This is a genomic window from Paenibacillus stellifer, assembly GCF_000758685.1.
GTDB lineage: Bacteria > Bacillota > Bacilli > Paenibacillales > Paenibacillaceae > Paenibacillus_AQ > Paenibacillus_AQ stellifer.
In genome coordinates this window covers 1,183,182-2,105,927 of the sequence record NZ_CP009286.1, presented here as the reverse complement: position 1 = coordinate 2,105,927, position 922,746 = coordinate 1,183,182, and the positions used below count along the sequence as shown (strand labels likewise).

General features: G+C 53.3%; 805 protein-coding genes, 8 tRNA genes, 17 pseudogenes, 3 CRISPR repeat arrays and 3 riboswitches (1 of these 836 cut by a window edge). Of the genes and pseudogenes, 210 read left to right on the top strand and 620 right to left on the bottom strand.

Features of this window, described 5'->3' with window-relative positions:
• Both PSTEL_RS09430 and PSTEL_RS09425 read left to right on the top strand, forming a co-directional pair.
• Positions 1-988, top strand: the 3' portion of a protein-coding gene (locus PSTEL_RS09430) for a YhgE/Pip domain-containing protein (RefSeq protein ID WP_052098314.1). It extends 185 nt beyond the left edge of the window; 988 of the gene's 1,173 nt are visible here — the last part of the coding sequence; the start codon falls outside the window, past its left edge; it ends in the stop codon at positions 986-988.
• Positions 989-1,105: 117 nt separating this feature from the next.
• The gene (locus PSTEL_RS09425) at positions 1,106-1,621 is read left to right on the top strand and encodes a PadR family transcriptional regulator (RefSeq protein WP_038694832.1); all 516 of its coding nucleotides are present in this window, start codon (positions 1,106-1,108) and stop codon (positions 1,619-1,621) included.
• 98 nt (positions 1,622-1,719) lie between these two features.
• Here the strand turns inward: PSTEL_RS09425 and PSTEL_RS09420 are convergent, their stop codons facing one another.
• Positions 1,720-1,977, bottom strand: coding sequence for an AbrB/MazE/SpoVT family DNA-binding domain-containing protein (locus PSTEL_RS09420; protein WP_038694830.1), 258 nt, complete (start codon positions 1,975-1,977; stop codon positions 1,720-1,722).
• 412 nt (positions 1,978-2,389) lie between these two features.
• Between PSTEL_RS09420 and PSTEL_RS09415 the strand changes: the two genes are divergently transcribed.
• Positions 2,390-2,599 carry a hypothetical protein gene (locus PSTEL_RS09415; RefSeq protein ID WP_038694828.1) on the top strand — a complete coding sequence of 70 codons (210 nt, stop codon included), beginning with the start codon at positions 2,390-2,392 and terminating at the stop codon, positions 2,597-2,599.
• 113 nt (positions 2,600-2,712) lie between these two features.
• Here PSTEL_RS09415 and PSTEL_RS09410 read toward each other — a convergent pair whose 3' ends face one another.
• The 4 genes from PSTEL_RS09410 to PSTEL_RS09395 form a co-directional block, all read right to left on the bottom strand.
• On the bottom strand, positions 2,713-4,806 hold the full coding sequence (locus tag PSTEL_RS09410) for an alpha-galactosidase (RefSeq protein ID WP_038694826.1): 2,094 nt from the start codon (positions 4,804-4,806) through the stop codon (positions 2,713-2,715).
• A 246-nt stretch (positions 4,807-5,052) separates the two neighbouring features.
• Positions 5,053-6,381, bottom strand: coding sequence for an ABC transporter substrate-binding protein (locus PSTEL_RS09405; protein WP_038694824.1), 1,329 nt, complete (start codon positions 6,379-6,381; stop codon positions 5,053-5,055).
• Positions 6,382-6,503: 122 nt separating this feature from the next.
• A complete protein-coding gene (locus PSTEL_RS09400; protein WP_038694822.1) occupies positions 6,504-8,153 on the bottom strand; it encodes a helix-turn-helix domain-containing protein in 1,650 nt (549 codons plus the stop codon).
• The gene (locus PSTEL_RS09395; RefSeq protein ID WP_245625118.1) at positions 8,146-10,008 is read right to left on the bottom strand and encodes a sensor histidine kinase; all 1,863 of its coding nucleotides are present in this window, start codon (positions 10,006-10,008) and stop codon (positions 8,146-8,148) included. Before PSTEL_RS09395 ends, PSTEL_RS09400 begins: the two co-directional genes overlap by 8 nt.
• Positions 10,009-10,195: 187 nt before the next feature.
• Here PSTEL_RS09395 and PSTEL_RS09390 point away from each other — a divergent pair, with 187 nt between their 5' ends.
• On the top strand, positions 10,196-11,086 hold the full coding sequence (locus PSTEL_RS09390) for a carbohydrate ABC transporter permease (RefSeq protein ID WP_038694820.1): 891 nt from the start codon (positions 10,196-10,198) through the stop codon (positions 11,084-11,086).
• A 110-nt stretch (positions 11,087-11,196) separates the two neighbouring features.
• A complete protein-coding gene (locus tag PSTEL_RS09385) occupies positions 11,197-11,985 on the top strand; it encodes a carbohydrate ABC transporter permease (protein WP_052099193.1) in 789 nt (262 codons plus the stop codon).
• A 179-nt stretch (positions 11,986-12,164) separates the two neighbouring features.
• On the opposite strand, the gene PSTEL_RS09380 is transcribed toward PSTEL_RS09385, so the two are convergent.
• The 5 genes from PSTEL_RS09380 to yfkAB all read right to left on the bottom strand — a co-directional run bounded on the left by PSTEL_RS09380 (position 12,165) and on the right by yfkAB (position 16,099).
• Positions 12,165-12,734: a manganese catalase family protein gene (locus tag PSTEL_RS09380; RefSeq protein WP_038694818.1), complete on the bottom strand. Its 570-nt coding sequence runs from the start codon at positions 12,732-12,734 to the stop codon at positions 12,165-12,167.
• Between the two features lie 29 nt (positions 12,735-12,763).
• The gene (locus tag PSTEL_RS09375; RefSeq protein ID WP_038694816.1) at positions 12,764-13,030 is read right to left on the bottom strand and encodes a spore coat protein CotJB; all 267 of its coding nucleotides are present in this window, start codon (positions 13,028-13,030) and stop codon (positions 12,764-12,766) included.
• A gap of 3 nt (positions 13,031-13,033) precedes the next feature.
• The gene (locus tag PSTEL_RS09370; protein ID WP_156996023.1) at positions 13,034-13,243 is read right to left on the bottom strand and encodes a spore coat associated protein CotJA; all 210 of its coding nucleotides are present in this window, start codon (positions 13,241-13,243) and stop codon (positions 13,034-13,036) included.
• A gap of 339 nt (positions 13,244-13,582) precedes the next feature.
• Positions 13,583-14,941, bottom strand: a complete 1,359-nt coding sequence (locus PSTEL_RS09365) for a hemolysin family protein (RefSeq protein WP_038700503.1) — start codon at positions 14,939-14,941, stop codon at positions 13,583-13,585.
• A 21-nt stretch (positions 14,942-14,962) separates the two neighbouring features.
• A complete protein-coding gene (yfkAB, locus tag PSTEL_RS09360; RefSeq protein WP_038694814.1) occupies positions 14,963-16,099 on the bottom strand; it encodes a radical SAM/CxCxxxxC motif protein YfkAB in 1,137 nt (378 codons plus the stop codon).
• A gap of 112 nt (positions 16,100-16,211) precedes the next feature.
• On the opposite strand from yfkAB, the gene PSTEL_RS27575 reads away from it, so the two are divergent.
• Positions 16,212-16,388: a hypothetical protein gene (locus PSTEL_RS27575; protein ID WP_156995832.1), complete on the top strand. Its 177-nt coding sequence runs from the start codon at positions 16,212-16,214 to the stop codon at positions 16,386-16,388.
• Here PSTEL_RS27575 and PSTEL_RS09355 read toward each other — a convergent pair.
• From PSTEL_RS09355 to PSTEL_RS09345, 3 genes are all read right to left on the bottom strand, one after another.
• Positions 16,349-17,425 (bottom strand): HD-GYP domain-containing protein, encoded by a 1,077-nt coding sequence (locus PSTEL_RS09355; protein ID WP_038694811.1) that lies wholly within the window; start codon positions 17,423-17,425, stop codon positions 16,349-16,351. The two genes, PSTEL_RS27575 and PSTEL_RS09355, sit on opposite strands and share 40 nt — an antisense overlap.
• A gap of 146 nt (positions 17,426-17,571) precedes the next feature.
• Positions 17,572-18,396 (bottom strand): undecaprenyl-diphosphate phosphatase, encoded by an 825-nt coding sequence (locus PSTEL_RS09350; RefSeq protein ID WP_038694809.1) that lies wholly within the window; start codon positions 18,394-18,396, stop codon positions 17,572-17,574.
• A gap of 84 nt (positions 18,397-18,480) precedes the next feature.
• On the bottom strand, positions 18,481-19,926 hold the full coding sequence (locus PSTEL_RS09345) for a bifunctional metallophosphatase/5'-nucleotidase (protein ID WP_038694807.1): 1,446 nt from the start codon (positions 19,924-19,926) through the stop codon (positions 18,481-18,483).
• 137 nt (positions 19,927-20,063) lie between these two features.
• Here PSTEL_RS09345 and moaD point away from each other — a divergent pair, with 137 nt between their 5' ends.
• Positions 20,064-20,789 (top strand): molybdopterin converting factor subunit 1, encoded by a 726-nt coding sequence (moaD, locus tag PSTEL_RS09340; protein ID WP_038694805.1) that lies wholly within the window; start codon positions 20,064-20,066, stop codon positions 20,787-20,789.
• A 70-nt stretch (positions 20,790-20,859) separates the two neighbouring features.
• Positions 20,860-21,894, top strand: a complete 1,035-nt coding sequence (locus PSTEL_RS09335) for an HD-GYP domain-containing protein (protein ID WP_038694803.1) — start codon at positions 20,860-20,862, stop codon at positions 21,892-21,894.
• 151 nt (positions 21,895-22,045) lie between these two features.
• On the opposite strand, the gene PSTEL_RS09330 is transcribed toward PSTEL_RS09335, so the two are convergent.
• From PSTEL_RS09330 to PSTEL_RS27885, 5 genes and pseudogenes are all read right to left on the bottom strand, one after another.
• Positions 22,046-23,887 (bottom strand): ABC transporter ATP-binding protein, encoded by a 1,842-nt coding sequence (locus tag PSTEL_RS09330; RefSeq protein ID WP_038700500.1) that lies wholly within the window; start codon positions 23,885-23,887, stop codon positions 22,046-22,048.
• A 13-nt stretch (positions 23,888-23,900) separates the two neighbouring features.
• A complete protein-coding gene (locus PSTEL_RS09325; protein ID WP_038694801.1) occupies positions 23,901-25,658 on the bottom strand; it encodes an ABC transporter ATP-binding protein in 1,758 nt (585 codons plus the stop codon).
• A 335-nt stretch (positions 25,659-25,993) separates the two neighbouring features.
• Positions 25,994-26,410 (bottom strand): VOC family protein, encoded by a 417-nt coding sequence (locus PSTEL_RS09320; protein ID WP_038700497.1) that lies wholly within the window; start codon positions 26,408-26,410, stop codon positions 25,994-25,996.
• Positions 26,411-26,697: 287 nt separating this feature from the next.
• Positions 26,698-27,524, bottom strand: a pseudogene (locus PSTEL_RS09315) (ABC transporter ATP-binding protein); the annotation flags it as partial.
• A gap of 17 nt (positions 27,525-27,541) precedes the next feature.
• A complete protein-coding gene (locus PSTEL_RS27885) occupies positions 27,542-27,736 on the bottom strand; it encodes a hypothetical protein (protein ID WP_169744556.1) in 195 nt (64 codons plus the stop codon).
• 370 nt (positions 27,737-28,106) lie between these two features.
• Between PSTEL_RS27885 and PSTEL_RS09310 the strand changes: the two genes are divergently transcribed.
• From PSTEL_RS09310 to PSTEL_RS09295, 4 genes are all read left to right on the top strand, one after another.
• The gene (locus PSTEL_RS09310; protein WP_169744555.1) at positions 28,107-28,292 is read left to right on the top strand and encodes a hypothetical protein; all 186 of its coding nucleotides are present in this window, start codon (positions 28,107-28,109) and stop codon (positions 28,290-28,292) included.
• Between the two features lie 178 nt (positions 28,293-28,470).
• Positions 28,471-28,659: a type II toxin-antitoxin system HicA family toxin gene (locus PSTEL_RS09305; protein WP_038694797.1), complete on the top strand. Its 189-nt coding sequence runs from the start codon at positions 28,471-28,473 to the stop codon at positions 28,657-28,659.
• 38 nt (positions 28,660-28,697) lie between these two features.
• Positions 28,698-29,120, top strand: a complete 423-nt coding sequence (locus PSTEL_RS09300; protein WP_038694794.1) for a type II toxin-antitoxin system HicB family antitoxin — start codon at positions 28,698-28,700, stop codon at positions 29,118-29,120.
• 193 nt (positions 29,121-29,313) lie between these two features.
• Positions 29,314-29,736, top strand: coding sequence for a hypothetical protein (locus PSTEL_RS09295; RefSeq protein ID WP_038694792.1), 423 nt, complete (start codon positions 29,314-29,316; stop codon positions 29,734-29,736).
• 52 nt (positions 29,737-29,788) lie between these two features.
• Here the strand turns inward: PSTEL_RS09295 and PSTEL_RS09290 are convergent, their stop codons facing one another.
• From PSTEL_RS09290 to PSTEL_RS27560, 42 genes are all read right to left on the bottom strand, one after another.
• Positions 29,789-30,007: a hypothetical protein gene (locus PSTEL_RS09290; protein ID WP_038694790.1), complete on the bottom strand. Its 219-nt coding sequence runs from the start codon at positions 30,005-30,007 to the stop codon at positions 29,789-29,791.
• A 2-nt stretch (positions 30,008-30,009) separates the two neighbouring features.
• The gene (locus PSTEL_RS09285; protein ID WP_052098312.1) at positions 30,010-30,789 is read right to left on the bottom strand and encodes a M15 family metallopeptidase; all 780 of its coding nucleotides are present in this window, start codon (positions 30,787-30,789) and stop codon (positions 30,010-30,012) included.
• Entirely contained in the window at positions 30,789-31,247 is a 459-nt protein-coding gene (locus tag PSTEL_RS09280; RefSeq protein ID WP_245625117.1) for a phage holin family protein, read from the bottom strand. Before PSTEL_RS09280 ends, PSTEL_RS09285 begins: the two co-directional genes overlap by 1 nt.
• A gap of 57 nt (positions 31,248-31,304) precedes the next feature.
• On the bottom strand, positions 31,305-31,433 hold the full coding sequence (locus PSTEL_RS26885) for an XkdX family protein (protein ID WP_084064901.1): 129 nt from the start codon (positions 31,431-31,433) through the stop codon (positions 31,305-31,307).
• Positions 31,433-31,768, bottom strand: a complete 336-nt coding sequence (locus PSTEL_RS09275) for an XkdW family protein (protein ID WP_052098311.1) — start codon at positions 31,766-31,768, stop codon at positions 31,433-31,435. The genes PSTEL_RS26885 and PSTEL_RS09275 overlap by 1 nt, the downstream gene beginning before the upstream one ends.
• 14 nt (positions 31,769-31,782) lie before the next feature.
• Positions 31,783-33,321 carry a complement C1q domain-containing protein gene (locus PSTEL_RS09270; RefSeq protein ID WP_038694786.1) on the bottom strand — a complete coding sequence of 513 codons (1,539 nt, stop codon included), beginning with the start codon at positions 33,319-33,321 and terminating at the stop codon, positions 31,783-31,785.
• A gap of 12 nt (positions 33,322-33,333) precedes the next feature.
• On the bottom strand, positions 33,334-33,975 hold the full coding sequence (locus tag PSTEL_RS09265) for a hypothetical protein (protein WP_038694784.1): 642 nt from the start codon (positions 33,973-33,975) through the stop codon (positions 33,334-33,336).
• Entirely contained in the window at positions 33,968-35,089 is a 1,122-nt protein-coding gene (locus tag PSTEL_RS09260) for a baseplate J/gp47 family protein (protein ID WP_245625116.1), read from the bottom strand. Before PSTEL_RS09260 ends, PSTEL_RS09265 begins: the two co-directional genes overlap by 8 nt.
• Before the next feature lie 43 nt (positions 35,090-35,132).
• Complete coding sequence (locus PSTEL_RS09255; RefSeq protein WP_038694780.1) at positions 35,133-35,498, bottom strand: DUF2634 domain-containing protein; 366 nt, start codon at positions 35,496-35,498, stop codon at positions 35,133-35,135.
• Positions 35,486-35,875: a Gp138 family membrane-puncturing spike protein gene (locus PSTEL_RS09250; RefSeq protein WP_052098310.1), complete on the bottom strand. Its 390-nt coding sequence runs from the start codon at positions 35,873-35,875 to the stop codon at positions 35,486-35,488. Before PSTEL_RS09250 ends, PSTEL_RS09255 begins: the two co-directional genes overlap by 13 nt.
• The gene (locus PSTEL_RS09245; protein ID WP_038694778.1) at positions 35,872-36,669 is read right to left on the bottom strand and encodes a phage protein; all 798 of its coding nucleotides are present in this window, start codon (positions 36,667-36,669) and stop codon (positions 35,872-35,874) included. Before PSTEL_RS09245 ends, PSTEL_RS09250 begins: the two co-directional genes overlap by 4 nt.
• The gene (locus tag PSTEL_RS09240; protein ID WP_038694776.1) at positions 36,659-36,994 is read right to left on the bottom strand and encodes a phage baseplate plug family protein; all 336 of its coding nucleotides are present in this window, start codon (positions 36,992-36,994) and stop codon (positions 36,659-36,661) included. Before PSTEL_RS09240 ends, PSTEL_RS09245 begins: the two co-directional genes overlap by 11 nt.
• Before the next feature lie 3 nt (positions 36,995-36,997).
• On the bottom strand, positions 36,998-37,162 hold the full coding sequence (locus tag PSTEL_RS27570; protein ID WP_156995831.1) for a hypothetical protein: 165 nt from the start codon (positions 37,160-37,162) through the stop codon (positions 36,998-37,000).
• 12 nt (positions 37,163-37,174) lie between these two features.
• Positions 37,175-37,747, bottom strand: a complete 573-nt coding sequence (locus tag PSTEL_RS09235) for a phage baseplate protein (RefSeq protein WP_038694774.1) — start codon at positions 37,745-37,747, stop codon at positions 37,175-37,177.
• Entirely contained in the window at positions 37,747-40,275 is a 2,529-nt protein-coding gene (locus tag PSTEL_RS09230; protein WP_038694772.1) for a phage tail tape measure protein, read from the bottom strand. Before PSTEL_RS09230 ends, PSTEL_RS09235 begins: the two co-directional genes overlap by 1 nt.
• A gap of 223 nt (positions 40,276-40,498) precedes the next feature.
• Positions 40,499-40,798 (bottom strand): hypothetical protein, encoded by a 300-nt coding sequence (locus PSTEL_RS09220; RefSeq protein ID WP_038694770.1) that lies wholly within the window; start codon positions 40,796-40,798, stop codon positions 40,499-40,501.
• 24 nt (positions 40,799-40,822) lie between these two features.
• Positions 40,823-41,224 (bottom strand): phage structural protein, encoded by a 402-nt coding sequence (locus PSTEL_RS09215; RefSeq protein ID WP_038694768.1) that lies wholly within the window; start codon positions 41,222-41,224, stop codon positions 40,823-40,825.
• 13 nt (positions 41,225-41,237) lie between these two features.
• Positions 41,238-42,260: a DUF3383 family protein gene (locus PSTEL_RS09210; RefSeq protein WP_038694766.1), complete on the bottom strand. Its 1,023-nt coding sequence runs from the start codon at positions 42,258-42,260 to the stop codon at positions 41,238-41,240.
• 5 nt (positions 42,261-42,265) lie between these two features.
• Positions 42,266-42,742 carry a phage neck terminator protein gene (locus tag PSTEL_RS09205; RefSeq protein WP_038694764.1) on the bottom strand — a complete coding sequence of 159 codons (477 nt, stop codon included), beginning with the start codon at positions 42,740-42,742 and terminating at the stop codon, positions 42,266-42,268.
• Positions 42,729-43,073, bottom strand: coding sequence for a hypothetical protein (locus PSTEL_RS09200; protein WP_038694762.1), 345 nt, complete (start codon positions 43,071-43,073; stop codon positions 42,729-42,731). The genes PSTEL_RS09205 and PSTEL_RS09200 overlap by 14 nt, the downstream gene beginning before the upstream one ends.
• Positions 43,070-43,558, bottom strand: coding sequence for a hypothetical protein (locus PSTEL_RS09195; RefSeq protein ID WP_038694760.1), 489 nt, complete (start codon positions 43,556-43,558; stop codon positions 43,070-43,072). Before PSTEL_RS09195 ends, PSTEL_RS09200 begins: the two co-directional genes overlap by 4 nt.
• A 13-nt stretch (positions 43,559-43,571) precedes the next feature.
• Positions 43,572-44,105 carry a head-tail connector protein gene (locus PSTEL_RS09190; RefSeq protein WP_038694758.1) on the bottom strand — a complete coding sequence of 178 codons (534 nt, stop codon included), beginning with the start codon at positions 44,103-44,105 and terminating at the stop codon, positions 43,572-43,574.
• A gap of 12 nt (positions 44,106-44,117) precedes the next feature.
• Positions 44,118-44,546 carry a hypothetical protein gene (locus PSTEL_RS09185; RefSeq protein ID WP_038694756.1) on the bottom strand — a complete coding sequence of 143 codons (429 nt, stop codon included), beginning with the start codon at positions 44,544-44,546 and terminating at the stop codon, positions 44,118-44,120.
• A 57-nt stretch (positions 44,547-44,603) separates the two neighbouring features.
• Positions 44,604-45,860: a phage major capsid protein gene (locus PSTEL_RS09180; RefSeq protein ID WP_038694754.1), complete on the bottom strand. Its 1,257-nt coding sequence runs from the start codon at positions 45,858-45,860 to the stop codon at positions 44,604-44,606.
• On the bottom strand, positions 45,857-46,663 hold the full coding sequence (locus tag PSTEL_RS09175) for a head maturation protease, ClpP-related (protein WP_038694752.1): 807 nt from the start codon (positions 46,661-46,663) through the stop codon (positions 45,857-45,859). The genes PSTEL_RS09180 and PSTEL_RS09175 overlap by 4 nt, the downstream gene beginning before the upstream one ends.
• Positions 46,664-47,938: a phage portal protein gene (locus tag PSTEL_RS09170; RefSeq protein WP_218917579.1), complete on the bottom strand. Its 1,275-nt coding sequence runs from the start codon at positions 47,936-47,938 to the stop codon at positions 46,664-46,666.
• A 19-nt stretch (positions 47,939-47,957) separates the two neighbouring features.
• Positions 47,958-49,784, bottom strand: coding sequence for a terminase large subunit (locus PSTEL_RS09165; RefSeq protein WP_052098309.1), 1,827 nt, complete (start codon positions 49,782-49,784; stop codon positions 47,958-47,960).
• The gene (locus PSTEL_RS26170) at positions 49,768-50,262 is read right to left on the bottom strand and encodes a phage terminase small subunit P27 family (protein ID WP_052098308.1); all 495 of its coding nucleotides are present in this window, start codon (positions 50,260-50,262) and stop codon (positions 49,768-49,770) included. The genes PSTEL_RS09165 and PSTEL_RS26170 overlap by 17 nt, the downstream gene beginning before the upstream one ends.
• Before the next feature lie 123 nt (positions 50,263-50,385).
• Positions 50,386-50,745, bottom strand: coding sequence for an HNH endonuclease (locus tag PSTEL_RS26880; RefSeq protein ID WP_038694750.1), 360 nt, complete (start codon positions 50,743-50,745; stop codon positions 50,386-50,388).
• Complete coding sequence (locus PSTEL_RS09150) at positions 50,738-50,926, bottom strand: hypothetical protein (protein WP_038694748.1); 189 nt, start codon at positions 50,924-50,926, stop codon at positions 50,738-50,740. The genes PSTEL_RS26880 and PSTEL_RS09150 overlap by 8 nt, the downstream gene beginning before the upstream one ends.
• 453 nt (positions 50,927-51,379) lie before the next feature.
• Positions 51,380-51,826, bottom strand: coding sequence for an ArpU family phage packaging/lysis transcriptional regulator (locus PSTEL_RS09145; protein WP_038694746.1), 447 nt, complete (start codon positions 51,824-51,826; stop codon positions 51,380-51,382).
• 105 nt (positions 51,827-51,931) lie between these two features.
• Entirely contained in the window at positions 51,932-52,120 is a 189-nt protein-coding gene (locus PSTEL_RS09140) for a hypothetical protein (RefSeq protein ID WP_038694745.1), read from the bottom strand.
• Complete coding sequence (locus tag PSTEL_RS09135; RefSeq protein ID WP_038694744.1) at positions 52,117-52,488, bottom strand: nucleoside triphosphate pyrophosphohydrolase family protein; 372 nt, start codon at positions 52,486-52,488, stop codon at positions 52,117-52,119. Before PSTEL_RS09135 ends, PSTEL_RS09140 begins: the two co-directional genes overlap by 4 nt.
• 184 nt (positions 52,489-52,672) lie before the next feature.
• Positions 52,673-52,984: a hypothetical protein gene (locus PSTEL_RS09130; RefSeq protein WP_038694743.1), complete on the bottom strand. Its 312-nt coding sequence runs from the start codon at positions 52,982-52,984 to the stop codon at positions 52,673-52,675.
• Positions 52,968-53,798, bottom strand: a complete 831-nt coding sequence (locus PSTEL_RS09125; RefSeq protein ID WP_038694742.1) for a hypothetical protein — start codon at positions 53,796-53,798, stop codon at positions 52,968-52,970. The genes PSTEL_RS09130 and PSTEL_RS09125 overlap by 17 nt, the downstream gene beginning before the upstream one ends.
• Before the next feature lie 369 nt (positions 53,799-54,167).
• The gene (locus PSTEL_RS26165; RefSeq protein WP_052098307.1) at positions 54,168-55,163 is read right to left on the bottom strand and encodes a DUF3102 domain-containing protein; all 996 of its coding nucleotides are present in this window, start codon (positions 55,161-55,163) and stop codon (positions 54,168-54,170) included.
• Positions 55,160-56,698 (bottom strand): PcfJ domain-containing protein, encoded by a 1,539-nt coding sequence (locus PSTEL_RS09110; protein ID WP_084064895.1) that lies wholly within the window; start codon positions 56,696-56,698, stop codon positions 55,160-55,162. Before PSTEL_RS09110 ends, PSTEL_RS26165 begins: the two co-directional genes overlap by 4 nt.
• 8 nt (positions 56,699-56,706) lie before the next feature.
• The gene (locus PSTEL_RS27880) at positions 56,707-57,120 is read right to left on the bottom strand and encodes a Cas9 inhibitor AcrIIA9 family protein (protein ID WP_052098306.1); all 414 of its coding nucleotides are present in this window, start codon (positions 57,118-57,120) and stop codon (positions 56,707-56,709) included.
• Between the two features lie 287 nt (positions 57,121-57,407).
• Complete coding sequence (locus PSTEL_RS26155; RefSeq protein ID WP_052098305.1) at positions 57,408-58,520, bottom strand: phage replication protein O; 1,113 nt, start codon at positions 58,518-58,520, stop codon at positions 57,408-57,410.
• A gap of 129 nt (positions 58,521-58,649) precedes the next feature.
• Positions 58,650-59,036, bottom strand: coding sequence for a hypothetical protein (locus PSTEL_RS27565; protein ID WP_038694739.1), 387 nt, complete (start codon positions 59,034-59,036; stop codon positions 58,650-58,652).
• Positions 59,037-59,191: 155 nt separating this feature from the next.
• Positions 59,192-59,596, bottom strand: a complete 405-nt coding sequence (locus PSTEL_RS09085; protein WP_038694738.1) for a hypothetical protein — start codon at positions 59,594-59,596, stop codon at positions 59,192-59,194.
• Positions 59,597-59,752: 156 nt separating this feature from the next.
• Positions 59,753-60,055 (bottom strand): hypothetical protein, encoded by a 303-nt coding sequence (locus tag PSTEL_RS27560; RefSeq protein ID WP_156995830.1) that lies wholly within the window; start codon positions 60,053-60,055, stop codon positions 59,753-59,755.
• A 157-nt stretch (positions 60,056-60,212) separates the two neighbouring features.
• Here PSTEL_RS27560 and PSTEL_RS28940 point away from each other — a divergent pair, with 157 nt between their 5' ends.
• Entirely contained in the window at positions 60,213-60,380 is a 168-nt protein-coding gene (locus PSTEL_RS28940) for a helix-turn-helix domain-containing protein (protein WP_084064889.1), read from the top strand.
• 44 nt (positions 60,381-60,424) lie between these two features.
• Here PSTEL_RS28940 and PSTEL_RS09075 read toward each other — a convergent pair whose 3' ends face one another.
• From PSTEL_RS09075 to PSTEL_RS09060, 4 genes are all read right to left on the bottom strand, one after another.
• Positions 60,425-60,667 carry a helix-turn-helix domain-containing protein gene (locus PSTEL_RS09075; RefSeq protein WP_038694736.1) on the bottom strand — a complete coding sequence of 81 codons (243 nt, stop codon included), beginning with the start codon at positions 60,665-60,667 and terminating at the stop codon, positions 60,425-60,427.
• A gap of 69 nt (positions 60,668-60,736) precedes the next feature.
• Positions 60,737-61,012, bottom strand: a complete 276-nt coding sequence (locus PSTEL_RS09070) for a hypothetical protein (protein ID WP_038694735.1) — start codon at positions 61,010-61,012, stop codon at positions 60,737-60,739.
• Positions 61,013-61,092: 80 nt separating this feature from the next.
• The gene (locus PSTEL_RS28390) at positions 61,093-61,326 is read right to left on the bottom strand and encodes a group-specific protein (RefSeq protein WP_038700479.1); all 234 of its coding nucleotides are present in this window, start codon (positions 61,324-61,326) and stop codon (positions 61,093-61,095) included.
• Positions 61,327-61,370: 44 nt separating this feature from the next.
• Entirely contained in the window at positions 61,371-61,628 is a 258-nt protein-coding gene (locus tag PSTEL_RS09060; protein WP_218917578.1) for a helix-turn-helix transcriptional regulator, read from the bottom strand.
• 173 nt (positions 61,629-61,801) lie between these two features.
• Here PSTEL_RS09060 and PSTEL_RS09055 point away from each other — a divergent pair, with 173 nt between their 5' ends.
• The 3 genes from PSTEL_RS09055 (at position 61,802) to PSTEL_RS09045 (ending at position 64,304) form a co-directional block, all read left to right on the top strand.
• The gene (locus PSTEL_RS09055) at positions 61,802-62,173 is read left to right on the top strand and encodes a helix-turn-helix domain-containing protein (RefSeq protein ID WP_038694734.1); all 372 of its coding nucleotides are present in this window, start codon (positions 61,802-61,804) and stop codon (positions 62,171-62,173) included.
• Between the two features lie 79 nt (positions 62,174-62,252).
• Entirely contained in the window at positions 62,253-63,143 is an 891-nt protein-coding gene (locus tag PSTEL_RS26145; protein WP_052098303.1) for an ImmA/IrrE family metallo-endopeptidase, read from the top strand.
• Between the two features lie 12 nt (positions 63,144-63,155).
• Positions 63,156-64,304 carry a tyrosine-type recombinase/integrase gene (locus PSTEL_RS09045; RefSeq protein WP_038694733.1) on the top strand — a complete coding sequence of 383 codons (1,149 nt, stop codon included), beginning with the start codon at positions 63,156-63,158 and terminating at the stop codon, positions 64,302-64,304.
• Between the two features lie 85 nt (positions 64,305-64,389).
• Here the strand turns inward: PSTEL_RS09045 and sufB are convergent, their stop codons facing one another.
• From sufB to PSTEL_RS09005, 8 genes are all read right to left on the bottom strand, one after another.
• On the bottom strand, positions 64,390-65,787 hold the full coding sequence (gene sufB, locus PSTEL_RS09040; RefSeq protein WP_038694732.1) for a Fe-S cluster assembly protein SufB: 1,398 nt from the start codon (positions 65,785-65,787) through the stop codon (positions 64,390-64,392).
• A gap of 24 nt (positions 65,788-65,811) precedes the next feature.
• Positions 65,812-66,246, bottom strand: coding sequence for a Fe-S cluster assembly sulfur transfer protein SufU (sufU, locus tag PSTEL_RS09035; protein ID WP_038694731.1), 435 nt, complete (start codon positions 66,244-66,246; stop codon positions 65,812-65,814).
• Positions 66,233-67,456, bottom strand: a complete 1,224-nt coding sequence (locus tag PSTEL_RS09030; protein WP_038694730.1) for a cysteine desulfurase — start codon at positions 67,454-67,456, stop codon at positions 66,233-66,235. The genes sufU and PSTEL_RS09030 overlap by 14 nt, the downstream gene beginning before the upstream one ends.
• The gene (gene sufD, locus PSTEL_RS09025; RefSeq protein ID WP_038694729.1) at positions 67,453-68,751 is read right to left on the bottom strand and encodes a Fe-S cluster assembly protein SufD; all 1,299 of its coding nucleotides are present in this window, start codon (positions 68,749-68,751) and stop codon (positions 67,453-67,455) included. The genes PSTEL_RS09030 and sufD overlap by 4 nt, the downstream gene beginning before the upstream one ends.
• Before the next feature lie 29 nt (positions 68,752-68,780).
• The gene (gene sufC / locus PSTEL_RS09020) at positions 68,781-69,563 is read right to left on the bottom strand and encodes a Fe-S cluster assembly ATPase SufC (RefSeq protein WP_038694728.1); all 783 of its coding nucleotides are present in this window, start codon (positions 69,561-69,563) and stop codon (positions 68,781-68,783) included.
• Between the two features lie 169 nt (positions 69,564-69,732).
• On the bottom strand, positions 69,733-70,362 hold the full coding sequence (locus PSTEL_RS09015; protein ID WP_052098302.1) for a DUF1802 family protein: 630 nt from the start codon (positions 70,360-70,362) through the stop codon (positions 69,733-69,735).
• A 335-nt stretch (positions 70,363-70,697) separates the two neighbouring features.
• Positions 70,698-71,162, bottom strand: coding sequence for a Dps family protein (locus tag PSTEL_RS09010; RefSeq protein WP_038694727.1), 465 nt, complete (start codon positions 71,160-71,162; stop codon positions 70,698-70,700).
• A gap of 277 nt (positions 71,163-71,439) precedes the next feature.
• Entirely contained in the window at positions 71,440-71,742 is a 303-nt protein-coding gene (locus tag PSTEL_RS09005) for a YunC family protein (protein WP_038694726.1), read from the bottom strand.
• 205 nt (positions 71,743-71,947) lie between these two features.
• On the opposite strand from PSTEL_RS09005, the gene PSTEL_RS09000 reads away from it, so the two are divergent.
• Complete coding sequence (locus PSTEL_RS09000; protein WP_038694725.1) at positions 71,948-72,481, top strand: hypothetical protein; 534 nt, start codon at positions 71,948-71,950, stop codon at positions 72,479-72,481.
• A 105-nt stretch (positions 72,482-72,586) separates the two neighbouring features.
• Here PSTEL_RS09000 and PSTEL_RS08995 read toward each other — a convergent pair whose 3' ends face one another.
• A complete protein-coding gene (locus PSTEL_RS08995) occupies positions 72,587-72,967 on the bottom strand; it encodes a DUF423 domain-containing protein (RefSeq protein WP_038694724.1) in 381 nt (126 codons plus the stop codon).
• 186 nt (positions 72,968-73,153) lie between these two features.
• Here PSTEL_RS08995 and PSTEL_RS08990 point away from each other — a divergent pair, with 186 nt between their 5' ends.
• The gene (locus PSTEL_RS08990) at positions 73,154-73,609 is read left to right on the top strand and encodes a hypothetical protein (protein WP_038694723.1); all 456 of its coding nucleotides are present in this window, start codon (positions 73,154-73,156) and stop codon (positions 73,607-73,609) included.
• Positions 73,610-73,725: 116 nt separating this feature from the next.
• Here the strand turns inward: PSTEL_RS08990 and PSTEL_RS28070 are convergent, their stop codons facing one another.
• The 3 genes from PSTEL_RS28070 to PSTEL_RS08975 form a co-directional block, all read right to left on the bottom strand.
• Positions 73,726-74,226, bottom strand: a complete 501-nt coding sequence (locus PSTEL_RS28070) for a hypothetical protein (protein ID WP_179944922.1) — start codon at positions 74,224-74,226, stop codon at positions 73,726-73,728.
• 83 nt (positions 74,227-74,309) lie between these two features.
• The gene (locus PSTEL_RS08980) at positions 74,310-75,455 is read right to left on the bottom strand and encodes a stalk domain-containing protein (protein ID WP_038694722.1); all 1,146 of its coding nucleotides are present in this window, start codon (positions 75,453-75,455) and stop codon (positions 74,310-74,312) included.
• A gap of 122 nt (positions 75,456-75,577) precedes the next feature.
• Positions 75,578-77,170, bottom strand: a complete 1,593-nt coding sequence (locus PSTEL_RS08975; RefSeq protein WP_038694721.1) for an amidohydrolase — start codon at positions 77,168-77,170, stop codon at positions 75,578-75,580.
• Positions 77,171-77,449: 279 nt separating this feature from the next.
• On the opposite strand from PSTEL_RS08975, the gene yhbH reads away from it, so the two are divergent.
• Positions 77,450-78,616 carry a sporulation protein YhbH gene (gene yhbH, locus PSTEL_RS08970; RefSeq protein ID WP_038694720.1) on the top strand — a complete coding sequence of 389 codons (1,167 nt, stop codon included), beginning with the start codon at positions 77,450-77,452 and terminating at the stop codon, positions 78,614-78,616.
• Positions 78,617-78,824: 208 nt separating this feature from the next.
• Here the strand turns inward: yhbH and PSTEL_RS26140 are convergent, their stop codons facing one another.
• The 5 genes from PSTEL_RS26140 to PSTEL_RS08945 form a co-directional block, all read right to left on the bottom strand.
• Positions 78,825-83,927, bottom strand: a complete 5,103-nt coding sequence (locus tag PSTEL_RS26140) for an alpha-amylase family glycosyl hydrolase (protein WP_052098301.1) — start codon at positions 83,925-83,927, stop codon at positions 78,825-78,827.
• Between the two features lie 86 nt (positions 83,928-84,013).
• Entirely contained in the window at positions 84,014-86,146 is a 2,133-nt protein-coding gene (locus tag PSTEL_RS08960) for a methyl-accepting chemotaxis protein (RefSeq protein WP_084064884.1), read from the bottom strand.
• 160 nt (positions 86,147-86,306) lie between these two features.
• Entirely contained in the window at positions 86,307-87,152 is an 846-nt protein-coding gene (locus PSTEL_RS08955; protein ID WP_179944921.1) for a sugar ABC transporter permease, read from the bottom strand.
• Positions 87,149-88,462, bottom strand: a complete 1,314-nt coding sequence (locus tag PSTEL_RS08950) for a carbohydrate ABC transporter permease (protein ID WP_038694719.1) — start codon at positions 88,460-88,462, stop codon at positions 87,149-87,151. Before PSTEL_RS08950 ends, PSTEL_RS08955 begins: the two co-directional genes overlap by 4 nt.
• 108 nt (positions 88,463-88,570) lie before the next feature.
• Positions 88,571-89,896 carry a sugar ABC transporter substrate-binding protein gene (locus PSTEL_RS08945; protein WP_038694718.1) on the bottom strand — a complete coding sequence of 442 codons (1,326 nt, stop codon included), beginning with the start codon at positions 89,894-89,896 and terminating at the stop codon, positions 88,571-88,573.
• 578 nt (positions 89,897-90,474) lie between these two features.
• Here PSTEL_RS08945 and PSTEL_RS08940 point away from each other — a divergent pair.
• The 5 genes and pseudogenes from PSTEL_RS08940 to PSTEL_RS08920 form a co-directional block, all read left to right on the top strand.
• Entirely contained in the window at positions 90,475-92,220 is a 1,746-nt protein-coding gene (locus PSTEL_RS08940; protein WP_038694717.1) for an alpha-glycosidase, read from the top strand.
• A 113-nt stretch (positions 92,221-92,333) separates the two neighbouring features.
• Complete coding sequence (locus PSTEL_RS08935) at positions 92,334-93,368, top strand: LacI family DNA-binding transcriptional regulator (RefSeq protein WP_038694716.1); 1,035 nt, start codon at positions 92,334-92,336, stop codon at positions 93,366-93,368.
• A gap of 205 nt (positions 93,369-93,573) precedes the next feature.
• Positions 93,574-94,236, top strand: a complete 663-nt coding sequence (pgmB, locus tag PSTEL_RS08930) for a beta-phosphoglucomutase (RefSeq protein ID WP_038694715.1) — start codon at positions 93,574-93,576, stop codon at positions 94,234-94,236.
• Positions 94,237-94,356: 120 nt separating this feature from the next.
• Positions 94,357-96,675: a glycoside hydrolase family 65 protein gene (locus tag PSTEL_RS08925; RefSeq protein ID WP_038694714.1), complete on the top strand. Its 2,319-nt coding sequence runs from the start codon at positions 94,357-94,359 to the stop codon at positions 96,673-96,675.
• Positions 96,676-96,871: 196 nt separating this feature from the next.
• Positions 96,872-98,548, top strand: a pseudogene (locus PSTEL_RS08920) (glycoside hydrolase family 13 protein); the annotation flags it as partial.
• Between the two features lie 161 nt (positions 98,549-98,709).
• Here PSTEL_RS08920 and PSTEL_RS28385 read toward each other — a convergent pair.
• The gene (locus PSTEL_RS28385; protein WP_156995829.1) at positions 98,710-99,018 is read right to left on the bottom strand and encodes a MerR family transcriptional regulator; all 309 of its coding nucleotides are present in this window, start codon (positions 99,016-99,018) and stop codon (positions 98,710-98,712) included.
• 256 nt (positions 99,019-99,274) lie between these two features.
• Between PSTEL_RS28385 and PSTEL_RS27550 the strand changes: the two genes are divergently transcribed.
• Positions 99,275-99,427: a hypothetical protein gene (locus PSTEL_RS27550; RefSeq protein ID WP_245625115.1), complete on the top strand. Its 153-nt coding sequence runs from the start codon at positions 99,275-99,277 to the stop codon at positions 99,425-99,427.
• Between the two features lie 139 nt (positions 99,428-99,566).
• Positions 99,567-100,427 (top strand): AraC family transcriptional regulator, encoded by an 861-nt coding sequence (locus PSTEL_RS08910; protein ID WP_179944920.1) that lies wholly within the window; start codon positions 99,567-99,569, stop codon positions 100,425-100,427.
• A gap of 128 nt (positions 100,428-100,555) precedes the next feature.
• On the opposite strand, the gene PSTEL_RS08905 is transcribed toward PSTEL_RS08910, so the two are convergent.
• Entirely contained in the window at positions 100,556-102,082 is a 1,527-nt protein-coding gene (locus tag PSTEL_RS08905) for an ArnT family glycosyltransferase (protein ID WP_052098299.1), read from the bottom strand.
• 227 nt (positions 102,083-102,309) lie between these two features.
• Here PSTEL_RS08905 and PSTEL_RS08900 point away from each other — a divergent pair, with 227 nt between their 5' ends.
• A complete protein-coding gene (locus PSTEL_RS08900; RefSeq protein WP_038694713.1) occupies positions 102,310-103,173 on the top strand; it encodes a DegV family protein in 864 nt (287 codons plus the stop codon).
• Positions 103,174-103,385: 212 nt separating this feature from the next.
• Here PSTEL_RS08900 and PSTEL_RS08895 read toward each other — a convergent pair whose 3' ends face one another.
• Positions 103,386-103,994: a TetR/AcrR family transcriptional regulator gene (locus PSTEL_RS08895; protein WP_038694712.1), complete on the bottom strand. Its 609-nt coding sequence runs from the start codon at positions 103,992-103,994 to the stop codon at positions 103,386-103,388.
• A 140-nt stretch (positions 103,995-104,134) separates the two neighbouring features.
• On the opposite strand from PSTEL_RS08895, the gene PSTEL_RS08890 reads away from it, so the two are divergent.
• Entirely contained in the window at positions 104,135-105,562 is a 1,428-nt protein-coding gene (locus PSTEL_RS08890) for an MDR family MFS transporter (RefSeq protein WP_038694711.1), read from the top strand.
• 75 nt (positions 105,563-105,637) lie between these two features.
• Here the strand turns inward: PSTEL_RS08890 and PSTEL_RS08885 are convergent, their stop codons facing one another.
• A complete protein-coding gene (locus tag PSTEL_RS08885; protein WP_052098298.1) occupies positions 105,638-107,248 on the bottom strand; it encodes an ATP-binding protein in 1,611 nt (536 codons plus the stop codon).
• A 513-nt stretch (positions 107,249-107,761) separates the two neighbouring features.
• Positions 107,762-108,448, bottom strand: a complete 687-nt coding sequence (locus PSTEL_RS08880) for a TetR/AcrR family transcriptional regulator (RefSeq protein ID WP_038694710.1) — start codon at positions 108,446-108,448, stop codon at positions 107,762-107,764.
• A gap of 134 nt (positions 108,449-108,582) precedes the next feature.
• On the opposite strand from PSTEL_RS08880, the gene PSTEL_RS08875 reads away from it, so the two are divergent.
• Positions 108,583-109,935, top strand: a complete 1,353-nt coding sequence (locus PSTEL_RS08875) for an MATE family efflux transporter (RefSeq protein ID WP_038694709.1) — start codon at positions 108,583-108,585, stop codon at positions 109,933-109,935.
• A 134-nt stretch (positions 109,936-110,069) separates the two neighbouring features.
• Here the strand turns inward: PSTEL_RS08875 and PSTEL_RS08870 are convergent, their stop codons facing one another.
• The 7 genes from PSTEL_RS08870 to PSTEL_RS08840 all read right to left on the bottom strand — a co-directional run bounded on the left by PSTEL_RS08870 (position 110,070) and on the right by PSTEL_RS08840 (position 117,902).
• On the bottom strand, positions 110,070-111,398 hold the full coding sequence (locus tag PSTEL_RS08870; protein WP_038694708.1) for an amidohydrolase family protein: 1,329 nt from the start codon (positions 111,396-111,398) through the stop codon (positions 110,070-110,072).
• Between the two features lie 151 nt (positions 111,399-111,549).
• Positions 111,550-112,614, bottom strand: coding sequence for an ABC transporter substrate-binding protein (locus PSTEL_RS08865; RefSeq protein ID WP_052098297.1), 1,065 nt, complete (start codon positions 112,612-112,614; stop codon positions 111,550-111,552).
• 103 nt (positions 112,615-112,717) lie between these two features.
• On the bottom strand, positions 112,718-114,010 hold the full coding sequence (locus PSTEL_RS08860; RefSeq protein WP_245625114.1) for an amidohydrolase family protein: 1,293 nt from the start codon (positions 114,008-114,010) through the stop codon (positions 112,718-112,720).
• A 51-nt stretch (positions 114,011-114,061) separates the two neighbouring features.
• A complete protein-coding gene (locus tag PSTEL_RS08855; RefSeq protein ID WP_084064879.1) occupies positions 114,062-114,937 on the bottom strand; it encodes an ABC transporter permease in 876 nt (291 codons plus the stop codon).
• On the bottom strand, positions 114,934-116,286 hold the full coding sequence (locus tag PSTEL_RS26860; protein ID WP_038694706.1) for an FAD-binding oxidoreductase: 1,353 nt from the start codon (positions 116,284-116,286) through the stop codon (positions 114,934-114,936). The genes PSTEL_RS08855 and PSTEL_RS26860 overlap by 4 nt, the downstream gene beginning before the upstream one ends.
• Positions 116,287-116,306: 20 nt before the next feature.
• Positions 116,307-117,044, bottom strand: coding sequence for an ABC transporter ATP-binding protein (locus PSTEL_RS08845; protein ID WP_052099188.1), 738 nt, complete (start codon positions 117,042-117,044; stop codon positions 116,307-116,309).
• A gap of 54 nt (positions 117,045-117,098) precedes the next feature.
• Entirely contained in the window at positions 117,099-117,902 is an 804-nt protein-coding gene (locus tag PSTEL_RS08840; RefSeq protein ID WP_038694704.1) for a creatininase family protein, read from the bottom strand.
• A gap of 313 nt (positions 117,903-118,215) precedes the next feature.
• On the opposite strand from PSTEL_RS08840, the gene PSTEL_RS08835 reads away from it, so the two are divergent.
• Complete coding sequence (locus PSTEL_RS08835; protein ID WP_038694703.1) at positions 118,216-118,995, top strand: DeoR/GlpR family DNA-binding transcription regulator; 780 nt, start codon at positions 118,216-118,218, stop codon at positions 118,993-118,995.
• Between the two features lie 229 nt (positions 118,996-119,224).
• Positions 119,225-120,625, top strand: coding sequence for a SpoVR family protein (locus PSTEL_RS08830; RefSeq protein WP_038694702.1), 1,401 nt, complete (start codon positions 119,225-119,227; stop codon positions 120,623-120,625).
• A 235-nt stretch (positions 120,626-120,860) separates the two neighbouring features.
• Here the strand turns inward: PSTEL_RS08830 and PSTEL_RS08825 are convergent, their stop codons facing one another.
• Both PSTEL_RS08825 and PSTEL_RS08820 read right to left on the bottom strand, forming a co-directional pair.
• Positions 120,861-123,251: an LTA synthase family protein gene (locus PSTEL_RS08825; protein WP_052098295.1), complete on the bottom strand. Its 2,391-nt coding sequence runs from the start codon at positions 123,249-123,251 to the stop codon at positions 120,861-120,863.
• Positions 123,252-123,680: 429 nt separating this feature from the next.
• On the bottom strand, positions 123,681-125,576 hold the full coding sequence (locus tag PSTEL_RS08820) for a PrkA family serine protein kinase (RefSeq protein ID WP_038694701.1): 1,896 nt from the start codon (positions 125,574-125,576) through the stop codon (positions 123,681-123,683).
• A gap of 243 nt (positions 125,577-125,819) precedes the next feature.
• Here PSTEL_RS08820 and PSTEL_RS08815 point away from each other — a divergent pair, with 243 nt between their 5' ends.
• Positions 125,820-126,740: a DUF2161 family putative PD-(D/E)XK-type phosphodiesterase gene (locus PSTEL_RS08815; protein ID WP_038694700.1), complete on the top strand. Its 921-nt coding sequence runs from the start codon at positions 125,820-125,822 to the stop codon at positions 126,738-126,740.
• Between the two features lie 239 nt (positions 126,741-126,979).
• On the opposite strand, the gene PSTEL_RS08810 is transcribed toward PSTEL_RS08815, so the two are convergent.
• Positions 126,980-128,197 carry an aminotransferase-like domain-containing protein gene (locus PSTEL_RS08810; protein WP_038694699.1) on the bottom strand — a complete coding sequence of 406 codons (1,218 nt, stop codon included), beginning with the start codon at positions 128,195-128,197 and terminating at the stop codon, positions 126,980-126,982.
• Between the two features lie 72 nt (positions 128,198-128,269).
• Positions 128,270-128,926: a LuxR C-terminal-related transcriptional regulator gene (locus PSTEL_RS08805; RefSeq protein ID WP_038694698.1), complete on the bottom strand. Its 657-nt coding sequence runs from the start codon at positions 128,924-128,926 to the stop codon at positions 128,270-128,272.
• Positions 128,927-129,208: 282 nt separating this feature from the next.
• Here PSTEL_RS08805 and PSTEL_RS08800 point away from each other — a divergent pair, with 282 nt between their 5' ends.
• Together PSTEL_RS08800 and PSTEL_RS08795 are read left to right on the top strand one after the other, a co-directional pair.
• A complete protein-coding gene (locus tag PSTEL_RS08800) occupies positions 129,209-129,616 on the top strand; it encodes a hypothetical protein (protein ID WP_038694697.1) in 408 nt (135 codons plus the stop codon).
• Positions 129,613-130,677: a phosphodiester glycosidase family protein gene (locus PSTEL_RS08795; protein WP_038694696.1), complete on the top strand. Its 1,065-nt coding sequence runs from the start codon at positions 129,613-129,615 to the stop codon at positions 130,675-130,677. The genes PSTEL_RS08800 and PSTEL_RS08795 overlap by 4 nt, the downstream gene beginning before the upstream one ends.
• Before the next feature lie 205 nt (positions 130,678-130,882).
• On the opposite strand, the gene PSTEL_RS08790 is transcribed toward PSTEL_RS08795, so the two are convergent.
• From PSTEL_RS08790 to PSTEL_RS28700, 3 genes are all read right to left on the bottom strand, one after another.
• Entirely contained in the window at positions 130,883-131,137 is a 255-nt protein-coding gene (locus PSTEL_RS08790) for an AbrB/MazE/SpoVT family DNA-binding domain-containing protein (protein ID WP_038694695.1), read from the bottom strand.
• Between the two features lie 145 nt (positions 131,138-131,282).
• Complete coding sequence (locus PSTEL_RS08785) at positions 131,283-131,531, bottom strand: MerR family DNA-binding protein (protein WP_281176767.1); 249 nt, start codon at positions 131,529-131,531, stop codon at positions 131,283-131,285.
• Positions 131,532-131,569: 38 nt separating this feature from the next.
• The gene (locus tag PSTEL_RS28700; protein ID WP_281176766.1) at positions 131,570-131,659 is read right to left on the bottom strand and encodes a MerR family DNA-binding transcriptional regulator; all 90 of its coding nucleotides are present in this window, start codon (positions 131,657-131,659) and stop codon (positions 131,570-131,572) included.
• Positions 131,660-131,823: 164 nt separating this feature from the next.
• Here PSTEL_RS28700 and PSTEL_RS08780 point away from each other — a divergent pair, with 164 nt between their 5' ends.
• On the top strand, positions 131,824-132,726 hold the full coding sequence (locus PSTEL_RS08780; RefSeq protein WP_245625183.1) for an aldo/keto reductase family protein: 903 nt from the start codon (positions 131,824-131,826) through the stop codon (positions 132,724-132,726).
• A gap of 116 nt (positions 132,727-132,842) precedes the next feature.
• Here PSTEL_RS08780 and trmL read toward each other — a convergent pair whose 3' ends face one another.
• The 23 genes and pseudogenes from trmL to thrS all read right to left on the bottom strand — a co-directional run bounded on the left by trmL (position 132,843) and on the right by thrS (position 158,371).
• Positions 132,843-133,307: a tRNA (uridine(34)/cytosine(34)/5-carboxymethylaminomethyluridine(34)-2'-O)-methyltransferase TrmL gene (trmL, locus tag PSTEL_RS08775; RefSeq protein WP_038694694.1), complete on the bottom strand. Its 465-nt coding sequence runs from the start codon at positions 133,305-133,307 to the stop codon at positions 132,843-132,845.
• Between the two features lie 232 nt (positions 133,308-133,539).
• Positions 133,540-134,631 carry a 3-phosphoserine/phosphohydroxythreonine transaminase gene (gene serC, locus PSTEL_RS08770; RefSeq protein WP_179944929.1) on the bottom strand — a complete coding sequence of 364 codons (1,092 nt, stop codon included), beginning with the start codon at positions 134,629-134,631 and terminating at the stop codon, positions 133,540-133,542.
• A 265-nt stretch (positions 134,632-134,896) separates the two neighbouring features.
• On the bottom strand, positions 134,897-136,321 hold the full coding sequence (gene glnA / locus PSTEL_RS08765; protein WP_038694692.1) for a type I glutamate--ammonia ligase: 1,425 nt from the start codon (positions 136,319-136,321) through the stop codon (positions 134,897-134,899).
• 284 nt (positions 136,322-136,605) lie between these two features.
• Positions 136,606-137,649 carry a 3-deoxy-7-phosphoheptulonate synthase gene (aroF, locus tag PSTEL_RS08760; protein ID WP_038694691.1) on the bottom strand — a complete coding sequence of 348 codons (1,044 nt, stop codon included), beginning with the start codon at positions 137,647-137,649 and terminating at the stop codon, positions 136,606-136,608.
• Between the two features lie 291 nt (positions 137,650-137,940).
• Positions 137,941-138,888 (bottom strand): 4-hydroxy-3-methylbut-2-enyl diphosphate reductase, encoded by a 948-nt coding sequence (locus tag PSTEL_RS08755; RefSeq protein WP_038700448.1) that lies wholly within the window; start codon positions 138,886-138,888, stop codon positions 137,941-137,943.
• 73 nt (positions 138,889-138,961) lie between these two features.
• Entirely contained in the window at positions 138,962-140,428 is a 1,467-nt protein-coding gene (locus tag PSTEL_RS08750) for a sensor histidine kinase (RefSeq protein WP_038694690.1), read from the bottom strand.
• Positions 140,429-141,118: a response regulator transcription factor gene (locus PSTEL_RS08745; RefSeq protein ID WP_038694689.1), complete on the bottom strand. Its 690-nt coding sequence runs from the start codon at positions 141,116-141,118 to the stop codon at positions 140,429-140,431. It lies immediately after the preceding gene.
• A 101-nt stretch (positions 141,119-141,219) separates the two neighbouring features.
• Positions 141,220-142,884 (bottom strand): S1C family serine protease, encoded by a 1,665-nt coding sequence (locus PSTEL_RS08740; RefSeq protein ID WP_038694688.1) that lies wholly within the window; start codon positions 142,882-142,884, stop codon positions 141,220-141,222.
• Between the two features lie 251 nt (positions 142,885-143,135).
• Positions 143,136-143,798 (bottom strand): response regulator, encoded by a 663-nt coding sequence (locus PSTEL_RS08735; protein WP_038694687.1) that lies wholly within the window; start codon positions 143,796-143,798, stop codon positions 143,136-143,138.
• 18 nt (positions 143,799-143,816) lie between these two features.
• The gene (locus PSTEL_RS08730; protein WP_052098294.1) at positions 143,817-144,890 is read right to left on the bottom strand and encodes a sensor histidine kinase; all 1,074 of its coding nucleotides are present in this window, start codon (positions 144,888-144,890) and stop codon (positions 143,817-143,819) included.
• Positions 144,891-144,893: 3 nt separating this feature from the next.
• The gene (gene liaF / locus PSTEL_RS08725; RefSeq protein WP_052098293.1) at positions 144,894-146,054 is read right to left on the bottom strand and encodes a cell wall-active antibiotics response protein LiaF; all 1,161 of its coding nucleotides are present in this window, start codon (positions 146,052-146,054) and stop codon (positions 144,894-144,896) included.
• A gap of 271 nt (positions 146,055-146,325) precedes the next feature.
• Positions 146,326-147,090 (bottom strand): VOC family protein, encoded by a 765-nt coding sequence (locus PSTEL_RS08720; RefSeq protein ID WP_038694685.1) that lies wholly within the window; start codon positions 147,088-147,090, stop codon positions 146,326-146,328.
• Complete coding sequence (gene proC, locus PSTEL_RS08715) at positions 147,090-147,905, bottom strand: pyrroline-5-carboxylate reductase (RefSeq protein WP_342666559.1); 816 nt, start codon at positions 147,903-147,905, stop codon at positions 147,090-147,092. Before proC ends, PSTEL_RS08720 begins: the two co-directional genes overlap by 1 nt.
• A gap of 9 nt (positions 147,906-147,914) precedes the next feature.
• The gene (locus tag PSTEL_RS08710) at positions 147,915-148,748 is read right to left on the bottom strand and encodes a MetQ/NlpA family ABC transporter substrate-binding protein (RefSeq protein WP_038694684.1); all 834 of its coding nucleotides are present in this window, start codon (positions 148,746-148,748) and stop codon (positions 147,915-147,917) included.
• Positions 148,745-149,779, bottom strand: coding sequence for a uroporphyrinogen decarboxylase family protein (locus PSTEL_RS08705; protein ID WP_038694683.1), 1,035 nt, complete (start codon positions 149,777-149,779; stop codon positions 148,745-148,747). Before PSTEL_RS08705 ends, PSTEL_RS08710 begins: the two co-directional genes overlap by 4 nt.
• Positions 149,780-149,807: 28 nt before the next feature.
• A complete protein-coding gene (locus tag PSTEL_RS08700; protein WP_038694682.1) occupies positions 149,808-150,467 on the bottom strand; it encodes a methionine ABC transporter permease in 660 nt (219 codons plus the stop codon).
• Positions 150,442-151,485, bottom strand: coding sequence for a methionine ABC transporter ATP-binding protein (locus PSTEL_RS08695; protein ID WP_038694681.1), 1,044 nt, complete (start codon positions 151,483-151,485; stop codon positions 150,442-150,444). The genes PSTEL_RS08700 and PSTEL_RS08695 overlap by 26 nt, the downstream gene beginning before the upstream one ends.
• Entirely contained in the window at positions 151,482-152,651 is a 1,170-nt protein-coding gene (locus PSTEL_RS08690; protein WP_218917577.1) for an amidohydrolase, read from the bottom strand. The genes PSTEL_RS08695 and PSTEL_RS08690 overlap by 4 nt, the downstream gene beginning before the upstream one ends.
• Positions 152,652-152,668: 17 nt before the next feature.
• The gene (locus PSTEL_RS08685; RefSeq protein ID WP_038694680.1) at positions 152,669-153,883 is read right to left on the bottom strand and encodes a trans-sulfuration enzyme family protein; all 1,215 of its coding nucleotides are present in this window, start codon (positions 153,881-153,883) and stop codon (positions 152,669-152,671) included.
• 1 nt (position 153,884) lies between these two features.
• On the bottom strand, positions 153,885-154,571 hold the full coding sequence (locus PSTEL_RS08680) for a GntR family transcriptional regulator (protein WP_245625113.1): 687 nt from the start codon (positions 154,569-154,571) through the stop codon (positions 153,885-153,887).
• A gap of 487 nt (positions 154,572-155,058) precedes the next feature.
• On the bottom strand, positions 155,059-155,193 hold the full coding sequence (locus tag PSTEL_RS28695; RefSeq protein WP_262416516.1) for a hypothetical protein: 135 nt from the start codon (positions 155,191-155,193) through the stop codon (positions 155,059-155,061).
• A gap of 113 nt (positions 155,194-155,306) precedes the next feature.
• Positions 155,307-155,765 (bottom strand): annotated as a pseudogene (locus PSTEL_RS28380) (3D domain-containing protein); the annotation flags it as partial.
• 665 nt (positions 155,766-156,430) lie between these two features.
• On the bottom strand, positions 156,431-158,371 hold the full coding sequence (thrS, locus tag PSTEL_RS08670) for a threonine--tRNA ligase (RefSeq protein ID WP_038694679.1): 1,941 nt from the start codon (positions 158,369-158,371) through the stop codon (positions 156,431-156,433).
• A gap of 252 nt (positions 158,372-158,623) precedes the next feature.
• Between thrS and PSTEL_RS27545 the strand changes: the two genes are divergently transcribed.
• A complete protein-coding gene (locus PSTEL_RS27545; protein ID WP_156995828.1) occupies positions 158,624-158,782 on the top strand; it encodes a hypothetical protein in 159 nt (52 codons plus the stop codon).
• Between the two features lie 65 nt (positions 158,783-158,847).
• Here PSTEL_RS27545 and PSTEL_RS26850 read toward each other — a convergent pair whose 3' ends face one another.
• Together PSTEL_RS26850 and PSTEL_RS08660 are read right to left on the bottom strand one after the other, a co-directional pair.
• Entirely contained in the window at positions 158,848-159,024 is a 177-nt protein-coding gene (locus PSTEL_RS26850; protein ID WP_038694678.1) for a type II toxin-antitoxin system antitoxin, read from the bottom strand.
• Positions 159,025-159,036: 12 nt separating this feature from the next.
• Positions 159,037-159,879 carry an SPFH domain-containing protein gene (locus PSTEL_RS08660; RefSeq protein ID WP_038694676.1) on the bottom strand — a complete coding sequence of 281 codons (843 nt, stop codon included), beginning with the start codon at positions 159,877-159,879 and terminating at the stop codon, positions 159,037-159,039.
• A gap of 172 nt (positions 159,880-160,051) precedes the next feature.
• Here PSTEL_RS08660 and PSTEL_RS08655 point away from each other — a divergent pair, with 172 nt between their 5' ends.
• On the top strand, positions 160,052-160,231 hold the full coding sequence (locus tag PSTEL_RS08655) for a transcriptional regulator (RefSeq protein ID WP_038694674.1): 180 nt from the start codon (positions 160,052-160,054) through the stop codon (positions 160,229-160,231).
• 107 nt (positions 160,232-160,338) lie between these two features.
• Here the strand turns inward: PSTEL_RS08655 and mqnC are convergent, their stop codons facing one another.
• The 3 genes from mqnC to metA form a co-directional block, all read right to left on the bottom strand.
• Positions 160,339-161,475 (bottom strand): cyclic dehypoxanthinyl futalosine synthase, encoded by a 1,137-nt coding sequence (gene mqnC / locus PSTEL_RS08650; RefSeq protein WP_038694673.1) that lies wholly within the window; start codon positions 161,473-161,475, stop codon positions 160,339-160,341.
• Between the two features lie 360 nt (positions 161,476-161,835).
• Complete coding sequence (locus PSTEL_RS08645; protein WP_038694672.1) at positions 161,836-163,023, bottom strand: aminotransferase class I/II-fold pyridoxal phosphate-dependent enzyme; 1,188 nt, start codon at positions 163,021-163,023, stop codon at positions 161,836-161,838.
• 118 nt (positions 163,024-163,141) lie between these two features.
• Positions 163,142-164,059: a homoserine O-acetyltransferase MetA gene (gene metA, locus PSTEL_RS08640; RefSeq protein WP_038694671.1), complete on the bottom strand. Its 918-nt coding sequence runs from the start codon at positions 164,057-164,059 to the stop codon at positions 163,142-163,144.
• Positions 164,060-164,153: 94 nt separating this feature from the next.
• Positions 164,154-164,284: riboswitch (SAM riboswitch) on the bottom strand.
• A gap of 414 nt (positions 164,285-164,698) precedes the next feature.
• On the opposite strand from metA, the gene corA reads away from it, so the two are divergent.
• The gene (corA, locus tag PSTEL_RS08635) at positions 164,699-165,634 is read left to right on the top strand and encodes a magnesium/cobalt transporter CorA (RefSeq protein ID WP_038694670.1); all 936 of its coding nucleotides are present in this window, start codon (positions 164,699-164,701) and stop codon (positions 165,632-165,634) included.
• A gap of 232 nt (positions 165,635-165,866) precedes the next feature.
• Here the strand turns inward: corA and PSTEL_RS08630 are convergent, their stop codons facing one another.
• The 11 genes from PSTEL_RS08630 to PSTEL_RS08580 all read right to left on the bottom strand — a co-directional run bounded on the left by PSTEL_RS08630 (position 165,867) and on the right by PSTEL_RS08580 (position 174,678).
• Positions 165,867-166,910, bottom strand: coding sequence for an HRDC domain-containing protein (locus PSTEL_RS08630; protein ID WP_052098292.1), 1,044 nt, complete (start codon positions 166,908-166,910; stop codon positions 165,867-165,869).
• A gap of 238 nt (positions 166,911-167,148) precedes the next feature.
• Positions 167,149-168,030 carry an ROK family protein gene (locus tag PSTEL_RS08625; protein ID WP_038694668.1) on the bottom strand — a complete coding sequence of 294 codons (882 nt, stop codon included), beginning with the start codon at positions 168,028-168,030 and terminating at the stop codon, positions 167,149-167,151.
• A 330-nt stretch (positions 168,031-168,360) separates the two neighbouring features.
• Positions 168,361-169,338 (bottom strand): 5'-3' exonuclease, encoded by a 978-nt coding sequence (locus PSTEL_RS08620; RefSeq protein WP_281176765.1) that lies wholly within the window; start codon positions 169,336-169,338, stop codon positions 168,361-168,363.
• Between the two features lie 18 nt (positions 169,339-169,356).
• Complete coding sequence (locus PSTEL_RS08615; RefSeq protein ID WP_038694667.1) at positions 169,357-169,722, bottom strand: arsenate reductase family protein; 366 nt, start codon at positions 169,720-169,722, stop codon at positions 169,357-169,359.
• A gap of 131 nt (positions 169,723-169,853) precedes the next feature.
• Entirely contained in the window at positions 169,854-170,837 is a 984-nt protein-coding gene (locus PSTEL_RS08610; RefSeq protein WP_038694666.1) for an RluA family pseudouridine synthase, read from the bottom strand.
• 1 nt (position 170,838) lies between these two features.
• Positions 170,839-171,402: a cob(I)yrinic acid a,c-diamide adenosyltransferase gene (locus PSTEL_RS08605; protein WP_038694665.1), complete on the bottom strand. Its 564-nt coding sequence runs from the start codon at positions 171,400-171,402 to the stop codon at positions 170,839-170,841.
• 151 nt (positions 171,403-171,553) lie between these two features.
• Positions 171,554-171,805 carry an aspartyl-phosphate phosphatase Spo0E family protein gene (locus PSTEL_RS08600; protein WP_245625112.1) on the bottom strand — a complete coding sequence of 84 codons (252 nt, stop codon included), beginning with the start codon at positions 171,803-171,805 and terminating at the stop codon, positions 171,554-171,556.
• 149 nt (positions 171,806-171,954) lie between these two features.
• The gene (locus PSTEL_RS08595; protein ID WP_038694663.1) at positions 171,955-173,178 is read right to left on the bottom strand and encodes an aminotransferase class I/II-fold pyridoxal phosphate-dependent enzyme; all 1,224 of its coding nucleotides are present in this window, start codon (positions 173,176-173,178) and stop codon (positions 171,955-171,957) included.
• 18 nt (positions 173,179-173,196) lie between these two features.
• Complete coding sequence (locus PSTEL_RS08590; protein ID WP_038694662.1) at positions 173,197-173,697, bottom strand: Lrp/AsnC family transcriptional regulator; 501 nt, start codon at positions 173,695-173,697, stop codon at positions 173,197-173,199.
• Between the two features lie 313 nt (positions 173,698-174,010).
• On the bottom strand, positions 174,011-174,397 hold the full coding sequence (locus PSTEL_RS08585; protein WP_038694661.1) for a spore coat protein: 387 nt from the start codon (positions 174,395-174,397) through the stop codon (positions 174,011-174,013).
• A 47-nt stretch (positions 174,398-174,444) separates the two neighbouring features.
• Positions 174,445-174,678, bottom strand: coding sequence for a hypothetical protein (locus PSTEL_RS08580; RefSeq protein WP_038700433.1), 234 nt, complete (start codon positions 174,676-174,678; stop codon positions 174,445-174,447).
• Positions 174,679-174,852: 174 nt separating this feature from the next.
• Here PSTEL_RS08580 and PSTEL_RS08575 point away from each other — a divergent pair, with 174 nt between their 5' ends.
• Positions 174,853-176,073, top strand: a complete 1,221-nt coding sequence (locus tag PSTEL_RS08575) for an NAD(P)/FAD-dependent oxidoreductase (protein ID WP_038694660.1) — start codon at positions 174,853-174,855, stop codon at positions 176,071-176,073.
• A 131-nt stretch (positions 176,074-176,204) separates the two neighbouring features.
• On the opposite strand, the gene PSTEL_RS08570 is transcribed toward PSTEL_RS08575, so the two are convergent.
• The 7 genes from PSTEL_RS08570 to PSTEL_RS08540 form a co-directional block, all read right to left on the bottom strand.
• Positions 176,205-177,752: a flavocytochrome c gene (locus tag PSTEL_RS08570; protein ID WP_038700431.1), complete on the bottom strand. Its 1,548-nt coding sequence runs from the start codon at positions 177,750-177,752 to the stop codon at positions 176,205-176,207.
• Between the two features lie 114 nt (positions 177,753-177,866).
• Positions 177,867-178,589: a response regulator gene (locus PSTEL_RS08565; RefSeq protein ID WP_038694659.1), complete on the bottom strand. Its 723-nt coding sequence runs from the start codon at positions 178,587-178,589 to the stop codon at positions 177,867-177,869.
• On the bottom strand, positions 178,586-180,214 hold the full coding sequence (dcuS, locus tag PSTEL_RS08560) for a DcuS/MalK family sensor histidine kinase (RefSeq protein WP_084064876.1): 1,629 nt from the start codon (positions 180,212-180,214) through the stop codon (positions 178,586-178,588). The genes PSTEL_RS08565 and dcuS overlap by 4 nt, the downstream gene beginning before the upstream one ends.
• Positions 180,215-180,226: 12 nt before the next feature.
• A complete protein-coding gene (locus PSTEL_RS08555) occupies positions 180,227-181,444 on the bottom strand; it encodes an MFS transporter (protein ID WP_038694658.1) in 1,218 nt (405 codons plus the stop codon).
• A gap of 89 nt (positions 181,445-181,533) precedes the next feature.
• Positions 181,534-182,073 (bottom strand): hypothetical protein, encoded by a 540-nt coding sequence (locus PSTEL_RS08550; RefSeq protein ID WP_038694657.1) that lies wholly within the window; start codon positions 182,071-182,073, stop codon positions 181,534-181,536.
• 149 nt (positions 182,074-182,222) lie between these two features.
• On the bottom strand, positions 182,223-182,642 hold the full coding sequence (locus PSTEL_RS08545) for a DUF350 domain-containing protein (protein WP_038694656.1): 420 nt from the start codon (positions 182,640-182,642) through the stop codon (positions 182,223-182,225).
• A 34-nt stretch (positions 182,643-182,676) separates the two neighbouring features.
• A complete protein-coding gene (locus tag PSTEL_RS08540; RefSeq protein WP_038694655.1) occupies positions 182,677-185,046 on the bottom strand; it encodes an endonuclease MutS2 in 2,370 nt (789 codons plus the stop codon).
• A gap of 151 nt (positions 185,047-185,197) precedes the next feature.
• On the opposite strand from PSTEL_RS08540, the gene PSTEL_RS08535 reads away from it, so the two are divergent.
• Positions 185,198-185,545 (top strand): phage holin family protein, encoded by a 348-nt coding sequence (locus PSTEL_RS08535; RefSeq protein WP_038694654.1) that lies wholly within the window; start codon positions 185,198-185,200, stop codon positions 185,543-185,545.
• Between the two features lie 76 nt (positions 185,546-185,621).
• On the opposite strand, the gene PSTEL_RS26125 is transcribed toward PSTEL_RS08535, so the two are convergent.
• The 5 genes from PSTEL_RS26125 to PSTEL_RS27540 form a co-directional block, all read right to left on the bottom strand.
• Positions 185,622-186,719 (bottom strand): GGDEF domain-containing protein, encoded by a 1,098-nt coding sequence (locus tag PSTEL_RS26125; RefSeq protein ID WP_052098291.1) that lies wholly within the window; start codon positions 186,717-186,719, stop codon positions 185,622-185,624.
• A 370-nt stretch (positions 186,720-187,089) separates the two neighbouring features.
• Positions 187,090-189,360: a cell division protein ZapA gene (gene zapA, locus PSTEL_RS08525; RefSeq protein ID WP_245625179.1), complete on the bottom strand. Its 2,271-nt coding sequence runs from the start codon at positions 189,358-189,360 to the stop codon at positions 187,090-187,092.
• 193 nt (positions 189,361-189,553) lie between these two features.
• The gene (pheT, locus tag PSTEL_RS08520; protein WP_038694652.1) at positions 189,554-191,998 is read right to left on the bottom strand and encodes a phenylalanine--tRNA ligase subunit beta; all 2,445 of its coding nucleotides are present in this window, start codon (positions 191,996-191,998) and stop codon (positions 189,554-189,556) included.
• A 46-nt stretch (positions 191,999-192,044) separates the two neighbouring features.
• A complete protein-coding gene (pheS, locus tag PSTEL_RS08515; RefSeq protein ID WP_038694651.1) occupies positions 192,045-193,079 on the bottom strand; it encodes a phenylalanine--tRNA ligase subunit alpha in 1,035 nt (344 codons plus the stop codon).
• A 342-nt stretch (positions 193,080-193,421) separates the two neighbouring features.
• The gene (locus tag PSTEL_RS27540) at positions 193,422-193,568 is read right to left on the bottom strand and encodes a hypothetical protein (protein WP_156995826.1); all 147 of its coding nucleotides are present in this window, start codon (positions 193,566-193,568) and stop codon (positions 193,422-193,424) included.
• 235 nt (positions 193,569-193,803) lie between these two features.
• Here PSTEL_RS27540 and PSTEL_RS08510 point away from each other — a divergent pair, with 235 nt between their 5' ends.
• The 4 genes from PSTEL_RS08510 to PSTEL_RS08495 are packed head-to-tail and all read left to right on the top strand — an operon-like array spanning position 193,804 to position 199,925.
• A complete protein-coding gene (locus PSTEL_RS08510; protein WP_052098290.1) occupies positions 193,804-196,581 on the top strand; it encodes a hypothetical protein in 2,778 nt (925 codons plus the stop codon).
• 43 nt (positions 196,582-196,624) lie between these two features.
• Complete coding sequence (locus PSTEL_RS26120) at positions 196,625-198,058, top strand: efflux RND transporter periplasmic adaptor subunit (protein WP_052098289.1); 1,434 nt, start codon at positions 196,625-196,627, stop codon at positions 198,056-198,058.
• Entirely contained in the window at positions 198,055-198,750 is a 696-nt protein-coding gene (locus tag PSTEL_RS08500) for an ABC transporter ATP-binding protein (protein ID WP_038694650.1), read from the top strand. Before PSTEL_RS26120 ends, PSTEL_RS08500 begins: the two co-directional genes overlap by 4 nt.
• Complete coding sequence (locus tag PSTEL_RS08495; RefSeq protein ID WP_038694649.1) at positions 198,750-199,925, top strand: ABC transporter permease; 1,176 nt, start codon at positions 198,750-198,752, stop codon at positions 199,923-199,925. The genes PSTEL_RS08500 and PSTEL_RS08495 overlap by 1 nt, the downstream gene beginning before the upstream one ends.
• A gap of 81 nt (positions 199,926-200,006) precedes the next feature.
• Here the strand turns inward: PSTEL_RS08495 and PSTEL_RS08490 are convergent, their stop codons facing one another.
• Positions 200,007-200,828: a 4Fe-4S binding protein gene (locus PSTEL_RS08490; protein WP_038694648.1), complete on the bottom strand. Its 822-nt coding sequence runs from the start codon at positions 200,826-200,828 to the stop codon at positions 200,007-200,009.
• Between the two features lie 42 nt (positions 200,829-200,870).
• Complete coding sequence (locus PSTEL_RS08485) at positions 200,871-201,500, bottom strand: TetR/AcrR family transcriptional regulator (protein ID WP_038694647.1); 630 nt, start codon at positions 201,498-201,500, stop codon at positions 200,871-200,873.
• A gap of 103 nt (positions 201,501-201,603) precedes the next feature.
• On the opposite strand from PSTEL_RS08485, the gene PSTEL_RS26115 reads away from it, so the two are divergent.
• Complete coding sequence (locus PSTEL_RS26115; protein ID WP_052098288.1) at positions 201,604-203,214, top strand: diguanylate cyclase domain-containing protein; 1,611 nt, start codon at positions 201,604-201,606, stop codon at positions 203,212-203,214.
• A 114-nt stretch (positions 203,215-203,328) separates the two neighbouring features.
• Here PSTEL_RS26115 and pulA read toward each other — a convergent pair whose 3' ends face one another.
• The 13 genes and pseudogenes from pulA to PSTEL_RS08415 all read right to left on the bottom strand — a co-directional run bounded on the left by pulA (position 203,329) and on the right by PSTEL_RS08415 (position 218,019).
• On the bottom strand, positions 203,329-205,692 hold the full coding sequence (gene pulA / locus PSTEL_RS08475; protein ID WP_038700419.1) for a type I pullulanase: 2,364 nt from the start codon (positions 205,690-205,692) through the stop codon (positions 203,329-203,331).
• A 452-nt stretch (positions 205,693-206,144) separates the two neighbouring features.
• Positions 206,145-207,857 carry a phosphoenolpyruvate--protein phosphotransferase gene (gene ptsP, locus PSTEL_RS08470; protein WP_038694646.1) on the bottom strand — a complete coding sequence of 571 codons (1,713 nt, stop codon included), beginning with the start codon at positions 207,855-207,857 and terminating at the stop codon, positions 206,145-206,147.
• Positions 207,850-208,125: an HPr family phosphocarrier protein gene (locus tag PSTEL_RS08465; protein WP_038700417.1), complete on the bottom strand. Its 276-nt coding sequence runs from the start codon at positions 208,123-208,125 to the stop codon at positions 207,850-207,852. The genes ptsP and PSTEL_RS08465 overlap by 8 nt, the downstream gene beginning before the upstream one ends.
• A gap of 89 nt (positions 208,126-208,214) precedes the next feature.
• Complete coding sequence (ptsG, locus tag PSTEL_RS08460; protein WP_038694645.1) at positions 208,215-210,284, bottom strand: glucose-specific PTS transporter subunit IIBC; 2,070 nt, start codon at positions 210,282-210,284, stop codon at positions 208,215-208,217.
• A 280-nt stretch (positions 210,285-210,564) separates the two neighbouring features.
• Positions 210,565-211,440 (bottom strand): glucose PTS transporter transcription antiterminator GlcT, encoded by an 876-nt coding sequence (glcT, locus tag PSTEL_RS08455; RefSeq protein ID WP_038694644.1) that lies wholly within the window; start codon positions 211,438-211,440, stop codon positions 210,565-210,567.
• Between the two features lie 123 nt (positions 211,441-211,563).
• Positions 211,564-212,754 (bottom strand): aminotransferase-like domain-containing protein, encoded by a 1,191-nt coding sequence (locus PSTEL_RS08450; protein ID WP_052098287.1) that lies wholly within the window; start codon positions 212,752-212,754, stop codon positions 211,564-211,566.
• A 12-nt stretch (positions 212,755-212,766) separates the two neighbouring features.
• Positions 212,767-213,042, bottom strand: a pseudogene (gene ssuB / locus PSTEL_RS08445) (aliphatic sulfonate ABC transporter ATP-binding protein); the annotation flags it as partial.
• The gene (locus tag PSTEL_RS08440) at positions 213,021-213,308 is read right to left on the bottom strand and encodes an ABC transporter permease (protein WP_038694643.1); all 288 of its coding nucleotides are present in this window, start codon (positions 213,306-213,308) and stop codon (positions 213,021-213,023) included. The gene PSTEL_RS08440 and the pseudogene ssuB, both read right to left, overlap by 22 nt.
• Before the next feature lie 26 nt (positions 213,309-213,334).
• Positions 213,335-214,435 (bottom strand): ABC transporter substrate-binding protein, encoded by a 1,101-nt coding sequence (locus tag PSTEL_RS08435; RefSeq protein ID WP_038694642.1) that lies wholly within the window; start codon positions 214,433-214,435, stop codon positions 213,335-213,337.
• Between the two features lie 93 nt (positions 214,436-214,528).
• Positions 214,529-215,605: an iron-containing alcohol dehydrogenase family protein gene (locus tag PSTEL_RS08430; RefSeq protein ID WP_052098285.1), complete on the bottom strand. Its 1,077-nt coding sequence runs from the start codon at positions 215,603-215,605 to the stop codon at positions 214,529-214,531.
• A 16-nt stretch (positions 215,606-215,621) separates the two neighbouring features.
• Positions 215,622-216,581: a glutathione S-transferase family protein gene (locus PSTEL_RS08425; RefSeq protein WP_038694641.1), complete on the bottom strand. Its 960-nt coding sequence runs from the start codon at positions 216,579-216,581 to the stop codon at positions 215,622-215,624.
• Positions 216,582-216,621: 40 nt separating this feature from the next.
• Positions 216,622-217,044 carry a GNAT family N-acetyltransferase gene (locus PSTEL_RS08420; protein ID WP_038694640.1) on the bottom strand — a complete coding sequence of 141 codons (423 nt, stop codon included), beginning with the start codon at positions 217,042-217,044 and terminating at the stop codon, positions 216,622-216,624.
• 18 nt (positions 217,045-217,062) lie between these two features.
• Positions 217,063-218,019 (bottom strand): glutathione S-transferase family protein, encoded by a 957-nt coding sequence (locus tag PSTEL_RS08415; protein ID WP_038694639.1) that lies wholly within the window; start codon positions 218,017-218,019, stop codon positions 217,063-217,065.
• A gap of 212 nt (positions 218,020-218,231) precedes the next feature.
• Between PSTEL_RS08415 and PSTEL_RS08410 the strand changes: the two genes are divergently transcribed.
• Positions 218,232-219,059, top strand: coding sequence for an AraC family transcriptional regulator (locus PSTEL_RS08410; RefSeq protein WP_038694638.1), 828 nt, complete (start codon positions 218,232-218,234; stop codon positions 219,057-219,059).
• 166 nt (positions 219,060-219,225) lie between these two features.
• On the opposite strand, the gene PSTEL_RS08405 is transcribed toward PSTEL_RS08410, so the two are convergent.
• From PSTEL_RS08405 to galE, 5 genes are all read right to left on the bottom strand, one after another.
• The gene (locus PSTEL_RS08405; RefSeq protein ID WP_038694637.1) at positions 219,226-220,776 is read right to left on the bottom strand and encodes a flotillin lipid rafts scaffold protein FloT; all 1,551 of its coding nucleotides are present in this window, start codon (positions 220,774-220,776) and stop codon (positions 219,226-219,228) included.
• On the bottom strand, positions 220,776-221,312 hold the full coding sequence (locus PSTEL_RS08400; protein ID WP_038694636.1) for an NfeD family membrane protein: 537 nt from the start codon (positions 221,310-221,312) through the stop codon (positions 220,776-220,778). Before PSTEL_RS08400 ends, PSTEL_RS08405 begins: the two co-directional genes overlap by 1 nt.
• 156 nt (positions 221,313-221,468) lie before the next feature.
• Positions 221,469-222,632, bottom strand: a complete 1,164-nt coding sequence (locus PSTEL_RS08395) for an iron-containing alcohol dehydrogenase (protein ID WP_038694635.1) — start codon at positions 222,630-222,632, stop codon at positions 221,469-221,471.
• A 202-nt stretch (positions 222,633-222,834) separates the two neighbouring features.
• Positions 222,835-224,418 carry a UDP-glucose--hexose-1-phosphate uridylyltransferase gene (locus PSTEL_RS08390; RefSeq protein ID WP_038694634.1) on the bottom strand — a complete coding sequence of 528 codons (1,584 nt, stop codon included), beginning with the start codon at positions 224,416-224,418 and terminating at the stop codon, positions 222,835-222,837.
• 49 nt (positions 224,419-224,467) lie between these two features.
• A complete protein-coding gene (galE, locus tag PSTEL_RS08385; protein WP_038694633.1) occupies positions 224,468-225,457 on the bottom strand; it encodes a UDP-glucose 4-epimerase GalE in 990 nt (329 codons plus the stop codon).
• Between the two features lie 403 nt (positions 225,458-225,860).
• Here galE and PSTEL_RS08380 point away from each other — a divergent pair, with 403 nt between their 5' ends.
• A complete protein-coding gene (locus PSTEL_RS08380) occupies positions 225,861-226,727 on the top strand; it encodes an AraC family transcriptional regulator (RefSeq protein WP_038694632.1) in 867 nt (288 codons plus the stop codon).
• Here PSTEL_RS08380 and mgrA (PSTEL_RS08375) read toward each other — a convergent pair.
• From mgrA (PSTEL_RS08375) to PSTEL_RS08360, 4 genes are all read right to left on the bottom strand, one after another.
• A complete protein-coding gene (mgrA, locus tag PSTEL_RS08375) occupies positions 226,720-227,739 on the bottom strand; it encodes an L-glyceraldehyde 3-phosphate reductase (RefSeq protein ID WP_038694630.1) in 1,020 nt (339 codons plus the stop codon). The two genes, PSTEL_RS08380 and mgrA (PSTEL_RS08375), sit on opposite strands and share 8 nt — an antisense overlap.
• A gap of 102 nt (positions 227,740-227,841) precedes the next feature.
• Positions 227,842-228,582, bottom strand: a complete 741-nt coding sequence (locus PSTEL_RS08370; RefSeq protein WP_084064862.1) for an NAD-dependent protein deacylase — start codon at positions 228,580-228,582, stop codon at positions 227,842-227,844.
• A gap of 41 nt (positions 228,583-228,623) precedes the next feature.
• Positions 228,624-229,391, bottom strand: a complete 768-nt coding sequence (locus PSTEL_RS08365) for an HAD family hydrolase (protein ID WP_038694629.1) — start codon at positions 229,389-229,391, stop codon at positions 228,624-228,626.
• Positions 229,392-229,473: 82 nt separating this feature from the next.
• Entirely contained in the window at positions 229,474-230,187 is a 714-nt protein-coding gene (locus PSTEL_RS08360; RefSeq protein ID WP_245625111.1) for an alpha/beta hydrolase, read from the bottom strand.
• A 496-nt stretch (positions 230,188-230,683) separates the two neighbouring features.
• On the opposite strand from PSTEL_RS08360, the gene ilvD reads away from it, so the two are divergent.
• Complete coding sequence (gene ilvD / locus PSTEL_RS08355; RefSeq protein ID WP_038694628.1) at positions 230,684-232,372, top strand: dihydroxy-acid dehydratase; 1,689 nt, start codon at positions 230,684-230,686, stop codon at positions 232,370-232,372.
• Between the two features lie 72 nt (positions 232,373-232,444).
• On the opposite strand, the gene PSTEL_RS08350 is transcribed toward ilvD, so the two are convergent.
• Positions 232,445-233,788 carry a GH1 family beta-glucosidase gene (locus PSTEL_RS08350; protein ID WP_038694627.1) on the bottom strand — a complete coding sequence of 448 codons (1,344 nt, stop codon included), beginning with the start codon at positions 233,786-233,788 and terminating at the stop codon, positions 232,445-232,447.
• Positions 233,789-234,031: 243 nt separating this feature from the next.
• Positions 234,032-235,414 (bottom strand): polysaccharide deacetylase family protein, encoded by a 1,383-nt coding sequence (locus PSTEL_RS08345; protein WP_084065400.1) that lies wholly within the window; start codon positions 235,412-235,414, stop codon positions 234,032-234,034.
• A gap of 178 nt (positions 235,415-235,592) precedes the next feature.
• On the opposite strand from PSTEL_RS08345, the gene PSTEL_RS08340 reads away from it, so the two are divergent.
• On the top strand, positions 235,593-236,810 hold the full coding sequence (locus tag PSTEL_RS08340) for an AI-2E family transporter (protein ID WP_084064859.1): 1,218 nt from the start codon (positions 235,593-235,595) through the stop codon (positions 236,808-236,810).
• Between the two features lie 153 nt (positions 236,811-236,963).
• On the opposite strand, the gene PSTEL_RS08335 is transcribed toward PSTEL_RS08340, so the two are convergent.
• Positions 236,964-238,847 carry a peptidoglycan D,D-transpeptidase FtsI family protein gene (locus PSTEL_RS08335; RefSeq protein WP_052098283.1) on the bottom strand — a complete coding sequence of 628 codons (1,884 nt, stop codon included), beginning with the start codon at positions 238,845-238,847 and terminating at the stop codon, positions 236,964-236,966.
• Positions 238,848-239,122: 275 nt separating this feature from the next.
• Here PSTEL_RS08335 and PSTEL_RS08330 point away from each other — a divergent pair, with 275 nt between their 5' ends.
• The 3 genes from PSTEL_RS08330 to PSTEL_RS08325 all read left to right on the top strand — a co-directional run bounded on the left by PSTEL_RS08330 (position 239,123) and on the right by PSTEL_RS08325 (position 240,547).
• Complete coding sequence (locus PSTEL_RS08330; RefSeq protein ID WP_052098282.1) at positions 239,123-239,518, top strand: helix-turn-helix domain-containing protein; 396 nt, start codon at positions 239,123-239,125, stop codon at positions 239,516-239,518.
• The gene (locus PSTEL_RS26110) at positions 239,503-239,715 is read left to right on the top strand and encodes a type 2 periplasmic-binding domain-containing protein (RefSeq protein ID WP_156995825.1); all 213 of its coding nucleotides are present in this window, start codon (positions 239,503-239,505) and stop codon (positions 239,713-239,715) included. Before PSTEL_RS08330 ends, PSTEL_RS26110 begins: the two co-directional genes overlap by 16 nt.
• Before the next feature lie 172 nt (positions 239,716-239,887).
• On the top strand, positions 239,888-240,547 hold the full coding sequence (locus PSTEL_RS08325) for a type 1 glutamine amidotransferase domain-containing protein (RefSeq protein ID WP_038694626.1): 660 nt from the start codon (positions 239,888-239,890) through the stop codon (positions 240,545-240,547).
• 188 nt (positions 240,548-240,735) lie between these two features.
• On the opposite strand, the gene PSTEL_RS08320 is transcribed toward PSTEL_RS08325, so the two are convergent.
• The 6 genes from PSTEL_RS08320 to PSTEL_RS08295 form a co-directional block, all read right to left on the bottom strand.
• Entirely contained in the window at positions 240,736-241,692 is a 957-nt protein-coding gene (locus PSTEL_RS08320) for an acetylxylan esterase (RefSeq protein WP_038694625.1), read from the bottom strand.
• 66 nt (positions 241,693-241,758) lie between these two features.
• A complete protein-coding gene (locus tag PSTEL_RS08315) occupies positions 241,759-242,781 on the bottom strand; it encodes a glycoside hydrolase family 130 protein (RefSeq protein ID WP_038694624.1) in 1,023 nt (340 codons plus the stop codon).
• A 37-nt stretch (positions 242,782-242,818) separates the two neighbouring features.
• Positions 242,819-243,652, bottom strand: coding sequence for a carbohydrate ABC transporter permease (locus tag PSTEL_RS08310; RefSeq protein ID WP_038694623.1), 834 nt, complete (start codon positions 243,650-243,652; stop codon positions 242,819-242,821).
• A 3-nt stretch (positions 243,653-243,655) separates the two neighbouring features.
• Complete coding sequence (locus PSTEL_RS08305; protein ID WP_084064854.1) at positions 243,656-244,591, bottom strand: carbohydrate ABC transporter permease; 936 nt, start codon at positions 244,589-244,591, stop codon at positions 243,656-243,658.
• Between the two features lie 81 nt (positions 244,592-244,672).
• Complete coding sequence (locus PSTEL_RS08300) at positions 244,673-246,004, bottom strand: ABC transporter substrate-binding protein (protein ID WP_038700398.1); 1,332 nt, start codon at positions 246,002-246,004, stop codon at positions 244,673-244,675.
• 316 nt (positions 246,005-246,320) lie between these two features.
• Positions 246,321-247,118 carry a response regulator transcription factor gene (locus tag PSTEL_RS08295; protein WP_052098280.1) on the bottom strand — a complete coding sequence of 266 codons (798 nt, stop codon included), beginning with the start codon at positions 247,116-247,118 and terminating at the stop codon, positions 246,321-246,323.
• Between the two features lie 302 nt (positions 247,119-247,420).
• Here PSTEL_RS08295 and PSTEL_RS08290 point away from each other — a divergent pair, with 302 nt between their 5' ends.
• From PSTEL_RS08290 to PSTEL_RS08280, 3 genes are read left to right on the top strand one after another with little or no spacing between them, the layout of a single operon-like run.
• Positions 247,421-248,383, top strand: a complete 963-nt coding sequence (locus PSTEL_RS08290) for a glycoside hydrolase family 113 (RefSeq protein WP_425415260.1) — start codon at positions 247,421-247,423, stop codon at positions 248,381-248,383.
• Between the two features lie 19 nt (positions 248,384-248,402).
• Positions 248,403-249,617 (top strand): AGE family epimerase/isomerase, encoded by a 1,215-nt coding sequence (locus PSTEL_RS08285; RefSeq protein WP_038694621.1) that lies wholly within the window; start codon positions 248,403-248,405, stop codon positions 249,615-249,617.
• 38 nt (positions 249,618-249,655) lie between these two features.
• Positions 249,656-250,825 (top strand): glycoside hydrolase family 130 protein, encoded by a 1,170-nt coding sequence (locus tag PSTEL_RS08280; RefSeq protein WP_038694620.1) that lies wholly within the window; start codon positions 249,656-249,658, stop codon positions 250,823-250,825.
• Between the two features lie 276 nt (positions 250,826-251,101).
• Here PSTEL_RS08280 and PSTEL_RS08275 read toward each other — a convergent pair whose 3' ends face one another.
• The 11 genes from PSTEL_RS08275 to PSTEL_RS08225 all read right to left on the bottom strand — a co-directional run bounded on the left by PSTEL_RS08275 (position 251,102) and on the right by PSTEL_RS08225 (position 263,096).
• Complete coding sequence (locus PSTEL_RS08275; RefSeq protein ID WP_038694618.1) at positions 251,102-252,184, bottom strand: LacI family DNA-binding transcriptional regulator; 1,083 nt, start codon at positions 252,182-252,184, stop codon at positions 251,102-251,104.
• 47 nt (positions 252,185-252,231) lie between these two features.
• The gene (locus PSTEL_RS08270) at positions 252,232-253,536 is read right to left on the bottom strand and encodes an ABC transporter substrate-binding protein (protein ID WP_038694617.1); all 1,305 of its coding nucleotides are present in this window, start codon (positions 253,534-253,536) and stop codon (positions 252,232-252,234) included.
• Positions 253,533-255,431, bottom strand: coding sequence for a cache domain-containing sensor histidine kinase (locus tag PSTEL_RS08265; RefSeq protein WP_038694616.1), 1,899 nt, complete (start codon positions 255,429-255,431; stop codon positions 253,533-253,535). The genes PSTEL_RS08270 and PSTEL_RS08265 overlap by 4 nt, the downstream gene beginning before the upstream one ends.
• Positions 255,432-255,649: 218 nt before the next feature.
• Positions 255,650-257,668, bottom strand: coding sequence for a methyl-accepting chemotaxis protein (locus tag PSTEL_RS08260; RefSeq protein ID WP_169744553.1), 2,019 nt, complete (start codon positions 257,666-257,668; stop codon positions 255,650-255,652).
• Between the two features lie 405 nt (positions 257,669-258,073).
• Positions 258,074-259,399 carry a peptidase U32 family protein gene (locus PSTEL_RS08255; RefSeq protein WP_038694614.1) on the bottom strand — a complete coding sequence of 442 codons (1,326 nt, stop codon included), beginning with the start codon at positions 259,397-259,399 and terminating at the stop codon, positions 258,074-258,076.
• 56 nt (positions 259,400-259,455) lie between these two features.
• Complete coding sequence (locus tag PSTEL_RS08250) at positions 259,456-260,388, bottom strand: peptidase U32 family protein (RefSeq protein WP_038694613.1); 933 nt, start codon at positions 260,386-260,388, stop codon at positions 259,456-259,458.
• 73 nt (positions 260,389-260,461) lie between these two features.
• Positions 260,462-261,484 carry an endolytic transglycosylase MltG gene (gene mltG, locus PSTEL_RS08245; RefSeq protein ID WP_425415259.1) on the bottom strand — a complete coding sequence of 341 codons (1,023 nt, stop codon included), beginning with the start codon at positions 261,482-261,484 and terminating at the stop codon, positions 260,462-260,464.
• Positions 261,485-261,679: 195 nt separating this feature from the next.
• Positions 261,680-261,991: a DUF1292 domain-containing protein gene (locus PSTEL_RS08240; protein ID WP_038694612.1), complete on the bottom strand. Its 312-nt coding sequence runs from the start codon at positions 261,989-261,991 to the stop codon at positions 261,680-261,682.
• Positions 261,984-262,292, bottom strand: coding sequence for a DUF1292 domain-containing protein (locus PSTEL_RS08235; protein ID WP_038694610.1), 309 nt, complete (start codon positions 262,290-262,292; stop codon positions 261,984-261,986). Before PSTEL_RS08235 ends, PSTEL_RS08240 begins: the two co-directional genes overlap by 8 nt.
• 109 nt (positions 262,293-262,401) lie before the next feature.
• On the bottom strand, positions 262,402-262,824 hold the full coding sequence (gene ruvX, locus PSTEL_RS08230; protein ID WP_038694609.1) for a Holliday junction resolvase RuvX: 423 nt from the start codon (positions 262,822-262,824) through the stop codon (positions 262,402-262,404).
• On the bottom strand, positions 262,821-263,096 hold the full coding sequence (locus PSTEL_RS08225; RefSeq protein WP_038694608.1) for an IreB family regulatory phosphoprotein: 276 nt from the start codon (positions 263,094-263,096) through the stop codon (positions 262,821-262,823). The genes ruvX and PSTEL_RS08225 overlap by 4 nt, the downstream gene beginning before the upstream one ends.
• A gap of 423 nt (positions 263,097-263,519) precedes the next feature.
• Here PSTEL_RS08225 and PSTEL_RS08220 point away from each other — a divergent pair, with 423 nt between their 5' ends.
• Both PSTEL_RS08220 and PSTEL_RS08215 read left to right on the top strand, forming a co-directional pair.
• Positions 263,520-263,942, top strand: a complete 423-nt coding sequence (locus PSTEL_RS08220) for a MerR family transcriptional regulator (protein ID WP_038694607.1) — start codon at positions 263,520-263,522, stop codon at positions 263,940-263,942.
• Between the two features lie 62 nt (positions 263,943-264,004).
• Positions 264,005-264,994 carry an SDR family NAD(P)-dependent oxidoreductase gene (locus PSTEL_RS08215; protein WP_038694605.1) on the top strand — a complete coding sequence of 330 codons (990 nt, stop codon included), beginning with the start codon at positions 264,005-264,007 and terminating at the stop codon, positions 264,992-264,994.
• A gap of 356 nt (positions 264,995-265,350) precedes the next feature.
• Here the strand turns inward: PSTEL_RS08215 and alaS are convergent, their stop codons facing one another.
• Complete coding sequence (gene alaS / locus PSTEL_RS08210; protein WP_038694603.1) at positions 265,351-267,981, bottom strand: alanine--tRNA ligase; 2,631 nt, start codon at positions 267,979-267,981, stop codon at positions 265,351-265,353.
• A 451-nt stretch (positions 267,982-268,432) separates the two neighbouring features.
• Positions 268,433-269,215, bottom strand: a complete 783-nt coding sequence (locus PSTEL_RS08205) for an SDR family NAD(P)-dependent oxidoreductase (RefSeq protein WP_038694602.1) — start codon at positions 269,213-269,215, stop codon at positions 268,433-268,435.
• A 219-nt stretch (positions 269,216-269,434) separates the two neighbouring features.
• Between PSTEL_RS08205 and PSTEL_RS08200 the strand changes: the two genes are divergently transcribed.
• A tRNA-Pro gene (locus PSTEL_RS08200) sits at positions 269,435-269,511 on the top strand.
• A 265-nt stretch (positions 269,512-269,776) separates the two neighbouring features.
• Here PSTEL_RS08200 and PSTEL_RS27535 read toward each other — a convergent pair.
• From PSTEL_RS27535 to PSTEL_RS08180, 5 genes are read right to left on the bottom strand one after another with little or no spacing between them, the layout of a single operon-like run.
• Positions 269,777-270,943 carry an Acg family FMN-binding oxidoreductase gene (locus PSTEL_RS27535; RefSeq protein ID WP_038694601.1) on the bottom strand — a complete coding sequence of 389 codons (1,167 nt, stop codon included), beginning with the start codon at positions 270,941-270,943 and terminating at the stop codon, positions 269,777-269,779.
• Between the two features lie 36 nt (positions 270,944-270,979).
• Positions 270,980-273,802, bottom strand: coding sequence for a type I polyketide synthase (locus tag PSTEL_RS27530; RefSeq protein WP_169744552.1), 2,823 nt, complete (start codon positions 273,800-273,802; stop codon positions 270,980-270,982).
• Positions 273,691-280,152, bottom strand: a complete 6,462-nt coding sequence (locus PSTEL_RS08190; RefSeq protein WP_169744551.1) for a type I polyketide synthase — start codon at positions 280,150-280,152, stop codon at positions 273,691-273,693. The genes PSTEL_RS27530 and PSTEL_RS08190 overlap by 112 nt, the downstream gene beginning before the upstream one ends.
• A complete protein-coding gene (locus PSTEL_RS08185) occupies positions 280,149-281,336 on the bottom strand; it encodes an MFS transporter (RefSeq protein ID WP_038694600.1) in 1,188 nt (395 codons plus the stop codon). The genes PSTEL_RS08190 and PSTEL_RS08185 overlap by 4 nt, the downstream gene beginning before the upstream one ends.
• A gap of 13 nt (positions 281,337-281,349) precedes the next feature.
• Positions 281,350-287,472, bottom strand: a complete 6,123-nt coding sequence (locus PSTEL_RS08180; RefSeq protein WP_156996019.1) for a non-ribosomal peptide synthetase — start codon at positions 287,470-287,472, stop codon at positions 281,350-281,352.
• A 355-nt stretch (positions 287,473-287,827) separates the two neighbouring features.
• Between PSTEL_RS08180 and PSTEL_RS08175 the strand changes: the two genes are divergently transcribed.
• A tRNA-Pro gene (locus PSTEL_RS08175) sits at positions 287,828-287,904 on the top strand.
• An 84-nt stretch (positions 287,905-287,988) separates the two neighbouring features.
• On the opposite strand, the gene PSTEL_RS08170 is transcribed toward PSTEL_RS08175, so the two are convergent.
• The 11 genes and pseudogenes from PSTEL_RS08170 to PSTEL_RS08125 all read right to left on the bottom strand — a co-directional run bounded on the left by PSTEL_RS08170 (position 287,989) and on the right by PSTEL_RS08125 (position 301,936).
• The gene (locus PSTEL_RS08170) at positions 287,989-288,852 is read right to left on the bottom strand and encodes an Rpn family recombination-promoting nuclease/putative transposase (RefSeq protein ID WP_038694598.1); all 864 of its coding nucleotides are present in this window, start codon (positions 288,850-288,852) and stop codon (positions 287,989-287,991) included.
• A 38-nt stretch (positions 288,853-288,890) separates the two neighbouring features.
• Positions 288,891-289,235, bottom strand: a complete 345-nt coding sequence (locus tag PSTEL_RS08165; protein ID WP_245625109.1) for a cellulase family glycosylhydrolase — start codon at positions 289,233-289,235, stop codon at positions 288,891-288,893.
• Positions 289,196-289,327, bottom strand: a pseudogene (locus PSTEL_RS26845) (family 43 glycosylhydrolase); the annotation flags it as partial. The gene PSTEL_RS08165 and the pseudogene PSTEL_RS26845, both read right to left, overlap by 40 nt.
• Before the next feature lie 149 nt (positions 289,328-289,476).
• A complete protein-coding gene (locus PSTEL_RS08160; RefSeq protein WP_038694596.1) occupies positions 289,477-289,692 on the bottom strand; it encodes a hypothetical protein in 216 nt (71 codons plus the stop codon).
• 91 nt (positions 289,693-289,783) lie between these two features.
• Positions 289,784-291,181 carry a cardiolipin synthase gene (gene cls, locus PSTEL_RS08155; RefSeq protein ID WP_281176783.1) on the bottom strand — a complete coding sequence of 466 codons (1,398 nt, stop codon included), beginning with the start codon at positions 291,179-291,181 and terminating at the stop codon, positions 289,784-289,786.
• A gap of 65 nt (positions 291,182-291,246) precedes the next feature.
• Complete coding sequence (locus PSTEL_RS08150) at positions 291,247-292,794, bottom strand: 2-hydroxyglutaryl-CoA dehydratase (protein ID WP_245625108.1); 1,548 nt, start codon at positions 292,792-292,794, stop codon at positions 291,247-291,249.
• Between the two features lie 2 nt (positions 292,795-292,796).
• Complete coding sequence (locus PSTEL_RS08145) at positions 292,797-296,294, bottom strand: BadF/BadG/BcrA/BcrD ATPase family protein (protein ID WP_038694594.1); 3,498 nt, start codon at positions 296,292-296,294, stop codon at positions 292,797-292,799.
• 217 nt (positions 296,295-296,511) lie between these two features.
• Positions 296,512-298,242, bottom strand: coding sequence for a prenyltransferase/squalene oxidase repeat-containing protein (locus tag PSTEL_RS08140; protein ID WP_038694593.1), 1,731 nt, complete (start codon positions 298,240-298,242; stop codon positions 296,512-296,514).
• 296 nt (positions 298,243-298,538) lie between these two features.
• Positions 298,539-299,570, bottom strand: coding sequence for an ROK family protein (locus PSTEL_RS08135; RefSeq protein ID WP_038694591.1), 1,032 nt, complete (start codon positions 299,568-299,570; stop codon positions 298,539-298,541).
• Positions 299,571-299,587: 17 nt separating this feature from the next.
• Positions 299,588-300,799 carry an ROK family transcriptional regulator gene (locus PSTEL_RS08130; protein WP_038694589.1) on the bottom strand — a complete coding sequence of 404 codons (1,212 nt, stop codon included), beginning with the start codon at positions 300,797-300,799 and terminating at the stop codon, positions 299,588-299,590.
• A gap of 234 nt (positions 300,800-301,033) precedes the next feature.
• Entirely contained in the window at positions 301,034-301,936 is a 903-nt protein-coding gene (locus tag PSTEL_RS08125; RefSeq protein ID WP_038694588.1) for an ArsR/SmtB family transcription factor, read from the bottom strand.
• 367 nt (positions 301,937-302,303) lie between these two features.
• Here PSTEL_RS08125 and arfA point away from each other — a divergent pair, with 367 nt between their 5' ends.
• Positions 302,304-303,812 (top strand): arabinosylfuranosidase ArfA, encoded by a 1,509-nt coding sequence (arfA, locus tag PSTEL_RS08120; protein WP_038694587.1) that lies wholly within the window; start codon positions 302,304-302,306, stop codon positions 303,810-303,812.
• Between the two features lie 196 nt (positions 303,813-304,008).
• Here arfA and PSTEL_RS08115 read toward each other — a convergent pair whose 3' ends face one another.
• A complete protein-coding gene (locus tag PSTEL_RS08115) occupies positions 304,009-304,614 on the bottom strand; it encodes a TerD family protein (RefSeq protein WP_169744549.1) in 606 nt (201 codons plus the stop codon).
• Positions 304,574-305,047 carry a 3'-5' exonuclease gene (locus tag PSTEL_RS26840; RefSeq protein ID WP_084064846.1) on the bottom strand — a complete coding sequence of 158 codons (474 nt, stop codon included), beginning with the start codon at positions 305,045-305,047 and terminating at the stop codon, positions 304,574-304,576. Before PSTEL_RS26840 ends, PSTEL_RS08115 begins: the two co-directional genes overlap by 41 nt.
• 130 nt (positions 305,048-305,177) lie before the next feature.
• Here PSTEL_RS26840 and PSTEL_RS08105 point away from each other — a divergent pair, with 130 nt between their 5' ends.
• Both PSTEL_RS08105 and PSTEL_RS08100 read left to right on the top strand, forming a co-directional pair.
• A complete protein-coding gene (locus PSTEL_RS08105) occupies positions 305,178-305,720 on the top strand; it encodes a TerD family protein (RefSeq protein WP_052098277.1) in 543 nt (180 codons plus the stop codon).
• Positions 305,674-306,222 carry a VWA domain-containing protein gene (locus tag PSTEL_RS08100; RefSeq protein WP_245625178.1) on the top strand — a complete coding sequence of 183 codons (549 nt, stop codon included), beginning with the start codon at positions 305,674-305,676 and terminating at the stop codon, positions 306,220-306,222. Before PSTEL_RS08105 ends, PSTEL_RS08100 begins: the two co-directional genes overlap by 47 nt.
• Here the strand turns inward: PSTEL_RS08100 and PSTEL_RS08095 are convergent.
• The 3 genes from PSTEL_RS08095 to PSTEL_RS08085 are packed head-to-tail and all read right to left on the bottom strand — an operon-like array spanning position 306,215 to position 308,071.
• Positions 306,215-306,994, bottom strand: a complete 780-nt coding sequence (locus PSTEL_RS08095; protein WP_038694584.1) for a DODA-type extradiol aromatic ring-opening family dioxygenase — start codon at positions 306,992-306,994, stop codon at positions 306,215-306,217. The genes PSTEL_RS08100 and PSTEL_RS08095 overlap by 8 nt on opposite strands.
• 13 nt (positions 306,995-307,007) lie before the next feature.
• Positions 307,008-307,670, bottom strand: coding sequence for an alpha/beta hydrolase (locus tag PSTEL_RS08090; RefSeq protein WP_038694583.1), 663 nt, complete (start codon positions 307,668-307,670; stop codon positions 307,008-307,010).
• Entirely contained in the window at positions 307,670-308,071 is a 402-nt protein-coding gene (locus tag PSTEL_RS08085; RefSeq protein WP_483823598.1) for a DoxX family protein, read from the bottom strand. Before PSTEL_RS08085 ends, PSTEL_RS08090 begins: the two co-directional genes overlap by 1 nt.
• 146 nt (positions 308,072-308,217) lie before the next feature.
• On the opposite strand from PSTEL_RS08085, the gene PSTEL_RS08080 reads away from it, so the two are divergent.
• Positions 308,218-308,769 (top strand): helix-turn-helix domain-containing protein, encoded by a 552-nt coding sequence (locus tag PSTEL_RS08080; protein ID WP_038694582.1) that lies wholly within the window; start codon positions 308,218-308,220, stop codon positions 308,767-308,769.
• Between the two features lie 447 nt (positions 308,770-309,216).
• Here the strand turns inward: PSTEL_RS08080 and PSTEL_RS08075 are convergent, their stop codons facing one another.
• The 3 genes from PSTEL_RS08075 to PSTEL_RS08065 form a co-directional block, all read right to left on the bottom strand.
• Positions 309,217-313,548, bottom strand: coding sequence for a bifunctional 2',3'-cyclic-nucleotide 2'-phosphodiesterase/3'-nucleotidase (locus tag PSTEL_RS08075; RefSeq protein ID WP_038694581.1), 4,332 nt, complete (start codon positions 313,546-313,548; stop codon positions 309,217-309,219).
• A gap of 339 nt (positions 313,549-313,887) precedes the next feature.
• Positions 313,888-315,735 carry a glycoside hydrolase family 13 protein gene (locus PSTEL_RS08070; protein WP_038694580.1) on the bottom strand — a complete coding sequence of 616 codons (1,848 nt, stop codon included), beginning with the start codon at positions 315,733-315,735 and terminating at the stop codon, positions 313,888-313,890.
• Between the two features lie 337 nt (positions 315,736-316,072).
• Positions 316,073-316,984: a LacI family DNA-binding transcriptional regulator gene (locus PSTEL_RS08065; protein WP_038694578.1), complete on the bottom strand. Its 912-nt coding sequence runs from the start codon at positions 316,982-316,984 to the stop codon at positions 316,073-316,075.
• 204 nt (positions 316,985-317,188) lie between these two features.
• On the opposite strand from PSTEL_RS08065, the gene PSTEL_RS08060 reads away from it, so the two are divergent.
• Positions 317,189-318,076: a hypothetical protein gene (locus PSTEL_RS08060; protein WP_038694576.1), complete on the top strand. Its 888-nt coding sequence runs from the start codon at positions 317,189-317,191 to the stop codon at positions 318,074-318,076.
• Positions 318,077-318,284: 208 nt separating this feature from the next.
• Here the strand turns inward: PSTEL_RS08060 and fumC are convergent, their stop codons facing one another.
• Together fumC and PSTEL_RS08050 are read right to left on the bottom strand one after the other, a co-directional pair.
• On the bottom strand, positions 318,285-319,661 hold the full coding sequence (fumC, locus tag PSTEL_RS08055; RefSeq protein ID WP_038694575.1) for a class II fumarate hydratase: 1,377 nt from the start codon (positions 319,659-319,661) through the stop codon (positions 318,285-318,287).
• A 150-nt stretch (positions 319,662-319,811) separates the two neighbouring features.
• Positions 319,812-320,417 (bottom strand): TetR/AcrR family transcriptional regulator, encoded by a 606-nt coding sequence (locus tag PSTEL_RS08050; protein WP_038694574.1) that lies wholly within the window; start codon positions 320,415-320,417, stop codon positions 319,812-319,814.
• 167 nt (positions 320,418-320,584) lie between these two features.
• On the opposite strand from PSTEL_RS08050, the pseudogene PSTEL_RS08045 reads away from it, so the two are divergent.
• Positions 320,585-321,473, top strand: a pseudogene (locus PSTEL_RS08045) (ABC transporter ATP-binding protein).
• Positions 321,470-322,282: an ABC transporter permease subunit gene (locus tag PSTEL_RS08040; protein ID WP_038694573.1), complete on the top strand. Its 813-nt coding sequence runs from the start codon at positions 321,470-321,472 to the stop codon at positions 322,280-322,282. Before PSTEL_RS08045 ends, PSTEL_RS08040 begins: the two are co-directional and overlap by 4 nt.
• Here the strand turns inward: PSTEL_RS08040 and PSTEL_RS27525 are convergent.
• The 11 genes and pseudogenes from PSTEL_RS27525 to PSTEL_RS07990 all read right to left on the bottom strand — a co-directional run bounded on the left by PSTEL_RS27525 (position 322,180) and on the right by PSTEL_RS07990 (position 338,118).
• Complete coding sequence (locus PSTEL_RS27525; protein WP_169744548.1) at positions 322,180-322,698, bottom strand: hypothetical protein; 519 nt, start codon at positions 322,696-322,698, stop codon at positions 322,180-322,182. The two genes, PSTEL_RS08040 and PSTEL_RS27525, sit on opposite strands and share 103 nt — an antisense overlap.
• The gene (locus PSTEL_RS08035) at positions 322,652-323,863 is read right to left on the bottom strand and encodes an aminotransferase class I/II-fold pyridoxal phosphate-dependent enzyme (RefSeq protein WP_084064842.1); all 1,212 of its coding nucleotides are present in this window, start codon (positions 323,861-323,863) and stop codon (positions 322,652-322,654) included. Before PSTEL_RS08035 ends, PSTEL_RS27525 begins: the two co-directional genes overlap by 47 nt.
• Positions 323,864-324,104: 241 nt before the next feature.
• The gene (locus PSTEL_RS08030) at positions 324,105-324,836 is read right to left on the bottom strand and encodes a ThuA domain-containing protein (RefSeq protein WP_038694571.1); all 732 of its coding nucleotides are present in this window, start codon (positions 324,834-324,836) and stop codon (positions 324,105-324,107) included.
• 31 nt (positions 324,837-324,867) lie between these two features.
• A pseudogene (locus PSTEL_RS08025) lies at positions 324,868-325,801 on the bottom strand (helix-turn-helix domain-containing protein).
• 103 nt (positions 325,802-325,904) lie between these two features.
• Positions 325,905-327,044 (bottom strand): GerAB/ArcD/ProY family transporter, encoded by a 1,140-nt coding sequence (locus PSTEL_RS08020; protein WP_038694569.1) that lies wholly within the window; start codon positions 327,042-327,044, stop codon positions 325,905-325,907.
• A gap of 16 nt (positions 327,045-327,060) precedes the next feature.
• On the bottom strand, positions 327,061-327,297 hold the full coding sequence (locus tag PSTEL_RS08015; RefSeq protein WP_038694568.1) for a hypothetical protein: 237 nt from the start codon (positions 327,295-327,297) through the stop codon (positions 327,061-327,063).
• Between the two features lie 4 nt (positions 327,298-327,301).
• Positions 327,302-328,516: a Ger(x)C family spore germination protein gene (locus PSTEL_RS08010; protein WP_052098275.1), complete on the bottom strand. Its 1,215-nt coding sequence runs from the start codon at positions 328,514-328,516 to the stop codon at positions 327,302-327,304.
• A complete protein-coding gene (locus PSTEL_RS08005) occupies positions 328,513-330,039 on the bottom strand; it encodes a spore germination protein (protein WP_052098274.1) in 1,527 nt (508 codons plus the stop codon). The genes PSTEL_RS08010 and PSTEL_RS08005 overlap by 4 nt, the downstream gene beginning before the upstream one ends.
• A 98-nt stretch (positions 330,040-330,137) precedes the next feature.
• Complete coding sequence (locus tag PSTEL_RS08000) at positions 330,138-332,303, bottom strand: YhgE/Pip domain-containing protein (RefSeq protein WP_038694567.1); 2,166 nt, start codon at positions 332,301-332,303, stop codon at positions 330,138-330,140.
• 283 nt (positions 332,304-332,586) lie between these two features.
• Positions 332,587-333,597: a LacI family DNA-binding transcriptional regulator gene (locus tag PSTEL_RS07995; RefSeq protein ID WP_156995819.1), complete on the bottom strand. Its 1,011-nt coding sequence runs from the start codon at positions 333,595-333,597 to the stop codon at positions 332,587-332,589.
• A 237-nt stretch (positions 333,598-333,834) separates the two neighbouring features.
• Positions 333,835-338,118 (bottom strand): glycosyl hydrolase, encoded by a 4,284-nt coding sequence (locus tag PSTEL_RS07990; protein ID WP_038694566.1) that lies wholly within the window; start codon positions 338,116-338,118, stop codon positions 333,835-333,837.
• 1,051 nt (positions 338,119-339,169) lie between these two features.
• Here PSTEL_RS07990 and PSTEL_RS07985 point away from each other — a divergent pair.
• From PSTEL_RS07985 to PSTEL_RS07960, 6 genes are all read left to right on the top strand, one after another.
• Complete coding sequence (locus PSTEL_RS07985) at positions 339,170-340,456, top strand: ABC transporter substrate-binding protein (RefSeq protein WP_245625107.1); 1,287 nt, start codon at positions 339,170-339,172, stop codon at positions 340,454-340,456.
• A 139-nt stretch (positions 340,457-340,595) separates the two neighbouring features.
• Positions 340,596-341,477, top strand: coding sequence for a carbohydrate ABC transporter permease (locus PSTEL_RS07980; protein WP_038700376.1), 882 nt, complete (start codon positions 340,596-340,598; stop codon positions 341,475-341,477).
• Positions 341,477-342,310 (top strand): carbohydrate ABC transporter permease, encoded by an 834-nt coding sequence (locus tag PSTEL_RS07975; protein ID WP_052098273.1) that lies wholly within the window; start codon positions 341,477-341,479, stop codon positions 342,308-342,310. Before PSTEL_RS07980 ends, PSTEL_RS07975 begins: the two co-directional genes overlap by 1 nt.
• A gap of 182 nt (positions 342,311-342,492) precedes the next feature.
• Entirely contained in the window at positions 342,493-344,250 is a 1,758-nt protein-coding gene (locus PSTEL_RS07970) for a cache domain-containing sensor histidine kinase (protein WP_245625106.1), read from the top strand.
• A gap of 12 nt (positions 344,251-344,262) precedes the next feature.
• The gene (locus tag PSTEL_RS07965) at positions 344,263-345,750 is read left to right on the top strand and encodes a response regulator (protein WP_038694565.1); all 1,488 of its coding nucleotides are present in this window, start codon (positions 344,263-344,265) and stop codon (positions 345,748-345,750) included.
• Positions 345,751-345,885: 135 nt separating this feature from the next.
• Complete coding sequence (locus tag PSTEL_RS07960; RefSeq protein ID WP_038694564.1) at positions 345,886-346,410, top strand: hypothetical protein; 525 nt, start codon at positions 345,886-345,888, stop codon at positions 346,408-346,410.
• Between the two features lie 138 nt (positions 346,411-346,548).
• Here PSTEL_RS07960 and PSTEL_RS07955 read toward each other — a convergent pair whose 3' ends face one another.
• From PSTEL_RS07955 to PSTEL_RS07935, 5 genes are all read right to left on the bottom strand, one after another.
• Entirely contained in the window at positions 346,549-347,511 is a 963-nt protein-coding gene (locus PSTEL_RS07955; protein WP_038694563.1) for a glycoside hydrolase family 43 protein, read from the bottom strand.
• Between the two features lie 48 nt (positions 347,512-347,559).
• The gene (locus PSTEL_RS07950; protein ID WP_038694562.1) at positions 347,560-349,041 is read right to left on the bottom strand and encodes an alpha-N-arabinofuranosidase; all 1,482 of its coding nucleotides are present in this window, start codon (positions 349,039-349,041) and stop codon (positions 347,560-347,562) included.
• Positions 349,042-349,081: 40 nt separating this feature from the next.
• A complete protein-coding gene (locus PSTEL_RS07945) occupies positions 349,082-349,960 on the bottom strand; it encodes a carbohydrate ABC transporter permease (protein ID WP_038694560.1) in 879 nt (292 codons plus the stop codon).
• 16 nt (positions 349,961-349,976) lie between these two features.
• The gene (locus PSTEL_RS07940; protein ID WP_179944919.1) at positions 349,977-350,906 is read right to left on the bottom strand and encodes a carbohydrate ABC transporter permease; all 930 of its coding nucleotides are present in this window, start codon (positions 350,904-350,906) and stop codon (positions 349,977-349,979) included.
• Between the two features lie 78 nt (positions 350,907-350,984).
• Entirely contained in the window at positions 350,985-352,385 is a 1,401-nt protein-coding gene (locus PSTEL_RS07935; protein WP_245625105.1) for an ABC transporter substrate-binding protein, read from the bottom strand.
• A gap of 873 nt (positions 352,386-353,258) precedes the next feature.
• Here PSTEL_RS07935 and PSTEL_RS07930 point away from each other — a divergent pair.
• Both PSTEL_RS07930 and PSTEL_RS07925 read left to right on the top strand, forming a co-directional pair.
• Complete coding sequence (locus PSTEL_RS07930) at positions 353,259-354,212, top strand: ArsR/SmtB family transcription factor (protein WP_038694559.1); 954 nt, start codon at positions 353,259-353,261, stop codon at positions 354,210-354,212.
• A 241-nt stretch (positions 354,213-354,453) separates the two neighbouring features.
• Positions 354,454-354,612, top strand: a complete 159-nt coding sequence (locus PSTEL_RS07925; RefSeq protein WP_038694558.1) for a hypothetical protein — start codon at positions 354,454-354,456, stop codon at positions 354,610-354,612.
• 110 nt (positions 354,613-354,722) lie between these two features.
• On the opposite strand, the gene PSTEL_RS07920 is transcribed toward PSTEL_RS07925, so the two are convergent.
• From PSTEL_RS07920 to PSTEL_RS07865, 12 genes are all read right to left on the bottom strand, one after another.
• Positions 354,723-355,487, bottom strand: a complete 765-nt coding sequence (locus PSTEL_RS07920) for a class I SAM-dependent DNA methyltransferase (protein ID WP_038694557.1) — start codon at positions 355,485-355,487, stop codon at positions 354,723-354,725.
• A gap of 29 nt (positions 355,488-355,516) precedes the next feature.
• Positions 355,517-356,443 carry a CvfB family protein gene (locus PSTEL_RS07915; RefSeq protein ID WP_038694556.1) on the bottom strand — a complete coding sequence of 309 codons (927 nt, stop codon included), beginning with the start codon at positions 356,441-356,443 and terminating at the stop codon, positions 355,517-355,519.
• Positions 356,440-356,787 carry a ribosome silencing factor gene (rsfS, locus tag PSTEL_RS07910; RefSeq protein WP_038694554.1) on the bottom strand — a complete coding sequence of 116 codons (348 nt, stop codon included), beginning with the start codon at positions 356,785-356,787 and terminating at the stop codon, positions 356,440-356,442. Before rsfS ends, PSTEL_RS07915 begins: the two co-directional genes overlap by 4 nt.
• Complete coding sequence (yqeK, locus tag PSTEL_RS07905) at positions 356,784-357,362, bottom strand: bis(5'-nucleosyl)-tetraphosphatase (symmetrical) YqeK (protein WP_038694553.1); 579 nt, start codon at positions 357,360-357,362, stop codon at positions 356,784-356,786. The genes rsfS and yqeK overlap by 4 nt, the downstream gene beginning before the upstream one ends.
• Entirely contained in the window at positions 357,346-357,936 is a 591-nt protein-coding gene (gene nadD / locus PSTEL_RS07900) for a nicotinate-nucleotide adenylyltransferase (protein ID WP_038694552.1), read from the bottom strand. The genes yqeK and nadD overlap by 17 nt, the downstream gene beginning before the upstream one ends.
• An 80-nt stretch (positions 357,937-358,016) precedes the next feature.
• Positions 358,017-358,310 carry a ribosome assembly RNA-binding protein YhbY gene (yhbY, locus tag PSTEL_RS07895; RefSeq protein ID WP_038694551.1) on the bottom strand — a complete coding sequence of 98 codons (294 nt, stop codon included), beginning with the start codon at positions 358,308-358,310 and terminating at the stop codon, positions 358,017-358,019.
• A gap of 97 nt (positions 358,311-358,407) precedes the next feature.
• Positions 358,408-359,298: a shikimate dehydrogenase gene (gene aroE / locus PSTEL_RS07890; RefSeq protein ID WP_052098271.1), complete on the bottom strand. Its 891-nt coding sequence runs from the start codon at positions 359,296-359,298 to the stop codon at positions 358,408-358,410.
• A gap of 16 nt (positions 359,299-359,314) precedes the next feature.
• Complete coding sequence (gene yqeH / locus PSTEL_RS07885; protein WP_052098270.1) at positions 359,315-360,442, bottom strand: ribosome biogenesis GTPase YqeH; 1,128 nt, start codon at positions 360,440-360,442, stop codon at positions 359,315-359,317.
• On the bottom strand, positions 360,439-360,966 hold the full coding sequence (locus PSTEL_RS07880) for a YqeG family HAD IIIA-type phosphatase (RefSeq protein ID WP_038694550.1): 528 nt from the start codon (positions 360,964-360,966) through the stop codon (positions 360,439-360,441). Before PSTEL_RS07880 ends, yqeH begins: the two co-directional genes overlap by 4 nt.
• Before the next feature lie 91 nt (positions 360,967-361,057).
• Complete coding sequence (locus PSTEL_RS07875) at positions 361,058-363,301, bottom strand: transglutaminase-like domain-containing protein (RefSeq protein ID WP_038694549.1); 2,244 nt, start codon at positions 363,299-363,301, stop codon at positions 361,058-361,060.
• Positions 363,298-364,539, bottom strand: a complete 1,242-nt coding sequence (locus PSTEL_RS07870; protein WP_038694548.1) for a DUF58 domain-containing protein — start codon at positions 364,537-364,539, stop codon at positions 363,298-363,300. The genes PSTEL_RS07875 and PSTEL_RS07870 overlap by 4 nt, the downstream gene beginning before the upstream one ends.
• On the bottom strand, positions 364,539-365,495 hold the full coding sequence (locus PSTEL_RS07865) for an AAA family ATPase (RefSeq protein ID WP_038694547.1): 957 nt from the start codon (positions 365,493-365,495) through the stop codon (positions 364,539-364,541). Before PSTEL_RS07865 ends, PSTEL_RS07870 begins: the two co-directional genes overlap by 1 nt.
• Before the next feature lie 205 nt (positions 365,496-365,700).
• Here PSTEL_RS07865 and PSTEL_RS07860 point away from each other — a divergent pair, with 205 nt between their 5' ends.
• Positions 365,701-366,414 carry a DinB family protein gene (locus PSTEL_RS07860; RefSeq protein WP_038694546.1) on the top strand — a complete coding sequence of 238 codons (714 nt, stop codon included), beginning with the start codon at positions 365,701-365,703 and terminating at the stop codon, positions 366,412-366,414.
• A gap of 60 nt (positions 366,415-366,474) precedes the next feature.
• Here the strand turns inward: PSTEL_RS07860 and spoVAE are convergent, their stop codons facing one another.
• The 4 genes from spoVAE to PSTEL_RS28690 form a co-directional block, all read right to left on the bottom strand.
• Positions 366,475-366,825, bottom strand: coding sequence for a stage V sporulation protein AE (gene spoVAE / locus PSTEL_RS07855; RefSeq protein ID WP_038694545.1), 351 nt, complete (start codon positions 366,823-366,825; stop codon positions 366,475-366,477).
• On the bottom strand, positions 366,822-367,856 hold the full coding sequence (spoVAD, locus tag PSTEL_RS07850) for a stage V sporulation protein AD (RefSeq protein ID WP_038694544.1): 1,035 nt from the start codon (positions 367,854-367,856) through the stop codon (positions 366,822-366,824). The genes spoVAE and spoVAD overlap by 4 nt, the downstream gene beginning before the upstream one ends.
• Positions 367,853-368,305, bottom strand: coding sequence for a stage V sporulation protein AC (gene spoVAC, locus PSTEL_RS07845; RefSeq protein WP_425415277.1), 453 nt, complete (start codon positions 368,303-368,305; stop codon positions 367,853-367,855). The genes spoVAD and spoVAC overlap by 4 nt, the downstream gene beginning before the upstream one ends.
• Positions 368,306-368,425: 120 nt before the next feature.
• The gene (locus PSTEL_RS28690; protein WP_281176763.1) at positions 368,426-368,551 is read right to left on the bottom strand and encodes a hypothetical protein; all 126 of its coding nucleotides are present in this window, start codon (positions 368,549-368,551) and stop codon (positions 368,426-368,428) included.
• Positions 368,552-368,695: 144 nt separating this feature from the next.
• Between PSTEL_RS28690 and PSTEL_RS07840 the strand changes: the two genes are divergently transcribed.
• On the top strand, positions 368,696-369,769 hold the full coding sequence (locus PSTEL_RS07840; RefSeq protein WP_038694542.1) for a M42 family metallopeptidase: 1,074 nt from the start codon (positions 368,696-368,698) through the stop codon (positions 369,767-369,769).
• A gap of 167 nt (positions 369,770-369,936) precedes the next feature.
• On the opposite strand, the gene PSTEL_RS07835 is transcribed toward PSTEL_RS07840, so the two are convergent.
• Positions 369,937-370,836 (bottom strand): aldo/keto reductase, encoded by a 900-nt coding sequence (locus PSTEL_RS07835; protein WP_038700362.1) that lies wholly within the window; start codon positions 370,834-370,836, stop codon positions 369,937-369,939.
• A gap of 550 nt (positions 370,837-371,386) precedes the next feature.
• On the opposite strand from PSTEL_RS07835, the gene PSTEL_RS07830 reads away from it, so the two are divergent.
• A complete protein-coding gene (locus PSTEL_RS07830; RefSeq protein ID WP_038694541.1) occupies positions 371,387-371,746 on the top strand; it encodes a hypothetical protein in 360 nt (119 codons plus the stop codon).
• A gap of 14 nt (positions 371,747-371,760) precedes the next feature.
• Here the strand turns inward: PSTEL_RS07830 and PSTEL_RS26835 are convergent, their stop codons facing one another.
• The 14 genes from PSTEL_RS26835 to PSTEL_RS07770 all read right to left on the bottom strand — a co-directional run bounded on the left by PSTEL_RS26835 (position 371,761) and on the right by PSTEL_RS07770 (position 382,335).
• On the bottom strand, positions 371,761-371,931 hold the full coding sequence (locus PSTEL_RS26835; protein WP_084064831.1) for a helix-turn-helix domain-containing protein: 171 nt from the start codon (positions 371,929-371,931) through the stop codon (positions 371,761-371,763).
• 105 nt (positions 371,932-372,036) lie between these two features.
• Entirely contained in the window at positions 372,037-372,594 is a 558-nt protein-coding gene (locus PSTEL_RS07825) for a hypothetical protein (RefSeq protein ID WP_038694540.1), read from the bottom strand.
• Positions 372,595-372,928: 334 nt separating this feature from the next.
• The gene (locus PSTEL_RS07820) at positions 372,929-373,417 is read right to left on the bottom strand and encodes a pyridoxamine 5'-phosphate oxidase family protein (RefSeq protein WP_038694539.1); all 489 of its coding nucleotides are present in this window, start codon (positions 373,415-373,417) and stop codon (positions 372,929-372,931) included.
• A gap of 66 nt (positions 373,418-373,483) precedes the next feature.
• Positions 373,484-374,761 carry a DUF6179 domain-containing protein gene (locus tag PSTEL_RS07815; protein ID WP_052098269.1) on the bottom strand — a complete coding sequence of 426 codons (1,278 nt, stop codon included), beginning with the start codon at positions 374,759-374,761 and terminating at the stop codon, positions 373,484-373,486.
• Positions 374,761-374,877, bottom strand: coding sequence for a hypothetical protein (locus tag PSTEL_RS28375; protein ID WP_245625104.1), 117 nt, complete (start codon positions 374,875-374,877; stop codon positions 374,761-374,763). Before PSTEL_RS28375 ends, PSTEL_RS07815 begins: the two co-directional genes overlap by 1 nt.
• 420 nt (positions 374,878-375,297) lie before the next feature.
• Positions 375,298-375,966: an N-acyl homoserine lactonase family protein gene (locus PSTEL_RS07805; RefSeq protein WP_245625103.1), complete on the bottom strand. Its 669-nt coding sequence runs from the start codon at positions 375,964-375,966 to the stop codon at positions 375,298-375,300.
• 364 nt (positions 375,967-376,330) lie between these two features.
• Positions 376,331-376,501 carry a zinc ribbon domain-containing protein gene (locus PSTEL_RS26825; RefSeq protein ID WP_084064828.1) on the bottom strand — a complete coding sequence of 57 codons (171 nt, stop codon included), beginning with the start codon at positions 376,499-376,501 and terminating at the stop codon, positions 376,331-376,333.
• Complete coding sequence (locus PSTEL_RS07800) at positions 376,498-376,767, bottom strand: hypothetical protein (protein WP_038694537.1); 270 nt, start codon at positions 376,765-376,767, stop codon at positions 376,498-376,500. The genes PSTEL_RS26825 and PSTEL_RS07800 overlap by 4 nt, the downstream gene beginning before the upstream one ends.
• Before the next feature lie 174 nt (positions 376,768-376,941).
• The gene (locus PSTEL_RS07795) at positions 376,942-377,394 is read right to left on the bottom strand and encodes a hypothetical protein (protein ID WP_038694536.1); all 453 of its coding nucleotides are present in this window, start codon (positions 377,392-377,394) and stop codon (positions 376,942-376,944) included.
• A gap of 66 nt (positions 377,395-377,460) precedes the next feature.
• Positions 377,461-378,381 carry a hypothetical protein gene (locus PSTEL_RS07790; RefSeq protein ID WP_038694535.1) on the bottom strand — a complete coding sequence of 307 codons (921 nt, stop codon included), beginning with the start codon at positions 378,379-378,381 and terminating at the stop codon, positions 377,461-377,463.
• Positions 378,382-378,407: 26 nt separating this feature from the next.
• A complete protein-coding gene (locus PSTEL_RS07785; protein WP_038694534.1) occupies positions 378,408-379,397 on the bottom strand; it encodes a hypothetical protein in 990 nt (329 codons plus the stop codon).
• On the bottom strand, positions 379,394-380,332 hold the full coding sequence (locus PSTEL_RS07780; RefSeq protein WP_052098268.1) for an NAD-dependent epimerase/dehydratase family protein: 939 nt from the start codon (positions 380,330-380,332) through the stop codon (positions 379,394-379,396). The genes PSTEL_RS07785 and PSTEL_RS07780 overlap by 4 nt, the downstream gene beginning before the upstream one ends.
• A 70-nt stretch (positions 380,333-380,402) precedes the next feature.
• Positions 380,403-381,320, bottom strand: a complete 918-nt coding sequence (locus PSTEL_RS07775) for a hypothetical protein (RefSeq protein ID WP_038694533.1) — start codon at positions 381,318-381,320, stop codon at positions 380,403-380,405.
• 25 nt (positions 381,321-381,345) lie between these two features.
• Positions 381,346-382,335 (bottom strand): hypothetical protein, encoded by a 990-nt coding sequence (locus tag PSTEL_RS07770; protein WP_038694532.1) that lies wholly within the window; start codon positions 382,333-382,335, stop codon positions 381,346-381,348.
• A 183-nt stretch (positions 382,336-382,518) separates the two neighbouring features.
• Between PSTEL_RS07770 and PSTEL_RS26820 the strand changes: the two are divergent.
• Positions 382,519-382,704, top strand: a pseudogene (locus PSTEL_RS26820) (LysE family translocator); the annotation flags it as partial.
• A gap of 282 nt (positions 382,705-382,986) precedes the next feature.
• Here the strand turns inward: PSTEL_RS26820 and PSTEL_RS07760 are convergent.
• Entirely contained in the window at positions 382,987-383,391 is a 405-nt protein-coding gene (locus PSTEL_RS07760) for a TetR/AcrR family transcriptional regulator (RefSeq protein ID WP_179944918.1), read from the bottom strand.
• A gap of 163 nt (positions 383,392-383,554) precedes the next feature.
• Between PSTEL_RS07760 and PSTEL_RS07755 the strand changes: the two genes are divergently transcribed.
• Positions 383,555-385,006 carry an IS1182 family transposase gene (locus PSTEL_RS07755; protein WP_038692958.1) on the top strand — a complete coding sequence of 484 codons (1,452 nt, stop codon included), beginning with the start codon at positions 383,555-383,557 and terminating at the stop codon, positions 385,004-385,006.
• Between the two features lie 110 nt (positions 385,007-385,116).
• On the opposite strand, the gene PSTEL_RS27520 is transcribed toward PSTEL_RS07755, so the two are convergent.
• From PSTEL_RS27520 to PSTEL_RS07745, 4 genes are all read right to left on the bottom strand, one after another.
• Positions 385,117-385,272 (bottom strand): hypothetical protein, encoded by a 156-nt coding sequence (locus PSTEL_RS27520; RefSeq protein ID WP_156995818.1) that lies wholly within the window; start codon positions 385,270-385,272, stop codon positions 385,117-385,119.
• A 93-nt stretch (positions 385,273-385,365) separates the two neighbouring features.
• Positions 385,366-385,644 (bottom strand): sensor histidine kinase, encoded by a 279-nt coding sequence (locus PSTEL_RS28825; RefSeq protein WP_342666577.1) that lies wholly within the window; start codon positions 385,642-385,644, stop codon positions 385,366-385,368.
• The gene (locus tag PSTEL_RS28370; protein WP_052098266.1) at positions 385,557-386,072 is read right to left on the bottom strand and encodes a hypothetical protein; all 516 of its coding nucleotides are present in this window, start codon (positions 386,070-386,072) and stop codon (positions 385,557-385,559) included. The genes PSTEL_RS28825 and PSTEL_RS28370 overlap by 88 nt, the downstream gene beginning before the upstream one ends.
• Positions 386,073-386,438: 366 nt before the next feature.
• The gene (locus tag PSTEL_RS07745) at positions 386,439-388,622 is read right to left on the bottom strand and encodes an alpha-galactosidase (protein ID WP_038694531.1); all 2,184 of its coding nucleotides are present in this window, start codon (positions 388,620-388,622) and stop codon (positions 386,439-386,441) included.
• Between the two features lie 171 nt (positions 388,623-388,793).
• Here PSTEL_RS07745 and PSTEL_RS07740 point away from each other — a divergent pair, with 171 nt between their 5' ends.
• Positions 388,794-389,621: an AraC family transcriptional regulator gene (locus PSTEL_RS07740; protein WP_038694530.1), complete on the top strand. Its 828-nt coding sequence runs from the start codon at positions 388,794-388,796 to the stop codon at positions 389,619-389,621.
• Between the two features lie 88 nt (positions 389,622-389,709).
• Here PSTEL_RS07740 and PSTEL_RS07735 read toward each other — a convergent pair whose 3' ends face one another.
• Together PSTEL_RS07735 and PSTEL_RS07730 are read right to left on the bottom strand one after the other, a co-directional pair.
• The gene (locus PSTEL_RS07735) at positions 389,710-389,997 is read right to left on the bottom strand and encodes a hypothetical protein (protein WP_156995817.1); all 288 of its coding nucleotides are present in this window, start codon (positions 389,995-389,997) and stop codon (positions 389,710-389,712) included.
• 9 nt (positions 389,998-390,006) lie between these two features.
• Positions 390,007-391,092, bottom strand: coding sequence for an HD-GYP domain-containing protein (locus PSTEL_RS07730; RefSeq protein ID WP_052098265.1), 1,086 nt, complete (start codon positions 391,090-391,092; stop codon positions 390,007-390,009).
• Between the two features lie 701 nt (positions 391,093-391,793).
• Here PSTEL_RS07730 and PSTEL_RS27515 point away from each other — a divergent pair.
• Positions 391,794-391,943, top strand: coding sequence for a hypothetical protein (locus tag PSTEL_RS27515; RefSeq protein ID WP_156995816.1), 150 nt, complete (start codon positions 391,794-391,796; stop codon positions 391,941-391,943).
• Positions 391,944-392,029: 86 nt separating this feature from the next.
• On the opposite strand, the gene PSTEL_RS28365 is transcribed toward PSTEL_RS27515, so the two are convergent.
• From PSTEL_RS28365 to PSTEL_RS07710, 4 genes and pseudogenes are all read right to left on the bottom strand, one after another.
• Positions 392,030-392,467 carry a GMC oxidoreductase gene (locus PSTEL_RS28365; protein ID WP_038694528.1) on the bottom strand — a complete coding sequence of 146 codons (438 nt, stop codon included), beginning with the start codon at positions 392,465-392,467 and terminating at the stop codon, positions 392,030-392,032.
• A 125-nt stretch (positions 392,468-392,592) separates the two neighbouring features.
• Positions 392,593-392,907, bottom strand: coding sequence for a hypothetical protein (locus tag PSTEL_RS28360; RefSeq protein WP_245625102.1), 315 nt, complete (start codon positions 392,905-392,907; stop codon positions 392,593-392,595).
• 100 nt (positions 392,908-393,007) lie between these two features.
• Positions 393,008-393,416, bottom strand: a pseudogene (locus PSTEL_RS07715) (type 1 glutamine amidotransferase family protein).
• A gap of 233 nt (positions 393,417-393,649) precedes the next feature.
• Positions 393,650-394,699 (bottom strand): NAD(P)-dependent alcohol dehydrogenase, encoded by a 1,050-nt coding sequence (locus tag PSTEL_RS07710; RefSeq protein ID WP_038694525.1) that lies wholly within the window; start codon positions 394,697-394,699, stop codon positions 393,650-393,652.
• A 119-nt stretch (positions 394,700-394,818) separates the two neighbouring features.
• Here PSTEL_RS07710 and PSTEL_RS07705 point away from each other — a divergent pair.
• Positions 394,819-395,234 (top strand): annotated as a pseudogene (locus PSTEL_RS07705) (MerR family transcriptional regulator).
• Positions 395,235-395,326: 92 nt separating this feature from the next.
• Here the strand turns inward: PSTEL_RS07705 and ltrA are convergent.
• The 12 genes and pseudogenes from ltrA to PSTEL_RS26095 form a co-directional block, all read right to left on the bottom strand.
• Positions 395,327-396,727 (bottom strand): group II intron reverse transcriptase/maturase, encoded by a 1,401-nt coding sequence (gene ltrA, locus PSTEL_RS07700; protein WP_038694523.1) that lies wholly within the window; start codon positions 396,725-396,727, stop codon positions 395,327-395,329.
• Positions 396,728-397,205: 478 nt separating this feature from the next.
• Positions 397,206-398,297 carry a serine hydrolase domain-containing protein gene (locus PSTEL_RS07695; RefSeq protein ID WP_052098264.1) on the bottom strand — a complete coding sequence of 364 codons (1,092 nt, stop codon included), beginning with the start codon at positions 398,295-398,297 and terminating at the stop codon, positions 397,206-397,208.
• A gap of 120 nt (positions 398,298-398,417) precedes the next feature.
• Positions 398,418-399,077 (bottom strand): YczE/YyaS/YitT family protein, encoded by a 660-nt coding sequence (locus PSTEL_RS07690; protein ID WP_038694522.1) that lies wholly within the window; start codon positions 399,075-399,077, stop codon positions 398,418-398,420.
• Positions 399,078-399,227: 150 nt separating this feature from the next.
• Positions 399,228-399,602 (bottom strand): annotated as a pseudogene (locus PSTEL_RS07685) (sigma-70 family RNA polymerase sigma factor); the annotation flags it as partial.
• Between the two features lie 53 nt (positions 399,603-399,655).
• Entirely contained in the window at positions 399,656-400,240 is a 585-nt protein-coding gene (locus PSTEL_RS07680) for an ATPase (protein WP_038694521.1), read from the bottom strand.
• Between the two features lie 326 nt (positions 400,241-400,566).
• Complete coding sequence (locus PSTEL_RS07675; protein ID WP_038694520.1) at positions 400,567-402,993, bottom strand: TOTE conflict system archaeo-eukaryotic primase domain-containing protein; 2,427 nt, start codon at positions 402,991-402,993, stop codon at positions 400,567-400,569.
• A gap of 51 nt (positions 402,994-403,044) precedes the next feature.
• Positions 403,045-404,550, bottom strand: a complete 1,506-nt coding sequence (locus tag PSTEL_RS07670) for a recombinase family protein (RefSeq protein WP_038694519.1) — start codon at positions 404,548-404,550, stop codon at positions 403,045-403,047.
• Positions 404,551-405,023: 473 nt separating this feature from the next.
• Entirely contained in the window at positions 405,024-406,127 is a 1,104-nt protein-coding gene (locus tag PSTEL_RS07665) for an AAA family ATPase (protein ID WP_245625101.1), read from the bottom strand.
• Positions 406,124-407,224, bottom strand: coding sequence for a hypothetical protein (locus tag PSTEL_RS07660; protein WP_038694517.1), 1,101 nt, complete (start codon positions 407,222-407,224; stop codon positions 406,124-406,126). The genes PSTEL_RS07665 and PSTEL_RS07660 overlap by 4 nt, the downstream gene beginning before the upstream one ends.
• Before the next feature lie 2 nt (positions 407,225-407,226).
• Positions 407,227-408,927: an AI-2E family transporter gene (locus PSTEL_RS07655; protein ID WP_038694516.1), complete on the bottom strand. Its 1,701-nt coding sequence runs from the start codon at positions 408,925-408,927 to the stop codon at positions 407,227-407,229.
• A 68-nt stretch (positions 408,928-408,995) separates the two neighbouring features.
• Positions 408,996-409,442, bottom strand: coding sequence for a hypothetical protein (locus tag PSTEL_RS07650; RefSeq protein ID WP_038694515.1), 447 nt, complete (start codon positions 409,440-409,442; stop codon positions 408,996-408,998).
• Between the two features lie 166 nt (positions 409,443-409,608).
• The gene (locus PSTEL_RS26095; RefSeq protein WP_052098263.1) at positions 409,609-410,442 is read right to left on the bottom strand and encodes an endonuclease domain-containing protein; all 834 of its coding nucleotides are present in this window, start codon (positions 410,440-410,442) and stop codon (positions 409,609-409,611) included.
• A gap of 531 nt (positions 410,443-410,973) precedes the next feature.
• Here PSTEL_RS26095 and PSTEL_RS07635 point away from each other — a divergent pair.
• A protein-coding gene (locus PSTEL_RS07635; RefSeq protein ID WP_281176753.1) for an IS3 family transposase occupies positions 410,974-412,124 on the top strand; the annotation gives its coding sequence in 2 pieces (ribosomal slippage) (positions 410,974-411,229 and positions 411,229-412,124; 1,152 coding nt in all).
• A 481-nt stretch (positions 412,125-412,605) separates the two neighbouring features.
• Here the strand turns inward: PSTEL_RS07635 and PSTEL_RS07625 are convergent.
• The 16 genes from PSTEL_RS07625 to PSTEL_RS07545 form a co-directional block, all read right to left on the bottom strand.
• On the bottom strand, positions 412,606-413,601 hold the full coding sequence (locus PSTEL_RS07625) for a hypothetical protein (protein ID WP_038694514.1): 996 nt from the start codon (positions 413,599-413,601) through the stop codon (positions 412,606-412,608).
• Between the two features lie 60 nt (positions 413,602-413,661).
• Positions 413,662-414,570 (bottom strand): HD domain-containing protein, encoded by a 909-nt coding sequence (locus tag PSTEL_RS26805; protein WP_084064823.1) that lies wholly within the window; start codon positions 414,568-414,570, stop codon positions 413,662-413,664.
• Positions 414,567-415,934, bottom strand: a complete 1,368-nt coding sequence (locus PSTEL_RS07615; protein ID WP_038694513.1) for a 5-methylcytosine restriction system specificity protein McrC — start codon at positions 415,932-415,934, stop codon at positions 414,567-414,569. Before PSTEL_RS07615 ends, PSTEL_RS26805 begins: the two co-directional genes overlap by 4 nt.
• Positions 415,931-417,724, bottom strand: coding sequence for an McrB family protein (locus PSTEL_RS07610; RefSeq protein ID WP_038694512.1), 1,794 nt, complete (start codon positions 417,722-417,724; stop codon positions 415,931-415,933). The genes PSTEL_RS07615 and PSTEL_RS07610 overlap by 4 nt, the downstream gene beginning before the upstream one ends.
• 14 nt (positions 417,725-417,738) lie before the next feature.
• A complete protein-coding gene (locus tag PSTEL_RS07605; RefSeq protein ID WP_038694511.1) occupies positions 417,739-418,404 on the bottom strand; it encodes a hypothetical protein in 666 nt (221 codons plus the stop codon).
• 54 nt (positions 418,405-418,458) lie between these two features.
• A complete protein-coding gene (locus PSTEL_RS07600) occupies positions 418,459-420,984 on the bottom strand; it encodes a DEAD/DEAH box helicase (RefSeq protein WP_169744547.1) in 2,526 nt (841 codons plus the stop codon).
• Positions 420,985-421,211: 227 nt separating this feature from the next.
• Positions 421,212-423,896 carry a DEAD/DEAH box helicase gene (locus PSTEL_RS07595; RefSeq protein WP_038694509.1) on the bottom strand — a complete coding sequence of 895 codons (2,685 nt, stop codon included), beginning with the start codon at positions 423,894-423,896 and terminating at the stop codon, positions 421,212-421,214.
• Between the two features lie 229 nt (positions 423,897-424,125).
• Positions 424,126-426,342, bottom strand: coding sequence for an AAA family ATPase (locus tag PSTEL_RS07590; RefSeq protein ID WP_052098261.1), 2,217 nt, complete (start codon positions 426,340-426,342; stop codon positions 424,126-424,128).
• A 112-nt stretch (positions 426,343-426,454) separates the two neighbouring features.
• A complete protein-coding gene (locus PSTEL_RS07585) occupies positions 426,455-429,820 on the bottom strand; it encodes a DEAD/DEAH box helicase family protein (protein ID WP_038694508.1) in 3,366 nt (1,121 codons plus the stop codon).
• Positions 429,821-430,687, bottom strand: a complete 867-nt coding sequence (locus PSTEL_RS07580) for a restriction endonuclease subunit S (RefSeq protein WP_281176782.1) — start codon at positions 430,685-430,687, stop codon at positions 429,821-429,823.
• A 24-nt stretch (positions 430,688-430,711) separates the two neighbouring features.
• Positions 430,712-431,472 (bottom strand): IS5 family transposase gene (locus tag PSTEL_RS26800; protein WP_156996009.1). Its coding sequence is split into 2 segments (ribosomal slippage): positions 430,712-431,145 and positions 431,145-431,472, totalling 762 coding nucleotides; the frame shifts between segments, so codons are not numbered across the junction.
• A 29-nt stretch (positions 431,473-431,501) separates the two neighbouring features.
• Positions 431,502-431,849: a restriction endonuclease subunit S gene (locus PSTEL_RS07565; protein ID WP_038694506.1), complete on the bottom strand. Its 348-nt coding sequence runs from the start codon at positions 431,847-431,849 to the stop codon at positions 431,502-431,504.
• The gene (locus PSTEL_RS07560) at positions 431,846-433,300 is read right to left on the bottom strand and encodes a type I restriction-modification system subunit M (RefSeq protein ID WP_038694505.1); all 1,455 of its coding nucleotides are present in this window, start codon (positions 433,298-433,300) and stop codon (positions 431,846-431,848) included. Before PSTEL_RS07560 ends, PSTEL_RS07565 begins: the two co-directional genes overlap by 4 nt.
• A 33-nt stretch (positions 433,301-433,333) precedes the next feature.
• Positions 433,334-436,651 (bottom strand): UvrD-helicase domain-containing protein, encoded by a 3,318-nt coding sequence (locus PSTEL_RS07555; protein WP_038694504.1) that lies wholly within the window; start codon positions 436,649-436,651, stop codon positions 433,334-433,336.
• A complete protein-coding gene (locus PSTEL_RS07550) occupies positions 436,644-439,607 on the bottom strand; it encodes a PD-(D/E)XK nuclease family protein (RefSeq protein WP_038694503.1) in 2,964 nt (987 codons plus the stop codon). Before PSTEL_RS07550 ends, PSTEL_RS07555 begins: the two co-directional genes overlap by 8 nt.
• Before the next feature lie 38 nt (positions 439,608-439,645).
• A complete protein-coding gene (locus tag PSTEL_RS07545) occupies positions 439,646-440,599 on the bottom strand; it encodes a helix-turn-helix transcriptional regulator (RefSeq protein ID WP_038694502.1) in 954 nt (317 codons plus the stop codon).
• Between the two features lie 600 nt (positions 440,600-441,199).
• Here PSTEL_RS07545 and PSTEL_RS27505 point away from each other — a divergent pair.
• The 4 genes from PSTEL_RS27505 to PSTEL_RS07530 all read left to right on the top strand — a co-directional run bounded on the left by PSTEL_RS27505 (position 441,200) and on the right by PSTEL_RS07530 (position 445,226).
• A complete protein-coding gene (locus tag PSTEL_RS27505; RefSeq protein WP_156995813.1) occupies positions 441,200-441,466 on the top strand; it encodes a hypothetical protein in 267 nt (88 codons plus the stop codon).
• 192 nt (positions 441,467-441,658) lie between these two features.
• A complete protein-coding gene (locus PSTEL_RS07540; protein WP_038694501.1) occupies positions 441,659-443,188 on the top strand; it encodes a tyrosine-type recombinase/integrase in 1,530 nt (509 codons plus the stop codon).
• Positions 443,189-443,192: 4 nt separating this feature from the next.
• The gene (locus PSTEL_RS07535) at positions 443,193-444,287 is read left to right on the top strand and encodes a tyrosine-type recombinase/integrase (protein WP_038694500.1); all 1,095 of its coding nucleotides are present in this window, start codon (positions 443,193-443,195) and stop codon (positions 444,285-444,287) included.
• 12 nt (positions 444,288-444,299) lie between these two features.
• Positions 444,300-445,226: a tyrosine-type recombinase/integrase gene (locus PSTEL_RS07530; protein WP_038694499.1), complete on the top strand. Its 927-nt coding sequence runs from the start codon at positions 444,300-444,302 to the stop codon at positions 445,224-445,226.
• A gap of 53 nt (positions 445,227-445,279) precedes the next feature.
• Here PSTEL_RS07530 and darG read toward each other — a convergent pair whose 3' ends face one another.
• The 5 genes and pseudogenes from darG to PSTEL_RS28935 form a co-directional block, all read right to left on the bottom strand.
• Positions 445,280-446,311, bottom strand: a complete 1,032-nt coding sequence (gene darG / locus PSTEL_RS07525) for a type II toxin-antitoxin system antitoxin DNA ADP-ribosyl glycohydrolase DarG (protein WP_038694498.1) — start codon at positions 446,309-446,311, stop codon at positions 445,280-445,282.
• A 12-nt stretch (positions 446,312-446,323) separates the two neighbouring features.
• A complete protein-coding gene (darT, locus tag PSTEL_RS07520) occupies positions 446,324-446,959 on the bottom strand; it encodes a type II toxin-antitoxin system toxin DNA ADP-ribosyl transferase DarT (protein WP_038694497.1) in 636 nt (211 codons plus the stop codon).
• 567 nt (positions 446,960-447,526) lie between these two features.
• Positions 447,527-447,874, bottom strand: a pseudogene (locus PSTEL_RS07515) (sigma-70 family RNA polymerase sigma factor); the annotation flags it as partial.
• 308 nt (positions 447,875-448,182) lie between these two features.
• Positions 448,183-448,833: a suppressor of fused domain protein gene (locus PSTEL_RS07510; RefSeq protein WP_038694496.1), complete on the bottom strand. Its 651-nt coding sequence runs from the start codon at positions 448,831-448,833 to the stop codon at positions 448,183-448,185.
• Between the two features lie 107 nt (positions 448,834-448,940).
• Positions 448,941-449,093 carry a hypothetical protein gene (locus PSTEL_RS28935; RefSeq protein ID WP_425415276.1) on the bottom strand — a complete coding sequence of 51 codons (153 nt, stop codon included), beginning with the start codon at positions 449,091-449,093 and terminating at the stop codon, positions 448,941-448,943.
• 328 nt (positions 449,094-449,421) lie between these two features.
• Between PSTEL_RS28935 and PSTEL_RS07505 the strand changes: the two genes are divergently transcribed.
• Positions 449,422-450,513, top strand: a complete 1,092-nt coding sequence (locus PSTEL_RS07505; protein WP_245625100.1) for a DNA recombination protein RmuC — start codon at positions 449,422-449,424, stop codon at positions 450,511-450,513.
• Between the two features lie 158 nt (positions 450,514-450,671).
• Here PSTEL_RS07505 and PSTEL_RS07500 read toward each other — a convergent pair whose 3' ends face one another.
• From PSTEL_RS07500 to PSTEL_RS07410, 19 genes and pseudogenes are all read right to left on the bottom strand, one after another.
• Positions 450,672-451,844, bottom strand: a complete 1,173-nt coding sequence (locus PSTEL_RS07500) for an aminotransferase-like domain-containing protein (protein ID WP_038694494.1) — start codon at positions 451,842-451,844, stop codon at positions 450,672-450,674.
• A 93-nt stretch (positions 451,845-451,937) separates the two neighbouring features.
• Complete coding sequence (locus PSTEL_RS07495; protein ID WP_038694492.1) at positions 451,938-452,825, bottom strand: hypothetical protein; 888 nt, start codon at positions 452,823-452,825, stop codon at positions 451,938-451,940.
• Between the two features lie 482 nt (positions 452,826-453,307).
• Positions 453,308-454,672, bottom strand: a complete 1,365-nt coding sequence (locus PSTEL_RS07490) for a nitrogenase component 1 (RefSeq protein WP_038694491.1) — start codon at positions 454,670-454,672, stop codon at positions 453,308-453,310.
• A gap of 31 nt (positions 454,673-454,703) precedes the next feature.
• On the bottom strand, positions 454,704-456,233 hold the full coding sequence (locus PSTEL_RS07485; protein WP_038694489.1) for a nitrogenase component 1: 1,530 nt from the start codon (positions 456,231-456,233) through the stop codon (positions 454,704-454,706).
• 259 nt (positions 456,234-456,492) lie between these two features.
• Positions 456,493-457,695, bottom strand: coding sequence for an MFS transporter (locus PSTEL_RS07480; protein ID WP_038694488.1), 1,203 nt, complete (start codon positions 457,693-457,695; stop codon positions 456,493-456,495).
• Between the two features lie 159 nt (positions 457,696-457,854).
• The gene (locus tag PSTEL_RS07475) at positions 457,855-458,328 is read right to left on the bottom strand and encodes a MarR family transcriptional regulator (RefSeq protein ID WP_038694487.1); all 474 of its coding nucleotides are present in this window, start codon (positions 458,326-458,328) and stop codon (positions 457,855-457,857) included.
• Positions 458,329-458,579: 251 nt separating this feature from the next.
• Positions 458,580-459,386 (bottom strand): hypothetical protein, encoded by an 807-nt coding sequence (locus PSTEL_RS07470; protein ID WP_038694486.1) that lies wholly within the window; start codon positions 459,384-459,386, stop codon positions 458,580-458,582.
• A 175-nt stretch (positions 459,387-459,561) separates the two neighbouring features.
• Complete coding sequence (locus PSTEL_RS07465) at positions 459,562-461,688, bottom strand: 3-keto-alpha-glucoside-1,2-lyase-like domain-containing protein (RefSeq protein ID WP_038694485.1); 2,127 nt, start codon at positions 461,686-461,688, stop codon at positions 459,562-459,564.
• Positions 461,689-461,816: 128 nt separating this feature from the next.
• Positions 461,817-463,394 carry a response regulator transcription factor gene (locus PSTEL_RS07460; RefSeq protein WP_038694484.1) on the bottom strand — a complete coding sequence of 526 codons (1,578 nt, stop codon included), beginning with the start codon at positions 463,392-463,394 and terminating at the stop codon, positions 461,817-461,819.
• Positions 463,372-465,117 (bottom strand): sensor histidine kinase, encoded by a 1,746-nt coding sequence (locus PSTEL_RS07455; protein ID WP_038694483.1) that lies wholly within the window; start codon positions 465,115-465,117, stop codon positions 463,372-463,374. The genes PSTEL_RS07460 and PSTEL_RS07455 overlap by 23 nt, the downstream gene beginning before the upstream one ends.
• A gap of 345 nt (positions 465,118-465,462) precedes the next feature.
• Complete coding sequence (locus PSTEL_RS07450; RefSeq protein ID WP_052098260.1) at positions 465,463-466,821, bottom strand: ABC transporter substrate-binding protein; 1,359 nt, start codon at positions 466,819-466,821, stop codon at positions 465,463-465,465.
• A 154-nt stretch (positions 466,822-466,975) separates the two neighbouring features.
• Entirely contained in the window at positions 466,976-467,812 is an 837-nt protein-coding gene (locus PSTEL_RS07445) for a carbohydrate ABC transporter permease (protein WP_038694482.1), read from the bottom strand.
• Positions 467,813-467,866: 54 nt separating this feature from the next.
• A complete protein-coding gene (locus tag PSTEL_RS07440) occupies positions 467,867-468,811 on the bottom strand; it encodes a carbohydrate ABC transporter permease (protein WP_038694480.1) in 945 nt (314 codons plus the stop codon).
• Entirely contained in the window at positions 468,808-470,163 is a 1,356-nt protein-coding gene (locus PSTEL_RS07435) for an FAD-dependent oxidoreductase (protein ID WP_245625099.1), read from the bottom strand. The genes PSTEL_RS07440 and PSTEL_RS07435 overlap by 4 nt, the downstream gene beginning before the upstream one ends.
• Before the next feature lie 477 nt (positions 470,164-470,640).
• Positions 470,641-474,459: a GH32 C-terminal domain-containing protein gene (locus PSTEL_RS07430; RefSeq protein WP_052098259.1), complete on the bottom strand. Its 3,819-nt coding sequence runs from the start codon at positions 474,457-474,459 to the stop codon at positions 470,641-470,643.
• Positions 474,460-474,556: 97 nt separating this feature from the next.
• A complete protein-coding gene (locus PSTEL_RS07425) occupies positions 474,557-475,447 on the bottom strand; it encodes an ROK family protein (protein ID WP_038694477.1) in 891 nt (296 codons plus the stop codon).
• Between the two features lie 3 nt (positions 475,448-475,450).
• The gene (locus PSTEL_RS07420) at positions 475,451-476,947 is read right to left on the bottom strand and encodes a glycoside hydrolase family 32 protein (RefSeq protein WP_038694476.1); all 1,497 of its coding nucleotides are present in this window, start codon (positions 476,945-476,947) and stop codon (positions 475,451-475,453) included.
• A 24-nt stretch (positions 476,948-476,971) separates the two neighbouring features.
• A pseudogene (locus tag PSTEL_RS07415) lies at positions 476,972-478,588 on the bottom strand (ABC transporter substrate-binding protein).
• Between the two features lie 56 nt (positions 478,589-478,644).
• Positions 478,645-479,526, bottom strand: coding sequence for a carbohydrate ABC transporter permease (locus tag PSTEL_RS07410; protein WP_038694475.1), 882 nt, complete (start codon positions 479,524-479,526; stop codon positions 478,645-478,647).
• A gap of 71 nt (positions 479,527-479,597) precedes the next feature.
• Here PSTEL_RS07410 and PSTEL_RS26790 point away from each other — a divergent pair.
• Positions 479,598-480,358, top strand: a protein-coding gene (locus tag PSTEL_RS26790; protein ID WP_156996009.1) for an IS5 family transposase whose coding sequence is annotated in 2 segments (ribosomal slippage) — positions 479,598-479,925 and positions 479,925-480,358 — 762 coding nt in all. Because the reading frame shifts where the segments join, the coding sequence is not laid out codon by codon here.
• Between the two features lie 15 nt (positions 480,359-480,373).
• Here PSTEL_RS26790 and PSTEL_RS07395 read toward each other — a convergent pair.
• Positions 480,374-481,342, bottom strand: coding sequence for an ABC transporter permease (locus PSTEL_RS07395; RefSeq protein WP_052098258.1), 969 nt, complete (start codon positions 481,340-481,342; stop codon positions 480,374-480,376).
• A 344-nt stretch (positions 481,343-481,686) separates the two neighbouring features.
• On the opposite strand from PSTEL_RS07395, the gene PSTEL_RS07390 reads away from it, so the two are divergent.
• Entirely contained in the window at positions 481,687-482,730 is a 1,044-nt protein-coding gene (locus PSTEL_RS07390; protein ID WP_038694473.1) for a LacI family DNA-binding transcriptional regulator, read from the top strand.
• A 153-nt stretch (positions 482,731-482,883) separates the two neighbouring features.
• Here PSTEL_RS07390 and PSTEL_RS07385 read toward each other — a convergent pair whose 3' ends face one another.
• The 6 genes from PSTEL_RS07385 to PSTEL_RS07370 all read right to left on the bottom strand — a co-directional run bounded on the left by PSTEL_RS07385 (position 482,884) and on the right by PSTEL_RS07370 (position 488,115).
• A complete protein-coding gene (locus tag PSTEL_RS07385; protein ID WP_038694472.1) occupies positions 482,884-483,900 on the bottom strand; it encodes a D-isomer specific 2-hydroxyacid dehydrogenase family protein in 1,017 nt (338 codons plus the stop codon).
• Positions 483,901-484,200: 300 nt separating this feature from the next.
• Positions 484,201-485,079 (bottom strand): molybdate ABC transporter substrate-binding protein, encoded by an 879-nt coding sequence (modA, locus tag PSTEL_RS07380; RefSeq protein WP_038694470.1) that lies wholly within the window; start codon positions 485,077-485,079, stop codon positions 484,201-484,203.
• A 176-nt stretch (positions 485,080-485,255) separates the two neighbouring features.
• Positions 485,256-486,224 (bottom strand): methyl-accepting chemotaxis protein, encoded by a 969-nt coding sequence (locus PSTEL_RS28355; protein WP_245625098.1) that lies wholly within the window; start codon positions 486,222-486,224, stop codon positions 485,256-485,258.
• An 11-nt stretch (positions 486,225-486,235) separates the two neighbouring features.
• Positions 486,236-486,520: an MCP four helix bundle domain-containing protein gene (locus PSTEL_RS28685; RefSeq protein WP_281176762.1), complete on the bottom strand. Its 285-nt coding sequence runs from the start codon at positions 486,518-486,520 to the stop codon at positions 486,236-486,238.
• A complete protein-coding gene (locus PSTEL_RS28350) occupies positions 486,483-486,842 on the bottom strand; it encodes an MCP four helix bundle domain-containing protein (RefSeq protein ID WP_245625097.1) in 360 nt (119 codons plus the stop codon). Before PSTEL_RS28350 ends, PSTEL_RS28685 begins: the two co-directional genes overlap by 38 nt.
• Before the next feature lie 382 nt (positions 486,843-487,224).
• Complete coding sequence (locus PSTEL_RS07370) at positions 487,225-488,115, bottom strand: DUF6612 family protein (RefSeq protein ID WP_038694469.1); 891 nt, start codon at positions 488,113-488,115, stop codon at positions 487,225-487,227.
• A 117-nt stretch (positions 488,116-488,232) separates the two neighbouring features.
• Positions 488,233-488,324: riboswitch (cyclic di-GMP riboswitch) on the bottom strand.
• A gap of 273 nt (positions 488,325-488,597) precedes the next feature.
• Here PSTEL_RS07370 and mscL point away from each other — a divergent pair.
• Together mscL and PSTEL_RS07360 are read left to right on the top strand one after the other, a co-directional pair.
• Complete coding sequence (gene mscL, locus PSTEL_RS07365) at positions 488,598-488,987, top strand: large conductance mechanosensitive channel protein MscL (protein ID WP_038694468.1); 390 nt, start codon at positions 488,598-488,600, stop codon at positions 488,985-488,987.
• Positions 488,988-489,221: 234 nt separating this feature from the next.
• Positions 489,222-490,415 carry a transposase gene (locus PSTEL_RS07360; protein WP_038694187.1) on the top strand — a complete coding sequence of 398 codons (1,194 nt, stop codon included), beginning with the start codon at positions 489,222-489,224 and terminating at the stop codon, positions 490,413-490,415.
• A gap of 159 nt (positions 490,416-490,574) precedes the next feature.
• Here PSTEL_RS07360 and PSTEL_RS07355 read toward each other — a convergent pair whose 3' ends face one another.
• Positions 490,575-491,774, bottom strand: a complete 1,200-nt coding sequence (locus PSTEL_RS07355) for a GTP-binding protein (RefSeq protein WP_038694467.1) — start codon at positions 491,772-491,774, stop codon at positions 490,575-490,577.
• Positions 491,775-491,831: 57 nt separating this feature from the next.
• Positions 491,832-491,981, bottom strand: coding sequence for a 50S ribosomal protein L33 (gene rpmG, locus PSTEL_RS07350; RefSeq protein WP_038694466.1), 150 nt, complete (start codon positions 491,979-491,981; stop codon positions 491,832-491,834).
• 204 nt (positions 491,982-492,185) lie between these two features.
• On the opposite strand from rpmG, the gene PSTEL_RS07345 reads away from it, so the two are divergent.
• Positions 492,186-492,560, top strand: a complete 375-nt coding sequence (locus PSTEL_RS07345; RefSeq protein ID WP_038694465.1) for a hypothetical protein — start codon at positions 492,186-492,188, stop codon at positions 492,558-492,560.
• A 164-nt stretch (positions 492,561-492,724) separates the two neighbouring features.
• Here the strand turns inward: PSTEL_RS07345 and PSTEL_RS07340 are convergent, their stop codons facing one another.
• Entirely contained in the window at positions 492,725-494,401 is a 1,677-nt protein-coding gene (locus tag PSTEL_RS07340) for a glycoside hydrolase family 13 protein (RefSeq protein ID WP_038700329.1), read from the bottom strand.
• A gap of 328 nt (positions 494,402-494,729) precedes the next feature.
• Between PSTEL_RS07340 and PSTEL_RS07335 the strand changes: the two genes are divergently transcribed.
• The 3 genes from PSTEL_RS07335 (at position 494,730) to PSTEL_RS07325 (ending at position 496,944) form a co-directional block, all read left to right on the top strand.
• Entirely contained in the window at positions 494,730-495,725 is a 996-nt protein-coding gene (locus PSTEL_RS07335) for a LacI family DNA-binding transcriptional regulator (protein WP_052098257.1), read from the top strand.
• A 215-nt stretch (positions 495,726-495,940) separates the two neighbouring features.
• Entirely contained in the window at positions 495,941-496,162 is a 222-nt protein-coding gene (locus tag PSTEL_RS07330) for a PspC domain-containing protein (protein ID WP_038694464.1), read from the top strand.
• A gap of 41 nt (positions 496,163-496,203) precedes the next feature.
• Positions 496,204-496,944 (top strand): PspA/IM30 family protein, encoded by a 741-nt coding sequence (locus PSTEL_RS07325; RefSeq protein ID WP_052098256.1) that lies wholly within the window; start codon positions 496,204-496,206, stop codon positions 496,942-496,944.
• A 106-nt stretch (positions 496,945-497,050) separates the two neighbouring features.
• On the opposite strand, the gene PSTEL_RS07320 is transcribed toward PSTEL_RS07325, so the two are convergent.
• Entirely contained in the window at positions 497,051-497,518 is a 468-nt protein-coding gene (locus PSTEL_RS07320; RefSeq protein ID WP_342666558.1) for an AraC family transcriptional regulator, read from the bottom strand.
• Between the two features lie 246 nt (positions 497,519-497,764).
• Here PSTEL_RS07320 and PSTEL_RS07315 point away from each other — a divergent pair, with 246 nt between their 5' ends.
• Positions 497,765-500,317: a DUF2339 domain-containing protein gene (locus PSTEL_RS07315; protein ID WP_038694460.1), complete on the top strand. Its 2,553-nt coding sequence runs from the start codon at positions 497,765-497,767 to the stop codon at positions 500,315-500,317.
• Positions 500,301-501,563, top strand: coding sequence for a DUF3999 family protein (locus PSTEL_RS07310; RefSeq protein WP_038694459.1), 1,263 nt, complete (start codon positions 500,301-500,303; stop codon positions 501,561-501,563). Before PSTEL_RS07315 ends, PSTEL_RS07310 begins: the two co-directional genes overlap by 17 nt.
• 379 nt (positions 501,564-501,942) lie before the next feature.
• On the opposite strand, the gene PSTEL_RS07305 is transcribed toward PSTEL_RS07310, so the two are convergent.
• The 20 genes from PSTEL_RS07305 to ggt all read right to left on the bottom strand — a co-directional run bounded on the left by PSTEL_RS07305 (position 501,943) and on the right by ggt (position 527,153).
• Complete coding sequence (locus tag PSTEL_RS07305; protein ID WP_038694458.1) at positions 501,943-502,905, bottom strand: 3'-5' exoribonuclease YhaM family protein; 963 nt, start codon at positions 502,903-502,905, stop codon at positions 501,943-501,945.
• 219 nt (positions 502,906-503,124) lie between these two features.
• Positions 503,125-503,577, bottom strand: a complete 453-nt coding sequence (locus PSTEL_RS07300) for an IDEAL domain-containing protein (protein WP_038694457.1) — start codon at positions 503,575-503,577, stop codon at positions 503,125-503,127.
• A 350-nt stretch (positions 503,578-503,927) separates the two neighbouring features.
• The gene (ade, locus tag PSTEL_RS07295; RefSeq protein WP_038694456.1) at positions 503,928-505,757 is read right to left on the bottom strand and encodes an adenine deaminase; all 1,830 of its coding nucleotides are present in this window, start codon (positions 505,755-505,757) and stop codon (positions 503,928-503,930) included.
• A 36-nt stretch (positions 505,758-505,793) separates the two neighbouring features.
• Positions 505,794-507,020 carry a pyridoxal-phosphate-dependent aminotransferase family protein gene (locus PSTEL_RS07290; protein WP_038694455.1) on the bottom strand — a complete coding sequence of 409 codons (1,227 nt, stop codon included), beginning with the start codon at positions 507,018-507,020 and terminating at the stop codon, positions 505,794-505,796.
• Positions 507,017-508,318, bottom strand: coding sequence for a Zn-dependent hydrolase (locus PSTEL_RS07285; RefSeq protein WP_052098255.1), 1,302 nt, complete (start codon positions 508,316-508,318; stop codon positions 507,017-507,019). Before PSTEL_RS07285 ends, PSTEL_RS07290 begins: the two co-directional genes overlap by 4 nt.
• Positions 508,315-509,709, bottom strand: a complete 1,395-nt coding sequence (locus PSTEL_RS07280) for an allantoinase (protein ID WP_038694454.1) — start codon at positions 509,707-509,709, stop codon at positions 508,315-508,317. Before PSTEL_RS07280 ends, PSTEL_RS07285 begins: the two co-directional genes overlap by 4 nt.
• Before the next feature lie 273 nt (positions 509,710-509,982).
• Positions 509,983-510,354: a hydroxyisourate hydrolase gene (gene uraH / locus PSTEL_RS07275; protein WP_038694453.1), complete on the bottom strand. Its 372-nt coding sequence runs from the start codon at positions 510,352-510,354 to the stop codon at positions 509,983-509,985.
• A gap of 232 nt (positions 510,355-510,586) precedes the next feature.
• Positions 510,587-511,123 (bottom strand): 2-oxo-4-hydroxy-4-carboxy-5-ureidoimidazoline decarboxylase, encoded by a 537-nt coding sequence (gene uraD / locus PSTEL_RS07270; protein WP_038694452.1) that lies wholly within the window; start codon positions 511,121-511,123, stop codon positions 510,587-510,589.
• A 3-nt stretch (positions 511,124-511,126) separates the two neighbouring features.
• Positions 511,127-511,591 (bottom strand): (2Fe-2S)-binding protein, encoded by a 465-nt coding sequence (locus PSTEL_RS07265; protein ID WP_038700322.1) that lies wholly within the window; start codon positions 511,589-511,591, stop codon positions 511,127-511,129.
• A 424-nt stretch (positions 511,592-512,015) separates the two neighbouring features.
• Complete coding sequence (gene pucD, locus PSTEL_RS07260) at positions 512,016-514,292, bottom strand: xanthine dehydrogenase subunit D (protein ID WP_038694451.1); 2,277 nt, start codon at positions 514,290-514,292, stop codon at positions 512,016-512,018.
• A gap of 56 nt (positions 514,293-514,348) precedes the next feature.
• Positions 514,349-515,233 (bottom strand): FAD binding domain-containing protein, encoded by an 885-nt coding sequence (locus tag PSTEL_RS07255; protein WP_052098254.1) that lies wholly within the window; start codon positions 515,231-515,233, stop codon positions 514,349-514,351.
• A gap of 49 nt (positions 515,234-515,282) precedes the next feature.
• On the bottom strand, positions 515,283-516,209 hold the full coding sequence (locus tag PSTEL_RS07250; protein ID WP_038694450.1) for an ABC transporter permease: 927 nt from the start codon (positions 516,207-516,209) through the stop codon (positions 515,283-515,285).
• A 21-nt stretch (positions 516,210-516,230) separates the two neighbouring features.
• Positions 516,231-517,349 carry an ABC transporter permease gene (locus PSTEL_RS07245; RefSeq protein WP_038694449.1) on the bottom strand — a complete coding sequence of 373 codons (1,119 nt, stop codon included), beginning with the start codon at positions 517,347-517,349 and terminating at the stop codon, positions 516,231-516,233.
• Positions 517,346-518,878 (bottom strand): ABC transporter ATP-binding protein, encoded by a 1,533-nt coding sequence (locus tag PSTEL_RS07240; RefSeq protein WP_038694448.1) that lies wholly within the window; start codon positions 518,876-518,878, stop codon positions 517,346-517,348. The genes PSTEL_RS07245 and PSTEL_RS07240 overlap by 4 nt, the downstream gene beginning before the upstream one ends.
• 121 nt (positions 518,879-518,999) lie before the next feature.
• Positions 519,000-520,178, bottom strand: a complete 1,179-nt coding sequence (locus PSTEL_RS07235; RefSeq protein WP_038694447.1) for a BMP family ABC transporter substrate-binding protein — start codon at positions 520,176-520,178, stop codon at positions 519,000-519,002.
• Between the two features lie 253 nt (positions 520,179-520,431).
• Entirely contained in the window at positions 520,432-521,025 is a 594-nt protein-coding gene (locus tag PSTEL_RS07230; protein WP_169744546.1) for a nucleotidyltransferase family protein, read from the bottom strand.
• The gene (locus PSTEL_RS07225) at positions 520,964-522,049 is read right to left on the bottom strand and encodes an XdhC family protein (RefSeq protein ID WP_052098252.1); all 1,086 of its coding nucleotides are present in this window, start codon (positions 522,047-522,049) and stop codon (positions 520,964-520,966) included. Before PSTEL_RS07225 ends, PSTEL_RS07230 begins: the two co-directional genes overlap by 62 nt.
• Before the next feature lie 225 nt (positions 522,050-522,274).
• The gene (locus PSTEL_RS07220; protein WP_038694445.1) at positions 522,275-523,849 is read right to left on the bottom strand and encodes a PucR family transcriptional regulator; all 1,575 of its coding nucleotides are present in this window, start codon (positions 523,847-523,849) and stop codon (positions 522,275-522,277) included.
• A 353-nt stretch (positions 523,850-524,202) separates the two neighbouring features.
• Positions 524,203-525,501, bottom strand: a complete 1,299-nt coding sequence (locus tag PSTEL_RS07215) for an amidase family protein (RefSeq protein WP_038694443.1) — start codon at positions 525,499-525,501, stop codon at positions 524,203-524,205.
• Between the two features lie 74 nt (positions 525,502-525,575).
• The gene (gene ggt, locus PSTEL_RS07210; RefSeq protein WP_038700316.1) at positions 525,576-527,153 is read right to left on the bottom strand and encodes a gamma-glutamyltransferase; all 1,578 of its coding nucleotides are present in this window, start codon (positions 527,151-527,153) and stop codon (positions 525,576-525,578) included.
• A 279-nt stretch (positions 527,154-527,432) separates the two neighbouring features.
• Here ggt and chrB point away from each other — a divergent pair, with 279 nt between their 5' ends.
• The 4 genes from chrB to abc-f all read left to right on the top strand — a co-directional run bounded on the left by chrB (position 527,433) and on the right by abc-f (position 531,035).
• Positions 527,433-528,026 carry a chromate efflux transporter ChrB gene (gene chrB, locus PSTEL_RS07205; protein ID WP_281176761.1) on the top strand — a complete coding sequence of 198 codons (594 nt, stop codon included), beginning with the start codon at positions 527,433-527,435 and terminating at the stop codon, positions 528,024-528,026.
• Entirely contained in the window at positions 528,026-528,565 is a 540-nt protein-coding gene (gene chrA, locus PSTEL_RS07200) for a chromate efflux transporter ChrA (RefSeq protein WP_038694442.1), read from the top strand. Before chrB ends, chrA begins: the two co-directional genes overlap by 1 nt.
• Before the next feature lie 112 nt (positions 528,566-528,677).
• Entirely contained in the window at positions 528,678-528,842 is a 165-nt protein-coding gene (locus PSTEL_RS27870) for a hypothetical protein (protein WP_169744545.1), read from the top strand.
• A 252-nt stretch (positions 528,843-529,094) separates the two neighbouring features.
• Complete coding sequence (abc-f, locus tag PSTEL_RS07195) at positions 529,095-531,035, top strand: ribosomal protection-like ABC-F family protein (protein ID WP_038694441.1); 1,941 nt, start codon at positions 529,095-529,097, stop codon at positions 531,033-531,035.
• 268 nt (positions 531,036-531,303) lie between these two features.
• On the opposite strand, the gene PSTEL_RS27865 is transcribed toward abc-f, so the two are convergent.
• Complete coding sequence (locus PSTEL_RS27865; RefSeq protein ID WP_169744510.1) at positions 531,304-531,459, bottom strand: hypothetical protein; 156 nt, start codon at positions 531,457-531,459, stop codon at positions 531,304-531,306.
• Between the two features lie 339 nt (positions 531,460-531,798).
• On the bottom strand, positions 531,799-532,416 hold the full coding sequence (locus tag PSTEL_RS07190) for an NUDIX hydrolase (protein ID WP_038694440.1): 618 nt from the start codon (positions 532,414-532,416) through the stop codon (positions 531,799-531,801).
• A gap of 261 nt (positions 532,417-532,677) precedes the next feature.
• On the opposite strand from PSTEL_RS07190, the gene PSTEL_RS07185 reads away from it, so the two are divergent.
• Positions 532,678-534,033 (top strand): dipeptidase, encoded by a 1,356-nt coding sequence (locus tag PSTEL_RS07185; protein ID WP_038694439.1) that lies wholly within the window; start codon positions 532,678-532,680, stop codon positions 534,031-534,033.
• Between the two features lie 123 nt (positions 534,034-534,156).
• On the opposite strand, the gene PSTEL_RS07180 is transcribed toward PSTEL_RS07185, so the two are convergent.
• Positions 534,157-534,230: transfer RNA gene (locus PSTEL_RS07180), tRNA-Gly, on the bottom strand.
• A gap of 70 nt (positions 534,231-534,300) precedes the next feature.
• Positions 534,301-536,427 carry a putative bifunctional diguanylate cyclase/phosphodiesterase gene (locus tag PSTEL_RS07175; protein WP_038694438.1) on the bottom strand — a complete coding sequence of 709 codons (2,127 nt, stop codon included), beginning with the start codon at positions 536,425-536,427 and terminating at the stop codon, positions 534,301-534,303.
• Between the two features lie 322 nt (positions 536,428-536,749).
• Between PSTEL_RS07175 and PSTEL_RS07170 the strand changes: the two genes are divergently transcribed.
• The 4 genes from PSTEL_RS07170 (at position 536,750) to PSTEL_RS27860 (ending at position 539,472) form a co-directional block, all read left to right on the top strand.
• Positions 536,750-536,968: a FeoA family protein gene (locus PSTEL_RS07170; RefSeq protein ID WP_052098251.1), complete on the top strand. Its 219-nt coding sequence runs from the start codon at positions 536,750-536,752 to the stop codon at positions 536,966-536,968.
• Positions 536,965-538,977, top strand: coding sequence for a ferrous iron transport protein B (feoB, locus tag PSTEL_RS07165; RefSeq protein ID WP_038694436.1), 2,013 nt, complete (start codon positions 536,965-536,967; stop codon positions 538,975-538,977). Before PSTEL_RS07170 ends, feoB begins: the two co-directional genes overlap by 4 nt.
• Before the next feature lie 39 nt (positions 538,978-539,016).
• Complete coding sequence (locus PSTEL_RS07160) at positions 539,017-539,238, top strand: FeoB-associated Cys-rich membrane protein (protein WP_038694435.1); 222 nt, start codon at positions 539,017-539,019, stop codon at positions 539,236-539,238.
• An 84-nt stretch (positions 539,239-539,322) separates the two neighbouring features.
• Positions 539,323-539,472, top strand: coding sequence for a hypothetical protein (locus PSTEL_RS27860; RefSeq protein WP_169744544.1), 150 nt, complete (start codon positions 539,323-539,325; stop codon positions 539,470-539,472).
• A 115-nt stretch (positions 539,473-539,587) separates the two neighbouring features.
• Here PSTEL_RS27860 and PSTEL_RS07155 read toward each other — a convergent pair whose 3' ends face one another.
• From PSTEL_RS07155 to leuB, 4 genes are all read right to left on the bottom strand, one after another.
• On the bottom strand, positions 539,588-540,703 hold the full coding sequence (locus PSTEL_RS07155) for an ATP-binding protein (protein WP_038694434.1): 1,116 nt from the start codon (positions 540,701-540,703) through the stop codon (positions 539,588-539,590).
• A 386-nt stretch (positions 540,704-541,089) separates the two neighbouring features.
• The gene (locus tag PSTEL_RS07150) at positions 541,090-541,497 is read right to left on the bottom strand and encodes a hypothetical protein (protein ID WP_038694433.1); all 408 of its coding nucleotides are present in this window, start codon (positions 541,495-541,497) and stop codon (positions 541,090-541,092) included.
• A gap of 242 nt (positions 541,498-541,739) precedes the next feature.
• Positions 541,740-542,279 (bottom strand): peroxiredoxin, encoded by a 540-nt coding sequence (locus PSTEL_RS07145; RefSeq protein WP_038694432.1) that lies wholly within the window; start codon positions 542,277-542,279, stop codon positions 541,740-541,742.
• A 293-nt stretch (positions 542,280-542,572) separates the two neighbouring features.
• Positions 542,573-543,652, bottom strand: coding sequence for a 3-isopropylmalate dehydrogenase (gene leuB / locus PSTEL_RS07140; RefSeq protein WP_038694431.1), 1,080 nt, complete (start codon positions 543,650-543,652; stop codon positions 542,573-542,575).
• A gap of 577 nt (positions 543,653-544,229) precedes the next feature.
• Between leuB and PSTEL_RS07135 the strand changes: the two genes are divergently transcribed.
• The gene (locus PSTEL_RS07135; protein WP_038694430.1) at positions 544,230-545,210 is read left to right on the top strand and encodes an aldo/keto reductase; all 981 of its coding nucleotides are present in this window, start codon (positions 544,230-544,232) and stop codon (positions 545,208-545,210) included.
• Between the two features lie 118 nt (positions 545,211-545,328).
• On the opposite strand, the gene PSTEL_RS07130 is transcribed toward PSTEL_RS07135, so the two are convergent.
• From PSTEL_RS07130 to ilvB, 9 genes are all read right to left on the bottom strand, one after another.
• Entirely contained in the window at positions 545,329-546,420 is a 1,092-nt protein-coding gene (locus PSTEL_RS07130) for a DUF4097 family beta strand repeat-containing protein (RefSeq protein ID WP_038694429.1), read from the bottom strand.
• 20 nt (positions 546,421-546,440) lie between these two features.
• Entirely contained in the window at positions 546,441-546,947 is a 507-nt protein-coding gene (locus PSTEL_RS26090; RefSeq protein WP_052098250.1) for a hypothetical protein, read from the bottom strand.
• 63 nt (positions 546,948-547,010) lie between these two features.
• Entirely contained in the window at positions 547,011-547,481 is a 471-nt protein-coding gene (locus PSTEL_RS07120) for a zf-HC2 domain-containing protein (protein WP_038694428.1), read from the bottom strand.
• Positions 547,478-548,020: an RNA polymerase sigma factor gene (locus tag PSTEL_RS07115; RefSeq protein WP_281176781.1), complete on the bottom strand. Its 543-nt coding sequence runs from the start codon at positions 548,018-548,020 to the stop codon at positions 547,478-547,480. The genes PSTEL_RS07120 and PSTEL_RS07115 overlap by 4 nt, the downstream gene beginning before the upstream one ends.
• Before the next feature lie 131 nt (positions 548,021-548,151).
• Positions 548,152-548,742, bottom strand: a complete 591-nt coding sequence (locus PSTEL_RS07110; protein ID WP_038694427.1) for an Ig-like domain-containing protein — start codon at positions 548,740-548,742, stop codon at positions 548,152-548,154.
• A gap of 251 nt (positions 548,743-548,993) precedes the next feature.
• Positions 548,994-550,535 (bottom strand): 2-isopropylmalate synthase, encoded by a 1,542-nt coding sequence (locus PSTEL_RS07105; RefSeq protein WP_038694426.1) that lies wholly within the window; start codon positions 550,533-550,535, stop codon positions 548,994-548,996.
• 144 nt (positions 550,536-550,679) lie between these two features.
• Entirely contained in the window at positions 550,680-551,672 is a 993-nt protein-coding gene (gene ilvC / locus PSTEL_RS07100; RefSeq protein ID WP_038694425.1) for a ketol-acid reductoisomerase, read from the bottom strand.
• A 281-nt stretch (positions 551,673-551,953) separates the two neighbouring features.
• Complete coding sequence (gene ilvN / locus PSTEL_RS07095) at positions 551,954-552,439, bottom strand: acetolactate synthase small subunit (protein WP_038694424.1); 486 nt, start codon at positions 552,437-552,439, stop codon at positions 551,954-551,956.
• Positions 552,436-554,181, bottom strand: a complete 1,746-nt coding sequence (ilvB, locus tag PSTEL_RS07090) for a biosynthetic-type acetolactate synthase large subunit (protein ID WP_038694423.1) — start codon at positions 554,179-554,181, stop codon at positions 552,436-552,438. Before ilvB ends, ilvN begins: the two co-directional genes overlap by 4 nt.
• Before the next feature lie 536 nt (positions 554,182-554,717).
• Between ilvB and PSTEL_RS07085 the strand changes: the two genes are divergently transcribed.
• Positions 554,718-555,203, top strand: a complete 486-nt coding sequence (locus PSTEL_RS07085) for a GNAT family N-acetyltransferase (RefSeq protein WP_342666557.1) — start codon at positions 554,718-554,720, stop codon at positions 555,201-555,203.
• A gap of 25 nt (positions 555,204-555,228) precedes the next feature.
• Here PSTEL_RS07085 and PSTEL_RS07080 read toward each other — a convergent pair whose 3' ends face one another.
• From PSTEL_RS07080 to PSTEL_RS07060, 5 genes are all read right to left on the bottom strand, one after another.
• Entirely contained in the window at positions 555,229-555,558 is a 330-nt protein-coding gene (locus tag PSTEL_RS07080) for a hypothetical protein (protein ID WP_038694421.1), read from the bottom strand.
• A 305-nt stretch (positions 555,559-555,863) separates the two neighbouring features.
• Positions 555,864-556,820, bottom strand: coding sequence for an ABC transporter permease (locus PSTEL_RS07075; protein WP_038694420.1), 957 nt, complete (start codon positions 556,818-556,820; stop codon positions 555,864-555,866).
• Positions 556,821-557,894 (bottom strand): ABC transporter permease, encoded by a 1,074-nt coding sequence (locus PSTEL_RS07070; RefSeq protein ID WP_038694419.1) that lies wholly within the window; start codon positions 557,892-557,894, stop codon positions 556,821-556,823.
• Positions 557,881-559,425, bottom strand: coding sequence for an ABC transporter ATP-binding protein (locus tag PSTEL_RS07065; RefSeq protein WP_038694418.1), 1,545 nt, complete (start codon positions 559,423-559,425; stop codon positions 557,881-557,883). The genes PSTEL_RS07070 and PSTEL_RS07065 overlap by 14 nt, the downstream gene beginning before the upstream one ends.
• Positions 559,426-559,652: 227 nt before the next feature.
• On the bottom strand, positions 559,653-560,753 hold the full coding sequence (locus PSTEL_RS07060) for a BMP family lipoprotein (protein ID WP_038694417.1): 1,101 nt from the start codon (positions 560,751-560,753) through the stop codon (positions 559,653-559,655).
• A gap of 304 nt (positions 560,754-561,057) precedes the next feature.
• On the opposite strand from PSTEL_RS07060, the gene PSTEL_RS07055 reads away from it, so the two are divergent.
• Positions 561,058-561,597 (top strand): acyl-CoA thioesterase, encoded by a 540-nt coding sequence (locus PSTEL_RS07055; protein WP_038694416.1) that lies wholly within the window; start codon positions 561,058-561,060, stop codon positions 561,595-561,597.
• Between the two features lie 167 nt (positions 561,598-561,764).
• Here PSTEL_RS07055 and rplT read toward each other — a convergent pair whose 3' ends face one another.
• The 4 genes from rplT to PSTEL_RS07035 form a co-directional block, all read right to left on the bottom strand.
• On the bottom strand, positions 561,765-562,124 hold the full coding sequence (gene rplT / locus PSTEL_RS07050; RefSeq protein WP_038694415.1) for a 50S ribosomal protein L20: 360 nt from the start codon (positions 562,122-562,124) through the stop codon (positions 561,765-561,767).
• A 160-nt stretch (positions 562,125-562,284) separates the two neighbouring features.
• On the bottom strand, positions 562,285-562,485 hold the full coding sequence (gene rpmI, locus PSTEL_RS07045; protein ID WP_025692214.1) for a 50S ribosomal protein L35: 201 nt from the start codon (positions 562,483-562,485) through the stop codon (positions 562,285-562,287).
• 29 nt (positions 562,486-562,514) lie between these two features.
• Positions 562,515-563,012: a translation initiation factor IF-3 gene (gene infC, locus PSTEL_RS07040; RefSeq protein ID WP_038694414.1), complete on the bottom strand. Its 498-nt coding sequence runs from the start codon at positions 563,010-563,012 to the stop codon at positions 562,515-562,517.
• A 304-nt stretch (positions 563,013-563,316) separates the two neighbouring features.
• The gene (locus PSTEL_RS07035; protein WP_038694413.1) at positions 563,317-564,555 is read right to left on the bottom strand and encodes a glycosyltransferase family 2 protein; all 1,239 of its coding nucleotides are present in this window, start codon (positions 564,553-564,555) and stop codon (positions 563,317-563,319) included.
• Positions 564,556-564,949: 394 nt separating this feature from the next.
• Here PSTEL_RS07035 and PSTEL_RS07030 point away from each other — a divergent pair, with 394 nt between their 5' ends.
• Positions 564,950-565,477 carry a phosphatase PAP2 family protein gene (locus tag PSTEL_RS07030; protein WP_038694412.1) on the top strand — a complete coding sequence of 176 codons (528 nt, stop codon included), beginning with the start codon at positions 564,950-564,952 and terminating at the stop codon, positions 565,475-565,477.
• Between the two features lie 102 nt (positions 565,478-565,579).
• Positions 565,580-566,695 (top strand): UDP-N-acetylglucosamine--LPS N-acetylglucosamine transferase, encoded by a 1,116-nt coding sequence (locus PSTEL_RS07025; RefSeq protein ID WP_038694411.1) that lies wholly within the window; start codon positions 565,580-565,582, stop codon positions 566,693-566,695.
• Between the two features lie 111 nt (positions 566,696-566,806).
• On the opposite strand, the gene trmB is transcribed toward PSTEL_RS07025, so the two are convergent.
• Both trmB and PSTEL_RS07015 read right to left on the bottom strand, forming a co-directional pair.
• Complete coding sequence (trmB, locus tag PSTEL_RS07020) at positions 566,807-567,520, bottom strand: tRNA (guanosine(46)-N7)-methyltransferase TrmB (RefSeq protein ID WP_038700307.1); 714 nt, start codon at positions 567,518-567,520, stop codon at positions 566,807-566,809.
• A 232-nt stretch (positions 567,521-567,752) separates the two neighbouring features.
• On the bottom strand, positions 567,753-567,935 hold the full coding sequence (locus tag PSTEL_RS07015) for a hypothetical protein (RefSeq protein ID WP_038694410.1): 183 nt from the start codon (positions 567,933-567,935) through the stop codon (positions 567,753-567,755).
• Between the two features lie 369 nt (positions 567,936-568,304).
• Between PSTEL_RS07015 and mnmL the strand changes: the two genes are divergently transcribed.
• From mnmL to PSTEL_RS06995, 4 genes are all read left to right on the top strand, one after another.
• Positions 568,305-569,261, top strand: a complete 957-nt coding sequence (mnmL, locus tag PSTEL_RS07010) for a tRNA modification radical SAM protein MnmL/YtqA (protein ID WP_038700306.1) — start codon at positions 568,305-568,307, stop codon at positions 569,259-569,261.
• On the top strand, positions 569,261-569,854 hold the full coding sequence (gene mnmM / locus PSTEL_RS07005; protein ID WP_038694409.1) for a tRNA 5-(aminomethyl)-2-thiouridylate-methyltransferase MnmM: 594 nt from the start codon (positions 569,261-569,263) through the stop codon (positions 569,852-569,854). The genes mnmL and mnmM overlap by 1 nt, the downstream gene beginning before the upstream one ends.
• Positions 569,855-569,999: 145 nt before the next feature.
• Positions 570,000-570,968 carry a type I phosphomannose isomerase catalytic subunit gene (locus PSTEL_RS07000; RefSeq protein ID WP_038700303.1) on the top strand — a complete coding sequence of 323 codons (969 nt, stop codon included), beginning with the start codon at positions 570,000-570,002 and terminating at the stop codon, positions 570,966-570,968.
• A 125-nt stretch (positions 570,969-571,093) separates the two neighbouring features.
• Entirely contained in the window at positions 571,094-572,053 is a 960-nt protein-coding gene (locus PSTEL_RS06995; RefSeq protein ID WP_179944917.1) for an alpha/beta fold hydrolase, read from the top strand.
• Between the two features lie 308 nt (positions 572,054-572,361).
• On the opposite strand, the gene PSTEL_RS06990 is transcribed toward PSTEL_RS06995, so the two are convergent.
• Together PSTEL_RS06990 and PSTEL_RS06985 are read right to left on the bottom strand one after the other, a co-directional pair.
• Positions 572,362-573,159 (bottom strand): class I SAM-dependent methyltransferase, encoded by a 798-nt coding sequence (locus PSTEL_RS06990; RefSeq protein WP_038694408.1) that lies wholly within the window; start codon positions 573,157-573,159, stop codon positions 572,362-572,364.
• A 52-nt stretch (positions 573,160-573,211) separates the two neighbouring features.
• Positions 573,212-573,466: a hypothetical protein gene (locus PSTEL_RS06985; protein WP_038694407.1), complete on the bottom strand. Its 255-nt coding sequence runs from the start codon at positions 573,464-573,466 to the stop codon at positions 573,212-573,214.
• A gap of 190 nt (positions 573,467-573,656) precedes the next feature.
• On the opposite strand from PSTEL_RS06985, the gene PSTEL_RS06980 reads away from it, so the two are divergent.
• On the top strand, positions 573,657-574,511 hold the full coding sequence (locus PSTEL_RS06980) for a class I SAM-dependent methyltransferase (protein ID WP_038694406.1): 855 nt from the start codon (positions 573,657-573,659) through the stop codon (positions 574,509-574,511).
• Positions 574,512-574,786: 275 nt separating this feature from the next.
• On the opposite strand, the gene PSTEL_RS06975 is transcribed toward PSTEL_RS06980, so the two are convergent.
• The 4 genes from PSTEL_RS06975 to recQ form a co-directional block, all read right to left on the bottom strand.
• Positions 574,787-575,380, bottom strand: coding sequence for a nucleotidyltransferase family protein (locus tag PSTEL_RS06975; RefSeq protein WP_038694405.1), 594 nt, complete (start codon positions 575,378-575,380; stop codon positions 574,787-574,789).
• An 87-nt stretch (positions 575,381-575,467) separates the two neighbouring features.
• The gene (locus PSTEL_RS06970) at positions 575,468-575,983 is read right to left on the bottom strand and encodes a GNAT family N-acetyltransferase (protein ID WP_052098248.1); all 516 of its coding nucleotides are present in this window, start codon (positions 575,981-575,983) and stop codon (positions 575,468-575,470) included.
• Entirely contained in the window at positions 575,980-578,043 is a 2,064-nt protein-coding gene (locus PSTEL_RS06965; protein ID WP_084064802.1) for a B12-binding domain-containing radical SAM protein, read from the bottom strand. Before PSTEL_RS06965 ends, PSTEL_RS06970 begins: the two co-directional genes overlap by 4 nt.
• Before the next feature lie 15 nt (positions 578,044-578,058).
• On the bottom strand, positions 578,059-579,903 hold the full coding sequence (gene recQ, locus PSTEL_RS06960; RefSeq protein ID WP_038694404.1) for a DNA helicase RecQ: 1,845 nt from the start codon (positions 579,901-579,903) through the stop codon (positions 578,059-578,061).
• A 174-nt stretch (positions 579,904-580,077) separates the two neighbouring features.
• Between recQ and PSTEL_RS06955 the strand changes: the two genes are divergently transcribed.
• From PSTEL_RS06955 to PSTEL_RS06930, 6 genes are all read left to right on the top strand, one after another.
• A complete protein-coding gene (locus PSTEL_RS06955) occupies positions 580,078-581,766 on the top strand; it encodes a spore germination protein (RefSeq protein ID WP_084064800.1) in 1,689 nt (562 codons plus the stop codon).
• Entirely contained in the window at positions 581,711-582,805 is a 1,095-nt protein-coding gene (locus PSTEL_RS06950) for a GerAB/ArcD/ProY family transporter (RefSeq protein WP_038694403.1), read from the top strand. Before PSTEL_RS06955 ends, PSTEL_RS06950 begins: the two co-directional genes overlap by 56 nt.
• Positions 582,802-584,016 (top strand): Ger(x)C family spore germination protein, encoded by a 1,215-nt coding sequence (locus tag PSTEL_RS06945; protein ID WP_052098247.1) that lies wholly within the window; start codon positions 582,802-582,804, stop codon positions 584,014-584,016. The genes PSTEL_RS06950 and PSTEL_RS06945 overlap by 4 nt, the downstream gene beginning before the upstream one ends.
• Before the next feature lie 36 nt (positions 584,017-584,052).
• Positions 584,053-584,241, top strand: a complete 189-nt coding sequence (locus tag PSTEL_RS28930; RefSeq protein WP_038694402.1) for a CLC_0170 family protein — start codon at positions 584,053-584,055, stop codon at positions 584,239-584,241.
• A 55-nt stretch (positions 584,242-584,296) separates the two neighbouring features.
• A complete protein-coding gene (locus PSTEL_RS06935) occupies positions 584,297-584,851 on the top strand; it encodes a TetR-like C-terminal domain-containing protein (RefSeq protein WP_245625096.1) in 555 nt (184 codons plus the stop codon).
• Between the two features lie 147 nt (positions 584,852-584,998).
• Positions 584,999-586,579, top strand: a complete 1,581-nt coding sequence (locus PSTEL_RS06930) for an oleate hydratase (protein WP_038694400.1) — start codon at positions 584,999-585,001, stop codon at positions 586,577-586,579.
• Positions 586,580-586,790: 211 nt separating this feature from the next.
• Here PSTEL_RS06930 and PSTEL_RS06925 read toward each other — a convergent pair whose 3' ends face one another.
• The gene (locus PSTEL_RS06925; RefSeq protein WP_038694399.1) at positions 586,791-587,504 is read right to left on the bottom strand and encodes a DsbA family oxidoreductase; all 714 of its coding nucleotides are present in this window, start codon (positions 587,502-587,504) and stop codon (positions 586,791-586,793) included.
• A gap of 171 nt (positions 587,505-587,675) precedes the next feature.
• Between PSTEL_RS06925 and PSTEL_RS06920 the strand changes: the two genes are divergently transcribed.
• A complete protein-coding gene (locus tag PSTEL_RS06920) occupies positions 587,676-588,770 on the top strand; it encodes an FAD:protein FMN transferase (protein WP_038694398.1) in 1,095 nt (364 codons plus the stop codon).
• Positions 588,771-588,872: 102 nt separating this feature from the next.
• Here the strand turns inward: PSTEL_RS06920 and PSTEL_RS06915 are convergent, their stop codons facing one another.
• From PSTEL_RS06915 to PSTEL_RS06890, 7 genes and pseudogenes are all read right to left on the bottom strand, one after another.
• A complete protein-coding gene (locus PSTEL_RS06915) occupies positions 588,873-589,583 on the bottom strand; it encodes an HAD family hydrolase (protein ID WP_245625095.1) in 711 nt (236 codons plus the stop codon).
• Between the two features lie 45 nt (positions 589,584-589,628).
• A complete protein-coding gene (locus PSTEL_RS06910) occupies positions 589,629-590,105 on the bottom strand; it encodes a GNAT family N-acetyltransferase (RefSeq protein ID WP_038694396.1) in 477 nt (158 codons plus the stop codon).
• Between the two features lie 93 nt (positions 590,106-590,198).
• Complete coding sequence (locus PSTEL_RS06905; RefSeq protein WP_038694395.1) at positions 590,199-590,729, bottom strand: GNAT family N-acetyltransferase; 531 nt, start codon at positions 590,727-590,729, stop codon at positions 590,199-590,201.
• 14 nt (positions 590,730-590,743) lie between these two features.
• Entirely contained in the window at positions 590,744-591,241 is a 498-nt protein-coding gene (locus PSTEL_RS06900) for a metallophosphoesterase family protein (protein WP_179944916.1), read from the bottom strand.
• A gap of 165 nt (positions 591,242-591,406) precedes the next feature.
• The gene (locus PSTEL_RS26085) at positions 591,407-592,621 is read right to left on the bottom strand and encodes a polysaccharide deacetylase family protein (protein WP_052098246.1); all 1,215 of its coding nucleotides are present in this window, start codon (positions 592,619-592,621) and stop codon (positions 591,407-591,409) included.
• 224 nt (positions 592,622-592,845) lie between these two features.
• Positions 592,846-593,043: pseudogene (locus tag PSTEL_RS28925) on the bottom strand (ABC transporter); the annotation flags it as partial.
• A 46-nt stretch (positions 593,044-593,089) separates the two neighbouring features.
• Complete coding sequence (locus PSTEL_RS06890; protein ID WP_038694394.1) at positions 593,090-593,350, bottom strand: YqkE family protein; 261 nt, start codon at positions 593,348-593,350, stop codon at positions 593,090-593,092.
• Positions 593,351-593,440: 90 nt separating this feature from the next.
• Between PSTEL_RS06890 and PSTEL_RS06885 the strand changes: the two genes are divergently transcribed.
• Positions 593,441-593,785, top strand: a complete 345-nt coding sequence (locus PSTEL_RS06885; RefSeq protein ID WP_038694393.1) for a winged helix-turn-helix transcriptional regulator — start codon at positions 593,441-593,443, stop codon at positions 593,783-593,785.
• Positions 593,786-593,938: 153 nt separating this feature from the next.
• Here the strand turns inward: PSTEL_RS06885 and PSTEL_RS06880 are convergent, their stop codons facing one another.
• Both PSTEL_RS06880 and PSTEL_RS06875 read right to left on the bottom strand, forming a co-directional pair.
• A complete protein-coding gene (locus tag PSTEL_RS06880; protein WP_038694392.1) occupies positions 593,939-594,442 on the bottom strand; it encodes a GNAT family N-acetyltransferase in 504 nt (167 codons plus the stop codon).
• Positions 594,443-594,777: 335 nt separating this feature from the next.
• Positions 594,778-595,626 (bottom strand): SDR family oxidoreductase, encoded by an 849-nt coding sequence (locus PSTEL_RS06875; RefSeq protein WP_038694391.1) that lies wholly within the window; start codon positions 595,624-595,626, stop codon positions 594,778-594,780.
• A gap of 102 nt (positions 595,627-595,728) precedes the next feature.
• Here PSTEL_RS06875 and PSTEL_RS27500 point away from each other — a divergent pair, with 102 nt between their 5' ends.
• The 3 genes from PSTEL_RS27500 (at position 595,729) to PSTEL_RS06865 (ending at position 597,556) form a co-directional block, all read left to right on the top strand.
• Positions 595,729-595,893: a hypothetical protein gene (locus PSTEL_RS27500; protein ID WP_156995810.1), complete on the top strand. Its 165-nt coding sequence runs from the start codon at positions 595,729-595,731 to the stop codon at positions 595,891-595,893.
• On the top strand, positions 595,886-596,197 hold the full coding sequence (locus PSTEL_RS26080; protein WP_052098245.1) for an MBL fold metallo-hydrolase: 312 nt from the start codon (positions 595,886-595,888) through the stop codon (positions 596,195-596,197). The genes PSTEL_RS27500 and PSTEL_RS26080 overlap by 8 nt, the downstream gene beginning before the upstream one ends.
• 267 nt (positions 596,198-596,464) lie before the next feature.
• The gene (locus PSTEL_RS06865; protein ID WP_038694390.1) at positions 596,465-597,556 is read left to right on the top strand and encodes a M24 family metallopeptidase; all 1,092 of its coding nucleotides are present in this window, start codon (positions 596,465-596,467) and stop codon (positions 597,554-597,556) included.
• 167 nt (positions 597,557-597,723) lie between these two features.
• Here the strand turns inward: PSTEL_RS06865 and PSTEL_RS06860 are convergent, their stop codons facing one another.
• A complete protein-coding gene (locus PSTEL_RS06860) occupies positions 597,724-598,671 on the bottom strand; it encodes a cation diffusion facilitator family transporter (protein WP_245625094.1) in 948 nt (315 codons plus the stop codon).
• Positions 598,672-598,853: 182 nt separating this feature from the next.
• Positions 598,854-599,579 carry a queuosine precursor transporter gene (locus PSTEL_RS06855; RefSeq protein WP_038694389.1) on the bottom strand — a complete coding sequence of 242 codons (726 nt, stop codon included), beginning with the start codon at positions 599,577-599,579 and terminating at the stop codon, positions 598,854-598,856.
• 380 nt (positions 599,580-599,959) lie between these two features.
• Between PSTEL_RS06855 and PSTEL_RS06850 the strand changes: the two genes are divergently transcribed.
• Positions 599,960-601,645 (top strand): methyl-accepting chemotaxis protein, encoded by a 1,686-nt coding sequence (locus PSTEL_RS06850; RefSeq protein WP_038694388.1) that lies wholly within the window; start codon positions 599,960-599,962, stop codon positions 601,643-601,645.
• Here PSTEL_RS06850 and PSTEL_RS06845 read toward each other — a convergent pair.
• The 3 genes from PSTEL_RS06845 to PSTEL_RS06835 are packed head-to-tail and all read right to left on the bottom strand — an operon-like array spanning position 601,635 to position 605,296.
• Positions 601,635-602,852: a pyridoxal phosphate-dependent aminotransferase gene (locus PSTEL_RS06845; protein ID WP_038694387.1), complete on the bottom strand. Its 1,218-nt coding sequence runs from the start codon at positions 602,850-602,852 to the stop codon at positions 601,635-601,637. The genes PSTEL_RS06850 and PSTEL_RS06845 overlap by 11 nt on opposite strands.
• A complete protein-coding gene (locus PSTEL_RS06840) occupies positions 602,842-603,765 on the bottom strand; it encodes a D-alanine--D-alanine ligase (RefSeq protein WP_038694386.1) in 924 nt (307 codons plus the stop codon). The genes PSTEL_RS06845 and PSTEL_RS06840 overlap by 11 nt, the downstream gene beginning before the upstream one ends.
• A gap of 58 nt (positions 603,766-603,823) precedes the next feature.
• Positions 603,824-605,296 carry an aminotransferase-like domain-containing protein gene (locus PSTEL_RS06835; protein ID WP_038694385.1) on the bottom strand — a complete coding sequence of 491 codons (1,473 nt, stop codon included), beginning with the start codon at positions 605,294-605,296 and terminating at the stop codon, positions 603,824-603,826.
• A 177-nt stretch (positions 605,297-605,473) separates the two neighbouring features.
• Here PSTEL_RS06835 and lplA point away from each other — a divergent pair, with 177 nt between their 5' ends.
• Positions 605,474-606,481, top strand: a complete 1,008-nt coding sequence (lplA, locus tag PSTEL_RS06830; protein WP_038694384.1) for a lipoate--protein ligase — start codon at positions 605,474-605,476, stop codon at positions 606,479-606,481.
• A 108-nt stretch (positions 606,482-606,589) separates the two neighbouring features.
• On the opposite strand, the gene PSTEL_RS06825 is transcribed toward lplA, so the two are convergent.
• Positions 606,590-608,050 carry a carboxylesterase/lipase family protein gene (locus PSTEL_RS06825; RefSeq protein ID WP_038694383.1) on the bottom strand — a complete coding sequence of 487 codons (1,461 nt, stop codon included), beginning with the start codon at positions 608,048-608,050 and terminating at the stop codon, positions 606,590-606,592.
• Between the two features lie 329 nt (positions 608,051-608,379).
• Positions 608,380-609,093 (bottom strand): metal-dependent hydrolase, encoded by a 714-nt coding sequence (locus PSTEL_RS06820; RefSeq protein ID WP_038694382.1) that lies wholly within the window; start codon positions 609,091-609,093, stop codon positions 608,380-608,382.
• Between the two features lie 372 nt (positions 609,094-609,465).
• Here PSTEL_RS06820 and PSTEL_RS06815 point away from each other — a divergent pair, with 372 nt between their 5' ends.
• The gene (locus PSTEL_RS06815) at positions 609,466-610,266 is read left to right on the top strand and encodes a Cof-type HAD-IIB family hydrolase (protein WP_038694381.1); all 801 of its coding nucleotides are present in this window, start codon (positions 609,466-609,468) and stop codon (positions 610,264-610,266) included.
• 226 nt (positions 610,267-610,492) lie between these two features.
• On the opposite strand, the gene PSTEL_RS06810 is transcribed toward PSTEL_RS06815, so the two are convergent.
• The 6 genes and pseudogenes from PSTEL_RS06810 to PSTEL_RS06785 all read right to left on the bottom strand — a co-directional run bounded on the left by PSTEL_RS06810 (position 610,493) and on the right by PSTEL_RS06785 (position 616,771).
• Complete coding sequence (locus PSTEL_RS06810; RefSeq protein WP_084064797.1) at positions 610,493-611,266, bottom strand: 5'-methylthioadenosine/adenosylhomocysteine nucleosidase; 774 nt, start codon at positions 611,264-611,266, stop codon at positions 610,493-610,495.
• A 116-nt stretch (positions 611,267-611,382) separates the two neighbouring features.
• A complete protein-coding gene (locus PSTEL_RS06805) occupies positions 611,383-612,570 on the bottom strand; it encodes an iron-containing alcohol dehydrogenase family protein (protein WP_084064795.1) in 1,188 nt (395 codons plus the stop codon).
• A 114-nt stretch (positions 612,571-612,684) separates the two neighbouring features.
• On the bottom strand, positions 612,685-613,341 hold the full coding sequence (locus PSTEL_RS06800; RefSeq protein ID WP_038694380.1) for a methionine ABC transporter permease: 657 nt from the start codon (positions 613,339-613,341) through the stop codon (positions 612,685-612,687).
• A 293-nt stretch (positions 613,342-613,634) separates the two neighbouring features.
• Positions 613,635-614,648: pseudogene (locus tag PSTEL_RS06795) on the bottom strand (methionine ABC transporter ATP-binding protein); the annotation flags it as partial.
• Positions 614,645-615,859: an aminotransferase class I/II-fold pyridoxal phosphate-dependent enzyme gene (locus PSTEL_RS06790; protein WP_052098244.1), complete on the bottom strand. Its 1,215-nt coding sequence runs from the start codon at positions 615,857-615,859 to the stop codon at positions 614,645-614,647. The pseudogene PSTEL_RS06795 and the gene PSTEL_RS06790, both read right to left, overlap by 4 nt.
• 45 nt (positions 615,860-615,904) lie before the next feature.
• The gene (locus PSTEL_RS06785) at positions 615,905-616,771 is read right to left on the bottom strand and encodes a MetQ/NlpA family ABC transporter substrate-binding protein (protein WP_084064790.1); all 867 of its coding nucleotides are present in this window, start codon (positions 616,769-616,771) and stop codon (positions 615,905-615,907) included.
• A 195-nt stretch (positions 616,772-616,966) separates the two neighbouring features.
• Here PSTEL_RS06785 and PSTEL_RS06780 point away from each other — a divergent pair, with 195 nt between their 5' ends.
• Positions 616,967-617,425 (top strand): S-ribosylhomocysteine lyase, encoded by a 459-nt coding sequence (locus PSTEL_RS06780; RefSeq protein WP_038694379.1) that lies wholly within the window; start codon positions 616,967-616,969, stop codon positions 617,423-617,425.
• An 18-nt stretch (positions 617,426-617,443) separates the two neighbouring features.
• Positions 617,444-618,211, top strand: a complete 768-nt coding sequence (locus PSTEL_RS06775; RefSeq protein ID WP_038694378.1) for an SDR family NAD(P)-dependent oxidoreductase — start codon at positions 617,444-617,446, stop codon at positions 618,209-618,211.
• A gap of 172 nt (positions 618,212-618,383) precedes the next feature.
• Here the strand turns inward: PSTEL_RS06775 and PSTEL_RS06770 are convergent, their stop codons facing one another.
• Positions 618,384-618,971, bottom strand: coding sequence for a GNAT family N-acetyltransferase (locus PSTEL_RS06770; RefSeq protein ID WP_038694377.1), 588 nt, complete (start codon positions 618,969-618,971; stop codon positions 618,384-618,386).
• Between the two features lie 82 nt (positions 618,972-619,053).
• Here PSTEL_RS06770 and PSTEL_RS26075 point away from each other — a divergent pair, with 82 nt between their 5' ends.
• Together PSTEL_RS26075 and PSTEL_RS06760 are read left to right on the top strand one after the other, a co-directional pair.
• Positions 619,054-619,455 (top strand): MerR family transcriptional regulator, encoded by a 402-nt coding sequence (locus PSTEL_RS26075; protein WP_052098242.1) that lies wholly within the window; start codon positions 619,054-619,056, stop codon positions 619,453-619,455.
• Between the two features lie 89 nt (positions 619,456-619,544).
• The gene (locus tag PSTEL_RS06760; RefSeq protein ID WP_052098241.1) at positions 619,545-620,489 is read left to right on the top strand and encodes an alpha/beta hydrolase; all 945 of its coding nucleotides are present in this window, start codon (positions 619,545-619,547) and stop codon (positions 620,487-620,489) included.
• 79 nt (positions 620,490-620,568) lie between these two features.
• Here the strand turns inward: PSTEL_RS06760 and PSTEL_RS06755 are convergent, their stop codons facing one another.
• The 6 genes from PSTEL_RS06755 to PSTEL_RS06730 all read right to left on the bottom strand — a co-directional run bounded on the left by PSTEL_RS06755 (position 620,569) and on the right by PSTEL_RS06730 (position 626,970).
• Positions 620,569-621,342: an MBL fold metallo-hydrolase gene (locus tag PSTEL_RS06755; RefSeq protein WP_038694376.1), complete on the bottom strand. Its 774-nt coding sequence runs from the start codon at positions 621,340-621,342 to the stop codon at positions 620,569-620,571.
• Positions 621,343-621,594: 252 nt separating this feature from the next.
• Positions 621,595-622,650, bottom strand: coding sequence for a sulfate ABC transporter substrate-binding protein (locus tag PSTEL_RS06750; protein ID WP_038694375.1), 1,056 nt, complete (start codon positions 622,648-622,650; stop codon positions 621,595-621,597).
• Between the two features lie 47 nt (positions 622,651-622,697).
• Positions 622,698-623,762, bottom strand: coding sequence for a sulfate/molybdate ABC transporter ATP-binding protein (locus PSTEL_RS06745; RefSeq protein ID WP_038694374.1), 1,065 nt, complete (start codon positions 623,760-623,762; stop codon positions 622,698-622,700).
• A 1-nt stretch (position 623,763) separates the two neighbouring features.
• The gene (locus PSTEL_RS06740) at positions 623,764-624,561 is read right to left on the bottom strand and encodes a sulfate ABC transporter permease subunit (protein WP_038694373.1); all 798 of its coding nucleotides are present in this window, start codon (positions 624,559-624,561) and stop codon (positions 623,764-623,766) included.
• The gene (gene cysT / locus PSTEL_RS06735; protein ID WP_038694372.1) at positions 624,558-625,373 is read right to left on the bottom strand and encodes a sulfate ABC transporter permease subunit CysT; all 816 of its coding nucleotides are present in this window, start codon (positions 625,371-625,373) and stop codon (positions 624,558-624,560) included. Before cysT ends, PSTEL_RS06740 begins: the two co-directional genes overlap by 4 nt.
• Positions 625,374-625,776: 403 nt before the next feature.
• Positions 625,777-626,970 (bottom strand): transposase, encoded by a 1,194-nt coding sequence (locus PSTEL_RS06730; RefSeq protein WP_038694187.1) that lies wholly within the window; start codon positions 626,968-626,970, stop codon positions 625,777-625,779.
• 112 nt (positions 626,971-627,082) lie between these two features.
• Between PSTEL_RS06730 and PSTEL_RS06725 the strand changes: the two genes are divergently transcribed.
• On the top strand, positions 627,083-627,424 hold the full coding sequence (locus tag PSTEL_RS06725) for a secondary thiamine-phosphate synthase enzyme YjbQ (RefSeq protein WP_052098240.1): 342 nt from the start codon (positions 627,083-627,085) through the stop codon (positions 627,422-627,424).
• A gap of 160 nt (positions 627,425-627,584) precedes the next feature.
• Here the strand turns inward: PSTEL_RS06725 and PSTEL_RS06720 are convergent, their stop codons facing one another.
• From PSTEL_RS06720 to PSTEL_RS06710, 3 genes are all read right to left on the bottom strand, one after another.
• Complete coding sequence (locus tag PSTEL_RS06720) at positions 627,585-628,166, bottom strand: TetR/AcrR family transcriptional regulator (RefSeq protein ID WP_038694371.1); 582 nt, start codon at positions 628,164-628,166, stop codon at positions 627,585-627,587.
• 5 nt (positions 628,167-628,171) lie between these two features.
• A complete protein-coding gene (locus tag PSTEL_RS06715; RefSeq protein ID WP_038694370.1) occupies positions 628,172-628,804 on the bottom strand; it encodes a YigZ family protein in 633 nt (210 codons plus the stop codon).
• Positions 628,805-628,936: 132 nt separating this feature from the next.
• Positions 628,937-630,292 carry a glucose-6-phosphate isomerase gene (locus PSTEL_RS06710; RefSeq protein WP_038694369.1) on the bottom strand — a complete coding sequence of 452 codons (1,356 nt, stop codon included), beginning with the start codon at positions 630,290-630,292 and terminating at the stop codon, positions 628,937-628,939.
• A gap of 343 nt (positions 630,293-630,635) precedes the next feature.
• On the opposite strand from PSTEL_RS06710, the gene PSTEL_RS06705 reads away from it, so the two are divergent.
• Positions 630,636-631,523 carry an NAD(P)-dependent oxidoreductase gene (locus PSTEL_RS06705; protein WP_038694368.1) on the top strand — a complete coding sequence of 296 codons (888 nt, stop codon included), beginning with the start codon at positions 630,636-630,638 and terminating at the stop codon, positions 631,521-631,523.
• Positions 631,524-632,030: 507 nt separating this feature from the next.
• Here PSTEL_RS06705 and ppnP read toward each other — a convergent pair.
• Both ppnP and tkt read right to left on the bottom strand, forming a co-directional pair.
• Positions 632,031-632,351 (bottom strand): pyrimidine/purine nucleoside phosphorylase, encoded by a 321-nt coding sequence (gene ppnP, locus PSTEL_RS06695; RefSeq protein ID WP_038694366.1) that lies wholly within the window; start codon positions 632,349-632,351, stop codon positions 632,031-632,033.
• A gap of 45 nt (positions 632,352-632,396) precedes the next feature.
• Positions 632,397-634,445, bottom strand: a complete 2,049-nt coding sequence (gene tkt, locus PSTEL_RS06690) for a transketolase (protein WP_038694365.1) — start codon at positions 634,443-634,445, stop codon at positions 632,397-632,399.
• 343 nt (positions 634,446-634,788) lie between these two features.
• Here tkt and PSTEL_RS06685 point away from each other — a divergent pair, with 343 nt between their 5' ends.
• The gene (locus PSTEL_RS06685; RefSeq protein WP_038694364.1) at positions 634,789-635,460 is read left to right on the top strand and encodes a hypothetical protein; all 672 of its coding nucleotides are present in this window, start codon (positions 634,789-634,791) and stop codon (positions 635,458-635,460) included.
• Between the two features lie 82 nt (positions 635,461-635,542).
• Here PSTEL_RS06685 and PSTEL_RS06680 read toward each other — a convergent pair whose 3' ends face one another.
• The 14 genes from PSTEL_RS06680 to PSTEL_RS06620 form a co-directional block, all read right to left on the bottom strand.
• Positions 635,543-639,451, bottom strand: a complete 3,909-nt coding sequence (locus PSTEL_RS06680; protein WP_038694363.1) for a glycoside hydrolase family 78 protein — start codon at positions 639,449-639,451, stop codon at positions 635,543-635,545.
• An 18-nt stretch (positions 639,452-639,469) separates the two neighbouring features.
• Positions 639,470-641,719, bottom strand: a complete 2,250-nt coding sequence (locus tag PSTEL_RS27495; RefSeq protein ID WP_156995808.1) for a hypothetical protein — start codon at positions 641,717-641,719, stop codon at positions 639,470-639,472.
• Complete coding sequence (locus tag PSTEL_RS06670) at positions 641,716-642,321, bottom strand: hypothetical protein (RefSeq protein WP_038694361.1); 606 nt, start codon at positions 642,319-642,321, stop codon at positions 641,716-641,718. Before PSTEL_RS06670 ends, PSTEL_RS27495 begins: the two co-directional genes overlap by 4 nt.
• A gap of 197 nt (positions 642,322-642,518) precedes the next feature.
• Positions 642,519-643,016: a hypothetical protein gene (locus PSTEL_RS26070; RefSeq protein ID WP_052098239.1), complete on the bottom strand. Its 498-nt coding sequence runs from the start codon at positions 643,014-643,016 to the stop codon at positions 642,519-642,521.
• Positions 643,017-643,025: 9 nt separating this feature from the next.
• Positions 643,026-643,406, bottom strand: a complete 381-nt coding sequence (locus PSTEL_RS06660; RefSeq protein WP_038694360.1) for a hypothetical protein — start codon at positions 643,404-643,406, stop codon at positions 643,026-643,028.
• Positions 643,407-643,475: 69 nt separating this feature from the next.
• Entirely contained in the window at positions 643,476-643,619 is a 144-nt protein-coding gene (locus PSTEL_RS27490; RefSeq protein WP_156995807.1) for a hypothetical protein, read from the bottom strand.
• A gap of 5 nt (positions 643,620-643,624) precedes the next feature.
• Complete coding sequence (locus PSTEL_RS06655; protein ID WP_038694359.1) at positions 643,625-643,831, bottom strand: hypothetical protein; 207 nt, start codon at positions 643,829-643,831, stop codon at positions 643,625-643,627.
• A gap of 63 nt (positions 643,832-643,894) precedes the next feature.
• A complete protein-coding gene (locus PSTEL_RS06650; protein ID WP_038694358.1) occupies positions 643,895-644,764 on the bottom strand; it encodes a hypothetical protein in 870 nt (289 codons plus the stop codon).
• A 22-nt stretch (positions 644,765-644,786) separates the two neighbouring features.
• Complete coding sequence (locus PSTEL_RS06645) at positions 644,787-645,842, bottom strand: hypothetical protein (protein WP_038694357.1); 1,056 nt, start codon at positions 645,840-645,842, stop codon at positions 644,787-644,789.
• A gap of 11 nt (positions 645,843-645,853) precedes the next feature.
• The gene (locus PSTEL_RS06640; RefSeq protein ID WP_038694356.1) at positions 645,854-647,338 is read right to left on the bottom strand and encodes an ATPase, T2SS/T4P/T4SS family; all 1,485 of its coding nucleotides are present in this window, start codon (positions 647,336-647,338) and stop codon (positions 645,854-645,856) included.
• A complete protein-coding gene (locus PSTEL_RS06635) occupies positions 647,335-648,399 on the bottom strand; it encodes a P-loop NTPase family protein (RefSeq protein ID WP_038694355.1) in 1,065 nt (354 codons plus the stop codon). The genes PSTEL_RS06640 and PSTEL_RS06635 overlap by 4 nt, the downstream gene beginning before the upstream one ends.
• 23 nt (positions 648,400-648,422) lie before the next feature.
• Positions 648,423-649,106, bottom strand: a complete 684-nt coding sequence (locus PSTEL_RS06630; protein WP_156995806.1) for a CpaB family protein — start codon at positions 649,104-649,106, stop codon at positions 648,423-648,425.
• 154 nt (positions 649,107-649,260) lie between these two features.
• Positions 649,261-650,160 (bottom strand): formyltetrahydrofolate deformylase, encoded by a 900-nt coding sequence (gene purU, locus PSTEL_RS06625; RefSeq protein ID WP_038694353.1) that lies wholly within the window; start codon positions 650,158-650,160, stop codon positions 649,261-649,263.
• A gap of 41 nt (positions 650,161-650,201) precedes the next feature.
• The gene (locus tag PSTEL_RS06620; RefSeq protein WP_038694352.1) at positions 650,202-651,329 is read right to left on the bottom strand and encodes a deoxyribonuclease IV; all 1,128 of its coding nucleotides are present in this window, start codon (positions 651,327-651,329) and stop codon (positions 650,202-650,204) included.
• Positions 651,330-651,495: 166 nt separating this feature from the next.
• Between PSTEL_RS06620 and PSTEL_RS06615 the strand changes: the two genes are divergently transcribed.
• Entirely contained in the window at positions 651,496-652,395 is a 900-nt protein-coding gene (locus PSTEL_RS06615; RefSeq protein ID WP_038694351.1) for a TIGR01777 family oxidoreductase, read from the top strand.
• Between the two features lie 17 nt (positions 652,396-652,412).
• Here PSTEL_RS06615 and PSTEL_RS06610 read toward each other — a convergent pair whose 3' ends face one another.
• The 13 genes from PSTEL_RS06610 to PSTEL_RS06550 all read right to left on the bottom strand — a co-directional run bounded on the left by PSTEL_RS06610 (position 652,413) and on the right by PSTEL_RS06550 (position 664,854).
• A complete protein-coding gene (locus tag PSTEL_RS06610) occupies positions 652,413-654,113 on the bottom strand; it encodes a DUF6382 and FHA domain-containing protein (protein ID WP_038694350.1) in 1,701 nt (566 codons plus the stop codon).
• 39 nt (positions 654,114-654,152) lie between these two features.
• Positions 654,153-654,662: an A24 family peptidase gene (locus PSTEL_RS06605; protein WP_038694349.1), complete on the bottom strand. Its 510-nt coding sequence runs from the start codon at positions 654,660-654,662 to the stop codon at positions 654,153-654,155.
• 26 nt (positions 654,663-654,688) lie between these two features.
• Positions 654,689-655,714 carry a TadE/TadG family type IV pilus assembly protein gene (locus tag PSTEL_RS06600; RefSeq protein WP_084064787.1) on the bottom strand — a complete coding sequence of 342 codons (1,026 nt, stop codon included), beginning with the start codon at positions 655,712-655,714 and terminating at the stop codon, positions 654,689-654,691.
• 16 nt (positions 655,715-655,730) lie between these two features.
• Positions 655,731-657,878 (bottom strand): hypothetical protein, encoded by a 2,148-nt coding sequence (locus PSTEL_RS06595; protein WP_156995805.1) that lies wholly within the window; start codon positions 657,876-657,878, stop codon positions 655,731-655,733.
• A gap of 225 nt (positions 657,879-658,103) precedes the next feature.
• On the bottom strand, positions 658,104-658,775 hold the full coding sequence (locus PSTEL_RS06590; protein ID WP_038694344.1) for a TadE/TadG family type IV pilus assembly protein: 672 nt from the start codon (positions 658,773-658,775) through the stop codon (positions 658,104-658,106).
• 8 nt (positions 658,776-658,783) lie between these two features.
• Positions 658,784-658,969: a Flp1 family type IVb pilin gene (locus PSTEL_RS06585; RefSeq protein WP_038694342.1), complete on the bottom strand. Its 186-nt coding sequence runs from the start codon at positions 658,967-658,969 to the stop codon at positions 658,784-658,786.
• 12 nt (positions 658,970-658,981) lie between these two features.
• Positions 658,982-659,854 carry a type II secretion system F family protein gene (locus PSTEL_RS06580; RefSeq protein ID WP_425415275.1) on the bottom strand — a complete coding sequence of 291 codons (873 nt, stop codon included), beginning with the start codon at positions 659,852-659,854 and terminating at the stop codon, positions 658,982-658,984.
• A gap of 10 nt (positions 659,855-659,864) precedes the next feature.
• Positions 659,865-660,704, bottom strand: coding sequence for a type II secretion system F family protein (locus PSTEL_RS06575; protein WP_038694338.1), 840 nt, complete (start codon positions 660,702-660,704; stop codon positions 659,865-659,867).
• Complete coding sequence (locus tag PSTEL_RS06570; RefSeq protein WP_038694336.1) at positions 660,701-661,960, bottom strand: TadA family conjugal transfer-associated ATPase; 1,260 nt, start codon at positions 661,958-661,960, stop codon at positions 660,701-660,703. Before PSTEL_RS06570 ends, PSTEL_RS06575 begins: the two co-directional genes overlap by 4 nt.
• Positions 661,957-663,132, bottom strand: a complete 1,176-nt coding sequence (locus PSTEL_RS06565; protein WP_052098237.1) for a P-loop NTPase family protein — start codon at positions 663,130-663,132, stop codon at positions 661,957-661,959. Before PSTEL_RS06565 ends, PSTEL_RS06570 begins: the two co-directional genes overlap by 4 nt.
• 174 nt (positions 663,133-663,306) lie before the next feature.
• Positions 663,307-663,804 (bottom strand): thiol-disulfide oxidoreductase DCC family protein, encoded by a 498-nt coding sequence (locus tag PSTEL_RS06560; protein WP_245625093.1) that lies wholly within the window; start codon positions 663,802-663,804, stop codon positions 663,307-663,309.
• Between the two features lie 136 nt (positions 663,805-663,940).
• Positions 663,941-664,219, bottom strand: coding sequence for a hypothetical protein (locus PSTEL_RS06555; protein WP_038694334.1), 279 nt, complete (start codon positions 664,217-664,219; stop codon positions 663,941-663,943).
• Between the two features lie 200 nt (positions 664,220-664,419).
• A complete protein-coding gene (locus PSTEL_RS06550; RefSeq protein ID WP_038694332.1) occupies positions 664,420-664,854 on the bottom strand; it encodes an organic hydroperoxide resistance protein in 435 nt (144 codons plus the stop codon).
• A 201-nt stretch (positions 664,855-665,055) separates the two neighbouring features.
• On the opposite strand from PSTEL_RS06550, the gene PSTEL_RS06545 reads away from it, so the two are divergent.
• Positions 665,056-665,538, top strand: coding sequence for a glutathione peroxidase (locus PSTEL_RS06545; protein WP_038694330.1), 483 nt, complete (start codon positions 665,056-665,058; stop codon positions 665,536-665,538).
• 70 nt (positions 665,539-665,608) lie between these two features.
• On the opposite strand, the gene cysK (PSTEL_RS06540) is transcribed toward PSTEL_RS06545, so the two are convergent.
• The 3 genes from cysK (PSTEL_RS06540) to PSTEL_RS06530 all read right to left on the bottom strand — a co-directional run bounded on the left by cysK (PSTEL_RS06540) (position 665,609) and on the right by PSTEL_RS06530 (position 667,252).
• Positions 665,609-666,541 (bottom strand): cysteine synthase A, encoded by a 933-nt coding sequence (gene cysK, locus PSTEL_RS06540; protein WP_038694328.1) that lies wholly within the window; start codon positions 666,539-666,541, stop codon positions 665,609-665,611.
• Between the two features lie 180 nt (positions 666,542-666,721).
• Positions 666,722-666,804 (bottom strand) — tRNA-Leu (locus PSTEL_RS06535).
• Between the two features lie 73 nt (positions 666,805-666,877).
• Positions 666,878-667,252: a helix-turn-helix domain-containing protein gene (locus PSTEL_RS06530; RefSeq protein WP_038694326.1), complete on the bottom strand. Its 375-nt coding sequence runs from the start codon at positions 667,250-667,252 to the stop codon at positions 666,878-666,880.
• 156 nt (positions 667,253-667,408) lie between these two features.
• On the opposite strand from PSTEL_RS06530, the gene PSTEL_RS06525 reads away from it, so the two are divergent.
• Together PSTEL_RS06525 and PSTEL_RS26065 are read left to right on the top strand one after the other, a co-directional pair.
• Positions 667,409-667,618 carry a Rha family transcriptional regulator gene (locus PSTEL_RS06525; RefSeq protein ID WP_038694324.1) on the top strand — a complete coding sequence of 70 codons (210 nt, stop codon included), beginning with the start codon at positions 667,409-667,411 and terminating at the stop codon, positions 667,616-667,618.
• 130 nt (positions 667,619-667,748) lie between these two features.
• Positions 667,749-668,291: a hypothetical protein gene (locus PSTEL_RS26065; RefSeq protein WP_052098236.1), complete on the top strand. Its 543-nt coding sequence runs from the start codon at positions 667,749-667,751 to the stop codon at positions 668,289-668,291.
• Between the two features lie 77 nt (positions 668,292-668,368).
• Here PSTEL_RS26065 and PSTEL_RS06515 read toward each other — a convergent pair whose 3' ends face one another.
• The 13 genes from PSTEL_RS06515 to PSTEL_RS06455 form a co-directional block, all read right to left on the bottom strand.
• Entirely contained in the window at positions 668,369-669,379 is a 1,011-nt protein-coding gene (locus tag PSTEL_RS06515) for a hypothetical protein (RefSeq protein WP_038694323.1), read from the bottom strand.
• Positions 669,358-669,882 carry a sigma-70 family RNA polymerase sigma factor gene (locus tag PSTEL_RS06510; RefSeq protein WP_052098235.1) on the bottom strand — a complete coding sequence of 175 codons (525 nt, stop codon included), beginning with the start codon at positions 669,880-669,882 and terminating at the stop codon, positions 669,358-669,360. The genes PSTEL_RS06515 and PSTEL_RS06510 overlap by 22 nt, the downstream gene beginning before the upstream one ends.
• Before the next feature lie 234 nt (positions 669,883-670,116).
• Positions 670,117-670,199 (bottom strand) — tRNA-Leu (locus PSTEL_RS06505).
• 117 nt (positions 670,200-670,316) lie between these two features.
• Positions 670,317-670,388: transfer RNA gene (locus tag PSTEL_RS06500), tRNA-Glu, on the bottom strand.
• Between the two features lie 166 nt (positions 670,389-670,554).
• Positions 670,555-671,676 carry an alanine dehydrogenase gene (gene ald / locus PSTEL_RS06495; protein WP_038694321.1) on the bottom strand — a complete coding sequence of 374 codons (1,122 nt, stop codon included), beginning with the start codon at positions 671,674-671,676 and terminating at the stop codon, positions 670,555-670,557.
• 112 nt (positions 671,677-671,788) lie between these two features.
• A complete protein-coding gene (locus PSTEL_RS06490; protein ID WP_038694319.1) occupies positions 671,789-672,991 on the bottom strand; it encodes an ABC transporter substrate-binding protein in 1,203 nt (400 codons plus the stop codon).
• Positions 672,992-673,066: 75 nt separating this feature from the next.
• Positions 673,067-673,768, bottom strand: a complete 702-nt coding sequence (locus PSTEL_RS06485; RefSeq protein ID WP_038694317.1) for an ABC transporter ATP-binding protein — start codon at positions 673,766-673,768, stop codon at positions 673,067-673,069.
• A gap of 4 nt (positions 673,769-673,772) precedes the next feature.
• On the bottom strand, positions 673,773-674,552 hold the full coding sequence (locus tag PSTEL_RS06480) for an ABC transporter ATP-binding protein (RefSeq protein ID WP_038694316.1): 780 nt from the start codon (positions 674,550-674,552) through the stop codon (positions 673,773-673,775).
• Entirely contained in the window at positions 674,524-675,489 is a 966-nt protein-coding gene (locus PSTEL_RS06475) for a branched-chain amino acid ABC transporter permease (protein ID WP_052098234.1), read from the bottom strand. Before PSTEL_RS06475 ends, PSTEL_RS06480 begins: the two co-directional genes overlap by 29 nt.
• 12 nt (positions 675,490-675,501) lie before the next feature.
• Entirely contained in the window at positions 675,502-676,407 is a 906-nt protein-coding gene (locus PSTEL_RS06470; RefSeq protein WP_038694314.1) for a branched-chain amino acid ABC transporter permease, read from the bottom strand.
• Between the two features lie 628 nt (positions 676,408-677,035).
• Positions 677,036-677,127 (bottom strand) — tRNA-Ser (locus PSTEL_RS06465).
• Between the two features lie 7 nt (positions 677,128-677,134).
• Positions 677,135-677,210, bottom strand: a tRNA-Asn gene (locus PSTEL_RS06460).
• 57 nt (positions 677,211-677,267) lie between these two features.
• Positions 677,268-678,026 (bottom strand): MBL fold metallo-hydrolase, encoded by a 759-nt coding sequence (locus PSTEL_RS06455; RefSeq protein ID WP_038694312.1) that lies wholly within the window; start codon positions 678,024-678,026, stop codon positions 677,268-677,270.
• A 127-nt stretch (positions 678,027-678,153) separates the two neighbouring features.
• On the opposite strand from PSTEL_RS06455, the gene PSTEL_RS06450 reads away from it, so the two are divergent.
• Complete coding sequence (locus PSTEL_RS06450) at positions 678,154-678,582, top strand: Lrp/AsnC family transcriptional regulator (RefSeq protein WP_038694310.1); 429 nt, start codon at positions 678,154-678,156, stop codon at positions 678,580-678,582.
• 31 nt (positions 678,583-678,613) lie between these two features.
• Here the strand turns inward: PSTEL_RS06450 and PSTEL_RS06445 are convergent, their stop codons facing one another.
• Positions 678,614-679,084, bottom strand: a complete 471-nt coding sequence (locus PSTEL_RS06445; protein WP_052099165.1) for a SprT family protein — start codon at positions 679,082-679,084, stop codon at positions 678,614-678,616.
• 153 nt (positions 679,085-679,237) lie between these two features.
• Here PSTEL_RS06445 and PSTEL_RS06440 point away from each other — a divergent pair, with 153 nt between their 5' ends.
• On the top strand, positions 679,238-679,597 hold the full coding sequence (locus PSTEL_RS06440; protein ID WP_038694306.1) for a hypothetical protein: 360 nt from the start codon (positions 679,238-679,240) through the stop codon (positions 679,595-679,597).
• Positions 679,598-679,736: 139 nt separating this feature from the next.
• Here PSTEL_RS06440 and PSTEL_RS06435 read toward each other — a convergent pair whose 3' ends face one another.
• From PSTEL_RS06435 to PSTEL_RS06400, 8 genes are all read right to left on the bottom strand, one after another.
• Positions 679,737-680,870: a dipeptide epimerase gene (locus PSTEL_RS06435; RefSeq protein ID WP_052098233.1), complete on the bottom strand. Its 1,134-nt coding sequence runs from the start codon at positions 680,868-680,870 to the stop codon at positions 679,737-679,739.
• Positions 680,867-681,790 (bottom strand): N-acetylmuramic acid 6-phosphate etherase, encoded by a 924-nt coding sequence (murQ, locus tag PSTEL_RS06430; protein ID WP_038694304.1) that lies wholly within the window; start codon positions 681,788-681,790, stop codon positions 680,867-680,869. The genes PSTEL_RS06435 and murQ overlap by 4 nt, the downstream gene beginning before the upstream one ends.
• Before the next feature lie 73 nt (positions 681,791-681,863).
• On the bottom strand, positions 681,864-682,799 hold the full coding sequence (locus PSTEL_RS06425; RefSeq protein WP_038694302.1) for a BadF/BadG/BcrA/BcrD ATPase family protein: 936 nt from the start codon (positions 682,797-682,799) through the stop codon (positions 681,864-681,866).
• Positions 682,800-682,829: 30 nt separating this feature from the next.
• A complete protein-coding gene (locus tag PSTEL_RS06420) occupies positions 682,830-683,654 on the bottom strand; it encodes a carbohydrate ABC transporter permease (RefSeq protein WP_038694300.1) in 825 nt (274 codons plus the stop codon).
• Positions 683,651-684,571, bottom strand: coding sequence for a carbohydrate ABC transporter permease (locus PSTEL_RS06415; protein WP_038694299.1), 921 nt, complete (start codon positions 684,569-684,571; stop codon positions 683,651-683,653). The genes PSTEL_RS06420 and PSTEL_RS06415 overlap by 4 nt, the downstream gene beginning before the upstream one ends.
• A gap of 127 nt (positions 684,572-684,698) precedes the next feature.
• Positions 684,699-686,003, bottom strand: coding sequence for an ABC transporter substrate-binding protein (locus PSTEL_RS06410; RefSeq protein ID WP_038694297.1), 1,305 nt, complete (start codon positions 686,001-686,003; stop codon positions 684,699-684,701).
• A 38-nt stretch (positions 686,004-686,041) separates the two neighbouring features.
• Positions 686,042-687,094 (bottom strand): serine hydrolase domain-containing protein, encoded by a 1,053-nt coding sequence (locus tag PSTEL_RS06405; protein WP_038694294.1) that lies wholly within the window; start codon positions 687,092-687,094, stop codon positions 686,042-686,044.
• Entirely contained in the window at positions 687,078-687,998 is a 921-nt protein-coding gene (locus PSTEL_RS06400; protein ID WP_483823597.1) for a MurR/RpiR family transcriptional regulator, read from the bottom strand. Before PSTEL_RS06400 ends, PSTEL_RS06405 begins: the two co-directional genes overlap by 17 nt.
• A 357-nt stretch (positions 687,999-688,355) precedes the next feature.
• Between PSTEL_RS06400 and cmpA the strand changes: the two genes are divergently transcribed.
• Positions 688,356-688,487 (top strand): cortex morphogenetic protein CmpA, encoded by a 132-nt coding sequence (gene cmpA, locus PSTEL_RS27485; RefSeq protein WP_156995804.1) that lies wholly within the window; start codon positions 688,356-688,358, stop codon positions 688,485-688,487.
• A 117-nt stretch (positions 688,488-688,604) separates the two neighbouring features.
• On the opposite strand, the gene PSTEL_RS06395 is transcribed toward cmpA, so the two are convergent.
• The gene (locus PSTEL_RS06395) at positions 688,605-689,099 is read right to left on the bottom strand and encodes a DinB family protein (RefSeq protein WP_038694290.1); all 495 of its coding nucleotides are present in this window, start codon (positions 689,097-689,099) and stop codon (positions 688,605-688,607) included.
• Positions 689,100-689,246: 147 nt separating this feature from the next.
• On the opposite strand from PSTEL_RS06395, the gene PSTEL_RS06390 reads away from it, so the two are divergent.
• Positions 689,247-689,798 carry a CGNR zinc finger domain-containing protein gene (locus tag PSTEL_RS06390; protein WP_038694288.1) on the top strand — a complete coding sequence of 184 codons (552 nt, stop codon included), beginning with the start codon at positions 689,247-689,249 and terminating at the stop codon, positions 689,796-689,798.
• Positions 689,799-689,975: 177 nt separating this feature from the next.
• On the opposite strand, the gene PSTEL_RS06385 is transcribed toward PSTEL_RS06390, so the two are convergent.
• From PSTEL_RS06385 to PSTEL_RS06315, 15 genes are all read right to left on the bottom strand, one after another.
• A complete protein-coding gene (locus tag PSTEL_RS06385; protein WP_038694286.1) occupies positions 689,976-691,196 on the bottom strand; it encodes a 2-hydroxyacyl-CoA dehydratase family protein in 1,221 nt (406 codons plus the stop codon).
• Between the two features lie 30 nt (positions 691,197-691,226).
• Positions 691,227-692,111, bottom strand: coding sequence for an acyl-CoA dehydratase activase (locus PSTEL_RS06380; protein WP_084064782.1), 885 nt, complete (start codon positions 692,109-692,111; stop codon positions 691,227-691,229).
• A 50-nt stretch (positions 692,112-692,161) separates the two neighbouring features.
• Positions 692,162-694,189 carry a 2-hydroxyacyl-CoA dehydratase gene (locus PSTEL_RS06375; protein WP_052098232.1) on the bottom strand — a complete coding sequence of 676 codons (2,028 nt, stop codon included), beginning with the start codon at positions 694,187-694,189 and terminating at the stop codon, positions 692,162-692,164.
• A gap of 111 nt (positions 694,190-694,300) precedes the next feature.
• On the bottom strand, positions 694,301-695,080 hold the full coding sequence (locus PSTEL_RS06370; protein WP_038694282.1) for an ABC transporter permease: 780 nt from the start codon (positions 695,078-695,080) through the stop codon (positions 694,301-694,303).
• Positions 695,081-695,134: 54 nt separating this feature from the next.
• The gene (locus PSTEL_RS06365; RefSeq protein ID WP_169744543.1) at positions 695,135-696,157 is read right to left on the bottom strand and encodes an ABC transporter substrate-binding protein; all 1,023 of its coding nucleotides are present in this window, start codon (positions 696,155-696,157) and stop codon (positions 695,135-695,137) included.
• 80 nt (positions 696,158-696,237) lie between these two features.
• Entirely contained in the window at positions 696,238-697,092 is an 855-nt protein-coding gene (locus PSTEL_RS06360) for an ABC transporter permease (protein WP_084064778.1), read from the bottom strand.
• 81 nt (positions 697,093-697,173) lie between these two features.
• Positions 697,174-698,103 carry a cysteine synthase A gene (gene cysK, locus PSTEL_RS06355; protein WP_038694278.1) on the bottom strand — a complete coding sequence of 310 codons (930 nt, stop codon included), beginning with the start codon at positions 698,101-698,103 and terminating at the stop codon, positions 697,174-697,176.
• A 39-nt stretch (positions 698,104-698,142) separates the two neighbouring features.
• On the bottom strand, positions 698,143-699,018 hold the full coding sequence (gene nifH, locus PSTEL_RS06350; RefSeq protein WP_038694277.1) for a nitrogenase iron protein: 876 nt from the start codon (positions 699,016-699,018) through the stop codon (positions 698,143-698,145).
• Positions 699,019-699,233: 215 nt separating this feature from the next.
• On the bottom strand, positions 699,234-700,106 hold the full coding sequence (locus tag PSTEL_RS06345) for an ABC transporter ATP-binding protein (RefSeq protein ID WP_038694275.1): 873 nt from the start codon (positions 700,104-700,106) through the stop codon (positions 699,234-699,236).
• A gap of 31 nt (positions 700,107-700,137) precedes the next feature.
• Positions 700,138-701,676, bottom strand: a complete 1,539-nt coding sequence (locus PSTEL_RS06340; protein ID WP_038694273.1) for a nitrogenase component 1 — start codon at positions 701,674-701,676, stop codon at positions 700,138-700,140.
• A gap of 133 nt (positions 701,677-701,809) precedes the next feature.
• Positions 701,810-703,150 (bottom strand): nitrogenase component 1, encoded by a 1,341-nt coding sequence (locus PSTEL_RS06335; RefSeq protein ID WP_038694271.1) that lies wholly within the window; start codon positions 703,148-703,150, stop codon positions 701,810-701,812.
• Positions 703,147-704,103 (bottom strand): cysteine synthase A, encoded by a 957-nt coding sequence (gene cysK, locus PSTEL_RS06330; RefSeq protein ID WP_038694269.1) that lies wholly within the window; start codon positions 704,101-704,103, stop codon positions 703,147-703,149. The genes PSTEL_RS06335 and cysK (PSTEL_RS06330) overlap by 4 nt, the downstream gene beginning before the upstream one ends.
• A gap of 363 nt (positions 704,104-704,466) precedes the next feature.
• Complete coding sequence (locus PSTEL_RS06325; protein ID WP_038694267.1) at positions 704,467-706,434, bottom strand: PTS fructose transporter subunit IIABC; 1,968 nt, start codon at positions 706,432-706,434, stop codon at positions 704,467-704,469.
• A gap of 108 nt (positions 706,435-706,542) precedes the next feature.
• Positions 706,543-707,454: a 1-phosphofructokinase gene (gene pfkB, locus PSTEL_RS06320; protein WP_038694265.1), complete on the bottom strand. Its 912-nt coding sequence runs from the start codon at positions 707,452-707,454 to the stop codon at positions 706,543-706,545.
• Between the two features lie 3 nt (positions 707,455-707,457).
• Complete coding sequence (locus PSTEL_RS06315; RefSeq protein WP_038700254.1) at positions 707,458-708,204, bottom strand: DeoR/GlpR family DNA-binding transcription regulator; 747 nt, start codon at positions 708,202-708,204, stop codon at positions 707,458-707,460.
• A 298-nt stretch (positions 708,205-708,502) separates the two neighbouring features.
• Between PSTEL_RS06315 and PSTEL_RS06310 the strand changes: the two genes are divergently transcribed.
• From PSTEL_RS06310 to PSTEL_RS06290, 5 genes are all read left to right on the top strand, one after another.
• Positions 708,503-709,840 carry an arsenic transporter gene (locus PSTEL_RS06310; RefSeq protein ID WP_038694264.1) on the top strand — a complete coding sequence of 446 codons (1,338 nt, stop codon included), beginning with the start codon at positions 708,503-708,505 and terminating at the stop codon, positions 709,838-709,840.
• Between the two features lie 88 nt (positions 709,841-709,928).
• The gene (locus tag PSTEL_RS06305; protein ID WP_052098231.1) at positions 709,929-710,234 is read left to right on the top strand and encodes a hypothetical protein; all 306 of its coding nucleotides are present in this window, start codon (positions 709,929-709,931) and stop codon (positions 710,232-710,234) included.
• 333 nt (positions 710,235-710,567) lie between these two features.
• Positions 710,568-711,479 carry a helix-turn-helix transcriptional regulator gene (locus PSTEL_RS06300; protein WP_038694262.1) on the top strand — a complete coding sequence of 304 codons (912 nt, stop codon included), beginning with the start codon at positions 710,568-710,570 and terminating at the stop codon, positions 711,477-711,479.
• 79 nt (positions 711,480-711,558) lie between these two features.
• Positions 711,559-711,825 carry a zinc ribbon domain-containing protein gene (locus PSTEL_RS06295; RefSeq protein WP_038694259.1) on the top strand — a complete coding sequence of 89 codons (267 nt, stop codon included), beginning with the start codon at positions 711,559-711,561 and terminating at the stop codon, positions 711,823-711,825.
• A 220-nt stretch (positions 711,826-712,045) separates the two neighbouring features.
• On the top strand, positions 712,046-712,888 hold the full coding sequence (locus tag PSTEL_RS06290; protein WP_052098230.1) for a methyl-accepting chemotaxis protein: 843 nt from the start codon (positions 712,046-712,048) through the stop codon (positions 712,886-712,888).
• A gap of 172 nt (positions 712,889-713,060) precedes the next feature.
• Here PSTEL_RS06290 and helD read toward each other — a convergent pair whose 3' ends face one another.
• The 9 genes from helD to PSTEL_RS06240 form a co-directional block, all read right to left on the bottom strand.
• Positions 713,061-715,487 carry an RNA polymerase recycling motor HelD gene (gene helD, locus PSTEL_RS06285; protein WP_038694256.1) on the bottom strand — a complete coding sequence of 809 codons (2,427 nt, stop codon included), beginning with the start codon at positions 715,485-715,487 and terminating at the stop codon, positions 713,061-713,063.
• Between the two features lie 1,229 nt (positions 715,488-716,716).
• Positions 716,717-718,679: a CRISPR direct-repeat array (repeat unit 32 nt; unit sequence ATTTCAATCCACGCACCCGCACGGGGTGCGAC).
• A 168-nt stretch (positions 718,680-718,847) separates the two neighbouring features.
• On the bottom strand, positions 718,848-719,138 hold the full coding sequence (cas2, locus tag PSTEL_RS06275; protein WP_038694252.1) for a CRISPR-associated endonuclease Cas2: 291 nt from the start codon (positions 719,136-719,138) through the stop codon (positions 718,848-718,850).
• Between the two features lie 9 nt (positions 719,139-719,147).
• On the bottom strand, positions 719,148-720,179 hold the full coding sequence (cas1c, locus tag PSTEL_RS06270; RefSeq protein WP_038694250.1) for a type I-C CRISPR-associated endonuclease Cas1c: 1,032 nt from the start codon (positions 720,177-720,179) through the stop codon (positions 719,148-719,150).
• Positions 720,176-720,832, bottom strand: coding sequence for a CRISPR-associated protein Cas4 (cas4, locus tag PSTEL_RS06265; RefSeq protein WP_038694248.1), 657 nt, complete (start codon positions 720,830-720,832; stop codon positions 720,176-720,178). Before cas4 ends, cas1c begins: the two co-directional genes overlap by 4 nt.
• Complete coding sequence (gene cas7c / locus PSTEL_RS06260; RefSeq protein WP_038694246.1) at positions 720,822-721,682, bottom strand: type I-C CRISPR-associated protein Cas7/Csd2; 861 nt, start codon at positions 721,680-721,682, stop codon at positions 720,822-720,824. The genes cas4 and cas7c overlap by 11 nt, the downstream gene beginning before the upstream one ends.
• A gap of 15 nt (positions 721,683-721,697) precedes the next feature.
• Positions 721,698-723,614, bottom strand: coding sequence for a type I-C CRISPR-associated protein Cas8c/Csd1 (gene cas8c, locus PSTEL_RS06255; RefSeq protein ID WP_038694244.1), 1,917 nt, complete (start codon positions 723,612-723,614; stop codon positions 721,698-721,700).
• Entirely contained in the window at positions 723,611-724,330 is a 720-nt protein-coding gene (gene cas5c / locus PSTEL_RS06250; protein ID WP_038694242.1) for a type I-C CRISPR-associated protein Cas5c, read from the bottom strand. The genes cas8c and cas5c overlap by 4 nt, the downstream gene beginning before the upstream one ends.
• A 23-nt stretch (positions 724,331-724,353) precedes the next feature.
• Complete coding sequence (locus tag PSTEL_RS06245) at positions 724,354-726,825, bottom strand: CRISPR-associated helicase/endonuclease Cas3 (protein ID WP_038694240.1); 2,472 nt, start codon at positions 726,823-726,825, stop codon at positions 724,354-724,356.
• Positions 726,826-727,243: 418 nt separating this feature from the next.
• Positions 727,244-729,012: a CRISPR direct-repeat array (repeat unit 32 nt; unit sequence ATTTCAATCCACGCACCCGCGTGGGGTGCGAC).
• Between the two features lie 226 nt (positions 729,013-729,238).
• Positions 729,239-729,619: a hypothetical protein gene (locus PSTEL_RS06240; protein WP_038694238.1), complete on the bottom strand. Its 381-nt coding sequence runs from the start codon at positions 729,617-729,619 to the stop codon at positions 729,239-729,241.
• 408 nt (positions 729,620-730,027) lie between these two features.
• Here PSTEL_RS06240 and PSTEL_RS06235 point away from each other — a divergent pair, with 408 nt between their 5' ends.
• The 4 genes from PSTEL_RS06235 to PSTEL_RS06220 all read left to right on the top strand — a co-directional run bounded on the left by PSTEL_RS06235 (position 730,028) and on the right by PSTEL_RS06220 (position 733,771).
• Complete coding sequence (locus PSTEL_RS06235; protein ID WP_038692930.1) at positions 730,028-731,323, top strand: IS110 family RNA-guided transposase; 1,296 nt, start codon at positions 730,028-730,030, stop codon at positions 731,321-731,323.
• 406 nt (positions 731,324-731,729) lie between these two features.
• Positions 731,730-732,095: a helix-turn-helix domain-containing protein gene (locus PSTEL_RS06230; protein ID WP_038694236.1), complete on the top strand. Its 366-nt coding sequence runs from the start codon at positions 731,730-731,732 to the stop codon at positions 732,093-732,095.
• 22 nt (positions 732,096-732,117) lie between these two features.
• Entirely contained in the window at positions 732,118-732,939 is an 822-nt protein-coding gene (locus PSTEL_RS06225; protein ID WP_052098229.1) for an ImmA/IrrE family metallo-endopeptidase, read from the top strand.
• Positions 732,929-733,771, top strand: a complete 843-nt coding sequence (locus PSTEL_RS06220) for a hypothetical protein (RefSeq protein WP_156995802.1) — start codon at positions 732,929-732,931, stop codon at positions 733,769-733,771. Before PSTEL_RS06225 ends, PSTEL_RS06220 begins: the two co-directional genes overlap by 11 nt.
• Before the next feature lie 1,113 nt (positions 733,772-734,884).
• Positions 734,885-736,386: a CRISPR direct-repeat array (repeat unit 32 nt; unit sequence ATTTCAATCCACGCACCCACACGGGGTGCGAC).
• A gap of 241 nt (positions 736,387-736,627) precedes the next feature.
• Here the strand turns inward: PSTEL_RS06220 and PSTEL_RS06215 are convergent.
• Complete coding sequence (locus tag PSTEL_RS06215) at positions 736,628-738,604, bottom strand: GTP-binding protein (RefSeq protein ID WP_038694233.1); 1,977 nt, start codon at positions 738,602-738,604, stop codon at positions 736,628-736,630.
• A gap of 205 nt (positions 738,605-738,809) precedes the next feature.
• On the opposite strand from PSTEL_RS06215, the gene PSTEL_RS06210 reads away from it, so the two are divergent.
• Positions 738,810-739,781 (top strand): S-layer homology domain-containing protein, encoded by a 972-nt coding sequence (locus tag PSTEL_RS06210; RefSeq protein ID WP_038694231.1) that lies wholly within the window; start codon positions 738,810-738,812, stop codon positions 739,779-739,781.
• 126 nt (positions 739,782-739,907) lie between these two features.
• Here PSTEL_RS06210 and PSTEL_RS06205 read toward each other — a convergent pair whose 3' ends face one another.
• The 5 genes from PSTEL_RS06205 to PSTEL_RS06180 all read right to left on the bottom strand — a co-directional run bounded on the left by PSTEL_RS06205 (position 739,908) and on the right by PSTEL_RS06180 (position 745,967).
• Positions 739,908-742,064: a Tex family protein gene (locus tag PSTEL_RS06205; protein WP_245625176.1), complete on the bottom strand. Its 2,157-nt coding sequence runs from the start codon at positions 742,062-742,064 to the stop codon at positions 739,908-739,910.
• 548 nt (positions 742,065-742,612) lie between these two features.
• Positions 742,613-742,963, bottom strand: coding sequence for a type II toxin-antitoxin system PemK/MazF family toxin (locus PSTEL_RS06195; RefSeq protein WP_025333625.1), 351 nt, complete (start codon positions 742,961-742,963; stop codon positions 742,613-742,615).
• A gap of 3 nt (positions 742,964-742,966) precedes the next feature.
• The gene (locus PSTEL_RS06190) at positions 742,967-743,248 is read right to left on the bottom strand and encodes a CopG family ribbon-helix-helix protein (protein ID WP_038700247.1); all 282 of its coding nucleotides are present in this window, start codon (positions 743,246-743,248) and stop codon (positions 742,967-742,969) included.
• Positions 743,249-743,441: 193 nt separating this feature from the next.
• Entirely contained in the window at positions 743,442-744,644 is a 1,203-nt protein-coding gene (gene alr / locus PSTEL_RS06185; protein ID WP_038694224.1) for an alanine racemase, read from the bottom strand.
• 237 nt (positions 744,645-744,881) lie between these two features.
• Positions 744,882-745,967, bottom strand: coding sequence for a LolA family protein (locus tag PSTEL_RS06180; RefSeq protein ID WP_038694223.1), 1,086 nt, complete (start codon positions 745,965-745,967; stop codon positions 744,882-744,884).
• Positions 745,968-746,222: 255 nt separating this feature from the next.
• Between PSTEL_RS06180 and PSTEL_RS06175 the strand changes: the two genes are divergently transcribed.
• Entirely contained in the window at positions 746,223-746,786 is a 564-nt protein-coding gene (locus PSTEL_RS06175; RefSeq protein WP_038694221.1) for a CueP family metal-binding protein, read from the top strand.
• 96 nt (positions 746,787-746,882) lie between these two features.
• On the opposite strand, the gene PSTEL_RS06170 is transcribed toward PSTEL_RS06175, so the two are convergent.
• From PSTEL_RS06170 to PSTEL_RS06135, 9 genes are all read right to left on the bottom strand, one after another.
• The gene (locus PSTEL_RS06170; protein WP_052098227.1) at positions 746,883-747,614 is read right to left on the bottom strand and encodes a DUF3600 domain-containing protein; all 732 of its coding nucleotides are present in this window, start codon (positions 747,612-747,614) and stop codon (positions 746,883-746,885) included.
• The gene (locus PSTEL_RS06165) at positions 747,604-748,188 is read right to left on the bottom strand and encodes a sigma-70 family RNA polymerase sigma factor (protein WP_038694218.1); all 585 of its coding nucleotides are present in this window, start codon (positions 748,186-748,188) and stop codon (positions 747,604-747,606) included. The genes PSTEL_RS06170 and PSTEL_RS06165 overlap by 11 nt, the downstream gene beginning before the upstream one ends.
• Positions 748,189-748,278: 90 nt before the next feature.
• A complete protein-coding gene (locus PSTEL_RS27480) occupies positions 748,279-748,440 on the bottom strand; it encodes a type 2 periplasmic-binding domain-containing protein (RefSeq protein WP_156995801.1) in 162 nt (53 codons plus the stop codon).
• 176 nt (positions 748,441-748,616) lie between these two features.
• Positions 748,617-749,894, bottom strand: coding sequence for a B12-binding domain-containing radical SAM protein (locus PSTEL_RS06160; protein ID WP_038694217.1), 1,278 nt, complete (start codon positions 749,892-749,894; stop codon positions 748,617-748,619).
• Between the two features lie 227 nt (positions 749,895-750,121).
• Complete coding sequence (locus tag PSTEL_RS06155) at positions 750,122-750,607, bottom strand: MFS transporter (RefSeq protein WP_281176780.1); 486 nt, start codon at positions 750,605-750,607, stop codon at positions 750,122-750,124.
• Between the two features lie 264 nt (positions 750,608-750,871).
• Positions 750,872-751,636 carry a hypothetical protein gene (locus PSTEL_RS06150; RefSeq protein WP_038694213.1) on the bottom strand — a complete coding sequence of 255 codons (765 nt, stop codon included), beginning with the start codon at positions 751,634-751,636 and terminating at the stop codon, positions 750,872-750,874.
• A gap of 85 nt (positions 751,637-751,721) precedes the next feature.
• Complete coding sequence (locus PSTEL_RS06145) at positions 751,722-753,044, bottom strand: MFS transporter (RefSeq protein ID WP_245625092.1); 1,323 nt, start codon at positions 753,042-753,044, stop codon at positions 751,722-751,724.
• Positions 753,045-753,189: 145 nt separating this feature from the next.
• Complete coding sequence (locus tag PSTEL_RS06140) at positions 753,190-754,341, bottom strand: winged helix-turn-helix domain-containing protein (RefSeq protein ID WP_038694211.1); 1,152 nt, start codon at positions 754,339-754,341, stop codon at positions 753,190-753,192.
• 315 nt (positions 754,342-754,656) lie between these two features.
• Positions 754,657-755,367 (bottom strand): YjgB family protein, encoded by a 711-nt coding sequence (locus tag PSTEL_RS06135; protein ID WP_038694210.1) that lies wholly within the window; start codon positions 755,365-755,367, stop codon positions 754,657-754,659.
• 112 nt (positions 755,368-755,479) lie between these two features.
• On the opposite strand from PSTEL_RS06135, the gene PSTEL_RS06130 reads away from it, so the two are divergent.
• The 4 genes from PSTEL_RS06130 (at position 755,480) to PSTEL_RS06115 (ending at position 757,861) form a co-directional block, all read left to right on the top strand.
• A complete protein-coding gene (locus PSTEL_RS06130) occupies positions 755,480-755,989 on the top strand; it encodes a GNAT family N-acetyltransferase (protein WP_038694208.1) in 510 nt (169 codons plus the stop codon).
• Between the two features lie 126 nt (positions 755,990-756,115).
• The gene (locus tag PSTEL_RS06125; protein WP_038694206.1) at positions 756,116-756,544 is read left to right on the top strand and encodes a PH domain-containing protein; all 429 of its coding nucleotides are present in this window, start codon (positions 756,116-756,118) and stop codon (positions 756,542-756,544) included.
• A 265-nt stretch (positions 756,545-756,809) separates the two neighbouring features.
• A complete protein-coding gene (locus PSTEL_RS06120) occupies positions 756,810-757,463 on the top strand; it encodes a TetR/AcrR family transcriptional regulator (protein ID WP_038694204.1) in 654 nt (217 codons plus the stop codon).
• Positions 757,460-757,861: an FMN-binding protein gene (locus PSTEL_RS06115; protein WP_038694202.1), complete on the top strand. Its 402-nt coding sequence runs from the start codon at positions 757,460-757,462 to the stop codon at positions 757,859-757,861. The genes PSTEL_RS06120 and PSTEL_RS06115 overlap by 4 nt, the downstream gene beginning before the upstream one ends.
• A 130-nt stretch (positions 757,862-757,991) precedes the next feature.
• On the opposite strand, the gene PSTEL_RS06110 is transcribed toward PSTEL_RS06115, so the two are convergent.
• Together PSTEL_RS06110 and PSTEL_RS06105 are read right to left on the bottom strand one after the other, a co-directional pair.
• Complete coding sequence (locus PSTEL_RS06110; RefSeq protein WP_038694200.1) at positions 757,992-759,053, bottom strand: Gfo/Idh/MocA family protein; 1,062 nt, start codon at positions 759,051-759,053, stop codon at positions 757,992-757,994.
• 155 nt (positions 759,054-759,208) lie between these two features.
• Positions 759,209-759,682: an RDD family protein gene (locus tag PSTEL_RS06105; protein WP_038694198.1), complete on the bottom strand. Its 474-nt coding sequence runs from the start codon at positions 759,680-759,682 to the stop codon at positions 759,209-759,211.
• 142 nt (positions 759,683-759,824) lie between these two features.
• Here PSTEL_RS06105 and PSTEL_RS28920 point away from each other — a divergent pair, with 142 nt between their 5' ends.
• Both PSTEL_RS28920 and PSTEL_RS06095 read left to right on the top strand, forming a co-directional pair.
• A complete protein-coding gene (locus PSTEL_RS28920; protein ID WP_038694196.1) occupies positions 759,825-760,070 on the top strand; it encodes a GNAT family N-acetyltransferase in 246 nt (81 codons plus the stop codon).
• Between the two features lie 566 nt (positions 760,071-760,636).
• A complete protein-coding gene (locus PSTEL_RS06095) occupies positions 760,637-761,101 on the top strand; it encodes a hypothetical protein (RefSeq protein ID WP_038694195.1) in 465 nt (154 codons plus the stop codon).
• Here PSTEL_RS06095 and PSTEL_RS06090 read toward each other — a convergent pair.
• Positions 761,091-761,594 carry a hypothetical protein gene (locus PSTEL_RS06090; RefSeq protein ID WP_038694193.1) on the bottom strand — a complete coding sequence of 168 codons (504 nt, stop codon included), beginning with the start codon at positions 761,592-761,594 and terminating at the stop codon, positions 761,091-761,093. The genes PSTEL_RS06095 and PSTEL_RS06090 overlap by 11 nt on opposite strands.
• A gap of 326 nt (positions 761,595-761,920) precedes the next feature.
• On the bottom strand, positions 761,921-762,247 hold the full coding sequence (locus PSTEL_RS06085) for a sigma-70 family RNA polymerase sigma factor (protein WP_038694191.1): 327 nt from the start codon (positions 762,245-762,247) through the stop codon (positions 761,921-761,923).
• A gap of 168 nt (positions 762,248-762,415) precedes the next feature.
• Between PSTEL_RS06085 and PSTEL_RS06080 the strand changes: the two genes are divergently transcribed.
• A complete protein-coding gene (locus PSTEL_RS06080) occupies positions 762,416-762,601 on the top strand; it encodes a hypothetical protein (RefSeq protein ID WP_038694189.1) in 186 nt (61 codons plus the stop codon).
• Between the two features lie 158 nt (positions 762,602-762,759).
• On the opposite strand, the gene PSTEL_RS06075 is transcribed toward PSTEL_RS06080, so the two are convergent.
• The 3 genes from PSTEL_RS06075 to PSTEL_RS06065 all read right to left on the bottom strand — a co-directional run bounded on the left by PSTEL_RS06075 (position 762,760) and on the right by PSTEL_RS06065 (position 766,033).
• Positions 762,760-763,953 carry a transposase gene (locus PSTEL_RS06075; RefSeq protein WP_038694187.1) on the bottom strand — a complete coding sequence of 398 codons (1,194 nt, stop codon included), beginning with the start codon at positions 763,951-763,953 and terminating at the stop codon, positions 762,760-762,762.
• Between the two features lie 321 nt (positions 763,954-764,274).
• A complete protein-coding gene (locus PSTEL_RS06070; protein WP_038700242.1) occupies positions 764,275-765,177 on the bottom strand; it encodes a L,D-transpeptidase family protein in 903 nt (300 codons plus the stop codon).
• A gap of 151 nt (positions 765,178-765,328) precedes the next feature.
• The gene (locus tag PSTEL_RS06065) at positions 765,329-766,033 is read right to left on the bottom strand and encodes an SAM-dependent methyltransferase (protein WP_038694185.1); all 705 of its coding nucleotides are present in this window, start codon (positions 766,031-766,033) and stop codon (positions 765,329-765,331) included.
• Between the two features lie 210 nt (positions 766,034-766,243).
• Here PSTEL_RS06065 and PSTEL_RS28915 point away from each other — a divergent pair, with 210 nt between their 5' ends.
• The 15 genes from PSTEL_RS28915 to PSTEL_RS05995 all read left to right on the top strand — a co-directional run bounded on the left by PSTEL_RS28915 (position 766,244) and on the right by PSTEL_RS05995 (position 779,370).
• The gene (locus PSTEL_RS28915) at positions 766,244-766,771 is read left to right on the top strand and encodes a hypothetical protein (protein ID WP_425415257.1); all 528 of its coding nucleotides are present in this window, start codon (positions 766,244-766,246) and stop codon (positions 766,769-766,771) included.
• Between the two features lie 211 nt (positions 766,772-766,982).
• On the top strand, positions 766,983-767,309 hold the full coding sequence (gene ytxJ, locus PSTEL_RS06055; protein ID WP_038694183.1) for a bacillithiol system redox-active protein YtxJ: 327 nt from the start codon (positions 766,983-766,985) through the stop codon (positions 767,307-767,309).
• Positions 767,306-767,554 carry a glutaredoxin family protein gene (locus PSTEL_RS06050; protein WP_038694181.1) on the top strand — a complete coding sequence of 83 codons (249 nt, stop codon included), beginning with the start codon at positions 767,306-767,308 and terminating at the stop codon, positions 767,552-767,554. The genes ytxJ and PSTEL_RS06050 overlap by 4 nt, the downstream gene beginning before the upstream one ends.
• Before the next feature lie 186 nt (positions 767,555-767,740).
• Positions 767,741-768,751: a LacI family DNA-binding transcriptional regulator gene (locus PSTEL_RS06045; protein WP_038694179.1), complete on the top strand. Its 1,011-nt coding sequence runs from the start codon at positions 767,741-767,743 to the stop codon at positions 768,749-768,751.
• Between the two features lie 136 nt (positions 768,752-768,887).
• On the top strand, positions 768,888-769,634 hold the full coding sequence (locus PSTEL_RS06040) for a glycerophosphodiester phosphodiesterase (RefSeq protein ID WP_038694177.1): 747 nt from the start codon (positions 768,888-768,890) through the stop codon (positions 769,632-769,634).
• A 52-nt stretch (positions 769,635-769,686) separates the two neighbouring features.
• A complete protein-coding gene (locus PSTEL_RS28910; RefSeq protein WP_038694175.1) occupies positions 769,687-769,968 on the top strand; it encodes a hypothetical protein in 282 nt (93 codons plus the stop codon).
• Positions 769,969-770,091: 123 nt separating this feature from the next.
• On the top strand, positions 770,092-771,267 hold the full coding sequence (locus tag PSTEL_RS06030; protein ID WP_052098226.1) for a phosphodiester glycosidase family protein: 1,176 nt from the start codon (positions 770,092-770,094) through the stop codon (positions 771,265-771,267).
• Positions 771,268-771,518: 251 nt separating this feature from the next.
• On the top strand, positions 771,519-773,120 hold the full coding sequence (locus PSTEL_RS06025) for a spore germination protein (protein WP_052098225.1): 1,602 nt from the start codon (positions 771,519-771,521) through the stop codon (positions 773,118-773,120).
• Positions 773,117-774,220 (top strand): GerAB/ArcD/ProY family transporter, encoded by a 1,104-nt coding sequence (locus PSTEL_RS06020; protein ID WP_038694173.1) that lies wholly within the window; start codon positions 773,117-773,119, stop codon positions 774,218-774,220. Before PSTEL_RS06025 ends, PSTEL_RS06020 begins: the two co-directional genes overlap by 4 nt.
• The gene (locus PSTEL_RS06015; protein WP_038694171.1) at positions 774,217-775,461 is read left to right on the top strand and encodes a Ger(x)C family spore germination protein; all 1,245 of its coding nucleotides are present in this window, start codon (positions 774,217-774,219) and stop codon (positions 775,459-775,461) included. The genes PSTEL_RS06020 and PSTEL_RS06015 overlap by 4 nt, the downstream gene beginning before the upstream one ends.
• 31 nt (positions 775,462-775,492) lie before the next feature.
• Positions 775,493-775,726, top strand: a complete 234-nt coding sequence (locus tag PSTEL_RS27470) for a hypothetical protein (protein WP_156995800.1) — start codon at positions 775,493-775,495, stop codon at positions 775,724-775,726.
• Positions 775,727-775,730: 4 nt separating this feature from the next.
• Entirely contained in the window at positions 775,731-776,822 is a 1,092-nt protein-coding gene (locus PSTEL_RS06010) for a GerAB/ArcD/ProY family transporter (protein ID WP_245625091.1), read from the top strand.
• Between the two features lie 178 nt (positions 776,823-777,000).
• Positions 777,001-777,255, top strand: a complete 255-nt coding sequence (locus PSTEL_RS06005; RefSeq protein ID WP_038694169.1) for a FeoA family protein — start codon at positions 777,001-777,003, stop codon at positions 777,253-777,255.
• Positions 777,252-777,983 carry a FeoB small GTPase domain-containing protein gene (locus tag PSTEL_RS06000; protein WP_038694167.1) on the top strand — a complete coding sequence of 244 codons (732 nt, stop codon included), beginning with the start codon at positions 777,252-777,254 and terminating at the stop codon, positions 777,981-777,983. Before PSTEL_RS06005 ends, PSTEL_RS06000 begins: the two co-directional genes overlap by 4 nt.
• Positions 777,961-779,370 carry a nucleoside recognition domain-containing protein gene (locus PSTEL_RS05995; RefSeq protein WP_038694165.1) on the top strand — a complete coding sequence of 470 codons (1,410 nt, stop codon included), beginning with the start codon at positions 777,961-777,963 and terminating at the stop codon, positions 779,368-779,370. The genes PSTEL_RS06000 and PSTEL_RS05995 overlap by 23 nt, the downstream gene beginning before the upstream one ends.
• Before the next feature lie 171 nt (positions 779,371-779,541).
• On the opposite strand, the gene PSTEL_RS05990 is transcribed toward PSTEL_RS05995, so the two are convergent.
• Entirely contained in the window at positions 779,542-781,023 is a 1,482-nt protein-coding gene (locus PSTEL_RS05990; RefSeq protein WP_038694164.1) for an aminotransferase-like domain-containing protein, read from the bottom strand.
• A gap of 140 nt (positions 781,024-781,163) precedes the next feature.
• Here PSTEL_RS05990 and PSTEL_RS05985 point away from each other — a divergent pair, with 140 nt between their 5' ends.
• The 4 genes from PSTEL_RS05985 to glpX all read left to right on the top strand — a co-directional run bounded on the left by PSTEL_RS05985 (position 781,164) and on the right by glpX (position 785,023).
• A complete protein-coding gene (locus PSTEL_RS05985) occupies positions 781,164-782,108 on the top strand; it encodes a DMT family transporter (RefSeq protein WP_052098224.1) in 945 nt (314 codons plus the stop codon).
• A gap of 189 nt (positions 782,109-782,297) precedes the next feature.
• A complete protein-coding gene (locus tag PSTEL_RS05980) occupies positions 782,298-782,966 on the top strand; it encodes a helix-turn-helix transcriptional regulator (protein ID WP_281176759.1) in 669 nt (222 codons plus the stop codon).
• Positions 782,967-782,985: 19 nt separating this feature from the next.
• The gene (locus PSTEL_RS05975; RefSeq protein ID WP_038694161.1) at positions 782,986-783,786 is read left to right on the top strand and encodes a pyruvate, water dikinase regulatory protein; all 801 of its coding nucleotides are present in this window, start codon (positions 782,986-782,988) and stop codon (positions 783,784-783,786) included.
• A gap of 244 nt (positions 783,787-784,030) precedes the next feature.
• Entirely contained in the window at positions 784,031-785,023 is a 993-nt protein-coding gene (glpX, locus tag PSTEL_RS05970) for a class II fructose-bisphosphatase (protein WP_038694159.1), read from the top strand.
• 148 nt (positions 785,024-785,171) lie between these two features.
• Here the strand turns inward: glpX and PSTEL_RS27855 are convergent, their stop codons facing one another.
• From PSTEL_RS27855 to PSTEL_RS26770, 5 genes are all read right to left on the bottom strand, one after another.
• Complete coding sequence (locus PSTEL_RS27855) at positions 785,172-785,261, bottom strand: TetR-like C-terminal domain-containing protein (protein WP_169744542.1); 90 nt, start codon at positions 785,259-785,261, stop codon at positions 785,172-785,174.
• A 36-nt stretch (positions 785,262-785,297) separates the two neighbouring features.
• Positions 785,298-785,612 (bottom strand): hypothetical protein, encoded by a 315-nt coding sequence (locus PSTEL_RS05965; protein ID WP_038694157.1) that lies wholly within the window; start codon positions 785,610-785,612, stop codon positions 785,298-785,300.
• Positions 785,613-785,837: 225 nt separating this feature from the next.
• Positions 785,838-786,188, bottom strand: coding sequence for a RidA family protein (locus PSTEL_RS05960; RefSeq protein ID WP_038694155.1), 351 nt, complete (start codon positions 786,186-786,188; stop codon positions 785,838-785,840).
• A 140-nt stretch (positions 786,189-786,328) separates the two neighbouring features.
• Positions 786,329-786,640 carry a hypothetical protein gene (locus PSTEL_RS27465; RefSeq protein ID WP_156995799.1) on the bottom strand — a complete coding sequence of 104 codons (312 nt, stop codon included), beginning with the start codon at positions 786,638-786,640 and terminating at the stop codon, positions 786,329-786,331.
• A gap of 453 nt (positions 786,641-787,093) precedes the next feature.
• Positions 787,094-787,876: a general stress protein gene (locus PSTEL_RS26770; protein ID WP_084064759.1), complete on the bottom strand. Its 783-nt coding sequence runs from the start codon at positions 787,874-787,876 to the stop codon at positions 787,094-787,096.
• 344 nt (positions 787,877-788,220) lie between these two features.
• Here PSTEL_RS26770 and PSTEL_RS05950 point away from each other — a divergent pair, with 344 nt between their 5' ends.
• The 3 genes from PSTEL_RS05950 (at position 788,221) to mgrA (PSTEL_RS05940) (ending at position 790,651) form a co-directional block, all read left to right on the top strand.
• The gene (locus tag PSTEL_RS05950; protein WP_052098223.1) at positions 788,221-788,532 is read left to right on the top strand and encodes a (2Fe-2S) ferredoxin domain-containing protein; all 312 of its coding nucleotides are present in this window, start codon (positions 788,221-788,223) and stop codon (positions 788,530-788,532) included.
• 169 nt (positions 788,533-788,701) lie between these two features.
• Positions 788,702-789,544 (top strand): AraC family transcriptional regulator, encoded by an 843-nt coding sequence (locus tag PSTEL_RS05945; protein WP_038694153.1) that lies wholly within the window; start codon positions 788,702-788,704, stop codon positions 789,542-789,544.
• A 117-nt stretch (positions 789,545-789,661) separates the two neighbouring features.
• On the top strand, positions 789,662-790,651 hold the full coding sequence (mgrA, locus tag PSTEL_RS05940; RefSeq protein ID WP_038694151.1) for an L-glyceraldehyde 3-phosphate reductase: 990 nt from the start codon (positions 789,662-789,664) through the stop codon (positions 790,649-790,651).
• Positions 790,652-790,771: 120 nt separating this feature from the next.
• On the opposite strand, the gene PSTEL_RS05935 is transcribed toward mgrA (PSTEL_RS05940), so the two are convergent.
• Both PSTEL_RS05935 and PSTEL_RS05930 read right to left on the bottom strand, forming a co-directional pair.
• Positions 790,772-792,388 (bottom strand): response regulator transcription factor, encoded by a 1,617-nt coding sequence (locus tag PSTEL_RS05935; protein ID WP_038694149.1) that lies wholly within the window; start codon positions 792,386-792,388, stop codon positions 790,772-790,774.
• Positions 792,389-792,404: 16 nt separating this feature from the next.
• Positions 792,405-794,237 (bottom strand): cache domain-containing sensor histidine kinase, encoded by a 1,833-nt coding sequence (locus PSTEL_RS05930; protein ID WP_038694147.1) that lies wholly within the window; start codon positions 794,235-794,237, stop codon positions 792,405-792,407.
• A gap of 149 nt (positions 794,238-794,386) precedes the next feature.
• On the opposite strand from PSTEL_RS05930, the gene PSTEL_RS05925 reads away from it, so the two are divergent.
• The 3 genes from PSTEL_RS05925 to PSTEL_RS05915 all read left to right on the top strand — a co-directional run bounded on the left by PSTEL_RS05925 (position 794,387) and on the right by PSTEL_RS05915 (position 797,604).
• Positions 794,387-795,346 carry a carbohydrate ABC transporter permease gene (locus PSTEL_RS05925; protein WP_084064756.1) on the top strand — a complete coding sequence of 320 codons (960 nt, stop codon included), beginning with the start codon at positions 794,387-794,389 and terminating at the stop codon, positions 795,344-795,346.
• Entirely contained in the window at positions 795,346-796,182 is an 837-nt protein-coding gene (locus PSTEL_RS05920) for a carbohydrate ABC transporter permease (protein ID WP_038694145.1), read from the top strand. The genes PSTEL_RS05925 and PSTEL_RS05920 overlap by 1 nt, the downstream gene beginning before the upstream one ends.
• Positions 796,183-796,296: 114 nt before the next feature.
• Entirely contained in the window at positions 796,297-797,604 is a 1,308-nt protein-coding gene (locus PSTEL_RS05915; protein WP_038694143.1) for an ABC transporter substrate-binding protein, read from the top strand.
• A gap of 142 nt (positions 797,605-797,746) precedes the next feature.
• Here the strand turns inward: PSTEL_RS05915 and msrA are convergent, their stop codons facing one another.
• Positions 797,747-798,712 (bottom strand): peptide-methionine (S)-S-oxide reductase MsrA, encoded by a 966-nt coding sequence (gene msrA, locus PSTEL_RS05910; RefSeq protein ID WP_038694141.1) that lies wholly within the window; start codon positions 798,710-798,712, stop codon positions 797,747-797,749.
• A 272-nt stretch (positions 798,713-798,984) separates the two neighbouring features.
• On the opposite strand from msrA, the gene PSTEL_RS26060 reads away from it, so the two are divergent.
• On the top strand, positions 798,985-801,837 hold the full coding sequence (locus PSTEL_RS26060) for an S-layer homology domain-containing protein (protein ID WP_084064753.1): 2,853 nt from the start codon (positions 798,985-798,987) through the stop codon (positions 801,835-801,837).
• Positions 801,838-801,904: 67 nt separating this feature from the next.
• Here the strand turns inward: PSTEL_RS26060 and PSTEL_RS05900 are convergent, their stop codons facing one another.
• From PSTEL_RS05900 to PSTEL_RS26055, 7 genes are all read right to left on the bottom strand, one after another.
• The gene (locus PSTEL_RS05900; RefSeq protein ID WP_038694139.1) at positions 801,905-802,285 is read right to left on the bottom strand and encodes a LytTR family transcriptional regulator DNA-binding domain-containing protein; all 381 of its coding nucleotides are present in this window, start codon (positions 802,283-802,285) and stop codon (positions 801,905-801,907) included.
• A gap of 174 nt (positions 802,286-802,459) precedes the next feature.
• Positions 802,460-803,191 (bottom strand): hypothetical protein, encoded by a 732-nt coding sequence (locus PSTEL_RS05895; protein WP_038694137.1) that lies wholly within the window; start codon positions 803,189-803,191, stop codon positions 802,460-802,462.
• 4 nt (positions 803,192-803,195) lie between these two features.
• Entirely contained in the window at positions 803,196-803,321 is a 126-nt protein-coding gene (locus PSTEL_RS28680) for a hypothetical protein (RefSeq protein WP_281176758.1), read from the bottom strand.
• Positions 803,318-803,848 carry an accessory gene regulator B family protein gene (locus PSTEL_RS05890; RefSeq protein ID WP_084064750.1) on the bottom strand — a complete coding sequence of 177 codons (531 nt, stop codon included), beginning with the start codon at positions 803,846-803,848 and terminating at the stop codon, positions 803,318-803,320. The genes PSTEL_RS28680 and PSTEL_RS05890 overlap by 4 nt, the downstream gene beginning before the upstream one ends.
• Positions 803,796-804,503, bottom strand: a complete 708-nt coding sequence (locus tag PSTEL_RS05885; protein ID WP_038694133.1) for a hypothetical protein — start codon at positions 804,501-804,503, stop codon at positions 803,796-803,798. Before PSTEL_RS05885 ends, PSTEL_RS05890 begins: the two co-directional genes overlap by 53 nt.
• Positions 804,504-804,836: 333 nt before the next feature.
• On the bottom strand, positions 804,837-807,899 hold the full coding sequence (locus tag PSTEL_RS05880) for an efflux RND transporter permease subunit (RefSeq protein ID WP_052099150.1): 3,063 nt from the start codon (positions 807,897-807,899) through the stop codon (positions 804,837-804,839).
• A 7-nt stretch (positions 807,900-807,906) separates the two neighbouring features.
• Positions 807,907-808,710 carry a TetR family transcriptional regulator gene (locus PSTEL_RS26055; RefSeq protein ID WP_052098221.1) on the bottom strand — a complete coding sequence of 268 codons (804 nt, stop codon included), beginning with the start codon at positions 808,708-808,710 and terminating at the stop codon, positions 807,907-807,909.
• A 418-nt stretch (positions 808,711-809,128) separates the two neighbouring features.
• On the opposite strand from PSTEL_RS26055, the gene PSTEL_RS05870 reads away from it, so the two are divergent.
• The 5 genes from PSTEL_RS05870 to PSTEL_RS05850 are packed head-to-tail and all read left to right on the top strand — an operon-like array spanning position 809,129 to position 826,491.
• Positions 809,129-814,834, top strand: coding sequence for a non-ribosomal peptide synthetase (locus PSTEL_RS05870; protein ID WP_038694131.1), 5,706 nt, complete (start codon positions 809,129-809,131; stop codon positions 814,832-814,834).
• A complete protein-coding gene (gene fabD, locus PSTEL_RS05865; RefSeq protein WP_038694129.1) occupies positions 814,827-816,116 on the top strand; it encodes an ACP S-malonyltransferase in 1,290 nt (429 codons plus the stop codon). Before PSTEL_RS05870 ends, fabD begins: the two co-directional genes overlap by 8 nt.
• Positions 816,109-821,595 carry a non-ribosomal peptide synthetase gene (locus PSTEL_RS26050; RefSeq protein WP_052098220.1) on the top strand — a complete coding sequence of 1,829 codons (5,487 nt, stop codon included), beginning with the start codon at positions 816,109-816,111 and terminating at the stop codon, positions 821,593-821,595. The genes fabD and PSTEL_RS26050 overlap by 8 nt, the downstream gene beginning before the upstream one ends.
• Before the next feature lie 19 nt (positions 821,596-821,614).
• Positions 821,615-825,208 (top strand): condensation domain-containing protein, encoded by a 3,594-nt coding sequence (locus tag PSTEL_RS05855; RefSeq protein WP_084064745.1) that lies wholly within the window; start codon positions 821,615-821,617, stop codon positions 825,206-825,208.
• Positions 825,209-825,216: 8 nt separating this feature from the next.
• Positions 825,217-826,491, top strand: coding sequence for an MFS transporter (locus tag PSTEL_RS05850; protein WP_169744541.1), 1,275 nt, complete (start codon positions 825,217-825,219; stop codon positions 826,489-826,491).
• 148 nt (positions 826,492-826,639) lie between these two features.
• On the opposite strand, the gene PSTEL_RS05845 is transcribed toward PSTEL_RS05850, so the two are convergent.
• The 5 genes and pseudogenes from PSTEL_RS05845 to PSTEL_RS05825 form a co-directional block, all read right to left on the bottom strand.
• Positions 826,640-827,263, bottom strand: coding sequence for a response regulator transcription factor (locus tag PSTEL_RS05845; RefSeq protein ID WP_038694125.1), 624 nt, complete (start codon positions 827,261-827,263; stop codon positions 826,640-826,642).
• Positions 827,264-827,283: 20 nt separating this feature from the next.
• Entirely contained in the window at positions 827,284-828,600 is a 1,317-nt protein-coding gene (locus tag PSTEL_RS05840) for a sensor histidine kinase (protein ID WP_038694123.1), read from the bottom strand.
• Positions 828,601-828,634: 34 nt separating this feature from the next.
• Entirely contained in the window at positions 828,635-829,312 is a 678-nt protein-coding gene (locus PSTEL_RS05835; RefSeq protein ID WP_038694122.1) for an MBL fold metallo-hydrolase, read from the bottom strand.
• Positions 829,313-829,647: 335 nt separating this feature from the next.
• Positions 829,648-829,833, bottom strand: a complete 186-nt coding sequence (locus PSTEL_RS05830; protein WP_038694120.1) for a hypothetical protein — start codon at positions 829,831-829,833, stop codon at positions 829,648-829,650.
• A gap of 32 nt (positions 829,834-829,865) precedes the next feature.
• Positions 829,866-830,310 (bottom strand): annotated as a pseudogene (locus PSTEL_RS05825) (DinB family protein).
• Between the two features lie 490 nt (positions 830,311-830,800).
• On the opposite strand from PSTEL_RS05825, the gene PSTEL_RS28340 reads away from it, so the two are divergent.
• Entirely contained in the window at positions 830,801-831,091 is a 291-nt protein-coding gene (locus PSTEL_RS28340; protein ID WP_342666576.1) for a PIN domain-containing protein, read from the top strand.
• 154 nt (positions 831,092-831,245) lie between these two features.
• On the opposite strand, the gene groL is transcribed toward PSTEL_RS28340, so the two are convergent.
• The 7 genes from groL to PSTEL_RS05790 all read right to left on the bottom strand — a co-directional run bounded on the left by groL (position 831,246) and on the right by PSTEL_RS05790 (position 836,489).
• Entirely contained in the window at positions 831,246-832,874 is a 1,629-nt protein-coding gene (groL, locus tag PSTEL_RS05820) for a chaperonin GroEL (protein ID WP_038694118.1), read from the bottom strand.
• Positions 832,875-832,938: 64 nt separating this feature from the next.
• On the bottom strand, positions 832,939-833,220 hold the full coding sequence (gene groES / locus PSTEL_RS05815; RefSeq protein ID WP_038694117.1) for a co-chaperone GroES: 282 nt from the start codon (positions 833,218-833,220) through the stop codon (positions 832,939-832,941).
• Between the two features lie 335 nt (positions 833,221-833,555).
• Complete coding sequence (gene tatC, locus PSTEL_RS05810) at positions 833,556-834,311, bottom strand: twin-arginine translocase subunit TatC (protein WP_038700214.1); 756 nt, start codon at positions 834,309-834,311, stop codon at positions 833,556-833,558.
• A gap of 156 nt (positions 834,312-834,467) precedes the next feature.
• Positions 834,468-834,704 carry a twin-arginine translocase TatA/TatE family subunit gene (gene tatA / locus PSTEL_RS05805; protein ID WP_038694116.1) on the bottom strand — a complete coding sequence of 79 codons (237 nt, stop codon included), beginning with the start codon at positions 834,702-834,704 and terminating at the stop codon, positions 834,468-834,470.
• Between the two features lie 118 nt (positions 834,705-834,822).
• Positions 834,823-835,308 carry a MogA/MoaB family molybdenum cofactor biosynthesis protein gene (locus PSTEL_RS05800; protein WP_038694114.1) on the bottom strand — a complete coding sequence of 162 codons (486 nt, stop codon included), beginning with the start codon at positions 835,306-835,308 and terminating at the stop codon, positions 834,823-834,825.
• Positions 835,309-835,368: 60 nt separating this feature from the next.
• A complete protein-coding gene (moaC, locus tag PSTEL_RS05795) occupies positions 835,369-835,845 on the bottom strand; it encodes a cyclic pyranopterin monophosphate synthase MoaC (protein WP_038694112.1) in 477 nt (158 codons plus the stop codon).
• Positions 835,845-836,489, bottom strand: a complete 645-nt coding sequence (locus PSTEL_RS05790) for a 5-formyltetrahydrofolate cyclo-ligase (protein ID WP_052098219.1) — start codon at positions 836,487-836,489, stop codon at positions 835,845-835,847. Before PSTEL_RS05790 ends, moaC begins: the two co-directional genes overlap by 1 nt.
• A gap of 218 nt (positions 836,490-836,707) precedes the next feature.
• Here PSTEL_RS05790 and PSTEL_RS05785 point away from each other — a divergent pair, with 218 nt between their 5' ends.
• On the top strand, positions 836,708-838,660 hold the full coding sequence (locus PSTEL_RS05785; RefSeq protein WP_038694110.1) for an ABC-F family ATP-binding cassette domain-containing protein: 1,953 nt from the start codon (positions 836,708-836,710) through the stop codon (positions 838,658-838,660).
• Between the two features lie 305 nt (positions 838,661-838,965).
• On the opposite strand, the gene PSTEL_RS05780 is transcribed toward PSTEL_RS05785, so the two are convergent.
• The 10 genes from PSTEL_RS05780 to PSTEL_RS05735 form a co-directional block, all read right to left on the bottom strand.
• Positions 838,966-840,510, bottom strand: coding sequence for a 2-isopropylmalate synthase (locus tag PSTEL_RS05780; protein ID WP_038694108.1), 1,545 nt, complete (start codon positions 840,508-840,510; stop codon positions 838,966-838,968).
• A gap of 627 nt (positions 840,511-841,137) precedes the next feature.
• The gene (locus PSTEL_RS27455; RefSeq protein WP_156995796.1) at positions 841,138-841,359 is read right to left on the bottom strand and encodes a hypothetical protein; all 222 of its coding nucleotides are present in this window, start codon (positions 841,357-841,359) and stop codon (positions 841,138-841,140) included.
• A 27-nt stretch (positions 841,360-841,386) separates the two neighbouring features.
• Positions 841,387-842,484, bottom strand: coding sequence for a tRNA (adenosine(37)-N6)-threonylcarbamoyltransferase complex transferase subunit TsaD (gene tsaD / locus PSTEL_RS05770; protein ID WP_052098217.1), 1,098 nt, complete (start codon positions 842,482-842,484; stop codon positions 841,387-841,389).
• Entirely contained in the window at positions 842,481-843,005 is a 525-nt protein-coding gene (rimI, locus tag PSTEL_RS05765) for a ribosomal protein S18-alanine N-acetyltransferase (protein ID WP_038694104.1), read from the bottom strand. The genes tsaD and rimI overlap by 4 nt, the downstream gene beginning before the upstream one ends.
• Positions 843,002-843,835, bottom strand: coding sequence for a tRNA (adenosine(37)-N6)-threonylcarbamoyltransferase complex dimerization subunit type 1 TsaB (tsaB, locus tag PSTEL_RS05760; protein ID WP_038694102.1), 834 nt, complete (start codon positions 843,833-843,835; stop codon positions 843,002-843,004). The genes rimI and tsaB overlap by 4 nt, the downstream gene beginning before the upstream one ends.
• A gap of 5 nt (positions 843,836-843,840) precedes the next feature.
• On the bottom strand, positions 843,841-844,323 hold the full coding sequence (gene tsaE / locus PSTEL_RS05755) for a tRNA (adenosine(37)-N6)-threonylcarbamoyltransferase complex ATPase subunit type 1 TsaE (protein ID WP_038694100.1): 483 nt from the start codon (positions 844,321-844,323) through the stop codon (positions 843,841-843,843).
• A 132-nt stretch (positions 844,324-844,455) separates the two neighbouring features.
• The gene (locus PSTEL_RS05750) at positions 844,456-845,451 is read right to left on the bottom strand and encodes a DMT family transporter (RefSeq protein WP_038694098.1); all 996 of its coding nucleotides are present in this window, start codon (positions 845,449-845,451) and stop codon (positions 844,456-844,458) included.
• Positions 845,452-845,657: 206 nt separating this feature from the next.
• Entirely contained in the window at positions 845,658-846,215 is a 558-nt protein-coding gene (locus PSTEL_RS05745; RefSeq protein WP_038694097.1) for a hypothetical protein, read from the bottom strand.
• Positions 846,216-846,429: 214 nt separating this feature from the next.
• Positions 846,430-846,615: an H-type small acid-soluble spore protein gene (locus tag PSTEL_RS05740; protein ID WP_038694096.1), complete on the bottom strand. Its 186-nt coding sequence runs from the start codon at positions 846,613-846,615 to the stop codon at positions 846,430-846,432.
• Positions 846,616-846,659: 44 nt separating this feature from the next.
• Positions 846,660-846,842, bottom strand: a complete 183-nt coding sequence (locus tag PSTEL_RS05735; protein WP_038694094.1) for a hypothetical protein — start codon at positions 846,840-846,842, stop codon at positions 846,660-846,662.
• A gap of 179 nt (positions 846,843-847,021) precedes the next feature.
• Here PSTEL_RS05735 and ku point away from each other — a divergent pair.
• The 3 genes and pseudogenes from ku to ligD form a co-directional block, all read left to right on the top strand.
• A pseudogene (ku, locus tag PSTEL_RS05730) lies at positions 847,022-847,942 on the top strand (non-homologous end joining protein Ku); the annotation flags it as partial.
• Between the two features lie 285 nt (positions 847,943-848,227).
• A complete protein-coding gene (locus PSTEL_RS05725) occupies positions 848,228-849,184 on the top strand; it encodes an ATP-dependent DNA ligase (RefSeq protein WP_038694092.1) in 957 nt (318 codons plus the stop codon).
• Positions 849,185-849,202: 18 nt separating this feature from the next.
• Entirely contained in the window at positions 849,203-850,084 is an 882-nt protein-coding gene (ligD, locus tag PSTEL_RS05720) for a non-homologous end-joining DNA ligase (protein WP_038694091.1), read from the top strand.
• A gap of 247 nt (positions 850,085-850,331) precedes the next feature.
• Here ligD and PSTEL_RS05715 read toward each other — a convergent pair whose 3' ends face one another.
• A complete protein-coding gene (locus PSTEL_RS05715; protein WP_052098216.1) occupies positions 850,332-851,171 on the bottom strand; it encodes a YitT family protein in 840 nt (279 codons plus the stop codon).
• A 192-nt stretch (positions 851,172-851,363) separates the two neighbouring features.
• Positions 851,364-852,797 (bottom strand): cardiolipin synthase, encoded by a 1,434-nt coding sequence (cls, locus tag PSTEL_RS05710; RefSeq protein ID WP_038694088.1) that lies wholly within the window; start codon positions 852,795-852,797, stop codon positions 851,364-851,366.
• Between the two features lie 202 nt (positions 852,798-852,999).
• Between cls (PSTEL_RS05710) and PSTEL_RS28335 the strand changes: the two genes are divergently transcribed.
• Together PSTEL_RS28335 and PSTEL_RS05700 are read left to right on the top strand one after the other, a co-directional pair.
• Positions 853,000-854,394, top strand: a complete 1,395-nt coding sequence (locus PSTEL_RS28335) for a peptidoglycan DD-metalloendopeptidase family protein (protein WP_052098215.1) — start codon at positions 853,000-853,002, stop codon at positions 854,392-854,394.
• Positions 854,395-854,577: 183 nt separating this feature from the next.
• Complete coding sequence (locus PSTEL_RS05700; RefSeq protein WP_038694086.1) at positions 854,578-855,021, top strand: bactofilin family protein; 444 nt, start codon at positions 854,578-854,580, stop codon at positions 855,019-855,021.
• A gap of 147 nt (positions 855,022-855,168) precedes the next feature.
• On the opposite strand, the gene PSTEL_RS05695 is transcribed toward PSTEL_RS05700, so the two are convergent.
• From PSTEL_RS05695 to PSTEL_RS05675, 5 genes are all read right to left on the bottom strand, one after another.
• Entirely contained in the window at positions 855,169-855,954 is a 786-nt protein-coding gene (locus PSTEL_RS05695; RefSeq protein WP_038694085.1) for an ABC transporter permease, read from the bottom strand.
• Complete coding sequence (locus PSTEL_RS05690) at positions 855,947-856,876, bottom strand: ABC transporter ATP-binding protein (RefSeq protein ID WP_038694083.1); 930 nt, start codon at positions 856,874-856,876, stop codon at positions 855,947-855,949. The genes PSTEL_RS05695 and PSTEL_RS05690 overlap by 8 nt, the downstream gene beginning before the upstream one ends.
• A gap of 247 nt (positions 856,877-857,123) precedes the next feature.
• Positions 857,124-861,719, bottom strand: a complete 4,596-nt coding sequence (gene gltB / locus PSTEL_RS05685; protein WP_038694082.1) for a glutamate synthase large subunit — start codon at positions 861,717-861,719, stop codon at positions 857,124-857,126.
• A 346-nt stretch (positions 861,720-862,065) separates the two neighbouring features.
• Positions 862,066-864,336, bottom strand: a complete 2,271-nt coding sequence (locus PSTEL_RS05680; protein WP_038694080.1) for a YhgE/Pip domain-containing protein — start codon at positions 864,334-864,336, stop codon at positions 862,066-862,068.
• A 141-nt stretch (positions 864,337-864,477) separates the two neighbouring features.
• A complete protein-coding gene (locus PSTEL_RS05675; protein WP_038694079.1) occupies positions 864,478-865,071 on the bottom strand; it encodes a TetR/AcrR family transcriptional regulator in 594 nt (197 codons plus the stop codon).
• Positions 865,072-865,357: 286 nt separating this feature from the next.
• Between PSTEL_RS05675 and PSTEL_RS05670 the strand changes: the two genes are divergently transcribed.
• Complete coding sequence (locus PSTEL_RS05670) at positions 865,358-866,545, top strand: UDP-N-acetylglucosamine--LPS N-acetylglucosamine transferase (protein WP_038694077.1); 1,188 nt, start codon at positions 865,358-865,360, stop codon at positions 866,543-866,545.
• A 209-nt stretch (positions 866,546-866,754) separates the two neighbouring features.
• On the opposite strand, the gene PSTEL_RS05665 is transcribed toward PSTEL_RS05670, so the two are convergent.
• The 3 genes from PSTEL_RS05665 to thpR form a co-directional block, all read right to left on the bottom strand.
• Entirely contained in the window at positions 866,755-867,438 is a 684-nt protein-coding gene (locus PSTEL_RS05665; RefSeq protein ID WP_038694076.1) for a metal-dependent hydrolase, read from the bottom strand.
• A gap of 75 nt (positions 867,439-867,513) precedes the next feature.
• Positions 867,514-868,461 (bottom strand): cell wall hydrolase, encoded by a 948-nt coding sequence (locus PSTEL_RS05660; RefSeq protein ID WP_038694074.1) that lies wholly within the window; start codon positions 868,459-868,461, stop codon positions 867,514-867,516.
• A 114-nt stretch (positions 868,462-868,575) separates the two neighbouring features.
• The gene (gene thpR / locus PSTEL_RS05655) at positions 868,576-869,172 is read right to left on the bottom strand and encodes an RNA 2',3'-cyclic phosphodiesterase (RefSeq protein WP_038700204.1); all 597 of its coding nucleotides are present in this window, start codon (positions 869,170-869,172) and stop codon (positions 868,576-868,578) included.
• Positions 869,173-869,239: 67 nt separating this feature from the next.
• Here thpR and PSTEL_RS05650 point away from each other — a divergent pair, with 67 nt between their 5' ends.
• Positions 869,240-870,202: a D-2-hydroxyacid dehydrogenase gene (locus PSTEL_RS05650; RefSeq protein ID WP_038694073.1), complete on the top strand. Its 963-nt coding sequence runs from the start codon at positions 869,240-869,242 to the stop codon at positions 870,200-870,202.
• Here the strand turns inward: PSTEL_RS05650 and PSTEL_RS05645 are convergent.
• From PSTEL_RS05645 to PSTEL_RS05635, 3 genes are all read right to left on the bottom strand, one after another.
• Complete coding sequence (locus tag PSTEL_RS05645) at positions 870,199-871,137, bottom strand: methyltransferase domain-containing protein (protein ID WP_084064736.1); 939 nt, start codon at positions 871,135-871,137, stop codon at positions 870,199-870,201. The genes PSTEL_RS05650 and PSTEL_RS05645 overlap by 4 nt on opposite strands.
• 89 nt (positions 871,138-871,226) lie before the next feature.
• The gene (locus PSTEL_RS05640) at positions 871,227-872,999 is read right to left on the bottom strand and encodes a HAMP domain-containing methyl-accepting chemotaxis protein (RefSeq protein WP_038694069.1); all 1,773 of its coding nucleotides are present in this window, start codon (positions 872,997-872,999) and stop codon (positions 871,227-871,229) included.
• 131 nt (positions 873,000-873,130) lie between these two features.
• Positions 873,131-874,540 carry a deoxyguanosinetriphosphate triphosphohydrolase family protein gene (locus PSTEL_RS05635; protein WP_038694067.1) on the bottom strand — a complete coding sequence of 470 codons (1,410 nt, stop codon included), beginning with the start codon at positions 874,538-874,540 and terminating at the stop codon, positions 873,131-873,133.
• 247 nt (positions 874,541-874,787) lie between these two features.
• On the opposite strand from PSTEL_RS05635, the gene PSTEL_RS05630 reads away from it, so the two are divergent.
• Together PSTEL_RS05630 and PSTEL_RS05625 are read left to right on the top strand one after the other, a co-directional pair.
• The gene (locus PSTEL_RS05630; RefSeq protein WP_038694065.1) at positions 874,788-874,991 is read left to right on the top strand and encodes a TOBE domain-containing protein; all 204 of its coding nucleotides are present in this window, start codon (positions 874,788-874,790) and stop codon (positions 874,989-874,991) included.
• 254 nt (positions 874,992-875,245) lie between these two features.
• Positions 875,246-876,217 (top strand): helix-turn-helix transcriptional regulator, encoded by a 972-nt coding sequence (locus PSTEL_RS05625; RefSeq protein ID WP_038694063.1) that lies wholly within the window; start codon positions 875,246-875,248, stop codon positions 876,215-876,217.
• 75 nt (positions 876,218-876,292) lie between these two features.
• On the opposite strand, the gene modB is transcribed toward PSTEL_RS05625, so the two are convergent.
• The 7 genes from modB to PSTEL_RS05590 all read right to left on the bottom strand — a co-directional run bounded on the left by modB (position 876,293) and on the right by PSTEL_RS05590 (position 882,314).
• Positions 876,293-876,955 carry a molybdate ABC transporter permease subunit gene (modB, locus tag PSTEL_RS05620; protein WP_038694062.1) on the bottom strand — a complete coding sequence of 221 codons (663 nt, stop codon included), beginning with the start codon at positions 876,953-876,955 and terminating at the stop codon, positions 876,293-876,295.
• A 31-nt stretch (positions 876,956-876,986) separates the two neighbouring features.
• A complete protein-coding gene (gene modA / locus PSTEL_RS05615; protein ID WP_038694060.1) occupies positions 876,987-877,763 on the bottom strand; it encodes a molybdate ABC transporter substrate-binding protein in 777 nt (258 codons plus the stop codon).
• A gap of 358 nt (positions 877,764-878,121) precedes the next feature.
• Positions 878,122-878,817, bottom strand: a complete 696-nt coding sequence (locus tag PSTEL_RS05610; RefSeq protein WP_038694058.1) for an ABC transporter permease — start codon at positions 878,815-878,817, stop codon at positions 878,122-878,124.
• Positions 878,789-879,733: an ATP-binding cassette domain-containing protein gene (locus tag PSTEL_RS05605; RefSeq protein WP_038694057.1), complete on the bottom strand. Its 945-nt coding sequence runs from the start codon at positions 879,731-879,733 to the stop codon at positions 878,789-878,791. Before PSTEL_RS05605 ends, PSTEL_RS05610 begins: the two co-directional genes overlap by 29 nt.
• 127 nt (positions 879,734-879,860) lie before the next feature.
• Positions 879,861-880,817, bottom strand: coding sequence for a sensor histidine kinase (locus tag PSTEL_RS05600; protein ID WP_038694055.1), 957 nt, complete (start codon positions 880,815-880,817; stop codon positions 879,861-879,863).
• Positions 880,817-881,521 carry a response regulator transcription factor gene (locus PSTEL_RS05595; RefSeq protein ID WP_038694054.1) on the bottom strand — a complete coding sequence of 235 codons (705 nt, stop codon included), beginning with the start codon at positions 881,519-881,521 and terminating at the stop codon, positions 880,817-880,819. Before PSTEL_RS05595 ends, PSTEL_RS05600 begins: the two co-directional genes overlap by 1 nt.
• Before the next feature lie 193 nt (positions 881,522-881,714).
• Positions 881,715-882,314 carry a helix-turn-helix transcriptional regulator gene (locus PSTEL_RS05590; protein WP_038694053.1) on the bottom strand — a complete coding sequence of 200 codons (600 nt, stop codon included), beginning with the start codon at positions 882,312-882,314 and terminating at the stop codon, positions 881,715-881,717.
• Positions 882,315-882,419: 105 nt separating this feature from the next.
• Between PSTEL_RS05590 and PSTEL_RS05585 the strand changes: the two genes are divergently transcribed.
• Together PSTEL_RS05585 and PSTEL_RS05580 are read left to right on the top strand one after the other, a co-directional pair.
• Positions 882,420-883,349: a DMT family transporter gene (locus PSTEL_RS05585; RefSeq protein ID WP_038694051.1), complete on the top strand. Its 930-nt coding sequence runs from the start codon at positions 882,420-882,422 to the stop codon at positions 883,347-883,349.
• A 158-nt stretch (positions 883,350-883,507) separates the two neighbouring features.
• Positions 883,508-883,984, top strand: coding sequence for a DinB family protein (locus PSTEL_RS05580; protein ID WP_038694050.1), 477 nt, complete (start codon positions 883,508-883,510; stop codon positions 883,982-883,984).
• A 196-nt stretch (positions 883,985-884,180) separates the two neighbouring features.
• Here PSTEL_RS05580 and nikC read toward each other — a convergent pair whose 3' ends face one another.
• The 8 genes from nikC to PSTEL_RS05540 form a co-directional block, all read right to left on the bottom strand.
• The gene (gene nikC, locus PSTEL_RS05575; protein WP_038694048.1) at positions 884,181-885,074 is read right to left on the bottom strand and encodes a nickel transporter permease; all 894 of its coding nucleotides are present in this window, start codon (positions 885,072-885,074) and stop codon (positions 884,181-884,183) included.
• Between the two features lie 12 nt (positions 885,075-885,086).
• A complete protein-coding gene (locus PSTEL_RS05570; protein WP_038694046.1) occupies positions 885,087-886,091 on the bottom strand; it encodes an ABC transporter permease in 1,005 nt (334 codons plus the stop codon).
• A gap of 77 nt (positions 886,092-886,168) precedes the next feature.
• The gene (locus PSTEL_RS05565; protein WP_038694044.1) at positions 886,169-887,833 is read right to left on the bottom strand and encodes an ABC transporter substrate-binding protein; all 1,665 of its coding nucleotides are present in this window, start codon (positions 887,831-887,833) and stop codon (positions 886,169-886,171) included.
• A 106-nt stretch (positions 887,834-887,939) separates the two neighbouring features.
• Entirely contained in the window at positions 887,940-888,929 is a 990-nt protein-coding gene (locus PSTEL_RS05560; RefSeq protein ID WP_038694043.1) for an ABC transporter ATP-binding protein, read from the bottom strand.
• On the bottom strand, positions 888,926-889,915 hold the full coding sequence (locus PSTEL_RS05555) for an ABC transporter ATP-binding protein (protein ID WP_038694041.1): 990 nt from the start codon (positions 889,913-889,915) through the stop codon (positions 888,926-888,928). The genes PSTEL_RS05560 and PSTEL_RS05555 overlap by 4 nt, the downstream gene beginning before the upstream one ends.
• A 285-nt stretch (positions 889,916-890,200) precedes the next feature.
• On the bottom strand, positions 890,201-891,130 hold the full coding sequence (locus PSTEL_RS05550) for a helix-turn-helix transcriptional regulator (protein WP_038694039.1): 930 nt from the start codon (positions 891,128-891,130) through the stop codon (positions 890,201-890,203).
• Between the two features lie 185 nt (positions 891,131-891,315).
• The gene (locus PSTEL_RS05545; protein ID WP_038694037.1) at positions 891,316-892,044 is read right to left on the bottom strand and encodes a hypothetical protein; all 729 of its coding nucleotides are present in this window, start codon (positions 892,042-892,044) and stop codon (positions 891,316-891,318) included.
• Positions 892,045-892,189: 145 nt separating this feature from the next.
• The gene (locus PSTEL_RS05540) at positions 892,190-892,894 is read right to left on the bottom strand and encodes a M50 family metallopeptidase (RefSeq protein ID WP_038694036.1); all 705 of its coding nucleotides are present in this window, start codon (positions 892,892-892,894) and stop codon (positions 892,190-892,192) included.
• A 146-nt stretch (positions 892,895-893,040) separates the two neighbouring features.
• Between PSTEL_RS05540 and PSTEL_RS05535 the strand changes: the two genes are divergently transcribed.
• On the top strand, positions 893,041-893,487 hold the full coding sequence (locus tag PSTEL_RS05535) for a hypothetical protein (protein ID WP_052098213.1): 447 nt from the start codon (positions 893,041-893,043) through the stop codon (positions 893,485-893,487).
• 76 nt (positions 893,488-893,563) lie between these two features.
• Positions 893,564-894,268, top strand: a complete 705-nt coding sequence (locus PSTEL_RS05530; RefSeq protein ID WP_245625090.1) for an AIM24 family protein — start codon at positions 893,564-893,566, stop codon at positions 894,266-894,268.
• 97 nt (positions 894,269-894,365) lie between these two features.
• Here the strand turns inward: PSTEL_RS05530 and PSTEL_RS05525 are convergent, their stop codons facing one another.
• The 22 genes from PSTEL_RS05525 to PSTEL_RS05425 all read right to left on the bottom strand — a co-directional run bounded on the left by PSTEL_RS05525 (position 894,366) and on the right by PSTEL_RS05425 (position 922,256).
• Complete coding sequence (locus PSTEL_RS05525; RefSeq protein WP_038700198.1) at positions 894,366-894,809, bottom strand: Dps family protein; 444 nt, start codon at positions 894,807-894,809, stop codon at positions 894,366-894,368.
• A gap of 183 nt (positions 894,810-894,992) precedes the next feature.
• Positions 894,993-896,441 carry a potassium/proton antiporter gene (locus tag PSTEL_RS05520; protein WP_038694034.1) on the bottom strand — a complete coding sequence of 483 codons (1,449 nt, stop codon included), beginning with the start codon at positions 896,439-896,441 and terminating at the stop codon, positions 894,993-894,995.
• A 250-nt stretch (positions 896,442-896,691) separates the two neighbouring features.
• Positions 896,692-898,143 (bottom strand): IS1182 family transposase, encoded by a 1,452-nt coding sequence (locus PSTEL_RS05515; protein ID WP_038692958.1) that lies wholly within the window; start codon positions 898,141-898,143, stop codon positions 896,692-896,694.
• Positions 898,144-898,313: 170 nt separating this feature from the next.
• Positions 898,314-900,974, bottom strand: a complete 2,661-nt coding sequence (locus PSTEL_RS05510) for a discoidin domain-containing protein (protein WP_038694032.1) — start codon at positions 900,972-900,974, stop codon at positions 898,314-898,316.
• A gap of 55 nt (positions 900,975-901,029) precedes the next feature.
• Positions 901,030-902,628 (bottom strand): glycosyl hydrolase, encoded by a 1,599-nt coding sequence (locus PSTEL_RS05505; protein WP_052098211.1) that lies wholly within the window; start codon positions 902,626-902,628, stop codon positions 901,030-901,032.
• A 194-nt stretch (positions 902,629-902,822) separates the two neighbouring features.
• Positions 902,823-905,135: a PA14 domain-containing protein gene (locus PSTEL_RS05500; protein ID WP_084064731.1), complete on the bottom strand. Its 2,313-nt coding sequence runs from the start codon at positions 905,133-905,135 to the stop codon at positions 902,823-902,825.
• A gap of 6 nt (positions 905,136-905,141) precedes the next feature.
• Positions 905,142-905,216: riboswitch (cyclic di-GMP riboswitch) on the bottom strand.
• Between the two features lie 169 nt (positions 905,217-905,385).
• Positions 905,386-906,756, bottom strand: a complete 1,371-nt coding sequence (locus PSTEL_RS05495) for a sugar phosphate nucleotidyltransferase (protein ID WP_038694028.1) — start codon at positions 906,754-906,756, stop codon at positions 905,386-905,388.
• A 48-nt stretch (positions 906,757-906,804) separates the two neighbouring features.
• Entirely contained in the window at positions 906,805-908,145 is a 1,341-nt protein-coding gene (locus PSTEL_RS05490) for a UDP-glucose dehydrogenase family protein (RefSeq protein WP_038694026.1), read from the bottom strand.
• Positions 908,146-908,149: 4 nt separating this feature from the next.
• On the bottom strand, positions 908,150-909,250 hold the full coding sequence (locus tag PSTEL_RS05485; protein WP_038694025.1) for a glycosyltransferase: 1,101 nt from the start codon (positions 909,248-909,250) through the stop codon (positions 908,150-908,152).
• 48 nt (positions 909,251-909,298) lie between these two features.
• Complete coding sequence (locus tag PSTEL_RS05480) at positions 909,299-910,438, bottom strand: glycosyltransferase family 4 protein (RefSeq protein ID WP_038694023.1); 1,140 nt, start codon at positions 910,436-910,438, stop codon at positions 909,299-909,301.
• Positions 910,404-911,618 (bottom strand): glycosyltransferase family 4 protein, encoded by a 1,215-nt coding sequence (locus PSTEL_RS05475; RefSeq protein ID WP_052099145.1) that lies wholly within the window; start codon positions 911,616-911,618, stop codon positions 910,404-910,406. Before PSTEL_RS05475 ends, PSTEL_RS05480 begins: the two co-directional genes overlap by 35 nt.
• On the bottom strand, positions 911,611-911,835 hold the full coding sequence (locus tag PSTEL_RS27440) for a hypothetical protein (protein WP_156995794.1): 225 nt from the start codon (positions 911,833-911,835) through the stop codon (positions 911,611-911,613). The genes PSTEL_RS05475 and PSTEL_RS27440 overlap by 8 nt, the downstream gene beginning before the upstream one ends.
• Before the next feature lie 88 nt (positions 911,836-911,923).
• The gene (locus PSTEL_RS05470; protein ID WP_084064729.1) at positions 911,924-913,447 is read right to left on the bottom strand and encodes an O-antigen ligase family protein; all 1,524 of its coding nucleotides are present in this window, start codon (positions 913,445-913,447) and stop codon (positions 911,924-911,926) included.
• 36 nt (positions 913,448-913,483) lie between these two features.
• The gene (locus PSTEL_RS05465; protein WP_038694016.1) at positions 913,484-914,257 is read right to left on the bottom strand and encodes a WecB/TagA/CpsF family glycosyltransferase; all 774 of its coding nucleotides are present in this window, start codon (positions 914,255-914,257) and stop codon (positions 913,484-913,486) included.
• Positions 914,254-915,552, bottom strand: a complete 1,299-nt coding sequence (locus PSTEL_RS05460; protein ID WP_245625088.1) for an O-antigen ligase family protein — start codon at positions 915,550-915,552, stop codon at positions 914,254-914,256. The genes PSTEL_RS05465 and PSTEL_RS05460 overlap by 4 nt, the downstream gene beginning before the upstream one ends.
• 55 nt (positions 915,553-915,607) lie before the next feature.
• Positions 915,608-916,552: a glycosyltransferase gene (locus PSTEL_RS05455; RefSeq protein ID WP_038694012.1), complete on the bottom strand. Its 945-nt coding sequence runs from the start codon at positions 916,550-916,552 to the stop codon at positions 915,608-915,610.
• Between the two features lie 23 nt (positions 916,553-916,575).
• A complete protein-coding gene (locus tag PSTEL_RS05450) occupies positions 916,576-917,268 on the bottom strand; it encodes a sugar transferase (protein WP_038694011.1) in 693 nt (230 codons plus the stop codon).
• A 57-nt stretch (positions 917,269-917,325) separates the two neighbouring features.
• Positions 917,326-918,210 (bottom strand): UTP--glucose-1-phosphate uridylyltransferase GalU, encoded by an 885-nt coding sequence (galU, locus tag PSTEL_RS05445; RefSeq protein ID WP_038694009.1) that lies wholly within the window; start codon positions 918,208-918,210, stop codon positions 917,326-917,328.
• A gap of 103 nt (positions 918,211-918,313) precedes the next feature.
• The gene (locus PSTEL_RS05440) at positions 918,314-918,952 is read right to left on the bottom strand and encodes a CpsD/CapB family tyrosine-protein kinase (RefSeq protein ID WP_038694008.1); all 639 of its coding nucleotides are present in this window, start codon (positions 918,950-918,952) and stop codon (positions 918,314-918,316) included.
• Positions 918,936-919,670, bottom strand: a complete 735-nt coding sequence (locus tag PSTEL_RS05435) for a YveK family protein (protein WP_038694006.1) — start codon at positions 919,668-919,670, stop codon at positions 918,936-918,938. The genes PSTEL_RS05440 and PSTEL_RS05435 overlap by 17 nt, the downstream gene beginning before the upstream one ends.
• Positions 919,671-919,978: 308 nt before the next feature.
• Positions 919,979-920,614 (bottom strand): response regulator, encoded by a 636-nt coding sequence (locus PSTEL_RS05430; RefSeq protein WP_038694004.1) that lies wholly within the window; start codon positions 920,612-920,614, stop codon positions 919,979-919,981.
• A gap of 25 nt (positions 920,615-920,639) precedes the next feature.
• Positions 920,640-922,256: a sensor histidine kinase gene (locus PSTEL_RS05425; protein ID WP_245625087.1), complete on the bottom strand. Its 1,617-nt coding sequence runs from the start codon at positions 922,254-922,256 to the stop codon at positions 920,640-920,642.
• Positions 922,257-922,746 lie beyond the last annotated feature (490 nt).

The window sequence follows — 922,746 nt, the reverse complement described above, 5'->3', positions numbered from 1 at the left end:
TGACGGAATCGCGGCTTCGCTGACCTTTGAAACCCGCTATCCGATGACCCTGACGGCTGCGAAGGAAGCGCTGGAGAACCGGAAAATCCGCATGATCGTCGTTATTCCCAAAGGCTTCTCCGGCTCACTGGCCGATTCCGCCGCGCATCCCTCCATCACTTACTACATCAATGCCTCCAACCCGTCGATGGTCTCTACAGCCATGGGAACCGCAGCTGGCAAAATTACGGCTTCACTGAACGGTCATGTCAATGAAACCATGCTGGACAGTCTTGTCAAATCCCTGAGCCTTCTGGAGCAGCAGGCCGGCATCCTGAAGAACAGCATTACCGGACGTATCTCGTCCAATGTCGTAACTCTGCATCCCGTCGACAATTTCGCCAAGCTTATGGTCCCGCTCATGTTCGTTACCGCCTCCTTCACCGGGGCTATGATGCTTGCGATGAATCTTGCGAAAGCCTCCACCCTCCTGGAGGGTAAGTCCGGCAAGTGGCAGAGACTGGCGGCTCGTTTTGTCATCACCGGCGTCACGGCGGCTCTTGTATCGCTTACCGGAGCGGGCATGACCTACGGCCTCGGCATTTCAGCCGAACGGGGGTTCCTGGCGCTCTGGGCGTTCGAGTTCGTCGTCATTCTCGCCTGCATGTTCGTGGCCCAAATGTCGCTGTTCCTCCTCGGCGATATCGGCGCCTGGGTGAATATCGCCCTGCTGTCCATCCAGATGCTCTCCTCGGGAGCTACGATTCCCCGGGAAGTGCTGTCTCCCTTGTATAACGCAGTCGGCACGGTCTTTCCAGCTTACTATGCCGTGGATGGCATCATGAATCTCATCATCGGTGGCCCGGGGCTTGGCCGGGATTTCACCGGACTCGTTCTGATCGGCGGTGCGGCTGCGGCGCTGTGCATCCTCCTGACCGGTCTTCGACGGGACCGCGCGGCTGCGCCCCAGCCTTCGCCCTCAGCCGAATCTACTGCAAGCATCTCCTGACGCAAGCGGATGAAGGCCGGTTGGCTTCCTGATGAAAGCCTTGCCTTTTGCCCGGGACGCAGGTTATGGTATGTTAAGATTCAAGAAGAAACAGGCTGAAAAGGGGCGGCAGCATTCATGAACACACAGGACGTCATACTTGGTCTGCTATGTAAGGAGCCGCGTTCCGGCTATGATATCAAGCAGCACTTCGAGCAATACTTCTCGTTCTTCTTCGATGCGAGCTACGGAACCATCTATCCCACGCTGACCAAAATGGAAGGCCTCGAACTGATCACAAAGGAATCCATCAGGCAAGAGGGCAAGCCGGACAAAAATGTATACACCGTGACGGAGAAAGGCAAAGAGCATTTCCGGGAATATTTGGAGAGGGCGGCTGAACCGGAGCTGCTCCGGTCCGACTTTCTGATGCATCTCTATTTCGGGGATATGGCGGACCCGGAGGCGATGAACGGTATAATCCGCCGTGCGCTTGAGGAGAAGAAGCGGATGTATGACGATCTTGAAGACAAGTACCGGAAGCTCGACTCCGTCACCGGTCCGTATCAGAAGCTGTGTATGGAGCTCGGACTTGTGCAGTACAAAGCGTTCATCGTCAAGCTTGAGGAGATGCTGGGGAAATCCGGCGACTGAAGCAAATAACGGCAGGCGGCTGCTCCTCTTCGGAAACAGCCGGTCTGCCGTTATAATTACTATTAAATGGTCTTAATGATCGAAATCGGTTAATGGAATCAGTTCTGTTTATTAAAGCTCTCAAGCAGTTCATCCAGAATGTCTCGGCTGACCATTTTACCTTTGAAGTTGATCAGGTTCTCCGAGCTTCCGGAGAAAATACAGGTTGGTTCATATTTTCTAAGAATAATCTTCTCGCCGTCGACAAAAATTTCAAGCGGATCCTTGATGTCGATCCCCATGGTACGGCGCAGCTCAATCGGAATCACGATGCGTCCCAGTTCGTCTACTTTTCTAACAATTCCTGTTGCCTTCATCCCAAGTATCCTCCTCGATATCACACTATATATAGGCTTTACAATCCACTTACATCGCTTTTTCAAACATTAAAAATTTGTTACTTTCTAACTTGCATTGTAAAGTGTTACTTCTTTCCTGTCAAATCAAATTTCTACATCTTTTGATACTAATCGACAAAATACTTCATATAATATAAATAATTCGACATAGAAGCGTTTTCGAAGAGAAACTCGTTCTCTCTAAACTATATATCGAATTATTTAATTAATTTTTTACATTTATGTTTGAAAATTAGTGCGATTTGACTAGATTTCGGGCATTTTCCCGGGGATAATCGTCATGTTTTATTAAAAATTGATGTAATTGCGAAACGGTTATGCGGCCATTCCCGTAGTAAACGCTATACCAACCGATAAGGAGGAGCTATCAATGCTGAGAAAACTGCTAAGCAAAGTGCTTCATTCGGTCGATCACTCCACCCATAGAGGCCGCCGCTATTCGAGCAGCCATAAGGGCAGGCAGAAGTATGGGAGGCATTCCAGCAGCGGCTACTATGGACGCAATTCATCGGACTCGCGTCACGGCGGAAGCCGCTATGGACACGGCCATTACAAGAATCGCTACGGAAGCTCCAGCTAATCCCATGAAAGGGCTGACCCTTGTGCTTGTGTGTCTAACCCAAAAAAGAAGGACCCGCTCACGCCGCAATTCGCGGCTGGCGGGTCCTTCATCATTCTTCATGTTGTGTTCTGTTACTTCAGGGTAAGCTCCAGAAGTCTGGCTGTGATTCCCGGAGGAATCGCAGCCTTCAGCGTCCCTTCCTCCGCTCTCCACTCCAGGCTGCAGCCATGCTCGCGGGGATAGATACAGGATACTTCGGCCTCCCTGCCCGCCAGCTCCTTCAGCTTAAGCTCGGCGGCAGGCTCATCCCCGCCGGTTCTCCAGAGGGCGATGTAGCGGCGGTCGCCCCGTTCAAGGCCGAGACTGATCCAGCCGCTTGCGGCATCCGGCAGCCCGAGCGGCCAGAACGGCAGCGCTTCGACGATGTCGCTCCGGAGGCGCTTGTACAGGTCTAGCGCCTCCTTGACAAGTCCGCGGCGGCGCGGGCTGAGCTCCGCGAGATGGCCGCTCTGATGGACGCGCAGCAGCAGCGCGTTCACCATGTTGAAGATGACCTCCTCATCATCGCCTTCCCGCAGAGGATAAGACCATACCGCCGCCTGCTCCGGTGTTAGCGCGGCAGGCGCTCCGGCAGCGATTGAAGCGAAGTTCACATAATTCTCCTGATCGCTCGTCGATTGAATGCTGTGGCGGCTCAGCATCGCGTAGTCCATCCGCATTCCGCCGCTGGAGCAGTTCTCGATGACCAGCTCCGGATACCGGGCGAAGACGCCGTCAATCCATCGGAGATAAGCCTGGTTATGCTCAAGCAGACCGGCGCCATAGCTGTCAGCGTCCGATTCCGTGCCGATGCCTGCATTGATGTTATAATCCATCTTGATATAGCCGACGCCGTATTCGTTCACCAGCCGGTCGATCACCGAATCAGCATGCGCGATAACCGCCGGATTCCGGAAATCGAGCTGATATCTGCTCCGGTCCATCACCCGCCGGCCGTGGCGCATGAAGAACCAGCTGTCGTCCGTGTCAGCCAGCTTCGGACTGTTGATGCCCATAACCTCGATCTCCAGCCAGAGACCGGGGATGAGACCCTTGCTCCGGATGTAATCGAGCACGTATTTGATCCCTTCCGGGAAGCGTTCCTTGGAAGGCATCCACTCTCCTACGCCGTCCCACCATTCTCCGGGAGCATACCAGCCGGCATCGATGCAGAAGTATTCGCAGCCGATATCCGCCGCAGCGTCAATAAGCGGCAGCAGCTTCTCCGTTGTGGGGTTGCCCCACAAACAGTTCATATAGTCGTTGAAGATGACGCGCAGCAGGCGGTTGTCATCATTCGGTCTGCGGATTACCCGCCGGTAAGCCGTCAGCGCTCCCGCCGCCTCCCGAAAGCCGCCCATGGCTGATCCTACCGCTACAGGCACGGAGAGGAACTCTTCCCCGGGCGCCAGATTCAGCCACCAGTGATTGTCATGCTCCGTCGGTCCTCCGGCAAGCAGCGTCAGCTGATCATACTGGTCGGTCAGCTCCCAGTGCCAGGAGCCGTTATGCTCGATCTGCCAGAACAGGCTCGAGCCATGCTCCTTGTTGGTCATGACCGCCATCGGCATAAGTTCCGCAGCAGACCAGGAGCCGGTATTGCTGGCGGCGATCCGCTTCGAGCCGCGGTCCGCCAAATGGGACATGCCGAGCTCGGGCAGCGTGTAGGTCTTCCACTGCAGCTCGCTGGACCAGCCGCTGTGGCCGAGCGTCACTTCCATCTTCCCGCTGCGGTCGCCTGCGCCTTCCTTGTCCGCGCCTGTGAGCGCAAAGGACGAGACATACTCCACGCCAAGCGAAGCTTCGCCGCCGTTAGTCAAGGTTGTCCAGCAGCGGACGACAGAAATACCGGTAAAGAACTGGATATGCTGAACCGCCCGAAGCCCGGTAACCGGGTCTTTGAGGGTAATTTCAAGCTTGCGGCCGCTCTCGCCGGCCGTATCGCGGTGTCCGTCATACACCATGCGCAGGCCCGGATACGAAGCGCGGTGCGTCCGTCCGTGATATTCCGCCCGGTCCTCGCCGGACAGCTGGACCTCCAGCAGACGGAACCCCGGTCTATTCTTATCTTGAATGCTGCCTTCTGTATAAGGGAAGGCGCCAAAATGCAGCAGACGGACATCCCCTTCGTGGATTTCCAGCTCCAGATGCAGCCCGTTCTCGGCAATGCTGATTCGTTCGCTCATGTATGTGTCCAACCTTTCGCCATGTGAATATTGAATACGCTATCATGTCCGAGTTATTTTACAACAACCCGTTCACCCTGTCATTGTCGCCTGTTGCTCTCTCTTGTCTACTATTATCGTGTCGCGGTGTCAATGCCAAAAGCGGGCTGACAGCCGGCGAAGCCGAAGCTTCGCGGCGCGCGCCCGCGTTTACTTAGTGGAATGATGTGGGATTACCGATTACCAATTGCCGCTTACCGATTAAGCCTACTGCGCGGAACCGAACTGTATCCAGGCTTTCTGGATTTCGTCGATCGTCTGGTCCTTCGTCTTGCTGCCGCCGATATAAGCCTGCATCAGCTCGCCGAATTTCTGGTGGAACGTGTCGAGCGAATAGTTAACCGACAGATCGCCGGATTTCTCGGTCTTGAGAATTTCCTCCATCTGCTTCGGCATATCCAGATCCGGCAGCGGAGCATCCTTGATCGGAGGGATAACCTTCGCTACGCCGGAGAACCAGTTCTTGCCGTAATCGGAAGTATACAGCCAGTTGAAGAACTCGATTGTCTCTTTGGCTACCTTCGAGTCTTTGTTGATCCGCAGCGCCTGGTCGGCACCGGTAATGATGACCGCCTGCTCCGGCTTGTCGCTGACAGGATAACCCGCGATGCCGAGTTCAAAGTCGGGAGCGATCTTCTTGATCGCGTCTTCGTCCCAGGCTCCCTTGCCGGTCATAAAGGCAGCCTTGCCGGAAGCGAAATCGCTGATTTCCGCGTTGCTGTCGCGTTCGAGCGGTTTGTCCGTTCCGTGCTTGACGGTTGTATCGATAAAGTCGAAGAAGTTGTTGTACAGCACCGGGTGGTCCTTAAAGGTCGTCTTGCCCGCAATGAAGTCGGAGACGAGGGTCTTGGCATCGGTACCGGCATCCTGGGCCGCAGCATCCACAAAATGCTGGAAGACATGCTTCCATACCCACCATTCTTTATAGGCATTGGCGAAAGGCGTAATTCCCTTTGCTTCCAGCTTCGTGATGTCCTCGTTCAGCTCGGTCAGCGTCTTCGGCGGATTCTGAATGCCGGCTTCGGACAGCAGCTTCTTGTTATAGATCAGGACGAAAAGGTTGCCTTTGACCGGAAGTCCGAGCACCTTGCCGTCCGAGGAGGTCATATTGGCCCGCACGGCATCCGTCATGGCGGCAGCGAGCGGCTCATTTGTCAGGTCCGCGCTGTATTCCGCGAATGTGTCGATATCTCCTCCGGCGGTCGTCTGGAACACATCCGGCGTGCTGCCTGCGGCGATGCGGGATTTCAGCACGGTGTTGTAGTCCGCCTGCATGATCTCCAGATTGATGGTCACGTTAGGCTTGACCTTTTTGTACTCGGCAATATAAGCATTGAAAGCATCGGTGTACTCGGGAGAGGCGGTGAACATGTTAATGGTGACAGGCTTGTCGGAAGCGGCGGAGCTTGCGGCTCCGGAGCCGGCTCCCGCGGTCGCCGAGGCATTCCCGCCGTTGTTGCCGCTGCCTCCACAGCCGGCCAGAAGGCCGCCTATCAACAGCACACTGGCGGATAAGGTTATACTTTTTTCCAACATCTTGTTGCCCCCTTTTCCTCATGCATCTTGGTCTTCGAGGTCAATTCTAAATAAATTGCGACAAGATAAGAATGTAGATAAGTGAAGAGATAGGGGTAAAAAAGTGTATTTTTGAAAGCGGTTCATTTTTGTGCGGTTGGAAGAATGGACCGGTATTCCGAAGGCGAGCAGTCAAAGTAATTGCGGAACGCCTTGCTGAAATAATTTTTGTCCCGATAGCCCAGCATTTCAGAGATTTCCTGGATTTTCAGATCCGGGTCTCCGAGCAGCTCCTTCGCCTTGTCCATTCTCACCTTCTGCACGTATTCATGAATGCCGTAACCGTAGCGGGCCTTAAACAGCTTCATCAAATATTCCCTGCTCAAAAAATACTTGTCCGTGAATACGGAAATTTTGATGTCTTCGTAATAGCGGTTGTCCACATAGGATTTGATCTGCTCCAGCACCTCCGGCGCGTTGCCCGAGGAGGTTCGGGCCACATCACCATAATGAAGCTCCAGAATCCGGTACAGGAGCGACTCATATTCCTCGAAAGAGGCGTACTCTCCGCCGTAGCCGCCGCCCTCTCCTTCGTTCTTCGCCGGACGGGTTCCCCGGTCGGCCGAAGCCCCCAGCTCAAGCGTCATATCCTGCAGCAGAATCGTGAATTCCCGGAGCGCGCGGTCGGCGTCTCCCAGGGTGAATGAACCGGTATCGCTCCATTTCTTGAGGTACTCACCGACGACACTCTTGGCCTGGTTCAGCCCGCCGTTCTCCAGCGCTCCCCGGATCAGCGGCATCCGTGCGGTCAGAGACGGAGCATCGGCCGCAGGCTTCCGGTCCACCGCCGCCGGGCTCCCTCCCCCGTCCCGTTTCAGCAGATTGATGCCCTCAAGCGCCGTTCTTGCTTCTTCATAGGAGGGGGCAAGCTCCAGGCAATCGCCGCAGGGGCTGCCAAGACCGGTGAAGGCCGCCGCGCCCAGCAGCTCCTTCAGCGCCGCCGCAGCCCGGTTCATATAGCGGCGGGAGTAATACGCCGCGTCACCCGTGCTGACGGGAGCGATCGTCAGAATGACCGCGAAATCACGGTCTCCCCGGGTACCGGGCGCAGCGAAGCTGAATCCTTCAATGCCGTCGTCGCCAATTCCGCCGATGACGTTGGTCACCGCGAAATGCAGCAGATCCCGGTCCCCATTAAAGCGCCCCCGTGCGATCGCATCGAGATTCATGATCCGTACGAGACCGGCGGCATACCGGCTTCCCGGTGTCCGGCCTCCGATCAGCGGCAGCAGGCCCTCATTCGCAGAGGCCTTGAAGGTCCGCCGGATGATCGAAAGGTACAGCTTCTCCTTCAGCTTGGGCAGCGACATATTAAGCGTGATGTTCCGGCTGATGAACTCGCTCTCCTTCCGGCGCTTGGCCTCCAGCACATCGACCGCCTTGCGCAGAGCCGTGTTCAGATCGGTCCGGTTCACCGGCTTCAGTAAATAGTCCACAACCTTAGAGCGGATTGCCTGGCGCGTGTATTCGAAATCGTTATAGCCGCTGATCACGATGGTCAGCAGGTCGGGGAATTCCCGTTCGGCGATCTGCAGAAATTCGGCGCCGCCAAGCTCGGGCATTTTCATATCCACCAGTGCAATATCGATCTTCCGGCTGCGCAGCATGTCAAGCCCGGAGCGGCCGTCCACCGCTTCCAGCACCTCTTCCACTCCGAGACTCTTCCAGTCCCCCAGAATCCGAATCGCTTCGCGCAGCGGTTCTTCGTCGTCGATAATCAGTACATTAAGCACGGGTAACCCCTCCTATCGGTAGTTTCATAGACATGACGGTTCCATCCGGTCCACTCTCGATCTCAAGCCCCGCTTCCTCGCCGTACAGCAGCTTCAGCCGCATATCCAGATTGCGCAGTCCTATTCCGCCGCCTGAACCGTCCGGTTCCATTTCCCCGTGCGCCTCCCAGGATTTGCGCAGCGCGAGTCTCACCTGCTCCAGCCGCTCCGGCGAAATGCCGGGGCCGTCGTCATGCACCGTTATGGCGGCTGTGCCGCCTTCGGGTCTCGCCGATATCGTAATGGTGATCGGACTCGAAATCCGTTCCAGTCCGTGCTTGATGGCATTCTCGACCAGCGTCTGCAGCGCCAGCTTCGGCATGCTGAGCTCCATCAGGCTCTCGTCCCAGTCGTAGGCCACCTGCATTCTGCTGCCGAATCTCGCCTTTTGCAGCGCCAAATAGCGTTCGATATGCTTCAGTTCCTCCCTGGCAGTCACTGTCTCTCTGCCGCTGACGCAATAGCGCAGCGTAAGGGCCAGATTATCCACCATTTCGACGATGTCCGCGCTGCCGTTCTTCAGCGCCCGGGTGGAAATCGCCTGCAGGGCGTTATAGAGAAAATGAGGGTTGATCTCCGCTTCAAGCGCTTTCAGCACGGCGTTCTTCTCCGCGATTTTCAGCTTGAACCGCTCGTTGATCAGCTCATTGGTCTTCTTCACCATTTTATTGAAGTGCATGGACAGATAGGCGATTTCATCCCTGCCTTTGACCTTCGCCTCCGCATTGAAGCTTCCCTGCCCGAACCGTCGCATCTGCAGGGACAGATCCTTCAGCGGACGGGTGATCCGGGTGGAGATGACTCCGGTCAGCACGATGGACATCGCGAGAAACAGCAAGCCGATGATCAGGCTCCATCTCCGGGTGGTCGTGGCGGCCTCATAGATCATCCTGTAAGGGATCGGCTTCACCAGCTTCCAGCCTTGGGCGCTGCCGGTATTGGCGATGACGAGATATTTCTCGCCGCTGTCCTCCAGGACAAAGCGCCCTTCCCCCCTATTCAACGAGGAGAGCAGCCCCGACTGCACACTGTGGTTGTAGAAACCCTTGTCGTCGACGATGAAAGGAGCGTTGTCCGGTCCCAGCAGCAAAAGATGCTGTCCTGTGCTAAAGGGAATATCCTTCAGGATTTCATTCGCGCCGCTTGAATTGAAGTAGAGGGACAGCACGGCTTCCGGCTCTCTCGTCACAATAGAGCGGAACAGGCGATGGTATCCCATGAAGCTCCTGCCGGGATGAACCGGATAATCCGCCGGGGATCTCAGCGCAGCTCCGCCATCTCCCGCTCCCAGAAGAGATTGATAGGAACGGTTGGACGGGCTTCCAAGCGCGCTTTTGTACCAGGGAAGATTCTCGATGGACGGGTGCTCGGCGACCCTCACCGTAATATTATAGTTTTCCTTGGTGACCCAGTAATATTTATGTTCCTTGAGAATATAGAGATAAATCGTCTCCAGATCGCTCCGTGAAAAATACAGATTCTTCAAATAACTCTCCAGATACATCTTGGAGGCGTAATCCTGCGTCTCATACAGCAGCGCATAGTTGAATTCATCGTAGGAAATCTGCGGCAGCGACAGCTGCTCGATTCCTTTCAGATAACTATCGAAATTGCGCCCGACCAGCAGTAGATTATTGTCTGTACTGGCGATGCTGCTGTTCACGGATTCCCTTCTGAGCATGCTGTAGGAGATAAAGGTCAGGGAAGAAACGACCAGAACGATAATGATGGTGAATGTCAGGATCAGCTTGTTCGCCAGCCTCCGGGTTACCGGCTCGAACCAGTCATCCAGCCTTCGCAGGATTTGATTTCTCACTTGTGAGCGCCTTCTTTCTTCTGCATTCCGTTCACCTTTTTACCCCTAACTGTCCTCTTAAATCCATTTCTGCGGCAGCTCAGGGCGCTCTATAATACAGCTATGGTACTCCATATAGACTAACCTTAACGGTTAGGCGTGGCAAGATGTAATCGCATTCATTTCACTACCAAAAAGAGGTGCAGCCATGTTGAAATCATTAGGCAAAAGCTTGCGGGGCAGATCAGAGTTCGGCCTGTTCACCCTGCCTGTCATGATCTGTATTGTCGTCGCCTTCTACATTCCGTTCGCCATGACCATCCGCTACTCTTTGACCAAATGGAACGGCATTTCGAAGCATCCGGCCTTTATCGGACTGGATAATTTCAAGCAGATTTTCATGGGGGACTCCAATTTCTCGAACGCAGCCTGGTTTACTGTCAAATACGCCATTCTCTACATCGTGCTTGTCAATGTGCTGGCGATTGCGCTCGCGCTCGTGCTGGACATGAAGCTGAAGACGACCTCCTGGCTGCGGGCAGCTTTCTTTATTCCGTATATTCTCAGCCTGGTTATCGTCGGGTTCATCTGGAAATTCATCTTCATGCAGGGCTTCAACTCCTTCGGCGAAAGTACTGGCTGGGGAATATTCGATCTAAGCTGGCTCGGCACGCCGGGACTAGCCTTCATCTCCATTCTGCTCGTTTCGATCTGGCAGTCGATCGGGTTCTACCTGGTCATATATATCGCGGGTCTCCAGTCCGTACCGGATGATCTGAAAGAAGCCGCCACCGTGGACGGCGCCGGTCCGTTCCGGAGATTCTGGAGCATCACGCTTCCGCTGCTCGCGCCTTCGGTCACGATCTCGGTGTTCATGGCATTAACGAACTCGATCAAGGTGTTCGACGTCATTCTGTCCCTGACAGGCGGCGGACCTGGCGGCACGACCTACAGCATCGCCTACGACATCTATCGCGATACGTTCCAGAACAATCTGTACGGCTACGGAACAGCCAAGGCGCTCATTCTGTTCGTGGCAGTGCTCATCGTAACGATGATCCAGTTGGCCTTCTTTAAACGCAGAGAGGTGGAAGCCTGATGAATAAACCCTATACACCCAGCAATTCGGCCAAGCTTCTTCAGACTCAGAGAGGTGAGAGAGTGAAGAATAAATCGTATTCGCCGGGCAAAATCGCGCTCGAGGCCGTCATGGTCATCCTGTCTCTCCTGTTCCTCTATCCTTTGTTCCTGACGCTCATCAACTCGCTCAAAAGCTTCAGCGAAGTCATGACGGACGTTATCGCGCTGCCCAAGCATCTGGCATTCGATAATTACTCCTATGTATGGAAGTTCATCAACTATCCGAAGCTTTTTCTTAACAATCTGGTCATTACGGTAATCGGCCTGGCGGGCATTGTGCTGGTATCCTCCATCGCGGCCTACAAGCTGGCCCGGACCAAATCCCGGCTCAGCGGCTTCATCTATATTCTGTGCATCATGCCGATGCTCATTCCGTTTCAGTCCATTATGCTGACCGTGCTGCAGCTGGCCAAAAATCTGGGCCTGTCCGAGAGCACCTGGGGACTCGGCCTGCTGTACTGGGGCTTCGGAGCGCCGCTTGCCGTCTTTATCTACCACGGATTCGTCAAGGGTATTCCCCGGGAAATTGACGAGAGCGCCACGATGGACGGCGCTTCCGGATTCCGGCTGTTCTTCAGCGTCATCTTCCCGCTGTTGAAGTCGGTAACCACCACAATTATCATTATCGACGTTATGTGGATCTGGAACGACTTCCTGCTGCCCCTGCTCATGGTCAACGGATCGCCGGATACGAAGACGCTTACACTTGCAGCCTATACCTTTGTCGGCCAGTACACATCCGACTGGCAATATGCGATGACCGCGATGGTCATGGCGGTGCTGCCTTCCATCATCGTCTTCATCTTCCTGCAGAAGTACATTGTCAAAGGCGTGGTCGCCGGAGCCGTTAAAGGCTGACTTCCCTTTGAAGCGCAAACAGACTCTCCGCTTGTTAGTTGCGGAGAGTCTGTTGTGTTGTTATAGGCAGCCTCGCCGGGAGTTGATCGAGTATACCATCAAGTCGGAGTTTCCAGAAGTCTGGAGTTTCCGGAAAGTTGGAAGATGCCCGGAAGCCCCAGCCCCGTATACCCCCTTGCCTAGTATACCTTCTTGTATTCCCTGTCTTCCTTGAGAATTTCAACCGCTTCCCGGAATCGTTGGGAATGCACAATTTCCCGCTCCCGCAGAAATTTGAGACTATCCATCAAGTCCACATCATCGGTCATGTTGATTAGCCACTGATATGTAGCCCGCGCTTTCTCTTCCGCCGCGATGTCCTCATACAGATCGGCAATCGGGTCGCCTTTGGCCTGAATATAGGCCGCTGTAAAGGGAACTCCCCCCGCATTCTCGTAGAACAGCGCCGAATCATGATTCACGTAATGGGCGCCTAATCCGGCTTGCTCCAGCTGCTGTGGCGTCGCATCCTTCGTCAGCTTGTAGACCATCGTCGCGATCATTTCCAGATGGGCGAGCTCCTCCGTGGAAATATCGGTGAGCAGCCCGATAATTTTGCCCGGGATCGAATACCGCTGGTTCATATAGCGGAGGGCGGCGGCAAGCTCCCCGTCCGCGCCCCCGTATTGCTCGATCAGAAATTTCGCCATCCGCGGATCGCATTTGCTGACCCGGACCGGATACTGCAGTTTTTTCTCATAGATCCACATGCGTTAACCTCCTCCTTCGTTAACAGTCTCTACACCTGCCACGGCCAAGGCGGCTCGTTCCATTCCCATGGGCATTTGGAATAGGCCCGCCCGAAGTTCTGCAGAGGGCCGTACAGCTCCTGGAATTGTTTGGCGCACCGCGTGCGTTCCTGAGTCAGCTGGTTGAACTGTGTAATGGCCTTGAGATCGGTCGGGTGGGTATCCAGATAGAGATTTAGCTCCACCAGAGCGAAATCCAGCGTCTGCAGCTGCTCCAGCATCTCATAATATCGGGGATCGCAGGGAGTCGGTTCCATGGACTAGTTGCCTCCTCTCTCTTGCGGGCAATACGAGCTGGACAGCGCAGGCCACAGCGTTCCCTGCTTCAGCGCTTCCGGCAGTGAGAACTGCGGAAGATTCGGGGGCTGAAAGCCAAGGAACAGATGCGGCGGGACGACGTACGTCTTGCAGAGTATGGGCGGACAGGGATCGAACGGACCCGCATATACCGGGTAGACGCGCTCCTGCATGCTCAGCGGGATTGCCATGTTTGGAGCCTGAGGCATACTCGCCATGCTCGGAGCCTGCGGCATACTCGGCATGTTCGGCGCTTGCGGCATATTCGGCATATTCGGCATGTTCGACGCTTGCGTAATCATCGGCACTTCCTCCTTCGCTTCCCCGGCCGTGCCGGATAGGCGGAAGCCGGGTTATCTTCGTATTTAATCTATGAAGCCCCTCCTCCAAACAGAAGCGAACGCACAAATAAACCCGGCTTTCACGTCAGTTGACATGAAAGCCGGGCCTGTGTGTCTGGGTTTGTATGCTTGTATAAGTGTTATCCGGAATTATGAGCGGCGCTCCGCCCTTTATTCGTCCTCTCCCTGCGCCTCGTCAAGCTCCTTGCCGGGCGCAGGCGGCTCCCGGTGAATATTGATTCGGGTAATCCGCAGCCGGGTAGCCTCCTCAACCTCGAAGATGACATGATCCAGAACTTTGCGCTTGCCCTTGGCCGGATTGCCTTCAAGCTCCTTGAACAGCCAGCCGCCGATGGAGTCGACCTCATCATCTTCAATCTGTATACCGGTCAGATCATTGACATCCTCGATCAGCATACGGCCGTCCACCGAGTAGGAGCCGCCTTCCAGCTTCTCGACGCTCGGGCGTTCGTCCTCGAACTCATCATGCAGATCGCCAACGATTTCCTCCAGAATCTCTTCCGCTGTCAGCAGCCCTGCGGTTCCGCCGTACTCATCCACCACGAGCGTCATCTGGGAATGGTTCTTCTGCATTAGACGAAGCGCATGGCTGATTTCAATAGATTCCGGCACATTCAGAATCGGACGGACCAGCTTCGCCAGGTCGCTCTGCTGCTCCGGCGAAGCGAGCAGGAAATCGGTGATATGGACGAAACCGATAATCCGGTCCTTGTCCTCGAACGCCACCGGATAACGCGAATGCTTCGTTACTGACACAATTCTGAGGTTCTCTTCCACCGACAGATTCGTGTACAGGCAGTCCATATCGGTGCGGGGCAGCATAACCTCGCGGGCAAGCAAATCGGAGAACTCGAAGATGTTATCCATCAGCTTCATTTCATCCTTGTCGATGACCCCGCTCTTGGCGCTCTGATTCATCAGAATACGGATTTCCTCCTCGGAATGCGCAGCCTCCGCTTCGCTTGCCGGTTCGACGCCGACCATGCGCAGCAGCGCGTTGGCTGAAGCGTTCAGCACCCAGATGAACGGAAAGAACAGCTTATAGAAGAACATCAGGGGAGCCGACAGCAGCAGCGCCGTGCCTTCCGTCTTCTGGATGGCCAGCGACTTGGGAGCCAGCTCGCCAAGTACAATATGTAAGAAGGTAATGATACAGAAGCCTATAACGACCGATACGGTGGAAATAAGCGCGTGGTCGGTGACCCCGAGCTTAAACATAAGCGGCTCGACCAGAAGTTCGGATATTGCCGGTTCGCCGACCCAGCCGAGTCCCAGCGAGGCGAGCGTAATGCCGAATTGGGTTGCCGACAGATAGGCGTCAAGGCGATGGTTCACCTTCAGCGCATAAGCCGCCAGCCGGTTCCCTTCGGTCTGAAGCTGGGTTAACCGGGACTGGCGCACCTTCACTAGCGAGAATTCCGCGGCCACAAATACACCGTTTAAGAAGACGAGCACCAGAACGAGCAGAAGATTGAGTACTAAGCTTCCTATCTCAAATTCCGTATGCACCACGATAACAACGCCCCATTTCTACAGAGTGATCGCTTTTCTCGATTTAAAATCCAGATTTTGATAGTACATATCTTTCACCAACAGATTGGGACCGCAGCATCCGGCGGCTTCGCAATGACAGTTCACCGTCTGGTTCAGTGGATGCCGGTCCAGCCATTCCGCAAAAATATCATCCAGCTTCCGCGCGGCGATATTGCCGAAGGCGGGAATATCGGCGAAGTCCGTCACGAATACATCTCCGGTAAACAGATTGACATTGACGCGATTCCGCCCGTCCGGATCGTTCCGCACCGTTACCTTCTTCTCTGATCTCAGCCGGCGAATCAGCTCCAGATCACGGCCTTCCTCACTGCACGCGAAGAAAGGCAGCGTCCCGAAGAGCATCCACATTTCCGGGTCGCGGGTGTCCAGCAGCTCGTGGATGGCAGCGGCCGTCTCGGCCAGGGACAGCATCGGCAGCGACGAGGCGAAGCTTGACGCGTACATCGGATGAACCTCATGTCTGCGGCAGCCCATTTCACCGATCAGCCGGTGGATCTCCGGCAGCTTCCGGTGCGTCCGGTAGTTGATCATCGACTCCGCCGAAATGAACATGCCGTCAGCGCTGAGCCGTTCGGCGTTCGCAATCATCGTGTCGTACAGACGGTAAGCCGCTTCCTTGGCGACGGGATGAGCGCTGCCCGCGAAGCCGACTTCGTGAAAATCGTCGCCGTTCACATAATTGAATGAAATATGCATGACGTCCAGGTAAGGAAGCAGCTTCTCATACCGGGAATAGGGCATCGTCAGATTCGAGTTGATCTGCGAACGCAGCCCTCTGCTCTTGGCGTATTGAAGCAGCGGAACGATCACCTCGTCGACAGTGGAAGCACGGAACATCGGTTCACCGCCGGTAATGCTGATCGTCTCCAGATGTTCTACTTCTTCCAGCCGATCCAGCATCGTCTTCAGCGGCAGCATTTCGCCTTCCTTCATGGTTAGACTATCTCCTACCGCACAGTGCTCACAGCGCATATTGCACAGATTGGTGACGGTCATTTCCACACTGGTCAACGTATGTCTTCCATACTTGCGCAGGGAGACGATCGGGTCCCACGGATCATATTCCGGCGACAAGCCGCAGACTTGAGAGGTTTCAGATTGAATAGCTTTCATAGGCGTAACTCCTTCAGATGCAGTAGCTTATTCTCATTATTAACCCAAAAAAGTGCCGGGCTTCTCGGTTTTACTTGATATCATACCACGAACGGAGTGAAAAACCCCAATTTTGCCAGGGAACGCAAAAGCAGCCGGAAGCGGGAACTTCGAAGTCCTCCTTGGCGAAGGCTTCATTGTTCACGGTTCCCGCTGCGTGCAGGGCAGCTTCCGGCGGTACTACCGCCGGATGTTCGGCGCTTTCCGCCGCTATTCCATCACTCCGGAAATCACGACGGACAAAACTTGACGCAGATCGATTTCATAGGGGACAATCGGCTCGTTGTCCGGTCCCGTATTGACCCGCACGACCGGTCTGTGCGGAATGCTGGGGTCGATTTTGACGACAACGCCCCGTTCTCCGGTGCTGAGGTTGACGGTAAGGCCGATCGGATAAATGGCCACCCGGTCCCGGAATATTTCGAGCTGCTTCTGCTCGTAGAGCGTTCCCGAGCCGACATACAGCGCCTCGACCGCTTGATGCGGCAGCATGGCTCTTTTATAGACCCGGTTGGAAGTCATGGCGTCGTAGGAATCGGCAACCCCGATCCACTTCGCATATTCGTGAATTTCCGGTCCTTTAAGACCTCTCGGATAGCCCGAGCCATTAATCCGTTCATGATGCTGCAGGGCGCAGTGCGCGGCCACCAGCGGGATGTTGGGCTCATCCTTCAAAATGTTGAATCCAATCTCGGTGTGCGCCTTCATGTGCCGGAATTCTTCATCGTTCAGCATCCCCGGCTTCTGGACAATTTTGACCGGAATCTGGGTTTTGCCAATATCATGAAGCAGGGAGCCGAGACCGAGTGTCTTAAGCTCGTTCCTGCCGTAGCCGTATGCGATGCCGAGAACAAGGGAGTACAGACACACATTCAGCGAATGAATGTACAGATAATTGTCGGTGGTATGCATGTCATGAAGCATGATCATGGGATCTTCCTGAAGGGACATATCGTCCAGGATTGTGTCCATGACTTTGGAGAATTTTTTGTCCAGGTGGTAGAACCCTTTGGTAATGCCCGAGCTGTTCGACATGTCCTGAAACTGGCTGCGGATTGCCTTCAGCGCCTGATTTCGGGTTTCGTCATGCAGCATCTCGGGAATTTCGATGTCATCTGTCAGTTCATCATGTATGTATACATAACCGATATCCATGGCAGAAAGACGGCTAATCAGGGAAGCGGTAAGCTCCACCCCGTCCGCGAGCAGCACCAGGCCTTCATCGTTATAAATTTTTTTGCCCAGCTTCATGCCCTCCTGAAGCCGATTGATGGGTACCAAACGCAAATGGGCTCACTCCTGCCTAACGGTAATAAGGTGCCTAACTGATAATCAACATCTCTTCCTCAACCATACCGTTACTGCCGCATGCGGCAAGGGGTGTCGGGTAGGCCCGGTTAGCCGGGCGATTGCCTCGGCCGCAAGGACCGGAATCAGCGCATAATGAACAGCCAGAAGAAGGCTGCAAGAATGAAACGGTAGATGGCGAAATGAGTCAGCCGGATCTTCTGGATAAAGTGCATGAACAGCATAACGACCACATAGGCCACAACGAACGAGACGACGAATCCGATGGCAAACATCACGAAGGTGTCCCCGGTAATTTCTTTGTAGGAATCCAGCAGTTCATAACCGGAAGCCGCACACATAATCGGGATCGCGATGAGGAACGAGAAATCGGCAGAGGCCTTGTAGCTGACCCCGCTCAGCATCCCGCCGGAGATGGTCGATCCGGAACGCGAGAAGCCGGGCCACAGGACGGAGATAATCTGGTACAGGCCGATTGCCAGCGCCTGACCGTAAGAGATGTCATCCATTTCCTGGGCGGTGATGCGGACCTTCCGCTTGTTAACCCACTCTGCCACGATCATCAGAATGCCTCCCGCGACAAGCGCCCACACCACGGTGCTTGCGCTGAACAGGCTCTTGATAAAGTCCCGGGCGAAGAACGCTACGGCGAGCGCCGGTACAATCCCGAGCAGCACGTGGATGAGATTGAGCCGGGAACGAGGCATTACGCCTCCTCTGTCGCGTGATCGTCCGATTCCCAGCAGATTCAGAATGCGCTGGCGGTAGACGACCGCAATCGCCAGAATGGCGCCAAGCTGAATGACAATTTCGTAGGTCTTCATTAAATTGTCCTGCTCGCTGAAACCGAGAAGCTTCGAGGTCAAGATCATATGACCGGTAGAGGAAACGGGAATAAATTCGGTAATACCTTCGACAATTGCCAAAATTACAGCTGTAATAGTATCCATATCGGCCTCCTAAACAATTATATGTAGGTTACCGGCCTGACGGGCTCCGCCGGCCGGTCTTTCCAGCAGGAAGGCTTTGGACGCTCAGAGCGTCGTTCCTGCCTTCCATCTGGGAATGCGGCATTCTTCCAGGCTGCCCGGTCTCTGCAGTTCGAGCCGAAGCAGATCCCGCAGAAAGTTAGGGAGAAGAACCCGCACATCCTTCCCTTCGGCGATGGATTCATAGCCGAGCCGGAAGGTGAACATGTCGATCGTTCCGACCGTGTAGGTCTCTTCATCCTCAAGCGGCTGCCCTTCGACAAAAACTGCAACATTGTCATCATAAGGCATGGCGGCCGGATCGTACAAGATGCTTAATCCGTCAACTGCCAATCCGCCGAGATATTTGCCGCGAAATCCGTATCCGAAAATAGGCTTCTCCCGGAACTCGGCACTGAGGCTCTGGCTGAGGGCAGTCCTGATCTCCCTGCCCTTCAGCGTCATGATGCATGTATTGATCGGAGAAGGACACAGGCTATGCAGCATGCCGGTTGTAATCTCCCCTTCAGGTAGCGGTCCCAGCAGCTGGCCAGAGTTGACCAGCGAGAACCGCGCTCCTGTAAAACGCCGGATCGATTGCGCCAGCAAATTGGCGAAGGGCGAATCCCCGCTGTCGTCCAGCTCAAGGCTCCGGTCCGTAATAACGACCGTCTCGCGCAGCGCTTCCCTGCCATGCTCCAGCGACAGCTGCGCCGCCGCCGACACCTCCTCGTCCCGGGCGGCGGGATCGACAGCCAGGCATGATCCTCGGGTGTAGCGGAATGGCTCTCCCGGAGCTTCGCGTTCAAACACGAGACGCCCGAGGTAGCGTCCGAATTTACCCGCTCCGCATACGGCCGTTCCGCCGATCATCAGCGGTTCTTCAAGAAGATGATGCGTATGTCCGCCCAAAATGGCGTGAACGCCCTCCCCCTCCAGCCGCTCCGCCAGCTGTTTGTCGGCAGGCAGGCCCAAATGGGACAGGATCACGAGAAGATCCACCTGAGGGGCAAGCAGACGGCACTGCTCCCGCAAGCATTCTTCCGGCTCCAAGGCGTCCCAGCCGAGAAGCGAATAGAAGGAAGTGAACGGAACGGTAGCGCCCGTCACTCCGATCTTCACCCCGCCCCTCTCCAGGATGGCATGTCTCTTCATCCACTTCGGCGGCTCACCCGTGGCACTCTCTACAAAGTTGCAGCATACGACCGGACACAGAATTCCCGCATAGGCGGCCGCCAGCATGTCGGCGGAGAAGGTAAGGCCTTCATTGTTACCGATCGTTACAGCGTCATAGCCGGTAAGATTAATCATATCCACGTTGGCTTGCCCGCGAGTTCCTTCGGTCTCCGCCGCCACCCTGTCCATATGGTCGCCTATGTCGAACAGCACCACAGGACCGCTGCCTGCTCTCCTCTGCCCTGTTACCATAGAAGCAATCGGGCTCATCCAATCGAAGTGGCTATGAATATCATTGGTATGTAAAATCGTAACTCTCCCGGTTTCAAGCCTCATCTTCCAAGCTCCTTCCGGCCGTACCGCTCATCCCCCAAGGGGGCGGCGGGCTATTTTGTCTATAGTGCCTAGCATAACATTTTCAAAGCCATTATGGTATATTGTAGTCACTATGATCATTTCGAGGTGAATCCAAGATGCACATTTCAATTCGACTTTTTGCGGGTCTGGCCGAAGCTATCGGTTCCCAGGCACTCCGCTTCGAGGTGGACGAGCACTCCATTACCGCCGGCAGGCTTAAAGAGCTGCTGTCCTCCTCGTATCCAGAGGCTGCAGGCCAAATCTCCGTTTCGATGGTAGCGGTCGACCGTGAATACGCGCCTGAAGACACCGCGATCACCGAAGCCTCGGAAGTCGCCCTGATTCCCCCGGTATCCGGCGGCGAGCCCTCCCCTACAGAGGGGGCTTCGCCGGAGAACGGCTTGTACATCTTGACGGAGGAGCCCCTGCAAGCGGAACAGATCCTGGATAAGGTGCTGGACAAGAATCATGGTGCTTCCCTGGTCTTCGTCGGAACCACCCGAGAAATGACCGGCGAGGAGCGGACAGAGGTTTTATTTTACGAAGCTTATGCCCCAATGGCCCTCGCCAAGCTTGAAGAAATCGGCCGAGAGGTCCGGGAACGCTGGCAGGGCAGCTGCGCTATCTCCCACCGCATCGGGTCCGTCGCCGTGAAGGAAGCGAGCGTGATCATTGCCGTATCCGCCCCTCACCGTGACGCCTGTTACGAAGCCAGCCGCTTCGCAATCGAAGAGCTTAAACGCATGGTTCCCATCTGGAAGAAGGATATCGACCTGGCAGGCGGAACCTGGAAAGGCGCCGACGCGAAGTTCAGCGGCCTGTGGCCCAATCCAAATTGCTGATATGCGATAGAGCATCTTCCCGATTTCCAGTTAGTCCATATTAATATGACAGGCAGAGGTGGCATTGAATTTGAAAGTGCACGTCACGGATCTTAAGCCCGGCGACTGTTTGAAGAACGATACGTTCAACAGCAAGGGCCTTCATGTATTATCCAAGGGGACTCAGCTGAAGCTTGAGGATATCAGCAGGCTGTTCCAGCACGGTGTGGATTATGTGGACATTGATGGTCCTGCAGAGCAGGCCGCTTCGTCTCCATCCATTATCCGCAACGTCGCCGCCAATTTCGACCAGACGATCCAGGGCTTTGAATCCCTGTATATGGAGGCGCTGGCCAAGGGCAATTTCAACCAAACGATGGTTGACGATATTTTGCAGCCGCTTCTCAGCTCGCTTGACCAGCACAAAGATGTGGTCACACTGCTTCTGCTGCTGGACCGTGACGATGAATATACCTATACCCACTCTCTCCAAGTCGGCATGCTAAGTTATTATATTGCATCATGGCTTGGATATTCCAAGAATGAATGCTATCAAATATCGCGGGCCGGTTATCTGCTGGATATCGGCAAATGCCGGATTCCGGCCGACATTCTGAACAAGCCTTCCAAGCTTACGCCGGAGGAATTTGAAGAGATCAAGAGACATACTACTTACGGCTACGAAATCATCCGCAGTTCCATGTCTGACCACAGCACAGCGCTTGTAGCCCTTCAGCACCATGAACGCGAGGACGGCTCCGGCTATCCCGCCCAGCTTCTTAAGAGCGAAATTCATCCCTATGCCCAAATCGCCGCAATCGCCGACGTCTACAGCGCGATGACGACAGCCCGGGTCTATCAGTCGAGGCAGGAATTGATCACCGTTCTGAGAGAGCTTCACAATTTAAGCTTCGGCAAGCTGAACGCCAAATCCGTACAGGCCTTTATCCAGCATCTGATGCCCAATTTTATCGGAAAAAAAGTGCTTCTCAGCACCGGCGATATGGGCGTCATTATTCTGAATAATTCGATCGATGTCTTCCGTCCCCTTGTACAGAGCGGGAGCCGCTTTATCGATTTGTCTCGCGAACGGCATATCACCATTATTGAAATTTACATGGAATAACGCATGGATCAATAAGAAAGAGGGGTTCTCGACAGTCATCAGTGATGACTTCCGGGATCCCCTCTTGTTATGGTTGTTGGTCAACATCTGATGAAAAATAATCATCCCGGACAGCCCTTCCTATTATAGAAGGAAGCCGCCGGGAATACATTTACAGAAACCGGAACTGCGCTTCAATCAAACCGTTGTATATGCCTCCCCGCTTCGTCAGATCGTTATGGGTGCCGGTTTCTTTTATTTCCCCATGATCGAGAACGATGATATTATCCGCATGACGGATTGTGGACAAGCGATGCGCCACGATAAAGGAGGTGCGTCCCTGGAGTAGCACCTTCAGCGCTTCCTGGATCTTCAGCTCCGTCTCGGTATCGATGCTCGCCGTCGCTTCATCCAGAATCAGAATGCGCGGATCGGCAAGCAGGGCCCTCGCGAAGGATAACAGCTGGCGCTGGCCCATGGACAGCGCGCTGCCCCGCTCCTCTACCTCGGTATCGTAACCGGACTTCAGCTTCATGATAAACTCATGTGCGCCAACGGCTTTGGCCGCTTCCTCCACCTCCCGGTCGGTGGCCTCCAGCCGCCCGAAACGGATATTGTCCCGAATCGTGCCCGAGAAGATGAACGTATCCTGGAGCACGATCCCGATCTGGCTGCGCAGACTCACCAGTGTAACGTCCCGGATATCCATGTCATCGATGGTAATGCGGCCTCCCGAGATATCGTAGAACCGGCTAATCAGGTTGATAATGGTGCTCTTGCCTGAACCGGTGTGTCCGACGAGAGCGATCGACTGGCCTGCATGGACGTCCAGATTGATTCCTTTAAGGGCCGCACGGCCCGGTTCATATTCGAAGCTGACATTCTCAAAGCGGATATCCCCGCGGATCGTAGGAATTGGCTTGGCATTTGGGCTGTCCTTCACCAGAGGCTCTTCGTCCAGATATTCGAAGATACGCTCGGAGGAAGCCATAGCCACCAGCAACTGGTTGTATGTCTGACCCAGCCGGTTGATCGGGTCCCAGAAGTTGCTGACATAGGTGCTGAAGGCAACCAATATGCCAACCGTCAGGCTTCCGGTCTGTATGAGATAGGCCCCGAACCAGAACAGGATCAGCGTTCCAAGCCCTCCAGTAATCTCGATAATTGGCCCGAACCCCTGGTTGAGCGCCGATGCCTTGTCCCAGGACTTTTTGCTGTCTTTGTTCATCGCATCAAAGTAGAGCATATTCTCATGCTCCTGGGTATAGGCCTGGGTTACCCGTATCCCCTGAATAGACTCATTCAAATGGGAATTGATCCGTGAAGTCTTGATCCGGACCTGCTGCCAGGCCAGGCGAATGGTCTTTCTGAGCTTGGTGGACACAAGGAACATGATCGGCACCGTGATTATTACGGCGAGTCCCAGCTTCCAGTTAAGCAGCAGGAGGATAATGATGATTCCCGCCAGTTGAACGCAGTCAATCACCGAGTTGACGACCCCGTTCGTGAAGAGATCCTGCAGTGAATTGATATCGTTCGTCACCCGCACGAGCACCGAGCCGGCCGGCCGCTTGTCGAAGAAGTTAAAGCTCAGCTTCTGGATATGCTTGAACAAATCCGCCCGAAGATCGTAAATGACCCGCTGACCCATCAGGTTGGTGTACTTGATCCGGAATACACCGGCAATCCATTGGATGAGAAACAGAAGAATGACACCCGCCGTAATTCCGTACAGCATGGTAAGGCTCGGGCTGCCCGTCTTGGGCGCGATTGCCTTATCGATCGCAAGGCTGGTCAGGAACGGAACCGTCAGCTTCGTTATGGTTCCCAGCACCATCATCAACAAAACGATCGGCAAAATCTGTTTCGCATACGGTCTCATGTAGCCGAACAACCGGCTGAACTGCTTCCAGTCGAATGCCTTGTCGATGGCATCGTCATCTTTATAGACAAATCTTTCGCCCAGTTCAGGCTCTCTAGGTTCAGAGCGTTTATCATTCTTGCTCTGTACCATTAAATCGCTCATGCTAATTCTCACCCCCGGCCTGTCGCTTGAGATAGTCGGCGTATTGAATCCGGTATACGTCGCGGTAAGGACCGGGAACCGAGATCAATTCGTCATGTGTACCGCGCTGCACCACTCTTCCCTCATCCATGACAAGAATGAGATCCGCATGCCGCAGCGAGGAAATCCGGTGCGCGATAATCAGCGTCGTCCGGTCCCGCATGACTTCCTGGAAGCCCGACTGGATTTCATGCTCCGTCTCCATATCAACCGCGCTCGTTGCATCGTCCAGTACGAGAATCCGCGGGTTCGTCAGCAGCGCTCTGGCAATCGCGACCCGCTGCTTCTGACCGCCTGACAGACCGAGGCCGCGCTCTCCGACAATGGTATCGTAGCCTTCCGGCATTTCCATGATGAAATCATGCGCTTTGGCCAGCTTGGCCGCACGAATGATTTCTTCCATGGAGACATCCTTCAGCCCGTACGAAATGTTGTTCCGGATGGAGGACGAGAACAGGAACGTCTCCTGGAATACGGCGGCAATCTGCCCGCGCAGCTCTCTGACGCCAAGATCTCTAATATCTGCGCCGTCCAGGCGGATGACCCCTTCATTCACGTCATAAGCCCGCATCAGCAGCTGAATAACCGTTGATTTCCCTGAGCCGGTTCCACCCAGAAAGCCGATAACCGAGCCCGGCTTGGCTTCAAAGTTCAAATCGGTAACAGCCGGGAGCTTGTTTCCGTACGCAAAGGTAACATGATCAAACACAATATGCCCTTTCACACCTTCGGTCGGCAGCTCCACCGTCTCCGGCTTATCCCGCACATCGATCGGATGATTGAGAACCTCAAGCACCCGCTCTCCGGAAGCCTTCGACTGGGTGTAGTTGTTAATATGGAAGCCGAGCCCCCAGACCGGACCGATAATGTACCAGATGAGACTAAAAAAGGCGACAAGCTCGCCCAGCGACATCGATTCCTTAATAACCAGCGTTCCGCCTACACCGAGCAGGATGGCGATACAGGCGCATGCCAGGAACTCCATAATCGGAAAGTACCTGCTCCACAGCCCTGCGGCTTCAAGCTGGTTATCCTTATAGCGGTCGTTGCGTCCCGAGAACTTCTTCACCTCATACGGCTCCCGGGCAAAGGATTTGACCGTCCGCACACCCGTAACATTCTCCTGTACGACGGTCGTCAACGCGCCGAGCGCAAGGCGCATTTCCTGAAACGCGGGATGAATGCGGGACTCGAATCTAAAAGCCACCGCTGCCAGCAGCGGCATTGTAATCAGCGTAATAAGCGTTAACTGCCAGTTCAGAGAGAACATGACGATGGAGCCGAACAGCACCATGAAGAATACGTTCAGCAGCTGGGCGAATCCGAAGCCGATGAACAAGCGGATCGCTTCCAGATCTCCGGTCAGCCGGGACATCAGATCCCCTGTCTTCGCGGTATCATAATAGTGAAATGACAGATATTGCAGCTTCTCATAGCAGGCGTTGCGCAGGCGGTAAGCCAGAAAATTTCCGAGCCTCCCTCCGAAAAATCCGTGCCCGAACTGCAGACAAGCCTTGACGAACACAACCCCCAGAACAGTCAGCGCCAAAGTAGGAACCTGATCGAATTTCATAGGAACAATCACCTCATCGATCAGCTTCCTGAGCAGATTAGGTGTAATCAATCCCACTCCGGTTGCAGCTGCCAAGCATATAATCGATAAATACAAAAAGTGCAGCCTCTCCCGGTAAAAGCCCCGCAGTTGCCTAAGAACCTCCATGTCTCTCCTCCTTTGTTTCACATTTCCTTGAAATTTAGCGCTTTCTTTTCATGGTGACTTTAAGCAGTTTAACATCGCTCTATGTATGGAGCAAAGCCCAAAAACATTCAAAAATCACTTGATTCAAGGAATTACCGTACTAAGGATTTCCTGGGTCCCGTTACATTCATGGATTCCTTCTATTTCCTCCGGATTACTGGATAATCCTCAACCTGCACAAAGGCGGATCACCACGTCTGTCCAAAATGCAAAAAGCAGGCTGTCCGCTTTCCTCAAACCGGGAAGCTGCCTGCTTCTCTCAATCTCCGTTATGATTCTTTTATTTATCAAATTGATTACATTGAGGGACTCGTGTTCTCAACCGCAATCTGCCAAATCACACCATACTGATCCTTGAGCTGGCCGAACAGGTCTCCCCAGAACTGTACCTTAAGACTTTCGATCACCTCTCCACCGACTGCAAGACGGTCAAATGCGGCATAAGCCTCTTCCTCGGTCTCGAAAGACAGATAGAAGAAAGCGCCGTTACCCCGCTGAATCGGCTCTCCGATTGAGTCACAGGCATAGAAGAGCACGCCGCCCGCCGTAAAGGTCATATGCATGATTTTGTTCTTGTCCTTCTCCGGCATATCGCTCCAGGGACCAGCTTCATAGGTCACCATATTCAGTATTTCTCCACCCAACGCTTCGGTGTAAAACGCCGCCTGACTTCTAGCATCCTCACAATTCAGATAGATAACCAGCTTCGCCAATGCGCTCAGCATCCTTTCACAGTGGATTAATTGATTCTCCTTTTTCAGTATATACTAGAACAAATGTTCGTGTAAAGCATGAGTGTTGGAACCGGAGAAAAATCTAATTTTCCGCATACAATACAGCCCGCTAAATGTGACTCATAGCGGGCTGCCGCTAAATCCAGTGTTAACACAGCGGCGATTTTCATTTTGCCTCCGGCTCTCACAATCATGTTGGTGGCCTGAGTTCTCACTGCCGCTCACACTGCTCACACTGTCGCCTCCTTGGGCGCTGCTATTTTCCATCAGCTGCTTCTGCTCTGGATGTCCCACAGCTTGGCGTAAAGTCCGCATGTCTGAAGCAATTCCTCATGCCGTCCCTGACTGACCACCCTGCCTTTGTCCAACACGATGATGTTATCCGAACGGACGACCGTCTTCAGCCGGTGGGCAATCATGACGACGGTGCGCCCCTTCACAAGCCGGTTGATCGCCCGCTGCATATCGGCTTCGTTCTCCGGATCAAGCGAAGAGGTCGCCTCGTCGAGCAAAATAACCGGTGCATTCTTCAGGATTGCCCTGGCAATCGAAATCCGCTGCTTCTCGCCGCCGGACAGGTAGATCCGCCTTCTTCTACGGGCGTGTCGTAGCCAAGCTCCAGCTTCATAATAAAATCGTGGCAGCACGCCTCCCGCGCAGCCGCCTGGATTTCCTCCTGCGTAGCGTCCTCCCGGCCATAGCGGATGTTATTCCGGATCGTGTCCTGGAACAGGTACACATCCTGGAACACCATCGATATATGTTTCATTAGCTGTTCGGGCTCCGCCTGGCTCTGATCTGTACCGCCAAACCATATTTTGCCGCCCTGCGGGTCGTAGAAGCGGGTAATCAGACGAAGCATCGTGCTCATGCCGCTGCCCGACGGTCCTACGATGGACGTAAGCGTCCCTTCCTTCATGTGCACAGACACATCACTCAATACGGGGTGCTGGCTGTAGCCAAAGGTAACATGCTCAAAGCGAATATCATGGTCTGTTCCAGTCAGTTTGTCACCACCCATAACCGGCTGCTCCAGCAAGCTGACAATGCGCTCACCCGCCATGGCATCATACTTGAACGCAGGGAGGCGTACGCTGGATGAGACATTCGTTATTCCGAAGAAGCAAAACTGGACTGCACCATTTCGGCTTTTACCGGTACAAGCGATCCGGAGGCGAGCCGGGAAGGAATGGAGGCGTGGAGCAGCTGTTGCGATGGGCCGTTTACAATTGAAATGATTGAAGGCGGGCATTTTTTTATCAAAACAAATAAAGCTCCCCTGCTGTCCTCACTTGCCTCAATCATTCGGCAGGATATGGAGCGGGAAGCGTAACTTGTGCCGGTAACTGGAAGTTTTTATGGGTCAACCAAAAAAGTGGTGGGCAAACAAAAAACGTGTTCGGGCGTCTTGAGCATGGAAGCATCAAGATCACCACGGACACGTATTTGTACATCAGGGAGAAAATTGAAAACGATGCATTGGTTTAAAGCCTTGTGCAACAAGGACTTTCAACCTTAGCCTATGGACCCTTCCATCTCGAATTTTATTGGAGGATGCTTTCATATCGTTGTATTATCCGTCTTTCTTCTATTAAAAGGATGTTAGCATTTCAATGAATATCATTTGATTTCAGAAGAAAACGGACAAGAAACGGACAACGAAATGAGGGATATTATGAAAATCGAACCCATGACGCTTCAGCGATTCGTAGATCAATTCTTTGATCCAGAACAACCATATCGCTGGCGATCATACGAACGTCCGCAGATCACACCACGACGGGCTAATGAGGTGGCGGAGTGGTACACCATCAAAATCCCCTATGCCATCGCCATATACCGCCATGCAGACATCAAATAGTGGGATCGCTTCGAGGAACCATATGAACGTCCGGTCTTAGTGATTGAAATGAAGATGGAGTTCCGCCGAGGTGTTGGGTACTCGTAAGGAAAAGTTTCCTGTAGATAATAGTACGTATTATTTATACGTTGACACGTACATATAATACGTGTATAATAGAAGTATAAGGAGGGTTGAGATGAAGGCTTACAGTTCAAGAGAAATCATAAAACTTCTTGAAGAGGACGGATGGTTCTTAATCGGAGTACATGGCAGCCACCATTACTTCAAACATCCGAAAAAGCCCGGGAAAGTCACGGTGCCGCATCCTAGAAGTAGCTTTCCTCCCAAGACACAAGCTAGTATCCTTAAATCAGCAGGGCTGTAGGGGCGCAAGCCCCTCCCCTCAAGGAGGTTAAACCATAGATGAGTAAAAAAGACGTATATCGGTTCTGGGCGTTGCTTGATACAGCAGAGGAAGGAATCTCTGTGCGCTTTCCGGATCTGCCCGGCTGCCTGACGGCTGCTGATACGGCCGAGGAGGCGCACGCTGCCGCGCGTGAAGCGCTGGAGGGATTCCTATACGTGATGGAGCAAGATGGGGATGCAATTCCCGATCCGTCGCCACTAGACATTGCCTTGGCTCAAGCAGACGCCGGAGAAGCTGCCTTTGAGGTCCGGGTGTATATGCCTACCGTTCGTGACGCTATGGAGTCCAAAGCCGTGAAGAAGACACTGACGGTTCCAAAGTGGCTCAATGACGAAGCGGAACGCCAGCACCTCAATTTCAGCCAGGTCCTACAAGAAGGATTGAAGCGTAACCTCGGAATTGACAGAGAACGCGTCTAACCCGCCTGATGATGGCCGGATGGGAACCGGCCGAAACTCACTCCCCAATTTTGGGGGCTGAGTCGCGGGAACCCGCTACGATTTGGCCCGGCCGGGCTGGCCTTTATATAGATTGTTCTTTGATATATTATAGTAAAAAATACCCATTCCTGCTAAAATGGACTCATAGAATATCATTTTAGGGGGATTTCATTTGTTTAAAAGATTCGGAGTTTTTCTTATTGTGGCCGTATTCATTTTTAGCGGATGTTCAAGTAACAATTCCGCTAGTTCGGTATCTCTTGACGATGTTATTGCGAAATTCAAAGCAGCTGGCTTAGAAGCGGAAAATGCCACTGACATCACCAACAAGACTATGGGGATGGCTCCAATGAAGTTTGAGGAAGGGAAAAGGATTTTGGTTCCTTCTCTTGGAGAAGATGCAGGCGGGAGAGTTTTTGTTTTCAAAAAAACTTCTGACCTCGAAGAGTTGAAATCTTACTATGATGAACTTGGAAAATCATCTGCTATGCTTTTTTCACACACTTATGTAAAGGGAAATGTATTATTGCAAATGAGTGGGGATATGGAGCAAGAGCAGTTTGATAAATATAAAAAAGTAATGGACGAACTGTAAATCCAACCCCGCCGGTGTGGCGGGGTTTTTATATTCCCAAGCGTTTGGGAATTTACTCGGCAGTATCGTCCGATCCAGACGCCTTACCATCCGTATATGCCTCTGCGAGCATGTACACTACACAGGACCCAACAGCCCCGATAATACCCGTAACCTTGAGTGTCGTATCATCTCCTGCTCCACCAGCTGCAAGGATGGATGTCGCTACCCCTGCGATCAGCGCCCAGAACTTCCGGCTACCCAGCTTCGACTTCCAGTTCACCTTATTCATGATTACTTGGCCTCCTTATTAAACAATCCCAGGTTGTAAAGCATCTGAATCATGTTCAGTTCCAGCTTGGACTTGTCGGCGCTTGTCTTGATCGCTCCGGCCGCCTTGGCTGCCTTGATTGCATCATCATATCCGCCGGCATAGGTCTGCTTGCCGTCGATGTTCAAACGAGCCTCCAGGGCCGCAATACGGCCGTCACGCTCTTTCACAGCTACCTTCAGTTCCTCAAATTCCTTCTTCTCATCTGCTGTCATAGCTTCCTCTTCCTCTCCTTGTAGTTTCGCAACCCGAGCGACAACAGTACTGAGCTGCGCCTGCGTCGGACGCTTGCCGGCGCGGTAGTCAGCGGTACTCAGACCGAAATCCATTTGAAAATGAGGCAGGTCCTTAAAACTCGTCCAATCCCCGCCCCACTCCCAGCCGAGCCGCTTGGCATCCGCTACAACCTCCGACCAGTCTGCTACGCCGTCACCGTCTCCGTCGCGCTTCGTATCCCATGACACCGAACCGTCGGGCAAGAGCAATGCGAAGTCAATGGCCACACCGAAATTATGATAGCTGTATCCGCCTTTAGCGTTGGTCACGATCTGCCCGGGCTTTGTTCGGCCCTGCGCATACAAGCTGTCTTGCTCCGCGATTGTTCGCAACCCCTGTGTGATCATGATCGGCACACCGTGGGCATAAGCAAATTCGATTAGCGCCGTGGCCGCGTCTTTAATAACCGGCTGCAACCCTGACAGATGAGCTGCAGACTTAGCCTTTACTTGCTCCAGTGTCAGCATCACTCGCCATCCCCCTGCCGCGAAGCCGCTCGCTTGATCTTTTTATCCAATTCACTCCCCGCCCATTTCAGCAGCCAGTCCAAGGCAGACAGCGGGAGCCAGTCCCCCCAACCTGCGCGAATTGCATTAGCCACCACGCTTTGAAGCACATGGTAAAGCGTCCCGAAAACCAGAACGCCAAAAATCACGCCTGGCAGTCCAAAGGCTCCATCCAATAAATGCCCACCTGCCGGTAACAAGAGGATAAAGAATGTCCGAAACACTCCGTCAAGGCCGTACTTGCTGGCGTACGTATTATCCTTCTTCGCTGCCCGAATTCCAGCAAGCCAGTCCATTACTACAAAGAATAAAAGTGCTGCCATGACGGTAATAACGGCTTCTTCCTCTCCGTACAAGAAATTGAATATCGGTACAACTATTGCACCAACCGATGATGCTGCGATCTGTGATTTAGTCACTAGGGACCCTCCCTCAAATAAACAGCCCCCGGGGATCCGAGGGCATAAAAAATGCGCCTATGCGGCGCTGGTGATTTCTACAGCCTGTTCGGCCGTTATTTTTCGTGCTGTGACAAACACCTGAACCTGTGCCGGCGAATAATACCCGGCGTCATAATAGCGTTTGATCGTCGCATACCAGTCCATCAGACCACACCTCCTTCCGCAAGCATCAGCAGCAGAGCGGCGTTGTCTGCATCTGCCTGATCCTGCCGGGCCTGCACCTGTACCAGCTCCAGCAGCAGAGCGGCATTATCCATCCGCAGCTGCTCCGTCTCACTCGGTGGGTCCGGCGGCTTGCTGGCTTCAGCCTCCAGGTACGATTCCCAGGCTGCCGCAAGCTCGGCTTCGGTCGGCTGCGGGTCTTCCAGGTTCCAGACGGCGATATATGGGCCGTTTCCATCCGACTTATCAAGTAGCACAAAATCTTTATCCACCCGGGAAGATGGATAGAGATGTTTTATCGCAAAATACAGGTCCACGTTCTTTCCTCCTTTTATGCTATTTTTATAACTTGCATATACGTGTAATATCCGTCTGGATTTGTTGTTGTTCCGCTCCGACTCGATGTTACCCACATGGCTAATTTAGCATTTGCAGCAACTACAATTATTGCAGAACCGGTTAACTGCTGGTATCCCGATGACCCCGGTCTTTGATGGTCTGCATTAAGTAAAACAGCAGCATCTGAACCTATCGCAAGCTTAAGTTCATCCCCCGCAACTGCGTTTGTCACTTCGACAGCCGCAATAACTAGATACATCCCAGCTGTTGGGCAGTTGAATAGTCCTGTTGATGGGTCATAATTGCCTAAATTGTCATTCGATTCAGCGCCACAAATAACTCTTAGCCAAGAGTTGGCCGAACTTATTGTTTGCTGCGCAGTATGGCTGGCAGAAACGAAAGGTCTGGAGCTTGTTGTATTATCTCCCCATGGATTGAGGACGCCGCCTACTGGAGTAATTAAACCACCTTCGCCTACCGCGTCTCCATTAGTAGAAGTATACGTTATCCCAGTCCCTTTACTGACATCGCCACCAATATACGAGTAGATCCCGTAGTTATTTCCTGACCCGGACGCATTACGAATGAACAGGCGAGCCGTGCTGTTTACCGTTGCATAGTAGGCTTTATTGCTAATGACCGCGCCGAGTACACGTAAATCTCCTACTGCCACATCTATTCCGGCAACATTACTATTTGCCGCTGTAGACTGGACATTGGTCATGATCCCTCCGCTAGAATAATAAGATGCGAAAGGGGTGCCCGTCGTCGTTGTCGCTGTAAATCCAGCGACCTCCACGCGGCCATGGCAGTTGCGGAAGGTGATGGACAAGACATTACGGCTTGTAGATATCACCGTATCTCCTTGGATGGTCAATTGCCCAGCCGAGGAGCAGCGGAATCCATATACATTGACATCTTCGGCGTAAGTCCCTGCTGCAACATTTACGGTAACATTGTGACTGATGGTCTGCGGTATCATCGCCAATGCCTTCGCGATCGTCTTAAACGCTCCTGCCGCTGTATTGGCAAGCCCGTTGTTACTGTCGTTGCCCTCCGTCCGGACGTAGTAGGTTACGTCCGCTGTGGTCGCCTGTACGGCGCTGATAGGCAGCTGACCTGCCGGGAGTTTGGTGGAGGCATCCAGAGACGCTACGCCGGAGGCCGCACCTTTTTGGGTCAGAGGGATCGAAGCAACTGCGGCGGCATTAGCTTTAGTAGTCGCATCTGCAGCAGCTGCGGAAATCGCGGCACTTTGGGCCGCATCAGCCTTTGCCTGTGCACCGGCTGTTGTCTCCTTGGCGTTCCAGGTAGACCGCTCGGCAACAGTAACGTGAGCGGTCGTATCAGCTTTGTGAGCGGAAAATACGCTGCGGATCTCTACGATCGTCGTGTATATCCGGTTAAATAACCAATTGAGCCACCCTGCAGGTGGATGATCATCAACCTGCCAGCCTGTCGATTTTTTGCTTTCGGGAGGCTCAATCCCTTCAGCCGTCCATTCCGGCAGTTCTTCGCTAAAATCAGGCAATTTTATCACTCCTTAGATGGGCAATGGGTAATCATCACCCGGAATATACACCTCTCCGAGTGTGCCGCCCGTTGTCATGTCAACATCCGCCAAACCCAGCGGGCTTGTCTCAAGTACGTCGTACTGAGAGGACAAGGTAAATGTTCCGGCCAGCTCGATCAGCGCCACTCGGACGCCGGCAGCAACCGTCTTTTGTACGATCCTGGCGAACTGAAACGGCGACATGCCCACCTCATTCAGCCGCTTAGTTGGGACTCGGATAAGATTGATTGCCGCAGGCTCCGGGTCCTCTAAATCGTCAAATTTCTCTTGTATCCGTATATCGCTGTAGTCACAATCCAAGGCCAAGGCAAGAACCTGAATGATCGTGTTAACGTCCGTCTTGGAGAGGTTTCGGGCGATCTTACTCTTTAACAGCACCCGGTATACCTCGTCCGTCGCTGCGCCGCGCGGCTGAACGATGTTAGTCCCGATCTTATCCAGGGTCGTCCCCGCCGCCGAGTCGATGCTGCGCCAATCACGCACTGTCTCCAACGTCTCGCCGACCGCAGCCAGTTGCTCATGCAGGATGGAAATCAGCTTGCCCAGATTACTGTTGGGGTCCTTGTTGTAGGTGTCGGCGAAGCGCCGGAGCATGTCCTTAACGCTAAACATAGCTAGTCACCTCGACATTGGCCGCGACGGCCTGCGCCACTTCGTAAGGCTCAATATCGACATTTGCCGACCCAAGGCCGCCCACGACCTTACCAACGGTCAGTGTTATGTCCTCTACGCCTGCGACGCTGTATACAGCGCTAATCAGTTTGGTGTAGATCACGTCAGACCCCATGTTGAGGCCGTTGTAATAGGCTCCGGCAGCGTCTGACCCACCGACGTATCGGATTAACGCTGACTGCACCTGCGCATCGCCGTCTGCCGGGTACTCATCACCTTTGGTAACATCAACCGTGATGCGTATGCCCACCTCTGCCGCCCGCGAAAATTTGACGGTATGAGGCTCGCCCGCCAGGTCATCAACCATCACTGTGATGTCGCCATGGGCCTCAACGCCTGCCGATTTGGTTGCAAAAATCGCGTCAGCAATGGTCTGGTCATCCCCGCCAAGGACATATGCCTCAAATGACTTTCCCGGCCGTCCTGTGCTGTCTGTAGTCAGGCTAGTGTTTTCGATCACCGTCGCAGCCCGGACGCCGGTCAGCCGCAACAGGGCGCTGCGCAGGGCATCCACGGACGCCGCCCCGCCGCCGGCGGTAGAAAGCTCAAACCGGCTGCGAAACTCGGCGTCCGTCTCCTTTTCCCGGCCGCCCGTCACCGGCGCGGCGTTGGTTACGGCTGTAACGTCCGGGTTAGGGTTAACGATGATCGTTATAGTCCAGGCTGCAACATTGCTGCCGGTGCCCGACTCCAACGCCTCAACGGCTACCGACCCGGAGCCGCCTGTCAGCACAACATCAGCCATCGTCTGGTAAGTCAAACCGGAGCCAGTTGCCACCCGGAATCCTGCTGGGACTGTGTATCCCGCCGTTCCGGTCAGTGTGACGTTGCCAGTAGCCCATTGTGCCAGCGCCCGACTGATGCCGACCTGTGGGCCAAGCCGGTCCAGATTGTTGCCTGTGGCCGTTCCGATATACCCGCTATTGTACACGTCCTCTGAATTGCTCCAGACGAGCGACAAAAACCACGCGAAGATCCGAAGCAGAATACCGAGCGGCGACCGCGCAGAGGTATTAACCGTGTCGCCAAATGATTCCTTGGCCTTATCCTCCATGGCGGCCAGAAGATCATCAAATCGTGGCCTTTTAAAACCTGTGCTATCCAACAATTTGATCCACTCCTTCCACGGTTATGATATCGCCGTTGACTCCGGTCGCCTGGATGTCGGCAGTAAATTTACGGGCGGACCGGTCAAAGACGACATTAACCGCGTCAACCGTCTGCACCCTTGGCTCCTGGAATATCCCTTCGGTCAGCTCGTCCCGGACATCTTCCTCGGTCACGCCTTTACCGGTGATCCGAGAAAAGTCGATGCCGAAATCCAAATCCAGGAACCACTCGCCTTTGTTGGTGCCGATGGCCATTCGGCAGCACTGCGCAATCTCTTCAGGCCCGGAGACCATCTGCAGCTCGCCGCCCGAAAATACCAGATCTCCGGTATCGTCTACCTTTAAAGACAGCATGGCATCAACCCCACAATCACAGCATCATTCCGGGAGTGCCGCCGGGCGGTGTCCGGTGCCGCCACCTGGCCCGAGAGCGTATTTTGTATCTCCGCATCACAGCAGACGACCAGCACCGTATCCCCGACATGCAGGGCCGGCCGCAGGACTGTTTCCGCGCCGCCGAACAGCACCCGCAGGCCAGTTACTGGGACTTCTAGCAGCGGAGCCGGGGCCTCATCCCCTGTCTGGACAAGCGGCTGCACATCGGCCGTCAGCGTCGTCGGGTCAAATGTCAGCACCTTGCAAGTCATAGCAACGTCAAGATTGTCCGCTTGCTGCCCGCCATGTGCGGTTAAGAGTTTGCTGAGAGCCGCGGCCGCGCTTGATTTGCTCACATAATCGCCTCCACTTCCGTCGAAAAATCTCCGGTATTCGAAAACTTGTGTGTCCCACTCCGCACATGCAGCTGGCCGGACCACTCCCGGCAGGTCAACTTAAGGACCGATGCCGTTGTGATCCGGCGCTGCAACTGCACGGAGCAGTTATATCCCTTGTGGCCATCCTGTTCAAAATACTCCGGAGAGCCGATCAGACCCGTATCCGGGTTAAGCTCAAACACCGAGTCAGCTCCGATCCGGAGCGGCCGGACGTACAATTTGCCCTGGTTGATGTACACTGATGTCCCGCAATCCTTGGCGACGTCGGAAATAATGTCCGTGATCACGCCTTTAGCGCTATAACCGCTCTTGTATCGGTAATCCTTGGCGAGCTGCATCTGTGCAACGGGCAGCCCGATCAGTCCGGCGAGCTGCTTAATGACGGCGCTGGCTAACGAGCCCTTGGCAAAGGCGATCTCCTTTTTGATCTCCCTGGCTGACAGGTCCTCGCTGTCCAGGACGTTAATTGTCGTGATCTTGTCCACGCCTTCCCATTTAGTGCGCACCGCCGATATCCGGCCGTGGAGGATGGTTCCAACATCTCCGGAGTATCCAGCATTGACCATCAGCACGGCGTTTTTGACGATCCGGTTAATTGTCGTCTGGGATAGATTCCAGAGCCGTATTTCGGACTCATTCGGCAAGGCATCGCTGTCGAACGGTACAGTGCCCTCCATCGTGTAATTATCGAGAGCAAATGACATATTGGCCGTCATGACCTCGGCGACTCGGCCGAAATTCTTAAGAGCCATCGTCTTCGTCCTCCTCCTCGTCCACGATATACAAAAACACGCTGGTGCCCAGCGTGTTCCAGGTTACTGCATCACTTTTTTCAGATTCATCCCACGGGACGATCGGCAGCTTTGGAAAACGTGAATCCCAAACGTCCACGAATAGCGATTGTCCATAGACCAGCTTTTCGCCCACAACCAACGTGTTCCCATCGGCGTCCTCCAGGTCCAGCGCGAAAAAGTCGTACTCAGCATTGTAGTGGACCTCCATCGTAAACGGCTCATCCACGATTGAAATATCAAACCGATACGGCAGGCTGTCTTTGTCGATTTCGATATAATCCATAATTCAATCCTTCGTGAAGGGATCGCTGATTGTAACGCTTTGGCATCCAATCATCTCACGCACTGTCTTGAAAATATCATCAACCGAACAAATTGGTATTTCACGCTTCGCCAGCAGCATTACTACTTCGCGAGCTGCATCGTTTGTGTCCACATACTTAACTTCCAATTCGCTCACTCCTCACTGTAGATTACCGGTGCCCCACTTGTTGCCGGGCTTGATCGGAGCGCGGGTAGGCTTATTTATTACGCTGCTGGCACTGGTTGCCTTATTGCTCTTGGTGCTGGCCGTCTTTTTTTTGCCGCCCTTGCCTTTACCCTTGCTCTTTGACTTATTCTTCGGCTGCTGAGTGCCCTTATTGGCTACTGCAGCAGCCTGTGCCTTAACCGGGGCCGGCAATGTCGCAACGTACGATGACGTGGCAATGCGGACCTCGCGGAGGTCCATGGAAAAGGTCATGCCATTAGCTACCGTGTAATCGTGACTTGTTGAAAATGCTGTAATAACCCCGGTAAATCTATTGCGTCCAACATACCGGACAACTTTGCCCTTGTCCTTGGCTGCGACGATGTAAGCCCGGGTCTTGTCCGCATCCGGACCTACAATCAAACCAGATAGAGACATGGTCCATGCTCCGGCTTGGACGTGATCTACGAGGTTGACCCCTTTTTCGACCGGCTGCTCCGTGACGGTTACCGGATAATCCGGCGCCTCTGTCTCTACTGTGATGTACTTACCATCGATCTTGGCCATTATGCACCATCCAATCCCGCGCTACGCAGGGCAGACATAATGATTTCCAGCACCTCGTTGTGTATAGTCGATTTCAAGTTGGAGACAGTGCTGCTGTCAGCATTGCCTTCCACGGTTATGCTGATGGACGGACTAACTGTTATTGGTCCGGACCCGCCGGAAGAGGCTCGAGCTGGCGAGGTTTCAGGAGTATACGAGCTTCTCGCTACATCGCCGGCGCTATCTACCGCCGCACTTGCGACGCTTCCCGTAGCCATCCCGACACGCGGAGCCGTATTTTCAATGCCTCGTGCTAGTCCCTCGCCTGTAAAGAAGCCCATCTCCATCATGACCCGAGAAGGCGAATGAATGCCAAGGATGCTTTTCACCTTGCCGGTAATGGCGTTCCCGATCTCGGACACCTTGCTCACAACCGCATCAACCTTGGAACTTATCCCGTTTACGAGCCCGTTGATGATGTTCGCCCCAATGTCAAAGAGGTTGATGCCAGAGAAGAATCCGGTAACTCGATTCCACATGTCGCTAACAGCGTTCCACACATTACTACCTGCTGCTTTCACGCTGTTTACTATGCTGTTCCAGATGCTTGTGATCTTGTTCCAGACTTGTGTCATGAGGTTTGATGTGGTAGATACCACATTGTTCCAGGCACCGGACACCGCCCCCCATATCGCGACAGCGACACCGGACACCGTGCTCTTTATGCTACTCCAGACCGAACCAAGCCATGATCCAATCGCTGTAAATACCCTGATCGTTACCGCCTTGATTTGGTCCCAGTACTTATAGATGAGCGCGGCCGCCAAGAAGATTGGACCGCCGATCACCCCCAGAATAACAAGACCCCAGTTTTTCAGGAAATTTGTGACAGCGTTGAATGCAATCATGAAATACTTGGGGATGGTGACTTTAAAAAAGTTGAGTACTGCCATGGTCGCGGATTTGATTCCGGACCACATCTTATCTATAAAAGCGCGGAACTTATCCGACCGTTTATAGGCTACAAAAAAAGCGACGCCCAGGCCGACCAGAGCCATGACGATAAGTGTGATTGGATTCATCGACATCACAAAGTTTAGCGCGGCTTGCGCCGCCGCGAATCCTTTGGTCGCCGCACCGGCAATCTTTTGCGCCAAGGTCACGGCGTTGGTTGCTAATGCTGCCCCAAACATAATAGCCTTATAGGTTAGCACTGCCGCCGTGATGCCGGAGACGAGGGGTAGAAACGGCGCCCACTGGACAATCGCACTTGCCACGTCATAAATTTGCACGGCCACATCCTTGATCTGAGGCCAGAGCGTCTGCATATAGTCTGCGAACTGTCCACCGAATTGCTGGATATACGGCAGGGCTATTTTTACCCCCTGGACGACATAATCGATCCCGGTTCCGATCTTATCCGCAATCAATCCGCCAAAAGCGCTGATCTCTCCTTGGTGCGATGTAATCCACTGTCCAAACTGATTGAGATAAGGCATTAGCTTTTGCCCAATGGGTATGAGTATCCCGACCTCGATTTGCCTGCCGATGTATCCAAACACCTGTCCAATAGAGGTAAACTTCGTTGCATTCAGGCTATCCATGGAGTTTTTAGTCATGTCAAACTGACTTCGCGCCGTCCCCATAGCTGTGATTACGCCCGCCTGAAGGTCTTCAAACTGCGTGCCAAATAGAGATGTTGCGACCGTGTTTTGCTTCGTAACATCCCCAACCTTGGCGATAGATTGAACAACTTGGGTGAATGCCTTTTGGGCCTCCGGACCGCCGTTGGCAAAGGTCTTAATCATCTTTTTAGCATCCAACCCGAGCATCTGGAATCCTTGGATCGTGGTCTTATTGGTCATATCCCGTGCGCGTAGGTTGAATTCCTTGACTGCGTCACCAACTTTGTCCAGGTTAAAGGCCCCTGAAGCAGATCCGGCCGCGAGTGTATCAAACATCTGGTTGGCGTTAAATCCGAGGCTGACAAACTGATTAGAGTACTCGTTGATTGAGTCTAGCATCTCGCCACTGAAATCAAGCCCATTTTGCTTACCTTGGGCAATGAGGTTAAACGCCTGGTCAGAGGTAACGCCGAAGTTTTTCATCATCGTATCCACAGTCCGAATGCTTTCGGGAACCTCATAACCGAACGCATTTTTCAGCGATAAGGCGTTCCTTGTCGCCCCTTCCAGCGCTCCACCTGTCATGCCGGTAATCTGTTTCACGCTTGCAATCGACTGCCCCAGATCGTCCCATGACTCGCCCCAGCCGCCGGAATATAGCTCTTTGGCAATGCCCTTCGTCTCTTCGAGTTGAGCGGTCGTCATGCCGGTAGCGTTCTGCATTTGGTTCATCGCCGTTTCGAACTTTCCTGCCGAATTTAACGCCGCCGCGCCAATACCGATTGCCATAACTCCCAGAGCAGCACCCATGCCTATGACGCCTTTGGTCAGCGCTTTAACCTTGCTGTCAGCCTTGTCTAACCCCTTACTGTTAAACTTAAACCCGACCGCATACATCAGAGACCCGACGATTCCGCCTGCCATGTTCCCTCCTTTCCGAACAGCAAAAAGCGACGCCCGGAAGGGGCGCCGCTACTTCTTGTTCTTATTCATTTCCTTATGCTGCTGCTCGATGTGGATATCCAGCGCCGCGTTGGCCTCTGCTATGTCGTCGTCGTCCATTTCCATTAGGTCGCGGTAGGTGATACCCATATCAGAAAGCAGCAGGCGCCATTGACGCCAGTTCTCCTTGGCCCGCTGTTTTGCCTCAGTCTTCGTCAACATCGTCCGTATCGTCATCAAGCAGGTCTTCGTTTTCGGTCACAAACGCATAGGCGCGAGTAACGATGTCGTTTAATTCCTTGTAAGAATCAAACGAGTCGATAGTCAACTTCGGATCGACAATAACGTGCGTCAGCATTTCAGTTGCCAGCTTCTCATCGGACGGAACTCCAAATTTATTCTTAATCCGGTCACTGATCTTGGTTACGTTACGGACACCAGGATGCTGCAAGAGATACTCCTTACCAGATTTAGTCTTTACCTTTTTCTGAGTACTGGTTGCCATGATTTATCTTCTCCTCTCAAATTATCAGTTCATGTCCAAATCGAGGCATTGAAACTCAAAAGAACGGTCGCCAACCTCGGCGCTGTATTCGCGGTCAGCAGGTTTTTTAACGATTGCCTCGTTTGCCGTACTAACTTCTTTCGGATCTCCACTATAAATTACAGAAACAGGAACCATCTGGCCGCTACGCGCCAACTTGTTAAGGTAAGCCACCTGCGGGCTCGTCTGAAGTAAGGTCACGCTGATCGTACCGAGAGGGTTATTCACCTTGCTTACGGCAACATCCCCCTGCGCACCAACCTTAGTGGAGACGCCTTCCTCGTCTTTTGAGACCGTAACCAGATCCTCGCTGAATCCTGTGAGGTAAATACCACCTACGGTTACGGTAACGTCATTGGCGTCATATGTCTTTACTTCTACCGCCACTGTTCATTCCTCCTTACTCAAATGTAATCGTGCCGGTAATAGCCGCCGAATGGATGGCACCTGCCAGCACGAACGAAAACTTACCATCCGGATACCGCCGGGCAGCCTTGTCCGCCGGGTCCACTTCACTCGCCCGGGGAAAGGTCGTCGTAAACTGTGGCTGTCCGTCGTCATCGACTGCGATCATCCCCTGCTTGAACGACCGTTGCAGCACTGTGCGGACAACGCCTTCAATCATGGCAATGCCCCGATTATCATACGGGACCTTCTGGTTCTGATTTTGAACGCTGGCGAACAATGTCTGTACGCCGTTTTGGATGCTGAACACGACGTAATCCTGGCTATGCACAAGGTCAATATATGAGCCGGACACTGTCTTGCCCTCGCTGGTGACATTCCATCCCGACTTGGTTACGTAAGTATTGGCTCCGGCCGCATGGATGGCCGCCAACTCCGTAGCCGTCAGGTCCAATGGATCAATGCCGATCAGTGTCCAATCCTTCCAGGTCACACTTCCGACCGCAAGACTGCCGACCGCCCCAACCCAAGCAGCATCCGGATAATTAGCGATGTCCTCATGATAGATGACCGCCGTTCGCTCGTATCCCTCGGCCTTAATCGTCGCCAGGTCAGCCAACGTAGCCGATCGGGCCACATATTGCCGGGACTTGTCCGCCTCGATGATGTCGGCCACATCCGTGATGTCCGCCACGGCCGCACTCGTTTGGATCAAAAAATGCCAATCCTTAAGCAGCATGGCTGCCATAAAGCTTTCGACCGTATCCGCCGGCGTCCCCGTCTTGCGCTGGGCAATGGCGATCTCAGCAGGCGGATTTTTCTGCGCGAAAATCGCTTTCGCGGCCTTATACTCTTCGGTGCCGGTCGCATAGTCAGTTACTACGCCGGCCAGGTCCGAATAAGACTTATACTCCTTGCCCGCCGCCGATGTCCCGATAATCAAAGGCTTACCAAAGCCCAAGATTGGCGTCGGCGTTGCGACCGATATTGTAACGGTAACGTCACTCAATCCTGCCAAAATAATCACTCCTTTGTTATTGGTGCTGTATCAATCCAGTTGAGGGGCGATTCTACCCGGTCCGTCGCCCGAAATTCGACGTCAAAACCTTGCCGGCGTTCCCATTCCTCGCCGATATTGAGGTCCCGGTTTTGGATGTCACCGATATCCGTCACGACTACATCCAGCGTATCTTTCAGAACCTCCCGGCCCGACATTTTAAACCAATCCCTGGCCGTCATGGCAAGGACAATAGCGGCGTCAATATCATCCGCATAACAGTTAAAAGAGACGGTAAATGTCACCGTCTCCCGCCTGATCCGTTTGTCTTGATCCTGGGTGATGGCTGCCATGCCGTCCACCGGTTCAAAGCCGAATATGGTGTAGGTTATGAAACTCCCGGTAGGCATCTTACCGCCGCCGTTCATTTCAATGACCAGCCCACCCGTCGCCTCCTGAAGCCCCTCGACAATCGCTACGCGAATTTCTTCATATGGGAGCATTGGCAACTACCTTTCGCAACAAATACTGATTAATATCACTGTAATCGCGCTCCGGCGACTCATTAACCGTATATTGTACATCCAGATACTCTATCACTTCGCCCGTTGTATGCGTGGCTGTGGTGTAAAGCATCCGGTCGGTCTCGGTGTAATTCCCGCCTTCCGTTGCCCGCAGGCTAGCGCTGATAGGCTGGATGCTGCCGCTCCTTTGCACACGCTCCGGTTCATTTGGCACCCATTTGCCCTTGACGTAATTACCACCGTTGTCGCGGACTAGCGTATAGGGACGAAAATACTTACGGACCACGCCGGCAAACCTAAATTGCCTCACCGGCGTCGCCCCCTATGTGCCCGATCGATAACAGACCAGTTAAGCGCATCCCTTAACCGCATCTCATCAGCTTGCAGGAGCTTGCGCCCCTGCTTATGGCTGGCGTAGATCGGACTAAGCGGCGGCTGCTTGATCCTCTCGAAATTGGCGATTGTTTTCTCAAGGCCTGCAACTCCGATTTCCTGATATAGCTGCCTCGGTTGCTTGCGGCCGTAGGCGATTTCCGTCACGCCAGCCTTGGCGATTTTATTGAGCGTCGCCCGGGATTTGATTTTTCCGGTCCGGATAAAGGAGCGCTCCGGAATGCCTTTCGCTGCGCTCCCGAACTCATGGACGATAGCAATCACTGCCAGCTCCTCGTCACCCTGGATGCCGACGGCGACCCGTTTCTCCGTAAGTGCCCGCATTCGATCCGCAAGGATCTGCAGATTATCTTCGCCGGATACCTGTACCCGGGCGCTAGTTGCCCTTCGTCTCCTCGCCATGATCTCACCTCATTCACAGGTTGAAATTCCGGTACGGGCCAACCAACGCCCGAACGGCAGCCGGTATTGTGCCGTCCGCCTGTCCATAGGTGACGGATATATCACCTACCCGTTCCGAAGTAATCCCGGGTTCACGCTGTATCTGCTGAACCATTAGAACGCAGGCGTATTCGATATCGGCCGGCAATGTTGCCGCCTCGTCGCCGGTCGCATCGCTCGGCAGGATATACCCGGCAGTGTAGACTACCTGGACAGGTCTTTCGCAAAACCATCCAGGCTTACTGATCATGCCGCGGTCTTTGGCAATGGTGTATCCCTCAACGGCTGTATCACCATCGATGGATGTCACCGCTTCAATCGGGTAATTTCGCAGCAGCGCCCCGCCTTGCTGGACATCCACCCACTCCGTGAATTCAGCTCGCCCAAATGACCGGTTGCAGAACGTCTCGATAGCAGCGCTGGCCGCCGGAATCAAGATCCCGAGGAATTCATCTTCAGACGGATCAGCCCGGAGCATTGTCCGGGCTCGTTCTACCGTGGTTAGCATTGTCGTGCTTCCTTACGACGGCGTCGGTCTGTATGAGACATCTTCGATCAACTCAGCCGCGAGCAGTGTCGCCGCATTGCTGATGGCAAAAGAGAGTCCTACAAACTTGCCTTGCGGGATTGTTGCCGGGTCAATGCAGAAATCCACAACCGAGCTGCCAGCGGCCCCGGCCACTGTAGCGGTCTTGCCATTCGCTTGACGGACACCGTTGATATAAATCGGAACATCAACCGGGTAGTTTGCGGCATTCGCACCAGCTGCGTCATCTGCATAACGCAATGTGAGCGTAAGGTCTGCGGCGTTTCCCTTGGTAACGATCGCGCGGTAGGTCTGACTAATCAGACCAGGGGTAGGCGGTAGATATGCCTGTGCTGCTGCTGCGGTAGTCTGTGCGGCCAGCAACACGCGAGAACGGTAACGTTCGGCCAAATTTGTGATCATGTGTATTCCTCCCAAATTCCAAAATGATTGTATTGTCCGCCCTGGGGCGGCGCTGAACTAGGCTCTGGTCGCCAGCGAAACAAACGGACTGCGCTGATTTGGAGAATTCTTGATCGTAAGCTTCTTGCTCACCTTCGGCATGCCGTTTGCACGGAAGATGAAGCGGAAGCAGTTTTCAGCCGTCAAGAACTGAACGTGGATCGATGTCGCCGCGTCAACGCCGCCTTTGTAGGCCAGCATGTACTGCGAGAAATCGACGAAGTTAATGTCGCCTTGGGTTCCGAGCGCGGAGCAATGATCGCACTCGACGATTGCGCGCCCCCGCAGCGAATCAAGTTGACCCGCCTGCGTCGCCGGAAGATATACCGGAACGCCGCCAGTCCCAACGGGGAAGCTCAGAAAATCGAGTTGTTCATGCGAATCCGGGTGCATCAGCCAAACGCCTTTCGACTTGTCACGGGCACGGTTGTACATCTTGGAGAGATTCTCCCAGAGTATCGTTCCGGCTCCCTGTCCGGCCTCCTTTGCGACAGCAACAAGCGCCGGGCTGTTCAGGAGGCCGAGAGGTTTGCCAATGCCATCGCCCGAGCAAATCGCACTTTCAAGGGAACGCGTGATCGCCGTTTCGAACGCCCGCGTATACAGGGTGTCGATGAAGCTGGAATCACTGTCGAGCTCATACGTGGCATATGCAAACCCCATCAGCTTTTCAAGCTTAAGCTCCTTCTCCTTCAATGTCGGTTGAGATTTGGCAACCGTCGCGGCTTCCGATGCCCAATAGACACGCACTCCACCAAAAACAGAGGTGCTTACGTCCTCCTCCTCGATATCGACCCATTTGACAGCGTTCGATCCATCCTTCACCTCGTAGGAGTCTACACGGGGTAAAATGTCACCGGCCATTGCCGCCGATGCCATCATCAGACCAGCGAAATCAGTCTGTACGGCGAATCCACCATCAGAGCCGACAGCCACATTCCCACCCATAGCATTCTGGACCGTTCGAAGATTGTCCGAAATCTGACCCTGCGCAGCGAGCTTGATGTCCCGAAGCTGCTCGGTCAGATTCTTGTAAGGCTTCGGAAGAGGCTCGTTGATCGCCTCGACAACCGGCTTGTTCACCGGAGCCTTGTCCTTTGCTTCGCGACTAGCCAGATTCTGCAGGCGTTCGATCTGCTTCTCGTTGGAGTCGTATTCCTTCTCCATGTTGTCGAAGCTGGTTGCTTCTTCATCCGACAGCGTCGCCTTGTCCGCCAGAGCCCGCATATCAACGAGCAGCGCGCTCTGTCTTGCCAGCAATTTTTCCAAATTCATCGTGTGTACCTCCCGTGTACATTAACTTTTTCGCGCAATGAGACACGCTGTTGTATAGTGAGCATCCGACTATTTGCCGGAGAATCTCCTGTCTTTTCGGGCACTGCCGCTTCATTTTTGGTCTGAAGCTTCTGCCATTGCTCGAAGAACCGCTGCATAGCCGTGTTCGCGCTGTTGACGATTGCCAGACGGCTAAACGAATAGGCGTTCTGCACAGGCTCTTCTTCAGGGGCAACCTGCGCGTACAGCATGCCGTCGGCAAATCCGTCAGCCATCGCTTTCCGCGCACTCATCCATGTTTCCTCATCCATCAAGCGCGAGATTTTGTTGCGGCTGAGGCTTGTTTTGGTCTGGTAGGCGTTGACGATCGTTTCCTTGACTTCGTCAAGGACGTCCGCTGTATGCCGCATATCCTTTGCCTCACCGCTTGCACTGGACCAGGGATTATGGATCATGAGGATGCTTGCCGGGCTCATGAGCACTTCGTCGGCGGCCATAGCAATCACAGAGGCGGCGGATACAGCTTTTCCGTCGATCTTGGCCGTGACCTTACCCTTGTGCTCTTTCATGGCGTTGTAGATGCCAGCAGCTGCGAAGACGTCGCCACCCCAGCTGTCTATCCAAACCGTGATGTTTTTGCCCTGATGTTCCGCGAGCGCCTGCCGGAAGGCATTCGGCGTAGCGGCCGGTATCCCGAACCACTCGTATATCCAAGCGTCGTCATCGCTGACGATTTCGCCCTCTATGCGCAGCTCGACATCTTGATCGGGCTCGGATGCATTCTTGAATGACCAGAATGGCATTTAAGCAACTCCTTTCTCGGCGAATAGCGCCTTGATTTCTTCAAATATGGCCTTTGCTTGCGCGGTCGTTTCGGCTGTCTTGCCTGCTTCGACCATGTTCGTCGGCTCCAAATATCGGTCGCCGTTTGGTATTGGCGGCATATTTTCGAGGCGCCGGATGTCATTGACACTAAGCCAGCCCCATTGCCGGCCAATGGCATACGATTCCGCGCGGCTCTTTGCGTCACCTCGCAGGAGCGCATCGACCTTGAATTCCAAATAAAAACCGGCCATACGTTCGGCCGGAGTGAGCAGCTGCATATTCATGTTCTCTTCGATCCGTTTGAACCAGGGGAGCATCGTGTACATCACGAACTCCAGTGATTGGTGCTCGATGTTCGAAAACGTCGCGTTATCCAGGTGTTGTATAAGATGCAATGGAACCCGGTAGACCCGGGCGATATCCTGGAGCTGGAACTTCTTATTTTCGATCAGTTGCGCATCCATCGGCGTCATCACGAATGGCTGGAACTTGCCGCCACCTTCCAAAATCATCGGAGTGCCCGTCCTCTTCAGCCCTTGGTAGTTCTTCTTCATCTCCTCTTTGAAGCGAGCAAATGCAGTATCGGACATCTCGCCTTCAAAGGTAAATGCGCCTGACGGGAACGCCCCGTTGCGATAAAGGTGGACGCCGAACTGTTCGTACGACTGCCCGAGCTGAATGGCAGACGAGGCGTATGTGAGTGGCGAAACACCAATAACCCCGTCCAGACTGAGACCGGGGATATGCAGCGCTGTATCCCGCGTGAGCGTCTTCGCGACGTTCCGAGAGGATGATGATATTTTATAGATGAGCCGCAATGTCTCCGGATCGCGATCGATCGTGACCTTTTGACAAGGATACGGATAGAGTCCGACTACGCTGCCTCTTCGGTCTACGAGCTTTTCACTGACCGAATTTCCGCCGGTATTCAGCGACATCATCATCTGTTCTTTGAAATTGAACGGGCTCATTTCCTCATTCGGTCTGTAATGCAAGACGTCAAATATCCCGAGGTCGTTCCGGCTTTCTCGCCCCCCATCATCCTTTTTTCGGTACAGCAGGATAGGGACGCTGGCCGCCGTTTCGGCCAATACCCGAAGGCAGGCGAATACGACGGTGTATTTCATCGCCGTGGCCGTGCTGACGTTGCCTTGGAGAGGTATCCTAACCTCATCATCGCCGATCAGGAAGCGCTGATATGCCGCCTCGAAATCATTCGAAAACAGCAGCTTCATCCGCTGCAGAATGTTCAATTAGTCTTCACCTCCCCTCTCAGTCCAACAGACTGCGCATGCCACGCGCTTCGTAAACGTTCTTCGGCTGCTGCTCGATGACCATCGCGCGGGCCAAGGCATTTATGATTGCCGCAAGCAAGTCGATGCGCTGGCTGTCATCCTTATGCTTTTTGCTCAGCTTGATGTTTCCGTTGTTGTCGATAATCTCGACCGCGTTGGATAGGCACCAGGTCAGCAGCGGGCTGCCATCGTGGACGATAAGCCCCTTCAGAATGAGCTCACGGAAATACTTGGTCGGCTCCGAGAGTGTCTGCACACCCTGCCGGATTTCGACCGTTGTGTATCCGTCTGCGTCCATCTCCTGGGCAAAGTGCGTCGCGTTATACGGGTCATAGTCGATTTCAACGATATTCCACTTTTCGTCGAACTCCAGATCGTGGATGTGCGTCTTAATGTAGCGATAATCGGTGACGGCACCATCAGTCAGTGTGCACCACCCACCACCGGCCCAAGCCTTATACGGCACCCGGTCCGAATGTTCGTGCTTGGTCGCTGTCTCTTCCGGCATGAATCCATACGCAGTGACGGCATACAGGGGTTTGATAACGCCTTTTTCCGTCTGAATTTCTGTTTCTCCATCCAGCTTGAATACATTGCCGTCCGCCGTCAGGTCCACCCGTTTCGATAAGTCAAGTCCAACCCATGTATCACGGCCACGAACCAAACTCAAAAAGGCCTCCCGCGTCGCCGCAAGGGCCTTCCACTTGTCCATGATGCCGGACATGTATTTATTTTCGCTATCGGCCTGCCAACGATTCACTCGCTTGATGAGCCATTCCCGGATCTTATCCGGGTCACCGCTGTTGTACGCCTCGTCATGCTCCGTCCTAATTTGCCGCCGAAGCTCCTGAGAGTAGGCGTTGTCCTCCTGCAATACTGGGTTGGGTAGCGCCCATAGCTCCTCGTCGTGAGGATTGGCATCATCCGGAAGCTCACGAATCATTACGAAATACGTATCCTGCATCGGCGTCTCGCCGCGCATCATCTTGCGCAGGATGTCATACTCCTTCTTGCACGGGCTATTTTCTGCATCCTTGCCCGCTGTGCTGATAATCTGCATGAGAGATTGCAGCCGCTTGCCGAACCCTGAATAAGACACATCAAGGATTTCAGATGTCGGATGTGCATGATACTCGTCAATTACAACGAGGCAAGGGGCGCCGGAGTCCTTGTTCTTGGTATCCTTGGACAATGGTTTCAGGAGTCCTCCGCGACTTTCGTGTTCGATGTACCCGCGCTTAATCCGCAGCCGTTTCGATATCTCCGGGCTGTTCAGGCCCATTTCCCGAGCATCGCCCCATACCCGCTTGGCCTGTCCCTTATCTACGGCAGCGCAATCTACTTCGGGACTGTGTTCATACTGCCGCTTGCTCGGCTCGCCAGGCGGATAGATCGCGTCAGCGCACATGCCGTACAGCGCCAGTCCACTCATTTCAGTTGATTTTACGTTGCCCCGAGCCCGGAGGTGGAATGCCTTGCGGAACCGGCGTTGTCCGGTCTCCATATGAACCCATCCATAAACCGCGCCGAGATCGAATTTCTGAAATGGAAGCAGCTCAATGAGTTGACCGCTGAACGGACCGCGAACATGCCGGCAGCATTTTTCAAACCAATCAAATACCCTGTCGGCTCTGCTCTCATCGAAAACATACGGGAAGTCGGGCGACGCCTGGCGCTTCAAATCCGCCAAATGCCGTTGGCAGGCCAGGTACTCCATTTCGCAACTCGGTCGAATTCCTGTGATGATCTCTGCGGCGTAGCGATGAGTAGGATGCAACTCCTCCCAATCAGTCGAAGAGGTCATCTGTTCCCCCTCCGCTTCCTGCGCCGGCTACATCCGCCATCTTTTTGGCAAGCCGTGCCCGTGCCTCTGCCGTAATACCGAGCTTGCCGGCGTACTGCAATACCAGGCGTTGATACGTCTGGGCCATTTTTACTTCGGCTGAAGGGACGATTTCGCCTTTGGCGTTTCTGACCGTATAACCATTGTCTGCGATATGGAAATTCAATTCCCGGAGCTTCGCGACAAGATCGCAATAGAGTGCCAGCACCTCTTCGTCAACGGTGTCAAGGATTTCGAATTCCTTCATATCCTTGACTGTCTTGTTCCAGACCTTGCGAGCCTCTTCGCCTATCCAGTCCGGACATTTCATGGTTGTACGCTTCTTACGCTTGAGCTTCTTGGCCGCTGCCTCCCGACTTTTAACCTCCTTCTCCGTCCAATGTTTCCCGCCGCCTTTGGCACCAACCCGCATGTGATCAAAGGCGATGATCTTGTTCATGCGGCATCACCCTTCCATATATTGTATTTTTCAGGCACTATATAAAAATCGCACGGGGACATTTTTTTGCATCAGAGGGGGCGGCGGTCTCTTAAAATAAATATTTTTAGAGATTTCACCCCCCTACCCCCTGGCTTCCCGGCCAAATCCTCCATCTTTTTGTACAGTTTTAAGGCTATGGCACGGAATGCAGAGCGATTGCCAGTTGCTTCGGTTCCAGAACAGTACCGGGTCGCCCTTGTGAGCGATGATGTGATCCACTGCGCGGGCTGCTTCTACCTTGCCAACCTTCAAGCACTCCACGCATAGCGGGTGTTCCTTCAGGTATTGGTCACGCGCTACCTTCCACTTGTGACCATACCCACGGCTTGCAGCTGTACCCCTGCGCCGGTCTCGCTCCTTACGGTGCTTGTCGCAGTAACCTTTGTCTGTAAGCTCTGGGCATCCTGGCTGTCCGCATGGGCGCTTTGGTTTGCTAGGCATCTGTACTGCCGTCCATTTCGAACTTCACACATCCTTTCTCTACCGCTTGTTCGGAGATATATTGAGATACAAGCTCTCCAAATTCTTCAGGCATGCCCTGCTCTTTCGCTTTTTCAAACCCTTCCATCAATCCTTCGAACCAATCCGGCATAGTCACCTTGACCTTTAGATCAGACAACATCGTTTCTCACCCTTTCCTACAAAATAAAAAGAGCCGCTTTTCAGCGACCCAAATTTTTCCTACTATTATATAGCGCAAAATCCCAAGCGTTTGGGAATATGATGATGTGGGCAAGGATCTGCACCTTGCATGATGATATTCGCGGTATCCCGTTTGTGCCCGGTATTGCTGGAGCCTCAGTATTGCATCACCCGCAACCATTGACTACACCGCTACATTGCGTCTACCTATTCCGCCACCACATCATGTTAAACCGACACTTATTGAGGCGGCCGGCTTGCCTCCGCGATCCACACCTTCGACCGCTGCGGTCACAGCCGGAGGCCCATATACCCGTGAGCAGGTGTGGCGTATTTGCATCTTTGCTACGTTACAAATATATCATGTCTATTTGCAAGGAAGCGGCCATAAAGCGGCCAAATTCCGGACATAAAGCGGACATGATTTTTTTAATTACTCTTCCCGAAGCACGATGAGGCCGAGAGTCGAAGCCAGCCGGTAAATAGCTACTGACTTGATACGCCGGTAATGTCTCTCGCTGAAACCCAACTCTTCGGCGGCATTGTAATCCAGAACATCATCGTCATCCATGTACCGAACTTGAATCAATCGGCGCTGCCGCTCCCCGAGCCGAGATACAGCCCGTTCTGCTCGTTCAACATGCCGCCGTCGGCGCTCCATCTCGTCTGCTGCCCGAATGGCGATAGTGGCCGTTTGGTCTCCGGTAACGTTGGTCGGTCCGTGATATCGCACTTCGGGGCTCGCTGTGACGGATGGCTCGTCCGGAATGTACTCCGTTACCTTGTATTCGCGGGCTTGGAAGAGATACTTTTCAACGGCCGCCCGCGTCGCCTCCTCGTCTACCTTATATATGTCCATTACCATCTGATGGACTTTCATGCTATCAGCCCCTCATCCTCTCCGGAATAATTTTGGAATAGTTTCTGTTGGTTTTGACAACCTATCGACGTTTCCAGCGGAACTAAGACGGCCGGAATTTTGATCTTACTTTCTAGGATGCCGGTCCCACATAATAGGCCGGCTTGTCTTGTCCTTATCAACAGCCGGTGCTGGATACTTCCGGCGGATCTCCTCTAATTCGGCAGGAGAGAGGCGAGATACCTTAATTTCACCTTGCCCACCAGCTGCTAATTCCGAAGCGCGGTCCTTATTTGCAAAATGCCAATCGTTCATATCACTTTCCCACCATGCCGCTGCGGCCGCGTAGCGTTGTATGCCATCTTCTCGCTGATCGCCTGTTCCAGGTCGATGCCGTACCGCCCGCAGGCGTCCATGACGCGGATCACGATGTCGGCCAGTTCGGACGGGATGCCGCAGGGCTTATATTCGTCCGTGAGCTGCATAACAGAGTAACCATCGATCTTGTGCTGATACCATTCATCCGTTGGTGCGTGGCCGTTACGGTAATCCTCCAGCGCCTCCGACGCCTCGCTGTGGATCAGAGCGACAATCTCCCCAAAGCTCCGTTCCTCGTCCCACCAGCCTTTGCTGACGGCGTTCTCGTGTGCTGCCTTTACCAGATCATTAATGGATTTATTCATGGTTATCCTCCCTGTGGTCGATTATCGTTTTGTTTCCAGTACCAAAGCCGGCTGAACAGCTCAATCTCCTTGGTCCACTTGTCAGCCGGCTTGTCCTTTAGCCTGTCGTAGATATCCCGGTAATCAATGATTTCGCATCGTTGGACCGAATTTTCTTCGAAAAAGAAGAACATCGGCAAAACGATCAGGAAGCGTCCTGTGCCGCGCCGTCCTCTTCGTCCCATCTGTTGCGGTATTCTTCGGAGACCTCGTATGCGGTCGGCCCGGCGTCCCAGGCTTCCAGCTTCAAACCGTGTTCTTCGCCAAATTCGTGCAGGTAGAATGTCGAGAGTGTCTGAGGATCATAAATGCTCCGTACTTCCATTGCGTCGCCTTTTACCTCGACGACCAGACCCTTGATATTCACCTTGTCTCCTTCTTCGTCCAGGCCGTTGACGGAAACAACCATATTCTTCAGCCCAGGGTTGAACACCCATTCCTTAACTGCCAGTTCCATCAGTTACACACTCCTCTTCTACTTGTTCGCCCATCGCTTCACGCAGACGAATTACACTTCGTTCAATCGATTCGACGGCATAGCGCACTTCCGAACTGACCGCACCAACCAGTAGCATTTGTTCCAGCTCATCCACCCAGGCATCGCCGAACCATCCGTGACACCCGACTTTTTCAGCTACCGTCTTCAGGCGGTCATAAGCCGCTTGCGTCTTATCAAATCGCTCATGCTGCCTGCGGATTTTCGACAGTTCCTTTTCCAGATCTGCTACTTGAACCGCGATTTTGTGTTTGTAGCCCTCGGATAAATGATAGCGATCCCCTTTATCCTTGATGTATGCTTCGATCCGTTCTCTCTCGTCGCTGAAGAACGGGTGCCGTTCATTATCGAGCCGATTCATAATGATGTACATGAGCATGTTGGCTGGGATCTCGACCAATCGGTAAACTGCTTTGCGTTTGGTGTGCAGCGCCCTGGTTTCCGGATTGTAATAGATCAGGCCAACTTGCTCCGGCAACTCCGCTGGTTCAATCAACCCCTTCGGGCAGACGAATGAGAACTCATGGCACATGCCGAGGTAGCCCATCCATTTGTCGTCCCGAACGAAGTCGGATCTTTCTACCTTCACCTCATAGCCGGATATCAGCGGTTTGCTCCAGCTCTTGCGGATCGCCATGGCATCCATTTTCAGGTGATGGCGGACCGAGTGGGTCGGACCATCCTTCACTTCGGTCAGAAAAAAATCGTCCTTGTGTTTATCGGCCAAGGCTTTCTTCACCATATCCGCCCTTACTTTATGCTTGTCGCTTGCCATGTCTATTCCCCTTTCTCATGGCTGCTCTGTGATTTGAGTCAAAATGGATCTTCCGGAGGTCATCAGCGTGATTTCGCCGTGCTGCCTCATAGACCCGCAGTTTGTCCTCTTCGCTGGACCACACCCACCCCTTCCGGTTGTAATAGTCCAGGCTGGAAGGGGTGAAGTCGTTCCTGGCGATACACTCCTGGCGATCCTGTTGACCAAGTGTAGCGTGGTGGACGTACATACCATCCGACGACTCCACAACCACGGCGTAATCCACGTCTCCCCATCCCCAGCTGTAGGTATGAACCCACCCCAATATGCGGGATGGGTAGAACAGCGCCGCCAGCCTGGAGGCGGGGTCATCTTCAAAGAAGAAGAACATTACTCCTCAGAGTCCTTTTGAACGACTACCAGCATTTTCTGCATTCTTTCGATGGTTGCCGTTAATACCGCGATGCACTTCGCGGCAACCTCCGGGTCTTTGGCCTTGATGGTATTGATCGTATTCAGCGCGGCGTTGAAGCCATCCCCGGCCGTCTTGATATGGGCCTTGAACAAGGCGACGTCTTCTACTGTGTTGGATGCTGCTTTCTTGCGGAGCTGCTCCAGCTCTTGCAGTACCTCCGGAGGTGTTTCATATGCTGTTGCGGTTGTCACATCAACCGGCTTGGCCTTCAGTTCTTCTTCAAGCTCCTTGATCCGTCGTTGCGACTCGATCAGTTGCTCATTAGACTTGGCAAGGGATTCCTGCAACTCAGCAGCGGCTTCTTGCGCTTCAGCCGCCGCTCCATCGTCCCCGGAGTCCGACGCCGCTTGTGCAGCATCCAGCTGATCCTGAAGCCGTTGTACAATGGCCGCATGGTCGGCTTGTTGCTTCTCCAGCTTCTCGCGGGCCTTGCGCTCTTTCTCGGCGGTTTTTTCCGCTGCGGCCGCCACCTTCTCAGCTGCCTCCTTGTCTTTCACCGCCTGCTTGTGGGCCTTGACTGCGTCCTGGAGCTCCCGAGTGGACATGTCCTCGACATGGTTTTCGGTAGCGAATGTCTCGCGCTCCTCGGACGGAATGCCGAGCAAAGCGACCGCCTGCGTGTAGGTCAAACTTCCAAGCGCTTCGGATTTTGCATTTTCCCCAAACAAGGTGAGCTGGTCCGATCCGTACTCTTCGAAAATGCGCATGAGATTATTCGCAGTGCTTTGGCTGTAATCGACAGAGTCGGCCAGCCAGTTCCCCCATTGCCCAAACTCGATCATGCCTTTGGCCTCTACCAGCCGGCGGCCGATCTCGATACTTGCCTGGAGCATAATCCGTTGGGTCTGTTCCTTGATGCTGTTGATTTCGACGGCGATCACGTCAGCCGTCCGTAAGGACACCTGGTTCATACTGCTACCCCCTGTGTTTTGGTTTTGGATTTACTTGTTTTATTCAGAAACCGTTCTTTAAACGACTCAACGAAGGCCTGGACCTCTGGCGTTGCTTCACAGTTCCCTCTTCCTCGGCATTGCCGAATGACTCCGCCGGATATCTCCACGGCATAGAATGGCTTTTCGGGCTCTGACTTCTGCCGGATAAAGAACAAATCCGTTTTCCCGGTAGCGTAATTTCCCGTGTACCCACCAATGCAAATCTTCTGCAACGCCCCTTCGTCGAATAGTTCCTCTGAAGACGCCGCCGGCCGGATTAGGAAAACGCCGTTCTCATACCGGAATTTGTTCAGCTCAGGAAGCCGGCTCTTGATTTTGTTGTCCAACTTCTTATCACGTTTGAACTTGATCTTTTTGGATGTCTCGGCATGAGCTTTCCGGAGATCATTCGGAAACAGATACCTTTCCTCCCTGATGTTCATTCGGAGCTGCTTGCATTCATCCCGGTAATCCTTCCAGTCAGTGAGCATTGATGTTACCGTTTTGTAATGCCCATTCCGGATTTGCTTCAGCATGTACCGCAACACAGTCTGTTCGTCGGCCAACTTGACGAATGACTGGTAGAATCCTTCGTAGTACCCTTCGCTGATATCAGCCAAGATAACTGCCTCGGAAAGCGAAACCTTTCGCCCAGCTTTGCGCTGGATCTGGTAGAACCTCAATTGCTTTGGGGTTATCTCTACCCCGAGAGCGCGCGCCTCTCTCAGTTCGGCTTTGGACAAACGCAGGACTTTCGGCAAGGTACCGGCATTCCAACTTATTGCCCCCCAAGTGTTATGTTTGTAGAGCTTAGCCCAAATGAACTGCCCGAATCCGCCTTTAGTTAGGTATTCAATGCACGGATACCGTGCAGCGAGATCGAAGAATTCTGTCATGTCGGATACGTATTCAGAGTTCTTGTAGCGAGTGTATTTCTCCCATGTCGAATACTGGAATGGAGTTCCGGTAACGGCCCGCTCGATATTTTCTTTACTCATGAATCGTGGGTAATTACAAAAACCAGAAAAATGACGATCGAATGCGCTATAAGCACTCAGACGCTTTCTTTGATACCCAAAGTACAGACTCTTTCTCGGAGCAAATAGGTATTCATGACTGCAAGAGAGCTCTTTTTTCACCTGCCGGAAATCACCGCTGTAATCCCAGTGGGCAGATATGACCTGCGCCGTGATGGCTTGCGGATCGACAAGAGAGCGCTCGTACCAGACGAATACGGCTCTATCCCTCATGTAACTGCGCCCCATCCAGGCTGCCTGTACCCGACAGACCGATTTGCAATGAGGGCAAGTCGCTCGTACCAGCTGCTTGTGCTTAAGCATGGAATCTGGTACATGGGTCTTTCCACAGTGGGTGCAGTAGGCGGTCTGTATGCCGCGCTTTTGGTTAAAGAATAGATACCGGCTGTCCAACATCACTGTATCGGTTACATAATCCTGGAGCTCCTGACTGTGCGCGGCAGGGAGGTGCGTCTTGAATTCCTGGTACTCCATCATGATCCTCCTTACAATCCGAATCCGGCCAGAAGGTCGTCAAGATCAACGCCGAGGCTCTTGTCAGGAGCGGGCGGTGTTGGGGTCGCTGCCGGCGGGTCAGCAGGCGGGTCAGCAGGCGGGGCGACTGGTGCGGCCGGAACAACGATCGCCTGAGCAGAGCCCTCGATGCCGTAATATTTCCGGACCTCGGTGTACCCCTCTTCATCCGTCAACATTGCCATGCCCTTGACAGCCTTCTTCTGGGCTGCTGATTTCATGGCATCCAGACTACCGGAAATCGTCTTCTTCTCGGCCACAATCTTCTCAGCTGTGGCAGGATTGGTTTCGAGCAGCTGCAGGAGGTAATTCCCGATCAGCTGCACAAAGGGGTTGTCCTTGGCCTTCTCCATTTCATCCTTCAACTTCTTAACAGCTTCATCCATTCTCGGTACCTCCCATATCCACGCCTGGAGCGTGTCTAAGTTAAATTTTGCGCCGCAGACGCGGCATTCGCGGATCATCACATGATCGATATATAAGAGCTTGAAGCTTGTCTGCCCGCAGCAAAAGCAGTGCCCCGGCAGTTCTCGCGCTGGCATGGGCTTTATCTCGTCGCCTTCGCAGGCCGGGCATAGGATAACGTCCTTGCCTCTCCTCCGGACTGGCTTGGGTGCCTTACCTTCCCAGCCACAGGGGCAATAGTGCCAGTGTCGGCCCCGGGAAAGGTAGCTCATTTCCGACCCGCCTCCTGTGCCTTACGGTCCTTGATTTCGTTGGCCAAACGCATCATTTCGGCAAACTCTTCTTCGGATACGGCGCCCGTCTGGCCGTCATCTACTGCCATTTCGATTTTCGGTTTTCCGCCCGCCCCGCCGCCGGAACCCTTATTCGTCGCAGGATTCCGCTTCGACTCGTTCATCTGGATGAGTAAAGTTGAGTATTTTTCGCGGAACGTCTCGGCGCTCAGAACGTTTTTCCGCCAAAACCGGTCCGTGACTACCCATTCCATGACGGCAGCTATCTGCTGTTGATCCTTCTGGCGGTCCAGCTCCACCAATTTCCGCATGTCATCGGCCCAGCTCTGCATGTTGGCCCTCGGAATCAGTGTCTCTACCCCTTCGGCCTTTGCCAGCGCATCCAGCTGCGCCTTAAAATGCATCGCCATGCGCATGTACAGGCTGTCTGGCGCGTATTCCGGCTTTTTCCGCCCCTTTTTACCCGGTTTTTCCGGTTCGCCTGGCTCGTCCGGCGCTGCCGGTTTGTCGGCGGTCGGTTCGGATTTCGGGTCTTGATCTTGGTTTGGGTCTGGTTGTTGGTCTGCATGACCGTGTATCTTTGAATCTTTTTGTAAATCTAAATCTTTCTCTATATCTAAATCTTTATCTATAGAGTGGACATCTGGCGGAACTCCGCTGGATGTCTCATGGATGTCCGCAGGATGTCCTTCGGACTTCCGTTGGACATCCTGCGGATTCCCCTTTTTCTCCTCCCGCTTCCTTCTGGCGTCTGCCTTGCGTTGAGCATCCTTTTTCCGGGCCTCGATGATCTGGCCGCCGATCTCATGCCAGTCAACAATCTCGCGTCCCTCCATGGTTTTTGCCACATATCCCGCATCGATTAAGGCGGCAAGAAGCACTTCCGGATCACCGCCGAAATGAACCGCTTCGGCAATATCGATAGCCTCGTACTGGCTGATGTCTCCATTAGGCGCCCAATCCAGAGCCCACCACCAAAACATGTGCAGGGACCCCACGGCGGTCGGGGTGTCCATGCCGGTTGCGCGGCAAAGCTTGCGTGTTTTGGGGTCTCTGTCGGTCGCCTGATAGCTCTTTATCCATAACATTAATGCTGTTCACCCGCTCCCTACTTGGACATGCCCGGACTTTTCCCGGACATCCCATGGACATCCGCACGATGTCCGGTTGTTATCCGCTGGATGTCCGCCGGACGTCCGGCGGACACGCTACGCGCCCTACTTCCAATATTTCCGGCCTTCCCCGGCCGTGTAGTAAAGAATGAGTTCACCTTGCTTGGCCCGCCGCCATTTCCTGCCTTCAGCCGTGTTGTCTGCCCAATGGTGGCAAGTCCCCGTCTCGGTGCTGGGTCCGCAAAGGACGAGGATATCCCACGGCTTGCTGCCGCCGCCCCCTTGGCTGGCGTTAACGGCATGGGCGCGCTCGAACCAGCCTTTCGGTACGCTGACGCCGCAGCGCTCGCAGCAAAGATATCCAGTGCCGGCAGAGGCCCGGCGTTTTGCCTCCTTGCTGGCCTTGTTCGTGATTCGGGTATGCTGGCCGCGTTTGGGCTTGCGACGGCTGTGCTGTGGCTTGGGGCAGGGTAGAAATTCAAAGTTTCCCATCTGATCCACCGTCCTTTTCTAAAAACTTGATGGCCCGAACAATCCGGTCATATCGTCTCCGGTCGCGTGTCCACACCGGCAGATTCATGGCCCGAAAAAAGAGCTTGTCCCTCTCTGCTCGAAGCTCTTCGAGGGTTGGGACTTTCCTCTCTCGTCTATCCGTTTACACCGCCCCCTATGTGCATATCTTGGCGCACTCTCATGCGCAGCTCGTAAATCTTCTCCCGGACAGAATCAAGTTCATTGCGCCATAGCATCTTACGGCCGTAGGCTTCTGCCTCTTGCGTCCGGAGATCCATTACCGCCAGCTCGGCGGCCAGTGTCTTATCCCCTTTAGGCGCTTGTGCCTTGGTGAGTGCGTGGGTGTTCTGGCGCAAGGCGTGAAGCCGGGCGTACTCGGCGTCCATATGAGCCGATATCCGGCCCATGTACATGTGAGCGGCTGTGAGTAACCGGACAATCTCAACCATGGCGCCAGGCGCGTCCTCGTCGTAGGCTTCAGCCTGAAGGCGGAAAGAACGGATATCATCGATGTACTGTTGCAGCTGTTGATCCGTCATTTCTTGGCCTTCTTCTTCCGCTTGAAGCTCTTTTTCTTTGGCGGGTCCGGATGGATCGAACTTGCATCCTCGGCTTTAAGCTGCCTCCGGGTCTCGGTAATATCGCTCTCAATCTCTTCTGACCGAGAGCGGTGTTCCTGGTAGTAGGCGGACTGCTTAAGGTATAGCCGGCGGAGTCGCAGGCGCAGCTCCGTACGATCCGGGGATGTGATGCGCGGCATTGCTATCACCCCCAGTCCGTGGTACTCTTGCTTTAAATGTGATTTTCCATGTGTGCGGCCGTCCGGCTCCTACCCCGGATGGCCGTTTTTCGTATGCTTCGAGCAGCAGATCACGGTACTGCTCGTATCCCCGCTGGGCGTTCGCCCGAGCCTGCTGCAGCCCCTCTGCCTCTGCGACATCACGGAGAGCCAGGTAAAATGCGCAGACGCTCCGCAGCATGTTGACCGTTATTTTCACGTGTTATCACTCCTTCGTAGGGTTTCATACTTAAGCTGTCGAATACTGGTATTGTCTCGTCGTATCAAGGCGGAATCTTCCGGGCAGAAGGGAGTGATGCGTCTTCTTCTTTTTCTTCTTTTTTGAAGACGGTTTTTCAAAGCGGTTAGTGGCCACTATGGAAAATCGCGGAATTGACGCTCGTTTGCTTTCCCAGATCACTGGCGTTTCGACCTCCACAGTTGAACGCTGGATCGAAGGAAAGTTTGAACCTAGACATAAGAATCTAATGCGCATAGCCGACGCACTAAATATCTCTACCGATTACCTGACAGGCAGAACCTAATTTAATGGCCCGGAAGGTTCCGCCTTGATACGACCTGACTCAGACTATATAAAATCTGAAGTACCAAGTGCGTTTGCAATCTTTTGAATATTCCTGAACGATATACCTATGTTTCTATTGAAAATGCCGTAGATCGTACTCACCGGTACTCCACTTTCTTTGCTGAGCCGATACCTCGTCCACCCTTTTTGCTTTAAAATTTCATTTAGACGATAAGACAGGCTTTCTTCCTCCCTCGTTCCCTCGGATAGAGCGCCGCCAGATAAAGCATTGATATCACTTTGCATCTGTATCACCTCCTTCTACGCCGAAGTTTGCGATACACTACCTCTTAGGCAGAACCTAATATAACGGCCCTACAGTGCAGCAGATTCTTCGTTTTCCCTCGATATATCTGCTTGTCCGAGAAGTTCTTCCATCCGGTTGGTTCCTGCTGATGTAAAAATAACAATCGCTTGGGAATCTCCGAATTCGTCGGTTCCCTCTAACCAGACACCGAACTGATTTTCCCGGAATTTAACCGGCAGCTGGCGCTCGGCCGTTATGCCGGTATTCGGGTCCTTTGCAATGATTGTGATGATGTCGGCTTGTATGGTTGATGGTTGGTGATTGGGTACGATAGATAATGACATGTTGTATCCTCCTAATTTTTGGAACATTGTGAATCGTGGCGCGTATAAAGCTGTCAATGAACGGTAATGATGAGGAATAATCACTTCGGTTGCTCACTTAACCAGGTCTCCAAAAACTGCCTCGTCTCTCGGGCTGGGAACAACCACTTACCGCCGACCTTATGCTTCGGGAAACGAGAGTCGAAGAAGAATAGACTCTGAATCGTATTCCAGCTCAGACAAGTTCTACGCATGAGTTCCCGAGTGTCCCAGAACACGAATTCTGCATCAATTTCCTTGGTGACTTGCTCGATCCGCTCTCGGCATAACCGCATCACTTCGGAGTGATCAACTGAGACTGATAAAAGTTTGTCCAAGACTACACCTCCCGTTCCTTTTTAGGAACATCGACTTCAAAAAAATATTCCATCGGAATGCCAAATTGTCGAGAAAGAACTCGAGCTTCCCCTAAAGAGAAGTCACCTCCGGTCCCGTTCAGTTTTTGGTTAATGGCGCTGCTTCTCTTGCCGATCACCTCCCCTACCTCACTTTGAGGGATGTTCCGTTCCAAAAGAAATACTTTTATTTTTGTGTAAGGTTCCCTCCGTCTATTCGCATTTGGAGACATTCCCGCCATGATGTGACCTCCTTCTGTTCCGTTTTAGGAACAACATCAGATTATACCAGTCCTTTTTTTCTGTCAACTCATTTTGTTCCTGTTAAGGAAATAAATATTATGCATATGTTGCATTTGTGGAACAAGACCTGTATTATATTAGTAGAACGTAATATGCGAGGGAGCGAAGGTTGATGTTTGGTGATGTGTTAAGGAAATTGAGACAAGAACGCAAACTAAATATGGACGAATTTGTGAAGCAAATTAATCAGAAGTACAATATGACGTTCAGCAAGAGCATGGTGTCCCGATGGGAAAATAATCTTACTGATCCACGAATGGAGTCTGTGAGAGTAATTGCCGATTTTTTCGAAGTGTCGATGGATGATTTGCTCGAACTAAATACCGATCAGGATCATAGCCTGAAGGAATTCGAATCCTATATGGCCAACCCTGAACACGATCTATTTTTCAAAGAACTTATGGGTGCTCCTGAAGAAAGAATCGAGGACCTAAAAAAAGTCTGGGAGATCATTAAGCGGTCATCCGAATCCGAAGATAAATAAAAAAATCCGTGGCATCAGCTCATGGGCTGGTTCTACGTACTTATACATACGAACATACATTCCCTATATGGAGGTTGCTATGAAACATTACAGAAACACCCACCTAGAAGACTACGCGGAACACCTTTACATACAACATGACATTACATCACCCGAACAAATAACCGTTTCTGAAATCAGCAAACGAATGGGGATTATTATTGAATTTACAGACGTTCGCTTTTTGAGAGGGGCTTCTTTCAGAACGTTGTCTGGAAACCCAATTATCCTTTTAGACAAATCCCGCTCATTCCAAGATCAGCGTATCGACTTCTTCCACGAACTCGGTCATCTTTTGCTTCATATTGGCAATCAGCTTGTAATGCCTGAACCGTTTATCAAATATCAAGAAGAAAGTGCTGAGCAGTTCGTTCTATACGCCCTAATGCCTTTCAGTATGATCAAGCGATTGGAGCTCTCTCCGGACCGCCAACAAGCCATAACCCAGTTGGCTGAAACGTTTGTAGTTGGGAGAGAGCTTGCCAGCAAACGCTATGATCAAATTTTGCGTCGCGAGTTCGAAGGCACTGTAATGGCAGAGACAGCTGCAGCGTACATCCCTGGAAAGGAGGTGGAACTTATTAATCCAAGCGAACCACAATTTTCAGTCTATTACGACCCATCCGGAACATTGGACGGGCCGTCGCAGATGGTTGTGATTTTAGACGAATGGACCCTAATGAACTGCCGAGAGATTGAGCTTCCGATCGGCGAACGTTTGCCGGAGATTGACCAGGATGAAATGCAGACTTTCGATGGTATTGCTGTTCATCAAGGGGATGTGGTTTCTTTCGATGGTCGTGTTACGCTGCAAGTGCATGAACTGTTATTTCGACACGGACTAACCCGCAGGAAGTTCATTATCCATATGCACAGCGTGGATATGCTGATGGCTCGGGACCAAGCGATGTCCCGTAGATTGGATTGGTAAGGAGGAATTGGCGTGGCATATTTCCGAAAGCGAGGCGCAAAGTGGGAGTACCGAGTAAATTACACAGACAAGAAGACTGGAGAACAGAAGGTAGCTTCAAAGAGCGGATTCTCAACGAAGGCTGAAGCAAAGTTGGCCGCCGCGGCCATTGAACTGGATTTGGCTTACTACGGTTTCCTGCCAGACGGAAAAGAATTAGTCAGCAAATTTTTCGAAAAATGGCTGGAGGTATACAAAAAGCCCAACGTAAAGCCCATCACATACTCCGTTCAGGAGCAGAATGTAAGGCTTAATATCTTACCGCGCTGGGGTAAATTACAGATGAAGGATGTGAACAGAAATGAGTATCAGGAATGGATAAATGAGCTGCGGTTGAATTACAGCGAGGGGACTGTCCGGAGAATTCACAGCATAATGAGCAGCGCGATGAACGATGCGGTCCATGACTTTAACATTCTTCGCGAGAACCCCCTGCTGAAGATCAAGATTCCAAAGGACACCACCGGAACAGGAAAGGTGAAATATTTCACTCGCGAACAATTGAATCAATTCCTGAAGGCGGCGAAGCCTGTAAAGAATTCAAAATACAAAGAGTCAATGCAGTATTCAGCGCTGTTCACTTTATTGGCCCGGACCGGGTTGCGGATCGGCGAAGCCCTCGCATTGACATGGGATGATATCGACTTTGAAAAACAGCTGCTAAGCGTAAATAAGACGCTTGTTTATCCCTTGAACTCAACCCCTTACATTTCAACGCCGAAATCAAAGACAAGCGGCAGAACAATTAAACTTGATACGCCAACCGTTCAAATTATGAAACGTCAACGAATTAACCAGAAAGAGGTGGCCCTGCGGTATGAGAACTATAAGCCAGCCAAAGATAACATTGTTTTCTCGCAACACGATGGACGATGGCTTCGAACAAACGTTGTCCGGGACTACTTCAAGACTGTGTGTAAGCGCGAAGGTATTCCCATCTTGTCACCTCACGCACTGCGGCATAGTCATGCAGTTCATCTGCTTGAAGCTGGCGCAAATATAAAATACGTGTCCGAGCGTCTTGGACATAAAAGTGTCAAGATCACAGCGGACACGTATTTGCATGTCACTCAAAAGATTGAAGACGACGCACTCTCCCTTTATGAAAGGTACGTCAAATAGTATCAAAATTACAGCAACGGACAAGAAACGGACAAACCACTAAAAACCACGATATGAAACCCCGGAATCCCTTGATTTATAAGGGTTATCCAATACTACCTTCCATCTCGAATTTGATGAGACGATTCATCTCAACGGCGTATTCCATCGGAAGCTCCTTGGTGAACGGCTCGATGAAGCCCATAACGATCATTTGGGTCGCTTCGGCTTCCGACAGGCCGCGGCTCATCAAGTAGAAGAGCTGTTCCTCGGATACCTTGGATACAGTCGCTTCGTGCTCCAGCGTAATGTTGTCGTTCATGATCTCATTATACGGAATCGTGTCCGAGGTGGACTGGTTATCCATAATGAGCGTGTCGCACTTGATGTTCGACTTCGCGCCTTCCGCCTGACGGCCGAAGGATGCGAGACCGCGGTAAGTTACCTTGCCGCCGTGCTTGCTGATCGACTTGGAGATAATGGTCGAAGTTGTATCCGGCGCCAGATGAATCATCTTGGCTCCGGCATCCTGGTGCTGGCCTTTGCCGGCGACCGCGATGGAGAGAACGGAGCCTTTCGCGCCGCGTCCCTTCAGGACAACGGCCGGATATTTCATCGTCAGCTTGGAGCCGATGTTGCCGTCGACCCATTCCATCGTCGCGTTCTCTTCGGCAACCGCGCGCTTCGTTACCAGGTTGTAGATGTTCGGCGCCCAGTTCTGGATCGTCGTATAGCGGACACGGGCATTCTTCTTGCAAATGATTTCAACGACCGCGCTGTGCAGCGAGTTCGTGCTGTAGATCGGAGCGGTACAGCCTTCGACATAATGTACGAAGCTGTCTTCGTCGGCGATAATCAGCGTTCTTTCGAACTGGCCCATGTTCTCGGAGTTGATACGGAAGTACGCCTGCAGCGGCACTTCGCATTTCACGCCCTTCGGAACATAGATGAAGCTTCCGCCCGACCAGACGGCGCTGTTCAGTGCAGCGAACTTATTGTCGGTCGGAGGAATAACCGTACCGAAATACTGCTTGAAGATTTCAGGATGCTCGCGGAGAGCCGTGTCGGTATCCATAAAGATAACGCCTTGCTCTTCCAGATCCTTCTGCATGCTGTGATAGACGACCTCGGATTCATACTGGGCGGACACGCCGGCGAGGAACTTCTGCTCCGCCTCCGGAATACCCAGCTTGTCGAAGGTCTCCTTGATTTCGGAAGGCACTTCCTCCCATGTCTTGCCCTGCTTCTCGGAAGGTCTTACATAATATTGAATGTCGTTGAAATCCAGTTCATCGAGGTCTCCGCCCCAGCGCGGCAGCGGCATTTTGCCGAACTGCTCCAAGGATTTCAGCCGGAAATCCAGCATCCACTGCGGCTCGTTCTTGATCGCTGAAATCTCTTTGACAATTTCCGGCGTCAGGCCTTTACCTGTTTGGAATACCGCCTTGTGCTCGTCCCGGAATCCGTATTTGTACTCTTCAATCTCAGGCGCTTTCTTGGCCATGGGGGTACGCCTCCTTCATTTCGTTTAGTGGTGGTGCCGTTCTTCCTCGTCAATGCCTTTGCGCAGCGCGTTCCAGGCCAGTGTTGCGCATTTGATGCGGGCCGGGAATTTGTTAACGCCGGAAAGAGCTTCTATATCCTCGTAATCGTCGAACGTCACGTCCTCGCCTTTCATCAGAGAAGAGAAGCGGCCGGCCATATCTAGAGCCTGCTCCACTGTCTTACCTTTAACCGCCTCGGTCATCATTGAAGCGGAAGACATGCTGATCGAGCAGCCTTCCCCGACATACCGGGCTTCCTTGACAATTCCGTCCTCCACTTTCAACTGAAGTGTGATACGGTCGCCGCAGGTCGGATTATTAAGCTCAACCTTCATAGCGTCGTCCGCAAAGAGGCCGCGGTTCCGGGGATTCTTATAATGATCCATAATGACGCGTCTGTACAAATCATCCAATTGCATCGGCAAAATACTCCTTTGTGCGGATTAGTGCCGAAGCCAGTCGGTCAATATCTTCTTCGTTGTTGTACAAATACAGGCTGGCTCGTGCCGTAGAGCTGACTTCCAGCCAGCGCATCAGCGGCTGGCAGCAATGATGACCCGCGCGAATCGCAATTCCTTCCGCGTCGAGCACCGTCGCTACATCATGGGGATGAACATCGCCCAGGTTGAAGGTAACAAGTCCCACTTCACGGCCCCGGGGACCGTAAATCGAGATGCCGTTGATTTCGGCGAGGCGCTGCTCGGCGTACTTGGCGAGCTTCATCTCATGGCGGTGAATCTCGTCGAGGCCGACTTCCTGCAGGAAGTCAATCGCCGCTCCAAGACCCACGGCGCCGGCGATAATCGGAGTGCCGCCTTCGAATTTCCAAGGCAGCTCCTTCCATGTGGATTCATACAGCCCTACATCGTCAATCATTTCACCGCCGAATTCGACCGGCTCCATAGCCTCCAGCAGCGCCCGCTTGCCGTACAGGGCGCCGATGCCGGTAGGTCCGCACATTTTGTGGCCGGACAAGGCGTAGAAGTCGCAGTCGAGATCCTGGACGTCGACCTTCATATGAGGCGTGCTCTGCGCGCCGTCAACCACCATGATTGCTCCGTGCCGATGGGCGATCGCCGCCAGCTCCTTCACCGGGCTGGTGACGCCCATGACGTTCGAGACATAGGCCACGGAGACAATCTTCGTGTTGTCCGTGATCGTCTTCTCGGCGTCCTCCAGAAGGATGGTCCCATCCTTCTGAAGCGGAATATATTTCAGCGTCGCTCCCGTCTTCTTCGCGAGCTGCTGCCAAGGAATCAGATTGCTATGATGCTCCATCTGGGTGATCACAATTTCGTCGCCCTCTCCGACATTCGCCGGTCCATAGGAGGAGGCGACCAGATTAAGGGCCGTCGTCGTTCCGCGTGTGAACACGATCTCCTTCGTGCTGCGCGCATTGATGAATCGGGCAAGCTTCTCCCGTGCTCCTTCATAAGCATCGGTTGCACGGCTTCCAAGCGTGTGTACACCACGGTGCACATTGGAATTGTCAAGCTCGTAATAGGACTTGATCGCTTCGATCACCTGGCGCGGCTTCTGCGAGGTGGCTGCGCTGTCCAGATATACGAGAGGATGACCGTTGACGTTCTGATTCAGAATGGGAAATTGCTCACGGATGGCGCTGTTCATTGTCCTAACTTCCTTTCCACGAGAGACTGAAGCTGGTCACGCAGTCCCTCCAGTGGAATTTGCGATACAACCGGAGCCAGGAAGCCGTAGATGACCAGCTTCTCGGCTTCACCCCGCGTAATGCCGCGGGACATCAGGTAGTAGATCTGCTCCTGATTAACCTGGCCGACGGATGCCGCATGACCTGCGGAGACATCGTCCTCGTCGATCAGCAGGATCGGATTGGCGTCGCCTCTGGCCTTGGGGCTCAGCATGAGCACCTTCTCGGTCTGCTGACCGTCAGCGCGGGTAGCGCCTTTCTCAATCTTCGTGATGCCATTGATAATGGAGGTTGCATTCTCACGCATCACGGCGCGGGTAATCATGTCACTCGGCGTATTTTTTCCGAAGTGCTGGGCTTGTGTCGTGTAGTTCAAGCGTTGGGAGCCTGAACCTACCGCGATTACCTTCGCGTCCGAGGTGGAGCCGTTGCCCTTCAGCACCGACTTGGTGTCGCTGGCGGTATCGCCGTCGTTCATCTCCCCAATGATCCACTCGATTGATCCGTCGTTCTCCAGAACGGCGCGGCGGTAAGTAATATCCGTCATATCCGAGCCGAATTGGTGAACGCTGGCGAAGCGGACCTTGGCACCCGCCAGGGCGAATACTTCAACGGCTCCGTTATGGAGTCCGGCTTCGCTCTTGGACGATACATAGTTATCGACATAAGTGACCGAGCTGTTCGTGTCGGCCACGATCAGGATATGCGGAGCGAATGTCGCTTCGGCGTCGTCGCTCAAGTAGATCGCCTGCAGCGGCGTATCGACGACTACATTTTTGGGAATATAGAGGAATACGCCTCCGTTCCACAGCGCCGCATGCAGCGCCGCTACCGAATGCTCATCCGGCTTGATCGCAGTGTGCAGATAACGCCGGACCAGGTCGCCGTGCTCGCGGGCTGCGGTCTGCAGATCCGTGAAGATCACACCCTGGGCAGCCAGCTCGGGAGCAAGATTCGTATACACTGCGCCAGAGTTGCGCTGGATGACCAGACTGCCTCCTTCGGCGCCCGTAAGCGCGGTTAACGAGGAAGGAACTTCGCTCAGCGAGGAGATTGCCTCGCTTGCTTTGTAGGTACCGTACTGATTAATATTCCACCGTTCAATCTTCATTTTCTCAAGCTTCGGCAGCTCCAGCTGCCCGGCAAGCTCAAGCGCCTTCAGGCGGCTTTCCTTCAGCCATTCCGGCTCTCCGCTGCTTAGCGACAGCTCGCTTAAACGGCCGGCGTCTACCGGAAGAATGGTTTGCGTCGTCATAAATGGTCTCCTCCTTCCTGCCGTTTTGGTTAAGCTTCCTGTCCTACCGTCTCGTCTTCGATTCCGAGCTCTTCCTTGACCCATTCATAGCCTTCGGCTTCCAGACGCTCTGCGAGCTCCGGTCCGCCGGACTTCACGATTCGGCCCTGCATCATAACATGGACAAAATCAGGCTTGATATAGTTAAGCAGACGCTGATAGTGGGTAATGACAAGGAATCCGCGGTCTTCGCTGCGCAAAGCGTTAACGCCTTGGGCAACGATCTTCAGCGCGTCGATGTCAAGACCGGAGTCGATCTCGTCCAGAATGACGATCTTCGGTTCCAGCATCATCATCTGCAGAATTTCATTGCGTTTCTTCTCGCCGCCGGAGAAGCCTTCATTCAGGTAACGGTGCATGAACTGCGGGTCCATCTCCAGATCCTTCATCTTGCCTTCCATCAGACGGATGAACTTGATCAGCGATATTTCACTGCCTTCTTCGCGGCGGGCGTTGATTGCGCTGCGCAGGAAGTCGGAATTCGTTACGCCGGCAATTTCGCTCGGGTACTGCATGGCCAGGAACAATCCCGCGCGGGCGCGCTCGTCAACGGCCATTTCCAGCAGGTCTTCGCCTTCAAGGGTTACGGTTCCTTCCGTTACTTCGTATTTCGGGTGACCCATGAGCGAGGAGGCCAGCGTACTTTTACCTGTACCGTTAGGCCCCATGATGGCGTGAACCTCGCCGCCCTTCATCTGGAGATTCAGTCCTTTCAGAATCTCTTTCCCTTCAATCGTCGCTTTCAAACCCTCAATGACAAATTCTGCCGCCATACGTTTTCCCTCCATTGATCGATTTTGCGAAATCAGAAGTTTTATGCAAACAGGTTATCCCTGATCCCAGCATTATATTTGTATTGCTTATCAAATTAAAATAATTATAATTTGATTCTCACTGATTATCAATGATTTTCACTCATTTTATTATAACAAACCTTCACTTTCAAATTGAATTTTCATTTTCAAGGGTTTTCAGGATGGTTATTGGGGGCTTTGTCAAATTATTGCCCAAAATGGACAGAATTTCATTCCTGCGTTCTGTATAAGCCTGGTCACCCAGGACCGGAGTCATCTCTATGGACGGGGGAGGCGGATCAAGAGCGATCCAGGAGCGGCAGCCAGCATATTCGGGAAGCATTGGGATTACAGCCGGCGCTTCCAGCAGGTATACGCGCAGCAATAGCACATGCAGCGGCTGCTTGGCCTTCCATTTCAGCCTCTCTTCGGCCAGCCTGTCACTCCACACATGAAAGGGCGACAAACGCCCCAATTGTTCAAAATCATAAATCTCCAGATCATCTGTTGCCTCGGCACAGGCCTTAAGCGCAACAGTACCGGAGTCAATGTCATATTCCGAGAAGGAACGCTCGACAAGAGGCTTGTACCGGTCCTTCATCAGCTCCGTCCGCTGATGCTCATAGGTCGGGAACAGATAGAAGAACCTGCTTTTCAGCTCAAACCGCCTCGTCTCTTCAGCAATTCCGCCCTTGCGCAGCACAAGGATCTGGTCCCCTCCGCACAGCGCATCGACAGCCGACGCCCATTCTTTCAGGGCCACTGGGCTCTGATTCACGGCGATCTCCTCCTTTGGGCAGTGAATTTCCAAGCAGTATGTTATTGTCTATTATAGCGGCATTCGCAGCATTTCGACAGACCGATGTAAAAAAGCCTGCCGTAAACCTCCGCCGAAGAAGCAATGTTCCGTCTCCAAAGTACCGATGGCTATACCTTTCCTTCCCTGGCGACGGCATATTCATCCTTTTTCTCGCTTGTCCCTTACACAAAAAGAGAGACACCTTCATTAAGGTGCCCCCTCGATAACTATGCTCTTCATCAGCGGAGTAATTTCAACGAAGAAACGTCCTCAGGTCCGATAGCGAGCCGCCGGACGCGGTCCGGTCAGAATCATCATCCGAGGAAAGAGCGCAGCATCCAGCTCTGCTTCTCCAGATCGGAACGGATCTTGATGAACAGATCGCCCGTAGGCTGGTCGCCGCCTTCTTCAGCGAGCTCGATACCTTCCGCCAGCTCTTCGGCGATCGTTGTAAAGTCCTCGATCAGAGTCTGAACCATGGCGCGGGTATCCTCTTTGCCTGTCGCTTCCTCAACGCTTGCTATTTCAAGGTATTCCTTCAACGTAGCCGCCGGTGTTCCCTTGATGCTCAGCAGACGCTCGGCAACCTCGTCCATTTTCAGCGTAATATCATCGTACAGTTCCTCGAATTTCACATGCAGCGAGAAGAACTGCTCGCCCTTCACATACCAGTGGTAGTTGTGTATTTTGACATAAAGGACGTTCAGGTTGGCAACCTGCCGGTTCAAAATTTGCTCGATCGAAGTGCTGGAGCTAGCCTTGTTCGTTGCTTTTGCCATGGTAAATCCCTTCCTTATTCAAAAAAGTAGCCGGCCTTGCAAGTCTTACCCGGCCCTGCGGCTGTCTACTGTCCCTTTAACCGCGTCCAAGAATGTCGAAACAGCAATTGCGAATATCCATGATTTTGTCATAAAAAAGAGAAGCGGCTTTCGTAGCATGCTCGCCTTTCCCGCTGATTATTCGGCTGCTTGTATCTTCGCAAATGTGAAAATATTGAAAAAGACCGCCTTCCTATGGAGAAAGACGGTCTTGATTAGCGGCTGTGTCCGGCTTATCCTACAGCATCTTCAGCAGGGCGTCCGCTCCCGACATACCCGGCACGATCCCCAGGCGCTCGGCCTGTACGGTAACGGATTCGAGCGGTGCTGCGAGCAGCTGCTCAAGCGTCCGCACACCCACGGCACGCCCGGCAATAATGCCTCTGTCCGCAAGGCGTTCGTTCAGCAGCCCAACATCCAGCGCCCCGCACATAATATAGCCCTTATCGGTGCTGATGGTCAGCAGCGTTGTCTTGGGGAGCTTCACCTCAACACCGACCAGCTTGTGTCCTCCCACTTCAACCGGCTCCAAGGTCACCATACTTAAGGCGCCTCCTTCCTCAACTTGATCCTTTCTATGTGTATGTGCGGACGCCTGTATCTGTGTAGACGATAGTCCCGGAATTCCGGGAGAATCCAGGAGACTATGGGCCTATTTCTTTCTTAGCCGGGTATATAAATATTTCATATTTAGTGTTATAGTTTATTTACTAAGTACTATTTCTATTGTAAATGCTGGGGGAATTATGGACAAGAAACTTCAAAGCAAAGACGGTCACTACCTGTTTAACGTCGACATCCTGATTAGCGCCAACACCGACCCGCTTGCTTTGCAATATTTGCTTGAGCTGATGAACGGGAGCAAGGCCGTGACCGACTTCAAAATCAATTCAGAGCTTCCCCTAGGCAAGACGATCGACGGACTGCTTAAAGCGAGAATTGCACAGTCCCGCTTGGAAAACGCTACCAAAGAAGGAAAGAACACCGATGCCGCGAAGCCTGCGGCTCCGCAGCCTGCAGCCCCCGCAGCCAGTGGAACGGGAAGACCGGCCCGGCCGAAGCAGCAGGTGTCGCTGCCGGAGGATGCATTCGGTCAGATTCGGACCTTCATTCAGGAGAACCGGCTCGTCCGGTTAATAGCGAACCGCCAGGGCAAGCAGGTGTCCCTGCCCTGCCGTATCCTCAACTTCGACGAGGCGGCCGGAACTCTGAACGTGTACCACGTTGACGAGAAGCAGGTGTACATGTTCAATCTTAACGAAATCGACGAATTCATGTAGTACAGATGAGGGTGCTTCCATAGCCGCCGAGCGGCAGGAAGCACCCTCATCTGTCTAATAGGCCGCCCGACCTGTTATGAACAGGCTTTGAAGGCGGCATAGCGGTCAGCTTTTTCTGCGGGAAAAGGCCTCCATCGCGAACAGCAGCCAGCCAACAATAAAGCATACGCCCCCGATCGGAGTGATGGCGCCGAGAACCTTGATGCCCGATATGCTGAGCGCATACAGACTGCCCGAGAACAGCACGATCCCCGCGATCAACAGTCCGCCCGTCCAGCGCAGTCTCCGGCTCTCTCCCCAGTGGCCTGCTGCCAGACCAACGATCAGGATACCGAGCGCATGCATCATATGATACTGAACTCCCGTCTCGTATACCGCCATAGAGCTTTCGCTGAGCGTCGATTTCAAAATATGAGCCCCAAAGGCGCCGATGGCTACCGACAACATCGCCAGCAGCGCTCCCCAGGCAGCAAACACGCGTTGCACAGCAGACATCTCCTCACATGCTTGGTCTAAAATCATGATCATCTTATCACAATTGGTCAAACGATGGAAAATTCGGTCGCAATATGCGTATTCCGCTTGCATGAATGGGGTCATCTGTGAAAAACTGTATGTAGCGTATCAGCATAATCGACCTTAGCTTAAGGTCATGAAGGAGTGAACAGCCTTTTGAACGAACAGGATTTCTCGAAGAACGAGTATCCGGGGCCGGAGACGCCTGCCGGAACTTCGCCTGCATTTTCACCTTATCCTTCCTCTTATCCGGAGGACCGGTCGCTGCTCAAGCATTCGGGACCCGGCATCGCCTCATTTGTCATCGCAATGGTTACGCTGGCTGGTTACATTATCGCTTTCGCAGTCGCCGGTAGCATGCTGGGACCTCTGATTGATGAAGCGGGCAACGTGTCCTCGGAATCGGGAGGCGCCTTCCTCCTGCTTGGCTTCTCCATGCTTGGACTTGGCGCACTTAACGTGATCGGTGTAATCGTCGGTATCATCGGCCTTGCGCTTCGCGGAAGGCGCAAAGTATTCGGAATCATCGGTACGATCATTAACTCGCTGGTCATCCTCGCTTTTGTGCTGATGATCGCGATTGCGCTTGCGGCGGCCGGCAGCCTGAGCTGAGCCGTGTTACGTCAAGTCAAAAATGCCCCTTTCTCTCTTCTCCTGGCATCGCCAGGGCAAGTGGAGGAAGGGGCTTTTGACGATGGAAATCACCGCTTAATCGTCATGGTATGCTGTTATTTTGCCTTGGCCAGCTTGGTCAGCACATGCTGCTTGAGCGCCCCGTCGCCGGGAACCGCTCTGTCTACATATTCAAAGATAACCTTGTCTTCCTCATTCAGCGTATCGGGGACATTCTCCAGGCCCTCACCCAGTTCAAAGGCAACCGGACCATCCTTGGTTTCGATCTCGACCGAATGGCTGTCGATTTGGCCGTTATATACGCCGGAGCCGCTAATGGGAGCAGACTCGGCAGGCGCGCTCTGGCTCGGGGCGGCCGATGGTTCGGCGCTTGGAGCTGCCGGGCTGGCCGATGGCTCTGCGCTCGGAAGCACAGCAGCCGTTGCCTCAGGGCTTGCAACTGCGGTTGCGGCCGGTGAAGATGAAGCTTCAACCGAAGCAGCAGGAGTTGTATTGGCTGAAGGGGCTTCCGCTGCCTTGTCGCCTCCGCAGGCTGAAAGGGCGAGCGTAAATACGGCGAGGGCGGCGGCAGCCGATAGCGATCGATGTCGTTTCATAATGTTGGACCTCCTACTTTCGTTTCACGCTGTTTCGCGTCTATCTTGTTAAACGCAGCTGAAGCGGGCGGGGTTGCATTTTTTTATTCGTCATAGAAAAGGAAAGAGACCGATCTTGCAGTATACTTGCCATCCTGCTTGACATACCGGACCTCGGCTTCTCCGACGAAATCGGAAATCCCATATGAGCCCGCCAGAAGCGCAATCAATGCGCCATCCCGAATTTCGTACCGGATAACCGAGCCGAAGCTCAACTCTTTGCTCTGAGATGAGTCCGGTCCATCATTTCCACTGCGGTACAGAGTCTGGTCCATAGCCGATCCGCCTGCCGTTACCCGGATATGAAGCTTCCCCCCGCTGCGTTCAACGGACGACTGAATCCGGCTGCGGACAGCCTGCAGTGCATCTTCCACCGGAATCTCCCGGTAAGTAAGACTGTCCACCACATGAATCTCTTCCAGATATACACCGGTTCCGCTCCCTGCGTTCAGAGCGACAACCGCTTCCCGGCGGCCATCGAAGTCGATATCGCGGTCTTCCAGACGCGGCGGCGACTCCATATTGGAGGGATTGACCCAGTCCGGATAGGATTTCAGCTTACCATTCCATTCCAGCGTTATCCCTTTGTACTCCCCGTCCTGCTCCGCCATCGGGTATAGGCGCGCCTTTGTTCCCGGCACCGAAGCGATCGCGGTCTTTGTCTGGACGATCCTCACCAGATGTTCCTCCCGGTCCCAGTAACAATCCGCCCCGGCCATCTCGGCGATAAATCTGAGGGGCAGCATAATCTCACCGTTCGAGACGGTGATGGCGGCGCCAAGCGGGTACCGCCTGTCCATATCCTCTGCATAATCAGCGCCGGGCTTGAAATCGAATACCCCTCCGCGGTCTACCCAAAGTCTTGCCAGCGACTCTTCCTCCATCCAATGCACGGAAATGCCCCGCAGCTTGGAGAACAGAGATATCGGAGCGAACGTAACCCCGTTGCGGATGTGGGAGGTCTGTCCGGATTGCAGTGTCTTGCCGTTCCATACGATGGAAACCTTCTCACGCCTGCTTCCGGAATCCGCTGTATGTTCTGGCTTCGGCTTATCGCGCTTCAATTCAGCAGAAGTTATTTCCGGTTGAGCGGCAACTGCGCTCTGTGCGGCGGACGCTCCGGACGGGCATGCGAGGGTCAGAACAGCGGCGGAAGCCAGCAGTATCAGCACGGCAGCTTGGAGCTTCATGAGGGCGGACTCCTTCTCTATCTGTTTTTTCTATATTATAGACGCAGCCGCCGGCTCAATAGTTACCACGCGTTTACATTCTGGACCCTTTTCTGTTACATGTCCGGTCATGCATGTTCCGGTTATGCTTTTTCATAGGCGATGATCCCGTTCACTACCGTCATTTTTGCGGTGACCGACAGCAGCTCGTCGGGATTTCGGGTGATATCCCGGTCAATGACGGTGAAATCCGCGAAATATCCGTCCGCAAGCGCACCGCGCTCCCGTTCTTCACCCGCAGCCGCCGCGCTCCCGCGGGTGAACAGATGAATTGCGGTGTCCATGGTAAGCTTCTCCTCCGGCAAATAGCCCTCATGCTTCTCTCCCGGTCTGCTGCGGGTTACTGCCGCATGCATGCCAAGAAAAGGATCTAGCGGCTCGATCGGGGCGTCGCTTCCGCCTGCGCAGACAATCCCGGAAGCAATCAGCTTCTTCCAGGCATACAAATATTCTGTCCGCTCCGGTCCCACCCGGTCCAGCACCCAGGGGAAGTCGCTGGCCACGAACCGGGGCTGAATATCGGCGATCAGCCTTAGCCCTTTCATCCGCTTCACCAGCTTCTCATTCAGCACCTGGGCGTGAATGAGCCGATCGGGGAGCGGCGAATCGCTAGGCAGAGGCGCGTTCTCCATAGCGCCCAGCGTCAAATCGGCCGCGCCGTCCCCGATCGCATGCACCGCGATCGGAAACGACAGGCGCCGCACCTCCGCCGCGAGCTCAACCAGCCGCTCCCGGCTGTGGATCGCCATTCCCGAGGTATGCGGCGCATCATGGTAGGGCGCGGACAGCAGCGCAGTCCGCCCGCCAATCGCTCCGTCGGAGAAGAGCTTGAACGCACCGACGCGCAGCCAGTCGTCTCCGTTTCCGGGACGAAGACCGAGCCCTTCCGCTTCCGGAAGAAAATCGTGGAAGAGCAGCTGATGAGTGCGGAAGAACAAACCTTCTTCGCGCAGCTCTTGATGGATGCGCAGCATCGTATCGATGCTCCCGAGCAGCCGGAGATCCTCCGTATGCCCTGCCGTCAGCCCGAGAGACAGCGCATGCCGGCACGCCCGGCGCATGGCGTCCTTCAGCTCCGCATAACTGGGAGCTGGCGTAACCACGTTAAACGGCCCGCAGGCGTCCTCATAGACCCAGCCGTTCAGCAGGCCGTCCTCTCCCCGGCCGTAGGCGCCCGAGGCGGGGTCGGGGGTGTCTTCACCAACGCCCGCCAGCCGGAACGCCGCGCTGTTGCCGAGGAAGGCGTGGAAGCAGGTGCGGGTCAGAAAGACCGGGTGCCGATCCGTAACGGCATCGAGCTCAAACCTTGTCGGCGCGACCGGCGGATTGAATTGGTTCTCATTCCAATTGAGCCCGAGAATCCACTCCCCCTCCAGGAGAGTACGAGCCCGCTCGGCGACCATCGCCAGCATTTCCTCCTTGGAAGCTGCATTCGTGAAATCCAGCATCCCCAGCTTCATGCCCTGCATGCCCAGATGCAGATGCGAATCGGCAAGCCCGGGCAGAACGAATCCGCCGTCCCAATCGACCTTCCGGTAATCCCTGCCTGCAAGCTGGAGCATAAGCTCGTCCCTGCGGCCAATCGCTGCTATTTTACCATTCTCCACATACACGGAGTCCGCATCTTTCGGTCCGGCTGTATACAGCCGCCCGTTAATGAACAATATGCCTGACATTGCCGCAAATCTCCTCTCTTCTCACAGCAGACCGTGAAGCCTGTCCGCCGATCATCCCATCAAGCATATCGCAAAGCGATTCCGTTAGGAAGCTCACGTGCCGGGGTCCCGCCGGATTTCGTAAGCTTTAGGGCGCACATATCCCTCGTACACGCGAATATACTTTAGTTACAACTGCCGGCAGCCGCCGGGGATTTGCATTAGTATGCCGGATGCGCCCCTCCCGGAACGAACAAAAGGCGTGTCTTTTCTTTCAAATATCTTAGGAGGTGATCATCTTTGCCGCACCCGCCGGAGTCTTTTTCATTCGTCGTATCGAAAGAGGACTGGTCCCTGCACCGCAAAGGACACCAGGATCAGGAGCGCCACCAGCAGAAAGTCAGGGAAGCGATCAAGAGCAACCTGCCCGATCTGGTGACGGAAGAGAATATCATCATGTCGGACGGCAAGCAGATTGTGAAAGTGCCGATCCGCAGTCTTGACGAATACCGGATTATTTACAATTACCGCAAGCAGAAGCATGTCGGCCAGGGCGACGGGGACAGCCAGATCGGCGATGTGCTGGGCAGGGAGCCCGCGCAGAGCAGCGGCCCCGGCAAGGGAGACAAGGCGGGCGATCAGCCGGGCCAGGATCTCGTGGAAGCCGAGGTCGATATCGAGGACCTGGAGGAGATTCTGTTTCATGATTTCGAGCTGCCGCATCTGAAGCCAAAGGCGAAGGAGGAGATCGAGGTCCGCTCCATCGTCTTCAACGACATCCGCAAGAAGGGCATGATGTCGAATATTGACAAGAAGCGCACCTTGCTGGAGAATCTGCGCCGCAACGGCCGGAGCGGCAACCCCGGCATTCACGGCATCTCCCCCGACGATCTGCGCTACAAAACCTGGGATGAGACGCGCACCCCCCATTCAAATGCCGTCATCATTGCGATGATGGACACTTCGGGCAGTATGGGAACCTTCGAAAAATACTGCGCCCGCAGCTTCTTCTTCTGGATGACCCGCTTCCTGCGCCGCCAGTACGAGAAGGTGGAGATTGTCTTCATCGCCCATCACACGGAGGCCAAGGAGGTCAGCGAGCACGACTTCTTCACCCGGGGCGAGAGCGGAGGCACCATCTGCTCCTCGGCTTATCAGAAGGCGCTGGACATTATCGATCAGCGGTACCCGCCGTCCAAATACAATATCTACCCCTTCCATTTCTCGGACGGCGACAACTTAAGCTCGGACAACGAGCGCTGCGTCAAGCTGATTGGCGAGCTGCTGAACCGGAGCAACATATTCGGTTACGGCGAAGTCAATCAGTACAACCGGAGCAGTACGCTGATGTCGGCTTACAAGCATATCAAGAACCAACAGTTCATGTACCATGTCATCAAGGACAAGAAGGAAGTGTACCAGGCCTTAAGAACATTTTTCAGCAAAAAAGAAGCGACAGCCAAGTAGCCTGCAAGCCGGCATTAGTATGAGTCCGGGTTGCAGGGGGTTAGGGTTGAGGCAGTATGGATCTAGGGTCGGCTGGGTTCATTCCGATTGGCTGATCTGATAATACGAAAAAGAGGCTGTTTCCGGGTTATCACTTAGATAACCGGAAACAGCCTCTTCCCTATTCATTTGCAATCCCCGGCCCAGAACAGCCGGGCGTTTAGCATCGTTATTTCAGCAGGCGGTACAGCACCGCTGCCGCCTCTGCTCTCGTGGAGTACGCCTTCGGAGCAAGCAAGCTTGCCGAGCGGCCGTTCAGAAGCCCGGCGTTCAGGCTCTGATTGAACGCCTCAACGGCCCAGCCGCTGATGCCGGCCCGGTCCGAGAAGGCTCCGGTCAGGTCATTAGCTGCGGCAGGGGTCTTACCCTTCAGATTGAGAGCGCGGACGAGCATGACCGCCATCTCCTCGCGGGTGATTCCATCAGCAGGATTGAACTTCTTGTCCTCCCCGCCCTGAATCAGTCCGGCCTTGTAAGCGGCCGCGACGCTGTCAGCGTACCAGCTTCCCGCTTTGACATCCGTGAACGGAGCCGGTTCGCTCTGTGCAGCTTCTAGTCCGAGACCCCGGACGAGCAGCGCTGCGAATTCGGCCCGGGTGACTGTGCCGCTCGGATCGAACTGCGTCAGCGTCTTGCCCTGCACAATATGCTTGGCGGCCAGGTTCCGGATTTCGTTGTAACCCCAGAATGCTGGCGTTACATCCGTGAACGTTTTATCATAGGTCAGCAGCGCGTATGTGCTGAAATGATAAACCTGAGCGGACACAGTACCGGTGTTCGCTACCGTGCCGCCGGCATATTCAACCGTTCCGGTATCGGTAACATGGTAGATGCCTGCCAGTCCGGCATCCGCCTTAGCGTCAACCGGAAGGCTCAGTCCAACCGGCTGGCCGAACCGATTGAGCTTCTTCGCCGTGCCATCAGGCAGAACGGCGAACAGCTCGAAGTCATAGGCGCCGCCAGCCGCAGCCAGCGCTGCGCCGGATACCGCACCCGCATGTTCAAGGGCGGATGCAAGCGAGTCTGCGGCCACCGAAGTCAGCCGCAGCAAGATATGCGCGCCGCTTCGGCTGTCAGCCGGAACGAGCGCCTGCAGCTCGGCCAGCGTGGCGGCCGGCAGCTCCAGAGACAGATCCTGCGAATGCAGCCGCAGGGTCTTGTCTCCCAGAAGTGCTGCCGCGTTCAACGGCAGCTGAACCTGCTTCGCGCTGGCAGCCGCTCCGATCTCTACCGTGATGACGCCGTTCGTGCCGGCACCGTTCAATGCCGACTCATCGACAATCACGGTATCGGAAGCCGGGCTTGCAGGTGAAACCGCCCCCCCGGCACTCGCCGGTAATGATACCGGCGCCAGAATTACCGTACCGCCATTATCACGGGACGGCAGATTTACGTTCACACGCCCTTCCCCGTCAACCGTGTAGTCTACACCGTTGTATTTATCCACCAGGACAGTGGCTGCCGGGTACGGTACGGTGAACTTCGCCGTCTTGGCTTCCGTCGTCGTATTCAGACCGACGTAGACGGTGCCGCCATTCTCTCCATCATAGGTTCTGGAGTATACCAGATAACCATCGCCGTCGCTGCCGGCGATCTTGGTGTGTGTTCCTTTGGAGAAGATCTTCGAATATTCGGCGCGGATATTCAGCAGCTTCTTGTAATGGTCATGCAGCGACTGCTCCTCGGACACCTTGTCCCAAGGCATGTCATAACGGTTCAGATTGCCCGATGCCTTACCGGACTGGCCAAGCTCTTCGCCGTAATAGACGACAGGCTGGCCTTTCACGGTCATTTGCAGAGCCGCAGCAACCTTCAGTTTGCCCTCGTCTCCTCCGGCCCGCTCGGACAGGAAGCCGTCCTCGTCATGGCTGCTCAGGAACTGGCCCATCGTTGCAGTATTGTCCATCGCAGCATTGCGCTGCTCCAGATAGGTTTCGGTCTCATCGATCTTGCCGTTAATGAGATCGGAAGCCGATGACTTGAACTGAAAGTCAAGCAGCGAATCCATCTCGCCGGAACGCAGCTTGCCGCCGTCGGCGTCGACGCTGGCTCCGTAGTATTCGCCGATCATTTTGAAAGCAGGATTGATCTCGGTCAACTCGTTCTTGAAGGCTTTCCAGGTTGTATCGTCCACATGCTTGACAGTATCCACCCGGAAGTAGTCGATCATATCGCCGCGTTCGGTCTTGGCACGCTCCAGCCAACCGGCTTGCCAGTCAATCAGCTTGGCGCGAACCTCCGGATTCTCTGTAATGAAATCGGGCAGTCCGGCCAGCTCGCCTTTGACGGCGTCGGTTCCCGAGTCAACGGCATTATTTCGCAGCATGCCTGCGAAGCGGTCTTTGTCCGCCTGTGTTACGCCTGGATTGTTGTCACTCTCCTTCAGTCCATAACCGGTATGGTTCAGGACGACGTCCACCATAATCTTCATGCCCTTGTCATGGGCAGTATTGATCAGCGTCTTGAAATCATCCATATTGCCCAGATGTTCATCCAGGGCTTCGAAGTTTTTGGCCCAATAGCCGTGATAGCCGTAGGACTCGCCGCTAGTGGAGTTATTGAAATCGATATTGTCCACGATAGGCGTGATCCAGATTGTATTGATGCCAAGATCCTTAATGTAGTCCAGCTTCTCGGTAAGGCCCTTGAAATCGCCTCCGTGATAGGCATCGATAGCATTTTTATCTACATTGTAGTTATTGGAAGCATCACCGTCATAGAATCGGTCGGTCAGCAGGAAGTAAATCCGCGCCTCATCCCAATCGAAATCGAGCGATCCTCCGGCCGACTGCCGGGGTTTCACATTCAGGGTAACGTTACCCGTATGCTTGTTGCCATACTGGTCGATGGCCGTCACCGTCAAAGCTTTGTCCCCTGCCGTCGTAGTATCCTTTACAGCCAGAGCTGCCTGCTGCAGTTCAGGGTCGATTTCTGCCTTGGCTGGGCCGCCGATTGGCGTCAAATCGACATACAAATCTGTAATCCGGACGCTGTCGTCACCGCTATAGGTTACGGTCAGCACCGTATTCTCATTGGAGGACACGGAAGCCGGAGCGAGCGCTCCCTGAACCGAAATATGAGGATTGCGGTATTCGAACGAGGAGATGCCGTCAACCGTATTCTCCGGATCGGTTACCTCTTCGGTCTGCTCCCCCTTCGTAATCAGGAAGGAGTAGGTATACGTTCCTTCCTCCAGATTCGGAAGCCGGTAGCTGAAATATTCATCCAGGCTGTTATACGCCATCGGGTAAATGGCCGTGTGTCCGTTAATCGTCACCTTAACTTTGGCGTCCGTAATATCGCCCATTTGCCCGGCATTGAACAGATCCCGGTCGCGGTAAAAGAACGTCACGCCTCCGTCTTCCAACACAGGACCGTGCAGCGCAGGTATGATATGCATTTCCTTCTGTCCCTGATACACCGTAACCTTGGTGACCGCCTGATCCAGCGGAGTATCAATGTAGCGGTCGAAGTTGACATCCACCGCATTGTCTGGAGCGTCCCAGTCATGATACTTCACCTTGAAGCCGATGCTTGTTGCATTCGTACCGATCTTGATTCTTGCTACAGCATAGTTGTCTGTAATCTCGTCGAACTCTTTGAGCCCGTCCTTCGCTCCGGTATTCCAGAGCCAGAGATCCCAGCCGGCGTAATCCTTCTCCGTACGTACATAATGCAGTTCGATATAGCGCTGTACCGGAGCATTGGCCTTGGCAGCCAGCGCTTCTTCCCGGTTGTAATAGACCGCGTTCTTGTCCTGCACCATCCAGATATCCGCAGCGGTTCCCGCCGAAATGGATAACACATGAGTTAAGTCCTTGCTCACCCAATCTCCGAGATGAGGAATGGCATTGATCGTGCTGTATGGAAGCTTCACGGTAAGCGTTGCGAAGCCGTCGCTGTCGGTCTGGGTGAACGGATAACGGACACCGGGCGATCCTCCGTCAGCCCAAATCCAGCTGCTCCAATCCGTATAGTCCTGGTCGTACCGGTAGTAGTGCAGGTTATACGTATACATTTTATCCTGGATGTGAATAACCTTCTCGGTCGAATAGCCTCCGCTTGACGCTATGACCGTAACGGTATTGCCGGACGCGATATCATAACCGGAGGTTACGCTGAGCGTGCTGCCTTGAAGGGATATTCCCGGACGGGCATCCTTCAGACTCCATACCGGGGATACGGGCACGGTTGAACCGTCGGCGCCACTGACCATAACGGCCGTAAGTGCCAAGCTGTCACCCTTCGCGATATCCTCGCCCGAGGTAACCTTCACGCCCGGAACGTAGACAACGGAATTGCCGCCCGATTGATTCGGGTTCAGCGGATCGGTGATTGCACCGTTCCAGCTTCCCAGAGTCGGGATGAACTTGTAGGGATAAGTTCCGGGCTCCAGATTCAGCTTCACCGAGAAAGCGCCCGTATCCGGGTCCTTCGGCATCGCAATAGCGCTTCCTTCGCTCCAGCCGTTCATGCTGCCGACCAGATACAGGCTCTGGCCTGTGTGCGAGATGTTGTTGAAGGTGACGGAACCATCCTGCCCGACGACTGGGCTTGCAATCGTGCCATTCAGCACAGTCAGACTTTTGGTTACCGACAGACCCTCAAAGAATGCGCTTACGAAAATATTTGTGCCAAGCGGGATCGAAGAGGGAACCGTAACCAGCCCTCCACTTACCGTAACTCCGGCACCGGATGAAGCCGAATCTACCGACCAGTCAGCCTGACTGTCCAGGTTCTGCAGTGATCCATCTCCCAGTGTGCGCTGCGCATTAAGCTGAAGCTGTCCACCGGGGGCTATCGTGCTCTCAGCCGATTTCAGCGTCATGGCAGAGACAACGGAGTTATCTCCCGCAAGTGGTGTTTGATTCAGCGGATCGGCGTGGGCCCCACCCCATGCCGCATCCGGCATGAATTTGTACTGGACCTGACCGCCTCCCGCCTGAAGCTGTGCGGTGGTGAATATATAATAGAAGACATTTTTCGGGGTTCCATTGTCCACAACCGGATCGCCTTCAATCATTTGAATGAAATGCCCTTCATCCCAGTTGTTGAAATCCCCATTGATATACTGCTTGCTCACCGAGGCGTCTGTAACCGCATACACAGCTGCTGTTACTGTTCCTCCATTCAAGGCATATACTGGGCTTGATACTGCTGTCACATCGGCTGGCACCGGTTCAGCCTTCGCCTGCCTATTGGCAGGGAAGGCTCCGGCAACCAGAGCGACAGTCAGCAGCGAGGCCAGCATTTTGGACCATCTGCTTCTCATCTGTTCGCGCTTCTCCTCTCGGGTTGGGTTAATATCATGAAAAAGGCCGGTTGGGCCTTGTTCATATCAGGATGTTGCGGTCATCATTAACTGCCGCTGTTCTGCTCATAAGGAATCGCGGTGGAGGGCTCGTCAGGTACTGGCTCCGTGTCACCATCAGGCTGCGGACCCTGGAATTGAATCAGCGACTCCTTCAAGCCGTCTGACAGCTCCTTCAGATACCCAGACAGCCGGACAAGCTCCTTGCTAACCGTCAACTGCTGCGACGACATGGAAGCAACTTCTTCTGTTGCCGCGCTTGTCTCCTCGACTACAGAGGCCACGCTGTTAACGGAGGCACCCAGTTCCTGCTGGAAAGACAGCAGTTCGCGAACCGCATAGGAGGACTGCACCAACTGCTCAGTAAAGCGCTCCATTTCATCCTTAACGCCGGCAAAAGCGGCGGAAGATTCATGGACATACGCGATCTGCTCCTGGAAGATTGGTGCCGACTCGGTCACGATCCGCACCATCCCTTCAATTTCAGTCGCCACCTCGCCGGTGACATCCGAAACCAAGGAGATGGAGCGGTTGGAACGCTCGGCCAGCTGGCGGATTTCATCGGCAATTACAATGAATCCCCTACCGGCCGAACCGGCCCGGACGGCCTCAATGGAAGCGTTAAGCGCCAGAATATTCGTCTGCTTGTTGATCTCGACCATCGGCGCCAGAATGCCGGCGATAAGAGCCATGCACTCCCGCAGCTTGTCGGTATGCTTCTGAATCGATTCCATCTGCCCGAGAGCGGTACCGCTCTTCGCTACAAGGGTGTCCATCAGCACCGAACCTTGTTCGCTGACCCCGATTACCCTTTGTGCGGAATCATTCATGACGGTATTGATCGAAGACACATCATGAATTTTGTTGCCCATTGTCGCGACATTCCGGTTGCTCTTGTCCATCTCCTCTGCCATATCGGAGGTACCGCCGGCGATCTGTTCGGAAGCGGCAGCCACCTCTTGAGCATGCAGCGAAATTTGGACTGAAGCCTCCACCAGATGTTCTGATGTCGTCAGCACTTCATTGGCAGACGTACCGCTCTTCCGGACAATTAACGAGATCTGCTCCATCATATGATTGAAGCTGTGGCCCAGCCTTCCGATCTCATCCCGCCCTTTTATGGATGTCCGCACCTGAAGATTGCCCCGCTCTCCTTCCTCCATGAGCTTGGCCAGATTGCCGAGCGGTTTGCCAACTGTACGGACCAGCAGCAGGCCCAACAGACCCGCGATTAAGGCGGCGGCAAGCAAGGCTGACAGGGTGATGTAGAGCAGCTTGTCAGCCGATTCGGTGAAATCACTGACAGGTGCATAACCCAGCATCGTCCATGGCGCCGTAGAGAGAGAGTGATAAACAGCCAGTTGGGAAATTCCTTGTTCATCATCCGCGCTGAATGACTGCCCATCCGCCTTGCTGCCGTCTACCGTCGTATGTATGTAGGATTGTTGTCCAAGCAGCGCTATGTCTTTGGCATATACGATTTGATTATCCTTGGACAGAAGGCGAATCTCGCCGGATTGTCCGATCCGGAGGCTGGATAAAATATCGGTTAATGCCGAACCCTTGATCTCAATGAGCATGTAATACTCTAAATCAGGATTCTGGATATTCCGGAGCAGTCTGCCCATGGTAAGGGAGGGTTCATTGGCTACATTAAAGAAGCCTTTGGCCCGGTCAGGGAACCATACAGGGTTACCCTTGGCATCCTCGATTTCCTTAATGTCCTTCTGAATCTGTTCATCGCTTCGGAGGTTGATCAGACCAGCAGATTTATAGGACTCCGCGTCCACAAGACTTTTGGCAACAAGCCTGATACCCAGCAGCCGGTCATCCGAGCCGACTACGGCGTCGAGCTTGCGGCGAATGCGGTCCTCGGCAGCTACTTTTTTCACTGTCCCGGCTGAAGCATCATGAATGGTCTCAATATCCGACTTGACGACAGCATCGACGGCGAACTGTCTCGATATCGCTTCATAGCCGGCGAACAGAAAATCCAGCTTGTCCGCAGCCTGCACGATCGATTGTGATGAAGCTGTAGCGACCTGATCCGTAATCGTCCGTTTGGATATGGAATAGGAGGCGAGCCCGAGCCCTGTACAGAGCAGCAGAGTCGAGCAAAAGATAATGATGAACAACTTGAGGCCGACCGATTTGAAACGCAAAGCTCCGAACTTTTTCATAGGTCTTTTCCCCCAAACTTCAAATTCCCTCGAAAGAAAAAGGTACAGCCCGGTCACATTTCTACCGTAGCTGTACCCGTGCAGGGTCTTTAGGTATCAGCAAGGAAGCAAGGGGAGCCTTATCCCAAAAGGGCTTGCCCCCCGATATTGCTTAACATCTTTAACCTTTGCTGGCTCCCGCAGTCAAACCGTCAACCAGCAGACGCTGCAGGAAGGCGAAGAGAACCATAATTGGTATGGAGATCAGCACCGCACCGGCTGAGAACAGCGTAAAGTTCGTGTTCGTATTCGAGTTGACCATGTCCCACATGCCGACGGCAACGGTCCAGTTCTCCTTGGTCCGCAGAATCAGACGGGCGAAAATAAAGTCGACCCACGGTCCAACAAACTGCGTCAGCGCCATGTACGTAATCATGGGACGCGATAAAGGCAGGATCACTCGGGTAAAAATTCCGAAGTTGCTCGCTCCGTCGATTCTCGCCGCCTCATCCAGAGAGCGCGGAATCGTATCCAGAAAGCCCTTGGCGATAAAGGTTCCGCCGAGCGGAGCGCCAGCTGCATAAACAATAATCAGCGCCATATGTGTATCCAGCAGGTGGAACTCTTTGAGCAGCAAATAAATGGCGATCATGCTCATGAATCCCGGGAACATTCCCAAAATGAGCAGCGTCGACAGCGCCGTCTGGCGGCCTTTAAAGCGGAATCTCGAAACCGCGTAACTGGTGAGCAGCGTTAAGAAGACGCCGATCAACATGGAGAAGACTGCAATCTTCAGCGTGTTCATATACCAGGTGCCAAACATATAAACCTGGGAAGTAAACAGTTCTTTATAATGGGCAAGCGTGAACGTGTCCGGAATAAAATGCTTGCTGTACAGCGACTTGCCGGGACGAAGCGAACCGAACACGATCCACAGCGCCGGGTACAGCGCCGAGATCGACAGAATAATCAGAACGATATAGCTCCCGATCAGACGGATAAGATTCCCAAGTTTGCGTCCTATCATTGGATCATGTCCTCCTGTTTAAACGAATTGGTCCGACGGTAGTTGTAGATGGAGAAGGAAGCGATAATCACAAAGATAATGATACCGACGGCCGCGGCCATATTGTTCTTGTTCTGATTGAGTGTCAGCTTATACAGCCAGGTAACGAGCAAGTCTGTTGAACCGGCATATTGATAGTTGCCGTTAACCGGATTACCGTTGGTCAACAGGAAGATCGCATTAAAGTTATTGATGTTGCCCGCAAATTGGGTGATAAGCGTAGGAGCGGTAGTAAACAGCACCATAGGCAATGTAACGATGCGGAATTTCTGGTAAGCTGTAGCTCCGTCCACCTCTGCCGCCTCGTACATATCCCGGGGAATGGTTGTGAGCACACCCATGATCAGCAGCATGGATACCGGAATACCGACCCACATATTTACAACAATAACGGTAACCTTTGCCCAGAACGGATCGGTCAGCCAAGGCAGTCCCCCCATACCAAAATAACCCAAGTACTGGTTGATCGGACCGAACTGTCCGTTGAACAGGTTACGCATCAGAAGCAGCGAGATCAGCTGCGGAATGGCATAAGGAACGATCAGGATGGCTCTCCAGAAGCCCTTGAATTTGATTCCCTGCTGACTGATCAGCATGGCTACCAGCATGCCGCCGAAATAAGTCGTGACCGTGGACAGAATTGCCCAGACAATCGTCCATGTCAGAACGCCGTAGAAGGTATGGCTCCATGTCTTGAGAACGAGCAGATTCTTGAATGTCTCCAGTCCAACCCAATCGACCAGCTTGGCCGGTGGAATATGATTCGGAGCTGCATAGTTCGTGAAGGCGATCAGAATCATGAAGATAATCGGCATAATGGTGAAGAACAGAATTCCGACTGCCGGCAAAATCAGGAAGGTTTGTGCGAACTTATAATCCAGAATATAGCGCAGCGTTTGCTTGCCGGTATTGGCCGGAATTCCTTTCTCCAGCAAATTGCCGATCTTGTAAGCATCACGGATATTCATATACCAGGCAATTAAGAACAATGCCAGTACGAGCAATGTAATCAGACTTTGAATCAAAATATAAATGGAGTGGTCGCCCGCCACCATTTTGGCGATGCCGTTGACCTTCGCCAAATGGCTGGGGGTGTCCCCCAAAGTTACTACTCCCCACAGGGCTCTTCCCAAGTTGTTAATAAAGTAATAAACGCAAGCAGCTTCGACTAATAAGAAAATAATACCCTTAATGAATTGGCGGTTATATATTTGTCCCAATCCCATGAAAATCGTCGACAGTATCGCGGATATAGTACCTTTGCGCTGCATTTCTCTTCCAATCTCCTCTCCTGGGGAATCGGACATCGCCCGCCGAACATCAGCCGGCGGGCGAGCGGATTCTTGTTCAAGCTCTAGTCAAGTTCAATGTTCCACAGGTTATTGCGCTGAGGCACCATTGTTCAGATCCTTGATTTGCTGTACCGCTTTATCCATAGCCGTCTTCGGATCTACGCCTTTGTCCCAGATTTCAGGAAGTGCGGCGTTTACAGGACTCCAGACGTTGCCCATTTCCGGAATGGAAGGCATTGGCTGGGAGTTCTTGGCTTGCTCGGCAAAGGCAGATACATATGGATCATCCTTGATTTGCGGATCTTCCAGAGCTTCCAGGTTGGTTGGGATAGAGCCAATTGTCTTGTTGAGAACCAGCTGTGATTCCTTGTTCGAAGCGAACTCTGCATACAGTTTGGCTGCATTCGGATATTGGGTATAGGCATTGACAACGAAGATCTTGATACCCGAGAAGGTGATCGCTGTCTTGCCGTTAACTGTAGGAACCGGAGCTACGCCAAGATTGTCGCCAAGAGCTGCCTTGTATCCGGCCAGTTCCCAAGGACCGTTGATATCCATGGCTACATCACCCGAGTTGAACAAGCTGCGCTTGATATCCGGATTGATATCTCCGCTCTTGACCGGGAGAACTTCTTTCAGCTTCACAAATTCTTTCAAGCCTTCAATCGCACCTTCGTTGTTCAGGCCGATATCATCCTTGTTCGTGCCGTTTTCGCCGAAGAGATAGCCTCCGGTCGATCCAACAAACATGTAGTTGAAGTAAAGATTGCCGACTTCCCACATGATGCCGTATTTGTTCTTCGACTTGTCTGTAAAGCCCTTGCTGAAGTTGATTACGTCGTCGAATGTTTTAGGGGCTTCTTTAAGCAACGATTTGTTGTAATACAGAGCGTAGGTTTCAGCTGCGCGCGGATAGCCGTAAAGCTCGCCGTCATAAGAAGCGCCTGTGATTGATGCTTCCGTATTGTTCTTCTTGGTTTCTTCCGCGAAGACATCGTTTGGCAAGATCAGGCTGGCGGCTACCGCTTTACCCAGATTGTCATGCGGGATAACCCCAACGTCAGCTGCCAACCCGGAAGGTCCGTCCTGTGCGAATCTGGATGCCTGGTCGGTCGGGGCCAGTTCTTCGATCTTAACCGGTACATTATATTTTTCAGTAAACTGCTTGGAGACTTCTTCGGCGAATGCTCTTTCTTCTTTACTTTCCCAAATAGTCAGGGATGCTCCTTCTTCAGGGGTGATCGCAGCTGTCGTTCCGCCTCCACTGTCAGTTGCCGCAGCGCTTGCTGCCGGAGCGGCGGATGAAGCAGCTTCGCCCGAATTGTTACCTCCATTGTTTCCGGAACCGCAGGCTGTAAGCGACACGGCCATCGTAGTAGCCGCAGCCAACGCCATGATCTTTTTCATCTTCATTGCATTTACCCCTTTCGTTATTTAAATCCATGTAATGAGGCAGATTCGCAGTGCACGCATTTGCGCAAACGATTTCAGAAAGGTTCTGAAAAATATGTATTCCTCATTTCCCTCACACAAATTCGCTTCATTCGCACTTCGAAAGCGCTTCATCTACGCATTCATCTTACAACAGGGTACACCATTTGTAAAAACGTTTGCACTAAGTAAAATGCATCAAATCAGGCGTTTTATCAAACTTAATTCTATATTATCTCCTGATTTCAAAGAATATCTCCTGTTTACTCAGTTTCACATGTATTCATCATTTTCAATTCACCGAGTATATGCCAATAAGCGTGAAAATATGCGTTCTTGAATTGTTTTTATATAACTGAATTGTGTATCAGGGACTCTAATGCTTTCAGGACGCCTATAATGAAAGCGAATACGATCTGTGCAAATGTTTGTACAAAATCATTGTAAGCCCTTTTCCCTCATGCTATAATCCTAACCATTGTGAACAAAAGCCCGTCCGCCAGGCGGCATCACGCGAATGAGCGGTGCGGGCTGTCATCATTTTTAGGGAGGTAAACTGTATGCTGCTCGAAGCTATCTATCATAGGCCTCGTCTGAACTGGTCCTATGCCTACGACGAGAATACAATTCATCTGCGGCTTCGCGCCAAAAAAGACGATTTGACCGAGGTCTACGCCTGGGTTGGAGATAAATACGATTGGGACAAGAGCAAAGAGCTTGTTCCGATGACCGTGTTCACCTCCGATACCATGTTCGATTACTGGGAATGTGAATATGTCCCTCCGTTCCGCCGCTTGAAATACGGCTTTCAACTGGTGAAAGGCGATGAGAAGATCTGGATGACCGAAAGCGAGTTCCAGACCGATCGTCCGGCGAATCCGAATCGGCTGTTTGAATTTCCTTATATTCATCGTGGAGATATCTTCGCGCCTCCGGCGTGGGTAAAGGATGCCATCTTCTATCAAATCTTTCCGGAACGCTTCGCAAACGGAGATCCCAGCCTCAATCCGGAGAATGTGCAGCCTTGGGGCGGCATTCCGGAAAGGGACAATTTCTTCGGCGGCGATCTGCAAGGGGTAATCGACCATCTGGACCATTTGTCGGAGCTGGGCATAAACGCCCTCTACTTCACGCCGATCTTCGCCTCACCGACCAACCACAAATACGACACCGAAGATTATATGAAAGTCGATCCGCATTTCGGCGACACCGACACGCTGAAACAGCTCGTAAAGGCCTGTCACGAGAGGGGAATCCGCGTCCTGCTCGACGCCGTCTTCAATCATGCCGGCCGCAACTTCGCTCCGTTCCTTGATGTGGAGCAGAACGGCGAGGATTCCGTATACAAGGACTGGTTCCACGTTCGCGAATTCCCTCTGAGCATCGACGACGGAATTCCTTCGTACGACACCTTCGGCTTCGTTGCGGAGATGCCCAAGCTGAACACGGAAAATGAAGATGTGAAGAATTATCTTCTTGGCGTTGCGGAATATTGGATCAAGGAAGTGGGCATCGACGGATGGCGGCTTGATGTGGCGAACGAGGTGGACCATCAATTCTGGCGGGATTTCCGCCAAACGGTCAAGGGCGTCAACCCCGAAGCCTACATTCTCGGTGAAATCTGGCATGAGTCTTCGCCTTGGCTGGAAGGAGACAAATTCGACGCGGTTATGAACTACCCGTTCACTGACGCAGTTATCGACTTCTTCGTTCGCGAGGACCTGGACGCCTCTGGCTTCGCAGCAGCCATCGGCAAGCAGTTGTCCCGCTACCCGCTCCAGGCAAGCGAAGTGGCCTTCAATCTGCTGGACAGTCACGATACGTCCCGGTTGCTCTCGCTACCCGGCGGGAACAAAAAGAAACTGAAGATGGCCGCGGTCCTTCAATTCACCTTCATGGGCACACCCTGCATTTATTACGGCGACGAAGTCGGCCTTGACGGCGGAGAAGATCCTGGCTGCCGAAAATGCATGGAATGGGACCCTAATAAGCAGGATCGTGATTTGCTGGCCTTCTATCGCAAGCTGATCGACATCCGGAAGAGCCATCCGGCGCTGCGCACGGGAACGCTGACATTCCTTGATGCAGGCAATAGCGGCAAGCTCGCCTACGAGCGGCGTCTTGATGGCGAATCGGTGATCGTGCTGTTCAACCGGGAGGATTCAGGCGTAACGTTCCGGCTGCCGGTTCCGGAGGCTGGCTGGCGTGACCTGTTCACTGGCGAAATTTATAAAGCGGACCGGGGGACGCTCTCCGTCAGACTGCCCGCATCTGGATATGCCGTGCTTGCCCCTTACGCTCTGTAACCCGGCCCACAGCCGGGTTTGACATCAGAAGGCTTGTCAGCTTGTCTATTTACAATTAAAAAAACTTCGATTAAGATAAGCGTAGCAAACGGTTCCATCATAAGGAGGCTTCTATGACAGTTACCATCAAGGATGTGGCCAAGAGAGCGGGCGTTTCCCCCTCTACGGTTTCCCGGGTGTTGTCGGGCCATCCGAGAATCAGTGTGGAAACCTCCCGCAAAGTTAAAGGCATCATGGAGGAAATGGGCTATCACCCGAATATCATGGCGAAGAGCCTCGTCTCGAAGACGACGAACAGCATCTGCATTATTCTGCCTAAGCCGGCGGAAGAGCTGTTCTCCAATCTCTTCTTCATGGAACTGATCCGCGGGATCGTCACGCAGGCCAGCCGTTCGGGTTACGATGTGCTCATCAGTTCAGGCGCCAACGAGAAGGAGGAGCTGGATGCGGTATCGCGTCTCCTGAAAGGCCGCCGGGTGGACGGAGCGATTCTGCTCTATTCCCGGAAGGATGACGCGGTAATTGATTTCCTGCAGAGCAACGGCTATCCATGCGTTCTGGTCGGACGAAGCGACAAGTATGAAGACATGCTGTCAGTCGATACCGACAACGTGATGGCCGCTTATGACGCAACATCCCACCTGATTTCGATGGGACACGAGCGAATCGGCTTTGTCAGCGGTCCTCCGAATCTGATCGTCTCCCGGGACCGGCTGCAGGGATACCGCAAGGCCATTGAGGAACATGGTCTCGAATCCCGGCCCGAATGGATTGTGGAAGGCGAGTTTCTTCAAGACAGCGGCTACCGGGCCATGTCGTTCTTCATGAATCTGCCGAACCGGCCGACGGCGCTCGTCGTCGTGGACGATATGGTATCCTTCGGGGTGCTGCGCGGACTGAATGAACTGAAATTCAAGGTCCCGAATGATCTGGCGCTTGTCAGCTTTAACAACATCCCGCTTGCGGAGCTTTCCAGCCCGCCGATCAGCAGCATTGATATCGGCATCTATCATCTGGGGTACACCGCCTCACAGGTGCTGATCCAAAGCATTCAGAGCCCGAATAAAGAGACCGGTTACACGAACAGGTTCATTATTCCCCACCGGCTGATCGTACGGGAGTCATCCATGTATTCGCCGAAGAAGTGACACCCTGGAAGCTTCGGAAATCATAGTCAGGAAATCCCGCATTCCGTTAAGAAAATAAATGAAGCCTCAAGCGCTTCATTTATTTTTTGGAGGATTGCACAAACGTTTGCACTTTAATCTTTCACTTTGTTTCGCATTTTCATGCACCGACCTACATTCTCCCTTATAAACTAGGCAACAATATGAAATGAAGGAGGCCAATTCCATGAATACCATACAAGCCTGTCTGTTCGATCTTGACGGGGTGCTCGTCGATACCGCGAAGTATCATTATATTGCCTGGAAAGAACTGGCTGACAAGCTCGGCTTCGAATTTACCGAGAAGGATAATGAAAGACTGAAAGGCGTTAGCCGCGCCGCATCCCTGAACATCCTGCTTGAAATCGGCGGCCTCACCTTCAGTGAAGACGAGAAGGCCAGACTCGCCGAAGAGAAGAATAACCGCTATGTCGAATACATCTCCAAAATGGACAGCTCGGAAATCCTGCCGGGAGCGCTCGAGTTTCTGAAGGACTGCCGCGATAACGGCATTAAGGTCGCTCTGGGCTCCGCAAGCAAAAATGCGATGACCATTCTCAACAATACCGGACTCACTCCCTACTTCGATGCGATCATCGACGGAACCAAGACCTCTGCAGCCAAACCCGATCCGGAAGTATTCCTTCTCGGTGCTCAGGAACTCGGCGTTCCCGCTGAGAACAGCATCGTCTTCGAAGATGCCGAAGCCGGAGTCGAAGCGGCCAGCCGCGCTGGCATGGCCAGCGTAGGGATCGGTTCACCGGATACGCTCGGAGCCGCGAATATCGTCGTTCCCTCCCTGCAGGACATGAATGTCGTCCGGCTTCGCGAAGCCCTTTCCGCCGTGTAACACCGGATGCTTCCTGTCTTAGCAGGCATCCGGTATACGGAGTTGAAGTGCCTGTTTACACAGGAAAGCCGCCGTCTATTTATTCATATATACATTTATTATTAAAGGAGCCGATTGAGTATGAAACAATACTTGAAAGTCGACGAATGGTCCATTATTGAAGAATCCTTCGATCCCATGACACAGGAAATCTCCGAGAGCGTGTTCAGTCTGGGCAACGGTTATATGGGCGGCCGCGCCAACTTTGAAGAGAAGTACAGCGGTCACAGCCTTCAGGGCAGCTACGTAGCAGGTGTGTACTATCCCGACAAGACCCGGGTCGGCTGGTGGAAGAACGGCTATCCCGAATACTTCGCCAAGGTGCTGAACAGCACCAACTGGATCGGAATTGACATCGACATCGAAGGTACGCCGCTTGATTTGGCAGCCTGCACGGTTACGGATTTCCGCCGTGTGCTGAATATGCAAGAAGGCTACCTCTCCCGCAGCTTCACAGCCACCCTGGAGGATGGCAAGACTGTGAAGGTGGAGAGCATCCGCTTCGTCAGCATGACCCGCCGGGAGATCGGCGCGATTCGTTACTCCGTCACTCCGCTCAACTTCAGCGGCACCATTACGGTTACCCCTTATCTTGACGGCGACGTCAAGAACAAAGACTCCAACTATGACGAGAAGTTCTGGAATGAAGTCGAGAAGAACGTCGAGTCCGGCAGCGGCTATGTGACGCTCAAGACCAAGAAGCTGGATTTCCATGTGACAACCGCTATGGTCTATGACATCCATGTTGCCGGCAATAAGCTGGACGTCGAAGCCGAGACGGTTGACCGCGAAAAATATGTGGCGAATATCGTGAAGGTTCCTGTTAAAGAGAACGAGCAGCTGGTGATTTACAAATACGCAGCAAGTGTAACCTCCCGGAACTACGGGCTGGGTCAGCTGGTAGAAGCGGCGAAAGAAGCGCTGCAGTCCGCCAGAGAAGCCGGCTTCGTAGCGCTGCTGGCCGAGCAGGCAGACGCCTGGAAAGAGAAATGGAAGGAAAGCGACATTATCATCGAAGGCGATCCGTCCGCGCAGCAGGGCATCCGCTTCAATATTTTCCAGCTGAACCAGACGTACACTGGCGAGGACGACCGTCTCAACATCGGTCCGAAGGGCTTCACCGGCGAGAAATACGGCGGCAGCACCTATTGGGATACGGAAGCTTACTGCGTGCCGTTCTACCTCAGCACAGCGGATTCCTCTATCGCCCGGAACCTGCTGATCTACCGCTACAAGCATCTGGAGAAGGCGAAGGAGAATGCCCGCAAGCTCGGCTTCACCAAGGGCGCGCTGTATCCGATGGTAACGATGAACGGCGAGGAATGCCATAACGAATGGGAAATCACGTTCGAGGAAATTCACCGCAACGGAGCGATCGCCTACGCGATTTACGACTATGTGAACTACACTGGAGACAAAGCTTACCTCGGCCAGTATGGCCTTGAGGTGCTGGCGGAAATTTCCCGCTTCTGGGAAGAACGCGTGCACTACGTGGCGCATAAGGATAAATACGTGATGCTCGGCGTTACCGGTCCGAACGAGTATGAGAACAACGTCAACAACAACTGGTACACGAACCGGATCGCCGCCTGGACGATGGAGTACACGCTGGAAGCGCTGGACTATCTGCGCCAGAATGAACAATCCCGCTATGCCGAGCTTGTAGAGAAGCTGAACCTTCAGGACAGCGAGACAGACAAGTGGGCGGACATTATCGCCAAAATGTACTACCCGGCCGACGAGGAAAAAGGCATCTTCCTGCAGCAGGACGGCTTCCTTGACAAGCAGATCATCCCGGTCAAGGAACTGGCGCCCGAGAATCTGCCGCTGAACCAGAAATGGTCCTGGGACCGCATCCTGCGCTCCTGCTACATCAAGCAGGCTGACGTGCTGCAGGGTCTGTATTTCCTGAGCGACCGCTATGACCTGGAGACCAAGAAACGCAACTTCGACTTCTACGAGCCGATCACCGTTCATGAGTCCTCCCTCTCCCCTTGCATTCACTCCATTCTGGCAAGTGAGCTCGGGTACAAGGAGAAGGCTTACGAAATGTATCTCCGGACATCCCGGCTCGATCTGGACAACTACAACAATGACACCGAAGACGGCTGCCATACGACAAGCATGGCGGGCACCTGGATGTCCATTGTCCACGGCTTCGGCGGTCTCCGCGTACAGAACGACCGCCTGATCCTGAAGCCGTCCAATCCGGGCCACTGGACCTCGTATTCGTTCAAAGTCATGTTCCGCGGCTCCCGTCTCCAGATTACTGTAACCGATCAGAGCGTTACGGTAACCAACGAGACCGAGACGCCTGCTGCGCTCACGATTTTTGACAAAGAATACACCGTGAGCGGCCTTAGCACAGTAAGCGCACAGAACGTGCCGGTAACGATCTGATCAGTAACGATCTAATCCGGAACGATCTGATCAGTTACATTCCAATCTCATAACGATCCATTCCGGTAACGATTTGATCCGGCGACAATTTAATGGACAAAGCCCCCGCTAACAGGTACCCCCGCCTGCGCGGGGGCTTTGCCGTCCGCATTCACATTTTACAGAAGCGAAAGGAGCTTTTACCATGAATTGAACCTTTTGGAAAGAAGCCGTCGTCTACCAGATTTATCCGCGAAGCTTCCAGGACAGCAACGGTGACGGCATCGGTGATCTGCAGGGCATCATTTCCCGTCTCGACTATCTGAAGACGCTGGGTGTGGACGTGATCTGGCTGTCGCCGGTGTACAAATCCCCGAATGATGACAACGGCTACGACATCAGCGACTACCAGGACATTATGGACGATTTTGGAACAATGAAGGATTGGGAGGAACTGCTGGAAGGCATGCACGCCCGGGGCATCAAGCTGATGATGGACCTTGTCATCAACCATTCCTCGGATGAACACGCCTGGTTCATACAATCGCGCTCCTCCAAGGACAATCCTTACCGGGATTACTATATTTGGCGCCCGGCGCAGCAAGACGGCAGCCTGCCGAACAATTGGAGCTCCATCTTCAGCGGTCCGGCCTGGGAGTATGACGAGAAGACGGACGAATATTATCTCCATCTGTTCTCACGCAAGCAGCCTGATCTCAACTGGGAGAACCCGAAGCTGCGCCAGGAGCTGTATGACATGATGGCCTTCTGGCTGGACAAGGGCGTAGACGGCTTCCGGATGGACGTGATCAACATGATCTCCAAGGTCGAAGGCCTCCCTTCCGTCGAGTCGGACGGATTGAAGCCGGGTGAACTGGCGGGCGGCGGCGAGTTCTATATGAACGGTCCTAAAGTCCACGACTATCTCCAGGAAATGAACCGGAGCGTGCTGTCCAAGTACGACATCATGACGGTCGGTGAAACCCCTGGCGCCTCGGTCGAGGACGCGATTCTATACACGGACGAGGAACGCAAAGAGCTGCAGATGGTGTTCCAGTTCGAGCATATGGATGTCGACTCCGGCCCGACCGGCAAATGGGAGGTTGTGCCTTGGAACTTGGCCAAACTTCGCGACGTTCTGCATAAATGGCAGGTCGGACTGGCCGATAAAGGCTGGAACAGCCTGTATCTGAACAACCATGACCAGCCGCGCATGGTGTCCCGGTTCGGTGATGACGGGGAATACCGGGTCATCTCCGCCAAGATGCTGGCCACCCTGCTGCACACCCTGAAAGGAACGCCTTATATTTACCAGGGCGAGGAGATCGGCATGACCAATGTTAAGTTCGCCAGCCTGGAGCACTACAAGGATATTGAAATTCTGAACATGTACCGGGAAAAAGTGACCGAAGGCGGCGCCAAGCATGAAGAGGTGCTTCAATCCATTCACATCAAAGGACGCGACAATGCGCGCACGCCGATGCAGTGGGATGCCTCTGCGCAAGCTGGATTTACGAGCGGAACCCCATGGATTGAAGTGAATCCGAACTATACCGAAATTAACGCCGAGCAAGCCTTGGCCGATCCGGACTCGATCTTCCACTATTACCGGAGGCTGATCGAGCTGCGCAAGAATAACCCTGTTATGGTCTATGGCGATTATGAGCTGCTTCTGCAGGATCATGAGTTCATCTACGCCTACACCCGTACGCTTGACCAGGAGCGCTGGCTGGTGCTGCTCAACTTCTGCAAGGTGCCGCAGGATATTGGCCTGACGGAAGAGCTGGCACAGGTCAAAGAGCTGGTCATCGGCAACTACGCCGAAGTACCGGACGATATATCGGTACTTCGTCCTTTCGAAGCCAGAGTGTACCGGCTGGGCGGCGCCGTTTAGGAACCCGCGAAATCGGAATCGGGGTCTTCGATCATTGCACAAGCGGCAGCCCCGAGGCGACGAGCTAGACGCCGAGGCTGTCCCGCAGCATTAAGCTTCAATAAGCAAACAGCGGCAAATCGGGAGCGAATTATCAATCCTCCCGGTCTGCCGCTGTGTTTTTACGAAAATGTCCCATCCGTCCTTGAGATCGCCTTGAGAACGACCAGAACCGCCATTTCATGCGAAGCTGCCTGCATAACCTTTTTCAAATATCGGGATTCTCCGCCTGCGTTTTTAAGCAAGAAACCGAGCGCTCCTTTCGCATACGAGTCTGGTTGTCCCAATTCTTCCGTCTCCTGCAGTCTATGACCCAATGACTTCACATCTTTGATAAATTTGATCTTCACCAGGTAATCTTCGTAGTAGCGTATAGTAGCAGCGGTTAAGCCCGTACGTTCCGCAAGTTCGCCTCTGGTCATCCTCTCCATCTTGAAACTCCTTTCCATGCTGTTTATTATAACTAACCCGATCCCGTCTTCCCAAAAAGCGGTTGCAGGGATCGCCAGCCTGCCCAATAATGGAGGAAGAACTTTCTACATAAAGGATGGGAAAAGATGGACTTTACACCGCTATCCCGATTTATCGATTCTCTTACTTCCTGGCGCATTCCGTGAGCGGAGGTAATGGTGATGCACCGCAACGAGAAGGTGTTCCATTACCGCAGCGGATCGCTAAGCCCGCTCGGTGAATTCGGCTGGAGCGGCGCCGCCGGATGTCTGTCTGGCGGTCATTGATCCCGCTTCCAAGCTCACCGTAATGTATGCGCAGCATTTGCTGAACAATCAGGAGCCTTACGTGCACCCGCGTCTGAAAAATATCATCTACGCCTGCCTGTAGCGTGCCGCGGTACGCGAATCCGCCCAGGTAAAGTGACCGCAGCTCGGACCGGCCCGCCGATCTGTCCGAAGAACGCACGGAAGAACAGGACCGGCATCGGCAGCCGGTGTTAGGATGTAGACAAAGGAGATGGCTCGCTGTGGAATGGCTGAACCGCATGAAGGATGCTTTGGACTATATGGAGAACCATATGACCGAACCGATGAACATGGAGGAGATCGCAAAGGCAGCCTGCTCCTCCTCCTTCCACTTTCAGCGGATGTTCAATCTCGTCACAGGCGTAACTGTAGCGGAGTATATCCGCAAGCGGCGGCTGACGCTGGCCGCCCAGGAGTTGGCCATGTCGCCGGTCCGTGTCCTGGATGTGTCGCTGAAATACGGATACGACTCGCCGGAAGCATTCGCCAAGGCCTTCCGGAAGGCCCATGGCATCTCGCCTTCGGCGGCCCGTGAACCGGGAACCGTCCTCAAGGCATTCCCGCGCCTCACCTTTACTCTATCCTTGAAGGGAGACAAAGAAATGGACTATCGTATCGAACATAAGGAAGCGTTTCGCGTTATCGGGAGAAAGCTTGAGACCACAACACGGGATGGGGAGAATCTTCGCGAGATTCCGAAGTTCTGGGACACTTGCAACAGCGACGGAAGCTCGGACCGGCTGGTGGAGCTGGGAGGCGGTGTGCATGACCTGCTCGGCATCTGCGCCGATGTGAAGCATGAGCAGGAGACGCTCTCCTACTGGGTCGCCGTGGAGAGCGAAGCTGATGTTCCGGACGGGTACTCCTCTACCGTCATTCCTGCCGCTACCTGGGCGGTCTTCACCTCAATCGGGCCGATGCCGCATGCCATCCAGAAGGTGTGGGAGCGCATCTTCCAGGAATGGTTCCCCGGCACACGCTATGAGCATTCCGGAGGCCCGGAATTCGAGCTGTATCCTCCCGGCGATCCTTCTGCCGAGGACTACCGCTGCGAAGTCTGGATACCGGTCATGAGCAAATAAGCGGCCTCCCTTAAGAGGCGCTAAGCAGAAGAAAGGCCGAGCGGACAGTCGCTCGGTCTTTCTTTTATACAACATTCCCGACTTATGTATGTATGCACAGACCGGTTCGCCTGGACAATCCAAGGTTGTCACTGGGCCTGCTTCACCTTTGATATGTGATTTCCCGGATTGTTCTTTGCCAGAAGATAGCCCCAGGAATTGGACTCCACGATCGACAGCTTCTCTCCGGTGATCAGCGTATCATTGCCTGCGGTACGGGGGAGCAGCAGCAGCCCCAGGGATTCTTTGTGAAAATCCTCCAGTGTTCCCTTCTCCGACACCTTCAGATTGCCGTACAGCTTGGAAGCCAGCATCACACTCTGAGGGACGTTCCCCGTATCCGGATGCTCATAATAGAAGAGGGTATAAGCGGAATAATCGCCTTGCTCCTGAATCTGACGTAGCAGCGCCTGCTCCGCTCCGTGAGCCGATGTGAAACTTCCTGTTAGCGTCCGGACAATATAAGTCTGCGTCAAAATGAACACGGAGGCGAACGCTGCTGCGAGTGCAGCTCGGAAGCCTTGGCGGCTCATTGCATGAAGCATCCCGGTGAACAGAAAGGCCGTTACAATCGCAAGCGGCGGGTAAATGGGGAGTATATACCACATCAGCTTGGTTGATGCGGCGGTGAACATGGCGAAGGGAACTGCAATCCACAGAGCCGTCCCTAACGTAAAGCTGTCGAGCGGAAGATGACGGAGCGTTCTGCGGCGAAGCATGACGAAGGTATAGTAGAGAACAATCAGAAACAGTGCGAGCGACCACTTGGTATGGAAGACTCTGAGAATATGAAGATAATAAGTCGGACCGTTCGCATGGCCTTCAATCGTTGACGAGGCGCGAGTAAGCAAATCGTACCGGATCATTTCCTTGATGAAGGTAAATTTGTCATATGGAAAGCGCAGCCCGAGCCAGACCGCAACGGGTACAACCGAGGCGGCAATAAAACCGAGCACATTCCTGAGATTCAGCTGGAAAATCCGTCGCGTAAGCAGCATGAATAGCACGATGATCATCAGAATCACCCCCGCATGCCAGCTCTTCGTGAGAAAGGCAAGGGAGAACATCAGCCCGGAGACATACAGCCAGCGGGTATGAAGTTCCGTCAGCATCAGGGAGATGACTGCGGCGGTGAACCAAAGGACGAACAGCGCATCCGCATCACCGGCCCTGGCCGAGTGGATCAGGATGAACTGCGAACTGGTGGCGAGTACAGCGGCGGACAGCAGTGAAGCCGTATTGCCGTAACGGTATCTTGTAAAAAGAGCCGTGAGTGCAATCGTGATCAATGCTGCAATGGCGGAGAACAGCCGAAGGCCGAGCGGGTTGAAACCGGCGATCTTGTATCCCAGCGCTACGCTCCAGAAGCTAAGCGGCGGTTTGAGGTTCCAATAGTCGTCATGATAATTATAGGTATTGATCATATAGCTGCCTTTCCTCAGCATTTCATAGGCGCTGACGCCGTGCCTCGCCTCGTCCCAGTCCTCAATCGGCATAGCGCCCAGCCGGTAGAACAAATTAAAACAGATCAGGACAAGCAGACAGCCTCCCAGCACAAAGTAGGTTCTGTCACTGAGCCAATCGCGTCTCTTCATTTCCTCCCGGTTCCAAACCATTCGCCCTTCCCCCTCACGAGCATTGTTGGGAGACGGCCGGCTGCCTCCCTTCTCCCCGTATACCAGGATTTCCATGACTTGTATTTATTGGAGTGGTATTCGCCATTTCTCTTCTGTTCCCTGCTTTGAGTCCGGCATGGTTTATGATTCTGGAGAACCTTGGTATAATAAGTAGATATGCGATACCGAATAAGAAGATTAATCGATTACCGGTGAAGGAGAATCCCATGTCTACGCTAAAAATCTTTACAGACAGCACTTCCGATATGCCGCAGAACTGGAAGGAAGAATATGATATCGGCATTGTTCCGCTCTATGTCGTATTCAAAGATGCGACTTACCGGGACGGTGTAGATATTACCCCGGAGGAGGTGTACCGCAAGGTAGCGGCGGCAGGCGCGCTGCCCAAGACGGCTGCTCCTTCCCCTGCCGATTTTATCGCCGCCTTTGCTCCCGCGATCGAGGAGGGACGGGATATTGTCTACCTTAGCCTCTCCTCCGCCTTGTCCTCCACTTATCAGAACGCGCGGCTGGCTGCAGAGGAATTCCCGTCCGGGCGGGTCCGGGTAATCGATTCCGGCAGCCTGTGCGGCGGCATCGCGCTGCTGGCGGTCAAAGCAGCCCGCGCGGCGCGGGATGGACGGAGTACCGATGAAGTCGTTGCTATGCTCGAAAGAGACCGGAGCCTGCTCAGCACCGAATTCGTTGTCGACACACTGGACTATTTACATATGGGCGGCCGGTGCTCCGGCATGCAGAATTTCATCGGAAGCCTGCTGAAGATCCGGCCGGTGCTTCGGCTCGTGGAAGGCAGCATCATTCCTGTTGGCAAGATTCGCGGCAAGAAGGAGAAGGCTGTGGAGCAAATGCTGAATCATGCCCTTTCCGATCCGGCCCCCATCGATACCGATCTGCTGATTGTCGCCAACACGCTCGCGAAAGAGGATGCCCGGCATCTGCATGACGCTCTTAAGTCGGCGACAGGCGCGAAGGAAATCGCCATTATTGAAGCCGGCTGTGTGATCGGCAGCCATTGCGGGCCGCATACAGTGGGGATGATGTACTTAAGGCGTCCGGAAGGCAGTGCTTAGAGGTACAGACATTTATCATTTCGATAATCGAAATAGGCAGGAGAGACAGTTCTGCTGATGAGAAGATAATAAAGGATTAGATTGGTCGCAATTATAAGAAAAGCGGTAGACTTGGACGAGAAAATAATGTCCTGGACTACCGCTTTTTTATTGAGCTAACGATTCCCGTCAGAGTTCAATAATCCGCACTTTCCCCTATGTTTAGGGCCCTCCTAACGGGATGAGCCTGTGTTATTCAAATAAATAGGCAATAACACTTCGTCGACGAATGAAGTCAACCAGGACTCCGTCAAGTTCCCGCCTTGAATAATAAATTCATATCTCATCAAGTTAAAAGGCAGCTGTATCTGCAGAGTAGTGAAATCGCTTGTTATTTCTCCACGTTTCTTAGCAAAGTCCTGAATCTTCTGCATAAAATGAGTATTTACTTCATGCGCATGAACGCTAATTTCTCTCAAGCTATCCGGTTGCCGGCTTAGCTCTTGCAAGACGGTGCCCAGTATTTCTGCTCCGATATCAACCATAAACTGATGATACAGATTTACCATATTCAGTAAATCCGCTCTCAAGCTTCCACGATCTTTGATGAGTTCAAGTATGGTGGGCACGCCAAACACTTGTGATATTCGATAATGAGCCATTTCATGCAGTAGATTCAGTTGAGTTCCATACTGTCGATACAACACCGTTCGACTTGTGCTTGCCTTTTTCGCAACATTTTGAAAGGTCATCTCTTGGTAACCAGAGGTTTGACAAATTTCATATGCAGCTTCCAATATCGCGCTTTCAAGCTCTTTCCCTCGTTTTCTTATACTGGTCATTTCATAGCTCCTCGATGAATTCTATATAGTTGACTATAACATAAAATTAAGATACATATTGCATCTTATTTACATTCGGTATATACTTCAGAATGAAAATAAGGTACAAATTGTACCTTGTTTAGAGAGGAGCTATCATAATGGCCACAAAAGAAGATAAAATACCGAAGTCTTTATTAACTATTGCATTGGTACTCGTACTTGGAGCGATTGCCCCCATGTTGGATGGAACGATGGTGAACATAGCTCTTAGTGATTTTTCTATGGCATTCAATGCATCACTCGATAACATTCAATGGATCGTAACAGGCTATATATTAGCTACAGGAATAGCCGTTCCCTTCTCTGGATGGCTCATTCAGCGATTTGATGGCAAAAAGGTGTATATTGCCGCACAAGTCGTTTTTCTCATGGGTTCGATTACCTCGGGACTATCCTGGAATTTAACTAGTATGGTTGTTTTCCGTGTGATTCAGGGCTTTGGCGCAGGTCTGATTATTCCGTTGTTAACAACGTTATTAATGCAAGTATCCGGGCAAGAAAAAGTCGGCCGATTAATGTCTATTGTAGGCCTGCCCATAGTTCTTGGACCAATCGTTGGACCCGTAATTGGCGGAGTGCTCGTGGATTATCTTTCCTGGCATTGGATTTTCTTCGTCAATGTTCCTGTTGTATTCATCTCGTTATACTTTATAACCACCAAGCTGCCCAGCTTCCCGCCTGCCAATCAACAAGCAAGGCTTGACTGGTTCGGAATCCTGATTCTCGGGACCATCTCAGTTAGTTTGATCTATGGGATCACTGAAGCCGCGCACAGGGCGGGTTTTAATAATACGAGAACGATATCGTTCATCATTGTTGGTGCCTTATTGACCATCATTTATGCGATTTACGCTGCTACAAATAAAAAGAATGTAGTTGTCCCCTTGAATTTGTTTAGACATAGAAGCTTTATCGGGTCCTTTTGCGGCTTGTTTCTTGCCGGAATTGGTACGAATGGTCCAATGCTGCTGCTGCCGCTTTTTTTCCAAAATGTTCGTAACGACTCCATCATTTTAGCTGCCTTAACCTTAATTCCACAGGGAGTAGGGATGCTGCTTGCAAGACCTCTAATTGGAAGAATGATTGACCGAATGGGTGCCAAGATTGTTGTCATTAATTCGATTGCCGTTTCACTAGCCGGGACGATTCCTTTTATTTGGGTCGATCAAAACACGAACTATTGGATTCTCGCTGCTGTACTCCTAATTCGCGGTATCGGCGTTGGTGGCGTAACGCTCCCATTAATGAGTGATGCCTATACGGGTTTGACTAAAATGCAAATCCCGCAGGCCAGTATCGCTACCCGGATTATTCAAAACATCGGTGGCGCCTTCGGCTCAGCCGTATTGGCAACTATTGTCGCAAGCCAGATTGATCATGCAGCTCCGGATGTTGCTCAATTGACATCTGCGTATCAATCCGGCTTCTTAACAGCGAGTATTCTCATTGTTGTCATGATCATTCCTTCTTTATTCTTAACCAATAAAATGGCTTCAAAGGTTACTCCGAAGCAGCAAAGAAACTGATCTTTTAGAGTTAAAAAAAGAAAGGCGTATGATCTCATTTCTGGGATCATCCGCCAATTCGATGTATCAATAACTTTATTTTCTTCTGATATCTGCAACCTCGACTTCCGCGCCAGCCTCTGCTTCTTCCTTGACAAAGGGCAGCATGAACCGGAAGATGGAGCCGCGGCTCTCCTCGCTCTCCACAAAGATCGTTCCGCCCATAAGCTCCACGAGCTGTTTGCAGATGGCAAGGCCGAGCCCGGTTCCCCCGTATTTGCGGTTGATCGCCGGATGAAGCTGCGAGAAGGACTGGAACAGCAGTCCAAGCTTCTCCTCTGCAATGCCAACCCCGGTATCCCGAACCGAGAATTCAAGCAGATAGTTCGGAGAATGGGGCAGCAGAATATTTTTGACCGACAGAATTACGCTGCCTTTCTCGGTAAATTTAAGCGCATTTCCCACCAGGTTCACGATGATCTGCCGCAGGCGGCTCGGATCGGCCGTAACCCTCTCAGGGACGCTGGTATCAGCCCACCAGCGCAAGGCCAACCCCTTCTCCTCCGCCTTCGGTATGAACAGATCGATCACGCTTTCGATCATGCTGCGGAGCTCAAATTGTACGGGTTCAAGCGGCAGCTTGCCGGCTTCGATTTTGCTGAAATCCAGAATATCGTTCAGAATGGTCAGCAGACTGTAGCTGCTGCTCCGGAGAATTTCCGCATAGGTCCGCTGGTCCTCGTCCAGTTCGCTGTCCAGCAGCAGATCGGCCATCCCGATCATGCCGTTCATTGGCGTCCGGATCTCATGGCTGATCATCGCCAGAAACTCCGATTTCGCACGTGAAGCTTGCTCCGCGGATTCCTTGGCCCGCTTCGTCTCCCGCTCGTTCGTAATATCGCTGAAGGCGACAACCACGCCCTCGATTTGGCCGAACTCCATAATTGGCGAGACCCGGTAATTGACCCAGAAGCTCGTTCCGTCTTTTCTCCAGAAGATCTCCTCGCTCATCCCGCGCGGCATGCCGTCCCCGATCGTCTGGCGGATGGGACACTCCTTCGGGCAGTATCTGGAACCGTCAGGGCGTGTGTGGTGGATATGATCGAGGCTGTCCAGGCCGATCAATTCATCACTCTCATAGCCAAGCATTAGCAGAGCTGTCTTATTGACGAAGAGAACCTTGCCCTCCTGGTCCAGACCGAAGATCCCCTCTGTAACGGAGTTCAGGATCAGTCCGGGCTGATCCTGAAAGCCTGTGGTCAGGAATCCTTGAGCAGCGGCAGTAAGGCTTGCGGGTTTCTCGGGCGTACCGCCAGCGGCTGGGTCCATCGTGGTATTCCGGGCTACAGCGAACACGCCAACGACCTCTTCATCATGCATGATTGGAACATAGCTTACCTCAACGGAAGCGACGTTGCCGGATTTCTGAATGTACTTGATCTTCACAGAGGTAGTCTGTCCTTCGCAGGCTTGCACGAAAGAGTCGGAAGCTTCGTCCCGGCTGCCGAACAGGAGCGCCCGCTCCCAGTATTCGGACATCTGTTCGGGTACGGATTCTTCCAGCCTCATTGCGGCGGCATTGGCACCGACACAGCGGCCTTGAAGATTCAATACGAAAATGCAGGCAGGGTCGATTTCGAATAATGCTTTGTAGGCGCTATTTTCGGCGATTAACCGTTTTAAGAGGTCATCTGTGTCCTTGTCCACGGTCCAACTTCCTTTCTAGAGTAACTCCCTTCGCCTCAGATCGACTTGTACCGGCCTTTTCTATGGGAGCTGCGACGCTGATGCCACGAAGCTGCGTGTGCCGCTTCAGACCCTCCAAAAGGCGAAAATCGTCATTATATGTAGAATACCAGTAGAATTTAAGCTTATTATATCAAAAACTCTTCAATAATTTATCCGATTATATTGGCTTTTTAATGGGAAAGAAGGCCCATCTTTTCCTGCGAAATCCCCGTTTGGTCCCGGCTGGCCGGCAATGCGTCCATCTGGAATAAGCTAATCGGTCGCAGGAGGAAATTCCTGCTTGTGATTGAGTGAGGAGCTGGCGTTAGTCAGGTGATCCTACACTACATCTGGCAAGCCGCTGAAGGCACAGCTGGAAAGGATATACGGTTGCCAAATATTCCATCAGAAGTGCTCATGCAAATAAGCTCTCCACGAACGATGTGTTATCGTTTATGGAGAGCTTTTACCGGATGAGCGGCATTTTACACCCTATTTCTCCTGTTCCTGCTCCTTAATTACCTGCTCAATCCCCAACAAAATCAAATTCACGCCGAACTCAAAGGCCCCGTCGGTCCCCATCAGATCGAACAACCGGCTCTTGAACAGCCTCCGGAACAGTCCTGCTTCCGTCTCGCTCATGGAATCCAGAAGGTGATCCATCTCCCCGTCCGCTAGCCCTCCCTGCTCCTTAAGAATAGCAGAGACATTACGCTGATGCTGATAATCGTCCAATACGAAGAAGAAGACATAGTTCACAAGCGTAAGAACCGCTTGCAGTTTCTGTTCCTCCTTAAGCGGTGTTGATTCCACGCAGAGCAGCATGCGGTTGGTGAACCGGATGAGGTCCGGTTCGTGGGGAAGCGTCTGCATCATGAGCTGCGTGGAGCAGGGATATCGGCTGAGCACACTCCGTACCGTTACCGCTAGCACAGTCAGTTGCTCCTTCCAATTCCCTTCGGAGTGGAGCTCCTCCAGGATTATTTTGGATACTTGATTGGCCAGACGGTAATAGAGTTTCTGCTTGCTCTTGAAGTACCAGTACAGAGAGGGGGCCTGAATTCCAAGCCGGTCAGCCAATCGTCTCATGCTGAATTTCTCGATGTCATCCTCCCCCAGAAGCTCCCATGAGGCTTCCAGTATCCTGTCCTCCGAAATCTGAGGCTGCTGCTTTTTCATCGATATCCGTCCTTTTATCTAACAGTGTAAGTTTTTGCTTTACAGGTTAATAGGTTCATGATATCATCTAACACTGTAAGGTTCAACCTAACACTGTTAGACAATCATATTTAATTAAGAAAGTGGTGACCCACATGGATGCAGAAAACCTCCATTACTTTGAGCAAGCGCCGGTCGCAAAAGCCGTAGCTCACTTCGCTGTCCCGATGATGCTGGGCATGTCAATGAGTGTCATATACTCCATCTTGAACGCCTATTTCCTTGGTACACTGGGCAATACGGTCATATTAACCGCACTTGCGCTTACCTTGCCGTTATTCGCGGTCATTATGGCGCTAGGCAACTTGATTGGCATGGGCAGCGGTACATTCATCTCCCGATTGATGGGTGAGAAGAAAAATGATGATGTCAAGCATGTGTCTTCATTTGCTTTTTACAGCAGCTTAATGATCGGTCTTATCGTGATGGCTGTCGGCCTCCCGTTGATCAATCCGATCGTTCATGGCCTGGGGGCAACGCCCGACTCCTTCGGTTTTACAAAAGATTATGTCACCGTTATGCTTATTGGTTCACCATTCGTTGTATTATGCTTCACGCTGGAGAATATCGTGCGCTCGGAGGGTGCGGCAATCGCGTCGATGACCGGTATGATTCTCAGTGTCGTCGTGAACATTATTCTCGATGCATTAGTCATCTTCGTCTTCCATTGGGGCGTGATCGGCGTTGCGTCTGCTACGGTCATTTCCAACCTGGTTGCGAGTGTATTCTATATTTTCCATATGGGATATAAGAGCCCATTCCTGACTGTCTCCTTTAAATGGTTCAAGGTTACCAAGGACATTCTGAGCAATGTATTCAAGATCGGAGTTCCCGTCTTTGTTATGAGTATCTTCATGGGTGCAATGTCACTCGTCTTCAACCATTTTCTCGTCGAATATGGGGATCAGGCTGTAGCGGCTTACGGAGTTTCTTCACGTTTAATGCAATTCCCTGAATTTATTCTGATGGGCTTGTGCGAGGGAGTCGTGCCGTTGATCGCCTTCTCTTTTACAGCTAACAAATTACGAATGAAGCATACCATCGGATTCACGATCAAAACGATTGCGGCGTTGGCAGTCTTGTTCGGCGTCATCGTCTATCTGACTTCCGACCAGTTAATGGGTTTATTTACGAATGACCCGCAATTGATTGAAATGGGCAGCTACATTCTGCATGTGACGTTCTTATCCCTGTTCATCTCAGGAATAACCGCGTTGTTCACGGGAATCTTCCAGGCAACAGCGCAGGGAACCGCAGCATTCATCATGTCGATTATTCAAGGAATCACTCTGATTCCCGTGTTGTATATTGCCAATCGAACGAATGGCTTCCACGGGGTGGTCTGGTCGCTCGTCATTGCGGAGGTCGTTTCATTCCTTGTTGGAGCCATCATGCTATATGCTCTGCGGACCAAATTGCAGCCGGATTTGGAGAGTTTGGTGCAGTAGGAATATAACTTATACAGAAAAGGCTATCCCAGGGGGACTATTGGAGATCCAAGCTCATCGTAATAGTAGGATGACTTCAAAAAAACCAAGGGACTAGGTGGTGTGTTTCCACCCCGTTCCTTGGTTTTTTGCGTTTACCTCACGGGCAGTACATTAGTCCATTCCTTACCAGCATTACCATAGGCTAGCTGGCTGGCTGCGATTTGCAAGGTGGTAACTGCGGGCTGCGTCTCCGCAATGAGGCGCCCGCCGCGGAACACGTAACGCGGTGCCGGCCGCTCTCGAATAAGATCGCCGACATCATCGGCATCAAATAGAAGGAACGATGCCGGAGCGCCTTCCCGCAATTCGCCGTTCATATAGCCATAAGACTCGTCAGCATTCATCGCCATCACCCCGCCTTCCGTTATCATACGGATCAGGCGGAGCTGATCCGCCCGTCCGCTCATATGTGCCAAATGTGCGGCCATATGCGCAGCGTCAAGCGGATTGCCAGTGCCGAGCGGATAAAAAGGAGTTCGAATGTCGTCATGAGCCAGCGCGACGTTGATGCCCGCTTCCATAAACTCTTTGATTCGCGTGATTCCTCTCCCCTTGGGATAAGCATCGTACCTCCCTTGTGTTACGCTGTTGATCAGCGGGCAGGCAATGATCGACAGGCCGGAGGCTGCAACCAGCCCGAGCACTTTTTGAAAATAGGGCTCGTTGTAATAAGCTGCCGCATTGGCGTGAGCGGCTGTTACGCGGCGGCCGAGACCCATGGAAAGTGCAAGGGACGCGCATACCTCCAAATACCGGGATGCCTCGTCGTCTGTCTCGTCGCAGAACACATGCATGTAAGCGCCGTGCGAATCCGCTAGCTCAAACGCCTTCTGCAACGACAGTACACCTTCTTCTCGCGTCCGCTCCAGGTGGGGAACGGCCGATATTCCGTCCGCCCCAAGCCGAAGTGCAACTTTCAATCGCTCCTCGTTCTCAGGACAAGCGACGATGCCGTCTTGGGGAAACGCCGTCACCTGGATATCGATATATGGACGATACTTCTCTTTGATCTCAAGCACGGCCTCCAGCGCTGTCAGATTCGGATCACCGATGTCAACCATCGTCCGTAAATGCTGTACACCATACCCCATATATAGCCCCAGCGTCCGCTCCGACCTCTCCAGAACGTCCTTCTTCGTGAGCGCCGCTTTGCGCGCAGACCAGATCCCAATCCCTTCGGCCAGTGTTCCGCTCTCATTCCAGACGGGACTGCCCGCTGTCAGCGCTGTATCCAGATGAACATGCGGCTCCGCGAACGGCGGAAGCATCAGCCTGCCTCCGGCGTCGAAGGTTTTCTTGGAGACAGCTTCTTCCAGGGCGCCCATCGCCGCGATCGTTCCGCCCATGACGGCGAGATCGAAGCACTCCTTACTGTCGGACTGTCGTACATTTCTGATGATCAAATCGTATGATTTCGCCATAATGTTCCCCCGTCGCTCATTGGATGCCTTGGTCGCTTTCACATATCATGCCTCACAGGCGCCTCGCCTCCGTCCCATCATTCACAATCAGGAGTGTTTGCAGAAGGATGAATACCGCAGCACTAGTGCCACCCCTTACAAATCTTCCTAATTATTTTACAGGCAGAAATTCGTTGGTATAAACGTCGTCAATCGGCTCCGCTTTTTTCAGAATACCGAGATCCACGAGCTGCTTCTGAAGCCCTTCCCAAATATCCTTACTCATGAAGCCTACACCGTTCGTCTCGGCATCGCCGCCAAAAATGAGCGGTTCTTCCGCCTTAGCGCCATATGCCATCGCTTCCAGCTTCAGATCGGGATTGGTCTCCTGCAACACCTTGTTAATCTCGTCGGAGTTATCCTTATAATAATTCCAGCCTTTGACAGACGCCTCGACGTATGCTTTAACAATGTCCGGATGCTTCTTAAGGTAGTCTTCGGTTGTGAACAGAATATTACCGTATTGCTTATATCCAAGATCGTAATTGAGGAAGTAATCGACGTCGACTCCTTGCTGCTGCATCGTATAAGGCTCGGATGTGACGTAAATTTGTGTGGCGGAATCCGGTTCGGCCACGAAGTTGGCGAGCGAGCCGGTATACTTCATCTCCTGCACCTGGTCGAGCTTGTAAGCCTTCTTCAAATACTCCCAGAATGCGGAACCGCTCCCCACGTACATCTTATGTCCGTTTAACTCCGACAAATCTTTTAACTTGCCTTTGTGGAACATAACGCCTTGCGGATTTTTCTGGAAAATGGCCGCTACCGCCACGAGCGGAATGCCGTTCTGACGTGCGAGAAGGATCTCGTCCGCCTGTCCCATCCCGAACTCCGCTTGGCCCGAAGCAACGATCTGTGTCGCTGAAACTCCCGGTCCTCCAGGCTGGATCGTCATGTCAAGGCCCGCATCCTTGTAATAGCCCTTGGCAAGCGCCGCGTATTGACCGCCATGCTCCGGCTGGGCGAACCAGTTGGTGACCTGGGTGATTTTGGTCAGCTCCGCGCCGGATGATGCCCCTGCAGCGGTTGATGCCCCTGGCGAAGATGATGCTCCTGCCGCAGATGATGTTTGTCCGTTGTTTCCCGAACTGCAAGCTGTTAAGACGAGAGAAATCGCGACGATCAGTGAGATCGCGCCAAATTTTACTTCCTTTCCTGCCAACCGTCGCATACGCATGTTCCTTCCTCCCTTATCCTTGTACAATTCTATATGTGTATCCGCTTGAATGGGGATAAGCACCGAATTTGTAATACAACTTGCCGCATGGCCTATCGATCGGTCAGGAGCGCTTAGCCCACTGCCGCTTGATCTGCGAAGCATGAATCCAACGGGATTTGTTGTATACCCACCGGGCGGCGGGCAGTTCCTGGAGCAATGACTCCCCTGAAGCGGCGTCTAGGACGACAAAGCCCGCCGGGAATCCCGGCCTAATTCCATAATTCGTAAGCCCAACGATGGCCGCTGGGGTATTTGTCAGCATGCTCAGCACCTTAGGAATATCCTCTTCCTTGGCCAGATGGGCCGCGTATGCGGTGATCAAGCCGATTTGCAGCATATCTCCGCGGCCGAACGGATGGAAAGGGTCCTGAATGTTATCGGATGCGGCCGCTAACGGGACGCCGGCTTCCGCCAGTTCCTTGATTCGCGTCACTCCGCGTCTGACGTTCCCGCTGTCTCCTCTCCCTTGCAGATACAGGTTAACCGCAGGCAGCGTCACCGCTCCAACACCCGCTTCCGCCATCTTGGCAATCAGCCGGTCTGCCTCCGGCTGCTCCATCGCAGACAACGAGCAGAGATGGCCGGCTGTCGCCTTGCCCGAATATCCGTTACGAACGATATGGTCGCAGTACGTGTCGATCGTCTTGACGGCCGGGTCGTCGGATTCGTCGATATGCAGATCGATCAACCGACCGAACCCAGCCGCCAGTTTGAATGCCCAACCGATGTTCTGCTCCGGATCAGGCGTCAGATGCGGAGCACCGCCTACTCCGTCGATGCCCATCCGGAGCGTCTCTTCGGCGAAAGCTGTCATTTCACCATCCTTTGCCGGATCGTAATAGAACATAGGGAAATATTGGATATCGACAAACGATCCGACCTCTTCCCTTGCTTCAAGGGCCGCCTCCACTGTCCGCATGGCCACCTCGCGCCCGAGATGCAGAGGCACGTCGAGATGGCTGCGAAGTGTCAAACTGCCGAAAGAAACCGATGCAAGCGCGGCTTTCACGATGCGAGCCTTGATCGTATCCTTGCTGAATGAAGCAGCCAATGACCGGTAGCCTTCAATCGCCTCCCGAAGCGTACCCGACTGGTTGCGGACATGCTCGATGGAATACGCCTTGTCCAGATGCATATGCGCGTCCACGAAGCCTGGGAGCGCGACCTTGCCTTGCAGGTCGAGAGCCGGAGCATCCGACAGTTCTTCCAGACCCGCGTCGCCTATCGGGATGTGGCCATCCGGTTCCGCCGGACCTTGCTGGGCCTCAACGGCGCTCCAGATTCCGCCTCGAACCGTTAGCTTGAACAAGCCTCCATCCTGCTCAAGGGGCAATCGAACGTTTATCAATTCCAAATCGGGTTCAGAACCCGGCATCGCCAGCACCTCGCTCTCGCTATTAACAGATTAGCCTTCCGAGCCCATCTCGGACTCATGCCAGGAACTGAGCATCCATTTCGAGAAGGCATTGACGATCAAGAAGAAGACGATGCCCACTAACGAGGCCGATATGCCGCATGCGAACAAGTAAGCAGTCTGCAGGCGTGACGCGGCCACGGTAATGGCGTATCCAAGACCTCCATTGCCTCCCCCTATACCGGCGATGTACTCCCCGACAATTGCGCCGACAACGGCGAGCGTGCAGGAAATTTTGAGTCCGGCCATGATGTACGGCAGTGCGGCCGGGAGACGGAGTCGGAACATCGTCTGCAAAGAGGACGAGTTATAAAGATAGAACAGGTTTTTCATGTTGTGATCGGTCGAATTGAGCCCGATAAGCGTGTTCGACAGCATCGGGAAGAAACCGATCAGGAAGGCGATGACGATGATCGCATTCATTCCGGCGCCGAACCAGATGACGATGATTGGAGCGATGGCGACGATGGGAATGGTCTGCAAAATGATGGCGTACGGATACACGCTGCGTTCAATCAGCTTCGAACTGGCGAGCACGATAGCGAATCCGACGCCAAGTATGACACTGAGCAGGAACCCGAGCACCGCCTCGCTGATCGTCGTATATACCGATACCCACAGATTAGAGGCATTCTCCGAAGCCGCCTGGATGATGTCGGAAGGCTTCGGCAGCAAATACGGTTTCACGTTCGCCAGCCGGCAGATCAGCTCCCACCCGCCAATGAACACGATGAAGGCGATAAGCGGTGGCACGACTCCTCTCGTCCACACAGGCGGCTTCACACTCGGCACGGCGGATGGCTTTTCCTCTATACGTCTCATCGGGACGGTCCCGGCTGTCGCTTCGTTCCCTGCCTTTTTCATCATTTGTCCCCCCTTGCCACTTCGGGAGCGGGAGCCTGCAGCTTGCCCGGATTGAGCAGCGAGCGCGGATCATTTGACCGCTTGGCCGCCAGCATTGCTTCGAGCTGGCCTCGTCCTCCCATCTCTAGCTTCCACGTATGCGGATCGTTAATGCTGACGCCAATCGACAGGAAGAAGTCGATGATCTCATACAGCCGCTCATGCGACTGATACCTGACAACCGGCAACCCCGCAGGAACGACAGTCCCCCCCGAACGGATGAACTCCAGATGCATCAGCACCTCGTCTCCGAACCTTGCTTTAATCTTGGCAATCTGACCCGGGAAATCGACTGGATGGAAGCCCGACTGCAAGTATGTGAGCGAAGGGTCCGTCTTTAGCGCCCACAGCGTCGTATGGTTCCAGGTGAAGTCGGACAGCCCTATCGTTCGGCGGTATTGATCCGGGGATATGACATATCCGATCCGGCCACCGGCTTCCGCAGCGTGAGCAGCGAGCGCTTCGCCGGTTCCCTCCTCCGTTTCCAGCAGACAGACGCTGTTCCCAGGCTCCAGATGCTTAAGAATTGGCTTGAAAAAGGAAGGGATCGGCCATTCGATCGGCGATACTAATCTTTTGCGGATCGAATCGTCGAGAGCAACGGCATGGGCGAACCGGTGGGCAGATTCAAAATCGTCGAATTGGGCGACGGTCTGACGCCACTCCGTCTTGGTCGTGACTGGTACGGTCAGCTCCGTCACAATACCGTTGGTTCCGTAGTTGTGAATATAGGCGAGCAGATCCGAGCCGCTGACAACCAGCCGTCTCGGCGTCTCTTCGAGCGTCAGGACCACGATCTCCAGCACGTTGCCGTCCCACAGATTCCCCCAAGTGATCGAACCGATACCGCCCGATCCTCCGCAGACGAAGCCGCCGACCGTTGCCTTCATAAATGTGCTCGGATAAATCCGCAGCTCCTGCCCCTGTTCGCGAAGCATTTTCTCCAGCGCCCCCAGGCGAACGCCTGCCTGCACGCGCACATGGCCTTCCGTCACCTCAAGCACCTGGTCGAGCTTGCTTAGGTCAAGCACGATGCCGCCTTCAAGCGGCACTGCCTGGCCATAATTGCCCGTACCCGCTCCACGCGTCGTAACTGGCACTTGGTGGCGGTATGCAAAGGCCAACACCTGAGCCACCTGTTCCTCCGATTCGGGTACGACGATGCCGTCGGCCCGCTTGTCACGCAGTAGCGGCTCCAGTACCGGAGAATACCAATAGTAGTCCTTTGACAGCTTCTCAAGCCGTTCGTCGCCAAGCAGCAATTTCTCTTCGCCGACCAGGTCGGTCATCTCCTTGATCCAGTCAACCGTCATCTGTCTACCTCCTCGATTTCTCAGTGCTTCAGCGCTTCGGATACCGTTCTGACAATCTGTCCGAATTCAGGTGAGGTGCGAAACGTCTCTTCTCGCGGAAAGGGAACCCTAACAGACTCGATTGCCGCCACCTTGCCCGGTCTCGGCGTCATAACGACGATCCGGGTGGACAGGAACACCGCTTCGAATACGTTATGGGTAATGAACAGCACCGTCATTTCCTTGTCCTTGCTCCATATATCAAGCAGCTCCCGCTGCAGTGTCTGTCTCGTAATCTCGTCCAGCGCTGCGAACGGTTCGTCCATCAGCAGCAGCTTCGGCTTGGATACGAGCGCCCTAGCGATCGAGGCCCTCATCTTCATCCCCCCCGACAACTGACGGGGCATCGACTTCGTATAATCCTTGAGCCCAACCAGCTCGAGCACTCTCTCAGCCTCCTGCCTGCGCTCCTTGCGGGAAGCACCACGAAGCGCCAGTGGCAGCCCGACATTATCGATAATCGACATCCATGGAAGCAGCGTATGCTCCTGGAAGACGAAGGCCGTATCGCTCTGCTTACGGGCCTGCTTCGGAGATGTACCCATGACATGAAGCGTGCCGTCCGTCGGACTGGATAAGCCTGTGATCATTTTGAAAATAGTCGATTTGCCGCAGCCGGAGGGGCCGACGAAGCAGAGGAATTCCCCTTCCGAAATCGATACGTTGACGTCCTGTACGGCAACCGTCCCATTTGGGTATACCTTGGACAAACGTTCCATCTTCACCCGTTCTTTTACGTCAGCAGACACTTCCACCGGGATCGCCTCACTTTCTTAATTTTTCAAGGAAGCCATATCGAAGTACGCAATCTCCAGGAGCGCTTTAGCCAACAAGACACCTGCCGCCTCCAGCATCGCCGCGCCTCTCTCCGGCGTAGCTTTGGTCGCATCGCCCGCGATGCCGCTTCGGGAAATGTCGCTCATTACCCAGGCGAATGACCGGGAACGGAAGGAGAAGGATGGGGACTGCGGGAAGTTCGGCAGCTCTCGTACGGCCAGCTCCGGATGCACCCAATCGGGACAGACGGCCATGACAAGCGATGTCTCCACATCGCCGGCATGTATGCCTCCCGCCTTCTCCTCTGCGTCCGTAAATGATTCGCTGTAACCAACTGATCCCGGATCAAGGCGGTAGACGGCCAATCCCGTTGCAATTCGCATCTCCCTCGCCGCCATGCCGAGCAGATCGGCATTTCCGCCATGGGTATTGACCAGGAGCAGCTTCTTGAAGCCGCTTCTGGCGAGCGAGGCGGCGATGTCCTGCAGGACCATAATGAGTGTCTGGGCAGACAGCGTAATCGTGCCTGGATGCTCCATATGCTCGGTGCTCTTTCCATAGGCAACCGAAGGCAAGAGCCAGATCGGCGCGCCATCGGGGAGATGTTTGAACGCTTCGGCCATCATCGCTTCACCAAGGAGCGTATCGGTATATACAGGCATATGAGCGCCATGCTGCTCAACGGCTCCGACCGGCAAGACGATCAGCACGTCATCTTTCGGTAATTCCGCTATCTCTTTCGTCGTCAGACGGGGAAGAAAATGCAGATTGTACGCTTTACCTTCATATCTAAAACTCATGCAGCTCAGCTCCCATCGTTTATGTAATATTATCTGACACGCACATTTCGTTTCGACCGCCAAAACCATCAAAATCACGATGTCAATACTTTTTGTCACGGTTTTTGCAATATTTCATTACTCAATCGTGTCAATAAACTGAACTTAAGCCTATTTATATCACATAAACGAAAGCTTGTATAGATCAAATTCACATAATTCGAACAAAAATTAACATAAAATATAACAAGATGCTGACAAGCAGATCTCTTCAGAGCTATAATGAAAAAAATGCCTTATTTTCAGGCGCATCTATAAAGGGAGGATTCACCTTATGCTCATGGGAACGCGCCGCCATGAAATCATGAAAATACTGGACGAACGGCCCCAGGTTACGATCATTGAGCTTGCGGAGAAGTTCAACGTCTCCCAAATGACCATTCGCCGCGACCTCGACCTGCTCCAATCGGAAGGCAAAATCAAGCGTTCTCATGGCGGGGCGGTCAAGGTTCAACGGTTCATGGGCTCCAACTACACTCAGCGCGCAAGCGAGCACCAGGCAGAGAAGCATTCAATCGCTAAGGAAGCAATCAAGCACATACGAGACGGAATGAGCATCATCCTGGATGCGGGGACGACGGTTGCCGCTATGGTGGAGGAACTAGAGTCCTTTCGAGGGCTAAAAATCATTACGCGGGATTTGCATACCGCCCTGCTGCTCTCGAATGAGGAGCGCTTCGGCAGTTTCGATGTCTACTGTACGGGCGGACGGCTCAGCAAATGGGCCGGAAGCCTGGACGGCTTTTACACGGAGAAAATGCTCGGCTCGCTGACGGTAGATGTCGCGTTCCTGACATGCGAAGCCGTCTCGCACGCCAAAGGCGCAATGGCCTGGTCGCCCGTCCTTGTCGGTGCCCGCCAGTCTGCGATGAACGCCGCCGGGAAAAGCATACTGCTGGCCGACTCTACGAAGTTCAGCTACAATTCGCTCGCCATCATCGCCAGCCTCGACAAATTCGACGAAATCGTGACCGATAGCCGTCTCGACGAGGATGAGGCTGCCGTCTACCGTGACGCCGGTTATCCACTCACCGTCGTATCCGGCAACGCCTGATAGGCACCATCGTTACCGTATGAGCCGCCGCCGTTTAGGGGGCGGCTTTCATGCGTCTAATGATTGACATACGATGCAGCTAGCAATCGACTGTCAGGGAACATTGGGCGTCTTCGCGCTATCTTCTTGCTATTTTTGATTATCTCCCCCGAGGCAAAATCCCCCCGCCTCCGGCATATACATCTGGTAAGCCGCTTAAGACACAGCCGGAAAGGAGATGGGCTCATTCATGCCCAGCGATGAAATACAGGCGCTCGAACGGGCGATAGCCGAGATCACCGAGATTGCCAAAGGATTCGGCCTCGATTTCTACCCTATGCGCTACGAAATTTGCCCCGCCGACATTATCTACACCTTCGGCGCGTACGGCATGCCGACGCGCTTCGGCCATTGGAGCTTCGGGAAGACTTTTCATAAAATGAAATCCCAGTATGATTTCGGGCTCAGTAAAATCTATGAGCTGGTGATTAACTCCAATCCGTGCTACGCCTTTCTGCTCGATGGAAATTCGCTCGTCCAGAACAAACTGATCGTCGCCCACGTGCTCGCTCACTGCGATTTCTTCAAGAACAATGCCCGCTTCTCCCAGACGAACCGCGATATGGTCGAGAGCATGTCGGCCACGGCCGACCGGATCGCCGAGTATTCCGTCAGGTACGGCATGGATACGGTGGAGAGCTTCATCGATGCCGTGCTGTCCATCCAGGAGCATATCGACCCCAGCCTGATCCAGCAAGCCCGGCCTGTCAAGAGCTACTATGAACGGGAGCGTCAGAACGAGCAGAGCGGGAAGAAGCGCATTGAACCTAAGCCCGGTCCTTTCGACGATCTCTGGGGGATCGGCCAGGACGATCCGGCCGCCAAGCCGAAGCCGGCGACGCAGCCGGGTGGATACAAAGCTTTTCCGCCTGAGCCGGAGAAGGATGTCGTCTGGTTCATCCAGCAGTATTCCAACTGCCTCGAAGACTGGCAGCGCGACATCATGACGATGCTGCGGGACGAAATGCTCTATTTCTGGCCGCAGATGGAGACGAAGATCATGAATGAAGGCTGGGCTTCGTACTGGCATCAGCGCATTATGCGCGAGCTGGACCTTACTCCCGAGGAGACGATCGAGTTCGCGAAGCTGAACTCTTCTGTCGTGCAGCCTTCCCGCCAGAGCCTGAACCCTTATTACCTCGGCCTCAAGATTCTGGAGGATATCGAGCGCCGCTGGGACCGGGAGAAGCTGTTCGAGGTCCGGGAGCTGGATTCGGATATTTCATTCATTCGCAGCTATATGACCAAGGAGCTTGTTGAGGATCTCGACCTCTACGTCTTCGAGAAGAAAGGTCCGGAATGGAAGATCACCGACAAAGCCTGGGAGAATGTCCGGGACCAGCTGGTCCAGGCCCGCATCAACGGCGGTTCCCCATACCTAGTCGTTAAGGATGGCGACTTCGAGCGTAATGGAGAACTCTACATCGCACACGGTTATGAAGGGATCGAGCTGGATCTGAAGTATCTGGAGCGCACGCTCCCGCATATCTTCACGCTGTGGGGCAAGACCGTTCATCTGGAGACGGTGGTGGAAGACAAGAAGGCGCTGTTCTCCTATGACGGTAAAAAGGTGCTCAGGAAGTTTCTGTGACGCCAAAAAATCCTATGAGACCCCTGTCTCATAGGATTTTTCATACCCTTTTTATATCACAATGTATATTGTTATTCCTAATCTTAATGTCTAACGGACCCGGCACCATTACACCGTCAATTACCGAGAACGCATAGGATATTGTCGAAAAAAAGACCCAAGGGCCTTGAACTACACCCTTGGGTCTGTAACTCTTTATGATGCTGTATTTAATCCGTCCGCCATCTTCTAGCAGCTACTTATTCTCCGCATCAAGATCGACAATCGTGCTCACCCGTTCCGCCGAACCAGCACCGGTCGAGGAAGACGGTGCAGGCGATGCAGTTGGTGATGAAGCTGGCGTCGCTGCCGGCGATCCAGAGCCTGTGCTTCCCGGCAGGGCAGAGGCAGCACCCGTCCCTGCCGAAGCTCCCGCTTCCGTCGCCTGGGAGGGATTCAATGTAGCCGGTAGCCCAAACGCGCTCGGCGTCGGGCTTGATTCCGGCAGTGTTTTGGAGAACGAGATCGTGATGCTGTTGAACTTGACCGACTTGCCGAAGGACGAGACGGCTTTGGAACGGAAATCCGTCTTCAGGTTGAAGGCGTAGCCGTAGCTCACTTTTTCATTGTAGAACCGGAAGGTCATCGTGCCGCTGCTGCTTGCCTTGTCGATGATGCGGGAGCTGCTGTGGCCGCTGTAATCCGCGAACCGCAGAATCATCCAGTCGTCCGCCGACATGGAGGATGCGTCATAATCGACCGTGATATCGACGTAGGACTCAGCCGGCACCGTCACGAACTGGCCGTCCGTTACAACCGTCTCGCTGTTCAGCTTCAGCGGAATGTCTTTATCCTTCGTGACCACAATCCGCTGGTCGTTGGCCGATGATTTGTCCACATAGTTCTTGTAGGTCAGAATCTTCTTCTTGAGCTCGTCGTCATTCAGCGAAGTCCGGTCGTAATCCGTACTGAACAGCTCACCGTTGCTTGAGGTCAGGCTGTACAGCTGCCCGCTGTTGTCCACCTGATAGACGGTCCCTTTCTTCGTCGAATAGAACACATCCCCGTTATAATGAGAGGCGAACAGAATCGGCGAATCCTCGGTATACTTGCGGAATACACTCCGGCCAACCGTATAGGCATCCAGGTCCGGGTCGGCGTAATCCAGCAGCGACAGCAGAACATCCTTTTGTCCATACACGCCGTCATTGATAATCTGGCCGTCGATGTCCGGCGAATACGCCGCAAAGATGCCCCAGTTCGAGCCGTACGTCTGATTATTCACGCCATGCGATTCATCCGACACGAACAGCACGAGCGTATCCTTGGCGAAGCTTGAATGGTCGATATAGTCAATGAAATCGGACAGCGCCTCGTCCAAGTACGCAACGGCTGCCGCCTTGCGGCTCGGGTACTTCTCCGCATAAGCGTCCGTAACGGCGTAAGGATGATGTGTGCCGACCGTCAGCATTGTGGCGAACCACGGCTCGCCCTTGCTGTTCAGCTCATTAATGAATTGCCGCGACTGCTCGAAAAAGCTCTTGTCGTCCGGCCCCCAGCCGAAAGGAATATAAGGGTTCTTGAAGCTCTCTCCCCCGATAATCGTGTCAAAGCCCGCCGCCGTCATAAAGTCGCCCTTGGACATGTACTCCAGTGGAGCCGCCTGAATGAAAGCCGTATTGTAGCCTCTATTCTTCAGCAGCTTTGGCAGCAGTTCCTCCCGGTAATTCGAATCCTTTTGCAAATATTCATATGCTTTCGGTGTCGAGGCGTCCATCTTGTCATAGTCCCCGCTGATGAGCGAGTACATACCCCGGATCGTCTGGTTGTTGTGCGTAATGTAATTCGGCAGGATCAGACTGTGATCCTTGATCTTGTCCAGGCTGGTCATCTTAATGTCATTCGGCAGCTCCAGATAGTCCTGGTTGGCGGGGGAGTAGGCTCCGGGTATGCCTTCCATGACGACCATCAAAATATTCTTTTTGCCGGTATGGTTATTCAGCAGGTATTCGCCGTCCTTGAGCTGCTGAGTTGTATTGATCTTCTCTTCAATGTCGGGCGGGTAATCCGTCAGATCATCGGCGTTGAACGTCAGCAGCGCGACCGAATTGCTGATGGAGGCCGACACGAAGGTGCCGCTCTTCCAGTCCCCGGTGGAGTTGATCGCAATAATGAGATAGACGATCAGCAGACCGGCTGCCGCGATCAGGCCGTATCTTCGCTTGGGAAGCGGAAATATCCGGATTTTGCGGAGAAAAAAGACCGACCCCAGCAGCGAAGCCGCAATCACCAGCGAATATACCGGAAAGCTGATATGGAACAGCGTGCCGGTCAGAAACTCCGAATCCGACGCCATCGTAATGTCCTTCAGATTCACCACATGGTCCAGCGCATAAATATACTCGACATTGGCCAGGTGGAACACGGCCAGCACGGCCGCCAACACAAACGCCGCGATCATACTCGCTTTCGAGAGAGCATACAGCAGGAGAATAATGACAATGCCGATGCCGATATCGCGCAGCGTCGGTCCGGCCAGCGCCGAGAACGAAGTCTCCAGGTCCTTTTGCCCGTACAGGAGAATGCGTCCGTATGCCAAACCGAAGATAAATATCAAAGAAGGCAGAGTATAAAGCAGCTTTTTCATAATCTCGCTCCCGTCAATCGAACATATCTTCCATTATATAATGAAATGAGATCGAGTAGTATGTAAAAAACCACCTTTCCTGCGTTCTTATGGGAGCGATTTCTTGACACCGGTTTTACAAATTACCAATCCCCCCCTCTTAACTGCCCCTTCACCTCTCGTTCTCTCTTCCTCGCTAGCACTCGTTCTTTCTCCACCGCTCTCCTCCGCTCCTCGTCTGTCCAGTCCCGAAATCTGAGCATGTCAAAAGGCCGCTGCTGCGCAGCGGCCCCGCATCCACCCTACCCTCTGCCTGGCCGGATGGATGTGCTCTCTATTTAGCGGTTCATAAGCCCGGCCCTTTCTGCGAATTCCTGCCTGCCCATTGAGCCCCGGCCTTCTTTATCCCGAATCTCTTCCCGCCGATGCGGGTAGCGCCCCGCCCTCTTCCTAGCGGTTAAGCAGGCTGCCGACATACCGGAGCAGCTCGTTGGCGCAAATCGGGCAGTAATTATGATCCTCGATCAGCCGGCGGGATACTTCGTTAATCCGCTTCAGCTGGCTCTCATCTGGCGTCTTGGACGAGGTGGTAATCTTGACGATATCCTTGAGATCGGCGAACAGCTTCTTCTCGATCGCTTCCCGAAGCCGCTCGTGATTGCTGTATTCGAACTTCTTGCCCTTGCGGGAATAGGCGGAAATCCGGATCAGAATTTCTTCGCGGAACGCCTTCTTCGCATTTTCCGAAATGCCGATCTGCTCCTCAATGGAACGCATCAGGCGCTCATCCGGCTCCATCTCCTCGTCGGTGAGCGGATCGCGGATCTTCGTCCAGTTGCAAAATGCTTCAATGTTGTCGAGATAGTTCTCGAACAGCGTCTTCGCGGATTCCTCGAACGAATAGACAAAAGCCTTCTGCACTTCGTTCTTCGCCAGCGTGTCGTATTCCTTCCGGGCGATGGAGATGAAGTTGAGATAACGCTCCCGCTCCTCCTTCGTGATCGAAGGATGCTGGTCAAGTCCATCCTTGATTGCCCGCAGTACGTCGAGCGCATTCATGCACTCCAGATCGCCCTTGATAAGGGCGCTGGAAATGCGGTTGATGACATAGCGCGGGTCGATGCCGGACATGCCTTCGTCCAGGTATTCGTTCTGCATTTCCTTGAGGTCCGCTTCCTTGTAGCCCTCCACCTCTTCGCCGTCATACATGCGCAGCTTCTTGATGAGGTCCATGCCCTGCTTCTTGCTCTCCCGGAGTCTCGTCAGGACGGAGAAGATCGCAGCGGCACGCAGCGCGTGGGGCGCGATGTGAACATGCTTCATATCGCTCTGCGCGATCAGCTTGGCGTAGATTTTCTCCTCCTCGGACACCTTCAGATTGTAGGGAACCGGCATGACGATCATCCGGGACTGGAGCGCCTCGTTCTTTTTATTAGAAATGAAGGCCTTGTACTCCGTTTCATTCGTGTGGGCGACAATCAGCTCGTCGGCGCTGATGAGCGCGAACCGGCCGGCCTTGAAGTTCCCCTCCTGCGTCAGTGACAGCAGATTCCACAGAAACTTCTCGTCGCATTTCAGCATTTCCTGGAATTCCATGAGCCCCCGGTTGGCCTTGTTCAGCTCGCCATCAAACCGGTATGCCCGCGGATCGGATTCCGATCCGTATTCGGTTATCGTCGAGAAATCGATGCTGCCGGTCAAGTCCGCAATATCCTGGGATTTCGGATCGGACGGGCTGAAGGTGCCGATGCCGATGCGCTCTTCCTCCGACAGCAGCACCCGGACGACCCGGACCTTCTCGATATCGCCGGCGTAATCATTCTTCAGCCGCATCTGGCAGGACGGGCACAGATTGCCCTCGATCCGCACGCCAAGCTCCCGTTCGATCTCCGGACGGAGCTCATTAGGGATTAGATGCAGCGGCTCCTCGTGCATGGGGCAGCCTTCGATGGCATATACCGCTCCCTGCATCGTTCGCGAATACTGCTCCAGCCCCCGCTTCAGCATCGTAACCAGCGTCGATTTGCCGCCGCTGACCGGCCCCATCAGCAGCAAAATCCGTTTGCGTACATCAAGCCGCCGGGCAGCCGAGTGGAAATACTCCTCCACCAGCTTCTCAACGGCCCGGTCAAGACCGAATATTTCCTGTTCAAAAAATTTGTACCGCTTGCGGCCGCCGTTGTCCTCCACCCCATGCGATTTGATCATGTCATACACTCTGGCGTGAGCCGTTTTGGCGGGAGTGGGGTCTTTTCTCAACAGTTCGATATATTCCTTGAAGGTTCCGCTCCATGCCAAACGTTCATTCTCTGCCCGATACGATGCTATACGTTCAAAAATGTCCATTGCTCGCTGCCTCCTCACCTTGCGCTCTTGTACCCGCGTGATGACCGCCGGACCCGGTGGGGCCCGGACTTTCCGCTATAACCGACTTCCTCCGCCGTCCCTTCCGAGACCCGCCCGCCGTTGGCAGCTGCAGCCATTCGAAAAGTATAATACATAGGTATGCGGATCACCCGGAATATTGACCTCATTTTTGATGTGATATAATAGAGATTCGGCGAAAGTCCGTTCATAAGGAGACAGGCTATGGCGATCAAAAGCGAAACCGAATTGTATGCGCCTTTAAAAAAATACTTCGAAGGACAAGGCTATCAGGTGAAGGGCGAGGTCCGTTCCTGCGACCTCGTCGGAGTCCGGGAGACCGGAGAGCCGCCGCTAATCGTGGAGATGAAGAAATCCTTCAACCTCCCCCTCCTGCTGCAGGGCGTGGAGCGGCTGAAGCTAAGCCCGGTCGTATATTTGGCGGTGGAACGCTGCCGGGAGAAGAAAGGCTCCGCCAGCCAGCGCTGGGGCGAGCTCACGGATCTGTGCCGGCGCCTCGGGCTAGGGCTGGTCACCGTCGTCTTCTACAAGACGAAGGCCCCGCTCGTCGAGGTGCTTGCGGAGCCCGAGGAGCCGGCGAGCCCCGCAAGGCGGCGCAGCGGACGGCGGCAGGAGCGGCTGCTGTACGAGTTCCGCGAGCGCAGCGGCGACTACAACACCGGGGGCAGCACCCGGGTGAAGCTCGTCACCGCCTACCGCGAGAAGGCGCTGCGCGTCGCGGCAGCGCTTGAGGCGGCCGAGCGGGAGGCCGCCCTGACGGCAGCCGCAGCCGGCGAAGCGGCTGCGGCAGAGCAAGGCGGAGGCCGGAACCCGGCCTCCGCTACGAGGCGGGCGCGCGCAGCCGCGCCCGCAGCAGTCCCTGCCGGCACCCCGGGAACCGGTGCCGGGAGGGCCGGGGCCATGGCGAAGCCGGCCCCGGAGGGCGTGACGCCGGCGGAGCTGCGCCGGCGGAGCGGTGTGCCTGCAGCGGCCGCCATCCTGCAGGCCAACTACTACGGCTGGTTCAGCCGTGTGGCCCGCGGCCGCTATTGCCTCACAGCGGCGGGCAGGGCCGCGCTGCTCGAATACGCCGCTGTATCCGTCTCGCAGTCCCTGGCAGACCGGGAGCGCGGCGGGGAAGGCTAATGCCGGATGGGGCATAGCCATCGAACTGAACTCCGGCTCCGCTATTGACTTCGAAATCATCAGGATCATCGGTGATCATGCCTTTTTCGCATGAATCACATCATCGCAACTCACCAGCGCTTATTGCTGTCCTCTAGACCAAAGGCCTCGTTCTCCGAAATGATTTCAGAGAACGAGGCCTTTGGTTAAAGTGCCGGTTCAGACAGACTTTGGATGATGATAACGTTCATACCGGATGTTCAGGAGCGGGCGGTAAATTCCTTGATCGCTTCCCCCATCAAATTCATGCCGAGCAGCAACTCGTCGCGTCCGGGATGGCTGAAGTTCAGCCTGACATACCCGCTGCCGCTTCCGTCAGGCGTGCACAGTGTACCCGGCAGAAAAGCGACGCCCTTTCGCAGAGAGTTCTTAAGCAGAATCAAGCTGTCCAGTCCGTCCGGCAGCGAGACCCAGAGGAACATGCCGCCGGATGGAGCGTCGTAGCTGCAGCCGTTCCAGGCCGCACGCTTCAACAGCTCGACCATCAGCTTTAATCTGGTGTCATATTCGCGGTTCAGCAGCTTGATATGCTCGCGCAGACTGAACGATGTCGCATGGAGCAGATGATAGAGGAGGCGCTGATTCAAGGAGCTTGACTGCCAATCCGCCATTCCTTTTGCGGCCGCCATCACCATGATCAGTTCCCGGTTCCCCGCCGCCCAGCCGGTTCGCAGAGCCGGGGCAACCGTCTTGCTGAAGGAGCCGATATAGAGCACATGTCCGTCATCTCCGGCATCTTCCAACGCGTACAGAGAAGGATAACGCTCGCTCTTGCCATTGCTCCGCCGAAAGGACAAATCTCCGTAGGAGTCATCCTCCACGATCAGAACCTGATGTGCCGTGCACAGCTCAAGCACCGCTCTTCTGCGTTCCACACTCCATAGGATGCCGCTCGGATTGGAGAAGCTTGGAGCGGCGAACAGCGCTTTGGGCCGATGACTCTCCAATTGAAGGCGTAGGTCCTCGGGAAGCAGACCGTCGCGGTCGCTCTTAACCGGCACGATCTCCGCCCCCTGCATTCGCAGCGCCTGCAGTATGCCGGGCGAAGTCGGATTCTCCACCAGGACCCGGTCTCCGGGGTCGATGTACACCCGAGCCAGAAGGTCCACCGCCTGCTGGCTTCCTGTCGTCAGCAGCACACCGTCCACAGGGACATGCACCCCCTGCTTCTTCAGCCATTCTCCGGCCAGCCAATCCCTGAGCGGTCCGTACCCCTCCGGATCACCGTATTGCAGCGCCTGGGCATCCTCCGAGATAACCGTGGACGCCGCCTCGGCCAGAAGCGACAGCGGGAACAGCTCCTCCGCCGGCAGCTCTTCGGCCAGTGAAATCAAGGAACCTCTACGCGTCTGGGTGCGGATACTGAGAAGCGGAGACGACATAAGCGTATGCGCCCTGGCCGAAAAGTCGAATTTCATGCGGCGTTCCCCCCTCGTTCTTTCGGAATGCAGATCCGGAAACAAGCCGCCGCAGGGCTGCCTTGCCGGATACTATGCGTATACGGGTCTGCCCCGGTGTGTATACAGCGCATATTTCTCAATGGCCTGCGCCCGGGTTGAAACTTCGAGTTTAACATAAATCTTGCGAAGGTAATTGTCAATGGAACGGCGGCTGACTTCGAGCTCTGAAGCAATTTTGTCATAGGTCACGCCTTGAACGATCCGGTCCATGATAAATCGCTCTGTAGATGTCAACTTAAAGAGCGCGTCCTGATCCTCAGGCGTCTGAATGGGCCATAATTCGGCCTCAAGCCAGTCGAACGGCATCGAGAGAAATCCCTCCCGAAGTCCTGCGATCAGTTGCAGCAGTTGGCTCGGGGATGCCTCCTTGGAGATCATGCCGCTGGCCCCCATTTTAAGAAGCGGCTGCAAAAGTTCCTTTCCTTTCGTCTCCGTCATCACGACAAAATGCGCGGAAGGCGTTTCCTGCTTCAGCCCCGGCAAAATCGCATTGATCAGGTCTCCCGACACGGAATAGTCGAGCAGAACCAGCTCCGGCCGATTTTCCCGGATAATCTCCCCTCCCTGCTCCCAGTCGGCACATGTCGCAATTACATTCAAATCTCCGGTTTCCTCCAATATGAGCTTTGTTCCCAGCATGCTTGTGGGATGACAGCCCATGATCACTACCTGCCATACCTTACCCATTTCAATCCAATCCTCCTGCTACTATGTAATGAATTCCGGGCTCTCAGCCTTATCGGGAGCACTTCGCGGTTATGGCCGCTTCCCGTTCTCCAAGCTTACGGGCAAATCCGACTATTTACCTAAATGGCATGATAATATGCACATTGGAATCTAGTGAAATTGTAACGCAATTTTTTCAAAAGATGCAATTATTTTTTTCCTGATTCTTCCTCTATCTTTTGCGAATTGGATGCAATTCTGGTAGAATAGGGACTCATATTAAAGCTTAGAGGTGATTCAAACATGCAGCCGTCCGTGAAATCGCAGGACACGTATCCTTCACGTGCCGCGACGCGAAACGGATCCCCCGTCAAATGGTTTTTGTTGTTCTGGCTAATTGTCATTGTGGCCGGCGGTTATGGGGCTTACAGCTATTCGAATCATTTGAAAGACCAAATGGTCGCCCAGCTGACGGCACAGAGCCAGCAGCAGATGGCCGCCCTAAGGTCCGATTACGAGCAAAAGCTCTCTGCGCTGTCCAAGGAAGTTACCGAGCTGCAGGGCCAGGTACAGTCCTTCAATGAGCTGCTGACCTTCACTAAAGACAATGCAAATAATAAGACAGACAACAGCAACAAGCTGTACACCCAGCTTAACGAGGTCCGCAAGCAGCTTGACGTTCTTCAGAAAGAGATGGATCTGCTGAAATGACACCGGTCAAAAGAGTAAATCGTTTCTTCATGCTGGCAACGGCCCCGTTTATCGGGCTCTTGCTGTGCCTCGTTTTGTACCGTCCCTCCCTTACGCTGGATCTGGAGACGCAGAAATTTTTGCCCGTTCCAGGGCCACTTCAGACGACTGACGCGATTGGGCGCGATCTTGGGCTGGCGAAGACGTCCGCCTCTTCCACAACCCATGCGATCAGTACGACTGCCAAGCTGTACAGACAGACGACAGCAACGATGGGCACTCTGGTCGATCAGGCCAGAACACAGGCGGCGCGTCCGGAGCAAATTTATAACCGCCGTATCTCATCAAGGCTGGGATTTCCTTACGATGTGATCGACAGCAGCCGGATTACGATCGAGTTGTATCGGCTTAATCCTGGTGACTATACAGGCTATGCGATGAAAGTGAAGCTGAAGGACCAGACGGCGATGACGATGAGTCTCCCGCAGAAAGGCCTCGGGAGCTCGGAGACAACGCTTCAGGCGGTAAGCCGATACGGAGCGGTAGCCGGCATTAATGCCGGCGGATTCGCGGACCAGGATGGCAAACGTTATCCGCTTAGCACGACAATTGTGGATGGCAAATATTTAACAGGCTTTGAACCCAGCTATAAGGATTTGAGCTTTGTCGGCATGAACAAGGAGGGCAAGCTGATCGGCGGCAAATTCAACAGCCGTCAGCAGCTTGATGCGCTGGAGCCGCGCTTTGGCGCTTCCTTCGTGCCTGTTCTTCTCCAAGACGGCTACAAGACGGAGATTCCCGCCAAATGGCAGACCGCGCCTAGACGCGCCCCGCGTACCGCCATCGGCAGCTACAAGGACAACCAGCTGCTGATCGTTGTAGCCGAGGGGTACAATGAGAACGGCAGCTCGGGGGCAACCCTCGAGGAAATTCAGGACAAGCTGTTCAAGATGGGTGTCATCGACGCGTATAACCTGGATGGAGGCGGCTCAACCTCGCTCATTTTTAAAGGCAGGGTTGTGAACAAACCTTCCGACGGTGGCCTGAGGCCGGTACCGACCAGCTTCTTGTTTTTTAAGTAGATTATTAGGGCTCAATTGCCCTGCTTCCTTCCGAACCACGGGGGAAGCCTTTTTTATGTACGCATATGCTTAAGACGAAACGCCTCGGCTCTCCCTCTATAAGGGCAGCAAAAAAGCGCCGCAAGCGGCGCTTGTTGTGATACCGTTCCGTAGCCGTTGCCGGCCTCTTGTTGGTCTGACTTGATGCTTACGGAGTCCTTATGATTTACGCGTGTCTTTGCAGCTGAGTCATTTCATTCAGACACTGGCTGCAAATATAACGCTCCTTGTACTCGCTTACTTCTTCCATCGATCCGCAGAACACGCACTTCGGCCGATAACGCTCCAGAATAATATGGTCCCCCTGGACCAGAATCTCTACTGGATCTCCCTCATTCATTTGGTACCTTTTGCGAAGGGATTTAGGCAGAACAATTCTACCGAGTTGATCCACTTTACGCACTACGCCAGCGGGCTTCATCTAACCTACACCTCTCCTATTCAACTGTTAAATATGGAATATCGAAATTTTTCCAATATGTTGAATATTCGATGCTCATATGTCGAATCCTGCTGATAAACATAAAAAATTTTTACAAAGCATGTTTTCAGCCCTCATTCCTGGGCTAGTGAGTATCAATATGAAAAATTCCGATTTCGTTGTAATGCGCCAACTTATAATTGATCATACCAAGACTGCGGTTAAGAGTATTCATTTTCTGCTCAATATTCTCCTTATGCTGTTCAAGCAATTCCCTCCGCTGCTCACATGTAGATGAACCGTTTAGGCATAACATCATGAATTCCTTGACTTCCTCAATCGGCATTCCACTGTTCTTAAGACAACAGACCAATTCCAGCCAGCATATATCCATTTCTGAAAATTTGCGGGTACCGTATTCGGTTCTTTTAATTAAGGCATCAGCCCCTCTTTGTCGTAATAGCGCAGCGTTGAAATAGGCAATTGCAGACGTTCTGAGACTTGCTTGATTGAATATTCCACAAAAAACTCCTTCCCGAAAAAAACAACTCCGACCCTTGACCTAAAGTTAAGTTTATCCCCTATTCTGATATTGATCAACAATATGAGAAGGAGTGGAGCAAATGAAATACAGAAGACTTGGCAAAAGCGGGCTGAAGGTGAGTGAGATCGGCCTAGGCAGCTAGCTGACCTATGGATCGGCTACAGCTGAGGAAACGGCGGTGGCTTGCATCCATAAAGCATATGAACTTGGTATCAATTTCTTTGATACGTCTAACTCCTACAACGGAGCGGAGAAAGTGGTGGGCAGCGCATTACATGCGTATCCCCGCAGCAGCTATGTGCTGGCAACGAAGGTCTTCTTCCCTCAAGGCCAAGGACCAAATGAGCGCGGCTTGTCCCGTAAACACATAATAGAGCAATGTGACGCCAGCCTGAAGCGTTTGGGGACGGATTACATCGACTTATATCAATGCCATCGTTTTGATCATGAAACACCGGTCGAAGAGACGCTTCGCGCACTTGATGATCTTACAGCCCAAGGCAAAATCCTGTACGCAGGAGTCAGCGAGTGGAATGCAAATCAAATTGCGGATGCGGCTTCAATCGGTAAAAGTCTGAATCTGCGGCCGCTGATTTCCAATCAACCGATATACAATATGTTCGAACGCTACATTGAAAAAGAAAACGTAATCAGCCAGTGCGAATCCGATGGGCTTGTGGTCTTCTCACCGCTTGCGCAAGGTGTGCTCACCGGCAAGTACAAGCCGGGCATGGCAATTCCTCAGGACAGCAGAGCGGCAAATGACAATACGAATGGCGTTATTAACAGTTATTTACGGGAGGATGTGCTTGCTTGCACCGTTAAACTGGAAGAGCTGGCATCGAAGCTTGGGATTTCCTTATCTCAATTCGCCTTGGCATGGGTGCTGCGCCAGCCGAATGTAAGCTCGGCCATTATTGGCTCCAGCCGGCCTTCCCAAATTGAAGAGAACATTAAAGCGATCGAAACCGAGTTAACTGACGAAGTTTTAGCACGAACCGAAGACATCTTGTCTGTCGTCAGCAGCTTCGCACCGATGAGATAAGTTAATCCATGCTAGATCTGTTGGAGGATGATGTGGCGACCACTTGATTTTTGTCCCTAGCGAAAAATACAGCAAAAAGACCGACTGCCAACGCAATCGGTCTTCAGCTATTGCTCTTAGTTCAAACCCGGAAAACCGAGTTGACGAAGCGCTTCATAGACGATAATGGCCGCCGAATTGGAAAGATTCAGTGACCGGACATCACCTGTCATTGGCATCCGCATCGTCGTCTCCCAACCCGCCTTTAGAATGCTGTCCGGGAGTCCTTTCGTTTCTTTGCCGAAGACAAAAAAGTCGCCGTCCCGGAATTCATAGTCCGTATACCGTTTGTCCGCTTTGGTTGTCGCATAGAAGAATCGACCCTCCGGATACATTTCCTGCACCTCGGCAAAAGAGTCATGATATTCAATGTGAACGGCATGCCAGTAATCGAGCCCTGCCCGCTTCAAGGTCGCATCGTCCGTCCGAAAGCCTAGCGGACGCACCAGATGCAGATGAATGCCGGTCGCCGCACAGGTGCGGGAAATGTTGCCCGTATTGGCCGGAATCTCGGGTTCTACGAGTACAATGTGAAGTGCCATACCCTATTCTCCTCCAAACTCATGCTGATTCACAGCGAATTATCGTGATCGCCCTATCAGGGTCCAATTGCTCAAGAAGACCTTCCACCGGAGGCGGAAGGTCTTATAAAAGTATAGCAGCTATTGCTCAAAGCTAACATCGGCCATGCTTCTTAACAAGCGCTGAGGCTTCTACAGTACGCTTTCAGGCTGTTAGGTTAGGCTGTTAGCTTTGAAATAGAATTCGTATTGATTAGCCTTGCGTCTTCTGGAAATGGCTCATGAACTCTGTCAGTGCCTTGATGCTTTCGTAAGGAACGGCGTTGTAGATGGAAGCGCGAAGTCCTCCAACGCTGCGGTGTCCCTTGAGACCCACGAAGCCTTCCTGCTCCGAAGCCTTGACGAATTTCTTCTCCAGCTCTTCGGATTCCATCCGGAACGTAACGTTCATGATGGAACGGCTGCTCTGCTCCGCTACACCGCGGTAGAATCCTCCGCTGCCGTCGATGGCATTGTACAGAAGACCGGCTTTGTCGCGGTTCTTCGCTTCGATGCCTTGTAGGCCTCCCTGCTCTTCAATCCATTTCAGGACCTCGTTGACCATATAGATCGAATAGGATGGCGGAGTATTGTACAGAGAGTTGTTCTTGTAATGCGTGCTGTAACGCAGGATGGTCGGGATGTTGGAAGGAGATTCAGCGATCAGCTCTTCCTTCGCAATGACAACGGTAACGCCCGACGGCCCCAGGTTCTTCTGAGCGCCTGCATAGATCAATCCGAACTTGCTGACGTCGAAAGAACGGCTCAGAATATCGCTCGACATGTCGGCGATCAGCGGAAGGGATCCAGTGTCAGGGAACTCCTGGTACTGGGTGCCTTCAATCGTCTCGTTGGAAGTGACATGAAGGTATGCAGCATTATCGGCAGGCTTGATCGAAGCAAGATCTGGAATCGCCAGGAACTTCTTGTCCTCGGAAGTAGCCGCAACATGTGCGCCGCCAGCAATTTTAGCTTCCTTGAACGCTTTGTCGGCCCAGCTTCCTGTCAGCACATAGCTGCCGACCTTGCCTTCAGAGAGAAGGTTGAGCGGAACCATTGCGAACTGGGTCGTTGCGCCGCCCTGAATGAACAACACCTTATAGCCGGAAGGATTGCCCAACAGAGACAGCAGGCGTTCCTGTGCTTCGTTATGCACGGATTCATACACAGCTCCGCGATGCGACATCTCCATGATCGACATGCCCGTTTCCCGGAAATCAACAAATTCCGCCTGTGCACGCTCAAGAACTTCAAGAGGCAAGGCTGCAGGACCTGCGTTGAAATTGTATGCTCTCTTGCTCAAAATACTCCCACCCTTTCTCAACTTTCAATATCGTAATGATAGCAATAATCTGACATGGCAGCAAGTATAATTATTCACATGATTGTGTGAGTTATTCTGTGCCTATCAGCATCTTCCATTTGCCGCTTTAATGCGGCACATGAACAAAATCCTCTTCGATTTTACCACAAGTTCTGCGTTTAAAACATAGTGAAATGTTAATAAAATAGAAAAAAGAAGCCATGCCACCGATCGGTGAACATGGCTTCTTGCTGTTTATGCGCAAATCTTACAGGTCGAAATACAGGGAATATTCATGCGGATGAACACGAATAGCAACCGCTTGTGCTTCGCCGCGTTTCAGGTCAATGTAGTTGTCGATGAATTCTTTGGTGAAGACGCCGCCTTCAGTCAGGAATTCATAGTCAGCTTCCAGAGCGTCCAGAGCTTCGTTCAGGCTGCCTGGTACGCTGCGGATTTTCTCCTTCTCGGAATCCGGCAGCTCGTAGATGTTCTTGTCGAGCGGACCATAGCCCAGTTCTTGCGGATCGATCTTCTTCTTGATGCCGTCCAGACCAGCCAACAGCATTGCGGAGAAGGCCAGGTATGGGTTAGCTGTGGAGTCCGGAGTACGGAACTCGATACGGCAGCCCTTAGGCGTAACAGCTGCAACCGGAATACGAACAGCTGCGGAACGGTTGCCTTTGGAGAATACCAGGTTAACCGGTGCTTCATAGCCTGGAACCAGACGTTTGAAGGAGTTCGTGCTCGGGTTGGTCAGAGCGATCAGAGCCGGAGCATGGTACAGGATACCGCCGATGTAGTGCAGAGCGGTTTCGCTCAGGTTGGCATAAGCGCCTTTTTCATAGAACAGCGGAGTATCGCCGTTGAAGATCGATTGGTGAACGTGCATGCCGCTACCGTTGTCGCCGAAGAGCGGCTTCGGCATGAAGGTTGCAACCTTGCCATATTGGCGGGCAGTGTTCTGCACGATGTATTTGTAAGTCAGCAGGTTGTCAGCCGTCTTCTTGAGGGTATCAAAGCGGAAGTTGATTTCAGCTTGTCCGGCTGTTGCCACTTCGTGGTGGTGACGTTCGATCACGAGACCCGCTTCGGCAAGCAGACGACACATTTCACTGCGGATGTCCTGTTGAGTATCAACTGGAGCTACCGGTACATAACCGCCCTTGACGCGGACTTTATAGCTCAGGTTGCCGCCTTCGTCCTTGCGGTTGGTGTTCCATACTGCTTCTTCGGAGTCCACGAAGTAAGAGGAGCTGTTCATTCCGCTTTCGAAGCGAACGTCGTCGAAAATGAAGAACTCGGATTCAGGAGCGAAGAAAGCAGCCGTGCCTACACCGCTCTTCTGAAGGTATTCTTCGGCTTTAACTGCGATGCCGCGAGGGTCGCGCTCATAACGCTCGCCGTCAGGGGTGAAAATGTCGCACATAATGTTGAGCGTAGGGTGAGCAGTGAAAGGATCGACATATGTAGTGCTAGGATCCGGCATCATAACCATGTCAGATTCTTCAATACCGCGGAAGCCCGTAATCGAAGAGCCGTCAAATGCCACGCCGTTAACGAAAGTATCTTCGTCTACAGCATCAGCTGGCAAAGAGATATGATGGGCCCGTCCAGCCAAATCTACAAAACGGAAATCTACCCATTCGATGTTGTTTTCTTTGATCGTTTGCAACACTTTTTCAACCGACATGAAATTTTTCCTCCCCAAGTTCCGAACATTAAGCCGTACCCACTATGCAAATGTTCTCGGTTTTGATTTTAACTGTCGTCATTATAAAACTCAAACCTAACATCGTCAATCCTTATGTAAGGTATTTTTTAAGGTAATGTGAGATATTCTTACGCTTTGGTGAATTATTTCTCATCCCTTGATATGGCCTAAAAAAGCACGCCAAACAGCCTTTCCGCCGCCCTTTTTTTGCTCGGGGAAAAGCTGTTTGAACCGCTTATCTAAACCTCTTGCATTACCAGTAATTATACGACTGGAACAGCTACCTGGTTGGAGAATTTCTTGCCGACCAGCGGAGCCAGCTTCTCCAGATCGCGCAGCAGGTTATCGAACTGATCCGGGAACAGCGACTGTACGCCGTCGCCTGTCATGGAGTTGTCCGGATCGGTGTGCATCTCGATGATCAAGCCGTTCGCCCCAGCTGCCACCGATGCTTTGGACATCGGCTCAACCAGTTCGCGGCGGCCTGTGCCATGGCTCGGGTCAGAGATGACAGGCAGATGGCTGAGGTTCTGCAGAACCGGAACAGCGGACAGATCCAGCGTGTTGCGCGTGTAGGTCTCAAAGGTGCGGATACCGCGCTCGCAGAGCATTACATCGCGGTTGCCGCCGGCCAGAATGTATTCGGCCGCATTCAGGAATTCGTCGTAGGTGGCGCTGAAGCCGCGCTTCAGCAGCACCGGACGGCCGCAGGTGCCGAGCGCGCGCAGCAGGTCAAAGTTCTGCATGTTGCGCGTTCCGACCTGAAGGATGTCGGCGTATTCAGCGCAGACTTCGACATATTCCGGAGTCATGACTTCCGTGATGGTCAGCAGGCCGTGACGCTCGCCGGCTTCCTTCATCATCTTCAGACCTTCCACGCCTACGCCCTGGAAGCTGTAAGGTCCAGTACGCGGCTTGAAGGCTCCGCCGCGAAGCACCTGTGCTCCCGAGGCTTTGACCAGTCTTGCAATTTCGTTGATCTGCTCCGGTGTCTCAACGGCACATGGGCCGCCCATAATAACCAGATTCTCTCCGCCGATCTTCACACCCTTGATATCGATGATCGTATCCTCTGGATGGAAATCGCGGCTTGCCAGCTTGTAGGATTTCGAGATCTTAACTACATTCGCCACGCCCTTCATCTGACGCAGATGCTCGGCCAGCTTCGGATTAACGCTGCCGATCAGGCCGATTACCGTATGGTCCGCACCTTTCGACAGGTGAGCCTGAAGGCCCTCTTTCTCGATAACGGCGACGATTTCCTTGATTTGTTCCTCCGGTGTTTGATTGGATGTAATTACGATCATTTGATATTCCTTCCTTTCCGAACCTCACTCATTATATTAGTCAATCTTAATCGCTATTTCGCTACGACGCTTTTAAGCTTTTATGCTTTTAATCACTAAAGCAATATTATGATAATTTGCCCTGTTCGTCAACCCTTTCTCCAAAAATATTTGGAAGGTTGATAAATCCGTAATTCACCGATGCCTAAGTGCCTTGAGCGCACAGCTAATTTGACTCAAATATGCTAAAAAGTCCGCCCCGCTATCGGGGCGGACACATATCTTGAATCATAGACGCTCCAGCTTGGCCGCTTACACCTTCGTTTTGACCGGAGGCAGCAGCTTCGCCATATTGACCGTGCGTTTGATCTCCCAAGTAGCTGGATTCGCCGGGTCATATTGCTCCAGGTATGTGATAACCTCTTTCGTGATCGGCGTCGGCGTAGAGGCGCCGGATGTCACGGCCACCTTGCTGATGCCTTCCAGCCAATCCGGCTTAAGCTCCGAGACGTCAGCAATCCGATGGGCGGGAACACCCGCGATTTCCTCCGACACCTGAGCAAGCCGGTTGGAGTTGTTGCTGCGGGGATCGCCGACTACGATTACGAGATCAGCCTGTCCGGCCTGCTCTGCCACCGCTTCCTGACGGACCTGCGTCGCCATGCAAATCTCGTTATGGACCTCGGCGCCGGGGAAGGTCTCCAGCAATTTTTTCATAATATGCTTAATATCCCACTGGCTCATCGTCGTCTGGTTGGTAATCACGATCCGGGAGCCTGCTGGTAAAGACAGAGAGGAAATCTCCTCTTTCTTCTCAATCAGATGCACATGCTCCGGCGCGATGCCGACCGCGCCTTCCGGCTCGGGATGGCCTTTTTTGCCAATATAGATAATCTCGCAGCCCTCCGCGACCTTTTCATGAATCAGGTCATGAGTCCTCGTAACGTCGGGACAGGTAGCATCTACAGTCGTCAGCCCTTTGTCCCTTGCCTTCTTGCGCACCTCCGGCGACACGCCGTGCGCCGTGAAGATCACCGTGCCTCTGTCAACCTGATCCAGAATATCGAGACGGTTGCTGCCGTCTAGTGTAATGATGCCCTCGTCCTCGAAGGAGTTGGTGACGTGGCTATTATGGACAATCATGCCGAGTATATAGATAGGCCGGGGGAGATCGAGATTTTTGGCCGCCTGCCGCGCCATCACCATCGCGTCGACAACGCCGTAACAATATCCCCGGGGAGAAATTTTAATGACTTCCACTTTATCACCTGCTTTCTGCCGTCTGTAAATGTGAAAGACGTAGTCCGCTCCATTATACCTTATCCGGGAGCCCTTATTCCAGCGGAGCAGCAAAGAGAACAGGCAGCCAGATGATGAAGGTCGTACCTTCACCCTGCCGGGTAACTACCTCGACCGAACCGCTGTGCTCATCAATAATCCATTTGGCAATGGACAGCCCAAGTCCTGTGCCTTCCGTGTTCCCGCGGGACTCATCCGCCCGGTAGAAACGGTCGAAAATATATGGCACCTCGCTCTTGTCCATGCCAATACCGGTGTCCGAGACGCGGATGCCAACCTGGGACTGGTAGAGCACCGCATCAAACCTCACTTCTCCGGAAGGGGTGTATTTGAATGCGTTATCGATAAAGATGAACAGCATCTGCTGCAGATAATCCTTGTTGCCGGACACATATTTGCCATTCAGCAGCGATAGATCGCCTGTTATCCACTCTGCATCATGCGGCAGAAAGGCAGCGCGGCGGGCCACCTCGGTCATCAATGGCTCCAGCGCCACCGGCTCCTTCTCGAAGGTCCGGCCCGTATCGGCTCTGGCCAGAGACAGCATGTCAGCCACCAGTCGGCTCATACGCTTCGCTTCATCCGCAATATCGCTCACGGATTCGACCGACATCTGCCGGATTGCCGCTTCGTCCAGCGCCGGGTTCTCTCCCGGCTTCAATTCCCATACCTTCTGCAGCAGATCGATGTTGCCGCGAATGGTCGTCAGCGGTGTCCGAAGCTCATGCGAGGCGTCCGACACGAACCGGCGCTGGGCCGCATAGGAGTCCTCAAGTTCCTTGTAAATGCCTTCCATTCGCCCGATCATATTGTTAAAGGTGTGTATCAGCCGGCCGATTTCGTCCGGCGGTCCGTCATATTCAATCCGCACGCTAAGATCATTGCCGGTCTGAATGCCTTCGGCTGCCTCGATCACTTTACCGATCGGCGTCATGGACTTCCGTGCCATGAATAGGCCGAAGGTGAAGGCCGCGATCAGCGTAGCGAAAGAACCCGCAATCAGAATCGTCTTCAGACGTTCCAGCAGCTTGTCCTGGTCACCGGTATAGAAAGCGAGCTGCAGAACCGCCGCCGGATTATTGCTGTAATTCTCCGCGTCAATCCCCCACTGATATATGAGGAAACTGTAGCCACCGTAAGTGGCATGGACAAACTGCGCTCCGCCTTTAACCGCTTTAATCTGCTCACGGCTGGGCACGTCAAACTGCACATCCGCATTCTGCAGATTCCCGCTGCGGGTCAGCTTCTTCGAATCGTAAAAATACATTTGCCCATACACATACTGCATGTCCAGTCTCTTGTTGAACGTCAGATCCAGGGAACCGTCGTAGTTGATAGTCTGCTGCAGAAGTTCGGAACTTCTCGCTTGGAAACGCAGACGGTCCTTGAGGTCACCGTATGTGTTGAAGTAGAAAAAACCGTAAATCGCGGCTGAGAAGGCCAGCAACATAACAGCCAAAATCCCAGAATACCATGCAGTCAGCCGCAGCTTGATGGACATTTAGTTGTCACCTCTTAGAATATAGCCCGCTCCTCGGATCGTTTGTATGAGACGTTTGCCGCCATGCTCCTCCGTCTTCTGCCGGAGCATGGCGATATAAACTTCAAGTACGTTCGATTCACCGCTGTAATCATAGCCCCAGATTTTATCCATAATCAAATCCCTGGAGAGCACCCGCTTTGGATTCTGCATGAACAGGTGGAGCAGCTCGAATTCCTTCGCTGTCAGCTCCAGCCGCTTGCCGCCGCGCGTCACCTCGCGCGAATCGACGTCCAGTGTAATATCCTCGTACATGATCGCCTGCTCTCCCCCGCCGCTCTGCTCGCTCTTGCGGCGAAGCAGAGCTCTTACACGGGCCAGCAGCTCCTCCAGCGCAAACGGCTTCACTAGATAATCGTCGGCTCCGAGATCAAGACCCTTGACCCTGTGCTCCACCTCATCCTTGGCTGTCAGCATCAGAACTGGAACGCTGCTGCCGCCCTCTCTCAGTCTGCGGCATACCTCGAAGCCGTCTACCTGCGGCATCATAACATCGAGAATTACAACATCCGGATTGCTGTTCAGCACTGCCCGGAGGCCGTCGGCCCCGTTGGAAGCCGTCTTGATATCATAGCCCTCGAAAGCAAGCCCCCGCCGGAGCATGGAAATAATTTTCTCATCATCATCAATAATTAAAATAGTCGGTCGCATAAAAGATAAGCCCGCCCCTTTGTCCAATCATTTGGTTCTATTGTAGCAGTTCTTTAGACAAAAACGGAAGGGTTGCCCCTTCCGCTTGTTAACAACGGCTCTTACTGCTGCGACTGGCTCTGGGTCTTTGTGGTATCGAAGTCGTTCTTGTTGCCGATCGTCACGGGCAGATCCAGCTTCTTGCCGTCACGGACAACATTCAGCGTAATCTTGTCTCCGACCTTCTTGGTCTTGATGAAGTCGATCAATTCCTGGCTGGTCGCATACTTCGTGCCGTTGATGCCAGTAATGATATCGTACGGACGCAGGTCGGCGACATATGCCGGCGATTTGTAGATGATTTCGGCTACTACGGAGCCTTCCTTGATGTCCGTTCCCATCTGTTTCGCCACTTCATCGGTAATCGTCATCAGCGAAGCGCCGATGAACGGAACCGGTTCTTTCGGAATCGCCTGGTTGGCTTCCAGCTTGTCGACCACTTCTTTGATCTTGTTCACCGGAATCGCGAAGCCGATACCCTGAGAATCAGTGCTGACGGCGACGTTCATGCCGATTACCTGGCCGCTTTCGTCCAGCAGCGGTCCGCCGGAGTTGCCGGGGTTAATCGAAGCATCGGTCTGCAGCAGATCCGTGTAGTTGCGGGTGCCGCTGCCGTCTTCTTCGTTAATATCAATGCTGCGGCCCTTGGCGCTCAGTACGCCAGCGGTTACCGTATGGTCAAAGCCTTGCGGATTCCCGATTGCCACAACTTCCGCCCCTACCTTGATGGCATCGGAATCGCCGAGCGGTACGGTCGAGAAGTTGTTGTCGCCCTCAATCTTCAGAACGGCAAGGTCCAGATCCTTGCTGGAGCCGAGCAGCTTCGCTTCGTAAGGCTTCGAGTTGCCGTCAACCGTTACCTGGATCACATCCGCATTCTCAATAACATGTTCGTTGGTCAGGATATATCCGGCTTTATCATAGATAAATCCGGTTCCGATACCGTAAGGCGTCAGCTGTGAATCGGAACCCGAGCTGCTGCCGTTGTTCTGCTGCGAGCCCGAGGAATTGCCGCCGTATTGGTCGCCGAAGAAGAATTGGTAGAACGGATCGCTCATATTCGGGTTGCTCTGACTGCTTCTGGAGTTCGTCTTGACCAGAGTTTCGATCTTGACTACCGCAGGACCAGCTTCGTCCACGACACCGGATACGCCATTCGAGCCTGTAACGAGCTTGGTCGTTGTCGTAGACGGTTTGACATTGGCACTCTCATTGGCCGCCTGGCCTTGGGATAGAGCAGCCGTCGCCGCCTTCTCCTCATTCCCTGTGAACCAGTTGCCTTTGTCGGCAGCGAACATGGAGCCGGACAGCACCAGCATGCCAGCCAGGAAGGATATGACTGCCGTCCTTACCGGCTTCTTGGGCTTGCGGTTTTGATTATACTGCCAACCGCCGTCATTGCCGCCAGGTCCGCCGGTACCATTCCCGCCGTATCCGCCGCCGTAACCTGTAGGCCGGATCGAAGGATAAGGAACCGGCTTGACCGGCTGGGGAGGCGTTACCTCAACCCGTTCTGGTTCCCGGCGCACATAATGTTCCTCGCTGCCGGAATTTGGTTCGCTATGGTTAATGGATTTAAAAGGTCCATAAGAATAGTAATAGGAAGAGTTCGATTCGGATTCGGGAGACTGACCGCTGCCGTTCCATTCCCGATCCGGCTTCTGTCCTTCCATGCGACCCATGCGACCGTTGTCTTCTCCACCAAACTTGTTGTTGTTCTCGCTCATTGTTTTACCCTCCCGCGCTTTGTCCGTTCCGGACAGCTTTATCGTTGCTTTCTTGATTGTTATTTTGTACTGTAAACCTTAAATCGACATTAAAAACAATTTAAGCGTAGATAAAACATTTTCATAGGAATACCAAAACGCACAAAACCCGGCTTGCGCCGGGTTCTATTGGACAACTCCCGTCTGGGAGCGCTAGATTGCCAAAGAGGGTTCATAGAGAACTGTTACAGAAGAAGTTAATAGTGAATTGTTTACTGGCTGACCCAGCCCTTGCGGTGCGCATAAATAGCCAGTTGGGTCCGGTCCTCCAGCTCGCATTTCATCAGCAGGTTGCTGACATGCGTCTTGACCGTCTTGATGCTGATATGCAGCTCTTCCCCGATATCCTTGTTGCTCTTGCCTTCGGCGATGAGCAGCAGCACCTCCCGTTCACGCTCGGTCAGACCCGAAGAATCATCCTGGACCGTCCGCTGGCGGATGCCGCGGGTCAGCGCCTGGGACACGTCGCCGGTCATCACCGGCATGCCGCGGTAAGCCCCCTGGAGCGCGTAGATCAATTCCTCAGCCGAGACCGTCTTGAGCACATAGCTGACAGCGCCCGCTTCAATGGCGTCAACGACAAGATCATCCTCTAGGAAGCTGGTCAGAATGACGATCTTCAGGCCCGGGAACTCGGACAGTACCGCCCGGGTCGTCTCCACACCGTTCATGACCGGCATCATCAAATCCATCAGAACCAGATCAGGCAGCCCTTCCTCGCCCCCACGGCGAAGCATCTCCAGCGCTTCCCGGCCGTTCGAAGCCTCCGCCACCACATCGAACATCGGCTCCAGCATCAGGTAAGTCTTGAGCCCCATCCGTACCATATCATGATCGTCAACCAGCAGTATTTTGATTGCACCCGTATCACTCATATTTCCTGCTCCTCCCCTTTATGCTTCTTCCCTGTTCGCCGCTGAGTCCACAGCTGAAATCATCCGGCCGGGTTCTCCCTGGACGAACTTGGGGATATGTACGCGGATCGTGGTTCCCGCACCTTTGCGGCTGATAATCTCGACTTGTCCGCCGAGCTTCTCCGCCCGTTCCCGCATCGTCGACAGACCGTATGATCCCTGCTTGCTCTGCATGATTTCAAATCCCTGGCCGTCATCGCTGATGCTTAACACGACTTGACGCGGCCCTTCGCGCAGCGACAGGCTGACGAGTCTCGCGCCCGAATGCTTCACGATGTTAGCCATCGCTTCCTGAATGATAAGAAACAGCTGGTGCTCAATCGCCTCCGACAGCTCGCCCTGCAGCTCCAGCTCCTTCATGCCCTTCAGACCGTTCTGCCGGCAGTAATCCGGGAACCACTTCTCCAGCGCCTCGAACAGATCCCGGCCCTCCAGCTCGATTGGACGCAGCTGTGCGATCAGCGCGCGCATTTGCTTCTGCGCCATCTGCGACATCGTGATCAGCTGGTCCATGACTGTCCGGCCCTGGGTTTCGTTCCGCTCCAGCACCTTGGGCAGCGATGATGCAGACATATGAATGGCGAACAGCTGCTGGCTGACGGTATCATGCAAATCCCGGGCCATCCGCCGGCGTTCCTCTAGAACAGCGCTTTCGGATGCTTTCTCCTTCTCAATGACCTCCTGCTCGCCGAGGCGCTGCAGCAGCTTCATTTTATTCTCGACAGCATCCATCATTGTATTGAATTCATGGTACACCCGTGCAAAAGAAGGGTCGTCGCTGTCAGGCATCCGGACCGCTAGATTCCCTTTGGCAACCTGAAGCATGTTAATATCCAGGTGGTCGATCCCCCGCTGAATCCGCTGCACGGCCATATAGCCGATCACGGCGGTGAACAGCACGATGCCCAGGCAGAGATACACCCACATGCGGTAATCGACAACCCGGATATATCCCAGGCAGCTTCCTGCATACATCAGGACAGCTGTTACACTCCCGCATAGCAGGAAGTATAACAGCAGCACCCACTTCGTATTTTTAAATATAGTCCCCATCCGTCACCCCACCGTCTTAACTTTAATGTCGCCGATAAAAGCGCTGACGTTAATGCGGATTTTTTTGCCGGCTTCCTTATAATAAGGGGTTTTGTACTGAAGGCTGCTCATAAAGCCGCTTCGCGATTCGTTCAGCACATCCATGTCCCCGATAAAGGAGCTGCTGTTGACGGAAATACCGAGATCCATGTCGTCGGGAATGTAGACTTTGAGATCTCCGATGAATGCGGATAAATTGATCTTCGTCTCGCCGTATGGAATTTGGGCGTTGGTCAGATCGAGCACGGTATCGCCGATGAACAGGGAAATGTTCGTATGCTTCAGTTGAAAATGCTCGCGCCCCATGTGGATATCGCCGATAAAAGTGGAGCGGTTCGTCGTCTCCTTGTTATCGCCGTAATCCCAGTCCTGACCGTGACCGCTTCGCGCAGAAGCTCTCCGCTCATGGCGCTCCTGATGTCTGCGTTCATGGCGTTCCTCGCGTTCCTGATGTCTGCGTTCATGCCGCTCCTCGCGATCCAGCCTGCGGCGTTCAACCCATTCTTTCTTCTCCTGCCACGGGTCCCGCGGGCCTTGAAGATCCTCATCTTCCTCATCTTTACTCAAGTATTGGTCCCAGTCGGTGACATGGCGACGGCCTTCGTTATCGTATGAAACTCCGGAGCCGCCGCTCTTGCCATCCATGCGCGTATTTCCGAACTTGCGTTCAAACTCATCGTCCAGCGTCGACTCCAGCGGCTTCGGCGGCTCAATATCCTGACCTTCTCGCGGGAAGTAGTTCTGTGGCGCGGGAGGCGGGGGAGCGGGCGGCCCCGGACGACGCGGCTTGAAGATGACCTTGAGTCCGCCCAGGATCAGAGCAAGCGGGATCAGAAGTGTGAAGAAATCTCCGGCTGACAAATCAACGACATCCAGATTGTCGCCCAGGAAGTACAACCCGATCAGCAGCAGGATCAGCGGGCCGATGAAGGAGCCGCCCCTACCGTGCTCCAACCCTCTAAGCAGTCCCTGAATACCGAGAATGATCAGGATAACCGGCCAGAAGTCGGAGAACAGATCACCGATATCGTATGAAACATATCCCAACTGCCGAAGCAGGAACAGAACGCCGATGCCTATAAGGATCAGACCGCCGAACACCTGGCTGGCTACTCGTCTTCTCATCTGCAACTTCTCCTTTGATTTAGTGTGTTCTTCCGTCTTATGAATCCAGTGTACAACAAGCATCCTGCTTCGAACAGCGCCGGGGGATGGAAAGCCGGCTCGGTCCCGGGACCGAGGGTCTGGAAGTTCCTAGAATGAGGCCCTTAGAAGAGGCGGACAGTCGTTATTAGGTGTGAGATCCTGCGATAGAACATCTTGTGAGAAGCAAAAAATGGCGAGTGCAAGGGAGCTACCCCTGCATCGCCACTTCCTGTTGTCGATCTATTGCCCATTATGCGAAAACATATTCTCCTTCACCAATCCGAATGGACTTGCCTTTCAGCCGGGCAGCATCACTTTCAAAAATCACCTGTTTGAACTGGTTCTCGTCCCCTTGCACGAAGTCAAAAAACTTGTCGCCAATCTGAAGGCTGACGGATTTGTCTACAGGCTCCAGGGCGGTCAGGCCAAACAAGCTTCCCCAGTGCCCGGCAGCAGCTGCCGGATCGGACACATGGAAGACTGCTCTTTTCATTTCGGCGTTTCCGGCCGGATGGGGCTGAATAACACCGGAGGCCGTTAAGCGTTCCAATCGTTCATCATCCGAACCTTTCCATTGAATAACGAACGGATAGACCAGTCCTCCAAAATCACCGTCAATCGTCATCATTCGCCACTCGATTAATCTGCCTTTGTTGTCCAGACGCTTGCCGTCCATTATAGGAGACAGGCTCAAGCCCGCCGCTTCCAAAGAAGCGGCCATTTCTTCAATGTCATCGGTCCGGATAACGACTCTGCTCAGAACCTCATGCTCGGGCAATGTGCCGACCGCATCTTTCACCACACGGTTATGCTCCGTCGCCTTTGCCAATTCTAGATTCTCGATGCCCAGAAACTCGATATAGGTCAAGCCAAAGTAGCTTAAGGAATTATGAGTTCCCCAATCCGTATGCGAGCCTCCCCTGAAGGCAATCAAACCATGCTCTCTGAAGATTTCAACCGGCTGGTCCAGATCGTTGACATAATGAACAAGATGATCCCATTTTTTGCTTGCCATTATTTCGCCCCTAACTCCGTTGTCCGCTTAACGGCTGCCAGAACACTTCTCTGCAGGCCGGCAGCGAAATCGCTGTTGTTCAGTTCATACAGGCCGTTAATGCCTACACCGCCGGGTGAGTTGTTGATATCAAGCAGTTGTCTTGGATGTAGTCCGGTGTGCTTCAGCATGGCAACAGCTCCAACGCAGTTTTCCAATGCAACGTTCCACGCCAGTTCCCGCGGCAATCCGGCGAGCACACCGGCATCCGCAAGTGACTCAATGAAGTAATAGATGTAATTCGGTCCAGCCACGCCAAATCCGGTGAAGATGTCAATCAAGGCCTCGTCCAGATATTGAACTTTGCCGAATCCGCCTAGGAAGCCGTCTACCTGCTCCCGATTGGCGTTCGCATTCAGCGCTACCCCGCTGTAGCCGTAACCCGTGTCGGTCAACGTATTGGGAATGACCCGGGCAATTGGACGCTCAGCTCCAAAGAAGCCGGCCAGCTTCTCGATCGTTACACCCGCCACAATCGACACGATTGCGGCGGCGGATGCAGCGGATTTCTGTACAGCTTGTCCCAATGCAGCCAGATTGTCCTGCGGCCGGACCGCAATCACAATCAAGTCTGCCTCAGCCAGAAATTTCTCCTGGGAGCTGTCCGTATTCACTCCATAAGTCTTGTCAAGAAACTGAAGGCGCGCCTCATTGATATCCGTTACGCTAATTCGATCCGCAGATATCGTCTGATTGGATACAATAGCGCGGATGATGGCCTCGGCCATTTGTCCGCCGCCAATAAAGTGAATCCGTTCCTCGATCAACTCAGCCACTTCCTTACTTTAATTGTTGTTCCAAGCCTCAGGCAGAATGAATCCGTCGTACTTTTCGATACCCTTGATGTATTCTTCAAACTCCGGCGACTCGTAAGCTGCTTTCAGGTCTTTGGCCCATTGCGTGTTCTCATCTTTCTTATTGATGGATACGATGATTCTGTGCTGCATTGGCGTATTTTCGATTTTCAGCGCGTCCGTAATCTTTTTACCGGCATTTGCAATGTAATTACCGTTAACGACTCCATAATCAACGTCTTCCAGCGATACGAGGATTTGGGCAGGGTCCAGAATTTTAATATCAATGTTGTACTTGTCCGGCTCCATGCTATTGATGTTAAAGTCCTCTACACCTGCACCCTCTTTAATCTTAACCCAACCAAGTTCTTCCAGAATCCGAAGTGCGCGTTCCTGGTTGACCGGATCATTAGGAACAGCAACGGTAGTGCCGTCTTTAACATCATCGAGTGTGGTGTGCTTCACAGAGTACAGACCTTGCGGCGCTCCCGGCACATAGGCGATTCCAACCATGTCCGCGCCAATTTCTTTATTGATCGCCTCCATGTACGCCGTGCTCTGGAAGATGCTTGCATCAATCGAGCCTTCCTTCATGGCCGGGTTGACCTGCATGTTCTGGGAGAAGGTTTTAATATTAACCTTGTAGCCCTTCTTCTCCAGAATCGGCAGAATCGATTGGCGGAACTGCTCTTCATATGTGCCGACGCCAAATCCAACGGTAATCTCTTTCTTCTCTTCCGTCGCGGCCCCTGAATTTGAGTCTTTACCGCAAGCCGACAACAATGCTACAACCCCGACTAACATAATGAGCAACAACTTTTTCATACTTTTGTCCCCTTTTCTGATACGGATTTTTTCAACTGCAAGAGCGCCTCATCGGTTACGTTAAGCGGGATCGCGCAGTTGGGAGCGAGAATAAAAGGCTGGTCCTTCATCAGTTGCAAGGCTTCCTCGGCCTGCTGCTGAATTTGAGAAATGTCATTTCCCGCAAAAAGAGCATGGTCGACGCCGCCTACCTTGGTTGCGGTCAGAGCCGCATCCAGATCCGGATTTCCTTCGGCTTTCGTGTCCCAACTGATCCCGTCTATCCGGTAATCGTTAAATTTTTCAGGCTGGGAATAAGCTCCGCAAGTATGCAGAACATTTTTCCCGTAGCTCGCAGCTTCAAGTACAATGGAATCATAAGGTCTGGAAAATTCATTAAACATCGCTTCGTCGAACAATCCCGGATGGGCTGTGCCTGTCACCGCGTAGAACAGTCCGTCTGATCCCGCTTGCTTCAGCTCTTGCACATAATCGGCCAAGGTTAATGAAATGGCATGCAGCGCGTGATGCGCCGCCGCTCTGTGCTCCGTGAACACGGATTCCAGAGTGACCGGATGATCAATGCCGAACACCGTTTTGGTCACATACGCGGATCGGCCTACAATAAACAGCAGAACGGTTAATGGTGAAAACACGGTTTGAATTAATGGAGTATCCGGCAGCCCCTGGCGAATCTTCCGCACCGCATCCAGCTGCTCCAATAATGGCGCTGAATCCGCAGCTTTTTTCACATCAAGGTCCCAAAGATTGGCAGCGGCTGGAACAGCGGTTGTCTCCTGTCTGGGAAATACCGTCTGGTAGTCCTTAAAGTCATACTTGTTGCCCCAGGCTTCAGCCAGATACGTTGCTCTCGGGTTGATTTTGACCCAATCCCAATCATATTTTTTGGTAAATGAAATCGTTATCTCCGCCAGATCTTCCGCATTCTGTTCTTTGTCGATGAAATGGCGCCAGCCGCTGACAATCGGACGATCCGCTCTTTCACCGGATAAAATAGCATGAAACCGATCTTGTTTGCTCCATTCACTCACTTGTCATTCTCCTCCCCTAGGTTAATCTCTAATAGCGGCGAATCTTTCTCGCCAATGTGTTGCCAAATGACTGAATGCCCTGGACGAAAATAATCAGGATAATTACGGTGGCAACGACAACAACTGTGTCAAACCGCTGGTATCCATATACGATCGCCAAGTCTCCGACTCCGCCGCCGCCAACCGTTCCAGCCATCGCAGTCGCACCGATCAAACCGATGGTTGCAGTCGTCAAGGACAGAATTAGCGATCCTACGGCCTCGGGTAATAAAAAATACCGGATGACCTGAAACGGTGTTGCCCCCATCGACTCTGCCGCTTCGAGAATTCCCGGGTTTACTTCAAGCAAGGAATTCTCTACCAGCCGCCCGATGTAAGGTGCGATGTAAATAATAAGCGGCACAATCGCTGCGTTCGTCCCAATTGAAGTCTGCACAATGAACCGGGTGAACGGAATAATGGCGACGAGCAATATGATAAATGGCAGGGAGCGGACAATGTTAATCACGGGATTGATTACGGCGTACAGGATTTTGTTCTCCAGCACCCCGCCCGGACGGGTAACAACAAGCAGGATCCCGATAGGTATTCCAATTAACGATCCCACGAACAAGGACATCCCCACCATATACAGGGTATCCACGATCGCTTGCATGAACTGATCAGTTGAAACTGTAGTTGACATCATGCTTCTCCACCTCCTCCACACCGACTCCACTGTTTTTCAGGAAGAACAGAGCCTTGTCCACCTCGGTTGTCTCCCCTTTAACCTGAATAATTACTTTGCCGAGCGTCGTCTCTTCAATCTCGGTCATGTTGGCAAACAGAATATTGACCTCGACATCATAGGAACGAATCAATTTATACAAGATGGGCTCCGAAGCGGCTTGTCCGATAAATTCCAGCTTGTAAATGCCGCTGCCCGGTTCTCTTTTGATTGTTTTTTGCACACTGTCCGTGATGCTGTTCTGAATGACGGTTTTCACAAAATTTTGGGTGGTCAGATGCTTGGGATGTCCAAATACCTCCAGAACACTTCCCTGCTCGATAATCCGTCCTTGCTCCATGACCGCCACCTTGTTGCAAATCTCTTGAATGACCGACATTTCATGGGTGATGATCATGATGGTGATGTTGTATTCGGCATTGATTTTTTTCAACAATTGTAAAATGGAACGCGTCGTCTGCGGGTCCAGCGCGGAAGTCGCTTCATCGCACAGGAGAATGGAAGGGTTCGAGGCTAGCGCTCTGGCAATCCCGACACGCTGCTTCTGTCCGCCTGACAGTTCACTTGGATAGCTGCCCGCCTTGTCGGCCAATCCTACAAAATCCAGCAGCTCCATAACACGCTTGCGGATTTCGTCCTTGCTCTTCTTCGTCAAAACAAGGGGAATGGCCACATTATCAAATACTTTCTTCGATTCAAGCAGGTTGAAATGCTGAAAGATCATCCCGATGTTCTTTTTGGCGGCACGCAATTCTTTAACGCTGTACTCGCCTAAATCATGGCCATCCACGAAAACCTTGCCTTTCGTCGGTTTCTCCAAGTAATTGACGAGACGGATCAATGTGCTCTTTCCTGCACCGCTATAGCCGATAACCCCGAATATATCGCCTTTTTCCACTCTTAGATTAATTTCTTTTAAAGCTTCATTCGAAATCCCTTTGCGGGTATAGGTCTTATGAACATCCTTTAATTCAATCATCGTAATTCCTCCTTCAGCCTCACCAACGCCTGCTCCGCCAACAAAGCGAAATATTGGGCAGCCGGCAACAATGCTTTCTCGTCGACATCAAAACGTGGATGATGAAGCGCATAAGCAGGACCGGTTCCGATATTTACAAAAGCGCCCGGGATCTTCTGCAAGTACAAGGAGAAATCCTCACCTCCCATTTGCGGAGGGATATCATACACCTCATAACCTGCCTGCTGTGCAATCTCTTTAGTAAAATCAGCCCAGTATCCGTCATTTATCGTTGCCGGCGGCCCCGGATACCAATGCAGTTTCGCCTCTGCTCCGGCTGCTGCGGCAATTCCTTCTATAATGCGAGTCATTTTATCCGGAATGATCCGGCGAACCTCTTCATTATGAGTTCGAACGGTGCCCTCCAGCTCAACGATCTCCGGCAGCACATTCCAGGTGAACCCTCCATTGATTCGGGTTACGCTTAGAACAACCGGCTCCCCGGCACTGGTCTGGCGGCTTACAATAGTTTGAAGCGAAGTGATGATTTGTGCCGCCGTTACGATGGCATCCACACCATTCTCCGGTGTTGCAGCATGAGCGCCGGTCCCTTGTACTGTAATCTCAAACCGGTCGACCCCTGCCGTTAAAGCGCCGGTTCTCGTTCCAAATGATCTTGTGGGCAAGTCCGGAGAGTTATGGAGGCCAAATATGGCTGCTACACCATCAAGCCCCCCTGATTCCAGGACACTTTCAGCCCCGTGTCCGGTCTCTTCCGCCGGCTGAAACAGCACTCTGACCGTTCCGGGCAGCTCGGCTTCACGATTTTTCAGCAGGTAGGCGGCACCTAAGATCGTTGCCGTGTGAAAGTCATGACCGCAAGCATGCATTTTCCCTGGAACCTTTGAAGCAAAAGGCAATCCCGTCTGTTCTTCAATCGGAAGGGCGTCGATATCACAGCGTATGGCAACGATCGGCCCCTCCCCGCCTCCGATTTCTGCAATGAGTCCTGTCTTCAAAGGGAGGTCCAGTACACGGATATCGGCATCTGTCAGCCATTTCCGGAGCTTCTCTGTCGTTCTAAACTCTTCATAAGATAATTCAGGCTCAAGATGCAGATTTCGGCGAACCTCAATCAATTGATTGCCTAAAGCTTGTTCAATTTGATCCGGCTGTCTGCTAGACACGGCCTTCCCCCCTCTTTTTATTTCGTTATGATTTGGGTTTCGGAATCGGAGAACAGAGCGGACAAAGCCTGATCGAAATCCCGAATAATATCATCAGCATCCTCTAGTCCTACCGAAATGCGGATTAATCCATCCGTTATCCCGAATTTCAACCGCTCTTCTTGTGGAATTGATGCATGAGTCATCGAAGCCGGATGCTGAACCAGAGTTTCCGGATCTCCCAGGCTGAATGAAATCATCGCCAGTCTCAGCGAGTTGATTAATTTTTTCCCTTCAACTAATCCGCCTTTCACTTCGAAAGAAACAATCCCGCCCATCCCCTTCATTTGCTTTTGCGCCAGTTCATATTGAGGATGCGACGCCAAGCCTGGATAAAAGACTTTGTCGATGAAAGGATGGGACTCGAGGTATTCGGCAATTTTCTGGGCATTGCTGCAATGTCTCTCCACCCGCAGGGCCATAGTCTTCATTCCTCTTAATATCAAGAATGCGTCCCATGCATTTAAATTTTGCCCCAGATCGCCCATCAGCTTCTTTCTCATAAATTGGATGATGTCTTTTTGGCCTACTACAAATCCCGCCAGGACATCTCCGTGACCATTAATATATTTAGTGGCGCTATGTACCACAACGTCGGCCCCGAGCTCCAAAGGCTTCTGCAAGCAGGGACTCATGAAGGTGTTATCGACAATAACGGGGAGCTGATAGGCTTTGCAGGCTTTCGAGATTGCTTCGATATCCAGAACGGTCAACCTCGGATTAGAGGGAGTCTCCAAATAGACAGCCTTCGTATTCGGCTTGATTTTCTCAAGCATTGATTCCGGGTCCGTACAATCGACAAAATCAAACTCTATACCGAACCTGGGCGCCAGCGAGGTCAGGAAACTGTAGGTTCCTCCATACACATCCTTGGTCACCAGAACATGATCGCCTTGCTTCAAGAAACCGAGAAGCGCAATGGAGATGGCCGCCATTCCGCTGGATACGCCCAACGCATCTTCTCCGCCTTCCAGAGCGGCTATCTTCTTCTCCAACGTGCGGGAAGTAGGGTTTCCGTATCTGCCGTAATAGACGCCTTCTTCCTCGCCGGATACTACTGCCGCCGCTGTTTCTGTATCAGGGAACGCATAAGCTACCGCAGGTACGATGCTTTGAGAGATGGCGCCTGTGTGGGGATCAGGAAACTGGTTCTCATGAATAATCTTCGTGTCCAAACTCCATTCTGTCTCCATATCAAACCCCATCCTCTCTGTGTGCCTGAATGCCTTCTATTCTCTCCAATGCTGCGGATAGGCTGCTCAATATATGATCCTGCATCGCTTTCTCAGCTCCGTCTTCGTCTCTGGCGGCTATCTTCTGCAGGATAAGGTTATGTTCTTCATCCGCCTGCTGGTTCCAATCGCCATGCAAGGATACGAACCGGCAATAACGAAGCGCATGGTCTCTTAGTTGATTCAAGATTTTCACAAAGGTCTTAAGCTCGCTTATTTCCGATAAATAATCATGGAATTCAAAGCCATAGGAGACAAAATCCTGGCTCTTGCCCGACTGAAAGGACATCTTCAGATTGCCGATCATAGCCGTTAACTTTTCAATATCTTGCTCAGTGGCATTTTTGGCGGCATTCTTGGCAATATAACCTTCCAGCATGCTGCGAATAAGAAAGATCTCTTTAACCTCTTCCGTTGTCACCGACGCCACTCTCAGTCTTCCGTTCGGAAGCCGGACAAGAAAATCCTCATTCTCCAACCGTTGTATGGCCTCTCTTAGAGGGGTGCGGCTTACTCCAAGCAATTCTGCCAGGTTCTCTTCCTGTACAGCTTCGCCGGGCTTTAGCTCGATATTAATAATTCTCTCTTTCAGGGCTAAGTAAGTATTATCCTTGGATAACCTGCGTGTTCGCATGACAGAACTGTTCATATACCCATCTCCTAGTCAAAAATCTGCTTGTTCCGGCACTAAAAGTATAATTGTATATTTGTATACAATTATTAAATTAGCTTATCCCGAACATTTTCTCAGCTTACGACTATAACCGAACCCTCACATCTGCCCAGCTCATCTCGTAGGGTTAGCCTAATAATACATACAGAAATCGACTCTGTCCATATATCTATGTCACTTTTAATAACATTTTAAAATAAAAATTTCGGATATGACGGGTTAATGATGAATAATTCACTAGTTCGCGTTATGTTATGTAACACATAGTTAACTTCAGATATTCTGCTGTTTGATAATAAACTGCTTGTTCGTGCTTTGCTATGTATATTAAACCATATCACTCGGAATAGTGCAATTTAAAATTAAAAAAAACGGAGCTATCCCGGAGGTTCATCTTTATGACCTCTTGGGATAGCCCCGCTTTTAGCCGTTCTGGACGGCTTGGTTTAATCTTAGAAATACGTTAAGCCTGCGGTTTTTGAGCCGGCTTGGCGATGCCTGTTTGCTTGGAAGCCACTTCATTCTCAGCGGCAAACTCGGCATTAAATTTTTCGTTCGGTGTCTTATAGTTATCCTGAACCTTCGGTTTTTTAGCCACGGTTAGTCACCTCCCTTGCTCTCACCCTCTGCGCCTCGCGCACAGGGGAGTGATCAGAGGCTGTCTGCTGTGCCCCAGTTCGTATTATGTCAAGGTCGGCTGCAATTTATGCGTCAAATGATTTCCTCAAGCATTTCCTGCGAGACGGTGTCATATGCCTGTATGGCTTGGCTGATGCTGTTCAGCATCGCTTCCGTGCATTTACCCTTGCCCCGCTTGATCAATTGAACCTCGACCGATTTCTTGCCCCATTCCCGGTAGACCTGCCGGGTCGTCTTGAAATACAAATCGATCTTGTGTCCCTTGATCGCCGAACCGGTATCGGCAACGACCGCATACCCGTAGCCCGGCACATATAAAATGCTGCCCATCGGCAGAACCTTCGGATCTGCGGCGATGGTGGATACGGCGTTCTTGTCCCTCCGGACTTTGACGCCGGAATAGGTGATCCCGTACTGCGGGTGATTCGGCCGCTTGCCGGTCGACTCATAGCCGGCGGTGTACCCTGTGGCCGTCACTTTCATCGTGCGGATAATCTGCTCCGGCTCCGGCGCGGCAACAGGTATCGAAATTTGCTTGGATGCCGGTTTGGACGCCGTTTTAGGCACGGTCTCGGATGCCGGCTTGACCGGTTTGGCTGATTTTGCTGATTTGGCCGAAGCCGAAGACGATGTTGAAGAAGAAGCCGTCTTCGGCGGCTTGGTATTGCCCGCTCCGGCTGTCGCGGAAGCCGGCCGGGATGCGCCTGCACCGCCGGTCCATGTGGCCGGATCGGTGGAACGGACGGCCACGGAAGCCGCCCGAAGCGGTGCCGTACCGTAAGCCACGACCTTCTCTTCGGACTGGTGTTCAAACACAGTGGCCCGGACTAACTGGACATTCCCTGTCGCCCGGACCGGTATTTCCACAGCCCGCTTCACGGCAGGCACTTGCTGTACCGGAATCGGCGATATATGCGTAGCTACGCTTGCTTCCGCCAACCCGCCGGGAACCGATGCTTCCCTCTTCCCGTTCTCCGGCTTCGTAAACAGAATGATCAACGCTGCCATAAATAGAATGGTTACTGCAACACACCAAGACCTCTGCCATTTGCCCATTTCGTTCGTCATGTTAACCTCCCCCTTATTAGCGAAGGTTTCCCGTTTTCCGAAATTTTATACATCCGGCGGATCGCCCGCCGGATGCGGCATATGACAGAGGTCTTATGGATGAATTACCGGTTGCTGCCGGGAACTCTTTAGAAAATGGCTTTCGAGGAGACTTCCTGAACCAGGCTGCCGATCACTTCGTCCAGCGGCTTGGCTCCGAGGTCGCCCTCTCCCCGCTTGCGGACGGAGACGGAAGCCGAGTTCATTTCGTTCTCGCCGACAATGAACATGTACGGCAGCTTCTCCAGCTGGGCCTCACGGATCTTGTAGCCGAGCTTCTCATTGCGCAGATCGGCTTCGGCGCGGAGGCCCTGCCGGGTCAGCTTGTCGACGACATCCTTGGCATAGTCGTCGAACGCGCTCGACACCGGAATGACCTTCACCTGCTGCGGCGACAGCCACAGCGGCAGGGAGCCTGCGAAGTTCTCCAGCAGGAATGCTACGAAGCGCTCCATAGTGCCGAGAATACCGCGGTGCAGTACAACCGGACGATGCTTCTGTCCGTCGTCTCCGACATATTCCAGCTCAAAGCGTTCCGGCAGCAGGAAGTCGATCTGTACGGTCGAGAGTGTCTCTTCCTTGCCAAGCGCAGTCTTGATCTGCACGTCGAGCTTCGGACCGTAGAACGCTGCTTCGCCTTCGGCTTCGTAGAACGGCAGTCCGGCTTCCTCGACAACCTCGCGGAGCATCCGCTGCGCGGTCTCCCACATTTCGTCGTTCTGGAAGTATTTCTCGGTGTCCTGAGGATCGCGATACGATAGGCGGAAGCGGTATTCATGAATGCCGAAGTCGCGGTACACCCGGTCGATCAGCTCCAGCACGCGGCTGAATTCGCTCTTGATCTGGTCCAGGCGGCAGAAGATATGTGAATCATTCAGCGTCATGGAGCGTACCCGGTGAAGGCCGGTCAAGGCTCCGGACATTTCATAGCGGTGCATGGTGCCAAGCTCCGCGATGCGGATCGGCAGATCCCGGTAGCTGTGCATGCTGCTCTTGTAGACCATCATATGATGCGGACAGTTCATCGGACGCAGCACGAATTCCTCGGTGTCGATTGTCATCTTCGGGAACATATCTTCCTGGTAATGATCCCAGTGGCCGGAGGTCTTGTACAGATCCACGTTGCCAAGAACCGGAGTGTATACATGCTGATAGCCAAGACTGGCTTCGATGTCAACGATATAGCGTTCCAGTATGCTGCGCAGCTTGGCGCCCTTCGGCAGCCAGATTGGCAGGCCCTGGCCGACGAGCTGGTTGAACGTGAAGATTTCAAGCTCCTTGCCGAGCTTGCGGTGGTCGCGCTTCTTCGCTTCCTCCAGCAGATGCAGGTACTCGTCCAGCTGTGCTTTCTTGATCCAGGCGGTTCCGTACACGCGCTGCAGCATCTTGTTCTTGCTGTCGCCGCGCCAGTACGCGCCGGCTACATTCATCAGCTTGAACACCTTGATTTTTCCAGTCGAAGGAACATGCGGCCCCCGGCACAGATCGAAGAATTCGCCCTGCTCGTAAATGGTGATGACGCTGTCCTCGGGCAGGTCCCGGATCAGTTCAAGCTTGTAGGGATCGCCAAGCTCGCCGAAGATGTCCAGCGCTTCCTGACGGCTGACTTCCTTGCGGATAATCGGCAAATTTTCGGAAATGATGCGTTCCATTTCCTTCTCGATCTTCTGGAGATCCTCCGGATTCAGCGGCTGCTCCAGGTCCATATCATAATAAAATCCGTCTTCAATCGTCGGGCCGACGCCCAGCTTCACTTCTTTGGCCCCGTACAGGCGCTTGACGGCCTGTGCCATCAGGTGGGCTGTGCTGTGACGCATAACCTCCAGGCCTTCAGGGGAATCCAGCGTTACGATTTCAACAAGATCTCCTTCATTCAGCTTGGCCGCCAGATCGACGATTACACCGTTCAATTTGCCTGCGGCTGCGTTCTTTCTCAGCCCGCTGCTGATGGAAGCCGCCACATCGTCGATGCTGCTGCCTTCCGCGTACTCACGAACCGATCCGTCCGGTAACTTGATGCTTACTGCCATTTGTTTCTTCCTCCTTGGGTTGATGGTACCTGTCTGTAGCGGCGCTCGCTGCCGCCGGAAGGTTCTGCGGAACGGACAATATCCACGCAACAAAAAACACCCGTCCCGCCAGAGGGACGAGTGTTGATCACCCGTGGTTCCACCCAAATTCAACTCTGTCTCCTCTTAGGGAAACAGAATCCTTGTTCAGCATGGGATAACGGCCATGAGCCGGCGGTTCTTACTGGTTCCCGGCATGCTGCGCTCCGCTTCTTGACGGAGACTGCCTGGAAGGTTCATAACCGCAGCTACAAAGGGGTAAAGCGAAAGCCGGATACCGGAGGGAATTACAGCCGGACGTTCCCTCTCTCTGGACGGACCGAGAAATCGATTCATGTCTTTGTCAACGCTGCTCGCGTGAATAATGTGTAATTATAAGCCGGGCAGCTTCTTCCGTCAAGTCAACTTTCATTTTTTCCGCTGCGAGTGCTTTGCGGCTAGTCGTCACTGTCCCGTGACATACGGCCAGGCAAGCGTCCGGCGCGTTTCAGACTCTCTCGGAGCAAATATTCGATGTGTCCGTTCACGCTCCTGAACTCCTCTCCCGCCCAACGCTCCAGCGCCTCGTACAGCGCGGGATCGATCCGCAGCGGAAAATTCTTCTTGGCCGCCATTGGAGGACCGCCTTAGTACAGCGAGCCCGCGTTGATCACCGGGCTTGCTCCGCGCTCAGATACGATCGCGACCATCAGATTGTTGATCATAGCTGCCTTCCGTTCTTCGTCAAGCTCGACGACGCCGCTCTCTTTCAACTGCTTGATCGCCATATCGACCATGCCCACAGCTCCCTCCACAATAATCTGGCGCGCGGAGAGAATGGCGCTGGCCTGCTGACGCTGAAGCATCGTGCTCGCAATTTCAGTCGAATAGGCAAGATGAGTCAGACGCGCTTCAAGAACCTCAACCCCGGAGATGGTCAGCCGTTCCTGCAGCTCCGTTGCCAGTTCCCCGGCAATCTCCTCCGCATTGGCGCGCAGAGACATGCCCGCTCCGCTGAAGCCATCGTACGGATATTTACTCGCTACGTGGCGAAGCGCTGTTTCGCTCTGTATCTCGACGAACTGCATATACTTGTCAACATCGAACAGAGCCTTGGCGGAGTTTACCACCTTGAACACGACCACCGCAGCAATTTCAATCGGATTGCCCTCGACATCGTTCACCTTCAGCTTGACGCTGTTGAAGTTGCGCACACGCAAAGATACGGTCTTGCGGATGCTGAACGGAATAACCGCCCACAGGCCGCTTTTGGAAATCGTACCTACGTATTGGCCGAAGAACGTGACAACGACGGATTTGTTAGGCTGCACAACTGTTATGCTGGTCAACAGAATACTCGCAATCACAACCAGAATGACAGGCAGCGCCACGTATTCCTGAATGAACAAGTAGACCGCTCCCGCTGTACAGATGGCAATCAGGGTGATGACCCAGAAGCCGTTGATCGGATTAAGCTTTTTTTCTTTCATGAAAGGCACCTCCAAAATTGGATATGTATTTGATATATTTATGATATCACTTTTGGATATAGATGTAAATCTGTTCCCCGAAAAAAATCACTGCCGCCCATCCGCATTCCTTGTACCATTAAACCTATATGAAGCGTCGGCATAAGCCGATGTGTTGCGGGAGGTGAGCAGAATGAGCGTGAAGGAGCAGGTGTTGGAAACCATCAAATCGGCGGGCAAGCCGGTAAGCGCGGGCGAAGTGGAGAAGCTGTCGGGCCTTGACCGCAAGGAGATCGACAAGGCTTTTACCGAGTTGAAAAAGGACAAGGCGATCGTATCCCCCGTCCGCTGCAAATGGGAGGCAGCCGAGTAATCGCACAGCCCCTTGATCAGTCAATCCAGCTAGCCGTAAGCGGTGCTTTACGGCATATCAAACAGCCCGGACCGCTCAGGCCCGGGCTGTTATGCTGTTATCAATATTTAGTTCTGCATTACAAAGTCGCGTTCCACCTTGGCATCCTCACGGTCGAACACCTTCAGGATATCGTATTGCGTGTTGCGCTGAGCCGGAATTTTGCCAGCCTCGCGGATGATCTGCAGAATTTGCTCGATATTGACCTTATGCGTAGCTCCGGCGGAGGATACGACATTCTCCTCGATCATCGTACTGCCGAAGTCGTTGCAGCCGTACTGCAGGGACAGCTTGCCGACCTCCGGTCCCATCGTTACCCAGGACGACTGGAAGTTCTTGATGTTGTCCAGAACAAGCCGGCTGATCGCAACGGTCTTGAGATATTCCTCCGGCGTCTGCCGGGACAGCTTCAGATTCGTATTGTCCGGCTGGAACGTCCAGGAGATGAAGGCCAGGAAGCCCTCGGAGTTATAGTTGTTCCCGATGCACTCGTCCTGCGCGTCACGGACGCGCAGCAGATGCAGGGCCCGTTCCTCCATGCTCTCGCCAAGTCCGATCACCATCGTTGCCGTCGTATTCATGCCAATCCGGTGCGCCGTCTTCATGACGTCCATCCAGTCATGCCAGGAGCCCTTCAGACGGCTGATTTTGCGGCGGGTGCGGTCGTCCAGAATCTCTGCGCCCCCTCCCGGCAGCGAATCGAGGCCGGCGGCGTGAATCTGCCGCAGCGTCTCTTCGAGCGTCAAGCCCGACAATTCTTTCATCTTCATGATCTCTGCCGGCGAGAACGAGTGCATCGTAATCCCCGGGAAGCGCTGCTTGATGCCTTTCAACAGATCCGTATAATAGCTGAACGGCAAATTTGGGTTGGTGCCGCCCTGCATCAGAATCTCGGTTCCATTCACAGCAATCGTCTCACGGATCTTCTCGAAGATCGTTTCATCCGGAAGCACATAGCCCTCCTCGGAGCCCGGTCTGCGGTAAAATGCGCAGAAGCGACAGTACACATCGCAAATATTCGTATAGTTGATATTCCGTCCGATTACAAAGGTCGCCACCGGCTCCGGATGCCAGCGTTTCATGATTACATCCGCGGCGGCGCCCATCTTCTCGATTTCATTGCTCTCAAACAGTCTGACCGTATCTTCAAGCCCCAGGCGTTCGCCCTGCAGCGCTTTGTTCAGAATGGCGTCAATCGCGCTCATCATATCTCCTCCTTTTACAGCCCAAGCCTAAACTCCAGCCTTCCTAACTTTTAATAAAATTTGCATGACAACGAATATGTCCGTGGAATCATGGTAACATATCCGTCCCTGCTTGAAAAATATCTTTTTTTCGCGACCGCTTCTCTTTCAGCTGTAGAAACCAAGGATATACGCCTGACGGCTCCCTTATTGACGACATGCATTTACCGGAAAAATACGCCGGATTTAAGCGCAAAGCTTAGGCATTGTTAGGTTTACAAAAAAACAGAAGCGTCAAATCGACGCTTCTCTTCAGTCCTATTGGCGGTCAGCCGCCCCCCTCACACGATTCGTGATGGCAGACACTCAGCGGACCAGTAGTTAACCTTCGAGGCCGGCTGCGGTCTCGATCTCCGCCCGGGCCGCTTCCAGGGCCTGATCGAGGTCGGAGATCAGGTCGTCAACATGCTCGACGCCGACCGAAAAGCGCAGCAGACGGTCGTCGACGCCGACCGCGTCGCGGATTTCAGCCGGGATATCCGCATGCGTCTGGATAGCCGGGTACGTCATCAGCGACTCAACGCCGCCGAGGCTCTCCGCGAAGGCGATCAGCTTGATATGGCGCAGAATCGGCTCCACATAAGCGGCATTCTTGACCTTGAAGGAGAAAATGCCGGTGTTGCCGCTCGATTGGCGGCGCTGGATCTCATAACCGGGATGATCCGAAAGCCCGGGATGATACACCTCCGCGATCGCCGGATGCTCCTTCAGATGGCGGGCGATGGCCAGCGCATTGCTCTCATGCCGCTCCATCCGCAGCGCCAGCGTCTTCATGCCTCTCATCAGCTGGTAGCTGTCGCTCGGGGACAGCACTGCGCCGATGGAGTTGTGCAAGATCGCCATCTCCTGCGACAGCGCCTCTCCCTTCGTCACGATCAGGCCGGCCAGCACATCGTTGTGTCCGCCAAGATATTTGGTGGCGCTGTGGATAATGATATCGGCGCCAAGCTCAAGCGGCCGCTGGAAGTATGGGGTGAGCAGCGTGTTGTCCACAATCGTCAGCAGGCCGTGGGGCTTGGCCCATGTACAGACCGCTTCGATATCCGTAATCATCATCAGCGGATTCGTCGGCGTCTCGATGAAGACGGCTTTCGTGTTCTCCCTGCGCACCGCTTCCAGCGCTTCAAGATCATTGGTATCCACATACGAAGCAGTGACTCCGAACCTTGACATAATCCGCTCCAGCATCCGGTATGTACCTCCGTACAGATCAAGGGAGACGATGAGATGATCGCCCTGGCTGAAGTAGGCGAAGATCGTCTGCAGAGCGGCCATGCCGGAGCTGCAAGCAAAAGCAACGTCGCCGGATTCCAGCTCGGCGGCTGCACACTCAAGTACCGAGCGCGTAGGGTTCTTGGTCCGGATATAATCGAAGCCGGTGCTCTGTCCCAGGCGCGGATGCCGGAACGCTGTGGATTGGTAGATCGGATAATTCACTGCGCCGGTGGCCGGATCCTCCTGGGAGCCGATTTGGGCGAGCCTGCTTTCAATTCTGAGCTTGTCGTTCATGGTTATTTCCTCCCGAATGTTCATGCGGGTCAGGCATCCCGACGTCAAAGACCCTCAGCCTGTCTGCATATGATGGTTTAGGTTATTGCCTAATTGAAGCCATTGCCAATTGCGGTTGTCAGATCATCGGTCCGATGTCGTAGGGTGTCTCCTGGTAGACGTAGTAATTCAGCCAGTTGGAGAACAGCAGGTTCGCGTGGGCCCGCCATACCGCCGGCGGCGTCCGGTTTGGATCGTCATTTGGAAAATAATGCTTCGGCAGCGCTATCTCCATCCCCTTGGCGATGTCCCGCTCGTACTCCCCTTTAAGTGAGAAGGGGTCGTACTCGGAATGCCCCGTTACGAAGATCTGGCGGCCGTCGCGCGTGGCGACCAAGTAGATGCCGGCTTCGTCCGATTCCGCCAAAATCTGCAGATCCGGAGAGTTCTCGATATCCTCGCGGGAGATATCCGTATGCCGGGAATGCGGCACATGGAACAGCTCATCAAAGCCGCGCAGCAGCTTCGTATTCGGCGCCAATACATTATGCGGGAACACTCCGAAGCATTTGTCGGGAAGTCCGATTTTGCGAACTCCGAAATGATAGTACAATCCCGCCTGGGCCGCCCAACATATATGCATCGTCGAGGTTACGTTATCCTTGCTCCACTCGAAGATGCGCTGCAATTCCTCCCAGTAGTTCACGTCCTCGAATTCCATCTGCTCCACCGGCGCGCCGGTAATAATCAATCCGTCCAGACGGCGGTCTGCAATTTCATCGAACGTTTTGTAGAAGCTCTTCAGATGCTCGGCTGAGGTATTCTTCGAGGTGTGGGTGCTCGGGTGAAGCAGCGTCACATCGACTTGAAGAGGCGAGTTGCCTACCAGACGCAGCAGTTGGGTCTCTGTCGTCTCTTTCGTCGGCATCAGATTCAGTATGGCAATCCGAAGGGGGCGTATATCCTGGTGAAAGGCCTGGCTTTCATCCATGACGAATATATTTTCCCCGGATAAAATCTCTTTGGCTGGCAGGCTGTCCGGAATCTTGATAGGCACTCTAGGTCACTCCTTCATCATGTTGACAAAATTTACAAAATAAAAACCTTTCCCGCACAAACGAGAAAGGTCATATGTATACACCTATGATTCTCTCTCATCTGCCAGAGTCACGCATTCCAGACAATTGCTGCTGGATACGTCTCTGCAAGAATTAGCACCGTGCGTTTACCGCCGGTTGCCGGGTTTCATCGGGCCAGTCCCTCCACCTGCTCTTGATAAGATCGGTTCATATTCAGTTCAAATTCTTATTATTCAATATAAGTGATGAACCTTATCTCGTCAAGTCCATATACTGGTGTTGCGGCTTCGAATATAACAACAATTTTGCTTGAAAGAGCCTACCTCCGGCGTTATACTGAACAAGGGTTTTGAGCAGGACTGACAGGTATCGACTTATTCTGAGAATACAAGAGGTGAGATGAAGAATGGAAGGCGACCCGAGTAAGCGGCACAATGCCGATCAGGAACAACCGTACAGGAGTAACATCAGCTTGCCGGCGGCGGGAGCGCTTCTTCTTCATGCCTTCGGAATTTAAGCGGCCTCTTTGTGTGCAGAACTGCCGGCCAAGCTGATGTCTTCCTTGTGCTTTCTTAAGCATATCCCTGGGCAAGATAGGGAAAGAAGGAGTGAATCAGATGAAAATCCGGCTGGTCAACGCAGGCGTATTTACGCCTGTAGACGATATTGAAGCAACCCTTGCTCCGCCGGCGGAAGGATTCTACTGGATCGACGCCGATGTGGATGATCTGGGACTGTTGCAACCCTTGTTCAATCTGCATGATCTGGCCGTGGAGGACTGCCTCAGCGATGAGGAACAACGGCCCAAAATCGAAATTTATGAATCCCATTATTTTATTGTGGTGAACAGCATCCGTTTTGACGACGAGGAGATTTTCCTCCGGGCGTTGAATATTTTCCTGGGACGGCACTTTATCATTACCGTCACGAAGCAGAAAATCCACGAGCTGCGCGCCGTGAAGCCGATTCTGTGGGAACAGGAAGTCAGCGAGCCCGACCGTTTCCTCTACCTGCTCATCGACCTTGTCGTGGACAATTATTTCGCCGTCGGCGACCGGATCGAAGCGCGGATCGAGAAGCTGGAAGAGGATATCCTGATGCATACCAAGAAGAGTCATCTTAGCGAAATCATCGGTCTGCGAAGCGAAATTCTGTGGCTGAAGAAGATGCTCGGCCCGCAGAAGGAAGTCGTCAACACCCTGAACAAAAAAGATCTCCGCCTGATCGACGATCAGCTGCAGAAATATTTTAGCGACATCTACGAGAACGCCGTGAAAATCTCCGAAACATTTGAAACCTACCGCGATCTGATGGGCAACTTGCGCGAAGCCTATCAGTCCAGTATCGCCAACCGGGCGAATGAAATCATGCGGGTGTTCACGGCGATTACGACGATATTCATGCCCCTCACCGTCATAACCGGCATCTACGGGATGAACTTCGAGAACATCCCCGAGATCCATACGAAATACGGCTACTACGGCGTTATCGGCGTTATGGTTGCGCTGGGCTGCGGGATGCTCTATATATTCCGCAAAAAAGAATGGCTGTAGTCCAAATACACATCATCCATTAGGAGAACGGCTGGGCCTCCCGCATTTTTGCGGGAGGCTTTTTGTTCGGTTGGCAACTGCCTCAATGATGGCTGTAACCTCCATGTTGAGCGTGACTCCGTAATGGCAGCAGGCTCCATGTTGACCCAAGCACCGTAATGGCCGCGGCTTCAATGACAGCCTACACTTCAAATAGCCGCAGCTCACCTCGTATACCTTGGCCCTTGTCCGGTTATGCTGGACGCCCTTTATCTCCGCCGGCCTTAGCTCCGCCTTCATGACGGTGTGCATCGTTCTCCTGGCGGAAGCGGATCCGGAGCAGCCGAAGGCGTTCATAATACGGCTCAAGCCCTCCGGCCGGGGCGAACTGCTCCCCGTATACCTTGTGCAGAACTGGCTTCAGCAGCAGATCGCCAAGCTCCCGGTACGCTTCCCAAGCGTTCTTCTGATCTTCAGGCGCCATCTCCGAGAGCTCCCGGTCGATCAGCGGATCGACTCTGTACCCTTCCTTGTCAAGCTCCTCGACGGTTTCCAGAACTTCCCGGCGGGTGCAGGCCCCGCGCTCCTTAAGCTCTTCCATGCCGAGGCCGTCAGCCATGCCCTGCAAGATCAGCCTCCGCAGCCTTAAACGGTCAAGCTGCTTCCGATATTTAATCTCCTTCTGCTTGTACAGCCAGGATACGTAGGCCTGTTCTTCAATCTTTCCCGCCACCCAGCTCAACGGAAATTCATGGCTTCGTTCGGCTGCCGAGGTAATGCCCAGAATCTCCTCGCCGTACTGAGCCGCCTTCGCATCGCCCACGCCGGGAATCTGCAGCAGCTCTTCCATCGTTCGCGGAAGGTAAGCACTGAGCAGCCGCAGCAGCCGGTTGCTTGCCAGCAAATACGGAGCCTTCCGTTCCGCCGACGACTGCCGTCTTCTCCAGGTGCACAGCTCCTCATGCACCGTCTCATTTCCGTACAGCTCGCTGTAATACTGTAGCTTCAACTGCTCCTGATTCCGGGCCGTCGCGTGCTCTTCTTCGTGAAAAGCTCCGTCGATAAGCGCCCGGTAGCCTTCCGCCATCTTCACGGCGAGCTGGTGCCGGTACACGCCAAGCAGCTCATTCCATGAGCTGCCTTCAAACCAGAGGGAGTCGGCTTGGTCCTCGCCTGCGACAAACTCCCGCCACCCCAGACTCCAGATGCCCTCTTCCTCGCCAATCCATACCTGGGCGTGGCCTCCTGAGGCCTCGTCCGCCGCTTTATACAGCCGGTTCATAAATACGATTTGCATTGCATTCCCGCCTTTGCCAATAATTTAGGGTCACAGTATGCTCGCCAAAGCCGGAGCGAACACAGAAGCATCCGCCGCTTAAGGATAACTCGGAGCAGATTGCGTCCGAACGCAAAAAAGCGCCTCTCCCACGTAATTTCGTGAAAGAGGCGCTTCCTCTTTGGTTCCGCTATACTATTCATCCATACAATACCATATTTATCGGAACAGTCAATCCCTTTTACGCAAAGAATGAGTTCTATACTCCCGCGAGCGCCAGCTTCGCCAGTCCTACGGCCCCGGCGAGTCCCGCGTTGTCTCCAAGCTGCGGAGGAACAACATAGCTCTCGATATCAGCGGCGAGCGCGGCATGTGACACATAGCCGTTCAAGAGCTCCTGCAGCTTCGAACGGATCAGCGGGAACAGCTGGCTCTGCTTCATTACGCCCCCGCCCATCACAATCTTCTGCGGAGACAGGATCAGCACGTAGTTCATCAGCGCGTGGGCGAGATAATGAGCCTCCATCTCCCAGGCGGGATGCCCGGGCTCAAGCTCGGCCGCAGGCTTGCCCCAGCGCTTGCCGATCGCCGGTCCAGCCGCGAGTCCTTCCAGGCAGTCTCCGTGATAAGGACAGAAGCCCTCGTATCGATCCTCCGGATGACGGCGGACGAAGATATGTCCCATCTCCGGATGGGACAGGCCATGAATCAGACGGCCGCCAACGACAGCGCCTGCTCCGATCCCGGTGCCGACCGTAATATACAGGCAGCTATCGAGCTCTTGCGCAGCTCCCCAGGTATATTCGCCAAGCGCCGCGCCATTGACGTCAGTGTCAAAACCGATCGGCACGTTCAGCACCTCGGACACCGCGCCTACCAGATTAAATCCTCCCCAATGTGGCTTGGGAGTCGTCGTTACATAGCCGTAAGTCGGGCTTCCCTTAACCGGATCGATCGGCCCGAACGAGCCAATGCCAATCGCTTCAACCGGCTTGCCACTAAAATAATCAAACACCTGCTTCATTGTTTCCTCAGGGGTTGTAGTGGGAAAGCTTGCACGTTCAAGAATGGTCCCATCCTCCAAGCCCAAACCGTATACAAACTTCGTTCCCCCTGCTTCAATCGCGCCCAATACTTTCATTATCCGTGTCCCTCCTGATTCGGGCATACGCTTTCAAACCCGGTTAATCCCATTTCCCACTCCATTATACTAAGAGGCCAAGTGATATGACAAGCGGTTGACATACATTGTTTTGGAGACCGGAAATTGCCGAGAAGTCGATGGATTATGGTGTCCACCCTGGCGCATGGCGCCTATTAGTCTAATCGAAAAAAAGCGCACCACTGCGGGTTGTCCCGCGGCGGTGCGTTCTTGAACTTTCATCAGATACAGAGTATCACCTGGCAACAGGCAACAGTAAGCTCAGCCTTCATGATCCTTCCTGATCTTCTCCGGCAATCCGGAATGCCTTCAGGCAAAAGGATCGACCTCTCCCGAATCGTCCCCGGGAAACACAATCTCCACAATGCCCTGTTCGTCGGCTTCCTCTTCCTTGGCCGCTGCAATCAGATACATCAGGCTGCCGAACTCCAGCTCCTCGAACTTTCTGGAGGCCGATTCCCGCTGAATTTCCCACAAGCACTCCGTCAGCGTACAAGCAAGCGGCACATCGCAGCGGATCTCAGCCAGCTCCCGGGAGAGATGCAGCATATCAAGATCGGCCTCGATCTTGGCGCGAACTCCTTTCGGCAGTTGGTCCAGATTCTCGATCACGCCATCCACTGTGCTGTATTCGGCCAGCAGCTTAAGCGCCGTCTTCTCGCCGATTCCCTTGACGCCGGGATAATTGTCGCTCGTATCGCCCATGAAGCCTTTGAGATCGACAATCTGGGAAGGTGTCAGGCCTTTTTCCTCTAACAGCACCTGAGGGTCATAGACCTTGTAGTTGGAACGGCCTTTCTTCATAATTACGACGCGGACCCGGTCAGTGACCAACTGCAGCATGTCGTGATCGCCGGTCAGAATCAGCACCTCGGACTCCTCGCTGAAGCAGGATGCAAGCGTGCCGATGCAGTCATCCGCCTCAAAGCCAGGGATGCCGATGTTCGGAACACCAAGCTCGGCAATCACTTCCTTTGCCAGATCGAACTGCGGAAGCATTTCGAGAGGCGGCTCTGCGCGGTTCGATTTGTAGAGGGCGAATTTTTCCGTCCGGAACGTGCTTTTACCCATATCCCAGCAGCACACCACATGGGAAGGCTCGAATTCGGCAACGGCGTCGAAGAAATATTGCAGCATGCCGTACACCGCATTCGTTGGCAGCCCCGCCTTCGTCTTGCGGATATATCCGCCGTATGCGGTAGCGTAATAGGCCCGGAATAGCAGCGCCATTCCGTCCACAATCAGGATGCGCCCTTTGTTCACTTCAGTCACTCCAACCTCAGTCACTTCAACTTCTCCCCCTCTCTACTTGCGTCTCCAGTTCTCCTCATACAACTCTTCCTTGAAGCCCACCGTCACCTTATCTCCCGAGATCACGACCGGACGCTTGATCAGCATGCCGTTCGATGCCAGCAGTTCGAGCTGCTCCTGCTCGCTTAGGGTAGGCAGTTTGTCCTTCAGATTCTCCCGCTTGTAGACATCTCCGCTCGTATTAAAAAATTTCTTCAGCTCAAGCCCGCTTAATTCCACAAGCTTTCTCAGCTCATCCACACCGGGCGGCTGCTCGGCGATATGGCGAAGCTCCAGCTCATGCCCGTTCTCCCGCAGCCATTTCACCGCCTTGCGGCAGGTGCCGCAATTCGGGTAATGATACACAATCAATTGGCTCATCGTTCGGCCTTCTCCTTTATATCAGGTAATCTCTTCCCCCGGCATTTCATACTTTTACTCACTCATGGCCCGCATCTGCTTCTCATCTTCAAGCCCACGGATGCTTCAAGCTTCGTTTAGCCGAATCATCCTCAAGCTTCGTTTACCCGAAGCCTTTCTTCGAGCGCAAGCATATCCTGCGGCAGCGGAGCCTCGAATGTCATTCGGGTGCGAAGCACCGGATGCGTGAACGACAGCCGCGCCGCATGCAGCGCCTGCCGGCCGATATAATCGTCCAGCTCCGCCACCCGCGCAAGCTCGGCCGCCGCATCGGGACCGCTTCCGTGACGATCATCTTCGTACAGCGGGTGCCGGTACATCCGGTCGCCGATCAGCGGATGGCCGATCGAGGTCATATGCACCCGGATCTGGTGGGTGCGCCCGGTGAGCAGCTTGAGCTCCACCAGCGAAGCAGTCCCGAACCGCTCCTTCACCTCATAGCGGGTCAGTGACGGATAGCCGCTTGGCGTAACGATACGCCGGTGCGGCTCGGCCGGGTCCCGGTCGATCGGCCCGTCGATCTCGCCCTGCTCCAGCAAGGGAACCCCATGCACGATCGCCGCATAGATTTTGTCCACGCCGCCAACCGGCATCTGCTCCGAGATATACTGGTGGCTGTACGCATTTTTGGCGATTGCTAGGACGCCCGAGGTCTCCTGGTCCAGCCGGTGAATGGGCCGGAAGCGGTAACGGTCCCCTCGCTGTGCCCAGTAATGAACCACTCCATTGGCCAACGTGCCGGTATAATGGCCATGGGTGGGATGCACGATCATGCCGGCCGGCTTGTTGACAACAAGCAGATGGTCATCCTCATACAGGATGTCGAACGGAATCGGCTCCGGCAGAATATCCTCCGAGACCTCCGTCTCCATCCGGATTTCCACCAGGTCTCCGGCCCGGACATGCACGCTGATGTAGACCCGTTCTCCGTTCAGAGTAATACCCCGTTCGGTAAGCTTAAGACGGGACAGCAGCTTGCGCGAAATGTCCATCCGCTTCTGCAGAACGGTCTTCAGCAGCATGCCGTCGTCCGCATCCGGAACGATATAAGATAACGGCGGGTAATAAGTTGTCATATCAGCCCCGGAACACCTTCGCTCCCCGGATATATTCGATGTCCGACTGCCCGAGCCGCGTGTTGACCGTCCGGGCCAGTGCGAAGAAATAATCCGACAGCCTGTTCAGATAGACGACTGCCTCACCGTTGATCTCCGTGGTCCGCCCAAGCGTAACAGTCCGGCGTTCCGCCCTCCGGCATACCGTTCGGCATACGTGAATCACAGCGGCTGCCTCGCTTCCACCAGGCAGAATGAAGCGCTCGATCGGCGGATTCTCTTCCTGAAGCTGATCAATCCAGCGTTCCAGCCGCTCCGTCATTTCACCGGTTACCTTGTATTTGGACTCATCCAGGCTTACATATGCCAGATCCGAGCCGCAGTCGAACAGCTCATGCTGGATCTCCAGCAGCTGCTCCGCCAAATCAGCCAGAGCTTCTCCCTGGAGCAGGCTTCTCGCCTGTCCGACAAAACCGTTCAGTTCGTCAATGGTGCCGTACGCCTCGACCCGGATATCATCCTTCCAGGCCCGGCCTCCAATAACCGAGGTTTCGCCTTTATCCCCGCTGCGCGTGTAGATTGCCACTGTCATACCTCCCGGCTGCTAAAATGTCATGTATCTCTACTGTACCATAATCACTGGCGCTTGTAAGGCCGCCTGTTCTTTCCAGACTCATGTTCCTCTCTATGACCGCGCAAAAAAGAGGGCCGCAACCGCAAGGCCCCCTCCATTCCCCCTACTTCCGGGTGGAACGCATCTTCATATACTCATTGATCTTCAGATCCAGCTTGCTGCTGATCTCCACGACATTGTCCGAGGTAAATGACTTCTCCTGCATAAATAACTGCTCCATCCGGCTGCGAAGAATGAAAATCTCCTCTTCAAGGGAAGGGCGTTTCGAAATGGTGTCATCCCTGGCGGAAGCTTTCCCGCTCTCGGGGTTGCGGTTTCCGCCTAAAGACCATAGGTAGTATTCGGTACGTAGCACCTTCATCCCCCCTATCAAGTAGTGCGGAACGCTTAGGCACAGATCGATTGCAGGTCAAAATTATAATCTGTATACACAGTTAAATTATACCATATATCGAGACATTCTGCTATCTTTTTTATCAATTAGTTCCAAAAAAGGTTGACATTTTACGCATTATTCCGTTCCCGACGCAGCTGCATGACGAACGCGCCAATTCGTTCAAGCGCTTCGTTCAGCTGGCTGACGGATGTAGCATAGGAACAGCGTAAATATCCCTCGCCCCCTAGTCCGAACACACTTCCGGGAACGGCGGCCACCCGGTATTCCCGGAGCAGACGCTGAGCAAATTCATCGGACGTGAGTCCCGTCCCCGCAATGCTCGGGAATGCGTAGAATGCGCCTTGCGGCTCATGGCATTCTAGGCCCGCCTCACGCAGTCCCTTCACGATCAGGCGGCGACGTTGATTGTAGGAATCCACCATACGGTCCTTCTCTTCCATGCCGTTCGTCAGCGCTTCAAGCGCAGCGACCTGCCCCATGGAAGGCGCGCACATAACCGTATACTGATGGATCTTGAGCATTGCCGCGATCAAATCGGGATGCCCGCAGGCATAGCCCATACGCCAGCCCGTCATAGCGAATGCCTTGGAGAAGCCGCTGACCAGAATGGTGCGGTCCATCATGCCGGGCAGGGAAGCAAAGCTGACGTGGTTAGCCCCGTAAGTCAGCTCGGCGTATATTTCGTCGGAAATGACGATCAGGTCATGCTTCTCAACCACTTTGGCGATCGGCTCCCAATCCTCCCGGCTCATAATCGCACCTGTCGGATTGCTCGGATAACAGAGAATCAGAATTTTCGAGCGCGGAGTAATCTTCGCTTCAAGCCCCTCTGCCGTCAGCTTGAAATGGTCCTTGCCGAAGGTCTCGATGCCCACAGGAATTCCGCCCCCGATCGACGTGATCGGAGAATAGGAAATATAGCACGGCTCGGGAATCAGAATCTCGTCGCCCGGCGCGATAAGGGCGCGGAGTGCCAGATCAATCGCCTCGCTCCCGCCAACCGTCGCGATAATCTGATTGCCCGGATCATAGGACAAGCCGAACCGGTCATGGAGATAACCCGCGATGCCCTCCCGGAGCTCCGGCATCCCCGCATTGGAGGTATAGCCGGTGAAGCCGCGCTCCAGCGAGTATACGCAAGCTTCCCGGACATGCCAAGGTGTCTTGAAATCGGGCTCGCCCACACCCAAAGAGATGATATCCTTACTGCCGGCGGCCATGTCAAAAAATCTGCGGATGCCGGACGGTTGAATCTGCTGGACAAGCGGAGACAGATAGGAAGACATCGGTCTGCTCCGGTCTTCGGCCTGCTGCGGTTTATTCGTTATCATATCGTCTCATCTCTTCCTTTACGGGGAGATCATCAGTCGGTTATCTTCTTCGTGATCTTCGAAAATGATCCCGTCTTGTTTATATTTTTTGAGTGTAAAATTCGTCTTGGTCGACAGTACGGAATCAATCGGCGAGAGCTTCTCGGAGACGAAATTCGCCACTTCCCGCAGATTCCGGCCCTCCACTTCCACCAGAAGGTCGAAGGCGCCAGACATCAGGTAGACCGATTTCACCTGGGGGTACATATAAATGCGTTCGGCAATTCCTTCAAATCCGCGGCCGCGCTCGGGCGTAATCTGCACCTCGATCAGCGCAGTCACCCGTTCGTCGTCCACTTTATCCCAATTAACAACAGTCGCATACTTCACGATTACATGCTCCTGCTCCATCTGCTCAATCGCGGATTTGACTTCATCCACCTGGACTCCGAGGAGCGTCGCCATAAGCTCGGGTGTTCTTCTTGCGTCTTCCTTAAGGAGCTCCAGCACCTTCCGCTTCAACTCGTTCATCTGTTCCATCTCTTCCCTCCGGGATCTCGCATTGGAACGTCCTTGGTGCTTCCCGGGCGTCCCGCGAATGAATTTGCTTCAAATGAGTTTATTAATAATATGACACGAAAAAGTCAGATCTGCAAACAAAAACGCCGACCACTTCTACCCTTTTTATCGTCAGGTGTGGTCCACCCGTCCACAAGGAATTGGCATACCCGCATCCTTCACCACGCCCCCGAGCAGTCCTTTTCCACAAAAAAATCGGCACCCGTATACTGTACGGATGCCGATGCCGCTTTGCCCGTTCAAAGGGCATTTGCTTCTTTTGGGAGAGGACGGGTTACATATAGTAAGGATGCTGAGTGTCGTTCTGGCGGCGGAACGCGTCCTGGGAAGCGCCGAAGGACGCTGCTCCGCCCGTTTTTTGCTGAATGAACTGCTGGGTCTGCTGATAGGTCTGATGCGCGCTCTGGATCTCTTTATCCACGTCCTGACGGAGCGCCTTGGAAGGGGTCTGGTACATATTCATCTGCTTCATCTGCGTATACAGGTCGCCCTGAAGACGCAGGGTGTCCATCGTCAGATCATTAAAGACGCGGCGGACGGAGGGGCAGTTCGATTCGGTGGCGGCAGTCGTATACTCCCGGACCGTCCGTTTCAGATCGGCCAGAATCACATTCAGCAGATCGTCGTCCTGCATAAAAGAGTTGCTGTTCTGTGCGTACAATTGGGTTACCTCCTCATAGTGTGGAAAATGACGTACTGTCCCCGAGGTTATTGGGGCTGTGTAGGCGCGTATTCCTGATGCTGTTGCAGCAGCTGAATCAGCATGCCCATATGATGGGTATGGGTCTGAACTTGCTGTTGACACAGCTGGCGGACCGTCTGGTTCTGCGTAACGCCGGCGGTGGCCGCATACTGCTTGATCAGCATCTCTTCATTGGAGATGGAATCCGAGATATACGCCAGTTCTTTGCCGGATAAAGGTTGCATTTGATTCGATTGCATCATGTTCATTCCTTTCAGGGTGAATGTCCAATCCTGCTTAGTATGCAACCGGAACGCCTGCCTTATGTGCAGATTTTCGCAAGTACGCTTGCCGCATTTTTGGCTGTGCGGCCGCATAAACGTGATCTTCCCCACTGATACTACGGATTCCAGCAGACTAAAGGAGCGATTGTCATGAATTTGATCAGCGGAAGCACCCCCTGGCCATTCACGCTGCCGGAAGCGCCCGCTTACCCTGTGCTTGAGGAAGAGCTGAGCTGCGAGTGCCTTATTATCGGCGGCGGAATGGGCGGCGCAGCCGCTGCCTATCGCCTGTCCCGTGCCGGTGTTGACACCGTGCTGATCGATAAGCGAAAGGTCGCCGAAGGCAGCACCCATGCCAACACGGGACTGCTGCAGGTAATGAGCGACAAGTCGCTGACTGCGTGCATGAATACCTTCGGCCGGCAGCAGGGGCTGCTGTTCTACAGGCTCTGCCGGCAGGCCGTTGACGATATTCTCGCCCTGCCGGATGATCTAGATATCGATCCCCATATTTACCCGCGTCCCAGTCTGTATTATGCTTCCTCGAAAGATGATGTCGGAGCGCTTAAGAGCGAGTACGATACATTGATTCAGAGCGGCTTTCCCTTCGAGTGGTGGGAGGAAAAAGAAATGGCTGCGCATTTCTCCTTCGCCAAGCCTGCCGCCATATACGGCAGTAACGACGCGGAGGCTAATACTTACCGGATGGTGCACAGCATGATCGCCAAAGCGGCGGAACGCGGAGCCCGAATCTATGAGCGCACCGAAGCGCTTCACTGCGATTATGGAAGCGAAGACGTGATCTGTTACACCCGCCACGGCAAAATCAGGGCGAAGCGGGTCATATTCGCGCTCGGCTATGAGACCCAGGAGTGGAAAAAAGACCGGGGAGCCGAGCTCATCAATACTTATGCCATCGTGACTCCTCCGCTCAAAATCCAGCTAAAGTGGCATGAACGGGCCTTAATCTGGGAGACGGCCAGGCCTTATCTGTACTTCCGGCTGACGCCCGATAACCGGATTGTGGCAGGTGGCCGGGACGAGCCGTTGACCGATCCGGAGCGGCGGGAGAGCCGAGTCATCTCGCAGTGCAGCGAGCTGATGAACGAAGTCGTGAAGCTCTTCCCGGAGACCGCGGGTATCCGGCCTGAATATCAATGGGGAGCCGTCTTCGGCACTACCCATGACGGACTGCCGCTGATCGGTTCTCATCCCCGATTCCCCCGATGCTTCTTTGTGGAAGGCTACGGAGGGAACGGAACCGTCTACAGCATGATTGCCGCCCGGCTGCTGGAGGACGAGCTGGCCGGCCGATCTACTCAAGGGCTTGAACTGTTCTCGCTGACGCGTACGGCGAAGCCATCGCCATAGGCAAGGCGGTCCTGGCCCGCCCTGATGACGACGCTAACGCAAATAAAGCTTGGGCTATTACAGCTCAAGCTTTATTTGTGCTGCGAGGCACGCCTGCAGCAATGTATTTTTTGAAACACGAGTGAAGCAAATTATGGATTGGCTTTAACAAACTCAGCGGATTTGATACCGGCTTGACGGCCGAAAATAATAATCTCCGCGACGGAGTTGCCGCCGATCCGGTTTTGCCCGTGCAGACCGCCCGTTACTTCACCTGCCGCGAACAGCCCGGGAATCGGCTGGCCTGCTTTGTTCAGAACTTCCGTGTTCGTGTTGATCTTCACGCCGCCCATCGTGTAGTGAATGCCGGGGCCGATCTTAATCGCGTAATACGGAGCGGCGGACAAATCATTGTCCATCCCTGTCGTTCTGCCAAACTCTGTGTCCTTCTTGCTCTTTACGCTAGCATTCCATGTGTCCAGAGTCGTCTTAAGCTGGTCAGCCGGAACATTCATGGCCTGCGCCAGAGCTTCGATCGTATCTCCCTTGAGAACGAAGCCCATTTTTTCATACTGCTCAATCGCTTTGGCTCTGGATTTGACGCCGGAATCGAATACGAGATAAGCCGATTTCTCGGGAAGCGAATTAATTGCTGCCGTTACCTTGTCGCGGGTATCCAGCTCGTTAACGAAACGCTTGGCTTCACTGGACACAAGGATGGCTCCCTCTCCGCGCACCGCTTCGCCGATCAGATACGATTTCTCCTGCTGTACCGTCGGATGAACCTGGATCTGGTCCATATCGACGGTCGTTCCGCCAAGCGCCTCAATCATCTTGATGCCGTCGCCGGTGCTGCCAATCTGGTTCGTCGTCACATAGCCTTCCAGATCGGGTCTGACTTCGGCGATCATTTCCTTGTTGGCACCGAATCCGCCTGTTGTAACAACAACTGCGCTGCCCGCTATCGTCTTTTCATCCGCCTGATTGAAGAGAACCTTCACGCCGGTCACTTTGCCATCCTGTTGTGTGATTTCTTTCACATCAGCATTCACAAAAACTGGAATGCCTTGCTCCTGCACATTCTTCGTCAATCCTTTGACGAGATACTGCCCGACTGCGGAACCGTCTTCCGGACGATGCGTGCGCTTCTCGTTCATGCCGCCCGTTATCGTGATATTGTTCAGCCGGATGCCGATGGAATCCAGCCAGTCGATCGCAGCCGCGGAATTGTCCACGAAGAAACGGAGCATCGCCTTGTCGTTCGTACCGTGTCCGCCTTTTAAGGTCTCTTCATAGAAGAGATCATTGCTGTCTTCGATGCCTTGCTCTTTCTGGAACTTCGTCTCGGAAGCGTTCATCCCGGACGAGGATTTAGTAGTATTCCCACCAGCCACCGGCATTTTCTCGAAAATAACCGGGTTCGCGCCGGCAGCTTTCGCTTCGAGCGCTGCTGTCATTCCGGCCCCGCCTGCGCCGACAATGATAATATCGTATTTGTCCTTCAACTGGTCAATCGGCGTATAGCTTGTTTCGGACGCGCCGGATACCGCTTCGGTCTTCTCCGCTCCGCTGCTGGCCGTGGCCGTACTCTCAGGACTTGCGCTTTCCTTGGCGCTGCTGTTCGTGCTGCTGCCGCATCCCGCGATTACGAGCATAACCGAAAGAATGAGGATGAGCGCTGTCGCTGTTCTCTTTTTCATGTTCATGATGAGACCTGCCCCCTTGTGCATTATTTCACAACAATCATAGGGGCAATGGCACTGTTCGTGGAAGCTTAAGAAATTAAAGAAACTATTAAGTAACTAAAGTAAGTGCTATAAATACCGGTTCATGCGTTCCTGGCCATCAGAACTTACCGAATACATGTAAACCGGTCGGCCGACCGCCCCATAGCCGATCTCCATCTGAAGCACGCCTGCCTCAGTCAGAAACGCCAAATATTTCCGGACGGAAATGCGCGATATCGGAACTCTCAAGGTAATGTCTTCAGTGGAAAATGCCGGGTCCTCCAGCGCCAATATGGTGCTCCATATACTCTCCAGCGTGCCTTCGGCAAGACCTTTGGGGAGCTGCTCCGGCTGTCTCCCTTCTTCCGCGGCAGCCGCTGAATAACGCAGCAGCTTGTCCAGCTGCTCCTGGCTGAGATGCTCCCTGTGCTTCATCAGCAAGTGTTTCTCCCTGTATGCGGCAAGCGCCGCCTGAAAACGGGCGAACTCAAACGGTTTGATCAAATAGTCGACAGCGCCAAATTGCAGCGCTTTGCGAATGCTGGCATTGTCGCTCGCTGCCGAGATCACCATAATATCAACCGTGCTTCCCTGCTCCCGAAGCATCGACAGAAGCTGCAGCCCGTTGGTATGCGGAATATAGATATCCAGCAGAATAAGGTCGATTTTCTTCACGGCAAGCATCCGGCCAGCCTCGCTGCCCGAAGCTGCCCAGTCCGCGAACTCGAAGCCCGGCACCTGCTCCAGGTAATGGCGGTTGAACTTGGCCACCATCGGATCATCCTCAACGATCAGCACTTGAATGTTCATACAGTTTCCTCATCCTTTACAGCATATGGAACCTCAACGTCAAACGCAGTTCCCGGCCTTCCGTCATCCCTCAGCCGAATCCGGCCATGCAGCTTCTCCACGCTTGTCTTGACCAGATACAATCCGATTCCCCGGTGTTCCCCTTTGGTGGAGAATCCCTGAGTGAACACCCGTTCACGCAGCGCTTCCGGAATGCCGGGCCCGCTGTCCCATACGGAGCAGATCAACTGCTTGCAGTCCTCATCGTAATCAAAAGCAAGCTCAATCTCCCGTATGCACTGTTCCTCCAGTGCATCCATGGCGTTGTCCAGCAAATTCCCGACAATCGTGATCAGCTCATGCATGTCGCCAGTATCGGCGGATTCCGGCAAATAGCTGTCCTCCGCCAGCAGCAGCTGGATTCCCGCCTCACGGGCGCGGCTGAGCTTCCCTAGCAGAAATCCCGCCATAACCGGATCCTTGATCCGGCTCGTAATCTGTCCGATTTCCTGCTGATAGTTGCTGACCGTTCCGGAGATATACTGCCTCAGATCGTCGTACAGCCCCATATGCACCATGCCCATGATAACATGCAGCTTGTTCATGAACTCATGCGCACCGGCCCGCAGCGCATCCGCATATACGGAAATGCCGGAGAGCCTTTCGGCCAGCACGGCAAGCTCAGTCTTGTCCCTGAATGTGGCGATGGCCCCGGCGATTTCGCCATCCACTCGAATCGGCACACTGCTTGACAGCACGGTGATGCCGTTCAGCTCCAGAAGCTGATCCCTCTTCGCTTCACCGGTCGCCAGCACCTGCTCCAGATGCAGCTCAGGCCAGTATTCCCCGATATGCCGGGACATGACGCCGCCCGTTATCCCCGCCGTTCCCAGCAGCCGTTCCGCTTCCACATTGATCATCGTAATCCGGGCTTCATGATCTACGGCAATGATGCCTTCGCGTACGGACTGGAGCATCGCGCTGCGTTCTTCCAGCAGCCGGGTGATGTCCGTAGGCTCGAAGCCCAGCATCATGTTCTTGATTTTTCTGGCCAGAACGATGGCGCCGCCGGCTCCCAGCAGAGCGCCGGACAGCAGAATCGCAATGATCGTCCAATCGTTCCGCCGTACGAGCCGGTGAACCCGTTCCAGCGAGACTCCCACCACGACTGCCCCGACCTGCTTGCCCTTCTCATTATATACTGGCACAAAAGACCGCACCGATTTGCCCAGCATGCCTTCGCCCTCGGAGACGCTCTCCTCCCCGCGAAGCGCTGCCTCCTGTCCTCCGCCGGCAAAGGGCTTGCCGATCAGGGAAGGATCGGGATGCGAGAAACGGATGCTGTCCATATCGATCACGACCACGAACAAAATATCATTGCTGCCCGTAATTTGGGAGGTATAGGCCTGAATCTCCCGGCTTCGGCCTTGACTCAGCCCCTCGGCCACCATGGGCATTAGAGCGACCGTCCTTGCAACAGCGTTCGCCTTCTCCTCCAGCGCATGTCTGGTCTGCGGTATAATCTGGTTTCTGAAAATCACATACAGCACTAACAGTACGAGCATCACAACCGCAGATACCATAACAGCAACCCGCGTCCTCAGCCCGTAGCCTTTCTTCTTCCCCAACGGTCCGGTTTCCCCCATTCCTGCCCCTGCTTATCCAGCGGGGTTTCTGCCGCCGTCCTCCTGCCTGAGTCTGCGCCGCAGAAACAGCCAGCTTCCAATCGGCGCTGCCCCAAGTCCCAGCATAAGCAGCGTGATCGTTCGCGGAGAGGCGCTTATCGACAATATGCCTATATAGATCAAAGTACCCGTCAAGCGTCCGGTCATCAGCGAAAGCTCACGCAATACAATCAGCTCGACGCGCCTGTTGGCGCTGTCCTCATTTTCGCCCATCAGATCAAAGCTTGTCGAGACCATTGGCAGCATGTACAGCGGAATGAAGAGGGAGGTTCCGATCCCCATCAGCAGCAGGGTAACATAGCTGACCTTCCAGAGCAGCGGCACAATTACGGCGATGAGCAGGAATGCCCCAGAGAGCATTCCTGCGGAGCGGAACCTCGGCTTCAGCCATTTGCCGGCCGCCCAGAAGCTGAAGAGCGATACCGCCGAAGTAATCAGTGTGAATTGCCCGAGCCGGCTCTCCTCCTTGGCCGCCAGGTATACCAGGAGGCCGATCAGGAAAGAGAACACGCCTTCCCGGAGTCCTTGGAACAAGAGTGCAGCTGATGTCTGTCGCCATTTCCGGCTGTCTTTGAGCCTGCGCCACGGCTCCACCCACTGGTATTCACCAGAGGTTTTCCGCTTCTTCAGAAAGAAGCTGAGAACCGCAGCGGCGGCATAAATGCAGAGCGAAAGGATGAAGACAATCCGGTAGCCCAGGCTGCCATGCATGGCCGAAATCAGCCGGCCGGATACCCACGGGCCCACAATCCCGGTCAGGGAACCCAGCAGCCCCACCCATCCGTTGAAGGCGTCCCGGCTGTCGCGGTCCGTAATTTCGAAGTACACGATGTTGAACGCCAGCCAGAACAATCCCGAAGCGATGCCAAGCAGGATACCGAGCGGCCAAATATATTGGACGGCTCTTGATCCCAGCCACAACACGGCCAGATAAAAAAGGCCCGAAACGGCGATACCAAGCCGCAGGGCGTTCATTTTGTTATGCTCTTTCACCCATTTGCCCGCCACCCAGAAGCTCAGGCCCAGGGCAAGCTGCTGGGCGACGGTGAACCATCCGATCATGGCGAAATCCTGACGGCTCTTCCACAAATAGACGTTCAGAAAGGTTCCCGACAGCGCTCCCGACAGCACAAACAATGCGTTGACCGCCAGCAGCAGCGCCGCCTGGCCCCGCAGCGTCGAAGCCTTCATGGTATTCCTCCTTAAGCGCTTGAGGCATGTCCTAAAGGATAACATACCCCAAACCGAAGGATCTAAGCTTCGCGCGGGAATGATTTTTATTAACGTAGGCCGCCGATGTTCCGGACCCACTGCTCCCGGTCTTCCTCTGACAGCGTATGCTGAACCTGGAAGCAGGAAGGACACACATACATGTTAAGCTTGAACGGCGCGTTCAGCACCGGGATTCCGAGCACATTAGGAACCGAAGGGCGGAAGCCTTGAGGCTCCACCGTTCCGGCAAGCAGCATATACTCATGGCACTGCGGGCACTCGGGAACCTCCGCCTGCTCGTCCAGAATCGCCGAAGCTGTAGTGTCGTATCGTTCCAGATCGTATTGATCGCGGAAAGCTTCCAGTTGGTTATACACGGGAACTACGCCGTCCTGCTCGTCCTCTCCCCACAAGGAATTATGATCATGATCGTGTTCATGCTCATCGTCTTCCTCTTCCTCCAGATCATCGTCCAGATCATCCCGGCTGATGCTTACAGTCCGGTAGGCACTGAGCTCATTATTGCAGTGCGGGCAATATTCCTCCGGGCCGATTTCCTCGTCCCATACGATCTCCGTATGGCACCAAGGACAAATGGTTGTCTCCATATTGATATTCTCCTTTGTCAGTTCATCATCAGATAGATTGTCCCTGGCGCCAGGAACGGAAAGCCGAAAATGAACAGCACGCGCTCCGGTAATTTCATACTTGCCGACCGTTCCCTTGTTAAGCGCCAGGATTGTATTGTCTATATTTGTTACAGTATCGCAGTTCCGATTACATAAGACAGCGAAGCGGATATCAGCATTGCCGTCAGACCTACCGCACGGTTATCCGCCGCGATTTCCTTGTCGATGGACATGAAGGGGGTCAGAAACTCGAACATGAGATAAGCCGCAAGCAGCAGTACAAAACCGACCAGCGACCACTTCATCGTCTCGTAAATGGAAGAGCCCGACTGAATGCTGAAACGCATGACGTTGCAGAGGCCGAATATTTTGCCGCCTGTCGCCATGGATACCGCCACGTTCCCCTTCCGGATCTCCTCCCAGCAGTTATACCGGGTCACCATTTCAAAGAGCCACAGAAAGACAATCAGCTCCAGAACAGCAACCGCGAAATAGCCGATCACGCTTCCCAGCGGGTGGTTCAGCATGGCGTCTACCGTGTGCTCCATAGATCATTACCTTCTTTCCGCCGGGAGGCCAAAACTATTCCAGCTCCGCTACCGTCACGCCCGCCCCGCCTTCATTATAGTTACCCAGGCGATAGTTCTTGACATGTCTGTGCTTGCGGAGGTATTCCTGGATGCCCGTTCTCAGGACGCCCGTTCCTTTGCCGTGAATGATATAAATTTGGCCAAGATTGCCGAGAAAGGCCTCGTCGATAAAACGGTCTGTCTCGATGAGCGCTTCCTCCAGATTGGCTCCGCGCAGATCCAGCTCGCTGCGGATATTGTCATCCCGCGTCCGCTTGACGGTGGTTGCCTGCCGGAGCGGCTTCGGCGCCGCCGGCTTGGCGGCGGACAGCAGCTCCAGATCGTCCAGACTTACCTTCATCTTCATAATGCCGAGCTGCACGATGGCTTCCTTGCTGCCGCTCAGCTCCACGACATGCCCCTTCTGGTTCAGGCTGTGCACCGCGACCTCGTCGCCGGGGCCGATCTGGCGTGCCGCTTTCGCCTTGCCGGAGCGTGCCGGCTCTTTCTTTCTTGGAGCAGGCTGCGCCTCGTCGAGGCGGCGGCGGGCTTCGATCAGCTTATGCTCCTTGACGGAAGCCCCCTCTTCCATCGCCAGCTGCCTGAGATCGGCGATAATCTGCTCGGCCTCTTTGCGGGCCTTGTCGACGACGGCGGCGGCTTCCTTCTCCGCCTTCTCCAGCCATTTGTCCCGCTGGCCTTCCAGCTTCTCGAGCTCGCGTTGCTGGCGGCTCCGGAATTCTTCGGCTTCCTTCCGGAGGCTCTCGGCTCGCTCGCGCTCATTCTCGGCACCGAGACGGTTCTCTTCGAGCGAAGCGATCATATGCTCGACGCGGAGATCCTCTTCTTTGACCTCGCCACGGGCATGCTCCAGGATATTGCCGGGGAGACCGAGCCTTTCGGCAATTGCGAAGGCGTTGCTTCGTCCCGGAACGCCGACCAGCAGCCGGTAGGTTGGCCGCAGACTCTGTACATCAAATTCCATGCTGGCGTTGATGACGCCTTTGCGTTCATACGCGTAAGCCTTCAGCTCGCTGTAGTGCGTCGTAGCTACCATCCGGCTTCCCGTACGGTGGATATGCTCCAGAATGGCAATCGCCAGCGCAGAGCCTTCCGCCGGGTCGGTTCCGGCCCCGACCTCGTCGAGCAGCACCAGACTTTTGGGCGTCATCCGCTTCAGAATGGATATAATATTGGTCATGTGGCTCGAGAAGGTACTGAGGCTCTGCTCAATGCTCTGCTCATCGCCGATATCAGCGTAAATCGCGTCGAACACGCACATCTGGCTGCCTTCCTCGGCGGGAATGAACAGGCCGGACATGGACATGAGGCTCAAGAGTCCAATCGTCTTCAACGTTACGGTCTTGCCGCCCGTATTCGGACCGGTCACAAGAATCGTGCTGTATTGATTGCCGATTTCCACGTCCAGCGGAACGACATTTTCCAAGGGAATCAGCGGATGTCTTCCTTTGCGCAGCTTCAAATAACCCCGGTCATTCATTCGCGGCTGGGACGCCTTCATCTCCCGGGCCAGCCGGGCTTTGGCGAAAATAAAATCAAGCTGGGCCAGAATATCAACATCGTAGGCCGTCTCTTCGGCTATTTCGCCGACCAGGGCGGTCAGCTTGCTGAGGATAATCTCGATCTCGCGTTCTTCGCGCAGGCGCGTCTCCCGCAGCTTGTTGTTCATGGCTACTATGGCCTCGGGCTCTATAAACAGTGTCGCACCGGACCCCGACTGGTCATGGACAATCCCGCCGAAATGCGAGCGGTACTCGGCCTTGACCGGGATAACGAAGCGGTCGCCGCGGATCGTGACCAGCTGATCCTGAAGCATCTTGGCCACGGAGGACGAGCGGATCATGGAATCCAGCTTCTCCCGGATTCGGGTCTCGCCATTTCTCAGCTCGCGGCGGATGGAGGCCAGCTCAGTGCTCGCCGTATCCAGCACCTCCGCGTTCTCGTCGATGGCCGCCCGGATTGCATCCTCGACCGGCTTCTGCTCCGAGAGCAGGTCCGCAAGATCGAACAGCATCGGGATCTTCTCTTCCTCGTGCATGGCGGCGATAAAGCGTTTGATCCGCCGCCCGCCCGCAATCGTATTGCCTACGGCGAGCAGCTCATGCGTTCCGAGCATCCCGCCGATCGACGCCCGCTTCAGCGCAGGCTTGATATCAACGATCCCGCCGAAGGACGGAATGCCCTTCAGCCGGTCGACCGTGGACGCCTCGTCCGTCGCCTGCAGCAGCAATTTGACCGCTTCAAAGTCTCCGGAGGGCTTCAGGCTGTCGGCCATGAACGTGCCCATCGGAGTCTGGGTGTACTGCACCAATTTATTTAAAATCTTACGATATTCCAGCGTATGCAGGATCTTCTCGTCCAATTACAGTCACAACTCCCTTCATCTAAAAAACATTATACCCAAACTGCCGCATTTTCGCTATTTGGGGGTCTTTTGCCAACATAACAAGACAGGTTTCTGTGTACAATACAGGGGCACGTATACTTGAGGTAACAGCAAAGGAGGCCTTTCAGTGAGATTTTTGGGTCATGTCGTCCGGTTCATCGTGTCCGCGCTGGTTCTGCTTGTCGTAGGCTGGATCGTACCGAACTTCACCATCGGCGGCTTTTGGAGCGCTCTGATGCTCGCCTTGGTCATCGCGCTTCTCGGCTGGGTTGTTGAAGGCATATTTGGCAAGAAGACGACGCCGTTCGGCCGCGGTATCGTCGGCTTTATCGTCAGCGCCCTTGTCATCTGGCTAGCACAGTTTATCGTCGCAGGAGTCAGCGTATCGATCATCGGGGCCATTCTGGCCGCGCTGGTCATCGGGATCATCGATCTGTTCCTGCCGGTTCCCACACCGTTCGACGCCGCCAAGTAATATGGATCAAGGCAAAAGCCGCCCGGCATGATATGCGAACGGGCGGCTTTTTGCCGAATCGGATATGAGCAAGTGGTCAGGCCGGCTTTTTTTCCTCACAAATAATAACCTGGTTCTTGCCGCTGCGCTTCGCGAGATACAGGGCGTCGTCCGTCTTGCGGAACAGAAGCTCCTTGCCGCTGCGGATGTAGTAGGAGCACAGACCAATGCTGATCGTAATCGGCTTGTCTCCCGCATAGTGATGCTCCATCGATGCAATGGCAAGGCGAAGCTCCTCAACAAGCGCAAAGGCTTCGGCCGGGCTCCTGTCCGTAAAGATGATCGCGAACTCTTCCCCCCCGTATCTGGCGGCAAAATCATTAAGACCGATCTTCTCCGAAATTTTGGCCGCAACTTCCTTCAGGACGATATCGCCGATCCAATGGCCATACGTATCGTTAACCTGCTTGAAGTTGTCGATATCCAGAAGAGCCAGCTGCAGCCGCAGCCCGTTCGTCTCACACTGTTCGAGCAGCGAGTCCAGATATTCATGAAACGTTTTATGATTGTACAGACCCGTAAGGGCATCTATTTTGAGCAGCTTGTCGGCAATCGCCCGATCGACCAGCAGCCCCTGCTCCGATTGGGTCAACTGCTCCAGATGCTCGCTCGTTTCATGGGCTCTCACAATAATACCGAGTCCCATTACGACAAAGCCTCCAAAAATAACCTCCATCAGCAGAAAGTCAAGCAGAGGTTTGCCGAGATGAATTCGTTCCAGTGCAAAATAAATGGCGGCATAGATCAGGGAATTCAGCCCTCCGATAATGAAGAGCAGCCGGCGGTTAAAATATATAAGCGAAGCCATGAGAGGCATCATCAGCGACATCTGGGCTCCGTCAACGAACGGTTCGGCGATGAAATACAGCAAATAGGATACAATGAATCCGCATACGACAACAGCCTGCTGCTGATATTTCAGCTTCGCGCGCTGCCAGACCTCGCCTGCAATCAAGCAGATCAGAACGATAAAATAACAGATAAAGACGAGTGTCCTGTTCATGTCGGAGACGGCAAATTCATGCGCCAGTTTGAGCTGAAGGCGCACGCTAAGAATCTGGCCAGCAAGTATAATGCCGGCCAGCGTCCAGTATACATTTAATATTCTTCGGTGCCAGACCTCCGAATTCAGCAAACCAACAGCTCCGCTAATATGAATCCCCTACTTCTAAGCTTGATTTTCATAATCACAAGTCTAATTATTGTAATTTATTATAATGAATTAAAAGCTTTTTTGCATCCGCTTTTTCCGGAATAAGGGTCTGGAATGAGCGTTTTTTGATTGCTTTTGATTGATTTAGAAGGGCTGCGATGCAAAAGCTGGAGGATCTGGAAGCAGATATGCTGATTACACCGCCTCAGCTGTCGCCGATATGCCGCAGCATACCGCAACATGCCGCAACAAAAAGACAGCACTCCGCCATACAAGCGATCGTGCTGCCTGAAATCGGTAAAGTCTACTCCCCTTATTGTGCCGCCTTACGAAGTTCGTCGGCCCAGCGGGGTCAGCTGTCTTGCTCGATCAGTTGAATCCACTCGTTGTACTCAATTTGCAGCTTGGCATACTCCGCCTGAAGCTTCTGATGTTCCTGCGTTACGCGGTCCAGCTCATTCTGCCGGAGCTCAAACTCCGCTTGAAGCAGCCGGAGCTGTCCTTGGGCCATCTCGTAGCTCTGGCCGATCTCCTCTACTTGCCGGAGAGCGTCGCCGCGTTCGCTGCTCAGCGATTCACGGACGCGCTCGCCTTCCTCAGCCTCCTGCTGCCACAGTTCGAGCTCCTCGCGCAGCTTCGCCTCGGTCTCGCTCCACTGCTGCTGGGCATTCTTCAGTTCCTCGAACTTCGCTCTCCAGGAATCGCCGTACTGCTTCGCTTCGTTCAGCTGCTCCTGCTGAAGCTCCGTGGTGGAAGCGGCCTCCCGCGCTGCTTCCGACAGTTCTTCGAGCCGGAGCGCGGCTTCCTCCGCTTCCTCTTCCAGAAGGCGGCAGCGTTCCTGCAGCCGTTCGCCATCCTGCAGCACCTCGTCGTACTGCCCGATCATATCCTCGTACCGCTCCTGCAGCGACTCGAGCGCGCTTGCAGCTTCATCCCGTCCGGCACGGAGCGAGTCCACCGCATCCTCCGCCTGCTGCCGCAAGGAAGCTTCGCTCTCCATGGCAGCGGTGAGCTCTTCGCACCGGACGACAAGTCCGGCAAGCTCCCGCCGGGCCGCCTCCAGCTTCTCTTCGGATTCCAGGAGGCCGGTCTCCAGCAAGCCGATTTCATCCTGCCGCGAGACGGCAAGCTTCATCCATTCGGCATGCTCGGCCGACATCTTCGCCAGCTCCTCCTGCGATTGCTGAAGCAGCCGGGTGGCCGCCTCCAGCGACTCTCGAAGCCCATCTGTCTGGCTGCTCGCCTGCTCGTAGGACAGTCGCAGCTCTGCAAGCTCCTGCTGCAGCGTTTCGGCCAGACCGCTGACCGACTGCAGCTCCTCACTAAGCTGCTCCTCGCGCAGCTTCAATTCATCATGCTGCGCCTGAAGCACGGTGCGGGCCTCGCGCTCCGATTTGAAGCCCGCTTCTTCGGCCCGCAGCCTGGATTGAAGCTGCGAGACTGTTCCGCGCAGCTCGCCGATCTGCTTCTCCGAATCCTGAATGCTCAGCTTGTGGCGGTTCTCCTGATTGCCAAGGCTCTGTCTGAGATCCTTGTTCTTCGCCAGCTCCCGCTGCAGCGCTTCGCGTTCGCGGCCAAGCTCCTTCTCGAGAGCGGAGGTCGCTTCGGTCATCTGCACGGTCAGAGACGCTCTGGTGTCGGCGAGCTCCAGGGTCAACCGGGACTTCGTATCCGCCAGCTCCTGCTCCAGTTGGCTCTTCACCCCCGCCAGCTCGGCGGCATGCGCTTCCAGCTCTGCCCCATGCGCCGTCCGGAGCTCTTCCAGTTCTGCTCCGTACGTTGTGCGGAGCTCTTCCAGCTCCGCCCCATGCGCCGTTCTGAGCTCTTCCAGCTCTGCTGCATGCGCTGTCCGGAGCACTTCCAGCTCTGCTGCATGTGCCGTGCGAAGCTCCTCCAGTTCCCGGCTGCGGGCAGCCGTCAGCTCCTCGACCTGCTGCTTCCTTAGCGCCTCCGCCTGCTCCAGCTCTTTCAGGAGGCTATTCCGCACTTCCGCAAGCCCGCGCTCATGCTCCGCGCGCAGCTCCAGCATCTCCTCGGAGCGGCGGCCCAGCTCCTCCTCCAGCTCGTGCCGGATCGCTGCGGCACTCTCCTCCGCCTGACGGAGAAGCTCTGCATGAGCCGAGCGCTCCTGCTCCCGCTCCTCCAGGTGGCGGACGCGTTCCGCCTCGGTCTCTGCCAGGAGGCGGGATCTCTCTTCTTCCGCAGCCGCCAGAATGCGCGCCTTCTCTTCGCCCGCCGCTGCCAGGAGACGGGACCGCTCTTCCTCGGCCGCTGCCAGGAGGCCAGCCTTCTCTTCCTTGAAAGAGGCGGATGACTTCTCCAGCTTCTCCTGCTGAAGCTTCTGGCTCTCGACGAGGCGTGCCACCTCGGCGCGCAGCTCGCTGCGCTCGCCCGTCAGCATGTTCAGCTCGTTCCTCAAATCCTGGGCCTGAATCGCCTGCTCGGCCATATGAACGGCCGCCAATACGGCAATTCGCGGTGTATCAAGACGTGTATGGGATTTCGAAATCGTCCGCATATGCTCATCCACATAGCGGGCAACCTGTTTCATATATTCAGTACTGCTTCCAACCAGTTTATAGGAAGTGCCGTAAATCTCCACGGCGACACGGGTCCGGTCCATTGCCACAGTTGTGCCCTCCTTTGTCAGTATGCGGATTCTAGGCTGTATCATAGTCTCTATTGTAGCTTCATTAAGGTGCAATAAGCAAAATTCCCATTCCCTTATCCCCCGGCCCACTTCCACCTTAATAGAAAATAAGCCGCGGCGAATCCAGGTTTCTAATTGGATTCGCTGCGGCTTTGCGCAATTCCTGCTACTTTCTCAAGTTCGCGCCAAAAGTTTGCTGGAGCGCTTCAAGCACCTTGCCGTGAGCCTCCGAGGCCTCTTCGTCGGTCAGCGTATGCTCGGTGTGACGGTACAGCAGGGAGATAGCGACGCTCTTCTTGCCGCTCTCCATTTTGCCGCCCGTATAGACGTCAAAGATTTGCGTGGACTGAAGCAGGCTGCCTCCGTTCTCCCGGATAGTCTCCAGCAGGCGGCTGGCGGGAATCTCCGAATCGACGACAATCGCAATGTCGCGCTCGATTCCCGGGAAACGCGGAAGCTCCTGGAATTGAATAGACGTCCGGGCCGCCTGATACAGCGGCTCCAGCACAATTTCAGCTGCGTAGGTATCTTCCAAATCCTGCTTCCGCTGAAGTTCGGGGTGAATCTGTCCAAGCGTTCCCAGCTTGACTCGCCCTGCTGCCGTGTTCAGGTACAGGGAAGCGGAACGTCCGGGATGATAGCCTTCAGGGGCGTCGCCCTCGAACACAACTTCACGCTCCAGCCCCAAATAAGCGAACACGGATTCCAGCGCACCTTTCAGATCGAAGAAGTCGACCGGCTCAGCCGCAATGTTCCACTGCTTCGCGGCGCGGCTGCCCGTCAGCAGAAGACCAAGCGTCTGGAATTCGCGCGGCTGACGAGTCAGCTGCTCTTCCTCCGTCACGAACACGCTGCCGATTTCGAACAGCGCCAGATCGCTCTGGCGGCGTTTTGCATTGTATTCGGCGATATCCAGCAGCTGCGGAATCAGGCTGGTGCGCAGCACACTGCGGTCTTCGCTCATCGGCATCGCCAGCTTCACAGCATGGCCGGCGCCCGTGAGAGCCGTGAACAAGGTGCTCCGTTCCGGCTGGATGAAGGAATAGCCCATCACTTCCTGATAGCCCCCATCCGCCAGCAGTCTTCTCAGGCCGCGGCGAAGCGCCTGCGCCCGGTTCAGGCCGCCCGGTGTCGTCGGACCTTCGATCGGCGTGGTCGGGATGTTGTCGTAGCCGTACAGGCGGGCAACCTCCTCGAACAGATCAACCTCCAGGGTGACATCACCGCGGCGGGTCGGCACGCAGACCTCAAGCAGCCCCTGCTCCGCGTCGCCGCAGGAGAAATGCAGCCGGGCGAACAGCGTCTTCACTTCCAGCAGCGACAGATCTGTGCCGAGCCGGCTGTTCAGCTTATCGAGGGACAGCTTGATGATACGATTTGGAACGTCAGCCGTCCCGGCCTGCACGATGCCAGCATGGATGGTGCCGCCCGCGTAGCGGCTAAGCAGTGCAGCGGCCCGGTTAAGTGCAGGGATGACGGAGTGCGGATCGACTTCCTTCTCGAACCGCAGCGAGGCTTCCGAGCGGAGGCCAAGCTGACGGGACGTTCTGCGGACCGTGCCGCCATCGAAGCGGGCGGATTCCAGTACGATATTGACCGTCGCATCGGTCACCTCGGAGTTAAGACCGCCCATGACACCTGCAAGGGCTACAGCTTTAGTGCTGTCGGCGATGACCAGCATATGCGGCTCAAGCTTGCGTTCCTGTCCGTCCAGAGTAGTCAGAATCTCTCCCTCGTGGGCAAGACGGACCCGAAGTGTTCCGCCTTCCAGCCGGTCGGCGTCAAAAGCGTGCAGCGGTTGACCGTACTCCAGCATGACGTAGTTCGTAATATCCACGATGTTGTTGATCGGGCGCACGCCTGCGGCCATCAGACGGTTCTGCATCCAGAGCGGGGACGGAGCCGGCTTCACATTCGCAATGTAGCGGGCGGTGTAATGCTTGCAGTGTTCCTCATTCTCAATGCTGACGGAGACGGCATCGGCTGCCGGTCCGGTAATTTCAATGATATCCCGCTCCGGTTTCGGCAGAGTAAGCTCGCGTCCCAGAATGGCGCTGGTCTCGTAAGCTGCCCCGATCATGCTGAGACAGTCGGAACGGTTCGGAGTCAGATCGAATTCCAGAATCTCGTCGTTCAGTCCAAGAACCTTGGTGATGTCCTGGCCGATTTCCGTATCTTCGGGAAGCACCAGAATGCCTTCTTGCAGCTCCTTCGGCAGCAGCTTGTCATTCAAGCCCAGCTCTTTGGCGGAGCAGATCATGCCTTGAGACAAGACGCCGCGCAGCTTCGCTTTCTTGATCTCGAGCCCCGGAAGCTTGGCGCCCACAAGAGCGACGGGAACCTTCTGGCCCGCAGCCACGTTCTTCGCGCCGCAGACGATCTGCAGATCCTCGCCCTGTCCGGCGTCCACGATACAGACGTTCAGCTTATCCGCATCAGGATGCTTCTCCTTCGATTTGACGAATCCGGTCACAATCCCGGACAGTCCCTTGTTGCGGCGCTCCACGCCGTCGATTTCAATACCCGCATCCGTAATACGTTCCGCCAGTTCTTCGGCGGCGATGCCTTCCAGCGATATATAATCGGCCAGCCAGCCGGTCGATACTTTCATGTCCGCTCACTTCCTTATTTATTGTTCATTTTCGATGAAAAAGGCGTTATACCCCTCTGAACTGCTTGACGAAGCCCATGTCGTTCAGGTAGAAATTCCGGATATCGTCAATGCCGTATTTCAGCATCGCGATCCGCTCCGCACCCATGCCGAAGGCGAAACCGCTGTACTTCTCGGGATCGTAGCCGCCCATTTCCAGCACACGCGGATGAACCATGCCCGCGCCAAGAATTTCCAGCCAGCCGGATTGCTTGCACAGCCGGCAGCCGTGTCCGCCGCATTTGAAGCAGCTGACGTCAACCTCAACACTCGGCTCGGTGAACGGGAAGAAGCTCGGACGCAGGCGGATGCCCGTGTTCGGACCGAACATTTCCTTCACGAACTGCTGCAATGTACCCTTCAGGTCGCTCATCCGGATATTCGGTCCGATCACCAGACCTTCGATCTGGTGGAACTGGAACGAATGGGTGGCGTCGTCGTCGTCGCGGCGGAATACCCGTCCGGGGCAAATGATTTTGACCGGAACTTCACCCTTCATTGCCTGCATGGTGCGGACCTGTACCGGAGAGGTCTGGGTGCGCATAAGCAGCTCTTCCGTCAGATAGAAGGAATCCTGCATGTCGCGGGCCGGATGGTTCTTCGGCAGATTCAGCGCCTCAAAGTTGAAGTAATCCGTCTCTACCTCCGGGCCTTCCGCCACATGGTAGCCCATCCCTACGAAGATGTCCTCGATCTCCTGGATGACCCGGGTCAGCGGATGAATGCCGCCCTGCGGCAGCTTGCGTCCGGGAAGCGTAACATCGACCTTCTCCGCTTGCAGACGCGCCAGCGTCTCCTGCTCCTGGAAGGCCTCCTGCTTGCGGGCAATAATCTCTTCGATTGCGCCCCGTACCGTGTTGGCCACCTGCCCGATCACCGGGCGATCCTCTGCGCTGAGCGCTCCCATGCCGCGGAGAACCTCGGTCAGCTCCCCTTTCTTGCCGAGATATTTCACCCGCAGATCATTCAGCGTCCCTGGGTCCTGCACTGTCTGCAGCTTCGCCAGCGCTTCATTCTTCAATGCTTCAAGCTTTTCCTTCATGGCTTGCAACAGCCTCCTTTACTTCATTGGTATAATTCCGATTACTTTTTGGGGGACCCCCCGCATGATATTTCCCCCAAAAGTGACGTGATGCTTCGAAGCGAATTCCGATTACTTTTTGGGGGACCCCCCCCCCATGAAAACACTCGTGAACCCGTGCATTTTCACACAAAAAAAGCCTTTTCTCCCATAAGGGACGAAAAGACCGCGGTACCACCCTTGTTAAGCCAAAAGCTCCGCTTCCTCCGGCACGCCGAAGAACACGGAATCCTAGTGACTCACTCTACGCAGAAATAACGGTCTGCGGCCGGTATCCTCTACTGGGTAAGGGGCCAAGCGGCCCTAACGTTCAAGGAACTGCTCCGGAGCGAACTTCGGCAGCCCGTTATGCCCGGCTACGCTCTCAATCTTCGGCGTATCCTCCCTGTGGGTCAGGCGCTGCGTACTCTTCTCCATCGTCGCGTTGGTTATGGTCAGGCTCTGTAACATCTTTTTATTATATGCAATGCGCATTTTTTTGGCAAGGGCAGGCGTTAGTTTAGCGATAACAAGAAAAAATGGGTCGCGATTCCATAAAACATTAAGCGAACTCTCAGATACATCTCATTTTCTATTAAGGCAACGCTCAGTTAGCTTTGCTACTTTAAGATAAGGACTTTAGAGCCCAAAAGCGGCCGCAGGGCCGTCTCTCTAAGCAAGGGGAACTTTTATAGGAGGGAAGTTAATGAAGATTCGCCACAAGACATACGTCATGCTTTTGCTCAGCACCTTTGCCGTCACGCAGCTCGCGGGACCCGGCGGACCTACCGTCTATGCCGCCCAAACCGGCACAGCCGTAACAGCGGCCTCCGTCAAGACCTCATCGCTCTCCAAACTCAGCTCCATCGCACTAGGCGCGGGCTTCACCGTGAAGCTGGACAACGTCAATCTGTTTCCCCAGGACGGGGGGAATATCCTCACCTACACGCTGACCTATACGAACACTAGCGGCAGCAGCGTCAGCCTGGCCGACTACTTCTCCAAAGTAGTAACGCCCGGAGGCTCTGTTATCAAAGGCGCGCCAGTAACTACGGATGTCTCCAAGAAAAAAGTTGCCGCAAAATCCAGCCAGACCCTTACATATTATGTAAATGCGGGAAGCGTTACATCGGCGGGCGGCCTCAAAATCCAGATGTTCGGCTGGAATTTCAGTCTCGCAGGCTTCGAGCAGCGCATCGGGACCTTTAGTGTACCTGCCCACTTCTCAGTATCTGCGCTTCAGGGGGAGAGCAAAAAGCTCACATGGGGAAGCCTGCCCGCTAACCTCATAGCCGGCAATCTGCAGACCTACTCTTATAACGGCAAATTATATGCAAAAGTTGCGGTCGCGATCCGGAATTTGGGCAATCAGGCGCTGACCGACCCTGGGTACACCCTGTATTTGAAATCATCGGGCGGCTCGATCTTCAAGCTGTCTCTTGACCAGGATAGCAAAAATTATGAAATTCAGCCGGGCGAAAAAGAAACCGTATACTATCTGGCGGAGATTCCTGCCGGTATGAAGACGAGCGGAATGTCGCTTCAGGCGGTCAAGCTGGACAGCACGCTTAATGTCTATCTTCCAGTTGTCTCCTTCGAGCTTCCGGCAGGCGCCAGCGCCAACCTGATCGTTCAGAATTACGCAACCAAGCGGCTGACCGTGGACGGAACCGGGGTTGATATGCAGCTTCAGTCCGCCGATGTATATGCGGATAACGACAATGGCGTATGGAATCTTCAGTTCCATATCAAGAACGCGGGCAGCCGCTCCGTGACTCTTCCGGATTACGAGCTTGCAGTCAAATCGTCGGAGGGTTATTTGTTCCCGATTGATTCCAGCGCTTTAGCCGGTCTGACTCTTAAGCCGCTTGAAGAGAATGTCCTGTCATTCACAGTATCGGTTCCGCTGAAAATGGATCAAAGCAAGCTGAAGATACAGCTTGCTACCGCTGACGATGCATCGGCTAGCTCCTCAGGCAGCTCGTCTACCAGCTCATCTACCAATACGTCTACCAGCTCGTCCGGCAGCTCCGGAACTTCTTCGTCTAGCGCATCTGCGAACTCCGGCTCCCAAGGCTCAGGAACGGGTGCCAGCGGCGGGTCCACAACCGGCGGAACTTCCGGCAGCTCTTCAAACAGCAGCGGAACATCAGGTTCGAGCAGCAGCGCCGGCACTTCAACAACCGTCAATCTTCCGATCGCCTACTTCAACATCCCCTACTCGCTGCAGACTAACACGATCCAGGGTTCGGAATACACGGTCAAGAACAACTACGGCAGCTTCACATACAGCCTGGCCTCCCTGCAGCGCCTGCCTTGGGGAGATAAGGACGCCATCGTCGCCAAGCTCAATATCCGCAATACTTCATCCGGCACGGTTACCCTGCCCGACTTGACCGGCATCATCAAGGCCGACCGCAATGACCTTACCGCGTCCACACAGCTGGTTAACCCTGATGGCAAGACGACTCTAGCTTCCGGAGACAGCGTCTCCCTGTATGTGCTTGCAGACATCGCTTATTCGGTCGACATCAGTCAGATCAAGGTCATTCTCAATACAAAAGCGGATTCGGCAGCGTTCCTGTCTCTGACTACGACAAGCGCTCCCGTCAAGAGCATAACTCCCATTACTGCTGGAGAGGCCTACGAAATCACGACTCCGGGCAAAAAATCCAGCGTCCAGGAGCTGACAACGAAGGTCTATCCGGGGACCCGGACCAATGTAATCTACTCCGAAATAGTCTTGACCAACGAGGAGGTTCGCCAGACCGATCTGTCCCGCCTCACCGGCTATTTCAAGACAGCGGACGGCGGATATTATGAAGCAACGGTCAACCAGGCAACTGCGGCAACCAGTCCGGGGGGCAAAACACTCGTTACGTTCACCGGCAAAATCCCGGTTTCGGTCGATACAACCGGCCTGCAGCTGTATGTAGGACAGAGCGTTAAAGATGGTGCTCTGGCGGCAGCAGGTACGGAAGCGACGGGCTATATTAACGTAAACGCTATCCCGCTTACAGTGGCGAGCATAGAGCCTCTTACTGCGCTGAGCGATGTGGCGCTGTTCCCGTACAATCTGAATGTTATCAACTCCACCGGATCTCTCAACCAGAATATAACTTCCATTAATCTTGAGATCAAATACTCCCTGACCGAAGACGCCGTTTATGACTACGGAACCTTTGATCACAAGCTGATCATGCAGTTTACCGATCCGTACGGGCAAATCTTCGAGAAGACTCTTACGCCCGAAACCGATTTGACAGCCGGAACGAATAATGTGTACTCAGCCACCTTTAACAGCAGCTTGTATAAATCGCTGGGCGGCGGAACCTACCGGATTACGCTGTTTGACGAATACCAGGGCCAGCGGATTGAGCTTGCTTACCGGAATTATTCCATCGATTACGTTACCGTGCTCACTACCTCGTCTTCAGGCGGAGCGGACAAAACCGGCAGCGACACCGGAACTAGCGAAGAATAAATCGGGGAGCATAATGAATTTATAACAGGGTGGAGGCTAGAAAGTGAAGAAGAAGAGAATCATTCTGACTTCCGGTGTCGCGCTGCTCGCGATTGCGGGAATACTGGGCTATATGTTCTGGCCGGAGAAGAACAATGAAGCCACTGCCGCCCGGCTCAATACGGCGACGGTGACCAAAGGAGATATTGTCGTCAGCGTGAGCGGATCGGGCTCCGTCTCCGCCATCAACAGCGAGACGGTACGCACCAAGGAAGCCGGCGAAGTGGATCAGGTCAAGGTAGCCAAAGGAGATGTCGTGAAGAAAGGCGATGTGCTGCTGACCTTTGCTCCGGCCGACCATGAGGACGAGCTGAAGAAGGCAGAGGCGAATCTTAAGAATCTGGAGAAGACACTGCGCGACAAGCAGGAGAACTACAAGATGCAGGCGCTGAACCAGGCCTCCGAGGATGAGATGGATGCAGCCAAGACAGCGATTGAAAATGCCGAGCAGGACATTTCCGACCAGCAGGACAGCATCGCTTCGATCAACGAAGAGATGGTCCCGAACGATCCGCTGGTCGCCCCGATTGACGGTACGATAACCGCGGTCAACATTACCGACGGCGAACAGGCCCAGAACGGCGGCGAGCTGTTCACCATAACGGATTACGATCATCTTGCCATCACCGTTCAGGTGGACGAGCTGGACGTTCCAAGCGTGAAGCTTGGACAGAAGGCCACTGTTACCCTGGACGCCCTTGAAGACCAGACTTTTACCGGTAAAGTAATCGACATCGGCAAGGAAGGAACGTCCTCCAACGGCGTTTCGCTATTCGATGTGCAGGTCGGCCTCGACAAGTCCGAAGGTGTGCTGGTCGGAATGTCCGCTGAAGTCTCCATTACTACGCAGGAGAAGAGCGATGTTCTGACTGTCCCGATTGAAGCCGTTACGAAGCGGAACGGCAAATACTATGTCAGCGTACTGGCGGAGGATCAATCGGCGGGCGGCGCGTCAGGAGCGGCAGGCTCCAGAAGCGATAAGGCTGCTGACGGAACGGCTGCTGACAAATCGGCAGCTAGCGGCGGCGAAATGCCAAGTGGCGGTCAAATGCCCGGGGGCGGCGAGATGCCAAGCGGAGGTCAGATGCCTTCCGGTGGTGAAATGCCAAGCGGCGAGGGATGGATCGGACGCAGACAGAGCGGTTCCGGCCAGCAGAGCGGTGTTTCGGCAACTGCCGCTCAGGAATCGGTTGAAGTTACGGTCGGCATTCACGACGAGACTCGCATTGAAATTGCGAGCGGCCTGACCGAGGGGCAGACCATCGTCATCCCGACGGTTATTTCCAACAATACCAGCTCCCAGAACAATGCCCAGCAGCAGGGCGGCTTCGGCGGCAGTGGCTTCAGCGGTGGCAGCTTCAGCGGCGGCGGAGGAGGATTCAGCGGCGGCGGTGCCGGTGGAGGCGGCGGAGGCCCGATGGGAGGCGGCAGCCGATGACGACTGCGCAGCCGCTCATCCGGGTTGAGAATCTGATTCACCGGTACACGATGGCCAACGAATCCATGACCATTCTCAGAGGCTTGACCTTTACGATCGATATGGGCGAATTTGTCGCGATTATCGGCCCCTCGGGTTCGGGAAAATCCACAATAATGAATATGCTCGGCTGCCTGGATGTGGCAACCGAGGGTGATTATTTTCTGGACGGACAGGAAATTCGCAAGATGTCCGATAACAAGCTCGCGCAAATCCGCAATGAGAAGATCGGATTTATTTTTCAAAACTTCAACCTGCTGCCCAAGCTGTCAGCGGTTGAGAACGTCGAGCTTCCCTTGATTTATCGCGGAGTGTCCCATCGCGAGAGAAGAGAGGCCGCCATGCAGGCCCTGATTCGCGTCGGTCTGGACGGAAGAATGGACCACCGGCCCTCCGAGCTGTCGGGCGGCCAGCAGCAGCGGGTGGCAATCGCCAGAGCGCTCGCTGGTTCCCCGCCTATTCTGCTGGCGGATGAGCCGACCGGCGCACTGGATACGCATACGGGCAAGGAAGTCATGCAGATGATCAAAGAGCTGAACAGCCAAGGACACACCATTATCCTGATCACCCATGACCTCGACATCGCACAGCAGGCCAAACGGGTTATCCGGATTCAGGACGGAAATCTGGTGGAAGATCGGAGGAATGTCTGATGATGTTCTATCAGAGTCTGAAGATGGCGATCAAGAGCATTCTGAGCGGCAAGATGCGGGCTTTTCTGACCATGCTGGGCATTATCATCGGGGTCTCCTCCGTCATCACGCTCGTATCGGTGGGCAAAGGGACGACTTCGCAGATTACGGAGCAGCTCAGCTCCCTCGGAACGAATCTGCTGACGGTCAACATTATGGGACGCGGAGCCACCACGTCGCTAACTTATGAAGAAGCCCTCGCGCTCGGAGATATTGAAGGCGTCAAGGATGTATCCCCCGTTATTTCAGGCAGTGTGACAGCCAAATATGGCACGGAAAATACGAGCGTAACCGTTCAGGGCGTTACCCCTGCATATGAATCAGTCCAGAGTTTTCATGTCCAGTCCGGCCGCTGGCTGCTCGATATCGATACCGAATACCGGCAAAAGGTAGCGCTCATCGGGAGCGATACAGCCGAGACCCTGTTTGGCGAAGGGGTTAACCCCGTAGGGGAGAAAGTTCAGCTCAACGGTACCGGCTTCCTGATCGTCGGACTTCTGGAGTCCAAGGGCTCAAGCCTCAGCGGCTCCAGCGACGAGACGATTCTGATTCCGATTTCGACCGCGGAGCGGTTCCTTCAGAGCAAAGGCGTGCGTTCCATAACGATCGCCACGACCTCGGATGATAATGTCACTACTGTAAAAGACATGATCGAAGCCCAGCTGTACCAGAAGTTCAGCAATTCGGACAGTGCGTTCTCCGTCTTCGACTCGCAGGAAATGCTGGAGACCGTCTCTTCCACAAGCGACACCCTCTCCCTCGCACTCGGCGGCATTGCAGGCATTTCGCTCTTCGTCGGCGGCATCGGGATCATGAATATTATGATCGTGTCGGTCAATGAACGCACAAGGGAGATCGGCATCCGCAAAGCGATCGGTGCCAAGAAAATGAACATTCTGATGCAGTTCATGATCGAATCGGTCGTACTTAGCGGCTTCGGGGGTCTTCTCGGCGTAGGAATCGGTCTAGGAGCTAGCTGGGCGATCGGCAACTACACGACCATGAACGTAGCCACCTCCTGGGACATGGTTCTCATCTCCTTCGTCTTCTCGCTTCTGATCGGTGTTATCTTCGGAATGATGCCGGCCAACAAGGCGGCGAGAATGCGTCCGATCTATGCCCTCCGGAGCGAGTAACCGACCGGGAGCATAGGCATTGCCTTTCATAATCATGACAAAACCGCCCGCGGACTTGTACGGTATCCGCGGGCGGTTTCGTTATGCCTGCTTGCGTTCGTCTTCTGGCTCCTCCCCGTTCGGCGCGGGCCGGCCTTCGCTACCCGGTCTGCCGAAACAGCGGACCACCGCCCCGCTCCGGCACACCTCCGTGCAGGCTCCGCACATAATGCAGTCGGAATGGTACATCCTGCCGCTCTTCACCATCTCCCTCACATCCAGGCTCATCGTGCAGGCCCGGCTGCAGGAGCCGCAGGACACGCATTTGGACGAGTCCGACTTAAGTCGCAGCGATGGGATGCGCAGCAGCCGTCCGATCCTGCTTCCCGCCGTATTCAAGATCGACATCGGGCATAAATAGTGGCAGGTGGCTCTTTTTCCGAAGAGAAGAGGAAGAATGGAGAGCAGTACGACAAGAACAACCATGAACACCGCTTTCCCCCAGTTGTCAACTGAAACGATGCCCTCCGTCAAATAAAGCGGCTGCACTTGAAGCACTCCCGCCGATTTCAACAGCGGATACAAAATAAAAGCAAGCCAGATAACGGCAAGCACGTATCGGACGGGCTTCAAGTGGGTAATAGGTCTCAAAGGTTTATGCGTCCATTCGTCCAGCGCCGTCTGAAGGCCGCCGTACGGACAAATATAGGCGCAAGCCGCACGTCCTGCGATCAGGCCGCTCAGGAAAAAGCCCGCCCAAACGAAAAAGGCTCCTGCCAATACACCATGAAAAAGGCCGTCAATAATCAGATATGGAGAAAAATAATTCAGTGTTACAGGAAGCAGAACCAGGGAAGCCAGCGAAACTGACTTGCGAATGCCGATGCGCCGGACGCGCCGGTCCGGTACGCCGTTAAGCGCCATTTCAAATTCTCCTTTTCTTGTTTAGTCGGTACCTTGATTGGTTTAATAAGGTCCAATAGGAGGATTCCCGGGATGATTATTAATATGAAGCGTGCTTTTCAATACATAATCAATGACGGACATCATCTGGCGGAACAGGACCTGATCGTCCGGCATGCTCAGATGGTCCTGTACATAGGCTGTAATCCCGTGCAGCAGAAGAACGGTCACTTCACGCGGATAAGGAACGTGAAATGCTCCTTCCTGGGTCCCCTGCTCAACGATTCGTACAAGCGAGGGCTCCAGTTTCTGATGAAACATCCGGGTCAGCTTGACATGAACAATCGGGTCAATCCCGTATTCTCCTGCGCCGTTCTTCTGTCTGTCCGCCTCACCTGAGGCAAAGATGGCCTTAAGCGTCTCCTGAAGCTTCTGCTCGGCATTCCATTCGGAATGGCCGGCAATCTGCACAACATTCCGTTCCAGTTCATCGAGCCTGGTCTCCAGAACAGAGCACAGAAGAGTCTCCTTGGAAGGAAAATGATAATAAAATGTCCCTTTCGCAATCCCGGTCTCACGTATGACGTCTTCAACGGTGGTGTTCACATATCCTTTGGTTTGGAACAGCCTTCCGGCGGCGCCGATAATCTCCTTCTTTCGGTCCTCCGCAGGCTTAACGGTCCGGATCGGCATCCTGAACGCTCCTTTCTTGTTTTCATCAGCTTAAGCTACCGACCGACCGTCAGTCTATGACGATTGATACATTAATACTATGCTTCGCAAGGAGAGGAAAACAGTGGCTGGCTTTAGCGAAACCCGAGCAACCCGTAAATTGATCGCCATGTTCGCCGCCATAACGCTGCTGCTTATTGGCGTAAGCATCTGCTCCATAATGTACTTGAATCTGACAATCAACCGGTTCTCGGAGACTCTGTATCATAATATTTACCGGAACACCGCTCTTGTGCTTGAGGCGGAAAAGGCGCTGTCACAGTCGTCGAGATCGCTTCAAACGGCATACAGCGCTTCCCTTCCGGACAGCCGGAAGAAGGAATACAGAGAACGGTTCGAGGAGGATTTAGCTCTTGTCTGGCAAAATGTGAACGCGGTCAGTCAGAGTCTGGAAGACGATAAGCCCTACTACGAGAATGCGAAGAGCAGAGAGCTGCTGCAGAACATCGGCTCCCGGCTCCACGATACGACCCATTCGCTTAATTTGTGGCAGAACGATGTGCGGAGGCTAATGCTGTACAGCGAAGCGTCGGCAGGGGACTTCGAGGGAGACGGCGTTCTGTCTCCGGACAACGGGAATCTGAACGAAGCCCACGAGAGTCTGGAGGCAGCGGCGAAGCTGTTCGGAAGCTATGCGGAGCTCGTCACGAGCGACTTCTCCAGCCATAAGAGCGCGATATTCGCGGTATACACGCTCGCATTATTCCTGCTTCTCCTTCTGATTCTGTATTTGTTCCGGCGGATTTTCTCGCTTCAAAGCGAAATGCGCGAGGAGCAGGCGATGTACAGGCTGATCGGAGAGACGATATCCGACTATATTCTTCTGACCGATCCGAACGGGCTCATTCTGTACGCTTCCCCGTCGCATTTCTCGGCGCTCGGCTATGTGCCCATGAAAGGGGAACCTCTGGCCTCCTACATCCGGGAGCCGGAAATTGCCTGGGCCAAGCTGCGAAGTGTCGTTCAGACCGCTCCCCGGATGGCAGAGCTGAGAATGAGAGGAGCCGATGGCCACTGGGTATGGATGGAGACAAAAGTTACCCCGGTCAGAGGCAATCAGGCCGTCCCGGCCCAGTTCATGCTGGTATCCCGGGAGATTACGCAGCGGAAGCAGTATGAAGAACGGCTGCACAAGCTTGCATTCTACGACCATCTGACCTCCATTCCGAACCGTGCGCATTTTAAAATGTATATGGAGAATCTGATCGGTCAGGACGGTCCCGCGAAGCCGAAGCTTGCACTGGCGCTCCTGGATTGCGACCGGTTCAAGCAGCTGAACGATACGCTGGGACATCTGGCCGGCGACGAGTTCCTCCAGCAGCTGTCCGGCGAGCTTCAGCAGTCGGTGAAGGGGCTAGGACAAGCCTTCCGGATTGGAGGCGACGAGTTCGCCGTCGTGCTGCATTTGAATTCCGCCCCCGAGAATCTGAATGATGTCCTGGACAAGCTGCTCCAGCTGTTCAACAAGTCATGGGCGGTTAACGGCTCCAGCTTCCGCACATCGGCGAGCATTGGGGTATCCCTGTATCCGGAGCATGGAAGCACGATCAATGAGCTGCTTCGGGCAGCCGATCTTGCGATGTACCGTTCCAAGAGCCATGGGGGCAACGAAGCCAATCTGTTCAAAGAGGATATGGACGAAGGTTGTCCGGAGCAGGAGAACAGCCGGTACTGAATCTTCCAATTCCAATGTGTAAAAAAGCGCTCCGGCGCCGCATTCGCGGACCGGAGCGCTTTTAGCCTGAGTTGCTGCATACTATTTTTTTGTTAAAGGTGGATTCGTACCGGTTCAGCTTGTTAACGAAAGCTGCGGCTCGATAATCGCTCCGCTGCCGGAATCCCGGATCAGCACTTTGAAATCGTCTTCTCCTTCCGGGCATTGGATGAACCGGTCGGTGCTGCCGTCCCTCGCTTCCCAATCATTGACCCGCAGAATATAACCGAACGCCCGGGTCTGCGGATGAAGCTCAATGACGGCGACAGCCCGGCCGTCTTCCATGAAACGGAAATCGGTCTGGCCATCCTGAATCCCGGTGTCCCACACCCAGATGTTCCAGCCTCTGTAGTCGCCGTCCGAGCGTTCATAATGCACCTCGACCGTCTTGGCCCGGCGGGGTGCCTTTCCACTCTCGTCGTACAGGACCATCATCGACAGCCCTTCTGCCACAACCTCTTCGCCTTCGATCCTGCGGAAGCCTTCAGCGCCCGCCCGCGTATGATCGACCGCCACATTCCAGGACTTGCAGCCCAGCGGCAGCTTCACCGTAACCGGCCAGGGGTTCGCGTTAAAGAGCACCGCAATATTGTTCCAGCCATCGCCTCCGGCATGATTCTTAAGCGTATAGGCCACAACGCCGCCGTCGCAGCGGAAGAAATCAAGCGACCGCTCGATCTCCTGACGCCCCCGCAGCCGAAATGCCGGGTGGCTCCGGCGAAGCGCGATCAACCCTTTGTAATAATCGAACACGGGCTGGAATCTGGCTTTGTTGCTCCACCGGATCGCATTGATGGCATCGCCGCTCCGGTAGCTGTTATGATCGCCGAACTTGCTGCGCAGCAATTCGTCTCCGGCTTGAAGGAACGGGATGCCCTGCGAGGTGAGCACGATGCCCCCTGCCAGCAGCGAGCGTCTGACCAGCTCATTATCCAGCACTGGCTCTTCTTCCAGGCCGATATAAGGATTGGCCGCCGCCACCGCCTCTTCAAGGCTGCCGCCGTTCTTGAGCCTTCCGTTGTCGAGTTCCGGCAGCCGGGCCGCCTGGCGCATACCTTGAACTGCGAGAAGCTTATCCCACAGATTCAAATTGTCATGCGCTGTCGTATAGTTGACGCTCTCCGTGGGGGAATCCGTAAAATCGTGAACGGCCCCGATAATACCGGCCGCCACCGCACCTTCCCTGCCCTGCTCTCCGGTAATGAAGCCTCTGCCCCAGCCATCGCTGTCTCCCTTGATAGCCGACCGGAAATTGTCGTTAAAGACGGCGAAGCCCTTTCCTCTCTGCGCGCCCTTCAGCGTCTTCGATACAAGAGGGGAATCGCCTCCGGTCCAAGGCTCGCCATAGAAAATCAGGCAGCGCCCGAGCTCCAATCGGATCTCCCGGGCAATCTCACGCATCGTAACCGTATCGATCAGTCCCATCAGATCGAAGCGGAAGCCGTCGATATGGTATTCGGTAGCCCAATGGCGGATCGAATCCTTGATGAATTTGCGCACCATCGGCCGTTCCGTTGCCAGCTCGTTGCCCACGCCGGAGCCGTTGGAGAGGCGTCCCGCATAATCATGCCGGTAATAATAGCCGGGCGCAAACGCCTCGAACGGCCCTTTTTCCACCGAGTACGTATGATTGTACACCACATCCATCACGACGGAGATGCCCTTGTGATGCAGCGCCAGCACCATTTCCTTGAATTCCGAAATACGCCGGGCGGGTTCCGCCGCATCCGTGCTGTAGGAGCCTTCGGGAGCGTTATAGTGCTGGGGATCGTAGCCCCAGTTATACCCGCCCTCTTCTCCGGAAGCCGCACCGCTAACCGGAAGCTCGTTCACCGTCTGAAAATCGAATACCGGCATAAGATGAACATGCGTGACGCCAAGCTCGCTTAAATGGTCGATGCCCAGCGTTCTTCCTTCAGAATCGCGAAGTCCGCTTTCGGTAAAAGCTTTGTATTTCCCTTTATATGCAGCCCCCGAGCTCTCATGGCTTGAGAAATCGCGGACATGCAGTTCGTAGATAACCGCGTCCACCGGATTGGCCGTTACCGGACATTGATCCTGCGCCCACCCTGACGGATCGGTGCTCCGCATATCAACGACAGCAGAACGCAACCCGTTCACGGATACGGCGACAGCATAGGGATCAGCCGCCTCGACGATCGTTCCGTCACCGTAGACGACGCGGTACATATAGAATTTACCATTCAGATCGCCGGATATCCGGACCTGCCAGACGCCGCCGTCCCGGCGGAGCATGTAGGCCAGTCTGGCATCATCGGATGAGTCCGCGGTTCCGCGTCCATCTCCGCCTGTATCATATAGCACTAGCGACACGGCTGACGCTGCAGGCGCCCATACTTTGAACGTACTGCTCTCCGGAGTGTAACTGAGACCGAGATCCCTGCCTTCATAACGGTCTTCCATTGGCTCTGCGTTCATGTAATTGCTCTTCACTGCCTCCACCATCCTATCGCTTCCGTGCGAGAAGCCGGAAGTTTTTAGATCCATATATGCCCAATTGTCCTGTGACCTATACGTGATGCACCGAGAGAAAAGCCTGTGTCAATACAGGATATGCAAGCTCTCGCTCACAGGTTTGGGTCAATCCTGGTCGTTCTACTTGATATATCGGATTACAATAGGGCTTCCTAAATACCCTACCGCAATTCCCTTTAATTTTAAAATTATAACCTGCGTATATGTGCAAAAACATCTCAAAACCAATATTTATACCCTTCATATATGTCTATTATGTGAACTTAGTGTGGAAGAAGTGCGAAGCTGATCATCATATATGAAAAAAAGGCTGGCCCAAGGTGGGACCAGCCTCATAAGTATAGCGGAAAAGTGATAGATTGCAAAAAAGGATTACAACCTCGCCAGACCGGGAATCAGTTGCCGATCGAGCGAACCAGAGCGACAACCTCTTCCGCCGTACCCATCTCCAGAGCCTTGGATGCCAGCGTCTTCATGTCCTCGGCGGACAGCTTCGAAATCTGGCTCCGTGCCGGAAGAATGGAGGTCGCGCTCATGCTGAACTCGTCAAGTCCGAGACCCAGCAGCAGCGGAATGGCGGTGGAGTCGCCGGCCATCTCGCCGCACATTCCCGTCCACTTGCCCTGGGCGTGGGCCGCGTCGATGACATTCTTGATCAGGCGCAGAATGGCCGGATTGTAAGGCTGATACAGATAGGACACCCGCTCGTTCATGCGGTCGGCTGCCATTGTATATTGGATAAGATCGTTAGTACCGATGCTGAAGAAGTCGACTTCCTTGGCGAACTGGTCCGCCAGAACGGCCGTGGACGGAATTTCGACCATGATGCCGAGCTGGATGCTGTCCGACACTTCCTGTCCTTCCGCCTGAAGCTTGGCCTTCTCTTCAAGCAGCAGATCGCGGGCAGCGCGGAATTCCGTCAGCGTTGCGATCATCGGGAACATGATGCGGAGATTTCCGTACACGCTCGCTCTTAGCAGAGCGCGCAGCTGTGTGCGGAAGATATCCTGGCGGTCGAGACAGAGGCGAACGGCACGGAATCCGAGGAACGGGTTCATTTCCTTCGGAAGATCCAGATACGGCAGTTCCTTGTCGCCGCCGATGTCCAGTGTGCGGACAACAACCGGCTTGCCGTTCATGTTCTCCAGAACGGTCTTATAAGCGTTGAACTGTACATCTTCAGACGGCAGCTTGTCGCGTCCCATGTACAGGAACTCGGTGCGGTACAGGCCTACACCTTCGCCGCCGTTCTCAACCACACCTGTCACATCATTGGGTGTGCCGATATTCGCCGCAAGCTCCACATGCTTGCCATCGGCCGAAACCGACGGCTCATCGCGAAGCTTCTTCCATTCTGCAATCTGCAGATTGTACGCTTCCTGCTTCGCTGTATATTCAACAACCTCGGCTTCGCTCGGGTTAATCAGCACATCGCCGCTCAGTCCGTCGACGATGACCAGATCGCCCGCCTTCACCTGGGACAGCACGTTCTTCGTTCCGACGACAGCCGGAATTTCCAGCGAACGGGCCATGATGGCGGAATGCGAAGTGCGGCCCCCGATGTTGGTCGTGAAGCCTTTGACATAACGGCGGTTCAACTGCGCCGTATCCGAAGGCGTAAGGTCCTCGGCGATAACGACGACCTCCTCGCTGATCTCGGCAGGGCTCACATAGTGAATGCCCAGCAGATGATTCAGCACGCGCTTCGTCACGTCGCGCATATCGGCAGCGCGTTCCTGAAGATACGCGCTCTTCATATTTTCGAACATGGATACGAACTGGGCGGACACCTCGTTCATGGCATAATCCGCGTTAACGACTTCTTCCCGGATTTTGTCCTTGACCGGGTTGATCAGTTCCGGATCGTCCAGAATAAGCAGGTGGGATTCGAAAATCTCCGCCTTCTTCTCGCCAAGCTCAGCCAAGGTGCGCTCCTTGATACGCTGCAGCTCCGCTCTGGATTTATCCAGCGCATCGTCCAGTTTGGCAACTTCAGCCTGAACATCCGCTACCGTATTCTTGGAGATCGTATAATCGGGATGTTCCAGGATAAAGGCGCGCGCCACTGCAATCCCTGCCGAAGCCGCGATTCCTGAAATTTTACTCATTCAACTCTCCCAGCCCTTCTTTAACCAAAACTTCCTCAAGTGCGCTGAGCGCTTCGGCTTCTTCGGCGCCCTCCGTGATCAATGTCAGGCTTTCTCCGGCTTCAAGACCCAAAGAAAGAACACCAAGAATGGACTTTAAAGTAACCTTTTTGCCTTTGGCTTCCGCAAAAGCTTCAGTTCCCTTGAATTTGGTAGCTGTATTAACCAGGGCAGTTGCAGGGCGTGCGTGAATACCGTCTTCGTCCGTAATTCTGAATGTTTTTTGCATAATAATCCCACTCGCTTTCTGTAGTTTGCTAGAAAAGGAAAACAGCTTGCGCTTCCCCATTATAAAGGAAGCGCCGCTGGTTTTCACTTTTACTGAATCGTGATGATGTCTTTGTCTCCAATGGTTGTCTTGCCCGGCTTCTTCAGCGTTACCGAAGAGCCTTCAGGCAGGTTGGAGAAAATAACCGGAGAGATGATCGAAGGCGCATGGGCCTTGACATACTCGAGATCCACTTCCATGATCGGCTGTCCGGCAGCCACCAGATCGCCCTCTTCTACGAGCACCGTGAAGCCTTGACCTTTCAGCTTGACGGTATTGACGCCGATATGGACGAGCACTTCCTTGCCGCCGTCGGACATGATGCCGACCGCATGCTTGCTCGGGAATACGTTGAAGACTTTACCGTATACCGGGGAAGCGATTTTACCGTCTCTGGACAGGAACGCAAAGCCGTCGCCTGTCATCTTCTGCGAGAACACGGCATCCGGGACCTGCGTGATATCCAGCAGTTCGCCGTTGACCGGCGATACGATATCCTCAGGAATGATCGCCTGGCCTTCTTCGCCCGCCTGCTTCTCGGCCTCGGGCTGAGGAGCAGCCGCAATCGGAGCCGCCGGCGTTCTGCCGGCCATGACGTCCTGAATCTGCGACTTGATCGTATCGGAACGGGTGCCGAAAATCGCCTGTACGTTATTACCCACCTCCAGCACGCCGGAAGCGCCCAGTTTCTTCAGACGGTTCTTGTCGACGTTAGCCTTATCCTTGACCTCAACACGAAGCCGGGTAATGCAGGCGTCCAGATGAACAATGTTCGGCTGTCCGCCCAGAGCGGACAAGATGTTGCGCGGCAGATCGTCTCCGGCAGTCGATACTGCTGCTGCCGAACTCTCGGTTCCGTCCGCATCATCGTCTGCCACATCTTCGCGGCCCGGAGTCTTCAGGTTGAACTTGCGGATGACGAAGCGGAACCCGAAGTAGTAGATGACCGCAAGGATCAGACCGACCGGAATGACGAGCCACCAGGCTGTGCGGTTCGGAATAATGCCGAACAGCACGTAGTCGATGAAGCCGCCGGAGAAGGTCATGCCGATCTTGACGCCGAGAATATGCATCGTCATGAAGGACAATCCCGCGAATACGGCGTGAACCGCGAACAGCAGCGGAGCCACGAACAGGAACGAGAACTCGAGCGGTTCGGTAATCCCTGTCAGGAATGAAGTCAAGGCCGCGGATACCATCAGGGAGCCGACAACCTTCTTGTTCTCCGGTCTGGCTTCATGGTAGATCGCCAGAGCTGCGGCCGGAAGGCCGAACATCATGAACGGATATTTACCGGTTGTAAAGGTACCCGCCGTGAACGGAACGCCGTCGCGGAGCTGGGCCATGAATATGCTCTGGTCGCCGCGGACCAGCTGTCCCGCCTTGTTGACATAGCTTCCGAACTCGTACCAGAATGGCGAGTAGAAGATATGATGCAGGCCGAACGGAATGAGCGAGCGTTCGATCAATCCGAATATAAATGCCGCGAGCGTCCGGTTCGTATCGATCATGTTCTGCGACAGATAGTTAAGACCATGCTGGATCGGAGGCCAGATAATGGTCAGCGCCAGACCGAGAATCAGCGACGTAACGGCTGTCATGATCGGAACGAAACGCTTGCCTGCGAAGAATCCGAGATAAGACGGAAGCTCGATCTTGAAGAATCGCTTGTACATGGCCGAGGCCAGAATACCGACTAGAATACCGCCGAATACGCCGGTCTGCAAGGTTGGAATCCCTAGCACGCTGGCATAGGCGAAGTCACCTTTGCTCAGCACATAGCTGTTGATGCCGAGCGCGGTTCCCATCGTCACGTTCATGACAAGGAAGCCGATAATGGCCGCGAGGCCTGCAACGCCTTCACCGCCGGCCAGACCGATCGCAACCCCTACCGCGAAGAGCAGAGACAGGTTGCTGAATACGATTTGACCTGAGTTCATGAGCACATTGGCAATAGCCTGAACCGTGTGGTTCTCCAGAGCGGGAACGTACTGCAGGAAGTCTGGATTCACGAGCATGTTGCCAATTCCGAGCAGCAAGCCGGCTGCCGGAAGAATGGCGACTGGAAGCATCAGTGCTTTACCGACACGCTGTAAAACGCCGAAAAGCTTTTTGAACATTCAAGTTCACTTCCTTATCCTAATTTAAAGTCGTGTATGGTACAAGCAAAACAGATAGCAAAAAAGGCATGAGTAGTCACAGTAATCAGTTGTCCTAACCCTAGAGTTAGATTACCCCGAGTTGGGGAAAAACAACCAAAATACTGTAAATCACTCATGCCTGATCGAATCAGTAACACGTAGGTATTCTGTTTTGCTGGTATTAACAGTGGTAATTGTAGCACCGATTATTTCGACTTGCAAGATGTAGTCTAAATATTGACAAAACTCACATAGATCGTCAGCTTCCGGTCCGGTTGTTCATATCCGCTTCATCGTCTTTTTTCTGGGCGAGACGCTGAAGATGTACGGTCAGATAACCTACTTCGGCGGAATAGACAGACAGGTGCATACGCTGCTCGATAACCTTGGTCAGCTTCCAAGCAAGCGAATACATTTCAGGGTACTCCCTTTTCATCAACCCGTCGAGCGACGAAGTCTCCTGCACAGTTTCGCCTCTACGCAATCTCTCCAGCACGAACCGAAGATGAGTAACGAGCCTGGAGTAATCGAGCGAGTCCCGGGGAATGCGGTAATTCAGGTTGTTCTCCACCAGATTAACCATATCGCTGATCAGCATGGAATGCTTCTGGACTTCCGATATGTGCCGGTTGCTCAGCGCGCTGTGGATATGAAGGGCCACGAAACCGATCTCATCAAGCGGGAGATCAACTCCCATCTTCTCGTTGATCCGGTGCACGGAATATTCCGCCATCGCATACTCATCCGGATAAATCTCCCTCGTTTCGTACAGAAAGGGATTATGAAAGGGAACATTCTGTTCATAGCGCCGGATCGCAAATGCAATATGATCCGTCAGAGCAATATGAATGTGCTCATTCAACGGCTTGCGGCTATTCTGCATAATGTACAGCACGATCTCATGAATGGTCTCGATCAGCTTCTCGTCGACCTGGGGAATCAACTGTTTGTACTGCTCCTGCTCCTGCTGGTTGCGGAGAATGAACATCTTCTCGACCGCAGACAAATCAATCTTGTCCCGGACTTTGCGGTTGAATCCGATACCCTTGCCGATAACGACAACTTCGTCGTACTGAGGATGATCGGCGATTATGACATTGTTGTTGAGCACTTTAGCCACACTTATGCTGCCCACTTGCACACCTCTTTTACTTCCGGATACCTTAAAAATGTTGCGGCAGCAGCCAAAAGGGAGCGGCAACGTCTAAATTATACTTGCGCCGCTCCACAACATCAAGGAATCTCTTCGGAAGAAAAGTTATCTCCGGCTATCGAAATAAGCCGCCGCCAGCCTCCTCACGCCTTCCTCGATCTCTCGCTCCCCGCAATAACTGAAGCACAGCCGGATAAAAGGATAGCTGCCATCCGCCGCAAAGAAGCCGCGGCCCGGGACGGTCTGAACCCCTCTCTCCGCGGCAAGTTCGGCAAGCCGGAGAGTATCCGTCTCTTCTTGAAACGCCAGCCAGAGGAAGAAGCCGCCTTCCGGCAGCTGAAAACGCACTTCGTCTCCGAAGGTTGAGCCAAGCGCCTCCGCCAGCGCATCGCGACGAGCTTCGTAACAAGCTGTAAGCCGGGTGATCTGGGCGTCATAATCATAGTTCTGCAGCAGATGGCCCAGAATTTCCTGAGTGAACGGACTTGTAGCGCTGTTCAGCGTCAGGCAGCGCATGCGGTCAGCAACCTCCCGGGGAGCAATGACGCAGCCGAAGCGCAAACCCGGACCCAATGTCTTGGAGAAGGTGCCGAGATATATCGTCCGGTCAGGCGCGTATGAGGCAATAGCAGGCAAATCCTCACCCTCAAAGCGAAGCTCGCCGTAAGCATCGTCCTCCAGGATGTAGAAATTGTAAATCCGGGCCAGCTTGGCGAGCCGTTCGCGGCGCGCGCGCGGCAGCGTCGTTCCGGTCGGATTCTGGAAATTCGGCATGACATAGATGAATTTGGGCAGCGCGCCCTCGCCGGCGGCGGCCCTCTTTAGCTCATCCTCCACCTTATCCACGTCAACTCCGTTCACATCCATCGGCAGGCCGACGATCTCGGCACCCGCGTAACAGAACATGTTAATCGCGTTAAAATAGGTCGCCGCCTCAGTCCACACCGTATCGCCGGGATTGATCAATACGCGGGCCGTCAGTTCGATGCCCTGATTCGCCCCATATACGGCCAAATAGTGCTCATCATTCGCTTGAATACCGAATTTCCGCAGACGTCTGAGCTGCCAATTCCTGATGATGTCCAGCCCTTGTCCTCCGGTATAGTGCAGCGCTTGCGCCCGGTCGCGTACCAGCGATTCGAGCGCTGCCTGGTTCAGTGCTTCAACAGGCAGAAGCTCCGTCGCCGGGAAGCCGTATGACAGATTGACACTGTCTTGTCTGCCTGCTGCGCCCCGCCCAACGGGCTGCACGATAACGTTCCGGTTAAAATCGTATTCCTGCTTCGTTATGGTCACAATCCTTCTCCTTTAAATGGAATATTGAACAGGTTTGACGCTCGTATGCTCATCATCCAGGGTGCCCATCACACGTTTGAGGATCAGATTCTCGTAATGGGCGAATCCGGCATCCCTAATGCGCGGACGGGCAAGCTGAATCCGTTCGTCCAGCGTAATCCGGCCGTCTTCAATCAGCAGCACGCGGTTGGCCAAAGCGACGGCTTCACTGACATCATGCGTGACCAGCAGCACGGTGAACCGCTGCTCCTCCCATAATCGTTCGATCAGCTTCTGCATATCGAGCCGCCGTTAAACAGCCCGAGCGCGAAATCGATGAACCCGCCAATCAGAAAGCCGGTTACCGCTCTTTGAGCACTGATGCCAACGTTTCGCGCCAGCTCGCCGTCCTTCAGCAAATCAACAAAGGTGCGGGCCACCTGAAGCGGCTGAGGCAAAATGTTGCCTGCCATGATTCCCGTCGTTGTGGTAATGTGCCAGAACACTATTATCAACGCCGGCAGCAGCCACGGCACCACCGATCGAAGGGCTGATTTTCTCTGTCTGTCGCTCATGATCCCCTCCTTCTCCTTCAACCCGGTTACTTCTTCTCCAGGATGCCGGCGATGTCTTTGTCAAACGCATGGCTCCAGGCAGCCGAAACATCGATCTTGCCGGGCAATTGTCCAAGCGACGTGAAGGTATCGGCGATATCCTGCTGCGATGCGATGGCCTCGTCCGAGATCGCCTGCAGGGCAAGCGGACGCTGTTCATCCCCTTTGGTCAAGGTATCCAGAACATCTTCCTTCTTCTGATTGGTCTTCTCCGCCGTAATTTCGGCCCACTGCTCCCGGTTGGCGCGGGTCCACTCATAATACTTGGTCAGCCGCTCCAGAAAATCAGTCACAGCCGCATGCTTGGCCGGATCATCGATCGCGTTATTGTTGACGGCCACCGGAAAGTTGCCGGATAAAATATCTTTGGCGCTTGCCAGCGTGGTTGCTCCGTTCTGATGTGCGGCGGTGATCGAATTGCTGTAGCTGGCGAGAGCGTCAACCTTGCCGCCGACCAATGCTGTCAGCCCTTCGGCCGTCGTCAGCTTGACCGGCTCGATGTCTTTCCAGGTCAGACCGGCAGCCTCCAGCATTTTGACAAGAAAGTACTGGGAAGTCGTGTTCTGAACGTAAGCCACCTTCTTGCCCTTAAGCTCCGCTACGGATTTGATCGGCGAATCCTTCGGGATGACCAGCTCCTGCAAAAGCGTATTCCAGCGCTGTACGCCGACAATCTTGAAATTCCCCTGGTTCGCGGCCTGGGAGGCGAAAATGGGCGGAATTTCGCTCGTAATAGCGAAGTCCAGCTGGTTGGCGGCGATCGCCTCCAGTTCAAGGTTGCCGCCCTGGAAGAAGCTGAACTCCAGTTTGTAAGGCGTATCAAGCAAGCCCGCTGCCTTGAAGCCCTCTTCCCATTCGGACCAGCCGACCTGTCCTACCCGCAGCGTTACGCCGCTGAGATCAACGGATGGCTCGGTAGAGGCCTGAGCAGACGCTTGAGCCGCAGCGGGTTCGGCAGAATCCGTTGATGCGGGTGCTTCCGACGAGGCCGAGGAACCGGATGAATTCGATGAGCAGCCGGAAACCGCCAGCACTGCGGACAATATCAACAACAGCAAGAAAGAATGCGTGTACCTTATTTTTCTCATGAACAAGACAACCACCTTTTCTAAATATATGGATATGGACTTAATACGGGTAATAAAAAGGGAATGGCAGCCGTTCAGCAGGTGCCGGCAGGCTCAACGCTTCGCGTCCCGCCCTGTCGGCGCGCGGATGGCCTCGGCCAGACTTGCGCTGTCGGCCGGGAACGCAAAGCCTCCCTCAGGCTGAATAATAAGAGTGCCTTCCGCTATCCGGCGGATTTTGTCATCCGTCTGTCCGGTTAGGCCGAGTTCGGCCAGCGTTACAGGAAGTTCATACTTACGGAGCACGGTGATGATACTGCCGACATCATCCCGGCCTTCGAGGATGGACTGAACAATCAGGCAGAAGCCCACCTTCTCTCCATGCAGCGCGCCGTGCGCATCGGGAAGATTGGTCAGACTGTCATGAATCGCATGGGCCACGAGCGCCCGTCGTCCTGTTCCGCTCACGGTGCCCGCCAGGCCCGTCAGGACGATAATGGCGTCCGTCACCTCCTTGAACGCCTCACTGGCTCTGCCGCTTCCGGCGTCCGAATAAGCTTCGATTCCCGAACGTTCGATCGCCTCAAGCGCCAGCTTGGCCGGATGCAGACTCAGCAGAATATCCGCGCTGCCCTGTCCATCCTGCAAATTGAGGGCCACCTCATACCATTTCGCGAGCGTATCGCCGACGCCGGAAGCGAAGTAACGTCTCGGCGCTTCGGCCAGAACATCACTGTCGGCGACGACAAGCCGGGGCGATACTTTCAGAAATAGCGGACCGGCTGAGTTCCCTTCATCGTCATGCAAAATGCTCAGCGCAGACCATGCCGCGCAGGTCGCGGGTACGGTCGGGATGGCCACCACCGGCAAGCCCGTTCGGTCGCCCACCGCCTTCACGAGATCAAGCACGAGCCCGCCTCCAGCGCCGATGAGGAAATCCGGCGCGGCCTCGGCAACTTTTTCAGCATACCGATTAATATTGGCAAGAGATACTTCACCCTGATTGATCTCAACAACCGCCTGGATTCCCGCCTCCTTAAGACTGGCTTCAAGCGGCGCACCAATCCGCTTCAGGGCGGCCTTACCTCCGATGATATACGCCTTGCGGCCAAGCTCCGCAGCCAGAGTTCCTGCCTTGGTGATTGCGCCCGGCTCGTTCACATATACGGCAGGCGATTTAAACGTCAGCATGGGCCATCTTCTCCTTTCAGCGTCCTCTGCCATGAGGCGTGTTCCACAGACTCAAATCGGGTCCCTTAGGCAAAATCCGGTAAGGATTCGCCCCTTCCGATGTCAGAAGCCCGGACAGATGGTAATGCCGCTTGATCGCATCAAAATCCGTTGTGTCTCCGAAACCGGGAGTCTGGAATAAGTCTCTGGCGTATGCCCATAGATGGCGATAGTCGGCAATGCGCTTCCGGTTGGCCCGGAATGCGGTGTAATAAGCGGCGTCGAAGCGGACCAGTGTCGTATACAGCCGCACATCGGAATCGGTTAACCGATCGCCATGCAGGTAGCGGCGCGTTGACAGACGCTCCTCAAGCTCATCCAGACGCTCGAACAACACATCGTAGGCTTTCTCGTAAGCCTCCTGCGACCGGGCGAAGCCCGCTTTGTACACGCCGTTGTTAACATCATGAAAAATCCGTTCGTTCAGCTCGTCGATTTCCGCGCGCAGATCGGCTGGATACAAATCAGGTGCGCCTGTTTTATGAAAGGGGGCCCATGCCGTCTCCAACTCGTTGGTCAGCCGGAAGTAGTCGCTGTTGGCTCCCTGTCCGGTATGTACATCGACTACGATGGGCACTGTCGGCCTTCCTTTGTACTCCGGGTCTTCTGCGTCGTACACTTCCTTGATGTAGCGGATTCCCAGTACGGGATCGACGCCTCCCTCGTCAAGCGAGAATTCCCAGCCGAATTCCGTCCGAAAATGGCTCGCTGTGCCGAGGCTGATCGCTTCCTCCAGGCCCAGCAGTCTGCGAACGATCACCGCCCGATGTGCATAAGGACATGCCTTCATCCACAGGAGCCGGTAGCGTCCCGCTTCCGGCCGGTGTTCCCCGGGGCCGTAGCCGAAAGGAACGGTGAACAGATTTTTCTGGGGAACAAAGCTGCCGTCAGAACGCAACTCTTGTTCAAAGACGGGATGCTTTTTCGCAACACTCATCTCATAGCCTCCTTCGCCGTTCACTGCGACAGCTGCCGCGTTATTCGATAAATCCCATCTCGTCGACCTTGCTCTCGTCCAGATACAGCGCCATGCCGGTCTTCATCCTCCGGAAGCCAAGGTGGCGGTAGAAGCTCACTTTGTCGGGATGCGTATACAGAATCACATTGCAATGCCGGACCGCGCGCAGCAGATCATCAATAATCAGGCGGCCCAGGCCATGTCCGTGATAATCGGGATCGAGCGCGATATTGTAAATGGCAGCCTGCAGAACGCCGTCCGAGACGGCTCTGCCGAAGCCGATCAACCGGTCCCGGTCATATAGAAAAGTTGTGGCGTAGCTGTTCTCGAATGCCTCCTTGTGCACATCCGCCGCCGCGTTCGAAAGTCCAAAATGGGACATCAATTCCGCGACCCTCTCCCAGTCCGTGTTCAGACAGCCGTTACGAATCTCAATGTTCATCGAATGCCAGCCTTTCCGTCAGTTCAGCCGCTCGCGCCCGTGGTCCGACGTCCATATGGAGAGGTCCGGACCTTTGGGAAGAATGCGCAGAGGGTTGCTGGCGATGTCGCCAAGATGATAGCCTTTTTTGATCGCTTCGAAATCCGTGGTATCACCGAATCCGGGCGTCTGGTACAGGTCGCGGGCGTAGGCCCATAAATTCGGGAAGTCGATCAGCCGGTTGCGGTTCGTCCGAAAGACCGGGTAATAGGCGATGTCGAAGCGGGCCAGCGTCACATATAACCGGACATCCGAATCCGTGATGGAGCTTCCGAACAAATACCGCCGTCCTTCAAGCCGCTTCTCCAGATCATCGAGCCGGGCGAATACCGTATCATACGCTTGCTCGTAAGCCTCCTGGGACCGGGCGAATCCCGCCTTGTACACACCGTTGTTAACCTCATGGAACAGAATATCGTTCAGAGCGTCTATCACCTCCCGAAGCTCAGCCGGGTACAGATCGGGGGCGCCTTCTTTGTGAAATGCCGACCAGGCTGTCTCCAGATCATTCGTCAGTCTGAAATAATTGTTGTTGACGACCTTTCGGGTAGTTAAATCCACAACAGTCGGCACAGTTGCACGCCCTTGGTAATCGGGGTCCGTCTCCTTGTAAATCTCGGGTAAAAAGCGGATGCCCAGCACGGGATCGACGCCATCCTTATCAAGTGAGAACTCCCATCCTTGTTCCGTACGCACCGGGTTGGCCGTACCTACGCTGATTGCATCCTCAAGTCCCAGCACAGCTCTAACGATAATGGCCCTGTGTGCCCAAGGGCAGATCGGCGCCCACAGCAGCCGGTAACGGCCGGGTTCCGGCGGAAGCTCGCCGTCAGCAGTTCCGAACGGTGTGACGAACCGGTTGGTTTGGCGGACAAATGCGCCGCCGCTGCCGACCTCGCGCGTAAATTCGGAGGCGGCATTCTGTACAGTGGTCATCGGATGATCCTCCTTTTTTAATTTCATAGTAATCTGATGTGTTTTACTTTTACCAGATTCTACTTTGAGACTTGGATGAAATATAGTAAAAATCAGAACAGGACAGGAAAGACGAGAGAAAAAGGTTATTGACAGTAAAAGCGATCTAGCGATTTAATTAATATTAATCAGATGAATTATATCGGATTAAATAAAAAAGGAGGTCGTACTTTATGACTCGGGCCCCGGGGCAACGCTTCAAATACCATCCGTTTCAGCCTTCCTTCAAAAAGTCGCTGCCTACCTACACAAAATTCATTGAGTCTACACCTTCCTTGTTAAGCGAAGGCATTCAATATTTCGGGTTTCATCTGGATGCCGGGCATCTCGACAGCATGTTCATTCTGCCCGACGGCTGCCTGGATATTGTGATCTGCTGTTATCCGCATCAACCCTCGGCCAACATTTGCGGCAGCATTGTTCGGCGGAGAAAAGGGATCTTCGTCAGACCGGACTGCGATTATTTCGCGATCCGGTTTCTGCCGGGGTATGCGGAGCGGTTCCTCAAATATCCGGTCAGCGAATTTACCGAGAATGAAATTCCCCTGCAGGATGTTCTTCCGCACGCGGACAGATTGCTTGAGGCGGTCGCTGCCCAGAGCAGCTTCACCGAGCGCATCCGCGCCTTTGAAGCGTTCTACACGGAGCATTACAGCAGCAAGCTTGACACGCCGGCGCTGGTGGAATATTTGACCGAAAAAATCATCGGAGGCAAAGGAACTGTACCGATCGCCGATCTCGCTGCGGATACCGGTTACTCCACACGGTACATGCATAAAACCTTCGAACGTTACGTCGGAGTGTCGCCCAAGCTGTTCAGCAGAATCATCCGTTTTCAGCATGTGCTGAACGCCCTGGAGAAGCCTCGCGGAGCCGAGACGCTAGACGGGATTATGGAGCTGGGGTATTTTGACCAGAACCATTTCATCAAAGAATTCAAGGAGTTCAGCGCTGTGACGCCGACCAAATACTTGAAACGGTCCGGATTGCTGGTGGATTAATTATGGGAGATATGCGGAGGTGCTGCCAAACCAGTCTTGGCTATGAAAAAGCCGCCCGCAGGGTATGTGCCCCGCGTGGCGGCTTTCGTGTGCTTATAATCGGTTCGTGATAGATCGTGATTGTTCTTGATGGATCGCGTGAGAATATGATCTACTCCCGGCTTTCCTATTCCTGGCTTTCCAATTTCAAGTTTTCCGGCTGCTGGGTCTGCGGCTTCGCAGCCAGAGAAAGCTGGGCGCCAGTCGGCTCCGCCTCTTTGCTCTTGGTCTTGGTCAAGCCCTTGATGAGCTGCTCCACATCGATGCCGGAGACGCTCTTCAGCATCTCTGGAGCCGTGGCCATCAGCCCGGTCACGTAATTGCTGACACGAGCTGCGCCTTCTCCGTTGCCCGTGTCCACAACCGTCAGCTTGTCGATGGACGACAGCGGCTGGGCGATCTTGCCGGCCAGCTCGGGCAGCATCTTCACGATGATGTCCAGCACCGCGGCCTCGCCGAACTTCTGGAACGCTTCGGCCAGCTTCTCCTTGGCCTCCGCCTCGGCCAAGCCTCTCAGCCGGATTACTTCCGCTTCGGCTGTACCCTTCGCCCGCTCGGCATCCGCCACCGCCTGGCCTTCCAGGCGCTTCTGCTCCGCCGTAGCCTTCGCCTGAGCCTCAATGCTGTACTGCAGCGCATCCGCCTCGCGCATCTTCCGCACCCGGTCGGCTTCCGCCGCCTGCTCTACCGCGTAGCGGTCAGCCTCCGCCTTCTTCTTCACTTCCGCGTCGTACTGCTTCTCGCGGATTTGAATTTCCTTCTCCTGCAGGTCAATCTCCCGCATTTTACGCACAAGCTCGACCTTCATCTGCTCTTCGACAGCCGTCTGCTTGGCGCGCGCCTCCTGGATATGATACGCCTGGTCGGCTTCCGCCTTGGCCGTATCCTGATCGCGTTTGAACCCGGCGATCTTCAGCTGGTTATCGCGCGACGCTTCTGCGATATTCGTATCGCGCAGCAGCTCGGCCTTCTGCCCCTGCTCCTCGGCGTTCGCCTTCTGGATTCGCGCATCCCGCAGCGCCTCGGCTTCCGCGATCTCGGCATCCCGCTTCACCGCCGCGATCCGCGGCTTGCCGAGCGCTTCGAGGTAGCCATGCTTGTCGCGGACATCCTTGATGGTGAAGGAGACGATCTGCAGTCCCATCTTCTTCAAATCCCGGGCAGCCACTCCCTGCACCTCCTGCGCGAACCGGTCGCGGTTGCGGTACACTTCCTCCACGGTCATCGTGCCGAGGATCGCCCGCAGATGGCCTTCGAGCACCTCCTGGGCTTCGGCCTTCAGCGATTCGATCGGCTTGCCCATGAACTGCTCGGCGGCCGTCGCCACGTCCTCGACGGAGCTGCCCACCTTGATGATGGCTACGCCGTCCGCTATGACGGGTACCCCCTGCTCCGTATATACCTCCGGTGTCGTAACGTCGAGCTTGTGGGAGAGCAGCGACATGAATTCGGCTTTCTGAAAGACAGGAAGAATGAATGCGCCTCCACCGCGGACGATTTTTATTTTTCGCCCGGAACCGTCGTCCGAGATATGGCTCGATCCGAGAAAAGACCCGGTGACGATCATCGCTTCATCGGGACCGACGGTTTTGTACCGAGCCCAGAACGCAATCCCGAGCACAATCAGGACGGCGATGACCACAGCGGGAATCAGCAGATAGTCGGGTAGTCCGTACATTACAAATCCTCTCCTCTTCGTTCATCTAGTGCGGATACAAGGGCAACACCGTCTTTCACTTCCACGATGACCACCTTGGCCCCCGTAGGAAGTGGATGCCGGTCAAAGCTGGCCGCGGTATGAAGGGTATTCGATGCGCCGAACTTGACCATAACCTCCCCGTAGCCAAATGCCGGAACCGGGACGGTAATTTCGCCGATCCGGCCGGGAAGCTCCTGCATGGAGAAGCCTGTCGACATTTCGCTGCGCTCCATCGGCTTCACCACGCCTATGTACACGGCGCCGCTGAGCAGGACGGCAACCATTAGGGAGAGCACGAGGACAGGCGCTCCGGCGAGTCCCGTATACCGGGTCAGCAAAATTCCCGCTCCGCCGAACACCGTGACGCCGGCCGCCAGAACGGTCGGACTGATCACGTCCACAGACAGAAAGTCAAGCATTCCTCCCAGCGCATGCCCGATCCAGTCGCCCGCAAGCAGCGTCACGATAGCGAACAAAATACCAAGCGAAAGGCAGCTTAAGTAAAGAGTCTCCATAATCTTCTCCTTCCGGCCAGATTAATCCTTACCTAATATAACGTATATGCAGGCTATTTGGTTTCAAAAATCTGGATTTATTGCCGGATTGCATACAAAGAGGAGCGCAGCCTGCCGCCGCGCCCCTCCTACAATTCACACTTGTTCTGCCGCCGATTACAGCGACATCTTGTAAATTTCCACAGTGTCCTCGCGATCCAGCTTGCGGAAATTACCGAATGGACCGAAGCGGACCGCCTTCTCCGCCATTTCGTCAATCCGGCTGTCGTCGATGTCATAATCGGCAAGCCGGCTCGGCGCCCCGATGGAGTTCCAGAATTTCCGCAGCGCATCAATGCCTTCCTGTCCGGCTTCGCTTGCGCTCTTGCCGGAAGGGTCCACACCGAACACACGGACTGCAAGCTGCTTGAACCGCTCCGGATTAGTCTCCAGGTTATATTTCATCCACTGCGGGAACAGGATGGCCAAGCCGCCGCCATGCGGAATATCGTATACGGCCGATACGGCGTGCTCGATATTATGCGTTGCCCAGTCACCCGCGAAGCCCATGCTTACCATGCCGTTCAGCGCCATAGTTCCGCAGTACAGAATCGTCTCCCGCAGCTCGTAATTCTCCAGATCGTCAACCAGCTTCGAGCCGGCTTCCATCATGGTGATCAGGAGCGATTCACAGAAGCGGTCCTGAACCGGCGTATTGACATCGTTGTGGAAATAATGCTCCAGCACATGGGTCATCATGTCCACGACGCCGTACACCGTCTGGTCGCGCGGCACCGAGAACGTATGCTCCGGATCGAGGATGGAGAAGACCGGATAAGAATGCGGGCTGCCCCAGCCCATCTTCTCCTCAGTCTGCTCATTCGTGATCACCGAGCCGTTGTTCATCTCGGAGCCTGTAGCCGCCATTGTCAGAATCGTGCCGAGCGGCAGCGCATCCTGGGGAGCCGCCTTGCGCTCCACGAAATCCCACATATCGCCATCATACTTCGCGCCGACGGCGATGGCCTTGCCGCAGTCGAGCACGCTGCCGCCGCCTACTGCCAGAATCAGATCTATGTCCTCGCTCCGGCAGAGATCGACCCCTTTATGTACGGTAGACAGGCGGGGGTTCGGCTCAACACCTGGCAGCTCGGTGATGTTCGCGCCGACGCCTTTCAGAATGGTAACCACTTTATCATACAGACCGTTTCGCTTGATGCTGCCGCCGCCGTACAGAAGAAGCACATTCTTTCCGTAGCGGGGAACCTCCGTCTTCAGCGCTTCAAGTGTGCCTTTGCCGAAGATCAGCTTGGTCGGGTTGTAAAATTGAAAATTGTGCATAGATTGTACCTCCTCCTAACCGTATTGTTCCGGGATTGTCCCGGATGACGCGAAATCTATTATAATCTACCCATTTTGCACATTCAAATTTGCCCTTCGGGTAAAAAAAACACCGGCAGCCTCTCCTTCCGGAGAAACCGCCGGCTTCGAGCTGCCGATCTGTAAGTGAAGTCTGCTGGTCAGATCAGCTGCTTTGCCATATTTATTGAACCGTGCCGAAGCTCTTGAGGAACGCGCGGAAAGCCGCACGGCCTTCCGGTGTAACCTTGTAGACTCCCGCATGCTCCAGAATTTGGGCAAACTTAAGGCCAACTTCGTTGCGCAGGATGCCAATCGCCTCTTCACGGTCAAGCGAGGTGCCGAAGCGTTCCACCAGCTGCTCAATCCAGTGAGCGTGCTGTGCAAGGCGGTGATCCGCCGAAGCACGGACTGCTTGAAGCTCTTCTGCGTCGCCCGCCAGAATGCCGGCAATGTCGTCGAGCTCGTCCTTTAGACGTCCCGGCAGGATGGCAAGGCCCATAACCTCGATGAGGCCGATGTTCTCTTTCTTGATATGGTGCATTTCACGGTGAGGATGGAAGATGCCTTCCGGATGCTTATCGTTCGTACGGTTGTTGCGGAGCACCAGATCCGCCTCGTAGCCGCCGCTTGCGCTCCGGCGGACGATTGGCGTAACCGTGTTATGCGGCACGCGCTCGCCATTCTCTTCGCTGAAGGCCAAAATGTCGGCGGAGGGATCGCTGTAGCCCTTCCAGGCTTCGTACAGGTCGTTCGCGCATTCCAGCAGCACGGCCTGATCTTCACCCTGAAGCCGCACGACGGACATAGGCCAGTTCACCATTCCCAGGGATACACCCGGATAGGACGGATGGGTGAACGACTCCTCGATCGGCGCCTTCTGAAGCGCGAAGGTATGGCGGCCGCCCTGAAAATGGTCATGCGTCAGAATCGATCCGCCGACAATCGGCAGATCGGCATTCGAGCCGATGAAATAGTGCGGGAAATCGCCTACAAAAGCCAGAAGCCGCTTTAAGGTATCCTTGGTCAGTTTCATCGGCACATGATCATGATGGAACACGATGCAGTGCTCGTTGTAGTACACATAAGGCGAGTACTGGAAGAACCACCTCTCCTTGTTCAGCGTGAGCGGAATCGCCCGCAGGTTCTGGCGGGCCGGGTGGTTCAGACGTCCGGCATAGCCGATGTTCTCCCGGCAGAGCAGGCATTTCGGATAGACCGGAGGCGGAAGCAGCCGGGCCATCGCGATCTCCTTCGAATTCTTCTCCGGCTTGGACAGGTTGATCGTCATCTCCAGATTGCCATAAGGCGAGGGCTGCAGCCAGTAGACATTCTTGGAGATGCGGTCCATCCGGATATAGTTGGAATCGATGCTGAGCTGGTAGAAGCGGTCCGTCGCGGCGGCAATGCCTTCATTCTCTGCCAGCTGAACGAACTCCCGGTTGATCTCCGAGGGGCGGGCCATGAGCTGGCCCATGATTTTGGCGTCCAGGAGATCCCGGTACGTATCGGTATTCTCCGGGATCAGCCCGATTTCGAAGCCATAATCGATAAGGGCATCCAGCGGAGCCTGAGGTCCCTCAAGCTCCGTCAGATCCGGTTCACCGTCATAAGGCTCGCTGAAGCCGAACTGCTCCAGCAGCCGGTTGCGGCCGTAGTCGGTGTCTGCCGGCTCGATAAGCCGCCGGCGGGAAGCGAAGAGCACGAGCTGATCGATCGCAAGAAGGGCGCGCTCGGCTCCTTCTGTTCTGTTCCGTTCGTTAGTCATTGCGTTGTTCTCCTTCGGTATGGAAGGCTCCGCCAGAGAGCCGTCAAATTCACGCTTCGCCGTAACCCTGCGGATGGGAGGAATGCCAGCTCCAGGCGCTCTGGATAATGTCCTTCAGATCGGCACGGGCCGGATTCCAGCCCAGAACCGAGCGGGCTTTCTCCGAGGAGGCTACGAGCACGGCGGGATCGCCGGCACGGCGTTCCTGAATAACGACCGGGATATCGAGTCCGGTGACTTCCTTCGCCGTCTCGATTACCTCTTTGACGGAGAAGCCTGTGCCGTTGCCCAGGTTGAAGAAGTTGCTGCTGTTGCCGCCGCGCAGATAGTTCACGGCCCGCACATGCGCGTCCGCCAGATCGCTCACATGGATGTAATCCCGGATGCAGGTGCCGTCTTCCGTCGGATAGTCTTCGCCGAAGACGGCGATGCTCTCGCGCTGCTTCAGTGCAGTCTGGAGCACGAGCGGAATCAGATGGCTTTCGGGACGGTGGTCTTCGCCGATCTTGCCGCTTGCATGGGCGCCTGCGGCGTTGAAATACCGAAGCGCCACATATTTGATGCCCAGCACCTTATCGAACCAGGACATCATCCGTTCCATCGTCAGCTTCGTCTCCCCGTATACATTGGAAGGCTGAGTGCGGTCCGTTTCTTCAATCGGCACCTTCTCCGGTTCCCCGTAAGTGGCCGCTGTCGACGAGAAGACGATCTTGTTCACGCCCGCCTTCTGCATGCCTTCGAGCAGACATTGAGTGCCATACACATTGTTGTCATAGTATTTGACCGGGTCCTTCATGCTCTCTCCAACCAGCGAGCTGGCCGCGAAATGAATGACCGCGTCGATGTCGTTCTCGGCGAACAGCTTGGCTAGCAGCTCTTTGTCGCGGAGATCGCCTACGTACAGCCTGCCTCCCAGAAGGGATTCGCGGTGACCGGTCACCAGATTGTCCAGCACCACCACATCTTCGCCTCGTTCAAGCAGTTCCGCTACCGTATGGGAGCCGATATAACCCGCTCCGCCTGTTACCAAAATAGCCATCTACCTTCCACTCCTTCCGATTCTTGCGCCCCCTTAAGAGGGCGTATTGTATTGGGGTGACACTTATGTCTGTTCTGCGCAGAGATGCATTACAGGCAGGCGGCACATGGAAAAATCAGACAAGGATAAGCTATTCGTTTCTCCCCGAGGAAGGATGTTCTCTACCTCAGGGCGAATTCCAAGAGCGGTTGCCCAGTGTTGGAACAAGGCTGCTCTGTATGAATAAAAGCCGCTTTCCGTCTTGCTCCATCCCGCCTCTTGCGCAGTAACCTTGCTGCCGCTTACGCTTTGCTGTACGGTTATAGTATAATAAAAGGTGTCATTGCCTGTAATGCAATCATGTGTGTAATGCATGGATAAATGTGACTTCACCAGAAATCAATCCGAGAAAGGAACTTTGCGGATGGAACACTCCTACTCTGTGGCTTCCAACCCCGTCTACTATGAAGAACAGAATCTTCATGTCCTGTTCGCGGGAGAGAGCCAGACGCTGCCGAGGCATCAGTTGGGACCGAAAATATACGATTACTTCCTGCTCCACTGCATTGAGCAGGGAACAGGCTCCTTCCGTACGGAGTACCGTACGTACGAGCTCGGCCCCGGCGATTGCTTCCTGATCCATCCCGGCCAGTTGGTGAGCTATGTCTCCGATCCGGACAGTCCCTGGAAATACCGCTGGACGGCCTTCTCCGGAACGGAAGCCGGAAGGCTTGTTCATGAAGCCGGCTTCTCCCCCGAGCAGCCAGTGGCATCCTGCGGCGAGGGAAGCGTGATTCCCGGCTCCCTTGCCGGCATTATGAAAGCCTTCCACAGCGGACAGGAGAGCGGGCATCTGACTTCGCTGGGCTACTTGTATCTCATGCTTGGAGAAGCGGCCGGTATGCTGAAGGCCCATTCGCGTCTGCCCGGCAGAGACTCCCAGGTCAAGCGGACAGTCAAGCAGATGATTCATTATATGTCATCGCAGTACGCGCATCCGGTGTCCATCGAGCTGATGTGTTCAAGCCTCGGCTACAACCGGGCTTATCTGTCGCGGGTATTCAAGGAAGAAACGGGGCTGTCGCCCGTTACGTATCTGCTCAAGCTGAGGATCGACAAGTCGAGGCAGCTGCTTCGCGAGCGCCCCGAGCTGTCCGTGGAGCAGGTGGCGGCGTCAGTCGGCCTGACCGACGCCCTGTATTTCTCTCGCCAGTTCAAACGGTTCTGCGGACAGTCGCCAACGGCTTACCGTGCAGTAACCGCCCGCAAGCCGGAGAGCAAGCTCATATAGAGCCGCTTGGGCCGTCATTCTCCGGGTTGAGAATGATTTCAATACGGTCCAGCTCCTCAGCGGAGAATTCAAGATTGGACAATGCAGCGACATTGTCCTCGATCTGGCTGACCCGGCTTGCCCCGATAAGCGCCGAAGTCACCCTTCCGCCGCGCAGCACCCACGCCAGCGCGAATTGCGCCAGCGTCTGGCCGCGGGCTGCGGCCATCTGATTCAGCAGCCGGACCTTGCGGATGGCTTCCGGCGTGATCTGGCTTTCACTCAGCGCAGCCCCCGGCTTCGCCGCCCGGGAGTCGCCGGGAACTCCGTTCAAATATTTGTTGGTCAGCAGACCCTGGGCGAGCGGTGTAAAAGCGATTGTTCCAACGCCAAGCCCATCCAGCATATATTGAAGGCCATTCTCGATCCAGCGGTCCAGCAGCGAATAACGGGGCTGGTGAATCAGGAGCGGTGTGCCGAGAGCCTTAAGGATGGCGGCTGCCTCCTCCGTCTGTTCCAGGCTGTAATTGGACAAGCCGGCATAGAGCGCCTTCCCCGACCGCACCGCCTGGTGCAGCGCGCCCATCGTCTCCTCCAGCGGGGTCTCGGGGTCAGGACGGTGAGAGTAGAAAATGTCGACATACTCTACGCCGAGTCTCTTCAGGCTCTGGTCCAGGCTGGAGAGCAGGTATTTGCGCGAGCCCCATTCCCCGTAAGGTCCGGGCCACATATAATAACCCGCCTTCGTGGAAATGATCATCTCATCCCGGTAGAGCGCCAAATCCTTCGCCAGCACCCGTCCGAACAATTCCTCGGCCGCGCCGGGAGGCGGGCCGTAATTGTTGGCCAGGTCAAAATGCGTAATGCCGAGATCGAACGCCCGCGTAATCATATCCCTTCCGTTGTCGTAGACGTCCGCCCCGCCGAAATTATGCCAAAGTCCAAGCGATATTGCCGGCAGCTTGAGCCCCGATTTTCCGCACCGGTTATACCTCATTGCCTCATACCGTTCATCGCTTGCCAGATAAGCCATCGTTATCGCCGCCTTTGGTGTTGGTATGTTCTTGCCGGTACCTAATCTTATACACGGTGGCGGCGAATCCGAATCGGGAATAGGGCTTGGCGGGGCGGAAATCTAGGCCAGCAGCTCGCCTACACGCTCGAACACATGCCCGATCCGGTCGGTGATGATCAGATCTGCGCGTGAGTCGTAGGCCGTCGGTTCCGCGTTGAGCATGACGGCGTGTCTGCCCCGGAAATAGGCGGTGAGGCTGGCCGCCGGCTGAACGGTAAGCGAGGTCCCGCCGATAATCAGCAGATCAGCCGACGAAAGAGCCTGTATGGAGTCTGTCAGCACCCTGCGGTCCAGCTCCTCCTCATACAGCACGACATCCGGCTTGATGACGCCGCCGCAGACCGGACAATGCGGAACCGTCTCCGCACTCTCAAGTATCGTTTCCAGACCGTAAGGCCGCGAGCATTTCATGCAGTGATTCCGGTGTACGGAACCGTGAAGCTCCAGCACGCGGGTGCTTCCGGCCTTCTGGTGCAGACCGTCGATATTCTGCGTCACTATGGCGCTTAGGCGTCCCTCATGCTCCAGCCGGGCCAGCAGCTTGTGCGCACCGTTCGGCTCCGCGCCCGGATGCAGCATCTTGCTGCGGTAGAAGTCAAAGAACACTTCGGGCTTGCTTATGAAAAAGCTGTGGCTGAGCATTTGCTCTGGGGGATACGGCGAGCTCTTCTCCGTCAGATACAAGCCCGCCGCGGAACGAAAATCGGGTATTCCGCTCTCCGTCGAGGTTCCGGCTCCTCCAAAAAAGACAATGCTCGAGCTTTCCCCGATCCAGGAAGCCAGCGTTGACAACGAATCCATCGACTGCAACATCCTTTCCATCTCAAATTTCCCATTTTAATTTACGGACGAACAGACAGCTCCCGGAAATCCTGAACGATCTGATCGGCGTCCGCCAGATGCTCCGCGCTTGCCAAGGCTCCGGTAATGCCTACGGCCAGGCGCAGGCCCGCGCCCTTTCCCAGCTGCATATCCGCATTGCTGTCTCCGATGATGACAGTCTCCTCCGGCGGTATGCCTAGCTCCCGGCAAGCCTTTTCCGCCATCTCCGGTGCAGGCTTGCCCCGTTTCACCTTATCGCGCGTGACGACGGAGCCGAAATGGGCGGTGATGCCCAGCCATTCCAGATGCTCCGCCGTTGCCGCCGACTCGTCCGAGGTTACGACGCCGAGCCGAAGAGAAGCCTTTGAGCATTCGTCAAGAAACCGTAGCAGGCCGGGCAGCGGCTTCGCCGAGCGCCGCTCCCTCAGGTTGTTCATCGCGTCCTTCGCGATGCTCATCACCCGTACGACCGCCTCGTTCCAAGGCATTCCGGCGTTATACAGCTGCCACGCGAGGATGCCGTAGGACTGCTCCATTGTCGCCATCGACAGCGGGCCCGCCGGATCATAACCGGTAATCCTCCCGTTCGCATCATGATACGTACCGAACACCTTGTCCTTCCTGGAGGTGAATCCTGACCCCGACAGAGCAAGTTCCGTCTCCAAACGGTCCAGGACATCCTGCGCCCAGGCTCCCCACATCTCCATCATATCCAGCAGTGTGCCGTCCTTATCGAACAAAATGGCTCTGCAGGGCACTGAAATTCCGTTCACGCACAGCTCCGGCATTCCTCACTCTCCTTCCGAACGTTATGTATATCCCGATTTATTCAGCAGGCAGCCACCGCTGTATGAACTGCCTCAGGTATACCTACCGAAGATTCCCCATCCAGTCCAGCATGGCCCGAACGGTCAATTCCTGCTGCCGCTCCGGAGTAATCGTCGCCTCCCCGTCGCCCTTCTGCGGGCCGTAATCTCCGAATTGGGCATGATTCCCGCCTTCAAGCGAGTAATAGACGGTATTGTCGAGAAGGTAGGATCTGCCTTCGCTGTACTTCTCCCGGTCAATGACCTGGTCCTCGGTTCCCAGCACGGACAGCGCCGACAGCGTGGTCGATTTCAGACTGCCCTTCTCGTCGGGATAGGAAGCCAGGAAGAACACGCCTGCAAGCTCGTCCGCATGTTTTGCCGCGAAGCGGGAAGCCATGACGCCTCCGAGCGAATGACCTCCGATCACAAAGGACATTCCGGGATGCACCCGGATAATATCCTCCGCCGCTTCGCTCCGGGTTACCGCCAGATTAAGCGGCATAACAGCGATGTAGACCGGATATCCGGCCAATGCCAGTCTGCGCGCAAGCGGGGCATACGATTCTGCCTTGACAAGTCCCCCCGGGTAGAAAATGATGCCCATTCCCACAGATACCTTAGGCTCGAAGGATATCCAGTTGTCGTTCACTTCAACGGTAATTCCCCCGCCTGAGAACAGAGCCTTCTGGGCCGAGCCGTTCGGTTCATAGGGTCTTAAGAACAGCCAGAGCGCCAGAGCTGCGGCAAGAACCGCAGCAATCAGTACATACAGCAATCTGTGCTTTTTGCGAAATAAGATCAAATCGTCAACTCCCGGGTTATGAGGCATGCAGCTTTCTTTTTCTTAAGGAAAATTATAGTGTAATCCCTCCATGCAAACAACCTTCAGTAAATTGCCATAATAATCCGCAAAGCCTTTCCAATTAGTGAACTGGATCACAAATGATTAAGGGCCGAAGCCGAAGGAGCATGGCGAAGACCGCGCCAAGAAGAACCCCGGCAGACCTTGATCCTGGCATGGCATTAACACCTTTTTGGCAGTAATACTTAACATTGTCCGGTAGAAAAAAAGGTGCTGGTGTGATAAACTCTACTATTAAGCAAGGAGATTTTTTATAGAAACGGGCAAGTAGAGGCCGTGTATTCCGTAACGTTCGGAACAAGACCCTGTTCTTTCTATAAATAGCGGCTTTGCCGCTCTTCAGAGAGCAGCGCGTTAACGCGTTGCACGAAGCAATTATTTTGATTCAATAAGGGGGAACCGAGTTCTAATGGCAGCCAAGAAAATGCGTTCTGACATGATTACCAAGGGTTTCGACCGGGCTCCGCACCGCAGTCTGCTGCGTGCAGCCGGCGTAAAGGAAGAGGATTTCGGCAAGCCGTTTATCGCGGTCTGCAACTCTTATATCGATATTGTTCCAGGCCATGTGCATTTGCAGGAATTCGGTAAAATCGTCAAGGAAGCGATCCGCGAAGCGGGCGGCGTTCCGTTCGAATTCAATACAATCGGCGTGGACGACGGCATCGCCATGGGCCACATCGGCATGCGCTACTCCCTGCCGAGCCGCGAGATCATCGCCGACTCGCTGGAGACCGTCGTGAATGCGCACTGGTTCGACGGCATGGTCTGCATCCCGAACTGCGACAAAATCACGCCGGGCATGATGATCGGCGCACTGCGCGTCAACATCCCGACAATCTTCGTCAGCGGCGGCCCGATGAAGGCCGGCGTGGACAGCAAAGGCCGCAAGCTGTCGCTCACCTCGGTATTCGAGGGCGTTGGCGCCCACCAGGTCGGCAAGATCAACGACGACGAGCTGCTGGAGCTCGAACAATACGGCTGTCCGACCTGCGGTTCCTGTTCCGGCATGTTCACCGCGAACTCCATGAACTGTCTGGCCGAAGCGCTCGGTCTTGCGCTTCCGGGCAACGGCACGATTCTGGCCGTCGCTGAAGAACGCAGAGAATTCGTCCGCAAGTCCGCGAAGCAGCTGATGGAGCTGATCAAGCTCGATCTGAAGCCGCGTGACATCGTGACCCAGGAATCGATCGACAACGCGTTCGCGCTGGACATGGCAATGGGCGGCTCCACCAACACGGTGCTGCATACGCTGGCTATCGCGCAGGAAGCGGAGATCGACTATCCGCTCGAACGGATTAACGAAGTCGCCAACCGCACGCCTTATCTCGCCAAGCTGGCTCCCGCTTCCGATATCTTCATCGAAGACGTGGATCGTGCGGGCGGCGTAAGCGCCGTGCTGAACGAGCTGCTGAAGAAAGAAGGCACACTGTTCGGCGACTGCAAGACCGTAACCGGCAAGACGCTGGCCGAGAACGTCCGCGGCCATGAAATCCAGGACACCAGCGTCATTCACACGTTGGACAACCCGTACTCCAAGGTCGGCGGCCTGGCCGTTCTGTACGGCAACCTGGCGCCGGAAGGCTCCATCATCAAGGTCGGCGCAGTCGATCCTTCCGTAGGCGGCTACCATAAGGGGCCCGCCATCTGCTTCAACTCGCAGGAGGAAGCGCTGGAAGGCATCGCAGGCGGCAAGGTCAAGGAAGGCCATGTCGTCGTTATCCGTTACGAAGGTCCGAAGGGTGGTCCCGGCATGCCGGAAATGCTGGCTCCGACCTCGCAGATCGTCGGCATGGGTCTTGGCGCCAAGGTCGGCCTCATTACGGACGGCCGTTTCTCCGGCGCGTCCCGCGGCATCAGCATCGGCCATATTTCGCCGGAAGCGGCGGAAGGCGGCCCGATCGCTTTTGTCCATGACGGCGACATCATCGAGCTGGACCTGATCAACCGCAAGATTGAGCTGCTCGTCAGCGACGAAGAGCTGGCCGAGCGCCGCAGCAAGGAATGGAAGGAATTCGAGCCGAAGGTGAAGACAGGCTACCTTGCCCGCTACTCCAAGCTGGTGACGAATGCGAGCAAGGGCGGCGTGCTGAAGATCTAGTCTAGCAAGACAAAAGCCCGGAAGAGCGCCAAGCGGCGTCCTTCCGGGCTTTCTTTTTCCAAATAGAAGAACTCAGACTTCCACAGCGTTATTCGCGATAACGTTCTGGTACCAGTAGAAGCTGTCCTTCGGCGTACGCGCCAGCGTGTCATAATCCACATGAATGAGGCCGAATCGCATGCTGTAGCCATAAGCCCATTCAAAGTTGTCCATCAGCGACCAGGCAAAATACCCCTTCACCGGGATGCCGTTCTCCAGGCAGCGGTTCAGCGACAGCAGATGCTTATGAAGATAGGCGATCCGCTTCTGGTCGGCAACAACTCCGCCTTGCGGTCCGTCATTGTAGCAGGCACCGTTCTCCGTAATGTAGATCGGAACATCTCCGTATCTTTCGTTGATGTAGCTCAGCACCTTGAAGAAGCCTTCCGGATAAATCGGCCAGCCGATATCCGTACGCTCATAGCCCATGTCCACCGGCTGACACCGCGTAATACCGGCATTCTCCGAATATTGGGCCACCGAGCCGTTATAGTAGTTCAAGCCCAGCACATCGATTTTCTCCGAGATGATGTCCATATCGCCGTCCTGAATCGGAACCTCGGCTCCTCTCTCCCGGAACCATTCCGTCAGAAAAGAAGGATATTCCCCTTTGAACACCGGGTCCATGAACCACTCGATGAACCAGCCGTTCTCGCGTCTGCAGGCGTCGATGTCCTCCTTGCTGTTGGTGTAAGGCTCCATCCAGGTCGCGTTGGGCGCGAAGCCGATCTCACCGTCAATGCCAAGCTCCCGGAATTTACGAACCGCCTGGCCGTGAGCCAGCATCAGATGATGAGCAACCGTAACCGCTGTCTGCAGATCTTTATTGCCGGGCGCATGCTCGCCGTGATAGTTCGACAGGAATGACGCGCACCACGGCTCATTGACTGTCATCCACCGTTTGATTTGGCTTCCGTACCGGCGGAACACCGTCTCCGCATAGGCGGCGAAGGCATCGATCGTAGCTCTGTTCTCCCAGCCTCCTTCATTCTGAAGCGTCTGCGGAAGATCCCAGTGGTACAAGGTGCACATCGGCTCGATCCCGTTCTCCAGCAGGGCGCCAATAAAGGCATCGTAATACTTCAAGCCTTTGGTGTTAACCTCACCGCGTCCCTGCTGATAAATCCGTGGCCAGGCAATGGAGAAACGGTAAGACTTGATGCCAAGCTCCTTCATCAGTGCGATATCTTCGCGGAAACGGTGATAGCTGTCACAGGCGACATCCCCGTTATCCATATTCAGCACTTTCCCGGGAATGCGGCAGAACGTATCCCAGATGGACAAGCCTCTGCCATCCTCTTGATAAGCGCCTTCAATTTGATAGGATGCGGTTGCCGCTCCCCAGATGAATTCTTTTGGAAAAAGCACATTGCTCATATGTTAGTTCCTCCCGTTTCTGTTAGCCTAACAAACTCAACTCTATCTTACCTGTTTATGCTTGCGATGAGAATAGGGTGTCCTGTTTTTTTTGAAACCGTATTGTAAAATACCACGTACTGAACCACAAGCAATGAGGCTTGTTACTCGGTAGTATATGCAAAAAAAGTCCCTTCCTCACACCTGCAATCCGGCTTGGAATGCAGGCGGTAAGGAAAGAACTTTCTTGTCCGCCGCTGTGTATTAGTGGGCGTGTACTCCTGGAAGCTCAGTCTCGGCCAGGGAATCATCCAGCTCCGATCCGGTTCCCGAACGCTGCGCCCGCTTCGTCTCGGGACAGCTCCGGCCATGCGCCTGAAGCAGCTGGGAGACCGGCATCAGGATCATCTTCGGAACCAGCGCATCGCTGCGCACTTTCAGCCGCGCTCCCCCGGCAGGGTGGATGATGCTGAGCAGAATGCTAAGATAAAATTTCGTCAGCCGCGCGAAAATGCCATCCGGAAGATCCCTGATCGTGAAGCCGAACTTCTCCGGCCCCCGGTTGATCATGCTGACGCCGTACAGCGCCTTGGCGCTCGCGAGCTCTTCGTCGCTTGATATGATACGCGCGAGATGCGGCATCTCGGCCTCCATCCGCCGGATCATGCGGATCGCCAGTTGGGCCGCCGACCTTGACTGAACCCCCAGCTCGAACAGCTGACGGTTATCGATATGAAGCTCGATGACCGGATCGCCTTTGGTCAGGGTGATCTTCCCGTCCAGAGGCACGGGCTCCCCTTGATACTCCCGCAGACGGTAGTGCAGCCAGGGATGCTCAGGCGTTACGGTCTGCAGACGGAACAGGAAGTGAAAGCAGCTCTCCCAGAGCAGCCAAAGTCTCACAACCACCCGTTTGCGCAGCGGCAGGCGTTTCATCGGCAGCGCTTCGGCCGCCTTGATCATGTCGTCGATCCGGATGCTCTTCAGGCCGCGCTTCTGCGCCTCGATCAGTGTCCGCTCCAGGGCGGCCAGCATATGTTCCGGCGCTTCGGGATCGGCACCAGGCGTTGTGCCGCAGTCATGCAGGAGCATTACCTCGCCCGGGTTAAGACGGGCCAGCATTTTCTCAGCGAGCCGGTCTGTCCCGAGCTTCTCGCGCCAGTCGCCGAACATGGCGGACCAGAGCACGATTTTGACCTGGCGGCGTTTGGAGAAATCGAAGAGGTTGACGATTCCCCACGGCGGACGGTAGTAAGTGCTCCGCTCGCCGGTAAGGTTGTAAATAATGTCATTCGTTCGCTGAATCTGCTTCTGGACCGTACCGGGACGCATGACCCAGTTGCTCCGGTGAACGTAATTATGAATGCCGATCAGATGACCCTCCGCATGGATGCGGCGGATCAGCTCGGGATTGGACTCCGCGTGGGAGCCGACGACAAAAAAGGTGGCCTTGGCATCGTATTTCTTCAATAGATCCAAAAGCCGGGGGGTATATTGCGGATCAGGTCCGTCATCGAAGGTAAGGGCGAAATCCGGTACCCCATTGCCTTTCCGAAAGACGCGGTAGCCGAAGAGACGGCTTATTATTCCGGGTATAAAGGCATAGAAGGATGAGATGTAAAACAGCCAGAGCAGCAAAGTCTCCATTTTTCTTCCCCGCTTTTCTCCAGATTGATCTTGGGATACGTTTTTCTCCACCAAAAAACGTTACCCCCTATTTTACCACAGCAGTCAAAGAAAAAGACGTTTTTTTGTTAAAATCGTGTACAATGAAAAACGGGTCTGTAACAATATCCATCTCAGCCGTAAAGGAGTCGTTGAATCCATGCTGCCTTTGTACAAAAAATACTGGCGCACCTTTTTCGATATCGGTCTGCTTGTGCTGACCGTCTATCTGGTGATGCTGGTCTTCAGCAAACTGTATCAGCTCGCCGCTCCGGTGTTTCTGTCCTTCTTCGTGTTTATGCTGATCGAGCCTCTGGCCCGGTTCCTGAACCGCCGTGGACTCGGCAAGCCGTTCGCCTCCGCCATCTCTGTCCTGTTGTTTCTGGTGCTGCTGCTCGGCTCGCTCTTCGGCGCCGGCCTTCTGATCGCGGCCCAGGTCATTCATTTCTCCGATAATCTCCATCACTATACATATGTGGCTCAGCAGCATTTTATGGAGACGACGACATGGCTTCAGCAGAAAATCGCCAATCTGCCGCCCGATCTGACTGATAAGCTGAACGGCTACTTCAAGAACGCCACCAATCTGCTCGCTAATTGGCTGAGTATATTCTTCCAATATATGATCGGCGTTGTCGGCTCGTTCTCCTCGTTCATGGCCAATTTCGGCGTCGCCATCATTCTTGCTTTCTTCCTTAGTATGGAGATCAAGGACTGGCGGAAGATCGCCCACGATAAAATGCCGAAGACGCTGAAGATGGTGTACCACTTCCTGCAAGGACATGTCTTCAAAGCGATTGGCTCCTATCTCAAGGCGCAGCTTATTCTAATCACGATTACCTTCGTCATCGTGCTGGTCGGCCTGTTCATTCTGGGTACGGGGAATGAGCTTACGATGGCGCTAATCTGCGCCGTATTCGACATTCTCCCACTGCTTGGAGTGTCGACGATACTGATCCCCTGGATCGTGTATCTGTTCTTCGTGGGAAGCACTTCCCTTGCCATCGGACTGACCGTGCTGCTGGCTGTCGTGCTGATTGTCAGACAGCTGCTGGAGCCGAAGATTACAGGGAACTCCATCGGTGTCTCCTCCGCGTTCCTGATGCTGAGCTTCGTGATCCTGTCGACCTCGGCCTTCGGAGTTGCAGGCTTGATTCTGTCGCCGATTCTGCTGATCCTGCTGAAAGAGCTGCTTCAGCAGGGCTATCTCCAGCGCTGGATTTCTCTCCCGCAGGAGGAGTTCATCGTCTCTCCCTTCGCCTATGAAGACAGGGGCGGCAATGTGGAGTCCGCAGAGGCCGGTGAGCCACCCGGGTCGTCATTCTCAGGCGGCGATTCTGCTGATCCGGATAAACGGAATACACCGGGAACCGATTGATTGTAACCGTAAGGCGGGGCGGGCAAAAGGGCTAAGCTGACGCTCCGAAGCCTGCTTTCGTTCATAACGGAATCGGACCTGAGCAGAGAGGATTGCTGACCACCCTCCCGTTAAAAAATGTCCAAAAGCAAAAGGCTGAACCGCATGCGCGGCTCAGCCTTTTGCCGTATGAGACGGCATTCGCGTATTCTCACTCTTTTCCGTCTCCGCCAGCAGATCCATCACTTCGCCGAACAACTTGACGGCGAGATGCGGGCTGCCGGGCGCTCTGTTCTGCACCAGCACAGCCGCGGTATAGCGCGGCTGCTCGTACGGCCCGTACCCGACAAACCACTGGTTGTTGCGGGCAGCGCCCTTAACTTGGGTCTGCGCCGTGCCCGACTTGCCGGCCAGCTCCCAGTTCGCGCCGCGAAGCTGCCTTCCCGTACCGTCTGTAACGACGGTACGCATCCACTGCAGCAGCAGCGACGCGGTCCCCGGTGAAATGCGGCCGGCCGGCGAAGGGGCCGCATGAGGCTGCAGAACGGCCAGATTCTGGCCGTTCGCGAAGTCGACGCGCCGCAGGATGCGCGGCGCGGGCGGTTCGCCGCCCCGCAGCAGGGCGGCGACCATATTCGCCGCCTGCAGCGGAGTGACGGCGGCGTCGCGCTGGCCGATCGCGGTCTGCACGCGAGCGCCGGGGTCGTTCGCGTGGGACGGCGCGAACACTGTCCCCGCTTGCTCGGCCGCAAGCGGTGCGAGCAGCGGCAGGCCGAGCGTGTCCGCCTGCCGCCAGCCGACCGGCCGGCCGAGGCCGAGCGCCGACGCGGCCGCTTCGAGCTGCGCGTCGCTCAGGCGCTCCGCGAGCGCGGCGAACACCGTGTTGCAGGACTTCGCGAAGCCCTGCTCCAGGGTGATTATGCCGTGCCCGCCTTCCTTCGGGCAGCTCAGCCCGTAGCGGCCGTATTCTCCGCTGCAGTGAAACACCTCGCCGGGAGACGCAACTCCGGCTTCCAGCGCCGCGGCCGCGGTCACAATCTTGAAGATCGACCCCGGAACGGCAGCCTGCAGCGCCCGGTTATTCCATTCCCCACCCTCGGGGGAGATGTCCTCCGGATTATAGAGCGGGAGCGATACCATCGCCGCGATATCGCCTGTCTGTGCATGGAGCACAACGACGGCGCCCTCCTTGATTCCATCTTGGCGCGCCAGCTTCTCTATGCCTTCCTGGAGCCTCATGTCGACCGTCGTATAGAACGACAGCGGGTAGTATGGATTGCGCGGCGTCCGGACCGTAAGCCCGCTTCCCGGCAGCCGCTTTCCTTCGGCATCCACACGGGCTACGACTTCCGTATGTTCGATGCCGCGAAGCAGCGGCTCCAGCGTCTTCTCCAGCCCCGCCGTCCCTTCCATTGGACGGCGCAGATCGCTTCGAATGCTTCGAATGCTTCGAATAGGAGGCGATCCGTCATGGCCCTTTGCCGCATTCCCGCCGGCGGCGGACTCCGACACGTATCCGATCCACTGCCGTCCATTCATCTCGCCTCCGTATCTGCGTGAATAAGGCAGCACGACAACCCCGTCGACACCAAGGCGGCTGATCTCGTCGGCCTGCTGGAAGGTCAGCGCCAGCGGCTCTTCAACTTTTGGCGAAGGCCATGCGTACGGCTGACGGACTTCACGCAGAGCCTTCTTCAGCCGCTCCGCATCCGTGCCGAGCAGCGCCGCCAGACGGTGCAGCGCAGCTGCGTTCGCCCCGCGTTCTGTCTTGGCAGATGCGCGAGGTCCGGCAGCCGCTTCGGGGGGAAGCAGCACGGCTGTCCATATTGTCTCACCCGCCAGCGGAAATCCGCTCTGGTCGAACAGCCGCCCTCTGCCGGTATCAAGCACGATTTCCCGCTCGCTCTGCACCTCGGCCATTTTGGCCAGCGGATACTCTCCGCCCGGTACGGTTCTGCCGCTCATCACGCCCTGAATCCAGATCAAACGCAGCGCCAGCAGGCCAAGAAGCGCCGTCAGAAACACCAGTCCCCATTTCATCCGCCGATGAGCCGTCAACCGATTCACCCCCTGTTTTTTCCTTATTATTCCTCCCATTTATCTTCTTATCCACTGAGCCGTTCATCCGCTTGCACATTGACAAACTCCGTTGAATCCAAGTATTGTAAGCTGACCCTGGAAGTATTGAATAAGGAGCTGAGCGCATGGTAACTGTCAGAATTGAGAAGAAGCGCCGGTCTTTACAATCTCTTTAGGCCCGACTAGACCGCAATATGCTTTAATAGTAATAGAGCCATAACTCAACAACAGATTGCTAAAGGGAGACTGTGCCAATGGTAGATTTTGAGTGGTATCGAAGCTTTGTCTATATTTATAAATACAATTCCGTCTCGCAAGCCGCCAAAACACGGATTATGACACAGCCCGCCATGAGCCAGCACCTCGCTTCCCTGGAAGCGGAAGTCGGGGAGCCTTTATTTATCCGGACTGCTCGAAAAATGATTCCAACGGAAAGAGGCAAGGAGCTGTATTCCCAGCTGGCCCCGCTGATTGAATCGCTGGAGGAGACCAGTCTTGGCTTTCATGCCGCTTCCTTGCCCACCCCCCCCAGATCCGCATTGGATCGGCAATTGAATACTATACAGAGAAAATACTCCCGCAGTTATCTGGCTTTGAGGCCAATACCATTTCCTCCTTTGGAACTGCCGACCAGTTGCTCTTGCTGCTAAACGAGGATAAAGTGGACCTGATTGTAACGTCGCAGAAATCCCAAACGCCCGGTATTGAATTCCTGAACCTTTGTACGGAACGATTTGTAATTGTGGCTCCTGCCCATCTCGATCCCCCGCAGCAGATGAGCCTGCGATCCAAGGAACAGTGGCTGCTGGCACAGAATTGGATCAGCTATGGGCTGGATCTGCTATAAGTCCAACAATAAGCATCTGCCAGCCATTCGGAGCATAACGGAGAAATTGCTTGGCACAGCTGTTGATTATTTATAAATATTTTTATAGTTAGATTGAAAAAACATAATTTGTTTTATAGATTGATGTGACCTAGAATAGCCGTGGGGAATAAAATTCCAGGAGGTAATATCCATGGCGAAAAAAGTATTAATGGTTGTGACAAATCACTCGGAGATCAATGCAGATAGACAGACCGGAATTTGGCTGTCCGAATTTGCCGAAGCCTATATCGAATTTGCGAAGAAAGGCTACGAAGTTACTGTTGCAAGTCCGCTTGGAGGAAAAAGTCCCGTCGATCCGGGCAGTGTGGATGGTAAAACAGCGCAGGAATTGCTCGATGCCCAGCAGTATCTGGAGCAGACGCTGAAGCTCGATGAAATCTCCCATGAGAAATTCGACGCCATCTTCCTGCCGGGCGGTCATGGCACGATGTATGATCTGCCCGCCAGCGCCAAGCTTCAGGTGCTCTTGAAGGATTTCTATGAAGCGGGCAAAATCGTTGCGGCAGTATGCCATGGCCCTGCAGGTTTAGTCGGAGCTACACTGTCCAATGGACAGCCCCTCGTTGCCGGAAAGCGGGTGAGCGCTTTTACTGATCGGGAAGAAGCGGAGACAGGCCTCAATTCGCTGCTGCCGTTCCTGCTGGAGACCAAAATCCGTGAGTTGGGCGCCATTTATGTAGCTGCCCCTAACTGGTCAACTCATTATGAGATCGACGGCAACCTGATTACCGGCCAAAACCCTCAGTCGACCTTAGCCGTAAGCCAAGCCGTCATTGAAAAGCTGGGCTGAACTCAAGACATTCATTGAAGGAATTCGTTTCGTGTAAACCGGCGGCAGTCTCGCTCTTTATTCGAGCCAGACATACCGCAATACGAATCAAACCTACCGCAACATTTAATAGCGCCTCGGGTGCAGAATCATCTGCTGCCCGAGGCGCTCTTATTTTGAATGTGCTGAAAGGCTAAGCGGTTATTCCGCTATAATTCCAGAAACTCCTGCAGTACACGGTCACCAAGCCGAGGCAAATACTCGTGTCCGTATTCAGGATAGACCAGCAGTTCCTTCTCCGAAACGATCTTGTTGTAGACTGCGAACTGGGTCGAAGGCGGACAGATGGTGTCCGTCAGTCCCGAGACGAAGATCACTTTGGCCATGATCCGGTCGGCCAGATTCTGGATATCGATCAGTCCCAGACGCTGAAATAAGGCTTCCTCCCGCTGATGATTGAAATCAATGTTTCGGAAGTAATAATACAGTTCCTCATATGCGGAGGAGGTTACATTCAGCTCGTAAGCCCGCTTGTAGTCTGCCAGAAACGGGTAGACGATAACCGCCAGAGAAATGCGGGGCTCCAGCGCCGCGCATACCGTTGCCAGCGCTCCTCCCTGCGAACAGCCGTACACGCCGACACGGGTCTCGTCCACTTCCTCCATGGACATCAGAATCCGCGCAGACTGCGCAGTATCCAGGAACATGTTGCGGTAATAGAGCTTGTCCGGATTAGGGTCGTCTACACCGCGAATGATATGGCCCCGGACTGTAGTGCCCAGCACCTGCAGGTTATCCTCGGACAAGCCGCCCTGTCCCCGGCAGTCCAGCGCGATCACGCTGATGCCATGTGCCGCGTAGCCCACCTTGTCGCTCCAGTCCCCGCTGTCGCCGGTGTAGCCGTGAAACATCGCCATCCCCGGCCCTTGCCCGGTCCGGTTCTTCGGTCTTACGTATTTGCAGTGGATGCGGGCGCCGCCCACACCGGTAAAGTACAGATGATAGCATTCCGCCAGCGGGCTCGTGAAGTCCGCAGGGATGAGTTCATAATCGAGCGAAGCCTCGTCCAGTTCCCGAAGCGCCCGCTCCCAGTAGGTATCGAAGCCTTCCGGTTTTGGACTGCTTCCCGTATATGACTTAAGCTGCTCAAGCAACATATCGCCCATTGCCCTGTCTCCTTTTAAAAAGCGGCTCATAAATGAGCCGCCATGTTCTTGTAGATATGTGATTACTTAGATGCGGCCGATCGTGGCATCGTCGCCTACTTCCTCATGGGTGTCGATGATATAGTTAACGATATCCTGTACAGTTGTGTAAGCAACACCTACATAAGTATCGGCTGCACCATAGTAAATGGCGATACGGCCTGTTTCGGCATCATTCAGTGTCGCGCAAGGGAATACGACGTTCGGAACGAAGCCGCGTTCTTCATACCACTCCTCTGGAGTCAGTACGAAGTTGCGGGAACGGTATTTTACCTTGGAAGGCTCGTCGCGGTCCAGGATTACGCCGCCCATGCTGTATACGAGACCATTACAGGTTCCGGTTACACCATGGTAGAACATCAGCCAGCCTTCGCTCGTTTCGATTGGAGCAGGACCGCCGCCAATCTTGACGTTCTGCCACCAGCCTTCTCCGCCTTTGGTCATAACATGGCGGTGTTTGCCCCAGTATACGAAGTCAGGGCTTTCACTCAGGAATACGTCGCCAAAAGGAGTGTGGCCGCTGTCGCTTGGACGGGACAGCATTACGAAGTTGCCGTTGATTTTTTTCGGGAACAGCACGCCATTGCGGTTGAATGGCAGGAACGGGTTTTCCAGAATCGTGAAGGTCTTGAAGTCCTGCGTTTTGGCTACGCCGATGGCTGCGCCGTAGAAATCGGTACACCAGATAATATAGAATGTATCTTCAACCTTCACCAGACGCGGATCATATGCATATCTCGGCTGATAAGGCTTGCCTTCTTCGTCAATGAACATGATTGGTTCGTCGTCAATCTTCCAGTCCAGTCCGTCCTCACTGTAACCCATGCGCAGATGCGGGCGGGTAGTGTCGGTTTCGGTACGGAATACACCGATAAATTTGCCTTCATAGGCTACTACTGCACTGTTAAAAATACGTGCCACGTCTTTGGCCGGATTTCTCTTGATAACCGGGTTGTCACTGTGCCGCCACAGCGGCTTGAGATGCCCTTCAGGTCTTGCCTGCCAAGGCATATTCGGGATGCTTTCACCAATAATCTTGACTTCTTTCATAGTAAATTCTCCTCCAACCCATTCCATTTTTTATGATCTATTTAACAGAGCCTTGCGCAAAACCGTTATAAATCTGCTTCTGAAGCGAAATAAAGACAATGAGCGTTGGAATGATCGCGATCATAATTCCCGCGCAAATAACTTCCCATTGTGAACCGTAAGGTCCCTTGAACTTGAACAGCGCGGTTGACATAACCTGTAGGCTGCTCTTCGGCATGTACAGGAATGGAACATAGAAATCATTGTAAATATTCACGCCCTTAACGATGACAACTGTTGCAATCGCCGGCTTCAGCAGCGGCAGAATAATCCGCCAGTAAATCGTCCAGTACGAAGCGCCGTCCAGCATGGCAGATTCATCCAGGGACTCCGATATGGAATCAAGGAACTGCATGAAGATGTATACAGCTATAATATCTGTTCCCAAGTATAGGATAATGGGGGCCAGACGTGTATTAAACAGTCCCAGCGAATTGATAATCTGGAACGTTGCAACCTGAGTCGTTACGCCGGGAATCAATGTAGCAAGCAGAAACAGGCCGATCAGCAGCTTGCTTCCTTTAAACTTGAAACGGGCCAGAATGTACGCCATCATGGAGCCGGTAAGCGTTGCGCCGGCAACAGAAATGACTACGATAATGACGGTGTTCATGAAGCCGAGAAGCATTTTGCCGTCTACAAAAGCCTTGGTATAGTTCGCAAAATTCAACCAGTTGGAAGGCGGAGTCAGCGGACTAGTGGAAGCATATTCCGACCCTGTCTTCAGCGATGCGAAGAATACGACGATAATCGGAATCAATGCGGCTAACGCGCCGAGAATCAGTGTTGCATACTTGAATACGCTGGCAGTACGGTATCTTAATGAATGCATGCCTTAATCCTCCTCCTTGACGAGCACGCGCTGCAGCAGGGTTACCAGAATAACGATGAACAGCAGGACTACCGACATCGCCGAGGCCAGCCCGAGTTTGCTGTATTTAAAAGCCACATCGACGGTCTGGATAACGAAGGTGCTGCTTCCGTTGGAGCCGCCTGTCATAATATAAGGAATATCGAATACGCCGATCGCTCCGCTGACCGCAAGGATCAGGTTAAGCTGGAGGATGCGCTTGATGCTCGGAAGAATGATATGAATGAACTGGTGCCAGCGGTTGGCGCCGTCGATATCCGCCGCTTCGTAAACATCTTTTGGAATAGACGAAATGGCGCCGAGGAAAATGATAAAGTTCATCCCCATATATCTCCAGACAGATGCGCCTGCAAGCGATACGTTGATAATATTAGGATTCAGCAACCATTTTTGTGAAAGCGAGCCCAATCCCAGGAATTGAAGGAGCGTATCCAGGGTTCCGTCCGGTTTGAAGAAGAACAAAAAGATAAAACCAATGGCTACGCCGTTCAAAAGTGTTGGGAAGAAGAGAATACCCTTGAATGCATTTTTGCCAAAGACGTTAAAACTGAGAATGGTGGCAAAATACAACGCAAGCGCCATTTGCACGAAAGTAGCGAAGAAATAGTATAAGCTGACCTTAAATACGGAAAAATAGTCGGGGTTCGTGAATATCGTCCTGTAATTGTCGAAACCGACGTATGTCATATGCTTGCTGAATCCATCCCAGTTTGTGAAGCTGTATTTAAACATATTGATTACCGGCAAATAGGAAAAGGTTAGCAGCAGAAGTACCGGCACCAGTGAGAAGGCGACGATAATGACGATCCGCTGTGTTCTGTAACTCAAGCTGGATAAGCCAAATCCGCTGCGCGCTTTCTGTCCCTGATTGTTGTACCCCAGTTTGGATGAACCGACCATTTTGCACCTCCTGTTTCTTGTTACATCAAGTTTGCTTGAAGAAAATAAGCGGGGAAGCCAAGGCGCTCCCCCGCTTCATAATTATTTGGACGAAACTTTCTCCGCGCGGGCTTTAGTCCACTTGTCGTTCAGATCCTTCATAATATCGTCAAAGGATTCCTTGCGGTTTCCGATGGCTGCTTCGATAATCCGCTTCTTAAAGTCAGGCTGCCAGAGGCCAATCTCGGCCTGCTTGTCGATGGCGTCAACCAATCCTTCTTCACCGGCTTTGGCTGGAGTGATTGTCTGGAAGGTTACATCAGTGCCTTCGTACTGCTTGAGAATTTCCGGAAGCTCAGCGCCTTTAACCGGGCTCATGCCGCCGCCTTCAGTTGTCGGATAGCCGGATTCGTTGATGAACCAGTCTACCCATGCACGAGCTGCTTCCTTGTTCTTGCTGTGCACGCTGATACCGATATTATAGTCGTCAGCGAGCGGTACGATAACTTTTGAAGCGTTGGTCGGGAACGGCATGAAGCCGACATCGTCAGGATTGGAAGCTACCCCCTTGATCTGACCGATAGCCCAGGAACCCAAAGGCATTGTTGCAATTTTGCCGTTTGCAAGATCCGATTTGGAGGATTCCCAATCAGTTGTTGTCGGGTCCGGTTCGATCAGGCCGTTCTTGGCGGCGTCATACATGATTTTGTACAGATCGTAATGCGGCTGGCCTTTGACAAAGTTATTGTCGGAAGCAACCTGGGTTATATTCACATAGTCAGGATCGCCTGCAACAGTCGTAAGATCAGCTTCCCACTGTGTCAATGTCCAGCCTGCAGCATAGTTCGTGTACAGCGGAATTGCTTGAGTCTTATCCTTAATGGTCTGGAGAGCCTTCGTGAAGTCGTCGATCGTCTTCGGAACCGTTGTTATACCTGCGTCGGAGAATATCTTCTTGTTGTATATAATGCCGCTAAAGTTGATCGTGATCGGAATGCCGTATGCTTTACCGTTCACACTCCGCTCTTCAAGACCGGTGTACTGCTTGCTCAGGTCGGCTTCATCGCCAAGCGGCTCGAAGAAATCCGGAAGCTGTGCGATAGGAACGCTTGTGGGCAGCAGCAGTACGTCGCCGTAATCGCTCGTATTCATACGGATCTTGATTTGATCCTCGTAATTGGCAAGCGCTTCGAAATTAACTTTAACATTGGGATATTTTTCGTTGAATTTGGCCGCGTATTCCTTGAATACGGTATCAACTATATCCGTTCTTTGCGTAATGACCGTGATGTCGCCTTTAATATCACTCGGACTTGCAGTCCCCGATGCAGACGCACTCGCCGCCGGAGCGCTGGATGCTTCGCTCGTTGTGTTGCCCTCATTGTTGTTCGATGAGCAGCCGCTAAACAGGCCAGCCATCAGCGTCAGTCCCATGAATCCTGTGACCCACTTCTTGTTCACAATCAAAGACCCCTCTCAAATCGATTTTTATCATACTAACAAAACGGATAGAATGCAATAACTGCTTCGCTAATTTTTTCATAAAAAAATGATGTTTTAGCGAAAAACAAATCCTGAATCCGTTTACAGTTCTAATATAAAGCCTTTTCACAGCTAAAACGATGGTTTTTATTGATTTTTCTAGTCTTGTATTTGTTATATTTGTTTTTTACTTTTGCGCGATAAAGTAATAACATAACCAGCAGATGCCGAAACTTTCCGAAACTTTTCGGAATTGAAAAAACTGATTTTACTTAGTAGTTTTCCCTTCTGTACCACCAGCCGCACGCATCCCCGATTTATAGTCCTTGGGAGTAACGCCGCACATTTTTTTGAACAGCTTGTTAAAATACACAGGATCGTTGTATCCGACTTTCTCGGCAATCTCGTAGTTCTTCAGGTCAGGATGCTCTCTGAGCAGAAGCTTGGCCCTGCCAATCCGGATACCGATTAAATAATCGGTGATCGTCTGTCCCGTCTTATATTTGAAGAGTCTGCTGAGATAGCTTGCATTCATTCCGACTGTCTCAGCCAGGCGTTCCAATTCGAAATTATGCATGTACTCGCGTTCCAGGAAGCTCTTGGCCTGATCAATCACATAATGCTCCCCGCATTCGCTCTGGGACTGCTGGTCAGACAGCTCTTCGTCTTCACGTGCCTCTCTCTTGCGCTTGTCGTCTTCAACCCTCTTCAACAGTTCGAAGAGCTGGACCTTGTCGATCGGCTTGAGCAAATAATCAAGCACACCATGCTTGATCGCCCGGCGGGCGTATTCGAACTCGCTGAAGCCGCTTAAGACCGCGATATTAATGTTTTTATTATGCTCCCGTACCTTCTCAATTAATCTCAGCCCGTCCATCATCGGCATTTTGATATCCGTTATAAGCAGATCGACGTCCTTGGACGCCATTCCGACAAGATGTTCCCATGCTTCCGCTCCGTTCCCATATGAACCGATCACTTTAACTTCCATATCCATTCTTGAGGTTATCTTCTCGAGTCCTCTGCGGATAACCTCTTCATCGTCAGCTATCATAATATTGATCACAGGTAATCCCCTCCGCTCTCCAGTATCTCCGAAAAAAATGATTGCGCTATCAATAATTATAACTGGAACCAACATCTCAAAAACAGGCTGTCGTTGTATTTTATAGTCTTCCCTTTACCTACAAATCTGCGCGTATTAAAATATCCCGTAATTCTCAAATTGGTTCTTGTATTATGAACGGAAAAAGTTATAATCAAGGTGTATTGTTATCATATACTAACATAATTATAATAACAATATAACAAAAACCTATCGTAATTCACGAACTGCATTTTCTACAACCACGAGAAAAGCGAGGTTTTATGATGAGAATCAACCAAGAGTATTTTGCCGGAGTCACCTGGGGCGCCATGGGCAGGCGCGGAACCTGGGCGACTTCTCGCGCGGATCGATCGATGGAACTGATGGCTTCATTGACCGGCGCCACCTGGACGGCAATCGCTTTCGCGGCGGTTCAGGCCAAGCCACAATCGACAGTCATACCCTTTCGCGACGAACCGACAATAACGGACGATGAACTGAAATGGGCGATTGCCAAAGCCCGTTCGCTGAACCTGAAAGTGTGCCTGAAACCGATCGTCAACTGCGGCGACGGAACCTGGCGAGCCCACATCAATTTCTTCGACAAGGACGTGCCCTGCGAGCCGAAGTGGAGTGAATGGTTCTCCTCCTACACGGCTTATATTCTTCATTATGCCGCCATTGCCGAGGAGACCGGCTGCGATATGCTGTGCATCGGCTGCGAGACGGTACAGGCTGACCGCCGGGAGAAGGAATGGCGGGCCCTGATCGCCGAGGTACGCAAGGTATACTCCGGACCGATCACCTACAACTGCGACAAATACCAGGAGGATAACGTCACCTGGTGGGATGCCGTTGATCTGATCGCTTCCAGCGGCTATTACCCGGAGCATGACTGGCCGGAGCAACTGGACCGGATCGAGGGAGTTGCCAAGTCGTTCGGCAAACCGTTCTTCTTCATGGAAGCCGGCTGTCCGAGCCGAAAAGGCAGCGCTGCCATTCCCAATGACTGGACCCTGCAGGGCGAGCCGGATGAGCTTGAACAAGCCCGTTACTACCGGGCCATGTTCGCCGCATGTGAGACGCAGCCCTGGGTTCAAGGCTTCATGCTCTGGGATTGGCCGGCCAACCTTTATGAACAAGAAGAGGCTGGCAGCAATGACGACTATTGCATGTATGGCAAGCAGTCGGAGGGCATCGTCCGCGATTACTACACCTCCAAAGTTTCACAATCTTCAATCTGAAAGGAAGCGAAGAATTACTATGAGCCTGTCCCCTGATGTATGGCTGTCCGAGCTCGAATCCGAATTGAAGGACAATATTCTCGGGTTCTGGATGAAGCACACGCTTGATGAGGAAAAAGGCGGCTTCGTCGGCGAAATCGACAGCAGCATGAAGATCAATCCTTCCGCCGCGAAGAGTCTGGTTCTGAACGCCCGCATTCTGTGGACCTTTGCCAGCGCTTACCGCATGTACGGCGAACCGCAGTATTTGGGCACTGCCGAGCGGGCTTACCGTTATCTGGTTGATCACTTTGCCGACCGGGAATTCGGCGGCATGTACTGGATGGTCGATGCCCAAGGGCAGCCTTCTGAAACAAAGAAGCAGATTTACGGTATCGCTTTTGTCATCTATGCTCTTTCCGAGTATCACCGTGCCGCTAACGTCCCGGAAGCTCAGGACTACGCAATTGAACTGTTCCGGGTTATCGAGAAATATGGATACGATCCGGTGAATAAGGGCTATATCGAAGCGTTGTCCCGCGAGTGGGAAATGACGGATAACCTGACCCTCAGCGCCAAGGATATGAACGAGAAGAAATCGATGAATACGCATCTTCATATTCTGGAAGCCTATACCGGTCTGTACCGCGTATGGAAATCCGAAGAACTGCGCGCCAAGCTGTCCGAGCTGATTGTCACCATGCTCGACCATATTATCGACAGCAAGGACGAACATTTCCTGCTCTTCCTCGATGATGAGTGGAACGTGAAATCCGATCATATCTCCTATGGCCACGACATCGAAGGAAGCTGGCTGCTCTTTGAAGCCGCCGAGTTACTTGGCGACGAAGGTCTGCTCCCCCGCGTCAAGTCCGTAGCGCTGTCCATGGCGAAAGCCGTGCTGGCAGAAGGCATTGACACCGACGGAGGCATCTTTAACGAAGCGGGACCGCATGGGCTTCTTGACCGCAACAAAGACTGGTGGCCGCAGGCGGAAGCCGTTGTCGGATTCTATAATGCCTATCAATTAAACGGAGACAAAAGCTTCCTCGAAGCCGCTGAGAATTCATGGTCATTCATCCGCAAATACATTGTCGATCCTGAATTCGGCGAATGGTTCTGGGGCGTTGATGGAGAACTTCAGCCGCTGCGTCTGGAGCCTAAAGTAGGCGCTTGGAAATGCCCTTACCATAACAGCAGAGCCTGCTTCGAGATGATTGAACGGCTGAAGCATGATCATGCATCGTCCCGCTAAGGCAATCCTTAATCCACCAAATTAAAGGAGAGATATCAATGAGTCTATTTGAACAACGCAAGCAACAGCTGACCGAGCATTATGAATCCCTGATCTCCCGCAAAAATGAAAAGCTGCCGATCAGCAACGGAATCTATAACCGCTACCGCTATCCTCTGCTTACTGCCGAGCATGCGCCCCTGATCTGGCGTTATGACTTCAATCCGGAGACCAATCCGAATTTCGAAGAGCGTCTTGGCGTAAATGGCGTGTTCAATCCGGGTGCCATCGAGCTGAACGGCAAGTTCTACCTGGTAGCACGCGTTGAAGGCGTTGACCGCAAATCGTTCTTCGCAGTAGCTGAGAGCGACAACGGTGTTGACGGCTTCCGCTTCTGGGATAAGCCGGTTGTGCTGCCGGAGACGGATGAGCCTGATACCAACGTCTACGATATGCGCGTAGTGCTTCATGAAGACGGATGGATTTACGGCCTGTTCTGCACCGAGCGCAAAGATCCGGACGCCGCACCTGGAGACCTCTCCAGCGCCGTAGCCCAATGCGGAATCGCCCGTACCAAAGATCTTGTGACATGGGAACGGCTCGCCGATCTGAAGACCGCTTCCGCTCAGCAGCGCAACGTAGTGCTTCATCCTGAGTTCGTAGACGGCAAATATGCGTTCTATACTCGTCCGCAGGACGGATTCATCGACACCGGTTCAGGCGGCGGCATCGGCTGGGGATTGTCCGATACGATTGAAAATGCGGTAATCACCAAGGAAATCATCATTGACGAACGCCACTATCATACGATTAAAGAAGTGAAGAACGGCCAAGGCCCTGCTCCGATCAAGACATCCAAAGGCTGGCTGCATATTGCGCATGGCGTGCGCAATACGGCTGCAGGACTTCGTTACGTCCTGTACTCCTTCCTGTCCGATCTCGAAGAGCCTTGGAAAGTGACTCACAGACCAGGCGGACATTTCATTGCTCCGGAAGGCGAAGAACGCGTCGGAGACGTCTCCAACGTTGTCTTCAGCAACGGCATCATCGCTCGTGACAATGGAGAGATTTACATCTATTACGCTTCCTCCGATACCCGCGTGCATGTGGCTACAACGACTGTTGAGCAGATGCTGGACTACGTAATTAATACACCGGAAGATGCTTTCCGTTCGTATGCGAGCGTTCAGCAGCGCCTGGAACTGATCGAGCGCAACCTGAGCCTGTAAGCCTCGTAAATAGAAGCTTTAATCATACAGGAAACGAGATTAATACCCGATTCTTATTCTTCAATCCTGTTAAATCTGGATTCCGGTTCGCCGGAATCCAGATTTTTTTGCACACAAAAACCCCCAGATGGACTGGAGGCCAAGGGGCAGCATCTTTGAAACGAGATAACAAAGACGCGTGATATGCGAAATTCCAAGAGAAGTTATTGGCAAGATCATCGAATCCGATGCCTGCCCGTTCCGAGTCACATCCATATGTTCATAGGCTGTTGAAGCTTAAGAAGAGACGGGCGCTGCCGGAAAAGCTTCCCCTGTCGATTCCCGGTGGACAATGTCAGCCGTGATCAAAATTTTCTCCAGCGGAGCCACCGGCACCTTCGCCCGGTTCAGCAGCCTGGCCACCGCCGTTCGGCCCATCGCCTCTTTCGGCACATTAACCGTTGTAAGCGGCGTTGCCGCCCGAATCGCGTCTTCGATATTGTCGAACCCCGTTATCGAAATATCCTTCGGGATGCTCAATCCCTCTTCACGCAAAATGTCGCCCGTCTTTAATGCAATATGATCATTGGCGCACATGATGGCAGTGGGAAGTGCTCCTTCTTTGGACAGCTTGGCAGCCCAGCTCTTAACCGTCTCCCGAAATAAAGTATCGGCATGAAAATCCACGTACAGCATTGGATCCTGCTCATTCTGCGGAGCGATATTGTTCTCCTCAAGTGCGCTCCGGAAGCCGATCCAACGGTCTCTAAAGCTGCGTGAGTATTTAATATTGCCCAGGAAATGCAGCGATTTATGCCCGCTTCCGATCACATGGTTCGTAAGGCGGCTCATCGAGTCTACATTGTTGGCGAAGACCGTATCCGTAGGAATTAGCGGGTCTTCATGATCGATCAGCACCATCGGCAGGCCCAGGCGGTGGATGGCCAGCAGTTGGGAGGTCGAGATTTGACCTACGCCGATCAGACCGAGAATGCCTCCCGGGTTCAGGATGTTGACGACGTTGTCTTCCCGATGTTCGGAGATGATCACCATACCCAGACCTTCCGCATCCAATGCCACCGCGATTCCGTCCACAATTTTGCCCCAGTACAGGGAGTCCTGTGTTTGTGACCGTATATTGGGCATCAGCACCAGCACGGCCTGCTTGTCCCGAATAGCCGAACCAGCGTTTGTCGCCGATTTATTAGGCTGGATATGCCCATTCTTTTGTGTATAGTACCCCAATTGGGAAGCTGCCTGAATGACCCGCTCCCGGGTCTGCTCATTGACTCCGTCCTTGCCGGACAAAGCTTTGGATACGACAAACTTGGACACTCCCAAGTAGTCGGCTATTTTTTGCATCGTCACTTTTTTGGCCATTGCTGTCATCCTTCCGGGTAACATGTTATTTCCACTGCGGCTAATCCTCAGGGAGTGGCAGAAGCGGGAACGCCGGCCCTTGCTTCCGCCCATTTGGCGTTCAGTTCATCAAAAGCCTTCTGCAAGTCCGGGGCCGCAATCAATTCCTGAATATACTCGCCCGACCAAAAGGAAAGTTTCGCCCGGTTCGCAAGTTCGATAAATCGGTCGTTCTGTACGGTCGCCTCCAGCATCTTTGGCTTGTAAGAGAGAAACTCGTTGTACTGCGGCATCCCGGGGTCATCCGGGTTATTCTCGTCATAGAACCCCCACTCTTTCTTATAGGAGGTCTTGTTCACGAAGAAGTCGATCCAGGCTACCGCTAATTCCTTATTCTTGCTGAATTTGCTGACTCCGATGAACCAGTCCGGATTAAGCGGGGCGTAGTGTGTCATTCCGTTATCATAAGGAAACGGGAAGAATCCGATATCCTCGGAATTGGCTCCCGCATCGACAATCTGGCGGATTGCCCAATTACCGAGAAGTGCCATCGCTGCTTCCCCCTTCGCCAGCTTCGTCTTGGAAATTTCCCAGTTGTCAGAGAACAGATTCTCCTCTACATATCCCTTGGCAACAAGCGTACGGGGGACAGAGATAGCCTCTCCCCATTCGTTGCTTAACTGCCAAGGTTCGTTCTTGTTGACCATATCGTTTAGGTAGTTCGGATTTCCGGTCATGTAATTGGCAAGATTGTCCCCCCACTCCCGCAAAGGCCACACTGCTCCATAGTTCATATAGAGCGGTATGATTCCAGCTTTCTTCAGCTTCGAGCAGGCTTTGTAGAATTCGTCCAGCGTCTGCGGAACTTTGGTAATGCCCGCTTTTTCGAACGCTTTTTTGTTGTAGATGATCCCCTCGGTGATATTGCCCGTAACCATTCCGTACTTGTGTCCACCGTAGGATACAAAGCTCTGGAAGCTCTCTCCGGCAGTCAGCGATGAAGGGAGCGGCTCGAAGAAATCTTCCAATTCATAAGAAGGAAGATTCACCGGCAGAAGCAGCACATCTCCCGCATCCCGGGTGGACAGACGCACCAGAATGTCTGACGCATAATCCGACAGCCCTTCAAATTCTATATCAGCCTCCGGATACAACTGCTCGAACTGCTGCACATAACCGTCCATTGTTCCATTCTCGATAAGATCAATCCGGTTGGTCAGCATAACGATGGTTCCGCTGTGCTTCGGTTTTACCGTTCCTTCTAAGGCCGCCGTGGGTACAGGACCGTTCACCTGCCCCCTGCAACCGCTCAACGCCAGCGCCAGGAGGAGTGGAATGATCAAGGTTCGATTTCTGTAATGCGTCCGTTTCAACTGACTGCCTCCTTCTTATGCTTCGACTCGGAGTCTTCAGTTGCTGCGGGCAGCGGCAGTGTAAGCCGGATCTCTGTTCCTTCGCCCGGAGTACTGTAGACCTCAAGCCCGCAACCTGCTCCGTAATGCATCCGGATACGCTGATGTACATTCTTCAGCCCGATTCCTCCTTCGATCCCCTTGTCGGGCGGCTGCTCATTCCGCAAGTCATCATTCAGCTTATTCAGCGTCTCCCGGTTCATGCCGCAGCCGTCATCTGTAATATGAAACACAAGGCGCTCGTCCGTAGCCTCACAGACAATCCCCAGATTCATGCAGGGTTTGCTGTCGTCAAAGCCATGATAGGCAGCGTTCTCGATAATCGGCTGGAAGATAAGCCGGATAATCTCGTAGTGATCATACTCGTGAGGAAGATCAATATGAAGCCGAAACCGGCCGGAGTAACGACAATTCAACAGTTCAATGTAATTGACGACGTAGGCGATCTCCTGCTTAAGCGTGCTATGCCCGTTCATATCGCTGGTACTGTACCGCAGCAGCTTGCCGAGAATGGAGATCATGTCAGCCGCCTCGATATCATCATTCAGTTCTGCCGTCATGCGGATGGTCTCTAGCGTATTGTAGATAAAATGCGGATTGATCTGGCTCTGAAGCGCCTGCAGCTCGGCTTCTGTCTTCTGCTGCTCAATCCGGTAAATATCCTGAATCAGTTGGCGGATCCGCTCCAGCATCCGGTTAAACTGGTGCCCGAGCAGACCGATCTCGTCCCGCCGCTTCACCTGAAACCGCACCTCCAAATCGCCGCCCTGTACCTTCTTCATCAATTGGATCATTTGAGTCAGCGGTTTGGTCAGTGCGAAGGTCAGGAAGATGGAGATGATCATGGCCACGATAATGATGGCAAAAGTGGCCGCCAGCGTTGTATTGCGGGTAACAATGGCTTCACGGGTCAGTTCATGAACCGGTATGGAAATAATCACCTTCCAGTTCGTCTTGGGTGAAGTGGAGTAAATATTCAGCCTGCTCTTTCCCTCCGACTCGTCGTAAAAGCTGCCTCCGCTTCCCTGAGCCTTCCGGAACAGTTCGGAGCCGGAAACATCCTTGGCGAGAAGCTTCTGCTGACTGTCATAGATAACATGACCGCGTTCGTCCACGATCATAGATTGGCCATGTGTTACCTTGTCCAATTCCGCCACCTGATTCTGCAGCATGCTGACGTTAGCCTCGACGGCAATCAGACCGATCGGATTCCACAGGCCATCCACTATTTTACGAACAACGGTGAATGCGTACCGGGTACTCTGAAGATTGCTGGTATAAGCCTGGGTGCCGAACAGCAGCGCTTCCCCGTTCGAACCTTTGGCCTGTTCACTCCAGAAGTCATAGCTCATCTTCAAGTCAAGTCTAACTCCGCCATCCTTGGCAGAGTAGTAGCCGTTGCCGTATTTATCAAAGATATAGACGGAATTAGCTCCCCGTTTAATATTGTTGATGAACGAAACATTGCCTTCGATCCCCCGCTGGATGGACAGCATCGTATCGAATTCGGATGGATCGAATACTGTATTGCCATCCTGTTCCTTCTCCTTCTTCTGCTCATGAAACTGGTTGGACCGGATCAGATTCTGTTTGATCTCATTGACATAGGCAGGCATGGAGGATATCCGTTTCATATCGTCAATATAATCGTCAATCCCATCCATCATCTGGTCTGTAAGCTTCTCCGAATACGCGATCGTATTGTCCTGTATGGAACCTGTATAACTCTTGAAGTTGTAGATGCTGATTACAGACAATGGCAGGGTGATTATTACCAGAAATACGAGCAGCAGTTTGCGCTCCATGCTCATATCGGTAAACAGGGCCACCCGGCTTCCTATTCGTTTCTTCTTCATTGATCTGACTCCCCCGATATCCCCCTCGAAAAGTTGCATTTGTTATTAATTTTTCCTAACAAAATTATTATATGATGTTATCGGCCATTACACAATGAGAAGAAACTAACCATCTGTAAATAAAAAATGGCCCCCGGGAAGGTTACTTTTTAACAAAGCAGCCTTCCTGAGGGCCATCATGTGGTTGGACACTTCTTGCTTCAGTTTATACCGTATTTCTATACCTTAAACAGAGACAGCTTCTCTTTCAGCTGCCCGGATACATTCTCCAGCTTGCCGGACAGAGATACCAGCTGATCGCTGACGTTCTGCTGCTCGCTGCTCAGCGAGGCTACCTCTTCCGAAGTAGCGGAGGATTCCTCGGCGACCGCGCTCACATTGCCCATAGCTTCCGACAGCACGGTCTGGGATTCCTTCAGGCGGTCGATTGACTCGGTTACCGACTGCAGCGTGCTTGCGAAACTCTCCATCTGCTCGCGTACCGACAGGAAGATCTCCCCTGTACTCTTAACGGAAGTCACCTGTTCCTCGAACAGCGGCGTAACCTCCGACAGCACACTTACCGTCTCATTCATTTCGGTCATAATGTTATCGGTGATGCCGGCTACAAGAGCGATAGATTCCCGCGTCTGATCAGCCAGACCGCGGATTTCCCCGGCTACAACCATGAAGCCGCGTCCCGCTTCACCCGCCCGCGCAGCCTCAATCGTTGCGTTCAAGGACAGAATATTGGTCTGTTGGGTAATTTTCTTCATTACATCCAGAACCTTCAGGACAGACAACGCTGTCTCCTTCAGGTTGTCAACCTTGTTAACAAGCGCCTTGGTCATTTCGCCTGTGCGGCCGGTTTGATTCATAAGAATGGCAAGCTGGTCCGCGCCCTTGGCGCTTGAATCGCTGACGATCTGCGCTGCTGCGTCCATTTCGCGGTTGGCCGCGATGACCGACTCCATCTGCAGCGTAAGCTCGGCGGTAAGATCATTGCCTTTCTCTGCTTCCGTCGCCAGGCTTCCGGCACCTTTCGCAATTTCCTCCGTAGCTGCGGCAATCTCTCTGGCGGCATCCGCCGTTTTACGAGATGCTCCGCCCAGATCACCTGCCGTCGCAAGAACCTCCTGAGCCGACTGGTTCGTCTGCGATACCAGCTCCGTGATCCGCTCCATCATCGTATTGAAGGAAGCCGAGAGCTGGCCGATTTCATCCTTGGAAGTGAATTCCGTACGAACGGTCAAATCGCCATGAGCTCCCTGTCCCATCAAGTCCTTAAGACGGCCAAGCGGACGGGCGATCATCCGTACCATCCATATGCCGAGGATCAGGGCAAGCAGCGCGGCGGCGGCGGCGGCGATATAGGTTGTCGTCAGAATCGGCTCGGCATCCTTGACCAGCGTACCGGTCGGAATGATACCAGCCAGCTTCCAATCGGCTTTGGTCATCGGGTTGAACACGGCCAGAATATCGTTGCCGTCCGGATCCTTCGTATCCAGACTGTTGTTGTCCGCTTTGGAATTTTTGATAAATTCAAATTTGGACGGCAGACCATCTTCTACCGTATTGGAAGACACGATAACCGTCCCCTGAGGAGATACAAGCTGAATATGCGAGTTCTCTCCGAGATTGACGCTCTTCAAGGAATCTTCAAGGAAATCCTTCTTCAGTTCAATCAGGACGAGATATCCCGTCTTGTCGCCCATCATCTTCAGCTTTCGGGCCATGACGATATTGGTGTTCTTCTCGACAGCGATGCTTCCCGGGAACCAGTAGAACTGGGAAGAAACTTCTTCTTTCGAATACCAGGGCGTATAATTTTCGGCACTGGCGGAAACCTGCTTGTACCATTCCTGATCGCGGATATCATTGGTGACAATCTTGGAATTGCCCGTTGTAATAAGCGGCAGCTTCGAATTCTCAGGGATAAGCGAGAAGCTGACGATATTGTTGTCCGAGGTGGTCTGGCTTGTAAGCTTAGTATTGATAGCGTTAATCGCTACGAATTGTTCGTAGTATCCTTCCGCTCTTCCGAGCGAGGATAGCTGCTCCTGCACATCCGGATCAAAATAAAACTGGAGCGCCATTTTCTCATACTGGTCCAGTGTGATATCAAGCTTCTCCGCATTCTGGATAATGGTCTGCTGGTTCGCTTCAGCCACATTATGCTTGATTGTACTCTTGGCCTTGTTATAGGACAGCAGTCCAAGCAGGAGTACAACGACGACTATGGATGATAGAAAGATCAAGAATAGCTTAACGCCAACCGATTTCACCGGGTTTACGCGTTTGATGTGCTTAGAGGATTGATTCAGCAAGTGCTTAACCCCACGAACCTGCGTTGCTGGCGAGACGGTCTGATCACCAGTCGACGCTTCCGGAGAGCTAACCGGAATATTAACCTTTTCTTTCTCCGGATGTTCCTTTCGCTGAAATCTCTTTCTCTCCCGTTTAGGAGCCCCCATTTGAGATCACCTGCCTGATGGATTTGAGTAACCTTATGTAAGCGATATCTAATATATCGGCAAAGTGCACACTTTTCCTTATACCAAAAAGAAAAAAAATATGCCTTATTACCTAATTTCCCACAAAAAAAGGAAAGTCCCCTGTTACCAAGGAACTCCCCTATTAGGAAAACCGGTTTCGCATACCACTTACTTTTTTTTGCGCATCATATCGAAATAGGCAACCGGATAATCCACTTTCATGCGCACCCGCTGCAGCGGGTGTCTGGCAGCATCCAGCGCATTTCCTTCCTCGTCAAACAGCTCGCCGACAATCTGCTTGAAAGGCGTGATGTCAGGGCCGAAGAATTCAACTTCCTGTCCGGGCTTAAAATGGTTGCGCTGCTGGATCAGCGCCGTTCCCGTCTTCGCGTCATAATCCAGCACGAGTCCGGCGAAGTCGTAGGGTGCCGCTTTTTCCTCAGGCTCGTAAATATGGTCCTCATGATCCGGTGTATCGTAGAAAAATCCGGTATTGAGCGGCCGGTTGGCTGCTTTGTTCAGTTCATCCAGCCATTCACGCTTCATTTCATAATGCTCGGGATCGGCCATGTAAGCGTCAATCGCCTTGCGGTACGCATTAACAACCGTCGCCACATAGTGGATGGATTTCATCCGCCCTTCAATCTTGAAGCTGTCAATTCCCGCTTCGATCAGATCCGGAATGTTCTCCAGCATGCACAGGTCCTTGGCTCCCATAGTAAAAGGATTGTCCTCCGGCGTGTGCAGCGGCAGCTGGCTGACGCCGGGAACAAGCGGTGAAGCCGAACGGAGGGCATGCTCCTCTTCGGAGATCCACTCCTCCTGCCCCCGGGCGTCCTCGAACAAATCGTATTTCCAGCGGCAGGACTGGCAGCAGCCCCCACGATTGGAATCGCGGTCCGTAAAATGGTTGGACAGCACGCACCGGCCGGAATAAGAAGAACACATCGCGCCATGAATGAACGCTTCAATTTCGATATCGACATGCTCCTTGATTTCCGAGATTTCCTTCAGGCTCGTCTCCCGGCCCAGCACGACCCGCGGCAGCCCTTCCTCTTTCCAGAATGAGACCGCCTGCCAGTTCAGTGTGGACTGCTGGGTGCTCAAATGTACCTCAAGCCCCGGCGCCGAGCGCAGCGCGATATCGACAATTGCTGGATCTGCAACGATGATGGCCGAAATGCCGGCCTCCTGCAGGTTGCGGAGGTATTCCTCAATGCCCTCGATATCCTCGTTGTGCGCATAAATATTCGTGGCGACAAATACTTTGGCGCCGTATTTCTTGGCGAACTCCACGCCTTCCCGCATTTCCTCGAAGCTGAAATTGTCCGCGTTCGAACGCAGGCCGTATTTCTGCCCGCCGATATATACCGCATCCGCGCCATAATGCACGGCGAATTTCAATTTTTCCAGATTGCCCGCCGGAGCCAGGAGCTCCGGTTTGTCCAGGCGGTATCTTTTGCCTTTGTATTGCGGCTTGGCCACAGTGCTCATACCTTGTCTCCCCTCCTGTATTTCAGGAAGCGTTGCCGCTTCCCTTACGACGATAATTAATACACCTGCTCTTTGTAAAAGAAACCGAACGACAGCTCGCGCTCCGGATCCTGCAGGCGGCGTATATCATACAGCCATTGTTCATGGAACGCATAGGAATCCGGGTCGGCCGCGTAAGCGTCGATCGCCGCGCGGTAAGCCTTGACCGCAATAGCGTTATAGGCGGGCGTCTTCAGCAAGCCCTCCACCTTGAAGCTGTGCACGCCCGCTCCCATCAGAATATGCAGGTCTTCCAGAATGCAGATGTCGTCCGAGCTCATGATATGCGTGCCGCTCTCGTCTTCATAAATCGGGAATTTCTCGCCCGGGCGCTCCGCCTCGACGAGGAACAGGCCGCGGTCACGGCCCAGATTGCCGTCCTGCACCGGCCGGCCCTGATGCTTCATATAGCTCTCCACAAGCTTGCGCTTGGAATGATATATATTGGTCATGCCGTGAACCTGGACCTGGGCTTCCACTTCCAGCTTCGGAATCATCTCGGTAATTTCATCCATATTGAGCTCGCGCGCCAGACAGACACGGGAAGCGCCTTTGCAGCCCCAATAATTGGCCGTGGCGAAATTGGTGGATGTCATTTCGGCGTTCCAGTGAAGCTTAAGTCCCGGCGCTTCGCGGCGGGCGACCGCCAGAACCGAAGGATCGCCGAATTCCGCGCCGTCCACACCCAGCTCGGCAAGTGCCTTCACATAGGCCGGCAGTTCATCCAGCAGCTCGTTCGGCATCAAGCCTGCAAGGCTTGTATAAATTTTGCGGCCGCGCGCGTGAGTCAGCTCTACAGCCTTCGCCGTATCCTCCAGGCTGAAATGGCCGGCCAGCCGCATGCCGAACCGGTCGTCGCCGATCAGCAGCGCATCGGCTCCTGCATCCAGCAGCAAAGCCGCTTCCTCCAGGGAAGCGGCCGTCGCCAGCAGCTCCGGTTTGCTTGTCATGGTGAATCCTCCTGTCAATGGTCACAGGCCGCATCAGGCGGCCTGCGATGTTGATATGCATAAGCGCGAGACGTTATTTCGCTTCCGCTTCGCTCTTTTTGATGTTGGCCAAATGCTCTTTATAGGTCTTGGCGAACAAGTGGGTCTTGCTGCCGTCTTTCTTGGTGACGTAGAAATAATAGTCCGACGCTTCCGGCTCAAGAGCCGCTTCTATGGAAGGCAATCCCGGGCTGCAGATCGGGCCGGGCGGAAGGCCAGCATTCCGGTACGTATTATAAGGGCTGTCTACCTCTAAATCCTTGTAGAGAAGCCGTTCCTTCGGCTTATCCAGCAAATACTGGACGGTGGCGTCGATCTCGAGCTTCTGCTCCTTCTTCAGACGGTTATAGATAACCCCGGCCACCAGCGGCCGTTCGCTGTCCACGACCACCTCACGCTCCACCAGCGATGCGACAGTGAGCAGCTGATGAAGTGTCAGTCCCCGTTCCTTCAACTTATTCTTCCAGTCCGGAATGCTGTCCAGCTTCTGCTGCGTCTCCTCCAGCATCTTCTCGATGACCTGCTCCGGCGTGCTATCCTTGACCAGTTCATACGTGCTGGGGAACAGATAGCCCTCCAGACGGTGCCTGAGATCATTCTCCTGCGGGATGCCGAGCAACTGAGTCTCCTGCAAGCCCTGGCCGGAATCCACCAATGCCAGAAAAGCCGACGAATCCTTGCCCCAGCTCTGCGCGAGCCTGTCCGCGATCTGCTCGGCCGTATAGCCTTCGGGAATGGTAAAGACGACCGTCTCCTTCTTCACCACATCTCCGGCGTTCAGCCTTTCGATCAGGGTGTCATAGGTTACCCCGGGCGCGGCACTGTATGTGCCGGCCATGAACTTCGAGCCTTCGCTCGTCCACTTCAAATATCCCTTAAAAAGGGTAGCATTCTTGATGAGGCCATTCTTCTCCAGGAGATCGGCAATCTCCGAGCTGCCCATCCCTTTTTCAACCGTGAAGGTGACAGCGGGACCGGCATCGGCCGGCTTCATGCCGTTCCATATATACCAGATTGCTCCTCCGGCTGCGACGATCAGCAGCAGAAGAATAATCAAAGAATTGCGGATGGTGGATTTCAATCCTCTTCCTCACTTTCCGACTTTAAATATAAAATTCTATCCATTTAAATTCAATAGATATTTTTGCATATTGGTCATATACGTGCAAAAAGAGCGCGGAATGCTCCGCCCTCCCCTGCATGCGCCCGCCCCGGAATGCGAAATCAGCCTCCGGGACGCAGGCTTATATGCTTACACTTCGTCGTCAGGGAAAGTCAGCTCGTCGTACAGCTCCGAGATGTCCTCCCATTCGTCGTCGTCGTCAATGCTCTCCAGCTCCGGTAATCCTTCACCCGGCACGATGACCCGCAAAAATTCCGGCTCTCCGTCCCCTTCAGGATCCCGGAGCACCGCGTATCCCTGACCCTGCACTTCGAATTCGGCGATAATCTCGAATACGGAAGCTTTGCCGTTCTCGTCTTCCAGTTCCACGGCGCTGCCATAGGCGTCTTTCAGCCTGGAGCTCCATACGACCTGGCCGGCGTCGGCGGAATACTCAGTCATTCCCGCTTCCTCCGTCAAGCTCATCGACGAGCGTGTTGAACGTCTCTTCAACAATCGCCCACTCCTCGTCATCCTCGATCATGAACAGCTGGAGATCGTCGCCGTCTTCTTCGTAACGGAATGCGTATACTTCGTCGGCTTCCTCATCTTCGGAATCGAGCGGAACCACCATCATGTATTTGGAATCGGAGCCGTCAACCTCAAATTTCATGATAACCTCGAATTCCTCTTCGTTCCCCTCTTCATCGGGAATATAAATAATTTCCGGTTCCTCTTCCATGCCGATCTGTTCGTTTGCCATGTGTGCGCACCCCTCACCTTTTACTGTTAGGTATCCCGCTGAATAAGTTAAAGCCAAATAGCCGGCACAAATCGCGCAGCCGCTGATATTGTGCCTTCTTAAGCGATAACTAATTCCCTCGGGACGCCTTAGCATCCAAAAAATTTTGCAGAATCAGAACTGCGGCCATTTTATCCACAATTCCTTTGCGTTTCTTGCGGCTGACATCACCCTCGATCAGCACCCGCTCCGCGGATACCGTCGTCAGGCGCTCATCCCAAAGGTGTACGGGCATATTCAGCGTCTCCCGCAGCTGATTGGCGAATTCGATGCAAATCTCGCCCCGCTGTCCCACCGTGCCGTTCATGTTCTTTGGCAGACCGACGACGATCTCGGACACTTCATTCTCTTCAATAAGGCGGCGAATTTCATCGATCTCACTGCCGTCCCGGCGGCGTTCAATGGTCTTCAGTCCCTGGGCTGTCCAGCCGAAGGCGTCGCTTACGGCAGCCCCGATCCGCCGGTCGCCAAAGTCAAGTCCCAGCTTCCTCATTTGATCCTTTCCGCCGGCTGATTGGCAAGATAGAACCGGACCAGTTCTTCAATCAGCTCGTCACGTTCTTTCCTCCGGACCAAACTTCTCGCATTGTTGTGGCGAGGAATGTAAGCCGGGTCACCGGAAAGAAGATAGCCTACAATCTGGTTGATCGGATTATACTCCTTCTCCACCAGGGCATCGTACACCGTAAGCAGGATCTCGCGGGGAGAGGCCTCCTTCTCGTCGCCCTTCACATTGAATTTGACCGTTTTGTCCATGGAGTCCATCTGTGACACCTTCCTTCTGCAAAATCCCCCCAGCAGACAGCCCTGCCATCAGCCGCTGCTGTAGCCAGCTTGCTGCTCTCATCATAACATATTCAGGCCCTGCCTAGGAAATTTTGCCGATGTAATAACGCTTTTTTTGGCATTTCGTCTACAAAAATATAGATTTTTTTGGTAGTTACGCTATTGCAAACGTTTAACAAGCGTGAATTGGAAGCGGATAAACCCGACTGTACAGGATGGCGGACCGCTACCCGCCGCTTCTCTCGGATCATCCCGTTTCTCTCGCCTCAATATGCCGCCGGTTCAGCTGCCCGCACGAGCTGCCCGGCGGGAGATGGTTGTGAATCTGCCTGACAACCATGTAGACTTAGAACATCGGAAACGGCAAGGCAGAACCTATGGATAAAGGAGCTGGCAACATATATGAAACTTGAACTTGAGCAGGAACTCAGCATCAGTCAAGTCGCGGAGCGCACCGGCATAAGCGCACATTCCCTTCGCTTTTACGAGCGGGAAGGCTTAATGCTGTCCCCCCGCATATCGCGTGACGGTGGCGGACGCCGGCGGTACAAGCAGGCCGATGTCGAATGGCTCGGCCTCTGCATCAAATTCCGCGCATCCGGAATGCCCATCGCCCAGATCAGGCGGTATGCAGAACTGGTCCGCCAGGGAATGGGCAATGAACAGGAGAGGCTTGCCATCCTTCGCGAGCACCAGCAGCGGACTGTCTCACAAATCGCCCAATTGAACGACTGTCTCGAACTGATCAGCCGAAAGGTCGATACCTATGAGCAGCATCTCAGTGCAGGAACCGCGCAGCAGCTCTGGAGTGTGGAAACCACTTGACTTAGAGTGTTCTCTAAGTTGTACAGTTAAATCTCCAATATACCAAGAGGAGATGAACCAGCATGGAAGAGCAGAACAGTTCGATAACACCGCAGCATAAGCTCGGCTCCGGCTTCGGTTACCGCAGCACCGCGGATGAAGTCTTGAGCGGCATTGATCTCACAGGACGTCTGGCCCTCGTAACCGGCGGTTATTCCGGCTTGGGCCTGGAGACTACCCGGGCACTAGTCCGCGCCGGGGCGCAAGTAATAGTACCGGCACGGCGCCCGGCTCTCGCCGAGGAAGCTCTCGCAGGCTTGAACGGCGTTACAGTCGAGGAGCTTGATCTTTCCGATCTCGCAAGTATTCACGCATTCGCGGACCGGTTCCTGGAAAGCGGCCGAAGCATCGACATCGCCATCCTGAACGCAGCCATTATGGCCAACCCCGAGACTAGGGTCGGCCCAGGCTGGGAGAGCCAGTTCGCTACCAATCATCTTGGACATTTCGCACTGGTCAACCTGCTGTGGCCTGCACTGTCCGCAGGCGAAGGGGCGCGTGTCGTGGCCTTGTCCTCGGTTGGCCACCATTCGTCACCGATTCGCTGGGACGACATTCATTTTACACAGCCGCAGTCTTATCATAAATTCCTGGCTTACGGCCAATCCAAGACGGCCATCAGTCTGTTCGCCGTCGAGCTTGATCGGCGCGGGAAGAAGCACGGCGTAAGAGCATTCTCGGTGCATCCCGGCGGCATTATGACACCGCTGCAGCGCCATATGCCGAAGGAGGAAATGATTGAAAGAGGCTGGCTCGACGAGACCGGTGAAATCGTCAATCCTCTCTTCAAGACACCGGAGCAAGGGGCCTCCACCCAGGTATGGGCGGCAACCTCCCCACAGCTGAACGGCATGGGCGGCGTCTATTGCGAGGACTGCGATATCGCCGAAATCTCGGTGGACGAGAACAACCGTACGGGAGTCAAAGCATATGCGATTGATTCTGAACAGGCTGTCCGCCTATGGGCGCTTTCCGCCGAGTTAACCGGTGTTGACCGCATCCCGTCCGCTTAAAGACGATGCGGAATGAGGAGCCCGGCCTGCGTACTGCGTCTCTCCGATTTCGAGCTCAGCGCTCCTGAACACTCTTTCCGGCTTCCGGTCGGTCAAACAGCTTCGCCCGTGGTTGGGGACGAAGCTATTTAAGCCTAAAATTTGCAGGAGGCAAGCAGAGGGTCCTCCGTGAAATTTCATAGCCTGAACGTGCTGCAGATAGCTGAATGGCTGTTTGGCTGAAAAGACGGGCAGCGGGATATTCGAGAGCTCTCTCGATATGATCCCGCTGCCCCATTTATTTTTAAGCTTTCTGTCCTCAGTCCCTCATCCTGAGGCTGCTCCTGCTCCCAAGAACAGCCGTCAATATCAGCCTGTTAAGCCTGCGCCGCTACAAGCTCTTCCGCCTTGGCCAGCGCCTCGGCAAGCTTCGAAGCGTCCTTGCCGCCGGCCTGTGCCATATCCGGACGGCCGCCGCCTCCGCCTCCGCATACTGCGGCGACTTCCTTCACCAGCTTGCCGGCGTGATACCCCTGCTTCACCAGCGCCTGCGGCACGGCCACGACGAAGTTCACCTTGTCATCCGCCGCTGCGCCCAGCACGATGACAGCCGTCGGGAGCTTCACCTTGAGCTCGTCGGCCATGGAACGCAGCGCGTCCATTCCTCCGGCCTGGACGGCCGCGGTCAGCACCTGTACCCCGCTGCCGACCGTCTTCACGCTGCTGGTCAGCTCGGCAGCCGCTGCGGCGCTGAGCTTCGACTGCAGCGATTCGTTCTCGCGGCCAAGCTCGCGTACCCGTGCGTCCAACGCCTCGATGCGCTTCGGCACATCATGCAGCGAGGACTTCAGCAGCGCGGCCGCCTGCTTCAGCACATCAAGCTGGCCTTCCGTGAACTGGTAGGCGTAGCGTCCGGTTACCGCCTCGATACGGCGAACGCCGGAGCCGATGCCGCTCTCGCTCACAAGCTTGAAGATGCCGATCTGCGCGGTGTTCCGCACATGGCAGCCGCCGCACAGCTCCAGGCTGTAATCGCCGACCTGGACGACGCGGACGATGTCGCCATACTTCTCGCCGAAGAGTGCCATTGCACCCATCGCTCTGGCTTCGTCGATCGGCTTGTTCTCGATCACGACATCAAGCGCGCGCCAGATCTGCTCGTTGACCTTGCGCTCGATCTCCGTCAGCTCTTCCGGCGTAATGGCGCCGAAATGGGAGAAGTCAAAGCGCAGCCGTGCGCCTTCCACCAGCGATCCCGCCTGGTTGACATGTCCGCCGAGCACTTCCTTCAGCGCCTTGTGCAGCAGATGCGTAGAGGTGTGGTTCTTGACGATGTCCTCGCGCTCCGCCTGGTCCACTTCGGCGCGAACTGTATCACCAACCCGAAGCTCTCCGGCTTCTACCGTTACGATATGGACATGCTGCCCGCGCGGCGCCTTGAACAGCCCGTTCACTCTGGCTACGGCGGAACCGCCTGTCAGCACGCCGCGGTCGCTGACCTGGCCGCCGCTCTCGGCATAGAACGGAGTCGACTCCAGAATGACCTGAGCCTCCTGCCCTTCACCCGCAACCTCAACCACTTCGTCGCCAACGACAATCGCGGCGATCTTCGATTCGGTTACGAGGTCATTATAACCAACAAACTCGCTTTTAACCGTAAGCTCGGACAAGGCCCCGCCTTGGACCTTCATGCTGCCGCTGTCGTGGCGGGCCGCTCTTGCGCGGTCGCGCTGCTCCTGCATGGCGGTGTCAAAGCCCTCGCGGTCCACTTTAAGCCCCTGCTCGGCGGCGTAATCCTCAGTCAGATCGAACGGGAAGCCGTAGGTATCATACAGCTTGAATGCATCAGCGCCGCTGATCGTGTCCTTCCCTTCCGACTTGGCCCGTTCGCTGATTTCGCCCAGAATGGCCAGCCCGTCGGACAGCGTCTCATGGAAGCGTTCCTCTTCGGTGCGGATAATTTTGGCGATATACTCTTGGTTCTCCACGACAGTCGGATAGTAGACACCCATGACATCGCCAACAACCGTTGTCAGCTCGTACAGGAACGGACGGTCAAGACCCAGCGTCTTGCCGTAGCGGACCGCGCGGCGCAACAGGCGGCGGATAATATAGCCGCGTCCTTCATTGGACGGCAGCACGCCATCGCCAACCGCGAACGTAACCGTCCGGATATGGTCGGCGATAACCTTCAGCGCGACATCCTGCTCCAGATTCTCCTTGTAAGTCACGCCGGCCAATTTGGCAGTCGTCTGAATGATCGGCTGGAACAGGTCGGTGTCGAAGTTCGAATCCACATCCTGCAGAATGGAAGAGAACCGTTCCAGACCAGCGCCGGTATCGATGTTCTTGTTCGGAAGCGGCGTGTAGCTGCCGTCCTTATTATGGTTGAACTGGGAGAAGACGAGGTTCCAGACTTCCAGGTAGCGCTCGTTCTCGCCGCCGGGATACATTTCCGGATCGGACATATCGCTGCCGTAGGCTTCGCCCCTGTCGTAGAAGATTTCCGTGCAGGGTCCGCAAGGTCCCTCGCCGATATCCCAGAAATTGTCCTCCAGCTTGATGATGCGTTCGGCCGGGATGCCGATTTTTTCATTCCACAGCTTGAACGCTTCTTCGTCTTCCGGATAGACCGTAACGGACAGCCGCTCCGGGTCGAAGCCGATCCATTCCTTGCCCGTCAGGAACTCCCAGGCCCAGGTCACCGCTTCTTCCTTGAAATAATCGCCGATGGAGAAATTGCCCAGCATCTCAAAAAACGTATGGTGGCGGCGAGTCTTGCCCACATTCTCAATATCGTTCGTACGGATACACTTCTGCGAATTGGCAATGCGCGGATTTTCCGGCTTCACGCGTCCGTCAAAATACTGCTTTAACGGAGCCATCCCGGCATTGATCCACAGAAGGGAAGGATCGTTATGGGGAACGAGCGATGCGCTGGGCTCGATTTTGTGGCCTTTGGAGGCGAAGAACTCCAGCCATTTGGAACGGATTTCACTAGCTTTCATTTCAATTAACAGCTCCCGTCGGTAAAATGAACAACAAAAAACGCCCCTGAATGAATTCAGGGACGATTGATATCGCGGTACCACCCTGGTTATCGCCTTGACGCCCCGGGAACCTGATTGCAGCTGCTAGAACCGTTCAGATGCTCACCGTGCGCCGCCTTGCGGGCGATCGCCTTGTTACGGCCGTTAACGGGGCCATCCGGCAGGCTTGTACACCTGCACTCCGAAAGCAGCTTTCCGCCGGCCATTCTTCCGGATTCTCGCAGCGCCCGGATGTCTATATCCGGGGAATCCGTTCTCTGGTGAAGGGTGGTAATCGGCGTACTTCATTTCATCAGCGTATTATCCGCTATACAATTCACAGTTTAACATCACAATTATAGCCACGCCCGGAGGCTCTGTCAATCCGTGCTGCCAGCGGGCTGAGCTCCGATGAGGCAGCCGGGAAGGGCTACAGCACGGCCGACGATCCCCCGTCGATATTCACCGCGGTTCCCGTCACATAAGATGCCGCCTCCGATACCAGGAAACCGATCACATTGGCCGCTTCCCGGGCGTCGCCGATACGTCCCAGCGGAATGTTATGCCGGGGATCGGCGGAGAATTCCTCCCAGCTTAATTGCGGAGCCGCCTGCTTCCACTTCTTCTCGATCTGGTTGCTGCGGATCAGCCCGATGCACACCGCATTGACGCGAATGTTCGCTCCTGCCAGGTCCCGGCTCATCGCCTTGGTCAGTGCCAGCCCCGCCGCCCGGCTGACGGACGTCGGCAGCGAGGACTCGGATGGAGCCTTGCCCTTCACCGCCGTCACGTTGACAATCGCGCCGCCTCCCGCGTCCCGCATATGCGGAATGGCAGCCCGTGAGCAGTGCACCGCTGCCAGCAGCTTCAAATCAAGATCCGCGTCCCAGGAAGCGCCGTCCACTTCCTCAAAAGGCTTGGCCGCGGACGTCCCCGCGTTGTTGACCAGAATATCAAGCCCGCCGAAATAACCGGCCGCCTTCTCCACCGCTTCGCGCGCGCCTTCCTCCGACGAGATATCGGCCTGCACGATCAGCGGCTCCCGGCCCGTCGCTTCCGCAATGCGCCTCGCCGCCTCCTGAAGCGGTTCAAGCGTCCGGGCTATGATCGCCACATCCGCTCCTTCTCCTGCCAGCAGTAGAGCCGTGGCCAGTCCGATTCCTTTGCTTCCTCCGGTGATTACCGCCTTTTTCCCCTTCAAGCCCAAATCCATTTGCAATGATCCTCCCCCGTCGGCCGGCTGTCCAGCCGCAAATTATGCTGCTATGGGTTATTATACAAGTTGAGCGGTTGATCTCCTAACACCATCTCTGTACGAAGTGACTGCAAATGAATATGGAGCGGGCTTATAGTAAAATAAATTTACTTTTACCGCGATAATGAGTATAATAGTAAACTGTTCGGCCCAATCTACTGTATGCCGGATTATCAACGAGACGTGGCTCAGCTTGGTAGAGCGCTTGCTTCGGGAGCAAGAGGTCGCAGGTTCAAATCCTGTCGTCTCGACCATATATGAATGCTAAACCCTTGAGAAATCAAGGGTTTTTCTTGTATTCGAAAGGTTAACATCGTTTGAACTGATTAGATGCTTGCTGAATTGGTGTCAAAAAAACACAATAAAAGCCAGCTGTTTCTGGCTTCTATTGTGTTTCCGGCGGTTCGGTAGACGGTCAATTATTCCCGGTTTATCCGGTTGGCAATGCCGTGTCAATCTACGGTCCTGAAGGAGAAGCGGCATACTGATGCTCCTTGATTAATGACAGATGTGCCTCGCTCAGTCTGCAATCAGGTCGGTAACCGCCCTTCTCATGCTGAGCGGCGTATCCTGTGTCGGCTGGCCCAGGCGGACCAGTAACTGGATCGTTTCACCACCCGGAGCATACTCCTGATGAATCCGGGTATACGGCGCCTTCATCTCCGGATACTCCTCCAGCACCTGGCTCAGCGGCTGCATGACCAGTCCCTGCTCATGTCCGGCGAGAATGAGCCGGCTGTAGAGCATGCCTGCTTTTACCTGACTAGTACGGCTGTTGTCCTTACTGAGAATCAGTGCATACGCCGGAGTATGTTGGGCAGCCGTCCGGGCCGCATCAACGGCGAGCTTGGTCGAAGCTTCCGCATTATTAAAAGAGGGGAAGATCGTAATGAGGCCTTGCAGCAGATGCTTTTTCACGCCCGTGGTTCCTTGCCCCTCAAACGAAAAACCGTACCGGTATTTGTTCTTCTGGCTCTCATTCGAACGAAAAATCTGTGCTGACTCCTCATTCATGCGCTTAAGTCCGGTTTCGATGTCTGTACCCTCAATACCGTATTCCCCCAGCTTCTTGATGTCCGCCGAAGCATCCATAAAGGTTAACTTCAAAGCCTCATCCGTATTAGTCTGCTCAAGATGCTGACGCTGCTCCGCAGTCAAAGGGTCAGGCTTATAGGCCATCCGGTTCGTATCCGGCAAGAACATATAATCGAACAACGGATTAGCCGCAGGCTGTACCTTCAACAGCGTTATTTCCGCTACAGGCTTCTGGTCCATACTCTCGCCAAGCTTCTGCTCATCATATTCCCCTTCCGGAAAAAGCCTGATCGTCGCCTGATAGCCCAACTGTTCTCCGGCAACCCTCACATATTCCAGAAAGGTCCCCTGGGAAACCAGGGTTTGCCGCGCCACCGGATCGGATGCAAGCGCGAGGCGTGTATTGTCACTGTACAAAGAGAACTTAAGCGGATTTTGCTTGTCGAGACGAATCTTCCAGGGCTGCATATTGTGTCCGTTAGGAGCAAGCAAGCCATAGGCTGTAAGCTTCACTCTCGGATCTTCGAATTGGTCAGCGTAATCACGTTTCCAGGGGTCAAGGTATTTCGCTTTCTTAAATACGCCGCTCGCCGTGAATAGCGCTCCAGCAAGCAGAATGAGCACAATAATAACCGATGATAGTATAATCATAGATATTTTGGCGCCCTTGCTGATGGCCCTCTCCTTTTATACCTCTACTTTTATGAGTCCTTTTCTGGAATTCGGATCAACGTAAGGAGTCCCTGATGCTTGAGGCAGCAAAATTTCATCCTCGAACTGCGCCTTATAGGTCGCATTTTCAAATGGATAAGTCGGCAGGGTCAGAGTCCGCCCGCTTGGAACTGACAGTCCTGCCGGATCAAACGGCACACCCAGCACATACAGCTCTGCCATTGCCCGCAGTAAATTCTCCACAGGGTCATGCTCAATCAGCAGGCAGATGGTCTGCACTCCGCGAATACTCTCAAGGGACATGCTGTCCCGGCGGCGGAGGCTGCCGCAGATCAGCAGCGTATCGCCCGCTTCCAATGATTGTTCAACGTCTGTACGTACCAGACCGTTCACCATGGACTCTGCGATCAGCGGCCAAAGGCCATCCATGGACTGCTGATCAACGATGCCTGAAGGAATGACCACCGCACACTTCACAAGCCCTTCGGGAATAGGCGAAGAATCTCTTGCCGGCTCCCGTCCGTCCTGAATGAACAGAACCGCCTGGCGCAGCGTAATTCGTCCCGTAAGCATCAAGGCTGCTAGAATACCGGCCCCTTCGGCCAGTATAGCCATAGGACGGATGCCAACATCGAGAAGCAGCTTGCCAAGCGCAAACTGGATGGCCAGGCATTCGATCTGTGGGCTTGCTCCACCCGCTGCCTCCATGACCTCCTGGTAAGCCAGGCCGAAGCCAGGGAACCGTACGCTGACAGCAGCCAATTCCTGGCCGTTCAAGGCATTCCCGCCGTCAAGCACCCATTGGACCGGAGTCGTTCTGTTCGGATTAGCCCGGCCTCTCAGGATCTCGGCCAAGCTCCCTCCGTCTTCGACAACCGAGAGAATGCCGGCCAGGTGCTCCCTGGAGGTTACGACAGCAGCTGCCTTAACCGGCAATTCCTTCTGCGAACGGTTCATCGCACGGCAGACGGCAGCAGCGCTAACCTCTTGATTATCTGCAAGATAGGCCCGGAGCTTGCCCGCAACCTGTCTGAGACCAAGTTCGCTTCTGCCCGTAAGCAGCAGAAGCTGCGGGGCAGGCTGCAGCGAATCAGGGAGAACAACCGCCTCCGGCGGCGCCTGCTCCAGAATGACGTGGGCATTGGTTCCGCCAAACCCGAAGGCGTTCACGCTGGCCCGCAGCGGAGCTGCTCCGGCGGCTTCCCATCGCCGGGGATGCTTATCGACGACATAAAAAGGTGAACGCTCGAAATCAATATTAGGATTAGGCTGCTCGTAATTTACTGTATGCGGAAGTATCTGATGCTTGAGGGACAGCACCACTTTGATCAGACTGGTCACCCCTGCGGCAGATAACATATGCCCGACAGAAGATTTTACGGAGCCGATGCCGCAGAACTGCTTCTTGTCCGTAAAGCTGCTGAACGCCCGTGTCATGCCTTCAATCTCAATCGGATCTCCCAACGGTGTAGCTGTGCCATGTGTCTCGATATAGGATATCGTCTCCGGATGAATGCCGGTCCGCATAAACGCTTCGCGGATCACTTCGGCCTGCCCCTGTGGCCGGGGTGCAGTAATACCCTGGGAACGCCCGTCATTGTTGATCGCCGAGCCCTTGATTACCGCGTGAATATGATCGCCGTCCCGCAGTGCGGCATGAAGCGGCTTCAGGAGCACAGCGCCTGCCCCTTCCCCCAGAACCATTCCGTTCGCCCGCTGGTCAAACGGATAGCACTCGCCTGTTGGAGACAGCGCGGTTACCCGGCTCAGCGACACGAACGGCGTTGGGCTAAGGTTCAGATTCACCCCTCCGGCAAGCGCCATTTCCGACTGTCCGGTCCGCAGACTCTCGCAGGCCATATGGATGGCCACCAGGGAAGAGGAGCAGGCGGAATTCACGATCAGGCTCGGCCCGCTCAGGTTGAGGCAATGGCTGACCCGCGCGGCCACTTCATTCAGGCCGTTCCCTGCAACAACATCGGCGACCAGCCGTGCAGGCTCCAGCACACCGGAGATTCGGGCGAGAATCTCCTGCCGCTCAGCAGGCTGCATCCCGCTGAAAGCCGGGCTGTCCAGCAATCGTTCCTTAATCAGCATAAAGGAACGGTAATTTGCGAAATGCTCCATGTAGGTGTTCTGTTCACAGCCTGCGAACACCCCTATTTTGCGGGTGCGGTACTTTCCGCCGTATCCTGCCTGCTGCAAGGCTTCCCAGCAAATCTGCAGGAATATTCTTTGCTGTGGATCTGTAGACTCCGCTTCCTTGGGCGACATGCCGAAGAACAGCGGATCAAAATCATACGGGGCGTCGATGAACCCGCCCTTGCCGATATAGGAGGTGTGAAGCACGCCTGCATCCGCGTTCACGTGCTTGTCATCCGACCATCTGCCGGGAGCCACTTCACGGATGGCGCTTCTGCCACTGTACAGCAGCTCCCAGTATTCCTCCAGGCTGTTCGCCCCCGGTATGCGCAGACCCATGCCGATAATGGCGATGTCCTGCCGCTCTTCCGGTCTCGGTTCAACAGCTCCGCCCGCTGTTTCCAGAGCTGTAGCGGCATAAGCTGCTGATTCCTGAGTCAACTGCTCCGCAATGTGCGAGGCCAGGGCTTCCGGCGTCTGATATTCAAAAATCAAGGTCGGGTAAAGCTCTGTATCCAGCTTGCCGCCAATATCGGCAACCACTCGCGTCGCTCCAACCGAATTCAGACCCAGCTCCGTGAAATTCATGCCCGTATCCAGATGGCGGATGGATATCCGCAATTCCTCACTGATGGCCTGATAGACAATATCTTTGATTTCTCTAACGGAGCGGTGGACGAACGGTCTTTCCGCCACCCGCATAGGCTCCTGCTGTCTGGGAGAAGTGTGGAATTTTCCTTTTGCGCCTTCGGCTCCACCAGGTCGAGCACATGAACAATATCAGACCCGGTAGAGGCCAAGGCTCTCAGAAAAGCAGCCGCTGCTGCTTCATGGGCAAGCGGCTGCAAGCCTTGTCCCTTAAGGGTGAGCTCAACCAGCTTGCCGAAATCCGTTCCGGCCCCCGTATCCTTCCAGAGGGAGTAATTAATAGACAAGGAACGCCCCGGCGCATTGTCCCCTCCCCGATAAGTGCAGTAGCCGTTCAAAAACGCGTTCGCCGCGGCATAATCCCCAAGTCCGGAAGCCCAGGCTTTGCGGGAAGCCGAGATAGAGGACAAGGCGGCAAAAAATCGCAGCGGCTCCTGCCGGGTGACGAGATCCGCAATAATCGTGCCTTGCCACTTGGGAGCCAGCACCTGTTCAATCTCGTCCTGGCTGCGGGCCAGCAGCTTATGCGGAGCATACTCCATCTGGCCGGCCGCATGAATAACACCATGCAGCGGTCCATAGACGTCATGAATGCGGGCCAGCAATTCCTCCATCTGCGCTCGGCTGGTGACATCCACTGCCGCATACATCACCTGCGCCCCCAGCTTCTCCAGCTCTAGAAGAAGCTGAGGGTTGGCTGGAACAGGCTTGCGGCCGGTAATCACCAGATTGATCTGCGCCTGCCGGGCAAGCGCTTCGGCGATCCGGCTTCCGACGAGCCCTGTGCCGCCGGTAATCAGGTAGGTCTCGCCGCTGCATGGCTCAAACACTTCCCCGGCAGCTTGCTCCGGCATCCGTTCCAGGCTACGCGAATACACGGTACCGCTGCGGATCGCAGCGACAGATTCCCCATCCACCCTCAGCATCAGAGAAGCGTGCAGGGCGGCGGCAAATTCCTGGCCAGAAACATAGTCCTCCTTGTTCATATCCAGCACCGAGACATGAATCCCTTCATGCTCCAGATCAATGACTTGGCCCACTGCAGCCGCTGCCGCCTGAGCCGGATGACCTGCTTCCAGATCCCCCTCCAGCCTGAACGCTTTATTCGTCACAATGACTAGCTGCACATCGCTCAGCCCCTGCCGCACCAGAGCCTGGCCGAGGAAATAAAGGCTCCATATTCCATCGTTCACCGCTTGGATATCCGTTAAAAGCTCTGGGCTCCCCTGCTTCTCCCGCGCGTAATTGGACAAATGAATTATTGTGGAGACAATGCACGGCAACTGGCGCAACATGGCACTGTAATCTTCCTCCCAATCCATCCGTATGGTGAAGCTCCGGTCCCCGTCATAATGCGGTTCATTGCCGAAGCTTACATAAAAGACAGGATTGCGCTCAGTGTCGAGCATGCTCTCCAGTTCCCTTCCAAACTCCGTATCCCCCTTCCACACCAGCACCGCGCCGGCCGCAAGGCTGTTGTCTTCCGCAAGCGGTTCAGGTCTCCATTTCCATTCATGGAGCCACTTCCTTGCATTTACAGCAGAGTTTGAGCCGGAGTCATCACCGAAATCGGGCTTGAAGATGGTATGCTCAAAAGGATAGACCGGCAGCGGTACTTTACGGAAAAGACCGCCCTGCTCCACAGCCGCCCAGTCCAGTCTGGCGCCAAGGCAATGCAGCTGGCCGAGCAGGCCAAGCCAGGTGTCCCATGGGTCCTTTTTGCGGCTAAGGGCATGAAGCACCTGCGGCTTGCCCGGGTGTTGCAGCCCTCCTGCCATCCCGGCGAGGATGGCGCCCGGTCCGCATTCAATCAGAACCGAGACCTCCTGATCCAGCGCGTAAGCAAGGCTCTGTTCAAAGCGGACGGCTTCCAGGATATGGAGCATCCAGTATTCTGGCGCAGGCGGACCTTCGATCACTTCGGCAGTGACATTGGAGATCACCGGAATCAGCGGCGCATGGAATACAGTGGCCTCCAGTTCCTTCCTGAACGCCTCCAGCATCGGGGTCATCAGCGGAGTGTGGAAGGCCTGGGACACATTCAGCCGTTTGCCCCCGATTCCCTTTGTCTGCAGCACGGAGAGGAATTCCTCGACCGCCTCGCTGCTGCCGGAGACCACCTGATGCGTAACGTTGTATCCGGCAACCCATAAAGAACCGGCAAAGGATTGCAGCAATTCTTCCAGCTTGCTGCCTGAAGTGAATATGGCAGCCATGGCTCCGGCAGCCGGAAGCCCGCTCATGAGTCTGCCTCTTACGGCGACCAGTCTCGCCGCATCGGCAAGACTGACGATGCCCGCAAGGCATGCGGCTGTCCATTCTCCGATGCTGTGACCCAGCATATAAGCAGGCCGGATGCCACCATCCAGCAGCAAGCATCCAAACGCGTAGTCTAGTGTAAAGACAGCCGGTTGGGTAAACTGCGTCTGGGCAAGCCGTCCGTCATCGGCCTCGCCGCCATAGATGAGGTCCGTCAGCTTCAGGTCCAGATAAGGCTCAAACGCTGCGGAGCAGGCGTCTACATTTTTCCGGAAGGCAGGAAGTCCTTCGTACAGCGCTCTACCCATGCCCGCATACTGCGAGCCTTGTCCCGTGAACATCAGGGCAATTGCGGGTGAATGAGAAACCGGGGCAGTGGCCGGGACTCCGGTTTGCAGCTTGCTGATGAGATCCTGAACCGAATCTGCCACGGTATAGAAGCGATGCGGCAATGCGGTTCGCGCGGCATTCTCGGTGTAGCAGACATCTGCCAGCGGATAGTCCCCGTGCTGCTCCAGAAATGCCGCAAGGTCCTGCATCTTCTGCAGCAGTGCCGGCTCAGTCTGCGCGGACAGCCCGATAACATGCTTGGCACGCACCGGCCGCTCCGTTTCAATTGCCGAGCCCTGTGCAGGCGCTTCTTCAACCACCATGTGGCTGTTCGTGCCACCGAAGCCGAAGGAATTGATCGCCGCTCTTCTGGCCTTTCCTTCGGCCACCGACCACTCCTGGGCTGCGGTAAGCAGATAGAACGGCGTCTTCTCAAATTTCAGCATCGGGTTCGGAGCGGAGACATTGATCTGCGGCGGCATGATCTTGTTCTGCAGCGCCATCACCACTTTGATGAAGCCAGCAATGCCCGCTGCTCCCAATAGATGGCCAATATTGGATTTCACCGATCCAATGGCAACTGACTGCCGCAGCAGCCCCCAGCGCTTGAAGGCACTGTCCAGTGCTCTAACTTCGCTCGGATCGCCGATTTTGGTACCCGTTCCGTGAGCCTCCACATACTGCACATCCGCCGGACTGAGATTGTGCTTGATGTACAGAGATTCTATCAGCTCTCTTTGCCCGTCCGGATTCGGAGCCATTACGCCGATGGAATGCCCGTCATTACTAATACTGCTGGCCTTCAGCACCGCCAGCACCGGATCGCCGTCTCTCAGCGCCTGCTCCAGCGGTTTCAGCATTACCAGTCCGGCACCTTCGCCCGGAACGAAGCCGTCCGCATCAGCCGCGAACACACTGCTGCGTCCAGTAGGAGACAAGGCTTCGGCGCTGCTGAAGTATTGATAGGAGGTCGGCGTCAGCATAAGATGAATGCCGCCGGCAATGGCGGATTCGCATTCCCCCCTGCGGATGGAGGCTGCGGCCAGATGCAGCGTGACCAGTGAAGAGGAGCAGGCGGTATCTACCGCCATGCTTGGTCCTTTGAAGTTGAATTCCTGGGAGGTCCGCGCCGGAATCATATTGACTATATTATCTACCAGAAGGTTTGGATGGGTTCCTGTAACCCCCAGCTTCCGCTTCCATTCTTCCATAATGCGCTCCTGCTGCACGCTGGTCAGCGTAGAGAAGCTGTCAAAGCTCTGCAGGTTCATTCGGTTCAAAGTATTCAGGTGATATTCGAAATAGGAATTGCCGCCCGCTCCGACAAATAGCCCGACATCCCTGCCATTCATCTGCTGCCGCGAATATCCGGCCCGTTCGATCAGCTCGTATACCAGCTCCATCACGATCCGCTGCTGCGGGTCCATCACCGCCGCTTCATCCTCGGAGATGCCGAACAGAGCGGCGTCAAAGCCATAAGGGTTATCAAGGAACCCGCCATTGCGGCAGTAGGTTTTGCCGAATTCCGGAGTGGGGCTGTAATAATCGTCGATATTCCAGCGGTCCCGCGGCACTTCACCGATAGAATCCTTCCCCTGCAGCAGGTTGTTCCAGAATTCCTCCGGACTTGAAGCACCCGGGAACCGGCAGGCCATCGCAATCACAGCAATATCGGCATCGCCGCTATCGGTTCCCTGAACGGCAGTGGATTGCCGCTCCCCGGCAGAGAGCGGATTGCCGCCCATATTCACCCTGCGGGCCACATAGCTGTCCATCTCCTCAATGGTGCGGCATTTGATCAGCAGATCATGGGTCAATTCAATCCGCAGTTCATCCTCCAAAGCTCCCAGAATCTGTATCGCCTTGAGCGATGTCCCGCCCATGGACATGAAGGATTGGTTATATGGAATCGCTTCAGGCGGACGGCCCAGCACTTCAGCCCAGACACCGCGAATTTTGTCCAGAAAGGCTCCGGGAGCGGCCACAGGGGACGGCGCTTGCAGCGACTGTGCCGGTATAGAGTCGGCATCCTTAGTTTCCTCCGTGAAATACGCGGCGGAATACGACTTATCCTGGAACTCTCCCTTCCTGAAGGCCTCTACAAGAACGAACCGCTGCACTTTGCCGCTTGTCGTCTTGGGAATGGAGCGGATTAGAGACACATAGTCTACAGCGATGCCGAAGACCTCGTTCACATGACGGAGTATTTTGGCGTAGAACGGCTTAACCTCTTGCTCCTGCAGCCGTACCGTTGAGAAGAGCCCGACTCTCTCTTGTCCTTCCTGTTCATCATGCCAGCCGCACACGGCAATCTTGCCCGGCTCGACCCCATCCAGCTCCTCCATTACCCCTTCAATGTCATGCGCGAAGAAATTCTGGCCGTTGACAAAGATAATGTCTTTAATTCTTCCGATTACCGATAAGCGCCCGTTCAGAACAACACCGGTGTCGCCGGTCTTAAGCCATCCGTCCTGATATGACCGCGTGGTAGCCTCCGGGTTATTGATATAGCCCGAAGTTACATTGCGGCCGCGAATTTGAATTTCTCCTACCGTTCCTTGGGGAACTACTGCACCGGAGGCATCGTCCACGATCCGGATCTCCATGCCCGTCACAGGGTAACCCTCATCGGCTATTAATGAAGCACATCTGTCGTTCTCGTCGATGGCCTCAATCCGCGATTCACCGACCAGCCGCTCGCGATTGACGGAATGGACCAGCGGCTCTTCGCCTGGCCGGGGGAAGCTGACCGCCAGACAGGCCTCTGCCATTCCGTATACGGGATACATCGCAGTGCGTTTTAGCCCGCTATGCGCGAATTTGTCCATAAACTCCCGCATTGTCTTGACCGATATAGGCTCGGCACCGTTATAGAGAAACCGGATTGAGCTTAGATCCCAGGATTTCAACTGTTCTTCCTTCACTCTGCCGCTGACAAGCCGAAGCCCGAAATTCGGGCAGCCGGTGAAGGTAATCCGGTGCTTGTCGATCATATCCAGCCACAGGGTCGGCCTTTTTACAAATTTCATCGGCGTCATATTGAACTGGTTAATTCCGCAAGCCAGCGTGGACAGATGGAAACCGATCAGTCCCATATCGTGGTGATACGGCATCCAGCCAAGAGAGCGGTCATCTTCCCTCATCCCGGAGCTGGAGATAATCGCTTCAATGTTGGTTAGCAGGTTATCATGGGTTAAAATAGTCCCTTTCGGCACACTTGTGCTCCCGGAGCTGAATTGAATCATCGCCGGAGTATGCGGCCCGGCCAGCATAAGGGTCCCGGACCGTCCGGCTGTATCCAGCTTTGCGGCTTCCAGAACGCGCAGGCCGCCGATTCCCAGCGTTGTCTCCATCTCATCCCTTGCCTCTGCGAGGCTGTGGTCCGAGATGATCAGCGGCCGTTCCAGGACCTCCCAAATCGCTTGCAGCTTGCTGAGGGAGGTATTGATGACCTTCGAAGAGGCAGGATAGGAGGCCGGTACGGGGATAATTCCGCCCAGGATGCATGCCCAGAACGTAAGAACGAATTCCCGGCTGTCCTCCAGCAAAATAAGTGCATACTGGCCTGATGTAAAGCCTTGCTCCTGCAGGCCGCCCAGACGGCAGGTTGCGCCTTCAAGGAGGGCCTGATAGGAGAGAAAGAACTCTGAATTATCATTCTGCAGGAAGGTAATGCCCCGGTCTTGATTGCCGGACACGTGAACCAGCACATTGGCCAGATTCTCCATTTCCGTAAATCTGCCAGTGATATTTTCGCCCTTCAGGATGGAAAGCTTGGTTTCTGGTTTCTTCCGTTTGGAACTGCTCACAATATTTCCTCCTTTGTTACCCTTACTTTCGATCCTTTTCTTGTTATTGCCGCATGGGCAAGGAACAGGCAGAACAGAAGCATGCATACGGTGAATAAATGCTGATTCCCCCATGCATTCATGACTACTGAGGATAAAAACGGACCCGCCGCTGATCCAAAGCCATAAAATGTAGTAAACAAAGCGTTCCCGGAGGATCTCTCCTCTGGCGTCAGTTCCTGGACCGTAAGCGCCATCGCCAAAGGGTACAGGGGGCCGATGATGAACCCGGAAGCAAAAGAGAACAGCAGTCTTAAAGGCATGCTGCCGGAAGTCACAATGCCCAGAAGAGTAAAGATCGAGATAGCTGCACATAAGATCAGGCATTTCTTGCATCCGATCCGGTCAGCCAGATAGGTGACCGGCAGCAAGCCGAGGATGCTGCCGACGGCAAAGACGCTTAATCCATAACCCGTCTGGGCAACGGCAACATGCTCACGGATCAGATACAGAGGATATAAGGACACGACGATCGTTTCGCCGAACCCGTAGACAAAAGCGCCGAACAGCGGCTGGCTGATTTTGGACAGCACCTTTTTCCCCGCACGCCCGGGAATGATCAGTTTACCCGGCAGTTTAAAATAGATAACGGCTGAAGCAAGCACCAGACAGAAGCAGCTGAACGCAAACGGCAGCCAGGCCACCTGGTCATAGACCATAGGCGCAAGTGCAGAGCTGGCAATCATCCCTAGCGCAAAACACAGGCTGTACAATCCGCTGACCATTCCCAGGCTTTTCTCACCCGTAAGATTGTGGAGCGCCGTCTGAAGTCCCATCATGTTGCAGCTGATGCCTATACCCATAAGTGACATCAGCAACAGCCAAACCACATTCACGGTGAACAGAGGGAAGAGCGCCGAGCAGACCGCCGTAAGCAGCAGGCCTGACGTAATGACCCTCTTCATATCGGTACCTCTCATCGTTCTGTCTGCAACCATGGAACCGAGCGCCATGAAGAAAAAATAGGAGGATGAGATCACCCCTATCCATATTTCTTCTCCATGATTCGCCGTCATGTGCGTGGTGGAGAGCGGATTAATGACACCAACGGAGACGCCTACCAAAAGGGCGATACCATAAATAATGGCTTTCCCGCCTCCAAAAAGATCATTCAGCTTCCCTGCCTTGTGCGCCTTCTGTTCCATCACGCCGCCCCCATTACGGCTGTCTGCGCTGCACGGCCTGAAGCATCTGCATCTGCTGTGCCCCGAACCAGTGCATATCCTGTTTACCGTAGACTTGTACAGCCTCGCCGGTAATATAGTCCGCATGCGGAGAGGCCAATAACAACACCGAGTCCGCAACCCCTGACGGAGGGATCGCCCGCCCCTTGAACGCCGCCGGCGCCATATCGGTGTCCACGAGCGCCGGGCACACCGCGTTCACCTGAATATTGCTGTTCTTCAGCTCTTCTGACAGTGCACGGGTCAGTCCGAGCACCCCGTGCTTGGATGCCGCATAAGCGCTCATCATCGGATAGCCGATAAATGAGGAATCCGATCCGATATTGATGATCTTGCCCTGCTTCTGCTTGAGCAGATAAGGGATCACCGCGTAGCAAAAATGATAGGTTCCAAGCAGATTCACCTGAATGATCGACTCCCACGCCTCCGGGCTCATGTCGGCCATCGCCGCCATACCGGTAATTCCGGCACTGTTGACAAGAATATCAATACGGCCGAAGCTTCCGATAATCTGTTCAACCGCTTTATTGACGCTTGGAGCGTCACTCACATCGGCGGATATGGACATGGCCTTTACGCCGAGCCGGCGGATTTCATCCGCAGCCTCCTGAAGCTGTTGCCCGGATCTGGATACCAGTACAATGTCGGCCCCTTCACCGGCCATGGACAGGGCTATGCTCCGTCCGATGCCTCTGCTGCCGCCCGTTATGACCGCTACTTTACCAGCCAGCAGTCCTTTTCTGGGAGCCGGAGGCTGCACCGGAGTATCCTGAATGGACGCCAGAAGCTCAAGGGCTTGCTCCCTATACTGTTCAGCCAGAGTCTGGATCGTTGCTGCGGCATAAAGATTAGCCGAATACTCGATCTCAACCGTCAGCTTCCCTTCTTCAATGGAGAAAAAGAATTCAATGACCGATATCCGTTTTTGACCCGGCAGTGAAAATCTGCGGTCCATGCCTTCTCTGGTAAATTCCAGGTCCGGCAGGCGGGGAGCATCCCGGTTTCCGAGATAGTTCGCCCGGATTGGAGTCAGCTTCACATCCGGGTACATGTAGCGCGGCAGATTCTCGGATACCAGATCATAGCTCGCTCCGCCAAGCGGCACATTTTCGAGCCCTTTGCGGATGCTTGCGATCAGATTATTCCATTGGCTGCCCTTCTCCACATTTATTCCGAGCGGAAAATTCACAGCAAAGTTGCCTGGTGTTTGCATGAAATTTTGTCCGCTGCCAAGTTCTCTTCCATGCACCCGATGGCTCACGACAACCTCCGGCTGTCCGAAGAAAACGCTCAACTCCTTGTATAGAGGAGCCAGCAAAATCGGATATAAATTGCTGTTGAAATGCTTCTTGGCCCTGGTCAGAAGCAGCGACGTCTGCTCCCGGTCAAAAGTGAAGCGCAAAGTCGCAGCAGACTGCTCGTCATTGGGTCCCTTGATGAAATCTGCCGGCAGCCTGCACACGGATTCCGGAGGGAAATGTGTGGACCAGTAGTCTGCGTACTCTTTCCCATGGATTCTTTTCTTCTCCTGGACCGCCCGGACAAAATCGGCAAACGGCTTCGCATCGGGTAAGCTGATGTGCCGGGTTCCCGGGCTCAGCGAAGCGTAAATCTGCCAGATTTCCTGCAGCAGCAGCTGATTCGTGATCACATCCGAAATCAGGTGATGCCCGACTGCCGCAATCTCATAGACCGCTTCTGATACCTGAATGACAATGATCCGCCATAACGGCCATTGGTCCACCCGGAACCCTCGAATCGCTTCTGCCAGAATCGTCTGAATTTCTTCATTTCTTTCAGCCTCTTCCATATGGCTTCCATCATAGAAATCCACATTGTCCCCTAGCTCTCCTTGCAGGAACCTAAGCTCAAAGCCGTTATCCTTCCGCTCCAGAATGCTTCTCAGCGCGTCATGACGCCGGTTCAGCATCATGGCAGCCTGCTTGAACTGCTGGAAATCGAGCGGCTGCTTGTATAGGAAGCGGGTATAGCCCGCCCAGCAGTAAGGATCATCGAAATAATTCATCAGCCAGCTCTGTGCCGGCGCAAGCGGGAGCATTTCCCCTGTGCTCAGCGGCTCACGCTCCGCCGGGGGAACCGGCAGCTCTGAAGCTTGAGGTGTCTGCCCTATCCCGCTGAACCTAACACTCAGCGCCTTGCGGTCCAGCTTGCCGTTCGGATTCTTGGGCAGCCTGGGCAGCCATTCCAGCCGATGTGGAATCATATAATACGGAAGCTTGCGGACGGCGAAATCTTTGATCTCCTGGTCCGGCACCTGCTTGCCAGCCAGGCAGGCAAGCAGCAGCTGTTGCCCGGGCGAGGGCTGAGTGACAATCACCGCCACCTCGGCCACATGGTCATGGCTGCCCAGCACAGCTTCAATCTCGCCCAGCTCCACACGGAAACCGCGCAGCTTCACCTGGTTGTCGGTGCGTCCATGGTACTCATAACTTCCGTCCGCCCTTTTGACGGTCAAATCACCTGTGCGGTAAATAAATTCTCCCGGAATCTCCGGAAACGGGTTGGGATGGAAGGCTTCGCGGGTTTTTTCCGGGTTGTACAAATACCCTTTGGCCAGTTGAATGCCGCCGATCCACAGCTCGCCAAGTTCACCCTCGGGCACTTCATGCATGTGCTCATCCAGATTTTTGATATACACGCCGGGAATCGGCTTGCCGATGGGAATGCTCATCTCACCAGCTGAACCCGGCCGCTGTGAAATGATGTGGCAAGTAACATCGATCGAAGCCTCGGTAGGACCATACAGATTAGCCAGCTTCGTCTTGCTTCCATAGCGGTCCATCCATTTCTGCACCGGGCGAAGCGGCAGCCCCTCGCCACTGAAAATCAACCAGCGAAGATCAGGAAATGTATAGCTCTCATCCTCCAATGAATCTACAAATTCGCCGAACAAGGAAGGCACGAAATGCATGACATTGATTCCGGTGTCCGTCATCCACCGGGCCAGGCTCCAGGGATTCTTGACAATTTCCTGTCTTACGGGGCATACCGTTCCGCCATACATCAGCGGCCACAGCAGCTCCCACACGGAAATATCGAAGCAGCAGGAGGTCTTCTGAGCCACACGTTCGCCCGGCTGCAGTCTGAAGGTCATCTGATGCCATTCCAGCCGGTTCATATAGCCGCGGTGATTCAGCATGACTCCCTTGGGCTTCCCGGTTGAACCCGATGTATACAGAACAACCATCAGATCATGCGGGGCGCTGTCCACCCGCAGATCGCTGGCGGAGCAGCTCTGCCACTCCTCCGTTCCCGCTTGTTCAAAATAGCCGTGGGCTTCATACCCTTCATCGAGGTAGACTACTTTCCGGATAGAAGGACTCTTCTGCACTATAGGATCTGCCTGCTGTTGCAGCGACTGCTCCGTGAGCAGGATACTGAGCTGCGCATGCTCCGCGATATATTCGATCCGGTCAGCGGGGTACATCGGATCAAGCGGCACATAAGCCGCTCCCGCTTTCAATATCCCCAAAATTCCGGTCAGCATAAGACGGCCCGGGAATGTTAGAATGCCGACCAGGCTCTGCGAACGCACCCCTTGTGAAGTTAAATAATGCGCAAGCCGGTTGGACTGCTCATCCAGCTCACGGTAGGTTACCTCCCTGGTGCCGTCCAATATCGCAACCGCATCGGGAGTTGCCTTGCACTGACGGGAAATGTGGAGATAGGGAATCTCTAATGCAGCGTCACGGCCTGCCGGTTTAATTGCATTATTTGCATGTGTAATATGGGTAATTACTTCATTCAGCGTCCTGCATTCAAGCAATGCCGCCTTGTCAGCATGCCCGTATACTTTGCCCAGCTTGGCGACCAGCCGGATACGCTGCAGGGAATCCATCCCGAGTTCTGCCTCCATATCCTTGAACAGTGCTTCCTCGTCAAGCGCCGTTCCGCAACTATCCCGGACGATTCCGTACAGCCGCTCTCTTATTTCCGCGCTATGCGGCTCTTCGGTATGTGCTGCGGCAAGCACCGTCTTGCCCACAGGTCCCGTTCCGGCAAGCTGGTTGAGGTTGTCCATAAACCTGTCCATATGCTTCCCGATATAATCATCCTCAAAGAAGCTGCTGTCATAGTTAGCCGTGATCATCAGCCTGCCCTGAAACAATTCGGCCAAGCAGTCAATTGTTCCCGGATTGGTTCCTGTATAAGCCTCATAATCATAAACTTCGTAATCTCCGTATTGCTTGTGTATGGATGTATTGCCAACAAATGATAGATATAGGTTTGATTTCAACGTGGAGCGGATCATGGAGGCCACCGCTTCCGGCATAACGCCGTTCTGCAGATGGATCGTGTCTTTAGCATACTGCGCAGCTCTGTAGGTCTGAGCCCTGTCTATGCCTGAGGTGAATTGATTGGTGAATTCTTCATGTGTTCTGTTAATTAAGGTTTCCCATTCTTCATTTGCATCCTCGCAGGTGAAGCTGAGTGCAAGATTTTGGGCAAAGGCGCTGAGCACCTCCGAAGCATCCGTGTGGGGGTACAGCCTGCCGCTTGTCGGAAGATTCAGAATAATCCGATCCCGCTCTTCCCCCTGCTGCTTGATCGTCTTCAGATATGCGCTGACCAGAAGAATAAAGAGAGAGGTGCGCCAGGTCTTGGTAGAGGCAATCAGCCGTGTTGTTATTTCCTCACTGATCCAGTATTTGCGGGAATGAATGACGGCTCCGGCAGCACCTGCTGCATCTGACTTGCGGCTTGCCCCGTAGGGGTTGAAGAAATAGGCTCCACGGCCCTGCTGCTGCAGATACCGGTCCAGCATCTCCATCTCTTCTGGAGCATTCCAGGCATTGATTTCAGATACAATACGGTTATATTCCCTGGCTGGCAGCGCAGGATTTAGTTTAACTTCGTTGTTATACGAATCATCTTCGTAAATTTCCAATATTTCTTTCAGAATCTGCTGGTTGCCCAGACCGTCCGAGATCATATGGTTGATGTCCAGAATCAGCTCATATTCCAGGTCGGCCGTCTGGATAACGGACAAAGAATGCAGCGGCCAGCGGGTGATATCAAATTTCTCATTTAGCGAGGCTTCGAACCTTTCCGAAATCCACCGGCGCCTTGCTTGTTCATCCAGATGTCTGATATCCAGGACGGGAATTTCCGGCGGCACCACTGCCTTCAGTAATTGGAGACGATACCCCTTCAGGCTCGTGTTCGCCGGTTCCGCGATGAACACGGCCCGCAGTACAGGATGGCGGAGGATCAGCTCACCCCACGACTTCCGCAGGCTTTCGACATCCAGTCTCCCCCGCAGGCGTACTCCTGACGTTATGGTCAGGTTGGCCACCGACAAATAGGTGATCAGAAATAAATATTGGGAGTGTAATATTTCAAGAAATTCGGGCTCATTTTCAGGAATCTCCGCCACTATAGTGTTCTCATCACCTGTAACTGCCAGGGTACCGCTGTTCCCCCCGCTGCGGACGGCCAGCATTTCCACGATATCTCCAACCGTCTGCACAGACATGAGCGACGTCACTATATTGCTTTCGTTGACTTCACCGGATGAATCGGCAGGCAGCAATGAGACCATATCGCTCATTAAGGTAATCATTTTAATGGAATCCAGGCCCAAATCACTCTCCAGATCCATATCCGCATGTAGATCTTCAGACTTATGTCCAGTAATGTTGGAGATCAACCTGCACACTTCTATTTTCAACTGTTCACGCAGATCCGGGGCAGCAGAATGGACCTGGACTGCAGCAGGCTGAGGCCAGATATCTTCTTGCGCTTGAAGCGCAGTGCTAACCGCAGTCTGTACCTCTGCCTCTTCCTGCCGGGCAAATTCCCATTCCTCAAAAATCTGCACAAGATCGCCGACGGTTTGCAGACCCATCAAGACAGTCAGCGGGTATGTGGCCGTAAAATCATCCATCTGCTCTGCCGGAACCAATCCGAGCAATTCATTCATTAAGGTAATCATTTTGATGGAATCCAGTCCGAGATCATCTTCCAGATACATATCCGGATTCAAATCTTCGATCCTATGACCCGTTACATTTGAAACCAGCTGATAGACCGCTTGACTAGTGCCGCTTGAGACACTTGATGAACGAACAAACATTTTACTCACTAAGCCACTCCCCCTCACATCGATAATTTATCTTACAAATAATTTTATATAAGATATTTACCTTGCAATGGGATTTTGTGTCAATGATTTTTTACCAAAATTCTCTTATTTTATAAAATTTAACATCTGTTTTACAAAATGGATGTTTTATCGATCTTTTATCCGCTCATCAACCAAAGTAACCTAAAGTACACATTTATATTAAAATACCATTGTCAGCCAATAGGCCATAACAATCCGCCACATGAAGCTGCCATCCGGTCTGGAAATAGCTATTTACAATCAGAATAATAAGGCGTATAATCACTTATTGTTCGGGCAAACAATGTGAATTACTTCCCAGTATCGAGACGTGGCTCAGCTTGGTAGAGCGCTTGCTTCGGGAGCAAGAGGTCGCAGGTTCAAATCCTGTCGTCTCGACCATATATGAATGCTAAACCCTTGAGAAATCAAGGGTTTTTTAGTGCAAAATAAAAAGGGAACTCCGCATTCGAAGCTCCCTAAGCGTTATTTCTTCAGTGCAAGTATCTCCTGCTCCGACAATCCAGTTGCTTTGGCTATGGTAGCGATATCCAGGTTCAGTGCCAGCATGTTCTTGGCGACTTCCTTGATTCCTGCTTTCATTCCCTCTTGCATCCCGGCCTTCATTCCAGCTTGCTTCGCCCCTTCGAGCATCGACGCTTCGTCATGCAAGTATTTCTGACGGGCCTCGTACAAGCGGCGAGCCTCCGAATCCTGGCTCAAATATTGCAGGGTATCCATGGCCTTCTCCAACCCGGGTTCATTCATCTTCAGCACCTCCCAATGAGTTGTATCCACGCCTTTGAGGAACAGCAGCCAGTTCTCCAAGCCGCCGTTCGAGGGAATGGCATCATCCAGCTTAGGCAGCTCCAAAAAGTGTATCTCAATATCGTCAATCAGCGGTATTCCCGAGCGGTCTTCACGGAGATGGAACACATTATGGTATTCATCATTCGGCAAGAAAGCGTAGTTCAGAATGTTGATGGTAACGCACTTCTTCAGCTCCTGGTACTTCTCGCCTTCCTGAAGCTGGCTGGCATACCGCTTGCTCCAGTAGAACAGCGTCCGTTTCTCAATGTCATATTTGTTAAACAATTGCATCTCAATGTCTATCAACTTGCCCTCAGCGGTCTTCGCATATACATCGAAGATGGATTGCTTGTCAAGCGGATCGTCCTTGTCAGTGTAGGGATTCATCAGGATAATCTCTGTGAGTGGCGGTTCCCCCGCTTCGGTGAATATCCGGTTCAGAAAAGCCAACAGCACATCCTTATTGTTCTCGCTGCCAAAGATTCGTTTGAATACAAAATCCACTCTCGGATCAAGCAATTCCACATCGGCCAACTCCATTCTTTAGGTTTATTATAACAAAATTTCCGGAGGTACAGCTATCGGTACACGGACAAAAGCCGCAAGGTTTTGACCTTGCGGCCATACCCTTGCGGCTCCAGCGCTATATTCATTCTGTGCTGATTCCATTGGTAACCGGTAGAGTCGTAGATCTCATACAGCAGCTCGAACACCAGACGGTCGCCTATTCCTTTGTACCGCTCTGCAAACATAGTCCAGATCCCGAGGTAACGCTGCCTGTTCTCCTCAATGTCCAGCATGGGGTTGGGATTGGGATCATTTCCGTAAATCTGGCCCGGGGCCTTATGCAAATCAAGGATAACCCGCGGTCCGCGCTGCTCCCCAGGTCCCGGGAGTGGTGAATGATGACCCCCGGGTACCACTCGAAGGTTGATGTTGCAATGTAGTAGTCGTCACCTACCCGAAGCGCCGAGGCGTCGGGATTGAACCCGCGCAGGATCGGATTTTGAATCATTAGTGGTATCCCCCTTATGAATTATCTATAAGAATATAACGAACCACCATCCCATTCAAAGTTAGTATCGAATTCAGCAGGACTGCTGCGTTTCCGAATAATTCTTTTTCATTGTATCCTTGCCGCAACAAGCGACATATGCTCTTTTTTTAGTTTAATGTGCAGTTTTTTTTACTATTTTTCTCGTCCAGGATCATATTATCGCTCAGTTGAAGCCGATGCGCTGCATTCTGGCCACTGTGCGTTCCGTTCTGCTCGAAGACGGCAACCTGCCGTTCGATCTTCCCGGCGCCGGATTTCTTCAGTACGACAGGTGGCGAGGCCTCGTTCGCAATTGCAGCGAAGTCCCCGCAATAATCACGCATACTGGGGCACGCAGCATGGCAAAGAGGACGTCACGTCAGTGGCGTCCTCTTTGCCGGGTACTCGGCATCTGCATCATCTCAAGTCCTGATCCTATAGCAAAGGCGAGAACAGGCGGGCAATCGTCTCTTTGTACTTGTGGAAAGGCGGGCGTTGTTCATATTGGCACAGCACGATTTCCCGGCTATCCCGCATATCCCTCTCAAAATCACGAACCAGCTTGTTAACGGTCGTCCCGTCATTAAAGATCGCATGCAATTCGAATTGGCCATACAAGCTGCGAATATCCATATTGGCCGATCCGGAACAAGCCAGATCATCGGCAATGATCACCTTGGCGTGGAGGAACCCTTTCTCATACAGAAAGAAACGGACTCCGGCTTGCAGCAGCTCCTGAACATAAGACATGGAGGCCAGGTGAACGAACTTCGAATCCGGAACTGCCGGCAAAATGACACGAACATCGACTCCGGTAACGGCAGCCGTCTTCAGCGCCAGAATAATCCCGGGCTCCAGTACGAAATAGGGGGACTCGATATAGATCCTTCTCTTGGCGGACGCAAAGCAGGAGAAGAAGAGTTCGAGGATGGGTTCGTCCGGACCGCTCTTGATCATACGGACCCACTCCTTCCCCTTGCCTGCACGAAGCGGATAGTAGCAGTCCGGGTCATTCAGCCATTCTTTTTTCACGAAATACCAATCGGTCAGAAACGTATATTGAATCCAGCCAACCGCGTCGCCCTCGATTCGGAAATGAGTGTCTCTCCAGAAGCCCACTTTCGGGTCTTTCCCCAAATACTCATCACCAATGTTCAAGCCGCCGAAATACCCGATTATGCCGTCCACGACCACGATTTTCCGGTGATTTCGATAATTGAGGCGTCTGGTAAAAAAGGAGCGAAGCGGAGGGGAGAAGCATCCGGTTTCCGCTCCGGCCTCATGCAGCCGATTCATATAAGACTTATTCAATTTATGACAGCCGATTCCGTCATAAATCAGCTTCACCTTAACCCCTTCCCGGGCTTTACGGATCAACAACTGCTGAAAGCGGAGTCCCAGCTGATCGTCACGAATGATATAAAACTCGATATGAATATGATGTCTCGCCGAAGCGATGGCCTGAAGCATGTCTTCAAAGGCTTCTGTCCCCTCCGAGAACACCGTCGTCTCATTGCCAGCCGTAACCGGTAGAGATGCCGCATGCTCCAGCTTCATATCGAGACTGCCATCCGGGCCAACTGCCGGATTCGGACATTCCTCTTCCCGCTTTCGCCGGCTCCGGTCCGCCAACTGCTCCCTAACCTGCTCCAAAAGCTGATCCCCCTGGCTGTCCGGACGTTTGATGGCATATTCTTTTCCAATAAAAAAGTAAAGGACATAACCAAGCACCGGAAAAATAATGACGATGACTACCCAGGTGATCGCTTTATATGGACGCGGATATTCGAAGAACACAATCGCCATGATTTGAATAAGCAATAGGACAAGCACTGCAACGGCCCAAAGCAATGTTCGTCTCACCCCCGTTTATTCAGAACTCCATTCCCGGATACTGGCTAACCGCTATATCTTATGAACATACCAGCCAGGCTGTATACGCCATTCGCTGCCGTACAAGCGACAACATGGCGGCTTGCCCGCAGCGGATCGGCGAATTTCCACTTATAATTCTTTTGCTGAAGCTGCTCGAATGACAGATTGTTGAGGGCCAATGCTTCTTCGAACTCCTTCTGCGCTGCCTGCTTTGCTTTAAAGAGCATCATCTGCACCCGGCTATAGACGTTGACCGCTCCATCCCCCGTCGTTTCGATCGGCAAAAAGATGGCTTCGGGATATTTCTCGGTGATCAGCGACTGCACTCCGTCCGACACTCCGGAAGACGGCAGGCAGCCGAAAGGCTTGACCGAAATGGTCATGTTCACCTTCCGCTTCACCACGTTCAGAATCAGCTTGCCCACCTCCATATGCCCCTCTCCGCCGCGCAGCTGGTTGTTATAGAACTCATGGGCGACCCGGGCGATCTCTTCCATATCAGGGAGATGATATCTGCGAAGACCGATGATTCCGGCATAGGTGTGAAAAATAGCACGGACGGAGCGGTCCGCAAGCCATAGCATGCGCAGACGGGAGTGCGGATTTTTTCCCTTCAAGCCGTCTTTCCCGGGATCGGCATCGCGCAGTCTGATTCGCTGCAAGGTATCGAAGCGTCCTGACCAGATGAGGAACAGAATCCAGGCCGCAATCGGCTGCACCTCCACCTCCGCGCCCTCGCTTTCCAAAAAACGCTGCAGCTCATAGTTCCCGTCACCCTCGGTCGTCATCGCCCAGAACTCGCCGATAATGCTCACCCTCGGCTTGACCCTGGTACGGTCCACGGACACCGCATGCAGCTCACCCCTGCATTTGAGAAGCGCCGGCAGCAGCGGCTTTCGCTTGCTTAACGCTTCATATAGATATCGCTTGCAATGCTCCAGGGCGGCGTCCGTTGAGCCGTTTTCCAGTTCATAAGGACGAATCCGGCAGGCCAGCGCATTTAATATGTCTCCGAGCAGTATGGCTTTTAATATGCCGATGAAGAATGGAGCATCGAGCTTCAATGCCGATTCGCCGCCTGCCGCCTGCTTCAATCCATCCGTCTGCTTGAACAGAAGCACGCGAAAGCCGTCAAAGCCCGCATCGCGCAGAGCTTTCCGGTATTCCGTAGCGTAGGTGCCAAAACGGCATGGACCGCAGGAACCGCTGGTGACGAACAGGTAACTGTCGATGATCTCCTCCTCCGATTTGCCTTCCACGTCACGAAGGTAAAGCAGATGCTTAATGAGATTCCCGACGGTGTAGTAAGCCGGGTTGCACTGCCCGCGATTGCCGAATTCCTTGCCGTACCGAAGCGACTCGTTGTCCGGGCAATCCAAATGCGCCACCTGATATCCGAGTCCTTTCAGCGCCCCCTCCAGTAAATAATCCTGAGCCATCGTCAGACCCCCGAATAGAATCGTCGTGGCGGATTTGTCTGTAGCCGGGAAGCGGCCTGGAACAGGGTCGAACCAATGCTGCTTGTCCTCTATATCCAAGCTTGCAGATTGTTCCTGTCTGCCAACTGCCATGCTCAATTCACTCCTTCGTATGAGATGTCTCCGATATGCTCGTCGTTGCTCAATCCAATCAGCTCCGCCCGTTTTTGCTCGATGACCTGCTGCAGCTCCGCTTTTTTTCGGGCCAAATCCTGCAGCCGCTCTTCATGAAGCTCCAGACTGTGAGCGTACGTCTTCACCCGGATTTTGATCGACCCGCTTGGCTTGTTGCCGTCGATTTCATGGAGCGCCGAGTACGGAGCGCCGGCCGAGGAGATAACCGAATCGATCAGCCCATAAGTCGGCGCGTCATGTCCGCATTTGAAGCTGGACAGATCGAGCACCGCCACATGGGGATGACGTGCTGCGAACTTGACGGCCCACACTTTTTGCGCGCTGCCCGCACTGAAATTCTCCGGCCACACATCACCGATTTCCAGCGCGGTCGCCACCCGGCCGCTCTTCAGGTCGCCTTCGAAAAAGCGGCTCAGCCAGGCCTCCTCCTTGGGGATGGAGCGCATGGACAGAATCGGATAACCCAATACCTGGAACTCTTCAAGAACGCCGTGATTGAGCCCCGGATCAGAATGATAGGGACGCCCGATCATCAATATGGCGAGTCTATTCTCCCGTTCAACCTGTTCCAGAATCAAGCGTCCCTTCTCCATCATTTCCTCATCGAATTGCTCCAGCGCCTTCCAGCCTTGTTCTACGGCAAAATCACTTTCATCCTCCGTAATTTGCAGCCTTTCAGCAAATGCCTCATACAGCTGTCTTTTCATCAGATTCCGTTCAATAAACGTCACAGCCGGGTCCAGATACACGATGCCCCGGTCAGCGAAGAAATTCACTTCCTTGGTAAAAGCAGCCTTGATCACGTTCGGGGCGCCGGCCGCGACCGGGCAGCTTAACGAATCCATCACATTGTTCAATTGCGTAGGCAGATGGGTGATGCACGGAAAAAAGAGAATATCCAGCGCCTTTGTCTTATGATGCTTGAACAGCAGGTTATGAACATGGGCTTGGGCTACTTTGGACGGATAGCACGGGTCGATCGAGCCGTACTTCCCGCCTTCCTGCCACATTCTCTCACTGCTGTAATCGCTAAATACGATATTTCGCCCTTCTACGCCGAGCGCCTCGAAATAGGTGCGCCAAAAGGGCGCCGTTGACCATATGTTTAGCACCCGGGGAATCCCGATGCGGATCTTCCTGCGCCATTCCAGCGCCTCGGCGGAGGAACGCGCAAAGCCAAGCTGGCCGGGTTTGGAATGCCTGCTGCGCAATCTCCGGAGCCACTCTGGCTTCGATCGGGCTGCGTCCTTCGATGGCGGCTCCGGTTCGGGCAGCGGCTCGGCATCATAAAGATGCTGAAACATGCGGCGCGCTTCGTATTCGACGAGATTGGGGAACTGCCGTCTCAACTCCTGCCGTTCCTTCATCAGCTTGACGACCGCTTCCTGGTCTTCCACCGTCCCCTTCTCGCAGGAGAAGCCGGAAATGTACCGGGCGGTATGTCCGTCCGGCGTCCTGGAGTCGATAAAGGTGCGGCTGCAGTGATTGGGACAGAACTGGCAGCGGGTGTAGTCATCGTTGCGGCTCTCATACCGGAGATCAATCGCAGTATCGAGTCCAAGAAAAGTGGAATACCCCCGGCGCTTGACTACGCGCAGTGTTTCCATAGCCGCTCCGATCGCTCCCGCTTCCCCCGGATGCGGATGAATGTAAATGTCGGCATTCGGGACCCTCATCTTGATGTAATCGACCTGGGCTTTAACCGCCGCCAGATTATATTGGGTGCCGCCCTGCAGCACGAACCTGCGGCCAAGCCCGGCCATGCGGGGAATCTGAACGACGTATTGCCACACGTTCTTCGGCAGGACGAGAGCGAGTCCGGCGAGCAATTCTTCTTTGGAATATCCCTCTTTCTGAAAATTCACCCGATCCGCATCAAGGAACACGGCGCAGCCGTAAGAGAATTTCGGGCTAAGGCTGGCTCTGAAAGCCGTGTCCGCGTATTCCTCGACCGGAATGCCGAACTGGTCGGCCATGGCCTGCAGCAGCATCCCGTTCCCGGCCGAGCATTGATTCGACAGCTTGAAGCCCCGGATATCCCCGTTCTTCAGGAACAGAACCTTGATATCCTGCCCTCCGATATCGCAGATGACATCAATGTCGCCGAATTGGCGGACCGCACTCATCATATGAGCAACCGTCTCCACGATATTGACATCCGCCTTCAGCGTCTGCTCCAGAACATCCGCAGCATATCCCGTGGCACCAAACCCGATAATCTCCAATTCGGCTCCCTGCTTCCGCACCTTGTCACGAATGCGAAGCAGCATTTCCTTCGTGTCTTCCAGCGGATTGCCTTTGGAGAGCTGGTATTCCTTCAGGAGAACCCTCCCTTGTTCATCCACCAGAACGGCCTTGGATGAGGTGGAGCCGCCGTCAACACCGATCACCGCCTTCACCTTCTGCCCTGGAGCAAAAACCGCCTGCTCAAACGGGGGAATGCTGTAGCTGCGGCGGAATTGCTTCAACTCGTCCTCGGAGCCTGCCAGCGGCGGCCCGGCCTTCTCGCCAAGTCCGGCATTGCGCCCGTGGGCAATAAAAGCCTTCAACCCCTCCAGCCCCTGATAAATACCGACATCCGCAGGCTCGTAAAGCCCGTACAGAACCGCTCCATAAGCGGCGTAATACTGCGAATGCTCCGGCACAAAGATCAGATCCTCGATCGGCGCCCGCGCCGGATAATCGTACCCCCGATCCCGCCAAGTCTCTGGAATCCGCTTCCTCCAGCATTCCTGCAGAAAAGGCAGGTAAGTATTCGGCCCCCCCAGAAGCAGCACATGATGCCGGAGCGTATTGCCGCGGGTAAGAACGGAAAGGTTCTGCATGACGATCGCATCCGCCAGCGAACACATGATTTCCGGTGATGGAATGCCGCTCTTCACCAAGTTCACGATATCCGTCTCGGCAAATACCCCGCATTTGGCGGCCACATGATGCAGCTTCGAATCATCAAAATGCAGCTTGCCCACCTCTTCCATAGGCATCCCCACTTTGATCATGCATTTGTCAATCGTCGCCCCGGTTCCGGATGCGCATTTATCGTTCATGGACGTGAATACCTGCTTGCTCCCCGTCTCCTTGTTTTCCTTAAAAATAATGATCTTGGCATCCTGTCCTCCAAGCTCAATTACGCTCCCGGCGTCGGGATGCAGCTGCTCTACAGCCATAGTAACCGCGTTGACTTCCTGCACAAATTTGGCTCCGATATGCGGAGCAATAGGCCCGCTGCCGGAGCCGGTCGCAAAGACGCGAATGTTGTCCTGCTTAACTTCCGGAAATTTGCTGCTGATAACAAGCAATAATTCCATTACTTTCTCCGCCTGCTTCGTATGGTGACGCTGATAGTCCGACCATAGGATTGCTCTGCTGTCCGGATCCACTACTGTTGCTTTGACCGTGGTCGAGCCGACATCGATACCGATGATCAAGGAGCTCGCCGGTTGGGTGATGACATTCATGAACACATCTCCCGCTTCCGTTTGTTTTCAGTTAATTTACACTAAAGGATTGTATTTTATCACAATATACAATAAAAGTAATAATTTTCTATTTATGGACCACTCCATAGATTCATGCAAAATGCTCACATATAAAAAAGCCGCCGGGACGTTCCCGACAGCTTAAAGGTTTAAAGGTGTTTCTGTTTCAGTTTTTTTCCAAAATGATGATCGCCTTCTATGAAAGTCTGATCGTGAGCGTATAGTCCAGCGGCGTAATCAGATTGATGATCACCTTGAGGCAGCCGTCCGGATATGCCATTCCCCGAATCCCGGCCTGTATGTGGTCATGGACTCCATGATCCAGCTCCATCCAATCTTCTCCGGCTGAATAGCGCAGCTTCCCTCCGGTCCAGAACGATGTCTCTCTCAGCCCTGGAGCAGAGTGCAGTTCTCCCTCCAGGCTTCCTTCGGAGCCGAACAGCAGCACAACCTGGGTCAGAACGTCGGACGGCTCGCCGGATACGAGACGCAGCTTCCAGCCTTCATCTGTTTCCGTCACGGACGCATGAACGCGGCTGCGCTGGGCATGGGTAAACGGACGATCCTGATGGGGGAGCAGATACCAGGGACTGGATGGCCCATCGGCGGAAGGCGGCAGCTTCTCTTCCGGGACCGGGCCGTAGTATCCTTTTTCCATTACGGCCTCCAGTTTATAAGAATCCTCCGTCTCCTCAATAGAGGTCATGGTGATAAGTCCCGGCTCGAAGCTGGACGCCAGCTGCACGCCGAGCAGACGGACCTTGCCGTGTCTTAACGAGAAGAACGAGGAGGTCTCCGTCATGACGGTGGCGCTCGTCTTCTCCCGGCGGATGCGGGCAACCGGCGCTCCGAACTCCTTGTGCAGCTTGCTGTGAAAGATCCTGCCGCCGTGGCCGGTCTTCTCGATGGCGGACAACAGCTCCTGCCGGTTAAAGGTCTGGTTGATGACCTTCCGGTAAGTGACGGGCAGCTTACCGGGCGTAACGGAATTGGCATGCATTTGCGGATACAGCAGAAATCCCAGCATACTGTTGTTCGGAAGCGAACCGGGATTCGTTACCCCTGCACCAGCCAGTTCAGCCATGGCGGCGAATTCGGGGTCCTGATCATGCTCCGCCATTAGTTTGTACGTGAGATAATAATCTTCTAGCGTGTGGATGCTGCCGAAGTCCTGGCGGCCCGAGTAATCGGTCACGACTTCGCCGTCCGGATGCACCAGATACTTCATCATCCGCAAATTCCGGCGGACAGGCTCAAGCAGCTCCGGACGCTCCAGGTCCTGTGCAGCATAATAGAGCATAATATCGCTGACCGTGTTGTAGATCCCGTTGCTTCGCTCGGTCCATTCGCCGTCAGGCGTAATGTCCATTCCCTCCCGAAGCCACTCATCGGCCCGCGTCTTTAGCTCCTGTAGGCCAAAGATGCGATATAGAGAACCCAAAGCCGCCGTAAGCACCCAACGGTGATTGGGCGTATGCACACCGCCGGTCAGCATGGCCGGAACCGTCCGCTGGAGGAACAGTCCGACCTTTTCCTTTAATGCGTCCAGCTTCTCCCATTCATCCCGATTAATCAGCGTAAGCACATTGGCTAGTCCGACGACGACAAAAGCCGTGTCCGGCGGGGAGTGATAATTAGTCCACCCCGGGGAGATGGTGCCGTCTTCATGCTGAAAGCGCAGCATGAAGTCCATCCCTTCCTCCAGTCTGGCCAGAAGCTCAAGGCTTCGGTAATATCCGGAAGACGGGCCCAGCAGCGAGCCGGTCCATACCGCCAGGATCAGCGCGGTGCCGGTATGGCTGGGCCAGGCGACGCCGGTGTACGGATCGCGTATGCCCCCAAAATAACGGTTATCCTTGTCCATAATTTGCCGCTGGACCGATTCCTCAGTCCATTTGTCGTTCAAGGCGGTTAGCTTGTTAAACATCTGTTCCTCTCCCGTCTGTCCACATCGATGTTCACGCGGAGCGCTCTGCTATTTTAGAGGTGATTAACCGGTGGCGCGATCGTGTCTCAATGCCGAACATCACTTGATAGTACCGTCTGGTCGGGTAACACAGGGTTTGAACGTCCCGTCATTCAGAGCTGTAAACAGATAAGGCCCACGCATTTTAACCAGCACTTCCGACTCTCTGCTCTGGGCGCAAATCTGCCCAAATCTTCCTCTCAGGATTCGCGTTTCCCGTTTCATTGATCAGATTATCCTCCTCTTCGCGCCTGATGTCAGAGAGTCATCGGACTGCGGCCAGCTGCTGCCAGCCTGCTTCTTGCAGCCGCCGCCGCGCCGATGGCGCCGGCGCTGTTGCCAAGCTTCGCCCTGCGGATCGGGACGGAAGTTTGAGGGGTGTAGCGGCTGATTCGTCTCGCTATCTCCGCCTCATAGCCCACATTCTTCTCAACGACGCCACCGCCAAGTACAATTAGCTCCAGATCAAGAGTAATGAGTATGTTCTTGATCGTTACCGCCATAAGATCATAGGCCCGGTTCAGGATGGAAGCCGCAGCATCGTCTCCTTGCCTAGCGGCTTCGAACACATGCCTGGCCTCGGGGACGGTCCCGGAAGCCAGCTTCGTGACCAGCGTCGTATCGGGGGCATCCTGTACAAGTTCAGCGGCCTGCCTGCCGATGCCGGTACCCGACACAGCCAGCTCGAACGGCCCGAATTCACTGTCCTCCGGCTTGTCACCCGTATGTACATCTATGCCTTCATTCGCTCCGGGTCCAAGATTCAGATAACCGATTTCCCCGGCGGAATAGCGGGCTCCACGGTACAGCTGTCCGTTCAGGAACAACGCACCTCCGATGCCCGTACCGACCGTAATCATCATAAAATGCTCCGCACCTGCAGCCGCTCCGGCGGCCTGTTCTCCAAGCGCAGCCATGTTGACATCATTATCGAGAACGACGACGCCGGAGTAGTAGCGGGAAATAATAGGACGTATGTCTTCATGCGGCCAATTCAGCGCCGGGGCGCTCGATAGAATCCCCGTTGATTCATTCATGACGCCTGGCAGTCCGATGCCGATTCCGGCGAGTTCAGTAAGCGATGAGCCATATGTCCGGCACAATCGATCCAGTTCCCCGAACAGCCATAGAAAAAACTGCCGGGGATCGTGGCTCAGCTTGGTCTCAAGCTTATGCTCGGCTTGAATGGCTCCATTGTGATCCGTCAGACAAATCAATGTCTTGGTTCCGCCGATATCCAATCCTGCGGAATAGACCGCGCTATGTGTATCTCTGTTGTCGGTTGTCAAGGTCAGTACCTCCGTGTTCAATTCATATTATTAGATGGGGACAAGGATTGATAGGCATCCCGGATGTTCCGGAGAGCCGCCTGCACCGCCGTCTGAATAGCTCCCAGAACGACATCCTTCTCCTGATGCCGGGTGACGACCAGAGACGGACGGCTAGCGAATCCGGACAGCCGGCTCTCGAGTCTCGGCAGCAGCACATCGCCGTTGCAGCCGATGCCTCCACCGAGCACTACTGTCTCGGGAGCGATCACGGCGCAGACATTGGTAAGCGCCTCGGCCAGCAGGTCGCAATAGGCATCCAGAACAACTATCGCCGCAGGGTCTTCGCCCCTTGCTTGTTCAATCAATCTCTCCGGCGACGTTATGGACGCCTTCAACATGCGGTCCTCTTTCTCTCCAGCTTCTCCGGCGAAGCGGGCAGCCAGGCGCATCAGCCCGCCCGCGGAGAGAATCTCCTCCACTCTCTCTCCGCGCAGCGTCATGTTGGCGAATTCGCCGGCCGCTCCCCGGAAGCCGCGGAAGATGGCGCCATTCAGAACAAGACCTCCGCCGGTTCCCTCCCCTAACGAGAAATAGAGCAGAGAGCCAGAGTCCACGCTGTGCCGTATCGAGTATTCAGCCAGTGCGGCCAGATTGACATCATTCTCCGTCTCGACGCGCACCGGAAGCAGCGCATTCAATTGATCCCGCGAGAGTGATTCCTCCGCCCCGGGAAGTGGTGACACAAGCTGGGATACCTTCCCCGATGCCGTATCGACGATGCCCGGTATTCCGATCGTGGCGGCCTGGATGCTATGCCATGTCACGCCCTGCTCCCGCAGCAGAGCTTCCGCTTCGGCTATTATCAAGGCCTGAAGCTCTGCTCCCTGCACGCCTTCCCCAGGCATCGGCGCCTGCCTGAAGCCGCAGATCTGCCCCTCCAGGTCTCCAAGCGCCATTCGGATTCGGGTAGCCCCGAGATCGATTCCGATCACGTAATAACAGGTCCGGTTGAATTCGAGCAGCGTCGATTTCCGTCCCTGCGAGTTATCTCCCCTCCCGGTTTCCCTGACCAAACCGCGTTCCAACAGTTGAAGAATGGCGGATGATACCGTCGGCTTGCTCAGCCCTGTCCGGCGGCTGAGCTCCGCCCGGGATAGCGGCCCGTCCGCAATGATCCGCTCAAGCAGCGTCCATTCATTCAGATTTTTCAAATAGGCCGGAGTGCCTGCTGACGTGGTTACTTTCATTTCAACCCCTGCTTCCTCTTCTCTCAAACTTTTTTCTCTCAAACTCCCTGATTTAGTTAGTTAAATTTATTAACTAATAATACAGAAGGTTTGGGCTTAGTTCCAGCATTTATTTTCCGTCAGCCCAAATTTCATTAGGCAGGCGAGCGGAAGACGATCGACAGATAACCGACAGACAGGCGGAACACTGAACCGGCCGCGCCCCGCTTGCCTGATGAAGACACTTTTCGCTGCCTACTCATAATACACACGAATATTCAAATCCTGATCATAATTGCCGAATCCGCGCCCAAAGACAGTTAGACCTCCCCTTCTCCGGCCCGCGGGCTCTGCTGTAATCCGAAAACTCCACTGCTCCTTGCGCCAGTCTACGTCGTCCAGGGAAATCCCCGACATCTGCTGGCCGTCCATGAATGTTCCCGTCTTACGGATGCGCAGCACCTTCAGTGTGCCGTATTGATTCACATCGGCATGCCACCAGCCAGGGGTGAATCTTCCCTTCGTCGCCCCGAAGTCTCCGGGGCTTGTCCACTTCCCGAGGTCCACCCCGTTCAGAGTGAAGCCTATGTCGGACGGCCACTTCTCGCTAATTTTCGGGGCTTCGGAACCGATTTCCATGGAAATTTCGATTTCCTGAACAGTCTGGTCCGAGGCGAGATAATTGGGCAGCCGGTATTCCACATAACCCTTGGCGAACCAGATAATACCTGCATCCATACGCCGGGGGTCCGCAAAATACCGGGGATCATCATAGTAGCCGATGATCTGTTCCTTCGTCGCAATCCCACAGGTCGGATGGGCTTCAAAATCGGTATACTGCCCGATCGGCACCGAGAACTCCACGACCTTCTGCGCCGTCTGCTGCGCACGGGAGAGCCGGATTTGCAAATAATTGGCCGAGAGCGAGCATATTTTGTAAGTCGCTCCATCCACCCTGCACATCTTGCCGCTTACCAGTCCGGCCTCCTGAAGCTTGCTCACATGCGAACTGACAATGGCGCTGCTGAGGTACAGTTCGGCTGCCAGTTCCTTTATCGATCTTGGCCGCTCATCGAGCAGCTCGATGATTTTGAGGCGAACCTCGCTGGCGAGCGCTTCGTAGACGAGCAGCGACTCTTTGCTTGTTGAGAGATACATGTTACTTTCCTCCTAAACTGAATAATCGTCTGCGTTTGCGGGAAACGGGAAGGCGTTCCGTAAGCCTGGTACATTATTAGCATGTTCATCAATCATGCGTCGTTCGCAACAATCCCAGAAATCCCCTCCATACTAAGGGAAAGCGTACTGTACGCCTAGACCACTTGAGCGTGTCCATCAGATCGGCGTTGTTCGCAATAATCGTTAATATCTTCTTCTTTCCTCGGGAAGGCGTACTTGAATTACGAATTATATTAATCCTGAACATTGTTCTTGTCTATCCATCTGGTGAAAATTAAGATTATGAATATAAACATAAGTTTTTGGATTAACAAAATAGCGAAACGGACTACAGGGAGGAATCACATTGAGTATTCGAGCGTCCATGATTGCAGATAAGGATTTTGTGTTGGCTGAGATAGATAAGCGGATTTACGGATCATTCATCGAGCATTTGGGAAGAGCAGTATACGGGGGAATCTATGAGCCGGGCCATCCCCTTGCGGATGAGAACGGCTTCCGTCTCGATGTGCTCAACGCAGTCCGCGATCTGAATGTGCCAATCATCCGTTATCCGGGAGGCAACTTCGTATCCGGCTACAACTGGGAAGACGGGGTAGGTCCGGTCGAGTCCCGCAAGCGCAAGCTGGAGCTGGCCTGGTGGACCACCGAGACGAACGAGATCGGAACGAATGAATTCGCCGAATGGGCAAAAATGGCGGGCAGCGACGTCATGATGGCCGTCAATCTCGGCACACGCGGCATCGATGCCGCCCGGAATCTGGTGGAATACTGCAATCACCCCTCCGGCTCTTACTGGAGCGATCTGCGGATCTCTCACGGCTACCGGGAGCCTCACCGGTTCAAGACCTGGTGCCTCGGCAACGAGATGGACGGCCCTTGGCAGATCGGAGCCAAAACGGCGACCGAGTACGGAAGACTTGCCAATGAAACGGCCAAAGTCATGAAATGGGTGGACCCAACGCTGGAACTGGTAGCCTGCGGCAGCTCCGGCAGCGATATGCCGACCTTTGCCGAGTGGGAAGCGACGGTTCTGGATTTATGCTATGAGAATGTGGATTACCTCTCCCTGCACATGTACTACAACAACCATGAAGACAACACGCCGAATTTCCTGGCCCGCTCGCTGAACCTGGATCATTTTATCGGCAGCGTCGCCGCCATCTGTGATTATATTCAAGCCAAGAAAAAAAGCCGCAAGAAAATCCACCTCTCCCTAGACGAATGGAATGTGTGGAAGACACAGGGGACCAGCCTGTCCGAAACCCGTTGGCAGATTGCCCCGCCGGAGTGCGAGGATGTCTATAACATGGAGGATGCGCTCGTCATCGGCTGCTGCCTCATTACGATGCTGAAGCATGCCGACCGGGTCCGGATGGCCTGCCTGGCGCAGCTGGTTAACGTGATCGCTCCGATCACCACGGAGAAAGGCGGCGGAATGTGGCTCCATACGACCTACTATCCGTATCTCCACGCCTCGATGTATGGCAGAGGGACCGTGCTGCATCCCATGATCAAATCACCGAAATACGATTCCAAGGACTTCACCGACGTTCCTTATCTCGAGTCAGTATGCGTATATAAGGAAGAAACCGGTGAGATTACCGTCTTTGCGGTCAATCGGCATTTGTCCGAGGCGATGGAGCTCACGCTGGACATCCGCAGCTTCGGCGCAGTCGAGCTGGTCGAGCATATCGTAATGGAGCATGATGATTTGAAGGCGTTCAACAGCAAGGAAGAGCCGAACCGCATCACTCCCCACACCGGCGGCCAAACCTTCAAAGAAGAAGCAGCCTTCAAGAGCATACTGCCAAAGGCGTCATGGAATGTTATCCGGTTGAAGCTGCAGAGATGAGGGGTTAAGCTCTCGCAGAAACGCGACTCCTATTAAGCACATTCGCAGCACACGCGATGGTTCACCGCCAGAATTACGAAGAGTGCAGAATAGTAACACATAGCCCTGGTCTTGTGAGACGCAGGGCTTTTTATGTGTGGTTTCTTCATATAAAAAATGCCCAGCGCTCAAAGCGCCAGACACTCTCTCTATCAATTTATTTATTCTCCGACCCTTCCGAAAAACCGACTGTTTCAGTAGCCGCGGCGGTTTCGGCATCCTCAAGAGCATTTTCTATGCCATAGCTTTTGCACAGTGCCTTCACTCCTCCTGGATACCCGGCTCCTACCGGGTTGAACTTCCATTCCGAATGGTATCTGTACAGTTCTCCGGCAATAACCGCACTTTCCCTGCCGCACGCAGCCTGGAATGGGAACCGGACCAGCAATGTCCCTGAATCTGCATCAATCAAAGCGACGCTGGCATTCGCACTCCGCTCCATTGGAGACGAGGCCCCTTCATCAGCCGGAATCAACGCCAAGACGATCCGGTCAATTTCATCCGGAAGCCGACCGAAATCGACTATGAAGTGGCACTTGTCCGGTTGTGGCTTATACGACAAGACCGAATAATCCTGGTTTGTTCGACTGCCACGGTAAATGAAGCCATCCTCTGGCAGGCAGCTGCCGGATTTGTTCAGCAGGAGCGCAGCTCCCTCCAAGTTCGCGCCGGCGGCTCTCGTCTCTCCGTTAATTTCAACAAGCAGTCTGAAATGCTGATGCTCATGGCTTATCTTTGTACGCTGGCCCTTGATTAATTCCAAGCCGGAATGACGAGTCGCTGAATTCGCTGAAATCACTGAAGTCACTGAAATCGTTGGCTGAACGCCTTCCACCGGCCTCTCTCCGGTATTCATAAGTGCATAGATATTGAAAGGACGGATAGCTTGTTCCCGCCTCATCCAGACAGTATCGGATTACGCTCATGTCAAAGGAAGCATTATGGGCAACCACAATTTGTCCTTGCAGCAAGGGCTCCAGAGTAGGCCAAAGCTCGACGAATGTAGGTTGACCGCGCACCATGGAAGGGGTAATCCCGTGAATGGCGATATTTCTGCCGTCAAAAGGACTTTGAGGATCGATCAGCCAGTTGTGCTCAGCAATGATTTGTCCTTCGTTGACCTGGACGAGTCCCAGTGCGCAAGCGCTGGCTCGGCCCGCATTGGCGGTCTCGAAATCGATAGCTGTAAAATTCATGTGTATCCCCTTGTCAGTCAAATATAGCTTCAGTGTATGACAGCCGGTGGACAAACACAATCCATCTATTCACAAAGAAAGTAAAGCATGCTATTCCTTAACTAACCGACATAACCAAGGAAAGGATCGCGTGCAGCTGATCAAAGGACAGAAAATGGACATTACGAAAGGACGAAAACTATCCAGTCTAGCCCTGAATTTTGGATGGACGGCCCAGGTTACTGGAATCGGAATTGATGCCGCTGCCTTTTTGCTGTCAGAGCGGAACCGCTGCGAGCGGGACGAGGATTTTACTTTCTACGGTAACCCGCAGTCCTCAAACGGTGCTGTAACACATACCCCATTAAACTCGCACGGCAGGGAAAAAATCAGCATTTCGCTTAACCGTCTTCCGCAGGAAATTGCCCGCATCGCTTTGACGATGACCATCTACGAAGGGGACAAGCAGGGGCATACGATGAAGCAGGTAAAAGACGCCTATCTTCAAATCGTGGATGAAGGCAGCGGCGAGGAACTAGGCCGGTTCGATTACGGCTCGGACTTGTCCGACGAGACCGCTGTCGTCGCAGCCGAGCTCTACCAGTACAACGGCGAATGGAAGCTTCATGCGGTAGGCAGCGGTTTTAATCGGCATTGTGCTGGATATCAGCGGCTCCATGCAGAGGCTGTATAACAATGGGACCGTTCAAGAGGTTGTAGAGCGGGTACTGGCGGTAGCCGCAAAATTTGATGATAACGGTTCGCTTGATGTGTGGGTGTACGACAATGAATTCAGCCGCCTTCCGTCCGTCACGGAACGGGATTTCGGGCGCTATGTGTTCACGCATATTCTCAACAATCGGGAAATTCACAAGTTCGGAGCGAACAACGAGCCTCCAGTTATGGAAGACGTCATTCGCAAATACACCAAGGAAGAACATGACGAGACCCCGGTGTTCCTAATCTTTATCAACGACGGCGGTGTCCTGCCCAAGACCAAGAAGATTATCCACGCTGCTTCCGGAGAACCGATCTTCTGGCAGTTTGTTGGTATCGGCAAGTCTGATTTCAAGGTGCTGAAGCAGTTGGATACGCTGGAAGGAAGACTCGTTGACAATGCCAGCTTCATTCAGTTGAATGATATCGAGCGCAAAAGCCGGGAGATCCGCAAGCTGGCTCTGCTCTCCCTCAGTTGAATTTCCAAGCCGTCAGGCTGAGGCTTCCCCACTGATAACTGCGGTGCAGCAGCTCGGCGCTGCGGACAGAATCACCGCTGCCCATTGCCAGCAGCAGCGGAATGAAATGCTCGCTGGTTGGAACGGCGCGCTCGGCATTCGGAGCGAGCTCCCGATACTGCAGCAGCTCCTCCAGATTCCAATCCTCCAGCCGCGACTGAATCCACGTATCAAATTCCATTGCCCATGAATCGATGGACTCCGGTCCGGCGCCCCATGAAATCTGGCGGAGATTGTGGACGATGCCGCCGCTGCCGATAATGAGAACGTCCTGCTCGCGAAGCTCGCCCAGCGCCTTGCCGATCTCGTACTGCTCTTCATTGCTCAGGTACCGGTTGACAGACAGGGCGACGACCGGAATATCCGCATCCGGATAAATCAGCTTAAGCACCGCCCAGGAGCCGTGATCCAGTCCACGGGACGTGTCGGGAACGCTTGGAATGCCCGCGCCGTTCAGCAGAGACAGCACCTGAGCGCTCAGCGAAGCATCCCCCGGAGCCGGATACTTCATTTGGTACATCTCGTCCGGGAAGCCGTAGAAATCATAAATCGTTCCATGCTCGCTCACCTGGCTCACCTGCTGAACCCGGTCCTCCCAGTGAGCGGAAAAAATGACGATCGCCTTCGGCTTACGCGGCAGCGTGGACGCAAACTTTTTCAAAAATCCGGTGTATTCATGATCTTCTATTACCAGCGACGGAGCCCCATGGGCGAAGAAAAAAGATGGCATCATAACGGTTCACTCCTTATTGAGAAATAGTATTGTAATCGGGAAAAGCGTCCTGTTCCAGGAACCGCAGCACATCGCTTCGATTGTCACCGGTGACGGTATGCCCGGAAGGATAGGTATGGAAAATCACATGATCATTCCTCGACTTGAAGAAATCCGCGGTCTCATAGCCAATCTTCACCGGAAAGACGGGATCAAACTCGCCATGCGAGATGAAGATGGACAGCTTCTCCACACTGCGGACCGGATACTCGTTCTTGACAAAATCGGGTACATAACCGTTCAGCGCTGCAATGCCTTTTAGCCGATCCCCCATCACCAGCGCGAGTGAAGATGCCAGAATCGCGCCCTGGCTGAATCCGACGACATAACGTCTTGCCGGATCGACCGCATATTGCGTCGAAGCCTGTTCAATACAAGCCTCCAGTCCGGCTGCAGCTTCGTCAAACTGCTCACGGACCGGATTTCCCAGACTCTTTAGCTCGTAATATTGGTAGCCAGGTCCCATCTCCCGGTCACCTCGGATGCTGATCAGAATGAATTTAGCGCCAAGCGGCTTCAGCAGTTCAAGCAGATCATGCTCATTCGAGCCTTTTCCGTGAAGCGCGAACACCGCCGGATAACGCGAATCCTCGTCGTAATTGTCGGGCAGAACAACAGTATAAGGATATTCCTTCATCAGCTTCGGCCTCCTCTATGAAAAAGCGCACGGTCCAGCGACAATCCCGTCTGTCCGGCCACAGCAAGATACAGGGCGATCAGAATAAAGGCGATATCGAGCTCATACCCGGCAGATTGTCCGTTGCCGAGAAGGCCGGCAGGAAGCTTGGCTGTGACTACGGCGCCGATCAGCACGGCGATAAACAATATCGACACATAACGGGTGAACAATCCAACAATAAGCAGGACTCCACCGATGAGCTCGATGCCCGTTATTACATAAGCCATGAAGCCGGGAAGCCCTAACCCCGAGAACCATCCCGATACGTTGTCGAGTCCCATCTGAAGCTTGTTAATGCCGTGCGACAGGAATAGTACCCCCAAAGCTACACGCATGATAATCGTTACAGTAGGCTTCACTTTCTAAGTCCCCTCCCAAAATATTAGTAATGTGAAATTAATTTTTATATTACAAATTTAATGAACATAGACTGGTTTGTCAATAATAAATTTGTTATTATGAATATAAAATTACTATTGCTAATATTATGTCCGAGGTGAGCCCCATGGATATCGGTTCAACCATACGATCCATCCGCAAGCGAAAAAATATTACCATTGCCCAGATCTGCGAGCAGACCGGCCTGTCGCAGGGCTTCATGAGCCAGGTCGAAACCAACAAGACCTCCCCGTCCATCAGCACGCTGGAGAGCATCGCCCAGGCGTTGAAGGTGCCATTGCCCTACCTCCTGCTCCGCAAGGAAGAGCGGATGCAGATTGTCCGGGCTGGAGAACGCCAGCAGACGACGAGTGGACCCGATCGCCTTAAAGTCTCCCACCTGGGTCAGACCCAGAACATGCGAATGATGCTTGTGGAGATTCCGCCGGGTTCCTCAACCGGAGAAGTTCCCCATGCTCATGAAGGACAGGAGACGCATCTTGTTCTGTCGGGTACGGTCGTGGCCGAGCAAGGCGAAGACATCGCCGAGCTGAACGAAGGAGACTCCTTCAGTTGGAATGCTTGTACACCTCATAGGGTACAGAACATCGGGGGCGAAACCGCCGTCATTCTGATCGCCGTCTTCAGGGAGCGTCAGGAAGACTTTAACATGATTTAGGATTCCCGAATTCTCCGGAATGAAATCAGTGCCAAACTGCCCCAAAACAAAAAAGCCGCTGAATCATCAGCGGCCCCCCTCTATATAATCCACGTATATCTTTGCACTTATTAAAGAAATGAACCAGAACAGGAGGAATATCGCTCCGAGGATTTTTCTGGGCCGCCCTCTCTTCATCCGGTTAATGAAACATCTCATTTAATCCCTCCTCTTCATTAATTTCGGTAAAAGGGATTTGATTCCTGCCATATAAAAAGGCTTCCGCACTGCAGCGCTTGTCCTAGACCAAAATCGAGGGAGTCCCTACAGCAGATTTCACTTCGACTTGTGACAGCCATGCGTCCATCTAAGCGATTACGCTGATCCTAGTATAAAAAAGCGAGACTGCCCCAAGCAGCCATATCATGGCATTTGGGACAGCCTCGCTTACGGTTACAGCATTACGGCTTAGGAGGCTTGGAGACCAAGCATGCGATAGATAATTACCGCAGCCTGGGCACGGCTAGCGAGATCCTTCGGCGCGAAACTCGATGCATCCACGCCCTTGATGATGCCCAGCTGGGTCAGCTGTGCGACAGGGAGCTTCGCATAGGATGCGATCTTGGAGCTGTCAGTGAACGACTTCAGAACGGAGTTCTGGTCGATCGGCTGCAACTGCGCTTTAAGCGCATTGTAGATCATGATTGCCATTTCTTCACGGGTTACCTCACGTCCCGGTTCAAATTTACCGGCGCCGGAACCCGATACGATGCCCGCCGCATATGCTTTGGCTATCGCGTCAGTATACCAGGCATTGTTCTTGACATCGGTAAATTGATTGCTGGCTGCTGCATCAGGCAGATTCAGTGCCCGAACGAGCATCGTAACAAATTCCGCACGGGTTACAGTCTTCTGCGGAGCGAAAGTGCCGTTGCCCATACCTTTGATAATGCCTTTGTCCGTCAGCGACTGAATCGCTTCTTGGGCCCATGCTACCTTGCCCAGGTCCGAGAATTTAGGAGCCGAAGAGGCTGTCGGAGCCGGAGTTGCGCTTGGCGCCGGCGTCGCGGATGGGCTTGGCGTCGGTGACGCGCTTGGCTTCGGTGTGGATGTCGGTGTCGGTGTCGAACCCGAACCAGATCCGGAGCCTGGAGTCGTTACGTTGGTGATGCGTCCTTCAACGGCAGCGGTGATTCGGCCGCCATTGAACGTCTTGACGATGTAATCGTAGAATACATCCAGGTCGATCGGACCAGCCAGAGATTCAGATGCTTCTGTCAGCACCTTGTAGTTATCTCCGCCCGCCGCCATGAAGTTGTTAACGACTGCCGTATACTTCTGAGTATCCTGGATTGGCGTTCCATCGGTTTTAGTCAGTGATGCAATCCGGCTCTCAACCGGCAGATACATATTGGCCGTGTATTTCAGGCCCGAAATTTGCAGTGTTTTGGTGTCAGCCGTACCGTCCGCCTTCACACCCCATTGCTGTTTCAGCAGTGTCTTGATCTGTGCTCCGGTCAGCGTCAGCTTCACCAGCGTATTGCCGAATGGCTGGATCTTGGCCAGGTCGCCGAAGGAGACATTGCCGTTCGGAAGATCGGCGCGGATGCCGCCCGGATTCATGAAGGCGAAGTCTGCCGGTCCTTTGCCGTCGCCAAAGTTGGCGGCGCGCATTGCATCGGCGATCAGGTTGCCCAGCGCCGATTCATTGTTGTATGCATCCGTACGGGTAATGCTTCCGTCCGTCGTGCCAACCGGGCGAGTCAGCTCCGGATGCTTGTTCAGGTATTCGTTAACCAGCGATACGGTTGCGGCATCAGGGGTTACTCCCTGCTGGAATGTCGTTGTAACGGTAGCAGACTTATCTTTCACATCGCCCGTCGTGTGGTCGATGACCAGCTTGATGTCTTCAAACGCCGTTCCGTAGGAGTATGCCTGGACAATCAGCTTGCCGTTCACGGTGCCGTTGGCAAGAGCATGGTTGTCGCCGGCCACGATAACGTCTACCGGAGAGTTCGCCGGAAGCGCGTTGGCCAGATCGGCGGCTTCGCCGGTCGTCACGCCATCCTTGGTCGTTGCCGGATCATGGGCCAGAACGATGATTGTCTCTACACCCTTGCTCTGCAGCTCGGCTGCGTATTTCTCAACAGCCTGTGCTTCTTCTTCGGCGGACAAGAAGTGTACGCCAGCTGTGCCTGCAGGAGAAACCTTGCTTGGCGTTGCTTTGGTAACCAGACCGATAAATCCGATTTTGACGCCTGCGATTTCTTTAATAACATAAGGATTGATGATCGGTTTGCCTGTCGTATTGTCAATCGTGTTGGCATTCACGTAGTCGAAGTCTGTACCGGCGTGAACGATGCTCTCATTCTTCGGATCTTTACCGCCGTACAGTTGGGACTTCAATGCATCCACGCCTTGGTCAAACTCATGGTTGCCGAGGGAACCGACATCAAAGCCCATCATGTTCATCCACTTGATCGTCGGCTCGTCGCGCTCTAAGGAAGATACCGGAGCAGATGCGCCTACCGAGTCGCCGTTGTGGAACAGCAGCGAGTTCGCATACTTCGCTTGAGTCTGCTTGAGATATGTCGCCAGGATGGCGGCTGTGCCTACCGGCTTGCCGCTGACAGCAGACGTCGTGTCCAGCTGGCCGTGGAAGTCGTTGATACCGATCAGATGAACCTCTACATCCTGAGTCGGTGCAGGTACGGTTTCTTTCAAATTCAGATTATAAATGCTAAATCCTCTCTCGTCCTTCTGTCCGGTTGAGGACATGTTCGTTGGAAGCTTCGCAGCCGCAAGAGGCGAAGACGTGAAGGTAATATTCACATTGCCCTTGATCGGAGCGAGAGACCAGTTGCCGTCCGCAGTCGGGTCAATTGTTCCAGCCTCGGTGATGTAATCCATCAGAACCTGGCGGTTTTCCATCTGGGAGTCGATGATCATCTTCGATCCCTTGACACCCGGGAAGTTGCCGCCGCCGCTTGCGCGGTAGTTGTTCGTTACAACGACGAAGTCCTGATTCAGATTGAGCGGTTCATTATTATAGGTTACGTCGACCACCCGGCTGGAGGTTGGATCGTTGATCGTACCATCCGGTTTGTATTTCGCATTCTTGGTCACGTCGATTTTGTACTGAATGCCGTCGATAACGTCAAAGTTGTAGACAGCGAACTTGGAATTGAGCAAAGGCTGCGGTGTAGAAATGCGGGTCTTGATTTGGTTGAAAGCACCCGCGCTCATTTCCAGCCATTCTTTGACGACCGAACCTTTGACTACGATTGCCTTGAGCGTATTGTCATACAGATACAGATCGCTCGCGCTGCGGATCGTCAGCGGGCCGGCTTCAATACTCGTATACTCGTCGGGGCCGTTGCGTCCCGCTTTGAACGGAGCGCCTACGCTGAGAATCGGCAGACCTTTGTACTGGGACAGGTTCCCGTCAGTGTTGATCAGATTCTCGACATAACGCTTCTGCGCATACGTTACGATCTGGACAGTCGGATCATCCTGAACGAGCGCGAAATAGCTGTTCATCGGCGCCAGCGTGTTGCCAAGCGGCGTTCCGGTATACTGGCGAGTAGCATCATGATCGCCGCCAACCGCATTCAGAACAGCCGGATCTTCAGTAACATCCTTGGCCGAGCGGGTCGATGCTTTGGAAGCGGCCTTGTCCACTGTCCATTTGCCATTTCCGTCCTGAGTGATCACAAGGTCGATCAGGCCGAGATAACCGCCGCCGAAGCCGGCCTGTACAGCCGGAACATCGTGGATATGGCCGTTCACATTATCGATATAAGAATAAGGCTGCTTAGTGGATGGGTCCTTGAAGGAGGAATCCAGCGCCGTGTTGTCGCCGTTCGTCGGGAACGCTTTGTGCGTATGCGAGAACGTGATGGCGTCGATGCCAGGAACCTGGCTCAGCGCGTTAATGTCATTCTCGGAGCCGTCTCCGATAGACGCCGCGGAGTCAAAGCCCGAGTGAGCCATGGCGACAATAACATCGGCTCCCTGTGCCTTCATTTCCGGTACGAACTTTGCAGCCGTTGCCGCAATATCTTTGGTGATGACTTTGCCTTCCAGATTTGCTTTGTCCCAATCCATGATCTGCGGAGTTACGAGACCAAGCAGACCAACCTTGATTGATACCGTATTGCCAGTGCTGTCCGTAACGCTCTTCGTAATAATTTTATAAGGCAGATACTTATTAACGTCGTTATCCGGATTGCCATCATGATCATCAATATAAATATTGGCGTTGATATACGGGAAAGTCGCCTCGGTGCCCGGCGTTCCGTCTCCGTTGATCGTGCGTTCCAGGAAATCCAGCCCGTAATTGAATTCATGATTTCCGAAAGTTGCCGCATCATAGCCCATCGTATTGAGGGCAGCAATCATCGGGTGAGCCTTTCCGGCGTTCTCAGGAGCCGTGAGCGGATTGATCTTGGCTTCATATGTACCCAGCGGCGTACCTTGAATCAAGTCTCCGTTATCAAGCAGCAGGTTATTGGGTTCCTCTGCCCGGGCTGCCTTAACCAATGTGTAAGTCCGGGAAAGTCCGACCGTTGCAGACGGAGCATCCTTGAAATAATCCCAGCCATAAACGTTCGTATGCACGTCCGTTGTGCTCATTAACCTAAGGTCAATTTTAGGCAGTGAAGAGGCCTCAGCACCGGCGGCATCCGCCTTCTCCGTTCCCCAAAGTGAACCTAGCGCAGCTCCCCCCAGTATTTGGGCCGTGAACACAGCTCCTGCCAATACGGAAGCCACTCGCTTGTTCCAACGCAAATCTCCCATGAAAAAGTGATCCTCCTCTATTATTCTATTATTTCCACTCGGGGGAGATTGTAGCATATAAATTTTGTAGAATCTAGCATAAAATCATAAAGCGAACGTAAAGTATGTAATAAACTTCACACAATAAGTGAGGTAATGTGTTAAATATTAGTGTTTTTTAACATTATTTTTACATTAACTTAATTTCAACGTTACATTTCTAACACCCTATATATTCTTAATTAGGTATATTTTAACTATACCAAATGTTCCACTTTCCATTTTCAATCCCGCCGGACCTGGTTATGACATCGACAAACAAGCGGAGCCGCAACTGCGGCCCCGCTCAACAATATGAATCTATTTAGTTTCTTGACTGTGCCACAACAGGAATGAATAAGGAGACAATTGAACAGCCGCTTTGCCTTCGACAGGCTGCCCGGTCATCAGGTCGATGAAGCCCTGTCCCCGGCATTCCGCTGGCAGCGGAACTTCCTGAGCTTCCGGCGAATTGTGAATCAGGGCATATAAAGTATCGCCTTCCGCCCGTTTCCGGTAGATTAGCGTTCCGGTGGAATCATCTGCCGCAATCCAGTTCCAATCGGCCGTTCTGAACGCCGGATATTGCTTTCTCAGCGCGATCAGCTTATGCACGACTTGGTAAAGGTCTTTGTTCTGCAGCTTCGGATCCCATGGCATACACTGCCGATTATGATGCTCATCGCCCGAAAGTCCCACTTCGCCGCCATAGTATATGCTTGGAGACCCGGGATAGGTCAGCAGGAACACATATGCCAGCTTCACCAAATCCGCATTCTCGCCGCATAGTGAAAGAATCCGGGCTGTATCATGGCTGTCAAGCAGGTTGAACAGAGTCGTCGTCACATTCTTGGGATAGCTGACAAGCAGCTCGTTGACGGCGGCCTTGAAATCCGAAACGCTGTATTGTTCCTGATTCTTGTGCTGCGTTCCGAAGAACCTGATGACCGGCGAAGAGAACTCATAATTCATCACCGCATCGAACTGGTCGCCCAACAGCCATGGATTGGAGTTCAGCCAATTCTCGCCCAGAATGTAAATTTCGGGATCAACCCCCTTGATCCGCTTCCGGAATTCCCGCCAGAATTCATGAGAGACTTCGTTGGATACATCGAGCCGCCAGCCGTCGATTTTATAGTGTTTCGCCCAGAACTCCGCGACGCTCAGCAAATATTCTCTCGCCCCCGGATTGCCTGTATTCCATTTAGGCATATTCTCCGTATAACCGAAGGTCAGGTAGTTCAGATGCTCTCCTAAGTACCCGCGCGATGAGAGGTCGGGCTCTACCGGCTTATTCGGGTCCAGGATGTAGAAATAATCGTAATACGGAGACTCCTGCCCCCGCTTCAGCACATCCTGCCAGAACGGATGCTCATAGCCGCAGTGATTGAACACCGCATCCAGCATAACCTTTATGCCCCTTTTGTGAGCCTCGTCGACGAGGTTACCGAACAGAGCGTTGTCTCCGAAATCCGGATCAATGCTGAAATAGTCCCGGGTATCGTATTTATGCGAGCTGGGGGATGCGAAGAGAGGTGTGAAATAAATGCCCCCGCAGCCCAAATCCCGGATATAATCCAGCTTGTCGATAATGCCCTGAATATTGCCTCCGAATTTGATGTCGTTGCCGTCACGCTCCACGCTTCCCCATGGAAGCGCGTCCTCTGCCGCTCTGCCGGCTCCCCTGCTAAACCGGTCGGGAAAAATCTGGTACCAGATCGTATCCTTCACCCAAGCCGGCGCCTTGTACAGATCTTCCTCAAGTAAATAGGGGTAATTGTAATAATTCGAGTGATCGGCAGGCGGTGTCCATTCCTCCGGAAGCTCGATAAAATCATGGCATCCGGCAAAAATTTGCCGATTCCCGTCGTCCAGCACAAATCCGTATTTGACTCTTCTCCATGAAGGTCCGGTCAATTCCGCAAACCAGCAGTCGTGATAACGGGTCTCCGCCTCTTTAATCATCGGAATCCGCGCCATCGTCTCGAGTGCGAATTCGTATATCTCCGGGTTATCGACGGTTGGCCGCCAGTTAAAAGGATCGGCCGCCAACAGGGTTACGGACTTCACATCATTCTTCTTCGTCTTGATCCGCAGATGAAGCGTCTTCGCATCGAACATGTAGGAAAGGGCGCTTTTGGGCTCATGGATGACAGCTGACAAATCCATTATGATCACTCCTCAACATCAATTGGTCAATCATCACTTATGCGCTTAAGTGACTTTAGTATAAAACCCCTCAAATCCCGGTGTCAATCATAAAAAAGCCTGAGAATCGCCTTCGCAGCAAGGTTTTCCCGGCCGCTCCGGAAGCGGGAAATTTCGTTAAGCTGCAAGCGGTCTATTGCCGCCTTAAGCGGCTCAGCCCTTTTGAGCCTTTGCGCTTCCGCTTGTTAAGCTGAGGTAAAAGCGCGAAGACAAGCCAAAATTTTTATAAGAATAATACAAAAAAGCATGTTCTCCTTCTGATCAAGGGAAGAGCATGCCAAATTGCCGGACAAGTGAATTACCCCAAGGCTTGCGGCGTGACGTACATAAGCTTGGGAGGGTCTCCGGAGTTATCTAGAGACAACAGATTGCGCAGAACATGAATCGCCATATCGGCTTTTTGAGCCTGATCGATCACGATCTTCCGGGTCTCGGGCCGGAGCAGGGAGCATTCTCCGTCACCGACTACGACAGCAAGCGGCCCGCCGGCCAGATTTTCCGTCTGCAGACCAAGCACTTCTCCGACCACCACTCCCTTCATGCCATGCTTGGAGGCAAGAAAGTCCCGAAGCGAGGCGCCCTTCCGGTTAACGAAGATCAGCTCCTCAGGACAATATTTGCTCGCACATTTGTACACATAATCGCTGGAATATTGCTCGATAACCACATACGTATTGCCCGGCTCAACTTCCGCCGCAAAGACGGCATCGTAATCGACAAGCACCTCGTGGAACAGCGGATCTCCCAAATACCCGTCAATAAAAATAAGCGGAATGTAAAAACGGTTGACCATGCTTGCCAGCGTCACCGTATCCATATCGATGATGAACGCGGCGTCCAGCGACCGGCGCTGGCCAATCTGGATATCTTCGGTCAAATTTTGCGTCGAGAGCAGGACGACATCGTATCCCAGCCGGTGAAGCCGGCTTTGGAGCGCGTCAATTTGCTCGTAATATTGATAGAGCTTGCTCCTCAGGTTAAATTCGCCGAGATTGACGATGACTCCGATCAAATAGCTTTTTTTGTTGGCCAGAGCTTTGGCTGTCATATCCGGAACATAGTTCAGCTTCCTGGCCGCTTCGAATACCTTCAAACGAGTCTTATGGCTGATCTTCTCTTTTTCCGAGTAATTGAGCACATAAGATACCGTGGCAGAAGATACACGAGCTTCCTTGGCGATATCCTGCAGCGTCACTTTTTTACCTTTCATAGCGGACCTCCGGTTGGGAACTTATTCTTCATCGTAGTGGCCTCTGCCGGCCATGTCAATCTTCGAATGCGGCAGCTCCGTAGCCGCCCTGGTTACATAACTTTCAGCTAGTTTTCAGCCTTTTTTCAGTTTCAATTCAGCTAGGCCCCCGATAGAGAATTCAGGGCTTGCCGCCTGGCCAGTATAAGAAAGGGAGATCATTAAATGTCCACGACCATTTACAATTCCTACAGCCAAAAGAACTACTACAATTATGAAAATCTCTTAAGCGCCGTCAAGACGGCAGCGGCTGAAAGCACCAGTACCTCGGCTGCTAAGAGCAGTACTACAGAGGCAGCGAATACGGAATACGCCGAGATCAGTTCACTTGCGCTGCAGTATTTTGCACAGTTATCGGACGACACCGATACGGAAGCGACATCCACCGGAATCTACAGCCGGCCGCCGGGCCGCCAGCTTCCTCCGCCGCTGAACCCGGATCAAATGAAGTCCATTCTGGAGAGCATCCAGTCCAAATTGTCAGCCTCTACGGATGCAGCCAGTGATGACACCGTGTCGGCCTTGGACTCTTCAGCAGACAGCGCGTCCCTGACGGCAGAAGACAGCACAGTCGACTCGCTATCCAAACTGTTGTCTGATACCGACCTGGACAGCCTGTCTGATGAGGATATTGCGTCTCTGTTCGCACAGGTACAGTCTGTTCCGGGCTCTTTTGCCTATGCGATGCCTGATGATCAGGAAGGCAACGGTGGGCCGGGAGGGATACCTCCCATGCTGAAGGCAATGGGGGCCGTTCCGCCGCCATTCATGCGGGGAGCGAACAATGATGCAGCCTTAGATGATACGTCCGCAACCGGTGAAGTCACCCAGGAGGATGACGGTGCTGCAGGCAAGTTGAGCACGGACGACATCAAGACTCTTCTGGAGTACCTCCAGAAGGCAGGAGATGCAGACTCCACCGGGGAATCGGATGATGTATCCGGAGATGATCAATTAACCGCTGTCCGCAGCCTGCTGTCGGGCATCGACATCTCCTCGGCTTCGGACGATGAGCTCGACGACTTGTTCAACCGCGTTCTGCAGATTGTGTAATCGCCAAACCATACGCCAAATCTGCCAAGTGCGGCAAGCCTGGCGGCTGTGGCGGCGGACTCCGGCAGATCAAGAGCTATTCCGCTCACGAAACGTCAATAAAGCCGGCTCAATGGGAGCCGGCTTTCAGTTTTTTTCCGAAGCTGGAGGGATCTACATCACCTTTATGAATCTATACCCTCTTCACAATTCAGATCATATTCCCAATTCAAATCATCCTCTCAGGCCGGACCATCCGGTCGAACTCCTCCTCCGTCAGCGCATTCAGCGTAAGCGCCGCCTCTTTGAGCGTGAGTCCTTCCTTATGGGCCAGCTTGGCGATCTCAGCCGCCTTCTCGTAACCGATGTACGGATTCAAGGCGGTTACGAGCATGAGCGAGTTGTTCAGATTCCGGGCAATCGTCTCTTCGTTCGCCTCAATTCCCTGTGCGCAGTTCCGGTCAAATGAGAGCATGGCATCGCCAAGCAGCCGGCAGGACTGCAGGAAGCTGTGGATCAGCACCGGCTTGAAGACATTGAGCTGAAAATGCCCCTGGCTCGCCGCTATCCCGATCGTCACGTCGTTGCCGAACACCTGGCAGACCACCATGGTCATCGCCTCGCTCTGCGTCGGATTCACCTTGCCGGGCATGATCGAGCTGCCCGGCTCATTCTCGGGAATCCGCAGCTCGCCGATGCCGCTGCGGGGCCCGCTCGCCAGCAGGCGCACGTCATTCCCGATCTTCATCAGATCGCCTGCAAGCGCCTTCAATGTACCATGCACTTGCACCAGCTGGTCATGGCTGGTCAGGGCATGGAACTTGTTCTGCGCCGAGATGAACGGCTCTGACAGCGCAAGCCCGATTTCGGCCGCAGTCCGGTCGCCGAACTCGGGATGCGCGTTCAGCCCGGTGCCGACAGCCGTTCCGCCGACAGCCAACTCCAGCAGGCAGCCCATGCTTACTTCGATGAAGCGTCCGCTTCTCTCCAGCATGGCGGCCCATGCTCCGATCTCCTGCCCCACCGTCAGCGGCGTCGCATCCTGCAGATGCGTGCGCCCGATTTTGATCAGCGATCGGTACTGCTCCGCCTTCGCGGCCAGAGTCGCCTTGAGCTGCTCCAGCGCAGGCAGCACATGGTCCCGCACCGCCAGAAAAGCCGCGATATGCATCGCCGAAGGAAAAATATCGTTGGAGCTCTGTCCCTTGTTCACATCGTCGTTCGGATGAATAGTCTCGTCACGGCCCGCCTGCCGGAGCAGCTCGGCTGCCCGATGGGAGATCACTTCATTGACGTTCATGTTGCTCTGCGTGCCGCTGCCCGTCTGCCAGACGACAAGCGGAAAATGATCGTCCAGCCTGCCTTGCAGAATCTCGTCAGCAGCCTTAGCAATTGCCTCCGCCTTGTCCGAAGACAGCAGGCCGAGCTCTGCGTTCACCCGGGCTGCCACCTTCTTGATCAGCGCCAATGCGCGGATTACCTCAAGCGGCATGCGCTCTCCGCCGATCCTGAAATTCTCCAGACTTCTCTGCGTCTGCGCCCCCCAGAACTTGTCCGCGGGCACTTTCAGTTCGCCAAACGTGTCCTTCTCCATCCGATATTCCAAGCTGGTCACCCCGCCTTTTGCCGGATTTGGCCCAGGATTCAGGCCTGTCTGTATTTTACAATAAGCTCAAGCCATGGGACAAACGCTCATCAGAAAAATAGAACTATAACCACCCCCCGACGCCCCCAACCGCCCCTCAAAAGCACCTGCCTATTCCTCCCGGCCGCACAAACCGTAGAAGAACAGATGCGTCAATTCATCGAGAAAGGCGTTCAGATCCTCCTGCTTCTGCGCCAGCTCCAGCAATTCGCTGGAGCTGCGTATGTACATGTTCATATACGCCAGGACGGCGTTCACAGATACCTTCGGGGAGATTTCGCCGCTCGCTTTGCCGTCTTCCACCAGTTTGATCATCAGCGGAAGCACCGTGCCCGCATAACGCTCCTGCACATAGCCGAACATCTCCTGATCATCGATCATCAGCGTCTTGATCTGCTCCGGACGGAATGCGCTGTACTGCTCCCTTTCCATCTCCATCGAGAAATGGATAAAATCCCGGACCGAACGGGGCCTGTCCATGAAACGCTCGAACCGTTCGATCGTCATGTCCAGATAGCTCCGGAAAGTCTGATCGATCAGCTTCTCCTTGCTCCCGAAGTAATTATAGATCGTCACCTGCGAGACGCCGGCTTCCTTCGCGATATCCGCAACGCGCATGCGCTTCGGCTCCCATGTCTTCAGCATCTCCAGGGTGGTGTTGATGATCTTCCGCCTGATCATTTCCGCCCGCTTCTCAAACCCGTTCTTCGTCTCCATAATCCGCCTTCTCCCTGCCTGATGCGATTGTTGCCAGAAATGTAATTTGTGAAATTTTAGTATAAAATAATTTCATAAAATGATTGACGTCCGGCTTCGATAAGCATAGTATAACACATGAAATATATGCATAAAAATAGTTCACCATTTCATTCGGAGGTGGCAGTATGATTACTGTCCAGGGACTCACCAAGACTTTTTCAGGGGGAAAAGGCATCCGCGAGCTGACCTTCTCGGTTAACCGGGGCGAGGTATTCGGCTTTCTCGGACCGAACGGGGCCGGCAAATCCACGACGACGCGTCATCTGATGGGCTTCATGAAGCCCGACAGCGGGGAAGCGTCCATCTGCGGCCATGATGTATGGAAATCGCAGGGAATCGTGCAGCGCCATACCGGCTATTTGCCGGGGGGAGATCTCTTTTATCGACGGCATGACCGGGCTTTCGTTCCTTGAATTTATGGGGAGCATGCGGGGCATGAAGGACAAATCAAAGCGCGACCGGCTTATCCGGATGCTGCAGTTCGACGCCAACACCCCGATCCGCAAGATGTCAAAAGGGATGAAGCAGAAGGTCGGAATCGTCGCTGCGTTCATGCATGACCCTGAAGTAATTCTTCTGGACGAGCCCACATCCGGCCTTGATCCGCTGATGCAGAAGCTCTTTATTGAACTTGTACTGGAGGAAAAAGCGCGCGGCACGACCTTCTTCATGTCTTCCCACAGCTTTCCCGAAATCGAACGCACCTGCGACCGCGCCGCCATCATCAAGGACGGTGTGCTGGTGGCAGTAAAAAATGTCCACGAGCTGCAGTCCATGCAGCGGAAGCTGTTCGACATCGTGTTCGAGAGCAGGGAAGACGCTCTGGCCTTTCGCTCATCCGGCCTGCCAGCCGAGAGTGTGGACGATTTCCGGGTCCGGGTCGCCATTCAGGGCAATTATAATGATTTGATCCGGGAGACCGCGAAATACAAAATTCGCAGCCTGGATGTGTTCACGCAGAATCTGGAAGATATTTTCATGAATTTCTATGACCGGGAGGATGCACAAGCATGAACGTGTCCCTGTACAAGCAAATGCTCAAGGTGAATGCCAAAGGCATTATGAATTACGCGGTCGGCTCCGCTTTCTATATGCTGCTGATGATTTGGCTCTATCCCGGAATCGCGGATCATACCGGCGCGCTGGACGACCTCGTGCAGTCAATGCCGCAGGGGGTGACGAACGCCTTCAATCTGACCACCGGATTCCAGAGCGCGGAGTCGTTCATTTCGGGGGAATATTACGGGCTGATTCTGGTTCTGATTCTGTCGATCGTCTGTGTGCAGATGTCCACCCGGCTGATGGCCGGAATGGTGGACCGCGGCTCCATGGCTTACCTGTTGTCGGCGCCGACGACCCGCTCGCGGGTGTCCGGAACCCAGGCACTGGTGCTTGTCACCGCTCTAGCCGTCATTATGGGCGTCACGACGCTTGCGGGCTTCCTGGGCAACGCCTGGTTCCTCAGCTCTGAATATGCTTTTGACAGCGGAAGATTCCTGCAGTTGAATCTGATTGCGTTCCTGCTCTTCTTCGCGGTCGGCGGACTTACCTTTCTCGTCTCCTGCCTCGCTAATGATGAGAAAAAAGCGCTCGGAATCGCCGGCCTTATCGCCTTCGAATTCTTCTCGCTCGATCTGCTCGCCAAGATCAGCACCAGCCTCGACTGGCTGAAATATGCGACGCTCCTCACGCTGTACCGGCCCGGCGAAATCGTCGGCGGTCAGGCGGACATCATCGTGAACGCCATCGTGCTGCTGGCCGTAGGGCTTGCCTCCTTCGGGCTGGGCATCGCGCTGTTCAAGCGGCGGGATTTGCCGCTGTAGGATCGTAGGCAGCGGAAATAACGCGCGGGTGATGCGGGGACGGATGCCGTAGGCGCGGGCGACTCGGATGGCGCGGGGGCTGCCGCTGTTGGCGGGACCTGCCGCTGTAAGGGGGATGCCGCTGTTGGCGCAGCGGCAATTGAGAGCCCGGCGGGCTGTTCCGCCGGGCAAGGAAAAGCCGCCGGGCTGTGCTCCCGGCGGCTTCCGAACAAGCGGAGCCGCTCCATGGCTCCGCTTGTTTGCGTCTTGCTACCGCCGCCATAACAGGCGGCGGCAAGACGCCTCAGCGCCTGCACCGCAAGCTGTGCAGGCATGCCCGCGCCCGCCTGAACGCGGCGGGCGCTTGCGGCGCGCTGCGCCATGGGGCCGTCAGGCCCCGCGCAGGAACGCGCCGATCCGGCGTGCGGCTTCCACAAGCCGCTCCTCGTCTTCGACGAGGGCGATGCGGACGAAGCCGCGGCCTTCTTCGCCAAAGGCGTCGCCGGGGATGACCGCGACGCCTTTGGCCAGCAGCAGCTCGCGCGCGAAGCCGCGCGAGTCGAGCCCGCGGGCGGCCGCCGCAGCAGGCAGCGGCGCCCACACGAACATCGTCGCCGCCGGCTTCGGCACGTTCCAGCCCTCATCGCCCAGCGCGGCGATGAACCGGTCGCGCCGGCGCTCATACAGCGCGCCGACGCCCTCGCCCGCTTTGGGACCCATCGCCAGGTCCAGCGCGGATATAGCGGCTTCCTGCACCGGCTCAAACACGCCGTAGTCGATATTGCCCTTCAGGCTGCGCAGCGCGCCTACTGCTTCGGCGTTCCCGGTGAGGAAGCCCATCCGGCAGCCCGCCATATTGAAGCTCTTCGAGAAGGAGTGGAACTCCACCGCTGTCTCACGCGCGCCCGGAACCTGAAGAATGCTGACCGGCCGGTAGCCGTCGAAGCCCATCTCCGAGTAGGCCAGATCATGGACAACGAGCAGATCCCATCTCCGGGCGAGCGCAATCAGTCTCTCGAAGAATGCAAGATCGGCCTTGACCGAGACCGGATTCCCGGGGAAGTTCAGCAGGATGAACGAAGCCCGCTCCAGCACCTCTGCAGGAATGGCGTCCTGATCAGGCAGGAAGCCGTTCTCCGCCTTAAGGGGCAGCGGCCATTTCTCCACGCCCGCTACCGCCAGCGCTCCCGAATAGATCGGATAGCCGGGATCGGGCACAATCGCGAGATCTCCCGGATTGCATACAGCCAGTGCCAGATGAGACAACCCGTCCTGCGAGCCCATCAGCGACAGCAACTCGGTCTCGGGATCAACCTCTACGCCGAACCGGAAATCCATCCATTCTGCAGCCTTCCGGCGGAAGGCAAGTCCTCCCTCGGAGGACGGATAGGCATAGCTGTCCTCCCTGAGGACCGCTTCGCTGAGAACACGGCGAATTTCGGGAGCCGGTCCGCGGTCCGGACTGCCGATGCCCAGATCGATAACATCGGCGCCCGACGCGGCCGCTTCGACCTTCCAGGCCGCGACGTCCTGAAAGATGGAGGAACCAAGACGGGACAGCCGCTGAGCCCGCCATTTATTTTGGGAATTACTTATAGACAATGAAATACACCCGCCTATTCATCTTAAGCTAAGTCGGCACAGGGCTTTTCGGGACTACGTCGTCGCTGTGCCGCGATGCATCAACCTCACCAGTATAGCATTGTCCGCCGCTTTCGGGCACATCTTCATCCCGAAATCCTCATTTCGGCTCCGTCCCACATCCAACTCAAAAGCCGGCCGGGACAAAGCTCCCCGCCGGCATTAAAATCAGAATATCAAATTGCGCCGCATACTCTCTGCGTTACAGCGTTATTTCACTCTTGATCGGCTCAAGCGCCTGCGAATTGCCATAGACGGGACTTACGCGTTCAGCCGGACGGCACCATTTCACACCGTTGGCGATCACCCGCTGAATGTCCGGATGATAATAAGTTGGATACGTCTCGTGGCCCGGCTGGAAGTAAAATATCTTACCCTTCCCCCTGCGGTATGTGGAACCGCTCGGGAAGACATTGCCACCCTCGAACCAGCCGACGAAGATCAATTCATCCGGCGCCGGCACGTCAAAATGCGCACCGTACATCTCTTCATGCTCCAGCTCGATATATTCATCGATGCCTTCCGCAATGTCATGGCTCGGGTTCATCACCCACAAACGTTCCTTCTCCCCGGCTTCACGCCACTTCAAATCACAGCTTGTGCCCATCAGCTTGATGAATATTTTGGACATATGTCCCGAATGCAGCACCACCAGCCCCATACCTTCCAGAACGCGCCGGTGGATGCGCTCCACAACCTCGTCGCTAACTTCCTTATGGGCGACATGGCCCCACCACACCAGTACATCCGTGCGGTTCAGCACTTCTTCGCTCAGGCCGTGCTCCGGCTCATCCAGCGTGGCCGTTCCGGCCTCCATCCCCGCCTCCTGCAAAAAGCCTGCGATCACCCGGTGGATGCCCTCCGGATAGACGGCGCGGACAGCTTCGCTATCGCGTTCGTGGCGGAATTCGTTCCATACGGTTACTCTCAACATGACTGCTCTCCCCTGTTCCCAAGTGAATGGATTAACAATCCTTATCATACATCCTGGAGAAGGCGCTTTCCTCCAAGATTCCTGCCGAATTATTCCCGGATATTGTCCTTTCGGTACTTCATCGGTGATATTCCGGCCGACTCTTTGAATAAATGATGAAAGGTTTTGACGCTCCCAAACCCTGCGGCCTCCGCAACCTCCGCCATCGGAGCATCTCCGCTAAGCAGCATCCATTTCGCTTTGCTCAGCCTGTACTCGTTAAGGAAAGCGATGAAGGTCATCCCCGTGCTGCGTTTGAACAGCTTCGTAAAATAGTAGGGACTGAAGCCCATATGCCCCGCGACCTCTCCCAGCGTCACCGGTTCGCGGTAATGTTCCTCGACATAAGCGAAAATTCGCTGCAGCTTCTCCAGCGTTTCCCTGGACCTGGTGGACGATTGCACCGACAATTTGGACTGCCGCTGCATTCCGCTTCTCGGCACCTCGCGGATTAACAGCGCCAGCATTTCCAGCAGCCTTGCCTTGATTATGTAGATATAGCCCTCGCTTCGGCTTGTATTCTCACGGTGGATATCGAGAATGATCCCTCGCATCCGGTCCATCAGCCCCTTCGGCCAATTCCGGCCAGCATGCTCCATCCCTGCGAATACCTCTCTCAAGGAATACCCTCCGGCTGCCGGCATTGAGAGATCCTGGAACAAGGTCAAATCGAACTGAATAATGATCCGTTCGCTTCCGGGCGACACGAGCACATAGTGAACATCGCCGCCCGCCACGAAATGAATATCGCCCTCTTGCATTCGAATGGGCATGTCGTTCACGCCAAGGTCAACTGTCCCCCTGCTGACATAAATGATCTCAATTTCCTTGTGCCAGTGTGGATAACAGAGCCGGTCTCCGTCGTTCACGAAGCTGCGGAACGGAAAATGCCGGTCCAGCCTCGGAATTTCCAAATACAGTTTCATGCCTGCGCTCACCTTTATCCTGAAGTCGGTCTGATACTGATGATAAGGCAGCGCAGAGGCTAAGGAAACAAATTTTTTAACGGGGCGGTGCGAAAAAGAAGACTCATCCCTGTGCCTGGGACTCGGACTCGGTCCCGGTCCCGGTCCGTGAACGCTTCGGACGAAATCTGGAGGCGGCAAGGAGAATTAGCGGAAGCAAAATTCCGTTCAGGATATCCCAATAGATATAATCCTCATTGATGGTAAACATGTAATACGTGATGTTCGGTGAGATCACATAAGCGAGCCCAAACAGCAGGAATGCTCCGGGAATAACGAGCGGCCTCTCTTCCTGAAGCCTGCACAGCCGGGCAAGTCCATTCAAAAAAGAGAACTGGTATATCGTGCACTTGAAGAAGACGCCGAACATCCAGTTTATGGCCAGAATGACCTCCACCCGCTCGAGAAAATGACCGATGTTGACGGTTTGCGCAAGGATGTAGGATGGATACAATTCATTGCCGGTGTAGTACGGGCCAAGCACAAGCAGACACCACAGTACGACCAAGAGCAGCATCAGCCCGCCGATCAGACCCGCGATCAGCAAATCCCGTCGCGTGTGCCTGCTGTGGCGGATGAACGGGAACAGCATCAGCAGGAAGCAGCTTTCGCCGAACGGGTAAGCGATGGAGTACATGGCGCCTTCCGCAATATGAAGCGGCCCTTTACCCATTAGAGGTAAGATATGCCCGGTATCGATATCCTTGGTCGTCAGAAGAAGCATGAGGAGAAGTCCCGCCATAAAGGTAAAGAAGAAGATCTCCGCCGATCTCGCAATCGGCTCAATCCCCTTCAAGACCGCAAAGGACACGCATACCGTCCCTGTAAACATCAGGAAACGCATCGGGGTATCCGTCAGAACATGCGTATTGATAAAATCGACCGCCTCCCGCAGGACTAGAGCGGCCCCCATCATGAAATACAGAAGGTACCAGGCCGCAACCAGGCTACCGGCCCATTTGCCGAGAAGCGTCCGGGAGATTTCGATCAAGGAGCTCCCGGGATATTTTTGGCACAGCGTATACATCAGCCATAACGTCAGGAGGCCGACCGGCAGGCCGGACAGTACGGAAATCCAGCCCGAGGCTCCCGCCGAAGAGGCAACGACTGTGGGGAGAGTGAACAAATTGTCTCCTACAATGACATAGATGAGCAGCAGCCCGATCTGGCGTGTTCCGATGGTTTGAGCGGCAGCGCTGTTCACGTGTATTCACATCCTTTCAAGCTGGGGGAAACAGGGAACTCATGAGCAGACGCAGCGGCTTAAACAGAACGAATATCATTTGGAGGGGGCTTGGCAGCACCTTGCCGCTGGCTGCAACTCCGGCACACGTGATAGCAGCCAGCGACAATGCCCCGCATACGGCGGCATCCTTGAACAGACGCTTCCGGATGAGGGGAATCAGTTCCCGCGCACCCGCAGCGAGAGCCAGAAGAACGACCGTAACCATCAGCATGTCTCTATTCCTCCTCCATGAATTGTTTGACGGAATGTCCCGACGTTCCGATCCGGTTGATATGAACTTTCGCGTGACAGTTCACCTCAAGCTCCTCCAGCCTTCCATTCCAGCCATTCTTCAATGTTTTCCAGAGACGGGGCTTATGCCTGGCGATTTCCTCACCGAATCCGAGAATGTCCGAATGCAATCTATGTTTCTCCGCTTCGATTGCGGCATTCATAAGCTGGATGATCTTCTCCTCCGATTCCCGCTCGATCCTATGCAGCGTTTCCATTTCCGTAACGTCCGCAGTACTGGAATTGTCGTCCACATTCACGGTATTCTTTACATGTATATCGAAGACGGGCTTGCCGTTCTTTTCGCTGACTGAGATTCGGGTACGGCTGTTCGTCGCTTCCAGCAGTGTTTTACCGCCGTCCATTTTAATATGGCCCACCGAGTTCTGAATCTGATTCGTAATGTAGTTATACCCTTTGGATTCGTCCTCCCCCAGCCAGCCCACGAGCTTGTCTTTGCGGAAGACAGCCAGATTGTGGTAGGACAGCCTTGCCGGAGGCAGCACCTTCGATATATTTTTGACGTCCTCCCCCATTTTGTCGTCACCTTCCAGTGTCAAGCCGGTCAGCACGGCCTCCTTGCCTGACTGTATAACCCGATTGATTAGCTCCCGCATATCAACGGTCGATGTCGGAGAATAGTAGCCGTTGGATACCGTTAGCGAATTGTACAGCTTGTTGGCGGGAATCCGCTCAAGCGAAGTCGTGACTTTCAGCGCCTCTTGCGCTTCCATACCTTTGGCGACCATTACAAAAAAATTCCCTCTTACCCGAGGCTCCCGGTTAAAAAAATCGAGCACATCTCCGATCCCCTCTCTTGCGAGCTGCTCTCCGAATATCAGAATTCTTAAATGCGCCAAATAGACACGGCGGGGACTGCCGATCGTCATCTTCCGAAGCGCCTCAAAGACAGTCGGTGCACTCGCCTGGTACAGCGTCACCGGCGACGCTCCGGTACCGCCGATATTCGCGGCAATCTCTGCCGGAACCACCACCTGCGCCGACAATGTATACTGGTCTCCCGACTTGTCGATTCCGAGTGCAAGGGTTAGCGCAAGCTCGTTCAGTTCGCGCCGGTCCCAGCAGCCGGACAGCGGGAGGCATATCAGCAGCGGGCACAACAGGCCGATCACCAGCCTTTTCAGACACCCCTCAATCATGAGTTGCGCCCCTTTGGCTGGCGGATTCTGTCTCCGTGTCTGGCTGTAGAAGGCCGCTTGCGCTTAAAAGGCCATGGAACACGCAGAATGGTGTCCTTCCACGCTCCCTCCGTCGAGGGAGAAAGCGGGGTCATGTACGAGACACCCATCGAGCGTAGACTGGTGAGATGCAGCATCAGCAGCACAATGCCTGTGAAAATCCCCACCAGTCCTAAGGCTCCGGCCAACAGCATCATGCCGAAGCGAACGATGCGGACGGCTATGGACATGCTGACCGAGGGGATAACGAAGGAGGAGATCGCTGTTATGGACACGATGATGACCATAGCGGCGGAGACGATGCCCGCCTCCACCGCTGCCTGTCCAATGACCAGCGTCCCTACAATGGACACCGCCTGGCCGACTGTACGGGGCATCCGGATTCCCGCTTCGCGCAGCACTTCATAGACCATTTCCATCAGAAGCGCTTCGACGAATGCCGGGAAGGGCACACGCTCTCTCTGCGCCGCAAGCGAAATGAGCATCGGCGTCGGCAGCATCTCCTGGTGAAAGGTGGTGAATGAAATGTACAGTGCGGGAATCAGCATGGAAATGAACAACGCGGCCATACGGATAACCCGGATCAGTGTACTGATATCCGAACGCTGGTAATAATCCTCGGCCGACTGGAAGAATTGCACGAAGAGTGCGGGAACGATCAGCACAAAGGGCGTGCCGTCCACCAGAATCACGACTCTGCCCTCCAGCAGAGCCGCCGAGGCGGCATCGGGACGGTCTGTATTGAATACGGTGGGAATGGGGGTAAAGGAGGTTTCCTGGATAAACTCTTCGACATATCCGCTCTCCAGCACTCCGTCGATCTCAATTGCGTTCAGGCGTTTGCGAAGCTCGTCCAGCACCTCCGGTCTTACAATGCCGTTCATGTACATCACCGCTACCAGCGTCTGTGTCTCGGTTCCGAGATGATAGAACTCGGTCCAGAGATCGGTATTCTTGATTCGCTTCCGAACCAGGGCGAGATTGGTTCTGATGCTCTCCGTGAAACCCTCCATCGGACCTCTGACGACCGCCTGGGAGGTTGGTTCCGCAATTGCTCGCTCTTCCCCTCCGCCCGTTTCCATGGCAATGGCCCGGTGTTCTCCTTCTGCCAGCAGAATGCTTCGTCCTCCCATCAGATAGGCGAACAACTCTTTCTTGTCCTCAAGGAGCTGGCAATTCGCCGCAACCAGCACTTCCTCGGACAGATACGTGATCCAATCCCAGGCAGGGCAATCCGGGCTATCGTTCTCTCTTCTCTGAAATCCGTTCCGGACGGGCGCAAGAAGGGCAGAGAGAATCATCTGCAGCAATTGAGTATCAATCATACCTTGCAGATATACGACAGCCGCCCGCCTGCTGCCCAATATCGTCAGCGTCTTCACCATCAGGTCGGCGCTGTTCCCCAAGGCACTGCGGATCATAGACAGCTTGGCATCGAGTCCGGCCTCAAGCCGGCCCCCGGATTGTGGATTATCACCGTTCACGGTCGCTCACCTCAATTAATGCGGACATTATAATGCGGACATTATGGATTCCGTTAATATGCGCCTCTTCTGGTAAAATATTCAGTCATAACGTCCGGTCAGGAGATCAGCTCCGACGCTTCCGCCTTCTCCGCCGCCGCCCGGATATACCGTTCCAGAGGCTTCTTGAGCGCCAGCCCAAGCACCAGCGCTATAGGGGCAAAAGCTGCCAGGCGGAGCGCATCCGAAGCTGCAGCTTCAGGCTGAATGCCCCCAACTGCTTCCCGCATAAGTCCGACGGCATACGTGAAAGGCATGAACGGATTCAGCATCTGGAAGAAGGGTCCTGCCGTGCTGACTGGGAAGGTTCCTCCCGAGCTGGAGAACTGGAGCACCATGAAGACAATTGCAATCCCCTTGCCGATATTGCCGAACACGGAGACGAGCGCATAGACAATCGTTACGAATACAAGGCTGACGAGCATGGCGAAGAGAACAAACATAAGCTTGGCGGCGGCATAGCCATGAAGGATATACAGATTGCCCAAAGATGCCGTCAAAGCCTGCAGGAGACCAACAGTCAGAAAAGTGAGCAACCGTCCGAGGAAAATCTGGTACGGCTTATACACCTTCCCCCGGTCGGGAACGCCAGTCTTGAGCAGGGCGACCATCAGCGTCCCTCCAACCCATAGCGACAGAACGAGATAGAACGGAGTCATAGCGGAGCCGTAATTCGGAATCGGGAACAGATTCTCTTCCTTCAGCGACACCGGATCAGCCAGAAAATCGCTCTGGGTCCGAATGTCGCCGCCAAGCAGCTGCGCAATCTCATCCAGATTCACTTCCCCCTTGATTTGCTTCACCGTGGATGCCGCGCGGCGGACAGCATTCTCCAGGCCGGGCAGGTCGTCGCGGGATATTTCGGCAGCTCTGCGGAGACCCTGCTCCGCGCTTGGAAGGATAGAAGCGATTACGCCGGGCCACTCCTTGGCGGCGGGAAGCTCTTTGCTGGCAAATTCCGCAGCAGCGCGAATTTTCTCCCCGGCGGCGGGAAGTCCCTCACGGATCGCAGGCAGAGCTTCCGTGAGAAGCGGTTCGAGCTCCTCTTGGCGGCGCGCAATGCTGTCAGCGGCATCGTGTATGACAGTTTGGACAGCTTGAATCCGGGGGCGCAGCTCTTCCAGGCCGGCAAGACCGGCTTCCGCAGAAGATGATGCCCGGTCAAGCACATCCGTTGGCGACGCACCTCCTTGCGCTCCTTCGCTTTGATTGGCTTGCCCGCCGGAGTTCTGGCCGCTGGCAGTCCCCTCCGATCCGGAGCTTTCCGCTTCCGGCAGTCGCTTACGCGCCTCGGCGATACCGGCGGCAGTTGCTGCGAGCACACTCTCCGCCTCATCCAGATCCGCGGAGACCTTCGCGAAATGCTGGTCAAGCTCTGCGACAAGCTCCGACGCCTGTCCGATTTGCGCAAGCCTGTCCTCCAGCGACGGCAATTCCCCGGCGATTTCCTCCAAGGCTGGCCATCTTTCCTCCAGCCGGAGAAGCTCCGACGCCGCCCGCTCCGCATCCGGCAGTTTGGCCTGAAGTCCGGCTGCGGCTTCCGCAATCCGCTTCATCTCCGGAAGCTTGGATTCCAGCTTAATGATCGTCTTCCCGGCCTTCTCAATCTCGGGCAGCCGCCCTTCAAGCGTGAACAGCCCCTGCTCCACCCTCCGGATCACAGGAAGCTCGGACTGGAACTCCTTGCCGGCCCGCTTCAGCACGGACAGGACGGTCATGCTCACAGTTTCGGTGAAGTTCCGGTCAATTTGCGAGGTGACGGAGGAAGCGCCTTTGGCGGTAATCTTGGGCGCGATCGCGTTGATTTTTTCATTCACCGTATAGATCAATTCCGGTTTGATGTAACGCCCTTCCAGCATTCCCGCCATTCTCGCGGAGAAGTTCGCCGGAATGACAATAGAAGCATAGTAGCGCCCGTTGCGAACCCCATCAGCCGCTTCTTGCGCACTTACGAAGCGCCATCCAAGACTGGTATTGGTGCGAAGACTTTTGATCACCTCGTCTCCGATATTGAAGCTCATATCTCTGGCAGTGGCTCCCTTGTCAAGGCTGGCGACCGCTATCGGGATTCCGGATGTGTTGTTGTACGGGTCCCATACAGCAGCCACATTAACCCAGTCATAGACAGAAGGGAGCACAATCAGGGCGGCAATGAGCAGAGCAGCCATCGGCGCCTTGAATACCCGCTTCCAATCGCCTGCATAGATTTGTATGATATTCGACATGGCTTGCCTCCCAAGACAGACTGTTTCCGTTATTTACTATGTCCCTCAACGCTCTCTTTGATGAACCGGAATTTTCAACTCGCGAGGCTTATACATACTGGAGATTTGAAAATTAAAAATAAAGAGCCGCATCCCCGAAATCGAGATGCAGCCCTTTGGCTTGTCCGATGAACATCGCTATTTGGCGATGCTGTTTGTATGCTGTTAGTATAAATCGCCTGATTATTATGACAGGCTCAAGCTCCGGCATGATGAAGAACGGTCTGTGCCAGCAGCCGCCAAATTAGCGCGTGGATGCCCTTAAAATGATATCCCCAATCAGCATGATTTTCTCGAAATAATCTTCTTTGTTCCGTATTCTCTCCAGCAGCCGGTCGACAGCCTTGGCCCCCATCGCCTCTCTGGGAACATGGACGGAGGTAAGGGGAGGCACATTGTCTTCGGAAAGCGGTGTATCATCAAATCCGGTAACTGCGCATTCCCAAGGAATTGCAATCCCCCGCTCCCGCAGCGCTTTGCTCACCTCTACCGCGATGCTGTCATTGGCGCAAATGAAGACTTCCGGCAGCTCTTCCCGGGGAATGTCCATAATGAGATCATACTCACTCTTCCCCGACTTCAGGAGCGTTTCCATCTGTTGGTGAGGAATTCGATACTCTTCCAGGACCGTCTCGAACGCTCTCCAGCGCTCGCCGAAGCTATAAGCATAAGAAGGGTCGCCGACGAACTGGAATTTCTGGTAGTCCCGGCTGATCAGCTTGAGCATAAGCTTGCGCATCATATCGAAATTATCGGCGAATATCCCGTCGCATACAACCGCAGGATCAATATGATCGATCAGAACGAGAGGCACGTTCAAATCGCGGATCTGAAGGAGCGACTGTGTCGATACCGTTCCGACTCCGATTACGCCGAGCAGCGTCTCCGGATTCAGAATCCGCGTAATGCTCTCGCCCGAAGGCTGAGTCAGCGTGACAATATTGAGACCGGAATGCTCCAGCCGTTTGGATATGCCTTCAAAGACAACTCCCCAGAACTTGTTCTCCACATTCTGATAACGGATATTTGGAAACAGAATCACTACCGTACCCGTTATACCGGCGGTCTGGGGGACCTGAACCGATGGCGGCGAGACTCTGTTCGTATTGAAGAAACCCAGATTACCCGCTGTCCGGACAATATGCGCACGGGTCTTCTCGCTGACGCCGCTCTTTCCCGATAGCGCCCGCGACACAGCGAATTTGGATACCCCTGCCATATCGGCGATTTGCTGAATGGTTACCTTTCCTGCCAAATGGATGCACCTCATACTTTTTGTCAACATGTTATCGTATGCATATATTATAGTTCATCTTACTGGCTGCATAACAAACGTGCAAGCGACAAATTTGTTAGGGTACCTTCCATCGGGGGCGGGCAGCGTCGTGGAGTCAATTCTTTCCTTCATTTGGGACTATTATCTATAGAACAAAACAGAGCCGCCGGCAATCCGGCAGCTCTGTTTTTTGCATCTTTTTAGTTAGGTTGGGAACTATCTGGCGTTAGCCACTTCATCCAGATAAATCGTGGATGTTGTAGTACCGGAAATGCCCTCAACTTTGAGTCCGATTGCTCTAACATCATTCAAATCTGTGACGCCAGCAAGGGACAAGGATATTGTTGTGAAGCCATCTGTTTGGGAATCAACTGCAACAGCGTCACTTGCGTACCATTTCCATCCAGAACCAGTTTTGATGTACAAGGAGACATTAACAGTTCCAGATTCCACTTTAACCTTTGCATTCAGAGTCTTCGAATGACTGAGATCATAGGTTTGTTCTTTCGTCAACTCAAAGTTGCTGGCGGCAGCCAGTGTGAATGTCGTCTTGAGCGAATGCGTTCCTTCGGAAGCGAATTCATCGGTTACAACAGGAGGCTGTGCACTTGTCGAACTGCTAACTTTCCAGTTTTCTACGTCTCCTGCTGCTTCGAAGCCATAAATAGTACCAGTTGGCAGACCGGTATCTTCCTCTGTACCTGTCGGAATGTCACCTTCCGCTCCCTCAACAGCTTGAATGTCGTCGAAGTAGAGTGTGCTTGACATGGAGGCTGTACTGCCCACGGGACGATTAATGTAAATCGCGAACTCGGTAACCTTCTTCGCGTTCACTGTGTCGAGCTTCTTGGCCTGGTTGGTCGCACTTTCCCAGGAAGCTATGGTAAAGTCCTTGAACGGAATTTCGACCCAACCTGCTTCAGTTCCCTGAAGGGACGGATAGGCTTCATAGGAAACGCCGTTAGCTTTTACTTGAATGACGAGCTTGTTGTTGCTGCCATCCGGAATCATCCAGAATTTCAGCTTGCCGGTCTGAGACCAGTCAACTGATCCCAAGCTCTTGACAATGCCTGAATACCCCTCTCCGGCCAAGCTGTAATCGAGCTTCAGCGCATAATCGCCAGTCTTGGCATGCTCAGCGTCCAATGTAATGGTGTTGGCATCGCCTTTAGGCGTATATGCGTTGCTGAGCAGCGCATCGCTGCCTTTGTAACCCTCAAAGTTGTCTGCCAGAGTCGGGTCTGCAGGAGCGCTTGTGTAAGCATTGATCAGCCGAATGTTATCGATGTACAGAGGACCATCATAATTCAGGCTCTTGCCAACAAGCGACAGTTCCAGACCGGTTGCACTGTCAGTGACATCTTTGTCGCTTAGATTGATTGTAGCCGTAAATTTGCCATATACTGCATCACCGACTGTAACCTTCTCCAAATCACTAAGGTTGACCGAACCGGCAAAGAATTCTCCGGAAGGTGATACACTTAGCTTTGCATCTGCGGCTGCTGAAATATCCCATTTCGCCGCCTCTTCTCCAGACGCCAGAGGAATCCAAGCGTCAAAGGAAATGCGGTTCACTTTCTTAAGATCAACGCTCTCTGCGATATCCGGAAGACCGATCTTCACTTCCTGCCAGGTATCGCCGTAGACGAGACCTGTTACATTGGCCTGCAGTTTGCCGTCGCCATTCCAGTCAGAGTGCTCGAGGGAGGCCGTCATGTTGCCGGAAGCAGAGTATACACCTGCACTCTGTACACCCGCAATATCGCTATCGAAGGTGAACTGCTTGAGCGTGATTTCCATAATGTTCAAATATACCGTGATGGTTTGCTGAATTACGGAACCATCAGCGGCGTAGGCCTTCACCGTCAATTGTACTGCTTCGCCGTTCAAATCTGCCGTTGGCTGCCATGCCGCTGAATAGAAGCCCTGGCTGTCCAGCGTCATTTCGTGCTCGGTATCCGAGCCATATACCGAATAGACTACTCGGGTTGGCTGCGTCTCCAGAATTCTTGCACGGATTATAGTAGTATCCTTCTGAATCGTAGTCTGGGCTACCGGACTAACGATATGCAGGAATGGCTTCTCTTCCTCCGTCACTACATTTTTGTTGTAGACACCAGTCAACTCACGGTCGAAATACGTGTACTCGTCATTGTAGTAGTCCGTGAAATCCGGAAGCAGCTCGTGATCGCCATATTCCGGCGAATTGCGATAAGGAACGTAAATCGAGTTGGAGTTGAAGTTCGCCCAGGTCAGCATGTAAGCCATGCGAGCCGAGTCAGGGTCCGACTTCAGCTTGTCCACCAGCTTTGTATAGAATTTCAGATCGGCCGTACCGGTTGGCTTCACATTGGCGTAGCCAAATTCGGTGAACGCGGCGATTTTACCTTTCTTGTCCGCAAGCTGGGAAATCAGCTTGGCATCCCGCACTACTCCATCGAACCAGGACTGGTTGTTTCCGTCATAATACGTATCGAAGCCGAAGAGGTCAACATAATCATCGCCCGGATACGTTTTCAGGAAGGTATCCTCATTGCTGTTGAACGGGCTGCCCGGCGAGAATCCGTACAGGAAGTTATGGACGCCCTTGATGTCGCGCAGGTACTCGACAGTGTAACGGTAGATTTCCTGATACTGTTGGCTTGTTGTAAAGGTAGCTCCCCACCAGAACCAGTTGCCGTTCTGTTCATGGAACGGACGGAAGATGACCGGAATCGGATCGCCGTTGTCGTCTTTCAAATTCAGCGCGAAATCGGCAATCTTGTCTAGGAACGCGTTATATTCCGCATTCTTGTCTCCATCAGGGAGAATGTGGCTAACTACATTTCCCGTAGTGTCATAGAAATCATTGCCGGTAACGAAGTTCGGCATGTGTGCGCTGAGTGTCAGCACGCCGCCGGACTCATAGGCCGACTTCATGGAAGCGATCAATGCATCCCGGTTCTGCTCGGAGGTGTTTGTGAGCGAACCCGGCTTCTCAAAGCCTTCGAGGCTCAGCGTGTCCCAGCCATATACAGCCGGATTGTCTCCGACAGCCGCGTAGCTGTCCGACTTGATGCCGTCAACCGGAGTAGACAGCGCTTCGTCTGTCGCATGCTGCTGACCGAACAGAATATGCTTGCCGCGGAGCTCGTTCAAATAGACGAACAACGAACGCGTGGCGGCAGAAGCATCCTTGTCTGAAAGGTTCACAGTATACGTAGGTTCAGCAGTAGCACTAGGCGCAGGGCTTGCTGACGGTGCTGGAGTCGCACCAGACGAACCTCCCGATGCCGGAGTTGCCGTTGCAGAAGCCGTTGCCGTAGGTGCAACGATCTTGCCGCCGACCACACTTACGGTTCCGTTGGACAAAACGGTTCCATTAATGCTTACACTCGAGGAATTAATGGTTACAGTGCCGATATCGCCGTTTCCGGTAATGACTGAATTGGCAGCGTTACCACTAATAACCAGAGTGCCGATCTTCGCTCCCGCCGGAATCACAATTTCGCAAGGAGCATTGAGCACCAGCTGGTCAATGACGGTACCGCTCTCCAGCTCAAGCTTGGAGTTGCTGTTAACCGTTACCCCGGTAACCCGGGTCGTTCCGGAAGCCAGTACTCTGACGCGTCCGTCCTTGCGGTCAACGTCCAGCTCGTTCAGAGTGGAATTATTGAGGGTGACGGTATGCTCCCCGCCGCCTGCAACCACCGTCTTGCCTTTTACAGTTACGCCGTCCAGCTTGGCGTCTCCACTGCCGATGCCTGCGGTCAAATACAGATTGCTGCTAATTACAGAATCTTTGAGCACAGTTCCGGCATGCGGGATAACCGCATTTCCGCCCACTGTCCCGCCGATTTGCTCACCGGCTCCCGGGAAATAACCGCTTACAATCCGATCGATCAAAGCGACTGTTTCAGCACGGGTAATTTTACCTTTAGGCTGGAAGCTTCCGTCTTCGTACCCTTTGATTGCATCCGATAGTGCTGCTACGGCATCCTTTGCATAAGTGCTGATTGTCCCGGAATCCTTGAATGCGGATACCGAGGCCGTCTGCGAGGTGCTTGCACTCAGCTCAAAGATTCGAGCCAGCAGTGTGGCCGCATCCTGCCGGGTAATCTCCGTGGTGGCCAACGCCTTGTTACCGGAGAAGCCTTCATAATATCCGGCATTTTTGGCAATCGCCAGCTGATCACTGTACCAAGCCGAGGTCGGAACGTCGGAGAAATTCGCAGTTGCTTTGACGGACAGTCCAAACAGCTTGTTGAGTACGGTTACAAATTCAGCCCGGGTAATAGTTTGGTTAGGGTGGAACGTGCCGTCCCCATATCCGCTGATTACCCCATTCGACGTCCACTTAGCAATACTGGATGCCGCCCAATGTCCGGTCGAATCCTGGAAAGATGCGGCAATAGCTTGAGCCGTAGTATTCTTTCCGGTCTCAGCCATGGCCGGTGCAACAGCCGACATCAGCATGACCGCAGTCAGGGATGTTACAACGAGCTTACGAAACTTTTTCATGTATGCCTCCTGCTCTGTTATTTCAGATAGCTAAAAACTTCTCCGCCTTCATAACAAATATTAAATTTGTTTTTGTTTTGTTATCATCACCCCAATCACTAATAAGACTTAAAATGTTATGTAAGCGGTTTAGAAGAATCTTAACAGCATCAATATAAAAAATACATGGTCTGTATTGCTTTTTATATGACTGTGTTTTCTTTCTTCACAAAACATTAACAAACTAACAAGCAAAACATTTTATCTTTAGAATCCGTTTTCATATTATTGAAGAATACTGGTGATTTCAAAAATCCATTTTTCGCCACTAGAGTACCATTACCGTTACTTGAATGTTCAAATCCAAAGTAAATGTAGACAATACATATTAACCGTCAGTCCAGTGGGTTGGCCGGCCTTCGCGCCGTATGCTTCGCCAGTACGTGTGTACTGGCAGCCGTTCTTAATTACAATGTATAGCAGCTGTCTCCAGTCTGAAGATGAAACTGATTAATCCCATCATTTGTATAACCTGTAGAAAAATTTATCTTCATATATATTATCCCTTCCGCAAGTCGCCTGTGGACCGTTTGTAGCATTGTCTTCTGATATACATACTGGATATACACACTACTGCGTTCGAATTCAAGCCGGTATCGTCCCCGGTTCGTCCCGTTCACATTTCATTAGCCGTCTTCCGGCTGTATAGAATTTCCGATACGAGAGATACTATCGTTGTTAACTTGGCATTGCTGTTTCAGCATAGTCTGCTCAACCGGGTACGCAGCTTCCAATCGGGATCAGCCGTCTTTTTTAAATCGCAATGGGCTGCTTTCATTTCATTGTAACCGCTTATTTTTCTTGTACTTTGTTATCATTTTGTTATTCGCAATCTATCATTCAAGAGACAATACCATAAATAAAGACAAGAAAGTGCAATACAATCCATTTAAAAAAGCGGTTTCAAACCATATAATAATCGATGTAAACGCTAACACCACAACGAAAAGGGGAGTATGAAGTGAAAAAGAAAACATTAATGTTTGGTTTAGCTACAACAATGTCACTCTCGATGGTTTTGTCAGCTTGCGGTTCAGGCAATAACAACAATAACAGCAGCGCGTCGGCAACGACTCCGGCAAGTGCAGCGGCAACTGACAGCGCTTCCGCTTCGGCCAAGCCTGCGGGAGACGGCTCCGACATCAAAGGAACCGTTACCTTCCTGACGAACCGGACGGACATGATCGGCAAAGAATACGACGAATATGTAAAGCGCTTCAACGAGAAGTATCCGAACATCAAAGTTGAATTCGAAGGTTCCCAAACTGACTATAACCAGCAGATGAAGGTCAGAATGGCGAGCGGCGAGCTTCCGGACCTGATGTTCATTCCGACGATCCCGAACTCCGACCTTCCGAAATACTTCGCACCGCTGGACGACATGGGAATGAACGACCAGATTACGTTCAAAGATTTCAAGTCCTTTGACGGCAAGCTGTACGGCATCACCTCCGGCAACTCCACTTCCGGTATTGTCTACAACAAGAAGGCATTCGCAGCAGCCGGAATTACCGAAGTACCAAAGACATGGGATGAATTCCTCGCAGCCTGCGACAAGCTGAAGCAGAAAGGCATTATCCCGCTGGCTTCCAACTTCAAGGACAAGTGGCCGCTGAACAACTGGGTATATGACGTGCCGCGTCTGATCGAGAACAACCCGGACTTCCCGAACACCAAGCTGAATACCGATACACCGTTCACTGCGGATAACGGCTACGGCAAAGCGTTCAGCCTGCTTCGTGAACTGAACGAAAAAGGATATCTGGAGAAAGACATCAACTCCACCAACTGGGAGCAATCCAAGAAGGACATCGCATCTGGCAAGTTCGCTATGTACTTCCTGGGCAACTGGGTAATCAACCAGGTTATCGGCGCTGGCGCAGCATCCGAAGACATCGGATTCTTCCCGCTTCCGATCGACAACTCCGGTAAGTTGAAAGCCGCTCTCTCTCCTGACTACTTCTATGCTATCAACAAAGACAGCAAGAATCTTGAAGCAACCAAGGCTTTCCTGAAATGGATGCTGACCGATTCCGGCTTTGAAGATTTCGCGGGCTTCATTTCTCCGCTGAAGGACAAGGAATCTTCCCTGGCACAGCTGAAGGAATTCCAGGCAACAGGCGTAGAAATGCAGGAAGGTACTCCGGATAACGCCCAGGTTATGGATATTCAAAACAAGGCACAAATCGATATTCCGGCTATTATTCAGGAATACGTGCTTGCCAAAGATCCGCAATCTGTATTTGACAAGTGGAATACTGCTTGGGCTAAAGCCAAAAAGCAGGTTCTTGGACAATAATCGGGCGGGATTTGCCGCTCAGGTTGTAATTAGCTCGTAACCGTTCGTCGCAAAATGGATTATCGCTACCCCCGGATAATCCATTTTGCCGTAACGGAAGCCTCTCACAAGAAAGAAGGTAGACGGAGTGTTTGGAACCATGACTTATAATAAACAGAAAATACTGATCATTTGCTCGTTTCTCTTTATCCCCCTGCTTCTCCTGGCTACATTTACGTATTACCCGGCAATCAAACTGATCTATTACAGCTTCACCAACTGGGACGGATACAGCCCCGAGAAACCCTGGGTCGGTCTGGCCAACTACCGCGAAGTATTTGCGAACTCGGATATATTCAAAGTCTTCGAACATAACTTTGCCTATTTCGTAATGGGCATTGTCCAAAATATTGTAGCGATCTACTTCGCTATCGTATTGAACAGTAAGCTGAAAGGGAAGTATTTCTTCCGCATCCTCCTGTTCCTGCCTTACATCATGAACGGTGTCGCGGTTGCTTTCATGTTCGGCTTCGTGTTCGATACGACTAACGGATCGCTGAATCTTCTGCTCAGCAATTTGGGGCTTACGCACTTAAGTGAAACAAGCTGGCTTGGCCGAGAGGGCCTGGTCAACTATTCACTGGCCTCCACCGGCTTATGGCGCTTCATGGGCTACAACATGGTCATTTATATCGCCTCTCTTCAGGCCATTCCAAAGGATATTTACGAAGCGGCCACGATCGACGGCGCCAATTCCATGCAGACGCTGTGGAGAATTACGCTGCCTAACATGAAGCCGGTTATTCAGCTTAACCTGTTCCTCACCGTAACCGGTGCGCTCGAAGTCTTCGACCTTCCGTTCGTCCTGACCAAAGGCGGTCCGGCGGGAGCGAGCCAGACGTATGTTATGCGCGTCATCGATACCGCTTTTGCTTATAATAATTACGGTCTCGCCTCGGCGATGAGTATCATCCTGCTGATGTTCGTTGTTCTCGTACTTGGATTTCAGCAGCTTGTTCTTAACAGAGGAGGCGACAAATAATGCGGGATTCCATGTTGAAACCAATCAATCTTCTGAAATATTTGACACTCCTGTTCGGAGCATTCGTCGTCCTCTTTCCACCCTACGTTGTTGTCATTAACGCTTTTAAATCGACGGACGAGTTCAACAACAGCAACTCGATGGCGCTTCCCAACAGCTTCCTGAACTTTGACAACTTCAAGACGGTCTTCGAACGCGGCGGTCTGCTCAGCGGTTTCGGCAATATCATCTTAATTATTGTCGTTGCATTGACGCTGAACATTCTTTTCGGTACGATGGTGGCATACGTACTCGGCCGTTTCAGCTTCAAGCTGAAGCCTGTTATCTTCGCCGCTTATCTGGGTGCTACCGTCATCCCCAGCATTACGACACAAGTTGCGACCTTCGGCATTATCAAGGGTCTCGGTCTATACAACACGATGGGGGCGCCGATCATCCTGTACATCGGGGCGGACGTTATTCAGATCATTTTGTATCTGCAATTCATCCGCAACATTCCGGTCGATCTGGATGAAGCGGCAATGGTGGAAGGCGCGTCATTGTTTAAAATTTACCGCTCCATCATCTTCCCGCTGCTGACGCCGGCGACGGCGACTCTGGTCATCCTGAAGACCATCAGCATTTACAACGACATGTATATTCCTTACCTGTACATGCCCAAGCAGAGTCTTGGCGTCGTCACCACCGTGCTCATGCGCTTCCAGGGCGTGAACTCGGCGGACTGGAACCTGATCTGCGCAGCCATTCTGCTGATCCTGCTGCCCACAGTTGTCCTGTACCTGTTCCTGCAGCGGTACATCTTCGATGGCGTCGCCAACGGTGCGGTAAAATAACATAGAATATTGAATTTACTGAAACGGCTGCCCTGTCCTGCATCAATGGGACTTGGGCAACCGTTTCTCGTTGATTCAAGACCAAGTACGGCATACATTTTGCTGGAAAGGACCGTCAGCCCATGATTACTTGGTTCGGCAAGCTCATACAGAGATGTTGGATATTCCTCGCCAACCTGTCCATGGAGAAAAAACTGATTGTCATCTTTATCTTCCTGCTGTCCTTGCCTATTACTTATGTAAGCTATCTGTCTGCTCATTCGATGAATAAGACTACTCTGCGCAACGCTACGGCCAATGCCGAGCAGATGACGACTAACGCGGGAGTTACCGTTGACCGCTATATCGCGGATTTAAAAGGGTCGACGCTGCTTCCTCTCTACAATACCGACGTCCAGTATTATATGGAGCAGCGGTATACGGATTGGGACAAGAATGTAAGCATCGGCAAGTTTTTGGACTATCTTTTTCATACGAAACAGGAGATTACCGCTGTCTACCTGGTAGACAGTTTTGACTCCGCCTTTTTCTACAAAATGGTAGGTATCAACCAACTGAACACCGATGACCAGCTTCCGCGCTGGAAGTCCATGTTGAAGAATGTCGGAACCTCTCCTGTTCTGGAGGGACGGCATACCATTGACGTTAATCTAGGCGACAGCCGGGAAGTATTCAGCGTACTGCGAACCGTCCGGTCCACCAGCACGCTGGATGACATCGGCATGATCATTTTTGACATCGATATCAATATGTTCCGGGACATTCTGAAATCCGTCGATTCGGTAACGCTAGGTCGCTCTATTATCGTGGATAATAAGGGCAAGCTGGTATACGCCAGCGGAGACGGCTCTTCTTCCGATCAGCTCCAGGCGCTGCTGTCTCACGCAGGATCATCAAGTGGAAGTTATGAGTATACGAGGAACGGCGAGCGCTATCTCACCGCCTATTACGTTTCCTCGCAGACCGGATGGATTACGGCCGTCGACATACCGCTATCGAGCATTTTGTCGGGAATTAAGCAGAACCGCATGAAGCAGCTTGTGACGAATCTTCTCATTCTGTCCTTCGCCCTGTTCGTTGCAACCTTGTTCTCTTACGCACTGACGCGCCCGTTGAAATCCATGATCCGCCTGATGAAGCAAGTTCAGCACGGCAATCTGGATGTATGGATTCACCCCCGCTACAACGATGAAATCGGGATGCTGGGGACCCACTTCAACCGGATGATTATCCGTATCCGCGACCTGCTGAGCGAAGTGAAACAGACGGAGAAACGCAAACAGAAAGCCGATATGCGAGCTCTGCAGAACCAGATCAACCCGCACTTTTTCTATAATACGCTGGAGTCGATCCGCATGCTGGCGGAGAGCCGTGACGACACCCAGATTGCGAAGCTTACCTATCTGCTGGGACAGCAGATGAGATACAGCATCACCCGAAATGATGAGTCCGTAACCGTCCGGCAGGAGCTTGAGCATGTCCGCAATTATTTTAATCTGCTGCAAATCCGGTTTCCCGATAAATACAGCCTGCTTGTGGACGTCCCCGAAGATCTGATGAATCTGCCGATTCTGAAGCTGGTGTTCCAGCCGATCGTGGAGAACGCCGTCTTTCACGGTCTTGAGCCGAAGCAAGGGCTTGGGAACGTCAAAATAACGGCGCGCTATGAGGAAGAGTACGTGCTGCTGCGCGTTGACGACGACGGAGTCGGCATGGATGCCGAGACCTTAAAGCATTTGAATTACAGCCTGATCAACACGGCATCCTCCAGCAGATTCGGCATCGGGCTGCATAATGTGAATGAGCGAATCAAACTTCACTACGGCGAATCTTCCGGCATTCAAGTATGGAGCCGGCCGGGAATCGGAACCTGCGTGACCCTGCGGCTCAAGCTGGACAGCACACCAAGCGACACGGACCTTGTTCTTCCCATTCGTTAGAGGAGGGATTCTTTGTTAAGCATACTTGTCGTTGACGATGAAGTGTTCATTAGAGACGGACTATCCCGCATTATCGGAAGGGAGAGCGGCTTCCGGGTAGCCGGCAGCTGCTCCAATGGGCGGGAAGCTCTCGAGCTGATCGCCGAAGAGCCGGTGGACGTGGTACTCACGGATATACGGATGCCCGAGGTGGATGGGCTTGCACTGATCCGCGAGCTGAAGAACGAGCAGCCCGATATACGCTGCATTATCATGAGCGGCTTCACCGAGTTCAGCTACGCCCAGGAGGCTATCCGCTACGCCGCCGTGGACTATCTGCTCAAGCCGATCGACAAGGAGCAGCTGCTGGAGCTTCTTCACCGTCTGGACAGGGAAAAGCTGCTAGCCGGCGCGAAAGAGAAGCAGCTGCGCGAGCGTCTTCTGGATTCCTGCCTGCACAGCGATGTCTTTACGGAGGTTCTGCCTCCCGGTTTCGCTCTGCCGGCCCCCTATTTTGTAGTGTATGTCCAGAAATGTGACTCGCCCGGCACCCTGAAGGAAGGAACGGACAATTGGCGAACGGCCGATGAGACGGCGGACTGCCTCCCTCTTGGCGACCGCCAGCAGGTATGGATCGCCTACTTCAGCAAGGAGCCTAGCGCCGCCGAAATCCGGAGTGCCAGCTCCCCGCTTCTGTCCGTAAGCTTCGGCAGATCCGTTCATGTCGGTGCAAGCCGTGCAGGGGCCGAAATAAGCGAGCTGAAGGCCGCGTTCGCCGAAGCTGAGAAAGCTCGCGACCTCGGCATTTACAGCGAGTCCCCTTTCTTCTTCGCAGGACATGGCGATCTGCCGCCCAGAGAAGAGTCAGGTCTTCGCCGGCCCGGCGGAGATTGGGAGGTCCTTCGGGAAGACCTTCAAATGCTTCATATCAGCCAGGTCGTCGAGTGGATACACCAGGAATTCGCCTCACTCCAAAGCCGCCGGGCCGGGATGGAGGATATCCTTCAGATGTGCCGGTCTGTTCTGGATACAGCAGCCACGGAGTTTCAGGAGTTCGATTCACTGCTCGGAAGAGAGCAGGTCGAACAGTTGGAACGTTCTCTGGCTTCCGGTATGAGCATCAGCGAAATTGAACGGCAGTTCCGCGCAGCCCTCGAAGGAACCCTGGATGAAATTCGCAAGCTTCGGCAGGAAATGGGCGGCAATGCCGTCGAGCATATCAAACGCTGGCTCTCGGCCAACTACAGCCAGCATGCCGAGCTTGGAGCACTGGCAGGCATGGTGTATTTGACACCCAGCTACCTGAGCAAGCTGTTCAAGCAGGAAACAGGGCTGACGCTGACCGAATACATTACAGAAATCCGGATCAGAAAAGCGAAGCAGCTGCTCCGCAGCTCTCCCGGAATGAAGGTTCACAAAATCGGAGCCGAGGTTGGCTATCCCGATCCGGCCTACTTCAATAAATTGTTCAAGCGAATGGTCGGCGTGACGCCGAACGAATACAAAAAAATCCGGCATTGAGACCAAGCAGCCGGAAATTTCTGCAACCTTTTTCCCCCTGGCACGTTAGAAGGTATACAAGCACAGTTTAAGAAATAATATAGTGGGTATATAGCCTTATACCGTGCTTTTTTGAAGCCAAGGGGGATCGTCAAGATGAAAAGAATCAAAATGTTTGTACTGCCTGCCCTGTTGCTGCTGATTCTGTCTCTCACAGGTGGGACCAGTTCGCTTGGCAGCCAGGCTGTCGCTCAGAGCGGCGCCGAAGAGCAGCATATTACGGTGTATATTCACTCCCTCAAGTCCTCGGGCGATGGCACACTCTTGACGGCAGATGAGATCAACTGGTATCAAGGCGCGGAAGCCAACCGCGTATTTGCGGAGCGCGAGCCTGAGTCCTATGCCGAGTTGGGCGGAACTCCCGACGACTATTACATTGTCAATGACAGCAATGCGCTGACTCAATACCCGATCGCTCCAAACGCCACTGTCACGATGCAGATCTACGACCACACCGGCAATCCGGGGGATTTGGATATCAAATGGAACGAACCAGTTACACTGGATGCTTTCTTGAAGGCTTTTGCCAAAACCGATGTAATCGACCTAAGTTCATTCCCTTACCACCTGACCATTGAGAATGGCGAGATTACTTCGATTGTTCAACAGTACATTCCTTAATTCATTGAACCGATACAATACGAGGCTGCTTCCGGTCATCCCAGGATGACTTGCGGAAGCAGCCTCGTGTGCTGTTATGGACTTTTCATTGCTGCTTGTCTGGAGAGCCAGACTGAGCTTTCGTTGCGATGTGCGTCATTATTTCGCTGCGCTATCCTTAACCGGTATGCCGAATACGGGCAAGCCTTCCTCGTTCCAGCCGAAGACTTGCGCGCGGGTATGCCGGTTCGGATCGTACAGAGGGTCGCCGACGATCTCCTTATAATTCCGGGCATGGTAGATCAGAATATCTTCCCCGTTCTCACCGACAGTAAAGCTGTTATGACCCGGCCCGTATTGCCCGTTCTCCTCGTTGGTGGTGAACACGGGATGAGACAGCTTGTTCCAGGAAGATGCCTCCAGCAGGTCGGCGTCTTCATCGGCCCACAAGAGGCCCATGCAGTAATTGAAGTCAGTCGCGCTTGCGGAGAAGGTCATGAAGATCCGGCCGTTCCGTTTGAGAACCGCCGGGCCTTCATTGACGCTGAATCCGATGGTTTCCCAGTCATATTCAGGCTTCGTGATCATCGTCTGCTTGCCCGTCAGCGTCCAAGGATTGGACATCTCGGAGATGTAGAGATTGGAGTTCCCCGGAATATCCGGGTCCTTCTGCGCCCAGACATAATAGAGCTTGCCCTTATGCTCGAAGCTTGTGGCGTCCAGTGCGAAGGATTCCCAGGCTGTCTTGACCTGTCCCTTCTCCACCCAGGTTCCTTCCAGAGGGTTCTGTGATTCATTCTCCAGCGCGAACATACGATGATCGAACAGACCGTCATTCGTCTCGGTCGTCCGGGCCGCCGCGAAGTAGATGTACCATTTACCGTCCGTATAATGGATTTCCGGAGCCCATATATTGGCGCTGAGCGGTCCCGTCTCATACTTGCGCCAGGCGACAGATGGTTCCGCCGAGGCCAGCTCTTCCAACGTGCGTGCCCGCCGGACTTCGATCCGGTCATATTCCGGAACCGATGCGGTGAAATAATAATAGCCATCAACATGTTTATAGATCCACGGATCTGCGCGCTGCTCAACCAGCGGATTGTTGAAATCGGTGTTCGACATATGCGACTTCTCCTTTAATTCCAGATTAGCGAATGGCTGCCGTTTCGTTTACAGCTTGATAAGGGCTACCGACATTGGAGGCAGCGTAACCGTTAGCGCGGACCCATCAACACGGAAGCCGTCGAAGCTCTCGGGCTTCACCTTATCCGGCTGCTGGAAATCGTTATGATCCTCCATATGCTGTCCGGCCAAAATGACACCAGAAGATACAGCCGGCAATTCCGTTCCCCGGATGTCCACCTGAATAACAGCCTCATGGTTCGGATCGATATTGCACATTGTGATGTGTATGCTTCCGCTTGCGTCACGGGAAGCCGAGACGCTAACCTGAGGAAGTGATTCCCCGTCAAGACTGTAAGTTCCGCAGCAGGCATTGAAATCAAGGAGCTCCGCATCCTGGTGCACCTTGAACATTTCAAAGACATGATACGTCGGCGTCAGGACCATGCGCGGTCCCTCAGTCAAAATCATCGCCTGCAGCACATTGACCATCTGAGCGATGTTCGTCATCTGCACCCGATCGTTATGGTTATGGAAAATATGTAGATGCAGAGCGGCCACCAGCGCGTCCCGGACGGTATTTTGCTGATACAGAAATCCGGGGTTGCTTCCGGGCTCGACCAGGAACCAGGTTCCCCATTCATCTATAATCAATCCCACTCGCTTGTCCGGATCGTACCGATCCATAATGCCGGAATGACGGGTTATAAGTTCATCCATATAGTAGGACTTCTTCATAGTCTCGAACCATCCCGCTTCATCAAATCCAAGCGCATGACGCTTCTCTTCCCAACTGCCAGGGATGGTATAGTAATGCAGGCTGAGTCCGTCCATCAGATGTCCAGCCTCGCGCATCAGCACTTCCGTCCACCGGTAATCATCAATGTTCGCTCCGCCGGCGATCCGGTAAATACGATTATCCCCATAATTTCTTACATAGGTCTGATAACGGCGGTACAGGTCGGCATAATACTCAGGCCGCATATTGCCGCCGCAGCCCCAGTTCTCGTTCCCTACACCGAAATATTTCAGCTTCCAGGGCTCCTCCCTGCCGTTCTCCTGCCGCCAGCCAGCCATCGGCGATTCGCCGTCAAAGGTCATATATTCGACCCATTCGGACATTTCCTGAACAGTCCCGCTCCCCACATTGCCGCAAATATACGGCTCCGCATCAAGCAGCTCACACAGCCGGAAGAATTCATGCGTCCCGAAGTGGTTGTTCTCCACGACGCCTCCCCAGTGCGTATTGACCATCCGCTTGCGGTTCTCCTTCGGCCCAATGCCGTCTTTCCAGTGGTATTCGTCGGCAAAACAGCCGCCCGGCCAGCGCAGAACCGGAATATTCAAATTCTTCAGCGCGGCCAGAACGTCATTCCGCATGCCGTCCGTATTCCCGATCGGTGAATCCTCGCCCACCCAGATGCCTTCATAAATACAGCGGCCCAAATGCTCGGCAAACTGCCCGTAAATGTTGCGGTTAATCTTTCCTTTTCCAATATCGGCATTGATGACCACCTTGATCCTCGCCATCCATAACCTCTCCTATCCTGCTTCTTTATTTATCTTTCAGCTATCCCTTAATGCCTGTCAGCGCGATGCCTTCAATGAAATATCTTTGCAGGAATGCAAAGAGCAGCAGCGTCGGCAGCAGAGCCAGTACCGAGCCGGCCATAATATAGGTCCATTCGGACGAATAATAAGAGCTCAAGGAAGCCAGCTCCAGCTGAAGCGTCCATTTCTCTGGAGAATTCAAGTAAATCAAGGGTCCCAGATAGTCGTTATAAGAACCGTTGAAGGAAAGTACGGCCTGGGTCATGATCGCCGGCTTGGCCAGGGGAACCATGATTTTCATAAAGATACCGAATGGATTCATCCCGTCGATTCTCGCTGCTTCCTCAAGCTCGTTCGGAATGGTCATAAAGAATTGCCGCAGAAAAAAGATAACCATCGGCGCGCCGAACATTCCCGGAATCATCAGGGGCTTCCAGCTGTCCACCCAACCGAAATTTTTGAACATGATAAAGGCGGGAATCATCGTTACCGTGCCCGGGATCATGATCGTTCCGAGCAGAACGGTGAATAACTTGTCGCGGCCAAGGAATGTCTGCTTCGCGAAGCCGTAACCTGCCAGTGCCGAAACGAATAAGCCGATGGCAATCGTCGGAATGATGATCATCATGGTGTTCGTGAAGCCTTGAACCATATTTACCTTCTCGAACAGCAGCTTGTAATTCTCCCACACGACCGGACTTGGAATCCACTGCGGGGGAATCGAGAAGACCGATCCTTCATCTTTCAAGGATGTGGACAGCATCCACAAGAAAGGGACAGCCATCGCAATACCGCCGAGAATCAGCAAAATGTACACCATGACTTTGCCTAAGACACTTTTGAGACTGAATTTCCGTTCGGCCGAATAATTGGAATTGCCTGCACTAATACTGCTCATATAGATCCCCCTTCCGTTAGTTGTAGTGAACCCATTTTCGGGATGCTACGAAATTGATCAAAGTGATTATCATAATTATGAAAGCCACGAACCAGGCGATTGCGGAGGCGAATCCCATGTCGCTGTACTGGAACGCCTGTGAATAGAGATAGTAGACGATTGTGGTAGTCGAATAGTTCGGACCGCCGGCCGTCATGATGATAAAGCGCGTAAAGTCCTGAAGCGCTCCGATCAGAGAGGTCACGAGAATGAAAAAGGTGATTGGAGAAATACCAGGAAGCGTAATATGGCGGAATCTGACCCAGGCTCCCGCTCCGTCAACCTTGGCGGCTTCGTATAGTTGGGTAGGAACATTACCTAGCGAAGACAGATAAAGAATAATGTTAACGCCGAGTCCTCCCCACACCCCTTGAATGATCATGGCCGGCATCGACCAGTGTTCATCGGTCAGCCAAGCCGGACCCTGAATATGCAAGAGACTCAGGAAATAGTTCAGCAGGCCATAATCCGAGTTGAAGATCCACTGCCACATCAGCGTAATGGCCACAACCGAGCAAATGGTCGGAAGGAAGAACATCAGCCGGAAGAAGTTTCTTCCCTTGATCTTCTGGTTCAGCAAGAGGGCGATAAACAAAGATACTGCCATCCCGATCGGCACGCCCAGCGCTGCGTAGAATGTATTCCCCAAGGTCTTCCAAATAAGAGGATCATGAAACAGCATCCGGGTGTAGTTGTCCGCGCCGATGAACTGGGGAGAAGTGCTGAAATCATACTTCGAGAAACTGATATATAAAGAGGACAGAAGCGGATAGAGCAAGAAGATGGCCATCCCGATAAATGGCGGAGCCACAAACAGATAGCCCCAAAGCATCTGCTTCTTGAATCTCTTCTTGGTGGGCTTAATAGAGAGTGCCTTGGCGGCGCCCGCCGATGTGCTGTTTATCATAATATAAATCCCTCCAAAGAAGCTGCACTGCGCTTAAGCACGCAGTGCAGTTCTAATGTATTTCAGTTGATAAGCCTTTTATTTAAAGAGTTCAGGGTTCCCCTGCTTGATCGCGGCGTCGACTTTCGGTTTCAGGTCGTTCAGGAAGTCCTGGGCACTTTGTGTGCCTTTCCAGTATGTTCCCAATGCCTGGTTCAGCGTATCGCTCCACTTGCCGTTCGGCAGATACGTCCACATTCCGGGACCTTCACCCTTGGCTGCATTGATAAATACTTCAGCGTGCTCAGGCTTCTGTCCCTTCTGCAGGAATACATCCGTATTGGACATCGACTTGAAGTTCGGAATCTGGAAGCCCAGCTCCGTCATCTTGGTCTGTCCTTCCGTGCCCGCAAAGTACTCAACCAGCTTGAAGGCTTCGTCCGGGTGCTTCGTCTTGGCATTGATACCGAATCCGACCGAGCCGGACCAGCCGGTATTCCATTCATTCTGCTCCTTGGCAGCCGGGATTGGAGCTACGTCCCAGTCAAATTTCAGCTTGCGGTAGGTCGGAACCATCCAGCGTCCGGCTGTAATCGTTGCCAGTTTACCGGCTTCAAACATTTGACCGTCGTTCATGGATTGCAGAACACGCGCGTCCGGTACTACTTTATACTTGTTGGTCAGATCATAAATATGCTGCAGAGCTTCTGCGCCTTCCGGCTGATTCAGCGTGAATTCCTTGCGGTCATCGCTCAGGATTTTGCCGCCGTTGGACCAGACGTAGCCTTCCCACCAGATCGGACCGGAGCCGTAGATATCCGTTTTGCCGTCATTGTTGGTATCAACCGTCAGCTTCTGCCACATGGCAAGCGCTTCATCCCAGGTCATAGGCTTGTCGGCGCTTGGATATGAAACTCCATACTTATCGAAAATTTCTTTATTATAGTACATAACGGTAGGGCCAATATCCTTCGGCAGTGCGTAGAAGTCGCCCGTACCCGTTTTGTTGCCGTCAAATTTATACCGGTTCAAGCCGGTTTCCCACATGTCATTCACATCGATCTTGTCACTCTTCTCAACCCGGTCCTGGATATCCAGGAAAGCCCCTTGCTTCACCCAACGAGGGAAGTCGCCATCAGAGACGAACAACACGTCGGGCGCCGTACCGCCGGAAATCATCGTATTCATCTTCGTCGGGTAGTCATTCGGGATGTGAAGCAGCTTCACTTTGATATTGGGGTTGGCAGCCTCAAAGCCTTTCAGTACTTCTTTAAATACAGCAAGCTCATCGGAAGCCCCCCATGTCGATATGGAGATTTCCACTTTTTCATTGCTCTTCGCGGAGTCTGTCGCCGCCGTGGTTGCTGCAGCCGTCGATGCAGCTCCCGGTGTTCCCGTATCCCCGCCGTTTGCCGAATTGTTGCTGCCGCACGCCGCAAGCATGCTGGACAACACCAGCGATAATGAGGCCAGGGTAATCCAACCTTTTTTCTTAATCACTAGAACCCCTCCTATAAATAATCATCAAAGCCTTTATAGAAAGAACCGCATGGTTGATTGTAAAGAACTGACACCCGCAGTTCTGACTAACAAATGAATGAGTTTTTTCGAAAAGCTCATGTATTCGCTTACACATAAAGTAGCACATCCACTGAATCATGTAAACTTATTTTAATAAAACAATTCATATTTATTTAAATATAATCGACGAAACTAAGAATTTTAGCGTGAAATTGGCATGTTGAACACCTATAAATAATAGTTTAATTTATAATTATATATAACATAAATTCATTCCAGTTCCTGTAATCGGATTCTTCAAAGCGTAACTCGTGGTGACCAGGATATGTAGATATTAGCCGTGCCTTGTCCAGAGCTGCTCCTTATCCGGAAGTGATCTGTCGTCCATATTTGATACAATCTCCAGACGATCAGAAAAAGCTCCTGGAAACATTGACCAGGTATTCACATCGCACGCCTCCTTCTTCACTTATTCGGAGCCGTCTTAACGGTAGTGATGATTCCACTTTATATTATTGTTAACTGATTAAAGAACATTTGAATGTATTCGCTTTCAGATATAAAATAACATATAGAAGATGTACTGTAAACTAATTTATATGAATCATTTTATGTTTTTATAAAGTTAATTAAGATATTTAAATATGATTCAATCATTAAAGCCCTTTCATACTTTTATGTTTTAAATATTTATGTATTAAATGAACAAAATTCAAGGGAAATCGTAAAATCTTTAGAATATATTGTGTTATCTCATCAAAAAGTGAATGTAACCTTTCTTTTTTATCGAAATCAGTTTATTATTATTTAAAACATTACTTTTCACAAAGTAACCGGGAGAAGGTAAAGATTATGATTTATATTAAAGACTTAATGAGCGGAATCGACATCTTTAAAGCGCTCAGTTCTGAGATTCGCATACAGATTCTTGAAATGCTCGCATCCAACCAGGAATTGAATCTGAACGAAATCGCCAAACGGCTTAATTTGAGCAATGGCGCCATCACCATGCATATTAAGAAGCTGGAGGAGAGCGGGCTGATCGAAATCAACACCTCGGTCGGTAAACACGGGATTCAGAAAGTGTGTTATCTGAACAAAGACAGGCTCATGGTCGACCTGCGCAGCAAGGATGTCGACAATTTGTATGAGGTGGAAATTCAGGTGGGGCATTACAGCAACTACGCAGCGGTTCCTACTTGCGGCCTCGCTACAAAGGACAGCATTATCGGGGATTTTGACGAGCCGCGTTATTTCGCAGACCCGCAGCGGATCAATTCGGAAATTGTCTGGATGGCGGAGGGCTTTCTGGAATACCGGATTCCGAACTATTTGAAGGCGAATCAAAGCTTCCGGGAAATTCAATTCTCATTGGAGCTTGGCTCCGAAGCACCCGGCTTCTCCAACAATTACCCCTCCGACATTTACTTCTATCTGAACGGGGTCGAGCTGGGCTTTTGGACCAGCCCCGGCGATTTCGGCGATGTTCGGGGAACCTTTAACCCGGATTGGTGGCCGCCGCATCTGAATCAATACGGCATGCTGAAGCTGATCCGGATCAACAACGAAGGCAGCTTCATCGATGGCTGCCGGATTTCGGATATCACACTGGAGAAAATTCAGCTGGATTACCGCAGCGAGCTGACCTTCCGGATCGCCGTGACGGACCAATCCGTCAACAAGCGCGGCTTGACGATCTATGGCAAGCATTTCGGCAACTACAGTCAGGATCTACTGGCCCGTGTGCTGTACGACGTACATGAAGTCGAGAATATCGAGCCGACCAAAGTTACGACCGCCGAATAACCACTTTAGCAATGGCTGCCAGGATAGGACCATGCCGGAATATGCCGGACATGGTCTTTTCGTGCGCCAGTGCGCGCAAAAAGCCTCCTTTTCAACAATGATGAGATGAGCATCTCTACAGTGTCCGCAAAGAAGGCGGTTCGGGCTATGGCTCCGGTGCCAAACAAGCACCCGTATAAAATCGGCGTAGGCAATCCACACTAACTCCTGTCTTTCAAACCAACGAGAAGGAGTGTTTCAAATGCGTGAAGGTTTGATTCCAACCGTTCTTGGTACTGTCGTAACTGCTTCGGGAGCGGCCTTTCTGGGCAGCAAGTACAAGCTGGCGGCAACAGGCGTGCTCGGCTTCGGACTGGCGCATATTGTGCTCGGCGCCATCGACCTGATCGAGCATCGCTAAGGATTGAAAGACGGGATATTCCGATAAGGCGCTGCTTTCGCCTCCGCGAATATCCCTTTTTTACTTGGTAAGCTCCCGGCGTCTAAAAGACGCTTTTCAGTCGCTTATTATTATTTTACCGCCACATAGAACAACCGCTCCGCATCATCCCCGGCAGCAATCCACTCGAAATCGGCATAGACTTCAATATTCCGGAAGCCGGCTCTGGCCAGTTCTTCCTTCATCCACTCCGGATCATACGCCCGCTGCACATGAGTCTCCTCGAAGCGGCGATAGCGGTCGCCTTCCTCCTGAACGAAGATGGACAGGTGATGCTCGATCTCCCGCCGGGGCACATCCATTTCGCAGGTCCAAATATAAGACACGGACGGATCGTCATAAATGAAAGGCTGCTCTTCTTCGTACCGAATCAGGGTCCGGGGATGGTGCACATCGAACAGGAAGCTGCCTCCCGGTTTCAGACCGTCGTAGGTCCGCTGCAGTACAGCGGTGATGTCTTCTTCTTCGAGCAAATAATTCAGACAATCGCAGAAGGAGATCACGGCGTCTACTTTCTCGGGAAGCTCCCAGTCTCTCATGTCCTGCCTGATCCACTGCACGCTTCCTTCTCTCATGAACCGGCGGCCCCGGGGCTGATCCTCCAGCTTCTGCCGGGCCACAGCCAGCATATCCTCAGACAGATCGATGCCTGTCATGTGGTAGCCCGACTCCGTCAACGGGATCGTCAGGCTCCCGGTCCCGCAGCCGAGCTCGGCCACGGTCTCCGGACGCCCCAGCCGCTTCCATGCCGTCTCCGCGAACTCGAGCCAACGCGGGTACGGCATGTCCGCCATCAATTCATCATACACATAAGCAAATTTCCCGTACGAGGGCATTTGACAACACTTCGCTTTCCATACCTCGCTTATTGGGCGGAGTCGCCGCCGGTTCCCCCGCCGTCAGGCTGTCCCTTGCCGTCTTGGGCCAAATAAGTCCAGCTTTCTTTCTGTGTGATAAGCCCTTCCTTCATCAGCTTGCCGAGTGCGCGCTTGAAAGCGGATTTGCTGATACCGAACCGCTGCTTGATAATATCCGGCGGCGTTGCGTCGGAGTATGGCATCGCGCCGCCCGGCCGGTTCTGAAGGAATTCAAGTATCCGGGTCGAGTCCATATCACGGCCCACTTCCTTGCGCTGGGCCATGGACAGGTTCACCCGGCCGTCCTCGCGGATATGCGCCACACGGGCTTCAAACTCCTCGCCCAAGCGCAGAAGTCTCGGCCGCTCAGAGGAATGGATCATGCCGATGGCGCCGAATCCGAGCACGCCTCCGTCCACGATGACGAAGGTTCCCATCTGCAGAGGCTTGTAGACTCTTGCCTTCAGCCACTGTCCCTTCCAGCTCGAAGGAGCCGGGAAGGCAAGCGGAGCCAGCTCCTGCTCGCCCGCAAGCTTGGCGCGCAGACGGCCCTGCTTGTCATGCTCCATGATGACATATACGCTGTCGCCGACCTGCGGGTGAAGCTCCTTCAGCTCGGGAAGCTCGCGGATCGGCAGCAGAAGCTGGCGTCCAAGTCCCATCTCCAGGAAGCAGCCGAGCCGGGGGTGAATGTCTGCCACTTGCAGCAGCGCCATTTCACCAAGTGTTAAATACGGCCTCTTCATGGTGGCAGCCAGACGGTCCTCCGTATCGAAGAACAGGAAGACTTCCAGCGTGTCGCCCGGCTTCACCTTGTCCGTAAGTTCTGTATAGTGCAGCAGCACATCCTGGTCGCCAGCGTTCAGAAAGAACCCGTAAGGAGAAACCTCCCTCGCTACTTCCAGCTTGACGATCGTTCCGGCGATCAGGCTCATACCGTCTCCACAACCTTCGCGTCGGACCATAGACGTTCAATATTATAATATTCGCGCTCGTCGCGGTGGAAGATGTGAACGACCACATCGCCAAGGTCCATTAGCACCCAGCGGGCCGCATCCATGCCTTCGATGCCCTTGATAGCGGTTCCCGCCTCCTGGGCAACCTTGCGCACCTCCGTGGCAATCGCCTGCACCTGCGTATCCGAGTTGCCGTGACAGATCACGAAGTAATCGCTGATCAGCGAAACTCCGCGCAGATCCAGGGCCACGACGTTCATTGCTTTTTTATCTTCAACCGCATTCAGCGTCAGCTGAAGCAGCTCCTTGGATTGTATGGTCATTCCTTTTCCTCCAATGCTCGTACTAAATCATTTCTTGACAGCAGCGTCAGCGGGAATACAATCTTCCGCTTCTCCAGCAGCAGGCTGATCGTCGAATCAAAGCCCGCGATAAGGCCTTCTTCGAGGCTCGATTTCGCCAGCTTACGGATACGGTCAACTCCCGGAAAATCGCGGCCAGGTTCTATATAGTCGGCCAGGCAGACGATTTTGTCCATTAAGGTCATGCCTTCTCTGCCCGAGGTATGGAACCGGATGGCGTCCAGAATCTCCCTGTCGGTAATACCGTACTCTTTCTCTGCCACGAAAGCTCCTACCTCCGCATGCCACAGCTGCTTGTCATAGCGGAGAAGCTCGGCCGACAGGTCATTGTCTTCGATAATTTCGCGCATGCGCTCCACCGGCCAGTATTTAGCCACATCATGCAGGGTCGCCGCAGTCTCGGCCCGCTCCGGATCGCCTCCGTACCGCTCGGCCAATTCGACCGAAGTCTTCATGACGCCAAGCGTATGCTTCCAGCGCTTCTCGGGCATCTGGGATGATACCGATTCAATCAGTGCCTCACGGCTGAACTCCATAAAGCTCACTCCTCACCACATAATCGTATACCGCCTCAGGGACGAGATACCGGATTGACCGTCCAGAAGCCGCACGCTCCCTGATCAGCGTGGACGATATCCCGATCTCCGGCATCTCCGCCAGCCGGACGCTCGCCGCGATATGCGAAGGAAGCGCCCCGAGATCCAGCGGTATTCCCGGACGGGATAGACCGATGAAGGTCAGACGGCGGGCCAATTCGTCGATATCCTTCCACTTCGGCAGATACTGTACCATATCGGCTCCGATAATAAAATAAAATTCAACTTCAGGATAGCGCTCCTGAAGCATCCGAATCGTATCGATCGTGTAAGAGACGCCGCCTCGTACGATTTCCCAGTCCAGAATGCGGAAGGCGCTGTTGTTCCGGATCGCCTCGCGGACAAGGGCGAGCCGATCCTCTCCCGATACGCCCGCCGCATGTTTATGAGGCGGAATATGGGAAGGCATGAACCAGATCTCTTCCAGTCCGAAAGCGTCCCTCGCGGTCTCCGCAGCTACCATATGGCCGTTATGAATGGGATCGAAGGTTCCGCCCATGATGCCAACCTTCACGCTCCCACCTCCTTACCTTCTGTCCTTCGCCCGAACAAGGCACTGTACCGCCAACTGCCCCTGCCGTGCCGCCCTGCAGTCTACGGAAGCTCGATCGTCTTGTTGTCGCGCGATTCCTTGTACAGGACAATCGTCTTCCCGATGACCTGCACCAGTTCGGAGCCGGACTGTTCAGCCAGCTCACCGCCGATCTCTTTCGGGTCCTCGGCGCAGTTGTTCAGCACGCTGATCTTCATCAGCTCGCGTTTTTCGATCGCTTCCTCGATATGGCGGATCAGTTGGTCGTTCACTCCGCCCTTGCCTACCTGGAACACCGAGTCCAGGTGATGGGCCAGCGACCGAAGATAGCGCTTTTGTTTGCCGGTTAACGTCATGTATATTTACTCCCTTATTCTTCATGTGTTATCTACATATTACCCGAATCTGTATGCTTCTATTTGATTGCCTGGACAACTGATTGCCTGGACAGCACTAATTGCCTGTACGGCTTTCATGTCCTAGGCTCTCAAGTAACGCCTGCCGCATCTCCTTGATCGGCGCCGGGCGTCCGGTCCAGTACTCCAGGGCATAAGCTCCCTGGTAGAGAAACATGCCCACTCCGCTGTGAATCACACAGCCTTTCCGCCGCTCACTTTCAAGCAGAAAGCGGGTATGCAGCGGATTGTAGATCAGGTCGCTGACCACGATGCCTTCCGGAAGGATGTCAGGATCGATCGGCATCTGGTCCACGTTCGGGTGCATGCCGACCGAAGTGGTGTTGATTACAATGTCCATCCCCTGGACATATTCTTCAATCTCGCCGAGGCCGATTCCCTTAAGGTCGCCGCGGCCGCTCCAGCTCTCCGCCAGCTCGGCTGCCTTCTCGCGGCTCCGGTTCGCAATGATAACCGAGGCGGGTCGCTCCAGAAGCAGCGCATCCAAGATACCGCGCGCTGCGCCGCCCGCGCCGATCACCATAATCCGCCGGCCGGCAAGGTCGCTGGCTGCCTCTGATTTCAGTGAACGGACATAACCGATCCCGTCCGTGTTGTAGCCGGTCAGCACTCCCCCGTTATTGACGATCGTATTCACGGCTCCGATAGCTTCGGCTGACCGGTCGACGGCGTCGAGGTAAGGAATGACGGCAACCTTGTGCGGCAGAGTCACATTAATTCCCCGGAAGCCGAGCGTCCGGATGGACGAAATCGTCTCGCCGAGACTGCCCGGATGCACATGCAGCGGAACATAGGCTCCCTTGATGCCGAGTGCCTTGAGCCCCGCCGTATGCATCTGCGGGGATTTGGAATGTGCGATTGGACTTCCGATAACGCCGAGCAGGATCTCTCCGGTCTCCGAAGCCCACGGCAAAGCCGTTGCGGTCATGGACAACGCTCCTTCCTTAAATCAGCGAAGGGCGAACCAGCACCTTCACGCCCTTGGGGACATGGACAGCGACGACTGCGCCTTCCGCTCCGTTCAATTTGATCCAGCCGAGGCCGGAGACGAAGACGTCGCTCCGGCTTCCCCGGCCGATTCGAAATTCATGCCGCTGCCATTGCGGCAGCTTGTCCGCATCCTCCAGAGACGGAGGCGCCAGCATCACGCCCCGGTGATCCCGGTACAGCTCATCGGCCCGTTCCAGCTTGGTCCGATGAATCTTGAGACTGCCGCTGATGAAGCAGGTGAACGACTGATGCTCGCCCTGAATGAAGTCGAAGCGGCCCATTCCACCGAAGAAGAGCGTCTGCCCGGCGTTTAGCTGGTAGACAGCCGGCTTCAGCGGCTTGACGGGCATGACGGCGTCGAGATCCCGCCGCTCGACCAGCTCGCTGTAGCGCCAAGGGTAGACAATCCCCGGCGTATCGACGATATAATGACCGTCATCCAGCGGGATTTTGACGCTGTCCAGCGTAGTGCCGGGATAGCGTGAGGTTGTCAGCTCCTGCTCCAGATCGCTGTAATCCGAAATCAGCCGGTTGATCAGGGTGGACTTGCCGACATTGGTTGCGCCGACCACATAGACGTCGCGCCGGCCGCGCAGCGATGAAACCGCATCCAGCAGCCGGTCGAAGCCCTGTCCGCGCTTGGCGCTGCACAGCACGATTTCCGCCGTCTTCAGGCCTTGTTCCTTGGCGCGCTGCTGCACCCAGTTGCGCAGCTTGTTCCAGTTGGTCACCTTGGGCAGAAGATCGCATTTGTTGACAGCCAGAATAACAGGATTGCTGCCGACAAACCGCTGCAGCCCCGAAATGAGGCTTCCCTCGAAGTCGAACAGATCGACGATATGCACCACAAGCGCATTCTTCTCCCCGATGCCGGAGAGCAGACGAAGAAACTCGTCCTGATCCAAGGACACCGAGGACATTTCGTTGTAGTTCTTGATGCGGAAGCAGCGCTGGCAAATGACCGGCTCCCGGTTATAAGCAGCCTCCGGCAAGTAACCCGGCAGTTCCGGGTTCCCGATCTGCAGCTTGACGCCGCAGCCGCTGCAATGGCTCTGCTGCTGTCGTTCCAACTCTTGATTCATTCCTTGCTTTCCTCCTCATGCCACAATCCTTGTTTGCGAAGCCGAGTCAGCGCGATGCGTTCCACCCGGCGGTTAATCCGCGTCCCGAACCCTTCGTCCTTGGGAGAGATCGGAAGCACCAGTACCGTATATAGCCCGAGCCGGTTGCCGCCGTACACATCCGTCAGCATTTGATCTCCGACAACGATCGTGCTGTCCGGTCCAATCTCCATCAATTTCATCGCTCTGTGGAAAGGAGCGTTGCTGGGCTTGCGCGCCCCGTGCACGAATTCGATGTTCAGCGGAGTCGCAAATTTGGATACTCTGTCCATATTGTTGTTGGACACGATGACCAGCTTGAAGCCAAGCTGCTTAACCTTGTCGAACCACACCAGAAGCTCCGGCGTGGCGAGCGGCGCCTTGGCTCCGACCAGCGTATTGTCCAGATCGGTAATAATGCCCCGGTACCCCTTCCTGTACAAGTCCTCCAGATCGATGTCGAACACCGTATTCACCCGAAGTCTGGGGACGAGCATTTCAAACATACGTTCACCTCGATTTCATACGACAAACTATATCATAACTTCAATTCTTCGAAAATCCGGACAGAGCCGCAGATTTTGCGGTCTCCGCCCGCTATTTCCGTCTGAGAATCGTACGCAGCCGTAAAGTTTCAGTATACACGGCTTGCCAATCTTTGTCTTCTATTATTTCGGGACTGTACTTCGCCTTCTCGAACCCGTCGAGCAGAGCGGCGAGACTTCCTGCGGCAGCGGGCCGTTCTCCGCTCCACCGGTTCACGGATTCACGCAGCGTCTCGTTCCCTTCCCTTCCGCAGCCTTTTCTTCTCATCATCGCCACCCAGCGCTCCGTCTCGGCGACTATTCTCTCAGCCGGTGACAACGGCCGTCCATACCGCAGACGCTGCAGCAGGAAGCGCAGGCTCACGCGGCGGCTCCAGAGAAGATAACTCCCCCATCCCGCGATAACAGCAGCAGCGGCGGCCACGATCCAGGGACTGAACATGCCGGTATCCGTCGCATCGCCGGCAGGGTCGGTCTGCTCTTCATTCACCGCGCTCTGCTCCGGACTCTCGGAGGGCTGAGGCTGATCATCAGCTGTGTTCTCGGTCTCCATCGGTGCGCTAAAGCCGGGTGTGGCTTCAATCGGCAGCCAGCCGTAGTCCCCGAAATACACTTCGGCCCAGGAATGGGCATCCGCATTGGTTATCGTGTAATTGCTGTTCGTCGTCCGGCCGACCTGCATCGCGACGTTATCCGGAAGCTGGGCCTGCTCACCCGGCGCATAGCCTTTGACCCAACGGGCCGGAATGTCCAGCGAGCGGGCCATCGTCACGAGCGCCGTGGAATAATAGTCGCAGTAGCCTTCCTTGATTTCAAAAAGAAAGCTTTCCACGAAATCCTTGCTTTTCTTGCGGGACAGATCGGGCTGGTTCGTATAAGGAAACGTTTCTCTTAAGTATTGTTGCAGAAGGAGGATCTTTTCATACGGCGTATTGGCTCCCGCCGTCACCTCCGCGGCAAGATTCCGCACCCTGTCCGGGAAGCTGCCCGGGAGCTGCAGATAGGTTTCCGGCACATCCTTTCCATCATAAAGCTGGAAGAATGTTTTGGCGCTAAGCTCCTGCACGGGAACCACGGGCAGCTGCGACGTAAGCTCGTACGATTTCGGATAGGTCCCGGACTTCCCCTGAATGACCAGATCCTTGCCTACCAGGGCTTCCACGTCCCGGCTTCTCCAGGAAATGCCCTCCGCCTCGCTTCCCCCTTCAATCGATTCGATACGGGAGATGGAATAGGCGCCAAAGAGCACGGGATAGCGGTTGTTGCTCAGCATGCGGACCGAATATTTCAGCTCCTTGGTCGGAACCTTGGAGGCATAGTCGTTCTCCAGTTCCTCGCCGACCTCGGCGCTGTCCAGCCCGCCGCGCCGGCTCTGGATATTGTCGCTCCAGCCTTTGCCGGAATAGACGCTTCTCGTCTCCCCGCGCATGTATATGCGCGTATCCGTGGTGATCGACATTACCGGAGAGTAATCGAAGGCAAAGCCGCCGCCCAGATTGGAATCGTCCAGGCTATAGCCCGAGGCGGTGCCTTTGGAACCCGTTCCGCTGCTGTCCGTCTGTGCCTTCGCGGCACTCCGGTTCTGAGTAGTTCCGGTGCCGTTCCATTCTCTCCATGCCGTATACGGATCGGTCAGGGTGGGCCGGACGGATGGCACATTAACTCCGGCAATAATAACCAGCGCGATAACCAGGACGATATTGACGACTATTTTGAGCGGATAGTTCAGCATCGCCCTCCAGCTTCGCGGATAATGCCGCTGGAAGCTGTTCAGATGCCGGGTTACCAGCCAGCCAAGACCGGCTAACACCGTCCATGCAACCTCCTGCCAGAGCACCTCGGATGTGAAGGAATCCAGCGCAGCAAGCGCCGTGATGTTCGTACCGATAAAGAGCAGAATCCGGGCTTTGCTCGTAACGGCGTACGAGACCAGAAGCATCAGCGCCCAGGCGCTGAGCGCGAACCAGAGGTAGGGTGTCATCTGATTCAGCAGATCGTCCAGCCGTTCGCCGGCGGGCGCTGACGGATAAGGAATATAAAGTCCGTAATGATTAATTGTCCTGAATACGATATACAGAATGGCACAGCCTTCGACCAGCATGCGGTACAGCAGCGGAACCGGCAGCAAAATTTCAATTACGGCGATCACCGTCAGTGTCAGAAGCACCGAGTCGCTCGTCTGCTGAAGCCAGACCGGATCGGTATAGGAGAGCCACTGCAAGGCGATAATGAAGATCCACAGCAAGCTGAAGGAACGATACCAGGAAGCTTTCAGCTGATTCCACCAGCCGCTCATGACGGATACCCTCCCAGCACGGCGGGCAGCTCGTGAAGATCGCCTACCCGGTGTGTCAAATATCCCTGCGTCTTGGAATCATCCTGCCATTCATGGCTTCGGCGCGACTGCGGGTTCTTAACCTGAATGTGGCAGGGAGTCATGCCCCGGCTCTCCGCCCAGCGCAAAGCTTCAAGCGAGTCGCTGGCAGACCGCGGGCTGATGAGCACGAAATAGGCTCCCCTGGGGAACATGCGCCAGCTCTTCTCCAGCCTTGGAAGGAGCGGACCTTTCCCCTCTCCTTCAATGTCGACCAGATACTGAATCATCTTCTGACGCTCCGAGCCGCTCTCGGCGGGAGGGAACACCTTGATCTCCTTGTCCAGGCAGCACAGCCCCATGCCGATGCGATCCCGGATGCCGTAGCCCAGCAGCGAAGCCGCCGTCGAGACGGCCAATTCAAACTGCGGCTCATTGGCATATGCCGTTGACGTTCCGTCCAGCACAAGCATCGTCTTCGGAAGAGACTCATGCTCGAACTCCTTCGATTTCCATGTGCCCGTTCTCGCCGTGGCGTTCCAGTGAATGCGGCTTATCCGGTCTCCATATACATAATCGCGGACACCATTGATCTGGGTCGTCTCCCTGCGCGAAGGCGCCAGTGACACCTGGGGTCCTGCCGCACGTGAATTGCGCTCATAGAGCATCCACGAAGTAACGGGCACCATCCGGGGCAGTACGCCGAACTGTCCTGGTGTTGTAAAACGCCCTTTATATTCAACAAGTCCGAAAATATCGCTGCTGGCAATCTCCGTATCAGAGAAAAAATAGCGCCCCCGCTCCAAGGGAGGCGTCTGAAATTTAAGCTCGCCATGTCCCTTGAAGTTCGGGACCACGCTTTCTTCGAAAATCCAGGACTCGCCGTTATGCCGTTTCAGCACTTCCTTAACGACGACATATGGCAGCGGCAGGAACCCGGGAAGCGTAATCCCCAGCTTCACCCGGAGGAAACCTCCCGCATGAAGCAGATCCTGTCTCTCCCCCTCCAGATACAGCATCCGGCTGCCTTGAGCTCTCCGCACACCGGCGAAACCGCCTGCGATCAAATATAGAATAAGGACCGACACCATCGTAAGCAGCATAACTGACGTCTTGCCGCCCTGAAACAGCACATACAGCAGGGTGACGCTCCAGACAGCGATCACGCCTGCCAGCTTGGCCGGCAGCTTCAAAGCGGCTGCGGACAAATAACGTCTCATCACTGCCTCATCGTGACGGGAACCTGAATGCTGTGCAGTAGCCCGTTCAGCAGCGAATTCGCGGTGATGTTGTCGAGCCTTGACTCGGGACGCAGCAGTATGCGGTGGCCAAGCGTGTAGGATGCCAGCGTCTTGACATCATCCGGGAGCACATAATCCCGCTCCTGCAGAAAGGCGAAGGCCTTGCAGGCCATCATGTAAGACAACGCGGCCCGGGGACTGGCCCCAAGCATGGCCAGCGGATGCTCTCTCGTACCCCGGACGATGTCCAGCAGATAGCCCAGTACGGGCTCACTGATATAGACGTCCCGGATTTCTTCCTGAATGGAGGCGATTCGCTCCATTTCCGTCACAGGCTTAAGCTTGTCCACCGGCTGGCCGTCCTGGTGGCTGAGCAGCAGATTCTTCTCCGTCGACGCGTCCGGATAACCGAGACTGATCCGCATCATGAACCGGTCCAGCTGGGCTTCGGGAAGCGTATAGGTGCCTTCGAATTCAATCGGGTTCTGGGTCGCGCAGAGCATGAAGGGATGCGGAAGCTCATACGTCTCCCCGTCTACCGTTACGTTCCGCTCTTCCATGACTTCAAGCAAGGCGGACTGGGTCTTCGTCGTCGCGCGGTTGATTTCGTCTGCAAGCAAAATATTCGTCATTACCGGCCCCGGCCGGAAATGGAACATCTCGTCCCGGGGATGATATACCGAAACTCCGGTAATATCGCTCGGCAGAATGTCGGGGTTGCATTGAATCCGCCGGTAATCGCCCGATATCGATTTGGCGAGCGCGCGGATCAGTTGGGTTTTGCCCGTTCCCGGCACATCCTCGATCAGAACGTGGCCGCCGGCAAGCAATGCCGTCAGCAGAAGTCTTATTTCAGACGTTTTGCCGAGAATGCAGGATTCTAAATTCATGCGGATATCATTGACGATTTGCATCGATTCTTGGCGTACGGGCATATATAGCAAAACCTCCTAAGTCAGAATAACCGTATACTTACTATTTTACATGATATGGAGGGGCAAAGTACATTTGCAGTGCAGTTAACCTGAAAAAAATACGTACATATATACGTATCCGTTCCGCCTCCGGCAGGATTTTCCGCATTCTTGAGGAAATGTATCAGGATAAGTTGTGAATTCGCCTAACTTGGGAGGGCCTTCTGTGAATTCAACTGAGCGCAAGACATGGAATGAGGAGCATAAAAGACTGACAGCCATGATTCTGGTCCCGAGCGAGCACCGTGAGACGGTGTCTCTGCTGCTGCGTTTGCACAGCCGTCTGCATGCCTCTGTCGGGGAGGACGGCCTGGCCGGATACGAGGACACGCTTCTATTGAACATTACGGAAGATACGCTGCGCCGCTACCCTGTGCAGTCTTCCGATACCCGCAACCCGGTCGTCTGGCATTTGTGGCACAGCGCGCGGATCGAGGACATAACGATGAATATGCTGGTTGCTGGCTCCAGGCAGGTGCTGGAAGAGGACGGCATGCAGAACGCTATGCGAATCCGCTTCTTTCATTCCGGCAATGAAATGACCGAAGAGGAAATGGCGGAGCTGAGCAGGGAAATGCAGGTGGAGGGGCTGCTGGAATACCGGAGAGCGGTGGCGCAGCGAACCCGGGAAATTCTTGAGGCGATGGAGCCGGGGCAGTTCAGAAGAAAGGTGGAGCCGGAACGCATTCTCCGCATCCGCGAGCAGGGAGCCGTGACGCCGCAGGCGGGCTGGCTGGCCGATTATTGGAGCGGCAAAACCGTAGGGGGACTCATGCTGATGCCGGCCACACGCCATCATTTTGTCCACTTGAACAAAGCGATGCGCATCAAGGGGGCGCTTCAGCGTGCTGCGAAAGAGAAACGGACACGGCGGACCTAGGTATCGGACGCAAAAAAACCGCCGGTGCCTGTCCGGCGGGCGGTTCCTCTGCTTCGCACATCATCCCTTCGGCCGCACCAGCAGAGCGGCAAGAAAGGAGAAGACGATCGCCGACGATATCCCGGCGCTCGTAATGTCAAAAATGCCGGTGACAACGCCGATCCAGCCGTCGCGTTCCAGCTCGGTCAGCGCGCCGTGGACTAGTGAATTGCCGAAGCTCGTAATCGGCACGGTCGCTCCCGCGCCGGCGAACTTCACCAGCGGATCGTACACGCCGAAGGCATCGGCAACAGCTCCGGCAACAACAAGCGTGCTCATCGTGTGTGCTGGCGTCAGCTTAAGGCCGTCCATCATCAGCTGGCCCACAACGCAGATAAGCCCTCCAACCACAAAAGCCCATACATAGATCATGACTGTTCACCTCCGCTCTCCAGCGAGACCGCATGGGCGACGCAGGGAATGCTCTCCCCCTGCTGATAAGACAGCGGCGACAGCAGCGCTCCCGTCGCAACGACCAGAATGCGCTTCAGCTGCCCCTTCTTCAGCCGCTTCAGAAGATGGCCGTACGTCACTGCCGCCGAGCAGCCGCAGCCGCTGGCGCCCGCAATCACGTACTTCTGCCGCTCCCTGTCGTAAATCATCAGCCCGCAGTCGGAGAACTCCGTCTGCTCCATGGGGATCCCTTCCTTGGCCAGAAGCTCCTTGGCGATGGGAAGCCCGACCGACGCCAAATCCCCTGTGACAATAAGGTCGTAATGTCCCGGGGACAGTCCCGTATCGCGGAAATGGGCGGTTATCGTATCAGCCGCGGCCGGCGCCATGGCCGCCCCCATATTGAAGGGGTCTTTGAGCCCCAAATCCATAATCTTGCCGATTGTGGCCGAAGTTACAACAGGGCCGCTCCGGGTCCCGTCATTTCGCGTAATGACCGCGCAGCCCGAGCCGGTAACCGTGTACTGGGCCGTCGGGGGCTTCTGCGAGCCGTACTCGGTGGGGTAGCGGAACTGCTTCTCCACCGTGCAGTTATGGCTTGCGGTTCCCGCAAGCGCATACTTGGCTCCTCCGGCATCTACAATCATGGAAGCAACTGCTAAACTCTCCATCGAGGTCGAGCAGGCACCGAATACGCCCAAGTAAGGCGCCCCTACCTTCCGCGCCGCGAAGGTGGCGCTAATAATCTGGTTCATCAGGTCACCGCCGACGAAGAATTCCAGCTCCTTATCCTCGATTCCGGCGTTCAAGAGGGCCAGGCTCACGCTTTTCTCGAACAGCTTCCGCTCCGCCTTCTCCCAGGACTTCTCCCCCATTTCCAGACTGTCAAAAATAAAGTCAAAGTCCGAAGACAGCGGCCCCTCGCCTTCCTCCGGCCCTACAACGGCGGCGGAGCCGATGATGACGGGACGGGAGTCAAACTGCCACGTCTGCTTGCCGAGCTGCTTCATAAATGATTCCCCCCATGACCCAGGAAAGCGTAGATGATGCCGATAATGAAGGCCGCCACGGTCCCGAAGACGATAACCGAACCGGCGAGCTTGAACATGTTGGCCGACACCCCGAGCACAATCCCTTCGGAGCGATGCTCCAGCGCAGCCGAACACATGCTGTTCGCGAAGCCCGTAACAGGCACGGCCGTTCCCGCCCCGCACCACTGGGCCAGCTTGTCATATACCCCGAAACAGGTCAATATGACGGAAATGAGAATCAGCACGGCGACGGTTGGATTTGAAGCTTCCCTGGAAGACATATTGAACGCGTACATGAAAATCTCTTGCACGGCTTGTCCGAACATGCAGATCAATCCGCCCGACAGAAAGGCGCGGAGACAGTTTTTGGCGACGGGCCGCGAAGGCTCATGCTTCTTGGCAACCTGCTTATAAGCTTCCGGTGACAGGGAATCAAGACGCTGCTTGACTCCCGGGCTTTTGGTATTGGCCGGCAATGAAGGCACCTCCTATGGTTTTGGCGAACGAGGGTCCGCACCGCGGACCAGAATCGCATAAAAGATTTTCCTTTATTGTTCGCCGCAGGAGGATTCCTTATTACAGGAGCTTTTTGCATAAAAAAGCAGGATCACCACCAGCAGCACAAATAGAACGAGTACCAGAACAGCCTCCCGTTCCCTGGCCTTCTTCCCCATGTCTCTCGCGTCCTTTCCGGTTCTGCCCAGCCTCTCCCCGGTTATATCCTATTCGCTATTCCCGTGCCCTGTGTCAAAAAATGGACAACCCTTTCCTAAAGGTTCATACTTAGGAATTGAGTACTTCAAAGGAGAGATAGAGAAATGAATCAGGAAACCCTCGATATGTTCAAAACATTAACCGAATTCCCCTCCGCTCCCGGATTCGAGCGCGAACTGCGGCAGTTTGTGAAGGAAGCGATGACCCCTTATACGGATGAATTCATTCACGACCGTCTGGGCAGCCTGTTCGGCGTGCTCCGCGGCGAGGAGAACGGACCGAAGATTATGGTCGCCGGCCATTTTGACGAAGTCGGATTTATGGTAATCGGCATCACAGAGAACGGCATGATCCGCTTTCAGCCGCTTGGAGGCTGGCTCGCATCTGCCGTCTCCACCCAACGCCTTCAGATTATTACGCCAAATGGTCCCGTTACCGGCGTGGTCGGCAGCACGCCGATTCACCTGTTGAGCCAGGAAGAACGGTCCAAAGCCGGTGAAATCGGCAAAATGTTCCTCGATATCGGCGCAGACAGCCGCGCTGAGGCCGAGAGCTTCGGCGTGAAGCCGGGCCAGCAGATTGTGCCGATCTGTCCGTTCACCCCCCTGCCCAATCCGAAGAAGATTCTCGCCAAGGCATGGGACAACCGCTACGGCGTAGGCCTCGCGATCGACCTCGTGAAGACTCTGAGCGGCAAGAAGCTGCCGAACACCGTCTACGCCGGGGCTACCGTTCAGGAAGAGGTCGGACTTCGCGGCGCCCGTACGGCTGCCAATCTGATCCAGCCGGACATCTTCTTCGGCCTTGACGCCAGCGCTGCCGCCGACATGACCGGGGACCGCCAGGCGTTCGGCCAGCTTGGCGGAGGAGCGCTGCTGCGCATCTTCGACCCGACCATGGTTACCCACCGGGGCCTGATCGAATATGTGCAGGATATGGCGGATACCCACAAGATCAAGTATCAGTATTTTGTGTCCCAGGGAGGAACAGATGCCGGACAGGTTCATCTCAGCGGCATCGGCGTTCCTTCGGCGGTTATCGGCATCTGCTCGCGCTACATCCACACCTCGACCTCGATGGTCCACACCGATGATATCGATGCCGCCCGCGAGCTGCTGATCAAGCTGGTCGAAGGACTGGACCAGACGACGCTGCAGACGATTATCGAACGGAGCTGAGTGATGTAGAACCGGCGGCGGCAAGCGCCTTTTACTTTTTACGTTGCTTGGCCTTACCTCCGCCATTCATGTACATGAATCCGGCAAGACGAAAGCCCGCACAGAGCCTGATCAGGCTTCGCGCGGGCTTTCGTCTACATTCTTGTCTATATTCCGTTAATAATCGCTTATATCACATCAAGTGGCACACGGAACGCGGGCTTCGGAAAAGCCTCGTTCAGCCGGACGCTTTCCTCTTTGGACAGCTCGATCAATCCGGCCGAGGCGTTCAGCAGCACATGCTCTCTTGTGGAAGCTTTGGGAATCGCGATCACGCCGCCTTCGCGGATGCTCCATGCGAGCAATACCTGCAAGGGCTGCACTCCATGAGCCTCGGCAATCTCCATTACAGCCGGACTGTTCACCAGCCCTTTGCGGAGAGCGCCGGCCTGCGCGAGCGGAGAGTAGGCCATGATCGGCATCAGCTTGCTCCGCTGCCATGGAAGAAGCTCAACCTCTATGCCCCGGGAGCCGAGATGATAGAGCACCTGATTGGTTGCGCAGTTCGCGCCGCCCTGGACGTCCAGCAGCTCCTTCATATCCTTCGAATCGAAATTCGAAACGCCCCAACGGGAGATTTTCCCTTCCTTGACGAGACGCTCCATGCCCTCCACCGTCTCCTCCAGAGGTACATCGCCCCGCCAATGCAGAAGATACAGATCGAGATGGTCCGTTCCGAGACGCTTCAGGCTTGCCTCGCAGCTTCTTGCCAGCCGGTCTCTCCCGGCATTGTGCGGATAGACCTTGGATACGAGAAAGACGTTCTCCCGAATCCCCCGGATCGCTTCCCCCACAATCGACTCGGACTCGCCATCGCCATACATCTCGGCCGTATCGATCACATTCATACCGAGCTCGACGCCGAGCCGCAGCGCAGCGATTTCTTCCTCTCTGCGAGACGGGTTCTCCCCGATATTCCAGGTTCCCTGGCCGATCGCGGACACCAGCGTACCGTCCGGCAGCTTGACCCGGCGGGCTGCATTCGCCGCTTCAACTTCCTGCTTGCGTACTCCGTTCAAGGAATTCATCATGAATATCGTCTCCTTATCAGTATAGTACTGTTCTCTCCTCTAATCTCGCTTGGATACAGCCCAAGGTTTTATACCCGTTTTGGGCCGTCCTTGACTCAGTTCTTTTCCACAAATTTGAACATTCCGAAAACGGGGTATCAAGAGATCAAAAAGCGGCTTCCGGCTGCACCGGAAACCGCCAATGTTTTACGGATTCATGACGGAGTTATACTCCTGCTGAACCTCTGCTTACACTAAACATTAAAGAAAAACCCGCTGCTCGATTTAGTTTATGAAACACTAAACTGATTTAAACGGATTGAATTTGACGCTCTTATTTTACTGACGATACGCCGTTTTTGTCAATTTGAACTTTTCAACTCTCTTAATTTATTCTAATTTATCTAAAATAAATATTTTATGCGAGAGCATATAATATTAGCTCCAGGTCTCAGCATCTATGCTCGCTGCGGCATGACTTCTTCACTTATCGCCTTTTCCGGCTTTCTTGACTCCCCGGACACTGGTATAATCTAGGTACTTTAAATACAGGGAGAGAATGCCATTTATGAGCATTGGCCTTATTTTTATTGTTGTCATTGTCTTTATACTTGTAAGCTCGATAATGCGCCGCGACGGTCACGGCAAGCAATCGGGAAGCAAACGGTCCAATGATGGAGACGCTGCCATGTTCGCTGCCTCGAATCCGGAACTGTTCGACACTACGCAGGACCGGGAGTCCCCCTCTCACGGGCACAAACATCATAGCGACCATGGGGATAACGGTTGGAATAACAGTCACAGTCATCATTCCGGCAACGGTCATGGCCACAGCGATTTCGGCGGCCATTCCCATGGCGGTCATAGCTTCGGGGATTCCGGCGGTCATTCGGGCGGAGGAGATGCAGGCGGTGGAGGCGGGGACTGAGCGTCCGCGCCGTTTCAGCTGTTGTTGAGCCGTGTTCGGCTGAAAGCCCTGCGGTACTCGGTTGGCGTCACGCCAGCCTGACGTTTGAACCATTTGGCGAACTGTTTGTCATCGTTAACCCCCACGGACACGGCCGCTTCCTTGATGTGAAGGTTCGTGCCTGTCAGCGCCTCTTTTGCCGCCAATCACATATCCTCCGCTTGCTGCGTCCAGCAGCTGACGGGCCAGGATATGCAGCTTGTCGGCAGCGACGCTTCAATCGGCCCATTTATCAGCAGCTCCAATCCATGCTAAAAAGGATTGTAGATCAGGGCCGGGTACTTGTCGGAATACAGGCTGACGGAAGTTATTGCAGCAAGCTCGATCCGGGCCAGAAGCCATTTCTGAACGAGCTGAGGCAGCGGCCCGCCCTTATTGGCAGCGTCCATAATAGCAGACAGAATCGAGGGATCTCTGCAAAATTCCCCATTCCCGTTAAACTCGACAGAGGTCGGGCTGAACGCCTCCAGACTGAGATCGGGGGTATGCTCCTCCTTGTAGAGGAGAACCTCCCCTGATCCGTAGCTAACAGCCAGCCAATTGCCGGCATCCATTCCCGGAACTTCGTAGACAGTTATGCGCTCTGCTTCGCTCAGCTTCTCCCCGAGAACCCGGGCGGTGTAATGCTTCGTCTCGCTTATGTACCTTTTCCCGTTATATAGGCAGACCCTTCCGTTCTCCAGAAGCTCCACCCTGCCCCAGGAACTGTTCAATTCGGTCGTTCTAAGATGAATCAGGGTGATCAACCCGACAAAGATGAATAAAGGGATAGCGACGATCAGTATTTTCTTCACAACAAACCGGTTCATTGCGGAAATTCCCACCATTCACTCTGGAATTCACTTGGCTATTCTATGATTATACCAAATAAATTATGGAAAAAATGATCAAATAATCTGGTTTCAGCAAAATAAGGTCTTCTGTTCGTGATCGACTGAGCTACAAGCGGTCCAGGCTCCTTTCCCGACAAGGAAATTTCTGAAATCGACTTCACGGATCTTCCATCAGGCGCATGGCGTCTCGCCTATGAAATTCCGGCGGAGGCAGGGGATGGAGCAGCCCTGAAGCCCAAAAAGGACAAAGCCCTCACATGGATGTGGGGACTTTGTCCTTTGCCGGGAAGCCGGCTGATTCGAATTTACGCTATAATTCAACAGTCTGGTTGAGATTCGATCGTTCTGTATCCTGGTTCGTGATTCGTCTGAACAAATAGGTCGCCTTCTCGGCCAGATTCCCGCTTTTCCAATATTCAGCCGCCTCGGCATGCACCTGGATCAGAATGACATCAGGGTCATCATAGCCGGTCTTAAGAAAGGCTTCGTAACCTGCATTCCAAAATTCCTTTTTCTTCTCCACATTCTCTACAACCTTGGCCGTGCCGCGAATCGAGACATAGGATTTATCGGCATACACGACGTTAACTCTGGGATCATGAACTATTTCATCGAACTTGCTGGTATCCTTCTTGGTAAGGAACCATAAATCCCCGTCAAATTCGACTTCCTGTGTCTTCATGGGACGGGATACCAATCCTTCGTCCGAAATCGTCGTGAACATCGCTGTATCGATGCCCTTGATCAGCTTACGGACCGTCTCAACAGCTTCCTGGTGACTCTTGTTCAAATCAGACATGCTTATCGCCTCGTTTCTTCCGGATTATAGGTTAGCTTATCCAAAACCCATACCATATATTAACCATTAATAGAACTTAATTGCTTCATAATCAATGATTTCGATAAGCTGCCCGATAACCCGAAGACGCTCGGGACTCAATCCCTGCATAAATGCAATGTAGCGGGTCTTCCATTCCTCATCGCTTCCTTCATGCACTGACACTATGGCTTGAAAATCCAGAGAACCGCTCCGCAGTTCCTCGTACAGAACGATTTTCGCCAGAATAGCGAGTTCCATGTCGCCGAAAAGGCCAAAAAGCGCCTCATACTCATCTCCGTAAAGGATATCCGATTCCAAAACATCCAAATAATCATGGAGCGAATACAGCCGGGATTTAATAAGCCGGGCCTTGTCTTTCTTTTGCCCACATTCCATCACTTCATCCAGCAATTTCCGAAGCTCAACATCGGTCATCCGGTCTTCCGCGTTTAATGAGAATTCTACGGGCTTGATCCGCTCCTCCTGCCGGGTAATGATTACCGCCTGCAAATTGCGGGAATTGGCCGCATGGACGACCCGCTGCACGAGTCCAGCAATGCACTGATTCATGTATTCTCTCAGATGCCGGCTGCCGATCTGCAGTTCTCTCTGGAGACGGTGTACCGCCTCTTGGATGATGAATTGAATTTGCTCCGGAGGCGCTAGAGTCAATATCCGCTCCAACTGTTCAAGTTGATAGGCCGAAATTCTAACCTGCCCTGCCTCCATGCCGGACACAATGGAAAAGACCTCATTATTCAGCATCAGCTCATACATATTGAACAATTCGATCCGGTAATCAAACCTGCACACTCTCCCGAAACTCACCAGCGTATCCAGAAGGTCTTTGTGTTCGAACAGCTGAATAAATTCCGTCTCGATATGAAGCCGCTCCAAATATTGTTTCATGTAAAAGACGCCCTGCAGCCGCATATCGTCTCTCGCGAGTGGATAATCAATGCTAGCCATCGTGTTATGTGCATCAAAAACAATTCCGTATTTCTTCATAAAAACGGGCACAGACTCGTCTATCGTCATATTGTAGGCATCCACCGGAACATCCAGCTTGTTTTTTCTGATTATGCCATACAGCCGCTTGGTCTCTTCAAAGCATCTGCTTACTGTCTCGACACCTTGTTCATAAAGACTTGGAATTTCAGCCGTTTTCAGGTAGACAATCGCCTCCTCGGGCGATTCCAGGCTATGAAAGTATGCATCTACTGCATATAGCATAGAGGTGAAGATGCTTTCCGCCGTCTCTACTGTAACCGAAGAGCTCTCCCCCTGGGTATAGCGCTTGATCAGGTTCTGCAGGAGAAGCATCAGCCTGCTCTGAATGCCGTAAATACCTCTCTCCGAAAAACCTCGGCATACTCTTCAAGCCTGCTCTTCATCAAATCCAGAGAGCCTCCGCAGTCTTCGTCATAAAGCTCCCTCATTAGTTCGATCAATCTGGAGTCGCCGATTTTATCCTCGGTTGATTTCTGGCAGCGATCATTTGCCTTGCTTCATCCGGAGACAGGACAAGCCCAAATGATTGGGTCTTCTCATTCAGCTCTAGGATCTGGATTACAGCCTGTTCCTGCATCGAATTATTCAAGGAGTAGAATAGGCGCGATAAAAACATAAGGTTCCCTCCCTCTCTCGATCCCAAGCATTTTATCAGGGGATAAATTCCATAAAAATAATTCTTGACTTTCGTATTATTTTATGTTATAATTTTTAATTAATTATGTTATAATAATATATTACTTAGTCCTTATGTTGTCAAACAAATTTTACTTTTTCATATAAAACACCCCTTACAGTTTTCATTGGTTTTTCCAATGTCCGCTATAAGGGGTGTTTTTGCGCTGTATTTATATTTCAATCAAATGCGGCTTAACATCAGGGTCATGATTGGCGATGACGTCCAGGCAGTCCGGCCTTAAGCTCATTTCTTTTACCCAATGCAAAGATTCCTTAGCTTGTTGTTGACTAACCGTAAATCCCGGAAGAATCATATTCTCCCAGGATTTTTTGGCGTAGCCGGTATCGGCTGCCAGCAGCAGGAATTGCCCGTTTCTTTGTATAAGGGTTGAAGTCAAGCCCGTGGAATGTCCAGGGGTATGAATGAACATAACCGAACCATCGCCAAATAAATCAAAAGCTCTTTGCTGCGGTCCGTATTCCGATGCTTTCATTGTGAATGTGTTCACAAAAAGCCCCGCCCATGTATGCCGAAGGTAGCGCAGACCGCCTTTCGACGCTGCCTGCCATTCCAGACCGCTGGTCAAAAATTGTTTCGCTTCACTTATTAATTTAAGTCCGCTGGTATGATCGATATCCATATGGCTCAAGATGACATAGTCCAAATCCTTCGCTTTGATCCCCCTGCTTAGGAGCTGCTCATGAACAGCCTGTCCTTCTGGAAGAATCGCTTTGCTGACTTTATGGCCAATTCTCCCCAAATACTTGATCTGGTTACCGCGCACATCGGTATGCCAACCTGTATCAATTAAGACAAGCCCTTTGGGATGCTCGATCAAATAGGCCGAAACCGGAATTGTAACCTGATGCTACTTGAACGGAAGATTCCTGCAGGAGCAAGAGGATTCCATGTATGTTGTCTAAATGGGACGGCGATATCAGTCTGAACTTGACCGTAGTGCAGAATGTGAACCTTTATTGAATCGGACATTGGAATCCCCCCACTTAGCTAACACTTGAAGTGTGGAATTCTTGGGTAATCCCTTCTACTGAGGGGAATTCATATCGATATTTTCTCACGAAATATCGTATACCAATCGATCCCTGCGGTTCCCGCAGTTTTCCAAAGGAACATCTGTACGGGTCATTCCCACCGTTGTGTGATGCCTTATCAAAGTATCTAAGGAACGGTGGTCTTGACGTTTAAACACCAAGACTTTTGATGTTATGTGCGGCATTTTCATCTCGATCATGATGGGTATGGCACAATGGACATGTCCATTGTCTCACAGACAACTTCTTTACTTCGGGATGGATCGTGCCGCATACATGACACCTTTGGCTCGTTGGAGCGAATGTATCCGCTACCTTCACCTTTCGTCCATACCATTCCGTTTCCGTGGACGCTTGCCAGCTGACATCCCGTTGAACAGCTCCAGATTGTTGATCATGGTATCAGCCGTTCTGCCATTCTTGTACAGGCGCATGATCAGCAAATCGCTGTCATGTACGATGGACCCGACGGCAGGGACTCCGGCACGGGCAGAGATGGCTATGCCAAGCGCATCCAAATCATCGATATCCTGCTCATCCAGCTTCTCGTCGTAGACGGAGATCCATCTGTCGGAAGAAACGTTCACAATCAGGGAACGGTCAGCTGAGTCTGCATCGCTCGCCTCCTCGTATTCCGTTCCAATCAGCCTGCCTTTATGGCAAGCAGCACTTCCTCAAGCAGTTCGGTGTTATTCTTGGCTCCAATGAACACTTGAATATTTGAAAGAAACGTACCCAATATACACACCCCTATGGTCTGCCTACCAACCCGGAGTATTGAAGATAATGTAGGGTTGATCAAAGAAGTATATCGCTCCAGCCTGAATTGCTATTGCAACAAGAATAAGCAGAATTGAATATACAACACGGGAAACTTTAGCTACATTAAAGAACCTATTAATCGCAATAAATGCCAGAGCGTAAACGGGCATAGAAAAGAGAGTAATCACTGCATTCAGTAAACCATCTATGAATTGCGCCTCATAATGTTCTGGATAGGTCTTTAGAAAATAATTATTTACCAACAATGGAATTATTATGGACAAGATGCTCTCGATAATTATGATAAGTATTTTTTGATTTCTCCGTAGTTTCTTTCGAATAACCGACCTTGAGATTAGAAAAACCATGAAGGCTAATATTAGTGCTACGAACAAAACAATTTCGTTCACTTTGATCTCCATTCTTGGAACTATTTTGAACATCCAATTCATCTAATCATATATTCGTGAGCACACAAAATAATCCTGCCCTTCCCCGGACAGGATTGTTGTCAGACATCAGCCGCGATAGCTGTATCTCTCTTCCGTTGTGATAGGAGTGCCATCGATGTGATAGTCATAGCTCCAGGGGATCTGTGAGAACTCCTCTTCCCCCATAACGACCAGTTCTTCCTTAAAGAGCCGGAGCAGCTCATACAGCGAGTTCTCATGATCGGGAATGCATGCTTCCAAATGAAACTGTAGAGCCCCGCTTAATCCGGAATAGTGGAAGCATACGAAAGGAAGACCCTGTTCAAGCCAATAACGCCCGTCTCTGGCCGAGATGATCTTCCGGCTGGGTTCGTGCAGATTCCAGTAGGCGACATTGTACCCCGGGTGTTTCCATACCGTAATGTCAAAGTAAGCGGGCGCGAGATCCATCCATTTCTGATCCACAAAAAGATAAGGCGCATGAAGATATCCGTGGCTGTACAGCCGCTGTCCCCACCATTCCAGAAAACGCATCGTTTCCTCCGACCGCCGAAGCGCCAAAAAGCCGGTGCAAAAGACGCCCACCCAAAAATAGCTCCACGGCTCTCCGCACGGCCCCAGCAAGTTAGGTGACAGCAGAATGTTATGATATTCCAGGGCAAACAGCAGATCGTCGAATGGAGCGTAAGGGATAACATCCGTATCCATGAATACGATGTTAAGTTCATCCGGGTTCCGGTCAAACAGAAATCGGAAAAATGCCGGTTTAATGGAGGTTACCGCCTCCAGAAGATTGTATTTAAGAAGATTGGTTTCAAAATCGGGGATTCCCAACTCCTTGGCCAAAATGACTTCGTCGAACCATGGAACGTTAAGGACTGCCGGATGCATCGACCTCTCCACAAGACAGATAACAATCCGGGCATACGGCATGTGATATTTTGTCATTCTTGCCATCACTTTCGCCTCATGCAGATTGTCTGCACAGGTCACCGAGCAGATGATCATGGCTCCTCCCCCTCTCCATACGGTAATCAGAATATACGATCATTAGAAAGTGCGAAGGGATCGGCTTCCATTGAACGATGTTTTTTGGCCTCCCGGTAGCGTAATCGGGTCTCATCCGATATTTTCTCCCCGCTGTAGAAAGAGTCATAACTCCAGGAGGAAGCTGCATGCCAGGGAAGCAATGATTCCAGCTCCTGCTTGTAGCTCTTCCACATTTGTGCGTATACCCAGTTGTCCGGAATGTAGGTGTTCATACAGTTGTCCAGTAATCCGGCAAAATTATTGAAGTTCACGCAGCGGAGCGGGGTCCTGTCGGTCAGGAAATACTGATCTTCTACCCAGTAGAGTGCTCTGCAGCGTTCATGCAGGTTCCAGAATGCCAGGTTGTATCCGGGATGACGAAGAATGCCCAAGTGAAAAAAAATAGGAACTGAATTCAGGTAAGGCTGGTCGATATACAACCCTCTTGGCTGTTCGTAAAAATCGCCTGAAGTCATCTCCACCCACCAGTCCGCAAAGCGACGACCCCCATCGCTGTTTCTAACGCCTACCAGTGCGCTGCTAAAGGTCCCGTCCTGCAGCGTCCCAATCTCGCGGGAGCAATCCCAGGGAGCAGAGGGCTCCAGATGATGGGGAGTCAGCACAACATCATAATAGGTAAGCATTGCCCATATTTCACTGAACGGCTTGAGTGCATACATCTCCGGATCGAGATACACAATCTGCTCCTCCGCCGGAAAGGCTTTGAGCAGATAGCTTATCAGTCGTCCTTTCATCGCCGTGGCGCATTGGAGGGAGTTAAACTTGAACATATACCCTTCAAAATCGTGGAACCCGATATAGGCTGAAATATCCCTGGCCGTAAAAATCCAGTCAATATCCGGCAGCGGTTCTGCCGGGTATCGTTCCACCAGGCACACTACTATGGTTGTTTCAGGCATTATTCGCTTTACAGAAGCCGCCATCAGCCTCGCTTGGGGTAATCCTGAAGCATTGACTACCGTTCCTATTATCATATTGGACGAGCCTCCTTGTTCCACTCTTTTCTTTGCCATTCAGCGGTCATCTTCACTCCCACTTTGAACGGCACTTTAGTTTTATACCCCGTGTCTGTATATAAATTTTTATTGTAAAGATCCTTCTTAGTCATATAGACTCCGTTATAAATATGTTTTCCAAAACCTAGAGTGAGATTAGGGTTTACGATCTCCTTTAATTCCTCTAAATACTTCTTCAAAGGGACAACCCGCTCACTTCCAATTATATAATCGTTATAACTAATTCCCTTCTCTGCAATAATCCGATAGGCTCTTACAGCGTCAGTGATATAGATGAAATTATATAAATGCTCGCCTTTTGTTAAGGCCGGTTCCTCGCCATTAATCAGCTTTTGTATGACACTGTTAATTAATCGATTCGAGGTTTCACCAACACCATAAGTATTGGTAAGAAACGGCCAGAAAAAGTCTATCTTCGTTTTATTGGCTTTTAGCTTACAGAAAAAATGGCTTGCCAATTTTGCTGTTTTATACGCGTTTCCCTGATTAGTAACCTCTTGGCTTTTCTGCATTTCAACCAAACATTCTCTTTCCTGGATACTTCCCGCTCCTATGAAACGTGTGCAGTTGGTTTGATTGGCTAATTCCATCGCATCGAGAGCGTACTCAATATTTCTTATTTGCACAATATAATTAGATTGATATTCACTGTAGACTCCTTCCCAGCCTAGATGAAAAAAATAATCATAGTTTTCATTAATGCTTTTGCCAGCATTTTTCAGATCAGATAAGTCACATTCTAGAATCTCTACATCGCTTAAATTTTCTAATCTGTATCTATTATTTGAATTAGGCCGAATAATCGCCAATACTCGATATCCGTTATTAATTAATTCTTTTACAAGATAGCTCCCGATAAATCCAGTTGCACCCGTAACAATAGCTTTCTTCACAAAGATCGCCTCCCACCTTTTGAAGCATCTTGGGAAAGAGTGTATTATCGAGCTCTCTCCAGTCCATCACTCAGCCGCGATAGCTATTTCTCTCTTCCGCTGTGATAGGAGTGCCATCCATGTGATAGTCATAGCTCCAGGGGATTTGTGAAAGCTCCTCTTTCCCCATAATCCAAAGTTCTTCCTGAAAGAGCCGGACCAGCTCATACAGCGAATTCTCATGATCGGGAATGCATCTTTCCAAATGGTAATGTAGAGACTTGCTTAATCCGGAATAATGAAAGCTTACGAAAGGAAACTCCTGTTCAAGCCAATAACGCCCGTCTCTGGCCGAAATGATCTTCCGGCTGGACTCGTGCAAATTCCAGTAGGCGACATTGTACCCCGGGTGTTTCCATACCGTAATGTCAAAGTAAGCGGGCGCGAGATCGATCCATTTCTGATCACAATTAAAGGGGGCTTGGTTATACCCGTAGCTGTACAGCCGCTGTCCCCACCATTCCAGAAAACGCATGGTTTCCTCCGATCGCCGAAGCGCCAAAAAGCCGAGGTTAAAGAAACCCACCGATAAATAGATCCACGGATCCCTAAACGGCTCTATCAGATGAGGGGACAGCAGGATGTTATGATATTCCAGGGCAAACAGCAGATCATCGAATGGAGCGTAAGGGATGACGTCGGTATCCGTGAATACGAGGTTGAGTTCATCCGGGTACCGGTCAAACAGAAAACGGAAAAGATCCGGTTTAATGGAACATACCGCTTCCATAAGGTTGTATTTTAGAATGTTGGTTTCAAAGTCGGGAATTCCCAAATCCCTGGCCAAAATGACTTCGTCGAACCATGGAACGTTAAGCGCTGCCGGATGCATCGACCTCTCCACAAGACAGATGACAACCCGGGCATACGGCATATGGAATTTTGTCATTCTTGCCATCACTTTCGCCTCATGCAGATTGTCTGCACAGGTCACCGAGCAGATGATCATGGTGCTCCTCCTCTTCATACGGTATTCAGAATTGGGTTTCATTAGCAAGTGTGAAGGGATTGATCTCGATCGGGCGGTATAATTGGGCCTCGCGGTAGCGCAATCGGGTCTCATCCGATATTTTCTCCCCGCTGTAAAAATAGTCGTAGCTCCAGGGAGAAGAGGCATGCCAGGGAAGCAATGATTCCAGCTCCTGCTTGTAGCTCTTCCACATTTGTGCATAAACCCAGTTATCCGGAATGAAGGCGTTCATACAGCTGTCCAGTAATCCGTCCAAATTCTTGAAGTTCGCGCAGTGAAGAGGGGTCCAGTCAGTCAGGAAATACTGATTCTCTACCCAGTACAGCTCTCTGCAGCGTTCATGCAGATTCCAGAATGCCAGATTGTATCCGGGATGACGCAGGATGCCTGTATGGAAGCAGCTGGGGACGAAATTCAGATAAGGCTGGTCGATGTACAGCCCGTTCGGCTGTGCATGAACATCGCCTGATGTCATCTTCACCCACCAGTCCGCAAAATAACGTCCTCCGTCGCTGTTTCTAACCCCGACCAGAGCGCTGTTAAAGGTCCCATCCACCAGTGTCCCGATTTCGCGGGAGCAATCCCAAGGGTCAGAGGGCTCAAGATGATGGGGAGTCAGCACAACATCATAATAGGTAAGCATGGCCCATATTTCACTGAACGGCTTGAATGCACACATCTCCGGATCAAGATACACAATCTGCTCCTCCTCCGGAAAGGCTTTGAGCAGATAAGCGGTCAGCTGGGGCTTCATCGCCGCTGTGCATTGGAGAGAGTTGAATTTAAACATATGCCCTTCAAAATCGGGGAACCCGATATAAGCCGAAATATCCTTAGCCGTAAAAATCCAGTCGATATCCGGCAGCGGCTCAACCGGGTATTGCTCCACCAGGCAGACTACTATAGTTGTTTCAGGCATAATCCGCTTAACAGAAGCCGCCATCAGCCTCGCTTGGGGTAATCCTGAAGCATTGACTACCGTTCCTATAATCATATTGGACGAGCCTCCTTGCTCTGGGATTCCATTCGATTGATTGTGACGCTATATTCTATGAACAAGAGAGTTGATGGCTTGTGCAGATGAACAAATCCATCCGCCGGCTTCCCGCAATAATGTACTATATGGCGTTCCACTAGGGATGTAGGATATGAGAAGGACTTGAAAGGAGAATTCTCAAATTCGGGAACCAAAAAGGCTATGAAATATACGTATGGGGCAACGATTGGCTTTGGCTTATTGCTTGTTATTTCCGCTATGTGGAACTCGATTCTTGTTACGATCCTGCCCAAAATATTAATTGCAATGCAGGTAATAGGAAGCCTGTATATGTTCTATCTTGCCTATCAGATCTTCAAGACGGAGCACGCCCAAGAATTAGATCCCTTAATGCATTTCATTCAACCCATTAACGCAACCATATCCGGAGTCTCTGCCATTAGTGTCTTTCACTCCTCTTCATTGCGAGATACTATACACTATGAACAAATGAACCAATGGCTTGTGCAAATGGACAGCTTCATCCGCTGATATATAGAAAAGAGACTTTCCATCCGGAAAGTCTCCTTTAATGCTTCTTCCATTTCGCTTTGCAGGTAGATATCCCCACCCAGCCTCTCCAGCCATAGAAATTCTAAAGCAGCATAACTATTGTTTCTTGAAAGTGTTAATCAGCCGTTCCATATACTGCTTCATCTTGATTGTCAGATCAAAGTCGCCGTCATGGAGGCACCAATTGTAGATCACTCCACGGGCAGCTATAAACAGGAACTCCGTAATATCCTCGGATGATATCTGATTATCCAGTTCACCGGAAGCCTGCCTCTTCTCGATGATGGCCTGCAGCGTAGTTTGCATATAACGGCCCTTCGCAATAAACAGCTTATTATTCGTTGTATATAGCTGCTTGATCGTTTCCAGCCCCATATTCTCATTATAATCGGCATAAACCTCGAAATAGTGGACTAGCTCTTCTTGCGCATCCCGGGATTCAGACACAGCTTTATATTTCTCATCAAAATAGCTGTCTGCCTGCTCGTACATTTCAACCAATATATCGCTCTTCGTCTTGAAGTAATTATAAAAAGACCCGACTGAAACCCGAGGCCACTGAAAAAGTCCATCTCATAGAAAAAGGTACAGTCTTTCAATTAAATTGAAGAGGCTGTACCTTTTTCTGTATAATGGAGTCATAACGAAAAGCGGGTGAGTGCGGATGATACGGCAACAACAAACTTTAATCCTGAGTCCTTACGCGGCATTGTATGACATCGTTGTACCAAAGGACAATATGCTTCGTCAAATTAACGATTTGGTGGACTTCACTTTCATATACGAGGAACTCGAAAAGAAATACTGCTTGGACAATGGACGCAACGCCATTGACCCTATTCGCATGTTTAAATACTTGCTTCTGAAGGCAATCTTTGAATTGTCTGACGTAGATATTGTTGAGCGTTCAAAGTACGACCTCTCGTTCAAATTTTTTCTTGGCATGGCACCAGAAGACTCGGTAATCGACCCCAGTTCTCTGACGAAATTCCGTAAACTGCGGTTGAAAGACATGAATCTCTTGGACATGCTCATTGGTAAGACCGTAGAACTTGCCATCGAGCAGAATATCCTGAAGAGCAACTCCATCATCGTCGACGCAACGCATACGAAAGCACGCTACAACCAAAAAACGCCCCAAGAAATTTTGCAAGACCGTGCACGTAAATTACGAAAAGCCGTGTATACCATGGATGAATCGGCCAAGGCCAAGATGCCGGCAAAGAATACGACGAGCGAACTCGAGGATGAACTTACATACTGCCAAAAACTCGTCCACTTCATCGAAAACGAGAGCGGCATTGCACAGGTGCCCAAAATTCTGGAGCCGCTCAACCTGCTAAAAGAAACGGTTGCGGATGATGTTGAGCAGCTTCGTTTGGCGGCAGATCCGGATGCGCGCGTGGGACATAAGAGTGCAGATTCCGCGTTTTTTGGATACAAAACTCATCTTGCGATGACCGAAGAACGGATCATTACAGCGGCTGTAATTACAACAGGCGAACAGAATGACGGCAAGCAATTGCAGACGCTCATCGAAAAGAGCGTAGCGGCTGGCATGCAGGTCAAAACGGTGATTGGGGATACAGCCTATTCAGAAAAAGGAAATATTGCTTACACGAAAACAAATGAAATTGAACTGGTTTCCAAACTAAATCCGCTCATTACGCAGGGCGCGCGAAAGAAAGAAGACGAATTTTTGTTCAACAAAGATGCAGGCATGTACGTATGTCCAGCTGGACACATGGCCATTCGGAAGGCTCGGCAAGGCAAGAAGGGCGAGGGCCAAAACCAGCAGACTACCTATTATTTTGATGTGGATCAATGCAAGCGTTGCCCGCTTAGGGAAGGCTGCTACAAAGAAGGAGCCAAGAGCAAGACCTACTCCGTAACGATTAAATCTGAAGAGCACACGGAGCAGATGGCGTTCCAGGAAACGGAGTATTTTAAGACAAAAGCGAAGGAACGTTACAAAATTGAAGCGAAGAACAGTGAGCTTAAACATGGACACGGGTATGATGTAGCGATATCCTCGGGTCTGCTTGGCATGCAGTTACAAGGTGCGATGGCCATATTTGCTGTAAACCTAAAACGAATATTAAAGATAGCAGAGTAAGGATAAGGAGCAATACGCCCCTAAAAAGAAGACACCCTCCCCCATATACTGGGAATGGATGTCTTTTTTACGTATTCACTTCTCACCAAGATTGAAAAACTGTAAGTTCTTCAGCGGCCTCCTGAAACCCCGGCCTCCTTACAAATTTCTCCGATTTTAATCTCCTCTAAATCCTTTGTCTTCATCAGACGCAAGGCGCTGTTATAGATTTCTTTCTTCGTTTGTATGCTTTGAAGCTGTCGCGAATTTAATTTCTTGGGGGACATGATCGTTCTCCGCTCTATATATATTTGATGTGAATTGTATCAAATTATTCCCTTAGGAGGATTATCGCATGAAGGAAGAACACAAAATCTTATTTACCCCAATGACAATCGGCAAGCTGGAGCCTTAAGAACAGATTTGTTATGTCTCCTATGGGCCCTGGAGGTCTGTGTGATGCGGACGGTTCCTTCTTCGCGGTTATCAAGGCCATGAATGATGGCGTTTTCCACCAGGGGTTGAATGATCATCGGAGGGACCGGTATGTCCGCAAGCTCCGGATCAACCGTCAAGCGATATTCCAGACGGTCTTCATACCGGAACTTTTCGATATCCAGATAACAGCGCACACGCTCAAGCTCTTCGCGGAGAGGAATATTGTCGTTGCCACTTTGGACATAAGCTTGCTTAAACGGAGAAGCCTGCCTGATAACAGCGAGGCGGAAGCGTAGATAAGCACAACTGCAAATATCAGACTGGCCGTTATCACGACTGCGCCGAGCCGGAACACTTGATTGGCATCGCGGGTAATATCGGACACAGTAAAAATGGAAATAATCCGAAGACCGTTCCAGCTATTCTCCGGATTCAGATTGGCGATAACCACCTTGGAGGATTTGCCATTGACGACTGTATTGTAGCTTCCTTCCTGACGGGAGAGTATCTTCTCATCCCCTTCAATATCAGCCAGATTCTTCCCGTACATCCCCGCTTCATTGGAGCCGACGACCCGATTCCGGTTATCCACGATCAATGTGGTGAACGACTCCTGGTCCAGAATCGAGCTTAATTGCTGTTTATCCACATTAATGACCAGAACTCCTTTTCATCCCATTGAATCCACCGGAAATGAGCGGGTTTAATTTTGGGTGGCCACCCGCATCATCCGGTTATCTACAGTTAAGCGGTAGGATATGTCGAGCGGCACTTTAATCAGCTCTTCCGTCCGTTTTCGGACACGCTCAACATTGTTCGTTACTTGCAGCAGCCGAAATGAACGTAATCGCCAATTTCTTCTTCATTTTCATGTCGTTCATCATTCGGATAAAAAACATGGCTAACCCTCCAGGAAAAATTCGGCCGCTGCGCACAAAATGCCCCTTTTCGCACAAAAAGGGGCAAGGTTTTATTGACGTATTTTACTGCTTCGGGCATAGACAGCTTCCGTGCATCAAGCTTTCCCGGGATTTACTGCCCGGATTCGGAACCAGCCGCTTTCATAATCCTTCTGCTCATAGGCAAGGGGCAGTCCCAAGTGCATCAGTCTGTCTCCACCAATGATCGGCTTGTCTTCGCTGTCTCCGGACTGAACCTCATATTCGAGCTCCGGATGAAGCCCGGCCAGCCGCAGATATCTCTGTGGCGGGTGCGGCACCGCCATCACCTGGAAATGGTAGACAAGCGCTTCCTCTTTATTCTCGGAGACGAACATCCAGGCCGACTCGTTGCCTTCGAATGGACTCTTCAGGCGGTACAAATCACCCTTCTGGACTAAACCGCGAATCTCCTTGTAGGCTGCAACCTGGCGCTTGACGATCTCTTTCTCCTCTTCGGTAAATTTCGTAAGATCAAGCTCATACCCGAAGTTTCCGGACATCGCAACATCGCCCCGGAACTCAAGGGGAGTCATCCGCCCGACCTGATGGTTCGGCACGGCCGATACATGCGCTCCGATTGCGCTTGCGGGATACACCAGACTGGTGCCGTATTGAATCTTCAGCCGCTCCACTGCATCGGTATTATCGCTGGTCCAGGTCTGCGGCATGTAATAGAGCATACCGGGATCGAACCGGCCTCCTCCGCTGCAGCAGCTCTCGAAGAGAATATCCGGAAATGCGGTGGTGATGCGCTCGAGCAGCTCATACACGCCGAGAACGTAACGGTGGGCGGTCTCACTCTGGCGTTCCGGCGGCAGCTCGGCAGAGCCGATTTCCGTCAGGCACCGGTTCATGTCCCATTTCACATAGGAGACCGGCACACTGGAGAAAATGGCGGAAAGCGAGTCATAGATATAATCGCGCACTTCCTGGCGGGTATAATCCAGCACCAGCTGCCATCTCGCTTCGCTGCGTCTCCGTCCCGGAACATGAAGGCACCAGTCCGGATGCTTCCGGTACAACTCGCTGTCCGGCGAGATCATCTCGGGCTCGACCCAGAGCCCGAATTTCAGGCCCAGCCGGTTGATGCGTCCCGCAACATCCGCAAGGCCACCCGGAAGCTTCCGGCGGTCCTCAACCCAATCGCCGAGAGACGAATTGTCAGAATCCCGTTTACCGAACCAGCCGTCATCCAGAACAAACAGCTCAATGCCCAGCTTGGCTCCCTCTTCTGCTATCGACACCAGCTTATCCGCATTAAAGTTAAAGTAAGTAGCTTCCCAGTTATTGACGAGTATCGGCCGTTCCTGATCCCGATATTTCCCCCGGCACAGCCGGGTCCGATACAGACGGTGATACGTCCGCGACAGTTCTCCCAGTCCTTGTCCGGAGTATACCATAACCGTCTCAGGTGTCTGGAAGCTCTCCCCCGGAGTCAGGAGCCACGCAAAATCAAACGAATTGACGCCGATGTTAAACCGCGTGGAGCCGAACGAATCCACTTCCGCACTCGCTTCAAAGCCGCCGCTGTAGACAAGGCTGAAGCCATAAGCGTCACCTTGGTATTCCGTCGTTTGAGGAGTGACCAGTGCGGCAAAAGGATTGAATTGATGGCCGCTCATGCCTCGCTTGCTATCGAACCTTGTCTCGCCTTGATGAAGCGGTTTGCGGGTAATATTGCCTTCCCGTGCCCAGGCGCCTGTCAGGTACGTGATCTCGAAATCGCGGGTGCCCTGGAAATCAACACTGGCACTCAGGGCACGGCGAAGCCGCAGCTTCTTGTCCCCCTCATTAACCAGACGGGCCGAGCGAACGATGGCGTTGCGGTCACTGAAAATGCTGTAGCTTAGCACAACTTGGAGACCTGAATACGCATCCACTAATTCCAGTTCAAGCGTATCCGCTTCAGCCTCGTCCTCGACATATACGGCCGGAAATCCGGTCAGGGATGGCTTTCCCTTAATGATGCGGTAGCCTGCATATTTCAACTCCGTAATGCGCGTGCCATCTTCAAGCTCAGCCTGGTACGCCGGATTCCGGAAGTCTCCGCTCCCGTATTGCGGGTATTCCTGCGGCAGCCGATCCAAACCTGCTTTTTTCGGAGTATGGATCAGCAGATCGGACATCGGTTCCCGGTGCTTCAAACGGTTTCCCCAATATACATGTACCGGGTACCCCTCTACGATTTGAAAAATATAGCTCATGCCGGATGATTGCAGATGAAACAATCCGGTTTGCTCCTGGACGATAATGCTCATTGCCAATTACCCCTTCTTTCCAGTTAACATGGTTTAATACTTGATAACCTCATGCAAGATGTCAGTCAGTACTACACAAAATAATATATTAGATTCAGATATAGAGTACATGGCATAGTACTCACTAAATATGTTATAATGCTGGATATTTTTCGTTGAGGAGTTTTTATTGTGATCGAATATTTGCCACGCAGCAAACAGCATCCCGAACTGCACCTGACCCAATTTGGCATGGAGGACTGTACGCCGGGCCATTTCTTTGGGCCTGCTGTACGGAGCCACTATTTGCTTCACTATGTCTTAAGCGGTGAGGGAGTCTTTGAAGTCGGCGGTATCCAATACCGCTTGCGGAAGGGGCAGGGCTTTTTAATTTTTCCCGATATCATCACCTACTATCAAGCCGATCCAGCCAACCCCTGGTCTTATTGCTGGTTTGGCTTTGATGGGACTTCGGCGAAACTGCTTCTCAAGCAAGCGGGTCTGTTGAAGACTTCCCCGATCTTTCACTATGACGCAGATGATAGGATTTACCGGTATTTGCAGTTGATGAACGATTCGAGAGAATTCGGCAAAGCCCGGGAGACGAGGCTGACTGGGCTGCTCTATTTATTGTTATCACTGCTCGTGGAATTCGGTCCGGCGGCTTCCCCTGAACTTAAGGAGACGCGGGCGGAGATTTATGTGGAGAAGGTAAAGGACTTTATCGAAATGAACTATCCCCAGAAAATTACGATTGAGGACATCGCTCAGTTCATTGGACTTAATCGAAGCTATTTGTGCTCGTTATTCAAACAACGGCTGCAACTAAGCATTCAGGATTACCTGATTCGCTATCGAATCAATAAGGCTTGTGAAATGATGGGTAACGCAGAGCTTTCAATAGCAGATATTTCCCGGTCAGTCGGTTATAACGATGCTTTACTGTTCTCTAAAATTTTCAAAAAGGTGAAGGGCTCCTCCCCCAAGCATTACCGGGCCGAAGCCTATGCCAAGAACTGAGACCATCGCCGAAAGCCTATTTTCCCCAAAAAAGAAGGGCCGTCTCTCAGTCATCTGCAATGACTGAGAGACGGCCCACTTCCGCCAATCAATTCCGTTCAGCTTTCTTCAGGAGAACAAGCAGCTGCGTAAACGATTTGTCGCCAATCCACTTTAGCAATTGAATACGCTTCGCGCTGACACTTACGACATCCTCAATGGTGGAAAATCCGTTGCGGCGCAATGTATTCACAAGTTTGAGTGTCGCTCCTTCATCATAATCCGGGCCGGATATTTCCAACAGGAACGTAATATCCTTGCCTAAACACTCGGATGAAATGGAGAAGTTCGTCTTTAAAGGCTGGAAAACAGACACATCACTCATCATCATATTCATATTATCTCCTTATCCGATAACATATTTGATGTGGACAAGATCTGTTTTGCTTAGATCAATGAAATCATTTTGATCCAAAGCAATGAGAGGCTTAGTAGGATAGTTCACGTTCGTCAACAAGATCTTACCCTTACGTCCATCCGATAGAACGACCTCACAACCGATTTGAGTCGAGAGAAGCGAATCCAAAAACGTCATGCCAATGGTCAGATCGAAGCGATTATTCAAAATGCCTTCATGAATTTCGTTAATCACCTCGAAAAAAGTAAATGCGGGTCTATGCGGCCGCTCTGAAATCATGGCCATATAAACATCCGCCAAGGCAACAATTTTACTTAGTCGATCAATTTGATTCCCTTGTAATCCATTCGGGTATCCGCTGCCATCTTCTCTCTCATGATGCTGCAGGGCAACCAAAGCGATTCGGGGGTCAACATCCGAATTCTTCAGGAGCTCATAACCTAGAACGGTATGCTGCTTCATGATCTCGTATTCATGATAGTCAAATCTTGCCGGTTTATTGATCAGGGAAGAAGGAAGCTTGACCGAACCGATATCATACAGGCTTGCAGCGATCGTCAACAGGCCCAGTTCCTCTTCATCCAGCTTCAGCCATTTGCCAACTGATGTGGCTATGACGGCAACGCCGATGCTCTGCTTGTAACGAAAATCACCTTGTTCTCTAAGCTCGGTGAATACTTCGAATAGATTGTATCTCTTCGCAGTTTCATTAATAAAAGGAAGTATTTTCTCTTCGAGATCGGCAATAGGGACCACGCCATTATCCCTTACGAGATCATCAATTTCATGCAGATGCATCTCTGTCCGCTTAACCTTTTTGCGATTTTCGATAGAGGAGCGTCGTAGGGATAAGCCCACTGCAGGAAGGTTATTGTCCGAAGGAGCTTGCTGCCCATCGGGACCCTCAATGACTGCGGCTTCCACATTACCCAGATTGATTTTAAAATTGGCCAGCTTCTCAATATGGCTCTTACGCAAAATCGTATTCTTGGCAATTAATAATGTTCCGTTGCTGCCATAAATATTGCTCCCTAAACGTTTACCGATAAAGCTTTCGTATTCGTTAACCGACACTGTGGAGCCACCTCCTCATTCTTTCTCTGTTGACTAGCTTAGCTCGCTAACGATCTACCGGACTGCGATGGAACTAATAGCTTGACCAATTAAAATCTGAGGATTGATTTTCTGTTAAACGGTGCCGTTTCAGAGCAAGGACTTATCCCGAAGAGTGGATTCGGTCAAAATACTAGGTCTACGGTCATCGCATTATCGGTGATTTCCGGCAGGGTGAATCGCCACAAGTGAAGCATTGACGCCGATTATGGACTTGCTGCAAACATTGAGTATGTACCTTTATGTCTTATTATCACAGGAGCTCAGTATGGTGTGGCTTCCCAAGGGTTGTATACAACCCTAAAGAATATTACGGTAGCTACAAAAAAAAATTAATTATTTTCACGTGAAATGAATCCATAGTAACAATATATTGGAGTAGAACATCATAATTTATGAATATCGAACTATATAGTGTAGCCTGAAATTTTGGGCAATCTGTAGGATAAGTCCTGGGTCATTAGATCCTGAAGCTTTTGTGTGTCTCGTTGCCCTCTTAATCCGTTCAGAAGCGAGGCCGAATGCCAAGGATTTTTAACAGGTAGGCTTCTTATACTCATCCGAGTAGTGGTAAAATTGCTAAGAGTCTTACACTCAATGAAATGCGAATTGTCAGGACATGGTCCGGCTGACCTTACTTTGACAATCCGCAAGGAGTCATCATGAAAATTGGCGATACTGTTAACAAGGGAACTCTATACGGCAAACTGCTCGCCACCGTCGCCTTGTGTATTTCATTAACTATCGTGTTCAGCCAATATTTGCGTTGTTCCTTGCCGAGCAGCCTGAGCACAGCTTCAATGAAGAAGTAATCGCCATTATAAAACTCATGATACGGCCCTCATCCGTATTTTAAAATGACGCTTACACTGCACCGCCAGAAACACACGAATAATCCTTATCTGCATTCGCTTGCTATATAATCCGCCGTCCGAATCGCTAAAGCCACGGTGGACAGCGTCGGATTAACCGCACCCATACTGGGCAGCACGCTGTTATCCGTAATATATAATCCGGTTATTCCGTGTACGGAGCCTATCGGGTTTGTGACAGAGGTCCAGGGGTCCGTTCCCATCCGGCAAGTTCCCGATTCGTGATTATCCGCCCCGGGCAGGAACAAACAAACATCTGACCCTTCGGCGGATACCTCCAGCTTCAAGCCTATTAGCGAGGCTACATTTCGAAGGACTGCCGCAGATTCCTCTATGATCGCCCAATCCTCGGGACTGTAGCTGAATTGAACTTGCAGCTTGGGCAATCCGTATACGTCCCGCCGGTTCGGATCGAGAAATACTCGGTTCTCATACCGGGACTGCACCTTACCCAATGTGAGCATAACATTGTCATCCCACTTACATACCCAATATTTCCGGTAAATCCGTACTGCTGATTTGACCGATTCCCCTGACGATGGAGTGGTTGGTGAGGTAGTGTCCGATCGCTCTTCCGGGAATCCCCGAATTAAGCAGAAGGAATACGCGGACAAACCGCCCCCCAGAACAACGTACGGCCGCCGAGCGCATAGACCAGACGGGTCCCCGGAAATTGAGGAAGCGCGTCGCCCAATCGAATGCCGATCTGCGGGTTGTTGTATAGACTGCCAGCTGTTGTTCCCGTCGGAATGTTGAAAGCATTTGTGGGCAGCAGCAGGCTCCCCCGTTCGACAACACCGATCCGTTTCTCCGTCTTCTGCAACTGTTCGCACAATCTCCAGAGGGCAGCCCCTCCACCGGCACCGGTCCCAACCACGAGTACATCGTATTCTTTAGAAGCCATTTCGTCTAAGGATGCAACCGGTATCCAGGTATTCTCTCGGGTAGGAGGCGGCAGCGGGCAATAAGGAATATGACGCATCACACGACACCCCCTATCACTTTTAAAATTGCTTGGGAGTAAATCCAAATACAGGCGCTGCCCCATGCGCTAATGCCGCCCATTTGACCGCATTGGCAACAACGACCACAATCTGCTCATTATAATAGGTGGGATAAGACTCATGACCAGGCTGAAAATCGAAACAGCTTGGAGAAATGCCCGGAGTGCAGGACGATGAGCCCCATTCCTTCAAGCACCCTTTGGTACACACGCTCAACAATCTCATCCTTTGCCGTACGAATAAGAAAGCCATAAGGGGCCAAACCTTCGGCAAGTGCATGATGAATACCATGAGGATAGACGGCAGCGACCTCAGCCTTTGTCTTCTCGCTTACATATTCGTTCCAGATGGTTACACGGATCTTATCGGTTTCTCGATACTGATTCGAGCCAACGATCGCTTTAATCATCCTTCCAATCCCCTTAGAACGACATTCGTGAATTCACCTTCAAAGTCTAACTACATATGTATGTAGTGAACATGGATGGTATGACTCAGCAAAAATATAACGCACATTCTATCAAAGGGTGTGAAATGAAAAGAGACTTGCCATCTGACAAGTCTCTTGCTATCCCTTAACACTTCATCTTATAAAACTCGTGATACAGCTTCATGAGCGCTCTTTTCTCGATGAGCGACACCTTATTCATTCCCCATCGTGCTGATATCGATTACGAACCGGTAACGGACATCTGAAGCGAGTACGCGCTCCCAGGCTTCATCGATCCGGTCGGCAGAAATAACCTCGATCTCAGAAGCAATATTGTGTTCAGCGCAGAAATCAAGCATTTCCTGCGTTTCACGGATTCCACCAATCATCGATCCGGCGAACGAGCGGCGGTGACCAATCAGCGAGAATACGTTAACTGCCAATGGATCAGCGGGCGCACCTACATTGACTAATGTACCATCCAGCGCCAAGAGCGAAAGATAGGCATCGATATTAATCTGCGCGCTTACCGTATTTATGATCAGGTCGAACGAACCGGCAAGCTGCTTGAATGTCTCCGGATCGCTTGTCGCATAATAATGATCCGCACCTAATTGCAAACCGTCTTCCTTCTTCTTCAGCGACTGTGATAGAACAGTAACCTCAGCTCCCATGGCATGAGCAATCTTCACAGCCATATGTCCAAGTCCTCCAAGACCTACCACAGCTACTTTTTTGCCTGGAGCGGCTCCCCAATGGCGCAGCGGTGAATAAGTTGTGATTCCGGCACACAAAAGTGGTGCAGCGGCGTCAAGCGGAATAGCGTCAGGAATCCGGACCACGAAGTCTTCTGTTACAACGATGTGGGTGGAATACCCGCCTTGTGTATAGTGCCCGTACCGGTCAATCGCTCCATAGGTGGCCGTACTTCCACCCAGGCAATACTGTTCCTCTCCTTTTTGGCAATTACTGCATTCTCCACAGGAGTCAACCAGACATCCTACCCCTACCCGGTCACCAACGGAATACTTTGTCACTTCGGAACCGACCTGGCTAACAATTCCGGCGATCTCATGCCCTGGAACGAGTGGATATTTGACCGGCCCCCACTCCCCGCGGGCGGTATGAATGTCCGAGTGGCAGATCCCGGCGTATTTAATCTCAATAAGAACATCATGCGGCTGAAGATTCCGGCGCTCAATGGTGGTTAGCTTGAACGGACCTTCCTGACTGAATGTAGCGCGTGCATTAACTTTTATCATTGTATAACCTCTCTTCCAGTTCATATTTAATCTGTAACGCCGACTTTACAAAACATATGATATTACTTAAAGTTAACTCTAAGTCAAGAACAAAATACATTTGAGACTGGAGATACATGATGAAAACATACTCCATAAGTGAAGTTGCAGAACACTTTAATCTGACACCACATACTCTGCGTTACTATGACAAGGAAGGACTTATGCCTTTTATAGAAAGAACACCTAGCGGGAAACGCGTTTTCAAGGAATCGGATATAGACGCTTTAAAAATAATTGAATGCCTGAAGTCATCCGGGATGCCGATTAAGGAAATTAAACATTTCATTGAGTGGTGCTCTGAGGGAGATTCCACCTTGCAGCAAAGATATGACATGTTCCTGGAGCGGAAAGCTTCCGTAGAAGCACAGATGGAAGAGTTAAAAAAACGATGGAAGTCATCGAACATAAATGTCATTATTACAAAACCGCCTTGGATAGCGGTACGGAAGATATTCATAAAATCCATAAAATACAAATTCCATCCGCTCATTAGTAGTGGACTTTCAATAATCGGATAGGAGGCTACCCATTAATTGAGTAGCCGACCTTCCACACCACCGTACGTACCGTTCGGTATACGGCGGTTCAACCGTTTGAGTGCAATTGACGCAAGCGCTCGTACTGGGCAGGGAAGTCATAATACCCTGCCTGTACGAGCCTTTCGTTTGTTACAGAGCGATTCAATACTGCGCTTCTGGCTATTCGCCAGTAGCCCCGCCTTGTATTTCCCCATTGGTAAGCCTGCCACTCCGGTATCCCCAGCTTTCGCAGATTTTGTACCTTCGTTCTTGGCTTCTTCCATTGCTTCCAGATGTACATGCGCATCCGCCTTCGCAGCCATTCATTCCAGTTTTGCAGGATTCGCTTCATGTCGGCTACGTAGAAGTGACCCAACCAGCCGCGAATGTAGACTTTTACGTTCTCCATTACCTCTCTTGCACTCCTGCCTTGTCTTCGATTCGTGAGCTCTTTCAGTTTCCTCTTTGCTTTAGCGAGAGATTGCGGATGGGTGCGAATGTACACACCGTTCCCGTTCTTTCCCAGCGCATAGCCGAGGAATTTAAAGTGTTTCTGCGCCACGACGCTGACGACCTTACTCTTCTGCGGGTTCATTTGAAGTTTTAGCTTCTGCTCCAAGTACGTCCGGCTGGATTCCAGCAGTCGCATGGCTGCTCGTTTGCTCTTCGCCAGCACGACAATGTCGTCCGCATAGCGGATGACCCTCACGCCTCGGCTCTCCATCTCCTGATCGAATTCGTTCAGATAGACATTTGACAAAAGCGGAGACAGCGGCCCGCCTTGCGGCGATCCTTCCTCCGTTGCGCGTCGTACCCCGTTTTCCATGACTCCGCTTTTCAGGTACTTTTTGATCAGGTCGATGACGCGTTTATCCTCGATCTGTTTGCGCAGCAAGTTCAAAAGAAGCTCATGGTTCAACGTGTCAAAGTATTTCGACAGATCGATTTCAACCGCTTGTCCATAGCCCTGCTCGGCGTACGTTTTGACTTTCCGAATGGCCTGTTGCGCACTTCGACCCCGGCGGTAGCCATAGCTTCCATCCGAGAAAAGTGGCTCGAATAACGGTTGCAGTTGCTGGGAGATCGCTTGCTGGATTACCCGATCTACGACGGTCGGGATGCCGAGCTTTCTCACTCCGCTTCCATCTGGTTTGGGGATTTCCTTGCGCCGCACCGGGCTTGGTTTGTATTTCCCTTCCCGGATGCTTTGCAGCAGTTCATCTCTGTTTTCCCGCAGCCACGGAAGCGCCGCCTCTACGGTCATCCCATCGATCCCGGGCGCTCCGTGATTACTTTTGACCTGTTTGTACGCCCGGTTCAGATTATCTCTGTCCAGGATGCGTTCCATCAGATCGTTTGCACCGTCTCTTTCTTTACCTTCCCGAGCTCCGGCACTCCGCACTCCCGCATACTCTTCGTGTTCCACACTATCCCTTTGAGGGCAGCCCTTTCGGTATTCTGCTTTCATCGCACCGGTTCTCCTTCCAGTCTGTACTCGAGACTTACGATTGTTCAGCCCTTCCGCTTGCCGCTGACGCAACAGGCGTACTATGGCGTCTGCTGACCTCTCACAACAAGCTTTACTCCGTGTTTCGGATTTTTTTTTTTCTCCTACTCCCCGTCTGTGAGATCTCCCCGGGTAAGAGCGATAACTTTCCCCTCATCTATCTGCCACATTTACATCATGGGATTCGGGCAGTATTGGACTTTGCTTTGTGTGGCAAGCTCGTCCGTCCCATCATGCCTTATATGTGATTTCTGTTCGTCAGACCGAGGGTTTGCCTCCAGCTTCCTTCAGATTCCGCCTCGCGGCGGACACCCTTGCCTTCAGCTAACAGTTCCTACTGCCAAGCCCGTAGCGGACTTTCACCGCCGAGTTATCGCCCATGCCGGGCGCACCACAGTAAAGGCGAGGCAGATTGATCTGCCCCGCCTTTCACCAAGACCTATTCCTTCGTATCAAGCAGGCGTACCAGCACATCTCTCATATGCCCAAAGTTGATTCCCTCTGCATTGCTGAGCAGAATGACTGCAGTCCCATCAGACATATCTCTCCAAATCTCAGAAGAGAAACCATTGATTCCCCCATCATGGGTGTACACCATTCCATTTGGATCAGAGATTACCCATCCCAATGCGTATTCAGACAGATTCGGTTTACGCATCAACTCCCAGGATGTCTTGCTGATGACGGTTCCATTTTCAAGCCCTTGAAGCCATTTATAAAGATCTTGTACGGTGGAATATATCCCGCCAGCTGAATAAGCGACGGTTATATCTATAGGACGGGCTGTCTCAAACTTGTCGGGGGTAAGAAGTGAATATCCCTCAGCGACATCGGTATGGATAAGGTTTTTGGTTAAGTAACCTGATCTTATCATGCCCAGAGGTTTAAAAATATGCTCATTCAAATAGTCACCATACGACTGTCCGCTCACTTGTTCAATCACGGCTCCGAGCAGCACATACCCGGAATTACTGTAGGAATATCGGCTTCCCGGCTCAAATTCCAGTGGCTTGTCTTTGAATTTGGCGATTAGCTCGTCAACGCTCACACGGATGTTCATGGCATTCAGGAAATCCGGAAAGGCGGTGTAATTGGGTATCCCGGACGTGTGGGTTAACAAGTGGTACAGTGTGACCTTATCATTAGGATAGTCCTTAATGTATTTATGTACGGGGTCGTTGATGCTCAGCTTACCGGCCTCTTGAAGCTGTAAAATAGCTGCAGCGGTAAACGCTTTGGTAAGTGAACCGATTTGATGGATAGTGTCCGGTCCGTTAGGCAGGTTATGACTATAGTCCGCCATGTTGTATCCCTTGGCAGTGATAACCTTGTTATCTTTGACAAGAAGCACAGATCCCGAGTAGTTCTTGGACATATACTGATCAAGTTTTTCTTCAAAAGTATCCTTATGGACGGTTTCACTCTCCTTCGGCAGTGGCGTATCCTCAACAATGTTGGCACTATTGCCTGAGCAGGATGCCAGTACAAAAACTAGACTGAAGATAACAACGAATCTCAAATAATTAGACAAACGAACACCTCCGTTAACAAACAACGATTCCCTGCTGTTAACAAGCTATGCGTGCATAAAATACAGTACGTCCATTTGGAAATTACGTTCCACTTTCGAAATACAAAAAGCGCCATTTAATCATAGGTTTTCCAAGTTGCTTTGATTTGGAGGCCTTTTTGCCAGAAGCTTCTCCGTAAAATTCACATCAAAAAAATGAATGATAGGCCCCAGACCAAATGCGGACACCAGAGTTCCTAAACCAATAATGCCTCCTGCCAGGAAGCAAATCAAAGCACAAAGAGCATCTGTAAACATCCGGTGCCAAAAATAAGATACTTTAGGGAAGTTGTCTCTCATAATCAGGGAAAGGCTGTCATAGGGAGCCACTCCCACATCCGATGTCTGATAGAGGGATACCCCAAAACTGCATACGACCACGCCAATCGCCACGATGACAACCCGCTGCCATATCAGTTGTGGTTCGCCGAACAGAGATAGCCAAGTACTATGAAAGAAAGTAGCGATATAACCCAATAAAATAGCGTTTACAAAAGTCCCGGCTCCAATAAACTTTCGTCCCGTTATGAATTCGATTACAAACAATGCCAGGTTCAGCAGAATCAGAAAATTTGCATAGGTCATACCGATTCTCTCTGCAAGTGCCATTACCATACCGCTGAAGGGATCATTCCCCATGCCCGACAGCTTAAAAATACTGATTCCCATACCCAGAAATACATTGCCGATAACCATAATAAACAATCGTCGTTTTTCGATGCTATGAATATATCCCTTCATTTTATACATCCTATTTTCATATTTAGATTGTACCTTGCAACAGCGACGTCATTATATCACATTTCAAATTGCTAGACGGTTATCTTTATTACGGAAAAAAGCAACTCATCCGCAGACAAGTCGCTTTCTAAATGCTCTATTGTTTTGAGTTCACCGCTTCGTCTTATAAAACTCATGATACAGCTTCATGAGCGCCCTTTTCTCAATCCGGGACACGTAGCTCCGCGAAATCCCCAGCTCCTTGGCAATCTCCCGCTGCGTCCGCTCCTCCCCGCCGGTGTCCAGGCCGAAGCGGCCGACCACCACCTCTTTTTCCCGGTCGTCCAGGATGTCGAGATTGCGGTAGATCTTGCTCTTCTCGATCTTGAGATCCACTTCCTTGATGACATCGTCCGTATCCGAGCCAAGGATATCAATCAGCGTAATCTCGTTGCCTTCTTTATCCGTCCCGATCGGATCGTGGAGCGACACATCCTTGCGGGTCTTCTTAAGCGAACGAAGATGCATGAGGATCTCGGTTCTAATGTCATTAGTGATCATAAAAGTTTTACACTCATCTATACGGCCATGAACTAAATCTAATCCAGGAGCTTCTCAATTATCCTTACCCACTCAGGCAGCTCAGCAGCTCGATAAATAACACGTTTTTGGTCGGCTTCCATGACGATCTTGCCATCGGATTCACTATTATCGATCAGAACTAAATAATCGATGAGATCAAGATGAGCAAGTAAATTCTCTATGGAGGTATGGTGTCGCCTTATGATATCTTCGGATGGAATATGATGTCCGCCGTTTTTCACCCGGGCGGCAACCCTTTCCATATTCAATCGATAATCGCCTAGTCCAACATAGAACATTACCACCTCGAAGCTATTTTCCTTCGCTTCACGCATTTGACGAATGACGTTGCCGCCAGCCAGCGTCGTCTCAATTGAAAAATCCCGTTTGTTTCGAATACAATCTCGTACAATCTTAATCGCTTCTTTCCCAGCACTCACTTTATGTCGCTCGGGTTGTTCAGCATCAATGGCGCGTGCAAGTGCATCAGCATCAATATTTATACTAACACCAATGCGATCCACAATGAGATTTCGAATTGTGCTTTTGCCACTGCCGTTGTTTCCAGCAAACACAAACATCGTAGCAATAGGACTATTCATTGGAGAGCTCCGAAACCTCGATACGTTCTATATCCCCATTGCTGTACTCTCTAACCATATGACCATCACTTGTCTTATACACAATGTATGTGCCATTCGCTTTTGCATCTAATTTCGCTCGATCGCCTGTAAGTTTAATGTATTTATTTATGTCCTGCATCCGGTTCACATGAATCACCGCCTGATTACAATTGTATTATTCAGGAAATAGCCCCAAATATCTATGCCTAAAATTATAACATAAGGACCTTTACGCAAACAGCTAAGCTCATGATCGAATAATAACCCCACTACGGGAGCAATCGCTTCAGTACATATAGAGCATTTTATAAGTTCATTCCGTGATATCCCATTGCTGCATAGCCCTTAACACGTTTCTTGTACATAGCCATAAGCATCGGCACCTGTAAGTCTACATAATCATAAATCTGCACATCTTGTTTATTGTGATGGGTACGATGGAGACGTCCAGCATATTGCTGAAGCGTCCCTCTCCAAGAGATGGGATGGACCAGGAATAACGTATCAAGCCGCGCATCGTCAAAGCCCTCTCCGATCAGCTTTCCGGTTGCAATAAATACCCTTTCTTCGGAATCGGATATGGAACCAATTTGTTCCCTTAGAGCTTCCCTTTGCTTTTTCCCCATACCACCTCGAAGAACAACCACATTCTTGGCAAAATGCTTCAGGCGATTTTCAAAGTACTCCACATGAGCGGTACGTTCCGTCAAAAGGATTGGTGAACGCCCTTGATCCAACGCCTTAAGTAAATCATCGAAAATCATGTTGTTTCGTTCTTCATCTTCGACCAATAGTTTATAGATCTCTTGAATACCAGGTGAAGGTAAATCCTGCGGTGTACGGAAACTGGTATAACGCGGAATCACTTTTTGTTCCAACCCCCGAGCTTGAGCCTGCGACTTCGCGTCTATAGACACGCGAATCGGACCGCATTGCATGAGAACGATCGGTTGATGTCCATCCTTCCTGGATGGGGTTGCAGTTAGACCCAGAACATATTTGGCCTTAGCTTTTTTCAACACCTGCTCAAAGCTAAAAGCCGAAACATGGTGACATTCATCTACAATGATTTGGCCGTATTCCTCAATATATTCCTTAATGGCGCCTTTATAGTTCAAGCTTGGTATAATCGCGATATCAACGATTCCAGTTCGTTTGTCCTTGCCTCCGCCGATGATGCCAATATTCTTCTTGTCTATATTCAAAAAAGCATCAAGTCGTTCTCTCCACTGATCCATGAGCTCTCTTCTGTGAACAAGTACCAATGTGTTTATTTTTCTGGAGGCGATAATAGAAGCTGCAACGACGGTCTTGCCAAACGCGGTTGTGGCCGATAAGATTCCCGTTTCATTAGCAAGCATAGATCTTGCAGTACCATCCTGAAGCATGGAAAGTGTTCCACTGAAGCTAACATCAATCGGACAACCAGGATTACGTTCGTCCGATACAAACAGTTCAACCTGGTGCATTTTCATTAAATCCAGCATCTTCCCATGACAACCTCTAGGAATTGCAAGATACTTGTCATAATCCTCATAACAGCCGATGACACGAGGCTTGCCATAAGTCGGCAATCTCATGGCTTGCGTCTTATAGAAATCCGGATTTTGAAACATGGCCAAAGCTTGCAGCTTCTGTATGAATACTGAAGGAAGCCCATTTTTTTCGATATAGATCATGTTGGAAAGAACGACGTGAACCTGGTCAGGGAGTTGTCCTATTTCTGATGATTGTATGTTCGTCCCACGATCTAACCAAGGTCGCTCACCATTCTCGTCATCCGATTCGTTCCATACGTTTACGCCCAGCGGGGATTCCCCTTTCGTCAACTCAAAGACTAGCCTTTGAGCTTGACCCAAGGAAATTTTTTCGAGCCCCGATAGAAAGCTCCATTGATCTTCATACGGCTGAAAACGTTCATCGACAAAGACACTGTTCCCATCCATCCGAGGACCGCCCTGCAGAGGCAAAGCAATCAAATTTCCAAACCCGCCTTTAGGCAGCGTGTCTTGGTTTGGAAATAATCGATCGTAGGAGTCTAAAGAGAGCTGATAATGGCGCTCCCTTGTTTTGGTTAATATCGCGCTTCCCAATTTTCTGGCGAGACTCGCCTCTATCGGCTGATCAAAGAACAACCAGACATGTCCCCCGTTTCCCGAACGCGAGCGTTCAAGAGCTGAAGGAATATGATGTGCCTTACAAGTTTCCATTACAACAGCGGCATCTTGTTTCCAATTGCGTTTGTCAAAGTCTATAGCAAGAAACCAGCAGGTTTCATCTTTTAGCATGGGATAAACACCTATTGTACGGTTTATCTTTGCATTCAGATGGCGGGCATAGATATCATCCGATAACATTTCGAAAGCTTGATAAGAACAATCCGAACATTTAATCCGAGGCTTATTACAAACAGGTGAGCGATCATTCTTACAAACAGGCGAATATCCCGATTTTCCAGTTTTGCTTGTCCATCTTACTGGATATACGTCCTCCCTCCCTCGAAAAAGAGAACGAAATAGAGCTATCTTGTCCTCTGGACTCGATTGGAGGTGGACCTGGCCTACGGGAGGCTGTTCCTGATCAGTAGTGATTTCATTAGTGGGAGTACTCTCTTTGAAATCATCAAGCTCCGAATATTTAGACAACTGAAGTCTTAATTGTTGGTTTTCTAATCGTAACGATTCAATTTCTTTAAAAGCCTGAGCAAGCCGTTGTTCCAAATTACTATCCATACATCCTCCCAGGCACACTTGGTTTGTCCCCGAATCAAGATTAGTCCAATATTAAAACGTAAAAATCTCAACCGAATCCTCATACACCCGTATTTCCCTTACAACCTGCCGGATTAAATCCCGCTTCTCTTCAAACGATAGTTCGTCTTGCCCTTTTGACAGATAATACTGAACGGCTTCCATTAGGACGTTAATGTTAAACTCATTGTTCTGTGTAGAATTCACCATATCCGATAACTCGGCTAGTTGGTTATTCAGAGCTTCCTCTTTCTGAGTTAACTCCTTCAATTCCTGCCGGATTTCCTCTTCCCCAATACCGTCTTCACTGGCTGCAAATAACTTGATTAATTTTTTTCGGGCGTTTTTTGTTTTTTCGATTTCCTTTTCAAGCCTAGCTATTTCTCCAGCTTCAAAAGGCTCTTTTGTTTTCTCCTGCTGCAACGCCGCGGCAATTTCGTCAGGATTATTTAACCAACCAGCGACTTGCTCCCATACTTGATCTTCGATCATCTGGGCTTTAATTCTTCTACCACAGCCTTTTTGTTTTGCACCGGCTGTATTTTTAATATCTGTATATTCAGGGACCTTTTTGCCCCAATTATTTGATAATCGCCCAGTCATTGTATTGCCGCAGTCTCCGCATCTAAGCAAGCCACTTAATAAATATGGATGCTTACTCTTCTGTGCCCATCTTCGACGTGATTCGGAAAGCAGTCTCTGGGCGTGTTCAAACTGGGCCTCTTCAATAATGGGGGGGCAAGGTATCAGGATCCAATCACTCTTTGGCCTCTCCCTCATTGGAACCTTTTCCTCATCTTTTCTATGCTTGTTGCCAAGCATTCCTTCGGTATTCCAACGATTCTGATAAAACTCGCCAATATAGGCTCGATTCATTATGATTTGTCTAACGACTTGACGATGCCATACTGGAGCTCCTCGTTTGGTAGGTACACCTTTGCTAGTTAAATATAGTGCGATACCATTTAAACCTTGAACCAATGTATTGGGCTGTGTAAATAAATCAAAAATTAATCTTACGATTGCAGCTTCGTCTTCATTGACAAGGAATTGCTCCGACTCTTTGTCATAACTATATCCGTAGACTTGAAAATCTCTCAACACTTTACCTTGTCGCGCTTTTTCTCGTCTGCCGCGGCTCATTCGTTCGTTAATTTTGGATTTTTCAAATTCGGCTATCGCCCCACGCATAGAATAGAACAGGTTTCCTTCCGGGGTTTTGGAATACTCTCCATTAACGAATACCAGTTCTATTCCTCTTCTATCGAATTCATCCGTTATGATTAATTGGTTCATTAATTTCCGCGATAAACGGTCGGGATCCAGACATATGATTTTGCTTATGATCCCTTCTCTAACATCTTCCCGTAATTTGGTTAAGGCTGGTCTATCTAAAAACTCTCCAGATATCCCATCGTCCACATATTCTTTAACTTTATTCGTCTCCGCTTTCATCCGACACTGACGAATCTGATCGTTCAGGCTGAATCCATGTTTTGCTTGTTCTTCTGTGCTCACCCTGGCGTAAATAGCGATCATGTTTCTCCCTCCTGAACTTCTCTAGGAGATAATCATAACAGGCCATGCGTATTTTGTCATTAGAGTCGCCCGCAATCAGTTTCACATGCACCCGGCATCGCCTCCTAATGGAGGATATGCTGATACGGCTTGGGCACTTGACAATAAATAACGACCACAGACATTTATTTGTCCATGGTCGCTACACTAGAGACCTTAAAGCTTTAATCTCATCAATGGTTTATATTTAATTGAGCGCACCCTTTTGGCATCTTGATCGCGCGGCTCAATGAATCCTTCTTCTCTCCAGTGATTTACCTTTACCCTTATGGAACGATTTGACAAACGAAGCAGTTCTCTCATTTCACTTGTCGGGAACCGTATGCGGTTTGCGCCGCGGCTACGATAAAATCTGTTATAGTAGGCTCAAGCCTTGATTTTACCGGTTTTTGATCTCTAACTCCCCACCTCTCGAATAACAAACCTTGTTATCCCTAACTCAAAACTTCAAAATCTCTAGCTGTAATTACAGACAAATCGTATCTCGACACATTAGCTATGTTTATTACTCTTCTAGCGTGATTCATAACTAAATCATCGTATAAATTACGCGCCAAACGACCATTTGCAAAGTTCTCATTTTTTTTACTTATCTCGTTTTCAAAAAAGGCTTTTACACTTTTCCTAACTTCCTCACTTAATTGATAGTCGTTCTTTTCACACATACTTATCAAGATTTCTTCTAGTTCTTCAGCCTGATAATTTTCAAATTCAATGAATGTATTAAATCTTGATTTTAACCCCGGATTCGATTCAAAAAACTTATTCATTGGTTCTGTATAACCAGCAACAATAACAACTAAATCATCTCTATAATCTTCTAATGCTTTAGTGAGTTCCGTTAGGCACTCTCGTCCATAAGAATCACTTTGATCATTTTCAGTAATACTGTAAGCCTCGTCAATAAATAATACTCCGCCTTTTGCACGTTCTATTACTTTCTTAACTTTAAGTGCTGTTTGGCCCTGATATCCTGCTATAAGATCTGTTCTAGACACTTCAATAAAATGTCCTTTTGATAGCAACCCTATCTGTTTGTAGATTCTACCAACAATTCTCGCAACCGTTGTTTTTCCCGTTCCCGGATTTCCTGTGAAGGCTAGATGCAAAGTGTTTTTTGAGGAGTGAAGATTATTCTCTCTACGTAGCTTTTGAACTTTTTGATAAGCAATTAAATCATTAACCTTAGCTTTAACTGTCTCCAAACCAACAAGAGCGTTTAGCTCGCCCAACAGTTCTTGCAAAGTTCTTGTATCCTCCGCTATCACTGTATCTGGTTTGCAAATGCTTTGCAATGTTGTATAGCCATAGTATTCAATTAAATTTGAGTTTAACAACTGGGCTACACGCTTTACTTCAATCTGGTATTTAGGATTATCTACTACGTCTGATATTTTTTTAAGAAGTGAAACCGTAGCCGCCCTACTGTTATCCTCAATTATAGAAGATGCAAGCTTAGTAATCTCACCACAGGCATCTGTAATAGCATCTAATTTTGATGCGTTATTTATTAACGCGCTCTTGTATTTATCCATCATTCCACCTTCAAAAGAATCACAATCAACTCAATAATTGCAAGCCCAAATGATCCACCAGCAAGAAGATAAGCATATTTGATTTTTTTAGTTAACTTCTGGATAGCTGTATCATTCTTTTCAACAACACTTGCGATTGCAGCATCGGTGTTTTCCTTAATCGATTGAACAATGCTCTTTATTTCATCGCTCTGCTTTTCCAATTCAGACAATTGGATAGAATGCATCTCGCTGGAATTCCAAATATCATCTATATCGTTCAAATGCTTACAACTGGACAAATCCCCCATAAAAGATAGAAGGGTTTCTATGTCAGATTGTTGTTTAGATGCGGTATCCTTAAAGGAGCTCAACTCATTGCTGTTATTCGCCAAAGAAGTATGCGCATTTGATAAAGAATCCCACATTTCGTCGATATCTTGTAAGTGGACAATTTTCTCTAACTTACTTGTAAAAGAGATGATGGCTTCAAGTTTTACAATCTGTTGATTTAAGTGCTTAGATAGATCATTTAACTTGGTTTCCGTACCCTTTAATACAGTTTTTATTTCATCCGCTTTTTGTGCATTTGCTTTGCTGATGGCCTTCGCACTACTAATTGAATTTGATAACGCAGTAATTTCGCTATACCATTTCTGACAATCACTCCATATTTTATCGATGTCTTCGAGATGAGCATAACCATCCAGTTTTTGCTTAAACCTTTTTAGGACCTCAAGTGTTTTTTTCTGATCCTCAACAATCTTTTTAATTTGCTCTTGCGTTGCTTGAATACGTTCACTGGTTTTTTCAGTAGCTTTAATAGATATCAAAATAGCTTGAATATAGTCTTTATCCAACGCCTCTAATGCACTATATACCTGACCAAACTCTTTGATGGTTCTATTATTCGTAGTATTTAAATCAATTAAATGCTGCTGAATAGTACTGAGTCTACTATTTAATTCGGATCCTGTAACCTTATGGTCACCAAGGCCTAGAAATCCCCCGTCAGTTCTAACGGTATCAATTTTTAACTCATCTGTCTTCTTTTGCGAAAATTCTTTTAACCCTCTTTTTGCTAGTTCGAAATTGTGGGTTTTTATAACTAATTCATTCATCTTTATTCCTCACTTAGTTCGTCTAATAGATTATCAATATCATCAAATGTGCTCTGTATAGATTCATCATCCTCGCAATTTGCAGCGATATTTTTTAGAGATTCACTCATCATATTTGCTGCAGCAACATGACGATCTTTTATCTCCTTCGCTGCATTTGCCTTAGTGTGTTCAAGCTTTACCTCACTTACAATACGGACTTGGTGCTGAAGATTTAGAACCTCGTTGCTCTTCTCGACTTGAGCTTCAACAACAGCTGCTTTCTGGCCTTTTTCAATTCTTTTTTCAATAAGATTTATTGCAATAGCACCTATAATCCCTGCAACTACAGCACCCAGAAAAATACCTATAATATTTGCAAGGCTACCAATCAAAGGTATCTCGATGGCGAATATAGGAATTGTCATCAGACCTTTTTCGATAACTTCGCCAAGCACTAATGCTCCTGCTCCAGTTAATCCTGCAATGATTATTTTACCTGTTTCGAGAAGGAGACGACTAATAGGTTTACCTTTGTTCTCAGGACTCTTTATATAATTGACAGCGTCTTTAAGCGATTTCCAACCTTGCTTTAACAACATCCATACTTTTTTTATGGTTCCAAAAATAGGACCTAAAATCGCTGTTGCAACAGTACTAAACACAGTATTTCCTGCATTAATCAAGTGCGTTTTCATTTTACTGATGAAGGAATGAATGGCCTCTTTTAAGCTATCTAGAAGGGTGTCTAAGCCCTTTTTAGCAGACTTAAACCACTTAACTAACTTAGCGATAATTTCCTTAACCAAATCAGCAAGCAACTGCATGAGCACCGCTCTAAGTGCTTTACCGCCAATACGAAATACTTCTTCCTTTTGAGACTGTTTTCCTGCCTCAATAGATTTCTTCTCAGCTTCTTTTTTCTGCTTTTTGTATTCTTCACGAGCTTCAGCATCTTTCTTACGCATTTTTTTATCATTTTCATCACTGATATCAAATATCTCATTTGGCTTTTGACCATCAGCGTTTGGATTATCAAGCCATTCGGTTGTTGACTTGTCGCCCTTTGAACGATTAAGGCTCAAATCCATTTCGTTAAGATTTGCCTCACTATTAGCAAAGGCGATTTGTTCCTCTTTTGTCATGTGAGCGTTAGCCGCCGAATCTCGAATAATTTCTGCTGCTGATACAGTGTGATCCATATCTGTGTGTTTCTCAGCAGAACCGCTTGGTCGACCATCATCAAATGGTTTTCTTGCACCTTTAACCAATGTAGCTTCCTTTTTTCCAGATCTGGTTGTGTGGGTTACAACATTTCCATTTTCGTCTTTTACGAAATTGGACTGCCAATCATCGTAACGTTCTTGATAGTCAATTTTTGTATTATGTGTTGCAATGTTTCCGTATGCAAAATTTTCTGTTGTTTGAATATGAGCTTCATCCCGCAAATCAAGTTTGAGGCCATTATTCTCTTTAATAAAATCCTCCCCAGCTTTGACAGCAACTTGATTCATAAACTGCTCCCAAACAACATCCATGATGACATTTCCTAGGTTGTCCGGATTTCCTATTTTTTCTTTCTCTTTCGCCAAAAATTTTAAATCAGCTAGATCTTCTTCTAATTGGCTTTGGAGTTTCTCTTCCAACCCATCGAAGTCAAAAGAGTCCGCTACATCCTCACTAAGCCCTTGGTTATCATCAAGAAAAGCATTTTCCTTTGCCATAAAATATGTATCCTTTCAGCAACAAGTTTTTTCATCTCTGCGTAATTATGTTTTATTATACTCAAGCACTAGGACACGCGCCTGTCCAATATAATATTTCCATTGCGTATTCTGAAAAATTTATACAGTAATTCCAGTAATTCAAGACAATAGTTCCGATAATATCTGGACACTTGTTCCTTTTTAGCGATATTAATATACGTTTGTAGGTCATGTTGAGTAGATTTAATAGGTGTTGCTGTTAAAAAACCGACTTTCTCAGAAGTTGATTGTTCAAGTGCTATTCTCTTTTTGGTATCATCTGACAAGAATAAGTGTGCCTCTTCAATTATAATGAGCCCGAAAGCTTTTCCTGCGAGTTTCTCGATATGAGAATAATAGTTATTAATGATATGGACATGATGCGAATATCCCATATCTATAAATGGCAGTTTCTGATCACAGTTTACAAATTGTAATGGAAATAAATCAATTAGTTCAGGATTAACAAACTCTAGCCAATTACGTTGAATCAAACATACCCACCCTAACAGGAATTAAATGAATCCTAACAGCATACCAGACGATACATGAAGTTGAAACGATGCATATGTTAAGAGGGGCAAGTCGAATAAGCAGGAAATTAAGATAGCATCCAAAGGGGAATGGGGCTTGGCAGTTGAGTAATTGTTTGCAGTTATCCTACCACTCATGCCTTTCCAAGCCAAGTGCTGCTGCTATTGCATAGTCTATATCTTGCCAGCTCACAGTTATCCCCACCATTGAGGTCTCATCATTGTTTTTCCGCATTAACTTAGTTATTAAGTCCTTGTCACGCAATATCGGTACATAACCTAGGTCATCTCCGACTAGTATCAGTTCATCATGCTTCCCTTTGCATTGTTCCATAAGGTCAAATATTGTTGTGACTAGAAAATCAGTAAGTTCCTCAAATACAATGAGTTCACCGCCAGAATACTCTAAGTACTTGATAACATCAAAATCAAATAAACTATTACTGAAAGAATCCCACACCCCTACAATAAATACGTTGTAATCGCCATTTAACCGCAAGCATCCGCATATCTCCCTCAGCAAAGATGATAGCGGTGGCATTTTGAGATTCTTCTCGGGGTATTCGTTTTGATAGTATCTCGTAGTTTTCAACGTTTCCCTTGAGAGAAACAAGAGGTCAACAAAGATAGATTTATTGTGTAATTTATCCACTTCAGTAGATTTAATAAACTGAACGACCTCTTCTATGCATTTTGTAACGTTAGTTGTTACTTCGTTCCCGGTAAACCTTATTACAGTTAAGCCCAGGCGTTGTAAATACCGTTCACGGACCGCATCATTAGTACGTTGTTCTTTTGTACTATGGAATTCATGGCCGTCAATTTCGATCGCGATTTTTTTACTTCGTAAATAAAAGTCAACTCGGTATCTACCAATCCACACTTCATATTCCAAACCGTGTATCTTCTTTTTTGCATGATCATAGAAAATTTTCTGTGCACCAATCATTTTGTTTGACATGCTTTAACACTTCCTCTATGATTTTTGTCTTTCATGTGAGCTACTTTGTCCTCTTGGATTTCTGAATTTTGTAATTTTTGCATACATACCGATCAATGCCGCCATACCGTTGGCGGCTATTCGTAAACTCTTTTATGTAGAGAGTATTGTGGATTTTGTGAGAACGGTAAAACATCGTTGTTTCTACCCGTTTCAATCAAACAACCTTTGTACTAATAGAGAGTAAGCGTGATTACAGCAGCCCTTTCTTTAAATTTCCGCCTTAACCAATTCAGGGTTAAGGAACGGTCGTTGCTGACAAATAAAATCTCCTAGTTCTAGCATTCTAACTACATGGTATGCCAATCCACCATAATAAGCATGGTGATGGAGCTTAGCCGCGGGAAAAGATTCCATCCTACCCTTAACTCTCTCATAGCATAACGTAACAATAGCCTTTATTTCACAATTAGTAATGCTGTTAGGCTAAAAAGTAGACATGGAGAACCGAGAATCGGGTAGAATGAACATAACCAAATTCGAGGTGCTAACATGACGAAAAAATACGATAAAGAATTTAAACTGCAAACGATTCAGATGATCCAAGAAGAGGGTAAGCCGGTGGCACAGGTCGCTCGCGAGTTGGGGATCAGCGACAACACCTTGTACCGCTGGATGGCGGAATACAAACAAGACGGTGCACAGGCTTTTCCAGGCAGTGGGCAACTGAAAGCTGACGACAAGGCAATGAGAGACCTCCAAAAGCGTATCCGTGATCTGGAGGAGGAGAACGACATCTTAAAAAAGGCGATGCACTACTTCGCCAAAGACCGGCGCTGATCTATGCCTTCATCCACGATCATCGCTTCAAGTGCCGAGTCTCGAAGATGTGCGAAGCCTTTGAAGTGTCCCGAAGCGGCTATTACAAATGGACGAAACGAAAAGTCAGCAAGCGTGAAAAACGACGGCGCAAGCTGGAGCGGCATATCCGCCGTATCTTTCTGGAATCCCGCCGGTTATATGGAAGTCCCAAAATCGCTAAAATGCTTCATAAGCAAGGCGTACCCGTGTCGGAGAAATTAGTCGCCCGAATCATGAAGGAACTGGGATTGCGCTCCCGTACGGTGAAGAAATACAAGGCCACGACGAATTCGAAGCACAACTTGCCTGTTCATGAGAACGTGTTGAACCGTCAGTTTAGGCCGTCCGCTCCAAATGAGGCCTGGGTGGCTGACATTACGTACATTCCAACGAATGAAGGCTGGCTCTATCTGGCAAGTATAATGGATTTGTACAGCCGTAAAATCATTGGGTTTCACATGGACGAGCGGATGACCAAAGAACTGGTGTTAACGGCACTGGATCGAGCCTACAGCCAGCAACAACCATGCGGAGAGGTCCTGCATCACTCCGACCGTGGCAGCCAGTATGCTTCCCACGACTACCAGGAACGACTGCGCACCTACAAGATGAACGGCAGTATGAGCCGAAAAGGGAACTGCTACGATAATGCTTGTATCGAATCGTTCCACAGTGTGCTGAAGAAAGAACTCGTGTACTTGGAAAAATTCACAACACGCAAGCAAGCCAAGAAACGCATTTTTGAATACATTACCTGCTTCTACAATGGAAAACGAATCCATTCAGCGATTGGGTATTTTACACCCAATGAATACGAACGTATGTACCGAAATGCTGTGTGATTTTCTCGATTCTGCGTGTCTACTCTATTGACAGAGGTACATAACACTAGCAATGGCTTGATCTATGATAGGAAGGAGTTCACTCGAGCTAACAGGGGCCGAGCGTATAAAGTCCGTTATAGATACCCCGTCCTGCTCGGTAGCTTTACGAATTCTTACCACATTTAACCTGGAGCTTATCTCGATAAATTTGGACTGACCCTTGTATCTTAACGAGACACATTGGGACGAATGTTTCAATATCCGTTTTACTTGCACCCCAATACTTCGCCGAGATATAACCACTAGAATCGGTCATCACAATATCCAAGTAATCCTTTGGTATCGAACTGTTGGTCTGCTTAGCTCCGACTTCTTTTAGCAAGTAAAAGCCAACAAATTCGTCTCCATCTATAAAGTCCTTTATTATTTTTGACATTATAAGGTCACCCCACAACATGCCAAAGCCATATTCTACCCATACTTACTAGATGGGATTGAATTAATTGTCATCAGTAGTTTCTGACGCTATTTTACTCAAATACTCTTCGCGAAGTTGTGACAATGTCTTTCCGCTTTCTTTATGTATTGCAAAATTATAAGTTTGCACACTCGACCAGCCAAATATTTCTTTCAGCCACAATTGCAATGAAAGCTCTCTCCCGTTCACTTCAATATGTCCATTCTTTAAGAGAACACCTTCTTCTTGCCGGTCCTTAGCAACAATCAAGTCCCCGGGTTTGATAATGCCCCACTCGAGCATAGAATCTATCTTGGGCAACGAACGACGAGTAATCGCCCTCTTATTTCCTCCTTTGATTATCGGAGATGCTTTATCCAGAAGATTGACATAGTAATCGTCATATTCAGTTAGCGGAAGCAATTTTTCCGAATATAATACAACCTCATTTCCTATTTTAAAAGGGGTCAACTTAAAGCAACACATGTCAACATTATTCTTATTTAACCAAGCAACAGCAGATAAAGTCTGTTCATCGAACTCCGAAGCTACGAGTATGATTCTTTGTCTATGGTTAAAAGCGGCTTCTGCACCATTTTCACGCAAAAAACCATTTAGCTTGCGGATACCAAGCTCATAAGGCGTAAGCTCTCCAAGCTCGAACTCCGTTTTATATTTATCTATGTATGGTCCATATACTCTGGTCACAAGATCCTCAATACTGTCAATAGTCGCGTAACTGGCAGCATAACGAATTGCTTGAAATTCAAATGCTTCTTTTCGATTTTCAATATCCTTTCTATCTCTTTTGATCTCGATTAATACAATGTTCCCGTTGCTATCAACTGCCGTTAAATCACTTCTTCCGAGCATCTCGTTTTTTACTTGGCGACCTACAATCAACATCGACTCTTCTTCATCACATATCATGTCAATGCTATTTCTCAGGATTTCTTCAATATCGCTTTCCTGCCAACCAATTTCAGAAAATGTAATAGCGTCTATCTTAACTGCTTTCCTATCTTTAATTGCGTACATAGCTGCTCTCCATTCATAGATATTTTATCCGTTAGGCTAAGAACAATCATGTTCACAATATTACAATTTGCCTTTCTTTAAACTCCGATAAAAATGATGATAAACTTCATGAGGGTATAATTGAAAAGTATCCTTCATAGCCACACAAGCCGACATGAGGATATCCGTCCCTTCAGAATTAACTTCAAAATCGATCCCGCGGCAAGTTAAGTATTGAAACATTTCTTGTTTTTTGGACAAGCACTCCCTTCCCCCATAACGATTTTCTTCTATCATTCTGAAAATCGACTTTTTTAACTCTAGTAAATTCTTTTCTGCTAAATCTGTTTCTATCTGGCGTACTCTCTCTTCTGGGGCAAAAAGCAGTTCAAACAAAACATCATAAAGTTTCTTGTTTCTGCGAACTTCCTTCTTCTCGTCGGATAGCTCCAACTCGAGGAAAAAGGATTCAACCTCATCTTGGAACGTGTCCAACAAAGAAAACCGAGAATTATATCCAAGGCTTTCTACAAGGCTGGTATAATACCATTTTTGTTCCTCGTAGCCCCGCTTAAATTTATCCCATATCTTATTCCCAAAGAGCGTCACGTCTCTGCGAATGGATCGAAGATTATGCAGCTTGTCCGCACACGACAGCTGCCTGATAGCTAGATCGGCGCTTTTTAAATACTCTAGGGTGTGATGTTTTCGTACTTCCCAAGATGCGTTCTTATCCGGCTCTGTAGCTCCCAGAACGAGCCTTAAAATTTCTTCTCCGAACTGGTTCCGTATCTCCTCTTCAGTTATGGCAGTATCCTCCAATGTATCATGAAGCAAGCCGGCAATAATGATATCTTCTTTACATTTAGCATGATGCAAAATCATTGCTACCCCAAATGGATGGCTAATATACGGGATATCAGTACCTTTTCTCTTTTGATTTTGATGAGCCTTTGCGGCAAATTCGATAGCAATGTCCAATCGATTCACTCGTCCCACATCCCATTTCTTAAATTCCCCACCAGCAATTCTCGAACTCCCATGCAGAATTGCTCTTCTGATGGGGTCAACCCGTTATCCGAATCCTCTTCGCCTAATTCACCATTAACCCCATAAAAATAAAGGTTGCTTTTCAGTTGAGATGAAAACCACGGATTCCCTTGTTGATATCGCCGAACTTCAGCATCGTTTTCATCTGGATATACCAGAATACCCGGAGCCGAATACCCCTGATCGGAGAAAGCATCCATATACGCATGAATCTGGTACAAATCATTTCGTTCCAAACCCGTTGGTTTTGATAACGTTACAAAAGTGTGCTTATATTTTGCATCGACTACCGCTAGCACTTGTTTCGAAGATGGCATCCGTATAATAAAATCCGGCTTTAAAGAAGCTATTTTCTTCCCGTTCCCGTTTACAAACAAATTGCCAACGGCTTCTCTAACTCGTCCAGTATGGATCACTTCTATCCCTGCTAGAGCATTTCTTAGAAGATGATAAACATAAAGCTCCCAAATTTCAGCCATATCCAAGAGGGTTCCTGTTACTTCTTGGACCCCGTTCGAAGAGAACCCGAATGATTTTTGTTGCAAAATCCTCAAAGTCAAATCAACAACGGGGCGATAGGATTCCAGGATGGGGGTGTATTTAATTTTGGGAATCTTATAAATGGTTTTATAGCTTCTACATCCTTCGGATTGGAGTAAAAGGCCTATGATTTCTCTTCCTCTGTCGGACAACCAGTTATGTGCATTTCGATGCCCCAATTCCTTCTTAATTCTTCGATAACCGTTGCTGAGTATGTACGCAATGTCAGGATGAACAACCTTGGACTTGGATAGACTTGCAAGTCGATTCGTTCCCTTGCCTATCTCAAGAGCCGTTTCCATCACTTTCATACGACCGCGCAGAGATGGAGCCTTCAGTGTTTCTTCCATTCGAGTATACGGTAACCCATGCTTGGCTCCACGGATAAGCTGTTCACCCCAAATTCGGGCTATTAGTTCCCACAGCCACATATTCGCATTACGATAGGAGCCCTTACTCTGAATCATTCGCACTCCCCATATAGTACTAATCCAGCGGTGAAAAGAGCTTTCATAACGTGGTGTTATACGTAGAGTTCTCCCCATATATTGGATCTCTCCAACATACCTTCCCGCATACCAGCGTCCATGGCGAAATTCGATTACTGGCTCATCATCCGATTTGTCAGTGAGACGAATTGTGAACAGTTCTTTATCGAGATAAAGGCACAAATTCTGCAACCATATCTTCTCATCATCATTTATTAATCCGATCTCAGATAAGTCATTTGCAATGATTTCTGTTCTTCCTTGTGCGGATTTCATACCTTCCCCCACAGGAAAGTGCTTTTCGCTTGTTCCATAAATTGCTTTCTTTCGTATGAATCGGCCCCGGACAAATACTGCTCCAATAACGGAGCCAACGAATAATTCCACAAAGCAGTTACAGGCCCACGAGCTTGCTTATTCCGGTTCCATAGTACTTGCTGAACGCCCGGTTGTGAATAAATATACTTCTGGGCAAATGAAACCACGTCACTGAAATAGGTATGACCAATGACATAAAGCGGTCCCATATGTTCATGCCCAGCTATTAAATGATTCAACTGGACGCAACGTTCCGCTAGAAGTTCAAATTCATCCTCCACACGGTTCCATTTACGAGGTTTTCCATACTTCTGTGGCCAACGTTCCCATTTTCCCTTCAGTAGAGTGACTAGATCATTACGATCGAATCCTCGGAAAAACCAGAGAAATCTACGGCGAAGCGCAAAATCGACTTGTTCCAGCGATTGGTCAATTAAATTCATAGTTCCAATAATATATAGATTCTCAGGTACAGTTAGCGCATATGGTTGGCCATCCTGACCGGCAAGCAGCACAGCACTTTCACGATCCTCCATTAAGGAAAAGCACTCTCCCAACACCTTGCTGAGATCCGCCCGGTTCATTTCATCGAGAATGAGAACATAAGGCAAGCCTTTACCGATTCCGGCTTCCGCTGCTTCAATTTCCTCTAAGACCTGTAGTAACACGCCTTTTTTATAAACGGTCCGATTCTGTTCAAGCTGCATCCCCCGTATAAAATCTTCGTATCCATAGCCCGGATGGAATTGTACACGGCGAATCCTCCGCTCTACTAGCTTGTTCACATCCTCTTGCTTTTTAAAGAATTCCCCCGCTCCCCACAGGCGTAAAGTCTCTTGGCGAATAAACTGTCCGGCTAATTGCTTTGCTTCATGAGTTTTCCCGGTTCCCGGAGGTCCATACAAAACAATCTGCTTCTTGATTTGCAGCCCTTGAATGGGTAGAACCTCCGAATCATGGTCACTATAATCCCAACATTCAACGAGTGGACTTCGATAGAAATCAAGATCCTTTTCTCCAAGAATGTCTTCGAGCTTTGTTCTAATAGCCAGGATGCGATCATCAATATCTTCAGGCACGGAGTCTTCATCCAGAATTTCCAGGAAGGCCTCAACAATCTGTTGCTTATGACCCTGACTCGCCATTCTTTCATATTGATCAGGGTATAGGAGGTGCAAAATAATATGTCGGGATAGCGGGTTCGTGTCCTCCTTTATAGTATCGAGCATATTTCGTACCTTGATATGGTCGGATAAAAACATAATCCGGTCATTTTCAGGTTTCTGCAGAACCGCATCTGCGAACATAGCTATATAACGTATTTCATAATAACGTCTTGTATTGTAGGCGATACCCGGTCCGCCTATGCCAGGCTCCAATGCTGTCAGCGCCTCATTCTGATCGTCCAATGTAAGTCCGGCAAATGATGCAATAGTATTCAGAAGTTCTTTTTTTCTTCGAAATGTAATCGTGGAGGGAAACAGCAAGTAGAGATAGACGAGTTCGCATGCAAGCTGAACAACCTCTTGCTTCTGACCCTTCAGTTGCCCTTGCAGTTTGTTCTCAAAGATCTCTGATGATTCATCTACATTCTCTATAAAGCAAGCTTTAAATGCATTCAAATTCGCTGTGGTCCAAATTTGCTCAGACGGCCAAAGCAATGATGTGCCATCAATGAGACTCTTCCCTTTCCATTGATCTGCATACCGATAAACGGCGGTGGTATCCCATTCTTTAAATTGTGCCATGAATTTCATCCTCACTATTGTTGATTTTTAAATAAATGCCATACATCGCGATAATATATCTCTTCCAAATCATTTATAATCTGTGGCCGGTGGGTTGGAATCTGAGGGCACGGATGATAGTAGTAATATCCTGACTTTTGTTTGGGGTGCTCCTTTCCAAAGCAAGGGACGCCCGAGGTCTGAATTAATGAGACCCATTTGTCTTTAATTTGGACAAAAGGATGCCAATGTCTTTTGTGCTTTTTCACTCCCCAACCTAGGAGAACCCATGGATGTTGTTTCAGCTCGACCAATTCAATCAATGACTCATCGAATTGAAATTCCTCTCTTGCAACAAGTTCCACGTATTGCTCTATTGCATCTTGATCGTCTGTATTTTGCAGCCAGAACAAATTATATATCTGAAACTGCCCCTCTAGGGATTGTCCAAAAATTCGTTCCAATAACGTGGCCAATTGAATCATGGTTGGATCAGGAATAACTTGGCCATGTGCCTTTCCATCTGCTAATAAACGAGAGTATACTTCAGGAGCGACTTTTTCCAACGTGGCTGACCCCGGGTTAAGTAGTACACAACATCCTAAAGATTTCGTTGAGTCTCCCCACTGAAGATGGGCGGATGTACGATATATATGTTCACCTCTTTTGAGAAACTGGCCATAAGCCCGGAATTTATCCATATTCCTCACTCCTTGGGGTTAATGTGCCGCGACTAAGATGGCTTTAAGCTCCCTTTATCCGAAAGATTTTCGTAAATGGTTGATTACCAACAAAGCCCCAACCTTATGCAGCGGCTCATTCTGTTTTTCACAATGAAATAACTGAATGCACGATGGACAGCCGTCTGAACAACCACAGCTGCTAATGATCTGTTGGGCTTTATCCAAGAGAACCCCGAACTTTTCCGCAACAACCTCGACGATACCCGAACCGCCTCCTGCTTGGCTGTCGTAGAAGAACATCCCGGGCATTCCAAACAAGGCCGAGCCAGAATAAAAAGAGGTGTGCTGAAAATCAGCCATACTACACCTTACAACAGCCGGTATCGCAGATGCTATGGCATGTTCAACGGCATGAAGGCTTCCCTCAACCAGGGTCTCCAAGTCAATGGATTCGCGATTCTGCACATCCTTGAGCAGACCTCTAAGTTCATCCCTTCCTTGGTGATCCCACATCAACCAAAACGCCTCGGTTTGAAAACTGACAGGATATGTGTTTGTTAATTGCACGGTTTCGGGAGGCATTGCGCCGTGATTGTAGATTTTTTTGTAGCCAAATGTACTTCGTTTTACGATGATGTTTCCAAGATTGGATTTGATCGCCGCGTCACTTATCAAAGGATTGGTTATATCATGGATTTCAATGCTATCACGAACAATTCCGCGAGTATGGTAATCCGTTCTTACTGGCTCTACAACCACTTTGCGTTGCCTGTTATTGACCCACTTGACCTTATAAAAGGTACGATTGTCAGGTCCCAGAAATACGGCGTCTACATGATAATCTCGAATCAAGGAACGTCCGTCCACACTTTGAAATAGGATGTCCTCATTCCACCCGTTCTTGGTTACAACCGTATAGGTATCGCCCATAGTGAACAAAGTTTGATACCGGGGTGTTTCTCCTTGATAGTGTAGTTTCCCTTCAATCTGCTGCCACTGATCGCTTGCTTCCGCAACCACCTTGCGAAGCGCCGAAGAGCGAACATAATTCATAGCATTCGTCAACGTTCCTCCCAGTTCGTGAGCTGCGTATGCGAGATGCTCCTTTAATAGCTTGGGATTCGTTGTATTGATTGCCGCTGATTCAGGCGAAAGCGTAAAGAATTCTTCAGGGTTGCGGGCAAAGTATTGCTGCAATGGCTCTTCCTGAACCATCATAATCACCACACCGTCTCTGCTTCGCCCCACACGCCCAGCCTGCTGCCAGAAGGAGGCCTGAGAACCTGGATATCCAAGCAAAATACATACATCCAGACACTTCACATCAATTCCGACCTCTAGGGCGCTAGTGGTGACCACTCCAAGGATCTCGCCTTGCTCAAGTTTTTGTATGGTTCGTTCTTTAACTTCTTGCGTGAGGTATGCATGATACGGCAGAAAAAACTCATGTGGTTCGTCTGCCGAAAGCCCGGCATGATCATGAAGATGGCTGCGCAAGATCATGTTTAATTCACGACTTAAAAGCTGGGCTTGCTGGCGGTTGCTTGTGAAAATGATACTTCTTGGCCATCTTCCATCCTTGTAGATCGTGCGCAGAATTTCATAGAGATCGGAAACAACAGCCCTTTTCTTCTGCTCATCGTCTGATAAGCCAGGATTCCACATCAAAATCGCTTTCTTCTTTACTGGTGCTTGTACACCCGATATTTCATGAAATCCTTTCAGTCCACGCATTCCTGTTAATTCTTCAGCTAGATACTTTGGATTAGCAATGGTAGCCGAGCAGGCAATAAACTGGACATTTTTATTCCCCAACCTGTCACATAACATTCTTAATCTGCGAAGGACCAAAGAAACCTTTGAACCTAACAAGCCTGAGTATTGATGAAGCTCATCAATAACAACAAACCGAAGATTTTGCAGAAAGCGCAACAGCCCAGGGCCTTTCCCCTTAGGTGAACTTGCACCTTGAAGAATTAAGTGCAGATAGTGAACGTTGGTCAGCCAATAGCGCCCCTCAGAGAACACGAAGCTAGACGCCTGATCTTTTCTCATATGTTCTGGAACGTTCCGTTGCCCATGAAGAAGTCCAACAGATATTTGTTTTCCATTCACAGTGAATCGCGAAAATCCATTAAGCGAAATTTTATTTCCCTGCTCTCCTATATCATCGGCCCATTCTTTCAAATGGGTAAACTGATCTTCGACCAATGCTTTGAACGGAGCCAAATATAGCGCACACGCATTCGGATCAGATACCAATTTTTCCATGATGGGAACATTGTAAGCCAATGATTTTCCCGATGCGGTTTTCGTGCAGAGAACTACATTGCGTCCTTCCCGGATGTTCTGTATGGCTTCTCCTTGATGCTCATACAGCTTATTGATCCCCAGAGAATGAAGCTTCCGTTGCAGCCAACTGGGCATTAGGATTTGGTCAGCATAAGCGCCTTGATTGGCGTCAATTTGATGCACATGCACTTCGCTTCGGACACGAGTTCCGACTTCAAGCAAGTTCTGGACGAGCATATCGCTATCGAATGCTTGTTGCACGGGAAGTCTTCGGTCGGAGATCATTTCCATTTCTTCCGGTGTCAAGATCCCGTCCAAGATTAAACACCCATCATGCGTACAATAAACGCCGGCTTGTTTGTTTATATAGGACTCCATATCGGGTTCAATTGAGCGCCACTCCGAAATTCGAATCCCGTTTGCACGTTGATGGATATTACGGTAATAACCTTTCGGATCTGCTTTAAAACCGATTTGGACAAAGTCTCCATATGGCCGTTGGCCTCCACAAGAAGAGCAGATTACAGGCATTCTTAATCGATCCCTTCAATCAATATCTTCAGCAGCATTTTGGCCCCAGGTTTGAACAATTCAATATTTCCTTTACCAGGGAGCTGCACGCAACTAGGACATCCTTCAGAACAAGGGCAGCTCTCAATAAGCTCAAGCGCTTTTCGTAGCACATGAGGGAGTTTATCGTAAATCGCCTCGATAGTTCCGAGACCGGACCCGTTCTCGCCATAGAAGCCGATTACAGGTCTATTCGCAAAAGCCGTCATCCCGCTCGCCGAAAAACCAGTAAGGTCATTCGCGTCACAAATAATGAGGTCAGGAATAACGGAAGTCATAGCGTGACCTGCAGCGTGTAGAGAGCCTTCGGCCAACAGATCAACGGGTCTGCCTTCATCTACCCATTCCTGGATGGTATTGTTCAAGTGACTCCATTGGGAATCCGTTAATGTAACCCACATTCCTTCGGGAGTAAATCGGGTGACGGACGGATGGTCCAATTGAACCTGCTCCGATTCATGCTTCTGTCCGAAGTAAACTTTTTTATAACCGAATACGCTCCGCTTGATCTCCAGTTCACCATAGGCCATATCGATTCCTTCGATATTTTGCTTCTGATAAGTCTGCATAATGTCGATGGCATCACGATAAGTAGATTGGGTGTAATAAGTTAGTTCTTGAATAGGCAATAGAATGATTTCGCCTTTTCTGCGATTGATAGAGTCTACTCGATAGCCTTTTTCTCCTGGAGTCCAATAGATCGCTCCTTTATGAAAGTCACGAAGAGCACTCCATTCATCCAAACCGTCAACTATCGTTTGATCCTGCCCCCGAATGGTGACGCTGTAGTTTTGCCCGGAGATGGATCGAAGGCTAAACTTTTTATCAACGACTTCCTCTTGATTCGCTGATGCGGCAACTTGGAGAACAGTCTCGATATAGTCTTCAACTAACCCGGGGAACATGTTCTGCAAGTCTTCCTTCGTGACTTCTCTCCCGAGCTCTTCTCTCAGTAGGGGAATATGCAAAGCCAACAACTTGTAATTTGTTGGATTAATTCGAACGACTTCCGGAGCCTTGTGAATAAACTCCAGTGGGTTTCGCATGTAATACTGCTGAAGCGGTTCGTCCTGCAGGATCAAGACAGCGACTCCCTCACCTTTGCGGCCTACGCGCCCAATCTGTTGGGAGAATGCTGCTTTCGAACCGGGATAACCAACAAGAACGGCGAGACTCAGATCACCGATATCAATCCCGACTTCAAGGGCATTGGTCGTAATAATGACATGAATATCGTGGGACTTGAGCCGTTCAATAATCCGTTTCCGGGTATCATTCGGTAGGATCCCAGTATAAAAAGCCGCGAGTTTCTCTCCGTCCACTTTCTCCTTAGGTAGTCGGAGAGGCTGGCGCAATACGTCTTTGATATAACGGGTAAATACCATCGTCTGGCTGCGAGAAGGCTGAAAAATGATGCTCTTAATCACCTTCTGATCCACAGTCATAATTTGTTTCGCCATCGTTATCGCATCGGTAGAAGGCGCGCGGCGGACTTGTTCGTCGGCAGACATGCCAGGATTCCAGAGGACGATTCCCTTCTTCTGATGGGCGGAACCATCTGTATTGATGAGGGTAAAGCCACTTAGCCCCGTAAGATCCTCTGCTAATCTAGCAGGGTTCTCAATCGTTGCTGAGCTCGTGATAATCTGGATTTTGTGTGCATTACCAAGCTCACGGCAAACCTTAAGCAGGCGTCTGAGTACTAATGCGACATGACTTCCGAATGTGCCGCGGTACATATGCATCTCATCAAGCACAATAAATTTGAGATTCCGCAGATAATTTCGAATGTGGTGCGCGGTCGCATACTTCACCTTCTGAACTTGCCCGAGAATGGAGTAATGAATCATATCCGGATTCGTCATCCATACCTGTGCTTTTTCCATGATTCGCTGCCGCGGCCCATTCTCGGTATCCCCATCCAGCCGACCAATATGAATCAGACGATCTCCCAAATGCAACTGGGTCTCAAACCACTCATCCAGGGAAGAAGGATTCTCCGCCTGTTGTAAGCCAAAACGCCTAATTTGATCCAACTGATCATTTGCTAACGCTTTGGTTGGAAATATGTATAACGCACGTTCTTCGGGATGGTTATATAAACGACTAAGAATCGGCAGGTTATAGGACAACGTCTTTCCGGATGACGTTGAAGTGACCAAGACAACATTAGAACCAGAATGGACTGCATCGGCCGTTTCTGCTTGGTGTGAATATAACTGCTTAATTCCCATTCGATATAAGGCGTCCTTAATGGGCTCCGGTGTAGATTCAGGAATATTTGCAAAAGTTGCCTCTTTGGCAGGAAGTGTATGTACATAAATCTCAGCGGCCTCTTCCTTGGCCAACTTCTTCAGCTTATCCAGTACATCTTCTGATGAAAATTCATGACTTACGACGCCAGGAATTCGGTTATCCTCACTTAGTACAAATTCTTCTTTCTCTAGAGGAACGATAGCAAAGCAAGACGGACAATAAATTCCTTCTGCGAATCCTCGGAGGTTTTCGATTACGGGAGTCCAGTCTGAGCATTTAATCCCGGTTGGCGAATATTCAAGTAATCGTTGCTCCCCAACTTGGCTGATTTTATTGGAAATTTGAATTGCCTTTAGCATATTGGTGCATTCCGAGCATTTCAGAAATGCCATACCTGATCCCTCCATCGTTAATATCTGCTGATTAAATTAAAACATAATGATTAGACAATAGGTTGTCATCGAATATACGTTCCTGTGGAATAAAATCCCTTTATTGATAATTCGACAATATAGGCATTAAGTCCTGTGAAAATACGAAAAAACCCAAACAAAGCCAAAAATAATCGCTTTGTTTGGGTAAGTATCATTGAATATTTTTTTACGAGAAAGACTGAATCGATCATGATACCTGCGCTTGAGGAATCTCATTCGCTTCCTCAATACCCATCATCATTTTGTAATGTGCATGATGGTTTGTAACCTTGAATATCTTCTCGAATATATTAAGGTACCTTGCATTTGTATCTAGCGGATGTTCAATATATATATCATCGCTTGCAAAATGGGACCCATCATTTGCCCAGGATAAAAGCGATTTACATAATACCTTTTCCTCTTCTTCGAATTTATTCAGAATATCATCTTCACTAATATTTCCAAATAATTTAAAATAATTTTCTATAATTCTACGGATCAAGTTTTGTACCGTTGTTGAAGAACTGCTCTGTGTTGCGGATCTAAGTTCTTGCCACATTAACTCATATGAAGTTTTTATTGGATTTGTATCATAGGACTGAGCATCTGTAACATTATTAACTTTTCTTATAATCCAGAAGGTTTCATCGTTTAATTTTCCGCCTTTTGAGCGCTTTTTATGAAAGGTTACTTCCTTATGAAAGTAAACATTATGGGTTAAAACAAATAATTGAACGACATTGTTTCTATTGTTCCTGATATCATCAATAAGTTTCAAAATGAGATTGCTAACGATAAATAGTACATTGCTATCTAAGCTAGAAATTGGATCATCAATTACAACTACTTTATTCTCTGTAATAAGATCCCTGTTATTGCTCCCATTCAACAAGTGCATAAAATATAGGAAAGTTACGAATGTCTTTTCTCCTTCACTTAAAGTCTGATTAACATCTTCTCCAGTGGATCGTATTAAGCGATAGTTACCCTGATTTTGAGTATGTGCAAATTTAAAATTTGTAAAATTGTATGCCTTTAACAGACGGTTCATTTCATTTACGGAAGGAATTACACTAGTGATTTGTGCTTCTAAGCCTTCAATTTCGGAAATTAATCGATTTTTCTCAGTTGTTTTTGATGTGATACCATCCTTTATCCCGGTTATTGCATTCTTAATACTAAATTCTTTCCGTACATACTTTTCGTGATTATGCAGATTTTCATTTGCTATGAATCTCCATATTTGATCCTTTAATAATTGTTCTTCCTGGACACGGTTGTCAACCAACCTGTTATGTGCTTGGATCTCCTGATTAACTCTCTCAACTTCTAAATTGATACTTTTTACAATTTCGTTAACAGGAACTAATGCAATTTTCTTACTTGGTTCTTTTTGTTTTTGTTCAATTAATTCTAGATTGATTTCGTTTTTCGATCTGATTATTTCTAACTGTTGATTTATTCTCTCCTTATCGATATATGGTATCTCTTTTTCCATTAGATCCTGGATCGAAGTACTAAGATTATTATAGGATTCCATGTATAGTTCAACACAGTTTTCTAATTCTTTCTTTTCATTTTCATAGGTTTCATTAAAGTACTCCTCCAATTTATTCAAGAAACCATCCGGCAATGACTGTTGACAAAAAGGGCACATTCCTTCTGAATTATGTACATGGTCATATCCTTTTTTTACCCAATCGCTTAAAGCCAGTCTAGAAATAAGAGCAGCAATATCGACCTCCTGCTTACCAACAATTTGTTTTTGGAATATCTCGCTTGAACAAGCAGCGTTCAGTTCATCATTTTTTATCGATTGAAGCGTTTGGATTTTCACTAAACTTCCATTAAATAATTTATTTGAACGAACACGTAAATCCTCTAAATCACATAACTGAACTTCAAGTGAATGCGACTGTTTACATTTATTCATAAAGTTTATTTTATTATTTCTGACTCCTGAAAAAGCTTGTAAAAACTCATTATCATATTTTCTTTTTAATTCCCAGCAATCATCTATAAATTCATTTTCATTCGCGTTATATTCCTCTTCTTTATTGGACAAGTTAGTGCGCATTCTTCGAATCTCTTCGTCAAATTTATCAACAAGCCTCTTCTTTTCAGTAATTTCATTTTTTATTTCAGTTGACTCCTTACCTAATGTGAATATACCCTTGATGTTCGAATCCTGATGGAAATTTTCCTCCACAAATTTCTGGTTATATACCAATGTTTTTAATGGCTGTGATGCCCAATCAATATTACAATCCGTGAAGTTCTCAATATTTTTCATAGCATTCGACAATGTAGTTTTCCCACTTCCATTGGAACCGTAAAAAAAATTAATTTTCTTTAAACCACTAAAGACAACACCTGTATTATTATAAGTCGCTATCTTCTTAATGGAAATTTCTTTAATCATTACTTTTTCACCCCTTAACCGTTAATTAAAAAAGGCGTAACTAAAATAGATGTCCATTTTAGTTACGCCCAGATGCAAATAATTAAATTAGTAGTGTCTTGAATCAGTAAAACTAAGCCCCAACAACCTCAGCGTTCTTATTAATCGTATCAATAACACCAATAATTGCTCGTGCATCGTCCAGATTATTACTGAACAGTTCCGTTATACTGCCAACCGAACGGAACGGCTCCTCTTGGAGTACGGATTTTTCAATAATACCGTTTTTAACTACATAATCGATAATCAGCTTTACAAACCGAAGTTGATTGACATTCAATCGGTTTTCTTGCAAGAATACCACAAATGCTTCATTCGCAGCTTCCTGATCAAGCCCCACGACCGTTCGCACAAGCTTAGTTACCGGTAAATCTTTATATTCCCGTTCATAATCCTCTTTGGTTCCGAGTTCTCCCCACAGTATATGTTCGAGTGTCTCCAGATCCTGTTTGGTGATCGGCTTGTTGTTGCGCAGTTTATAGATTGCTAGTTGATCCTTATTGGTTTGCAAATATTGGCTAACTTTCTTGCGATAATTTTGCAGGTCATTGGTATTATAAAAGCCGCGGCTCTCCTCTACAGCAAGCCATTCATCTTTGAAATTCGTATAGTAAATCTGCTGCGTTTCCCGTTCCAGGAACTTAATAAGATCCCTTAAAGCTTCACGTACTTTCTCCAATTCGAAGATGTCCGCTTCTTCCCAGAATTCTACCGCTAGGACCTTCTCTATTACTTCTCGCTGAGCGACGATTTGAGGAATCGTACCCAACTTGGCGAGTCTTTCTGCCGTCTCCATGACTTTGCGAATAGGTTTTACCGATTGTGTTCCCTGAAGCTTAGCCAATTCGATGATCAGCATCATATAGTCAAACCGTTTTGCTAATTCGTCATTGTCTAAAGAAACGACAAGAGGAGCTATATACTCTTTCAAATCTCCCATATCGGTATCGGTTAGGGAAAGCCATGCAGCATCATTTTTGTACTTATGGACATATTGGATATGCTGCCTGATGCGAAAATGCTCCTCATTTAATGCACTCACGCTATCCTTCAGCCGATTCACCAAGTCCGTACGATGTGCGATATACTCCGGTTCTTGATAACGCAGTTGCTGAAGTTCACGTACAATCTGGGTACGAACATTAAATAATTTCTCCGATAAAGTCTCGGCAATATTGGTATCCTTCCCTTTTGGATTTGCCCGAAAAAACTCAAAGTTCCGGCAGAAATCAAAGATCAAGAATTCCTTTTTGTCCTCACCAATACCATGAAGATCTTTACATAATCGTGTCCCACAACCAACCATCTGCCAAAACTTTGACTTCGAGCGTACTTTCTTGAAAAATACCAAATTGACAACCTCAGGGATGTCTACGCCCGTATCCAGCATATCTACAGAAACAGCAATTTGAGGAAGCTTGCTCCATATGGAAAAGTCATCAATCAAGGATTGATAATAATTCGTTTTGATATCAATGACCCGTGCAAAATGCCCCTTCAATGTCGGATACAGGCTATCGAATCGCTCTACGATTGCAACCGCGTGCCGATGGTTTTTGGCAAAAATGATGGTCTTGCCCAGCTTGTCTCCGCCTTCAACCTTCAGCCCCCGCTCCATAACTAACTGCAACACCCGGTCTATCGTATCCTGATTGAACAACCACTCATTGATCGCTGCACTGTCAATATCCCGCGGTTCCTCTTCTTCATCCTCCAGCAGCACTTCTTCGTATTGCTCTTTTTCCTCATCGGACAGATCATCGTAGCGGATGCCATCGTCCATAATCTTGGTCGTTGTTTCCACGGTACGGTAATCCACCAAGTGTCCTTCCTTGACTGCTTGCTCCAGTTCATAGGCAAAAGTCGGAACGCCATTTTCCAGACGGAACACGTCGTATGTATTTTTGTCCACTTCGTCTTTAGGAGTTGCTGTCAAACCTAAAAGGATGGCATCAAAGTAATCGAATATGGCCTTATATTTCTTATAGACGCTTCGATGCGATTCATCAATGATAATCAAGTCAAAATGACCAACCGTAAACAGCTTTTTGCCGTCCTTTCGCTTGGCCTCGTCGATTGCGTTCATCATCGTCGGGTAAGTAGAGAAAACAATTCTCGCCGTTTCCGGATTGTCTTTGCTATCCAGCAAGTTGCACAGTGTCATATCGGGCAAATATTGACTGAAGCTGTTTTTGGCTTGACGAACCAGCGTTGTACGATCAGTAAGAAACAACACATTCTTCACCCAGTTATATCGGCTAAGCACATCAACTATGGCACTCGCGGTGCGGGTTTTGCCACTGCCTGTCGCCATGACAAGTAAAGAGGTCCTCTGTCCTTTGTTTAATGCATCACAAACCGAGAGGACTGCTTCATGCTGATAAGGACGATTTACAATGGAGTTGTTGATTTGTACATCCTGCAGCGGCCTGCGGATCGAGCGCCTGGTTACGAGCAGCTGCAGCTCATCCTGACTGGCGAAACCGGATACTTGCCGACTGGCATAGTGTAGATCATCCCAGAAGTTCGTTATAAAACCGTTCGTATAATAAATGACCGGACGCTGTCCGTACCGTTGCTCCAAACCATCCGCATAAAGCTTCGCTTGCTGCTTGCCTATATTGGGATCAGAACTTGTCCGTTTCGCTTCCACAACGGCAAGGGGCTTCCCGTTCTCACCGAATAACACATAGTCGGCATAACCGATCCCTTGTCCGTTTGGCATACCTTGGACTTCAAACTCTTCCAATACATTTTGCCGGAATATCCATCCTGCAAGCTTTAGTTCGAGATCAATATACCGTTTGCGGGTCTCATATTCACTGATTTGATCCGGCGCAAAGTCATACTCCTGAGTATTCTGTGCTTTGCGTTCTGTCAGAAGCTTCCGAAGCTCTTCGTTTTCTTTAATCAGATCTTCCAGCTTACGGTCCTTTGAACCTAAACGGTCGTATAAATCCTGGAGTTCCTGAGGTCTTACTTTCTCTTGGTGCTTGTTCTCTTCCAATAAGAGTTGCTCATCAAAACTTCTCGCGGTATACTCGACCGAATAGCAATAATCGATCCAGCAGATGAAGTTATGCAGGTTACGAAGTGACAGAATTGCTTCGCCGCGACTGATCGTCGCATTCGAATGTACAGCGGCATTGCCTAGCTTCGTGATATATTTCAGCTGAGGTAACATGGATTGATCGATTACGCGGAGAAAAGTTACATCGTGAATCAAGCTAGACAGATTATCTTGATAGGGAACCTTCAAGTCGCTATCATAGGTAAACAGCCATTTTACAGCAAGTTCCAAAGCCCGTCGGCACAGGATAGCACTGGTCGCCGGACTGACAACCAGTGCTTTCTCCGCCTCTACACATGCACCTACAAAGCTGGCATATGTTTTATTTGCACTGAGAAACATAAAATTTGATAACTGTACATCGCTCATCTAGACCGCTACACCGTCCTTCACTTTCAATTCGCCCTTAAAAGCTTTTTGAAGCAGTGCTTGGAAGTTGGATTCTAGGTCCTTCAATTCTTGCTGCATCTTGGACTTCAGCTTATCGATTTGGCGCACGTAGTCGGCGAAGCGTTGCTGGAGATCAATCGGAGGCATTATAATGGGAAACTCCTCCAAATGCTCCTTGTTAATTTGCCTTTTGTCTATTCCTCCAACACACACTTCCCTTATATAATCCCTATACTCATCCGTAATCAGGATATAAAGAACAAATTCATGTATAAATCCTTTTTTCAGCCTTACTAAATATACATGTCCATTTATATTTGCGCTATCATCCTCACCTAAAAATAGGGCCGCTCGCCCCAGACTGCTATTCTCTGTATTAATACGACCAGTTTTTGTTATTAATATGTCCCTGTTTTTTACACTGGTCTGACTCATCTTCCAATGTGTCTGTTCATCGATATAAGCAACATCATCTAGCTCAATTCTATTTTTCCAGATATTCTGGCTTCTAAAAAAAATAATACCCTTATCGACATATACTTGACTTCCACCTTTCGGAGTATTGCCACTTAAGATCTTTGTCGATAAACTCTTTAATTTTTGTACTTCCCATCCCATAGGGTTCGTCACCGGATTCCCAAACATATCCATAAACACAGCTTGAACCAATTCATTAAGTTTAGCTATAGCTTGTTTGCGTTTATCAACCAAGTATTGAGCCTTATCTAATATATTAGCGATATACTCTTGTTCCTTAAAACTTGGTAATAAGATCTCAATTCTATTTAGTGCTGATTTTGTTAATTTTCCTCTTGTAGTCCCTGTTATAAAGTTCGATAAATCAATGTAATTTAGGGTGTGTATGCAAACCTAAGCAAGCCATATCATAATGGAGGCCAGGGACAAAAAAGCCATAAAGGTACACGCCAGCTTATCATAGCGAGTAGCTAGTCGACGATAGTGTTTTAGTTTATTGAAAAAGCACTCGATCAGATGACGCTCCTTGTAAATCTCACGGTCCCATTCCAGGGGCTTCCGACGATTTTTCTTACTTGGAATCACACAGGTCGCAGTCTGTTCATCCAATAGACGGCGGATTCGGTTGGTATCGTACGCTCGGTCAGCCAACACTTGCCTTTTCGTTAAGTCCATTTGTTTCAATATCTCATAACCGGTTACGGAGTCATGACAATGGCCTCCGGTCAGCACAAAGCGCAGTGGGTTGCCCAGCGCGTCAACGACTGCGTGGATTTTGGTTGTTAATCCGCCCCGGGACCGCCCAATGGCTTGCTTAAGGCCCCCCCTTTTGCGCCCGATCCATGCTGATGGACACGGACAATCGTGGTATCGATCATGACGCTTTCCTCGTCGGGCTCTGCGGAAACATGCTCCAGAATACGGTCCCAAATACCGGCCATTTGCCAGCGGCGGAATCGACTATAGACGGTAGACCAAGAGCCGAAATATTCAGGTAAATCCCGCCAGGGGGCACCTGACCGTGCTACCCACAGCATGGCATTTAGCATTTGACGATGGTCTTTCGGGGGTCTCCCTCCTTGTGGTTTTCTCTCCGGCGGTAGCAGGTCCTTAATGGCTTCCCATTGGTCGTCACGGATTTCATATCGATTCATCATACCTATGATTTACCCATTTTATGGGGTCATAGTTTGCATACAGGCCCTAGATAATACATTAGAAACTTTAAACTAATGTCCTTCTTTGCGGTTAAAACATGGGCATGATTATTCACCCAGCAACGCTCATCAACTATAAAAGCACATTGTTGGTTATAACCCCAGCTACCTCCATCTTCAGCAATACAGAGTATAGTTTCATCAAAGATGTATTTATCAACATAGCTTAACACTCCGTTTGCACCTATATATGGATATCCCCCCTCACGTTTCATTTTATTTCGTTCTCTTTCATTTAAAGGAATTCTCTTACTATCTAGATTATTTGTTATATCCCCAAGTTTCACCCTTTTTGTACTGGTTGTTATTTTCATCCCAACAACGCCTCCAGTTCCTCAAGCCCCTCAACAATTTCATCCTCTATCAACTTGATTGAAGTAAGTATCACCTTCGGGTCCTCGTATTGAACTTCCACATGCTCAGTTTCCTTGTAGCGATTAATACTCAGATCATACGCATTATTACGGATCTCATCTACCGGAACTAGGAAAGATTTATCCGTGCGTTTGCGTTCCATCTCTACATCTTTATTGCCAAATCGCTCAATAATGTCGGGTATATCATTGGCCTCAATGGAATTTCGCTTGTCGTCAAGCGAATAACCGTCCGCTTTCATATCATAGAACCATACGTGATCCGTCCCGCCAGCACCTGTCTTGGTGAAGATCATAATCGCTGTCGAAACCCCAGCATACGGCTTGAAAACCCCGCTTGGCATTGAAATTATTGCTTCGAGTTTGTGATTCTCAACAATTTCCTTACGAATATCTTTATGAGCCGTACTGTTCCCGAATAAAACACCGTCCGGCACAATGGAAGCGCAGCGTCCCCCAACCTTGAGCATACGCAGGAATAGAGAAAGGAACAGCAACTCCGTCTTTTTTGTGCGGGTCACACGCAAGAGATCCGCTGCTACCGCATCCGTATCAAGCGAACCTTTAAAGGGCGGATTGGCTAAAATTAGTGTATATTTGTCTTTGTCGGTATTATTTTCATTCAGGGAATCGCGATATTCGATATTCGGATTATCCACCCCATGAAGCAGCATATTCATGGCCCCGATGCGCAACATCGTACGGTCCATATCGAAACCATAGAACATATGATTGTTGAAATGCTCCTTCAAACCCTGAATCAGAAATAGATCGGCATGATGGTCACGCAAATATTCTCCTGCAGCAACCAGAAAACCCGCCGATCCTGCAGCCGGGTCACAAATGATATCTTCCGGTGTCGGTTTCATTAAAGCGACCATCATTTCGATAATGTGTCTTGGCGTACGGAATTGGCCGTTCGTTCCAGCTGTAGCTACCTTGGATAATAGATACTCATATAAATCCCCTTTGGTATCCCTGTCCTTCATATCAATCGTATCAATGCCCTCGACAATGCGTACAAGCATATTGGGAGTCGGAATCATAAAGATGGCATCGCCCATGTATTTAGCATAGGCTGAATCCTTGTCTCCATGAAGTGACTTAATGAACGGAAATACTTCATTGGAAACAACATCATACATACGCTGCGGATCAAGATTCTTAAAGTGATTCCAACGCAAATACTGTTTATCACTTTGAAATAGTCCGGTAAACGGTACCGACAGCAGCATGGACTCATTTTCCTTACGTGTCTCGGTTTCATCCAGACCTTTAATGAATAACAAATATGTAAACTGTTCGATTACGCTTAATGGATTGGTAATGCCGCCGGTCCAGAATGTCTCCCAAATCCGATCTACTTTTTGCCTTAATTCACCTGTAATCATAACGTTCTCCCCTGTATGTAGATTCTTGTCTAATTATACAACAGACTGCCCTAATGTGACATGTTTCTGCAGACTAACAAAATATAATCCTGCTTCCTTCACCCGATATCCGAACGTCTCAGACCAAGCCAAAGCATACGCCTGAACTTGAGGCGCATAGAAGTGGACAAACTGCTGCAATTTGCCTTCGTCAAGCTGATCCGTCTTGAAGTCGACGATCACCCAGCCATCCTCTTCTTCAAAGGCAAAATCTATTACACCTTTCACCAAGAGATTTAAGCCGTTATTGGATTGATGCGTTAATGCCGCGGCGACTGTTTCGGATATTGCCTGTTCGGTTGCGTGAAATGGCGTTGGTCCCCCATTTCTCTGATGCATCATGATCGGGATCTCAAACAACCGCTGCTTCGCTCGCTGACTCCGCTGCCAGAGTTCACTGTCTAGAACTTCTTGGAGTATTGGCAGAGCATCTCCCGCATCCTTCTCTGCTACCCCTTCGACCTGGCAGAGATATTGAACGTACGCGGGCAATTCACTCATCGCAAGGCCTTTTCCAACCTCCTCAAGCCCCTTATGGATTACGCTGCCGAATGATTGGCCCCTCCCATTGGCTGACCATTCTGGTATTTCTCCCATGCTCTTCGTCAGCCCCGTAACGGTTGCTTCCGCGTAAGTAGGCTGGCGCAGCTGATGGAACACCTGCTCCCTCTGAGCCAAGTATGCCCCCAAATCAATAGATGCGATATCTCGTTCCAATTCCTTATCACTCTCACTGGTCCCGGCATTCGTTTCCGGAACCCCCCACTCCCGGATAAGCTCCATCCCGTCCATAAGCGAGCTCCATGGGCACTTGGCCGGTTGTTCGGGGTAAAGGCTGACAACCAACATTTGTTTTGCTCGTGTCGCTGCGACATAGAGAAGACGATCCCGCTCCGCCTGCATGAAGGCTCGCTCCCGCACGCTCATCGATTCCCAACCTACCGGCTGGGCAATCGTTTCCTTCTGAAATCCTTTCGATTGCTGGATCAGGAAATAGCCCGCGGCCTCTGTCTCCAAACGATCAACAAACTGGTCAGCGTCATGATCCTTGTCTCCGCAAGGACAAGCGAGAAACACGACAGGCGCTTCCAGGCCTTTTGCCTTATGGACGTTCATGATCCGTACCGCTTGACCTTTGCCCGTATAGAGACTGGCAATTTCCATCCCTTTGCTCTCCCGAATGGCCAATATCGCCTTCGCCAGTTCATGCCAATCCGATGCAAGCAAGGTGCCACGCTGCAAGAGCTCCAGCATCTTGAGAAGAGTTCCAGAACGATTGGCACCAGCTTCTTGCACCGTGGAATAAGGTAAAAGACCGGTGTCCTCTATAATGCGGTGTAGGGCTGCCCATGCAGGCATTTCCTTGACCCAGCCGGCATATTCCCGCAATTTCCGTAATGCAGCGGTAACTGGATTGCCCAGTTCTTCTGTATCCTCCGGCAGCCGATAGATCGACCAAGCATTCCCTTGAGCGCGATACGCTATCAGTTCCTTGTCGCTAATACCGAATAGAGGCCCGCGCAAGACACTCAGCATCGCCACTTGGTCAGACGGATCGGCCAGATAGAGAGCTAATTGTCCAAGTGTATGAAGCTCCGGATATAAGGCGGAGCTTCCGACCGTTTCCGCGGCTACTCCCCTCTTCTCCAGCTCTTCCGCGTATAGGTGCAAATAATGCCTTGTTCTTGTCAAAATCAGAAAATCACTGGGCCGCGCCTCTCTATACACCCAAGCTGTGCCATCCCGCTCCTGAATATGCATATTCCCATCTCGGCAAGCCCACGCAATAGTTGTGGCTATACGCTCTGCGTCAACCGCCGCTACTGCATCCTTGCCTCCCGGAATTTTCGGATACGTAAGCGCATAGATCCCGTGGTTCGCTTTCTTGCTTACTTTGGGATTGGGTATATTCGTTTCCATCCGGACATACGCCGCTTGAACCTCGCTTTCCTGAACGGGAAGCTTGCCGACGAATTGCCCATTCACAAAATCGCCGATCGCATCGCCGGATCGGAAATTGCTGGTTAAGTGAAGAACATCTCCACATGCGTGAATCCTCGATTTCACCTCGTTATAAATGGAAATATCCGCGCGGCGGAAACGATAGATGGACTGTTTCGGGTCTCCTACGAGGAACAAGGAACCCGGCTTTGGAGTAAGCTTCCGCCAATTCCGTTCATTCCGATCATCACCGGCCCCCGTTAAGAGAAACATCATTTCCGCTTGGACCGGGTCGGTGTCCTGAAATTCGTCGACCATTACCCGTTGGTAGCGCCCGGCGAAAAACTCTCGAACCTCCGGGTAATCACGCAGCAGACGGCATGCATTCATCAGAAGATCCTGAAAGTTCAGCTTCCCTTCCTGCAATCGCCGTTCTCTGCAATACTCCAATGCAGGCAAGACAAATTGAATGACCTTCGGATACAGATATTCCCGCCACGATTGAAGAAAGGGGAACAGGACCGTGATCTGCCAATCATGAAATCGTTCGGAGATGGCTTTGGCTTGCTTCTTATCCGTCCATTTGTATTGCTTCACATCCAGTTTGAAGTCAAACATCTTCGCCAGCGTAAGCATCAGCATATCGTCCTGCTCATCCGACAACCGCAGCATACGATTAGCAGCACGCAGTTTGGCCTGAAGATTATCCCAACCCTTCTCCGGTTCAACTGTCGGCATAAATCGGCTTGCTTCTTCCATCATGGGAAGCAGCGAGAGACGGATCAGGTTGAATTCAGGACGTTGGACCGGTTCGCAGGGGATTTGGAGGTCCGTAAAAAAGGATACCCGATCATAGACATTCTTAAGAATGCTTACATCAATGTCCACCTCGCCAAAGGATGCTAGGGCTTCAGGATCTCCCTCCTGCAGCCGAATCAGATATTCGTCCCAGCATTGATCGTGGAACGCACGATTCATTTCATCATCCATTTCTTCGAAAGAAGGGTCCAATCCGGCCTCAATCGGACGCTCCCGAAGCATGGAGGAACAGAACGCATGGATCGTTCCGATGAAGATTTGGTCCAAATTGGCCAAGGCTTCTTCCAATCGTCCTCTAGTTTCGCCTTCAGCATCAGCCGCTTTCCGCTCCAAAGCAATACGGAAACGCTCCTTCATCTCATCCGCCGCTTTATTCGTAAAGGTGATCGCCGCAATCTGCTCGATCTTAGCCATTCCGGTCTCGATGAGCGCCAGCAATCGGCCGACCAAGCTTGTTGTCTTGCCTGATCCTGCACCGGCTTCTACCAGAAAGGTCGTGCTCAGTTCCTCTAATATCCTCTTTCTGGCTTGTTGATCGGATGCTTCATTCAATGTTCTCCACCTCCAGCAGCGTGTGCAGCAGCTCCGAATTCACTTCGTCCTTTCGCTTATCGGCCAGCAGTTCTGCGTGCTCTCCGCATACAGCCGCGTAGTCGCAATACCGGCAGATCGCGGGATTTGAAGCTGGAATAAACAGACCCTGTTCCATCGACGAAAGGATTCCCCGGATCACCTCGGTGACTCGATTCCGCTCGGTTTGCGAGCGCGCAATCACTTGCCCGTGCCCCCGTTCACTTGGAAAGACGTAAGACGCTTCAAGCACTTTTGCTTCTGAATCCACACCCGTTTGCCGCATCCACAGCTCTGTCCCCATCGCGTATAGAGCGTGTTGCAGCTGCGTGCCGCCTGCGAACATGCCATTTTCCTTGTAAGACCGAGGACTGCCGGTCTTATAGTCAATAATTAGATATTGATGCGGCGCAACTTGATCGATCCGGTCGACGATTCCGCGCAGCGTAATCGCCATGTCCTCGCCAAGCTCAAGATGCAACGGCTGGCCGTCTACGATGAGCTCTTGTTCGAAAAACCGGGGGGCCGTATTAGCCTGCAATTCCATGCGATAGAATACTTCAATATCCCGAAGCATCACTTGCCGCTCCCTCTCAAACACATGAGGGCTCGGTGCTGGAATCCGCTCGGCATATAAGAGAATCGTCTCCTCCGCAATACGAAGTAAACGGGCATGATCGTGTGTAATAGGCATGACTTTACTTGCGCTGACTTCCGTCATATAACGACGATAAACCTCGTGCAGCAGCGAGCCTCTTTCATTCGGCTTCAACCAGGAGGTACGATCAAAAGTCACCTGATCTTTCACGCGAATCCTGAGCACATATTGGAAAAAGTAACGCATCGGACATTCCGCGTACTTCTCCAATTGACTTGCGCTAAGCGTCCGTTCTTCCCGACCTTTCCAATAATCAGCCCATTCATCCCCCGCTATATATCCGTCATGCTCTGTCACTTGCGAGTTGGTACGCGCCTCGAGTGCAAGTCTGCCTTGACGAAAAGAAGGATAGACCGACTCGATGAAGGATTGCCGGTCCTTCATAAGGTTTACATTCGAACGGATTTGTCGGAAGACGTAATGAGAGCCGTCTAAGGGCAGTCCATTTAGCTCAGTAGAGGATGGCTGTTCTACATCCAAATACCCGACAGGTTCGCCTAAGCTCCGATGCAGCATCTCATAGTCCGCATTCGGTTCTCCGAATACTTTCCGGAAGACCTGTAGAAGTTGAAAAGCCGGGCTTGCTGTCGCTCCTTCTGCCAAGTCATACGACGAGAAGCTGCATGTGATATTGCCGCTTATCATCCCAAGCCGACCATCACGAAGGCGTTGCCGATCTCTTTGTCTCTGCACGGCTGTTTGAAGCCCGGCACCGATCCGTCTGCACTCTTCATCGAGAAGCATGGGATTTTGCCTGATATTCCCGGACCACGAATGTTCATCCATCCCGAGAAGAAACGTCTGTTTCCTCCCGCTGATCCCCCCGTTCGGCAAACTCGATATGTACAGGGATCCGGGCTTATGTAACCGCTGCACCCCGACTCGAAGTTTCTGCAGCATGTCTCGGGCATACAAGAGCATTTGCTGAAATGGCATCAAGTCCGGAACAGGACATTCCTGCAGTTCATTAGCGATACCTCTCATTTCTTGCAGGACGATCGTATCATCTTCTGTTCCAGAGACACCAACTCGATCCAAGACGTTCACGAGCCATCCCCAGATTCCCTTAGGAGAGGAGAGCGCCGCTTCGTCTGGAAACAATCCTACAAGGAGGTTTGTCAGATGCTTCTTGATCTCGTCATCCCGTTGTTGTTGTTCCGTCTGCTCCCGCACTTCGGGTCTTTCATTTGAATCCCCTTGGAACCGGACAACTTCTGACCTTAGCAACTTGATATACCGTTCTTTCCCCCAGCCGATTCCGCTTTTCTCCAGAGCTCGAATACAATCCGCATTCGTTATTCCTTGCTCACGATCGGAGAACGTAATCAATTCCTGCTGCAGCATCGATACGAGCGGCCGCACCTGATAACCGGACTCCAGCCAGTTCAGCAGGAAATGGGCGGCTCTTCCCAGTCCGGATGTAATCGCAGGCAGCCCGTCTGCGAAGGAACAAGAAAGACCTAGAGAAGCACACATGGTCGAAATGGCCAGCGTATATTCTTCATCCGGGACGATCATCTCCACTTCATCCAATGGCATCCGGCCCTGAATAATTCGTCTCAATGCTTCGCGAACCTCCGCCATCCTTCCGGTCGCATGATAGAACTGAACCTCTCCGAACGGCAATGTGGATTGAACGTCAGTGAAGGAAGAATCCGCTACAATCCTTGTCATCCGTCCATTTGACAACCGCTCCATCATCCGGGCGGAAACCGGTGGAAGCGGCATAGGGTCTGGCAGAATAAGCTCCACGTTTCCCTGCAATTGGGTTGTTATGTGCGACAAAAGGCCGGGGAAATCGGTCCAGCTCCGCTGATTCAGAAAGCGCTCATACGCTGACAGCACCTTTTTGACATAGTTGCCTTTTTGCTGGCTCAACAGTTGATCGCTTCGCAGTTCTTCTGCTTTTACCCCGGCACGGCGTAAATCCATAATGGCTTGGTGAACATGCATCACAATACCAGGCTTTACTTGATCCATGGAGATGTAAGTATCCACATCGGAAGCCATTTGTTCCATAATATGATGTACAATCCAAAAGGACCGCTGATCCCCGATTAAGGTCATCCCTTGTTTATACAGGGAAAACTCAACCTCACTATTAACAAAAGTTTGAACCGTATGGACCTCCGTGTTCATTACCGGTCCTAATTCCCGATATATTCGCATCAACCAAGACTGCCCTTCCATGTAGGAAGGAGCAATCACAATCTTGCGGCGAAAAGGCTCTTTACGGATTGCATCATATAAACGTTCTAGAAATGTGCCTTCTGTTTTCACAAGGGACACCTTCCTTTCGGTTTAACGCACATTTGCACTTACTGTCCATACAACTGTCCCCAACGCTGCAACTGTTCCTTAAATTTCTCACGGACAGATGCAGGTTTTAAGATCTCCGCCGAAGGTCCGTACTGAACCACCCAGTTCATAAATTCGCGCTCATGGTTGACGGTTACTTCGAATAATAAGCTGCCGTCTGACAGATCGGTCATCTTCGGTCTCACGAACAATTCTTCTTCCTTTACATAGCGGGCGACATCCGGATGGAATTTAATCTTGAAGGTGATTAAAGAATCCCCGCGTTCAATGGACCAGGTGTGCTTCATGTACTGCGCGATGCTGAAATCGCCCTTGTCAAAATGATTTCCTGTCAGCTCTACATGCCGGAAACGGCTGATGCGAAATGTACGAATCTCCCGCTTGGCACGACAATAACCGATCAAATAAAATCGCTGATCCCTTGGAACCAGGTAGTACGGATCAATTTCGCGCTCCGTCAATTCATTCCGGCTCTGGGTATGGTAAACAGCCCTGATCGTCTTGCAGGCGATAATCGCTTCCATGATGGGCAGCAAAAAGTTGGCATTGTTCTCCCGATAAGCCGGGGTGCCCATTTGGATCATGTCCGCGACATTTTCCAATGTATCGTACCTCTTCCTGGTTTCTTTCACATGAGTAGCCATCACCTTGTCGTAGGCGGATTCAAAGCCTGGAGGCAGTTTGCTGGTGTCGAGCACGGATGGCAGGACAGAAAATACCAACGCTTCCTGCTCCGTGAAATTCAGCGGGTACATGGCGAAATTACCGACAAAACGGTACCCTTTCCCATACCCCTCGTTCGTGATCGGTGCGATTAAATCCAATATCCTCAAGTCTCTGTAAATCGTTCGATCCGTTGTCTCGCATTTATCCGCCAGCTCCTTGGCTGAAATCCCCGGATTAGCCTGAATGGCAAGAAGCATTTTAAAGAGTCGTATTACTTTATCCGTCATGCGATATCTCCTATCTTGGCGTATGTAATGTAAATCCTTATCATAATTGGAATTCTACTTTTTACCTAGTTCTTCCTGCCTACAAGGAGAAAACGCAACGTTCTCTGTCGTTTTAATGATGTACACTTCCTCTAGGCTCGGCGTAAGTTCAACAATTGCCGTATCCTTAACGACAAATCGCACCATGCCGCAAACATGATGCTCAAACCTATCATAAATACGGCCGCACTGCGGCATCCTTTCGGTACTGTATGTGGGCTGTTGGCGACATAACCGATTTTGCCCAATGGGATCATATCCACCTTTATCGCTTCATGGTCAAATCAGCTCCGTAATAGTGCTGCGTGCCTGTAATGGCGACATAGATCGGTTGGTCCACTGTACTCACTCCCGTATGTCTTTCCTCCATTATGACGAATCAAAGAGACAAGAGATTGTCAGCGAATGTACGTTCTAATTTTTTTAACGTGGGGGCATTGACAACAAGTCCTACTATCTTTTATAGTATGAAACATAGGCAGAGTCATAGGCAGAATTTTCCCCTGTTATACAGGTATCGCGGAGAATTCCTCTGCTGAATTCTTAATAGTTCAACTATTAATGAATATAAGTCTCTGGCCACGCGGCGAAAGGGATCCAATTTTTCCACAGGTAACTGTGGTATTTTGGGTCCCTTTTTTGTTTTTCTATGCCTTTTTGAAAGAGGTAATGTTTATGGGGCTTGTTTCACCTAAGGTAATCAAATGTTTTAAAGGCAATCATTTTCAACATAATGTTCAATCTGCAATTAGGGCTCTTGCTGCAAGTAAAGAATCAAAAACAAGTGGAATGAATACTTCAAAAGTTAATCATGTTTCAAAACGTTAATAGCACTGTTGTTACCCATTTTCGAATCGGTAATCTCGACAGTAGCTTTCGACTTCAAAATTTCAATTGCTGACAAGAGTGACTGTTTATGATTATCCCCATAAATGACTCTAATTTTGATTGGTACTGCCTTTGCCACTTTCTCACCTCAGTCTTATTAGCTTTTTGAAATCAAATTAAGGAGGTCCCGACATGGATAAAGATCCCAAAAACGCAATTAATGAATTAATTAGCAACCAGAAGCCACAAAACGAACTGTGGAAAGGAACAGAATTATTTCTGTGGAATGCTTCTTCCACAGAAGAATTTATAAATGGAATAAAAAATCCTCACGATGTGCATCTTACAACTGACGCCGTATGGGACGTTAGTAAGAGCAAAGTGAGGAACATTATGGATACATTATTTAATTATGAAGGTTATGACAACTCCACTGATCTGCCCCACACTAAAGGGAACATCGCTGATTGGTTGTGGGAAAACAGAGTTCAGCCAAGTATCAAATTGGACAAAGTGAAAATTTATTTGAAACGGATTCAGACATCAAAGGCACCGATCGAACTTTACGATTTCTACGAGGAAGCACTGGAATTTCAACAACAGATCTCTACATACATTAAAAAGCCGATTTGGCAGCTTAACGATCTTGATATTACAGAAATAAACTTTCAGTATTGTCTGAAAAACGTCAATTCAGACATAAAGAAATTCTTTCTCAACCAAATCGCTAAATTGTACTTCCCAGGAAGAAGATTCAATATAGTCAAGCAAAACAAAAGGATCCTCTCTAAACTAGCCGATCATGAACTGCATCCATATTTGAAAAACTTCAATGACCAAATTCAATCAGAAGGTCGTTCCGGAGGATATATAAAAGATATTAACCGCGACGTAATGTTGTTTTTAAACTGGCTTGTTAACAATTACGCTAGTTTCAATGATTTCTCACCGAATGCAATACCTGTTTGGTTAATCGAAAGAGACCATATTTTAGAGTTTGAAAATTACCTTAAACGTTGCCATTCAAAAGGCCTTTACAGCGAAATAACGGTTAGCAATAAATTCTACTGTGTGATTTCGTTCTTTAAGTATCTGTATGACAACAGAATTATCCCAAAGAATATCGGTTCAATAAGAGGAATATCAGCACAGAGGTATCTTCATCGTGATATCCCCAATAAAGATCAATTATCAGATTTCTTCAATACTATAGCTAGATACTCGGATGATCCTGATTATGATATAGCTTTTTTTGGATCCTTGCTGCATCTCGGACTACGATTCTGTGAAGCCGAGCGTCTAAATTGGGAAGATATTAATTTTCAAGCAAGGATAATCAAAATCCGGGGTAAGGGCAAAGCTGGGAAACCTGTACCATTACACTTGCCGAAAAAACTTTATCAATATTTAGAATCCCTATATAAAGTTCGTACAGACGAGAAATCTGTCTTTAAGGGAAGACAATCTAAAAAAGTTTTATACGGAAAAATGTTAGATAAATACAAGTTATATTCTTTGATATCCGGTTGGACATTCCCCGGAGGTCTTCATTTGTTCAGGCACACATTTATCACCAAACTGAGTCTTAGAAAAAACGTACATCCGCAAATCATCAAACGTCTAGCTCGACATACCAGACTTGACACGACCTCAAAGTATTTACATAGGCAAAATCAAGAACTTAATGATGCAATGCAAAAAATCGATTCTATATGGAGATGATTTCATGTTCAAGGTAGAAGGTAACTCACCTGTCGCTAATCTGATGGTCCACTTGCAAAAACTTGCTGCGACCAACAGTCATGATCATATGAGACAAGCTTTAGAAAGAAGCAATCTTATTTTCGTTGAAGAACCAAATGAACGGAAAGATGTAACGTTTGAGGAAGCCGTAAATTGGTACTTACAAAGCTCTGAATTCGGACGAAAGAGTGAAGCTACTCAAAAGACATATCGTTCTGAATTGAACCAGTTTGTTTCATTTGTCGATTCGCTGCCGGAAACTCCATCTTTGCTTTCATTTGAGAAGAATCCCAAAGTACTACTTGATTACCTTAAGCCAGTTAAAACCCAAAATACGCGATCAAAAAAAGCTTCATTTTTAAGGGACTTTTTCACTGTTACCTTCACACGATTCTTTGAAATAGATATTAAAAAGATCAAGGAAACCTTGATAGTTGACGTTGAGTTTGATGAAGATCTTCCAAAGGCTTTTACGAAAGAACAAGTAGAGGAAATTATAAACTTATCGCGGCTGACCAACGATGGTTTTAGAAACTTTGTCATCTTATGGACTTTTCTTGGCAGCGGTATTCGCCTTAACGAGTTGACTCAACTTCAAATCGGGGATATTTGCTATAATTCTCAGAATATAAAAGTTCGTGTTAAGGGGAAAAAGCTTCAAAAAGTTCCTCGGCGGATTACAGCTACATCATTAGAGCTTCTTAGAAAATATGTAAGTTTTAAATACGGGTCACTTAAGGGTCAGCCTAATTATACTGATTTGTATGTTTTTTCAACGGATAAGGGAGTTACCCCTATCAGTGATAGTACAGTCCAAAAGATGTTAGATGGGTTAATTTCTGAGGCACAGACCATTTCTCCAGAAGAGAAAGAGCGATTATCTGTCCATTCTTTACGTCATTCTTTCGCATTGTTCGCTTTAGAAGAGGGCGTGGATCTTGTCAGTATTTCGAAACTCCTTGGCCATAAATCATTAAAAACAACAACCATTTATTTGCAACTCTTTAACAGCATGCTTCTACAGGCAATCGAAAAACATCCTTTCGCTCGCTCGTTAGCGGCAAATTTATTTGATTGAGGTGGAGACGGAATGACGCCCTCTGGAATTGTATTCGACTCTATTTATTTTAAAACTTGGAGTGAACACTCTGGCTTAAAGAAACCAGCATGCTCAGCAACCAAAAAGGTTCTCGCCACACTTCAGGAATTTCTTTTGGAGAACGGTTTCGAAGGCAATCTAGATTTTGACCGATTCACATATTATGTTGAATCAAATGATTTTGAACCGATTAACAAATCGTTCATTGATCAATTTGTTCAGTATCTTATATCATCAAATCCAGGGCTTTCAAATAAAACCATTTACAATAAAATTAGTTCATTAAAGAGCTTTTTCAACTTTCTTGATCGAGTAAATATGATAAGCCACAACCCCATGGCCCATTATACAAACAAATATTATGAACGAAATATAAATATTAATTTCTTGACTGAGGTTGAGTGTAAAGACCTCCTGAAAGCAGCCCTTCTAGAGGAGCCCTTCTCCAAATATTACTATCTGTTGATTTGGACAGCCATTACAACCGGACTTAGAAACAATGAAATATGTTGCCTTTCATTTGAGCAGATCAACTTTCAAAATAATATGGTGATAGTTAACAAAGGTCAAAAAACAAATGCTAAGGGGATCGCCATTCCTGGGTTCCTAGCAAACGAACTGAAACACTTCAAACAATATAAGGAGACCATTGAAGAAGATTTTAGTCCATATGTATTCTCAAGAAAAAAACGTAAACTCTATAATAATCAAATGGTATCTATAGTCAGATCTATATCAGAAAAAGCCGGGATTAATAGAAGGGTCATTCCCCATGATCTCAGAAGAACTACCGGATTTCTGATGCTTAAAAGTGGTGCAAACTTGAGAGCAATTCAACAACAATTAAGGCATGAGTTGTTAGGTACCACGTTGGAGTACCTCTCCATTTCGGATAGTTTGATATTAGACGAGGATTAAAAAAATGCCCTTCCAATGCTAAATTGGACAGGGCATTCATATCGTTTGTAGGATTAATCTAAGGCAGTTAAATGTCTCCAAGCCATCTCGATATGTGTATCTTTAAAGACATTCTTCTTCCTTTCATTCCAGGCTTTAAAATGATCAATCGCAATCTTCACATTATCTCTGGAATCAGGAAAATGCTTAATAATCCAATCGGTCGTAGCTAGCAATTCAAGTCCGTATGGGGTTTCGTAACCTTCAATTATTTGTTTGGTATGCTGAAGCCTTTTATCCGTGCTCCCATCATTTAATTGACTCAGAAAGCCTTCAGCTTCCCTTGTTACTTCAGGTAAAAGATATATCTCCGCATCCCGATTTCGATCTCCATATCCCCGTATATAATGCCCTTCAAGTCTTTGAAGAACATGATTTAAATTGTCAGCATACGGTCCAAACTGAGCTTTAACAAATCTTAGCTTTAAATCCTCTCCACTCTCTTGCAAAAAGTAAGCAAGTTTCTGTATTTCCAACATTGACAGTTTGTAGCCCGGTGCAGCATAGAGATTCATTAGCATTATAAGCAAGGCTCTAGCACGAGTTAACTTCGGCTTTTCGGTTCCAACACGCATTTTATCAGGCTCTGGACTTCCAATTGGCGGGTAAACCATAAATAAAACCTCAGGAACTTTCAATGCCGCTTCCTCAATTAGTGGCCGAACGTCTTCCCAGTTCAAACCACCATTACCGCAGCCTAATGGAGGGATTGCTACTGATCTAATTCCATACTCTCGAATTATCTCAATAAAATCGATTAATCCAGACTGTATGTCTTCAATCTTTGACTTTCCTTTCCAATGACGCTTTGTTGGAAAGTTAATGATGTAACGAGGATTAAATATAGACCCGGTATCAACAATAAACATTTTACCTGGCATTACCAAATTGTTTTTGCACGCTTTTTCGTACTCTTTAAAATTACCAGGATAGGCCTGTTTAAATTGAAGTGCTATCCCCTTCCCCATTACTCCTACACAATTCACTGTGTTTACTAAAGCCTCGGCCTCAGATTCCAACAAGTTACCTTTTTTATACTCAATCACAATCTCACCACCTTAGTAATACCATTCTCTGCGTACCTCAACAGGTATATTAATCGAGTTATTACGCAAAATTTTAAGTGCCTCACCCTTGTAAGTTTCATTAATTGCACCAATTTCAAGTATAGAGTCAATGGGAAAAAACTCAAAAGCCAAGAACTCCGCCTGGCGTTTCCGTTTTCTGTCAGGATATTCAGTAGTATCATACCAATATTGGGACCTCATTATTCCCCAGTCAATTTGCTCTAAATCAACCGGGTCATTGTAAAATTCGGAATAACTCATGATCGCATGTCCATCTGTAAACACGAATGGGATTTTCTCTGATAACACTTGTTGTACCGTTGATACCAAATATATAATTTGATTTTGACCACCTTGATACTGTGGCACATTTCCTTGATTAATTGTATACAACATTGGTGACCGCGGCGCAAAGTAAAAAGGAACATAATCATGTAGATTACCGTATGGATGTATTGGAACTTGTTTTTCCGAGCGTCTAGATTGAATTTGCTCATAAGCAATATTCACGAAAGAGCTTTCGTGCTCGTGTAATTGGTTTATACAAACGAGACCATTATTGTTAAGGATCGAATGTAAATTCCCAATACTCGTTATATGATAAATAAATGTTGGATTCGGCACCATTTAGCTACACTCCATGTCTAATCACGTTAGAGTGTTATTTCGACAAAGGAAATGAATTTCCTCCCAGGTAGTAACAGAATATATGTTCGTATTGATTATATTCGAATGATTTAATCAAGTCAAAAGTTACTGATGATGTTATTCGAAGAATTTAACTCGGAATTACTCCATGTCATCAGAAATATGTAATTCACGTTGACACACATCACATTTAACAATTAGATATGTGCCTAAGCCCGAGGGGATAAAAGTAAAAGCGAATTTAGCCCCGCTTACGTCAACTGCTTTACATTGGTCCCATTGATTAATTCTTTTCATGATTTCTTTACTTATTGTAAATGTTAAAGAATTCTTTAAAACATTGCGAAATTCCTCACTCTTCAACTACGTTCACCTCACACATCCCTAAATTTACTTTGATGTGAATTTATTATACTCATTACTCAAAAGCCACGCTTATAAATTTCATTTGAATCAAGATCCTTGATCCTTTTCAGTACATGTAAAAAGCCACATGCTCTGATGTGGCTTAATAAATGAGGGCTGAAACACAATGCTCACTTATGACATTAGAATCTCGTTCTCGATACAGCGGGCCGCGAAGGTGGCGAGCTTGGTCCCTTTGTTCGGGCGGTAGCTCTCGATCGCTTTGATCAGCCCGATGGTGCCGATGGAGATGAGATCCTCCATGTCCTCTCCGGTATTGTCGAATTTCTTGACGATATGCGCAACGAGCCGCAGGTTATGTTCAATCAGCATGTTCCGGGCCTTGGCATCTCCTTCCGCCATTCTCCCTAAGTATCGGCTCTCCTCTTCCTCCGTCAGCGGCTGCGGAAACGCATTGTTCCTTACATACGATACCAGCAGCGTCAGTTCCTTGATCAGCAGCGCGATCGCGCTTAAGAATCCGGACACCTTGGCGACACCTCCCGCACGTGTACAATGAAACCGGTCAGCAAGACTTACGGGTTCACGGTCAGTTCATTGTATGTGGGCAGGTGCCTACAAGTGCCAGTACCGCTAAAAACAGCGGCAAAAAACTTCAATAGCCAATCATCCATCATCATTCAATTACTTCAAATAGAGTCGCTTCTTCGGAAGGGCAGCCTGACTTGTTGGTTCAGTCCGCGAATGCCACGCAAGTTTTTTAGGAAGGTGCAGACCTAGCCATATCACAACCCTTTCGCTTGAGTTACGGGCTGCAATTCATAAGGTCGAAGACATTATAAGAAACCAAACACCTTTTTACAAGAATTTTTACGCGAGATATTAACTACCTCAGTTGCTCCTATTTTATTTAGTTTGTTGATCAGAGCCTCTCCGCCATTCTTCATAGTGAAATCAAGTTCTTCCTTATATAAAGGAACCAAATTATAGAACCGTACTTCTTTGTCGTCGGAGATATTAAAATAAAAGAAATCAGATACATTCTCTACTTCCGGAACCCAAATTAACATGCTCTGAAACTTTGCAGTATCACAATATGGCTGTGCCGGATTCCCATTCGTGACAGTATGACCTAAATAAAGCCAAGTGTTGTAGTCATGCGGAAATCTCGCTGCCTTCTTCAATGCTCGAATGGGCCAATAATTTCGTTCATCCTTAAAATCCTCATCTGACAGCTTCCACGTAGGAGGCAGGGATATCATAAGTTCAGCATATCGATATTCTTCCGCTCCAGCAGGAACTGTCATGGGAAACTCGCTCATCCCGCAAGTAATTAATGTGTAATAGTTCCTTTGAGGCGTCGGCGCAACAACCAGAACATCTATTGACACATGATCGGAAACAATTTCTTTGAAAATATTTGAGACTGGGCCTATGTATCTCTCAATATGGTTATGTAAGAATTCAATGTTCTCTTGCGTATACATCAATTATCCTCCTCGCATATCATAAGCATTTTCACTACCATACAGAAAAAAATCCATATTATCAATAATATAACATATACCATTTCACCTTCAGAAGACAAGTCTGCTTATTGGGACCGACTTATCGCTCCAAATAGCTTGTCTTCCAACTTCCGGCACGGTATTAGATTGGGACCGAACATATACTGATCTTCGATCTCCCAAGCAGCTGCATCCTGGACGAAATCATAGAATAACGGATTAGGAGACGAATGCCCCAACAACCGACATGACCCTGCTATAGGAACAACGATTCTATTCCGCTCCGCTAGAACAGCCCGTATAACCTAGTTTTAGGATACAGATAGACAATCTTTGGGTGTAAAATGGAGTAAAGGAGGTATTCATATGGAAAATATATTGCTTGTGGTTAGCCTTATTTTGAATATGATTGTTATTATCTTACTGATGTTTAAACGTACTGATAGTGGAGCTACATTACTGCGTCCGGAAATTCAACAACAATCCAGGCTCACAAGAGATGAGCTGAGTTCACGATTAGAAGGATTCAGCAACTCGCAGCTTAATTTGCTGACGAAATTGTCAGGAATGCAGAAACAGGAGCTCGTGACTACACTGAAGACGTTCAACGAAACGCTCAGCAGCAAAGTGGCGGATCTTTCAGCACTGTTGAAGAGCGACATGAAGCATAATGAAGAACGCATAGACAAGCTGCGGGAGCGGGTAGAGGATCAGCTGAGACTGCTCCGTGAAGATAACCGCGGCCAGCTGGAACAGATGCGCGCTACGGTGGACGAGAAGCTTCAGAATACACTTGAGACACGCCTTGGTGAATCTTTCAAGCTAGTAAGCGAACGGTTGGAGCAGGTACATAAGGGTCTGGGAGAAATGCAGTCATTAGCCACGGGCGTTGGCGATCTGAAAAAGGTGCTGTCCAATGTGAAGACACGCGGCAATTGGGGGGAGATCCAGCTCGGGAACCTGCTTGAGCAGACCCTGACAGCCGAGCAGTATGAAGCGAACGTTGCTACACGGAAAGGATCGGCGGACCGCGTGGAGTTTGCGATCAAGCTGCCGTCCAAGACAAACGATGAGCAGTTTATCTGGATGCCCATTGATTCGAAGTTTCCGCTGGAGGATTATCAGCGACTGATTGAGGCGCAGGAAGCGGGAGATGTTGTGGCTGCAGGCGAGTCGGTAAGCAAGCTTGAACAGCGCATCAAGCTTGAGGCGAAGACGATTAAAGCCAAGTACATAGATCCCCCGCATACGACGGATTTTGCCGTTATGTTCCTGCCGACGGAGGGCTTGTACGCGGAAGTTTTGCGGCGGCCTGGCCTTGCCGATACACTCCAACGTGAATATCGCGTCACACTGGCTGGCCCGACTACACTCGCTGCCCTGCTCAACAGCCTGCAAATGGGCTTCCGCACACTTGCGATCGAGAAGCGGTCCAGCGATGTCTGGCAGCTCCTCGGCGCGGTCAAGACGGAGTTTGGCACATTCGGCGGCATTCTTGATAAAACCTATAAGAAACTTCAGGAAGCGAGCAATACCATCGAAACCGCTTCACGCAAAACACGCACGATAGAGCGGAAGCTCCGGTCTGTTCAAGAGCTTCCTTCGAACGAATCCATCCAGTTAATCGGACATATGGAACCGGATGAAGAGCTTGCGTAGGTTGGCACACCGGTCCTTGAACCGAACAGCAATAATCAAAAAAGAGAAACCCAACGTCTCAAATACATGGGTTTCTCTTCTTCTTATCTCGCTTCATTAAGACGCCCCCGGCATTCCTGCCGAAGGCGTCTTCGTACTCTTGCACAGGCGGCCGCTTCTTATACGGTGCCTAATATTTTGATGCCCTCCACGATTTGCTCATCGGAAGGCGTGGAGTAATTCAGCCGGAACGAGTTGCACGGCTCCTGTGTATCGATCAGGAAGGCTGTGCCCGGAACAACCGCCACTCCCTTGGCAGCGGCCTGCTTGCAGTACTCCAGCATCGGTCTGTCCGCCGGCAGATCGCACCACAGGAACAGTCCGCCGTCCGGATGGGTGAACGTAATCGACGAATCCATGTATTGTTCCAGGCTGTTAATCATCAGTTCGCTCTTTCGCCGGTAAACCTCGCGGATCAGCTTGATGTGGCCCTCATAATCGTATTCCGTCATGAATTTATATGCCAGCAGCTGCGGGAGCATCGCCGTATGTACGTCTTCCCCCTGCTTCGCTACCACCATCTTCTGAACGACCTCCGAAGGCGCCAGAACAAACCCGAGGCGCAGCCCGGGGGACAGTATTTTGGAGAAGGAGCCTACATAAATGACCAGCCCTTCATCATCCAGCGACTTGATCGTCGGTATATCCTCGCCTTTGAATCTAAGCTCACCGTACGGGTTGTCTTCCAGAATCAACACCCCGTACTTCCGGGCCAGCTCGTAAATGGCTTTCCGCTTCTCCAGGCTTGTCGTGATGCCCGTCGGGTTCTGGAAGCTTGGGATCAAATACAGAAGCTTGACGTTCTTCTCCGTCTTCAGCGCATGCTCCAGTTGTTCGATATTCAGCCCGTCAGGCTCCATCGGAACTCCGACCAGTCTGGCTCCCGCAGAACGGAAGGAATTCAGGGAGCCGATAAAGCTGGGACTTTCACAGATGATGGCATCGCCTTCGTTGCACAGCACTTTACAGGCCAGCTCGATTCCCTGCTGGGCGCCGGAGACAATGATCAATTCATCCGATTCCCGTCCGGCATTATGGCTCTCCTGCAGCTGTTTCTTTAATACCTGGCGAAGCGGCTCATATCCTTCCGTTATGCCATATTGCAGAGCGGCTACGGGGTTCTCCTCCAGAATCGTCTGCGTAAAAGAGCGGATGGCCTGGGCCGGGAAGGTCTCGACCGCCGGGTTCCCCGCCGAGAAGGGAATGACATTCTGCCCTGAGCTGGCTTTCAGAATTTCACGAATGATGGATGGCTGAAGCGCCGCAAAGCGGTTCGAAAATACATAATCCATTTCTTAATGCCTCCAAGTTTGAGCTATACCCAAATTTTTAACCGTATTTAACAATCACCTTAACATGATCTGTACGCTTAAAACAATCAAATGTTATGGACTGTCCACCGTGAAACTGCCGAACATCCGCGTTCGGGTGAACCGCTGTTTGTCTACGGCGTAGCCGGATATGTCAAACTCCTCATACAGCTGCGGCAGCTTGCCGATGGATTCCTTGACCTTGACCAGATAGAGGCGGCCGACAGGAGGCGCGCCCAGTCTGTCTCCGGGGCTGGATTCAGAGGCGCGCTCGTAGACAGGCGCTGCGGATAGCGAGATAAGCCCCGTATCCCCGGCGGCGACCGCTTCCTCAATCGCCTTCCTGACACCCTGTTCAGTCCACACTCTGAGCATCCATGCGTCCTGATTCGTAACGGCGGCTATATGAGCTGGAAGGCTCGGGACCGCCTGTGCGTTGCCGGCAAGTACCTTGTCCGGCACGGCGGCGGCTTGGGCATCGGACGAAGACAGCAGCAGCATAATGGACGCGGCCATGCCTATGTCTTTGACCGTCATCTGCCGGATTTCCGCCAAGGAGATATTCGTCAGGAGCGGCGTGACATAAGCCATGTTCCTCGGGCCGAGCCCCATCATCTTATACTGAACCTGAAGCAGACCGGCGGTTCCGCTCATCCTTGCCCTCGCCGGCAGCTCATGCACCTGCTGATAATAGCGTGCATCGCCGCATAGGAAATACCGCTCTCCAGGCTTGCCGATGAACCGGGAGTACATGGCGCCCCGAATTCCGTCCCTGCTGCCGCTCAGTTCATCAGCGACCGTCTCCCACCGCAGCTTGAGCAGGGGAACCTTGAATAAGTCGATAATGATGGGCACCTCGGCGATTTTCTCGCCGAACTCCCGCGATTCCGGAGAATTCCCGAAATATTCGCTCGGAGCGAAGCACACGCTTTTAAAGAGCAGAGTAGTGGCGGTTCCCGTCAAATCTCCAACACCTCCATAAACGGTACAGGATGTGTACGCAGTCATAATCGGGCCATGCCATAATTGAAGAAGCCTGCGCCAACAAGCCAGAAAGTGAAGGACAACGGCGCTGTGCTTGCAGTATGCGGTACAATTGTACTCAAACTCAACATGTACAATGTTTTATTTGGCAGAAGAAATTAGAAATTGCTAGGGAGAGTGTATTCGCGAGAATAATGGTGCATAGCCGTGCTTCCTCCGGGAGGCTCCGTAGGAAGCAGCGGCTTGCTTGAGGTGGGGCAAGCGTTAGGAAAGTGCAATATTGCGAAGAATCTGCGGGAGAAGCAGACGTACTGCAGGGGGAACCGGCATCTCTAACCGGACAGCCGGGCCACGCCGCAGACTGCGGGAGAAGCGGGCAGGAGCCATTGGACTTGGAAGGGCCGACTTACTGCGACCCTGCCCGGCCGGTTCCGGTTCCATCAGCAGTGCCATGACGGGAGCTATGCGCTGGCGCTTATAGCGGTAGTGAATATTTTCTCAAGAAGCTGCAATGCGCCTCTGTATCCGATGTAGCTTTTGTTCAGAACGACTTCATAGGACGCCGGAAATCCGACCTCGACGATGTTGCCCTTCAGCGCCTTGGCTGTGTCTCTTTCCCATGTCGTTCCAAAAATAATCGGGGGCTTATGCCCGAAATCAGTCTCTCTCAATAGTTTGCCAACGATATAGCCGTCTTCCACAAAATCGACCGTGGTGGCGACGTCATGAGCGAGCTGCTGATATTGCTCTGCGATGGCTTCCCGATATTTTTCCGGCGCATTGTCAGTGATGATTTGTCTTTTGGGAATTAAGCCGAGCTGGTTCACCAGAAACTTGTTCAAGGCCAGATTGTACGTGCTGTCCCCGACTACGGCATAGGTTGCCGGCAAGCCCCACCAATATTCCGCATAGAAATCATTGAAATGCTCCAGATAATAATAGTACTCTTGTTCTTCCTGCTCGATAAAAGATTCGGCCGTAGCTGGATCAATGCCCGCGTATCCAACAACCTCTCTAATAAAGTCGGCAGTCTGCTGCGCACCGATCGGCAGCACCGGGATGTGCAAATACGGCTGATTGTACTTTTGTTCCAGATGCTTGGCTGTCTTCAGCCCGAGCCATGGCGAGACGACCAGATTGAACTGTGCATGCGGGATCGTCTTCCACTCCTCGACGCCGCCCGATTTGCCGCCGAACAAAATGTTGACCCTGAACCCGGCCCCCTCCAGAATTCGCTTCAGCTCGGTCAAGTCCCCGCGCCAAAATGTATTCTGATACGGCAGCTCCGACCAGACATTGATCAGCCCTTTTTCCTTGTGATCCTTGTCAATCGCATATTTATCCACGTATTGATCAATGATGGCTGACGCTATGATCTCATGGCCGATGAAGTTATTGCCCTTAAACCCGCCGGTTTCGGCATACACAATGGGCACTCCCTGCTTCTGGTATTTACTGACGACCGCTCCGACATCATCCCCGACCAATTCTCCGATGCACCCGTTCAGCACAACGAACAGGTCGCCCTCTATGATCTTAAGCGTGGATTTGATTAATTCATCCAGACGCTTCTCGCCGCCGAACACGACTTCACGCTCACCGGCATTGACACTTGGCGAGACTGAGCCTCCCGAATACCCGCTGCCCTGGAAGCCGTTGTAAAAAGCCAGGCTCGTATATTGCTTGTCCATGCAGCCCGGTCCACAGTGCCCGATGGGAACGGCGCCCGGAATGGATACGACGCTGTACAGGGCGCCGACGGCACAGCCGTAGCGCACCTGATTGATTGAATTGGTCTGCCCGTGCTCATTTTTGGTAACAGCCATGGTAGTCTCCTTTTCAATAAGAAATCGTGGTCTACGCGTCGATCAATTCCGGGTGCTTGGAGAGAATGTATGGATCTTGTTGATCAAGCCACCACTGCTTGTAGGGGAGCTTAGCGTGCTTTTTCAAATCATCGTGAAATTTCTTGTGGGCAAGAATGTCCAGAATGGCTTCACCGAGATTAACGATGCCATCATAGCCGATCGCGACATGTTCATCGCCCAGCGGGGCTGCTGGAATTCCGAGCTTGGAAGCCAGCGGCGCAAGACCGTTATGCCGGATCAGGATAAAATCAGGCTTGACCTCCTGCAGCAGACCGTAGAATTGATACTGCTGTCTGTTGCTCACATTGAACGACGGGACCTCCCCGTAATTCTCAATCAGGTGCCCCAATGAATCCTCCCGCGAATCGCCGCTGTCATAGACGGGATCATGGTGGAACACAAGCGAGCCGTCAACCTGAATATCCAGCTCTCTCAGCACTTGAATCAGTCCGTGGGCATAAGCGGAGCCTGTGGCGACGTAACCTTTTAAACCTTGCAGCTTCTTCTTGAGCTCGGCGATCTTCGGCTTCACTCTGGCGTGTTCCTTCGCGATGTACTGCTCGACAAGCTCTTCCCGATGGGTAACTCTGCCGAGCTCGCGAAGCCATTCATCAGTTCCGGCGAATCCGTAGGGCATCGGAGCTTTGACTTCGGGCACGCCGAATTCCTGCTCCAGCGCCGCCGCCATATACGAAGAGAGCGTGTAGCAGAAGCCTACGGTCGCCGCCGCTTCAGACAGCTGCTCCAGATCGGAGACGGAAGCCATGTCCACCACATAATTGACTCTTAAATTCAGCTCTTTGAACATCGGGGTAAAAATATCCGAACCCCAGAGGCTGATAACGTTGACGAGATCCTCCTGCTTTTTCGTGCTTTTTTTCACAATCTGCCGCAGGATGCCGTGTTGGGTCGCGTCAAAGCCCGTGCTCCAATGCTTCGACCGGAATCCTTCACAGAACAGAGGAATGACGGGAATCCCCAGCTCCTCCTGCTTCTTCTTGGCAACACTTTCGATATCTTCGCCTATGATCCCGGTAGGGCAAGAGGTGCCTATGAAAATGGCTTTGGGCGAATACCTTTCCCAGGCATCGTCGATGGATTGCTTAAGCTTGCCAAGCGCGCCGAACACCATATCCGTCTCCTGCAGGTTCGTATTGATGATCCGGATATTTTCGACCTTATGGCCTCTCATGGCCAATCCGTTGCGGTAGATTGAATTGTAAGGAACTTGTCCGGCGCCGCAGCCGATCGGCGAATGCTGGATCAGCACCGCATCTCTGACATTGCCTGCCTGGCATTCAACCATTTGCTCACTGCACACCGAGCCTTGGGTGAACGGCCCTTTGGCTTCGCACAGCCGGCATCCATCCTTATTGGTCTTGGTCTTGCATCCGCTTCCTCTTCGCTGATAGCCTGATTGTGTGTGCAGATCCGATGCTGTTCCGTTCCAGGCGATGATAGTGCCGAGCCGCCGCTCGCGATTTTGAACTTCAGTCATCTTCAAATTGATCTTGCCCATTCGCTATCCACCCTCTCTTATCCCTTGTAACGCCGGTGATCTGTAATGGCAGCATTGCAGCAAACATAGTTAAATATCATACTAAATAGCTAGGAATTATATGTAATGACCAAAGTATATATTTGCGTTCTAAATCTGTCAATATATTCAATGGCTTATTTTGTAAGGTGAAAAAGTCCGGCCATTGCCGGTTGTGAAACCTGCTGCAGACGGTGGACCATGAGCCATGACTCTGGAAAAATCAACGTAAAGTACGTATTCACTCCCTTACCTGCGTCCCCTTATACAGAACGGGTATTGCCGCTGCTATAAGGATCATCCCCATAACAGCGGGCGCCGCATGACCCAGTGATACATAGATTTGACCTCCAAGGATAGGCCCGATTATTCGTGCCAAAGCCTGAATCGATTGGCTGCCTCCTTGAATTCTTCCTTGTTCGCTGGATTCGGCGGACTTGGAGACCATCCCATTGAATGAAGGCCCGAAGATCGAATCGCCAAATCCAAAGATGAACATGCCGGCAATAACAAGCGGATAGAATGAGAACAAGGCAGACAGCGCAATAAGACCGTAGCCTATAATCTCCGAAACCATTCCAAGAATGGCGATCTGTCCATCGCGGAGTTTTTTCAATAGCTGGGGCATTATAACACCTTGTGAAATGATGTCTTGAACCCCCATAATCGAGAACATAAGTCCGATCAGCGCAGGCGCCCAATTGAAAGTATCCAGTGTAAATTGTGAAAAAACGGCCTGCAGCGATCCGTTGGGTATCCAAAGCAAGAACGCTGAGATAAGCAGTCGTTTTAAAGTTTTTACGGAAAGTACGTTCACCAGCTGTGTAAATGGATTCAGCCTCACCAAGGTGATTTTCTTCAGCCGCTTATTCTTGTCAAGGCTCTCGGACATAAAAAAGTATCCAAAGATAACATTCAACAAGGTGACTGCTGCTGCGGCATACATGGGTACAGAGTAACCAAACTTGGCAAGCAATCCGCCTACGGTGGGTCCAATGGCGGAGCCTACACCTACAACCGCACTCATCCACCCGAAGTATTTGGTGCGCTGTTCGCCGGGAGTGATGTCGGCAAAATAGGCGAAGAGAGTGCTTATGACCCCGCCTGCTATACCCTCTATTATGCGTCCGGCAAACAACACCCATAGAGCTCCTCCCAGGCCAAAAACGAAGTACCCGATTGCCGAACCCAACAGGCATATTAACAGCATAGGACGACGGCCATATCGGTCGCTCAAAGCCCCAAGCCCGGGGGCTGCAAAAAACACGCAGAATGCATAAACAGAGGTCAGCAGCGTAACCACCACGGCTTGATTTCCCGGATTGGTATAAGGCTGCACTAAGAATGGAACGACAGGTGCAATGATGCTGAAGCCTATTCCGCACAGAAACACAGACATAAGACCGAATATTAAAGCCTTTCTATCTACAGTTTGTATGAACATTTAATTCTCCCCTCAAAGGTTGTGATTTTATTTTGTTTCCTCGGAAACATATTTATATTATCGCCATTTTGTTTCCTCGTCAACAAAAAACAGCAATAAAAAAGCAGCCCGTTCTCAATAGAGCCCGGCTGCCTGTGGTTTGATTCCCATTATTCACCTTTATTCCGACTTCGCATCTAAACCCTGTTTCTTGATTTCTGCATCCAAATGCCTGCTATACCTATCCATGAAGCGAAGCATGCTGTCAAATTGCTCCTCGGTTACCTGCTCAAATACGGCTTTATCCCGCTCTTGAAATTCCTTGTGCAGCTCCTCATGGACTTTGTTAACTACTTCCCCCTGCTCCGTAAGCCTGAAATAGATTTCTTTCTTGTTATCCGGCTTCTGGTAGCTTTCGATCAAGCCTTTTTCCATGAGCTTCTTCGTTATTTTACTTATGGCGCTTCTCGTCATATAGAAAGACTCCGCCAGTTTGGTCACGTTGGAATCTGCATTTCGTCCAATGTATTCGATGCAATGCACTTCAGAAGGCTTATGGCCCTTAAGACTGTCTTCCATCTTGATTTTATTAAGCCAAACCATCTTGTTGAATAAGTCCCTGAAGCCCGATATGACCTGATCTTCTTTGTTCATGGCCTGTCCTCCCGCACGGAAAAAGAAATTACGTTAATTATCCCTAGTATATTCATTATAAGCAACGTGTAAAAATAAACCATAACCACTCCTTATCGGAGTCTTCCCGAAGATATTGCCGAATCTGATCTCATCAAAAAAGCCGTCCCCCGCAGGCAGGGAGACGGCTTGAAGATGTTCATGCTGACGTAGCGGCATCCGGCCTCCCGCCTGTTGACAGGACAGCAATCTGTTGTGGTCAGGCAAGCCCGTCAGTCTGCCGACAGCCTGCCGTACAGGGCGGGATTTAACCGGACCTCGGCTTTGGCCGCCTCCCCCTCCAGCCACGCCTCATAGCGGCCCTCGTCCAGCAGCTTGCCGGAAGAGTCCCCTTCGTCCCGGGCTAACCGCTCCCGCAGCGCAAGCTCCAGATTGGCGAGCATATACCGGTAATAGATCCGCTCGCTGTACTGCTGCGGGCCGTAAATCGGCTCGCCGCTGCGGAGGCGGCTGTTCCGCAGCCTGTTCTCCGCGTCAAGGCGCGACAGGAACGCCTCGTAGCCGATGTCCTGCACAATGCCGGCCTTCCTGGCGGCAATCTCCTGAACCTTGACCCGTATCAGAAGATGCAGCGTCTTCTCCTTCAACAGGTCAAGCGGTGTCCGGCCTCCAATATCGGAAGCCCAGAAATTCCGGGACGCCGGGTCAGCCCCCTTCTCCGCCGCTTCGGCAACAGCCTCGCCCCGCAGCTCCAGCATGCGGGTCTTGAACTCCCCGTACGCCACCGGCTCACCGTTCACCCAGGCGACGGGTGTGAACATTTCGGCCTCCCGCATAACAACAACACCGCCGTTGACGGCAGCCCGATCCGGGGCAGCGCGGCCCGTGACTGACCAATCCGCAGAATGCTCGGACGCCGAACAAGCAGATAGCGGTATCGACAGCATTAATAATAATATAATCGTTGTTAGAAGAACTTTTATATACGTATTCCGTTTCAGGCGAAGAAGAAGGAATTTGCGGATTCTGCCAGAGCGGACCGGCTTGCGTCCGTCATTCGCCGAAGTTCCGGCACACATGATTCATCCCTCCCTTTAGGGCCTGCTGCAGCTTGCCGCGCGTTGCATGACGATGCTCCAGCAATCAGGCGTTGAAGGCGTTGAACTGTCTCTCGGCATCAATTCGGAACTATTCGGGATCTATATGGTGTCTATTCGGCATCCATACGGCATCAATAAGCCAACTGTCAGGCCGCTACTGTGTCACCCGCACATTATCGAACGACGCCATCCCGGAGTGAACGCGCAGGCCAATTTTGCCGGACGCCAGCTCCGTACCGCTTCCAGTCCAGGACAGCACCTCTGTGCCATTCACCGATCCCGTGATGGACGCCCCCTGTACCTTCGCCTTCAGTCTGTATACCTGATTGGGGTCAACCGTGACAGGCGTACTGGCAAGCAGCTGGAGCTGGCCTCCTGTCTTCTTGTACAGATCAGCCGTGCTGCCCGTGTCGTTCAGCCGGAACATATAGAAGTTGTTGGCATCCTGATAGCGGAACAAAATGCCGCCGTTGCCCCCCAGCTTCTTGATCTTCACGTCTGCTTCAAGCGTGTAGTCAGTCCAGGTTGTATTTCCGGCCGACGCAATGGATTCGCCATAAAGGGCGTTCTGGGCGAAGACGAGCGAATCTTCGGACGCAACGGTCCAGGTCCCTCCGGTTACCGCCCAGTCATTCGCATTGCCGTCCTCGAAGTCGTCCTGGAACAGCGCTGAGCCGTTTGGATCGCTTCCGGCTCCTCCCGGTGCTTCATACACGCCGATATCCGGCGAGCCGCTGTACAGCGGGTTGCCGAAGAAGTCCACGCCGCCATTCCCTTCAACTGCGGCTCCCGCGTTAATGGCCGGCGAGTTATTGGCCACCTTGTAGGCCTGGGCGGTGTCCAGGCCGGACGCGCCGCCGCCGTTCTCGAACAGCGGATCGCCCACAACCTTGCCGGGATCATTCGGCACATTCGAGTTAGCGCCGTAGAACAGATTGTTTCTGTACGTTGTAAAGGAACTATTCGCATAGGTCCCACCGGACGCATTATAGAAAATATTATTGCTGTAGTAGGTCATCCCGGATGTGCTGGTCCCGGTCAGGCTCGACGTGCCCCCGCTGTCGCGGTAGATGACATTGTTGTAGATATAGAGACTGCCGCCGCCCGGCCGCAAATGAAAAGCCCCGAAGGCGTCATAATCGTTCTGGCTGATATTGTAGCGGAACGTGTTGTTGTTCGTGCTGTCCATAACGAGCAGGGCTCCGCCTTCATTGTGATGGCTGAGGTTGTATTGGTAGATGCTGTCCGTTACCCGGATGTCGAAGTCCCAGGCTTGACCGTCCCCTTGCAGTACCTTGGTATTGAATGCTTCATTATGCTGGAAGACAGCTCCGCTCGTGTAATAGGCCCACTGCGCCGCAACATAGCCGATATGATCCAGGTAACTAACCACCGAGGTATCCACATCACAGCTGACGCCGATTTCGTTCGTCGTATTATATTCAATCAGCGGCGAGACACTGGCACGGACGAGAATGCCGTCCCGGTGAATCTTCTCCACGTAGTTGCCGCGAATGATCAAATTAGTGAATGCATTGAATTTATGGGCCCAGGAGCTGTTCGCGAAGGCGTCAGTCATCACCTGGATGCCGGTATCCGCCACATTGATTACCGTGTTGTTCTCAATCAGCACATCGTCCCAGGTGCTCTCGGGATCGGTGTTTGCCCCGCGCGCATGAAAGTTGATGCCGCCGGTTCTCCGGTCTGTGCCGAATACGTCATGGATGTCGTTGCCTTTGATGTAGATATGCTTGAACGCCCCCGCCCCTGTCCCTTCACCGACGACCAGAATGCCGCTTCGGCGCATGTCGGTCGAGAACTGTCCGCTTGTAATTTCCAGGTTGTTGATTTCCCAGTACGACACATTCTTGAGCCGGACGCCGAACCCCTCGCCGCCCACAGCTGTATTGCCGAAGTTAATGAGTGGTTTGGGCCCCGCTCCATATTGATCAACAACGATCGGGCTACCCTCCGCACCCGAGCCCTTCAGATCCAGATAGGCGTTGTTCCACACCCCTCCCGCCTTGAGCAGAATGCGGTCGCCGGGCTGAAATTCCACGGAATTCACCTTGCTCAGCGAATTCCAGGGACTGGCTTCGCTGGTGCCGCTGTTCGAGTCGCTGCCTCCAGTGGAATCCACATAATAGGTAGTGCCCGCTGCCTCCGCCCGCCCTGCCGGAATAAGGCCGAATGGAGCGAGAATTAGCGCAAACATAAGCGGCAGAAGCATAAACTTCTTAATATGCAGAAGCATAAACCACTCTATAGTAAACGCTTTCATTTTTATTCCTCCTGTTAGCCTCGTGCTTGAGGAACGGGCAGTCCGGTCCTGTTAAGTGCCGGTGCCTTATGCCTTCGCGGAACTGCCTTTCGCTTCTCAAGTTCGGGCTTATTCTGTGGAACCCCATTCTACGCGTTCTTGAATTCGCTGGGGCTCTTGCCGCTGTATTTCTTGAAGACTTTGGAGAAATAGGCCCGGTCCGAGAAACCGAGCGTATAGGCCACATTCTCGACAGTCTCATTCTCCCGCCGGAGCATGGAGATGGCCATGTCGACTTTGAAGCGGTTCACATAATCCGTAAATTTCATGCCGGACAGCCGTTTGAAATAACGGGAGAAATAGCTGGGGTTCAAATACAGATGCTCCGCCATATCGACCGAAGTAATCATCCGGTCGGCATGCTGTCTCAAGTAATCGTCGATCGCCTGCAGCCGGGTGTCCTTCTCCCGTTCGCTGATCGGCGTGAGCGACTGCCGCCGCCACAGCTTCCGCAGCTCCCGCTTCGTCAGCTGCGCCGCTTCCTCCACATGGAGAGCCCGGCTTAAGTGATGGAAGAACGCTTCCTCCACCGCGCCGTTCGTCTCCGAAGCCATACTGCGGACGCAGTCGGCGCAGGCTTCCTTGAGCAGCCGGGGCGACCATCTCTCGTCCCCCGCATGCTGCTGCAGCTTGCCGACGGCAAGATTAATCCATGCGGCGTTCTCCTCCTCAATCGCCAGCGTAAGCATGGATTTCTCCTTCCCCGGCTTCGATTCCGGAGCTGAGCGATAATCCTGATCGGGCTTCAGCATGACTGCCGGCCCGGGCGGGTCATAGAAGCCGTGGTCGCGCCGCTCGGCCAACTGCTTATAAGCGCGGGCGAAATCACGAACCGGGAACGCCTCCGGGGCGTAGAAGCCGCGAACGGTGACCTTCAGATACTGCTCCGCTTTCTCGCATACCGTCTCCATGTAGCGGATCAGCCCGTCTCTCGGAGCGGCCGGATCTTCGGCATTCCACAGCAGATAGATGCCGTTCTCCCCATCCATCAGCGCAGTGATCGGCTCGGGACCTGCGGACAGCTCGGACGCAATATTCCCGGCGGCGAAATGAAGCAGCGGCGCATCCTCATACCGGTACCTTGACAGCAGAGAAGCGGCGTCGATATGGAGAAAGCCGTGAACCAGAAACGGCTTCCTCCAGGATATGCCAAGCCGTTCGCCGAGCAGCCGAATATGATCCCATTTTCCGCTGCCCGAGAGCAATTGATTCAGGAAATTTCGCTTGAGCACCCCCCGGTTGCGCTCAATCGCCTGCTGGAACGAATAGCGCTCCAGCAGCGCCCGGCGTTCACCGAACCGATCCATCGCCTTAAGGATGCTGGTCTTCAGCTGCTCCGGAGTGAGCTCATCCTTGATGAGATAATCGTCGGCTTCCAGTTGAATCGCCCGCTTCGAATAATGAAAGTCCTCATAGCAGGTCAGGAAGATCAGCCGCACCTCCGGCTTCATCAGCCGGAACGCCTCCGCCAGCTCCAGGCCGTCCATACCGGGCAGCCCGATATCGACGATGGCCAAATCAGGCAGATGTTCATGGAACAGCTCCAGCGCCGCCCCGCTGCCGGAAGCGGACGCGACATGCTCCAGTTCCAGACCCGGCTGTTCCAGCAGAAACTTCACATAGTCGAGCATAGGCACGTCGTCATCAATCAGCATGACCGTCATCATGCGAAGAACCCTCCTTGCTGTTGGTCACCGGAATGCAGAAGGTAAAGATCATCCCGCCGCCCGGATTGGCGGCCGCCGTCAAGCGCGACCGGAAGCCGTACAGCACCTGAAGCCGGCGCGCGGTATTCACGAGCCCCACGCCTTTTTCGGGCTGCGGCGCTTCCTGCTCCGCGCCCAGGAGACGGCGGTTCAGCCGCTTGACGGCCTCTTCGTCCATTCCCCGGCCGTTGTCGGTTATGCTGATTTCGAGCATACCGCCGCTTACAGAAGAGCTGAGCCCGATCCAGGGCCGCTCGGGTCTTGCCGAGAAGCCGTGGGCGATCGCATTCTCGACCACGGGCTGCAGCAGGAGCCTCGGCAGCTCAAGCTCCTCTGTCCCCGGCTCAAGGAAGTATTCGAAAGCGATGTCCAGCCGGTTGCGGATCTGCATGACCTGCACATAGCTGCCGAGAAAGGCGCATTCTTCGGACAGCTTCAGCGGCTTGTCGGCATGGACGTAAGCACGCTGCAGCTTCATCAGCGCATCGAGCATCGCGCTATGGACCGAATCGCCGGACATGAGCAGATTGACCTTGATCGAATTCAGCGTGTTGAGCAGAAAATGCGGGCGGATCTGTGCCGACAGCGCCCGAAGCTCAAGCCTCCGCCGCTCTTCCTGCTCGCTCTCCACCCGGTGAAGCAGCTCGTCGATATCCTCCAGCATCTGGTTGAAGACGAGCGAGAGAACGGCCACTTCATCCTTGCCCTTCACCGGAATCCGCACATCCCGGTTGCCGCCGACATACTGCTTGACGCTGGCGCGCAGCAGGCGGATCGGCTCGTTCATATATCTTGCCCAGAACATGGACAGCACCAGAAACGCTACGAAGAAGACAATGACGATCGAGAGCGACACGAGGAATTCCCGGTTGATCTGACCGTCTATGGAACTTCGCGGAAGCTCGCTGGCAAGCAGCCAGCCGGTTCTTGCAATCCGCACCTCGCTGCGCAGCGGCTTGCCCGATACGGCTGCCTCGCTTCCCCGGCTTACGGCGATCATGTCCCCGGAGGAGTTCTCCAGGGACAGGACGATGGAGGCATTGCCCGTATCCAGCAAATGCTCGAAATAATGCCGGGGGATGCCGATGAACAGCGTACCCAGCTTCTCGTGATTTCGCGGATCGATAATGAAGCGTGCGGCATAGCAGTACTCCGGAACGGGGCCGCTCTCCCGGTACAGGAACCACTGAAGCACGGTCTCTTCGCCGGGGTCCAGCTTGCCGGTATCCTGAAGGAAGCGGTCCGAGACCCTTGAGAAGACCGGACGATTCAGACTGCTCATAATAATCCGGTCTTTCCGGTTGACGATCATAATCTCAAGGTCTGCGTCGAGCGCTTGAACGGTGAGTATGCCGCTGATTGATTTCAATTTGGCTTGGTGGATGTAGGACCCGTAATCTCCGAAGCTCTCGGCGGTCGTCAGGTAACGCAGGCTGTTCAGAACTTCAGGATCATAGGTTTCGGAGAGATAGAGGGATGCGAAGGAGATGGTGTCGATCGTTTTTTCAATCTGATTGGCGATGACGGTGATCGTCTCTTCATTGGTTCGAAGAATCTTGTCGCTTACGTTCTGCCTGACGGATTGATAAGACCACAGGGTAACAGCGGTGAAGGGCAGCAGAATCAGGGCAAGGAACGAGAACTGCAGCCTTCGGTAATAAGAGAAACGGCTCAGCCATTGCATAGCGGGTCATCCTTATCCCAGTAATCGTCCGGATAGAGTAATTGTTCGGGTATCCTAGTTGTTAGGATATGAAGTAGATCAGCTTATATATACTCCATATAAACCGTTATGGTCATCATGATTGATAATCCGTATAAAATGTTTCCCGTGATAAGCGCCCGGCTTATACATGCTTACATTTGCAAACAGCCGGCTTAGCCGCTCTCCTCAGGCAGCACATTCAGTATTTACGGCTGGCGCCGCCTTCCATTTGCCTGATCTTGCCCGGTACAGAAATCCGGCCATCTCCGCAGCCCTTCAGCTTTTTTGCAAAAGCCCCTGATCACGCCTGTTCAAATCATCCGTCTACTTGTTGTTGGCCGCAACCACTTTCTCGGTTTCCGCCGTCATTTCCGCCTTGACCTGATCGAAGTCCCGATTGTCCAGCATATAGCTTGCGAAGCCATTCTCGACGATCGTCTTCAACTGGCTGCCGTACGGTACGGTGAAACTGCCCTCCGGCATTTTGTTGCGGCTGTCAAAGAGAGTGTTTGCGAGCGAATCGATGTCGATCAGATTCTGGTTCTCGCTGAAGAACTCTTGCAGGAGCGCTTTGCCGTCGACTTTTTTCAGGGATGGAATCTCCTTCGTGTATTTGTAGGCTTCCTTCGTCATCCAGCGGATGAAATCGTAAGCCGCCTGCTTGTGCTGCGATTTGGCGCCAACCGCCAGACCGCCGCCGGAAATGTTCGTCATCCCGACATCCTTGGCATCCACGGAACGGGGAAGCGGTGCATACACCATCTGGAAGTCATGCGGGAACTTCTCTAGATTGAGGCCTGCCCGGACTGCATAGCTCGGAACGGCCAACATGCTGGCTTTGCCGGCAAAAAACTGCTGAAGCACATGATAGTTCGAGGCCAGCACGTCGGCATAAGGCTCTACGCTCTTGTCTTCTTTTTCCATCGCGCGGCGGAGATTGAAGAAGTAACGGAAGGACGGATCGTCATAGATCGGCTTGAGGCTTGCGTCCAGCTGCGGGTTCGGATGCTCGGAGTAGGCGATAATATTCGCGTATTCGCCCCAGGTGTGGAAATAGGTGCCGTAATGGTCCTTGGTCGTCAGCTTTTTGGCATATTCGCGGAAATCATCCCAGGTCCAGCCCATCTCCGGCAGCTTCAGTCCGGCCTCGTCTAGCTGCTGCTTGTTGAAGACCGTGAACCACAGCGTGGAGGAATTCATCAGTCCGTACACTTTGTCATCCAGCTTGAGAACCTTGAAGTATTCGTCCTCCGGTTTGACGCCCTCTGCTTCAAAGTACGGATTCAGCGGCTCCACAACGCCCCGCGAGGCCCGTTCCAGCAGTTCTTCCTCATTCCCTGTCATGAAAGCGTCTACAACTTCACCCCCGGCAACGAGCACATCGAGCTTCTTCAGGAACTCCGTACTGTCGCTGTTCTGGACAAGCGAGACATACTCCACTTCCACTTTATCCTGAGACTTGTTGTACGCCTCAACGGCCTGGAATGTCGGTTCCTCGGGCTTGCTTGACTTGAAGGTGTAAAATTTGATCTTCTCTTTCTCCGCAGGCGCTTTGGTTTGGCTGGCTGCCGTTGGTTCGGCGTCTTTGCCGCCATTCGCGGCTGGCGCGCTCCCGTTATTGCCACATGCGCTGACTGTGAACATCAGCAGCAGGCCGGCCATCCATAATGCAGGCTTCTTCATGCGACTTCCCCCTCCCAATTGGTGGATACGCTTTCATTATACAGCCGGAGTACCGCCCTCACCGTGTACAGTCTTGACGATGATGGCGTAGATATTTTTGACTTTGCACCCGAGCAGCAGATGTTCAAGACGTACTTTTGGATACATGGCTCCTTCATCCCTTGACCCCCCCGATGGAAATGCCTTTGATGACCTGCTTCTGAAGCACCAGGAACAGCACGAGCAGCGGAATAATCGCCGCAAGCGAAGCCATCATCATCACCGAAATCGTAGTGCCGAACTCCTCCTTGAAGAACTGCATGCCGAGCGGAATCGTATACAGGTTGGTGGAATTCAGCATGATCAGCGGCCCCTGGTAATCGTTCCAGGTCCAGATGAATTTGATGATTCCGACAGTGGCCAGGATAGGACGGCTGAGCGGCAGCATGACGCTCCAGAAGATCCGGAAGAATCCCGCACCATCGAGTTCGGCCGCTTCCAGCAGGTCGTTATGCACCCCGAGCATGAACTGCCGCAGCAGGAAGGTGAAGTAGCTGGAGAACATGCCCATCAGAATGAGCGCTGCATGCGTGTCGTACAGGCCGAACTCCTTGATCATGATATAGCGGGGAACGAGCGTCGCCTGCTCCGGGATCATCATGAAGGCCATCATCGCGCCGAAGACGAGCCCTTTGCCCTTGAACTCCAGCTTGGACAGCGCATAGCCCGCCATGGCGGAAATGAGTAGCGTTGCCAGCGTGGAGATCAGGGCGATTTTGATCGAGTTCCAGTAGAAGAGGCCGAAGGAGACATCCCCCATCCAGATCGTCTTGAAGTTTTGCACAAAATGCCATTCTTTCGGAATCCACTGGATCGGGAACGTCCAGACCTCCTTCTCCGTCTTCGACGCCGCAGAGATCATCCAGACGAGCGGCAGCAGGAAGAAGATCGAGATGATGCCAAACAGTGCGGTCAGCACCGCATTGCCCAGCTTGAATGTTCGTGTCGTCATGGGCGCCAAGTCCTTTCTTGTGCTGTAGTTGGCTGTATTGGGCTGTATTTGCCTTTAATAGTGGACCTTCCGGCTCTGCGTTATCCAGGTCACGGAGGTCACGAGCATGATAAGCAGGAAGAGAATCCAGCTCATGGCGGAAGCATAGCCCATCCTGAAGTTCTGAAACCCCTCCTCGTAAATCTGGTAGACGATAACCGTGCTGGAGTAATTGGGCCCGCCGTCCGTCAGAAACTTGATCATATCGAACACCTTGAAGGATGAAATCGTGCTTGTAATCGCCAGAAAAAAAGTCGTCGGCCCCAGCAGCGGCAGCGTAATCCGCCGGAACTGCTGAATGCCGCTCGCCCCGTCAATTCTCGCGGCCTCGTACAGCTCATCCGGAATATTGGACATTCCCGCCAGAAAAATGATGATCTGATAGCCGAGCAGCTGCCAAATATAGATGATCATGATGGCAACCAGCGACCAGCTCGTGTCCACGAGCCAGCGCGGCGGCTCTGAAATGCCCAGATGGATCAGCATCTGGTTGAGCGGGCCTTTCGAGGGATGATAGAGCGCCGACCATACCGCCGCGACCGCGACCGTCGAGCAAATATACGGAACGAAGAAGGCCGCTTTGAAATAATCCTTGAAGTAGAGCTTCTTGTGGATGACCGCCGCCAGGACGACGCCGATCAGCATCGTCGCCGGCACGGTCCCGGCTGTGAAGCCGATGTTGTTCTTCAGCGCATGTAGGAAACGGTTATCCTGAAACAGCTCGGCGAAGTTATCCAGTCCGACGAAATGGATGGCGGACAACCCGCCGACCAGATTCCATTCCGTCAGGCTGAGCCCCAGGCTGAAGAGAAGCGGGAACACGGCAAGGACGAGCATGCCGAGCACTTCGGGCGCGATGAACAGCCAGCCGGCCAGCTGTTCGCGCCGCCGGCGCGTCCAGTACGTCCGCTTCTCCTTACGTGACGCAAGCCGCTTCTGAACCGTTGCATGCTGGCTCATCGTACTCCCCCCTGTTCGTTCACGGCTGCGGACAGCTCCGGCAGGTAGGCGCCTTCCTCACGCAGGCGCCGCCGCAGCCGGGAGACGTCGACCCGATGCACGTCTCCGCCCCCAGAGGCGGCATGCGACGCAGCCATGCCGGCGGCTTCGCCCATAGCGAGGCAGACCGGCATCACGCGGACGCTGCCGAGCACCTGGCGCTCGCAGGAGATGGAGCGGCCGGCCACAAGCACGTTGCGAAGGCCCCGGGGCGTCAGGCAGCGGTACGGGATGCCGTGCGATTCGCCCGGGCCGTAAAGCGTGACCGTCTGCGAGGACCCCGCCTCGCTCTTCTCCTCCTTCTCGGTGCCATGCACATCGATGAAGTAGCTGTTGCGGCAGATTTCGTCCTCGAAGCTGCGCCGGGAGACGTAATCGTCCACCGTCAGCACATAGTCGCCGATAATCCGCCGGGACTCGCGGGTGCCCATCAAGGTGCCAGTGCTGGCGACATAAGCGCCCGCAAAGGCCGCCGGGTGAATGTCACCCAGCATGTCCAGATAGTCCGAGGCCATCTTCCGGCCCCGGATCAGCGCCTTGGAGACGGAACGGGGGTCCGTATTGTCCACGCCCCATAGATGACCGGCATTGAAGCCGACAGCGCGCGGTGCAATCTGATTGTTGCACAGATGCGTGTCCGGTACGCCCGGATACCGGCCGGAAGCCACCGCTTCATGAATCGGGCTGTGCGGATTTTCCTTGTGCAGGAGCGGCCCGTTCAAATACGCATAATCATCGACATTGCCGAGGATGAAGCAGTGGGTCGCCGGCTGAAGATCGCCGCTAGCGCCGTCTCCCTTCCGGACTTCGGCCCCTGCCCAGGCGGCCAGGTCGCCGTCGCCCGTACAGTCCACATAGACCTGTGCCCGGTACGCCTGCAGCCCGCCTTTATTCAGAACGACAATGACCGTGATATTCCCCTGTTCATCGGTCTCCACATCAGCCAGCGAAGTCAGAAACAGCACATCCGCTCCGGCCTCCGTAACGAGCTCGTCGTAGACCACCTTCAGCTTCTCCGGCTCGATCGGCACCCAATCCATCGCATCCGGCTTCACATGGGGCATCCGTGACTTCAGCGTCTCGAACACCTTCTGCGCCAATCCGCGGTAGACCAGCTTCTCCTTGTCCGAGAAGGGGCACCAGGCGGGAACAAGCGCCGATGTCCCCATTCCGCCGAGGCCGGAAGTTCCTTCGATCAGCAGCGTCTTCGCCCCCTCCCGCGCGGCCGATGCCGCTGCGGTGCAGCCCGCCGGTCCGCCTCCGATGACGATCACATCATAGGAAGCGTCCAACAGAATTTCTCTGCTCTTCAATCTGTAGCTCTCCATGTCAGCCCTCGCTTTCCCGGCGGGTCCGCCGCGCCCTGACGCAGTCCGCCGCTTGATTTCGACCTCATTATAGCAACTGGAGGCGCGAAATACGGTATAGGTCTCATACCGGTTGGCGTGTATTATTTTGACATCGGCCGCAGCGTGGGGGGGCCGAGGGCTGTTGCGCGGCGACCTTATTCGAGCGAATTTCGAGCGTAGAACAGCGGCATAATCCAGGGAGTCTGAATCTGTGCTGCCCCCAGTCTGTGTTCTCAATTGGCGATATCGACACAAAAGATGCGAAAAATCCAAGGCTAAACGCCTGACGGCGTCCTTAGACGCCATGCGTTTACCGAGAAATAGAAGACTCATTGTAACAAAAACTTATAAATTCTTATATTAAAAAAAGCCGCGGCTGGCTGCTGTTCGCAACCAAACCGCGACTTTCTCATGTTCTCCCGCAAGGCCCTGTCTATTCGGTCACAATCCGATCATCCATCTCTGACGCCGCTCGCCGTCCTGCTCGGCTTCGAGCACAAGCCTGGACCCATCCTCGGACACTGCCAAAGCCAGCCGGTTGTAGGCCGAGAGGATGGAAGCCGTGCCGTCTTCATGTCGCTGGATGATCCAGCGCTGATTGTCATAGCCCAGGTAGTCATACAGCTGGATTTTACTCTGGCCGGTATCGAGATCGAGCGCCTGGCCGGAGATCGCGCGGATCGAGCAAGAACCGGCTTCGTCACCGGTCGGCACGAACACCCACTTCTGATCCGGGGTTCCGCCGGAATCCTGAAGCGTGACGGCTTCGCCGTTCGTCAGATTGGCCGTGTACAGAGACTTTGGAAGGGCCGCATTCACGATGCTTGCAGCAGGCAGGTTCGCTGGCGCTTCCCCGCTCAGCCTGACGTTCTGGAAGGATGCGGAGCCGCCGAATACATGAAGCCCAAACTGTCCTTCCGCAAAAGTGCCGTCCTTGAAATCGATCACCTTCCGCCCATCGACATTTACGATGATATGGGGGCCGTCCGCCTCAATGCGGATGGAATAGGTCTGACCCGGGCGAATGAAATCCGGAACCCTTGCGAGCACCTGTCTCTCCTCAAACCGCCCGGCAATCTTGTAGAACAGGCGGATCGCTTTCATGTTGGGGTCAAGGTTCAGGTAATAGCCGCTGCGCCCGTCTTCACTTGCCCGGAACAGCAGCGATCCCGCTCCTCCCGATTCGCTCAGAGTCAAGTCGGCGGTATATACGAAGTTCCCCGCCTTCTCCTGAGCCATGTAGGCCGCATCGCTGAAATAGCTGCCGCGCATGCCGTCCGGGCTTACCATCCACGAGGCTCCGGCCGGAGTACTTGACCAGCCGCCGAGGTTGGTCTGAAACGTCCCGGCGAAGACGCTCACCCGAACGCTTGCCTTGGCCTTGCCGTTCGGGGTCGATGCCGTGATGACGGCTTCGCCTTCCCCTGTCGCATCCAGGATCGCTTCCGACCCCTTCGCTGTCCGGAGGCTTACCACGGCTTCGTTGCTGGAGCTCCACTTCAACGGCTGGGCCCCTTTGCCGGGTCCGTTCTCTACGGCTGCCCGCAGCGTGGCACTCTGCAGGGTCCCCAGCTCACGGTCGCTCGTATCCATGACAATCCGTTCCGCCGATCCGGCATCCGGATTATATACCGGCTGCAGCCGGTTGACCGCAAGCGATACGACCCGGACGCTGCCGTCCTTCGTATAGAAGCTCATTTCACGGCTGGACGGATCAGGGAAAATCACGTCAGAGAACACGGCGCGCCCGTCTCCGGCGAATACCTCAACCGAAGATTCGTCGACCAGAATCGTCAGCTTGACCCTGCGGTTCTCCGCCGCAAGCGAAGTCTCCTGCCTCGTGTTGAACAGGCTGGAGAAATCTCTCTCCCCCGATGCGGAGCGGTCCACGAACAGCCTGCTTTCACCGGGTCTGTAGCCGATGACCGTCTTCTGCCCGGCTCCCTCCCGCACGTTGAAGCCGAATTCCGAGACGCTGGACCCTGCCGGGATCTCCACCTCGGCCTTGATTTCATAGGTCCCGGAGACGATGCCCTTCAGAAGATTGGACGACGACGGGTTCACCGTCTTGCTCGCCGTGCTGTACAGCTTGCTCTTCAGGTCATCCATCTCCCTGACAGGCTGCTGAGTAAGGCGCGGGCCTTCCTCCGTCATGACGAGCGACAATTCCCGGGGAACGCTCAGCTCGCCCTTCCAGCCGGAAGTCGGGAAGGCGAACGGATAATCCCAGTTGGACATCCAGGCCATCACAATCCGGCGGCCGTCCGGCACATCCGAGAACGACATGGAAGCGTAGAATTCCTTGCCGAAATCGGTACGCAGCACAGTTCCCGCCGGGTTATCGTTCACGAATTTGCCTTCCGCCGTCAAATTCCCCACAAAATACTCCGCATCCGAGCCGCCCGTGTTCGCGTTCGCGCCCGTGCTGATCATGAGCACCCATTTCTTCTCCCCGGTTCCCTGGACGGTCATCGGGAACAGGTCGGGGCATTCCCAGACGCCGCCCCGGATGTAGCTGCCATAGCCCCAGTTGTCGGTCAACGTCCAGTCGAGCAGATTGGACGAAGTGAAGAAGCGGATATGGTCTCCGCCGGATACGGCCATGACCCAGCGGTTATGGGCCTCATCGCGGACCACCTTGGGGTCCCGGAAATCCCAGCCGCCCGGGTCTTCTCCGTTCTTCCCGGGATTCTCGATGACGATTCCCCGGTCATCCGGATACACCCAGGTACGGCCCCGGTCCTTGCTGTAGGCGATGCCGATGCGCTGATTGCCGTTCGGTCCGTCCGGATTGAAGGACGTGTAATAGGCGATCAGCCCCTTGCCCCCGGAATCGGCGAACAGCCCCGATGTGTTGTCTGAGTCGACAACCGCCGAGCCTGACCACACATGCCCGAGGTCGTTCCAGGGCAGAGCGATCGGCAGGCGCTTCCAGTGCAGCAGATCGGTGCTGACGGCATGCGCCCAGGTGCCGCCGTCCTGGTGAAAGAGATGATACTCGCCATCGAAGTAGACCAGTCCGTTCGGATCGCTTGCGGAACCGCGAATCGGCGAATAATGATAGGCGGGACGGTAGGTCTCGGTGTAATAGTCCTCTGCATCCGTCACATAAGCATCCTGAAAGACCGCCGTTCCCTTGCTCACGGCAAATCCCGCATACCCGCCGGAATAAGAGCTGTCGGTCACATCAACGGCAGCAGACTCATAGCCGTCCACGAAGACTAGAATCCGGCTGCCTTTCGCCTCGATTTCGACGAAATGACGGGCGCCGTCCACGCTCGGATATGTCCGGCCGGAGGAAGCCAGCACCGTGCCGTCCGCCTTCGTCAGCTCCACGCCGAGCCGGTCGCCTTCCTTCTTCAGAAGGGCTTCATAACCTCTGGCGCCATCCGAAGAGGCACGGAAGACCAGGGACGCAGCGGACCCGGAAGACAGCGAGATACTTCCCTCATAGACAAAATCGGCACTCTGGCGATCATAGAGCCTGAGCGCCCGGCTCTCCCCGGCGGCGCTGCCCTTCCTGCCCCGGAGATCGGGCTGCCACTCTCCGCTGCTCAGCAGAACCGTTCCCAGATTCCCGTTCAAATCGCTGACGGTGATATTCTGAAAGAGAGCGGAGCCGTCAAAGACATGAAGTCCGAGCCGTCCCGAGCGGTGGGCGCTGTCTTTTACCTCAATTACAGGCTTATAGGCATTGCCCCAATAGACTTTAAGTGATTCGCCTTCCGCCCGGACCTTCAGGTGATAGATCTCACCGGCTCTAAGAGTAACGGGACGTTCTTCATAGAGCTTATCCCCTCCTCCGGCGGCGTCCTTAAGGCGAAGAAGTCCGGCACCCGGCGCAATCTGCAGCATATAGGAGCTCCAGCCGTCATCGCCTGAACGGAAGACCAGCGAGCTGTCCGCCTTGTCATCCTGGATCATCACGTCAGCCTCATAAATGAAATCCTCCGCAGCCGTTTCCGACAAGGCGATCACATTTTCCCGGGACTCCGAGTTCAGCAGCAGCCCTTCCGTCGTTTCCTCTATCCGCCCCTTGCCGAGAGTCTGCCAGCCGCTCAGATTCGTGTTAATGTTGTTAGCGTTGTTAGCGTTTTCAAAAATAGAAATTCCCTCCTTGTTACCTCCGGCCGGCTCTGCACTTTCCGGCGCTGCCCATCCTGTATCCGGCTTGAGACTGGAAATTCCGGTAGACGTCGAAGCCATCAGAATTGCGGCAGACAGCAGAACAATGCGAACAGCTTTCAGCTTATGTGTCATTTGTTCCCCTCTTTCCTCATGAATGAATGAAATCACGCGGACAGAAAAAAGGCGGCCAGCAACTGCTTCCTGACCGGCCGCCTGCACCTGCCCTAACTCAAACGGACGAGGTCTGATTCTTCCACGCTTCTACTCCCAGAGCCAATGCCCCGCATAATCCCGCCTGCTGGCCGAGACCCGGAGGAACAATATAGCTCCCGATATCATCCGTAATAACGCCGGACTGCACATACCCGTTCAGGTTCCGCCGCACACCCTCCCGGATGAGCGGGAACAGCTGGGACTGCTGCATGACGCCTCCGCCGAGAATGACCTTCTCCGGGGACAGCAGCAGAACGGCATTCGAAATCGACTGTGCGAGGTAAAAGGATTCGATCTCCCATGCCGCATGGTTCTCCGGCAGCTCATGACCCTTCGCGCCCCATCTCGCTTGCAGGGCGGGGCCTGCCGCCATTCCCTCCAGGCAGTCTCCGTGATACGGGCAAATACCGTCAAAATCGTCATCCGGATGGCGTCTGACCAAGGTATGCCCGCCTTCCGGATGCACCAGGCCATGAACTGTCCGGCCTTCCGAATACACGCCGATACCGATTCCGGTACCGACGGTATAATACAGGCAGCTGGACAGACCCTGTGCGGCGCCCCATTTGGCTTCGCCCAGAGCTGCAGCGTTCACATCGGTATCCCAGCCGAACGGCACCGGGAACTCCCGCCGCAGGATGCCGAGCAGATCGTACTGCGCCCAGCCTGGCTTGGGCGTCGTCGTCACGAACCCGTAGGTCGGGCTCTCCGGCGTAACATCAATCGGGCCGAATGACCCGATGCCGATGGCGTCCACGGACTTGTCTTTGAAATATTCAATGACCCTGGGCACGGTCTCATCCGGATGCCCGGTCGGGAAGCTGATCTTATCCTCAATGGTTCCATGCTCGTTCCCGATTCCGCAGACGAATTTCGTGCCCCCCGCTTCAACCGCTCCGATCACCATGGCTTAACCCTCCGCTTTCTGTACGCCGCTTGCCGCAGACTGCGGGTCCATCCAGTAAATCTCAAGCGTGAGGAAGGCCATCTCTTCATCCGCGTAGACATCGACACCGGTGGAATCAGGCTCCGGGAAGATCAGATCCGTGATGACGGCCTGCCCTCCCCCTGCGAACGCCTCGACCGAAGAACGGTCCACGAAGATGCGAAGTTCCGTCGCCGTCTCGCTGCCGACTTCAAGCTTCGCCGTATGACGTCCCGGGAAGTTCGGATGAATGGAATGTCTTCCCGATGCCTTCCGGTCCACATACAGCACTTGAGCTTCTCCGTCGATGCCGATCAGCGTCTCCGTATCCGCTCCCGCCCGAACCTTGAATCCAGCCGATGCTCCGGCGGCGATCTCTGCCTTGATTTCGAAGCTTTCCAGCCGAAGGCCGTCAAGCAGCTTGCGAAGCTTGCCGAGTGAAGCTCCTTTCAGACTGTGAACCGGCTTGCGGACGGCTTCCAGCTCCCGGGCCGGCCGCTGCACGAGAACGGTCACGCCTGCTCTGGTCTCCAGTGCAAGCTCGCGCGGAATGGTCATGGCTCCCCGGAACCCTTCCGCCGGGGTCAAGCCCGCATACATCCAATTGCTCATCCAGCCGATGAACAGCCGTCTTCCGTCTTCCTCCGGCACATCGGACCAGCTAACGCCGGCGTAGTTGTCGCGGCCGTAATCGAGCCAGCGCACAGTCCGGGAATCTTCATCCGGCGTGAAGACGGCTCCGTCGAAATCCCCCGTAAAATACTGCGTTCTCGATCCTTCCGCCAGAGCGGGGTTCGCCCCGATGCTAACCAGCATCACCCATTTCATGTTGGATGCCTCACCGTCCACAGCCAGCGGGAACAGGTCGGGGCACTCCCATACCCCGTCATGCGAACCGATGCCTTCTCCGAACCGGCTTCCCGCGCTCCAGTGAATCAGATCGGGGGAATGGTAGAGCCCTGCCGTCTGGCCGCAGGCGACGATCATAACCCAGCGGCTCGTTGCTGCATGCCAGAATACCTTGGGATCGCGGAAGTCGATGCCGTTCTCATCTTCCAGCACGGGGTTGCCTTCATACTTGATCCAGGTTCTCCCTTTGTCCCGGCTGTAGGCTAGACTCTGCCGCTCGATGTTGGGCGCACCATCCTTTCCGTCAAGATGATGGGTGAAGATGGCGACAAGCCCCGGCTCTCCGTCAAAAAAGCCGGTCGTATCGTTCCAATCCACCACGGCGCTTCCCGAAAAAATCATGCCAAAGTGATCCGGAGCCAGCGCGATCGGCAGCTCCTCCCACGTTGCCAGGTCCCGGCTGACCGCATGGCCCCAATGCATATCGCCCATTCCCATGCCGTGCGGATGATGCTGGAAGAACAGATGGTACTCGCCTTCAAAATAGACCAGCCCGTTCGGGTCATTCATCCACATTGCCTTGGGCGAGAAATGGTAGGCGCTGCGGTAATCGGTTTTTACAATGGCGGACATATGGATCTCTCCTTTATCTCTGTCTTATTTTTGTGTCGCCCGGTCATAGCCGGTCTGCTTGATCTTCGTCCATTCCTGTAGTCCGAGACGATCCAGCTCCTTCAAGTAGCTGCTCCACTGCTCGTCGACCTTGCCGTTCTCATACCACTCCGAGCGCATCCGAAGCACATAGGCGAACAGGTCGGTCTCGATTGTGGTCAGCCGGTCCAGCTCCTCGATCGAATTGAAGACGCTCGGCATGACGTTGTCCGCCTGCATATGCGGCGCCATGATGTTCTTGACGATGTCCATTCTCTCCTTGGCGTCATCCGGCACTGTCGTGTATTTTCCGTAATAGGAGTCAAGCACGGCCAGCGGCCCGCCCAGACTCGTCTTCTCCCGCAGCTCGACAGGAGCGGCGCCATTCAGCGGCAGATGCTTCAGCGTGTTCTTGGTCTCGTCGTATTCGAAAATGTTCTGCTGCGTCGTATCGCCATAGGTGCCCCAGTTGTCCTGTACGGACTGGATCGGATCATAAAGTTGATCCACCCATTTCGCCGTCGCTTCGAGCTGCTTGTCGGCGCTTGTAATGACCATTTTGCCGCGTCCTAGTCCGAGCGCATTGGTCCGGGTCACATTGACCTGTCCGTCCGGTCCGGCGAGCGGAGGCATCACTTCATAATCATCGTTGTCTCCCGAGATGTTAGCCTTATCCCAAGTGAAGAACAGGCCGTACTTCTGGTCTTTGCCCTTGGCTACGTATGTGCTCCAGTCTTGCGTAAAGGCTTCGACATCGACAAGCCCGTCTTTGTACAGGCCGTGTATATAGGATATGGCGTTCTTGTAGCCTTCTTCGGCAGGCGTGAAGATGACCTTGCCGTCATTGCTCACCACCAGATGATCGGGATTCTCGCCGAGTCCGAAGGAGGCGAACAGGAAGGCCAGATCCTCCGCGCCCGGCTTGTTGATGAAGGACAGCGGAATTTCATCCGCCTGGCCGTTGCCGTTCGGGTCCTGCGTCTTGAAGGCAGTCAGCACCTTCTTCAGATCGTCTGTCGTCTTCGGCATGTCGAGACCCAGCTTCTTCAGCCAGGTCACATTGATCCACGGCATGCTGTCCACCGCCTAAATGCGTTCCTTGCCCTGTCCCAGCTCCTCGATCCACGGAAAAGCGTAAATATTGCCGTCCGGCGCGGTAATCATATTCTTGTAGTCCGGAGCTTCCTCCAGCACTTTTTTGAAATTCGGCATATATTTATCGATCAGATCATTCAGCGGGATAATGGTGCCATCCTTGGCGAGCTTCAGCAGCTCATAGTCGGAATAGTCCGCGTTGAAGATCGCGTCGGGCAAGTCACCGCTTGCGACCGCGAGGTTGCGTTTCTCGACGAACACATCCTTGGTGAAATTCTTCCAGTTGATATGGACACCGGTCTTCTCTTCCAGGCGCTTCGAGATCAGCTTGTCGTTCGGATCGGCTGGAGCCAGCGGCGAGCTCTGAGTGATCATGTTCAGCGTGACCTTTCCGCTTGCGCTCGGGTCCGCTTCGGCCGACTTGCCGCTTTCCCCGCTGCCGCCGCAGGCGGACAGGAACAAGAGTGAAGCCAGCGCAGCTGCAGATGCCATCTTAGTCGTTGCTTGTGAACGCGTGAATCTTCCCATGGTTATGACCTCCAAAATAGGATGAATGCATGACTCTTTCTATGTGCAGCCCGTTCCTATTTGAGGGAACCGAGCATAACACCTTTCTCGAAGTACTTCTGGAAGAACGGATACATGATGATGAGCGGCAGACTCGATACGACAATCGCGGCATATTTGATAATTTCAGACAGCCGCTTCATCTCCGCCATGGCGAGCTGGTCGCTGATCATGCCCGGATCGACCTGGTTCTGGATCAGGATGGAGCGCAGCACGAGCTGAAGGGGATGCAGGTTCGGATTGTCCAGATAGATCATGGCGTCGAAATAGGAGTTCCACTGGCCGACAAAAGCGTACAGCGCAAGCACGAATACAATCGGTTTGGACAGCGGGAGCACAATGCCAAAGAAGATCCGCATTTCCGACGCCCCGTCCACATTGGCGGCTTCCTTTAGTTCATGGGGAACGCTCTTGAAGAATGTCCGGGACAAAATGATATTCCAGACGTTGATGCAACCGGGAATGATAACGGCCCAAATCGTATTGAGCATGCCCAGATTCTTCACCAGCAGGTAGGTCGGAACGAGCCCGCCGCCGAAGAACATCGTGATGATGAACAGGGTCATGAAGAGGCCTCTTCCTCTTAGCCGGTCGTCCGACAGCGCATAGCCTGCGCAGACCGAGACGCTGACGGTAAGGAGGGCGAAGCAGACCGAATACAAGACAGCGTTTCCAAATCCGCGAATCATGGCCGGATTGGTCAGGATTTTCTCATAGCCGTCCAGCGACCAGTCCTTGAGATGAAACGATAGACCCCGGCTGAGCAGCACCGACGGGTCCATGAAGGAAGCGATCACCACATAGACGAGCGGGATTACGACAAGCAGGACGGCCAGGGTCAGCAGGACGGCATTCAGCGTAAGCATGAAGCGGTCCATCCGGGTATGCTTGATGAACATGAGCGGTTGCTCCTTTCTCTAGGGCCTGTATGCAAACTATGACCCCATAAAATGGGTAAATCATAGGTATGATGAATCGATATGAAATCCGTGACGACCAATGGGAAGCCATTAAGGACCTGCTACCGCCGGAGAGAAAACCACAAGGAGGGAGACCCCCGAAAGACCATCGTCAAATGCTAAATGCCATGCTGTGGGTAGCACGGTCAGGTGCCCCCTGGCGGGATTTACCTGAATATTTCGGCTCTTGGTCTACCGTCTATAGTCGATTCCGCCGCTGGCAAATGGCCGGTATTTGGGACCGTATTCTGGAGCATGTTTCCGCAGAGCCCGACGAGGAAAGCGTCATGATCGATACCACGATTGTCCGTGTCCATCAGCATGGATCGGGCGCAAAAGGGGGGGCCTTAAGCAAGCCATTGGGCGGTCCCGGGGCGGATTAACAACCAAAATCCACGCAGTCGTTGACGCGCTGGGCAACCCACTGCGCTTTGTGCTGACCGGAGGCCATTGTCATGACTCCGTAACCGGTTATGAGATATTGAAACAAATGGACTTAACGAAAAGGCAAGTGTTGGCTGACCGAGCGTACGATACCAACCGAATCCGCCGTCTATTGGATGAACAGACTGCGACCTGTGTGATTCCAAGTAAGAAAAATCGTCGGAAGCCCCTGGAATGGGACCGTGAGATTTACAAGGAGCGTCATCTGATCGAGTGCTTTTTCAATAAACTAAAACACTATCGTCGACTAGCTACTCGCTATGATAAGCTGGCGTGTACCTTTATGGCTTTTTTGTCCCTGGCCTCCATTATGATATGGCTTGCTTAGGTTTGCATACACACCCTAGTACAGGCCTTCGCCTTCATTCAGTTTCTTGACAATCGTGTTCACCACAACGAGCAAAATGACGTTGATCAGGGAGTTGAACAGCCCCACAGCAGCCGAGTAGGCGTAGTCGCCGGATTGCAGGCCGATTTTGTACACATAGGTCGGGATGATTTCGGATGTCGGCAGGTTCGTCGCCGTCTGCAAGAGATAGGCCTTCTCGAATCCGATCGACATGATGCCGCCGGCCGCAAGAATGAAGACGATTGCCATAATGGGCTTGATTGTCGGCAGATCGATATGCCGGATACGCTGCAGCAGGTTGGCTCCATCCAGATTGGCCGCGTTGTGCAGTTCTGGATCAACATTCGCGAGCGCCGCCACATAGATAATCGAAGCCCAGCCCGCTCCCGTCCAAATATCCGAAAGGATATAAATCCAGCGGAAGTACTCCGGCCGGGACAGGAACATCACCGGTTCGCCGGTTATCCAGGTCACAAGCTGGTTAATCGGGCCTGTAGGCGACAGGAAGATGAACAGCATGCCGACCACGACGACGACGGAAATGAAATTAGGCGCGTACAGGAACAATTGAATGTTCTTTTTGACGCCGGACCGCCGGACCTGATTCAGCATCAAGGCCAGCAGGATCGGAACGGGAAAGCTCAGAATCAGTCCGAACAGGCTGAGTTTAAGCGTATTCATAAATATAACTTCAAAGTTGGGGGAAGACAGGAACTTCTCGAAGTTATACAAGCCTACCCAATCGCTGCCGAGGATGCCCTTGACCGGGCTGAAATCCTTAAAGGCGATGATGGCGCCGTACATCGGCCCGTACTTGAATATAAGGGTCAGAATCAAAGCCGGCGACAGCAGCAGATACAAAAAATAGTGCTTTCGGACAAACTCCCATAAGGAGCTTTTCCGCCTCGTCACTGTCTTGCCGTGATTCGCTTCCAGAGTGTTTTGCAAAGCCTTAGCCTCCATTCTTCAACTGGTGTGAGGGCTTACAATTGGTCATTTTGCCCTTCCGCATTTACAATTTACCAAAGCATTCGGCATACGTCAATACATTTTGTAAATATATTTTTGTTCATTTGACAACTAAATTCTGCAAGATTGCGGTTACATTTTGTAAAAAGACCAAAAATACAGATGAAATTTTGATTTTCACCTAATATGTCGATCAATAATGTAAATGAAATTGTGCATTTGTAAAGTTTATGTTGCTATTTTGGAAAAACTAGTATACATTTAAGAAAGAATAAGCGGGATATTCCCTGCTGACAGCGAACACCAGAATTCGAATATATAGAGGTGACAGGATATACATGGCCAGGGATAAAGTGACCATACAAGATATCGCCGATGCACTGGGAATCTCCAGAAATACGGCCTCCAAAGCCTTGAACGGCACCGGGGGAATCCCCGAAGAAACCCGCAACAAAGTCATCAAGAAAGCAATTGAACTGAAATACAAGCAGTTCTCCCTGATGGAAAGCGAAAGCCTTCTGTCAACTAAAACGCCGAAGAATATCGCCCTGCTGACGGAGAATCTGCCCAACACCTCCCATTTCGGCTCCGCGCTTATTAGCGGCCTGGAGAAGCGGATCAGCGCGGAAGGCTATAATCTGTCCATTCATATCATCCGTGATATTGAAAAGAAAACGCTGTCGCTCCCCAATAACTTCGACGCGGCCGCCGTGGACGGCATTATCTGCATTGAACTCTTCGATCTGGAGTACAGCAAGATGATCACTGGCCTTGAGATTCCGGCCATCTTCATCGACTGCTCCGCATTTGTCTGCTACCCGGACTTTCAGGCCGACGTCCTGCTCATGGAGAACGAGCACAGTACTTACCAGATTACCAAACGGCTGATTGACGGCGGTTACAAGACCTTCGGCTTCATCGGGGACCGCAATCACTGCCGCAGCTTCCAGGAACGCTGGGTCGGCTTCAATCGCGCCCTTAGCGAAGCCGGCATTCAGCTTGATCCTTCGCAGAGCGTGCTGGACGACGATGGGCTGTTCTTCTCAAGCCCCGGCTGGGCCGATAACAAGCTCAAGGAAATGGCCGAGCTTCCCTCCGCTTTCATCTGCGCCAACGATTTTATCGCCGTCAGCTTCATGACCGCGCTCAAGAATCTGAATTTGTCGATACCGAAGGATATCGTCGTCTGCGGCTTCGACAACGCGCCGGAGTCGCGAATTATCGAGCCGAAGCTGACGACCGTGCACATCTACAGCAATGAAATGGGCGTGTCGGCCGCCGAAATGCTGCTGTCCCGCATCGATCATCCGGACCAGCCCTATCAGGTCTCGCATATTTACACGAAGCCTGTCATTCGGGAATCGACGCCGCAGATCAGCTGATCGATTAGCTGCGTCATGCTCGGGTTGGGTTCCCCAACAAAACAATAATCCCGGTCATTCGGCTGCACCGATTGACCGGGATTATTTGCAATTCTTCAACTTTCGGGATTTTTCGGATTTCGTCAGGATGATCCGCAAGTTTTTTACACTTTTTCATACGACCCTCCAGGGATTCTCCGCGCCCTCCGCCTCCAGCACACAGCTCTTCAGCGAAGCGTATACCATATCCTGCACCGATTGGTTCGTGTAGAAGGCCATATGGGGCGTCACGATTACATTCGGATAGCTGCGGAGAACAGCCAGATCGCGGTGGCTCAGCACCTTGGATTTCAGGTCATGGTAGTAGAGGGAAATCTCATCCTCAATAACATCCAGTGCCGCCGCCCCGATTTGTCCGCTTTCGATCCCGTCCATCAGCGCTTTTGTATCGATCAGCGCTCCACGGGCGGTATTGACGAGAATGACCCCTCTCTTCATCTTCGGAATCGTATCGGCATTGATCATATGGTAGTTGCTCTCATCGACCGGCGCATGGAGCGTTATAAGGTCGGATTGCCTTAGCAGTTCCTCCAGCGAGACATACCTGGCGTACCTCTTCGCTTCCTCCGATTCCGAGAGTGAATAAGCCAGCAGCGGATTGCCGAATCCTGACAGGTGGCGAATGACCGTCTGCCCGATCCGGCCGGTGCCGATAACCCCGATTGTCATACGGGCGAAATCCTTGCCCTGAATCCCGTCCAGCGAGAAATCCTGGATATGCGCCCGTTCCATAATCCGCTTCATCTGCCGTGACGCCATCAGCATCAGCATGATCGTATAATCGGCCACGCCCTCGGGAGCGTAGGTCGCGTTGCTGACCCGGATTCCGTGCTCCCGGGCAGCCTTCAGGTCAATATGATCGAAGCCGACCGTCCGGGTTGAAATCATCGTCACGTTCAGGCGGTGCAGCTCGCCAATCAACTCGGCGTCCATAGGCGTCGTGATGATCGAGATGCAGGAGCAGCCCTTGGCGAGATGAATCGTGGAGAGCGTCGGGGCCTCCCGGCAAATCACAAGCTCTATTCCCAGCTCGCTGCTGATCTCCCGGAAATGCCGGGCTTCGTCGAACTCCCTGTAATTAAAGACGCATATCTTAAGCTTGCTGGCTTCCACAGCTTTCAGCTCCTTCATGAATTGATCTGCCGGCCCGCAGCCGCCTGTGCCTCCATATTTTCCTGCCGCGAATGGCGGACCAGCTCGGCGTAGCCTCTGCGCTTCAGACATATATAACGCATATAATGATACGTACATTGTAACTCCCGTTATAGCCTTAATAAATATAAGATAAAGTATGATTCATATAAGAAAATAGAATTCGAGTTGTGGCTGATAACAGAAAAAAACTGTCCCGATTGACGGAACAGTCTGTTATCTTCTATATCGTTGACGAAAGCATGCATAGTGATCCATAGAACCCTGCCATTCAAGGACTTACTGCCCGGCAAGCTTAAATCCGTATTCCACAAATATATCGCCTGCACTTTTGGAGAACAGATAGTCATAAAATAGCTTCGCCTGCTCCGGATGTGTACTGCCTTTAAGCACGGCAGCCGGATAATCGATCGGGTCATGGGTGCTTGAATCGACCTTCATGGCTATCTTGACCTTGGGCTCGCCTGCGGCATCGCTGTTATAGACAAACCCCGCGTCCGCGTTGCCCGAGGCGACATAGGTCAGCACCTGGCGGACATCCTTGGCCATCACCAGCCGGTTCTCCAGCTTGTCCCACAGTCCGGCGCTCTTCAGAAACTGCTGCGCGTACATACCAGCCGGCACCGACTCCGGCTGCCCCACCGCTATTTTGGCGAAATTGGGACCGCTCAGCGCATCCGCCGTAACTGCGGTCAGCCCGGAATCGGCGGGCACGACGAGAACAAGCTCATTCGTCAGCAGATTTGCAGTCTGCGCAGAATCGGTCAATCCCTTGTCGTTCAAAGCCTTCATCTGCTTCGTGCCTGCGGATATGAACAGATCGGCAGGCGCTCCCTGCTCGATCTGCTTCTGCAGTGTGCCCGAAGCCGCCAAATTCAGCCGGACCTTGATATCCGGATGCTCCTGCTCGAACAGCGGAACCAGCTTGTTCAGAGCGTCGCTTAGGCTGGCGGCGGCTGACACCAGAAGCTCAGAGTCACCGCCAGACGAACCCGAAGGTTCGGTGGATGGCGTTGCATCCGGTTCCGAAGAGACAGCTGCACTCGTAGACGAGCCGCCTGCTGTCTGAGTGTTCTGCGCGCATCCTGCCGCCAACAGCACGACAAACGCCAGCAGAAGCATGGCCCCAAAGGCTTTCCTCACATGTTGTTGAGTCATACTTCTTCCTCCTACCCTATGAATTATCTCTATTTATATTTATTTTTAATTAAATCACAGGAAGGCGTAGATGAACATGACGAACAATGAGGAATTTGCGACAATCCGTGCATCCAATTTTATCCTGCCGCACATTCCTTGGATTACGCGGGTATGTGGCATCGGCCATCTTCAGGTCAAATTTTAAAAATGGATACCGAGGACTGCAGCTCACCGGCGAGATTAGCCAGCGATTGGGAAGTGGCCGCCATCTCCTGGCTGCTCGCCGCCGCCTCCTCCGTTGCCGATGAAATATTTTCCACCGCCGACAATACGGTCGTAGTCTGGGCTGCCTGCTCCTCACTTGCTGCGGCAATCTCCATAACCTTCTGCCCGTTATCATTGACAAAGGATACGATGCGCTGGAAGGACTCCGCCGTACGTTCGGACAAATCCGCGCTTTCCTGCACCGAGCTCACACTGGACCGTGTATTCTCCTGCATGCCTTTGATGATCTTGGTGATCTGCTTGGTCGCCTCGCCGCTGCGCTCCGCCAGCTTGCGAACCTCGTCGGCCACGACAGCAAATCCCCGTCCCTGTTCTCCCGCGCGGGCGGCTTCAATCGCCGCATTGAGTGCAAGCAGATTGGTCTGTTCCGCAATATCCTCAATAACCTCGATTATTTCGCCGATCTTCTGCGAATCATCTTCAAGACGCGTCATTTGTTGGCTGACGACCTGCATGCTGGAGTTGGACAGCTGAATAATGCCGTTGCCTTCTTCCGCAGCTTTGGCCGCTTGAACCGATAGCTCGGAAGCAACTTCCGTATTTTGAGCGACCGAATGAACACCGGTGGATAATTCGCTGAACAGTTCGTTGATCATTCTGGCCTCTCTCGCCTGGCTGTCATTGCCGTGGGCAATCTCTTCAGCGCTTGCGGATATTTGCTGCGATGACGCCGCAAGGCTCTGGGCATGCGCGAGAATATGGCCAACCATCGTGCGAAGATTATGGACCATGGTATTCATGCCTTTGGCCAGTTGTCCGACCTCATCCTTCGTGTCGATATCAAGTAGGCTGCGCAAATCTCCATCCCCTGCGGCGTTCACCAGACTGGTCACCTTGGACAATGGTTTGGATATGATCTGGGAGATGAAATATCCCATCCCGACCGAGATTAATACGGCCGCGATAATAATGAGGATCGTAATATTTCTGGACGAAACAAACAGGTCATTGCCGCTTGCTTCGTATGGTCGCTCTCTGTTATCGAATTATCGATCAGTTCATTGAGGAGCAGGCGGACCTCGTCTCCCACGGTGGAGACCTCGTTGTCCATCAGACTCTTCATCTCTGCATTTCGCCCATCTTGGCTCAGCTTCATCGCTTGATCGTAGAGTCTGATAACTTCCGCCCACTTCGCATCAAAAGGCTCGAGAATTTTTAATGACTCCGCGCTCATTTTTGTTTTTTCTGAATTCCGCAATGCTGCTCTCCACAATTTTGGCCTCGGATTGATAGGTAGCGATAGAATTATCGAGACTCTCTTTGGTATCCGCAATGTAAGCAGCGCGGATGTTCACTCTCATCCGGGTATAGCTAACCTGCGCCGTCAAAGCCGATTTAACGGGAATCAGACCGTTATCGTACATTCCGCTGAGCGAGCTGTTCATTTTATTCAAATTGCTGATTCCATAAAGTCCCACAAACCCCAGAATGACCGATACAATCAGAAACGAAGTAATCAACTTGACGCTGGTTCTCATATTCTTTATCCATCTCATCACAATCACTCCCACGATATGTTTCTTACCCCAGTATTTTTGCTTGGATTTTGGATTGCTCTGTTCTATGTAATTCTTTCATCCCCCTTTGGCTGTTCACATATGTGTTTTTATTCACGACTTTTGATCCATGCTCAACCCTTTATCCATGTGCGACTTTGTGAATGAAGATGTCTTATCTTTTAATTCGACATTACTATACGAATAATGAAGATATAACTGTAAAATTTGCATATTTATGAATCATAATAGTTATTTATTCCTATCCGTTCGCCTGGTTCGAATGATAAGTCAGCGTTGATTGTCTATGTATCGCATGCAAAAAAAACGCTGTTCGATCGAACAGCGCTCTTTTTCCCATATGAAACTGTCTGTACATCTACTATTGCAGCTCGGATGGCTTCACAATCGTTGCAACTTTGTTATGGGCGGAATACTTGGCGTCAACCTTGGTCGTATATACATCCTTCTCGCCGTCTTCTACCAGGACATAATTCAGATCAACGGTCAGCCTTTCCGTCTGCCAGGTTTTGCTGTTGGCGTACAATTTCCAGGTTACGCTTTTCGGCTGAATGACCGCCCCCTCATAGAGGTTCTCCCGGTCATAGAGTGCGATGACGGCCTTGGCCGCTTTCGCATCGGTTAGCGTAAATTGAAGGATCGTCTGTGTTCCGGCCGTGGAGACCTTCATGGATTTCTTATAGCCCTTGACCGACTCAAGCACGGAAGCGGGGTCGAATTGCCCCTTGGTGTAGAGTGAATACCAATCTTCCTGGTCCAGGTCAACCCAGTACTGGGAATCGGGGTCAATCTCTTCAGCGCTGTCCACGTCTTCTCCATTTGCCGAATCTCCGTACACATCGCCGCTTGCAGTGTCCTCGTCGTATTCATCGATAAGGTCGCTGCCGTCGACCACCTTGTAGTATTCCTTGTCGTTGGCGTACAATTCGAAGTCCGTATCAAGGAACCCGATATTGACAGTGCCTGCCGCTGCAAAGCTAGGAAGACGATTGATGTCAAGGCTCAGCGTGTTGGTGTTGCCTATCCGCATGCTGCCGATCTGAAGGTCCTGTTTCTTCGTTGAACTCAAATGAAAATTCTTCAGCGTCTTCGAGGTCGCCGCCAATTTGGCGAGCATTTGATCCGCTGTTATGACTTTGGTGTTAGCGGCGGCGGATACCGTAACAGGATGGGAAGTCCATCCGAGCGAGCCTGAAACCACTACAGCGCCTGCGATCAAAAATTTCCCCAGTGTTCTCCAATTATTCCTCATGCATTGTCCCCTTTCGAATCCTTGCGGTAAAGCGGCGCCGTAGCAGGGCGAAATCACAAAAAAACTCCAAATAGACTTATGTCCATTGGAGTTGTCTTTCTTCCCTACCGTTACCCCTATGGCGGCCTGGCGATCATGGCCCTCCGATGGATGGCTTTAGACCCATAGCTTTGTGTCATCATCTTTCGATGATTTTACCTTTAACGCGGATATTCGATTAATTTGATTAATTGCAGGACGATTGTCCTTTCCTTAAAATTTAACATGATCCGAATTTCCTGTAAATGCTTTTTAGCTGATCATTCGGAAGGACAGTTGCCCAGTGACAGCCGGTTAACCTGCTGCGTGCGGCGCGGCCGAATCTCCGGCCTCAAGATGAAGTGCGTGATTTATGTCATTGGTGAGCCCTGAAACTCTCCCTATTTCTTCGTCTAAATGTTACAATCAAGGTCACAATCGAATTATAAGGAGAGAAGACGTTCATGTGGAAAGAGTTTAAGGCATTCGCATTCAAGGGAAATGTGCTGGATCTGGCAATCGGTGTCGTTATAGGGGCCGCGTTCGGCAAAATCGTCAGCTCCATTGTATCGGACCTGATCACCCCTCTGATCGGCATCTTGTTCGGCGGACTGGATTTTACCAGCTTGTCTCTTAAATATGGTGATTCAGCCATTACATACGGTAACTTTATCCAGTCGGTCATCGACTTCCTGTTGATTTCCGCCTCAATCTTCCTGTTCATCAAGCTGCTCGGCAAATTTCAGAAATCCAGCCCCAAGGAAGAACCCGCTCCTCCCGCTCCGAGCAAAGAGGAAGTGCTGCTGACGGAAATCCGTGATCTGCTCAAAGCGCAGAACCGCGAGAAGGCATAAGGATTTACAGCAATACGTCAAGCAAGTAGCAATCGGCAACGCTGAACATAGAAACAGCGGCTGCTTGGACAAGCCATTATGTCCTTGCAGCCGCTGTTTTTATTCATTTGAGCATTTTGCATTAATCTAAGCCCTTGTTACACAAAGCAATTTTGAGCATAAAAAAGGACTTCACCCCAACTTGGAGAAGTTTTCAAGTGACCAAACGAGAAAACCCAAGGGAGTGAAGTCACTATGTATATTCTCCAAGAAAGTCTATTTTCCTTTGAAGAGCTTCAAAAAATCGAATCGAAAGAGCGATTGCCCATCTTTTTCAGCGCTTTGGACCTGCGACCTTACGCAAGAGAATTGAGAAATCCCTCACCCCGAGGAGCAGACGGACACTGTCGTCAAGGCATTCTTCGCGCGCTACTCGCAGCTCCTTTAGAGAATATCGATACGTTCACCGGCCTAGCGCGCAGACTAAAGTTTGACCTCCGTTTCCGTTACCAATGTGGGCTTCGACTGGATATCCCCGCTCCTTCGATTTCTACATTAAGTCGAGTCTTTGCCGAGTTGACTGGCAAAGGCCTTGCCAAGCAGTTGTTTGAGGATCTTGTGACTCAGTGCCAAGAAGCTGGAATCATCGACGGAACTCATGTCGCTATCGACAGCGCCGCTATTCACGCTTACGAGAAAAAGGAACCCAAGCGAAAAAGTGAACTCACCGGCAATGCCAACTGGGGTGCCAAGTTTGACACCTTTGGCAACAAAGTCAAGTGGTTTGGCTATAAGTTGCATCTGGCCGTCGATGCCAAAAGTGAACTTCCCATGGCGCTCAAGGTGACCTCTGCCCATGTGAACGACGGAGACGAAGGGCCTGCACTCATGACGACTGTCGCTGCGAAATCTAAAGTGAAATTCTTCATGCTGGATGCGGGCTACGACCAAATAAAAAACTACGAGGCCGCCCGGAACGTCAAGGCGCAAGCCATTATTCCGCTGAATCCACGGAATGAAAAGGAACCGCCAGCGGGGATTACCCGCAAAGGCACGCCCTGTTGTTCGATGGGATTTCCCATGACGTATTGGGGACAGGAAAAGGTGCATTTAAAATTCCGTTGTCCACATGCGACAGGTCAAGTGGATTGTCCTTTGGGCATGGCCGCTTGTTCGTCCTCCAATTATGGAATGGTGGTTAAAATCAACAGTCAAACGGATCTCCGGCGTTATGCGCTACCGCATCGGGAAAGCCGAGGCTGGAAGGAACTTTACAATAAACGAACCAGTGTAGAACGCTGCAATTCTCGAATGAAGACCTATTTAACTGCAGACCAGCTTCACGTCTGGGGGATTCAAAAAGTGACAACTCACCAATATTTAAATGCGATTGTGTTACTTGCCTCTGCGCTTGCCATTGCGAAGCAACGAGTACAGAACGCCGCTTAAAAACTTCCGATTCATTGAAATTCTGTCCGTCTGTCTATTTTTCACTCCACTCTCACAACACTGAGATTTCGTTGTAACCTAACTTTGACTTTAAATCAAAATATGAATTATGCAAAATGCTCATTTACTTTACCCGTCTTTCCATTAGCCGGCAAGGTTTTACGCGAACGACTCATCCTGCACCGGCCAGGGAAGAGGATTGTTGAACCGGCTCCAGTCCTGCTTCATTTCTTCTTCAGTCAGCAGGCAGCGGTTCAATCCAGCTTCGATGTCCTCGCGGTTCATGTCGATCCCGATCAGGACGATCTCCGTCATCCGGTCTCCCCATCTCTCATCCCAGCGCTCTCTCGCCTCCGGCTCGTTCTCCAGTATCTCCCGCTGCTGTTCCTCCGGCAGGGAAGCAAGCCAGTAGCCAGCCGGCCCGAATTGGATCGAAGGCCCGGCCTGACCGATCGTCGCCGCGAAATCGCCGCGCGCCGCCAGCCATACCAGGCCCTTGGCGCGGACTACCTGCTCCGGCCAATTGCCGAGCAAAGAGCCGAGCCGCTCCGGATGGAAGGGAATCCGGCTCCGGTACACGAAGGAAGCGATGCCGTATTCCTCGGTCTCCGGCGTATGCTCCTCTTTGTTCAGCTCCGCAATCCATCCCGAGGACATACTCGTCCGTTCAAAGTCGAACCGGCCCGTGTTCAGAATTTCTCCCGGGTCTACGGCTCCATTGATGGACCGTATAATGTTGGCGGAAGGCTGAAGCTTGCGCAGAATTCCTTCCAGCTTGAGCAGTTCTCCTTCTTCAACGAGGTCGCACTTGTTGAGCACCAGGACGTCGCAGGTCTCAATCTGGTCGATCAGGAGGTCGACGATATCCCGGTAATCTTCCTCTCCGGCCGCCTGTTCGCGGTCCAGAAGACTCTCGCCCGAAGCAAAATCATGCCAGAAACGATGCGCGTCCACAACTGTTACCATCGTGTCGAGCCGGACCAGCGACGTCAAATCGATGTCCTGTCCGGGGCTCTCATATGTAAAGGTCTGGGCCACCGGAACCGGTTCGCTAATTCCCGAGGATTCGATCAGAATATAATCGAAGCGTCCCTCCGAAGCCAGCTTGTACACCTCGCGCAGCAGATCGTCCCGCAGCGTGCAGCAGATGCAGCCATTGGTCATCTGGACCAGCTTCTCCTCGGTCCGTGACAAGGTATTCTCGGACTCCACCAGCCGGGCATCCACATTGATTTCGCTCATGTCATTCACGATAACAGCCACCCTCAGGCCCTCTTTGTTATGAAGAACATGATTCAGCAGCGTCGTCTTACCCGATCCCAAATATCCGCTCAGCACAGTGACAGGAATTCGTTTCATTTGATGTCTCCTTTATATGGTTTGATATCCGATCTCTTCGGCAATTTTCCCGCAGAATTAGCGCGTCTCGCGATGCAGCGTGTGTCTCTTCAGTCTTGGGCAGTACTTGCGCAGCTCCAGACGTCCGGGATGGGTCTTCTTGTTCTTGGTCGTCGTGTAATTGCGATCCCCTGTCTCGGTGCAGGCCAGCGTAACAGTAACTCTCATCGTGAATCGAACCTCCTTATTCGTAATTATTACGATTTATTTTTATATCGTAACGATTACTATTAATAATGTCAAGGTTAGACTAACTGTACACAACGCAAAACCAGCCTCTTTTCCCCTGAAGATGGAAGAAAGACTGGTCAGGATCATGGTATGATTTATTTCATGACAGGGACATTGATTGGATTGAGAAGAGGTTACAGAATGACGAGAAAATGGGTTCTTACGCTAGGGATAGGCATAGTTGCTGTCGTTTCGCTGATTGGGGTCATTTACAGGATGAACTATAACAATATAATAAATCCGCACTCGATTATGATTTCACAATGCAAGGTATCGGATGAAATCATCGCATTAAAGGGGGGATTTTCGGATAGTGCGAATAGATTTACAGGCTATAAAGCCGCTTATGGCGATAATACGCTGTACTTAAAAATAACAGGGAGTATTTTGCCTCTTCCGAAGTCTACCGGGGATTTTAACATTTCGATTAAAAATGATTACGGCCATATTCAAAGCATATATTTGCAAGGTTCCGACCCCTCCCAAAATATACGGATTTGGTCCAGCCAACAATAAAACCCCGGGGCAGTTTTGAGCCATTGAGCCGTCTCCAGAGACTTTCGACGGGAACCAGTTCAAAACTTCCGGGGTCTGTCATGCTATACGTGTAAACTCATTCATGCCATCCCCCCAAGGGGGGATGTTGGATGTTACGCATACCCGCGAACGTCGTGCTCTTATCAGACCTGTGATGCCAAACGATACACGCGCGCCTCGTACGGACGCAGATGAAGAGTGCGGATGCTGCCCCCTTCGGGCGCTTCATAGTTGGCAAGCTGCAGTTCCGCTGACGCATAGCGAATCCCCTTCGGCAGATGGAACAATGCTTCATCCGGCGACAGATTCGTCAGGATCAGCCAATGCTCATCCTCCAGCGTCCGGGTGTAGGCGTAGATCTGCTTGTGCGTCGGCAGAATAAGATCGTACGTGCCGTAGATCAGAACCGGATGAGTCTTGCGGAGCTCGATCAGCTTCCGGTAATAATGGTAGATGGAACCGGGGTTGCTCTTCTCCGCCTCCACGTTGATTTCCTTGTAGTTCGGATTCACTTTCATCCAGGGAGTGCCTGTCGTAAATCCGGCCTGCTCGCTGTCATTCCACTGCACCGGCGTCCGCGAGTTGTCGCGTCCGTTCTTCCAGATAACCGGCATCAGCTCCTCGTGGGACTTGCCCTCCTCCCGCTCCAGTCTGTACCAGGTCTTCATATGAACGTCATCGTAGTCGTCAATGGATTCAAACCGCACATTTGTCATGCCGATTTCCTGTCCCTGATAAATGAACGGCGTTCCCTGCATGAGAAAATACATCGTCGCCAGCGCCTTCGCCGACTGGACCCGGTACGGGCCGTCGCTGCCGTAGGTCGAGACCGAACGGGGCTTGTCGTGATTCTCCATGAACAGCGCGTTCCAGCCGCTGCCCTCCAGCTTCTTCTGCCACTCGCTCAGCACCTTCTTGAAGGTCAGGATGTCGAAGCCCGCATCCATGCTCTTGTTCCACAGCTCCATGTGGTTGAACTGGAACACCATGTTGAACTTGCCTCTCTCTTTGTCCACCCACAGATCGGCTTCGTCCGCCGTCACGCCGCTGGCCTCACCCACCGTCATAATATCGTATTTGTCGAAGGTCTCCCGCTTCAGCTCCTCCAGAAAATCATGAATGCCCTCGCGGTTCATATGCCCATCGAATGATCGGGCGTAGCGCAGGCCGTTCGGATTCGGCATGTCCGGGAAGCCCGCCAGCTTCTTGATATGGGAAATCGCGTCGATCCGGAACCCGTCGATGCCTTTATCCAGCCACCAGTTGACCATGTCGTACAGCTCGGCGCGAACATCGGGATTTTCCCAGTTCAGATCGGGCTGTCTCTTCGAGAAGACATGCATGAAATACTGCTCCGTCACCATGTCATATTCCCAAATCGATCCGCCAAAGATGCTGTCCCAGTTGTTGGGCTCTGCCCCGTCCTTCGGGTCCGCCCAAATATAGTAATCCCGCTTCGGATTGTTCCGGCTCGAACGGGATTCAATAAACCACGGATGCTCATCCGAGGTATGATTGATGACTAAATCCATAATCAGTTTCATTTCCCGGCCATGGACCTGCTTCAGCAGCTCGTCAAAATCGGCCATCGTGCCGAACTCTTCCATGATGTCCTTATAATCGGAAATATCGTAGCCGTTATCGTCATTCGGGGACTTGTAGATCGGACAGATCCAGATGACGTCGATCCCAAGCTCCTTCAAGTAATCCAGCTTGCTGATCACGCCCCGCAGATCGCCAATTCCGTCTCCGTTGCCGTCCATAAAACTGCGGGGATAGATTTGATACGCCACCGCTTCTTTCCACCATACTCTGTCCAAATCCGTCAGCTCCTCCAGCTCTCTATACAGGAAAATATTTTCCCTAAATGGAGTATAAAGCATCATATTTTCCCCGGTCAAGTATAATTGGCAAACATTCAGCCTCATGTTATGATGAGTTTACTGGTAAAGTGGCAAAGTTCCTACGGAATTACAGAAATCCCTTTGCTTTATCTGTTATTTATTGGGTCTTCAGCCGTTGTACGACAACATTTCTTCTACTGATCATATGGGAAAAAGGCAGCAATAAACGATGCAGTATCGCTTGTGTCGGGAAAATATTTTCCTGAAATAAGCTATTCTATTGGGTTCGGAGTTGTGTTTCTTTATGAAAGTAACGATTCACGATATCGCCAAAATGGCCGGGGTGTCGATTTCGACCGTCTCCCGTGTCATCAACAACAGCAAGCCCGTCAAGGACGAAGTCCGGGCCAGGGTGATGGAAGCGATGGAACAGACGGGATACCGCACGGGTCCCCCTTCTCCGGAAGGAACCAAAGCCGAAGCAGCACTGCTCGGCGTGATCGCTCCGCAATTCAGCAACACCGTGCTGAACGATCTGATCGGAGGCATCGGCTCGGTATCGCGATTGTACGGCTATGAGCTGCTGATCGGCCTGACGGACAGCACGGTGGAGAGCGAGCTGCATTATTTGAAGCGGTTCGGGGAGATTCGCGCGGAGGGCGTCATCTTCGTCGGCTCTCCTCTGGAGCACCGGCATCTGGAAGCCATACATTCCTCAGGCATGTCTTGCACGGTCATCGGCCAGGTCTCCAAGGTTCCTTCCATTCCTTCCGTGCATGTGGACAATGTGACCGCCTCTTATGAAGCTGTGACCTACCTCATTCAACAGGGACACACCGCCATCGGCATGATTCGCGGCTTCGGCGAGTCAGGGATCGGCAGCGACCGCTACGACGGCTTCAGACAGGCGATGACCGATGCAGGTCTGCCCATTCGCGACGGCTGGGTCGTGGAGAGCGACCTGTCCGTGGACGACGGAAGGAACGCCATGCAGACCATCGCCGGGAGCGGCGAGCTGCCGACCGCCGTCTTCTGCGCGACGGACTGGATGGCCATCGGCGCGATGAATTATGCGATGGACCACGGCCTGCGCGTACCGGAGGACATCGCCGTATTCGGCTTTGACGGCAGCTATCTGTCATCCGTCGTCCGGCCGAGATTATCCACGGTGGAGTACTCTGCCACCGAAATCGGCATGACAGCAGCGCGCAACCTGATCAAGCTCCTCAAAGGAACGGCGGATATTCCCCAGCACTCCAATGTCACCCATTTCCTCTCAATTCGCGAGAGCACGAACTGAACAGCGGAAACGCCGCAGCCCCCGGATTCGAGGCCTTATGCCCCGAATCCGGGGGCTTTCTGCTGTTATCCCCGTCCAACAGCGTAGGCTTCCCCCGTCTAAGGTCGAGAATGCAAAACCGTCTGCAGGCCGTTTTGGGACCTCACGAAAGCCACTACAATAAAGACATAGATCAGCCGATCAAACACGGAAATCACGAAAGGAAGATAATAACCATGAAAAAATTATTCCGTTCCGAAAGAGACCGCAAGTTCACCGGACTGTGTGGCGGCCTCGCCGAATACTTCGGCATCGACTCCACCTTGGTTCGTCTAATCGCCATCATTGTCGCCCTGGGAAGTGTCGGTACATTCCTCTTCGTCTACGTTATCGCGAGCCTGATTGTCCCAAGCGACCGCAGCGGCAGCTTCACGGATAACAATCATTATTATTACTAAAATCAGACCATTTCATTTCACAATTCAAAGGAGAGATAACCATGAGTATATTGGACAGAATTGCAACCCTGACGAAAGCAGCATTGCATGAAGGATTGAACCGGCTCGAGGACCCGGTCATGATGACCGGACAATACTTGCGGGACCTGGACGACAAAATCGCGGACGCCGAGCGGCAAAGCCGGGATATGGAGACGGCGGCGCGGCTGCTGGAGCGCCGGCTGAAGGAATACCGGATGCTCGCCGAGCTGAGCGAAAGCGACGCGGTCAAGGCGCTGGAGCGTGGAGACGAAATGACCGCGAGAGCGGCTGTTGAGGCGAAGCTGCGCTATACGGCAAGCGCACAGGAATGCGAGGACGGCCTGGAGGAGACCCGGCAGGTTATCGCCGGACTGACATACGAAATTGCGGCCGCCAAGGAAGAACAGACCCGGCTCAAGGCCAAACGCGCCGAGCTGGTCGATCGGGCACGCAAAGCAGCGGCCAGCCGCCCCAAGCCCGCTTCATGGGCTTCGGCATCCGCTTCGGCATACGGGCTGGACACCCGTCACGCCTCCCGCGGCTTTCAGCGGATGGAAGAGAAAATCCGCGAATGGGAAACCGGAACGGCGGTTCCGGAACGCTACACGCCGGATGCCTCCGTTGCCGAAGCCGGTGAAGCCCACTCGCCTGGCGTGAGAGCACGGGCTGCCGAAGAACTGCAGCGGCTGCGGGATTTCGTGAAGAATGGCGCAGCGCAGGACGCCAAAGCGAAGAACACCGACAGCAGCGCTGAGGAATAAGCCAAGCCTTCCTTATAGCATCAGCTATTTAATAAGAGCCTTCCGGTCCACTGAATGTGGTCCCGGAGGCTCTTTTGCCGTCTATTCTACTTCAACTTCTAACTTCTCATAGCACTGGCACGCATATTTCGCACCAATCGTCTTCGAGCAGCTCTCCCTTGTATCTTTCGATAATCGGTTTATTGTCCAGTTGAAGGCCGCTATTGTGCAGGCTTATAAAGATTTCAGCCCATGCTTGCCGGATATCTTCCGCCGTATGTCTGACTATGCTAACCGCGTACTTGCCTCCTGCAAAATAGTCTTCATGAATGTAAGCCTCGCTGGCGGAATCGCCGATTGCATAATCTTCCGGAATCACGATACACGCATCATATCTGCACTGTTCGGGTGGCGTAGTCTGGGGGTTATCCTGCGGAATACCGAACAGAACAGCGGAGCTGTCAAGCAGCCCCTGCCCCCTCGCCCATTCCTTCACCTTCTCCATGGCCACGGCATTTGCAGAACCGTACGGTCCCGTCCGTCTCACATAAGCAATGCGGCAAGGAGGCAGGGGCTCAACCTTCAGATTCATCATTCATCATTCCTTTCTTTTTCCATGATCAACACCTTTCGAATGCTAACATGATATAAAATGATTTACATCAAAAATTTTAAAATATTTCTATATATTTCTATTTATTTCGACGCTATTTACCTTCTCCCCCCTTTAGGGAAAAACAAAGCGAATTGAATATGTATGATAATTGGGACTGATGCATCATTCATCTTTATAGTAATATTGAGAATATTAGCCAATTCAATAGGACGTCTGGGGGATGCTATGAAGGAACTAAAAGACAGGCTTAGGACCATGAAGGACCGTCAGGACAAGTTGATGAAGGAATATCAGACCTTGATCTCCGAACTGTCGTCCGATGATCTGATGCTAGAGAACGAGCACATCAATCGAAGGCTTGAGGAGCTTGAGCAGAGTCTGGCTTCGCTCCAGGCGGAGTCCGATAAGCTGAAGTCGGAGAACCGCAGCCTTCGGGAGGCGCTGACCGAGCAGATGATGAACGAGAAGCTGCGCATCGTCCGGGTATCGAGCGAGAAGCTTCATACTTATTTCGGCGCGCAGAGCAAAGCGTACCAGGACCGGCTGACCGTCTTTGAGGATATGACCAAGATCTCGGTGAACCGGATGCACCGGACGATGTCCAGGTACTTGGAAGAAGAAAAAACCGACATCTCGGACAGGCTGGACCAACTAAAGGGCGAAATTGAGGAACGGATAGAGAGAAACCGGAAGCTTCATGAGGAAGAAAGCAATAAGCTCTTGGGCGAGATGGACGGCAAGCTGAATGCTCTGGCCGCCGAACCTGTCAGCGAAGAGACGATCCGGCGCAGAAGAGAACAGAACCGCATCGAAATGAAGATCGGACAAGGCTGGATCAACCGTCTCGGAATTTTGCTGATTATTCTGGGCGTCGGCGCCGCCTTCAAGTATTCGTATTCGAACTGGTTCACAGGCTATATGAAAAGCGCAGCTTTCTTTCTGCTGGGGGCGCTGATGCTGGCCGGCGGAGAATGGCTGTTCCGCAAAGGCAGGGGAACTTTCGCACTCGGACTGCTGGGCGGCGGAATTTCCGTGCTGTACGGATCGGTCTTCTACAGCTATTTCCTGCTTGAGGTTATTGGACTCTACACAGGCCTCGCCCTGTCCGTCCTCATCACCCTGACCGGCGTGCTGCTGTCCATCAGGTATCAGTCGCGCAGTATATGTTCCCTTGCCCTGGTCGGGGGATACTTGCCTGTCTACTCCTATATCGGCGCGTTCGGGCTGGAAGGGAGCGCGGTATATGCGGCGATGGGATATCTTTTTCTGCTGAATCTCTCGATACTGCTGATCTCCCTGCGCAGACGCTGGATTATTGTGAACTATATCAGCTTTGCGTTCAATACGCCTTCCATGCTGCTGCTCATCTACCTGTCAGACCATAATTTCGCAAGCATGCTGTATGCGGCTGTCACGTTCGCCATGTACCTGGCGATTACACTCTCCTATCCGTTCAAGCATCGGGCCAAATTGTCGTGGTGGGATTTCTCGCTGCTCGGCGTCAATACGCTGGTAAGCTGCATCACGATGTACGTACTGTTCATCGACAGCGGGCTCGGCGACTACAAGGGCGCGCTCGCCCTCCTGTTCTGCCTGATGTACTTCGGATTGGGCCGGATGCTGGAGAAGCTCATGCCCCGGGAACAACATAGCATGGTGCTCTTCTATTCGGTCGCCCTTACCTTCGCAGTGCTGATGATTCCATTCCAGCTCGGACAGGTATGGTGGTCGATGGGCTGGCTCATTGAGGGGATCGCTCTGATCGCCTTCGCCGGCAAGCAGCAGATCAAAAATCTGGAACGGGCGGGCTGGGGGCTGCTGCTGCTCTGCCTGGGGTCCTTTTTTGGACTGAATGTGCCGCTGGAGCTCTTCCCGGGCTACGGCGACGACCTTTTTAACCTGAAATACACATTCATTACGGCGGGCATGCTCGCTGTCGCATGGATATACGGACTTCGCTACCGGGGCAAGGACTATCTGATTCACACCGGATCTGCGGAGGTCCGGCTGACGTTCTGCTTCAAATATGCGGCGGTGCTAAACTTTTGGGCCTACCTGCTGTATGAGTCGGTACAGTTGACTAACCTCGCGCTTCCACAGGATGATGTCCATTACCGGTTCTATCAAATGATGCTGTCCGCGGTGTTTACCTTCGGTATCGCCTATGTTCTTCCCAGACTGCCGCTGTTCTACGATTCCATTCTTCGTGTCTTCGCCCTGTTCCTGCACGGAGTCGGCAGTGCGATCGGACTTGGAATCATGATCGGCATTCCAGCCCTCCGCCCGGTCCTCTCGGAGAATGGAGCCGCCGACTATATCGCACTTGCCTTGCTCGTCATTGTCAATGTGCTGATTGTGCTGAACGGACGGAATTTGCTGAAATCGGAGATTCAGCGACGCTACGCGAGCCTGGAATTTTACCCGGTGGCGCTGGCCGTATATATGCTGGTCATCGTTACCGCATTCCTGAGCGTACAGCTCCATCTGAACAATGGGGGATTGTCCTTCAGTATCATCTACCTGCTGCTGGCTCTGCTGTATATCATCTATGGCTTCCGTTTCCGCTTCGTCTACATCCGCCGGTTCGGCCTTGGCTTAACGCTGCTCGCAACCGGCAAGCTGCTGCTGTATGATTTGAGCCTGCTGACTTCCGGCAGCAAGATCATTGCCTACTTCAGCTTCGGTGTCTGTCTGCTGGGCATTTCCTACATCTATCAAAAAGTCTCGGACAAATTGGGGGATCATTATGGAGAACATGTCAGTGTGCAGAAGGATTAGCCTGCTTGCAGCCGCTCTGGGGCTGTGGGCCGGGATCATCCTGCCGCCGCAGGCACAAGCTTCATCTGCTCCGCAAGCTTCCGAAGATGCCTGGGCATACGCCAAACCGATTGAAACCACGACTTCCAGCGGTTACCGCAGACTGTACCTCGACAACGAGGTATATGCCAAATCGGACAGCGGGCTGTCGGATCTGCGGATTGTCGATGCGAAAGGAAGCTTTGTTCCTTACTACATCGAGAGCGGAACCGTTGAGACGGCGGACCGTGCCGTCACCTATACGGCGCAGCTGGTTCATACGGAACGGCAGCAGAAGTCCACGTCATTCGATTACGCAGTTAATCCGCTTAAGCCGGGAACGGACATTCAGGGCAACCGCCTGCTGTTCACTTTGCCGGACGCATCCTTTTTGAAACATATCGTATTGTATGGCAGCTATGACGGGATGGCGTGGGAGAAGGTGTTGCAGGACGATTTGTACCGTACAGGCCAAGTGGACAAAAGCTGGATTGATCTCGGGGCCGCACTCAAATACAGCTATTACCGTCTCACGGTGCTGGACAATGCCGAGAATCTTTCCTTCCCGGCTCCCCGGCTCATGCATCAGTTAACCGAGGTGAAGAACTCGGATTTCAGGCGGACAGGGGCACCGCGTTACGAAATCAAGGAGGAAGACGGCGAGACCCGGATTGTCATCGACAATGGGGACAGGCTTAAGATCAAGCGGATCAAGCTTGAAAGCGAAGGCAGCTTCCTCCGCTGGTATGATCTCAAGGATCAGGAAGGAAGTATCATCCCGGTTGAAGGAAACAGCGAGCTGTACCGGATGGACTTCAAAGACACCCGAATCGCCGGAACCGACATTGTAACCGTGAATCCGGTGAACAGCACGGCCCTCACTCTGACCATTTACAACAAAGACGATGCGCCGCTTGCGCTGACGGGCGTAGAGACCGAGTATTTGGTGGACAAGCTGATTTTTGCCGATAACGGGAAAAGTCCCTACCGCCTGCTGTACGGCAACCCGGATGCAGCTGCGCCGGAGTATGATATCGTGAACTTCAAGGCGCAAATTTCGCAGGAGACGCTTGGGGAAGCCACTCTTGGAGACGAAATTCAGAAACCCGCGACACAGCCGGTTCCGGAGACCGGCCCTCCAGTGGGCAAGCTGATCTTCAACATTCTGATTGTGGCCGTATCCCTGCTGCTTGTCTTTATCCTGGTTCGCAAAGCGAAGAAGGTCTAACACGAACCCGGAGTCATAGACTGCCAGCGGGAGACGGTGTGCAATAGATACCTTGACCGAATACCAGCCTCGTCCACACTTATTTGTCGAAAGGAATGCGGCCCAAATGAGTTACGATATTCATATTACAAGAGCCTCTCACTGGATGAATTATGAGGAACATCCTATTGCATTAGAGGAACTGAAGGAATATTTTCAAGGCGATGAGGGCGAAATCTATTAAACCTCCCTTAACTCTATAAAAAAACAGCGGCTGACCAGGCTTGATATGCAGATCCCGGTTCGCCGCTGTTTTCGGTTAGAAGCACATTCCCTGCAACTGCAGCAGGGCAGATATGAATTAGGAATGAGTTCCTGAATACTGAATCTCTCCGCTGCGCTATGGCTCCAGCTTCATCCGGTAAATCGGCTTGTTCTCCAGCCCCCGGATGAACGGGGTCCATTCCTCGCTCTCCGGTGTCGTGTCGAGCGCGTCTTCCACCATCTGCAGCTTGGCGTCGAGCGTGTCGATCTGATGCAGCGCCACCGCTTCCGCCGTCTGCGGCTGCACGGGGCTGCCCCATTCGCCCAGATTGTGATGGGACAGCACCAGATGCTGAAGCGCGATAATCTTGGGCGAATCGAGATCGATGTTCTCCATGATCGCCGCCTCCGTAATCCAGTTCGCCGCCATCGCGATATGCCCCAGCAGCTTGCCCTTCAAGCTGTAATCCGAGACAATGCCGAGCTCGGCTGTCATTTCCTCCGGCTTCGCGATATCGTGAAGGATGATGCCCGCCCGAATGAGGTCGGGATTCAGAAAAGGGCGCTGCTTGCACAGAAAATCCCCGATTTCCAGCATTCGCGTCATATGATAGGCAAGCCCTGCGAAATAGGCGTGGTGATGAGTCTTGGCCGCCGGATAATGCATGAGCTTCTCCTCTACCTTTTGCACACAGTAGGCGACGACCTTCCGGATCTCCCCGTCCTGAATCGCATTCATCGCCTGCTTGATCGCAAAGACCAGATCGACGGGCCGGATTGGCGCGGAGCGGATGAAATCCGTCAGCGATACGCCGTCGCTGTCCGCAGCGAGACGCATTTTGGTAATCTTGATCTGCAGCTTCTCCCGGTACAAATGGGCCATTCCCTGCACCTTGACCAGTCCCATCGGAAAGAATGTTTCTTTATCCGAAGGCGATACGTCCCAGTACTTGGCCGACAGCTGGCCGGTGGAATCGCAGAGCACAATATCGAAATAATCCTTGGGCGGATTGCCGTTTGTCTGTTTGACCGTCAGCTCCCGCAGCAGAAAAAATCCGATGAATTCATCCTGCGGAGCCAATTGGTTGATTTGTTTCATCATGAGCCTCCCACATGGTTATCAAGCTATCCCCTACTTTACCTAACTTTGATGTTCAAAGTCCATATCTCTTTGCGTTTTTGGGTGGAGACAGCGATGGAAGTTCCTCCAATCGGACAAAAAAACCGCCAGCTATAAGGCAATCAGCGATTGCCCACAGCATGGCGGCTTTTCCAAACGAGAGAGCCCGTCGTCCTATGGTTGCATAACCAGCGTCTGTCACGCGGTCAGTTCTTTGTATTTCTTGGTCAGTTCTTCGAACCACTGCTTATCCTGAAGAGCCAGCGCGAAGTCGATCAGTTCGGCGATTTCATTCGGACCAAGCTCCGTCTGGTCGTTGAAATTCACTTCCGCAACCGCAGCGGCTTCCACATGATCGCTAGAGGAGAAGTCGAAGGAGAACTTCAGGTCGATTTCACTCTCCAGGTACTCATTGCGCAGGAAGTACAGCACTTCGCACATCAATACCGGTCTGACCTGATTCTCGAACACACAATCCATCACCTTCGCCCAGTAGTGCCGATTGGTCAGATGAAGCTTGTCGTCAACCAGGAGGTTCTTCTCTCCTTGAAAATCATTGACAAATCTCAGCTCAAGCGGCTCCATCTTGAAAATGCTCGCAATCTGCTTCTTGGCGATGCTCACGATATCGTTCGTTTCCAATCTGATCATCACTTATTCCCCCATCCTGCAAAAATGATGTTAGGCTGTATGGTTATAGCATATCTTTTGGATTATTAAAATCTATGATTAACCTTTAACAGTTATATCGTCCTTGGGCTGCCTGAAATTAATATTAGTTTAGCATTTTTCTAGCAGAAATGTTTCAACCCGCTCATTATTGGTTAATGATTTTACCCCAAAAATGCTAAAATTTCATTTAAACTTCAAACTTTCGTATGACAATGATTAGTAGTTATCCATATGTTGGAAAAATAGAGACTTGAAGCCAAAGAAACGCCGTCCCGCAGGGGACGGCGTTTAAGATCGGCAATGGTTTGGTTTTACAGTGAAATGCCTGTTCAGATGGAGGCATTAACTCCCTCTTCAGAGAAGAGTGAAACGAGCTGGATGCCATCCTCCGGTGTGATTCGCACCAGTCCTTTATCGGACAGGCGAAGCGTCGGAATGACGGCCAGCGCCAGCAGCGACAGCGTCATGAACGCATAGTTCAGCGTACAGCCCGCATCGTACAGAGCCTTGCTGACGGCAGCCGACTGGGCGGCGGCAACTTCAAACGGCTCTGCGGACATCAGTCCCGCGATTGCGAGCGGGAACAGCGTCGTGCCGGAGCCGGTGATCACGGCGACTCCGCCCTGCGCGTCGGCGACCGCGTTCGCGGCGAGAGCCATCATCTCGTCATCGCTGCCGATGACGAGGATGTTGTGGCTGTCGTGGGCAACGGTCATGGCGATAGCGGCAGGCTCCAGGAAGCCGACGCCGTCGACGACGCCGACCGACTTGTTGCCCGTGCCTTTGTGCCGTTCCAGGACGGCGATTTTGCAGAGGCCGTCACGCACTTGAAGCTTGCCGTTCTCAACAGGCAGGGTCAGAATCCGCTCCATCGTCTCGACGTGATTCTCAAGCACCTTGATGACACGGGTCTGGACGGAGCCCGATTCCACCGGAGCCGGAATGACGAAGTCCTCCGCCGTTGGCCGCTTCGGCAGATGAACCGAAGCCAGCACCTCGGGAGGATAGGCATACGGCGCAAGCTCCGCGGTCATTACGCCGTTCTCGGCGACGACCGATCCGGCGGCAATCGTCATCACGACGTTCACATCGGCCAGATTGCCGTCCAGCAGGATAATGTCGGCGAGGTTGCCCGGTGTAATCGAGCCGATATCGCGGGCGACGCCGAAGCGCTCGGCCGTGTTGATCGTCGCCATCTGGAAGGCGGTCACCGGCTTGACGCCTTGAGCGATAGCATGACGGACGACGAAATCCATATGGCCCTCATCCCGCAGCGACTCCGAGCTGCGGTCGTCGGTGACGAGCATCATCCGGCGGGTATCGATGCCGTACTCGGTATGCGCCGTAATCGTCTTGGCGACATCATGCCAGGCCGAGCCGCGGCGCATCTTCGCGTACATGCCGAGCCGTACGCGCTCGATCACATCCTCGGCGGTCACACACTCATGATCGCCGGTAATGCCGGCTGCCGCATAGACAGGCAGCCGCCAGTCGTCAGATGGCCATGTGAAATGGCCGTCTGCGTATTTGCCAGCGCGCAGCGTAGCCTGGATCTCGCCGATCATCTTCTCGTCGCCGTAGACGACGCCCGGGAAGTTCATCACTTCGCCAAGCGCAATCACGTCGTCGCCCCAGGTGAACGCCTCGGCAACTTCCTTGGGGCCGATGGAGGCGCCAGTTGTCTCAAATTCCGGCCCTGCCGAAGGCACGCAGGACGCAACCTGCATATAGGCCGCGAGCGGCGTCTGCCGCATCTCCTCCAGCATCAGTTTAATGCCTTTGAGGCCAAAGACATTGGCAATCTCATGGGCGTCGAAGAAGCCGCCCGTCGTGCCCAGCGGCAGTACGGCGTGCGCGAATTCGGTCACGGTAAGCTGTGTGCTCTCGATATGACAGTGCCCGTCGAGCAGTCCGGGAGCGATATATTTTCCCGCTGCGTCGATTATTTTGGTATGCTCGCCGATCAGATGCGAGACATCCTTGCCGACATAGGCGATGCGTCCTTCCTGAATGCCAACGGACATGCCGTCCAGAATTTCTCCGGACACGACATTGACCAGCTTGCCGCCCGTAATGACCAGCGTAGCCGCCAAATCGCCGCGGGCCGTGGCCACCAGAGCCGGAATGCAATCAGCCAAAGGTTTTCTTGTAAACACCATTATGTTTCGCTCCCTTCTTGGATAATCTCCATTATGCTAAACCTGCTCGTAGACATCAAGCGCGGCCTGGAGCGCAAGTCCCGCAGGCAGCTTGCAGCCCTGCCGCAGCAGCGCGGCTTCAAGTCCTCCAAGCACCCGCAGCACATTATTCTTGCGGCAGCTGAAGCCCATCGTGCCGATTCTCCAGATCTGCCCCTTCAACGGGCCGAAGGAGCTCGCGATTTCAATGCCGAAATCGTCCAGCAGCATCGAGCGGACGGCTTCGCCGTCCACGCCTTCCGGAATGGTCACACAGGTGACCATCGGCATTTTGCAATCCGGATTGCCGTACAGCTTCATCTCCATTGCCTCAAGACCCGCTACCAGCGCCTGCTCATGCAGCAGATGCCGGGCGAAGCGGGCCTCCAGCCCTTCCTCCAGTACAAGCCGCAGCCCCTCGCGAAGCGCATAGAGCATGGAAGTCATTTCGGTATGATGATTGAGGCGCAGCGGGCTCCAATAATCCTGAAGCATGCCGAGGTCAAAATAATTGCTCCGCACCGGCGACATGCCGCCGAGCTTCGAGTCATCCGTCCGCAGGCCGCGCTCCACCTGCTTGCGGGAGAGCACCTTCGCTTCGGCCCGCTCGTTGTAGGTAATCGGCGACATGCCGGACGGTACAGACAGGCATTTCTGCGTTCCGCCAATGACGGCGTCCAGCTTCCAGGCATCCGTCTCGACGGGCACGCCGCCGATGGTCGCCACCGCGTCGACGATCAACAGAGCGTCCATCTCACGGCAGGCCTCTCCGATCCCCTCCAGCGGCTGCAGACGTCCGGTCGAGGTTTCGCCATGCACCATGGCGACGACCTGCGGCTTCACCTTGCGCATCTCCGCGATGATTTCCTCCGGCGCGAATACGCTGCCCCATGGCTTTTCGATCGTATACACCTCGGCTCCGCAGCGCTCGGCGATTTCATGCAGCAGATGGCCGAAGCGCCCGTATATCGGAATCAGCACCCGGTCTCCGGGCGCAATCAGGCTGACCATGGTCGCCTCGATGCCTGAACGGGATGTTCCGTCCACCGGGTAGGCCCACTGGTTGCCTGTGGCGAACAGCTCCCGCAGCATCCCCATCGTCTCATTCATAATATTCGTAAACTCGGGATCAAATTGTCCCAGCACCGGAAAAGACATCGCGCGCAGCACGCGCGGGTCCACCTCCACCGGTCCGGGCGTCATGATGCACCGCAGCGACGGCGACAAATCTTCAAACCGCTTCATGCCCATCTCTCCTTCATGTTGTTCGGTGCGTCTATAGCTTCATCCGTTTCCTCGTATCCCAGTTTGTACAGCAGCGCTATCAGCACTTCCAGTCCGGCGGCCAGCTCCTCCGGCGACGTATATTCGTCCGGGGAATGGCTGATGCCGGCCCGGCTCGGCACGAAGATCATCGCCGTACGGCAGCGCGGTGCGAACAGCTGGGCGTCATGTCCCGCCCCGCTTACCATGCTTCGCCATGTTCTCCCCTGGCTCTCGCAGATGGAGACCAGCTCCTTCTGAAGCTCCGGAGCCATCGGCGCGGGGACCGCGCTCAGGCGGCGCTCTACGCTGACCGAGACGCCCCGGCGCTTCGCAACTCCGCCGAACGCCTCCAGCACATCCTCGCAGAAGCGCTCCAGCTCGGCCTCCCGGCTGTGCCGGATGTCGAGCGTGAAGCTGACCTCGCCGGGAATGACGTTCGGCGTGTTCGGAACGACCTCCAGGCGTCCGACGGTCGCCACCAGCGGGTCGCCCGCCCGGACGGCCCAGGTCTCCAGCAGCAGCGCCATCTCGGCGGCAGCGGCCAGCGCGTCGCTGCGCAGGCCCATCGGCGTCGTGCCTGCATGGTTCGCCGTCCCCTTGACCGTGACGGCGAAACGCCGCTGGCCCGCGATCGCCTCAACGACGCCGATCTGCTTGCCGGTGCGCTCCAGCATGATGCCCTGCTCGATGTGGAGCTCCACATAAGCCGCGACATCGCTGCGCAGCGAGCTGTCCCGGCGGCTCTCCAGGCCGCAGCGGTCCATCGCTTCCCGCAGCGTCGTGCCTTCGCCGTCACGGCAGTCGTCAGCGCCGCTGCCTTCTTCATACAGGCCGGTCACATTCCCCGAGCCCCAGAAGGTCAGCGGGAAGCGGCTGCCTTCCTCCTCGGCGAATGATACGGCCTCCAGCATGCGGAGCGGCGGCCCGTACGCTGCCTTCAAGTACTGTAACGCCGTCAGCGAAGCTGCGACGCCATAAGCACCGTCGTAGCGGCCGCCGCTGACGACGGTATCAATATGCGAGCCGGTCAGCACGACTCCGCCGCCGCTCTGCGTTCCGGCCAGACGGCCGTAGACGTTGCCGACACGGTCGGCGTAGGCTTCAAGCCCGCTGTCTTCGATCCGCCGCAGCAAGAACTGCTGGGCTTCGCTCCATTCCGGCGTATACAGCAGCCGGGTTACACCCTCCCCTGGAGTGCTGAACGCCGCCAGCTCCTCCAGAAGCTTCATCATCTCGTCAGCCGCCTTGCGGATGTCCGCTGTCTTCGGGCCGCTCATAAAGCAGGCTGTCCTTCGCCGGTCTTGATCCATTCTCCGCTGTGGGCGGAGAGAACGCCGTCCTCCAGCGTGTAGACGGGACGCCCCCGCAGAATCGTCGCGGTCACCCGGCAGGATAGCTCCATGCCGGTATACGGGCTATGCTTATGGCGGTACTGCAAATGCTCCGCCGCAAGCGTGTAAGGCAGGGCCGGATTAACGATCGCGAAGTCGGCGTCCATGCCGACGGCGATTGTCCCCTTGCGGCCCGACAAGCCGAAGCGCTTCGCCGGACCTTCCGACAGCAGACGCGCAATGAGTGTAACCGGCAGCTTCCGGTTGTTCACGCCCTCGTGAACCATTAGCTCCAGACTGCTCTGGGCGCCGGAAATGCCGCCCCATGCCTCGAAGAACGACAGGCCGGGAGCAAGCTTCAAGTCGGGCGGGCAGGGCGAATGGTCGGAGGCGATGAAATCGACGAGTCCGTATTCGATCGCCTTCCAGAGCCGTTCCCGTTCAGCGGCGCTCCGGAGCGGAGGCGCGCATTTGGCGACAGGTCCCATCTCTTCCATATCGTCCTCCGTCAGGATCAGGTAGTGAGGACAGGTCTCGGCTGTCACATCCTGGCCGCGCAGCTTCGCCTGATGGATCAGCTCAAGCGCCGCGGCGGTGCTGATATGCACGAAATGGAGACGGCATCCCGTCCGCTCTCCGTACAGCAGCGCGCGGGCCACGGCTTCAAGCTCCGCCTGCGGCGGCCGGGAGGCCGCGAAATCGCGGGCTCCGGTTCTGCCGCTGCGCACCGCCTCGGCGCCCAGCACCGCCGTCATTTCATCGCTCTCCGCGTGCAGGGCGAGGATGCCGCCGAGTTTAGCGATCTTTTTCATCCCCTGGTAGAGAGTTTCATCATCGACTTCGCGGAAGCGGCCTTCGCCCTCGCCCCCGGGATTGGAGATAAAAGCTTTGAAGCCGGCCACTCCGGCATTCCACAGCTTCTCCAGGTCGCCCACATTGCCGGGAACAAGTCCGCCCCAGAACGCATAATCAACGGCGGAATGTCCCGCAGCAAGACCCGCCTTCAGCGACAGTGCTCGCAGATTCACCGTTGGGGGATTGCCGTTAAGCGGCATATCCACATAGGTCGTGCAGCCGCCTGCCGCAAGTGATGCCGAGCCGGTATCGAAGCCCTCCCAGTGACCGAACGACGGCTCATTGAAATGGACATGGGCGTCGATCATGCCCGGAAAGACGAGCTGCCCCTCGGCATCAATCACAGCCGTATCCGGACCGGGCGCAAGATTCGGCGCGAGTGACGCGATGGTGCCTGAAACTATCCCGATATCGAGTTTGACGGCTTCATCCGGAAGCACGACCAGCCCGTTTTTGATGATCATGTCATAAGTTTCGCTCATTTGCCGTTCCCTCCCTCATGGTCCTTGTCTTCGTTATGCTCTCTTCTGTTAATCCCTGGTTCCATGCCAGCAGAGCTTGCTGTGGAAAAATTGCGGCATTCGCCGCTCTGCATCAGGATAGAACTCTTCCATGCGGTTGAGCGAACGGGTACTAGTGTGCATGGACCGCATCAAGTTAATGATTGTGAACGGTTAACAATGACTAAGCACTAATCATCAGCCGTGTCCCGTTCGAGAGCTTTGAATGGAATTATATTGGGTTGGGTCAACCCGCTAGCTGCCCCGGTACGTACTGTATCCGCCTGGAGCCAGCAGCAGCGGGACATGATAATGTCCGCCGTCCGCGCCGATATGGAATCGGATTGGAATGAGATTAAGGAAGCCGATGTCGGCCGGCGATCCGCTCCCGCCTTCTTCCTGTCCCTTGCGGAAATAATCTCCTGCATGGAATAGCAGCTCATACTCGCCGGGCTCCATGTCTTCCCCCTCCAGCAGCGGCGCGTCCAACCTTCCGTCAGCGTTGGTTGCCGCCTGCCTCAGCAGCAATCTGTTCTCTCCTTCCAGCCTCCGCAGCTCCAGAAACAGACCGGCCGCCGGGACGCCCTTCATCAAATCCAGCACATGGGTGGTCAATCGACCGTTCATGTTAGATTCCTCCTTGTAACAGCGCAGATAGCGACGGGCGTGCGGTACATCACTGCAGCCTCCCGAAGCGTCATGGATAATTGACTAATTATTATACTTGGGTGTTTTCTGTGCCGGGATGAAGTATTATGTAAAACCACCCCGCCGTTCCGGCAGCATCATCCGTGTTCTTATACTGAACAACCTCTTGCCAAGATTGTGGTATTCAATTGTTAAAAAAAGATCTAAACTACTATGTTTCACGCAGTCCATCATTCGTGCCAAACAGATCCTCCAGACGGAACTTGGTGATCTTGCCGATCTCCGCAATCGCCCGCTCCCACTCGGTCTCCTTCGTACCGTTCACCCGTTTGGAAATCGATGCAATGATGTCATCCTTGTTCTTCCCGCGCACGGCGAGAATGAAAGGAAACAGATATTTCTCCGTATATCTCACGTTCAAATCCGTCAAAACCGCGAATTCCTCCGGCGTCAGCCGGTCCAATCCGGCCCCCTTCTGCTCCGCTGCAGACAGCGGCGTCACCTGGAGCCTTGTGGCCAGATCAGGATGCGCCCGCAGCAAGGACAGAATGTGTTCCTCTCCCGCTTCCCGGGTTGTTCTCATCATGGCCTCATGCAATTCCTTTACCGTCCCGAAAGGGCGGGACTCGTACGCGCCTTCAGCCACCCAGGGCGAATGCTCAAAGATGCCGCCCAGCGTCTCCGTAAAAGCTTCCCTGCTCATTTCATTCAATGCTGACAGCGTCAGCCGTGCAGCTGGCGTTCCCATGGCTTAGCCCACCCCTTTGCTGATCGCTTTGTTGACGGCTCTCAGAATGCCGCCGTATCCCGTGCACCGGCATAGATTGCCGGATAGCGCCTCTTCCACTTCTTCAGGTCCAGGCTTCGGATTCTCCGCCAGCAGGGCGACAACCGAGATGACCATCCCCGGCGTACAATAGCCGCATTGGAACCCGCCTTCTTCGAGAAAAGCCTGCTGAACGGGATGCAGCCCTCCGGCGCTTAAGCCTTCAATCGTGGTGATCTCCGCGCCTTCGCACTGATAAGCCATCGTCAGGCAAGAATTGACCGGCTTGCCGTCCATAAGCACCATGCAGGCGCCGCAGCGTCCGAGTTCGCAGGAACGCTTCGTCCCGGTGAGTCCAAGATCCTCGCGTAGCAGCGTCAGGAGGCGGCGGGAAGGCGGCACCTCGGCGGTTACGGGATGCCCGTTGATGCTGAAGCTTAAGAGATACATCTCTTCCGGAGATTCTTCTTCTGAAGATTCATCTCCATGCGTAACTGACGCCGCCGCCAGGTCCCGAAGGCCGCTTTTCCCGCCTACTCCGCCTGCCTCGCTAATTTCGCTTTTTCCGCCTACTCCGCCTGCCTCGCTAATTTCGCTTTTTCCGTATGCCTCGCTTATCCCGCATGCTCCGCTTGCCTCGCGCATCGCGTTTTTTTCGCATGCTCCGTGTATCTGAGTTTCCTCGCTTTTTCCGCTTTTCCCGCTGTTCTCGCTTTTCCCGCTGTTCTCGCTTTTCCCGCTTTTTTCACTTATCCCGCATTCCTCACTTATCCCGCATTCCTCACTTATCCCACTCATCCCGCTTCCCACTTCGGTGCCGCAGCTTCCGGCGTCTTCCTCAAGCGGATTTCCCTGCTCCTGATTTCCTTTATGCTCATCCAACATGCGCGTTCACCGCCTTCTGTGGAATAAACGGCGTCTCCTGCAGCAGCTCGGGTTCGATCGGCAGCCGGACGACCCGTTTGCCGACCGCCTGGAATACGGCGGACGCCACGGCAGGCGCCAGATTGACCGAACCGATCTCCCCGACCCCCCGGGGACCATACGTATCATGCTCCGGCAGATCCTCGATCGGCTCCACCTGGATGACGCCGTTCATATCCGCAATGGTAGGTATGATATAGGTGTCCAGATTTTTCGTGACGTAGGAGCCATCCTTCATGAGTGCATCCTCCGTCAGCGTGAAGCCGACCGCCATCCCGCTTCCGCCCTCGATCTGTCCGAGGTAGCCCTGCGGATTCGCGACCGGCCCCGCCGCAATGGCGTGGTATTGGTCCAGCATCTTGACGCGGCCCGTCAGAAGATTGACCTGGACCTTGACGGCGATTGCCGAATAGGTGTACAGAAAATGGGCGCCGACCCGCTCAAAAGGCGTCGTCGGATAATCGAACACCGTTTCGCTGACGATAGGCTCCTTCAGGCTGCCGGCCAGCTCGGCATAGGTCATCACCCGGCGGCCTTCCTTCCACATGCCGCCTTCGCCGCAGCTTAAGTCCTGCCCCACGCCCGCAGCTTCGGCGGCTGCAGCCAGCTTGCCGGTGAAATCCGGATGCAGCTGGCGAAGGGCCATCCACATCATGCTCGTAGCCCGGGAGGCAGTGCTTGATCCGCTGTCCGGCACTACATCCGTATCGCCGATAATGATTCGCAGATCCTCAGCCGCGAAGCCGTACTGCTCCATGAGCATCTGCTCCAACGTGGCGATCAAGCCCTGCCCGAACTCCTCATAGCCGAAGATGGCTTCGATCTTGCCGTCTGCAGCCAGCCGCAGCCGGCCGCCTGCGGGGTCCGGAATGCCCTTGCCGAGTCCGGCTCCATGCATGGCGATGGCTGTCCCGATCCCGGTAACGACCCACGGATCGTTACCATCCCTGCCCGGCCCGCGTCTCCGCTCGGCGTTCAGCGGGCTGTTCTCCAGCGCCTGCCATACCTGCATGGCGCCGTCTGTCTGGGCGATTGGCTGGCCAAAGGGCCCGGGATCGCCGTATTGGCGCAGATTCAGGCGCCGCATCTCCCAGGGGTCGATGCCAGCAGCCTCGGCCAGCCGGTCGATCTGGCCCTCCAGAGCGAAGATCGCCTGATTACCGCCAAAGCCGCGAAATTCCCCCGATAGCCCATTATTTGTGTATACACAAAAGCCCTCAACGTCGATATGCTCGATTCGGTAAGGGCCAAAGACATGCTCGGTAGCAAAGTTGAGCACCTCGGTGCCCAGAGTGGCGTATGCGCCGGTATCCGATACCAGCCGCACGGAATGGGCAACAATCACCCCATCCCGGGTACAGCCGGTCTTCATTGTGATCTTCATCGGATGCCGCTTAAGGCCCGCCCGGACCGACTCGGCGCGGGAGTTGTGCACCCGCACCGGTCTGCCCGTACGCAGCGCCAGCAGTGCGCCGTAAGGCTGGACATTCAGTTCATCCTTGCCGCCAAATGATCCGCCGATCGGACTTGAGACGACGCGAATCCGCTCCTCCGGCATAGCCAGAATACGGGAAAGCTGCTTCCGGTCCATCAGGCCGTGCTGGGTGGCGGAATAGACGGTCAGCCGCCCGTCCGGCTCAGGAATGAAGAGGCCGCCCTCGGTTTCCATATACGTATGCATCTGCCGCGGCGTATAATACGTCTCCTCCGCCACATAGGCGCAGGTCCCGAAGGCATCCTCCGGATTCCCTCTCCGGTACTCGGAACGGTGCAGCACATTCCCTTCGGGATGCAGAAGAATGGCATCCTCCTTCATGGCTTCCTCCGGGTCCGTAAGGACCGGCAGCAGCTCATAATCGACTTCAATCAGAGACAGCGCATACTCGGCGATTTCATCGCTCTCGGCCGCAACCGCAGCGATGGCGTCACCGGTGTAGCGAACCCGGTCCTCGCAAAATACCGGCTGATGAGGAAGCGCAATGCCGAAGCCGTTCAGTCCCGGCACATCCTCATGCGTCAGGACGGCATGGACGCCGGGAACCGCGGCCGCTTTGTCCGTCCGCAGGTCCAGAATGCGGGCATGGCTCTCCCGGCTGCGCAGCACGCGGCCGACCAGCATTTCCTCGGCGTACATATCAGTCAGGTATTGCAGGCTGCCGGTGACTTTCTCCAGTCCGTCAGGGCGTGTTCTCCAGCGGCTCCCGCTGGAGTCTCTGCTCAGCGGCATGTTCCCACTCTCCTTTCGGCAGCTTTCATCCATTCATTATTCATTCACTTATTCAGCTAAATGAGCTTCCACAGCTCGGCGGCGATGAGATTGCCCGCCGTCTTCCGCTTGTACTCCGCCGTCGCGAAGGGATCGGCGTAGGTTTCGAACCCCCCGCTCACCGCTTCGTACACCGGCGGCAGCAGCTCGGCGGCCAGCACGCCGCCTTCCAGCAACGCTTCCGCCTCCGCAAGCCGATGCGGACGCCCGCTGCCTCCGCCGGCGGCTATTCGCACGCCGCTTAAACATCTGTCCGGGTCGATGAACCCGGACAGCGCCACCGCGACGAGCGACGGCGTGAACGCCTCCCGGCGGCCGACCTTGCGGAAGGCCTCGAAGCGGCGGGAACCCTCCGGCCCTTCCGCCGGAGAGATTCGCACACCCGCGATGATGCTCGCGGAGGAATGTCGGCCGCCCCAGCGGGAGGCCAGCCAATCCCCGGTGCATTGACGGCTTGCAAACGCGCCGTCATAGACCTCCAGCTCCGCATCCGCGGTCAGCAGCGCGGGGAGAGTATCGCCGTAGCCGGAGGCGATATTGCCTCCGAGCGTCGCGAGGTTGCGGACCGATGGGGCCGCAATGACCCGGGCCGCCTCCTTCAGCGACGGCGCCGCCGAGTCCAGAAGCGCGCTCCGGCGGAGAGACGATAAATTCGTCAGTGCGCCGATGCGGATGCCTTCCCCGTCTTCTGCAATGCCGGAAAGGCCCTCCAGTCCCCGAAGATCGATCAGCGTCTCCGGCATGGAGACCGTTCCGGCTTCCCACTGGGTCCGCAGCAGGGTGCTTCCCGAGACATACACGGCCCCATCGCCGAGCTCCCGTTTCAGCTCCCAGGCTTCTTGCAGATTGCGGGGCCGGTACAGCGCCGGCGCTCTTAGCCTAGCGTGACGCAGAGCTTCCATACGGTCTCCTCCTTCGGATGAGTGTCCAGTCCAGCGCGGCTGCTAGAACCTAGAACCGCTGTTCCCGGATATAAGGAACACCCAGCGATTCCGGTGTGCCGGACGGCTTGTTGCGGTTGCGGTAACCCAGGTACATCAGGACGAGAATCGTCACGACGTAAGGGATCATTTTCAGGAAATACGATGGAATGGCGCTGCCCAGCAGCTGCACCCGGAACCCGAGCGAGTCCAGAGCACCGAAGAAATAGGCACACAGCAGCGCGCGAATCGGATTCCATCTGGCAAAAATAACAAGACCGACTGCGATCCAGCCTCTTCCCGCTGTCAGACCTTCGTTCCAGGTCGGAGCAACGCTCAGGACCATATCGGCTCCGGCGAGTCCGATCAACATGGCACCGGCAATGATATAGCAATAGCGGATCGTCCGTACCCGGATGCCCATAACATCGGCGGTCGCCGGGCTGTCGCCCACGGCACGCAGATGGAGACCCCAGGAAGTACGATGAATCAGCAGATGAAGTACGATAACCAGCACGATGCTGATCCAGGTCAGCATATCAAGATTGCTGATAATCTTAAGCACTGGCACTGAACTCAGAAAATCCAGATGCACTCTCGGCAGAATGCCCGGCAGCGGATTCCCGCTGATCGGCTTGCCGAGGTAGGCGCTGAGGCCAGTGCCGAACAGCGTCATGGCAAGACCGGACATCGTCTGGTTGGCCCGCAGCGTAACGCTCAGGAATGCATGAACGAGGCCGAGCAGCGCGGTCACGCCGATTGCGGCCAGCAGGCCAAGCACCAGGCTTTCAGTTCGGATGAACACGATGCACATCGTAACCGCGCCCATGAGCATCAATCCTTCAGCGCCCAATTGGATGATACCGGCGCGCTCGGTAAGAATGCCTCCCAGCGTGGCCAGCAGCAGCGGCGTGCCCGCGGAAATGGCGGCGATTAATAGTTGAGTCATAAAATCCATGTCTTCATTTCCTCCTTTGGGCTACGCTCCCCGGCGAATGCGGAAGCGGGTGACCATATCGCCGGCGATCAGGAAAAACAGGATCGAGCCCTGCAGCAGCTGCGAAATGGATGACGGCAGGCCGATAGTCTGCACGCTGTAGCCGCCGACGATCAGGCCGCCGAACAGCACCGAGGCGATTACCAGTCCGAGCGGATTCAGCTTGGCGAGCCAGGCCACGATGATGGCAGTATAGCCATAGCCCGGAGAAATGCCCTTGATAAGCTGATGGCTTACCCCGGACACCTCGGCCATACCGGCAAGTCCGGCGAGTCCGCCGCTGATCAGCATGACGATAATAATATGGCGTTTGATATGAATGCCGGCGTAACGGGCGGCCGTCGGATTGGCTCCGATCAGTCTCAGCTCATAGCCCCAGCGGGTAAAACGCATCATCAGATAGTAAATGACAACCGCGACCAGCGCGAAGATGAGGCCGATATGCAGCCGGGTTCCCCCGAGCACAGGCAGCGACTGGGCGTCTGTAAATACCGGCGAACCCGGCATGTTGAAGCCTTTCGGATCTTTCCAGGGACCGAATACGACATAATCGAGCGCCAGCAGTGCCACATAGTTCAGCATCAGTGACGTGATCAGCTCGTTGACCCCGAAATGCGTCCGCGGGATAGCCGTAAGCAGTCCCCAGAAGGCACCGGCTGCGATCCCGAAGATCAGCATCAGTGAAATCGACCAGAATCCGCTCAGATTTGGAAAATAAATCGTCACCGCAGTAGCGGCCATTGCGCCAACGGTCAGCTGGCCTTCCGCCCCGATGTTCCACACCGAAATCCGGTAAGCCACGGCGATGCCAAGACCGCACAGCAGCAGCGGAATTGCTTTGACGAGCGTTTCGGTAATGCCATATGAGGAGCCGAAGGCACCCTTCCACATTTTAGCGTAGACAGTAGCCGGGCTCATGCCGTTCGCGTAAATGAAAATCGCGCAGAGAACAAGCGCCAGCACGACCGATACGATGGGGGTCCACCAAGGCGTACGAACCCGGGAAGCGTCATACTCCAGCCGCCAAGGCAGCCGCCCTCCCGAAGTCTGCTTGTTAACAGGTTCCAGCAGCGTTCCCCCGCTTGCCTTATCCTGACTCATACCATGCTCTCCTCTCTCCCGCGAATGCCCGCCATCATCAGACCGATGCTTTCTCTGTCCGCATTGTCGTGGGTCTCTTCACCAATAATCGCTCCATTGTAAATGACCAGAATCCGGTCCGACAGCTGCATCAGCTCATCCAGGTCTTCGGAGATCAGCAGCACGCCGCTTCCCGAAGCCCGCAGCTCCATCAGCAGGTCGTGAACGCCGGAGGTGGCTCCGACATCAAGTCCCTGAGTCGGATGCACGGCTACCATCAGCTTGGGATTATGCGTAACTTCCCGGGCGAACAGCAGCTTCTGCTGATTGCCTCCGGACAGCTGTTGTACAGGTGTATCGAGCTCCGGCGTCTTCACATCGAATTTACGCACCAGATGCTCCGACCAAATCCGGTTCTTGGCCGCCTTCAGAAATCCTAGCTTCGAGTGCTCTTCGGAGCGGTAAGACTTGAACAGCAGATTGTCGACCGAGCCAAGCCGTCCGGCAAGCCCGCTCTTCATCCGGTTCTCCGGTACGTGGGAGATGCCGGCATCAATAGCGCCGCGAACCGACGCCGTCTTGACGGGACTTCCGTCAAAAACAATTTCACCTTCCCGCCAAGTCCGAAGGCCGGTCAGCACCTCCGCCAGTTCCTTCTGACCGTTGCCGGCGACCCCTGCAACGCCGACGATCTCGCCCTTGCGGACGGTGAGCGACAGCCGGTCCAGCGCCTTCCGCCCGTGATCGGCGACAACGCTCAGATTCTTGACTGCGAGCAGTTCGTCGCCGTCCGTCTCCTCGCGGTCCCGCCGCTCAATCACCACTTCCCGGCCTACCATCAGCCGGGCCAGTTCCCGCTCATCCGTCTCTTTCGTAATGAGCGTCGTAATCATTTTGCCTTTGCGCATGACCGAAATGCGGTCGGAGGAGGCCATAACCTCCTTCATTTTGTGCGTCGTCATAATGACGGTCTTGCCTTCTTCTTTCATCCGTTGCAGCGTGCTGAACAGCCCCTCCACTTCACCGGGCGTCAGAACCGAAGTCGGCTCATCCAGAATAATAATATCGGCGCCGCGGTACAGCGTCTTGACGATCTCCACCCGCTGCTGCTCTCCCACGGAGAGCTGCCAGATCGGACGGTCCACCGGAAACTTCAGCCCGAAGCGTTCCGCCAGTTCTTCTATCTCCTTATGCTTGTTTTTGATCCAGTTTCTTCCGCGCCAGAAAGACGATTTTTCGCCAAGCACGATATTTTCCGCAGCTGTCAACGTTTGAACCAGTCTGAAATTTTGGAATACCATGCCCACGCCGAGCATGGCGGCGTCTTTCGGAGAGCGGATTTTTGCAGGTTTGCCGTGAATCAGAATCTCACCCTCATCCGCTCTGTATACGCCCGACAGCATACTCATCACCGTACTTTTTCCCGCCCCGTTCTCGCCAAGCAGCGCATGAATCTCTCCCGCGTCTGCCGAAAAATCGACTTGGTCGCTCGCGGTTACTGAACCGAATCTTTTGACAATTCCGCGCATTTCCACCGAATGTCCCCGCATTTGGAACGCCTCCTTTCTCATAGTTGTAGCATGGGTGAGGCAGGTACTTCCCGAAGGAGCCCGCCCCACCCATGGTTTTCTTCCTATTAAAGAATATCCTGAATTGGTAAAGACAACCTTATCATTTCGGAATTGTGCCGACTACGCCTTTCGCCAGCCAGTTCATGCTGAGCACTTCGTCAAGCGTAAGCGTCTTGCCTTCCGGAACCTGCACTTTGCCGGTGTTGTCGCTGATCGGACCAGTGAAGACGTTCAGCTCACCGCTGATAATCTTCGCCTGCGCGTCGGTAACAAGCTTCTGTACATCTTCCGGAACCTTGTTGCCGAACGGAGCCAGCTTCACCATGCCGTCAGCCATGCTGCCGGAGTACTGCTCGTTAGTCCAGGTGCCGTCCATTACGGACTTAACTGTTTTGGTGTAGTATGGACCCCAATCCCAAACCGGGTTGGTCAGGTAGTTGTCAGGCGCGTATTTCTTCATGTCGGAGTCGTTGCCGCCTGCGAATGCGCCGCGTTCCTGTGCCGCTTGAATGGTAGCCGGGGAATCCTGATAAGCCAGAAGGACATCGGCGCCTTTATCCAGCAAGCTGATAGCCGCTTGGCGTTCGGTTGTCGGATCGTACCAGGTGTTCGTCCAGACAACGTCAACCTTGATATCCGGGTTTACGCTCTGTGCACCGAGTGTGAAGGCGTTGAGGTTATAGATAACTTCGCTGATCGGGAAGGCGCCGACGTAACCGAGATGGTTGTTCTTGGTCACTTTGCCCGCTGCGATTCCTGTCAGATAACTGGCTTCGTAGTTCTTGCCGAAGTAGGTGCCCATGTTGGCTTCGGTTTTGTAGCCGGAAGCATGGTCGAACTTAACGTTGGGGAATTTCTTCGCTACGTTGACCGTCTGCTCCATGTAGCCGAAGCTTGTAGTGAAGACAATGTCATTGGATTGTGCGAGTTCTGTGATAGTGCGCTCGGCGTCCGGTCCCTCTGGGATGTTCTCGACGGTTGTCGACTTGATACCGAGTTCTTTCTCCATTTCAAGACGCCCTTGGTCATGCTGATACGTATAACCGCCGTCGCCTGGAGGTCCGATATAGACGAATGCTACCTTTGGCTTCTCACCGGATGGCTGCGTCGATGCTGCCGCCGCGCTAGCGGATGCTGTTGCCGCTGCGCTAGCAGCCGGCTCGGAAGACGCCGCTGTGTTCCCCGATGTGTTGTTGTTGCCGCCGCAGCCTGCGAGTACAACCGCAAGCACAAACAGCAGCAGGAAGCTGAGTTTGAATGCCCGACCCCTTTGTTTCATATTTCTCCTCCTCCTAGATGGTGTGAGAGCTTCATAGCCTTCTCACTCTATGAACTGGCCGATTGCGGCCTGAGCTCCTTTAATGGGCTCTGGTCAATTATATATGCTTAACTATACCGGAGGCTAGAGTCTAGCGTAAATTTATATAACATACGTTTGTGCAAGTTTATAAAAAAGAGGGGGATTATTGTGCTTTTTGCACGAATCCCCAGAGTTGGATATTTCAAATTGTAAGCATTCGTAACACAGCTTCCTATTTCCCCGTAAAATCCTCCTGCCGGGTGTTCTGCAGCAGCCATTGGCGCTGGACATTCAGAAAATCGCCTTCCGTATCGGCATCCATCGCAAAGAGCGGCGTGTCATCCTCGATAACCGCCCCCTTGAATTCGGAAGAATTCAGAATCCGCCCCGCCCCCCGGTCGCCGTCCAGCTGCTGAAGCGACGGAAATACCGACCTCGCGAACAGTGCGGGCGGCATCATCGTTCCGTTCCCGGAGCTTGCTGCATAATCCAGTCCGGGAGTGCGGCGGAAGGCTTCGATCAGACGGTTCACCAGATCCTTGGTGACAAAAGGCTGATCCGCCAGCGCCACAACCACGGCGTCCGGATCATGCGGAAGCACTGCATTCAATCCGCAGCGCAGCGAGAAGGACAATCCCAGATGCGCTGTCAGGCATGTCTCGGTGCGTCTAGCGCCCGGCTCTCCGATTTCGGGCGGCAGCCACTCCAGCTTGTCGTCAGCCCTGACAACCACGACCAGCGGTGCAAGGCCGCAGCGCTCCAGTTCAGCGAGCGCGACGCTCCCGAGGGCGACGCCCAGCGACAGCTTCCTTGAAACTTTGGACACCCCCATCCGAGTGCTCTGCCCTGCCGCCAAATAGATTCCGGCAATTTTCAACGCGATCATCCCCTTTCTGCTTCAGACGGTTATCCGCTCTTCTGACCTGTATCAGCTCGGCAACGATGCTGACTGCGATTTCTTCCGGACCGTCCGCCCCGATCGGCAGCCCGACGGGCGCATGCAGCGACTCCGGCTTCTCCAGTCCGTCAAGCAGCAGCCCGATTCTTGCTTTCGATCCGATAATGCCGATGTATTTCGGGCGGCGGGGAATTACCCGCTCCAGAAACTGCCGGTCCCGCTGGAGCTGATGGCTGCAGATCAGCACATAATCCCCGCTGCCGATATTCAGCCTCTCCGGCGCTTCCTCCGGCAGGCACAGCGCCCGCTCTCCGGCGGGGAATCCGCTCATGAGCGGCCCTTCCCGCCAATCGGCGGCGGCGATGCGGAAGCCCGAACGCGAGGCCAGCTCCGCAACGGGCCGGCTGTCCTGTCCCGCACCGAACAGGACGAGTCTCGGCTTCGGGACCAGCGGCGTAGCGAACACCGCTTCATCGCCATCGCTACGACCATACTGCCGCTGCCCCTGCCGCTTTTGCGGCACCGAAGACGCCTCTTCCAGACTGTAGGCATATCCGCCGGGCGTCCGGCTGCGACGCAGCAGCAAGCTTTTTCCGCCATCCATTTGAGTACTTGCCTCCGCAAGCAGCCGGCGAAGCTCGCCCCTGACCGGTTCCAACACCACTTTGATCTTGCCGCCGCATCCGACGGCTTCCCCCCAGGAGAAATCATCAGATGTCCGCATATCGTACTCCACCGTCTCGGGCCGTCCAGATTCCCAGATCTCCTCCGTCCGAAGCTGAAGATCGCTCTCAAGGCATCCGGGGCTGAGGCTTCCCAGCGTCCCGCCCTCATGGAACAGCATGACAGCTCCCGGCTTGCGGTAAGAATGGCCCTCCACGTTGATCAGCGTAGCCAGAACGGCGGGAAGGTCGTGTTTCCGGATATAAGCCGCAATTTCATAAGCACTCATGAACGCCCTCCCCCTTATTCAATGGTCTTCCGGATGCGGTGCAGACCCCGCACAGCATGCGGACATTTCCGCTTCCTGCAAGTAGAAACAGCTTCGCTTGCCCCGAACGGGCGAGGAGCGCATCCGTTTCCCGAAGAAACACAGGATATCTTTGGGGCACAGCTTATTGATTCCTATTTTTAAAAAAGACGGCCGACGGCCGTCTTGTCTGGTGCGTCCGGGACCTCAGCCCCGTTCCAGCATGTTGCGGAACAGGAAGGCCAGCCGGAGCCGCAGCAGATCGTCGGTCTTTCTGAAATCGACATCCAGAAGTTCGCTCAGCTTCTCCATGCGGTAGGTGGCCGTGTTCCGGTGAATGAATAATTTTTTGGCCGTTTCGTTGATGTGGCCGTCGTTCTCCAGGAAGGCTTCCAGCGTACGCAGCATCTCCCTGACATAATCGGGCTCCCGTCCGAGCAGACCAGCCAGTGTGCGGCTGCAGTATTTTTGCATCGCCTCGGAAGGAATCTGGCGCAGCACCATCGCGAGCTCAAGCTGCCGGTAATGCGCAACCTGCTGCCCCGGGTTCCAGTAGCCCTTCATCCGCAGAGTTTCTTTCGTCTCGCCGAGGGCTTCCTTGATCTCATCCGGCTTGCTCTTGCGGCTGCTGACCGCTGCGCAGGGATAACAGCTCTCCTTGGTTCCGATCTTGTCGAAGCAGGCTTCGATGTAGCCGCAGACTGCCTCAGGCGACAACCGTTCTCCTGACAAAAGCGACAGCAGACCTTCCTCCGTCATGAGATGGAAGGATTTCAGCTTCGACAGTTCCGGGTGCTGCACATATTCCTCCTTCAGACGGTTCAGCTCATGCTGCCTCAGCTCGCCCGCTTCCGGAACATCCGTCAGCACCAACAGGAACGGCGCCTGCAGCAGCCCCGGATTCAGATTCTCGGCCGCCTGGGTCAGCTCGGCGCATGAGAGGTCGCCCTTCAGGAACCGGCGGAACAGCCTGCCGAATTCCCGGTGCAGATCCTGCTCGAAATAATCCCGGCTGCTTGGCGGCATATGATGCGCAATCAGCTCGGCCGCCTGAACGAACAGACTCTCCTCCATCGTCAGCATAAGGGGATCGATGCCGAAGAAGATAAGGTAACCGCCGCATTCCTCGCCTTGCGCCAGAGGGAGGCGGTAAGCCGTCTCCTGGCCGATCCGGACCTTGCGGCTCTTGGCCTGCCAGGGCCAGCCGGCCAGAATCTCCCGCTCCTGATGGGAGCTGTTCTGAAACAGCAGCTCGCCCCGGCTGCCGACAACCGCAAGCGGATGGCCGACGCATTCCGAGACCGATTCGAGCATGGACCGGCTCCGAACCGGCTGAAGCGCGAACCGCATAAGCCGCCGCTGCTTCTCCAGCACCGTCTGGAGCGCTCCCGTGCTGCGGGACAGCTCCGCCCGGAACAGGCCGTTCATCTGGTCCGAGAAGGTGAACTGGAAGGGCAGCTCGATAAGCGGAAAGCCGAGTTCATCAGCTTCGGCGATCAAGGACTCGGGTACCGCATCCCAGAAACGCCCCAGCTTGATGCCGAGACCCGAAGAGCCTCTGCGGTTCAGCTTGTGCAGCAGCGCCGACGCCTGATCGGGGCTGTCTTTGATCAGGTAAGCCGTCGTCAGCAGCATTTCGCCTTCCTTGATCCAATCCGAAATATCCGGCGCGTCCATCACATTTATCGATTTGACAATTCGCCGTGTTCCCTTGGAGCCGGCAATCAGCTTGGCTTCCGACAAAGGGTAGACCGATAACGCCTCTTCGACCGTCAGATGCATGCCGTTCCCTCCACTCTATCTATAATTTACTCCTTCAAGATCCTGTGTTATTTTATGTAACATTATAATGAATGCAGCACACTTTGAAAAGATATTTGTTTAAAAAATCCGCTTATCTGTGTCATATTATCTGACGGGCTTGGCTAATTTCTTAATGACAACTCCTTCTTCTTGGTCCCTTGTTAGTCACTTGTTCGTCCCTTGTTAGAGGACATCTCTTCTTTGTTTCAGCGCTTCGCAAAAAGCCCTCCGCACTTGATTATGCGGAAGGCCTAGGTGTACGGCATATTTTCATTTCCAATATTTATGAGTCAATTCCATCCTCATTCGTTCGATCACGATGCCGATCCCCGTTATACGGGGGCCTGCTTCCAGATACGGCTTGCCCAACCCAACAGCCGTAGATCCTGCCCCGGACCGCCGATGATGGACAGGCCAAGCGGCAGCCCGCCCGGACCTTCAACCGGAAGCGTAATCTGCGGAAGCCCCGCCAGGCCTGCGATACAGCAGAGCGACATGGCTCCGCTCCGGTTGCGCTCCAGCTGCTCGGCATCTCCGCCCACGAGGGGAGCGGGACCCGGCACGGTCGGAATAACGAGCGCGCCATCTTCGCCGAGAAGCTCTGTCAGACGCCGGACGATACCGCTTCGCAGCTCTTGAACGCCGGAATGATCCTGCCGGGCCAGTTCTTCCGCAAGGGCGAAGCGGGCAGCGATATCGGGAGCGAACACCGGGTTTTCCCTGCGAATCCATTCACCATGCGTGTCCCCAATCTGGCTGCCCTGAAGCTCGCGGAAGACATCCATCCAGGCTTTCAGCCCTTCGGGAGCAATTTCCTCCTCTAAACTCGACGCCGCGGCCGCCTGCACATGCCGCAGTGCACCGTCCCACGCTCCCGCACACTCCGGGTCGATCAGCGCCCAGGCTTCTTTGGGCATGTACAGTCTCGTGATCCCGGAGTCACTCCATGCGCTGTCGCCGTTCTCCCCCTTTGAAAAGGGGGCGTCCGACACAGCGGAACCGCTTGTATTGGGGAAGCAGGGATGCCTTGATGCGCCGCCAGCTTCTTCTGCCTGCGGCTCCTCCCGGGCGAGCAGAACCTTTCCCACCCGCAGCAGCAGCTCCGGGCTTCCGGCCATCCAGCCCACCGTATCAAAGTCCGGCGCCAGCGGGATGACGCCGCTCATATCGACCGCACCGTGGCTCGGCCGGAATCCGTAAATCCCGCAGTATGAGGACGGCACGCGGACCGATCCGCCTGTATCCGTGCCGATCGCGAAGTCGACGACTCCCGCCGATACAGCCACCGCCGAGCCGCTGGACGATCCTCCGGGAATTCTCCCGCTTCCCTTGGGATTTATAGGCGTTCCGTAATGAATGTTCTCACCGCCCAAGCTGTACATCAGCTCATCCGTATGGGCCGCTCCTTTCAGCGACGCCCCTGCTTTCAGCAGACGGAGCACCGCCGCCGCATGCTCCGAAGCCGCCGGATGGCTCCGGAGCCAATCGGGGTTGCCTGCCGAGGAGGCATGGCCCTGCACGGCGAACACATCCTTGACCGCAAAGGCGGTGCCGCTCAGCGGTCCGCTCTCCAGCGGGCTTACCTCAAGTTCGGGATTAATAAACGCTCCAAACCGGTTGTCGAGGCCCATCGTTTATTCCTCCCTTGTTGTTGATCTTCTATACTCCACCCGGGCCGCTGCGCGATCCCGTCTGACTGTCATTATCACCAGCCGATGGCCGCGCCATCGCAGCGCGGATCGGTTCCACCGCTCCGGTAGCCGTTCTCATCAATCGCAATCATATGGGCGTGACCGGCCAGCCCGTCATAATCGGAGACCTTCCGCACCTTATGCCCGGCGGCAGCCAGTTCCTCAAGCACAGACTTCTCCACCCGGCCTTCCACCGTCAGCTCTACCGTCGGCTCTCCCCAAGTTCTTCCCCAGACGAACCGCGGCTGATCCACCGCCTCCTGGGGATTCATCCCGTAATGCAGCAGCCGGGTCAGCAGCAGCGTCTGTGTCTGCGGCTGTCCTTCGCCGCCCTGCGTACCGTACAGAACGGCGGGCTTGCCGCCTTGGCAGGCCATCGCCGGCATCAGCGTATGGAAGGTGCGCTTGCGCGGCTCCAGCGTGTTGACTGCCGACGGGTCAAGCGAGAAGAACGACCCGCGGTTCTGCAGCAGGATGCCGGTGCCGCCGGGAGCGGTTCCCGAGCCGAATTCGAAGTAAAGGCTCTGGATGAACGAGACGGCGTTGCCTTCCCCGTCCACCACTGCCGCATAGGCGGTATCGCGCCCGGTCGGCTCGCTGACAGCCTCCGCCGCACGGCTTGGCGAGATGGAAGCCGCCAGCCCCGCCGCATAGCCTTTGTCCAGAAGCCGTGCCAGCGGAATCGTGCTGAAATCGGGATCGGTCAGCACGGCATCCCGGTCACGGAAGCTCGCTTTAATAGCTTCGGCGAGCAGATGATAATAGGCGAACGAGCCATGCGCTATGCCCCCGAAATCGAAGTTCTCGAGTATATTCAGCGTCTGCAGCGCCGCGAAGCCCTGCGAATTGGGCGGCGCCTGGTAGACGGTATAGCCGTGGTAGGAGGTCGAGACCGGATCGCACCAGAGGCCGCGATGCTCCGCGAAATCCTGGGCGGTCAAATAACCGCCCGAGGCCGCAAGCCCGCTGCAGATCGCCTCCGCGATCTCCCCTTCATAGAAGGCGTCCCGGCCGCCTTCCGCCAGCAGGGAGAGCGACCGGGCCAGCTCCTTTTGCACGAACCGCTCCCCGGGCTTTAGCACCCTGCCGCCCGGCATATAGATTGCCGCCGCTTCGGGAGAGAGCGCGGCTCCGGCCAACACCGTGTTCGCATGCTGGTCCGGCGACATGGGGAATCCCCCGGCGGCATAGCCGATGGCGGTCTCCAGTACTTCCGCCAGCGTTAGGCGTCCGTACCGGGACAGCACGGCGTCCCAGCTGTCCGCCATGCCGGGGACAGTAATCGCGGCGCGCGGGCCCCGCCGCGGAATCGCCGCTTCGCTTAAGTAGCGCTCCCGCGTCACGGCCGAGCCCGACCGGCCGCTGCCGTTGTAAGCCCGCACGCGTCCCTCCTCCGCGCTGTAGGTGAGCCAGAAGGCGTCGCCGCCGAGCCCGGTCATATGCGGGTAGACGACCGCCAGCGCCGCGCTGACCGCTACAGCCGCGTCAAAGGCGTTGCCGCCTTTTTCCAGAATGCGCGCTCCGGCGGCGGAAGCCAGATAATGCGGGCTGACCACCATCGTTTTGGTGCCGATTACCGGTCGTTTTGTCATAAGCAGCTCCCTCCCGTGAATTAATGTCATTTAACCTTACGCCTCCTTGCGGAGTCAACACCACAGACGGAATCCCCAGCCTGTGCACTCCAGATTTGTGTGCCGTGCACAAACTTGTGACTGCCGGGGTTCAAGACAAAATATAATGAACGAAATATATATGTATATGTCCATACAAAAGGCGCAAATGGGGTATTTCTATAAGATGAGCAGTACCGCAGCTCGCCTGTCATTTGATGAATTTGATTCATTTATTACAACATATAAGGGGGAAACCGCTTGAAACCAAATCAGCAAGATTACATAGAACTGGGAACATCCATGGTTCGAACCGGCATTCTCGGCTATGGCGGAGGCCCTTCAGTCATTCCGCTGATCCGCCATGATGCCGTGATCCGCTACAAGTGGCTGAGCGATGAAGAATTCGCGGAAATCCTGGCTATCGCCAACGCTCTGCCGGGTCCGATCGCCACCAAAATGGCCGCCTACCTCGGCTACAAACGCAGAGGCGGACCCGGCGCCTTTTTTGCCGTCGTCATGCATATTCTTCCCAGTGTGCTTGCCATGATCCTGCTGCTGTCCGCAGTCAATGTGCTGGCCGGCTCAAAGGTCGTCAAGGGCATGATCGCCGCCGTATCGCCCGTCATCGCCGTCATGCTCGGAGTAATGGCCTACGAATTTGCCAAAAAAGGCGTCAAAGGTCTCGGCATCGCCGCCGGTGCCGCCTTCATGCTTCTGGCTCTCCTTCTGCTTGAGGTGCTGCACGTTCATCCCGCCATTGTCATCGTGCTGTTCCTTGCTTACGGAACCGTGCATTACCGCGCTGTCGCCGCTCTTCGCAGCGGACGCGGTGGGACAGGGGGCACGCCGTGATGGAATGGCTTGATCTGATTATCGGCTTCTTCATTGCCAATCTGCTCGGCTACGGAGGCGGGCCCTCTTCGATTCCGTTGATGTATGAGGAAATCGTACCGCACTATCACTGGCTGTCCGACGCGGAGTTCTCCAATATGCTGGCGCTGGGCAATGCGCTTCCCGGACCGATCGCCACGAAGGTGGCAGCCTATGTCGGGTATGAAATCTACGGCTGGGCCGGCGTCATCCTTGCGCTAGCGGCCACGGTGCTCCCTTCCGCCACGGGTCTCATCCTGCTGCTCCGTCTTCTGTCGAAGTACCGGCAGTCCACAGTTGTCAAAGGCATGACCCTGATGGTTCAGCCCGTGATTGCGATTATGATGGTGACCCTGACCTGGCAGATGGCAAAAGGGCCGATCGATTCTATCGGCATCTGGCAGACGCTTATTATCGCCGCCATTGCCTTCTGGGCCATGGAACGGCGCAAAATCCATCCCGCACTCGTAATCGTAGTCGCCTTTGTGTATGGCGGATTGGTGCTCCGCTACTTCGTATAGCTTTCCTTCGCAGTCATGACATGCCCGCAATAGGGGGCGAAGTTCGGAGTTGCTTTATGAAGCGAACTATTTTACAATGACAGTAACTTTGTTTAAAGGGAGGTGGAGAAAGATGAATCACACAGGTTTGGGTAACATGGTCGGCCGTTTGCCTATCGCAATGGCAGGCATCGTTCATGCATATGGCAACAACGGGAGAGGTCTGTCCTTTTACGCCAATATCATAACACCTGCCTACTGTGAAATGTCTTTCCTGCCTTCCAGCCGCCGGATCTAGCAACCGGCATCCGGACAAGGCCGCGGGGAACGTTTCCCTGCGGTCTTTTTGCATATATAAGGACATATATGCTTGACGCTTCATCTTGTCCTTATATATCCCGGTTAACGCATGACGTCTCTGGACTGCGTCAGGTCGTTTAACCGTGTATGTCTGCCTATGCATGAGTCGTGCAGGGGGCGTTCTCCGGTAGAATATACCCGCTTGCGGAGCTGAATCAGCCTGCCGCTGAAGCGAACAAGGAGAATCCCTATGATTATACAATGTCAAAATGTTAAAAAGTACCACGGAGCCCAGGAGGTGCTGAAGGATGTCACGCTTGGCGTTCGCGAAGGTGAGCGCGTCGGCCTGATCGGCCGCAACGGCTGCGGCAAGACGACGCTGTTCACGCTGCTGAGCGGCGGCGAAACGCCGGATAGCGGCCAGATTTCCATCCGGAGGGGCAGCGCCGTCGGCCTTCTGGCCCAAATCCAGGATGGAGCCGGGCAGAGTGTCCGCTCCGTCCTGGAACACAGCTTCGCGGAGCCTCTGGCGTGGCAGACCAGACTCCGGGAGCTGGAGCTTCGCATGTCAGCCATGGGCGCTGAGGACACGCAGTGGAATGAATGCCTGCGGGAATACGGCGTGCTGCAGGAGAAGTTCGAGCGCGCGGGCGGCTATGAGATCGAATCCGAGATTCAGCGCGTGGCCACCGGCCTCGGCATTCCCGCCGGGCAGTTCGAGCGCCCCTTCGCCTCCCTCTCGGGAGGCGAGAAGACCAAGGTCGGCCTGGCTGTCCTTCTGCTGCGGCGGCCGGATGTTCTGCTCCTTGATGAGCCGACCAATCATCTCGACATGGATGCGATCGAATGGCTGGAGCAGTTTCTCTCCGGCTATGCCGGCACGGTGATCGCCATCTCCCATGACCGCTATTTTCTGGATGCGGTCGTAACCAAGATCATCGAGATCGAAGACGGCGAAGCCTTCATCTACCACACGAACTATTCCGGCTACCAGAAGGAGAAGGAAGCGCTGCTGCTTCAGCAGTTCGCGGACTATCAGGAGCAGCAGAAGAAGATCAAGAAAATGCAGGAGAGCATCAAACGGCTGATCGAGTGGGGCAACAACGCGAATCCGCCGAATCCTTCCTTTCACCGAAGAGCGGCTTCCATGCAGAAGGCGCTCGACCGGATGGTCAAGATCAAGCGGCCGATCCTGGAGCGCAAATCGATGGACCTGCAGCTTGAGCAGCAGGACCGCTCCGGCAGCCGGGCGCTTGTGCTGGAGGAGGTAAGCAAATCTTACGGCAGCCGCCTGCTCTTCGCCGGGGCGAACGCCGTGCTCCGTTACGGAGAGACAGCCGCCCTGATCGGCGGGAACGGCGCGGGCAAGAGCACCCTTCTCCGCATGGTGCTGGGGCTGGAAGAAGCCGATACGGGAAGCTGCGCAATCGGCTCACGCGTATCGGTCGGCTACCTGGCCCAGGAAGCCGTTCCCGAGAATTCCCGGCAGTCCGTTCTGAGCTATTTCCGTGAAGAGGCCGGAATGGAAGAAGGCGAAGCAAGAGGACAGCTCGCACGGTTTCTGTTCTACGGCAGCGATGTCTTCAAGAGCGTCGGCGGCCTGTCAGGCGGTGAATGGACCCGTCTGAGGTTCGCCGTACTGATGCACCGGAAGCCCAATCTGCTGCTTCTTGACGAGCCGACCAATCATCTCGATATCGATTCGCGGGAAGCGCTGGAGGAGGCGCTGGAGGAATACCCCGGCACCGTCCTTGCGGTTTCCCATGACCGCTACTTCATCAACCGCTGTTTCCATACCATTTGGTCGATCGGCGGCGGTGCATTCACTTCCTTCCCGGGAAGCTACGACTACTTCAAGGAGAAACAGGCGGAGCGGCGTATCGCTGCTGCGTCGGCCCCATCCTCTGAATCAGGCGACCGGGCAGCCGCCGGCAGAAATCACGCTCAGACCGCTGCCGAGCCTGCAGCCCCGGCGCCACGGCGTAAATCCGGCCCGGCCCGGGACGCCGCCTATTGGGAGCAGGCCATCGGGGACGCCGAGAGCCGGCTTAAGGAACTGGATACGGCCATGCTCCGGCCGGAGCTTGCCAGCGACGCCGAGCGTCTGGCTGCGCTGCATGCCGAGCGGGAAGAGCTGGCGCGGGAAATCGACATTCTGTATGCCGAATGGACCGAAAGCCCGGAGCAATGAACTCCTGACCAAGCAGCCGGGAGCGCCGCCTTTTGCCGGGAAGTAACTGGAAGTTATGGCGCGAAGCTTATACCTTCTTGTCTTTCGGGGACAATCGTCCACCGGTGTCCTCCAGACGCTGGTGGCCCCCCATTACAACAACAAGAGCCGCCTCCTCCTTAACCGGAAGAAGCGGCTCTTGTTATCTGCTCGCCGCTGACACTGATTGTTCATTGGCATCTATAGTTATGCTTGCTAAAGACACAGCAGTTGATGTTGTCGTCAAAAGTTATTTTACCAGGGTCATGATCCATCCGATGGATGAAATCCACAAAGGGATGCTCAGCAATAACCCCCACGTAAGTCCTACAGAGAAGCGTCCTTCAGTAGGTGTATTTACACCTTCCTGCTGCAATGGCCATCTCAGATTTTCCCGTTTTTCCATGCGATCCCCTCCTATACTACTCTTATCGTCACCCAAGAGGAAAAAATGTAGACCGCCGGACCTAAAAATATCACGAATTTTGTACATTACTTTTTAGCTATAAAGACTCAGCGGGTGATCGGTAAATGTAAGCACTTTCATAACTCTATTTTACCCGATCCTCCGCAAATTTAAAACCATTAATTAATGATTTTTTGGATATTTGGGCATGATGCATAAATCCATAAAAGCGATTACAAATCAGCCATATATAGATCAGACGGATTCGATCTGTCTATATATGGCTTCAATAAGTGTTTCGAATCGGATGATGCAAATGCTGAGTGAATTGACAGGCGTTTAATCCAGAAGCACCGGCTTGTCCGGGTCGCGCAGATACTCGAACATCGTTCGGATTTGCGCCTCCGTATTGCGGCTTACCGACAATTCCGGCAGTTCTTCCTCTCCGAAGAAGCCGACTTCGCTTGTCTCCACGCCTCCAGCCGCCTCTCCACCGCTAATTTCGCAGAGGATGAACAGCTTGTAGATATGATAAGGGTCAGGCGGATGACCATGGAATTTCTTGTCCATCACGGCAAGCAGGCGAATCGGTCTGGCCTCAAATCCGGACTCCTCCCAAATTTCCTTCGCCGCGACTTCGCTCGGAGAGTAGCCGATATCGGCCCAGCCGCCGGGCAGTGCCCATTTGCCGTCGATTTTTTCGCGGACCATCAAAATCTTGCCTTCCTGGAACACAACTCCCCGAATATCGACCTTGGGGGTGCAGTACCCTTTATCATCGGCAAAAGCAAGCTTGATCTTCTCTCTGCTCTCAAACGTGTAATTCTCCATAATGTCGATGCTCAGCTCCCGCAGTGCCTCATAGCGCTCCAGGTCATACACATCCTTGCCGTATTCCAGTCCCGTCTGTGCGATTCCCTGAATCTCCTTGGCCCAGCTCAACCATTTGGCTTCCATTGCTTTCGCTCCTCCCGATCCTGCGGATCATATCTCTGTTTTCTCTGTTCTGAATTAACGATGTCCAGCTGATTTGTCCCAGTCTATCACGCCCGAGACGGGCAAAACAACCTCCTTCGGAACACTATGGCCGCGGGATCGGACGGACTTTGATTGTAGCGTGCCGACTCCGGTATAATGTTCCTGTAGAGCTCCTCTCACAGGGAGCCATCCGAACGAAGCCGCCGTTAATCGGCTCCGCAAACCCAGGAGGTACATATTATGTCTTACACTGCCTATTTCGAATCCCGCCGGGAAGAACATCTGAATGAGCTGAGCGAATGGCTGCGCATCCCGAGCATCTCTGCCCTGTCCGCCCACAAACCGGATATTCAGGCAGCCGCTGAATGGCTCTCGAAGACGCTCAATCAGGCAGGTCTCGAGCATGTTACGATTCATCCTACAGGAGGCCATCCCGTTGTCTATGCCGACTATCTGCATGCCCCAGGGAAGCCGACCCTGCTTGTATACGGGCATTACGACGTTCAGCCGGTGGACCCGCTGAATCTCTGGACTACCCCGCCGTTCGAGCCGAACATCCGGGACGGCAAGCTGTATGCCCGCGGCGCAACGGACGATAAAGGCCAGGTCTTCCTGCATATCAAAGCGCTGGAGGCTGTTCTGAAGACCGAGGGTACCCTGCCGGTCAACGTCAAGCTATGCATTGAGGGCGAGGAAGAGATCGGCAGCGTCCATCTGACGGACTTCCTTGAAGCCAACAAAGAGCTGCTGGCCGCCGACGCCGTGCTTGTCTCGGACACCTCGCTTCTGGAGCGCGGAAGACCAGCGATCTGCACAGGTCTTCGGGGCCTTTGCTCGTTGGAGGTCGACGTGACCACAGCCGCTACAGACCTCCACTCCGGCTCTTACGGCGGCGCCGTTCCCAATGCGCTGCACGCGCTTGTCTCGCTGCTGACCTCGCTGCATGACGACAAAGGCCGCGTCGCTGTTGAAGGATTCTATGAAGGCGTTCCTGAATTGTCTCCGATGATGCGGGAAGAGTTCGCCAAGCAGGGACTTGATGAAGAGAAGATCCGGGAAAGCCTCGGCCTGAGCGCCCTCTACGGCGAGGAAGGCTACACCTTCGTCGAGCGTGTCGGCGCCCGGCCGACCCTCGAGCTTAACGGCGTATACGGCGGCTTCCAGGGCGAAGGCAGCAAGACGGTTATTCCGAAGGAAGCCCATGCCAAGATTACGTGCCGGCTGGTCGGGGATCAGAATCCCCAGAAGGTGCTGGACGCCATCGAAGCGCATTTGAAAGCCCGAATCCAGCCGGGCGCAGAGGTCCATGTCCGGCAGATGGAGAAGGCGTTCGCCTTCAACATCGACCCGTCGAACGAGTTCCTGCAGCTGGCTGCCGATGCTTATGGCAAGGTGTACGGAACCCGGGCGCTGTTCACGAAGGACGGCGGCTCCATCCCGATCATGGAGAGCTTCTCCCGCATTCTGCAGGCCCCCGTCGTGTTGATGGGCTTCGGTCTTGACGATGAGAACCTGCATGCTCCCGACGAGCATTTCAACCTTGAGAACTTCGACAAAGGTCTGTTGACGATCGTCGAGTACCTGAAGTCGCTGTAAATCACAACAAGTCAAAGGGCTCCCGCTGAAGTAGCGAGAGCCCTTTTTGATGAACCAGGCATAGAATAACCTGCATATAAAAAATAAAACCCCTGCGGCTCAGGGGATGTTCTGACGTAAATTTGGAGCGGGTGATGGGAATCGAACCCACGCTATCAGCTTGGAAGGCTGAAGTTCTACCATTGAACTACACCCGCAATTTATTGAACATTTAACATTTTATCACTTCCGCACCGGGATGGCAATTCCAAATCCTGACGTGGTCAATCAGGAAGGCATGCCATACAGCGCGGACCGCAGAAACGCATTCTCAAACTCCTGTGCTTCAATCGGCTTGCTGAAGAAGTAGCCCTGCCCCTCATGACAGTGCTGCTGCCGGAGGAACTGCAGTTGATCTTCGTTCTCTACGCCCTCCGCCGTCACCTTCAGCTTCAGGTGGTGAGCCATGGAGGTAATGGTGGAGACGATGGCGGCGTTGTTGCTGTCCTCCAAAACCTCCGAAACGAATGAGCGGTCAATCTTCAAACGGTCAATCGGCATATTCTTCAAATAATGCAGCGAGCTGTAGCCTGTCCCGAAGTCGTCAATACTGATGTATACGCCGATGTCCTTGAGCCGCTGCAGCTGCTCGAACGCCTTTTCCTTGTCGAGAGTCATGCTCTCGGTAATTTCAAGATCGACAAAGCGGGGGTCGAGCCCGATCTCTTCCAGGAACTCCTCGATCTTACCTGCCAGATTGGGCTGCATAAATTGGCGCAGACTCAGGTTGACTGAGACGCAGATGGGACGGTAACCGGCATTCTGCCATTCCTTGTTCTGGCGGCATGCTGTCTTGAGCACCCACTCTCCAAGCGGTACGATCATACCGCTCTCTTCGGCGATCGGAATGAACTCAGCCGGCGATACAAGTCCTCTCTTCGGATGCTGCCATCTGAGCAAAGCTTCCATCCCGACAAGCTTCCGTGTCGAGAGCTGAATCTGCGGCTGATAGACGAGGTAGAATTCGTTCCGCTCGAGCGCGCGCCGCAGATCATTCTCCAGCTTCAGCTTTTCCTTCGCCTTCATCTGCATCAAAGGGGTGTAGCGGCGGATGTCCACGCCTTGCTCCTTGGCGCTGTGAACGGCAGTGTCGGCGTTCTGCACCATCTGTTCGGCGGTTTCGCCGTCTCCGGGGTAGATGCTGATCCCGAGGCTAAGCGAAATATGGTACTCGCTTGAATCAAGCTCGATAGGCTTGTCGAACATCTGCAGAAGCTCCCTGGACCGCGTCATGCAGCTCTCCACGCTGACCCGGTCGGTCATCAGGAAAGCAAATTCGTCGCCCCCCATGCTGAAGAGCTCTTCCCCATGAACAATATCCTCTCCAATCCGTAAGGCGACGGTTTGAAGCATGCTGTCACCGGCAACGTGGCCAAGTGAGTCATTAATGTTCTTGAAGTGATTGATATTGAGAACGGAAAGTGCCGAATATCCGCGCAGACTGGAAGCCGCATGCCGGGCGATCATTTCATCGACCTGCTGGAGCAGTCTTCGTCTGTTCGGAAGGCCTGTCAGGTCGTCATGATAAGCCAGATGGTTAATCTGTTCCTTAACCGCCCGTTCCTCGAAGAACGGTTCTTCGATCGTCAGCCGGTAGACGCCTTTCAGCATCAGATAGTAGGCTACGACGCAAGAGAAGGCTCCAAGCAGCAGATCAACAGCTCCCTGCTCCTCGCCCAGAATGTAGAAGGCCTGGCTGAGTGCCAGGAACACAAGCGATCGGATGACGATGAGCAGCGAGGAGGACTTCTCCACATTTCGGGGATATACGATGAACCCTATCGTGAGCAGATACAGCATCAGAGCCGCAACATTGAGAAACGTCCGGATTCCTCCGCCTGCATCGGAATTCAAGGCTTCAGAGAACATGTAAAATACCGATAAAGCCGCGGCCAGTGTTACGGCGGTCAGCAGAAGGGCTCTACGCAGCACGCTGTTCTTGGCCGATACGAGCGTGGAGGATACTTCTCCGCCGAAAATAAACAGAATGCCGAAGCTGCTGACGAGCCGGGACAGCGTGAGCAGCCAGAGCGATTGGTCGCGGCTGATCAGGTGGCTGATAAAAGGCGTGCCAACAAAGCCAAGAGTATGTAAAAGATCAAATACGCAGACTCCAAGAAACAGAGCTGAAGTGTACAGTCTGCCCTTGGACAGCTGGCTGGAGAATAATAGCCAGCCTTGCGCAAAAATGGCGAATCCAAGGGCGCTGGCGAGCCAGCCGGCGATTATATACAAAGCGGACATAGCCCCAATATCGCCCGCTCTATTCAGAGCGGGATGCAGGGTAAGAATAAGCAGGAACAGCACCGCACCGCCGGCTACCGTCCATACCGTTTTTTTCTGTTCACTTTTCATAAGCCCTCGCGTCTGATTTTTCGTATTTTTTTGATCATTCTTTTTTATCTCTACTAATAAATATCGGTATGGCTTCTTGATAAAGTTACAGCTATATTTATCAAACTTGTGATACGCGGACTACATCTTCCGGAAGAAGAAGTTCCAAATACCTAACAGCACCAAACTGAGCCTTGTTCCAGGGCTGGCAGTGCAGAAAATCCATGTGATGAAAATCACTGTAAATTTCGATGAAAAAGTGCTAAATTACAAAAAACGAAATGAGATTGATTATCAGTCTCCACCGGAGGGATTTAGGATGATTGCTTCAGTTTGTCAATTAATGCAACTGCAGATCGGTTCGAGCGGCTCCATTCAGGGAATTGAAGGAATGAATCCTATTCTTCAGCGGCGTCTGGCTGACCTCGGCGTCTCGGAAGGCTGCACAGTCTGTCTCAAAGGCAAAGGCCCATTCTTCGGACCTGTCATGCTGGAGTGCAACGGCCAGCTTCTGGCCATCCGGCGTAACGAAGCCTCCAAGATTACGGTGAACGTGTCATGAGTTCAATCGCACTTCTTGGAAATCCCAATACCGGTAAGACTTCTCTTTTTAATACACTGACTTCATCTTATGAATATGTAGGGAACTGGGCAGGCGTCACGGTGGAGAAGAAGGTCGGCGATCTGAAGAACGGGGCCGGCACGCTGATCGATCTGCCCGGCATCTACTCCCTTCATCCCCTCTCCCGCGACGAAGGCGTAGCTACCCAGTATTTGCTGGAGGAAGCTCCCGAAGCTCTTGTCAACATTGTGGATGCTTCCCAGCTTGAACGCAATCTGATGCTGACCGTTCAGCTTCTGGAGTATGGGAGGCCGACCCTAATCGGTCTAAATATGGTTGATGTCGCCAAATCCAGAGGCATTATCGTCGATCCCGAAGCCCTTCAGAGGCGGCTTGGCGTCACCGTGCTTCCACTGGTCGCCAGAACCGGGAAAGGCAGCTCGCAGGTGCTCAGCATGCTTGAGAACTCCGCTGATATCCCGCCCGTCACATTCCGGCTGGATTACGGGCCTGTAGTCGAACAAGCCGTATCCGCCATTGAACGCGAGCTGGGATCCATCCCCGGTCTACCCAATTCGCGCTGGGTTGCGCTGCAATTTCTGGAGCAGAACCCGGTCATCTCACAAGTCCTTACTGGTAAAAGTGATCTTCAAAAGCTGACAGCCATCCGAAATTCTTGTCAGAGCGAACTGCAGATCAAGAAGCTAGCTCTTACCCTTCCGCAGTGGATCCGCTCCATCCGCACTCAATATATTCGGAATCTGTGCCAAGATGCACTGGATGCGTCAGGCATCAAGCCGCATAATCTCACAGAGCGCTTGGACATCGTTCTCACCAACCGATATCTGGGACTGCCTATATTTTTAGCATTTATGTACGTGCTGTTCAAAACGACCTTCGAATGGGTGGGAGCGCCGCTCTCCGATCTGCTCGACGGCCTTATTTCAGGCCCGATTAGCAGCGGAGCGACCTCGCTTCTGGATTCCATTGGGGCTTCCGACTTCTTACATGCCTTGATTGTCGACGGCATCATCGGCGGGGTCGGCGGAGTTATTGTCTTTGTGCCACAGATCTTTATCCTCTTCCTGATCATTTCTTTCGTGGAAGATTCGGGATATATGGCCCGTGTCAGTCTCGTTATGGACAGCATCATGGAACGGATGGGGCTGAACGGCAAAGCGTTTATCCCTTTCATTATCGGCTTCGGCTGTAATGTGCCCGCCATCATGGCCGCACGCAGCATTGAGCAGCCCAAAGACCGGATGTTAACCACTCTTCTGCTGCCGCTTATGTCCTGTTCCGCCCGGCTTCCGGTATATCTGCTCTTCGCCGCCGTATTCTTCCCTGCCAACCAGGCCGCGGTGATCATGACGATGTACGCCTTGGGAATCGTGTTCGCGCTTCTGCTGTGCAAGCTGTTCTCGAAATATTTGTTCAAGAACGAGTCTTCCGTATTCGTGATTGAGCTTCCGCCTTACCGGATGCCGCAGCTCAAATCGCTGTCCCGCAGCACCTGGGAGAAGGGTAAAGGCTTTCTTCGCAAAGCGGGCACCATTATTTTGGCAGGCTCGGTTATCATTTGGATCATGTCCTATGTCGGTCCGAGTGGAGTTAACGTCGATATGGACCACAGCTTCCTCGCCAAATTCGGCGGTTTGATCGCTCCTCTGCTTCAGCCGCTCGGCTTCGGGTTCTGGCAGGCGGGCTCCACGCTCGTACCTGGATTCCTGGCGAAAGAAGTTGTCGTATCAACGATGAGCATCATTTACAACACCCAGGAGGGCGCTAGTCTGAATGCGCTGATCTCCCAGATGTTCACGCCACTAAGCTCGGTAAGCTTCATGGTCTTCATTCTGCTGTACACCCCTTGCCTGGCTACGGTTGGCGTTATTAAGAAAGAGACAGCTTCCTGGAAATGGACCCTGTTCTCCATCGGATATGCCGTTGCACTGGCCTACATCGTTAGCCTGGTCATTTATCAGGGAGGACGTCTGCTGGGCTTCGCCTGATTCCATCATGTCTTCATACGCGAAAGTGAGGTAACCAAGATGAACATATTGGTTAATGTATTGATCGCTGCCGCTATCTTCGGCTATTCAGGCTGGACTATTTACCGGCATGTTCAAAAAGGCAAGAAGGGCGCCTGCGCAGGCTGCGACAAAGGAAAGAGCTGCTCGGCCGCTTCCATGAATTCACCGCTGTCCTGCTGCGGAACCCAGGAGAATCCGCCATCCGGCATTCTGAAGCACAGCGGGCATTCTGGTATTTAATTAATGGTTTAACTCCCTCGGAAGGCGGGTATGTTTCTAATAAGCAACCGCATCTCGACTGACAATATCAGGGAGGTATGCATCATGAATACGAGAAAAACGTTATTGACCACACTGGCACTCGGAGCGGCTTATCTGCTGAAGAACAAGGATGTCCGCACGAAATTGAGAAATGGAGTGCAGTCCTTTACCGACCAAGTCAAAGCGAAAAGAACCACGGGCCGTTCGCTCTAATCCCCGGTCCTGCCGATCTTATATCCTTATTCGTATCAAAAAGGCTGTGCGCTCTCCGTGAGCTGCACAGCCTTTTTGATGTGGGTCCGGCATTAGGGTACTCATAAGGGTTAAATCAAGCCTTGTAGCTTGTTGTCAGAGGGAGAGAAACGATAAAGCATGTTCCCTCGTTAAGCCGGCTGGTGACGGAGATATGTCCGCCATGATTCTTGATAATCCGGTCGCTGACGGACAGCCCAAGGCCCGTTCCATTCTCCTTGGTCGTGAAGAACTGGTGGAACAGCCGGCTCAGGGTGCAGGTATCCATGCCTTTCCCATTGTCAGCGACGGAGATCCGTACTTCATTGCCGTCTCTGTCCGCACTTAGCTCAATCCGGCCCATTGTGCCATCCACACGGTCGGTAATGGCCTCAAGCGAGTTGCGGATCATGTTGATAAGCACCTGCTTGATCTGCTTCACATCGGCGTAGAGGCAGAGGTCTCCGGCAACGCCAGTAAGCTCAATCTGGCCTCCCTTCATCAGCACCTCGCTCTCGGTAAGCAGAATCACTTCCTTCAGCAAATCTGAAACGGTAATCAGTGAAGCCTGGGGTGATGAGGGTTTGGACGATGACAGAAACTCGTGAATTATATCATTGGCACGATCAATTTCCGCCAGGATAATTTTGGCGTACTCTTCTTTGCCAAGACCTTGAAGGTGAGGACGCAGCAGTTGAATAAAACCGCGGATCGCGGTCAGCGGATTGCGAATCTCATGGGCAATCGACGCGGATAATTTGCCAAGCATGGCCAGGTTATCGTTCTGGTACGCGGTCCGCTCAATCTGCTTGTACTCGGAAATCTCTTTAATAAGAAACAAGTAGCTGCCGTTCATCTCCGGTCCATAAGACGCGGATACCTGCCAGTACCGGCCGTATTCATCCGAAAACTCATGAGCCCGTCTGCCTTTGTACACCGTCTCCCGGTACAGACGGAGCAGTTGCTTTCTCTTCTGACGGCTTAAAACCGGATGAGTCAGCAAAAAAACCAAAGAACGTCCTGCCAAAGAATAGTGCTGAAGTTCGAGCATCCCATATGCGCGAGCGTTTGCGAAAGTAAGAATCCCGTCCTCATCAAATAACATCACGCCACTGTCAATATGCTCCAGAACATTCTCGTATGTACGGTCCAGAAGCCCGGCCTGGAACGGTCGCGCTGTTAGTAGCCGGCTTTCCTGAATTTCATGTAACACGATGTGAAGTTCCCCCTTCAACTGAAATGGACGAAGCAGGACAACCAAACGTACATGTATCTACGACCTCTTCCTTGATGAACCGGTCTTATAACCTATGTAGGGAAGCCGCAAATGAATTCGGCAAACGCTTTATTTAGTTATTGGATGCATCTACTCATATTCCAATCATATCCTATTGCAGCCATATACGCAACCGGATATACTGTCGAATGCATAAAAAAAAGGAAAATGATTCTAAAGGTATGCCCGTTTGGGCGTAACGAGCGGTTTTTTGTCGAATTAGAGAGACGAAAACGCTATCAAAAATCGCTAAATAGGCTACAAAAAAGACCCCTGCATCACGCCGAGGCCCTTTACCGATAAATGAGTTCGAGCATTGTCTTCTATGCTTTCTGCTGAAGGCGATGACGCCGCTGGCTCATTACTGCAAGCCGTTTTTTCAGCTCTCTCTCCCATTTGGTATCACCGATCTGTTTCGCTACCGCCAGCAGGTCAAGTGACATATCAATCTGACTGCGAATTACGGACAGCACATCTTCGCTCTCCATATTGACGACATTTTCGAAGATCGCCTCTTCGTCTTCCATTACATAATCCTGGAAGTCAACATCCGTTACGCCATCTCCATGAGCATACTCGGCCAAAATTTCATATTCATTCTCGACCTTGTAATGAACCTCGACCCGATGGCATACCGGGCAAAAAAGCAGGGGAACATTATGGACTTGGGTGCGATAATGCTTCAGTGTTCCCTTGGTACCTACCATACTCGCTCCGCAACAAAAACTCATGATTGTTCACCCTCCTTAGGTCACTTCCGGCGTATCATTTATTTTCGCCTTTACTTATTATATTTGACAGAGACAGCTGAAATCCCTGCCGATTTAAGGTTTATATTAACCTTTTCGCCCATTTTCAAACGTCAACAGGATTAGTACCTGTCCGGGTGCAAAAAGCCTCCTTAACCGGATGCAAATCCGGAAGGAGGCTTTCATTACCTTCTCAAAGAGCCATGGCCGGACAAATCTGCAACTTACAGGTTCTTGTCGCCAGGTTTCCAGTTCATTGGGCACAGACCGCCCGATTGCAGAGCCTGCAGCACACGAAGGGTTTCTTCTACGCTGCGGCCTACGTCGTTATGGTTAACGACCTGATATTTCAGTTCGCCTTCCGGATCGATGATGAAGAGACCGCGGAGCGCGACGCCTTCTTCTTCGATCAGCACGCCGTAATCGGCTGCAACCTTCTTCGTGATGTCGGAAGCGAGCGGGAAGTTGATTTGACCAAGGCCGCCAACTTCTTTGGATGCGTTGATCCAGGCTTTGTGGCTGTGGATGGAGTCCACGCTGACGCCCAGAATTTCAGTGTCCAGCTCTGTGAATTGATCGGCCGCTTCACTCAGAGCTGTGATTTCAGTCGGGCACACGAAAGTGAAATCCAGAGGATAGAAGAAGAATACCAGCCATTTGCCGCGATAGTCGGACAAGCTGACCTTGCCGAATTCCTTACCGTCCCCTGTTGCGGTCTCCATGGTGAAATCTGGAGCCGGTTTGCCTACCAAACGTTCTGCCATTGCTAAAATCCTCCTTTGATTATGTAAGAAAAACGTTCGCCGGACCCTGCCAGATGCAGAGCTCAGTCAATGTCTTTCTTGATTATTATGGATGTGCGTACCTGTCGGTTGCTACAAACCAAATGGTATCATCGTACAAAATCAAAGTCAATATTACAGTCATTATTTTTTTATAATAATTATAAATAAGCAGAATTTTGTGACAACCGTTTCATTTCGCCTGCTTAGGGGTATCCCAAGCGCAGTGTCTCCGCTGATCCATTCCGAACTAAATCACTCTTAGTATCGCCTAATTATTTGCGGATAGCAGCTACGATGCGGTCGCCCATTTCGCTCGTGCTGAGCGCCTGGCTCTTGTCAACGGCAATATCGCTTGTCCGGTATCCGGCATCCAGAACCTCGGCAACTGCCGCTTCGATGGCATCGGCTGCATCCTCGTAGCCGAACGTCAGACGGAACATGAGCGCTACGGACAGAATCGTCGCGATCGGGTTCGCCAGTCCTTGGCCGGCAATGTCAGGTGCAGAGCCGTGTACCGGCTCATAGAGGCCGTAGCTGCCTTCACCGAGGGACGCGGAAGCCAGCATGCCGATAGAACCCGTCAGCATGGCGGCCTCGTCGCTCAGAATGTCGCCGAACATATTCTCGGTAACGATAACGTCAAAGCTCGACGGACGGCGAAGCAGCTGCATGGCGCAGTTGTCGACCAGCACATGCTCCAGCTCCACTTCCGGATATTCGGGAGCGATGCGGATGACCACTTCGCGCCAGAGACGGGAAGTCTCCAGTACGTTCGCCTTGTCTACGGAAGCCAGCTTCTTGCGGCGTTTGCCCGCGATCTCAAAGGCCTGGCGGACAATACGCTCTACCTCCGTCACGTTGTATACGCAGGTGTCGACGGCTTCTTCGCCCTGCTTGCCCTGACGGCGAAGCTTGTCCCCGAAGTAGATGCCCCCCGTAAGCTCGCGCACAACCATCAGATCGGTGCCTTCCAGCACTTCAGGCTTCAGCGTGGAGGCTTCCTTCAAGCAATCGAACACGACCGCCGGACGGAGGTTCGAGAACAGGCCGAGAGCCTTGCGGATTCCGAGAAGTCCAGTCTCCGGACGCAGCTCCTTCGGATTGTTGTCCCATTGAGGACCGCCTACAGCACCGAGCAGAACGGCATCCGCGCTCTTACAGATTGCGAGCGTATCCTCCGGCAGCGGGGTTCCTTTCTTATCAATTGCAATACCGCCGAACAGCGCATGCTCGGTTTCGAACTTGTAGCCGAATACCTCCTCGGTAACTTTCAGCACCTTCTCGGCTTCCGCCACAACTTCCGGACCGATTCCGTCGCCTGCAATTACGGCGATCTTCTTCACTTCACTCATCTTCGTCACTCCTCAGGTTGGTTCCGCATCACGTGCGGACATAGTTCTTCTGTATACTGTTGTAACATACCCTGTTCAAAAGGACAAAGATATGGAATCTATCATATTAATAGGATTAGCCTATAAGCAGAGATTGAAGCAAGGGGCGATGCAGCAAGATGTGTTTTTCCGCTTGACGCCGATTGGTTATGGAATGAGAAAATCCGAATTCACTCTATAGACAAATGAACAATCAGGCATTTGCACCCTGTGTATACTATCCTATATCCGGTAAAGGAGGCGCTGAAAAATGACATTTTGCCCTGACTGTCCGACTCAGACTGTTGTTGATCCGCCTCTAACTCTTATCCTTGAGTGAAAAGGAGAGGTGGTTGTGCTTCATTGTCAGCCCTTCTCCTGAATTTTCCGCCGAGCCATTTCCCGTCACGATCATTCTGATGCTACATTTGCCTCCGAAGCCTCTTACATATTGCCCTGCCTGCAGCCGGCAAATTGCATTCACTTTCGAACTCATTTAGAATATGTACGCAAGCGTTTTCCATATCCAATATTCTTCATTCCGGGGAGTGATCGAAAGGTGCAGTACAGAAATCTTGGCAAGTCGGGCTTGAAGGTCAGCCGTATCTGTCTTGGCACAATGAATTTCGGACCGCTGACGGATGAGCAAGAAGCCTACCGCATTATGGATGCCGCGCTGGATGCGGGGATCAACTTTTTTGACACGGCGAACATTTATGGCTGGGGAGAACATTCCGGCCTGACGGAGAGCATTATCGGCCGCTGGTTCCAGCAGGGCGGCGGACGGCGTGAAAAGGTCGTACTCGCCACCAAAGTATACGGTGCGATGAACGACAAGCTGGACGGGCCCAACGACGACCGCGGCCTCTCCTCCTACAAAATCCGCCGGCATCTGGACGCCTCTCTCAAACGCCTGCAGACGGATCATATCGAACTCTATCAAATGCATCATGTGGACCGCAGCGTTTCCTGGGAAGAACTGTGGGGCGCTTTTGAACTGGCTGTCAGCCAGGGTAAAATCGGCTATGTCGGCTCCAGCAACTTCGCAGGCTGGGATATTGCGGTCGCCCAGGGCGAAGCGAAGGCACGCGGATTCCTCGGCCTTGTCTCGGAGCAGCACAAGTACAGCCTGACCTGCCGCCTGCCCGAGCTTGAAGTGCTGCCGGCCTCGCAGAGCCTCGGACTCGGTGTTATTCCGTGGAGTCCGCTTGACGGCGGCTTGCTGGGACGCAATGCGCTGAAGAAGATAGAAGGCAGCCGCAGCGGCGGCAATACGGAGCGCGTCGAGCAGCACAAGAACCAGCTGGAGCAGTTCGCCAAGCTGTGTCTGGAGCTCGGAGAACCGCAGGACAATGTGGCGCTCGCCTGGCTGCTGGCCAATCCGGCTGTTACCGCGCCGATCATCGGACCGCGGACGCTGGAGCAGTTCGAAAGCTCCCTGCGCTGCCTTGAAGTGAAGCTGGACGAGCAGGTCCTGGCAAGGCTTGACGAGATTTTCCCGGGGCCTGGCGGCGAAGCGCCGAAGGCTTATGCCTGGTAATCGCGCCGCCTAGAGTCCGGAACAACCAAAGCCGTACCATCCGGTGATCAACCGGAGGTACGGCTTGTATGATTGTTCGAATATTGCGAAATGATGAATGTCAGGTCGAGTCTGTTTCTTACTCCTCCACATCCGCCGTGACACTGCCGTTACTCGTGTTGAGCTTCACGGTATGCGTACCTCCGCCAATCGTCGCGGTTCCGTGGTCGTCCCCTTCCTTCTGCCAGTCCACGCTGCCTTTCATGGAGCCGTTGCTGGTATCCGCGATAATTCGGGCGTCCGAATTCTTGGGCACCGTTACCGTAACGGCGCCGTTACTGGATTTACAATCCCAATCTCCTGAAATGCCGGAGTGGATGACGATCTTGCCGTTGCTGCTCTTCGCGTGCACCTTGCCTCCCACATCCTCCAGCGTGATCGCGCCGTTCGAGCTTGTCACCGAAGCCCCTCCGTCCACCTGCTGAAGCAGTATGGCGCCGTTGCTGGAGCCCGCTTCCACGCCTCCCTGAATATCCTTCATCTCGATTCTTCCGTTCGAAGTATCAGCCTTCACCCCAGCCTGCAGATCGGACACATTCAGCGCTCCATCGGATGTATGGATGGTTACTTCAAGATTCGAAGGCAGACTTACATTCAGATAGGGCGAGCTGAAATTCAGCCCGATCGTGATATTGGAGAGCCAATTGCTCTCGGATGGAAGTTCAAGGGTCACTGTATCCCCTACTTCCGTCGCCCGCCAGTTCTTGTTCAGCGTCTGCTGGCTTTCCTCCTTGGTTTTGCCCAGTGCCATGAGACTGCCGTCGTATTTCAGCACACCGCCATCATTTCCGTTGACGGTCACTTTGCCGCCGGGGATGGAGATAATCACCTTTTTGACGGTATCCTTGATCGGCACCTCGCCCTCAATGGCTGCCAGGTGGCTCCGTCCCAGCAGCGAGCCAAATGTTCCGCCTGCCAGAACGGATTGTCCCGCGCTGACGCATCCCAATACGACAATCAGCACGATGGCCCAGCCGCTGGTCCGGCTCTTCGTCTCGCTTCGCCCAAGCAGCCGCAGCAGCATTTCGAGACCGAGCATAATAAGCAGAGCCGGCCACAGATAACCGAGCACCTCATAGGTAAGAACGCCGACCTGGGCCAGCGCCAAAATCACCCCAAGCGCAATGCAGCCGAGCGCTGCCGTTAAACTTCCGATTTTCCATCTGCCCATAATCGATCACTTCCCCGTTTCTACGCCTTCTTATTCTTCTTGAGCATGTGGTAGCCATAGCCGATCAGACCCAGCGACAGCAGAATCGTGCCGATGTTGATCTCAGTAAGCAGCCGCCACAGATCGGGGAACGCCGTAATCAGCAGGAGCAGGAAACCTGCGAGGATACAGGCGCCTCCCACCCAGGCCGAATCCAGATCATCCTTCGGATAATCAGGCATATGCGGCATGGACAGGGGCGGCCACGGCAGGTCACCGCCATACATATCCTGGCTGTACATCATCCGGTCGTATTCCGCAGCGGCCATCTTGTTCCATGTCGCCCTCTGCAAGGCGTCGAACAGCTGGTAGAACCACAGCGCCGCCAAGGCGAAAGGAAAGACCGACGGCATCGAAGGGATGAAGATGATGCAGATAAAGGCGCCGATCATAAACTGCAGGCCCTGCTTCTTGAAACCCAGATACAGATGCCCGACTCCGGGCGCCATAGCCAGCATAAAGGTAAGCCAGCGTTTCTTCTTGATCATGTAAGTTCCTCCCGAATACATGTAAATAGATTCACCCGGATATTGTGCCGGAGCTTTCACTCGTCATTTGCCATGAGGCTGATTGCCTGAAGTGCTGAAGAATTCCGTAACCGAGGTTGACATATGGCCGTTCATTTCCGACAAGCCGTAACCCAGATGCTCGAATACGCCGAATTGAACAAGCACGAAGGTAAGACAGGCAGCAAGCCCGTAATGCAGCCATGAGGTTCTGACCTGAAAGCGTCTGCCCGTAACCTGCGGCTTCGCTTCGGCATCCCTCCTGCGGGCATCCAGCCTCTCGATTTCGGCCATGACCGGTATGGCGAGATCGGGAATCTCTTCGCTCTGTGCCGAGTGCATGCCGAAATCCGGCTCCATCTCTTTCCAGAGCGCCTCCATCTCCCGGACTTCCTCCAGCCACCGCGCACAGGCGGGACATGATCCGAGATGGCGCGTAACTTCACGCGTCTCCAGGGGAGACAAGCTGCCTTGTAAATACCAGGGAAGCCATTCCATTATCTGTTCGCATCTCATTCCCACATCTCCCCTTTCCTTCGCATCATCTGTCTGGCGCGGTACAGCTGGGATTCTACGGTCTTGACCGACACGCCCCTGGCTTCCGCTATTTGCTGATAAGACTGCTGATTGAAGTAGTACAGCTGCACGACCGACCGGTACGGTTCGGCAAGACTGTTCACACTCTGGCCCAGCTCTTCGGAGGCCTCTTTGCGCAGCACATCGTGCTCCGGCGTCCTGGAGGTGACATAATCATTCTCCGTGACATCCGCCGAGGTGCGGTGGCGCCATTCCCTGTCATTCGACCTTTTGTAATCGAGACAGGTACGATAGGCAATCCGATACAGCCATGTAGAGAACGAGGATTGTCCTCGGAAGGAGGGGAGCGCCTTGTAAGCCTTTATGAACACTTCCTGGGCCATATCTTTGGCCGACTCGGATTCTCCTGTAATTTTGACGCAAACCCGGTATACCATCCCCTGATAGCGCGTCACTAAATGCGCAAAGGCTTGACGGTCGCCGCTCAGCACGGCAGATACCCATTCCGCTTCTTCCAGCTTTCTCCCCTCCCCCTCTATATATCATTTGACGAACGAATTGAGTTTTACCCTGCAACAAAAATGAATAACCTTCGTCCCATATCTTACAGGAAAAAAAGTCCGTACGGATAAACGGATATGATCCATTTTCAAGAAACTTGCGATGCCTTATTTGAAAAATGGACCGGTATGGCGATATAAATGGCCGGCTTGAAAAACAGCGTTACGTTGCAGTTCCCTCCATTGAACGGAAACACGACGGTCTGCTCTGAGGAGCCTACGATAACCTGCTTGTCAAATTCCGTCTGAAGGGTCAGCGTGCCATGAACCGGATCATGCGTTTCCATATAATTGTTGAACGTCATGACCACTTCATGTGTGGCTGCAATGGCCGTAAAATTGCCGACACTTATCCCCTCAAAGGTCAGCGGTCCTTGGACATCATTGTACATTTTGAACGCGTCGGGGAGCTTGAATGTGTAGGTGTCCCCGCTTTGATACTTGGGTGTGGAAGGAAGCTCCCAGGTGTAGTCCAATTGAACCTTGGAGCCTTGCTCGTACACTGCATCCGTGACTGTATTTCCGTTCTTGTCATAGACAGCCATGGAGACACTCGTAATGATATTTCGATCTTGATCGATTTGCGCAGCTTCCGCACGCGGTGTCGAGCCAAATCCATAGGCCAACTGGGTGACAAACAGCAGAAATATCAGAATCTTTGCCATATTCTTTTTACGCATCGGCCTTAAGTACCTCCGTTGTTGGTTAGATGGTGGTGTTAAAATGGAATATCCCATGATTCCCTCCTCTCTCTCCTGACTACTCTAGCCCATCCACCTCAACAATTTCTGAACAAGACCGACCCTCGTGGTGCACTCAGACCTATTTTCCTGAAAAAAAAGAACTGCCGCGCCGCCGGATACATCCGGTCATGCGCAGCAGTCCTTGAACAACACCTTGCCTGTAACGAATATACAGGCCAGGTTATGAGTTATAGATGAGCGTTCTCACGCTTCGTATACGTCTTCCGCTTCTCGATCAGCTTGTTCAGCGCGTCCAGGTACGCCCGGGCACTGGCTTCCAGAATATCGGTGCTGAGTCCTCTGCCCGCCGCGGCTACAATGCCTTGGGACAGGATGACATGCACCTCGCCCTGGGCATCCTTGCCCTGGCTGACGGATTTGATGGAATAGTCGTCCAGCTTGACTTCCTCGCCCGTCGCCTGGTCGATGGCGTTGTAAATGGCGTCTACCGAGCCATTGCCCTCGGCCACGGCGACAATCGGCTCCTCCGGAGGGCCATTCAGCACCAGCTTCGCCGTAGGCGTCGCCTCATTGCCGTAGGTGACATAGAGCGTGCGCAGGCTGAAGACCTCAGGTGTGTTGACCAGCCGTTCTTCCAGCAGCGCCAGAATGTCCTCATCGGACACTTCCTTCTTCTTGTCGGCCAGATCCTTGAATTTGGCGAATGCCGCGTTCAGTTCATCTTCCGGCAGATCATAACCAAGATCGCTCAGCTTGTCGCGGAATGCGTGGCGTCCGGAATGCTTGCCGAGCACCAGCTTGCTCTCCTTCAGCCCAATCGTCTCCGGCGTCATGATCTCGTACGTCGTCTTCTCCTTCAGCATGCCGTCCTGGTGAATGCCGGACTCATGCGCGAAAGCGTTGGCGCCGACGATCGCCTTGTTCCCCGGCACGACCATGCCGGTCAGCTTGCTGACGAGGCGGCTGGTGCGGGAAATTTCCGACAGCACCAGACCCGTCTTGGCGCCGAAAAATTCGCTCCGCGTCTCAAGGGCCATGGCGACTTCCTCGATCGCCGTATTTCCCGCGCGCTCGCCGATCCCGTTGATCGTGCCCTCGATCTGATCCGCTCCGTTCTGAATGGCCGCCAGCGTGTTGGCCGTCGCCATTCCGAGATCATTGTGGCAGTGCGCGCTGAGCTGCACGCGGTCGATATCGGGAACATTCTCTTTCAGGTATTTAAAGATCGCGCCATATTCGGAAGGGTTCAGATAACCTACTGTATCCGGAATATTGACGACATTCGCGCCCTCGCGGATCGCCATCGCGACGACTTCGGCCATGAAATCCAGCTCGGTCCGGCCGGCATCCTCCAGCGAGAACTCCAGCTTCGAGAAGTATTTCTTGGCATAACGAATCGCGGCCTGGGCCGTCTCCAGCACCTGCGCCTTCTCCATCCGCAGCTTGTGCTGGCGGTGAATCGGCGAGGTCGCGAGGAACAGATGGATGCAGGGGTCCTGTGCACCCTTCAACGCTTCGCGGACGGCGTCGATATCGCTCTCCCGCGACCTGGAAAGGCCAATAACCGTAACGTTCTTGACCGCCCTGGCGACCGCGTCCACCGCAGCCAGATCGCCCGGCGATGCCGCGGGAAACCCGGCCTCCATCCGGTCGATTCCCAGCTTCTCCAGCTGGTAGGCGATCTCCAGCTTCTCGCGAGTGTTCAGGTTAACGCCGGGGGACTGTTCGCCGTCACGCAGCGTCGTATCGAACACATATATTTTCCGCATGCCGGGCACCTCCTTGTACTTGTAATCTGCAAACACTCCAAATGCGGCCCGCATTCTCGCGGAGCCGCACCTGAAGATGTACTGCTTATAAATTGAAACAAGATACTATATGAAGAGAATTCTTAAGTCAGGCTTATGTGCTGCTTATTTCTTGATCCAGGCCATCATTTCACGCAGCTGTCCGCCAACCACTTCGATCGGATGAGCAGCTTCGTTGCGGCGGGTAGCCGTCAGGAAAGCGCGGCCCGACTGGTTCTCCAGGATGAAGTCGCGGGCGAATTTACCCTGCTGGATGTCGCTCAGAACAGCCTTCATCGCCTTCTTCGTCTCATCGGTTACAACGCGCGGTCCGGTTACATAGTCACCATATTCAGCCGTGTTGCTGATGGAATCGCGCATTTTCGCCATGCCGCCTTCATAGATCAGGTCGACGATCAGCTTCATTTCATGCAGGCACTCGAAGTAAGCCATTTCCGGAGCGTATCCAGCTTCAACCAGCGTCTCGAAGCCCGCTTTGATCAGGGCGGTTACGCCGCCGCACAGTACGGCTTGTTCACCGAACAGGTCGGTTTCGGTCTCTTCGCGGAAGGAAGTCTCGATAACTCCTGCGCGGGTACAGCCGATGCCCTTGGCATAAGCCAGGCCGATTGCTTTGGCATTGCCAGTAGCGTCCTGCTCGATTGCGATCAGGCCGGGAACGCCGAAGCCTTCTTCATAAGTGCGGCGCACCATATGGCCCGGGGATTTTGGAGCAACCAGCAGCACGTCGGAATCCTTCGGAGCCACGATCTGGCCGAAGTGAACGTTGAAGCCGTGGGAGAACATCAGAGCCGCGCCCTTCTTCAGGTTCGGTTCGATTTCGTTCTTATATACGGCAGCCTGTGTTTCGTCAGGCATCAGAATCTGTACCACATCCGCACGGGATACCGCTTCGGAGACCGGCAGCACTTCAAAGCCGTCGTTCTTCGCGGTCTGGAAGGACTTGCCTTCGCGGAGACCGATAATGACCTGCAGTCCGCTGTCGCGCAGGTTCTGTGCCTGGGCATGCCCTTGGCTGCCGTAACCGATAACCGCGATCGTTTTACCTTTTAATACGCTAAGATCTCCATCCTGCTCGTAGTACGTTGTTACTGCCATTGTCAAAATCCTCCTTTTATTTGGAACCCGGATAAAGAGCGGGTGCTTCAGGAGAAGAACAATATCCTGTTCTCCTCCTCAAGGCCCCGCTCTTCGAAACGGGAACCCCTTCGTGAAATTATTATACCGTGTATCAGGCCTCTAGTTATAGCGCCAAAAAGCAGTAATTCGTTAAAGCCGTAAATTAAAGGGCTGCCGGTTCAAAATCCCGCTTCAGGCGGCTCTCATCGGGAGCATCCTCAAGGTTTTCAATATTTTCCTTCTTATAAGCTTACGCTGCCTTATACGTTGCCGCGGATCATGGCCGTCACGCCGGTGCGGGACAGCTCCCGGATACCGTAAGGCTTCAGCAGCTCGATCATTGCGTCGATCTTCTGCGTATCCCCGACAACCTGCACCAGCAGGCTGGTGCTGCCAATATCGACGACGGACGCGCGGAACGTCTCGACAACACCCATGATTTCCGGCCTTTCCGATGGATCGGCCTTCACCTTGATCAGCGCAAGCTCGCGTGCAACCATCGGCTTGGAGCTGAGATCCACCACCTTGATAACATCGATCAGCTTGTAGAGCTGCTTCTCGATCTGTTCCAGCTGTTCTTCGTCACCCAGCGTGACGATGACCATCCGGGAGAGCCCTGTCTCCTCGGACTGGCCTACCGTAATGCTCTCAATATTAAAACCGCGCCGGCCGAACAGGCCGGACACCCGCTGAAGTACTCCGGGCTGGTCGTTGACCAGCACGGAAATGGTGTTTCTTGCCACTATTCTTCATCCCCCATCAGCATTTGATCGATGGTCGAGCCCTGGGTTACCATCGGGTAGACATTCTCGTCCTTCGAGACGAGGAATTCCACCAGCACCGGTCCCGGTGTATTCAGAGCTTCCTCCCAGGCCGTTCTTGCTTCTTCCTTAGTAGTGGCCCGGATTCCCTTCACGCCGTATGCTTCGGCCAGTTTCACAAAGTTCGGGCTGCCGGCGAGATCCGTGTAGCTGTAGCGCTTCTCGTAAATGAGATTTTGCCACTGGCGCACCATGCCGAGCACCTGGTTGTTGATTACAACGATTTTGATCGGAATATTATGGATGGCACAGATCGCCAGCTCCTGGGAACACATCTGCATGCCGCCGTCGCCGTTGATCGATACGACCAGCCGGTCCGGCTTGGCAAAATGGGCGCCGATGGCCGACGGGAAACCGAAGCCCATCGTTCCGAGTCCACCCGAGGTGATCCAGGACCGTGGCTGGTTGAACTTGTAGTACTGCGCAGCCCACATTTGATGCTGGCCGACGTCTGTCGTTACGATCGCTTCGCCTTTGGTCGTGTCATTGATCAGCTCGATGACCCATTGCGGCTTCAGCACGTCTTCCGTGTCGTTGTAGCGAAGCGGCTTCTCCGCCTTCCACTTGGAGAGCTGCTCTCTCCAGGCATCGGCCTTCGAAGCGCGGCCCACTTCCGGAATCAGCATTTCAAGCACGGTCTTGACATCGCCGACAATCGGAATGTCCGGCGTCACGTTCTTGCCGATCTCGGCCGGGTCAATGTCGATGTGGACGATCTTGGCGTGCGGTGCGAAGCCGTCCAGCTTGCCTGTCACCCGGTCATCGAACCGGGCGCCGATGTTGATCAGCAGATCGCACTGCTGAATCGCGTTGTTCGCGGCGTAGGTGCCGTGCATGCCCGGCATGCCCAGCCACAGCTCGTTGCCGCTCGGGAATGCGCCTAATCCAAGCAGCGTTGTCGTGATCGGAATCTCGGTCCGCTTCACGAATTCATACATCGCTTCATGCGCTCCGGAGTAGATGACGCCGCCGCCGGCGATAATGATCGGCCGCTCCGCTTCGGAGATGGCGCGAACCAGCTTGTCAAGCTGAAGCTTGTTCGGAACCGTGCGCGGGTTGTAGCCTCTCAGGTTCACGTTCTTAGCCGGCGTGAACAGCGTCTTCGCAGCGGATACGTCCTTCGGAATATCGATCAGCACCGGGCCTTTGCGTCCGGTGGACGCGATGTGGAAGGCCTCGTGGATAACCCGCGGCAGATCCTCCACGCTGCGAACCAGGTAGCTGTGCTTCGTTATCGGCATCGTAATGCCGGTAATATCCGCTTCCTGGAATGCGTCCGTGCCGATCAGGCTGGAGAAGACGTTGCCGGTAATTACTACCAGCGGGACCGAGTCCATATAAGCCGTCGCAATACCGGTGACCAGGTTCGTTGCGCCCGGACCGGAGGTGGCGATACAGACGCCTACCTTGCCGCTCGCTCTTGCGTAACCGTCCGCCGCATGAATGGCTCCCTGCTCATGCCGGGTCAGCACATGGTTGAAATCCGTAAATCCATAGAGCGCATCGTAAATATACAGAACGGCGCCGCCCGGATATCCGAACACGGTATCGACACCCTCCAGCACCAGGCTGCGGAGCAGAATTTCCGAGCCGGTAATCACTTCCGGCGTTTGCCATTTCTCCCGCAGCTCCTCAGTCGACCGTGCTTCCGGTATTTGCGTCATCATTCAGTCATCCTCCTTGCAATTTGTCAGTCTTCTATAACAAACGACGATCGCCATTTTCATCAGAACGTTCCGGCACACAACAAAAAGCCTTTCGCCCCCCACTAACCGCATAAGCGTGTGAGGGACGAAAGGCTGAGCTTCCGTGGTACCACCCATTTTTGCAGAGCATCTCGCGATGCAATGCCTTGGCAGGTATGCAAAAACCCATCGATGTTGGCGTAAGCCGATCTTTGCAACCCGAAATCCGTAACGCGGATCAAACGATTCTCCCTAATAATTCCGCCCTTGAAGCAAGCGGACCTTTCAGGAGAACAGCTCCGAGGTGAGCTCGTATATAAGGGGTTTTGGCGGTGGTTTCAGCTGTTCCACCCGCTCTCTGGTCAAAAGAGCCCTTAAAACTTCGTCCTCTTCATTGCCGTTACATATAGTCAATAAAATGTTTAGACACATTATATGATTCCTTACACGGTTAGTCAATCCCTTTATTTTGTCGCAGTCCCTGCGGAACCTGGAACCCCCTGCCGGACATATGATATATGACCAAAGTGGAAGGGGGGAGCATCGTGATTCGCTACCGCAGACCCAAACAGGATGATATAACCATCCATCGTCTGATTGAGACCGAGCTTGTACCGTTATCCCATCTGTCCGAAAAAGCGTTGATTCAGATCAAAAAAGAACTCCCGCGCCGTCTCGGGCGGGGAGTTACTCTGGTGGCCAGCTCCGATTATGACAGCAATCCGCTGGGATTTGTCCACTTCCTGCTGCACGGAGACCTGCTGTTTATCGATATGCTGGCCGTCGCCGCTCCCGCCAAGCGGAAGCGCTGGGGCAATCTGCTTATGGATCATGCGGAGCGGTTTGCATTATCACGCGGCTGCCTGCGCTCCAAGGTTGCCGTGGATATCGGAAATACTGCCGGTCTTTCCTTTTACGAGAAGCTAGGTTATTCCATTATGCGCTATTCGCCGCAAAGCATGTGCTATGAGATGGAGAAGCGCTTTTTTCCGCCCGGCTTATAAGTTACCTGCATATTAAAACCTTTGGTTAGAACGGTCTGTATGGATAAGGACCGACAGGGCCATAGCCCGGTCCGTAACCGTGGCCGTATCCAGCGCCATATGGTTTAGCAGGGTAGGCGGGGTATCCGGGATAGCCGTAAACATAAGGTGCCGTTCCTATGGCAAGCAGATCGAACAGGACCAGCGGGATCAGCGCTTTGGTTTGCACTTTTTTGCCTTTGCGTGGTTCAACGATCAGACGATTGCCGGAGACGCGGACCAGTCTGCCGCTTACGCTGGTGCCATCCTTTTTCACCGCTATGATATTTTTGCCCACCAGCTTTATTACTTGCTTCTTGGTCACCCGTTGTGCCATAATATCCCTCCTCTTGACTCTTGACTTGAACAGCATATTTCCGGCCAAAGCCAATGGAGAGCCTCGTCCCGCGCTCTGCTGCCCAGCCGCAAAGACTTGGCTCCACTTGTATTACAGACCGTTATGCTGTGTTCAAGAGCAGTGTATGCCTTCTGTCCTCAGAGCGCCTGTATATCCGCCCACTCCAGATGACCGAAATGCAAACGTCCATATGCAAACAACCGCATGCTCCGGACATAGCCGGTACATGCGGTTGCAGAGAGACGTATGCGTAATCTCCGGCGCCGTGCCGAAGACGCATAGCGTCACCGTTTGCTTGGATCGTAGGGCTGGCCCAGCGCCTTGGGCGCCGAGGAGCGGCCTACCGCGCTGACGAGAACGATGATGGTCAGCACATACGGAATCATGTAGATAAATTCCTGAGGGATATTCTGGGACCATCCGAACAGCTGCACATAGTTGCGGATCGCCTGGGAGAAGCCGAAGAAGACCGCGGCGCCGAACGCGCCAAGCGGATTCCATTTGCCGAAGATCATCGCGGCGATCGCGATAAAGCCCTGTCCGGAAATGGTGTTATGAGCGAACGTTCCGGTCGTCGTAAGCGTAATGGTCGCACCGCCGATGCCGGCCAGGAGGCCGCTGAGCATAACGCCGATGTACCGCATCCGATTGACCTTGACGCCAAGCGTATCGGCTGCGCTCGGATGCTCGCCTACCGCCCGCAGGCGAAGACCGAACGGCGTCTTGAACAGTACCAGATATACAACAATTACCAGGATGATAGCCAGATAGGTCGTCGGATAGTTGTTGAAGAGTCCGGGACCGATTACCGGAATCTTGGACAGCCCCGGAATGGCATATTTGTCGAAGCCATTGATCAGCGGGCTTTCACCAGCCCCTTCAAACAGCAGCTTGACCATATACAGTGTACTGCCCGCCGCCAGGAAGTTGATTACCGTACCGCTGATTGTCTGGTCCGCCTTGAAGGTGATCGAAGCGACGGCATGAATCAGCGCGCCGATCACGCCCACGGCCATGGCGCAGAGCACACCGATCCAGGGAGCCCAGGCGCCAAGACCGGCGTCCTCGGCATAATAACCGCCGACAGCTGCCGCGAAGGCGCCAAAGGTCATCAGACCTTCAATTCCGATGTTGACTACGCCCGAACGTTCAGAGAAGATGCCGCCCAGAGAGGCAAATATGAGCGCTGTGGAGAATACGAGCGTCGTATTGAGCATTTGGCCCAGCGTGGTCAGATCCATCTATAACACCTTCTCTTTCTTGCGCTTGAAATAAAACGGCTTGAGCACAAAGCGCACAATACCCTGGGCCGCAATGAAGAAAATAATGGACCCGATCACGATCCGGATAAGCTCCGGCGGCACGTCCGCATTAAAGCTCATGCCCGCTGAACCATAAGTCAGCATACCGTACAAAATGGCGGCAAGAATGACCCCAAACGGATGGGTCAGACCGAGCAGCGCGACGGCGATGCCGTCAAAGCCGTAGCCAGGCGACGCAGCGAATACAGACTGGTAATGGAACACGCCCAGCACCTCGCCTGCGCCGGCAAGGCCTGCGAACACGCCGGCGATGAACATGGCCTTCATAACGTTGCGGCCCACGTTCATGCCCGCATATTCGGCCGCATGCGGATTGAGACCGACCGCGCGCATTTCGTAGCCCTGCTTCGTCTTCCAGAGATAGACGTAGAAGAACACAGCGGCAAGAAGCGCAATGATCGTGCCCCAGTGAAGACGGGCATTGTCAAAGAGGGAGTTCAAGAAAGTCATGGACATGGATGCCGGAATATCCTCCGAACGGTTCTGTCCTGGAATCAGCAGGAAATTCCGCACGATATAATTCGCGAAATACAGTGCAATCCAGTTCAACATGATCGTCGTGATAACTTCATTAATGCCCCGCTTGGCCTTCAGGTAGCCTGCAATACCGGCCCACAGGCCGCCGCCCAGGGCTGCTCCGATGATTGCCAGCGGAACAAGCAGAAATGACGGCATACCAGCGAGCTTGATGCCGATGACGGAAGCTACGGTCATGCCGATTAGCACCTGTCCGTCCGCCCCGATGTTGAACATGCCGGAACGGAATGCGAAGGCCACGGACAGGCCTGTCAGCATAAGCGGCGTCATCTCGCGGATCGCTTCGCCGAAGTCGTAGGCACTACCGAATACGCGCTTGAACAGCGCACTGTATGCGGCGATCGGATCATAACCGCCGATCAGCATGACGACGGCTCCGACGAGGAAGCCGAGCACAATCGCCACCAGCGGCACGATGTAGCTGTCGCCGGATAATATTTTTCTAAACTTGTTCAACCTTCTTACCTCCCCGCTTCAGGCTGCCCGCCATCATGAGTCCAAGCTCCTGGTCATTTGTATCCTTCGGATAAACCTCTCCGACAATCTGTCCTTCGTAGATGACGGCAATCCGGTCGGATACGTTCATGATTTCATCCAGCTCAAATGAGATGAGCAGTACGGCCTTGCCTTGATCCCGTTGGGCTACCAGCTGCTTCTGAACAAATTCAATAGCCCCTACGTCAAGTCCGCGGGTCGGCTGAGCCGCAATCAGCAGTGTAGGATTCTTGTCTATTTCCCGAGCAATAATCGCCTTCTGCTGATTACCGCCCGACAAAGAGCGCGCTTTGTTCTGAATCGACGGCGTACGCACGTCAAACGCCTGAACCAGCTCTTCCGCATGCTTATCGATAAGATCGAAATTCATAAAACCGTTGCGGTTATAAGGATGCTTATAATAGGTTTCCAGAACCATGTTCTCACTCAAGGTGAAGTCGAGCACAAGCCCGTGCTTGTGGCGGTCCTCCGGGATATGGGAAACGTTCAACTCCGATATTTTGCGTGGTGACAGATTCGCGATTTCGCGGCCCTCGACCTCAATGGAGCCCGAATCGATTTTGCGGAGACCGGTAATCGCCTGGATCAGCTCGCTCTGCCCGTTCCCGTCGACCCCGGCAATGCCCAGAATCTCTCCAGCCTTGACTTCAAAGCTCAAGTGATTCAAGACAGAAATGCCTTCTTTGTTCTTGCTGTTCACGCCGTCCACCTTCAGGACAGTGCCGCCAATCTTCGGCTCCTCTTTGTCGATCTTGAACGAAACGCCGCGGCCAACCATCTTCTCCGCCAGCTCGTTCGGATTCGTCTCGGAGGTCTTGACCGTATCAATCACTTTACCGCGCCGGATGATCGTAACACGGTCTGAAATGGACATAATCTCCTTCAGCTTGTGAGTGATCAGAATGATGGACTTGCCTTCGGCGACCAGACGCTTCATGATGGCCATCAGTTCATTGATCTCCTGAGGGGTCAGCACAGCGGTCGGTTCGTCAAATATAAGGATATCCGCGCCGCGGTACAACGTCTTCATGATTTCAACCCGCTGCTGCATACCGACCGAGATATCGTGGATTTTGGCATGCGGATTCACTTGAAGACCGTACAGCTCCGACAGCTTGCGGACCTGCTCCGCTGCGGATTTATAGTCGATTTTAAGGCCTTTCTTCGGCTCCATTCCAAGGATGATGTTCTCAGTTACGGTGAACGGCTCCACCAGCTTGAAATGCTGATGCACCATCCCGATCCCAAGCTCAATAGCTCGGTTCGGACTGTCGATGACAACCGGTTTCCCGCCAACTTCAATACTGCCTTCATCAGGCTGATACAGCCCGAATACAATGTTCATCAATGTGGATTTGCCCGCCCCATTCTCACCGAGAAGAGCGTGAATCTCGCCTTTTTCGAGCGTGAGACTGATGGAGTCGTTGGCGACAATACCGGGAAATCGTTTTGTGATTTGCTTCAACTCTACGACAGGAGCCGCAGCACTCATGGAATCACCCTCATTACAGAATGAAATACTCATAATAAGCATAACTGGACATTCCTCTAAGGAAGGCCAGCCGTTACCTTCTTAACTGCTCTAGGCATACGGATGGGCCCGCATCATAGCCAGGCCCCAAGTACCGCATCTGCTGTTTAACTGAGAACAAGGCCAGTTATAGAACCGGCCTTGTTCCTCATATTCAAAGTATTCGTTTGGTTACCGATGGAGCAGGATTACTCGCTAGGAACGGTAATCTTGCCATCGATGATTTGTTGTTTGTAGTCGTCAACTTTAGCCAGGATATCCGCGCTTACGTTAGCTTTGGACGTATCCGGCAGACCTACCCCGTTGTCTTTCAGACCCAGAACGGTTGTCGTACCGCCCTTGAACGTGCCGTCCATGATTTGCTTGGAAACCGTCTTAACCGCTTCGTCTACGCGTTTAACCATGGAAGTCAGTGTTACGTCATCGCCGAACTCAAGGGATTGGTCTTTGTCGACGCCGATTACCCAAACCTTCGAGCCGCCTGCTTTGTTGCGGGATTTAGCTTCGTTGAATACACCGTTGCCAGTTGCGCCTGCAGCCGGGAAGATGATGTCGTTGCCTGCGTCATAAAGCGTTGCTGCAAGGGATTTACCCGTATCAGGCTTGTCGTAAGCACCTGCATAGGTAACTGTTACTTTAGCACTAGGATTAACCGCTGCAACGCCTGCTTTGAAGCCGGCTTCGAAGCGTTTGATTACCGGGCTTTCCATACCGCCAATGAAGCCAACCTTGTTGCTCTTCGTAGTCAAACCTGCTACCACGCCTACGAGGAACGAGCCTTCGTTCTCGGAGAAGGTAACGGACTCAACGTTAGGAGCGTCTACCACGCTATCAATGATCGCCAGCTTGGCATCCGGATTCTCGGTAGCTACTTTCTTCACAGCGTCCCCGAGGTCAAATCCGATACCCCAAGTCAGGGCGTAACCGTCTTTCACGAATTGGTTCAGGTTCGGTTCATAATCAGCATTGGACTTACTTTGCAGGTATTGAACTTTAATGCCGCTTTCTTTCTCAAGAGCCTGGAGAGCTTCCCAAGCGGATTGGTTGAACGATTTGTCGTTAACTCCGCCTACGTCGGTAACCATACCGATTTTAATGTTCGAGTTATCTGTTGTTGCTTCGCCGGTTCCTGTATTGGCTGCCGTGTTAGCAGCTGCGTTAGTGCCTGTGTTGGTACCAGTGTCTCCGGACGCGTTGTTGCCCGCGTTGTTATTGTTCTTGCCACAACCGGCCAGGATGACCGTGAAAGCAAGCAGCATAACGAGAGACAGCTTCATAACTTTTTTCATCGATTGAGATCCCCCTTAGATTTTGGATGTCTTCTATACTCTCATTTGGACATGCCATTGAATCAAATTATAACGGGTAGAATAGGTAAAATCCAGTCACTTAATGACCGAAGGTTAAATAAAATTTGCATTTTTCTTCAAGAAATCGCTTACTCTGACCTATTATGTTAGATAACCACCCAAAGTATGTCAAATATAGTCGAGCAAAATTGCAGCGTCCAGAGACATTATTAATAGTATTGCGCGAATTGGCGAATTCTATTATTATTAAGGCTTATCATTACACGGAAAGGAAGCCGATATCATGAGTGAATCCTCCCAGCCGGCCGTCCCGGCTTCAAAATATTGCAGGGAGTCACGCGTGTTCAAGACGGGAAGAGTCTTCCCGAATGACATTAACAATCATAAAACCCTCTTCGGCGGCAAGCTGATGAGCAACATCGACGAAGTGGCCTCCATCTCAGCCATGCGTCACTGCCGCTGCAACGTCGTTACCGCCTCCACCGATTCTGTCGATTTCCTCCTCCCGATCCGTCCGACCGACTCCTTCTGCTTCGAATCCTTTGTCTCCTGGACCGGAAGAACCAGCATTGAAGTCTTCGTCAAAGTCATCGCCGAGAATCTGTACACCGGTGAACGCGCCGTAGCGGCAACCGCATTCCTCACCTTCGTGGCGGTCGGCCAGGACGGGGCTCCAAGCCCGGTTCCTGCCGTTATTCCGGAGACAGAGGAAGAGAAGCTGATCAGCGATCTCGCCGAGGAACGCGCGGAGCACCGCAAGGTAAGACGCGCAGCGAGCAAGAACTTGGCTTCCAAGCTCACCACCACCAAATATTGGGAATGAAAATCCGCCGCCAAATAGCCCCACTAAGTGGGGCTCGGGCTTCGAAGCGGATTCATGTACCTTTGCGGGAAACCCCGGAAAGCGCGAAAGCGGCATGTTCATTCACATTAAAAAGCACCGCTCTCCGGGATACCCGGCGCGGTGCTTTTCATTTGTCGGTGCCTGGCTTACGCGTTGATCTTCTCTTTGGCTACGGAAGCCAGGGAGTTGAATGCGTTCAGGTCGTTAACAGCCAGATCGGCCAGCATTTTGCGGTTGATGTCCACACCAGCCAGCTTCAGACCATGAACCAGCTTGTTGTAGGACAGGCCGTTCAGGCGAGCTGCAGCATTGATACGCACGATCCACAGCTTGCGGAAGTTGCGCTTGGTCTGGCGGCGGTCACGGTATGCGTAGACCAGGGATTTGTTGACCTGCTCTTTGGCGGTCTTGAAAATGCGGTGCTTGGAACCGAAGTAACCCTTTGCCAGTTTCAGAACTTTTTTATGTTTGCGACGTACGACGATGCCGCCTTTAACTCTTGCCATTTGAATAAACCTCCCAAATAAATGTAGACATCCATGCCGCCGTTCACGGCGCCATCAGATGATAATATGCCGATCTGTGACCCTCGCTTGGGCTTCGCCAAATCCGGGACTTCTATAACCATGCCTCATACGAGAGCCCGGTTATTTCAGTAAGGAAATACTATTTCAGGTTAGCAAGGCCTTGTTTCAGGCGTCTTACATCGCCAGGAGCCATTTCAGGGTTGGTTCCCAGTACGCGCTTCGCACGTTTGGATTTGTGGGACAGCAGGTGGTTCTTGTACGCTTTGTAACGGGTTACTTTACCGGTTCCAGTGATCTTGAAGCGGCCTTTCAGGCTGCTGTGAGTTTTCATTTTAGGCATTGTGTTTCCTCCTCGGGAATAATGGTTCTTTAAGAAGATTTCGGCGCCAGGATCATGATCATGCTGCGGCCTTCCAGCTTGGGCTGACGTTCCACAACGGAGATTTCGGCCACTTCCGACTTCACGCGTTCCAGAATTTTCTGACCGATATTCGCATGGGTAATTTCGCGTCCGCGGAAACGGACGGAACATTTCACCTTGTCGCCTTCATTCAAAAATTTGACCACATTGCGGAACTTCGTCTGATAGTCGTGTTCTTCAATGTTCGCGCGGAACCAGACTTCCTTGATATCCACGATCTTCTGATTCTTGCGGGCTTCCTTCTCTTTCTTCTGCTGCTCATAACGGAACTTGCCGTAATCCATGATGCGGCATACCGGCGGCTTCGCTTGCGGTGCAACGTTGACCAGATCCAGATTCAGATCGATAGCCATCTGCAGCGCTTCGCGGATCGGTTTAATCCCGATTTGTTCTCCTTCCGCACCAACCAAACGGACTTCTTTCGCCCGAATTTCATCATTGATCATATGTTCCTTACTGATAACTCTCCACCTCCGGATCTAAATGGCTCTTTCATTACAACAGCTTCTTTCATTAAAAACGGGCTGCCGGCAATTACCGACAACCCGTTTGATCAACGTTCATGAATTAACAGCATTCATAAAGCATTGAGATCAAAACCAGCCGGCCAATGGCCGTTCAGGTGAGAAGCCGGTGCTTCTGCTTGTAATCTCTAAGTTTAGCGCACTTGAATAGTCTACACTCTTAGCAGAGTATTGTCAATCTTTATTTCGGATTATTTTCCCGTTTCCGCTTCAATGGATAACCCGGCTAGCCCTGCTTGCTCTGCACTTCCTCAAGCCGTACGACGCGCGTATGCTTGGTGTGGCTCCACTGCTTGTTGTTCTGGGTGAAGAAAGCATAGAACGTAATCGGATACCAGGAGATCAGGTAAATCGGGAACAGCAGCATGTAGAGATACACCTTCTTGAACTTCACCTTCTCCAGAATCATCGAAACGAAGAAAGTGAAGACATTGGCAGCGATGGCGGCATAGCTGAGCCACATCGGCAAATGTCCGTATAGATTCGCGATATGCGGTCCCCCGAGCAGCGAGCTGTCGATCCACATAACCGCAGTCATCAGGAACGTCAGCAGCACGATGTAGACATTCACGCCATACAGCGCAAGATCGAATTTCGTGAGGCTGCGTTCTTTCACGCTTTGCCACAGCAGAGGGAAGAAATAACGGCGCGCGACAGTGAAGTGACCCTGCATCCACCGCAGTCTCTGTCTGGAAGAAGCCTTGAACGTGAGCGGCTTCTCGTCGAACACCTTGGCGTCGTAGTTGAATCTCGGATATACACCCTTGGAAGCGCTCCGCATCGTGAACTCCAGGTCCTCGACCAGACTCGTCGCTCCCCAGCCCATTTCTTTCAGCAGATTCGTCTCAAAGCACATGCCTGTACCGCCAAGGAAATTGGCCATCCCGAGATTGTGGCGGGACAGCTGCCACAGCCGGTTGATATACCAGTATGAAATACCGTAAGCAGCAGTAATCCAGGAATCCTCCGGGTTCTTCGTGTCGATGTAGCCCTGGATGACCTTAGCGCCGGTGCACAGGTCGTTGTTCATTTCAATCAGGAAATCCGTATGCGCCAGATTATCAGCGTCGAACATCACGACAGCGTCATACTGGCGCGGCATGCTCCACAGGTTCTTGAGCATCCATTCAATGGCATAGCCCTTGCCGCGCAGATCCGGGTTGACGCGCACGCAGGCGTTCATGCCATGCTCACGGACGATCTTCGCCGTGTTGTCCGTACAGTTATCACAGATAACGAATACGTCGTACAGCTCTTTCGGGTAGTTAAGCTGCTTGAGATTCTCCATAAGCGCGCCAACAACCTCTTCTTCGTTGTGGGCTGCTACCAGCACCGCAAAAGATTTCTGCGGCGGAAAGTGCTCCTTTTTCTTTTTCTTGCGCAATCCGAACAGCGAGAAGCCAAACTGATAGATGGCGATCAGCGCCAAGATGGCTTGGAGCGATACAAAAATTGCGTCTGTCATGATCCGGTGATGCCCCCTTTTTAGGTTCAGGTTCTTTTTTTCTCTGACCCTTAAGTGTGTTGAATGACCCTTTGCTGCGAACGAAGAAACCTTCATACAGCGCTTATCCGTTTTAATTTGTTTTTAAACGTTTAGAGGTAATGTAATAAGCGTGATTTGATTTAACAAACCGCTTGATTTTCTCTGCTACCATAATAAACGTGGAGAAGCCGCTTGAATCATTGTACGGCTTTGGGCACGTCAAGTCAAAGCTGTCATTTTTCTCCTGAAATCGAGCTTTTTCTTGAAATCGCCATATTTGAAAACGTATGATGAGAGTAGTTATAAAGGCTTAAGCGGGTTATCCTAAATCTCGCCGGCTCGTCCGGCGGCCGTTACAGCGGAGGGACCGAATATGAGACCTGGAATAACAAAACTGCTTACTGCGGAGCGCCGCCTGTTTCAATGGATTAACGGACGTCTGCACAACCGCTATCTGAACTTTTGGCTCTTTTATCTGACTCATCTGGGCGGCGCCACCGCCACGCTTGGCATCAGCCTTATCGTCTGGGTAGTTGCCCCGCAGACCCTTAAACAGCCGGTACAGCAGGCTCTGGCTGCGATTGTGGTCAGTCATTTTCCCGTCGCCGTCGCCAAAAGAATGTATCCGCGAATCCGGCCCTATCTGGCTCTCCCCGGCACGAATACCTTCCGCAATCCGCTGAAGGACCATTCGTTTCCGTCCGGGCATACGACAGCGGTGTTTGCCGCCACCGTACCCTATATGGCCGCATATCCTCCGCTCGCATTCATTCTGCTGCCCGTCGCCGTTCTCGTAGGCTTCTCGCGGATTTATCTCGGTCTGCATTATCCGTCCGACGTTGCCGCCGGCGCGTTGATCGGGACCGTGGTCGCGGCCGCAGCGGTTGCATGGTGGAGCTAAAACCTGTTAACGTTAGTTCAATAGTATGCAGCATTGCTGGGTTGAATCACGCCATAGATTCATGCACAATGCTTACAATTGGGAAACAGGTGAACGACATATATGCGCAAACTACGAATACTGCTGCTGTCCGAGGGCTTTGGAGCAGGGCACACCCAGGCAGCCTATGCCCTCTCCAGCAGCCTCCGGCAGCTGTCGCCGAACATACAGACCCGGGTCCTTGAGCCGGGCAACTTCCTGAACCCCCGAATCGGACCGCTGATTCTGTCCGCCTACCGCAAGACGGTGTTAACCCGTCCCAAGCTGATGGGGTATGTATACAAGCATCAGAAATCGTTCAATCGTCTTACCACGCTTGCCCTGCATCGGCTTTTTTATACCCATATGAAAAATATTGTTCAGCAGCTTCGCCCGGATGTCATCGTCTGCACCCATTTCATTCCGAGCGCGGTCATATCCCGGCTGAAGCGGCTGGACCCTTCCTTCAAGACTCCGCTCTGCACGGTCATCACCGATTACGACGCGCATGCCACCTGGATCAGCCGGGAAGTGGACCGCTACCTGGTCTCGACCCAGGAAGTAAGAACCAAGCTTCTCCTGAAAGGGGTCTCGCCCGGAAAAATCAGAGTGACGGGCATCCCGGTGCACCCCTCATTCTGGGAGCATCCAAGCCGTGAAGACATCCTGCAGAGGTTCGGACTTAAGGACATGCCCACCGTTCTTGTCATGGGCGGAGGCTGGGGGATTATGAACGACCAGGTAGTGAATCATTTTATCGCAGGCTGGCGGGACCGGGTTCAGCTTGTTTTTTGCACCGGGCGCAACGAGGAACTGCTGGAGGAGATGCGGAACGACTCGCACTTTGATCATCCGAATATCTCGCTCATCGGCTTCACGAAGGAGGTCGACAAGCTGATGGAGGTATCCGATCTCCTGGTGACGAAGCCGGGAGGCATGACCTGCAGTGAAGGGCTGGCCAAGGGCATTCCGATGCTCTTCTACCATCCCCTTCCCGGCCAGGAGGAAGAGAACAGCCGGTATTTCACCTCGCTTGGGCTCGGCGAGCCGATTCTGTCGCTGGAGGTTGTCGCCAAATGGATGGACAGGCTGCTGAGCGACCGGCCCGGATTCCAGACCAAGCGCAAGGCCCACCTGGCAAGCATCGCGAAGTACAACCCGCAGCAGAGCGCCCAGAGCATTCTGGAAATGCTGAAATAACCGGAGTTAAAATAACCGGAACAGGCATAGCCACGGATTTCCGGGTACAACCCAATAAGGCCCTCCGATGCATCCAGGGGCCTTATTCGTTGTGCTCGTATTCGCTTTCCCTTACATTCTATATTTGTCGAGTCTTGACGCCTTGTACCGTTCAAGCGCGTCCGCCCCGACAATCGCCTCGCAGCGGTGAATCTGAATCCCTTGTCCGACGAATTTCGTCTCATACTCGGTCATGACATGCTCTTCATTAATGCCGCCCGCATGCAGATCCAGGGATATATTCGTCATTTGCAGCCCGAAATCGGCAAAAGCGTTCAGCGAGAACTCGAACAGGCTGCGCGAATCGGTCTTCTGATGAATTTCACCGAGCGGGTTCAGCAGCATCCGGTATTTCTCCAGAAAACGGGGATGCGTCAGTCTGCGCCGCGCATGCTTCGATTTGGGCCACGGATCACTGAAGTTCAGATAAATACGCTCAAGCTCGCCTTCGGCGAATACTTCCTCCGCATATTCAATATTGGCCAGCGCCAGCTTCAAATTGGGCGGCGTTGTAACCCCCTCCGGCTCCCAGATGTCCCGTGCTTTCTCCGAAGCGCGCCGGATCAGTTCATCATACATGTCGATCCCGATGAAGTTGATCTCCGGGTATCTATGGCTCATCCGGCTGATGAACTGTCCCTTCCCCATGCCGAACTCGACATAAATCGGATGGTCATTGCCAAAGAGCTTCGACCACTGTCCCTTATATGATCTGGGATCAAGCACAACCAGATCGGTCTGCTCCTCCAGATTCTCTCTTATTCCTTTTCTACCGCGTAAACGCATGCTGACTCCTTTCGCCTTCAGGCCATCCAATCATAATTCCTTGCAATATTGTGCCTAATTTACCCCCAAAAGTAAAGATAAATGATGAAGGCACGCCTTAGTTCCAAGCATTCGGGAGATTTACAAAAGAAAAAAGGAATTTCCCAAGAGCGCACCCGGGAAGCCGGAGGCCTTGCGGAAATTCCTTCTCTGTTGGATTGGAATTGGGGTCCCTTTTTCAACAAACTATAGTCTATCTTGCTTCTGTATGAAAATCAAATGTCTTCTCGAATGCGTTGCGAATCTTCCGCTGAGCCTCGGTTTTGATCTTTGGATTTCCTTTAAATTCTACTCCTGTAAGAGCAAGCGCTTCATCTGGAGTCAGCTGAACATCAATTGGACCTTTACCTACAGGGTTGACTGTTTGAGAATTCATGTAGATATCACCTCACGGTTATAGTATGGACCGGACGACAGGGGATTATGAATTCAATTCATTTCATGGATTTGAATCAAGCGATTTCTACTTAAAATATAACATGACGTGTAAGTAATTTCAAGTATTTCTTCTCCGACTCAAGCCCTATTTTTGAAAATAAATTATTCAAAAAACCGCTTGGCGGCGCAGATTTTCTCCATCTGCCAGCTATAACTTTTTTTAGGATAACCGCTTAGCATCTTGATGTTACGCTTGCCTGCTTTTTTTGATACAATGAACACGATCATTTATTTCAACACCAACAATATTCAAGCGTTTTTAATCGAATTATGCAAAATGCCGGCTTACCAAAAAAAGGAGACGTCCATGACTATACTTCAAACTCCTTCCTCAGCGCCGCTGTGGGGAGATAAACGGTTTCACACCTGGAACTACGAAATGCGCGAGATGTTCGGGGAAAAGGTATTCAAAGTGATGCTGGATGCCGGATTTACCTGCCCCAACCGGGACGGCACGATCGCCAAGGGCGGCTGCACCTTCTGCAGCGCGCGGGGTTCGGGCGATTTTGCGGGAAGACGCCGCGATGATCTGGTAACCCAGTTTAACACCGTCCGCGACCGTCAGCATCAGAAATGGCCGAACGCTAAATATATCGGCTATTTTCAAGCCTATACTAACACGTATGCGCCCGTCGAGGAGCTGCGGGAATACTTCGAGGTCATTTTGGAGCAGCCCGGAGTCGTCGGACTATCCATCGCCACGCGTCCCGACTGCCTGCCGGATGATGTCGTGGATTATTTGGCCGATTTGAACCGCAGAACGTATCTGTGGGTCGAAATGGGACTTCAAACCATTCATGAGTCCACTTCCGTTCTTATTAACAGGGCGCATGATACGGACTGCTACCGCGAGGCTGTGGCCAAGCTGCGCAGCCGGGGCATCCGCGTGTGCACCCATATCATCCACGGCCTTCCACAGGAGACCCATGAAATGATGCTTGAGACCGTATCCGCCGTCTCGCAGATGGATGTACAGGGCATCAAAATCCATCTGCTTCATCTAATGCGCAAGACGCCGATGGTCAAGCAGTACGAGGCCGGCTTGCTCCGCTTCCTGGAGCAGGACGAGTACGTCAAGCTGATCGCCGATTCACTGGAAATGCTGCCGCCGGAAATGATTGTTCACCGTTTGACAGGCGACGCGCCGCGCGACCTGCTGATCGGCCCGATGTGGAGCCTCAAGAAATGGGAAGTGCTGAATGCCATCGACGACGAACTGGCACGCAGGGATACGTGGCAGGGCAAGTACTGGAGAACACGCTGATGGGATTTCTCTCCGTGCTGAGCTATGCCCACAAGCTGGTGGAAGAACGCCTCGGCCCTGGAGGCCGCGCTATAGACGGCACCGTGGGGACAGGAGCGGATACTCTGTTCCTCGCCAAGGCGGCGGGTCCGAAGGGCGCGGTATACGGCTTCGACATTCAGAGCGAAGCGCTGCGCAGCGCCGAAGAACGTCTGCAGCGGGCCCGGGAAGAAGGAGCCAAGCTGGCCGCCTCCACGCTGCTGCTGGAGAGCCATGACGCCATGAAGCAGGTCCTGCCTTCTTCCTGGCAGGGAGGCGTGGATGCTGTGATGTTCAATTTCGGTTACTATCCCGGCGAGGAGTCGGACAAGAGCATCATTACGCTGCCGGACAGCTCCGTGGCTGCGCTTGCAGCATCCCTGGACATGCTCCGCCCAGGCGGGATCATCACCGCCGTTCTCTATCCGGGACATCCGGGCGGGGAGCTTGAGGCTGCGGCGGTGGAGGAGTGGGCCGCCTCCCTGCCGCAGCGTTCGGCCGGAGCTATCGTGTACCGGCAGCTGCAGCGCAGCACTGCTCCTTATGTGGTCGCCGTAGAGAAAAAAAGGAACTGAGCTGCCGTACCGGCCTAGGGCATCCGCATCAGACAATACGTTTCCCCGTTCAACAAGAGAGGTTCTTGGCTGCCTGATCAGATAGGAGCCTTTCTTTTTGATATACAAAGATTATTCAATCCGACACGGAGAGGAAGAAGAAATCATGACGAAACCTTATCCATTAAAGTTTCAACCTGAATTCAAGGAACGGGTATGGGGCGGCAGAGCCCTGGAGAATTTCGGTCTCAATCTGCCCGAGGGCCATATCGGCGAAGGCTGGATGATCGCCGACCATCCGAACGGCGTATCGTCCGTAGTCAACGGCGAGCTGGCCGGTCTTGGATTGGACCAGATCCGCGAGCGTTTCGGCAGCGAGTGGTTCGGCAGCAAAGGCCACTCCGAAGACGGCTCCAGGTTCCCGCTGCTCATCAAGCTGCTGGACTGCAACGACAATCTGTCCGTCCAGGTTCACCCTACTGACGATTATGAAGGTCTGCCGAAGGGCGAACTGGGCAAGACTGAAATGTGGTATGTGCTCGACGCCAAACCGGACGCCAAGATCATCTACGGCCTCAAGGAAGGCGTGAGCCGCGAAAGTCTGGCCAAGTCGCTGGAAGACGGCACCGTGATGGATCTCCTTCAGGAAGTTCCGGTATCCGCAGGCGACACCTTCTACATTCCGGCCGGCACGGTCCATGCGCTGTGCGCGGGCGTAGTTGTGGCTGAAATTCAGCAGAACTCCGATACTACATATCGGATCTTTGATTATAATCGTCCGGGACTGGACGGCAAGCCTCGCGAGCTGCACATCGAGGACTCCCTTAACGTAACGGCTTATGAAGGTGCCGGCGCGACTTCCATGAAGACGGACGGCGCTGTGCCGGGACAGTGGCTGGAGCTGGCCCGCTCTCCGTATTTTATCGTGGAAAAAGGCATCGTGAACGGCGAATGGAAGCTTGAGGCCGATAAGGAAAGCTTCACCGTGCTTGTCATCTGCGAAGGCAGCGGCCATCTTGTATGGGAAGGCGGCTCCCAGCCGTATGCGGCCGGCGAATGCTACCTGCTTCCGGCAACGCTCGGCTCCTATTCGATCGAAGGGCAGTCCACGCTGCTTCGCTCGTACCTGCCTTAAGACGGGGAGCTTGGCCAAGTATAATTGAGGTCTCCTTAGATTGGATTCGGCCAAGCAGCAGGAGCAAGAAAACTCAAGGCGGGTACGCCGGCATCGCCGCCCATGCCTGCACAGGAGGATGAACCGTGAGGGAAGAACCCTTTACCATGACGGACCCTGTGGGCGTAGCCGTACATGTGTATGTATGGCTTCCCGACACAGGCGCCCTCGTACGCGGAATCGTTCAGATTGCACACGGCATGTGCGAGACGGCGGCGCGCTACGCTGAAACGGCTGCCCGCCTTACCGGGGCGGGATATGCCGTATATGCCGGCGATCACCGTGGTCACGGTCTGACCGCCGGCGAAATTACAATGCTCGGCGATGCGGGCCGGGACGGGTTCTACTGGATGGTCCGCAACATGCTTCAGATTGCCGGAATCGCCAAGCAGCGCCATCCGGGCCTTCCGCTGTTCCTGCTCGGACACAGCATGGGCTCCTTTCTGTCGCAGAAGGTGATGTGCAGCCCGGGAAGCCGCTATTACAGCGGCTTCCTGCTGACCGGAAGCAACGGGCCTCGCGGCCTGCTGCGGTTCGGAGAGACTCTGGCCAAAGCCCAGGCCATGCTGTCCGGGGAACTGCACCGGAGCTTCCTGCTGAATATGCTCGTGTTCGGCGGCAACAACCGGGCGCTCCCGAAGGCCCGCACCTCCTTCGACTGGCTTAGCAGCGATCCGGAAGAGGTGGACCGCTTCGTCTCCGATCCGTACTGCGGAGCCATCTGCACCACCCGGTTCTTTCGGGACTTCTTCCGGCTGCTTCAGAATATACATGATTCCGCGACTCTGAAGGGACTGTGCAGAGACAAGCCGGTGTACCTGTTCTCGGGAACCGAGGACCCTGTCGGCTTCAACGGGAATGGCGTCCGCAAGCTTGCCGGGCTGTACCGGGAGCGCGGCATCAGCGATGTTGAGTTGAAGCTGTACGACGGCGGACGTCATGAGGTTCTGCATGAGGTCAATCGCTCGCAGGTCATCGGAGATATGCTGGATTGGCTGGCGCGGCATCTTCCGAAGGGCCAGGGCTTGCTCCGTGTGCCGGAGTAGGATGAAGCCGTTCAGGACTTAAGCTGAAGCGAAATGAGAATCGCCTTTTGTGGCAGCGGTAGAGCCGAACATCGGCTTGCAGAGCGCGAGTACCGGCCTGCCGCATAATGAAAGAAGACAGGTTCCGCTATGGAGCCTGTCTTTTGTGTTTGGAGTATCGGGAGCGAGGGGTCATCCCCTGCCGGATGATCGGCTGCTTCGGGCTCCAGACCTGTACGGGTGCATCAAACAGTCATGGAGAGGGACGTGGGGATGCAATTTTATTATAAAAATGCCGCCGGTGCCTCATATCCTTCCAGCCCTTGTTCTCACGCTTTTCGCCCGATATAGAGTCCGTGATTGCTGATTCCGAGTATCGACGGCTCCGAGCAGGTTCGCAGATGGTACGCCATCCAGAGCTCGAATTCCTTATCGTCCAGTTCGTCTACCCGTTCCTCCAGCATGACACTGATTCCATCGGTTCCTGCATGCTCCAGCTTGACTATGCCATGCCCGTCCATCAAATCCTCGATTTCCTGCGGAGTGTGAAAATAAGCATCTGTCCAGAAGCAATCCTCGTCCGCCGCGCTGATCCTCCCCTGCTCCAGCAGCCGTTCCATCCAGCTTTCCTTCAGGAACCGCCGGTCTCTCTTGACCAGATAGGGAAAAATGAAGAACTTGTTAACATAAGCCGCCGCCAGAATTCCTCCCGGCTTCAACACCCGCAAGGCTTCGCTTAGGCAACGGTTCTGAAGCGCGGTGTCCGTCAAATGGTACAGCGGACCCAGGCACAATACGGCGTCAAAGCTGCCATCCTCAAAATAAGACAGATCCGAGGCGTCCGCTATCCGGGTACTCATGCCGTCATAGCCCCCGGCCTGGATACGCTCCTGAATGACCTCCACATGCTTGGGAGTCAAATCGGTCGAAACTACCGCGTTCCCTCTATCCGCGTAATAGAACGAATAGATGCCCGTGCCGGCGCCAAGATCCAATAAGGCATGATTCGAAGCGAGGTAACGATCCAGCAGATGCGTTGTGGTCAAAAACTCCAGCTTCCCGGAATGATCCCGTTTCAGCCGGACATCTTCGTCATATTGTTCATAATAATCAGTTACCGGATTCAAGGCTGTTCATCCTCCCCCTGCCAGGACCGCAATCAGGGCTTTCGGACCCGGCTCATTTGCTTCTTTGGCGTCTCACCCGCTTCGCCCTCCGGCGGCGAACCCGAATGACGCAAATCCGGCTGGAGGTATGATAGACAAGCCTGCCGGGACCAGCACCGTTAAATTCGGCAGAGACATCCTGCTCCGCAACCGTCCGGATCGGCTCGACCTCCTCGATCTCTCTCCGGGTCCCCTTCTGCTGAAAGGCAAGGACGGAGAACAACACATACTGATTGGGATACAGCTTCCGTAATTCTTCCCACTTCAATTCGGACAACCCCCTGCGCGATCCCGGTGTCAGACAGGCCCGCGGCTTGCCCGGTCGCGGATTTTATTGAACACAGTGTACCATGTTTCTACAAATCTTAACAGGCACGCCTGGATGAACGAAAAATGTGAAACGTTAAATGTGACACAGCGGGGAGCATGGCTTAAAGGTATTCTTTGGAGGGCTGGGGATGAAGAATCGAAATGATGGCTTACAGCAGATTAGAGACTATTATGATGCGGGAGCGGAAATTGGACGTCTCCGAAGAGGGATTGGCGTCATTGAATGGGAGCGAAGCAAGGAGATCATTTCCCGCTACTTGCCGGCGGACGCCGCTACGATCTATGACATTGGAGGTGGAATCGGCGAATATTCAAGATGGCTGGCGGGACTTGGACATGAAGCTCACTTATTCGACCTTTCCTCCGCTTCCGTGGCTTATGCGACGGATATCCAGAAGACAGGAAGCTTGCCCCCGCTGGCTTCTATTGAGCAAGCAGACGGCCGGGCGATTAACCGTCCCTCCGATAGTGCCGATATCGTGCTGCTGATGGGACCGCTCTATCATTTGACAGACCGGTCGGAGCGCCTTGACGCCCTTAAGGAAGCCCTCAGACTGCTGAAGCCCGGCGGAATGCTGCTGGCAGCGTCGATCTCAAGGTTCAGTTCCACCCTTTGGGGCCTGTCCGTATTCGGTCAAAAAAATGAGGTGCTGGAGGAACCGCCCTTCCGTTCGATGATCGAACGCGAGCTGGAGGAGGGCCAGCATATCCGGCCGGAGGAATATCCGGGCTTCATTGCCCGAGCTTTTTTTCATCTGCCGGAGGAGTTGAGGGAAGAAGTCGGGGCTGCCGGCTTTGAGCAGCCGGAGCTGTTCGCGGTGGAAGGACCGCTCTGGATTGTGCCGGCCCTGGAGGATAAATGGAACGAGCCGAACAGCCGCAAGATGCTGCTGGAGCTGGGTTCCGCGTTTGAGACGCAGGAAAGTCTGCTCGGCATGAGTCCGCATCTGCTGGCGGCGGCACGAAAAGGTCTGAACGCTTAGGATGAAGCATCTCATACCGGAAGCAAAGCGGAAGGCATAAATGGATGTGCAATCCGGGCGGCTTTGGGTTCCCGTGTGAAGCCAGCTTAGGGGAAGTGGCCCCGGATAACTCAGGAGCGGAATGACTCCGGATCAGGATGACTCAGGAGCAGAATGAATCAGGGATAAAGTGACTTAGGAGCAGGATAACTCATGATCAGAGTGACTCAGGAGCAGGATGTCTCAAGGTCTGGATGAATCAGGACCGGGATAATTCAGCCCGATCCAGCAGCGAGCTAGGCATCCCAGGGCAGAACGACAAGCTCCGGCCAGAGCCTGCTCCATTTCTCCGCCTTGGCGAGATAAGCCTCTCTTGTCACAAGCCGCCGGTTCGGCCTGACTGTAAGCGCGAAGAGATCGACTAGCCCGAAGGGAGCGCACACGGTCCAGCTTCCGTCCGGCTCCAGCCGCGCGCCCAGCGACGAAGCGGGTGTCGGCCAACTGGCGACCGCTTCCTCAAGCGAGGCGTAGGGATCGAGCGGCACACCAAATTTCTCCGGATACCAGAGGTGCACGCGAGCCTGATTCTTGACATCGACCGGAACGGCCAGTCCGGCAAACCGCGACCTCGCCGCTCTCACCATCTCATCCTCAGCTTCATAACCGGTATCGGAAGCATCAAAATAAACATAGTCGACATCCGAAATGCCATGCAGCGAAGGCCGGCCCGTGAGCCGGTTCCAGACCGTCTGCATCAAGCAGCCCGCTCCGATATAATACGGATGCGGGCTAAATTCCGCTGCGAGCCGAAACAGCGGCATCAGGAAATCGCTCTCCTCAAAGATACCGGTTAACCGGCTTAGATGCCGGACTTCATTGACTTCATGCATCGAATATCCCTCCATATTTCCTCTTGGGGACGATCTGGGCCACTGAAGACCATTGATCCGATCAGGGCAGATTGGATGATTGGGAGATCATTGATTCGGTTCGGGCCGCGCAGATGGCGGCCGCAGATCATAGCGGAGCAGCTTCTGCATCCCTTTGGCCCCTATACGCCGCAGGCCCGTATCATAGAAGCCGGAGGCCAGATACAGCCGCTCCGCCCCCCTGTTCCGCTCATTAACGAGCAGCACAATCTCTTCCGTGCCCGGATGATAACGCTCCACATAACCAGGCAGCAGCGCCATGGATGCCCTGCCGTATCCCCGGCCCTGGCTGGCCCGGTCGATCAGGTAAGCCCGCAGCAGCAGAGCGCGAGAGTTCCCGCTGTAAATATCCCCGATTCCGTCCCATCCGTGGAGGACAAAGAAGCCTACCGGCGCCTCGCCGCAGACCACCACAACCGGGTCGCGGTTATCGTCTTGCAGCGCCGTATCCAGCGTCTCCGCCGGCATGCCGGTGAAGACCTCCTGCTCCTGCAGGAGCGTGAAGGCGAGCAGGCCTTCACGATGCCCGGCGCGGTACGGAGTCAGCGCCACCGGCCCGCTCATTTCGCGCGGGCCTCAGCAGCAAATCTTCCGCCGCCTCCGGCCTGGCGGAAGCCCGCCTTGGCCGCGCCGCCGCCGGCCAAGGACTCCACCGGCAGGCCGTACACGGCCGGCCTGCCGTCCTCCTCCTGCTGGTACAGCACCAGCAGGAGCGTGTCCCCGGCGGCCGAAGCCTCCTTGCGGCCGCCGTCAGGTCCAGCCGCGCCAGCAGCGGCTGGGCCGGTTGCGGCGGGTGCCTCGCCCGCCGCAGCAACGCCGCCGAGGGAGCCCAGCACCTCGGCGAGCGGGAACGGCAGCAGCTCCAGCGCGGCGAACTTCTGCAGCTCGCGCTCGCCCGGCAGCGCGGGCCGGGATGCAGCCGTTCCCGGAGCTGCGCTCTGCCGGTCGGCCTCGGCTCCAGCCCCCGGCGCCAAGGCCTCCGCCGCGGGCCTGCCTGGGTGCGTGGCCGGAGGCTCCGCTTCTGCGCCTCCAGCCGTTCCCGCCTTGCCGCTGCCCGCCAGCGGCGCGCCAAGCAGCTCCGGCTGCTCGGCGATCAGGCGGAGCCAGCGGCCCCATTCGCTCTTGCCGAGGATCGGCTCCCACCAGATTTTGCGCGGCTTGTACTTATGGCCCAGCAGATAGTCCAGCTTCATGAGGCCTGTAACGATCTCCATTCCCGGCGTGTCACGCTGAGTCAGGAAGCTGTAGAGACGGGTGAACAGATCCTCAAGCTGATGGCCGATCCGCTGCCAGCCCTGTTCTTCCCAGTAATTGCCGAACTCCTGGAAGAAATCAAAGGGCGAGTCAAAGACATGCCGCAGCAAATATTTGACCGTATGATCCATCCGGTGGCTGTTCCAGTACTTCTCCAGCACATCCTCCAGCCTTTTCAGGCGGATAATATCCGAGAACGGCATCACATGACTGCTCAAAATTTCATAAGGCGCATGATCCATGTAGACGTAGTCATACTTCGCAGCCTGGGCGCGCAGTCCGGTGCCGCGCAGCATTTTGAGGAATCCAAGCTGCAGCTCTTCCGGCTCCATGGCGAAGACATCGTTGAATGTCCGGCGGAAAGTGTCGTAATCCTCCATAGGCAGCCCCGCGATGAGATCGAGATGCTGGTCGATATTGCCGCTCTCCTTGATCTTCATGACCGTCCGGGACAGCTTGGCAAAATTCTGGCGGCGCTTCACCAGCTCGTTCGTCTCGTCATTGGTCGACTGCACGCCGATCTCGAAGCGGAAAATGCCGGGCGGCGCGTTCTCCGCCAGAAAATCCAGCACCTCGGGACGCATAATATCAGCGGTAATCTCGAACTGGAAGACGCAGCCCCCGTGATTGTCGATCAGGAAACGGAACATTTCCAGCGCGTAGCTCCGGTTGATGTTGAACGTCCGGTCCAGGAACTTGATCGTCCTCGCCCCGTTCGAGATCAGGTACAGAATATCCGACTTCACCCGCTCGATATCGTAATAGCGCACGCCCACCTCGACGCTCGACAAGCAGAACTGGCAGTTGAACGGACAGCCGCGGCTCGTCTCGAAATAGACGATTCTTTTACTTAAATCCGGCACATCCTCGGGAAAACGGTGCGGGCTCGGCAGCGTATTCAGATCGCTCTTGGGACGCGGCGGATTGACGACTGCTTCCTCTCCTTTACGATAGGCCGCTCCGAACACAAAATGAAATCGCCGTTCATCCCGCAGCTCCTGCAGCAGATGATGGAACGTCTCTTCCCCGTCGCCGCAGATAATAAAATCGATTCCCGGCTCCCGGTTCATGAAGTGCAGCGGTTCATATGAGACCTCGGGTCCGCCCAGAATAATCGCGACTTCCGGCATGATTTTCTTGAGCATACCGACCAGCTTCAGCGTCTCTTCAATATTCCAGATGTAGCAGGAGAAGCCGATGACATCCGGAGCCTTCTGGAACAGGTCGGAGACGATATTCATGGCCGGGTCCTTGATGGTGTATTCCGCCAGGGTGATGTCGAATTCATGCTGGCTGTACGCCTTGAGCAGACGGATGGCCAGCGAGGTGTGGATGTACTTGGCGTTCAGTGTGGCGAGAACGATCTTCATGCTGTCAGAACCCCTTTACCCTTCATTGGAATAGGAATCGCTTTGAAAAAACTCCAGAAACGCCTTGCCGTATTTCCGGTATTTGACCTCACCGACACCCTTCACCGACATCATTTCATCCTCGGTTTGTGGTGCGGCGATACTCATCTCTCGAAGCGTCGCATCGTTGAAAATAATGTAAGACGGCACATGCTCCCGCCCCGCCAGCTCGCGGCGGATAAGGCGCAGCTGCTCGAACACCGTCTCGTTGACGGCCGACGGCGAGTAGTCGCGGGCACGGCTGCGGTCACGGGATGAGCCGCCGGTCCTGGAAGCCCGGGCCGCCCGTTGCAGCACCTCGCGCTGGCCGCGCAGCACCTCGGCGGCGGGCTGCTGCAGCCGCACTACCGGATACTGGCCCTCGGACAGGGCCAGATAGCCCTCGGAGATCAGCACGTTGACGATTTCCGTAATCTCCTTCTCCGTGCGGCCGGACATGGCGCCATGGGTCGGCAGCTTGTCGAAGCCGTACTGCAGCACCTTCTGGCTGCGCGAGCCCTTCAGCACGGACGCCACCAGCGCGATGCCGAACCGCTCTCTCATCCGGTGGATGCAGGAGAAAATCTTCTGCGCATCGACCGTGATGTCGATCAGCTCCCGGTCGTCCGTGCAGGAGCTGCAAATGCCGCAGGGCTTGTCTTCATGGGCCTCGCCGAAATAATCGAGCATCGCACTGCGCAGGCAGCGCGTCGTGTAGCAGTAGTCGATCATCTGCTGGAGCTTGCGGTAATCGTTCGCCTTCCGCTCCGAATCCTGCGGGTTCTGCTCGATCAGGAATTTCTGGGTCATGATGTCCTGCGCACTGAAGAGCAGAATGCATTCGCTCGGCTCGCCGTCGCGGCCCGCACGACCCGCTTCCTGGACGTAGGCCTCCATATTCTTCGGCATGTTGTAGTGAATGACGAACCGGACGTTCGACTTGTCGATCCCCATGCCGAAGGCGTTGGTGGCGACCATTACGCGGATGTCGTCGTACAGGAACGCCTCCTGGCTCTCCGCCCGCTCCTCGTCGCTCATTCCGGCATGGTAGCGGCCCGCCGCAAATCCGGCGCTGCGGAGGCGCTGGTACAGATCATCCACCTCTTTGCGGGTGGCTGCGTACACGATGCCCGGCTCATGACCATGCGCCGCTGCATATTGAAGGACGAAGTCCTTCTTGTTCTCCCCGCGCAGCACGGACATCGCCAGATTGTCCCGGCCAAGACCCGTGACGAACACGCCGGGGTCGCGCAGACGGAGCAGCCGGGTCATGTCTTCCATGACCTCGGGTGTCGCGGTCGCCGTGAAGGCTGCGAGAATCGGCCGGTTCGGCAGCTCCTCCACGAACGGCGACACCGCCAGATAGCTGGTGCGGAAGTCATGGCCCCACTGCGAGACGCAGTGGGCCTCGTCCACCGCGACGCAGGCAAGCGGCAGCTCCGCCATTTCCAGGCGGAACCAGTCCAGCTCCAGCCGCTCGGGAGCGACGTAGAGCAGCTTCAGCTCGCCGCGCCGGGCGGCGCGGATGCGGTCGTTAACCTCCTTGCCGGTCAGCGTGCTGTTGATGTAGGCGGCGGGAATGCCCGCCGTTGTGAGAGCGTCGACCTGGTCCTTCATCAGGGAGATGAGCGGCGAGACAACGAGCGTCATGCCCGGCAGCAGCATCGCCGGAACCTGATAGCAGATCGACTTCCCGCCGCCGGTCGGCATGATGCCAAGTGTATCCCGCCCTTCCAGAAGACTCGCGACAATCCGCTTCTGGCCTTCCCGGAAATCCGGGTAGCCGTAATATTTATGCAGCACCTGCTGCGCTTGTTCCATCGTAAGTTCCTGCGTATTCATAGGTCATTGACTCCTTACAAGCTTTCTATCTCCAGTTTACCGGACTTTGCAGCGGAGGGGCAACCGCCATGAAGACAAAAAGGGCGATTCCGGGGCTATCGATCTCAGGAGCGTACATAAAGTGCCCTTATGCAGCGAACAATGAATTTACAAGACCTGCAAAGGAGGAAGGGCATGGGCAGCTGGACACAACAATACGAGGCTTACAAAAAGAAGCAGTCCGGCAACCGGCCAGGCCTCCCAGGGCTAGGTGGGCCGGAAGGCGATAGCAGCCATGCGCAGAAACAACCGATCAGTCCTGTTCTTCAGGACAATCTGGACATGCTGCAATCCTTGCTCGGCGATAATGGGGATTTCGTCATCCGTTCGTTTCAGCTCTTCGGCCGGCATGAGGCGGCGCTGACGTTCTATTCCTCCATCGTCGACAAAGCCAATCTGCTGGAGCATCTGTTGAAGCCGCTAATGCGCGAGACCTGGCCCGCAGAGCAGGACGAAGACGGCCCAAGTGAGCTGATGGAACTGATTTGGAGCCGGGTCACCCAACTGACCAGGGCTTCCACAATCAAGAGTCTCCCCGAATTGCTGACTGCGTTGTCCCAGGGCTGCGTCGTCCTGCTGGCCGGCACAGCTACAGAGGGACTTGCGTTCGATTTGCGGAGCATCGAGAAGCGCGGAATCGAGCAGCCGCAGACCGAGCAAGTAATCCGCGGCGCCCGGGAAGGGTTTATTGAGGACCTGGAGGCCAATCTGTCGCTGCTCCGGCGGCGTCTGCAGACCGCCGATTTCAAAACCGTCATCAATCCGATCGGCCGGCGGACGGCTTCCCGGGTTGCCCTCTGTTATCTGGACGGTATTGCAAACCCGGGTTTGATCGAAGAAGTGATGAAGAGGCTGTCCGACATCGACATAGACGGCGTCATTGAATCGGGATATCTGGAACAGTTCATGGAGGAATATCCGCTGTCTCCGTTCCCCCAGATCCAGAATACGGAGCGTCCCGACAAGACAACCTCCGCTCTGCTGGAAGGAAGAGCCGCTATCCTCGTGGACGGATCTCCGTTCGCCCTGCTCGTCCCGGCGCTGTTCAACCAATTCTTCCAGACGATAGACGATTATTCGGAACGCTTCATCATCGCAGGTCTGATCCGGTTCATCCGTGTTGCTGCCTTATTCTTCTCCTTGTTCTTCCCATCGCTCTATGTCTCCGTCATTTCGTTTAATCCGGAGCTGATTCCCACGAATTTCGCCGTAGCCATTTCAGGAGGCAGGGCCGGCGTACCTTTTCCGGCGGTTCTGGAAGTGCTGATCATGGAAATTTCAATGGAAGTGCTGCGGGAGGCAACCATCCGTATGCCGCAGATGGTCGGCGGAGCATTGTCCATTGTCGGGGTGCTGGTTATTGGCCAAGCCGCCGTCTCAGCCGGACTGGCCAGTCCCATCACCGTGGTCATCGTCGCGCTGACCACGGTCGGCTCCTTCGCCACCCCGGCCTATAACGCGGCCATCTCGCTCCGCATGCTGAGGTTCCCGCTTGTCATTCTGGCCGGAACATTCGGGCTGTATGGCGTAATGGCCGGCACCATTATGATTATTAACCATCTGCTGTACCTGGAATCGTTCGGCGTGCCTTACATGACACCGTTCGTCTTCGGCAAATGGCGGGATTTCAAGGATACGGTTATCCGGGCGCCGTTGTGGTGGATTAAGAAACGGCCCAGCTTTCTGAACACTCCGGACATGACCAAGCTCCGCCAAGGTACAACCAAGCAGATGTGGGACCGAATCTTCAGCCAGAAAGGTGAATGGTATGAGTCACATCCCGCGCCAGATCACGACACTCCGGGCGACGAGCGTCATCATTAGCACCGTAATCGGAGTCAACATCCTCAGCTTCCCCCGATATATGGCCAATGCCGGGGGAAGCGGCGCTCCACTGGTCGCCATAGGAGGAACCGCTCTCGCCTTTGTCGGCCTGCTTCCCGCCGTACTGCTCTGCCAGCGGTTTCCGAGAGAGAATCTCTTTCTCTTCAGCCGCAGGCTGATCGGTCGGGTCCCGGCGGATCTGCTTACGGCTATCGTCTGTCTTCTCTTTCTCGTGGTCACTGCACTGACCGCCCGGCAGTTCGGGGAGGTCGCGCTGATCGTGCTGTTCCGGAAGACGCCTATCGAGGCCGTAATTCTCATTCTGCTCCTGCTCTGTCTCTTCGCTTCCCGGAGAGGTGTGATCAAGTTCGCCCAGATTCATTTTTTCTATCTGCCGCTGATTATTCTTCCTTTGGCGGGGATCATTCTTGCCTCTCTCCGCGATATTGATCACCTCAATCTGCTGCCGGTCATAAGCGGGAACGTCCATAGCTTCTTCAAGGGATCAGTGGCTTCCAGCAGCCTGTACCAGAGCTCGTTCATCTTCATTCTCCTGGTCCCGTTCATGAAGCGTCCCCGGCGTACCCTCGGCGTCATGTCGGCCGCAGTGGGCACTATCGGTGTCCTGTATGCGCTGATTGCCGCATCAGTCGTCGGAATGTTCGGCGCCGAAGAGACAAAGCTTCTGTTCTATCCGACGCTGGAGGCCGCCCGATCTACCAGCATAGGCGGCAATGTGCTGGAGCGGCTGGATGCCCTATTCATCATCATATGGGTATTTTCCGTCTTCACCTCCGCATACAGCACGTTCTATTTGTCTGCCTATTCGCTTCGGACACTATTATCGCTGCGGGATCAGCGGTCGGCATGCAGCTTTCTTCTGCCGGTAGTCTTCCTGCTCTCCCTTGTTCCCAAGAACATTTTCGAAACCTACAGCGCCGCCTACAGTATGGCACTTGCCAATCTGTACATCATGATCTACCCTCTTGTTCTTTATGTTGTGGCTGTTGTCCGCAAAAAAAGGGGAACACCCCAATGAGCAGGAACATGTGGAAGCTGGCCGTAACGGGGTTTCTCTTTGTCGTTCTTTCCCTCCTGCTAACCGGGTGCTGGGACGAGCAGAGCATCGAAGAACGCGCCCTGGTGCTTGGACTTGCGATCGATGAGGTACAGGACACGAACACCAAAGCCGAACTGAAGACGACGCATCTCGACAACCAGCCGGGTCAGTATATGCTGCATATCACAGCCCAGATCGCCGTTCCCGGCAGGGTTCCGCTCGGTCCGGGCTCTGAAGGAGGCGGCGACAGCGGGAATCCGGTATGGGTTGTCAGTGCCGACGGACATTCGCTGGACGACTGCCTAAATAATCTTCAGCAAAAACTGGCCGAGCCCCGGTATCTGATCCATCTTCGGATTATAGTCATCAGCGAGGATTTCGCCCGGCACGGGCTGGATGAGATTAATGATTATCTTCGCCGCAATCCGGAAGTCCGACGCAGAACGTGGCTGCTCGTTACGGGCCAGAAAGCCGAGAACTTCATGAAGGTCCAGCCTCCTCTGCAGCGCGTGCCTACCCTGTATATTTTGTCGATGATGGACCGAGCCGTCGAGAGCGGGAAATTTCCGCAGGATTTCATCGGAGACTTCTGGTCTGCGGAATCCAAATGGGGCCGGGACGGCTTTCTGCCCTACGTCTCGATCCGCAACAAAGAAAATATTACCATCGACGGACTGGCCTACTTCAGCAGAGACAAACTGGCCGGGACGACACAGCCGCTCGACATCGGCGCCTACATGGCTTTTCAGGGAATCGACCCCGGCGGATATTCCGTACTGTTCAAGACGGGTAAATACGGTGATGTGATGAGCCGCACCATTTCCCGGCATTCGAAGAAACGAACCGTAATCCGGAACGGGAAGCCGCATGTGATCTGCGACATCGATCTGGAAGGCGATTTGGACGAGCACTATAACACAAGCAAGCCAATCCGTACATCGGCCGATCTTCATGCACTCGAGAAGGAATTCGAGCAGGACACGGAACAAATTCTGCGCCTGCTGTTCCAGCAGACTCAAAAGGACCGGTCCGATATTTTTGGCATAGGCGAATGCGTAAGGGCGCATCACCAGTCTTACTGGAAGAAGAATGTGCACAGCAAATGGGACTGGGAGGAACTGTATCCGACTGTAAGTCTCGAGTTACGCATCAGACTGACAATACGCCGAGTGGGGCTCAAAGATACGTAAGCCGGTATCCGGTGCCGGCAGGAAGGACGGAAATCGATGTTTCGTATGCTTTTTTTCACATCGGCTATATCCGCATTCTCCGCCCTGTTGCTTCTCACAGTGGACAGAGAATACTACAGGGTTAACGGCATGACCCGGGAACACAAAGCCTCCGCCATCCTCTCCTGGATTCAAATTGCGGCATGCCTAGTCTTCCTTCTCATGGTGTGGGTTCTTCACTATTGAGCCTCTGCTGCGTTATGATGGGGCAGAGAGGTGGATGAATATGCCAAATTCCCTTTTGACCAAAAAAGCGCTGGCCGAATGTCTGAAGAAAAGAATGGAGCATACCCCGCTGAGCAAAATAACCGTCAAGCAAATAACAGACGATTGCGGGGTCAACCGTCAAACGTTCTATTACCATTTTCACGATCTGTTCGAGCTGCTGGGCTGGATTTACAAGAAGGAGGCCGTTGGCAGCATCTCCGCTTACCGAAGCTATGATACCTGGACCGACGGGTTCTGCCGGATCTTTCTGTATATTCAGAATAACCGTGCATTCTGTTGCAATACGCTGGAATCGCTCGGCCGGAATCACCTGGATGCCTATCTGTATGCCGTGACGAATGAACTCATTATGGGCGTGATCGACGAGTTGGCCGCGAACATGAACGTCAGCGTGCAGGACAAGCAGTTTATCGCCAATTTCTATACGCTCGCTTTTAGCGGACTCGTTATTAAATGGATGAGGGATGGCATGAGGGAGAACCCGCAGGCTATGATCGAACGGCTGAGCGTTCTGCTTGAGGGGCAGTTCCTCACAGCGCTGAGCAAGTATGAGCATACGTTGTTCTGAATGTAAGCCTATGTCGAAAAGTTAGACAGTTTATTCTATATGACTAAAAACCGGACATTTCGGCTGGATTGACGATACCTTTTGAAAACGCTTCGCCTTACACTCTAAGACAGATAGTCCAATACACTTATGTGGAGGAGATTGTCTATGAGACAGGATTATGAAGGCAGACAGGTTTATCTGGTAGGCGGCGGAATCGCATCACTTGCGGCTGCCGCTTTTCTCGTTCGGGATTGCGATTTTCCGGGAAGCGGCATTCATGTCATCGAAGAGCTGCACATTCTTGGAGGAAGCAACGACGGTGCAGGCAGTGAGGAACATGGCTATGTTATTCGCGGCGGACGGATGCTCAATGACGAGACTTACGAAAATCTGTGGGACCTGCTTGCCTCCATCCCTTCGCTCGATCATCCGGAAATATCGGTCCGCGAGGAGATCACCGCCTTCGACAATGCCAACCCTACGCATTCCAGGGCCAGACTGGTGAACGCTGCCGGAGAGATCATCAATTCGTCTTCGATGGGCTTCGATATGGCCGACCGGCTTGCCATGGGCAAGCTTATCCTGACTCCCGAGGACAAAATGGGCACAGCCCACATTAACGACTGGTTCGCGCCGCATTTCTTCGAGACGAATTTCTGGTACATGTGGGCGACGACCTTCGCCTTCCAGCCCTGGCACAGCGCCGTCGAGCTGAAACGTTATATGATCCGCTTTATGCATGAATTCCCGAGAATTCACACCCTCGAAGGAGTCACGCGGACGCCTTACAATCAATATGACTCCGTCATTTTGCCGCTAAAAAAATATCTGGAGAAGCAATCTGTCGATTTCTCCCTGAAATGCACCGTGACCGATCTTGATTTCAAGGAGGGCGAAGGCATTACCGTAACGGGCATACATGTGCTGAAAGGCGACGTCAAGGACAGAATTGCGGTCGGGGACAGAGACCTCGTTATCGTAACGAACGGCTCCATGACCGAAAGCTCCAGTCTGGGCTCCATGACTGCCCCTCCCGTCCTGAACGGCAAGGGAAGCTCATGGGAGCTGTGGGACCGCCTTGCTGCGAAGAAGCCAGGGCTTGGCAATCCGTCTCCGTTCGATGACCATATCGACGGCTCCAAGTGGGAGTCATTTACCGTGACGTTCAGCGACTCGGTCTTCTTCGACCTGATGGAGAAATTCTCAGGGAACCGCGCGGGAACGGGCGCTCTCGTTACGTTCAAGGATTCGTCCTGGCTGATGTCCATCGTGCTGGCCTATCAGCCGCATTTCCGCAATCAGCCGGAGCATGTGCGGGTATTCTGGGGCTACGGCCTCAATGTCGATAAAGAAGGCGACTTCGTGAAGAAGAAAATGTCGGAGTGCACCGGGGAAGAGATTATGACCGAGCTGATCGGACATCTGCATTTCGGGCAGCACCGAGACACCATCATGGCGACGGCGAACTGCATTCCGTGCATGATGCCTTTCATCACCTCGCAGTTCATGCCAAGGGCGCTGGGCGACCGGCCCAAGGTTGTGCCGGACGGCTCGACGAATCTCGCGATGGTGGGCCAATTCTGCGAAATTCCCGAGGATGTTGTGTTCACCGAGGAATACTCGGTGCGCGCCGCAAGAATCGCAGTCTATAAGCTGCTGGGAATCAACAAGCCGGTGGCGCCGGTTCATCATTACCAGTACGACGTGCGAACGCTCGTGTCGAGTCTGGCTACCTCCCTGCACTGACTTCCATCCCGCTCTGCTGCGTTCTTCCGTTAGCAGACAGCCAAAAGCCTTCTCCGGACGGGGAAGGCTTTTGGCTTCTTATATGCGGGGGTATATGACGGTATTATGGCTGTTATATGGCGGGCAGGGCTCTGCCCGGCAAAACGCAGCATAAGTGCAGGCTCTACTCGCCTTGAGCGGAGCGCCCCGAGCGAAACGCTGCCTCGACGAATTACAGGCTGCAGGAACCGTCCGCGCAGCCGTCGCCGCTGGTCTGAGACGAGCTTATGACTTTAAGCTCCGGCTGCTTCTGCTCTTCGGACCATACCGTCTCCAGCACCTCGGTGAATACCGGTCCCGGCTGGGCGCCGGAGATCGCATATTTATTGTTGAAGACGAAGAATGGCACACCGGTTACGCCAAGCCCGGCGGCTGTGCCGATATCGGCCCGGACGTCTTCCGCGTACGCGTCAGACTCCAGCAGCGACGCGGTCTCGGCTTCCTCCAGGCCAACTTCGGCGGCCAGCGACGCCAGCACTTCATGGTCGCCCAGGTTCACACCGTCGGTGAAGTAAGCCTTCAGCAGCCGCTCCGTCATTGGGGTTGCCAGACCGCGTGCTGCCGCCAAATGGCTCAGACGGTGAGCGTCAAATGTATTGGTGGGCTTAATCGAATCGAATTGGAAATCAAGGCCCGCGCCCGACGCTTGCTCCGCAAGCTGTGCGTTCATCGTCTTGGCCTGATCGTAGGACATGCCGTATTTGTCCGCAAGCACCTGGTGAATGTCCCGGCTCTCGCTTACAGGCGCATTCGGATCAAGCTCGAAGCTCCGGTACACCACCTCCACACTGCCTTGCCCTTCGAACTGGCTAAGCGCATGCTCCAGCTTTCTTTTGCCAATATAGCAGAACGGACAGGCAAAATCAGACCATACTTCTATTTTCATCTCATTATCCTCCTCAGAGCCAAATTACTGGTTACCTAGTGATTATTACTTACAATTATATAGTAAACACCCGTCAAAGACAAATTTTTAAGGAAACTATTACCCCTTCTGTCTTCTCTGGGTTATGATAAGAATGATGTGATCAAGAATCTTATGTATGGATGGTGGGATATGTTCAAGAACAAAAAGGCAGCTCTGCTCCTGGCCGCGCTTGTGATCGTGATTGCGGCGGGCGTCGGAACATGGCTGTTTGCAAGCAGTAAGGACAAAGAGTCAGCGGAAACAACCCCGGCCGCCGGAGAGACCAAATCGCTCTCGCAGCAGTTCTACATTTACGATACTGTAGTCAACATCAAGATTTTCGGCGACAAGGTATCCCAGCAAAATATGGACGATATCCAGGCTATCCTGGAACGTATGGATATGGAGTTCAGCCGGACCAGAAAAGGCGGTGAAGTATACCGCATCAACGAGGCTGCCGGCAAGTCTGCCGTGAAGGTATCGGATGAAACGATGGATGCCGTGAAGAAATCCGTTGAATACGCCAAGGAAATGGACGGGCTGTTCGACCCGACCATCGGCCCGCTGGTCGACCTGTGGAACATCGGCAACGGCGGCGATCATGTTCCGCCCCAGGCCGAGATCGACAAGGCCAAGGCATTGACCAACTACAAGGACGTGATCATTGACGAGCAGGCGAAGACAGTCAAGCTCGCGCGGACAGGCATGGTTCTTGATCTCGGCGGGATCGGCAAGGGCTATGCCGCCGACATGATCGCCGAATATTTGAAGAAGCAAGGGCTGAACAGCGCCATGATCAATCTGGGCGGCAGCAGCATTATCGGGCTCGGTCACAAGCCGAACGGAGCGCAGTGGAACATCGGGCTGCAGGACCCGGACCAGAGCCGCGGCACACAGCTCGGCACGATCCAGATCAACGACGAGGTCATCGACGCCTCCGGTGTGTATGAGCGCTTCTTCATGCAGGACGGCGTGCGGTATCACCATATTCTTGATCCCCGCACCGGATTCCCGGCCCAGAACGGCCTGAAGAGTCTGACCATCATGAGCCCGAATGCGACCGACGCGGACGCCCTGTCGACCGGCGTGTTCCTGATGGGCATGGATGACGGGCTCAAATTCCTGGAGGCTCTCCCGGAGAAGGTCGAAGGCTTCTTCATCACCGACGACAACAAGATTTATGCGACGCCGGGCATCAAGAAACGGCTCGTGCTGACCGACCCTACGTACAGCTTCGGCAACTGAGAAGCGAAGGCTTTTGTTAGAACATAAAGCGGCCCGGCAAATATGCCGGACCGCTTTTTTGCATCATATACGTAATCGCTCTGTCAGCTGCAGCTCTGGTATTTAGAACAGTGAAAGCTCCGCGAATTCCCGGTAATTCCGGAACACATGCGTCGGGGTATGTCCCGTTCCCGGTTCCCGTCCGCGCGGATTGTACCAGCATACTTTCCAGCCCGCATCCAGCGCGCCGACGACGTCGTTATGCCAGGTATCCCCGATGTACAGGCTGTTCTCCGGCGCCGTTCCCGTCTTCCGGTTGACGTGAGCGAAGATTTCCGGATCGGGCTTCGCAATGCCGACGGCGTCGGAAATGAAGATTCGCTCGGATGGGATGAGCTTGTCCACGCCAAGTCCGCGGATTTTGCCCATCTGGTGATCTTTCGGTCCGTTCGTGATGATGCCCACGACATCCCCCCGCTCAATGAACCGCATGAGCTGCGGAAGCACGCCTTCGATCATCTCGATGCTGTACTGGCGTCCAATGTATGCCTCCTGCACTCGACTTGCCTGCTCCCGGGTCAGGAAGATCCCGAATTCCTCAAACGCAAGCTCCAGCCTGCGAACCCTCGTCTCCTCAAGGCCAAGCTCCCCGTTCAAATATTTCGGCCACAGCAGATCGCTGTGATGCCTTACCCGGTGAAACAGCTCCGCCATGTCGGGGCTTATTCCGTCCAGGTTCAGCACCTCTTTCGCCGCGTCCCGGAACGGAACGAGATGATCGTACAGCGTATCGTCCAGGTCAAAGAACACAGCACGGTTACCGTTACTCTCCACTTTCATTCTCCTTATCCTTATCTCCTGTATCCTGAAAATACCTCTTTAGAAAAAAAGCTGATAGCAGTCAAACTCGTCATCTTTGACATAACCGTTCTTCACGTACAGACTCTGCGCGGCGATATTGTCCGGATGTGTCTCCAGCGTCAGTCCTTTGCTGCCCGTCTCAAGCGCATAGCGCCGGACTTCCTCCAGCAGCAGGGTGCCTGCGCCCGTTCCCCGCGCTTCCTCCTCGATGAACAGATCGTTCAGAATCCACAGCCTCTCCATCGTAAGGGAAGAGAAGGACGGATACAGCTGTGCGAAGCCCGCCGCCTTCCGCTTGCTCTCCCCGGCGCCCTCCGTATTCCCCTGAAGTGCCAGGAAGATGACCGATTCCTTCAGGCGCAGCCGTTCCTCCAGAAACCTCCGCTCTTTCTCCGGATCGGATGTTTGCCCGTAATAGGTCCGGTATGAATCAAACAGCGGAACGATAGAGTCCAGATCCTTCAGCCCCGCCTTTACAACCGTGTACAATCCCATGCCGATAACGCTCCCCTCGCAAATCTTGTTCTACCGTCATTTTAGATTTGCAGGTGTCTTTCGAACATGGAGTAATCGGCACAACATTTGGACTTATCCGAGCCGGGAGGAAGGCTGCTCCGCAGCCAGATCGATCCAGTAGCGGCAGTACCGGTTCTCAAGCTCGGCCAGTCTGCCGCCGTTCTTCTCGATCACTCTCCGCGAACCAAGATTGTCCTCGTTGCATGTGAGGAGCGCCCGGGTAATGCCGATTCCGGCAGCCTGCTCCAGCACTTCGGCAAGCAGCGCCGAGCCGTAGCCCTTCCTCCGCTCCGAGGGACGGATGCAGTATCCGATATGTCCGCCGGTCACGCGGAGAGAATTCGTCAGCCTGTGGCGGAGCTTGCCATAGCCGACAGGCCGCTGCCCGTCGTACAGCACATACAGCGTCTGGGGCGGTTGGCCCGGCGGCAGGCCGATTCCGCTGGCATAATCCCGCAGCACCGGCAGCAGCCTAACAAACCTCGGGTAACCCGAGGTGTACAGCGTATTGACGAAGCCGTTCTCACCAGGCCCGATTTCGCGGGCCATGGCATAGAGATCTCTGTCCTCCTGGAGTTCAAGCTCCCGCAGCTGCAGCGGCATTCCTCTCACCCCTTCTACTCGTAGAACACATGGCGTGCTTCAATATTTCCATCCTCAATATCCATGAGACCGAAGGAATACAGCTTCTCCCGCCGTTTGTCGGTTGGCGAGCCGGGATTGAACAGCAACAGCCCGTTCTCCCGGCGCAGCAGCGGCTGATGGGAGTGTCCGAACAGAATGCAGTCCAATTGCTCACCGGCAAAAGCCTTCAGCGCGTTGCCGTCCGTACCTCTGCCCGAGTAAGGCGCGTGCCCGTGAATCATCCCGATGCGGGCGCCCGCAAGCGTCAGGATCTTCTGCTCTCCAAAACGCTCCACAATTTCACGGCCGTCGTTGTTGCCGGCGATTCCTTCAACCGGCGCAATCTTGGCCAATTCGTCCACGATCTCCAGATCGACCCAGTCGCCAAGGTGCAGAATCAGTTCGACTCCCGCCAGCCCTTCTGTCAGCGCCTTCGGCAGTTTCTTCGCCATTCGCGTCATATGCGTATCCGATACGACTCCTACTTTCATTCTGGTCAGCTCCCCGTTTAGAATGGTTCCTGCTGTTTCCTGATTGTACGACGAATGGCGGCGCAGGTCTACCTGGAAGGCGGCAGGACACTGCACAAGGACAGAGCAATGCACGGAGAGAGGACAGGCGGTGCAAAGCTTGCGGCGAAGCTGCACAGCGGGAGGTCATGCGTGCACGGCTTGGGAGTGTGCCGCCGTGCCGGCGCCCGCCTGCAGCAGCGGCGTCAGCCGGACCGTCCCGCTGGAGCGGTCATAGTCCATCGTGATATGCAGCGACCGGCAGATGTCGTCCAGCGGAACGAACAGCTTGCCCATCTTGTATTCCGGCGCCGTCTGATCCGCCGCACCCTGCCCGTTGACAAGCAGCTCTTGCTTCGGAACGTAGCGGAGAATCCGGTCGATCGTCTGCCGGGGCGTGCGAAGATTGCTTCCGGCGTTGATGCGGTCCGCGTTCAGTACGCCTCTCTGCGCCAGTCCTTCCTTCACCGTGAAGGTCAGCGGAATGCCGAGCGATGATGTCGCCTGCAGCACCCGGTCATTGTAAGCGCCGTAAGGAAAAGCAAGCGCCGAGTCGGTGTTGCCGAGCTCCTGCTTCAGTCTCAGCTCCGCCCTACCCAGATCCCCCTCCACTCTCCGGTAATATTCCTCGTTCGTCTCGTTCCGGTTCTCATCGTTGATGTAGAGCAGCGCCGAGAGAGCCGGCTGCTTGCCGCCTTCGGCATCCACCACATCATAATAGTGCAAATTATAGGTATGGTTGTAGAAGCTCATACCGGATTTCTTCAGGTCCCGCATCTGCGCCCAGGTCAGCTTGGGCAGACCCCCCTTGCCGGGATTATCGACGTCGGAGACGATGACGAAATTCGTTGCGGTGTAGCCGTATTTTCTCAGAACAGGATACGCCAGCTTGTAGAAGCTCTCATAGCCATCATCAAACGTAAGCAGCACAGCGTTATCCGGCACTTGTCCCCCATCCAGCATAAACTTCCGGTACTGATTCATTGTGATAACATGATAGCCCTCCTGCTTCAGCAGCTCCATTTGCCCCTCGAACCGGTTAACCGAGAGAATGGAGGGCAAGAGCGGCTTCGTGGACAGATGATGGTACATCAGAACCGCCACCTTGTCCCGGTAATGGACTCCTTTGGGAAGAGCCGGCGCCGGTTTCCAATCGATCTTGATGCCAAGCAGATGTTCCGCGACGTTCTTCGGCACCATCAGCTCATGCCCCTTGTAATCGAAGGGTCCCGAATACGGTATGACCCGGTTCCCCATGACAAAATGAACGGGCCGTTTCCCCCTCTCGAAACCGTAATGAACCGTCAGGACGGCAGCCACGGCGAATACAATTGCGATAATCCCTATTTTTCTCATATTCATGGTGAACTCTCCTTGCCAATTGTGCTGCCTCAAAACGGCGACATGTTTATATTATTCCCACAGCACCCCCGATTTCGTAACAACTTTTTAATTTTTGGCAGAAAAAAGGAAAAGGGGATAAAACGGCGGGACGGACGAGGATTTCGCGGCTTTCAGATATAAAAAAAACTGCCCGGCACGCACCGGACAGTTCACATTTTTCTTATTGAAAAACAATTCAACCTCTACTCCAGCATAGTCTGCGCTTCCTTGACCATTTCGCTGACCGAGATGAGTCCTCCGCCGGACAGCTACCAGTAATTCGGGTCCAGATATACAATCTTTCCGTTCTTGAAGGCGTTCGTGTTCTGAACGAGTTCGTTCTCGACCGTCTCCTTTGCCGGAGAGGATTCGCCGTTCTCGCTCTTGACGACAGCCCCGCGGTAGTGTTTTTTGCATGAATCCAGCCAAAAACCGGTATAAATCCGGTTATTTATAATTACGCCAATTCGGATCGCTGTTCTCCAGCAGATGGGAAAAATCATTGTCCAGCCGCTTCTGCTCCGCCTTGCGCGCGTCCTCGGCGGCCTTGCGCTCCGCTTCCTTGCGGCTGGATTCCTCCTGCTTCAGCTCGTCAGCCTGCGCCTTCAGCTTGTTCAGCACTTCGCTGCTGAGCAGATCCTTCAGCGTAGGCTGGGCATCTGCCTTCGGCGCACGCGGAGCGGGCGGGGTGTTCTTCTTCTTCGCCATTCTTGTATATCTCCTTCCGTCTCCGTTTATTTCAAATTTGTTTTAGTGGTTTGTTTTTTCGTTTATAATAGTGTGCAAGAGGTGAGAATCATGAAGCAGACTTCCCTGTGTCCCCGGCTGCAAAAAAGCATGGATATCATCGGCAAACGATGGACCGGCCTGATCATTTACCAGCTTCTTCAAGGGCCGCAGCGCTTCGGCGAAATTGAAGCTGCTCTGCCTCTTAGCGGAAGACTCCTGTCCGAAAGACTGAAGGATCTTGAGCAGGAAGGCATTGTCCGCCGGATGGTATTTCCCGAAACGCCGGTGCGCATCGAGTATTCACTGACCGATAAAGGTCTGGCGCTGGAATCCGTCATCCGCGACCTGGAGCACTGGTCGCATGATTGGATCGAGGCGGATTCGATCTGCCGCGAGAAGCCAGACCGGTCCTGACCGGCCCCTTGTTAGGGCCGGTCAGGGCAGCCGGACTTGAGGCGCCTATCCATAGACCCTAGAGGGGAGCGGCAAATGCCGCTTCCCTACTTTGTTCTGCCTGCTTCCCGGAAGCAACTGCATCCCGGCCCGTCCTGCATTCCTGGTGTTCCGTCAGATTTTCCGTCCCAGTATGACAAGATCGCGCAGCACCCCATCCATATCCGCCACCTCGGGCAGCAGCCCCCAGCGCTCAAAACCGAACTTCTCCAGCAGCCCCAGACTCGGCGCATTATGCCCGAATACAAAGCCTACCAGATTCTGAAGCTTCAGCCGCCCGCATTCCTCAATCGCCCGCTTGATCAGCAGGCTGCCGGCTCCCGTTCCCCTGAATTTCTCGCTTACATATATGCTAAGCTCGGCTGTTCCGTTATAGGCCGGGCGTCCATAGAACGACTGAAAGCTCAGCCAGGCGGCGATGCCGCCGTCCGCTCTCAATACCCACAGCGGCCGGTGGCTGCTGCTATGCTCGTGAAACCAGGGCAGACGGTCCTGAACAGTGACTGGCTCCAGATCGGCCGTTACCATCCGTCCCGCTACCGTGGAATTGTAAATCTCAACGATTTCCGGCAGGTCGCCTTGCACAGCGTTCTCGATCCTGCTGTTCTCCCAATTCATGTCTTCATCCTCCATCGGGCCGCCGGTCCAGTTTTTGACAAACGTCTCGCTGCGGCGTTACTCTAAGGCTAGCGGAGGTACAAGCTGCATGTACCCGCATCCTGCTCATTCAAACGTAATTCATATGCCCGGTCAAGTCAATTGGAAACGGAGAACAACGTGCGGACAGTACATAAAATGGAAGCAATGTTGATGTGCAGGTTCCCTACCAGCTACTCACACTGGCGAGTGACGCGCAGCGGTCAACTGGATCGGCATTCATGAGGACCGCCGCCGTTGCCCGCGGGGATTTGCCGTCTATGCCGTGACGTCCTCCCACAGCCCAGAGAGCCTGCTCAATCTTCGGCCAGCCCGACCGCGCGCAGGCTGAATTCCCAGAGCCGTCCGGCTTCTTCCCGGCTCTCCGCCCTGGGCGTCAGCTCCTTGACCTTCCGGCGATAGAAGTACCGTCCCGTCGTTTCGGCAAGCTCCGGCGCGGTCGCCAAATACACGGCGGTGTCCGCCCCCTGCTCCGGCGTCAGGAAGAAATGCGAGAGCAGCTTCATGACGCCCTTGCCGAAGCCGTTATCCCGGTTCACTCCAAGGCTCGTGCCTACAGCTCCGGGATGCAGGCTGTTCACGGTCACCCGGGTTCCCTTCAGCCGCTCGGCCAGCTCTCTGGCGAACAATATATTCGCCAGCTTGGACCGGCCATAGGCCTTGGCCGGGTTAAAGCCTCTGGACAGTGTCGGATCGTCCAGATGGAGCGCTCCGACCTTGTAGGCGCCGGACGCCACAACGACGATTCTTCCTCGCTCCGCAGCCTTTATAGGCTCAAGCAGCAGATGGGTCAGCAGAAAGTGGCCCAGATGGTTCACGCCGAAGTCCTGCTCGAAGCCATCTTCGGTCAGCTGCCGTTTGACCGCGACCACGCCGGCGTTGTTGATCAGAATATCCAGCACCGGATATTTCGCCTTGAATTCCGCCGCGAAGCTGCGGATGCTTGCCAGCGACCCGAGATCGCAGAGCATAAGCTCTAGCTTCGAGCTGCCACTCCGCAGCTTCGCCTCCTCGAGGGCGGCTTCACCGCGCTGGCGGCTCCGGCAGGCCATCACAACCCGGATTCCCCTTCGGGCGAGCTCTATGGTTGTGGCAAGCCCCATGCCGGCGCTGGCTCCGGTAACGATAGCGATTTGTTCGTGCATGTCGCTCCTCCTTTTCTTCCCATCGTACACCAAACAGGACGGATGGGGGAATCGGCACAACTTATGGAAAGGAAGTGACTCGGGACCATTGTCCCGAACCTGATGAAGCTTGCTCCATCCATTTACGCGCTTAACGTTCCCATGCTGTCCCCTCTTTTCGGGCCGACTCAGATTTTTCCGTCGCTGCTGGCAGATGAAGACGGGCTGACGCTTGTCGATTCCGGCATGCCGGGCCAGTTCAGCTCCTTGAAGGAGACGTTTGAATAAGAAGAGGCTGCAGCTGTCAGACATCAAAAGGGTGATCATCACCTACCAGGACATCGACCACATCGGCAATCTGTTTGAGCTGAGCAATCTGATTCCGGAGCTTGAACTGCTGGCCCACGCCGATGATATCCCTTACCTGACCGGCGATCTGCCGTTCATCAAGTTCACCCGGGAGCGGATTGAGATGATGCCCGGCCCGGCCAAGGACATGGCTCTGCATTTCCTGGAGAGCTGGAGGGCCGGCCGGTCTCCCGTGTGCTCTGCTACCACGGCGGACTCTACGAGGGCAGCCCCCATCCACTGATCGAAGAGCTGGCGCCATAACGAACGGACTGGACGGCAGCGTTTGCAAATAAAACCGAAAAACAGCGTAAGCCTGGCCGTGGAACTGACTCCCGTTCCTTTCGGCCTTAGCCTTACGCTGTTTTTATGATATGGATGCCATTTCCACTTCCTCTTAGCAGATCATGTATCAGCAACAAATCACCGGCCGTGCGTCCCACCGCGCAATAGACTATAATAGTCTCATTGCCGTCAGGGATACCGTGAACTCGAAGGGAGAGCAACATCAATGAATGAATCGCTGAAACGTCTGGAACGGGAAATCACCGCAGAGGGAATGGACGCTCTGCTCGTGACCGATCCGAAGCATGTCTACTACCTGACCGGATTCGCCAGCAATCCGCATGAACGGTTTCTGGGACTTCTCCTGGAACGGGGCGAAGAGCCGGTGCTGATCGTCCCTGCGCTCGACGCCGAATCCGCACGCGCGGCCTCTTCGGTTCAGACCATCGTCACCCACACCGATACCGACAATCCTTACAAGCTGCTGAGCTGCCAGCTTAAGGGCAAGCCCGGCAAGCTCGGCATCGAGAAGGAGCAGATGTCGCTCGCTCGCTTTGAGCTTTTGTCCGAAGAGGTGCCTGCGGCCGGCTTCTCCGATATCGGGCCGATGCTTCGCAAGATGCGCGCCATCAAATCGCCCGCCGAGATCGACCGGATGGTTCACGCAGCCGAGCTGGTCGAGGAAGTGCTTCGCCAGGGGCTGACCCGCGTGAAAGAAGGCGTCAGCGAGATTGAACTTGTGGCGGAGCTGGACTACCTGATGAAGAAGCTCGGCGCTTCGGGGCCGTCCTTCGATACCATGGTGCTGTCCGGCCCGAATACCGCCCTGCCGCACGGCGTTCCCGGCAGCCGGAAGATCGCGCCTGGCGATCTCGTCATGTTCGATCTTGGCGTATTCGCGAACAGCTATGCGTCGGACATCACCCGAACAATTGCGTTCGGAGAAGAGCCAGGCGCCGAGCTGAAGACCATTTATGAAACCGTGCTGGCCGCGAACGAAGCCGGCATCGCCGCCGCCAAGGCCGGAGCCTCTTACGGCTCGGTCGATCAAGCTGCCCGTGCTGTCATCGAAGAAGCCGGCTACGGCGAATATTTCGTCCATCGCGTGGGCCACGGGCTGGGCATGGATACGCATGAGTATCCGTCGCTGCACGGGCTGAACGAAGATATTATGGAAGCCGGCAACGTCTTTACAGTAGAGCCCGGCATCTATGTCCCGGGGCTTGGAGGCGTCCGGATCGAGGATGATATCCTCGTTACCGAGACCGGCGCCCGCACGCTGACGAGCTTCCCGAAGGGCTGGACGGTTCTGGGATAGAACCGGACCTACAGAGCTGGCTATAGGTTCATCGGTGTTATCAGGGCAGGATGATCAGAGTATAATCCGGGTAGGTCATCAGTATTATCCGGGAACAAAAGAAGGCATCTCCCTGCCCGGGGGATGCCTTCTTTACGTTGGATTGATTTTATTGCACATGGATTGAATTACACAATGTCATCGGGAAAAAGACCGCAGATGTAGGCTTCCGTCTCCATCTGGATCGTCGCATGCCCGATATCAAACCGTTCATGCAGCTCCTTCGCAATCTCCCGGAGCATTCCGTCCTCCCCGGTTCTGTCGTTCACCACGAGGTGGGCCGTCAAAGCAGCCTCCGTCGTACTCATCCCCCAAATATGAAGGTCATGAACCCCCAGCACTCCGGGGAGCGAGCCCAGGTAGGCTTTGACCGCAGCGGCGTCGATTCCGCCCGGGACGGTGTCCAGCGACAGACCGACCGACTCCTTGAGGAGTCCCCAGGTTCCCGCAAAAATGACAACCGCAACGATCAGGCTGCTCAAAGGGTCGAGCCACAGCCAGCCGGTATAGGAAATGAGGATACCCGCGATCACGACGCCCACGGATACGAGCGCGTCCGCCGCCATATGCAGAAAGGCGCCGCGGATATTTAGATCCCCCTTACGTCCGGACATGAACAGAATGGCGGTCGCCGCGTTGATGGCAATGCCGACGGCGGCGACCCAGATCACCGTCTGCCCTGTTACAGGCGCCGGATCATGAAAGCGACCTACGGCTTCCCAGACGATCGCGCCTATCGCAACCAGCAGGAACAGCGCGTTAAAGAGCGCCGCCAGAATCGAGAATCTGCGGTAACCGTAAGTACGGCGCTCCGTCGGAATTCTCCGCGCCAGCAGGCTTGCGGTCCATGCGAGGACAAGAGCCAGCACATCACTCAGATTATGTCCCGCGTCCGCGAGCAGCGCCAGCGAGTGGCTGAATATCCCGTAAACCGCCTCGAGCGCCACAAAGACCGTATTGAGCACAATGCCGATCAGAAATGCCCGGTTATAGTTGGCTGGCCCGTGATGGTGGCTGTGACCATGGCCTGAATGATGGTGATCCATATGCTCATGACCGGTATGCCTGTGATTCACTGGATCATGATTCGCTGAATTATGATGCGCCGAATCATGATGATTCTTCTGAGGATGTTTATTCAGATGGCCATGCGAATGTTCGTGTCCATGATGGTGCGAATGCCCCATCCTGTTCCCTCCCGTTTCTTTTGGCTTATTGGCTTAATGGATACAACGATTCCGGCATCCTGCCGGCGGCTCTATAGAGATCGCTCCCGGTTCCGGCTGTTCCCGCGCTCGGGCTCGTCCTCCGGGAAGCGGAAGCTCCGGGCGATGTAGAGGACGGGCGTTCCGGCGGCCGTCAGCAGAAATTTGACCAGATAGGTCGTGAACAAAATTTCAAACCACACTTCCCAGTTGTACAGTCCCGCAAAAGCGATCGTACAGAAGATCAGTGTATCGACGAACGAGCTGAACATGGTGCTGCCGTTCGAACGGATCCACAGCTGGCCCGGTGTTCCGAAGAACTTCCGGATCCACGTATACAGCCGCACATCGAGCAGTTGGCTGACAAAATAGGCGCTCAGGCTGCCCAGCGCAAGCCGCGGAAGCAGTCCGAAGATCGTCTCCAGCGACGGTTGGGCCATATCATCGGCAGCAGGCTTAAATACGAGAACCATCTGCATGATTACCGTTGTCATTATCAAGGTGAAGAAACCGAACCAGACCGCCTTCTGCGCCTCGGCCCGCCCGTATTTCTTATTCAATAGATCGCTTGTCATATACAGCGTTACGTACATCGTATTGCCGAGCGTCATGACGATATCGAACGGCATCGCGATCGTCTTGGCGACTTGAATGTTGGCGATAACGGTGGCTACCCCGATCCAGGCGTACATTCCTTTTTTGCCGAACAGCCGGTAGCAGAGCAGAAAAAATGCAAAGTTAACCAGAACGAATAAAATGCCCCATATCAAGTTGAACATGCTTGTCTCCCTTACCTTCTATTTTTGCATGTTTCACTCTAACATATCCGATCAGACGAGACTAGATGCCAAGCTCTTTATTGAAAAAAATTTTAACTTTTTTTCCCTGAAATATGATTAGTTTCTGAAAAAAAGATAGATTTACGAAAAAATTCGTAATAAACCGTGAATTACTGAAAAAATATACCTGACATCGCCTATAATCTACCTATTCAACCGCAGGTTAATTTAATAAAATAGTAGGCAGTACCCGTAATCCATGTCTTTGTACCAGGTTGTAAGTTAGGCCATGTGAACTAACCCGGGAAGCAAGGTCCCGCTGTTGTGCCGAACGCGCCGGCGGATATGGGAAATTATACATATTAAAGGAGAGAAACGCTATGTTTCGGATCATGCATACCATTGGCCGAAAATTTATGCTGCTGCTGCTCGCTGCCCTGTTGTTCACTTCGCTGCTGCTAAGTGTCAGTTTCTACTTTATATCGAAGAACACCATCGACAACTATGTTGTCCCCCAAATCGATAAGCTGCTGACCTCGGCCTCCCAGGATATTTACAAGTCGCTGAACTCGACCAATGCCCAGCAGGCCCGCAGCAATGACGAAGCGTCTTCGACTGTTGCGTTCTATTTCAAGGACAAGCGGCAACAGCACAATGTGGAGACCATCTTTCTGGCGGAGGTCAATGACGGCAAAGCGACTGTGCTAAGCGCGGATCACGGCTCGGAACTTAAGCGGAAGGAAGAGCTTGAGCTTACTCCGGAGCTGGCTGATGCGGCCAAGGGAAAAAACACCCTCAGCGGCATCTATTCCGACAGCCACGGTGTCCACAAGACGGCTTATGTCGGCATTCCCGGCAGCAGTCTCGTCGTCGGCGTAAGCTCCGATATGACGTTTGTGCAGGATAAGATGAAGAGCATTTTATGGACCAGCACGTGGATTACGCTGCTGGCGGTAGCTCTCGGCATGGGAGCGTCATACTTCCTGAGCCGCCGCATTACCAAACCGATCACCAGACTGGCGGCTTACAGCGACCGGCTGGCCGAAGGCGACTTCACCGAGGAGTTGACGATTCAGAGCAAGGATGAAATCGGCCGGCTGGCCGACAGCTTCCGGGTAATGTCCGAGCGGCTGAAGGTTCTGATCGGCCAGGTGCTGGACACGGCCGGCACCGTCATGGCAGGTACCAAGGAGTTGAAGGACGGGGTGGACAGCATCCGCGAACAGTCCGAACAATCCACCCTGTTCGTTGAGGAAATCAGCCAGGGCAGCCGACAAATGACAGTAAGCGCCGCGGATAACGCGCGCGCTATGGAGGAAATCAGCCAGGGCATCACCCACATCGCCTCGGCGGCCGGGGAAGTGTCGGAGCAGATTATCGAAGCCTCGGCCCGGGCCGTCAGCGGCAATCAAACCGCCCAGCAGGCGGTTGACCAGATGCACCAGGTCGGACAAGCCTCGGCGGAATCGCTGGAGCAGATCCGGCGGATGGACGAACATTCGCACCGGATTGGAGATGTCGTGCAGAGCATTGCGGAGATTACGAAGCAGATTCAGATGCTGTCCCTCAACGCTTCCATTGAAGCGGCCCGCGCGGGCGAGCACGGACGCGGCTTTGCGGTCGTGGCCGGAGAAGTCCGGAAGCTCGCTGAGCAGTCGAAGGAAGCGACAGAGCAGATCGGCCAGTTCCTGATCGGCCTGCGCGAGGAAATGCAGCGCTCCGTCAGCAGCATGAACGCGGTGAATGCCGAAGTCTCTTCCGGCCTCGGCCGGGTCGAGGAAGCGGGCAATGCCTTCAATTATTTGTCTGTCCTCATTCAAAGCATCAACCAGAGCATCCAGTCCGTCTCGGCTGCGACCCAGCAAATTACCGCCGGTACGGAAGAGGTTACCGCCTCCGTGGAGGAGACGGCCAAAATCACTTCCAAATCGCAGGAAGGCGCGGAGCATCTGTCCGACAACTATCAGGCTCTGCGGGAGCAGATGACGGAGAACGCGGGCACGGTCGAACGCCTGTACAAGCAAATGCTGCAGATGCAGGAAGCGGTGCGCCAGTTCAAGATCTGATCTCTGCCGGAATCCGGGCCATTACCGGTTCACGGGTCAGATTCAGATTGTCCATGAACCGGGCGATCCGCTCGAGCGCCTCTCTCAGCGTCTCGGAGGAAGCAGCATAGGAGCACCGGACATGCTCTTCGCCTTCGGGTCCGAAGGCGGTGCCCGGAACGACCGCAACGCCGGCTTCTCGCAGCAGGCGCTGCGCGAACACTTCCGCGCTCAGGCCAATGCCGGCCACTGAAGGGAAGGCGTAAAATGCGCCCTCCGGAAGGCGGCAAGGCAGTCCGATCCGGTTCAAGCCTTGAATAAATTCATCCCGCCGCCTTTGAAAGGCGGCTTTTCTTATGTCCTTATCGCCCAGTCCGGCCCGAAGTGATTGCAGGGCGGCGATCTGGCCCGGCGCCGGAGCACACATGGCCGTGTACTGGTGAATCTTCAGCATGGGCGCCGACAGGTCCGCCCCCGAGCAGACATAGCCAACACGCCAGCCGGTCATGGCAAAAGCCTTGGAGAAGCCGCTGACCACAATCGTCCGCTCCCTAATGCCCGGAAGCGCGGCGACGCTGGCATGCCGGCTTCCATAGGTCAGTTCGGCGTATACTTCATCCGAAATGATGATCAGATCATGGGCCTTTGCAACCTCTGCAACTGGCCCCCAGTCCTCCCGGGTCATAACGGCTCCGGTCGGATTGTTCGGATAATTCACGACGAGCGCCCGGGTGCGCGGCGTGATGGCGCGGCGGAGCGCATCCGCAGTCAGCTTGAATCCTTCCTCCATCCGGGTCATGACGGGAACCGGCTTCCCGCCGCATAGAGATACCATGGGTGCGTAGGCTACGTAGCCCGGAGCCGGGATGATCACCTCGTCACCCGGCGTAATAACGGTCCGCAGCGCGAGATCCAGCCCCTGGCTGCTTCCGGCCGTCACAATAATCTCATCCTCCGGGTCATAGGAGAGCCCGAAGCCGGAGGCCAGGTAGCCGGCCAGCTCACGCCGCAGCTCCGGGAGCCCGCGATTGGAAGTATAGCCGCTTTCGCCCCGGCTCAGAGCAGCGAAGACGGCGTCGCGCACATGATCGGGAACTTTGAAATCGGGTTCGCCGACTCCAAGCGAGATGACGTCCTGACGTTTTGCGGCCTGGTCGAAGAACGCGCGGATACCGGAAGGCGGCAGCTCCCGGACAAGGGGGTTGATCCGCAACTGTTCAACCGACATGCTGCGGCACCCCTCTCTCCTTCAGCGACAGGGAGATGATGGTATCCAGCAGGCCGCTGAACGTCAAGCCGGCGGCCTTCGCGCTCTTGGGCAATAGGCTGGCCGAGGTCATGCCCGGCAGCGTGTTAACCTCCAGCACATAGGGAACCCCGTCCGAGACGATGACGTCGACTCTGGCGTAGACGCCGCATTTCAGCGCGCGCCAGCAGGCCAGCGCCGTCTCCTTCACCCGGCTCTCAAGCTCCGGAGGCAGATCGGCTACCTCCTCCATCGCCCCGCCCGCGCTGTACTTGGCGTTATAGTCGAACCACTCTGCATGGTTCGGGACAATCTGAAGGATCGGCAGAACCTCGCCGTCCAGAATGGAGCAGGTCAACTCCATGCCTTTAACGAAGGCTTCCAGCATTACGGGCTGCTCCTGGCGGAACGCTTCTGCCACGGCAGGATACAGCTCCTCCGGCTTCTTCACCTTGGACATGCCGATGCTGGAGCCGCCTGCGGACGGCTTGACGATCAGCGGGAAGCCGAGCTTCGAAGCGGCCTCGGCGCTATATTCACCGATCTTCTCCAGGCACAGCCAGTCAGCGGTTGGAATGCCAGAAGCCCGAAGCAGCCGCTTCGTCATATCCTTATCCATGCAGATGGCGCTGGACAGCATCCCGCTGCCGCTGTACGGGATGCCAAGCGTCTCGAGCACAGCCTGGACGGTTCCGTCCTCACCGAATGCGCCATGCAGCGCGAGCAGCGCGAAATCCAGGCCGCGAACCTGATCTGCGAGATTCTCTCTCCGGTCCACAACTACCGGAACCGCCTCGTACTTGGCCTGTTCCAGCCCTCTCAGCATTTCCGCTCCTGTCTTCAGCGAGACTCCCCGCTCCGACGATGTTCCTCCCATAATAACGCCAACCTTCATGCTCCCCGCATCCTTTCCCTCTGTTGTCGATTGTCAATTAATTGTTGCCTATTTATGGCTAACGGTTCTTAAGCAGCCGCTTCGCCTCCTCGCCGATGATCGAGACGCCCCGGCGGATATTCTCGTCGCTTACCCGGGAGAAGCCCAGGCGCAGCGTGTTCTGCCCGCCTCCGTCCGTGAAGAACGAATCGCCCGGCGTGAAGATCACGCCCCGCTGCTGGCAGGCCGCCAGCAGATCCCGCGTATTTAATCCCGGCTCAAATGTCATGAACAGATGCAGCCCGCCGTCTCCCGACAGCGAGGAGAACGGCACCTTCTCCCGGCAGCACGCCAGCGTCAGCTCATATTTCCGCTTGTATTCGGCCCGGGCGCGGCGGAGATATTTTTCCAGATTGCCGTTATGCAAATATTGATAGAGCAGCGACTGGTCCAGCGTCGAGGTATGAATGCTTCTGGCACGCTTCACGCTCTCCAGAACGCCGATCAGCCGCCGGTCGCCGAGCACCCACCCTACCCGCAGTCCCGGAAACAACACCTTCGAGAAGCTTCCGATATAGACGACACCGCCTTCCGCCGAGCCGAGCGCCGCCAGCGGCGCCACATGCGAACCGGAGTACCGCAGCTCTTCATTGAAGCCGTCCTCGATGACGGGAATGCCCCGGCGGTTCATCAGCTCCATCAGCTCCAGCCTTTTGCGAAGGGACATGACGGTTCCGGTAGGATTGTGGTAAGAGGGCACAAGATAGACCAGATCATAATCCCCCTCATCCAGCGCTTCCTTCAGCTCCTCCAGATTCAGACCATCCGCTTCCATCGGAACACCGCGAATCTGAAAGCCGTGCAGCTTCAGGTTCTTGATGGCGGTGTTATGGGTCGGATTCTCGCACAGCACTCTGCCGCTCACTTTCTTGACGGTCGAGAGTACGAGGTCAAAGCCCTCGGTGAAGCCGCTCGTGATCAACATATCCTGATTCCGTGTATCCACACCCTTGCGGGCCATATAATCCAGCAAATAATCGATCAAGGGCTTGTAGCCCTTGGCATAGCCGTAATTCAGGAGCACATGGCCTTCCATCGACATCCGGTCGAGAAAAGCGCGCTTCACGCTGTCCAGATCGAACAGCTTCTCGTCCGGCGCAATGCTCGTGAACGAAATGGTTCCCTTGGACGCCCGGATGCCGCGCTTCATCAGATCAAGCTCTTCGGCCATCAGGGCATAGTCGCTGATACGGTCCTCCCAGCCGATCCTTCCGGCGTCTTCCGGCTCTTCGCCGCCGCTTCCGCTCTGCGGCTTGACGCTAGTGGCGAAGCTTCCCTTGCCCTGGACGGTGTAAGCGAAGCCGTCTGCCTCAAGCTCCGCGTATGCGGCGATGATCGTTCCCCGCCCGACGCCAAGCAGCGCGGCCAGTTCCCGAGTGGCAGGCAGCCGCCGGTCCGCCTGGATCGCGCCCTGGACGATCAGACGCTTCATATAATCCTTGATCTGGAGGTAGACCGGCCGGCCCTCGGCCAGCTTGAAATCGTTGAACATCCTTCTCTCTCCTTCTTCCTTATCATGTCACATTCCACTCCCCGGCAAAAGAACCGCGCAAGAGCCGTTTTCCGCGTATTGTGGTATGGTTGGGTTGTCCATGGCTTTTTTGTGAAAAAGCAGACTTTGGTTTACAATTATAGCTGTATTCAAAGTGCTGAAGCGGAGGAATGAATCATGCTCTTTATCGACAACGCGGGGATCACGGACGCCTCCATCAATCTGGCGATTGAGGAATACGTGCTGAAGCATCTCCCCATGGATGACAGCTACCTTCTGTTCTATATTAACAGTCCGTCCATCATTATCGGCAAGCATCAAAATACGATCGAAGAGATCAACCAGGAATATGTCAAAGACCACAATATCCAGGTCGTCCGGCGGCTGTCCGGCGGCGGCGCGGTCTATCACGATCTCGGCAACCTCAACTTCAGCTTCCTGACCAAAGACGACGGCGAATCATTCCATAACTTTCTGAAATTCACCCAGCCGGTCATCGATTATTTGAGAAGCATGGGAGTGAATGCGGAGCTGAGCGGACGCAACGACTTGCAGGTCGGTGAGCAGAAAATCTCCGGCAACGCCCAGTTCGCCACCAAAGGACGCATGTTCAGCCACGGGACCCTGATGTTCAATTCGGATCTCGACGAAGTGCATAACTCCTTGAAGGCCAATCCGGCCAAATTCAAGTCCAAGAGCACGAAATCCGTCCGCAGCCGGGTCGCCAACATCAAGGACCTGCTCGGAACCGATATGTCGATCGAGGAGTTCCGCGCCGGGCTGCTGCGTTCCATCTTCGGCATGGACCCATCGGAGGTGCCGCAGTACAAGTTGACCGACGAGGACTGGAGCAAGATCAGCCAAATCTCCGAGGAGCGCTACCGGAACTGGGACTGGAACTACGGCCAGTCGCCGAAGAGCAACGTCAAGCATGCGGTGAAGTTCCCGGGCGGCATCGTCGATATCCGGATGGACATCAAGGATGCGCGGATCGAGGACATCAAGATTTACGGAGACTTCTTCGGCGTGGGCGATGTGGCCGATGTGGAGAACGCGCTGCGCGGCAAGCGCTATGAGGAGACAGAGGTCCGGGAAGCGCTGGCTCCGCTGGATCTGAAGCATTACTTCGGACGCATTGAGCCGGAGGATGTGATCGGACTTATTTTTCTGGAAGAGTCGGAATAAGCGTCGTTTCCGGGTAATGAGTTACTGAGATATGGTGAAAAAGACAAAGGAGAGAGCCGGCTGCGCCGGTCCTCTCCTTTTTTGGGTTTGGGCCGCTGCGCCTGAAGATCAGATGCCCAGCACAAGGCGCTTGTCCGCATCGGGGTCCTTGACCATGAGACTGTGGTCGCCGAAGATCATCGTCGCCCGCTCCCCGCTCTCGTAGACCGGCCACTCTCCGGGATCGCCCGGCGGACAGCCGTGCGCGAAGGCGATCCAGGCTTCCTGCATCTGTTCGGACAGCGCGAACCCTGCTGGAGGAATCTGAAGACCCGCCTGCTGCAGAAAAGGCAGCGTGCCGAATACGAACGGGATTTCGGCGGCATGGACCGCCTTGCGGAGCAGCGGATGCGACGGCAGCGTCCAGTCGAACCGGTACATCCAGACCGGAGCATGGCTGCTCTGCCCCATGGCGAACTCCAGCGCACCCCGCCAGAAATAGAGGTCGGTCATCAGCTCCGCCCGCCCCTCGAAATCGGAGGCGTAACGCGAGATGAACGGCTTCACGCGATGATCGCCGCTAAGCAGCTCCATGGCACTGGCGATCACTTCATCCGGCACACTCGGCGAATCCGGCCGGAAGAAGAGCGCCCCCTCGTCCCGGTTCGTGCCGATCAGCAAGGGTATTCCCGCTGCTGCGCCGCAGCGGACCGCTTCGATCGGCGGCACGGGCAGCGTCGCCGGATCGATGAACGGCTGGAACGGCATGCCCATGCCGCCCATCCGCCGCTTCATGCGCTCGCCCGCCTCGATCAATTCGGCGGCGGGCATCGCCCGGAGCCGACCGGCCTCCTGCGGCGGGAGGCCGAGCTCCTCCAGCAGCCCGGCGCAGATGGCGCGGGCCTGCTCAGCGCTCAGCGCCTGCGACGCGCCGCTCTCCATAATGGCCCGGGCGAACAGGCCCTTGGCGCCGGGCATCGCCAGCAGCGCCGCGATGCTCATGCTGCCGGCCGATTCGCCGAAGACGGTCACGCTTTCGGGGTCTCCTCCGAAAGCGGCGATATTGCCCTGCACCCAGCGCAGAGCCGCGAGCTGGTCGAGCAAGCCCGCGTTGGGCGCGAAGTCTTCGTGCAGGGAATGCAGCTGAAGGAAGCCCAGCGGACCCAGCCGATAATTCAAGGTCACGACCACGACCTTGCCCCGGGCGGCAAGCGCGGTTCCGTCATAGGCCGGAATGCTGCCCGAACCGGTCTCGAAGGCCCCGCCATGAATCCAGACCATGACGGGAAGCGCTCCATCTCCGGTGTCTTCCGGTGTCCATACATTCAAATACAGACAGTCCTCGGACATGCCGGCTCCTCCGTCGGCTTCGCCGAACACCCCGCCTGCTCCGCCGCCCGGCTGTGGACAAAAGGGGCCAAAATGCGAGGCATCCCTTACCCCATCCCAAGGTTTCGGCGCCGCCGGTGCACGGAATCTCAAATCTCCGACAGGGGGGCTGGCGTAGGGAATGCCCTTGAAGGCTCTTACCCCATGAGCCGTGATGCCCTGCAGTCTGCCGTATGCGGTCTCAACGATTGGTTGCGGCATGGTTTCTATCGCTCCTTTTTCGCTCCTTTTCTTGCCCTCCTGAAGGCAATAGCTCCTTTTTACATTTTACCTTTCTTGCCTCTAAACCAAACACGACCGCCCGCTTTCCAGTGAAACCGACGCATCTTCAACTCTTGCCTCTTGCCTCTTGCCTCTTCCTGCCCTTCGCCCCTGTTGTTCTACGTTCCTAGTGCACTTAGCCGGTAATATTGTCGCTCCCTCCGTCTGTCGCCAGCGATATAGAAAACGAAGCATCCGGGAATGGAGTATCGCCCGGATGCTTCGCGCCTGAATGACTATTCGATTGTCCGGCAGCTTGCGCCTCCATTCTACCGGGTCAGTACAAACGTATAAGTGACCACCGCCAGCGTCAGCATGACGAAGATCGCCTCCAGTGCTCCGCCTTTCTTCGTCCCGGTGCTCATCAGCTTGAGCCGGAGCTTCCATTCGAGCGGCGGAAGCGGAGTAATGCCGCGCTGAGTGAGCGAATCGGCCAGCAAATGCAGGCCGTAGGATAGGCCTCCGGCGATCCACAGAGTGTCTCCGCCCTCGATCAAGCGGCCCGCAAAATACAGCAGCGCCGTCCATCCGGCGAGCCCGTACAGCGTATGGGTCAGTCCTCGGTGGGGGACGACTGCGGCAATCACCAGAATACAGCCGACAATCGCGTTCCAGGGATCAAAGGCATTTCCATACGCCATGAGCGTCGCGGCAAGCAGCAGCATGACCAGTTGGCGCAGTCTTCGCCCCGGCAGGAACGCGACACTGGCGACAAGCAGTGCCATGACGAGATTCCAGGGATACGGCGATATCCCGGCCAAATACCAATAGATGGCTCCCGCAATGAGCGCCAGCTGAAGGATGCGCAGCAGAAATGTCGGAAGCGCCTTGCGCACGAGCAGCGAATTCGGCTCGTCGATATCAGGCAGCAGGGAGCTTAAGACCGTTACGGCGACGGCGGGTACTCCGATATGCAGGCCGGCCAGCTGCATGGCCGACAGGGTAAGCCCGGTGCTGATCACCAGGTGGGATTTGCCCATCATTGCCTTGTTCCTGCTCCTTTCGGGCCAATCCTTACAAATGAGAACAAATGTACGGCTATCGCAGTATACCAAGGCGCGCTGCATTTGTCCAGCATGTTCCTTCAGCCTGTTGCTTCAAGCTGGGCGAAGCCTGCACAACCACGTCCCGCCTTGTCGGCTTGGCGGTTTTGGGATACAATTTGGTCAGCTTGCCACGGCTGCCGGACCGCACTCCGGGCTGCTCTGAGATGGGAGAGCGAAGCCTCCCAGTCCTCCTTGAAGGACTCTGGCTAACGCGACAGGCTCTGGGTCCGCCTTATGGGGCTTCGGCCGACATCCCCGGCCCGGTCCGGCAGCATTAGAGACGTAAAGAGACGAGAAGGAGAGAACCGAATGTATAAACTGATTGCCATCGATATCGACGATACGCTGATCAATGACGACAAAGAAGTAACGCCCGCCACCCAGCAGGCGCTGGAAGCCGCTGTAGCCGCCGGCGTTGTCGTGACGCTCGCCACGGGACGCGCCTACGCTTCCGCCCAGGCGATTGCCCGCCAAACCGGACTCAACGTGCCGATCATCACGTATCAAGGTGCGCTGGTCAAGAATTTGCTGGACGAGAAGGTGCTGTACGAGCGCTATGTGCCGCAGGATGCTGTCCGCAAGCTGTTCGAATACTGCATTGAGCACAACCTTCACCTGCAGACCTACATTGACGACAAGCTGTACTCCCGCGAAGAGAACCAGAAGCTTATCGATTATGCAGCCCTGAACAAGACCCAATACTATATCGAGCCCGATTGGAAAAAGCTTCTGGACTACCAGACGCCCAAGCTGCTCATTATTGATGATCCCGATTTCCTGGATGAGCTTGCCCCCAAGCTTCACGAGCTGCTGGGCGAAGAAGTCCATATTACGAAATCGAAGCCGCATTTTCTCGAAATTATGCATAAGGAAGGAACTAAAGGGCTGGCGCTGGAGTTCCTGGCCGATTATTTTAATTGCGACCTGTCCCAGACAATTGCCGTCGGCGACTCCTGGAATGACCATGAAATGCTTGAAACGGCCGGTCTCGGCGTAGCGATGGCGAACGCTATTCCGGCGCTGAAGGAAATTGCAAACTATGTGACGGCCAGCAACAACGAAGACGGCGTCAAGCAAGTTATCGATAAATTTATTTTGCAGACGATCTAATAGCGGACTTGAGAATGCAGCTTGCGGCGGGTTACAGCTTGCAGTGGAGACTTGCGGTTGTAACTTACGGTTGTAACTTGCGGTGTCTCTGAGATCAGCTTATACGGACGGTCGGGCCAAAGGCCGGTCAAATATAAAGGAGCGCGAAACCGCAATAAGCGGGTTCCGCGCTCCTTTGTATATTGCTATGTCTTACTATACCGGCTTGAAGCCGGGTCTTGATTCTTCAGCTCGTGACCTCGCCGGACACCCGCTCGTCGTCTTCAAGCGGTACACCGGCGTCAGCATCTTCGCCGACATCCGGCAAGCCCCCGCTAATCAGCTCCAGCGCGAACTTTGCCGAATTCAGCGCCGCCAGCTCCAGATTGCCTTCGAACAGCTCTCCGGCTCCGCCGCCTGCGATATCCGAAACCGACCGAACCGCGAGAAAAGGCACCCGGAACCAATAGGCGGCTTGGGCGATCGCCGCGCTTTCCATATCCGTGACCAGCGACTGCGGAAACCGGGTTCGTATAAGGTCGGCGGCATCCCGGTTTCCGATAAAGGAATCGGCGGTCGTGATGAGACCGGACACAACTCTGAGATCCGGCTGCGCAACCGCCAGCCGCAGAGCCGCCGCCACAAGCTGCTCCGCTGCCTTGTAGCGTGCAGGCATGCGCGGCACCTGCCCGTACTCGTAACGGGAGAACGCCGTCGCATCCACGTCACTGTATGCATGTTCCGTACCGACTACAACGTCGCCGATCCGAAGACCGTCGCCGATGCCTCCCGCCGAGCCGATATTCACGATCAGCTCAGGCTGCCAGCGCTCGATCAGAAGCGCGGCGGTCAGCGCCGCGTTGACTTTGCCGACTCCGCCCCGGAGCAGCACAACCTCCCGGCCCGCAAGCGTTCCGCTGTAGAATGTTCCCCCTGCGGCTTCTGTCTGGATCGGCTGCTCCACCCGGCTGCGCAGCCACGCAATCTCTTCTTCCATCGCTCCGATAATCGCGATTCCCATCGTTCTCTCCTTCATCGGCGCTTGCGGACCAAGAAAGGCCCAGTGCTGCAAGCGCCGGCGGCCGGATAACCCGGACGCAGCATAGTTGTTTGCATTTCCTCCGCTTGCTTCGGGAATTAACGTCTCCCCGCACTTACCCGCTTCTGCTCCGGGACAGCGGCCTGGGTGGGTCCGGGCTGTCCAGGCTGTCCGGGCTGACCGGCAGCTTTGGCCCGCAGATCAGTCACCACAGACTCGAGTTCCTCCATCGCATCTGCCACCAGCTCCGCGTCGAAATGCCCCTGCATCCGATGGATGGAGGCCCCGGGTTCGGTGGCCCGGACTCCTACTGCCAGCCGTTCGGCCCGGCTAAGTCCGCCAAGCCCCATATCTTCCAGCGAAGCAGGCAAGCCTAACGCCTCATAGAAGGGCAGCAGCGAGGCGATCTCTTCCCGCTTGCCTTCCAGAAGCAGCTGCAGGATTACACCGTAAGCCACCTTGCTGCCATGAAGCAGATCATGCGACTGCGGCAGAACGGTCAGGCCGTCGTGAATAGAATGAGCTGCTGCGGTGCGGCCGTAATCTTCTCCGAATCCGCCTACAAGTCCGGCGGTGAGGAAGATGGTCTCCACGACCCGGACAAACGCCTCATTCAGCGTTCCGGCTTCCTGGGCGGCCAGAGCCTCCGCGGCGAACGCAAGCAGATTGTCGCGGCATCTGCGCGCGGCGTAATGAGCGATGGCAATTTCTTCGGCGACACTCGGCAGATGGGCGATAATCGCATCGGCTTCATACCATTTGGCCAGTGTATCGCCGACTCCGGCTACCAGGAGCTCCTTTGGCGATTCCAGAAGCACAAGCGGCTCCACCAGCACGAGCGCATTGCTGTGCGGATACACCTCATATCCAACCGCCGTCCCCGAAGCGTCATACATGACGCTTAATGAGGACCAGGGCGAGCAAGTCGCTGCCAGCGTCGGCAAAATAATAACGGGTATGCGCAGCAGCGCGGCCGCCGCTTTCGCCGAATCGCTGACTTTGCCCCCGCCCACGGCGATAAGAGCCTGCACTCCAAACTCCGTCACCTTCGAAGCAATCGTATCCCGTTCGGAATAGGTGCATTCGCCGCCGTACCGATAGTACTCCAGCCGGACGGTGTGAACGTCCGGAAAATAAGGAGCGGCCGCCTCCCAGGAGCGCCCGCCATGCACGACGAGCGCAGAGTCGATGCCCCGGCGCTCCAAATGACTTTGCAAATCCTCCCAGACTCCCTGTCCGCACACGTACTCCTGCGGAGCCGCCCGGACAATCACTTTAGGTTCCAACGCTTTCCCCTCCTTTTCCCAAACCAAATCCTTGAGCCGTGACACGTACCTGCCATCCTGCCTGTATCTTGCCGCTGCCCTACCCTCTCCGCACTACTCGCCGTGCCTTACTCGCTATTCCCGGCGCGCTTTGCGGGACAAGAGGTTCCCCGCCGACTGAATGCCCTGAACAAAAAGAATCAGTATGGCAACCGTAACCAGGATAACGAAGGTGTCAAACCGCTGGTAGCCGTAGGAAATGGCAAGATCCCCGATTCCGCCGCCTCCGACCGTTCCCGCCATCGCCGTTGCGCCGATCAGGCCGATTGTAGCGGTAGTCATCGTCAGAATCAGGGAACCGAACGCTTCGGGCAGCAGAAAATGCCGGATGACCTGAAACGTCGTCGCTCCCATTGCCTCCGCCGCCTCCATGATTCCGGGGCTGACTTCCAGCAGGGAGTTCTCGACAAGCCGGCCGATATAAGGCGCCACATACACGACCAGCGGTACGATGGCTGCGCTTGTTCCAATTGAAGTATGGACCAGCATACGGGTGAACGGGATAATGGCGACAAGCAAAATGATAAAAGGAAGGGACCGGACGACGTTGATCAGCGGATTGAGAATCGAGTAGATGAACCGATTCTGCTTAATCCCGCCAGGCCGGGTAAGCACCAGCAGGATGCCGATCGGGATGCCGAGCAGCGCACCGAAGAATAATGAGACCCCTACCATGACCACCGTCTCGCGCAGCGCTTGAAACAGCTGATCCGCTGTAATAATCGTGTTCATAGAATCGATACCTCCTTAGCGGCAGTATGGTCGGCGGATTCGCCCTCTGCGGCATCCTTCGGAGCCGCTTGACTGCTGCCTTCAGACTTCTTGATAAGGCGGACGCGGGTATTCAACCCCTCGCCTTCATGCTCTTGCCAGCTTGAGTCTTCATGAATGCCGGCGGTTCGCTCAGAGCTTGCGGCATGCTGCCCGTCTCTGTCCTTCACCGATTCTACTGATTCTAACAATTCTCCGGTCAGGTCCACGGCTTCGCTCTCCCGACCGGCTTCCCGAGTGTTCGTGCCGTCATGAAGCTCCCGGACTTCCACTCCCCGGGCCTCCAGAAATTCAACGGCTCTGGCAACTTCATGCTGGCCGCCTGTCACCTTCAGGATCATCGTTCCCAGCGTCGTGTTCTGAATCTCGTTCATGTTCGCGAACAAAATATTGATACCAACACCATATGTGCGAACCAGGCTGTCAACAATCGGCTCCGAGGCGTTGCTGCCGATGAATTTCAGCTTGAACAGCCTTCCTGGGGCTCCTTCGGGCTCCAGCGTCCGCAGCACACTGTCCGGTACGGATGTCTGAATGACCGTCCGCACGAAGCTCTCCGTTGTCGGGTGGGCGGGATTCCCGAACACCTCAAGCACCCCGCCCTGCTCGATGATCTCGCCCTTCTCCATCACGGCAACCTTGTTGCAGATCTGCTGAATGACGCCCATTTCATGCGTAATGATCAGAATAGTAATCGAATACGCTTCATTGATTTTTTGAAGCAATTCAAGAATCGAACGCGTCGTCTGCGGGTCCAGGGCCGAAGTGGCCTCATCGCACAGCAGAATTGATGGATTGCTGGCCAGCGCCCGGGCGATGCCAACCCGCTGCTTCTGACCGCCCGACAGCTCTTTCGGATAGCTGTTCGCTTTGTCGGCCAGCCCGATGAAGGAGAGCAGCTCGTTCACACGCTCGCGGATCTCGTGCTTGCTCCGCTTAAGAAGCACAAGCGGAATTGCGATATTGTCATACACGGTCTTGGACTCCAGCAGATTGAAGTGCTGAAAGATCATGCCGATCTTCTTCTTCTCCGCGCGAAGCTGAGACGGTGTGAGCTCATCCAGCGCCTGTCCTCCTACCAGCACGCGCCCTTTGGTCGGGCGCTCCAAATAATTCACCATCCGGAGCAGGGTACTCTTGCCGGCTCCGCTGTAGCCGATGACGCCGAAAATATCGCCTTTTTCAACCTTCAAAGACACGCCTTTCAGCGCCTGGATCGTCCGGCCCTTGCGGGTGAACGACTTGTGTATATCCTGCAGCTCGATCATCCCCGAAGCCCCCCTTCATTCAGCGCAATAGCGGTATCGCCAAAAATCCCTGTCCGGCCAATCCGCCGCACGGCTTCAGCGATCCGGTCCTCCCCGCTCACAAGCCCAACACGCACATAAGCGTCACCCAATGTGCCGAATCCTTCTCCGGGAGCGACCGCTACATGGGCTTCCTCCAGCAGCCAGTCGGCGAACTCCCGGGAACGGCGGCCTTCCGGCAGCTTCAGCCAGGCAAAGAAGGTGCCCTTGGGAGCCGCAACTTCCCATCCGATGTCCCGCAGTCCGGAGACGAGCACATCCCTCCTCCGCTCGTACTTGGCCGTAAGCTCCCGCACCTGATCCTGCGGTCCGAGCAGCGCCGTGGCGGCGGCATCCTGCACCGCGCCGAAGACCGTGCTGTACGCATGGGTATGATACAGCCTAAGCGCACTGATCACCGAAGCGTTCCCGACCGCGAAGCCGAAGCGCCAGCCCGCCATATTGTAGGTCTTGGAGAGTGTATAGATTTCAACACCGTATTCCTTGGCTCCAGGGATCTGGAGCAGACTGATTGGTTTATGTCCGTCAAATCCGAGCGAGCCGTAAGCGAAGTCGTTCACAACGGGAAAATGATACTCGGCAGCCAGCTCAAGAATCTGCTCGAAGAATTCCCGCGTCGCCACCGCTCCGGTAGGATTGTTCGGATAATTCAGCAGCAGCAGCCGAACCCGTTTCAAAATATCCGGTGACACCTCCCGGTAATCCGGGAGAAAGCCGCTGTGCTCTTCAACTGGAACGGCATGCACCTCCGCCCCGGTCAATGCCGCCGCCGCATAGTATGGCGGATATGACGGATTGGCTGTCAGCAGAACATCGCCTTTTCCCAGGAGGGCATGCGCAATCCCCATAATTCCGGTACCTGACCCGTGAAAGACCGCAATCTCCTTATCGGGGTCCAGCTCCACGCTGTATTCCCGGTAATAGAACTCGGCGACAGCACGAAGCGTATCCGGCTTGCCGTAAAAAGGGGGATAGCCGTGATTCTCCGGCTTGTCGGCCGCATCCTTCAGGCTGCGGACGATCGCTTCCGGAGTCGGTCCGTCGGGATTGCCGGTTGATAGATCGATGACGTCAATTCCCCTGGCGCGGTAATCCGCGACTTTTTCCTTAAGAGCCCGGAAATAGTGCTCCGGCAGCCGTCCTATGACGGCGGAAGGTTGAAAAATCGCCATAACAAACGCGCCTCCACCTCAATATTGATCCGCTGGCTACACTTCCTATTCATTGAAATAAGCCGGCAGATGATAGCCCTCGTATGCGGAATTCGTTTTGATATAATCCTTGAACTCCTGGGAATGATAGCCGTCGATAATATCCTTTACGAACTGTTTGTCTTTGTTCTTGCTGGCGACTGCCACGATATTCGTGAACGGATCGGTCATATTCTCAAGCTTAAGCGCTGTAGTGAGTTTGATGTTGTTCGCGATGGCGAAATTCCCCTGAATGGCGGCATAGTCGACGTCCTGAAGCGCCTGCGGCCCCTGTGCCGGCTCCGTCGGCACAAATTTGATGTTGTGCGGGTTGGAAGTCACATCGTTAATGGAAGTCTGCAGCGGATCAATATTATCCTTCAGTGTGATCCAGCCGACCTCTTTCAGAATCGTCAGCGCCCGGAGCATGTTGACCGGCTCGTTGGGGAGATTGACCTGCGCGCCGTCCGGGATCTCGTCCAGACTCTGGTGCTTCTTGGAGTACAGGCCCATCGGAGGAGTCGGAACCTGTACCACCCCTACCAAATCGATTTTTTCCCGCTTGTTGATCGATTCCAGATAGAGAGAGTGCTGAAAGACATTGGCGTCAATCTCTCCGTTCGCTACAGCCACATTCGGCTGGATACCATCGGTGAACTCTTTATATGTAATTTCATAGCCTTTCTTCTCCAAATACGGAGCAACGCCCTTTTTGAATTGATCGCTATAAGGTCCCGGGTTGAAGCTGATCCTCAGCGTCTTGGTCTCTTGTTTCCCGTCTGCAGAATTCGAGGAAGCCGCGTCAGAATTGGAACCGCAGCCTGACAGCACCACAACGGCGGTCATAGCAGCCAGCAGCAGCGGCGTCCACAACAATTTGTTTTTTCTCTTCATTCCCAATCTCCCCTTAACCTATTATTTTTGTCGGAATTAATTGGTTTATATCATATTACGCCTATTAATACGTGTCAATAAGCATGTTAAGTAATTTTTATTTATCTCATCGGATATATATGAATTTTATGTTTACAAGAAAATCCGAGTGTGTTACTTTGAATAAAACCATCACGTCTTGAAAGGATGAACCTCATGGCACAAGTTGAAAGCTTCCAGTTGGACCACACCAAAGTTATCGCCCCGTATGTCAGAATTGCCGGAACCGAACGGAACGGCAAAGGCGGCATTGTACAAAAATATGATCTGCGACTGCTGCAGCCCAATGCGGACGCGGTGCCGACAGCAGCTCTCCATACGCTTGAGCATCTTCTTGCCACCTATTTGCGCGACGAGCTTCCGGGCATTATCGATATTTCTCCAATGGGCTGCCGCACCGGCTTCTATCTGATCATCTGGGACGAGCATTCTCCGGCCGATGTCGCCGCAGCGCTGACGAAAGTGCTCCACAAGGTGCTCGAAACGGAGACTGTGCCGGCAGTGAGCCCGCTGGAATGCGGAAACTACAAGGACCATTCCCTGTTCGGAGCCAAAGAATACGCGAAGCTCGTCCTTGAATCCGGCATTAGCGACGATCCCTTTGTTCGAAAATAAAAGGAGAGCGGGAACGGTATGCTGACTATCGATCTGACCGGCAAAACGCTGGTTGTGACCGGCGGATTATCCGGAATCGGCAAGGGCGTCGCGGATCTGTTCCTCGAAGCCGGAGCCAATGTTGTCATCGGAGATATCGCGCAAGCCGGAGAGGCCCGGTTAGGCGACCGTCTTGCCGCCATCCGCTGCGATGTATCCAAGGCCAGCGATGCGGTGCGTTTGATTTCTTTTGCCGTAGAGACCTTTGGCCAAATCGACTATGTTGTGAACAACACCGGAACCTCAGCCATGGATTACGCGGTACATATTAAAGAGGCCGACTGGGACCGGATGATGGATGTCAACGCCAAGGGCACTTATCTGGTGTCTCAGGCGGGAGCCGCGCAAATGCTGCGGCAGGGAACCGGGGGCAGAATCATCAATATCTCCTCCCAGGCCGGCAAGAACGGCTACCGCTGCATGGGAGGATACGTCGCCTCCAAGCATGCTGTTCTGGGTTTCACCAAGGTCATGGCTTTGGAGCTGGCGAAGGAACAGATTTTGGTCAACGCGGTCTGCCCGGGCATTGTGGAGACCGATATGAAGCGGCGTGAGCGCGTGGAAGGGGCGCAGCTTCGGGGCATGACGCCCGAGGACATATTGGCCGAGGACTGCTCGCAGGTTCCGCTTGGCCGGACAGCCCAGCCGGAGGACGTCGCCCGCGTCGTGCTGTTTCTGGCAAGCCCGCTGGCCTCCTACATGACGGGACAGGCGATCAATGTTACAGGCGGCATGACTATGCATTAGTAAAAAAGAGCGGGTATGCGCCTTTCGCGCACATCCGCTCTTTTGCGTTTAATATATTTCCGGGGGAAATGTCCCGCAAAGCGGTCGCCAGCAGGCGCTTCATCCGGCTCATCTTGTTTCTTTCATCTTCATCCCGCTTTCATTCTTCTATCGCCATTCAAAGCCTCCTCCGCTAGAACTCGGAGCCTCTGACCTTGGCATAAATCCGGCTGCTCTCCAGTTCCCCGCTCTCTCCCCTCCGGCTATTCCGCAGCACCGCCTCCAGCTTGAAACCCGCCCGCTCGGCGACCGCCGCGCTTCTCGCATTCCGGTCGCTGCAGCGGATTTCGATCCGGTTCGCCTCAAGCTCCGTTATGGCAAAATCCGAAATTCCGTTCACGGCCTCCGTTACATAGCCTTGTCCCGCGCAAGATGTCCTGATCCAGTAGCCGATCTCAAAGCTGCGGATGTCCCAGTCAATCCGATGCAAACCGCTGCAGCCGATGAAGTGTCCCGTTTCCTTGTGAAACAGGCGCATATGCAGCTCGGTGCGTTTCAGAAAATCCAGACGGGCCTGACGGGTAAAAGCCTCGGATTCATCCATAGTCGGTGCCTTCCGGGCAAAAGGCATCCAGGGCCGCAGCTCCTCCAGGCTTTCCAGAACCGCTTCATTGATGGAGCCGCCTTCGCCCCAGCGCGGAGCGCGAATGACAAGCCGCTCGGTCTCAAAGCTCTCGGGAAAAGACAGTAAAATCGGGTTAAATTGCTGATTTCCGTTCACGGCAATCCTCTCCATCTTTTGGGATTTATCGGTGTTCAGACTTAGCCTATACTTGAGTTAGGACGGGGGTGATACTGAAAGTATGACGACATATACACGCGGGGAGCTCGCCAAACGAAGCGGGCTTCATGCCGAGACGCTGCGCTATTATGAGCAGCAGGGTTTGATTCCGCCTCCCGGGCGCTCTGCCGCCGGTTACCGGCTGTACTCCGAGGATGTGCTGATCCGGCTTACGTTCATCGGCAACGCCAAGCAGTGCGGCTTCACGATCAAGGAAATCCGCAAGGCGCTCGGCAAATCGCAGGACCAGGGAATCCGGCTGGAGGACTTCACGGCAATAATCGACAGGAAAATGGAGACGCTGCTCCGCGAGATCGAGCTCAGGGAGCAGACCCGCCAAAATCTGGCCGGGCTTAAACAGGCCCTTACCGCAGAGCAGGTCCATCCTGACATCCAGACGGTCAAATCCATTCTCCGTATGTAGAAATGTAGGAATAGAGATACACCCCTTGACCTTGTTTCTTGCTACAGGCTTTAGAATGAAGCCATCCCAAGTCAAGGAGGAATTCTCAAGTGGAAACTAGCGATTCACAAATACTTGAAGCAATCAAAGAAGCCTTAAGACAAAACACCCGGCAGGCTGGCCATGATCATGTCCAGATCCGGGAGGCGCTGGAGCAGGAAGCCGTTCGGCGCCCCCCGCTGCCCGGCCTGCAATTCCATGAGGCCGTGTTCGGGCATATTCGCGGCGAATGGGTAAGCTGCGGCGAGCCCGCTCCCGCCCTGGCCGGCAAGGCCGTGCTGTACCTGCACGGCGGAGGCTTCACGGCGGGAAGCTGCGCCTTCTACCGCGAGCTGGCGGGCCGCCTCGCGGAAGCCGCCGGTATCCGGGTGCTCGTCCCGGAATACCGGCTCGCCCCCGAGCACCCTTACCCGGCGGCCAATGAAGATGCCCTGGCCGCCTACCACTGGCTGCTCGGGGCCGGGTATTCGCCGGACGACATCGTGCTCGGCGGCGATTCCGTGGGGGCAAGCCTGGTCCTGATGACGCTGCTTGCCCTGCGGGACGCCGGCGAAGAGATGCCGGCGGGAGCCTTTCTGGTCTCGCCGCACGCGGATCTGGTCCATCTGGACGGCGGGTCCTACGTCACCCGCCGCGAATGCGACCCGACCGGCAGCCTGGAGACCAGCAAGCGTATCCTGCTGGATTACCTGCAGGATTGGTATGGCGAGATTCCGGAAATCCTCTCGCCGCTGCGCATGGACCTTGCCGGCCTGCCTCCCCTGCTGATCCAGGCCGGCGGCCAGGAAGTGCTGCTCGACGATGCGGTCCGGCTCGCCGCCAAAGCGGAAGCAGCCGGCGTGGAAGTACAGCTGGAGGTATATGAGCCGATGTGGAGCGTCTTCCATCTGTTCGCTTACCTGATTCCGGAAGCCAGAGAAGCCATATCGGCCATCGGCCGGCATGCCGCCGCATGCCTGAGCGCCAGTTCATCCCGGCCCGTTGGCAGCGAGTAAGCCCGATTTAAGCCAACCGGATTAAGGGCTTCAACTGAATGATTCCACACCGGCAGCCTTGATCTCCCGGCTGGACGCGTCAGCGGCCCAGCTTCACTCTCAGTCCCGTCCGTGCAAGCTCCACCCGCTCAGGCAGCACATAGGCCTTCCGCAGATCGACGTCATGCGACATATGCGTGTAGAACGTCCGGCCCGGCTTGATGTCCTGCAGCAGCTCTGCGGCCTCGGTCATATCGTAGACGGAGCGGGTCGACAGCTCGGCTTCCTCATGGTAGAAGCTCGTGCCCAGCACCAGCAGATCGGCATCCCGCATGAGCCGGGTTTCCTCTTCTCCGAGAGAGATCGAGTCCGGGCAGTACACCCAGGCATAGCCTTCCTTCTCCAGCCGGAACGCATAGGAGTAGCCGTTCTTGCCATGGTTGACGCGCCAGGAGGAGATATGCCAGCCGTCCAGCGCAATTCCGCCGTCCATGGGGATGATGTTGAGCTGGTTGCCAAGCCACGGATACTGCCGCAGAATGACCGGAATGACCTCGGCGGGCGTGTACAGCTCGCCCTTGATTCCGGTCCATCGGCAGGCGTCCGCCCATTCCGGCAGCCCGCCGATATGGTCGAAATGGCCGTGGGTAATCAGCAGTCTGCGCATCAAGCGAATGTCCAGAGCTTCCATCTGCCGCCGCCAGTCCGGCCCGCAGTCGATCACCAAGAAATCGTCCTTCCCTTCGATCATGACGGAGGAACGCAGCCGCGCGTTGATTCCGCCCGCTCTCGCTTCCTCGCACACCTCACAGCCGCAGTACACTCTGGGCGTGCCCATCGCGTCGCCCGTTCCCAAAAACACCAATGTATCCATAACGTTCTCTCCCTTCTATATGCCATATTATCATTTCTTTCTGATGGTCCGAAAATGCTTGTCCCCTATTATAGAACAGGGAAGCGCTATCACTCTAATGATGATTTCGATTGTGAAATTTCAAATGTAAAACAGGCAAATGCAAAAAGGCCGCCTTCTTCCGAAGACGGCCTGCTCCTAATTCGAATGAGTTGCTCGAAAGACAGAAGACGGGACCGGTGCGAAGCCCCAGCTCACGCCCAGCATCCGCACTTAAATGCCGGCCAGCACCTGATACCAGACTCCCTTTTTCGAGTACAGGGTGCTTCTCACCTCGTTCCAGCCGCCCAGATAGCTTATATCGAACAATCCTTCTGGAACCGGGAAGCGGCTTGCATTCTCCTTGTATACATTCTGATCCACCGGACGGAAGCCATGCTTGGCGAATACTTCCTGCGCCTCCGGCGTCATCAGGAAATTGACGAACGCCTCGGCGGCGGCCCGCGTTCCATGCTTGTCGACATACTTGTCTACGACAGCAGCCGGGTTCTCGATCAGAATGGTATTCTTCGGAATGACGACTTCGTACTTCACGCCCTGGGCGATCCGCGCCAGCAACTCGTTCTCGTAGGTGACAATGACGTCGCCCACGCCGTATTCAAAAGCCGCCATAGAGGCACGTCCGCTCTTGTCGAGCGACTCTATATTGGCATGAACACTCGCCAGGAACGCTTTGGCGGCAGCGGGGTCCTTAGCTCCTTCCTTCTCCTCGGACTGCTTCAAACCCGCGCCGTAGATGGCATTGATATCCCACTGCGCGCCTCCGGAGGTCTTCGGATTAGGGTACAGCACTTTGATTCCGGGTTTCGTCAAATCGCTAAAATCCTTAATCCCTTTCGGATTCCCCTCACGGGTGCCGAGTACGACGATTGAACGCGTCACCATGCCGTCCGCGCCGCGATCCTTCCAGTTGTCCTTGACCAGACCCGCCTTGACGAGCCTGTCGACATCGCCTTCCATGGCGAGCAGCGTCACATCCGCTTCGAACCCGCCGGCAATCGCCCGGGCCTGCGTTCCGGAAGCCTCATATGACTGCTGGAATGAAATCGACTGTCCGGTTTCCGCCTTCCATTTCTCCGCGAACAGCGGCAGAATATCCGCCATCGCATCCTTCGCTACGCTATAAGCGCCGATGACCAGGGTCACATCGCTTTTTGGTGCCGTATCCGCCGCTGCATTATTGCCGCCCCCGCATCCGGAGAGCGTCAGTGCCAGCAGCAGGACGGCAAGCCAGGCGTGCAGTTGTCTGCTCCTACTCCTAAGCTTCATTTCCTAGCCCCATTCCTTAATAAATGCGCAGTGTCCAGCTTCCTGTATTAAATGTAGACCGGCATCGGGTCGGTCTTCAGGCTGTTCTCCTGAATCCAGCTGCGCTCGTCATTGAACAGGTAAGCGCGGTGCACGAGCACGGCGATTTCCTGGCCCACTTCCAGCGTCTCCTTCTCAAGCGACCGGTAAGTCACCAGCTTGTGGCCGTTCACTTCCACCTCGACAAGCCATTCGCTGCCCCGGAATTGCAGATGCTTGACGATCCCTTTTTCCGTAGCGGAAGCTACTTTGAACTCATGAAGCTGTCCGATCTCGATGTATTCGGGACGGATCAAGGCTTTGTTCGGCTGTCCGCTTCCCGCCTGTTTGAAGCCCTTCAGCTCGGATGCATTCTCAATCAGGGTTGATTCCCCGATAAAAGTCGCCACGAACGTTGTCTTCGGTTCCTTATAAATATCCCAAGGCGTGCCCTTCTGCTCCAGGCGGCCCTGGTTAATGATCATAATCTCGTCCGCTACCTCGATCGCCTCATCCTGGTCATGCGTTACAAAAATGGAGGTGATGCCGACACGCTCAATCAGCTCCCGCAGCCAGGAACGAAGCTCCTGGCGGATCTTCGCATCGATCGCGGCGAACGGTTCGTCGAGGAGGAGCAGCTGAGGCTCCGGTGCGAGCGCCCGTGCGAAGGCCACCCGCTGGCGCTGCCCGCCGGACAGCTGCTGCGGATACCGCTTCTCAAAGCCCTTAAGACCGGTCAGCTCGACCAGTTCCATAACGCGATCGCGGATTTGGCTCTTGTTCACTTTCTTCACTTTAAGTCCAAAGGCGATGTTATCGTATACCGTCATATGCTTGAACAGCGCATAGTTCTGAAACACAAAGCCGATCCCGCGCTCCTGCGGCGGAAGATTATTTACGACTTGTCCGTGGAAGACGATTTCGCCGGAATCAGGCGACTCAAGTCCCGCCAGCATCCGGAGAATGGACGTTTTGCCGCCGCCGCTTGGGCCGAGCAGGCCAATTAAATGTCCTTTTGTAATTTCGAAGCCGACATCCTTCACCGCATGAAAATCTCCAAAATGCTTGTTCAGACCGCGTACTTCCACATGCATGTCAATGCACTTCCTTTCTTTTCTTGCTCCATTCCATGAGCAGCAGGAGTCCTACTGAAAAAGCGGCCAAAATGAGTGCGACGCCGCCCGCCGCCGTTACATTGAAATTCTCCACATCTTGATAGACCAGTGTCGTTGCCGTCTGGGTCTTGTTCATGATGCTGCCCGACACGACCAGCACGGCGCCGAACTCCCCGAGCGAACGAGCCACTGTCAGGATGACGCCGTAGAAGACCGCCCATTGGATCGATGGCCAGGTGACCTTCCAGAAGGTCGTCCAGCCGTAAGCGCCCAGTGTGGAGGCGGCTTCCTCCTGCTGTCCGCCGATTTCCTGCAAGACCGGCATGACCTCCCGGACCATAAGTGGGAATGTGACGAACAGCGTGGCAATTACCATGCCGGGAAAGGCATAGACGATTTGGAAGCCGATTTTTTCAAAAAGAACGCCGAGCGCGCTGTCCGGCCCCAGCAGCAGCACGATCATCAGACCGCCGATAACGGGGGATACCGCATATGGCAGATCCACCACGCTGTTGAGCAGGCTCTTCAGCCGGGGCCCCAGCCAATTAGCACGGACCAGATACAGCGCGGTCATGACGCCGAACAGCGTATTCAGTACGGTTACGGCGATTACAACGAGCGCGGTCATAAGCAGCGCGTGCAGCGCCTCTGGCCTGCTCAGCGCATCCCGGAAGCCGGACAGCCCGCCGCTGAAGGCGTTCGAGATCATTTTGCCCAGAGGAGCCGCAATTAGAAGAAAGAACACCACATACGTAATTCCGATCCATAATCTTCTCATGCCCGTCTCCCCCTCATCTGTACCACATTGATCAGCCACAGGATCAGGAAGGACAAGGTCAACAGAATGACGGACACGGCCGCGGCACCGGTCGGATTGTCGCTCTCCACCTCGCCGTAAATGAACACGGAGGATACGAGCGTGCGCCCCGGAATATTGCCTGCTACCAGAACAACGGCCCCGAATTCGGCCAGTGCTCTTGAGAATGCGAGCATCCCGCCCCCGACCATTCCAGGTACCATAGAGGGAAGGATGACCTGCCGGAACACCCGGCTGCCCGATGCGCCCATCGTGTAGGCCGCTTCCTCCTCCGACGGATCAAGCTCCTCCAGCAGCGGCTGCACCGCGCGAATGACGAAAGGGAAAGTAACGAATACCATGGCGATGACGATCGCCGGCCGGTGAAAGACGATTTCGAAGCCCAGCTTATCAGCGATGCCGCCGATCAGGCTTCCCGGTCCGAGCAGGAGCAGAATCATCAGGCCGCCAACAGCTGTCGGCAGTGCGAAGGGCAGATCGACCAGGCTGTTCAGCAGCGATCTCCCCGGAAATTTATAGCGTATGAGCACCCAGGCGATCATGGTGCCAAGCACGACATTAATAATGGTGGCCGCAAGCGCGAGCTGCAGCGTCAGGATCACCGATTTCCATGCGATCGGATCGGAGATGCTCTCCATGAAATTGGCGAAGCCCAGCGAGAACGAGTTGTAATAGACGCCGAGTATCGGCAGCACGATCAATACGACGAAATAGAGCAGGATGGTCGATCTGAATCCCCAGGTCCATCCTTTGTGTCTTAACAGCGAATTCACGGGCAAAGTTCCTCCTACCTCCGGTTGACGGGTCGGCATTTAAAAAGCAAAAAATCCATTTATAATTCCTATTAACATACTGGGTTTAATAATTAATTTATACTTTACCACCCTACTCTTGCTACCGTCAATTACTTTCAGTCTTTTTTGCGGTAAAATAAGTCTGGAACCGATCGAAACCCAATCATGAAAGGGGAGCCCTCTATGCTGCAAACCTTCGAAATTTCAACGAGCAAACGGGACGAGCTGCGGGATATTACGAGAGAGGTTGTTTCTTATGTGAGCATTTTGCATAATTCATATTTTGATTTAAAGTCAAAGTTAGGTTACAACGAAATCTCAGTGTTGTGAGAGTGGAGTGAAAAATAGACAGACGGACAGAATTTCAATGAATCGGAAGTTTTTAAGCGGCGTTCTGTACTCGTTGCTTCGCAATGGCAAGCGCAGAGGCAAGTAACACAATCGCATTTAAATATTGGTGAGTTGTCACTTTTTGAATCCCCCAGACGTGAAGCTGGTCTGCAGTTAAATAGGTCTTCATTCGAGAATTGCAGCGTTCTACACTGGTTCGTTTATTGTAAAGTTCCTTCCAGCCTCGGCTTTCCCGATGCGGTAGCGCATAACGCCGGAGATCCGTTTGACTGTTGATTTTAACCACCATTCCATAATTGGAGGACGAACAAGCGGCCATGCCCAAAGGACAATCCACTTGACCTGTCGCATGTGGACAACGGAATTTTAAATGCACCTTTTCCTGTCCCCAATACGTCATGGGAAATCCCATCGAACAACAGGGCGTGCCTTTGCGGGTAATCCCCGCTGGCGGTTCCTTTTCATTCCGTGGATTCAGCGGAATAATGGCTTGCGCCTTGACGTTCCGGGCGGCCTCGTAGTTTTTTATTTGGTCGTAGCCCGCATCCAGCATGAAGAATTTCACTTTAGATTTCGCAGCGACAGTCGTCATGAGTGCAGGCCCTTCGTCTCCGTCGTTCACATGGGCAGAGGTCACCTTGAGCGCCATGGGAAGTTCACTTTTGGCATCGACGGCCAGATGCAACTTATAGCCAAACCACTTGACTTTGTTGCCAAAGGTGTCAAACTTGGCACCCCAGTTGGCATTGCCGGTGAGTTCACTTTTTCGCTTGGGTTCCTTTTTCTCGTAAGCGTGAATAGCGGCGCTGTCGATAGCGACATGAGTTCCGTCGATGATTCCAGCTTCTTGGCACTGAGTCACAAGATCCTCAAACAACTGCTTGGCAAGGCCTTTGCCAGTCAACTCGGCAAAGACTCGACTTAATGTAGAAATCGAAGGAGCGGGGATATCCAGTCGAAGCCCACATTGGTAACGGAAACGGAGGTCAAACTTTAGTCTGCGCGCTAGGCCGGTGAACGTATCGATATTCTCTAAAGGAGCTGCGAGTAGCGCGCGAAGAATGCCTTGACGACAGTGTCCGTCTGCTCCTCGGGGTGAGGGATTTCTCAATTCTCTTGCGTAAGGTCGCAGGTCCAAAGCGCTGAAAAAGATGGGCAATCGCTCTTTCGATTCGATTTTTTGAAGCTCTTCAAAGGAAAATAGACTTTCTTGGAGAATATACATAGTGACTTCACTCCCTTGGGTTTTCTCGTTTGGTCACTTGAAAACTTCTCCAAGTTGGGGTGAAGTCCTTTTTTATGCTCAAAATTGCTTTGTGTAACAAGGGCTTAGATTAATGCAAAATGCTCATGTCAGAAAAAGCGGGGTCCGCGAGGGGTTGGCTCTTGTCTATTGTCCCCACACGACTGCCGGAATTGCCATCAATGAGAACGCCGATCCCGACGTCAAACATGATTGTCTGTTGCTGCTGGACGAAGTATTTCCTTGGGAACATCCTAAGTACCGGCATGCGGAAGGCAATACGGCCGCACATCTCAAATCGATTATGGCCGGACCTTCGCAGCATCTCATCATACATGAGGGAGAGCTGCTGCTGGGACGCTGGCAGGGCATCTACTTCTGCGAGTTCGACGGCCCGAGACGGCGTCAATATATGGTGAAAATTTTGGAAGGTTGAGAAGCGATCAACCGAAAGGGCGCCCTTCCCGGCAGGGAAAGGCGCCCGCTGTCTCTGTGGACACGCTCATCCAAAGCTGTAATCCAGCTTTCGCGCTTTTACGGATAAAAGAACTGCCCAATTACCAATTCACAGCCCTAAAGCATAAAAGCGTGACGAATTACAAATTCCGGCACAACACCTTCACATGGGACAGAGCTTCCGCCTTCACATCTTCGAAATTGATTTTATCCTGGATGTAGTAGGAAATGAACCCGTGCGCGGACAAGTACAAGGTCAAAGGCACGCTCTGCCAGTCTTCCGGCACATAGCCTTCTTCCTTCAGATGCCGACGCACCATGCTGGAGAACAAGTCAAAACACTTTCCCTGTTCCGCTCGACAATATGCCAGCAGCTCTTCGTCGCGGATCATGAACATGATCTCATACTGATACGGATGGTCGATCCCGAACTGGATAAACTCCAGAAGCAGCTGCTCCACCTTGTTAATCCCCGTTTCAGGCGCTCTGTTCATTGCATCGCCCAGCAGAGAAGCAACATAATTGAAGTCCTCTACGACAATCGCATAGAACAGCTCGGCTTTTTCCTTAAAATGATAATACAGTGACCCGTGGCTGTATCCCAAATGCTGACCTATACTGCGCATGGAGATGGCCCTGTATCCCTTGGTAATAAATAGGTGTCTTGCCGCCTCCAAAATACGTTCCCTCGACAACTCCTGCTCCACTGCTCTTCTAGCCATATTTTCTAATCTCCTTCGCTAAAATAAATCCGCCTGCCTTCCGTGACCAGTGCCTGCCCTTGTGTTAAATCCGTCATCCATGCCATAAAAGCATCCGCCTCTGCATTTTTGGGGAGGCATAACAGTTTCACCTTGTCGGTAAATTCCGTCTCTCCCGTCATATATCCGCGGCTGCGCAGCTCATTCTCGACCTTGCCCAGCCAGGTATACTCGATTTCCACGAATACCTCGCGCCGCAGCACCCGGGTGATCACCTCACCGGCCTCCAGTGCAAGCACGGCTCCGTCCGTATAAGCCCGGATCAGCCCGCCTGCTCCCAGCAAAATGCCGCCGAAGTAGCGAGTAACAACAATCGCCACATTCTTCACACCCTGGTTCCGGATGACCTCCAGAATCGGCTTCCCGGCCGTTCCGCTTGGCTCGCCATCGTCCGACTGCTTCTGAATCTCGTCACGTTCGCCGATCATGTAAGCCGAGCAGTTATGCGTCGCGTTCCAGTGCTTCTTCTTGATGTCCTCGATAAACATAGCGGCTTCTTCTTCGCTGTCGACCGGCATGACGTGACCGATAAAACGCGATTTGCGGATGACGACTTCCTTCGATCCCGAAGTCCGTACCGTCCGGTATTCTTCCAGCATTCTTCATTCATTCCTTGTGTGCGTTGATGATTTCATGATATGGGAAGAGCAGCCCCGGTAATGGATACCCTATGGACTGCTCTCCAGTGAATTGCGCCTTTGGTTCAGTTGATGTCGTGTGTAACGGCAATACTACTCGGAAAGTCTGGCTTCCAGCTCGGCTTTCTCCTTCTCGTAGCCCGGTTTGCCAAGCAGCGCGAACATATTCTTCTTGTATGCTTCTACGCCCGGCTGGTCGAACGGGTTGACGCCAAGCAGGTATCCGCTGATACCGCAGGCTTTTTCAAAGAAGTATACGAGGTATCCGAAGCTGTACGGCGTCTGGTCCGGAATGGTGACCACGAGGTTCGGAACCTGTCCGTCCGTGTGGGCCAGCAATGTGCCCTGGAATGCCTTCTTGTTGACGAAGTCAACGGTCTGGCCTGCCAGGAAGTTCAGTCCGTCCAGATCATCCGGGTCGCTCTCGATGGTGATGTGCTCTCTGACCTGATCCACCTGGATAACCGTCTCAAAAATGTTGCGGTTGCCTTCCTGGATGAATTGGCCCATGGAGTGCAGATCGGTCGAGAAATCGACGGAGGAAGGATAGATGCCCTTGAAGTCCTTGCCTTCGCTCTCGCCGAACAGCTGCTTCCACCACTCCGATACATAGTGCAGCGACGGTTCGTAGTTGACGAGAATTTCAGTCGTCTTGCCTTTGCGGTACAGGGCGTTGCGCACTGCCGCGTATTGATAGCTCAGGTTCGTCGCCACGTCCGGATTGTTGAACTCGTCGGCTGCGGCTGCGGCTCCTGCCATAATCTCTTCGATGCTGATGCCCGCTGCGGCGATCGGCAGAAGGCCCACAGCTGTTAGTACGGAGTAGCGTCCGCCAACATCGTCCGGAATGACGAATGTTTCATAGCCTTCTTCAGTGGCAAGCGTCTTGAGTGCGCCTCTTGCCTTGTCGGTGGTTGCGTAAATGCGCTTCCGAGCTTCTTCTTTGCCGTATTTCTTCTCAAGTGCTGCACGGAAGATACGGAAAGCGATTGCCGGCTCGGTTGTGGTGCCGGATTTCGAAATAACGTTAACGGAGAAATCCTTGCCTTCGATCAGCTGGAGCAGGTGAGTCACATACGTCGAGCTGATGTTGTTGCCGGCAAAGTAGATTTCCGGAGTCTTGCGTTTGGATTTGTCCAGGTTATTGTAGAAGGAATGAGTCAGCGATTCGATCGCTGCTCGGGCTCCCAGATAAGAGCCGCCGATGCCGATCACGATCAGCACCTCGGAGTCGCCTTGAATCTTCTTGGCAGCCGCCTGGATGCGGGCGAATTCTTCTTTGTCATACGTTTGGGGAAGATCGATCCATCCGGTATAATCGGAGCCTGTTCCCGTCTTGCTATGTAACTGCTCATGAGCTAGCTTGATCGGCGCTGCAAAATAGTCAATCTCATGCTGGTTAACGAAAGTCAGCGCATTGCTGTAGTCGAAGCTAATCTTCTTGGACATCGGTTATGGTACCCTCCTGGTTCTCTTTCGATTTGACACGAATGTAACAACTTGATAATAGGATACTTTAATTTCTCGGGGCTGGCAAGGTACTTGGGCACAGGGCGGAGTATCAATTTGGACCAGACAGCGGGCCGCATGGAAGGATTCCTGCCAGCAATCCCGGCCCCTGCGGCGCTGGAACGTCCTCCCTGGCCATGCTAAACTAGAGAGGATTAGGCAGGATTTCCGGGAATGCGCCCGTTTTCTTTAGAGAACAAGCGTGTTCGTTCCGGTTAATCCCCCGCCAACTCGTTACCTCACCCTACCCAGTTGTTAAAAATTAGCAAAGGTGTGAAACTTCATGAAACAAATCGCTTTTATCGGACTCGGAACGATGGGGGCGCCCATGGCTCTCAACCTGCTGCGGGCGGGATTCCAGGTAACGGTGTACAACCGCACGGCATCCAAATGCGAGCCGCTGGTCGCCGAAGGCGCGGCCTCTGCCTCCACTCCCCGGGGAGCGTCGGAAGGCAAGAACATTATCATCACAATGGTGAGCAATGATGATTCCATCCGTGACGTCTTCTACGGAACGGACGGACTGATCGAAACGCTCCGGCCCGGAACGGTGATCATCGATTCCAGCACCATCTCCCCCGGACTCGTCAAGGAAATCGCAGCCGCCGTCAGCGCGAAGGGCGGGCATTTCCTCGATGCGCCGGTTACCGGTAGCAAGCCCGGCGCTGTCGACGGGACGCTCGTCTTCATGGTCGGCGGCAGCGCCGATATTATTGAAGCGAACCGCGACGTATTTGACGCCATGGGGCGGTTGCTCCTGCATATGGGCGAGAACGGCAGCGGCGCTGCGGCGAAGCTGGCGCATAATGCGATGGTCGGCATCCACAACATCGCGCTGGCCGAAGGCTTCTCCATCGCCGTGAAATCCGGCGTGCCGGCGGACAAGTTCCTGGAGCTGATCCAGAACGGGTCCGCGGGAAGCAAGCAGGTCGAACTCAAAGGCCGCAAAATCATCGACGGCGACTTCAGCAACCAGTTCTCCCTGGGACTTATGCTGAAGGATCTCAAGCTCGCCTCCCAGCTCGGCGGAGCGAACGGCGTGCCGACTCCTGCCCTCGAGCTCGTCAAGAGCCTGTTCCAGGCCGGCTACAACAGCGGCAGCGGTGACGAAGACCTGTCCGCCGTGGTTAAGACCTACGAGGCTTGGATCGGGCGTAAGATCGGCGAATAACACGGAGCGGCCCGTGAACTGGGCGCACGATCGGTGAATAACGCGAAGCGGCTTGCGGACCAGGAGCACAATCAGCGAATAACACATTGCAGCCTGTGGACCGGGCGTTACCTAACAGTTTCTCGTCAGATCCCTAACAGTTTCCTAACGCTTGCCGTCGGGTTTCGCCGATACCCTCCCAACTCGCCATATCCCATAGAACTGCCGGCTGCGGTATGAATACCGCCTGCTGGCAGTTTTTTTGCCTCAGAAGGACTCTTAGTCGCCATCCGCTGCATCTCCTCCTGACCGAGCCTGAAGTTATATTGCCCCATTTTCCGGGAAACACCGGCCTCCAATCTCCGACCGCCCCGTCTACCCTTCGAAGGCCCGCTTCGGGCTGCCAATCATGAAATCATCATACGCACATATTCAATTGAGGTAAAAAATGCAGCAACAGCATCCGCCTTATCAGGCTGTTGGACGCTATTGCTGCAATCGGTAGTGCAGTTTAGGGTTGTCTGATTATTACAGGTTCTTCGGATAGGAGCAGCAGTAGTCAGTTACCGTGAAAATCTCAAGAGAGAACTTGGAATTGCCGGGAACATGGAAGGTCTCCGTTCCATCGATATCCAGCCAGCTGTCCGCGCCTGGCAGCAGCACCTTCAGCTTGCCGGACAGAATCTCCATCGTCTCCGGTCCTTCGGTACCGAACTCATACACGCCCGGAAGCATAATGCCGAGTGTAACTTTGAGGCCATCCTCCAAAGTCACCGCACGGCTGGTTACTTTTCCATCGTAATAAATATTGGCTTGCTTCTGAACGGTTGCGTTGTTGAACTGACTCATGCTTCTCTTGTCCCCCTTGGCTTCGCTGGTATGGTCTTTACTATATTACAGCAAAGCTTTCACGCGGGAAACAACATTTTCTACGGTGAAGCCGTATTCCTTGATTACCGTGTCCCCAGGAGCCGAAGCGCCGAAGGTAGTAATGCCAAGAATGTCGCCTTGGTCGCCGGTATAACGTTCCCAGCCAAAGGTCTGCGCCATTTCGATCGCCAGGCGAGCTTTGACATCCGGCAGGATGACGGAATCGCGGTATGCCTTATCCTGCTTCTCGAACAGATCCCAGCTCGGCAGGCTGATGACGCGAACGTCAATGCCTTGTTCAGCCAGCGCAGCTTGGGCCTTTACAGCCAGCTGAACTTCGGAGCCGGTTGCGATCAGCTGAGCCTGCGGCTTGCCCTTGGCTTCCGACACGACGTAGCCGCCGCGCTTGATGTTCTCGCGAACGCCTTCCACCGTTCCTGGGAGGATTGGCAAGTTCTGGCGGGTAAGCACCAGGGCTACCGGGTTCGACTTGTTCTCCATGGCGTAAGCCCAGGCAGCGGAGGTCTCGTTGGCGTCAGCCGGACGGATGACCGTGAGGCCCGGAATAATGCGCAGGGAAGCCAGCTGTTCGATCGGCTCATGCGTAGGACCGTCTTCGCCAACAGCGATGCTGTCATGCGTAAGCACGTACGTAACCGGCAGCTTCATGATCGCGGCCAGACGAACGGCCGGACGCAGGTAATCCGTGAAGACGAAGAACGTGCCGCCGAACACCTTCAGGCCGGAATGCAGCGCGATGCCGTTCATGGCTGCGGCCATGCCGAATTCACGCACGCCGAAGTAAATGTTGCGGCCATCATACGATTCAGGCGTGAACGAAGCCAGTCCGTTCAGATGCGTCATCGTGGAGCTCTCCAGGTCTGCGGAGCCGCCGAACAGCTGCGGAACGCCTTCGGTCAGGCCGTTCAGTGCATTGCCGGAAGCCACACGGGTGGACACCGCTTTGTCTTCTGCTGTGAAGAACGGAAGCTTGGCGTCCCATCCTTCTTTCAGGTCGCCGTTCAGCACGGTTTCGAGCTGGGCCGCAAGCTCCGGATTTGCCTGCTTGTACGCCGCGAACTTCTCATCCCACGCTTTGTTGGCGGCGATGCCTTTAGCTTTCACTTCAGCAAAATGGGCGCGCACTTCATCCGGAACATAGAAGTCTTCTTCGTATACCCATTTGTAGAATTCCTTGGTCAGCTTCGCTTCTTCGGCGCCGAGCGGCGAACCGTGCGTACCGCCATGACCGCCCTTGCCCTGCTTGTTCGGGCTGCCGTAGCCGATAACCGTCTTCACTTCGATCAGGGTCGGCTTGTCCGTTACAGCCTGGCCTTCCGCAACAGCCTTGCCGATCGCCGGCAGATCGTTGCCGTCTTCCACGCGCAGCACCTGCCAGCCATAGGCTTCAAAGCGCTGAGCCACATTTTCAGAGAACGCCAGGTTCAGCTTGCCGTCGAGAGAGATGTCATTCGAATCGTACAGCACGATCAATTTGCCCAGCTTCAGGTGGCCTGCCAGAGACGCGGCTTCAGAGGAAATACCCTCCATCAGGTCGCCGTCGCCGCAAATGGCGTAGGTATAGTGGTCGATCACATTGTACTGATCTTTATTATAGGTAGCGCCAAGCTGCGCTTCCGCGATCGCCATGCCGACAGCCATGGCAATGCCTTGGCCAAGCGGACCGGTAGTAGCGTCAACGCCTGCGGTGTGGCCGAACTCGGGGTGACCCGGAGTCAAGCTTCCCCATTGGCGGAACTGCTTCAGTTCTTCCATCGGAAGATCATATCCGCTGAGATGCAGCAGGCTGTACAGCAGCATGGAGCCGTGTCCGGCCGACAGAACGAACCGGTCGCGGTTCACCCAGGTCGGATGGTCCGGATTGTGGATCATCGTCTTCGCAAAAAGCTGATAGCCCATCGGCGCGGAGCCCATTGGCATACCCGGATGGCCGGACTTGGCTTTCTCGATTGCATCAATAGCAAGCGTACGGATCGTCGTAATCGACAGATTGTCGATCGTGGAGTTCTCGTCTTTCTGGATCGCTTGCTCTTTTGCCTGTTGTTCAGTCATTCAATTAATCCTCCTCTGGAACTCAAGAATGTCATTTTGACTATTATTGTATCACTAATGTGGAAGCATTACCATTGTTTTTGCGAACCTTCGGTCTAACCATTCAAGTGTCGCCAGTTTGACGCGCGATTTATACACGTTATTGGAGTGGAAAAGTCTTTGGCATTGCACTCCAGCCGGAATTTTTTTCGGAGCTTCATAAGGATTAATGTTTCTTGCAAGCACTATGCTATGACAATTTTATAAATATCATATAATTTGTAAGATTTTAGTGTAAAGTTTATTTTACGATAAATAAGCAAACTAAATGGGGATATTCATTTTTTAGGAGGAATTAGATCCTATGATAAGTCAAAGAGTTAAAAACAGCAGTTATTTATTATTGAGTATAATGCTTACTCTGGCAGCAGGATGGTATTTTTTCTATCAATCATATGAAGTAAAAAGTAATATCAATGCCCCACAGCCTTCTTCTATAGCTGACGAGAAGGTTGTAAGCACTGAAGGCCTTTATATAACATATTCAAATGTAGATGCGCTGGAGGAACACTCAGATTTAATACTTACAGGGACTCCTGTCAGTGATTTTAAAGATAGAGAACATGTAACTACAACGTATGGTGATGGGAATATTCAAGAGTTTTACACTTTAACAGATCTAAAAGTAACGTCAGTGCTGAAGAAGCCTGCCGACCTGGATTTGGTGTCCGGTCAGACATTCCAAGTAGCTGAACCCGTAGGTTACACTGACACGGAAAAGAAAGATACAAAAATTACTCGTAACGAGTATTCAAAGCTCAAAAAAGATTCGGAATATGTTATCTTTCTTAAAAAGAATGACCAGGGACAATACTTCGTCTTGAATTTGAATCTTGGTAAATTTAATTTAAATGGCAACTCAGAGATTGCTCCAGATTCAAAATCAATGAGAATTGAAGAAAAAGCATCGGAGTCTGAATATCAGACCTTTTTAAATTCTGTTATTAGCAAATATAAATTGAAACTAAAGAAGTAAAGTATTTAATGGGCCATTCGCGGCCCTTTTATTATGTTCCATCATAAAAAGGAAGAAGCCGCCGCGCGGCCTCTTCCCTGTATCATTTGATCCGGTGATTCCGGAAGTAGTCGCTCCAGACCCCTGAAATATAGACCGTAACCTTATCCGTTTTCGTCTGATATTCATTTGTGGCAGTAAAGGTAAACGTAATGGGTCCATCCGTCAGATACTGGAACGATTCATCGCTCAGCGAGCCGGTCCATAATTTCTTATCTTCATCGATTACTGTCATTTGTGTGGTAAAACCGCCGTCCATGGTAACTTCGATAGTATCCGGTAGTCCGGTTGCATCTGCCGCCAGTACGAACTTCTCTCCCGCCCAAAAGACATTGTACGCCCGCGGGCTCTCCGGATCGCCGGTCTGCTTCAGATTGTAATTTTGCCGGTTCATATTCCAATCCGATGTATGCTTGACCCCGCCTTTTACGCTCAGCAGATTAACCAGCATATACTTGCGCGGGGAAGTGGTGCTGCCAAAGCCCTCGCTTCCCAGACCATCGTGAACCGTAACCTCGACCGCATACTTTCGATTCTCTTCCAGCGCACCGGCCGGAACCTTCCACTGGTTCGCTGCGGAGACTTGTTCCCCCGAATCCACGAGCAGTACACTCGATACAGCATCGTAAATTTTGACCTGGAAGCGCTGCTGCTCATCCCCGTCTGGATCGGAATAGCTCCATTTGATGATCGGAGTCAATGTGCTGGAGATGGTCGGCTTGGACAAGGTGTCACTTGTCGGGAAGGTCAAGCTGACTGCCGGCAGCCGGTTCACCACGGTCAAAGCGTGAATAACCTCACGGAACAGACCCAGAGAGTCTGTCACCACCTGACGGTACGTAAAGATGCCGTTGCTAGTGAACTGCTTGCTGAAGTCGGCGGCTGTGTTTACTTGCCCCTCGGAACCGCCGCTCTTTTTCAGATAATATTGATACGACAGTGTGTCGCCCTTGGCTTCATCTTCGTCATACGCTGTGCTCTCAACCTGCAAAACATCCGTCCGATAAATGGGAACCTTCGTGGCGTCCTTCCCCGTATCGGTGATCAGGGTGAAGCCGGGAACGGGCGGGTTGTCGATAATGAACGCTTTCTCGTTAGAGATTTCGGACCAGTTGTTCTTGGAATACGCCCGACCGACCACCGAGTAGAACAGGAATCGTTCCAGGGATTGGTTGGGCATCTGGTACTGCCGGATAGATCCGGTGCTGTCGTCGTTCTCAATCGTTTTGGCTAAAAGGCTATCCTTGGTGTAGAACTCCAGCCGGTATTTCTCCTGCGGATCTCCATTCGGATCTGAGTAATTCCATTTGATCAATGGGTCCCCTTCCTTCTCCGCATCAATGATCGTCGGATTGGACCGAATGCCCGGGGGAGAGGTCAGCGTCATGGCTGGAGGCTGATTCTCGGCTACCGTTACCTTCAGCGAAGCAATATTCGACTTGTCTCCAATCTGGTCCACGGCCCAATGTTCGAGTGTATAAACGCCAGGCTCATTGTAGGTGAGCTGCACATTTGGCGTCCGGAGCATTTTCACCCCGCCGTCCGAATCGGTTATTTTCCAATAATATTGCAGGCTGCTCATATCGGATGGATCTCCGTCTTCGTCGGCCGATGTGTACGCATAGGAATTGTATTGAACTGCCGTGTCTGACCCGTTGATGGCAGCACTGGGAACATGATTCAGAACCGTGAACAGCTGCGTCGCATTGGAGCTTAAAGTACCGTCAGATGCCGTCAAGCGCATTTCCCAACCATCCGAAACGGCCTGCTTATCCGTAATCCCCATTTGCGAGATCAGACTCCGGATGCTAACATTCTGGTTGCGGTTGCTGCCCTCGTAATAATACCCGCTGCTGTTCAACCTGGAGTTCCAGCTGTAGCTGACAGCCTCGTCGTCGTCATCCGGATCAGGGGTCAAGTTGGTCATGGCAACCACCGAATCCCGGTACAGCTCACTTGGCATCGTAAAAGCAGCCACCGGAGGCGAGTTGATCACCTGCACGGTCTGGGAATACGGATTGGACCATAGCCCGCGGTTGTCATGGACTTTAAGCGTAACCGTATAGCTGCCGACTCCATAGGAAGCAATATTTGGCGGTGTCGTTGCTGAGCCAATTGAGTACCATTTGGTTCCCACTCCATTTTTCACAACCGACCATTCGTACTGATCCAGCGGATCGTTGTCCGGGTCAAAGGATTGATCCGTGATCGTTGTGCTCTTCCGGTGGCTGACATAGTTCGGCGTAACGGTGAAGAGGGCGACAGGAGGCAAATTGCTTGGGCTGCCAACCGTGACCTGATACCAGTCGCTCCATACCCCGATCCCATCCGGACCGTCTATATCCCGTACCCGTAGCCGGATGTCGTATTGGTCGCTGCTTGGGAGGGTTGAGAGCTGGCCTTCCGTCCAAACCTCTTCCGATGTTTTCTTATACTGCCACTGCCAGGCATAGATCCCTTTCGAGGGAGCCGAAATATGATCCAGATCATACGATCGGTCGGCAAGCGATACGGTCCCGTTGCTCAACCTTGCCGTGAACAGCGCAATGGGCCTGCGATGCACCAGGAAGGTCATGCTGGATAAATTGTCCCGGCTCCATTTCCGGAATTCATCAAACCGGTCGTCATTGAGCGGGTTGTCCCGGTTCTGGAAGCTTGCCACGTAAGCACCAGTATACGGGAAAGACGTATATTTGCTGGTTCTCCACAGCCCGCTATCTGAAATCAGCCCCATCGGATTGTCAAAAAGACTCGGGTCCTGGTCGTATTTGAACCTCTCCGCGTACTTCGGGTCATTCTCATAGTCGGAGTAGCTGCCGGATATGCTGACCGGTTCATTAACCAGCAGGAACGCCTTGTTTTTCAACCTCTTCGTTACTGTGATGGAACTTGATGCTTCAGCCTTCATATTAAAGGGGTCCACAGCTTTCACGTTGATCGTATAGTTCCCCGGGGATAGGCTGTCCGTGATCGCGTCGATAGGAATAATGAAATTTTTAGGCGAGGCGGTACTGGATAGGGAGATTTTTTTGTAAAATACATTCGGAATTTCCGCGATTACATCCAGCGTGTCATTGTCCACGTCTTGAACGTAGCCCTCCAGGTTGTAGGTGCTAAACCCCGTCTCATTCATAATGTTCAGTCCCGGCGCCGAAGTGAGCGTCAAAGATGGATCTTTATTCGTTGTTAGCGGAAATGATCGGTCATCGGTAGTTACATATGAGTTGTACATTTTTATAGCTGATGAGTTAAGAAATTTATCGCTCACCCAATACGTATCCGAAAAGGACTGCAAGAATTGGATCTTGATTGGCTTTTTGCTCGGCACCACATAAGCGGAGAACGAGTTGGTGATTTGCCTATGCTCCACATAAGAGTACCATTCCCAGTCTGCCAGAAAATGATCTACATAGGCATACGAGGGGAGCGCCGTATATTGCGTTGTCGCATCAACGTAAGTTCGGGTATCCGGCGGATCAAAGCTCCCTCCTGTTCCAACGTTAGCGATAACTGCGGTACTGCCATCTGCATACGTAACTAAAATACGGCTGGCAAAGCCTGCAACATATCCGTGCGTCCATCGGGAAGATTGGTCCGGACTCTTGGGATAAGCGCCTAATGGCTCACGATTAATGATCCACGAAGTCGGGAGATAGAGACGGGATAAATCAATATGCAGTTCTCCTGTGACCTGATTGTATTTCATATTCGCAGAAAAATCCGGAATATCAACAGTCATGTTCCCCGCATACCAGTTATCATCGGCTCCATACGGAGCCGGCCTGCTGGCCGCTAAATGCAGCGCGGGAACATCAATCTGGTTAAATTCGATGACCTCACCGGCTGCCTCCGCTTTCGGAAGCAACACTGGGATATCCACTACGGGGACCAAAGGAAGCAGCAGCGCTGCGATCAGAGATACGATACCTAAGCTTCTAATCCATATCTTCAAGATGTACTTCCCTCCTCTCTACCAAGACCAGTCCACAACCGGGGCACGGTTATATACGGTCACGATCTTTTCTGCCGCACTCTGCGTATCCGTATTAGCTGATTTCCGGTCTGCCGCCGTAACGAACTCGTCAATCGTTGGCTGGTCGAATTCCTCGGTCACGGTAAGCCTGATTTCATACCGGCCTACCTTTGCAGGGGTGAAATTAACCCGGCTCTCATTGCCATCACTGAGCGTTGTCCAGGATTCGTCGGTAAAGCTGCCATCATTGTCCGAATCATAGCGGTACTGCCAAAACCGGTGACCGATATAATCAAAGTCCGGTGAAAAAGACAAATCATCCAGCACAGCCGCCGCCTTATTGCCATTGTCCGGATCACGGTAAGCCTGGCTCGGAACCGAAATGTACGGTACAGGCGGTTGATCCGGTGCAATATCAAATGTGATTTGAGCGGTGTCGGAATACCCTACATTATTCTCCACATAAATCGTCGCCCTGTAAGTCCCTGGCTTTTTGAACACGACATCTTTGTCGTTTACGCCACTGAGCGATCCGCTGTACTTGATATCGGAAGCCGTGCCGCCGCTGACAGCCTGAATCATAATCCGGGTCTTGGCCGGGTCCATTGGAAAATGTGTAGCCAGGTCGATGCTGGCATTATGGAGCGTAACCTTACGGTTCTCTTTTTTCGTACCCAGAACAGTAATAGCCGCCCTTGGTTTGGGAGCTTCAATATCCACTTTGCCCGTAGTGCTGCCTGAGAGATCATCATTATCTGTGACGACAAGGCTAATCGTCCGCGTGTTCCCCACCTCAGACAACGGATACCAAGTGAACCCGTATTTCCCCGTTACCTCATCGACGGCAGGACCCGTGCCGTAGTTGTAATCGACAATCGTTCCGTCCGGGTCATACGAGTCTGCACCATAGACCAAAAATTCCTGCCCGGCCATAACCGAATCCGGAACGCTCAGAATGGCGACAGGCCGCTTATTGCCACCGGTTGGCGGTGGATCAGGATTATTGGCAGCCCCTACCGTCGCCTTCATCGTCTGCGTTAGTGAAGAGATACTCCCGGAAGCTGTGGCTACAGGTCTGGAGAAACGCACAGTAACGGTAAGCGTGTATTCTTGCTCAAATTCGCCCCTCGCCTCGATTGCCTGTTTAACTTTATCCTTCGGAAGAATAAAGGTACTGAATGACTGGGTACTGCTTAGTACCTTGTTGTAATCCTTCATCATTTTCACATCCGACGACCCAGTTTCCTTCGCATAAAACACCCATTCCTGGATGTTAGACGAATCCGTATAGGCTAATAGATTGCCATTTACCCTTAAGGTAACCGGGATATTAACGCCCTTGAATTGAGTCGGGTTAGGGCTGGGGTTGACTACGGTTACCTTGCCGTCGAGGGTGGGTTCTGATGGTAGTGTGTAATCGAAAGAGACTGTACCGCTATAGCTGTAGGCTGTGACTCTGGCTGTGCCGGTGAAATAGTAGTATACCGTGGTGTAATACAACCTCCCAATAACCCAGGGACCTTTTTCAAAACTGTCGGGCACCTCCTCGGGAGTGAAATTCTGAGTCGGTATGACATGGGTTACAGTAAAGCCGCCGTTTTTAATAGAGAGGTCCCCACTAGATGACGGAGAAGCCACAATATCAACGCTGGAGGGATCTACGCTGCTGTATTCCACTTTTGAACTTTCATCCTTGTACCATACGGCTGTACTCGGATCAACCGGTGTTGATTTCGTTGTTACTGCTCGATGTGGCGGATCTCCAGACGGCGTCAGGGAATCCGTGGCATTGAAATTGTAGCTAAAGTTGGCTTTCCTGTCTTCGTCGTAATCGTTGATTTGCCAACGTCGACCATCTGCGTATCTCCAAATAGAGTTACCAGGGACACTACGAAATTTGTCATCGTAACGATTGTAGGCTCCTCTTACTGAGAATGTTTCTTTCTTCTCGTTTCCCTTCAGTTTCAGCTTGATCTTCCCGTTCTCGATGCTAATGGAGTCAATGATCGTGTTGTTTCCGGAATATTTCAGTGATCCGCTACGGATCGAGGAAGCAAGTATACCGCTGGGTAAATCTAGCAGGTAGGTTTTGGCCGCGTTACCCGAGCCCGTCAGACCAATGCTTACAGGAACGGAAACCGATCCGGTTTTCACATTGGGAGCCTCAGCCGAGAACGAAACAGAAGGATTTATGACTGCGGCGATTAGAAGAGTTCCAATGATCCCTCGAAATATTGCCTTTTTCATTTTTTTACCACATCTACAACATTTTTCTGCCCTTTGTTGTCTACTGTGATGTAAAAACGTTCTAATTTGTCATTATAGGTATAAGCTTGGTAACTCGTGAGCTTTTTCCCTGGTGCAAGCTCCCATGTCCAAAGCACTTCAGTGTTATTCACCTTTTCCGCAAATTTTCTAGGCATGGACGTAAAGGCTTCTTCGCCAAAGTTGAATCTCCATTTATCGCTTAAATCCTTGGAACTAAACTGTACCTTGGCATTGCTGCTGTTCTTGATGGTTATCTTTGTCCAGATGAAATACTTCTGTCCTTCGGTTCCGGTATACCCATATTTTTTAATCAGCGCCTGAGCCGTGGCCGACTTCGTTTCATAAATCATGATCTTCTCCAGCGTATAACTCAACCCTCCCGCTGTTACCGTCACCGGCAGCTCCACATCCTTCTTCAACCCATACTTCGCCAAATTATCCGTCATCACCGGCGCCGCTGTTGCGGCTGCCGCAGCAACCTTTGGAGCAGGCTGCTCTGCAGCCGCTGCCGGAATCCCTCCCGCTACTACCTGGGTAAGCAGCAGAACCGCTGCGCTTGCTTTTAACATCATTTTTTTCATATCGACTCTCTCCCTTAATTTGATTTATGTACCTTTACCTTTGCGCATATGTATCGGCAAAACTCCCTCATCTGTTCCGGCGGGGATGCTTGCCGATGCACTGAAAGCGCAGGCAGGCGGCTTGTAGTGCTACCACCTAAAGTCGTTAATTGTCCACCGCCGCTGCCTTTCATATAGAGAACGAACCCTACGATTCTTCATTCATCAGGCTTGTACTCCTGAACCGCCGGCACCTGGATATCATCCTGAAGCTTGGAGCGGGCGAGCAGTACGGGATGCCTGGTCTTGATTACGGCAATCACCGATGGCCCCTGAAGATATTTCGTGATGCCGAAGCGGCTGTCTTCGTACAAAAATGGGAACGATCTGCCGGAAGCCTCGTCAATTATCTCGAAATCCACAATCTCCACTTTGGATCTTAGACGGCTGCCCGCCAGGGGATTGAGGCTGTCATCCAGCCCCAAATTCGCCTTTAGCGTCTCCCTGAACGAAGCCTCGGCTTCGTGCCGGTCGATCACGAGCTGTCCTTCAGCCAGTGCGGCCTCATCCAACTGCTGTGCGGCATCGTGAACCGCCATGTTGTTGGCGCTCTTAAGCAGTTCCCGGTCAACATCCCATTCCTGATTTTGCACCTGAAAAAACCAGGAATACATAAAGATCAGCAGTACAAACGCCAGCTTGATTATATAGTCCATAGGCTCCCCTTACTCCAGATATTCGCTCATAGTCGAGCCATGCCCGTAGTAGTAGGACGATTGCGCGTTTCCGGAAAAATTGTAGGGGAACATGGAAATCCGCGGCGCTCGGATATAAACGTCAAGTCTTACGCCACGATCCTGAAGCGCTGCCGTGCTGCTTGAAATCTCGACCGACGATTCCGTGAAGCCCAGAGCCTTAAGGTTATTCACCACTTCGCTTCGCATGCTCGCGGTTACCATTCCTTCGGTTGCGGCTTTCTGCGCAAGGTACGAGGTATTAGCCTTAATCTGAAGATCCAGCAAATAATCGACATACGTCATCATCGGCTGCAGCACAATAAACAGCACCAGCCACATGAACAATGCCCGCAGAACTGTGTCCTTCATCGCCTGCAGATTCTACTCCTTTCCCTCTGTTCAGAAGATCCGCTTGCCTGTCCGCCCACTTTTGGCTCATCAATAGCTCTCTACCTGCTTCGAATGGGCGATAATATCATCCTGACCGCTGCCGATCATGCCTGTGGCAAAGGAAATGAAAATGCCGGCGATCACAAAACCGATGGCAAGAAACAAGGCCACGGAAATTGAGTCATTCTTCATGGCGCTTACGCCTCCCCTGTTGTGACCGAGTTCGACAATAAATCTGCATGAGGAAGCGGCATGTACAGGCTGGCGGCCGGCACGTCGGGGCGGTTGTTGTCCGCGTCGTCGATGACGTCCCGCACAAGCGGAATTAGCACGGCGATAACGATAGCGACACACAGAAATCCGATGGCGATAAACAAACCGGCAGAAATAGCATCTTTTTTCATTGTTAAAAACTCCCTTTTCATTTTATTTTTTTAAAGCTTGATTGAATATGACAAAATTGCACTTCACTGAAACAGACGAATTTCATTGAAATTCCCCTTTATGAGCATGATGTACTGCATAGCCAGCGTAACGATCATCAAAAAAGTGGCAATCGACGGGATTACGTTAATAACGGTAGCGACATCCCCAATGATGGACCACTTCCGAAGATACTGATCGCTGGAAATTTGGGCGATGATGCTTCCCTGCTCCTTCAAATAAGACGCCGCCTCCAGGTCGTCATCCATTCCTTCCGTAGCCAGCAGAATCGAGCGGATGTCCCCGATGAACGGGTGCCCCTCCGGAAACCTTCCACAGAACCATACAATTGCCCGTTCCGGCCCTTCATCCACCGCACGCTCGGACAACTCGTACAGATCATGGCGGATGTGAACAAAGTGGCCGGCAGCTTCCGCGCAAAAAATACCGAACTGCGAATAGCCTCTTTTGCGAAGCCGGTTATTCTCATATAACCTCAAGAAGGAGATCAGCTCACCGTCTTTCCGGATAACAGAACGCCGATGGAGCCACGACAGCACCCAGCCTAACGGCAGTAAGCGGGCAGGGCTGGTCAGGACGAGGATCAGTACGCCAATCAGCAAATCCCACCAGCTGAAAGGAACGCCCCGGATATAGCTCCCTAGAGATTGCACAAGCACATACAGAAGTGCCGCTGAGTAGCGAAGCAGCGTTACTTTTCTCGCAGAGATCATCAAGCCGCTGTCATCAAGAAGCTGGGCCAGCTTCCCCTGATCCAGACGTTCTCCCAGCCCTTCCCATCTGTGGCGAAGCCGGAGCATGTATCGTTCCTGCTGCTCCGTCGAGCTCACGAAGACCAGAATCGCCAAATAAATAGTTCCGATTACGGCCGCAAGCATAAAAAATCGGTCCATACGTTATCTCCTCATCCCATCCTCAATGATAATCAAGCTTCGGCCTGGACAGCGCGCTGCCAATCACGAACGAAAGGAACAGCCCCGCCAGAATCACCATCATAAAAGCCAGCCCAGGCTTCGTCTCAAACTGAAGGTGAAAGTAAACGGCAGGCTTCAGCATATAAATAAAGGTTCCCAGCGAGAAAAACAGAACGATCAGATTGCCGTACAGCCCTAGACTGATGGCATCCCGGCTGTTCGCTTTTACGGCCAAAATGGCTTCGCGCTGCCGTTCCATGGAGCGGGTCAGGGTCAACAGGGAATTTTTCAGATAGAAGCCGCCTTCCTTCTCCGAATAGAGCAGATCCGACACGAACTCAACGGCAAATGTCGTTCCGACCGCCGCCGAGAACCGCCGGGTTTCATCCAGCAGTTCCATTTCTGTACTGTAGCCCGCAAAAGCAGAGGACAGCACTCTAAGCGGCGATGCCAGCACATTGTCAGCTTCCAGGGCATCAGCGGTATTGCTCAGAAGCGCGTCGACCGGCAGATGCGTAAACTTGGCGGCGATTTTGACAACATCCAGCAGATGATAGCTTCCGCTCACCTTGTTGTGGGCAGAGACATACCGCAGACGCAGATAAGGCACTGATCCGGCCAAAGCAGCGAGAAAAAGAGGCATCTTCCACCACTCCCCATCCGGTCCGTTCTCGTCAAAGGTCATGCCTTCCATAAAAGGGTTATGAAAAACCAAATGCCCCGGAAGCTCATGAAAGGTAAGAGCGCCGCATATAAAAATGGCTAACGTCAGCACGGCGGATTGAGTAAGAAAGCCGTATACCGCGGTTCCTGGATCATAATTCCGCTTCGCCATGTAGAGAAGACGATCCAAATGATCGTAAAAAGGAACCCGCATTTGCCTTCCGTTCCGGCCATAACGATTACGCGAAGCGGACTTTTTGAGACTCAGCCGATAGTGGAAACGATCCACCGCCTCACGGATTTCCTGTCCGGCAAGCTGCCTTACCAGCATCCAGATGCCAAGAGCAGCCAGAAGATGCAGTGCGAACCGCAAGAGGCCCATTAGTCCTTCCATTTCCGTTCCTCCTACTCGTTCAGCACGATTTTCGATTTCAGGCTTTCCCGGATCGGGCTACTCATCGGCATTCCTGCTGCCAGCTTCCGCAGCTCGTTCCGCAGCACGGCTTCCGCATCCGGGTTTTTTCGCCGCATTTTGGCCGCAAGTCCTTTGGTAAGTTCAGCGTTATAGGTCCATCCCCCAGCTTCTCCGCTCCACCGCATCAAATCATTCGCAAATACCGAATTGCGTGATTCATCGAAAAAGACCTCGGAAATACGGGACAGCCGTTTCTTCCCCTCTCCCACACTCTCCAAAATAAACACAAGCTCACAAGCTTTTAGCGCGGACACCAGATGTCCTTTCAGACTGCCGCCAATCCGGGTGGATACGGCAAAAGCGCCTTGATAGGGAATGTCCTCCGAATCGACGGTGTGGAATGTGCCCGTAATGCCGTCATACCCCTTCTCCCCGCTCCACAGGTAAAATTCCCATTCGTTGAAGCGCATTTCTGTCATGTACAGCAGATTAGGATCATGGCGGAGCGATTCGATGCCGACCTCCATCAGTTCCTCGTTGGCAGCCTGGATCGGAATAATCCGGTGCCCCTTGATCTGGTGCGGCAGCGTCGATTCCGGGTGCTTCTCGATCATCACTACACCCATGCAGGAATCTGAGCCGAGTAGCTGCTCGCCGACAAGCGTGTTGGCGAAGGTGGTTTTGCCGGAGCCGACCGAGCCGGCGATAATGGTATTTCGGAACGTCATGGCCAGCGAACGGATCATCGGCACAGCTTCGGACGGAATGCATTCCGTTCCCGCCTGATCGTCCATACTCAGATACTCCACAACCTGACGGCGGACGGAGATGGTGGTGAAACCCTCCCACACCCGCGGCGCCACCCAGATAGCCAGACGAATGAAGCGGCCGGGCCAGAGCGGATCATCCATTTTTAATTCAACGGAAGGGTTGTCCTTATTCAGCTTCTTGTTCGGATCGCTCTTTAGAAGTGAACGTTTCAGCTGCTCCACCCGGTCAAGCGACGGCATCTCATAGGGATACGGCACGAATTTGCCCTTCACGTTGTAAAAAATCTGCCGGCCTATGATCTGTAGTCCCGTCGACTCGCTATATGCCCTGTCCGTAAACCACCGGTAAGCCGGACCAAAGCCTTTCCATTCATGAAACAGCGCTTCGGCGGCGGTATCATAAGCTTCCGGCACATTGCCGGTGAAGGGATGGGTCCGCAAATACTTCTCAATCTCGTTCATGAAAAAGCCAACTGCTTGCGGATCGCCGGTCAGCGCCTTGGCATTAAGCTCAAAATAAGCCTCATCCTCGCGTTCCAGTCCCGCATTCATTTCCTGTTTCATCCGGTTAAGAAAAGCGGAGAACTCCTCCTTGCCGGGCTTGCTGTTCCGAAGAATGCTCATCTTCAGGGAAAAAAGAGGCTCCACTGCATCATCTTTTCTCGATGCACCGCTGAGAGATTGATTCGCTTCCTGCAGTGTCATCGATAGATTCCTTTCTTTCGCACCTCGGGAGCAAAGCCGAAGGAAGACAGCATGGCCCGGACCTTCTCATCGGCTTGGGCAAGCTCTTTCTTGCCAAGAGGCAGTCGGCCGGATACCTGAGCGTATTGCGGAAGCTCCAGCAGCAGCTCAGCTCCGAACCGGAGCGCCAGACTCTTGGGAGAGAGTGCTTCACTCTGGCCGAGCCGGTTCACCACAAGCTTGAATTCGGACGGTTCGAGGTCCATATGCCCTGCCAGCTCAAGCAGTGCCTCCACCCGGGATTCATGCCGGGGATGGGTAACGAGGAGATGCAGCGCCGACTTGCGCATCCCGGAATACCAGGCGGCGCTCTCCGGAATCGCCCCCAAATCCGCGATAACAATCTCGGCATGCTCCGACGCTCGGTCCAGAAGATACTCCATCTCACTCTCCCGGTAATCCTGAGCACCAAGGTAATCGCAATTTCCCGGCAAATAGTAGTAGCCATCCTGAAGAATCCACTGCCCGAAGTCTTCATCGCTCAGCCGGCTGCCGCTCAGCTTGGAACGGATGCGATCCAGGCTGATAGCCGGTTTTCTGTCATAGCCCGGATCATATACATTCATGCCCAGCAGCAGGACCCGCCGGCCCGCCGCAGCCATCCGGCCGGCGAGCATCCCCGCCACACTGGTACAGCCGACGCCCGGACCGGAACCGAGCACAGCAATCACATTGCTCCGCTCATCCTGATCCTCCATCAGAATGAGGCGGATTTTTTCGACGATAGCCGAGCCGGTCGAACGGGGAGGAAGGAAATGAATACCGAGCTCCTCACAGGTCATATGCACACTTTTGCCGCCTCGAGCCCCCCGCTCGTTATAGACATACAAGATCATCCACCCGGGATACCGTTCCCGAAGCTCCCGCAGCTGCAATACTCCCGCCTCGCCGCTTGTAACAATCAGCATATCGTCTGTACCTTGAGCCGAATCGGGAAAAGCACTCTGCATGACCACTTGGTAGCCCGACTGGCGGATTTCGTTCACAGTAAGCTGGTCCAAACCTACACTGAATATTTTCATCGTCCTTGCACCTCCGATTCCTTCTATTCCACCCGGACAATCCAGAGCTTGAAGCCGCGCTCCAGATATCCCTTTAGCATTTCGCCCTCGTCCTTCTTCAGCTTAAGCTCAGGAGCTGCCACCTTGCCGGTTGAGGTCACCCGGTCGTTGTCATTGCCCAGCTCGGTGTCGCGGACATCGTTGTTGTCCTCCGTACGGACATAATTGACGGTAATCCCGGTCAGCACCGCTTCCCCAGGCGGCAGCGCCGCTTCGGAGATCTCCTGATCGCCTGTCCGGAGAAGCCCACTGTCCCTCCGGCTGTCGCTTCCCTGCACGACATACACGTCCACCTTGTCCCGGCTCCGCAAGGAACCGTTGACGGCATAGATCGCATCCTTCGGAACCGGGAAAATGCCTTCGTCGCTTCGCGGCTCCAGATCATTCAAATCGACCAGTTCTCCCGTCAAAATGCTTCCATCCGTCAGGCTGACGTTGGTTATTTTTCGCGCTGCCTGTTCAAGACTGGTTACAGCCCCTGCGGGAACATCCTTCGTTTGAACCGAATCGAGATAAAGCTCAGCGGGTTTAAGCTCGTGATTTTTGGGCAGCACGCCTCCTCCGCTCACCCTGACCTTCACTACAGACTCCGACAGAATATAGGGCTTGAAATAAAGATCATAGCCCAGCAATCCACCGAACCCGATGACCAGAATGAGTGAAGCCAATACATAATTTCGCCTTAACAAATGACTGCGCGGGGCCGACAAGCAGTTCGCCTCCTTTAGAATCCTGTTTTATGGACATACAAAAACACACTTTGGCAGTGAGCGCCAAAGTGTGGGTAAAATGCTTTTTTACCGAAAAGCCGATATGCAAATGTTAGTTAAATACAACCGTCTTATTCTCATGGACGAGGATGCGGTCCTCGATATGCCATTTCACTGCGCGCGCCAGCACGACGCGTTCAATGGTCCGCCCGATCCGCTTCAGCTCGCCGACATCATGCCGATGGCTGACCCGCTGCACATCCTGCTCAATGATCGGTCCGCCGTCCAGCTCTTCCGTCACATAGTGGGCCGTCGCTCCGATGATTTTAACACCGCGCTTGTATGCCTGCGCATACGGATTGCCGCCAATAAAAGCCGGGAGGAAGGAATGGTGGATATTGATGATCCGGTTCCGATAATGCGTGATGAACGACGGCGAAATAATCTGCATATACCGCGCCAGTATGATGACATCGATATCATCGCCAACGACTTCAAGCTGCCGGCGCTCTGCTTCCGCCTTCGTATCCGCCGTAACGGGGATATGATGATAAGGAATGCCGAACGACTCGACATACTCCCGCATATCAGGGTGATTGCTCACCACAAGCGCAATGTCAGCGTCCAGATCGCCCGCTTGCCACTGCCAGAGCAATTCCACAAGACAATGGTCCTCTTTGGATACGAAGATCGCCAGTTTTTTCTTGTGGCTTACATGAAAGATCTGCCAGTCCATTCGGAAGCTCTCCGCAATTTCGCCGAACTCCGCCTTAAGGGCCTCCATCCGGGACTCCAGCTCAGGCAAATCAAACTCGATCCGCATAAAGAACATTCCGCCGGAAGGATCCATCGTATACTGGTCCGATTGCACGATATTCGCCCCGTGTTCATGCAGAAAACGCGATACCGCCGCTACGATGCCCGGTCCGTCCGGACAGGAGATCAGCATCCGCGCGCGGTCGGGATACAGTTCCTCAGAAGCGGGTTGTTCTCTTTTCACATGCAGTTCCATGAATCTTGTTCCATCCTCTCGTTGTCTGTCCGGTCGTATGTTTAAGCGCCCACCAGCACCTGCTTGCCCGCAAGCCAGGCGATCAGCCGCTGGTTCACCGCTTCCTCGCTTAATCCGGGGAACAATCCCGCCGCAATGATCTGATCATATAAACGTTCAAGCGGTTCTCGCGGATCCGCCTTGCGGGCTTTGGCATCGCTCTTGAGCAGCTCCCAGACATTCAGCACGAACGAGCGGGAATCCACGTCCTGCTTCGCAAAAAAGGCATGCAGCTCTTCAACCTGATTCAAAAACTCGCCGCCGAAGCGTTCCTGTACATCCCCTCTAAGCAGCGCAATTTCAGCTTCGTACATCGGCCGCTGGGTCTTGGCGTCTTTGCCGATCCACGGTGTCTCCAGAATGAAGGGAAGACCTGCCAATCTCTCGTGATGCACAACCCGGTTGATGGTATCGAATCCGATCCACCCCGAACCGATCGGGGTATGGCGGTCCTTGTGGCTGCCGCGCGGATTCTTGCTGTCATTGATATGCACGACGCCGATCCGCTTAAGTCCGACGAGCTGATCGAACTGCTCCAGCACACCGTCCAGATCGTTCACGATATCATAGCCTGCATCATGAATGTGGCAGGTGTCCAGACAGACGGAGAGACGCTCGTTATGCGTGACCTTATCTATAATTGCGGCGATCTCTTCAAAGCTGCGCCCCATCTCCGTACCCTTGCCTGCCATCGTCTCAAGCGCGATATGCACCTCGGTCTCATTCGTCCCGTTCAGCACCTCGTTCAGACCGTCGGCAATCCGCTCAATCCCGTATTCCGGGTCCATGTCGGTGTAAGCGCCCGGATGAAGCACAATATGCTTGACGCCGAGAGCATGCGTCCGGTGAATCTCCTGCTGGAGAAAATCAACGGCAAGCTGGTACGTATGATTCTTATAGGAAGCCAGATTAATGATGTAGGGAGCATGGACAACGATTTCTTCTACGCCGTTCGCCTTCATCGCTGCGCGGCCTTCCTCGATGTAGAGATCTTCGATCGGCTTGCGGCGCGTATTTTGCGGAGCGCCGGTATATATCATGAAGGAGCTCGATCCGTATTCATTGGCTTCATTGGCCGCAGTGAGCAGCCCTTTGTCTGCACAAGACACATGGGAACCGATTTTAAGCATGCCTGTTTCCCCTCGTTTCTTCGAAATTAAGATTTATTTTATCGTGATTGGGACAATAAATCCAGGCAATGCTGTTGGGCGGTCCTTATCTTCGCAAACAGCAGAATGATACGCTATACTTTAAATAGCAGATAATACCCGCACTCAGGCAAGGAGGCTTGAAGCAATGAAAGCAATGATATGCGGCGGCACTGGCTTTATCGGCACCGCCCTGACCGCTTATTGGCTGCAAGCCGGACATGATATAGTCGTTGTCGGCCGCCGGGTTCCTGCCAATGCAGCATCTCACCCCCGGCTTCAGTACCGTACCTGGGAGGAACTCAGTATAGATCCCGGACCCGCAGAGGGGTCCGATATCCTGGTCAATCTCGCCGGATCATCTCTCAGCCAGCGCTGGAGCAGCAGCGGCAAGGAACGGATTATGAATTCCAGAATCGAGACTGTATCCGCTGCTTCGCAGCTGATCGGCCGACTGAACGTCAAACCTAAAGCCGTCATTCAAGCTTCTGCGGTCGCGATCTACGGCACTTCCTTGACAGATACCTTTGATGAGTCCTCGCCTCCGCGCGTCATGGATTTCCCGTCCAGTGTCGTGCAGGCCTGGGAGGAAGCGGCGGATCGTGCTTACCCCGATATTCGGCTCGTCAAGCTTCGGACCGGATTGGTGCTAGGCAGTAAAGGCGGCGCCTTTCCCAAAATGAAGCTTCCGTACATGTTCGGCTTCGGAGGCCGAATCGGCAGCGGGCGGCAGTGGATGTCCTGGATTCACCTCTCCGATATGGTAGCCCTGATCGATTTCTGCGCCGCGAGTCCAAATTTGGCCGGCCCGGTCAATGCCGTAGCTCCGCAGCCGGTAACGAACGATCAGTTCGGCGCAGCAATCGGCTCCGTATACCATCGGCCCCACTGGTTCCCCCTGCCCTCTTGGGTGCTTAAGGCCGCGCTTGGCGAGCTGTCGGAGATTCTGCTGCTAGGTCAGCGCGCACTCCCCGCCAAACTGCTGGAGCACGGCTTTGTCTTCGGGTTCCCCGAGCTTCACCGCGCCCTGGAACAATTAAAGAACTGATTCGAAGGTCCGGCTGCCTACTGCTGTCTGAACGTATAGCTTCCTTTAATAATGGTGAACGTATCGCCATCGGTTAGGGGATATTCCTTATAGGGAACCATTGTCTCTCCCCGAAACCGGGTGCCGTTGCGTGAATCCAAATCCTTCAGCACATAGCCGCCTCCGCTGCGAGATACCTCGGCATGGACTCTCGAGGCTCCTTCCGATAGCTCCACATACTGGGCAACCTCCTGAGATCGCCCGATGATAAAGCTTGTACGGTTCAGCTCGATTCTCTCGATCCCCTCACTGCTTTCAGTACCTGCCTCTTTCCGCTCAAGATAGGGCTGCACTGCTCTGGGCTGTTCCCTCTGCTTGGCCTCATTCTTATCATGGACCAAGAGTACAGTGGCTGGACCCGATTCGCCAAGCTGCGGCTTGGCCGCTGCTGCCGCAGGTTTGCCCTGCCAGATCGGGTTAACCTGTAGGAACTCCTTCTGGGAAGCCAATTGCGGCCGTTCCCCACCCTTAAAGAACTCTCCGAAATCCGCGTCTCTGAAAAATGGCATGTCCGCACTTTCCCGCGAAACGGATAATTCCTCTTCTTCCGCCTCTGAACGGTTCCGGGTTCGCATCTTGCTTCCGGGCCAAACCGCTTCCCATTTTCCAAGCCAGGTTAATCCGCAGACCGCGATCAGCAGAACGCTCACGGCTCCGCAGACCAAGAGTCCCGTTCGTCCGGGATGGTCGAGGTATAAATATTTCCACAGCAGGGCATCCAGCAGAACGCTTCCCAGCAGCACATAGGTTTTGACTGGAGCCCCTTTATCGGTACCGCCAACCGGCTTGTCATCTTCCGCTTCCGCTTTCATCTCCTCTTTCGCCTCGTTCGCGTTGCGTCCAGCCCTGACACCGGGTCCTGCGGTTCCCCAAGATTTGAGCCAATCCTCTACTGACGGCAAGCTTCGGCCTGACACAGACTTGTCCGCCACAGCAGTGCCCAAATCGGCCGCGCCTTGTGCATTATCTTGATCACGGGCGGAAAATCGGATGCTGTTCTCGAGTTCTTTTTCCCAAAAAAGACGTTCAACCGGAACATCCCCCGCTTTCGTATGAAGTGCAGGAGCATAGTCCGCATGTTGGCCGCTCTGACCTTCCTCTTCACTCTCCATGAACAATGCGGACAGCAGCTCCTTGCAGCCGTTTACCGAGAAATCCTCCTCACCGCAGTAGTGAAGCAGCCGCTGCAGACCGTCACCCCTGAGCTCTGTGATCTGAGGCATCATCACCAGAATCAATCCCTTAAGGCTGTCTCCCAAAGGACGAACCGGCTCCTCCATCTGAAGCGGGACATAGGTCAGGAATACCTTCCCTCTCTGCAGCGGTCCCTCTACAAAAATGTAATCCTCATGCAGCGCATACTGCTCCGGAGACAGCATATGCAGACGTCCCTCTTCGATTCCCTGAACGATCTGGAGCAGCAGTCCATACAGCCCGGACAATGTCAGCCTCGTTCCCTTCAGAAGATGGGACAGCAGCTTTTTTCCGGATACATGATATTCCAGGGTTACGTTCATATCGATCTCTTTGATAAACAGACGCAGATGATGCGGAATATCAAGCGTAGTGAGCATCCGGCTCTGGATGGAATGAATCCGGGATGCAGGAATCTCCTCCTGAACTCCCAGCACCATTCTCATCCCTTCATGCCGGGTGAAATCCCGCGTTAATCCAAACATGGGCGCCCCCTCCTTTTCATAATCGGTTCATTGTTCCCGTCAGAAGGTCAAGAACACGGCGACAAACGCGGGGATGACAGCCAGCATAAAAGGAAAGCGAAGCGGTTCACTGTCCATAACCTTCAGGCTCACCCACCTCGGCACGTAGAAGAATCCTTGGAGCAGACGCCATATTCCGCGCAGCCTTTGGAAGCTCTCCCGTCTCTTCAGTACAAGGAACCAGCCGATCACCGCCGCGAACAAAAGCGAGAAGAGGATTACCTGTACGGTAAACGCCGCCCCGGTCCACGCTCCGATTCCCGCAAACAGCTTGACATCGCCGGCCCCCACAGCTCCGGCCATATGCATCAGCAGCAGTGGGAGAAAGCCCGCCGCCGCACCGGCGGCCGAGAACATCACCCCCTTCCAGCCACCGCCCGCTCCCTGGATCACGAAACCGGCGAGTACGGCGGGTCCCGAAATCCAGTTCGGTATTTTCATGGTCAGCACATCGGTCAAGAAAGCCGCCGCCAAAAAGGGCAAACAGCCCCAAAAAGCCCAGTCGTTCATTTGCTGCTCCTTCTTTTTGCAGTTTTTCAGTTGTTAGCCGCAACATTAAATTGTCCCTCCGCTCTTCGTCCATCTTCCGTCTCTATGACAAAGGTTGGAGTTGAACCCGGCGTCGTCCGCCCTCCGACCGTCCACTCCCAGGTAATATAGCCATCTTCATCAGCCTGCTTCCAGCCCAGGAATTTCGCGGTGCTTCTGCCGCTCTGATAATAAATCGTCAAATTGACCGATTCATTTGGCTTAACCCGTATGCGGATTGTCCCTTTATGCCAGGGAATCGCGGGGTTCGGCTTCTCCAGAATGGAAATGCTGCCGGCCTCTTCCCCTTCACCGTCTCCGCCTTCTTGGCCATTTTCTGTCTCCCCGATCCATGCCCTCTCCATAGCCGAAGCTTCAAGGACGATGCTGCGTCCGATAAAAGGGACTTTCATCGGCAGCTCATAGCTGACCTCTATCCCGAAGTATGGCTCCGACTTCCCGTCCAGCTTGGGGATTGTTACATTGGATACATGAATCCGGTTATAGTCCAGTATTCCGGAGGACAGATAGGGTTTTAGCAGCGGTTTGACGGCCGAATCCAGCACAGCCTCGGATGCCTCGGCCTGAAGCTCCTGCAGCGGTCCTTCCCCGCTATGCGCCGCCGACTTCACCCAATTGTCCAGCGGGGAGGGCAGCTCCGAGGCGTATCGGTCCGCCCATTCTTCCACCGAAAGCCTCGGAATGGTCCAACCCTTCGAGGATGATTCGCCGGTATCCGGAGCGCCAGAAGCACTGCCGGCTCCTGATTCGGTGTTCCCGGACCCGGAAGCAGCGCCCGAATCACTTGTTTCCTCCAGCTGCTGAACCGCCAGCGCAGCGGGATACATATGCGAGGCCACCTCCTTTACCGTGTCGGATACCGTTCCCTGAAGAGCAGTCGAGAACAGCGTCATCTGCACAATAAAGATCAGGAAGATCACGAACAGGAGAAAAAAGGGCATGACCATGGCCGCCTCGACAACCATGCTTCCTTCATTTTCTTTCAAGCCTCTCCCTCTGCATCTGTCGGTCACCGTCTGCACCCCCCTGTCAGTAAGCAAAATGAGCTTTCACTGTTTTATAGTACAGTCCGTCTTCCATTTCTCCGGGAACCGCACCCGAAGACGATAACAGCTCCATAATGCCGGGGAGGAACCAGAGACGCATGCCCAGCCGGACCTCGGCCGACACCGCTGTACTCCTCTCGGCAGGATTGATCCCGGTATTAAGCCGGATCAGCGCCAGCATACGGGACAGTTCTGCGTCTCCCGATCCATGCAGCACCATGAACAGCCTTAAGTAATCGCGATAGGTCAGATTAGCCTGTATGTAGGCCGATAATGGAACTTCCCCATTGGTGCACAGCAGTACCATGTCCTTAATAGCCTCTGTCAAGCCATACAGCAGGGCGGCCGCGACAACAAGCAGCGGATTTCCAAGGCCCGCCTTCTCTACGAATCCCTCCATGGTCCGCACAGCCAATCTCACCGTAAAAATTTCACTGTATGCAGCCGCGACATTCAGTCCCGGCTTATCCAGGCCGTACAAAATGTACTCCAGCTCCTGGTTGTGCGGACTCAGTTGTTCCACTACCCTTTGTCCGATTTCATCTGCGGACCCTGAGGTCAAACCCTTTAATTGCGTGATATCAAATGCGGGAAAGTACTGAGCACTATATTCCGTCTGAAACAGTCTATCCCTCGAAGCAAGGAGGACATCGCCCAGCGATTCGAATAGATGATCCATCATGTTCATCGCTGCCTCTCCCTCCTGAAACGGTTCATCTTCTTGATCCCGGCCCGAAGTATTTTGATCCAATGCCTGATTATAGGCCAGACTTTCCTCGTAATACCGGTTCAGTTCATTGAACTGTTCGGCTGCCTCCCCCGCTGCGGAGTTTAATGAACGGAGACCCTCGATAATCTCTCTGACATCGGCGAGCTTGCCACGCGCCTCCCTTTCTGCAGCTTTTCGTTCTGCATCAGAGCCACGATGCTGCTCAATTTGCGCCATCTCTCCATCAAGAACGGTTCCGCCGTTTCCATAATCCCTAACATAACGGTTCAAAATGCCGGCTGCCCCGGTTACCATGTTTTTTTGAGCATAGGAGCTGTCCGACAATCCCAACTGCCCAGGATTGATGCCTCCCGATAGACCCGAAGCCTGTGAATAGGCTTCACGAGCTCTTCGCTGCTGCTCCTGGAGGCGGTTCTCCATGCCGTCAAATTCAGCCTGATCCATCAGCAGCTGCTCCGCTTGTTCCCGGATACGGGGAGTCGCGGCTTCGTTCCCCGAGTCCGGAATATCCCAGGAATCAGCGGAGGAATAGCCGCTTGAGCCTGGGGATTCTACGGACTGCCGGATCTTCTCCCGCATCTCCTCATTAAGTGATTTCGCTTCTGCAAGGGCATCCTCCGCCTTCCGGGCGAGTTCATCCTGATTGCTCCGCCATGCCGCCAGCGCAGAGTCCAGCCGGGACAGCATATTGGCGGACTGCGTAAGATAAGAGGCAATCTCATAGGTGTGACTGGGAAGCTCACCCGGTTCCCGGTCGCTGTCCTCCCGGCTCTTTCGGACATAGTCGCCGTATTGGGCGACGATGTCGCCCGCGCTGGAGATATGCCCGATCGAAGCATCGGATATAGCTCCCGAAACCGGAGACACCGTAAGCTCAAGCACAGACCGGGCGTTCTCGGCCGCTTGGCGCCGCAGATCCAGCATCTTGTCGAGCGCGGCCTCGCGCCGGTCGTATAGAGGCTCAAGTCCGGCATACAGGTTCATGGTCTTAGAAGCTTCATCCATGGCCCCCGACAAGCCCTTGAATTTCCCGGCAAGCTCCAGCGCAAAATCGACAGGCGCTTTGATCTTCATCTCTTCATTGATCTGATGACGGAATACCTCGTAACTCCCCAGTGTACTTCCCCATTCCAGCGATGAAGAGTCATAGCCCAAAGCCACGAGGTTGAAGCCGTCGCTGCGGCCGCTCTTCTGGACCGAACCGGCAAGGGTCCGGGAGAACAGCTCATCTCCATTACTTGATCCAAAGGCGAACAGTCCATAGCGGCTGAGCAGCTCCGTATCGTAGGCCGACATCAATGACCTGACTCCGGCCCTAACCAGCCGCTCACTTTGAACGCTGGCAGCCGTCATCCGCGAATAATCGATCAGAACGGCGGAGAACAGAAATACAAAAGCCAATACCATAATTAAAAATACCGAAACCGAGCCTTCGCTTCCGTGTCCCGGAGGAACACCCAACCTGAAAAGACGGCGTAAGCGGCAAGCTGTTCTTCTCATCATTACAGTTCCTTTCCCGACCGGACTCCCTGCCTCAATCTGCACCTTGGCCCTTCAGCCCGATCCCAAGCCTTTGTCGGTCTTCATTTCTTATCCGGCTCTGGCCTATTCACCCGAATATCGGCCTTATTTCTTGCCCAGTTTCTTCACCATCTCCGATGCATCGTCCTTCTTCATGCCGGTCTCCTGCCCGCTTCCACCGGAGGTCCCGCGAAATTTGGCTCCATAATAGCGCATTAAGTCCACAGTACGAATAAACTCGACAGGCTCCACTATAAGCGATCTTGAATCGGCTTCCGGCTGCGCTCCGTCGGATAGCAGTTCGTCGATTACGGGAAGATGCAGCATTTTCGACACCCGTGTGCTCACCGCTCTTCCGGAAAGGCTGTAGCTGTAGTTCATCTCACCGGTCATTTCACCGGGAATCCGGACCGCGGCATTGCCCAGCTTGATTTCGGGAAGCCCCCCGTCTCCTTCTTCCGAAGGAAGGGTAATCCCAGCCGCATTCTGATCTGACCCGAGTCCGAACAAGCCGCTGAGCAGGCGGTCATCGCCAATCCGCCAATAGAGTGAATCATATTCCCCAGCGGTAAAAGATCCGTCCTTGGCCTTATGGCTGTTATCCCAATTAAAAGCCGCCTGCTCCGAAGCGGAGGCCGCCACTTGAAGCAGCATGGATTTCTGATAGGCATACAGGCAAAAGAACAGCAGCAGCATCGTGATGCACATGATAATCGGCAGCACCATGGACGCCTCAAGCGTGAAGCTCCCTTCGTCGCTTCGCAGTCTGCTACGCATGGCGGCGGTTAATCGAAAACCTTCCGGCTCTTCTCGCCGGCGATGTCGATCAGGTTCTCCACAACTTCCTGAATTTTATCTTTGAACAGCAGCACGACGGCGATCAGCACGGCGATGATCATAATCATTTCAAGCGTTCCCAACCCTTCTTCATCCCGCCAGAAGCTCTTGCCCTTCTCCACTAACGTCAGCATATATTCACCCTCCTACATATTCATCATCATAAAAGCCGGCGTTCCCACCAGAACAATAACAATCAGAAAAATAACAACCATCGGAAACACAAGCTTTGAGGACGCCTGCTCGCCCCTCGTCCGGCTGACCGCCTTGCGCTTCTCCCACAGCAGCCGGGACAAATCCCTCAGCGCGAGCACGAACTCGCCGCCGCCCCTGCGCATATTCAGCAGCACGGTCGTCGCAAAGAGCGAGACCTCTGGCACCGCGCAGCGCTTGCTGAAGTTCTCGAATGCCTGCTGGAACGAGTAGCCTCCGTTCCACTCCGCCGACATCACCGCAAGCTCCCGGTACAGCGGATTCGCGTCGCTCTTCCGGGTCTCCAGGCAGCGAAGGATCGCCCGCTGCACCGTCTCGCCCGCACCGACCAGCAGCACAATGCCGTTCAGCAGCTCCGGCAGCTCCATCATCATCAGCTGCTCGCGCAGCTTGACCTTCTTGTGAAGATCGGCTGCAAGAGCCGCGGGCAGCGCAGCCGCAAGCGCCAGCCCCAGCACAAGGAGTCCCGCTTCCCCGCTAAGCGCCGCCAGAACCCAGCCGCTGAGAGAGAGAAGCCAGTGATAGGCCAGCATTTCCGCCATGAACAGGAGCGTTAGCTCCGTGCTGTGCCGCTGTCCGTAAATGCGCTGAATCGACCGCTGCAGCCGAAAGACAAAAGCCGGAAACCTCGCGGCGGCGTTCACCCGTTCCAGCAACAGGAGGAACGGCTCCGAAATCTGCCTTAGCTTCATGCCTTCGGCCGGCAGCCTTCGAAGCGCTGCATAGCGGCTGCCGCTTGCCAATCGGAGCATCAGCCAGGCAGCCAGCCAGGTGGCCGCCGCAACTCCGCAGATCCATCTCAGAATGATCACTCCTTTACAGCGGAATATTCATGATCTTGCCGATCCAGAGAAAGATCAGGCCGAGTCCGGCCAACGCCAGAGTCGAGATGATCATGCCTGCACCGGTGTACATAGGCTGCATATAATCCGCAGCGCTCATGTTCATGAAGAGCAGCATAATGAGCGGAGACGCCAGCAGCGCTTTGGCTTCAAACCGTTTCTGGGATATGCTGACGGCGATCTCCTGCTGGATATCCAGCTTCTCGCCGATAATGGCCGAGGTGCGCCGCACGATCTCCACCAGATCCCCGCCCGTCCGCTTGGACACGGAGAAGACGTCGGCGAAGCGCCTTATATCCTCCATGTCCGCCCGGCCGCTGAAATCCTGAAGCGCCTCTTCGATGGGCTGCCCGTACTCAAGCCTTGCGCATATGATCTCAAGCTCGGCAATCATGTCGCTTCCCCCTTCCGGATCAAGCATACGCAAATCCTGTATAGCCTCCCGGAAAGCATTCTCCACCGACCTCCCCGCCGACAGCGAGGACGAGAGCGAGAACAGCATCTGCTTGAACTGGAGATTCAGCGCGGAACGCCTTCGCTTGAGCCGGTAATCCTGCCAGATCCGCGGAGCCCGCAGCCCTCCGGCCGAAACCAGCAGCGCGAGAGCAAGGTGGTGATAGAATAAATAACCGATCCCGAACAGGAACAGACTGCCTGTGAGAACCGCGAGCACTTTCTCTCTCCGGCCGGGAATATACATGGTATAGTCGGTCAGCCTTTGGGAAGACGGTGCGCTGCTGGCGGCCCCTTCTCTTGAGCGGGGCGCAGATGAGACAACTACCCGTGAGGCTCTATTCTTCAACAATCCGCTCATCCTCTCCCCGCCCCGGTTACTTCGAAACGCTTCAGCGGGTTCTTCCGGACTCCCGCCATCTCAAGCTTCGCGGTGTTCTTCAGAGGATTTCCGCAGGGCGCTAGCACGCCCTTGATCCGGCCCTTGTTCTCCCCGTCTTCACGGAACTCGAACAGGGGGTTCAACTGCACTTCACCCTCAGCCATTCCGGTGACTTCGCAAATCTCAACAACTCTTCTCGTCCGGTCCCGGAGGCGGGCCAGGTGAATGATGATATCAATCGCCGACCCGATCTGCTGTCTGACGACCTGAACCGGAAGCTCCGCGCCGCTTAGCACCATCGTCTCCAGCCGGCTGAGCATGTCACGGGCGCTATTCGAGTGACCGGAAGACAAGCTGCCTTCATGTCCGGTGTTCATCGCCTGCAGCATATCAAGCGCCTCTGCACCCCGCACCTCGCCGACAACGATCCGATTGGGGCGCATGCGAAGCGAGGAGCGGATCAAATCGCGGATCGTAATTTCGCCTTTGCCTTCCGTATTCGCGTTTCGGGTCTCCAGCGACACCAGATTCGGGACGGTTACGATTTGCAGCTCCGCCGAATCCTCGATGGTAACTACGCGTTCCTCCGGCGGAATGAACTGGGACAAGGCATTGAGAAAGGTCGTCTTGCCTGATCCCGTGCCGCCGCTGATGAAGAGGTTGTACTTCGCCGCAACCAGGAGCCGCAGCAGCTCTGCCGCTTCTTCGCCGAGTGTCTCCCTCCGTACCAGATCCTCCATCGTCATCGGAGAATCCGGGAACTTGCGGATCGTCATCGCCGGTCCCTTCAGCGCCACAGGCGGAAGCACAACATTGACCCGCGAGCCGTTTCGGAGACGGGCATCCACAATCGGAGACGACTCGTTGACGACCCGGTTGACGTCGGAGACGATAACCTGGATAATATCCTCCAGCCGCGCGGCCGATTCAAACCCTTCCGGCAGACGGCGGATTTCACCCTCCTCCTCGACAAAAATTTCCCGGTAGCTGTTCACCATAATCTCGCTGATAGCCGGGTTATCCACCAGCGGCTGCAGCACATCAAGCCCCCGGAAGGAATCGAACAGCCGGCGGACAAGGGCATGCTTCTCATGCGCCGTCAGCGACTTCAGCTCCTCCCGATCAAAGATCGTCCGCTCGATATGCGTAATCAGCTCTTCATCGCCAACGGATGATCTTACATCAAGGCCTGCGCGGATATCGCTGCGGAGGGTTCGGAACAGTTCGTCGCTCATGTCCTCACACCGGATGAAAGAACCGCCTCCGCCTGCGGAGCCCCAGTAATCGCCTGGCACAAGCTGGCAATGCCATGCTGAAATGGAGGGGAATTAAGCAGAAGCTCCCCAATTCCAGGCAGACTCCAGGAGGAAATATAGGGCAGAACCGCATCCGGCTCCAAGTGTTCGGGAAGTTGGATCTGCCTTACTCCATCCTTGACGAAGTTCACCGCGAGCAGACTGCGCTCCCGCAGATCGGCTATCGCCTCCGGATGGGAATCCTGCATCTCCTCGAGATGAGACGCCCATCTTCCCAGCTTATAGGCGCTGGCCTCATCGTCCCGGATCACCCAGACGAGCCGGTCGCTGCACGCCATCGCCCCCCTTGTCCGGTCTTCATCAATGTCGCCGGTATCGATAAGGATAAGATCATAACCTCCATCCGCCGCGAGCCGAGCGATCAGCTCTCTGGCGTCCCTTTCGCTCATCTGCAGCATTTCCTTCACGTTAGCAACAGGCCGGAACGTATCGCAGCGCAGCGCATCCAATCTGACCGCATAGGGAGCGATCGCAATTTCCTCCGGCTTCTCCCGCTCGCGCGAGGCCTGGATCTCGTAGAGCAGCCGTTCAAGTCCCGGCCCGCTTCCTCCGGGAGGACGCAGATACAGTCCGCTGCTGTTCACCGCCTCCAGGTTGAGATAGAACACGGACAGCCCCTGGCTTCCGAACAGCTTCGCCATATTCATCGCCACCGTCGTCTTGCCGCTGCTGCCGCTGGGCGAGACGACCCCGATGACAAGCGGACCGCCATCAGACCGCCCCTCCTTGCGGGTCCGTCTCAGCTTGCCCAACTGAATCACGGCGGACAGCAGGGAAGGCAGCGCCTGGTATTTGGCAATTCTTCTTCCATGAGCCGCACTGCCGTTGCTCCAAGCAGCCATGCTCCCGTTCTCGTCCAGAACTGCCCAAGGCACCTCCGAGCGTCCTTCCACCAGCCAGGCTTCAATGAATTCGGGATCGCCTACCACAGCATCCGGCGTCTCTCCGCGCTTCATATAATCCCTGAAAGCCTCCATTCGGCTGAACGCCTTCACCTTCAGCATTTCGCCATACTCACTGTGCTGGATGTAGTGCAGCAGCGGTTCGATATACTCGGTCTCACGCACCGCAAACACAATGCCAGCGGCCATATTTACTCCCCCTTTTGTCCAAAACAGCACAAAAAAGCACCGTCAATAACCGCGTCAAACGGTCAATGAACGGTGCTTCCGTTGCTGATTCCTTTAATTTACAGTTATACTAGCATACCTAAGAGGAACTCGGCAATATTTAAAAATCGGAATGTTTCCTTCCAGGGAATGCATTTAGAGGAATCGCCGCTTAATGTCGGGAGTGGGCATCAGACAGCGGTCATCCCGGCCGAACCAGCGGTAGCGGTTCCGGGCCACGAAGGAGTACAGATGGTCCCGAAGCGGTCGCGGAACGGCGATCAGCGCATAGGCGGCCGGCCACGGAAACGGAAGGCGCCGCAGAATGCGCAGTGCCGCCGCGGAATGCGAATAATAACGGCCCTGCTCGATCAGCACGACGGTATCCAGCTGTTCCGCATTAAGCCCGCCCCGCTTCAATAAATACCGCCCGATATCGCTCTGCAGCGGCGCGAAGCGGAACCGCCCCTCCGGGTCTCGGGGGATGATAAAAGCGACGATCCACTGGCATAAATGGCAGACGCCGTCAATCAGCACAATGGACTCCTTCCCGGCATCCTCCAGCCTTGCAATCTCTGCCGGCGGCGCATCGCCGCCTGCTGTTATCCCGGAGTTCCCGGTCTTCATGTCCTGCGCGGACTCTCGCTCCTTCAAGTTCTGTCCCCCCTTCCTGTACCCGTATCATTCCCCATTTTCGGGCAAACTAGGATAACTCCAGCGAAGCTTATACATTCATCAAAAAATAAAAAAACGCGGGAATGCTCCCGCGCCTCACGCTCTTGCTGTGGCCTTATTCGCCTACTGTCTTCTCGATCCAGTTGTCGCCAATCATCTGATCTTCCAACTCGCCCGTGAAGGCTTCCATACATTTACAGATGAAGTCTTTGCGGCATACCGGACAAGGCGTCTTCAGCAGACGGCTGATGTTCGTCATTCTCCATTCCGGATTGCGGTGGTAGAAAGCCCGGCACTCCGTTCCGTCGGCGAGCTTGAGAATGAATTCGTACAGCCCTTCCTTTTCGTTGCTGCTGGCTTTGGTCACGTTCGTGATTACGGGTTTATAAGACATGTTCATCACCTATTATCTTAAATTTTGGCTCATTCCAAGCGTATTTCCGTTGCTTCAGATACTTAGACATCTTAAAGAATTTTGCAGGTGATGTCAACCGAAGGCCCCCTCTATATGCGCGCAAAAATCCCCGCCCTTTCCCGGAAGAAAGAACGGGGATACCGATTCCAGGTATTCATTTTAACATTAATGACGACAGCTTACTGCCGGCTCATCTCCACGACATTCAGGTTGACGTCGATATTGCCTCTCGTCGCTTTGGAGTACGGACAGAAATCATGCGCCTTCTTCGCAAGCTCCTCCGCCTTGGCATGGTCGACACCGGTCATTTTCACATCCAGAGTAACCGCCAGCTTGAATCCGCCGTCGCTCTCGTCCTTGCCGATCGATACGTTGGACACAACTTCCACGTCCTGCAGCTTCACGCCCTCCTTGCGGGCCACGTTGGCCAGAGCGCTCTCGTAACAGGCGCCATAGCCTGCCGCGAACAGCTGCTCGGGATTGGTGCCGGAACCGCCCGGACCTCCCAGCTCTTTGGGCATGCTAAGGTTATGCTTCAAGGCCCCGTCGGAGGATTCGAAAGATCCTTCACGCCCGCCGCGAACCGTCGCTGAGGCCGTATACAGTGCTTTCATTGCAATCGTCTCCTTTGCCTGAACAAATTTGGAATGAACAAACCGAACTTGAGCATCCAAGACCCTTTTTACTCAAGTTCGTCTCCCTATGTATTTAAACTTCGTCAAGACTTTGAAACGGAAAAAATAAAAGATATTGACCCCTTAAATAAATAGTGTACAATTAAATAGTATAAAATCATAATTAAGGAGGCCCTTCCGTTGAGCATTTACGATTATCAAGCCAACACCCTTCGGGGTAATGAAGAATCCTTGTCCAAGTACGAAGGCAAAGTGCTGCTGATTGTGAACACGGCCAGTAAATGCGGCTTCACTCCCCAATACAAAGGTCTGCAGGAAGTGTACGACAAATTCAAGGACCGCGGATTCGAAGTTCTCGGCTTTCCGAGCAACCAATTCGCATCCCAGGAACCCGGAAACAGCGATGAGATCGAGGAATTCTGCCAGTTGAACTACGGTGTTACCTTTCCCATGTATGAAAAAATCGACGTCAACGGCGATAACGCCCATCCCCTGTTCAAGCATCTGACGAAGGAAGCGCCCGGAGCTCTCGGCTCCAAGCGGGTCAAATGGAACTTCACCAAATTTCTGGTGGACCGCGAGGGCCGCGTGCTGAAGCGATTCGCCCCGACCACAACCCCGGAGAGCTTGCAGGACGAGATTCAAGCTTTGCTGGACAAATGACGAAAAGGCGGTCTCCTTAAGGGAGGCCGCCTTTGCTGTTCTCGCTATGAATAATGTGCTCCAAATAATTTTATTCCTCGGGGAACAAATCGGTGGACAAATACCGCTCGCCGGTATCCGGAAGAAGAGTGACAATCGTCTTCCCTGCGTATTCTTCCCGCTTGGCAAGCTGAAGCGCTGCGAACGCTGCCGCCCCTGACGATATTCCGACCAGAAGTCCCTCTGTTTTGGCCAGTGTCTGAGCTGTACGGATCGCATCTTCATTGCCGACTGTGACGATTTCATCGACTACGCTGCGGTTGAAGTTCCCCGGGACGAACCCGGCCCCGATTCCCTGAATAGCATGTGGTCCCCGCTGTCCGCCGGACAGCACGGGCGAACCCGACGGTTCCACCGCCACGATGCGAACGTTCGGATTATGCTGCTTCAGCCCTTCCCCCACTCCGGAAACCGTACCTCCAGTACCGACACCGGCTACAAATACGTCTACCGTACCATCGGCATCGTTCCAGATTTCCTCGGCGGTTGTCCGGCGGTGAACATCGGGATTCGCCGGATTCTCGAATTGCTGGGGAATGAAGGAATTCGGTATTTCGGCAGACAGCTCCTGGGCCTTGCGGATCGCACCCGACATGCCTTCGGAGGCCTGGGTCAGCACCAGCTCCGCTCCGAGCTGCTTCAGCAGCTTCCGGCGCTCTAAACTGAAGGATTCCGGCAAAATAATAATGAGGCGGTATCCAAGCGCCGCCGCCGCGAAAGCCAGCCCGATCCCGGTATTGCCGCTGGTAGGCTCGATGATCACCGTATCTTTGTTAATGATTCCTTTGTCCTCGGCATCCTTCAGCATGGCATAGCCGATGCGGTCCTTCACGCTTCCGGCCGGATTGAAATATTCCAGCTTGGCGAGGACCCTGGCCTTTGCTCCTTCCTTCTCAAAGCTCGTCAGTTCCAGCAGCGGCGTATTGCCAATCAGGTCCGTCAGATTTTTCGCGATTCTTCCCATTTGTCGCGCCTCCTAATTTTACAAATCAAAAATCAATCCAATATGTAGTCTATTCCCATGAAACAACTCAGTATTAATAGCATAACGCTTTGCAGACCCCAATACAAGTTTCCAGCATGAGACGGGGGATATCACAAAAAAACAGCCCCGCTGTCATCCAGCGAAGCTGTTTCTTATATATGCGGTAGAGAGGACTCGAACCTCCACGGGCGTACGCCCACTACCCCCTCAAGATAGCGTGTCTGCCATTCCACCACTACCGCGCGGTGAAAGTCTTTTTTGAAGACCAACACAAATGATTATACTCTTATGTAAAACAAAAGTAAAGCAGAAATATCAAGATTGTTCTTTGCCCTTATTCCGTTTGCTTCTGCGGTACTCGGCGAAGGCGATATATTCCTCGATAAAGGTCTTCTCTTCCGGCAAAAGCTCGTCTAACCGGCAATCGAATTGCCGCTTAAGCTCAAAAAAATAATCCTCCCCGCCTTCCCGGATCACCGGGTCCACAGGGGGACGCCCCAGAATGAGCCAGTCCAGGCTTACACCGAAGAAGGAGCCAATCTCTATCAATTTATGGGTTCCCGGCGTCGACTTGCCCCTTTTCCAGTCTCCCAGATTACCCGTGCTGATGCCGAGCTGCTCACAGAATGCTTTTTTGGTCATGCCTTTCTGATCAATCAAGTATTCAATCCGTTCATAAATCGACTGCATGCACAAACCGCCTTCCCCACAAATAAGGAAAAAATTACGTAATTAAGGTATTTTTATATTGGAAAATGACGTAAAAACGTGTATAATAGACAAATCGAGAGTCTTTCCCCATTATATCACAGGGTTGACGGTATCATAAGAGCCGAGGTGAGCGAAATGTCCAGAAGACGTCCCATTACCCCTTTTGGATGGGCTATTAAGCAGAGGCTGGCGGAGAAGAAGCTGACCCAGCAGGAATTTTGCGAGTTGCACGACATTCCGCCCTACCGCCTGTCCAATATGATTCACGGTACGCGTCTGACGCGGCGGTATCGCATCCAGGTTGAAAGACTGCTGGAGCTTCCTCCGGACAACCATCGCCCATGAGCTGCCGTACATACCGTTCACCGATCATAAGGATTATCTGTTGTTAGGAGCGATCCCGTTGTCTACATCAAGCCTTCCCCCAATTCCCAGCCCGCCAGGTTACGCAGCACTGATTCTTAATCGAAATGGAGTGATATCGGCAGTTAACGCCAAATGGAGAGCCTATGGCATCCTGTCCGGCCTGTCCAAGAGCTTCAACTGGCAGGGCGTCGATTATTTCGATTTGATGCAGGAACTGGTGCTGCCCCCCGCCCAGCTATCGATGCTTCAATCCGGTCTGAACTCAATATTTAACGGTGCGAGACTAACCTATAGTTCCCGATTCACGAAACCGCCCTCCTTAAAGGGCTCCAAGACATTCCTGATCGAAGCGGTCCCCCAATTTACCGACAGCCGCCATGAGATCTCCAGTCTTCTGCTGTTTCATCGTTACATGCCTTCGGCTCGTCTTCGTCCCGGCGTTCTGCCTAGCCAACGCCCGTTTGGCTATCCCGCACGCTATTTGCCGATATGCGCTTCCTGCAAGTCTATTCGGGTGGGCCAGACCTGGGTCCCTGTCGAACAATACCTTCAAGCGCAGCTGCACACCGAACTGACGCATGATATATGCCCGGACTGCATCCATACGCTGTATCCGCAGTATGCCGGGGCGCTGAGAGTATGCGCGGAATAATCTTTGGGAGGCTGATGTCATCAGCGTTCCGGCAGATACTACGTTAGGTTACTGCTAATATTAAAAGCGATGTCACGTTACTTCAATCCTTTGGCAACCTGGAGAAGCTCCTCTTTTCCCACCTTGGGAGAGGTAGTGCTTACTGAATAGAAGATGCTCATCTCTCCCTCGCTCCGTTTCTCTATCCATTGCAAGGAAGCGTGATACCGGTCCGGACTTGTTATATCCTTATCCTGAACTTGAACGTATGCGGCAATAACTCCACGTACCTGGCATTGCTCAACAGTTGCCGTATCCGGAACGTTCCAGGTTAGAACCGACTTCCCACCCAAAGCGGTCTGTGGCAGTGGCGAATAGGAAATTCCAATTTTTTCCCCGGACGAACCTTCATAAACCACTGTCGGACTAATCGTCTTACTCGCTTCGTTCTGTTCCTCATCGCTTTTGATCCAGGCGTAACGTTGTTCCTGATTCACTCTTGTTTGAAGTAAAGAGCGAAATCTGGCCTCTGATGCGGTATCCAGAATTCCAAGCAAACTATCCGATGTTCCACTTACAAAATGAAATCCTGCCGGCATCTCGCCCGGAACGGCGATGTCTCCAATGATTTTTGTTGTGACAAACTCCCAGCTCCTATAATTACGATAAGAAATGACCTTGTTCACCTTAAACACCCGATCGCCGTCCACAGTTCCGGGCACATAGACATAAGCCGACTCCCCAAGATTCAATTGATCCTGTACATGTTGAAAAATATCATTTAATTCCGCCGATCCGATAGTTCCTGCATTGTCAGAACCTGCGCTCACCTTGGCGACATTCAGCTGCCCGGTCGAATAGGTGAGCGACCACAGACGCTGCGCACCATATACCGTACCGCCAAGCAGCAAGAGACCAAACAGCATGACAGCGGCAAAACGGCCCGCCCGGAAAGAGACATGATGATGGGTAGAATTTGCAGCTTTCTCCGAATTCCGGTGATAGAAACTGTTAAAGCTTTGCTCCAGCCTTTGTTCCAAGCTGTCTGGCATAACAACATTTCCAGTATATTTTTTAAACCCCACACTCAATTCATCTTCGATACCCATTGCCATTCCTCCTTCATGGTTGAGAACCCATCCGCATCCGCCAGCTTTCTCAGCTTACCCAGCGCCTTGAAATGCCTGGATTTCGCCGTGCCGACCGGAATATCCAAGGCTGCGCCGATCTCCTCAAACGAACACTCCTGAAAGTATCGCAGCACAATAACGCTCCGGAATTTATAGGGAAGCTGCGTAATCAAATGAAGCAGCTCTTCCCGTCGCTCCCGGCTTACTGCCAACTGGTCTGCGCCCGGTGATACCGTCCCTTCGGTATAATCCCTTACTCGGCTCTCCACCCGGCTCTTTCTCCACTGCTTGCGGTTATAGCTGCTGCACTGTCTGACAATAATCCCGTTTAGCCAGGCCTTGAACGGCTTGCTCTCGTCATACTTGGGCAGTGAGCGAAACAGTTCCAGATAGATCTCATTCGTCACATCAGCTGCATCGTTTCGCGTTTTGACCAGCAGACAGACCGTACCGTATACCGGCCTTTTGATGTATTCATGCATGAACTTGAATAAAAGCTTGGCTATCCCCTTCTCTCAGCTTGCGGAGCCATCCGGACAATTCCTCCTCATTCATAGAGCTTATCCCTCCTTTCAATCTGTACGTTATTGGTCCGGAGTTCGTTAAAAGTTCCCTTTGAGCTCTTTTTCACTTACAAATTCAAGATACACAGAAAAAAGCCCTTGACCGGAATCAAGGACTTTTCTCTATTGTTGCTATAATGCGTGTTGCTAGAATGCGGTAGAGAGGACTCGAACCTCCACGAGCGTACGCCCACTACCCCCTCAAGATAGCGTGTCTGCCATTCCACCACTACCGCACAATATGACCCGTAGGGGATACGCTTCGCAAGCGAACCGACTGCGATGTATGCCTAACGATGCCGATGCTCCGACGAACCTTTAGGGGTTCTCATCCCCATTCGAAGAAGCAGATATGACCCGTAGGGGATTCGAACCCCTGTTACCTCCGTGAAAGGGAGGTGTCTTAACCCCTTGACCAACGGGCCACAACAAAAAAGAGTATATCAAATATCATTTAATCTGACAACCTATATTTTTTTCAAAACAGGTCCAGGTGCCATATGAAGCCGTCAGGCAGCAGATTCCCCCTGAGCTTCCGGCAAAAGAGGGCTACTCCAGCGGTTCGACGCTTGGCTCCGTCTATTAAGTTCCTTAACCTTTCAGCGTATCCAGTCCGTCCTTATACACGTACCCCAGGCTCTCTGCCACAGCCCGGTTCGTGACCTGTCCGGCTGCCACATTGATTCCGAGAGCAAGCGCTGCGTTCCGTGAGGCGGCCTCGGCAATGCCCAGATTCGCAATCTGCAGCGCATACGGAATCGTCACATTCGTCAGCGCCAGGGTTGAGGTACGCGCAACCGCTCCCGGCATGTTGGCCACTGCATAATGGACGACCCCATGACGGACATAAGTCGGGTTCTCATGGGTGGTGATCCGGTCAACCGTCTCGATTGAGCCTCCCTGATCAATGGCAACATCGACGATAACCGATCCTTCGGCCATTTGCTGCACCATGTATTCCTTCACAATTTTTGGCGCTCTGGCGCCTGGAATCAGTACGGCTCCGATCAGCAGATCGGCCTTGCGTACCGCCTGCTCGACATGATAAGAGTCGGACATGACGGTGATCAGCCGGCCGCTGAACATGTCGTCCAGAACCCGCAGGCGGTTCGCGTTCAAATCCAGTACGGTCACCTTCGCTCCCATTCCGATCGCCACTTTGGCCGCATTTGTACCGACGATTCCGCCGCCAATAATGACGACCTCGGCCGGGCTCACTCCCGGAACGCCTCCCATCAGGATACCCTTGCCGCCACGCGGCTTCTCCAGAAACTGCGCCCCGATCTGCACTGCCATTCGCCCCGCCACCTCACTCATTGGCGTAAGCAGCGGCAGCGAGCCATCCTCCACCTGTATCGTTTCATAACCAACCGCCACAATCCCGCTGTCCACCAGAGCCTTGGTAAGACCCGCCTCAGGAGCAAGATGCAAATACGTGAACAGGATCAGCCCATGCCTGAAATAACCGTATTCATCCGGCAAAGGCTCCTTCACCTTGATGACCATGTCTGCTTTTGACCAGACCTCAGAAGCTTCCGGGAGCAGTTCGGCTCCCTTATCCTTGTACTCGTCATCGGAAAAACCGCTGCCGGCTCCCGCCGCTCTCTCAATCAGCACAGTATGCCCCGACTTGACCAGCGCTTCCACTCCAGCAGGTGTAATTCCGACCCGATTCTCGTTGTTCTTGATTTCCTTTGGCACTCCGATAATCATCAGGCTTCTCCTCCTTAGTTGGATAATGGCAAGATAGATGGGAATAGCCGCCCCATCAATGATGGAGCGGCATCCCGGTCAGACTGATCATGCTTGGTGAAAGCGAGTTGGCTTACGGATTAACCTTAGTTTCGAACGTTTGCTTGCCGTCAACGAATTTCAGAACGACAGCTGCTTTAACCGGGTCATGCGATTCATTCAGCGTAACCTTACCGGTTGCCAGCTGCAGATCCTTGGTTGCTGCCAGGGCGTCCTTGATCTTGGCCGGATCAGCTTCGCCAGCGCGGGAAATAGCGTCAGCAACAAGCTTCAGAGCGTCATAGCCGAGAGCCGCCATACCATCCGGTACTGCGCCGCCGTTAGCTGCTTTGTAAGCATCAACGAAGTTTTTAACTTCTTCGGAAGTATCTTCAGGCGAGTAGTGGTTGGACATGTAAGTGTTGTCGAGAGCCGCTGCGCCTGCGATTTCAGCCAGCTGCGGGGAATCCCAGCCGTCGCCGCCCAGGAACGGAGCCGTAATGCCCATTTCACGAGCCTGTTTGATGATTTTGCCTACTTCTTCATAGTAACCCGGCAGATAAATAACGTCCGGATTGGATTGCTTGATACGAGTCAATACTGCTTTGAAGTCGGAGTCTTTCTGCTGGTAAGATTCTTTGCTCAGAATCTGGCCGCCGTTCTTGGTGAAGGTTTCTTCGAAGAACTGCTGCAGACCTTTGGAATAGTCACTGGATGTGTCAGTGTAGATAACAGCCGTCTTGGCTTTCAGGTTGTTGGTTGCGAAGTTCGCCATAACCTGGCCTTGGAACGGATCGATGAAAGCAGTACGGAACACCCAATCATTGGTCTTCTTGGTGCGCTCGTCAACGGTTACTTTCGGGTTGGTCGCGCCAACAGCTACCAGAGGAATCTGCTTCTCGGTTGCGACCGGAACAATACCGAGCGTATTCGTCGAAGTCGATGCGCCAATGATCGCCACAACCTTGTCATTGGAGATCAGCTTCTGGGCTGCCTGTGTAGCTTCCTCGGATTTCGAGGCGTTGTCCGCTACTACCAGCTCCAGCTTCTTGCCGTTGATACCGCCGGCATCGTTGATCTGCTGTACGGCCAGCTTAGCGCCTTTCGATGCGGAGTCGCCGAAGGAAGCTTGGCCTCCGGTGAGCTCGAGGTCGGCTCCGATTTTGATCGTGTCGCCGCTTGAGTTGCTGCTTCCACCAGAATTCCCGCTGCTCTCCGTGTTGTTGTTGCTGCCGCAGCCCGCCGCGAGTACCGCGGTCAATACGGTCGACAAAATAATGGCCCCAAATTTTTTCATTGTTCTCCAAGCCTCCCAGAATTTTTGATTTTTTATATGTTATTTCTGTGATGCCCCTAGACTTGCGGCCCCTCGTTAGTGCCCGAGGTAAGCCATCTTGATCTCTTCGGAATCCGCCAGTTCCTTGGCGTCGCCTTCCAGCACGACTCTTCCGGTCTCCAGAACATAGGCCCGGTGAGCGATTTTGAGCGCCTGGTGGGCATTCTGTTCGACCAGCAGTACGGTTGTGCCCGCCGCATTCACTTCCTGGATAATTTTAAAAATATCCTGAACCAGCAGCGGAGCAAGACCCATAGACGGTTCATCCAGCAAGAGAAGCTTCGGATGCCCCATAATGGCGCGGCCCATCGCCAGCATCTGCTGCTCGCCCCCGGAGAGCGTTCCGGCTTGCTGCTTCTTACGCTCATGAAGACGAGGAAACGTGCTGTAGACCTTCTCGAAATCCGCAGCCAGGCTGCTGGAATTCTGCAGATAGGCGCCAAGTTCAAGATTCTCCTCCACCGACATATTGGCGAATACCCGCCGCCCTTCAGGGCAATGGATCAGCCCCTGCTTGACGATCGACTGAACACTCTGGTTCGTGATGGATTTGCCCAGAAACTCGATGCTTCCTGTTTTAGGTTTAAGCAGACCGGACAGCGTCTTGAGCAGTGTCGACTTGCCTGCGCCGTTCGCTCCGATCAGCGTTACTATCTCTCCCTGGTTAACGGTAATGCTCAAATCTTTCAAGGCGTGAATGGCTCCGTAGTATACGTCGATTCCTTTAACTGTCAGCATGCCTTTACGCCTCCTGTCCCAAATACGCTTCGATAACTTTGGAATTGCTCCGGATTTCGGCAGGCGTCCCGTCGGCGATCAGCATCCCGCGGTCCAGCACGTAAATACGGTCGCACACCCCCATGACCAGCGACATATCATGCTCGATCAGCAGAATGGTCAAATCAAATTCCTTGCGAATCCAGGCGATCAGATTCATCAGATCCCGGGTCTCGTTCGGATTCATGCCTGCCGCCGGCTCGTCGAGAAGAAGGAGCTTCGGACCGGCAGCCAAGGCGCGCGCGATCTCCAGACGGCGCTGATTGCCATAGCTCATATTGCCCGCCAGTTCGTACGCATGATCGACAAGATTAAATATCTTCAGAATGTCGAGCGCCTTCTGCGTAATATCTCCCTCACCTTTGAAGTGCTTCGGAAGGCGCAGCATGGAGGTGAACATGGAATGCCTGGCATGCTGATGGAACGCGATTTTGACATTGTCCAATACCGTCATCGCCGTGAACAGGCGAATATTCTGAAACGTGCGCGCTGCCCCTTTGTGGTTGATCTTGTATGGCTTCATCCCGCCGACAGATTCGCCTGCCAGAATGATCTTGCCCGTCGAAGGCGGGTACACGCCTGTCAGAAGGTTGAACAGCGTCGTTTTGCCGGCGCCGTTCGGGCCGATCAGTCCGATCAGTTCGCCTTTATTAATATGAAGAGAAACTTCGCTGAGCGCCTTCAGACCACCGAAGGAACGGCTCGCACTCTGAACATCAAGAAGCACTGCTGTTGACGTCGCCACTTACCTTCGCCCCCTTTTTGCCGAACTTTTTGAGCGAGAATCCGGTGCTGCCCAAGAGACCGCCAGGACGGAAAATCATCATCAGAATCAGCACGATTGAATAGATAATCATGCGCCATTCAGGGAAATCGCGCAGATACGTGTACAGCAGCGTTACGAAGACCGCGCCCACGATTGCGCCGGCTGTGCTGCCGAGTCCGCCGAGAACGACCATAACGAGAATTTCAAAGGATTTAAGGAAGTTGAAGCTGCCCGGTGTAATGACATAGAACGTATGCGCGGACAGACCGCCCGCCATGCCGGCGAACAGAGCGCCGATCGTAAAGGCGATAACCTTGTAAAGTGTTGTGTTGATGCCCATTGCTTCCGCAGCGATTTCGTTCTCGCGGATAGCGATACAGGCACGGCCGTGGGTAGACCGGATAAAATTATTAATCAGAACAATCGTAATTAGAGTGAAGAAGAAGATTACGGTCCAGGTCGTCTTCGCCGGAATGCCGCTAAGGCCCGAAGCGCCGCCTACATATTCCGTATTCAGCATGATGATCCGGATAATTTCACCGAAGCCAAGCGTCGCGATCGCCAAATAGTCGCCGTTCAGACGCAGCGTCGGCATGCCGATCAACACCCCGAACACGGCCGCAAGAACCCCCCCGGCAACAATCGCCAATACAAAAGGCACATTGTAATCCAGCGTCAGAATGGCGGATGTATAGGCTCCGACCGACATAAATCCGGCATGGCCTATAGAGAATTGCCCCGTAATCCCGTTAATCAGGTTCAGAGACACGGCCAGCATGACATTGACGCCGATAAGGAGGAACATGGATCGGGTAACATCATTAAATATTCCCGTTGTTATCAGAACCTGGACGACCCCGTAAAAAATCAGCGAGACGATAACACCCAACCAGAACTTTTTGTTTATATTCTTCACGCCGCTTCCCTCCTACACTTTCTCCCGGACATTCTTGCCGAACAGCCCGGATGGTTTGAAGATAAGGATCAGGATCAGGACGGCGAACGCCACGCCATCGCGCCAGGATGAATAGCCAAGCGAGGAGATTTCGGTTTCGACCGTTCCCAATAGCAGGCCGCCTACAAGTGCGCCCGGAATGCTGCCGATGCCTCCAAGAACTGCTGCTACGAATGCTTTAAGTCCGGGCATTACGCCCATCAACGGGTCAACGGAGTTATACGTCATTCCGAAAATAACGCCGGCCGCCGCCGCCAGTGCGGAGCCAATCGCGAATGTTGCCGAGATGGTGCGGTCAACGTTAATCCCCATCAGACGGGCCGCTTCCATATCGAAGGATACCGCGCGCATCGCTTTGCCGGTCTTGGTGTAGCGCACGATGTACTGCAGAAGAATCATAAGAATAATCGTTACAAGGAGAATCATAACCTGGTTCGACTCCACCTGAATGTCAGTGCCGAACAAGTTGAACTGTTTCTTCACCAGAATATCCGGGAAGCCCTGTGCCTGTGGTCCAAGCACCAGTACGCCGGTATATTCAAGCAGGAAGGACACCCCAATAGCGGTGATCAGGGCTGCGATCCGAGTGGACTTGCGGAGAGGCTTGTAAGCGAAACGCTCAATGGTAATACCGAGGAGTGCGCTGACCGTCATCGAGAACACAAGCGATACAATCAGCACCAGCACTGGAGGAAGTCCCGCGTCGCTCAAAAAATTGGCGCTGAAGAGTCCAATAAACGAACCAACCATGAACACATCCCCATGTGCGAAGTTGATCAGCTTAATGATCCCGTATACCATGGTGTAACCCAGGGCAATCAGCGCATAAATGCTGCCGACGGAGATCCCGTTAATTAACTGCTGAATGAAGTACTCCATTGTCATCCCCTTTTCTGTTGTTCATTTTTAAAAACCCTCAGCTCTCTTTCATTCGTTTCTTTCTTTTTCTGTAATGATGTTACCTATATTAACATATGTCCTTTTTTCCGTCACTAAGATTTTGGTGGATTCCAAGAAAATTCGAAAATTGGTGTTAATTTTAATTACTCATTATGTTATTTATATGATATGTATACTGACATATATGGCGATTGGAGAAGATATAGGGAGACAGATGAAGAGAGACGGAATTTCAAATTCGGGGTAATTTCTCTTTTCTTAAATGCTAAGCTATATTTTATCGCAAATAATATAACATTTATCTCTTTAAAGCGCCGTTACAGCAAATTGACAGAGGGTCAATTTGGAAGAGGTATGATACTCGGCATGCTCCCGCACGCCTCCCTGCGTTCCTGCAAATGAAAAAAGGCCGCTCAGAACTTTTCCTTCTATATAGTATTGCATAGTATTCGGTAGTATTCGGATTCGGATAGCACTCGGGATCAAATCACATACGATCCGACTGGCGATCCGACTGGTCGTGATGATTCTCCCCTTTCTATTCTCCCCTGTCTACCAACATCAAAAAAACCGGCTGATCATCAGCCGGTCTTCAAATTCGAAATTATGGCGGAGAGAGAGGGATTCGAACCCTCGCACCGCTTACGCAGTCTAACCCCTTAGCAGAGGGTCCCCTTATAGCCACTTGGGTATCTCTCCAAGAAAATGGCTCCCCGAACAGGACTCGAACCTGTGACAACTCGATTAACAGTCGAGTGCTCTACCAACTGAGCTATCAGGGAACATTTTAATGTGAACAAAACTTAATTTATCATGATTTCAACCTGGAGTCAAGGCTGTCATTGTGATAATGAAATCGCTTCCCCATCCGCCGGAATGAGCACGCGATCGCCGAAGCCGTTCGCCTTCCTTTCCTTGTCCAGCTCTTCCCGGGTCAGCAGGCAGTGATTGATTGCTTCCATATGAACGGCTATCACCTTGGCTTCCGGGGCATGCCGGCATACTTCCGCAACATCACGCCCGGTCATGATGATCGGGTCGCCCGATACAAAACGGGCTCCGCCCGCATTGACGACTACTACCTCCGGATTGTGCTGTTCCAGCGCTTCGCGTACTTCCTCGCACCATATCGTATCGCCTGCAATATACAGCACGGGCTCGCCGGGCGCCTTCAGCACGAATCCGGATACCGGTCCCATCATGCTGCCGATCTCTCCCGTTCCATGCCGTCCTCCGGTACGGAACAGAAGCGTATGTCCGAAGTTCTCTTCCACCCCAGCCGGAATCATCTTGAGAAATCCCTGGGCCGCAATCCGCCCCTCATCCTCCGGCTGGCAAATGACCGGGATCTCCTTGTCCAAAAGCGAGACGGCTGCCTCATCCCAATGGTCGTTGTGTAGATGGGTCACGATGACGGCATCGGGCTTCAGCCACTGCCCTACTTCACCGGGCAGGCCGACGAGCGGATTTCTGAGGTCATTCTCCGTGTTGATGATCGGCGGGTAAGCCCCCTTTTCCCCCAGCATGGGATCGATCAGGAAGGATGTACCTCCGTATTCCAGCCAAAGCGCCGCGTTTCGTATCAATTGAAGCTTCATGGTTCGCACTCCTTCTTTGAGATGACATCTGGTACAATTAAGTATATTTGCCAGTCCGGCCGGGCGTACAGAAGGCGATGAAAGGAATGCGGCCCTTCTATTTTCATTAGGAAAGGAATTTAGGTAAATGGAACAAGCGGCAATCGACAACACCGATCTGCTCATTCTGCGGCAGTTGATCGGCAACTCGGCGCTAACACACAAGGAAATCGGACAGGTGGTTCACTTGACGGGGCAAGCCGTTGGCGCCCGCATTCGCAGGCTTCAGGATCTCGGCGTCATTACGGGGTATTCGGTGAATTGGGACCCCGAGAAGCTGGGTCTTCACGTTCACGCTCTGGTAACGGTGTTCCTGAATTCAAGCACTCAGCACAAGCCCTTTCTCGAATTTCTCCAGGAGGAGACGGAAATCGAGGAGGCTTACCGGGTAGGCGGCGAAGGCTGTTACTGGATGAGGGTTCGTACGGATCGTCCCGACAAGCTGAACGCATTGCTCGACCGCCTGCTGAAGTACGGGAATTATAAGATAAGCCTGTCCATTGGACGGGTAAAATAAAAAAGCGACCGCTGACAGTAACGCCATCTCATCAGGCTTCGCCGATGGGCGTCAGCTTCAGCGGACCGGTACATTTCCCGCATCGGTATCGCCGTGGATCTACCTTCCGCTTGCGCAGATACTCGGTTGCACAGCGTCTGCATACCAGCTTGTACCGGTACGGCAGCGGCTTGCGCGCCTTGGCTCCGGGAAGATGCTGGCAGAAGCGGCTTCCGCCGACCTGCTCAAGCAGCGTCTTGAAATCGGCATCCCGGTGGCGGTACCCTTTTTGAGCCAGATGAAGATGGTAGTGGCACAGCTCGTGCTTGATGATCTTCTCTGTCTCCTCATGTCCATATGCGGCCAGTTGATGGGGATTGATCTCGATGTTATGACTCTTCATAAAATATCGTCCGCCTGTAGTGGACAGCCTGCTGTTGAACGATGCTTTATGCCGAAAAGGCAAACCGAAGCTCTCCCGAGACACCCGTTCAATCCAGTGCTGAAGCTCTTCGTCCGTCATGCTCATGAGATTCTCTTCCAGTCCTTTCGGTAATCTTCTATGGATCTACTTGAATTGTAACTTGCGCATACGCTACACTTCAAGAGAAAGCGGAAGCCTGCGCCATGTTGCGGGCACGGCCGCACCCAGGAAAGCACGGAGGGGAGAATATCGATGTCAAATATGCGTTACGTCATTCTGCAGCAGCACCAGGAGCTTCAATTTGTGGAAATGCCCGAAGATTACGCCTATCAGCTCAGCGCGCTCAATCTGCGGCTTAACAAGGAAATCGACAAGTTAACCGCAGACAATGTGCCGGATCTGCCGCTGGCGGTTGCGGAGTGCGATTCGCTGGAGCTTCTCCGCGAAGGATACTCCCTCGAATCCGGACTGGATTACATCAACCGTCTGGAGAAGGCTTTTGCCTCGATTGACGAACAGAACTACCCGCTAATCTCACTGCTGACCGAGATTCGCGCCCTCCAGGCTCAGCTGGAGCAGTGGTACGAAGAGGAAGCGGAGCGGGCACAGTAAACTACCGGTATTCAAGCCCCTATAGGAAAAAAGCAAAACCCGAAGCATGCGGCCTGCATGTTCGGGTTTTGTTTTTTTAGAGTTTAGGACTTTGAGCCTAGAGTTTAGGATTTTGAGCTTAAAGTTTAGGATTTTGAGCTTAGAGTTCGGTCATATATTCCGCCTTCAAATCCGTAATGCCTAGGCCCGGCAACGGGGAGAGGAACATATCCGCTCCTTCGTACCGCACGCCACCCGCTACGGGATCGGCCGACAGCAGCAGGGGGGCGTCAAAATCAAAGCGTGTGACATTGGGCTGCGAGGCCGCGAAATGGGCGGCCGCCGTGATGCCGATCCGCGTCTCGATCATGCTGCCGACCATGCATTCGATGCCGCAGGCCTCCGCCATCCGGCAGATCGTGACGGCGTGACGGATACCGCCCGCCTTCATCAGCTTGATATTGAGCAAATCGGCGGCGCGCTCGGCAAGCAACGCCATGGCATCCTGCGGACCGAAGACGCTCTCGTCGGCCATAATGAGAGTCCCGACCGAGCGGGTCACCTGCGCAAGTCCTTTCAGGTCGCGGGCCGGAACCGGCTGCTCCACAAGCTCCAAATCCAGTCCGGCATCCTCCATCGCCGTGATCGCCCGAATGGCTTCCTTCGCGCTCCAGCCCTGGTTCGCATCAAGCCGCAGCTTGACGCCGGGACCGACCGCTGCGCGGATTCCGGCGACACGTTCGATGTCAAGCGAGACATCGCCAAGTCCGACTTTGATCTTCAAAGTCCGAAAGCCGGAAGCCGCGATGTCTGCGGCATCCTGCGCCATGCGCGCCGGCGCATCCACGCTGACCGTGAAATCCGTACGGCAGGTATCGCGATAGCCGCCCAGGAATCGGTACAGCGGCAGGCCCGCCTGCTGCGCGGCTAGATCGTGCAGCGCCATATCCAGCGCAGCCCGCGCGCTGGAGTTGCCTACGGCGCCGCGCTGGAGAAGCGCGAGAGCCGCCTCCAGCCTGAGCGGCTCCTGCCCGAGCAGCAATGCCGATGCGCGGCGGATGAACGCCGCGATTCCCTCAAGCTGCTCGCCTGTGATGGCCAGCGTCGGCGGCGCTTCGCCATAGCCGCGCCGTCCCTCGCCGTCGGTGATGACGACGGCTATCGTCTCCGCCGTTTCGACCGTGCGCAGCGCCGTCTTGAACGGCTTGATCAACGGGACGGAAATATGCCGCAGGGATATGTCCCGTATTCTCGTATGCCGGTCTCCTTCAGCGGCGGCGGAATCTCCCGTCATTCAGCTCCGCCCCCTTCCAGACCGGCTTCCACCGCTGCGCGGACCCGGCCGCGCGACCGGACCAGCAATTCACGCGCCGATTCAGCGTCAATGGAACATTTCTGCATTACAATGGCGGTCTTGCAGTCTCCCTCGGCTGCAGCCAGCACATGCTCCGCTTCCTCCGCAGTAAGTCCCGTGGCCGCCGCCACAATCCGTTTAGCCCTTTCCTGCAGCTTCTTGTTGGTCGCCTGCAGATTGACCATAAGGTCGTCATAGACTTTGCCGAGCCGGATCATGGCTCCTGTCGTCAGCATGTTCAGCACCAGTTTCTGCGCAGTGCCTGCTTTGAGCCGGGTGGAACCGGTGACCACCTCAGGACCGACCGGCACCTCAATGGCAATGTCGGCATGCCTCCCGATTTCCGAAGGCGTATTGCAGGCGACGGCAACCGTGGAGGCGCCTGCGGCCCTGGCCGCTCTAAGCGCGCCGATGACATAAGGCGTTCTGCCGCTGGCTGCGATGCCGACAACAACATCGCCTGCGCCCACATCCCGCTCGCAGACATCCCGCTCGCCGCCTTCCTCCGAGTCCTCCGCACCTTCAATGGCGGTGAACAACGCTTCCGTGCCTCCGGCAATTACTCCCTGGACCAGCTCCGGATCGGTTCCGAACGTCGGCGGACATTCCGAGGCATCCAGCACGCCCAGCCTTCCGCTTGTTCCTGCGCCAAAATACAGGAGCCTTCCGCCGTTATCCAGCGCATTCGTGATCAAATCAACAGCTTGCGAAATCTCTTCCAATCTATTGCTCACCGCATCCGCCACCAGGGCGTCTTCGCGGTTCATTCGCTTCACAATTTCCAGACTCGACCAGGTGTCCAAAGACTCCGGATGTTCATTCCTGCCTTCTGTCAACAATTCTCCCAAGTTCTCCAACATCGGTGTCTCCTCTCTGCCTCAATTGCCGGCCATACTCGCGATGCCCGCCGCTGCCCGGCTATGCATACAGGACTCAAGGGTTATCCTGAAGGGAGAGCAGCGCAAGCAGAGCCGCTCCATAGGCCGCATCTGTATCAGGAAGCACTGCCTTGGCTAACGGATAGCTCCGCTGCAGCAGTTCCGTAAATGTGGCGTAAATATAGTTCATGTTGGCAAATACGCTGCCGCTGCACACAACCGTCAGCGGTTCCTCCCCAAAAGACAGCGCCTCGATTACGGCACCTGCCATCAGAGCAAGCTCCTCGGCCGCCTCCTTGAGAATGCGGGCGGACGCTTCATCCCCTTCGAGATAAGCCTGATGGACCACCGCCGCAAGAGCGGCGATCTCCTTCTTGCCCGCCGATTGATAGACATAGGGCACGATGCGTTCCATACGGCTAAGTCCCAAATGCTCCATCAACCGGGGCATAAGTAAAGTCGGGGCTTCCCGTCCGTCATAGGCGCGGACGGCGGCGGCAATGCCTTTGGCTCCTATCGCATAGCCGCTGCCCTCATCGCCGATCAGATGTCCCCAGCCTCCAGCACGGGCCATCAGGCCGGACGCCCGGCGGCCGTAGGCCAGCGAGCCCGTACCGGAGATGACGGCTACGCCCTCGCGCCCGCCACTGCCTGCGGCCAGTACCGGTTCGGCGTCATTCGTCACCGTGATCACTCCGCGGATGCCGCAGGCCGCCACTATCTGCTCAAGCGCCGCTCTGTCATCCGGACGGTCTGCTCCGGCGCTTGCGAGGCATAATGCCGCGCAATCCTCAATCCGCCGTCCGGCTTCTTCGGTCGCGGACCCTATCAGCGACCGAAGCGATTCCGTCACGGCCGCTTCGCCTATGGCATGAAGATTGGTCGGACCGCCCGTCGCCTCCCCCAGCTTAGCGCCGGAGAGATCGGCTACATACAGCCGGCTTTTGGTGCCTCCTCCATCTATTCCGATAACGTAGCTCTCGCTGCTCAATGATTGATACCTCCTGTTTCCGCTGGATCGTCATTTGACCGCCCCAGCCGTCATGCCGTCCATGAACTGGCGGGAAGCGAACATGAATAAAAGGATCATCGGCAGCGAGGCCAAGGTCAGTCCGGAGAACAGCGTGCTCCAGTCGGAAGCATATTCCCCGAACAGCGACATCAGGCCGACCGGAATCGTCTTCTTAAGTTCGCTCTGTATGAAAATGAGCGGGAAGAAAAAGTCGTTCCAGGCTGTGACGAAATTGATGATCATGACCGTTCCGAGCGCCGGGCGCATGAGGGGCACCACGATTTTGCCAAGAATCTGCATGTCTGTGCAGCCGTCGATCCGGCCCGCTTCCTCCAGCTCCGTCGGGAGTGTCCGGAAGAAGCCGGACAGAATCATCACGCCCATCGGGATGCCGATTGCCGTATAGATGAGAATCAGGGACCAGGCCGTATTCGTCAGATGCAGTCCCTTCATCAGCAGGAAGAGCGGCACAATGCCGAGCTTGATCGGAATCATCATCCCGAGCAGGAAGATGAACAGCAGCGCCTCATTCCATTTATACCGGGTACGGGAAATATAATAGGAAGCCAGCGTCGCCGTCAGCAGAATCAGGAAGACACTGACAACCGATACAATCACACTGTTGACAAAATAGGTGCCAAACGGCATCTGGCCGAGCAGCTTGTCGTACGCGGCAAGCGAGAATTTGGTCGGCAGGGACAGCGGCTTCGTGAAGATTTCGATTGTCGTCTTGAAGGAAGCCGTCACCATCAGGAAGACGGGATACAGGCTCAGCAGAGCGAACACATAGCCAATGACATGCTGGCCGATTCGGTATGCAAGATGTGGTTTCATGTGCGGCTCACCTTCCTGGTCAGCATGAGGAACAGCGCGGAGATCGCGGCAATAATCGCGAACATGACCACGGCGAGCGCCGAGCCGAGTCCCACAGCGGCGGAGCTGTCCGCCGAACCGCCGAACGCCGTCCGGTAGAAGAAGACTGCAAGCGTGTCCGTCGAGTAATACGGTTCGCCCATGGAGCCCTGCATGGCATACACCAGTTCGAATGCTTCGAATGACTGGATAAAGGTCAGTACCGTGACCATAATGAGCTGCTGTGCGATCAGCGGCAGAACAATCGAAGTAATCATTCGCATCCCTTTGACACCGTCAAGACGGGAAGCCTCTATAATCTCGGTCGGAATGGATTGGAGGCCGGCCAGAAAAATAAGCAGCGACAATCCGACGCCGAACCAGCAGTTGACGAAAATAATGGAAACCAGCGCCGTCTTGGGATCTCCCAGCCATGTCATGGCGAGCGATTCCAGTCCGACTTTTTGCAGCATCACGTTCAAGGTGCCGTAGGTCGGATTCAGAATCAGCTTCCACAAGAAGCCGACCACAATGACAGACAACAGACGGGGCAGGAAATAAGCGATCTTCAACAGCCCCGAGCCTTTGACCTTCTGATATATTAGATAGGCCAGCAGAAAGGCGATTCCGTTCTGGACAATCATCTCCAAGGCAAAATAGAGCAGATTATGCTTCAGCGCGTTGGTGAACATCGTATTGAACGGCTCCATTGTGAACAGGTCGACGAAATTGGAGAGCCCGATGAAATCAAGCTTCCGGATACCTGACCAATCGTACAGACTGTAGGAGAAGGCCGCGATGATCGGGTAGATAATAAAAGTCAGGTAGATGGCAAGCGCCGGCAGCGGAAACAAATGGATTGTCCATCTCTTCCTGCGGGTATACGGGAGCTGGTTCATAGTGTGCATTCACCTCGTTTGGCTTTCTTAAAAAAGGGATACCCGGCGTTTCAACGGAAACCGACACCGGGTATATCAGTGAATTTACGTTGTTACATGAATTGAAGTGTACTTTATTCGAACGAACTTACTTGGAAGAAGCCTTCCACTTATCCGAGCTGGCCTGCATATCTTCCGCTACCTTCTCAGCCGTCATCTTGTCGAAGAACAACGCCTGCATGTCATTTTCCATTGTGACCTTCGTGGTCGGGTTGCCTACGCCGAAGTTGGCCAGCAGGACATACGGTGTGGAGATGGTGTTGGCATATTCCGCAAATTTGGCTACAACCGGATCGCTGACCGATACTCCCGGAACGGGACTTACGCGCTTCATTTCATTAGAGAACAAATTGCCGAATTCTTGGGACGCCGCGAACTCCAGGAATTTCTTCGCTTCTTCTTTATGCTTGGAATTGGCGTTGACTCCAAAAGAGCCGTCCACATAGGTCGTTACCGTCGGGCTGCCGCCTGCGCTCTGCGGAGGAACCGGGAATACGTCGAAGTGCAAATCGGGGTTCTGGGATTCGATGACGCCTGCGTCAAAATCGCCCATAATATACATGGCGGCTTGTCCTGTGACGAACAGGGTCCGCATATCTTCATAGCTCACGCCTGTGAAGTTATCCGCGAAATAAGGGGAGAGATCCTTCATTAACTGGAGAGATTTCACATAAGCCGGATCGGTAAATTTCTTCTCTCCGCTAACGAGCTGTTCCGCAAAAGCGCTGCCGCCATACGCGGACGGTCCAAGTGCGCTGTGTGTGATGGACAGAATCCAGCCATCCTTCGTGCCCATGGCAAACGGAGTGACTTTATTCTCTTTCAGCTTCTTGGCGGTATCGACCAGTTCGTTCCAGGTGCTCGGGATCTGCAAATTGTACTTGGCGAAAATATCTTTATTGTACATAATGGCAACCGTATTAAGACCCATCGGCACACCGTAGATATTGCCGTCCTTGCCTGTAGCTGCGGCGAGCACGTCCTTGGAGAATGCATCCAGCCCCTTCAGGCCGTTGATCGGTTCAACATATCCGGAGTCGCCGAGCGCAATACCTGCGGCATAAGGACGAAGATGGATAATGTCCGGGCCTCCGCCCGTCTGGAGCGCCGTATTCAGCACAGTGTTGTACTCGGTGCTTTTGGTCGGACTGAAGTCGATTTCGATATTCGGATACTGCTTGTTGAACGCCGCGATGATCTTATCGTAGACTTCCTTATCATCCGTTCTCCAGCTGCCCATGGTCAGCTTCACCTTCTCGCCCGATGCGGTTGCCGGACTGGCGGCTGCGCCTTCCGTTGCGGCGGCATTCCCGCCCGAATTGCTGCTGCAGCCAGCCAGCGCGACAGAAGCCAGGAGCATCAGAGTTGCAGTGTGCTTGAATATACGCTTCATTAGATCAATCTCTCCCCTTTTATCCAATGTATTCGTCTTTATGACATATAGAAATGTGCAAAGATCGCGTTATGCAGTTCCGGCCTTAGCTCCCGGATGAGATTATTCCGCCCGTAATGCACGGCATTCGTCAAGAAGACGACCGACAGTCCGCGCTTCGGCTCAAGCCAAAGGCTGCCGCCTGTAAAACCGGTATGGCCATATGTTCCCTCGGGCATCAGTTTCCCGCATGCCATCTCATCGCCGCCTTGCTGCCACACCTGCCAGCCGAGCCCCCGGCCTTGAATCGCCCGGCTTACAGCTTCATCTATCCATTCGGGGTCCAGCAGGTTATACCGTTCCGGATAGAGCCAGCTGTCGGCATACCGGGACAAATCTCCGGCGGTTGTGAACAATCCCGCGCTGCCGGACACGCCTCCGAGACGATACGCCTTCTCATCATGGACTTCGCCCTGCAGATAACGCCGGCCGTCCCATTCGGTAGCCGCGATTCTGTTCCTCAGTTCCGCAGGGGGATTGAAAGTGGAATCCATCATTCCAAGAGGTTCGAATACATTCTGCTTAACAAATGCATCGAGCGGCTGCGCGGCAACGCGGGCGATAACAACCCCCAGGAGAATCATACCGACATCGCTGTAGAGCGCCCGGTCTCCGGGAACGCTGATCAAGTCCTGCGCCAGAGCATCCTGCAGCGGATCAAGCGCGGTGTAGCGATCCAGATAACCGGGCATATCGGCAGGCAGCCCGCTTGTATGCTGAAGACAATGTCTGAGCGTCACTCCGCCGTGGCGGAATTCGGGAATATAGCGGCTCACCTCATCATCCAGCCGAAGCTCCCGCTGTTGCGCCAGAAGAAGCGCAGCGGGCAGCGTGGCAACAACCTTCGTTAATGAGGCCGCATCGAACAGGGTGGACAGCTTGGCGGGTCTGTCAATCGCATGACTTGATTCGTTGTTTGAAGAAGTATTCGGAGCTAGTCTACCGTATGCCCGCGAATATCGCCAGGCATCCCCGAAGCGGATATCGAGCACCGCGCCAGGTATTTTGCCTTGAGACACCCATCCCTCAATCAGCTCATTCCACATTTCCATCGCGTTTGGAGCTCCTTACCGCTTTACGTGTATTTTCCAGCAGCCCGACCGTGCTCTCGAAGTTCAGGCGAATCACCCCGACATACAGAATGTCGATCACGTTCAGCTGGGTAATCCGCGAAGCCGTGGCGCTGCTGCGGATGCCCTTCTCAAGAGAGGTGGTGAACAGCTTGATATCCGCCAGACCGGATACCGGATTGCTTCCGAACTTCGTCAGCGTAATAATCGTCGCTCCGCTCTCTTTGGCAACCGTCAGCGATTGGATAATATCCTCGGTCTGACCCGAATAGGATACGCCGAACGCAACGTCATGTTCTGTCAGATTGGCGGCCAGCGTCGCCTGCGAATTGAAATCATAGGCGGCTTCACACCAGCGGTCGATCCGTGAGAATTTTTGCATGAAATCCTGGGCGATGATCGCCGACGCGCCGATGCCGAATACGCAAATCTTCCGTGCGCCTTCGATCGCTTCGATCGCCCGTTCCACTTCCTTCGCCGACAGAACCGCGAGCGTGTCCTGAATGGATTGCATATTATTGTGGGAAATGGAATCGATCAGGGTCGAGGTCAACCCTTCCACCTGAATCTCCTGATAGGCTTCCGTATCCTGCAGCGCCCAGGTCGGCTGGGCCAAATCGGCGACAAGCCTCATTTTTAATTCCTGGAAGCCCTTGAAGTGCAGCGAGCGGGAGAGACGAATGATGGTAGCTTCGCTGACACCTGTCAGCTTGGCCAGCTTCTGAACCGACAGCTTCACCGTCTGCTCGGGATGAGCCAGAATGAAATCCGCTACGATCCGCTCCTGCGGCTTCAGTGTGGGCAAGGCTTCCTTGATGCTGATAAGACCTCCATGCATAAATGTTCTCACCTTCTTCAGCGCCGTAATAACAGTCAAGCTATGCACCGGTGTAGCAGCTCTTGAATGTATGATAAACTAATGTTTCATGATTTTCAATAAAAAAATAAAATAATGTTTCAAAACATAACATGAAAGGTGAAATAAACAGTGTTTTTGTGCGTAAAATAGGCAGGATTCAAGCAGTTTCTCTTCAAAATAAAGCTTATTTGTGTAATCTTATCTCACATTTGATCAAAAACTCAATCTGTCTGCTGCCTCCTATTACTACCAGAATCCGTGCTGCGGCCGCTGCCCGGCCTTATAGAACCGCTATTCCGGACATATGCCCTCCTGGCAGTAGACCGCACCTTTAACCCGGCGCCCACATATGCTGTCATACGAATCATTCGAGGAGGAATACCTATGCCCCAATGGCTGTGTCATCAACTAATGAAGGCGTATTACAAAAAAGACCGGCGGCAAATCAAGCTGCTGAACGAATGCTGGTACTTCTACCGGGATTCCGTGATTAAGCGGAGACAGGGACGTGCCTGACCTACGCCCGTGCAGCATCCTCCGGCAAAGATCGGAAGTTCGCCCGGCAGCAATAACGGACCCGCTGTTCCGCTAAGGAAGAACGGGTCCGTTATACTGTGCCGGCGATGGATGGTGCTAGCCAAAATGCCGCTGAGCCGGCCAGGAGCCCTGCAGCTTGCGGACAAGCACAATCTGGCCCGTATGATACGCATCGTGCAGGACCAGACTCATAATCTCCTCACCCGGCGCATGGCGTTCTCCCTCCCGGATAAAGACACCGCCGCCGAATTTCGCGATCTCCGCTCTCAGCTCCGCATGCACTTCACGAAGATGCTGCACTGCCTTTGCCCAAGCATCCGGCCCGCTCTCGGCTACGGTGAAGGTATCGTCATTATTTTCAGCAGATGAAAGCTGCGGCAGTCCTTTAAACTTGCGGAGCAGCCTTTCCTTATAATACAAAAGATGATTCACCGTCTCCCAAATAGAATTCGCCGCCTTTCCCTCAGGCTTCCATAGCGCCTGCACGTCATCCACGCCGGCAAGCGCATCCTTCAGAGGAGGGGCCCAATCCTCCTGTTCCATCGCGTAATCCCAGTTTTGCAGCAGCACGTTGACCATTGTTTCGCTCATATTCCAAGCCTCCCACATGTTTGTAACTACCTAAAGTCAAAAATACAGGTTACAAGGACACTGTATCATGCTCGACATAATGATTTCAAGTAACTAGCAAAACTGAGTTTTACCTGTTACAATCAAGGGATGGAAAGGAAGGATGTCATGCTGTGGACTGATTTTATTAACAGCTACTGGAGGGATTGGAGAACCGGGGACCGCAGTAAGGACCGCGACCGGCTGGAGGAACCGGAATGGACCATACAATGGCTCGTCCAGGAAGGACTGCCGGCACTGCCCGCGCCGAATGGGGATGAGCTGGGGAAGCTGAAGGTGCTGCGCAGCATCCTTTTTGATATCGTCAAGGACATCGTGGATGGAAGAGAACCCGGGGAGCTTGCGGAAACGCTGAACTGTTACATGATAGCGGGGCCTGTTATCCGCAGGGCCGGACGGGACAGCGAAGGCAGATTCACCGTCACGCTCGTTCCCGCTTCGGCAAGCTGGGAGCAGGTCATGGCGGAAATCGCCGGCTCCTTCGCCAGTTCGCTGGAAGGACAGGACAAATCGAGGTTTCGCATTTGCGACAACCCCGATTGTCTGTGGGTGTATTATGACGATACGCGCAACCGCTCCAAGCGGTATTGCGACGACAAGGCTTGCGGCAACCTGATGAAGGTCCGCCGGTTCCGCGCCCGCAAGAAAGCGGGGCAGTGAGCCGGAGCCCATTCCGTAAGACGCGAGACCGGAAGCAAATGAGCCTCTTGGAGGCAATAGCAGGAATGTGCGCACGACACTTCATACCGGAGTTGCAGCCAGAGCAGGAAGCCGGGATTGCAGTTCGGCTCAGGAGATCAGTCACGCATGGTACGGTCTACCCGGCGCCCAGGCCGGTCAGGACAGCATCTCGATAAACGCCTTGATCCGGGTCAGAATTTGTCCGCTGGCGGCGCCCACCTGGAAGGTCCCCTCCAGGTTGATGCTCGGAATGCCTTTGTTATGGAAATACTCTCTGTACATCTCCCGGGTCACGCTTCCGAAGGAGCAGCCCAAATATCCGTACAAGATCAAGCCCCGCGCCCCGATCCGGTCGACCTGCCGTTCAATCACATCGCGCCGGTATATCGACGCGCCCGCCATCTGGCTCTCAAGCTGGAAGCGGACCAGTGATTCCACCGGATCGATCTCCTCGCGGTAATCCTTCGCATACGGCGATGAGACGAAGCCGAGCAGCGAGCCCCCGGCATTGTCGATGGCGTCATAGATGCCGAATTCCTGGCCGTTCCCGCCGGTCCAGATCAGCGGAATCGCCTGGCTGCGCTCCTCCTCGTTGATATCCAGCCCCTGCAATTCGCCGACCAGCGCGTCCAGCACCTCCTGATATTCCTCGGGTTTGCCGAAATAATGGGTTAGCCCATTCATCAAATACATAATGCCCAGACTCTTGACATGGAACGGATGCTGAAGCCGCAAATCCATGATTTCACGCATGGAGCGCATCATCCGGTTCTTGCGGACAATTTCCCGGTGCAGACTGTCCCGGTCAATCTCACGGCTGCCCGTCAGCCACTCATTGAACTCATGGATTTCTTCGATAAAATACCGGACCAGCTCCTCGTACCGCTCTCCCTCCACACCTGGCGCCCGATAGACGATATCGCTGGTGTAGACGTCGAAGCCTTCCTTTCTCATCACTTCCCACGCCAGGTTATAGGGCTCGCAGGCGGAGGATGAGCCGAAAATGCGAGTGATCGAGGTTCCGGCCTGCTTCCGCAAGTACCATTCCCCCGCCGTCGCTTTTACCATCGAGCAGGTCTCGGCCGGCATCTGATAATGGTCCTCGGAGACCGTGATCGCGTCCCGGCCGCTGATCCGCCCCATTTCCGAGAAGGCGACCGGAATGGCTCCGGTAGAATAGATCAGGGGCATTGCCCAGGGCACGCCGGCCCATATGACCTTGGTTCCGTTCTTGCCTGCCCTCTCCGCGTCATCCACATAATCGATGACCAGATTGAACAGCTTCTGGATGGCGGGCGAATGAGCGTGCACAACGTCGCGGCTGTGCCGGATATGATTCAGCTGCTCCTGAGCCTCATGCGTTAATACCGTCGACATCTTCGTAAGACCTCCTTGGAATGATCTCTTTTATTTGGCTTTCAAGAGGGCAAAGTCCGACAGATCGCTCTCACCCCGGGACGCCGCTTTCTGGGCGAAGACCGCCGCCCCCAGAGCGCCTGCGAAGATCGTGTCCAGCTTCACCCGGCTGATCGGATGACCCAGCAGCTCCTCCAGCGCCCGGGTCATGCCCGGATTGTTCGAGACCCCGCCCGAGAACACCAGATCCGGCTCAAGCCCGATCCGGTTGACGAGATTGCGGACCCGGCGCGCTGTCGCCAGATGGATGCCGGCGGCGATGTTGGCGGCGGACACGCCTTTGGCCTTCAGCGATATCACTTCGGATTCGGCGAAGACGACGCATTGGCTGCTGACATCCGCCGGCTCATCGGCCTTCAACGCTTCGGCGCCCAGTTCCTCCAGCGTCAAATCCAGCAGATGTGCGACCTTCTCCAGGAACCGTCCGGTTCCGGCCGCGCATTTGTCGTTCATGATGAACTCGATAACCTTGCCGTTTGCCGGATCAACCCGGATCGCCTTGGAATCCTGGCCGCCGATATCCACGATGGACCGAACCTTGGCGTTCAAGTAATGGGAACCCATCGCATGGCAGGAAATTTCGGTCACGATTTTATGACCGGTTTCGCCGAAATTCAAGGAGACGCGCCCGTATCCTGTACCGACGATGTAGGCGATCTCCTCGCGAGGAACCCCGGATTGTCTAAGCAGCTTGTCCAACAGCTTGTCGGCCGTCTCCTGCATATACACCCCGGTCGGAGTAATCGCCGTGTAGAGCTTGCCTCCGGCCAGCAGCACGCCCTTACCCGTTCTGGACCCCAAATCGAGACCGACCGCGATATCCCCCGTCAGCGAGGACAGCAGCTCGGGGTCGATGATCTCTTTCCATTCACTCATGCTCTTCATCTCCCTTGCGTTAATCAAAATGTTGCGCCCATGCCCAAGCGTCATACCGCTCCTGCGGCCAGCCCTTTCCGTTCCTTCAGCACCTCGATGAACGCCTCAAGCCGTGTCTTGAGCTGCCCCTGGTCGCTCTTCGAATAGTCGATCGGCAATTCAAGCACGGGAATTCCGAGCTGCTGATAATGCCGGAAGAACTCATTCTTGACCTGCCCGTAGCAAGGGCAAAATTTGAGATAGGCGTACAGAATTCCGTCCGCCTGATATTCGGTCGCAAGTGCTCCCGAAATATTCACCCGCTCTTCCAGCGGCTTCATCCGGGCGCAAGGCGTCTGGTCGATATAGCCTTCCGCCAAAGCCTTGTACGGATCGCCCGTTTCGTCGATTTGGGCGGATGCGATTTTCAGTCCGGTACAGTGATCCTCGGCAACGATCCGGGCTCCCAGCTCGTCCTCGATCAGCTCCAGAAGCTTCCGGTCTCCGTCGGCAATAATGCCTCCGGCCATGAACAGACGGATCGTCCGTTCCTCGCGGACCGGCACTGCCGACAGCTTGTCATATATGCCCCGGTACAGCGGGATTAGCTCTTCGGCAGGCAAATAATAGAAGGCCTTGATCAGATCCAGGTAATCCTTGCCGGTGAGCGGCGGGTTAGGACGTTTCCGCAGTTCGGAGATTTGAGTCAGTAGCCGGCGGACCTCATTGTACTGCCTGATCTGCAGACGCAGCTCCCCTTCGGTAATCACGTTCCCGGACAACTGTTCGAGATCGGCCTTGAAGCTCTGAATTTGGGAGCCATAGAAATCTCGCGAAGAGGGCTTGGCTTTGATGCGGGGAAGGGTATAAATGTCAGTTGGCGTAAAAAACTCGCCGATCGCCTCACCGACCGTCTTGATGCAATCGCAGGTGTAGAACGTGTACACTTTATCCAGCGATGTATAGAGCGGGTCTTTCTCCTTGAAAGCGCCGAGGATGCTCTTCGTGAAATCGCAAAATACGCTCTGCGTAATCTGTTCACCGCTCGCTACCGTCTCGGAGTCGCCCGCTTTGAACAGCCGGATATGGGAGACGCCGGCAGCGCTGATCATCTCAAGCGGCGTATAGGAGCACAGATAGCCCACCTTCTTGTGATCGTCCTCCTGGGCCGAAAGCTGCTCCTGACGCTCCGCGATCCGGTTCTCGACGCCGGATAAATCGAGCCGGAATCCGTCTGATAGGGCCCCGCTGTCAGTTAAGGCTGCGCGCGAATCATTCAAGGCATGGATCGCCGCTCCCAAGGCTCCGGCAAAGATCGTGTCGATCTTCGCTTCAATCAGCGGGTGACCGGACAGGTCCTCCAGCGCTTTGCGCATACCGACGTTGTTCGAAACGCCGCCGGAGAAGATCAGGCCCGGCTCGATTCCAACCCGCTTGAGCAGGTTGCGGACCCGCTTCGCCGAAGCGAAATGGATACCTGCGGCGATATTTCGCCGCGTCTCTCCTTTTGCCCGCAGCGAGATGACCTCCGATTCGGCGAACACGACACACTGGCTGCTAATCTCCGACGGCTCGTCCGCCAGCACGGCTTCCTGTCCCAGCTCATCGATGTTCAGCTCCAGAATTTCGGCCACCTTCTCCAGGAACCGCCCCGTCCCCGCCGCGCATTTATCGTTCATGACGAATTCGGTCACGCCCCCGGTCAACGGGTCTACCCGGATCGCCTTGGAGTCCTGGCCTCCAATATCCACAATGGTCCGCACGTCCGCATTGAGATAATGCGCGCCCATGGCGTGGCATGAAATTTCCGTCACGATCCGGGTCGGAATATGGGGATACCGAAGAGCAATCCGGCCATATCCGGTTCCCACGATATAATCGATTTCCGAGCGGGTCAGCCCCGACTTGTCCAGCAGATCCTCCAGCAGTTCATCGGCCGTGTCCTGCATATTGATGCCAGTATAGACCGAGCTTGTATAAATCTCCTCTCCTTTCAGCAGCACCGCCTTGCCCGTTCTCGACCCGATATCGATGCCGATTACGGTTCCGCCAGACAGGGAATCCAGCAGCCTTTCGTCAACTACCTCTTGTATCCGCATGGTTATCCACCTCGTATCCTAGTTTTTGATTGCAGCCAATTATGCTTCTTCCCGGATCAAACCGAACCAGACACCGCCAACCGCAGCACTTCCATCAGCTCCTTACAGGCCTCATTCCCCTGAAATCTCCTGCTTCCAATGCGTCGCTCTTTTCTCCCAGCGGACAAGGAGCATGTTGATCAGCACGCCCAGCAGTATCAGAACAATCAGCCCGGCGTACATTTGCTCTACCTTGTAGTTCTGCTCGGAGGTGAAGATCAGGAAGCCCAGCCCTTTATCGGCGCCAAGCATTTCAGCCGCCACCAGAATGATGATCGAACGGGAAGCGCTGAGCCGGATGCCTGTGAAGATCGACGGGAGAGCCGACGGAAGGATGATTCGAAACAGCAGCGTGAGCGGTGAAGCCCCCATGGACCTGCCGGACTTGACCAGGAGCGGATCGGTCCGGCTCACCCCCTCAACTGTGTTCATCAGAACAGGCCACACTGCGCCCCAGAATATGATCGCCACCTTCGACAGCTCACCCAGCCCGAAGACAAGGATGAAGACCGGATACAGCGCCAAAGTCGGCGTATTCCGCATGAACTGCATGGCGGGGTCCAGCACCCGTTCAATCACATCCGACCAGGCGATCAGGAAGCCGAGCGGAAGGGCGACCAGAACAGATACCGCGAACCCGAGAGCGGCCCGTTCGAGACTGGCGCCGATGTCCGGCCAGATCTGTCCCGTGATGAGCAGATCGAACAGCTTGTAGGCCACCCGGCTGAACGGAGGCAGAATAAAATCCTTCACGAGACCGCTGCGCGAGACCAGTTCCCAGAGCAGGCATACCGCCGCGACCGCGACCCATCTTTCGCAGACGGATACGATCCGCGCCGCTCGCTTAATCACCTCGACCACCTCTTTCCATCAACAGCGAAGCCGGAAGCCGGCAAGCTGAAGGCATCACTTGAGCGTGTCGTTGAACTCGTTCGTGTAGATATCTTCCGGCTTAATCCCGGGCTTGATCTCCTTGAAGTGGGACAGCAGATCGATCCAGGTCTGGACCGTCTCCTTCTTGATTTCTCCGTGGGGAGCGAAATGATTGGCTCTGATCTTACCCGGTTCGATATCGCCGCGCTTGGCCGTGATCTCGATCGCTTTGTCCGGATTGGCGTCGACATAATCATTGGTCTTGCTGATTACTTCCACGAACCGCCGGACCACATCCGGCTTCTCCTTAATGAACTTCGTGGAGAAATACAGGGGAGTGGCGCCGCCCTCGTCGCCCCAAATATCATAGTCCGTGAGGACGACCCGGAGATTCCCGCGCTTGATAATGGTGGACGGATTCTCATGCAGTCCGATAATATCGACATCCCCCTGCAGCAGGGCCTGTTCCAGCTTGATCTCGGGCGCGGTGACGATCTCGAATTTCCCCTTGGGTTCCTGAATGCCGTTCTTCAGCAGATAGGCGTAAGGCGTATATTCGTTGCAGCCGCCGAAAGCGGGAATCCCGACCTTCTTGCCCACAATATCCGCCGCACTCTTGATCGGGCTGTCTTTGGTCGTGACGAAGCTCATATGTGGCACTTCCTCGGTCGTTTCCGTCTGGGCGACAACCGCCTTGATCTTCGCTCCGGCGCTAATTCCGGCAATCGTCCGGTTGATATGACCGCCCCCTACATCGATTTTGCCCGCGACGACGGATGCCACCAGTTGGCCAGCTTCTACGGCGCCCACGTAATCAAACTTAAGTCCCGCCTCCTTCACATATCCGAGCTCTTCAGCCACATAATAGATGGATATTCCGGTGAGATTGGTCGGTGTTGGCAGCCGGATCACATCCGGCTCCTTCGAGGCTTCCGCTCCAACCGCTGTGGCGGATTCCGAATCCTTGCCGCAACTAGATAGAATAATTGTCGTTGTTAGAAGAAGAATAATAAGCGATGCGATGGCAGAAATGCCGTTCCTTCTTTGGCGGTGCATGGTGGTTTCATCCCTCTTTTCGTCAGCAAAATGGTTGGGATTACTCATAAATACCTGCGGCGTTGCGGAAAAAGCCAGGTTCACCCTTTGACCGCTCCCTCCTTCCAACGGGTTAGTGATTTCTCCAGTTTCACCAGTCCATAGTTGATCAGAACGCCCAATACCGAAATAAAGATAATGCCGCCGAACATTTCGGGGATGGCGTATCTTTCCTGGTAATAGAAAATCATGAAGCCCAGCCCCCGGTCCGCGCCGAGCATCTCGGCGGCCACCAGCATCAGGATCGCGTTGGCAGCGCCCAGTCTCAGACCCGTGAGGATCGAAGGCAGTGCCATCGGAATAATAACCCGCCTGAATAGACTGGAGCCCGGCACTCCCATGGATCTTGCCGCCTTGATCAGCAGCGGATCACATTCCTTGACGCCTGAAATCGTATTCAGCAGAATCGGCCATATAGTTCCCCAAATAATAATCGCAACCTTGGAGGCTTCGCCCAGACCGAAGAACAGAATGAATACCGGATACAGTGCAAGAGTCGAGGTATTGCGGCAGGCTTGAATAAGCGGATCGATGATTCGCTCAATCCGCTTGTTCCAGCCCATGAACGCGCCGACCGGAATCGAGAAGACGGCAGCGGCGGCAAAGGCGAGACCGGAGCGTTCCAGACTCTTGGCGATATGCCGGAACATCTCGCCGGTCAGGAACAAATGAAACAGGCTTGCGACCGCTTCGCTGAATGGCGGAAGCAGAAAGGGATCGACCAGACCGAGACGCGGCAATGCTTCCCACAGCAGGACGACTGCCAGCATGACCACGGATTTCTCTGCAGCCCTCCGCAAGCGGATGATCGCAGCGCGCCCCCTTCCCGGGACGTTACAGTGAACGGCGCCGCCCCGGGATGCCAGTATCCCGGCTGGTTCTCCCGCATTCGGCATTTGCTTCACTTCCTTTCCTGCATGAGATCACCAAGCGCAATACATCAGCCGATACGCGGCAGCATGGCACCGATTGCTGATTTACACATTGAAATATCCCAGGCTCAAGTATCGCTCGCCGGTATCGGGGGCGATACAGAGTACCCTTCTGCCAGGTCCGAGCTGCACGGCGATCCGGAGCGCAGCCCACACTGCTGCTCCGGAGGATGGTCCTACCAGCAGCCCCTCCCGGCATGCAAGCTTCCGCATGACCGAAAGTGCGTCTTCATCCTCAACTTGTACAATATCGTCGTATACGCCTGTATTCAGCACCTTGGGAATAAACCCGGGGCCGGTCCCAACCAGCTTCGTCGTCCCCGGCTTCCCGCCCGAGAGAACAGGCGACGCCTTTGGCTCGACGGCATATATGGAAACGCCCGGAATCAGGGAGCGAAGCGTCTCACCTGTTCCCGTTATCGTCCCTCCCGTACCGGCAGCCGCGACAAACGCATCCAGTCTCCCTTCCATCTGCCCGGCGATCTCGACAGCCGTCGTCAACCGATGGATGGCCGGGTTGGCGCCGTTCTCGAATTGCAGCGGCATGAAGCTCCCCGGTATTTCCTCATGAAGCTTGCGTGCCCTGGCGATCGCTCCCTTCATGCCATCGGCAGCCGGGGTCAGCACGACCTCCGCGCCATAGGCTTTCAGAAGCCGGATTCGTTCCAGACTCATATTGTCCGTCATTACGATGATAGCCGAGTACCCCCGCGCAGCGGCGTTCATGGCGATTCCGATTCCCGTGTTGCCGCTGGTCGGCTCGATGATGGTACCTCCGGGCCGCAGCTTGCCCGCAAGCTCCGCTTCGCAAATCATATGGTGCGCCGCCCTGTCCTTGACGCTGCCCGAAGGATTGAACGACTCCAGCTTCACGAACACGTCCGCCGCATTGGCCGGAACCAGCCGGCCAAGCTTCACAGCCGGCGTATTGCCGATCAGATCCATCACACTGCCGACTGCCACCGCCCTCGGCATAACCAGCCCGCTTCCTCTCCGCATTTGCCTTCCGCCGCCCTACAAGCCGGCGGCTGCGGTTGCGTTCTGGCGCGCTTCCAATTCCACCAGCTGCTTGCCCCACTCGGACGCCCACTTTCGCAGCTCGCCTGTCTCCAGAGGAGCCGGAACCTTCGATTCCGTATGGTCGGCGATTTTTTGGGCAAGCGACTTGTAGATTTTGGCCTGCTCGGAATCCGGGTCCGCCTCGATCGTCGTCTTGCCCTGAAGCTCCGCCTGGGTTACCGACACCGAACGCGGTACATATTCCATAACCTTGGTCTGGGTACGGGCCACGAAATCGTCGACGATCTCGCGGGCATATGGCGCGTTGATCGAGTTCGCGATAACTCCGCCGAGCAGCGCTCCTCCTTCGGTGGAGTATTTGTGAATGCCTTTGAACAGATTGTTGGCCGCATAGATCGCCATGAAGTCCGCCGAAGTAACCGTGAAGACATGCTCTGCGATTCCTTCTCTGACCGGAACGGCAAAGCCGCCGCAGACCACGTCGCCCAGAACATCATAGATCACATAGTCGAGATCCAGCTCTTCGAACACTTTCTGCTGCTTCAGAAGCGAAACGGAGGTAATAATCCCTCTGCCCGCGCAGCCGACGCCTGGAGCGGGGCCCCCCGCTTCCACGCAGTAGATGCCGTTGAATCCCTGGAATATGACCTCATGGGCTTTAACAATCTGCTTATCCCGTAGCGTATCGAGTACGGTAGGAATATACTCGCCTCCGCGCAGGGTATTGGTGGAGTCGCTTTTAGGGTCGCAGCCGAACTGCATCACCTTGTAACCGGCCACGGACAGCGCCGCGCTGATATTCGAGGTGGTCGTCGATTTGCCGATTCCTCCTTTTCCGTAAATGGCGATTTGCTTTGGTTTTTTTGACATAATCCGCACTCCTTCTTATTTGCAATTCATGTTAGCGCCAACCTATTCTCTCCTGATACATACAGCATTTATCTCGCTGTTATGCGCAGTAGTCTTGACTCATCGAGACAAAAATAATAAGTCGCATCCGCCCCTAACCCGATCTTCCGGATTTCGGTCCGGTTATGCGCCGCTCCAGGCTTCCGGATTCATCGGCCCGGTTTTGTGCTCATCTGCTACAGCGCCGCCGACGAAGAAATCTGCTCCGCCAGTTCGAACTGCGCCGCCTTGGCGGGCTTGACATCCGGCTTCGCTGCCGATTCCTCATTCTGCAGCAGCTCCCAGACCCGGTGTCTGATCCAGCCGAAGTCGGGAGTTGACTGCACATCGCCTACGCGGCGGGGCCGGGGCAGCGATACCGGAACGATCTCGCGTACCCTGCCGGGATTCGGCGACATAACCACCACGCGGTCGGCAAGGGCGACGGCCTCGTCGATGCTGTGAGTGACGAAGATAATCGTCTTCCCGGTCTGCTCCCATATCCGCAGCAGCTCATCCTGCAGCGTCTCCCGGGTCTGGGCGTCGACCGCAGCAAAAGGCTCATCCATGAGCAGCACCTCGGGATCATAAGCCAGAGCTCTGGCAATTGCGACCCGCTGCTTCATCCCGCCCGACAGCTCGTAGGGATAGCGGTCGCCGTAATCGCTCAGGTTCACCAGATCCAGAAACCGGTCGACGATCGGTTTGCGGTCCTTCTTGGGCACCTTCTTGATTTCAAGCCCGAACTCGATATTGCGGCGAACCGTTCTCCACGGAAAAAGGGCGTAGCCCTGCATCACAATCCCTCTGTCGAGCGCGGGACCCGTGATTTTTTTGCCATCGATGAACAATTCGCCTTCGGTCGGATGGGCAAGTCCGGCAATGAGATCGAGCAGCGTCGATTTACCGCAGCCGCTTGGTCCTACAATCGTCAGGAACTCTCCCGGCACTACCTTTAAATCCACATCACTCAGAGCGGTAAACAGCTGCTTCCCGCCATCCTTCGTCTGACGGATCGAATACCGGCGGGTTACCCCGCTCACCGTAATTTTCGCTTCATTCGCGGACATTTACATTCTCCTTTCTATTGTTTCCGAAAGATTAACCGATCCGGGCCGCCAGCTTCGCCGAGTCGTCGATGTAAGTGAACGGGTCCTGCTCATACCAGCTCTCCCGGTAAGGCAGCTTCGTGTTGCCGCCCAGATTCCGGTTGAACGCCGCATTCTTCAGAATCCGGCTAACCCGGGCTGCCACCTCGAACACGCCTTTGTAACCCAGATAGTCATCACTCTGGCCGAACAGCGGGAAGATGGCATACCCCTGCTTCGCCGCGGAGCCGTTCACGCCAATATGGCCGACGAAGAGGTCCGGAGTGATTTTGCGAAGAAGATTCGCCTGCTCGAACACCTGGCCGGAACCGATATTGAAGATCGCTTTCTCCGAATCCGGGACATCCTGCATGTATTCGTCCAGCAGCACCTCGCCGTACTTGTCGAAATGGTAGCCCCGCAGGCCCAGAATTTCGAATCCGAGATTATGCAGCAGCTCGGCCGTGGTCAGAATGCGGACTTCGCCGCCGGTGAGGAACGCCGTCTTGCCCTTGAACTCTTCCCGGTACGGCTCAAGCGCCTTCGCAAGCTCCGCCGTTTCGGCTGCGATCAGCTTCTCGGTCTGTTCTTCGATGCCGAAGAATGAAGCGATATCGCGGAGCCACTTGTTCGTGTTCGCGATGCCGATCGGGATGGTACGAAGCACGTAAGGGATGCCGTACATTTCCTTGAAATGCTCGACGAAATAATCATCATGCGTAGCGCAAATGCTGACATTGAGCGCCGCTTCATGCGCATAGACAAAATCATCCGGATGCGAATAGGAAGGCAGAATTCTTACATTCAGATCGAGCGCCTTCAGCAGACGGACCAGTTCTTCCTCATCAATCCGGCTCATGGAACCGACGTTCAGCAGATTGACGGTCCGGCTTATTTTCGCCTGATGCTCGGCTTCTTCCTCCGGCGTGCGCACGATGGCGGGCTGCAGACTCTTGTCTTCGCCGACCAGATTCCGGATCAGGCCGTGATAGACGGAGTCGTAGGCGGTCGCCTGGATTTTGGTCTTGAAGCCTTCGCAGTGAATCGGAACGATTTTGGCTGTGACCTGCTTCTGCAGATCGTCCAGAATACCATCAATGTCGTCGCCGATCAAGGCAGGCACGCAGCTGTTGAACACCAGAATCGCGCTCGGCCGGAATTCACGCTCAGCCTTAAGCACGGCCTGTCTCAGCTTGGCTTCACCGCCGCTGATGACATCAACTTCGCTCAGGTTAGTGTTGATCCAGCGAAGCCCAATCGCCGATTCCTGACGGAGCTTCTGGAACACTTTGTTGATTCCGGCGTTCTGGATCAGATTCCCGCCGCAGCCGATCGGGCTGTGAATGACCATGACGGCGTCACGGAGCGAGCTGATCATCCCGAGGCTTAAGTTCAACTGGCAGCCCTGGGTTTGGGAGAAGGAGCGTTTGCTTGCGTACAGGCAGCCCTTCTTGGAATCCTCCGACAGCTCGCCGCAAGTTCCGCCATAAGCCTGGCATGCCATTAGACGGTCCTCGCGAACCGGCGGCACCTTCTGTTTGATATAATCCATCGATAACACCCTCCTTATGAAGTGGATCAACGATAAGCGCCAAGGCGTTTACCGAGAAATAGATGATTAAATTGAAGTGCGAAGTTAATAAGTGCTAGTACCGGTATTTAAAAAATTTCGATTTCGAGAAAAATTAGCGATGAGCGACCAACAGGCTTAAGACGTCCTCTGCGAGTGTCAAGCCGCCTGAATAGCCGGCATAAGCGCGGTTCAGCACAACCCGATTGGAGATCGGGTAAGTCACCGGCAGCAGCGGCACTTTGAATTGCTCGGCCGTGTCGCGCTCCATTACGCTGCCGACGATAACTCCCGGGGAGAAGCCCTTGTAGTATTTCTGCCCGTTAGTCTGCGGCCAATGACGGTTGATGTGGCCTACTACGCTGGACGCGTCTTCGTCAAATACAATTTCCGGCCGAAGTCCGGATTCATAACCGCTGAAAGTCGACAGCACCCGTTCTTTCTGTTCATCCGCCAGTATGTCGGTGATGACGACCAGCTCCGGGAGCCAGCCGAGATCGTCGGCCAGAAACCGGGTCAGCGCCTGCGTATAATTGGGATCGCCGACTACGGTCGCATAACGCTGGAAGTCGAGGTCGTTGTAGACGTCCGCGAGCCGTTCGAGATAAGGGTAATAAGCCTTTCTCTCTTCATGGATCAGCGTTTCGATCTTGGCTTCATCGACGCTGAGCGCGCTTCCCACCGTCCGCAGGAACCGGGAAGTTCCGTGATCGCCAATCGGAAGCGGAACGGTAATGTAAGGAACCCCATGTTCTTCTTCGAATACCTTGGCCGCTTCGATTCCATATGCGTCCGAGACGACGATGTTCAGAACCGCTCTGCCGGCTTTCTTCAGGTTGTCGAGCGTCTCTCCCTGACCGAAGAAGGTGTTCGTCTCGAAGCCGAGCTTCTTGAGCAGTCCCTTCAGCACACCGAGATTGCCCTTCCAGAACACATCCTGCATGGGGACTACCCCCCAGAGATTAACCGTCGCCGTATCCTTGACCGGGGACTTCTCTACAAAATCCCGAAACAGCGTCTCCAGCACCAGCTCATAGCCATAATACGAGTTGCCTTTGAAGCTGACCGTCTCCGCTGCCAGCACCGGCAGGTCGCCGTTCTTGTAGCGCTTGACTACCGCCCGGACATCATCGCCGATCATCTCAACCATGCAGCCCGTGACAACAAAATACAGATCCCCGTCCATCACCTTCAGTGTGTTGCCGATCTGCTCGTCAAGCCGGCCTTCGCCGCCGAACACGATGTCGCGTTCGGATACGTTGGAGCTCGGCAGCGCCTGTCCGCCGCAATAGTTGCCTCCGTTGTAGCCCGAAGCGCCGCTCAGCGCTCCCGCCAGGTTCCCGCCGCAGCCCGATGAGGAATGAAGAATCGGAATCGCTCTTGGCAGCGATTGAATCGTGCCGATCGCGCCTCCCAGCGCGCATACATAACGCGGTCTTTCGATGACCTTGCTCATGACACGCCTCCTGTCTGGGCAGGCTCCCGGAACAGTACGGTCGATAAATAGCGTTCGCCCGTATCCGGCAGAAGCACTACAATATTCTTGCCCCGGTTCTCCTTGCGTTTGGCCAATTGGGCGGCCGCGAAGACAGCCGCGCCTGAGGAAATGCCAACGAGCAGCCCCTCGGTCCGGGCCAGGTCTCTGGCCGTCTCCAGCGCCTCCTCGTTCCGCACCTTGAATACTTCATCGATGATGTCCCGGTTCAGAATCTGCGGCACGAAGCCTGCGCCCAGTCCCTGAATCTGATGCGGACCGGGATTGCCGCCCGAGAGCACCGGAGAATTGAATGGCTCCACAGCTACGATCTTGACGTCCGAGTTCCGCTCCTTCAGCACTTCGCCCACTCCGGTGATCGTGCCGCCGGTGCCTACTCCGCCGACGAAGATATCCACCTTGCCATCCGTGTCTTTCCAGATTTCCTCCGCCGTCGTCGAGCGGTGGATCTTGGGATTGGCCGGATTGTTGAACTGCTGAAGAACGAAGGAATTTGGAGTTATGGCCGCCAGCGCTTCCGCCTTGCGGACCGAGCCCCCGATTCCTTCCGCGCCGGGGGTAAGCACAAGCTCCGCTCCCAGCGCCTTCAGCAGATTGCGGCGCTCTTCACTCATCGTATCCGGCATCGTCAGGATAAGCCGGTATCCGCGGGCAGCCGCGACGAAGGCCAGGGCGATGCCCGTATTGCCGCTTGTCGGCTCAATCAGGACGGTATCCGGTCCGATCAGGCCCTGTTCCTCCGCATCCTTGATCATCGCGTATCCAATGCGGTCTTTGACACTCCCTGCCGGGTTGAAGTATTCGAGCTTCGCGATCACCGACGCGCCAAGCCCCTTCTCTTCGCTGTACCCGTTCAATTCCAGAAGAGGAGTGTTGCCGATCAGATCGGTCAGCTTGCTTGCAATTTTTGACATCAGTAGTTCCCTCCAGGTTCAGGTAAATTCATCAGCATCAGTCAAGGCAAGCGCACAGGCTTAACTTTTCCGATGATTTAAAAAGAGGCCCACTCCGATTCTGCCAAATCGGAACAAGCCTCCAGTTAACTGGTTGACGTGGTAATGCCAGGCATAGGTCAATATTGTGATTAATATCACAATCATTTCCGGAACAAAATCCAAAAAACCGGAAGCCAAGCGCTCCGAACCATCGGAGGCCCAGCTTCCGGAGTACCGGTCAGCCTTATGCCAATTCATATTATTACAATGGGATTTAATGGTTATTACGGATTATAGAGAACAATCTCTATCCTGTCAATGCCTTTTATTTCACTTAACAGCTTAGGCTTTCACTGCTACACGCTTATCAGCCAACGACTTCTTCCAGACGCCGAGGATGAGCGCCGAGATGACGGAGCCGATGATGACCGACAGCATGAACAGCAGCGCGTGGTTGGCGAGAGCGGCTACGAAGATGCCGCCGTGCGGTGCAGGAATGTTGATATGCCATAGCTGGGTCAGACCGCCGGCCACTGCGGAGCCGATAATGCAGGAAGTCAGCACGCGAAGCGGGTCGGCTGCCGCGAACGGAATTGCGCCTTCGGTGATGAAGCTCAGCCCGAGCACATAGTTCGTCAAGCCGGACTTCCGTTCTTCTTCCGTGAATTTTTGCTTGAAGAAGGTTGTTGCCAGGGCGATCGCCAGCGGAGGAACCATGCCCCCGGCCATAACGGCCGCCATCCATACGCCGTCGCCTGTCGAAGTGAAGATGCCGATGGCAAAGGTGTAAGCCGCTTTGTTAAACGGACCGCCCATGTCGATCGCCATCATGCCGCCGAGAATAATGCCGAGCAGTACGGCATTGCCTGTTCCAATGTTCTTCAGACCATCGGTGAGTCCAGTGTTAATCCAGCTGAAGAACGGGTCGAAGATGAAATACATAATCGTGCCCGTAACCAGAAGGCCAAATACCGGGTACAGCAGGATCGGCTTCAGGCCGTCCAGCGATTTAGGCAGGCCGGCGAACAGCTTGCGCAGGCCGATGACAATATATCCGGCGAGAAAACCGGCGGCTAGACCGCCCAGGAAGCCGGCGTTGGACGATGCCGCCATATAACCGCCGACGATACCGGGCATCAGCGCCGGACGGTCGCCAATGCTCATCGCGATGAAGCCGGCGAGAATCGGAATCAGGAAATGGAACGCGCCGTCACCTCCGCCGATTGCCATAAGCAGCTTGTAGATCGGATTCTCCGCGCCGCCGACCTGCTCGAACAGGAATGAGATGGCGATCAGAATACCGCCGCCGACAACGAACGGGAGCATGTGGGAAATGCCGTTCATCAGATCCTTGTAAATCTTGCTGCCAATGCTCGGCTTGCCCTCCGCGGCCGATCCGCCTGCGGAGGATGCCCCGCCCTTGCTGCGGTAGATCGGCGCGTCGCCGGCCGCAGCCTTGCGGATCAGCTCTTCCGGCTTGCGGATGCCGTCGCTGACCGGTCTCTGCAGGACCGGCTTGCCATCGAAGCGGCCCATCTCGACCTGCTTGTCGGCGGCGACGATAACCCCGCTGGCACGGCTGATTTCATCCGCGGTTAGCGTGTTCTTGGCGCCTTCGGAGCCATTCGTCTCAACGCGGATGTTGATGCCAAGCTCCTTGGCTTTCTTCTTCAGCGCATCTTCCGCCATGTAGGTGTGCGCAATGCCGGTCGGACAGGCCGTAACCGCCACTACAAGCGCTTCCATTTTATCAGGTGCCCCGACGATCATTCCGCCGTCTGCAGGCTGGGCTGCCGCTTGTTTCGAGGCTTTGGCCGCCAGAGCCGCTTCTTCGGCTGCCTTGGCCGCTTCGTCCGCCGCCTGCTTCGCATCGAACAGAGCCGCCACCTCATCGGGCGTGCGGGTATTCTTCAGCTGCTCGATAAAGTCGGGATCGATCAGCATGCGGGACAATGCGGCGAGCGTGCGAAGATGCGTGTTGCCGGCTCCTTCCGGAGCCGCAATCATGAAGAACAGGTAAGCCGGTTCGCCGTCCAGCGTCTCGAAATCAACGCCAGCTGCACTCTTGGCGAAGACAACCGTCGCTTCGTTCACGGCCTTTGTCTTGGCATGGGGCATGGCGATTCCGCCGCCGATACCCGTGCTGGACTCTGCCTCGCGCTTCAGAATCATTTCCTTGAACAGCACCCGGTCATTGATGCGTCCGTTCTGATCCAGGCTGGCGATAAGCTCGTCGATAGCGGCTTCCTTCGTCGTTGCCTGGAGATCCATGATCATGGTCTGTTTAATCATCAAGTCTGTAATTCTCATATCTGTCAACTCCTTTAAATAGCTAAATTTCAAGTTCACGAGTTCAATTTCATGAGGTTCAATTTCATGAGGTTCAATTTCATGATGACGATTCCGGCCTCTATAGCATTACAGCGGGGTAATGTCGACCTGGGGGCGCAGCCGCTCTATCTCCTCCTTCACGGCCAAATCGTCGGAGAATGCGGTGGCGCTGCCCGAAGCGACCCCGGTGCGGAAAGCTTCGATGAGATCGCCGGTCAGAACCAGCGTCCCGACAAATCCGGCGATCATGGAGTCGCCCGCGCCTACCGAATTTCGCACCGTTCCGGACGGTACGGTGGCGCGGTACACCTCATTCTCCGTAATGAGCAATGCGCCTTCGCCTGCCATGGAAATCAGCACATGCCGGGCGCCTTCCGCAAGCAGCTTGCGGCCATATAAGACAATCTCCTCTATGGAGTTAATCGTAACGCCATAAAGCTCTGCCAGCTCATGATGATTCGGCTTGACGAGCAGCGGCTTGTGAACAAGCGCTTCCTTGAGTGCCTTGCCCGTCGTGTCTATGACGAATTCGGCCCCGGACTGCCGGCACGCCTGAACCAGCTTCTGATAGAAGTCTCCGCCAAGCGAAGGCGGTGCGCTGCCCGACAGAATGACAATGTCATCAGGCTGCAGATGCGACAATTTATCCAGAAGCTTCGCGGCTTCCTGACTTTCGATCACCGGGCCAAGCCCGTTGATTTCCGTCTCTTCTCCCGCTTTCAGCTTGATGTTGATGCGGGTGTCATCCTTGACGAATACGAAATCGCGCCCGATTCCGTCCTCCCGCAGCTTGTCGTCGATGAACCTTCCGGTAAATCCTCCGAGAAAGCCGAGAGCCGTATTGCCAACCTCAAGCTGATTCAGCACGCGGGATACATTGATCCCCTTGCCTCCCGGAAGCTTCAAATCCCGCTTCATCCGGTTCAGATCGCCCAGCTTCAAATCTTCTACCTCCACGATGTAATCGATGGAAGGGTTAAGCGTCACCGTATAGATCATATTTCATCCCTCAATTATTTTGGTTTTTCCGGCAAAGGACTGGCGCAGACGTTCCGGAACGGATTCCGTAATGACCGCAGCCTCGTGCAGATCAAACAGCTTGGCGAAAGCGACCTCGCCGAATTTGCTGGAGTCCGCCAGCACGTAAGTGGTACTGGACAGCTGGTGGGCCCGCCGCTTGATAAGAGCCTCCTCCGGATCGGGAGTCGTGAACCCGAATTCCGCATCTACGCCATTTGTACCCAGAAAACATTTGTCGAAGCGAAAGTTCTCCATATTTTGCAGAGCAATACTGCCAATGACCGCTTTTGTATGGCTCTTCATCATTCCGCCGAGCAGGTAGCTGCGAATGCGCTTGCTGACCAGCTCTTCCACATGCGACAGACCGTTAGTGACAACCGTGATGTCCTTCGAAGTAATTTGGGAAATCATTGCTAACGTTGTTGTTCCCGCATCTAAATAAATACATTCACCATCCTGCAGCTGAGCGGCGGCTAAACGGGCAATCGACTGTTTTTGTTGAACGTTTTTGGAGGTTTTCTCCTCCATGCCGGGCTCCAGGCTCCGGTGAGATAGAATGGAGGCGCCCCCATGTACCCGTTTGAGCAAATCTCGTGACTCCAAATCGATTAAATCCCGTCGTACCGTAGATTCCGAAGCATCCAGCAGAGTGGTTAGCTCATGAAGCTTGACGACCCCATTTTCTTGTAAGCGCTGTAATATCAATGCGTAACGTTCTTCCGTAAGCACTTTCATTCCTCCTGCCTAGTCATATCGTATCATAAATCCGGTAAAAAACAATCACTATTATTCAAAAACAATCAAAAATCTTCAGAACCCTTCAAAAGTGTATCCATTTGGTGAACTGCTTCAAAAGACCGGATAACATTGGCCGCTCTCTCTCGAAATTCGGGATTGCTAGAGTTGAGAGTACATATTCAAAGATATGGACAAAGGGCCAGTTCCTAGTATTTTCAGATGAATATAAATATAGCGAAAGGAAATCTAGCACTGCCCTTATTTAACCCGTCATGAAGGAGGGGGAACTATGACATTGGACATCGTAATCACCGGTTTTGTATTTATTATGGCTATGCTGGTTATTTTCTGGAGACCCGGAGGAATCAGCGAAGTCTGGCCGGCATCCGTCGGGGCCGGAATTATTCTACTAACCGGAATCGTATCCCGCCATGACGTTGCGAACATCATCCAGAAGATCGGAGGGGCGTCCATTACCATAATGGCGACGATCGTCATGGCGGTCATTCTGGAAAGCTTCGGTTTTTTCAATTGGGCGGCTGTAAGGCTGACTCTTTTGTCCAAGGGATCCGGCTATCGATTATATTGGTATATTCAAATTCTCTGTTTTTGCATGACCCTATTATTCAACAATGACGGAAGTATTCTTATTACAACCCCGATACTCATCCTGCTGCTGAAAAATCTACGCTTGAAACCGCATCAAATGATCCCCTATCTATTAAGCGGTGCGTTGATTGCAACTGCTTCCAGCGCTCCTATCGGGGTTAGCAATATCGTTAACTTGATCGCCCTGAAAATTGTCCATATGAGCCTGTATATGCACACAGCCATGATGTTTGTTCCTGCGACCGCAGGACTGCTGTTTATGTCGTCCCTCATGTTTCTTGTTATGAAGAACAAGCTGCCCCAAACACTGCCGTCCGCAGAATACGATCTGGAAGAGACCTTTTTCACTGCCGACCTTCATCCGGATAAAACCAAGAAGAAGCGAACCTTTTTTATGCTGAAAATTTTAGGCTTTGTTTTTATACTGCGCTGTCTTCTCTTTGTCGCCTCCTTCTTGGCCATTCCGGTTGAATGGGTTGCCGTATTGGGTTCGATCGTTCTGCTGCTGTGGAGGTGGTACCGTCTGGGGACAAGTCCCTCCGATATTGTGAAGAAAATTCCGTGGCATATTCTGATCTTCGCCTTCTCCATGTACGTTATTATTTATGGCCTGCATAACGCCGGACTAACTTCTGTACTGGTAAAAGCGTGCGCCCCCATCGTAGCACAGGGATTGCTGCAGGCAAGCTTGATCATGGGCGGACTCGTCTCCATTCTGTCCAATGTGTTCAACAATCATCCCGCGCTGATGATCGGAACGATCACCTTGACCGAATTGAATCTCGATCCTGTCACACTGAAGATCATCTATCTGTCCAATATTATCGGAAGCGATATCGGCTCCCTGCTGCTTCCAATCGGAACTCTCGCCTCTCTTCTGTGGATGCACATCCTTAGACAACAGCATATTCCGATTAAATGGAAAGATTATTTGCGTGTCACCCTGATCGTGATTCCTCTAACGACCATTGTAACCTTATTTCTTTTATACTATTGGGTTCGATTAATCTTTGCTTGAATCTGTATACCAATAATAGTTGAACAACTAGAAACAACTTCATAGAAATGCATATGATGTATCAGAAAGTTGGAAGGGAGACAAGAAGATGAAACATGTAGAACTGCGTGTAGAGCAAGATGCTGGAGTAGGACAAGGTTACTTTATCGAGGAAATACCTCCTGGTATTAACGCATTGGTACTGCTCAAGAACGAAGGCAAAGCGCTGCTGCAGCTGGTGATTACCCGATACAACGCGCCGACCCTTACGTTTGATGTTGCGCCGCACACCGATTTTGCAGTGGAACTGGCCAATATCCAGACTGTAGGCATCTTCGTTCCGGTAGACGATAATCACAGAGGAAAAGGAAAGCTGATTATCATCCCTAACTTTTTGAATATCAATCTCGTATAAACTACAGTTCAGCACAGTCTGATTTAAAAGAATCCGAGTCCCAAATATCGCATTCCCTCTCTTGAATCGCGGGGAATGCGATATTTTTATGCTTCGTGATTAGCTTGCCCTCGCTGTGTACTAGGGCAGTTGGCTGCGGACTCTCCGGGATTAATCTTTGGGATTACCCCCAGGATTACTCACGGCACTATATGCGCGCTGAGGGCTTGCATCTTTAAACCAGTGCAGCCGCTAACGCGCTCGGGCCCAGGCGTGAGTCTAGGCTATGCGCGGGAGCAAACGCTACAGCTTGTTGTCCCGGCATAGGCTATACTGGGAGCATGAGGTGGTTGCATGCAAATCGGCAGATTGTTTGAAATTGTGTATCTCCTGCTGGAGCACAAAAATACGACGGCCAAAGCGCTGGCCGAGCATTTCGAGGTATCCGTCCGCACCATTCTGCGCGATATCGATACGCTGGCGGCGGCGGGCATTCCTGTATATACCGCCCAGGGAAAGGGTGGAGGCATTTTCATTCTGGATACGTTTGTTCTGAATAAAGCCGTCATCTCCGAAGAGGAGCAGAACGACATTCTGTTCGGCCTGCAGAGTCTGTCCGCCACGCGGCATGTCGATCCGCAGCATACGCTCGGCAAGCTGCGCAGTCTTTTTGAGAAGAGGGATACGGAGTGGATCGAGGTGGATTTATCGCGCTGGGGCAATTCGAAGGCAGACCGGGAGAAGTTCGAGACGCTGAAGAACGGCGTCATCCAAAGACGCGCACTCGCCTTCACCTACTTCAATTCTAGCGGCGAAGCCCGCGAACGGCGCGTGTACCCGCTGAAGCTTGTATTCAAATCGCACTCGTGGTATTTGCTTGCCTACTGCCTGTCCCGTAGCGATTACCGGATCTTCAAGATAAGCCGCATGTCCCTTCCCGCGCTGCTGGACGACACCTTCGACGCCGGCGCTTATCATCCGCCCGAGATTGAGCCTTCCCGCGAAGACTACGGCGTCCCGGCGATGGTCAGACTCAAATTTTCGCCTCATGCCGCCTTCCGCATCTATGACGAGTTCGGGGATAAGGACTTCGTTCGGACCGAAGACGGTTCCTTCCTGGTTGCAGTGGGGTGGCCGGAGGATCAATGGCTGTATGATTATATTTTGTCCTACGGACCCGCCGTGGAAGTGCTGGAGCCTCCCTCCGTCCGGAACGAGGTCGCCCGTAGGGCGGAGCGGATCGTTCAGACCTACAAACCGGATTAAAACATGAAGCGCTGTTGTCAGGTTAGGTGTGATACGCTGTACAAGCAGTTAACCATTTGAAGCGAAAGGGAGAATCGAGATGACAGCTGCTTTGTGTCAAAGCTGTGCCATGCCGATGGAGTCCTCCGAATTGTACGGGACGAACACGGACGGAAGCCAGAATCCGGATTACTGCAAGTATTGCTATGAGGATGGGGCCTTCAAAGCCGACATCACCCAGGAACAGATGATCGAGGAATGCGTTCCGCATATGCTCTCGGCCAACCCCGGGATGGACGGGGAAGGAGCGCGGGCCATCATGCGCCAGGTGTTCCCAAGCCTGAAACGCTGGCGGACTCCTGAATAGCAACTGATTCTTAACAATAGCTGCAGACACCAAACAAATACCCGGTGCGCTGTTCTTACGGGAACGGCGCATCCGGGTATTTTTTATGAGAAGCTATGTCGATCATCCGGGGCTGGTCATTATTGGAATTGAATAGACCAACCGATAAACAATAGAAAGGACAACCGCAAAGGATTACCCGCGATTGTTGCACTACATAACAAGTCGGGAGATGGTCTCATTGGATACACAATCATCACAGCAGCTTTCCGGGTTGAAAGAGGCGCTGGAGCAGTCTTTGCCTTTGATCCAGCAGCTTTTTCCAATGGATGTGATGTTCGCACTGACGGATACAGAGAAGTTCCTGCATTATTTATCGGGACGCACTTTGGACATCCGCCTGCAGGAAGGAGATGCGGTTCCGGACACCAGCGGTCTTCGGCGGGCGATGAACAGCGGACAGTTCGCCAGCGCCGATGTCGATGCCCGGGTATACGGCATTCCATTCAAATCCAATACCTTGCCCCTAAGGGATGAGCAGGATCGGATTATCGGGGCGATTACGCTGGGTATCAGTCTGGAGAATCAGCTGATTCTTACCCAGGCGGCCGAGAATCTGGCAGTCGGCTCAGGGGAGGTTCGCTCCGCAACCGACAACATCGCCGCATCTGCAACCCAGCTGAATACCGAAATTCAGGATCTCAAGCAGCTGGGAGAGCAGATTGTCGTCCATTTGAAGCATACCGACGAGATGCTCGGCTTCATCAAGCGCGTTGCCGACAATTCCCGGCTGCTCAGCATCAACGCGTCGATTGAAGCTGCACATGCCGGCGAGCATGGACGCGGCTTCAGCGTCGTCGCCTCGGAAATGCGCAAAATGGCCGATTCCAGCGCCTCTTCCGCCAAGGAGATCGAGGAGATTCTGAAGACGATCCAGGGCAATATCGCCCTGCTCGACGAGACGCTGGCCGCCTGCCTGGAGCAGAGCGAGCAGCAGGCTGCGGCGACCGAGCAGATCGCCGCTTCCATGGAGCAGCTGGCCGAATCGGCGAAGGACATCCGGGGCATCGCCCGCCTGATCTGAGCCATGCTGTCAGGGCCGCATGGTTCCTCCATTGACGCATGAGCGTGGCATGGTCCTGGTCCATTCATGGCCCCTTTGATCAGAGCTGTCAGGGCAGGCGGAATGCCCGCCCCGAACGGATGGCACACATCACTTGGTACGGATATTTGTCTACGAATGGGCGTGATGCGGATCATCCCATTTCGTACAACTCCGCATCCATTTCCAGGATATATGGTGTCCACTCCTTATCCGTGTAGAGCAGCAGCCGGTGCATTGCGCGCGTGCAGGCCGTATAGAACAGCTTCCGCTCGCTCTCCCGGCTGTACGCTCCGCCGGAAGCATCATAGATCAGCACGGCATCGAACTCGATCCCCTTCGCCAGATAAGCCGGAATCACAACCGTTCCTTTCTCAAAAGCAGGCGTCTCCTTCGTCACGAGCCGCAGCGATTCACAGCCGAGAGCCGTCAAAGCGACATACGCCTCCCGGCTCTCGGCTGCGGTCTTCGCGATGACGGCGATCGAGCCGAAGCCGTCTGCTTCCAGCGCCGCAAGGTCCGCGGCGATTCGCGCCGCCCGCTGCCCGGGATCGCCGGTCACCGTAAGCAGCGGCTTCGGGCCGCTCCGGTCGAACGGCACAATCCGCCCGCCATCCGGCAGCATCGCTCTCGTGAACTCCACAATCTCACGGGTCGAGCGATAGCTCCGAAGCAGAGAGATCAGCCTCGTCGCATCCTTCCCGTAGAGCCCGATAAGCGGTGAATCCGTCTCATGCAGATTCGTCGAATGGGTGAATATCGCCTGGCCGAAATCTCCGAGAACGGTCATGCGGGCGCGGGGAAAGAGCTTTTGAAGAAACATGTATTGGAACGGCGAATAATCCTGCCCCTCATCAATGAACACATGCCGCACCTCCGTATTCGTCCGAACGCCCTCGACCAGCTCCTTCAGATAGAGAAACGGCGTCGCATCCTCATGGAACAGCTCACCACGGTTCAGCTTCTCCCGGGTCTGAGAGCAAATGTCCGGCCAATGTTCGGGAGCCTCGGCGCCGCCCGTCATCACCAGATAGTCCTGCTCCCCGCCGAATAGCTGGGCGTACAGCCCCTTCAAATCCAGGAAGCCGAGCCGCTTCACCTGCCGCTTCAACGGCTTGAACTGCTCTTTCACGACCATCCGGCTCAGCAGTTCCTCCTCCTGTTCAGCGAAATCGAAGACATTCTCCTCTCCCCGGCCATCACCCTGCAATTCGCCCTGGGCTTCCAAGTAAGGCTTGGTAAAATCAAAGACCGGCTGATCGCGCCGATACTTTTTGGACAATTCATTGTAGGCGGCGTCATAGTCGTCTTTGTCGAGATAATCGAGCTCTTCCTGCACCCAGAGCGCGCCGCGCTCTTTGCGCTCCAGCGCTTCCAGCCGCCGCAGCAGCCACTCTTGAAGCAGAACGATGCGATTCGGAAGCCGAATGGAAGCGCCATAGCTGTAGAATTGCGAGACCATTTCCTCTGAGCTGATCAGGTCGCGCCCGCGAAAAGTAATCCCGATGAACCGGATCCCTTCTCCGCCCAGCCACTGCGCATAGCCTTGCAGAGCTTGCCGGTATGCCTCCGACGCCTTATAGAGAATTCCGCTCAGCCGCGCCTCGTACCCCGGCTCCAACTTCTGCGTGAGCACATATTCAATCTGGTCGAACGGGTCTTCGGGACGCCAATCTTTTCCCAGCCCGTATTCCAGGTATTCCTGAATGGTCGTCTGCTGCATGTTCTCCTCGCCAAGCTCGGGGAGAACAGTGGACACATAGCTGTTGAACATCGGATTGGGCGAGAACAGCACGATCTGGTCCGCCCGCAGCCGGTCCCTGTTCTTGTAGAGCAGATAGGCGACCCGCTGCAGCGCCGCAGACGTCTTGCCGCTGCCGGCAGCGCCTTGGACAATCAGCATCCGGCTGCTGTCGTCGCGGATAATGGCGTTCTGCTCCTGCTGAATCGTCGCCACGATGCTCCTCATCTGCGAGTCCGCTTCCTTGCCCAGCACCTGCTGGAGCAGCTCGTCGCCGATGGTGATGCTGGTGTCGAACACATTGTGAATCTGCCCGTTCCGGATCTGGTACTGCCGTTTCAGCTTCATCGTTCCCGCGATCATCCCGCCCGGCGTATCGTAGTCAGCCGGTCCCGGCGAGTAATCGTAATACATGCTGGCAATGGGGGTGCGCCAATCATAGACCAGGAAGCTCATCCCGTCCGGCGCGGCAAAAGAAGAAACGCCAATGTATACCTGCTCGTCGCCAGACTGTCCGTCCTCCTGAAAATCTATCCGTCCGAAATACGGGGAAGGAAGCAGCCGCTTGAGATCCTTCCATTGCCGCTGCCGCTGGCGGTGGCTGCGCTCCCGCTCCGACAGCAGCGCTTCCTGCTGCCTGATGCTGTAGAAGGTTTCCTCAAAATCCTCATTCGTGCTCGCATTGACGGTGACTTCCTCCCAGAACCGTTTGCGGAAGTCCATCGCCTGATCGCGTAGTCCGCTTACCTCCGGCTCCAGTTCGCCGATTCTCGCCTCGAGCTGTTCCGTAACCTGTTCCAGCCGCTTCCGTTCCTGAACCCAATCCTGCTTCTCAATCATCTTCCCGACCACGCTCCCCTTCAAGTTTGTTAGGAATGCGGAAGGCACATTTGACAACCAGCTCCACCCTGTGATATGATTATAGTGTAGATAAGATGGATGAGTTATGTTTTGATGTGAAAAATATGCCCATAGCCTTACAATGATAGCACACCGGCCTCCGGAGTGCAATGGACGATACATATAGGATAATGAGTGAAGAACCGGCGAAGTCGCCGGTTCTTTTTTGTATGCAGCAGTTGTGTGGGGAGCGACCCTGAGCTGGGTGAACGACTTTAGATTGCTTCTGGAATTTCAATCCACGCACCCACATAGGGTGCGACTTGATTTCTTCGAGGACTCTGATCCGCACACCCCAGTTCGATCCACGCACCTGCATGGAGTGCGACAAGTGCTATACATGACGTGAGTTGAATCGAAAAGATTTCAATCCACGCACCCACATGGGGTGCGACTCCGAGATTTTGAAGTCCTGGACGCGCATCTTAATTTCAATCCACGCACCCGCACGGGGTGCGATCGTCCAATAATTAACAAATAAATCCATTTTTGTGATTTCAATCCACGCACCCGCATGGGGTGCGACAGCGTCTAATTTCTCTCCCTGTCCGGCAAGCAATTGGAAACGCTTTAGTGCGAATGTCTCTCAACGGTCTGGTTCCAAGGACTCTTTTAATCAAAATAACCCAAAAACTCTTGTCTCGCAAGGAGTGCGAATCCCCCCGGGATTTTCATGTGAGCTTGGGGTTCGTACTTTTGAGGCTCGACTTCATTTCCACTTTGTCTAGTTCTCTGCGCTTCAAACCTCTGGAAACTTATTTTCTTAGGATACCACCCTTGAATTTTCTAGCTATGTTAGTCCAGTCGATATGTATTGAGGGTGTATTCTTGACCATGCTCCTCTACAAAATTCTTCTCCAATTTGCTCTGAACATAACAGTCGATATGGATTCTTTTCAACCAAATTCAAATCAAAGCAATAGAAAAGAACGTCCGATTAAGGACGCTCTTGCCCTTGTATATGTCTGTACACTCTCAAAACCAAGGTTTAGCAATTCCAACCCTCATTTTTGAAATCTGCGCCATTTTTTGTGACTTTCGGAAAACCCGAAAAGTACTGAAAGCAAAGGATTTCCCAGGTATCTGTTTTTTGCATTCCTGTACCCGATGTTACACGCTTGCGTGGGGATAGGACCACATGAGCTGGTGGGTTTGTTGGAAATATCGCGATTTCAATCCACGCACCCGCACAGGGTGCGACACTTCCGGCAGCCTAACTTGATCCTCGTTCCACTTATTTCAATCCACGCACCCGCACGGGGTGCGACGCTTAGGCGTGTATTTTCCTTGCTTCCAACTCGTATTTCAATCCACGCACCCGCACGGGGTGCGACGAGCTGAGGGCATCGTGAGCTGGTACAACGATCTAAAATTTCAATCCACGCACCCGCACGGGGTGCGACCGGGAGTCAACTGACATAATGTCCGGAGTCGCATAATTTCAATCCACGCACCCGCACGGGGTGCGACCTGATCCTGATTCGCCTTGGTCATTTCGGTAAGGATTTCAATCCACGCACCCGCACGGGGTGCGACGATCGGCGAGTGGACATGCTCAAGTTTGTCTATGGATTTCAATCCACGCACCCGCACGGGGTGCGACGCGGCCAGCAGCTCCTGGATAGCTTTGTCGAAATTTCAATCCACGCACCCGCACGGGGTGCGACGCTTATGCTGTCGAGCGTGGGCCTTCGGCCAATCAGATTTCAATCCACGCACCCGCACGGGGTGCGACTTTCATCAACAATTAAATATTCATCGTCATCTGGAATTTCAATCCACGCACCCGCACGGGGTGCGACATGCTTTGCCTTTTGAACATTACTATAACTATGGGGATTTCAATCCACGCACCCGCACGGGGTGCGACGATGATGGATTTTTCGATTCAGTATTCGTAAAAATTTCAATCCACGCACCCGCACGGGGTGCGACTGGAAATCCGGCTCGCTCGCTGGCGTTCGAAGGTCATTTCAATCCACGCACCCGCACGGGGTGCGACACTTGAATCGCAGCAGGACGCGCTTAAGGACGAATTTCAATCCACGCACCCGCACGGGGTGCGACTTTCTCTTTAGTCATATGAGTCTCCTAGCTATTGATTTCAATCCACGCACCCGCACGGGGTGCGACCTTGCATAATGCTACACTGGAATCAAGGGCAGTAGATTTCAATCCACGCACCCGCACGGGGTGCGACTAGATCAAGCCTACATTCATGTTGGTAGGTTATTATTTCAATCCACGCACCCGCACGGGGTGCGACTGCAAGACCAGACCCGGCGTACAAGTAAACCATTGATTTCAATCCACGCACCCGCACGGGGTGCGACTGCTCATCCTATTTAAGTGAGGTGGATTTCGTGGAATTTCAATCCACGCACCCGCACGGGGTGCGACGGCTGCTCCCGGAACTCACCTGGACCAAGTTTGGTATTTCAATCCACGCACCCGCACGGGGTGCGACATTTCCCTGTTGGCTATTCGTCTTCGGAGCAGATATTTCAATCCACGCACCCGCACGGGGTGCGACGATGATCGTCGATCTGATTACCGAGACTGGAGACATTTCAATCCACGCACCCGCACGGGGTGCGACGGCACTCAGAGAGAAACAGCAACGGTTCGCTGATATTTCAATCCACGCACCCGCACGGGGTGCGACGTAATGATGATATGACCTGTGAAATGGTGGGTGTCATTTCAATCCACGCACCCGCACGGGGTGCGACTTCGCACTCCGTGCTACTATGCACGTCGGATTCATATTTCAATCCACGCACCCGCACGGGGTGCGACGCAGCTCCTCGTCCGTCTGAATCAAGCCATGACAATTTCAATCCACGCACCCGCACGGGGTGCGACCAAGGGCGCAAAGGACACGCTTGACGCAGCTACATTTCAATCCACGCACCCGCACGGGGTGCGACCGTTATTGCTTCGCAGATACAAGCGACCATTACCTATTTCAATCCACGCACCCGCACGGGGTGCGACCCCGGTGCGTCGGAAACGTCTGTTCATGGTACTTATTTCAATCCACGCACCCGCACGGGGTGCGACGATAGTATGGTATGCAACTGACAAGAGACGAGTATTTATTTCAATCCACGCACCCGCACGGGGTGCGAAGCGAATTATAACCATAATAAGGTATTAATCCCTTGGTATGGGCTATAACGCACTCACATTTTTCTCCATATTCCTTATAATCTTCGCTCTCAACCTAATTAAATACCAATAAATGTAACAAATCAGGTGCGAATCTCCCGGGGATTTTATGTGAGCTATACATTCGCACTAAAGAATTAATGGACCTTCAAGATCAATTGATTCTTTAACGCCTACATGCTCAACTTTGTTTTTGTAATTATTACCTAATTGATAGAACCTCAGGCTGTCTTCGGCCATATTGATGGCTTCGGTCAATTCGATCTTAAGAGCTGCGAATTGAGCCGCATCAACAACACATTCAAACACCGAATTCTGGACACGTTGGCCGTAGTTTTGGCATATCTTCGAGACTTTTCTTAACCTGCTCTGGCCGGTAGGACTGGTGGTGCTTACATCATACGTAATTAAGACCAGCATTGATCTCACCTACTTCCATAAGAACGGGGGATACTCGTCCAGATCATTGCGTAAATGACGAGCCAACAGCAAAGCTTGTGCATGCGGAACAAGACCCCAGGAGATTTTTTCGCCCAGATAGGGATGTGTGATGCTTTCCTGCTTCTTAGACTGCCAGGCGGCAAGAAATTTCTTTCTTGCTTCATCGGTCATCAATACGGCGCCGTTCTCCTTTAGAAGAAAATCATCTTTATTCACCAGCTTCTTGTTGATCAAAGACAGAACGAACTTGTCTGCAAATACGCCACGCAGTTCCTCCATCAAATCAAGAGCCAATGACGCTCTTCCCGGACGATCCCGGTGCAGAAAGCCGACATAGGCATCTAATCCGACAGCCTCTAGTGCAGATGCAGTATCATGGGCAAGCAAGGTGTACGCAAGTGACAACATAGCATTTACATTGTCCAGCGGCGGTCTACGGGAGCGGGAGTGAAAGTAGAAATCTTCATTTTGCTGCAAAATCATTTGATTAAACAACCGGTTATAATGGATCGCCGCCTGTCCCTCAAGACCTCTTAATCTTTCCAGCTGCTCGCATTCCCGAACATCGAGAAGAACAGATGAGAGCATCTGCGAGGTCGCTTTGAATTGCTCAACATCTACGCGTAAGGGATAATCTCTGGTCATCCGCTCCAGCATCCACTTCTGATTATAGATCTTGCCTGTAATGAAATTACGGGAGATTTGGGCCGACTGCTTCTCATTCTCGGAGAGAATATACTGCTTCTTGCGAAGCACAACATTGCCCTTGCTTTGTCCGATGACTCTTGCCAGAAACCTGCCATTCAGGGTTAAAAACAATAAGGAAATATTACGGTCAGCACAGTAGCCCATTAACGCCGGACTGGCTCCCGTATAGCCAAAAGATACAATGGATTCAAGATTGTGAAGCGGAAATCTGCCCAATTGTTCCTGCTCTTTCAGAAGCACAATATTATCCCCGTCAAGGGACAAATAAACAGCCGGTTGCGTGATATATAAGGTATTAAGAAGCTTCTTCATTCCCTGATTTTCCCCTCGACATAACTTTTGACAGACTGTTTATTCATCAGCTTGGGCAAGCATATATGCAGGAGTGAACAGCTTTTGCAGAACGGCCCTGTCTTCACTCTAGGGGTATATCTGCGGCGGTAGTAGTCTTGCATTTCTCCGACAATGGAAGTAACCTCGGATTTCAGGTCGTGAGTCAGCGGAACTTCGATGCGATGCCTGATCTCGTTGTAGAAAATATAGCCCAGCGTCACCTCGCATAGCAGCATCTCTTCCAGACACATCGCCTGCGCTGTTAGCTGCAATACATCCGTATCATCCAGCTTCGGTTTTCCCCGTTTGTATTCAATGGGGAAGGGCAAATATTTGCCCTCAGCCCCCTGAATGGCGACACCTCTGTCGTCTCGGATAAACTCTACCACATCACAAACACCCGTAACGCCGAGCTCTCTCGAATTCACCGGCATTGCCCGGACAACGAGCTTTTCGCCTCTCTTTTCTCTGGTAAATGGCTGATCCGCATTCCGGTGCAAATGCTGTCCTTCAATTGTACGGACATTCTCCTCCCACTGCTGTTCGATATGAATTAGTGCCCACTGACGCTTGCAGAAGTGAAAATGTTGAATACCTGAGATCATTAACTCATCGTCATCTTCATAGACCATCTATAACCTCAACCTTGAGCCCTTCCAGTTCATCCAGCGTGATATCGTAATCATCAAGCCCTCTCGGCTCATCAATTTTGGAATTGACTGTAAGCAGACGATGCACTTTCGCTGATGAATATTGTCCCAGTTTGGAATTATGTTCCCACCAGTACACTTTATGAATCTCCATGCTACCATCCGGTCTGGCCGAAGAAACATCATTCTCGAATAAGGAGAGGAGGGCTTGTTTGATTTTTTCCGCATCTTCATTCGTGAAGCCCGTCTTCTCTGCCAATTGTGTGTTAATGCTGCCATAGAAGGTGTAGACGCCAAAATCGACGCGATGCTTCATCCCCATCGTATCTGATCCCCGGTCCTTTCCCGGTTCGGAATTCACGCTCTTGGTAATCTGCATACTGGTAATATCAATAGGAGTTACGCTTGTAGCAGTATGGATAGATACAGGCCCTCTCACACCGACAGATACTCCGGCGCCCTTATCAGCTTTGAATGCGAACACTTGCCCGAAGCTACGTACATCAATCCATTCCAGGCAAGCAATCCGGGCAAAATCATCGCTCGAACCCGCTTTGGATTTCAAAATTGCACTCAGTTCAGGGTTGGCATCCGCCCGCTCTCTCAAGCTGCCAAATTCATCGGACTTTCGATCATTGGATTGGACAAAAATGGATTCGCCCATATCCTGCAGACGATTGCGAATTTTGCGCTTCAAGGCCACATCCGAGATTTCTCCATGGCCGTCATAATTTTGCCGCGGACGATTTCCGTTAAGCGGATCTCCATTGGGATTTGCATTCTTTACGGACAAGACAACGGCAAAGTCGATTTTATGATCCAATACTGTCATGATAATTTCTCCTTATTAGTTAGATTGGGATACGGATTCCTGGTTTTGTTCCTTGTCCTTCTTCTGGTACAACTCATGGCGTTGGCTGTAGTAGCCTAACAAGTATTTTCCTGACAGAGGCTTGTTGTTAAATTCCCCGATCGGGATTCTTGATGCAACTTCATCTATAAGGCTGGAAAGATAACCCGACTTCGCACCAAGTCTGGCCTGATGCGGCTGTAAACAGCTTTGAATGGTCTGCCAGGTTCTCGCAGGGTGCTTGGAGAAAGCATTCATATAACGGATCGCATTTGTCGAGCGTTTCTCATCATTGTCCAGAGCCCATCTCTCAAGAACGTCGGCAATAGCAAGCAAGCGTCCAAACAAATAATCGCGATCATTAATCTCTATATCTAAAGCCATACCATATCTCTCCTCCTGTCTATTGATCAGAGCGCATGTAATGCTGAGTGTCTTCTCCCACTCCCATTTATCCATGGATACCGGGTTGGATGCCCGATGGATTGCGCTCCTTACGATATCCTGCGGTATCTTCAGACCGTCTATAATGCAAGGGAGCATACGCTCCATCAAGCCTTTAACCACTTTTTCATTTGCGTTCGGGCCATAAGCTGCGAAGGCAATGTCCTTCGTTGCCGGCGCACCGTAGAATACTACGGGATTACCTTGCTCATCCTTCCGATATCGGTGAAGCCAGACACAGGTGGTGTGCCAATCGATCAGCTTCTGGAGGTAGAGCTGCTTGTCCAGATTACGATAGTAGAGAACAGCCATACGCCCGGTGGTTGCAGAATCCAGAACAAGAATATTCACTTCGGATTGATACCCGGATGCGAGTGAATTCTTGTACCCGCCTAACGCTCTGGCGAACTGACGCGCATAGTCTTCGTGGGTATAGCTCTTTTTCTCTTGGACCGCGTCTGCGGTAGGGTCGAAATCAAACTCGAAGGAGAATGAATCTTCCATAGGATCAGCAACATCTGGATTGTCATTGCCCCAAATGAGAAATACCCGCTGGTCTATGATTTTCGCCTGTCGATTAATAAGCCATTTCAGCGCATTATGGGCTTTCTGCGAAACTTCATAGCTGATACTCGCCGCATCGCCGCTCTGGGTAAAGCGCCCACGAAATGTGAAACCGCTCGTGTCATTGGCCGAGATCAGCTTGGCCTTGTCCGCCGCGTTTCTGATCTTGTTTGCATGCCGATCCGTACCCGGCAACAGCTTGCCGGTTACATAGCAATAATCTTCTTCACCCAATAAATGACTGTAATAGTTCACGAACGAACTATACATGTCAGCGTCTTTCCATACCTTCGCCAGCTCTTGTGTAGGAGAATATACATTGAAGCGGATAAAAGCACTCTCCTGTTCCCCGGCGATTACCGAGAAGATAGGCGGTTTCTCTCCGTGTAAGACTTCATGCTGCTTCTCCCACTTCTCTATCAGATGGCCTTTGGCATCAAGGAACAAAATCTTGTGCGCCACCAAATCCTGGATAAGCTGACGTTTGCTTAAGTAGGTATAGATGCTTTTCAATTTATTGCAGGCATACAGGGAACCCGCCCATGCTTCCAACTGTTTGATATATGCCTCGAATGGCTCCTCCTTCTTGATCTTGCCGCCATAGGCGACGAAATCGCCTGCAACATAGCTCAGTTTGTCATGCAGCGGATAAGGAGCGACTATTGAACCTGCACGACTGGATGAAACCTCTGTACATGGGATCAACGTGCTGGCATCACTCTTGTCAATCACTGACGCTGAATGAAAATGACCATCTTCCGTAATCTCAACCGTGATATGCGCATTCTGCGTCGTGTGGGAGACAGGGAGCAGCGTATATTCCCGGTTGTTGCCGGTATACTCGATAATGCCGACACGGTCCAGATTTGCTTCATAAGTCTCATAAAGATTTAACAGCCAGCTCATGATTTCTCCCCCGCATTCATCTCCGCCAGCAATTCGTCAGCCGTCCTCACATCATCTGCACAAAATGATCTGGGCATCATCTCCCGAATCCGGCGAACCTGCTTGCATTCCTCCGGCCGAATAAAACGTATAATTCCATCCTTCATTACCGGATTCCACAGCCGGACTTCCATCGCATCGCTTCCGGTTTCATCCGGATAATTAATGCCATGCAGCATATTTCCAAGATGCAGCTCTCCGTAACCGTCATAGAAACCTGGCTCCTGACCGAACTCGCAAGGCTCCACATATCCCTGGCATTCTCTGGCTCCAAGGAAAATATCTCGACGTCCTCCGGCATTCAAAGAACGTCTCAGGATGTTGTGATGCTTATGTTCGTTACGGTCATGCTCCAATTCCGGGCGATTCAGGTTGAATTCAAAGTGAGCCCGAACTTCATAACAAGGCTCCTTCAAATACGTATAGTTGGCAAGGGTGTTGCCACCGCCGTAATCAAGTGGTCGGACGCCTTTGGACTCCATCCGTATCGCGTTAATGACACGCACTTCGTCTACAATATAGACAAGGGTCGGTTTCCAATATATGGACTCTACAATCCCTTTCAATGCCTGATAAGTCGGCACGCTGTAAGTCAGCTTCTCGCCGCCAAGCTTGGTTAGCGGGTCAGTGAACAAGGCATATTTTCCATAAAGTCTGAATTCAATTGAATTTCTCAAGAAATTTCCTCCTTTCGCAGGGCCTAGTATAAATACAAATCCAACGAACTATCATTCTCCAGGTTCAGTCCATACTCCCCGTTATACGCCCCCTCTTTCAAGACCAACACTTTCCCATCCAGAAAGGAGACCAGTCCATTGTTTCGGCTTAATTCTTCAAGCTCGTGCTTGTACACATTGATTGTGTAATGCTGAGCTTTGCGCAGCAGACTGGTAAGATCACCGATCGAAGATTGTCCGTTAAGCTCTGCAATGATGTCCTGTCCCTCTTCATAAGGAACGATAACCGGATTCGTATGATCATCTATTACATGAAAATTCTCGGCCGCAGTCTTGTAGCAGTTCGCCAAGAACAAAGGCAGGGGCTTGCCGTATTGGGCCTGATAATATTGAAGATATCCGTTATCTTTCCTGGCTGCATGCAACAGAGCGGTCATGTCCTTATTAAGGCCGGGGACCGGATAATTCAGCCTTGATTCAAACTCGGTGTAAAATTCCCTGAAATACTTCTCCATCGCCGCGACAGACAGAAGATTCCCACCATGAGCTCTGGCATCGCCCTTCATGTCGATCAGAATCTTACGAGTGATCTCTTTGCCTTTTCGAATTTCCGGGAGATGCTTCAGATTCTCTTCTTCATGGTCTATTACATACATGCAGCGGATTTTATCTTCACCGTGCCGATTGCATCTGCCGGCAGCCTGAGCGATCGAATCCAGTCCGGCCATAGAACGGATCACGCATGCGAAGCTTACATCGACACCGGCTTCAATTAACTGGGTGCTGATGCAAATGACAGGACTTTTGTTATCAAGACGGTCTTTGACTTCTGATAGGATGGATTTACGGTGCGCAGGGCACATCGAAGTGCTTAAATGGTAGACAGATGCAGGTAAGTGATAGTCTATCAATTGGCGATATAGTCGGTTGACGACTGTCTTGGTATTCAGGATGACCAGCACGCTTGATATCTCTTGAACCCGGCTCATTACAAATGCGGCGAGCCTATTGGTATCGAATTGTTCTTCTGTGGCATAATCGATAATCTCAACCCGTTTGAACGCTTCGATAACATGTTCCAGGTTAGCGATCATCTCGGCTTCCGCCTCGATATTCAACTTATGCTTGACGTAATCCAATTCCGGCTGAGTCGCAGTGCACAACACAATGCTGGATTTAGCGTAGGTTCTAAGGAAATTCACCGCCTGATTGAACAGCGAGACGCAATGAACGGGAACCTTTTGTACTTCATCGAAAATAAGAACCGACTCGCTTAAACGATGAAGTCTGCGGATGTTCCTGCTTCCGTCTGCATAGAACACATTCAGAAACTGTACCATAGTCGTAAAAATGATGGGGGAATCCCAATTGTCTCGGGCTAACTTCAACTTCTGTCGCATGTTCATTAGGCCGTCTTCCTGCTCATCAGTCTCGTTCGAACCCTCATCCGCAACATTCGAATGATGCTCCAGAATATTCACATTATCCTTGAGAATCCGACGCACTTCTTCCGCATTCTGTTCAATGATCGTTGTGTATGGGACTACATAGATGATTCGTTTCTTGCCGGCAAGTTCCGCATGCGCCAATGCATATCTCAAACTGGCCAATGTTTTCCCGCCGCCCGTCGGGATGGAGAGCGTGTAGATCCCCGATGGCTTCAACGCGAATTGCTCACACTGATCCGACATTTCGCGTCTTAGTCGATTTACAGGACTTGAAGCATGATTACCTTTTCCGAGAGATTCGATATGGGCATGCAACCTGCGGCGGTATTGCTTGAATAATTTCTGCTCATCTACTGCTTCATCTGGATATCCTTGTTCATAACAGCGTGTGTTGGTCCGGTCGGCGTCAATTAACATGCTGAAGATGAGCTTCGTCAAGTACATTAACTTCTGTTCATAAGTGACGGACATGTCCTTGTCCAGATAGGTCTTCAACTCACTCGCGGCCTGATTAACATACTGTTGAAAATCGGCCACGGATATAACCCATTTGAAAAAACGGACTTTTACTTGGTCAAACTCAATTTCTTCAGGAGGCTTGTCACGGACACGCTGCAGGTAGTTGGATTCCGATTCCGGATTCAAGAAATCCTGTAAGTAGGAATGATGCGAAATAATAGCGTTCCCTACGACTTCAGCCAGAACCATTTTTAGAACATGGTCCTCTCTTCCCGCACTGTCAGCGGAAGGGTTATGCAATAAATCAAACAGTAACTTCCCGCCAGCAGTCGAATGATCGACACTTCCTCTTCTGGGCGGTGCATCAGGATTATTCACAGCTGCTACTAGATAGTCCCGAAATTTATCCGCATACTTCCCCGAATCATGCAGCAGACCTGCAAGCCCAGCAATATGACCTATCCCTAACGGATCTCCATAAGCTCTTGCCAGGTCCCGCACTTCCAGCAGATGATCTTTGACGGTCTGTACTTGCTTGTCGCTTTCTCTAATATGCGCAGTATAGTCGTCACTCTCTGAATAGTCCATTTCTCCTCCCTCATAGGTATAAAGTAATGAGTATTTTGTATAAATTCTCCAAATACCCCTGCATTCCTTTATCAAATTTACATAAATTTATTTAATTCGCCCAAAAACACATAATTGTAACAATTTACGCTCCTTACTATGAGGATGAGTGACTGTTGAGGGTATTCTTTAGGGTAACTTGACGAACTACGAGGATTCTCCATAACTTTGAAGGAGCTGGTTGCCGCCGGGGCTTGGGTCAACTGCCAACATGCCGCTAACAATATATTGACGTGAAAAATAGAAGACCATTGAGGGATTCTCAATGATCTTCTGCGCCTTTAGGCTAATGATTATTAAGGGGTTATTAAAATCAATCTACGCACCCAAATGGGGTGCGATCGCAGCAGGGCCAATTGCGCGTGCTCCACTATTCGTTATTTTAATCCACGCACCCGCGTAGGGTGCGACAGAGGTTGTCGCGGTGTTGACCGGCATCGAGGCGATTTCAATCCACGCACCCACACAGGGTGCGACCAGAGGATGAACGCGCAGCCGCGAAACAGGCATTAATTTCAATCCACGCACCCGCACAGGGTGCGACGAGCTGTTGTCATAGTAGGAGCTACCGTCATAGGAATTTCAATCCACGCACCCGCGTGGGGTGCGAGGGAAGCTGGGCCGGAGCTGGTTCAGCGATTCGCTATTTCAATCCACGCACCCGCGTGGGGTGCGACGGGCACCGGATCACCATTTATGTTAACCACACCGGATTTCAATCCACGCACCCGCGTGGGGTGCGACGTGATCTATTTGACAATATTTAAGACTTTTTTATTTCAATCCACGCACCCGCGTGGGGTGCGACTGGAAGGCAGAAGTAATCATCCTTGAAGACAAATCATTTCAATCCACGCACCCGCGTGGGGTGCGACCCTGATATGAGTAATAAACAATAAATATCCATATATTTCAATCCACGCACCCGCGTGGGGTGCGACTTTCTCTTGTTGACGAGCCGCAGTATTTTTGGCATTTCAATCCACGCACCCGCGTGGGGTGCGACCAGTCCATTAACATTAATTTAGGGGAGGACAAAAAATTTCAATCCACGCACCCGCGTGGGGTGCGACTTACTCTCCCGGTAAATAATGAAATTAGTAATGTGAATTTCAATCCACGCACCCGCGTGGGGTGCGACCAGTAGGCCATTTGCTCCCGGTGATACCGGATCTATTTCAATCCACGCACCCGCGTGGGGTGCGACCCATACGGCATCCAGGGTGTTCGCTCTTTTTGGCGATTTCAATCCACGCACCCGCGTGGGGTGCGACTGGGAGGACCAAACAATAAAGGAGCTTTGCATATATTTCAATCCACGCACCCGCGTGGGGTGCGACGGTCAACGAGTCAACCCGGACTGCCTCTGTCCTGATATTTCAATCCACGCACCCGCGTGGGGTGCGACCTCGTTGGTATTTGCCTTCCATCAGTTTCTGGAATTTCAATCCACGCACCCGCGTGGGGTGCGACCTGGACGTCCAAGTGTAGACAAATTTGAGGTTGAGATTTCAATCCACGCACCCGCGTGGGGTGCGACTACGGAGACTATTTTTGGTACGACGAACAAGACTGGATTTCAATCCACGCACCCGCGTGGGGTGCGACACAGGCCCTGCTGGGGAATACCCGATTCGGACGAGAATTTCAATCCACGCACCCGCGTGGGGTGCGACGCTGCCCCGATGCCGGGGATATTCACGATTTTTTATTTCAATCCACGCACCCGCGTGGGGTGCGACATCAAAACCCCGGAACCTTCGACAAATGTTTCACGTGATTTCAATCCACGCACCCGCGTGGGGTGCGACTGTCCGGGTCGCGCGGCAGCTCCTTGTAAGTCTTATTTCAATCCACGCACCCGCGTGGGGTGCGACCACGACGATGCTCCGGACGCTACGACGGGCCTTATCATTTCAATCCACGCACCCGCGTGGGGTGCGACAGCCAATCGCGGTCAAATATGCGGCCATTCTCGCGATTTCAATCCACGCACCCGCGTGGGGTGCGACGCATAATCAAGCGCCAACCCCTCCGCGTAATCAACGATTTCAATCCACGCACCCGCGTGGGGTGCGACACCGATTGAGCCGGGCTTATTCTCATGAACAGAAGTATTTCAATCCACGCACCCGCGTGGGGTGCGACAGCGCCCAACTTCCCACCTTACCCGGCGGGCATTTGGAAGCGCTCCAGTGCGAACCTCGCCGAACGATCCAGTTTCAAGGCTGCCTTTTACTCAAAATATCGCAAAAAACCTTGTCCCGCAAGAGGTGCGAATCTCCCGGGATTTTTATGGGAGCTTGGGGTTCGCACTAATACCCAACCATCTATCCTGCGCAGTTGGCAGTTTAGGCTTCTTCAGATGAAGAGACTATGCCCGATTTGTATTGTTCAATCCACTCCGGATTTGTTGAGCAAATTTGATTAGGAGGCTTAAGCCGGATAACTTATCATTTTGTTTAAAATAATCATTCATTTGATCATAGCTCTTACTGTCAACCTGCTTCATCAGATCGCTGGTCTTCACATAGTCGTCTGGTGCGCCTTTCGGTCTGTCAATATCGGGGATTTGCACGACCTCATGATCAATGTCTGCTGCAATTTTGCGGGCTGCGTCGCTGATTTCCAGTATGTCCTGCAATTTTTCCGGATGGGACTGGCCGGTTGCAGTTTGCAGCGTGGGTCTTTCAGTTTGCTGGTTTAGTTTGTACAAATTAAGGTTCAGGATGGAGGTGGAGTTTGTTATGTTCATTGGATCACCCTTCTTTCTGCATATTGTCCCCGAGGCGTATTGCCCAGAGGTTAGGTTCTTTCAAGTTATAACGCCCCACTTAACTCTTATCGGAAAGTAATTCCAAAATTATAAAACTCCAGGAGGCTGGTAATGATCCAGTTCCCCAAATGGCCTTATCCGGATCAATAGCGTTACGGCCTTTCAATTCTCGGCAGGTATATTTTATATCCATTCTGCATACACTAGTAAAGTTTTTACAAAATGTAAAAATAAATTTTACAACCCTGCATAAAGACGGGTATAATGTTGACTATAAAGAGCCATTCCTGTAATGAATTAATCTGAGGTTTGAATGAAAAAAGCGCCTTCTGTATACTGGGAAACGTTCCGACCAAAGAACAATTTCAGCATAGGAGGCACTCTATCATGAAGTATAAACAATCGAAGAAACAGAATCAACGAATCACCCGAATTTCCGAAAATACCCTCGTGGTCGGCGCAGATATCGCCAAAGATACCCATGTGGCTCGCGCCATAGACTTTCGAGGGATCGAACTGGGTAAGGATTGTGTGTTCTCTAATACCCGTGCCGGACTCGAGCAACTGGTTCAGTGGATGAAGGAGCTTCAGCAGGAGCATGCCAAGAGTGACGTCCTCTTCGGTATTGAGCCCACCGGACACTACTGGTTTACGCTGGCGGAATATTTAGGGCGGCAGGGCATTCCTTTGGTCATTGTGAATCCGCATCACGTACACAAAAGCAAAGAACTGGAAGACAATTCACCCACGAAAAATGACTATAAAGATGCCAAGGTCATTGCCGATTTGGTGCGAAACGGGAAGTACAGCGAGCCCAAACTGCCAACGAGCGTTTACGCCGACCTGCGGATTCTCATGAATCTTCGGGAGAAGATCATGGTGAACTTCGGACAGGTGCAAAGACGGGTGCAGAACTGGCTGGACCGCTTTTTTCCGGAGTACACGCAGGTCTTCAAAGACTGGGAAGGCAAGGCATCACGCATTACGCTTAGCGAGTTTCCAACGCCAGGAGAAATCGTAGAGATGGGCACAGAGGCCATTGTCCAGCGGTGGAAAAAAGACGTAAAACGAGCCGTAGGGGCGAAACGAGCGCTGCACCTCATGGAAACGGCGAGGCGTTCCATCGGGCTTACGGAAGGACTTCCCGGAGCGAAAGTGGAGATCAAGACGCTTCTGGAGCAGTATGAGATGTTCGCCAGACAACTCGAAGAGATTCTGGCCGAGGTGGAACGTCTCCTTGCTCAAATTCCGGGAACGAAAGAGATGCTTACCGTTCCGGGCGTAGCCGTAGTTACGTTGGCAGGGTTTCTCGCCGAAGTCGGGGATCTGAGCGGTTACGAGCATGGACAGCAGATTATTCGGCTCGCCGGACTAAACCTCAAGGAGAACAGTTCGGGAAAGAAAAAGGGCAAATCCAGTATTACTAAACGTGGACGCGCACGCCTAAGGGCGCTGCTGTTCCGGGCGGTGATGCCCATGGTGGCAAAGAACGCCGAGTTTAAGGCACTGCACCAGTATTTCACCAAGCGAAGTCAAAATCCGCTCAAGAAAAAGCAATCCCTTGTAGCCTTGTGTGGGAAGCTCATTCGCGTGCTTCATACGCTCGGAACCAAGCAGGTTCCGTACAACGCAAACGACGTGTTAGGGCCGGTGCGTCAGGCTCAGTTACAGATGGCAGCTTAAGCCAAACCGAATTCATGTTTACCGCCGGACCGGAATGAGCCAAGACAACGGAAGCACGGAGCAGCCGTAGGAATTATTCCATAAGGGCAACGACCCTGTAAAGGAGCAAGAAACGGCGTCCACCTTTTGAGAGGCAGAACGAAGGAATGTAAGGGCTAAGACCCAGCGTGACATGGGAGGGTAAGCCGTCAAAAGAAGGTGTGGATATCCAAGGTGCGATCAGAGGAATTATCTAAGGGTTGGAAATAATCCCCCGACCTCTATTCCCGCCACCGGCTCCTCCAGAAAATAATGTCATCCTTACATGAATTCTCCATCTCTCGATCTGTCAATGAGTGAAAATCCGAGAAAGAGTGAGTAAACAAGAGATTTTATTAATTTATAGTGGGAGGAAAAGAGGTGTGGTATGAACATCGTTTTTTTTGAGCAGCGAAAAGTGATTGCAAGAAACTTACTTTCATTTATTAGGTTAAAGGGATATTCCAAAAAATCATTTTCAATTCTGACAGGTATTTCACGACCAACAATTGATCAAATCCTTAAAGCTGAGAGTCCCAATCCAACTACGTTTAACGCACAAATCGCAAAGATCAATGAGACATTTAATTTGCCAGCAGACTACTTTATTACAACACAAGAAGTAACATCACAATCCCTTCCACTTACTTATGCCTACTCGGATCATGGTATTGGTGAAGAAAGAAGTGAACAAGTCAAAGATTTATTAGAAGGTTTAGATAACGTACTTGATATCTACTCCATGTATGTTTAATGAAAGGAGGAACAATGAATAGGTGAGAATAATAGGTGAGATTTTAGATGAAACCATTCTTCGAAATGAGCGAATTGATCGGCAGGTTCAAGAACATATCCGATTCATTGAAAGAAGATTAATTAAATGGAAGTCCCTTCCTATTGAAGAACAAGCTTTAAGTATTTTAAAAGAACACAATCTCGTCGAAATCCCCATCCCTGACGACAATTGGGGCGGTGCTATTCGGAAGTTTCATAGTGACAAAGTTGTTCCAATTATCAATACTGCACAGCCGAGGATCTACCAATACTTTATCTATTGGCATGAGATCTATCACCTGACTGAGCGTGAGGAAATCAGTATCCACAATGATGAAAACTATGAAATTTCAACCGAATTTGATCTGAATGAACGTAAAGCAGACTATTTTGCCAGCCAAATGATTTTCGGGTACTCTGATCTACATGACTACTTCTACTCCTTGGAGTACGATGATTTCATCGTTAAAATTGCCCATTGTATGAAATCATTTAAGGCTCCATATAAAGCGGTTCTTATTCAATTGTATCAGATCGCTAAAAAGAATCAGAATGAACAACTCCAACATACAATCAATCTGTATTTTGACAAACAATATACTATTCAAGATTGGAGAGCTGTTTTTCAGGAGTATGCTTTGGATGACAATCTGATTAAACCTTCATATGTGACAAACCTCAATTCGATCATAAATGCCATTAAAAGTAAAATCGCACAACATCCAGATGTAGAGTTATTCCAGGATAACTTGAAGGTGGTAAAAGAATGGGAGGCAAAATACAAGAATGTTCAGAGAGAACTAAAGGAGAGGTATGATGGGTAGTTATCGGGACATTGAGGGTGAACTAAGAGGGAAGACGAATGTAAGGATATTAATATTAGACACAGGAAACATCCAATTTCTCTATCAGTACAGTGATGTTTTACCTCAAAGCATTCTATTTCAGCCATACGATATAGTTTTAATTCCTGGTTGGGTACATGCTGAATATGCACATCATACTGGTAAACTTCAATATGTTTCGGCAATTCCAACTGCGCTTTATTATATTGATGAGGTTGAAGATTATTTGCCGATGATTGGTTATCAAGACAAAAGATTGATGGAATTGTTCCGTGTAGCATCTCCTTTTAGTGAGTCTCAAAGGTTTTTTAATCAATACAGAAATGTTCCAGCAGAAGATTTGCCTGACGATTGGATAGACTTATATTATGAAAATGGATTCCTTACCAGACAAACAGAAACTTTGATTACAAAGAAAAATGCTGGTGAGGTTTCCATACTTACTTTAGCCTTCCTCTTACTCTCTCATTACCGAAATGAGATTTCTAATATTTCTATTGCAACAAGCGATTTTTGCGTTATTTCTTTGAAAAATAGATTACTGAGAGAAGCAAATTCTCCAAACTTAGCTTTGTCGGTTCCACAAACTCCTCCGATCTCCTACTTGAGCAAAGACGTAACACTATTTCATGCCGTCAAAACAGGTCTTACTCTACCTGATAGCATTGCGAGAATGCGTCAAAATCCGAAATCTTCCATTTACGTTGAGCATTTCAGAGACGGGAGCTCAACACTACATGAAGTTGTAGTAGAAACCCCTACTTTTATAGAAATGTGCAGGAAACCTCATAAATACACAATCATTTTTTGAGTGAATTTAATTTGAACATAAACGTCATTGAACTACATAATATTTCAATCCATGTAACTGCGAAGGGTGCGACTCCGTTGTGTGTTGACCAACGAACTGATCCGCATTATTTCAATTCACGCACCCACACGGGGTACGACCCGATAAGGTCCTCAAAATCCCGCCCGTGATTACGTATTACAATCCACGCACTCACACGGGGTGTGACTGAAACCATGAAGACGTTTATTGTGACGGAAATATTTCAATCCACGCACCCGAATGGGGTGCGACCAGCCATCCATTCGAAGCTTACCATCACACTCCGCCCATTACAATCCACGCACCCACATAGGGTGCGACGATCCTTCGATGCCGAGTACACAGAGTCTGTTTCAATTTCAATCCACGCACCCCCGAAGGGTGCGACCCCAATCCGACTCATCCGAGTCGTCTCCTTGAAATTTCAATCCACGCACCCACACGGGGTGCGACAAAGACGATGAAGAAAGTAATGGTAAGAGCTTGGATTTCAATCCACGCACCCGCACGGGGTGCGACCTGTTCAAGTAAAGGAGTGTCTGTATGGCTACTATTTCAATCCACGCACCCGCACGGGGTGCGACCCGTCGTGTACCGAGGGACGGACAAGCACTATGAATTTCAATCCACGCACCCACATAGGGGTGCGACGATGATAAGATTTTACACGCTGTTAACGTGGTATTTCAATCCACGCACCAACATAGGGGTGCGACAAACTAAGCAAACTAAATTCCGACCAGAGCAAAAGATTTCAATCCACGCACCCACATAGGGGTGCGACGTTCAATTTCAATCTGTTTGAAATTGGACAACTTATATTTCAATCTACGCACCCACATAGGGGTGCGACCAGTTTTGCAGATTAGGAGGCACTATGTATTACATATTTCAATCCACGCACCCACATAGGGGTGCGACCAACCGCTGCTGCAATCGCTGACGGCGCGAAAATCATTTCAATCCACGCACCCACATAGGGGTGCGACGAGCAGCCGCCCTACAAGAAGGCAACCGGCAAGCGATTTCAATCCACGCACCCACATAGGGGTGCGACATTGTTAACTCGGACATCTGCATTCCTCCAAAATAAATTTCAATCCACGCACCCACACGGGGTGCGACGCCATTTATTTGTACTATTCTGCACATTGTTGCTTATATTTCAATCCACGCACCCACACGGGGTGCGACAACGAGGTCCGGGACTGGCTAGGCATGTCGCCACTCATTTCAATCCACGCACCCACACGGGGTGCGACGCCATCGCCATATATCGCCATGCAGACATCAAAATTTCAATCCACGCACCCACACGGGGTGCGACAAGTGCTACACAAGTCTCTCCAAGCTCGTTATCAGATTTCAATCCACGCACCCACACGGGGTGCGACGAGGACGACGAACTGCCCGTCATGCGGGTCAAAAGATTTCAATCCACGCACCCACACGGGGTGCGACACCATCAGCCGCAGCGCGGAGGACGTGGCATTGTGATTTCAATCCACGCACCCACACGGGGTGCGACCGTCTGTTCGCCGGGTCCTGCAACCGCCAGTGTGATTTCAATCCACGCACCCACACGGGGTGCGACAGCAGACGAACCTTGGAGGTCAAGCGGACTTTCGATTTCAATCCACGCACCCACACGGGGTGCGACGACAGCCAGAGGATATAGCGGCAGCTATCCATCGAAAATTTCAATCCACGCACCCACACGGGGTGCGACAAAAACGCGTCGTTTCCTGCGGACGGGGAGGGAATTTCAATCCACGCACCCACACGGGGTGCGACGGAAGTGCCCTATCCGAAGTAGGGACGGCTTTTGATTTCAATCCACGCACCCACACGGGGTGCGACCACCGCGCTGATGAAAGCAATCCGAGGCGGAGCATTTCAATCCACGCACCCACACGGGGTGCGACCCGGTGATTTCGTTCTTGTTGATTCCGGGTATGACATATTTCAATCCACGCACCCACACGGGGTGCGACTATATCCCGGAAATATAGCGCTAAACAACGGACTATTTCAATCCACGCACCCACACGGGGTGCGACCCGTTCTCGGGCCGACAGCCAAGCCGGACAACAAATTTCAATCCACGCACCCACACGGGGTGCGACCGGATAGCGCGCTTCCTGCATCAACCGTTTTGAATGATTTCAATCCACGCACCCACACGGGGTGCGACTTCCGCTGCCGAATGACGTTTGTTCCTCGCGGAAGAGATTTCAATCCACGCACCCACACGGGGTGCGACACTGTACGGACAGGAATTCTCCAAGTAGCGGAATATTTCAATCCACGCACCCACACGGGGTGCGACCGAACATGCTGATCAAACCGATACCGACAGATATTTCAATCCACGCACCCACACGGGGTGCGACTGTGTTTACGAAGCATCCCGTAAAGGGTGTATCGATTTCAATCCACGCACCCACACGGGGTGCGACGATTTCCGGTATCAAGACACTGCAAGGTCGATAAATTTCAATCCACGCACCCACACGGGGTGCGACATTCTTGTACCGCAATCCTGAATACTGGATATGGAGGATTTCAATCCACGCACCCACACGGGGTGCGACAGCCCCCACTCTCCCGCCTTACCCGGCGGGCATTTGGAAGCGCTATAGTGCGAACCCCGCCGAACGGACCGGATTTAAGGCCGCCTTTTACTCAAAATAACGCAAAATCCCTTATCCCGCAAGAGGTGCGAATCCCCCGGAAATTTCATGGGCGCTTGGGGTTCGCACCAATGGCCCATCTCAACGAGCGGCGCACCCTCTCCCGATACATAATATGTACTAGGCCCCATCCATCTTCGTCTCACCCCTGCAGCGCCTTGCGCACGCTCAGGATATACTTCGCCTGATCCAGCGGGTTCACGCCCCGGCGCGTACGCTCGGCGGTCACGTCGGGCGGGCATTCCTCGTAGCCGTCGAAGAATGAGGTGAAGGTGCTGCGCCCTTTGGTAAAAGAGCTGAGCTCCTGCGGATACTCCAGCGAGGTCGCCAGCGGCACGCGGCCTTCGATGATCATGCGGCCGTCCAGCAGCACCGGTGGCTGGAAGCTGCCGCGCATCTGCGCGAGGTCGTTCATGACGCGGCCGCCGTTCTCCTCGGGCACCGCGATGCGCACCCGCAGCACCGGCTCCAGCAGCTTCGTGCCGGTCCGCGCCAGCCCGTCCATGATGCCCATCGGCGTCGCCACGGCAAAATCCAGCGGGTGGGTATGCCACACATGATGCTGGCCCTCCACCAGTGTCACCTTGAGGTCGGTTACCTCCCACCCGTGCAGTCCCTGCTGCAGCGCTTCCGGCACACGTCTTGCCGTCTCATTCTGATACTGCGGCAGCAGGTCGGAGCTTCGCACGACCGATTCATACCGCAGCCCGCTTCCAGGCGGGCCTGGCTCGATGAGGAATCTCAGAACCGCCCAGCACGGCTTCGGCATCGTATAGGCGATGAAGCCTTCGCCCGCCTGCCGGGGCGTCTCTTTGTAGATCACCGACGGCTTGCCGAAGGTGACCTTCAGCCCGAACCGGGTATCCAGCACGCTGCTCAGCACCTCAAGCTGGATCGGGCCCATCACCTTGATGTGCAGCTCCCGCTCCTCCTGCAGCCACTGGGCGTCCAGCAGCGGGTCCTCGTCGGCCAGTTCCTGGACGGCCGCGATGACGCGCTGATCGTCGGTCCCGGCATCCCAGTGGATGCGGACCGTCAGCAGCGGCATGGCAAGCCTCGCTTCCTCGGGAACGGCATCCGGCGAGCCGAGGCAGTCGCCGACCCGCGCGCCGGCCAGCCCGTAGACGACGCCGATGTCTCCGGCCTCCAGCATGCCGATATCCTCGGCCCGCCCGCCTTCGACCTTGCGAATCTGGGTCGCCTTCTCCTGAAGGCCGCGCGTATGATTCGTCACCAGGTCCCGGTTCCGGATGGAGCCGCTGTACAGCCGGACGTACGCCATCCGCCCCATGGCGGGGTCCCGCTGGATGTTGAACACGACGCCCGACAGCGGTGCGGCAGGCTCACCACCAGCCGACGGAAAATAATCGGTCATGGCGTCCAGCAGCTCCCGGATGCCGAGCCCTTTGGCCGCCGCTCCATAGACCAGCGGGAAGAGGCGGCAGTCGGCCGTACGTTCGGCCATATGCTTTTTCCAATCGGCAGGCTTCGGTTCTTCGCCCGACATGTACAGCTCCAGCAGCTCTTCATCCCGCTCCGCCATCGCCTCGATCAGCTCCGTCAGCGCCGGCGCTCCCGGCTCCTCCGCCCAGGTGTCGGCCGCGCCCCGGTACTCCTGTCCGCTGCCGAGCGGAAGCTGAACCGGCACGATGCTGCCGGACAGGTAAGAACGGGCCTGATCCAGCACAGCTTCGTGATCCGCGCCGATCCGGTCCATTTTATTCATGAAGATCAGGGTGGGTATATTCAGCTTCCGCAGCGCCCCCCAGATCATCTCGCTCTGCGCCTGCACGCCCTCGGCGGCCGACAGAATCAGCACCGCGCAGTCCATCACCCGCAGGCTCCGCTCCACCTCGGACATGAAATCGACATGCCCCGGCGTATCGACCAGATTCACCTTCATGCCCTTCCAGGCCAAAGAAATGAACGCCGACCGCACCGAAATACCGCGCTGCCTCTCCACGTCCATGGAATCGGTGAGGGCCGTCCCCTCATCCACGCTTCCGAGCGAACGTATCCTTCCACTTTCATATAAAATATGCTCGGTTGTCGTCGTCTTGCCGGCGTCCACATGCGCAAAAATGCCGACATTCAGACGCTTCTCCGTCTGCTCTGTCATCCGATGCCTCTCTCCCTGTTCCTCATGTAACCGCTTATCCATTCCTCCGATTATTGTAACCAATCCGCTCCGGGTGTTCCAGTGCACGGATTGAAGGCGGCTTGGAATCGCAATAGCGCGGATAAGTTCCTTATGACGGACAAACCTAAATCGGATGCAACTTTTTGGCCTATTTTGCCATCTATAAGGTAGAGGTGATGATATAATGAAGACAAACAACTTGAAACGCGGCGCTAAAATGACGTTGGCCTGCGGAATTATAGCAGCTTCCCTGTCGGTGGGAGCATCCGCCTTCGCCTTCACTGATTTGAAGGGCGATCCAGCCGAGGCCCAAATCCAATCTCTGTACGATGCAGGGGTGATTAACGGAGTGACTAGCCAACTGTTTGCTCCCAAAGCCAAAGTCACATACGGACAAGCTATCCAGTTCCTGGTGAACGGCCTGTCCCTTACGCCCGCCGCGGATTCGAACGGCCCTGCCAAGGCCAGCGATTATTTCACCAAGCTCGACGACAAATCCTGGTATGCGCCCTCCTTCGTTACGGCGGTACGGAGCGGTTTAAGCCTTGCACCTTCGACTGACCCCAAAGCGGTCATAACCCGCGCCGAATTCGCGCATTTGCTGGATCAGGCGATTCAGACCAAGGGGAATTTTCCCGTGACGAAGATGTACGCGTTCATTTCGGACGGCGACAAGCTGGATGCGGCGACAATGAACAGTCTTCAGACGCTTTTCAACATGCGTGTAATTACGTTTGAGGATGACGGGAAATTCCGGCCGGATGATGCCGTGACCCGCGCCGAGGCGGCCGTATGGATTTACAACGCGAGAAACGTGATTCAGAATACCCCTTCGGTTTCGCCCGGAGTAGAGGAGAGTGACGCCGCAGCCATGGTATCGTTGGAAAAAGCGGCCGATGGCGTGAACAAAGTCACCGTGACCGTAGGCAATCTGCCGAATCCGGGGTATGGCCTGTCCATCGCCCGAATCGAGTTCGGTTCGGAGCAGAAGGCCGTCATTTATTATGAAATCACGAAGCCTGCTCCCGGCCAGATGTATGCCCAGGTCATCTCGACCGCCAAAGCGGTGACTTACCTGCCGGAAGGCTACACGGCCACCGCGAAGCCGCTCCCCGGCTCCTACACGCCGCCCGCAACGGATTCGCCGCTGTACTGATTTGTATCGATGGATCAAGCGAGATAAGCCCTTATTTGTGAAAAAAAACCTCCGTACGCTTCATCCATCCCTGCCGGGATGGGAAGCGGTGCGGAGGTTTTTCGCGTGATACCGGCGCTGGCGGTCTTAGCTGCCTTGAGCCTCGCTGCGCGGCGGACGCATCGTCAGGCTGACCCGGCCTTTTTTGAGATCGACGCCAATCACCCAGACGGTAACATTGTCGCCAACGGAGACGACATCCATCGGATGCTTGACGAAGCTAGTGCTGAGCTGGGAAATATGAACCAGTCCGTCATTCTTGATGCCAATATCGACGAAGGCGCCGAAGTCGATGACATTGCGGACCGTGCCCTGCAGCTCCATGCCGGGCGCCAGATCCTCGATCTTCAGCACATCGGTGCGGAAGATCGGCGGCGGCAGCTCCTCGCGGGGGTCGCGGCCCGGGCGCTGCAGGCTCTCCAGAATGTCGCGCAGAGTCGGCACGCCGACTTCCAGCTTCGCAGCAAGCTCCTCAGGGCTCTGCGAAGCCAGTACAGAGGCAAGCTCTTTGCTCCCGATCTGGGAGAGCGAAAGCTTCAGCTCCTTGAACAGGCGGGTGACCACATCGTACGATTCCGGGTGGATCGGCGTGCGGTCCAGCGTATTCTCCCCTTCCGGGATACGGAGGAAGCCGATGCACTGCTCGAAGGATTTGGCCCCCAGACGCGGCACCTTCTGCAATTGCTTGCGGTTCTTGAAAATGCCGTTCTCCTCGCGGAACTTGACGATATTCTTCGCAATCGTCGAATTAATTCCCGCTACGTAGGACAGCAGCGACGGCGAAGCGGTGTTCACATCGACGCCGACATGGTTAACCGCCGATTCCACGACGGCTTTAAGGCTCTCGTCCAGATGCTTCTGCGACACATCATGCTGGTATTGGCCGACGCCAATCGCCTTCGGCTCGATCTTGACCAGCTCCGCGAGCGGGTCCTGCACGCGGCGGGCGATCGACGCGGCGCTGCGCTCGGCCACGTCAAGGTCCGGGAACTCCTCCTGCGCCAGCTTGGAGGCGGAATAGACGCTGGCCCCGGCCTCATTGACGATGAGGTAGGCCAGCTCGGGATCGCCGATCTCCTGAATGGTATCGGCGGTGAACTGCTCCGTCTCGCGCGAGCCCGTGCCGTTGCCGATGACGATCAGCTTGATCCCGTACTTCGCGATCAAGCTCTTGAAAGTCGCGGCAGCCTCGCGCTTCTTGTTATGCGGCGGCGTTGGATAAGTCACCGCCACCTCCAGCAGCTTGCCGGTCTCGTCCACGGCCGCGAGCTTGCAGCCGGTGCGGTAAGCCGGATCGACGCCGAGCACGCGGCGGCCCTTGACCGGCGGCTGCAGCAGAAGGCTGCGCAGGTTGGAGGAGAAGATGGAGATGGCCTGGTTCTCGCCCTTCTCCGTCATCTCCGCCCGGACCTCGCGCTCCACCGAAGGCGCGATCAGCCGCTTGTAGGCGTCCTCGGCTACAGCTTCCAGCAGCTCCTTGACCGGCGAAGGTCCTTTGATCAGCTTGCGGGTCACATGCGCATGAATGCGCGCCGTATCCACTTCAATGCCGACCTTCAGCACATTCTCCCGCTCGCCGCGGTTAATGGCGAGAATGCGATGGGGCGGCATCTTGTGAACCGGCTCCCGGTAGCTGTAATAGTTCTCGTACACCGACTCCTGCTCCGAGTCCTTTGCTTCCGAGACGAGAATGCCCTGCGAAGCTGTGAACTGGCGGACCCAGGAACGGATCGCCGGATCATCCGCCAGACCCTCGGCGATGATGTCCTGCGCGCCTTGAAGAGCTTCGGCTACTGATTCCACGCCCTTGTCGGAATCGACGTAGCGGGACGCTTCCTCCTCCGGATTGCCGACACGCCGCTGTTCCAGTATCCAGTTCGCCAGAGGCTCAAGCCCCTTCTCCTTGGCGACGCTGGCCCGCGTCTTGCGCTTTTGCCGGAAGGGGCGATAAAGGTCTTCCACCTCCTGAAGCTTGGCTGCTTTGACGATCTGCCCGCGCAGTTCCTCCGTCAGCTTGCCCTGCTCTTCAATGATGCGGATTACCTCCCGCTTCCGCTCGCCCAGAGACCGGAGATACCCGAGCCGCTCTTCGACGTCGCGAAGCGCGTTCTCGTCCAGCTCGCCCGTCATCTCCTTGCGGTAGCGTGCGATGAACGGAATCGTATTGCCTTCATCCAGCAGCGAGACCGCCACGCCGACCTGGCGAGGGGACAGGCTGAGCTCTCCGGTGATCTGGCTGATCATAAGATCCCGCTCACGGCGCTCATCCGCTGCGGAATGGATCTCTTGTTCCACCACTTGCATTCTCCTCTTTTCAATAGCTGTTATAGCTGCCCTGTTATAGCTCTCATCGTATCATATTTAACAGAGAGCGTTCCAGCCGTGCTCCTGTTCTCACCGGGCTTCCGTGGTTCCGGTGAAGTGCCTGATTCCAGCGGATTCAGCAGTTTCAGCGGCTCCAATTGGCCAGCCGTTACCGGGCTCATGAATCTGCTGCGGTGGAAGATCTGCCGGATGGCCGCACGACGAATGGCGGTGTGCGGAGGAGGTGCAACAGACGACGGTCGCTGATGCAAGGCAAAGGCGTGCCAAGGCATCTGCCTCAGACATCCAGCCTCCCTTGCCTGCACAGCCCTTGCCCGCACTGTCCTTGCCTGTACAGTCCTTGCCTGCACAGTCCTTGCCTGCACAGCCCCTGCCCGCACTGTCCTTGCCTGCACAGCCAAAAGGCCCGCCGCGTTATCCACGGACGGGCCTTCCTTGCTTGTCATATTAATAACCCGGGGCTTTTTTTAAAAATCAATCAAACCCAGGCTGATTTGCAGCGAATCATCCACCTTTTTCATCGTTTCGTCGTCCAGGTGGGTTATCTTGTCCGTTAGGCGCTGCTTGTCGATGGTCCGGACTTGTTCCAGGAGAATCACGGAATCCCTGTCGAATCCGTGGGAGGCTGCCTCAATCTCCACATGAGTAGGTAGCTTGGCCTTCTGGATCTGTGCGGTAATCGCCGCAACGATTACCGTCGGACTAAAGCGATTGCCAATATCGTTCTGAATGACGAGGACGGGTCGGACACCGCCCTGCTCGGAACCCACCACCGGCGAAAGATCGGCAAAAAAAACGTCGCCGCGTTTTACGATCAATATCTACACCCCGCTTACTAAGCGGCCAAGAGTACTGTCTGCATCTTCCTCGGCTAGGAACGCTTCACATGCCATGGTCAAGTTGATCTTGGCCATCTCCATGTATCCGCGCTGCATGGACTCCCTTATGGAACGCTTCCTCCGTTCGCTAAGATACAGCTTCATGGCCTGCCGAATCAATTCGCTGCGGTTGGAATTCTCCAGTTCGACAATTCCATCCACCTCTTGCAAGAGATGATCGGGCAAGCTAATCATGATTCTTTTGGTGCTCTGTAAATTGGCCAACTTCTCTTCCACCCCCACAAACCTACTGCCCTTGATTCCAGTGTAGCATTATGCAAGGAATTTTATACAAGGAATATATGCCGTCAGTATATCAACTATGCTGCAACCATTATAAACTAGAAACGGCGCTTCGTATAGACCATAAGTCACACAGTTGTCCACGATTAAATATTCCTTGATGGTTTCTCCCAGCTTATGCCACCGGATTGGACTCCAGGTTTTGGGTGAGCGCATTGACCAATTTCGGAGCCGAGCCTTGCCGGATATAGATCCGTGGGACCCGGTTCGCCAGCATGCACACCAACTCATAGTGAATGGTTCCCATAAGGGAGGCCAGCTCGTCCGCCGAAACGGAGACTCCAGCCTGACGGCCGATGAGGACAACCTCTTCGCCGGCTTTGATTTGTTCCGCCTCGTCGGCGAAAGATTTGAGCGATACCATACACTGGTCCATGCAGATGGTTCCGACGACAGGAACGCGACGGCCGCGTATTAGCACTTCCGCCTTGCCGCTCAGCAGCCGGGAATACCCGTCCGCATACCCGATCGGCAGCGTCGCGATATACTCCCCGCTATCAGTTCGGTAGTGGGTCCCATAGCTGATTCCCCAGCCTTCCGGCAAGCTTTTCACATAGACGACCTGTGTCTTCAGCGTCATGACCGGCTGCAGCTTAACCTCCTGCCGGTTGACCGCGGTCGACGGATAAAAGCCGTAAATGCTTACGCCCACACGGAGCATGTTCGGAGACAGCTCTGGGGTATCGATGGCCGTAGCGCTGTTGCCCGTATGTATGATTGGGATATGGATCTTATTCTCCCGAAGCGCTTCCGTCACGCTCATAAATCGTCGGTACTGCTCCAGTGTATAGCCTTTGTCGGCCTCGTCCGCTCTGGCAAAATGCGTGAACATTCCTTCAACATCTGCCTGTCGGACTTGGCATACTTGCTTGATGAAATTCGGCGCCTGTGCCGGCAGAAGTCCCAGGCGGCCCATTCCGCTGTCGATCTTGATATGCACTTTGAGCTTCCGGCTGTCGCCATCAGGCAGCTTGGCCACGGCCTCCAGAACCTCCGGAGTAAAGAGCGTTATGGTAACATCGTACTCCCAGGCAGCCGGAATGGCTTCGGGGGGCGTATAGCCAAGCACCAGAATCGGGAGTGCAATCCCCGCCTGGCGCAGTTGAATCGCCTCATCCAGAAAAGCCACGCTGACATAATCCACGCCCAGAGTCTCAAGCTCTCTTGTCACGTCAACCGCTCCATGGCCGTAAGCATTTCCCTTGACGCATACCATCAGCTTCACATCCGCCGGCAAATGCCGTCGAAAGCTCTCGTAATTGGCACGCAACGCATCCAAATCAATCTCGGCCGCAGTCGGCCGATAGCTTTCCTGCACTTCCAGTCACCTTCTTGTTAGTCTAGAGAACCCTCTGCCGAAGATGCTCTTGCTTCACTTGCTTATACGTTATCGTAATGCTAACGGTAAGCACTGTCAAATGGATAGCAAGGCCAGAACAGGAAAGCTCGGACATCCGGCAGCGTTCAGATCCCGGAGAACCCCGGATGACAGCAAAACGGATACCGCGTGTAGAGGAAGAATTTCCACTCATAAGCAGTATCCGTCTACAATCATTTATTTACCCGTTTGATCCTCCATAGAAGCTGCAATTTCCATCATTTCACTAACTGGCAGGTTCGGGCTTGTAATCCGGTACTGAACGCCGTCGCCCGGCATCCAGGTCAGCGTCTGCTGCTCATCGCCCGTCAGAACGCCCCATGTGAAGCCGAGATCGACCATCGTGCCGGGAGCAAGAGAGACTGCCTGATCCAGCGGACGGGACTCCATAATCGTATACTGATACGTTCCATCATACCGAAGAAGTACAGCATGATCCTCGCTGTTCTCCACTTTGTTGGAATCTTTAAGCGTTACGCCTTCGGGCGTATATCCCGGCTCGATCACGCCGAAGTCGCCGGCCGGCACAGCCGCCTGATTCTGCGCTGCATCCTGGCTGTCCGCCGCAGGCAGCGGATTGCCGTTCTCGTCCACCTGGGCGACCGTATTTTCCGACTTGCCGGAAGCCATATTTTTCTGCATATCAAACGCATCGGCGGCGAACTGGGGATCAAAGGCGAATTTGTCGAACTTCACGTTCACCACGACCTTGGCCTCCGAGTCGGATACCTGGACCTGCTTGGGCGCATACGTCTTTTTGTCCAGCCAGATCTTCTGGCGAACGAGGGCGCTGCTCTGGTAATTCGCGGCCACCTCGAACACATAGCTGTCCTTGTCTGCCACGAACTGGCGGTTGTCATCGGCGGTAATGCCTTTCAGCAGCGTCTGATAGAGATAAACCTGGCCTTGATTGTCCGGCCAATCGCTCTGGAAGCGGAAGCTCTTGCCGAGGCTTGGCGTCAGCACGAACACGCCTTCATCGTTGCGGAGTACAATCTGCGTTATGTTCTTCTGCGTATTGGCAAGGCTGATCCGGTAATAGGAAGGATTCTTGTACCAGACCTCCACCTTGTACTCCTGGGGCTGTTCTCCCGTGTACAGGGTCATCGTTCCCTCTCCCTGATACGCCCCGCTCTTGCTCTCCAGCTTGTCGGCCACATTGTTCAAATCCTTGACCACGGAAGCGGCGTCCTTCTTCCCGCAGCCCGTCATGATCAGGGTAACGCACATAATGACCGCGAGTACCCATGCTGTCCGGCGCATGACATCATCCCCTTAACCTGTATTGAGTAGCATTGATTAGTACATGTCTATGAGGGACTTGGCTCCATTATGCAGACGGGCATGACAAGCGTCGGAGGACTCGCTATCTTCTTCCTTTTGTCCTGGCTCTATTTATGCTTTTGGTAACTTTCATTTCGGATCGCTTCATATATAATAGTAGGGCTGAAACGCGCTTGTATGAGATTAAAATAGAGCTGCAGCACTTCCAGTATGAGATAAAGGAGAATGACAAGCATGACAAGAAAGACAAGAGCGGCGGCTATTGCTCTGGTGATTGTGGCATTGGGCGGGCTTGGCGCCTATACTGCCATGAACCGCAGCACAGACGGCGGCGGAGACAGCGGCAAGGCAACCATCGCTGAAACGCCGGGGATCAAGCAGATCGTCGATCAATACAGCTCAGGCGCTTTGACCGCCAAATCGGCTTCCATCGACTCGCGAAAGCTCGTCGTCAAGAAGGAGGACGGCACCACTTTGACCTACGGTCTGCCGAAGGACGAATTTTTTCTGTCTGTGGCGCCTTATACGGATTCCACGCATCCCTGTGCGACCCACAATCTGGCCGGCTGCCAGGGCGAGCTCGCCAATAAAGAGTTCACCGTTACGGCTGTTAATGCGGATGGCAAAATCGTACTGAACCAGACGGTGAAATCCCACGCCAACGGGTTTATCGATTTGTGGCTGCCGCGCGGCCAGACGTACCGGCTCACCATCGGATACAACGGAAAGACCGCCGAGTCCGAGGTTTCCACATACGAGAAAAACGATACCTGCCTCACGACTATGCAGCTCAGTTAGTCTTAGCGAATCCACGACCAAGAGCCTTCCCATCGGGGAAGGCTCTTGGCGTTGCGGCAGTGGTCTCGTTCTCATGCTTTGAGCTTGGCGATACGACTACTGTGCAGGCTCTATCTTAATGCCCAAATCCTTGGAATACGGCTCAAACTGCTTCCACAGTTCCTGTACTTTGCGGGAATCCTCTTCACTCAATATTCCTTTGGCCTGTATCTTCTCAAGGCTGTTCACAATATCCTTCACTTTGGCCAGATCCTCGGCATTGAGCTTCTGCTCAGCAGTGTCCACCAGATGCATCAGGAACTTCTGATTATTCACCGGCTGTCCGACTCCGGCCGCCTGCTGTTCTCCCTTATTCAGCTTGGTGAAAAAGGGCTGAAGCTCCGAGGTCAGCTTCTCGTATTCTTTTTGCTCACTGGAACTCAACCGGTCCGGGTGCAGCACGCCTGCATTGTCCACAATCTTGGCATTATACGTCCCAAGTTCATGCAGCAGCGACAAGAAGTGGTCGAATTCTTCAGGCGGAAGGCTTGCCTTGGCCGCCTGGAGCTTGGATTCAAGCCGTTCATATTGCGCCAGAGTTCCGCCCAACTGCTGAAATTGCTTCTGCGATCCGTACACCGAATCGGCCAAATAATGATAGCCCGCATACACGCCGGTCGGCAGCAGCAGCACAGCCGCAAGAATCCCCGCCGCCGCCCATTTGCCCGGACGCATTCTTCGGGTCTTCCCGAATGTCTCGCGCATGATGGTCTCCTTCAGCTCTTCCGGCGCCCTCCACTCCATGCTGTGTGAAGCGAGCGCTCCCCGCAGCTCTTCTTCAAGTTTCATGAGCATCCTCCATCCTTCCCGTGTGTCCGATCTCCGCAATTTCCTTCCTTCGCAGCTTCCTTAAAGCGGCATGAATCCGGGACTTGACCGTTCCAAGGGGGATACCGAGCGCCTGGGCAATCTCCTCCTGCGAGTATTCGTTCAAATACCGCAGAATCACAACCTGCTTCAGCTTGTATGGCAGACGCTCCACGCTCTCAAGCAGCGGCGCAATTGCCATTCGGTCCACGACATCCCCTGCGAAATCGCGGTCCTCGAAGCCCCGGCTCCGCTTGCTCCGGCTCTGAATCCGCAGCATGCTCCACCGCTTCCTCCGGTAAGCCCGGCACTGCCGCGCAACCAGCCCCATCAGCCACGGCCGGAACGGCCGGGAAGCATCGTAATGCTGCAGCGACCGGTATAGCTGGATGTATATCTCCTGGACGACATCATCCGTATCGGAAGGATCTCCTACCAGGAAGCGGGCGGTGCGATATACCTCGGCGATTGTGCTTTCATACAGCTGGCTGAACGCTTCGCGGCTGCCGGCAAGCGCAAGCGATGCGAGCTGTGAGTCTTCGTTCGAACAGGTCATCCGCCATTCCTCCTTCGTTCTTCCACTCTATATTGGAAAAAGCCGGCTCTTTCGTTCGTTTTATTTTTCAATCGGCGGATCATAGCCTCTTCACATCCCCGGAAGAAAGCTTCGGCAGATCGCGATGAAATCTTCCAGAAGCGCGGAGCGCCGTTCATTGCGGCGTGTACAGACGGCGATACTGTTGATTAAGCGGATATCGCGGACATGCACTCTGGCCAGCCGGCCGCGCTCCGCTTCCTCCCGCACCACAAGCGAAGTTCGTGGTGTCTCCCATGCATCACCTGGCGGGCAGGAAGGTGGATCTGGATGAAATGTTAGGCTAGGACTAGCTAGGCTACGAAGAACGTTAATCGCTCTTCCGGAATCACAGCAAGGTATCAATCAAATTCTGCAGACCATTTTTATAATCCAAGTTCCTGCTCCCGCTAACGCTTCAGGGCCAGCCGGTATCCCAGGTTGATGATGAAGTTGTACAAAATATGCGTACGCGACACTCTCATCCGCCTTATGAATGAGCGCAGCGAGTAGAAGCGCCTCCGGAATTCGGCATAACCTTGATACAGCTCTTCCGGCGTCATATTCCGGGGCTGGAACACGACGTCCGTCTTTCCGTTATACAGGCTCCAGTCCATGCTGGTTAGCCTTCCGGACTCCTTCATATCGGTATATACAGGCGTATGGGGAAGCGGAGTCAGCAGGCTGACGGTCACCCCGTCGATGCCAAGCTCCTCGCAGGCTTGAAGCGTATCCCGGAAGGTGTCCGGCGTATCTTCGTCGAAGCCGAAGACAATGCCCGCCTGAATCATGATGCCATGGCTGTGCAGCTTCGAAATAATTTCCCGGTAGGCATTCACCCGGTTGATGCCTTTATTCACCCCGCGCAGAGCGGCCGGAGAGAACGATTCCAGACCGACGAACAGGTACAGGCAGCCTGCTTCCTTGGCCTTCTTGAGCAGTTCGTCATCGTTGCAGTCGGCGAGGGTCGCCTGAGCGGCCCATTTTCTCCCGAGCGGCTTGATCTGTTCCATCAGTTCCAGCGCATGAGCCTTGTCCGCAAAAAAATTATCATCCCAGAACACAAAAAAACGCGATCTCAGCAGCGACACCTCGTGCATGACCTCGCCGACCGGACGGGTACGGAACCGGTTATGATAAATCTGCTTCAGATTGCAGTAAGCGCAGCGGTAAGGACAGCCCCGTGTCGCGAACACCGCCCCTTTCATCAGCGGGTTCCGCTTCAGCAGATCCCATCTCGGCAGCGGAAGGTTCCGCAAATCCGGAATCCCCTCCGAACGGTAGACCGGCTGCTCCCGGCCTTCCAGAAAGTCCGCAAGAAACCTCGGCCATGTCTCTTCCGCTTCGCCGATCATGATTGTGTCGCAGTGTCCGCCGGCTTCCTCCGGGAGCAGCGTAACATGCGGTCCTCCCAGCACCACCTTGGCCCCCGACTTCCGGAACCGCTCCGCTATGTTGTAGCAGTGATAGGCGTTCGGCGTGTTCACCGTAATGGCCACCACATCGAATTTCCGGTGAAAAGGAATCCTCTGGCTGTACTCGTCCACCAGCGTAATCTGATACTTGCTCTCATCTATGAACCCCGCCAAATAGGGCATCGTGATCTGAACGAAATTATTGAACTGTTTCCGGCGGAAACGTTTGATCTTCTTGTTCTCGGGCTGAAGCAGCAAAATCTTTGTTCGCATAGGTCACCTTCCGCTTTTATCCAATCCCATCCAGTATAATTGGCGCGGCGGGTTGCAGGTATGACATTGTTCAGCACAGCAAAAGAACCGATTCCCCTAACTGCTTCAAACAGCAGGAACCGGCTCTGCTATGAAAATATGAAAAAGAGGCGGCTGCCGCATCGCCCTTAAGCGACAGGAGCCTCCCCACTATAAATACGATAACACGGCTAATACGGGCGGCTTGCTCAGCTGACGGCTGCTTGCGCAGGTTCGGCGTCGGTGATCCGCTTCTCTTTTACCCGGAAGAGGTACAGGCCGAGCGTCAGGGCGGCGAACGGAGCCGAGGCTTGGGTGGCCATGCCCGTCTGAAGCATCATCGAGGGCAGATAATGGCTAAGGCCTATATCCATTGCTCCATACAGAACAAACAGAAGCATAAGGAAAGGAAACAGCCTGTTCCCTCTGCCCGCCATCTTCCCGGCCGGTGCGGGCTGACTTCTCTCCGCTCTTCCGGAAGAAGGCCGAAACAGCGGCTCCGCTTCCCCATAACGCAAAAAGCGGATAAACACCGACAGCGATACGGCGTATCCGGCGACGGCGAACAAGGCCAGGTTCCATCTGCCGACCGTGATAAGCGCTCCGACCAGCAGCGGAAATAACAGCGAGCCGAGGCCGAATCCGACCTCCAGCTTGCTCATCGCAAGCGCCGCATTCTTCCTCTCCGCCGGCAGCGGGACATCCGGTTACGCTGAACAACCATACCTGATTATTATGTGATACATGCATCCGCATGAAATGCTGCATCCATTGTAACGGAAAGAAATCAACTTGAAAACCATGACAATTTCAGAATTTGTCCGTGGATTTCAACAAAAATATCAATCATTTTCAGGAAAGATTGCAAAATCCAGTCGTTAACGTCTTCGAAAAAGGTGCCGGATAAACAAAGCGCAGCTTAAGCTTCGTTAGCCTAAGCTGCCCCCCTCCTCTAACTATTACGGCGTCCACTGGTCGTGGATGATGCCCACCAGCGCCCGGTCCTCTCCGATCTTCTCAAACACCAGGCGAAGACTGCGCCAATCCATTCCTTCGGCAGCCGGATCGATCCCGGCGATATGATACTCGACATAATCATGGCTCGCCGCCGGATAGACCTCGTTCACATTGTTGACCGTCGTTCCCTGCCCGATGGCCCGGTTCACCGCGATTGTGGCTCCTGTGCTGAAATCAATATCGTAGACGAATTTCTTATAATAATCCGGGAACGCAAGTTCAATGGGTTCGCCTGAGCCGGCATGCGAGCCCCATATCCGAAGGGCCGGATCATGCATCAGTCCCTCTACCTCGCTCCGGGAGAAGACGAGATCACTTGCCACATCGACATAGCCGTAAGGAGAAAAGCGCAGCCCGTGCTCCGGATGCACCCACGCCGCCAGCGCTCTCATATTGCCTGCCGCCAGCGCCTTCATGACGACCGATGCGGCCTCAAGCGACGTCGGCGGCTGGCCCTCCATATCAACTGCGGAAGACGGCCCCCCTGCATCCGGGCTCGCAAGCGGTTCGGGAGAGCCCGCCGGTGTTCCGGGTTGTCCCTCTCCCGACCAGCCGGGACTGAGCTCCGGACCTGCCGACATGGGCGTTGGTCCAGACGAGGGGGGCGCCTGTCCCTCTCCCCGGTTCTCCGGCGCATTGCCGCAGGCCGACAGCAGCAGCATCACGCCCGCCAGAACGGTCATGGCGGCGCGGCGCATTATGGGCATGTCACTTTCCTCCTTTGTAACGGTATCCTTTAGTTACTAAGACGTACCGACACCGGAAAAGGTTACAAAAAAAGGAGCGACATCATTAAATTTCTTCAGCATCGCCCTCCGGCCATATCCGGCGGCCGAGCGCCATTCCGGTTCCGCCGAGAAGCCCGATCGCAAGCCCGAAGGCGGCGAAGACCGCCCGGGGCCCCTCTACTCCTACCAACACGCCGCCCAGCAGCGGAGCCACGACCATAACGGCGCTCAACATCATGCTCTGAATGCCGAATACCCGGCCCGTCATGGAGGGTGGCGTCTCCTTCTGCAGGCAGTAGCTGAATGATACGAAGAACAGCCCGTTGCCAGCGCCCATCATCAGGCCGAGCAAGAGGACAGGCAGCGTCCCCGCCCCGGGCTGGAGCAGCCCGAGGCCCCCGAAGGCGGCGCCGATCAGGACATACCCGCCCCCGAGTCTCAGACCGTAACGCCGCCCGCCGCTTATACGGTTCAGCAGCAGCATGATCATTACGGCACCGGCTCCGGCTGCGGCAATCATCCAACCGAGCAGGTAGGCCCGGTCCGGAGCCAGCATGCGGAACAGGCTGGTGAACTGATAATCCACCATCTGGATGGTCAGCGCGCCAAGGAGCCCGAACAGCAGCGTATTCCGCAGCAGCCGGCTGCTCCAGATCAATCCCCAGCCTTCCTTCCACATCATGCGGAAGGAAGGCTTGCTCTCTTCGGCGGCGGACTCGCTCACGGTTTCCGGGCTGCGAGCTGCGTCCCGGCTTCTCACCGTCAGGAGCAGCCCGAAAGAGAACAGCCGCAGCAGCGCGTTCAGTCCGATGCACCACGCCGGCGAGAGAATCGCCAGGGCCGCGCCGCCGAGCAGAGGGCCGGCTATTTTGGAGCCCTGCGTCACCAGGCCGTTAAGCGATGCTGCCTGAAGCAGCTGGTCCTCCCGGACGATGCTCCGGTTGAGCGACTGCTGCGCGGGAACGTTCAGCGCGGAGACGGCCGAGCGCAGCGCCAGCAGGGGCAGCAGCCACAGCATGCCGGGCGCGAACAGCAGCGCCGCCGTTATAGCGGCTGTTAGCAGATCGCACAGCCGCATCAGCTTGAGCCGGTCCAGCCGGTCGGCGGCCACGCCTGCCAGCGAGCCGAGCACAATTCCCGGCACCGCGAGGCTGACCGGGATGAGCGACAGCATGAGCGGGCTCGCCTGCCAGCGGTAGCCAACCAGCACCTGGATCGCCAGCATATCGAACCAGTCTCCAATGGCCGCCGCAGCGTAGGCGGCGTATATTTTTCGAAAAACAGCGTTGGCCAACAGGCCGCTCCGGGTATTCTTTCGGCCCTGTCGGCGCTTCGCCGCCGCAGCTTCACTTCTGATCATCTTGTAGTATTCCTCCATCCGCTTCATGAAATCGTCTCTTGATGAGACCCAGTATGAAGGCGGTATGTCAGAGAAATATCAGAGAACCAGACGATATCAGAGGATCAGACAATCAGACATCAGACAATTAATTCAGAATATCAGGCAATATCAGAGGGTGGGACAAGCTCGCCTATAGGGTCAGGCAATCGTTCAGCAGCTTGATCATCTCGGTTCTCAGCTCCGGAAGCCCGCAACGGGCTTGTTCTTCCTGAAAGAGCGATTCGTATTTGCGCGTGACTCCCTCTCTGCCTTTGAAATCGTATTTCCGGCAGAAATAGCGGACCCGGTAGAGCGCGAACAGCTTCATCGGCACGAAGCCGGACAGCTCGAGTACGCTTAATCCCTCGTCGATCAGGGCTTCTCCGGCAACGAGCTCGTTCTTTTTCAGCTTCCACAGGCCTTTGGACAAATTGCAGCTTCCGATATCCCGCAAGAAGGGCTTACCCTGAATCATCGTCTCCACCCGCTGTATCAGCCGCCGAATTTCAGCTTCCGGCGTATCCGTCATCAGCCGGACGTACAGTTCGGCATTGGCCACAGGCGTCTCGAAGTTCTCATAGCCGGGCTCCTTAATCGCCTCCCGGGTCAGCTTCAGCCGCTCCAGCGCCTCTTCCGCTCTTCCGGCAGCAGCGAACGGCTCCAGTACATTCAGAATCTCCAGTTCCCTGTGCTGCATCGGCGGAAGAATCCTCGCCTCCAGCACCCGTTCACACCAGGCCAGACCTTCTTCCGGTTCTTCCGTTAACAACAGAAAGAGCAGCAGCGAGTACAGCCGTTCGGCAAGAGGGGCTTCTCCCCGCAGCAGCCACTCTACATCGCCCTCGACAAAATGAATGTAGACGCTGTAGAACCCGTCCAGCTCATAGCCCAGCACATCCTGCTGGCGTGCCAGCGCTAGCATGGACCGCCCCTGGCCGTATTGATGATATTTGGCGAAGACCTCCGCCATTTTCTCGCGCAGCTCGCCGTCCCTGGACGACGGGCTTGCGTCGACTCCGCGCGCCGCCGTCCGCTCCGTAAGACAGTAGCCGAAACCCCGGACCGTGCGGATGCCAATTCCGGAGAACGGCTGCAGCTTTTTGCGGAGCCGGTAAATGTGGTCGTCCACCGTGCGCTCTACCGGATATTCCAGCGGCCAGACGCCTTCCAGCAGCTGCTCCCGGCTGAAGGCGCGGCCTTTGCCCCGGTACAGGAATTTCAGCAGCGCGAACTCCTTGGGCAGCAGCTCCACTGAAACCCCTTCGCCCGATATCCGGTATCCGTTCTCGTCCAATTGCAGCATGTCCGGCTATCCTCTCCTTCTATTACCTGTTCGTTGTTACTTGCGGTTATTTATTTCATGGATTATTATCGTGGATTATTTTCGTGAGTTTAATTATAGCAGGCTCAGCGTTCACCCGCGCGCGCAAAAGCAGCCCTGAAGTCTCCCTCAGGGCTGCCGTACGCTGCTGCGTCTTTCCATCCGCTACTTTTATCTAAACCCGGGTCTGGCTTGGCGCTTCCCTGGCTTAATCCCGGCGCCGTTGCCGGTAAACCGTCGTCACCTAGCCTGCTTAGCGGGTCAGCGGGACAGCCGGTAACCTGTCACTATTTCCTCTTAGCCGGCCATATTGTTGACCGCATCAGAAGGAGAGTAGACGGAAATATGATCCACCGTCCCCGCCTGATCCGGAATCACGAACTTAAGCTGGAACTGCTCGCCCGCTTTGTAGGTATAGATATGGTCGCTCCCGCTCGTTGTGATCTCGTCGGGATTGCCGAGGGATGCCTCGATATTCTGAAGCGTCAGCCGGTGAAGCTCATCCGCGCTGGAGCGGACGTCGATAATGACGCTGCCTTTGTTGAAGCCGATCACCGCCTGCTTCGCTTGATATGTGGCGTAAATCCCCTTGCCGGCGCCCTCCTCGATATCCGGCTTGCCCCATGCGGCCTTCACATCTTCGATCATACCCGTATGCGCGGCGAACGGGATGCCTGGCGCATGGCCTTGCTTCGCGAGCTCCATGAGCTCCTGAAGCTGGCTTTGAACGCTCCGGCTGTCGCTGGCCGCCGCGTTTGGCGCTGCGGATGCCTGCGCCGGAGCCGAGGCGCCGGCCGTTCCGCCAGCTGCGGCGGAACCGGACGGAACCGCCGGAGGATTTGCGGCGGACTCGGAAGGAGCGGCCGACTGGCCCCCGGCCGGTGAAGCGGTCGCGGACGGGGCGGCGGTAGCGCCCTGTGTCTGATCTCCGCCGGAGCTGCAGGCGGATAGTCCCAGCATGGCAGCCAACAGAAGACCTGCGGCTGCGGAGTTATATTTTCGATTCATACGTTTCATCTCCCGGTTGATTTGTAAGACTGGTTAAGAGTACGCTGTATCAGACGGCCTGTTCGCGAAAAAGGTTGCGAGGGCCTATTTTTACCAGAAAGCAGGGATAATTATGCAAGCCGGACTGGACTTTGACTCGCTGTATCGATTGATGGAGGCTTCCTTCCCGCCTTCTGAATTCCGGACCTATGAAGGACAGAAGAGCCTGCTAGAGGACAAGCGTTACCGTGTAATTGCGGAGAAGGGGCCGGACGGGCGGACGAATGCTTTTATTGCGGTATGGAAGTTCCCACAGTTCCAGTTTCTAGAGCACATGGCAGTAGACCCCTCTCTGCGCGGGCAGGGTGTGGGTGGACGGATGCTGAGCGCATTCGTCGCCGAATCTTCCATCCCCGTTCTGCTGGAGGTGGAGCCTCCGGAGACGGAATGGGCATCAAGACGCATCGCCTTCTACGAGCGGTTGGGCTTCATCTTGAACCCGTATCCCTATGAGCAGCCACCCCTCAGAGAGAATCAGACGCCGCTGTCCCTTCTCGTTATGAGCGGACCTTCTCCTTTGACAGAAAACGAATTTCTGCATTTCAGAGATACCGTGCACCTCGTGTCGACTCCAGGAATTTGACGAAAAGTATCGTTTTTTGCCGATTAAAAAAAGGATATATCTTCCGGCTGCCGAAATATATATGGGTAAGCATCCATCATTAATGCGCATCCATTATTTTTTATGACACCGGGGGGAGTTATTAAAATGGCTAATCTGTTCAATGGGCTGCTGGGCAATTATTCCGAGGTATCACCGGCGGAGCTGAAGAGTCAATACGGCATGTACCTGATGCCTGACGAGAAGATTGAAATGGGATTCAAGCTTATCCGGGATTCGTTCATCATCACCGACGAGCGCATCATCCTGATCGACCATCAAGGCGTAACCGGCAAGAAGACGCGTGTCGCTTCCATCTCGCTTGAGTCCATTTACGAAGTAACGATGGAGACAGCCGGAACGGGCTTCGACGACAGCGAAATCACGATCCACTATATCCAGTCGCCTTATTTCAAGAGCAACAACGTGCAGGTTAGTTCCTACAAATTCGAGTTCGGCAAAAAATTCAACGTCCAGCCGATCTACGTCGCGCTGCTCACGCTGGCTCATCAAAATCATAAGCGCCTGAACGCTTAAAGCCTTCGTTATTAAACTAGGATCGGGCGTAATCGCTTAGGTGGACGCTCCGCGGACGGACCATTGTTCCAAAATCAAAGAGATCGCCTTCTGGTGAATTGGATGTACCATCCAACCCTCTCCAAAGAAGCGATCTCTTTTTCTATTAATATGAGCCAATTTACCAGCCAATGGAGCCCATGCCACAAATCGCACATACAGCCTCGCCGTTCCATGCTACGATTAGGTAAACCATTAGTTTACTTTTCACATTGGAGGTTTCCAAATGGACCGCAGCAGCCGTAAAGAAGTCATTCTTTTGCTTCACCGGAATACCATATTGAATGCCGCGGAGCAGCTGTTCGAAGACAAGGGCTATGCCGCGACGACGATGGATGACATTGCTCACCAAGCCGAATACAGCAAACGCACCGTCTACCTTCAATTCTCGGGCAAGGAGGAAATTCACGACCGGCTCGTGCTGAAAGGCTTCACCCGCCTGAAAGAGCAGCTGCTCGGGGAATGGGACCCGAATCAGAGCTTCTCCGCCGGGTACAAGAAGCTGTGCGCCAGCCTCGCCGACTTCTATGAAGCATCCCCCTACCAGTTCGCGGGCATCGCCGAATTTCAGACTACTCCGCTCGATGGCGAAGATCTGCCGCAGGTGAAGCGGGATATTTTTGCCGTAGGAGAAGAAATCAATGCTGCGCTTGGGGAAATGATCTCCCGGGGAATCGCCCAGGGCGAGGTAAGAGCGGATATCCGGATTAAGGAGACGATTCTGATCTTCTGGAGCAGTCTCTCCGGGGTGATTCTGGCGGCACATCGCAAGAGCAGCTACATTGCCGAGACGATGGGTGTGACAACGGACGATCTTCTGGAGTACAGCTTCGGGCTGCTGCTGCGGATGGTTAGTAAGGAAGGAGAAATTCCGTTATGAAAAAGATATGGATAATCGCCGCGTCCCTAGTATTGCTCATCGGCATCGTCTGGGGAGCGACGTATCTCATTCAGGTCCGGAACTATCAGAATAGAGTGGCTAATCTTGTTACAGCGGATCTTCCCTTCACAGGACTTAAGGACGGGGTATATGACGGGGAGTGCGACGTGCGGTTCATTGACGCGAAGGTTCGTGTCACCGTGAAGAACGGCCGGGTGGCTGATATCACGATACTCAAGCATAAGAACGGGCATGGCGCTCCGGCAGAGGCTATTCTCGGCGAAATCGTGCAGCGGCAGACGCTTGAGGTGGATGCTGTCAGCGGCGCGACGAATTCCAGCCGGGTCCTGAAGAAAGCGGTCGAGAACGCGCTGACTCAGGCTGAACCCCAGAAATAGAAGAGTTATCCTTGACGCAATAAGCCGGGGCTCCAACAGGAACCCCGGCTCTTTGCCTGCCGATGCGCGGTCAGGTGCAACTTGATCCCCAATCCGATCCGGCTATCGGCGTTATCGGCAATAAAGTTAATTACAGCTCCAAATCCTTCAGCACGGCCCGTTTCTCGGCCGCTTCGAAGATCGTCTCAATGAGCCGCAGCACTCGCAGCACCTCTTCGTTCTTCACCAGCGGCTCGGCCGCGCCCTCGATGACGGAGACGAGGTTGTCGTAGAAGCTCGCCTTCGTACTCTGCGCCTTCTCAATCGGAGAACGCAGCGTCGATTCCTCGGACGGCGGCGCCATCGTCTTGGTCAGCCCCTGACCGGCCTGAATCGGCGTCGGTTCCACCTTCGCGACATCGGGATTGATGGCTACCGTCTCGCCGCTGAGATCCCAGTCCCGGATCACCGTCGTACCCTCGGTTCCCTTGACATACCAGCGGGGAAGCTTCACAAAGTTGGTCGTACCAACCTCGATCACCGCCGTCAGACCGTCCTTGAACCGGATATGGCTCGTAAATCCGTCATCCACCTCTGTGCCAAGGATGAAGCTGAGTTCAGCCGCAACGCTGTCGATACGGCTGCCTGTGAGAAGCAGCAGCTGGTCGAGCAGATGGACGCCCCAATCCAGCAGCATGCCGCCGCCGTATGCCTTAAGCTGGCGCCAGTCGCCCGGAATGCCGTTGGCGCCCTGTACGCGGGACTCCACCCGGAATACCTCGCCGATTTTTTTCTGCGCAATCAGATCCTGAATAATGAGGAAATCCTCATCCCACCGGCGGTTCTGATGCACCATGAAGACCCGGTTCGTCTCTTTGGCCGTCTCCATAATTTCAAGCAGCTCGGAGCTGCTCACGGTTACCGGCTTCTCGCAGACGACATGCTTGCCCGCTCTAAGCGCCTGGATGGCAATTGTCTTGTGCACATCGTTCGGCGTTGCGATCAGCACAATGTCGACTTTATCGTCAGATAATACTGCTTCCAGGCTGTCGTAGGTTTGAAGGCCTTTGGCGGCAGCAAGCTCTTTCCGATAGTCCACGATATCGAATACGCCGGCTACGGTCAGACGCTCGATCGGTTCAATCAGTTGGACATGGTAGCTGCCCATGCCTCCATAGCCTACTATGGCCAGATTATATGTTTTAGGGTCCATTTAGGTATCTTTCCTTTCCGCATATGGTGCTAAAAATGCGCCAGTTCAACTGTCTCGTTCTCTAACATTTTACAACGTTTTCATTTGAACTGGAATACCGTCCGTTCCCCAAAACACGCCTCATTTACCGAAATCCGGCCAAAAAACGTAACCGTTTACGTTAAAGGGTTCTTTTCCTGTCCGTATCCCTCGTGCACGGCATGATCATAGTCCAGATAGGAATCCTTCACAACCTCGGTCCCTGCGGCAAAATCATGGATCGCCCGCTTATCCCTGCGCGCCGCCACCATGATTGCGCTGACCAGCACAGCGATGCCGTAAGTATAAGAGTACAGCAGCTCGATGAGCCCGTCCCGGATCAGCATCGTCCCGATACCCAGTGGTGCGCCGCTGGTCTTGCGAATCCGGATATTGCAGATTCTTTTGCCGATCGTCTGGCCGTTCCAGAAGATGGGCAGCAGGACAGCGTACAGAATGTTCAGGATGTTCACGACTGTGCGGCCGGCCCCTTCTCGTACGTCCTCCCCTGTCAAGAGATAGATTACGATGCTGAGAGGCAGCGAGAAGATGAGTCCGTCCAGAAACCTGGCGGCAAAGCGGATCCAGAATCCGGCATTTCTTTCTTCCATGGCAAAAATTCTCCTTCTATGTATGATATGATCCATTTATAGTATCGGTTTTTTTGGCTTAAGGAATTACTTTTCTGATTACAACACGCTGGGAGACGTCCCCACGATAATTGAAGTCCGAGCTGCTACCGATGAGAACAACTTGTCTCTAGAGGAACTCCATTCACTTGGGATTACAGAGGATTCGATCCGTGAATACATTAACAAGGGAATCGGGACCGGGCTTTTACAATTGGTGGAGAATTGGCTGTGGGAATCAGGCTCCAAGGCCCTTTGGCTTACGACGGACGTGGATACCCGATTGCGGGCGTATTCTTTTTACCGGAAAAATGGATGGGAAGATGATCGGCTTGAGGATGGATTAAGGTATATGGTGAAGAGCAGATAGCGCCTGGCTAAGCTTTCCGCCCCTCAGTCAGACTATATCCCAAGCCCTCGGTTCAGGAAGCGCCGAGCCCCGGTTTCTCTTCGTTTGATTAAATGCAATCTTTAATTCGATCATGCGGCAGGGAAACATAGCTTTGAGTACCTCCTCCTGAAGTGCAAACTAAATAAGTCATAACAACACCTACATGAATCATACAGCTATTGTTATATAATGAAATTATTTACCAGTAATAAACGTCAGAATTAAGGAGGCCCCTTATGTATTAAAGAAAAGACAAATCTTATCAAAAGCTTTAGCTGCATTCATAAACAAAATCCCATTGCATGTCTCGGAATAGTCAGCTCTGAAGACAAGGTCACTCATCTAGGTATAAATAAAGAATATCACTTCAGCATTGGTTTTTTTCAATTGCTCAAGAATAATCAAATGAGTAAAACCAAACCCAAGGCATTGAACAGATCTCGGTTACTAACAAGAGTCTGCTTTTTATCGATAATTCAAACTTCTAGTCGATAGTCTCAGCTTCCGATTGTTAGCTTGAATACAATTAATAAGGAGTCAACGATATGAAAAACAATCGTTCTTTGATGATTATAGCTACAGCGGTCCTAATCATTCTTTTATTGAGCTTAGGGTTGTTTATGCACTTTAACCAGTCTGTCGCCTTTGACAAGGCTATAGGCAAGGATTTTGATTCAAAGTCCGTTAACAGTATTGAGATCATTAAGAGAGATACGACAGGTGAAAAGATAGTCGACATAACCGATCCAAGCCAAATTCAGCAGGTACTCGCGGTATTTTCTGATTTGAGGTTGAAGAAATCCCGTATTTCAGAAGTTCAATTTGAAAACTCCTATTGGATTACTCTCAAAGGATATAAGCAGCAAAGGAGTGCAGGAATCACGCTTTATGATGGTATTTATCTTGACGTTTACAATTATGGATCCAACTCTCCTAAGAATGTTCAAACCTCTTACAAAATCGTAAGTGATGTTGACCTTAATGAACTAATTGAGCTTTTTAAAAGTTAGATATTAGATAACAAGAGGACACTCTCTTCGAGAGTGTCCTCTTGTTATCTAATATCAGAAGTGTCCAGCCGCCGCTCGTGGAATGAACGCGGTTCACAACGCCTTTACCAGTAATGAATCTTACCCCTTTGGTTTCATACTCGATGAAAGGTAAGGTCACTTCAATCAAGTCATAATTGGGGTTATCCACCAGGAAGTCCTCTAAGTAACCCAGATTCCAATACCCGCTGTATACCATCGATTGAAGAACAGCCTTGTCGTTCTCAACTAGGCTACTTACGAGAGATACTACTCCTGCAGCCAAGCTGGCAGGGGTGGACAAGAAAAATACAATGCCCAATATGCTTGCAGAGTAAGAAAGACCTGTCGCTAGGGTGTTTTGGTTAGGGCTCACAAGACCTGAATCATAAATGACTCGTTGTGCACGTTCTGTTTTTCTGACTGAATCAAGACTGAGGGTTAGCGTTGCGGTGTATTCCTTTGTGAATGCCATTTGTATTTCACTCCTTATTGTTGTATTCTGATCAGATTTGAGAGAGCTGCGCGCCGTTTTTGCTTCTCATTTATAAAGGAATTTTTTAACGGTGTTTAACAACCTGCACCTGAATTTTTTGGTGCTGACCTAATCCCTCTTTTCACTAGGCTGTGGTACGAAGTCCTTACTTTGTATTAATTCAAGGAATTCCGTTGTAATGGTAGACACTGCATCTTCAGTAGGCAAATGGATGTATCTGCTTACTTTTTGGATGTCCTCTTTGAATAAATTCACCAGTTGTAATATTGCATCAGAGTTCTTTTGTTTCGTTGCTTCTATCAATCTTAAAAATTCACGATCTGAGATAATGTCTGAATCATTTTCTTTTTCCATTTGCTCACCGCCTGTTGACTGATATGCAGTTCATTAGCTACTTCGTTTTCGGTCATGTCTTGTAGATAAATTTTGTCAAGAATGATCCTTCCCTGGGATGGAAGCTGGTTTAAAAGCTCCTCTATCCAAATTTTTGTTTCTGAATAAGTTGTGAAATTTTGATCGTTTGGAAGGTTATCAAAAAGAGGGAATTCCCTTGTTCGAACCTTTCTCGCCTTGTACTGCACTTTCCACCCAATCCGGTAAATCTCTTTTTTGTAATCGTCGTATGCACTCAATGACGGATTCTCCTTTAACTCGTTTACGTGTAGGGAAAAAACAGTAGAAACAATACAACCAAAACAGGAACATTTGTTCTTATTATACCATAAAATGGATTTAGGTTGTATGAGATACTCGACAATTTCCTATATATGTAGAGTAAATAGAAAGGGGAAAAGTGCGAAATGGAAATTACCGATATTGTATCTTTGATTGCGAATGTTGGCTTTCCTGTAACGTTATGTGTGATCTTAGTTCGCTATGTACTACAAACTATGGAGGAAAAGTTAGAGCAATTGGATGTTTCAATCAAGCAGCTAACACTAGTCATCCAATCTCTGAAAGATGAGGACACGATCGTAAAAAAATGACGATTTCCACTACGAAATCATCATTTTTTCCTATTTGAGCATTTTGCATAATTCATATTTTGATTTAAAGTCAAAGTTAGGTTACAACGAAATCTCAGTGTTGTGAGAGTGGAGTGAAAAATAGACAGACGGACAGAATTTCAATGAATCGGAAGTTTTTAAGCGGCGTTCTGTACTCGTTGCTTCGCAATGGCAAGCGCAGAGGCAAGTAACACAATCGCATTTAAATATTGGTGAGTTGTCACTTTTTGAATCCCCCAGACGTGAAGCTGGTCTGCAGTTAAATAGGTCTTCATTCGAGAATTGCAGCGTTCTACACTGGTTCGTTTATTGTAAAGTTCCTTCCAGCCTCGGCTTTCCCGATGCGGTAGCGCATAACGCCGGAGATCCGTTTGACTGTTGATTTTAACCACCATTCCATAATTGGAGGACGAACAAGCGGCCATACCCAAAGGACAATCCACTTGACCTGTCGCATGTGGACAACGGAATTTTAAATGCACCTTTTCCTGTCCCCAATACGTCATGGGAAATCCCATCGAACAACAGGGCGTGCCTTTGCGGGTAATCCCCGCTGGCGGTTCCTTTTCATTCCGTGGATTCAGCGGAATAATGGCTTGCGCCTTGACGTTCCGGGCGGCCTCGTAGTTTTTTATTTGGTCGTAGCCCGCATCCAGCATGAAGAATTTCACTTTAGATTTCGCAGCGACAGTCGTCATGAGTGCAGGCCCTTCGTCTCCGTCGTTCACATGGGCAGAGGTCACCTTGAGCGCCATGGGAAGTTCACTTTTGGCATCGACGGCCAGATGCAACTTATAGCCAAACCACTTGACTTTGTTGCCAAAGGTGTCAAACTTGGCACCCCAGTTGGCATTGCCGGTGAGTTCACTTTTTCGCTTGGGTTCCTTTTTCTCGTAAGCGTGAATAGCGGCGCTGTCGATAGCGACATGAGTTCCGTCGATGATTCCAGCTTCTTGGCACTGAGTCACAAGATCCTCAAACAACTGCTTGGCAAGGCCTTTGCCAGTCAACTCGGCAAAGACTCGACTTAATGTAGAAATCGAAGGAGCGGGGATATCCAGTCGAAGCCCACATTGGTAACGGAAACGGAGGTCAAACTTTAGTCTGCGCGCTAGGCCGGTGAACGTATCGATATTCTCTAAAGGAGCTGCGAGTAGCGCGCGAAGAATGCCTTGACGACAGTGTCCGTCTGCTCCTCGGGGTGAGGGATTTCTCAATTCTCTTGCGTAAGGTCGCAGGTCCAAAGCGCTGAAAAAGATGGGCAATCGCTCTTTCGATTCGATTTTTTGAAGCTCTTCAAAGGAAAATAGACTTTCTTGGAGAATATACATAGTGACTTCACTCCCTTGGGTTTTCTCGTTTGGTCACTTGAAAACTTCTCCAAGTTGGGGTGAAGTCCTTTTTTATGCTCAAAATTGCTTTGTGTAACAAGGGCTTAGATTAATGCAAAATGCTCATTTATATTTCAAACAGGGTTTCCCGCTACCGTCGGAAAAGCGTCTCAAGAGCTTACCAACGAGCGATTTATTAGTTGGTGCAAGATCAATAACTGAATTTACGAAGCCAACCAAAAAAAGCGGCCTTGTCATCAAAGGATAACAAGACCGCCTTCCCGTTCCGGTTATAGGTGGGTTATATACTTTTTTATATGCTTATTGAATCGTTGCCGTTCCGCTTGCCCCGTCCCATTTCACCTGCATTCCGAATAGCTGCGGAACGGCGCTGAGCGGGATCATCAGCGTGCCATCCAGATTTCTTGACGGCAGGATGGATACGGTCTGCCCGTTAACGGTCGCGGTACCGGCCTGCGGCTTGAACGTCGCGACGCGGGTGCCCGTAGTAACGGTCAGTGCTCCGTCCGCGGTCGATCCCAGCTTGGAGCCGAGCAGAGTCGTCGTCTCACGGAGCGGCACGTAGACCCGGGAATCCTTCATCAGAAACGGCCGATTGAGGATGACCTTCTTGCCGTCAGCAACTATGGAACCGGCGAATATTTTCTGATCCAGACCATAGCCGTATTTCTGTGCGATCCCTTCCATATCAAGCGTGGTCGAAGTAATGACGACCGTTATATTTCGCTGGACTCTGGGAAAGAGCCAGTGGATATCGTCGTTGTGCATCCGGATGCATCCGGCGCTTACATATTTGCCGATTGAGTTCTCGTTATTATTCCCGTGGATGGCGTAGGTCGTTCCCCGCGTTCCGTTGACATCGAGTCCGAGCCAGCGGTCTCCGAGCGGATTGGACGGGTCTCCTCCAGCGATATGTTCCTTATAATAAGGGCGGTTCTTGATTTTGCTGACCAGCTTGAAGCTTCCCTCCGGAGTCAGGCTCTTCTCCTTCCCTGTTGCGACCGGAAACACCCGAACCAGCCGGCCGTCCTCAAAGAATGCCAGCTTATTCGTCTTCTTGTTCACGACAATCATCTGGGAACCTGAGGCCTGCACTTCCCCCGCGAGCAGCGTGACGCACAGCAGAACGGCAGCAAGCAGAATGCTTAGCGCGCGCCCGAACAGACGGGTTCCTCGCATATTCTCTCCCATGTAAGTATTCATGTTCTTCCCCTCCAGCTTAAGCTGCAAATTTCTGTATATCCTCTCCTTTCTATATAACGGCTTCCGGGCAGAATTTGTTGCATAAAAAAAGAAAAAAACCGGCCTTTTGGAAAAGACCGGTACTTCGTAATGATCATCTATCCGTTCAACGTTAGGCTAATTTTCGGACAATGCTCAGCATTTGCCCCGTTCCTTTTTGAAACTCATACGGAACTTCGATCTCACGGGCCACAAAGCCTTCTTGCCGGATGGCAAGGATCAGCTCGTCGAGCCTTTCGTACCGTTGTCCGGCCAATCCGGTAAGCGGAAAGATGCGAAGCTCTCTCCGGGTGACCCGCAGCAGCTCGCGAAGGCAGGAAAGGTGAAATTCATAGTCAAGACGATCGCCGTAAATGAACAGGAAATGGCCGGACAAGGTCAGGTCGAACCGGCCGTCTTCAAAGGGCAGCTTCGGCAGAACGGCCGGAACATAGCGTTCCGGATGAAGCTCCATATCCTCCGTGCATTCCCTCAAGGCCCGATGGCGATGCTCCGCAAGTTCGTCTACCGACCGGAAATAGTCCCAGCGGAAGCCCGCGCAGGCCGATTCCATTTTCTCCAGTGTATGGACGATATCTTCCCGTCCCTTCTGCTCCAGAACCCGGGCCGGGAATTCATACGCGATATCGGAGGACACGGCCCGTGCTCCGGCACGGCTCGCTCCTGCGGTAAACGCGCAGGCACCGCCCGGACAATCCAGGATGTCGCGGCCGGCCAGTTCCTTTTCGGTTAATCCGAACATGGCCAGGTACTCCTCATACGTTCTTCCGATAAATACAATTCGGCTTAAATCCAGCTTGCTCTCTTCCAGACTCATCTCATCTCTTCCTTTCTCAGCTAAGCTCATCTCATCTTCAGCGCCTCAGCACTGCTGACTATACTCTAGCACAGGTGATATGGCTCCCGCCATAGATTTTATCCGCCTTCCGAAGCCTTCTTGAAGCTCCGCAAGACTGCATGAATAGACTCTCCTGCATACAACCATACTAACTGCGGTTCACCATTAATTCCATTAGGAGGAAATCAATTGAACACAAATATTTCGAATCAAATCAACCAATGCGAACAGCTTATTCAGCAGATGATCAGCCAAACCCAGCAGGCCAGCCAAATGTATCAGCAGCTTCTTCAGCAGGAACAGCAGAACGCCAATCAGCTGAACGAAATTGCCGAACGCGAGCACAGAGCAGCTCAGACTATCCAGACGGCACTGAACGGCCATCAGACTGCCATTCAGCAGCTGCAGCAGGTATCCTCAATCTGTCGCCAGCTAGAGCAATCCGCTGCATCGTCTATCGGTACGTCCTATAGCCAGCCGCTGTTCAACAACCCGGGTATCGGCTCCCATTCCTTCGGAGCTCCTTCCTTCGGCGGCTCTCCGATTGGCTCCTCTTCCATCGGATCTTCTTCGATCGGTTCTTCTTCGATCGGTTCTTCTTCGATTGGCAGCTCCCCAATCGGTTCTTCCTTCGGCTCCCCGTCCTTGGGCCATTCACCTATTGGCTCGAACACGGGATCACACATCGGCTCCATCGGCCGGGGCTACCAGCAGTAACATTCGCCCTTGATTGAAGGAACGGCGGAACTCCCTGCACAGACAGGATTTTATCTCCGGTCTTCAAGACGGCTGACAAAAGGACCGTTTCCGGCTTACGGCTGGAAGCGGTCCTTTTGTACATAAAGCGATTTTGATTTGATTTAATTTTTAACTATGCTACAATCAAAATTACAAATCATTAGCAGCTATATTAAGGAAGGTGAATTTTATGTCCATTCAGCAACTTCATTCCGAGGAGGAATTGAAGCAATATATTTCGCGCTCCGGCAAAAAGCTGCTGTTCAAGCACAGCACAACCTGCCCGATCAGCGCCAAGGCCTATGAGGAATTCCAGAGCTACCTGAAAGAGAACGAGACGGACGCAGCCGTTGTCCTGGTCATTGAGGACCGCCCTGTGTCCAACAAGATCGCCGAGGAATTCGGCATCAAGCATGAGTCGCCGCAGATTTTCCTGCTGGACGACCAGAATGTGACCTGGAATACCTCCCATTGGAAAATCACGAAAGCAAACATCACCGAGGCTGTCGCCCAATGAGCGCGCCGGTCATCGTCTATTCGACGGAAGGCTGCGGCGACTGCAGCCGGGTGAAGCAGATGCTGAAGAATGAGGGCGTTCCGTTCGAGGTCCGGGATATTCTGGCAAGCGAAGCCTATCAGCAGGAAGTGGAAAGCCTCGGCTTCATGGGCATTCCGGTTACGGTCGCGGGAGGCCGCGCGGTGAAAGGCTTTAACCCGGATGAGCTCAAGGAGCTGCTCGCTTCGGCGGGAATGAAGAAATAAGCTGCACTATGAAGGCCAGGGTCTCAACTTTGAGATCCCGGCCTTTTTGGATGGGTCAAGGACGAATCTGCCCGGAAAATCAAATGCTGCATGATCCGTCGTTTACGCCATTTCCAGGTTGGTGATACACTGGATGGGGCGAGCTGAATTCGCCTAACTGAACGGATGAATTCCGGAGGAATCCTAATGAATCCCACGATAAAGGATGTCGCAAAAAGAGCGAATGTCTCCATCGCAACCGTCTCCCGTGTACTTAACAATCTGGGGGGCTATTCGGAGAACACCAGAGAAAAGGTTATGCAGGTCATCCGGGAGACCGGATACCGGCCCAACGCCGTCGCACGGGGGCTGATCAACAAACGGACAAGAACGATCGGGGTGCTGTTTCCCCGGGTGTCCAGCTTTTTTTCCTCGGGAATACTGCAGGGGATTGAAGAGTATGCCCATATCCACGATTACAGTATTATGATCTGCAACACCGGGGGTGACGGCAATCGTACACTGAAGGTGCTGGAGCTCCTGCAGGAAAAGCAGGTGGACGGCGTTATTTTTTGCAGCAGCGCGCTGAAAACGGAATATGTTGAGATCATGGCAGGCATGAGGGTTCCCGTCGTTCTGGTGTCATCCGAAAGCTCCTATGCGAATATTCCTTTTGTAAGAATCGACAATTATACGGCGGCCTTCGAGGCTGTAGAATATCTGATCGGCAAAGGACACCGGAATATCGCTATGATCGGCGGGCGACAAGAGGACCAACTGGCGGGCGTGCCCAGGCTGGAAGGGTATTTGGGTGCGCTTCGCAAGCATCATATTCCGGTTGACGAGCGCCGCATCATATACGGCGATTTCAGATACGAGAGCGGATATAAGGGATTTGAAGCGCTTCTGGAGTCGGCCCGGGATATGACCGCCATCTTTGCGGCCAGCGACGAAATGGCACTTGGGGCTCTGTCCGCTGCATACAAGCACGGAATTCGGGTGCCGGACGATATTTCGGTTATCGGATTCGACGGACTGGAGCTGTCCAGGATGGCGGTGCCTCCGCTAACCACGGTACGGCAGCCGCTTGTCGAGATGGGCAGCCTCGCTTTCGAACTGATCCTTGAGATGATCGAGACCGGCGAAATCCCGGAACAGGCGAACATCGTCCATCACTCGATTGTCGAGCGGGATTCGGTAAGAACTGTTGAGGATTGAGCGGCCAGATAGAGAGCCTGTCCACTTTTTTTACGTTCGGCTTATTCCCCGAAATCAATCGCCCTCTATGATATAGTGGGATTTCAGGGCAGGTCTGAAGAAAATCGGGTAGTCCAATTCGAAAATTACGGAGGAAATGACAGTGACCAAAGTGATCAACTTCGCGCACCGGGGCGCGTCGGCGGCATGTCCGGAGAATACGATGGCAGCCTTCCGGCGGGCCCTTGAGCTCGGTGCGACGGGTATCGAGACCGATGTCCAGCTGACGAAGGACGGGCATCTGGTGCTGATTCATGATGAGTCGGTCAACCGGACGACGAACGGCAAGGGTTATATCAAAGACAAGACGCTTAAGGAAGTACGTGCGCTCGACGCGGGGTCCTGGTTTCAGGACGGAAATTTCGCCGGTGAGAAAATCCCGCTCCTGGAGGAGCTGCTGGAGCTGCTCGCGGACCGGGATACGGTTCTCAATATCGAGCTGAAGAACGGAGTCTTCTTCTACCCCGGAATGGAGCAGAAGGTCATTGACGCCGTTCGCCAATACGACATGAGCGACCGGGTAATCATCTCCAGCTTCAATCATTACTCGCTGGTCCATTTCAAGGAGCTTGCTCCGGACATCGAGACCGGCATTCTGTATATGGAAGGCCTCTATCGTCCCTGGGATTACGCGCTGACCCTGGGCGCCCAGGCGCTTCATTCTTACCATCCGGCTGTGCTGCCGGAGTTCGTGTCCGAAGCCGCGGCAGCGGGAATCGTCTACCATCCCTGGACGGTAAATGATCCGAAGCGCATGGAAGAGCTGATCAGCGCCGGTGTAGACGGCATTATTACGGATGTGCCGGACGTCCTGGCCGGTATACTCGCCCGCAAAAGGCTGTAAGCTTAGCTCTTGCCAAAGAATCGTCCGGGCAAGGATTGCAGCGGTCCGGCGAATGAAATCATCAGAATACTCCCGCAAAAATGAAGCCTTGGCTTCGAAGCAGATTCAGCTGCATAGCGGCGCCCCCGAATATTCGCGTATTCTTCCATGCCAAAAAGGTCCCGTCTTGATGAAGACCGGACCTTTTGCCGCTTGCCGAAGGCCCTTATTCAGCAGCGGCGAAGGGTTCCGCCGCAGCCGCGATGTAATAAGCCAGCCCGACCTGCTGGCCTTCGAGCATCCGCAGATGGAAATCGTCTTTCGTAAAGGCTCCTCCAAGGGGAGAGTCAATTAAGACTTTTCTCACTTCTGCCGATGATAAATAAGGGGGTCTGAAGACCCGGTCTCCTCCCCCATACATATACCGGCCTGTTCCTCATGCCCGGACGGCCGCAGCCGAAAAGGAGAACCACTGTACATGATTTGTTCTTTCACCCGCAAAAGCAAGCCGACCTTCCTTGCCAGCCTTGCCCTGATCCTTGCCCTGTGCCTGGCACAGCCCGCCACGCCGGCCCATGCCGCGGCTCCGGCGAAGAACGCCGTCCTTATGGCCAAGACCGGCAGCGCATATGTCCCGCTCCGATTTCTGAACGGCTATGCCGGCGGCTCCGCCGTATTCGACGAATCCCTCAAACAGATAACGCTAGTGAAAGATGGAGTAACACTTAACCTGACACTTGGCGTCAAGGAGGCAAGTCTTGGCGGAGTCAAGACCAAGCTCTCGCAGGCGCCTTACAGGGAGAACGGGACGGTGTACGTTCCCCTGGGTATACTGATTCAGGTGTTCGGACTGAAGGCGGAATGGGACAATGCAGCCGGAGCTGTAACCCTGACCGACGCCCAGGGTACAGCCTCCAGGCTGCCCGTGCAATCCGGAAGCCTGCCTTCAGGCGGAACGAAGGCGGTAGTAACCGCCCGCAAATCCGTGAAGGCAGCGGGAAGATCCTTCAGCATCCAGACCGTCACGGTGCCGCTGCTTCATCCCTCCGTCTCGCTGAGCGTCGTTCTCGCCGGGAACAATGTGGGCCGGACGGAAGAGCTGCGAAGCATTGCGAAGCGAAGCAGCGCAGCAGCCGCTATTAACGGCACCTTCTTCGACGCCTATACGTCCAGCAGCTTCAAAGCGCCCTATGGCTACATCGCCTCGGGCGGCAAGCTGCTGAAGAACAGCCCCGCCGACCGCCGGGCCGTGTTCGCCTATGACCACAACGGACTGGCCGCGCTTGTTCCCGGACAGGACTTCCTCGCCCGGTTCCAGGCGGGCGAATTCGAAGGCGGCCTTCAGGCAGGCCCGCGCCTGCTCGTAGACGGCAAGGTCTCGCTGAACGTAGCCGCAGAGGGCTTCCGCGATCCCAAAATTCTGACCGGCGGCGGTTCGCGAAGCGCGCTTGGCCTGACGAAGGACCACAAGCTGCTGCTCGTGACCGTTCCGGGCGCGACGATTCCGCAGCTGGCCGAGATTATGAAACAGGCCGGCGCTTATCAGGCCATGAATCTCGACGGCGGAGCATCGAGCGGGCTGTATGCGGGCGGACAGTATCTGACAACGCCCGGCCGCTTGATCAGCAACGCGCTTGTCGTCAGCTCTCAATAATAAATTCAGGATGTTTCCATAAGGTTGAACCAAAGAGCGCATATCCTGCCGCCGCAGAGGTACGCGCTCTTTTTGTCTCTATTTTCACCGCCTCCAATGCCTCCAATGCCTTCACTCCCTCCAATGTTTCCGGCCTCGCTGCCCCCAAAACGCCGATTTGGCGAATACCTCCCGCCTAGACAGAATAAGGAATCGCCTGCCGGGAATAATACAGCATCATAGCCGAAAGCTGTCTCGTGGAGGGAGTAGCCTTGAATCTGAAATCTTTGTTCAATCCCAAACCCGCAAAGAAACCACAGAACACCGTGGCAGCCCCCCCGCCTCTGGAAGCTGCCATGAATGCCAATATGGCGGAGATCAAAAAGCGTGTCGGCGGCAGTTCGGATATTGTGTTCCGTTCGTATTCCAATCCGTCATCGGACTCTCCTTCCCTGGCCTTCATCTACGTGGACGGCCTGGTGAACGCAGAGCTGGTCACCCAGACTGTTATTCAGCCGCTGACAGACAACAAGGATCTGGAAGGCAAGCGCCATGAGCCGGATAAGGCTTTTGCGCTCATCAAGGAACAGATTCTTCCCGCTGGCGGGGTCCATGATTGCAAGACGGTGGAGAGTCTGCTCGGCATGCTGTTTGAAGGCAACACCATCATTTTGATTGACGGCCACAACATCGCACTGGCTGCAAGTACTACCGGCTGGGAGACGAGAAGCATCAACGAGCCGACTTCGCAGGGCGTCATTCGCGGCCCCAAGGAAGGCTTCACCGAAAATCTGCGCACCGGCACTTCCATGCTGCGGCGGAGACTGAAATCCCCCGATCTGCGGATTGAAGAATACAAGATTGGCAGACGCACCCGCACCGGCATCGCTCTTGTCTATCTGGAAGGTGTCGCAAGCGAGCAGGTTCTTGCCGAAGTCCGAAGAAGACTGGACGCCATCGATACGGACGGCATTCTGGAGAGCAACTATATCGAGGAGCTGATTCAGGACGGCGGACTGACGCCCTTTCCGACCCTCCAGAACACGGAACGGCCTGATTCCTTGGCCGGCGGCATTCTGGAAGGCCAGGTCGGCATCATCATTGACGGAACTCCGTTCGCCCTGCTGGCTCCGTCCACTTTCTTCAGCTTCTTCCAGTCCAGCGAGGACTACTATCAGCGGTATGATATTTCCTCGTTTCTGCGGCTGATCCGGTTCACCGCTTTTTTCGTATCCCTGCTGCTGCCCGCGCTCTATATCGCCATTACCACCTTCCATCAGGAGATGGTCCCGACCACGCTGCTGGTCAGCCTGGCGGCACAGCGTGAAGGTGTGCCGTTCCCGGCTCTGATTGAAGCGCTGATGATGGAGGTTACCTTCGATGTTCTCCGCGAGGCCGGGGTCCGCATGCCGCGGGCAATCGGTCCCGCGATCTCCATCGTGGGTGCACTCGTGCTGGGTCAGGCCGCCGTTCAAGCGGGACTCGTATCCGCTGCCATGGTCATTGTCGTTTCGTTCACAGCGATCTCGAACTTCGTCATCCCGTCGCTGGCAATCGCCAACTCGATCCGGCTCATCCGCTTCCTCCTGATGCTGATTGCCGGAACCGTCGGCCTCTTCGGCATCATGTCCTTCATGATGGTGCTCCTGATCCATATGGCGTCTCTGCAGTCGTTCGGTGTCCCCTATCTGTCTCCAATGGCGCCGATGAAACTAAGTTATTTGAAGGATATTTTTATTCGTGTGCCGCTGTGGAACATGAGTACACGCCCGAGCCTCTACGGAAGCCAGGCAGACCGCAGACAAAGTCAATTGCCGGATAAATCCCAGAAATCCAAAGACAGCTCCGACCAGCAGGGAGGCGACCGTTCTTGAAAGAAAAAATCGGCACGGTTCAAGCTACTCTGCTTGTCGTCAGCACCATTCTCCCTACCGCTCTCATCGTGCTCCCCCTCATCATCGGGAAGTATCTTGAGCAGGATTCTCCGATTGCGGTCATATTGACCGCTCTCCTGGGTCTGGCCATCGCCTGGCTTATCGGCTCCGTTGTCAAAAGCAGCAACGGCGAACCTTTTCTGGACTGGATTAAAGGCATTACCTCGCCCGTATTTGCCTTCATAATCGGCATCCTGCTGCTTCAATACTATATGGACACGATGGCGGCCATTCTGCGGGAGTATGTGAATTTCATCAGGGATAATGTTCTGCCCAACACGCCGGATGCCGTACTAGCGGTCATTATTATGCTGGTTGCCTTGTACATGACCGACCGGGGAATTGTGGCGATAGCGAGGATCAACAGCATAGCGACGCTGCTTATTGCGATTATCGTGCCGCTTTATCTAGGGGGATTAATCCCACATTTCAGTTTGCCCCGGCTGCTGCCTGTGCTCGATCATTCGGCGGCATCCCTGGCGCTCGCCACACTGACACCAGCGGGATGGATGTCGGAGGTAGGCATCCTGCTCTTTCTATCGCCTTATCTGAGACATCCGAACAAAGCCTCGCGAATCGCTCTGATCGGTTCGTGCATCGTTTCGGCAATTTTGTTAGTGGATATATTGGCGACCTTGCTCGTGCTGGGACCCCAATACATCAAAAGCGTGAATTACCCGATCTTCTCAACAGTCAGCATCATTCAGGTCGGCCGGTATATCGAGAATCTGGATATTCTGTTCACCTCTTTCTGGATCATGAATGTCTACATGAAGCTCGCCATTTTCACGTTCGTCACCGTCCAGTGCTTCAAGCAGACTTTCCGTGTTCAGAATGACAGGCCCTACAACGTGGCGCTATCGCTCATTGCCATCGTGGAATGTCTGTATACCTGGTCAGATCCGGGAAAAATCGATGCCTATAACCAGCAAGGCCGAATGGTGGTCTTCTTGCTCTTCAATATCCTGCTGCCGCTAGGAATCCTGCTGTGGACCCGGATTAAAGGTACAGATACCGCAAAGAAAGGGGTGAAGACATGAGCCGGGGCATACGTAAAAGCCATAAAGCCGTAAGCCTCCTGCTGGTTCTCGCCCTGATGTCACTGACCGTCAGCGGCTGCTGGGATGACCGGGAGCTCAGCGAGCTGGGCATCGTCTCGGCTTCCGCCTACGACTGGGAGGACAATCAATGGAAAGCTACCTTTCAGGTTATCAACCCTTCCTCCGGAGCCAGCGGCATGGGCGGAGGAGGTTCAAGCAGCACGAGTTCGCCGCCCTTCCTGACGTTTACGGTAAGAGGCAGCACAATCATGGAGGCTATTGAGCGCTCCAACCTGACCAGTACGCGGCAGATGTTCTTTTCCCTTTCCCGGATTACGGTAATCAGCGAGGATCTGGCCAAGCGGGGAATCAGTCAGCTAATCGATCTGTTTCTGCGAAGACCCGAAGCCCGCGAGACGGTCTATATGTTCGTTGCCGAAGGCGAGGCGGGCCGGCTTCTCAGCCAACTGATGCAATTCAGCAAAAGCCAGGGAGCCGGCATCCAGCTCATGATCGAGCAGGAGGCCAGTCTGAATTCTTTCTACCCGGGAACGCGGGTATTCGAGCTGGCCATGCAGCTGTCATCCGAGTCGGAGAGCGGTACAATTCCCGAACTAAAGCTGACCGGCAGCAAAGTGATGGACAAGACCGACGACACCGCGCAGACCGATATGCCTTCCCGAATCGACCTCGGCCGGTTGGCAGTGCTCAAGAAGGATCGTTTTGTCGGATGGCTGTCGCAGAGAGAAGCTTTCGGGTTGTCATTCATGACGAACAAAATCAAAATGACAAACTTGTCGTTCTCATCCATTCCCGGAAGAAGCGACAAGGACGATGCCTCCATTGTCCTGCGGCATTCCGCCACTACCGTTCGTCCGGTCTGGAAGAACGATCATTATGTCATGGATATCGATATCAATGGCAGCGGCACTTTGAGCGAGATCGGCAGCAATCTGGATTTGACCAAGCAATCCTCCATAGCGCAGATGGAACGCTCTATTGAGGCGAATATTCTCGATGTTGTCAAGGATTCCTGGGTATCCATCCAGAAAACAGGTGCTGATGTAACCGGCTTCGCCCTTAATATCCACCGCCATGATCCGAAACGCTGGAAGAAGATCAAGAAGGAGAACAACTGGGACACCGTATTCCGTAACATTGAAATTCGTCCGCATGTCAAGATCAAAATTGAACGAATCGGACTTGGAAGCAAATCCTATAAATCTCTGGAAGAAAAATAGAAAGTAACGTTATGTGAGCGAAGGTGATGCCATGAGAGCGTCAGTAGTTGTAGCGCTGTACATTGCCGTATATATCTGGGGGTGGAGAGTGCTTGGACCAAAGGCAAGCATCCTGCACCGGGTGGCGCTAGGATGCCTGCTCGGCTGGGCTCTGTACGTTAATTTATCCGGTCTGGCGATGGTTCCCCATTTTAGTGTATCTTCCCCCTATATCAACGTGCTCCAGCCTGTCGGCAGAGCATTTATCAAATGGCTAGGAGGTTAGTGTCTTGTCACAGCCAAACAAGCCGATTAGCGGCCTGCAAATCTCGTTCATGATCATTATGTTTGAAATTGGCAGCGTCCCCTTGTTCCATCTCGGTGCCAAGGCGAAGCAGAACTCCTGGCTGGCGGTGGCAGTTGGAGCTGCCGCCGGACTGGTACTTCTGCTGCTCTTCTTGTATTTGCAAAAACGCCTGCCTGAGAGTAAATTGACCGGCATACTGCGATACGGCTTCGGCCGGATTGCCGGCTGCGTGATCGGAACCTTGTACTCCTGCTATTTTGCCTATGAATCCATGCGCAATGTCCGTGATATCGGCGAGATGACCGCAATGACGCTGCTGCGGACAACGCCCCTGTTCATCACCATGCTGATCTTCATACTGATTGCGTGCTATGCCACCTGGAAAGGCGCAGAGATCATCTTCCGCCTTCCGGAGATCCTGCTGCCCAATTTGATGTTCTGCTATTTACTGTTGATCTTCTTGTTCTTCGCTCTACAAAGAGCCGATATCAGGTGGCTTACACCTGTGGCCGAAGACGGGCTGCTCCCGATTATGCGAGCTGCGCTGCCGGATCTCATCTCGTTCCCTTTCGGGCAAATGATCGTCTTTCTGATGGTGTGGCCGCTGTGGAACGGGAACGGGGTTCCCGTCCGAAACACCCTTTGGGCTTATGCCGGAGTCAGCCTGTTTCTGGTCTTCATGAATGCGCTCAATGTGACCGTGCTCGGTCCAAGCCTGGCCGCCAATTCTATTCTTCCCGTGCTCGAAAGCGTCCGGACACTGGCCGAGTTGAAGTTTATCGAACGGCTCGACATTCTGGTCGCCATCATGATTTTTGTCGGGCTGATGATCAAGATTCTGCTCTTTTTCTACTGTGCTGTCGAGATTATGGCCAATCTGACCCGGGTGTCCGTGAAATGGTGGATCTTTATTTGGGGGGCGCTTATCTACGCGTCGTCATTCCTGGAGCGGAACTTCACCCAACATATCGCCATTGGCCTTGGACCTTCACTGAAGGTCGACATCCTGTTTCAGATCGTCATTCCGGTGGTATTAGCTGTGAGCATCGCGCTGCGCCAGCATTTCTCGGCATAGATCCAGACGGACCTTCCGGCCGTTGTGCATACCCCGTTGTCACTGCGCGGGGAATTTTTTGTGAATTTTTGTTTCCCTAGTTCAACATTTTTGTTGATAGGACAAAATATTTCACATATACTAATATCATGGAAAGGTGCAACAGTTATATTTTCTCCACAAAGAAAGGATGATCATGATGACCAGGACCGGTATCCCGTTATCGGAAGCCACCAGAGGAAGCCTTCTGCGGATCAGCGGTATGAGCGTGCAGGGCGTCATGAGACGGAGGCTGCTCGATCTCGGTTTTGTCCCCGGCAATACGGTGGAAGTGCTGCGCCGAAGTCCGCTGGGAGATCCCACCGCTTATCGTGTAAGCAATACGACGATCGCGCTTCGGCGGGAGGAAAGCTCGCTCATCTACGGAGAACCGATTGGAGGAGATGCGAAATGAAACGTTACACGGTAGCCTTTGCCGGAAATCCGAACACGGGCAAAAGTACGCTGTTCAACCTTCTGACGGGAATGCGGCAGCATACCGGCAATTGGGCCGGCAAGACGGTCGCCGCCGCGGAAGGAACCTTCAGGTTCAACGGGGATGAATACATCGCAGTCGATCTGCCCGGGACTTATTCTCTCTATTCCAATTCCGCCGACGAAGAGGCGGCCCGCGATTACATCATCTTCGAGCAGCCGGATGTGACGCTGGTTGTGCTTGACGCGACCTCGCTCGAACGGAATCTGAACCTTGCACTGCAGGTGCTGGAGATTACCGGCCGGGCGGTCGTATGCATCAATCTGATCGATGAGGCAGAGAGGCTCGGCATTGCCATCGATCTTAAGGCGATATCCCGGCATCTGGGCGTTCCGGTGCTCGCCGTATCGGCCAGAAACAAGACAGGAATCAATGAACTGCTGGAAGAAATCGGGCGCACCGCCGCCCTCCCGGCTGGCACAGAGCCGCTGCGCATTCCATACAGTGCAGAGATCGAACGCGGCATCGCCGAGCTTGTTCCGCTGGTGGAGCAGGCTTTGGGCCCGGACTATCCGGCCCGCTGGATTGCGCTGCGGCTGCTGGATGGCGATGAGAGCCTGCTCAGCTCCCTTCACCGGGCCCTTGCGGGAACCCGAACATCCTTGGCAAAGGAGGTGTCCGGTCATGGAGCAACCGTCTGCCATTAAGAGAGGAGAAGGGCTGGACGCCCTCATTGCTTCCGCAGGGCGGCTGAGCGGCAGCGGCATTCGGGATGATATCGTCAGCGGCATCTATCAAGTCTCCGCAAGCATCTGCCGAGAAGCCGTCAACTACCGGGAGCCCGGCAAGCTAAACGACACCCATAAGCTGGATCGTATCGTTACCTCCAAAATATGGGGATTCCCGATTATGCTGGCCATTCTCGGCGCCGTGTTCTGGATCACGATAGCCGGGGCGAATTACCCTTCCGGCTGGCTGGCTTCGATGTTCGGCTACTTCGAGGGATACATCACCGCCGGATTCCAGGCGATTCACGCACCCGACTGGCTGCACGGCGTGCTTGTACTCGGACTGTACCGGGGAACATCCTGGGTAATCAGCGTCATGCTGCCGCCGATGGCCATCTTCTTCCCCGTCTTCGCGCTGCTGGAGAACTTCGGCTATCTTCCGCGCGTCGCGTTCAATATGGACCGCCTGTTCAAGAAGTCCGGAGGACACGGCAAGCAGGCGCTGACCATGTCGATGGGCTTCGGCTGCAATGCCGCCGCCATCCTGTCCACGCGAATCATCGAATCGCCCCGGGAGCGGATGCTGGCTATTCTCACAAATAACTTCGTGCCCTGCAACGGCCGTTGGCCGACGCTGATTCTTCTATCCTCCCTGTTCATGGCGGGAGCGGCGGGAACGGGTGCGCTGGGCTCGCTGGCCACTGCGGGAATTCTAATGACGCTTGTGGTATTCGGCATTGCCGTTACGTTAAGCGTATCCTGGGTACTGTCGAAGACGGCGCTTCGCGGCGTTCCCACGCATTACACGCTGGAGCTGCCTCCATACCGGAAGCCCCAGATGTGGAGAACGATACTCATCTCCTCCAAAGAGAAATCCCTGAACGTGCTGACGCGTGCCATCGTAATTGCGGCGCCGGCCGGAATGGCCACCTGGATTTTAGGGAATATTTATGTCGGCGGCGACAGCGTCCTGAGCCACATGGCAGCCTTCTTCGATCCATTTGCCCAACTCCTCGGGCTGGACGGGTACATCATTATGGCCTTCATTCTGGGACTGCCGGCGAACGAAATTGTGCTGCCGATTCTGATGATGGGCTATCTGGCATCCGGTGCGATGGTCGATGTCGACAGCCTGGAGAACATCAAGGATATTTTTCTCCAGCAAGGCTGGACGTGGCTGACCGCGCTGAACATGATGCTCTTCTCCCTGCTGCATTACCCATGCGGCACGACGCTTGTCAACATCTACAAAGAAACGAAAAGCTTGAAATGGGCCGTCCTCTCAGCCGTCATCCCGCTCGGCATCGCGATTGCGGTGACCTTTGCAGTTGCGCAGGCCGCATACGCTTTTGGGTGGGTGTCCTGAAATCACGAAGACCTGAAATCATGAAGACCAGAAATCACGAAGACCAGGGACACTCTGCCGCCATCAATCCTGCGGCGTCGGCATCCCTGGTCTTTATTTACATAGTCCCTAAAATTATCCTGGTGAAAGATTATGCGAGTGAAAGATTATGCCAATGAAGAAACCGTGCCGCTACAGGCTCTGCGCGATCCCGACCAGCTTCCGCATTCCCTCGCTCAGAACATCCTCGGGGGTGAAAGAATAACTCAAACGTATCCAGGAGTGCATTTCACGCTTCGGGTCGCAGATCGTTCCCGGCACGAATGCGATCGACTGTTCCAGACAGCGCTGGAACAGGACATCGGCCGGGAACTGCTCCGGCAGCTTCACCCACAAGTTGAGCCCTCCCTGCGGCGCAGTCCACCGCCATCCTGTCGGCGCAAGCTCCCGCTCTGCTATTTCCTTATGCACCTGAAGCGCAATCCGCAGCTTGGCCAGATGGCCCTGCAGGCGCGGGGAAGTGAAATAATGCAGAAAGATCTTCTGATTCAGCAGCGGCGTCCCGTTATCGGCAATCGACTTCGCCGTAATCATCTGCTTCATGAAGGGATAGCGGCAGATTACAGCGCAAATACGCAGGCCAGGAGCGATATATTTGCTGAAGCTGCCGAGGTAAATGACCCAGCCTTCCGTATCATATGAGAACACGGGAGGAGGCGGCTCCGTGTGAAAATACATATCCCGGAACGGATCATCCTCGACGATCAGGCAGCGGTAGCGCTCGGCAAGCTCGGCCAGCCTCTTCCGCTGCCAGACCGGAACCGTGTAGCCCGTCGGGTTGTGATGTGTCGGGTTCATGTAGAACAGCCGTGGGCGGTAGCGTTCCATCAGTTCCTCCAGAAGCTCCAGATCATAGCCCCCCGGCTGAATATCGACAGGCAGCAGCCGGGCTCCCCTGTGCCGGAAAATATCCAGTGCCACTCCGTAGGTCGGCCGCTCCACCAGCACGCAGTCCATGGGACCTAACAGGATGGTAGCGATCAAATTGATCGCCTGCTGCGCGCCCGAGGTGATCAGCACTTCCTCCGGTTCGGCCTGAAGCAGCCGGCTGAAGCGAAAGTGACCGCTTAAGAAGGCTCGCAGCTCTTCATCTCCCTGAGCTCCGGAGTACGTTCCCATAACCTTCGGATACCGGTCGAACACCTCTTTTACATAATCGGATAAATATAGATTCGGCAGCAGATTGGGATCGATCAGCGCCTGGGAGAACTGGTATTTGACCGGTCTGCGCTGGATGTCCGACAGCGGATTTTGGATGCGGCTGCCTGTGAGAGCCGCTTCCGGGCTCGAAGCAATTCCGCGCTGTCCGCCGCCAGATGTCCCCCTGTGCTCCCGCTGTCCACCGCCGGATGCTCCGCTATTCTCCCGGCAGTGCTGATCCGGCGCTACATAATAACCGGACTTATCCCGCACATATACCCGGCCTTCTTCCTTCAGCGCCCCGTAAGCCTTGAACACGGTCAGCCGATGCACCTGAAGCTCCTCCGCCAGCAGCCGGACGGAAGGCAGCCGGTCATGCTCCCGCCACTCCCCCCGGTCGATCCGGCCTGCCATGTGCTCGTACACCTGCCGGAAGAGCGGCTGCGAACCGCCCCCTAATTCTTTGTTCTTCACTGCCTTTTCCTCCCCGCTCCGTTGATTCGTGGTTCCATTGTACCTGATTTCCCTCTCCAACTGTTCTATCTATTTACATCTGTTCTGCGCTCCCCCCGATATGATGAGAGAAACTGACGGAAACCAAAGGAGCCCTGAACATGATTCTGATTGCGTACAGCCTCGTGTGCCTCATCTTCGGCACCACCTTCCTGGCGATCAAAATCGGCGTTGACGCCGGATTGCCTCCCTTCTTCTCGGCAGGGCTAAGATTTCTCGTCGCCGGCTCGGCGATTCTCGCATGGATGGCAATTAAGCGGAAAGCCTCCTTCAAGCTGCTGCTTCGAAAAGAGCCGGCCCTTACCGGCTTGCTGCTGACCTTCGGCACCTTCGCCTCCCTCTACTGGGCCGAGCAGCATGTCTCGTCCGGACTCGCCGCGGTCCTCTCCGCAACCGGTCCGATCATGATCCTGCTGCTGCAATCGGTGGTGCACCGGAAGCGCGTGTCCGATGTGTCGCTGATCGGCTGTCTGGTCGGACTTGCAGGCGTGCTGCTGCTTGTCCTGCCGAGCCTGAAGCTGAACATGTCGCTGCTCTGGCTCGCCGGCTGCATCGTCGTACTGATCGGCGAATGTGCTTATGCCACCGGGACGCTCTATACGCGGACAGTTACGGCCCGGCTGCCGGAGGCGCATCCAATCGCGCTTAACGCGGCGCAGATGATGTACGGCGGAGCCGCGATGCTGCTGCTCTCGCTTCTGACCGAGAGCCCGCCGCCGTCCGCCGTTCTGGCCTCCAAGGATGCCATAGGCTCTCTGCTCTACCTCACAGTCGTCGGATCGATGATCGGCCACAGCCTCTATTACTGGCTCGTTGCCAAGACCGACCCGGTCTTCCCGTCCACTTGGCTGTATATCTCTCCGCCGATTGCCGTCGGCGCAGGCATGCTGTTCTACGGCGAGAAGGTAGCGCTGATGTCCGCCGCAGGCGTCGCAACCATCATTCTGGGAACCATGCTGGTCAATGCGGAACCCTTGAAGCAGCTGCTTGGCCGAGCCGTCATCGTTCCCCTTCCACACCGCCGAAAGCTGAATGGGGAGGATTGAGGAGGATTAGTCCTCCTCTTTTTTTGTTCTATTAGGAGCTATTTTGATAAATAGTACGTATTATATGTTGCATTTATGATTAATATTGCGTATTATATATTCAACGAAAGGGATTATTCTTCCAAAATGACTCATTAAGGAGAGGGGAGGCGGTGTCAGGCAGCCCTTTTTCCGAGGGTGATCGCTTTCTTGTTAAAGGATGTGGAGGGATTTGTGATCGAACTGACGTCCCGGCAGCTGCAAATTATTGAAATTGTTAAGAAGAACGCGCCCATAACCGGAGATATGATCGCCGAATCGCTGAGACTGAGCAAGCCGACCATCCGTGCCGATCTGTCGCTTCTCGTCATGATGGGTTATATTGACGCCAAGCCGAAGGTCGGATATTTTCCGGGCGGGAAGTCGACCCGCAGTCTGGGCAGCGGCTATCTTCTTCAGGAAACGAAGGTTAAGGATATACAAAGCGTGCCAATCATTATCCGGGAGACCACATCGATTCACGATGCAGTCGTGACGCTCTTTCTCCAGGATGTCGGCACTCTCATCATTTGCGATGGGGACGGCAAGCTGACAGGGGTCGCTTCCCGGAAGGATTTCCTCAAGGTCACGCTGGGCAACCCCGGAGCCTCGGCCATGCCGGTCAGCATGGTGATGACGCGCCAGCCCAAGCTCATTACGACTGGACCTGAAGACCCGGTGCTTGACGCCGCGCACAAGATGATATTCCACGAGGTAGACAGTTTGCCGGTGGTTGTTCCCTGCGAAGGAGAAGGAGCCGGCGGGAAGCTGGACGTTGTAGGGCGCTTGACCAAAACTTCCATCGTTAAACTTCTCCTCGATATCGAAGCCAAAGGATAACGGGAGGAATCGAAAGAGCATGGCCCAGCCTTCACATTACGTAACGATATGCTCGGATTCTTTGGGGGATACGGCGGAAGCGGTTGTTCAAGCCGTCCTGCATCAATTCGAGAACCAGCGTGTCACAATCAAAAGATACGGCAATGTCCGATCTGAAGACGAGCTTCGAAAGGTTATGGAGGAGGCTGCCCGGCATAACGGCTTTGTCGCCTACACCCTGGTGCAGCCGGAGTTGCGGGAGGCCATTCGCGAGGAGGCGGTCCGCCTGGACCTCCGGATCGTGGATATTATGGGGCCGATGATGCAGGCGTTCATCGATACGTTCGACGACGCCCCGACCCAGCGGCCGGGCATGCTGCATCAGCTGGACGAGAATTACTTCCGTCGGATCGAGGCCATCGAATTCACCGTCGCCTGCGATGACGGCCGGGATCTCGGCGCCATGCTGAAGGCGGACATTGTCCTGATGGGCATTTCCCGCACATCGAAGACGCCGCTCAGCATTTTCCTGGCCCACCGGGGTAACAGGGTCGTCAACTATCCGATCGTGCCGGAGATCACCCCGCCGGGCCAGCTGTTCAAGCTTCCGCCCCAGCGGCTGATCGGCCTGACGATGGACCCGGAGCATATGCTCAAGATCCGCTCGGAGCGGCTCAAGGTGCTCGGCCTGCCGGTCGATTCGCAATACGCCAGCCTCCCCCGCATCGAGGAGGAGATCAGCTGCGCCGAAGCGCTGTTCAAGAAGCTGGGCTGCCCGGTGATCGACATTACCGATAAGGCGATTGAGGAAACGGCCGGCATCATCATGGGCTACATTTAATACATCCCCACAAAGTGAAGTGATGCTGTCGAAGCTGATTCCGAGTACTTTGCGGGGGGCCCCGGAAACCATTCTATCCCCACAAAGTGACGAGATGCTGCCGAAGCTGATTCCGAGTACTTTGCGGGGGCCCCGGGAAACCAAAAGCAACCCCACAAAGTGACGTGATGCTGCCGACGCCGATTCCGGTGTTTTGTCTAAAGTATATAGATTGGTCAAAAATGGACTGGAGGGAATATAAACAATGGAACGTGAACTGGCTCTGGAGATTGTACGGGTTACGGAACTGGGTGCTTTGGCTTCGGCCAGCTGGATCGGCCGGGGAGACAAGGATGCTGCCGACAATGCGGCGACAACGGCCATTCGCTCCATGTTTGATTCCGTCTCCATCGACGGGACGGTTGTGATCGGCGAAGGCGAAATGGACGACGCGCCCATGCTGTACATCGGCGAGAAGGTCGGCAACAAGCAAGGGCCTTCCGTCGACGTCGCCGTCGATCCTCTGGAAGGCACCGAGGTTGTTGCCAGCGGCCTGCAGAACGCCCAGTCGGTGATCGCCATCGCCGACAAGGGCAGCCTTCTCCATGCTCCGGACATCTACATGGAGAAGCTGGCCTGCGGTCCCGACCTGGCCGGCAGGCTGAATCTTGCGGACCCGCCCGAAATTACGCTGACCAAAGCCTCGCATATTCTCGGCAAGTCCTTGTCCGAGATGACGGTCATGGTGCTGGACCGGGACCGCCACAAAGGGCTGGTCAGCACCCTCCGCCGCATGGGCGTCCGCATCAATCTGCTGAGCCACGGCGATGTCGCCGGGGCGATCGCAGCCGCTCTGCCTGAGAGCGGCGTGGACCTCTACCTCGGCTCCGGCGGAGCGCCCGAGGGCGTACTGGCTGCCGCCGCGCTGAAATGCCTCGGCGGCGAAATGCAGGGCCAGCTGCTGCCGCAGGGCCCGTTCGAGATGCAGCGCTGCCTGAGCATGGGCATCGAGAACCCGGCCCGCGTCCTGTACATGGAAGATATGGTCGGCAACGGCGATGTGATCTTCGCCGCGACCGGCGTCACCGGCAGCGACTTCCTGAACGGTGTCCGCTTCATCGGCAAGGAACGCGCAGAGACGCATTCCGTCATCATGCGCGCCCAGAGCCGTACCATCCGCTATATCCGCAGCATACACTTCCTGCCGGGCAAGGAGATTCCTCAAGTCTCGCCGGGAAGACAGGTTGCTTCACTATAAACTTACGCTTTTCCGCATCCAGCAGGACCATCCCGTATGCAGCGGGTGGTGTCTTGCTGGATTTTTTTGCGTTCCAGCCGCCGCATTACGCCTTAATGTTCAGCATGAAGGCCTCAAATGAATCACACATTTAATGGACCTTTGATAATCATTTTTTAAGCAGAAGAGCCAATTCCTCAGGGGATATTTTCATTCCGGACTGAACCCAAAACACAATCACTCCGATATTCGCTGACAATAAAACTCCAGCAAATACTCATTGTATTCTTTATTTTCAAATATGGCTTTCGAAAAAAGGTATTGCTTCATGACAGCTTTCCATTTCAATGTAAATAAAGACATCCTTGCCCCAAAAGGGCTTGAATATAATTTCATTGCTTTTGAGATAATGAAGAACTTCCAGCGTTGCCTTGATAGGCTCCTGCAGATCTTCAGCATCAGTAAGCTCATAGTCTTTGATGACACTGCCCAATTTATGGATTTCAGCTAAAGTTTCCTCTTCGATCTCACCCCAGAGAGAATTGATATCCTGGTAATGAATATAGAACGTCCCCCGGTTAACACCGACCTTGTTGGTCAGCTCCTTCACCGTAATATTGTCGATCGTCTTAACTTTCTTATATTTCGGTAAAGGAAAAATCTAGGTCCTCCATTAACGGTTCTGATCATTGCAGGAGCAATTTCATTTGTTCTGTCACTCTTATGCGTATTCAAGCCAATGAAATCCAACATCCAGGGGACTGCCAGTGCTAACAGCAGCTCTTAGAAAAATCCAAAATCACAGTGAATCCGACTGTGTTTTTGGATTTTTTTGTTATTTTGTTTTTGAATTGTAGGCTACCCCATCAATCATCATAAAGCAATCAGCATCGAAAAACTCAGTTGTTGAGGTCATTCTGGCTGGGAATTTATCTGTTTCAAAATAGTCACAAAACACTTTTTCCATCTCGGGCAAATCTTTAATATCTTTGAGATACACGTTAACCTTCACAATATCATTTAATGATGCATTGCATTGGATAAGTGTCTTTCTTAGGTGTTCAAATGTGTCATGAATCTGTTGAGTAAATGTTTCACCAAAACCTCTATGCAAACCTAAAAAAATATACTCCCCTGCCATAACTGCTGATGAATAACTGAACGGTGTTGAAATTCGATTTACCAAAGTAACATCTCCTTTATCTATAATTCTAAATTTACAATCAAATTATAGAACAAATGTTCTTACTTGGCAATGTTTACTTGAAATAATAATATCTTCAATTAAGTATTGCTTATCGGTTAAACCCAGCCGGTTCGCAGGGGTTAATTTTTCTTTACTCCCCTCGCAGTTACAAGTGATGCAAATGGATGGGTGCTTTTGTTCGTTCCCCATTTCCGATAAGTCTTGCCATTCTCAATAACTTCATCATGAAATTTATGGTTTTCTAACTGTTTTATTAATTTTAGATACGCAATTCTGCTAACAGAACCATCAATGCCATTATTGATGCCCCATGCTGCTAGGTCTTTTCTACCCTCTTGATATTCCTTATAAGCATCTTGGCGACTTTTGGACTTATCAATGTGAGCAATGAAATGGTGGGCTTCTTCAAGTCTAATCTCTCTTGAAAACACTCTAGAAAACGAGTTATAGAGTGATGGGTCATCATCAGTGATAAATCAGCATACGTTTTCCGTTTTTCAAAATCAGTACGTGCAACATTGTACTACTCCATAGACTGCGTATCATCTGGGGTTGGTGGTTGTGGAGCAACTGGAAAACGATGTCCAATATTTTATGAACATGAAAAATACCATGTCAATTCATATGCCAATTTCTCCTCAAAAATCGATAAAACCATTGATATATAAAGAAAAATGACGCTCCAAACTGTTGTCAGTTTGTGCGTCATTTCGCATGTCAATTCGATGATTTGCACCTCAAAACGGAACCCGTTAGGTAAACTCCGGAGAGTGCTTTTTACAATAGAGCAGTTCCCTATCCGTCCAACAATCGCGTAAACTTGGCGTTCGCCCGTTTGCCCGTTCGCCCGGTATGGGCTCGTCTTCCGTCGCCCGCCTAACCGGCTACCTCTTGTCCCTCGCGACTCTCAGCTGCTCTTCCCGCAGACGCTTCATGCGTTCCTCCTCCGGCTCATCTGACACGGCATCCGGTGAATTATGCTTCGCCGCCGGGCTCGTCAAATTCAAATGCTCCGCTCCGCCCGCCGGATTGGAATTGGCCGTATCAAGCCCGGTGTCATTCCGGCCTTCCAGACCCGAGCCGTTCAAGACGGCATCCACAGAATCGGATACGGAACGGCCCGCCAGCTTATCCGGGTCCACATGGTCACCGTCTATCGTATCTTGGGCGCCGTAATAGTGGCTGTTCAGAGAGCCATGAGAGCGGAACGTATCGTAAACGTCCATTTCCCGAGTGGTATCGGCATCGACCATAACCAATATCCGGCCTTCGTCCACATAACGGTCGTACGTTTCCGCTTCGTCCTCCGGAATGCCGAGACCGATGAGGCCGCCAACCAGACCGCCCGTTCCGGCGCCTACCGCCGCTCCGGCCAGAGTTGCCGCAATCGGTCCGGCCGCAATAATCGGTCCGATTCCCGGAATGACCAGGGCGCCGATTCCTGCAAGCAATCCGGTAACACCGCCGAGCAGACCCCCCGTCGCCGCTCCTGAAGCCGCCCCTTCCACAGCTTTTGTGCCCGTTACATCATTGATGGCATTTATATCATCTTTGTTTCTTGCAATAACGGAGATATCCTCTGTCCGAAAACCACGACTCTTTAAATCGGTGATGGCTGAAGAAGCCTCCTGCTCGCTTGTAAAGACGCCTACAATTCTCTTGTTCATATCGATTACCTCCTGAGTATTCTATTTTCAAATGAACTCTCGCCTTGCCTATAGCTTACTTAACCAAATGAAATAGGTATAAACTGAGGGCTCGCCGGAAGGCGCGGGATTCCCGATTTATAATTTTCAAACCTGAAATCTTCAAAGATCTCATAAATAATTGTCACAAAATCCTCTCTTTGTAAGACTGACGTCAGATTAGATCACAGCAATCGTAAATTAATTTTCGATTTATTACATCTTTTGGAACACTCGTCTCATCCTCCTTACAAACGCCCTTAAAAGGAATATACTTCATGCTAAAGATGTGAATAAAAGCAACACCGAACAAGGGGAGGAAAACCATGAACATGCGGCTTAAGGTATTAAAAAAGCATCTGTTGTTCTGTTGCAGCGAGCACTGCAACAATCAGGATGTGGAAGATGTTATGCAGGCTTTTAAGGAAGAACTTGTCGAGCAGGGAATCAACAAGACCGTCAAGATCAACAAAACGAGCTGCCTCGGTCTTTGCGGCAACGGCCCGTTCCTGATCGTGTACCCGGACGGCGTTTGGTACTACAATCTGTCGACTGAAGATGTGCCGCGTATCGTTCAGGAGCACTTGGTGCATGGCAATCCGGTAGACGAACTGGTTATGCTGAAGATGGAAGCCTAAGGGTTCTTCCTGGATAGACGGCATTTATTTACCTTCCATATGTTTACAGACCGGCTTCTTTGATGGGGTGCCGGTTTTATTTTGCCCGGCAGACCGCCGGGCGTTCTTGTTCTATAATGAAAGAGACGGTTCGCCGTACACCTGACGGATCAGAAAGGAGCCTTCGGAAATGGCGGTCTTTCATTATAATACAGAGCAGCCTTACGGGGCTGATCCGGATCTGCATCTGCTGTTCTGGGGACGTGAGCAGTGCCAGCCCGGACATTCCTTCGGCCCCGGTCTCCGGGATTATTATAAAATTCATTTCATCCACAGCGGCACCGGCCGGATCGAAGCCGGAGGACAGATTCACAGCTTGATCCCGGGACAGGCCTTTCTTACCTACCCCGGGATCGTCAACGCTTATGCCGCAGATGAAGATAACCCTTGGGAGTACTCCTGGATCGCTTTCACCGGAGCCAAGGTAGATCATTTGCTGCGCCGGACCTCGCTCACACCGGAATGTCCGGTCTTCCCCATTCAAGGCAAGGCGATGGAGGGCTTGTACGAACAGCTGACGGAAATCGCGAAGGACGAAGGTGTTCTGGACCTCCGGCTGACGGCCGTTCTGTATCAATTTCTGGCCGATCTGCTGCGTGCCGTACCGGGCGAATCCGGCGTTCAGGCATACCGGGGGCTGCGGAATCAGCATGTGGAGAAAGCCCTGCATTTTCTTCAATCCCATTATTGCGAAGACATCAGCATGGAGCAGATCTCGGAGATGCTCCAGCTTGACCGCAAATATATGTCGGCGCTCTTCAAGCAGGCCGTCGGCATGCCGCCCAGCCAGTATCTGCTCGGCTTCCGCATGGCTAAAGCCTGCGAGCTGCTTACCCGGACCGACTGCACCATAGGGGAGATCGCCCGGTCCATCGGATACGCGGATGCCCTGCTGTTCTCGCGCATGTTCAAGAAATCTCATGGCTGCTCACCCAAGCAATACCGGGAACGGCATGCCAATCTGACATTATGACATAAATTCCTCCCTTGCTGACATTCGCCGTTCCTCTCTTTTCCACTACAATGGAAGCGTAAGCACCCGGCTGATCCGGGCTGCAATACAATTCATTTACGGGGTGATCAGACCGGTATGTATACGGCAAACACGGAACGATACGAGAACATGAAATATAACCGCTGCGGACGCAGCGGCCTGCAGCTGCCCGCGATTTCCCTCGGGCTGTGGCATAATTTCGGCGGCAACGATGTCTTTGAGAACGGCAGAGCGATGGTGCGCAGAGCGTTCGATCTGGGAATCACCCACTTCGACCTTGCCAATAACTACGGACCTCCTGCGGGATCGGCGGAAGAGACTTTCGGTTCGATCCTGAAGAAAGACTTCCAGCCTTACCGCGATGAGATGATCATCTCCAGCAAGGCCGGATATTATATGTGGCCAGGCCCTTACGGCGAGTGGGGCTCCCGCAAATACCTGGTGTCCAGCCTGGATCAGAGCCTGAAGCGGATGGGACTGGATTATGTCGATATTTTCTATCATCACCGTCCCGATCCGAATACGCCGCTTGAAGAGACAATGAGCGCGCTGGATCACCTCGTCCGCCAAGGTAAGGCGCTGTACGTCGGCATCTCCAATTACCGGCCGGAGGAGACGCGGAAGGCTGCCCGCATTCTCCGCGAACTCGGCACGCCTTGCCTCATTCACCAGCCGAATTATTCCATGATGTCCCGCTGGATCGAAGACGGGTTGCAGGATGTGCTGGACGAGGAAGGCATCGGAAGCATCGTCTTCTCGCCGCTGCAGCAGGGCATCCTGACCGACCGTTACCTGAACGGCATCACCTCCGATTCCCGGGCGGCCGGCGCGAGCGTCTTCCTGTCCGAGAAGCAGATTACGGATGACACAATCGGCAAGGTTCGCCGCCTGAATGAGATTGCGGAAGCGCGCGGCCAGAAGATGTCCCAGCTCGCGCTCTCCTGGGTGCTTCGCGGCGGCCGCGTCACTTCGGCGCTGATTGGCGCCAGCAAGGTGAGCCAGATCGAGGATGCGGTAGGCTCGCTCGCCGCGCCGGAACTCAGCGCGGAAGAGCTTCAGAAGATTGAAGAGATTCTGCGGGCATAGAAGGGCCCTGCGCTCAGCATAGTCCAAGCATGCTCGAAACAAGATGGCTCCATGTCCCGGAAGGTTAGTCCGGAGCATGGAGCCGTTTGTCGGTTCGATCCTGTTCGATGCATGAAGCCGCTACTGCTCCTCTTCCTCCCGCTTGCGGAATTCACGCGGCGTCTGCCCCGTCGCCTTCTTGAAGACCCGGCTGAAATATTTCTCATCCTCGTAGCCGACCAGCTCAGCGATTCTCGACATCCGTAAATCGGAATTCTGCAGCAATTCCTTCGCTTTCTCGATCCGCAAATAGGTCAAGTAATCGGAAAGATTCTCTCCTGTTACCTGCTTGAACTTCCGCGATACATTCTCCCGGCTGAGGAAGAACCGGTCCGCAATATGCTGAAGCGTAATATCCAGCTGGAAGTTACGGTCCAGGTACTCCCTGATCTCCAGCACAATCCGGCTGTCCGAGGCCCGGGACAAGCGGCTTTCCGTTACCAGGCCGAGAACGGCCTTCTTCAGACCTTCCTTCCAGTGAAGGAAGGAGAACTCGCCATGCTCGTCAAGCGGAGAACGGAACGCGGGCATGCTGTCAGCCGCGGCTTCCCCGCTGTCCGCCCACTCCTTCTTCCATTTGTCCAGCATATCCCTCAGACTGTCCTCCAAAGCGCGCAGACCGCTTAAGGTCAACACGCCCGACCTTGCTCCGAAATCGGCCCACTGCTCCAGACTGCGCTGTATCCGCTCCGGGTCCCCGGACATTAGAGACAGGCGCAGCTTCTCCAGCAGCTCTCCGGTTTCGGCTCCGGGCACCTCCGGCACGTCCACCGCCAGGGCTGCGGTATGAATGCGGCTCCCTGTTCGCAGCAGGTTGCGTTCCGTAAGGGCCGTCTTCGCCCCCGTAAATGCGTCCTTCAACCGGTCTGGAAAAGGAAGTACGGGGCTGAGGCCAATATCCAGCAAAATCCCATAGGCGGAGCATACCGATTCATTAATATCCATCAGCATCTTCTCCGCGTTCTCAAGACCGGACCAGAGCATAATGACCACATCGGCTCCGTCATGCCAGTACCGGAAGGCGAAGCCCTCCTGCTTCCGGCTTACAATTTCGTTGCAGACGTTGGCCAGCACGAAGGAGGTGAGCTGAACATCCCCTCTGAATTTCCGCAGCAGGAGCCCTCCCGAGGATTGCAGCGAGATGATGGCAATTCGGCAGCGTTCGGCTCCCCGGGGCAGCCCAAGCTCCTTCCGGAGCGCATTTTCCACATCGGGATAGGCTACGGTTCCGCTGATCAAATCCGAAAGCGTCTTGTCCCAGTACAGAGGACGGAGAACATTGAGCTGGATATTCTGGTGAAAAGAGCGCTCGCGCTCCTGCTTCTCCTCGTTCCATTTCTGGAAGGCCCGGTCCGCTGCGGCGACCAGCGCCTTACGGTTCACCGGCTTCAGCAGGTAATCGATGCCTCCGTATACGATAGCCGGCTTCACATAGCTGAAATCCTGGTAGCCGCTGATAACGATCGTCTTCGTATAGGGTGAGCAGCGGTGCAGCCATTCCAGCAGCTCCGCGCCGTCCATCAGCGGCATGCGCATGTCTGTGAACACGACCGCCGGCTCCTGCTCCAGCACAATCTCCATCGCTTCCTGCCCGTTCGTCGCTTCGTAAATACCGGTAACCCCGTATTGTTCCCACGGGACGAAATACCGGATGGCCTCGCGTACATGCTTCTCGTCGTCGACGATCAAGACTTTCATTTCAGGTTCACTCCTCTTATCGACCGCTTGATTCCGGCATGGGGATGATCAATATAACTTCGGCGCCTTCTTGCCCTCCCATCAGAAATAGCCGGGCATCCTCGCTGATCTGGAGCCGCAGCCGCGACAGCACATTTCGCAGTCCGATGCCTTCTTCGTCTCCAGGTTCATTTCGTTCCAGTCCTTTTCTCACTTCCTCCAGCCGCGATTCGGATATGCCTTGTCCATTGTCGCGAATGGTGATAGCCAGCTGGTTCTCATCGTCGAGTCCCGCCTTCAGCCAGATCATGCCATTCTTAATTCCACTCCGGAAGCCATGCTTGAAAATATTTTCGACGAGCGGCTGAAGAATCATTTTGGGAACCGGCAGTACCCGCACCCTGTCTTCAATATCGGTCTCCATCCTCAGGTTCTCTTCGCCGAAACGCTCCTGCTGCAGGATGAAATAATTTTCCACATGCTCGATTTCGTCCTGAAGCGTGACCTGGCCTTCGTTCGTCGTCATGGAGTACCGCATCATGCTGCCGAGAGAATAGATCAGATCGTAGATTTTCGGCGCGTTATAACGCAGTGACAAGGAAGCAATCGATTGCAGCGCATTATACAGAAAATGCGGATTAACCTGGGCTTGAAGCACCTTTAGCTGGTTGGTCTTATTCGCGATTTCCAGCCGGTACTCCTGCAGGATGAGATCGTTGATCGTCCGGGTCATCTCCGTTATTTTGCGCGTCAATAGCCCGAATTCATCCTCGCTTATCGAATCGACGGAAGCGTCCAGCTGCCCGATCTGAACCCTCTGGGTATAGGAGATCAGCTTCTTGATCGGCCGGGTGAAGCCAATGGAGATCAGAACGGCCGCAATCCCCGAAATGATGAGAAACAGCACACCGATTCCGGTGTTGATCCGGCTGATGGTCCTCGCGTCGCTGTACAGCGTTTCATAGGGCGTCAGCTTCACCACCGATCCCCTAAAGAGCGTGGAATCCACCTTCTTATACATAACGATTCCGTTAAAGTTCTTATCGCTCCAGGAGAAATTTCCGCTGTCCGACTTCAATTCCTTGACCCAGCCCGCCCCCACGGTCCGCCCGATCCATTCATTGCCCGCAGCACTGCCGGGAGCGTAGAGAATCTGGCCCTGCTCATTGATCACATAGAGCGTCTCGGTGCCGGGGCTGAACATCGACCGGGCAATCTCCTCGATATCGGCCAGCTTGAAATCGATGGACAGATCGGCCAGAACCTCGTCGCTCGGCGTTTTGTAGATCGGGACATGGGCGGTGAATACCGGCATCTGTCCGGGTTTGAAATTCGGAAATCCTGACCTCATGCCGAACTGCTGGTCCATATGCGTCACCTCGATAAAAGGACGGTTCGTGCCGTTCGGATTGGCGGGCGCTTTATAGGTGAGATTGGTCTCCCGCCGGAACTGTCCGTTCAGCAGCATGTTGGACTGGCTGTTGGCCCGGACGTACAGATGGATTTTGAATATATTCCGGTCCGACAGAAACAGATTGTACAGCTGCGTCAGCACCACATTCCGGTTGTCCGGCTGAATCGTCCCTTCCGGGACGCCGTTCGGATTCTTGGTGGTCAGTATGGAGGTGTAGAACGAGTTCTGGATATTGATTCCGCTGTAGATGCTGAGGCCCAGCTGGTTTATTTTTTGAAAATAACTGGACAGATTGGCCGCTCCGAGTGTCAGCAGCTTGCGGTTCTGGTTGAGCGCTTGCTCGGTGAACGACTGCTTCGTATACAAATAAGAAAAGATAACCGAGACGCCGGCCGGTATGACCGCAGCCAGCAGCACAAGGGCCATCAGCCGGGTTCGGATGCTGTGTTTGAACAATGAGGCTCCTCCTTATTTCATGGCAATCGACCGGGACAGCGCTGCAATAAAATCCACTTTTATGGTCATCATAATGAGTGTTGGCGATAAGCAAGGGTTACTATAATGAAGGTGTGAAGCAATGATACTACGTAAAAAGGAGAACCGCCATGAAAAAAGCGCTGGGTATTGCAAACGAATCCAAACTCGGCACCGGGATCAATCCGCCGGCAGTGCAGGCCATAAGAAAAAAGCGGGGCAGACGCAAGGGTTGGGGCCAGCAGATCGTATTTCTGGGTCCTTGTCTTCTTTTCTTTCTGACCATAGTGGTAACCCCTTTCATTCTGGGATTCTATTATTCCTCCACCGATTGGAACGGTCTCGACCTGGACAAAGCGGTGTGGACAGGCTCCGCGAACTGGAGCCGGATTCTCCATGACGATGGCTTCTGGAATTCGCTGTACTTCACGCTGCGGTTCACGGTTGTATCCGTTATTATCGCCAACGTGCTGGCCCTGATCCTTGCCTTCATGCTGATGGCTTCGCTCAAGACCAAGAATGTGCTGCGTACCGTCTTCTTCATGCCGAACGTAATCGGCGGCATCCTGCTCGGCTATATTTGGCAGTTTATTTTCACCAAGGGCTTCGCCACCATCGGCGAGCTCACCCACATCCCGTTCTTCAAGCTTCCTTGGCTGGGAACGCCGTCCACAGGCTTCTGGGGACTGGTCATCGTATTCGTCTGGCAGACCGCAGGCTACATGATGATTATCTATATCGCATCACTGGCCGGGATTCCGAAGGATCTGGTCGAGGCGGCCAAGATCGACGGTGCTCGTCCGGCGCAGCTATTCAGAAGCGTGTACGTTCCACTGATCATGCCGGCCATCACCATCTGCCTGTTCCTGACCATCTCGAATGCGTTCAAAATGTTCGATCTCAACCTGTCGCTGACCAAAGGTGGTCCAGGCACTTCGACGCAGTCGCTGGCCTATAACATCTACGCAGAAGCCCTGATCAACAACCGGTACGGACTCGGAACCGCCAAAGCACTGCTGTTCTTCGTTGCCGTATCGCTGATTACAATTACTCAGGTGCTGATTACGAAACGCAAGGAGGTATCAGCCTGATGCATGTCAGCCAGTACAAGTCCAAAACCTTTGCTCTGGAAATCGTCGCTATCCTGCTCGCGCTGCTGTTCCTGGCTCCCTTCTATCTGGTGCTGTCCAACTCGGTCAAGACACTGAAGGAGATTTTGCTCGACGCGGCCTCGTTCCCGCAGGTGTTCCACTTCAGCAATTATTCCGATGTCTGGAAAATGATCGACTTCCCGCAGGCCTTCTGGAATTCTTTTCAGATAACGGTGCTGAGCGTGCTCTTAATCGTCGTGTTCAGCTCCATGGCGGCCTATCAGATCGTCAGAAAGCCGACGAAGTTCAACTCTTTCGTCTTCCTGCTGCTCATATCGGCCATGATCATTCCCTTTCAGTCGCTCATGCTTCAGCTGGTGCGGGTTACCAGCATGCTGGAGCTGCGCGGCGAGCTCTACGGCATTGTAGCCTGCTATCTCGGCTTCGGGATGCCGCTGTCCGTCTTCCTCTTTCACGGCTTCATCAAGACTGTGCCCTATGAGCTGGAAGAAGCGGCTCGCGTTGACGGAACTGGCCCCTTCGGCGTCTTCTTCCGGATCGTCTTCCCGCTGCTGATGCCGATCATCGTGACCGTGGTTATTCTGAATACACTGTGGATCTGGAACGACTACCTGCTGCCCGTCCTTATTATCGGCGGCAACAAGGATTTAACAACGCTGCCGGTCGCGGTTACGAAATTCTTCGGCCAGTACACCAAGAAATGGGATCTGGCACTTGCAGGTCTGGTGATGGCGATTGTGCCGGTACTGCTGTTCTTCCTGAGCTTGCAGAAATACATTGTCGAGGGCGTTACGGCAGGTTCCGTAAAGGGTTAACAGGCAGCGACAACAATATCCACCTTTTCGGACAAAAAATTAAGTTTTGGTCCGGGCAACATTGCATTACGATATAAATGTAAACACTTACAAAACAAAGGGAGGCATTAATTTATGAAGAAAAGACGGTTCGCTTTCCTCCTCGCAATCGTTTGCATCCTTATTATTGCAGGTTGCGGAGGCGGGGGCAATAACAACTCCACCGCGAAAAGCACAGACAGCGGTACCTCCGGCTCAGCCGCACCGGCTGCATCCACAGCTCCCAAGAAAGATGTAACGATTAAAGTGTTCCAATTCAAAGTTGAAATCGCTGAACAGCTTAACGCCCTGGCTGAAGAATACGAGAAAGAGACTGGCGTCAAGGTGCAAGTCGAAACTCACGGCGGCGGCGAAGACTACGGCGCGCTGCTCAAAGCCGAGATCGCTTCGGGCTCAGAGCCTGAAATCTTCAACAACGGCGGCTTCGCGGCACTTGTTCCATACATGGATCGCGCAACCGATCTCTCGGATCAGCCTTGGGTGAGCAAGCTGATCGAATCCTCCAAGATCCCGACGACCGTTGACGGCAAACTCTATGGCATGCCGATGAACGTTGAAGGCTACGGCCTCATCTACAACAAGGATCTGTTCACCAAAGCCGGCATTACAGAAGAGCCTAAGACACTGGCGCAGCTGAAGGATGCTGTCGCGAAGCTGAAGGCCGCAGGCATCACGCCTTTTGAAGCGACAAATGAATGGTGGTCCATGGGTATTCACCTCGTGAACGTCGCTTTCGCCAACCAGCAGGACCCGGCGGCCTTCATCGAGGATGTGAAAGCCGGCAAGCAGACGATCAAAGGCAATGAAGTCTTCAAGCAATGGCTCGATCTTGTTGACGTAATCTTTGACAACGCACAAGACAACAAAGTAACGACTGATTACGCTACACAGGTTGCTGACTTCGCCGCCGGCAAAGCCGCGATGATGATGCAGGGCAACTGGACCCAGGGCGACATCGACAAGATTGACCCGAACCTCAACCTCGGCCTGCTGCCGATGCCGATTAACGATCAAGAAGGCCATATTTATGTAGGCGTACCGAATAACTGGGTTGTGAACAGCAAGTCGGCTCATCCGGAAGAAGCCAAGGCATTCCTGAACTGGATGGTATCCTCCGATGCAGGCAAGAAATATTTGGCGAAGGAGTTCAAGTTCATTCCGGCCGAATCCGACATCACAACTACAGCTGAAGACATCGGCCAGGTAGCCGTAGCGGTTCAGAGTCAGTCCTCCACCGCTCTGAGCTGGAACTGGGACCGTTTCCCGGATGGCGTAACTCAAGGCTTCGGCGCTGCCATGCAGGAATACCTGGGCGGACAAATCAACCGCGACCAGCTGCTGGATAAGCTCGACAAAGCCGTTCAGGATATCGTGAAGCAGTAATCGAAGAGTCTATAGTAATCGCATTAACAAGTAATAATATGGCGAGCCCCCTTGGCTGCAGCCGCCCAGATCTTCCTTCTGTGCAGCCGGCTATAGGGGGCTCTCTTTTAGATTATGCGGTATATCACACTTTGGCTTTAGGCTAGTCCTCTCCGAAAGAGGCGTACCGCTCTTCCTTGCTTCCGGCCAGATCCTCCTTCGGGATGAAGCGGAGAGCCGCGGAGTTCACACTGTAGTGAAGCTTCTCCGGCTCCGGGCCGTTGAACAACAGCCTGCCGAGATAAGCGCCGCTCAATCTGCTTCGCAGCAAGGTCACCGGCTTCCCCTCGCTTCGCCCCCCTTCTCTTGTAATGAATCCCTCTTCCAGCGGCTTCGAGAAAGCAGGCCAGCCTGACGGCGATGGGAACTGATCCTTCGAGCTGAACAGCGGCGTCCCGTCCACCACATCCACATAGATCCCCTCCCTCTTATTATCCCAGTACTCATTCTGATAGGGAGGCTCCTGCTCCATCAGTTGGGTAACCTTGTACTGCTGCTCGGTTAATCGAGAACGCAACAGCTGCCGCTCCCGCTCTCCGTTCCAATGCTTTCGGGCATAATCATTCCGTCCTGACCCTTGATAATACTGCTTATATTTGAAGGGATGCGTCTTGTAATAGGCCTGATGCTCATCTTCCGCCGGATAAAAGCGGCCTGCGGGCAAAATCTCCGTGACGATTTTCCCCTTAAACCTCCTGCTGGCCTGCTGCTCCCGTTTCGACGCCTCTGCAAGTTTCCTCTGCCCTTCATTGTGAACGAAAATCGCTGTTTTGTAAGATGAGCCTCTGTCCAGAAACTGCCCGCCCGCATCCGTCGGATCGATCTGCCGCCAATAGAGCTCCAGCAGACGCTCGTAAGGAAACACTTCAGGATCAAAGGTAATCTGAACCGCTTCATAATGGCCGGTCGTCTCGGTTCCGACGCTGTCATATGTAGGGTTCTCCGTATGTCCGCCCGTATAGCCCGAGACTATCGAAGCGATGCCTGGCAATTCGTCAAACGGCTTGACCATGCACCAGAAGCAGCCGCCCGCGAAAGTTGCCAGCTCCAGGCTGTGATGATTCTCCATTTCTACCCCTCCTGATTCATACTTCATATTTAACCGAAACTCTGATTGTCATCCCTATTTCGCTAATATGTAAATTCTGTGTAAAAAGACTCATTTTCAGATGAAATGATACGAAAATCCTATCAAATAGTTCATTAGTCTCATATAATTGCCGATATACAAGTAGATGTAACTCTACTAAGAAGGGAGGAAAAGAGGGTTCACTGTCACCTTTTTAAGACAGAAATCAAAAACTGGTGGGGTGTATACAATTGAGAAAAAGAAGTAGCGCAATGAAGAGGAGCATGATGCTGGTCTTGACCTTGTGCCTGGTTCTGGCCTCGTTCGGTCAGGCATTTGCCGCCGACACATCGAAGCCGGCCACAGGTGCAACTGATACGGCCGGGCATTGGGCAGCAGATGTACTGGAGCAGTGGAAGTCGCAAGGACTGATCTCCGGCTACCAGGATGGTTCGCTCAAGCCGGATAACCAGATTACCCGCGCAGAATTTACGGCTCTCGTTAACCATTCGTTCGGATTTAATGAAATCGCCTCCATCTCATTCAAGGATGTCAAGAACGGCGCCTGGTACTATAACGAAATTTCCAAAGCATCCGCTGCGGCCTACATAAAAGGATATAGCGACCAGACCTTCAAACCGAACAAATCCATTACCCGTGAAGAGCTGGCTGTCATCGTAGCATCTCTGCTGAAGCTGAACGCTTCGGCTTCGAATACGGGCTTCACGGATCTTGTCGCCAGCCATGCCTGGAGCAAGGATTCCATCACAGCTGTCGCTGAGGCCGGTCTCATGCAGGGATCTGGCGGCAAATTCAGACCGCAGCAGACCGCTACACGCGCCGAAGCTGTCGTTGTTCTCGACCGGGCGCTGAAGCTTCGCGCAAGCAGCCAGTCCGTCGTGTATGATAAGGCGGGCACGTACGGACCGGAGACCGGCACTGTTACCGTTAACGGCTCCGTGTATCTGAATGCTCCGGATATCACCCTTCGCAACACCGTCATCAACGGTAATCTGATTATCGGCGAGAATGTCGGCAAAGGTGATATCACGCTGAAGAACGTCACCGTTAAGGGTACAGCCGTCATTAACGGCGGCGGCAAGAACAGTATTCACGTTGACGATTCCGTTCTCGTAACTGTCATCGTGAACAAGAAAGACGGAAGCATCCGCATCGTTACCGAAGGATCCACCTCGGTACAGCAGATTACGCTTCAATCCGGCGCCCTTCTGCAGGAATCGGGCAGCGGCAGCGGCTTCGGCAATGTCAGCCTCTCCGATCTGATTCCGGTAGGCGCTCAAGTTGAATTGGCGGGGAATTTCAACACGGTAGATATCTTTGCAACATCTATCCACGTCAGCCTGACCTCCGGCTCCGTGCAGAATCTGCAGGTTGCCCCAACAGCCGGCAATACGATCATTGATCTGGCCGCCGGAACAAGCGTACAGACTCTGGTCCTGAACGCAATCGCTCATGTCATCGGCCAGGGCACCATCGGAACGGCATACGTCAATACATCGGGCTCAACGATCGCCCAGACGCCTGGTCAAGTCATTACGGCTCCGAATGTAACCGTATCGGTTGGCGTTCCAGTCGGCGGCTCCGGCGGTTCGGTCACCGATACCGTCTACGGCTTTGAAGGCACCATCACCGATGTGGACAACAAACCTGTTGCGGATATGACAATCAACTTCCGCAGAGGCCTCGGAACCACTACAGGCGAAATCGCCGCAACCGTGGTTACGGATGTGTACGGTCATTACTTTGCCAATCTTGCACCCGGCATCTACACCGGCGAACTGGTTAAAGACGGCTTCATTACAACATATGTAGTCGGCGTATCCTTAAGCGACTACAAGAACTTCGGACAGGATGCCACGGCAATCCGCATTCCGAAAGCCGATGAAATCCGGATCGTGCTGACCTGGAACGAAAACCCTAATGACGAGGACTCCCACTTGTTCGGACCTACTCCGGACGGACGGACGTTCCATACCTGGTACGCCGACAAGAAATACAGCTATCAGGGCGAGCTCTACGCCGATCTGGACCATGATGACGTGGATTCCTACGGCCCAGAGACCACTACGATCCGCAAGCAGCTTGACGGCACCTATCAGTTCTACGTCCATAACTTTAGCGGCAACGGACCGAATAGCGCCTATACCCTTACGGCTTCCGGTGCAAAGGTAGAAGTCTACAGCGGTGCGAGCGTAACACCGGTCAAGACCTACAACATCCCGGCCGGAAGCAGTCCAGAACTGAACTGGCATGTATTTGATCTGACGATCTCGGCCGGCAACCTGTCCTTCAATGACACCAACACATTGGTTAACTCGCTGCCTGTCGTTACCAATCCAGGTGGAATAGAACCTATTGATCCAAGTGCCGTTCATGTGGAGAACAACTCCGATGCAACTGACGTCGTTAAGGTTAGCGGTCTTGCTCCTGGTGAGCAAGTTGTTCTGAGCACAGGGAATGCCAACGGGTTAATTTCCGCTCCTGCAACCGCAGAGTCCGACACGGTAACGTTCACGAATCTGAATCTCAAGAGCGAAGGCGGTACTCTCAGTCTTTACCGGAAGGATGCCTTCGGTCAAAGCAGCGTATCCACTAATGTCGATTACATCAGCGAAGCGGCTTACAATGAGCTGGTGACTGTCGCCAATACGGTCTACACTGACTTTACGGTGCCGGTAACCCAAGCCGTCTACCAGAACGTCTATCTGAACAGTCCTGGAGTACAGGTTCCGGCAGATATTACGCTTAACGTTCTGGGCATTCAGCCGGTCGGAACGGTAAGCTCCGATGTGTATCTGGATTACACAGACGGTGCTGTGAAGCTCCAGCATTTCAATGGTACAAGCAGTCCTGTGCAGTACAAGGTTTCGCTTGAGCTGAAACGCGGCTCTTCCATTGTAACCAAGTACATTATCCTGACCGTTCCGGATGTACGCACAGCACTTCAAGGCAGCATTGCCGTGGCTGGCACCATTGACAACACTGTGGTCGCAGCCAGCGCTGCGGATGCGCAAGCCGTGTTTATCGATCCGCAGTCTACAACCGAGGATTATATCAATGCCCTCTATCTGCTGAACGAAGCCATTTGGGATGCTACTCACTAATAGCGATTGAACAGGCTTCAATTAAAGGGACCGCTGAGGATTTAATCCATCAGCGGTCCCTTTTTATTTAATCCAATATGGTTTCAATCCGCGGAATATCGGCAGGAAGCTCCTCCATAATGGCTTTATATCTTCCATCGGACATCATGCAGTATTTGGTCCGGTTGGTTACCGGATAATCGAAGTACGCGAACTTCAACGTCGTATTAATGCATTTAATCTGCTCCAGGTTGGCCAGCACCCCTCTGTCCAGACGGACAAACTGAAAGCCCCCCTGCGCAAACGCGCTTTCCCAGAACCGCAGCGGCCCTACGGTATAATATTTCCCTTCCCTGGTGTGGACCTCCACGAGAGCTTTCATATTGGTCTGCAAAAACAAAATGTCATCGACTGACACCGGCTGGATTCCCGCCCCATTTTCATCCTCCGTGACCGTCAGGCTAAGCATTCGATCTCTCCGTTCCCCTAAGACAGTAAAATAGCTTGTTCTATAGTGTAACCTACTGCTTTAAAGTAATTTGTCGAAATAGATCGGAAATTTCAGTGCTATCCTAGGTCAGATTTTTCTTGACAAATTTGCCCAAATATAATAACCCTCATCTCACTTGGGAGAAGAGGGTTATCAGGGAAGAATGCTTTTTAAGTATTTGGCCTTGCTGCGGGCGATCCCCGTCTTGTGGGAACTGTCTTTGAAATATACAATATCGCCGTATATTTTCTCCTCAATTCGTTCGATCAGGTCCAGGTTAATGAGACTGCCATTATACGCCGGGAACAGATGGGGCATCGCTTCCCTGCAGCTCTGGAAGGTCAATCCGGCCGAATAACTGCCGTCCTTCGTATAGAACCGGGGGACATGATAATTCCGCTTGGGCTCCCAGGTATCCACATAGAAGACTTCACTGGCGCGGATAAATTGTCCCTCTTCCAGCTTGCCGAATTCGTCGATCCGGTTCACAAAAATATCCCGGTCGTCCTCCTCGGCCTCCCTGGCCTTGGCCGCAAGTTCCTCCCACATGCCAATACTTTTGAGGTTAACCCCGGTATACTGCGAAGAACCCTGAAAATACAAGCGCCCCCCGAATGTCCCGGTCTCCAGTCTTTCACCTTTTCGCAAATTGACCAGATTCCACGTATCCAGGGAGAGGAAAGCCGAAAAAGCAATACTGCATTCCTCCAGCGTCGTCAGCACCGTGAAGGTGCCGGTTCTCGTATGGAAAATCGGAACACTGTAATTTTTTTTCGGCTTCCACATTTCGATGCTCATGATGTCGTCTTCCTTAAAGTAAAACTGCGAAATACCGTCGGCAGGCTGAGATACCTGTACCCCGACTATTTTGCGTGGTTCCTTCATGCTGCTATTCGCCTTTTTTCAATTCGCTTGGAACTGGAAGAGATCCTGCGATGGACTTGCGGCTTCTGGAAGACTTTGTTGCAGACTTCACGATTTTTTCAGCCATAAAGCGTGCCAGTGCTTTTTTCATTGTTGTTCACCTCCTTTCCTGGGGTATATCGGAAGCAGAAGCAGACATTGAATCATAAATGAAAGTGCCAGTATGGAAGAATTAAGATATAAATTAGAAGAAATAATGAGGAGAGAAATCCACTTCGACCAAGCGTCAAACTTAACATTGTAAATCTCTTCATAATTATTCGGCGCATACCGTAAAGCGATCAGGAAAGACAATCCTGTCAAAAGCAGAATAGCTACATGGCTCAAAGTAAACAGCGGAATAAGTGCGGCTCCAAGTCCTGTAACAATTGAGCATACGGTAATAGGCAAATGAAAACCGCCGGAAAACTTCCGAAGAACCATAAACGAAGCCAGCGCAAGAATCGAATGGAGAATATCGCTAAACAAGAGCCCGAATACAATTGTGGAGATAATCCCGAAATACAGGTTCAACTTTAACCCAATCCCGTAGCTTAGCACCTCAACCGAGCCAGGACCCTCCGGATCAAGCTTTTTTATCCTTATTGCGATACGCTTCGACAGCTCTTCTAATATCATCCCGGTCACTCCAACCCGAAAAATAAAATGATAAACCTAAAGTGATGGCAGAGGTCAATAACAGCCACAAAGGATTGGCATCGTACAGAAATAGGACGGTTACAGAATTGGTTATCAGTGATGCCAAACTGCCGAGTAGGACGAGCAGATTTCTGATGGTGAAATAGTTTTCTTTGGTCAAGAAGTCATGGGGAGGTAAAATAATGAACGAAAATCCTGTGTTGAATTTCATGAGCGCCCAGGAAATAACGAGAGCAATCACAATAGTTGAAATTTGCAGCAAATAGACGCTTCCGTTGTTCTCCTTCAACATGTACGCATTCATCAAGTGAGTCCAATCGTAGAAATAATAAATACCCATCTGCAGTACAGCATAGGCACATATACCGGCTCCAGCTATAAAGGAAGCCAGATGAGTCTTGATTTTCAGGCCTACTCTAAGGAACAAAATAAACAGCAGGTACTGCAAAGGCAGATCATAATTAGGCTCTTTCAGGACAATCCTCATAACATATGAGAAAACAGCGATAAACGCTGCGAAAATCAGGATTTTACCCAAATATTCTCTCACTGGAAGCATGTACAGCTTGAGGATGAGGACTAACATCGCGAAGGCATCAAATACTCCCAGAACTACAAATATAAGATCATGCAATCCAGCATCACCACCCTCGGACTAATCACCGACAATATACTTCCTTATTTTAACATCATAGACTTGAAAACGTTGTCGAAATTTGGAAAATGACATGGAATTTTAGAGAAATTTCGTTTTTTGTCGAATATTGATAATACTGAGGACGCGACTTGGAGGAATTGTTAGGCTGTGCTTCCTGATTTCATGCAGTGCGATCAGATCATGTGAGATTGCTAAGGAGTGTGCTTCATAAAAGGTTACTCTCAACAAATAGCCGCGCTTGTTATCTTGGAAGATATCAAGCGCGGCTCATATGTTCATCCTGATTTTGATAATGCCGCTAATAATTCGTTACTGCAATTTGGGAACTGCTTCAATACCTTGCTGCTGAACAGGGTGATTCTTCAACAGCCGGCTGCGGAGACGATCCAAGGACAAATAAGCGACGGGAACGACAACCAGCGTCAAGAGCGTGGACGTGGTCAAGCCTGAAATAACAACGATAGCCAAAGATTTTGACACCAGCCCCCCGTCCGTTGAAACAGCAAGCGGAATGAGAGCCCCCAGTGTCGCGATAGCGGTCATCAGAATCGGGCGAATTCTTGTTGTTCCCGCTTCAAGAAGGGCTTCGAACGGTTCGATTCCATTCTTGCGATTATGAATAACCCGATCCAGATAGACAATCGCATTGGTGACAACAATACCTATCAGCATCAAAAAGCCTACCAACGCCGGCATACCCAGAGCCTCATTCGTTATAAACAAACCAAATATTCCTCCGGTAAAAATAAACGGGAGCGAGAATAAAATGGCTAACGGAGCGAGCATTTCTCCAAAGGTAACCATCATAACGGAATAAACTAACAGAATGGCTATGGCCATCGCGATCGCCATGTTCTGGAACCCTTCATTCATTTCTTTCGAATCGCCTTCAAATGAGTAGCTGACGTTCCCGGGCAGCTTGAGCGCCTCTATTCTGGACTTTACTTCATTCTGAATAGCCGCTGTATCCTCTGAAGTCATATGCCCGGTTATCATCACAAATTCGACCTGGTTTTGTCTTTGAATCGTGCTGACAACAGAAACCTGCTCGATCCTGGCAACATCCCCAATTGCAACCTGCTGGTTCACAATATTCGTTACGGGAAGCGATCCAATCCTGTTGATCTGGCTGTAATCCTTGTTATTAAGGCCTAATAACAGATCAGTCGGCTGCCCATCCAGCGTGATCTTGCCTATCGTATCTCCATCAAGCTGGGATCTAACCTTTGCAGCTACCAAAGCCGGATTAAGTCCTTGTTCGGCAGCCTTATCGGGGTCTACCTGAATGGACAACTCATGGCGCGTAGCCTGTAAGTTGGAAGCCACATCCGCTAAATGAGGAACATTCTTTATAGCGCCCAGTATTTGCTCGGAGGCACCTTGCAATGTTTTTGCATCAGAGCCCTTGACTACAAGAGCCAGATTTCCCGACCCCGATGTCAGTCCTTCTTGCGTGAGTGCCGTCTGAATCCCTTCTCCAAGCGCTGATGTCTTCTGCCGGACATCATCTTCAAAAGACTTGATGTCGTTCTTGGAAGCATCCGTATCCAGCTCAATGGATATGTTCACAGACTCGCTTCCCACGTTCGTCTGATAGCTTTGAACAATTGGCATTGCCTTTAAATCGTTCTCCACTTCTTTGGCGACTTCATTCGATTTGTCCAGAGAGTTTCCCGCAGGTAATGTGATGTCCAGACCGTAAGATACCGTCTTCTCGTTAGGCAGAAAGTTCATCGGAATATTCGGAACGAGAATAACCGAGCTTCCGAATAGTGCGACCGAAATAAGCAGAATAGCCAGCTTATGGCTCAGTGACCAGGTTAGCACCCCTCTGTACACACGCTGAAGCCCAGTTTCCTTCGCGTGAGACAGCGGTTTGGTCTTGAGCAGAAATAGGCGCGCCAACAGCGGAACAACCGTCACGGATACAATAAGTGAGAAGGCCAGTGCGATAATGACAGTGACACCAAAAGGAGCAAAGAACTTGCCGACAATCCCCGGCACGAACGACAGAGGGCCAAATACTGCGATAGTGGTAATAGTGGAGGATGTGACGGCTTGCCCTACCTCGGTTGTCGCTGTTACAATCAAATCCCAAGTGCGCATGGTCTCGATGTTCAGACGGCGGTAGATGTTCTCGATTACCACTATAGAATCATCGACGACTCGGCCGACAGCGACAGCAACGCCCGCCAGCGTCATGATATTAAACGTGAAGCCCAATGCGTTAATCATGATCATCGTGGCCAATACAGAGATCGGTATAGAGAGAATAGCGACCAATGTGGCTCTAATATTGCGCAGGAATACAAAGGTGACAATGACGGCAAACAAGGTACCCAGCAGCACCTCCCGGAGCATGCCTTCCACTGATTTCTTGATCAGGACGGAATTGTCCCGCAGCTTTTCTATTTTGTAGCCTGCCGGAAGAGACAGAGATGTAAGACTTCTATTCACTTGCTTGGCAATCTCGACGGTGTTGGAACCCGGCTGACTCTTGATGTTAATGATTATGGCCTGCTTGCCGTTAAGACGCGCCATCGTTTCATTATTGCCTGCGGAATAGGATATGGCCGCGATATCCTTCAGCTTTACAGTGTGATATGGCTTGGCGGAACCCGCGTCCGCCGGCCCGGAGGCTAATAGCGGCAGCTGCTCCAGCTCCGTTAAACTCCCGATTTGGGAGCCCGCCTCAACATTTAATGTTTGATCCTGATCATTCATCTGACCGGCCGGGATCGAGAGATTATTTGCGAGAAGCATTTGCTTGACCGTGTCCAAATTTAAATGCTCTTGTTGCAGTTTCGATTCATCCACCCGAACGGAAATCTTCTTGTCAGCGGATCCGTTAATCTCAATCTGGTCGATGCCATGGATTGCCGACAGGGAAGGCTCGATCGAGCTTTGAACATATTGCTTAATGACTGCCGGGTCCTGGTTGGCAGAGACGGCAAATGAGTAAATAGGGGTGGCGCCGGGACCCGCTTTGTCAATAATGGCCTTCTGAGCCTCTCCCGGAAGGGTGGTCGAGGCAATGACGCCGTTGACATTCTTTATGGCTTCGTCCATAGACTGACCCATCTCGAATTCAAGTGTCAGGGCTAGATAATTGGAGCCGGCAAACGTGTACACATTCTTTAGGTTAGGGAGATCCTGCATAGCCGATTCCAGAGGCTTCCCAATATCATCGAGCGATCGCTGGGGCGTAGCTCCGGGATAAGGGATTGTCACGTATAAATACGGAATATCGACATTCGGTAGTTGTTCCAGTCTCATTGATTGAGTAGAATAGATCCCCCCGGCCAGAACAGCCAACATGATAAGAAAAATAACCCCAACATTCTTCATCGAGAATCGAATGCAAGCATTCATCGGCAATTTACTCCTCCTTGTTATATCTCTGCAAACCATTCCAGACTATACGGGCAAACGCTTGTGCCAGGTTATCCATATCAATCCCTTCCGGATCAACCAACCAGGAAATCATTAATCCGTCAAGAATTGCAACGAAAAAAACAGACAACTCAAAGGCATTGTATTCCCTGCTTATGATCTGCTCATGCTGCAAATTCTCAATCAGCTTCTGGATCTGCTTATATCCGCCTCGGTACAGGGTCGATAATTGATTCTGTACAGACGGATCGCGGGCGTTGGAGACAAAGTCAAAAAAAAGACGGTTGCCCTCCTGATCTCCAAGCCTGTGTACAACCTGAGATTGGAAAAAAAGCACTACGCTTTCTTCAGGTGTTGTCTCCTTCAGATGCTTCCAAATCGAATCTGGCAGTTCCAGTACCCGGGCATGAATGTTCTGCTCCAATAAGGTGAGGTACAGTTCGCTTTTGTTCTTGAAATTGGAATACACCGCCCCCTTGGTCATCCCGACTTCGGCCGCTATATGCTCAAGTGAGGTGCCGGAGTACCCATGCTTCGAGAACACATTGGATGCTGCTTGCAGAATCCGTGTCCTGGTATCCGGCACTTCGGACTCCATAAACCGGAAGCCGTCTCGGGCAATGCTCTTTACAGCTTCCCGGCCCCCTACATGCCGCCGGATCGTAGGCCAGCTTAAGCCGGAGACCCGGGCGATGTCCGATAACGTAATGTCCTCGGGATTTTTACTGGCGGTCAGTGCCTGGATCGCATTGTAAATTCTTAGTCTTGATCTCTCCGGTCTGTTGATCATGGCAACACTCCTTCTGCTGAGACGCTGGAATTTCTCATATTTCGATACTATCCGGTATCCGGATTTTTCATGGGTAATATAACAAAAGGCTCTCTGGATATTCAACAATATTTTTCCAGAAAAATGCATTGATCCCCCAAGACATTGCGGTATATCACAATGCCTTGGGGGATCAATGCGGTTCCCCGCAAAGTTGATCGAACCTTGAGTATGAGTGGAAAAATGCATGGTTCCCGGCGAAATCCCCGATTATTCGTGAACCGAATTCTTTAATAAAAAAATGCGGTGTACACAATAAAGATTGTGGTCACCGCAATTAAATATACGGTAACTGCAAAAATCATTACGTTACTATCAAACTGCTCCCTAATTTACAATATGGAATATCGTGGAATTATTAAAGAGGGGGGAACTATAAATGGAGTCCGCTGTTACCTTGCTCGACGTACTGAAAGGCGCAATGAAACAGCATTCAACAGGGGTCAACTTTATAGAGGGGGACCAAGGCGAGACTTTTGTCACCTATGCCGAAATTTATCGTCAAGCTTTGGATTTACTTGGAAAATTGCAAGGAAAGGGACTTCATGCCGGCCAAGAGTTGGTGTTTCAGATTGAGAACAACCGTTCCTTTGTCACGATGTACTGGGCTTCGCTGCTTGGCGGATTCATCCCCGTGCCGATTAGCATCGGGAACAATGACGAGCACCGATATAAAATCGTGCAGATTTGGAACAAGCTATCCTCTCCGTCGCTGATTGGTGAAGATTGGGCCATTGCATCGTTAACTAAATATTTGGGTGACCATGGAATGGTCAAGCTTCTGGAGGAGATGGAGCCGCACTTCTATTCGCTGGACTCATTGAACACAGTGACGTACGAACCGGGAGTTATCCAGCCTTGTAATCCGGAGCAAATCGCTTTTATCCAATTCTCTTCCGGCTCAACAGGCGATCCGAAAGGAGTTGTACTGACGCACGCCAATTTGATTTCCAACACAGCCGCCATAATAGAAGGCATCTCAATAACAGACAAAGATTCTCTGATCTCATGGCTGCCGCTGACACATGATATGGGATTGATAGGCAGTCATCTAACAGCTGTCAGAGCTCAAATCAATCAGCATTTGATGCCAACGTCTCTGTTTATCCGCCATCCTCTCCTTTGGCTCAAAAAGGCAAGCAAATATCGTACAACCGTTACTGTTTCACCAAACTTTGGCTACCGGTACTTTCTTAATTTCTACAAAACGGGAGCAGGAATTGATTGGGATCTATCCTCCATACGTGTCATCGTTAACGGAGCCGAACCCATTTCTTATCCGCTAATCGTCGAATTTACATCGAAACTCCGCACACATGGACTCTCCGCGAACTGCATATTTCCGGTTTACGGGCTCGCAGAGGCCTCGTTGGCAGTCACTTTACCTCCTCCCGGCCGGCCGGTACGACATTTTCTGATTGACCGGAAACATCTGAACATCGGGGATCAGGTTTGTCTTGCAGCAGCAGAAACATCCGGAATTGGATTAGTGGGCACCGGAAAGCCTGCTCGTGATGTTTCCGTTCGAATTTGCAATGAGAACAACGAGCCGCTTCTTGACGGGCATATCGGCCATATTCACATAAAAGGCCGCAATGTCACACAAGGCTACTATAACAATCCGGAAGCAACCAAAGCAGCGCTTGCAGGCGAAGACTGGGTAAAGACAGGAGATATCGGAGCCTTTTATGAAGGTGAGCTAATCATCACCGGCCGGGCGAAAGACATCATATTCGTGAATGGACAGAACATTTATCCCCATGATATTGAGCGGCATGCGGAAGACATTTTCGAAAAGATCACTCAAGTTGCCGCCGTGGGCGTGTTCTCCGAAGTCAGCCAGAAGGAAGAAATCATTCTGTTTGTCCATTACAAAAAATCTGTCGAGTCCTTCGCTGAGCTAAGTCAGCATATTAAACAGCATATTAATCAAAAAATGAGTCTTGACGTTAAATCCGTTCTGCCCGTTCGGCATATTGAGAAGACAACCAGCGGAAAAGTCCAGCGTTACAAAATGGCTGAAAGGTATCGAAATGGGGATTTTGACAGCATCCAGTCTGAATTGGATGAGCTGCTGCACACAAGAGAACGTGAAAGAGTGATTGAACAGCCAGTCACAGAAACCGAGGGAATTCTGGTTCGTCTTGTTCAGGAAGTTCTGGGTCACGAACCGGTCTCTCTATCGGATCACTTCTTCAAAATAGGAGGGCAATCGCTTAAGGCTGCAATGCTTAGTGCACGGATTCAAAGAGAAATGAAGAAGAGCATCACGATTCGTGACATATTCTTGAATCCCGTTATGAGCGACTTGGCTAATATGCTGGACACATTGCCCTACAACGAGATCTTGCCATTCATATCGGCGGAGAGCAAGGATTTCTATTCAATGTCCCCGGCGCAGCGTCGCTTATACATTTTGCAGCAGCTTACGGAAGATACCCGATACAATTTGCCTTTTGCCATGAAAGTAGAAGGCGCAATCGATCCTGACCGTCTCGAGAAGGCGCTTCTCGAATTAATTCATCGTCACGAAAGCCTGCGCACCTCCTTCCATTTGGTGAACGGAAATACTGTCCAACGCATTGAATCCAATCCCGGCTTTCAGCTCGTCGTAAATAGGGACGTTCAAGATGCCCGGCAAGCAATCCGGCAATTTATCCGTCCATTCGATTTGACTAGAGCCCCTCTGCTACGAGCGGAGCTTGCCGCAATTGCTGACGGTACAATGCTGTTCTTGATTGACTTTCATCATATAGTTACCGATGGAACCTCGATGGCGGTGTTTATCCAGGAGCTATCCCTGCTGTATCAGGGGGAGACATTGCCCACTCCTTCAAGACAGTATCGCGATTTCAGCGAATGGCAAGCACGTCTTCGGCAAGAGGACTCATATTCAGAGAGCGAGATTTATTGGCTTGAATCCTTCGGCGGAAGCATTCCTGTATTGGATCTACCAACAGACAGCCCCCGCAGTAATTTACAGCTGAGATCAGGCGCTTCTCTCCCCTTCCGATTATCCCAGGAGAGAGTTCGGGAGCTGAAGGATTTAGCCTATGAGCATCACTCTTCCCTGTACATAATTCTCCTGGCTTCTCTAATGGTTACTCTTTCTCGTTGGAGCGGTAAAGAAGATCTGGTAATTGGTTCCGTTACAGCCGGACGCCCGCTTGCTGAGATTGAGAGCATGATCGGCATGTTCGTGAATACCATTGCGATACGCTGCCAGCCACAGTACAAAATGACATTTCTCAGCTTCTTGCAGGAAGTACGGCAGCAAGTCCTTAGTTCCTTCGAGCATCAACGATATCCATTTGACGAACTGGTCAATAAGCTTGGACTCGGATATGACCAGGGACGAAATCCGTTATTTGATGTAATGTTCTCGCTTCAACCTGCCGGTCTGGAAGAGATCAAGTTAGGTCCGGTATGCCTTGTTCCGCAGCCTGTTCATAACGGACATGCCAAATTCGACTTAACCTTTGAAGCCTATGAATCGGCGGACGGTCTCAGATTCGATGTTGAGTACTCAACGGAGTTGTTCAGGCCGGAAACCATCAACCGGATGATGAGCCATTACTTTGCCATATTATCCTCCATAACTCAGAACCCCACCGAGAAGCTGGGGCGGCTTAATATGCTTACCAAGCAAGAAGAATGCCGGCTGCTTGACAGGGCTGTTGAGTCTGCAGCTGCTTATCCAGACAGCACTCTCGATAAATTATTTGAGCTGCGGGCCGGCCATGCTCCCGACTCGATCGCGTTGATCGACAGTTCAAGCGGGGATCTTCTGACCTACGGGGCTTTGAATAGGCGTTCAAATCGCCTGGCTTCCCAGCTTCTGGAATATGGAGTTACGCGGGGGTCGTATGTTGGCATATTGTGCGAGCGCAGCATGGATTATGTGATCGCAGTGCTTGCCGTATTAAAAGTGGGGGCAGCCTTTGTTCCTCTCGATTCTGAAGCTCCAGCGGAACGGATACATCATATTGTATCGGATGCCTCAATCGGGGTCATTCTCAGTCAAGCTCGTCTTGTGCCATTTGGGTCGTCTATTCACGACTTACTGAAACAATGTACCCAACTGATAATTATGGATAACGAACAAGGCAAAATGCATGATGCACCAGCCGCGAATCCGGAACGGACTCATACGCCTTCCGACATCGCCTATCTGATCTACACTTCCGGTACAACGGGCAAACCCAAGGGAACCTTAGTCTCGCATGCAAATGTCGCACGTCTATTCAGCATCCCCTTTGCCGGAGTAGAGATCACTTCGCAAGACCGTTTGATCCAGGTATCCAACACGGTCTTTGACGGCTCGATTATCGACTTGTTTGGTTCACTGCTGAACGGGGCGTCCCTGCTGATTACTAAAAAAGAGCAAATACTGGACCCTACCGAGTTCGCTTCCCTGCTGTCCCTTGATGTCACTACCGCCTTTATGACGACCCAGCTCTTTAATACCATGGTGGAGTATCGGCTGGATGCACTTAAGAATTTGCGGACGATCATGTTCGGAGGCGAACGGGCTTCTCTCCCGCATGTTCAAAAAGCTCTGGAGGCGTTGGGACCTGGGCGATTGTTCAATCTATACGGACCTACGGAAACAACCGTTCTGGCTACGGGATATCAGATCGACAAGCTTATAGCCGGTCAGGGGGCAATCCCGATTGGCAGAGCAGTGCCTAACAGCGAATTATACGTCCTGGATCAAGAATTGCAGCTTGTACCGGAGGGGGTGAACGGCGAACTGTATATAGGAGGAGCCGGAGTCAGTCATGGGTATCTTAACCGTCCTGACCTGACCGGGGCAGCCTTCATTGAAAACCCCTATCGCCCCGGACGCTTGCTCTATCGGTCAGGCGATCTTGTCCGCTGGCTTCCGGATGGAGAATTGCTCTACCTCGGCCGTGCGGACAACCAGATCAAGCTCCGCGGATACCGGATTGAGCTTCAGGAGGTCGAGTCGGCACTTCTCCGGATTCCTTATGTACGGGAATGCGCCGTTATCAAACGCGATCTTCCCAATGGACAGGCTGAGCTTGCCGCCTATGTGGTTGCCGACCAGCCTGTGTCGATTCATTCCCTCAAGAATGCATTGAATTCTTACCTGCCATCTTATATGGTTCCGACTTCCTACTGTCAGCTGGACCGGCTTCCCCTGACCCCCCAAGGCAAACTGGACGCCAAAAGCCTGCCTGAACCAGAGGGTGTTGATAGCACTGTGGTCCAATCTTCACGGAACCCGACCGAGCAGCACATCGAGGCAATCTGGCAGCGGCTGCTTAATATAGAGACGATCAGTATTCACAGCAATTTTTTTGACATCGGCGGCACCTCTCTATTGGTCATCAAAATGCAGGCGGAGATTGAATTTATTTATCCTTCCCTCATACGAGTGGTGGATATATTTAACAACCCGACCGTTGCCCGGCTAGCCGAACTGATTGAATCACGCCAGAATGGTGAGAAAAATAGGTTGGTCTGGAAGACCGTTCCCTGGCCCCATTCTTCCCGTACACAGTCTGCGGGTTGGCAGGAATATAAGAGAACTAATGTGGTTGTGAACAATGCAGCCATGAATGATTTGGATTTCGGCAAAAAGGGCGTCGGCATCTCGAAGGATTCGCTGCTCCGCTCGGCATTCGTAATGTCACTGGTCCGTATCGCAGGCGAGCATCAAAGCTATGGATTGCAGATTCTTCAAGGCTCCTTCATTTACCCGGTAGAGCTCGGCTTACATGAAATACGCTCCACATCCGGTCTGCTTCAGGCGGTAACGAACATGGAGAACCGTTATGTTGGTTATCAGGTCAAAGACCTCGAAGGCATTGTGCCGATCCGGTCGGATCAAGAGCTTGCCGCCATTCTTGTTCATCATCCGACTTCGGCCACGCATGCCCTGGCTCATCATTTTGATTTGATGCTTACCGTTAGCGAAGGAGCCAATTTGGTGCTTCAAATGGAATTCAACCCAAGAAAAGTCAGTCAGGAAACAAGCAAACGTTTTGCGGAACTCTATATGAATTCATTACAATGGGTAACTCAACAAATAGGCCAAGAGGTGTTGAATCATGAGTAAAATCGCATTGTTATTTCCAGGACAAGGCTCGCAATACGTTGGAATGGGAAAGGGACTGATAGATAATTATGCCGTTGCACGGCAGACGTTTGAAGAAGCAAGCGATGTACTCGGTTACGACCTTCCGAAGCAGTGTCTCGAAGGTCCCGACGCCGTACTTACAAATACGGCCCAGGCTCAACCGGCAATACTGACCATGAGTGTCGCGGCCTACCGGGTTTTCCGGCAAGAATTCGGCTTAACTCCTTCTGTTGCAGCCGGCCATTCCTTGGGAGAGTTCTCGGCGCTTACTGTCGCGGAGGTCTTTTCCTTCTCCGATGCGGTCAACCTGGTCCGGCAACGCGGGCTTCTGATGGATGAAGCCAACACCTTGGGTGATGGCGCCATGCTGGCTATCTCGCAAGCCGAACTTTCATCAATAGAAGAAGCATGCCGTATCATCAGTGACCAAACAGGACTTACAGCAACGATCAGTTGCTTTAACGCTCCAGATCAATTCACTGTCAGTGGCAATCGAATTGCCATTGAACAGCTAAACGACCGGGTCACCGGCATGTTCCCTAATGTTAAAACAACACGCCTGAACGTTAGCGCCGCCTTTCATTGCTCCTTGATGTCATCGATCGTTGACCGGTTTATGCAAGTTATTAGCAATATCCCACTGCATTCCCCAGTCTTCCCTGTCCTCTCCAACGTGACAGGACTGCCGCACGGAGATGCTGATTCAATTGTACACAATCTGGTACGACAGCTTACCGAACCGGTCCGTTGGACAGACAACATGTCGCACATGTTGCAAGAGGAACAAGTAGTGTTCATGGAGCTCGGGCCCAAATCTGTATTGCGCAACCTGGCGAGAAAAGTAACCTCCAGACCTTCCTTTGCCTATGACAATACCGATAGCCTGGAGAGCATGAGAACAGAGCTTGGACGATATACCCCCTTCGGCCTTATCAGCAAGACCCTTGCCATTGCCGTAAGCATCAAGAACCGTGAATTCGATACTTCTCTGTATGAAGTTGGCGTCATTCGCCCCTATCAAGCCGTCAAATCAAGACTTATGCAGCTTGAATCCGAAGGAAGGCAGCCTGAAGGAGAAGATATACGGCAAGCGCTTGATATGCTAACCTCCGTGCTTCATACCAAACAAGCTCCGTCCTCCGAAACGCTATTCCGCACAGAACAGTTGCAGGAACAATGGGGGCAAATGCCTGAGGTGGCCGAGTGGGTAAATGAGCTGAGAGAAATCTACCAAATGAGAGGGGACTTATTGCATGCATGAGGATTGGCTCAACGCTCCCGCTCTAGAGCCGAGCCTGATGAAGGTTCAGCCGTATGATCCAGGTGCCTTTCAATATGAAGAGGTTAATACATTCGACATTGCCATTATTGGTCTGTCCATGCGCATGCCCCAATCGGAGAACGCAGACTCTTTCTGGCAGCATTTAACTAACGGGCATGATTTGATCGGACCTTTTCCTGACTTGCGCATTAAGGATATTCTTCCCTTTCTTCCCTATCTTCACATGGGGGATGGCAAGTCCCCCTCTTTCTCACCTGGCGCCTATCTTCATGAGATTGACAAGTTTGATCATGAATTCTTCGGTATATCCAGGCGCGAAGCCTTGCTTATGTCGCCAAGTCAGCGGCTCTTCCTGGAGACGGCTGCCCATGCGCTGGATGATGCGGGTTATGGCGGGCGTGTTCTGTCCAAGAGCAAGACAGGTGTGTACATAGGACACAATTCAGACTCGATGATGGAGGGCTACTGCGATTATTCCCGATTGATTGCAGCTGCCGATTCTTCATCTATTCCTGCTGCTGTTCCGGGAAATCTGTCGCCTGTTATTGCAAGCCGAATTTCGTATCTGCTCGACCTTCGGGGTCCTAGCATCAATATCGATACCGCCTGTTCTTCCTCCCTTGTATCTATCCATATGGCCTGTCAGGGGATCCGGAGCGGTGATTGCGATATGGCAATTGCCGGTTCTGTCAAAATCAATCTGTTCCCCATAGAGAGGGAGCAGAAGCTTGGTATCGAGTCGTCCACATATCGAGCCCGCACATTCGACAACCGGGCGGACGGAACAGGTCGCGGAGAAGGGGTTGTTGCCATTCTCCTAAAGCCATTGCACCTTGCTCTCCAGGACCATGACCATATCTACTCGGTTATAAAAGGCAGCGCGATTAACCAGGACGGTCTGTCCATTGGTATTACCGCTCCTAACGCCATAGCTCAGGCCGAGGTCATCGCAAGCGCCTGGGAACAGGCGGGAATTGATCCACAGACCATTTCTTATATTGAAGCTCATGGAACGGGAACTTCCCTGGGAGATCCAATCGAGATTGATGGAATCCAGAGAGCGTTCGCCAAATATACGAACAGATCTCAATTTTGCGCCGTTGGGGCGCTCAAGACCAATATTGGGCATCTGGATAACGCCGCCGGAATAGCCAGCTTTACCAAGACTGTCATGGCTCTATACCATAAGGAGCTCCCTCCCAGTTTGCACCTTGAACGGCCGAACCATAAAATTTCCTTTGAGCAGTCACCGGTCTACCTTCTTGATCGTTTGACAGCTTGGGAGACTGACAACGACTCGCCTCGAAGAGCGGGCATTTCATCTTTTGGCCTAAGCGGAACGAATTGCCATTTCGTATTGGAGGAAGCGCCAGACCAGAGCGAGGAATGCGGGTATTCCAGCGGCATGAAGAATCTATTGACTCTATCCTCCCGCTCGGAGTCCTCTCTGATTCGCACCCTGTCGGATTATCATCAGCATCTGGCAAAGAACCCTCAAATTCATTTGACTGATCTCTGCTTCACCGCCAGTGTCGGCAGAGGACATTACAATCATCGCATTGCGATGGTTGTTACGAGCTATGAGGAAGCTCTTCAAGCTCTTCAAGCTCTTCAGACAGCCATTGCCTCATCATTGCAATCAGGCAAGCTGGCCGAAGGAATCTATTATGGTATATCCACTGAACAGGACTCCTTGAGCCTTGCCAAGGAATCCCGCGATCTGCTTATGCAGACAGAGCGCTTCGCCTGGGACGGCGACGCCTATGAAGAGTTGGCCGATCTTTATGCTCGCGGAGCTAATCCGGATTGGGAGGAATGGTATAGTAGCCGGCATCTGCAGCCCTATCGCATCCCGTTGCCATGCTACTCCTTCAATAAAGAGCGTTTCTGGATTGGCGATCTGCTTGGAGCAGACAAATCCGCTAACGTTCAACTCACTGGAAATCCGGAGAACCGTTATACGGATGCACAATACAAGATTGCCCAGGTCATGGGCGAGGTGCTTGGTCGCTCATCTATGGATCTGGAAGACGATCTGTATGTGCTTGGAGGCGACTCGCTGGCTGCCTCGCAAATCATTAATACATTAAATCATCGCTACTCTCTGGAGTTGGACATTTCGAGCTTGCTTAGGATGCCCAAGATCGGTGAATTTGCGGCTTTCGTAGAACAATCGCAAGCACAGGCTTCCGCCGCGCCGCTTGACATCGGGGCTACGGCGCCCCTGGCAGGCGGAGTAGAGTCCGGCCCTTATCGGGCTTCGCCCGCGCAAGAGCGGCTATATGTATTGCAACAGATGAACACGAATGCCACTCATTACAACATGCCGGAAGTGATTGAAGTAAGCGGCTATCTCGATAAGGAACGCTTTCAGAACAGCATGGAGTCAATCATCGCACGGCATGAAACTCTTCGCACATCCTTTCATATAGAAGAGGCCGGCATCCTTCAAAGTGTACATCCGGAATCCAAGATACAGATTGCTTATGAGAACCTAGGAGATTCAGCGCTGGAAGAGCATATTCAGAGCTTTATTCGCCCGTTCGATCTATCCGACTGTCCTTTGCTAAGAATCAAATTGCTCTCCGCCGGAGCGGAACGTCACTTTCTACTATTCGACATGCATCACATTATATCCGACGGAACTTCCATGGGCGTGCTGATCAAAGAATTTATCAAGCTATACAACGGGCAGGCCATTCCCGATTTGAAATGGCAATATAGGGATTACGTGAATTGGTTCTATTCACATTCCTCGAAGAAGCAGCTCCAAAGCCAGGAATACTGGAGAACGGTATTTGATGAGGAACTGCCTTTGCTCCAGCTTCCCACCGATCATGCCCGTCCGACAACCAAGACCTACCGGGGAGATAAGATTAGCTTTCGTCTGGATGAATCGGCCACCCGTTCAATCCGGGATCTTGCTAAGCAAACGCATACAACGGTCTTTCAAGTTGTGCTATCTGCCTTTGCAATTCTGTTGTCCCGATATAGCAACCAAGAGGATCTTGTAATTGGCACACCGGTCGCTGGACGGCAACGGTCGGAGTGGAGTTCTAATATCGGGATGTTCGTGAACACACTGGCGCTTCGGCTCCGCCCCAAGATGGCTCAGAATTATCGGGTGTTTTTGGAAGAGTTAAAAGATTGTACCCATGATGCTTTCACCTATCAGGAATATCCTTTTGAGAAATTGGTTGAGCTTCTGAATGTCCCGCGTGACACAGGAAGGAATCCGGTCTTCGATGTCATGATCGTCCACCAGAACGTCTCATTCAAGACAATTGAGACTGAGGAACTGGAGCTTCGGGCTGTTCCGTTTCAGAATCCAAGCGCCAAGGTTGACCTTACCCTGGAGATGGAAGAGCTGGAGTCGGAGCTGGAGCTGCGTCTGGAATTTGCGCTCGATCTGTTCCAGAAAGAAACGATACTGCGAATGGCAGGCCACTTGGAGCAAATTCTAGACACCATTCCTGACAATTTGGATCGGCCTATAGGTCATATCAACATGATATTACCGGAAGAAGAACGGCTGGTACTACATACGTTCAATCAAACTTCGGCTCCGTTTCCTGATGCTGCGACGCTGCACAAATCAATTGAAGAACAAGCGGCAAGAACGCCCGATAAAGCAGCCGTGCGCTTTGAGGCTTCCACTCTCACTTACCGGGAGCTCAATGAACGCGCCAACCAGTTGGCCCATGCGCTCCGGAGGGATTTCGTCACTGCCAACCCTATCGTACCTTTGATCATGGAACGTTCGATTGACATGCCGGTCGTCATTTTGGCTGTGCTAAAAGCGGGCGGAGCCTATCTTCCTATCGACCCTTCACATCCGCAAGAGCGTATCCGGTTTATTCTGCAAGACTCGGGCTGCACCTCTGTCATCGTTCAGGAACGTTTTGCTCATTTAATCCCCGATGACTTGGTTAAGCATAATCTCGATCAGCCAACCTGGCTGAAAGAATCGTCCGAGAATTTTGCTGCCGGCGGAGGTCCGGATGATTTGGCATATATTATTTATACTTCCGGATCAACCGGCAATCCAAAAGGAGTCATGATCGAGCATAAGTCCGTCCTGAACCGGCTGGCATGGATGCAGAGAAAGTACCCGCTGGGAGCTGATGATGTCATTTTACAAAAGACGCCTTATACTTTCGACGTTTCCGTGTGGGAAATATTCTGGGCGCTGCTTGAAGGAGCCAGCATTTGTTATCTGGTTCCCGGAGGAGAAAAGAATCCTCAGCAAATCATTGATGCCGTTGTGACGAACGACATTACCGTCATGCACTTTGTTCCATCCATGCTGCACGTGTTCCTGGAATACCTTGAAAGCACAAACGAGACGGAACGTCTGACATCGTTGCGCCAGATATTTGTCAGCGGAGAAGCATTGACAATATCCCAGACTGAGAGGTTCCATACTCTGCTACGGCAACGGTTGGGAACTCAATTGACCAATCTGTACGGGCCTACGGAAGCTACAGTGGATGTATCTTACTATGATGTAATTCCATCCATTCAGCAGCATTCTATCCCGATAGGAAGACCCATTCAGAACACGGCTCTCTACGTGCTTGGTCCGAATGATTTGCCACAGCCCGTTGGAGTCCCCGGCGAGCTTCATATATCCGGAATAGGGCTTGCCAGAGGCTATCTGAACCTTGAAGAGCTCACTAACCAGAAGTTTGTTCCCAATCCGTTCATTCCAAATAGCCTCATGTACCGGACGGGTGATCTGGCCCGCTGGCTCCCTGATGGAAATATAGAGTATTTGGGGCGCATTGATCACCAGGTAAAAGTACGCGGTTACCGGATCGAGCTTGATGAAATTCAATTTCATCTCTTGCAACATCCCGCTATACAGGAATGCATTGTTCTCGTTCGGGAAGATCAACCGGGCAATCCCGCCATATGCGCATACTATCTTTCCGAAACAGAACTGACGGCTCATGAGCTTAAGGCTCATCTGGAAAAATTATTGCCTCCTTATATGATTCCCGGCTTTTTTGTACATCTGAAACAGTTCCCAGTAACTTCTAACGGCAAGCTTGATCGCAGGTCACTTCCTAGACCAGAGAAAATGTCATCACCCGGGACGACTTACGAAGCTCCGGGCAGTCATATGGAACAAGTGGTGGCTGGCATTTGGCAGGATGTCCTGAAGATGGACAATATCGGTATCCACGACCACTTTTTTGAGGTCGGAGGGAATTCCATCTTGCTGGTTCAGGTCTTTAACCGAATCCAGCAAGTGTTCCCGGGCCGCATCACGATGACCGATTTGTTCGCTTATCCAACCATTCATCAACTGGTACAGTATCTTGAGCATGATTTGACCATTTCCGATTCCAATCAAGATTCGCCCAATGCGAGAGCCGAACTGACCGATCTTATCGAAGGCTTGAATGAGAACACCGATCTTGAAGGTATCCTCGACCATCTATTAAAACTCTAGGAAGAACGGATGATTCCATGTGAAAGAAATCTATCAAACCATCCTTGAAGAAACCCAGAAAGGAAAAATTGACAAGTCAAGCGCCATAAACCTGCTATCCATGCTGAAGCAGCAGCCGCATTTGAATATGGACGTGGCCATTATCGGTATGGCGGCTGAGTTCCCTCAATCTAAAGACATTGATTCGTTCTGGAAAAACCTTACCGAGGGACGTGACCTCATCCGGGAACTGCCGGAGACAAGACGATCTAATGCCGATGACTACTTTAGTACCCTTACAACAGAAAAGTCCGGTATGGAGCCGCAATATAATAGCGGCGCTTTCCTGGATAGCGTGGACGAATTTGATTATGCGCCATTTAAACTGACGCCCAGAGAAGCAAGTCTAATGGACCCTAACCAGCGGCTGTTTCTCCAAACCGCCTGGACCTGCCTGGAAGAAGCAGGCTACAGCGGGAATCAAACCCGCGGTAAACAGGTTGGAGTCTTCCTCGGATATGCCGCAATCGACCTTTTTGATTACAAGCGTTACATTGTCTCGCTTGAGCCCGAGGCGTACGGCACTGCAATGGCAGGCAATCTGAATTCTGTAATTGCGAGCCGCATATCGTATCTTCTCGATTTAAAGGGTCCCAGCATAGTCATTGATACTGCCTGTTCTTCTTCTCTTGTAGCAATCCATACGGCCATTCAGTCACTAAAGCAGGGTGATTGTGAAATGGCGCTGGTCGGTGGGGTGAAATCCGTGCTCATGCCCTTGAAAGGCAAGGAGAAAATCGGCATCGAATCTTCCGACAGTCGGGCCAAGAGTTTCGACGATAGCTCCGACGGAACCGGATTGGGAGAAGGATCAGCCGCCATATTGCTCAAACCTCTTGACCGCGCCCTTAAGGACGGCGATAACATTCATGCCGTTATCAAGGGCAGTGCGGTCAATCAGGATGGAGCATCCATCGGCATTACCGCACCCAATGTCCTGGCACAAGAACAGGTAATAAAGCGGGCCTGGAAGAATGCTAATATCGATCCCGCAACGGTCACTTATATCGAGGCGCACGGTACAGGTACACGTTTGGGAGATCCGATAGAGGTAGAAGGGATTACACGCGCGTTTCGTTCATTTACGGAACAGAAGCAATTTTGTGCTATTGGATCTTTGAAATCCAATATCGGTCATCTGGATCATGCGTCGGGATTGGCCGGACTCATCAAGGCTGTCCTCTGTCTACAGCATAAGCAACTTGTTCCCTCTTTGCACTTCGAGCGTCCCAATCGGAATATATCGTTTGAGGAATCTCCTGTTTATGTGGTGGACCATTTGAGCCCTTGGGAGACTCCGGACGCGGCCCCCCGTAGATGCGGTGTCAGTTCTTTTGGCATGAGCGGGACTAACTGTCATGTTGTATTGGAAGAATCGCCCATGCATCAAGCCTTTGCGGAACCCGCCGATCCCGATCTCTGTCATATACTCACCCTTTCGGCAATGACGGACACAGCGCTGTTGGCACTCTCAAAGGCTTATGCCGCTCTGGTTGAGAATAATCCTTCCCTCTCATTACGGGATATTTGTGCAACCGCAAATACCGGTCGGCTGTCATTTAAGCACCGTGCCGCCTTTCTCTTCACGAACAAGGAGGAACTGCTTCAGCAGCTTGAGGAATTTGCATCCTCTGACAGCGCCAACTCCGGTCAAACAGAGACGGGGGAGTCACGTTCCCTTGCACGGGAAGCCTTGGACGCCCTTAAGGCCTTTACCGCAGCTAACCGGCAGGATCGGAGTGATCTACAGATCGCGGCTGAGGCTTTTTTAAGAGGCGCAGAAGTAGACTGGGGGCCATTATACCAGGCGGGGAGTTGGGCCAAAGCGCAGCTTCCGACCTATCCGTTCGAGAAGAAACGATGCTGGCTGGCTCCGCAATATGATCTGTCGGTCATCTCAAATCCAATAAAACCCGCTGTAGCCGAGAGGGCAGGGTTTCAAGTTGTTTTGGCGGGTCGCGCCGATCAGAAATATACCGAGTTGGAGCATAAGGTAGCCAATGTATGGGGAGAATGCCTGGGTTATAGTCAAATGAATGTGACAGACAATTACTTCGATCTGGGCGGAGATTCCATCTATGCCATGCGGATTCTAAATCGGGTACATGAGGTCTTCTCCACGCGTCTTGATTTGACATCATTGCTTGCGCATCCCACAATTGAGCAATTTGCTCTTGAGGTTGGAAGCTCGATGGAGCAAATATCCAGACAGGAAGCCATTACGAAAGTGAAGGATCAGGAATTCTATCCTTTGACTCCTACCCAGCATGAGGTATTTGAACATTCGCAGCTGGAAGGACTTGATATTGTATACAACATGCCTTTCATCATTAATGTAGAGCGGCCTTTAACCACACAACAAACAACAGAAGCGTTTCAATACTTAATTAGGCGGCATGCCGCTTTACGGACAATCTTCTATTCGCATCAAGGCAGCCTTGTACAGAAAATTCTGAAAGAGGCATCGTTATCCATCAGCTGCAAGAAGGCGTCAAAGATGCAATTGCCGGCATTAATGAAATCCTTCGTCCGTCCATTCGATCTGTCGCAGGCGCCTCTTCTGCGTGTGGAACAAATTGAATTGAAACCGGACCATCACCTGTTGTTCGTAGATATGCATTACATCATTTCAGATGGCAATGCAATGAAGACCATCGTGGAGGAACTGGCCCGCTTCCTGGACGGGGAAGCCGTGGAACTCCCTGAATGGGAATACAAGGATTTCCTAGTCTGGAATGATCGCAACGTGAACTCTGATCAGATGCTGGAATCCGAAGCCTTCTGGCTTGAACTCTTTAAGGGGGACCTGCCCGTACTCCAGATCCAGTCGGATTATGATCGGCCGGATCCATTAAAGTATGATGTGAGCGAAATAGCCTGCCTGCTGTCGGAGGACACTACGCGGAAGCTCAAGGATCTGGCATCCAGAGAGAATGTAACTCTATATATGCTGCTTCTGGCACTCTGGAACATAGTATTGGCGTATCATAGCGGACAGGACGATATCATTGTCGGATCAACAATTGTCGATCGGTCATTTGCCGGCTTCGATAATGTCGTTGGACAGTTCGGTAATATGTTTGCTCTCAGAAACCGCCCTCATCGCGAGAAGCATTTTCTGGACTTCCTTGGCGAAGTGCGCGCCTCAACGCTGCAAGCTTTTCAGCACAGATCTTATCCGTTCAACCGGCTGCTGACCCGTCTGCCAAATCTTAAAAAAGATAGCAGCCGCAATCCACTGTTTGATACCATATTCGTTCTGCAGAACAATCTTGACTTCACGACCCGCTTCAACGGAATTTCAGTGTTGCCGTTTCAGAAAAGGCATGCTCGATTCGACCTGGGAATGGCGGCCAATGAGCGAAACAATTGTCTCAGCCTTGGCTTGCGTTATTACAAATCCATCTACAAGAGAAGCACTGCAATGGTCCTCGTCTCTCACTATGCGGATTTGTGCCGGATAATTGTAGATGATCCGCAGATCAGAATCGGAAATATTCAACTCAAGGAGAATGCAATTTACAGCATGAAACTAAAATGGAAGCTCTTATTCAACCCAATCCTAAAAAAATAAGGAGATGCATGATGTCCGATTTTCCTGATATTCAAACGACGCCCGCCACTCCTCAAGCGGGATTCTTAATTAACCGGAACTTTGCCTTATTATTCTTAGGCAGGCTGCTCTCTCAGCTGGGGGATGCCGTATATCTGTTCTCATTGAGCTGGTATATCCTGGTGACTACCGGTTCTACGGCAAAGACAGGAATTGTAATGATGACCAGCCTCATTGCTACCGTAATCATCGGACCCATCGCGGGAGTATGGATTGACCGCATAAACAGGAAGACTGTCCTAATCTCAATGGATGCCATCCGAATGCTTATCGTAGGAACGATGGGAGTTCTCCTTTACTTTGATATATTGCCTTTTTGGCTGCTATGTACAGGAACAGGTCTTGTGGGAATTTGTACTTCAGTGTTTAATCCTGCGTGCTCTTCCATACTCCCGAATCTGGTTTCCAAAGATAATCTGACCAAGGCCAATTCTCTCGATTCCATTGCGGTTAACGCTTCACAAGTGGTCGGAGCGCTGATCGGAGCTGTTCTCTATGCCTGGCTCGGAATTGTCGCAATCTTTATTCTTAATGCGGCCTCTTACATGATCTCGGCACTGCTTCAATCGGGAATACGCTATTCACCGACAGCTCATAAAGTGCCGGGCGAGTTCATGAACGAGCTAAAAGCAGGTTTCAGCTATCTGAAGACTAAACGGGCGCTTTATCTTGTCTTTATCTACCTGATCGGGTTGAACTTCTTGCTGGCTCCCATTCTGGAAGTTTATCTCCCGTACATTGTGCAGCATCTTCTGCATGGAACAGTTGCCCAGCTGTCCTATATTCGAGTAAGCTTCGCCTTCGGCATTGTGATAGGGGGCGCCATTATGTCGAAGCTGCCGCAGGTTGAATTGTTGAACAGACGCTTTATCTTTTCACTGCTGCTCTTTTCCATTTCTCTATTTGGTATGTTAATCCCGGTACTCCCAAAACTATTGGATTCCTGGAGCCTTCATCAAGCGATATGGTTCTACATTTCATTGACGGTTGTGACAGGCTTATTCTTTGGCTTTGCCAGCATCATATCCAATGTGATTTTTCAAAAAGATGTGGAGGATGAATATCGCGGTCGCATCACCTCCCTGCTGATGACCTTTGGATCGTCTGCGATGCCGTTCGGATACTTGATCGGCGGTGTCAGCGCAGCGTCAATACCGATGTACGTGCTCATCGCAACGACTGCCGGATTCCTTCTCCTTATCACTTTGATGATGCTTATCTCTAAACCGATAAAGGAATTATAAGACTGCAAGGGACATCCGACCGCCGAGAAATGTTGGCATTGTATGTTGCAATTGATTGTTAAAATAAGGCGGCGATCCATTCATGCCTCTCAGCTGAACAGGATCGCCGCCTTCAATTTAAGTATAGTCGTTTGCCGCCAGAACACGGTTATTCCCCGGGGAGCAATCCTAACCGCCTCACTTCTCCAACTGCCTCCGCCCTCGAGGTTACCTCCAATTTACGAAACAGCTGCGTAAGGTGATGTTCAACGGAACGCTGTGAAATAAACAGATTTCTGGAAACCTCTCGATTGCTCAAACCCTTCGCCACTTCTTTAATGATGCTTAGCTCTCTTTCACTAATTGTTTTCTTATATAATTCATCCGATCGGAGCGCGTTGAAATTATTAAAATAATGCAACGGAAATATGGCCTCTCCCTGCAAAGCCAAATGAATAGAGGAGATTAATTGATCCGATCTCATCGTTTTGCACAAGACACCGGAGACACCCGCTTTAACCAGTGAATTAAACATAGGCAGTAAATCGTAAGCGGTAAAGATTAGCATGATAAGATCAGGATATAGAGCCTTTGAAAGTTGGATCAGCTCTAACCCGCTGTACTCAGGCATATTCAGATCGGTTAAGAGCAGGTCAAACTTTTTTTGCTTTAACAGATCCAGAGCCGCTTTGCTGCTGTAAGCCGAGGTTATTTGCCAGTTACTCTCCTTGGACAACATCGACTTTACTCCATCAGCTAACGCCGGGTGATCATCAACCAACAACAACTCCACAGCATTATGTCCCCCTCTTCTTACATATGATATGATGCGGTTGGCGCTTGCATCGGGGTACGGACTACAACATGAAAACCTTCCCCTATCCCGGATTGAATATGGACCTCTCCTCCTACTGACCGCACTCTCTCCTCTATACCCGATAGCCCTATGCAGGAAGAGTTGTCTCCATGTTCGCAATTCCATCCCCTTCCATCATCGCTGTACCCTAGCTGGATTGCCGAGTTATCTGCAGATAGCCACAACTTAATTGACTGAGCATATGAATGTTTGACCGCATTTGATAGCAATTCTTGAATGACACGATACAACGTTCGTTCCTGCTGCTCAGTCAAATAAACCTGACACTGCCATTGAAGCGTAATTGCAAGACCTGACCGAACCTCTGTGTTAGAGACTATCAACTCCACAGCCTCACGCAGCTTTCCCGCTTCCAGATGGGCAGGTCTCCAATTCAGACAAAGATCGCGGGTTTCGTCTATGACTTTCCGAATGTCGTCGTGCAGACAGGAAAGCTCGGTATGCCAATCGCGGCGGCGGCTTCCCTTCTCATTAATCAAACGCTCGACCTGATAAAATATGTGGATTTGTTCCTGAAGAATCGAATCATGAAGATCAAGTGCTATTTTGGCTTTCTCACGTTCAACAACATTGGTAATGAGTTGCTTAATCCAATTTGGCCATGAGGACGGAGATGAATAATCATGGGTCATGGATTTAGCTTCCAGCAGAAAATCATTATGTTGGCGAAAATTTCGCAAGAGAATTTTTAAATTCCATAGGTTTTTGATTCGCATGGAAAATCCTGCATTGTTCATATCAATTATCAAGTATATATTTGGGCATGGAAGCCAATCTAGCTTAGCCACGAGAGCATTGCATTTCAGATTATGAACCTTTATGTAATCCGGAGAAGGCAACAGCTCCAGCTGTCTGAAAATCCAGTCTCCGTCGCCTTCTCCCGCCCGATTTAACACATTCCACTGATTAGAGCTGTATGCCACTAGCGCAGTCCTGGTATCATGGAAGCGCTCTCCAATGATCTCTAAAATCTGGGCATGCACATCCTCAATCACAAGCACATAATGATTCTTCAGAAGATGCTCGAACTGCAACCATAAGGCGGACCCGAAGATTCTCCTGGAGTTGCAACGAAACTCCCAGCTTCTGTTAATGTGGCACAGAAAACCTTTGCTTACAACGAATGAGCCCCCCACAATAACGATGCACTGCCAAAAATCCTCAAAATGCAATGCAAATAAACATGCATTCAACAACACCAGAACATAAAACGAAAAAGGAACGATATGATTCAAATAATTTTGTAATCTCATGAATAGTCTGCACCTCATCTTGTCAATCACACACTTAATAATAAGTGTACGACATTGGTTGGTTTTTGCGCATTCTAAACTGTACAAAAAGTTCCATATTATCCAGCTGAAGATATATATTATTTTTCAAGAGATAAGAAAATGTAAATCCGGGCGCTTTGCCAAACGAATGACCCGGGTATATCATAACTGAACCATGGAGAAGCGATTTGATTTTTTGCAAACTCAAGTACAGTTCCTTCGGGTCAGCCCCTTCCGTTGTACAAGTTCCACACCCTTCGATGAATAAGGTATCTCCGGTAAACATGAATTCATCATCAACAAGAAAACACATACTTCCGTGACTATGTCCAGGAGTTTCGATACAAATTACCTTGCCATTGCCAATTTGGAGTTCCTGCATATTCTCTACGCGGTTCAAGTTGGGGCAATGATACCCGTAATATTCGATTTCTCTGGAAGACATATATACCTCTGTGTTATATCGTCTGACACATTCATGGACCAAATTCACATGATCCTCATGCGAATGGGTAAGGAGAACCGTAGAAGGCTGTACGTTCAGGCGCTTCAGGATGATATCGATTCCTTCCATATCCCAAGAGGGATCGATAATTGCACATGTTCTCGAAGAGCGATTAATCACTATATAACTGTAATTAATGAGTTCGTTTTTTTGAGATCTGACTGTCTCTATTTCAAACTTATTCATTATTTATCTTCCTTCGAGTTTTTTGATATATATGTAAGTAAAGGATATGATTAATTATAATGACAATAAACCTAATTCAAATATGACAAACTCCACATGGACATAGCACTCATTCGTTCTAAAGTACCGTTCTATACGGCGGTTCTATCGCTTGCTTGCAATTTACGTAGAAGCTCGTACAGTGCCATGAAGTATTGCCCATGCCGGGCGCACCAAGAAAAGGCCCTCTGCAAGTTGAACTGGGGGGTTCTTATACAAAAAAACTCTCCTGAGCAAACGCTCAGAAGAGGTGATTATGCGTCTATATCTATTACTTGATTGAAAGGGAGACCTATTTAATCCTCAAGCTTATCCAGTTCGGCTTCCAGCTCGGCCAGCTTGTTATTCGCTTCATCCAACTCTTTCGAGAGACCCGCGGCCTTGGCCCGCTCGATCTCTTTCTTGACGGCTGCAATCTGCCCTTCCAGATAGAGAATATCGGATACACTTCCTGAATTATGCGACATTTGTGAATAGGTCATCGCGATTCTCCTCTCTTAAGTAAAAGAAATTTCTATTTTTCCATTTTACGAATATATGCTAGTTGTCCAATATGGTATGCATTATGGGTTGCCGCATTAGAAATAATTGCCCACCATTCAGCCTTTACAGGATATCCATTTACAACAGATAACAGCTGCTCTTCTTCAAGAAGCTCTTGCCAGTGAAGCAGTACTTTTAACAACTTTTCTTTTAAATCATAGAAAGATTCCTCATCTTTAACTAGTGGTTCGTGCACCGGCATTAACTTGATTTTCCTTATAATATAATTGCCAAGTTTCATTCCAATAAATTAGATGCTGGACAATCTCTGCAATACTATGGCTTGAATCATCAGGTTTCCAAAATGCTTCTGCTTCAGATAGTCCGTCAACCGTTTCATAGAATGAGGCATACCAACTACGGTCATTGGCATTAGCCAGAAGTTGATCCAACAATATAGTCTTGGCATCGATCATTTGTTTTTCATCTCCTTTAAAAAAGAAAAGCCCCTTCCCCAAAGCCCATTGAACTTCAGAGAGGCTTCCGCATCCGTATCCGACGGTTTCATTATCGGGTATAATGAATTGTAAGTAAAGATCGAAGTGATAAAGGAGGTTTCTCCATGTCCATGGTACGCAAACTCCATCCTCACATAGCAAAAGACTTAAGGAAGTTTTATCTGAAAACAATATTACCACCAAAAAGCTGGTTATCGATCTCGAGGCAGAAACCATTGAGGACTTTGATGATTACTCAGTCGATGATATTTTAAGTGTTGCAGGGATTCTAAAGCCTAGTGAAGCTCAAGAATTATTAGACCACATTCAAGAATCTCGGGAGGGTTGGGGAAAGTGACCCACAGCCACTCCGGGTACTTATTTGATTCGAACATCGTCATCGCCATTCTAGACAACGATCATGCGGCTATTAATTTAGTACGACAAGCTCAAGAAGGAGAAACGTCGGATATTCTTCTCAACAGTTACGGAATGTGAGGTACTAAGCGGTATCAAACACAGTCAGTTATTAATCGCGGAGCGGTTATTCTCCTCCAGGCACATGATCCCTGTCGATTCCGCTGTCGCGAGAAAGGCAGCTTCTGTGCAAAGCGAGCAAAGAACCAAGGGCCGGAAAATCAAAACTCCTGATGCGCTCATTATCGCAACTGCTTTTATAGCTAATTTGGTACTGGTCTCCCGGGACTCTGATATGAATTTTGTTACGAGTGAATACGAAATGTCTCATTTGAAAATATAGGTTTTTTTGGTACTATCTCATCACATATCTATTATAGACACACCCAAAAAGAGACCTCTCCGAATTCACTTCAGAGAGGTCTCTTCTATTCGATATGATTAAATGGTGTCTCCGCTAACGGAAACCCTTGATGTTACAGGCTTTTCAGCCTTTCTTACATCATGCCGCCCATTCCGCCCATGCCGCCCATGTCAGGCGCGCCGCCTTTTTCAGGCTCAGGCTTGTCGGCGATTACGGCTTCCGTGGTCAGGAACAGACCGGCTACGGATGCAGCATGCTGCAGCGCGGAGCGTGTTACCTTCGCAGGGTCGACGATACCGGCTTCGATCATGTTCACCCACTCGTCGGTAGCGGCGTTGTAGCCGATGCCGATAGCTTCTTTCTTCAGGCGCTCCACGATAACGGAGCCTTCCTGGCCAGCGTTCGCAGCGATCGTGCGGATCGGCTCTTCCAGGGAGCGGAGCACGATGTTCACGCCAGTCTTCTCGTCGCCTACAGCTTCAACAGCTGCTACAGCGCTATATACGTTAACCAGCGCGGTACCGCCGCCGGATACGATGCCTTCTTCAACCGCAGCGCGGGTTGCGTTCAGGGCGTCTTCGATGCGCAGCTTGCGTTCTTTCAGCTCGGTTTCGGTAGCGGCGCCGACTTTCACAACGGCTACGCCGCCGGCCAGCTTGGCAAGACGCTCTTGCAGCTTCTCTTTGTCGAACTCGGAAGTGGTTTCTTCCAGTTGAGCGCGGATTTGGCTGACGCGTGCCTGGATGTCTTCCTTCTGGCCGCTTCCGTCCACAATCGTCGTGTTCTCTTTCGTTACGCGCACTTGACGGGCGTTGCCGAGCTGGTCAACTGTCGTGCTCTTCAGGTCCAGACCCAGCTTCTCGGTGATCACCTGGCCGCCTGTCAGAGCTGCGATATCCTGCAGCATTGCTTCACGGCGGTCGCCGAAGCCAGGAGCCTTAACGGCAACAGCGTTGAACGTTCCGCGCAGCTTGTTCACGATCAGCATAGCCTGAGCTTCGCCTTCGATGTCTTCAGCGATGATCAGCAGCGGACGAGCCTGCTGTACGATCTTCTCAAGCAGCGGCAGGATTTCCTGAGTGCTGCTGATCTTCTTGTCGGTGATCAGGATGTACGGATTATCCAGAACGGCTTCCATCTTGTCCGTGTCGGTAATCATGTACGGGGAGATGTAACCGCGGTCGAACTGCATGCCTTCAACCACTTCAAGCTCGGTCAGGAAGCCGCGGGATTCTTCAACGGTGATAACGCCGTCTTTGCCCACTTTTTCCATAGCTTCAGCGATCAGTTTGCCCACTTCTTCGTCAGCTGCGGAGATAGCGGCAACCTGTGCGATGGCTTGGGAATCTTCAACAGGCTTGGCGATGCTCTGAAGCTCGGCAACAGCCGCTTTAACGGCTTTGTCGATACCTTTGCGCAGTCCGATTGGGCTGGCGCCGGCCGTTACGTTCTTCAGACCTTCGCGGATCAGGGCTTGTGCAAGCACGGTTGCGGTAGTCGTACCGTCGCCGGCAACATCGTTCGTCTTGGTCGCAACTTCTTTAACGAGCTGAGCGCCCATGTTCTCAAACGCGTCTTCCAGTTCGATTTCCTTGGCGATTGTTACACCGTCGTTCGTGATGAGCGGGCTGCCGAATTTCTTCTCCAGCACCACGTTGCGGCCTTTCGGTCCAAGAGTCACTTTAACCGCATTAGCCAAAGCGTCCACACCGCGAAGCATTGCACGGCGGGCGTCTTCACTGAACTTGATATCTTTTGCCATTATCAAAAAACCTCCCTGTGAATTATAAGTATCGGTACGAAATGCTTATGAGCGTCTATCCGGATTAACCCAGAATCGCGTGAATGTCGCTTTCTTTCATAATCAAATATTCCTTGCCTTCGTACTTGATTTCAGTTCCCGCATACTTCGAGAAGATCACGCGGTCGCCTTCCTTCACTTCGAGCGGAACGCGAACGCCGTCTTTCAGAGCGCCGCTGCCTACGGCAATAACTTTGCCTTCCTGCGGCTTCTCCTTGGCAGAGTCCGGAAGCACGATGCCGAAAGAAGTGGTCTCCTCCTGCTCGATCGGCTCCACCAGTACGCGTTCACCTAAAGGTTTGATCATGAAAAATAGCCTCCTTTTAAATTATGTGGTTTGGCTTGGACACAGAGGTCGAGGAATGCCTCCCGTCATGCGGTGCATTCCGGTTCATAGCGGGTGCCCGGCCTGACGGCTTCGGCATATTCCCGGCCTGTTAGCACTCGATACCCTATAGTGCTAACAACAATTTTTATATTACTGAACTTGCCTGCGGATTTCAAGTCCTTTTGCTCTTTTTTCTAGACGAATTTGGAAAAAATCAGCCAGGAAGGGGGTTGTCCCGGCCACACTCTCTTTCATTCTATCCACTGCCCGGCAAAATATGCCTGTGTAATTCCGGCCCCTGCCAGGCGCCCCTCTCAGGCGCGCCCCTCCGCAGTGTACCGCGCTTCCAGCGCCGCATCGGCGGCGAGCTGCTTGCGGTAGACGACAGATGACAGAAACACGCTGAACTCATACAGCACCAGCAGCGGCACAGTCACAAGAAAGTCCGAGATGAAGTCGGGCGGCGTGATCACCACCGCGATGAAGACCAGTGCGAAATAGGCATAGCGCCGCGCCTTCCGCAGCCGAAGCGGATTCAGAATGCGCAGCTTGGTCAGGAACATGACAAGCAGCGGCAGCTCGAACAGCAGCGCCAGCGGCAGCACCAGATTGAACATGAAGCTGAAATACTGCGCGATCCCGTAGGTCTCCTCAAGTCCCAGATCACGGGTTACGGCAACCGTGAAGTTCAGCGCCATCGGGAACACGATGTAGTAGGCGAAGAGCAGGCCAGCCACGAACAGAAGCAGCGCGTACGGTACATACCGCAGGGCTGCGCTTCGCTCGGCAGGACGAAGGCCGGGACTTACGAACGCCCAGATTTGATAAGCGATAAAAGGGATCAATACCGTCAGCGCAACGGCTACAGCGATCTTCATATACATGCCGATTCCGTCCCAGAAGGCAAAAGCATGCAGCACAAAGCCCTGCGCCGTCTCGGCATGGACAAGATATTCATAGACAGGCTTCGCACAGAACAGCCCGAGAACCAGAGCGGCGGCAAATACGATCAGCACGTAGATGATTCGGCGGCGAAGCTCGGTCAGATGCTCGACAATCGTCATTTCCATAGGCTCCAAAGCCAGCCCTCCCTGCACAATCTCTGCAAATATTCTGTCAAAAAAAAGCGCCCTTACCAAGTCCTGAGACTTATATGGGCGCCTTCTCATTCGTGATGCATGGTTCGTACAGCCAGGCAAGCTTGCCTAAAGCGTTGTACGGAACCTTTATTCCGGCTGACGCTTCTCCAGGGAGACAGGCGTATTCTGCGGCGCCGCTGGAGCAGCGGGCTCGCTCTTGGCGGCCGGTTCGGAGTCAGCTATGATATCGCGGGTTCCTTCCTTGAACTCCCGAAAAGTTCTGCCTACAGCCCGTCCGAGCTCAGGCAGCTTGTTCGGCCCAAAGAGCAACAACGCCACGATAACGAGCAAAATAATCCCGGGCGCTCCAATAGTGCTAAACATCTGGATTCCTCCTTGTTCATCCGTCCTACCATAAGCAACTCCATCATAACATAACCTAAATCACATATCCATTGATCAGGCATGACGAATAGCCGAACGTTGAATAGAGAATCGCCTCTTACTGCTTGAACTGTCCAGTCACCATCAGCAGCGCCTCCGGCAGCTGGTCCATAACGGCGGCCAGATGCTCATGCACGCCCTTCGGCGTTCCCGGCAGGTTGACGATCAGCGTCCGGCCGCGGATGCCGCAAATGCCGCGGAACAGCATCGCTCCCCGATTCTTCTGCATGACCGTGCTGCGCATTGCTTCGGGCAGTCCCGGAACCTCACGCTCAATCACCCGCCGCGTAGCCTCAGGCGTCACATCCCGGATCGCCAGCTCGGTGCCGCCGGTTGTCAGCACAAGATCCGCCTGAAAATAGTCGGTCAGCTCAATGAGCGCCGCAATGATCTCATCCTCTTCATCCGGAACGATGCGGTACTCGATGATTTCTCCTCCAAGCTCCTCCTCCACCAGTTCGCGGATGACCTGGGCGCTCGTATCCTCCCTTTCGCCTCTGGCCCCTTTATCGCTGGCCGTCAGGATTGCCGTCTTCCACGCCATAGGCTGGTTCTCCTTCCTCTCTACGCTTCATATGTACCGAACGGGACCCGTGCATGGCCGTCAGTCTTCTCCAAGCCGGTAGTCACCGTTCTTGCCGCCGCTCTTCGAGACAAGCAGCGTCGGCCCTATAACCATGTCTTTCTGCAGAGCCTTGCACATATCGTAGACCGTCAGAGCTGTGGCAGACACAGCGGTCAGCGCCTCCATCTCCACGCCTGTCCGGCCTGTTGTCTTGACTGTGGCTTCTATATATAGTTCATCTTTGTTGTTATCGGTAAAAGCGATGTCGATGCCTGTCAGAGGCAGCGGGTGGCACATCGGAATCCAGTCGGAGGTCTTCTTCGCGGCCATGATGCCGGCGACCTGGGCGACCGCAAGTACATCGCCTTTGCCGATTGTTCCCGCTTTAATCGCCGCCAGCGTATCCGGCGCCATCTTCACCTGGCTTCGGGCGGCTGCGATGCGGCTTGTAATCTCCTTGCCGCTGACATCGACCATCCGGGCTCGTCCCTGCTCGTTAAAATGCGTCATTTCCATTAGCCGCTGTCCCTCTCCCTCAATCGGCAGTCCACAATTCCGTCCTCGGTGATCAGAAAATCCATGAACGCATCATGGGCTTCCATCGGCACCTCGGGAATAAGCTGCGCAGCGTAAGCCAGTCCGATCCAGACCGTGCTTGCTTCGCCGGTTCCGCCGCCGTTTCCTGCCATACGGTGCGCAAGGAGCCGATCGTAGTATCCACGGCCGTAGCCCAGCCTGCCGCCCCGCAAATCGAAGGCAAGTCCCGGTACAAAAATAACGGCCGGTCTGACATCCTCATCCAGTTCAGGCGAATCCGCCGCCGGTTCAGAAATGCCGTAAGTCCCTTGGATCAGCTCATGCCAGGAACTTACGACATGCAGCGACAGCATGCCGGTATCCGAATGAACCCTTGGCAGAATGACGCTCCGGCCACTTTGCCAGCAGTTCTCGATCAAAGGACGTACATCCAGCTCCGAGCGAATCGGCGCGTAAGCCATTACCGTCTCCGCCCCGGCCGCCTCCACGAAGCTCCAGGCATGGCGGCAGGCGAGGGCTGAGCGTTCCTGTCTATCCAAGTTGCTCAAGCTTCCTCTTACGGCGCCCATGGCGGCGCGCAGCTCACGTTTGGAAGCGGCGAGCCGCATATTCCAGTCCGTCACTCTTCCGCCTCCCTAAGCGATTGTTGTCATGGGTTGTAATGCTCTAGATTATCTTCTAGTGTACCACTCTTGTTGAACATTCGCCAAGGGACGCCGTGAACCCTTTGACCTCGCGCAAAAAAGTCTTTTCATGTACACTAGATTTAGGAACAATGGTGCATTTATAAGGCGGAGAATGCTTCTCCGCGAGTCCCAGAGGGTGGAGGTTTGCGTTAATCATGCTTCTTCAAGCGACAGGAATCACCAAGCTGTACGGCATTCAGCCCGTACTGGAGGGCATCAATCTCCAGGTGAACGAAAAAGAACGGGTCGGGCTTGTCGGCGTCAACGGCGCGGGTAAATCGACCCTGCTGAAAATTATGGCCGGAGAGCTGTCCTATGACGGCGGCCAAATCTATAAATCGAAAGAAACGACCGTCGGCTATCTGGCCCAGAACAGCGGCCTCCAGTCGGACCGGACGATCCAGGAAGAGATGCTTGCCGTCTTCGAGCCGCTGCTCCAGGCGGAAGCCGAGCTTCGGGAAATGGAGAATCGAATCGCTGATCCACAGGCGGCGGCTGATGAGAAAGGCTACGCCGAGCTGCTGGAGCGCTACGCCCTGCGCTCGGACTGGTTCAAGGATCACGGCGGCTATGAGATGAACACGCGGATTCGCAGCGTTCTGCATGGTATGGGCTTCGGCGAGTTCCCGCCGGATACGCCGATCAATACGCTAAGCGGCGGGCAGAAGACCCGGCTGGCGCTGGCCCGCATTCTCCTGCAGGCACCCGATCTGCTCATGCTGGACGAACCGACCAACCATCTCGACATCGAGACGCTGACCTGGCTTGAGGATTACCTCCGGGGATATGCCGGCGGCATACTGGTCGTCTCCCATGACCGGTATTTCCTGGACCGGCTCGTTACGACGATCGTCGAAATCGAGCGGCATCAGTCCCGCCGCTATACGGGCAATTACAGCCGCTACGTGGACTTGAAAGAGGCCGAATACGAGAGCAGGCTGAAGCAGTACGAGAAGCAGCAGGACGAAATCGCCCGTCTGGAAGACTTCGTTCAGAAGAATATCGTAAGGGCCTCCACTACCAAGCGGGCGCAGAGCCGCCGCAAAATGCTGGATAAGATGGAGCGGATCGAACGGCCGCTCGGCGAGCTGAAGAAGGCCAGCTTCTCCTTCGAGCCCAGCTTCCATTCCGGCCGCGAGGTGCTGCAGGTCCGGGATGTAGCCGTGCGCTTCGGCGACAGTCCGCCGCTGTTCAGGAACGCCTCCTTCGAGCTCCGGCGCGGTGAGACTGCTGCGCTGATCGGACCGAACGGAATCGGGAAGTCGACGCTTCTGCAGTGTCTGACCGGCAGCCGGGAGCCGTCCGCCGGAACCGTGAACTGGGGCGCGAAGGTCAAGCTGGGTTATTACGACCAGGAGCAGACCCGCCTGAATCCGCATAACACGGTGCTCGAGGAGCTTTGGAGCGAATATCCGATGCTCGATGAGGCCCGTATCCGGACTATACTCGGCAATTTCCTGTTCAGTGGCGAGGATGTGCAGAAGAAGATCTCCGCGCTCAGCGGCGGCGAGAAAGCGCGGGTTGCGCTCTCCAAGCTCATGCTGCTCGGAGCGAACATGCTGATCCTCGACGAACCGACCAACCATCTCGATCTGATCAGCCGCGAGGTGCTGGAATCGGCGTTGATCGATTTCGAGGGCACGCTGCTGTTCATTTCCCATGACCGCTATTTCCTCAATAAAATGGCGGAACGCGTGCTGGAGCTTCATCCGGAAGGAATCGATCAGTATCTCGGGAATTACGACGACTATATCGCCAAAAAAAGCGAGCTGGAGGACCTCGCCAGCGAAGGAGAGAATAGCCTGCCTTCTCCTTCGACCGCCGGAGCGGCCAAGGACAGCCAGCCGGCCGATAAGGGCAGCGTCTCTTCATACGAGGCCGACAAGCAGGCCAAACGCGAAGAACGCAACCGCCAGCGGCGCATAGCCGAGCTGGAGAATGCGATCTCGCAGCTCGAAGCGGAAATCGCGGAAATCGAGCATGAAATGACGAAGCCTGAGGTATATCAGGATTATATGACGCTTCAGACTCATGAGGCAGAGCTTAACGTCAAAAAACAGACGCTTTCCGATTATTTCAGCGAATGGGAAATTCTTGCCGAAGAATAATTTTTACAAGCCAGATATTCTTTATCCACAAGATTGTCCCCAGATTTCGTGTATAACTTGTACTAAAAAAAGGACCCTCGGGTCCTTTTTTAGGCTTCAAATCGCAGTTTATTGGTGTCAAGTACTTTTTATCCACCGGTTTATCCACATTATCCACATTTTCTACAGTTTTGCTGTTGATTATTTATGCCCTTAACCAGTGTTCAAAAAAAGAGGCGAATCTCCTGGTTTTACACGGTTTTTACACAAAACTGCCGGAATATGTGGATAACCTTGTCCACAGGTTGACAAAGAAAGCGTGCTGCTTATTGAACAGGCGTCAGCAGTGCGGCGTTGCAGGCCGCAATGAAGGCAATCCCCGCTGCCATAACGATATCCTGATGGATGGCAGTTCCTCTGTGACGGACTCCGTTCCACTCCACATCGACAACAGCCTCGCCGTAGGCGTCTTCTCCCTTTCCGAGCGAATGCAGCTCCAGCCCCGCGAAAGTGACCTGCTCGTCTATTGCCTGGGAAATGGCCGCAATGACCGCTTCGAGCGGTCCCTCTCCGGTGCTCGTGTGGCTGCTCTCAGCGCCTGTCGCCAGATTGCGCACTGTCACCGCCGCCACCCGGCGAGGCGCGCTTCCGGCCAGAACCTGCACATCCCCGAGCTCGTATCTGCCGGTAACCCGTCCCGTCGACTGGCTGATCATTTGCAGCAGCTGCTCGTCGCTCACGGTCTTTTGACGGTCGGCCGTCTCCTTGAACGCCTCGTACAGAGTCTCCAGCTCGCCGGCGTCAAGTGAAATGCCGTACTTCGCCGTCCGGTCCTTCAGCGCATGCCGTCCGGAATGCTTGCCGAGAATGATCATGCTGCGTGGAATGCCGAGCTTCTCGGGGTCCATAATTTCATAGGTGCTCCGGTCTTTCAGCAGGCCGTCCTGGTGAATGCCGGATTCGTGCTGGAACGCGTTCCGTCCGACAACCGGTTTGTTATAGGGGATCGGAAAATGCATCATCTCGCTCACAAGACGCGAGGTCTCGTACAGCTTGCCGAGAACAAGATTCGTCTTCGCGCCCAGCGCTTCGCCCCGGGTCTCCAGGGCCATGGCGAGCTCTTCCATCGCACAGTTCCCCGTCCGCTCGCCGACGCCGTTAACGGTCACCTCGATCTGCGAGGCTCCTCCCTCGATCGCAGCCAGGCTGTTCGCCACAGCCAGCCCCAGGTCATTGTGACAGTGGGCGCTGTAGATAACCTTGTCGCCGCCTCTTGCGCCCTGCCGGACCCGGCGGAACATCTCGCCATATTCATGCGGCAGCGCATAGCCGACCGTGTCAGGCAGATTGATGATCGTAGCGCCCTCTTCAATGACCGCCTCGATCATTTCGATCAGATCGTCGATGCCGGTGCGGGCCGCATCCATGGCGGTGAATTCCACTGTGTCGCAAAACTTTCGGGCGTAAGCCGTCATTTCCCTCGCCGTGGCGACGACCTCAGCGCGGCTCTTGCGCAGCTGGTGGCGCAGATGGATATCCGAGGAGGAGATGAACAGGTGAATGCGCCGTCTCTCCGCATCCATAGTCGCCTTCACCGCGGCGTCGATATCGCCTCTGACCGCTCTCGCGAAGCCGCAGATTTCAGCGTTCCGAATTTGGCGGGAGATCGCCTGAACCGCAGCGAAATCCCCGGGGCTGGATACCGGAAATCCCGGCTCCAGCACATCCACGCCGAGATCCGCCAGGTTTCCGGCGAGCACGATTTTTTGCTCCGGGGTCAGGCTCGCTCCCGGCGCCTGCTCGCCGTCTCTAAGCGTCGTATCGAAAATTTGGATCGTTCTGCGCTGTGCTTCAACTGGGCTTCTCATCATTCATTCCTCCGATTTTAATAATTGTTGTACATCTGAACTTCCGCGAGATACAAAAAACCCGCCGTCTCTTGGGTTAAAGAGACGGCGGGTTTCCCCTCCGCGGTACCACTCTTCTTGACGCCTGCTCCGCGAATACGCGAAGCCGGGCGTCCAGCTTATCTTTCCCGCTGCAGTTAAACCGCCGCTACGCGCTGCGCTGTGCGGTTGAATCTGCATGGGAAAGGTCCGGTAACGGGGACGGGCCGTAAGCCGGCGTACTGTGCGCATCTCGCGCGCCTCCGCAGTCCCGGGTGCGGCCGCACTTGCCGGGAATGGGGAGACGCGGCTGTAAGCTGCGCGGGTTCCGCCGACACGCTTCCGGGCGAGATTCAAGGGGGACGGCCGCCGCGTTGCACCATTTCCGCGGCTCTCTGACAGACCTTCTTCCCTCTACTGCTCCCGTTCATCGCGTTTGTTCGTTATGTTCATATCAATAAAAAAAGCCCGCCGTCTCATCAAGAGACGACAGGCTGTGCCTTCGCGGTACCACTCTTGTTGATCGCACATCTTCCGGTCGCCGGTCAGGCGGCCCGGGAGGGCAGATCCAACTTTGCGCCGCATGCATCGAAGCTGCAAATGCAGCGATTCTCATGCGGCCGTCCGTTCACGGGGACGATCCGTATCGGCGTATTCACCTCCGGCCGTGCACTGCCGGGTGAAGCTCATTCCTTCTGCATATTCCATGCGCACAAGGGCTGATCTTCTGTCTTCCGCCGCTCCGCTCCCGGACGAGTTCAGGTCTCCTTCGGCTGCGTCGCACCAACCCGCAGCTCTCTTGATCCCGGAATATTCCCTACTGCTTCCGTTCATCGCGTTTATCCATATGGTTGCTCATGATTATACGCGCTGATCCTCACGGCTGTCAACAGTTCCCTGAGGCTTGCCCGAACCTGAACCGACGGACCACTCCTCCAGCGACAGTCCAGGGTCGGCCACCAGATCAAGCGGCGTACCGCCGTCATGGGTCCATTTCGGGTAGGCCGCCGCCCCGATCATGGCGGCATTGTCAGTGCAGTAGACGGACGGCGGGATGATCAGCTCGATCCCTTCCTTCCGGCAGCGTTCCGCCAGAGCCTCCCGCAGCCCGCGATTGGCGGCGACACCGCCGCAGAGCAGCAGCTGCCGGGCGCTTGTCACGGAGACGGCGCGGACCGCTTTTTCCACAAGGACTTCAACAACCGACTCCTGAAAGCCCTGGGCAATCGCCGCCACATCCGGCTCCAGCCCCTTCATCCGGCTCTGGTTCACCAGGTTCAGCACCGCCGATTTCAGGCCGCTCAGGCTGAAGTCGAAGGAATCCGGCTCCAGCCATACGCGCGGCAGCGCCTCCGCCTTCTCCGCCTCATGAGCCAGCCTGTCCACATGCGGCCCTCCCGGATAGGGAAAGCCGAGCGCCCGGGCCACCTTATCATAGGCTTCCCCGACAGCATCGTCCCGCGTGCGTCCGATGATGCGGAAGCGTCCCTCCGATTCCAGGCTGACCAGCTCCGTATGACCGCCGGAGGCGACAAGCGCCATGCATGGATATTTCAGTTCGCCGACCAGACGGCCTGCATAAATATGCCCCGCAATATGATGCGTGCCAATCAGGGGCTTGTTCCAGGCCAGCGCCAGGCTCTTCGCCGCCACAACGCCGACAAGAAGCGCGCCGACAAGACCCGGTCCCTGTGTAACGGCAACGGCGTCCAGTTCCTCCGGAGTAATTCCCGCCTTATCCAGCGCTTCCTCCACAATAAGGGTAATGACCTCCACATGCTTGCGCGACGCAACCTCCGGCACAACTCCGCCGAAAGCGCGATGTGTTTCGATCTGGCTCGAGATGATATTCGACAGCACTTCGCTGCCGTTCTTGACGACCGCCGCCGATGTCTCGTCGCAGCTGGTCTCGATAGCCAATATATAGACAGGCTTGTCTCCGCCCGCTTGATCCTTCATTCCAGTCCCACTCTTCCTTCCTTTATCCCGTAGTCCCGGTAGGACGGAAGCTCCGCCCACATAATGAGCGCATCCTCGCGGTTGTCGGAATAGTAGCCCTTGCGTACGCCTGCGGGGCTGAAGCCTTTTTTGCGATACAGATTCTGGGCGACCTCGTTGGACACCCGGACCTCCAGCGTGATTGACTTCATGCCGAGATAGGAGGCGGTCTTCATCAGCTCGTCCAGCAGGCGATCGCCCCATTTCCGTCCCCGGTAGGCAGCCAGAAGCGCAATATTGGTAACATGCGCCTCATCCACGATGGCCCACATGCCCGCATAGCCGATAATTGCCCCCTCATACTCCATGACCATATACTTGGCAAAATGATTATGCGTGAGCTCGTTCCGGAACGCTTCTTCCGTCCAGGGCATCGTAAAGGCTTCCCGTTCGATCACCAGAATCGACGGGATATCCTCCAGCTTCATCAGCCTGAATATCGGGTCTTCCTCCCGCTCTTTCGCCGCTTCCGCTTCCGTCATTTCGACTTCACGCCTCCTTTGCCGCTTCGGAGCAGGTTGGCTTCCGCTTCCGCCAGCTGCGTATAGTTCGGGATGAGCCCGTGAATATCATCAGCCTCACCCCTGGCGATCCGTTCTTCGCCCAGGAAGCCGATCCATCGGCCCTCCAGCTCATACGGAACCGCCTTCCATTCGGCGCGCCCCTCAAGCGGCGCGAGCGTCTCGGCGCGGGCGTGAACCGCCGTCTCGCCGACGAAGAGCACCCGGCCCGGCTTCTCCCCCCGGGCCGCCGCCTGCTCCGCGGCCTCGGCCAGGAAGACCGTGAAATCCGCCATCAGGCGGATGCGGTCTTCCTCGAGCCGTCGCGGAGCCGCTCCGGGCACGGCCTCGAACAGGGCCGTGTACACCTGCCCGCGCCGCGCATCCAGCAGCGGCACGATCCAGTCGGGCCCCTTTGCTGGGGCCCCATCCGTGCCGGCCGCGCTGCTGCCGGCTTCTTCCCGCTTGGCGGCGCTCCATCCGCCCCAGGCTAGCGCCTGGAGGGTGGATACGCCAACGGCGGGAAGCTTCCAGGCCCAGGCCAGCGACTTGGCGGCCGTCACGGCGATCCGGGTTCCCGTGTAGGAACCCGGACCAAGACCGACGGCGATGCCGTCCAGGGCGCCCGCGCCTCCCGAAGCCTCAAGCGCCCGGCCTATGATCGGGAGCAGATGCACCGAATGGTTGCGCTCGCCCGACGCGTTGATTTCATGCACCGCACTGCCGCCTTCGGTTACGGCCACGCCCAGCGTTGCCGTCGCCGTATCCAACGCCAAAAGCCGCTTGCGCGGCCCTTTATTATCATTGTCCATGCTGATTAACCCCACTTCTGTATCAGACCCCGGCAGATGTCCGCATAAGGCTCTCCGGTTCCGGCCACTGTAATTACGCGTTCTTCCGGTCCGGCCGTCTCCAGAAAAATATGCAGATGCCGCTCCGGCATCAGCTCCGCGATCAAGCTGCTCCACTCGACAAGGCAGACGCCTTGTCCGTAGAAATATTCATCCAATCCCAGCTCGTCCGCCTCTGGAAGAGACAGACGGTAGACATCCATATGATACAGCGGAAGACGTCCCGCATACTCTTTGATGATCGTAAATGTCGGGCTGCTCACAATGCCCGGTACGCCCAAATGACGGGCGAAGCTCTGCGAGAACGCGGTCTTGCCCGCGCCCAGATCGCCGTCCAGACCGATCACCCAGCCCTCCCCGGCGGAATTCGCCAGCGATTCCGCCAAAGCCTCCGTATCCCGGAGGCTGCGGGAACGGTACGTGAACACCGCTTCCGGATTATTCTCCACCCGCAACAACCTTCCTTTTATAGAGGGTAGGCGACAAATCGACAGACTGCGCCCAAAATTTTGAATACTTTTTATTATATCGGTCCGGTCACTTTCCCGCAACAGAGAGGCAGCGCAGCACAATCCGGCCCGTCACTGGACGGACGGCAGCTCCTCCCGCTCGCCGCGCGGCGCAGACTTGGCTCCGGCCGGCTCCTTGTGGGCGAACAGGCTGTGCAGCACCATTCCACAAATAATGACAGCGATTCCCGCCCAGGAGATTAGACTCGGCGCCGGCGAGGAGAGAATCAGCATTTCCCCAATCAGAGCGAACAGCACCTCCAGGGACTGCGTCGCCTCGACGGCCGCAAGGCCCGTCATGCTGTGCCGCACCAAATCCGTCGCCCGGAAGAACAGCACCGTTGCGACAATGCCCGAGGAGAGTGCAACTAGTAGGGATTGGATCATCTGGCTGCCCGAAGGCAGGCCGGAGTCACGCCAGCCAATCAGGGCGACAATCAGCCAGAAGGGCATGCTGGCCAGCGTCATGCCGAGTATCCGCTGGAAGACATCAAGCCGGCCGCCGCATAGCTCCATCGTCTTTCGGTTGCCCAGCGGGTATGCGAACGACGCAATCAGCACGGGCACGATGCCGAGCAGCACCTGGGACTCAGGCAGCTTCTGCGCATGCTCCAGCTGCAGCAGCGCGACGCCTGCGAGAATGATCAGGGACAGCAGAAGCCCGCGCACCGGGATTCGTCCCCTGACACGCTCCGATCCATTCGCACCTTGGACATTGGTGAGAAACAGAGGGGCAAGCAGAGAGCCGGAGATAATCGTAATCTGCCATGTTCCGGCGGTCAGCCAGCCGGGCGCGTAAGCAGCCGCGAATGTAATCGGGGCGTAGAACAAGCCGAAGCCGACCGTTCCCCACAGCAGCCAGGCGAGCGGCCGGTCCGCCATCTCCCGGAGCAGCGGCCTCAGCCTTCCCCGTCCGGCCACTAGCGCCAGCAGAAAAGGCAGCGTAAAGATGTAACGGAGAGACGAGCTCCATGCCCAGCTTCCTCCGGACAGCTCCATCCGGCGGTTGAGCACAAACGTAACGGCAAAAAACAGCGCCGAACATATGCCAAGCAGTATGGGTTTCACACCTATCACTCATTTCGTTTCTTTTTGTCTATTGTGGAGTTATTCACGATTATACCAGCATTTCCGGTGAAGATGAGAGACAATACAGCACAACAAATAGCCCTGGGAGATAATCCCGGGGCTTCATTCAGCTAGGTTTCGGAATCTCGTTGCAGCTCGCCGGTAAGCGGAACAGGGCTTCATGCGTGTGTACCTTGGCCTAAACGCTACTGCTTCCTGAGAAAAGTGAAGCTGCCATCGGGAATTCCTTGTTGGTTCAAGTGCCGAAAGACTAGATAGGACTTGATTGTCCCGAGATAGCTCTGGCTGTTCAGACCTTTATTCCCAACCTGCCGGAAACCGGATCCGTCCGGACGTATGGCAAACAGACCTCCCGAATCTGAATCTTCAGCATCCACCGTGAAATAAACCCACCCGTCAATAATATCCAAAGGGTCAGATGACCATCCTTTTAATTTGCGAACCGTTTCCTTGCCATTCTTGAATAGGTGGAGATAGGAGGTGCGGTTAGCACCGTCTCTTTCTGAATATACAAATTGATCCGACTCCACATCCCATATATACCCATTCATGAAGACCAAGTAGGTTGAAAGTCTCTCGCCTTTATCTTCTTGCTCCTCTTCAAAATAATAGGTGTCTTCATCGGCGCTTATGTACGTCTCATCATTATCAACATCGGACAACGGCTTGCGCTTAAGTACAAAGTCTTGGGCATAGCGATCCCATCCGAAATAATATTTGTAGGACTTATCCCGCGCTTCCATAACGGATTATTTATTCATTTCGTATCCTTCCGAAGTTTCTTGATTTATTTTTCCTTTAAGTTAGTTATCGGTTAGGAATACGGCAATTTCAATAGTTTATCAGTAAAGGCAAATTGTAGGATGTTCATTCCGCGCAAAAAAAACCTCTTCCGGCGCTTGCCCGCCGAAGAGGTTTTTAGGATATCTTTTTTTTACAAAGTTAACCCTTTCTCAGCTAATGCTTCTCTTCCACCAATCTGTCGACTCCAACCGTCTGCACATCCGTCGGCCGCGAGCCGATCTGAACTGTCGCCATGCCATTCGCGGCATCCACATGCTCGATCCACACGGGCTTGCCATCCAGACGGACGGCGATCATATCCTTGGAATCATAAATATCCTGCGCACGCTGAACGTCCATCGCATTTCCTCCTCAATTTTAATTGAAAATCCGGTCCGCTTTTTTTATTCCATATCGGGTTCATAATCATCCGGCGGCGCTCCAAGCGTACGATCCGGGTCCAGCATGTCCGTGCCTGGCAGCACATCGTCATCACGCTCTGCCGCCGTCAGCTCCTCCCACTGAACAACCTCTCCCGGTATGCCCGGAAATCCCCACTCATCCCGCTTGATATCATACGATTCCATGAGGCTCTGCCCTCCGTTCTTCCTGCCCCTATTTCGAAGGTGACGGGCGCTGCGGCATTAGCTTATCCAGAGTTCCCCGATTCTATGCCGGGACGCGTCATCTCATAAATTCTTCAAGGTGTAAAATGCTCGGGTCCGCCCATACTAAGCCAAACTGACATAACAGAGGTGGTGATTCCATGCATACCGTCTGGAAAGGCGCAATCAGCTTCGGACTCGTGCATGTTCCGGTCAAAATGTTCTCGGCAACGGAGGATAAGGATGTATCGCTCCGCTACATTCACAAGGAGTGCGGCAGCCCTCTGTCCTATGTGCGGAAATGCCCGGTCTGCGACAGGGAGGTGGCCTGGGAGGAAATCGGCAAGGGCTATGAATATGAGAAGGGAAAGTTCGTAATTTTCGACAAGGACGAGCTCGACGCCCTGACGGAAGAGAGCACCAAGACGATCGCAATACTCGATTTCGTGGACTTGAAGGAGATCGACCCGATTTATTTTCAAAAAACATACTATCTCTCGCCCGATCAGGCCGGCGCTGGTGCTTACGGCTTGCTGATGGAGGCAATGCGCCAGACGGGCAAGATCGGGGTCGCCAAAATTTCGGTCCGTTCCAAGAGCAGCCTCGCTGCGATCCGGGTGCTGGACAACTGCCTCTCCATCGAGACGATGTTCTATCCGGATGAGATACGCCCGGTAACCCAGGTTCCCGGCCTGCCGGAAGCGGCGGCTGTCAGCGACAAGGAGCTGGAGATGGCGAAGCTGCTCATTTCCCAGCTGTCCACGCCGTTTGAACCCGGCAAATATACCGACGATTACCGCCAGCGCATGCTGGACCTAATCGCGGGCAAGGTGGCCGGCGAGGAAATCCGCGTAGCTCCGGCCCGGGCCGAGGCGAATGTCATCGACCTTATGGCCGCGCTGCAGGCGAGTATCGAGGCCGTACAGCATATTCCGTCCGATCCCGGAACTCTGGCCGGGACGGAAGCCAAGCCGCGCAGAACGGGATCGGGGCGGAAGAAAGCCGCCAAACCTGCCAGCAAGGCGGCTGGAGCGTCTGCCGGCGCAGGCCCGGCGGCAGTCGGCTCCGGTAGAGCAGCGGCAGGGACTTCCGCGGCTGGCGGAAGCCCGGCTGCGGGTGCGGGAACTGCTGCGGCTGGGGGAGGTCTGGCTGCGGGTGCGGCGACTGCCGGGGTTGGCGGAAGCCTGGCTGCGGGTGCGGCGACTGCCGGGGCTGGCGGAGGCCCGGCCACCGAAGCGGGAACTGCTGCGGGAGGAGCGGCTGGAGCGGCGGCTGCCGGCGCGGGAGCTGCCCCGGTGATTGCGCCGAAGCCGAAGCGGCGCTCGCCCAAATCGAAGCAGACAGTCTCTTAAGATGGTGCGCTGCAGATGAAACTTCAGCCTATTGTACCGTTCGAGCCCGTGCTCTCCGATCAGCTCCCTGAGGGCGAGCAATGGATCGCCCAGATCAAATGGGACGGCGTCCGGATGCTGTCCTATTTCGACGGAGCCACCACCGAGCTGATTAACCGCAAAGGCAACTACCGTACCGCCCAGTATCCCGAGCTTGCCGATGCCGCCGCCTACTGCCGGGCGAAATCCTGCATTCTGGACGGCGAGGTGATTGCGCTCAAGGAAGGCAAGCCTTCCTTTCATGAGGTGATGCGGCGGGATAGCCTGCGGAGCGGATCGTCCATCCGGCAGATGGTTCCCCGTCTGCCGGTGCTCTATATGGTGTTCGATCTGCTGTACTGCAATGGAGAATGGATCATGGATAAGCCTCTCTTTGAGCGCCAGCGGCTTCTGCAGGACATTCTGCTGCCTCATCCGAATGTGCAACTCGTCCCCAGCTACCATGATGCCGATCAGCTGTTTCGCTCCGCACAAGCCAATGAGCTGGAGGGCATTGTGTGCAAGGATGTGCGCGGAACCTATATGCCCGGCGGCAAAGACCGGCGCTGGATCAAGCGCAAAATCATCCAGGATGTGAATGCCGTCGCAGGCGGCTTCACGTTCCGCGACGGAACGGTCAATGCGATCCTGCTCGGGCTGTACGACAGCGGGAATGGACTCCGCTATATCGGTCATGCGGGCACAGGCAGATTGACCGTCAAGGACTGGCGGGAGCTGACGGAATTGGCTCCGAGTCTGGCCGCATCTTCCATGCCGTTCGCTTCTCTCCCCCAGCGGGCCAAGGGAGCGTTCTGGATCAGGCCGGAGCTTGTGTTCAAGATTCATTTTCTCGAATGGAACGCCTCCGGAACGCTGCGGCAGCCGAGCATTCAGGCCAGAGTCGATATCGCGCCTGCCGAGTGCGTGCTGCCGGAGGCTTTTGTCAATAATTAAGGGTTGGAGGAATCGTCGATGCCTACGGTGAAGGGTTCCATCACAATCGAGGGGGAGGTCGTCCCCATTACGAATCCCGACAAACCGCTGTGGCCGCAGCAGGGAATCACCAAGATGATCTATCTGGAGAAGCTGGCGGCTCTGGCTCCTTACTTGCTGCGCTATCTGAAGGGCCGGCTGCTGACCGTCATCCGTTACCCGCATGGAGTTGAGGGCATGTCTTTTTATCAAAAGAACGCGCCTGACCCCCTCCCTCCCTACATCCATACCACCATGCACGAGGGGATCAACTATATCACACTTGACGGACTCCCCGGCTTGCTGTGGCTCGGCAATTCCGCTGCCCTCGAATTTCATCCCTCACTGCATGCCGCAGGCAGCACGCTGCCCTGCGAATGGATGATCGATCTCGATCCTTCGCTTGATGAAGAGCCCCGGATCATGGAAGCGGCTGCCCTTGTCGGCGATGTTCTCAAGTCCTTAGGGATCGAGTCGGTCCCGAAGACCTCGGGTGCGACGGGCGTGCAGATCATCGTTCCCATCAAGCCTGGCGTCACGTTCGATGAGCTGCGGAAGCTGGGGCTGTTCGTCGGACGCTATGTGACGGAGCAGCATCCCTCCCTGTTCACTCTGGAGCGGCTGAAGAAGCATCGCGGGGATAAAATCTACTTCGACTATCTCCAGCATTACGGAGGCAAAACACTTGCCGCCCCTTATACGCCCCGCGCGCGCCCGCTGGCGACGGTATCGACTCCGCTGACCTGGGAAGAAGTGCGCAGCGGGGCTTCGCCGGAGCAGTTCCATCTGCTCAATATCACGGACCGGCTCAGCCAGACCGGCGACCTGATCGCCCTGCTGCCTCCGCAGCCGGTGGAGCGGGTAATCAAGGCGCTGCCTTGAGCAGCCAGTGGAGTGGGTGATCGGGGGGCGCGGTCTTGGGCTGAGCAGCCGGTGAAGCGAGAGATCGGGGCACTGTCTTGAGTTCGGCGTATTTCCGAAACGGTACGGCATACTCCAAAGCCCACGCCAGCACCTAAACAAAAACCTCCGTCTGCCGCGAAAAGCGCGGCCCGGAGGTTTGGTTGTTGAACTATTTTTCCAGTATGAAAAAAATGAATAATAGCTTCCCCATCATAAGTTGATGGCATTAGTGGATGGCCTTCTTCTTGAACCGTCCGCCCTTCACATCGTGAATGTTGCCGACGGCGATAAAGGCGTCCGAATCCCAATCCTCGACAATCGCCTTCATCTTGGCTTCCTCCAGACGGGTGATGACCACGAAGATAACCTTCTTGTTCTCGCCGGAGAAGCCGCCTTCTCCTTCCAGATATGTCACGCCGCGTCCCAGACGCTCTGTCAGCGCTTCACCGATATCGCGGTACTTCTCGCTGATAATCCAGACCGATTTCGATTGGTCCAGACCTTCGAGCGTCACGTCGATTACTTTAAAGGCGATATAATACGCAATCAGCGAGAACATGGCGTTGTTCCAGCCGAATACAAAGCCTGCGCTGGACAGGATGAACAGATTGAAGAACATGACCACTTCTCCGACCGAGAACGGCATTCTCTTGGTGACTAGAATCGCAACAATCTCGGTACCGTCCAGAGAACCGCCATACCGTACGACCAATCCCACGCCGACGCCCAGAATGACGCCCCCGAACACGGCTGCCAGCAGCGGCTCTCCAGTAATGGAAGGAACGGGATGCAATAACTGAGTCCCGATCGACATGATGACGACCGCGAACAGTGTGGACAGCGCAAAGGTTTTACCGATCTGTTTGTAGCCAATAATGAGAAAAGGAAGATTGAGAAGAGTCAGCAAAATACCGAGGGGGATATGAAAGATATGCGACAGCATAATGGAAATGCCCGTAATGCCGCCGTCGACCATCTGGTTAGGAACGAGAAAAATCTCAAGCGCTACGGCCATCATGCCGGCCCCTACGATCATCATGATCGTGCGCTGAGCCAGTCTTGCCATCTTGATTGTCCCCGATCTCCGGGGCTTGTTGGGTCCTTCTTGGACTAGTACATGTGAACTCGTACCCATAAAACTCCCCCTGCCATAATCAAAATTTTATCCTTATTTCTAATAGTATATCATATTGTCATATTCTTTGATGACCCTGAAATGTAAATTTACCTTCCAAACGGTTCCCTGGAGCCTTCCCGCCTACAATAATGGAGAGAAAATACGGCAAATTTCCTCCCTCAAGTGTTCCATTTTGCCTCTGGAATAGTACCACTCCGTATCGACCGGATCGCTGTTCGCAAGATCCCTTTGGAAGATGTCCGCCAGCTCTTCGATCCGTTCCGGATTCATCAGCACGGTGGATACCTCGAAATTGGAATAGAAGCTTCGTAAATCGAGATTGCCGGAGCCGACCGAGGCGAGCATTCCATCCATAACCCACATCTTGGCATGAAGGAAGCCGCGGCGGTACCGATAGAACCGGACTCCGTCCTCCAGCAGATCACCGAGATAAGAGAGAGATGCGCTGTATACAAGCTCGCTGTCAGGTTTGGCCGGAATGATGATCCGCACATCGACACCGCGCAGCACGGCGTTCTTCAAGGCGCGGCGAATGGCCGGGTCCGGAATAAAATACGGCGTTTCGATCCAGACCCGCCGCTGCGCGGCATTAATGGCCGCGAACAGTATCGCCTGCAAAGAGTCGCGGTCGCCGTCCGGTCCGCTGGCGATGATCTGCACCCCTTCTTCTCCTATGCAGCAGTGCGCGGGGAAATGACGCGGGTGGCTCAGGCGCTCGCCTGAAGCGAGCCGCCAGTCTTTCAGAAAGATACGCTGCAGGAAAAAGACCGCATCACCCTCCACCTGAAGCTGCGTATCCCGCCAATTTCCCATTTTCGGGTCCTTGCCCAAATAATCATCGCCGATATTGATGCCGCCGGTAAAGCCGATCCGTCCGTCGACGATAAGGATTTTGCGGTGATTGCGGTAGTTGAATCTGCCGGTCCGCAGCGCCAGCAGCGGGGGGAGGAAGGCATGCGTCTCTACCCCGCTGCCGCGCAGCGAGGCTATGAAGCGGCGGCTCAGCGCATGGCTGCCCAGACCGTCATATAGCAGACGGACCTTCACCCCTTGTCTGGCCTTCCGGCACAGACAATCGCGAAACACTCCGCCGATCTCATCGTCCCGGAAAATATAGACTTCCAAGTGAATATGCTCAGATGCCGACTCCATTGCTCTCAGCATGGACTCATAGGTTTGTTCTCCATCGATCAGAACTTCAGTATGATTGCGCGCCGTGGCGGGATAGCCGGATAATTCGTTCAGCAGATTCAGGAGATCGTTCCGTCCATACATCTCCGGATTGCCAGTCTCCTCCGGATCAGTAATCGGCCGGCATTTCTCCGAGGCATGGCATTCCCAGCGTACCCCTTTGTTATCCGTAGCCGCGGCCCGGATGCGGCGCCTGCTCGCATAGTCCCTCCCCAATGCATAATAGAGAAACAGAACAAGAGGCGGACAAAAAAAGAGTAAAGACAGCCATGCCACCGCCTTCTGCGGATGACGATATTCGAGCAGCAGGATAACCATGCCTTGTACGATAAAGACAGCTAATAGAACGGCCAGTATGATCATATCTGAGCTTTCTCCTCCCTTCACCTCCGCCGCTGGTGGCTCCAAAGCCGGATAACTACAGCTTTTGCCCAAACCGTACCGATTTATTCAAAGCCGAGCCTGTCATGTTCCTGCCTGCGGGCGAATACATAGAATAATAGAACGTGCCATCAAGCAGCGTTCCTCTGCCGGACCGGCGGTACGGACGCGGGAAGGAGTCACTATGAAAAGTCACTCGGACAAGATTACCTTGTTGGTCGTCGGGGATGCGGAGCATCCTGTCAGACAGCTTCAGCTCGCCAAGCCTTTGGCCATCGCCCTTCCGGCTGCGGCTGTGCTGTCCGTCTCGAGTCTGGTCACCTCCATGTATGTCCATTCCTCCCGTTCCATGCAGGAGCTGGAAGCGGAGGCCGCCGCTTTGTCGGAACGGAATATACGGCTCGAAGCCCAGGCAGCCGACAGGGAGACTACCCTGAGGCAGGTTCAGACCGAAGCTGCGAAGCTGTCTCAGGAAGCGGATACGGTCAGGGAACGTCTGAAAAGTGTCGACGCGCTGGAGCAGAAGCTTCAGGACATGATCAAGAAGCAGGGAGCAAGTACGGGAAAGGAGTCCTCCGCTGCGAAGAGCTCCAAGAGCTCGGCTACCGCGGCCGCGAAGAATGAGACAGTCGTAAGGAAGAGCGTGGAGTCCACGAAGGCTTCTGCCTATATCGCACCGTTTGCGGCGTTCAGCCGAAGCTCAGGCACTTCGGGCTCCTCCGTTCGAGAAAATCCGGAAGATAATCCGATGGAGACCTCCAGCGCTTTGGCCGCCGCTCAGGCTTCTTCCGCCGCTCAAGCTTCTGCCGCCGGCACAGGAGACGCGGTCCCTGCCGGGCTCAAGCCCGTTCCCAAGCCGTCCGCAGCCGCCGGGGTCCAGCAAAATGCAGATGATGTTCAGAACGCATTATTCGTTCAGCCTTCCCAGTCTGTATCTCCCAGCGCTATCACGATCCGGATCGGCCTTCTGGAGACCGCTATCGATCACACCCCTCTGCTTCGTGTAGGCGGAGAGTACGTTGCCGTTCACAGAGCGCCCGAAGCTCTCGCCGTCAGCGAGACCAAGGACGAGTTGGCCGAGCTCGGCTCTCAACTGGAGGAGATGATCACAAGTCTTAACCGGACCGTACAGGAGGCTCAGGAGGCCAACGCCGCCCGGATGGAGCAGGCGCTTCGCGAGCAGGCGAAGGCTTTCCTCTGGCCGACCTCCTCCCGGACGATCTCCTCCAGCTTCGGCTACCGCACCGATCCGTTCAAAGGAACAGCGGCCTACCACGGCGGAATCGACATCGCAGCACAGACAGGCGATTTCGTATTTGCCGCCCAGGCGGGAACGGTCATAACCGCCGACCAGACCGCCGCGCGGGGCAATTATATTGTTATCGACCATGGAGACGGCATTCAGACCTGGTACATGCACCTCAGCGCTGAGAATGTCTCCCCCGGCGACAAGGTCGCCAAAGGACAGCGCATTGGCGAAGTCGGCAGCACCGGGCGAAGCACCGGGCCCCATCTGCATTTCCAGGTGGTGAAGCAGGACAAATTGGTTGATCCGCTATCGTACGTGCATCCAGAATAATGCGGCATATGCAATGCAAGTTGGATTAGTGTTTGAATTTGAGTGCGAGCCTGCGTTTGGGTTTGAGTCTGGGTTTGAATCTGTATCAGCATCTGCGTTTGAATCTAATTCTGAATATGCTTTTGAGTGTGACTCAGATTCGAATTTATTGTTCGATTTTTTCGATTATAAGGAGGGATTCACATGTGGAATAAGACGGAGAAGCGCCGGGGGCCTGCGGCATCCGATTCGCTGCTGGGCGCGGGACAGACACTTGAAGGCAAAATGCTGTGCGAGACCAATCTGCGGATCGACGGGGAGTTCACCGGTGAAATCTGCAGCGGCGGTACGGTAACGATCGGCGAAAAAGGCAAGGTTCATGCGGACATTACCGCAGAAGAAATCATTATCGCCGGTCATGTCTTTGGAGACATCCGGGCCAAGCGGCGGCTGATCCTTACCTCGACCGGCTACTTGAACGGGACGGCTACGGCCAACCGGCTCTCCATTATGGAGGGCGGCGTGCTCAGCGGATTGGTGGACATGGAACAGCCGCCGGCTCCTGCTGGAACCGGCGGCGCATGGGAATTACGTGAGACGGAGTCTGACGATGATGGAAGCCTTGAGCGAAGCAAGGCCGCTATCTAGCATATGGACGGGCAAAGTCCGTCCGCATGTTCAGACCGCTGCAGCAGATGGCTGCAGCGGTCTGTCTATGTCTGTCTGTGCTGCGGCAGCACTCCCTCGAGCCTTGCCATATACACCTTCAACAACTCCCTTAACTACACCTTCAAATCACCCGGCTACGTCTCTCCGGCTGAATACCAGCCAGGACAGCGCCAGGAAGACGACGTAGTATACGGCAAGCACGGCGATCGAGAATCCGAAGGATACGCCGCCCGGCCCTGTATTCGAGAACATATAGCCGCTCAGATTCATATGCGGGAACAGCAAATACTTCGCCCATTCGTAAGTCTCCGGATTGAACAGCGTATTGAAGATATCTTTGGCGAAAATGATGAACAGCGACAATCCGATCGCCAGCCCGCTGGCCCGGAACACACTGGATACCATAAAGGCGAGCGCAATGGTCAGAAACAGCTCGATATACCGGCAGGCGATATCTACCAGCATATATTGCCACATGCTCCATCCGTGCACCGGCGGATCGACATCCCCGCCGGCTTTAAAGAGAAGGAAGCTGGCTGCGAATCCGACGACCACCAGAAGCACGGTGGACAGCAGGCTAAAGAGAATGAGTGAGGTGTACTTGGAGAGCAGAATCTTGGAACGGCTCCACGGACGGATCAGCAGCAGCTTGATCGTTCCCCAGGTGAATTCGCCGGCCACCGCATCCGAAGCGATAATGACGCTGAAAATCGTGTTAAGGTAGAACAGGACGCTGATCGTAATCTGGAAGACATTCCAGCGGTCCGGCCGGGATGCGATGTCGGTAGTCGTATAGACCAGAACCGGCATCAGCACGGCCAGCAGCACAAGCAGAACGAGCATGATCCATGTACGAACCCGGCTGTAAACCTTGATATTTTCGTTATGTACGAGCGACAGCCAATTACTCAATGCCTTCACCCCCCGTCATCTTCAGGAACTGATCTTCCAGTGAAACCGTGATTTCCCGGATGCCGAAGACCAGATGACCTTCACCCACCAGCCTTTGATTCAGTGCAGGGATCTCGTCGCGGGTCGCCGTTACAACCAGCCCTTCCTTCCGGATACTGCCGCCGATCAGCGCCTGCGCCGCCGCCGGTTCATTCACTTCGAACAGAATTTCCATCTTCCGGGCCCCATCGTCGTCGCCTTCCAGCCCCCTAAGCCCGCGCACATCAATTAGCCGGCCATTCTGGATGACGGCCACAGTGTCGCACATGAGCTCCATCTCGGAGAGCAGATGGCTGGAGACGAACACGCTCGTGCCTTCCTCCTGGCACAGCCGCCGCAAATAATCGCGCAGCTCCCGTATGCCCTGCGGATCAAGACCGTTGGTCGGCTCGTCCAGAATCAGGAGCTTGGGCCGGTGCAGCAGAGCTTGGGCAACGCCCAGACGCTGGCGCATGCCGAGAGAGTAGCTCTTCACCCGGTCATGAATGCGCTGATTCAGTCCGACAAGCGTCACCACCTCGTCGATCCGCTGCTTCGTCACGCCGGGAACCATACGCGCGTACTGCTTCAAATTCTGATAGCCTGTCAGAAATTTGTACATCTCGGGATTCTCTACAATGGCGCCGACCTGGGCCACCGCCTCCTCGAACTGATGGCGGATGCTCTTGCCGCCGATCAGAATGTCTCCATTGCTGATAGAGATGAGTCCCACCATCATGCGGATGGTCGTCGTTTTGCCCGCACCGTTCGGGCCGAGAAATCCGAAGACCTGCCCCGCCGGGATATCCAGTGTCAGATCGCTGACCAGCTTCTTGCTGCCGATCGATTTGCTCACATTCAGCAGACGGGCTACCGGCTCGGCGGCCGGGGTAGATAATGTCATGATCGCCCTTCCTTTCACAATCCATTTTTTTGAAAAAAGACCCCTATGTAATTAGACGCAGCCTGTCCGACAAACCCTGCAATCCTTTATGATTTTTTTCCACTCTCGGGAAAAATAGACATTCCATCTCTTCCCTGCATGTCATCAATTTCAAAAAAAGGCGGCGGCCCCAAGCTGTTAAAGCTCCGAGCCGCCCCCGTAATATTAAACCCTATTATAGATCATCGCTGAATTATGCACTGATGAATTAGCCGCCTACGCGAGCCAGTTCACGCATATTCGCCTCGAAAGCGGCCAGAAGGGCTGCTTCTCCGCGAAGACCGGTGTCTTCCGCCTTGCGGATCTGCTCCAGCATCCGCTTGTAATCCTTCGGAATGACGCGAACGAATTTCGCCAGGTTCTGCTGCCAGCCGTCCAGAATGCGCTGACCGAGCGTACTGCCGGTCAATTCCGCGTGACGGGCGATCATGCCGCGAAGCTCTTCAGCTTCGCTCTGATCTTCAACACGCTCCAGCAGCACCATTTCCAGGTTGCAGCGGTTAACAAATGTGTTGTCCGGATCATAGACATACGCGATACCGCCTGACATCCCCGCGGCAAAGTTGCGTCCGGTTTCGCCCAGAACTACGACACGTCCGCCTGTCATGTATTCGCAGCCGTGGTCGCCCACGCCTTCCACGACGACATTGACGCCGGAGTTGCGGACTGCGAAGCGTTCGCCTGCGATGCCGTTGATGTAAGCTTCGCCGCTTGTCGCGCCGTAGAACGCCGTGTTGCCGATAATGATGTTCTCTTCGGCCGCGAAGGTTGCCTTTGGCGACGGCTTCACAATCAGCTTGCCGCCCGACAGGCCCTTGCCGACATAGTCGTTGGAGTCGCCCTCGACCTTGATCGTAATGCCCTTCGGCACGAATGCGCCCAAGCTCTGGCCGGCGGAGCCGGTGAAGGTCAGGGAGATCGTGTCGTCCGGCAGACCGGCTGCTCCGTATTTGCGGGTCAGCTCGCTGCCGAGAATCGTACCCACCGCACGGTTGACGTTCGTGATCGGCAGAGATGCCGTTACAGGCGTTCCGTTCTCAAGCGCCGGAGCCGCAAGGGACAGCAGCTTCGAAACGTCGATGGTCTCTTCCAGACCATGGTTCTGCTGCTTGCTGTTGAACCGCGTGCTGCCTTCCGGAAGCTCAGGCGTGTGCAGCAGGCCGCTGAGGTCGACGCCTTTCTTCTTCCAGTGATAGGCTGCCTGAACAGCATCCAGACAATCCGTGCGTCCTACCATTTCCTTGATCGTACGGAAGCCCAGCGAAGCCATAATCTCACGAAGATCCTCTGCAACGAACGTCATGAAGTTCACGACATGCTGCGGATCTCCAGCAAAGTTCTTGCGAAGCTCCGGATTCTGCGTGGCAACGCCGACCGGACAAGTATCCATCTGGCAGACGCGCATCATAATGCAGCCTACGGCCACCAGCGGAGCAGTGGCGAAGCCGAACTCTTCCGCTCCGAGCAGCGCAGCGACGGCGAGGTCGCGGCCGCTAAGCATCTTGCCGTCCGACTCCAGAACGACGCGGTCACGCAGATTGTTCAGAATCAGCGTCTGATGCGTCTCAGCCAGGCCCAGCTCCCAAGGAAGACCGGCATGGCGAATGGAGTTCATCGGCGATGCGCCCGTTCCGCCGTCATAACCGCTGATGAGGATTACGTCGGCACGGCCTTTCGCCACGCCAGCGGCGATCGTGCCTACGCCAACCTCCGATACCAGCTTCACATTGATATTCGCACGCGGATTAGCGTTCTTCAGATCGTAGATCAATTCCGCCAAATCCTCGATGGAGTAGATGTCATGGTGAGGAGGCGGCGAGATCAGACCTACGCCCGGCGTCGAACCGCGAACCTCGGCGACCCAAGGATAGACCTTGCGTCCCGGAAGCTGTCCGCCTTCGCCCGGCTTGGCGCCCTGCGCCATCTTGATCTGGATTTCGTCCGCATTCACCAGATAGTTCGACGTTACGCCGAACCGGCCGGATGCAACCTGCTTGATCGAGCTGCGGCGGGAATCGCCGTTGGCTTCCGGAACGAAGCGCGCCGGATCTTCGCCGCCTTCGCCGGTGTTGCTCTTGCCGCCGATGCGGTTCATGGCGATCGCCAGCGTCTCATGCGCTTCCTTGCTGATGGAGCCGAAGGACATGGCGCCTGTCTTGAAGCGTCTCATAATCGAGCTGGCCGGCTCGACCTCTTCCAGTGGAATCGGTTCTCCGACCGGTTTCAGCTCAAGCAGGGAGCGCAGTGTCTGATGCTTCTTGCTCTCGCCCTGTACGAGCGCCGAATATTTCTTGTACATTTCGTAATCGCCGCTGCGGACCGAATGCTGCAGCAGGTGAATCGTCTGCGGGTTGAACAGATGATCCTCCCCGTCGCTGCGCCATTGGTATTCGCCGCCGGAATCGAGAACTTTGTCTGTGCCGTCCTTATCGGAGAAAGCGCGGAAATGATGTGCCAGCGCCTCGGCAGCCACTTCCTCCAGGCCGATGCCGCCGATTCGAGACGGCGTCCAGGTGAAGTAACGGTCCACGAATTCGCTCTTCAGGCCGACTGCTTCAAAAATCTGCGCGCCCCGGTACGACTGGATCGTGGAAATACCCATTTTGGACAGAATCTTCACCACGCTCTTCGTGGCGGCCTTGATGTAATTCTTCACGGCTTTCTCATGCGAGACGCCTCTCAGCAGGCCTTGAGTGATCATGTCATCCAGGCTCTCGAAAGCCAGGTAAGGATTGACTGCGCTCACGCCGTAGCCGAGCAGCAGCGCGTAGTGATGTACCTCGCGCGGCTCGCCGGATTCCAGCAGAATCGTAACCTTCGTCCGCGTTCCCTGGCGGATCAGATGGTGATGCAGGCTCGAAACGGCCAGCAGAGCCGGGATAGCCGCGTTCTCACGGTCTACGCCACGGTCGGACAGAATCAGAATATTGTGGCCCTTGTCGATAACCCGGTCGGCAGCTTCGCTGAGGTTATCCAGCGCTTTGCCGAGGCCTTCGGCTCCCAGGTCGGCCGGGAACAGAATCGGAATGGTCATCGCCTTGAAGCCCGCACGCCGCACGTGGCGGATCTTCGCAAATTCCTCGTTCGACAGAATCGGAGTATGCAGCGCGATCTGTCTACAGCTCTCCGGTTCTGGTTTGAGGAGGTTCCGTTCCGGTCCGATCGTCGTCATCGTCGAGGTGATAAGCTCCTCGCGGATGGCGTCGATCGGCGGATTGGTTACCTGGGCGAACATTTGTTTAAAGTAGTTGTACAGCCGCTGCGGGCGGTCGGACAGCACCGCGAGCGGTGCGTCATAGCCCATGGAGCCGACAGCCTCGGCGCCGCTGGAAGCCATTGGCTCCAGCACTTTGCGCAGGTCTTCGAACGTGTAGCCGAATGCCTGCTGCAGCTGCTGGACATTGTCATGCTTCGGATTCGGCAGCTCAGGCGCATCCGGCAGCTCTTCCAGGCTGATCAAATGCTCGTCAAGCCACTGGCGGTACGGACGCTCCGATGCGATCGCGGCCTTAACCTCTTCGTCAGAGATGATGCGGCCTTCTTTGGTGTCGACCAGCAGCATGCGGCCCGGTCTCAGGCGGTCCTTATACAGAACGTTCTCCGGAGCGATATCGAGCACGCCCGCTTCCGAAGACAGAATGATCAGATCATCTTTGGTTACATAATAACGCGATGGGCGCAGACCGTTGCGGTCCAGAATGGCGCCGATCTGCACGCCGTCGGTGAAGCCCATGGCTGCAGGCCCGTCCCACGGCTCCATCAAGGTGCTGTGGTATTCATAGAAGGCTTTCTTGCTGTCGTCCATGCTGTCGTGATTGCTCCAAGGCTCTGGCACCATCATCATGGCGACATGCGGCAGGGAGCGTCCGCTCAAATACAGGAACTCGAACGTATTGTCGAACATTCCGGTATCGGAACCGTCCGGATTGATGATCGGCTTGATCTTCTCCAGATCGCTGCCGAACACATCGCTCTTGAACAGCGACTGGCGGGCATGCATCCAGTTCACATTACCGCGAAGCGTGTTGATTTCGCCGTTGTGGATCATGAAGCGGTATGGATGCGCGCGCTCCCAGCTAGGGAAGGTGTTCGTACTGAAGCGGGAGTGAACCAGCGCGATCGCGGATTCCAGCTTCTCATTCTGCAGGTCCAGGTAGAACTGTCCCACCTGTACGGTGGTAAGCATGCCTTTGTAGACGATCTTTCGACAGGACAAGCTCGGCAGATAGAAGGATTCTCCTTCTTCCTCTCCGCCATAGCGGATCGCGAGTTCCGCGCGCTTGCGGATGATATACAGCTTTCGTTCAAAGGCCAGATCGTCCTGAATGTCCTCGGAGCGGCCGATAAATACCTGGCGCACATACGGCTTGGCGGCCTTAGCCGTCTTGCCCAGCATGTCGTCGTAGGTCGGCACGTCGCGGAAGCCAAGAAGACTCTGTCCTTCTTCAGCGACAATTGCGCTCAGGATGCTTTCATGTTTGGAGCGAATGTCTTCATTGTGAGACAAAAAGAGCATGCCGACGCCGTAACGGCCCGCTTCCGGCAGTTCAAAGCCGAGCGCTTTCGCTTCTTCGGAGAAGAAACGGTGCGGAATCTGCAGCATGATTCCTGCTCCGTCGCCGGAATTCGGCTCGCTTCCCTGGCCTCCCCGGTGCTCCATGTTAATGAGCATCGTTAAGGCGTTGCTGACAATCTCATGAGAGGGCTTTCCTTTGATATGCGCGACAAAGCCCATACCGCAGGCGTCTTTCTCGAACTGGGGATCGTAAAGGCCCTGTTTTGGGGGCAGTTCAGTGTGTCTCATCTTACGCAACCTTTCTATAATAAAGTGGGGCATTATTAATAATTATTCAAGGCAGATTGGTTATATTATTTTATCATCGACCTTACATGAGCGCAATTTAAACTTTTTTATTACGCCGATTAACATTGCCTTTTGCGACACAGCTTTAACGAATAAAAGCCTAAATAAACTAAAGGATGTATATTTATGCAACATGAGTGAATAAGCGCTTATGCATTGAAAGCGTTTTATACATGTTACATTTACCAGTATCTCTTTAGAAAGCGTTTTATTTTCCCTTCAATAACCAAAAAGCGCCCCTTTCGGGGCGCTTCTCCAGACTGTGCGGAGTACTCCGCATTCGCGATTATACAGACAAAACTTGTTCACGATTTGCTTCGGTTTGCACTTCGTGTCTGCGGCTCATGAAATACAGGAAAGTGAAGAACAGGAATACTACGCCAAACGACAGCAGTGTAAACGCGTCGCTCCACATTTTGCTGAAATCACCAGTCGAGATAACCGCTTTGAAGCCTTGAACGCTGTAAGTCATCGGAAGCAGCGGATTGATCGGCTTCATCCAGCCAGGAATCAGCTCCAGCGGGAATGTTCCGGCGCTGGTTGTCAGTTGGAAGATCAGAAGAACGATGACAACGAAGCGTCCAGGCTGGTCAAGCCAGGTTACAATCGCCTGAATAATCCACATGAATCCCAGACCCGTTATAAAGGTAAACAGGAAGAACAGCGGTACGCTCTGCACTTTCAGGTCAAGGCCGTAGAGCAGCAGAAGCGATGCCAGCAGGGATTGAATCAAGCTCATGCCCGAGAATGCCAGCGACCGGCTGATAAAGCGGTTGAACCACGTCGCACCTTCTACGGAGGAATCACGCAGCGAGATAACGAGCGTACAGATCAGTGCGCCTACGAATAAACCAAGCGACATGAAATAAGGAGAGAAGCCTGTTCCGTAATTCGGAACCTCATTCAATACTTTCGTCTCCATTTGAACCGGTTCTGCGAACATGCTGACCATGGAGTCGGTCTTCTTCACGCTGCTCGTCTGTTCGGCTGCGTCTCCAAGCTTGCTCGCCAGTTCAGATGAACCGGATTGAAGTTCTTTGGTTCCGTCCTGCAGTTGTCCTGCGCCGTCAGCGAGCTTCTTCGATCCGTCAGCCACAGACCCGATTCCGCTGTTCAGCTGAGATACGCCGTTCAGCAGCTTCGTTGTTCCGGCTTCAAGCGCTGCTCCGCCTTGGGCCAGCTTGCTGCCGCCGGCAGCCGCTTCACCCAGCTTCGTGCCAAATTGATTCATGCCTGCAGTCAACTTGCTGCCTCCGGCTACAAGGGAAGATGCGCCGTCAGCCAGCTGCTTCTGTCCTTGAACGAGCTGCTCCGCGCCGGTGTTCAATTGCTGTGCCCCGCTGTGGAGCTGGTCCAGTCCGGCGGACAGCTGCTGGGAGCCGGTGTGCAGCGCCGTCGCTCCTTGCGCCAGCTGCTGCTGGCTTTGCGACAGCTGCTCGCTGCCTTCCGCTACCGCCGCACTCGCTGCAATCAGCTGCTTCACGGCCGGATTTGCCGCAAGCTGCTCATTGGACTGTGCGAGCGCCTGAAGGCCCTGCGCTACGCTCTTCGCGCCTTCGGATACTTTGACGCTGCCTGCACTGGAAGCTTTAAGTCCCGATTCAAGCTGCTCGCTCCCTTTCACGACCGATTGTGCTCCGGCCTGCAGCTGCGCGCTGCCTTGAACGGCAGATTCCGTACCGGCTTGCAGCTTCTGTGACCCGGTCAGCGTCTGCTGCAGTCCGGCATTCAATTTCTTGCCGCCATCAGCTGCTTGCGCTACGCCGTTCTGAAGCTGCTTGTGCGCGTCGGACAGCTGCTGAAGCCCGGAAGCCAGAGTGCTGCTGCCGCTCTTCAATTGAGACGCGCCGCTGTTCAGGTCGGATACGCCTTTGCTCAGCGGCTCTACGCCCGCTTGAAGCTTGCCCGCTCCCTCGGTGAGTACGAGCAGATTGTCTTTCAGCTTGCCTGCGCCATCGTTCAGCTTCGTCGCGCCGTCGGCCAGCTTCGTTGCGCCATCGCTGGCTTCTCCCATTCCGCTGGAAATATCGGTCAGCTTGTCGAATACCGAATCGGTATAAGCCTCGGTAACCTTGGCGGAAATCTTGGTTCGGATATCCTTCACAGCCGTATTGCCGATTTGTCCGGCAAGGAAGTTATAGCCTTCGTTAGGCTCATAAATGATTTGAGCCGGGGTCGGATTGTCCTCAAGCAAAGTTGTTGCTCTTTCAGAGAAGTCCTCCGGAACGAGAACAGCCATATAATAAGTATTGTCTTTAAGTCCCGCTTCCGCCGCTTCACGGCTTACAAAGTTCCATTGAAAACCGTCGGTCTTCTTCAGTTCCTCAACTAGATCGGCGCCAGCGGTGAGCTTGCTCCCTTCATACTCCGCACCCTTGTCTTCGTTGACGACTGCAACGGGCAGTTCATTCATTTTACCGTAGGGGTCCCAGAATGCCTTCAGGAACAATCCGCTGTACAGTACCGGAATGAACAGAACGACCAGTATAGGAATAAAAACCTTCGGCTTCTTCAGAGCCGCACCCACATCCCTAAAAAACACTAATAATGACTTCACTCCGGTTCTCTCCTTTTGTAGTTTCTTTCTTCTTTCATTCATTTACTGCAATAACAACTGACCGTTTTCCCCGTTCGGTCAATCAAGGGGTGAAAAAAGCGCCTCTCGGCACTTGCTTGTTTTTTCCCTGACTTAGACTGATCAAACACCCTGCGAGGGGGCAATCTCGATTCCTTCTGCCAGAAAAAGCCGGAAATACGATTTGATCTCTTCCTTGCTTAGAGGCTCGCGGACTTTGTTCAAATCGGAGACCAGCGTGAAGTACAATCTGAAGAGTACATGGGACACGACTTTGGCGTCACAGCGTTTGATTTCCCCGCGCTCCATCGCCTCGCTTACTTCCTTCTCGATGAAATCCAGAATGACGTTCTCGAACCGGTCGAGCCCTTCCTGCGCCTGAGGCGTTCCGAATTCCCGCTGCTCCTGGGTGAGCTTGATGTAGAGCTCCTGTTCCTTCCGGAACCCATCCAGCACGTCCAGCACCCGCAGCAGATTCTCGAAGAACGGCTTGCCCCGCTCAATCGCGCCGGCTGCGATCCGTTTGAATTCCGTCGTCACGTTCCGCACTGTTTCATCGAACAATTCATCTTTGTTGGTGAAGAACGTGTAGATCGTGCCTTTGCCGACATTGGCGATTTTGGCTACCTGGTCCATCGTGGTCGCTTTGTATCCAAAGAACGAGAAGGATTTCGCCGCCGCCTGAAGCACCTGCTGCCTTCGATCCACCACTGCCATCATTCGCACTTCCTTTCTTCATTAATCAACAGCTTTAGACTTGAAATGACTTATTGACTAAATTTCACTTCCGGTCATCCGGTCATTTACTAATTTATCACTTCACCCGCTCATTTGCAATACTTTCTGAAATGTTTTTATTTTTAGTTTTTGCAGTGTTTTAACTTTCTATTTACGTCTTATTTGTATAATGTGAAAAGAGTACAGAATTTCTGGACAAAAATGGCGTATAGTGGATGTAACAGAATTTGGACTTCTATTGATACGGAAAGTAGCGGGTGAAATTATGCGAAAGAAAAGAGTACTGCTGTTCTCGGAAGGCTTCGGCACCGGGCATACAGGAGCAGCCTATGCTCTGGCCGAAGGAATCAAGCGCCTTAATCCGGAGGTTCAGTGCCGGGTCATCGAGCTGGGCAAGTTCCTGAATCCGACTGTGGCCCCCTGGATTCTTTCCGCTTACCGCAAGACCGTCAGCAGTCAGCCGAAGCTGGTTGGCATGCTGTACAAGACGCAGTATGACAGATCGCTCAACCGGTTCACCAAGCTTGCGCTGCACCGGGTCTTCTATAATCATGCACGGCAGGTCATCGAGCAGTTGAAACCCGATCTTATTATATGCACACATCCCCTTCCGGCCGCCGTCGTCTCCCGGCTGAAGGCTCAGGGGCTGGATGTGCCGCTGTATACGCTCATTACGGATTACGATGCCCACGGCAGCTGGATCAACGATGAGGTGAGCCGTTACCTCGTCTCCACTTCAAGGGTCAAGGCGATCCTGACGGGGCGCGGCATTCCGGAGAGCAAAATCACCGTGACAGGCATCCCCGTCCACCCGAAATTCTGGGAACGGACCAGCAGGGAGTCTCTGCGGCAGGAACTGGGGCTGAAGAACATGCCTGCCGTACTGGTTATGGGAGGCGGCTGGGGTCTTATGTTCGGCGAACAATTTATCGACGCACTGACGGCCAAACTCGACAAAATCCAGCTGATCTTCTGCATGGGCAGCAATGAGAAGCTGGTGGAGAAGCTGCGCCATGACCTCCGGCTGCATCATCCTAACGTGAAGATTCTGGGCTACACGAATGAAGTCAACAAGCTGATGGACGCCGCCGATCTGCTCATTACGAAGCCCGGCGGTATGACCTGCACGGAGGCGCTGGCCAAAGGCATTCCGATGCTCTTCTATCAGGCGATCCCCGGACAGGAAGAGAAGAACTGCCAATACTTCGTGGAATTGGGACTCGCCGAGGTGCTGGACTCCGAAGCCGTCATTGACAACTGGTTCCAGCGTCTGAACCGGGAATACGCGGAGCTTGAGGAGCAGCGCAGCCGCCGGCTGTCTCCCGACCGTTACCAGCCCCGCGGCTGCGCGGCTGCTGTACTGGAAATGCTGGGCAAGGCCGATGGCCTGGCCGGTCTCCGGGGAGCGCGGACTCAGGCTATTCCCGACGAAGCTGTCTGTGTAACGCCTTAGGCTACGAATTGCCGCGCCGGAGCTGCATTCCGTTCCTCGCAGGTATACGGCTTTCGGATATCCTACGGACGCCGACGCGTTTACCGGAAATTCTAAGACATGATGCTTGCATCGTATAAATATGTAAAAGGACGAACCGCTCTCAGACGGTTCGTCCTTTTTTGCTCTAAACGTGATAATGTCTCCCCTGGCTCCCTCTGCTGCTGCGCTTATGTTTCCAGGCTCTCCCCTGGCTTCAGCGGATAGCCTTCGATGCCCTCCTGCTTCAGCCGGTCGCAGAACTGCGTCCCGTCCTGCTTAATCGCCGGGAACGTATTGTAATGGACGGGAATCACCTTGCCCGCCCGCAGCCAGCGCGCGGCCAGCAGCGCATCATCCGGCCCCATCGTCAGCATATCCCCGATCGGCAGGAACGCGGCATCAATGGCATGGCGTTCTCCGATGAGCCGCATGTCGCCGAAGAGAGCCGTATCTCCCGCATGGTACAGCGTCTTGCCCTCCAGAGTCAGCAGAATGCCTGCGGGCTCGCCGAGATAGATCCACGTATCGCCCTCTTTGATCGAAGAGGAATGAAGGGCCGGCGTGTATTTGATCGTGAATCCATGATAGGACGTTGCTCCGCCGATATTCATATGCTGCACCTTGGCGCCTTTGTCCTGGCAGTAATCCGCCAGCTCGTACACTCCGAAGATCGGGCAGTCGTTGTTCTTCGCGATTTCGACCGCGTCGCCCAGATGATCAGAGTGCCCGTGAGTCAACAGGACGGCGTCGACTTTGATGTCTTTCGGGTCCGCTCCGGAAGCGGGATTGCCCGACAGGAAGGGATCGATGATGACGCTCGCCTCCGCCGATTCCACCAGCAGCGCCGAATGGCCGTAGTATGTCAGTTTCATGCTCTCGCTCTCCTCTGTACATGGGCTTCTACTTTATTAACGTAAATTACCCTATATAGCAAAAGAATTAAACGGTTAGCGGTAAAAGCTGTGATTGCCGATTTTTTTGGTGAAGGTGCGCGAGTGATGTACCGTCAAATCCTGCGCCAGCTTAAGCGACAGGAAATAATATGTGTCGTCGCTTACGGCCTTCTTTCCGGACAGAGCGGCAGAGACCGCCTTGACGGTGTCGGCATTCGGACGCACCCGTTTCAGCCTGCCGTTGGCGACCGGACTGAATTGATGCTTCTGGTATACTACATCTCGGATCGATTTGGGGAAATTGGCTGACCGCAGCCGGTTTAGAACAACGTTGGCGACTGCCACCTTGCCCTCGTACGGTTCGCCTTCCGCCTCTGCCATGACAATTTTCTGCAGCAGAAGCACCTCTTCATTGGATACCGTATAGCTCCGGGTCGCTTGGGAGCGTTCATCCCGGCTTAACAGCTTGGTCCGTGAGAAGTATAGGATTATGGGGGGAGATTTCGGTATTACGGCTTTCTTTACCTTGGGCTGGACGCCCTGCTTCTTGGTCAGCACTGTCTCCCGCTTCACCGCCTGTCCGCTCCCGGTCACCCTGACCGGTGCTCCGGCTCCCCTGGCTGTCGATTCGCTTGCGGATATTCGGATGATGCGACCGGGGTCCAGCACATGCAGAACCGGGGCGGCCTTCCAGGCAGCGGATGAAATCTTAATTGCAGGAGACAGGGATTTATGCAGATGGTTCACAAGGTCCGGCGCATTTGCAGATATAGCCCCTGATCTCGCTGTTCGGAAGGCCTCCTCCCGGGGTCCGGCATCCGCTTCAGCCCGGCTTGCTGCGGAAGTCAGCGTGAGAGTCCGCCTCAATTCTCCTCCCAGCGGTTTAGCTCTCTCACGATCCTGGCCCAGCATAGGCGCCAAAATTATAATTGCAGAGAAACACGCCAAAATAACGCCGAAAAGCGGCATCATCCAGCGGTTTTGTCTAAAAAATACAGGCATGTCAGTCCTCCTATTATGCGGCACATTCCTACTCTATGTAACCGGAAATGGGAGGTTTGAACACTTTTTGACCACTTTTTTTTAAAAAAACACCAAAATCTGCCCTAATCCGACCTAAAATCGGAAGGATTCCACCACTTCGTACATCGGCTGATTGTGCATCCGGGTCACAAACAGCACCCACTCCTCCACCCTCCAGGACATGCGGAACACTTCATCGTTCGACCATACTTCCAGCTTGGAGGATTGAAAGGGCTCCGTCCCCCGGTAACGGCGAGCCAGCGTCACATGGGGAGAATACGGGCGGTTCTCCGCAGTGAAGCCCAGTGCTGCCGTCTTCCCGGTGATCCGGGCATACAGCTCCCGCAGGGCATCCTTCTCTCCTCCCACACCAGCCCAGAGCACTCGCGGCGCCCCTGGAGGACCAAAAGTGCCAGGCTCCTGAAGCGTCAGGGTAAAGGGCTCCATCTTCTCTGATGCCTGCTTAAGCGAGCCGATAAGCGCCGGTATATCCGAGGCGGGGGTGTCGCCCAGAAATTGGAGCGTAATATGATAGTCCTCCGCATGCGTCCATTTGGCGAAAGGCAGCTCAGCTGACATTGCTCTGCATAACTCTCCAGTCCTGCTCCGAATTTCCGGAGACAGTCTAACCGCCGTGAACAGTCTCTCTGAAGAGGAGCTTGTTCCAGCCTGCTGATTATCATTCCTCATGGTCATTTCACCTTTCTCAACTGATTTGTTATTCTTGTAGAATACGATGTTACGGGAGGGAACCATTATGACAAAATCGATCGTATGTCTTCAAACGCTGACCGATGAACAGAGAGAAGCGGTCACCCAGGCCTCTCCGGGCTACACATTCGTGCAGAGCGAAGCAAAGAACCCCGATATGAACGCCCTTGCCGATGCGGAGATCATCATCGGCTGGACTAAGAACATCTCGGACACGGTGCTCCGTGAAGGAGGACCGCTGCGCTGGGTTCAGTCCTGGTCGGCCGGAGTGGACACAATGCCGCTCCAGGCGCTGGAGGAACATAATATCTGTCTGACAAGCGCAAGCGGCGTTCACTCCAAGCCCATTGCGCAGGTAATCTTCGGGTTCATGCTGATCTTTGCGCGAAAATTCCACACGGCAATCCGCAACCAGGAAAGCCGGTTATGGATTGGAAGGGAGCACATGGATTCAACCGAGCTGACGGGCAAGACGGTCGTCATCGTCGGCACAGGCGAAATCGGAAGCGAAACCGCCCGCATCGCCAAGGCGTTTGACATGCGAACTGTCGGCGTGCGCCGCAGCGGAGAACCGCTGCCCGGCTTTGACGAGATGTTCGAGACCGCACAGCTCAAGGAAGCGGTAAGCACTGGCGATTATGTGATCAATACGCTGCCGCTGACCGACGACACCCACCATCTGTTCGATGCCTCCATCTTCTCTTCCTTTAAAGAAGGCTCCTGCTATATCAACATCGGGCGCGGCGGGACTACCGATACGGAAGCTCTGGTCGATGCCCTGAACGAAGGCAAGCTCAGCGGAGCCGGCCTTGATGTGTTTGAGAATGAGCCGCTGCCAAGCGATCATCCGCTGTGGGGAATGAAGCAGGTTGTCATAACGCCTCATGTCGCCGGCGCCACCGATTATTACGCAGACCGGGTTGTCGCTATTTTTGCCGAGAACATGAAATCCTATTTATCCTCCGGCCGCCCTTCCCGAAATGTTGTCGACTACGCCCGGCAGTACTAGCGGCACAGCCACAGGGAGCGCTGGAAGCTTCCCTTGGACACGATGCAGCCGCCAATAACCGCGAATCCCGCCCGTGCGATCTCCTCCTCCAGCGCTTCTGTGGAGATGATGACCGCACGGGCGGTTAGTCTGCGCAGGGCAGCCAGCATTTCGGCCGTATCCTCCTGAGGCAGGACGGAGCACAGATTATACGGCATATCCAGCACTGCCGCATCATAGAAGCCGTCCAGCTCCCGCATGTCGCCCAACGTTACGGTCTTCTCGCTGTAGCCGAAATGGCGAAGATTCCCCCTGGCTCCCCGGACGGCAAGTGGGTTCAGATCACAGCCGGTCATGTCCATGCCCATGGACAGCCCTTCAATCAACACGCTTCCCATGCCGCAGCAAGGGTCGAGAATTTTAATCCCCTGCGGTCTCGGAGCCGCAATGTTGACTGCTGATCTGGCGAGCGCCACCCCGAGGCCGGTCGAATAATTATGCGGCTTATTCTTGCGCTCCTGCCAGCTGCGATCGCTCTCCGTATACGTCCCGAACCATATCCTTCCGTCATGAACGGCGATTCCGTATAACCGGCCTGGGTTCTTCATATTCGCTTGTCCGGCCATCCGCGCACCCACAATCCGCTCCAGCCTGCGGTGTTCGTCGTAAGTACCCTCCACTTCACGGGGGCAGAACACCTTGAATGTCTCGCCTTCCGCAAACGGTATCCCTGCGGCATATTCGGCAATGTCGTCCAGCGACTCCGACGACGCCAGGATGTCGATTCTGCCGGTCACATAAGGGCTGCGGCCGGGATCGATCTTCTCCCGGGTAATGATTAGCCCGGCTCCAAGCCTGTCGCCCTGAAGCAGCGCATTCAGCTCCAACTCGCATAATCCGCTCTCATTCTCATGACTCCGGTACATATAGAGATAGGATGCCAATTTATCGTCCATCGGGTAATCCCGCCTTTGCATGCATATATAATGTAAGAAAATAAAAAGAAAGAAGCGGCAGATGCCGCTTCCTATTATTATACCCTATCCTATACCTGAAAGCGGGACACCGATTGCTCCAGCTCGTCCGACAGAGTCTTCAGACGTTCGATCCCCGAGGCCACTACTCCGTTCGTGTGCACCTGCTCGGTTGCGGAAGCCGAGGTCTCTTCCACACCAGCGGCCGACTGCTGGGATAGCTCCGCTGTCCGCAGGCTGAAGCGGCGCATTTCATCGCTGGTCTTCCGCATCATTTGAAGCTCTTCGGAGACAGAAGCAATTGTCTCGGCCATTACGCCGACAGATGAAGTAATGTCGGCCAGCGCCTCGCCCGTCTTGGCGATCCGCCGTCTGCCTTCTGCTGTCTGCTCCATGCCTTGGCGCAGACTATCTGCCACCGAACTCGAATCTGTATGTATAGCCTGCGTAATTGCCGTAATTTCGCCCACAATCTGCTGCACCTGTTCCGACAGCCGGCGCACCTCATCGGCCACAACTGCAAAGCCTCTTCCATGCTCTCCCGCCCTGGCCGCTTCGATAGCCGCATTGATAGCCAGAAGATGAGTCTGCTCCGATATCGAGGAGATCGATCCTACCAAAGCGTAGATTCCCTCGTTCCGCCCGATCAGCGATTCCACCATCTTCATCGATTCCGATACCGCATCGGCCAGCTCGCTCATCTGGGTGACGGAACGGGCCATCCGTTCGCTGCCCGTATCGCCCTTTGCCATAACCTGGCGCGAAGCCTCGGCCAACTGCTCACCCTTGGCGGCCGCCTCTTCAATAGAGGCGTTAAGACGGTCCACCGCGCTCGCGGCGTCCGACGCGGCATCCGCCTGCCCGCCGGCGGCGTCCGCCAGCTCCTCCATCGTCGCGGCGATCTGTCTGCCGCCCTCCCGAGCCTCCATCGTGGAGACGCCGAGCTGTACGCTCTGCTCCCCGATCGTTCCGGATACGCTGCGAATCCGGGTTACAATATCCAGCAGCGCAGCATTCATGGCGCTTACCGTGTCAGCCAGCGTGCCGATTTCATCCCGGCTTCGGACCTTCAACGGCTCTTCCTTCAGATCGCCTTCGGCGATCCGCTTCAGCCGGCTGGTCACCCGTCCGATTGGAGAAGTAATCGCCCGGTGAACGAGGATATTCATCAGGAGCGTAAGCAGCATGACGATTACAACCGATACCATGACGACGATTCGGGCGCTGCGAAAGATATCACCGGACAATCCCTCTTTCATGACAGCTTCCGATTTCTTCTGCTGAACGAGCTCATCCAGCGTCTTCTGCATGGCGTTAAAGGCCGTGACTCCTTTGCCGGATACTTCCTGCGCCAGCTCCTCGTCCTGCTGCGTACTCAGCTTCAGCGCCTGATCGTTAATCCGCATGAATTCGTCCCACTGGCCGGACAGAGATTTAACCTGATCAAGCTCCGGTCCGGAGACGCTCTTCTCATAGCTGGTGCGGACCTGGGCGAACTTGCGGATATAGCTGTCGCGCTCCTCCGAAAGCTGCTGCTTGGCGGATTGATCTTCGTTCTGGAAATGCTGAAGGCTGACCGACATAATATGCTCGCTGTAAAAGCTCATATCATATAATTGTTCGAGCGCGGGCAAAGTCTTCCGGGTGATGTCCTCCGTGTTCTTCTGCATCCCGTTCATCTGATAGAGGGAAATCACACCTGTTAACAGTACGAACAGCCCTATTCCCGTGAAACAGATGGCCATCTTGACCCGCAGCTTGCCCAGCAGATTCAGCTTCCGAAGCCGAAGTCTTGGAAGGGGGCGGGATTTGAATGAGGACATAAATTTGTGATTCTTTTGCATAGCCGCTGCCTCCATTTTGGAAATTTCTGAAATTTCAATATCATTTTCATAAAAAAACGCAAAAAATAGCCCTTCATACCTATAACGGCAGGAAAGGCCCAAAAGTGAAGACTTGCATTTAGAACCGGCTTTCAATCCAGGTCATAAATCGAACCGACCTTGAGACCAAAGAGCTCGTTATAGATTTTCTCGGCAAAAGCATCCGTCATTCCGGCGATATAGTCGATGACCATATGCTCCCAGGTCCAGATCGGCCGCGCCTTTCGCTGGTCCTTCTCGAACCGCTGCAGCCAGTCGGTCGGGATGATCGCTTTCGACGTTTCCGGGTCCAGAAAAGCTCCCCACAGCTTGCGGACAATCCACTCGCTGCGCTTCTGAAGGCGCTGAACGCGGAGATCGCGGATCATCGTCACCCAGGCGAAGCTCTTCAGCACGCTGACTGTCCGGAGCAGATCCTCGTCCTCTCTGCCTTCCTTGACGAAGGTAACCTTCTTCCAGTCGCCATCCGGGATGACGCCCAGACTACCGACAAAGGTGCTCACCCAATACGCTTTGACCTCGCGGCGCGTCCGGGAGTAGTCGTTCTCGCAGGTCGGCATTTTCTCCTTCCAGATGCTCAGGAATGAATTCAGGACCTCCTCCACCTTCGGACGAATCGCCGCCTCATCCCAGCCGTCCCAAAAGGAATCCTCCAGCGTCATGATCTTCTCGACGATAAGCCGCAAAATATAAGGGTCATGCATAAAAAACTCATGCACCTCGATCTTCCCGGCCTTGATGCCGTCCTCCAAATCATGCGCAGAGTATGCGATATCATCGCACAGGTCCATCAGTTGGGCTTCGAGCGTCTTTTTGCCGGGAGGGATGTGCCACTCGGAGCGGATATGGGAAATGTAATCCCACTCATACTGATACATGCCCTTCTTGAGCACCGTGCCGGGGAACGGGTACTTGTTGATTCCCAGCAGAACGGCGTCCGACAGATTCAGGCCGTCGATATTCTCCCGTTTCTCCAGGAACATGATAAGCCGAAAGTTATGGGCATTGCCCTCAAAATGCTCGTATTTGCCGCGCATTTCATTGTAGATTTCCAGTTTGCGGGCCGGATCGGCTCCTGTAACCCGGGCTTTCTCGCTGGTCTTCTCTTCAATCAGGCTGTCGAGAATTCCGTCGAGCACCTCTTCTCCTTTGTGTCCGAAAGGCGGATGGCCGAAATCATGGGCGATCGCCGCGCATTCGACCACCTCCGGATCAAGAACGAGTCCCGGATTATCCGCTCTCTCCATCCCTACCTCAGGATAGGCGCGCAGCAGGCTCTTGGCCGCTTCCCGGGCGATCTGCGCCACTTCCAGCGAATGGGTCAGCCGCGTCCGGTAGTAGTCTCCGGTTCCAGCGCCGAACACCTGCGACTTCCCTTGCAGCCTGCGGAAGGTTGGCGAATGAATCAGACGGGAATAATCCCGTTCATAAGCGGCGCGCGACGTTTCCTGGCGGGTAATTTCCGGATATTGTCGGTGTTCTCTAAGATCAATGAGGTTCATATCCTCCCACCTTTCTGCTTGTCATCCCTCATGCTTGCTATTTAGTTCTTCATTATATATGAATTGCCCGGGATAATGAACCTGCTGGCCAAAAGAGATTTCGGCCCGCCATACTCCCGTCAATCCCATAAACTCCCTTGAACCTCTAAATCTATTATAGTAGAATTGAGTATATTTTATATCCTGAGAACATCATGACCCACACTATAGATGATTCCTCACCCTGCCATGGAAAGGAGAGTTTTCAATGAAGCTCAGCGCAAGAAATCAGTTGGAGGGCACAGTGACTCTTGTTAAAGCGGGTCCAATCAATGCGGAGGTTGTCATAGACGCCGGTGGACAGACCATTACCTCAATCATTTCTCTGGATGCTCTTCAAGAGCTCGAAATCAAGGAAGGCTCCAAGGTTACCGCTCTTTTCAAAGCCTCTTCCGTACTGCTGATGGCTTAATAACCGGCAGCACAGTTTCAGAAATTGCACAGCAGAACCGGACAAGTGGTGATTTGTTCCCCGCGTCCGGTTCTTTTTTATGTGATAACTGGCAATCCTCTAGCCCCCGCCCATCCAAATCCGTCTTCCTTTACTTAAATCTTCTGGCGATCCTGAATTGCTTCCCGGCACAAAATAAGGTAGTCTGATACTAATTAATGTATCAAGTGCGGGCGGCTGATGATTCAGCCGACGATCTAGGAGGCTTCATGGAAATGTCCGATAACACATCTTATACAACGGAAGAAGTTGCCCAACTTCTGAAAATATCGAAATTAAAAGTCTATGATCTGATTAAAAAAGGAGAGCTCTCTTCCTACCGGGTCGGCAAGCAAATGCGAGTAGACTCATCGGATCTTGAGATGTACAAGCAGCAATCCAGAGAGAGCAGCGGACGGCAGGCTTATAATTATTCGTCACCAGCCCTTGCTCAGGTCTATACGCCAGCACCTGCAGCGGCGGTCCCTTTACGGTCTTCGGCCAGAGACATCGTCATTACAGGGCAGGATATCAGCCTGGACATCCTCGCCCAGCATCTGGAGAAGCATTCGTCTTCCCTTCGTCCTCTGCGCTCCTATGCCGGCAGTCTGGACAGCCTGATCTCCATGTACCGCGGCGAATCGGACATCGTCAGCACCCATCTGCTGGACGGAGACACGGGCGAATTCAACATTCCGTACATCCGAAAGCTGCTCGTTGGCTCCAGCTATATGGTCGTTCGCCTGCTTGGACGTGAAGCCGGCCTTTACGTCAGAAAGGGCAACCCCAAGAAACTGTCGTCCTGGAAGGATCTTAACCAACCTGACCTGAAGCTGGTCAATCGGGAACGGGGCTCGGGAGCCCGTGTGCTTCTGGACGAGCAGCTCCGGCTGAACGGAATTAAGGCTTCGCAAATCGAAGGGTATACGAATGAGGAAATCAGCCATTTGACGGTTGCCGGCAAGGTGGCCCGCGGCGAAGCCGATGTCGGCGTCGGCAACGAGAAGTCGGCGCGCATGGTAGACGGAGTCGATTTTATCCCCCTCATTCATGAGAAGTATGATCTCGTCATGCTGAAACGGCCCGAGAATCAGGAATTGATCTCCGCCTTGCTGGAAATCTGCCGTTCCAAAGCACTGCATGACGAGCTCGGTTCTCTATACGGCTACGACTTGACCGAAACCGGCACCATCATCTATGAGACCTAAGACTTCCCACAACTTAGCCCTCCCAAATCCGCAGGAATCACGGATTCGGGAGGGCTATTTGTGTACGAGATGAATTTAGGAATACCGATTGACGAACATGAGCATAACCGCCGATATTGCGATAATGGATATAACCCAAGCCCAGGCCAGCGTCATATCTCCGCCGTCCACAGCCACATAAATGGCCGTTGGAATCGTCTGCGTCCGGTTCGGAATGTTCCCCGCAACCATAATGGTTGCGCCGAACTCTCCAAGGCCCCGTGCGAATCCGAGCACATAGCCCGCAGCCAGCGTACGAAGCGCCAGCGGAAAGGTTACGTAGCGAAGCACCTGAAACTCATTTGCTCCCTGGGCGCGAGCCGCGTCCTCCAGATCCCGGTCGACCCCCTCGAAGCCGGCCTTCAGCGTCCGGTAGACGAGCGGAAAGGCAACGACGACAGCTGCAATGACGGCCGATCCCCAGGTAAAGAGAATCGTTCCCCCGGTCAGATCCTCATACCACTGTCCGATCCAGCTTCTTCTTCCCAGAATAACAAGAAGCACGAAGCCGACCACGGTAGGCGGAAGAACCAGCGGCAGCAGCAGAACCGTCTCGATCAGGCTGTGGCCCGGAAACTTCCGGTTCGCCATCCCCTTGGCCGCCGCCGCAGCCAGAAGGAATACGACCAGGCTTGTAATTACCGCGATTTTTATCGACAGCCATACAGGCGCCATAAAGTCAGTCCAATTGATATTCATGCACAATCAACCCGCTGTTCTGTGATTATTTTTAGTAGAGAGAGAATCCGTAAGATTTAAAGACGCTGGTTGCGGCGCTGGTCTTGAGATAATTGTAGAACTCCGTAGCCTGGGCGCTGTGCTCCGTATTCTTGACGATGCCGAGCGGATAGTTGATGGCCTTGTGAGCCTGGGCACTGACGGTAAGAGCGATCTTCACCTTCTTGGTAGTCAGCGCATCGGTCTTGTAGACAAAGCCGGCATCAACGTTGCCTGTTTCCACATAGGAGAGAACGGCGCGCACGTCTTTGCCGAATACAAGCTTGCTCTGGAGCGTGTCCCAAATATTACGGTAAGTCAGAGCTTGCTGAGCATATTGTCCGGCAGGAACGGATTCCGGCTGGCCAACCGCGATCTTTTTATAGGAAGAGCCGGTCAATTGCGAAATGGTCGTAAGCTTCGCCTTCGAATTGGCGGGAACCACAACGACCAGCTGATTCTTCAGCAGTTCCTGATGGGATCCGATCAATCCCGCGTCCACAAGCGCGTTCATCTGCTTGTCCCCCGCAGAGAAGAAGATGTCGGCCGGTGCGCCCTGCTCGATCTGCTTCTGCAGCGTGCCCGATGCGGCATAGTTGAACACGAGATCAACATCAGGATGCAGCTTCTCATAGGTAACCTCGATCTTGTCCAGGCTGTCCTGCAAGCTTGCAGCCGCGGATACAAGCAGCTGTGTCTTGCCGGCAGCTTCCACCTTTCCGCTTCCCGCTACAGGCGCTGCCACCAAGAGTGCCGCCGCCATTACCGTAATTGCCAGCTTTCTTAACATACTCCCACTCCTTTAATATATGTATTGATGTGATTTAGGAGACATTCTAACATACTTTTCAATAATCGACCATATTTTTTGTTATGTTTCATATATTTAAGTTATGTTTGAATAATTCGTGTCAGATTATCTGCAATATTGAGTCCTATGGGAGATCGCTGTCAGTTTGGAGCGGCTCCATCAACCAAGAGCAGGTACTAACTTCTGCGAAGTGAAATACGCAGCAGACCAAAAAAAGCAAAACAGCGATCCTCCTTTAACGGGAGAACCGCTGCTCTGCTCATTTTTTCTTTTGAGACAGCCTCAAGCGAAGCCTTTTTAAACATTGGATAACCTTATAACTTCTCTGCTGCAAAGTCTATCCGACATCCATCTGATCCACATTCCGGAAGCTAAGATACGTAATCAGGATGCCCAGCCCGGCCAGGGACAGGGGGATTGCGATGATGGAACTGAGTGTGAAGCCCATATTGTTGGAGCAGACGATCATGACGATGAAGATCGAGGATGCAACCGTAGCAGCCACCGATTTGCGGCGCAGTCCGATAACAAGCGGGAGCAGGCTCATGCCTGCGGCGCCTAATGCCTGCATCAGCACATTGCCTTCATGAATGAAGAGGTCATGGCGGGTGAGACGGTCCGGCAAATAGCCCATGTAGGAATCAATGGCGAGGAACAGCGCATCGATTAGCAGATTGGCGATCACGATATTCAGGAAGCACCAGAGAAACACGATGATCAACTTGGCAAAAATCAGCTTTTTGCGGCTAATCGGGTATGTGAACAGCAGGGCCATCGTCTTGTCCTTATATTCGCTGATAATCAGCTTGGACAGAAGCGCAGAGGCATAAATAATGAAGGTGGCCCGAACCATGATCTCAATCACCTGCAGCAATTCGCCCTGATCCTTGAACGCAGGGTCCGCCAGATTGTTGCCATCTACAAAATAAATAAGCGATATCATGCCGACAATAGCCGCCCAGGCGATCAGCGAGCCCCAGGTGTAGCCAGCGGCGCGCCCTTTTTTAAACTCCAGTCCGATGAGATGCAGCATGCTCTCCGCCTCCTTTGATCATCTCGAAGAAATATTCCTCCAGCGTGTGATGACGACGATTGATCGATTCGATCGGGACATCGTTCAGCACGAGTTCTTTGGATAATGCTTCCTGGGAAACCGAGTTGTCATAGACGCGCAGCGTCCGGTCGCCGAGCTGTTTAAAGCTGCTGATCCCGAGATTGTCGACAAGTACGAATGCGGCCTGGGTGACATTTGAGGTAACGATCTCCACGAACTCCGTCGTCGAAGCCCGCACGCTGTCCAGCGACACTTCCCGGAGCAGCCGCCCCTGGTCCAGAACGCCGACGGTATCGGCCACCTGCTCGATTTCGGACAGCAGATGGCTCGAGATCAGAATCGTCATGCCCCATTCGTCGCGCAGCCTGCGGAACAGCCCCCGCATAAGCTGAATTCCCTCCGGGTCCAGGCCGTTAATCGGTTCGTCCAGAATAAGCAGCTCGGGTCTCGTCGAAATGGCTCTTGCAATCCCCAGCCGCTGCTTCATCCCGAGGGAGAACTGCTTCACCGGTTTATTCTCTACCCCGACCAGCCTGACCATCGACAGCGCTTCAGAGACCGCCTGCTTGTTGTAATATCCCATATACTCGCAGTGAAGCCCGAGATTCTCTTCGGCGGTCAGCTTCTCATAGAACACGGGCGTCTCGATCAGGTGGCCGATCCGCTTCAAATACTCGGTCGAACCGGCCAGCACAGTCTGTCCGAACAGCTCAACCTCGCCGCCGGTCGGTCTGACCAGACCGAGCAGCATTTTCATCAATGTTGACTTGCCTGCTCCGTTGGGTCCGAGAAATCCGTAGATTTCGCCGCTCTTCACATTCATATTTACGCTCGTTATCACATCCGACGTGCCGAAGCTTTTGCACAGCATATGTGTCCGGATGACGTTCGCCATTATTCTTCACTCCCCGCTTGATTTGAACCTGTTCTCATCTTATAAAGGAACTCTTTCGTTTCTATGTCGCAAATCTTACTTATTTCTTAATTCGCGCATTAAGTTCTTCTTCATTCCTTTCCGCTGTTCACTTCGCCGGAGATGAGGGGAATTGAAGCCTGAAGCACGTATATCTGCCGGGCTCGCTGTCCACGGAGATGCTGCCGCCAAGCCGCTCCGTCAGCCTCTTGGCAATGGCGAGTCCCAGGCCGCTTCCCTGTATGCTGCGGCTGCGGGAATCGTCCACGGTATACATCCGTTCAAATACCAGAGCTTGATCAGCATGGGCGATTCCTTGCCCCCGGTCTGCAACCTCGATTGTAATGCGGCTGTCATCATGGATCAGAGACAATTCCAAATAGCCTCCATCCAAGCCGTAACGCACTGCGTTAGAGAGCAGATTGTCGAGGATTCTCGACAAAGCCTCTTCATTGGCGTACATCCATGCCGGTTCTTCAGGCAGGTTGATTTCGACCCGGGCCCCCTGCTCGTTGAGAAGATCGAAGTACGCCAATATCTGACGGCGGCATACCTCGCAGGCATCCACCCTGCTTAACGGCAGGTCATAATCATCAGCTTCCAGCCTCGACAAATCGAAGAAGGCGTTAATCCGTTCATGCACCTCAACGGTTTTCCGGTACACCTGTCCCAGCATTCTTTGCCGCTCCTCCTGTGGCAGTTCGGGACTGCGGTCCAGAACCTCCGCATATCCCATGATGACCGTAAGCGGCGTCTTCAGGTCATGGGACACGTTGGAGAGCATCCTGCGCATCGCCTGCTCCGTTCTGGCATAGTCCGCCGCCGACTGCCTGGCACGGTCTACCAGGGCATTAACCGACCGCAGCAGCTCCCGAAGCTCCGGGTCCGCCGTGACCGCCAGCAGCCGCTCCTGTCCCAGCGGCTGCCCGGGAGCGGTCCATGCGTTCAGCTTGCCATTGATGTAGGCAAGCTCCTTCCGGGTCCTGAGGCCCCTTAGGCGCTCCCGGACCCACAGGAGCAGGAGCGCCGCCGTGACAAGCAGCCACAGCCACCATAAACCGGCCATTACACTTCCCCCAATCGGTAACCGATCCCCCAGAGTGTCACCACATAGCGGGGGCTCGAGGGATCGTCCTCGATTTTCTCTCTCAGTCGCCGCATATGTACATTGATCAAATTCTCGTCTCCGTAATATTCATCATTCCATACCAACTGGTAGAGCATCGCTTTGGTATAGACCCGGGTAGGATGCTGCACCAGAAGCTTCAGAATCTGAAACTCCTTCGCTGTCAGCTTGATCTCCTCGCCCCGCTTCCGCACCATGAAGCTGTCCGGGTCCACGGTCAACTCCCCTGCGGTCAGCAGCCCCGCCGCCGGGCTGGCCGCAGCCTCCGGCACGGAATATTGCGTCGCCCTTCGAATGGAGGCTTCGATGCGTGCGGACAGCTCGATTAGCGAGAACGGCTTGGCGATATAGTCATCTGCCCCGAAACGCAGGCCCAGCGCCTTATCCACTTCATTGTCCTTGGCCGACACGATCAGAATGGGGACCCGGCTGATTGACCGGATCTGCTGCAGGATGTCTAGTCCGCTTCTTCCGGGCAGCATCAGATCGAGCAGCACAAGATCATAGGCATCCGACTGAAACTGCGCCAGCGCCTCGTTCCCGTCCTCAACAATCCGGGAGCAGTAGTCCTCTTTGGCCATATAGTCCGAGACCATGCCGCCAATTCCGGCATCGTCCTCAATAATCAGCAGCTTCCCCTTCATGCTTATTATCTCCTTTGCACATGGACAGCCGTCTCCGGCGGGAGCGCCCCCTTTGGAAACGGCTGCATTATGTTCTACTTTAAGGGAGCGGGGATCATTCTACAACAAGAATTCGAAGCGCCTCTCCCCCGGCAAGCTGTTCGTGTTCCCATAGTTCCTATCCTCATGCTTCCTATTCTCATGCTTCCTATTCTCACTCCGGCTTCAGCCGCTTCCGGTAGGCAAGCGGTGTTGTCTTCGCCGATTGGCGAAACCGTTCAATATAATTGCTCGTGCTGCTGAATCCGTTCAGATAGGCCACTTCCGTTACACTGAGGTCACTCTGCCGCAGCATCAGCTTGCTTTTTTGCAGCCGGTAATCCGTCACATAGTTCATCGGGGTCGTCTTGAGCATCCGCTTGAAATACCGGCAGCACTCGGACCGGCTAAGGGCGCCGGCTGCTGCAATTGCCTCCAGCGTCACCTTATCCGCATAATGGGCATGAATCCAGTCCAGCATCTCCTTCATCCGGACGCTCTTCAGCTGCTCCGCCTGATCGTATTCCGGCTCCAGACCGTTCATGATCAGATTTCGCCATATCTCCGTCAACCGGCAGGAGGCTTGCAGCTCGTAGAACGGCGGCTCCCCTTTTACAATAAGCACAAATTGAACTTCCTCATGCCAGTGAAGCGGCACATATCCCTGAACATGACTCCGTATTTCCGTCTGATAGCAAGCCATCGGAAGCAGGGCTGTGTGATGATCAGTCAGCTCCCTGAGATCCTTTCCGATTCCGAACTGTTTGATCTGCATGCCGCTTCACCTCAATATTCCGATATTTTTGAATTCGATTTGCGTATTATCAGCCGTAAACTGCATTTATTATATCAGTATTACGATATTTTTGAGGTGAAGTAAGTGAAGAAGCATTCGCGAAAAGGACTGCTGCTCGTCACGACAGGCGCCATCTGCTGGGGCGTATCCGGTACGGCAGCCAATAAACTGTTCACGCTGGGGACCCTCGATGTGAACGGACTCGTAGAGGTCCGTCTGCTGGCGGCGGGGATTCTGCTTCTGGCCATCCAGTCTCTGCGCCCGCGCCGCCGGCAAATTCTGGGGATCTGGCGGGACGGCGGAAGCGCTCTGCGGCTGATTATATTCGGTCTCATCGGCATGCTCGGCGTTCAATACACCTACATGGCGTCGATTCGCCACGGCAATGCCGCCGTCGCGACGCTGCTGCAGTATTTGGCCCCCGTTATGATCATTGTGTATGCCGTATTGAGAAGGCGCGCGCGATTGACCGGCCGGGACCTGCTGACCGTGCCGCTCGCCCTGGGAGGAACCTTTCTGCTTCTGACGGGCGGCTCCTTCTCAGGTCTTGCCGTCTCTTCGACCGCAGTTGTGTGGGGTATACTGTCCGGCTTGGCGGCAGCCTTTTACACCTTGTATGCCGTGCCTCTTCTGAAGCGCTATGATTCACTGGTCGTGGTGGGCTGGTCCATGCTGATCGGCGGCCTCGCATTAACCCCCATTCATCCTCCCTGGAAAATGGATCTGCTCCTCATGCCGCAGGAGTCCTGGCTGATCTTAAGCTTCATCATCCTCTTCGGGACGATGATCGCCTTCTGGTTCTACATTGAGAGTCTGAACTCGCTGTCTCCGAAGGAGACCAGTCTGCTGGGCTGTCTCGAGCCTCTGTCCGCTGTTGTGACAACGGTCTTTTGGCTGAAGGCGCCCTTCGGCATCTTCCAGTGGTTCGGCGCAGTCTGCATTATCGGAATGATTGTCATCCTGGCCTTTGGCGGGGACCAATCCTCCGGACAGGAGAATAAACAGGCTGCATGAAGCGCCCCCCTTTTCTCCAAAGACGTTTCAAGAAGTCAATCATCTGGCTGCTGACTTCAAAGCAAAACAATAATAAATGCCCCATTTTTTCCAATAAATTTCAGTTAGGATAGGATTAGTAAAAAAATACCCCTACCATCTCATAAAGGAGGAGAACGATGCAAGATTATTTGTTTGACCAATTGCGTTTTGTGCGTCAGGTAACCCTTCATATCACTCAAGATATTGACGAGAGCCAAGCGGATCTCATACCGGAGGGATATCATAATAATATCCGGTGGAATCTGGGACATATTTATTTGGTTCAGGAACAATTCGCCTTTTACCATGCCGGGGAACCGATGCAGATTCCGGACGGGTACCGGGAATTATTCGGATCGGGAACCCGCCCTTCGGGTCAGACGCTGTCCCCACCCGCATTAACCGAGCTTCGCCAGCTCTTAAGCGAGCAGCCTGACCGAATCAGAGAAAGACTCGATAACCGGCTGGATGAAGTGGTCAGGAACCCGCTAACCATCCATTCCTTATCCTTGAGAACAGTCCGTGAGTTTCTGACCCTCAACTTGTACCATGAAGGCCAGCACGGACAAGCTATAAAGTCATTAAAGAAACGGGCTGAAGCCGTCGCCCGGTAGTAGATCAGAGAGAACGAAGACTTAACCCGGTTTGGCAAGGATAAACGCCTGACGGCGTCCTTTTGGCGCCGTGCGTTTACCGAGAAATAGAAGACCTATTGTAAGCAACAACTTATAATGTCTTATATTTTAAAAAAGTAAAAGGCCCGGCTCTCCATTGTGAGAAGCCGGGCTCTTGCATGCAAGCAGCGGTCATTCAGTTCTTCATCCGGGGGTCCAACACATCGCGCAGTCCGTCCCCCATCAGGTTGAAGCCAAGCACAGTCAGCATGATGGACAGGCCGGGGAACACCACTGTCCAGGGAGCTTTCTGAATGAACTGGCGGGAATCGGACAGCATCTTGCCCCATTCCGGCTCAGGAGGCTGCGCACCGAGTCCGAGGAAGCCGAGCGCCGCCGCCTCGATGATCGCGGTAGCGATGCCGAGCGTGCCCTGCACGATAATCGGCGTCAGGCTGTTCGGCAGAATATGGGTCAGCAAAATCCGGGTATTCTTCATCCCGATTGCCCGGGCTGCGGTAATATACTCCTCCGATTTCAGGCTGAGCACCTTCGCACGGACGAGCCGCCCGTAGGTCGGTACGTTGACAATAGCGATCGCGTAGAGAGCGTTCTGCAGCGACGGTCCGAGAATCGCAACAATGGCGATGGCCAACAGAATGCTCGGGAACGCCAGCAGAATGTCGAACAGGCGGGAGATCAGCATATCGATCCATTTGCCATAGAAGCCCGCCAGCACACCAAGAATCGTACCGATAATAATGGAGCCGATTACCGAGAAGAAGCCTACCCAGAGAGAGATGCGGGCCCCGTAAATAATCCGGGTGAACATATCCCGCCCAAGATCGTCCGTGCCGAACCAGTGGTCGGCGGATGGCGCCTTCAGCCGGTCCATCAGTACTTGTTCCTTGTAATCGTAAGGCGCGATCAGCGGCGCCAACAGCGCAATGATAATGAAGAACAGGATGATGCCGAGCCCCAGCATCGCCGTTTTGTTCCTGCGGAATGCCTTCCATGCGTCGCGCCAGGGACTGGAGGCCTTTTCAGCGGGAGCCGCTTCGGGGTTCAGGTTGAATGATACCTGTGACAAAAGGGTTCCTCCTTACTTATATTGAATGCGCGGATCGATGGAGGCGTACAGCAGATCCACAAGCAGGTTAATGATGACGAAGATGAATGCGATGATCAGAATGCCGGATTGGATGACCGGGTAATCGCGCGAACTGATCGCTTCAAATATATACCGCCCCACCCCCGGCCAGGCGAAGATCGTCTCGGTTAGTACGGCCCCGCCGAGCAGCGCCCCCGTCTGCAGTCCGATAACGGTCAGCACAGGAATCAGCGCATTCTTGAGCGCATGCTTGTAGACGACAAGGAACTGCGACATCCCCTTGGCTCTGGCTGTGCGGATATAGTCGGAATTCATGACCTCCAGCATGCTGGAGCGCGTCATCCGGGCGATAATCGCCATCGGAATCGTGCCGAGCGCGATGCCCGGAAGGATGAGATGCTTGATTACGGTCCACAGCTGATCCCAGCGTCCCGCCAAAATACTGTCGATAACGTACAGATTCGTTATGCTCTCAACCGGATCGCGCTGGTTCATCCGGCCGATGGACGGCAGCCAGTGCAGCTTCAGCGCGAACACAAGCTGCTCCATGAGTCCCAGCCAGAATATCGGCATGGACACGCCGATCAGCGCGATAATCATCGCCGCATAGTCGAACCATGAGTTCTGCTTCCATGCGCTCAATATACCGGCATTCACCCCTACGATAGTGGCGAACAGCATGGCGGACACGGTCAGCTCAAGCGTTGCGGCCAGGTAGGGCATAATCTCTTTGGCGATCGGAGTCTTCGTGCGGATCGAGGTGCCCAGATCGCCCTTAAGCAGATCGCCCATGTAATCGACATATTGGGTGATCCAGGGCTTGTCGAGACCGAGCTGTTCCCGGAGCGCCTGCTTGGACTGCTCCGTCGCCTTCTGCCCCAGAATCGTCTCCGCCGGGTCGCCCGGGATGGCATGGATGATCGAGAATACGATGATCGTCATCCCGATCAGCACGGGAATCAGCACCATGATGCGTTTAAATAAGTAGGAACTCAAGGACAAATCACCTTCCTTACACAGGCTTACCGCCGCAAACTGCGCGGCGGCAAGGCGTTTGTGCTATGCAGCTATAGCTATTCGAAGTAAATGTCGCTGTAATATTCCGTGCCGGTCGGTCCCGGTACATAGCCCTTCAGGTTAGCCTTCGCTGCAAGCAGCGGAGTCGTATGCACGAGCGGAATCCACGGGGCGTCTTCCTTGATGATAACCTGGGCCTGCTTGTAGAGATCGGCGCGTTTGTTCTGGTCGGTCTCCTTCTGTGCTTCAACGAGAATCTTGTGCAGGTCCTCATTCACGTAGAAGCTCCGGTTGTTGCCCGGGATCGTATCCTTGTCAAGCAGCGTGTAAATGAAGTTGTCGGGGTCGCCGTTGTCGCCCGTCCAGCCAAGCATATAAATGTCATCCTTCTCACCGGCTTTCGTGTCGTCCAGGTAGGTCGCCCATTCCGGAGATTCGATGACGGTCTTCACGCCGATCTTCTCCCAATCGGCCTGGATCGCTTCGGCCACCTTCTTGCCGTCAGGCATATAAGGACGGGATACCGGCATCGCATACAGGGTTACCGTATCCGGAAGTCCGTTCGGATAGCCGGCTTCTACCAGCAGCTGCTTCGCCTTATCCAGGTTGTACTCATAATCCTTGACCTGGTCGTTATAGCCCCACAGTGAAGGCGGCATCGGGTTGACGGCCGGCTGGGCCTGTCCCGCGAAGAATGCGTCAATGATCGCCTGCTTGTTGACGGCATAGTTCAGCGCCTGTCTGACCTTAACGTTGTCGAATGGCTTCTTCTTGAAGTTGAAGCCAAGGTAAGCGACGTTAAACGGCGGACGCTCGATCTTCTGCAAATCCGTGTTGCTCTCGAGCGTGGACAGATCGTCCGGGCTCAGGTCTTCCATCAGGTCGATCTCGCCGTTCTGCAGCGCATTGAAGCGGGCGGAGTTGTCCGGAATGGAACGGACAATGACCTTGTTCAGCTTCGGAAGGCCTTCCTTCCAGTAGTTCGGGTTCTTGTCGAGGGTAATGGAATCGTTATGCTTCCATTCCTTGAAGACGAATGGGCCCGTTCCGACCGGCTCATTCTTGAAGTTCTCTTTCTTCTCCTTGATCGCAGTCGGGCTGCCGATGCCGAACGAGGTCATGGCCAGGTTCTGCAGGAACGGAGCCTGAGGCTGGTTCAGCGTGAACTGAACAGTCAGATCGTCAACGGCTTTCACTTCCTTAATAACGCGGGAGCCGTCCGGTCCGAACATGGAATCATAATAATCGAAGGAATCCCCCTCGAATTTGTAAGGGCTCTTCGGATCGCTCCAGCGCTCGAAGTTAAAGACTACCGCTTCGGCATTGAAGTCCGTGCCGTCATGGAACTTCACGTTCGGATGCAGCTTGAAGGTGTAAGTCAGGCCGTCCTGAGAGACCTCCCAGCTATCCGCCAGGGAAGGCTCGACTTCCGATGTTCCCGGCTTGTACTCCAGCAGTGAATCAAATACCTGGTGGCCGATCTTCAGCGACTCGCCATCGGTAACGATCGCGGGATCGAGCGAAGCGGAGTCGCCCCCGCGTCCCACGATCAGCGTGTCCTGCGTGGACGCCGTAGTTGCCGCAGTCGCCGCGGCCGTACTGGCCGGCGCACTCGAAGCGCTGCCTTCCGTCGTTGAGCTTCCGTTGTTGCCGCCGCAGCCGCTAAGCACAAGTCCCGCGCCCAGAGTCAACATCAATGCCAAACTTCCCCATTTTTTCATGTTTTGTGAAGCTCCTTTCTCCCCTAGAAATTGATTGGCGTTTATATGGAGCCGCCATATAGAGTAGCGCGGCCATAAACCTTATCCAGATCAGCCCTTCTCCCTCTCAAGCCAGCTGCGTCTGTGTCTCTCCATACAGATAACAGGCGGTCAAATGGCCCGCTTCCGTCTCCGTGAGCTGCGGACGGACATTGCGGCATATATCCATGGCATGCGGACAGCGCGTATGAAAAGCGCAGCCGACCGGCGCGTTGGCAGGGCTCGGAACCTCGCCCTGCAGGATGACGCGCTCCTTGCGCAGATCCGGATCGGGCTCCGGAACCGCCGAGAGCAGCGCCTGTGTATAGGGATGCTGCGGATTGGCGTACAGCATCTCCTTGTCTGTGATCTCCACGATTCGGCCCAAATACATGACCGCCACCCGGTCGCAAATATGCTTGACCACGCTGAGATCATGCGCGATAAATATGTAGGTCAGACCGAATTCCCGCTGCAGATCCTGCATCAGATTGATGACCTGGGACTGGATCGACACATCCAGCGCCGAGACGGGCTCGTCGGCTATAATCAGCTTCGGCTGGAGGGCGAGTGCCCGGGCAATGCCGATCCGCTGCCGCTGTCCCCCCGAGAACTGATGAGGATACCGCTGGAGATGAGCCTTCGACAGGCCCACGACATCGGCGAGCCGGCTGACCGCGGCTTTTCGCTCCCGGGCATTCCCTGCACCGTGAACGATCATCGGCTCCTCCAGAATGCGCTCCACCGTATTGCGTGGATCAAGCGAGGAAAAGGGGTCCTGGAATACGATCTGCATCTCCCGGCGGCGCTTGCGCATCTCCTCCAGCGACAGCTTCGTGATGTCCTGGCCCTCGAAGTACACTTCCCCGGCCGTCGGCTCGATCAGCCGGAGCAGGGACCTGCCTGTCGTCGATTTACCGCAGCCGCTTTCGCCCACTAGGCCGAAGGTTTCGCCGCTGCGGACCGCGAACGAAATATCGTCAACCGCTTTGACATAGCCCTGCGTCCGGTTCAGAAACCCTTTCTTGATCGGGTAGTATTTCTTGAGTCCTTTCACTTCCAGCAAATGTTCGCTCATACCGCATCCTCCCGGTCGCTTTCATGCAGCCAGCAGCGGCTGCTGTGCCGATCATCCTGAAGCGTAAGCTCAGGCAGACTCCGCCGGCAAATATCCATAACATGCGGACAGCGCGGCGCGAACCGGCAGCCCTGCATGTTGGTGCTGAGGATCGGCACATTGCCCGGTATGGAGTAGAGCCGCTCCCGGGTCTCGTCCATTCTTGGCACCGACGCGATCAGCCCCTGGGTATAGGGATGCAGCGGGTTCTTGAAAATATCCCGCACCGGTCCTTCCTCCACCACCTTGCCGGCATACATGACGGCGACCCGGTGGCACATTTCTGCTACAACACCTAAATCGTGAGTGATCATCATAACAGCGGTTCCCTGCTCTTCGTTAAGACGGCGGATCAGGTCGAGGATCTGGGCCTGGATTGTCACATCCAGCGCAGTCGTCGGCTCATCCGCGATCAGCAGCTCGGGATTGCAGGAGATCGACATGGCGATCATGACCCGCTGGCGCATCCCCCCGGACAGCTGATGGGGATATTCATCGATAATGGACTCCGGTCTTGGAATGCCGACCTTTCGCAGCATATCGACGGCATGCTCCCGCGCTTCCTTCTTGGAGATCCCCTGGTGCAAACGCACCGTCTCGATAATCTGCTGGCCTACGGTAAAAAGCGGATTGAGCGAAGTCATCGGTTCCTGGAAAATCATCGAGACCGCGTTGCCCCGGATCTTCCGCATTTCTCTTTCCTTCATCGGGACAATATCCCGGCCCTTGAACAGAATCCGCCCGTCCACAATGCGTCCCGGCGGATTCGGGACCAGCTTGAGTACCGACAGCGAGGTGACGCTCTTCCCGCAGCCAGATTCCCCCACCACTCCAAGCACCTCGCCAGGGTTGATATACAGATCGACACCATCGACGGCGGGCACTTCGCCTTTTTCCGTAAAAAAGTGAGTGTGTAAATTCTCTATTTTCAAAATAGGCTGGACCACAGAAACTTACCTCTTTTCCGGTAAAATTGAACAAGGGTCAAATGTATAGGAAAAAAATACTCCCTGTACCACAGAGAGTATGGCGATCTGACATTTGATAGAGCATTAACCTGACATCATACGAAAGAGATACCGCTTTAAACGGGCAAAGATGTTATATAACTTGACTTTACACCAGATCAGCATTTCCTACAAGACCAAATTTCGGTAGAGTAGGAAACTGTATCGATCCTGGCGCTTTTTTTCACAATCTCTATCAGCCGAGAATCTCTCTCCCTCCGTGCTCTATTGATAGAGGGACAGCCAATTCTCAAGCTCGTAACGGAACGCTTCCCGGTAATGGACGGGCTCCAGAATCTCCGCTTCGTCTTTGAATCGCCTCACCCATTCCATAAACTCCCGATCGCGCTCCAGCGGGACTTCAAAGCTCGCCACCCGGCTCAACGATTCAATTTTGACAGGCTTTACGGCGTAACCCCCTACTCCAACTTCCCTCAATGCTTCTTCAGAGAAGCGCACCTTGAACTCCAGTCTGAGGCTGTCTTCCTCCATCGACCATTTCCGTTTGATAAACGTAGTCAGATCGAATCCATCCTTGGAGAAGCCTTGATCCAGCAAGCAGACATGACTCAGACAGCGGGTGCGGAACGTGCGGATCTTGCCGCGGCGGTGACAGTAGCCCACCAGATGATACCGGTTCTCCAGCGAGATCAGATGGTATGGGTCGATGATAAGCTCGGCTTCCTCTTCGGTATTGTCGCTGTAATCAGCCCGGATCCTTCTTCCCTTCAAAATAGCATTCAACAGAGGAACGAGCTGATCCGTAAGACCTGCCTGCCTTTGGACGCTCTCCACCTTCTCTTCCCGTTCCGCCCTGTATTTATATTCGGCGGCCATCACTTTCTCATATGCACTCAGGAATCCGTCGGGTAGATGCGGCTTGATCTCTTCAAAGGACCCGCTGAGCTGCGAGAACGCCGAAGCTTCCTCGGGAGACCAGTCAAGCGGATACAGCGCAAAATTGCCGATAAATGCATACCCTTTCCCATGCCCCAGATGGGTGATCGGAATATGCATGGCGCTCAAGGCATCCATATCCCGATAGATCGTTCTTTCGCTTGTGCCGCATCGGTCGGCCAACTCCCGTGCGAGGATGCCAGGCTTGGCCTGCACGAGCGTAATTATGCGCATCAGACGAATTAACCGGTCTGTCATGTTAACTTCTCCTTGCCACCCTTTAGTAAAATAGATATATAGAAGCATAGTCCAGATATGCAATAACGCAAAAACAAATTCCATATAATGGCTTATTTTATAGAACTATTTTACTATTTTATCACATGGACCGATTGATTTCCTTAATTAAGCATAGAAAAATATGTATATATACCTACATAAAATTAGGAATATTTACCTACAATCCTTTCATCTTTCACTATGCAATCCCGGTCTTTGTTCACATCCCGCTCTAGAAACAATTCGCGATCGCTCTGCATATAGAGAGACTGTGCCTCCCGTGCAAGCTCATTGTCGCCTGTCCGTATCCCAAGCAGCAACAGCTTGTCCCCATGGCGCCGGAGCAGCTCCTTCGCGGCAGTCTTCTGCCCAGAGGCATACAGCTCCGACGCTTTATCGATCACTTCTTCCGTCCGAAGCAGCTCCAGATGCTTCTCTACATAAAAAGAGGAAGCCGCGTTCAGGTAACCGGTATGACGGGTGTATTCAAGCGTAAGCTTCTGAACCGGCATCTCCCGGCAGCGTTCTCCCTGACGACGGCTATACCGCCACTGCAGCCATAGCGTCTCATGATGCCCGGGCTCACGGGAATCCAGCATGAATTCAAAGGCCAGGCATTTGCTCTGCCCGGCGCGGATATCGCCAAGCGAAAGCACAAGCCCCCTTTCTCCTCCGGTTACGGAACGGCAGCCCTGAAGTCCTGTCAGGGATACATGAGGTTCCGGCCAGATTCGAAGCTCAACGCTGCGGGCGGTAATCCGCTGGCTTTTCTTACCTCCCGCTCCCTGCTGAACGGCCCCCTTCCATTCAACAAGCAGAACGTTCTTCTGCGGTTTTCCCGAAAAAACACAATCTCGGCTCCAGATGTAAGCCGGCTGTATGCTGGACGGCATTATTTCCACCTCTTTCTTTTTCTGGGTCTTCTATATAATGTACCAATAATGGCGGACAACTCCTTGTCAGGGAATGTATGTTCGGTTTAATAAAATCGACAAAAAAAGAGCCGATTCGCAAATATGCATCGGCCCTATGCCATCCCTACTCTTTTTCCACGAATTCTGTCTGTCTCGGCCTCCCCAGCGATCTCGATGATTGAAAGAAAGCGCCCAGTGCCCATTTGGCGCAAATCAGCGCGAAGGCCAGAAACAGAACGGCCCATATCACGGTGGGGATACCTGTCAGATGTGCCAGGTTGGTTGCATCGCCCGCACTTGCCGGAGAGCCGGCGGCTGCGAACACCAGGTAGAGCGCTCCGACGACAGATTCCTCCAGCGTTAAGAAAGATAGCAGCAAATAATAGAACGTACGAATTCCATTGCCCGCCAGCAGCATGATCATATTCAGGCAGGCGAACCCGGTCAGCCACAGCATGCCAAAGCTTCCCCTCACATAGAGAGCCAGCATGACCACCGCAACAGCCGTTGAAAGTATGAGTCCCCAATCTTTGCGTCCTTTCACATAAAACCAGAACAGCAGGAGCGCGAACAATGAAGCGGACGTATAGCCCGCCAGAGCGACCAGGACAGACCTGAACCCCGCTTGTATGGCCGAGTAGGTTACGCCGCTGTGATCGGTGTACAGCTCGATGCGCAGCACCCGTCCCGACAGCAGCAGCGTAACGACCGCATGGCCAAATTCATGGATCATCGTATCCAGATTGCGAAACAGGCTGGAAAATGGAATCCAGCGGGTCAAGAACACCGACCCGATCAGAAACAAGATGGTTTTTAGCCAATTGTTCAGAAATATCAGCTCCTTCTCTCGCCCACAGTATACGCTAACCTGCCGTTCATCTCAATGAACAGCTGCCCTGTCGCCGAATGTCGGAAGCTGTCTGTCTGGCGTGGTATAATGGGTATTAATCATCATTATGACAGGCGGTGCCCATTATGAACAATAAGCTTTTTTTGATTATACCGCGTCTGCTGACCGCCTTGCTGCTGGCAGCGGGCTTGCTCTTCTCCCTTCCGGCAACACCTGCCCATGCGAATGTATTCAACGACATGTATAAGGGGCTCGAACAGTTCTCTGAGCTTCCGGGCCAGATGAGCGAGCTTAAAGACAGCTATCAACAGACGGTAAATGAACTGGAGCAGACCAAGAGTCAGCTTGAGGATTACCGAAACGAGAATGTGACCCTCCAGGAGAAGAACCAGCAGCTGACCAAGATGCTTGATGAGCTCCGTGACGAACGGACCGCCCGCGAGCGCTATATCCGGCGGCTGAAGATAACGGCCCTGACGGGTCTGGGACTGGTTGTGGGTTATTTTATCCTGATCCGCGTGATCCGCTTCAGCATGCGCAGCCGGTCCGGGCGGAGGGATCAGTGGCGATGAATCTCCGGATTGCAGACCTGGGAGGGTCGCCGCTTGCTGGACAGACTATACATGTGAAGGGAGAATGAGCGGCACGGTGAATATAGAGAACCATTTCTCGGACGACGATTCCGGAGGACAAGCGGTGTCCTTCTTACTTGAGGAGAACGAGCGGATTCATCTGCTGCATCCGCAGCAGATCATCGCCTATCAGGGCCCGTCAAGCGGACGTGCTGACCGCCTGATGGATCTGAAGGGGATGTACCGGAAGAAGAAGCTGATCCGGGCGGACATGACGGGACCGTGCCGCTTCACAGCGGCGCTTCCTCCCGGCTACCGGATCAAGAGCATTACGCTGAATGGAGACGACGACCTGCTCTATGATTTCAAGCATCTCTTCTATTATTCGGAAGGAATCTCCATGCAGACCCGGATTCTCAGTATGAAGAACATGGTGGTGACCCGGGATGTTGTCAAAATCAAATTCTCGGGAAAAGGCAGCTTCGGCCTCCTCACGGAAGGAACGGTATGCGAAGCGGCTCTGGACCCGGTCAAACCGTTGTATGTCGATGCCGGCAGCGTGATCGCCTACCCGGAGAACGCCAGCCTGGAGCTGACCGTCTATGGGAATCATCTGGCAAGCCAGCATATGAGCTATCAATGGAAGATGACGGGCAGCGGACCGGTTCTCTTTCAGGCCGGACGGCAGAATCGGCGCTTCGAGCAGGAGATTCGGGAAGACGGCCTTCTGAAGCGTTTTCTTCGCGAGGTGCTGCCTTTCGGCGGCGTTATCATCAAGTAGACTCTCAGCCACCAAAAATGGCCGATGTCCGTTAACAGTGACGGATATCGGCCATTTACCGCCTAATTAAGCGCGGACTAATCCATGTTCGGGTTAATTATCCAAGAAAAGCGCTCAACATCCAGACATGCTTCTCGAGCGTGCTGCGGATTCCGATCAGCAGGTCGGCAGTAGGTTGGTCGCCGGATTCTTCGGCCAGCCCGATCAGAGCCTTCGATTCTTCTACAAGGACTCCGAAATCCTTCACAAGAGCCGCTACCATGTCCTTAGCGCTTTCGCCACCGGTGGCTTCCTGCAGGCTGGACAGCGCCAGATATTCCTTGATCGTTGCAGCCGGCTTGCCTCCGATTGCGAGCAGGCGCTCTGCCAGCTCATCCACATAACCAGCCGCTTCATTGTAGAATTCCTCAAATTTCTCATGCAGTGTAAAGAACTGCGGGCCGGTTACAAACCAATGGTAATTATGAAGCTTGATGCCAAGCAGTGTCCAGTTGGCGGTTTGACGGTTCAGCGCAGCATGCAACTCGGTTTGGCTTTTCAGATCTGTACTCATATTTGTTTCCTCCCGGCTTCTAAAAATTTAATATTAATATTTAGACTTGATCTAAATCTATATTTAGATTATCATACTTTTCGCCATAATGCAATCCTTTAACAATCTTTGTTGCTGCACATCTTATCATACCCGGTTGTCCCAAAACTATGTTTTCCGTCACATATCCGGCTATCCCGATTCCGGCACCCGGAATAAAGCCTTCATCTCCTCACGCTTCGATTTCGGGCTGAGCACATACAGCACATCTCCAGGCTCAATTACCGTGTAGCCATGCGGTGTAACGATCTTGTCATCCCGGATGATGGCGGTGAACAGGATTTCATCGGACAGCTGCATTTCGGATATCCGCATGCCGGCAATCGGCATATCCGGCTGGATGCTGACATGGTTGAACTCGGCGTCGGTCCTCCCGAGCGCAACCAGCTCCATCAGCGTCGGGGCCTCCGTTCGTCCGCTCGTCAGCTTCAGTCTTGCGGCCAGCGGCGAGATGGTGGTCCCCTGGATGACAGCCGAGGTCAGCACAACAAAAAAGACGACGTTAAAAAACAGCCTGCCGTTCTCAAGATTCGATAATAGCGGATAGGTGGCCAGCACGATCGGCACCGCGCCACGCAGTCCCGCCCACGCGATCAGCGTCTTCTCCGCGCCGGTAAACTTGAAGAACAGCAGGGACAGGAACACCGCTACCGGCCGGGCCGCGATCATCAAAATGACGGACAGAAGCAGGCCCTGAAAGGCGATATGCGTCAGCTCCTGCGGGAAGACCAGCAGACCGAGCAGAATAAACATGAAGATCTGCATCATCCAGGCAAAGCCGTGGTTGAAATTCATGATCGTCCGGTGATAGACGATTTCGGAGTTGCCGAGCACAAGCCCCATCACATAAACAGCCAGCAGCCCGCTGCTGTGGAGCAGGGCGGCAGAGCCATAAGTTAGGACAGCGAACCCGACGGTCATGACGGGATACAGCCCGGTGGAGTCCAGGTTGATTTTATTGATCAAATAAACAGCGATCCTCCCCACCAGGAGACCCACGAGCAGTCCGACTGCCATTTCCCAGACGAAGGACAGCATAAGACTCCAAATGCCCGTCTCCGGGGATTCAATCCACTCGATCAGGGATACGGTAAGAAACACCGCCATCGGATCGTTGCTGCCCGACTCCGCCTCCAGCGTCGAAGTCAGACGCTTATCGATATTTTTGCCCCCCAGGACCGAGAATACCGCAGCCGCATCCGTTGATCCCACAATCGCGCCGAACAGCAGCCCCTCCTCCCAGGAGACGCCGAGAATATAGGTCGCCGCTAAGCCGACTACTCCCGTCGTCACAAGAACGCCCAGGGTGGACAAGACCAGCGAAGGGCCGATCACCGGCTTGATGTCCTTAAAGCTTGTCTGCATGCCTCCTTCAAACAAAATGATGACAAGAGCAAAGATGCCGGCAAGCTGCGTGAGAGCCACATTGTCGTAATAGATGAAACGGCTCAGGATCATTCCGGCGGCGATAAACAATACCAGCGAAGGCATGCCGAAGCGCGAGGAGAACTTGGTGGACAGCACCCCGATCAGCAGCAGTGCGGCAAGCAGCATAATAACGGAATCGGCTAGATGGGTCATTGGCCAGGTTCACACCCTTTCCTGTTCTTCTCTCTATTTACCCTGAAATTCCCGGCTCCGCGACAATCTGTTCTGTAGCATTTCCGGATTTCCTCTCTTTAGCAATGAAAAAAAGAACCCCCGATACAAGAGGCCGCTGAAGAACTTACAGTTTTTCAATCTTGGTGAGAAGTGAATACGTAAAAAAGACATCCATTCCCAGTATATGGGGGAGGGTGTCTTCTTTTTAGGGGCGTATTGCTCCTTATCCTTACTCTGCTATCTTTAATATTCGTTTTAGGTTTACAGCAAATATGGCCATCGCACCTTGTAACTGCATGCCAAGCAGACCCGAGGATATCGCTACATCATACCCGTGTCCATGTTTAAGCTCACTGTTCTTCGCTTCAATTTTGTAACGTTCCTTCGCTTTTGTCTTAAAATACTCCGTTTCCTGGAACGCCATCTGCTCCGTGTGCTCTTCAGATTTAATCGTTACGGAGTAGGTCTTGCTCTTGGCTCCTTCTTTGTAGCAGCCTTCCCTAAGCGGGCAACGCTTGCATTGATCCACATCAAAATAATAGGTAGTCTGCTGGTTTTGGCCCTCGCCCTTCTTGCCTTGCCGAGCCTTCCGAATGGCCATGTGTCCAGCTGGACATACGTACATGCCTGCATCTTTGTTGAACAAAAATTCGTCTTCTTTCTTTCGCGCGCCCTGCGTAATGAGCGGATTTAGTTTGGAAACCAGTTCAATTTCATTTGTTTTCGTGTAAGCAATATTTCCTTTTTCTGAATAGGCTGTATCCCCAATCACCGTTTTGACCTGCATGCCAGCCGCTACGCTCTTTTCGATGAGCGTCTGCAATTGCTTGCCGTCATTCTGTTCGCCTGTTGTAATTACAGCCGCTGTAATGATCCGTTCTTCGGTCATCGCAAGATGAGTTTTGTATCCAAAAAACGCGGAATCTGCACTCTTATGTCCCACGCGCGCATCCGGATCTGCCGCCAAACGAAGCTGCTCAACATCATCCGCAACCGTTTCTTTTAGCAGGTTGAGCGGCTCCAGAATTTTGGGCACCTGTGCAATGCCGCTCTCGTTTTCGATGAAGTGGACGAGTTTTTGGCAGTATGTAAGTTCATCCTCGAGTTCGCTCGTCGTATTCTTTGCCGGCATCTTGGCCTTGGCCGATTCATCCATGGTATACACGGCTTTTCGTAATTTACGTGCACGGTCTTGCAAAATTTCTTGGGGCGTTTTTTGGTTGTAGCGTGCTTTCGTATGCGTTGCGTCGACGATGATGGAGTTGCTCTTCAGGATATTCTGCTCGATGGCAAGTTCTACGGTCTTACCAATGAGCATGTCCAAGAGATTCATGTCTTTCAACCGCAGTTTACGGAATTTCGTCAGAGAACTGGGGTCGATTACCGAGTCTTCTGGTGCCATGCCAAGAAAAAATTTGAACGAGAGGTCGTACTTTGAACGCTCAACAATATCTACGTCAGACAATTCAAAGATTGCCTTCAGAAGCAAGTATTTAAACATGCGAATAGGGTCAATGGCGTTGCGTCCATTGTCCAAGCAGTATTTCTTTTCGAGTTCCTCGTATATGAAAGTGAAGTCCACCAAATCGTTAATTTGACGAAGCATATTGTCCTTTGGTACAACGATGTCATACAATGCCGCGTAAGGACTCAGGATTAAAGTTTGTTGTTGCCGTATCATCCGCACTCACCCGCTTTTCGTTATGACTCCATTATACAGAAAAAGGTACAGCCTCTTCAATTTAATTGAAAGACTGTACCTTTTTCTATGAGATGGACTTTTTCAGTGGCCTCCGATACAAAGGGTTCTTTTCGGCCATGCCTCTAGGATCGACCGTATATTCCGCGCCTCTAATCCCTTGAGTAGATTTCGAGGTCGTGAACGGACCAGTAGTTGCCACCGTAGCCGGTCTGCACCACCTTCACATAGCGGGCTTTCACCTTGGAGAAGGAGTACAGATACTGATCCTTTTTCCCTTTGCCGGTGAAAACCTGATTCCAGCTCTTCCCGTCAGTCGATACATAGATAGCCAGCCCTCTGGGATAATCGTATTCCGACCGGGAGCTGTCGAGCAATACTGCCTCAATGCTGTGCTCGGTTCCCATATCGACCTGAAGGCTCTCGCCGGAGGTCATGTTCTTTCCCGTATCCCAGCGTGAGCTTAGCTCATTGTCGATGGCGGCCCAAGGATTCGATGAATTATTCGTCATGTTGCTTGAGATCGTCCAGCCGGTCCGGTCCAGCGGCACAAGCCCGGTGGCGGTAATCTGGGCTTCCTTAGACAGCGCTTTCTTCCCGGTAACCCGGACCGCGTACCGGTATACGACGCCCTCCTTAACAGCCCGGTCAACGAAGCTTGTCGCTTCGAGACCGGACTCGATGGTCTTCAGTTCTCCCTGGCCCTCCGCCCGCAGCACATCATAGCTTGTGCCGGGGGCTTCATGCCAGTTCAAGCGTACAGCGGTTCCTCTGATCGCAGTCGCAGTCAGATTGTCCGGCGCCTTGTCGCCTACCTCCGTGGAGGGCTGAAGAATATATTGGACTGCTTCACCAGGTGCAAGCGTCTCGGTAAAGGTCAGCTCGGGCGATGCCTTGAGGCCGGTCACGTAGCTGCGGGCTTCTTCATACGTGTCCCCGTTGCCAAAGCGTTCTCCTTCATATACCGTCTGCTTCGGCATCGTCACCTTCACACTAACCTTCTGCGTCGTGTTCTCGAAATTCACGAGATTGACCAGCACCTTGTTCGAGGTCGCTCCCGAGCCGGGCAAAGGCTCCAGCTTGGAAGTATCTACCGGACGGATATAGACCATTTTATCGGCCAGTTCGTCTTTGTTGAGCAGGTTATAGGTGAGCGGCGCTCCATGCGTGGCATAGGCCGTGCTCAACCGGCGCATAATGCTAACACGGGAATCCTCGTCCTGCTTCGTATAATAAATCTCCGTCTTAGCCGGATCATGAGTTCTCAGATTGATGTCCTTAAATTGAAACAGGCTGTAATTGTAGAAGAAAGCGGCATGCTGCACGAACATATCCGCATATCCGATATGAGCTCTCATGATCCGGTCAAAAATGGCGGCAGTCGATTCCTTCGCCCCGTAATGCCAATCATCCGTATGCGCATCCGAGGTGCCGAACTCGGTCACCAGCATTTTCTTGGGCAGCCCGTCTTCGGCTCCGCGGAAAGTCTTCAAATTCTCGGTGAAGCTTCCTCCGTCTTTGGCGGCGAATGATCCGCCGTATGAATGGCCGTTCGTCAGATCGGTGATGTTCTCCAGTTCAAGCCGCTGGGCGGGATCGCGCTCCCAGCCGTCCGGGCTCCCGCACTGCTGGACGGTTCCCGTCTGGTTCCCGCAGCGGCGGATTTTATATTCAGCCGCATAGGCCCAGCCCGGTGCAACGGTCAGAAGATGCGGGGCGATCTTCTTGCCTTCCGTATTAAGCCATTTGGCCACCGCCAGATTGACGGCCTTGGAGCGGTTGAACAGCCCCGGCTCGTTGTCAACTTCGGCATACTGGATGTAAGAACCGTACTTCTTGAAGTAATCGGTAAGCTTCTTCTTGGCACTGTCCGGAAGGCTGCCATCCGGGTTCAGCTTGATGTCTCCGGTGTACAGATACAGCGCAACGGCCTGCATATTGTATTCCGCGAGCGTCTTGTAATAATTCTCCATATCGGAATTGGAATTGCCGACATTGCTGGGACCGCCTGTACGCATGATATTGCCGCTGTATGCCACACCTAGCCACTTCATTATGTATGGCAGATGAGCGGTAGCGCCTGTGTCGTAATAAAACTGCTTGTTGGCCAGCATGGTTCCGGTGTTAACATAATTGCCGTGAATAGGCTCCTTGATTGGCGAACTCAGGGAGGCCAGACTAAGCTCATCCCAGGTCCACCGGGTATACTGATCCTCTTCGCTTGAGGCATATTCGGAACGGGCCGCCAGCAGCCTGAGGGTATTCTCCCCGGTCTTCAACTGCTCCTTCGGAATGTACAACTCATAGGTCTTCCTGAACGAGTACTCGACTCCCGTCCCTCCTACACCCGCTATCTGAATGATGCCCGACAGCTCGCGGTTGGAGAAGACCGCCAGTTGGGGAACCGACTGGTTGGCATCCAGGATGCGAACCGTGAAGAGGACGCCATTCTGCGGGATTTTGCTCAGATTATAGGTGATCGTCAGTTCCGGATTGGATTTGCCATTAAGGCCCGAGGGCAGCTGCTTCAGCTGCGACGCGCTTAGTGTCTTCGCGTTAAGGCTGACTGACTCTTTGGCTGACGTAGTGAATGTCTTGGCAGAGAATTCTTCCGCCGAATCGTTCTGTGCGCCCAGCTTCCAGATTACATTGGCTTCGGAAACATCATAGGCACTGTCGTTGACTGCGGAGCCGGTTTCGTTTTCCGTTGCTTCATTTTTCCCCAGAAATGACACGGACAGCAGAAATAAGATGATTAGTCCTGAAAACTTGAGAAGTTCGGATAAAGGTCGACTTGGTTTCGATTCTCTCATTCACTGTCCTCACTTTCAATAGGAAGTCTGGAGCCCGGTTACATAAGAAGCCCCGTTACTCGGGGAGAAACAGCGCCTTCTTTGGAATAACTTCCTCCTGCCCACCCGGAACTTTCCAGAGCAGCTTGACATTAGCCTTTCCTTTGCTCTCGAAGTATTCCACCCGAATGGCATGATACGTGTTTCCCTTGAGTTTCACGGTAGCCGTCCGGACGACGTCGTTCTGCAGAACCCAGCTCTTGATGATCGGCTTGCCGTCGATCCACAAGCGTACGCCGTCATCCGCCACCAGCTTGAACGTGTAGGTCCCCGTTGCCGGAGCTTTGATTCGCCCTGTCCATAGGACAGAGAAATAGTCATCCGGCAGTTCTTTAACCGGTGAACCTTTCTTCCAGGCAAAATTGATCGGTCCGTCCGTCCGTGTATAGACGGGGTCCCCCTCCAGGAAGCGGTTATTGAAATATTCGCCCTTGAGACCGTTAGTGCCGCCGCTGCTCCCACTGCTGATATTATTGCTGATATTGCTCTTGCCCGTGCTGGTGCTCCCTTGCTTAACCTTGACGAAGTCCTCTCTCGACAGCGTGTAGCCCGACTTCATGAAGCTGCTGATCTTCTGTGTGCTGTTATTCTCGGTCAGCATCTTCCCCCAGGTCATCACGTAGACCCATTGGCTTTGCGTCTTGGCCAACTGCTGCGGGTCCGGCAGCTCGCCGCTTTCTCCAATGGCAATCGGTTTGCCGTCCGCTAGCTTGAGCAGCTTGTCATAATAGGACTGCTGATAATCGTTGTCATAGATGTCGGCCGCCAGTACATCGACTTTATCCGCTCCCGGATAGTAATCCCCATAAGGCCCCGAGTTGCTGTTGGGCACATTGGGATTCCATACCCATATCAAGTTGTTTAATTTATGTTTACCCACAAAACGGTCGTACATGATATCCCAGAGCGCAGAAAAATTATTTTTTTGCCCCCACCAGAACCAGCCGCCGTTCATTTCGTGGTAAGGCCGCCACAGCACAGGAACGCCGGCGTCCTGGAGCATTTTTAAATATACCGCCACTTGGTCCAGATCCGCTATGAGCTGATTATACTCGGCAGTTCCGGGCGTAACATAGGCGTTAAACTGATCCTGGCTGATCCATTTGGAGACATTGGACCAGTCGGGAGAGGTGCCGGGAAGATACTCATGGAATGTCATGGCGACGATTCCGCCGCCTTTATACCAATTAATGGCGCTCTGGACTACACCCTGGCGCTGCTTATTGATCATGTCTGCACTCTGGCCGCTTATGGGGCCGAGCTCATATCCGTGGAGGATCGCATATTGGCCTGTAAGCTTCTTCAGCTTGTTCATCTGATCGTCCGGAGCCTCCAAATAATCATGCTGGCCCGAGATCAGTCCCTTGCCGCTCTGGTCATACAGGTACTGAAGCAGCTCCCGGGCTTCCTGGGTGGCATTCGGATTAACGGGAGATTGCGCAGTTCTCGTGATCGTGCCTGTTGTCACCCCGGATGTAGGCGCAGATTGAAGCGAATCCATTTCTCTCGTCACCGTCTCCTCCAGATTGTCGCCGGAACTCCAGGGACGCAGGGATGCAAGCAAAAATAGACATAGCACGGCAGCAATTATTCGATACTTGCGGGGAATGTTCAATGTGATCTTCCTTTCTTAGCATATCTGCCACCGGAAGGTTCTCATCAAAATCCCGGTCTGTCCCATCAACAGCCGTTGATAGTTCAGAGGCCCTGCTATAGAACAAGCAGGGCCCGGCAAGGCTCGAATGAACGAATTCGTTATAAGGTTGAAGTATCGGCTGCCGTGCAAGGATATGCCAGACAGCAATATATTTAGAGCGAATCGGGAAGGAAGAATGCGGATGCGGGCACTATTTCCTTGGCTTGGCTCGGGCTCTCCCACATCAGGCGGGCATTGGCGCTTCCCGTATTATCGTAATATTCAATTTTAATATCATACAGCTTGCCGGCTTCCAGGTCGATTCTGCCTTTTCGCTCGATGCCGCTCTGATTAGCCCAGCTGTAGATTACCCACACCCCGTTGACCATCACGCGGATGCCGTCATCGGATGTTGTGTAGAAGGAGTAGTTCTCGCTGTAGTTCGGCTTGATCTTTCCGCTCCAGCGTACCGCGAAACCATCGGTATTCACTCCTGTTCCTGGCGATCCCGCTCCCCAGTTGAAATTGACCTGGGAGGCATTCTGTTCAAGAGCCGGCGTTCCGCTCAGTTGAAGATTGTTAAAGTATTCGCCCAGCAGCCCGCTAACAGGCTGGCTTGCATTTGGCTCTATCGAGTCCGTAGTCTGGCCGTCCGTAATATTCAGGACCGGCGCTTGGATTAGCACTGGAGTCGGCGTTGGCGTAGGCTCCGGTGTTGGTGTTGGTGTCGGCGTTGGCGTAGGCGTCGGCGTCGGTGCTGGCGTTGGAGTAGGTGTTGGAGTAGGTGTCGGCGTTGGGCTAGGCGACGATGCCGATTCAGTCAACGTTCCCGGTAGAAAGAATGCGGATGACGGCACGGTCTCCTTGGCTTGGCTCGGGCTCTCCCACATCAGGCGGGCATTGGCATTTCCCGTGTTATCGTAATATTCGACTTTAATATCATACAGCTTGCCGGCTTCCAGGTCGATTCTGCCTTTCCGTTCGATCCCGCTCTGATTGGACCAGCTGTAAATCACCCACACCCCGTTGATCATCACGCGGATGCCGTCATCGGATGTTGTATAGAAGGAGTAATTCTCGCTGTAGTTCGGCTTGATCTTTCCGCTCCAGCGTACCGAGAAGCCGTCGGTATTCACTCCTGTCCCTGGCGATCCCGCTCCCCAGTTGAAATTGACCTGGGAGGCATTTTGTTCAAGGGCCGGCGTTCCACTCAGTTGAAGATTGTTGAAATATTCACCGGTCAGACCGTTGACAGCTATTCCTGACCCCGGCTCGGAACCATTCTCCTCAAGAGGAGGGAACGGAACGGTGACGGGAGTATCACTCACTGGAGTCGGTGTTGGTGTCGGGCTTGGCGATGGTGTCGGCGTCGGACTTGGCGATGGCGTTGGCGTCGGACTTGGTGTTGGTGTCGGCGTTGAAGTCATCGCCGCCATCCCGGAAATAACCTCATCCCGGCTCAGAGTAAGACTGCTGCTCATAAAGTTCTTAATTGTAGTCGTACTGTTGTTGTCATAGAGCATTTTGCCCCAGTTCATCATAAAGACCCATTTGCTCTGATTCGGGAGAACCTTCGACGGATCGGGCATCTCGCCGTTCTCGCCGATCGCAATCGGCTTGCCGGCTGCCAGACTGAGCAGGCTGTCATAATGGCTCTGCTTATAATCATTGCTATAGATATCCGCAGCGAGAACATCCACTTTGTCGGCACCCGGATAGGTCTTGTCATAAGGATCGGACCATTGACCGGGAGCATTCGGGCTCCATACCCACAACAGGTTGTTCAGCTTGTGATAGTTCGTGAAACGGTCATACATAATATTCCAAAGAGCGGTAAAATTGGACTTCTGTCCCCACCAGAACCAGCCGCCGTTCATTTCATGATAAGGGCGCCACAGGATGGGAACTCCGGCGTCCCGCAGCGATTTCAGCGATACGGCTACCTTGTCAAGCTCCGTGATCAGGCTGTTGTACTGCGATGTTCCGGGCGTTACATATTTATTGAATTCCGCCTGGGAGATGCTCTTCTGAACATTGCTCCATTCATAAGTCGTACCCGGCAGATTCTCGTGGAAAGTCATGGCGACGATTCCACCCGCTTTATACCAGTTCGTTGCGCTCCATACGATATTTTTACGTTGAGCCGCTACAGCCGAGTCGCTCTGGCCGCCGATCGCGCCCATCTCATAGCCATGGAGAGCCGCATATTTGCCGCTTGTTGCCTGAAGCTTGTTACTGAATTCATCCGGGCTTTCGAAGTAGTCGTGCTGACCGGTGATGATGCCCTTGCCGGAGATCGAGTAGAGATAATTCAGCAATTTGACCGCCTGTGGCGAAGCATCCGGGTTAACCGGAACGCCTTCCGCAGAAGCCGCCGAAGCCGTGGACGCGTAGCGTCCGCCAAGATCGGGGATAAATGTCAAAATCAAACTAAAGGACAACAGCATGCAGAACAGTCGATACGTGCGGTGGGTTTTCAATTTCATCTTCCTTTCGGTAACCAGGCTGCCTCAGAGAGGCCCTTGGCTTTGCGTCCCTACCTCGCGATAGGTTTGCCTTTGTCGTATTGGAAGGATTCACCTTCTACCGTACATATCGACGCTATTCCGTTATTAATAAAGGTTTATTGCGCGAAAGAGCAAGAAATAAGTCGAAAGTCCTGTTTGAAATCTTTTAATTTTGGGTATTATATTACTTTTGTACAAGAAGCTTCTCCGCCTCAAGGCGGATTCATTTTTATGAAATAAACTGCTGCAGCTCGATGTCCTTCCAGTCCAGCGTAATCCGGATGTTATCCTCTTCTACCAGTTCCGAGCCGGTCTGCACCTCAATAAATTCCACATCGGTCAGAGCCAGAATGCTATGCTTCGTGCCGGCCGGAATGCGCACCACATCGCCAGCCTTCACGTTGTGCATTTTTTCATTAAGAATAATGCTCGCCTCACCGCTGATGAACGTCCAGATTTCGCAGCGCTTCAGATGGTACTGGTAGCTGATGTTCTTGCCTTCCGCGATATAAATCCGCTTGGTCAGCGCCTCGTTGCCCTCTTCGTATTTTACGTAATCGATAACGCGGTAATGCCCCCAGCGCCGCTCTTCGTACATCGGCCGCTGCTCCGTGCCTTTCAGCACTTCCTTGATGCGCGGACTTTCCGATTTCGTAGTGACCAGAATGCCGTCCGGACTGGCTGCGACGATAATGTCCTGGGCTCCGATTACAGTGATCGGAATATCCAGTTCGTTCACCAGGCAGCTGGACGAAGCGTCCTCGGTCAGCAGACCGCGTCCAAGCTTGTTGGTCGCCATCTCCTCGGTTAGTGTATTCCAGGTACCCAGGTCTTTCCAGAAGCCGTCATACGAATGGACAACGATATTCTCCTCACGCTCCACGACCTCGTAATCGAAGCTGATAGAGGAGAGCAGCTTATACTGCTTCTGCATCTCGTCATAGGACAGCGGAAGCCCCTTCTGCTGGAGAATATCCAGCAAGTAGCCCAGCTTGAAAGCGAAGACGCCGCAGTTCCACAAGGCTCCCTGGGCGATGAGCTGTTCGGCGCGGCTGCGGTCCGGCTTCTCCTGGAAGCCTTTCACCTGTCTGGCACCGCCCTCCGATGCTTCCCCGTCCGGAATGATGTAGCCGTATTTCTCCGAGGCAAGTTCAGGCACAACGCCGATCAGCGCCAGATTCGCTCCGGTTTCGTCCAGCACATCCCCCAACTGGGACACGGCGTCAAAGAAAGTGCCTTCCACATAAGGATCGACCGGCAGAATGGCGACCGTCTCGTTGGGAAGCACGCCTTCCACCGAATAGAGGTAGACCGCTGTGAGTGCGATGGCCGGGAAGGTATCGCGCCGCTCCGGCTCCACGATGATATTCACACTGCCGCCGAGCTGGCTCTGGATCATCTCCACCTGCCCGCGGCCTGTCGCCAGATAGGAGGAATCGGCAAGACCGGCTTCTCCCAGCTGCCGCCATACCCGCTGAACCATGGATTCCGATTCACCCGATGGACCTTCAAGCACTTTCAAGAACTGCTTCGAGCGGGAATCGTTGGACAAAGGCCAGAGACGTTTTCCCGAACCGCCAGACAAGAGTACCAGTTTCATAACAAGTAACCTCCCTCAAAATGGTCAATTTAGGACTGCGGGCAGCGCTTAGACCGCACCCGCTACGCTTGGTGAAAATCCGCTTAATCCGCCCATCCGGGGACGGCCTACCGAGAAATATTCCAGCCCGGTTCCTTCGATTTGCTCTTTGGAGTAGACATTGCGTCCATCGATCAGAATCGGCTTGCGCATGCCTGCGGACAAGAGATGAAGATTGATGTCTTTGAATACGCTCCAGTCGGTAAGCAGACACAGGGCATCACTGCCCATAGCCGCTTCTTCCGGCACGGCGCACCAGTGGATATTAGGGTGATCGTAGTCCTTCCGGAAATTATCCGCTGCGATCGGATCATACACCTTCACAATCGCTCCCTCTTTCACGAGCGCTTCGACGATTTCCCGCGCCGGCGATTCCCGGACATCATCGGTGTTCGGCTTGAACGCAAGGCCCCAAATTCCGATGGACGTGCCCTGAAGGCTGCCGATCGATTCGTGGAGCTTCGAGAGGATCATGAACCGCTGCCCCTGATTAACCTCAACCACGGATTTCAGCAGCTTGAATTCATAATCAACGTTGCCGGCGATTTGAATCAGCGCCTTGGTGTCTTTCGGGAAGCAGGAGCCTCCATATCCAATCCCTGCTTGAAGGAAAGAAGTACCGATTCTCCGGTCCAGACCCATGCCTTCCGCCACCTCTGTCACATCCGCGCCAACCTTTTCGCAAATATTCGCAATTTCATTAATGAACGAAATTTTCGTCGCGAGGAAAGCGTTGGACGCATATTTGATCATCTCGGCGCTGCGGATATCCGTGACGATAATGTTCTCGGTGAAGCCCTTGTGCAGCTCCCGCATCCTCGGCTCCAGAACCGGGTTGTCAAGACCGATGATGATCCGGTCCGGATGGAGCGTATCCTGGATGGCGGAGCCTTCGCGCAGGAACTCGGGGGCAGACACGATATCGAACGGATATCCGGTATTCGCAGCGATAATCTGCCGGATCTTCTCGTTCGTGCCGACCGGCACCGTCGATTTCGTCATAATAACCTTGTAGCCTTCCATGGACCGGCCGATTTCAGCGGCTGCGCTCTCGATGTACTGAAGATTCGCTTCGCCGTTCGGTAGGGACGGTGTGCCCACGGCGAGGATGACGATATCCGAGCGGCGCACCGACTCCTGAAGATCGGAAGAGAACGACAGTCTTCCCTCTTTCAGATTCAGTTCGATCAGCGCCTCAATGCCCGGTTCATAGATGGGCGATTTCATCTGGCTCAGTTTGGCTATCTTCTCTTCATCCTTGTCGACACAGATGACATGATTACCCCCAAGTGTAAAACATACGCCGGATACGAGGCCGACATAGCCGGTGCCAATTACCGCCAGATTCATACCATCATCCTCCTTTTAAAAAGTTGACATATGCCTGCTCGACATATTGTTTGAACTGAACGATGAAGTTCTGCTCATCGAATTTCTGCGCGTGCTTCATGATTTTGCCGATGTCCCACGCGTAGGACTCCACCTCGGCGATCGCCCGGAGCAGGTCGTCAACCTCCTGCCTTTTGAAGAAGACACCGTTGACATACGGCTCGATTGTGTCCAGCGCTCCACCCGCCTGGTAAGCGATGACCGGTCTTCCTGCGGCGTTCGCTTCGAGCGGGGTAATGCCGAAATCTTCTTCTCCAGGAAAAATATAAGCGCGGCACTGGGACATGAGCCCCGTAACCTGTTCATCATCCAGCCTGCCGAGAAACTGCACATTGCTCTTCGCCATGCCTTCCAGACGCTTGCGGTCGGGCCCGTCGCCGACGATCAGCAGCTTCAGCCCGTTGCGGTTGAAGGCTTCCACCGCCAAATCGATCCGCTTGTAGGACACCAGCCGCGAGACGATCAGGTAATAATCGCCGATCGAGCTGGAGCTGGTGAAGCGGGCCGTATTGATTGGCGGGAAGATCACGTCGGCGTCCCGGTGATAATAATTCCGGATACGGTTCTTGACGACCGAAGAGTTGGCCACGAACTGATTCACATTTTTGGAAGTCCGCTGGTCCCACATCTTGAGCTGCTGCATATAGAGCTTCAGCACCCGTTTGAACAGGCCGGAGTTGGACTGCCGTTCCATATAGGTGTCGTAATCCCAGGCGAACCTCATCGGTGTATGGCAGTAGCAGAGATGAAAGGTGCGCTTGGGAACCTGAATGCTCTTCATGAACGCGCTGCTGGAACTCAAGACGATATCGTAACCGCGGAAATCCAGATCGCGAATAGCCATGGGATATAGCGGCAGCACCCCTTTAAAGTTAGCCTTCACTCCCGGAATTTTCTGCAGCCAGGAGGCCCGGATATCCGCATCTTTGAGATTCTCGGTCAGGCGGCTTCCGTTAAATACCGTCGTGAAGATCGGAGCTTCGGGATACATCTGGTGAAAGACCTCCACCACTCTCTCCGCCCCGCCCATTTGGATTAAGTAATCATGCGCTATCGCAATTTTCATGTGAATCATCCTCAATGTTTGATGGAGCAATTGGTTTCGCCAGTTCGCTTAGGCGCCTGCCAGCAGGCCTTTATAGTAAGCTACGATATCTTTTACCGTGTTCTCGATTACAAAATGCTCCTTGACCCGTTTGATGCCTGCCTCCGCCATCATTTCTCTTTCCTCCGGGTGCTCCAGCATCCAGCTGATGGCTTCGGCCAGAACGGCGGAGTCACCCGGCTGGATGAGCAGTCCGGTCTCATTCTGAACGACGATCTCGACAGGTCCGCCTTCGTTCGAGGCGATAACCGGAAGTCCCGCGGCCATGCCTTCCACAATTACCTGGCCGAAAGGCTCCGGTGTTATGGAGGTATGCACCAGCAAATCCGCCTGCTGCATCAGCCCCTGAATGTCTTCGACATGTCCGAGCAGGCTGACATTGGATAATCCTTCGCGGTCGATCGTAGACACGAGCCGCTTCTTGTATTCGTCTTCGCCGAAGAGTGCGTCGCCCGCCAGCCAGAACTTGATGCGGCTGTTGCTCTTCAGCATTTTGGCTGCTTCCAGCAAAATATGCTGGCCTTTCCATTCGGCCAGCCGGCCGACCAGAAGCACGTTGAAATCCTTCTGCTCCTTCCGGGAGGCCGAGGCGGCGATTGCCTTGGCGAAGGCGGAGTAGACAACGAGCGTCTTCTTGGAACGGGGCAGCTCAAGCGCGTTGAGTGTTGATTTCGAATTGGCGATAACGCCGCTCGGGATATAACGCGACATGAGCCGGATGCCTTTCGCGACAACCGGCTTCAGATAAGGCGCGCCGATGTGGTCGCGAATATGCCAGATCAGCGGAACACCTGCTGACTTGGCGGCAACAGTGCCGTACAGAGCTGATTTCAGGGAATTGGTGTGAACGCAGGCTACATGCTCCTCCTTCAGGATCGGGGCAAGCTTGCGTCCGTAAGACAGCAGCTTCAGCGCCGCTGCCGGAGCGCCCAGGTTGACGGTGTTGCGTCCGCGGTTGCGGATGCTGTCATCCAGCGGCACGATCCGGACGTCGATTCCCTTCTCGCGCAGACGGTCCGCCAGCGCGCCTTCCTCAGCCAGAATCACCAGCGGATTCACCTGATCACCAATATGGGTCAGAATGTTGAACAGGGCGACTTCCCCGCCGCTCCATCTAGCCGTGTGATCGATATACGCCACTCTCAGCATTGATCGTCTCTCCTTTCCCCATTGCCTCTTTGAATACCGTCTCTACCTGATTGCCGACATGCTGCCAGGTATACTTCTGAAGCGCATGCTCCCTGCATTCCTCCCGGGAAGGCAGAAGCCTTCGGTTCCCGAGTATCCGGGAGATGCCTTCAGCCATATCCTCGGCCGAGGGACTGTTAAAGAGCAGCTCGGGGCGGAAATTCTGCAGAATTTCCCTGTTGCCGCCGATCGGTGTCGCCATGACCGGCAGGCCACTCGACAACGCTTCGGCGGTGATGAGGCCGAAGCCTTCAAGCGCCTGGGAGGGAACGACGAACAGATCCGCCGCCTGATAATATGAGGCCAGCTGGTGATCGGGAATGTAACCGAGCAGCCGGACTTTGTTCGTTAATCCGTAATCGGCGATTTTGGCTTCCAGCTCGCCGCGAAGCGGTCCTTTGCCGCCGATCAGGAGAATGGAATTCGGGAATTGTTCCGATACGGTACGCCACGCTTCAAGAAGCTGGAGGAGTCCCATACGGTTCACGAGTCTGCGGACCGTGAGGACCGTGGTCGCTCCCTCAGGGAGATTCAGCATCCGGCGCACCGCAAGCCGGTTGCTTGCCGGTGTGAAGCGGTCAACGTTGGCCGCCCCCGGAATGACCATGATCTTATGAAGCGGAATACCGTGAAGGGAATGGAGAATATCGCGGAAGGTTTCGCTGAGGACGATGAACGTATCCGAGAGCCGGTAAGCCTTGCGCTCAATCGACTTGGCGATCGCCGTCTTGACCTGATGCTTGATTCCCTGTCCCTCGATTTTCATCTCTTCGTTCCAAGGTCCGTGGAAGGTCGTAACGACGGGAATGCCGCGCTTCTTCGCTTCGACAGCGGGCCCTACACCGTACGGTGCGAAATGGGAGTACAGAATGTCGATTTCGCCGCGATCCATCAGCTCCGCCGCTTTTCGCTGAAAGGCATCCTTTCGCTTCCAAATGGACTGCTTGGGGTCGCCCGCATTGTGAATAATGAGACTGTCGGGAGTATCGGGCTGATCGTTGCTGCAGATCAGGGCGTGTACCCGGTTCTGGGAAGAAAGCTGCTCGCAGACGGATTTAAAATACGTATTAAGCCCTCCGGGCTGTACCGAAGGCCAGCTCAGGCCTGTCGCCATAATGTTCAGTCCGCCATTATCAGGCATTGCTTCTTCCTCCTCTCTCCCTCTCTTGGTTCATCCGGCTGGCTTGTGTTTCCCGCAGTAACCGCAGAACTTGAAGCCGACCATGAATTCTCACATGATCCGGGGAATACTGTTTGTCTTCTTCGTCTCCCGCTTCGGCCTTGATCTCTCCGGCGGTTCGGAATGCCGGCGCCAGGCCGCGGATTGAACCGGCAAGCTCGCTAGTCAATGAATACATGCTGGTCTCCTCCTTTTTCTAACCGTTCCCATCCATTGTTGATCTCTACATATAGGAATTCATCATCGTCTTCCGGCCGCCTGTTGCCCTAGCCATCGGGACCGGGCTCTGGAGCCGCCCAGTGGCGGGCTTCAGCTCGATTGTATGCCTCTCTGTCCGGTGTCCTGCGCTGCTCCTCCCGCATTTCTCTCACCCCAAGGCCGATGGCGATCAGCATCCAGACGAGGTAAGCCTTGATTCCGGAGAACCCGTTATCCGACACAAGTCCGATCACCACGCCCATCCATGACGCTAGTGCCAGCCTGGCGTATGGCTTCAGCGGAACCGGGCCCAGGATTCTTCCGACAATCTGTTTGATTACAACGCCCAGAGCGAGGGAGAACAGCAGCACGCCCGGGGCACCGAAGGTCAGCATCAGTGCGATAAATCCGTTGTCCATGATTCCGTACTCACCAAGCTCGCCTCCGTTGCCCAGCTTGGTGCTCTGTCCGACACTGCCGATGCCCTGGCCGACCGGATTGGACTTGATAACGGGAAGCATATTCCCCAACAGGTTGAGCCGGTCGTTATAGGAGCGGTCCTCCTGAATTGAGGAGAATGTCTCCATCCGCGCCGTCAGCACTTCCGCTCCCGGAAGCTTCGGCACGATCCAGTACAGCGCCATTGCGACGAAGAGCAGCTGAATCAGCGTCTTCCACTTGCCCTTAGAGGAAGAGGAAGCGATGTAAGCCAGCAGCATTACGAGCAGAATCAACCAAGCGGCCCGGACCAGAGTAGTGAGCAGACAGACCACCACGAGCAGGACGCCGACCCAGCCGAAGATGCCCCGCCATTTCTTCTCCAGGATCATCGGAACAAGCGCGAACACCAGAAAGGTCGCGGCCGGACCCGGCGAGTTCAGCGTGGAGAACACCCGAACCTCAAGCGGCTTTGGACTGCCGATGGAGTTCATGCCCGCATTCTGCATCCAGAAGGCGTCCCATGGCGGCATCGTCGTATACTGCACGATTCCATAGGCTGCAACCAACACTGCAACTGCGGCGTATGAGCGAAGCAGCCGGTCTGTATCCTGCGCCGTAAATGGCGTTATTGCAAAATAGGGCAGCAGGAGCAGCGGAACCAGGTAATTCATCAAATCGTAGACCGAGCCGACGCCGTTCTTGGCAAGCCCGATCAGTGTGGCGTAGCCCAGAGGAAGCGCGAAGAGCAGAATCAGCCTCATCCAGGGACGCTGGAGCTTATGTATCTCCCGCATGACCGGAATGGCGACCGTGGCGCCCGCAAGGAGCGGGGCCAGACTGAGGAGCGATACCGAATGGTAAGCGCCGACGCTCCAGTCTGCAATCCGGCGAAGCTCCGGGGCGATCGCCCAGACCAGGAGAGTGTAGGCGACGAGCTGCCGGGGTCTTAACAGAGCCAGCAGGAACGCCGGGAACAGCAGCGCCGCCACCAGGGCCAGCTGCAGGCTGTTCGCCGAGCTCAGCTTGGCGCTGACGTAACCGATCATCAGGGGTAGAATCGTACAGCCTGCCAGGAAAATTCCGGCAGTTGCCAGAGTACGTATATTTCCAATCAGCGGATAGCCGGTTTGACCCGAAGAGCGGCTCGTCATGACCCATACACCTCCTGTTCCTGGCGGAAGAGCCCATTATTCAAGGCTCGGTCCGTTCGCTTTGTCCCGCTTGCGCAGCTCCTTCAGCAGAAGAAGCAGGAATTGGGCATCGTCAACCAAGTATCTCTTCCACAATCTTCCTGGCTCTTGGCTAAGCCGCCAGAACCACTCCAGACCGCTTCTCTGCATGAAATCCGGTGCCCGTTTGACCGAGCCCGAGAGGAAATCAAAGGTTGCTCCGACTCCGATCGAGATGGGTGCGCGATAGGACAAATAATGGCGATAAATCCATTTCTCCTGCTTCGGCGCGCCCACGCCGACAAATACGATGTCGGGGCGGGTCTCATTCAGCATGCCGATGATCCGCTTGTTCTCCTCCTCGTTATTCTCGAAGCCATAGGACGGAGAATAACAGCCCACGACGTTGATGTCCGGATAAGCTGCCTTCAAATTCGCCGTCGCCCGTTCCGGTACTCCCTCGGCGGAACCGAGGAAGAACAGCCGGTACTTCCTCTGCTGGAATGCGTTGCCGAGCCTGTTGAACAGGTCGGCCCCGGATACCTTCTGCTTAAGCGGCTTGCCCAGCATCTTGGAAGCCCAGATCAACGGCATGCCATCCGCAACGACTGCGCCTGCCTCCGAGTAGACTGTCCTGAATTCCTTGTCCTTGCGCAGCTTGATCACATGATCCACATTGCAGGTCAGAATGTAGGAATGATTTCTCTCCCGGATTGTTGTATCGATATACTCCAGCAGATCCATGAAATCATAATTGTTAAAATTGACATCGAACATGTTCACTTGATTCATCGTATCACTTCTTTTTGTGGGGAATCGGTTGGCTGCGAAGCACGATACAGGCAGTTCAGGTACCAACAGAACGGAATAATGAATTGGACCGTCGACAGCGTGTTATCAGAAAACGAATAAATCAGAAATCCTAAAAGGAAGAGCAGATAATATTTCCTTACCGGCGGCGTTAGCGCTTTGGCGACCAGAAGGAACACGGCAAGCAGAGCCGCCCAGAGAAGTACGGAACCGACATACCCGCCGTCGTAATAGAAGCGGATATATTCATTGTGGGGAACCACAAAGCCCTCGTACAACGTGCCGTCGTTAGCCACTGTGACGGCGCCGATGCCTCTTCCCGCCACCGGCGAACCCGAAGCTTTCTCCAGGAAGAAGGCCCAGGCTTCCGAGCGTCCCGATAAGTCGATGCCTTCGCCGGTTTGTCTTTCAAATGAGCGTTTCTCGAAATTATCCCATTGCGAGTACACGCCGCCGGCGATTACCGCAATCGAACACAGAATCGGAATGATATAGCGTGTCTTGCCTTTCAGATAGCGCCGGAAAATATCAAAGAAGTAATACAGCAGCATCGGTACCAGCGCGAGCAGCGGACCCCGGGTACCCGTAGCGACCAGCGTCAGAAAGTTGATGCCGAGCACGGTATAGTAGAACTTCACATTCCCGGTTCCCCGTCTTAGCTCGATGAACGGAATGGCCGTTCCGATGAAGGCCAGCATCGCCAGGTGAGGCGGAATGTTCGCCCCTTGAAGCCGGATCGCGCCCGTGAACTCCACATTGACCATGGAATGAAGATGCGCCACCTGAAGCAGAACGCCAATCAGCAGGCTAAGCGAGGGCAGCAGACAGATCAGTCTAATATGCCGCTGGGCCACTTCCTTCTTCCAGTTGATCAGGAGGAATACGAACGGCAGAGATAGTCCGATGAATGCCTTGACCGCAATCTGTGCAGTCATCTGGGGCTCCCAGATGGAGAAGCTGAACGTCATGAACGTCATCGCGACCAAGGCCCACAACGGATAGCTGAGCTTGAATCGCAACCCGTTCACCAGAATGCACGGGATAAGCAGAATCAGCATTCCCAGCTTGTATAGAGACAGAATCTCGATCCCGAACGGGCTGCCGTAATACAGAAAGTTGATGGATACCGCCGTTGTCAAAATGACAAAATAGCTGATCGTATCCGGCCGGGTCAGAGAGACGACAACGAATAGAAGCAGACCGACGGCCAATACCGCAAGAGCCGGCATGTAGATTGCCGCCATTCCGAGAAACAAAGCCGACAGAAGAAACAGCATTCCGTACGGCAAAGCATAAAGTTTTGAAGCCCGGTGCCCGCTTATCATCTTTCTCTCACCCCGTCGCCGATTCCCGATTTCGATTTTTTAGCATGTGGAGCGTTCCTCGAACACTCTCCATCCGGCATTTGTTAAGCAGCTTCCGTCCCTCACTGCCCGATATGGCGGAGAGCGTGGAATCCACGGCGATGTACAGCAGTTTGGCTCCGGTCTTTCCCCAAATCATCAAGGTTCCGAGCGGTCCCGTGCTGCCGAGCGCATTGGAGAGTCCCTGGCTGTAGTACCGTTTCTTAATCCAGCTCTCGGTGAGCCGGCTGGCGGGGACGAAATGATCGACAGCCATCTGCGGATGATACAGCACAAGCTGTCCTTCCTTGCGGATCTTGCCGAACAGCCATGTCTCTTCGCCCGATATGAGCGAATCGCCCTTCCGTCCCAGCTCCAGCGGGAACAGGCTCAGGTTGAAGACTTCGCTTCTCATCGCCATATTGGCTCCGCAGGGATGATACTTCCCGGGATACTCTTTGATCCGGTTGCCCAGATCCATGATGGTGTACGGGAATTCGAACGGCTTGATCAGCCAGTTCGGCCGTTTAGTCTCAAAGATCGGAGAAACCTTACCGCCCATAGCCATTACGGAAGGCCTGCTTTCAAACGTAGTCACGATCGTCGAAATCCAGCTCCGGACCGGCAGCGCATCGTCGTCGAGAAAAGCGATCAGCGATGCTTTGGCGGCCAGGATTCCGGCGTTTCGCGCTGCCGACAACCCCTGTACGGGCTCCAGCAGGTATTTCATTCTGATAAGGCCTGCGTTTTTGTCCATGAACTGCTTGACTACGGCTGCAGTGTTATCTGTGGACCGGTTATCCACCAGAATGATCTCAGCCTGATCCAGCATCTCGAGCCCGAGCAGGGAATCCAGCGTCTTGGATAACAGCCCGGCGCGGTTGTAGGTGCAGATGATGATGGACAGCCGGGGTACGTCTCCGTGCTCTAACATGGGCAATCACCTATTTTCCGAAATTAATAAGCGTTTTTCGATCCGAAGAGGATCAGGACGGTCTTCACGATAATCTTGAAATCAAGCTTGGTGCTCCGCATCTGGATATACGTGAGATCCAGCTCGACCATTTCCTCGAAGCCGACGCTGTTCCGGCCGGTGACCTGCCAGTAACCTGTGCAGCCCGGCGTTACAGTCAGCCGCTTCTTGTCGTACTCGGTATACTGCGCCACTTCATCCGGAAGTGGGGGACGCGGTCCCACCAGGCTCATGTTGCCGACCAGCACGTTCCACAGCTGTGGCAGCTCATCGATGCTGGTCTTTCGCAGGAATCTGCCCACCCGCGTAATGCGGGGATCGTTCTTCATCTTGAACATCGCGCCGCTGACCTCGTTATACGCCATCAGGTTCTTCTTCAGTTCCTCGGCGTTGGCGATCATCGATCTGAATTTGTACATTTCAAACGGCTTTTCGTCTTTGCCGATCCGGGTCTGGCGGAAGAATACCTTCCCCTTCGGATCGTCCAGCTTAATCAGCACGGCGATTACAGCGAACAGGGGCAGCAGCAAGAAGAGACACAGAGCGGAAAAAAGAACGTCGATTACCCGTTTGGTCAGCAGGTAAGAATTGGCTTCCTGCGCTTCTTCCTTGGCATGCAGCACATAAGCGCTCGACAGCATCGGCTCAGCGTCATCCGGCATTTTTGGCATGCTCATCTCCCTCTCAATCCTCCTTGATTTAATGCCCTGGCAAGCAGCAGCTGACTACCTCGATCAGATCGTAGTCTGTTCCGCCTTCTTCAGCCACTCGGCCATGGCATCCATTACGGGATAACGAAGATCCTTGCTCTGCAGGGCAAATTCCAATGTGGTCAAAATGTAACCGAGGCGCTCACCGACATCATATCTCGTTCCATCGAAGTTGTAGGCGTAGACCCGTTCGCTCTGGTTGAGCTTCTGGATCGCGTCGGTCAGCTGGATTTCACCGCCGGCTCCTTTTTCCTGCAAATCGAGGTACTTAAAGATCTTCGGAGTGAAGACGTAACGTCCCATAATCGCCAGGTTGGATGGCGCCGTTCCGAGCGGCGGCTTCTCCACGAAGTTCTGAACGCGGTACAGGCGGCCTTCCTGCATGTCAGGATCGACAATACCGTAGCGGTTCGTGAACTCGTCCGGAATTTCCTGAACGCCGATTACCGAGTTCTGGGTTTCTTCATACTGATCGATCAATTGCTTCAGGCAAGGTGTGCTGCCGGTTACGATATCGTCTCCCAGCATTACTCCGAAAGGCTCGTCTCCGATGAAGCGTCTGGCGCACCAGACCGCATGTCCGAGGCCCTTGGGTTCCTTTTGCCGGATATAGTGAATTTCAACCTTGGAGGAACGCTGAACTTCCTTCAGCAACTCAAGCTTGCCGTCCTCAAGCAGCCGTGATTCCAGTTCAAACGCGTTGTCGAAGTGATCCTCAATCGCGCGTTTGCCCTTACCGGTAACGATGATGATATCCTCGATGCCGGATTCAATGGCTTCTTCAACAATGTACTGGATAGTCGGCTTGTTGATGATCGGAAGCATTTCCTTAGGCATCGCTTTGGTGGCAGGCAAGAAGCGGGTTCCGAGTCCGGCGGCGGGAATAATCACTTTCTTCACTTTTTTCATCATCCAGGCCTCCTAAAAGTTTTGTATGATTCAACGGCTAGAAGAGCTTCACAAAACTTGCTTCGCAAGCGTCTGCCAAGTCTTCGTGCTTATGGCAACAGGTCTACTTCGCTTGATTTATGGCAATACCGAGAATAGGTGTCCCGGCTTGTTCCATCAGGGCCTTCACCTTGCGGAGCAATTCGCGTTTGGACTTGCCGTAACGGGCGATGATGATTACGCCATCCGTCAATGGTGCAAGCACGCGGGCATCGCTGTATGGAACGGCCGGAGGCGCGTCCAGAAGCACGAGATCATGTGTGGCCTTCAGCTCTTCCAGAAGCTCGGTCATCACGCTGTTGCCGAGCAGGTCGGGCGGGCTGCCTATCGAATTTCCGGCAGTCACGATGGTGAGATTGGCCAGATTGCCATACACCGTTACCTTGCCAGGTTCCTTCTGTCCGCTTAGACAATCGGCCAGACCGGGCGAGTTCTCGACACCGAACACGGTGTGAAGCGCCGGCTTCCGGAGGTTGCAGTCGACAACCGCCACCTTCTTGCCGTCCTGAACGAAGGATACGGCCAGATTGGCCATCACGGTCGTCTTCCCTTCTCCCGCTTCACCGGAAGTGAAGAGGAGCGACTTGCCTCCGTCCTGCAGCATACCAGACTGCTTGATATAGGTACGAAGAGAGCGGAAGGACTCGGACACATGCGAGTTCGGATTGCTGTCCGCAACCAGGGTGTTACTTAATTGCAGCATAAGCGCCCTCCCCTACCGTTGCTTTGGAATCCTTGCCGAGATCGCGTTTGCGGATGACGGGAATCGTGCCGATCACCGGAAGACCGAGTTCGTATGCCGCTTCCTTCTCGGAGCGGATCGTACCGTTCAAGGTCTCCATCAGAAGGATGATTCCGAGCGCAGCCATCAGCGATACGACGAAGCTGATTACCATGTTCATCATAAAGCCGCTGCCTGCCGGAGCGGGGATATCCTCAGGATCTGCCGGAGTCAGGAAAGAGACGTTGTCCATATGCATCAGTCCCGGCAGGGTACGAATGAAGGTCTGCGAAACGGCGTTGACAATGTTAGCCGCCTTCTCGTAATTGGTATCCTGCACGCTGAGATTGATGATCTGGCTGCCTTCCGAGGACCTGATAGCCACTTTGGACGCCAGTTGATCCCCTGTAAGCTTTAATTCCGGATGTGCGGAGGCGACCTTGTTCATGATGGCCGGCGATTTGATGAGTTCCTTGTAACTCATGATCAAGTTCAGACTGTAGACCAGGTTATTGTTGTTGTTGCCGTCGGCTGACACTGCCCCATTGTTGACCAGCAGCTGACCGGACGCTTCGTAGACCGGAACCACGTAGTTCTTGCTGAAGTAATAGGTAGTGCCGCAGGAGATCAGAACGAAGAGTACAATCAACCACAACCTTTTTTTGATCAGGTTCAAGTAATCCAGCATCGTCTTTTCCACAGCGATCCTCCTTCCGTAGGATTTTGAAAAATTCTGAAATTTTCATTAACTTGAATTAATTCTATCAATCCTCTCATTTTGAGGCATGGTCCCTGCCATTACTTTCATTTTCACTTTCGAATAAACCAAATTAATGCTTAAGGAGGAGGGATGGTATACTTTAGTGCCATATCCTCTAGCTCCCATTTCCTGCAACCGTTTTCGTATTTATGCGCGCAAAGGAGCCCCGCAGAGTGGGGCTTTATTATATGAAGCGATGCATACAAAAAGGGCATGGACTCCAGGTCCATGCCCTCAGTATTCAGACGTTAGTCAACCGACATTTCGTATTTGGTTAATCCGACAGCGTTCGCGTACAGGGCGGCTTGAGTACGATCCGCCACCTGCAGCTTCGCCAGAATCTGGCTGACATGCTTCTTGACCGTGAACTCGCTGATAAAGAGCCTGGAGGCAATCTCCCGGTTGCAGGCGCCCTGGCCCAGCTCAATGAGCACTTCCCGCTCTTTCGGCGTCAGTTCGTCAGTAGGACTCTTGCCACTCATGCGCATCTTATCTTCCATGAGGCCTGGATCGTAATATTTTCTTCCCTTATACACCAGTTGAATGGCAAACAGCAATTCCTCGGGGAGCGCCTCTTTCAGCACATAGCCATCCACGAGAACTTCCTCCGCCTTGAGGAAATCCTCCCGGCTGGCAGACGAGGTCAGCAGGATGAACTTGCTGTCAATGCCGCGGCTGCGCGCCATCTTGATTACGTCCAGTCCCGATTCGTCCGCAAGTCTGAGATCAATCAGCACGAGGTCAGGCCGAATCTCCTCCAGTACGCGCATCGCTTCTTCTCCGTTGGTTGCCTCACCCGCGAAATTCACATCCGGCTGCATGGAAATTACCGAAGCCAATCCTCTTCTTACAAGGGGATGATCATCCACAATGACGATATCCATAATGCAAAAAACCTCCTTATCATCCTTATGCGTTCTTTAATTCAACTACGCCTACCGGAATTGAAATCAGAATCTGGGTTCCTGCATTCTCGTTGCTCGACAACTGGAAGTCACCGCCCAGCGAATGGGCCAAATGCTGCATATTCTTCATCCCGAGCCCCCCGCTGCCCTCTTCGGATCGGGTCCATAACAGGTCGGTGTCGAAGCCGACGCCATCATCACGGATTGCAAGACCCGCCCATCTCGGCTTAAGCGTAAGCTCCACTTCGATGTTCTGGGCTGCGCCATGCCGTATGGCATTGCCCGTCGCTTCGGAAATAATCCGGAAGAGCGCCTTGTGATAAGTATACGGGAGACTGAAGTCATCGCCCTTGACCTTAAAGTCGATTTCCACATCGTTCAGCCGCGACAAATTTTTCAAGTGAGACCGCACCATGCCGAGCCATGTCGGCCCGCCGCTTTTCTTGGAGCTGAGGCTGTAAATCGTAATACGCAGTTCTTTGGCTGCTTTCGTCGCGGAATCATGGATCAGCTCGATCTGTTCCTCAAGCTGCGTAGGGGTCATTTTGCGGAAGGATTGCTTGAGTGAGTGCGCCGCATAGACAATGCCGAACAAGCTCTGGGAGACACTGTCATGCATTTCGTCGGCGATCCGGTTCTGTTCATTCGTTACTATCAGCCTATTCTCGGCTACGCTGAGTTCATGCCTTTCGAGCGTAATTGCGCTCAGTTCGGCCAGGAACATCAGCTGCTGGATGTACCATCTTCTTCCTTCGAGCCCCTCATGCGCCTCCAGCTTCACGCCAATCATGCCGACGAAACGGGTGCTCATACGGACGGGCATCAGAAGCAGATCCCCGAACCCCGGAAGGCTCTTGAACAGCGGCTCCTTTTGGCGCCGCCAATCGGACTCATGTTTCTTCAGCTCTCCGAACAGGTTGTTCTCCTCTTCGGGAAGCCAGCCGGTCTGACGGCTTACGGGCGAAGGCTCCCCGGCGGTGCCGGCGAACCAGAACAGCGCCTTGTTGAGCTTCGTCAGCTTGACGGCATAATCCGTGATGACCTGTCCGATATTCATAAAATCATGCTCGCTTGAGGTTTCCACGATGTGATAGAGCGATTTGATATGCTCAAGCGTCTCATCCGTCCGCGCATTGGCTTCCTCCCGCTGCCGTCTCAGCTTCGACAACAATTGCATGAAGGTTACCGTAAGCGCAAGCGCAAGAAACAGATTTCCGTTCTCCAGCAGAACGGAGGCAAACGTATCTCCCGCAGATTTATAGAAAAAATAACAACAACCAAAAAAAATAGCAAAATAACCAACCAGCAGGGTCCAGCAAAAATAGAATGAGAGCGAACCCGCCGCAATTAATATGGGATTCAGCGAATACAGTTTGAACGGGCTGTTAAATCCGCCGGTAAAAATTGCCAGCAGCAGGATCATCATCATTTCGATGCTGACATACAGCATCACGGCATGCGGCCTGTAGCGCATGGATCTGTACGTGCTGGTGAACACGAGAGCAAGCAGCACCAGAGCGATAATGACTAAAAATTTATAGACAACTGGAGGACCGTTTGGCGTCAACAGGAAAATCAGTGAAGTAAGGGACAGTGAAAAATACCTGAAAAAAGTAATCATACGATCTTCCGCAGTTAGCCTGATATTCATCCCACCACCCAATTCTCCAAATTTGTGGAAAATGCGAGCATGAAGCCTTCCTGGGAACTGCCTCGATAAAAGCATCATACAAAAGAAAAATCACAATAACAAGTTATCTTTCAGAGTGTGAACGGTTACACGATAAAAAAATCAGCATATTTTTTTTATTTTTCCCTGTTTATTCCGTCTGAAAACGGGTATAAGGGAACCCCCATCTGCCATAAAGTTCCACTGCATGTAAAGGCTATGTTCTATTACTTTCCTGGCGGCTGCCAGCTATACCCGCATTGCCCGTCAGCATGATGCCACCGCAGGCATGATCGACTCCCCCTCCGCTTCCGGCTCTCCATTCTCACTAGGTCCGATTTCATCACCCGAAATTTGGCACCCATGGGCGACTGGACCCTTGTGTTATAATGATCCCGACATTGGACCCGCCGGCCCGGACCGCAGATAGGCCATATGGAAT

What these genes read in the sequence shown, in the direction of transcription:
- PSTEL_RS09425 (WP_038694832.1), top strand. Translation starts at nt 1,106, where the DNA reads ATGAACACACAGGACGTCATACTTGGTCTGCTATGTAAGGAGCCGCGT.
- PSTEL_RS09420 (WP_038694830.1), bottom strand. Translation starts at nt 1,977, where the DNA reads ATGAAGGCAACAGGAATTGTTAGAAAAGTAGACGAACTGGGACGCATC.
- PSTEL_RS09415 (WP_038694828.1), top strand. Translation starts at nt 2,390, where the DNA reads ATGCTGAGAAAACTGCTAAGCAAAGTGCTTCATTCGGTCGATCACTCC.
- PSTEL_RS09410 (WP_038694826.1), bottom strand. Translation starts at nt 4,806, where the DNA reads ATGAGCGAACGAATCAGCATTGCCGAGAACGGGCTGCATCTGGAGCTG.
- PSTEL_RS09405 (WP_038694824.1), bottom strand. Translation starts at nt 6,381, where the DNA reads ATGTTGGAAAAAAGTATAACCTTATCCGCCAGTGTGCTGTTGATAGGC.
- PSTEL_RS09390 (WP_038694820.1), top strand. Translation starts at nt 10,196, where the DNA reads ATGTTGAAATCATTAGGCAAAAGCTTGCGGGGCAGATCAGAGTTCGGC.
- PSTEL_RS09385 (WP_052099193.1), top strand. Translation starts at nt 11,197, where the DNA reads ATGGTCATCCTGTCTCTCCTGTTCCTCTATCCTTTGTTCCTGACGCTC.
- PSTEL_RS09380 (WP_038694818.1), bottom strand. Translation starts at nt 12,734, where the DNA reads ATGTGGATCTATGAGAAAAAACTGCAGTATCCGGTCCGGGTCAGCAAA.
- PSTEL_RS09375 (WP_038694816.1), bottom strand. Translation starts at nt 13,030, where the DNA reads ATGGAACCGACTCCCTGCGATCCCCGATATTATGAGATGCTGGAGCAG.
- PSTEL_RS09370 (WP_156996023.1), bottom strand. Translation starts at nt 13,243, where the DNA reads ATGCAGGAGCGCGTCTACCCGGTATATGCGGGTCCGTTCGATCCCTGT.
- yfkAB (WP_038694814.1), bottom strand. Translation starts at nt 16,099, where the DNA reads ATGAAAGCTATTCAATCTGAAACCTCTCAAGTCTGCGGCTTGTCGCCG.
- PSTEL_RS09350 (WP_038694809.1), bottom strand. Translation starts at nt 18,396, where the DNA reads ATGGATACTATTACAGCTGTAATTTTGGCAATTGTCGAAGGTATTACC.
- PSTEL_RS09345 (WP_038694807.1), bottom strand. Translation starts at nt 19,926, where the DNA reads ATGAGGCTTGAAACCGGGAGAGTTACGATTTTACATACCAATGATATT.
- moaD (WP_038694805.1), top strand. Translation starts at nt 20,064, where the DNA reads ATGCACATTTCAATTCGACTTTTTGCGGGTCTGGCCGAAGCTATCGGT.
- PSTEL_RS09330 (WP_038700500.1), bottom strand. Translation starts at nt 23,887, where the DNA reads ATGGTACAGAGCAAGAATGATAAACGCTCTGAACCTAGAGAGCCTGAA.
- PSTEL_RS09325 (WP_038694801.1), bottom strand. Translation starts at nt 25,658, where the DNA reads ATGGAGGTTCTTAGGCAACTGCGGGGCTTTTACCGGGAGAGGCTGCAC.
- PSTEL_RS27885 (WP_169744556.1), bottom strand. Translation starts at nt 27,736, where the DNA reads ATGATTGAGGCAAGTGAGGACAGCAGGGGAGCTTTATTTGTTTTGATA.
- PSTEL_RS09310 (WP_169744555.1), top strand. Translation starts at nt 28,107, where the DNA reads ATGAAAATCGAACCCATGACGCTTCAGCGATTCGTAGATCAATTCTTT.
- PSTEL_RS09305 (WP_038694797.1), top strand. Translation starts at nt 28,471, where the DNA reads ATGAAGGCTTACAGTTCAAGAGAAATCATAAAACTTCTTGAAGAGGAC.
- PSTEL_RS09300 (WP_038694794.1), top strand. Translation starts at nt 28,698, where the DNA reads ATGAGTAAAAAAGACGTATATCGGTTCTGGGCGTTGCTTGATACAGCA.
- PSTEL_RS09290 (WP_038694790.1), bottom strand. Translation starts at nt 30,007, where the DNA reads ATGAATAAGGTGAACTGGAAGTCGAAGCTGGGTAGCCGGAAGTTCTGG.
- PSTEL_RS09285 (WP_052098312.1), bottom strand. Translation starts at nt 30,789, where the DNA reads ATGCTGACACTGGAGCAAGTAAAGGCTAAGTCTGCAGCTCATCTGTCA.
- PSTEL_RS26885 (WP_084064901.1), bottom strand. Translation starts at nt 31,433, where the DNA reads ATGGACTGGTATGCGACGATCAAACGCTATTATGACGCCGGGTATTAT.
- PSTEL_RS09265 (WP_038694784.1), bottom strand. Translation starts at nt 33,975, where the DNA reads ATGTTTAGCGTTAAGGACATGCTCCGGCGCTTCGCCGACACCTACAAC.
- PSTEL_RS09260 (WP_245625116.1), bottom strand. Translation starts at nt 35,089, where the DNA reads ATGGAGGATAAGGCCAAGGAATCATTTGGCGACACGGTTAATACCTCT.
- PSTEL_RS09255 (WP_038694780.1), bottom strand. Translation starts at nt 35,498, where the DNA reads ATGCTGTCTTTAAAGGTAGACGATACCGGAGATCTGGTATTTTCGGGC.
- PSTEL_RS09245 (WP_038694778.1), bottom strand. Translation starts at nt 36,669, where the DNA reads ATGGCTCTTAAGAATTTCGGCCGAGTCGCCGAGGTCATGACGGCCAAT.
- PSTEL_RS09240 (WP_038694776.1), bottom strand. Translation starts at nt 36,994, where the DNA reads ATGGATTATATCGAAATCGACAAAGACAGCCTGCCGTATCGGTTTGAT.
- PSTEL_RS09235 (WP_038694774.1), bottom strand. Translation starts at nt 37,747, where the DNA reads ATGGCCAAGATCGATGGTAAGTACATCACAGTAGAGACAGAGGCGCCG.
- PSTEL_RS09230 (WP_038694772.1), bottom strand. Translation starts at nt 40,275, where the DNA reads ATGGCAGGCGGAATCGTCGGGTCTCTGATGTATGCGGTCGGGTTTAAG.
- PSTEL_RS09220 (WP_038694770.1), bottom strand. Translation starts at nt 40,798, where the DNA reads ATGGCAACCAGTACTCAGAAAAAGGTAAAGACTAAATCTGGTAAGGAG.
- PSTEL_RS09205 (WP_038694764.1), bottom strand. Translation starts at nt 42,742, where the DNA reads ATGCTCCCATATGAAGAAATTCGCGTAGCGATTGTCGAGGGGCTTCAG.
- PSTEL_RS09195 (WP_038694760.1), bottom strand. Translation starts at nt 43,558, where the DNA reads ATGGCGAGGAGACGAAGGGCAACTAGCGCCCGGGTACAGGTATCCGGC.
- PSTEL_RS09190 (WP_038694758.1), bottom strand. Translation starts at nt 44,105, where the DNA reads ATGCTAACCACGGTAGAACGAGCCCGGACAATGCTCCGGGCTGATCCG.
- PSTEL_RS09185 (WP_038694756.1), bottom strand. Translation starts at nt 44,546, where the DNA reads ATGATCACAAATTTGGCCGAACGTTACCGTTCTCGCGTGTTGCTGGCC.
- PSTEL_RS09180 (WP_038694754.1), bottom strand. Translation starts at nt 45,860, where the DNA reads ATGAATTTGGAAAAATTGCTGGCAAGACAGAGCGCGCTGCTCGTTGAT.
- PSTEL_RS09175 (WP_038694752.1), bottom strand. Translation starts at nt 46,663, where the DNA reads ATGCCATTCTGGTCATTCAAGAATGCATCCGAGCCCGATCAAGATGTC.
- PSTEL_RS09165 (WP_052098309.1), bottom strand. Translation starts at nt 49,784, where the DNA reads ATGACCTCTTCGACTGATTGGGAGGAGTTGCATCCTACTCATCGCTAC.
- PSTEL_RS26170 (WP_052098308.1), bottom strand. Translation starts at nt 50,262, where the DNA reads ATGAACAAGATCATCGCCTTTGATCACATGCGGGTTGGTGCCAAAGGC.
- PSTEL_RS26880 (WP_038694750.1), bottom strand. Translation starts at nt 50,745, where the DNA reads ATGCCTAGCAAACCAAAGCGCCCATGCGGACAGCCAGGATGCCCAGAG.
- PSTEL_RS09150 (WP_038694748.1), bottom strand. Translation starts at nt 50,926, where the DNA reads ATGTTGTCTGATCTAAAGGTCAAGGTGACTATGCCGGATTGGTTCGAA.
- PSTEL_RS09145 (WP_038694746.1), bottom strand. Translation starts at nt 51,826, where the DNA reads ATGAAAGTCCATCAGATGGTAATGGACATATATAAGGTAGACGAGGAG.
- PSTEL_RS09140 (WP_038694745.1), bottom strand. Translation starts at nt 52,120, where the DNA reads ATGAACGATTGGCATTTTGCAAATAAGGACCGCGCTTCGGAATTAGCA.
- PSTEL_RS09135 (WP_038694744.1), bottom strand. Translation starts at nt 52,488, where the DNA reads ATGAATAAATCCATTAATGATCTGGTAAAGGCAGCACACGAGAACGCC.
- PSTEL_RS09130 (WP_038694743.1), bottom strand. Translation starts at nt 52,984, where the DNA reads ATGGAACTGGCAGTTAAGGAATGGGTGTTCAACCCTGGGCTGAAGAAT.
- PSTEL_RS09125 (WP_038694742.1), bottom strand. Translation starts at nt 53,798, where the DNA reads ATGGCAAGCGACAAGCATAAAGTAAGGGCGGATATGGTGAAGAAAGCC.
- PSTEL_RS26165 (WP_052098307.1), bottom strand. Translation starts at nt 55,163, where the DNA reads ATGAACCAGGTGTCCTTACGGACGGCTGACGTGATCGCCGTCGAAATC.
- PSTEL_RS09110 (WP_084064895.1), bottom strand. Translation starts at nt 56,698, where the DNA reads ATGATGGAGTACCAGGAATTCAAGACGCACCTCCCTGCCGCGCACAGT.
- PSTEL_RS27880 (WP_052098306.1), bottom strand. Translation starts at nt 57,120, where the DNA reads ATGGATGAAGCTGTTAAGAAGTTGAAGGATGAAATGGAGAAGGCCAAG.
- PSTEL_RS26155 (WP_052098305.1), bottom strand. Translation starts at nt 58,520, where the DNA reads ATGTTATGGATAAAGAGCTATCAGGCGACCGACAGAGACCCCAAAACA.
- PSTEL_RS27565 (WP_038694739.1), bottom strand. Translation starts at nt 59,036, where the DNA reads ATGGGAAACTTTGAATTTCTACCCTGCCCCAAGCCACAGCACAGCCGT.
- PSTEL_RS09085 (WP_038694738.1), bottom strand. Translation starts at nt 59,596, where the DNA reads ATGACGGATCAACAGCTGCAACAGTACATCGATGATATCCGTTCTTTC.
- PSTEL_RS28940 (WP_084064889.1), top strand. Translation starts at nt 60,213, where the DNA reads ATGGAAAATCGCGGAATTGACGCTCGTTTGCTTTCCCAGATCACTGGC.
- PSTEL_RS09075 (WP_038694736.1), bottom strand. Translation starts at nt 60,667, where the DNA reads ATGCAAAGTGATATCAATGCTTTATCTGGCGGCGCTCTATCCGAGGGA.
- PSTEL_RS09070 (WP_038694735.1), bottom strand. Translation starts at nt 61,012, where the DNA reads ATGTCATTATCTATCGTACCCAATCACCAACCATCAACCATACAAGCC.
- PSTEL_RS28390 (WP_038700479.1), bottom strand. Translation starts at nt 61,326, where the DNA reads ATGCGGTTATGCCGAGAGCGGATCGAGCAAGTCACCAAGGAAATTGAT.
- PSTEL_RS09060 (WP_218917578.1), bottom strand. Translation starts at nt 61,628, where the DNA reads ATGGCGGGAATGTCTCCAAATGCGAATAGACGGAGGGAACCTTACACA.
- PSTEL_RS09055 (WP_038694734.1), top strand. Translation starts at nt 61,802, where the DNA reads ATGTTTGGTGATGTGTTAAGGAAATTGAGACAAGAACGCAAACTAAAT.
- PSTEL_RS26145 (WP_052098303.1), top strand. Translation starts at nt 62,253, where the DNA reads ATGAAACATTACAGAAACACCCACCTAGAAGACTACGCGGAACACCTT.
- sufB (WP_038694732.1), bottom strand. Translation starts at nt 65,787, where the DNA reads ATGGCCAAGAAAGCGCCTGAGATTGAAGAGTACAAATACGGATTCCGG.
- sufU (WP_038694731.1), bottom strand. Translation starts at nt 66,246, where the DNA reads ATGCAATTGGATGATTTGTACAGACGCGTCATTATGGATCATTATAAG.
- PSTEL_RS09030 (WP_038694730.1), bottom strand. Translation starts at nt 67,456, where the DNA reads ATGAACAGCGCCATCCGTGAGCAATTTCCCATTCTGAATCAGAACGTC.
- sufD (WP_038694729.1), bottom strand. Translation starts at nt 68,751, where the DNA reads ATGACGACGCAAACCATTCTTCCGGTAGACGCCGGCCGTTTAAGCGAG.
- sufC (WP_038694728.1), bottom strand. Translation starts at nt 69,563, where the DNA reads ATGGCGGCAGAATTTGTCATTGAGGGTTTGAAAGCGACGATTGAAGGG.
- PSTEL_RS09010 (WP_038694727.1), bottom strand. Translation starts at nt 71,162, where the DNA reads ATGGCAAAAGCAACGAACAAGGCTAGCTCCAGCACTTCGATCGAGCAA.
- PSTEL_RS09005 (WP_038694726.1), bottom strand. Translation starts at nt 71,742, where the DNA reads ATGGTGACCTTGGAGCCGGTTGAAGTGGGAGGACACAAGCTGGTCGGT.
- PSTEL_RS09000 (WP_038694725.1), top strand. Translation starts at nt 71,948, where the DNA reads ATGGACAAGAAACTTCAAAGCAAAGACGGTCACTACCTGTTTAACGTC.
- PSTEL_RS28070 (WP_179944922.1), bottom strand. Translation starts at nt 74,226, where the DNA reads ATGAAACGACATCGATCGCTATCGGCTGCCGCCGCCCTCGCCGTATTT.
- PSTEL_RS08980 (WP_038694722.1), bottom strand. Translation starts at nt 75,455, where the DNA reads ATGAAGCTCCAAGCTGCCGTGCTGATACTGCTGGCTTCCGCCGCTGTT.
- PSTEL_RS08975 (WP_038694721.1), bottom strand. Translation starts at nt 77,170, where the DNA reads ATGTCAGGCATATTGTTCATTAACGGGCGGCTGTATACAGCCGGACCG.
- PSTEL_RS26140 (WP_052098301.1), bottom strand. Translation starts at nt 83,927, where the DNA reads ATGAGAAGCAGATGGTCCAAAATGCTGGCCTCGCTGCTGACTGTCGCT.
- PSTEL_RS08960 (WP_084064884.1), bottom strand. Translation starts at nt 86,146, where the DNA reads ATGAAAAAGTTCGGAGCTTTGCGTTTCAAATCGGTCGGCCTCAAGTTG.
- PSTEL_RS08955 (WP_179944921.1), bottom strand. Translation starts at nt 87,152, where the DNA reads ATGATAGGACGCAAACTTGGGAATCTTATCCGTCTGATCGGGAGCTAT.
- PSTEL_RS08950 (WP_038694719.1), bottom strand. Translation starts at nt 88,462, where the DNA reads ATGCAGCGCAAAGGTACTATATCCGCGATACTGTCGACGATTTTCATG.
- PSTEL_RS08945 (WP_038694718.1), bottom strand. Translation starts at nt 89,896, where the DNA reads ATGAAGATGAAAAAGATCATGGCGTTGGCTGCGGCTACTACGATGGCC.
- PSTEL_RS08940 (WP_038694717.1), top strand. Translation starts at nt 90,475, where the DNA reads ATGCTGCTCGAAGCTATCTATCATAGGCCTCGTCTGAACTGGTCCTAT.
- PSTEL_RS08935 (WP_038694716.1), top strand. Translation starts at nt 92,334, where the DNA reads ATGACAGTTACCATCAAGGATGTGGCCAAGAGAGCGGGCGTTTCCCCC.
- pgmB (WP_038694715.1), top strand. Translation starts at nt 93,574, where the DNA reads ATGAATACCATACAAGCCTGTCTGTTCGATCTTGACGGGGTGCTCGTC.
- PSTEL_RS08925 (WP_038694714.1), top strand. Translation starts at nt 94,357, where the DNA reads ATGAAACAATACTTGAAAGTCGACGAATGGTCCATTATTGAAGAATCC.
- PSTEL_RS28385 (WP_156995829.1), bottom strand. Translation starts at nt 99,018, where the DNA reads ATGGAGAGGATGACCAGAGGCGAACTTGCGGAACGTACGGGCTTAACC.
- PSTEL_RS08905 (WP_052098299.1), bottom strand. Translation starts at nt 102,082, where the DNA reads ATGGTTTGGAACCGGGAGGAAATGAAGAGACGCGATTGGCTCAGTGAC.
- PSTEL_RS08900 (WP_038694713.1), top strand. Translation starts at nt 102,310, where the DNA reads ATGTCTACGCTAAAAATCTTTACAGACAGCACTTCCGATATGCCGCAG.
- PSTEL_RS08895 (WP_038694712.1), bottom strand. Translation starts at nt 103,994, where the DNA reads ATGACCAGTATAAGAAAACGAGGGAAAGAGCTTGAAAGCGCGATATTG.
- PSTEL_RS08890 (WP_038694711.1), top strand. Translation starts at nt 104,135, where the DNA reads ATGGCCACAAAAGAAGATAAAATACCGAAGTCTTTATTAACTATTGCA.
- PSTEL_RS08880 (WP_038694710.1), bottom strand. Translation starts at nt 108,448, where the DNA reads ATGAAAAAGCAGCAGCCTCAGATTTCGGAGGACAGGATACTGGAAGCC.
- PSTEL_RS08875 (WP_038694709.1), top strand. Translation starts at nt 108,583, where the DNA reads ATGGATGCAGAAAACCTCCATTACTTTGAGCAAGCGCCGGTCGCAAAA.
- PSTEL_RS08870 (WP_038694708.1), bottom strand. Translation starts at nt 111,398, where the DNA reads ATGGCGAAATCATACGATTTGATCATCAGAAATGTACGACAGTCCGAC.
- PSTEL_RS08865 (WP_052098297.1), bottom strand. Translation starts at nt 112,614, where the DNA reads ATGCGTATGCGACGGTTGGCAGGAAAGGAAGTAAAATTTGGCGCGATC.
- PSTEL_RS08855 (WP_084064879.1), bottom strand. Translation starts at nt 114,937, where the DNA reads ATGATGAAAAAGGCAGGGAACGAAGCGACAGCCGGGACCGTCCCGATG.
- PSTEL_RS26860 (WP_038694706.1), bottom strand. Translation starts at nt 116,286, where the DNA reads ATGACGGTTGACTGGATCAAGGAGATGACCGACCTGGTCGGCGAAGAG.
- PSTEL_RS08845 (WP_052099188.1), bottom strand. Translation starts at nt 117,044, where the DNA reads ATGGAACGTTTGTCCAAGGTATACCCAAATGGGACGGTTGCCGTACAG.
- PSTEL_RS08840 (WP_038694704.1), bottom strand. Translation starts at nt 117,902, where the DNA reads ATGAGTTTTAGATATGAAGGTAAAGCGTACAATCTGCATTTTCTTCCC.
- PSTEL_RS08835 (WP_038694703.1), top strand. Translation starts at nt 118,216, where the DNA reads ATGCTCATGGGAACGCGCCGCCATGAAATCATGAAAATACTGGACGAA.
- PSTEL_RS08830 (WP_038694702.1), top strand. Translation starts at nt 119,225, where the DNA reads ATGCCCAGCGATGAAATACAGGCGCTCGAACGGGCGATAGCCGAGATC.
- PSTEL_RS08825 (WP_052098295.1), bottom strand. Translation starts at nt 123,251, where the DNA reads ATGAAAAAGCTGCTTTATACTCTGCCTTCTTTGATATTTATCTTCGGT.
- PSTEL_RS08820 (WP_038694701.1), bottom strand. Translation starts at nt 125,576, where the DNA reads ATGGACATTTTTGAACGTATAGCATCGTATCGGGCAGAGAATGAACGT.
- PSTEL_RS08815 (WP_038694700.1), top strand. Translation starts at nt 125,820, where the DNA reads ATGGCGATCAAAAGCGAAACCGAATTGTATGCGCCTTTAAAAAAATAC.
- PSTEL_RS08810 (WP_038694699.1), bottom strand. Translation starts at nt 128,197, where the DNA reads ATGAAATTCGACTTTTCGGCCAGGGCGCATACGCTTATGTCGTCTCCG.
- PSTEL_RS08805 (WP_038694698.1), bottom strand. Translation starts at nt 128,926, where the DNA reads ATGGGTAAGGTATGGCAGGTAGTGATCATGGGCTGTCATCCCACAAGC.
- PSTEL_RS08800 (WP_038694697.1), top strand. Translation starts at nt 129,209, where the DNA reads ATGCAGCCGTCCGTGAAATCGCAGGACACGTATCCTTCACGTGCCGCG.
- PSTEL_RS08795 (WP_038694696.1), top strand. Translation starts at nt 129,613, where the DNA reads ATGACACCGGTCAAAAGAGTAAATCGTTTCTTCATGCTGGCAACGGCC.
- PSTEL_RS08790 (WP_038694695.1), bottom strand. Translation starts at nt 131,137, where the DNA reads ATGAAGCCCGCTGGCGTAGTGCGTAAAGTGGATCAACTCGGTAGAATT.
- PSTEL_RS08785 (WP_281176767.1), bottom strand. Translation starts at nt 131,531, where the DNA reads ATGGATATATGCTGGCTGGAATTGGTCTGTTGTCTTAAGAACAGTGGA.
- trmL (WP_038694694.1), bottom strand. Translation starts at nt 133,307, where the DNA reads ATGGCACTTCACATTGTACTCGTAGAACCCGAGATTCCGGCCAATACG.
- glnA (WP_038694692.1), bottom strand. Translation starts at nt 136,321, where the DNA reads ATGTCGGTTGAAAAAGTGTTGCAAACGATCAAAGAAAACAACATCGAA.
- aroF (WP_038694691.1), bottom strand. Translation starts at nt 137,649, where the DNA reads ATGATCGTAATTACATCCAATCAAACACCGGAGGAACAAATCAAGGAA.
- PSTEL_RS08750 (WP_038694690.1), bottom strand. Translation starts at nt 140,428, where the DNA reads ATGTCCATCAAGCTGCGGCTGACTGCATGGTATTCTGGGATTTTGGCT.
- PSTEL_RS08745 (WP_038694689.1), bottom strand. Translation starts at nt 141,118, where the DNA reads ATGCGACCGACTATTTTAATTATTGATGATGATGAGAAAATTATTTCC.
- PSTEL_RS08740 (WP_038694688.1), bottom strand. Translation starts at nt 142,884, where the DNA reads ATGAGCGAGAACAACAACAAGTTTGGTGGAGAAGACAACGGTCGCATG.
- PSTEL_RS08735 (WP_038694687.1), bottom strand. Translation starts at nt 143,798, where the DNA reads ATGAGTGATACGGGTGCAATCAAAATACTGCTGGTTGACGATCATGAT.
- PSTEL_RS08730 (WP_052098294.1), bottom strand. Translation starts at nt 144,890, where the DNA reads ATGGGGACTATATTTAAAAATACGAAGTGGGTGCTGCTGTTATACTTC.
- liaF (WP_052098293.1), bottom strand. Translation starts at nt 146,054, where the DNA reads ATGAGAAGACGAGTAGCCAGCCAGGTGTTCGGCGGTCTGATCCTTATA.
- PSTEL_RS08720 (WP_038694685.1), bottom strand. Translation starts at nt 147,090, where the DNA reads ATGGCAAGCAAAAAATGGGATCATCTTGTTCATTATGTCAACGATCTG.
- PSTEL_RS08710 (WP_038694684.1), bottom strand. Translation starts at nt 148,748, where the DNA reads ATGAAAAAGTTGTTGCTCATTATGTTAGTCGGGGTTGTAGCATTGTTG.
- PSTEL_RS08700 (WP_038694682.1), bottom strand. Translation starts at nt 150,467, where the DNA reads ATGATGTCAACTACAGTTTCAACTGATCAGTTCATGCAAGCGATCGTG.
- PSTEL_RS08695 (WP_038694681.1), bottom strand. Translation starts at nt 151,485, where the DNA reads ATGATTGAATTAAAGGATGTTCATAAGACCTATACCCGCAAAGGGATT.
- PSTEL_RS08685 (WP_038694680.1), bottom strand. Translation starts at nt 153,883, where the DNA reads ATGGAGACAGAATGGAGTTTGGACACGAAGATTATTCATGAGAACCAG.
- PSTEL_RS08680 (WP_245625113.1), bottom strand. Translation starts at nt 154,571, where the DNA reads ATGAACAGTTCTGTCATGCGAACACGCAGGTTATCCAAGGATAATACT.
- thrS (WP_038694679.1), bottom strand. Translation starts at nt 158,371, where the DNA reads ATGGCAGTAAGCATCAAGTTACCGGACGGATCGGTTCGTGAGTACGCG.
- PSTEL_RS26850 (WP_038694678.1), bottom strand. Translation starts at nt 159,024, where the DNA reads ATGGCGGCCAAGAAGAATTTTCCGCTGCGGATCGATCCCGCGCTGTAC.
- PSTEL_RS08660 (WP_038694676.1), bottom strand. Translation starts at nt 159,879, where the DNA reads ATGAAAGAAAAAAAGCTTAATCCGATCAACGGCTTCTGGGTCATCACC.
- PSTEL_RS08655 (WP_038694674.1), top strand. Translation starts at nt 160,052, where the DNA reads ATGAGCGTGAAGGAGCAGGTGTTGGAAACCATCAAATCGGCGGGCAAG.
- mqnC (WP_038694673.1), bottom strand. Translation starts at nt 161,475, where the DNA reads ATGAGCGCGATTGACGCCATTCTGAACAAAGCGCTGCAGGGCGAACGC.
- PSTEL_RS08645 (WP_038694672.1), bottom strand. Translation starts at nt 163,023, where the DNA reads ATGAACGACAAGCTCAGAATTGAAAGCAGGCTCGCCCAAATCGGCTCC.
- corA (WP_038694670.1), top strand. Translation starts at nt 164,699, where the DNA reads ATGAAAATCCGGCTGGTCAACGCAGGCGTATTTACGCCTGTAGACGAT.
- PSTEL_RS08630 (WP_052098292.1), bottom strand. Translation starts at nt 166,910, where the DNA reads ATGCAAATCGTATTTATGAACCGGCTGTATAAAGCGGCGGACGAGGCC.
- PSTEL_RS08625 (WP_038694668.1), bottom strand. Translation starts at nt 168,030, where the DNA reads ATGAAAGTATTGGGCGCGATTGAAGCAGGGGGAACGAAGTTTGTATAC.
- PSTEL_RS08615 (WP_038694667.1), bottom strand. Translation starts at nt 169,722, where the DNA reads ATGAGCCAATTGATTGTGTATCATTACCCGAATTGCGGCACCTGCCGC.
- PSTEL_RS08610 (WP_038694666.1), bottom strand. Translation starts at nt 170,837, where the DNA reads ATGACAACTTATTACCCGCCGTTATCTTATATCGTTCCGGATGCGGAC.
- PSTEL_RS08595 (WP_038694663.1), bottom strand. Translation starts at nt 173,178, where the DNA reads ATGATAACGAATAAACCGCAGCAGGCCGAAGACCGGAGCAGACCGATG.
- PSTEL_RS08590 (WP_038694662.1), bottom strand. Translation starts at nt 173,697, where the DNA reads ATGGAACAGATGAACGAGTTGAAGCGGAAGGTGCTGGAGCTCCTTAAG.
- PSTEL_RS08580 (WP_038700433.1), bottom strand. Translation starts at nt 174,678, where the DNA reads ATGCAATCGAATCAAATGCAACCTTTATCCGGCAAAGAACTGGCGTAT.
- PSTEL_RS08575 (WP_038694660.1), top strand. Translation starts at nt 174,853, where the DNA reads ATGAATTTGATCAGCGGAAGCACCCCCTGGCCATTCACGCTGCCGGAA.
- PSTEL_RS08570 (WP_038700431.1), bottom strand. Translation starts at nt 177,752, where the DNA reads ATGAAAAAGAGAACAGCGACAGCGCTCATCCTCATTCTTTCGGTTATG.
- PSTEL_RS08565 (WP_038694659.1), bottom strand. Translation starts at nt 178,589, where the DNA reads ATGAACATTCAAGTGCTGATCGTTGAGGATGATCCGATGGTGGCCAAG.
- dcuS (WP_084064876.1), bottom strand. Translation starts at nt 180,214, where the DNA reads ATGGGGGAAACCGGACCGTTGGGGAAGAAGAAAGGCTACGGGCTGAGG.
- PSTEL_RS08555 (WP_038694658.1), bottom strand. Translation starts at nt 181,444, where the DNA reads ATGAAGGCTTCGACGCTGCGGGGCCAGGCGGCGCTGCTGCTGGCGGTC.
- PSTEL_RS08550 (WP_038694657.1), bottom strand. Translation starts at nt 182,073, where the DNA reads ATGGAGACAACCATTTGTCCTTGGTGCCATACGGAGATCGTATGGGAC.
- PSTEL_RS08545 (WP_038694656.1), bottom strand. Translation starts at nt 182,642, where the DNA reads ATGGAGCACACGGTAGACGCCATGCTGAACCACCCGCTGGGAAGCGTG.
- zapA (WP_245625179.1), bottom strand. Translation starts at nt 189,360, where the DNA reads ATGGACCGGACCCGTGTCGCCGTGGAGATTTACGGCACTTCCTATAAA.
- pheT (WP_038694652.1), bottom strand. Translation starts at nt 191,998, where the DNA reads ATGAAAGTATCGACCGGCTGGCTGGCCGATTATATATCGCTGGAAGGC.
- pheS (WP_038694651.1), bottom strand. Translation starts at nt 193,079, where the DNA reads ATGAAGGAAAAGCTTGAAGCATTGAAGAATGAAGCGCTGGCGAAGCTG.
- PSTEL_RS27540 (WP_156995826.1), bottom strand. Translation starts at nt 193,568, where the DNA reads ATGTTACAGAGCCTGACCATAACCAACGCGACGATGGAGAAGAGTACG.
- PSTEL_RS08510 (WP_052098290.1), top strand. Translation starts at nt 193,804, where the DNA reads ATGAAGATTCGCCACAAGACATACGTCATGCTTTTGCTCAGCACCTTT.
- PSTEL_RS08500 (WP_038694650.1), top strand. Translation starts at nt 198,055, where the DNA reads ATGACGACTGCGCAGCCGCTCATCCGGGTTGAGAATCTGATTCACCGG.
- PSTEL_RS08495 (WP_038694649.1), top strand. Translation starts at nt 198,750, where the DNA reads ATGATGTTCTATCAGAGTCTGAAGATGGCGATCAAGAGCATTCTGAGC.
- PSTEL_RS08490 (WP_038694648.1), bottom strand. Translation starts at nt 200,828, where the DNA reads ATGGCGCTTAACGGCGTACCGGACCGGCGCGTCCGGCGCATCGGCATT.
- PSTEL_RS08485 (WP_038694647.1), bottom strand. Translation starts at nt 201,500, where the DNA reads ATGCCGATCCGGACCGTTAAGCCTGCGGAGGACCGAAAGAAGGAGATT.
- pulA (WP_038700419.1), bottom strand. Translation starts at nt 205,692, where the DNA reads ATGAACGCAGAGCCAATGGAAGACCGTTATGAAGGCAGGGATCTCGGT.
- ptsP (WP_038694646.1), bottom strand. Translation starts at nt 207,857, where the DNA reads ATGAGTAAAATTTCAGGAATCGCGGCTTCGGCAGGGATTGCAGTGGCG.
- PSTEL_RS08465 (WP_038700417.1), bottom strand. Translation starts at nt 208,125, where the DNA reads ATGCAAAAAACATTCAGAATTACGGACGAAGACGGTATTCACGCACGC.
- ptsG (WP_038694645.1), bottom strand. Translation starts at nt 210,284, where the DNA reads ATGTTCAAAAAGCTTTTCGGCGTTTTACAGCGTGTCGGTAAAGCACTG.
- PSTEL_RS08440 (WP_038694643.1), bottom strand. Translation starts at nt 213,308, where the DNA reads ATGAGCGACAGACAGAGAAAATCAGCCCTTCGATCGGTGGTGCCGTGG.
- PSTEL_RS08435 (WP_038694642.1), bottom strand. Translation starts at nt 214,435, where the DNA reads ATGAGAAAAATAAGGTACACGCATTCTTTCTTGCTGTTGTTGATATTG.
- PSTEL_RS08430 (WP_052098285.1), bottom strand. Translation starts at nt 215,605, where the DNA reads ATGCTGACGTTTAAATCGCCTGCCGTATATGTGAACGAGCCGGGCGCA.
- PSTEL_RS08425 (WP_038694641.1), bottom strand. Translation starts at nt 216,581, where the DNA reads ATGAGTGTTGCGAAAAAGCATCCCGTCTTTGAACAAGAGTTGCGTTCT.
- PSTEL_RS08420 (WP_038694640.1), bottom strand. Translation starts at nt 217,044, where the DNA reads ATGAACATTGAGATTCGTAACGGCTGTCTGAACACGGACTGGGAGAGG.
- PSTEL_RS08415 (WP_038694639.1), bottom strand. Translation starts at nt 218,019, where the DNA reads ATGACCACTGTACAGAATGCCGCCTCCGAATTTACGCGCGAGGTCGGC.
- PSTEL_RS08410 (WP_038694638.1), top strand. Translation starts at nt 218,232, where the DNA reads ATGACTCGGGCCCCGGGGCAACGCTTCAAATACCATCCGTTTCAGCCT.
- PSTEL_RS08405 (WP_038694637.1), bottom strand. Translation starts at nt 220,776, where the DNA reads ATGTACGGACTACCCGACTATCTGCTGATTCCCGCTGTGGTCATCGCC.
- PSTEL_RS08400 (WP_038694636.1), bottom strand. Translation starts at nt 221,312, where the DNA reads ATGGAGACTCTTTACTTAAGCTGCCTTTCGCTTGGTATTTTGTTCGCT.
- PSTEL_RS08395 (WP_038694635.1), bottom strand. Translation starts at nt 222,632, where the DNA reads ATGCACAATTTTCAATTTTACAACCCGACCAAGCTGATCTTCGGCAAA.
- PSTEL_RS08390 (WP_038694634.1), bottom strand. Translation starts at nt 224,418, where the DNA reads ATGACTAACGAACGGAACAGAACAGAAGGAGCCGAGCGCGCCCTTCTT.
- galE (WP_038694633.1), bottom strand. Translation starts at nt 225,457, where the DNA reads ATGGCTATTTTGGTAACAGGCGGAGCGGGTTATATCGGCTCCCATACG.
- PSTEL_RS08380 (WP_038694632.1), top strand. Translation starts at nt 225,861, where the DNA reads ATGGAACACTCCTACTCTGTGGCTTCCAACCCCGTCTACTATGAAGAA.
- mgrA (WP_038694630.1), bottom strand. Translation starts at nt 227,739, where the DNA reads ATGGCTTATCTGGCAAGCGATGAACGGTATGAGGCAATGAGGTATAAC.
- PSTEL_RS08370 (WP_084064862.1), bottom strand. Translation starts at nt 228,582, where the DNA reads ATGGATTCGTTGTCAACGCTGGCTTCCTGGATCGGGGAAAGCTCGAGC.
- PSTEL_RS08365 (WP_038694629.1), bottom strand. Translation starts at nt 229,391, where the DNA reads ATGCCGGAGCTGTGCGTGAACGGAATTTCAGTGCCCTGCAGAGCCATT.
- ilvD (WP_038694628.1), top strand. Translation starts at nt 230,684, where the DNA reads ATGGCAGCCAAGAAAATGCGTTCTGACATGATTACCAAGGGTTTCGAC.
- PSTEL_RS08350 (WP_038694627.1), bottom strand. Translation starts at nt 233,788, where the DNA reads ATGAGCAATGTGCTTTTTCCAAAAGAATTCATCTGGGGAGCGGCAACC.
- PSTEL_RS08345 (WP_084065400.1), bottom strand. Translation starts at nt 235,414, where the DNA reads ATGGAGACTTTGCTGCTCTGGCTGTTTTACATCTCATCCTTCTATGCC.
- PSTEL_RS08340 (WP_084064859.1), top strand. Translation starts at nt 235,593, where the DNA reads ATGCTGCCTTTGTACAAAAAATACTGGCGCACCTTTTTCGATATCGGT.
- PSTEL_RS08330 (WP_052098282.1), top strand. Translation starts at nt 239,123, where the DNA reads ATGGTAGATTTTGAGTGGTATCGAAGCTTTGTCTATATTTATAAATAC.
- PSTEL_RS08325 (WP_038694626.1), top strand. Translation starts at nt 239,888, where the DNA reads ATGGCGAAAAAAGTATTAATGGTTGTGACAAATCACTCGGAGATCAAT.
- PSTEL_RS08320 (WP_038694625.1), bottom strand. Translation starts at nt 241,692, where the DNA reads ATGGGCGATATGTTGCTTGAGCAGCTTAAGTCATATACGGGAAGCAGT.
- PSTEL_RS08315 (WP_038694624.1), bottom strand. Translation starts at nt 242,781, where the DNA reads ATGAAAGAAGTCAAGATTATTGGTGAAAGCATCCCGAATATGCCTTGG.
- PSTEL_RS08310 (WP_038694623.1), bottom strand. Translation starts at nt 243,652, where the DNA reads ATGCATTCATTAAGATACCGTACTGCCAGCGTATTCAAGTATGCAACA.
- PSTEL_RS08305 (WP_084064854.1), bottom strand. Translation starts at nt 244,591, where the DNA reads ATGGTCGGTTCATCCAAACTGGGGTACAACAATCAGGGACAGAAAGCG.
- PSTEL_RS08300 (WP_038700398.1), bottom strand. Translation starts at nt 246,004, where the DNA reads ATGGGACTGACGCTGATGGCTGGCCTGTTTAGCGGCTGCTCATCGAAC.
- PSTEL_RS08290 (WP_425415260.1), top strand. Translation starts at nt 247,421, where the DNA reads ATGATGAGAATCAACCAAGAGTATTTTGCCGGAGTCACCTGGGGCGCC.
- PSTEL_RS08285 (WP_038694621.1), top strand. Translation starts at nt 248,403, where the DNA reads ATGAGCCTGTCCCCTGATGTATGGCTGTCCGAGCTCGAATCCGAATTG.
- PSTEL_RS08280 (WP_038694620.1), top strand. Translation starts at nt 249,656, where the DNA reads ATGAGTCTATTTGAACAACGCAAGCAACAGCTGACCGAGCATTATGAA.
- PSTEL_RS08275 (WP_038694618.1), bottom strand. Translation starts at nt 252,184, where the DNA reads ATGGCCAAAAAAGTGACGATGCAAAAAATAGCCGACTACTTGGGAGTG.
- PSTEL_RS08265 (WP_038694616.1), bottom strand. Translation starts at nt 255,431, where the DNA reads ATGAAGAAGAAACGAATAGGAAGCCGGGTGGCCCTGTTTACCGATATG.
- PSTEL_RS08255 (WP_038694614.1), bottom strand. Translation starts at nt 259,399, where the DNA reads ATGAGCACTGTGGCCAAGCCGCAATACAAAGGCAAAAGATACCGCCTG.
- PSTEL_RS08250 (WP_038694613.1), bottom strand. Translation starts at nt 260,388, where the DNA reads ATGACAAGCAAACCGGAGCTGCTGGCGACGGCCGCTTCCCTGGAGGAA.
- PSTEL_RS08240 (WP_038694612.1), bottom strand. Translation starts at nt 261,991, where the DNA reads ATGACTGAGTATTCCGCCGACGCCGGCCAGGTCGTATGGAGCTCCAGG.
- PSTEL_RS08235 (WP_038694610.1), bottom strand. Translation starts at nt 262,292, where the DNA reads ATGGCAAACGAACAGATCGGCATGGAAGAGGAACCGGAAATTATTTAT.
- ruvX (WP_038694609.1), bottom strand. Translation starts at nt 262,824, where the DNA reads ATGAGGAAGCTGGGACTTGACTTTGGCGACCGGCGGATCGGGGCTGCC.
- PSTEL_RS08225 (WP_038694608.1), bottom strand. Translation starts at nt 263,096, where the DNA reads ATGGACTCCATGGACAAAACGGTCAAATTCAATGTGAAGGGCGACGAG.
- PSTEL_RS08220 (WP_038694607.1), top strand. Translation starts at nt 263,520, where the DNA reads ATGAAACTTGAACTTGAGCAGGAACTCAGCATCAGTCAAGTCGCGGAG.
- PSTEL_RS08215 (WP_038694605.1), top strand. Translation starts at nt 264,005, where the DNA reads ATGGAAGAGCAGAACAGTTCGATAACACCGCAGCATAAGCTCGGCTCC.
- alaS (WP_038694603.1), bottom strand. Translation starts at nt 267,981, where the DNA reads ATGAAAGCTAGTGAAATCCGTTCCAAATGGCTGGAGTTCTTCGCCTCC.
- PSTEL_RS08205 (WP_038694602.1), bottom strand. Translation starts at nt 269,215, where the DNA reads ATGGATTTGGGCTTGAAGGGGAAAAAGGCGGTAATCACCGGAGGAAGC.
- PSTEL_RS27535 (WP_038694601.1), bottom strand. Translation starts at nt 270,943, where the DNA reads ATGATTATACTATCATCGGTTATTATTGTGCTCATTCTGCTTGCTGGA.
- PSTEL_RS08185 (WP_038694600.1), bottom strand. Translation starts at nt 281,336, where the DNA reads ATGGAACAGAAGGCGCACAAGGCAGGGAAGCTGAATGATCTTTTTGGA.
- PSTEL_RS08180 (WP_156996019.1), bottom strand. Translation starts at nt 287,472, where the DNA reads ATGTTTGTTCGTTCATCAAGTGTCTCAAGCGGCACTAGTCAAGCGGTC.
- PSTEL_RS08170 (WP_038694598.1), bottom strand. Translation starts at nt 288,852, where the DNA reads ATGGAGTTGGCCGATGTGGAATTGCTTGATCCGAGAGTGGATTTTGTA.
- PSTEL_RS08160 (WP_038694596.1), bottom strand. Translation starts at nt 289,692, where the DNA reads ATGCGTGATTATTGCGGGGACTTCGCTGCAATTGCGAACGAGGCCTCG.
- PSTEL_RS08150 (WP_245625108.1), bottom strand. Translation starts at nt 292,794, where the DNA reads ATGGCAGTTGGCAGACAGGAACAATCTGCAAGCTTGGATATAGAGGAC.
- PSTEL_RS08145 (WP_038694594.1), bottom strand. Translation starts at nt 296,294, where the DNA reads ATGAATGTCATCACCCAACCGGCGAGCTCCTTGATCATCGGTATCGAT.
- PSTEL_RS08140 (WP_038694593.1), bottom strand. Translation starts at nt 298,242, where the DNA reads ATGTTTAACAAGCTAACCGCCTTGAACGACAAATGGACTGAGGAATCG.
- PSTEL_RS08130 (WP_038694589.1), bottom strand. Translation starts at nt 300,799, where the DNA reads ATGAAAGTAACCACGTCAGCAGGCACTCCGGCCTATTTGAAAAATCTG.
- PSTEL_RS08125 (WP_038694588.1), bottom strand. Translation starts at nt 301,936, where the DNA reads ATGTATCTCTCAACAAGCAAAGAGTCGCTGCTCGTCTACGAAGCGCTC.
- PSTEL_RS26840 (WP_084064846.1), bottom strand. Translation starts at nt 305,047, where the DNA reads ATGAATTTTACAGCTATCGATTTCGAGACCGCCAATGCGGGCCGAGCC.
- PSTEL_RS08095 (WP_038694584.1), bottom strand. Translation starts at nt 306,994, where the DNA reads ATGATGCCATCTTTTTTCTTCGCCCATGGGGCTCCGTCGCTGGTAATA.
- PSTEL_RS08090 (WP_038694583.1), bottom strand. Translation starts at nt 307,670, where the DNA reads ATGAAGGAATATCCTTATACTGTTGTTCTGCCCGACAATTACGACGAG.
- PSTEL_RS08080 (WP_038694582.1), top strand. Translation starts at nt 308,218, where the DNA reads ATGGATATCGGTTCAACCATACGATCCATCCGCAAGCGAAAAAATATT.
- PSTEL_RS08075 (WP_038694581.1), bottom strand. Translation starts at nt 313,548, where the DNA reads ATGGGAGATTTGCGTTGGAACAAGCGAGTGGCTTCCGTATTGGCAGGA.
- PSTEL_RS08070 (WP_038694580.1), bottom strand. Translation starts at nt 315,735, where the DNA reads ATGGATTTGTCAGCTGTCATCCATGAGCCCAAAAGCGCCCTTTCCTAC.
- PSTEL_RS08065 (WP_038694578.1), bottom strand. Translation starts at nt 316,984, where the DNA reads ATGAAAGGTAAAAAAGTGACGCTGCAGGATATCGCCAAGGAAGCTCGT.
- PSTEL_RS08060 (WP_038694576.1), top strand. Translation starts at nt 317,189, where the DNA reads ATGTCCACGACCATTTACAATTCCTACAGCCAAAAGAACTACTACAAT.
- PSTEL_RS08050 (WP_038694574.1), bottom strand. Translation starts at nt 320,417, where the DNA reads ATGGAGACGAAGAACGGGTTTGAGAAGCGGGCGGAAATGATCAGGCGG.
- PSTEL_RS08040 (WP_038694573.1), top strand. Translation starts at nt 321,470, where the DNA reads ATGAACGTGTCCCTGTACAAGCAAATGCTCAAGGTGAATGCCAAAGGC.
- PSTEL_RS08030 (WP_038694571.1), bottom strand. Translation starts at nt 324,836, where the DNA reads ATGTTGAGAGTAACCGTATGGAACGAATTCCGCCACGAACGCGATAGC.
- PSTEL_RS08015 (WP_038694568.1), bottom strand. Translation starts at nt 327,297, where the DNA reads ATGCTGATGGTTACGGTCGTTCTTCTGGCTCTCGCTGCGGGTGCGCGG.
- PSTEL_RS08010 (WP_052098275.1), bottom strand. Translation starts at nt 328,516, where the DNA reads ATGATTGAGGGGTGTCTGAAAAGGCTGGTGATCGGCCTGTTGTGCCCG.
- PSTEL_RS08000 (WP_038694567.1), bottom strand. Translation starts at nt 332,303, where the DNA reads ATGTCGAATATCATACAAATCTATGCAGGCGATTGGAAGCGGGTATTC.
- PSTEL_RS07990 (WP_038694566.1), bottom strand. Translation starts at nt 338,118, where the DNA reads ATGAAAAAGTTTCGTAAGCTCGTTGTAACATCCCTGACTGCGGTCATG.
- PSTEL_RS07985 (WP_245625107.1), top strand. Translation starts at nt 339,170, where the DNA reads ATGGTTTTGTCAGCTTGCGGTTCAGGCAATAACAACAATAACAGCAGC.
- PSTEL_RS07980 (WP_038700376.1), top strand. Translation starts at nt 340,596, where the DNA reads ATGACTTATAATAAACAGAAAATACTGATCATTTGCTCGTTTCTCTTT.
- PSTEL_RS07975 (WP_052098273.1), top strand. Translation starts at nt 341,477, where the DNA reads ATGCGGGATTCCATGTTGAAACCAATCAATCTTCTGAAATATTTGACA.
- PSTEL_RS07970 (WP_245625106.1), top strand. Translation starts at nt 342,493, where the DNA reads ATGGAGAAAAAACTGATTGTCATCTTTATCTTCCTGCTGTCCTTGCCT.
- PSTEL_RS07960 (WP_038694564.1), top strand. Translation starts at nt 345,886, where the DNA reads ATGAAAAGAATCAAAATGTTTGTACTGCCTGCCCTGTTGCTGCTGATT.
- PSTEL_RS07955 (WP_038694563.1), bottom strand. Translation starts at nt 347,511, where the DNA reads ATGTCGAACACCGATTTCAACAATCCGCTGGTTGAGCAGCGCGCAGAT.
- PSTEL_RS07950 (WP_038694562.1), bottom strand. Translation starts at nt 349,041, where the DNA reads ATGGCGAGGATCAAGGTGGTCATCAATGCCGATATTGGAAAAGGAAAG.
- PSTEL_RS07945 (WP_038694560.1), bottom strand. Translation starts at nt 349,960, where the DNA reads ATGAGCAGTATTAGTGCAGGCAATTCCAATTATTCGGCCGAACGGAAA.
- PSTEL_RS07940 (WP_179944919.1), bottom strand. Translation starts at nt 350,906, where the DNA reads ATGATAAACAGCACATCGGCGGGCGCCGCCAAGGCACTCTCTATTAAG.
- PSTEL_RS07930 (WP_038694559.1), top strand. Translation starts at nt 353,259, where the DNA reads ATGATTTATATTAAAGACTTAATGAGCGGAATCGACATCTTTAAAGCG.
- PSTEL_RS07925 (WP_038694558.1), top strand. Translation starts at nt 354,454, where the DNA reads ATGCGTGAAGGTTTGATTCCAACCGTTCTTGGTACTGTCGTAACTGCT.
- PSTEL_RS07920 (WP_038694557.1), bottom strand. Translation starts at nt 355,487, where the DNA reads ATGCCCTCGTACGGGAAATTTGCTTATGTGTATGATGAATTGATGGCG.
- PSTEL_RS07915 (WP_038694556.1), bottom strand. Translation starts at nt 356,443, where the DNA reads ATGAGCCTGATCGCCGGAACGATCGTCAAGCTGGAAGTAGCGAGGGAG.
- rsfS (WP_038694554.1), bottom strand. Translation starts at nt 356,787, where the DNA reads ATGACCATACAATCCAAGGAGCTGCTTCAGCTGACGCTGAATGCGGTT.
- yqeK (WP_038694553.1), bottom strand. Translation starts at nt 357,362, where the DNA reads ATGGAGTTCAGCCGTGAGGCACTGATTGAATCGGTATCATCCCAGATG.
- yhbY (WP_038694551.1), bottom strand. Translation starts at nt 358,310, where the DNA reads ATGACGTTAACCGGCAAACAAAAGCGCTATCTTCGGTCGCTGGCCCAT.
- aroE (WP_052098271.1), bottom strand. Translation starts at nt 359,298, where the DNA reads ATGACCGCAACGGCTTTGCCGTGGGCTTCGGAGACCGGAGAGATCCTG.
- yqeH (WP_052098270.1), bottom strand. Translation starts at nt 360,442, where the DNA reads ATGAATCAAGAGTTGGAACGACAGCAGCAGAGCCATTGCAGCGGCTGC.
- PSTEL_RS07880 (WP_038694550.1), bottom strand. Translation starts at nt 360,966, where the DNA reads ATGTTTGAAATGCTCGTCCCCAGACTTCGGGTGAATACGGTGTTCGAC.
- PSTEL_RS07875 (WP_038694549.1), bottom strand. Translation starts at nt 363,301, where the DNA reads ATGAGCGGCTGGTGGAATCAGCTGAAAGCTTCCTGGTATCGTTCCTTC.
- PSTEL_RS07870 (WP_038694548.1), bottom strand. Translation starts at nt 364,539, where the DNA reads ATGAGACGTTATTTGTCCGCAGCCGCTTTGAAGCTGCCGGCCAAGCTG.
- PSTEL_RS07865 (WP_038694547.1), bottom strand. Translation starts at nt 365,495, where the DNA reads ATGCCCGTACGCCAAGAATCGATGCAAATCGTCAATGATATCCGCATG.
- spoVAE (WP_038694545.1), bottom strand. Translation starts at nt 366,825, where the DNA reads ATGATCTATGTATGGGCTTTTGTGGTTGGAGGGCTTATCTGCGTTGTG.
- spoVAD (WP_038694544.1), bottom strand. Translation starts at nt 367,856, where the DNA reads ATGAAGCAGCTCGGCAAGCAGACGTGGCAGTTTGACTCCCGTCCCGTC.
- PSTEL_RS28690 (WP_281176763.1), bottom strand. Translation starts at nt 368,551, where the DNA reads ATGGGGAAGAAGGCCAGGGAACGGGAGGCTGTTCTGGTACTCGTTCTA.
- PSTEL_RS07840 (WP_038694542.1), top strand. Translation starts at nt 368,696, where the DNA reads ATGAATCAGGAAACCCTCGATATGTTCAAAACATTAACCGAATTCCCC.
- PSTEL_RS07835 (WP_038700362.1), bottom strand. Translation starts at nt 370,836, where the DNA reads ATGAATTCCTTGAACGGAGTACGCAAGCAGGAAGTTGAAGCGGCGAAT.
- PSTEL_RS07830 (WP_038694541.1), top strand. Translation starts at nt 371,387, where the DNA reads ATGAGCATTGGCCTTATTTTTATTGTTGTCATTGTCTTTATACTTGTA.
- PSTEL_RS07825 (WP_038694540.1), bottom strand. Translation starts at nt 372,594, where the DNA reads ATGAACCGGTTTGTTGTGAAGAAAATACTGATCGTCGCTATCCCTTTA.
- PSTEL_RS07820 (WP_038694539.1), bottom strand. Translation starts at nt 373,417, where the DNA reads ATGTCTGATTTGAACAAGAGTCACCAGGAAGCTGTTGAGACGGTCCGT.
- PSTEL_RS07815 (WP_052098269.1), bottom strand. Translation starts at nt 374,761, where the DNA reads ATGCTTCTCCTGCAGAACCTGATCAAGCGCTATACCCAGGGGGAGAGC.
- PSTEL_RS28375 (WP_245625104.1), bottom strand. Translation starts at nt 374,877, where the DNA reads ATGAGGGAGCTTTATGACGAAGACTGCGGAGGCTCTCTGGATTTGATG.
- PSTEL_RS07795 (WP_038694536.1), bottom strand. Translation starts at nt 377,394, where the DNA reads ATGAATTGGATGTTCAAAATAGTTCCAAGAATGGAGATCAAAGTGAAC.
- PSTEL_RS07790 (WP_038694535.1), bottom strand. Translation starts at nt 378,381, where the DNA reads ATGATCATCTGCTCGGTGACCTGTGCAGACAATCTGCATGAGGCGAAA.
- PSTEL_RS07785 (WP_038694534.1), bottom strand. Translation starts at nt 379,397, where the DNA reads ATGATAATAGGAACGGTAGTCAATGCTTCAGGATTACCCCAAGCGAGG.
- PSTEL_RS07775 (WP_038694533.1), bottom strand. Translation starts at nt 381,320, where the DNA reads ATGATCATCTGCTCGGTGACCTGTGCAGACAATCTGCATGAGGCGAAA.
- PSTEL_RS07770 (WP_038694532.1), bottom strand. Translation starts at nt 382,335, where the DNA reads ATGATTATAGGAACGGTAGTCAATGCTTCAGGATTACCCCAAGCGAGG.
- PSTEL_RS07755 (WP_038692958.1), top strand. Translation starts at nt 383,555, where the DNA reads ATGATACGGCAACAACAAACTTTAATCCTGAGTCCTTACGCGGCATTG.
- PSTEL_RS27520 (WP_156995818.1), bottom strand. Translation starts at nt 385,272, where the DNA reads ATGTCCCCCAAGAAATTAAATTCGCGACAGCTTCAAAGCATACAAACG.
- PSTEL_RS07745 (WP_038694531.1), bottom strand. Translation starts at nt 388,622, where the DNA reads ATGAGCATTATCGTCCAGGAGCAAACCGGATTGTTTCATCTGCAATCA.
- PSTEL_RS07735 (WP_156995817.1), bottom strand. Translation starts at nt 389,997, where the DNA reads ATGAATATGATGATGAGTGATGTGTCTGTTTTCCAGCCTTTAAAGACG.
- PSTEL_RS27515 (WP_156995816.1), top strand. Translation starts at nt 391,794, where the DNA reads ATGAAAATTGGCGATACTGTTAACAAGGGAACTCTATACGGCAAACTG.
- PSTEL_RS28365 (WP_038694528.1), bottom strand. Translation starts at nt 392,467, where the DNA reads ATGCTCACATTGGGTAAGGTGCAGTCCCGGTATGAGAACCGAGTATTT.
- PSTEL_RS28360 (WP_245625102.1), bottom strand. Translation starts at nt 392,907, where the DNA reads ATGGCTTCTAAAGAATACGATGTACTCGTGGTTGGGACCGGTGCCGGT.
- PSTEL_RS07710 (WP_038694525.1), bottom strand. Translation starts at nt 394,699, where the DNA reads ATGATAAAAGTTAATGCACGCGCTACATTCAGTCAGGAAGGTCCGTTC.
- ltrA (WP_038694523.1), bottom strand. Translation starts at nt 396,727, where the DNA reads ATGAAAGCAGAATACCGAAAGGGCTGCCCTCAAAGGGATAGTGTGGAA.
- PSTEL_RS07690 (WP_038694522.1), bottom strand. Translation starts at nt 399,077, where the DNA reads ATGAAGGGATATATTCATAGCATCGAAAAACGACGATTGTTTATTATG.
- PSTEL_RS07680 (WP_038694521.1), bottom strand. Translation starts at nt 400,240, where the DNA reads ATGAATAGTCCTATTGCTACGATGTTTGTGTTTGCTGGAAACAACGGC.
- PSTEL_RS07675 (WP_038694520.1), bottom strand. Translation starts at nt 402,993, where the DNA reads ATGGATAGTAATTTGGAACAACGGCTTGCTCAGGCTTTTAAAGAAATT.
- PSTEL_RS07670 (WP_038694519.1), bottom strand. Translation starts at nt 404,550, where the DNA reads ATGATCGCTATTTACGCCAGGGTGAGCACAGAAGAACAAGCAAAACAT.
- PSTEL_RS07665 (WP_245625101.1), bottom strand. Translation starts at nt 406,127, where the DNA reads ATGATGGATAAATACAAGAGCGCGTTAATAAATAACGCATCAAAATTA.
- PSTEL_RS07660 (WP_038694517.1), bottom strand. Translation starts at nt 407,224, where the DNA reads ATGAATGAATTAGTTATAAAAACCCACAATTTCGAACTAGCAAAAAGA.
- PSTEL_RS07655 (WP_038694516.1), bottom strand. Translation starts at nt 408,927, where the DNA reads ATGGCAAAGGAAAATGCTTTTCTTGATGATAACCAAGGGCTTAGTGAG.
- PSTEL_RS26095 (WP_052098263.1), bottom strand. Translation starts at nt 410,442, where the DNA reads ATGTCAAACAAAATGATTGGTGCACAGAAAATTTTCTATGATCATGCA.
- PSTEL_RS07625 (WP_038694514.1), bottom strand. Translation starts at nt 413,601, where the DNA reads ATGTACGCAATTAAAGATAGGAAAGCAGTTAAGATAGACGCTATTACA.
- PSTEL_RS07615 (WP_038694513.1), bottom strand. Translation starts at nt 415,934, where the DNA reads ATGAAATCCGCACAAGGAAGAACAGAAATCATTGCAAATGACTTATCT.
- PSTEL_RS07610 (WP_038694512.1), bottom strand. Translation starts at nt 417,724, where the DNA reads ATGGCACAATTTAAAGAATGGGATACCACCGCCGTTTATCGGTATGCA.
- PSTEL_RS07605 (WP_038694511.1), bottom strand. Translation starts at nt 418,404, where the DNA reads ATGGATAAATTCCGGGCTTATGGCCAGTTTCTCAAAAGAGGTGAACAT.
- PSTEL_RS07595 (WP_038694509.1), bottom strand. Translation starts at nt 423,896, where the DNA reads ATGGCATTTCTGAAATGCTCGGAATGCACCAATATGCTAAAGGCAATT.
- PSTEL_RS07590 (WP_052098261.1), bottom strand. Translation starts at nt 426,342, where the DNA reads ATGATTAAAGAAATTTCCATTAAGAAGATAGCGACTTATAATAATACA.
- PSTEL_RS07585 (WP_038694508.1), bottom strand. Translation starts at nt 429,820, where the DNA reads ATGAGCGATGTACAGTTATCAAATTTTATGTTTCTCAGTGCAAATAAA.
- PSTEL_RS07565 (WP_038694506.1), bottom strand. Translation starts at nt 431,849, where the DNA reads ATGAAAATAACAACCAGTACAAAAAGGGTGAAACTTGGGGATATAACA.
- PSTEL_RS07560 (WP_038694505.1), bottom strand. Translation starts at nt 433,300, where the DNA reads ATGATTACAGGTGAATTAAGGCAAAAAGTAGATCGGATTTGGGAGACA.
- PSTEL_RS07545 (WP_038694502.1), bottom strand. Translation starts at nt 440,599, where the DNA reads ATGACGGATAAAGTAATACGACTCTTTAAAATGCTTCTTGCCATTCAG.
- PSTEL_RS27505 (WP_156995813.1), top strand. Translation starts at nt 441,200, where the DNA reads ATGAATATAAGTCTCTGGCCACGCGGCGAAAGGGATCCAATTTTTCCA.
- PSTEL_RS07540 (WP_038694501.1), top strand. Translation starts at nt 441,659, where the DNA reads ATGGATAAAGATCCCAAAAACGCAATTAATGAATTAATTAGCAACCAG.
- PSTEL_RS07535 (WP_038694500.1), top strand. Translation starts at nt 443,193, where the DNA reads ATGTTCAAGGTAGAAGGTAACTCACCTGTCGCTAATCTGATGGTCCAC.
- PSTEL_RS07530 (WP_038694499.1), top strand. Translation starts at nt 444,300, where the DNA reads ATGACGCCCTCTGGAATTGTATTCGACTCTATTTATTTTAAAACTTGG.
- darT (WP_038694497.1), bottom strand. Translation starts at nt 446,959, where the DNA reads ATGGTGCCGAATCCAACATTTATTTATCATATAACGAGTATTGGGAAT.
- PSTEL_RS07510 (WP_038694496.1), bottom strand. Translation starts at nt 448,833, where the DNA reads ATGTATACGCAAGAGAACATTGAATTCTTACATAACCATATTGAGAGA.
- PSTEL_RS07505 (WP_245625100.1), top strand. Translation starts at nt 449,422, where the DNA reads ATGCAGAAACAGGAGCTCGTGACTACACTGAAGACGTTCAACGAAACG.
- PSTEL_RS07500 (WP_038694494.1), bottom strand. Translation starts at nt 451,844, where the DNA reads ATGGATTATGTATTTTCGAACCGCTTTGCGGCGCTTCAGCCATCCATC.
- PSTEL_RS07490 (WP_038694491.1), bottom strand. Translation starts at nt 454,672, where the DNA reads ATGGCTGTTACCAAAAATGAGCACGGGCAGACCAATTCAATCAATCAG.
- PSTEL_RS07485 (WP_038694489.1), bottom strand. Translation starts at nt 456,233, where the DNA reads ATGGGCAAGATCAATTTGAAGATGACTGAAGTTCAAAATCGCGAGCGG.
- PSTEL_RS07480 (WP_038694488.1), bottom strand. Translation starts at nt 457,695, where the DNA reads ATGTTCATACAAACTGTAGATAGAAAGGCTTTAATATTCGGTCTTATG.
- PSTEL_RS07475 (WP_038694487.1), bottom strand. Translation starts at nt 458,328, where the DNA reads ATGAACAAAGAAGATCAGGTCATATCGGGCTTCAGGGACTTATTCAAC.
- PSTEL_RS07470 (WP_038694486.1), bottom strand. Translation starts at nt 459,386, where the DNA reads ATGTGTGCCGGAACTTCGGCGAATGACGGACGCAAGCCGGTCCGCTCT.
- PSTEL_RS07465 (WP_038694485.1), bottom strand. Translation starts at nt 461,688, where the DNA reads ATGAAAGCGTTTACTATAGAGTGGTTTATGCTTCTGCATATTAAGAAG.
- PSTEL_RS07460 (WP_038694484.1), bottom strand. Translation starts at nt 463,394, where the DNA reads ATGATGACGGTCATGCTGATTGATGACGACGTGCCTATGCTCGACTAT.
- PSTEL_RS07455 (WP_038694483.1), bottom strand. Translation starts at nt 465,117, where the DNA reads ATGCAATGGCTGAGCCGTTTCTCTTATTACCGAAGGCTGCAGTTCTCG.
- PSTEL_RS07450 (WP_052098260.1), bottom strand. Translation starts at nt 466,821, where the DNA reads ATGAAGAAGCCTGCATTATGGATGGCCGGCCTGCTGCTGATGTTCACA.
- PSTEL_RS07445 (WP_038694482.1), bottom strand. Translation starts at nt 467,812, where the DNA reads ATGACGACACGAACATTCAAGCTGGGCAATGCGGTGCTGACCGCACTG.
- PSTEL_RS07440 (WP_038694480.1), bottom strand. Translation starts at nt 468,811, where the DNA reads ATGAGCCAGCATGCAACGGTTCAGAAGCGGCTTGCGTCACGTAAGGAG.
- PSTEL_RS07430 (WP_052098259.1), bottom strand. Translation starts at nt 474,459, where the DNA reads ATGACACATAAGCTGAAAGCTGTTCGCATTGTTCTGCTGTCTGCCGCA.
- PSTEL_RS07425 (WP_038694477.1), bottom strand. Translation starts at nt 475,447, where the DNA reads ATGGTGATCGGAGCGGTTGAAGCGGGGGGCACGAAATTCGTCTGCGGA.
- PSTEL_RS07420 (WP_038694476.1), bottom strand. Translation starts at nt 476,947, where the DNA reads ATGTCCGCCATTGTAAAAACCGATTACCGCAGCGCCTACCATTTCTCG.
- PSTEL_RS07410 (WP_038694475.1), bottom strand. Translation starts at nt 479,526, where the DNA reads ATGTTCATCAAGCATACCCGGATGGACCGCTTCATGCTTACGCTGAAT.
- PSTEL_RS07395 (WP_052098258.1), bottom strand. Translation starts at nt 481,342, where the DNA reads ATGGAGGCTAAGGCTTTGCAAAACACTCTGGAAGCGAATCACGGCAAG.
- PSTEL_RS07390 (WP_038694473.1), top strand. Translation starts at nt 481,687, where the DNA reads ATGGCCAGGGATAAAGTGACCATACAAGATATCGCCGATGCACTGGGA.
- PSTEL_RS07385 (WP_038694472.1), bottom strand. Translation starts at nt 483,900, where the DNA reads ATGAAGGAGCTGAAAGCTGTGGAAGCCAGCAAGCTTAAGATATGCGTC.
- modA (WP_038694470.1), bottom strand. Translation starts at nt 485,079, where the DNA reads ATGACTCAACAACATGTGAGGAAAGCCTTTGGGGCCATGCTTCTGCTG.
- PSTEL_RS28355 (WP_245625098.1), bottom strand. Translation starts at nt 486,224, where the DNA reads ATGGGATATTTCATCTCCCAGATCATATCCAAACCATTGTCCAAGGTG.
- PSTEL_RS28685 (WP_281176762.1), bottom strand. Translation starts at nt 486,520, where the DNA reads ATGAGCGCGGAGTCATTAAAAATTCTCGAGCCTTTTGATGCGAAGTGG.
- PSTEL_RS28350 (WP_245625097.1), bottom strand. Translation starts at nt 486,842, where the DNA reads ATGAGATGGATAAAGAATATGAGAACCAGCGTCAAGTTGATTACTTCG.
- PSTEL_RS07370 (WP_038694469.1), bottom strand. Translation starts at nt 488,115, where the DNA reads ATGAGGAATAATTGGAGAACACTGGGGAAATTTTTGATCGCAGGCGCT.
- mscL (WP_038694468.1), top strand. Translation starts at nt 488,598, where the DNA reads ATGTGGAAAGAGTTTAAGGCATTCGCATTCAAGGGAAATGTGCTGGAT.
- PSTEL_RS07360 (WP_038694187.1), top strand. Translation starts at nt 489,222, where the DNA reads ATGTATATTCTCCAAGAAAGTCTATTTTCCTTTGAAGAGCTTCAAAAA.
- PSTEL_RS07355 (WP_038694467.1), bottom strand. Translation starts at nt 491,774, where the DNA reads ATGAAACGAATTCCTGTCACTGTGCTGAGCGGATATTTGGGATCGGGT.
- rpmG (WP_038694466.1), bottom strand. Translation starts at nt 491,981, where the DNA reads ATGAGAGTTACTGTTACGCTGGCCTGCACCGAGACAGGGGATCGCAAT.
- PSTEL_RS07345 (WP_038694465.1), top strand. Translation starts at nt 492,186, where the DNA reads ATGACGAGAAAATGGGTTCTTACGCTAGGGATAGGCATAGTTGCTGTC.
- PSTEL_RS07335 (WP_052098257.1), top strand. Translation starts at nt 494,730, where the DNA reads ATGAAAGTAACGATTCACGATATCGCCAAAATGGCCGGGGTGTCGATT.
- PSTEL_RS07330 (WP_038694464.1), top strand. Translation starts at nt 495,941, where the DNA reads ATGAAAAAATTATTCCGTTCCGAAAGAGACCGCAAGTTCACCGGACTG.
- PSTEL_RS07325 (WP_052098256.1), top strand. Translation starts at nt 496,204, where the DNA reads ATGAGTATATTGGACAGAATTGCAACCCTGACGAAAGCAGCATTGCAT.
- PSTEL_RS07320 (WP_342666558.1), bottom strand. Translation starts at nt 497,518, where the DNA reads ATGATGAATCTGAAGGTTGAGCCCCTGCCTCCTTGCCGCATTGCTTAT.
- PSTEL_RS07315 (WP_038694460.1), top strand. Translation starts at nt 497,765, where the DNA reads ATGAAGGAACTAAAAGACAGGCTTAGGACCATGAAGGACCGTCAGGAC.
- PSTEL_RS07305 (WP_038694458.1), bottom strand. Translation starts at nt 502,905, where the DNA reads ATGAAACAAATCAACCAATTGGCTCCGCAGGATGAATTCATCGGATTT.
- PSTEL_RS07300 (WP_038694457.1), bottom strand. Translation starts at nt 503,577, where the DNA reads ATGATCAGATTGGAAACGAACGATATCGTGAGCATCGCCAAGAAGCAG.
- ade (WP_038694456.1), bottom strand. Translation starts at nt 505,757, where the DNA reads ATGGTGTTTACAAGAAAACCTTTGGCTGATTGCATTCCGGCTCTGGTG.
- PSTEL_RS07290 (WP_038694455.1), bottom strand. Translation starts at nt 507,020, where the DNA reads ATGAAGCGGTTTGAAGATTTGTCGCCGTCGCTGCGGTGCATCATGACG.
- PSTEL_RS07285 (WP_052098255.1), bottom strand. Translation starts at nt 508,318, where the DNA reads ATGAGCGGCCCGAAGACAGCGGACATCCGCAAGGCGGCTGACGAGATG.
- PSTEL_RS07280 (WP_038694454.1), bottom strand. Translation starts at nt 509,709, where the DNA reads ATGAGCGAAACTTATGACATGATCATCAAAAACGGGCTGGTCGTGCTT.
- uraH (WP_038694453.1), bottom strand. Translation starts at nt 510,354, where the DNA reads ATGAACGGTCGATTGACCACCCATGTGCTGGATTTGATGAAGGGCGTC.
- uraD (WP_038694452.1), bottom strand. Translation starts at nt 511,123, where the DNA reads ATGGGAACGCCAGCTGCACGGCTGACGCTGTCAGCATTGAATGAAATG.
- PSTEL_RS07265 (WP_038700322.1), bottom strand. Translation starts at nt 511,591, where the DNA reads ATGTATCTCTTAAGCTTCAGCATCAACGGGCATCCCGTAACCGCCGAG.
- pucD (WP_038694451.1), bottom strand. Translation starts at nt 514,292, where the DNA reads ATGCCGCTGAGCAGAGACTCCAGCGGGAGCCGCTGGAGAACACGCCCT.
- PSTEL_RS07255 (WP_052098254.1), bottom strand. Translation starts at nt 515,233, where the DNA reads ATGGAAGCTCTGCGTCACGCTAGGCTAAGAGCGCCGGCGCTGTACCGG.
- PSTEL_RS07250 (WP_038694450.1), bottom strand. Translation starts at nt 516,209, where the DNA reads ATGGATTTTATGACTCAACTATTAATCGCCGCCATTTCCGCGGGCACG.
- PSTEL_RS07245 (WP_038694449.1), bottom strand. Translation starts at nt 517,349, where the DNA reads ATGAGTCAGGATAAGGCAAGCGGGGGAACGCTGCTGGAACCTGTTAAC.
- PSTEL_RS07240 (WP_038694448.1), bottom strand. Translation starts at nt 518,878, where the DNA reads ATGCGGGGACATTCGGTGGAAATGCGCGGAATTGTCAAAAGATTCGGT.
- PSTEL_RS07235 (WP_038694447.1), bottom strand. Translation starts at nt 520,178, where the DNA reads ATGAAACAAAGGGGTCGGGCATTCAAACTCAGCTTCCTGCTGCTGTTT.
- PSTEL_RS07225 (WP_052098252.1), bottom strand. Translation starts at nt 522,049, where the DNA reads ATGAGTGCTTATGAAATTGCGGCTTATATCCGGAAACACGACCTTCCC.
- PSTEL_RS07220 (WP_038694445.1), bottom strand. Translation starts at nt 523,849, where the DNA reads ATGCATCTGACGGTCGAAGAGGCGTTATCGGTCTACCCTTTGTCGGAA.
- PSTEL_RS07215 (WP_038694443.1), bottom strand. Translation starts at nt 525,501, where the DNA reads ATGGGCCTCGACAACCGGTTTGGAGCGTTTATTAATCCCGAACTTGAG.
- ggt (WP_038700316.1), bottom strand. Translation starts at nt 527,153, where the DNA reads ATGACAAAACGACCGGTAATCGGCACCAAAACGATGGTGGTCAGCCCG.
- chrA (WP_038694442.1), top strand. Translation starts at nt 528,026, where the DNA reads ATGGAATGGCTTGATCTGATTATCGGCTTCTTCATTGCCAATCTGCTC.
- PSTEL_RS27870 (WP_169744545.1), top strand. Translation starts at nt 528,678, where the DNA reads ATGAATCACACAGGTTTGGGTAACATGGTCGGCCGTTTGCCTATCGCA.
- abc-f (WP_038694441.1), top strand. Translation starts at nt 529,095, where the DNA reads ATGATTATACAATGTCAAAATGTTAAAAAGTACCACGGAGCCCAGGAG.
- PSTEL_RS27865 (WP_169744510.1), bottom strand. Translation starts at nt 531,459, where the DNA reads ATGGAAAAACGGGAAAATCTGAGATGGCCATTGCAGCAGGAAGGTGTA.
- PSTEL_RS07190 (WP_038694440.1), bottom strand. Translation starts at nt 532,416, where the DNA reads ATGGAAGCCAAATGGTTGAGCTGGGCCAAGGAGATTCAGGGAATCGCA.
- PSTEL_RS07185 (WP_038694439.1), top strand. Translation starts at nt 532,678, where the DNA reads ATGTCTTACACTGCCTATTTCGAATCCCGCCGGGAAGAACATCTGAAT.
- PSTEL_RS07175 (WP_038694438.1), bottom strand. Translation starts at nt 536,427, where the DNA reads ATGAAAAGTGAACAGAAAAAAACGGTATGGACGGTAGCCGGCGGTGCG.
- PSTEL_RS07170 (WP_052098251.1), top strand. Translation starts at nt 536,750, where the DNA reads ATGCAACTGCAGATCGGTTCGAGCGGCTCCATTCAGGGAATTGAAGGA.
- feoB (WP_038694436.1), top strand. Translation starts at nt 536,965, where the DNA reads ATGAGTTCAATCGCACTTCTTGGAAATCCCAATACCGGTAAGACTTCT.
- PSTEL_RS07160 (WP_038694435.1), top strand. Translation starts at nt 539,017, where the DNA reads ATGAACATATTGGTTAATGTATTGATCGCTGCCGCTATCTTCGGCTAT.
- PSTEL_RS27860 (WP_169744544.1), top strand. Translation starts at nt 539,323, where the DNA reads ATGAATACGAGAAAAACGTTATTGACCACACTGGCACTCGGAGCGGCT.
- PSTEL_RS07150 (WP_038694433.1), bottom strand. Translation starts at nt 541,497, where the DNA reads ATGAGTTTTTGTTGCGGAGCGAGTATGGTAGGTACCAAGGGAACACTG.
- PSTEL_RS07145 (WP_038694432.1), bottom strand. Translation starts at nt 542,279, where the DNA reads ATGGCAGAACGTTTGGTAGGCAAACCGGCTCCAGATTTCACCATGGAG.
- leuB (WP_038694431.1), bottom strand. Translation starts at nt 543,652, where the DNA reads ATGAGTGAAGTGAAGAAGATCGCCGTAATTGCAGGCGACGGAATCGGT.
- PSTEL_RS07130 (WP_038694429.1), bottom strand. Translation starts at nt 546,420, where the DNA reads ATGGGCAGATGGAAAATCGGAAGTTTAACGGCAGCGCTCGGCTGCATT.
- PSTEL_RS26090 (WP_052098250.1), bottom strand. Translation starts at nt 546,947, where the DNA reads ATGATCAAGAAGAAACGCTGGCTTACCTTTATGCTGGCTATGGCGCCC.
- PSTEL_RS07120 (WP_038694428.1), bottom strand. Translation starts at nt 547,481, where the DNA reads ATGAGATGCGAACAGATAATGGAATGGCTTCCCTGGTATTTACAAGGC.
- PSTEL_RS07110 (WP_038694427.1), bottom strand. Translation starts at nt 548,742, where the DNA reads ATGCGTAAAAAGAATATGGCAAAGATTCTGATATTTCTGCTGTTTGTC.
- PSTEL_RS07105 (WP_038694426.1), bottom strand. Translation starts at nt 550,535, where the DNA reads ATGCGGAAAATATATGTGTTCGATACGACGCTGCGTGACGGCGAACAG.
- ilvC (WP_038694425.1), bottom strand. Translation starts at nt 551,672, where the DNA reads ATGGCAGTAACAACGTACTACGAGCAGGATGGAGATCTTAGCGTATTA.
- ilvB (WP_038694423.1), bottom strand. Translation starts at nt 554,181, where the DNA reads ATGATGACGCAAATACCGGAAGCACGGTCGACTGAGGAGCTGCGGGAG.
- PSTEL_RS07085 (WP_342666557.1), top strand. Translation starts at nt 554,718, where the DNA reads ATGACCAAAGTGGAAGGGGGGAGCATCGTGATTCGCTACCGCAGACCC.
- PSTEL_RS07080 (WP_038694421.1), bottom strand. Translation starts at nt 555,558, where the DNA reads ATGGCACAACGGGTGACCAAGAAGCAAGTAATAAAGCTGGTGGGCAAA.
- PSTEL_RS07075 (WP_038694420.1), bottom strand. Translation starts at nt 556,820, where the DNA reads ATGGATCTGACCACGCTGGGCCAAATGCTCAATACGACGCTCGTATTC.
- PSTEL_RS07065 (WP_038694418.1), bottom strand. Translation starts at nt 559,425, where the DNA reads ATGAGTGCTGCGGCTCCTGTCGTAGAGTTGAAGCAAATCACAAAACGA.
- PSTEL_RS07060 (WP_038694417.1), bottom strand. Translation starts at nt 560,753, where the DNA reads ATGAAAAAAGTTATGAAGCTGTCTCTCGTTATGCTGCTTGCTTTCACG.
- PSTEL_RS07055 (WP_038694416.1), top strand. Translation starts at nt 561,058, where the DNA reads ATGAGTGAATCCTCCCAGCCGGCCGTCCCGGCTTCAAAATATTGCAGG.
- rplT (WP_038694415.1), bottom strand. Translation starts at nt 562,124, where the DNA reads ATGGCAAGAGTTAAAGGCGGCATCGTCGTACGTCGCAAACATAAAAAA.
- rpmI (WP_025692214.1), bottom strand. Translation starts at nt 562,485, where the DNA reads ATGCCTAAAATGAAAACTCACAGCAGCCTGAAAGGCCGCTTCAAGATC.
- infC (WP_038694414.1), bottom strand. Translation starts at nt 563,012, where the DNA reads ATGATCAATGATGAAATTCGGGCGAAAGAAGTCCGTTTGGTTGGTGCG.
- PSTEL_RS07035 (WP_038694413.1), bottom strand. Translation starts at nt 564,555, where the DNA reads ATGACAGACGCAATTTTTGTATCGCTCCAAGCCATCTTGGCGCTGATC.
- PSTEL_RS07030 (WP_038694412.1), top strand. Translation starts at nt 564,950, where the DNA reads ATGAGACCTGGAATAACAAAACTGCTTACTGCGGAGCGCCGCCTGTTT.
- PSTEL_RS07025 (WP_038694411.1), top strand. Translation starts at nt 565,580, where the DNA reads ATGCGCAAACTACGAATACTGCTGCTGTCCGAGGGCTTTGGAGCAGGG.
- trmB (WP_038700307.1), bottom strand. Translation starts at nt 567,520, where the DNA reads ATGCGTTTACGCGGTAGAAAAGGAATAAGAGAGAATCTGGAGGAGCAG.
- PSTEL_RS07015 (WP_038694410.1), bottom strand. Translation starts at nt 567,935, where the DNA reads ATGAATTCTCAAACAGTCAACCCTGTAGGTAAAGGTCCAATTGATGTT.
- mnmL (WP_038700306.1), top strand. Translation starts at nt 568,305, where the DNA reads ATGACTATACTTCAAACTCCTTCCTCAGCGCCGCTGTGGGGAGATAAA.
- mnmM (WP_038694409.1), top strand. Translation starts at nt 569,261, where the DNA reads ATGGGATTTCTCTCCGTGCTGAGCTATGCCCACAAGCTGGTGGAAGAA.
- PSTEL_RS07000 (WP_038700303.1), top strand. Translation starts at nt 570,000, where the DNA reads ATGACGAAACCTTATCCATTAAAGTTTCAACCTGAATTCAAGGAACGG.
- PSTEL_RS06980 (WP_038694406.1), top strand. Translation starts at nt 573,657, where the DNA reads ATGAAGAATCGAAATGATGGCTTACAGCAGATTAGAGACTATTATGAT.
- PSTEL_RS06975 (WP_038694405.1), bottom strand. Translation starts at nt 575,380, where the DNA reads ATGCATGAAGTCAATGAAGTCCGGCATCTAAGCCGGTTAACCGGTATC.
- PSTEL_RS06970 (WP_052098248.1), bottom strand. Translation starts at nt 575,983, where the DNA reads ATGAGCGGGCCGGTGGCGCTGACTCCGTACCGCGCCGGGCATCGTGAA.
- PSTEL_RS06965 (WP_084064802.1), bottom strand. Translation starts at nt 578,043, where the DNA reads ATGAAGATCGTTCTCGCCACACTGAACGCCAAGTACATCCACACCTCG.
- recQ (WP_038694404.1), bottom strand. Translation starts at nt 579,903, where the DNA reads ATGAATACGCAGGAACTTACGATGGAACAAGCGCAGCAGGTGCTGCAT.
- PSTEL_RS06955 (WP_084064800.1), top strand. Translation starts at nt 580,078, where the DNA reads ATGGGCAGCTGGACACAACAATACGAGGCTTACAAAAAGAAGCAGTCC.
- PSTEL_RS06950 (WP_038694403.1), top strand. Translation starts at nt 581,711, where the DNA reads ATGAGTCACATCCCGCGCCAGATCACGACACTCCGGGCGACGAGCGTC.
- PSTEL_RS06945 (WP_052098247.1), top strand. Translation starts at nt 582,802, where the DNA reads ATGAGCAGGAACATGTGGAAGCTGGCCGTAACGGGGTTTCTCTTTGTC.
- PSTEL_RS28930 (WP_038694402.1), top strand. Translation starts at nt 584,053, where the DNA reads ATGTTTCGTATGCTTTTTTTCACATCGGCTATATCCGCATTCTCCGCC.
- PSTEL_RS06930 (WP_038694400.1), top strand. Translation starts at nt 584,999, where the DNA reads ATGAGACAGGATTATGAAGGCAGACAGGTTTATCTGGTAGGCGGCGGA.
- PSTEL_RS06925 (WP_038694399.1), bottom strand. Translation starts at nt 587,504, where the DNA reads ATGAAAATAGAAGTATGGTCTGATTTTGCCTGTCCGTTCTGCTATATT.
- PSTEL_RS06920 (WP_038694398.1), top strand. Translation starts at nt 587,676, where the DNA reads ATGTTCAAGAACAAAAAGGCAGCTCTGCTCCTGGCCGCGCTTGTGATC.
- PSTEL_RS06910 (WP_038694396.1), bottom strand. Translation starts at nt 590,105, where the DNA reads ATGGGATTGTACACGGTTGTAAAGGCGGGGCTGAAGGATCTGGACTCT.
- PSTEL_RS06905 (WP_038694395.1), bottom strand. Translation starts at nt 590,729, where the DNA reads ATGCCGCTGCAGCTGCGGGAGCTTGAACTCCAGGAGGACAGAGATCTC.
- PSTEL_RS06900 (WP_179944916.1), bottom strand. Translation starts at nt 591,241, where the DNA reads ATGAAAGTAGGAGTCGTATCGGATACGCATATGACGCGAATGGCGAAG.
- PSTEL_RS26085 (WP_052098246.1), bottom strand. Translation starts at nt 592,621, where the DNA reads ATGAATATGAGAAAAATAGGGATTATCGCAATTGTATTCGCCGTGGCT.
- PSTEL_RS06890 (WP_038694394.1), bottom strand. Translation starts at nt 593,350, where the DNA reads ATGGCGAAGAAGAAGAACACCCCGCCCGCTCCGCGTGCGCCGAAGGCA.
- PSTEL_RS06885 (WP_038694393.1), top strand. Translation starts at nt 593,441, where the DNA reads ATGAAGCAGACTTCCCTGTGTCCCCGGCTGCAAAAAAGCATGGATATC.
- PSTEL_RS06880 (WP_038694392.1), bottom strand. Translation starts at nt 594,442, where the DNA reads ATGAATTGGGAGAACAGCAGGATCGAGAACGCTGTGCAAGGCGACCTG.
- PSTEL_RS06875 (WP_038694391.1), bottom strand. Translation starts at nt 595,626, where the DNA reads ATGCACGAACAAATCGCTATCGTTACCGGAGCCAGCGCCGGCATGGGG.
- PSTEL_RS27500 (WP_156995810.1), top strand. Translation starts at nt 595,729, where the DNA reads ATGAAGCTTGCTCCATCCATTTACGCGCTTAACGTTCCCATGCTGTCC.
- PSTEL_RS06865 (WP_038694390.1), top strand. Translation starts at nt 596,465, where the DNA reads ATGAATGAATCGCTGAAACGTCTGGAACGGGAAATCACCGCAGAGGGA.
- PSTEL_RS06855 (WP_038694389.1), bottom strand. Translation starts at nt 599,579, where the DNA reads ATGTTCAACTTGATATGGGGCATTTTATTCGTTCTGGTTAACTTTGCA.
- PSTEL_RS06850 (WP_038694388.1), top strand. Translation starts at nt 599,960, where the DNA reads ATGTTTCGGATCATGCATACCATTGGCCGAAAATTTATGCTGCTGCTG.
- PSTEL_RS06845 (WP_038694387.1), bottom strand. Translation starts at nt 602,852, where the DNA reads ATGTCGGTTGAACAGTTGCGGATCAACCCCCTTGTCCGGGAGCTGCCG.
- PSTEL_RS06840 (WP_038694386.1), bottom strand. Translation starts at nt 603,765, where the DNA reads ATGAAGGTTGGCGTTATTATGGGAGGAACATCGTCGGAGCGGGGAGTC.
- PSTEL_RS06835 (WP_038694385.1), bottom strand. Translation starts at nt 605,296, where the DNA reads ATGTTCAACGATTTCAAGCTGGCCGAGGGCCGGCCGGTCTACCTCCAG.
- lplA (WP_038694384.1), top strand. Translation starts at nt 605,474, where the DNA reads ATGCTCTTTATCGACAACGCGGGGATCACGGACGCCTCCATCAATCTG.
- PSTEL_RS06825 (WP_038694383.1), bottom strand. Translation starts at nt 608,050, where the DNA reads ATGCCGCAACCAATCGTTGAGACCGCATACGGCAGACTGCAGGGCATC.
- PSTEL_RS06820 (WP_038694382.1), bottom strand. Translation starts at nt 609,093, where the DNA reads ATGATGGGCAAATCCCACCTGGTGATCAGCACCGGGCTTACCCTGTCG.
- PSTEL_RS06815 (WP_038694381.1), top strand. Translation starts at nt 609,466, where the DNA reads ATGTATAAACTGATTGCCATCGATATCGACGATACGCTGATCAATGAC.
- PSTEL_RS06810 (WP_084064797.1), bottom strand. Translation starts at nt 611,266, where the DNA reads ATGGGAATCGCGATTATCGGAGCGATGGAAGAAGAGATTGCGTGGCTG.
- PSTEL_RS06800 (WP_038694380.1), bottom strand. Translation starts at nt 613,341, where the DNA reads ATGAACACGATTATTACAGCGGATCAGCTGTTTCAAGCGCTGCGCGAG.
- PSTEL_RS06790 (WP_052098244.1), bottom strand. Translation starts at nt 615,859, where the DNA reads ATGGCGATTTTTCAACCTTCCGCCGTCATAGGACGGCTGCCGGAGCAC.
- PSTEL_RS06785 (WP_084064790.1), bottom strand. Translation starts at nt 616,771, where the DNA reads ATGAAGAGAAAAAACAAATTGTTGTGGACGCCGCTGCTGCTGGCTGCT.
- PSTEL_RS06780 (WP_038694379.1), top strand. Translation starts at nt 616,967, where the DNA reads ATGGCACAAGTTGAAAGCTTCCAGTTGGACCACACCAAAGTTATCGCC.
- PSTEL_RS06775 (WP_038694378.1), top strand. Translation starts at nt 617,444, where the DNA reads ATGCTGACTATCGATCTGACCGGCAAAACGCTGGTTGTGACCGGCGGA.
- PSTEL_RS26075 (WP_052098242.1), top strand. Translation starts at nt 619,054, where the DNA reads ATGACGACATATACACGCGGGGAGCTCGCCAAACGAAGCGGGCTTCAT.
- PSTEL_RS06755 (WP_038694376.1), bottom strand. Translation starts at nt 621,342, where the DNA reads ATGGATACATTGGTGTTTTTGGGAACGGGCGACGCGATGGGCACGCCC.
- PSTEL_RS06750 (WP_038694375.1), bottom strand. Translation starts at nt 622,650, where the DNA reads ATGAAGCTTAGGAGTAGGAGCAGACAACTGCACGCCTGGCTTGCCGTC.
- PSTEL_RS06745 (WP_038694374.1), bottom strand. Translation starts at nt 623,762, where the DNA reads ATGCATGTGGAAGTACGCGGTCTGAACAAGCATTTTGGAGATTTTCAT.
- PSTEL_RS06740 (WP_038694373.1), bottom strand. Translation starts at nt 624,561, where the DNA reads ATGAGAAGATTATGGATCGGAATTACGTATGTGGTGTTCTTTCTTCTA.
- PSTEL_RS06730 (WP_038694187.1), bottom strand. Translation starts at nt 626,970, where the DNA reads ATGTATATTCTCCAAGAAAGTCTATTTTCCTTTGAAGAGCTTCAAAAA.
- PSTEL_RS06725 (WP_052098240.1), top strand. Translation starts at nt 627,083, where the DNA reads ATGCAAAATGCTCATGTCAGAAAAAGCGGGGTCCGCGAGGGGTTGGCT.
- PSTEL_RS06720 (WP_038694371.1), bottom strand. Translation starts at nt 628,166, where the DNA reads ATGGCTAGAAGAGCAGTGGAGCAGGAGTTGTCGAGGGAACGTATTTTG.
- PSTEL_RS06715 (WP_038694370.1), bottom strand. Translation starts at nt 628,804, where the DNA reads ATGCTGGAAGAATACCGGACGGTACGGACTTCGGGATCGAAGGAAGTC.
- PSTEL_RS06710 (WP_038694369.1), bottom strand. Translation starts at nt 630,292, where the DNA reads ATGTCCAAGAAGATTAGCTTCGACTACAGCAATGCGCTGACTTTCGTT.
- PSTEL_RS06705 (WP_038694368.1), top strand. Translation starts at nt 630,636, where the DNA reads ATGAAACAAATCGCTTTTATCGGACTCGGAACGATGGGGGCGCCCATG.
- ppnP (WP_038694366.1), bottom strand. Translation starts at nt 632,351, where the DNA reads ATGAGTCAGTTCAACAACGCAACCGTTCAGAAGCAAGCCAATATTTAT.
- tkt (WP_038694365.1), bottom strand. Translation starts at nt 634,445, where the DNA reads ATGACTGAACAACAGGCAAAAGAGCAAGCGATCCAGAAAGACGAGAAC.
- PSTEL_RS06685 (WP_038694364.1), top strand. Translation starts at nt 634,789, where the DNA reads ATGATAAGTCAAAGAGTTAAAAACAGCAGTTATTTATTATTGAGTATA.
- PSTEL_RS27495 (WP_156995808.1), bottom strand. Translation starts at nt 641,719, where the DNA reads ATGAAAAAGGCAATATTTCGAGGGATCATTGGAACTCTTCTAATCGCC.
- PSTEL_RS06670 (WP_038694361.1), bottom strand. Translation starts at nt 642,321, where the DNA reads ATGAAAAAAATGATGTTAAAAGCAAGCGCAGCGGTTCTGCTGCTTACC.
- PSTEL_RS26070 (WP_052098239.1), bottom strand. Translation starts at nt 643,016, where the DNA reads ATGGACTATATAATCAAGCTGGCGTTTGTACTGCTGATCTTTATGTAT.
- PSTEL_RS06660 (WP_038694360.1), bottom strand. Translation starts at nt 643,406, where the DNA reads ATGAAGGACACAGTTCTGCGGGCATTGTTCATGTGGCTGGTGCTGTTT.
- PSTEL_RS27490 (WP_156995807.1), bottom strand. Translation starts at nt 643,619, where the DNA reads ATGAAGAATGACTCAATTTCCGTGGCCTTGTTTCTTGCCATCGGTTTT.
- PSTEL_RS06655 (WP_038694359.1), bottom strand. Translation starts at nt 643,831, where the DNA reads ATGAAAAAAGATGCTATTTCTGCCGGTTTGTTTATCGCCATCGGATTT.
- PSTEL_RS06650 (WP_038694358.1), bottom strand. Translation starts at nt 644,764, where the DNA reads ATGGACCGATTTTTTATGCTTGCGGCCGTAATCGGAACTATTTATTTG.
- PSTEL_RS06645 (WP_038694357.1), bottom strand. Translation starts at nt 645,842, where the DNA reads ATGGAAGGACTAATGGGCCTCTTGCGGTTCGCACTGCATCTTCTGGCT.
- PSTEL_RS06640 (WP_038694356.1), bottom strand. Translation starts at nt 647,338, where the DNA reads ATGACACTGCAGGAAGCGAATCAATCTCTCAGCGGTGCATCGAGAAAA.
- PSTEL_RS06635 (WP_038694355.1), bottom strand. Translation starts at nt 648,399, where the DNA reads ATGAAAATATTCAGTGTAGGTTTGGACCAGCTTACTGTGAACGAAATC.
- purU (WP_038694353.1), bottom strand. Translation starts at nt 650,160, where the DNA reads ATGGAACTGCATGTGAAAAGAGAACAACCCGCTTCTGAGGAACTGTAT.
- PSTEL_RS06620 (WP_038694352.1), bottom strand. Translation starts at nt 651,329, where the DNA reads ATGCTTAAAATCGGTTCCCATGTGTCTTGTGCAGACAAAGGGCTGCTC.
- PSTEL_RS06615 (WP_038694351.1), top strand. Translation starts at nt 651,496, where the DNA reads ATGAAAGCAATGATATGCGGCGGCACTGGCTTTATCGGCACCGCCCTG.
- PSTEL_RS06610 (WP_038694350.1), bottom strand. Translation starts at nt 654,113, where the DNA reads ATGTTTGGATTAACGCGGGATTTCACCCGGCATGAAGGGATGAGAATG.
- PSTEL_RS06605 (WP_038694349.1), bottom strand. Translation starts at nt 654,662, where the DNA reads ATGAACGACTGGGCTTTTTGGGGCTGTTTGCCCTTTTTGGCGGCGGCT.
- PSTEL_RS06590 (WP_038694344.1), bottom strand. Translation starts at nt 658,775, where the DNA reads ATGCGTAGCAGACTGCGAAGCGACGAAGGGAGCTTCACGCTTGAGGCG.
- PSTEL_RS06585 (WP_038694342.1), bottom strand. Translation starts at nt 658,969, where the DNA reads ATGCTGACGTTAGTGGAGAAGGGCAAGAGCTTCTGGCGGGATGAAGAA.
- PSTEL_RS06575 (WP_038694338.1), bottom strand. Translation starts at nt 660,704, where the DNA reads ATGAGCGGATTGTTGAAGAATAGAGCCTCACGGGTAGTTGTCTCATCT.
- PSTEL_RS06570 (WP_038694336.1), bottom strand. Translation starts at nt 661,960, where the DNA reads ATGAGCGACGAACTGTTCCGAACCCTCCGCAGCGATATCCGCGCAGGC.
- PSTEL_RS06565 (WP_052098237.1), bottom strand. Translation starts at nt 663,132, where the DNA reads ATGGCCGCTGGCATTGTGTTTGCGGTGCGTGAGACCGAGTATATCGAA.
- PSTEL_RS06555 (WP_038694334.1), bottom strand. Translation starts at nt 664,219, where the DNA reads ATGTCTTATAAACCCGTAATCACGAACGTGACCAAAGCCAGCAGCAAC.
- PSTEL_RS06550 (WP_038694332.1), bottom strand. Translation starts at nt 664,854, where the DNA reads ATGAAAGCACTGTATACGGCCTCAGCGACGGTTCGCGGCGGGCGTGAA.
- cysK (WP_038694328.1), bottom strand. Translation starts at nt 666,541, where the DNA reads ATGGGAAGAATCGCGAAAAATCTGACGGACCTGATTGGCAATACGCCG.
- PSTEL_RS06530 (WP_038694326.1), bottom strand. Translation starts at nt 667,252, where the DNA reads ATGCAGTCGATTTATGAACGGATTGAATACTTGATTGATCAGAAAGGC.
- PSTEL_RS06525 (WP_038694324.1), top strand. Translation starts at nt 667,409, where the DNA reads ATGTCCAGAAGACGTCCCATTACCCCTTTTGGATGGGCTATTAAGCAG.
- PSTEL_RS06515 (WP_038694323.1), bottom strand. Translation starts at nt 669,379, where the DNA reads ATGGGTATCGAAGATGAATTGAGTGTGGGGTTTAAAAAATATACTGGA.
- PSTEL_RS06510 (WP_052098235.1), bottom strand. Translation starts at nt 669,882, where the DNA reads ATGCATGAATACATCAAAAGGCCGGTATACGGTACGGTCTGTCTGCTG.
- ald (WP_038694321.1), bottom strand. Translation starts at nt 671,676, where the DNA reads ATGATTATCGGAGTGCCAAAGGAAATCAAGAACAACGAGAATCGGGTC.
- PSTEL_RS06490 (WP_038694319.1), bottom strand. Translation starts at nt 672,991, where the DNA reads ATGAAAAAATTTGGGGCCATTATTTTGTCGACCGTATTGACCGCGGTA.
- PSTEL_RS06485 (WP_038694317.1), bottom strand. Translation starts at nt 673,768, where the DNA reads ATGCTGACAGTTAAAGGAATCGACGTATACTACGGAGCCATTCACGCC.
- PSTEL_RS06470 (WP_038694314.1), bottom strand. Translation starts at nt 676,407, where the DNA reads ATGGAGTACTTCATTCAGCAGTTAATTAACGGGATCTCCGTCGGCAGC.
- PSTEL_RS06455 (WP_038694312.1), bottom strand. Translation starts at nt 678,026, where the DNA reads ATGAAGCTTCAATTGATACGAAACGCGGCGCTTTGGCTGGAATACGGA.
- PSTEL_RS06450 (WP_038694310.1), top strand. Translation starts at nt 678,154, where the DNA reads ATGGAACAAGCGGCAATCGACAACACCGATCTGCTCATTCTGCGGCAG.
- PSTEL_RS06445 (WP_052099165.1), bottom strand. Translation starts at nt 679,084, where the DNA reads ATGACGGACGAAGAGCTTCAGCACTGGATTGAACGGGTGTCTCGGGAG.
- PSTEL_RS06440 (WP_038694306.1), top strand. Translation starts at nt 679,238, where the DNA reads ATGTCAAATATGCGTTACGTCATTCTGCAGCAGCACCAGGAGCTTCAA.
- PSTEL_RS06435 (WP_052098233.1), bottom strand. Translation starts at nt 680,870, where the DNA reads ATGACGGGAGATTCCGCCGCCGCTGAAGGAGACCGGCATACGAGAATA.
- murQ (WP_038694304.1), bottom strand. Translation starts at nt 681,790, where the DNA reads ATGTTGGAGAACTTGGGAGAATTGTTGACAGAAGGCAGGAATGAACAT.
- PSTEL_RS06420 (WP_038694300.1), bottom strand. Translation starts at nt 683,654, where the DNA reads ATGAAACCACATCTTGCATACCGAATCGGCCAGCATGTCATTGGCTAT.
- PSTEL_RS06415 (WP_038694299.1), bottom strand. Translation starts at nt 684,571, where the DNA reads ATGAACCAGCTCCCGTATACCCGCAGGAAGAGATGGACAATCCATTTG.
- PSTEL_RS06410 (WP_038694297.1), bottom strand. Translation starts at nt 686,003, where the DNA reads ATGAAGCGTATATTCAAGCACACTGCAACTCTGATGCTCCTGGCTTCT.
- PSTEL_RS06405 (WP_038694294.1), bottom strand. Translation starts at nt 687,094, where the DNA reads ATGGAAATGTGGAATGAGCTGATTGAGGGATGGGTGTCTCAAGGCAAA.
- cmpA (WP_156995804.1), top strand. Translation starts at nt 688,356, where the DNA reads ATGCCCCAATGGCTGTGTCATCAACTAATGAAGGCGTATTACAAAAAA.
- PSTEL_RS06395 (WP_038694290.1), bottom strand. Translation starts at nt 689,099, where the DNA reads ATGAGCGAAACAATGGTCAACGTGCTGCTGCAAAACTGGGATTACGCG.
- PSTEL_RS06390 (WP_038694288.1), top strand. Translation starts at nt 689,247, where the DNA reads ATGCTGTGGACTGATTTTATTAACAGCTACTGGAGGGATTGGAGAACC.
- PSTEL_RS06385 (WP_038694286.1), bottom strand. Translation starts at nt 691,196, where the DNA reads ATGTCGACGGTATTAACGCATGAGGCTCAGGAGCAGCTGAATCATATC.
- PSTEL_RS06380 (WP_084064782.1), bottom strand. Translation starts at nt 692,111, where the DNA reads ATGAGTGAATGGAAAGAGATCATCGACCCCGAGCTGCTGTCCTCGCTG.
- PSTEL_RS06375 (WP_052098232.1), bottom strand. Translation starts at nt 694,189, where the DNA reads ATGCGGATACAAGAGGTAGTTGACGAAAGGCTGCTGGATTCCCTGTCT.
- PSTEL_RS06365 (WP_169744543.1), bottom strand. Translation starts at nt 696,157, where the DNA reads ATGCACCGCCAAAGAAGGAACGGCATTTCTGCCATCGCATCGCTTATT.
- PSTEL_RS06360 (WP_084064778.1), bottom strand. Translation starts at nt 697,092, where the DNA reads ATGCCGAATGCGGGAGAACCAGCCGGGATACTGGCATCCCGGGGCGGC.
- cysK (WP_038694278.1), bottom strand. Translation starts at nt 698,103, where the DNA reads ATGCCGAGGGCGGTGGCAGTCGGCAGTGTGATGGATCTGATCGGCAAT.
- nifH (WP_038694277.1), bottom strand. Translation starts at nt 699,018, where the DNA reads ATGTCAAAAAAACCAAAGCAAATCGCCATTTACGGAAAAGGAGGAATC.
- PSTEL_RS06345 (WP_038694275.1), bottom strand. Translation starts at nt 700,106, where the DNA reads ATGTCCGCGAATGAAGCGAAAATTACGGTGAGCGGGGTAACCCGCCGG.
- PSTEL_RS06340 (WP_038694273.1), bottom strand. Translation starts at nt 701,676, where the DNA reads ATGGATTATATCAAACAGAAGGTGCCGCCGGTTCGCGAGGACCGTCTA.
- PSTEL_RS06335 (WP_038694271.1), bottom strand. Translation starts at nt 703,150, where the DNA reads ATGAGCAAGGTCATCGAAAGACCGCGTTATGTATGCGCGCTGGGAGGC.
- cysK (WP_038694269.1), bottom strand. Translation starts at nt 704,103, where the DNA reads ATGTCAAAAATTGCAAGCAAGCTGACCGATCTGATCGGCAACACTCCT.
- PSTEL_RS06325 (WP_038694267.1), bottom strand. Translation starts at nt 706,434, where the DNA reads ATGAGAATTACAGACTTGATGATTAAACAGACCATGATCATGGATCTC.
- pfkB (WP_038694265.1), bottom strand. Translation starts at nt 707,454, where the DNA reads ATGATCTATACGGTGACGCTTAACCCTTCCATCGATTACATCGTGGAG.
- PSTEL_RS06310 (WP_038694264.1), top strand. Translation starts at nt 708,503, where the DNA reads ATGACATTGGACATCGTAATCACCGGTTTTGTATTTATTATGGCTATG.
- PSTEL_RS06305 (WP_052098231.1), top strand. Translation starts at nt 709,929, where the DNA reads ATGAAACATGTAGAACTGCGTGTAGAGCAAGATGCTGGAGTAGGACAA.
- PSTEL_RS06300 (WP_038694262.1), top strand. Translation starts at nt 710,568, where the DNA reads ATGCAAATCGGCAGATTGTTTGAAATTGTGTATCTCCTGCTGGAGCAC.
- PSTEL_RS06295 (WP_038694259.1), top strand. Translation starts at nt 711,559, where the DNA reads ATGACAGCTGCTTTGTGTCAAAGCTGTGCCATGCCGATGGAGTCCTCC.
- helD (WP_038694256.1), bottom strand. Translation starts at nt 715,487, where the DNA reads ATGATTGAGAAGCAGGATTGGGTTCAGGAACGGAAGCGGCTGGAACAG.
- cas2 (WP_038694252.1), bottom strand. Translation starts at nt 719,138, where the DNA reads ATGCTGGTCTTAATTACGTATGATGTAAGCACCACCAGTCCTACCGGC.
- cas1c (WP_038694250.1), bottom strand. Translation starts at nt 720,179, where the DNA reads ATGAAGAAGCTTCTTAATACCTTATATATCACGCAACCGGCTGTTTAT.
- cas4 (WP_038694248.1), bottom strand. Translation starts at nt 720,832, where the DNA reads ATGGTCTATGAAGATGACGATGAGTTAATGATCTCAGGTATTCAACAT.
- cas7c (WP_038694246.1), bottom strand. Translation starts at nt 721,682, where the DNA reads ATGACAGTATTGGATCATAAAATCGACTTTGCCGTTGTCTTGTCCGTA.
- cas8c (WP_038694244.1), bottom strand. Translation starts at nt 723,614, where the DNA reads ATGAGCTGGCTGTTAAATCTTTATGAGACTTATGAAGCAAATCTGGAC.
- PSTEL_RS06245 (WP_038694240.1), bottom strand. Translation starts at nt 726,825, where the DNA reads ATGGACTATTCAGAGAGTGACGACTATACTGCGCATATTAGAGAAAGC.
- PSTEL_RS06240 (WP_038694238.1), bottom strand. Translation starts at nt 729,619, where the DNA reads ATGAACATAACAAACTCCACCTCCATCCTGAACCTTAATTTGTACAAA.
- PSTEL_RS06235 (WP_038692930.1), top strand. Translation starts at nt 730,028, where the DNA reads ATGAAGTATAAACAATCGAAGAAACAGAATCAACGAATCACCCGAATT.
- PSTEL_RS06230 (WP_038694236.1), top strand. Translation starts at nt 731,730, where the DNA reads ATGAACATCGTTTTTTTTGAGCAGCGAAAAGTGATTGCAAGAAACTTA.
- PSTEL_RS06220 (WP_156995802.1), top strand. Translation starts at nt 732,929, where the DNA reads ATGATGGGTAGTTATCGGGACATTGAGGGTGAACTAAGAGGGAAGACG.
- PSTEL_RS06215 (WP_038694233.1), bottom strand. Translation starts at nt 738,604, where the DNA reads ATGACAGAGCAGACGGAGAAGCGTCTGAATGTCGGCATTTTTGCGCAT.
- PSTEL_RS06210 (WP_038694231.1), top strand. Translation starts at nt 738,810, where the DNA reads ATGAAGACAAACAACTTGAAACGCGGCGCTAAAATGACGTTGGCCTGC.
- PSTEL_RS06205 (WP_245625176.1), bottom strand. Translation starts at nt 742,064, where the DNA reads ATGATCAGCCAGATCACCGGAGAGCTCAGCCTGTCCCCTCGCCAGGTC.
- PSTEL_RS06180 (WP_038694223.1), bottom strand. Translation starts at nt 745,967, where the DNA reads ATGCGCCGGACAGCATGGGTACTCGCGGTCATTATGTGCGTTACCCTG.
- PSTEL_RS06175 (WP_038694221.1), top strand. Translation starts at nt 746,223, where the DNA reads ATGACAAGAAAGACAAGAGCGGCGGCTATTGCTCTGGTGATTGTGGCA.
- PSTEL_RS06170 (WP_052098227.1), bottom strand. Translation starts at nt 747,614, where the DNA reads ATGAAACTTGAAGAAGAGCTGCGGGGAGCGCTCGCTTCACACAGCATG.
- PSTEL_RS06165 (WP_038694218.1), bottom strand. Translation starts at nt 748,188, where the DNA reads ATGACCTGTTCGAACGAAGACTCACAGCTCGCATCGCTTGCGCTTGCC.
- PSTEL_RS06160 (WP_038694217.1), bottom strand. Translation starts at nt 749,894, where the DNA reads ATGCGAACAAAGATTTTGCTGCTTCAGCCCGAGAACAAGAAGATCAAA.
- PSTEL_RS06150 (WP_038694213.1), bottom strand. Translation starts at nt 751,636, where the DNA reads ATGCCCATAATGCGCCGCGCCGCCATGACCGTTCTGGCGGGCGTGATG.
- PSTEL_RS06145 (WP_245625092.1), bottom strand. Translation starts at nt 753,044, where the DNA reads ATGAAGCGGATGGAGGAATACTACAAGATGATCAGAAGTGAAGCTGCG.
- PSTEL_RS06140 (WP_038694211.1), bottom strand. Translation starts at nt 754,341, where the DNA reads ATGCTGCAATTGGACGAGAACGGATACCGGATATCGGGCGAAGGGGTT.
- PSTEL_RS06135 (WP_038694210.1), bottom strand. Translation starts at nt 755,367, where the DNA reads ATGAATCGAAAATATAACTCCGCAGCCGCAGGTCTTCTGTTGGCTGCC.
- PSTEL_RS06130 (WP_038694208.1), top strand. Translation starts at nt 755,480, where the DNA reads ATGCAAGCCGGACTGGACTTTGACTCGCTGTATCGATTGATGGAGGCT.
- PSTEL_RS06125 (WP_038694206.1), top strand. Translation starts at nt 756,116, where the DNA reads ATGGCTAATCTGTTCAATGGGCTGCTGGGCAATTATTCCGAGGTATCA.
- PSTEL_RS06120 (WP_038694204.1), top strand. Translation starts at nt 756,810, where the DNA reads ATGGACCGCAGCAGCCGTAAAGAAGTCATTCTTTTGCTTCACCGGAAT.
- PSTEL_RS06115 (WP_038694202.1), top strand. Translation starts at nt 757,460, where the DNA reads ATGAAAAAGATATGGATAATCGCCGCGTCCCTAGTATTGCTCATCGGC.
- PSTEL_RS06110 (WP_038694200.1), bottom strand. Translation starts at nt 759,053, where the DNA reads ATGGACCCTAAAACATATAATCTGGCCATAGTAGGCTATGGAGGCATG.
- PSTEL_RS06105 (WP_038694198.1), bottom strand. Translation starts at nt 759,682, where the DNA reads ATGGAAGAAAGAAATGCCGGATTCTGGATCCGCTTTGCCGCCAGGTTT.
- PSTEL_RS06095 (WP_038694195.1), top strand. Translation starts at nt 760,637, where the DNA reads ATGAAAAACAATCGTTCTTTGATGATTATAGCTACAGCGGTCCTAATC.
- PSTEL_RS06090 (WP_038694193.1), bottom strand. Translation starts at nt 761,594, where the DNA reads ATGGCATTCACAAAGGAATACACCGCAACGCTAACCCTCAGTCTTGAT.
- PSTEL_RS06080 (WP_038694189.1), top strand. Translation starts at nt 762,416, where the DNA reads ATGGAAATTACCGATATTGTATCTTTGATTGCGAATGTTGGCTTTCCT.
- PSTEL_RS06075 (WP_038694187.1), bottom strand. Translation starts at nt 763,953, where the DNA reads ATGTATATTCTCCAAGAAAGTCTATTTTCCTTTGAAGAGCTTCAAAAA.
- PSTEL_RS06070 (WP_038700242.1), bottom strand. Translation starts at nt 765,177, where the DNA reads ATGAATACTTACATGGGAGAGAATATGCGAGGAACCCGTCTGTTCGGG.
- PSTEL_RS06065 (WP_038694185.1), bottom strand. Translation starts at nt 766,033, where the DNA reads ATGAGTCTGGAAGAGAGCAAGCTGGATTTAAGCCGAATTGTATTTATC.
- ytxJ (WP_038694183.1), top strand. Translation starts at nt 766,983, where the DNA reads ATGTCCATTCAGCAACTTCATTCCGAGGAGGAATTGAAGCAATATATT.
- PSTEL_RS06050 (WP_038694181.1), top strand. Translation starts at nt 767,306, where the DNA reads ATGAGCGCGCCGGTCATCGTCTATTCGACGGAAGGCTGCGGCGACTGC.
- PSTEL_RS06045 (WP_038694179.1), top strand. Translation starts at nt 767,741, where the DNA reads ATGAATCCCACGATAAAGGATGTCGCAAAAAGAGCGAATGTCTCCATC.
- PSTEL_RS06040 (WP_038694177.1), top strand. Translation starts at nt 768,888, where the DNA reads ATGACAGTGACCAAAGTGATCAACTTCGCGCACCGGGGCGCGTCGGCG.
- PSTEL_RS28910 (WP_038694175.1), top strand. Translation starts at nt 769,687, where the DNA reads ATGAAATCATCAGAATACTCCCGCAAAAATGAAGCCTTGGCTTCGAAG.
- PSTEL_RS06030 (WP_052098226.1), top strand. Translation starts at nt 770,092, where the DNA reads ATGATTTGTTCTTTCACCCGCAAAAGCAAGCCGACCTTCCTTGCCAGC.
- PSTEL_RS06015 (WP_038694171.1), top strand. Translation starts at nt 774,217, where the DNA reads ATGAGCCGGGGCATACGTAAAAGCCATAAAGCCGTAAGCCTCCTGCTG.
- PSTEL_RS27470 (WP_156995800.1), top strand. Translation starts at nt 775,493, where the DNA reads ATGAGAGCGTCAGTAGTTGTAGCGCTGTACATTGCCGTATATATCTGG.
- PSTEL_RS06005 (WP_038694169.1), top strand. Translation starts at nt 777,001, where the DNA reads ATGACCAGGACCGGTATCCCGTTATCGGAAGCCACCAGAGGAAGCCTT.
- PSTEL_RS06000 (WP_038694167.1), top strand. Translation starts at nt 777,252, where the DNA reads ATGAAACGTTACACGGTAGCCTTTGCCGGAAATCCGAACACGGGCAAA.
- PSTEL_RS05995 (WP_038694165.1), top strand. Translation starts at nt 777,961, where the DNA reads ATGGAGCAACCGTCTGCCATTAAGAGAGGAGAAGGGCTGGACGCCCTC.
- PSTEL_RS05985 (WP_052098224.1), top strand. Translation starts at nt 781,164, where the DNA reads ATGATTCTGATTGCGTACAGCCTCGTGTGCCTCATCTTCGGCACCACC.
- PSTEL_RS05975 (WP_038694161.1), top strand. Translation starts at nt 782,986, where the DNA reads ATGGCCCAGCCTTCACATTACGTAACGATATGCTCGGATTCTTTGGGG.
- glpX (WP_038694159.1), top strand. Translation starts at nt 784,031, where the DNA reads ATGGAACGTGAACTGGCTCTGGAGATTGTACGGGTTACGGAACTGGGT.
- PSTEL_RS26770 (WP_084064759.1), bottom strand. Translation starts at nt 787,876, where the DNA reads ATGAACAAGAGAATTGTAGGCGTCTTTACAAGCGAGCAGGAGGCTTCT.
- PSTEL_RS05950 (WP_052098223.1), top strand. Translation starts at nt 788,221, where the DNA reads ATGAACATGCGGCTTAAGGTATTAAAAAAGCATCTGTTGTTCTGTTGC.
- PSTEL_RS05945 (WP_038694153.1), top strand. Translation starts at nt 788,702, where the DNA reads ATGGCGGTCTTTCATTATAATACAGAGCAGCCTTACGGGGCTGATCCG.
- mgrA (WP_038694151.1), top strand. Translation starts at nt 789,662, where the DNA reads ATGTATACGGCAAACACGGAACGATACGAGAACATGAAATATAACCGC.
- PSTEL_RS05935 (WP_038694149.1), bottom strand. Translation starts at nt 792,388, where the DNA reads ATGAAAGTCTTGATCGTCGACGACGAGAAGCATGTACGCGAGGCCATC.
- PSTEL_RS05925 (WP_084064756.1), top strand. Translation starts at nt 794,387, where the DNA reads ATGAAAAAAGCGCTGGGTATTGCAAACGAATCCAAACTCGGCACCGGG.
- PSTEL_RS05920 (WP_038694145.1), top strand. Translation starts at nt 795,346, where the DNA reads ATGCATGTCAGCCAGTACAAGTCCAAAACCTTTGCTCTGGAAATCGTC.
- PSTEL_RS05915 (WP_038694143.1), top strand. Translation starts at nt 796,297, where the DNA reads ATGAAGAAAAGACGGTTCGCTTTCCTCCTCGCAATCGTTTGCATCCTT.
- msrA (WP_038694141.1), bottom strand. Translation starts at nt 798,712, where the DNA reads ATGGAGAATCATCACAGCCTGGAGCTGGCAACTTTCGCGGGCGGCTGC.
- PSTEL_RS26060 (WP_084064753.1), top strand. Translation starts at nt 798,985, where the DNA reads ATGAAGAGGAGCATGATGCTGGTCTTGACCTTGTGCCTGGTTCTGGCC.
- PSTEL_RS05900 (WP_038694139.1), bottom strand. Translation starts at nt 802,285, where the DNA reads ATGCTTAGCCTGACGGTCACGGAGGATGAAAATGGGGCGGGAATCCAG.
- PSTEL_RS05895 (WP_038694137.1), bottom strand. Translation starts at nt 803,191, where the DNA reads ATGAAGGAACCACGCAAAATAGTCGGGGTACAGGTATCTCAGCCTGCC.
- PSTEL_RS28680 (WP_281176758.1), bottom strand. Translation starts at nt 803,321, where the DNA reads ATGAAAAAAGCACTGGCACGCTTTATGGCTGAAAAAATCGTGAAGTCT.
- PSTEL_RS05890 (WP_084064750.1), bottom strand. Translation starts at nt 803,848, where the DNA reads ATGATATTAGAAGAGCTGTCGAAGCGTATCGCAATAAGGATAAAAAAG.
- PSTEL_RS05880 (WP_052099150.1), bottom strand. Translation starts at nt 807,899, where the DNA reads ATGAATGCTTGCATTCGATTCTCGATGAAGAATGTTGGGGTTATTTTT.
- PSTEL_RS26055 (WP_052098221.1), bottom strand. Translation starts at nt 808,710, where the DNA reads ATGATCAACAGACCGGAGAGATCAAGACTAAGAATTTACAATGCGATC.
- PSTEL_RS05870 (WP_038694131.1), top strand. Translation starts at nt 809,129, where the DNA reads ATGGAGTCCGCTGTTACCTTGCTCGACGTACTGAAAGGCGCAATGAAA.
- fabD (WP_038694129.1), top strand. Translation starts at nt 814,827, where the DNA reads ATGAGTAAAATCGCATTGTTATTTCCAGGACAAGGCTCGCAATACGTT.
- PSTEL_RS26050 (WP_052098220.1), top strand. Translation starts at nt 816,109, where the DNA reads ATGCATGAGGATTGGCTCAACGCTCCCGCTCTAGAGCCGAGCCTGATG.
- PSTEL_RS05850 (WP_169744541.1), top strand. Translation starts at nt 825,217, where the DNA reads ATGATGTCCGATTTTCCTGATATTCAAACGACGCCCGCCACTCCTCAA.
- PSTEL_RS05840 (WP_038694123.1), bottom strand. Translation starts at nt 828,600, where the DNA reads ATGAGATTACAAAATTATTTGAATCATATCGTTCCTTTTTCGTTTTAT.
- PSTEL_RS05835 (WP_038694122.1), bottom strand. Translation starts at nt 829,312, where the DNA reads ATGAATAAGTTTGAAATAGAGACAGTCAGATCTCAAAAAAACGAACTC.
- PSTEL_RS05830 (WP_038694120.1), bottom strand. Translation starts at nt 829,833, where the DNA reads ATGACCTATTCACAAATGTCGCATAATTCAGGAAGTGTATCCGATATT.
- groL (WP_038694118.1), bottom strand. Translation starts at nt 832,874, where the DNA reads ATGGCAAAAGATATCAAGTTCAGTGAAGACGCCCGCCGTGCAATGCTT.
- groES (WP_038694117.1), bottom strand. Translation starts at nt 833,220, where the DNA reads ATGATCAAACCTTTAGGTGAACGCGTACTGGTGGAGCCGATCGAGCAG.
- tatC (WP_038700214.1), bottom strand. Translation starts at nt 834,311, where the DNA reads ATGGAAATGACGATTGTCGAGCATCTGACCGAGCTTCGCCGCCGAATC.
- tatA (WP_038694116.1), bottom strand. Translation starts at nt 834,704, where the DNA reads ATGTTTAGCACTATTGGAGCGCCCGGGATTATTTTGCTCGTTATCGTG.
- PSTEL_RS05800 (WP_038694114.1), bottom strand. Translation starts at nt 835,308, where the DNA reads ATGGCGTGGAAGACGGCAATCCTGACGGCCAGCGATAAAGGGGCCAGA.
- moaC (WP_038694112.1), bottom strand. Translation starts at nt 835,845, where the DNA reads ATGGAAATGACGCATTTTAACGAGCAGGGACGAGCCCGGATGGTCGAT.
- PSTEL_RS05785 (WP_038694110.1), top strand. Translation starts at nt 836,708, where the DNA reads ATGCTTCTTCAAGCGACAGGAATCACCAAGCTGTACGGCATTCAGCCC.
- PSTEL_RS05780 (WP_038694108.1), bottom strand. Translation starts at nt 840,510, where the DNA reads ATGATGAGAAGCCCAGTTGAAGCACAGCGCAGAACGATCCAAATTTTC.
- PSTEL_RS27455 (WP_156995796.1), bottom strand. Translation starts at nt 841,359, where the DNA reads ATGAACGGAAGCAGTAGGGAATATTCCGGGATCAAGAGAGCTGCGGGT.
- tsaD (WP_052098217.1), bottom strand. Translation starts at nt 842,484, where the DNA reads ATGAAGGATCAAGCGGGCGGAGACAAGCCTGTCTATATATTGGCTATC.
- rimI (WP_038694104.1), bottom strand. Translation starts at nt 843,005, where the DNA reads ATGACGGAAGCGGAAGCGGCGAAAGAGCGGGAGGAAGACCCGATATTC.
- tsaB (WP_038694102.1), bottom strand. Translation starts at nt 843,835, where the DNA reads ATGGACAATGATAATAAAGGGCCGCGCAAGCGGCTTTTGGCGTTGGAT.
- PSTEL_RS05745 (WP_038694097.1), bottom strand. Translation starts at nt 846,215, where the DNA reads ATGGAAGCGCGGGATAAGTCCTACAAATATTATTTCGGATGGGATCGC.
- PSTEL_RS05740 (WP_038694096.1), bottom strand. Translation starts at nt 846,615, where the DNA reads ATGGACGTTCAGCGTGCGCAGGATATTTATGATTCCAAGGATATGATC.
- PSTEL_RS05735 (WP_038694094.1), bottom strand. Translation starts at nt 846,842, where the DNA reads ATGGAATCGTATGATATCAAGCGGGATGAGTGGGGATTTCCGGGCATA.
- PSTEL_RS05725 (WP_038694092.1), top strand. Translation starts at nt 848,228, where the DNA reads ATGAAACTTCAGCCTATTGTACCGTTCGAGCCCGTGCTCTCCGATCAG.
- ligD (WP_038694091.1), top strand. Translation starts at nt 849,203, where the DNA reads ATGCCTACGGTGAAGGGTTCCATCACAATCGAGGGGGAGGTCGTCCCC.
- PSTEL_RS05715 (WP_052098216.1), bottom strand. Translation starts at nt 851,171, where the DNA reads ATGGCAAGACTGGCTCAGCGCACGATCATGATGATCGTAGGGGCCGGC.
- cls (WP_038694088.1), bottom strand. Translation starts at nt 852,797, where the DNA reads ATGATCATACTGGCCGTTCTATTAGCTGTCTTTATCGTACAAGGCATG.
- PSTEL_RS28335 (WP_052098215.1), top strand. Translation starts at nt 853,000, where the DNA reads ATGAAAAGTCACTCGGACAAGATTACCTTGTTGGTCGTCGGGGATGCG.
- PSTEL_RS05700 (WP_038694086.1), top strand. Translation starts at nt 854,578, where the DNA reads ATGTGGAATAAGACGGAGAAGCGCCGGGGGCCTGCGGCATCCGATTCG.
- PSTEL_RS05690 (WP_038694083.1), bottom strand. Translation starts at nt 856,876, where the DNA reads ATGACATTATCTACCCCGGCCGCCGAGCCGGTAGCCCGTCTGCTGAAT.
- gltB (WP_038694082.1), bottom strand. Translation starts at nt 861,719, where the DNA reads ATGAGACACACTGAACTGCCCCCAAAACAGGGCCTTTACGATCCCCAG.
- PSTEL_RS05675 (WP_038694079.1), bottom strand. Translation starts at nt 865,071, where the DNA reads ATGGCAGTGGTGGATCGAAGGCAGCAGGTGCTTCAGGCGGCGGCGAAA.
- PSTEL_RS05670 (WP_038694077.1), top strand. Translation starts at nt 865,358, where the DNA reads ATGCGAAAGAAAAGAGTACTGCTGTTCTCGGAAGGCTTCGGCACCGGG.
- PSTEL_RS05665 (WP_038694076.1), bottom strand. Translation starts at nt 867,438, where the DNA reads ATGAAACTGACATACTACGGCCATTCGGCGCTGCTGGTGGAATCGGCG.
- PSTEL_RS05660 (WP_038694074.1), bottom strand. Translation starts at nt 868,461, where the DNA reads ATGCCTGTATTTTTTAGACAAAACCGCTGGATGATGCCGCTTTTCGGC.
- thpR (WP_038700204.1), bottom strand. Translation starts at nt 869,172, where the DNA reads ATGAGGAATGATAATCAGCAGGCTGGAACAAGCTCCTCTTCAGAGAGA.
- PSTEL_RS05650 (WP_038694073.1), top strand. Translation starts at nt 869,240, where the DNA reads ATGACAAAATCGATCGTATGTCTTCAAACGCTGACCGATGAACAGAGA.
- PSTEL_RS05645 (WP_084064736.1), bottom strand. Translation starts at nt 871,137, where the DNA reads ATGGACGATAAATTGGCATCCTATCTCTATATGTACCGGAGTCATGAG.
- PSTEL_RS05640 (WP_038694069.1), bottom strand. Translation starts at nt 872,999, where the DNA reads ATGCAAAAGAATCACAAATTTATGTCCTCATTCAAATCCCGCCCCCTT.
- PSTEL_RS05635 (WP_038694067.1), bottom strand. Translation starts at nt 874,540, where the DNA reads ATGAACCTCATTGATCTTAGAGAACACCGACAATATCCGGAAATTACC.
- PSTEL_RS05630 (WP_038694065.1), top strand. Translation starts at nt 874,788, where the DNA reads ATGAAGCTCAGCGCAAGAAATCAGTTGGAGGGCACAGTGACTCTTGTT.
- PSTEL_RS05625 (WP_038694063.1), top strand. Translation starts at nt 875,246, where the DNA reads ATGTCCGATAACACATCTTATACAACGGAAGAAGTTGCCCAACTTCTG.
- modB (WP_038694062.1), bottom strand. Translation starts at nt 876,955, where the DNA reads ATGAATATCAATTGGACTGACTTTATGGCGCCTGTATGGCTGTCGATA.
- modA (WP_038694060.1), bottom strand. Translation starts at nt 877,763, where the DNA reads ATGTTAAGAAAGCTGGCAATTACGGTAATGGCGGCGGCACTCTTGGTG.
- PSTEL_RS05610 (WP_038694058.1), bottom strand. Translation starts at nt 878,817, where the DNA reads ATGCTGCATCTCATCGGACTGGAGTTTAAAAAAGGGCGCGCCGCTGGC.
- PSTEL_RS05605 (WP_038694057.1), bottom strand. Translation starts at nt 879,733, where the DNA reads ATGGCGAACGTCATCCGGACACATATGCTGTGCAAAAGCTTCGGCACG.
- PSTEL_RS05600 (WP_038694055.1), bottom strand. Translation starts at nt 880,817, where the DNA reads ATGGCCGGTTTATGGTGGCTGTGGCTGCTTGTCACGGCGGCGCTCCTG.
- PSTEL_RS05595 (WP_038694054.1), bottom strand. Translation starts at nt 881,521, where the DNA reads ATGAAGGGGAAGCTGCTGATTATTGAGGACGATGCCGGAATTGGCGGC.
- PSTEL_RS05590 (WP_038694053.1), bottom strand. Translation starts at nt 882,314, where the DNA reads ATGCAGATCAAACAGTTCGGAATCGGAAAGGATCTCAGGGAGCTGACT.
- PSTEL_RS05580 (WP_038694050.1), top strand. Translation starts at nt 883,508, where the DNA reads ATGCAAGATTATTTGTTTGACCAATTGCGTTTTGTGCGTCAGGTAACC.
- PSTEL_RS05565 (WP_038694044.1), bottom strand. Translation starts at nt 887,833, where the DNA reads ATGAAAAAATGGGGAAGTTTGGCATTGATGTTGACTCTGGGCGCGGGA.
- PSTEL_RS05560 (WP_038694043.1), bottom strand. Translation starts at nt 888,929, where the DNA reads ATGAGCGAACATTTGCTGGAAGTGAAAGGACTCAAGAAATACTACCCG.
- PSTEL_RS05550 (WP_038694039.1), bottom strand. Translation starts at nt 891,130, where the DNA reads ATGACAGACCGGTTAATTCGTCTGATGCGCATAATTACGCTCGTGCAG.
- PSTEL_RS05545 (WP_038694037.1), bottom strand. Translation starts at nt 892,044, where the DNA reads ATGCCGTCCAGCATACAGCCGGCTTACATCTGGAGCCGAGATTGTGTT.
- PSTEL_RS05535 (WP_052098213.1), top strand. Translation starts at nt 893,041, where the DNA reads ATGAACAATAAGCTTTTTTTGATTATACCGCGTCTGCTGACCGCCTTG.
- PSTEL_RS05520 (WP_038694034.1), bottom strand. Translation starts at nt 896,441, where the DNA reads ATGACCCATCTAGCCGATTCCGTTATTATGCTGCTTGCCGCACTGCTG.
- PSTEL_RS05515 (WP_038692958.1), bottom strand. Translation starts at nt 898,143, where the DNA reads ATGATACGGCAACAACAAACTTTAATCCTGAGTCCTTACGCGGCATTG.
- PSTEL_RS05510 (WP_038694032.1), bottom strand. Translation starts at nt 900,974, where the DNA reads ATGAGAGAATCGAAACCAAGTCGACCTTTATCCGAACTTCTCAAGTTT.
- PSTEL_RS05500 (WP_084064731.1), bottom strand. Translation starts at nt 905,135, where the DNA reads ATGAAATTGAAAACCCACCGCACGTATCGACTGTTCTGCATGCTGTTG.
- PSTEL_RS05495 (WP_038694028.1), bottom strand. Translation starts at nt 906,756, where the DNA reads ATGAAACTGGTACTCTTGTCTGGCGGTTCGGGAAAACGTCTCTGGCCT.
- PSTEL_RS05490 (WP_038694026.1), bottom strand. Translation starts at nt 908,145, where the DNA reads ATGAATCTGGCGGTAATTGGCACCGGCTATGTCGGCCTCGTATCCGGC.
- PSTEL_RS05485 (WP_038694025.1), bottom strand. Translation starts at nt 909,250, where the DNA reads ATGAAAATTGCGATAGCGCATGATTACTTAATCCAAATGGGCGGGGCG.
- PSTEL_RS05480 (WP_038694023.1), bottom strand. Translation starts at nt 910,438, where the DNA reads ATGCTGAGAGTGGCGTATATCGATCACACGGCTAGATGGAGCGGCGGG.
- PSTEL_RS05475 (WP_052099145.1), bottom strand. Translation starts at nt 911,618, where the DNA reads ATGCCTGATAATGGCGGACTGAACATTATGGCGACAGGCCTGAGCTGG.
- PSTEL_RS27440 (WP_156995794.1), bottom strand. Translation starts at nt 911,835, where the DNA reads ATGTATTCATTGACTAGCGAGCTTGCCGGTTCAATCCGCGGCCTGGCG.
- PSTEL_RS05470 (WP_084064729.1), bottom strand. Translation starts at nt 913,447, where the DNA reads ATGACGAGCCGCTCTTCGGGTCAAACCGGCTATCCGCTGATTGGAAAT.
- PSTEL_RS05465 (WP_038694016.1), bottom strand. Translation starts at nt 914,257, where the DNA reads ATGAATCAAGTGAACATGTTCGATGTCAATTTTAACAATTATGATTTC.
- PSTEL_RS05460 (WP_245625088.1), bottom strand. Translation starts at nt 915,552, where the DNA reads ATGCTGTTTCTTCTGTCGGCTTTGTTTCTCGGAATGGCGGCAATCTAC.
- PSTEL_RS05455 (WP_038694012.1), bottom strand. Translation starts at nt 916,552, where the DNA reads ATGTTAGAGCACGGAGACGTACCCCGGCTGTCCATCATCATCTGCACC.
- PSTEL_RS05450 (WP_038694011.1), bottom strand. Translation starts at nt 917,268, where the DNA reads ATGAGCATGCCAAAAATGCCGGATGACGCTGAGCCGATGCTGTCGAGC.
- galU (WP_038694009.1), bottom strand. Translation starts at nt 918,210, where the DNA reads ATGAAAAAAGTGAAGAAAGTGATTATTCCCGCCGCCGGACTCGGAACC.
- PSTEL_RS05440 (WP_038694008.1), bottom strand. Translation starts at nt 918,952, where the DNA reads ATGCTGCAATTAAGTAACACCCTGGTTGCGGACAGCAATCCGAACTCG.
- PSTEL_RS05430 (WP_038694004.1), bottom strand. Translation starts at nt 920,614, where the DNA reads ATGGATATCGTCATTGTGGATGATCATCCCCTTGTAAGAAGAGGATTG.
- PSTEL_RS05425 (WP_245625087.1), bottom strand. Translation starts at nt 922,256, where the DNA reads ATGATTACTTTTTTCAGGTATTTTTCACTGTCCCTTACTTCACTGATT.